Here is a 922,746-nt window from a genome sequence, read left to right on the forward strand (position 1 = left end):
ACGCTGGCGCTGGCTAACCTGTCGATAGCACGCACCAACGAAGCCTACAAGCGCAGTAACGTCAATATTGAATTAGTTAACGCCGGTATTCTTGACCTGAATTACAATGAAAATGGTACGCTCGCCGCCGGCCTGCTGTCGCTGATGACGAATACAAGCTCTGCAGTAGGAGCGCCTATTCAGAAGATGCGTGATGAGAATCTCGCTGACTTAGCAGTTCTGTTTAGCCAGGTTAAAAACGTTTGCGGCGTTGCACACCAGGATGCCAACAAAGCCAAGGGCTTAAGTGTGGTAAATGGGGATTGCTCTGTCACCAATTACACCTATGCTCACGAAACAGGCCATAATATCGGCGCCACGCATGAAGCTGGATTCCAGCATACTGTCACGCCAAGATTCCGTACAGTTATGGCTAACGATTGCTCACCAACCTGCTCCAGAATACAAAACTTCTCGAATCCGGATGTCACTTACATGAACATTCCCGCCGGCACAACCAATCAGCATAATAACGCCCGGAGGATGAATAACCGTGCCCAGAACGTCGCGAATTTTTATCCTGCTCCTGCGACCTGGGTACAGTCCGGCGAACTGACAGGCAATGGTGACTTGGCCGCCAGACAGTTTTTTGAGATCCAGCTGAAAAACAGAACCACCGGCCAGGTCATCTATTCTCTCGACAAGGTGGTCGACGGCCGGGGTATGTACCAGTGGCCAGCAGAAACGGCCGCGGCGATTAATGCCTATTTCCCGGCCAACACCGTGCGCGCCGGTGAAAGAGACAGCAATGGCGACATTCATTTCATCCCGGGCTCAAGCTATCGCAACAAAATCTGGGTCCACAACAGCTTGTCCGGCCAGAATCAGCTGCAGATGACCCGCCGCACCTACGCCGAAGCTGATAATCAGAAATGGTTTACTGTCGGCGTAATCAGCTCCGATGAACAGGCTGCCGAACCCGGCACGCAAAAACAAGTCGTCCTGAAACAAAGCCAGACCGATCAGGAAGTGGCCCGCGAGTCGCTTCTGATAACCGAAAGCAACGCCGGTGCCTGGAGCTGGCCGGAGCAGCTGGCCCGCGCGGTTAACGCCAGCAATACCCAGGAGATGCGCGCCGGTGAAATCCAGGCCAATGGCTCCATTGCCGTTGCCGCGGGCAGTTCTTACCGTAACCAAATCTGGGTTCCGCTGGCCAAACGCCAGGCGCTGACCGCCAGCGTTGAGACGGTCAGCGCCGCCCCTGTCAGCTGGAATCAGATCGGCGCCCTGCTCGGATCGGCCGACCTGCCCGCACGTCAGTTTTTCCAGGTGCAGCTGACGAATCTGGCCTCTGGCAAGATGCAGTCCGCCTTCAGCCTGCCGTTCAGCAATACCAGCATGTATCACTGGCCGACAGAAATTGGCGAGGCGATTAACAGCCGACTGTCTGCCAATGAAGTCCGCGCCGGTGAGAGGGACGCTGCCAGCGGCGTTATCACCCTGATCAAGGGTAGCCACTATCGCAATAATCTCTGGATCTCGTCCATCCTCGACGGAAAATTGCAGTTGCAGATCAACCAGGGAACCTACGGCGAAGCGCTGGGCGACAAGTGGGTCAGCAAATACAGCCATAACGAGCTCGATGCCACGCCGGGCACCACCAAGGTGGTCACCGTGCGCAATTCCACCACCCACTCGATTGTGAAGGAAGTGAAGCTGCCGATTACCAGCGCCAACTTTGGCCGTTACCAGTGGATATCCGATCTGACCCGTGCGCTTAACGCCGAAACGCCAGCGACGCTGCGTGCGGGTGAGATGCAGGCTGACGGCACCCTTCAGTGGATAGCCGGCAGCTCCTATCGCAACCATATCTGGCTGCCGCTGGCGCAAAACGACCAGTTAACCGTGACCATTGAAACCCGCGATGCCAACGGCAATCTGGTTAATTAACCTGTCGCCGCTGATTAGCCGTCACGCTGCCGTAAAGAGTTAAGCTATTTAAATCTGACCTGATGTTCAGGCTGGCCGGGGCACTCCCGGCCATTTAACTCTGGTTGTTTTTAAAGTGATGTCATCATCAGAAATTTCTCCTCGAATTAGAATCTGCCTTTTACATCCTGTTCAAATAAGCGTCATCCTGGATCCAATCGAGATTTGATTCAAAAAACGGTAACTGATTCTTAATAACAGCTGGCGTGAGTTTTCCAGGCATAAAATGCTTTGCTCCACGATAAGGCACTCTTTCCTTTCTCTTTTTTTATCTCTGTTATTTGTACATTTAACTATTCTGTCCGACAATCATTGAGGCTGCCGTTATCTGTGACGGTGCTATCCATTGATACAGACAGGGAGATAAACAATGAAGTTATTTAAAGTCGTAAGTGGTGCAGTTATCGCGGCAGTGGTTGCACTGGCAGTCAGTGCCTGCGCCCCGACACCAACGAAAGAAGGCACCGGCGGTTATTTTGATGACTCCGTCATTACCACCAAAGTGAAAACCCAGCTTCTGCGCGAGGATTCATTGAAATCCACTGAGATCAATGTCGAAACCTTTAAAGGCCGCGTGCAGCTAAGTGGCTTTGTCGCCTCACCACAGATGGCAAACCGCGCAGTGGAAGTGACCCGCACGGTCCCAGGCGTCAAATCAGTAGTTAACGATATGCAAATCAAGTAGCAGATACGCTGAGATTAATCTGGCCGGGATTTACCCGGCCTTTTTTTTCGTCGCCCCACCCTGCGCACAACAATAACCGGCTAATTATCCTCTGTCGCGCAATCGCAGACTCGGCATGGCGCTGGCATGGTTCACAATGTTAAATAAAACTTATTGAAATAGTGCCATTTCTGGTCAATATTGAAGCTGCTGCGCTGTGCGGCGGAATAAGGAGACTGTCATGGGTTATTACGTGATCAAAAGAAGCAAATCGACGGTTAAAACAGAATTCTACTTTGTACTGAAAGCGTCTAATGGCGAGGTGATCGCCACCAGCGAGATGTACACCTCAAAACAAGCGGCTCACAATGGAATAAAGTCAGTGCAGCAAAATGGACCAACCAGCGATATTCGTGATGAGAGTTAATCGCTCAGTCTGACAGCGAAAAAAGGGCAAATATTGCCCTTAAAAAGTGATTAGCTGGCATGAAATTTTTATCGAATAAATCAGAAACGGTAGCCAACGCCAAAGAAGAACACCCAGGGATCGATACGGGTTTTGATATTCTGCTGTTCGTCACCAGCTTTAAATTTCACTTCGGTATCGATATCCATATACCAGAGCGACATATTCAGCATCCAGTCAGGATCGATTTGATAATCGAGACCGACCTGCCCGGCCAGACCCCAGGAATTTTTAACACTCAGATCGCTGAGACCGGCATCACGCCCGGTCTGATTGAAGTCGGCATCGTAAAAGGTGGTGTAGTTAATCCCCGCGCCAATATAGGGACGCGCTTTACTGCTGCTGTCGAAAAAGTACCATTGGGCCATCAACGTTGGCGGTAGCTGTTTCACTTCAGCCAGGTTACCGGTAGCCGCCAGGCCAACCCGATGACGGAACGGCGTTGCCGCCAGCAGTTCGACACCGATATTATCGGTAGCCATCCAGGTAAAGGTCAGGCCAAGTTGGGTGTTGTTATCAACACTGAACGAGCCCATACCCAGCACATTATCCGACCCTTCTGTCGGACGTACCGTCGCCGAACCGGCACGCATAAAAAAATCACCCGCCTGATGCGCACTTGCTATCACTGGCATTGCTGCTGTTAATGCCAGGACTACCGCTGCCAACTTCATAACCACTCCTGTTGTTATCACGTTGTATTTGCTAGCTCTTTTGAGGTCTTCTTAATTATTGCGCGGCACATACTGACAGCAGAATTGCAAAAGATCATGTCAATCAATTGTTTCATATCCCTTAACAGTCGATGCATTGATCTGAATCAATCTGCGACAAATTCGTTATACAAATAAAGCCGTTGAATAAAGGTCATGAAGCGGATACTTTGCTTATCCCCATTAATGTGATTTTGGTTCGAAGCCTCAGGAGGGGCGGGCGATCAAATGAGCGATAATCTTAATCCTTGCGTAACCTGTGGCGCGTGCTGCGCCTATTTTCGTGTCTCTTTCTACTGGGCTGAAGCCAATGATGGCGGCGGCCGCGTGCCAGCAGAACTGACCGAACCCATCACCCCTTTTCTGCGCGCAATGGCCGGCACGAATAATAAAACACCGCGATGTAGCTCATTACAGGGAGAGATTGGCGGTTGTGTCTCATGCGCTATTTATGAGCAGCGCCCGACACCCTGTCGGGAATTTCAGATGGCAGGTGAAAATGGTGAGCCTAATGATGCTTGCGACCGCGCGCGGGCAAAATACGGATTACCGCCGCTTTTTCATCCAGTAATCGCTGCATTTACCGAAAGTTATGTAAGTCAGGGTGCCAGCTTACTGCCAGACCATGTACAATCGCCGGGTAGTTAAACCCGGTAATTCACTAAAGGAGTGTACATGTCTATCACGGCGGGATCGCTATACCGTGACACGGGAAATTTCCTGCGCCATCAAATGATTACTATCTTACTGATGGCGCTGCTGACCTCATTTATTACGCTTATCATTGGTCACGCACTGACGCCTGATGCCGATCAAATGTCGATATTAAGCGAAGGTGACAGCGGCAGCGCTTCGACGCTGTTTGAAATGGTGCAAAACATGACGCCCGAACAGCAACAGGTGTTACTGCGCGCTTCTGCCGCCGGCACCTTTGCGTCACTGGTCGGTAATGTATTGCTGTTAGGTGGAATGCTATGTCTGATCCCGATGGTCTCCGCCGGGCAACGGGTTAGCGCCCTGCGCGCTATCGGCGCTTCCGCACCAATGCTGCCACGCTTGCTGCTGCTCACCTTTCTGGTCACGCTGGTGGTTCAGTTGGGCTTCATGGTGCTGGTGGTGCCGGGTGTGCTGCTGGCGATTGTGCTGGCGCTGTCGCCGGTAATACTGGCGACGGAAAAGAGCGGCGTTTTTGCTTCAATGCGCACCAGCGTACGCATGGTCTGGGGCCAGATGAAACTGGTGGCACCCGCGATCATCTTCTGGCTACTGGCTAAAATTCTGCTGATGTTGCTGGCTACGTCGTTTACCGTATTGCCCGCCAATGTTGCTTCGGTGGTATTTAACGCAATCAGCAATCTGGTTTCAGCGATATTAATAATTTATTTGTATCGACTGTATATGCTGTTACGTTAAACAGTAAGGCATGCCCGTAACGGGCATGCCGGACTCTGAACAATGCCCCGTCAGTGATTTGGAAACCTTTATGAAGCAGTTACTCGATTTTCTCCCGCTGGTTGTATTCTTTGTCTTTTACAAGCTTTACGACATTTTTGTCGCCTCAGGCGCGCTGATTGTCGCCACCGGTCTGGCGCTGGTCATTAGCTGGGTGCTCTATCGCAAGCTGGAAAAAATGACCATTTTCACCTTTGTGCTGGTTGCCGTTTTTGGCACCCTGACGCTGGTTTTCCACAACGATGAGTTTATTAAGTGGAAAGTCACCGTGATTTATGGACTGTTTGCCATCGCCCTGCTGTTCAGCCAGTTCTGGATGAAAAAACCGCTAATCCAGACCATGTTAGGTAAAGAGATTCAGTTACCTGAGCATGCATGGCGCAAACTGAATATCGCCTGGGCACTGTTCTTCCTCGCCTGTGGCCTGGCGAATATTTACGTCGCCTTTTGGCTGTCGCAGGCGTTTTGGGTTAATTTCAAAGTGTTCGGCCTGACCGGGTTGACGCTGATATTTACCCTGGTCAGCGGTGTCTATATCTACCGCCTGATGCCACAGGAACAAAAGTAATCATTATTGCCCGGCAGCTCTGCCGGGCATTTTGCCTGTCTGGCACATTTAATAAGAAGTGAAGCAATGGACGATAAACAGAAGTCACCGCAGGGTGAAGTAGTGCTGCGTACGCTGGCCATGCCTGCCGATACCAATGCCAACGGCGATATTTTTGGTGGCTGGCTGATGTCGCAAATGGATATGGGCGGTGCGATTCTGGCAAAAGAGATTGCCGAGGGTCGTGTGGTGACGGTGCGGGTTGACGGAATGACCTTCTTAAAACCGGTAGCAGTCGGTGATGTGGTGTGTTGCTATGCACGCTGTATGCGTACCGGCAGCAGCTCAATTACCATTAACGTGGAAGTCTGGGTAAAGAAAGTCTCTTCTGAGCCGATTGGCCAGCGCTATCGCGCAACCGAAGCGGTGTTTATCTATGTTGCCGTCGATCCTGAAGGCAAATCTCGCCCGCTGCCCGACGGTAAAAGCAATCTTAATCACGACAGCCAACCATAATAATCAGGGCGGCGCGTTCCGCCCTGTTATCAGAGACTGCCCGGACTATTCGATACTGGCCCCGCCATTGATGCGGAAGACAATACTCATGGTGATATTGTTGCCTGGCTTACCGGCTTCATAACGCCACTTCTTCATCGCCTGCTTCACTTCACGTTCAAACATATTGCGCGGCTCCGCAGAGAGAATACGCACGTTACCGACCTGGCCGCTGCTGTCGACATCAAACTGTACCCGTACCTTACCCTCTACGCGTAACGCAAAAGCACGCGCCGGATAAGCCGGCTTACCAACATTCAGCGCGCGCGGACCGTCAGACACCGTTTTCGCCGCCGGCGCATTTGACAGTTTCGGCGCGGTAGACGGTTTCGCGGCGACATTCTCAGGGATATCTTTCTGGAACGGGTTGGCTTCACGCGGCTGCGTTTTTGGCTTCACCTCTTTCTTCGGCTGCACCACATCTTTCTTCACCGGCTTTGGCTTGGGCTTCGGTTCCGGTTTAGGAATTGGCACCGGTTCCGGTTTTGGCGGTTCAGGAGCCGGTTCGGGTTCCGGCGCAGGTTCTGGTTCTGGCTCCGGTTCGGGCTGTGCCACCGGTGCAGGCGCAGGTTCTGGCTCTGGCTGCACTTCAGGGGCCACCATCGTCACGCTAATCGGTTGCGACGCTTTCGGTACTTCAACAACCTGGTGAAAAGAAGCATAAAGTAAACCGGCGATCACCGAGCCGTGCAGTGCGAGAGACAGTAGCAGTGGCAAAGGAGAACGTCGGGGCAATGTTGTAGTGAGCGTCGTCATAGTCATTCAGCTATTTTAATCAGGGGACAATAGTAAATGCAAATAGCAATCAGTTTCAACAAGCAGTCGGGTTAAACAGCGCAAAAGCGCCTAATCGCGTTAAACAACGACTGTCTGGATTCAGAAATAGCTGAGGTTAAGGGATTATTAAGCTGGATGACGTGATCACCAACAGCAAAAAGTCGGATACTGTAAATCGGATAACCTCAGCAGGGATATTATTGCAGTTTGCCTGATGGACTTAACTGTTATTACCGCAACGTTAAGTGACAAGGAGCGCAATGATATGGCCAATGATTTTCCCGCCGTCACATCCATAACCCCCTATTCGACAGCATCAGCTGCGACACTGACGGCCAGAAGCAACGCCGCCACGGCGTTGAGCAGGGTTACCGCTGTCTCGCAGAGCACCAACCAGTTAGCCTTAATACCGCCAACAACAACGCCGGAGGTGCAACCACACTATGATTCTCCGATCTATCACTTCGCACCATCGACACAACTGGTCGCGACCGATCTCCCCCGCGTCGCTGTACGTGAAGAAGTCATCATATGGTGTCAGAAAAACTGGCCGCTGAGCGTTTCAGAAACCAAGCTAAAACGTATTCATCAATTACTGAATGCACCGAATAAACCGGCAATGTTGGGTGCCCCGGAGCTGTTCAAGGCATTAAATATGCTCGATAACCGGGGACCAAGCCTCAGTCAGATTGAGTACACCTTTCATGAAGAGTACCAGGCAGCAGACCCGGCTATTATCCGCTGGATTACTCGTCATCAATGTCATATCGGCTCCGCAGAATTCAGATTATTGACGCTGCTTAAACGCCAGGACAAACCGGCTGATATTACTCCGGCCAAAATGCGGGCAGCACTGCTGGCGGTGAACGTCAGTTCCGCCTATGGCAGAAGTACCATCAACCTGGCCTTTCATGCTAATAAGATTGTGTTAAGCAGCGAAATGGAGGCATGGATTAATCAATACTGGCCCACCCGCTCCGATTTCTCATTACAGGATAAAGTTCATCTGTTGCGCGCGCAGCCAAATCCACCTGAAGATTTTGAAGCGGATACCGTTTATATCGCATTGTTCTACCGGCTGGGTGCCAAAGGACCGGGGCTGACCACCATCCGCCAACTGTTTAATGAGTCCGAAATCAGTAACGACTCACAACAACTTTTGTTGTTGAAAGATTGCTGGCAAAGCACTTCAGGTCTGGTCTCAGACCGGCTTCTGACGCTGTTACGCCAGCCTCATATGAAACAGTGGCGTAATACCAACAGTTTGTATCGGGCGATGAAGATACTGTATAGCTACAGTGCACCGCTAAAATATCAAATCAGAACTGCGGTTATCAGGGCCACCGGTAATGTCAGTGATGCACTGTTGGACTGGGTCGCCAGGCACTGGGTTTCCACACCGGAAATAAGTTTTGATATCACCATGAGAAGATTTGACGCCTTACTCAGGCAGCCGGGCATGCCGCAGCCGATCAGCGCCTTAATGCTGTATCACGCGCTACAGTTAGTGGGCGGCAATCCACCAGTCAAAAGCTACGCGATCGCAGCCTTTAATCACTACATAAAAAATAAGCCGGCGATCCTCAGCAATACCGACCCTCATTCCCTGATGCAACCTGTACCCCCGCTCGATCAGCAAATTACCCAGGCTTATCAGTTGCTGGTCGAGGTATGCGGCGAGGATATTCTTGAGCGGGCAGCAGAATATATTCGAGGCGAACCGGCCTTTCCCGAGTCATATAAACGCAACGCTGCTGCGGTCGGATGGCCAGATGCCGTTGTTAATAAACTGCGCAAGGTGATACCCGCAGCAGAGGGGCGCGCTCCAGGCACTGATTAGGAATGTGATTCTCAACAGTAAAAAAGCCGGATACTGTAAATTTCACCCTGACCACAGGGATATGATTAGGCTCTGCCTGAAGTGCTGCCCTGCCATTGCAGGGAAGCTAAGTTGCAAGGAGAGCAATGATATGGCGAATGATTTCACCGCTGTTCCGCCGCTATCGACACCCCGGACATCGCCTGCTTCAATGGCGCGCACCCAGCCTGCCTCCACGGTACTGAGTCAGGTGACCGGTGCATCACAAAGCCCCCGTCAGTTATCATCCTCGCCGTTGAACACACAATCACAGCATGACAGACCGATACAGCACAATGCCGCGCAACTGCAACATTTCAGGAAGAGTGATCGCTCCGCCGGAGAGGTACGCAAAGAAGTCATTACCTGGTGCGAAAAGTATTGGCCGCTGGCTCAGGGCGACACCAAAATAAAACGTATCCACCAGCTGTTGCGCACGCCAGGGAAACCGGAAAATCTTGACGCCACAGAACTGCGCAACGCGCTGGGTCAGATTGACAGTTGGATCCCAGGCTTGACCAGTATCAAGCATACTTTCGATGAATATCTCCAACAAGCCGATCCGCACATGGTTAACTGGATTAAGCATAATCCATGCCGTGTCGGCAATGCCGAGTTCAGATTATTAACGCTGCTTAAACGTGACGACAGGCCAGCCGGAATCACACCGAAAATGATGCGCGCAGCGCTACTGGAGCTGGACCTCAGCACTGCATTTGGCAGAAGTACCATCAGCCTGGCATTTAAAGCCAGTAAAATCGCGTTAAGTGACGAGATGAGGACATGGGTCTGTCGCCACTGGTCGCGTAACCCGGATATCTCTTTATCGCAAAAAATTCAACACTTGCAGGGACAACCCAATCCCCCTGCTGACTTTGATGCAGACACCGTTTATATCGCGCTGTTTCACCAACTGGGTGAGAATGGGCCGAAACTGAACACCGTCCGTCAGCTTTTTAATTCCACCGCAATCAGTGACGATGTCCAGCAACTTAGCCTGCTGGACCATCATTGGAGGCGTACCTTCGGTTTGACATCAGACCGGCTTATTACACTGTTAAGCCTGCCGCAAATGAAGCAGTGGCGCGATATCAACAACCTGCTCAGGGCGATGAAGCAACTCTATAGCCATGATGCACCGGTTAAACACCAAATCAGAACAGCGGTTATTCGCGTCACCGGTGGTGTCACCGACGCGCTGTTAAGTTGGGTCGCCAAACACTGGATGGCCTCATCAGAAGACAGTGTGGATGTAACAATGAGCAGAGTTGAAAAATTACTCACCCAGCCAGAGATGCCGCAACCGGTCAACGCCCTGATGCTGTACAGCGCGCTGCTGCTGGTAGGCAGCAATCCACCGGCCAAAAGTCACGTTTTTGAGGTTTTTAAACAGCACATGTTAGCTAAGGCTGCGGAAGCCCAGTTGCAGCTGGAAACTGCGCAGAATGCGCAGGTCGCGCAAACCTATCAGTTGCTGGTACATATGTACGGCGAAAATATTCTTGACCGGGCATCAGAACAGCTTTCCGACCCGACACGCGAGCAGCAATATAAGCGCAGCGATACGGCGGCGGGCCTGGCGCCTGCGGTGGTAAATAAGTTACGCAGAGTGATACCTGCGGCGGCCTCACGCCCCCCGGCAAAGAATGATCTGGATTAACCCGGGGTTATCTTTCAATTGCACATTGGCGAATGATGACTTACCGTGATCGCCGAATCTTAACGACCCGACGGGGGTTCTGAACGTGCTTTATGTAATTTACGCTGAAGATAATGCTGATTCTCTGGAAAAACGCACCGCCGTGCGCCCTGCTCATCTTGCCCGCCTGCAGTTATTGCAGGACGAGGGGCGTCTGATTATCGCCGGTCCAATGCCAGCAGTCGACAGCAACGATCCCGGCGTCGCAGGATTCACCGGGTCAACGGTGATTGCAGAGTTTCCCTCACTGGAAGCGGCACAGTCATGGGCAGAAGATGACCCGTATATTGCGGCGGGCGTTTACCGTCAGGTCGCAGTGAAACCGTTTAAACGCATCTTCTGATGACGTAAAATTGGGGCCAGCCACTGGCCCCAATCGATCACATATATTGCGAAATAAACAGTATTGAACGTCGCTGCTGCTGGTTAATCTGATGACGAAATGAGTGCATACGACCATAGCGACGGGACTGCCCTTCCAGCCAACGCGCCCTGCGACGCTGAACCTGGCGTATCATCCGCCAACGTGCTACTTCGTTTCTGCTTCGTCTCATTTTAGCTCATCCCGCTTATGGTCAACTGGCGATGCATTATAGACCTCGTTTCTGGCAGACCAAATCCGATGTGTTTACACAAAACAAAATAATTAGCATGAAATCGCTCCGCAACAGCTAAAAAGCCGGATACTGTAAATCTGACCGCGCCTGCAGGGATATGATGGCACTCAGCCTGAGGTGAGTTGTAAGGAGAGCCATGATATGGCAAACGATCTTTTCGCCATCCCCCCCTCATCGACATCTTCGACAGCCTCTGCTCAAGAGGTGGCAATATTCACTGCCCCTGAGATACTGAGTCGCGTCACCCGCGTATCGCAAAGCACCCGTCGGTTATCTGTATCGCAGCCAGCGGATGCACTGATGCAGAATTATCGACTACGAAATGGTCTGTTGACTCCGCCGGGCAGAACCAGCAGCACGGTGCGCGAAGAAGTCATCACGTGGTGCGAAAAATATTGGCCGCAAACGCAGGGAGATACCAAACTAAAACGTATTCATCAGCTACTGCAAATGCCGGAAAAGCCGCTAACGCTCAACGCCGCAGAGTTGCACCAGGCGTTAGGCCAGATCGATGCGTGGGGAGTCGGTTTATGCCAGATAGAATACGCCTTCACTGAAGTACAACAGCCCGCAGAACCCCATATCATCAGCTGGATTTATCAAAACCTGTGCCATGAAGGCCCTGCAGAGTTCAGATTATTAACGCTGCTCAAGCGTGAAGATACGCCAGAAGATCTTACTCCGGCAAAAGTGCGGGCAGCCCTGTTGGCCATGAGTATCAACGAGGCATACTCAAGGAATACCATCACGCTGGCATTTTACGCCAGCAGAATAGTATCAAGTAGCGAGGTGAACCGGTGGGTAGATATCCACTGGCCACGCAATGCAGAGCTCCAGTTACAGGAAAAAATCCGCCTGTTGCGGTCTCAGCCCAACGCACCAGCAGAGCTGAATGCAGATACGCTGTTTATTGCCTTGTATCATCTCCTCGGTATCAATGGACCCGGTTTGAGCTCCGTGCGGCGACTGCTCGAATTAACTGAAACCTTTAATGATTCAGAAACACTTAACCTGTTGAACAATTGCTGGCAGCGCACATCCGGTTTGGTACCAGATAGACTTATCGCATTGTTACGTGATCCTCTAATGCAAAGTTGGCGCGACAGCAGCAAACTGTATATGGCGATGAGAAAACTGTATGGCGGAAATGCTCCGCAAAAAAAACAGATCAGAATTGCCTTCATCAGGGTAAACAGTAACGTCAGCGACGCACTGTTGAAATGGGTCAGTTTGCACTGGTCGGTCTCAACGAAAAACAACTCGCAAGCAATAACGCGTAAAATTAATGCTTTAATCAGGCAGCCCGCGATGCCGCAACCGATAAGTGCCTCGATGCTGCACAGCGCGCTAGTGCTGCTGGACAACAATCCGCCAGCAAAAAGCTACATCGTTGAAGCATTCAGAGATTACAACAAGGATAAGTTAAAAGACGATCTCACCGCCCAAACAGAGGTGGCAGCTTCAGTGACATTGCAATATCTGCCCATCTATCCGCCTAATCAGCGGATCCTTGAATGGTTAAATCAGCCTGGTGCGCAAGATGACATTGCGTTACCAGAATCTGTCAATGCTCCTGTCGCCGCTCAGATGACTCCGGAAATCGTGCAGGATGAGCAAATCGCACAGCTTTATCAGCAAATGATAGCAAAGTGCGGTGAAGATATTCTTGATCGTGCATTGCAGCTCCCCACCCACGCTCCGCGCTGGCAGACAGACACCCGGCAGCGTAAACGCAGCGCGACGGTGGCCGACTTATCGCCAGCGGTAGCCGATAAGCTGCGCAGAGTGATAGCGACGCCGGTAAAATCGATTAAACGGTGATCAAACGGCGCTTTCGACCGACGATTGTTTATCAATCGTCGTTAAACTGTCAGCGTTTTTCCTGCTTAAACGCGGAAAAATGGGTAACAGGGTTTCGCCAACTGTCTTCTGCACGTAAACTGACTTAACCATGAGCGTGAACAGGATTTCCACTTAATGACAACTTTTTACACCCTAATCAGTTGGCTACTATTTTTTGGTTATTGGTTACTGATTGCCGGTGTGACATTACGCATTCTGATGAAGCGTCGGGCAGTGCCATCGGCAATGGCCTGGCTATTAATCATCTATATTATTCCGCTGGTCGGTATCATTGCTTATCTCTCCTTTGGCGAGTTACATCTGGGCAAACGGCGTGCCGAACGTGCGCGCACTATGTGGCCCTCAACGGCGCGCTGGCTTAACGATCTGAAGGCCTGCCACCATATTTTTGCCACTGAAAACAGTGATGTGGCGCGTTCGCTTTTCCAGCTGTGCGAAAAACGTCAGGGCATTGCCGGGGTGAAAGGCAATCAGCTTCAGCTGCTCACCAGCTCCGAAGACACCATGAAGGCGTTGATCCGCGATATCCAGCTGGCACGCCATAATATCGAGATGGTTTTCTATATCTGGCAGCCCGGCGGAATGGCAGATGAAGTCGCCGAATCGCTAATGGCGGCCTCAAGGCGTGGCGTACACTGCCGACTGCTGCTGGACTCTGCCGGGAGCGTGGCGTTTTTCCGCAGCCCATGGGCGGCGATGATGCGCAATGCTGGCATTGATGTAGTGGAAGCATTAAAAGTCAGCCTGTTACGTGTTTTCCTGCGCCGTATGGATTTACGTCAGCATCGTAAAGTGGTGCTGATCGATAACTATATTGCCTACACCGGCAGTATGAATCTGGTGGATCCGCGCTACTTTAAACAGGATGCCGGTGTTGGCCAGTGGGTCGATTTAATGGCACGTATGGAGGGCCCGGTGGCCACCACCCTGGGAATTATCTACTCCTGCGACTGGGAAATTGAGACCGGCAAACGTATTTTGCCGCCGCCGCCGGATAATAATGTGATGCCGTTTGAACAGGAGAGCGGCCACACCATTCAGGCAATTGCTTCCGGCCCTGGCTTCCCGGAGGATATGATCCATCAGGCGCTGCTAACCGCGGTTTATTCAGCGCGTTCACAGCTGATAATGACCACGCCCTATTTCGTGCCGAGCGATGATTTACTGCACGCAATATGCACCGCCGCGCAGCGTGGTGTTGATGTCAGTCTGATTGTTCCGCATCATAATGATTCGATGCTGGTCGGCTGGGCAAGCCGCGCATTCTTTGCCGAACTGCTTGATGCCGGTGTAAAAATTTATCAGTTCGAGGGCGGATTACTGCACACCAAAAGTATTCTGGTCGACGGACAACTTAGCCTGGTGGGCACGGTCAATCTGGATATGCGTAGCCTGTGGCTCAATTTCGAAATTACGCTGGTGATTGATGATGAAGGTTTTGGCGCTGATTTAGCCTGCGTGCAGGACGATTATATTGCGCGTTCACAACTGCTTGATGCCAAACGCTGGTCACGACGTGCTTACTGGCAACGAATCGTTGAACGACTGTTTTACTTCTTCAGTCCGTTGCTGTAAAACGAGCGAAATTGCAAAATGTCCGCAAAGCCAAGGGATTAATCATGGATTTAAATAACCGCCTTACCGAAGACGAAACGCTGGAACAGGCTTACGATATCTTTCTGGAACTGGCAGGCGATAACCTCGATCCAGCAGATATTATTATATTTAATCTGCAGTTTGAAGAACGTGGCGGCGCCGAACTGATGGACCCGGCAGAAGACTGGCAGGAGCATGTCGATTTCGACCTTAATCCTGACTTTTTCGCTGAAGTCGTCATTGGCCTCGGGGATGCCGACGGTGAGCCGATTAACGATATTTTTGCCCGCGTACTGCTGTGCCGGGAGAAAGATCATAAGCTGTGCCATATTTTATGGCGTGAATAAAAACGGGAGCCGAAAGCGGCTCCCCTGCAACTGCATCATCCGTTACATTGGATCCACTTTCAGGCAAGAGACCGCATGGCGGAAACTGCCTTCCAGCAGTGGGCGGGTTTTAGCGCATTCCGGCCCGGCAATCGGGCAGCGAGTGCGAAACACGCAGCCTGATGGTGGGTTAATTGGCGACGGCAACTCCCCTTCCAGCAACTGAATAGTTTTCTGCTTTTCCAGATCGGGATCGGGTATCGGCACCGCCGACATCAGCGCTTTGGTGTACGGATGTTGCGGATTACTGTAGACGTTGTCATAGGTACCCAGCTCCACCGCATGGCCGAGATACATCACCAGCACCCGATCGGAGATATGCTTCACTACCGCCAGATCGTGGGCGATAAAGATCAGCGACAGCCCCATCTCACGCTGCAACTGTTGCAACAGATTGACCACCTGCGCCTGAATCGACACGTCGAGGGCCGACACCGGCTCGTCACAGATAATCAGCTTCGGCTCAAGGATCAACGCGCGGGCAATACCAATACGCTGACACTGACCGCCTGAGAACTCGTGTGGATAGCGGTTGATCAGGTTAGGCAGCAGGCCGACCTTGATCATCATCGCCTTCACTTTATCCTTAATTTGCTGACGCGGCATTTTCGGATGGTAAGTACGCAGCGGCTCGGCAATGATCTCACCGATGGTCATCCTCGGGTTTAGCGAGGCCAGCGGATCCTGGAAGATCATCTGAATATCACTGCGCGCCTTACGCCACTCTTCCGCATTTTGCCCAAGCAGATCGCGCCCTAACCAGGCCACGCGACCGTCGGTAGCGGGCACCAGCCCGATTATCGCCCGCGCCAGCGTCGACTTACCGCAGCCCGATTCACCCACCACCCCAAGGGTTTCGCCTTCATACAGACGCAGGCTGACGCCATCGACCGCTTTCAGGGTTTTCGGCGGCTGCCAGAACCACTGTTTGCCATCTTTAATATCGAAATGCACCTTAAGATCGGCGATTTCCAGCAATACTTTCTTTTCGGCTACCACGCTCATACCAACTCCTCCACCGGCTTAAAGCAGGCACGTAAGCGCCCTTCACCAAAGGCTTCCAGCGGCGGTGCACTGGCACAAATATCCATTGCGTACGGGCAACGCGGCTGGAACGGGCAGCCTTTCGGCAGACGTAACAGGTTTGGCGGATTACCCGGAATGGTCATCAGCGTATCATTTTCCACTGCATCCAGCCGTGGCACCGCATTCAGCAGGCCAATGGAGTAAGGATGCGCCGGACGATAAAACACATCGCGCGCCTGACCATATTCCATGGTTCTTCCGGCATACATCACCAGCACTTTATTACAGATGCCTGCCACGACGCCGAGATCGTGGGTAATCATAATAATCGCGGTATTGAATTCACGTTTCAGCTCATTCAGCAGCGTCATGATCTGCGCCTGTACCGTCACGTCCAGTGCGGTAGTCGGCTCATCGGCAATCAGCAGTTTCGGCCGGCAGAGAAGCGCCATTGCAATCATCACGCGTTGGCGCATGCCGCCGGAAAACTCATGCGGATACATCTTCATACGCTTGCGCGCTTCCGGCATTTTCACCGCATCCAGCATTCGCACCGACTCTTCAAATGCCTGGCTGCTGCTCATGCCTTTATGCAGCTGCAACACTTCCATTAACTGCTCGCCTACTTTCATATAGGGATTCAGCGAAGTCATCGGGTCCTGGAAGATCATCGCAATCTGTTCGGCGCGCAGTTTGTTCAGCTGCTTTTCCGGCAAATTAAGAATCTGTTTACCGTTAAACAGTGCCGATCCGCCAATACGACCATTGCTGGCCAGCAACCCCATCAGCGCAAAAGCGGTTTGCGATTTACCGGAGCCGGACTCACCGACAATCCCCAGTGTTTCACCGGCACTCAGGCTAAAGTTAAGATCGTTAACTGCCGTGACGTCTCCGTCCGGGGTTTTAAAGGTTACGCGCAGATCTTTTACATCCAGCAGCGCCGCGCTTCCCGTGGTTTTTGCCATTGCTGGCTGTGTTTCAATTATGCTCATCGGGAAACTCCTTAACGATCTTTCGGGTCGAGGGCATCACGCAGGCCATCGCCAATAAAGTTAAAACAGAATAGCGTCACCACCAGGAAGCCCGCCGGATACAGCAACAGCCACGGCGACACTTCCATCGAGTTAGCACCATCGCTGAGCAGCGCGCCCCAGCTGCTCAGCGGCTCTTGCGTGCCGAGACCCAGGAAACTGAGGAAAGATTCAAACAGGATCATGCTGGGAACCAGCAGTGAAGCGTAAACCACCACCACGCCTAACACGTTTGGCACAATATGTCGCACCACGATATTGAAGGTCGAGACACCGCCGACGTGGGCCGCTTCGATAAACTCTTTACGCTTCAGGCTCAGGGTCTGACCGCGCACAATACGCGCCATATCCAGCCAGGAAACCATGCCGATAGCGACAAAAATGAGCAGAATATTCTGGCCAAAAAAGGTTACCAGCAAGATGACAAAGAACATAAACGGGAAGGAGTTAAGGATCTCCAGCAGTCGCATCATCACCGAGTCAATTTTACCGCCAAGGTAACCGGACAGCGAGCCATACAGCGTGCCAAGCAGTACCGCCACCAGCGCCGCCGATACGCCGACCATCAGTGAAATACGTCCACCAATCGCCACGCGCACCAGCAAATCACGCCCGGAAGAGTCGGTACCAAAATAGTGACCGGAGGCCATATCCGGAGCCGCAGACATCATTGCCCAGTCGGTATCGTCATAGGCATACTGTGACAGCATCGGGGCAAGAATAACAAACAGCGCAATCAGCAACAGCACAACCAGGCTGGTTAGTGCTGCGCGGTTATGGATAAAGCGACGACGCGCATCCTGCCAGAGGCTGCGCCCTTCGACTTCCAGCTTTTCACTGAAAGCATCGAGAGCTTCGCTATTTTTCTTACTTAAAATCATGGCGAGCTCCAGCGTTAATAACGAATTTTAGGATCGATAACGGCGTACAGCACATCAACGATCGCGTTAAACAGAATAGTCAGCGCACCCACCAGAATCGTCAGGCTAAGTACCAGTGAGTAGTCACGGTTCAGCGCCCCGTTCACAAACAGCTGACCAATACCTGGCAGACCATAAATGGTTTCAATTACCATTGAGCCGGTGATAATACCGACAAAGGCTGGCCCGAGATAAGACAGTACCGGCAGCAGCGCAGGTTTCAGCGCATGACGCAACACGATGCGGTGCATCGGTAAACCTTTCGCTCGCGCTGTGCGAATAAAGTTGGAGTGCAGCACTTCAATCATCGAGCCACGGGTGATACGCGCAATACTGGCAATATAGGCCAGCGATAACGCCACCATCGGCAGAATCATAAATTTCAGCGCCCCGCCGTTCCAGCCACCGCCCGGCAACCATTTCAGCATAATCGCAAACACCATCACCAGCAGCGGCGCAACCACAAAGCTGGGTATCACCACCCCGGTCATGGCGATCCCCATTACCGTGTAGTCCCATTTGGTATTTTGATTCAGTGCCGCGATCACCCCGGCAGTCACCCCCAATACCAGCGCCAGCAGAAACGCCGCAGCGCCCAGTTTGGCCGATACCGGGAATGAACCGGCGACCAGATCGTTCACCGTATAGTCTTTATATTTAAACGATGGACCAAAATCGCCGTGGGCCAGCTGCTTCAGGTAGCTGAAGTACTGCGTCATAATCGGATCGTTTAAGTGATATTTGGCTTCAATATTGGCCATAACCTCTGGCGCGAGCGTGCGCTCACCGGTAAAAGGGCTGCCCGGTGCTAAACGCATCATAAAGAATGAGATGGTGATAAGAATAAATAACGTCGGAATCGCTTCCAGACAACGACGTAAAATGAACTTTAACATTGCCCGTACCTACATGGCTCAAACTACAGAATAAAAACAAACGATGCCGCAATCAGGGGCAGCAATTCGCCGCCCCTGCGACCCGCAACCTGTTGGCTGCTAATTAATGCTTAATGATATACAGATTTTTATCGTAAACGTTATCCAGCGGATCTTTACCGGTATAGCCGCCAACATACGGTTTCACCAGACGCGCATTGACATAGTAATAAACCGGAACGATCACCGAATCTTTATCGAGAATTTTTTCCGCTTCGGCATACAGCTCACTGCGTTTCTCATCGGAAGGTGCAGCCAGCGTCTGGCTCATCGCCTTGTCAAAATCTGGGTTCTTATAGTGTGAGGTATTATTGCTGCTGTCAGACAGCATGGTATTCAGGAAGCTGGTCGGTTCGTTGTAATCCGCACACCAGCCAGCACGCGCCACATCGAAGTTACCCTGATGGCGGGTATCAAGGAAGGTTTTCCACTCCTGGTTCTGTAGCTTAACGTTAACGCCCAGATTTTTCTTCCAGATAGAGGCGGCGGCAATTGCCAGTTTTTTATGCAGATCTGAGGTGTTGTATAGCAGGTCAAAGGTCAGCGGTTTATCGGCGGTAAAGCCGGCTTCTGCCAGCAGTTTTTTCGCTTCTTCATTACGTTTTTCTTGTGACCAGCTAAACCACTCCGGCTCGGTCAGTTTGATACCGTCGGTGTATGGCGGGGTATAACTGTAAGCCGGCAGATCGCCCTGATTTTTCACCTTATGTACGATGATATCGCGGTCAATACCCAGCTTCAGTGCAGCACGCACCCGCGGATCGTTAAATGGCGGCTTCTGGTTATTAATTTCGTAGTAATAAGTGCAGAGATACGGATCAACACGCACCTCTTTTGGAATCTCTTTTTTCAGCTTCTGGAACAGTTCGATCGGCATATTGTTATAGGTCATATCGCTGCCGCCGCTGCGATAGCGGTTAACATCGGTCACTTCAGAAGAGATTGGCAGGAACGTCACTTTTTCCAGTTTGGTGTTGGCGTTATCCCAGTATTCAGGGTTACGCTCCATCACGATACGCTCGTTGACCACCCACTCTTTCAGTTTAAAGGCACCATTGCCGACCCAGTTTGCTGGCTGAGTCCACTTCTCACCAAATTTATCTACCGCTGGCTTATACACTGGCGACATTGATGGATGAATCAGCAGTTTGTAGAAATAAGGGACCGGCTCGCTGAGGGTGACTTCCAGCGTATTAGCGTCAATCGCTTTTACACCCAGTTCAGTTGGCTTTTTCTTACCGGCAATAATGTCATCGATATTGGCCAGATGACCGTATTGCAGATAGCTGGCGTAAGGCGATGCGGTATTGGGATCGGCCAGACGCTGCCAGCTGTAAACGAAATCTTGCGCAGTTACCGGCTCGCCGTTTGACCATTTGGCATTTTTACGCAGGTGGAAGGTCCACACCTTGCCATCTTTATTTTCCCAGCTTTCTGCCACACCCGGAATTGGATGACCGTCCAAATCACTGATAATCAGACCTTCCAGCAAATTGCGGCTGGCGTTTGATTCCGGCACGCCTTCGATTTTATGCGGATCGAGCGATTGCAGTTCAGCGCCGTTGCCCTTTACCAGCTCTTGTTTAGCGGCCAGTTCGACGCCTGCCGGCACATTTGCCGCCAGTGCGCTTTGCGCACCCAGCGCGGCCATCACCGCAACGGCGATCAGGCTTTTTCTCGTGATGTTGGTCATTGTGTCAATACTCCAGTGATTATTATTGCTGATGCAGTGAGAGCTCAGCTATTTCCCGTAACCGGGTAACCTGCTGGCGACATTGGAACGAATAAATGTCGCCAGCAGCGTTCTTGTGGCCCCGCAGAGCCTTCATCGTTCGCCGCACCCGAGCTGTTTCGCCCGGTACGCAGCAAATTAATGTTTAGTAACGTAGTAATATTTCAGATCGGTATTATCCTGCGGATCTTTACCGGTATAGCCACCGACCCAGGGTTTAACCAGTCGTACGCTGACGCGGTAGTAAACCGGGATAATCGCCGAGTCGTTATCAAGCTGATTTTCTGCCTGCTGATAAATCGCCGCCCGCGCCCGATCGTCGCCTGCCGTCAGTGATTTCGCCATCAGTTGGTCAAAAGCCGGGCTTTTATAAAAAGCGGTATTGGTCGACGAGTCACTCAGTAACATATTGAGGAAGGTCGACGGTTCGTTATAGTCAGAACACCAGGTGGCGCGCACCACGTCAAACTCACCGTTGTGACGGGCGGTCAGTAGCGTTTTCCACTCCTGATTCTGCAAAGCGACATCGGCACCGAGGTTCTTTTTCCACATGGATGCGGCGGCAATCGCCTGCTTTTTATTCTGATCGGAGGTGTTATACAGCAGGGTGAATTTCAGCGGTTTATCGGCGCTGTAACCCGCTTCCGCCAGCAGCGCTTTGGCTTTCGCGTTGCGTTCGGCCTGCGTCAATGTGAACCACGACGGTGGCGTTAAACTGGCTCCTTCGGTAAACGGTGGCGTCAAACCATAGGCCGGGATTTGTCCCTGCCCCATAATTTTTTCGGCAATGATATCCCGGTCCAGCGTCAGCTTCAGCGCGGTGCGCACCCGCGCATCGGTAAAAGGTGCACGCTGATTATTGATTTCGTAATAGAAGGTACAAAGATAAGGACTGACGCGCACCTGCTGCCCAAGCTGCTTTTTCAGCATCGGGTAGAGATCGGGCGGAATGGCGCTGTTGGTGATATCAATTTCACCGCTGCGATAGCGGTTTACATCACTGACCTCAGATGCAATCGGTAAAAATGTGCCCTGCTCAATGACCGTTTTACTGTTATTCCAGTATTGCGGATTACGCTTTAGCACAATCTTTTCGTTAACCACCCAGTTGCCAAGCGTGTAAGCGCCGTTACCAACATAGTGTTCTGGCCGCGTCCATTGTTCACCATAGCTTTCCACCGCGTGTCGATTCACCGGTTTCATCGCGGTATGGGCCAGCATCGACAGCAGATAAGGCACCGGCTCACTGAGCGTCACTTGCAAACGACGATCGTCCAGCGCCTTAACGCCAAGAGCACTGACCGGCTTTTTACCGTTGATAATGTCATCGACGTTTTCAATATGGGCATACTGTACATAGCTGGCGTAAGGCGACGCGGTCTTGGGATCAACCAGTCGCTGCCAACTCCAGACGAAATCCTGTGCGGTGACCGGCTCGCCATTGCTCCAGCGCGCATCGTCACGCAGCCAGAACGTCCAGACTTTGCCTCCCTGATTTTCCCAGCGCTCTGCCACGCCCGGTACCAGATGCCCGTAGTTATCATTCGACACTAAGCCTTCCAGCAGGTTAAGAATAATACTGCTTTCCGGCACGCCTTCGGTTTTATGCGGATCGAGGGAAGCCACTTCGGTGCCGTTATTGATCACCACCGACTGTTGTGCAGCAAGGTCAGTGCCCGCCGGTACGCTGGCGGCAACAACCGGACCGGCCAGTCCGAATGTAAGGATAAAACCGGGCGAAATGCGTTTTCGCATAGCGTTGCTCAATTTCATGAAACGTTAATTCATCCTTATAATGGGCTTACCAACTGGATAGCCAGTACCTCTGACATGGCAGCCAGACTTCAGGATCGCAGCAGACGATTAACTGATTAAACTCAGTAATTCGGCTGTAAGAATTCCGCTGGCTCCGCTACAACTTCAAATAACTTAAGGGTTAAGCAAAATCCGTTCTCATTTTGCCAACAGCCCGAATTTTTTTTCACGATGTGTCGGAAATTAACAGAACACGTCATTCTGCGCCAAAGCAAAATCCTAAAAATGTTAACTAATTCTCTTTTATCATGTTAACGATTGACGTCAAAGCGTTATTTGTTAACTAAAAATATCTTTCAAATGATTGATTTATATCGATATTATTTAATTTAATGTTGATTTAAAGTTACCAGAAAGATCTGAGTGCGCACAAAATGCACAAATTTTGTTAAATTATCACTCTCTCAGCACAATCCGCTGCATTAAATGCATAATTAATGATAAGAACGCCAGAAAAAAGCATTTAGCTATCAGAGAATCATGTGAAAAAAATAACATCATCCAGACACTGCCATCATTGTCAGCAGATCGAAAGAAATGATTCTTATAATGTGTCGCGCAGATTAAGCAGAACGAATAATTGCACCATAAAGAGGCAATAGTTTCACAGGATGCACTGTTTTTGCGCGTGGGAAGTTTAATACTAAAAAATAAGCGCATAATATGCGCTTATTTTTGAAGGTGGGAGCAGAGAAAAGGGTTAGCCCAGCAGGCCGGGGAAAATTGATTTGATGCCGGTGACGATAAATTCAATGCCCAGCGCCATCAGCAGTAACCCCATGATTCGGGTAATCACGTTAATTCCGGTTTGACCCAACAAGCGAACCATTAGCGGCGCCGCGCGGAATAGCAGCCAGCAACAGCCGGCAAACAACGCAATCGCCAGGCTGAAACCAATCAGGTTCTGCCAGCTGTGATAGCGGGTACTCCAGACAATCGTCGAACTGATAGCACCCGGCCCGGCCATCAACGGCAACGCCAGTGGCACTACACCAATACTTTCGCGGATTGCGCTTTCTGACTTCTCCTGCTTGTTCTGTTTATCTTCTCCCAGCTTACCGCTGATCATCGACATCGCTATCGTCACCACCAGAATACCGCCAGCAATGCGGAAGGAATCGATAGAAATGCCAAATACATGCAGTATGGCATCGCCGAGAAACAGTGAGGTCCAGAGAATGATCGCCACTGCCAGATTGGCCGTCAGGTTGGTTTTATTGCGCTCTACCGCGCCCTGATAGCTGGTCATGCTGATAAATACCGGAATAATGCCGACCGGATTAACCAGCGCAAAGAGCCCGACAAAGAATTTAATGTAGCCGGATAAATCAAGAATTTCAGGGTTCACTCAGCGCTCCAGACCTGAGCCAGTTTAAGGCGGCTAATTTAATCGAAAATTGTCGCGGATTCCAGCGGGCAAAGCAGCATATCACACAAAGATTAGGTCATTTAACCAGCATAAAATTCCACAAATAGCACCAAACCCAGCTTGTTATGCGAAGCAGTAACAAATCTGTTAATTAATCAGAAAAATTTATACTTTTTGTCAACAAATCACTTCGGCTGAAAGGTGTCAGCTTACATAAAGGTTGATGCAGATCAAAAAACAGCTACCTCGGAGGGGGTAAGCTCAGTGACAAATAAAGGAGAGATAAAACCGCAGCAGAGCGTAGCATCAGTCTGTAAATGCAGTAAAACTCTTTCAGTAAATGAAGCAGAGGTTAGCGCGATTCAAATGCCGACTTCAGCGCAGTGAAACGACAGTATCAGATGCGCTGACTATACTCGCTAATCAGGTTTATTTACTAAAAGAGTTTAAACTTCCATCAGGAGAGCATTATGGCCGTTACTAATGTCGCTGAACTTAACGCACTTGTTGAACGTGTTAAAAAAGCACAGCGTGAATACGCCAATTTCACTCAAGAGCAAGTAGACAAAATTTTCCGCGCTGCCGCATTCGCTGCCGCAGATGCCCGAATTCCCCTCGCTAAATTAGCCGTTGCCGAATCGGGTATGGGTATTGTCGAAGATAAAGTCATCAAAAACCACTTTGCTTCAGAATACATCTACAACGCCTACAAAGATGAAAAAACCTGCGGTATCCTCGAAACTGATGACACCTTTGGTACTATCACCATTGCAGAACCTACCGGTATTATTTGCGGTATCGTTCCGACCACTAACCCAACCTCCACCGCTATCTTCAAGGCATTAATCAGCCTGAAAACCCGTAACGGCATTATTTTCTCTCCGCATCCACGTGCTAAAGATGCCACCAACAAAGCGGCCGATATCGTGTTGCAGGCGGCAATCGCAGCCGGTGCGCCAAAAGATATTATCGGCTGGATCGATGTGCCTTCGGTGGAACTGTCTAACCAACTGATGCATCACCCGGATATTAACCTGATCCTCGCGACCGGTGGCCCGGGCATGGTGAAGGCGGCGTACAGCTCCGGTAAACCGGCAATTGGTGTCGGCGCGGGTAATACGCCGGTGGTGATTGATGAAACGGCAGATATCAAACGTGCGGTGGCATCGATTCTGATGTCGAAAACCTTCGATAACGGCGTGATCTGCGCATCAGAGCAGTCAGTAATCGTGGTTGATTCAGTTTATGACGCGGTTCGCGAGCGTTTTGCCAGCCACGGTGGCTACCTGCTACAGGGCCAGGATCTGAAAGCGGTGCAGGATATCATCCTGAAGAATGGCGCGTTAAACGCGGCAATTGTCGGCCAGCCAGCAGTGAAAATTGCTGAGATGGCGGGTATCACCGTGCCATCGAATACCCGAATTCTGATCGGTGAAGTGAAACTGGTTGATGAATCTGAGCCTTTTGCTCATGAAAAACTGTCGCCTACCCTTGCGATGTACCGTGCGAAAGACTTTGCCGACGCGGTCAGCAAAGCGGAACAGCTGGTAGCGATGGGCGGTATCGGTCACACCTCTTGCCTGTACACCGATCAGGATAATGAACGCGAACGCGTTAATTATTTCGGCGACAAGATGAAAACCGCCCGTATCCTGATCAATACTCCGGCCTCACAGGGTGGGATCGGCGATCTGTATAACTTTAAGCTGGCACCGTCGTTAACGCTGGGTTGTGGTTCATGGGGTGGCAACTCCATTTCTGAAAACGTCGGACCTAAACATCTGATCAACAAGAAAACCGTGGCCAAGCGAGCAGAGAATATGTTGTGGCATAAACTTCCGAAGTCCATTTACTTCCGTCGCGGTTCACTGCCTATTGCCCTTGAAGAAGTGGCGACCGACGGTGCAAAACGCGCGTTCATCGTCACTGACCGCTATCTGTTTAACAACGGTTATGCTGACCAGATCACTTCTGTGCTGAAATCTCACGGCATTGAAACAGAAGTGTTCTTCGAAGTTGAAGCGGATCCGACGCTGAGCATCGTGCGTAAAGGTGCCGAGCAGATGCACTCCTTTAAACCTGATGTGATTATCGCTCTGGGTGGTGGTTCACCAATGGATGCGGCTAAAATCATGTGGGTAATGTATGAGCATCCGGAAACCCACTTTGAAGAGCTGGCGCTGCGCTTTATGGATATCCGTAAACGTATCTATAAATTCCCGAAAATGGGTGTGAAAGCGAAAATGATCGCCGTCACCACCACTTCCGGCACCGGTTCAGAAGTGACACCGTTTGCGGTAGTTACCGATGATGCTACCGGCCAGAAATACCCACTGGCGGATTACGCGCTCACTCCGGATATGGCGATTGTTGATGCCAACCTGGTGATGAACATGCCAAAATCTCTCTGCGCCTTTGGTGGTCTCGATGCGGTAACTCACGCACTGGAAGCCTACGTGTCCGTGCTGGCAAATGAGTACTCCGATGGCCAGGCATTACAGGCTCTGAAACTGCTGCAACACAACCTGCCTGCCAGTTATAAAGAAGGGGCAAAAAACCCGGTCGCCCGCGAACGCGTACATAATGCCGCTACCATCGCCGGTATTGCCTTTGCCAACGCCTTCCTTGGGGTTTGTCACTCAATGGCGCACAAACTGGGCTCTGAGTTCCATATCCCGCATGGTCTGGCTAACGCCCTGCTGATTGCCAACGTCATCCGCTACAACGCGAATGACAACCCAACCAAGCAGACAGCTTTCAGCCAGTATGACCGCCCTCAGGCACGTCGTCGCTACGCGGAAATCGCTGATCACTTAGGTTTAAGCGCTGCCGGTGACCGTACCGCAGAGAAAATTGAGAAGCTGCTCGCCTGGCTGGAAGAGATCAAGGCAGAGTTGGGCATTCCGAAATCTATCCGTGAAGCAGGCGTTCAGGAAGCGGACTTCCTCGCCAAAGTGGATAAGCTGGCTGAAGATGCATTCGACGACCAGTGTACCGGTGCTAACCCGCGTTATCCGCTGATTGCTGAGCTGAAACAGATTATGCTGGATACCTTCTATGGTCGTGACTTTGTTGAGCCTTTCACCTCTGTCGCCGAAGCGGTTAAAGCGCAGCCGGTCAAAAGTGTTAAAGCTGAAAAGAAAGTAAAAAAGTAACGCTGTAGTCAGATGTTAAAAAAACCCGCTTCGGCGGGTTTTTTTATTGTTGGCTGGAGACAGGTCTGCGGTTCAACGTCACCCCATGGCTTATCACTCTATGCCGATACGCTTCGGGTGCCATAAATAGCACTGTGGGCACCGGTTTCCAGCGCCTCTTTATAGTGTTTACGACAAACTGAGACGTAGCGCTCATTCCCACCAATTACCACTTGCTCACCCTCTTTATAAGGCGCGCCATTACTGTCCAGCCGTAATACCATGCTGGCCTTACGTCCGCAGTGGCAGATTGTTTTTAACTCGACCAGCTTATCTGACCAGGCCAATAAATACTCGCTGCCGCTAAACAATTCACCGCGAAAATCTGTACGTAACCCATAACAAAGTACAGGTATATCGAGATTATCAACAACATCGGAAAGTTCTTTAACTTGTTCTCTTGTAAGAAATTGGCTTTCATCCAACAGTACGCAATGTACCGTTTGTTGTTGATGTTCTGCGCTAATTTCATTGAACAATGATGTCTGGTTATTATACAGCTTCGCTGGAGATGAGAGACCAATTCGCGAGCTGACTTTGCCCAGCCCAAAGCGGTTGTCAATCTCGGCGGTATAGATCAGCGTGCGCATGCCTCTCTCGTGATAATTATAAGATGACTGCAACAGCGCGGTAGATTTGCCCGCGTTCATCGCCGAATAATAAAAATAAAGCTGAGCCATCAGGCCAAACTCCACAAAAAGGTTAACAAGTGTCCGGCGGAAGTGTATCACAGTATCGGGCTATATACGCCTTTACGGCGACTAAACCGGATGTCGCTGCCAGCTGTTTTCCACCCTGCTTACGACTCATTACTGTGATTGCTGTTTTAAACAGCGTCATAAGCATCGGCGTTTGCATCGCATAAAACGTCAAACACGCTATAAAGAAGTCTTTAATATTCTCAGACTTTTCTCTATTTCACTTTACATGGAGCTGCTATGTAAGCCCATTCTTACCTGTGCGTTATCAATAATTGGCTTTTCGTGGCAGTACATATCCTTGATCGCGCAGGGGTGTTAAGGCCTATTTTTTTATCAAATGGCATATTTCTAAGGCAGCAGGCTTTAAAATTTGGCAAATAGGGTTAAACTTATCGCAGGTTAAATAGTTATTTTGAGTTTCTTACAAAATTATCTATTGCAGTTCCTATTTCCGACCTCTATTATTATCAGGCAGAACATTTTCTCCCACCCAATATAATTTTGAGATTAGACAATGAGCGAAGCACTTAAAATTCTGAACAACATCCGCACCCTGCGTGCACAAGCCAGAGAATGCACCCTGGAAACTCTGGAAGAGATGCTGGAAAAACTGGAAGTCGTCGTTAACGAACGTCGTGAAGAAGATACTCAGGCTCAGGCTGAGATTGAAGAGCGTACTCGTAAGCTGCAGCAATATCGTGAAATGCTGATTGCTGATGGCATCGATCCTAATGAACTGCTGCAGACTATGGCTGCAACCAAAGCTGCGGGCAAAGCGAAACGTGCTGCACGTCCGGCTAAGTATTCATACATCGATGAAAACGGCGAATCCAAAACCTGGACTGGCCAGGGCCGTACTCCAGCAGTAATCAAAAAAGCAATTGAAGAGCAAGGTAAACAGCTGGATGATTTCCTGCTGTAATAGCTGTTCAGGGTGCTTCCCAATTAACCCCATTTGATAAAATGGGGTTTTTTATTGTTGATAATTGTTGAACATTTGTTCCATCAGGGTAAGCAAAAACAAAGGAAGCCATTGGCTTCCTTTTTTATTTTATGACATGTCATGGCATACCCGCCACTACACCTTGTAGAACGCCCTGTACCACTCTACAAAGCGTTTAATCCCTTCATCCACACCTGTCTGCGGCTTAAAGTCTATAACGTCATACAGTGCGCTGGTATCCGCGCTGGTTTCCAGCACATCACCCGGTTGCATCGGCAGCATATTTTTATCGGCTATCATTCCAAGCGCGTTCTCCAGTGCCTCAATGTATGCCATTAGGGTAACGGGCTGGCTGTTGCCGATATTATAGACACGGTAAGGCGCAGAGCTGGTGGCTGGCGATCCGGTTTCAACCGTCCACTGTGGATCTTTCTGCGGCACAATATCCTGTAACCGAAATATTGATTCAACGATATCGTCAATATAAGTAAAATCGCGACGCATTTGTCCATGGTTATACACATCAATACTTTCACCGGCGAGAATAGCGCGGGTAAACTTAAACAGTGCCATATCCGGACGGCCCCACGGGCCATAAACAGTAAAGAATCGCAAACCAGTTGTCGGAATTCCGTACAAATGAGAATAAGTATGCGACATCAGTTCATTAGCTTTTTTGGTCGCGGCGTAAAGTGAAACCGGATGATCGACAGAATCATCTGTCGAGAATGGCATCTTTTTGTTAAGACCGTATACCGAACTTGAAGAAGCATATAACAGATGGCCAATGTTATGGTGACGACAACCTTCCAGCACATTTAAATGGCCGATCAGATTAGCATCAGCATAGGCATGCGGATTATCGATGGAATAACGCACGCCAGCCTGTGCCGCTAAATGTATTACCCGCTCAAAACCTTGCTCGGCGAATAATTGCGCCATCCCCTGCCTGTCGGCGAGGTCACATTCAACGAATACAAATTCAGGATGAGTTTTAATCAGTTCGAGGCGGGATAACTTGAGGTTTACATCGTAGTAATCATTCAGGTTGTCGATTCCGACAACCTGGTGACCGGCTGACAACAAACGTTGGCTAACGTGAAAACCAATGAAGCCTGCTGCGCCGGTAACCAGATATTTCATACTGTCCTCATTAATTATGCAATTTGAATAGACGCTCCGCGGCCGATTGCATAATAAACAAAACCGCGCTTGCTGACTCTTTCTGGATCATACAGGTTACGACCATCAAAAATCACGGGTTCTTTTAAGGCATTTTTAATCACATCGAAGTCAGGTGCGCGGAAGTTTTTCCACTCGGTACAAATTACCAGACCATCGGCACCTTGCAGTGCCGCTTCTTTAGTGCCCATCAGCTTCAGGTCGGTACGATGACCGTAGATGCGCTGTGCTTCATCCATCGCTTCAGGATCGAACGCCTGAACCGAAGCACCCGCTTCCCATAAAGTCTCCATCAGCACGCGGGCGGATGCTTCACGCATATCATCCGTATTCGGTTTAAACGACAGGCCCCAAAGTGCGAAGGTTTTCCCCTGTAGATCATCACCAAAGTGGCGCTTAATAAACGCTGGCAGTTTGGTTTTCTGCGAATCGTTGACGTCTTCCACCGCTTTCAACAGGCGTGGGTTGTAACCAATCGACTCAGCGGTACGAATCAGTGCCTGCACGTCTTTCGGGAAGCAGGAGCCGCCGTAGCCACAGCCAGGGTAAATGAAGTGGTAGCCGATACGCGGATCGGAACCAATACCCATACGGACTTTTTCGATATCGGCACCCAGACGCTCCGCCAGGTTCGAAATCTCATTCATAAAGCTGATTTTGGTTGCCAGCATGCAGTTGGCCGCATACTTGGTCAGCTCTGCACTGCGGATATCCATCAGGATCATACGATCGTGATTGCGGTTAAACGGCTCGTACAGCTCACGCAGCAGTTCAACCACTTCTTCATTGTCAGTACCGACCACGATACGCTCAGGACGCATACAATCGCTGACCGCAGCGCCCTCTTTCAGGAACTCCGGATTCGACACCACATCAAAGCTGATATCCAGCTGGCGCGTCTTCAGCGTTTCCGACATCACAGCACGTACGCGGTCTGCAGTACCTACCGGCACGGTAGATTTGTCGATAACCACTTTATGACCGTTCATAAACTGCGCAATGGTACGTGCCACAGCAGTAACATATTTCAGGTCCGCTGAACCATCTTCGTCTGGCGGTGTACCCACAGCGATAAACTGCATCACACCGTGATTCACACCCTCTTCAGCATTGGTGCTGAATTTCAGTCGGCCAGCTTCATAGTTTTGCATGACCAGAGGCGTCAGGCCGGGTTCAAAGATAGGGATAATACCCTTCTTGAGATTTTCGACTTTGTTAGCGTCAACATCGATGCAAAGAACGTCGTGTCCAACTTCGGCCAGAACCGCAGCCTGAACCAGACCCACATAGCCGATACCAAATACGGTAACTTTCATTAACTTATCTCGCGTTAAAAAACATTACTTTTTGTTGCCAACGGTGCTTTCAAGCCACTCTTTGAAATCACTACCCAGTGACGCGTGACGCACACCATATTCAACGAAAGCCTGCATATAGCCAAGTTTGTTACCGCAGTCATGGCTGACGCCCTTCAGGTGGTAAGCTTCAACCGTCTCTTTTTCCATCAGCATGGCAATAGAGTCAGTCAGCTGCACTTCACCGCCTGCGCCCGGAGGGGTTTTCGCCAGCAGAGGCCAGATATCAGCAGACAACACATAACGGCCCACTACTGCCAGATTAGATGGCGCTTCAGCGGCTTTAGGCTTCTCAACCACACCCACCATCGGAGCGCTTTCGCCCGGATTCAGTTCGCGACCTTCGCAATCCACCACGCCGTAGGCGGTCACATCCGCTACCGGCTCAACCATAATCTGGCTGTGGCCGCTTTCATCAAAGCGCTTCAGCATATCTGCAAGGTTATCTTTGGATGGATTAGACTCATACTCGTCGATAATCACATCAGGCAGAATAACCGCAACGGGCTCGTCGCCCACTAACGGATGCGCGCACATCACCGCGTGTCCAAGACCTTTAGCAATACCCTGACGCACCTGCATAATGGTCACATGTGGTGGGCAAATAGACTGGATTTCGTCCAGCAGCTGACGCTTAACGCGTTTTTCCAGCATCGCTTCCAGTTCAAAGCTGGTATCGAAATGGTTTTCAATGGAGTTCTTGGAAGAGTGCGTAACCAGCACAATTTCGTTAATTCCTGCGGCAATACATTCATTAACGACATACTGAATCAACGGCTTATCAACCAGCGGCAGCATCTCTTTTGGAATAGCTTTGGTTGCTGGCAACATACGTGTTCCCAAACCCGCTACAGGGATTACCGCTTTTTTTACTTTAGACTTATAGGCAGACATCAAGATACCTCTCTTTAGGCCGTTCAAGTTTTTTACTTGAGTATGTCGAATTAAAAACGAAATGAGTATATCAGTTCAGAGGCCCGGGATTTATCCCGGATAGACAAATTCCAGTAAAATTAAGACTATTACCCAAGTTCATCGTAAGTTTAAAGCTAATGGCTGAGCCTGTCGTCAGCCGATCTGAGTTTATTATTACTTCGTTTATTATTCAGTCGATAACATAAGTCTTAATCTGCCACCCGCGCCCCAAACCTGACACTGCCAGGCATCACATCGCTGAGTAATTTGATTAAGATGCGTGCTGCCGAGCGTTCCCAGCGGTACGCCGTTATTGAGCTGAATTTGATGAGTGTTGATGTTGAGCGTGGCATTCAGCCCGGCAGAAACCAGAATCAGATTTTTTAAACCCTGATGGTAATATCCGACTAATAACGGAAACTGACCGGTAAGATTGGCTTGGCGTAATAACAGGTTAACCTGTTTCAACAACCCGCTTAATTCTGGCAGTCGCTGACCCTGACCGGATAACTGCTCCTGCAGTAACCCATTGAACAGCGCCCGTAATAACAGCGCCGCCAGCACGCCGTTATCACCGGCGCGGGTGACGTCCAGACAGTAGAATGCGAGGTCTTTTTCGGAAAGCGCTGCGATATCCAGCACCAGTCCCGGCTGCTCAGCCATCGTTAACTGGCGATAATTAATACGGCAGTTGGCAATCACCTGTTGTACCGGGGGCTGCAACTGCTTAAGCAATTTTGCCGCCGCTGAAGGATCGCGCACCAGAGCATCCCAGTCCTGAAACAGCTGCTCATCCTCTTCAACTTTTGAGGTGAACATCGACGGATAGAGGCACTCATAAACCGCCTCGCGCAATCGCTCAAGATCTTTGATCGGCTTTAACAATACATCCTGCACCCCAAGACGCAGCACGTGGGCAATGTCCGACATATTTTCGGTTGCCGAGATTATCAGAATCGGTAACTGATTACCGCGCGCGCGCAGATGTTCCACCAGCTTAATGCCATTCATTCGCGGCATATCCAGATCGCAAATCATCAAATCTGGTGACACGCGCTGTAGCGCATCAACGGCTTCCAGACCATCGGTGGCCGAGAAGATAGTTGCACCCAATGCCTGAAGGAAATTTTCCAGCAGGGTACGGAAAACCACCTCATCTTCTACGATGAGTATTTGTTTCCCGTTTAATGGTTTTTCCATTGTTCCCCCTTGTGCGCCAGATAATTAAATAGTGGTTCATAAAACGCACTTATGCCTGTCAGAATTGCCTGAAGTAACATGTGTGCCTGACCAGCCTCAATTATCTGTTCCGAACAAGCGGTAAAAGCTCATCCATTTTTTTTTCGACGGCCTCTTTGCCAGCAGCAATCGCTTCATCTGCACGATGGAAGTCCAGCGTTGATATCTGCGGGCAAAAAGGTTGAATAAGTACATCCGGCGGATCGCCAGCCATACGAGTAAGTTTAATCCGGTTTTCCAGCACCTGAATAGAGGTGCTCATAATCTCCATCGCCCCAGGGCTATGGTTGATCCGTCGCTGGGCCATTTTAGACAGTTGCTGACGGAGCTTTCCACCCCAGCTGGTCGCCTGTTCATATTGCTGCTCCTCAGATTGGGGTGTGACTGACAGTAAGTCCTGTTGCATCAGGTGGGCATCATGCTGTAAGTCGACGGCGATAACTATATCAGCCCCCAACGCGCGGGTCAGTGAAATCGGCACCGGATTCACCACCGCCCCATCGACCAGCCAGTAACCGTTATAACCAACAGGAGCCAGCAGGCCTGGCATACTGCAGGATGCGCGTACTGCCCGATGTAGATCGCCCTCCGTCAGCCATAGCTCACGGCCGGTACTGAGGTTGGTCGTCACCGCGCCAAAACGCAGCTTACACTGCTCGATATTTTCATGTTCCACTACCCGGCGAACATGATTAAACACCCGATCCCCACGTAATAAACCACCGCGACGCCATGAAAAATCCATCAGCCGGAGCACATCCCAGTAGCTGAATGAGCGCACCCATTTTTCCATCATCGGCAGCCGTTCACTGGCATAGGCAGCACCAACCAGTGCGCCAACCGAACAGCCTGCCACGATGTCGACCTGAATGCCTGCGCGTTGCAGGGCATTAATCACGCCGATATGGGCCCATCCTTTGGCAGCGCCAGAACCCAGCGCCAGTCCAATTTTAACCTGTCTCATTCAACCTCTGGTGATAACTTAACGTGCAAATGGCTAACCGACTGCCGCTCGGTTAACATAACGCCTGTTTTAATTTATACCTGTTATCTGACAACCCGGAGTTCATGTGTCTGAAAAGTGCCCGTGCTGTAGCGGAATGCAGTATAGCCTATGTTGCGAGCCATGGCTGAGTGGGTCGGCAATTCCGTCCACCCCTGAAAAATTAATGCGCTCGCGTTATACCGCCTATGTTAAACAGGATGCCGCTTATCTTGCTGCCACCTGGCACAGTAGTTGTCGACAAGCACAATTGCAAAGTGTACTTGAGGAAAGTTTTGCCAGCACCGAGTGGCTTAGTCTGAATGTAATCGCTCAGGAGACAGGAAGCCATGATAATGAAGCTTTCGTGACTTTTTTTGCGCGTTTCCTCGACAATCAGCGTGTTGCGGCCATTCATGAACGCTCGCGCTTTATTCGGGAGGATCATCGCTGGTACTATATCGACGGTACCACTCCGCAGGTGGGAAGAAACGATCGTTGCCCGTGCGGCGGTGAAAAAAAATACAAAAAATGTTGCGGCCAATAGAATTATTGCCGTTTAGATTTGATGTTTGATAAACGAACAAACGCTTCGACAGGATCCATAAACAAATGCAAGCGCAAACACTGCAACGAAAAGTTTTACGGACTATTTGCCCGGATGCCAAAGGGCTGATCGCTAAAATCACCAACATTTGTTACAAGCACGAACTGAACATCGTGCAGAACAACGAATTTGTTGATCACCGCACCGGGCGCTTCTTTATGCGCACCGAGCTGGAAGGAATTTTCAACGACAACACGCTGCTGGCCGATCTCGACAGCGCGCTGCCGCAAGGCTCGGTGCGCGAACTGGGTGCGGCAGGCCGTCGTCGGGTGGTCATTCTGGTGACCAAAGAGGCCCACTGCCTTGGCGATCTGCTGATGAAAAGCACTTACGGTGGTCTGGACGTTGAAATTGCGGCGGTGATTGGCAACCATGAAACCCTGCGCACGCTGGTGGAGCGTTTTGATATTCCGTTTGTTCTGGTCAGCCATGAAGGCATGACGCGTGAACAGCACGATAACAACATGGCGACAGAAATTGATCGCTATCAGCCTGATTACGTGGTGCTGGCTAAATATATGCGCGTGCTGACACCCGCATTTGTGCAACGCTACCCGAATCAAATCATCAATATTCACCATTCGTTCCTGCCGGCATTTATTGGTGCTCGTCCTTACCATCAGGCTTATGAACGCGGCGTTAAGATTATTGGCGCCACGGCGCATTACGTGAACGATAATCTTGATGAAGGCCCGATCATCATGCAGGACGTGATTCACGTCGACCACAATTACACCGCAGAAGATATGATGCGCGCCGGGCGTGATGTGGAAAAAAACGTGCTGAGCCGCGCGCTGGATAAAGTGCTGGCGCAGCGCGTATTTGTTTACGGCAACCGCACTATCATCCTGTAATCGATCACCGGTAGCGCTGTTTTGCTGGCTAATTCAGCGCTACGGGTAAAAAAACGGCAAACGATAAACTTTCCTTTATCCAGTACTTTACAGCCACGCTTCATTTGATATGATGCGCCCCGCTTACCAGCATAGTAGCCAGGCCAGTGGTGGGGTTCCCGAGCGGCCAAAGGGAGCAGACTGTAAATCTGCCGTCATCGACTTCGAAGGTTCGAATCCTTCCCCCACCACCATCTGCTGACGCCACGTCAGTTTGATTATCCTGCTATAACGGTAAGACGCTTCCCCTGGTGGGGTTCCCGAGCGGCCAAAGGGAGCAGACTGTAAATCTGCCGTCATCGACTTCGAAGGTTCGAATCCTTCCCCCACCACCATTTCAGCGTTACTCCCTGTTTTCTCGCATGACTCTATTGCAACGATACCCGGTAACACCGCGACAAACGGTGACAGCCACGGTTAAATTCTGCTACCATCCGGCCATCTTTTTCCTCGCGAAATGGCAACTGAAATGAAATTCGTTTCCTTTAATATCAATGGGCTGCGCGCCCGCCCACATCAGCTTGCAGCGATTATCGAGCAGCATCAACCCGACGTTATTGGTTTGCAGGAAACCAAAGTTCACGATGATATGTTCCCGCTGGAAGAGGTCAGTAAACTTGGCTATCACGTCTTCTATCACGGCCAGAAAGGCCATTATGGCGTGGCACTGCTGACCAAAGCGCAACCGATTTCCGTGCGCCGTGGCTTTCCGGGCGACGATGAAGAGTCACAGCGCCGGTTGATCATGGCGGAGCTGGCAACGCCGATCGGCAACCTGACGGTGATTAACGGTTACTTCCCGCAGGGAGAAAGCCGCGACCATCCGACCAAATTCCCGGCCAAAGATAAGTTCTATCGCGATCTGCAGGATTATCTTGAGCAGAGCCTGCAGCCGGAAAATCCGGTGGTAATCATGGGCGATATGAATATCAGCTCTAGCGATCTGGATATCGGCATCGGCGAAGAGAATCGTAAGCGCTGGCTGCGCACCGGCAAGTGCTCGTTCCTGCCGGAAGAGCGCGAATGGATGGATCGCCTGATGAACTGGGGCCTGGTGGATACCTGGCGGGCACAAAACCCCCAGCTGAATGATCGTTTCTCGTGGTTTGACTACCGCTCGAAAGGATTTGACGATAATCGCGGTCTGCGTATCGATTTGGTGCTGGCGAGCAAACCACTGGCAGAGCGCTGCGTCGCCACCGGCATCGATTACGATATCCGCAGCATGGAAAAACCTTCTGACCATGCGCCAATCTGGGCAGAATTCCGCCTCTGACAGCCCTCCCGCTGAGCGCCAGAGGCGGTCAGCGGGAATGTCCTGATGCTGTGATTAGCCGGCGGCCTTAGCTTTCGTCTTTTTACGCGGCGGCTTTTTGCTGCTGCTCGCGGCGGGCAATCCGCGAAATGCATGGGCGGCTGGCTGCTGACGCGCCTGATGAATCAGGCTGTACAACGTCTCCACCAGCGGATGCATAAAGTCCTGATAACGACACTGCTTTTCACTGATTTTAGTCAGCGTGGATTCCCACTGTGCTGTCATATCCGGCCGCGCCGCCATCTCCGGCAGTGAGTGAATCAGCGCACGCCCCGCCTCACTCGAGTGAATATAGCGCCCTTTTTTGTACAGGAAAGTGCGGCGGAACAGTAATTCGATGATACCGGCACGCGTCGCTTCAGTCCCCAGGCCGTCGGTAGCACGCAATATCTTCTTCAGATCTTTATCCTGCACAAAGCGTGCAATTCCGGTCATTGCCGACAACAAGGTGGCATCGGTAAACGGGCGCGGCGGCTGCGTCTGCTTCTCCACCACTTCACCGCGTTCACACAGCAGCTCATCATCCTTTTTTACCACCGGCAGCGGCGTACCGTCGTTCTCTTCGTCACGCTCTTTACTGCCAAGCAGCGCACGCCAGCCCGCTTCGGCAAGGAAACGTGCTTTAGCCACAAATTTACCGCCAGCAATATCGAGATCAATTACGCATTTGCGATAAACCGCATCCGGGCAAAACTGCATCAGATACTGGCGGGCAACCAGCCCATAAATATTGGCTTCGTTTTCACTCAGGCGCGTCTGGCTGCTGCGCGCGGTGGGAATGATTGCGTGGTGAGCGTCGACCTTTTTATCGTCCCAGCAGCGATTTTTTCTGTCAGTATCGAAATCCGCTGGCGGGGTTAAATCCGGCTGATGCACGCTGATGGCGTTGAGTACCGCATGGCGACCCGCGAAATGCTCATCCGGCAAATAGCGGCTGTCAGAACGCGGATAGGTGATCAGCTTATGGGTTTCATACAGTCGCTGACAGGTATCGAGCACCGTTTGTGCGCTCAGGCCGAAGCGGCGCGCAGCCTCAATCTGTAAACTGGAAAGTGAGAACGGTAGCGGCGCCGTATCATTTTCACGCTTGTCATTATACTGGGTGACAATCGCAGGCTGTCCGCCGATACGCGCTACCACATGCTCCGCTAATTGCCGATGCAGCAAACGCCCCTCTTCGTCCTGGTAAGGCTCACAGGAGTCGCTCGGTTGCCACAGGGCGACAAAGCGCTCATCTTTTGGCGTCACGATATGCGCTTTAACTTCAAAGAAATCTTTGGCAACGAAGTTTTCAATCTCTTCATCACGGCGGACCACCAGCCCAAGCACCGGTGTCTGCACCCTGCCCACCGACAGCACGCCATCGTAACCGGCGTTACGCCCCAGCAGGGTGTATGCTCGCGTCATATTGATGCCGTACAACCAGTCTGCACGCGCCCGTGCCAGTGCAGAAACGCACAGCGGAATAAATTCACGGTTTTCGCGCAGGCGGCTGACCGCCCGCTCTACCGCTTGCGGGTTAAGATCGTTTATCAGGCAACGCTGCACTTTCTCGCGCTTTTCGGCAGGCAGTGCCAGATAATCCAGCACTTCATCCACCAGCAACTGCCCTTCACGATCCGGGTCACCGGCATGGATGACTTCGCTGGCTTTCGCCAGCAGGCCTTTAATCACATTAAGCTGTTTGGCAACGGAAGGACGTGGCTGCAACTGCCACTTGTCCGGCACAATCGGCAGATCGGCCAGCGACCAGCGCGCATAGCGGCTGTTGTAGCTGTCGGGCTGTGCCTGCTCCAGCAGGTGACCAACACACCAGGTGACCACCTGATCGTTACCACAGGCGATAAAGCCATCGCCACGACGATGGGGTTTCGGCAGCACATCGGCTATCGCCCTCGCCAGACTCGGTTTTTCGGCAATAAACAGGCGCATTATTTCGCTTTAACCTTTTGCTTCACGGTTTCATCTCAGTCAATGCATGTTTGCTGCACATCCGTAGCCGCTCGTCAGCCAGGTATTCCATTAGGTTTACTCCATCGTCGCATTACCGCCGCTATGTTAGCGTGTTCAGCCAACGGTGATAAGCCCGTCTTCACCGTTGGTGGTTTATTCGCTCATTAAGCCGACGAAAACAGGGTTGCTGACAACCCTGCATGCTGCGGTGGAAAAAGTCACTCAGAAATAACTGACAAAGGGTGCGGTGTCAGGAGGAAGAACCGTGGTGGAAGATTTCAGCTGCGGGGTGCCAAGATAGAGGAAGCCGACAATCGCATCCTGCTCACGGCAGTGGAAAGCGTCGCGCACCGCAGCATGTTCGGTCCAGGCACCACTACGCCAGATACCATTGAATCCCTGCGCCGCCGCGGCCATCTGCATCGCCATTACTGCACAGCCAGCAGAAACCAGTTGTTCCCAGCGCGGTACTTTTGGATGGTCTTCGCAATGGGCCACCACCGTGATGATCATCGGCGCACGGAACGGCGCCTGCTGCGCTTTATCAATCGCTTTTTGCTCCATATGATCATGGCGCGCCGCTTGCTCCAGCAGTGCACTGAAACGATCGCGCCCTTCATTTTCAATCACGATAAAACGCCACGGCTGCAGCGTACCGTGGTCAGGCGCGCGCATACCGGCGCGCAGAATATTTTCCAGCGCTTCACCGGCCGGAGCGGGCTCGGCCAGGCGTGATGCAGAACGACGATTGACCAATAAATCCAGTGCATCCATGAATGCCTCCTGATAATGAGTTGCATTTACTTTTGCCAGCAAACTAACACAGGCTGACCTTTTGTTACAGCATAGTGCTTTTTCCTGCTGACAATTGGGCTGGCGCTCTTTAGGATGAGCTCATCCTCCGGGAGCTAAGGCTTCCGGGCTATTACTCTGCGAATATGGAGATGACATGCGCACTTTGTGGCGAATTATCGCTGGTATTTTTAAATGGACATGGCGAGTAATGAACTTTATGCGTGAGTTCATTCTTAACCTGTTCCTGATTTTTTTGATCCTTATTTGCGTTGGCATTTATTTCCAGATCAACAGCGCCAACGCGCCAGCTGAAGTGCCGCGCGGCGCATTAAAAGTCGATCTAACCGGCGTAGTGGTCGATCAGCCTTCGGTCAGTAACCGACTGAGCAAAATTGGCCGCCAGCTACTGGGTGCCAGCAGCGACCGGCTGAAAGAGAATTCGCTGTTCGATGTAGTAAACGCCATTCGTCAGGCAAAAGATGATAACAACATTACCGGTATGGTTCTGGAACTGCGCGATTTCGCCGGTGCCGACCAGCCTTCTCTGCACTATATCGGCAAAGCACTGCGTGAATTCCGCGACAGTGGCAAACCGATTTATGCCACTGGCGACAGCTACAGCCAGGCGCAATATTATCTCGCCAGCTTTGCCAATAAAGTCTGGCTCTCCTCGCAGGGTAATGTAGATCTGCACGGTTTCGCCACTAACAGCCTCTACTATAAGACGCTGCTGGAGAAGCTGAAGGTTACCTCGCATGTCTTCCGCGTCGGCACCTATAAGTCGGCGGTAGAACCGTTCCTGCGCGACGATATGTCCCCTGCCGCGCGCGATGCCGACAGCCGCTGGATCGGTGAACTGTGGAATAACTACCTTGAGACCATTGCCGCCAACCGTCAGCTTACGACACAACAGCTGTTCCCCGGTGCGCAAGGCGTGCTGGATGGCCTGCAGAAAGTTGGCGGCGATACTGCACAGTATGCCAAAGACAACAAACTGGTCGATGAACTGGCATCACGCGCGCTGGTTGATCAGCAGTTGGTGAAAATCTTCGGCCTGAATAAACAGGATAATCAATACAATAACATCAGTATCTATGATTATCCGTTAAACGATAACAGCAATCAGAATGGCAATATCGCGGTAATAGTGGCAAATGGCGCGATTATGGATGGAGAAGAAACGCCGGGTCAGGTTGGTGGCGATACCACCGCGAAGCAGATTCGCGACGCGCGTCTGGATGCAAAAATCAAAGCGATTATTCTGCGCGTTAACAGCCCTGGCGGCAGCGTGTCAGCGTCGGAAGTGATCCGCGAAGAGCTGGCCGCCGCACGTGAAGCCGGTAAGCCGGTAGTGGTGTCGATGGGTGGCATGGCCGCTTCCGGTGGCTACTGGATCTCAACGCCTGCCAACTATATTATCGCCAGCCCAAGTACGCTGACCGGCTCTATCGGCATCTTTGGCGTTATCAATACCGTGGAAAACTCGCTGGGCGCGATTGGCGTGCATACCGACGGCGTGGCCACCTCCCCACTGGCCGATGTTGCCTTAACGAAGGCGCTGCCGCCGGAAGTTCAGCAGTTGATGCAGCTGACTATCGAAAACGGCTATAAGAATTTCATCGACCTGGTAGCGAAGTCCCGCCATAAAACCCCTGAGCAGATCGATCAGATCGCGCAAGGCCACGTCTGGACCGGTAGCGATGCTAAAGCGAATGGTCTGGTCGATGAACTGGGTGACTTCGATGATGCGGTCGCAAAAGCCGCCGAACTGGCGAAGCTGAAAGATTATCAGCTGATCTGGTCACAAGATCAGCCGACGCTGTTTGATGCGCTGCTGAGCCAGTTCGACGTCTCTGTTCGCGCCTCGTTGCCTGGCATGCTGAAAGCCTGGCTGCCAGCGCCAATGGCTGATGTGGTGGCAGACTTGAAAAAACAGCCTGGGCTGTTCGATGAGATGAACGATCCGCAAAACCGTTACGCACTTTGCCTGACCTGCGGCGACGTACGTTAATCTCTCTGTTACGGGGGCATTAATCGCTCCCGTATTCCGTTTCTGAGACCCCCGCCAGTGCAGCGGCATTTTCGCCGTTGCACTGAAGTAATATACTGTTGTCCTTTATGGCAAGTTGTTGAGTCCGTTTATAATGCAAAAAAAATCAATTTATGTAGCCTACACCGGTGGCACCATCGGTATGCAACGCTCTGAGCACGGCTACATTCCGGTTTCCGGCCATCTGCAAACTCAGCTGGCGAACATGCCTGAGTTTCACCGCCCGGAAATGCCTGACTTTACCATCCATGAATATCAGCCGCTGATGGACTCTTCCGATATGACGCCGGAAGACTGGCAATCGATTGCGGACGACATTCAGAAAAATTACCATTCCTATGACGGCTTCGTTATTTTGCATGGCACAGATACGATGGCATTCACCGCCTCAGCACTGTCATTTATGCTGGAAAATCTGGCGAAGCCGGTCATTGTGACAGGGTCACAGATTCCGCTGGCAGAACTGCGATCTGATGGCCAGCAAAACTTGCTGAACGCGTTGTTTGTTGCCGCTAATTATCCGATTAATGAAGTGACGCTATTTTTTAATAACACCCTGTTTCGCGGCAACCGCACTACCAAAGCACATGCCGATGGCTTTAATGCCTTCGATTCGCCTAACCTGGCACCGCTGCTGGAAGCCGGCATTCATATTCGTCGCCTGAATACCCCATCCACCCCGCAAGGTGAAGGTGAATTAATTGTTCACCCGACTTCACCGCAGCCGATTGGCGTCGTTACCATCTATCCGGGAATTTCCGCCGAAGTGGTGCGTAACTTCCTGCGTCAGCCGGTAAAAGCGCTGATTCTGCGCTCCTACGGCGTCGGTAATGCGCCACAAAATGCTGAATTCATCAACGAACTGAAAGATGCGGCGGCACGCGGTATTGTGGTGGTCAACCTGACGCAATGCATGTCCGGAAAGGTGAATATGGGCGGCTACGCCACCGGCAATGCGCTGGCTCACGCCGGCGTGATTAGCGGCTTCGATCTGACGGTGGAAGCGGCACTGACCAAACTGCACTTTCTGCTGAGCCAGAACTTCTCCACTGACGAAGTGCGCCAGCTGATGCAGAGCAATCTGCGCGGTGAACTTACCCCAAACTGAAACCATTAAGGATGCCTGATGAAACGCGCTTTACTGCTGATCGATTTGCAAAATGATTTCTGCCCTGGCGGCGCGCTGGCGGTCAATGACGGTGATGCCACTATCGCCGTGGCGAACCAGCTGGCGGCAGCGTTTTATCAGCGTGGCGAAGCGGTTGTCGCCTCACAGGACTGGCATCCTGCCAACCACGGTAGCTTTGCTTCAGTAGCGGGTCAGCCACAGCATACCGTTGGTGAGCTTAACGGCCTGCAGCAAATCTGGTGGCCGGATCACTGTATCCAGCACAGCCACGGCGCACAGTTTCATGCGGCGCTCGACACGTCGGTGATTGAGGCGGTGTTTTATAAAGGCCAGGACGCCTTAACGGACAGCTACAGCGCCTTTTTCGATAACGGTCACCGGTGCAAAACCGAACTGGATAACTGGCTGAAAAGCCGCGGCATCACCTCACTGGTGATCCTCGGGCTGGCCACTGACTACTGTGTTAAATTCAGCGTGCTGGATGCGCTGACGCTCGGTTATCAGGTCGAGGTGGTACGCGCAGGCTGTCGCGGCGTTAATCTGGCGGCAGAAGACAGTGACCATGCGCTGGCAGAAATGGCCGCCGCGGGTGCCATTATCAGTTAAATCAACGGGCTGAATAAATCAGCCCGCTGTCAGCTTTACTGCAGAGTGATTCGCGTGGTGTCAGGGCTGATACCAAACTCTTCTTTCAACTGCTGCTTGGTTTTGGTGACGATCTGTCCATCCGGTCCGATGCTCATATGCTGCGGCTGGTGGTTATTCTTCGCCTGCCACAGCAGCACCAGTTGCAGGCAGTTCTCTTTCTGCTCCGCAGTCAGCGCCACGCCATCTGCCCACTTACCCAGTTCAACGGCAGTTACCAGCCGCTGGTAAACGTCTGGCGTCATCGCCGCAATCATCTCATTCAGATCTTTTTGCATCAGCTCACCCTTTGGTTTGCTTGCCGTCATCATCGGTAAAACTCAGTGAGGCAGAATTAACACAGTAGCGCTCGCCGCTGGGTTGCGGGCCATCCGGAAACACATGACCGAGGTGCGCATCGCAGCTGCCGCAACGAATTTCGATGCGCTGCATACCGTGTGAGTTATCTTCGATATAACGGATCGCCTCATCGCTGTAGGGCTGATAAAAGCTTGGCCAGCCACAGCCGGAGTCATATTTGGTTTCGGAGAGAAACAGCGGTGCGCTGCATACCAGACAGTGATAAATGCCATCACTTTTGTTATGCAACAGCGCGCCGGAGAACGGCGGTTCAGTACCCCGCTGTTGCGTCACATAGCGCTGCATTTCGTTCAGCTCGGTTTCAGGTGTAAGTCTGTTAAAATCTTTAGCCATAATGATAGTCTCTGGCAGTGTTATTCTGGAAAAATCAGCTAGTATTCTAACAAACACTTAACAAGTACAGGTGAATTTTTCGTGCCTCTGCCCGTTACAATTCAAGTCGCACTAAAAATTGTGATACGGATCACCCTTTGGCACCTTCACCCCTTTATATTCGGGCTGTCAGCCCCAATGTGTAACGTTATCTGTCGTCACGGAGTGTGTTTTAGGATGAATAATTCCTGCTCGAAGGATTGATTTGTCGCAACAATTGACACGATTCCGCTTGACGCCTGGTAAGGTTTTTGTAATTTTACAGCCAACCTTTTATTCACTAACAACGAGCTGGTGGAATATATGACTATCAAAGTAGGTATCAACGGTTTTGGCCGCATCGGTCGCATTGTTTTCCGTGCTGCTCAGGAACGTTCTGACGTTGAAATCGTTGCAATCAACGATCTGTTAGACGCAGAGTACATGGCTTACATGCTGAAATATGACTCAACTCACGGCCGTTTCAAAGGCACCGTGGAAGTCAAAGACGGCCATCTGGTTGTTAACGGCAAAACCATCCGTGTTACCGCTGAGCGCGATCCGGCTAATCTGAAGTGGAACGAAGCAGGTGTTGATGTTGTTGCTGAAGCAACCGGTATCTTCCTGACCGACGAAACTGCTCGTAAACACATCGAAGCTGGCGCGAAAAAAGTTGTGCTGACTGGTCCTTCTAAAGATGACACCCCAATGTTCGTAATGGGCGTGAACCATGCTTCTTATGCTGGCCAGGATATCGTTTCTAACGCATCTTGTACCACTAACTGCCTGGCACCGCTGGCTAAAGTAATCAACGACAAATTTGGTATCGTTGAAGCACTGATGACCACCGTTCACGCGACTACCGCAACGCAGAAAACCGTTGACGGCCCGTCTCACAAAGACTGGCGCGGCGGCCGCGGCGCATCTCAGAACATCATCCCTTCTTCTACTGGCGCAGCTAAAGCAGTAGGTAAAGTGATTCCTGAGCTGAACGGCAAACTGACCGGCATGGCGTTCCGTGTTCCAACGCCTAACGTTTCTGTAGTTGACCTGACTGCACGTCTGGCTAAGCCTGCTTCTTACAAAGAAATTTGTGAAGCAATCAAAGCCGCTGCTGAAGGCGAAATGAAAGGCGTTCTGGGCTACACCGAAGATGAAGTGGTTTCTACCGATTTCAACGGCGAAACCCTGACTTCCATCTTTGATGCGAAGGCTGGTATTGCTCTGAGCGACACTTTTGTGAAACTGGTTTCTTGGTACGATAACGAAACTGGTTACTCAAACAAAGTACTGGATCTGGTTGCTCACATCGCTAAAAAATAAGCGATGCTGAAAAGCTGATTACAGAGGGCGACTACGGTCGCCCTTTTTTATCGTCAGTATCTGCATAAAATAGGGTTCATCATGAACGAGAAACTCTTTTCGCTTCCGGTTATTAACCAAATCACGCCTTATCTTTCCCAACGCCAGATTGGCGACCTGCCGGTGATTGTGATCAGTCATCCGAAGGTGCGTGCCGCCGTAACCTTGCAGGGCGCACAACTGATTGCCTGGCAACCGAGCGGTGAGAAGCCAGTGATCTGGCTGAGCGATAAAACCCCGTTTACTGCCGGCAAAGCGATTCGCGGCGGAGTGCCAATCTGCTGGCCGTGGTTTGGCCCGGCCGGTGAACCCGCGCACGGTTTTGCACGTAATCTCCCGTGGACGCTGTCTGCCCATGACGAGAATGAAAACAGCGCGATGCTGACGCTGGTGCTGGAAAGCAACGAGCAGACGAAAAAGCTCTGGCCGCATGATTTCACCCTGTTTGCCCGCTTCCGCTTCGGCGAACGCTGTGAGATTGAGCTGGAGGCTCACGGTGATTATCAGGCCACTGCCGCGCTGCACAGCTACTTTGCCGTCGCGGATATCGCCGACGTTGAAGTCAGCGGGCTGGGTAACAGCTTTATCGATAAGGTGGCTGACGGCGTGAGCGGACATGCTGACAACGGTAAACAGCGCTATGCCGGCCGCGTTGACCGCATTTATAACCAGCCTGAAGATTGCAGCGTGATAGCCGACAAAGCAGGCGATCGCTTTATTGAAGTGTACCATCACTATCATAGTGACGTTGTCACGTGGAATCCGGGTGCAGAACTTTCCTGCAGCATGGCCGATATGGCTAATGACGGTTATAAAAAGTTTGTTTGCGTCGAGACTGCCCATATCAGCAAGCCGATGAAGAGTGCCTGTGAGCAACCTGCGCGCCTTGCCACCACCCTGCGGGTGCGAAAAAAGAGTTGATGATTCAGGGGCGACTCACCGTCGCCTTATTACCTTACACCACGTCGAGCGGCATTTTTACTGCTGGCGGCGGGAATTGCAGATTAATCGCGGCCAGATCCTCGCGGGTCAGCGTCACCTCTAACGCCGCAGCATTTTCCCGAACGTGAGCCACCGAACTGGCTTTTGGAATCGCCATCACCCCGTCATTGCGGATAACCCATGCCAGCAGCAACTGAGCGACACTGATGCGCTTTTGTTGTGCAATGTCATTCAGGATTGGATTATCCATTAGCGCGTGACGTAAGCGGCCGGCTTGTGCCAGCGGACAATATGCCATCACCGGCATCTGACGCTGCTGACACTCGGGTAACAAGTCATATTCAATACCACGCGATGCCAGATGATACAGTACCTGGTTCGTTACACAGGCTTCTCCGCCCGGCTCTTGCCACAGCTCATGCATATCTTCGCTGTCAAAATTGGATACGCCCCAGTGGCGAATTTTGCCCTGCCGCTGCAAATTTTCCATCGCGCGTAGCGTCTCTTCCAGCGGAATATTACCGCGCCAGTGCAGCAAATAGAGATCGAGATAATCCGTTTTCAGACGGCGCAGGCTGCGCTCACAGGCTTCTGCTGCATCAATTTCGCCCGCATTCCACGGATAGACCTTGGAGACCAGCCAGGCGGTATCACGCCGTCCAGCTAATGCCTCCCCCACTACCTGCTCGGCACCGCCATCAGCATACATCTCGGCGGTATCAATCAGCGTCAGGCCACATTCCAGCCCGGCCTGTAACGCTGCGACCTCTTGCTGACGCTGATGCGGGTCTTCACCCATATACCAGCTGCCCTGGCCGATGGCCGGTAAAGTAATGGCATCGGAAAAAGTCACTGTACGCCGCATAACATCCTCCCTGCACCAATAACGAGCACTCAAAAAGTGCAAAGGGGCGCAAAGCGCCCCAGTGTAGTGCATGATTTTTAGTTAAAAGGTATAGCTAAGACCGGTCCAGACCAGCGCCTGAGAATTGGTATCAACCATTGGGCTGTCTTTAATGTCATCGCCCAGGCGGGTATAGCGACCGACCAGGTTAGCACGCCAGTTCTGATTGATTTTGTAATCAAAGCTCAGCTCAACGTATGGGCTCCAGCTGTCATCGGCATCATAACGATCGATTCCGCTACGTGCAGATTCGCCGCTGGACACACCGTAATAGTACTGGTTCTGATTCGAGCTGTTCCACAGTGCACCAATACCCGGAGTGACGCGCAGGTCGCCAAACTGGAACGGATAGAGATAGGTGAGATCCCAGATAATACCGTTGCTGTTGTTCAGCACATCGCCCACCAGCGTGGTACGAACCGTACCCCAGTCGGCGGTGTGACGATAAGCAACACCGGCCATCAGCGTCATGCGGCGTTTGTTCAGCTCTTTCATATCGCCGTCATCGACGTCATCCGGATCAAAGTTTTGAGGTGAGCCAAGCACGGTCAATGACAGCTGATCCTGCTGGTCTTTCCACAGATAGTAACCGGCCTGCAGACTACGGAAATAGAAGCTTTCTCCTTCGTAGTTAATGATCGGCACCGGATAGTAACGGTCCTGACCACTGCGGTAAGGGCTTTCAGAGTAGAGTACCGACGCTCCCAGGGTCAGTGGCGCAGCTGACGCGGAGAAAGCCGTAAAACAACAAGGTAAAAGAACAGCAAGCGCGCTAACTTTGAAATGGTTCACAATTTATTCGTTCCATAAATATAACAATCAGGTCTCTAAGTGTAACCATTGTGTGAGCCGCTGTTGAGAAATTTACATATTTAGCAGCACTCAGAATCAATTTAATCCGCCAGAAGTGCTTAAAGATTGATATCGCTTATTTACAAATTGCCCTGAGGCCGCATCAGACGAGGGGTTTCGCTTAGAAGATTTGTGACTTTGTTATTGAAATCTCATCAAAAATGGCATGCGGCTGAGGAAATTTTTTTCAATGCCATCTACAGTGAACATAAGGCTTAAGTTTGTGCGGGAAAAGTAACCACAATAATTATGTACGCCGATAAAAAAAGTCAGGTTGGCATAAGGGTTGCTGTACTCAGTAAAGAATATTTTCCGGGAGCAACCAGTTCTTCTATTACGCTCCTTTTACCTGTGCTAAAAACGAAAGGACGGGCATCGCTATGAATATATTCGATCACTATCGTCAGCGCTATGAAGCTGCCAAGGACGAAGAGTTCACACTGCAGGAATTTCTTGTCACCTGTAAGCAAGATCGCAGTGCATACGCCAACGCGGCAGAAAGACTATTAATGGCTATCGGTGAGCCGGTAATGGTAGATACTGCTCTTGAGCCACGCCTTTCCCGCCTGTTTTCCAATCGTGTCGTCGCACGTTATCCGGCGTTCGAAGAGTTCTATGGGATGGAGGAAGCGATTGAACAGATCGTCTCTTATCTGAAACATGCTGCGCAAGGGCTGGAAGAGAAGAAACAGATTCTCTACCTGCTGGGCCCGGTAGGTGGCGGTAAATCATCTCTGGCCGAGCGGTTAAAATCGCTGATGCAGCGCGTGCCTATCTATGTGCTGAGCGCAGACGGCGAACGCAGCCCGGTCAACGATCACCCGCTGTGTCTGTTTAATCCGCAGGAAGACGCCAATATTCTGGAGAAAGAGTATGGCGTGCCGCGTCGTTATCTTGGCACCATTATGTCGCCATGGGCGGCAAAACGGCTGCACGATTTCGGCGGTGATATCACCCGCTTTAAAGTGGTAAAAGTCTGGCCATCAATTCTTGAGCAGCTGGCAATTGCTAAAACCGAGCCGGGTGATGAGAACAACCAGGATATTTCAGCGCTGGTTGGTAAAGTGGATATCCGTAAACTGGAAAACCATGCGCAAAACGATCCTGATGCTTATGGCTACTCCGGCGCGCTGTGCCGTGCTAACCAGGGCATCATGGAATTCGTCGAGATGTTCAAGGCGCCGATCAAAGTGCTGCATCCGTTACTGACCGCCACGCAGGAAGGTAACTACAACGGTACCGAAGGCATCTCTGCCCTGCCGTTTAACGGTATTATCCTGGCGCACTCCAACGAATCCGAGTGGGTACAGTTCCGCAACAATAAAAATAATGAGGCGTTCCTTGACCGTGTTTATATTGTCAAAGTGCCTTACTGCCTGCGGGTCTCTGAAGAGATCAAAATTTATCAGAAGTTACTGAACCACAGTGAGCTGACCCATGCTCCTTGCGCACCAGGCACGCTGGAAACCCTCTCGCGTTTCTCGATCCTGTCGCGTTTGAAAGAGCCAGAAAACTCCAGTACTTACTCAAAAATGCGCGTCTATGATGGCGAAAGTCTGAAAGATACCGATCCAAAAGCCAAGTCGTATCAGGAATATCGTGATTACGCCGGGGTTGATGAGGGGATGAATGGCCTGTCGACACGTTTCGCCTTTAAGATCCTGTCGCGGGTGTTTAACTTTGACCACGCCGAAGTGGCGGCTAACCCGGTGCATCTGTTTTACGTACTGGAGCAGCAGATTGAGCGCGAGCAGTTCCCACAGGATCAGGCGGAGAAATACCTTGAGCATCTGAAAGGCTATTTGATTCCTAAGTACGCTGAATTTATCGGTAAAGAGATACAGACCGCCTATCTCGAGTCTTACTCAGAGTACGGGCAGAATATTTTTGATCGTTACGTTACCTATGCTGACTTCTGGATTCAGGATCAGGAGTATCGCGACCCGGATACCGGTCAGCTGTTCGATCGCGAATCACTGAACGCGGAGCTGGAAAAAATTGAGAAGCCTGCCGGTATCAGTAACCCGAAAGACTTCCGTAACGAAATCGTCAACTTTGTGCTGCGCGCCCGGGCGCATAATAACGGCCGGAATCCAAACTGGACCAGCTACGAGAAACTGCGCACGGTTATTGAGAAGAAAATGTTCTCTAATACCGAGGAGCTGTTACCGGTTATTTCCTTTAACGCCAAGACATCCACGGATGAACAGAAGAAGCACGATGACTTCGTCGACCGTATGATGGAAAAAGGTTATACCCGTAAGCAGGTGCGCCTGCTGTGCGAATGGTATCTACGGGTGCGTAAATCGTCTTAACCTGACTGTCATGTGAGCTCAGAACACGCAAGGATGTGAAATCGGAAAGGTCGGGTTCGCCCGACCTGCTTGCAAAGTTGTTTGGGGGACCTATGGCCTATTTTATCGATCGGCGACTTAACGGCAAAAATAAGAGCGCGGTGAATCGTCAGCGCTTCTTACGTCGTTACAAGTCGCAAATCAAGCAGTCGATCTCCGAGGCCATCAATAAGCGTTCGGTTACCGACGTTGAAAGTGGTGAATCGGTTTCTATTCCGGTGGATGACATCAACGAACCGATTTTCCATCAGGGACGCGGCGGTCATCGCCATCGCGTTCATCCCGGTAACGACCATTTTGTGCAGAATGACCGCGTTGAGCGTCCACAAGGTGGCGGCGGAGGTTCCGGCAGCGGCCAGGGTAATGCCAGCCAGGACGGTGAAGGTCAGGATGAGTTTGTTTTTCAGATTTCGAAAGATGAATATCTTGACCTGTTATTTGAAGATCTTGCCCTGCCAAACCTGCGAAAAAATCAGCATCGTCAGCTGAATGAATACAAAACTCATCGTGCCGGTTACACCGCCAACGGCGTGCCGGCAAATATCAGCGTCGTACGCTCGTTGCAAAATTCGCTGGCGCGACGCACGGCTATGACCGCCGGAAAACGCCGGATGCTCGGTGAACTGGAAACAGCGCTGGCAGACGTTGAAAAAGCGGAACCTGTCCAGTTACTGGAAGAGGAACGGCTGCGTAAAGAGATTGCCGAGCTACGCGCGCGTATCGCCAGAGTGCCGTTTATTGACACCTTTGACCTGCGCTACAAAAACTTTGAGAAGCGTCCTGAGCCGTCCAGCCAGGCCGTAATGTTTTGTCTGATGGATGTTTCCGGTTCGATGGATCAGGCGACCAAAGATATGGCCAAGCGTTTTTATATTCTGCTCTATCTGTTCCTGAGCCGGACGTATAAGAATGTCGAAGTGGTCTATATCCGCCATCATACCCAGGCGAAAGAAGTCGACGAGCAGGAGTTCTTCTATTCGCAGGAGACCGGTGGCACCATCGTTTCCAGCGCGCTGAAACTGATGGATGAGGTGGTGAAAGAACGTTATGACCCAACGCAGTGGAATATCTACGCTGCGCAGGCGTCCGATGGCGATAACTGGGCAGATGATTCGCCGCTGTGCCATGAAATTCTGGCGAAGAATATTCTGCCGGTGGTGCGCTACTATACCTACATTGAAATCACCCGCCGGGCGCATCAGACGCTATGGCGGGAATACGAGCATTTGCAAGCCCAGTTCGGCAATTTTGCCATCCAGCATATCCGTGAGCCGGAAGATATTTATCCGGTATTTCGTGAGCTGTTTCACAAACAGGCTGAAGAGAGTTACTGACTGGCAGATTCAGATACCGGCATTCTCGCCGCCGGCGCCTGAGTCTGCATCCCCGCCGAAGGGAAGCCGAAAGCGGCTTCCCTGTTTTCCATCTATCCGGCAAACTCAGAAAGCGTATTTCAGGCCAACTGTCGTCATAAAATTATAGTTTTCTATACCGCTGGCATTCGTAATGCTTTCGCTGATCCCCTCTGCGGAATTGTTAATGCTTGTATTGCCTTTCTTATTTGTAATACGGTTCCAGACCCCTTCTACATAAATCTTTGCGTTGGGGGTCAGATAATATCCGGCGTTCGCAGCAACAGAATAATAATTCTGGTTATTAACCTGCGACTTAAAGGTAGTGCCGGTATTATAGTGCTCATCATTGTCAGATGAGCGCACCCATCCACTGTATTTAACAGCACCGCCGAATTCGTAACGCTCATAGCGATAGACACCGACAAGGCCAATATACGGCATTTTAAAGCGCTGCTTATAGCCGATTACCGTTGCACCGGCCGGGAAATCCCCAATATCCGGTAATCCCGTGTCTTCGTCTGTATAATTATAGGAACCGCCGGTAGAGTTAAAGCTGTAACGGCTCTCCTGATAACCCGCCATTACGCCAAGACGGTAAGTCGGTTCGTTTAACAACCATCCTTTAACGTTGAGATCGAACTGATTGGCATAGTTTAAGCGCGTATTCGGATGCTTACTTTGATCCGTCCAGCCGTCCTGATTTTCATCTACCCAGTCAGTGTCATCCATGTAACCGCCGCGGCTGGCAATAGTGGTCCAGCCTGAAGCGCCGACCGACACCCACGGCATTACATCCCAGTCCAGCGAGCCTTTAACAATTGCCGCATTATTGTATTTCCAGTTAAGCTGGCTTACCTTGCGACCCCCTTCATCGGGTTCATAAACACGTTCTTTAGTTTTACCACTCAGCGTGCCTAAAGCTATTTCCCCACTCACGTTGCCTGGCGTAAAAATATCCTTAGCACTGTCAGCTACCGCAGCAAAGGCCACCGGCGCGGAAAGCGTCACAACCAAAAGCTTGTATCGCATCATCCCACTCTCTTTATTAATAGATTGTTAATTATTCGCTACTTTATCTTCGAAACAAGATAACGCGTCAATAACTAATAAAAAGGCGTTTAGCTTTGGTTAATATAAATTCTGCACGATATAACCCGAAAGATATTGGGATTAAACAATAATTAATCGTGCTTTTTTGAGTTAGTATTCACACGGTAATATATTGCATATAATTATTAACGTCCTTTCTTTATATACTCATTAACCCTACTTCCCACAATTGTGAATGCCGGTTTGATTGCACATTGCTGCTACTCAGCACGCCATCGCGGCAAGTTTGCCAGAGATCCAGCGATCAATCCGTCAATTAAACCGTAAAATGAACGCACTGACGGTCATTTGCCCGATGCCAACATCGTCTATTTTATTCTTCAGAATTGCTTTTGACATTTACCACGGCCTTTTACACACTGTAAAAATACCCACTACTGCAGGAGACCCGCCCATTGGAAGCCAGCGCGATCTATAGTCTGTTTATCATCGGTTCCGTGCTGGTCGCATCAAGCATCCTGCTAAGTTCCTTTTCCTCGCGGCTCGGCATCCCGATTCTGGTGATCTTCCTCGCCCTCGGTATGCTGGCCGGCATTGACGGTATCGGCGGCATTGCTTTTGATAACTATCCTGCGGCTTACCTGATCTCTAACCTTGCGCTGGCGATAATCTTGCTGGACGGCGGCGTACGTACCCAGGCCAGCTCATTTAAAGTCGCTTTAGGACCGGCCCTGTCGCTGGCTACCGTTGGCGTGCTGATTACCGCGGGCTTAACCGGCATGGTAGCCGCCTGGCTGTTTAAGCTCGATCTGATGCAGGGCTTTCTGGTCGGAGCGATTATTGGCTCAACCGATGCGGCAGCGGTGTTTTCGCTGTTGGGCGGCAAGGGACTGAATGAGCGCGTCAGCGCGACGCTGGAGATTGAATCCGGCAGTAATGACCCGATGGCGGTATTTCTTACTATCACGCTGATCGAAATGATTCAGCAGGGGCAAAGCGGCCTGAGCTGGATGTTTGTGGTGCATCTGGTGCAGCAATTTGGCCTCGGTATTGTATTAGGACTGGGCGGTGGCTGGGCGGTTCAGCAATTGATCAATCGCATTTCCCTCGCTCACGGTCTCTACCCGCTGCTGGCGCTCAGTGGCGGCATCCTGGTCTTTGCCCTGACCACCGTACTGGAAGGCAGCGGTATCCTGGCGGTTTATCTGTGCGGTTTTGTCCTCGGCAACCGCCCTATCCGTAACCGCCACGGTATTCTGCAAACTTTCGACGGGATGGCCTGGCTCAGTCAGATCGGCATGTTCCTGGTGCTTGGACTGCTGGTGACGCCATCGGATCTGTGGCATATCGCCCTGCCGGCGATGATCCTGTCATTGTGGCTGATTCTGGTGGCGCGTCCGCTGTCGATTCTGATCGGCCTGATGCCGTTTCGCGGCTTTAATATTCGCGAACGCTTTTTTATCAGTTGGGTCGGCCTGCGCGGAGCGGTACCGATTATTCTGGCGGTATTTCCGATGATGGCCGGGCTGGAAAACGCCCGGTTGTTCTTTAATATTGCCTTCTTTGTCGTGCTGGTGTCACTGATGCTACAGGGCACCTCTCTCGGTTACGCCGCACGTAAAGCGCGGGTAGTGGTGCCGCCGACCGGCGCACCAATTAGCCGGGTCGGCCTCGATATTCATCCGGAAAATCCCTGGGAACAGTTTGTTTATCAGCTAAGCGCCGATAAGTGGTGTGTCGGCGCGGCGCTCCGCGATCTGCATATGCCGCGTGAAACACGAATTGCCGCCCTATTTCGTGACAATCTGCTGCTGCATCCAACGGGCAACACCCGGCTAAAAGTGGGCGATGTGCTCTGTGTGATTGGTCGTGAACGGGACCTGCCAGCACTTGGCAAACTGTTCAGCCAGTCGCCTCCGGTCTCTCTTGATCAGCGCTTCTTTGGTGATTTCATACTCGAAGCTGATGCCCGCTTACGCGATATCTCGCAGATATATGGTCTTGAGCTGGATGAAGATATTGACGATCAACAAACGCTGGGGCATTTAATTCTCGGCATGATTGGGGGTGCGCCAGTGGTCGGCGATCAGGTGGAATGGAAATCGCTGGTGTGGACGGTGGCAGAGAAGCTGGATAATCAGGTCGTTAAAATTGGCGTACGCGTCGCTGAAGATAAGGAATAATCTGAGCGCAGACACCTCGATTTCCTAAGCGGAGCGACTACGCTTACTGTTCACGTCTTTCCGGAGGGAGAATAATATGGGTCATGTACTCAAAATTGGTCGCTACGAGATTATTGATGCAGAAATGGATACTGAAAACCTCGATACCATCAGTATTCCCTGCAGCACTAATCCCGGTCTCAGTTACCAACTGGACGGTTGGGATACCGAAACCAGCGTTCCCGCGTGGATTGACGGCAATCCGGTCGATCTTGATCTCGCGCATTATGATAAGCAACTCAACCACTGGATTCTGAAAAAACCTGCCTGATCTTCTCGCTGCCGCCTGTTGTTTAATGCGGCAGCGATTTTTCTGAAACATTAAATTTTCTGTGATTATTTCAATAACCTGAATTATCGGAACATTCTTTAATCGGTATTTTCTAAGATAAGTTTTATTTATTTTCAGACTATTGCCCTATTAACTAATTCCAATTTGTACTGCATAATCGTTCGCGTTACCAGAAAGCTTAAAGCGTTAAATCACTCCTGGTTAAATTATGCTGGTGTAGCATTGCTCACCCTGAATACTAAAAGCAGATAGGTTATTAACAAATATCGTTCGTTGCCCGGACCTGGCGCGCGTTCAGGATAACCCACTACTTGTTATAAGAGAGCAACTATCTATGGAAGACATGAAAGCCATCTCCCGCACGCGGCGTCTATACGACCAGCAGGAGATGTTGATGAGTGGTCGCCACCTTTTTTCACGTCGCCCCTCACAGTTTATGAAACGCGCTTTCGATGTTGTTTTCGCCTCACTCCTGCTGCTGTTTCTTACGCCAGCGCTATTAATACTCTGGTGGATGGCATCGCGCGATGGCGGTAAAGCCATTTATGGCCACCAGCGCGTGGGACAGAATGGCAAAACCTTTACCTGCTACAAGTTCCGCACCATGGTGGTCAATGCCGATGAGCGCCTGACCCAATTACTTGCCACCAGTGAGCAAGCGCAGCTGGACTGGGAAGATGATTTTAAGCTGGAGCAGGATCCACGCGTCACCGCTGACGGCAAGTTCCTGCGCAGCACCAGCCTCGATAAACTGCCGCAGCTGTGGAATGTACTGCGCGGTGAGATGAGTCTGGTGGGTCCGCGTCCTCTGATGGCGGTAGAGCTGGAACGCTATAACACCCACGCCGGTTATTACCTGGCGGCGAAGCCGGGGATCACCGGATTGTGGCAGGCTGAAGGGCGTCAGGGTAAAGATTACAGCACCCGTGCCTATTACGATGCATTGTACGTCAACAGCTGGACGTTGTGGTCGGACAGCCGCATCCTGTTCAAAGCCGCGGGGCAGCTATTGAGTGGTAAATCACACTGATCAACCGCTGGCCCGGTGATAGTAATGCGCGTTATTGCAATACGCATTACTATCACTGCTTATTCCCCACCTTTCTGTAATTTTCCCTTTTCTTTTCGCTGCGTTAGCTCTACCCTGTGCGGCTTGTTTTTTATCGGATTGCGCGCCCTCTTATATGCAAAAATACACTCTGCTGCTGCTGAGTCTGGTTCTGCTGGCTCCTCTTGGCATCGATCTTTATCTGCCAACTCTGCCACAAATTGCCGAAGGTTTAGACACCCCGGTCAGTAATATTCAGACCACCATTCCACTGTTTTTGCTGGTGATGGGGCTGGGTCAGATTGTTGCCGGTCCCCTGGTTGATAACTTCGGGCGTAAGCCGATCGCGATTATTGGCCTGCTGCTGTATATCGCTGGCAGTATCCTCGGTGCAATGGCAATCAACTGGCCAATGTTCCTTAGCGCTCGTCTGATTCAGGGTATCGCGGTCTGCTGTACCGCAGTGGTAGCATTCAGCGGCGTGCGTGACCGTCTGGACGGCGAAGAGGCGGCGCGGGCTTATGGTTTTCTTAACGGCGCGCTGAATATTGTTCCGGCTCTGGCACCCATGCTCGGTGGCTTTCTGGCCGATGCCTTTGGCTGGCGTGCGCCCTTCTGGTTCCTTACCAGCTATGCGCTGTTTATTGGTGTGATTGTGGTGTTCTTCCTGCCAGAAACCCGCCCTGCTGATACCCAGCCGGTAAAAGGCCTGCCGCTGCGTCAATACTGGCAAATTCTGAAACAACCGCGTTTTTTGGCGTTTGCCTTCGCTAACGCTGGTGCACTGGGCATGGTACTGACCTATGTTTCACTGGCACCGCAGGTGCTGATGACCGAAGGTCATCTCAGCGCGCTGCAATTCTCCATCGCCTTTGGAACTAATGGCTTCTGGATTATGCTGGTCAGCGTTGTGGTGAATAAAATGATCCGTAAGGTTGGCCGTCCGGTATGTCTGGCGATCGGTAGCCTGGCAATGCTGCTCGGTGCGCTGATGATGTACGGCGGTGTGGTGTTATTACCCGACGCCTGGCAGACCAACTGGGCGATGTATATGCTACCGGTTGCGGTATCTGTCGCGGGCCTTGCCTTTACCGTTGGCCCGGCGACCAGCTATGCACTGGAACCCTATCAGCAACAGGCGGGGGTCGCTTCAGCACTGGCTGGCTTTATTCAGATGGCCGGCGGCTCATCAGCCGGCTTACTGATGATGTCGATACCACTGGGTGAGAAAAGCGCGCTGGCGCTGATGATGCTGACAGGTGCGATATTAAGTTTCATTGCATGGCGTTGCAGTAAAACAGTGCGCGGCCGAATCACCGCGCTCTGATCATTATCCCATCACTACCGGTACCCGTGGGGCGAGCGCGCACATCAGCTCATAGCCCACGGTGCCGGCAGCACTGGCGACCTCATCGATTTTCACCGCGTTGCCCCACAGTTCCACCTTGCTGCCAATTCCGGCCTGTTGACATGGCGTCAGATCGACCATAATCATATCCATCGACACTGCGCCCAGCGTCTGCGTCCGCACACCATCCACCACCACCGGTGTGCCGGTCGGAGCATGACGCGGATAGCCATCGGCATAACCGCAGGCAACCACCCCAATACGCTGCACATCGGATGCCCGATAGCGGCTGCCGTAACCGACGCCATCACCCGCCTGCAAATTCTGAATGCCGATAATTTCGCTGCTGAGGCTCATTGCCGGTTGCAAACCGCTGCCGGCAATATCCTGCCACTGGCCGCTCGGCGATGCGCCATACAGAATAATACCGGGGCGCACCCAGTCAAAATGACTTTCAGGATGCCACATCGTCGCCGCCGAGTTGGCCAGCGAGCGTCGGCAGTTCAGCCCTTCAGCCGCCCGCTCAACGCGCTGCATCGGCGCAATAATGCCGTCCGGCTTCTCTGCCTCAGCAAAATGCGCCATTAAGGTCATCTCCGCGACGTTGTCCAACGCGCGCAGCTTTTGCCAGACGTTATGCACCACTTCGGGCTGAAAGCCTAACCGGTTCATGCCACTGTTGATTTTGACATAAATATCCAGTGGCGCTGACAGCTGCGCTTCAGCAATGGCCTTAATCTGCCAGTTACTGTGGACACTGGTCGTCAGCCGGTAGCGATCGATAAGTTCCAGCTCATCGCGATGGAAAAATCCTTCCAGCAGCAGAATCGGTTTCTTCCAGCCGCGCTCACGCAGCAGGATCGCCTCTTCCAGATTAAGCAGCGCGAAACCATCAGTATCTGACAAACTTTGCCAGACGCGATCGATACCATGACCATAGGCATTGGCTTTAACCACTGACCACACGCGCGAGCCAGCTGCAGCCTGGCGAGCGATAGCCAGATTTTGTCGCAACGCGGCAGTATGAATGGTTGCGACAATCGGACGTGACATAACCTCTCCTTGTAACCCTTAACGCGAAACGTTAGCGCTTTGTAATGGTGTGCTGGCTGATGGGGTAAATCCCGGCAGATAGCGCATTACTGACAAATCGTCGGCAGCGATATCCGGGGTGTTACCGGAAATGATATCAGAAAGCAGCTGACCGGATCCGCACGCCATGGTCCATCCGAGCGTTCCGTGACCGGTATTCAGGAAAAGATTTTTTAGCGGCGTCCGCCCGACGATTGGCGTTCCGTCTGGGGTCATCGGGCGCAGCCCGCTCCAGAAGGTGGCCTGTTCAATATGGCCGCCCTGCGGATAAAGATCGCGGACGACCATTTCCAGCGTCTCACGGCGAGCCGGCAGCAACTGATTGTTGTAGCCGACAATTTCTGCCATGCCACCGACGCGTATCCGCTGATCAAAACGGGTGATTGCCACTTTGTAGCTCTCGTCCAGCACGGTTGAAACCGGTGCGCACGCTTCATCTTTGACGGGAATGGTCAGCGAATAGCCTTTTAACGGATACACCGGAATATCGAGAATATTATGCAGCAGCGCGGTGGAATAGGAGCCGAATGCCACCACATAAGCATCGGCCTTGATCACTTCATCACCGCATTTAACGCCATAAATTGCATGGCCATCACGCAGCAGGTGATCAACCGGCGTATCAAAACGGAAAGTGACGCCTGCGGCGGCAGCCATTTCTGCCAGCCGCCGGGTAAAGAGCTGGCAGTCGCCGGTTTCATCATTTGGCAAACGTAAACCACCGGTCAGTTTATGACTGGTCGCCGCCAGTGCCGGTTCTACCGTTGCCAGCTGGCTGGCTTCCAGCAGTTGATAAGGCACGCCAGCCTGCTGCAATACGGCAATATCTTTCTCTGCGCTCTGGTATTGCTGCTCGGTACGGAACAGCTGTAGCGTACCGCCCTGACGCCCTTCATAGGCGATTCCGGTCTGCTCGCGCAGCAGCTTCAGGCAGTCACGGCTGTACTCCGCAATCCGCACCATGCGGCTTTTGTTCTGCTGATAGTGACGCATATCGCAGTTACGCAACATTTGCCACATCCACTGCAGCTGGAAGCTGCTGCCGTCAAGACGGATTGCCAGCGGCGCATGGCGCTGAAACATCCACTTCACCGCTTTTAGCGGCACGCCCGGCGCTGCCCAGGGGGCAGCATAACCCGGAGAAATCTGGCCGGCGTTAGCGGCGCTGGTTTCCAGTGCCGGTCCGGGCTGGCGATCGATAACCGTCACCTGATGGCCCGCCTGCGCCAGATACCAGGCACTGGCTACTCCAACCACCCCACTTCCAAGAATGACAACTCGCATAACCACTCCACGGCAGTTAGTAAAAGAATAATATACTGTTTATACAGCCTGGCTTCAGATGATGATACTAACGAAAATCAGCAGCCAACGCGGTGAACTATTTCACATCTTTTTTACCTGAGTGGTAAGCAAAAAACACTAACGCAGCAAAATTCGGAATAAAATCTCAGTTTCTGCCCCTTTGCAGTAGCAAGTTATGCTGATATTGAGTTTTTCGACATCTGTCAGCAGAAAAAAAATCGATGATACAAAAATCTTATAAACAGAATATTATTCTAAAAATATTAACCATATTCGCATCTTTCAATATTTGAATGTTCTTTTCACTGACCGACTCTATTTTCTGCCAAATATTTCATTTGTTTTCCTGTTTCGGATGGGAGACAGTGAACTATCATTGAAGTATTCGCTCAGATTTTCGGGGTTTCTTTGTCGGAAGAAAAACAGAGAAAACTCAGGTCACTATGAATGGTTATTTTAGCCTCAGCAGCAGGTTGAGACTGGAAGCCAATTCTCATAAGAGGGGTGCGCTATGACGACTATTTTTGACGATGCTATCAGGCACAACAAAAGAATCAGTGACGGACCCGACTGGACCTTTGAACTGCTTGATGTCTACCTGGCAGAGATCGATCGGGTAGCAAAACTCTACCGGCTGGACACCTATCCGCACCAGATTGAAGTTATCACGTCCGAACAGATGATGGACGCTTACTCCAGTGTTGGCATGCCGATTAACTATGCACACTGGTCGTTCGGTAAAAAGTTTATTGAAACCGAGCAGCGCTACAAACATGGTCAGCAGGGTCTGGCGTATGAAATTGTGATCAACTCCAACCCCTGTATCGCCTATCTGATGGAAGAGAACACCATTACCATGCAGGCGCTGGTGATGGCGCATGCCTGTTATGGTCATAACTCTTTTTTCAAGAATAACTATCTGTTTCGCAGCTGGACCGATGCCAGCTCGATTGTCGATTATCTGCTGTTTGCCCGTACCTATATTGCCAAATGTGAAGAACGCTACGGCGTTGAAGAGGTCGAGCGGCTGCTCGACTCCTGTCACGCACTGATGAATTACGGTGTGGATCGCTATAAACGCCCACAAAAAATTTCGCTACAGGAAGAGAAAGCGCGTCAGAAAAGTCGTGAAGAGTATCTGCAGAGTCAGGTGAATACGCTGTGGCGTACGCTGCCGCGTCGTGAGAAAGAGGAAGTCCATACCGAGGCCGCGCGCTACCCTTCTGAGCCGCAGGAAAACCTGCTGTACTTTATGGAAAAGAATGCGCCCTTGCTGGAGTCATGGCAGCGTGAAGTGCTGCGTATCGTGCGCAAGGTCAGCCAGTACTTTTATCCGCAGAAGCAGACCCAGGTGATGAACGAGGGATGGGCCACGTTCTGGCACTACACCATACTGAATCATCTGTACGACGAAGGTAAAGTTTCCGAACGCTTTATGCTGGAATTTCTGCACAGCCATACTAACGTGGTTTATCAGCCGCCGTATAACAGCCAGTGGTACAGCGGAATCAATCCGTATGCGCTCGGCTTTGCTATGTTCCAGGATATTAAACGTATCTGTCAGTCACCCACGGAAGAAGATCGCTACTGGTTCCCGGATATCGCCGGAAAAGACTGGCTGGAAACGTTGCATTTTGCCATGCGTGAATTTAAGGACGAGAGCTTTATCAGCCAGTTTCTTTCACCGAAGGTGATGCGCGATTTTCGGCTGTTTACGGTGCTGGATGACGATCGCAATAACTATCTGGAGATTGCGGCAATTCATGACGAAGCCGGTTATCGCGCCATTCGCCAGCAGCTTTCCGCTCAATATAATCTGAGCAATCTGGAACCCAATATTCAGGTCTATAATGTCGACCTGCGCGGTGACCGCTCATTGACGTTACGCTATGTGCCGCAGGATCGCGCGCCGCTGGATAAAAGCCGCCGCGATGTGCTGAAGCATGTGCACCGGCTGTGGGGCTTCGACGTGCATCTTGAACAGCAGAATGAGGATGGCAGCACCGAGATCCTCGACCGCTGCCCGCCGCGACCTTCGTCGTTATAAAGGGTCGTTAATACCGGCTGCGACAACGCCGCCGGTATTAGCGCGGGAATATTATCGACGCTGATGCGCCAGATCGGCAGGCATGGCTTTCTGCATGCTGTGCCAGATATCACCACTTTGACGGCCATAGTCACGTACCGCATCAACAATCGCATCAAACTGCTGATTCTGACTAATAGTCATCAGTTGCTGGTAAAAGTTCTGCGCCAGCTTGCGTGCTTCAGGATTTGAGAAGTAATAACGCCCAACGCGGGTATACAGCCCTTTCAGCCCGTTAAGAATCAGACCATAAATCGGATTGCCGGAAGCGAATGCCAGCCCGCGGAATATATTGTAATCCAGCTCGGTATAAGCCTCGGCATGGTCTTCGACGTGATTAGCCGTTTCCAGCACTTCCTGCGCTTTTTCCGCATGATGACGAATCGCACGGCGAATAAAGATTGAGGAAATATTGGTGCGCACTGACAGAAGATTATCAATCAGCTGCGGGACGCTATCATGATCGAGACGTGCCAGCGTTTCGAGGATATTCAGCCCGGATGTTTCCCAGAAATTATTCACCCGCGTCGGTTTACCATGCTGAATGGTTAACCAGCCGTCTCGCGCAAGGCGCTGCAACACTTCGCGCAACGTGGTGCGAGTGACGCCAATTAATTCAGAAAGCTCGCGTTCTGCGGGTAAAATGGAACCAGGTGGAAAACGGCTATTCCAGATGCTCTCAATAATATACTCTTCAGCGAAACCCGCTGGGCTTTGCGCCTTAATGACCATAGCGTTTGTTCTCGTGGCTCTCATATACTGCAAAAAATTCAGCTCATCATACCAGAGCCCCCAGGCATGACATAGCCTGACAAGACGGTAAAAAGCGATCGCGGTGAGAAATTCGGAAAATTATCTGTAGCATAATCATATTGCCTGCGTGCAGGATGCGCTTTACCCTTCCTTACATTGCGACTGCATAATAAAAACGAGGATACGGTTAACGATGGATATCTCTGTCACGCGCGCGATGACTCGCAACTTTCTTGGGCAATCGCCAGAGTGGTACAAACTGACACTGCTGGCTTTTTTGATTATTAATCCACTGCTGTTCTTTTTTATTAGCCCCTTCCTGGCAGGCTGGCTGCTGGTGGCAGAGTTTATTTTCACCCTGGCGATGGCGCTTAAATGCTATCCGCTGTTGCCCGGCGGCCTGCTGGCGCTGGAAGCAATTGCTATTGGCATGGCCAGCCCCGAACAGGTAAAAGCCGAGCTGGCGGCGAATCTTGAAGTGCTGCTGCTGCTGATCTTTATGGTGGCGGGTATCTGGTTTATGAAGCAGCTGCTGCTGACGCTGTTTACCAAAATGTTGCTGAACATCCAGTCGAAAGTGCGCATCGGGCTGGCATTTTGCCTCGCCGCCGCTTTTCTCTCTGCGTTTCTTGATGCCCTGACGGTAGTGGCGGTGGTTATCAGCGTGGCGATGGGTTTTTACGGCATTTATCATCGTGTAGTGTCGAATGGCAGCGATCAGCTGAACCATGATGACAGCGATATTGAAGACGCCGATCAACGGCTGATGCTGGAAAAGTTTCGTGCTTTCCTGCGCAGCCTGATGATGCAGACTGGCGTCGGCACCGCACTGGGTGGAGTAATGACCATGGTCGGCGAGCCGCAAAATCTGATCATAGCCAAAGCTGCCGGCTGGAACTTCAGCGAATTCTTTTTGCGCATGGCGCCGGTCACCGTGCCAGTGCTGATATGCGGTATTATCACCAGCGTAGTGGTTGAACGTTTTAAAATCTTTGGCTATGGCGAACCGTTGCCGGGGAAAGTGCGTGAAATCCTGCAAGATTACGATCGCCAGTCGGCGGCAAAACGCACCCGTCAGGAAAGCGTACGCCTGTGGGTGCAGGCTGCTATTGGTATCTGGTTAATCATCGCACTGGCTTTCCATCTGGCAGAAGTCGGATTAATTGGCCTGTCGGTGATTATCCTCGCCAGCTCGCTGTGCGGCGTCACGGATGAACACGTGATTGGTAAAGCCTTTACTGAAGCACTGCCGTTTACCGCGCTGCTGGCGGTATTCTTCGCCATCGTCGCGGTGATTGTTGAACAGCAGCTCTTCAGCCCTCTCATCCATTTTGTACTGCAAGCTGAACCCGGTTCACAACTGACGTGGTTCTACGTTTTCAACGGCCTGCTCTCTTCCATCTCCGATAACGTCTTTGTTGGCTCGGTGTATATCAATGAAGCGAAAAATGCCTTAACCAGCGGAGCGATCGGGGTGCAGCAATTCGAGCTGTTAGCCGTCGCCACCAATACCGGTACTAACCTGCCGTCGGTCGCCACCCCTAATGGTCAGGCGGCGTTTCTTTTTCTGCTCACCTCAGCGCTGGCGCCTCTGATTCGCTTGTCTTATGGCCGTATGGTGTGGATGGCACTGCCGTTCACCGTGGTGCTGTCGGTGGTGGGACTGCTGTGTATTGAATTTACCCTGCAACCGATGACCGGCTGGTTATTGCAACACGGCTGGATCAATTCTGCCGGGTTGTGAAAGCATTAGTTAATAATTGTTTATTTTAAGTCAGTTATCCGATTAATTTTTCGCTGTCGAGGCTGGCAGCGCATCGCTTTTGGTTTACACTGCGCTATCAAGGTTTATTGCATGGAAAGACTATGTTGCGATTTTTAAATCAATGCTCCAGAGGACGTGGTGCCTGGTTACTATTGGCTTTTACCGCTTTCGCACTGGAAATGGTAGCGCTCTACTTCCAGTATGGCATGGGGCTGAAACCCTGTGTGATGTGTATTTATCAGCGTTTTGCTTTATTAGGGGTGATAGCCGCAGGGATCCTTGGCGCAATTGCCCCCAAGAGCCCGTTGCGCTTTGCCGGGATTGCCCTGTGGATCTACAGCGCATGGGAAGGTGTACGCCTCTCTTACGAGCACACTATGATTCAGCTACACCCGAGTCCCTTTGTCACCTGTGACTTTGCTGCACGTTTCCCAACCTGGCTGCCACTGGATAAATGGCTGCCCTCGGTGTTTGTTGCCAGCGGCGACTGCATGGAAAAGTCATGGTCTTTTCTGACTTTCAGCATGCCGCAATGGATGTTGGTATTGTTTGCCGCATATCTGGCGGTTGGCGTTCTGGTGCTGATTGCCCAGCCGTTTAAACCTAAGCGCCGCGACCTGTTCTCACGCTAAACAGACAGCAAAACGGGCCTGACGGCCCGTTAACTATTTTGCCCAGCTCGGGCGATTCATGATGTGATCTTCCCAGTCCACCACTTCACTTTCGCGCACCGCAATATGCCGCACTGAAATACGTTCAGCATGCATTGCCGCTTTAGATCCGCTGCGCAGTGGATGCCACACGGGTAATCCCTTTCCCTCGGCCAGCAAACGGTAAGCACAGCTTGGCGGTAACCAGGAGAAGGTCGGCAGATTGTCACGGGTCAGCTTGATGCAGTCCTCTTCAAATTCGAAGCGGCGCTCATAATTGCGACAGCGGCAGGTCTTAATATTGAGTTGATCGCAGGCGACATTGGTGAAATAAATTTCATCGGTATCTTCATCCTGCAACTTATTCAGACAACACTGGCCACAACCATCACATAAGGATTCCCATTCCTCATCGGTCATTTGCTCCAGCGACTTCTGTTGCCAGAAAGGGATTTGAGTCTCTGTCATCGTTGTGTCCTGATTAGTGAAAACCCGCACCTTATAAAGGGTTCAGGCGGCAGATGCAACTGTTACAGCACCCGCGTCGCAATACCGTGCCCACCAAGCGACAGCTCAAGCTTATCACCCGAAGCCATCGGGCCAACGCCTTCCGGGGTGCCGGTGATCACCACATCGCCGGCGCGCAGGGTAAAGTAGCGGCTCATATAGGCAATCAGCGGCAGAATTTTAGTGATCATATCAGAGGTGCTGCCGTGCTGCCGGACTTCTCCGTTCACCAGCAGTTTCAGCTCGGTATTCTGTGGATCAGCAGCAAACTCGCTGGCGGCGATAAAACCGGACAGCGGGCAGGAGTTATCAAAGCCTTTGGCTTTTTCCCACGGCTGACCGGCTTTTTTCAGCTCAGACTGTACATCTCGCAATGTCAGGTCGAGGGCGATACCGTAACCGGCAATCGCTTTTGCCACATGCTCTTCCGAGGCGTGTTTCAGCGTGGAGCCAATCAAAACCGCCAGCTCAATTTCGTGATGGACTGAACCAAACTCTTGCGGGATGGCAATAGGCTGGCGCAGATCGCATATTGCCGTTTCAGGTTTAATAAAAATTACCGGCTCGGTCGGCGTCGCGCTGCCCATCTCTTTAATGTGTTTGGCATAATTACTGCCGACACAAACCACTTTGCTGACCGGAAAATCTAACAGTGCGCCTTGCCAGTTACGATGCTGATACATGCTTTTCCCCTGCTTGTGAGTGATTGGCAACGCCAGCCTGACTGCCGGCGTTAGTCCTGTCATAGCTTACTCTGCGATCGCGTCAGCCATTTTACCGATGCTGATAGCGAAATAATAAGAGCGATTCCAGTGCATGATGGTGCGGAAATTGTCATAAACCATAAATGCCCGCCCTTCCATATCATCGGGAAGAATGATCCAGGCGCGCTGCGAGGTGTCCGGCAGCGATACGCTGTTCGTCATGCGTATCCCCAGCTTTTGCCACTCGCCGACGCTTTTCGCCTGCTGCTGTTTCAGGCCCGCCTGCTCTTGCACAAAATCAACCGGCAGCACCACTTCGCGCCCCCAACCTTCGCCAGCGCGCCAGCCCTCTTGCGCCAGATAATTAGCGGTTGAAGCAAACACATCGTCGGTATTGTTCCAGATGTCGATTTTGCCATCGCCGTCGCCGTCAGCGCCGTAACGCAGGAAAGAACTTGGCATAAACTGATTCTGCCCCATGGCTCCGGCCCAGGAACCTTTCATCTCACTGGCGGCGATATGCTGCTGCTGAATGATATTCAGCGCCGCAATCAGTTCTTTAGTGAAGAAAGCTTCACGCCGGCCTTCAAAAGCCAGCGTCGCCAGCGCGGAAATCACATCTTCCTTACCCTGGATTTTGCCAAAACTACTCTCCATCGCCCATAGCGCGACAATATATTGCGCCGGTACGCCATATTTCTTGCTGATTGGCGCTAAATCTTGCTGGTAGCGCTGAAAGTTTTCCTTCGCCTGCTTAATTTTCCAAGCCGGTAATGTCCGCGCAAGATAATCATCCAGCGTCACTTTCTTTTCTAATTGATTACGGTCTGACTGAATAACCCGATCAACAAAGTGCACGTCGGTAAAGGCGCTTTGCAGTGTACTGTCGCTGATGCCCTGCGCACGCGCCTTCGCCTTCAGCTGTTCCACATAAGCAGGAAACTCAGCGGGATTGCGCCCTTCGGTGGCCAGTGTGGTTTTGCCGTTTCCCGGATTCAGAAATCCACCGTTTTGCGCGGAGGCGGCAGCAGGAGCAGGCTGCGATGCAGCAGGAGTCGTTGCGGCGCTGTTATTACTGGCACATCCGCTGAGTAAAATCGACAGGGTTAGCGCACTCATGGCTGTCAGCTTCATGCGGGCATCCTTTATTTATCGGGTTTATCCGCCGCAATTTAAACCTCAATTTAAGGAATGCGACGGAGATATTTACAGATGATTCTTAATTCCGCTTAATTACTATTTTCCAGATGCATCTTAAGCAGACTTTCCAGTGGCGGGGGCAGCTGCAAATAATAGCCCTGCTCTTCCAGTGCCGCCTTCACTTTGGTCAGATCGGCATTAACCAGTTTTTTACTGCCGTCAAGCGGCAGCAGCATGGAAAGCTGTGGTTTACCAAAACCTTTCAACAGCTCTTCAGGAACGCGGGAGAAATCGTCTTTTTTTTCAACGTACAGATAAGTCTGGTCGCGCTGCGGGCTTCTGTAGATCACACAAAACATATTTTTTACTCGAATTAACCGGGATGGTCACTTGCCTGAATATAGCAGTAACTATAACATGCTTGCAGTACTTCGGAATAATGTGTCGACATGATTAGCCAATTGCAAAATTAAGCATAATTGAGTCGGGTACAGACATAACAGGACTGAGTCAGCACAGATGTCGCAAACGCCAATCGAGTTAAAAGGCAGTAGTTTTACGCTGTCTGTAGTTCACTTACACCACTCTCAACCCGAGGTGGTTCGCCAGGCGCTTCAGGACAAAATTGACCAGGCTCCCGCCTTCCTGAAAAACGCGCCAGTGGTTCTCAATGTCGCGACCCTGTCTGGTGATGTTAACTGGAAACAGATGCAGCAAGCGGTGATCTCAACCGGTTTACGAATCGTTGGTGTCAGTGGTTGCAAAGATGAAAACCTGAAACGAATGATTGCCCGTGCGGGTCTGCCGGTGCTGGCCGAAGGTAAAGAGCAGAAACGTCCGGCGGAGCCTGCTGCGGTAATTGAAGCCGCTACGCCCGCTGAAAGTACGGTGCTGAAAACGCGCGTGGTCAATACGCCGGTGCGCTCCGGCCAGCAGATTTATGCACGTAACGCTGACCTGATCGTCACCAACAGCGTCAGCGCCGGTGCCGAACTGGTTGCTGATGGCAATATTCATATCTACGGTATGATGCGTGGTCGTGCGCTTGCCGGAGCCAGTGGCGATCGTGATTGCCAGATTTTTTGTACTAACCTGTCAGCTGAATTGGTGTCGATTGCTGGTGAATACTGGATTATGGACCAGATTCCTGCTGAGTTTTTTGGAAAAGCTTCGCGCCTGAGCCTGAAAGATGGCGCGTTGACCATTCAGACATTGAATTAGTCGGGCCTGATTTACAGCGTCATTCGCACATAATGTTGGCGGGCTAATGCCTGCCGCTGCATGACCAGTAAAATAGCCTGTTGGAATAGCCACAGCCCCTTTTTTAAGGAATTAATCAATATGGCACGCATTATTGTAGTTACATCGGGTAAAGGGGGCGTTGGTAAGACCACGTCAAGCGCAGCCATCGCTACAGGCCTGGCGCAGAAAGGCAAAAAAACGGTGGTGATCGATTTCGATATCGGTCTGCGTAACCTTGACCTGATTATGGGTTGCGAGCGCCGTGTAGTATATGATTTCGTCAACGTCATTCAGGGTGATGCCACGCTGAACCAGGCGTTGATTAAAGATAAGCGCACCGAGAACCTGTTTATTCTTCCGGCTTCTCAGACCCGTGATAAAGACGCTCTGACGCGCGAAGGCGTGGAAAAAGTGCTGAACGATTTGGGCACGATGGAGTTTGATTTTGTGGTCTGTGACTCACCGGCAGGTATTGAAACCGGTGCGCTGATGGCACTGTACTTCGCTGATGAAGCGATCATTACCACAAACCCGGAAGTCTCTTCAGTACGTGACTCCGACCGTATTTTAGGCATTATCGCCTCAAAATCACGCCGCGCAGAAAATGGTCAGGATCCGATCAAAGAACATCTGCTGCTAACCCGCTACAACCCGGGCCGCGTAAACCGTGGCGACATGTTGAGCATGGAAGATGTGCTGGAGATTCTGCGCATTCCACTGGCTGGCGTAATTCCGGAAGATCAATCAGTACTGCGCGCGTCCAACCAGGGCGAGCCGGTAATTCTTGATAGCGAGTCCGATGCTGGCAAAGCCTATGCCGATACCGTTGATCGTTTACTCGGCGAAGAACGCCCCTTCCGCTTCATTGAAGAAGAGAAGAAGGGTTTCCTGAAACGCCTGTTCGGGGGATAAACCATGGCCTTACTCGATTTCTTTTTATCCCGTAAAAAGAGCACAGCTAATATAGCCAAGGAACGGCTGCAAATCATCGTGGCAGAACGTAGAAGGGGCGATAGTGAGCCCCACTATCTTCCGCAGTTGAAGCGCGACATACTGGAAGTGATCTGCAAGTATGTAAAAATAGATCCAGAGATGGTAACCGTACAGCTGGATCAAAAAGGAGATGACATTTCGATTCTGGAGCTGAACGTTACGCTGCCAGAAGTGGAAGAAACCACGAAATGATTCTTCATTACCGTTAAGTTTCCCCTGCGCTGTTGCAGGGGAAATGTTTTCAGCGTGGCGGTTTAGTACTGCGCCAACAGTTGGTTTATCTCTTTTTCCATCAGTTCACCACGCCAGCCGGCTAACAGCTCCGGTAAACGCTCACGTGGTTTGATACGCCAGTGCCAGCTTAACAGCTGATTGATCTGACGACGTGACGCCAGCAGCTCCTGACTCAATCCTGAGCGCTCACTCGCTTCCTGTACCAGTGCTTTCAACGCCTTAAACGCCCTTTTATAGTCCGGGTGCTCAATAATATTGCTCAGCGGCTCTGGCAGCTGATCTTCCGGTAGCGCGTTGGCCTGCTCAACAAAACCCACCAGCGTTTTACCGTGGAAACGGATTTCATGACCATTGAGGCCGAGATGATCCAGCTCGCCCAGCGAACCCGGCATATAGCGCGCCACTTTCCACAAGTTCTCTTCACGCACCACAAAGTTGACCGCCATATCCTTCTCACGCGCCAAATCGAGACGCCAGGCCGCCATCAGCCGCAGCGCCGCCAGCTGACGTGGGCGCAACTGCCAGGCATTGCTGATTTCGCGCCACGCGTCTTCCGGCAGCAGAATATCGCTACGACGCTGACACAGCAGCTGACATTCACTCAGCGCAGCAGCCATCTGACCTGCTGCTTCGGTCTCAGCCACCAACTTATGGGCAATCGGCAGCAGATAGAACACATCGGCAGCGGCATATTCACACTGGCGCTCAGTCAGCGGACGAGCAATCCAGTCGGTTCGCGACTCGCTTTTGTCCAGCGCAATGCCGGTAAAAGACTCCACAATGGTGGCAAAACCGCAGGATAGCGGGCGGCCGCTAAACGCCGCGAGGATTTGCGTATCAATCATCGGCTGCGGCATCACGCCGAATTCGTTGAGAAACACTTCCAGATCTTCGCTACCAGCGTGCAGAAACTTGATCACCTTAACGTCACTCAGCAACGCTTCAAACGGCGACCAGTCACTGATGGCCAGCGGATCGATAAGCGACAGCCGCTCACCATCGTACAGCTGGATCAAGCCTAAACGGGGATAGTAAGTGCGGGTACGGACAAATTCGGTATCCAGCGCCAGCGCCGGGAACTGGCGCGCAGCCTGACAAACCTCGGCCAGCGCATCATCAGTCGTAATTAGTGAATAATTCAAAGTGGTTATCTCTCGCCGCCTGCAAACTGAAAACAGGCAGTACTCAGGTGTTGATATCAATAAAAACGCCGGGATTTCCGGCGTTTTTTAAACTGTTAGCAGCAATACTCCAGGCTACTGACTCTCTTTCGCTACTTTTATCGCTTCGTCACGCAGCTCACGACGCAAAATTTTACCGACATTGCTTTTCGGTAGCTCGTCACGAAATTCGACAATTTTCGGCACTTTATATCCGGTTAAGTAGCGACGACAATGCTCAATCAGCTCATCTTTGCTCAGTGAATCATCCTTTTTCACTACGCAGATTTTTACCGCTTCGCCGGACAGATCGCTTGGCACACCGATGGCGGCGGCTTCGCGCACTTTCGGATGTTGCATCAGCACATCTTCGATCTCATTCGGATAGACGTTAAAGCCAGAAACCAGAATCATATCCTTTTTGCGATCGACAATCCGCAGGAAGCCTTCATGGTCAACGGTAACAATATCGCCGCTGCGAAGCCATCCATTTTTTAACACTTCATCAGTGGCTTTGGGATGCTGCCAGTAACCGAGCATTACCTGTGGCCCTTTGATGCAAAGCTCACCGGGCTCGCCCTCTGGCACTTCGTTACCCTCATCATCCACCAGTCTGATATCGGTAGAGGGCACCGGTAAACCGATGCTGCCATTATGGCAGGTAATGTCGTAGGGGTTAACCGACACCAGCGGTGAGCACTCTGTCAGTCCGTAACCTTCCAGCAGATAGTGCCCGGTGAGTTTTTCCCAGCGCTCAGCCACCGCCTTCTGCACCGACATACCGCCACCGGCCGATAAACGCAGTGAGGAGAAGTCCAGTTTCTGGAAGTCTTTGTCATTCAGCAGCGCATTAAACAGAGTGTTGACGCCGGTAATGGCGGTGAAGGGATACTTACCCAGCTCTTTAACCAGACCGGGAATATCGCGCGGGTTGGTAATTAACAGGTTACACCCGCCCAGTTCGATAAACAGCAGACAGTTAACCGTCAGCGCGAATATATGATACAGCGGCAGCGCGGTGACCACGCTTTCATTACCGTCCTGCAATAACGAACCATACGTGGCCTTGGTCTGCTCAAGGTTGGCCTGCATATTGCGGTGGGTCAGCATCGCGCCTTTCGCCACGCCGGTGGTGCCACCGGTATATTGCAGGAAGGCCAGATCGTCATTAATGATGTCCGGTTTAACATATTGTAACCGGTAGCCCTGATGCATGGCGCTGCGAAAAGAGACGGCGTTCGGCAGGTTATATTTTGGCACCAGCCGCTTAATGTACTTAACGACAAAGTTAACCAGAGTGGCTTTGGCCGGAGAAAGCTGATCGCCCAGTCGGGTGAGGATAACGTGTTTAACCTGAGTTTTCTCCACCACCTTTTCCAGCGTATGGGCAAAGTTGGAAACCAGCACAATGGCGCTGGCACCACTGTCATTCAACTGATGCTCAAGCTCGCGCGGGGTATACAGCGGATTGACGTTGACCACAATCATTCCGGCGCGCAGCACGCCAAACAGCGCTATCGGGTACTGCAACAGGTTTGGCATCATCAGTGCCACCCGGTCGCCCTTTTTCAACCCCAGCCCTTGCTGCAAATAAGCCGCAAACGCCCGACTGCGCTCTTCCAGCTTACGGAAGGTCATCGCCTGCCCCATATTGATAAATGCGGGCTGATCGGCATAGCGTTTTGCCGCCTGCTCAAACAGGTCAATTAACGACGAATAGCGCTCAGAATTTATTTCAGCCGGAACGTCGGCCGGATAACGGTTAAGCCAAACCTTTTTCAAGGATTCACCTCGGAAATTATAATTTGTTGTCATCGCAGCCTCTGCCAGCACGCCTTGTTAACAATATTTTAACTCAGCGTACCAGTTTGCAGATCTCTCTGTGACGAGGTTGCGAAGCACATCACTAAATTTCTCAATCCCTGAGAAATTAAATAAAAAAGCCCGGGCGCTGGATACCGCGACCGGGCCGCAAAATGTTTTAACACGATGTTACTGCGAGGATTACTCTGTCAAAATTGTTTGTACCTGCGCCGGTGCGGGATTGTAAAAACCGCCCCACGGGCCTGGGCCCCAGTAGCCGCCATGTCGGCCGCGCGGTGGACCGTACCAGATCCACGGGTCTATCGGCTGTGGCGGAACAATAACCTGTTGTGTCATATGCCAGCGCTGATAACCACTCACATTCACTACCACAAAGTTATAGGAAGCCTTACCGATTTCCCCTTTTTCAGTGCCGGTAATCTGCCCGACGACCGTCACCATTTGATTATTCACATCGACCGGATCGATAAAACCATTCACATCGGCAAATATTCGCCCGACAGAAGCCGAGCCGAGAATAGGCCGCGCGCCGTCATCCAGTCGCTGAGTGGCAATCTCTAAACGCGTGCGACCGGTGAGATTAGTGACGTTCACCACTTTACCGCCGAAGCGCGCTTCCTGACCGACAAAGAGCTGTGGCGCGTTCATCACGCGCAGTAAATCTTGCTGTGGAACGGCCGAGTTTCCTTTTACCGAATCGGGTATGGAAACGCAGCCAGAAAGTAAAACAGTTGCCAGCAATAAAGCACTGACCGGGCCAAAAAAGCGTTTACGCATCATGATCTCTCCCTGTACTGTTTTTTAGACTCTCAGCCGGCAAAAAAGTTGCCGGTTACTGACGTCCAGGCAATTTTTTCCAGGTCACTTCGTTGCGCAGATAAGTTGGCTCGGCATGCTCTGCGGCAACGGTGTTGCCTGCGGCCAGCGCCAGCACCGCCAGTGGCAGCATATCTTGCGCGGCGGGCAGTTCAACGGCGGTAGCGGTTAAGCGTAAAGGACTTTGCGCCGCTAACTCCGGCCAGGCTTGCCAACCGGTGCCAACCGTGGCCCATTCGCCATCCAGCTGTGCCATACGCGCCATGGCTGCGTCCGGCTTCAGCACCGCTTCAGTGCTTTCACCCAGCCAGTTACCCTGCTCATCGCGCTGGTACTCTGCCCAGTAGACTTCGCCCATCCGCGCGTCTATCGCTGCCAGCACCCGGGTAGCACCGGTCTGACGCCATGCGCCCTGCGCCATGGTCGCCAGCGTCGACACGCCAATCAGCGGAAGATCGGCGCCCAGCCCCAGCCCCTGCGCGATACCAATGCCAATGCGCACGCCGGTAAAACTGCCCGGTCCACGGCCAAAAGCCAGCGCATCCAGCTGGCTTAAGCTTAACTGATTATTTTCCAGCACCTGCTGCACCATCGGCAGAATGCGTTGCGTATGCTCACGCGGACAGAGTTCAAACAGGGCATCAATGTTTTCATCATTTAACAGCGCCACTGAACAGGCTTCAGTGGCGGTATCAATGGCTAAAATTCGCGTGGACATAGCAACCTCAGGCGGGATAAAAATTTTCGGCGGCATCTTAGCACAAGGTACCGCGAATTACTGCGCTGACGCAGAGGTAAGGAAATCAACTGCCTGCTGGATATCGCGGGTACGTGGCGTCGGCGGCAAGCTGTTAAGAAATACAGCGCCATAGGGGCGCATAACCAGCCGGTTATCGCAAATCACCAGCACGCCACGATCGTCAACATCACGAATCAGACGCCCCACCCCTTGTTTCAGGGTGATAACCGCGTCCGGCAGCTGCACATCATCAAACGGCTCACCGCCGCGCACCTTGCAATCTTCCATCCGCGCTTTTAACAGCGGATCGTCAGGCGAGGTAAACGGCAGTTTATCAATAATCACCAGTGACAGCGCATCGCCGCGCACATCGACGCCTTCCCAGAAACTGCTGGTGGCAACCAATAAGGCGTTGCCGGCAGCAACAAACTGTTTCAGCAACTGTCCTTTGCTGGTCTCGCCCTGCAACAGCACCGGCAGGGTCAGCAGCGCGCGAAACTGTTCTGCCAGCTCACGCATCATTTTGTGCGAGGTACAGAGAAAGAAGCAGCGGCCATTATTCGCCTCGATCAGCGGTAACAGCATGCGAGCCAGCTGACGCGCACCGTCTGGCTGATTCGGTGAAGGCAGATTACGCGGCACGCACAGCAGCGCCTGGCTGGCGTAATCAAACGGACTGGAGAGAATCATCGACTCTGCACCCGTTACGCCCAGCCGCTCAACAAAGTGGCTCATCTGTTCATTAACTGAAAGCGTCGCTGAGGTGAAAATCCACGCTGCCGGGCGCTCATCCATCACTTCGCGGAAGCGTTCGGAGACCGACAGCGGCGTCAGCGCCAGAACAAAGTGGCGTGAATTACACTCATACCAGTAGCTGTAGCCCGGCTGCGACACGTCTTTCAACCGCTTCAACCGGTTGCGATACAGCGCAGCACGTTCAAAAGCAGCATCCAGTAGCGCCGAGCGACCCAGCGACATTTTTGCCACGTCGTAACAGAGTTCCAGTGCGTCATCCAGCAATGTCAGCGCCCGCTGAATATGGCTGTCACTGAGTAGTTCACGTAAGTTGCCGCGAAAACCCGGATCGCCCAGCGCCAGGCGAAAATCCTGCGCACACTGCGCCAGCCGATCGGCAGATTTTTGCAACTGCTGGGCATCGCGGATTTCGGTGCGGTAGGCAATGGTAATATCTTTCGCCAGATCGATTAACTGACGGCTGGAGAGCTGCTGTCCAAAATACTGGCTGGCAATATCCGGCACCTGATGGGCTTCATCGAAGATCATCACGTCGGCTTCGGGGATTAACTCGGCAAAACCGCTCTCTTTCACCACCATATCGGCGAGAAAAAGATGATGGTTAACCACCACCACATCGGCATCCATCGCGCGACGGCGCGCTTTCACCACAAAGCAATCTTTATACAGCGGGCAGTCACTGCCGAGGCAGTTATCATTAGTGCTGGTCACCAGCGGCCAGATGGTACTGTCTTCGGCCACGCCGCCGCAGGTACTGATATCGCCGTCCACGGTTTCATTTGACCAGCCGCGCAGATGAACCAGATCGCTCATTGCCTGCACCGCCAGCTCACCACCGGCCATAGACTGCTGTTCGAGACGTTCAAGACAGAGATAGTTGGAGCGCCCTTTCAGCAACGCGAGGCTGCCTTTAAATTTCAGCGCACGCGCTACGGTCGGCAAGTCGCGGCTGTACAGCTGATCCTGCAACGCCTTCGAGCCGGTAGAGACGATCACTTTTTTACCGGAGCGCAGTGCCGGAGCCAAATAGGCAAAAGTTTTACCCGTGCCGGTACCCGCCTCGACTACCAGCTCGCTGCGGTTTTCAATGGCTTTGGTGACCGCCTCAGCCATTTGTCGCTGCGCTTCACGCGGTTTAAAGCCGGGAATTTCCCGCGCCAGTGCGCCATCTGCTGCAAAATCGTCTGCCACATACCCTCTCTGTCGGAGAAAAACACTGTAATTATGTCAGTATTTTGTATCCTCCTCCACCTTAATCGCCCTGCACCACAGATGACAGCAGGATGCTTTCTGTGGCAGGCTGGCAGCCGAAACCCTTCAGAAGGAAATCTAAATGAGCATTACCCGAATTGATCCTGAGCACCGCATGTCCGAAGCAGTGATTCATAATCAGACTGTTTATTACACCAGCGTGCCGGAAAATCTGGATGAGGATGCTGAAGCGCAAACGGCCAATGCGCTGGCGGTGATCGATGCGCTTCTGACGCGTGTCGGTTCTGATAAAAGTCGTATTCTGGATGCCACCATTTTTCTGGTGAACCTGGAAGATTTCCCGGCGATGAACCGTGCGTGGGACGCATGGGTGTCACCGGGTAACGCACCGGTACGCTGCACGGTGCAGGCGAATCTGATGAATCCGAAATATAAAGTTGAGATCAAGGTTATCGCGGCGATGTAAGCCAGCGCGGCGCGTTACTCTTCGTCGTCCTCGTCTTCGAAACGCGCCGTAATATGCCCACCGGTGTGGGTTTCACGGATCTCCTGCGCCACCAGCGTAATTGCCTGGCCACTGCTCATTCCCTGCGACATCAATTCCTGAATACGCTCCACAGCTTGCTGCTGCTGTTCATGTGATAATGCTGGAAGACCTGTAATCATGGTGACTCCTTACAATGAAGATGCAAATTATTTCACGGCTAACAAACAGATGCCAGCAAGGCAAAAATATGCCAGGCTTGCACTTTTCTGATGTGACGACCTGCTTAATTCGATGCTGCCTGTTTACCACGCCTTAGACTATACGCCCGACGCTCTGCATAATCTGTTTGCACGCGCGGCACATCTGCCCTGGGCAATGCTGCTCAGTTCCGGCTTCGCCGAGCATGCCGATAACCGTTTCGATATTATGGTGGCAGAGCCCTGCGCCACGCTGCAAACTCGCGGTAACATCACGCGCTGGCAGCGGGATGGCATCCTTATCGAGTCGGCGGCTGACCCGCTGACGCTGTTGCAGCAAGCGCTGGATGAGCTGAATCTACCGACCGTGCAGCATCCCGACCTTCCTTTTCAGGGAGGCGCACTGGGGCTGTTTGGTTACGATCTTGGGCGACGTTTCGAGCAACTGCCGCAGACTGCCAGCGCCGATTTGACCACGCCGGATATGGCGGTCGGGCTTTATGACTGGGCGCTTGTCGCCGATCATCATCGCCAGACGCTGACGCTGATTACCCACCAGCAGCATGAGGCCCGACGCGACTGGCTGCTGACGTTGCCGACGGCACAGCCGACTGAAGACTTTACCCTCACCAGCGAATGGCAATCGAATATGACGCCCGCGCAGTACGGTGAGAAGTTCGACAGCATACAGCAGTATCTGCAAGCGGGCGATTGTTATCAGGTAAATCTCGCTCAGCGCTTCACCGCCAGTTATCGTGGTGATGAATGGCAGGCGTTCACTCTGTTGAATCAGCAGAACCGCGCGCCATTCAGCGCTTTTCTCAGGCTGGAACAGAGCGCGATTCTTAGCCTGTCGCCGGAGCGTTTTCTCGAACTGCAACAGGGAGAGATTGAAACCCGTCCGATTAAAGGCACCCTGCCACGCTTAGCGGAGGCTGAGGCCGATCGCCGTCAGGCGGAAACACTGGCGGCGTCGCCGAAAGATCGCGCGGAAAATCTGATGATTGTCGATCTGTTGCGTAATGATATTGGTCGGGTAGCACAACCCGGTACGGTAAAAGTGCCGCAGCTATTTGTCGTTGAACCGTTCCCGGCGGTACATCATCTGGTCAGCACTATTCGTGCGCAACTGAAACCCGAACTGAATGCCAGCGATTTGCTGCGCGCCTGCTTCCCCGGCGGCTCGATTACTGGCGCACCGAAAGTGCGCGCAATGGAAATTATTGAAGAGCTGGAACCACAGCGGCGTAATGCCTGGTGCGGCAGTATTGGCTACCTCAGCCTGTGCGGCCGTATGGATACCAGTATTACCATCCGCACGCTGATTGCCGAACAGGGACAGCTGTTCTGCTCTGCAGGCGGTGGCATCGTTGCCGACAGTAATCAGCAGGCGGAATATCAGGAAACCTACGACAAAGTGAACCGCATTCTTCCTTATTTACGGGATCAACGGCATGACGGCTGAATCACTCACGCTGCCACAGTTTATCACCCGCTTTATGCTGCAACAGCCGGAAACGCAACCGGCCGGGCTACCAACCCGTCGCGCGGCGGTGCTGGTGCCGATTATCGCCCGCCCGCAGCCGACACTGTTGTTGACCCGTCGTGCCGATTCGCTGCGTAAACATGCCGGCCAGGTGGCGTTTCCCGGCGGCATGATGGACCACAGCGATCCCTCACTGGTGTTTACTGCCCTGCGCGAAGCCGAAGAGGAAGTGGCGATTACGCCAGCCAGCGTGCAGGTGATTGGCACCCTGCCCGCCGTAACCAGCAGTACTGGCTTTCAGGTTACGCCGGTGGTCGGCATCCTGCCGGACACCATCACTTACCAGCCGAGTGAAGATGAGGTGGCGGCGGTGTTTGAAATGCCACTGCAGGAAGCGCTGCGTCTTGGCCGCTATACGCCACTGGATATCCACCGTCATGGCATTGAGCATCGCGTGTGGTTATCGTGGTTTGAGGATTACTTTGTCTGGGGCATGACCGCCGGAATTATCCGCCAGCTCAGCCTGCAGATCGGTCAACCCTGATGCGGCTGATGCATTTCACAGCAATTATCGTCTGATATCCGAACAAAACATTATTTTTCACTGGCAATTCCTCAGTAAGCGATCCAAATCACTTACATCAGGCGGCTTTTCATTTATATTCCTCGCACAAACAAAGTCAGTTATGCTATGCCAGCGGCAAACAGGCCGGGCATTAGCCTGAATGTTCTTTTAGATAAGTTTTTTTCATGCGATAGCCATCTTTTTTCCCGCATGATTGCCACCAGTCGCTCTGCTCACCCGATAACCAGGGCAGAGATAACCATTTTAAGGAGCGTGTAGCGTGATTAGCGTTTTCGACATGTTTAAGATCGGCATTGGCCCTTCCAGTTCTCATACGGTAGGACCGATGAAAGCCGGCAAACAGTTCGTCGATGATCTGGTAAAGAATGGCCAGATCTCTTCTGTTACGCGTATTGCCGTCGATGTGTATGGTTCCCTTTCTTTGACCGGCAAAGGTCACCACACTGATATTGCTATCATTATGGGCCTGTCAGGCGCGTCTCCCGATAGCGTCGATATCGACAGCATTCCTGGCTTTATTCGTGATGTTGAGCAACGTCAGCGGCTGCTGCTGGCAAATGGTGAGCATGAAGTCGATTTCCCACGTGAAGGCGGAATGGTGTTCCGCAGTGATAACCTGTCACTGCATGAGAACGGCATGCGCATCCACGCTTTTGCCGGTGATCAACCGATCTACAGCAAAACCTATTACTCTATCGGCGGTGGTTTTATTGTCGATGAAGAGCATTTCGGTGAGTCCACGCTGGACGAGGTCAGCGTGCCGTATCCTTTCCACTCGGCCAAAGAGATGCTGGCTCACTGTCATGAAACCGGCCTGTCACTCTCCGGCATGGTAATGAAAAACGAACTGGCGCTGCACAGCCGTCAGGATATCGAGAAGTATTTTGGCGATGTCTGGCAGGCGATGCGCGACTGTATCGATCGTGGCCTGAATACCGAAGGCGTGCTGCCTGGGCCGTTGCGGGTACCGCGTCGTGCTGCGGCGCTGCGTCGTTTGCTGGTGTCATCCGATAAGCTCTCCAGCGATCCGATGAACGTGATTGACTGGGTTAATATGTTTGCGCTGGCGGTAAATGAAGAGAATGCCGCCGGTGGCCGGGTGGTTACCGCCCCAACTAACGGAGCCTGCGGCATTGTTCCTGCGGTGCTGGCTTACTACGATCACTTTATTGAATCGGTCAGCCCGGATATTTTTATCCGTTATTTCCTTGCCGCCGGTGCGGTTGGCGTGCTGTATAAAATGAATGCCTCTATTTCGGGAGCTGAAGTAGGTTGCCAGGGCGAAGTCGGCGTCGCCTGTTCGATGGCTGCCGCTGGCCTCGCGGAATTGCTGGGTGCCAGCCCAGAGCAGGTTTGCGTTGCGGCCGAAATTGGTATGGAGCACAACCTCGGTCTTACTTGCGATCCGGTTGCGGGTCAGGTGCAGGTGCCGTGCATCGAGCGCAACGCTATCGCCTCGGTAAAAGCGATCAACTCTGCGCGTATGGCAATGCGCCGCACCAGTCAGCCGCGCGTCTCGCTGGATAAAGTCATCGAAACCATGTACGAAACCGGCAAAGACATGAACGCCAAGTATCGTGAAACCTCACGTGGTGGGTTGGCGATCAAAGTACAATGTGACTGATTTTTCTTAAAGTTAACATTCTGCGACATCACGGTAGTTACCTTACTAACTATCGGTTATGCTGTTTACACGCTACAGTAGAACAACGCGGCCTTTTACGGCCGCGTTGTTCTTGTGCTCACCGCGATTTATATTCATTGCTACTAAACTTTCACCAGGCAAGGTCGATAACTAAAACTCGCAATTTTATTGGCGCTTACTTAAGGATGGTTACTGATGCAAGTGTCCCAGCAAATTGTTAGTCAGTTTCGCCGAAAACGACTCTTTATTGCTGCAACTGTCGCCGCATTAGTGATTTTTCTTACCCTGGCTTTTCGTTTTTTTGAAGAGAAATCGCGCATTGAGCAACAGTCACACACCTTTGCCAATGAAGCCATTTTGCGCTTTGACCGCATGTTTTCACCACTGGATGTATCAGCGAATGATAATCTCGGGCTGGTCGGTCAGCGCTGTAGCGACGTGCGCTTTACGCTGGTGGAGAAACTGGCGGCCCTGCAAACACTACGCTCGCTGTTATTGGTAGAGAGTGACAGCATCTATTGCTCCAGCATATTTGGTGAACGTACCCTGTCATTCAGTAAAATATATCCTGAACTGGCGATCCATAATCAGCGCATGCTGTTGACTACCGATAACTATCTGCTTAAAGGCTCACCGGTGTTAATACTGTGGACCCCCATATCGCAGGATAATAATAAATCCGGCATTCTGCAGGTTATTAACGTCGAGATGATGAGCAATTATCTGCTCGAACCGACATTGCCGTGGGTTGAGCGGGCAATATTTAATGTTGGCGGTAAAAGCCTTGAATACGGCACCCCACTGATTCAGCCGGCCATTCCCTCTGAAGATGAGGTGAGTTACGAAGAGGCTTCGCTGCGCTACCCCTACACAATTACTCTGTTTGGCCCATCGCCAGCACGCCTGGCGCTCGCAGCCGTTCCTTCTCAATTGCCGCTGGCGCTTCTGCTCAGTCTGCTGACGGGTTATATCGTCTGGCTGGCAACCGCTAACCGTATGAGTATCGCCTGGGAGATCAGCTATGGCCTGTCGTCCCACGAGTTTCTTGTTTACTGCCAGCCGCTAATTAATGCGCGTACCGGAGAATGTGACGGCATAGAATTGCTGTTGCGCTGGAATAATCCGCGTCAGGGCTGGGTTCCACCGGATGTATTTATTCCAATGGCCGAGCGCCAAAATCTGATTGCACCGCTGACGCGTTACGTGATTAATGAGGTCGTCAGCCAACTGCCTTCGCTGCCCGATACTCCCGATTTTCATATCGCCCTTAACGTAGCGGCCAGCCACTTTCACAATCGCGCCATTCTCAACGATTTACAGCATCTGTGGTGGCCAGCTAATCCGCGTCAACAGCTGGTAATTGAACTCACCGAACGTGATGCCCTGCCGGTGGTCGATCAACGCGTCGTTTCACACCTGCAAAAAGCTGGCGTTAAGTTGGCGATTGACGATTTCGGTACTGGCCACAGCTCGCTTTCCTACCTGAAGACGCTCAGCCCCGACGTGTTGAAAATCGATAAAATCTTCACTGCTTCAATTGGCACCGATGCGATTAACGCCACGGTAACCGATATGGTGATTTCGCTGGCGCAGCGTCTGAATATCAGCCTGGTGGCCGAGGGTGTGGAAACCGCTGAGCAGGCAGCCTATTTGCGTGAACGCGGTGTGGATATTTTACAGGGCTATTATTTTGCCCGACCGATGCCGTTAGCCGATTTCCCGACATGGCTGAGTGAACGTTAGCCTGCTCTGATAGAAAAAAACGGCGCTGTTAAGCGCCGTTTTTTTCTTCGGATGGCGAGGTTATCCTCGCCCGGGCCAACCATCAGGCCTCTTCATCGTCCATTTCGTTGCGTTCTTTGGTCACACGCACCAGATCCACGCGATAATCTGTCGCTTCGATAATCTGGAAGCGCAGTGGCGGCAGCTCAATGACATCACCGGGTAACGGCAACTGTCCTTTCTGCGCAATCAGTAAGCCCGCCAGCGAAGCATGATCGTCTTCGGCTTTAACCAAATCCTGAGTATCCAGCAGCTGCTGCAACGAGTGAAGATCGGTGCCGCCTTTAACCAGCCAGCCGTCGCCGTCGGCAATGATATCCGGCGTTTCATCCTCATCAGGAAATTCACCGGCAATCGCTTCCAGCACGTCCAGCGGTGTGATCAGCCCCTGCACCACGCCAAACTCGTTGGTGACCACCACAAAGCTGCCCTTGGCACGGCGTAATACACCCAGCAGGTTAATCGGATCGAGCGTTTCTGGCACGATAATCGGCGGCGTCGCCGACGCGAAAGTGGCCACATCAATACCATGATCCAGCGCCACTAACAGCTCTTTGGCACGCACCACACCGATAATTTCATCCAGTTCACCGCGACACACCGGGAACAGGCTGTGCGGCGTATCCAGCAGCTGAATGCGAATCTCATCCAGCGGGCGCTCAGCATCAACCCAGGAGATTTCGCCGCGCGGCGTCATAATGCTGCGCACCGAACGCGAGGCCAGCGTTAATACGCCGTTAATCATGTAGCGCTCTTCGTCCTTAAAGGCTTCCTTCGGCATTACCGATGTCACTTCGCTGGTCTCACTGTTTACCTGCTGCGAACCCTGGCGCCCGCCCATCAGGCGCAGAATCGCTTCTGCGGTACGCTCACGCATCGGGCGGTGCGACTGATGACGGACAAAGTTACGTCGCGCAATCTGGTTAAACAGCTCGATAAGAATCGAGAAGCCGATCGCCGCGTACAGGTAACCTTTCGGAATGTGGAATCCAAAGCCTTCAGCGACCAGGCTCAGACCAATCATCAGCAGGAAGCTGAGACACAGCACCACAACTGTCGGATGCGCGTTAACAAAGTTAGTTAACGGCTTGGACGCCAGCAGCATAACCCCCATCGCAATGATCACCGCGGTCATCATTACTGCCAGGTCATTGACCATACCGACTGCGGTTATTACCGCATCAAGTGAGAACACCGCATCCAGTATGACAATCTGAATCACCACTGCCCAAAAACTGGCGTAGCTGCGGTTGCCATCACTCTCATGTTGACGGTTCTCCAGCCGTTCATGCAACTCCATGGTTGCCTTAAACAACAGAAATACACCGCCGAACAGTAAAATCAAATCACGCCCGGAGAAACTAAAGTCCGCCACGCTGAATAACGGCTTGGTCAGCGTCACCATCCACGAAATCAGCGACAACAGCCCCAGACGCATCAACAGCGCCAGTGACAGGCCGATAATACGCGCTTTATCGCGCTGCTTCGGTGGCAATTTATCCGCAAGAATGGCGATAAATACCAGGTTATCAATACCCAGCACGATCTCAAGAACGATAAGCGTCAGCAGACCGGCCCAAATTGAGGGGTCTAAGAGAAATTCCATTACAGACTCCGAAACAAGGAACAGGACAACGCCGCCACCATATTAATGGGCGTGCGTGGGGAATAACGACAGGCAATAGTGCGTGATACGCCGGAAGGCGTCAGAAAACAAGCCGGATGACCCGGTGGCATGGATAAACAACTTCGGTGACAGTCCATAGGGAGGGCAAAGGCCCGTTACTCCTGTAGCAAAAAAGAGTCATTACTCTACCAGCAGAAACATTGTCGTCAAAATATTTTCTTACAGTTAACAAAACTGCTTTATTTGGCTGCCTGATAAATGAGCAGAATGACAAATCATCAAGTTATACATCGGATTAACTGAGCGAGGTCACATAATTTATTTTTTCACAGACTAAAATAATTGTCGAAACATTCGCTGTATATCCTGACTCTGCAAAAAATCTTTACTGATGATTGCAGCGTTGTCTTGGGGTGGGCTTATCGCTGTTGCGATAAACTCGTTGGCGGCTCAGTGCTCACTGGCTGAAACGCTCACTATTCTAAAAGGAGGTAGCAAGTGACTATTGCTATTGTCATCGGCACGCATGGTTGGGCAGCAGAGCAGCTTCTGAAAACCGCCGAAATGCTGTTGGGTGATCAGGAAAACGTCGGCTGGATTGATTTTGTCCCCGGTGAAAATGCTGAAACCCTGATTGAGAAGTACACTGCGCGCCTTGCTGAACTCGACACCAGCCAGGGCGTGCTGTTCCTCGTTGATACCTGGGGTGGCAGCCCGTTTAATGCCGCCAGCCGTATTGTGGTCGATAAACAAAACTATGAAGTCATCGCCGGCGTTAATATTCCAATGCTGGTGGAAACGCTGATGGCACGTGACGATGATCCGGCATTCGATGAGCTGGTGGCAGTGGCAGTGGAAACCGGCCGTGAGGGCGTCAAAGCACTGAAGGCTAAAGAGCCTGAACCCGCAGCGGTGGCCGCAACTAAACCCGCCGCACCTGCCGCACCAACCAAACCAATGAGCGCGGAAGACCATATGAAAATTGGTCTGGCCCGTATTGATGACCGCCTGATCCACGGCCAGGTCGCCACCCGCTGGACTAAAGAAACCAACGTAAACCGCATTATCGTCGTCAGTGATGAAGTCGCTGCCGATAACGTGCGCAAAACCCTGCTGACCCAGGTCGCCCCTCCAGGGGTCACTGCACATGTGGTGGACGTCGCGAAAATGGTGCGCGTCTACAACAACCCGAAATACGGTCAGGATAAAGTGATGCTGCTGTTCACCAACCCGACGGATGTCGAGCGTATTGTGGCAGAGGGCGTCAATATCACCTCGGTCAATGTCGGTGGCATGGCATTCCGCCAGGGTAAAACCCAGGTGAACAATGCGGTGTCAGTTGATGAAAAAGATATTGCCGCGTTTAAGAAGCTTAACGATCGCGGAATTGAGCTGGAAGTCAGAAAGGTCTCGTCCGACCAGAAACTGAAAATGATGGACCTGATTGCCAAAGTGAATCAATAAGTTGAAAGCCTTATTCATCGCCTGACGCGTCAGGTTTAACTCAGAATGCTTATGTCAGAAGGAGAAGTGCAATGGAGATTACCACTCTTCAAATTGTACTGATATTTATTGTCGCCTGCGTCGCAGGTATGGGATCGATTCTTGATGAGTTTCAGTTTCACCGTCCGTTGGTGGCCTGTACGTTAATTGGCTTTGTGCTGGGAGATGTTAAAACCGGGATTATTATCGGCGGTACGCTGGAAATGATCGCCCTTGGCTGGATGAACATTGGTGCGGCAGTGGCACCCGATGCCGCCCTCGCCTCGATTATTTCGACCATTCTGGTTATCGCCGGTGGGCAAAGCATCGGAGCCGGTATCGCACTGGCTATTCCGCTGGCCGCAGCTGGCCAGGTTCTGACCATTATTGTGCGTACGATTACCGTTGCCTTCCAGCACGCCGCCGATAAAGCGGCCGATAAAGGTAATCTGACCGCAATCAGCTGGATTCACGTTTCGGCATTAGTGTTGCAGGCGATGCGTATTGCCATTCCGGCACTGATCGTTGCTGTATCCGTCGGCACCAGCGTAGTACACAACCTGCTGAACTCGATTCCGGAAGTTGTGACCAATGGCCTGAATATCGCCGGTGGCATGATTGTCGTGGTCGGTTATGCAATGGTCATCAATATGATGCGTGCCGGTTACCTGATGCCGTTCTTCTATCTTGGCTTCGTGACCGCGGCATTTACCGAATTCAACCTGGTCGCACTGGGTGTCATTGGGGTGGTAATGGCACTGCTCTATATTCAGCTCAGCCCGAAATATAACCGCGTCGCGGGTGCAGCAGCGTCTGGCCCGGCAAAAAACGACCTCGATAACGAATTAGACTAAGGATAAGGTGAGAGAAATGGTTGATACCACTACCACACAAAAAAAACTCACACCCGGTGATATTCGCGGTGTATTTCTGCGCTCAAACCTGTTCCAGGGATCATGGAACTTTGAACGCATGCAGGCGCTCGGTTTCTGCTTCTCAATGGTGCCGGTGATTCGTCGCCTTTACCCGGAGAATAACGACCAGCGTAAACAGGCAATTAAACGTCACCTTGAGTTCTTTAACACCCACCCGTACGTGGCAGCCCCAATACTGGGCGTGACCATGGCGATGGAAGAGCAGCGTGCCAACGGTGCACCGATTGATGATGCGGCGATTAACGGCATCAAAGTCGGTCTGATGGGGCCACTGGCAGGCGTCGGCGACCCCATCTTCTGGGGTACGGTGCGCCCGGTATTTGCCGCACTCGGAGCCGGTATCGCCATGAGTGGCAGCCTGCTCGGTCCGATACTGTTCTTCGTGCTGTTTAACCTGGTGCGTCTGGCAACTCGCTATTATGGCGTCGCGTATGGCTATAAAAAAGGTGTCGATATTGTTAGCGACATGGGCGGCGGCTTCCTGCAAAAACTGACCGAGGGGGCGTCAATTCTCGGCCTGTTTGTCATGGGGGCACTGGTTAATAAGTGGACGCATGTTAACATTCCACTGGTGGTGTCGAGGATCACCGATCAGACCGGTCAGACCAATGTCACCACCGTTCAGACCATCCTTGATCAGCTGATGCCAGGACTGGTGCCACTGCTGTTGACCTTTGGCTGTATGTGGCTGCTGCGACGTAAAGTGAATGCGCTGTGGATTATCATGGGCTTCTTTGCCATTGGTATCTTCGGCTACTGGATTGGTTTACTCGGACTGTAAACTGCTGAACCGGGAGCCTGGCTCCCGGTTTTTTATTGCAGAGTCTTTTTATCAGCGTTTACGCCAAACGCTGACAAAACGACTTTCACGGAGCTGTAGTATGTCTTTAACCGATTATCTCATCATTGCCGTTATCGCCCTGTTTCTGCTGTACGCGATTTATGATGAATTACTGATGGATCGTCTGCGCGGTAAAACCCGTCTGAAAGTGCTGCTGCAACGCCGTAACAAGCTGGATAGCCTGATCTTTATCGGCTTGATCGCCATTTTGCTTTATCACAACGTTTCAGCCAACGGGCCACAAGTTACCACGACGTTACTGCTGATTCTGGCTTTTATCGCCATTTATATTTTCTGGATTCGCCGACCGAAATTGTTGTTAAAACCGCAGGGCTTTTTCTACGCGAACGTCTGGGTAGCTTATTCCCGTATCAAAAGTATGAATTTATCGGAAGATGGCGTACTGGTGATGCAATTAGAGCAGCGCCGCCTGCTGATTTACGTCAGAGAATTAGACGACCTTGAAAGAATTTATAAAACAATGGTAGAAAATCAATAAGTTAAAATATAGCCAAGGGTATGAATTATACCCCAGGCATGTTAATTCTAATCACTAATAAAACTGCGGATATTATTTTTCTGTTAAAACCGCAATAACATTGCGCTTAATTTAAACAGCAACGGATAAGTCAGATAATTAATGAAAATCGTTATCAGTTGGCGCTAAAAAATAATGAATTTTAATTTGCCTTCATTTGTCGCTGTGATATTGTAGCCAGCGTCATTGGGGAGTAGCCGATTTCTGACGGAGTGTCAGAAATGCATCTGTCAACATACTCGTTTAGAGATAAACGTGGCAGCTGCGGCCCGCAGCGGGAAGGCGAGACCATAGACACGTGCCCATGTAAGGTTGGGGATGGCGCACGTGTATATGGATGTCCCGGCCGAGGTTACGACTTCGATGAATCTTTCCGCAATGCTTATTCTTGCTTTTGGCATGTCTATGGATGCTTTTGCCGCCTCGATCGGTAAAGGTGCAGCCCTGCATAAACCCCGTTTTTCCGAAGCACTCCGTACTGGCTTAATCTTTGGCGTAATCGAAGCCATTACACCGTTAATTGGTTGGTGTATTGGTCAGTTTGCGACGCAATTTGTCATGGGATGGAGCGACTGGATCGCGTTTATACTGCTGGCGTTTCTCGGTGGGCGAATGATCGCCGAGGGGTTTCGTGGCCAGAGCAGCGACTGCGCGCCGGTGCACCGTCACGGTTTCTGGCTGCTGGTGATGACCGCAATCGCCACCAGCCTTGATGCGATGGCGATTGGCGTCAGCCTTGCCTTCCTGCAAGTCAACATACTGCAAACCGCGATGATGATCGGCCTGGCAACGCTGATTATGTCAACAGCAGGCATTATGGTCGGGCGCTTTATCGGGCCGATGCTTGGCAAGCGTGCCGAGATCCTCGGCGGCGTAGTGCTGATCGGCATTGGTTGCAGTATTCTTTACTCCAGCCTGGCTTAATCGCGCTGCCACAGCGTCAGCACAAAATCCGTCTCGCAGATAAACGCCGTCTCACCGACCAGCTGCCCCCATACTTCCGGGCGCGCACGCCAGGCGAATGGCGTCATTTGTAACAACGCAGCGGCTTCTTCGCCGTTAAGCGTCATCGGGTAACTCAACGCCTGCTGATCAACGCGCGTAAAGCCTTCCGGCTGCTCTTCACTCTCATCATGCAGCTTTACCTGCTGATAAATAAGTTCTTTGAACTGCAACAGGTGACGCGGCCCTGGCGCAACCGTCAGCAAATATCCGCCCTGACGAATGACTCGCGCCAGCTCGCTGGCTTTGCACGGCGCATAAATGCGCAGCACCGCATCCAATGACTGCGCGGCGAAAGGCAGGCGATGGCTGGAGGCCACGCAGAAGCTAATTTCCGGATAGCGTTTCGCGGCATAGCGAATGGCGACCTTAGACACGTCCAGACCATATATTTGACGGCTTTCACGCTGCGATAAACGCTGGCTGACTGCTTCAGTGTAATACCCTTCACCACAGCCAATATCCAGCAGGCTGACCGCCTGCTGTGGCAATACGCTGTCCAGCAGTGCAGCTACCTGCTGCTGTAACGGCTGATAGTGACCGGCATCAAGAAACTCACGGCGCGCCTGCATCATCTCCGCACTGTCGCCCGGCTGTTTAGAACGCTTATGCTGTACCGGCAGCAGATTGACGTAGCCCTCTTTCGCGCAATCAAACTGATGTTGATTCGTGCAGCGCCAGCTGCGCTCATTAAGCGCCAGCGGTTGCTGACAAAGTGGACAAAGGTACGGCATTCAGGCTCTCCGGCAAAAAATCAGGGCGGCAGTTTACACCTTTCATCGCCTGCGTGCGTCAGTAATCCACTCAGATTCGCGTCAGGCGCAACAAAAAAGCCCCGTCACGAATGACGGGGCTTTCACAATTCAGTTTCAGCGGCGTTATGAATTACAACACCTTGCTGAGGCTGAGATCGAAATCAGATTGCATTAACGTTAACTGCAGCTGGACCTTTCTGGCCGTCCTGAATTTCGAACTCAACATTCTGGCCTTCAGCCAGAGTTTTGAAGCCGTTACCCTGGATTGCAGAGAAGTGTACGAACACATCTTTGCTGCCGTCAGCAGGAGTAATGAAACCAAAACCTTTAGACTCGTTGAACCACTTAACCTGACCTTTAATCTTTGCCATTATGCAAATTCCTTAGATTGTTTTATTCGCCCGGAGGCTTACTTACTGAGAAACCAGAGACATTACTGAATGAGGCACTAATTTAAGGTTCGGCAAGGAAGCGGTATTCAACGTCAACGTTTTTACTCAGAACTTCATTACTGAAAATGCCACACATAAGCAGAACTGTACCTCGTTTTACCCAGAAAGCGTTATCACATATCCTTTAATTAATGGCAAGCCATTTTTAAACAGTGATCGACCTGCCGCACATTATTGAAACGACTAACGGCACGGAATGCACAAATATGCACGCTTTCGGGCTAAACAGACATACAACCCAGGCAGGAAAGGCCCACCCAGCATGTCTATAACGTCCCGATTACTTTAGCCTAAACTAAAGGTTTCGTCTAATACGACCTTGCGCTAACTCATTACTATTCAGCATAAATATTGCATAAATATTGCAAAGAACTTCTGTATAGATTGATTAAAGCAGCCGGTAACAAGCTAAAAGTTTGCAGATGTAACTTGTACAACAAGTATCCTTTCGTACAAATTAAACATTAAATTGCACCAAAATCAGGAGCATTATTTCGCCCTGCCCCAATTAAATGCAACGCTGATAAATTACTCACTAATTTGATCTGTTCCCAAGCAGAATTATAAATAATGTGATTAGTGGAATGTTCTGCGGTTGATATCTGTCACCCTAAGATTATTCCTGGATAATATTATTTATCAGCGCTCTTGCTCCTATTCTCCACGGCTGGAAGCGTTGTGGATCAAGCCCTGCCGACTGCATCGAATGCGCCAGTTCGGCTGGCGGCGTATCCAGTGATTCATCAGCCAGCTCAAATACTCCCCAGTGAATCGGAATAGATAGAGGGCAACCCAGATCTCGGTGCAAAGAAACCGCCTGCTGCGGATCCATATGCTGGGCGTGCATGAACCATTTTGGTGCATAGGCACCGACCGGTAACGCGGCCAGATTAAAAGGCCCAAGACGGCGCGGGATTTCGAGTAAATTTTCGGAGTAGCCGCTGTCGCCGGTGAACCAGAAATTCAGTTTTTTGACGTTTATTGTCCAGCCACACCACAGTGAACGATTACGATCTCGCAGCGTGCGCATACTCCAGTGACGTGCCGGTACGGCATGAATGGTCATGCCCGCCAGCTCAGTAGCTTGCCACCAGTCTGCCTGACTGACATGGCGCGCGCCCTGGCGAATAAACCACGGCTTCAGGCCGAGCGGCACAACAAACTGCACTTCAGGAAAGCGCCGCAAAATTTTCTTGATGGTTGGACGATCGAGATGATCGTAATGATTATGCGAAATAAGCACCACATCCAGCCGGGGTAAATCGTCGATATTCAGCGCCGCAGGCGTTTTACGTGCCGGGCCATACCAGCGCAACGGCGAAGCGCGCTGAGATAACGCCGGATCGATCAGGGTATAGCGCTGATCGATACGCAGCATCAGGCAAGCGTGTCCCAGCCACCAGACAGCATCCTGATCGCCGGAGAGGTCTGCTGGCTGCCACCATTGGGAGATAAACCCGGCATACCCTGCTGCGGGCGGAAATGGCAGCCCCTGCGCTTTACGCTCCTTGCGCCAACGCGCTAAATCGCCCTGCTGACGTAAATCAGTTTCCGGATTACAAAAACCCTCTGGCGTATGGTGCGCCTTAGACGGGTCATACCACGGATTTTTCCACGCCATATTCAACGCTCCTCAGCGCGTAACATTGCTTATCGCTCAGGAATCAGGCGAGTGAAATCTTTCTCGTCCTGCTGCTCCACTGCGTTTTTGCTCTCACTACCGCTGACGCTATCCGTCAGGCGGCGCAACAGCGCGTTTTGCTTTTTCTGCTCATCCAGCAGCGATTCCAGCAGGCGAATCTGCTCACTGGCACGCACGCTGGCGCGGTTAACAAAAAACCATGCGATCAGGCCAACAATGACCAGCGCTGCACTAAATCCCATTGACGCAAAACCCATCACGCCATTCGCCATCTCATTCATACAAACCTCAGTGTTACCGTACTTTCAAAGGTTGCTGCAATGCGCACAACACAACCTGTCGATTTTACTCGCTCGGCAGCGAATTGATAGATAACTCACATAATTTGCTGGTGAAATCTGAGTAATACTCATCGCTTTCAGCATCCTCTTATCGACGGGATGTGCAGCAAACGGCATGGTGCTATGCTGAGCGCGACGGCTGATGATGAGGAACAGCCTGATTAAACATGGAGACAAAAATGAAAATGATTATTCGTATCGTCATACTGCTGGCGATTATTTGGCTGGCGATGTTATTAACGGGCTACGGGGTGTTGACCGGCAGTAACAAAAATGCCGCAGGCATGGGTTTACAGTGTCAGTATCTGACCGCACGCGGTATGGTTTCGGCACAATATCTGCATACCGACAGCGGGATTATCGGCGTGACTGACTGCCCAATCCTGAAGAAAACCGGTGAAGTGGTCGATAATTAATTGACGCCGATCGGCTGGCGGCGTACTGGCCGCCAGCCGCATCAGATTCAGAATGGATAGTCGTGATAGCCCATCTGGGATGACAGCGCACTCGCAGCGCGATGCAGCATGCTGACATAATCTTTTTTATTCTCTTCCGCGAAGCGAATTGTCGGGAATGACATACTCAGACCTGCAATCACCACGCCAAAACGGTCAAACACCGGCACTGCGATACAGCGTAAGCCCTCTTCCTGCTCTTCGTTATCCTCGCCGAATCCCTGCGATTTTACTTTCTCCAGCACCGGTAACAGCTCTTCAGCACTGGCCAAAGTACGCGCGGTGCTGCGGGTAAATTCTACATGCTGCAAAATTTCCTGCACTTCGGCCGGATCGCGCCATGCCAGTAATACTTTACCAATCGCGGTGCTGTGCAGCGGGTTACGACGGCCAATGCGCGAATACATCCGCAGGTTGTACATTGAGTCGATTTTATGAATATAGACAATGCTGTCTTCTTCCAGCGCGCCGAGATGAATGGTTTCTTTGGTCAGGCGCGACAGCTCCCGCATTTGGATATCGGCGCTGCGGATCAAATCGACGTTTTGCAGCGCTTTCGCACCCAGCTCAAACAATTTCAGCGTCAGAGCATACTTTTCCGATTCGCCCTCCTGCGACACATAGCCAAGTGACTTCATGGTCTGCAGAAAACGGTAGACGGTGCTTTTAGACATCATCACGCGCTGCGACAGTTCGGTAATGCCGTTTTCACGCTCTTCACCTAACGCCTGCAAAATGCCAAACACTTTTAGCACGGAAGAGACGGAGTCGGGCTGCTTATCAAGATCTGCATTGGCCATAAATCACAACCTTTCTGAAATTGTTTTACAAAAAATGGAACACTATTTCTAGTATACGTGTGAGGTTGCCGATATCGCAATTAAATCACGCAGTTTGCGCCAGCAGGAGCACAGCGAGTTTTGCTATTAAATGCGATGCATTAGTCGCAGAAAGCCATTAGCATGATGATATTCACACTCATGATTAATTTCTCCTTATGTCACAAACCTCTCAAATGGATGGCTTACCCATCCCGCAGCGTTACGGCGCGATCATTGCTATTGCGCTGGGCATCACCGTCGCGGTACTGGACGGTGCGATTGCTAACGTCGCGCTGCCAACCATCGCCCGCGATTTGCAGGCCAGCCCGGCCCAGTCAATCTGGATCGTCAATGCCTATCAGCTGGCGATCATTGTTTCTCTGCTGTCGCTGTCATTTCTCGGCGATATTCTTGGTTATCGCCGGATTTATCAGTGGGGATTGGTGGTTTTTAGCTGCACATCACTGTTCTGTGCGCTCTCCAGCTCGCTGGAGATGCTGACTTTTGCCAGGGTGTTACAGGGATTTGGTGGTGCTGCACTGATGAGTGTTAATACCGCGCTGATCCGCATTATCTATCCCCAGCGCCATCTCGGGCGCGGTATGGGGATAAATTCGCTGATCGTGGCAGTTTCCACTGCAGCAGGCCCTACAGTGGCGGCTGCGGTGTTATCAGTGGCTTCCTGGCAATGGTTGTTCTTTATCAACGTTCCGGTAGGTATTGCCGCGCTGTGGCTCGCGCTGCGCTTTCTGCCGGATAATCCGCTGAAGGCGCAAGGACAGCGTTTTGACATAACCAGTGCCGTGATGAATGCGCTAACCTTCGGTCTGCTGATCTCCGCGCTGAGCGGTGCAGCGCAGGGCCAGCGCTGGGAAATTATCGCGGCAGAGTTGGTGGCGTTACTGGTGATCGGGATTCTGTTTATCCGCCGTCAGCTTACCTTGCCGTTTCCGCTGTTGCCGGTCGATCTGCTGCGCATTCCGATTTTCTCACTGTCGATTTGCACCTCCGTTTGCTCATTCTGCGCGCAAATGCTGGCAATGGTATCGCTGCCGTTCTATCTGCAAAGCGTGCTGGGACGCAGTGAAGTCGCAACCGGATTGCTGTTGACGCCGTGGCCGCTGGCCACCATGGTGATGGCGCCGATTGCCGGCCGCTTAATTGAGCGCTACCACGCCGGTCTGCTCGGCGGTATTGGACTGGCGATGTTTGCCGCCGGTCTGTTTGCGCTGGCGTTATTGCCACCCGCACCGGCCGATGTCGATATCATCTGGAGAATGATGCTGTGCGGTGCCGGTTTTGGCCTGTTCCAGTCACCAAACAATCATACGATTATCTCTTCCGCACCGCGTAACCGCAGTGGCGGTGCCAGTGGCATGCTGGGTACTGCACGTCTGTTGGGGCAAACCAGTGGTGCGGCGCTGGTGGCACTGATGTTTAATCTGTTTGGTACTCACGGCACCCATGCTTCGCTAATTATGGCCGGATGCTTCTCCAGTGCGGCAGCCATTGTCAGTGCAATGCGCATGACCCAGCCACGCGCCGGAAAATAAAAAAGGGGAACATAAGGCCCCCTTCAATCGCAGGGGCGGCTTTTCGCCGCCCAAGCCGCGAGTGATCAACTACTTCAGGTACTCGCCACTACGCAGCGCTTCGATACGCTTATCCAGCGGTGGGTGCGACATAAACATCTCGCTGAACGATTTGTTTTTACCGTTAATGCAGAACGCCATCATGCTGCTGGCTTCCTGCGGCTCGTAGCTGGTTTTCAGTCGTTGTAATGCGGCGATCATCTTCTCTCGACCGACCAGGCGCGCCGCGCCGGCATCAGCGTGGAATTCGCGATGGCGTGAGAACCACATCGTGATAATGCTGGCCAGGATACCGAACACCAGTTCGAGCACCATGGAAATAGCAAAATACACCATCGGGTTACCGTTACTTTCACCCTCGTCACGGTTACCGGACAGAAAGCCCGAAGCCACCTGCGCAATAATACGCGAGATAAAGATCACAAAGGTGTTTACCACACCCTGGATCAGCGTCATGGTCACCATATCACCGCTGGCAATATGACTGACTTCATGCGCCAGTACCGCTTCTGCTTCATCACGACTCATGTTCTGCAACAGGCCGGTAGAAACCGCCACCAGTGACGCATCACGCCGTGCGCCGGTGGCGAAAGCATTGATATCCGGTGCGTGGTACACAGCAACCTGCGGCATCGCGATGCCCGCCTGTTGCGCCTGGCGTCCAACCGTTTCCATTAGCCAGCGTTCGGTTTCGTTGCGAGGCTGTTCAATCACTTCCCCACCAACGGAACGCAGTGCCATCCATTTTGACATCAGCAGTGAAACAAACGCACCGCCGAAGCCAAACAGGCCTGCCATAATCATCAGGCCCTGAACGCTGCTTGACTGGATCCCTGTCAGGCTGAGAATCAGCCCGAAAACCAACATTACGCCAAGGTTGGTTAGCAGGAAAAGAGCAATACGCATCATAAAATATAATCTTCCTCAGTTAGCTTAGTGCCGGTATGCGGATATACATCGTATGGGTAACCATCAGCATTTCAAGCGACCTTAACGTTTAAGTGTCTAAAAAGACATAACTTTACATTTTTGGCATATGCAATGCACAGCGATTAATCGCTGACAGGTTTGCAGTAATTAGCGATGCTAAAGTAAGGAACGAGGAAAGAAACAGGCACTGCCTGAGCAGTGCCTGTTTTACTGACTAGTTAGCGGCTTTTTTGCTTGCCGGCTGACCAGACTCGAGCTGCGCCAGGTCATTGGCTATCTTCACCGTTTCATCAAGATACGGATCCGGCTCTTTATAGTCTTTCGGTAAATCATCTATATTAGCCAGCGGCTTTTTGCCTTCCAGCTTGTAGCGCGCATTGATACGTTCCAGACGCAGTGCATCTTCCTCGTGATTCTCTTTCTCGCGTTGCGCCAGATTGAGTGACACCGCATTACGCTTATCCTTCAGTGCATTAAAGCGGGCAATGTCTTTGATGATGTACTGGAACTCAGGATCCTGCGCGATACGCTGTTGATGATTTTTCAGCAACTGCGGCTCAAACGGCTTCAGATCGCCCGTTTTCACATAGGTCGCGGCAGAGATGCTATCCCATGGCAGCGCGTTATCTTCAAATTTCTCACCGGTTTCAACCGCTTCCACGCCGGTTGGCATCAGCAGGTCAGGCGTGACGCCTTTACGCTGCGTACTGCCGCCGTTGATACGGTAAAACTTCTGAATGGTATACTGAACTGAACCCAGCGCAGGCCATTCCGGGCGCAGCATCTGATCGTAGATACGATTCAGCGAACGATATTGCTGCACGGTGCCTTTACCAAAGGTCGGCTCACCGACGACTAACGCACGGCCATAGTCCTGCATCGCGGCGGCGAAGATTTCAGATGCCGAGGCACTGAAGCGATCCACCAGCACTACTAACGGACCCTTATAGTAAACAATACCGTCAGTGTCGTTGTCTTCGCGCACTTTACCGTTATTGTCACGTACCTGAACTACCGGACCGCTTGGGATAAACAAACCAGAAAGCGCGACGGCTTCAGTCAGTGCGCCACCGCCATTGGTGCGCAGGTCAATCACTACGCTGTTAACATTCTGTTTCTGCAATTTCTGCAGCTGAACTTTAACGTCGTCTGTCAGACCAACATAGAAACCAGGGATGTCCAGCACGCCGACTTTCTGATTACCGACATTTTTCACCGACATCTTCACCGCACGATCTTCCAGGCGGATCTTCTCACGCGTCAGCGTCACCGTGCGAGTTTTGCTGCCCTTACCTGCCGGCAACACTTCCAGACGAACTTTACTGCCTTTTGGCCCTTTGATCAGCGCAACCACGTCATCCAGCCGCCAGCCGATCACGTCCACCATTGGCTTATTCGGCTGCCCGACCGCCACAATGCGGTCACCAACGGTAATCGCCTTGCTTTTCGCTGCCGGGCCACCCGCTACCATGGAATTAATGACGGTGTAGTCATCATCCATCTGCAATACCGCGCCAATCCCTTCAAGCGACAGGCTCATTTCGGTATTGAACTGCTCGGTATTGCGCGGTGAAAGATAGCCAGTATGGGGATCGATTTCGCGGGCGAAAGCATTCATTGCCAGCTGGAACACATCCTCGCTGTTGCTCTGCGCCAGCCGACGAATGGCAAACTCATAACGTTTGGTGAGAATCTCACGAATCTCTTTCTCATCTTTGCCGGTCAGCTTCAGGCTCAGTTGGTCATATTTGACTTTGGCATCCCATAACGCATTAAGCTCAGCAACGCTCTTTGGCCATGGCGCTTTGCCACGATCGAGATCGATGGTGTCATTGCCGGTAAAGTTCATCGGCTTATTCAGCACCGACAGCGCATACTGATAACGCTCAAACCGACGCTTCTGCGCCAGGTTGTATAAATCGAAAAACACCGGCATTTTGCCGGATTTAAACTCCTCACCGAGGGTGCCTTTCTTATCGGCAAATTGCGCCACGTCTGACGCCAGCAGCACGTTGTGGCTGTAGTCCAGCATATTCAGGTAGCGGTCAAAAATCTTTGCAGAGAACGCTTTATCCAGATCGAACTGACGATAATGAGAACGGGTAAAACGGGAGGTAACACGTTCACTGACGGTGGCGTGTTGCGGCTCCTGCTGCAGCTGAGGGATTTGATCGGCGCGGGTAATATTTTCCGCAGCGAATGCGTGGCCTGCAATAAGCAGGCCCGCGATAATGGTCGTTCTAAAAAAATTGTTCATGCCGTGGCTGGCCTCCGTTTCAGAACTGCAAGTGTTCTGCGCGCACGATCATTGCCAGGCCGGAAACCAGCTGCACCCGGACGCCATCTTTGGAGATTTCCAGAATGGTGGCGTCCATCGCGCTTTTACCTGCTTTGACTCTAATGCTCTGGCCGACTTGCAATGCTGAAGTATCGGTAACCGGTTGAGTACGCGGTTCGCGTTCAACGGGTGCTGCACGTTCCTGGGCAGGGCGCGGCGCTTTAGGACGAGCCTTACGCGGCTGTTCGCCTTCTGCAGCAGGTTTACGCGGCGCAGGTTTACGCGGACGACGTGGTGCGGTCTCTTCACCGGCCTCACGTTTTTTCGCCTGCTGCTGCTCACGCTGTGCCTGAACTCGCGCTTTAGCTTCTTCAAGCTGCTTACGTGCGTGCTCTACGTGTTGTTCGTCGAGCTCACCACATGCATTGCCGTCAAGATCGACGCGCGTCGCACCCGCTTTAATCCCATAAAGGTAACGCCAGCTGGAGGTATACAGGCGCAGTGCGGAACGAAGCTGAGTTTTACTCAGATTCATTTCACCTTGCACACGTTCGACCAGATCCTGAAAGATACCAATTTTGAGCGGTCGTGCTTCGCCTTCGGCGCTAAAGCAGTTTGGGAAACGCTCTGCCAAAAAGGCGATGACTTCTTTACTGCTATTCAACTTAGGTTGATTTTCCATGAAATTTCCTGATTACAACGGGTTTGCCAACCGGCGCAGGCATGAACAGGCGTCATTATAATGAGCCAGGCGGCAATTGCTACGTGATCCAGCTCTTTAGGTGCGTTTCATGTGAATAAATTTTTTCACATCACTACCCGCAAGTACTTCGCAAAGCCCGTCAGTAAGGGTTTTCAGGCCAATTTCATCGTTGCTGTCGAAGCGATTATAAACTGTGCTGTCGATATCCAGAACGCCGATAACTTCACCATCGACCACTAACGGCAGCACGATTTCGGCATTACTGGCGGCATCACAGGCGATATGACCCGGGAACGCATGCACGTCATCAACACGCTGTACCTGATTATCTGCAACTGCCGTGCCACATACGCCTTTACCGACAGGAATACGCACGCAGGCAATTTTACCCTGAAAAGGGCCGAGTACTAACGTGTTCTCTTCCGTGAGCAAATAAAACCCTGCCCAGTTAACACCATCAAGACGTTCATATAAAAGCGCGCTACAATTGCCCATAGCAGCCAGGAAACTGGTTTCACCAGCAATTAACGCGCGCAAATCACGGTTTAAATCCGTATAAAATTCTTGTTTGTTCATTTATTAACCATTGTAAATACTATTGAGGCGCGCCTTTTAGTGCGTCACTCGTTAAAATAAGCATTAATTGCCCAGGCCGACAAGATGAATCATTCCGTCAGTTCATATAACCTTAGGATCTTCCGCACTGGTTTGCAGAACACTTTATCAGTGTCCCGGTGTTTATCGCATCGCTTCAGAGCACGATTTTGATAACAATTTCTGCTTATTATTGGCATTACATGGGCAACGCATCCTCAATAATATGAAAATTTACGCAATCAGCCATGCCCTGCCCCGAGAACGTTATCAGCGTTGCCCGCAATGCGATACCCTTTTTTCCATGCCGGATGTTAAATCCCGTCAGACAGCACACTGTCCGCGTTGTAACGCCAAAATTCTCAACGGCCGTGACTGGTCAATGACGCGCCTGACGGCCATGGCCGTCACCATGATTCTGCTGATGCCGTTTGCTTTCGGCATGTCGCTGGTCGACATCCGCCTGCTGGGCACCAATATCAGCGCCAGCCTGCTGGGCGGCATTCTGCAAATGGCCGAACAGGGCAATGTGATCAGCGCATCGATGGTCGCGTTCTGCACCGTCGGCGCACCGGTAACGCTGGTTGCGTCGATTATTTATCTGTTTTTTGGTCAGCGACTCGGTATGAATCTGCGTCCGGTGCTGCTGATGCTTGACCGGTTAAAAGAGTGGGTGATGCTGGATATCTACCTGGTAGGCATCGCCGTGGCGTCAATCAAAGTGCAGGATTATGCCGACCTGCAATTGGGCACCGGGCTGCTGGCCTATATTGTGCTGACCATTCTCAGCCTCGTCACCCTGATCCATCTTAATGTTGAGCAGCTGTGGCAGCGTTTTTATCCGCAGCCGGAGCCGCAGGTAGCGCCGGAAAAATTGCAGGTCTGTCTGAATTGCCATCACACCGGGCTGGCGGACGATCGCGGCCGCTGCCCACGCTGCCACACCCCATTGCGCTTTCGCCGCCGCCACAGCCTGCAAAAATCCTGGGCGGCGCTGATTGCATCGATTATATTTCTGCTGCCGGCTAACCTGATGCCGATTTCAGTTATCTATCTCAACGGTGCGCGGCAGGAAGATACTATTTTTTCCGGCATTCTTTCGCTGGCTTCCGGCAATATACCGGTAGCAGCAGTGGTATTTATCGCCAGTATTCTGGTGCCGTTCACTAAAGTGATTGTGTTACTGACGTTATTGCTCAGCATTCAGTTTAAATGTCAGCAAGGTCTGAAGACCCGTATACGCTTATTGCGTGTAGTGAAATGGGTAGGACGTTGGTCAATGTTAGATCTGTTCGTAATTGCGCTGACCATGTCACTGGTCAATCGCGATCAACTTTTAGCTTTTACTATGGGACCGGCAGCCTTCTACTTTGGCTCGGCGGTTATTCTCACTATCCTTGCCGTTGAGTGGCTGGATAGTCGTTTACTTTGGGATGCACATGCAACAGGAAACGCCGACTACACCGACTAAAGCTCGAGTCACCAATAAGCGCAGAATATCGCCCTTCTGGCTCCTGCCGTTAATCGCGCTGCTGATTGCGGGCTGGCTGCTCTGGACTAACTATCAGGAGCGCGGCACCACCATTACCATCGACTTTGTGTCGGCGGATGGCATCGTGCCGGGCAGAACACCGATCCGTTATCAGGGGGTGGAAGTCGGCCAGGTGCAAGGCATCAGCATGACTGACGACCTGCGCACCATCAAAATTAAAGCCAGCATTAAGAGCGATATGAAAGATGCGCTGCGCGAAGACACTCAATTCTGGCTGGTGACGCCCAAAGCCTCGCTGGCTGGCGTTTCCGGTCTTGATGCGCTGGTCGGCGGTAACTATATCGGTATGATGCCGGGTAAAGGTGAGCCACGCGAAACCTTCAGCGCGCTGGATACCCAGCCTAAATACCGGCTGAATACCGGCGAAATGCTGATTCATCTGCATACGCCGGATCTTGGCTCGCTGAACACCGGCTCACTGGTCTACTACCGCAAAATTCCGGTGGGACGTGTCTACGATTACAGCATCAATCCCGGTAATAAGGGCGTCACGGTAGATGTGCTGATTGAGCGCCGCTTTACCAATCTGGTGAAAAAAGAGAGCCGCTTCTGGAATGTGTCTGGGGTAAAAGCCGATGTCGGGCTGGCTGGTGCGAAAGTCCAGCTGGAAAGCCTGGCGGCGCTGGTGAATGGTGCCATCGCCTTTGACTCACCGGATGCCTCACAGCAGGCGGCCTCTGAAGACAACTATACTCTTTACCCCGATCTCGCGCACAGTCAGCGCGGCGTGGTGATATCTCTCGATCTGCCAGACGGTAAAGACCTCAAAGAAGACAGCACGCCGTTGATGTATCAGGGGCTGGAAGTCGGCACCCTGACCAAGATGACGTTACAGCCCGGCGGTAACGTCAAGGGTGAAATGACTATTGATCCATCGGTCGTCAGTCTGATGCGAGAAGGCACGCGCATTGAGATGCGTAGCCCGAAGGTTAGCCTGACGGATACCAGCCTGAGTAGCCTGTTAACCGGTAATACCCTTGAACTGATTCCGGGTGACGGCGAGCCTCAGGATCACTTCAAGGTGCGCGCCAGTAACGAATCCTTACTGCAACAGCCCGATGTGCTGACGCTGAAACTGAGCGCACCGGAAAGCTACGGTATTGATGCCGGCCAGCCAATCATGCTGCACGGCATGAAAATCGGTCAGGTGATCAGCCGCAAGCTCGACGAGAAAGGCGTCAGTTTTGTTGTGGCGATTGCGGCGGATCATCGCCACCTGGTGCACGGCGACAGCAAATTTATTATCAACAGCCGGCTAAATGTGAAATTAGGCATTGACGGTATGCAGGTGCTCGGCGCCAGCGCCCGTGAATGGGTCGATGGCGGCATTCGGCTGGAACCCGGCGCGAAAGGCGCAGCGAAAAGCAGCTATCCACTGTATGCCGACAGTGAAAAAGCGGAAGAAGGCATAACCAGCGATCGCCCGCCGACCACCATCATGCTGACGGCTAACAGCCTGCCGGATATCCAGGCTGGATCGATAGTGCTGTACCGCAAATTCCAGGTGGGTGAGATTGTTGACGTCACGCCTAAAGCCAATGAATTTGATGTCGCCGTGCATATCAAGCCGGAATACCGCAAGCTGCTGACGCAAAACAGCGTGTTCTGGGCTGAAGGCGGCGCACGCGTGCAGCTTAACGGCAGCGGACTAACGGTGCAGGCATCGCCACTGAACCGCGCACTGAAAGGCGCTATCAGCTTCGATAACCTGAGTGGTGCCGGCAGCGGGATTAGCCGCGATCAAAAACGCGTACTGTACGATTCTGAAACTGCGGCACGCGCGGTAGGCAGCCAGATTTCACTGCATACCTTTGACGCCAGTAAACTGGCCGCAGGTATGCCAATCCGCTATCTCGGTATTAATGTCGGACAGGTTGAATCACTGGCGCTTAGCCCGGATAAAAACCAGGTGATCGCCAAAGCGGTACTGTACCCGGAATACGTTGATGATTTCGCGCGCTGGGGCAGCCGCTTCTCGGTGGTGTCACCGGAAATTTCCGCCACCGGCGTCAATCATCTGGAAACCCTGCTGCAACCGTATATCAACGTCGATCCCGGTAAAGGTCGTGCTGCACGCAGCTTTGAGTTGCAGGAAGCCACCATCACCGACTCGCGCTATCTCGATGGCCTGAGCGTAGTGGTCGATGCGCCGGAAGGCGGCTCGCTGTCAATCGGCACTCCGGTACTGTTCCGCGGTATTGAAGTGGGCACCGTTACCGGCACCTCGCTGGGCAGCATGGCAGACCGCGTACAGATTACTCTGCGCATCAGTAAAAAATACCAGCATCTGGTCCGTAATAACTCGGTGTTCTGGCTGGCGTCCGGCTATAACCTTGAGTTCGGCCTGATCGGTGGCGTGGTGAAAACCGGCACCTTCCAGCAGTTTATTCGCGGCGGAATCCAGTTTGCGACCCCGCCGACGGTGCCGCTGGCGCCACAGGCCACCTCCAACAAGCACTTCCTGTTGCTGGATGAAGAGCCGAAAGAGTGGCGTAAATGGGGAACCGCCATCCCGCGCTAACCTTGGTAAAACGGGCGACTCTGGTCGCCCGTTGCTTTTCTGCTTTGCCCGTTGCTGTGTTAAACTTGCCGCTTCATTTTCTGTAACGGACCCCTTCAGTGGCTCACTCTTCCCGCGTCTTTTTTCCTGAATCCTTTTTAACTGTCATGCGCGAAGCCTTGCCTGACAGCAGCGCCTTTGAGGCTTTTATTGCCATCAGCCAGCAGCCGTTACGCCGCAGTCTGCGCGTCAATACGCTGAAAATCAGCGTGGCCGATTTTCTGCAGCTGGTCGCTCCCTATAACTGGCAGCTGACGCCGATTCCCTGGTGCGAAGAAGGTTTCTGGATTACCCGTGAGCAGGATGACGATTTGCCACTGGGCAGTACCGCCGAGCATCTCAGCGGCCTGTTTTACATTCAGGAAGCCAGCTCAATGTTGCCGGTCAGCGCGCTGTTTGATGCCGAACCGCATCCACAACGCGTGATGGACGTCGCCGCCGCGCCAGGCTCAAAAACCACCCAGATGGCGGCCCGCATGGCCAATCAGGGCGCGATTCTGGCAAATGAGTACTCCGCCAGCCGCGTAAAAGTGCTGCATGCCAACCTCAGCCGTTGCGGCGTCAGCAACACCGCGATGACTCACTTCGATGGCCGGGTATTTGGTCCGGCGTTGCCGGAATGCTTCGACGCGATATTGCTGGATGCGCCCTGCTCCGGCGAAGGAGTGATCCGTAAAGATGCTGATGCGCTGCGTAACTGGACGCCGGAAAGCACCCGCGATATCGCGGCTACCCAGTGCGACCTGATAGACAGCGCTTTCCACGCGCTGAAAGCTGGCGGCACGCTGATCTACTCCACCTGTACTTTAAATCAGACCGAAAACCAGCAGGTCGTGGCCTGGCTTCTGGCGCGCTATCCCGATGCGGTTGAGGTCGTCGCGCTGGACGGCCTGTTTGACGGCGCGGAGCGTGCGCTGACGGCAGAAGGCTATCTGCACGTGTTTCCGCATATTTTTGACAGCGAAGGCTTCTTTGTTGCGCGCCTGCGCAAAACCGCCTCGGTCGAGCCGATGGAAAAACCGGGTTACAAAGTGGGTAAGCTGCCCTTCTCCCCGCTCAGCCGCAAAATGAGTGAGGAAGTCGCGGCGGCGGCCAGCCAGTCCGGGCTGTTCTGGGATGACTCGCTGACGCTTTGGCAGCGCGATAAAGAGCTGTGGTTATTCCCTGCGGCGATCGAGCCTCTGCTCGGCAGAGTGCGTTTCTCACGTATCGGCCTGAAACTGGCGGAAACGTTCCCGAAAGGCTACCGCTGGCAACATGAAGCGACCGTTGCGCTGGCTCGCCCGACGCCGGAGAACAGTTTCGAGCTGAATGAGGATGAAGCTGAAGAGTGGTATCGCGGACGTGACATCTATCCGCAGACCGAGCTGCCACGTAATGAAGTGATTGTGACCTGGCAGCAACAGCCGATCGGCCTGGCGAAAAAAGTTGGCACCCGACTGAAAAATAACTATCCGCGCGACCTGGTGCGCGATGGCAAGCTGTTTAAAGCCAGATAGCGCATCCCCTGCCCTGCGGCAAACGGGTGAAGTCTGCCGCAGGGTTAAACGTTAAGTCACAGCGTGCAAATCGCCAATAATATAAATATGCCGCCACGGTTCACCGTTATGGCGCTGATAAATCATCGTCACTCACTTATTTATAATGGCAATATTGATGCCTCGTTTAAGCAGTACAGGCTAAAATAAAACCACCATAAATAATTTTCACTGAGAAAAAGCAGCCATGGACGATCGTAAGCAGTTTATTCTGACGCTAATAATACTCCTTTCAGGCAGCCTTTTACTGCTGGAAGTATTTACCCGACTGGTGCGTTTAACCTGGCTGGGTTAATTTATTTTTTAGCATCAGACTCATATTATATCCGGTTACTTTGAACTGGCAGGATTCATATAACCCTTTGGCACGAAGATTATCTGCCGCTACGCGTAATCTGATCTCCTCAACGCCCTGCTTTTGTAGTAACTCTTCGAGTTCACCTATGGCCTGCTTGCCGTAACCTAAACCACGAAATTCCGGCAACAAGATAAAATCATTGATATAGATGCTGTTTCCATCGCGCTGATACCATAAATAACCGACCAACTGCTGTGCTATTTCGATCGATAACAATACCTGCCGGGATGAATCCAGCCCCTGCGGCAGATAATCATCCAGAGATTTCTGCGCCCGCTGACGCGCTAACTCATCGCTGTAACCGGAGTTAGCCCGCATATCTTCGGCATAGTCATCGATAAACAACCGCTGCCAGTCGTCAAATTCCGCTTGCTGCATTGCTCTGAACATCACGCCACCTGCTGATTACTGATTGAATAATCTAATAATAAGCAACAGCGGCGCGGTGGTACAGCGTTAGTGACGCAGCTGGCTGTCCAGCTGCGTTTCCAGACTGTCCAGCAAGCTATAACGTCGGCGATATTCAGCACGCTTTTTACTGGCGATATCATCCAGCGACTTGCGCTCAACCCGCAGCGGCAGCTGGAAATAGTTGTCGTCAGTGAGCTCACCGCTCAGCGATTGCCAGAAAGCATCATAATCAGCAAACAGCTGTGCTTTCTTTTTGTAGTGATAACGCCAGTTCTGGTAAATATGGGTTTTATTGCCGGCAGCCAGAATCTGCTGCACGCCCAGATGCGATGCCAGCGCACAGAGCGCTTCAATCAGCAGGCGCTTAGGAAACAGGCCGTGACAGGCTTTCGTCGCCAGCTGAATAGCTTCATGCGGCGTTTCCGGCCTTGCGCCCTGAATACCGCCAATAAACAGCGTCTGCTGATGCTGGAAATTAAATACGCTGAAGGTGGTGGTCGCCAGCTGCACGCCCTGTTCATTTTCAAACAACAGCGTCGCCTCACCCTCTTTGTTCAGTTGGTCCATCGCCAGCAGCCGGATGCGATAGGTTTCATCATTTTTGCCTTGCAGCCGCACCAGCACTACGCCGTCAGCAGACAAGTAACCCTCAAACAGACTGGCTGGCAGATGTTTTTCCAGCTGCAAATAGTGCTGACTTAAAGCCTCAACAACCTGCTGATGACCCAGATTCGCTGCCAGATAGGGACGATAAATTTTAAGCGGTAGCGCGGGTTGCGCCAGCAGGATTTCCTGCAAACGATCATTACGCGCCAGGTTAGCTAATAAATGATGACTTGAAAGCGGCAACGTCAACGCCCGCAGTAAGAATTTAAGCCGGTAACCCGCCCGGTTCCAGGAACTACCGGGTTTAATTTTTCCGCTGACCAGCGAGGCAAACAGCTGCAACGCGCTATCAGATTCAGGCAATTCCTGCGACAGGATAAATTGTGACATGTTCTCTGGTGACCATCATTTTTGGATTTGCGCTATTTCACCAGAATGAAACTAAACAATTATTTAATGAGCCAGGATGCTATGAGAACATTTCATCAATGTTGACATTTGGTTTAACAAGAGAGCCTTATCAGTATCATTACACTTATCAGAGACAATATTTACAAATTTTTATTAAAAAAATGCTTTAATTCACACCAATTGGCGAATAATGGGGTGCCTGAATAAGATTAATCGCATACCATAACGCAGTGGAGTAGCCACTAAGCCAGAGCAAGACCATTTTTCCAACCAGGGAGTTCTGACTTTTAGCCGTTATCCGTTACACCTGTTTACCCTTACCTGCCGGTAGCGGTGTATAACAGGTTAGAATAACGACAAAACATAAGGAGAGGAGAATGATGAGTAAACGAACTGCATGGGTGCTGGTGTTTACCTTTAGTGCAATGTTTTGGTTGCTGGTAGGAGCCGTGTGGATTATCTACAGCTAGTACCAACAACGGCATCGTTGTTCCCGGTGTGATAAACTAAAAATAGCTTAATGTATTTATTATATCTTGAGTAATACTTATGGCTTTATCCTAAAAAAATAGAATTTCAACTAAAACTGCCCTTATTTCACTTGGTTATGTTAAGCTGCACCGCACAGTATATTGACATATCGAAGTGAAATGAAAATCCTGTTAATTCGGCGTGATAACATCGGTGACCTTATCCTCACTACCCCGCTTATTGCAACGCTGGCAACCTCACTAAACTGTAAAGTTGATGTACTGGTCAATACCTATAATCAGCCGATTCTTGAGCACAACCCGCACGTGGGTAAAGTGCATATTTACAGTAAACTTCATCACCGCCAGCCTGGTCAGTCCGCCACCGGTGTTATTTTCCGACGCGCTAAAACAATGATTGATATCCGTCGCGCAGGTTACGACGTGGCAATTATTGCCCGGGAACAGTGGGATAAACGCCCATTACAATGGGCGAAACTCTCTGGCGCAAAACGCATTCTCGCAATTGGCGAAAATGCCCCGGCATCAATTACCGACTGCATTCCACCTTCTCAGCAGCAGCAGCATATCGTTGAGCTGCTCAATCAGTTTGCGCAGAAGCTGGGTATTGCGCAACAGCCCGGGCCACTGGAGCTGTATGTGACGCCGCAGGAACTGGCACATGCAGCACAGCTGCTCTCATTGCCGACCGGCGTACCGCTGTATGGATTACAAATCAGCGCGCGCAAGCCGATGCAGCGCTGGCAGGCTGATAAATTTATTGAACTGGCACACCGCCTCGCACGTCAGGAAAACTGCCACTTTCTGCTGTTCTGGTCACCAGGCAGCGCCGATAATCAGCAGCATCCTGGCGATGACGATAAGGCGCAATATATTATCGACAACTGTAAGGACATTGCTCTGACGCCGGTCATCACCGGCAATCTGCGCGCCCTGATGGCTGCGGTTTCACTTTGCGACCAGATGCTGACCAGCGACGGCGGTGCACTGCATATTGCTGCTGCACTGGGCAAACCGGTGGTGGCACTGTTTGGTAACAGCGATGCCTGGTTCTGGGGACCGTGGCAGGTGCCAAACAAAGTGGTCTCTGAAGAATCGCGAAATGTCGGTGATATAACGGTAGAGAGGGTTGAACAACAGTTTTTGCAGTTGCGTCAATCAGTGCTGAATGCCGCCAAATAATTGAAAAGCTCTCCCGCTGGCCGTTGGGTGGTGGGAGAGTGTCAGCGCAACTATCATGAAAGCAATAGAGGTTTAGATTTAGCGACTGCCCGCTTTTCTGTCACGATGGTTCGAATACCACACCAGCGCAGCACCGAGGGCTAACAGCACAATCGTCAGCGCCGTCTTATTCTCTTCGGTACCCGCTAAACCACCGACACCCAGAAAATATCCGGCAGCAATCACCGACTTAAGCAGCTTACTGGCATTGCTTTGCTGCTTAAGGCAGATACCACGCACCGCCCAGGCTCCCAGAACTAACCCCAGCAGCGCTAACATGGTTCCCATTGTTCACACCTTTTCAATGTTGTTTATCGCGAACACCCTTTTCCCGACGGAACAGGCCTGATCGTTTAACGGGTGGCTAAATCATTCTGCCATTAGATGCTTTTTGCAAAGCTCCGTTTTATCCAGCTCAACCAGTGCTTTTCGGCTACAAGCCGGAATCATTATTTCGTGCAGGGTATCGCGAGTATCAGTATCGTAACGGTGCGGACTCGTTGGCCGGCGATCTTTGCGAACGCATCTGATATCCATACCCTAGTGATTTCGCTTATCTTATGGCTGACAGGCTTAAAAAGCCATTGAGAAATCACGATTTTTAAGAGGTTCAACATGTATAAATATCCGGCAGCGGTCAGCTTTGACGAGGAAACGGGCAGCTGGGAAATCGTATTTCGTGACTTCGAAACGCTTCCTGCCATCGCCCTGAACGAAGATGACATTGAGTTAGAGGCAACGGAAGGATTAATCACCGCTATTGCTGAAAGCATCAGTTCTCGCAGCTTGATTCCACTTCCTTCTGAGGCCGTCGGGGAGGAGATACTGGTTTATCTGCCACTACTCACCTGCCTGAAAGCCGCCTTAAGCAATGCTCTGATTAACACCGGCACGCGCAAGGCAGAACTGGCCAGAAAGATGAACATGAATGGCCCGCAAACCGATCGGCTGCTGGATGTCAGTCATGCTTCAAAAGTCGAGACGCTGGAACAAGCGCTGTATCTGCTGGGGTATGAGGTCAGACTATCGGTGGCGGCGATTTAAATGCGCTACCGCCGGTTAGATTAATCAGAGTAAATCCAGCTGACCGCCTGCATCAGGTTTTGCTTTAGTATCGGCCGTTTTCTTCTGCGGCGGCGCGGGATTCTGCATCTGCTGAGTGATCCAGCGTATTATCACCTCTACCGCATGGCTTTGCTGCGCAGAGGTCAACGGCTGATTCTGCCCAATACCGTGCCATTTGCTCAGGCAACCACGACAACAGGTGGCCGTGGCATGCTGAGCAATAAACACCGGATGCCCGCGCATTGGCGTCTGCTTGCCATCATTGGCTGGTATCGCCGGTGATAAACGCAGCCTGATAAACTCAGCCGCATGTATTCTGATTGCCTGTTCACCCTTATTCTGACAATAGTCATACTCAGCGCGGCCCAAACGGAAGCGCTGACGAAAAGGTGAGCGGAGAAGTTGCGTGAAAATGTCATCAATTGGAAGCATTAGGGTTGCAGCGTTAAGATCGGTATAGGTGACATCATACCAGCCAGCCCCACTTTTGACTTGCGGTTAAACAGAAGTTGATGCGAATCCCAGGGGTGACAGTCAGCTTCAGTTAATTTATGTTTCAGGCATCTGAAATGATGAGCATTTAAGAAGACTTATATTAATGAAATGGATTATTTTTGCCACCGTGTTAGCTTCAACCGGAGCGTTTGCTGAAAACCGCAGTTTTGAATCGCCAGAAGTACGCTGCCTGAACGACCACACCTTGCCATTTATTGATGGCGAGCTCAGCGCGCAAGATATTGTTGATGATGCCTTTTTCCGCTGCAAAGATCCCATCGATGACTGGAGAAAGTCACGCGAAAGCCTACCGCAACAGATGCAAAAACAGCAATTCTCAGAGCTTTATGACTTTTATATCAGGATGATTGTTATAAGACGTAAAGCGGGTCATTAATATACGAAACGCGATTGCAATGCAGCTACTGAATCAGTGAAGCGTTATTCCAGCATTGATATAGCCAGTCATAGAGCGCGGTAATACGGTGTGGTACATACCGACTCTTTAATCTGACCAGATGGACGGGCAGTGCCGCCAGTCGCCAGTCGGGTAACAACTGAACCAACTCCCCGGTTTCAAGACAGCTTTTGAACAGCCAGGCTGGGCCTGCGTGAATACCTGCACCGCCAATCACCGCCTGTCGAATTGCCCCTACATTATTAAGAAAAAATATCCCTGTCAGTTCAACATGCTCTGTTTCACCTGCCCGCTCCATTTTCAAACGTGAAAGATGTTTTTCCCTGCTGAGAGAATAGACAACAGCTCTGTGGAGCCTCAGATCAGCAGGTCGTCGCGGCACGCTTGTTTCTGCCAGGTAAGCCGGGCTGGCGCAGATAATGTTTGGCATATCGCCCAGACGTCTGACGACCAAATCGGAAGCAGACATTTCACCAATGCGAATAGCCAGGTCGAAACCCTCCTCCATCAAATCCAGTCGATTATCTGAAAGAACCAGATCAAACAGCACAGCAGGATGCTGGCGCTGAAATGCCATCAGCCAGCGGGTCACATAACACTCACCAAAGCTTACCGGTGCCGTAATCCGTATCGTGCCGCTCACTATCGGTGATCGGGCATCAAGATCGGTAAGAACCCCTTCCATATCCTCGATAATTGGACGCATTTTTTCGTAAGCGCGCTCACCGGCAGCGGTAAGGCTGAGGTTTCGTGTGGATCGGTAGAGAAGCTGCACCTTAAGGCGTTTCTCCAGTGCGGTGATTCGCCGGCTGACCGACGACGGTTCAAGTTGCAGATCTTCCGCAGCTTTTGAGAGGCTGCCCCGCTCTACAATCCGAAAGAACAATCTCCAGAGAGACACTTCATCATTCATGCGCATAGCGCAATACCATTATGGATTCGCGGCAATGTCAATGCATATTGCAGATGGTATTCTCAATCACTAATAAAAAATAAGGTATGGATACCGTGGATAGGCGTTCTGATCTTCAGTCTTCTTCTAATCGTTACTGGGTGCTGTTTGCTGTCTGTGCTGCGGGATTGATCCTGCCCCTTGAATACACTGGCCCTGCGATGGCATTGCCCGCTATTCAGCGTGACATTGGCGGTAGTCCTGTCGCCCTGGCGTGGGTGGTAAATGCATTTGCACTCAGTTTCGGCAGCGCCGTGATGGCCGCTGGCGCGCTGGCCGATCAATATGGACGCAAGCGCATATTTTGTTTGGGTATCGCCAGTTTTTCCACCTTGTCTGTACTGGTTGGCCTTGCGCAAAGCTTGATTATCCTTGACCTGATACGTGGTGCACAGGGGCTTGCCGCCGCCCTGACCATTGCGGGCGGATCGGCAATACTGGCGCAGGAGTTCAGTGGTCGCGCCAGAACCAAGGCTTTTGCCCTGCTCGGCACCGCATTTGGCCTGGGGCTGGCTTTTGGCCCGATAATCGCTGGTGTGTTAGTCGAAACCTTGGGGTGGCGCTCAATATTCTTCCTCGGAGCCCTGGTCGGTGGAGCCGCAATGGTGATCGGGAGTATACAAATGCGTGAGTCGCGCGATCCTGATGCCCGGCGTCTCGATTTGTGGGGGCTGATTAGCTTCACTCTGTTTTTGCTGCTGCTGACGTTTGGCATTATGCAAATCCCACAAAGCGGCTGGTTTAGCGCCCCGGTAATGGGCATGCTGCTGACATCCATCGTTGTTTTTATATGCTTTATTCGCATTGAATTAACCCACGAGCGGGCAATGCTGGACTTAACGCTATTCCGTTATCCGCGATTTGTCGGCGTGCAGCTTCTGCCCATCGGGACCGCTATCTGCTTTATCGTTTTGCTTATCCTGCTGCCACTCCGATTGGTTGGCATCAATGGCATGAGTGAGATAAGCGCAGGGGCAACCATGATCGCGCTGTCAGCGCCAATGATGGTGGTCCCTTTGCTCGCCGCACTCCTCACCCGTTGGTTTTCTGCCACAACCTTATCGTGCGGGGGATTGTTGATCGCTGCCGCTGGCTTGGGCTGGCTGGGCATGCTTCCCATCAGTACACCATGGTTTAGCATGCTTCCTGCGTTGTTACTGATTGGCTTGGGTACTGGTCTGCCATGGGGACTAATGGATGATCTTTCCATCAGCGTTGTGCCCGTCGAACGTGCAGGAATGGCGACGGGCATATTCACCACTACCCGAGCATGCGGCGAGGCCATTTGTGTCGCTGCATCGCTCGCCCTGCTGAATGGGCTATTGCAGTATCAACTGCAGAATATTGCTGTCGATACGCTGTCTGCGGCACCGGATATCAAGACTATCGCTAACAGTATGGCGTTGGGTAACCTGGATCAGGCGATGCAGGCTTCCCAACCGGCAGGATTAGCCATTCACCAGTTAAACACTGCTTACAGTAAAGCATTTCGCGGCGTTGTTTTTACATTGATGACAATCACGTTAATCGCAGCATTCGTTTGCCGCCTGACGCTGAGCTACAGCAAGGAGAAATGACTCTGTAATTTTGAAAACTGCACCACGTTATAAGATTCGTAAATTCTGCTGCGATAATTAGGAGGTGATGCATGGTGAAAGTGATTAATGAAGTATGCGGATCTGCACATCTGAAATTGATAACGATAAAAGAGGTTATTAATTCAATTGAGACAGGTTCAACAGTCCTGTCCCCTCTGCAGCAAGTCGCACAGTGGGGCGTTGATTATTTGTGCAATACTAATCCTGATATAGGACGTCCGGGTGTCGTATGCCCCTGGTCTGCTGTAGCCAAGGAAAAGGAGACTTTCTGGCTAACTGAACTCACCACCAGGGGGCGTAAAGAGCAGGATGTTTATCATGACATTTTATCTGCTATTAAATGCTTCAATCAGCAATTGCCACTTAATTGTGTTGATACTCAGTATAAAACCATCGTCATAACGTTACCCGATGTTAATCCGGAAAACAAGATTAACGATTTGCATACTTTGTTAAAACCTGCATTTCTTGAAGCAGGATTAATGCTGGGAGAGTTCTTTTCAACTTGCACTAAACCTGGCTTAAGAAATTCAGCATTTCATCCCTTAAGATCGCCAATTCCATTATTAGTAGTGCGGGAAATGGTTGAGTTTGATATTGCATTTCTTGCGGATTCCAAAGTAAACGTCATTAATTACTTAAAATGCCATGGAGAAAAAGGGAAGACCGCGATAAGAACTCTGTTGAAAAATAATCAGCGACTGGATTTAAGCCCACAAAAAATTACAGTCCTTGAAGAGGTTATCGCGGACTACGCCAGCAATACTTAACCAGATGAGGCAGCGAGGAAATTCATGTGATTATTCCAGAGCCATACCGTATCAAGGTGGTCCAACCAATAAAAATGACAACCCGTGCATATCGTGAGACTGCACTACTTAACGCAGGGCTAAACCCATTTTTACTGAAAGCAGATGATGTATTTATCGATTTACTCACCGACAGCGGCACCGGAGCAATGAGTGACCAACAGTGGGCGGGAATAATGCGCGGTGATGAATCCTATGCTGGCAGTAGCAGTTTCTACAGGCTGGCTGAAGTGGTCGAACGACTCTTTCATTATCAACACACCATTCCGGTACATCAGGGCCGTGGTGCTGAGCAAATTCTTTTTCCCAGCCTTGTGGAACGCGCGAAACAAAGAGGCGCATCAAAACCATTATTTATCTCCAATCACCACTTTGACACCACAAAAGCTCACGTTGAAATAGCTGGCGGCATCGCAAAAAATTTTATTTGCAAAGCAGCACTTGATACCTCGACTTACAGTGACTGGAAGGGAAATCTGGATGTTGCGAAGTTAGCCTCAGAGATCGAACAGTCAGGTGCAGAGCAAATAGCTGCAGTCGTCATTACCATTACCTGCAATAGTGTGGGCGGGCAACCCGTATCAATGAGTAATATCCAACAGGTTTCGACGCTGGCCCGTCATCATGAAATTCCAGTAGTCATTGACGCCGCGCGCTTTGCCGAAAATGCCTATTTTATAAAGCAACGAGATCCGCTTTACGCAGACAAAAGTATTCACGATATTGTGGCCGGGATGTTCGTTAACGGCGACATCTTTACTATGTCTGCCAAGAAGGACGGTTTGGTTAATATTGGTGGACTGTGCTGCTTTAAGACTGATAAAACGCTATTCGAGCGCGTCCAGCGCCAATGCGTAATTATGGAAGGTTTCGTGACTTATGGCGGGCTCGCCGGTCGCGACATGGAAGCAATGGCAATCGGCTTGCAAGAGGCGTGTGATGAGGAGTATCTGCGCAGCCGTATAGCCCAGGTCGAATATCTTGGCGAAAAACTTCAACGCGCAGGCATTCCTGTACAGACACCAGTAGGGGGCCACGCCGTCTTCGTTGATGCCAGTAAGGTACTGAGCAGCGTACCTTCGACTTTTTTTCCTGCTCAGATGCTCTGCAATGCGCTTTACATAGAGAGTGGCGTCCGCGCGACTGAAATTGGTTCGCTTATGATGGGGCGAAATCCTGTAACTCGAGAACAGGAACCCGCCTTATTTGAGCTAATGCGCCTCACTATTCCCCGTCGTACCTACACCAACAATCATATGGACTACGTCGCGGAATCGCTGGTCAGATTAATTGAAAAGGCACCGCAACTACGCAAACTTGTTTTTGAATATGAGCCTGAGGTCTTAAGACAGTTCACGGCTCGTTTCAAAGAGATTTAATGCCAGATCCTTCAATATTACGGGGACCGACATGGAAGCAGAAACAGGCATAAAACAGCAAACCACTGGACCCAATCCGGCGGAAATTACCAGACTAATTAACCTGGCTGAACGGCTGCAAGAGGGTTTACGGACCAGCCAAAGAGAGCACGATGACCTTGGTACCTACTCACCTTCACTGCATCAGCAGTTTCATGAGCATGGCTTTTATCGGCTACTACTGCCACGCCGTTACGGCGGCTTTGAAGTTAGCCTGAAAGACTATTATCGCGTCATGATCGCCATTGCCCGTGGCCATCCTGCGATAGGCTGGAATCTCACTTTAGGGGCGGCTCATGGACTGTTAGTCGCCTCACACTGGCCTGAAGCGGTACAGGACGAATTATTTGATAAGCAAAACTATTTCGTAGCTCCGCATCGTGCATTTCCTGATGGACGTTGCCACAGGGTTAACAATGGTTTTATGGTAGAGGGTGTTTTTCGTTATTGCACCGGAATAACGTATTCTACTCACCTGATTGTTAATACCCTTTATAGCGAAAGTGATGGAGCGCCTGCTAAGTCGATCAACTGCATCATTCCACGGAAGAACTATGAAATTTTAGACGACTGGGGTGGCGATCGAACTCTGGGTATGCGAGCGAGCGGTTCCAATAGCGCACGCGTAGCTGCTACGTTCATACCAGAAAGGATGACCGTTCCTTTCTCTGGCTTTTATGCTAATCAGGACGTATCACAGGGTTCCATTGGAACCCAACTGCACAAAAATCCATTGTATCTCGGTTATCTGATGGTGCCCTATCACGCCAATCTGGTAGCACCGGTTATCGGCGCAGCCAAAGCCGCTCTCGATGAATATCAAACCATTTTGCAGACACGCCCGACGACTCTCTGCTCATCGTTGCGCCGTGAAGACGACAATTTTTATCAGCAGTTATTTGGTCAGGCCCTCGTTCTGACAGAAGCTGCAGAAGCCATTCTGCTGCAGGTTTGTGATCAGCAGCGAGAATTAGGCGAACGATGGCAACGAACAGCAAAACCGATAAGTCTTTCAGAAAACGTTAAGGGATGGGGAGCTTTGCAGCAGGCAGGTCGTCTGGCCTGTGATGCCATCGAACTACTGTTCCATACGGCGGGGTCGTCTGAAACACGAAAAGACGCTCGGCTGTTGAGATATTTTACCGACGCTCAAATGTATCGCAGCCATACAGGTTCACAATGGGAGAGTTTCTCAGCATATGTTGGACGGGCACAGCTTGGAAAACCGCTCGATTTTCTTAACCTATAAAAGTGTGGGAAGTAATATGCCAAGAAGCGGAGAACACTATATAAATAGCCTGCGGGATGGCAGAACCGTCTATCTGAACGGTGAAAAGATTATTAATCATGTTGACCACCCCGCTTTCAGCAATGCGATCAGATCAGTCGCTAAACTCTATGATTATCAAGCCAGTAACACAGAATTAATGACCTTCGAAACTCCCTGCGGTAATCGTGTGGGCCGGGCGTGGCAATTGCCAACCTCACGCCAAATCCTTGCCGAAAGAGGTGATGCAGCTTATGCATGGGCCAGGCAAAGTTGTGGGTGGCTGGGAAGAAGTCCGGATCATGTTGCCTCTGCCATCACTGGCATGATTACCCATATCAAACTTTTCGATATCTATTCAGTGGAGCGCGCAGACGCACTCAGACGCTATTATGAGTTTGCACGTGACAAAGATCTCTACCTGACTTATGCCATCGTCAATCCTCAGGGCGATCGATCTAAGTCACCCGGCGAGCACACGAGGAACCAATTCCACACTCTTGGGGTTGTACGAGAAATGCGAGACGGTATTATTGTTAGGGGTGCGAAGATGCTCGGTACCGCTGCTGTTCTGGCAGAAGAGATTCTTGTTGCTGTACAAAACCCTCTCAAACCCGGAGTGGACGATAAATACGCGCTGTCATTTGCCTTGCCTCTTAATACGCAGGGCATCCGGATACTTGCCCGCAAATCTTATGAGGCAACATCTACCCAACTGGATGCACCACTCGCCCATCATTTCGATGAAAACGACGCTATAATCTTTTTCGAAGATGTATTTGTGCCGTGGGAGCGGATTTTCGTTTATTCAAATACTGCTATGTGTCGGCAGCAGTTTCACGGCACGGCAGCGGAAATCCTGATGGATACCCAGAGCCAGGCGCGCTACGCGGTAAAATTGCATTTTCTCGCTGGACTGGCACAGCGCATGACTCAGATCACCGGAATTAATGAGTTTCCATCTGTGCGTGAATCGCTGGCGAATATTGCATGCCACGCAACAACTGTAGAAGGTCTGTTCCGCAGCTTGCTGCATAACCCTATCCAATACGGCAATTATTTCATACCGAATCAAGTCCTGCTCTACGCCTGCCAGGCCTTCGCCCAGACAATCTATCCACAGGTTATCGAAATCATCCGTAAGTTAGCTGGTGGCGGTGTTATTATGTTGCCGTCCAGTGTTCTGGATTTTAATAATCCTGAATTAAATTATATGATCGAAGCCACGCAATATTCTTCAGTAACTTCTGCGATCGAACGTGTAAAACTGATGAAGTTGGTGTGGGATGCCATAGGTTCAGAATTCGGTTCGAGACACACCCAGTACGAAATGTTTTACTCTGGTCCACATTTTGCCACTCTTGCACGCCTGTATGGACGCTATGACTGGCAAAATGCGACCGATATGACCAGTACGCTACTGGCGTCTGATGATATGATGGATTTCAGAACCCCGTAGAATAGCCAGATAGTACAACCGTTACTCTTAATATGCTCACCTGGAGCCAATCCAACGCTGGTCAACGTCGACACTCCACTGCCAACTATCGGCCTGGCTTTGATGTTTGCAGCAAGGCCGTGTAAATCCGCCAGGCCGCCACATTTACAACGCAACCACCCATCACATCCTGTGTTTCAATGACTGAGAATTCTTTTTTTTATTAATATAGTCCTCAATGCTAAACACATCAGGCCGACACCCGTTAGCATCAGAAATTTATAGCTCAGTAAATGATAAAACCAGATACCTGCTACACCTCCCGCGCAAAAACAGCTAATAGTTAAAAAGTGAAGCTTAAGACGTTCTAAATAAATCGGAGCATCTTTGGGTGACTCCTTTCGGCGCAACACATCAAAGAGCATCGCCAGCTCGATACCAATATCAGTAGAAGCACCCGAAACATGCGTAGTTCTTACGCGAGCATTTGAGATACGTGTCACGACAGCATTTTGCAATCCCATTAAAAAACTGAGGCTAAGGATTAAGAAAGAGCCTGATGCTTCTGGCCTGAACCAGCTTTCAATAACACCCAGTGTGAGAAGCGCGGCTCCCTCAATCAGAATATTGACAGCGTATATGCTTCGGATTTTATTTCTACGCCCGGCATTGATAATCATGGTTGAAAAAGCGGCCCCGGCAATAAACATGAATAAAATCGACAGAAAAAACATTCCTGCCGATATATTCGCCTTGGCAAGATGATCTGAAAACGAGGATACATTTCCCGTCATGTTAGCGGAGAAAAACCCCACTATCTCGAACGCCATTGTATTTAAAGCGCCTGCTACTGCGGCCAGCGTGCAGGCAAGCTGGCTATCGACAATATTATTACGCTCACTTTCTGTACTCAGCAGCATAACGCCTACTTAATAAGTATGAAAAACTCAATGATTCTCCGATTCATCGGGTTTAACAAGTAGGCAGCAAAGATAAATTTGGCAGTAAGTTGAGCTGAAACAGTTGCGGGTGTAATTTTACCCAGTCGTTCAATCAGCGAAGCTGGCCGGGACATTCTCAATGTTGTCCTGTAGCCGCGGTTAAGACGTCTTATCAAGGTTAATCCGTGTTGCATAAATCCTGACGCTAAAAGTGTGCAAGGCAGACCCTGCGCACTGATCATCTGTCAGGATAGTCGAGCAGCTGTCACCAGGTTACTCTTGCGACAAACACATCGGAAGAGGCCCACATGGATAAGTTTGACCGGCAATTACAGAACGATATTTTAACCGCTTGCATGAGAGCTTACCCACACTCAGCAGACTTTCTTTATTATCTCAATACCTCTGTCGAAGCTTGCTGGGACCTAAGCAACACAGAAGCCCATAGCAAGCTTCACGCCAATCTGGTTTATCTTGCTGAGCATAATTTGATAAAACTCAATGCAAATCCCCAAGACAGTCCTCTTCATATACTTGAAAATATAACGGCTACCGCTAAAGGCATCGATTTTCTCTTAGATGATGGCGGACTGGGTGCGATACTGGATGTGCAAACAATCCGTCTGCACAACGACACTCTCATTGCGCTTGAAGATATTATTCGCGTTGCTAATATTCCGGAAGAACAGCAGAAAGGATTGATTGCTAAACTCAGGGATCTTCCAGCCGATGCCCTGAAGCATTTGACCTTACAATTACTCACTCAGGGCATTCTGAACTTGCCCCACGCACTTCAGATCATTCAAACTGCCCTACGTAAGGGCTGAATATTGACAGGTCAGGATAGGGAAAAATATTGATGGCTAAGCCTTTCAGTTAGCCTTATCCTGAAAAGATGGCACAAACCGGCATAAGAATGATGCAAAGTCAGAAAGCCTCTTCGCCAGACTTATGCCTAAATTTCTTCAAGAAATTAAAAGGCCTGAATTCGATAAAGTACCGAAGCCAGGCCCAGATAGCTGCCAGATAAACCGTCCAGTTTACAGTGTCAGCTTGTACACCGGGAGCGACAAACAGCTCTGATTATTTATTTTGTTTTAGCTGGCACATATAAATAACAGCCATCACCCCGATTAACCAATACATAGCCGGGTTTAGAAGTGCTTCCTGGACAATATGATGCACCGTTATTAATGGCTGATGCAGGTACAGATACAAATGATGCCAGAAGAGGCAGTGCTAATGTGATTAAGACTTTTTTCATAAAAACCCCATAATAATTACTTAAAATAATATTATTCTGATACTCTACACCAGATATAAGTATAGAATACCGCAGTACCATACTCTGCTAAAAGCAATAGTCAACAATAAGTAACTGGTGCCATTTAAAATGGAATAAGACAGTAAGATAATTGCTAAGCCATCCTGAAAGAGCTGCGAATGAATAATATTATCAGCCTTCACCCTCGAAATAAGATTAATATCACTTTCGATAAGATTATTCTTTTATAGATACTCTATATTATTTTTACAAATCATCCTAAGATGACTTATATATCCAGAACACCAAAAATTCAGTGAAGGAAGCAGTATGTCAACATTCTTAATCATCGCATTCCCGTTACTGGCCGTAGGATTAGCATTAGTTGCGCTTTTTTACCGAAAAAGGGATAAAAATTTTCTTATACCCGGTTTCGTGCTGATTGCGGCCGGGCTGGTGAATGCTGTAATCGGTATGGGTGTTAGTTAGTCTTCTGAACAGTCCGCTTTCGCCGCTGACAAAAAAGTTTTATAAAAAACACAATCGACTATCCGGCCAGCGCGCCGGAAAATTTTTTGCCTGCTCCTTAATAGCTTCGCAAAATCAAATCGTCGGCCTTTCCGCTTCATGCACGCGCAGAATCTCCGACGTCACGACGCCTAACAGCTCTACTTCTTCAAGTACACTTCCTTCGTATGCCTCCCCTTCCTGTGTGATGATGCTGTTACCCATCAGCTTCCCTACCTGAGATTCACCAAACACTTCAAAAACAATTCTATTGCCGCTCCTGGCTGAAATGCTCCTGTCGACAATGAATAACCTGTCGCCGACATCAAGAATCATCATCGATGCCGGATTGATTGCGATGAAGTCATAAATGTTAAGCCGCCTTTCGATATGATCGCCAGCCGGTGACGGGAATCCCATAGCTACCTCCAGTGATTAGCGTTGAAAAGCCTAAACGTTCTGCTTTCCCCTTCCTGAGTAGAGATATCCTTGAACTGATCCTGATGATGTTCAATCCACTGGTTAGCTTCCTTTTCTGTCCAGTGCCAGTTCACTTTCGCCAGCTCCGCAACAAAATCCACAGTGGTAATGGTACGCCCGGTTTTCGGCAGAATTTTTACCGCTGCGCGAAATGCCGCTTCGATTTCGTATTGTCTTGCCATGAGTCTTTAACCCGATAATTACTGTATATGCAAACAGTATTATCAAAGTGTATAACTGATCAAGCGACTTAAGTACAGGTTTGCTCTATGCTGTTGCGCAGTGGGAAAATTTAGAACAGGTCAGGGCTGGCGCTAATCAGGCAAGGGTTAGCGATGACATCCTAAGATGACTGCGCTATAGCCGATTCTTCTGATAGCCTGGAATCAGATTAATCGTCAGTCGCGATACTCCCCACTAACACCGAGCGTTTATTCTGCTAAAACTCCACCTTTAAATCGCCAACATTCAGCCTATTTAAAAAAGTCGACAGAAAGCTCTTCCCGGGATTTTTAGTTCGGTCAGTATTAAATTAGCGCAGTGTTTTGAGCAGCCTGTCGGCTTATGTTCGCGATTGATTTAGCCATACCAAAGTATATCGGGATGCCCGTAGTGTCGGGTATGATTTGGTTTGAACTGAATATTGGTAATTTGAGGAATTTTCGTAATACAAATGAAAATTTCTCTTAAAATAAACAAACAAAAAAAGACCCTGCACCTTTAATGGCACCTAAAATCAATAACTTAGGTGCCATTATGTCTACATTATGCCTACAGCCTATGGTCGGCTCAGTTTGGCGTCTAAATCTTCGAAAAAGGTTTTGCTATGTGATTGAAGTTAGATTAATTCCATTATTTTAGCTTTTTTATCCTGAAATTCCTCTTCAGAGAGAATTCCGGCGGCCTTTAACTCAGCAAGCTTTTTCAGTTGTTCGTAAGGATCGGCTGTTGTAGATATGGGTTGCGAAGCCGTAGGATTAGCGCTCAGATGTCTACCAGCTTCAATTGCAGCAATCAGTAAAGCCTCGCCTTCTTTATTGTAGGTTTTGAATTCGAGGTCATCATGGCTGGTATGCATCTTTATTGACCTGTGGCCGAGTATAGATTTTCTCTCTATAGAAGTTATTGCCTTCAACGGAATATTTTCAATAACCTCGCCCAAAAGCCCTTTTCGATAAAATGCTACCCTTATATCAGTAACAATAAGAGCACCATTGTACTGCTTATCCTTGCCCTGCCCCATCAATCTGCCGATATAACCCTCAGCCCAAGCTACAGCAGCTTCTCCATTCTGGAGGTGCTTACTCTTAAAGTTCTCAACGTGTTTATTGGTTTTCATTCTCAGCCTTCATTGATTGCATGCAGCGTTCAACGCATTGAATATGCGATATAAAATGGCGATTGCTTCTTAGTTCTTTCAATAATTCAGTTTTAGATATTCAGTGGCAACAAAATGTCTACAGTAAACTATGCCTTAATCGCAAAGTTCCAGTCCTTTATCGAGTAATGTGTCAATGCTTTTCTTAGCACCCGGAAACTCGGGGTTATCCAGCCATACCGATTTGATATCACCTGCCTCAACTTTTCCGGCTCTTACCAAGCCCTGAGCCGTTCCATTAAGAGGGTAGTATGTGTCACTCATTGGATTGATGACGAAAACACCGCCACCAGGCAGACACGTCAGAACAGCACGATCAAATTCTAGTGGCCATTCATCGCCTGAATCTTTTTTGAAAACAGCTTCACTATTATCTTTAGAGAATGCAGCACCAGAGAAAGCTAACAATGATGCTAACAAAACAACCTTTTTCATAATTTCCTTTCAAATATGTTTTCCAAGTGTAAACAAAACAGCCCCATAAGGTTTAATATCAGCAAGGGAACACTCATAACTTATTGAGCTATTGGCTAGCCTCAACTTTCCGCCCGGTAGGCGAGCTATATCGAAAACGTCATAAGCGCCATCAACGATAACAAACCATCGGCCGCTGACGATTTCATTTTGGGACCTGTCGATGAGCCATGAATATTTAACACCCTCAATATATTCAGCACTACTTGATGATGCATTTAACAGCGTTGGGTCTGCTGTCCACAGACCTGCATCTTTCAGTCGCCCGGACTCAAAACGATACTTAGGGATCTGGTTAGCTGACGGGATGGCAGATTGATTGCTGGTTGGTTGGCCCTTTCCTGTAGCTAACCATTGAAGTGATACGCCGGTATCGAGTGCGCACGCCACCACCACATCACCGGGGAAATAATCTCGGCGAACCCAAGTGCTTACCGTGCCGGATGAAATGTCGAGTAATTCACATAGCTGTTTTTGCAGGGTAAAGCCGTATGCATCCAGTATGCGCCGCAAAACAAGCTTACCGCCGTTAGTCATAATCTCGTCGTAAAGAGCCTTACCTCTAGCCTCCAGCGGCTCCTTATCAAAACTTGCTTTTGCAAACTCTCCTGTGACCAACCAGTTGACATCACTCTGTGTATCTAAAGCACATTGAACAATCACATTCCCCGGAATCTGGTCACGCTGCAACCAACCGGCAACATTACTCTTTGCAATCTCAAGAAGCTCTGCCAGCTCTTTTTGCATAGTAAACCCATATGAAGACAGGATTCGGTCTAGAACATCAGCAGCTTTTGCAGACTCAATGCGCATTTTGTTACCTTAGATTTGATTTTCATATTTATAGATATGAAAAAACGGATCTACAGTATGTACACACCACATGTAACACCATAGAACACGATGACTTATCGGAGATACTGCTTTATGCATACTGAAAATGCAAACAGTCAGAGCGCATTTGACTTACTTCAATCGCCTGAGCTGCTGTCAAATATTGCATCAGCACTTATGCCGGCTCTTAGCGCAGCGGTTAAAAACGCTATTGTAAAGGCACTTGCGGTCAACACATCCGCAACCATGTCTAAAAAAGACTTCGCAGCAGCCAACGGTATCAGCAAGTCCATGTTAGAGAAGTGGATTGCTAACGGCGTTGTGCTTCTCGCCCCTACCCCAACCAGCACAGTTACGCGAACTATCGAATGCAAAAAGACAGGTCAGACGCGCACTAACGTGATGGAAAAACACGGTAACGCACTGGTAAATGTTGCTGCATGGCGCGAGACAAATCTGCAACACGCAATTAACTGCCGCTATATCAAACGCTAATTTGATTTTGCAAGTTTCAAGGGTTCGAATCATGTTTGATTTTCAGGTTTCCAAACGCTCTCATCTCGATAATGCCTGCCGTCAGTTTGCACAAACGCACAACCTGACCGAGCTGGCGCGCAAAGTCGAAATGAAAGCGCAGGTACTACGCAATAAGCTGAACCCGGAACAACTGCACCAGTTAAGCCTGACTGAACTGATGCTGTTAACTGATGCCAGAGAGGATGCCGCACTGATTGATGATGACGCCAGCGCCAGACTTACTGACGCCGCTCAACGGGATTATTTCACTCTTAAAAAGCCAATCGTCATCATCACCACACAACTAACTGGGCTGCAGCAGTACATTAAAGAACAGTGTCTGGATTAGTGTTCGAAAGACTAAACTCAAGGTGTGTATGAAGCTGGTAAAAGCCCAAGCATTTACCAATAGTTTTCCGAATTAAAGAAGAAACTAATATTATAAGCTTGACTCTGTTGGGGGTTTCATGAGCCTTGAATTCATAGCTTCCCTTGCTTATACCGTCTGAATCAAAAAGCTCTAAGCTTTCTTCATTAAGAGATAAATCAACATCATTATCTATATTCCTGACAAGGTCAGCTAACGAGGTAATAAAACTTTTTTCGATAAAATCAGTGTGTATGTTGTGCGCGAGACCGTTTCTCAGAGAGTTAAATTTATCAAGCACTCTGAAAGATGGTGTAGGCAGGCCAAGTTTTGACGCTAGTTCGAGCTTTTTGAAATAACTTAGTTTGAATGGTCTTCCTTCTTTCGAAGTGGAGTCAAAGAGGTTTTCCTTCCCAATTGCTGAACAAATGAACGCTTCTAGAAAGTTTTCTGTAATCAGGTGAAGCCTCAGTACTACACCAATGTCATCTTTGCTTTCGGTTGATGCTATCAGTGCATTGCGTACTGATTTGTTGTCGAAGAGTCTAATAAAAATAAAGTTATTCATAATGTCCCGGTAAGCAGGTAATTGAATGGCACTCACCGACAGACAAAATATTTTTTGTAGCGAGTACCTTACTTGACTTAAATGCCACGCAAGCGTCCATCAGAGCAGGGTACAGTGATAAAAGCACAAACCGTACAACATCTGAAAACCTGACATCCTAAAAAGGATCGCCGACCTCACTGCAGATCGCAACGAGCAGTTAAACATTTTTGCTGCCTATGTGCTGCGTCATCTGGCAGAAATCTATTAAGTCGATGCGCCTGAAACTGCTTGTGATGGACTATTGTTAAAATCGATAACCAAATGCCTGCCTCATATTGCTGCTATATCGCGGGCTTTGACATAGCTGGAATGTTTGAAAGCATAGTGGATGGAACTCGGAAGATGTCACGCGGATGCTTTTCAGCGATGTCAGGGATAATCGAGTATTTATCACTCAGAGCAAAACCAGCCATAAGCTGGCCATACCTTTAAACCTTGAGCTGAAAGCGTTGGGGTTGTCACTTGAAGCAGTTATCGATTTATGCCGACGGGATAATCCGTCAGATTATATGATCTATTCAGCCGTAAGGCGCGGGGGCAGAAAGCCAGGCCCTGTTACGCCGGTTGCTTTAACCCAGGCTTTTGCTGAAGCACGAGAATTGAGCGGTATTAAGTTCGGTGAAAATCCACCGACATTTCATGAAATACGCAGCCTGGCAAGTCGATTGTTCGAAGCCGAGAATGGCGAGGATTTCGCGCAGAAATTACTGGGACACAAAAACCTGTCAATGACCAAAAAGTATCTGGATTCTCGCGGGCAAGAATACATGATGGTTTAGACTGGATATTGGAAATTCGAACATATTTCGGATAATTTCGGGCTAAACCCTAATAGAAGCAGATGAATCAATAACTTAAAAAAAGACCGAATACGATTCCTATATTCGGTCCAGGGAAATGGCTCTGGTAGAGCCGTGCGCTAAAAGTTGGCATTATTGCAGGCGGTGTCGCCTTGCCCTTTAAAGAGTAGCCAAACTAAAGGGGATTTCCAGCCACAGGTTATCGGCTTGAAAGGAAGAAGTTAACTTTGTGATCGGGATGGCAGAAATCCGAATGCAGCCTTTCACTAATAAAGGCTGTCGACTAGCAGCAGGTGCTAAAAGAGCTCAGCGCGCTTATAAAGAAGCGCGCCAATTTACCGATTTAAATCAATCAGTTGCAGAGTTTGCTTGCGCGTTCAATAAAGGGTGTCAGGCTCATCTTATGCCCCGGGTTTTTCGGGTCATCAATCTGAATCACATTGATTGGCTGAGCTTTTACCTGTCCGGCTAACATCATCTCGCTGGCTTTATTATTCAGCGGATATTGCATCAGCGTGCTGGGATTAATAGCAAATAGCGCGTGGTCGGCGGCGCAGGTCAGCATCACTTCTTCACGGTTAAACGCCCACTTCTCTTTACCGATTTCAAAGCGGCTAACGGTAATGATTTGCGATGCAGCCAGTGCGCTGCTGCTGATGCCCATTGCGAGCAGTAAACAGACCAGTTTTTTCATCGAGTTTTATAACCTCACTGAACGCGCCCGAACTCTCAGGCGCAAAAATAATTTATGCCGGTGCCAGGGTAGCAAAGATGCTGACCAGCATTAGCACCAGCGTACTCAGCAGCAGTTCCGCCTGCGTCATGCGGATAAAACCTTGCTGCGCCCGCTGCCCTGCCCGGCGAAAACGCGGTACCAGCCAGTAGCGATTCAGCAGCGCGATGGCCACCATTAACCCCACCAGCAGAATTTTGATCAGCAACAGCTGACTGTATAACCCGAAGCTGACCAGCGGCCAGCCAAGAATCATCAGAGCGTTGATAATACCGGTGAGTATCACCAGTGCAACCGCCAGATGACCATAGCGCGAGAAACGCATCATGGCGCGTATCGCATCACTGCGCAGCGCAATGTTACGTGCATCGGCCATTAACAACAGCAATGGCAGTAAACCACCCACCCAGAATGCCGATGAGATCAGATGCAGTGCATGATTAGCGCGTTGCAGTGCGCCCGGCCAGCCATCCAACATCGCAGCATGACCAACAAAGGCCAGCCCGATAAGCTGGGCCAGCCCCAGTGTCAGCAGCAACGGCTGACGCCATACGCCGCGCCGCAGAAAAGCCGCACAGGCAATGAGCGGCAGGATAATTTGCCACTGCCAGGCTTCGCCGAAGCCGGTGCCGAGCACTGCCCGCCAGGTATCAGGATCGGAGATATTACGCCAGTCACCGCTCATCAGGCCGGTCTGCGCGGCCAGTAAAGCCAGCGCGCTAAGTAATGCAACCACGCTGCTTGTCAGCATCAGTGGATGCAGCCGCTGGGCCAGGTGCGCTTTAAAGCGTTTCGGCGACAGCAGTGCGCTGTAAAACGCACTGCCGGCCAACAGCATTACTGCGGCGAAATGCAGCCAGCGGCAGGCGATATATAACGTGCTGAGCGACATCAATTACTTCACGCTGAAGCTGTAGTTCCCTTTGGTTTTGTGACCATCAACTGATAATACATGCCACTTAACCTGATACTTACCGCTGGTCAGCGGCTGTTCCAGCGGAACAATCAGCTGATTCTTTTTCGCGCCATTGCGTTGCGCTTTGGCGACGGGCAAGGCCTTGTTATCCGCGCCGCTGATTTCCAGCCCGCTGAAAGCTGGCTCAATATCTTCCGAAAAAGTCAGCGTCAGCGCCTGAGGTGCCGCGTCAACATTGGCATCTGCCGCCGGAAACTGACTTTTCAGATGCGCATGCGCCAAAGCAGATTGCGAGAAAGCCACCGTCGCCAGCAGCGCTGTGGCGGTGAATAATGAGGAAAATTTACGGTTAAACATCGGATCATCCTTCTGTGCTGCAGCCGGCAGGCTGCCGATGAGAGCAAAAGAATACTCCGCTAATAAAGGGCTGTCGAGGCGATAACAGCTATCGATGCGCGCCTCTGCTTGCCAATTATGCTTATCTGCATTACTTTTTGCCGCACAGCAACAGGAGAAGAAAATGAGTCATAATTTGGCGACACTGCCGCAAGAAGAAAAAGATAAAATTAATGTCGATTTAGCCGCCGCCGGCGTGGCGTTTAAAGAGCGCTATAATATGCCCGTTATTGCGGAAATGGTGGAACGCGAGCAGCCGGAAGCGCTGCGCGACTGGTTTCGCCAGCGCCTGATGCAGTATCGTCAGGCATCACTCAGCCTGTCTCGTTTACCTTATGAGCCGAAGCAAAAATAACTGATGCATCGCTTGAGATTAGCGGTAAATTGCGATGATATAATCGCACCTCAATCTGAATTCAGGAATCGGTATGTTGCCCTGGAGTGTCGCCGCTGCACAGTATGCTTCCCGCTCTCGTGATATCGACGGGAATATCTCTCACCATCTCTCATTTATTCAGCAGGCGAGCCGCCAGCAGATCGATCTGCTGTTATTTCCTGAGCTTTCCCTGAGCGGTTATGAACTGGAAGTTGGCCCACAATTGGCTCTGTCGCTGAATGATGCGCGTCTCGTTCAGTTCGCAGAAGCCGCTCATCAACACCAGATGAATATTATTGTCGGTATGCCGTTACGGGTTGACCACCATTACCATATTGGCGCGGTGACCTTTCTGCCCGACGGCACCCGTTTTGCTTATGCCAAACGCCATCTGCTTGGCAGTGAAAGTCAGTTCTTCCAGCCAGGACGTGGCGGGCCAGTTTTCGGTACGCCAACCCGTAATGTGGCGATTGCGGTCTGTGCCGATATTGTGATTGAACAATTTGCCCGTGACGCGGCCGAATGCGGTGCAGATCTCTATGCCGCCAGCGTGTTAGTTTCTGAAAAAACTTATGACAGCGATTGCCATTCTCTGTCGCGCTGGTCTGCTGATTACCGTATGGCAGTACTGATGGCTAACCATGCGAAACCGACCGGTGGCTATGAGAGTAATGGCGGCAGCGCCTTTTGGGATGCCGAGGGTAATAAAGTCATCTGCAGCGGAAGCGGTGAACTGCTTATGGTCGTACGGCGCACACCTCAGGGTTGGCAAGGCGAAATCCATCCGTTAGGCTAAGCGCAATTTTGTCGGGAAGGTAAATCATGTTACGCGTAATCGATACAGAAACCTGTGGCCTGCAAGGCGGCATTGTTGAAGTCGCTTCGGTGGATGTTATTGACGGCCAGATCGTCAATCCGATGAGCGACCTGGTCTCACCTGACCGGCCAATCAGCCGCCAGGCGATGGCAATTCATCGTATCAGTGAAGCGATGGTGATCGGCAAGCCGCCGATTGAACAGGCGATTAGCCGTTATCATGGCAGCCCTTACTATGTGGCGCACAACGCCAGCTTTGATCGCCGGGTGCTACCGGAAATGCACGGCGAGTGGATCTGTACCATGACGCTGTCACGTAAACTGTGGCCGGGAATTAAATATGGCAATCAGGCGCTGCGCGAAAGTTTACAGCTGGATGTCACTCCACCGGCGGAACTGCATGCGCACCGTGCGCTATATGACTGCTACGTCACCGCCGCCTTGTTGATTCGCATTATGCAAACTACCGGTTGGGATGCGGCAGAAATGCTGGCGCGGATGCAGCCCAAAAGTGGCAACGATACTTTCCCGTTTGGCAAATATCGCGGACGTAAGATTGAGGAAGTAGCGAAGCGCGATCCGGGATATCTTAAGTGGGTACTTAAAAATATCCCGAACCTGAAAGCCGACCTGCGCAGCGCGATGCAGCACCATCTGGCTGACTGATTAGCTGGCGTTGCCGGTGGTTAACGTCCCCTGCGCCAGCCCAATCAGAAATGCATACTCCAGCGCCACCCCTTCATAGGCCTTAAAGCGCCCGGACTTACCGCCGTGGCCAGCATCCATATCGGTCCACAGCAGCAGCAGATTATCGTCAGTTTTCAGCTCGCGTAGCTTCGCTACCCATTTGGCAGGCTCCCAATACTGCACCTGAGAATCGTGCAGCCCGGTGGTGACCAGCAGATGCGGGTAATGCTGCGCGCTGACGTTGTCATACGGGCTGTACTGCCGAATATAATGATAGTACTGCTGTTCAGACGGATTGCCCCACTCATCATATTCGCCGGTGGTCAGCGGGATCGACTCATCAAGCATGGTAGTGACCACATCAACAAACGGTACCTGCGCTACCACACCATGATAAAGCTGCGGCTCGCGGTTGATTACCGCCCCCATCAGCAATCCTCCGGCGCTGCCGCCCATCGCATACAGCCGCCGTTTATCACCATAACCCTGCTGCAATAAACTGTGGGTGACGTCAATAAAGTCATTGAAGGTGTTGAGTTTATTCAGCAGACGACCGTCGTCATACCACTGCTGCCCCATTTCACCGCCACCGCGTATATGTGCCAGCGCAAAGACAAAACCGCGGTCAAGCAAGCTCAGACGGCTGGCGCTGAAATCGGCGTCCATACTGCTGCCATAGGAACCGTAGCCATACACCAGCAGTGGATTTTTACCCGGCTGATAGTGTTGGCGGTGATAAACCAGCGATACTGGCACTTCAACGCCATCACGTGCTTTCACCCACAAACGCTCGCTGCGGTACTGACTGGCGTCAAAGCCTTTCACTTCCGACTGTTTCAGCACCTGACGCTCGCCAGTATCCAGATCCAGCTCAAACAGCGTGGAAGGCGTGGTCATCGATGAATAGCCGTAGCGCAGCTTGCTGCTCTCCGGTGTCGGATTATAAGAGAGCCAGGTGACGTAAGCCGGATCGTCAAACGCAATGCCAATTGCCTCTCCATTTTGCCAGTTTATTTGCCGCAGACTGGTCAGGCCCCGCTGGCGCTCCTCCACGACCAGCCAGTCACGGAACAGCTGAAAGTCTTCCAGCACGATATTATCGCGCGCGGCCACCAGCGTTTCCCAGCGGGTGACGTCGCTAAAGTCGGTGCGATAGAGGCCAAAGTTCTTGCCCTCACGGTTTGAACGTACATAGAGATGGCCGTCGTAGTGATCAAGGGAATATTCATGATCTTTAACGCGCGGGCAGAATATCTGCGGTTTGGCTTCGGCATCGTCGGCATCGAGCAGCAGGATTTCACTGGTGGTACTGCTGTTCAGCGCAATAACAATAAACTGCTCTGACGTCGTTTTATGCACGCTAACGTAGAAGGTGTCATCCAGCTCTTCATACACCAACTGGTCAGCACTCTGCGGCTCGCCGAGGGTATGACGCCACACCTGCCACGGCAGTAGCGTGGTTTCATCTTTCAGCACGTAATAGAAAGTTCGGGAGTCATTCGCCCAGGCAAAGCTGGATGAGACATTTTGCAATACTTCCGGATACCAGCTATCGCGGGTGAGATTACAAAAGCGAATGCCATACTGACGACGAGACAGAAAATCTTCCGCCAGCGCCATAATCTGATTATTGGGGCTGATATCCAGTGCCCCCGTGGTATAGAACTCGCTGTGTGTTGCGCGCTGGTTGGCATCCAGCAGCGTATCCCACTGTTCTGGCGTGGTGGTTTCGGCAAGCTGGCGCGTATAAATCGGATATTCATTGCCGGATTCATAGCGACGCTGATAACGATAGCCATTTTTCACGTAGGGCACGGAATGGTCCTGCTGCGGAATGCGATCGATCATTTCCTTCAGCACCTGTTCCTGCAACGCTTGTTGCGAGGACATTACACGCTGACTATAGTCGTTTTCCTCCCGCAAATATTCGAGCACCGCCGGATCTGCGCGCCGATCGTCGCGCAGCCAGTAATAGTCATCCTGGCGCGTTTCGCCATGCAGAGTCATTACGTGAGGAATTTTCTTTGCGGTTGGAGCAGTCATAATCCGTTTACACCCTTGAGTCAGTTGAGCTAAGGGTGGCATCTGGCGTTGTGATTGCCAAGCGGTAAAGGTAAATTAAACAAGCAAGTAATAAGGAAATCCCCATGATTCGCCCGGCTTACCCCTCTGAATACACAGTACTGACCGAACTCTGGCAGCGCTCAGTGAGCGCAACCCATGACTTTCTCTCTGTACAGGAGATCGCACGCCTGAAGATTTGCGTTGAAAATGAGTATCTTCCCAACGTTAACACCTATGTGTGGCTGGATAACAACCGGCGGCCGGGTGGATTTATTGGCGTAGTGGAACAGCGGATTGAAATGCTGTTTATTGATCCCGATCTACGTGGTCAGGGCATCGGCAGGCAGCTGGTCAATTTTGCTGTTGGCCAGCTAGCCGCCCGCGAGCTGGACGTTAACCAACAGAACCCGCAGGCGACCGGATTTTATCTGAGTATGGGATTTGAGATAACCGGACGCTCAGCACTGGATGCTCAGGGAAAACCCTATCCTTTACTGCATATGCGCCTGCCAGAGAGTGAGAACAGGCCAGATTAGCGGCCGGACTTGTCCGGCCTGACAATCAGGCAGTGAGTTTATTCTTCTCTTCGCGGATATCGTTTTCAATGCCATCCCGGACATCTTGCGGGATTTTCAGCGCGTCGCCCAGCGCCTGCAAATAGCTGCGCTCCATAAAATGGTCAACATCAATTACCGCATTACTCAGGAAGTAAAGTTCCAGCGCTTCTTCTTCATTGCGGATGTCATGAGCCAGCAGTTGCGGGTCGAGTGGTTGCTCGATAGCTTGTTGGATAAGCTTTTCGCCCTGCGAACCAATGCCTAACTGATGCACATTTTGTTCAATTGACTGACGTTCCTGCGCATCGATATGCCCGTCACTTTTCGCGGCAAACACCAGCGCTGTGATTAAGCGTGCCGCACGGGAATCAACCGGCGTTTCACTCTGGCCGAATTGTGGTTCATCGCGGTGGGTTTCACTGACGCGCTGTTTGTATTTGTTCCATAACACGGCACCTACCGCCGCGCCACCGCCGATAATCAACGCGTTTTTACCGTATTTGGTCAGCAGGCTACGCGACGACTTGTTGGCGATCAGCAACCCCGCAAGACCGCCGAGCGCACCTGGCGCCAGCATTTTACTCAGCCCTTCGCCGCCGCTTTTACTGCCGCTTTTGCTGTTACCCAGTACCGACTGAATTTGTTGTAGCCAGTTATTCATCTTATTTCCTTTAAAAGAACCGATGAACTTCAGAGTAGAACAACATGCGTCAAGAAGCGTAAGCAGAAGAAAAGTCGGGAAAACATCGGATCGCCTGAATGCGACCCGACGATTACGCCACTTTTACCGCACGCACCGGCTTACTTTTACCCTGCTCTGCCTCGTCATCAGACGCGACGGCGGCGCTGCTTTTTGGCAATTTACTGGTGCGCAGGATGTGGTTTACCGCATCTTTATTTTCTGCCAGATGCATGCCCAGCGCTTCTTGCTGCGCTTCATCCAGCTCAATACCGCTTGTCATCAGCCAGTCAGTGAAAACTTCTGCCATATCAAGCATTTTGTCATAAGCATCCGCTTCTTTTTTACTGGCAAACGTCATCTTTTCCTCACCTTTTCTGACAACGACATATTTTACTTCGATAGCCATGATTTTCGCCCATTTAACTGTATTTATATCCAGTATAGCAGCAGCTTTTTTTGCGATCAAGCCGGCGAAGCAGATGTGCACGCAATCGTTTTCGTTTATACTGCGCGCGATTTTTTCATCTCTTCAGGTAGGTATTATGTCGACTCTTGGAACCGCGCTGCGCCCTGCCGCAACTCGCGTGATGCTTTTAGGTTCAGGTGAACTGGGTAAAGAAGTGGCGATCGAATGTCAGCGTTTAGGCGTTGAAGTAATTGCTGTAGATCGCTATGCCGATGCACCCGCGATGCATGTGGCTCATCGCAGCCATGTGATCAACATGCTGGATGGCGAAGCGCTGAAGGCACTGGTTGCGAAAGAGCGTCCTGATTATATCGTGCCGGAAATCGAGGCCATTGCCACCGATATGCTGATCGAGCTGGAAAAACAGGGTCAGCGCGTAGTACCGACTGCCCGTGCCGCCCGCCTGACGATGAATCGCGAAGGTATCCGTCGTCTGGCCGCTGAGGAGCTGGCGCTGCCAACCTCCAGCTACCGCTTTGCCGACAGCAAAACCGCTTTCCTGCAAGCCACCGAGGAAATTGGCTTCCCGTGCATCATTAAGCCGGTGATGAGCTCATCCGGCAAAGGCCAGAGCTTTATCCGTACAGCTTCACAGCTCGATCAGGCATGGGACTACGCGCAGCAAGGTGGCCGCGCCGGAGCAGGCCGGGTGATCGTTGAAGGCGTGGTGAATTTCGATTTCGAAATTACTCTGTTGACCATCAGTGCCGTCGACGGCATCCACTTCTGCGCACCAATTGGTCATCGCCAGCAGGATGGCGATTATCGTGAATCCTGGCAGCCGCAGCAGATGAGCGAGCTGGCGCTTAAGCGCGCCGAAGAGATTGCGGAGAAAGTGGTCAGCGCCTTAGGAGGTCATGGACTGTTTGGCGTCGAACTGTTTGTCTGTGGCGACGAGGTGGTGTTCAGCGAAGTGTCACCGCGTCCGCATGATACCGGTATGGTAACGCTGATTTCACAGGATCTGTCTGAGTTCGCGCTGCACGTGCGCGCTTTCCTCGGCTTACCGGTTGGCGGAATCCGCCAGTATGGCGCGGCGGCCTCAGCGGTAATTTTGCCGCAGTTGGACAGCGATAACCTGCAGTTTAGCGGCGTGCCGGCAGTGCTGGGTGCTGGTCTGCAGCTGCGTCTGTTTGGTAAGCCGGAGATTCGCGGTCAGCGCCGCTTAGGCGTTGCGCTGGCAACCGGAGACAATATTGATCAAGCCGTCGAGCGCGCGATTGCCTGCGCAGCGGGCGTGAAAGTCAGCGGCTAACATTGCAGGGGCGTAGTTAAAACGCCCCTGCACTTTCAGCGCTTAACGTGCGCCCGCCACCGCTTCACGCGCCAGATCGGTAATTCGCTGATAATCTCCGGCTTCCAGCGCATCCGCGGGCACCAGCCAGGAACCGCCAATACAGAGCACGCTTTTCAGCGCCAGATAGTCACGGTAGTTGTTCGGCGTAATGCCGCCGGTCGGGCAGAAACGCACCTGAGGGAATGGACCGCCAATTGCCTGCAGCGCTTTCACGCCGCCGTTGGCTTCCGCCGGAAAGAATTTGAACTCGCGCAACCCGTATTCCAGACCGGTCATCAGCTCTGACACCGTGCTGATACCCGGAATCAATGGAATCGGGCCTTCAACCGCCGCTTTAACCAGTGACTCAGTCAGTCCGGGACTGATGACAAATTGCGCCCCCGCTTCCGTCACTTCCGCCAGCTGCTGAGTATTCAGCACGGTACCTGCGCCGACAATCGCCTCCGGCACCTGCTGGATTATCGCACGCAGCGCGTCCATCGCCACCGGCGTGCGCAGCGTCACTTCCAGCACGCGAACCCCGCCCGCAACCAGCGCTTTCGCCATCGGAACAGCATGTTCCAGTTTATTGACGACGATAACCGGAACTACCGGTCCGGTTGTCAAAATCTGTTCAGCGCTCGTCTTCCAGTTCTTCATCAGTGTCGTTCTCCGGTCGAGCCTGCTGCCTTTTCCGGTGGCGACAGCGGGCGAAAGTGACGCGCATCCGGCGTCAGGAAAGTGATAGCGCATCTACCATACATGATTTAGCTGAACGGCGTCCATGCCATCAGGTGATTTTTAAAACTGCGGTTCATTTTTTCAAATCCCCGACAACACCGACAAAAAAACCCGCCGAAGCGGGTTTGATTATTAACGATTAATTACTCGAACTCATTCCAGGAGCGGCCATCACGGGTAATCATCGCTACGGAGGCGACGGGGCCCCAGGTACCTGCCTGATAAGGCTTAGGCGCTTCGTTATCCGCAGCCCAGGCATCCATGATGGAGTCAACCCACTTCCACGCCTCTTCCACTTCATCGCGGCGCACAAACAGCGCCTGGATGCCGCGCATGGTTTCCAGCAGCAAACGCTCATAAGCATCGGCCAGATGCGACTGGTTAAAGGTTTCGGAGTAGCTTAGATCCAGCTTGGTGGTTTGCAGGTTATGTTTATGATCGAGACCCGGCACTTTATTCAGAATCTGAATATCCACGCCTTCATCTGGCTGCAAGCGGATAGTCAGTTTATTCTGCGGCAGCTCTTGCCAGGACTCTTTAAACAGGTTCAGCGCCGGGTTCTTGAAGTAGACCACCACTTCAGAACATTTGGTTGGCAGACGTTTACCGGTACGCAGGTAGAACGGCACACCCGCCCAGCGCCAGTCATCAATATCCACCCGGATCGAGACAAAAGATTCGGTATGGCTGGATTTGTTTGCGCCCTCTTCTTCGAGGTAGCCCGGCACTTTTTTGCCCTGCACAAAACCAGCGGTGTACTGACCACGCACGGTTTTTTCACGCACGTTAGTGTGGTCGATACGGCGCAGCGAGCGCAGCACTTTAACTTTTTCGTCGCGGATTCGGTCAGCAGAGAGGTCTGCCGGTGGCGACATGGCAATCATGGTCAGAATCTGCAGCAGGTGGTTCTGAATCATATCGCGCATCTGACCCGCCTGGTCGAAGTAACCCCAGCGGCCTTCGATACCTACTTCTTCTGCAACGGTAATCTGCACGTGGTCAATCGTGCGGTTGTCCCAGTTGGAGGCAAACAGCGAGTTAGCAAAACGCAGCGCCAGCAGGTTCAGTACCGTCTCTTTACCCAGATAGTGGTCGATACGGAACACCTGGCTCTCTTCGAAATACTCGCCAACCTGGTCGTTAATTTCGCGTGAGGTCTCCAGTGAGGTGCCCAGCGGCTTCTCCATCACCACGCGTGCCGGCATCGCATTCAGCTTCGCCTGGCCCAGACCTTTACAGATGGCGCCAAAGGTGCTTGGCGGCATCGCGAAATAGTTAATCGTCACGCGTTTTTTCTGATCCAGCATCTTGCCCAATTTCGGGAAGTGTGAAGTCTCATTTACGTCGAGGTTACAAAAATCGAGGCGGTTGCTGAGCTTATCCCAAAGTGCCTCATCGATTTTCTCTTTCATGAAGGTTTCCAGCGCTTCACGCGTGACTTTGGTATAAGCAGCTTTATCCCAGTCTGCACGGCCAACACCGATAATGCGCGAGTCTTCATGGATCTGACCGGCTTTTTCCAGTTGATACAGTGAAGGCAACAGTTTCCGGCGTGCAAGATCGCCCTTGGCACCGAAAATAACCAGATCGCATGCCTGGGCTGTTTGTGTTACCGCCATTTTAATCTCCTCGTTTCCGGATGAATCTGACTTGCGGATTCCGTAATCAGTCAGACTCTTAATTGTAATTTTCTTTCAATACAATGTACTTCTTTGGCTATGGCGCGTAAACCTGCGCGGCGTCTGCCAGGCCAATGTATTTGCCAATGTCCAATTTACTGGCTGTTTAAATCAGCAATAGGTCAGTTTGTGCGTAATTTTTCGACTTTTTTGTTACCGTTTTACCATTATGAAAATCAGACCCAGCTCATACTCTGATAAAAAATGTAAAGATTGGCCGTCTGGCTCTGCCTGTCATCCGTTATGGCATTGTATATTCTCTACAAAATGACATCGATTTCTCCTTTGAATGAAATCGTCAGAATTGATGAGTGGTTATCCCCCGATGAATATGCTGGAAAAAATTCAGACTTCTGTTGAATACCTTAGCAAATCTGAACGCAAAGTTGCTGAGGTGATCCTCGCCGCGCCACAAACCGCCATGCACTCCAGCATCGCCTTGCTGGCGCGTGCAGCGGAAGTCAGTGAGCCTACGGTTAATCGCTTTTGTCACCGGCTGGAAACCAAAGGGTTCCCCGATTTTAAACTGCAACTGGCCCAAAGTCTGGTCACCGGCACGCCGTATGTCAGCCGTAACATTGATGAAAATGACAATGTCGACTGTTATACCGGCAAGATTTTTGAATCGGCGATGGCCGGTCTGGACCAGGTACGCCAGCATCTTGATATCAGCGTGGTCAACCGTGCGGTCGACCTGCTGACCCAGGCAAAGAAAATCGCCTTTTTTGGCCTCGGCGCCTCGGCGGCGGTGGCTCATGATGCGATGAATAAATTTTTCCGCTTCAATGTTCCTGTCATCTATTCCGATGATATTGTGATGCAGCGCATGAGTTGCATGAACAGCGCAGAAGGTGACGTGATCGTGCTGATTTCGCACACTGGCCGCACCAAAAATTTAATCGAACTGGCACGTCTGGCACGCGAAAATGACGGCACCGTGCTGGCAATTACCTCACCCGGCTCTCCGCTGGCGCTTGAGGCTTCACTGGCGCTGACCCTCGATGTGCCTGAAGATACCGACATTTACATGCCAATGGTCTCGCGCCTGGCGCAATTAACCGTGATCGATGTGCTGGCAACCGGTTTTACTTTACGTCGGGGACCAAAATTCAGAGATAACCTGAAGCGCGTCAAAGAAGGTTTGAAAGAATCGCGGTTAGATAAGGACGCGGCAACCTCGCTCTTTCCGCGCTAGCATTCAACTACTATTAAAATCAGGGGGTCGACCAGGTATGCCCCTTGTTATATAAATGTTATAACCAGAACAGATGAACCCGTGATTGCTATGGCAACACCACGTTTACAAGTCAACGGAGTCCTACATGTCAAGACGTCTCAGAAGAACCAAGATTGTAACTACCTTAGGCCCGGCAACCGATCGCGATAACAACCTTGAAAAGATCATCGCTGCTGGCGCTAACGTTGTTCGTCTTAACTTCTCGCACGGTACGCCTGAAGATCATCAGCTTCGTGCCGATAAAACCCGCGAAATTGCAAAAAAACTTGGCCGTCACGTGGCGATCCTCGGCGATCTGCAAGGTCCGAAAATTCGAGTTTCTACCTTTAAAGAAGGCAAAGTTTTCCTTAATCTCGGCGATCGCTTCCTGCTGGATGCCAACCTGAGCAAAGGCGAAGGCGACAGAGAAAAAGTCGGCATTGATTATAAAGGCCTGCCGGAAGATGTGGTGCCTGGCGATGTGCTGCTGCTCGACGACGGGCGCGTACAGCTAAAAGTACTGGAAGTTCAGGGCATGAAAGTGTTCACCGAAGTCACCGTCGGGGGGCCACTTTCCAATAACAAAGGCATTAATAAACTTGGCGGTGGCCTGTCGGCAGAAGCGCTGACCGAAAAAGACAAGGCTGATATTCTGACCGCAGCTAAAATCGGCGTCGACTATCTGGCCGTCTCTTTCCCGCGCTGCGGCGAAGACCTGCACTACGCACGTCGACTGGCACGTGAAGCTGGCTGCGACGCGATGATCGTTTCAAAAGTCGAGCGTGCAGAAGCGGTGGCCACCCAGGCCGCAATGGATGATATTATTCTTGCCTCAGACGTTGTGATGGTGGCGCGTGGCGATCTGGGCGTCGAAATTGGCGATCCTGAACTGGTCGGTATTCAGAAAGCACTGATCCGTCGTGCGCGTCAGCTTAATCGTTCCGTTATCACTGCCACCCAGATGATGGAATCGATGATCACGAATCCAATGCCAACCCGCGCAGAAGTGATGGACGTGGCGAACGCAGTGCTGGATGGTACGGATGCGGTAATGCTTTCTGCCGAAACCGCCGCCGGTCAGTATCCGGCGGAAACCGTTTCAGCGATGGCGAAAGTTTGTCTGGGTGCGGAAAAGATCCCGAGCATCAACGTATCCAAACACCGCCTTGAAGTACAGTTCGATAATATCGAAGAGGCGATTGCCATGTCGGCCATGTACGCTGCTAACCATCTGCAAGGGGTGACGGCGATTATCACCATGACCGAATCTGGCCGCACCGCGCTGATGACATCACGTATTACGTCTGGCCTGCCAATTTTCGCCATGTCACGTCATGAGCGTACGCTGAACCTGACGGCGCTGTATCGTGGCGTTACGCCGGTTTACTTCGACAGTAATAATGACGGCGTGGCAGCGGCTAACGATGCCATTAACCTGCTGCGTGATAAAGGCTTCCTCGTTTCCGGCGATCTGGTTATCGTCACTCAGGGTGACGTGATGAGTACCGTCGGTACTACCAATACCAGCCGCGTGTTACGCGTCGAATAATTTCTGCCGTAACCGATTGGGCTGCCCTTGCAGCCCAATTTTTTGCCCTTCCCTGCTGAAATATCCTCCACCCGCCACCAATAGCCCGATAGTCACTCTGGTTTCCCCGGCACAAAAATGTGATCTGCATCACAAATTTAACATCAATAAAGCTTAACACTTTCATGTAAGAATAAACTCATTGAATGCTAATGATTACTATTTATAATCTCATTCACACCAATAAAAGGTAACATCCGGGTAACATATAGTGATTTAACCTTATGAAATGAGTGATTATCGCGCACTATCGACTTCTGACGCTGTTTTAGCGCATTAATCGAACAAGTGTGTTTCTGATAATTCTTAAATAGCATTTAACTGATGTCTTCTGACATCGCAGGGTAAACGGCTGTCATGTTGCTATGGCGGCAGGGTTTCTTACGTCCAAAAAAAGGTACAGGGTATGGTCTTTGGTTCTCAAGCAGCGCTCACTGCCTCACAGTTTCAACAACACCCCGATGAGGCGGCTGGTGATATGCTGTTTAATGCCGCCCAGCTTGATGCATATTCGCAACAAACGCTGACGGCGCTGCAATTAATCAACAACACCATTCAGCAGGTCGAAAAACCTTTTAGCGGTATTCTTCCCCATGAGCTGGCACCGGCGTTTAACGCTGTCGACCTTAATGCCCCGCTGCTGAACAGCGACGCGGCTCTGGAAGAGCTGTCGCAGCTCTATCTGCGCGATGCGGTCTACTTCCATCATCCGAAATATATTGCCCATCTGAACTGCCCGGTGGTACTGCCTTCACTGCTGGCAGAGCAGATTATGAGCGCGGTAAACAGCTCGGTCGATACCTGGGATCAGAGCGCGGGCGGCACCTTAATTGAACAGAAAGTCATCGACTGGACGTTAAGCCGTATCGGCCTGCCCGCCAGTTCAGACGGTATCTTTACCAGCGGTGGTACCCAGTCAAATCTGATGGCAATGCTGCTGGCCCGCGACAGCTGGTGTGCTAAACATCGCCCGGGCCATTTGATTAAGCAGAAAGGCCTGCCGCCGGAAGCCAGTAAGTGGCGTATTTTCACCTCAAAACTGAGCCACTTCAGCATTCAAAAATCGACGGCGATTCTCGGCCTCGGTTACGACGCGGTGATTGCCATCGATCACGATGAGCACTACCGCATGGACGCCACGCTGCTGGAGCAGGAAATCCAGCGCTGCCACCAGCAAGGGCTGATTCCGATTGCGGTCGTTGCCACCAGCGGCACGACCGATTTTGGCAGCATTGATCCGCTTAGCTCGGTGGCGACGCTCTGCCAGCATTACGGTTTATGGATGCATGTTGATGCCGCTTACGGCTGCGGCCTGCTGGTTTCACCGCAGCACCGTCAGCGCCTGAACGGCATTGAACAGGCTGATTCAGTCACGGTTGATTACCATAAATCGTTCTTCCAGACCGTCAGCTGTGGCGCGTTCTTTGTCCGCGACCGTCAGCACCTTAGCCACGTTACGGTGCATGCCGATTATCTGAATCCGCTCAGTGCGCAGCAGGAAGGCACGCCAAATCTGGTCAATAAAAGCATTCAGACCACCCGACGTTTCGATGCGCTGAAAATGTGGATGACGCTGCGCATTATGGGGCCGGATGCACTGGGCGAAGCCTTCGATACGCTGCTTGACCTGACCCGCACCGCACATCAGCTACTGACAGCCCACCCGTCTATTGACGTGCTGCATCAGCCAGAGCTGACGACCCAGATCTTCCGCTATTTACCACGCCCTGGCGTCAGCGATGCGGTGGTCGATGAGATCAATGCGCAGATCCGAAAATCGCTGTTCCGCTCCGGTAACGCGGTAGTGGCTGGCACCAAAGTGAATGGCCGCCAGTATCTGAAGTTTACCCTGCTGAATCCGGCCACCACCTCAGCAGACCTGGAAGACATTATTGCGCTGGTCGCACATTACGGACGTGAACTGGCGCGAAGTCAGAGCCTGAGCGCGGTTAATCAGTGAGAGCAAAACCATGAATGACAAGATTTATGATTTTATCGGTATTGGCATCGGCCCGTTTAACCTCGGCCTGGCCTGCCTGACAGATCCAATTGAAGGCGTGGACGGCGTATTCCTCGATCAGAATAGCGGATTTGACTGGCACACCGGCATGATGCTGGAAAGCGCGCATCTGCAAACGCCATTTATGGCCGACCTGGTGACGCTGGCCGACCCGACCAGCCGCTTCAGCCTGCTTAACTATATGAAGCAAACCGGCAAGCTGTATCGTTTTTATATCCGTGAAGACTTCTTCCTGATGCGCAAGGAGTATAACCAGTACTGCCAGTGGGCCAGCGCCCAACTGGATAATCTGCACTGGAATACCCGGGTTGACTACGTCAGCTATGACGAGCAGCTGCAATGTTATCGCCTGCGCAGCGTCTCAACGCAGACCGGCGAAACGCAAAGCTGGCTGGCACGCAAACTGGTGTTGGGCACCGGCCCGAGCGCGTGGATGCCGCCATGCAGCCGCCCGCATCGTCAGCGCCTGACGCACTCCAGTGAGTATCTGGCAGACAAAGCGGCGTTACAGCAGAAAAACTCGATCACCGTGCTGGGCAGCGGCCAGAGCGCCGCCGAGATCTTCTACGACCTGCTATGTGATATCGACACGCATCATTATCAGCTGAACTGGATAACCCGTGCACCGCGCTTCTATCCGCTGGAGTACACCAAGCTGACGCTGGAGATGACCTCGCCGGAGTGGATTGACTATTTCCATGCCCTGCCCGCCAGCAAGCGGGATGAGCTGAATGCTAAACATAAGAATCTGTATAAAGGGATTAACAGCTGTCTGATCAACGACATTTATGACCTGCTGTATGTGAAACAGCTGGATGGCGATCTTAACGTCAATCTGTTTACCCACGCTGAACTGAACGATATGCGCTGGCTGCCGAGCGGTGAATTTGAGCTGGCGCTGCATCAGCAGGAGCAGGATGTCGACTTTGTCCGCCGCAGTGAAGGGCTGGTGATGGCGACCGGTTATCAGTACCAGCCACCGATGTTCGTCGAAGGCATTGCCGATCGCCTGCGCTGGGATGAGAAAGGCCGCTATGACGTGCAGCGTAACTACAGCATCGATCAGCATAACCAGGTGTTTGTACAGAACGCCGAACTGCACACCCACGGCTTTGTCACGCCGGACTTAGGCATGGCCTGCTATCGCAACTCGGTGCTGATTCGCGAAATTACCGGACGTGAGATCTATCCGGTCGAGCGCCAGATTGCTTTCCAGACTTTTCCGGCTCAATCGGAGGTGCGCAGTGAGCGATAACACTCTCTGGCGCGCTACCCGTCCGGCGGGCCAGTTCACCCTGCGTCCAATGCAGGCAGAGGATGCCGAACGGGTTTACCGCTGGGTGACGCAGGATTATGCGCGTTTCTGGGGCATGCAGGATGATTCTTTCGAGACGGTCGCGGGTTTCTATCGTGAACTGACGCGCGATAACCCCAACGCGGCATTGATTGGCTGTTGCAATCAGCAGCCGGTCTTTCTGATGGAGTTCTACCAGGCGCAGCAGGACCAGGTCGGTCAGTTCTATCCGGCACGCGATGATGATTACGGCATGCACATCCTGATCGCCCCGGCAGAGAAACCGCTGAAACAGTTTAGCTGGCAGGTGTTCAGCACGGTAATGGATTACATGTTCAGCCTGCCGCAGGTCGGCCGGGTGGTGGTAGAACCGGATGTGCGCAACCACAAAATCCATCCGCTGAATAAACGTGCGGGCTTTCGCTATCAGCACACCATCGATATGGGCCATAAAACCGCCTGGCTGGCGTTCTGTCAGCGCGATGACTATCAAAAAGCTTTATTGCAGGAATCTTTAACTATGAATAACAGCTCAACGCTGCTGACCGGCAGCCATCTGGCCAGCGACAACTGGACGCTGGCAAACCGCCTGTTAATCCGCAAGGCGATTGCCGAGTTCGCCCATGAAAAACTGATTGAACCAAAAAAAGTGGCGTCAGCCGGTAAACTTGACCGTTACAGCCTGGCGGTGCCGGGTGCCGAAGCGGAATATCAGTTCTGCGCGACGCGCATGGCGCTGGATCACTGGTCGATCGACCTCGACTCGCTGATCAAGCATCAGAATGGCGAACCGCTGAGGCTGGATGCGCTTAGCTTTATCGTCGAATTCAGTCAGCAGATTGGCATTCCTTCAGCGATGCTGGCGACCTACATGGAAGAGATCACCAGCACGCTGTGCAGCAGCGTGTTTAAACTGCAAAACAATAACCCGGACAGCAAAGCGCTGACCAAAGCCGACTTCCAGACGGTGGAAGCCGCAATGACCGAAGGCCATCCGTGCTTCGTCGCCAATAATGGCCGCATCGGTTTTGATGCCCGCGACTATCTCGCCTACGCGCCGGAAGCCGCCACGCCGGTTAACCTGATATGGGTCGCGGTAAATCTGCGTAATGCGCACTTTTCCAGCCTTGATGAGCTTAACTACCAACAGCTGATGCGTGATGAGCTGGGTGAAGCGACCATCAACGCTTTCAACGCCCGTCTGGATGAAATCGGCGTCGATCGCCAACAGTATCTGTTTATGCCGGTGCACCCGTGGCAGTGGCAGAATAAGCTGCTGACGGTATTTGCACCGGATATCGCCGCGCGCGACATTATTTATCTCGGCACCGGCGACGATCAGTATCAGGCACAGCAATCGATCCGTACTTTCTTTAACCGCAGTCAGCCGAATAAGCGCTATGTGAAAACGGCCTTGTCGGTACTGAATATGGGCTTTATGCGCGGTCTGTCACCTTATTACATGGCCACCACTCCGGCGGTAAACCAGTGGCTGGAAGGCCTGGTGAAAAACGACAGCTGGCTTCAGCAGTGCGATTTTCGCATCCTGCGTGAAGTGGCGGCCATCGGCTACCATAATCGCTACTATGAACAGGCGATCAGCGGCGACTCCGCTTACAAGAAGATGTTTGCTGCGCTGTGGCGTGATAACCCGGTAGCTGCACTACAACCTAATCAGCGCCTGATGACCATGGCGTCGCTGCTGCATATCGATCATCATCAGCAAGCGCTGCTGCCCGCGTTAATTGCCGACTCCGGCGTCAGCGCCGAAAGCTGGGTGAACGCTTATCTGCGCTGCTACTTAAGCCCGCTGCTGCACTGCTTTTATCAGCATGATCTGGTGTTTATGCCGCACGGCGAAAACCTGATTCTGTTGCTGGAAAATAATCTGCCCGTCAGCGCCTATATGAAAGATATTGGTGAAGAGATTGCCGTACTGAATCCGGATGCTGTGCTGCCAGAAAAAGCCCAGCGCCTGGCGGTAGACGTGCCGGAAAATCTGAAGCTGCTGTCTATCTTCACTGATGTGTTTGACTGTATCTTCCGCTTTATTGGCGCTATTCTGGCGCAGGATAACACGCTGCCGGAAGAGACCTTCTGGCGCTGCGTCGCGGATTGCGTAAAACAGTATCAACAGGCGCACCCGCAGTTGGCCAGCAAGTTTGCCCGCTACGATCTGTTTGTACCGGAGTTCGAGCTCTCCTGTCTCAACCGTCTGCAACTGGCCAATAACCAGCAGATGATTAACCTGTCCGATCCGGCAGAAAATCTGAAATTTGCCGGAACGTTGATTAACCCAATCGCCCGATTTGCTGATAAGTAAAACCTCAGTAAACCGCTGTTTACAGAGTTTATCTTTAGCGCGACCGCACTGGCGGTCGCGTTTTTACGTTTACTGGAAACAAGGAGCCTGGATGGCGTCGTACACCCCGGTATCAAAATTGACTTTTCGTCACCTGATCTTCCCCTTCTCGTTGGTGCTGTTCGAGTTCGCGACCTATATCGCCCACGATATGATTCAGCCGGGTATGCTGCTGGTTACCGGCGAATTTAATGTCGGACCGGAATGGGTCTCCGCTTCACTGACCGGCTATCTGGTGGGCGGTGTATTGCTGCAATGGCTGCTGGGCCCGCTGTCAGATAAATTTGGCCGCCGTCCGGTCATGCTGTTTGGCGTGGCGTTCTTTATGCTTTCCTGCCTGGTGATGCACTGGGTGCAGAGCATTGAACAATTTGTCGCCGTGCGCTTTATTCAGGGCATCAGCCTGTGCTTTATTGGCGCAGTAGGCTATGCCGCCGTGCTTGAGGCATTTGATGAAGCGCTGAGTGTGAAAATCACCGCGCTGATGGCCAACGTGGCGCTGCTGGCTCCGCTGGCCGGACCGGTGGCGGGCGCGGCGTTCCTCAGCGTGGGTGGCTGGCGCGATATGTTTTATCTGTTCGCTGCGGTGACCGCCATCGCGCTGATCGGGCTATGGCGCAGCATGCCGGAGACCGCCGGAGATCGAAACGCCTCGGTATCACTGAAATCGATGGGCAAAGGTTATCTGGCGCTGGCGAAAGATCGCCAGGTGATCGGCGGCGCACTGTCTATCGGTATTCTTGGCATCCCGATGCTGGCGTGGGTTGCGTTGTCACCGGTGATTTTGATCCATGACCAGGGCCTCAGCCGCATGCAATATGCGCTGCTGCAACTGCCGGTGTTCCTGGCGATGATCGTCGGTAATTTGACGCTGGGCCGACTGGCAGGACGCGTACCGCTCGAGCAACCGCTCAGGCTGGGTGCATGGCCAATTCTGCTCGGGCTGATTATCGCCGCGTTAAGTGCGTTTATCGACAGTCATGACTATCTGTGGATGATTGCCGGTCTGAGCCTGTATGCATTTGGTTCTGGCCTGGTCAATGCGGGTCTTTATCGCCTGACGCTGTTTTCCAGTGAGGCAGGTAAAGGCAGCGTAGCGGCGATGATTGGCATGTTAAGTATTGCCGCTTTCGCCATTGGCATTGAACTGGCGAAATATGGTTACTTTGCCGGCGGCAATCTGTGGTTCAGCGGCATTAATCTGCTGGCGGGATTGATTTGGTTCGCACTGGTGCGGGGATTTCTGCGCGAACGCCAGCGGCGCAGCCAGATTGTGGCGTTGTAAGCTGTTGAAGCGGCTAAAACTGATTACCGAAGATGCATAAACAGTAGTTTTCCTGGAAAACCGAAAGAAAAGGACTTCTTTTGCGTCAATTATTGTGCCATTTCACATGCCACATCGATTTCACCAGGGAGATATATGACATTAAGCGTGTCAAATTCGCAACGTCCCGTGTCTGCGGAATCCATACACCCGGCATCTTCAGCTGAGTCACAGCCCAAAAACGAGGAAGAACGACTGGCTGAAGTTAAGGAACTCTGCCAAAAGGAAGGGATCGGCGTTGTGGCAGATCATCTCATTAAATTGCAAACGCTGGCGCAAGAGAAAAATTGTATTATCGGTATTCGCCCGGTTGATGTGATGGCAACAGATTTGATTGAGAATGGGCACCCAACGAAAGGATTCCATATAAAAGGAAAAAGCGCAAACTGGGGCCCGCAAGCGGCTTTCATCTGTGCAAAGCAAGAGTTAAGTAAGCTGGCCGATCAGTCAGAGGAAAAGCTGAGGAAATTTAATCAGCAAGTAGCGTGTTGTGTGGCCGAAGGTTACGCCCGGCGGATCCCATTAGAATTGACCCTGGCGCGTCTCAATGTGCTTATCGAAAATAATGTTGTCGATAACGTAAAATATGATGCACGCCGTCATCCTGTTGAATTAGAAGCCAGCACGCCAAAAGGTGTTGTACATAAATTTGAGTTAGCCCTCTCTGATAAAGAGCCAGGAATGTACCTGGTCAGTCATGAAGGTATGCCGGTTGAAGTGCTCGCCCCACCAGGAGAAAATAAAAAACCACTGACAGCCGATTACGACATTTTTTTAATTGCCCCTTTAACCGAGGATTTCGGTGCACAGGATATGTTATCGCTACACGACGTCTCACATGTCGTTTTCAAGACCAGAGTTGATAACTATCGAACTTCCCCTGCAGACCTTGCCGAACCCTTAAAGGCAGCTTATACCCATCCCGGTAAGTTTTATGAGCCAGAAGATAAACAGTTTGGTAATGCTTCTTCACGCATCCTCACTATGATCCCCGAAATTAATCAGCGGCTGGTCGGTAAAGGTGAAGCCGTAGTGCACCATAGCACCGACACTGGCAATCCTGCGACGGATATGGAGGCAAACTTTCCTGCGGCCTTTACCCTGCCTGAACCACTGGATCAGTTCGATGAGATCTGTGTGATAAGAAACGTAGATGAGTTAAAAACGCTGGTGCAGGTTGCAAAAAATGCGGGCTACTATGTGCCGTTAAATCCGCTTTGGAAAAAAGAGATTACCGGTATTCGCTCTTCAGGCTTTAAAGATGCGCAAAACGTCGCCATCCATCACTGGAAACAGGTGTAAGGTTTCCGGACGATCTATTGAGCGTCTTTGGTGCCAACAGCTTGCTTATCAATCTGCACAGGATTGATAAGCAAACCGACCTTCCGACACCCGGCATCAGCCGCAAACAACTCCCCGCTGGCTTATTTCTTCGGGAAAAGCTCGTCGCGTTGATACGGCTCCTGCTCACCCTCTTTACGGGTTTTTAGCAGTTTAAGAATCCAGGTGTACTGCTCCGGATTTGGTCGGACAAAGATTTCGACCTCTTCATTCATCCGACGCGCCAGCGTTTTATCATCCGCCTCAAGCAAATCATCCATTGGCGGACGGATATGCACATGCAGCTTATGCGTTTTGCTGTCATAAACCGGGAACAGCGGCACGACTTTCGCCCGGCACACTTTCATCAGACGGCCTATCGCCGGCAGCGTTGCCTTATAGGTGGCAAAGAAATCGACAAATTCACTGTGTTCCGCGCCGTGATCCTGATCGGGCAAGTAGTAGCCCCAGTAGCCCTGACGCACTGAACTGATAAACGGCTTGATGCCGTCATTACGGGCATGCATCCGGCCACCAAAGCGGCGGCGTACTGCATTCCACATATAATCAACCAGCTCATTGCGCTGGTTGTGGAACATCGCGGCCATTTTCTGGCCTTCTGACGCCATCAACATCGCCGGAATATCGACCGCCCAGCCATGTGGCACGAGGAAAATTACGTTCTGCTGTTCAGCACGCAAGCCCTCAATAATCTCTTTGCCGTGCCACTCAACGCGGTCACGCACATGTTCTGGCTTGCGCAGCGCCAGCTCGGCCATCATTACCATCGACTGCGGCGCCACCGCAAACATCTGGTCAATAATCGCTTCACGCTGCTGTTCTGGCAGCTCTGGCAGGCAGTAAAACAGATTGATTTGCGCACGACGGCGCGCACTGCGGGCAAACTTACCGGCGGTGCGCCCCAGCCCACCTAAAATAGGGTCACGGACGCGCGCAGGCAGCATCGCCATACCGGCACAAGCACCTATTGCCAGCCAGACACCCCAGTATTTCGGTTTAAGGAAAGCCTTTTGAAAGACGGGAATAAATTCAACACTACTTTTTTTTCTGTTTTCCATGCACTCGCCTCAAACAATAACCGGCTAATGATAGTGCTGACAGGCAAATTTGCAATCATTCCCGAACACAGACGAAAAAAAACCGACAGCCCGCGCCGTCGGTTTTTTACTGCATGCCGGACTTAGTTCAGTCTCAGCTGCGGAACCACCTCTTTGACCTGCGCCAGATAATCTCTGCGATCCTTACCTGTCAGTCCTTCAGAGCGCGGCAGTTTTGCCGTCAGTGGGTTAACGGCCTGGTTATTAATCCAGATTTCATAATGCAGGTGCGGACCGGTTGAACGCCCCGTGTTGCCGGACAGCGCAATACGATCGCCACGCTTCACCTTGTCGCCTGGCTTGACCAGCAGTTTTTTCAGGTGCATATAGCGCGTCATATACTGACGACCGTGGCGGATTGCCACATAGTTACCGGCTCCACCGCTGCGCTTCGCCACCACCACTTCACCATCACCCACCGCCAGCACTGGCGTGCCGACCGGAAGGGCAAAATCGACGCCCTTATGCGGCGCAATACGGCCGGTCACCGGGTTAAGGCGACGTGGATTAAAGTTTGAGGAGACGCGATACTGCTTAACGGTTGGGAAACGCATAAAGCCACGCGCCAGGCCAGAACCGCTGCGATCGTAGAATTTGCCGTCTTCGGCACGAATCGCGTAGTAGTCTTTGCCGCCGGTATTCAATCGAACGCCTAACAGATGGCTCTGTTCACTTTTGCCATCCATCATTTCGCGTGACATTAATACCGAGAATTTGTCACCGCTGCGCAGTTTGCGGAAATCCATTTGCCACTGCATTGCCTTGATCACCGCACTGGCTTCGCCGCTGCTCAGCCCGGCTTTACGCGCGCTGCTGACAAAGCTGCCGTTCACCGTGCCGCTGAGCACGCTGTTTTTCCATTCGCCCTGCTGCATTTCGCTGGTGGCTTTAAAACCATTGCCGGAGCGATCATAGGTACGGGTTTCACGGCGCGACATTTCCCAGGTCATACGCTGTAGCTGACCATCGTCAGTCAGAGTCCAGGAAATTTGCTGGCCGATTTTCAGATTACGCAGGTCTTTATCCGCTTTAGCCAGCTGGTTGATATCAGACATATCAATACCGTACTGATTAAGGATACTGCTCAGGGTGTCGCCTGTAGAGACGGTATAATCGTGAGTGCCCGACTCATTCTGAACATCTTCATCGATTTCGTCTTTGGGAATATCTTCTTCCGGGGCCGGAGTCGGCTGATCGATCGGTTCACTGGCTTCCGGCAGCAAGGTACGCAGCTCGCTTTTTTCCAGTTCAATATGCTTAACGATCGGGTTTTCGCCGGGATGATAAACGTAAGGCCGCCAGACAGCGACGGCCAGTGTAACGACAGTAAGCGACCCCAGCATGATGCGGTGGGGACGTGGTAAGTTGTTGAACGCCATGGCGACAGAGCGGGCTATCTGCTGCACTATTTACTATTCCTCTATGCTCCTTTCAGGCAGCTCACATACTGGCTCGACAGCTGTGAGAGGAATTTCACATAGCTGTCTTTAGTTAAGCTGATACCCATCCCCAACGGATCCAAGGTGCCTTTTCGCACAGAAGTTCCGCGGGCGACGGCATCGATGACGGCCGGCCTGAATTGTGGTTCAGCGAAAACGCAAACGGCTTTCTGCTCAACCAACTGTGTTCGTATTTGATGTAATCGCTGGGCACCAGGCTGGATCTCAGGATTCACGGTAAAATGCCCTAAAGGCGACAGCCCGTAGTGTTTTTCAAAGTAGCTGTAAGCATCATGAAAAACGAAATATCCCTTCCCCTTCACTGGCGCAAGCTCGGAACTAATCTGCTGGTCAAATTTCGCCAGGCTAACCTCAAAGTTCTGTAGGTTGGCGTCTAGTTTGTCCTTGCTTTGCGGCATAAGTTCCAATAATTTTTGGTGGATTGCAACCGCAGATTGCCTTGCTATTTCTGGGGATAACCAGAGGTGCATATTATATTCACCGTGATGATGGTGATCGTGCCCCTCTTCATCATGGTCTGCATGGCCATCTTCATGATGTTCATCGTCTTCAGCACCGCGAATCAGCAGCGGTTTAACCCCGGTTAAAGCAGCCAGCTCGAGGTTCTTTTTCGCCGGTAAACCGCTGGCGGATTTGGTTAAAAAAGCTTCCATTTCAGGGCCGACCCACACCACAAGATCCGCGCTCTGCAAGCGTTTGACGTCGGATGGACGCAGTGCGTAGTCATGCTCTGATGCACCATCAGGCAGCAGCACTTCGACCGGCGTAACACCGTCGGCAATCGCCGCTGCGATAAAACCGAGTGGCTTAATCGAGGCCACTACCGCAGCCGAGGCAGGCATAGCAAGCGAAGCGGTAAAACCCAGGGTCAACAGGGCAGTCATAAAGCGGTTTTTATTGTGTAACATAATGCGTCAATCCATCGTGGTTAGCGGAAGTAGTGTGATATTATAACATTCGATATCTTCTGCAACCTGTAATCGATAATGTCCTCACTTGTAACGCTGGAAAACATCTCGGTGACCTTTGGTCAACGTCGCGTGCTGTCTGATGTTTCACTTAAGCTGGAACCCGGACGCATTCTGACGCTGCTTGGCCCAAACGGTGCCGGAAAATCTACGCTGGTACGCGTAGTGCTGGGGCTTATTGCCCCTGGTTCAGGCAAACTGGACAGACCCAACGGTTTGCGCATTGGCTATGTGCCGCAAAAACTGCACCTCGACTCCACGCTGCCTCTGACGGTTGATCGCTTTATGCGGCTGCGTCCGACGGTCAAAAAAGCCGATATTCTGCCAGCCCTGAAGCGGGTACAGGCCGGGCATTTACTTGAATACCCACTGCAAAAACTCTCCGGCGGTGAAACTCAGCGCGTACTGCTGGCGCGGGCGCTACTGAATAATCCGCAATTATTGGTGCTGGACGAACCTACCCAGGGTGTTGACGTTAACGGCCAGGTCGCGCTGTATGATCTGATCGATCAGCTGCGCCGCGAGCTTAACTGCGGCGTGCTGATGGTTTCACACGATCTGCATCTGGTGATGGCGAAAACCGATGAGGTACTGTGCCTGAATCACCATATCTGCTGTTCCGGCACGCCGGAAGTGGTGTCGCAGCATCCGGAGTTTATTTCGATGTTTGGCCCGCGCGGAGCCGAGCAGCTGGCTATTTATCGCCATCACCATAATCATCGTCACGATCTTCAGGGACGCATTATTCTGCGTAAAGGACAGGGCCCGTCATGATTGAACTGTTACTGCCTGGCTGGCTGGGCGGCATCATGCTGGCACTGGCTGCTGGCCCGCTTGGCTCATTCGTTGTCTGGCGTCGGATGTCTTATTTTGGCGATACGCTGGCACACGCTTCCCTGCTGGGGGTGGCCTTTGGCCTGCTGCTGAATATCAATCCTTTTTATGCCGTTATTGCCGTCACCCTGCTGCTGTCGCTCGGGCTGGTATGGCTGGAGCGTCGTCCGCATCTGGCGATCGACACCCTGCTGGGGATCATGGCGCACAGCGCGCTGTCGCTGGGTCTGGTGGTCGTCAGCCTGATGTCTAATGTGCGGGTTGATCTAATGGCTTACCTGTTTGGCGATCTGCTGTCAGTTACGCCGGTCGATCTGATCGCCATTGCTGCCGGGGTGGCGTTGGTGCTGGCGATTCTTGCCTGGCAGTGGCGCGCGCTGCTGTCGATCACCATCAGTCCGGAAATGGCGCAGGTAGACGGTGTGAATATTCAGCGCACCAAACTGCTGCTGATGTTGGTAACCGCACTGACCATTGGCGTCTCAATGAAGTTCGTTGGTGCGCTGATCATCACCTCGCTGCTGATTATTCCGGCGGCAACCGCGCGTCGTTTTGCCCGCTCGCCCGAACAGATGGCGGCCGTAGCCGTGGCAATTGGCGTTATGGCGGTAACCGGTGGCCTGACCTTCTCGGCGTTTTATGACACGCCAGCCGGTCCGTCAGTAGTGCTGTGTGCAGCAGCAATGTTTGTGCTGAGTATGGTGAAGAAGCCGGCCGTGTAGTCGGCGTTTATCTGCGGGCGGCTGAACATTCTCGCCGCCCGTAAAATTATTCGCGGGTAATACCAAAGTGTTTATAAGCATGCTGGGTGGCAATACGACCACGCGGAGTGCGTTGAATAAAGCCCTGTTGAATTAGATAGGGTTCCAGCACGTCCTCAATGGTTTCACGCTCTTCACCAATTGCCGCCGCCAGGTTATCCAGCCCTACCGGGCCGCCGGTGAATTTATCAATGATCGCCAGCAGTAATTTCCGGTCCATATAGTCGAACCCTTCGGTATCGACATTCAGCATATCCAGCGCTTTAGCGGCTACGTCACCACTTAACTCGCCATTGGCACGCACTTCTGAGAAGTCGCGTACGCGACGCAACAGGCGGTTGGCGATACGCGGCGTTCCACGCGCACGCCGGGCAATTTCCAGTGCTCCCTCAGCGCTGAGATCCAGCCCAAGACAGGCGGCGCTGCGTCCGACGATATGCTGTAAATCCTCAACCCGGTAAAACTCCAGGCGCTGCACTATGCCGAAGCGGTCGCGCAGTGGTGACGTCAGTGAACCGGCGCGGGTAGTCGCACCAATCAGGGTAAAGGGAGGGAGATCGAGTTTAATTGAGCGGGCCGCCGGGCCTTCGCCGATCATAATATCCAGCTGATAATCTTCCATCGCCGGATAAAGCACCTCTTCAACCACCGGCGATAACCGGTGAATTTCATCGATAAACAGCACGTCGTGGGGTTCGAGGTTGGTCAGCATTGCCGCCAGATCCCCGGCTTTTTCCAATACCGGACCGGAGGTGGTACGCAGATTCACCCCCATCTCATTAGCGACAATATTCGCCAGCGTGGTTTTTCCCAGCCCTGGCGGGCCAAAAATCAGCAGGTGATCCAGCGCATCACCACGCATTTTCGCCGCTTTAATAAAGATCTCCATCTGCTCGCGCACCTGCGGCTGACCAACATACTCTGCCAGCAGCTTAGGACGGATGGCGCGGTCAATCACCTCTTCTTCGGTGATAGCGCCCGGCGATACCAGACGATCGGCTTCAATCATGCTTTACCTCAAATAGCTGCGCGCAGGGCTTCACGGATCAGCGTTTCACAGTCGGCACCAGCACGGCCTACTTTACTGATCATTTTGCTGGCTTCCTGCGGTTTGTAGCCAAGGGCGACCAGTGCGGAGACCGCCTCACCCTCTGCATCATTAGCGGCAGGTGCCGGGCTTTCACTGGTCAGCGCGAAGGTCGAATCCGCAGAGAACAGATCGCCATGCATACCTTTAAAGCGATCCTTCATTTCCACCACCAGGCGTTCGGCGGTTTTCTTGCCGACACCCGGCAGCTTCACCAGCGCGGCAATCTCTTCGCGTTCGACAGCGGTCACAAACTGCTGCGCCGACATACCAGACAGGATTGCCAGCGCCAGTTTTGGCCCGACGCCGTTAACTTTGATCAGCTCGCGAAACAGCGCTCGCTCTTGCTTGCTGTTAAAACCAAACAGCAGCTGCGCATCTTCACGCACCACAAAGTGGGTGAAGATAATCGCTTCGTGGTTCAGTTCAGGAAGCTCATAAAAACAGGTCATCGGCATATGCACTTCATAACCCACGCCGCTGGCTTCAATTAATACCTGCGGCGGCTGTTTCTCAAGAATAATGCCTCTCAGACGACCTATCACGTTTGCTTCCTTTGGATAATGAGGGAATATGGCTGTTTATAACATAAAAAAGGCTGGATGAATATCCAGCCTGTCAGGGACGCAGACGCCCGCGTGTCAGCTGCAATCGAGTTTCACTCAGCCTGCTGGCGTTCTGACTGACGTGACAGTGGGTGATAGCAATTGCCAGTGCATCGGCGGCATCGGACTGTGGATTAGCCGCCAGTTTAAGTAAGGTGCGCACCATATGCTGCACCTGACTTTTCTCGGCGCTGCCGATACCGACCACCGTTTGTTTCACCTGACGCGCGGCATATTCAAACACCGGTAAATCCTGGTTTACCGCCGCGACTATCGCGGCTCCGCGTGCCTGTCCCAGCTTCAGGGCTGAATCCGCATTTTTCGCCATAAATACCTGCTCAATGGCGAAATACTCCGGCTGAAACTGCGTAATAATTTCGCTGACGCCCGCGTAAATCAGCTTCAGGCGCGACGGCAGATCGGTAACGTTAGTACGAATACAGCCGCTACCGAGATAAGTCAGCTGCCGCCCCACCTGTCGAATCACACCGTATCCGGTCACGCGTGAGCCAGGGTCAATACCCAGAATAATTGCCATCACGCGCCTCCGGTGGTGTGCAGTAACATGCCAGTCAACGCCATTACAGCGTAGCCGCCACCTCATCAGAAATTTCACCGTTATGGTAAACTTCCTGCACGTCGTCGCAGTCTTCCAGCATATCAATCAGGCGCAGCAGTTTCGGCGCGGTCTCTTCATCCATATCGGCCTTGGTCGAAGGGATCATGGAGACTTCAGCAGAATCTGCCGTCAGACCGGCGGCTTCCAGCGCATCTTTCACCGCGCCCAGCGATTCCCAGGCGGTGAAGACGTCAATTGCGCCGTCATCGTAAGTCACTACGTCGTCAGCACCGGCTTCCAGCGCAGCGTCCATCACGGTATCTTCATCCAGGCCAGGTGCGAAGGTGATCACCCCTTTTTTAGTGAACAGATACGCCACGGAACCGTCGGTTCCGAGGTTGCCGCCAGTTTTGGTGAAGGCGTGACGCACTTCAGATACGGTACGATTACGATTATCACTCAGACATTCAACCATCACGGCAGTGCCGCCAGGGCCGTAGCCTTCGTAGATGATAGTTTCCATGTTGCTGTCATCATCACCACCGACACCACGCGCTACCGCACGGTTCATGGTATCGCGCGTCATGTTGTTAGACAGCGCTTTATCCATTGCCGCACGCAAACGTGGGTTGGAGTCCGGATCGCCACCGCCAAGCTTAGCGGCAGTCACCAGCTCACGGATGATCTTGGTGAAGATTTTACCGCGTTTGGCATCCTGTGCCGCTTTGCGATGTTTAGTGTTCGCCCATTTACTATGGCCTGCCATTTTTCGCTTTCTCCTCGAAACAAAACTTAAATCACAAATTCTTCTATCGCCTGGCGATTACTCCAGGACTTGGTCAGCAGCGCGGCGTCGCAGGCTTCGAGCCACTGAAAAGCCAGATGCTCGCTAATCGCCACTTCCCGTTCCGTCGGCAGCGCCAGCGTGAACCAGTGCTCGCGGCAGTGGGTCACATCCGGCGCATAGCGATGGCGAAAGTGCGGAAAGATTTCGAATTCTATCTGACGCTGGCAGTCAACCAATGTGAGCTGTTCAGCGTTGATATCAATTGCCACTTCTTCCTGCACTTCGCGCAGCGCGGTTTGCACCGGCATTTCATCCTGTTCAAGGCTGCCGGTAACCGATTGCCAGAACGCCGCATCGTCACGCCGCTGTAGCATCAGCACCCGCCGGGTGTCGCGGGCGAAGATCACCACCAACACCGAGACGGGCTGCTTATATGCCATATCAGTTGCTCTCAGGCTTTTCCTTCTTCACCACCTGAATGCCCAACTCTTCCAGCCCAGCCGGGTTGGCGAAACTTGGTGCTTCGGTCATCAGACAAGCCGCTGCCGTGGTTTTCGGGAAGGCAATAACATCACGGATATTGTCGGTGCCGGTCAACAACATCACCAGGCGATCCAGACCAAATGCCAGACCGGCGTGCGGCGGCGTACCGTACTTCAGTGCATCCAGCAGGAAGCCGAACTTCTCGCGCTGCTCCTGCTCGTTAATACCGAGAATGCTGAACACCGTTTGCTGCATCTGGCTGTTGTGGATACGTACGGAACCGCCACCCACTTCATAACCGTTAATCACCATATCGTAGGCGTTCGCAATCGCCGTTTCCGGCAGATTTTTCAGCTGTTCCGGCGTCATATCTTTTGGCGCGGTAAACGGATGATGCATCGCCGTCAGGCCGTCTTCACCATCATCTTCAAACATTGGGAAGTCAATTACCCACAGCGGTGCCCAGCTGCCATCCTGAGTGATTTTCAGATCGCGACCGAGTTTCAGACGCAGTGCGCCCAGCGCATCAGTCACCACTTTAGCGCTATCCGCACCAAAGAAAATCATATCGCCATCGGCAGCGCCGGTGCGCGCCAGAATCGCTTCAACGATCTCAGCGTTAAGGAATTTAGCGATCGGGCTCTGAATACCTTCCAGGCCATTAGCACGCTCATTAACCTTAATATACGCCAGACCTTTAGCACCGTAGATCTCAATAAATTTGCCATATTCGTCGATCTGCTTGCGGCTCAGGGTCGCGCCACCCGGCACGCGCAGCGCTGCTACGCGACCTTTGGCATCATTCGCCGGGCCGGAGAACACCTTAAACTCAACCGCTTTCAGCAGGTCAGCAACGTCCACCAGCTCCATCGGGTTACGCAGATCGGGCTTATCTGAACCGTAGCGGCGCATTGCTTCTGCAAAAGTCATCTGCGGGAAATCACCCAGCTCAACGCCTTTAACATCCAGCCACAGTTCGCGTACCAGACGCTCCATCGCTTCACGCACCTGAGGCGCGGTCATAAAGGAGGTTTCGACGTCGATTTGGGTAAATTCTGGCTGACGATCGGCACGCAGATCTTCGTCACGGAAACATTTCACAATCTGATAGTAGCGGTCAAAGCCGGACATCATCAGCAGCTGTTTAAACAGCTGAGGTGACTGCGGCAGCGCATAGAACTTGCCTTTATGTACCCGGCTTGGCACCAGATAATCACGTGCGCCTTCTGGCGTTGCTTTGGTCAGCATGGGCGTTTCGATATCGAGGAAGCCGTTATCGTCCATAAAGCGACGCACAAAGCTGGTGATTTTCGCGCGCGCTTTCAGTCGGTTAGCCATATCCGGGCGACGCAGATCGAGATAGCGATATTTCAGACGCGCTTCTTCACTGTTTTCGTGGTTAGAATCCAGCGGCAGCGGCTCAGAGCGGTTGATAATGACTAAATCGGTGGCGAAAACTTCAATCTCACCGGTAGCCATATCGCTGTTTTTATTCTTCTCATCACGCGCACGCACGGTGCCGGTAATCTGAATGCAGAATTCGTTACGCAGTTCAGAAGCCAGGTTGAATGCATCCTGACGGTCTGGGTCGAAGAACACCTGAACGATGCCTTCACGGTCGCGCATATCAATAAAGATCAGACTGCCCAAATCGCGGCGACGATTGACCCAACCGCACAGTGTCACTTGCTGGCCTACATGAGACAGATTGATCTGTCCGCAATACTCAGTACGCATAACGATATCCTTTTAACTTCATCGCTGCTGCACGCGCAGCATTTAAGTCGTCTTTTGATAGTACCCATCTGGCAATAATCAGCTAATTACCAGACACGTCGGGCAGACGCTGCCCAGAAAAAGGCAGGCATTATAATGTAAAATCGCCAGTGCGATAAGAGCTGAGCGCCACAACCGCGCCAGATCTCAACGATTGATGCTCGCACACCGGGGTTTATCAGAAAAAACTAACAAAATTCGCCGCATCACGACACCTTTATGGTCGCCTGATGCGCGCTTTATCGCTAATCTCTCTCTTTTGCCTGACATTTCGGAGACGGAGATGAAACCGTTATACCTCGGTCTGCCGCAGTGGCAGCATCCGCAGTGGAAAAAGCTGGGAATCGTCACGCTGGCGGATTACGCCCGTTATTTTAATTGTGTTGAAGGGAATACTACCCTGTATGCGCTGCCTAAGCCGGAAATTGTCCTGCGCTGGCGCGATATGACCGATGACGATTTTCGCTTCTGTTTTAAATTTCCCTCCACCATCAGCCATAAGGCGGCGTTGCGCGGCTGTGATGACCTGACCGAGGAGTTTTTCCGCACGCTCGATCCACTCGCCCGGCGTATTGGTCAGTACTGGCTGCAACTTCCTTCGGCTTTTGGTCCGGATGAGCTGCCAGCGCTGTGGGCATTTCTTGATAAACTGCCGCAGGCGTTTCAGTATGGCGTTGAAGTGCGCCATCCGGCTTTCTTTGCCAAAGGCGAGGCCGAACAGGCGTTTAACCGTGGATTACATCAGCGCGGCGTCAATCGGGTGATTCTGGACAGTCGACCGGTGCACGCGTCAACTTCATCGTTGGCGGCAGTCATTGATGCCCAGCGAAAAAAGCCCAAAGTGCCGCCACATGCGGTAATGACCGCCAGCAATCCGATGATACGCTTTATCGGCGGCGAAGATCCCGCGGCTAACCTGCCGTTTTTCGCCGCATGGCTGGCAAAATTGCCCGCATGGCGCCAACAAGGGCAGCCGTGGCTGTTTATTCACACTCCCGATATTGGCGAAGCGCTGACGCTGATTCAGTTCCTGTGGCCACACCTGCAGCAGGCGATGCCTGAGATTGGCTCTGCCCCGGACTGGCCACAACAGGCTCAGTTATTTTAGCGGCTGACTAAAGAAACCCTAAACTGTTACCGCGTTGTCCGGCGACACCTTTACAATTCCCGGCTATGATGTGCGCAGCAACAACTTTTCCTTACTGGAGTTCAGCATGGTCAGCGCGCTTTATGTCGTGCTTGGGGCACTGTTTTTAATCAAATTGTCCATTGATGTGATCCGTTTGCGCCGTCAGTATCGCGTCGCACATGGCGATGGTGGATTCTATGAATTACAAATCGCAATGCGTATTCACGGTAACGCAATGGAAAATATCCCCATTGCGCTGTTACTGCTGGTAATGATGGAGATGAACGGCGCAGATATCTGGATGTTGCATCTGTGTGGGCTGTTTTTCTTCGCGGGCCGCGCCATGCATGGCTGGGGAATGCATCACAGTATTATGTACTGGCGTCGTAATGGCATGCTGATAACCGGTCTGGCGTTAATCGGCATGGTTATCTGTAATCTCCTGTTTATGCCATGGGATCTGATTCTTACTCTGCGATAATTGACCTGAAATGGCAGAAAAGGTGCAGCCCGCGCCGCTTTCTGCCAAAATAGCGCCCTTTCCGTTGTTCACCGGATTTACCGTTATGTCTAACCGCGATACGCTTTTCTCCGCGCCAATAGCAAAGCTTGGTGACTGGACCTTTGATGAGCGCGTAGCTGAAGTTTTCCCTGATATGATTCAGCGCTCGGTGCCAGGCTATTCCAATATCATTTCGATGATTGGCATGCTGGCCGAACGCTTTGTGCAGCCACACAGCCGGGTTTACGATCTTGGCTGTTCACTGGGTGCCGCGACTCTGTCAGTACGCCGTAATATTCAGGCCGAAGGTTGTCAGATTATTGCCGTCGATAACTCACCTGCGATGGTAGAACGCTGCCGTCGCCATATTGACGCCTTCCGTGCCGACACGCCGGTAGAGGTAATTGAAGCGGATATTCGCGCAATTAATATCGAAAATGCCTCTATGGTGGTACTGAATTTCACCCTGCAATTTCTTGAGCCTGACGAGCGTCAGCAACTGCTGAATACTATCTATCAGGGGCTGAAACCTGGCGGCGCGCTGGTGCTGTCTGAAAAGTTCAGCTTTGAAGATCACCAGGTTGGCGAGCTGCTGTTTAATATGCATCATGATTTTAAACGCGCCAACGGTTACAGCGAGCTGGAAATCAGCCAGAAACGCAGCATGCTGGAAAACGTTATGCTGACCGACAGCGTCGAAACCCATAAACAGCGTCTGCATAACGCCGGTTTCGAACATGCGGAACTGTGGTTCCAGTGTTTTAACTTCGGCTCACTGATTGCCGTCAAAGCGAGTGATGCATGATCGATTTCGGTAACTTTTATCAGTTAATTGCTAAAGGCCCACTGGCGCCATGGCTGGAAACGCTGCCGGCGCAAATTGCCAGCTGGCAGCGGGAAAATCTGCACGGCCATTTTAAAAACTGGCATAAAGCAGTGGAATATTTACCGCTGCTGGAGCCGGAACGCCTTGATTTGCTGCACAGCGTCAGCGCGGACACCAGCAACCTTACCGACCGTCAACGTGCCGGTATCGACAAATTGCTGCGCAACCTGATGCCGTGGCGCAAAGGCCCTTACTCGCTCTATGGCACCGAAATCGATACCGAGTGGCGCTCTGACTGGAAATGGCAACGGGTCTTACCGCATATTTCACCGCTGGCTGGCCGCACGGTGCTGGATGTTGGCTGCGGCAGCGGCTATCACATGTGGCGTATGCTGGGTGCCGGCGCGAATTTTGTTGTCGGTATCGATCCGATGCAATTGTTTCTCTGCCAGTTCGAAGCGGTACGAAAATTACTCGGTAACGATCAACGTGCGCATCTGTTGCCGCTGGGTATCGAGCAGCTGCCAGAATTAAAAGCCTTTGATACCGTGTTCTCGATGGGCGTGCTCTATCATCGCCGGTCGCCACTGGATCATCTGTTCCAGCTCAAAAACCAGCTGGTCAGCGGTGGTGAGTTAGTGCTGGAAACGCTGGTGATTGAGGGTGATGACCAGGCGGTACTGGTACCGGGCGAGCGTTATGCGCAGATGCGAAACGTTTACTTTATTCCGTCGACCGGCGCGTTAAAAAACTGGCTGGAGAAGTGTGGTTTTGAAGATGTCCGCGTCGTCGATTACTCCGTCACCAGCACCGATGAACAGCGCAGAACCGACTGGATGACCAGTGAATCGCTGGCAGAATTTCTTGATCCTGAGGATGCAACGAAAACTGTTGAAGGTTATCCTGCCCCGCTGCGGGCGGTACTGGTAGCCAGAAAGCCATAAATCAGTTGGGCCGGATAATACCGGCCTCATTTTTATCGTTTCGACAACGCAAGTTTTGCGGCAAAATCGATAAACACACAGCCCCAGCCCGACCGCCCCCCTACTGTCCAAATCTTAACCAGCTATACCATGCACGCAGTAAACACCACTACTTGTTTTCCTCATCCCAGTACTCAAAGCGATACGCCGCGCTCAGGTTACGTTTGACGGTTAATTTGTCCATAACTTCGGTTTCACGCGAATAACTCAGCGTACAGTTACCGATATCATCCCATGACTGGCACTCATCAATTGCGGTAATCACGCCAACTGGCGTAGTGGTGACACTGTGCAGCCGCAGCTCACGATTCTGTTTATCGTAGGTGTATGTCTCTTTGCTTTTCGCCGAGGTAGTGGTTGATACCTGCCCTTTATCGTTCCACTGATAATGATATTCGCCATTGGTCAGATTATCGGTGCCGCGCGCCACGCTTTTCAGCAGACGAAGATTGTCATCGTGGCTGTAGGTCGTCTCGGTAAAACCTTTTTCACCCATACTGGTAAAGATATCGGTAGCGCTGGTGATATTGCCCCTTTTTCCCACCTTGTAGTTAATGATGCCCTGCTTATTACTGACTTCAACAGCTTTACCCTGTTGCTGAACCATTATCGAGTAAGAGTATTCTGCCTGCCAGCCATCGGTCACGCGCGCAATATGCTGCTCCATCTTTAGCTGCACATTGCCTTCATTTTTGTCATAGCTGATATCGGCAACGGTCAGATTACCGCAGCGATCAAATTGCCCGAGCAGGCGCTTTTGCAGATCGACATCTTTACCAAACTCGCCAACCACGAACTGCCGTACTTCACCTTTCGAGGTGCCGCCCAACATAATCACGCTGTTACTGTCATTTGCTGCCTTGCTATCAGCCGGGCACGGCTCCGCGCCACTGACATTAAAACTCAGTGGCGCACTCAAGGCGATGATGCTCAGACAAGCTGGAATAGTTCTGTTCATTATGCTCTCCGGACGTCTGAACTCCCTGATGATTAAGCTATAAGTATAGCGATAACCGCTTTCAGCAGAGCGGTTTTTTTCGCTGAAGAAGCCAGACTCGCGACATAAAAAAAGCCCCAGCAAAATGCTGGGGCCTGGTACTTGCAAACATCACGCCTGTGTAACGGCGTGCTGCGCGGCAAAAATCGGTTTGATTGTCAGGCGACCCGGACGGCGTTCATATTGATAATGCCCTTCATCGCTTCGACCACATCGCCGTCGACACAATAACGGCTGAATTCATCGGTTTCGGCGTCTGAACACATTGAAACACCCGCTTTCCGGTAACGCATTGGCGATGGCACCAGACGACTGGCCGAGCTGTGCAGCTCTTTAATGCCCACGTCGAGGAACTTTTGCAGGTTACTAAGCCTGACTCCAGCACCCGCCATAATCATTGGACCTTCACTGATATGCGTTAGTTCCTTAAGTAATGCAATTCCGCTTTCAGCACTCTGTTGCTGGCCCGAAGTCAGAATGCGCGCAACCCCCAGGTCGGTCAACTCATCCAGCGCGCGTTTCGGGCTGTGGCACAGGTCGAAAGCGCGATGGAAGGTCACCGCCATCTCGCCGCACAGCGCCATAATCTGGCGCATTTTCACCATATCTATATGGGCGTCTTCATCCAGCATGCCAATCACTACGCCGGGAAAACCCAGCTCACGAATGGCCACCACGTCAGATTTCATCGCGTTAAATTCCGCCAGGGAATAACAGAAATCGCCGCCGCGAGGACGCACAATTGGATGAACCGGGATGGTCAACTGTTCACGCGCCACTTTAAGACTGCCGTAAGATGGCGTCAGCCCTCCCTCTTTCGGTGCGGCACAGAGTTCAATGCGATCCGCTCCGGCCTGCTGAGCGGTTATCGCGCAATCCACTCCGTAGCAGCATACTTCCAATTTCGTCATCGCATCCTCCTGTTTAATGACTGCTGGCTGGTTTTCAGATTCTCGGTTAGGCTGGCTTTTGCTGGTTATATTAACGGGAATCTTCATCATGGCATTCAATTTTGATCAATGGATAGACCGACGTCACAGCGATAGCGTTAAGTGGCATAAATATGGCGATCGTGACGTATTGCCATTATGGATCGCCGACAGCGACTTTCGCTCCCCGGACTGTATCATTGACGCATTACAGCAGCGCGTCGCACACGGTATATTTGGCTATGGCGACACACCGCATGAACTGATTAATATCGTGATACAACGAATGGCTGAGCGCTATGGCTGGCAGGTGGAAGCGGACTGGCTGGTGTTTTTGCCGGGTATCGTCAGCGGACTGAACCTCTGCGTACGTTCTTTTACCGACGCCAGCCAGGGCACTATTGCGCCAACCCCAATCTATCCGCCGTTCCGTCTGGCGGCAAAACTGGCCGAGCGCTCCCAGCTGAATCTGCAACTGCGGCTGGAACAGGGCCGATGGCTGATGGATCTGGAAGCGGGTGCCGCACAGCTCTCAGGCAATGAGAAATTGCTGATGTTGTGTAATCCGCAGAATCCTGGCGGCACGGTGTATCGCCGGGATGAGCTGGAGGCACAGCTGGCATTTGCACAGCGTCATGATTTAATTGTCTGTTCCGATGAGATTCACTGCGATTTGATCCTCGAACCTGGCGTGCAGCATATTCCGTTTGCTTCGCTTAGCGAAGACGCGGCGCAACGTTCAGTGACGCTGCTCTCGCCGTCAAAAAGCTTTAACATCGCCGGATTGGGCGCGTCACTGGCCATTATCCCCAATAAAGCGCTGCGTGAACGTTTTAATCGCCAGCGCAAAGGCATGGTACCGGAAACCGATATTCTGGCGCGGGTGGCGGCAACAGCTGCCTGGCGCGACGGGCAGCCCTGGCTTGATGCCCAACTGGATTATCTGCGCGGCAATCGCGATCTGTTGGTTGAGCGCGTCAATGCCATCGAAGGATTATCGCTGGCTTCGCCGGAAGGCACCTATCTTGGCTGGATCAATGCGCAGCAACTGCCGGTCGCCAGTCCGGCGCTGTTTTTTGAAAACCACGGCCTCGGTTTTTCTCCGGGACGTGATTTTGGCGATGACGGCTTTGTGCGCTTTAACTTTGGCTGTACCCGCGCCACGCTGAATGAAGCCATCAGCCGCATGGAGCGCGCAGTCAGTACGCTTTAATCACGCTGTTCGCTGGCAACTATTTCCTTCAGGCTCCAGGGATGGAACTTGATGGTAATTTTGCCATCGGTTACCGCCAGCGTGGGATTAGGCAGGCGTTCACCCTCCCCGTGCGGAGAGCTGGATTTAATTGAAATATTAGGTTGCGCTAACCCTTCGTCAGACAGCAACGCCAGCGCACGTGCGCCCAGCGTCTTCACATCGCCACGCAGCACAATTTCAACATGCTCCCAGCCCTCATGGCGATACAGCTTATTACCGGGCCACGGCAGTTCAATAACGTTTAATTGCCAGCTGCCAATCTTTAACGGTTCTCTTAACTCAAACAGACAGATCGCCCGGCCATTAATTTGATTCTCCGAGAACAGCTCTCCAATCTGCAAAAAGCCGCTTTTCCAGCGCTCTGCCGTGGTGTTCTGATGGCAGCGCACTGAAATATGATCGGCTTCAAGCTGGGATAACTCCAGCCCTAACAGCTGAGCTAACTGCTCCAGTGCCTGCGCGAAGCGTGGTAAGTCTTCCGCCAGGTCCTTAAGTTCCTCTACACAATTCAGTGGCAACACATTTTCTCCAGATAATGAGTAATTGTCTTATTTATTAACTGCCCGCCACACAACGCTCGCAAGCAGTAAAGATATAAAAAAACCGTTTATCGTCAATTATATTTATCAGTTAATCTAAAAGAGTGTCAATCTTGCAACTTACTGACTTTTTTAACCTTATAAACGTAATTTTTTAACTTTTAATATCATGTTATTTAAGAATATTCCTGAGAATGTCAGCCAAATCCTAAATTGTAACTTATTGTTTGCCTTGAATCTTATTTTCTTATAGATTGCGACCACCATCTCACAAGGAATAACACATATGTTTATGTTAATCGTGGTCGCAATCTTAATCGCGCTGATGGGCTTTGCTATTATTCGTCACTGGAAGATGCGTAATAACAAGCTGGTCGTCAACCCACACCGCCAGTCCCGTCGTCGTTAAGAATTCGTGTATTTGATGGAAACATGAACATCGTTGTTTCCATCACACCACCAGCTGCTGACGCCTCGATCCAAATACAGTATACTTTTCCCCTTATTTTTCCGCGGCGCCATTGTACAGCATCACGATTAGCTGTCAGGTGACGCGATGACAATGGCTCGATCTGCCAGCAGACGAGCCTTTTCAGCATATTAAGGTATCCCGGTGAATATTCAGGCTCTTCTTTCAGACAAAGTCAGTCAGGCGATGGTCGCTGTTGGCGCGCCAGCAGATTGCGAACCACAGGTCCGCCAGTCGGCAAAAGTCCAGTTTGGTGACTATCAGGCTAACGGCATCATGGCCGTGGCAAAGAAACTGGGGCAGCAGCCACGACAACTGGCAGAACAGGTGTTACAGCATCTCGATCTGAATGGAATTGCCAGCAAAGTTGAAATCGCCGGTCCTGGCTTTATTAACATTTTTCTTGACCGTCAGTGGCTGTCACAGCAAGTTGATGCCGCCGTCAGCGATCCGCGTCTCGGCGTTGCCCGCCAGCCAGCACAGACCATCGTTATCGACTACTCAGCGCCAAACGTGGCAAAAGAGATGCACGTCGGTCACGTCCGCTCAACCATTATCGGTGATGCCTCGGCGCGTACGCTGGAGTTTCTCGGCCATAAGGTTATTCGCGCTAACCACGTCGGCGACTGGGGTACCCAGTTCGGCATGCTGATTGCTTTCCTCGAAAAACAGCAGAACGAACAGCATGGCGATATCGCGCTGGCCGACCTGGAAAACTTCTATCGTGAAGCGAAAAAGACCTACGACGAAGACGAAGAGTTCGCGGTGCGCGCCCGTAATTACGTGGTGAAGCTGCAGAGCGGCGATGAATATTGCCTGGCAATGTGGAAAAAGCTGGTCGATATCACCATGACGCAAAACCAGCTGGTCTACAACCGCCTGAATGTGACGCTGACCCGTGATGATGTGATGGGTGAAAGCCTGTATAACTCAATGCTGCCGGGCATTGTTGCCGATCTGAAAGCAAAAGGCCTGGCGGTTGAGAGTGAAGGCGCCACCGTGGTGTTCCTTGATGAGTATAAAAACAAGGAAGGCGAACCGATGGGCGTGATCATCCAGAAAAAGGATGGCGGCTACCTGTACACCACTACCGATATCGCCTGCGCCAAATATCGTTACGAAACGCTGCACGCCGACCGTGTGCTGTATTACATCGATTCACGTCAGCATCAACACCTGATGCAGGCGTGGACCATTGTGCGCAAAGCCGGTTATGTACCGCAGAGCATTCCGCTGGAACACCATATGTTCGGTATGATGCTGGGCAAAGATGGTCGTCCATTTAAAACCCGCTCCGGCGGCACCATCAAGCTGTCCGATCTGCTGGATGAAGCGGTTGAACGCGCCACCAAACTGGTCGGCGAGAAAAATCCGGATATGCCTGCTGAAGAACTGAAAGCACTGGCGAATACCGTCGGTATCGGCGCGGTGAAATATGCCGACCTGTCAAAAAGCCGCACCACCGACTATATCTTCGACTGGGACAATATGCTGGCCTTCGAAGGTAACACCGCGCCTTATATGCAATATGCCTATACCCGCGTACTGTCGGTGTTCCGTAAGGCTGGCATCGGGTTAGCCGACGTTAGCGGATCCGTAAACATTACCGAAGATCGTGAAGCAGCACTGGCGGCGCGCCTGCTGCAATTTGAAGAGACCATTTTGCAGGTGGCACGCGACGGTATGCCGCATGTGATGTGTGCTTATCTGTACGATCTGGCAGGATTGTTCTCAGGCTTTTATGAGCATTGCCCGATTCTGGCGGCAGAAGATGAACAAACGCGTCAGAGCCGTCTGAAACTGGCGCTGCTCACCGCGAAGACGCTGAAGCAAGGCCTGGATACACTCGGTATTGAAACAGTAGAACGGATGTAAACAGCCGCTATTTCTTAGGGGCGGCGAAAACGTCGCCTCTAAAAAACGCCCCGGGATTACTGCTGGTAATTCACCATTACCTGATTGCTTAATACCCTCAGCACCGGAAATAACCGCCCCTTCCCTTCGACATAAAACACAAAACGCAGACTCTCGTTAGCCGGTACATTGCTCAGGCCGCGCGTCGATCCGCTGCTGCCTTCTATTGCCACACAGCGGCTAGCCGAGCATAGCCGGACCTGCATCCCGGCTGGTGTCGGCCCGGTCAGCTGATATTGCCAGTACACTGCCGTCATCATACCCGCTACCGGCGCAGGTGGCGACAATGCCGGTGAAGAGGCCTGCACGCCGCGCTGACTCAGCGCCGCACCGGTTCCGCTGGCGCTCCAGCCGCCGGAAGCCGCCAGCGCAAGGGTCGGCAGCCACAGCATACTTAACACTGTCAGCCGCAGCATCAATGACCGCCGATGGTTGACGTCATACGAATCTGACGGTTATCGGTCAGTTCCAGATTCGACAGCACCATCAGCTGGGGCAGATTGCGGCGCAGGAAGCGGGCCAGCAATGCGCGTAGCGGATGATTGACCAACAGTACCGGCGGCGCGCCCAGCGTTTCCTGACGTTGTAACGCCTGCTGCGCTTGATCCAGCAGCCGATCGGCAAGCCCTGGTTCCAGCCCTCCGCCACCCTGCAATGCCTGCAACAGCAAGCGCTCCAGCGAGGTATCCAGCCCAATCACCTGCACTTCATCGCTGCCCGGGAACCATTGCTGAGTGATGGCACGACCCAACGCTACCCGCACCACCGAGGTTAACTCATTGGGATCGGGCTGGACCGGCGCATGCTCCGCCAGCGTTTCAATAATGGTGCGCATATCGCGTATCGATACCCGTTCCGCCAGCAGATTTTGCAGCACTTTATGCAGCGTGGTCAGCGTAACCACGCCGGGCACCAGGTCTTCCGTCAGTTTTGGCATCTCTTGCGCCACGCGATCCAGCAATTGCTGCGCTTCCTGACGGCCAAACAGCTCGCTGGAGTACTGGCCAATCAGATGGTTGAGATGGGTAGCCACTACGGTACTGGCTTCCACTACGGTATAGCCCTGAATTTGCGCCTGCTCTTTCAGCGCACTTTCAATCCACACCGCGGCCAGCCCAAAGGCCGGATCGACCGTCGCTTCACCCGGCAGACTGCCCGCCGCAGTTCCCGGATTAATCGCCATCCAGCGCCCCGGCCAGGCATCGCCGCTGCCAATTTCTACCCCTTTCATCAGGATCCGGTAGCGCGCTGGCGGCAGATCCATATTGTCGCGAATATGCACCACCGGCGGCAGAAAACCGACTTCCTGCGCAAACTTTTTACGGATGCTGCGGATACGACCAAGCAGTTCGCCATCCTGCTGAAAATCGACCATCGGAATCAGGCGATAGCCCACTTCCATACCCAGCGCATCTTCCAACTGGACATCAGTCCATGAGGCTTCGACCGCCGCCGAGCTCTCTTGCGGTTTGGCTACCGCCTGCGGTGTCGCTTTTGGTGCCATCTCTTTTCCGCGCATATACCAGGCAAGCCCCAGCAAAGCGGCGGTAAACAGCAGGAATACCAGATTTGGCATTCCCGGCACCAGTCCAAGCATCCCCAGCACCCCGGCGCTTAACAACATTACCCGTGGATTGTTAAACAGCTGGGTGACCATCTGCTCACCCACATCCTGCTCGGTACTGACACGAGTGACGATCACACCGGCGGCGGTGGAAATCACCAGAGCCGGAATCTGCGCAACCAGACCATCACCAATGGTTAACAACGTATAGGTTTCTGCCGCATGGCCCAACGGCATATTATGCTGCACGACGCCGACCAGCAGGCCACCGATAATATTGATAATCATGATCATAATGCCGGCAATGGCATCACCGCGCACAAACTTACTCGCCCCGTCCATCGAGCCGTAAAAATCGGCTTCCTGGGTGACGTCAGATCGGCGTTGTTTCGCTTCATCTTCGCCAATCAGGCCGGCATTCAGATCGGCGTCAATCGCCATCTGCTTACCGGGCATGCCGTCCAGCACAAAACGCGCGCCAACTTCAGCGATACGTCCGGCACCTTTGGTGATCACCATAAAGTTGATAATTACGAGGATAATAAATACCACGATACCAATGGCAAAGTTGCCGCCCACCAGAAAGTGGCCGAAGGCTTCGACCACCTGCCCGGCGGCGGCGGCTCCGGTATGACCGTCCATCAGAATAATTCGGGTGGATGCCACATTCAGCGCCAGACGCAGTAAGGTCGAGAACAGCAGAATGGTGGGAAAGGCGGCAAACTCCAGCGTGCGCTGGGTGAACATTGCCACCAGCAGCACCATAATCGACAAGGCAATATTGAAGGTAAACAGTAAGTCGAGAATAAATGCCGGTAACGGTAACACCATCATCGACAGAATCATCAGGATCAGGATTGGCCCGGCCAGCACCTGCCACTGGGTATCTTTAAAGTTGCCCGGCAACCGTAATAATGCGGCCAGATTAGCCATCAGTTTTTTTCTCTCCAGCAAAGTCCAGTGCTTCCGGCACCGGCAAACGTTCAGGTTTCTTGGGAATCAGGCCGCCTTCCACTTTCCAGCGCTTCAGTTGCCAGACCCATGCCAGCACTTCCGCCACCGCGGCATACAGCGTGCCGGGAATATGCTGGCCAATTTCACTGTGTCGCCAGAGCGCGCGTGCCAACGGCGGCGCTTCCAGCAGTGGTATTCGATTTTGCTGACCGATCTCACGAATACGCAGCGCAATCTCTCCGGCTCCTTTTGCCAACACTTTCGGCGCGCTCATTTTCTTTTCGTCATACTGCAAGGCTACCGAGTAGTGGGTCGGGTTGGTGACAATCACGTCCGCTTTCGGCACATCAGCCATCATGCGGCGGCGCGCGGCGGCGTGCATCGCCTGGCGTATGCGCCCTTTGATATGCGGATCGCCCTCTTGCTGCTTAAATTCGTCACGAATTTCCTGACGCGTCATGCGCAGCTGCTTAAAGTAGCTCCAGAGCTGCCAGAACACATCAAAACCGACCATCGGGATCAGGCCAAGCAGAATGAACAGCCCGCAGATCGCAATCATATTCAGCGCATGGCTTAACGCGGCAAAGGGCGACTCGGTGATCAGACGCAGCATCTCCGGCCAGCTGCTCCACAGATACCAGCCGGTGACGCTGCCCACCAGTACCGCTTTCAGAATCGCTTTTAACAGTTCGGCCCAGGCTTGAGCCGCAATCATCCGCTTCAGCCCTTTCAGCGGATTAAGCTTGCCGAAATCGACTTTGATCGCTTTGCCACTCAACACAATGCCGCCGAGCATCATGGGTGCAGCAATCGCCACCAGCACCAGTCCGCTCATCACCGGCAACAGCGCCCAGACGGCCTGCCCGAGCAGCGAACTGATATGGCGAATACTCTGCTTATCATCGCTGATAATGCTGTGATCAAAATTCAGACCGGAAGAGACCATCGCCGCCAGCTGGCGCGCCATCGGTTCACCGCCCAGCCAGAGGATCATGACGCCGACTAACAGCATCAATAATGAGGTCATTTCGCGCGAACGCGGAATTTGCCCCTCCGCACGCGCTTTTTCTAATCGGTGGGGTGTGGGGGCTTCGGTTTTTTCCTCATCACTGTCTTGAGACACGGCAGCAAACCTGTTTCGACGGAATTTCAGGGCATTAGCATGCCAAAACCTCATCAGTCTGATTGCGCGATCAGAGAAGAAAAATAGCGGTTATTTTAAGGATGGCGGGAAAGGGAAAAACGGGTCGCGTGCTGGCGACCCGTGAGGGGAAGATCAAAAACCGAGGCTATCCAGCAGATCGTCAACCTGATCCTGATTCGCCACCACGCCCGGCGCAGCAGCGTTCATCTGTGGGCCATTCAGCAGACTGTCGCTCTCTTTTTTCTGACGAGCACTGCCTTCAGGGATATTTTCCAGCAGCACCATCAGTAGCTGACGCTCAATCTCCTGGATCACATCCATCATGCGTTTAATTACCTGGCCGGTAAGATCCTGGAAATCCTGCGCCATCATGATTTCCATTAGCTGGGCATTGGTAAACGCCGTATGGTCCGGTACCGATTCCAGATATCCCCGGGTATCCGTTACCAGCGAACGTGCATCTGACAGCGCTATCGGATTTTCGAACCACTCGTCCCAGCGCCCTTTCAGCTGTTTTGCCCCGTTCTCCAGCAACGTCTGACGTGGCTGAGAAGCCTCGACGCTGTTCAGCGCCCGCTCTGCCGCCTGCGCCGTCATCTGTACCACATAATCAAGGCGGTCACGGGCGTCAGGAATGGCTTCAGCCGCTTCCGCAATCGCCTGGTCCAGCCCCAGTTCGCGCAGGCTGTCACGCAGCATACGCGTCAGTGAGCCAATGCGCGAAATGATGTCATGCGCCGAGGCAGCATCGACATTTGGTTTCAGAAGTTCGCTCATCACGTCTCCTTACATGCCCAGTTTTTCGAAGATTTTATTTAACTTCTCTTCCAGGGTTGCGGCAGTGAAAGGTTTAACCACATAGCCGCTGGCTCCCGCCTGAGCAGCCGCAATAATGTTCTCTTTCTTGGCTTCTGCCGTCACCATCAGCACCGGCAGCGCGGCCATCGCCGCGTCCGCACGTATGGTTTTCAGCAGCTCCAGCCCGTCAATATTCGGCATATTCCAGTCGGAAATAACAAAATCAAAACTACCGGCACGCAGTTTATTCAAGGCATCTGCGCCATCTTCCGCTTCTTCAACATTATTGAATCCCAACTCTTTCAGAAGGTTACGCACAATACGACGCATCGTACTGAAGTCATCTACCACCAAAAAGCGCATATTTTTATCGACCATATCTACTCCTGTTTTGATCTGAATCGCGGGACGGGATTGCACTAAATTCGCAATGCCTGTCCGGCGCTAATTTTTGCCAGCATGTGCTGACTGATTTGGTGAAGATCCACCACTTCACTGACACCCCCGTGTGCGATAGCCTCACGCGGCATGCCGAAAACTACACAGCTCGCTTCGCTCTGGGCGATGGTCCAGGCCCCCGCCTGATGCATTGTCTTCAGTCCGGCCGCGCCATCACTGCCCATACCGGTCAGGATCACGCCAACCGCATTGCGCCCGGCATAGTGCGCCACTGAGTTAAACAGCACGTCCACCGACGGTTTATGGCGGTTAACCGCCGGGCCATCATTCAGCCGTACCTGATAGTTGGCCCCGCTGCGCGCCAGCTCAAGGTGCATCGCACCCGGCGCAATATAGGCGTGACCGGGCAAAATACGCTCGCCATCCTCGGCCTCTTTCACCGTGATCTGGCACAGTTTATTCAGTCGCTCAGCAAACGATCGGGTGAAGCCCGGCGGCATATGCTGGGTAATCAGCAGTGCCGGACTGGTCACCGGTAGCGGTTGCAGCACATGACGAATCGCCTCAGTGCCACCGGTCGACGCGCCAATCGCAATCAGCTTTTCACTGCTCAGAAGCGGCCCGGCTTTCAGCATCGCAGGCACCGTCTGGGTCGGGCGCACATGCAACCTGGCGCGTGCAGCGGCGCGCACTTTGTCGGCAATCATCTGGCTATAAGCCAGCATTCCTTCACGAATGCCAAGCTGCGGCTTAGTAACAAAATCGACGGCTCCCAGCTCCAGCGCACGCAGGGTGACTTCAGAGCCTTTCGCGGTCAGTGAAGACACCATCACCACCGGCATCGGCCGCAGGCGCATCAGCTTTTCAAGAAAGTCGAGGCCATCCATGCGCGGCATTTCAACGTCCAGCGTCAACACTTGCGGATTGAACTGTTTGATTAAATCGCGTGCGGCCAGCGGATCGGGCGCGGTGGCCACCATCTCCATATCCGGATGACTGTTAATAATTTCGGTCATCAACTGCCGCATCAGCGCGGAGTCATCAACGCACATCACGGTGATTTTGCTCATTATCTTTCCTTAGTCAGCCCGTAGACCGTTTGTCCTCGCAGATAAAACTCTTTGCTTATCTGGCTAAAGTTTTCTGAATGACCGGCGAACAGCAAACCACCCGGCTTCAATAGCGGAACGAAACGGCGCAGGATCTTTTCCTGGGTCTCTTTATCGAAGTAGATCATTACGTTACGACAGAATATTGCGTCAAACGGGCCCGGTAGCGCCCACTCCGGCGCCAGCAGGTTAAGCTGGGCATAATTCACCATGCCAGCCAGTTCCGAACGCACCCGCACCATGCCCTGATGCGGGCCGGTGCCGCGAAGGAAGAAGCGCTGCAACTGTTGGGGCGAAAGCGTGCGCAACTCCTCCTGCCGATAAACCCCGGCCAGCGCTTTCTCCAGCACCTGAGTATCAATATCGCTGGCGTGCACCTGAAATTTACCCGGCCCGGCCCCGAGGGTTTCGGCCAGCGTCATCGCGATCGACCATGGCTCTTCGCCGGTCGAGGCGGCGGTGCTCCAGACGTTAAAGCTGCCGTTACGCCGTTTGGCATGCTCTGCCAGAATGGGAAAATGGTGCGCCTCACGGAAAAAAGCCGTCAGGTTGGTGGTCAGCGCATTAATAAACGCCTGCCACTCCGCACTGTTAACATCGTTCTCCAGTAGCGCGAGGTAGCGACCAAAGTCATCAATATTCAACATACGCAGCCGACGCACCAGGCGGTTGTAAACCATTTCGCGTTTATGGTCGGCGAGGACGATGCCAGCTCGCTGATAAATCAGCTGACTGATACGACGAAAATGCGTATCCGATAACGGCAGGCGCTGCACCATTTGCGACAGCAAAGTGGTGTTTTCAGACGGTGCCAGCAACGTCGTTTTTTTCATTTAAGGGCCATCCAGCTTATCGCTGATTAAGAGGTTAAGACCGCGCTGTTATGCCCGGAAGCCAGCGCCTGAAAATCGCCAGTATCGGTAACGTCATCGACAGAGAATCTTGTCACCACTTCACTGAGGTTTTCGGCCTGTGCTTCAAGCGCCTCGGTGGCCGCCGCCGCTTGCTCGACCAACGCCGCGTTCTGTTGCGTGACCTGATCCATCTGACTGACGGCCTGCGCCACCTGTTCGATGCCGCGACGCTGTTCATCCGACGCCGAGGCGATTTCGCCCATGATGTCGTTAACCCGGGTAACCGACTGAACGATCTCTTCCATGGTTTCACCCGCAGAAGCCACCAGCGTCGATCCCTGATTTACCCGGCTGGCCGACTCCTCAATCAGCACCTTGATCTCTTTTGCCGCCTGCGCGCTGCGCTGCGCAAGGTTGCGCACTTCACCCGCCACCACCGCAAAACCACGCCCCTGCTCGCCGGCACGCGCCGCTTCTACCGCCGCGTTGAGCGCCAGGATATTGGTCTGAAAGGCAATACCATCGATTACGCTGGTAATATCAGCAATTTTCTTCGAACTGGTGGCTATCTGATGCATAGTCGCGACCACATTTCCGGTCAGCGAACCGCCTTTATGCGCGGTGGCGGAAGCATCACGGGCCAGCTGCGATGCCTGACGCGCATTATCTGCATTGGCAGTAACCGTGGCGGTTAGCTGCTCCATACTGGCGGCAGTTTCTGCCAGCGACGCAGCCTGCTGCTCGGTGCGCGCTGATAAATCATTGTTGCCGCTGGCGATTTCACGAATCCCCACCTGCATGGTTTCGCTACCCTCACGCACCTGCACGACGGTTTCAGCCAAACGACTTTGCATATCGCGCAGCCCGGTAAACAGTTGGCCGATTTCATTACTTCCGCGCTGTTCAATGTTGCCGCCAAGGTTGCCGGAGGCAATACGGGAAAAATGATCGCGCATACGCGTCAGTGGGGTGATTAGCGCCTGTTTCAGCCAGCCCAGCGCCAGCAGCGTCATCAGCAGCGACAGCGTAACCGCACCGGCAAATATCCACTTCGACTGGGTATAAAAATCATGGCTTTGATGTTTAGCGTGCTCAACGATACCGCTGATATGCAGCATCCAGCGGTTGTACTGCACAAGAAAGTTATCCTGCGACTTCTGGGTGGGCGCATCGAGAAAATCCTGAAGCTGATAGTTCTCTAAATAGACAATCAGCTGAGCCAGCTCGTGGTGATAGTTGTCATAGCTGGCTTTGATCTCTTTGGTCATCGCCTCACCTTCCGGTGTCATCCGCGGAATGGCGAGAAAACGTTGAAAGGTTTTATCAGCGCTATCCAGATCGCGCTGCGCACCCGCCATCAGGCTGGTGACCTGATCACGCGGCAAACTTAACGCCGCACGCGTACCGGCACGACTCAGCGTCACGCGTGCGCTGAGTAACGAGGCCCAGCTCTGACTCAGCGCATCACGCTGCTGACCGCTGGTATCGACCTGGTAAAGGTTATTCGCATCCTGACGAAAAGAGTTGAATGACAAACCACTGCTGACAATTTGCATCAGGCAAAACACGGCAAGGATAAAAATCAACGTAGCAGAGACACGAATACGGCTAAACATCACGACCTCCGGGGCCATGCCGCCCGTTACGGGCGGCAGCAATTAACCAATCAGAATGTTTCCCAGTTCTCTTCAGAGACTTTAGTGACCGGCTTACGCGCGGCGATCACCGAAGCAGAACTCGGAGCAGATTTACTGGCGGTACTGACATTAACGGCGCGTGCGGCGAATTCTTTACGAATTCTGAACACCGATACCGCTTGTGACAGTCGGCTGGCCTGTTCTTCCAGCGCTGCCGCAGCGGCAGCGGACTCTTCAACCAGTGACGCATTCTGCTGGGTAACCCGATCCATCTCGGTAACCGCCTGCCCCACCTGGTCGATACCGCGACTCTGCTCGTCGGATGCCGACGCTATTTCCGCCATAATATCGGTCACGCGCGTCACCGCGCTGACGATGTCATGCATGGTCTCTCCGGCACTTTCCACCAGCACCGAGCCGGTATCGACGCGACTGACGGAATCTTCAATCAGCGCTTTAATCTCTTTTGCTGCCTGGGCGCTACGCTGCGCCAGACTGCGCACCTCTCCCGCCACTACCGCAAAACCACGTCCCTGCTCACCGGCACGCGCCGCTTCCACCGCCGCATTTAGCGCCAGAATATTGGTCTGGAAGGCAATCCCATCGATTACGCTGATAATATCGGCAATCTTCTTCGAACTACCGGCAATATCACTCATGGTTTTCACCACCCCATCGACCACTTTACCGCCCTTTTGCGCGGTTTCTGAGGCACTGAGCGCCAGCTGCGACGCCTGGCGGGCATTCTCAGCGTTCTGTTTCACCGTCGCCGTCAGTTGCTCCATGCTGGCGGCAGTCTGTTCCAGCGAGGCAGCCTGCTCCTCGGTTCGCGCCGACAGATCGTTGTTTCCGGCAGAGATTTCGCTGGCACCGGTGAAGATTGCATCGGAACCGTCGCGCACATCACCGACGGTGTTTACCAGCTCCTGCTGCATATGTTGCAGGCTGGAAGCCAGCTGGCTCATCTCGTTGCGTCCCTCAACTTCAATGGTTTGTGTCAGGTCGCCGCTGGCAATATGGCGAATATGGCTGATGGTGGCATTCAGCGGACGCAGCAGAATGTGATGCATACCGCTCCACACCACCGCCATTACGGCCAGCAAAACCACGAAGACAATCGCCAGCACCCAGATCGCCTGGTTGTAAGCCTGATCGTTTTCCGCCGACCCTTCAGCAAACAGCGCAGCGGTATTATTCAGCCAGCTGTTGTAAGCGGCCTCAAAACCGTTTTGGTAGCCCTGAGTGGGTTGATCGAAAAACTCTTTGATATTGCCTTCGGCCATCAGCTTAATCAGATCGTTAAGTGCACCGTGCAGAATGGTGTAATTCTCTGTGACTGCTTTAACGTGACTGAGTGCTTTCACATCGTCCGGCAATTCAGCGCTGTACTCGGCATATTGCTGCTCTGCCAGTGCCAGCTGAGTTTTCGCCAGCTTCAGGAGATCCGCTACGGTGTCACCACTGCCCATCTGATTTGAATCGAGCATGTAGCGCAGACCGGCGCGGTTGAGGGTATTACGGGTTTGAACCAAAGCAATCCATGACGCGGTCAGATTTGTCTGCTCGCGGCGCAATTGCTCAGTGATAGTGAAATTTGCTTTATCACTCTTTAAAGCCTGAAAAAACAGACCGCCGGAGATTAATTGCAGTGAGCCGAACACGACCAGAACCACAATCAGACTGGTCACAACTTTCATACGCTTAAACATACCGTCCCTTATTACATTTGCCATCTGTTGATGTTATCGGCAGCAAATAAGGAACCTTTACGGTTGGGGCGACCGAATGCCGCCCCGGAGATGATTAAATTATTATGCGCTGCGCAGATTATCCATCAGCGCCATCTCTTCGCTGCTCAGTAGCTTTTCGATATCAACGAGGATCAGCATCCGCTCGCCCAGCGCGCCCAGTCCGGTAAGGTATTCCGTCGACATAGTGACGGCAAATTCAGGAGCCGGACGAATCTGCTCATGCGTCAGAGACAGCACATCAGAAACGCCATCAACCACAATTCCCACGACGCGATGTTGCAGATTCAGCACGATCACCACGGTGTTATCGTTATATTCGACACCCGGCTGAGCAAATTTAATCCGCAGATCGATAATCGGTACGATGACACCGCGCAAATTCGTGACGCCTTTAATAAATGCCGGAGTATTGGCGATGCGCGTAACCTGATCGTAACCGCGAATCTCCTGCACCTTCAAAATATCGATACCGTATTCTTCATCACCCAGCGTAAATACCAGGAACTCCTGGCCTACCGTTTCGCCAGCCAGTTTGGTAACGTTTGCCATTCCAGTCATAGGTCTACCTTAATCATTTAGTTAAGCTGCGACGCCGGCCACACGCTTTTCTCGGTTTAAAGATTGCAGGGCTGAGACATCAACAATCAGCGCCACGCTGCCATCGCCGAGGATGGTGGCGGCAGAAATACCCGGCACTTTGCGGTAGTTGCTCTCAAGGTTTTTCACCACCACCTGGTGCTGACCAATCAGCTGATCGACCAGCAGCGCATAGCGTTTTCCGGCACTTTGCAGAATAACCACGATGCCCTGCGTTGCTTCCGTCTTCGCGCCCTGCACATCAAATACATTCCACAACTCCACCAGCGGCAGATACTCGCCGCGTACTTCCAGCACGCGTTCGCCACCGGCCAGCGGATGCAGATCTGCTGCCAGCGGTTGCAGTGACTCCATCACCGCATTCAGAGGCAGGATAAACACCTCTTCCGCGACCCGCACCGACATGCCGTCGAGGATCGCCAGCGTCAGCGGCAGCAAAATACGAATGGTGGTGCCTTTGCCCGGCTTCGAACCGATCTCGACGTGGCCTCCCATCTCCTGAATATTACGTTTCACAACGTCCATACCGACGCCGCGCCCGGACACGTCGGTGACCTGCTCAGCGGTAGAGAAGCCAGGTGCAAAAATCAGCATGCCGACCTCTTCATCGCTCATTGATTCACTGACCGGTAGCCCGCAGGAGAGTGCTTTAGCCAGAATGCGTTCACGGTTAAGGCCCGCGCCGTCATCGCTGACTTCGATACAGATATTGCCACCCTGATGTTCAGCAGAAAGCGTCAGGTTGCCGCAGGCATGTTTACCCGCCAGCAGGCGCTTTTCCGGCGATTCAATGCCGTGGTCGAGGCTGTTACGCACCAGGTGAGTCAGCGGATCGATAATCCGTTCGATTAAACTCTTATCCAGCTCGGTCGAGCTGCCTGACAGCGTCAGTTCCACCTCTTTACCCAGCTTGCTGGCCAGGTCGCGCACCAAGCGAGGGAAGCGACTGAATACGTACTCCATCGGCATCATACGAATCGACATCACCGACTCTTGCAGGTCACGCGCATTGCGCTCCAGCTGCCCCATACTGTTTAGCAGGTCACCGTGATTAACCGGATCCAGCTCGCCGGATCGCTGCGCCAGCATTGACTGAGTGATCACCAGCTCGCCGACCAGATTGATCAGCTGATCGACCTTTTCTACCGCCACGCGGATGCTGCCCGACTCGCTGCTGCGGGCGGGCGCGGATTTTTTCACTTCTGGCTTGAGCGCCGGCGTGACAGGGCTGACGGTAGCCAGATTTTCTGACGGTTTATCGGCGCTTTCTGGCTGTGCCGCTGGGGTTGCTGCATCCGGAAAACGGATTTGTGACTCTTCAATCACAAAACAGAGCACCGCCACAATGTCATCTTTATCGACCGAGGAAATCAGCGTCGCCTCCAGTGAGGTTTCACCTTTCTTCACCTCACTGACGGTGCCAAGATTAGCCAGCTCATCCAGCATCAGTGACACTTCGCTCGGTTTAAGGTCGACCAGCGCCAGCCGCAAACCGGCGGGAACAACCGTGGCCGGTTGCGCTTCAGTCACCAGCGTCAGCGGTTTTGCCGGTTCAATAACTTCGCCTTTGGCCTCCAGCGCCAGTTGGCGCAACGCCTGACAGATATATTCAAAACTTTCTGCGTCAGGTTCCTGGGCGGTTTTACAGGCATCTAACTGTTCCTGCATAATATCTTTGGTTTCCAAAAACAGGTTGATGATGTCGGTACTGAGCTGCATTTCACCGCGGCGCGCACCGTCGAGAATGTTCTCCAGAATATGCGTGGTTTCCTGTAAGACAGTGAAACCAAAAGTACCCGCTCCGCCTTTTATCGAATGGGCTGCACGGAAAATGGCATTCAGCTGCTCCGAATCGGGCTGCTGTGGGTCTAATCCCAGCAGGTGTTGTTCCATGTCGGCCAGTAATTCGTCAGCCTCATCGAAAAACGTCTGGTAAAAATCGCTAATATCCATGCTCACGGTATCACCTCGGCTGTGAGTCGCGATTAGGCTGCGACGGAATCTCCGCCACCGTCGGTAACGAGCTCACCGGCTGTGGCGCAGTCTTCGGCGCGGCCTGTACAGGTTGATGGTCTGGGGTTAATGCCGCATCCGACGGTTCAGCCGGAACGGTAATTTGTTTAATACTTGCGGCATCGTTAATCTGCACCGCATCACTTTCGGCGTTCTCTTTTTCGATTTGCGCTTCGGTATCGTGATTTAATACCAGCAAACTAATTCGGCGGTTTACCGCATCATTACCGCCGCGATTTTTCAGCTTCATGGTGTCGGCCATCCCCACTACGCGCAGCATTTTGCTGCTCGCCAGCCCGCCGGTTACCAGCTCACGCCGCGAGGCATTGGCGCGATCGGCTGAGAGTTCCCAGTTGCTGTAACCACGATCGCCTCCGGCATACTGAAAATCATCGGTATGTCCGGCGAGACTGATGCGGTTAGGAATATCGTTAAGAATGGGTGCAATCGCCCGCAGGATATCGCGCATATAAGGCTCCACCTGCGCACTGCCGGTTTTAAACATCGGGCGGTTCTGGCTGTCGACAATCTGAATACGCAGCCCCTCCTCCACCATATTGATGATCAGATGCGGGCGCAGCGCTTTCAGCCGGGGATCGGATTCAATCAGCTGATCGAGTTTTTCACGCAGACGATTCAGGCGAATTTCATCCAGCTTGCGTTTCTGCGCGTCCATATCGACCACTTTTTTAACTTCACCCTGCTGCTGCGTTGGATCATCACCGCCGCCGGGGATCGGGCTTTCACTGTCACTGCTGCGCGGTCCGTTACTCAGCGCGACCTTTAGCGGAGTACGAAAATATTCGGCAATCTGCACCAGCTCTTTGGGATTGGCGATGGAAATCAACCACATCACCAGAAAGAACGCCATCATCGCTGTCATAAAATCGGCGTAAGCGATTTTCCATGAGCCATGCGAACTCTCATGTTTTTTCACTTTGCGCCGCTTTACCAGCACGATGGGGTGACTGCTGTTCTTCATGCGTCCTGATCCGAAGTCTGTTTTGCCGGTGATTTGGCATTACGCACGTGCTCTTCCAGCTCGCTGAAAGAGGGACGTTCGGTGGAATACAGCGTCTTACGGCCAAATTCCACCGCAATCTGCGGCGCATACCCGTTCAGACTGGAGAGCAGCGTCACCTTAATGCACTGCATCATTTTGGTCGTTTCCGCACACTTCTGACGCAGCACCGATGCCAGTGGCGAAATAAAACCGTAGGCCAGTAAAATACCGAGGAAAGTACCGACCATCGCATGGGCAATCAGCGCCCCCAGCTCGGCGGCCGGACGATCCGCTGAGGCCAGCGCGTGTACCACGCCCATTACCGCGGCGACAATACCGAATGCAGGTAAAGAGTCACCCACTGCCGCCAGACTCTGCGCCGGCACGTCGCATTCGTGCTCGTAGGTTTCGATCTCTTCATCCATCAGCGCTTCGATTTCGAACGCATTCATATTTCCGCTCACCATTAACCGCAGATAGTCAGTGATAAAGTCCACCAGACGGTTATCGGCAAGGATGCGTGGGTAATTAGCAAAGATTTCACTTTCGCGCGGATTTTCGATATCTCTTTCCAGCGATAACATGCCCTGCTGTCGAGATTCCGCCATCAGGCGATACAGCAACGCCATCAGATCCATATACAGCGCTTTGTTATATTTAGAGCCGCGCATTAACAGCGGCAAGGCTTTCAGGGTCGCTTTGATCGACTTTCCGTTATTACCGACAATAAATGCGCCAATGCCTGCGCCCCCAATAATCAGCAATTCCGAAGGTTGATAGAGTGCGCCAAGATGACCACCCACCATCATGTAGCCCCCCAGCACCGAACCAATCACCAGCAAATAACCTAAAATAACCAGCACAATAAATCCTTACGTCCGCAACGTGTTGGTGGATGTTAAGCCAGAGAGCCGAGGGTGTTATTCGGTAAACGCAGAGCAAAAAAAAGCAGCGGTTAAAAACCGCTGCTGGATGTCATTCCACGTTTCGAACAATCTTAAACGGCGCGTTTAACCTGTTCATCCAGCAGTTGTGGAGTGTTATCGGCAGGCTGCGCAGAAAGTTTACGTCTTTTTACCGCGCGAGATGGCGGCTGACACAGGCTACAGACGAAGCTGCCAGCCGGCTGGTGTGCATGAGTGATAAAACTGCCATGACAGGATTTGCAGCTGGAGAGTTCCAGCATGCCACTTTCGACAAAACGTACCAGCGTCCATGCGCGCGTCAGCGCCAACAGCGGCGTCTCATCCGACTGCGGACACTGCTCAAGGTACAAACGATAAGCTTTGATCACCGCATCGACGCCATGACACAGGCCGCTTTTCAGCAGAAACTGCCAGGCGTTGCAGAACATTGAGGCATGAATGTTCTGTTCCCAGGTCATAAACCAGTCGGTTGAGAACGGCAACATGCCTTTTGGCGGTGGGCTGCCGCGTAGCTCTTTATACAACTTTATTAAACGGCCACGACTGAGCTGCGTCTCGCTCTCTAACATCTGTAAACGCGCACCGAGAGTAATTAATTCCATTGCCAGTTGAATATCGCGAGCTTCCTGGACAATACTTTTTTCACTCATTATCCCGCTCTCTTTTTCGACAAATCTTCAACTCGTGCTGAAGTTTCGCGTAATAAACGGCTGGATAGCAGAATGCCGGTATGGATTTGCTGTAAATCATCCACGCGAGATTCCTGAGTGAGGCGGCTGATGGTTTGATGATCGTTAAAGCGAAACTGACAAACCAACTGGTTAGTCTCAGCGAGTTTTACCATTTCCGGTAAGGTTAATTGCGCCAGCGAGTCTGCCATCGCTTCATCGATACCTAAGCGAAACATGGCAGAAGCTTTATCCTGGTTAATTAAACGCTGTGCAAGCAATAAATAGGACAAATTAATGTCGTATATATGTTTGAGTAATTCTGATGTACCCATTATTTCCCATCCTGACTGACACTACTTTTAACGTTCACGGGATAAATTCCGCTTCCCTGGTTGCTGGTTGGTAAATCTAAAGATGGCAAAAACACGTGGCAGCAGCCAAACGTATGCTGAATGATTACGCATCGTGCCGAGTACTGGTTTAGTAAGTCGTCGTCGCTCACGCTCCTCAGAGGGGGTGAGCTAAGAATAATGCTTCGAGACGTTCGCTTACATATTTAAGAATATTCTGAAAGCAGCGCAACTCTATCCCGTTGGATTTCCACATACAACGAGCGAGCGACTTAATTTTAGATAAAGTGTGATCTGCATCACACTTTTAAGCCAAATTATTGCCGAAAACCCATCAGCGAAGCTGTTGATTAGATTAATAAAAGAACAATTACGCCATTTTTTGTTAAAGAATGGTTCAGTGACCTTTTCGACTGCTGAAAAAGCTCACTTTTCACTCTTAACCTGTCACAGCTGCGCTGTTAAGACAATTTAACAGCATATACCGTTGGGAATTAATGCCATTGAAGCATTAAACGCTAGTTTAATTCAGTTATAGTTCCTGAAAAATTAGTCACTTAGATAAATATCCTCAAAAACTCCGTCTAAAACCGCGGTACCGGTGATTAGGTTTAAAGCAGCTTTCCGCAACGTTTTGTTAACAGGGAGAGATTTCTGATCATGGAGAGAAAAGAGATGTAACCGAGGATTACATTAGTAGTGTGAATGTTTGACCGCTAATGTCAGTTCGTCGAGGGAGTTATCGGCGGGCATAGAGTTTTCTTAAATAAAAAAGGACGGCAAAACGCCGTCCTCACTACCGTCCTGTCTCGCCGCGGCTATCAGGCTAAGCGTGGAAAGGTTGCCACTTTATGGTTCATCTCATGATCTTCCGTGCGCGGTGCCAGCGCCTGCAAATCTTTCAGGTAGCTTTCGCGCCAGTGAGAAATATCGTTTTCCCGCAATACCGCCATCATATCGTTATAGCGCGAGATGCGTTCGGTACGCGACATCGTCAGGGCTTTATCCAGCGCCGCCGCCACTTCGTCACGATCGTAAGGATTGACAATCAGCGCCGAGGTAAGCTCATTGGCGGCACCCGCAAAGCGCGATAACACCAGCACGCCGGGGTCATCCGGATCCTGCGCCGCAATATACTCTTTCGCCACCAGATTCATGCCGTCACGTAGCGGCGTGACCAGACCAACATCGGTCAGGCGGAAAATCTTCATCAACAGGCGACGATCAAAATGCTGGTTCAGGTAGTAGAGCGGCGTCCAGCCCAGCGTGCCATACTTACCGTTAATTCGCCCGGCTTCAGTTTCCAGCTGATGACGAATATCCTGATACGCCTGCACGTCGCCACGTGAGGTTGGCGCAATCTGCGAATAGCGAATATTGCCGCGATGTTCTGGAAAGTTCTCCAGCAGCGCTTCATAAGCCAGAAAACGCTCCGGTAGCCCCTTGGAATAATCCAGCCGTTCGCAGGCAATGATATTTTTCGCATCGCCCAGCTCACGCTTCATGGCGGCCATTTTCGGCGGCAACGGCCCTTCAGCCATCTCTTTGATACTTTCCGGCTCAATACCAATCGGATAAACCTCAGTAGCAAAGTCATTGCCAAAAGCACGGTGCTGCTTATCGCCTTTATTCTGAACCTGAGTCAGCAGTGACAGGCTGTCGAGAAATGCGGTGCGGTCGCTATCAGTCTGGAACCCAAGCAGATCGTAATCACACATCATCTGCAACAGCTCTTCGTGAGGCGGCAAAGCGTTGAAAATTTCCGGCGTAGGAAAAGGAATATGCAGGAAGAAGCCAATGCGATTATTCATTCCCAGTTTGCGACAGGCAGCTGCAAACGGCAGCAGATGGTAATCGTGGATCCACAGAATATCATCATCTTCCACCAGCGGTTGCAGACGTTCCGCCAGTAATTCATTGACGCGGCAATATCCTTCCCAGGCTTCACGCTGGTATTGCACCAGATCTAACCGATAGTGAAACGCGGGCCAGATAACCGTATTGGAAAACTGGCAATAATAGAGGTCGTAGTCGTTCTGACTCAGACCGAAAGAGGCATAGGTGATACCATCTTGCTTGACGATATCCAGCGGCTCTTGTTCTTCTTCAGCGATAGTGCTTATCTCACCATTCCAGCCAAACCACAGTCCACCTGTAGATTTCAGCGCATCCAGAATACCGACCGCCAGGCCACCAGCACTATTAGAACCATCGGGAACAGCGATACGGTTAGATACGACCACTAAGCGACTCATAACCTTGACTCCTTACCGAGGTTGTCTTGATCTAATTGTAATTTCATCTGTTCAAGCCAGCTGTAAACTTCATCAACATTTTTCAGCCGAAAGCGCGCCTGACTTGAACCCTCTCCGACCTTTACGGATAAGCCATTCATGGCATTAACCACACGAAATCCGGCTTCATCTGTCAGATCGTCACCAATAAACACCGGAATACGCCCGGCGAAAGGCGCTTCCTGCATAAAGGCGGCTATCGCTGCGCCTTTATCGATTCCCTTCGGTTTTAATTCCACCACGCATTTTCCCGGCTGCAGCGCCAGCATCGGAAAGCGTTGCACCATTGACTCTGCCAGTTGCAAAACCTGCGCCTGAAACTGTTCTGCCTGACGATAATGCAGGGCAAAAGCCATACCTTTAGTCTCAAGCTGCGTACCTGGCCAGTTGCTGATACTGCTGCTGAGGGTTTCATGCAATTGCGTCACTACCTCATCCGGCAAACTGATACGGTGCAGTTCACCTGTGGCATCGCGACGTTCAGCACCATGAACTCCAGCCAGCGGCGCGTAAAAAGGGGCAGCCAACTGATCCAGTTGCTCAACTGGCCTGCCGGAAATCAGCGCTACCGCCCCGTGGCTCAAAGTGGATAACGCTTGCAGTGTGGCGCGAACCGTTGCCGGAATCGACACTTCATCGGGGCGCGGTTTGATAGCCGCTAAGGTGCCATCGACATCGAAGAAAAACGCGTAGAGGCCGCCACTTAAAGAAGGGAAACCTTCGGATTCTCTGCTCACACTCTTCTCCCGATCTGCATCAGATTGCAGACGTTAATTTGATGATTAATCATTCGGATAAATAACGACTGAAATAATCCGGTCAGGAAAATGTTCTGCATTGTCATGCCAGAATAAAATAGTTGCTGTCGGGGCAGAAATAAATTATTTATCGGCGAAAGAAAGCGGAAACAACAGGGCAACTGACGACAGGTGGTTGACTGCCAACTTTCTTTCCTGGTAATGCGCTCTTTCCTGGTACTGCGCTGCTTTTCTCCTGTCGCAGATCGATAATTTTTGCCTGCCTGATTCATTTTCTCTGACCAAATTGCGGATGACATCACAGTTCAGTATAGACCCTGTTCTGGCTTCTGCCAGAATGATGATAATTTAAGAGCATTCTGAAACAGCTGCGTTATGAAGAAATGATTTATCGACAAGTTTATCTTTGATTCTTGCCAGTTAATTATTACTGTATTTTTACCCCTTATTTACCGCTGCAGTTTAATAACCCACTTAATAATCTCGCATTATGGAATCATTCTTTCCAATAATCATTACACCCTTTCCCTTGCCGGATTTTCAAAAAAATAAAGCAATAAAAAGCATATCGTTTTTTACGCACATATTATTCCTGAAAAGCCGTTTCCAAACGGCGAATAACTCTGCACGATATTAATCTCATGCCGTTTTTCAACCGGCAAGCGTTTCAGGCTTTGCCCTTACCTCTGCGGGAAAAAATATGACGTTCAGAAAGAAGATACTGCGGAATTTTATTGTTGGCAGCGGTTGTGGTAAATCCAGTCTGTTGAAAGCCATCGGTGGTTTTTATGCCCGCCACTACCGGCAGCATCCGGCTGCATCCGGCTGCATCCACAGCCGGTTACCCAACCAGGCCCTGAAGGAAACCTCTCTTTAACGTCGATGCGCCAGCGAGCGCACCAGCCGATCGCCCAGCGTCTGCACCAGCTGCACCAGAACAATCAGCGTAACCACCGTGCCGATCATAATCTGATTATTAAAACGCTGATAACCATAACGAATCGCCAAATCTCCCAGACCACCGCCGCCTATCACCCCCGCCATCGATGAAAAACCGATCAGCAGCACGGTGGTCAGGGTAATTCCCGCCAGCAAGGCCGGTAACGCTTCCGGCAGTAGCACTTTACTGACGATATGCCAGCCGGTGCCGCCCATCGACAAAATGGCTTCAATCCGCCCCTTATCAACTTCATCCAGCGCGTTTTCCACAATACGCGCGAAAAAAGGAAAGGCGCCAATGGTAATGGGTACAATCGCGGCGGTGGTGCCGAGCGTGGTACCGATAATCAGCCGGGTAAAAGGGATCAGCGCAATCAACAGCACGATAAACGGCAAAGAACGCCCGATATTGACCAGCCCACTTAACAGGCGATTAAGCGTAGCGGCCGGATGAATTCCCTCCTTGCGGGTGATAAATAGCACGATGCCCAGCGGCAGACCTATCGCCACCGTAAACAACGCTGCCACAACCACCATATAGAGAGTCTCCAGCGTGGCGTTCAGCATCAGATCCCAGAACGTTTCCCAGTCTACGCGACCGCGCATAATGCCCCCTCTCTGACGCCATGTTTACGTAAAAATGCCCTTTCCGCTTCGCGATCGTGCAACAACTGGCTACGCAGCTTCGACGACGGGTCGAGCAGCAGCTGCCCAAGGGCGCCGCTTTCCACTACCCTGCCGTGTTCCAGCAGCGCGGCGTGATGACAAATACTTTTCACCACTTCCAGTTCATGGGTGATCAACACAATGGTCAACCCAAGCTGGCGATTAATGTCGTCCAGCAACGCCAGAATTGAGCCGGTGGTTTCCGGGTCCAGCGCACTGGTTGCTTCATCGCACAGCAGATAGTCCGGTTTCGCCGCCAGAGCGCGTGCAATACCAACCCGCTGCTTCTGGCCGCCGGACAGCTGCGATGGCCAGGCATCGCGCCGGTCACTGAGGCCGACCAGCGCCAGTAGTTCTGCCACCCGGGCCAGGCGCTCAGTTTTTTTTACTCCGGCGATTTCCAGCGGAACGGCGATATTCTCTGCCACCGTTTTGGCATGCAGTAAATTAAAATGCTGAAATATCATGCCGGTGCGCTGACGCTGAAGGCGCAACTCTGCCGCCGTCAGCGTCATCAGGTCGCGGCCATCCAGCATAATACGCCCGGAGGTCGGGCGTTCCAGCAGGTTGAGACAGCGAATCAGCGTGCTTTTACCCGCTCCGCTGCGCCCGAGGATGCCATAAATGGCACCATCGGGAATGGTCAGCGTGATATTATCCAGCGCCGGTCTTGGGTTACCGGCATAGATTTTCCCCAGCTGCTCAACGCTAATCATCTTATTTACCTGCTACCGGAATCACCGATCCCTGATAATTCTGTCGAATAAATTCCGCCACTTTTGGCGATTGCAGATCTTCAGCCAGCTTTTTAATCCGCGGATCGGCTGCCAGCTTAGGCGTCGTGACCAGAATATTGGCATACGGATTATTGTCTGCATTCTCCAGGCCTAATGCGTCTTTCGCCGGCACCAGCCCGGCTTCCAGCGCATAGTTACCGTTGATCACTGCCAGTTCAACATCATCCAGTGAGCGCGGGATCTGCGGTGATTCAATTTCCAGAATTTTCAGCTGCTTCGGATTTTCCGCAATATCCTTCGGCGTAGCCTGGTGTTTAGCCGGATCGTTAAAACCGGCTTTAAGTTTGATTAACCCGTTTGCCTGCAACAGATAAAGTGCCCGACTCAGGTTAGTGACATTATTTGGCACCGCCACCGTGGCGTTATCCGGCACTTGCTGTAGCGAGGTGATTTTACGTGAGTAAATACCCAACGGTTCAATATGTACCGTGGCCGCCACAGCGAATGTCTGACCTAATGCCTTCTCCTGATCGCGCAAATAAGGTACGTGCTGGAAATAGTTGGCATCAACGTCACCATGCGCCAGTAATTCGTTGGCATTTACGCCACTGGTTAACTCAATAATTTTCAGATCCAGCGACGGGTCGATCTTCTTAACATATTGCAGGATCTCCGCATGTGGCACCGGATCGGCCGCCACCCGCAACGCTTCTGCCGCCATTGCAGTGGAGATCATATTTAACGACATGGCCAGACCAGCTATCACTACCCACGTTTTTTTCATTATTTATCCCTTATCAGCATCAGTTATTGTCGGTTTATTTCAGATAATCAGCGTAATAACGCTGCGCCACATCGGTATGTGAACGCAGACGTCCTTTCAGATAGTTCCAGCCGACATCACGCAGCAGCGGATTCAGCGGATCGCTGGCCGGCCCTTGTGCCAGCCGGGCAATATGCTCCGGCAGTTGAAATACCGGCACCACCGCGTCGAGTTGTGCGCCAAGGAAAAAAGCGATCGACAGCCGCTGCTGGCCGGCCGGTGGCGATATCACACGATGTACGGTGGCACGCAAATAGCCATTGCTCGCCAGTTCCAGTAACTCACCGATATTCACCACAAAGGCTCCAGCAATCGGCACCGCATCGATCCAGCGATCGGGTTCAACTTCCACCTGTAAGCCGGGCTGGTGGTCCTGCAACAGAAAACTGAGGAAACCCGAATCTTTGTGCGCGCCTACGCCTTGCTGACTGGCGGACGCCGGTTGCCCCGGATAACGGATCAGTTTGATATGTTCGTTAGGTTTATCACCGAACAACGGATCAAAGGCGTCGTCCGGCAGTTCCAGCGCCGCGGCAAACGCCCGCAACAGGCGCAGCGACATCTGCGTCATCTCTTGCTGCCAGCGTATTAGCGAAGACTTTAATTCCGGCAGCGCGGCCGGCCACTGGTTCGGCCCCTGTAAACGAAGCCATACCGGCGAGCTGGCATCCAGCGTCAAAGCTTCACGTTCCGCACCGATATCAAACTGTTCACGTAAGTCAGGCTGGCTGCGGGTGATTTCCGATCCGGGTCGGTTATAACCACGAAAATGCGGCGAATTAGCCATTGCCACCTGCGCTTTCTCTGCTTCATCCAGCGCGAAAAATTGTTGTGCTACCTGCTGCACCTGCTGCTGAAGCGCGGCATCAACGCCGTGATTGATTAAATAAAAGAAACCGATATCACGTGCCGCCTGGCTTAACTGACTGAGAAAAGCCTGACGTTGTCGGGCGCTGCCGTTTAATAAGGCAAAGTCCAGCACTGGCAAATTAGCTGAGGCGTTTAAACTCATACTGCGACTCCTGGCTTATAAGTTAGCGAAAAACTGCAATAGCTTAGAACCAAATTGCAATTTAAATCATCCATAAAGAACAATATGGAATAACCTGACAGGAAGTTGCGCACGCCACCAATAATCTTGTGTTCTAACTTATGACGATGTCTTTAATTGTGAGGAGGGAAAAATGAAATACTGCATCGAGGCGAGAATACGTCTTTAATTGATAACACTATTCATCGGACTGTGCTGATAACAGCACAGTCCGATATGATGACTAAAAAGCGTTTATTACGGCGGTAATCACCCCAGAAAAGGGTTTAGCGGCGCGGCACTAACGATAATATACCGCTATATACTGGCCGCCGACCTGTTCGATGGTCACCGGGGTATCAAAGATCGCTTCAAGGGTTGGAGAATTCATAATCTGCTGCGGCGTGCCGCGATAGATTACCTCTCCTTGCTTCATCGCAATAATATGGTCGGAGTAAACCGAAGCGAAATTGATATCATGAATCACCAGCACAATGGTTTTTTGCAACTCATCCGCCGCCCGGCGCAGCTGCTTCATCATTGCCACACTGTGTTTCATATCAAGATTGTTTAGCGGTTCATCCAACAGCACATATTTGGCGTCCTGGCATAACACCATCGCCACATAAGCGCGCTGCCGCTGTCCACCCGATAACTCATCCAGATAACGATCTTTTAACGGCAGCAAATCAAGAAACGCCAGCGCGGTTTCAATATGCTGAAGATCGTCTTTAGTCAGCCGGCCACGGCTGTAGGGATAACGGCCAAAACCGACCAGATCGTAAACCGTCAGGCGGCTGGTAAAGTGATTCTCCTGACGCAGCACCGACAGCATCTTTGCCAGCTGGTCACCGGATGTAGTGGCAACATCCAGCCCGCTGATGCTCACGTTGCCGGCATCCGGCGTCAGCAGGCGGCTGATAATCGATAACAGCGTCGACTTACCGGCGCCATTGGCGCCAATAATCGAGGTAATCCCGCCTTCAGCAATGCGCTCATTAATCTGATTCAGTACCGGCGTTTGCTGGTATTTTTTAACCACACCGTTTATTTCAATCACAACTTAGCCTTTTTGATCAAAAGGTAAAGGAACAGCGCCCCGCCGGTAAATTCAATCACTACCGACAGCGTGCCTGCCATACTAAATACCCGCTCAAGAATTAGCTGTCCACCCACTAACGTAATAATGCCGGTCAGCACCACGCCGGGCAGCAAATATTCATGACGGTGCGAGCCAATCAGTTGATAAGTCAGGTTAGCCACTAACAAGCCGAGGAAGGTCAGCGGCCCCACCAGCGCGGTGGAGACAGCCACCAGCAGCGAGACCAGCAGCAGAATCACCACCACCTGCTTCTGATAAGCCACGCCAAGATTAATCGCGGTATTGCGCCCAAGCGCTATCACATCCAGCACGTGGCGCATCCGCCAGATTGCCAGCGCAATCAGCACCGTCAGCACCGCTGCCACGGCAATAATTTCTGGCGCAGCACGGGTAAAGGTGGCAAAAATACGGCTTTGCAGAATCGCGAACTCGCCCGGCGACAACAGGCGTTGCAACAGATTAGAGACACTGCGAAACAGCGTGCCGCACACCAGCCCCACCAACAATACCTGATGCAAATTGATGCCAACACCGGTCAATAACCAGCGATAGAGCAGGACAGAAAACACCACCAGCAGCAGCGCTTCGCAAAGAAATTTGCCCGTCACGCCGAAGATGCCGAACCCGTCCGCATCAACAAAAAATATCATGGTGGTCTGGATCAGAATAAACAGCGCTTCAAGCCCCATCACCGAAGGGGTGAGAATGCGGTTATTGGTGACGGTCTGGAACAGTAAGGTGGCGACACCGGAGGCAAACGCCACCAGCAGCATGGTGGCTAAAATCAGCCCGCGATGCACCAGAATATACTGAATATTGCCACGCAGATTAATGGTCATAAACAGCACGATTGCCGCCAGCGCCACTGCAGCAAGCAGAATCAAGCGTCGGGCCGGTAAACTTAAGCTGTGCCGCTTTGCCACCACGCGCGGGTTTGAGGATGAGGAATTAACCTGCATGGCGTTTTGTCCTCAGTATTAAGATCAGAAAAACCAGCGCGCCAATTACCCCGAGGATAACGCTGGCCGGGATCTCAAACGGATAACTGATTAAGCGCCCGATGATATCGCACAGCAACACCAGCGCACCGCCGCACAACGCCACCCAGGGAATAGTCCGCCGCAGATTGTCGCCCATCGCCATACTGACAATATTCGGCACAATCAGCCCAAGGAATGGCAACACGCCGACCACTACCACCACCACGCCGCAGATAACGGCGATGATTGCCATACCGGTCAGCATCACCTGCTGATAATTAATCCCGACGTTAATGGAAAAATCGCGGCCCATTCCGGCCACGGTAAAACGATCGGCGATCAACATTGCCAGCAGCGTCAGCACGCCAACAATCCACAGCAGCTCATAGCGCCCCTGTATAACACCGGAAAAATCGCCAGAATCCCAACTGCCGAGCGATTGCAGCAGATCAAATTCCATCGCCAGGAAGGTGGTTACCGCACTGAACACCGCCCCGAGCATAATGCCGGTCAACGGCACCATCAGCGGCGATTTAATCCGCATCCGTTGCAACAGCAGCATAAACAGCGCGGTGCCGCCGAGGGCAAACAGCGTGGCAACCACCATTTTTACCAGCACCGAGGCGGACGGGCTGAAAATCATTACCAGCAGCAGGCCAAGACTGGCTGACTGGGTGGTACCGGCAATTGAGGGTTCAACGAAACGGTTCTGCGTCAGCATCTGCATAATCAAACCGGCTACGCTCATCGCGCTGCCGGCCAGCAGCAGCGCCACGGTACGCGGCACGCGGCTGATTAAAAAGATGTCACGCATATCAGGATCTGACCAGAAGCCGCTGAGCGTCATATGGCTGGCGCCGACGCACAGACTCCATATCATCAGGCCCAGCACCACCGCCAGGCCTGTTACATACTGAAAGGTTTTCATCAGCGGAAATTACTGTCCCTGCGTTGCCTGATCCAGCGTGCTGCTGATTTTATCCATCAGCTGGCTGTAACTTTGCACCCCACCGGCGATATACAGTGAAGCGGAGTCGAGATAAACGATATGCTTATTCTTCCAGGCATCGGTTTTCGCAATCAGCGGGTTATCCAGCACCTGTTGTGCGGACTGTCCTTCATTACGGCCAATGGCATTATCGCGGTCCAGCACGAACAGCCACTGTGGATTGGTTTGCAGAATAAACTCAGAAGAGACCACGTTGCCGTGGCGACCGGTCTGGGTGAAATTCGCGGCGGGTTTAAAGCCCAGCACATCAAACACAAAACCGAAACGTGAGCCTGGGGTGTAAGCAGACATTTTGCCGCCGCTGATCATCACCACCATCGCGCTACCGGCATTGGCGGATTTTGCTTTAACCTCGGTAATTTTCTGATTGAAGTTATCGAGTAACGTTTTCGCTTCCTGCTGCTTATCAAAAATTAACCCCAGTTGTTCAGTGCGTTCTGTCAGGCTGTCGACAAAATGCTGGCTGTCGATATCAAGGGCAATGGTCGGTGCAATGGCGCTGAGCTTATTATAAGCATCGCGCGCGCGGCCACCGGCAATAATCAAATCAGGTTTCGCGTTGCTCAGGGCTTCATAATCCGGCTCAAACAGCGTACCGGCGTTGAGATACTCCTTGCCGCTGTATTTCGCCAGGAACGGGGGAAGATGAGTACTGTTTTGCGGTACGCCAGCCACCGGAATATTCAGCGCATCGACGATATCCAGCGTCGAAGGATTCAGTACAATCACCTTTTTCGGATTGACCGGCACCTGAGTGGTTCCCTGCTCATGCTTAATACTGACGGTGGCTGATTCCTTTGCTTCAGCGGATGCATTGTCACAACCTGTGAGAATCAAACTCGCAGCAACCAGCGACGAAGCTAACGCAAAATGTAATTTCATTTTCTCTCCTGAAAAGTGAAGGCATGTAACAGCGAATTAAAATGCAAACGATTCGTATTACGAAGTGTGACAATCATACGCGATTGACGCAGATAATAAACATTTCCCTTAGACGTCAGTGTTTTTTTAGCCGCGAAATTGATGTAACACGCCAATTCTGCACAATTTTCTCCTTACGACCTTCAATCAGCTAATTCCCTGAATCCAGTCAGAAAATTTGTACAACCCTACTTTTTATGATGATTTATCCATCAATCATGGAGATTTTGTGAAGTTTCACTTTCATGACTACAAATGGAAATAATTATCGTTATCATAATCGTTCAATAATATATCTTTACAATATCAGGGATAATTTCCATGGTTCACACAACCTCTTGCAAAATGAGGCCTGGAGCAATACTTCTGGCGGGTTTACTGAGCGGAAACAGTTATGCCGCAGCAGATGTAACCAGTGATGAAGCGGAGATGGTGGTTCAGGCGCCGGCAGAAGTTCAACTCAAACAACAACCGGGCGTCTCGATCATTACGGCGAAGGATATTGCTAAAGATCCTCCGGTAAACGATCTCTCTGATATTATTCGCAAAATGCCGGGTGTTAATCTGACCGGCAACAGCGCCAGCGGCAGCCGTGGCAATAACCGCCAGATTGACATTCGCGGTATGGGGCCCGAAAACACCCTGATTCTGATCGATGGCGTGCCAACTACCTCGCGTAACTCGGTGCGCTACAGCTGGCGCGGCGAGCGCGATACCCGCGGTGATACCAACTGGGTACCGGCGGAAATGGTTGAACGCATTGAAGTTCTGCGCGGCCCCGCTGCGGCCCGCTATGGTTCCGGAGCCGCTGGCGGGGTGATTAATATCATCACCAAACGCCCGACCAATGACTGGCACGGCACACTTTCTCTGTTTACCAACCAGCCGGAAGATGACAAAGAAGGCGCGACCAAACGTGCGAACTTCAGCCTGAACGGCCCACTGGCCGGTGACGCACTGACGATGCGCCTGTATGGCAATATCAACAAAACTGACGCCGACGCCTGGGATATCAATAATGCGCATAACGGCTCTTATGCCGCGGGTAAAGAGGGCGTGCGCAATAAAGATATTAATGCCCTGCTGTCGTGGAAAATCACCCCAACGCAAATTGTCGATTTCGATATGAGCTACAGTCGCCAGGGCAATATCTATGCTGGCGATACTCAGTACAGCAACAGCAACGCCAGCCCAAATAATCTGGTTGAATCGCTATACGGTCAGGAGACCAATCGTCTCTACCGCCAGACTTACGGCATCACGCATAACGGCATCTGGGACTGGGGCCAGTCGCGCGTTGGCGTTTACTACGAAAAAACGAATAATACCCGCCTGCAGGAAGGTTCTACCGGGCGCGTTGAAGGGATGATTAACGGTGATGAATTCCAGACCAGCCGACTGGAAAATGTCCGTACCAGCGGTGAAATCACCCTGCCGCTCGATCTGTGGTTAGAGCAAACCGTAACGCTCGGCGCCGAATGGAACCGTGAACAATTAAACGACCCAGCGTCGATGCAGGTTACTGATGCCACCGGTATTACCATTGGGGGCATCTCTGGCGATCCTGCGGGCCGCAGCGCGAAAAACAGTGCTGAACTGAGCGCACTCTATTTTGAGGACAACATAGAAGCCACGCCGGGCACCAACCTGATTCCCGGCCTGCGTTTTGACTATCACAGCAAATTTGGCAGCAACTGGAGTCCGAGCCTGAATATTTCGCAGGCGCTAACCGACCACGTTAAAATTAAAGCCGGTATCGCGCGGGTATTTAAAGCGCCGAATCTTTACCAGTCCAGCGACGGTTATCTGCTGGCAACCCGTGGTAATGGCTGCCCGAATGATATCGCCGCTAATGGCTGCTACTTAATGGGCAACAGCGATCTGGATCCGGAAGTCAGCATCAACAAAGAGATTGGACTGGAGTATAGCGAAAACGATTTTAGCGCCGGGATAACCTATTTCCGTAATGATTACAAAAATAAAATCGTTTCAGGCACTGATATTATTGGCTATGCCTCCAACGATTATAACATCCTGCGCTGGGAAAACGGCGGTAAGGCGTTAGTTGAAGGGCTGGAAGCAAATCTGACGGTTCCACTGGTTAAAGAGAAGCTTAACTGGCGCACCAATGCGACTTATATGATTACGTCGGAAAATAAAGATACCGGTAATCCGCTGTCGGTGATTCCTGAGTACACCATTAATACAATGCTCGACTATCAGGTGACCGATAAGTTATCTGCCAATCTGAACTGGACCTTCTATGGACGGCAGAAACCGCGTGAATACGTGGAAATTCGTAACGAAGTCGACGCGCTGTCAACCAACCAGCTTGGCGCCTATGCGGTAGCCGGTATCGGTTTCAATTATGATTTAGTAAAAAATCTGCGTCTGAATGCCGGTATCAGCAACCTGTTTGATAAACGCGTCTGGCGTGACAATGAAGGGGCATCAACCTATAACGAAGCGGGCCGTGCTTATTATGCTGGCGTAACAATGTCGTTTTAAACGCTAAAATCACTCTGTTAATATCACCTGCCTGCAATCGCGCCTCATTTCTTTCGATGTGAGGCGCGAGTCAGTTAAAGCCCGTCAGCTACGATGCTTGTCCCGCTCCACATGCATAATCAGCGTAAAGCGATCTTCCGGGTGTATCGTTTCGGACACCACAATATTTTCACCACTCTCGTCACGATAAAAACGGGTAATTTTTAACGCCGGTGTGCCCGCACGTGCATTAAGTTGCTGCGCCAGCGTTTCTGACAGTAACACCGCCTGTACTCGCTGCTCAATTGCGGCAATATGCCGCGCGAACTGCTGCTCGATTAGCGAAGCGATCAGCTCCTGGCTTTTCGCCTGCGCTGCCGGTATCACTTCAGCATAGCGTTCATCGGCATAGACATCGGTCCAGCAAATCGGCGTGCGTCCATGCTGCTGATCGACCCGGATGCTCGACACGCAAAAGTAGTGGCCGCCAGGCTGAATTTCCAGCCGACAGGCTTCGCTGGTATCGGCGACAAAGTGCCGAATCTGCTGAATGCTGCGGGTTTGCGTTTCAGCCAGATGCGCCAGATCAGACAGCGATCCCAGTGCCTGTGAATAACCGGTATACGGCTTGCTGGCTTCCACCCGCGTCCCTACTCGTTTCCTGCGCGACACCAGCCCCTGCTCCTGCAACTTGAGAATAGCGGCGCGTACCGTATGTCGGCTGACATTATATAGCTCACACAGCTCAAACTCGGTCGGCAGCAGGCTACCAACCGGATAGGTGCCGCTGGCGATGGCTTCGGTCAGATCTTCAGCAACGGTGGAATAACGTGTCTGGCTCATACTTTTGACAATCCCTGCTCATTGAAGATTGACAGTATATCAGCAATGGCATATCTGTAATGTACGTACATATTAAAATGTACGGACATTAATTACGGAGTATCGCCTATGTCCAGCACAGTTTATGACTCGTCACTGTTCAAAAATATGTTTGCTACCGCAGAGATGAGAGCGGTTTTTTCCGATCAAAGCCTGATAGAACGCTATATCGAGAGCGAGATAGCGTTAGCCAAAGCAGAAGCGAGCTGCGGCGTCATCCCGGACGAAGCGGCAGAAATTATTGCGCAACGCGCCCGTTATTCCGCGCTCGACTTGCCGAAAATGCAGCATGAAACTGAAATTGTTGGTTATCCAATTCTGCCGCTGGTTGAGCAACTGTCGGAAATTTGCGGCGAGGCAGGTCGCTACGTGCACTGGGGAGCCACCACTCAGGACATTATGGATACCGCCGTGGTGTTACAAATCCGCAGTGCGCTGGAGATTGTTGGCCGCGATATCGACAGCGTACGCGAGCTGTTACGAAATTTAGCCCAGCGCTATCGTGATACGCCGATGGCCGGGCGTACCCATCTGCAGCAAGCCCTGCCGGTGACCTTTGGTTATAAATGCGCGGTATGGCTCAGTATGTTCGATCGCCACGCGCAGCGTCTGCAACAGCTACGCCCGCGAGTAGAAGTAGGACAGTTTGCCGGTGCCGCTGGCACCCTCGCCTCACTCGGCGACAAGGGGCTGGAAGTACAGCAGGCAATGATGGCTGAATTGCAGCTGGGCGTACCACAGGCCACCTGGCATGTGGCGCGCGACGGATTTGCAGAAACGGTAAATTTTTTAGCAATGGTTACCGGTTCATTAGGAAAAATTGCGCTCGATATCATGATGATGATGACCAGCGAACTGGGTGAAGCCTACGAACCCTTTGTGATGGGTCGTGGTGCCAGCAGCACGATGCCGCAAAAGCGCAATCCGATCTCCTGTGAGCTGATTTACGCCGCTGCCAAAGGTGTCCGCCAGCAATCTGGCCTGATGCTGGATGCGATGATCCAGGACTTTGAGCGCTCAACCGGCCCGTGGCAGGCAGAGTGGATAGCGATTCCCGAATCATTCCTGTTGAGCGCCGCCGCACTTGAGCAGGCGAAATTTATGCTGTCGGGCCTCGATGTCCGCACAGAGCGGATGCTGGAAAACCTTAATCTGACCCAGGGGCTGATCGTTGCCGAAGCGGTAATGATGGGGCTGGCACCCTTATTTGGTCGCCAGGCGGCACATGATGTGGTGTACAAAGCCTGCCGCATCGCCAATGAGCGCAATATCAGTCTGCATGCTGCGCTGATTGAGCAGGGAATCGTCACTGAAAAACTCAGTTATCAGGCGCTGGAAAGGTTAACAACACCGGCCAACTACCTCGGTCTGGCACCACAAATGGTCGACCGTGCGGTGGCCATTAGCGAAAAGATTTAAGCGCTGACTCTCAGCCAGAGGCTGCCTGTCATCAGGCCTCTGGCGACCCTACACTGCTGATAAAAAAAAGAGATCAATACCATGTCCTCTACAGCAAAAAAACCTTTCTGGCATGACCTGACATTTCAGGTGATTGCCGCGATGATTATCGGTATCGGTTTTGGCTTTATTTTCCCTGAAACCGCGGAAAAATTTAAAATACTCGGTGATATCTTTCTTAAGTTGATCAAAACCGCCGTCGCGCCGCTGATCTTCTTTACCGTGGTGCACGGTATTGCTTCAGCGGGCAATATCAAACAGGTCGGCAAGGTGGGTTTACGCGCGCTGATCTATTTTGAAGTTATCTCCACGCTGGCACTGTTGCTGGGGCTGGTCAGCGGTAACCTGTTGAATATCGGTGCCGACATGTATGGTGCACATGCCACCTCGGGCACTACGGCGGCCGCTACCGCCGCCATCGCCAAAGGCCATGTTCCTGGCGGCACGCTGGAGTTTATCCAGAGTATTTTTCCGGATAACTTTATTGGTGCCTTCGCCGGAGGACAGCTGTTGCAGGTGCTGATTATTGCGGTGCTGTTCGGTTTTGGTCTGCTGGCGCTGAAGCAAGAGCGCCGGGTGGTGATCGAAGACGGTATCAACCGTATCTCCGAGTGCTTCTTCGAATTTATTAACCTGATTATGCGTCTTGCGCCGTTGGGCGCCTTCGGTTCAGTCGCCTATGCCGTTGGCAGTAACGGCTCGGCAGTATTACTGTCGCTGGCCAACCTGGTAATGATGTTCTACAGCGTGGTAATCCTCTTTATTTTTGTGGTGCTTGGCACGGTGTGTCGGCTGTGCGGTTTCAGCCTGTGGCGCTTTTTGCAGTACATTAAAGATGAAATCTTTATTGTTATTGGTACTGCGTCTTCCGAAAGCGCTCTGCCCCGCCTGCTGCAAAAACTCGAGCGCTTTGGCTGCTCGCGTCAGAGCGTTGGTCTGGTGCTGCCGACCGGTTATGCCTTCAATCTTGATGGCACCTCAATTTATATGTCGATGTGCGTGCTGTTTATCGCCAATGCTTATGGCGTGCCGATGAGCTGGGAACAGCAGCTCGGCGTGCTGGTAATTATGTTATTGACCTCAAAAGGTGCAGCGGCAGTTTCCGGCGGCAGTTTTGTGGTGTTTGCCGCCACCGTTACCACCGTGGGGCACCTGCCGGTTGAGGGGCTGGCACTGCTGTTTGGTGTTTACCGTTTTATGTCGATGGCAATTGCCACCTGCAACACCATTGGCAATAGCGTCGCTACCGTGGTGATCGCCAAATGGTCGGGAGAATTTTCCGAAAACACCGCACGGCAAGAGTATCAACGGGTACTGGGACGTAAACCTGAGGCCTCGCTGTAACGCCGCTGGCTGTTGAGTGGCATTTGCTATGATGACCCCGGACAGCATCCAGTGCCTGGTGGTCAGCTTCCCTCTGCGACTACAATGTGATAACAGATTTATCCAGAGTGCTTATCCTGTCACTAACAGGATAAGCGATCACCATTCGGGAGTTTGAGCATGGCTATTGAATACGCAACGATTGCAGGCGGCTGTTTCTGGTGTACTGAGGCAGTATTTAAAGATGTGATCGGCGTGGAGACCGTTGAAAGCGGATATATCGGTGGTCACACCGCTAACCCAACTTATGAAGACGTGTGCACCGGCACCACCGGTCATGCGGAAGGTATCCGCATTGGTTTTGACCCGGAAAAACTTAACTACGGCGATCTGCTTGATATCAGCTTTGCCACCCATGATCCGACACAGCTGAACCGCCAGGGCAATGATATCGGCACGCAATATCGTTCGGCGATTTTCCCTGCTGATGAGGCACAACGTCAGGAAGCCGAGGCGGCCATTCAGCGCGCCCAGCAGGATCATCAGCAGCCAGTGGTGACGACAATAGAAAGCGGCGAATGGTATCCGGCGGAGAACTATCATCAGGATTACTGGAGCGGTCGTGGTCAGCAAAATGGTTATTGTATGGCGGTGATTCCACCAAAATTACAAAAGCTGCGTAAAAGCTATGCCAACCGGGTTAAATCACTGAATCAATAATAATTATGCCCCACATTTGTGGGGCTATTTTCTGCTGCGCAATCTCAGCTGGTTACAGCTTAACCGAATATAACGAAAGGGAAAAAATCTTCTTGACCGTTTCCCTGCGACTCCCTATAGTAGCGCCCCGTTAGCCCTTACGGGATAACAAAAAATTGGTGAGGTGTCCGAGTGGCTGAAGGAGCACGCCTGGAAAGTGTGTATACGGCAACGTATCGAGGGTTCGAACCCCTCTCTCACCGCCATATTCGATAAAAAAGCTCGAACTTCGGTTCGGGCTTTTTTGTTTTTGAAGATAGCAGTTATCAACCTGAAACGCTGTGGTTAACGTTCGTTATCTACCGGCATCCATTGTTGTGTCAGCCTGACCAATTTATCATCCAGTGCATCATATAAAATTTTCTTTTGATACCCTTCTGCCATTAATCTGGCATATAAATCATGCTGCTCACGGGTGCGGTGATGACCATCAGGCATTTCTGCCATCAGACGTTTTAATTCTTTTAATTCTTCATCCAGTTTCATCCAGGGAGCAAGTAACCCATCCAATTCTTCCCTCTGCTCACCGGTTAAAATAAACTCCTGGCCGTTTACTGTCGTAGTAATATTATCCGCGTTACTCCCGGATAATTTCGGCGCAGGATGCTCAATGCTGGTAAATTGTTTGAGATTGCCGTTCTCTGCGGATGTTTGCAAGCAACTGAAAAAATCTTCGAATGCTGCACAACTATTCAGCGTCTGTGGCAGAGCATCGCTGATTTCAATATGGGACTGCTCCATACTAAAGCCATCATTACGCCCCAGATAGCTAAGGGTAAAAACAGCACTGACTTTGTTATCCGTCGTCACGGCTAAAGATAACACCTGCAGATTTTTTTCCTCCATATAGTTTTTTAATGCCTCAGCATTATTTGTCTGGAATGCGACCGCCAAATTTGCCGGCAGAGGCCGCAGCATTTTATTATCCGGCGGCTGGCCCAATAATTTTTTGACGTTTTGATGTTCCGGAGAAGCTGGCTTAACGCTTTCATAAATCGAACGAGAATGGCTATTAATCGGCACACTGGAATTTGTTACGCTTAGCGGTGGCATGAACTTTCCTCTCTCATAAAGTTGCAAAAGACAAGTTACATGCTCTTGTTGATCGTTTCTTACAGAATCAGACTTTTTAACAATGTGATTAATCAGATTTTGTTTCACTGACAGCGGCTGAAATATCGTGTAAAAAAAAGCCCGGACGTGAGGCCGGGCTTTTGCGGCTACAGATTAACTCACTCAACTATAAGCGTGCAGCGTGCGCTGACAGAGCAGCGAACGCACACAATCATTTTTCCCAAAACGCACGATGCCAATCATCTCATCTTCCTCAAAGCGCGCTAATGCATCGCTGAGGCCTGACTGCACGTTAGACGGTAAGTCACACTGGGTGATATCACCGTTGACGATAACCGTCACGTTTTCCCCAAGGCGGGTCAGGAACATTTTCATCTGGGCGGCGGTGACGTTTTGCGCCTCATCAAGGATCACCACGGCGTTTTCAAAGGTGCGCCCGCGCATGTAGGCAAAGGGCGCAATTTCGACCTTACCGATTTCAGGTCGCAGGCAATATTGCATAAAGGAAGAACCCAGACGTTTAACCAGAACGTCATACACTGGCCGGAAATACGGTGCGAATTTCTCTGAAATATCACCGGGCAAAAAGCCCAGGTCTTCATCCGCTTGCAGTACCGGACGCGTAACAATAATCCTTTCGACATCCTTGTGAATCAGGGCCTCTGCCGCTTTCGCAGCACTGATCCAGGTTTTACCGCAACCTGCTTCACCGGTCGCGAAGATCAGTTGTTTCTTTTCTATGGCATGGAGATAGTGTGCCTGAGCTTCATTCCTGGCTTCAATCGGTGAGTGATCGCGCGAGTCGCGCGCCATACCAATAGAGTCCAGCCCACCCATTTGCACCAGCGAGGTGACCGATTCTTCTTCACGCTGACGATGACTGCGTGAATCGCTACGAAGCACACGTTTTGCTTCACGACGAGCTTTGATCACTGCTTTCTGTCTTCCCATAGTGGCACCTTACAGTTGGTTTCATTTCCCGCTTCTCTTTCAGCAGAGAGGCGATTACGTGAACGCTTTAGAGGTTTTGGCTTCCTTTTAAGCCTTGAATAGCCATTGAAAAAAGTGCGTACAGAGGCCAGAGCGTATTACGCACCGGAAAACGAGTAACGTTTTGATAAAGCGTCTGGAAAGAGAAAAAAGAAGAGAATATTGTTGAGAGAGAAACACCCTCGCGAGGAAAAGCGCTTAAAAAGGTATTGAGATTTGAGTATCCATGAACAACTTTTCCCATTCGCGATCTCCATGGTGAAACTTAAACACATCTGACTACCGCTGTGATTAAAGTGCAACAGATCTTCAGTTGAATGCAACAATTATTTTACTTCGCCCGCAGTAAAAAAAAGCTTATTACCATTGCGGCAATAGGCATTAAATGTTTTGCTGATAAAAATCATGCAGTTAAAATTAAATACCCCAAGCGAAGCGGCTGGATAATTTGCTAAAAAATAGTTGGCGGCTTGCGAACGCAGCCGCCAGATTTGATTAAAAAATAGCCTGTCAAAGCAGCCAGAATAATAAATATCAGGCCTCAAGTAGCGCCTGCGCCAGATAATGTTTCTCATCGACCACACCCGGCAAAGCGAAAAAATAACCGCCGCCAACCGGCTTGATATACTCTTCCAGCGCCTCACCGTTCAGGCGTTGCTGCACTGCCAGAAAACCTTTTTCTAAATCATGCTGATAGCAAACAAACAGTAATCCCATTTCCAGCTGGCCTGACTGAGAAACACCCAGCGAATAGCTGTAGCCGCGACGCAACATCAGGCTACTTTGCGTTGCCGCACTGCGTGGATTGGCCAGCCGGATATGCGCATCAAGCGAAATCACTTCACCATCCGGATCGTTGCCGTAGTCCGGCACATCGTGCTCATTCTGCATCCCCAGAGGTGCACCGCTGTGTTTTTCGCGGCCAAATATGGTCTGCTGCTCACTCAGCGGCGTGCGGTCCCAGAATTCGACGCGGAACTGAATAATCCGCACTGCCTGATAACTGCCGCCGTGCGTCCAGTCCGGTTCACCCTGCCCGGCCCCCACCCACAAAATATTGTCCATTAGTGGCCGATCGGCAGTATCAGGGTTAGCAGTGCCGTCTTTAAAGCCCAGCAGATTAATCGGCGTCTCTTTACCCTGACTGCGCGCCGCATGATTGGAGATAAACCCTTCGCGACGCCAGCGCACACTGAGCAAATCCGGCGAATGCTTGATGATATCGCGCAGTGCGTGAATCACCGTATCGTTAGTGTTGGCGCAAATCTGCAGCAGCAGATCGCCATGACACAGGCGGGCATCCAGCGCATCGTTAGGAAAACGCGTCATGGTTTGCAGCTTCAGCGGCTTAAGATGTGCCAGACCGAAGCGCTCATCAAACAGCGAGCTGCCCAGCGACACGGTAATGGTGAGATTATCAGGAAAGATCGTGTCACCGAGGATCCCAGAGTCCATCGGCGGCAACTGCGGATTGGTCACCAGCGGCGCTTTACCCCCTTTGGTTAAAAAGGCTATGCGCTGTGTCAGCAGCGTAAACAGCCGCCGCAGATCGTTTTTATCACTGGCCAGCACGTCAAAAGCCACCAGCATCATTGCCGCCTGTTGCGGCGTAACGATGCCGGCCTGGTGAGTGCCGTAGAAAGGCTGCTCTTCGCTGCGCGCGTTGGGCGGCAACGCGCCGGGTGAAAAAGTCTGCTGCTGTTTCGCCGTCGCGGCGGCCACCGGACAGCCGCCACCGACAGCCAGAGCACCACTCAGGATGCCCATCCCTTTCAGTAACCGCCGACGCGACGGCAGCGCCGCATCATCCTGTTTTGCCATTTCTGATTAATCCAGACCTAAAGTACCGCGCAGCAGCGAAAGATCCTCGGCCAGTGCCGTAATCGGACCTTTTAACGCATTACGATCGGCAGTCGTTAATTTATCGTATGGCTGATAGCCCTGCTCAGTGCGATATTTATCAAGAATAGCGTCGACTTTTTTGAAGTTAGCATCGATTTTCGCCAACAGTTGCGGATTCGCTTTTTCCAGCAGCGGCCGCAGCAGGCTGACGATTTTTTGTGCGCCATCGACGTTAGCGCGGAAGTCCCACAGGTCGGTGCGGCTGTAACGATCTTCCTCACCGGAAATCTTACTGGCAGCCACCTCTTCAATCAGGCCGGCTGCGCCACCAACCACTTTACCCGGCGGAAATGCCAGTTCGCTGATGCGGGTTTGCAGATCGAGCGTGTCTTTATATAAGCGGTCAGCGTACTCATCCATGCCTTTGGTGGTGTTGTCGGCAAACAGCGCTTTCTCCAGGCGGTGGAAACCGGTGAACTCAGGATCCTGCGCTTTTTTCTCGTAGTCATCTTCACGCGCATCAATGCTGCCGTCGAGGTCGGAGAACAGTTCAGCAATCGGCTCAATACGCTCATAATGCTGACGCGTCGGTGCAAACAGCGCCTTCGCTTTTTCGACATCTCCGGCTTTTACCGCATCGGTAAAGGCTTTAGTGCTGGCTACCAACTGATCCACTTCTTTAGTGACATACACTTTATATTCGGCAATCGGGCCAACCAGTTGCAGTACATCTGGCTTGCCGTTGTTTGGCTGCACGCCGTTAGCCTTAACAATCAGTTTGCCTTTCGGGTTGCTGAGCAGGCCGCAGGTCATCTCATATTCGCCCGCTTCCAGATTAGCGGTCATTTTCTGGCTAAAACCCGGCGCAATATTTTCCCGCTCTTCCACCACCATCACCCCTTTCAGGATTTCCCACTCCAGCCCTTTCTGACTGTCATTTTTGATGATGAATTGGGTTTTACCGGCATTTACCGTTAACGTCATTGGATCGCACTGCTTATCGTTAACGCTAATTTTTACCTGCGGAACGTCAGCAGCTTGTAGTGCTGTGGATGCAGCAGACACCGCCAGCAGCGCGACATACAGCGCCTTGCGGCGAAAACGAGTAGTCATATTATTTCCCTTTAAAGGTCATTTAACTGCGCGCCAGCAGACGCGCATTCAGCTGGCTTAACGCGATGAACTCGCCGCTGAAGCCGCAGGACGTGCTGGCAGAAAGAACAGCAGCAGCGCCGGAATCAGATAGATAAAGTACACGGCCACCTCACTGACGGTTGGCGTCTCCTGATACCCGAGAATGCCTTCGAGTAAGGTGCCAAACAGCGTATGAGTGGAAAGCGTGTTACTGAGATCAAAGGCGACAGCCTGAAAATGATTCCACAGGCCCGCTTCGTGAAAAGCGCGAATCGCTCCGGCGGCCAGCCCGGCGGCGACAAACAGAATAAGCAGGCTGCTCCATTTAAAAAACTTCGCCAGATTAAGGCGCACGCCACCCCAATAGAGCAGCATACCCAACACTACCGCGGTAGCGAGGCCCAATACCGCACCAATTGGCGGCGCAATACCGACATCCTGCTGGAAAGCCGCCAGCAGAAAAAAAACCGATTCCAGCCCTTCCCGGGCGACGGCAAGGAACACCATCAGCACCAGTGCCCAGCCATTACTGCTGCCGCGTTGTAATGCGTGATCAACGGCGTCTTCCAGCTGCGCTTTGACGTTGCGCGACACTTTGCGCATCCAGAATACCATCCAGGTCAGAATGCAGACCGCCACCAGCGCCACTAACCCTTCAAACAGCTCCTGCTGTTTCTGTGGAAACTCACCGGTGGTTTCATTGATAAATACTCCCACCGCCAGACAGAGCGCCACGGCGATAACTACCCCGGCCCACATGGCAGGAAACCATTTCGCGCGCTGAGTGCGCTTCAGGTAGCTGGCAATCAGGCTGACAATCAGCGCCGCCTCCAATCCTTCACGCAGCATAATAAGAAAAGGAACGAACATGCCTGCCACCTTAAATGTGAAACGCGGTCAATGAGAGTAAAGAAGCGTAAAGCAGAAACGATATCGATTATCATTATCGCCAAATAAAATACAAGAGGTGGTCGCGTAATTTTGTTGATTTGCTGGGGTACAAAGCAAAAAAAGCCCCACAACGTGGGGCTTTTAACTGGTGCGCGGATTTGCCCCTGACAGAACAGAACAACGGGAGCCGAAAACGGCTCACCGGCAGCAGATCAATCCGCTTTATATTCCGCTTCAGCCGCAGCAAACCGCTGCAGCGCAGCTTTGGACGGCGCACGCCCCATCAGGCTCACCAGCACAATGGCGATACAGGCAAAGGCGAAGCCAGGGATGATTTCGTACAGCCCCAGCCAGGCGTAATGTTTCCAGATCAGTACCGTTGCGGCACCGACAACCATCCCAGCCAGCGCGCCGTTACGCGTGGTACGCGACCAGCATACCGCAAACAGAACTACCGGCCCAAAGGCCGCGCCAAAGCCTGCCCAGGCATAGCTGACCAGACCCAATACCCGGTTGTTCGGATCGGAGGCCAGCGCGATGGCGACGACCGCTACCAGCAATACCATCAGGCGACCGACCCACACCAGCTCGCGCTGACTGGCTTTTTTACGCAGGAAGCTTTTGTACAGATCTTCCGTCAGTGCACTGGAGCACACCAGCAGCTGACAGCTCAGCGTCGACATCACCGCTGCCAGAATCGCTGACAGCAGAATCCCGGCAATCCATGGATTGAACAGAATGCGCGCCAGCTCGATAAAGATACGCTCGGCGTTATCCGACACGCCAGCCGCCTGGGCCGGGTTGTTCTGGAAGTAAGCAATACCAAAGAAGCCAACCGCTACCGCACCTGCCAGGCACAGAATCATCCACGCCATACCAATACGACGCGCGGTGCGAATTGAACGATGGGAATCGGCCGCCATAAATCGAGCCAGGATATGCGGCTGGCCAAAGTAGCCCAGTCCCCAGCCCAGCAGCGAAACCACGGCGACAAAGTTTAGCCCTTTCAGCATATCAATGTTCTCAATGCTTTTGGCCTCAATCACTTTAAGCGAATCGCTGAATCCCCCCACCGCGAAAATCACCATTACCGGCGTCAGGATCAGTGCAAACAGCATCAGGCTGGCCTGCACGGTGTCGGTCCAGCTGACCGCAAGAAAACCGCCAATAAAGGTGTAGACGATAGTCGCCGCCGCACCGGCCCACAGCGCGGTTTCGTAACTCATGCCAAAAGTACTTTCAAACAGTCGTGCTCCGGCAACCACACCGGAAGCACAGTAGATGGTGAAAAATACCAGAATGATAATTGCCGAGATCACCCGCAGCAGCTTGCTGTTATCTTCAAACCGGCTGGAGAAGAAGTCCGGCAGCGTCAGCGCGTTATTATGATGCTCGGTCTGAACGCGCAGTCTGCCGGCGACAATCTTCCAGTTCAGCCAGGCACCGATAGTCAGGCCGATGGCAATCCAGCTCTCGGAAATACCGGAGATAAAAATGGCGCCGGGCAGGCCCATCAGCAACCAGCCGCTCATATCCGAGGCACCGGCCGATAGCGCAGTCACTACACTCCCCAGACTGCGGCCGCCCAGAATATAATCATCAAAGTTTTTTGTTGAGCGGTAAGCAATAAAGCCGATCAACACCATGCCAAGTATATAAACGATAAAGGTCACCATCATCGGTGTACTTACAGTCATCCTGTTTCTCCATTTATTATCGATTTTTGCAGAGCCATTATTTTTACCCTTTACACCACCGGAACGTGGCGGCGTCACATCTGTTTACCCCGAGGCGCGGTATCCTGCCGGAAACGTTTTCTGCGCACAATGGATTTAACACATCCGTTACCCCCAGTTCACCTGTAAACGTTCGCTAAAAGTCCAGAGGTTGCACCCGATCACAAAACCAATGGTTGCACCCCGTAACAACCCTGATAAAACCAGGTGTTTACGAGACTTAATCAACTGGCGAGCTTTTTGCAGCAATAAGCATGCCGCTTTGGCAGTGTTAACATTTAAGTGATTTTTCACAATGCCAGCTGGGTCACAATTAACACGGTTGCACTTAGTTGCAACATAAGTGATATTGCAGCTCATTAGCCTGGTAATCTATTTGAGGAGTGTTCAGGGCATGGCAACAACCACCATGGGTGTAAAGCTCGATGAAGCCACACGCGATCGTATCAAACTGGCCGCACAGAAAATTGATCGCACGCCGCATTGGCTAATAAAACAGGCCATATTCAACTATTTAGCTCATCTTGAACGAGATGATGCCCTGCCTGAGATCGCCACCGACAGCCAGATTAATGAGGGCGATGCGCTGCCGACAGAAGAGACGCATCAGCCATTCCTCGACTTCGCTGAACACATTTTACCGCAGTCGGTCACGCGTGCGGCGATTACCTCCGCATGGCGTCGCCCGGAGACCGAAGCAGTACCGATGATGCTGGAACAGGCGCGCCTGCCTGCCGCACTGGCGGAGAAAACTCATCAGCTGGCTTACTCGCTGGCCGATAAGCTTCGGCACCAGAAAGGGGCAAGCGGACGCGCTGGCATGGTGCAAAGCCTGCTACAAGAGTTCTCACTCTCCTCGCAGGAAGGCGTGGCGTTGATGTGCCTCGCCGAAGCATTACTGCGCATTCCCGACAAGCCGACGCGCGATGCGTTGATTCGCGACAAAATCAGTAACGGTAACTGGCAGTCACATCTCGGACGCAGCCCGTCGCTGTTTGTTAATGCCACCACCTGGGGACTGTTGTTCACCGGAAGGCTGGTGGCAACGCACAATGAAGCCAGCCTGTCACACTCGCTTAACCGCATTATTGGTAAAAGCGGCGAGCCGTTAATCCGCAAAGGTGTGGATATGGCGATGCGCCTGATGGGTGAACAGTTCGTTACCGGCGAAACCATCGCTGAGGCGCTGGCCAATGCGCGCAAGCTGGAAGAGAAAGGTTTCCGCTACTCTTACGATATGCTGGGTGAAGCCGCACTGACCGCCGAAGATGCCAAAGCCTATCTGCTCTCGTATCAGCAGGCGATTCACGCTATTGGCAAAGCCTCCAATGGCCGTGGCATTTATGAAGGCCCGGGAATTTCAATCAAACTCTCGGCGCTGCACCCGCGCTACAGCCGCGCGCAGTATGAGCGGGTGATGGAAGAGCTTTATCCGATCCTTAAATCGCTGACTTTACTGGCGCGCAGTTACGATATCGGCATTAATATTGATGCTGAAGAGGCAGACCGCCTGGAGCTGTCATTAGATTTGCTGGAAAAACTGTGCTTCGAACCGGAACTGGAGGGCTGGAACGGTATTGGCTTCGTGATCCAGGCCTATCTGAAACGCTGTCCGTTCGTGATTGACTCACTGATCGATCTGGCCCAGCGCAGCCGCCGCCGTCTGATGATTCGTCTGGTAAAAGGCGCATACTGGGATAGCGAAATCAAACGCGCCCAGATGGAAGGCCTGGAGGGATATCCGGTGTATACCCGCAAGGTGTATACCGACGTCTCCTACCTCGCCTGCGCACGCAAATTGCTGGCGGTGCCTAATCTGATCTATCCACAGTTTGCTACTCATAATGCACAAACCCTCGCAGCGATTTATCAGCTGGCGGGCAATAACTATTATCCAGGTCAGTATGAGTTCCAGTGCCTGCATGGCATGGGCGAACCGCTGTATGAGCAAGTGGTGGGCAAAGTCGCCGACGGCAAACTGAACCGCCCTTGTCGTATCTATGCACCGGTCGGCACCCACGAAACGCTACTGGCCTATCTGGTGCGTCGCCTGCTGGAAAACGGGGCCAACACTTCATTTGTTAATCGTATCGCCGATAAAACCTTGCAGATTGAGGATCTGGTGGCCGATCCGGTTTCAGCCGTCGAGAAACTGGCGACGACGGAAGGCGCAATAGGGTTGCCACATCCGAAAATTCCATTGCCGCGCGATCTGTACGGCAGCAAACGTCAAAACTCTGCCGGGCTGGATCTGGCCAATGAACATCGTCTGGCGTCGCTCTCCAGCGCACTGCTGAATAGCGCCTCACAACCGTGGCTGGCACAGCCGATGATTGACGGTGAGTTGGCCAGCGGTGAAACCCAGCCGATTATCAACCCGGCAGAGCTGACGGATGTGGTGGGTGAAGTGCGTGAGGCCAGCGAACAGGAAGTGTCCATCGCGCTGGATGCGGCCGTTAACGCCGGCCCGATTTGGTTTGCCACACCGCCGCAGGAGCGCGCGGCGATCCTTGAGCGTGCCGCCATCCTGATGGAAGGCCAGATGCAACATCTGATTGGTATTCTGGTGCGCGAAGCCGGTAAAACCTTCAGCAACGCGATTGCAGAAGTACGTGAAGCCGTTGACTTCCTGCACTACTACGCCGGTCAGGTACGCGATGATTTCGACAATGAAACCCATCGCCCGCTGGGGCCGGTCGTCTGCATCAGCCCATGGAACTTCCCGCTGGCGATCTTTACCGGGCAAATCGCCGCCGCGCTGGCCGCCGGTAATAGCGTGCTGGCTAAACCGGCAGAACAGACGCCGCTGATTGCCGCCCAGGCGATTCAAATCCTGCTGGATGCGGGCGTTCCACTGGGTGCCATTCAGCTGTTACCAGGGCGCGGTGAAACCGTCGGTGCACAGCTGACCGGCGATGAGCGCGTGCGCGGCGTGATGTTTACCGGCTCAACCGCCGTTGCCACTCTGCTGCAACGTAATATTGCCGGACGCCTTGATCCACAGGGCCGCCCTACACCGCTGGTGGCGGAAACCGGCGGCATGAACGCGATGATCGTCGACTCTTCCGCACTGTCCGAACAGGTGGTGGTGGATATCGTCGCCTCCGCGTTTGACAGCGCCGGCCAGCGCTGCTCGGCACTGCGACTGCTGTGTATCCAGGAAGATGTTGCTGAACACACGCTAAAAATGCTGCGCGGTGCGATGGCGGAATGCCGTATGGGCAATCCGGAACGCCTCTCAACGGATATCGGCCCGGTCATCGATCGTGAAGCGAAAGAGAATATCGACCGCCATATTCAGGCGATGCGCAGCAAAGGTCTGAAAGTGTACCAGGCGGCGCAGGAAAATCGTCAGGACAGCAAAGAGTGGGCGCAAGGCACTTTTGTGATGCCAACGCTGATTGAGTTGAATGCGGTCGAAGACCTGGATAAAGAGATCTTTGGCCCGGTGCTGCACGTGGTGCGCTTTAGCCGCAATACTCTGCCAGCGCTGATTGAGCAGATTAACGCTTCGGGTTATGGCCTGACGCTTGGCGTTCACACCCGCATCGATGAAACCATTAATCAGGTGACGCAAAATGCCAAAGTCGGCAACCTTTACGTCAACCGCAATATGGTCGGCGCAGTGGTTGGCGTGCAGCCGTTTGGTGGTGAAGGTCTGTCCGGCACCGGACCAAAAGCCGGTGGTCCGCTCTATCTGTATCGTCTGCTGTCGCATCGTCCCGATGACGCGCTGCAGATTACGCTGGACCGACAGGATAGCGAGCGTCCGCTGGATGCCGCGCTGCGCCCAACGTTGCAGCAGGCCCATCAGGCACTGACGGAATGGATAAGCCAGCAGCAACCAGAACTGACAGCGGTAAGTCAGCGCTTTGGCCAGCTGGCGCAGGCCGGTACGCTGCGCCTGTTGCCGGGTCCAACCGGCGAGCGCAACAGCTTTGCCCTGCTGCCACGTGAACGCGTGCTGTGCCTGGCGGATAATGACCGCGACCGCCTGGTGCAGCTGGCCGCCGTCACCAGTGTCGGCAGCCGCGCGTTATGGCCGCAGCAACCAGAGTATCGTCAGTTGTTCGGGCGTTTGCCTGAAGCAGTACAACGCCATATCGACTTTGCAGCAGATGTCCTTGCGAAGGGCGAACACATTGAGGCGGTGATTTATCACGGCGATGCCGATCAGCTGCGTGAGCTGTGCGCCAGTGTCGCCGCTCGCGAAGGTGCCATTGTCTCGGTGCAAGGCTTTGCCCGCGGTGAAACCAATCTGCTGCTGGAACGCCTGTTAATCGAGCGCTCGCTCAGCGTCAATACCGCAGCAGCAGGCGGTAATGCCAGCCTGATGACTATCGGCTAACACCACTGCGGTCTGGCCGTCGGCACGCATTGCTGGCGGCCAGACTTCCCACTAAACACGGCGTCTTTTTGTTGACGGCTCCGACCGTTCAGCCGGCTGAGGCTTTAATCCTGCCGTGGTTTTTGCCTCAACAACAGAGGTTTCCTTTTTAATATCCAGCGGATCGTAGCCTGGTCCATAATCCACCAGTAATTGCTGCCCTTTCTTCACCGGTTTGATGGTGACATACAGCGGGATTAGGTCGTCGATAAACAACAGAGCAATATTATTTCCTGCGGCCCCCGCGATGCCCGCTTCATTTAGCGGCGGCAGTTGATGCATTTGATTGGTATTGATCAACGCCAGACGATTCGAGTGCCGAAAAGCCGAAACAATCACCGCGTGCCCTTCAGCATCAGCCGGCAGCGTCCAGCTATAACCAAGGTTGCGCTCGCAGCCAATTGCGCGATTTTCGCGTGCAATTTGCTCTTCAGAATCAAGCAGCACGCCACTGTATCCGCCCAAAATCGTCAGGGCGGGAATTGAAGTCTCAGCAAAAATACCCAGCCCCCACGGCGCGGGCCGGTCGTCTGCTGGCTCAGTTTCGGAGGGGATAAACTGTTGCAACGGGCGACTGAGATATTTATCGAAGGTTTTTATTTGCTGGCTACCGTCACTTGCAATTAACCGGCTGGCGAAACGGTTAGCCTTCGCCATAAACTGATTTCTGACCTGCTTTCCTTTGGTTTTCAGACAGGCTTCCAGCTCAACGGATGGATAGATTTTCCAGCCTGCTGGTTTAATTCGTTCAGCGGTCAGGCTGCGTTCGGGATTATTCGGGTCAAGCAGCAGTGGCGCGGCGTCATTTAATTTCAGTATCAGCCGATAGCGCTGCGGTTCCCAGCAGCTCTCTGCCAGCAAACCGTCATCCGGTTCCTGCTTAATGGCAACAATCGGCGAATCTGGTAATGAGGTGCCTGAACCCATGCTATTAAGCCATGTTCTGACGCTTTGCTGCATGCAGTCTGTTTCAGCCAGTCGGCAAAAGGCTAAGCCCAGTTCAGTCAGGCCATTCCTGTCGGCACATCTCATCATGGTGGTGAGTTTTATCTCGTGATCGCCTGCAAACTGTGCCAGCGTCACTGTCTGCGGCTGCGTGGCAACCGCTTTCTGCCAGTTCAGCAGCGCGTGCATTATCCCGTAATATTTACGATAAAATTTTTCACCATACAGCGTCAGGCCGGTTGCCGACTTACTGAACAGGCTGGCGCAGCGCCTGAACATCGACCAGCTGACGTCAACACATTGTGCGAAATTTTTGATACCAATCAGCTTACGTTGTTCTGGCTCCAGCTTCAGCCAGCAGCGTAGCGCCAGGGCATTGCGCATTGGGCTGAGATCTCTGAGCGGAATATTTTTACTCGACTGCTGCTCCGTCAGCTTTTTCCCCCGCCCGGACACGCCAGCTTCGATATTAGCCAGCGTACCGAAGTATTTACTGTCAATGCCGCGTGACCTGGCGAAGTATCTGACGGAGCAAATCTTCCTTTCCTCAATGGTCATTTTTTGCCAGTCATTCAGCGCCTGCTGTAATGAACAGATCACTACCGGCTGGTTTCTTTGTCGAAAACTTTCGATAAAGTTTTTTCCCTTCTCATTAACTCCTGCTCCGTAGACATAATGATGAGCACTGGTTACACCTCTGGCGAGGAAAAAATCCTGCACGTTTTCTTCAGCGGGATAAATAACCGCAAGCTGTTGCCACTCCTCGAGCGCCTCGACCAAGGCTAATTTGGCTGAAAATGTCGCAGTTGGCGCCACCGTTTGTGGTGCAGGCAGAGAATATTGCGTGGCGGATCGGTCTGTTTTGGGCAATGACAGCGGGGTATTACTGGTTTGAATGACCGTGCTCAGCGTATCACCGGTCTGGAGCGGAGAAGCACCAGGCAGATTTATCCCTGTGACGGGCAACAGTTTGCCGCCGTTATTTGTCCCGTTAACCGGCATATGTTCATCCTTGTAGACGCGATACTTTATTTTCGCGTCAGGCAGCGTGCCAGAGGCGCGGTCTTTTTAATATTATAATTCGCTTAGCGGGCCAGTTCCGGGCTTCCCTGCCCGGCTAGCGTCAGCAAGCCGAATGTAACCGCATAAGTAAGGCGGTTAATTATTGAGGAATTTATCGAGAAACTGACGGGTGCGTTCCTGCTGCGGATGAGAGAAAAGTGCTTTGGCCGGGCCTTGTTCGACAATCTTTCCCTGATCCATAAAGATCGCGCGGTCGGCGACATCACGGGCGAAGCTCATCTCATGCGTCACAATCACCAATGTGCGCTTCTCTTCTGCCAGCGCCCGAATGGTATTCAGCACTTCCCCTACCAGCTCCGGGTCCAGCGCCGAGGTCGGCTCATCAAACAGAATCACCTCAGGCCGCATCGCCAGCGCGCGCGCAATCGCCACACGCTGCTGCTGGCCGCCAGACAGACGGCGCGGGTAGCTGTCTTCTTTACCGTGCAGGCCGACTTTCTCCAGCAACTGGCGTGCGCGAGCAATCGCTTCTGCCTTCGGCTCACCTTTAACGATAACCGGCCCTTCAATAATGTTTTGCAGCACCGAGCGGTGTGGGAACAGATTAAAGCTCTGGAAGACAAAACCGACCTGCTGACGTAAACGGCGCACCTGCTGTTGCTGTTTACTCAGCGGCTGATTAGCATCAATTAAGATATCGCCAACTTTAATGGTGCCGCTATCCGGTTCTTCCAGCAGATTAATACTGCGCAGTAAGGTGGTTTTACCCGATCCGCTTGGGCCAATAATCGCCACCACTTCACCGGAACTGACGGACAGATCGATGCCATGCAACACCGTCTGACCATTAAACTGCTTCACCAGTTTGCTGACTTCGATGGCGCTCATTTTGACTCCCGATCCTGACGATTAACGTGATTTTCCAGCTTGTTCTGCAACACCGATAACAGCGTTGCCATCACCCAGTAAATCAATGATGCCGCAAGGTACATGGTAAACACTTCCAGCGTGCGCGAGGTAATCAGCTGCGCCTGTCGGAACAGTTCGGGCACCTGAATGGTGGCCGCCAGCGAGGTATCTTTCACCAGACTGATAAAGCTGTTGCCGAGCGGTGGTAATGCGGTGCGCGCTGCCTGCGGCAGAATCACCCGGCGCATTGTTTGCCAGCGCGTCATACCAATACTGGCGGCCGCTTCCCACTGTCCGCGTTCGATGGAAGAGATCGCGCCACGTAGCGATTCAGAAGCGTAAGCCGCAGTGTTGAGCGACAGGCCAATCATTGCCGAAGGGATCGGATCCAGCTCAATACCAAACTGCGGCAGGCCGTAGTAGATCATAAACAGCTGTGCGATCAGCGGTGTGCCGCGAAATATTGAGACGTAGAACCGTGACAGCCAGCGGGCTGGCCAGAAGGTGGACAGGCGCATCAGTGCCAGGATAAAACCGAGCAGCAGGCCAAAGAACATGCCGCCAATACTCAGTTGCAGAGTAAAAACGGCACCTTTCAATAAAAAAGGTGCTGAATCCAGCACCAGTTGAATACTATCTTGCATTATTTAGTAACGTCCGCGCCAAACCATTTATCAGACAGTTTAGTGAGCGTACCATCTTTCTGCATCTCTGCGATGGCGGCATCAATCGCCTTCACCAGATCTTCATTGCCTTTACGCACAGCCACGCCGGACTCCTGACGCGAGAATGCCGGGCCAGCAACCGCCAGCGTACCACCGGTTTTCTTCACCAGATCCAGTGCCGCCAGGCGGTCAACCAGAATCGCATCGATACGGCCAACGCGCAGATCCTGATATTTGGTTGGATCGTCATCATAGGTGCGCACATCAGCATCTTTGACGTTTTCACGCAGCCACTGCTCGTAGTTAGAACCGAGGCCAACACCGACTTTTTTACCATTCAGATCTTCAGGTTTGGTGATGCTACCGGCGTTATCTTTTTTGGTCAGCGCCTGAATACCGGAAACGGTGTAAGGAGTGGAGAAGTCATATTTCTTTTTGCGCTCGTCAGACAGGGTAACCTGATTGATCACCACGTCGATGCGCTTGGAATCTAACGAAGCCAGCATTCCGTCCCATTTGGTCGGTTTCAGATCGGCTTTCAGACCGAGGTGCTGCGCCAGGGCATTGGCGAAGTCGACTTCAAAACCGGCCAGCTTGCCGTTTTCATCCTGGAAGCTGAACGGCGGGTAAGTTCCTTCCAGACCGACCAGCAGCGTACCGCGCTGTTTCACTTTATTCAGCAGATTTTCCGCCGCGAAGGTGTTGGCATTAAAACCCGCCACCAGCGCCACTGCCATCACACCCATCACCAGTTGGCGACGTACCAGAGAGAAGTTCATATCGACCCCATTATTGTGAGTTTATGCTTTGCTATAAGTCGATAACGGTGCGGTTATCAGCACCGTTATCACAGGTAAGGGCGGCTTTTGCCACCGATTCCAAAAGTTTCCAGCAATAATATCGTCCGGATTATAAACGCTTTTTCGGCGACGACTTAGACCGAAGGATGATAAGCAAATAACGCCGGCGCACCACCGGTGTGAACAAACACAATTGGCCCTTCGCGACGGAAGCGCTGCTGCGCAATCCCATCAATCAAACCTGCCATCGCTTTGCCGGTATACACCGGGTCAAGCATGATGCCTTCCAGCCGCGCCAGCAGTTTTATCGCTTCGATGCCCTCTTCATTCGGCACGCCGTACTGCGGGGCAAAGTAGTCATCCCACAGGGTAATTTCTGCCGAGGCGCTGAGGGTCAGCGACTGCGCCACCGACTGTTGCAGGCTTTGCACTTTTGGCAGCTGATCGGCAACCTTACGTGAGACCGTGACACCTACCAACTCGGTATCCGGTAACAACTGCTCCAGCCCGACCGCCAGCCCGGCATGGGTTCCGGCACTGCCCGAAGCCACTACCACCGCCGCAATATCCGTTACCCCTTCAATCTGATGGGCAATTTCCTGCGCGCACTCAACGTAACCCAGCGCACCGAGCGCATTCGATCCCCCGACCGGCACCACATATGGACGAAAACCTTGCGCTTCCAGCAGCGTGGCCTGCTGTTCCAGCTGGCTGTCCGGTGCATGCAGAGCATCAACCATGACGATTTCGGTGTCCATCAATGACAGTAACAGGCGATTCCCATTGGTCAGGTAGTTTTCCGCTTCGGTGGCGATCGGATTTTCCAGTAGCGCCACGCATTTCAGCCCAAGCTTTGCGGCTACCGCGGCAGTCTGACGCACGTGATTAGACTGAATGGCACCGGCTGTCACCAGCACATCGGCTCCCTGACGCAGCGCATCAGCGGCAAGGAATTCGAGTTTTCTCAGTTTATTACCGCCAAGCGCGACAGGCGTGACATCGTCACGTTTAATAAAAATATCGCGGCCAAGGTAGTCGGAAAGACGTGGCAAATGTTCCAGCGGCGTCGGTGCGCCGATAAATTCAAGACGGGGGAACTGCATAAGGTGATGTAAGGACAACGTAGCCTCCAGCGAAAGCTTTTTCAGTTATCCCTGTAGTTTTACAGAAGATGACCGAATGGTCATCTCCGATTTAATATGTTGGCTAATTACGTTGCCAGCCAAGGAACTGATCGTACTTGCGCAGCGCAATACGATAGTTGTTTTGCCCGGCATCCGGCAGATCTTGTTCCAGGCATGCATGCCAGCTATTACCGCGCAGCTTATCCGCCGGGAAATTACGTGCCGACAGCATATCGTCGAGGCGACGCAGGCGCACCACATACTCACGAATAGTGCTGTGGCTCATCTCAGTTTGCTCAAACAGATATTGTTTAAACGCCATGATATCGAAATAGTTAGGCTGGCTGTTGCAGTAAATATCACTGCAAAAGCGGCACAGCGCCGTCAACTCACTTTGCAGTTTTTGCCACACCTGCTCGTCGATCAACTGGTCCATCCGCACGATGGCTTCTTTATTAATGATCTGGCCGCGAAAGACCAGCGCCATGCGATCCAGCACTTTGTCGCAGTGCGAGCAGTTGCTCTGGCTGTGTTTATAGTCTTTCAGATATCGGCTTAATGGCCTTGTTTTAGTTTTGGATACCATATGAGATTCCCCGGTTAAAATTTTGAAAGCGAGAACTGACTCTGTCAGCGCGCTGCCGTTAACCGGGTGCGCAAGCGTTTTATCGCCTGACTGTGCAGTTGGCTGACGCGGGATTCCCCGACTTCCAGCACCGCGCCAATCTCTTTCAGATTCAGCTCTTCCTGGTAATACAGTGTCAGCACCATCTTTTCGCGATCGGGTAACCCCTCGATCGCTTCGATGACCCGATCGCGCAGATTCCCTTCCATCAGCTGATGCAGCGGGTTGGCTTCTTCATGCCCTTCTGTCACCAGCTCCGCGCTATCGCCGTGCTCTTCGCGATACTCGTCGTAGGAAAAAAGCTGGCTATTGTTAGTATCCAGCAGGATCTGCCGATACTCTTCCATCGAGACATTCAGCTGTCCGGCAACCTCCTGCTCGGTGGCCGCTCTCCCCAGTGACTGCTCTACCTGTTGCATCGCCCCGGCCACTTCGCGCGCGTTGCGGCGTACGCTGCGGGGGGCCCAGTCGCGACTGCGCAGTTCATCCAGCATCGCGCCGCGAATGCGCTGCACCGCATAGGTGGTGAAGGCGGTACCGTGCAACGCATCAAAACGATCGACGGCATTTAACAGCCCGATACCTCCGGCTTGCAGCAGATCGTCCAGCTCGACACTGGCGGGCAGCCGCACCTGCAGGCGCAACGCTTCATGGCGCACCAGCGGCACGTATCGCTGCCACAGCGAATGTTTATCCATCACGCCTTCGGCGGTATATAGATCGCTCACTCTGACTACCCTGCGTTATTGAGTTATCGGCATAATTATCCGTTTCTGTAGCAATATCGATTGAGTGAATAGGGATAAAAAAGCGGGTTAATTCGGCTTAGTGTTATAGAACAGGCCGAGGGTCTTATCAGGGTTATCGCAGCGGGATCGGTGGAATTTTTCTGGTGGATTATCAGCAAAAAACCCTGCCGAAGCAGGGTTTAAACAGCGTTACGCGTACTGCGTGGCCAATTAGCCCTGCAGCAGAGACAGAACCTGCTGTGGAACCTGGTTAGCTTTAGACAGCACTGAGTTACCTGCCTGTTGCAGAATCTGCGCTTTGGACATATTGGAAACTTCAGTTGCGTAATCAGCATCCTGAATACGGGACTGTGCAGATGACAGGTTGGTGGTGGTGTTGTTCAGGTTGGTGATCGCAGAATCCAGACGGTTCTGCACTGCACCCAGGCTTGAACGGAATTTGTCAACTTTAGCGATTGCTGCATCCAGTGCTGCCAATGGATCGGTGGTAGCCGCAGTAGCAATTTCAGCCAGCGCATCGCCGCTTTTAAAGTTGTGACCACTGACTTTATCCGCAGAATAAGCTTTGCCATCAACGGTTACAACCGCAGTCTGCTTATCAACTCCACCCAGCTCAACAGCACCAGTTTGCGTAGCACCATCTTTGTCAGTGTACTTAACGGTATCAGCATCAATAGTCGTGTTACTTGTGCCATTATAATCTGTTTTATAGAGCTTATTGTCGTAAGAAATCGCGTAGCCAGCGTCGCTAACGTTACCGTTAGAGTCAGTTGAGCTCAACTTGACCAAAGAGGTATTACTGTTATCAGCGCCAGTAATGCCAGCAGAAACCAGACTCGCAGCTGCTTTAGTGGTATCAATGGTGGCTGGAGTTTGATATTTAGTAACTGCCGCTGCTGTAGAAGGAATGCTGCCGGTTGGTGTACCTGCCAGAGTAGCTGTACCATCATTCTGAACGGTAACCTCATAAGCACCGTCCTTACCAGCATCTGCACCTGAGATAGTGGTGTAATATTTACCTGAGGTCTTATCAAATGAGTAATCTGAAGCTGTAGCACTTGTACCCAGCGCTGCGAGATCGGATGTATCAATATCCTTGATATCAGTTGCACTAGTTGAATAAGTCGTTTCCAGCTTAGTACTTTCTAAAGTTGCTGCTTTTTGCACGTTGAAAGATGACAGGCCCAGTGTAGATGAGTCAATTTTCTGCAAGTCGATAGATATTTTCTGACCATCATTCGCACCAACCTGAATATTCATAGTGCCGTCTTTAGCCAGCACTTTCACGCCGTTAAACTGAGTCTGGCCGGATACGCGGTCAATTTCGCTCAGACGGGAGGTGATTTCATCCTGAATAGAAGTCAAATCAGAATCAGAGTTGGTGCCGTTAGTTGCCTGAACGGTCAGTTCACGGATACGCTGTAAGTTATTGTTAATTTCAGACAGTGAACCTTCGGTGGTCTGAGCCACTGAGATACCATCATTAGCGTTACGCGCAGCCTGAGTCAGACCTTTAATGTTAGAGGTAAAACGGTTAGAGATTGCCTGACCCGCAGCGTCGTCTTTTGCGCTGTTGATACGCAGACCGGAAGAGAGACGCTCAATAGAGGTGCTCAGTGCGGACTGTGATTTGTTCATGTTGTTCTGGGTCAACAGCGACAGGCTGTTAGTGTTAATAACTTGTGCCATGATAATATCCTTTCATTCTACTCGGTTAGGTTTGGGCTGTTGCCCTCGGCTTTATCGCCGTCTAACCCTCTATCGGCGTCCGCCTGCTAACCTTTAGAAAAATTTCACTCTCAGACGCAATTTTTTTCTGCCGCTGACCTCCTCACTGCTTCAAACTCTAATGCCTGGAAATGCCCTTCTCCACGGTCGCTGTTCCGTTTATTGACGGGAAAAAAAATTTGTAAACTTCCCGGATGTTGTGCCGATAAACCGAGTACTTTCACACCCGAATAAAATAAGGACTGTTATGGCTTCCATCTCTTCATTGGGTATTGGATCCGGGCTGCCGCTGGATACGCTGTTAACCAATCTGACTACCGCGGAAAAAGGACGCCTGACGCCGATTTCCACCCAACAATCAGCCTATTCCGCCAAGCTGAGCGCTTACGGTTCACTGAAAAGCGCGCTGACCAGCTTCCAGACTGCCAACTCGGCAATCAATACCAACGCGATTTTCCAGAGCACCACCGCCACCAGCAGTGCGACCACTTCTTTTACCGCCGCCACTGCCGCTGGTGCGGCAACCGGTAAATATTCCGTTGCGGTTACCCAACTGGCGCAGGCGCAGTCATTGCTTTCCGGCAAAGTTGACAGCAGCTCCAGCAATCTGGGCACCAGCGGCGCCGGCACCCGTACGCTGACCATCAGCCAGCCAGGACAAGAGAAGCCGCTGGAAATTAAGCTGACCGATGCACAGAGCACCCTGACCGGTATCCGCGATGCGATTAATAATGCTGATGGCAGCGTAAACGCCAGCATTATCAAAGTAGATGATAAAAACTATCAGTTGGTGGTAACCTCCGCCGAAACCGGCGAGAAAAATGCCATGACGCTTAGCGTCAGCGGTGACGCTAAACTGCAAAGTTTTATAGGTTATGATGCCAGCACCAGCAGCAACGGCATGTCGCAGACCGTCAGCGCGCAAAACGCCCTGCTGTCGGTTAATGGTGTCGATATTGAGCGCGAAAGCAATACCATTACTGATGCGCCGCAAGGCGTAACCTTAACGCTACTGAATAAAACCACTGATACCCAGTCGCTGACGATTGCCAAAGACACCTCAAAGGCCAGCACGGCAATTAAAGCCTGGGTGGATGCCTATAACGCATTGCAGGACAGCTTCAGTAATCTGACCGCTTATACCGCGGTAGATGCCGGTGCCGAAGAACAGAGCAGCAGCAACGGTGCACTGCTCGGCGACAGCACCCTGCGCACCATTCAGACCCAGCTTAAGAATCAGCTGACTAACGCCGCCAGCTCATCGACTTATAAAACCCTGTCGCAGATTGGTATTACCTCGAATCCGACCACCGGCAAACTGGTGCTGGACAGCGATAAGCTCTCGACGGCGCTGTCAAACGACGCCAAAGGCGTGATGGCGATGATTAATGGTGACGGCAAAAGCACCGGTATTAGCACCACCATCAATAACTCCATTACCCGCTACCTGGCTACCGACGGGATCCTGACCAACGCCACCAATGGCGTCAGTCAAACCCTGAAGTCGCTGACCGCGCAGTACAATAAAACTAACGACAGCATTAATGATGCCATCGCCCGTTACAAAGAGCAGTTCACCCAACTGGACGTGCTGATGAACAAGCTGAACAGTACCAGCAACTATTTAGCCTCACAGTTCACCACGTCAAACAGCTCTTCCAGCAGCTCGTCATAAGAGAGGACATAATGTATAGCGCAAGCGGTACCAAAGCTTATGCCAAAGTCGGCCTGGAAAGCGCCGTCATGAGCGCCAGTTCCGACCAGTTAATGACACTGTTATTCGACGGCGCGTTAAGCGCACTGGTGCGCGCCCGCCTGTTTTTGCAGGACGGCAACCAGCCTGGTAAGGGTGAATCCTTGTCAAAAGCGATCAATATTATTGATAACGGACTGAAAATGGGGCTGGATGACAGCAGCGGCGATGAGCTGGCCGATAATTTATCCGCGCTGTATAGCTATATGACGCGTCGCCTGTTACAGGCCAATCTGCATAATGATGTTGCGGCAATTGAAGAAGTCGAAGCCTTACTGCGCAATATTGCCGATGCCTGGAAAGAGGTGTCCACTTCTAAAGCCCTGGTTCAGGACACGATTTAATGAATATTGCACCGCACTTGTTCACGATTTACCAACAGCTGTTATCTCTCAGCCAGTCGATGTTACGCCTGGCCAGCGAGGGAAAATGGGAAGAATTAATTGATATGGAAGTTAATTATGTCAGTGCGGTCGAAAAATTAAGCCAGCTAACCCGGCAGCAGCCTGTGCCTTCTCATACTCAGGATCAGCTGCGTCCGGTGCTGCGTCATCTGCTGGATAACGAAGCAGAAATCAAGCGGCTGTTGCAGGCGCGCATGGAAGAACTGAGTTCACTGATTGGCCATTCTAATCGGCAAAAATCGATGAATTCCGCCTACGGCAAACTGGCTGGCACGGTATTATATCCGGCAGAATAACCGGTATCAGTCACGCCAGATATTCCTTCAATGCATCAAGCGGGCCAACGTTCAAAAATAAATCTGTAACGGCCCGCGCTTTTCCTCACGCTTACTCCATACTTCATTTTTAGCTGGTTAAAAATGGAGCTTACAATGCATAACCCCACGCTGTTGCAGTTCTTTCACTGGTATTACCCCGACGGGGGAAAATTGTGGCCTGAAGCAGCTGAGCGTGCGGCATGGCTGGCAGAAATCGGTATTACTTCTGTCTGGCTACCGCCAGCTTATAAAGGGGATTCCGGCGGCTACTCTGTCGGCTACGATACTTACGACCTGTTCGACTTAGGTGAATTTGATACTAAAGGCAGCCGCGCCACTAAATACGGCGATAAAGAACAGTTGCTGGCAGCGGTAGAGGCACTGAAATCACATAATGTTGGCGTACTGCTCGATGTGGTGCTCAACCATAAAATGGGTGCTGATGAAAAAGAGGCGGTGCAGGTTAATCGCGTCAATCCCGATAATCGTGAAGAGATTGACGAAGAGGTGATCGATGCCGAAGCCTGGACGCGCTTTACCTTTCCGGTGCGTGACGGCAAATATTCACAATTCGTCTGGGATTACAAATGCTTTAGCGGCGTTGATCATATTGAAAACCCGGATGAAAATGGCGTGTTCAAAATCGTCAATGACTACACCGGCGAAGGCTGGAATGATCAGGTTGATGACGAGCTGGGCAACTTCGATTATCTGATGGGCGCTAATATCGACTTTCGCAATCATGCGGTAACCGAGGAGCTTAAATACTGGGCGCGCTGGGTGATGAATGAAGTGCATTGCACCGGTTTCCGACTCGATGCGGTTAAACATATTCCCGCATGGTTTTACAAAGAGTGGATCGATCATATTCAGGAAGTCGCTGAGCAGCCAATGTTTATCGTCGCAGAATATTGGTCGCATGAAGTGGATAAGCTGCAGCAATATATTGACCAGGTCGACGGCAAAACCATGCTTTTCGACGCCCCGCTGCATATGAATTTTCATCATGCCTCGCAACAGGGTGCCGATTACGATCTCAGTCAGATATTCAATGACACGCTGGTCGCCACCGATGCTTTCCATGCGGTGACGATTGTCGCCAACCACGATACACAGCCGCTACAGTCGCTGGAAGCGCCGGTTGAGCCGTGGTTCAAACCGCTGGCCTATGCGCTGATTCTGCTGCGTGAACAAGGCGTACCGACTGTCTTCTACCCGGATCTGTTTGGTGCCAGCTATGAGGATGAAGGCGGCGATGGTCAGCAGTATAAAATTGAGATGCCTGCAATCCCTGAACTGGAAGCATTAATCCGCGCCCGTCAGCTGTATGCGCACGGGGTGCAGACCGATTATTTTGATCATGCCAACTGCGTTGCTTTCAGCCGCAGCGGTACGGAAGAACAGCCGGGCTGCGTGGTGATTATGTCCAACGGTGAACAGGGTGAGAAAACCGTAGCGCTGGGAGAGAACTTTGCCCATTCACAGTGGCGTGATTATCTCGGCCATCGTGAAGAGATCGTCAGCTGTGATGACCAGGGTAACGGGCAATTTTTCTGCAACGGCGGTAGCCTGAGCGTCTGGGTCGTGCAGTAACCTTGTACAGCCCGACGCATGGACGCGTCGGGCTGTTAACCGGCTGCGGTATTAGTTTGCCGTTTTCTTCACTTGCATCAGTGCCGGCTCAATATTTTGCAACGACGCAGCAGTCGGATTGCTGGACAGCGCATCAAGTGCCTGCTGACACTCTGCCGTCGGATGATCCATTTTCCGCAGCTTCAGCCCGTCATAGTGCAGGGTTGTACCTTCCAGCTCCAGCGGCATTACCCGTAGCTGTTTATTCACATTCACGTAGTCATCGCCCAACACCGTCAGCTTGCCTGGCTTGGCAATCACGCGCTGCCACTGACGGCAGTCGAGCGTATCGCCTTCAGCGGTAATCAGCAGGCTGGCCACCGCCTGATCGCTAATCAGCCCGCTTTGCGGCCCTACGCTCTGCCAGCTACCTTGCAGCGTGACCGGCGCAGGGGTTTTGACCGCCTGATCGTAATTGGTAATCTGCGTACAGCCGCTTAACGCCACCGCACAAAATACAATCCACTTCTTCATTTATTATCCCTGTCCTCGATGCGTACGCGGGTAAGTTATGATTTTCAGTTAAATACCGCAAGAAACATTCAACAAATTTGCCCGACAGCGGCTTCGGGGAGGCATCGGCGGTTTATCAAGTGTAAACTAGGCGGATTGAATCAAAAGGAAAACTGCCATGAAAACCCCTGAAGAGTACTACACCCTTGCCCGCGCCATGTTTTTACAGGCGCATCCTGATTTCCAGGCCGGGCTGGATAAAATCAGCGAACAGGATGCACGAGCGCTGGGTATGACGCAGGAAAAATTGAAAGAGATTCAGGCCGATCGTATCTATGCCGCTTTTCTTCGTGCCAAAAAACAGGATGCGATGCTGTTTTCAATTCAGCTGGCCGAACCAGATAAAGCCGTAGCGGCCAAGGCGATAGAAAAATACCTGCGTACCCACGCTGAAGCGCTGGGCATGACCTGGGAAGAATTCTGCATAAAGAATGAACTATAAGCATTCAGCCAGTTATAAGAACAGGACTGCCAGAAACATGCATCGCATATACTCCTCCGACCAGGGGGTTTTGTACAATTATAGTTGTACAAGTTAGAGGTTATTGTATAAGTTTAACAGGCGAGTAACATCGCTGATTACCCTTGTAACGAATCGTGCTTTTGCACGGCCTTTGGAAGTGTTACTGGATTTCCACTTCCAGAGGTTCTTTTTTTGCCCTCCCTCCCCCCAATGCAACATTTATAAACATCTGACTCTGCAAGCTTTCCAAATCATGGTCTACGATTAATAGTGTCTCGTATTGAGGACTCAACACACCTAAGGAGAAGCTATGTTTGAACAGGCAAAAGACAAAGTTGATGAAGCAATTGGTGCCGGTCAGGAGCAGTTTGGTAAAGCAGCAGGCTCTTCTGAACATGAATTAAAAGGCAAAGTACGCCAGAAGCTGGCACGTGGTAGCTATGCGGTGGATGACTTTGTTGATACTGTTAAACAACAAACCAAAAGTTCTCCACTGGCTTCACTGGCGGTAGCAGCGGGTATTGGTTTTGTACTTGCTAAAGTGATTGGCCGTAAATAAGCCGATATTGAGCCCGCCGTCGCGGGCTCAATTGCACTGGCTTACTCAGTTACCGTTGATTGTTCATCAACATAGCGCGTTACCGCCAGCAGACGATTAACGTGGATCAGCAACAGATCAACATCGGTCTGTAAAAACTCAACGGAAGTTCCTGCCGCAGTCATAATTGCATTCTGGATGTTCTCGGAGATATTGTTGGAACCCTCCTTTCCTGCAGTCAGCAACAGCGCGGCAATCAGCAGTGACTGTGCCTCAACCTGAGCCGCCAGCTCTTTGGCATCAACGTCCATCTTAGCCATTTTCATTAAAATATCGATGACCAGTTGCTTCATTATTGTTCCTCTGTGTATTCCTGTCATGAAACTATCACCAGACGGATCATCTGGTAAACAACCCGGCTGAAAATATCAGTCAGCGCTCATCGCTTTCACACGCGAGTAGCCGTAGCTGAAAGTCTGGTCGCCCGGACAAACCAGCACCAGCACATCACCCGATTGCGCTTCGCTCAGCATTTCATCCAGTTCAGTATCAAACTCTTTGCTCAGATTTGGCAGTGCCATCAGCATATCGCCCGGATAATCTTCGTTGTCATCCACCGGCATATCTTCAATGCGTGAACCTTTTACTACGTAAATCAGCAGTTGCTTATCATCATGCAGCACTTCTGCTTTTAAGTGTTTACCCGTGGGGTGCTTTGCCATACCTACTCCTGCAAAATTGTTGACTGCTGGCAACGACACAGCGTCTGATAACCCTGGTAAATTACCACCACTGCCGGGGCTTCGAAAAGCCAGCCAGCGCGATAACCGGTAATAATCCACAAAATCGGCTAACAAATCGTCATTCAGCCTGCGACAACCATTGATACTGTATTATTATCCAGTATTATTAGCGAAGCACATTACAATGACAAGGTTTCTCACAGAGAGGTTGACAGCAATGTTCGTCGAGTTGATTTACGATAAGCGCAATGTGGCAGGGCTGAACAATGCCAATGAAATGATTCATGAGGAACTGGAAAAACGCATCCATCGCGCCTTCCCTCATGCACTGGTTAAAGTTAAACCGATGCAGCGTAACGCCATCGAAACCGACGCCAGTAAAAGTGATAAAGCGATTATGGCGCGAATTATTGAAGAGATGTTTGAAGAGGCCGATATGTGGCTGGTGGCAGATTTTTAAATTTTAAGCAGACATATTGATCTTTAACCCTATTATCGCCTGCCGATTAAACAGACAATATAAGGCGGGCTATTGAAAATAATAGAGCGTAAACTGAGCTACCGGTCACAATGAGATCAACAAAATGATGAATCTCGACAGCTTACGCTTTTTTCGTAACCGCACGAAACAAATAACATGCCCATCATGTTCAAATAGCAGCAAACAGCAATCATCCAAAATCGCTAAAAACCAGACGCTGATTTGCGCACACTGCGGCCACTATTTCACTTTAACGCAGCGCGATAAAGAAAAAATATCCTGACTGCGCCGATAAATAACGGCTTAATTCTTTCTCTGATAATTATTTCCAGAACGCCTAATCGTATTTCACTTGCCGTTTAGCTGATACAAAAAAACCCGCACAAGGCGGGTTTTCTTTTACAGGCTCTTAACTGCTCCGGTCGCTGCCATCATCGCTGTCGTAAGAGGCCTGCGGCGTCATCACTTAGCGTGCGATAACGTTGGTCGCTGAAGGACCTTTAGCGCCGTTCTCAACAGAGAACTCTACGCTCTGACCTTCGTCGAGGGTCTTGAAGCTATCGCCCTGGATTGCAGAGAAGTGTACGAATACATCTTTGCTGCCATCGGTAGGAGAAATAAAGCCAAAACCTTTCTCAGCGTTAAACCATTTTACTAAACCAGTCATTTTGTTAGACATAATACTTTCCTCTGAATTTCATAAGCCTTTTTTAATCAGGCGGACAGGATTGCTTTGCAGATAATACTTATGAGCAAGGTAATAAGAAGAATCAGGGAAAGAGATATCTGAGATAACGCTCGAACTGAGAACTGCTTTAATAAAATCGCTTGGCATAAATAGGTCTGTATCACAAACCGATGCGCTATTTACACATGTAACGATTTTTTTAGCAAGCATTATCATCGTTTTATTTTGTCAGCGTAATGTAAATGCGACGGCTTAATTTCATTTGCCGCAAAAAAAAAGACCCGCATAAGCGGGCCCGTTGTAGCAAGTATCAACCTGTCAGGCTTCGTTATCGATGCGATTGGCTTCAATCTCTAAATCCTGAACGGTTTTTTCCAGTGCTTCAAGCACCGCACCCTGTTTAGTCAGCAGGTCATTGATCGCTTCAGCGAACTCTTTGTTCTGATACTCACCTGCGTCAAACGCCAGCCAGTGTGTTGACAAGGTTTCCGTATTGGTCTGCGCATAGTGACGCATCTCTTTCAGCTGTGAAGTCACATCACGTAAATGATCGGTCGGCGTTTTCAGAGTTTCATTATCACTCATGCTGGTTCCCTTTCTGGTTAATTAGCGTAAAAAAATCAAACTACACAGCTAAATGTAGTAGCAAATCACCGTTTCGCCTTAGGAATAATCGGAAGATGTTAGCAGCATGTTTTTCAGGCACAAAAAAAGCTGCCAGCTAAGCTGGCAGCTTTCAGATATTCCTTGGCCTTTCTCCGGCGCTTATCTCCGGCACTCGCGTTATAAGCGGCGTTAGCTCTGTCAAAGGTCAGATACTATTATGCATAACTATTTTTAAACAAACATTACATAGCGCACAGTTTTAGCAGTAATCAGAATGGCTTTAAACTTGCATATTCATCATGCAGCATTCCAAAAAAAAGAATGAGTTAGATATAGCTAAGAGCGAGTAAACGCAGAGCCTTGCCGCAAGTTGATGTGATCAGCTAGTCTAGTTCACGTAACCTTGCGGCAATTTTTTGCCCCATACATGCCCCATGATCAGATAATCGGCCTTTCCGGTTCGTGAATCTTCAGAATCTCCGCTGTCACAACGCCTACCACTTCCAGTTCTTCCAGCACAGAACCTTCGAACGCTTCCCCCTCAGGCGTTATCAGACTCCTTCCCATTATCTTTCCGACCCCACACTCTCCCATCAGCTCGTAATAAATCATGCTGCCGCTTTTGGGTGGCACGCTGCGGTCAATGACAAGTAGCCGATCCCCGATATCACAAATCATCGTCGATGCCGGGTTCGCAACAACGAAGTCGTCAATCGTCAGGCGCTTCTCAATGTAATCGTTAGCCGGTGATGGAAATCCCATAGTTACCTCACGTTCGGGTTAAACAGCATGAATGTCCTGTCATCACCTTCCTGGGTGGATATGTCCCTGAACTGGTCGACGTGATGCTCTATCCAGCGGTTAGCCTCCGCGAGCGTCCAGTGCCAGTTGACCTTAGCCAGCTCTGTCGTGAAGTCTCTGGTTGTAACCGTTCGGCCGGTGCGCGGGTTGATTTTGACGGCTGAGCGGAAAGCCGCGTCGATTTCGTATCGTCTTGCCATGAATGATTAGCCTGATAATTACTGTATGTGCATACAGTATTATTGATCGAGAGGATTGATCAAGTGACTAAAGGACAGGTTTATGTAGGGTGTTGAGATGCGGGGATATTTAGGTGGGATAAGCCCGGACATTACCGGGCTATGATGTCAATTAGCTGAATCTGGTTCGGCTGCTGCTGTAGTCCGCCGTAAGCACAGATGAAGCCGAAAGTCCCGAAGCAACAAGGTCATCGAATCGGGTGCGATAAAATGATCCGGCGAAACTTCGAGTCAGTGATGTTGATGTGCCAATGTATCGTTGCGAGGAATCAGACGGCATGGTGTTGGCCGTAGCCTGAAATCCGCTGTCATAGACCGACACCTTATCCAGCCACATAATAACTTTCTGTTGAGTCCCATCCTCTGAAACCTGACACTCCACTGCAAACTGGTGTACATCCCCGTTATACAAAGGCATCAGCGCCGACGTGACAACATAGTTTTTTGACAAACAACGAACTTCTATAGTTGTTGCTGCGCCAGAAGCATCGCAGGTTGGCAAAAGACGCAAATAGGTAAATAAACTATTATAGGCGGGGCCAATATTCAGGGTCTGGTTATTCGATCCGCTTACGCCACCATTGGTTATTTTTAACCAGACAGTGAAAAGCCAGTGTTTGTCGCTCAGCGCCGGCACAAACTGAGATGGCAATTGAAACTGGTCAGATTTAACACCAGCCCACGTCATGCCACCATTAGCGTATTCATGTGCGAGGGAAAGCACTCCTGTGCTATCTTCATAACTCAATGACTTAATGACCGCTCCGGTCGCATTCGATGCTTTACCACCCGACCACTGACTGGACATGTCAAAAATAGCCCTGGTGCCTTTGTTTATTGATTTATCACGGTATAGCTTAACGCCAGTATCCACAGTGACGCCAGTCAGTTGTTCAATTCTTCCGGCCATTAAATTACCCACCCTTTTAATTTCATAAAGTTATAAACAAATTCCGCGTTAATTTCTGCTCCTACGCCTAAAGCATACTCCGGCGATAGAGAAACGCCGGAAGCACCCGGAGTTAATGTTTGCGCAGGGTGAAGAACGTCGTATCGCAATGTGTTTGGCGTTGCATCCTGCGCCATTAATTCAGCATCACGTTCATAATCAGGATTGCCGTGAGCAATAAAATTCGCTCTTAAATCCACCCCGTCTATTTCACAGTAAAACTCTGGAAATTCAGACTTCAATGCGGCGTTCAATGCGGCCATCTGAATATAACCGCTTGAGCCAGATGGCTCACTGCCATTATTGAAGTCAGGAAGTATCACAACCCTCTTCCCCACGTTCTTCAAATAATTAACCATCGCGATTGCATTTTTAATAATGGTCTCGGTCTGATTAATATTGTTACGCCCTAACCAAAATATATTTATAAACTCGTCGTTTAGTGGAACTTCCACATCTCCGGATGTGCTGTTAGCGACACCGCGCGTAGTGAATGGTCTTACATAAAGCGCCACCGGCTCAGGTACGTTCACCGCAGAACCTGCCGTCGTTCTTGTGAAGCTGGCCTGTGACCCGTTCCATGTGAAAGTCCCTTCAATGCCAGCAAGGACGGATGGGGGAACTGACAATGCTGTATTTCCAAAGTTAGCAGCCGGGCCAGCCACATTAGGCGTAAGGTTAACGCTACCAGACGCCGGGATTACACCCCCTACAGGCATATAGAATGTCGGGTCTCCACCTTGCCTTGCAGCGATGCCGGTACTTCTCAGGGATGACTTGCCGAAGTTATAAGTCGGTAGCCCAGTCAGTGATGCAAGCTTATTGAGGAAGGCGGCGTTATCCATAAAGCTGTGACCCCAGCCTGCAATCTTTGACCTGGCGATATACGAATGCTCTTTGAAATCGGGGTATGCAGCGTAGAAAAGCCCGCCGGGAGCGCTATCCTCCCTGTCTGACTTCCATACGATTCTGTCTAAAACATCCGGCCTGACATCCGTCTCATTGCTGGCACCGTTGGTGATAGCGGTCTCTTTGTTGGTTTCAGTGTTAATAACGCGAACCTGAGAATTTCCTGATGCATCAATTTGAGTAAAAGGGGCCAGGGGGTTAATTTTCTGTGGCTCAGGATTTTTTACTTTCTCTACAGCATCATCCCATTGAGGTTTTTTTACCAGGTATTCGTCATTGTCGAAGATGACGTTATATTCTTCATCAACTCTTACGAATGTGTTTTGATTAAACTCGTATTCTAACACACCTTCCATGAAGTTAGCCGAGTTGCTCAGATTGGTAATATTCTCACCAGTATCCTTTGAAAGAATACCCTCAGGGTCAATTGATTTACCTCTAACCTCCAGCTCTTCAAGTCTCAGCTTTGGATAATTACCTGTAACCAGGCTATTGAACTCATCATCAGCCAGGAAGTTAATCAGATTGTTTTCCTTATCCATCTGAATGATATCGTAATTTTCAGAAAACTCGAATTCTCCGTCTTTAGAAAATAATGAATACTTTGTGGTTTCATTCAGAGGGATTAGGTTGGTAATCGAAGCTGAGCCAGGCTGGCTTGCTACAGCCTTTGCTACTCCGTCATCGTTCAGATATGTGATGAAGGACTTATTCGCATCTTCACCCTGAGCAACTCTGAATATGTCTCCGATAGGGGTATTGGCTAATCCGGCAATAGTTCCATCCGGATCTGCTGGCGTAATATAGTAAGTGTTTGCATCCGCAATGTTTTGAGCGTTCTGCGCAGACAGAGCTGCTGCATCCGCTGAAGCCTGCGCATTGCTGGCGTTCTGAGACGACTCGTTAACGCTGGATGCTGCTTGTTGTGATGCCTCCTCCGCAGCTGCAGAAGCTTCCTCCGCTCTCTCTGCTGACTTCCTTGCCTCGTCTACATATTCGGGCGCTTTCCTTGCCTCCTCCGTGTACGCTTTACACTGGGCGGCCGCAACCTCCGCCACAGTTGCATACATGTGCGCTTGTTTGGTGTCTGATAGTGACATTATTAACCTCAGAATTTAATGCAGTAGAGTAAGGCTATGTTGCGAGGCCGTGTTTCATTGCCACCGGATGCTCCGGTAGTGAAGGTGTGTGTATGGTCGCCAACAGCATTAACGGTGATTGTGTGGGTGTGGGCGCCGGCACTTGCTGCTGTACCGGATACGGTGTGAGTGTGTGCTCCAGCGTTATCAACCGGCCGCTTCCCTACTACCGCGCCACCGCCGCCAGCAAAGCCCGTTTCATCCTGGTTCTCATCCCAATACGTATTGACTACGTGATTGTGATCCCCTGCTGTTGCTGCCGTGCCTGACACAGTATGTGTATGCGTGCCGGCACTTGCAGATGAAGCGGTATGCGTATGTGCTCCACCGCCATTTGTCGTTCCTGTGTGGGTATGGCTTTCATTTTGACCGCCTTGGTATGTGGCCATGCCCCTGCCCGGGTCTGCTCCACGCCCATTATCCCAGCCCCTTACAAACTCACCGCGAAGGTCTGGCAACGTGAAAGTAGTCGTTCCATTTCCTGCGCCGTAATAATTGCCTATGTGAGAGTAGAGTCGGGCATAGGTTGTTCTGCTTACTGTTTGCCCCCTACATTCCAGCCAGCCAGTCGGTGCAGTAGGGCTCGCAAACGCGACCACCGCTCCCACCATATCGTTATTAACATTAAGAGTTTCATCAACGATATTGGAGCCATCACAATAGAGTCGTGATGTCATACCGGCATAGACAGAAACTCCGGTTCCGGCGGCAGTTTTGCAGGTAACGTTGAAGTTGCCGGTGCAGTTATTCTGAACTACCCACGTTTTTATCCAGGCTGGGAAAATGATATTGATGTTGGCCGTTAATGTGCCTGACAGGGTAATCCTGTCTTTCGCGGCCTGAAGTGCTGACAGTGTCAGGCTGGTATTTGTGATGCCGGTAACAACGGTGGTTCCATAGTTATTAATAGGAACCCAACCCGTTATCGCGCCATTTGCCGATTCAGGTGATGTTTTATTCCCTTCATTAAGGTTCAGCCACTGCCCCGTATATGGGGTGCTGGGAATAATTGCACCTTTGGGATACCCGTTAATCAGTGTTGCGAATGCATTGTTAAATGCATAGGTCATACCGGCGTTCTGCCACTGCTGCTGAAGCGTGACGGAATACAATACCCCGTTCATATCCTTACCAGATGGCGGCTTTCCTCCGGCGCTTATAGGCTGCATAGTGACCGGAGGGAATCCTGTGTCAAATGTCGCCACCCCGTCTGACAGGGTGTCTGGAGTTGAATCAGTAGGTATGGTATTTTTATTGCCGTTGACGCCAAATGCTTTTGTAATTCTGGTTGGGCTATCCGATGAATTCATTTTTATACCTGCTGGACAATATTAACAGTAACCCCCACTGGAGCCGGTAGTGCGCCAGAGCTTTGCACTATTGCAAGGTCGGGCTGAGTTAATACAAATTCGAATACGTAACTCATTTTCATGTCACCATCATTTCTGACATAGCAACGCCCTCTGTCGCTGAACATATAACTCAGCAACTTATTAAGGTTTGGAATAGTGCAATCAGATATATTCGCCGCCGCTTTCATCATGATTAGCTTGCGGTAAACATCATTAGTCAGAGTTACTGTGGATGTGAGAACGTCGCTTGTGTAGAAAGGTGCCTGGTCAAAAGGCTGCGGGTCATCAAGTGCTGATGGGGTAGACAGTGCCTCACCAAATCCGAACACTATCTTATTCTCAGTCAAAGTTAATTGCCTGCTTACAACAACTATCTTTCCCCATACATCCAGACCGTATGTATCAGCAGTGTTTATATCCCATACCATTTCATAGAAATCATCGATAAACCTATCGATACCGACAGCTTCGTTGAAGGAATAAATTATGGATTTCAATTTCGGGCTGTCGGCATACTGAGTGAGAATAGTATCGGCGACATTTATCATGTGAGTGTAACCTGTATGTTTTGCCGGTCGAGAGTGGGGATCTGGTCAATACCAAAGGTGGCAGATGTTGAATATGTCGTGCCATTCGTGCTGATGCTGATTCCGAATATATCAACGTTATCCGGGTCTATTTCGGTGATGCCTGCGTAATATCGTCCGGCATAAATGCTTGAGGCAATGCGTGCGCGCGTTCCTCCATCCTCGCCCGTAAAGGCTCGGGTAACCGCATCTTTCACGCGCTCATCGATATCACTCGGCATGAAGTTATTATCAGCAAGCTCTACCCTGATATACACATTGACTGGTGCTGGGGTCTGCCACTTAATTTGATAGTCCGGGTATGGCTGCACATAATGCTCATCGTCATAAACGGTATAGGTGTTATTCCCCATCATCGGTGGTCCGGGCGGTAGTTTCTTGAAGATGGCAGTGGCGATATCTTCCGGCGCGCCGCCGTACACAGCTACATACAGAGAGTGAGGCGCAAGGGGGTAATTTGTCGCCCCTTTGTTAACTGTGTTCTCTGTATTGTTCTGTGTGACATAAGCATCAGTTACGCCCGGCACAGCAAGCACGCTCGCGTAAATTGAACCGAGCTGATTGTTTGCATTGCCCGCCACCGACTGCCTGCGGCGATATTCGAAGTTAGCGCGTCCTTCAACATCCGCACCAAGAACGCCTGCGGCAGCATTGCTAACTGAAGACCAACCGGATATGGATTTATATATAGTCTTCAGAGCGCCTATTGAGCACGGAATCGGCCCAGTGGTTTGGTTTTGAAACTCCACCATAACTGAACCATCTGCCCCAATAGTAGCGTCGGACAGTGAACCATATAAATATCCGGCCTCATCTTCAGCCATACTACCTGCAGGGATGATCGAACCTACCGATCCCGTACACGTGCAAGTTACAATCGTTCCAGAGGCAGGAATTCTTTCGAGAAAATACAGTCGCCCAATCCCATCCTGAAACTTGCCAGAGGAGAAATCCGGGTTAATGTTGTTAATTATCGCCAGTAGCTGGTCGTTTTTATCAGCAATTATTGCAGTATCTGATACTGCAATCTGACCTTGTGGAGTGGTCAATTCTTTGCTCATAGCCGTGCCGAGAGAAGAAGACATATCGGATAGCCTTCCAGCCAGAATCTCTCCCTCATCTGGCACATCAAGTCCGGTAGTTGAAAAAGTAACTGATGGCACTGATGATGATATTGTCGTGGTTGGCATTAAATTTCTCACATGTTAACTGTGTATTCGGTTCCGTTTGTGTCGACAACAACAATCACTCCTGTTGATGCCCGAGTGCCGCTGTTACTTATTACGGTGGCGGAAGCCTGAGCTATATACGGAAGCCGCATAGCTTCGTTCTCCAGATACGTTTGCACCGCCCCCGCTCCCGGTTGCACCCCCATAATATTTTCGAAGTAAGGGATGCCGGCCGTAGCGTTGTAGATGCACTCCCCACGGAGAGTCGAGCACGCTGTGGCAACATCCTGAGCACACGCGTAGGGATTATCGGTTGTTCTAAGATTGCCTTTGCCATCCAGTTCGATGTCCCAATTGTCCGGGTTTAAGTAGAGAGACAGGGTTATCAAGCGACCTCCAGGCGTAAAAAAACCCACAAGAGTGGGCTTGGTTGTGTAGGTTAGGGTTTCCAGGAGACCATCTGTTTAGATTCAAATTTCCTCCTGTAAAGGTAAAGCCAAAATCAAAGCCCCCTCATTAATTCCATGAAGGGTCAATGCGATGACAGTGCGAAGGTTCTTTGAACTTAAGGTGCATTTCGAATGCTTCCCGCATCTGACGCGCCATCTCTGCAGGATTCATCCCGCCAGTTAGAGAACACATGCCCGGACAAATGAGCGTCGAGAGCTCTAATTTCCGCGCTTCAGCCAATGCCGCAGAAAACGCTTTAAATGCATTCTGCGTATCTGCAACGTTCTGTGGAGTTTCCATCGTTGGTGCAACGATAAGATATTTCGGCCAACGAGGACCAAATCCCATAGCGTGAACTGAAATAGCATCACCTACCGGTAGATAGCCATCATAATTTTCCGCTATTTTTGACTGCACTCTGACCTGAAGCTGATAGCCATAAATTTGCAAATAAACCGCATCTATTCCGCCATTCATCCAGCCATAGCTGTTGGCAGGCGATACCAGAGCGTCACCACTTTCAAGTCGAATATCACCGCAAGTTGCGCTTATTCTAGACTCCTGATTTGATGGGCTAATGAAGTCAGAGAATGACTTTGAGAGCGCGTCGATTACGTTTGGATCAATATCAACGAATTTTATTTTCATGAGTAAATAGCTCTTGAGTTGTGGTCTCCGGGCATAAAAAAACCCGCCGGAGCGGGTTTGTGGGTCACTACAAATATTTTTTTCAGAATATCTTTTTCAAGTCGACGCCATAGACAGCAAGCCACGCATCACGAGGCCATGACTTAACAGTACCAAAGCGCTTATCTTCAACATCACGCGGCTCGGAGCCATTTTCACGGCACCACTTACGCAACGGCTGCCATTTAAATTCACGCCCGGTCTTCTTCTCCACCGGGATGATGGCGGCGAACTTTCTTCCTTCGCCCATACGCTCTGCAAGTTTATTTTTCTCTCGCACTGCGACTGATGCAGTTGCCATTGCCGTCGCTTCTCGTTTTTCACCGATCCAAGCTTTGGTTTCAATGGCGCGATCACGCTCAATTGAGAGCTTCTCTTTCTCTTCTTCGGCGACAACAAGAGCAATTAACGCCTCTTTATATGAAGAAGGTAAAGCTGGAGAATAAACGCCAGATTCCAGCTCCTGCCAACGGTCAACAAGCGCCCCAGTGAACTCTGGAGATAACTGTGCAACAACTACATAGCTATCTCGCTTGCAGAGATGATAAGTCTTCACCTTAACAGACTTGCCTAAGTTATTGATATTCTCGACAAACGCCATTGGCGCACCTGAAATTATGCCTTTTTGCATCAGTCGCTCGATAGAGCGCCGGACATCAGAGTGACGAGATTTAACCAGCTCCGCTATATCAAGGCTGGACATGGTGACAGCAGGGATATGATTTGATACATTAACTACAGTTGATGAAGATTGTTGCATATAAGACTCCAGTCAGAAGTTGATGTAAGCCGCCAGCAGCCACTGGCGGTTTTCCTTTATGCGCCGTCCCATGCGCCTGTCAGTGAATCCTCTTCCCATTCGTCGAAGCTTGTTCAAGAGCACTGCTCAATGCATCTGTTATTGCCAAAGATGATTTAATTCTCTCTGCCAGTTCAGCAGCTATAGGCGAACCCAGCGCCCTGAGAGAAGGTGAAAGTTTCTCGCACCATTCTTTGTAGATAATGTCCATGTGCCGCTTTACCACACCTGCGTTGTGGGCGTACAACTCGAAATTGAATGCTACCGGCACAGCACCCGTGGCAACTTCGCGATCCAGAATATCCAGCACCCATCGGCGGAACTCCTTGGCGACCGGTGTTTCAGCAAACATACCTACCAAATGAGCTCCGCGAATTGAGAACACGCGAACCTTTTTTGTACGTAAGCTATTGTTTATCCCGTTGGTAGTCACATTGACCACCATTGACATGGCCGGGGTGAACTCGTCTTGGTTTCGCGCGTAAATCTTGGTTATTGACTTGGCATCAGCATATTCAAGCGCCTTTGCAAGCTCTGTTGATGTCAGCCAGATCTTGCTGCCATCGTCAATCGGATGGAAGGTGGTGTTATGGAACTTCAGTTCGTAGTTCGTTATACTGGTCATGTCGATATTTCCTACGCGGTTATTTTCGATAGAGGCCCCGTTAGTGTTAGCGCACTGCGGGGTTTCGCATTTCTTACTGCCCACTCGCACGCTCTTCACGAAGACACCGCGCCAGACGCTGAACAATAGCCGAATTAATCGAAATGCCATCCAGCTCTGCCATGCGGCGGATTTCTTCCTTCATGCGCTCCGGTAAACGCAGATTGAAAACTTCATTTTTACGCCCGGTATAAAGTACATCTTGCATAACAACCTCCATCTTGGGATTAACTTGCCACCATTGATGCTAATTTAACACCATTGTGCATGGTGTCAAGTTAATCCTATGATGATAAAAATTTGTATCACGAGCGATCTATATGACTAAGTACCCCAGCCAGATGCAGGATAAATTCAATCTTCGCTTCCCGGACGGAATGAGGGATGAGATAGCTGATAGAGCAAAGGCTAACGGCAGATCAATGAACTCTGAAATTATTGAAATGATCAAATTCGCTATGGAGAAGCGCCCTTCGTGGGTGGCAGAGGATGAAATATTCATCGATGCACCCGGAGGCATTGGTAGCGAATCGTCCAGAAAAAAATATCCAGACAAAAAACCAGGGCTGCTGCTTCGAGAGATTCAAACGAAAATTGATGAGCTTACGGAAATAATGAAAAACTCAACATCAAAAGAAGAGGTTGATGAACGTATTAGCAAAAAGCCCACCTGAGTGGGCCAGAAAGCAAAAACCCGCCGGGTGGCGGGTTTAAGGTTACTAATTCAAATTAAGGCTTGAAGATGACTGCTGTGGTCTCGACTAAGGTAGAGATGGCAATTGTCTTTTGGTTGCAGAGATTTTTAGCATCATAAATTCTTGACCATTGGTACAGCCAAGATTCAACCTCTTCCGAAGAGTACTCTTTACAGGCTATTCCTACCGCCATCTCAACAATTTCTTCACCGGGGGCTGTTAGCTCATAGCCATTAAGAAGCAGGAATATGGCTCCAGCCATCATTGCTGTACGCTTATTGGCGTTTGCGAATGGATGGTTCTGTATCAAACTTTCAATTAGTGATGCAGCCAGAACAAACATGTCATCGGTTTGCTGGTAATACTTTACCATGCTAGGCCGAGCCTGAGATGAAGCAAGATTTGATGGGTTCAATACTGAAATCGGCTCATCCGGTGTTTGCTCCTCGATGAGCCGTCTGTTTATGGTAATCAGGTCGTCGATTGACAGGTAGTTAACAGCGTCAACTATCTCCACCATGCAGAATTACACCTTAGACAGATCTTTCATGGCGGATTCATAGCGAGTGAACGCAAAATCAAAAGCGTTTTCTACCTGACCAGAATGCGAACATTTGTCGCTGACCGCTGCCCGTGGACGCGCCACTGTAGACTTGTCACGAGGCTGTATGTTCAAGCGAACCGCCTTTCTTTGTGCGTGACCCATGAAAAAATCCTCGTTGTGTGCTGATTCAAACAAAACTTACCGCCAAGATAGGCGTGCAGTACATTTAATACTGCTGGTCATCTATGAGCAACCCTAAAAGCCGGTCGTGATATGATCACGTTCATAACAAAATATAAGACTGATTTTGCACGTTTCAAGATTTTAACCGCAAATTTCCACTAAAGAAGTGGTGATGTCGTCAAGGTTCGTCAAACAACACTAACAACTCAATCAACAAGTCAATCATTGCAATATGGGAAAATAGCACTTTTTGCTAAATTTTAAATCATAAAGGTAATGAGTTTGCTGGTTGATGAGCGTAATATACGCCGCCTCTCGTAAGGTGAGGGTTGAGTCTAGTTAATGTTCAATCTGGCTTTTCTTCTCTTTCTTCTTGCAAAGTATTCATCCGCCTCAGCATCGTACTCTTCCCGCGTGAACCCCTTCTGATCGGGATACTTCGCTGCCAGCATCAGGATAAACTCGGTCATAGATAGTTGCTGCGCTTCATCGCGGCTCATGCCGAACTGATTGCGGGCAGCGCTGATGTACTCGAAGGCGCGAAACTCCGTGGTCGCCTGACCGGTTTCATGCCGCTGCAACTGGCGAATCTTGGCCTTACCAATGGTGCCGTGGGTAATCAGCCCCTGCGCAACCGCCACCATGTCAAACGGAGTCATTGCACCCGGGCGGTATTTGAACGTGCGCTATCCTGCCTTTGCCGATCGCAGCTCACCCGCCAGCTTTGATACGTCACGGTTACAACATGCTGCTAGTACGGTCATTGCCGCCGATATCGACGCTTTGGCGATATGCTGCCCATCGATGTAGCTCACAAGCCATTCAGGCACTTTGCCGTATGCCTCAACCGCGCGTTGCAGTAGCGGCGTCACTTCATCATTATGCAGGTCATGCAACGCCTACAAGCCCCAACAAAAAGCCCACCTGATGGTGGGCTATTACTTGCTGATTACCTGCGGATTTTACCACTCCAAAGCATCTTCCCAACATCCTTTATGTATTTATCTGGCTGCTGATAGCATAGTTGCGCTTCATAAGTGCTACTGCCTCTATTCATAGAAAGCGCATAAGCATCATCTTTGTTGGATAAGAAGTGTGTTCTCATAAGATCTACGTATTTTTCCGCATTAGATCCGTATATTGGGAATAACGCATCGGTAGCTATCTTTAGGTAATATCCGTTTTTTTCCCCTGTCGCGGCTTCAGATGTAACCGCGTGAGCAACAGCCCTTGCTGATTCTATGGTGTTAATACATGCCTGCATCAGTGGGATGGTGTTTTTTTCAATGTACTCGCTTCTAGCTTTTATCTTCTCTGCAAACCTCTTCGACAAGAAGTCACTTCTTCCCATTTGCCTGAGGGGTGGTTGTGCATCCACCTTCATCTCTAGCTGCTTCTTACCATTGCTACGAAGCTCGAGATCAGCGTGCTTCTCACCCTCTTGCTGGGTTAGGTATATTTCAATACCATTCGGACATTCATATGTGGCTGAAGACCTCATCCCTCCTTTAGGTCCAGAAGAACCCATTCCGACGCTTTCACAGTGCATAGGTAGTGATCCAAGGTATTTAAAATCCAAATCCCCCATCCATACTTCTTCGTCGTCGTTATTTTTAATAGTCGCAGTAAAATGCCCATCTACCATTTTTAACTTTGTGGTAACTTGAGCAGCATCAGCACCTGAGTGAAAGCCAAGCACTGATACCAAAAGTAGTATGATTTTTTTCATTTAATTCATCTTAAGCCGGGATTGTGATGCTTATATGAGCAATGAATCTCATTAAAGTAAGGTCATTGAAGCACTGGCCCTTCAGATGCTTCACTCCCAGATCCCACTCCAGATGTCCTTAACTTTTCAGGGGTTAACGGCTTCATTTAACTCTCTGACGCTCTTGTCGAAGCAGTCTTGGTATCGCTGCCCTGAAACTCCAGGTATAACTATATACTTCGCCATAGGAATGTTGTTCTTAAAGAAATCAATCCTTTTATCAGTGATAGCCGCTGCGCCTGATTTATCAGCCCCAATCATAGATACTATTTTTTCTGCCACCAAAACAGCTTGCTCCCTAATCCCCCCACCCATTTTCCCCGCCAGCGCTGCATTTGCAGTTAAGTAGTCAAATTTAGTTTGGTTGTCGCAGCTTTTCTCTGCGATAGCTATGCTGTCCCTAAGAAACTCACTCCTGCTGTCTTGATCTGCCATGGCTGCAATTGGCAGTGACATTGCTATCAATATTGCTACATACAATTTCATCATTCCTCCGATTTTCATCATTCGATTATCATTCCGCATCAAGCTAATTGCACGCAATTTAAGCTACCGGGGTATCAGAGGTGTCATCTCCTCGCTGAATATTTGGTGTGCGATGGTTTTTCAGTGAGATATTTCCAGCCATGAAGTCTTCCGGGGTGATTGCTCCGTTTGCAAACAATGCAGAACCTCCAAACTCACCCCCTCCCTGCACAAGGTTTCCGTTGAGCTCGATTTGTGGGCCGTTAAGGGATATCTTTTCCTGGGCATTTACTGTTACGACTTTCCCGTTAACGTTTACATCTAACGGGCTGAGGATATCTATCCCGGCATCATGGAAATGTATGTATTGCGTTGGGTCTGAATTTAATGACGCAATGCCCGTAAGATATACCGCATCCGAACATGAGTGTGTGCGAAAGTTATCTGGCACTGATTCTGATTTTGTTCTTTTAATGTTGGTGATGTCCTTATCGCATACTGCAACCAGTCCCAAATCACCTACAACCGGGTCCATGATAACAGCGCTGTCGCCCCTTCTTAGTTGTAGGTATGGAACGTCATATATCACGCCCCTCTCCATCGCCTCATCATCCATTGTTAGAGCACTGAGAAGTGGCTTTACTGTTAAGGTGTTACCAGTTACCTCTTCTACTCTGACGATGTCGATGAACGAGTATCCGCCTATAAGATTACGGAGAGCAAACCCCAGGGCATTACCTTCGCAGGATACATCGGCGGACGTCTGATTTGATTTTGGCATTTCTAACCCTACATGTAGTTAAGGGGTTGAGCGACCACCGATGTTTCCCACGGGCCGCCTTCAACCATGCTAGAAAGGTAATGTGTTGTTCCAGCCAGGATGATGTATTCGCCTGATCCATTAGGCAAAGAGGTGTCAAGTATCAGCTTTCTTCCAACTTTTATTGAGCTTGAATATAAACATCTGAACAAAATTCCCTGATCGTAAAAAATCGGATATCCAATTAATCCGCGAGATGGAGAGACAAATGGCACCACGCCATCTATCGGGTCCTTGCCGGTATAGATGGTTGCAACACCGATATCCACCTCGAAGTTGAATTTATGATTAGCTGCAATGTCTGTGATCTGCTTTATGGCATTCCCTGGGTAATGAGGATTAAGCTCTCTTTTGTTTACATCTACATTAACAAAGGACAACCCGACCTTATTGCATATAGCCATGACGAGGCTACCCACATCTGCCACGCCTCTTACCACGGTATCTGAACATGGAAGAATCCTTTCATATCCCAGAACATTAGCTGTTATTTCAATTGGAGCATCAGGCATCTGGTTAAGGTTTATCCTTGAGGCAACAATCGTTCCTAGAAAAATCGTCTCCCCATTAGCCTTTAGCTTAACTAGGTTCTGTTTTTGTCCTATATACCTTTGAGCCTTAACTGTAAGCTTGGCCATGTGATCAAGAGATAATCCCCACAGTGACATCTCCATCGTAGTGCCGGTAACACCACCAAAAGCAGAGATTGAGACTTCACACTTCATGTTTCTCAAGGTCAATATGTTACCTTGCGCCTGGTCGAAAGTTCCTTCACTGAGCGTGAATTCCACCTCAAGTTCGCGTTTTCGATATGTCATCTGGTCCTCTGTGCAGATCATACTTCAGGACAGATACCTATCCTGCAAAGGAATATGTTGATTGCTCCGAGATTAGCGTCAACCAAAAAAAAGTATGGAGTTTAATGGCAATGTTAATCAATGCCCTTTTGATCTCTCCAGCTGCTTTTGCCTGATTTTCACCACTTAGACTTGCTATTTTTTCCAACTCATCTTGGTAATTTCAGTTCTTCCGCAGTCAGATAATAGAGTTTAAATCGTGTGCCGATTTCGTCATACGAGGGATCCAGGCTGCCTTTGCTGTCGATAAACACGAGGTCACCGACAAATCCAAGATAAGCGTATCGAACCATTCTGGTGCTGTTCAAACAAATTACACCTTGCATGATGGCCTTGTCGCCAACATACAAATCCATATAAAAACCTGTCGATCGCTGATGCAGCTTCATAGAACATGATTGCCCAGCAAGCGTAACGTTAACTTTCTGCGATTTGCTTGGTTGCAGTGATATTTCTTGCATTACATCACCACCTCTCTCACAAATTTATTTACACCGTTCTGAATTTGAGTTGCTACGGCGGTGCTGGTCTGCGTCCAGACTTTAGAAGCGGAGTCCGCAGCTGAATTGATGCCGGAAACTATTCCAGAACCGCTGGTTGCTAAAGCTTTAGAGAGCGAACCATTACCGCTGTCCCATGCATTTTTAACTTCATCAAGTGTCACCGGCTTTGCAAAAGCCTGGGTTGTATCTGTAGAGACCGCGCTTTGCTGGCTGGAGTTGCCGTTGCTCGTTGGCTGACTCTGTGAGACTGAGCTGGATATAACTACTTCGCCTATATCCATTACCTGCTGGAAGGTAGCGTTGACCGTAAGGAGCGTCTGCCCTTTCTGTGCGCCAACGTAATAGTCGTAATGAACCAGATCATAACCTTCATAAACCTGGTCAGGCGTCTCGATGTTATAAGTACTGGCGGTGTTCTTCATCCGCTCGAGAATCCGAAGAAGTTCTGTACGACTTAACGTTGAGAACTCCGTGACGTTGGGCACCGAACCACTGAAGGCCGTCCATCCTTGCAAGACAAAAACAACCCTCAGTTCGTTTGGCCGGCGAACCTTGTTATATGACGAGTAACTCCCCTTTTCTATCGGGGAATTGACAACTACTCCTTCTCCGTAAGGCTCTACCGATACCCAGCCAGAAGGTATGAAAACCTTATCACCGACATTTAATGATTGAACGTAACCCGGGGCAGGCCCCTGCCCTGAAAATGCAGCCAGAGATATTGCTGGATCTATAGTTCTGTATGTTATCCCCCATGATGGGGATAGCGTGCTATTAATGATTGAGAAGATACTGCCGGAGTTTATTGCCGACAGTAGCGTGGCCTCATTCAGGGAAAAAGCCATAGGAGAAGCCCTCCGCGTTAATTTGATTGCCCCGAGTTGAATGCAATGACTCTGACCCTGTTTTCTGCTTTGGATGCTATGTCTGTTGCGAGCCTGTCCACCGATTGCGGGGATGAATTCAACTTCACATCAGATATGTAGTATTGATTTCCCGCTGCGCCTCCATGGGGCTGCTCTCTCACGTTATCTACAGCCATTCCTGCGCCGGGGCGGAATCCTGACATTACAGCAGGCACATAATTTCGGGTTTCGAGAGGGGCATTGGACAGGCCTTTATTTTTAACGTTTCCAATTCCCCAATTGTATGCTGCCAGCGCGGATTCAATGTCGCCACCAGTCTGATCCATAAGCCAGCGAAGATACTTAGCTCCGGCCTCAGCTGACTTGCTCGGATTAAATACGTCATCTCCACTTAGACCGAGGTCTTTCGCTGTACCCGGCATTAACTGAAACAAGCCCTTTGCGCCCGCTTTTGATTCAGCCTGGGGATTACCTCCAGACTCAACCGACGCTATGGCGTTGAGAACCCCAACTGGCAATCCATACTTGGCTTCCAGTTGCCCGAACTCACCTGACATCGCCCCGAGTAGGGCTTTACCCTTTTCACCGAGCTTCGCTGAAAGAGGGTTTAGCGGAACATTCGGTTGATAACCGACATCCGCATTAGCTGATGGCACCAGAGCGCTTGCGATGGTCGACAACAGCGTTTTTGATGTTTCCCAGTAGGACCTTTCATCCTGTTGTTGTTTTCTCTGCTCTGGAGAGGGTGTAAATCTAGCGGAGTCCAGCATTGCGCGCGTAGCTTGCTGCTGAGGGCTTAAGTATCCTGCTGATGAGTCTGGAATTAATCCTTCAGAACCTGCATTTTTCTGTAGTGATGATTGAATCTGCCCCTTTGCTTCATCAGACATGCCTCCCAGAAAACTTGGCAGATAGTAGTTGAGCGTGTCATTGAGTTTTTCGTAGACGCTATCTTTCCGTGCATCAGCCGCGCTCTTGGTTATACCCGGTAACGCATCCTTTCCAGACGGCTTACCATCTTCAGTTCCGTGCCAGGCCTTCTTGAATTCCGAGCCAGCAGTGACAAAGTCACCATTGTTCAGAGCGTTCAGTGCATTCACAAGATGGTCAATCGTACTGCCAAGCTGCTTGAAATTAGACATCAGATTTTTGATGTCATCTGCCAGAGTCCATTGCCCCAATTCAGTTCCTGTTATGTCCTTTATGTCTTGCTTGAAGGACTTCCAGAATGGTGATGAATCAGATGCATTTTTACTCCACTCTTTGATTAATCCATTTAGCGTGCGAATAGTTGGTATGAGGCTGGTGTATAATTTGTTTTTGAGGTTGTCAAAATTCTGACCAAGATCTGTCCACGCCTTCGTAAACTCAGCAGCTGCAGTGAGTGACTCATTGGTTATTTGAGATGAGTTTTTATACTGCGTAGCAAGCTTCGGAAGCTCCCCACTTCGCATCGCCTGATACAGTGCGGCGTCGTTCCCGGTAATTTTATTACCAATGTACTGCGCGCGATCTGGGTTGTATTCCTTCTGCAACGCCTCGGAAAACTTCCTCATCATTTCATCAGCAGAGTCTCTCGTAGGGTCAAAGGTTACACCTGTATCTCCGCTAAGCATTGCCATAACCCCGTATAACGGATTTGAGGCATCCCCACTATTAAGAGCTAATGCTGCATCTCTGATGTTGAAGAGCGTCTGTGATATCTTCCCAGCGCTTGAACCTACAGCCTCAGCAGACCTCGACCATCCGTCAAGCTCTCTGGCTGACATTCCCAGCGCTTTTGATTGCACCGAAAGCTGCTGCAGATCGCTTGTTGTATTTTTAACAAGTGACGTGACACCACCAAAAGTAAGGCTAACTCCGACAAGAGCGAGTAACTCGTTCTTTATTCCAGAGAAAAAGCTTGCTGCCTTTTTTCCCTGAGCTTCCATTTCCTTGGCGGTTTTGGATGCATCTTCGCGGGATTCCTTAAATCCTTCGATGACCTCCTTTCTTTTCTTCTCGTAGTCACTGGCATCCAGCCCAAGAGTGATCATCAAGGCGTCAATTACAGTCCCGGACATCAGGATTCCCCCACTACTGATTTATTGTGATTATCCACAGTCTGTATCTCAATTAGCCACCACATATCCTGCACGCTGTAAACCGTGTCCAGCTCATGCAGTGTGGCCAGCTTCCCTGAGACAACGGAGGCAATAGTGCGCGGCATATTTTCATACTGAGCCAGGCCTCTTACTTCTTCAGGGAGCTGAACAGACAGGTCTAATCTGCGGTGGCCTGCAAGAAAGCCACGTGAAGTTTGAAAGTTTCGACCTTCAGGCGAAAATACGTACTGGACTCCTCGATATGGGAATCATCGAGGGGAATCACAACGCCAGGGCTGGCGACATACTCCACGCAGGAAAGCAACTCATCCATTAACGGCTTTGAGTAATCAAACGGAACTTTAGCGAGCGCGGTAATACCGAACTTGGCTAAGGCAACCATACCAGATCCCATGATTGAGTCGTGCAGAGCCAAAGTAGCTTCATCAGCCCCCTCCGGCTTTTCGGCAGACATAGCAACCAGAGATTTTGTTATGTTGGAGGGGATCTGAATACCAGTTCCAATCAGTGCGCTTGCAACACGGAATGCCCACTCTTCACCTGCCCGCGCGGCCATTTCTGTAATCTTAAACTGCTTACCTTTATCGCGACCGTTTGCCGTGACAGTGAAGATTTTCTCTTTGCGTGCCATTTATGCCTCTTATGCAGGGTTATAGTCCGAACCAACGATATCTTCCCACTCAATAAGACCAGCCATTGGCTGAAGAATACGAGCAGCAGAGGGAATTGCTTTCCATGATTTGAAAATGCCGTTGGTCAGCACAAATTTACGCCCGAGCGATGGGAGATAAATGGTTCCGTTGCAGCGGAACAATGATTTAGTCGTTCGCTGGGTTTGATACCAGGTGTCAATCCTGCTACGACTTGGGGAATCAGGCAGAATATGGAACGTCCAAGGTAAGTCACCAGCCACCCAACCACCAGTCAGCTTGTTGTCGGCGGTACGGACGGTTTCGGCAATAACAGTGTCGCCCATATCAAATATGTTCTGCGCTTCGAACTGCTCCAGTCGGAAACCTGATGGGTAAAGGTTCACAACTGAAATGTTAATAATGCAGTCTGCGCTGGTTAGTGAATTAGCCATCAGGCGACCTCAATACTGTTCAGGGTGAGTTGCTGGATAAATCCGCCATCGGTGTACCAGAGGTAAACTTCCGGTGACGTGCGGGCGGCGCGCATAGCTGCTGTGAAGGGCCCGATATACAAATAGTAGCCAGCTGAGCGCAGAGTTTCTGTAGGGTCGATGCCAGTGGCATTTTTGATGGAGATAATTTGATTATCGTCCAACTCAGTGCCGGCGCTGATGCCACCCCATGCTTTAAACTGCTCAATTGTTGATGTCATACATCCCTCAATTGCAGCCCGGCCTGCAGAGGCATATGGAATGTAAGTTTCAGACTGGAACAGAGTAATGACATCTTTCTGCAGGTTTGCGTTTAGCCATATCTGACCGGCGTAAGCATCCAGCCATTTGTAGTCACCTGTGATAGAGCCAGGACGCCATTGGTTGGTAGAGAAAGCATTCTCAGCATAATTGCCATAGAAGTTATATCCATTGGCTATAAGTGCAGTTGAATCTGCAGCATTTCTTGCGGTTGGCAAAAGCCCATCAAGCACCCGGAAAGCCAGTGAGCGACGACCGTTCAGCTGATTGAAATTGAGGCTGGAAATGAATCCAAGAACGCTTGCTGCGTGCGCGGCTCCCCCATAAACCGGAGACACGCCAGCGTATCCATAGGTTTTGATAATGTCGAAGGTCATAGTTTCTGTTGAGCCTGCCACAACTGCTGCGCCTTCCTGAGTGAAAGGGACATAAATAAATCGGTTCGATTGATTGTTTGTCCACTCGGAAAAGGCTAGCGCCTGACTATTATCTGGCTCAAAAGCCGTAGAGAAACCAGCCCAGTTCTGAACATTATTTACTATGCTCGCCATGGCATCAGCAACTACTGCTGGTGCTGCACCTTGTGAGATAACCGCGCCAGAGGAGGCCGTTAGTTTTAGCTCGGATGACAATGTGCCGGTTGCATACGAGACAGAGCTTGACTCCCCCGCTGTAGCAGAAGTGATGACAAAGGCCTTTTGCGTCGTATCGTATTCGACGGTGACACTTGATCCGATGCTGGCTTCAATCAAATCAGCAGCCTGTGCAAAACTGGTCGCCGAGCTCAAATCAATATCTGCAGAAGTATGTGAAGTGCCGTCAACCGTCAGAGTTAACATTCCGGATAACAGCTTTAACTGATCAAGAGTCATGCCGACCATTGACCCAGAGCGCAGCCATGCTGCAGCAGAATCAGCATTGAAGCGCGAAAACAAAATTGCGCCTGGAGTGCGGGATGAATTTTTATATCCCTTAAAATAGATTGTTGCCATTGCGGACTCTGTTGATGCACTGCCGAAATATGCAGAGACATCTTCTGGCGCATTAAACGTCAGTACAGTGCCTAATGGTGCATGCTCATTTTCAGTTAGAATGAGCCCGCTCAGGTCGAGCGCAGATCCGCTTGGCGACAATACGCCAGGAAGGATTTTAACGATTTGGGAAAGAGGAATCGCCATTTAGACATTCTCCGGTGGAAAGTTGGCATCAACTGAATTCGCGCTGACGCTTGCATTTGTCATGAATTGTTGAGGAACAACGACAGCGGCAGGAATTTGTGAGTGCACGTCGCACGTCCAGCGGTTTTCCCACTGTGCTTCTCCGTTGATCATCGTCATTTGTTTAGTGTCCGTGGCAAAAACTGGAGTTATCAGCGGCAGGTTTCTTTCAGCGGAGCTCCGCCTGAACCATTCACAGGTATAATCCGTGCGGTATATCGTTGAGATGATGTTTGCGAACTCCTGAGCTGAATCTCCATAGAAATCCAGCTGGCATCGCCATACGGCTGTTCGCCTGTGTGTTTCTGTACTGATGTCGCTATCGGGCTCAAACTGATACGACACGGCGTTTGTGGACAGGCCATCCACGCCGAGCGGGGTCATGACAATAAAATTTCCTGTCGCCATGGCGGTTCTGTTCTGCTGTGCCTGTCGGCAGGAGGTTACTGCTACATGAGAGGTGAGAAAGTCCCGAAGCGAATAAAAAAGCCCATCCATAAGCGGAGTGACTGTTGCTGTCATTATCCCTCCTGTAAGCGGAGAGCAAGTGAACACCAGTCAGGCCACAGCTCGATAACAGTCGGGATCATCCACACCTGCTCACCAATGATTAACAAGTCTCCACCTGAGCGCCCGGGGCGGTTGATAGCACTGAAATTACCGTTGACGTAGAATTTCTTTTCAACGCCGGTAATATTCAGGCCATCCAGATGTTGCAGGTCGCGCCAACTTAAAGGCTGCAACTGTCCGCTCACCGAAACATCCGTGTATGTAGGTTCAACACGACCCGATGGGGTTTCTGTCTCACCGGCGTACACCCGGACAACAGCATTTATGAACGGATTGACGCTACCAATGGCCCCGGACGCTATCTGATGCAGGTTCATTCTTGCTCTCCGGTGATAATTTCGAAGTTCACGGCCTTTTGCATGCTTCCGGAATCAACCAGCGTTTGCGTGGGGTTAGCGCGTCCTTTTTTGGTTTTCAGTTCAACCGTGTGTTCAGCGTTCGGTGGGGGAACAATTTTTTCAATGGTGTCCCGGATATCCTGCACCATTACCTCACCGAGTACGCTAAAGGCGCTGTTAATGCCTTCGGGCGTCGCAGGTTTCCTGCTGATAAGTTTTCCAAGGGTATCGGCCCACTCGCCTGACTTATCCGCGACCGTGTTTCTCATAAATGGCCGCGCCGGGATATCGCGCGTGCCAAATTCATTGGCGGCGGCATAAGGTGCAATCAGCTCATTATTTTCTGAGTTGGTCGCCCCCGCCAGGATGCCGACATTCATCTGAAGCTTCATACGCTCACCAATGCTTGCCAGTGCAGCTTCGAGCTTGTCTCCACCTGATATCTTTGACATTACTTACCCCCAAGGGTGATGATATTTCTGAGCGATATACCGACCACCCACAACATATTTTCTCGTCGACTGCCAGTAAGAAGCGCCACAGGGGGTAGATTTAAACCAGGATGCGGTTGCCACATCCGGCACGGCGAAAGAAACGCTTACGGAACCTTCAGATGCGCCTGACACTGGGCCTGCCTGTCCACCACCCCACAAAGCCACCGTTGCAAGGTGGCAAGTCAGCATATAAAGCAATGTTTTCCGATCCTTGATTCCTTTATCCGGCTCGTAGGGCACTATCGAGTCGACTGTGTTATCGAGCATCAGGCAGGCTGTATCGAAAGCATTTTCGAGCTGGGCAGGAGTAAGATCACCGGAGAATCGAGGGTAGACAGACAGGAACTCGTCGCTATTAAAAACAACTATCGCCATCATCAGCCCTCGCTGGTTGAAGCCTCTGTGGTTTTGATCGTCTTGTCATTTTTTACATCAACCGGCTCAAGTCCGTGTTTTACTCCCCTGGAATCAGTCGCCATATCATCAGCGCTGGCGTTATCGCCTGCATAGACCAGCGTACCATTTGAGAACTGTGGCATTTTTCCATAGAGAGACAGCACTTCCTCCCATTCATCAGCCGGTACGACAGTGCATCCAAAACCACTGGTCAGAACGCCCTTTTCGAGGCCGATAAGATGGAAGTCGCTGCCTACCAAGGCAACTTTGCGACCCTTAGAAATATCAAAAACGATACCGTGCGGATGCTTCAGACGAACGTAAACAGAGTCAGACATAGTTGTTTCCTGAGGTGAATAAGCAGCCTCCTCGGAGGCTGTATTTTTACGCGGCCGGGCCATGAATTACACCATGCCGGTCATTTGTGCTACGGCAGCAGGAACCCGGATAACTCCACCGTAAGTAGTACCTGTAACCTTTTGCGCAAAGGAGGAAAGTGACGGAATAATGCGACCCATACGGATTTTCTCACCAAAACCGAGCAGGCCAGTTTCGTTACCGAGAACCTCAGGCGCAATCATCATCATCGTCTCTGATGCTGCTGGAGCATGAGCTGCTCCCAATTGCGGCAATGAAACAAACTCGAGGTTGGGGAAGTACTCCTTCAGCATGGACATTACTGTCACGCCAAGTTGCGTTGGCTCAGCCAGTAAAGTGCGCAGAGCTGGAGAGGTCGCCAGCTTCAGGCGTGACTTCTCATCAACCAGGCCGCTCAACTGAGTTACCAGCTGAGTAAACAGCTTGATAACGTCATTGTATCGGGCAATAGCATCTTTGGATGACCAGGCTGTAACGCCGTCCACTGAAATTGGAGTGGTTGACGCTGGCAGATTTGGATCGTTCAGCACGCCATAAATCTCTTTGCCAGCAACGCCGAGCAGATAGAACTTGTTTGCATCGATGTCGATTGTTGTCGCTGCTGAGCGCTGCTTGCTCGCGGCGAGGTTAATTTTCACCTGCGAGGCCATATCCTGCTCCAAATCTCCGTACTCAATAATGGTCTGGAACCGGTATTGCTCGCGCGTGTGCCACTCTGAGTTGAAGCCTGATACACCGAACTGACCGAAGTCAGAATAAGCAGCAGTGTTCCCGGTGATTTCATCTGCACGCCATTTAAAATAAGGTGTGGTCCAGTCACCGCGCTTTTCCTCATTGAACAGTTCGCGGGCATTTCGTGGCGCGGTCAGAATTTCGATTACAGTCGGGTCGATATAAGCCAATAGCTCAGCCGGAATGGTAGAGTTTGGCGTGGTGATTAGCGCGGCGTCATTGACGATATGCGGCATGTTCTCAGGCGTGATCCACTCGCGGGCATTTCGACCAAAGTCAAAACCGTAGGCGCGCGCCTGTGCAAAAGTTGGGTTTGGCATTTAATTTTCTCTCCATCCGCACGTGAAGAATTCCACCGGCTTATTCCAGTGTTTTTCACATGCGGATTTTATTCAGTGATTAAGCGGCGGGATTCCAGTTGGAAATAAAAACCAGTCCATCAGCAGAGCGTACTTCTTTTACGACAAATCCGGTTTCAATAGAGCCGGCAACAGTCTCACCAGCATCGGCATAGCTGATAGTGCCATCAGTTGTTGATGCGAAGGCTTTCTGACCAATGGTTGGTGCGGCACCGGTATAAGCGGAATAGAACTCGCCGATAGTGGCTACCGTTACAGGTGTTTTATCAGTGATGCCCAAAGTGCCGCTTGAGGTGACAACGTAGTTGTAATAATTGATGACACGCTGTACGAAGCCAGCTACGACCGTGCCAGATGTTTTCACCTGATTAGCCGGATCAGTTCCCTGAAACACAAAGCGCCCGACATAAACCACTCCTTCAGCGAGTGGATTACGAGGCAGGTAAACAACTGGGTTATGTGATGCCCGGTCACCGACTACTGCGCCGGAGTAGTACAAATTAACTTGTTTTTGCAGAGTCATGAGGCCCCCTTAGAGTTTAATTTTGTTGAGACCAGCAAATGGGCCTTGCAGAGTGCCCGGTGCTGCGTCGAAAGTTGGGGCTGGAGCCGGGCTAGGCTTGTTTGCTGCCAGCATATCGACCATGCCCTTGTATGAGGATTTTTCGTACTGTCCAATTTTCACACCTTTCTGTTTCAGGGCGTGTCCATAGATATCCTCTGCACTGTCGAAGGCCATTACATCAACCTCTCCAATAAGTTCACGTACCTTACGGCCTGCTTCATTGAGGCTGCGAAAATGGCTCTGCGCTTCAGTGCGAGCCTGCAGTTTAATGGCATTGGCATCCATCGCCGGTGCGCCACTTTTTTCAGAAGCAGCCTTCTCTTTCTCAGCCTTCTCTTTCTCGGCCTTCTCTTTGGCCTCTTTCTCTTCCGGCGTCAGCTCGTCATCACCAATTGGCTCTTCAAGGCATTCAAGCAGCTTAATCAGCAACTCATCCGGAACTTTACCTTCGAGCATTGCTCGCAGGCTCTCGGATACGTTGTCATCATCAAATGTGGTCTCTTCTTCCACCTTGATCTCTTCTTCCGGTTTAACTTCTTCTTCAACCGCTTCCATCAGCTCGGCCAGCTCTTCAGGCTCAATTTCCATGTCCTGTGCCAGCTGATTACCGTACTTGCGCACAACGGCTTTCGCCAATGTTGCCGGTTTTTTGTATGAGCCTACCAGCTTGGTCAGGTCAGCATGTGCTGCATCCATAGCAAGGCGAGGCTTGAGGTAAGTAGACAGGGCTGCACGCACCGCCACCTGTGCTCGGGTAAGTTTCATATTGTTGGTTACCTTTTTTCTGAGTGTTGACGGCATTGCGTCGTGAACTGCGACATCGGGACCGGCCCGACCTTCTTTTACCAGCGCTACATGATTCCCTCTGATATTTCGCATCACGAAATCGTAGTGAACGCCGTTAAACTCACCGGCGGTGAAATCCGGTTCGAAATAGTACCCGCAGCTGATTTCTTTCAACTTTCCGCTGGCGATCGCATCAATGGCAGACTGGTCAGTTACAGTTAATGAGTTGTCAAGATATGGCGCACTCCATACTGGAGTCGTGCCAATTGAGCCAACGCGCTCGTCTTTGAGTGGCGTTCCAGCTGAGTCCTGTTTGTGGACAATCAGAAGCGGCATACCGTTAAAAGTGTCTTTAGCCTTTTCCAGTTCCGCTGCTGAGCGATAGCCGTAATACACCCGTTCGGGATCAAGCCCCAGGTCTTTATATCCTGGTATTTCTCGTCCGTAATACGGCGCAACCTGCTCTTTAGTGAGGTGTGTCTGCGATACATGGAGGTAACCGTTTTCATCTATTCGTCGACGGCTGGCTTCGTCAAAGGCCAGCGCGTAAGATGACCTAAGCTCCGCCTCCTCCCGTGTGGGATAAATTTTCCCATACACGTTTCGGCGAAACCCCCTCCTGCCGCTTTTAAATGTTACTTCTCGGATTGGCATGGTTATTTCTCTTTTATTTTCGCCTTCAGTGCAGCACTGACGGCCATCGCCAGGCTGTCATCGTCATAAACTCGTCGGAATTGGCGGTGGCGGTGCGGGCCGCACAACCTTATCCTCCGGTTTGTATGGCGGTGGGATTGGGGCTTTTCTTCCCACGTTTAACTCGCATTTCAGGCAATGAAAAAGGCCGCACATAGCGACCTTGTTGTTAGATAAATGCTTACTCAATTACTGGCCTGAACTCACATTTACATCCGGGAAGTTCTCCAGGCTGAACAAATCTTTTGAGATGAGAGTCCCAAAATCCCACCTCGAGATCGTATTCCTGTCCATCAGCCTTAACGTGAGAGTGCCGGTATGATTTGCTTCCACCCGACCGATGCTTGACGATTCCTTTTTTAACGCCTGCGCTAATCATCCTGCGACGGGATATCTCGTTTGAAGCTTTGTTATTTTGGTCAGCTGCAATAAATCGCGCACGGCGCTCGGTGATGCCATATCGCTTCTGAAGCTCTTCCTTTAGAAAGCTGATATCTCGGCCTCGACTAACACTCTCCTGCACCAGCGTACTGACCTGTGTCAGATACTGTTGAGGTATCGACTTAATCAGATTGACCTGAGTTTCATAGAGACTGTCCAGTACGTTCCGCACTTCCGGGGTCATGCGCATGTTCACGGTCATGCCAGCGGCTCGTAGCTTGTTGCTGACAGAGCGTGAGGCATAAGCATCTGCCCTGCGAACAAACCAGATCGCTATGTCATCAGCTTTTTTGTCGAACTTTTTGCGCCAGCTCGCCATTACGGAAAGCAACTTCTTATTCAATAATTTTGCCGGGGAAGCATCGCCAACTATTCGCGCCTCCTGCCGTTTATACTCGGCGGATAGCCAGTAATCTACGGAAGTGCTCATCTCTTCAACCAACGACTTGAGCTTCTTCTCGTACTCCTTCTGGAGACCAGCGTTCGCCCGAGTTGCCGCTGCCGTTCTGAGTTTGACTCTCTTCGGCATCATCTGTCTCCGGTAGTGCATCAGCATCTATGCCAAAATAACCGCTGTCAGGGTCTTCCGATAAGCGCTTGCGCACCTCAAGCTCAGACAGTACCCCCTCTTGAAGCAACACAGCATCGGTGTCTGCTTTCGTCTTTTGTGTAGTCGCTGTTACGCTCTCATCATCTTCATTTAGTCCTGAGAACTTGAATGTGACTGATTTGTCGTAGCGACCGAGTTTGACGATTTGCAGAATGTCGAGCATCTTCTGAAGTGGCCCACGAAGCACCTTTTCCTGCTGGGATAGCGTATGGTCATTGTTCGTCTTGATATCAGAGTCACCGGTGTTAAACCCTGCAGGTGACAAGCCAAGCGTTTTAACGACGTTAGTCCGGTTTATCATAACGACGAATTCGAGTTGTTGGCGTACGATATCTGTAACGCCAGATATTGGCGTGGTGATGTTGACGATATCTTCCATCTTGTGATCAATCGCCAGAACCCCATCATTAGATCGGTAAGCCGCCATGTATTGCAGACGAGGGTCTAGCGAACTGGTGGCTTTCGGATTCGTCAGAATGTCCTCCATGTCTGTTTTCAGCACGGTCAGGCTGAACTTTTCCAGCAGCCGTGATTCAGCTTGCCGAGCATCCTGAAAGTGGATGACGTAGTCATAGAGTATCTGTGCCTGTGGCAGGCCAAGAAAGTTATAATTTGGCTTCAGAATCATCGGTACTTCGTTGCCACATACCCGAATCAGGCGACTGCAGTGCACTTCCGTACCGAGAACCCACCACGTCTGAGGCTTAAAATAAGTAGGGCTCAGAGGGTCTGTCGATTCATAATTACCGGGGAAGATATTGATCGGCTCAATAACAGTGAACCGTTTGAACTCTTTCAGTTCTGCAGACTTCTCGGAGATATCCAAAGGCATTTTTAAGCCCTCTCCACGCACTCCGGTATCGATGAAAATCAAGCAGCCACCGAAGTAGCCATCAAATTCAGCGGAAGTGTGGCAAATGTCGCGCACTTCGTAGTCAATCATCGCTTCGTCGAGGGCTTTTTTCTCGTCGCTGTCGTCACCATTGCCGTTCACATCTACTGCACTGATTTCAATCCACTCCCGCGTCATGTCGTCCGCAAGAGTTTCAATGCACGCCCGAATGAGTCCGTTCTGCATTAACGAAGAAAGCGCAGCATATCCCATGAAAGATGGGCCAAGCGTTGGATATTGCCCATGTTCGAATGCGTGCTGAATCAGTGTGTAGGAACCACCCACATCCATCGAGTGATCCATTGCAATTATTGCAGCCTCTGGCGCGGCCAGTGTCTTTGCTGGTCCGTACAGAGCTTTAACTTCCGATAGGGTTGGTATATATCCCTGCTGCTCAATCTTATCTCTCAAGCCCTGCGAAAGATTGAAGCGCGTACGCCCAGGGCGCGACGCATCCCGCCGGGCTTTTCGACGTTGTGTTTTAGTTGTCATAAGTTACCGGCGTTGGTTTCTGGCCTGAGCTGCAGCCACAAGGTTTTTATTCATGTTAATTCCTCCAGAGCCACCGCTTAATTCAGTCAGCGCGTAAACCATTGCGTCCAGGCGGTCGGGGGATTTCTTAGCAGTCGCGGGGATGTATTCCATGAGCTGATTTTCAAGGATGTAAAGATTCCCACTGTGGGAGACCTTACCCTGCTCGTAAAGCGCAGAGATTGGCTCGGCGCGGGCATACTTTCCCTTACTTGCATGCACACGAATTATTCGACCGTTAAATCCGGCGTTGCGTAGCGTTTCCTCTGCCATGTCGCCGCCCTGATTTGTCTCGATCACAATCGCATCAGCATCATGGTTTTTGTAGGCATCCATCGCCTTTTTTGCCCAGCCATTGGGGCTGAACTTACCGCTGTAATCCCCATCTACCGTATAGATCCGGTCTTTGCCACCACGGTAAGAGGATGCAGCAACTATTCCGGTCTCATCACTCTCGTCACTGTTTGTTGCCTGAGGGTCAATCGCAACAACACAGCGTGAAGGCTCCTCATCGTGGCGAGTCACGTGCGCAGCGTTAATCATCAACTCAGTCCAAAGAGCACCTTCAGCATTAAAACGCCGAGGCTTCTGCATGTACTGCGCTTCAGCGGTTCGGCGATGCGAGAACAGCGATACTCGGTGGGATTCGTTATGCTTGAACGGCCACAGCCATCCATCAGGAAGGCCATGGTCAACGGGTATGGCGTGTGTGTTATCTGGGTACTGTTCGGAATAGCTCTGGCTGTTATCAATCAGCACAGGAAGATTCAGGTGGTGCCACTTCTCGCCGCTGCCACCCCGCAATAGATATCCGCTCAGATCGTGATAGTGGATGCGCTGCATAATCACTATCATCGGCGTAGTTTCAATCGCCAGGCGTGATTTAATGGTTTCGTTGAAACGGTTGTTAACGCCGTCTCGAACAGTTTCACTGTATGCGTCATCAGGCTTTACGGGATCATCGATAATCAATGCGCCCTGCCAGCCCGGCTCCATGTGCCCAGCACGAAACCCCGTAACCTGGCCGGCGGCAGATGATGCGTACACCCCGCCGCCGAACTCGTTCCACCACATAGCCTTGCTGTCAGCGTCATCTCGCAAATCCATCGGCCACATCGACTGATAGGCTTTCGACCTAATCATGCCACGTGCGGTTGATGAGTTAAGCAGTGCCAGATTGTGTGAGTACGAAAGGTGCATAAAGCGGGCACGTTTATTCAGCGTCAGCCCTCTGCCCATCATATTGATGGTCGCCAACTCAGTTTTGGTATAGCCCGGGGGAACGTTGATTATCAAGCGGGTTATTTCTCCGCTGATTACGCGGTCGAGCGTTTGCTGAATGACCTTATGGTGCGGTGCGACAATCATCTTGCCGCCGGTGCGTTGCTTAAAGAAGTAGCGAGCGTAATACAGCCCATCCTCTTCGCACTCTAACCGGCGGGCATAATTCTTCTGCTCAGCAGTCGTCATCCTCCAACATCTCCCGCCGTGCAGCTTTGTATTCGTCTTTGGTCAGTGTTGCCACTTCAATCGGACCGCCGTTCTTGCCTGTGTGTTCGTGTGTTGCCTGTTCTTTGAATGCCATAACGTTTACGTGCTTGCCAAGCAGCTCAAGGTTTTTCACCTTGTCCGGCCATTTGATTTTCTTGAGCAGGCCAGCAGCATCACCTGCCATCTCTGTAACGTCCATGCCCGAAAGGGTGGTGCGCCAAGTTTTAGGCCAATCCTTAATCGGCTTGAGCTCGCCATTAGCAAGCAGGATGTCGAGCACGTCCATCTGGTCAATCTCAACCAGGCGGCGAAGCACATAAGCAGCGTCAATTCCTACCTGGTTATTCCTGTCCTGCTTAAGCTCCGCAATTCGAGCCAGGATGTCATCATTTGTCATCAGGCGGTGCGCTTGGTTGCGGGCGGACTTCTCGCTGAACCCTGCCCGTATTACTGCCTGTGTGGCATTGAGGTCTTTTACGAACTCACGGGCAAACAGCTCTTGTTTGTCGGTGAGCTTTGCCATTTCATTTCTCGTAGATTGGTGTTACGTGATAACCGATGAGATTGGAGACGAAGTAAACAGCATCTGTGCCATCATCTTCGCCGATGACCAGCAAGCCATTCCCCATTTCTGGTTGTTTATGGGTAAGGTGATTCCAGCTGGACTCTTCAGAGAATACTGTGATTTCGTAGCTGCTGATTTTTGGATTAGCCATAGTCAATCCTTAAGGGTGTGGTGATTCTGTATTAGTCAGACTTCGCGGCGTTTCTCAGCGTGGCTGGCCTTATCCTTGTCGGAGGATTCAGTAAGAGCCGTTGTGAAAGTGGCTCTCAATTTGATGGAAGGCTGCCGTCTGCAACTTTGGATGCGAAGTAGTCCAGAATTTCCGTTAATTCTTCCACTGCTGGCTTATTCAGCCCCTCATACCTGCCGATGGTGGCGAAGTATTCAGGCTTATTCAGGTTGTATATGTCGAGCATCTGGAAAAATTTCCGCTCTACCTGACCCGCATCCATATCATCAGCCATAAAGTAGGATGTGAGCATTGATGCAAGGCAGTCAGCATCTATCAATATGTCCCCATAGGCTGATCTATAAACTGGGCGTCGGTGGATACTGACCTGCCGTATCACGAACTCTTCACATACCTGACGCGTAATAGGGAATTTTTCTGGTGAATATGGGCTCATGGTCACCTCACGCAGCTGCGTACAGCAGTTTCATCTGGCCTTTAACAGGGAAGGCTGCCATGCACCGTGCTTCGAAGTCACGGTAGTCGCTACAACCATTAGCGATGCCGGTCACCACTATGATCTGGTTCTCTACCAACCGTAACGCGTCTGGTTTAAGGTACTGGTGTATCTTGTCACCAGCAGCAAGCCTGCTTTTAACTTCAGCATAAACTTCAGGTGGCAGCACAGGGCCATAGATCCACTTAGCGCTTATCATCCCGAACAGTGCCGGACGCCTGCCAGGGCGATGGCGGGGTAACCCAGACATTTTAAATAGCGCAGCATAAAACGGCTCCCTAAAACGCTTTTCCCATGGCTGAGACTTGTCGAGAAGGAAGATAGCCTTGATTCGCTCATCATCTGACTGGCAGCCCGCATTATGGATAATCGCGTCTATCTGCTCGTCACACCAGATTTCAAAGTCAACCGACAGCCAGCGAGCGAATCGGACGGCCAACTTCGGATGTAGCCAGGTACCGCCTCCGCGATCCTTACGCGCCCTGCTGGTTTTTACATATGTGATTTTCCCATATCTACCTTCCAGCGCCCGAAGATAGCGGACAGTTTCTGGAAGCCTCAGCCATTGGGCTGGCTCTTTTCCGAATTTATCTGCTGCTGATGTGGCATCAAACCACCCATCGCTATAAAAACGCATGGAGTGACCTTCGAACTGAATCGGAATGATATTACTCATCGGACTTTCCTTTTAGTGGTGAACCTTGTCTCACAGGAGTACGGCCCTCAGAAGGCATCCGACAGCCAGCCGAATTCCTCAAGGGTCACCCTGAAAGGTTCTGAGTTAAATGCGCGTGAGATGCGCGGTGATTTACTGCGGATATAAAAAAGCCCGACCAAAGTCAGGCTGTTATTTAAGGCATTGCTCTCTGATATACTGCTGGAGATAGTTCACCTGTCCGGTGATGGTGTTGATTCGCCCTCTGAGGGTGAAATAATCCCGTTCAGCGGTGTCATTAAGTCTGGCGGAGGTAGCATCGCCCACGCTGCCGGTGGAGGCGGTGCCACTCTTTGCACAGGTGGCGTTGAGCTGCAGCCGCTTACGACCAGCAATAACATCAGACTGGAGTTCGTCAATACTGGCTTTGGCATCTGCTAACTCCTTTGTGTATTTGGCATCGAGGGCAGCAACATCACGCTGACGTGCCAGCATATTTGTTATCGTTTTCTGGCGGGCTTCAGCCAGCTCTTCTGCATGCTCAGCACGCTCGGTTTGCTCTTTAGCTTTGGTTCGGTAATGGTCGAACAAGGCAGAGTAGGTTACGCTCAGCGCTATAAGGCCGACAATAATCAGGTTGCGCCAGTTATTTGCCAGCCAGATCATGACAGAAACAACTCACGTTCAGCTGCGCGGCGCTTCACAAGTCCTGCCAGCTGCTTTCCTCCAGCATTGACCCATTTGCCGAACTCGTCAGCCGCTCCTTGCTGATTACCGGAGTTCAGCTTAATAAGCAGGGTTGATGTGCTCAGCGCACGCAGGCCAAGGTTGTAAGCGAAACTCACCAGCGCATCAAACTGTCCCTGAGTGATTTTCACCTTAACCAGTTGGTTTACCCCCTTCTCATACTGAACTACGCCACATTTGAGCAGGCGTTCTGCAGTTGAAAGGTCGATAACCATGCCAGCGGCCACTTTCTTACCGTTAACAGGTTGAGTCCAGCCGTAACCAATCGTCCACACGCCAACGCTGTCCTGGTAGGCTTTCAGTTCGCAGCCCTCGAAACGCTTGATTAGCGCAATGCCTGTGTTACTGATTTGCATCTTCTACCCCGGCTTTTCTGGCGGCCACGCGTTTGATCAGCGCACCGATTGAATCAGTGCCGACATAACCAATAAACACACTGGCGATGTAAGCGAGGTTTGTACTCAGGCCGAGGAAGTCCAGCAGGTCACGGACGAACCAGGCGATCATCGCGCACATAGCAGCATCGATAATCGTTTTCCAGAACTGGCCGCCGTTGTAGCGCCCGCGCAGATAGGCCATCAGGAACGCCAGCGCGGCACCTATGCCCTGCTCTTTTGCAGCCAGCAATGCGGCGATCAAATCTTGTTTATAGGGCATACGCATGTCTCCCACCTCCATTACTCCGGGTGGCTGTTGTGTAGGGTTTAAGAAAATAAAGTGCGCCGTCCCGAGCTAACAGGAGTGAGTGAGGGTGATTCGGGAGGCGCAAAAGAAAAAGGTCGCTCTATGGCGACCTGTTGGAATTAATGTGTGGTGGCCGGTGATGCGATCCGGCATTCTCGACCAGAGATACTTTCAACTCAGAGTCAGCTTGGAAGTTCTTTTACCTCATACCAATGACCATCGGTGGGATAGTCACTTAGTCATTCATCCCAATAAGGGCCAATCATGGCACAGTGAGGGCGATGGGGATAGTTGTAACTTACCCTTACGTTACCAACCATCGTACTCCTTTCTTTAAATGCCGCATCTCCGCATTTAAGCTTTGATAAGGCATTTTCAAGCGCAGTTATCGCTAAACAAGTGTCATCGCTCTCAACATACAGTGTGAAACCTTTAACTTTTGAGTCTAAAGTTACAGGCTTCAAATTTAGGTGATGATGATGTGGGTTCATCTGCTCCTCCTATATAAACATTGTTCCGGCTTTAACTTCTGAAACAGCACTACTACGTCAGCCATCAAGCAGATAAATCGCATCGGTTAAGAGCACTGATTACCACAGTGGAGCATTTACGCCGTTGCTTCCGCCAGTGCTCTTACCGATGCAATAAAAAAGGCCCCGCAATCGCGGAGCCTCGGAATATGGTGCGCCTGTTTATCATCATTGATTATCTGACAATCCATCGAACGGGCGGCGCATTGAGTTGCTACATTTTTAATTGTAGTAGCCCCCCGGCAAACAGCAATAAAAAAAGCCCCAACCTAATAAGGTCAGGGCTTTCTTGGTAATCTGCCGCTCTTCTGTCTTTGTCATCCGAGCATGACATAAAACTACCAGGTCCATTTCCCAAATTCAAGCTATTTGGAAAATATTTCCCTCTTAAGCCGCAATCAGGGAATTTTCTTGTTCTATTTCATGCTTAATTGCGTAAAACATTTCCTCTTCAAGCACCTCCTCGCACCAGATTATTCTCTTTCGGGCATATTGGATATCGCAGCCGGTGGCGTAGTGAACCTGCCTGGCAATATCTTGCGGGCTTTTGCATTCACAGTATCGTTTAATGGCTACATCGCGGATTGGACTGTCGCGCTTAATGACCTTGCTCATTACTTTTTCGACAAAAGCCGCATCATCTGATTCTTTGGCGAGAGCGATGATGCTGGCCGTTGATGTTCCTGGAATAATGATTTCACGCGACCTTTTGAATAACTCCTCTCCCGTATAGCCCTGCTTGTGCAAGCTATTAACCACTTCGACAATTCGCTCTGATTGCTGCTCACTCCATTCCGAGCGAACCATCAACCTGCCAATCACATTGACGCATCCGCCAGGTGAATCGTCGCCGCCCAGGTGCCTGCCCCATAGAGTCAGCAGATATCGAGTCCAGACTCTCTGAGGTGGAGTAATGGTTTTCTTCCCTCGGCACCAGACACGCCGCAAGTCTGCCTGCCTCAGATAACATGGCAGCATGTAAACCGGGTCTGACTTTCTCATGCCCTTCTCCCTGCGATGTGGCTGAAGTGTTGGAGTAATCGGTAATCACACATGAAAGAGCTTTTAGAGCGGTAGAGTCTGATGTGTAGCCATTTGCGCTGAAGGTATTCGGTCATGCTGCCTCTCTTTGCTTATTTATAACCCGCAGTAAAGCCCTGTAATGCGCTCGTATGGCGTACAGCTCTTCGCGGGTATATCGATGAGGTGTGTTGTTGTTTTCAAGCGCCTCGACACGCTGAGCGCCGATTTTGTCTATCAGGTTGATTCGATATGGAATGGCATTACTTGAAAGCTCGCTGTTGCAGCGATGACATTGCTTATGAATGTTATCTTCGTTGTAACGAATGTGTGATGCTGCGCCTCTTGACCTGAAGTGCCCTGCTCCCCACTGAACCGTTTCCCACGTTCCACAGCTAATGCACGGTAAATCCTTATCCCTTCCCTTAGTGATGTAATCATTAACAGCTCGCTGGGTTAGATCTTCCCAGTGCTTTAATGGTTTAAGGTCGGATTTTCGCTTATTCCAAGCGGCACGCTCAGCCTTATCTTGACGCTCTTTCTTGCGCTCAGATTGCTGGACTGCGTATTTAATTGCACAGCGTGGGCTACAGACGATTTGAAGGGTATTGATGGGAGTGAATAGTTTTTTGCAGGTTCGGCATTTCTTTGGCTTCGGTGGTTTTGGCTTAATCGCCTTCGCCATTGCTACCCCCCTGAACCTGGACGATTGTCAGAGTTCCACCGAAAACCGCGCCAGTATCGATGTAGTTTTGATTCCAAGCTTTCGCTTTTTTCTTGATTGGTGTGTGCCCGAAGTAGAACTGGTCAGCGCCATCGATTTGGCTACCCTCACCATCAACAATGCGACTGAACCGCTCTCGACTCCACATGATTTCTTTCGGGTCCAATACCTTCCCGAACTCATAGCTTTGAGAAGGATAATCAGCATGCGCAACCACTATTTTTTCATTACCAGTCTGCACCTCAATAACCAGAGGAAGTGTTGATGCGTATTGAATGAGGCCTTTCGCTCGAATTTTCTCGTCTGGGTCCAAGTGCCAGTACCATTCACCGCCGTTCTGAAACCACAGAGAACCATTGGTATGTCCAGATACCGCCTCTATGGCCATTTGCTCATGGTTGCCTTTTACGGCCTTAAACCAAGGCTCTCGAATTAGCTCAAGGCACTCTATATTTTTATTTCCTCTATCTATCAGGTCACCAACTGAAACCAGAAGATCATGATGCGGATCGAAATTGATCTCTGATAACCTAGTTAATAGTTTTTCAAAGCTCCCATGCAAATCACCGACAACAAAAATTTTCCGATATTCATTACCTTCCACTCTTTCGTAGTAACCATTTCGCTTACTCATCTTCCCTCCTCACTATTTCAATAACTTCATAGCCGTTAAGCTCGTAGAATGCGCAGCAGTCGCTACAGCACCAGGTTTCATCGTCGCTTAGTGGTAGTCCGCAATCAGCACAGATGCTTTCAGCTTCCATTGCCAACCTCCTTTTGCTCGTCAAACCACATCAGGAACAATAAGCAGCACACCGCGTGCGCCAGGTGGGGTAAGTTGCTTTCAGTGTCGTTTGACTCTCCTGACCACCAGGCAGTGATGTGACGAATCGACGCATCGAAATAACGCTGCCTGCCATCCGGCACTGTTTTCCAGTTGTCTACTGCGTACTTAGCTGCCCCAAATTCAAGAACGGACACGACAGTTTTAATGGCATTTAACGGCAGCAGACTAAACCTCCATTTCCCCGAGTCATGCTTAGTTGTCATATTCGGCTCCACATAGGGTTCTGCCAGCGCCGGCTCGGGCGAGGCTCAGTTTTCTCTTCGGGTAATAAAGCGCTTACCGTCCATGACTTGTAGTCAGCGGCAAGATGCTTTTCGACTTTGATATTGAGGGATTGATACTTGAGGATTAGTTCGTTGGCTTCTTCGGTTGTACAGTCAGGCTGATGGTGCCAGCTCATTTTCATGGCCTTTCCTTCCTGCGCTTTCACCCCACGCGCCACGGTGAACCATGAGAACGCCATTGACGATTGCGTGAAATCTGGCTTTTTTGTCACGATGGTACTTTCTGATTGTGGTGCGGTTAGACTTGAGAATTCTTGCCAGTTCTGTCTGATTGCCCCGCGTCTTTATCAATAATTCGGGGATTGTCTGGATGTTTACATTCATCAAGCCACCTGCTTTTGTCTGAGTTGCATAAACTCTGAATCGTTAGGGATAGCAATGGGTACGCCTTTATCAAGGCACCACTGTTCGTGTAGCTCCATCAAGCGGAGCATTCGGCCTTTGTCCATCTTGCTTGTCCGCTCCCTCTCTCCGTTCTCGTCGCGCCCCAGCCAGTGTCCCACGTAATAATCGTGAACCTCTTCGTTGCTGATTGGCCGGCTGAGTACCACAACGCCCCCGCGACTTCTAATGTCCACAACAACGCCACGCGCACGTAGCCAGTCGCCTGTGGTTTCTACCCACATTCGCCATGTGCGATTCATTGGAATTGTTCGGAGGTCACGCCATTCGGTTATTTTGATGCGCCAGCGTTTGCCGGAAGAGACGAGGTCGAATATGTGCTTAGTGAACTGGCCGAGGGTTGTCGTGTGTAGGCAAAAATCCTGCACCTTTTCCTCCGATTATAATGAAATTGCCAACCCGAGAATGAAACCAGAAATCGCCATCATTAGCGTAAGGGCTATAACTTCCCATGCGCTAAATATCTTAGCTCCCATTACTCATCTCCTTTAATGGTAACCAGGGGGATGACAGGCTGCATCTTCGCCACTGCCTTACGTTTACAGTCAGCGTAAGCCGCGCTACCTACTAAATCTCTCAGTTCATCCAGCAGCAGATTTTTCATGCGCAGTTTTTCACCTGCTCGGCGGTTCAGTTTTCCGTATCTTGTTCCAATGGCATACCTGAGCGTTTTTAGCTTGGATAGGTATCTCTCAGCCCCAGCCCTTTCCTCTCCTGCAGTTGAATAGATTCGCCCATCCAACACGACGATGTTCAGTGCAATCTCTTCCAGCCAGTCCTCGCACTGAGAAAGAGTTGCTGATTGAATTTGCGCTGCTGTTAATTTCATCGCTTACCTCCGGCCCAGCGCCATAAAAAAAGGACCGCGATACTCAGCAGTCCTATTTCGATTTCTGTTATGTAGATTGGTAACATCAAAGATACCTCGCAAAAATCCATATCGAAAATGCACCGAATGCCATAAGGACCAGTGAGATTATTACCAGAGCTGTGTTGTCATCCATCACTCACCTTCCTTTGGTGGCTCGGGGAGTGGCTGCCAGTGGGTAACTTTATTGCCAACCGATTCACCAAAAGGCTCATGCAGAAACTTACAATCATGCCTGTTGTAATAGGCAATGAAAGAATTGCGACCCTCACTTACGATTACTGCTGCATGGTCCCAGTCATCACACTCCGGCAATCTTTCGCTACAGCGAATCCAGTTGCTCATCATTCCCCCTCATTCATCATCAGGAAGACTATGCAGATAGCGCGGCATGGGTCTTTGTCCACAAAAAACATACCTTCATGCTCAACCTCATCACTGGTTGCACACCATCCGCTTTGAGCTGGCACGACGCCAATCAAATTCTTCTCCGCTATCGGCCCCGCGTCAGCCCATGAGTTGCAGTATTTTTTCTGCTCATTCCGCGCCAGAAGATAATCAGCAAAGCTAATCGCCCTGCCAACTTCACAGCTAATTTCATAGTCGCTCAGCTTGCTGTAATCAGTCACGCTGCTCTCCTTCCTGCTTAACGGGTACGGGTGGTATTTCATAGAGTGGGAAATAACCAGCTCCCTCATGGGTGTGGCAACGGGTGTCATTCACTCCCCAGGCTACCGGCTTCTCGGTAAGCGCTGCGAGTGCGATGTTCATCAGCTCAACCATGTATTGCTTTTCATCTGCAATCTCCCATCGCTTAACTTCAATTGTCGCCAGCCCAATCAGATCTTGCCTCTCCTGCTCACTCAGTACAGGCATGGTGTAATCAGTCATTGGTAGTTCCTTCTGATTCCTGCTGGTCAATCGCTGCAACCAGCAACAAAACGTTCTCCGGGTTCGCTGTTGCGATAAATATCGCATCGCGTTTCTCTGCCACGTTTGCCAGCACATCTTCTTTTCCACCGAGTGAGAAAGGGCTATTGGTGATGCCGTTAAATAGCATTGATGTCCTGCGCCACTCACCCGGCGTTGCGTTCTGCGCTGCGGATTTAATTTGCTGCAACAACTCTGCTGTTAGTTTCTTCATTGCCCTTCCCCTTGTTTAGCTGGCTAGACCTATATGCCAGTGAACGCATAACGAGCTGCTCCAGTTTTCTTGATAATTCCGCTATCAACTCCATCCCTAATAACGCGCCCTGCACGGATATAGCTTGCTGAATCAACGCTGTCATCACCGAAGTAATCTGTTATTGCCTCCGCTACGTCTGCTCTGCGGAACTTGGTGCCCTTCAATGAGATAAGTTTTTCAATTCTTGGCTCTGTCATGATTTCATCTGCCCGGACTTAAACTGAGACTTCAAGGGTAGATAAACACACCGATGAACGAACGGGATAAATTCTGCGAAGAAGTTATTATCCGTGGCCTGCCGGTAGCCTGTTACCTTGTCGATCATCGCCTCAAGACCATTCCGCGGCTGACGTGGAAGACTGACATCGTAGAGTCGGCAGAAATTGGATATTAAATCCGGCTCACCCAGGCACTCGTCCAGGCAGAGGCTGAATGCCGGGTCCATCAGAAGCGATTGGATAACTTCGCGTGGCAATCGTTTGTCAGTCATGATTTCACCTGCTTGCGGTAGCCCATCTGGTTAACATTCAAGTTCATAGTCTTCTCTCCCGGTTCTGACACTTCTGATGTCCAGCGGGTCCAGGCCAGACAGAGCGCTGCTGAAGTAATACGTTTTTTCAGAGCCGGGTACGTGGCGGGATTTTGTGCATATAATCTCCGTGACACCCTTCATCTCTGTTTGCGGGTTGTACTTATCGTCGCGGTAGACCATGAAAATCACATCAGCCTCCTGCTCGATAACACCAGACTCACGAAGATCCGCATTTACAGGCCGCTTGTTTGCTCGTTGCTCAAGGTTTCGGTTGAGCTGTGATAAAGCGATGACCGGACAGCGAAGCTCTTTGGCAAGGTTTTTCAGGCCAGAAGCTATCTCCCCTACAGACTGGTTCATGTTTTCCGGGTTGGTCATTTTCATCTTTTGCAGATAGTCAATGATGATGACGCCAAGCCCGCCGGTCTGCTTGTGCATCCTGCGTGCCTCTGCCCGTATCTGATGAACGCTCAGTGATGTTTTATCGTTTATGTGGATAGGTGACTGCTGGAACTCAAGCAAGGCGTTACTCAGCTTTGCCCACGCCACATCGCCACTGTTCGGCCCGTTGTCACCCAGTAGTTGCTCTTTGCTGATGCGGGCGCGGTGGTAGGCAATGCGCTGTGAGATCTGCTCAATAGGCATTTCTAGGCTGAAGAACAACACTGGCTTTTTGCTGTGCAGCGCCACGCACTCGGTAACCGTGGTGCTGAACATGGTTTTCCCCATACCCGGACGACCGCCGACCACGATGAAGTCAGTGTTGTTAAATCCGCCGAAAGCGTTGTCGATGGTTTCCATTCCCAGTTTCGTGCGGTGCTTCCAGATGTCGCCACTGATTATCGCCTCGATTTCGTTTATCGAAATGTCGATACCGTCCATGATGTGTCGCGTTCCTACCTCCTGCTGGGTTTCAATAGCCCCAATGTCAGACTGGATCCCGCCGATAATGTCAGTCAGAGGGATGACGCCGGGCTGATTCATTTTTTCAATCCCGGCGTTAAGGGCGCCCATGACCTTGCGGCCAAGTGTCAGCTCCTTCAGCTTGCTGGCATACGCTGGCAGGTTTCTGGCTAACGGCGTGTTCTTCGACATCTCCGCCAGGTATGCGAATCCACCTACCATCTTCAGCTCACCAGACTGCTCCAGCTCTGCCGTAAGGGTCATCAGATCAACTTGGGTGCCTGTGTGATGAATGCGCTTGTAGGCGTTGATAACGATGCGGTGCGCAGCGCTGGTGAAGTCGTCAGCCGTAAGGTTTTCGATAGCGTCCATCGCACTCTCGCGTATATCTTCCATTGAGCCGGCCAGCATGATCGCCCCAATGACGCTCTGCTCTACGTACATGTCTGAGTATTTATTCATGCCGGTGAACCCTGTGTTGATGCTTTGTATTCGCGGCGAACCTGTTCGTAAACCTTCGCCCAGTTTTTGGTGTCGAGGATCCAGTCGAGGGTGAGCCAGTATTTTTCATGCAGTCCATCGACCAGAGTTGATTTCCTGATAAGCGTAAAGATGGTTTCGATATGCTTTTCCTCTCGCCAGCCACCTTGGTTAGTTTTAGCGTTCCATATTCGTTCTAGGCCGTGGTATGCAGGGCGAGTTTTATTCCACTCGTGCATCTCAACAGCGCGCTCGGGGAAATTTCCATTCCAGAGCTGAATGAGCTTTTCGTGTGGGCATGGCTCAGGATTGCGATCAGCGCCTTCCTGCCAGATAAGAGCGTCCGACAGGTAGGTATCAAATCGCGTCATGCGGCAAATGTTCTGGATTGATGGTTTGTGCTTCCACACCTTCACCGCCCACTGAGTTACCAGCTTCACCTCTTCCACGCTGTAGCAAATCCCTTTGGCTTTTACAGTGTTCAGGGCTTTCTCGTAGGGTGCCGGTGAAAAGCATTTGCTACCGGTAATTTCGTTGTAGTAATCCAGACATTCCTGAGCAGACTCAGAATCACCCCCTTGGGGGGTAAGGGGGGTATTTTCTTTTATATTTTGAATAGTATCTTTTGTGTGTTCCGTTTTGGTAATACCCTGAGTTACCAATTTGGTAACATTATTTGTTACCACCTTGGTAACAAAGTTACCTGCTTGGGTACACTCTGGAATTGACCACTCTGAGATGTTTTTATTTGGACCAATCTTGCTGCCATCTTTCAACAATACTTTCATGGCGATAAGCTCATTTCTGGCGATGTTTGCTTTCGATCTGCTGATGCGGCACAACTTTGCTAACTGACTGTCTACAATACGGTCCATTTTCTTCTTGAAGCCATAGGTCTTACGGCAAACAGCGTGGGCCACCTTGGCCTGATTGCGAGTCAGATTTGCTCCTATCAGCTCTTCGTAAAGCTCCATAGCCAGCATGATGAAACCATCATCTGTGTCGGCCACTCTGCGCTCCACGGCCTCCTGTGCAGGCCTGTAATCGGATAGTTTCCTAACATTGCTCATTTGCCCTTCTCCCTATCCCTGTACTCCTGAACCAGTGCTTTCAGCTTCTCAAATACAGCCGGGTTGCAGGTTCTAAGGTATCGGGAGCGGACAATGCTCTTATGCAATTCGTCCTGGCTTATTACGTGTCGTTTTGCCATAATTACTCCTGTGAATTGTTCCAGTCTTTTCGCATCAGGCCTCGAAGCTGTTGACGCAGCTCGGGGCTTTTTCTTTTGGTGATATCGCGTTTATCGTGTCCTGCACCAGTCGCCCGACAGGGCTTACTTCCCATGCCAATTTTGCTGTGCAGATAACAGCCGCAATAAACCGCCAGTCAGCACGGCTTATCTTCGATTCGTGACAGCCAACATTCTTGGCGAATTCTCTTCCTGTTAAAGCCGATACCGCCAGAAGCAGATCGGTTTCTGTACGGTCGATTTCACGCTGTGATGGTTTGCTGTAATTTGCTGAATCCATAGTTAATACTGTCCTTGTTGGTTAAGTAGTTACGTGTGTGCACCGTGGAGTGCCACATTTTTAATGATTCCCCGCGTTGGCGGCGGGACAGATTGATAAAGAGCGGTGTTGCTTAACTTGCCTGAAGCAGTTCGGCTAGGTCTGGGTTAATTTCCTGAGCTTTAACCTTACCGTTTGTTGCCTTTACGATTTTCATTACAAAACGGAGCTCAATACCCCCACCATGCAACCATCTCCAAACTGTTGGCTGAGATACTCCGCATAGATCTGCGAGCTTCTGCTGACTTCCAGCAATGCCAACAGCTTTCTGAATTGCCTTGTTGGTCATAGATAATTCCTTTAAGTATTAATCATGATGGATAATAGCAATGAGTATTGATTTAAGCAATAGCAATACGGTTTTGACGTGCAATACGTTGGCGTATAAATTTGATAGCATGAAAAATGAAACTCTTGCAGACCGCCTGAATCAGGCAATGGAACTTTCTGGCATGACCCAAGGCGCGCTTGCGAAGGCGTCTGGCGTCGCGCAGCCAACGATCTGGAGGCTGTCCAGTGGAAACGCTCGCGGCTCTACCCGTATAGTTGAAATTGCCAATGCACTTGGCGTTCGCTCGGAGTGGCTTTCCACTGGTGAAGGGGCGATGCGTTCCTCTTCTGTTCAGGAACCAGCAAAGCAATATTCAGCCAAAGTTACTAGGGATGACGTATACCGCTTAGATGTTCTCGACATATCAGTCAGCGCTGGTCCCGGAGTCATTAATAGCGAGTTCGTTGAGGTGCTACGCTCTGTGGAGTACTCAATCGAAGATGCGCGACACATGTTTAATGGGCGTAAGCAAGAGCAGATCAGAATCATCAACGTTCGCGGCGACAGCATGAGTGGCACTATCGACCCAGGTGATCTTCTGTTCGTAGATATCACCGTGCAGAGCTTCGATGGCGACGGCATCTATGCCTTTATCTACGATGAGACGGCCCACGTTAAACGCCTGCAGAAGATGAAGGACAAGATACTCGTTATCTCAGATAACAAGACGTACACACCGTGGGAGCCGATTGAGAAGGAAGAAGCGAATCGCATGCTTATCTTCGGAAAAGTGATCGGCAGTATGCCGCAAACTTACCGGAAGCATGGATAAATTATAATAACAGAGATTATTGCTGCCGATTTTTTGTAGCTAACATTTAAAACTAAAACACACAGCATAAAACTATAGAAGGATTTTGATATGCCAAATCGAAACTTTGAGTTCAAGAATTACCCTATAGTGTTCATTGGCTCAGGTATATCAAAAAGATATTTGCAAAGCTATCCCACGTGGGAGGAATTACTTTGTGAATACTGGCAAAAAACAAACCCAGAGATAGATTTTTACAATTATTTATTGTCCATAAAAGAAAGGTATAAATCGTCAGTTAATGATTCATCTGATTTAGATCATAAGATATACACTGAAGCCGCAAGTAAAATAGAATCTGACTTTAATAGATTATTCACTGAGAATGTCATTAAGCTTAAAGGCTTAGATGCAAAACGAGTATTTAACGAAAATATATCTCCATTTAAATTTTCAATTTGCCAAAGATTTTCAAATCCAGCCTTAAAACATGATGTTGACATTGATGAATTAAACTCATTTAAGCTTCTACTAAAAAAAGCAAAAATGATTATCACCACTAATTACGATGCTTTTATAGAAAAACTATTATTAGAACAAGGTATAACACCAAAATTATACATTGGTAATCATGGATTCTTTGAAGATACAATTGGCTGGAGCGAGCTTTATAAAATTCATGGTGACATTAAAGATCCATTATCAATAGTAATTAGCACAGAAGACTATGAAAAGTATGATAGCAAGGCTATTTTAATTAGTGCAAAAATACTATCCAACATGATAAAAAACCCGATACTATTTATTGGCTATTCATTAACAGACAGGAATGTTAAAAAGCTATTATCGGACTTCTCATCGCAACTACCAAAAGAAGACGGAAGAAAGTCTGCTGAACGTATAATACTACTTCAACATAAGCAAAATGAATCAAGCGTCATAACAAAACAAATCACTGACCAGCAACTTCAGGTTACATATACATCTGTAGAAACTGATAATTATAAAGAAATATATGATGAAATAAGCTCTGTTGATGAAGGCCTGTCTCCTTATGACGTTTTACGCTATCAGAGAGCCATCAAAACCCTGATAGTTAATGAAGGTGAAAAAGGAAACCTCGATGCGTTGCTCGTATCCCCATCTGACTTAGATAAGTTAGAGGAGAGCGTTAAGCAAGGTAAGAACCTTGTTGTTGCGCTTGGTGATAAAAAATATGTGTTCACTCAGATAAAAGAGCTTAATTATCTAGAGGATTATTTGTTCGAAAAAAATGAAATATCTAACAGACTTGCTGTAGAATTCATTATTGACTCAACAAACACATTACGAATACCTTTTTCCAAAATAATAGCTTCATGCAACTTTAAAGATCTAAACCTAAAGCAAAAACTTTTGGCGAGATTAAATCAAAGAATTGAAAGACATGGCAAGTTAAATAACATCATAGATTCAGTTAAACTAGATAAAGTAAATGCCGAAAAAACATTCGCCAGCATAAAGGAAGTTAAAGCCTCGGCTTTTAGCAAAAATAAAGAATTGCTTGTGATTGTTAAAAACATTAAAAACTTTAACCGAGAAGAAATAGATAAATATGTTAAAAGCGAGGCTTTTATACAATTTAAAAGCTGCGAAAATGACAATCTTAAAACTGACTATAGAAAATTATTCTTGGCATATGACTTGCTAATTAACGGTGATATAAAAAAGATAGCATAAACAAAAAGCCCTGAAAGATTAGTATTCTTTCAGGGCTATGTAATCAATCCCGTATGGTGGCGGAATGTTTCCCTTATGGGGGAGGGAAACGTGTTCTTACTATATGATGATAGGTTGAATGGGTCAACAACTATAAGAAAAATTAACAATGTAATTTATAAATTTAGTGAATTCAATTAAATAGATAATGAACCATTGCCTCAATCTCAACAGAAGAATTTTTTTCAGTCTTGCAAAAATAAAAATCCCAATAAAATTAATATAATGACTCACTTAATGGCCAGTATTATTTATCTTTCACTTCGTATCAATACGTAAAAGCACTGACTTATCCAGCCACCTAGCCGGTTTTTTGTTGCCCTTCCCTAGCCCTTCAGCGCATCCAGCGCCAACTCATCAGTTATGTCAGGCTCTTCTCCCGACAATTCCACCACCATCTCAGCGATGGTCAGCTTGGTCACTGGTCGCCCCTCTTCTATCAAATCCAGCACAGCCGTGCCAATCGTGTAAGCAATCACCGGCTTTAGCTCCGTCATCAGGACATCTTTGTCTTCCATCATCACTCCATAGATTAAACTTCAACCAAAACACCCTATCACACAGCCACTGAGATGGCATTTACAAAAATAAATTACTTTTGCTATCAAAGGCTAAATAATAATTGCTATTAAAAATACCAATACGTATTGCTATTGAAAATACTCATAGCTATTATTCTTCCATCAGCACAACGCAGCCCACCGCAGAAAGCTGAATGCTCTTTAACAACTGGCAGCGCTGACAAGGCGCGAAATAACCAAACGAGATGGGTTTGGGATTGGATGAATGCGCAGGCTGATGCGCGGTGATGTTGAGGCGGCCACCGCCTTCGTAAAGCCGGAGCGTACAACAAGCGCGGTGGGTTACAAAGCCCGCGACCACCGCACGCCGGAGATCAGCACCGGCCATCCAATCACCAAAACCATTTCAGGAGGCAACATGACAACTATCACTTTCGGTAAATCAGTAAAAGAGACGGCAAAGAGTCGTCGTCATGCTCGTCGTCGTGCAGCAGCGATTGAGCGTGACAATCTGGAGGGGGTTATCGATGCAGCATTCGGCGTTAAAACCCTCTCTCTGGCCGACAAACGCATGAAGGCCCAGCAAAGGGTTAAGTCAGCCCGTAAAGCCTCTGTAATCGCTTCTGGTTGCAGCAATCGAGTACTTAAAGCAGTAGCGAGTCCGAGTGTTCGCGAAGTGAAAGAGATTGAGTTTGTTACTCGGGAGAATCCTGAGTACCGGAAGGTGAACAACCCTTACGGTCAGCTTACTAACGCCAGGCAGAAAATGCGCGGGTGCTGCATTCCACTTATATGAGGTGAGATTGTCATGGAGAGTATAGGTAAATTAGTAGTATCGGTTAGCTTCGATACTACTGAATTAAGAAATCAGATTAATGATTTACGGCAGTTACTTAATTCATCGCTTGAATGCTTTCCTGACTATATCGTTGAGATGATTCTGCGCAGTCTTCCTGCTGTGCTCGAGGATATCGTCCTGTGTAATAACTCTCCCGCAACCGGCACAGGCCTTGATATTGTTCATAGTGTGAGGTTTGGCACGAAATACGAAAGACTCGCTGCCGCAATCAGGGCAAGAAAACTGAGCACGGATACTCTCTGACATAAACCATCCTTTTCGAATGACTGTGGACTCAGAAACATATCAGTTTCCTTTGACTGTGGAAAGCAGGGAAATCACGCGCCGGGCGTGGCTAAATATCCCGGCACACACATCATAAAGGTCGCTTAGGCGGCCTTTTTTTAACAGCGGCGCTGCCGCACATGCTGGAGTGATCATGTATTCGATAGAGATTGAAGATTCAGAAGGCGAGATTTCATATTTCTCTGAAACATTCGATTGCCTGACAGAGGCAACAAGAGCCGCTCGTCGCCTTGAGTGTGAAGATGCCGAGATTGAGTCTGCCGTGGTCGTGGTAACGGAGACTGGTGAACAGGTTAGCTAATTAACAGCGGCGCTGCCGCAGGTTGCAGGACAGCAGCATATCAGCCGCATCGAGAAGGCTTGCTCCTCCCCTTCTCTTCTTGACAGGCATGAGAGCACATCAGTCTGCTTGCCTGAAATTGCATTATTCAACGCGGGTTACCGCACCGTCCGGAAGGGCGTAACACACATCATTAAGTGAGTGGAAGCATGAAAACCATAACTGTTTACGCAAACATCGGCGAAAAGCACACCATCGTTCTTCGTGATGGTGGAGTTCTGATTTTCAATCACTACACCGGTAAGACGGTCGTTCCTGAAGCATTTGATTTTGAAACGGTATCCAGAGATTTCACTGGCAAAGTAAATAGTGAGCAGGTTTTCAAAGCAGCTGCAAGGAAGCGCAGTGCTCACAGTGCGAGTTTCTTTCTGGTGAATCAGATGCACTGGCCGCAAAGCAGCTTTGAAATACAGGGTTGGAAGCATTAACAGAGGTCGCTTAGGCGGCCTTTAACAGCGGCGCTGCCGCAGGAGTGAGAGATGAGTAAACGACTGGAGATTTTGAAAGCCTCTCTCGCAAAGAAAGAGGCGCGATTCGATGAGCGGCTACAGAACCACTTCGACACTGTAGCTCAGGCAAATGGACAGCCGCTGAACGACAAGCGCAATGGGTGCAAGACACTGAATAAGTGGGATAAGCAAAGTGACGCACTGCGAGCTCTACAGGACAGCATTCAGCGCACAAGGGATGCCATTGAGCGAGAGGAAAATAAAATTGCTAATGCTAGCTTGGTAAATTTGCCGTCATACATCCAGCAGGCGATCGATGATGGGCTCATAACTCAGTGGCGCAAATTCCCGCGCTTCTTCTTTGTAGTTGGCGTAAGTGGTGCGCGAATCGTTCTCGATGAGAATACCGGAGTTATAGGTTATCGCTACCTGAGCAAAGTTTCAAAGGACGAGTACCCCACATTTCGGGATGTATTCAACCGGCTGAACAAGCAATGCCGTGAATCACAACAGACTGCCACATGGCGGCCTTTTTATTGAGTGCTGAAAAGTTGAGGAGATGAGAATGGAGAAGCAGTTTGAATATTTCGTCATGGATGCACGAGCGAGATTTGATACCGAGCGTGCAGCTGTTTTCGAGGCATTGGGTAGAAAACTCCCGCAGGCGTGGAAGCTGAGGCGGGACTGGGGTGGCATGGATGCCGTTCTGGTGCGCGCTCCTGTGCTCTCTGATTTGAGGAGTGGCGGTAGTTCCTGTGGTGACTTTGAGTATTTCAGTGATATTGAGTGACACCGCAATGCCCTGTCGCAGTAGGGCATGACGATGTTACTCACATCATCATGAGACCTTTTGCCGCTCACGCCGAGCGGCTTTTTTATGCGCCATACCAAAGCGCCATTGCTCAATGACGCTCCGTTATGCAAACCAATCAAATCATTCACCTGGAGCTACCTATGCAACACGCATTTGCCGGGGCTATCCCAATGGGTAGCTTCTGGCCTCACACGTCTCAGCTTTCCCGTTTAACTGAACGCCTGCGCCGCATCGGACGTTGGTTTATCAAGACTCTTAATGAGAAGGGAAAGCCATGAAACAAATAATCATCACCGCTCGTCGCATGGCTCGAATGGCTCTTGCGACAAATGACCAGGTTATGTGGGCTGCTGCTCACAGTCTTATAAAGGGGTGCTATCGATGAACATCAAACTAACCATCTCGGACAAAATGGAAATAGAGAAGATTATCGATAATCTGTCATCGGATGACGAAGAGCTAATTTATGAGCGCGTTAAAGCAAAAATTGAACCAATGAAAGTTAACCCTGTTGTTAACTCCATAGATGAATTTCTTCAGCGGCATTTCGATTACGACATCATCGACCTCAACACTGATGATGCATGGACACAAGAACTGCGTCATCAGTTCGTATGGGATTACACCAATCGCGCTGAGAAATGGGAGTACGCGGTGGAGATATTCAAAGGCAAGCATTCATATCAGGAGGTGGCGTGATGGGACAGTTAATTGAGCAGGAGAGCAATAACAATCAAGTAATATCCAATGCCCCGATGCGCCTCATAGAGATGGCGGTATCAAATAATGCTGACATCGAAAAGTTAGAGCGGCTACTGGACTTGCAAACTAAATGGGATGCTGAGCAGGCAAGAAAAAGCTATTTGCAGGCGATGTCATCATTTCAGGCGGCGCTACCAACCATCAAGAAGCTGAAGGCCGCGGATTTTGGTCAGGGAAAAGCCAAGTACAAATATGCATCCCTTGATGACATAGCAGAACAAATAAGGCCTTACCTTGAGCAGTTTGGATTGTCTTATCGGTTTGAGCAGTCGATGGTATCTGGAGTTATATCAGTCAAGTGCATTGCCAGTCACAGAGATGGGCACTCAGAGTCGTGTGAAATGACAGCAAGCCCTGACGCATCCGGCGGCAAGAACAACATTCAGCAATCAGCGTCAGCTGTCACGTACCTGCGCCGATACACACTTACAGGAGCATTAGGGATCGTCACTGCCGATGAAGATATTGATGGGCGGCTGCCACAAAAATCCGTTAATGGCTTGTCCGTGTCGACACTCAAACACATAACCGACTTTCTCGTAACTATGGATAAAACGTGGGATGAAGATTTGTTACCGCTATGCTCCAAAATCTTTGGGCGGAATATTCATCAGGCTGATGACTTATCTGAGGATGAAGCGCAAAAAGCTTTCGATTTCTTGAAGAAGAAAGCTAAGGCGGCCGCATGACACCTGAAATCATTCTGGAGCGCACAGGGATTGACGTTCTCCACGTCGAGCAAGGAAGCGATGACTGGATGTCATTACGGCTCGGGGTTATCACAGCGTCGGAAGCGTCAAGGGTGATATCGAAGCCAAAAAGCGGCAAAACATGGTCGGACATGAAGCTGACCTACTTCTATACCCTACTGGGAGAAATATGTACCGGCTCATCACCAGAGGTTAATGCAAAGTCTCTGGCGTGGGGTAAGCAGAATGAAGAGGCAGCAAGGACGCTGTTTGAGTTCACTACCGGCGTTGATGTTACAGAAGCGCCAATCCTCTACAAGGACGAATCACTTCGCACGGCATGCTCACCAGACGGGATTTGCAGTAATGGGCTCGGGCTTGAGCTTAAGTGCCCTTTCACAACCGGCGTGTTCATGAAGTTCCGTCTCGGCGGATTTGATGCCATCAAATCGGATTACATGGCACAGGTTCAGTACTCAATGTGGGTAGCAAACAAGGATGCCTGGTATTTTGCCAACTACGACCCGCGCATGCGGCGAGAAGGTATTCACCACGTCATTGTCGAGCGCGACCCTGAGTTCATGAGCAAGTTCGACGATATGGTGCCGGAGTTTATTGAGAAGATGGACGAGGCGCTTGCAGAAGTCGGGTTTGCGTTTGGTGACCAATGGAGGTGATACGTGGCAGAGCGCTGGCAGGAATATGAAGAAAGCTACATAAGGCAGGTATCCAACTATACCTATCCGCGTGAAATAGCGAAAAAATTAGACAGAAGTGAGCGGTCAGTTCTTACGAAAGCCCGTCAGCTGGGCGTGAAGAAAATTAAAGGCATCAACCGCCGAAAGCCGAAAGGCAAATTCACATTAAGCAGGCACCGACACCTAATCCCCTACCCCGACAGCTGGAGTCAGCAAATGCTGGCTCTTTTTTTTACCCACTCCAACGAGCAGATAGCTGAATTGACCGGTCTTTCCATTGATGAAGTCGGTGACAGAAGGCTGCTTGAGAATCTCAGGCGCAACGGCTGGCTACACAAAGAGCCATGAGTGCTCGTTCAAACTAAATAACGGAGCTATGAGATGAGTATTACACGCTACGAAGATGAGGTATACGGACCAAGCTCTTACGACTTCGAAGAAAACGAGTCAGGTTCGTGGGTTAAATACGAAGACCACGCAGCAGAGGTCGCCAGGCTGAATGAGCAGGTGCAGGCGCTGGCGGCTGAGAATGCAGAGCTTCGCAAATGGGCTAAGGTTGTCGGGTTCGATAAAGACACGGAAGTTAGCGCCAATATGGAGTATGGCGGTTTCATTAACGCTCTGAATTGCATCAAGTCTGACAACACCGACGTCATCCTGAACGAAGTGCGGGCGCAGGCAGTTGAAGGGTTTGCGAAGGATTGTAATGACAATTTCGGCTTAGTTGAGCCAGAAGACGAAGAGCTGTATGTGCTAATGGCAGAGGCGGCTAAAGCCTACGCCGCAAAACTCCTTGCGGGAGAGAAAACATGAGCGACCTAGAAAATCTGAAAGCTACAGCAGGCCTGGCGTTATTCCCCATTGTATGTACCGAAAGAGAAGCACGAGCGCTTCTTGCCAAATTAGCTACACCAGATTCCATCATCGAATTATTCGACAAACTGGAAGCAGCAGAAGCCCAAGTCAAAGAGCTTACCGCCGACCTCGACAAAGAGTCAGAGATACGTCACCGCATTCATGAAGAGCTGAACGCTATTAAGGGTGAGCAGCAGCCGATTTATCAAGTCGAAGTTTTAGAGGGGCGGGTCGATTACTCCAAACCCGAATTCGATAAAATGATCGTGGGTGATTTTCCTTGCACCGGAAAGCGAGTTCTATTCAACCACCCAGCACCGGAAGTGCTGCCGGTGGTTGAGTTGACTGATTCTACCTTGGCCGAAGTAGTTCGTGCATGGAACCGTGCAGATTATCCAGCCAGTGCGTATCCGGCTATGCGTGAAGTACTTCGCGCCGCAGGTCTGGAGGTTAAATCATGAATGATATCGACCTGGCTTGGCTGAAAGATGAACTGGAAGAGTGGCAGGGTTTCTATGAACACCCTGCCGACAGAAAACAACATGCGTTCTTCACGGCATTGATCGGCGCGATTGAAGAACTGGAGGTGGCGCAGCGTGAGCGGGACAACGCACAATCCAGCCGCGACCTTCACTACAAAGTTAGCCAGGGGCTAAACGAACGGCTAATGGCGGCAGAGGCAGAGCTAAAGCGCCGGGATGCGCAGGAACCTGTGGCGTGGATTTCAGAGCGTAACTTAAATAATCTTGGGAAACAGTTCTCTGTTTACGTCAAGCATGAACCTGTCATGGTTCGCCCTGTTGCGCTGTACACGCACCCGGCAGTGCTGCCGCCTGAGCTATCGGAGGAGTAATGACTAAACGAACCGCATGGCTGGCAGTGTTCATACTCTGCGCCCTGTTCTGGTCTCTCATCGCTTACATAATTATCTATTAGCACACTAACCACCCTCCCCGACTGACGGTATACTCCGATAAGGAGGACACCCATGTCTCATAACTTAGCAGCAAGAAGCAAAGAACAACGCGAGCGAATTAACGTGGACTTAGCCGCGTCTGGTGTGGCATACAAAGAGCGGATGAATCTGCCGGTGCTGGCATTTGAGGTTCAGAATCAGCAGCCTGCACATCTGCAGGATTACTTTGTCGAGCGGCTGCAATTTTACCGTCAGGAGTCGTCTAAATATCCACGGGGAACTGACCCGGTTTATGCGAAGGAGGAAGGAAAGTGAGTGAGGAATTCAGACCAAGTAAATGCCCGCATTGTGGTTCAGATAATATCATCAAGGAAAAAATAGGCGGACAGCATACCGGCGACTGGAAATGCGCTGACTGCAGGAAGGTGTTTGATAAGTTTGAAACTGAAGAGTGGCAGAGCAGAAAGAAAAGCTAGGCCAGTAACAAACAAATAGACCTCGCCTCGGCGGGGTTTTTTATTGCCCAAATCAGGAGTTACCGATGTGTGATATCGCAGACGAAGCATTTGAACGTGAAGAATGGGAACGTGAACTGGCGCTGAAGAACAGGAAGCTACCTGAGCCGCCATCACCAGTATGCAGAAACGCGGACTGCGGTGAGCCATCACAGCCAGGCACCAGCTACTGTTGCCCGGAGTGCTGCGCTGACCATCAGCGCGAGATGTGGGCTATTAGCCAGCGGAGAGTTCTGTAATGGAGTGATGGATCATGACGCCAGAACAGAGTAATGCCCTCCGCGCAGTAGCAAAGCAGTGCAATCAGGAAATCACCTCGGCCATCAAGGCCAATCCCAAAGTTAACCGCGACAACATCAGTAGACCAATCATTCAGGCCCACTATAAGCGGATCGAACCGGCATATCGGTTCGTCGATTTGCTATGGTGCATTGGTGTGATTAATGGCGTTCTGAAGGAGAGATTATGAGCGATAAATTAGTCGAATGGCTAAAGTCGGGTGAGTATTTGCCACCTGAATTTCGCGACTTCCACAACCAGAAAGACCTGTTCAAAGCGATGCATAACACCATCCATAACGCCAATGATAATGGTAATCCCCGCGATGGTCACATCTACGTGGTGGATACTTTTCTTTGGTATATGGCGAGGTGTGGTTACACACTGCAACGCAGCAGGAAGGCTTTGCCGTTCAGAGATATGGACGACGACATAAATCGATATAAATCCGAAATGAGCCAGGCGTTTAATTCGATGCTAACCAAATGATCACCCTTCCCCACATTCTCATAGCTGCAGTATTCGTAATCATCATCACCGGCTTATTCGCCAGACGATAAACAGAGGTCAATATGGAAAATGTAATCCAGCTCGTTCCGAGTGATTGGGTAACTGAAGATTTGCTGATCGCAACCACCGGCCTACGCCCGGGCACCATTAAGAGAGCTCGTGAAAATGCCTGGCTCCAGGGGCGTGAATACCTGCTGTTCTCACCGGTTGGCGAGCCTAAGCCCAACAGCGAGTGCATGTATAACAGGAAGGCTATCGATTTATGGATTGGTCAGCAGGCAAAGAAACAGCCTGGTGCTTTACAAAGGAAAACAGCATAACCTGACCAGCCTTATTGGACTATGGAGGTTTAAATGAAGGTGAATTATCCGACAGGAGTGGAAAACCATGGAGGGTTTCTGCGTATCTGGTTCATGTACCAGGGGCAAAGGGTTCGTGAAGGGTTGGGCGTATCTGATACGCCCAAAAACAGAAAGGCGGCTGGTGAGTTGCGGGCTAATGTGGCTTATTCGATTAAGGTAGGCACCTTCGACTACGCCAGGCAGTTTCCGAACTCATCGAATCTAAGCCGTTTTGGTGTTTCTCGCCTGGATTTAACGGTGGGAGAGCTCGCTAAAAAATGGCTTGCGATTAAGGAAACTGAGATATCAAAAAACTCCCACGGTTCATACACGACGCGTGTAAACACATCCATCTCTCTGCTCGGCGCTAATAAGATGGTTTCAGGCCTTAGAGCTGAGACTATGCAGGCACTCAGGACGAACCTGCTGAAAGGAAGTTTCACCCAAGGGCGTAATAATGCCGTCACTAAAACCGGGCGGTCGGTGGCCTATGTGAACACATGTATGACAGATCTCTATTCAATGATGAAGTTCGCTCACGATAACGGATATATTGAGCGCAACCCAATGTCAGCATTGGGAAGGCTTAAGAAAGACAAAAAGAAACCAGATCCGGTTGACCGAGATGAATTCCACAGGCTTATTTCCGCAATGAAAACGCGACAGCTCAGAAACCTGTGGTCACTGGCTGTTTACACAGGGCTTCGGCACGGTGAGTTATGCGCGCTTGCATGGGAAGACATAGACCTGAAGAAGTGGACGATTAGCGTTAATCGCAATCTGACAAAGAATGGCGATTTTACTCCACCCAAAACTGACTCGGGATTCAGGACCGTTTATCTGATTGAGGCTGCTCGTGATGTCCTTCGTGACCAAATGGAACTGACGAGGATGAGGAAGAGCATTTCAGTCTCAATTGCTGGCAGGGAGTACGGCAAGTCGGAAAAGGAAGAGTTAACATTTATCTTCAATCCTAAGGTGAATGCCGTAAACCATTCCAGCAACGATTATTACGCAGTGACATCGATATCCCAAACATGGAGAGCGGCCATGATTAAGGCCGGCTTGCGACTTCGCAAAGCATATCAATCCCGACACACATATGCATGCTGGTCTCTGTCAGCCGGAGCTAACCCTAATTTCATAGCAAGCCAAATGGGTCACGCTAACGCACAGATGGTTTATCAGGTTTATGGGGCGTGGATGACTGAAAATGATGACGCGCAATTAAGCCTGATGAACTCAAAACTGAACGAGTTTGCCCCACTGATGCCCCAAAGTCATACAGGATAAATATTAATTATCGAAATTACAGTAAGTTATAACATCTAAACCTGCATATTCATCACATCCTGATACGCCGATACCAGCTTATTACGCACCTGAATCCCCATCTGCATTGAAACAGAAGATTTCTGTAGATCGACCATAACATCATTCAGAGACACGCCAGCTTTACCCAATTCGAAGTCCTGCGCCTGGCTGCGTGCTGCGCTCTGCGTCTCGCTGATTTTACTCAATGCCAGTTTCAGCTGCCCGGCAAAATCTGCCTGCGCGACCGCGTCAGTGCTTTTATTGCTGGCCTGAAGCGTCGCCACCTGCAATTGCTGCACCACACTTTCAATGCCCTGAATAGCCATTTTTACCTCGAACTGGATAACGGATGATTTTTACGACAGCAAACTTATCACAGTGTCAATCGGACAAAGCCCGCAAATAAGCGCAAAAGCTATGGCTTATCAGCCCATCGAATTTTACGAATCAGAAAATAATGGCCGTCCATCGAGGTGGAACTTTTATTGTAAGCCGCATCAGGGAGTCAGTTTTGCTACCACGCCACGTGAAACAGTCCGGTCATCAGTCAGGCAGGAATCGGTCATGAATGCTACCACTCAGGATTCAGCTGAAAAGAAAGGCTTCAATGACCTTTTGGTTCGCCTGCGCGCAAACCCACGCATTCCCCTTATTATCGCCGCAGCCGCCGCCATTGCCGTGGTTATTGCCATGATTCTGTGGGCGAAAGCCCCCGACTATCGCGTTCTGTATAATAACCTTACTGATGAAGATGGCGGCGCAATTGTTACCCAGCTGACCCAGATGAATATCCCCTACCGTTTTGAGGACAAAGGGGGTGCGCTCATGGTGCCGGCGGAAAAAGTCCATGAACTGCGGCTGCGGCTTGCCCAACAGGGACTGCCAAAAGGCGGCGCGGTCGGCTTTGAACTGCTGGATAAAGAAAAATTCGGCATCAGCCAGTTCAGCGAACAGGTTAACTATCAGCGTGCGCTGGAAGGTGAGCTGGCACGCACCATCGAAACCTTCGGGCCGGTAAAAAGCGCACGCGTGCATCTGGCGATGCCTAAACCGACGCTGTTTGTGCGCGAACAGAAGTCGCCTTCTGCGTCAGTCACGCTGAATTTGCAGCCGGGACGAGCGCTGGATGAAGGTCAAATCAGTGCCGTGGTGCATATGGTCTCCAGTAGCGTTGCCGGCTTACCGCCAGGTAATGTGACGGTGGTCGATCAGGCTGGCCGACTGCTGACGCATGCGGACGGCGCTGGACGCGATCTCAATGATGCACAACTTAAGTACACCACTGAAGTAGAAAGCCGCTATCAGCAGCGTATTGAGGCGATTCTTGGCCCAATTGTCGGCCAGACTAACGTACATGCTCAGGTTACCGCCCAGATTGATTTTGACAGCCGCGAACAAACCAATGAGCAGTATAAACCGAACAACGATCCCAACAATGCGGCGATCCGTTCACGTCAAAGCAGCGTCAGTGAACAACTGGGTGGACAGTATCCAGGTGGCGTGCCGGGCGCGCTGTCGAATCAACCCGCCCCTGCCAATGCAGCTCCGGTTACCCAACCAAATAACAACAATAATACTGCGGCTAACGCCAACAATAACACGGGTGCTAATGCTAATAATGGCACCACCAATACCAGTAACAGTAACAGTAACAGTAACAGTGAGCGTACTCTTCCTTCCAACAGCCGTAAGGATGACACCACCAACTACGAAGTTGATCGTACGATCCTGCATACCAAAATGAATGTCGGCAACGTCAAACGCCTCTCGGTGGCGGTAGTGGTGAACTATCGTGCCGATGATCAGGGCAAAGCGATCGCGCTGAATCAACAACAAATTAAACAAATTGAAGATCTGACCCGCGAAGCAATGGGTTACTCCACCGAGCGTGGCGATAGCGTCAACGTGGTCAACTCACCGTTTACCCAGAGCGATATCAATGGTAGCGAGCTGCCCTTCTGGCAACAGCAGTCGTTCTTCGATCAGCTGATGAGTGCCGGACGCTGGCTGTTGGTGCTGTTGGTGGCCTTTATTCTCTACCGCAAACTGGTACGCCCGCAGCTGCTGCGTAAACAGCAGCAAGAAAAAGCCCGTGCGGAGGCCAGCGCCCAGCAGCTTCAGCGCCAGGAGGAGCAAGAGGCCTTCTCGGTGACGCTGAGCAAAGATGAGCAGGATCTGGATCGTAAATCACAGCAGCGGATGAGTGCTGAGCTGCTGAGCCAACGCATTCGCGATATGTCTGAGAACGATCCACGCGTCGTAGCGCTGGTGATTCGCCAATGGATGAGTAACGAACTATGAGTCTGACCGGTACTGAAAAAAGCGCCATTATGATGATGACGATTGGCGAAGAGCGTGCGGCTGAGGTGTTTAAACATCTTAACACTCGCGAAGTGCAACATCTCAGCGCGGCAATGGCGAATATGCGACAGGTTTCGCATAAGCAGCTGACCGAGGTACTGCGCGAGTTCGAAGCCGATGCCGAGCAGTACGCCGCGCTCAGCATCAACTCTAACGACTATCTGCGCTCTGTGCTGATTAAGGCACTGGGCGAAGAGCGCGCGGCCAGCCTGCTGGAAGATATTCTCGAAACGCGTGAAACCACCAGCGGTATGGAAACACTTAACTTTATGGAGCCACAGGCCGCAGCCGACCTGATTCGCGACGAACATCCGCAGATTATCGCCACTATCCTCGTGCACCTGAAACGGGGTCAGGCGGCCGATATTCTGGCGCTGTTCGATGATCGTTTACGCCACGATGTGATGCTGCGTATCGCCACTTTTGGCGGCGTGCAGCCTGCCGCGCTGGCTGAACTGACCGAAGTGCTGAACACCCTGCTGGATGGTCAAAACCTCAAGCGCGCGAAGATGGGCGGCGTAAGAACCGCAGCCGAAATTATCAACCTGATGAAAACCCAGCAGGAAGAAGCGGTTATCGAAGCGGTACGCGAATTCGATGGCGAACTGGCGCAGAAAATTATCGACGAGATGTTCCTGTTCGAAAATCTGGTTGAGGTGGACGATCGCAGTATCCAGCGCCTGTTGCAGGAAGTGGAGTCCGAACAGTTGCTGATTGCGCTGAAAGGTTCCGAACAACCGCTTCGTGAGAGATTCCTGCAGAATATGTCGCAGCGCGCTGCCGATATACTGCGCGACGATCTCGCCAACCGTGGCCCGGTGCGTATGTCCGCAGTGGAAAACGAGCAGAAGGCGATTTTGCTGATTGTTCGTCGTCTGGCAGAAAGTGGCGAGATGGTGATTGGCAGCAGCGAGGAAACGTATGTCTGATGCCTTTTCTTCCCGCCCGTGGCAAACCTGGCAGCCTGACGACTTCGCGCAGCCGGAAAAGCCAGCGGTTGAGGAATATACCGCCCCTGAGGTCGAAGCTGAAGAGAGTGATCTGCAACAGAACCAGCTGGAACTGTTGCAAACCCAGGTGCGCAATGAAGCTCAGGGCTTAGGCTACGCTGAAGGTCAGCAGAAAGGCTTCAACGACGGTAAAAAAGCGGGTTATGACGTCGGTTATCAGCAAGGTCTGGCGGAAGCAAAACAGCAGCAGGCACCGTTACAGGCGCGAATGCAGCAGTTGGTTGCCGAGTTTCAGCATACGCTGGAAGCGCTGGACAGCGTGATTGCCGCACGCCTGATGCAGCTGGCGCTGGAGGCGGCGCGTCAGGTGCTGGGTCAGGCGACCGCGGTCGACGGTTCGGCACTTTTACGTCAGATTCAACAGATGATCCAGCAGGAGCCGATGTTCAGCGGTAAGCCACAGTTGCGGGTTCATCCGGACGATCTGCCGCAAATTGAGCAGACGCTTGGCGCCACGCTGACTCTGCACGGCTGGCGCTTACTGGCCGACAACTCGCTGCATCCCGGCGGTTGCAAGGTCAGCGCTGAAGATGGCGACCTTGATGCCAGCATCGCCACCCGCTGGCATGAACTGTGCCGTCTGGCTGCACCGGGAGAGCTGTAATGACCTCGCGTCTCTCACGCTGGCTCGGCGCACTCGACGCGTTTGAACAACGCCTTAGCCAGCTGCCAACGGTACGCCGCTACGGCCGCCTGACCCGCGCCACCGGGCTGGTGCTGGAAGCCACCGGCCTGCAACTGCCGCTTGGCGCTACCTGCGTCATTGAACGCTACGACGGCCAGCAGGTGGCCGAAGTTGAGAGCGAAGTGGTTGGCTTCAACGGCCAGAGGCTGTTTCTGATGCCGCTGGAAGAAGTGGAAGGCATTCTGCCGGGGGCGCGGGTTTTTGCCCGCGTGAGCGGAGACAGCCAGCACAGTGGCAAACAGCTGTTACTCGGCCCGCAGCTGCTCGGCAGAGTGCTGGATGGCAGCGGGCGTCCGCTGGATGGCCTGCCTTCGCCAGAAACCGGCTACCGGGCAGCGCTGATTACCCCGCCCTTCAACCCGCTACAGCGCACGCCAATTACCGATGTGCTGGATACCGGCGTTCGCGCGATTAATGCCCTGCTCACCGTCGGACGCGGCCAGCGCATGGGGCTGTTCGCCGGTTCCGGCGTCGGTAAAAGCGTGCTGCTCGGTATGATGGCGCGCTACACCAAAGCCGATGTGATCGTCGTCGGGCTGATCGGTGAGCGTGGTCGCGAAGTGAAAGATTTTATCGAGAATATTCTTGGGGTTGAAGGACGCGCGCGCGCGGTGGTGATCGCTGCTCCCGCCGATGTCTCTCCGCTACTGCGTATGCAGGGTGCCGCCTACGCCACCCGCATCGCCGAGGATTTTCGCGATCGTGGTCAGCACGTACTGCTGATCATGGACTCCCTGACGCGCTATGCCATGGCGCAGCGTGAAATCGCGCTGGCGATTGGTGAACCGCCCGCCACTAAAGGTTATCCACCGTCGGTATTTGCCAAACTACCCGCGCTGGTTGAGCGCGCCGGTAATGGTATCGATGGCGGCGGTTCAATTACCGCTTTCTATACCGTACTGACTGAAGGCGACGATCAGCAGGATCCGATTGCCGACTCGGCGCGCGCCATCCTTGACGGTCATATCGTGCTATCACGCCGTCTGGCTGAAGCGGGCCACTATCCGGCAATTGATATTGAAGCGTCGATCAGCCGTGCAATGACGTCACTGATTGATGAAAACCATTACGCCAAAGTGCGCCAGTTCAAACAGTTACTTTCCAGCTATCAGCGCAACCGCGATCTGGTCAGCGTCGGCGCTTACGCCGCTGGCAGCGATCCGATGCTGGATAAAGCCATCAGGCTTTACCCGGAACTGGAAGCGTTTCTGCAGCAGGGCATTTTCGAGCGCAGCAGTTACGACGATGCCTTACTGCATCTGCAGGCCATTTTTGGTTAACCATCACCAGCGGCCAGCATTGCTCGTTTCAGCGTAAACAGTTCAGGTGAGGCCAGTATGGCAAAGCAAAGCACGGCGATTGAGACACTACGCGATTTAGCGCAAAAAGAGGTGGAGAAAGCCACGCAGCAGCTGGGCGATGTGCGGCGCGCGCATAAGCAGGCCGACGATCAGCTCTCTATGTTGCTCGACTACCAGCACGAATATCGCAACCAGCTTAACAGCAATATGTCGTCCGGCATTGCCAGTACCCGCTGGCACAACTATCACCAGTTTATTCTGACGCTGGAAAACGCAATTGAGCAGCATCGTCATCAGCTGGCGCAGTGGAACAGCAAACTGGAGCAGGCGTTGCGCTGCTGGCGCGATAAACAGCAGCGGCTGCATGCTTACGAAACTCTGCAAGCCCGTGCTCTGTCGACGGCATTACTACAAGAAAACCGTCTCGACCAGAAACGGATGGATGAATTTGCCCAACGGGCATCATTGAGGAAAGGCGAATGATTACGCTGCCAACACTTCCGACGGCGGTCAGCGCTGATACCAGCGTCGAACTCAGCGCCGTCAGCAACAATTTAACCGCCAGTGACGCTATGCCGCCGGCGTTTTTGACTCTGCTGGGCAACCGCCTGTTAACGCTGGCACAGCAATCCGGCACTGACGCAGGCGCAACTGCCAAACTGCCGGGGCAGCAAAGTCGCGAGGAAAAATCGCTGCCTGCCAGCGAACTCAGCACCCTGCTTGCCGCGCTGGATAAACCAGAAGCGTTAAATGCACTGCTACAAAGCGAAAAGAGTAAAGTCCAGCCAGAATCCGCCGATGATCACCAGCAGCTTAAGCCAGCGGAGCTAACCGACGGTGATAAACAGGCGTTACAGGCGCTGTTTGCCATGCTGCCACCAACGCCGGCTCAGCCTGATTTCACCGCGGCAAACCCTGACGACGCCAGCAGTACCGGCATTGACAATGAAACTGACGGCAGTAAACAGCACGGTCTGAACGCGCTGTTGAGCAGCCTGACCCGTAACAGCACGCCCGCGCAGACGAGCATGGATACCCGCTCCAGCCTGTCGGCCAGCTCTTTCTTTCAGCAGGCGTTAAGCAGTATTAAGCAAGAGCAATCGACAGAGAGTCAGCCGACCAGCTTGCCGACTGTCGCCCCCCTCAGCGCCGCCAGTACGCCGCTGACACCGACAGCATCGGCCAGCGTTATGGCGCCTGCCACGCCGCAGCTGAATTCGCAGCTGGGCAGCCCGGAGTGGCAGCAGGCACTGAGCCAGCAGGTGGTAATGTTCAACCGTAACGGCCAGCAAAATGCTGAGCTGCGCCTGCATCCGCAGGATCTCGGATCGATTCAAATCAGCCTGAAACTGGATAACGACCAGGCGCAGCTGAATATGGTTTCGGGTCACAGCCAGGTGCGTGCCGCACTTGAGGCCGCCATCCCGCAACTGCGTACTGCGCTGGCAGAGAGCGGCATTTATCTCGCGCAGAGCAACGTCAGCAGTGATGCCTCTGCGCAGAGCCACTCTTTCAGCGGCCAGCAACAGTCAGGTGGCAACGCCAGCGGTAACTCTGGCAGGACGCGGGATAACGATGGCGAGATAACGCCGATTGCCGTTCCGGCCACCCTTCAGGCACGCGCGATCGGCAACAACGCTGTTGATATTTTCGCCTGATAGCGGCAAACGCCGAAGCTAGCAGTAAAACTCGCGTCTTTTCTGGCTATTGAACGACAAAAGACGCGGGATAATCTGACCTGGCTCTGCGGCTGGCGTCGCCCATCTAATTCACAGGAAGTTACTGCAAAAATGTCTGATATCGCGAAAGCCAAAGGCCGCAAACGTTCAATAATGATCCCGCTGTTACTGATTGTCACAGTGGCCGCTTGCAGCGTGGCAGGCTATGCAGTCTGGCGAATGATAAAAAAACCCGCTGATGCCACAGAAACCACGGCAAAAAAACAGCCCCCAGCCGCCCCTCTGTTTTTTGCACTTGATACTTTTACCGTGAACCTGGTCAATGCCACCAGCGATGCCGATCGCGTGCTGTATATCGGCTTTACGCTGCGCCTGCCCGATGAAGAGACACGTCGCCGCATGAACGAATATCTGCCTGAAGTGCGTAGCCGACTACTGCTGCTACTCTCGCGTCAGAATGCATCAACACTGATGAGTGAACAGGGCAAACAGGATCTGATGACGCAGATCAAACAGGTGCTGGCAGCGCCACTGGTTGAGGGTCAACCTCCACAGGTCGTAAACGATGTGCTGTTTACCGCCTTTATTTTGAGGTGATTCGATGGGCGATAACATTCTTTCGCAAGCTGAGATCGACGCGCTGCTTAACGGCGACAGCGACAGTACCGCAGACGAAAAAGTTAAAGGTTTGGGCGAAAGCGATATTCGTCCCTACGATCCCAATACCCAGCGCCGCGTGGTTCGTGAACGCTTACAGGCGCTGGAAATCATTAATGAACGCTTCGCGCGACAATTCCGCATGGGATTGTTTAATTTGCTGCGACGCAGCCCGGACATCAGCGTCGGCGCCATTAAAATTCAGCCTTATCATGAGTTTGCCCGCAACCTTCCGGTGCCAACCAACCTGAATCTGGTGCACCTGAAACCGCTGCGCGGCACCGCGCTGTTTGTCTTCTCGCCTGCGCTGGTTTTTATCGCGGTAGATAACCTGTTTGGTGGTGATGGACGCTTCCCGACCAAAGTTGAAGGTCGTGAATTTACCCATACCGAGCAGCGGGTGATTCGCCGCATGCTGAAGCTGGCGCTGGACGGCTACAGTGACGCCTGGAAAGCGATTTATCCACTTGAAGTGGAGTATGTGCGCTCGGAAATGCAGGTGAAGTTTACCAATATTACTACATCGCCGAATGACATTGTTGTGACGACGCCCTTCCAGGTGGAGATTGGCAATCTGGTGGGTGAATTTAATATTTGCATTCCGTTCAGCATGATCGAGCCGCTGCGCGAACTGCTGGTCAACCCGCCGCTGGAAAACTCGCGCCAGGAAGATCAGAGCTGGCGCGAAACGCTGGTCAAACAGGTTCAACACTCGGAGCTGGAATTAGTGGCTAACTTTGCCGATGTTTCATTACGCCTGTCGCGCATTCTGCAATTGAAACCCGGTGACGTGCTGCCGATTGAAAAGCCCGATCGCATTCTCGCCCACGTCGATGGCGTGCCGGTATTAACCAGTCAATATGGCACGTTGAACGGTCAATATGCGCTGCGTGTGGAACATTTGATTAACCCAATTTTGAACTCGCTGAATGAGGAACAGGCCCATGACTGACAGTAATAAACCAGCCGACGGTAACGCGTCTGCGGACGATCTGTGGGCTGAAGCCATGAATGAGCAAGCAGCATCCGCCAGCTCGCCGTCAACGGATAACGTCTTTAAGTCCTTTGAAAATAATGATATTGCCGGTTCGTTGCAGGATATCGATCTGATTATGGATATCCCGGTCAAACTGACCGTCGAGCTGGGTCGTACCAAAATGACCATTAAAGAGTTGCTGCGCCTGTCGCAAGGGTCTGTCGTGGCGCTGGATGGGCTGGCCGGTGAACCGCTGGATATCCTGATTAACGGCTACCTGATTGCCCAGGGTGAAGTGGTGGTAGTCGCGGATAAATACGGCGTTCGCATCACCGATATTATTACGCCTTCTGAACGCATGCGTCGTCTGAGCCGATAAATGAAAAGCAGCACCCAGCCGCTTCAATCTATGCCGTCCTCGCCTGCCGTGCCTTCCGCGGGTTCGATGCTGACGCAGGTCAGCTCGGTGCTGGCCTTTATTGTGTTACTGATCCTCGCTTGCGCCTGGCTGGCGCGGCGCTGTGGCTTTGCGCCCAGGCGAGTCAGCTCCCAGTCGCTAAACGTCAGCGCCAGCGTCAGCATCGGCCAGCGTGAGCGTGTGGTGATTGTTGATGTGGACGATGCGCGTCTGGTGCTGGGTGTTACCGCCCAACACATTACCCATCTGCATACCTTGCCGCCAAAAGCGCCGGACCTACAGTCTGAGCCGGTGGCAACGGCAGATTTTCGTCACCTGCTACAGACGTTCCTGAAACGCTCCGGAAAATCGCAATGATTCGTCGACTGTTATCACTGCTGCCACTGTTAATGCTGACGCCAGAGGTATATGCCCAGCTTCCGGGCCTGGTCAGCCAGCCGCTGGCCAATGGTGGACAAAGCTGGTCACTGCCGGTGCAGACGCTGGTTTTTCTCACTTCGCTGACTTTTTTGCCCGCAATACTGCTGATGATGACCAGTTTCACCCGCATCATCATCGTCTTTGGTTTGCTGCGCAATGCGCTTGGCACTCCGTCAGCGCCGCCAAACCAGGTAATGCTCGGTCTGGCACTGTTTTTGACCTTTTTTATTATGGCGCCGGTGTTCGACAAAATTTATCAGGATGCTTATCTGCCGTTTAGCGAGGACAAGATCAGCATGGAAGTGGCGATTGATAAAGGGGTGCAGCCGCTGCGTGAATTTATGCTGCGTCAGACGCGCGAAGCGGACCTGGCGTTATTCGCCCGGCTGGCGAATACCCCACCGATCGCTGGCCCGGAAGCGGTGCCAATGCGCATTCTGCTGCCAGCCTATGTGACCAGTGAGCTGAAAACCGCGTTCCAGATTGGTTTTACGGTGTTTATTCCGTTTCTGATTATCGATTTAGTGGTCGCCAGCGTGCTGATGGCGCTGGGAATGATGATGGTGCCACCGGCGACCATCTCGCTGCCGTTTAAGCTGATGCTCTTTGTGCTGGTCGATGGCTGGCAACTGCTGGTCAGCTCACTGGCACAGAGTTTTTATTCTTAACCTTAACCGGCGGCGAAATCGCCTGCTCTGCCATCAGGAAATAAAACAATGACACCGGAATCGGTAATGGTGCTTGGTCACGAAGCGATGAAAGTGGCGCTGGCAATGGCCGCCCCGCTGCTGCTGGCCGCACTGATCAGTGGTCTGTTAATCAGCCTGCTGCAGGCCGCAACGCAGATTAACGAACAGACGCTGTCGTTTATTCCCAAAATTCTTGCTGTTGCGGCCACCGCCGTGATCGCCGGGCCGTGGATGCTCAGTCTGATCCTCGACTATATGCGCACCCTGTTTAACAACCTGCCCTATATAATCGGCTGATGCTCACTTTCGACAGCAGCCAGCTGATGCTCTGGCTTAGTCAATTCTTCTGGCCAATGGTGCGGGTGCTGGCACTTATTGCCACCGCACCGATTCTCAGTGAACGATCGGTCAGCCGCAAAGTGAAAGTTGGCCTGGCATTTATGATCACCTGGTTACTGGTGCCCATGTTACCCCCCAGCCAGGTGACGCTGTTTTCCGTCGGCGGTCTTTGGCTGCTGATCCAGCAAATGCTGATTGGCATCGCCCTGGGCTTTACCATGCAGTTCGCTTTTGCGGCGGTGCGAACCGCAGGTGAAGTGATTGGTTTACAGATGGGATTATCATTCGCGACCTTCTTTGACCCCGGTAGCCGCCTGAATATGCCGGTATTGGCGCGCTTTCTCGATATGCTGGCAATGCTGCTTTTTCTGAGTTTTAACGGCCATCTGTGGCTGATCTCATTGCTGGCTGACAGCTTTCATACCCTGCCGATTGGCGGTGAACCGCTTAATGCCAATGCGTTTCTGGCGCTGACCAAAGCCGGAGGATTAATTTTTCTTAACGGCATGATGCTGGCGCTGCCGTTAATCACACTGTTATTGACGCTTAACATGGCACTCGGTTTGTTAAATCGCGTTTCACCTCAGCTGTCAGTTTTCGCGATTGGTTTTCCGATTACCTTATCAATCGGCATACTAACGATGGGCATTTTGATGCCGCTGTTGGCACCCTTCTGCGAGCATTTATTCAGTGAAGTGTTTGATTTACTTTCTGACATAATTTCCGAAATGCCCAAAAACTAAACATTAACCAACCTAAACAATCCCATATAAAAACTTAAGCAATGAAAAACTATCAACCTGTAATCAGAACACTCTTTGTAAGAATTTCCCTAAGGAAAATCTTATAAATTCCTTATTCAAATGAAAACTATTCTTATCAAAGGATATTTCGCGTATTTTAAAAAAGCTATCTCACGGCGCCCTGGCGCGAGCATCTTGATGAAAAATAGCGCAAATGGATGTTTTTCAAGCCTTTTCGGATTCAGTTTTTTTTACTTGTCTTAAAATGGTTTTTACGGCATTGTCAACACACCCAGATAGACGAAACATTCGTACAACAAATCATTTTAGGAATTATCTTATCAGAAAATGACCAATTCTGGGTGATAGTGGCAATGTAATGAAATATTGCAACTGGAGCAGCATGTTGGCATATCGCCGCCGGTCTTTCTGGCCCGTGTCACTCCGCTGCGTGTAGTAAGACAACGCTTTCATCTTCCAAACACAAACTACGTGGTGCTCAGCAAGGATGAGTTGTTGGCCTTAGCAAGACATCGGTCTGCACACGGGTAGTTCGTGAACAATAAAAATAAATTTTTGCAAAGCTATCTTTTTCGTACCGCGATACGCGTAATTCATCGTTGATTTAACGGATAACAATTTGGTGAGGGTCGCTAACATGCCAACAATTATTATGGATTCATGCAGCTACACAAGGCTGGGTCTGATGGACTATATGACTGTAAAAGGAGTTAAGAAGAAGAATATCTCTTCAGTCAACGATATCGACCAGCTTCATAATAAATGCCAGCAAATTAAGCCTGGTATTGTATTTATAAATGAAGAGTGTTTTATTCACGAGCCAGATGCCAGCCTGCGTATTCGAAATATCCTGATTCAGCACCCTGATACACTATTCTTTATCTTTATGGCTATCTCGAACATCCACTTCGAGGAGTATCTTTATGTTCGTAAGAACTTGATTATTACCTCAAAATCGATTAAGCCTGCAGTACTTGATGACCTGCTATGCACCTATCTGCAAAAGAGACTTAACACCCCAAATCGTAACTCCTCTGGCCCAGAGGTTCATCCGTTAACACTCAGCCAGACCGAATCAAATATGCTGAAGATGTGGATGTCAGGTCATGATACGATACAGATATCCGATAAGATGCAAATAAAAGCGAAAACGGTTTCATCGCACAAAGGTAATATCAAGCGAAAAATCAAAACGCACAACAAGCAGGTTATTTATCATGTTGTCCGTTTAACTGATAATGTCACCTCAGGTATTTATGTCAACGTGAGATAATCACCCAATGAAAAGGCCGGGACTGACCGGCCTTTTTTATTTATCTTAACTTTTCGTTTTGCGACGGCGATCCCACTCTTTCCGCTAATTGTTTTCATTATTTTGCCGATGCTCAGATCGATACCGAAGCAGTGCTTCGCCCTACATCTGACTGAGAGCAACAGAATATGACAGTTAATCAATCAACAGCCGAATATAGCGGATTAAGTTTCTGGCAGCATCTGCGGCTGGTTCCGCTGTTTGCCGTAATCTTTGGCGGAATTCTGCTGCTTTTTGCACTGTGTATCGGCCTTTCCAGCTATTTTCTGATTAAAAGTAACCAGTCGTTAAATGACGCTACTCAGGAAATTCAAATTCGCATGGCGGTTTCCAACAGCTCCAATCACTTGCGAACTGCACGTCTGAATGTCATTCATGCCGCTGCCGCAGCGCGTATCGGCGAAATGGATGAGTTCAAAGCGAATCTGGCCGCCAGCGAAAACCGCATTAAACAAGCGCAGGAAAATTTCCTGCGCTATGGCAATCGTCCCGATAAAACCGCGGCGGGCATCGCACTCGATGCACCGATGAAGCAGCGTTTTGACGCTTACGTTAAACAGGGCCTGACACCGATGATTACCGCGGCCCGACAGGGCAGTTTCGAGGGCGTCATCGCGCAGGAAACCGACGTCACGCGCAAACTTGATGATCAATATAATCAGCTGCTGCTGAAGGCGATTAAGATTCGCACCGACCGCGCCGAAGCGATTAATACTCAGGCCCAACAGCACTCGCGTCTTGGCTTTATCACCATGGCCGCCGCCTTTGCGCTGGCGTTGTTGCTGACGCTGGCAACGTTTATCTTTCTGCGTCGCGTCGTGATTACACCGTTGCGCCAGGCGGTAGGCCGTATTGAACTGATCGCTCAGGGAGATTTAACCGCCCCGATGCAAAACTGGGGGCGTAATGAAATTGGTATCCTTGGCAATAATTTACAGGCGATGCAGCGGGCGCTGATCAACACCGTTGGTACGGTGCGTGAAGGTGCGGTCGCTATCTGGCAGGGCTCCGGCGAGATCTCCGCTGGAAATACCGATCTCTCTGCCCGTACCGAACAGCAGGCGGCAGCTCTTGAGCAGACAGCCGCCAGCATGGAACAGCTTACCGCCACCGTAAAACAGAACGCCGAAAATGCCCATCATGCCAGCCTGCTGGCGGCGGATGCCTCAGGTAAGGCCCGTGAAGGTGGCGATATTGTCAGCGGCGTGGTTAGCACCATGAACAATATTTCCGCCAGCTCAGGTAAAATTGCCGAAATTACTAATGTGATTAACAGTATCGCTTTTCAGACGAATATCCTGGCGTTAAACGCCGCGGTGGAAGCGGCCCGCGCCGGTGAGCAGGGGCGAGGTTTTGCGGTCGTCGCCAGTGAAGTCCGCAATCTGGCACAGCGCAGTGCCCAGGCGGCAAAAGAGATTGACGGCTTGATCGCTGAATCGGTCGACCTGATTGGCAAAGGTTCATCACAAGCGGGCCACGCTGGCGATACCATGACAGAAATTGTCGATGCCGTGCGCCGCGTCACCGATATCATGGCGGAAATTGCCGCCGCCTCAGATGAACAGAGCAGAGGTATTCAGCAGGTCAGTCAGGCCGTAACCGAAATGGATAATGTCACACAGCAAAACGCCGCGTTAGTTGAAGAAGCCTCTGCCGCGGCCTCGTCACTTGAGCAGCAGGCTGCGCGTCTGACCCAGGCGGTGGCGGCATTTCGTCTCAATGAGAATGCCGAAAGCGATGCAGTGACGCTGAACTCCGGTGCATCAGCTCTGCGCACGCGTTCTGCTGCCGGTCGTTTACTGACGTCACAGAATGCAAATTGGGAAACGTTTTAACCGACAGATAAACTAAAACGGGCCTGACTCAAGGTCAGGCCCGTGATTTACGATGACGGGTTACTGCGAAGCATCGTGCGGTTCGACAAAAATACCGTCGTCGTGGCCCAGCTCGTTAAAAAACCAGATTCCCAGCGGATAATCATCCAGCGAAACCAGGTACATAGTGCCTTCACTAAAATCTTCTACCGCCAGAACCTTGCCGGCACGACGCGGACCACCGTCAGTTTTAACTGTTACCCGATCATTAACCTTCATTGGTTTTCTCCCCGAAATAATAGAGGAAGTTTAACCGATACTGGCCGGTTTTTCCTGACCTCGATCACGCACTTATCGACGAGCGATAACCCATACAGCATGAACGATACCGGGGATATAACCGCAAAGGGTCAGCAAAATGTTCAGCCAGAACGCGCCGCCAAAACCAACCTGCATAAACACGCCCAGTGGTGGCAACAGAATAGCGATTACAATGCGCAGAAAATCCATACTGACTCCTGGTAAATACAATTAAATTATTAAAAATATTTTTAACTCGTTATTAAGATAGCATTTATCTCTGTTTTTGCTGCCAGCACGGGTGTAAATCATCGTAAGCCCGGGCAATACCCGCTGACCTTTTCACTTTCTTAACATTACGATGTGAGACTTCTGACACCAGCAGCGGGTAAAATTCTTACAGCTGTCTCCCCCCAAAGAGGCAGACAACCCAAAAAGTAACAAGGATTTTTGCCCGCGCAGCGCGGGCTTTTTTTGCCCCTGCCCCCTCCCCCTTCTCACCAGTGGCTATACTTACAGCACATTGGCTCAGTGAGGATTAGAATCATGGGCACGGCAAAACAGAACGGCGATGACATTCAGCGCGAACAGCGCGAAGTGAAAGTTGATGTTGACGCCTTGCTGGATGCGATTCAAAGTCGTTCGTCCGGCGAAGTGCAAGAGTTCATGGCTAATGAAGATGCGCACAGGTTACAGGTACAGGGTAAAGAGTACGGTTCTTACAGCGAACTGGTGGAGGCCTTCGAGCTGGATATCCGTGATTTCTCAATCAGTGAAGTGAACCGTTAACTGCATGCCAAAAAAAATCCCGGCCAGTGGCCGGGAAAGAAAAACATTAAAAAGAAATTCGTTACACCAGGGTAATCCGTAACGCTGACAGCTTACTCTTTCGAGTAATTAAGACAAGTCTGATGCTAGCAAAACTCTGAATATTTATTCCCGCTCTAAACACGTTGGCTGGCATGGTGCCATAGCTGTAGCGGCCTATAACTCGATCATAAATCGTACAATAGCAATGTTTTCTCACCACTTTTAAGAATAATCTTACAAAAAAACTTCCTAATATCTTACCGACTGTTAAATCATCTTAGCTTCCCTTCACAAGCCGCAGAGTTAGTTATACTTAGCCATTAATCAGGATGTTATCTCTCTTATCCGTTAAGTTTCGAGGTGAACACCATGCCAGGTTTGCATGACGCATTAATGATTGTGACTGATTTAGATGGCTCACTACTCGATCACCATACTTATAGCTGGCAACCCGCTCAGCCCTGGTTAGATCGCCTTAAACAGCATCAGATTCCTCTGGTGTTCTGTTCCAGCAAAACCGCCTCAGAAATTATACCGCTACAACAGCAACTGGGCTTCAGTGGCGCGCCTTTTATTGCTGAAAACGGCGCACTGGTTCAGCTCGACAGCGCCGGAGGTGATACCGTTCGCCATCACGCCGGCAAAGACTACAGTGAAATCTGCCACTGCTTACGCCGTTTACGTCAGCAGTATCAGTTTCGTTTTAGCGGTTTTGCCGACTTCACCGACAGAGAAGTCGCCGATATCACCGGCCTGACCGTCAGCAATGCGGCACTGGCGCGCCGCCGCGAGGCGTCAGAATCGCTGGTATGGCGTGACAGTGAACAGCAGTTTTCTGCCTTCCGTGAAGCGCTTGATGCCGAAGGTTTTAGCCTGACTCAGGGCGGCCGCTTCTGGCATGTGATGGCAAAAGGGAGTGGGAAAGGCGCAGCCCTGGCCTGGCTCTTGCAAGCATATCCGTCGCACCATCAACAACCTTTTATCACTGTTGGTCTGGGTGACGGGCCTAACGATGCGCCAATGCTCGACAGCGTTGACTATGCTGTGGTGATTAAAGGCTACAGTAAAACGCCGATCGTTTTATCCCGCGCCGATCGACACAATATTTACGAAACCAGCCACACAGGACCCGATGGCTGGAGTGAAGGGCTCGACTACTTTATCGCGCAGGAGTAGTTCTGCCGCGCGACTGCATGTCACAAAGTCAATTTTCTTGCCCATGCCGGGCGTCAGTAGGCTGTCTGAAGGGGAACACAATGAGTGATTTTTTCCAGAATGGTGTTATTACTAATTTCCATAACCTGACAGGCCGCAGCGTTGAATCGCTGGAGAAAGATCTGGTTCAATTTTCCAAAAAGCGCAAAATGGGGCTAATGCTCCCTTCGCTATTTTCTGAACTGGAAGGACCGGCATTAAGCCATATCGTCGACGAACTGGCAAAAGTCCCGTATCTTGAAGAGATTGTGATTGGTCTCGATCGCGCCGACCGTGAGCAGTTTTTGCATGCGCGTGAATTCTTTTCTCGTCTGCCGCAGCGCCACCGCATTTTATGGAATGACGGCCCGCGCCTAAAGGCACTGGACGCCGAACTGGATAAAGAGGGCTTGTCGCCCAGCCAACCCGGTAAAGGGCGTAACGTCTGGTTTTGTACCGGTTATACCCTCGCGTCCGATCGTACCAGCTGCGTAGCACTCCACGACTGCGACATTGTTACTTATGAACGTGGCATGCTGGCTCGTCTGCTGTATCCCCTGGCCAATCCGTCATTCCACTATGAGTTCTGTAAGGGCTTCTATGCCCGGGTAGCTGACAATAAGCTTAATGGTCGCGTGGGTCGCTTACTGGTTGGCCCGCTGCTGCGTTCACTACAAAAAGTCTATGGTCACTCCGAATATCTCGATTACCTCAGCAGTTTTCGCTATCCGCTCTCCGGTGAGTTTGCCATGCGCACCCACGTGCTGAACGGCATTAAAATTCCCGGAGACTGGGGGTTGGAAATTGGCGTGCTGTCAGAAATCTATCGCAATTACACCACCCGGCAGAGCTGTCAGGTAGAAATTGCCGATAACTACGACCATAAACATCAGCCGCTGTCAGAAGAGGATGGTACCGGCGGCCTGCGCCGGATGAGCAATGATATTGTGCAGTCGCTGCTGCGAAAAATGGCAACCATGGGCGTCAGTGTGACCAGTGACTCATTCCGCGTACTGAAAGCCACTTACTACCGTAACGCGCTGGATATGATGGAAGTGTATAACCACGAAGCCACAATGAATGGCCTGACGTTTGATCAGCATGCGGAAGAAGCAGCAGTGGAAATGTTTACTCAGACCATCCTGGAAGCCGGCCAGTCGTTTATTGAACGTCCCAACGATAAACCTTTTATTCCGAGCTGGAGCCGCGTGCAGTCAGCCTTTCCGGATATTTTGCAACGCATCTGGCAGGCAGTGGAAGAGGATAATCGCGGCGAGGTTTAACTCTGCCAGCATACGCGGTTACGGCCGCTCTGCTTTGCCTGATACAGTCTGCTGTCGGCCAACGATTGCAGGCTGTCAGTCTGGTAATCGCCCTGCTCCTCGCTACTGGCAACACCAAATGACGCGGTCAGGATCACCGTTTGATCGATGCTGATCATCAGCTCTTTTTGTGCCAGCTGATGACGGATACGCTCGGCAACTGCCACCGCCTCCTCCAGCTGAGTTTCCGGCAACAACAGGCAAAACTCTTCTCCGCCGACCCGTCCGGCAATATCCATCCGGCGTAACGACTGCGTGATAATTCCGGCTACGTGTGACAACGCTGAATCACCGGCCTGATGCCCATAATTATCGTTAACTGACTTAAAGAAATCGATATCCAGCTGAATCAGTGACAGCGGTCGGTGACTGCGCTGGCACTGTGCCGCACAGCGCTCACTCAGATCAAAAAACGCCGCGCGATTGTATAATCGAGTCAGACCATCGTAATTCGCACGCCACTCCAGTTTATTTTGCAATCTCATCATTTTAGAAATAAGGCGGATAATAGCGTAATACGATCCCAGTAAAATTAAGCTGAACAGCAACCACATCAATATCAACACCAGCACTATTCGCCCCTGGTCGCCTTTCAGCCCCTCAGCCAATGTCTGAATATTAACAATAACACCGTCAAAACCGCGCAGTTTATCCCATGTCAGGTAGCGCGTACCAAACCGTAACTCTCCTCTGACGCCCTGTTGCAGTGCATTCTTCAACTGCTGCTTCTCACTGGTGCTCAGCGCGTGCCCTTCAATGGCAGGAGGCGAATCGGAACTTGCCAGCACGTTTTGCTGACGATCCAGTAGCAGCACCACACCCTGATGTTTTTGCTGTATCGCCCGTTGCAAATGCCGGTGAATACTTTCGCGCGAAAAGTCCATCGCCAACACGCCGAACCATTAATCACCGCTATCCACCGGTACACTGACGGTGATGATTGCGCTTTCTTCTGACAATCCGTTATACACCGGCGTCCAGTACCGATGACGCAAAGGGTTCTTATCCGGCTGCATGGCAGTAAAGTAGTCGCGTTGAATCATCACGCGATAACTGTTCAGCGTGTCATTATCGTTAAGCGGAGGTGTGGAGCTAAGGTAAAATCCTCCGCGCGAGATATACCAGAGGCGGGAGTGAAAATCGCGATCGGGATCGCTGAACTGCAGGATAAAGCTTAACTCAAGCACCGCGCTCAGTTCGTCACTTAAGCGCTGTGGGTCATCACGGTTAAGCAGCGGATAATCTTTCATCCAGCTGTCGGATACGCCGTTGAGCGGCATACTGCGCTGAGTGTTCAGATTCACTTACCAGACAGGATCATCACGCAGTTGATTAAACAGTTGCGCCGCCTGGCGATTATTATCTGAGTCTATAGGGCTGGTCAGGGCATGACTCAGCATTGAGCGATAAACGCCCAGCGTATCAAGGCTGAACTGAAACTGGCGATCCAGCGTCACGGCTACCGTCGTTAAACGGATTTGCTGATTCACTTCATAGCTGTTCTTTAACTCCAGCGCTTCACGCCAGGTAAGAAAAGTCGAACACAGAAATACCGCGACAAAACAGAGGTGCACGATATGTCGCGGATTTGTTCCGGAGCCGATACGGCGAAAAAACGCATTAGTTTTCAACCAACACAGCCTCCGAGTTGCAACTATCATTCAGTGTAGACGTGGTTAAAACAAGCTGCCCGGCTGTAATTATTCGGGTGTCACATGCAGAAAGCTCGCCAGCACCTGAATTTTCCGTGCCGGGGAATGGTCTCACCGTTCAGCTATTTGCCTGATGCACGTGGCGTAACGCCCAGCGCCCTCGCGAGGATGACGCCCACAATAAGTTTACCCGGTTCAAGAAAATGCCAAAAGTACTTTACGTACAGATTTGAAAGAGTGGCAGGCAAAGAAAAGCCGCCGGCGATAATAATATCGTCAGGCGGCCTCAGGGATAATTAACTGGCAAGTTGACGCTCTGATGCAAGGGAATACAGTTCATCTTCTTTAAAAGCCTCACGCCTGACGCTGTAACCATCGTGCCAACGACACTCAACCATGCCGCTGGCGTAACCGGTAACAATCATCCTTGGCCCGCCATTTTTATGCTGTACTTCATCACTGACAATAAACAACATCGTGCGCCTCCGTTTCAGGGTGAAAAACACCTTAACAGGTATAGCAGGTGCGAATCATTCTCGCCTGCTACTTGCGACTAAAAAAATCGGCTGATCGATAAAGTCAGGCAGGAAATAGCGTAAATGCAGGGATTTAGCCTCATAAACATTTTTATGATAACGATTGCTGAAAAATTAAAAAAAACGGACAACCTGAGTTGTCCGTTTTTACATCAATCTTCATCGCCTGGAATCAGATTTTGCAGCCTTCGCAATCGGCTTCATCGCCCAGATCGGCTGGCACTTCGTTGGCTTTCTTTTCGGCATTGGCTTCAGCTTGTTCCAGCTGGGCATCAATATCAAATTCGAAAATATCGTCGTTCATGTTAACTCCAGGGATTGTCTTACAGGTTATCTGCTGCCTTTATACTTATTTACCGCGTATCTTCGCAATCATATTTACGACAAACAGCACAATCGAACCAACGATAAAGCCGATCACCAGATTGGCACCGTTACTGATTAACGCAGTCACCAGACCATTGAATCCACTGCTCCAGTGGTCGATGGTATGATGCAGCCACGGCAAACCGTGAACGATAATCCCGCCGCCGACCAGAAACATTGCCAGCGTGCCGACCACCGTCAGGATCTTCATCAGCCAGGGTGCAGCGGCCAGCAACCCAGCGCCAATCCCCTGGGCAATGGCGGAACTTTTCTGCTTCAGCCATAAACCTAAATCGTCCAGCTTGACGATACCGGCGACAATTCCGTACACCCCAACGGTCACCAGAATGGCGATGCCGGAAAGAATCAGCACCTGATTCAGCAGCGGCGCGTCAGAAACGATGCCGAGCGTGATCGCCACAATTTCTGCCGACAGAATAAAATCGGTACGAACAGCCCCTTTGATCTTCTTCTTTTCGAACTCAGCCGGATTCTGCTCGGCGGCTTTCAGCAGGCGCTGTTCACGAGCTTCAGGCGTCGAGTGCGATTTATCACTCTGCAGGCTGTGCATGACTTTTTCCACGCCTTCAAAGCAGAGATAAGCACCGCCAATCATCAACAGCGGCGTAATGGCCCAGGGCGCAAAATAACTGATTAACAGCGCCAGCGGCACCAGTATCAGCTTATTGAGGAATGAACCTTTGGCAACGCCCCACACCACCGGAATTTCCCGATTGGCTTTAACTCCGCTTACCTGCTGAGCATTTAGCGATAAATCGTCACCCAGTACACCTGCGGTTTTCTTCGCCGCCAGCTTGCCCATCACCGAAATATCATCAAGTAAGGTGGCAATATCATCCAATAACGTCAGTAAGCTACTTCCAGCCAAAGTGGTTTTCCTTTATCAATGTTCATGATGCTGGCAGCAGGGACAGACTTCAATTTCCGCCACTGCCATATCTGCTATTCCGTCACAGTCCCATTCAACCCGCACCGGCTGGCCTTGCGCCTGGTCATGATGCAGATATTTACTGACCGGACTCTCCGTCATACCGGAGATCTCCTCGGTAGCTATAAGCCTGTCGCCAACATAAATGCGTGCCGTCGCCTGGGTATTAACCATACGTTGCTCGCGCAGTTTATACAGGCGTCTTACCGTCAGCTTGATGCTGGCCATACGTTCACCCTGTGCGTGTTATCTATGGAAGCGGTCGATCTAAACAATTATGGGTCACAATGGCAATATTTGTGACGATTAATAGATGATTTAGCGGTAGTGTAAGCGCCTGAAAAATTTGCCTGAGCCAGTACTATGCCACGCCATGCCGCCCCTGCCGTACTGTTAGTCGCTTCATTATTCACTCTGTATATCATCTGGGGATCAACCTACCTGGTGATTCGCCTCGGCGTCGAAAGCTGGCCGCCAATGATGATGGCAGGCTTACGATTTCTGATTGCCGGTATCATCCTGTTCAGCTTCTTAAAACTGCGTGGACATCCGATGCCGGGCCGCCGGGCGATGATTAATGCGGCAATTGTCGGCGTGCTGTTATTATCGATCGGCAACGGACTGGTCACGATTGCCGAGCATCAGCATGTTCCGTCGGGGCTGGCAGCGGTAATGGTCGCCACCGTTCCGCTGTTTGCGCTGTGCTTCAGCCAGCTATTTGGCATCGCCACGCGCTGGATTGAGTGGCTGGGCATCGCCGTCGGCCTGAGCGGTATCGTGTTACTCAATAGCGGTGGCCATTTAAGCGGCAATCCCTGGGGTGCGATGATGATCCTGCTGGCCGCCGTCAGCTGGGCGTTTGGCTCGGTATGGGGTTCGCGGATTGAGCTACCGAAAGGCGCGATGGCGGCAGCCATTGAGATGCTGGCAGCGGGTAGCGTACTGCTGGTGGTGAGCGTTATCAGCGGTGAAAAACTGCAGGCGATGCCCGATATACAGGGTATGTTAGCCCTCGGCTTCCTGATCGTTTTCGGCTCAATTATTGCGATTAATGCTTATATGTATTTGATCCGCAACGTCAGCCCGGCGGTGGCTACCAGTTATGCCTATGTTAATCCGGTGGTGGCAGTACTGCTCGGCACCAGCTTTGCGGATGAAACGCTGTCGACGCGGGAATGGCTGGCGCTGGCGATTATCATCTTTGCGGTGGTACTGGTGACGCTGGGTAAATATCTGTTTCCGGCAAAGCCGCGAATTAAGCCGCTGGCATAAGTCGCTCAGAAACGGTGAATGCCCTGATGATCTATCCCGGCATTACCGTTTCCGGCAATTATCCACTCCTCAAGACGTGAATGGATGGCCTCATCTTTCAGCCGGAGCTTGCCACGCAGCGCGCATTCCCAGACGACCAGCACCTTCCAACCTTCGGCGGTCAGCGTAGCGATATCTCGCCGGTCGCGCTCGACATTCCGGCCGATTTTTTCCAGCCAGAATTCACTGCGCGTTGCCGGCACCCTGAACAGATAACAGTGATGGTGATGCCAGAAACAGCCGTGAACAAAAATAATCGTTCGCTGCTCCGCCAGCACAAAATCTGGCTTACCAGCCAGCGTTTTGTCCTGAACCTGATAGCTGAATCCCAGTTCTTCCAGCAGGTGCGCCAGCCGCTTCTCAATCGCGGTATTTTCCGTGCGAATAGCGCGCATATTTTTGCTGCGGACTGCCGCAGAATGGACGTCGGCCATCTTCTCTCCCTGGATGCTGCTGCACGCTGGCAAACGCAACCCGTCAGACTTTATTTGTCGCTTCGATAATCCACGGCCGCAACAACTGCGCGACGGCGGCAAATGCCGGCACAATCACCGAGTTGCCGAACTGGCGATAAGCCTGAGTATCCGAAACCGGCAGCCTGAATACCCTACCGCCGACGCTTTCAAAGCCCATTAAACGGGCGCATTCACGCGGTGTCAGGCGTCGCGGACGACGCTGCTGATTTTCCGCATCGTCAAAATCTGCCTCACCCAGCTGGCGATCCCAACCGCGATCGATCAGAATTTCCGAGCCATCCTTGTAGTAACGTGCAGATAACGTTCGCACTACGCCATTATTACGCGCCGGGTCGACCAGCCCATAGCCGAAGCCGTTACCTTTGGCCTGATGCTTTTTGGCATACTGGTAAAGGTATTTCCACAGAGTTGGCGTCAGAATATATTTAGCATCGACCGTCGGCTCAAGCAATTCACCGATGGTTTTGCGCTGCTGTGGATAAAACTGGCTGAGATTGCTCAGGCTGAAACCTGCGGACAACTGTAAGTCACGGCGGAACCCCACCAGCACGATGCGCTCCCGATGCTGTGGCAGAAAGTGTTTGCCATCGACAATTTTTGGATCGTCCTTACCGCTGACGGCCGCATCCGCCACTTCATAGCCCAGCTCATCGAGGGTCTCCATGATAATGCGGAAGGTTTTGCCCTTGTCATGACTCTTCAGGTTCTTCACGTTTTCCAGCACAAAGATAGCCGGTTTTTTGGCGGTGATAATCCGCGCCACATCAAAAAATAGCGTTCCCTGCGCTTCACACTCAAAACCATGAGCGCGGCCCAGCGCATTTTTCTTCGATACTCCCGCCAGCGAAAACGGCTGACAGGGAAAGCCGGCCAGCAGCACATGATGATCGGGAATCTCCTGGTCGATATGCTGATACGCTTGCTGCTCACTGACATCGGCTCTGCCACTGAGCGTAATATCACGAATGTCCTGATTAAAACGGTGCATCTGCTCGTCGCAGTACCAGTTGGCTTTGTAAGTGCGCACCGCGTGTTTATTCCACTCGCTGGTAAATACGCACTGGCCGCCAATGGCTTCGAAGCCGCTGCGAATACCCCCAATTCCGGCAAAAAGATCGATAAACTTAAACGCGTAATCAGGATGATGCGCAGGCGGTTCCGGCAGCATTTTTTCCAGCAGGCTGACTTCCGCTTCGGTCAGCGGTTTAGCGACACTTTTGCCATTCAGCCAGCGGTTAAGCGATTCGCGCGTCCACTCATGCTGACTGACCTTTCGCAGCAGGCTGGCGAGGGTTTTCTGGTCATAAATCTCCAGCAATCGCTGTAACAGCTGGCGATCCTGCTCACTCTTTTGCTGCTGCTGCTGGCGTGCCTGTTCTGCCAGCTGCGCCGCAACGGTATCAAATTCACTCATAGGGCTGCTTAATTTGGGATAGTCTGGTGTCAGTCTATCACTTCGTTGACCCAGCGTAAGACAGAAATGGCGCTTATCTCACTTTTTCAGCAGCTTAACTGGCCCGATTAATCCCCGCCGCAGGGGTGACATCCGCTTGCCAGGCTCCTAAACTTGCTCTGTTTTTTATAATGGAGCCGATCAAGATGAGCGAACTGCAACGCACCCCGCTAACCTTACCCAATGGTGCGGATAAACTGCTGCTGCACTCCTGCTGCGCCCCCTGCTCGGGTGAAGTGATGGAGGCGATCCAGGCTTCCGGGATTGATTACACGATATTTTTCTACAACCCGAATATTCATCCGCAGAAAGAATATCTGCTGCGCAAAGAGGAAAACATCCGTTTTGCTGAGCAGCACGGCGTACCCTTTGTTGATGCGGATTACGACACCGATAACTGGTTTGAACGCGCCAAAGGTATGGAGTGGGAGCCGGAACGCGGGGTACGCTGCACTATGTGCTTTGATATGCGCTTTGAGCGTACGGCGCTGTATGCCTGGGAAAATGGCTTTTCAGTGATCTCCAGTTCGCTGGGCATTTCGCGCTGGAAAAACATGCAACAGATTAATGACTGCGGAGATCGCGCAGCGGCTGCGTATCCCGATATGGTTTACTGGGATTACAACTGGCGCAAGCAGGGTGGATCCTCACGTATGATTGAGATCAGCAAGCGCGAACGCTTTTATCAGCAGGAGTATTGCGGCTGCGTCTATTCTTTACGTGACAGCAACCTGCATCGTAAATCGCAGGGTCGACCGCTAATCAAGCTCGGCGTGCTCTACTATGGTGACGATGAGTAACTGACAATGCTGGTTAAGGGGATTGTATCCTGCATGACACCAGTACGGGAGCCGGGAACGGCTCCCGTGTAAGACGGGAACTTATTTTTTCTTTTTCTGTTTTTTCAACAACGCACGAATTTGCTTTAATTCGCTGCTGGTTAACTGCACTGACGTTTCATCATCTTCGCCATGCTCTTCGATGTGCTGGCTGTCAATGGCGGGTGGTTGAGAGCCAGACAGGCTGGACTGCAAACGCTGACTAACCTCCTCGCTTAATGTGGTTTGATTTTCCAGAGCAAGGCTTTTCAAGGTCTCTTTTAACGCGGGATCGATCTTAATCGTCAAATTCACGGTGCCGGTCATACCTGATTCTCCTGGTTATAGTCTCACCCACGTTAGCCCATGTTAAATATTTTGGATAGATGTTCACAAAAATTTAATATTCGCTTTCGCGGGGGGTGAAATCACGCAGTACTGACTCATCCATCCCTGAGAGATCGCCCTGGATTTCAGCGCATAATTTGGCCACAAAGGTCACCAAAAATGCGACATTATGCTTAGCCAGTCTTTTGCCTTCCACGGTTTGCATCGTCTCCGGCAGCGTAAACAGCTTTTTCTGAAAGTGGTCCAGCGTCCAGTGGCTGTCATCCAGCTCACGGTCTTTGCCTAACGGATCCTGACTGTCAAATAGCGGACGCCCCAGCGCGCCTGAGGTGTAAAACACCCGCGCCAGACCGATTGCGCCAAGCGACTCAAGACGGTCAGCATCCTGAACAATTTTGGCTTCCAGGCTGTTCGGCGCGATACCGGCACTAAAGCTGTGTGCCTGCACCGCATGGGCGATTTCGTCATGTAGCGCCGTGGGGAAATCAGCAAATGCCTCCAACAGAATTCGACGTGTTTCCACTGCCGCTTTACTGGATGCCAGATGCCGTTCAGGGTGATTTTTCGGCAGGTTAACCACGTCATGGAAATAGCTGGCGGTTAACACCACCAGCGGATTGGCTCCGGTGCCCTGCATAATCTGTTGTGCGGTTGTCCATACCCGACGCAGATGTGCCACGTCGTGGGCTTTATCATCCTGCGCCCAGTTCTGATTGAACCAGTTTTCAAATCGTGACTGCCAAGTTTCAAGCGACATAGACTTCTCCCTATAGATGGCTTGTTTGCGGCACTCTCAACATTTAACACTAAGCTGCATCCCACAGGCTGCTGGCAATACGCGCTTTTTGAATGCTGTCAGCAGGTTTATAAACCACGACTGATAACACTTTTATGACATGTAACTCACTCTTGTTGCAACTTATGTAAACCCTTTAGATAAAACGAGATTATTATCAAGTTATAGCAGTTGATTATGCTGATGACACCCCGGCATAATCATCCAGAGCGATAAGATATCCCTGTGACTGACATTGCGGCGTGAATCACAGACATTTCTTGCAGTAAGTGATTGAATGTCAGAGGGTATTGTAAGAGCCGGCGATGCAGGCGGGCAACCACAGTGAGATGCGCAATGATTAAATGGCCGTGGAAAGGAAACGCAGAGCAACAACAACTTTCATCGCTACCCTGGCAGGAAGCGCTGTCTGTCCCGCTTTTTTCGTCGCTAAACCCGGCCGAGCAGCAGGCGCTGACGACGATGGCTCAACGCTTTCTGCAGCAAAAACGCCTGGTGCCACTGCAAGATTTTGCGCTTAACGATCTACGCAGCGCGCGCATCGCTTTACTGTTCTGCCTGCCGGTATTGAATCTCGGTCTGGAATGGCTGGATGGCTTTCACGAAGTGATGATCTATCCTTCGCCCTTTGTGGTCGACGACGAGTGGCAGGATGATTTCGGCCTGGTTCACAGCGAACGCACGGTGCAATCGGGTCAGAGCTGGCAACAGGGCCCGGTTGTGCTTAACTGGCTGGATATTCAGGACTCTTTCGATGTTTCCGGCTTTAACCTGATTGTGCATGAAGTGGCGCATAAACTGGACTCCCGCGGCAGCGGCCATGCCAACGGCGTACCGGCAATTTCCTTACGCAGCGTTGCGGCCTGGGAGAAAGATCTGCATGCGGCGATGAACGCAATACAGGATGAAATCGATCTGGTCGGTGAAAATGCAACGACTATTGATGCCTACGCGGCCAGTGACCCGGCGGAATGCTTTGCGGTGCTTTCGGAGTACTTCTTCAGTGCACCTGAATTATTACACCATCGTTTTCCTGCACTTTATCAGCGTTTCAGTCAGTTTTATCTGCAGGACCCGCTTAGCCGCATCGATAACTGGCAGCAGCAAGATGACAACAGCGAAACTGCTCACTAAGCGGCCGCTTTGCTGTAAACGTAGCCAGTTGAAAGCTAGACTGTTTTTTGCTGTTGACACACTGTCGGCCAGTCGCTAATATTCGCCCCGTTCCAACAATTCCTCTGTAGTTCAGTCGGTAGAACGGCGGACTGTTAATCCGTATGTCACTGGTTCAAGTCCAGTCAGGGGAGCCATATTTGAGAAGCCCGCTCAGGGAAACCTGAGCGGGCTTTTTGCTTGCTGGCTTTCACAATAGTAATGGGTTGCAAGCGTGTCACAGGTAATCGATGACGTAACTCAGAATGAACTGACGTTGATGATTTCGCTATCCAATCACCAACGCAGGAATACCCACTGCCTTACAACTTCGCATTAATAGCTTAAGCCGGGATAAAATCACTTCCCTCTTAAGCGACGGGATAATTTTTTTAATTTTTCTTTTGTCGAGATCAAATGAAAAACAACGCCTTTACCAGAAAAGTTTATACCATACTTATTTCTGAGAGTGTAAATGTCGTTTGCCTGGCAAATCTTCAGACTTCCTTTGAAGGATAAATCGATAACTTTTATTTCATCATTTCTGGTTTGAATAAAATTCTCCGGATGAATGTCATTGGATGCCAGACCAACCTGATGCAGGTCAGTAATGCATTGCTTCACACGGTAAGAATTTTCTCGGTCAATAGCTTTCAGCGGAGTGCCCTCAATGTATTCATACAGAGCATAGACGTCTACGCATTGTCTGAACTTCACTTTCTCGGCCACGTAATAGAGTTGTGGAGTGCAGGCACGCTGGTCTTTCCTCAGGCTGTACAGCTTCTTCATTAATCTTGAATAGAATGAACCAAATATAATACTCTGAATCCTTTTCTCCAGGCGCAAATCTATTTCTTTGTCATTTTTTAAGATGAATTTTTTCGAGTTAAACTCAATCAGTTCCACAGTACGAAGCTCATGACCGCTATTGAGTCTTGCCCCCTGAATTTCATTATTAAAGTACTTGTGCATCAACGCACTGATATCCATGTTCGATTCATTTATATAAATCGAGTATCCGTTTACTTTTCGTTTAGATATGGGCATTGCTTTACCTGTATATCATGCTAAACCCTCTTCTCCCGCCGAATATTCATACAAATATCTGCGCAGATGTGGTTTTTCACATCACGTTGCTGTGTTTTGAGTTGGGCTGAATTTAAATAAAGAGTAGCTGATGAGGTCATTATTGTTGAACATTTGATGCTTAATTATTCGGTATTAATGAATCAGGTATTTCCGCTTTCTTAATCGCAGAGTCATTGACGGTTTCTTAAGCTCTGCCTGACACAATACGTTATGCGGTAAGCAAAAGCAGATCTGGCGAACAGAACACCCGAACACCCGAACACCCGGCGATTGTAATCAAAAAATAAATATCGTATAACAAGCGACTCCGAGGGGTGTCCTGTAATGGGCTGAGATGGCGTAAGCCGAACCCTTTGAACCTGATCTGGGTCATGCCAGCGAAGGGACGGGTTGGTAGTCTGCACTTGCCATTCAGCTCATCGCGCCCGGATCTCCACACACTTTTGGAGGTCCCATGTTAACCACCATGTTCGATACCGGTCTCTACGGACGACTGCGCCAGCAGGCAGGCAGCCACTGGCAGAACTATGTTGCACATCCCTTTATCCAGCAACTGGCCGTCGGTACGCTGGACCAGAGCGCTTTTCGTCGCTATCTGACGCAGGATTATCTGTTTCTGATCCACTTCGCCCGCGCTTACGCCCTGCTGGTATACAAAATGCGCACCCTGCCCGATATTCGCGCCGCCAGCGCATCTCTGAATGCCATCGTGTCGGAGTTGCCGCTACACGTCGGCTATTGCGCTGAATGGGGCCTTCGCGAAGCAGAAATGGCCGCACAACCCGAAGCGATGGAAACCATCAATTACACCCGCTATGTGCTGGATATCGGCCAGTCTGGCGATGCGCTTGAGCTGCTGGTGGCGCTGATGCCCTGCGTTGCGGGTTATGCCGAAATTGGTCTGCGTCTGTTGGACGATCCGAAGACGGTAATGGAGGGAAATCCTTATGCCCGCTGGATGCAAAACTATGGTGATAGCGACTATCTGGCGGGAGTACAGCGCGCGCTTGATCTGCTGGAGCGCACTGGTCAACAGCGTGGTGCGGCAAGCCGCTTCAGTAGTTTATCGACTATCTTTACCACCGCGACCCAGCTTGAAGCAGCATTCTGGCAAATGGGGCTAAATGCAACGGCAGATCGGGTTAATACGCGATGAAAACATCCGTTCCCGCGCCACCCGGTATTCAGGTGCGCAACCTGTCGCTACATTTTGGCCAGCAGCTGATTTTCAATTCGCTCAGTTTTGATATCGACAGCGGCAGTTTTGTTGCCTTGCTCGGCCCCAGCGGCGTGGGTAAAACCAGCCTGTTGAGGATTATTGCCGGGCTGGCACAACAAAGCTCCGGTACGGTATGCGGCAGCGACGGGCAACCGCTGACCGGCCGTATTGCATGGATGGGTCAGCAGGATCTGCTCTATCCATGGCTGACGGTAAGTGAAAATATTGCGCTGGCCGCGCGCCTGCGCGGTGAAAAAGTCGACTCGGCCTGGGTCGACTTTCTGCTGGAACGTGTCGGACTGGCCGGAAAGCAGGCTCTGTTGCCAGCCGCACTGTCGGGCGGCATGCGTCAGCGGGTTGCCATCGCCCGTACGCTGTATCAACGTCAGCCGATTGTGCTGATGGATGAACCCTTTTCTGCTCTCGATACCCTTACCCGCGCCAAAATCCAGGCACTGGCGGCTGAACTGCTGGCCGATCATACCGTGCTGCTGATTACTCACGATCCGATGGAGGCCTGTCGTCTCAGCCACCGTCTGATGACGCTTTCCGGCCAGCCGGCGCAGATTGACACTACGCTGATGGTTGCCGGAACGCCGCCGCGCGCGCCCGACGATCCTCACCTTTTGCACAGCCAGGGAAAATTATTACAGCAACTGGTCAGAGAAGCATGAAGGGGCTGACGGTTTTCGCCGGTTTTATTCTGCTGTGGTGGCTGATCACTTTTACTGATATCCCCGCCTTTCTGCTGCCATCACCGCTGGCGGTTGCGCTGGCGCTGTGGAACGGCCACGCTTTTTTACTGCACCACACGCTGATTACCGCGGCAGAAATGCTAAGCGGCCTGCTGCTGGGCGTTCTGCTTGGCGCAATGCTGGCACTGGCGATGACTTTTTCTTCGTGGCTGCAACGCTGGCTGATGCCGGTGGTGGTGACCAGCCAGGCAATACCGGTGTTTGCGCTGGCCCCGCTACTGGTGCTGTGGTTCGGCTTTGGCATCAGCGCCAAAGTGGCGATGGCGGTACTGGTGATCTTCTTTCCGGTGGTTTCAACCTTTTTCGACGGCCTGCGTCAGGTGAATAACGATTATCTCGACCTCGCTCGCACCATGGGCGCGTCACGCTGGGCGCAGCTGCGCCATGTGCGGCTGATGGCTGCACTACCGGCTTTTGGCTCCGGGCTACGCATGGCGGCGGCCGTCGCGCCGATCGGCGCAATTATTGGTGAATGGGTCGGATCGGCGGAAGGTCTGGGCTATCTGATGCTGAATGCCAATGCGCGCATGCAAACCGATCTCTGTTTTGCTGCACTGTTTATCCTGGTGGTAATGACCGTCTCGCTGTGGAAAACGGTGGATATCCTGATTCGTCGCCTGATTCGCTGGGCGCCAGAAAATCTTTCACAATCAAAATAAAAGGCCCCGTGATGAAAAAAAGCTTATTTGCGCTGATGCTCAGCGCCGTGATGGCAACTCAAGCCACTGCTGCTGAGAAAATTACGCTGGTACTCGACTGGTATATCAATCCCGATCACGCGCCGATTATCGTCGCTGAGCAAATGGGTGCCTTCAAACAACACGGGCTGGAAGTCAGAATTGTGCCGCCTTCCGACCCGGCGCTGCCGCCGCGGCTGGTCGCGGCCGGACAAGCCGATCTCGCCATTACTTACCAGCCACAGCTGCATTTTTTCGCCGATCAGGGTTTACCGTTAGTGCGCGTCGGCACCTTAATCAACACGCCGCTGAATACCTTGATTACGCTGGATAAAAGCATCAGTACGCCGGGAGATTTGAAAGGGAAGAAAGTGGGTTTCTCCGTCAGCGGTATCGAAGAAGCCACCGTTGCCACCATGCTGCGCCATGAAAAACTCAAGGCGGATGAGATTAAATTGATCAATGTTAATTTCCAGCTGACCAGCGCGTTAATGGCAGGCCAGGTTGATGCGATTATTGGCGGTTATCGCAATATTGAAGCGCTGGAACTGGCGCTACATGGAAAAGAACCGGTGGTGTTTAATGTCGAGGATTATGGCGTTCCGGCTTACGACGAGCTGATTATTGTTGCCAATAAAAACGCTGTTAATCAGCCAAAAATCAAAAAATTCCTCGCGGCACTGAAGCAAGGTAATGAATACCTGCAAGCGCATCCCGAGGAGAGCTGGAACCATTTCGCCGCCAGCCACGCAGAACTGAATACCGAACTGAACCGGCTGGCATGGCAAAAAACTTTGCCGCTGTTTGCCAGCGATCCGGCAACGCTCGACAGCGCGCGCTACCAGGCCTATGAGCAGTTTTTGTTTGATAATAAACTGATCAAAAAAATCACCCCGGTTAGCGAATATGCGATTGAACTGAAGTGAGATTAAGCCGGGGAAAAATCCCCGGCTCCGCCAACTTACCAGTCGGTTTTATTGATATCGATGACAAAACGGTACTTTACGTCGCCTTTCAGCATGCGGGCGAAGGCATCTTCAATCTGATTGCCGTTAATCAGTTCAATATCCGCAGTGATATTGTGCTGACCGCAGAAATCCAGCACTTCCTGCGTTTCGCGGATACTGCCGATTGAGGTTCCGCTGATACTCAGACGACGGAACACCATTGGCGTAACGTCCGGTGCCGGATGGCGGCCGTCCGGAATTCCCACCAGCACCAGGTGACCGTTAGTTTTAAGCGTACTCAGGTAAGCATCCAGATCGTGTGGTGCCGCCACGCAATCGAGAATCAGATCCAGCTTGTTTGCCGCATCGGCCATCTGCTGCGCATCGGTCGATACCACCACGGATTTCGCGCCCAGACGCAACGCGTCCTCACCTTTCCGTGGAGAAGTGGTAAATAGCGTAACCTCAGCCCCTAACGCGCTGGCCAGTTTTACCGCCATATGCCCCAGACCACCGAGCCCAACCACGCCAACTTTATCACCCGCTTTGACCTGCCAGTGACGCAGCGGTGACCAGACGGTGACACCAGCACACAGCAGCGGAGCCACGCCGCTCAGCTCAAGATTTTCCGGTACTGAAACCACGAACTTGCTGTCGACCACGATACCTTCCGCGTAACCCCCCCAGGTGGTGGTGCCGGTATAGCGATCTTTGCCATTATAGGTTGGAGTAAAACCTGCTTCGCAATACTGCTCTTCCGCGCCAGCGCAGGCCGCGCAGTGGCCACAGGAGTCTACCATCACGCCAACGCCGACCAGATCGCCCGCCTTAAAGCGGCTGACGCGATCACCGGTTTCCCGCACCCGACCAACAATCTCATGGCCCGGCAGCATCGGATACTGGCTCACGCCCCACTCATTGCGCGCCAGATGCAGATCTGAATGGCAGACGCCACAGTAAAGAATGTCGATGCGAACGTCATCAGGTTGAACTTCACGCGCGTCAACGACAGCCGGCGCCAGCGGTAAATGCGCCGCGCTGGCAACAATGCCTTTAATTTTCATAGGACCATCCAGATTGTGTAGGTTGCAGCTGTTTCACAGGCCATGCCTGAGGGCGGCCACTATAGACAAGCGGGGTTAATATTGGTAGTAGTTACTCTTTTGGGACATAGATACCAAAAGGTGACCATATGCCAGTAATTGTTGATGGCAAAATGAAGTTTTACGCTGATTCCGAACCGCGTCGTTTGATGGAGTTATTCTCGGTGAAGTGGACCACCATGGTGATCCATGCGCTTTATCACTGGCCGGGTGGAAAGTGTCGCACTGGCGAACTGCAACGCAGTCTTGATGGTATCTCGAAGAAAATGCTGGTGCAGTCGTTACGGGAAGTCGAGCGGCGTGGGCTGGTACAGCGCCATGTGTTCAGTGTCGTGCCGCCCAAAGTAGAGTATCAGTTAACTGAACTGGGCAGAGTGTTCGCCGAACCGATCGAACTGATGTACCAATGGGGACTGGAAAATAAGGCGGCACTGGATGCGATGGAAGCGGCTTGTCAGCAAAATCAGGGATTGTAGCGGCGACGGGCATCGTTTTGACGCTGCCCGGCGCCTGAAGCGTTATCTGAATTTCAGCTCGCCCTGCATATAGAAGGTGCGCGGCTGACCGGCATAAATGCCCTTATTGTTATCGTCATACGCGCGGGTAAAGTACTGATGATCGAAGAGGTTTTTCACGCCAACTGCCAGATTAAGATTGGCCATTTGCGGGCCAAAGTTGTAGCCAGCACGGGCGCCCCACAGCATAAAGCCCGGAATGCGACCGGTACTGCCGTCGGCACTCTCTTCGACGGTATTTAGGTTGTCGGCAAACTGGCCTGACTGGTATTCACTGTTGAGGTTAAAGGTCCAGCTACCCGGCGTGTAATCCAGCCCGAGAATGCCTTTATGCCTCGGTGAGAACGGCACCTGTTTACCTCTCGTTTCACCGCTTTCGCGAATGACTGCGTTGACGTAAGCGTAACTGGCATAGGCTGAGAAATTATCCAGCGCCGGAGAGAGCTGTGACAGATCATAACGCAGTTGACTCTCCAGTCCGGAGTGCCGGGTTTTGCCGCGAGCGGTTACGCTGTCGGTCACCTGATTCGAATCATACTGATTATCAAAGTTAATCAGAAACAGGCCAACTTCCGCCTGCACACCACCATTATCAAATCGGGTACCCAGTTCCCAGGTGCGCGCTTTTTCCGGCTCGATATTACCGCTGTTTACCGCTTTACCAATCTGGCTGTATTGCACCGTACCAAATGAACCTTCGGTATTGGCATAGAGATTCCAGGCATCATTCAGATGATAAACCACATTCAACGCTGGCAGCGGTGCGTTGTAGCTGATCTCCTGTTTGGTATTTTTGATGTAATTGTTCTGATACGACTGGATATGCTCGTAGCGTATGCCCGGCGTCACCGTCCAGTTGCCGATATCAATACGGTCATCAACGTACCAGGCGTGCGCCTGCGTGCCGGACTGGGTATCACGATCGTACGGACTGCTGCTGGACGGCAGCTGTCCGCTGCTGGCTAAGCTGGTGTAGCGCAACTCATGGGTGGATTCACTGACGTAACGATAGCCGACGCCAACTTCATGTGCAGACGCTCCCCAGTTAAAACTCTGGCTGTAGCGAGGTTCAATGCCGCGCACCCAATACTCACGCGGAGACAGCGTGAGATTTTTACCCTGATCGAGATAGCCACTGCGCAGCGTGTAAGTATAAAAACTCTGAATATTGAATTTATGCTGCTGGTCTGGCTGGAACTGATAGCCGAGGCTGGCCAACTGACGGCGTCCCCAGAACTCATCGTAAGGACGCGTCGACTGAAAACGGTCAGCATTATAACTGGCGCGCGACAAACCGCCCGGCATTTGCGCCCGGCCTTCGTAGTATTGCAACAGGCTATTGAAGCTGTGAACCTCATTTGGCGCATAGCGGGTTTTCAGCATCACATCGTCAATTTTGGTCGAGCTGTGTTCACGCCAGTCGCTACCGCGCTTGCCGGAATAGAGTAAGGCCGCGCCGAAGCCATTATCCGCCGTGCCGCCGACCATCAGATTGCCGCTGCCTTTGGGGTGGTTCTGGCTGGAGGACGGGGACATTAATCCTGTCATTCCGGCTTCAATACCAAATTCTTCCGGAATGGCGCGGGTAACGAAGTTCACTACCCCACCGACGCTCTGTGGGCCATAACGCACCGCACCGCCGCCGCGTACCACATCCACCGCCTCCATATTGCCAAGTGAAACCGGTGCCAGCGAAAGTTGCGGCTGGCCGTACGGAGCAAACGGCACCGGAATACCATCCATCAGCACGGTAGAGCGGCTGGCGAGGCGCGGGTTAAGGCCACGAATACCGAAGTTCATCGCCATATCATGGCTGCCGGTACCGTTATTTTCCGGTGCATTGACGCCGGGGATACGATTCAGCGCTTCACGCGCAGTGGTCGCGCCAGTTTTAGCAAAATCTGCGCGACGTACCACATCACGTGCGCCAGCATGCTCGAACACATCGTCTTCACGTGCATCTGCCAGCCAGTCGCCGACCACCGTTAAAGTCTCAGCCGCGGATGATTCCGTTGCTAACGGGGCCAGGGTAAAACTATTATTACCCAGTGATTTCGCCTGCAAGCCACTGCCTGCCAGCAGGGTATCCAGACCCTCATTAAGGCTGTAATTACCCTGCAGACCGCCGCTCTGCTTGCCGCGCGTCAGCGAAGCGTCTACCGAGAAGTTAATACCGCTCTGGGTGGCAAACTGATTTAACGCCTGGTCAAGGTTTCCGGCGCTAATATGATAAGCAGCCTGCTGCGGTGCCGCGACGACCAGCGCAGGCGTCAGCAACACTGCCGGAACCAGCGCACAGTGAATAGCGATTGTCAGAGGTGTTGTATTACAAAAAGCGCGGATCATCCGTGCGCGTGAACTGGACATACCATCTCCAAATTGAGTTATTTTTTTGCTGTATTACTCAGGAGTCGGATGAGAATTAAAAAGGGACAACCGGTCAGAGGTTTTTTTTAATGTTTCAGGAAAAAACGTTTCAGGCCGCGACCACTTTGATCCAGTAACGCGTCATCGACTGAATTTTAATCGGCAGCGTCTGAGCCAGAATGGTTAACAACCGGTCGGTGTCATTCAGCAGAAAAGTGCCGCTGACACGCAGGTCGGCGACCGAATCGTCACAGCTCAGATGACCATGACGGTAACGGGCAACCTCAGTCAGCACCTCGGCCAGCCGCCAGTCGCTGACGCTTAACAGTCCGCGGGTCCAGTTGCTGCTGACTGCCGGTTCAATCCGGCTAAAATCGTGCTGGCTAAAGCTTAGCGTTTGTCCGGCCCTGACGATCATCGTCGATTCAGGACGAGCCTGCAGCCGCACTTCTACCGCATGCCGAATCACCGACAGCTGAGTGCTGTCGCCATTTTCGCGCACCACAAATTCGGTGCCCAGCGCGCGCAGCATGCCCTGCGCGGTTTCTACCAGGAATGGACGCGGATGCGTCTGCGTATCAGCGGCGGTAGTAATGCTGACCTCCCCCTGAAGCAGGTGAATAAGTCGTTGCTGCGCGTCGAAACGAATATTCGCTGCACTGGCGGTATTCAGCATCAGCTGCGAACCCTCACTCAGGCGCAGCGTTTTAATCTCACCGGTGGCGGTACGAGTATCGGCGCGTAGCCCCTGTCCGGCTGGCGACTGCCACAATTGCCAGCTGCCGCCGACGCCGAGCAGCAGCAACAGACTTTTCAATACCCGGCGACGGCTAATCTCTGACTGCTGGCGCGCATGATTCAGCGTCTGGTAGCTTAAGCTGGCTGGCATAGCGTGCAGTTTTCCCTGCAATGCCTCTACCCGCTGCCATGCCCAGCGATGATCTTCATGCTGCTGATACCAGTGCTGCCATTTCTGGCTTTGCTGCGCTGAAACCTCTCCGGCGCACAGCGTGGCAAACCATTGCGCCGCCATTTTCAGCGCCAGCCGTTGATGCTCGCTAATTGAAGACGTCATGGCTTTCAGGGATGCTCCAGGCTGAACAGCAGGCAGTGTTCGGTCGCCTTCGCCATGTATTTCTTCACCGAGCTGACGGAAACCTGCAACCGCACGGCAATCACCGGATAGGTCAGCCCTTCCAGTTGCGACAGCAAAAATGCCTGACGCACCTTGGTTCCCAGCCCGTCGAGCATCGCATCGATTTGTTGCAGAGTTTCCAGCAGGCACTGGCGCTGTTCCGGTGACGGTACATGCTCTTCCGGCAGCTGCGCCAGCATATCAATCCAGGCTCGCTCCAGCGCATTGCGGCGAAAGAAATCCACCATCACCCTGCGGGCAACGGTACAGAGAAAGGGTTTCGGCTCGCGGATTTGCTGTACGCTGTCACCAGCAAGAATGCGCATAAAGGTATCCTGCGCCAAATCATCGGCATCAAAACCTGAACCCAATTTGAACTCAAGCCAGTTTTTCAGCCAGCGATGATGCGAGCTGTATAAGCTCTCAAAAGCACGGGACGACGAGGCGGCAGCAAGTGTGGACATAGCAAGTTGGATCACCTGACCAGAGAAGGACAGGCGGATGATAGTTGATAATGGTTATCATTACAATATAGCGTTCAGTTTGCTGACGCGCCAAATGCTGAGCCTAAAACACAGTGATATACTCACGGAAAAAGCGCACAAGGAGAGGTTATGAACGGTCTGACGGTTACAGAAGCACTGGATAAACTGGAAGCGATGTACGATGCCGCGGTCACTGCGCTGCGTGATGCCATTACCACTTACATTGCCGACGGTACGCTGCCAGATGCCGCGCAACGCGCCGCTGGCCTGTTTGTTTACCCACAAATTCGCGTCAGCTGGGAAGGCAGCTCCGCCGATCATCGCTTATCACGCGCCTTTGGTCGCTTTACTCGCCCAGGCTGTTACACCACCAGCATCACCCGCCCGGCGCTGTTTCGTGCTTACCTGCAGGAACAGCTGGAGATGCTGAGCGGCGAATATCCGGTGACTCTTGAAGTGCAGCCATCGCAGCAGGAAATTCCGTTTCCCTATGTGATTGATGGTTCAGGGCTGGTGCTCGATCGCAGCATGAGCGCCGGCATCGCCCGACACTTCCCGACCACTGAACTGTCACAGATTGGCGATGAAAATGCCGATGGCACCTTCCACCCTTCCGATACTTTACCCCTGTCCCATTTTGATGCACTGCGAAGTGATTTCTCCCTTGCGCGCCTCAAACACTATACCGGCACGCCGGTCGAGCACTTTCAGTCCTGGGTGCTGTTTACTAATTATACCCGTTATGTCGATGAGTTTGTGCGCTGGGCCTGTGAACAGATTACCGATCCTGACTCACCGTATCAGGCGCTCTCCTGCGCCGGAAATATTGTCATCACCGCAGAGACCCGCGATCCGCAGCAGAGCATTTCCGATCTGGCATGGAAAAATCATCAGATGCCCGCCTGGCATCTGATTGCCGAACAGGGTCAGGGAATTACGCTGGTCAATATCGGCGTTGGCCCGTCGAATGCCAAGACCATTTGCGACCATCTGGCGGTATTACGACCGCATGCCTGGCTGATGATCGGCCACTGTGGCGGCCTGCGTGAAAGCCAGACCATTGGCGACTATGTGCTGGCGCACGCCTATCTGCGCGACGATCACGTGCTGGATGCGGTACTGCCGCCAGATATTCCGATTCCCAGTATTGCTGAAGTCCAGCGTGCGTTGTTTGACGCGACCAAAATGGTCAGCGCCATGCCGGGCGAAGAGGTAAAACAGTGGTTGCGTACCGGTACGGTGGTCACCACCGACGATCGCAACTGGGAATTGCGCTATTCGGCGTCGGCGCTGCGCTTTAACCTCAGCCGTGCGGTAGCGGTAGATATGGAAAGCGCCACTATTGCAGCGCAGGGTTATCGCTTTCGCGTGCCTTATGGCACGCTGCTGTGCGTTTCAGATAAACCGTTGCACGGTGAAATCAAACTGCCCGGCCAGGCCAACCGATTTTACGAGGGCGCGATCTCGGAACATCTGCAAATCGGTATTTGTGCGATCGATCTGCTGCGTGCCGAAGGCGATCGTCTGCATTCGCGTAAACTGCGAACCTTTAACGAACCACCGTTCCGTTAAGATGTCGGGAGTCGCAGGCGGCTCCCGACAATTTACCCGGCGCAAACTGCCGTCATTACCAGCTGTAGCTTGCCGATGCGACAATACTGCGACCGCTGCCGTAGAAGCAGGCCGAGGTATTACTACAGGATGCGACGTAATGTTTATCGCTGAGGTTATTCACATTCAGCTGTAATGTGGTGCCCTTCAACGCTGGCGAGAGCGCGCCTAACTGATACTTTGCCATCGCGTCATACAGCGTGTAATGCGCCACCTTAAATCCACCTTCGGAGTCACCCGGAGTCGTGCCGGTGTAGCGCACGCCGGTTCCCAGCGTCAGCCCGTTCAACACACCATCCAGGAAACTATAGCTGCCCCAGGCCGACGCCGCATGACGTGGAATTGAAGCAATCGCCTGCCCTTCCTGCTGGCGATTACTGCTCGATTTCGTCACCGCATCGGTATACGTATAAGCTGCCATCAGCGCGATTTCAGGCGTCAGCTGACTGTGCAGCTCGGTTTCAACACCCTGCGATTTCACCTTGCCAATTTGCTCGAAATAACCGATTTCACTGTTGTACTGGCTGATATTTTTCTGCGTGAGATCAAATGCGGTGACGGTCAGCATCGTGTCGTAGCCCTGAGGCTGGAACTTCACACCGACTTCCGTCTGCTCGCCGGTGGTTGGCGCAAACGGATCGCTGCCGGGCGCACCAACCGTCAGGTTAGGTTCAAACGAGGTGCTGTAGCTGATATACGGCGACAGACCATTATCAAACGCATACAACAGTCCGGCACGTCCAGTCAGCTTGCTGTCATTTTGCTGTTGGCTGGAATTATCGGTACGATCCTGGGTACGCACTTCTGACCAGTCATTACGGCCCGACAGCAGCAGATTCCACTGATTCCACTCCAGCTGGTCCTGTAAATAAACACCGAGCTGATCGAGTTTTTTACGGCTGCTGCTGGCAAGGCTAAACTGACTTTCATCAATGCTGATACGTGTGGGCCTGGCCCAGTCAAGATTATATTTATCGCTGCTGTCGCGCCACAACTTACTGTCGATATCACTCCACTTATAGTCCAGACCGGCCAGTAGCGTATGCTTCACCGCGCCGCTATCAAACAGCGCTTTTAACTGGTTATCGATACCCAGTTCTTTTGACTCAATTTTATCATGCTGTGGACGACGACCTATGGTCGTCGGTGCGCCGCTGATTCCGCTGGTGAACACCAGATATCTGTAAGATTCGCTCATGCTGCTAAAACGGAAATTCTGCTGGAATGACAGCGCCTCATTGATGTTATGCTCGAAAATATAACCTATTGAGGTTTGTTCACGCTTTGCCTGATTGAAGCCCGGATCGCTGACATTAAAGTCATAAGGAATATAGCTGCCATTGCCCGGCACCACCGTACCGACATACGGCAGGAAATTGCGATAACCGGCCTTTGGCTCATTGATATAACTGGTCAGCAGCGTGAAGCTGGTATCCTCATTCGGTAACCAGGTCATCGCCGGAGCAATCGCCATCCGCTGCTGTTTGTTATCTTTAACGAACTCATGACGAGTACTGGCGATACCATTCAACCGATAAAACAGCGTGTAGTCATCATTCAGCGCACCACCGAAATCAAACGCCGCTTCAGCCAAATGCTGATTACCACTGCTGAACTGTACTTTGTGAATACTTTCTGCTGTCGGGCGCTTGCTGGTCATGCTGATCAGCCCACCGGGATTAACCTGGCCATACAGCACCGAAGCCGGGCCGTGCACCATCTCTACCCGCTCCAGTAACCAGGGGTCGATCTGCCCGGCAGCGCCCTGCTGACCGGATAATCCGTAGCTCAGTCCATCAAGAAACTTCGGCGCATAGCGAAAGCCACGGCTGATCACTTCATCATTACGATTAGAGTTGCCACGGTAGTTAGTCAGCACGCCGCTGGTATAGCTCAGTGCATCCGCTACCGACGGTGCTGCCTGATCGTCCATCTGCTGTCGCGTAATCACTGAAATTGACTGCGGCGTTTTTCTCAGTGCCGTCGGCACTTTGGTGCCGGAAGCACTCTCTTTCGCCACGATACCGGTTAGCGGTGCAGTCACACTCTCCCCGCTCTCCGCCGTAACGGTCAGGGTGTTTTCGCTGGCTGCCATCGCTTGCGTCAGAGGCATAACCAGCAAGGTTGACGTCAGCAATACTCTGATTGCCGGTTCTTTGACTGGCTGTTTTTTATTGATGTCGGACATGAAGGTGATCCCTGTCAGCACTGCCTGATGAAAATACCCAGTTTTATTGATAACCCCTTGCCATAGAGGGAAAATATCCGCTCAGTTGAGGTCGGCGCCGATGCTATTGCAAATGAAAATAATTCTCAATGACATTTGCATTAGTAGTTCTTAAGATAGAGGTTATCAACGACTTGTCAGGTTTTTTGACGCACGATAACGGAGGAAAAGGTGAGTATTAATCCGAAAAAATCACTGGCCGGGCAGCAGCCCGAGGGCACAGCCGCGGGCTTTTTAACTGCGGCGGATGCCGGCCAGCCGCAGTGGTGGCAAAAATTATCGCAACTGGGCACACCGCTAATTGAACCGGCAGGTAACAATCAAGTAAAAATGAACTATTTCTGGCGCGATCCAGCCGGAACAGAACAGCACTCCGCCATCGTACGGGTCTATATTGATATCAATGGCATAACCGACCATCACAGTCGCGAGCCGCAAAGCTTACAACGGCTGGCCGGAACCGACATCTGGCACGGATCAGCCACGGTTGATGCGCGCTGGCGCGGCAGTTACAGCCTGATACCGATCGTTACCAGCCAACTGCCGCCTGTTTTCAGCCGCGACGATAGTATCGCCAGCCAACAGCAGCGCGAATGGTGGATATCCTTGTTTCCACTGGCGATTGCCGACCCGCTTAATCCGCTGCGCAATCATTTTAACAGCCGTCGCCAGCCGCTCTCTGCCGCACATATGCCCGACGCTCCGCGACAAAGCGGCTGGCTGGCGTGGGATCACAATCGTGAAGCACCGATCGATTCCGATCGCCTGCAGCAATTTAACTGGCTAAGCACGCTGCTCGATAATCAGCGCCGCATCTGGTTGTATACCAGCGGTGATACCTCACAGCCTGCTACGCGACCGCTGGTAATTTTGCTCGACGGGCAAAACTGGGCACAAAATATCCCGCTGTTTTCGGTGCTGGAACAGCAGACTGCCGCAGGCCTGCTGCCCGCGGCCTGCTGGGTATTTATCGATGTGATTGATATGGACCACCGTGAGCAGGAATTGCCCTGTAACCAACAGTTCTGGCAGGCAATCCAGCAGGAGTTGCTGCCGGAGGTCAGGCGGCGGGAGGATTTCAGCGATGACCCACAACGCACGGTCGTAGCCGGTCAAAGCTACGGCGGGCTGGCAGCGATGTATGCGGGTCTGCACTGGCCGCAACGCTTTGGTCGGGTGCTCAGCCAGTCAGGATCGTTCTGGTGGCCGGAAGTGAAATTTATCACCCAACCGGCGCAACGCGGCAGTTACCAGCCTGGCTGGCTGATTGGACAGGTCGCAGAGAATTATGTGGCAGAAGCCCCACTGACCATTTTCCTCGAGTATGGCGACCGCGAAGAGACAATCGGCTTTGTAAATCAGCAGATGCTGCAAGCATTAAGCGCCACCGGACATCGTATTATACAGCGCGAATTTATCGGCGGTCATGACTCACTCTGCTGGCGCGGCGGCCTGCTGGATGGACTCCAGCTGTTGCTGAGCGAAGATCGGGCGAAGTAGCCATCTTTCCCCACCTCCCGGTCAGACGGGCGAAGGGCAGTGAAAACGTCCGCAGGGAATAATCAGCGGCGTATGTGAGACCGGATCGTCGATGATGATGCAGGCCATGCCGAACACTCGCTCCACCAGTTCAGCGCTGACGATCTCTGCCGGTTTGCCCTGCGCGACGATCTCGCCGCTGTGCATCACAATTAAGTGGTCAGCATAACGGCAGGCCTGATTCAGATCGTGCAGTACCGCAATCAGCGTCTGGCCTGATTGCTGATTCAGCTCACGAAACAGATCCAGCAGCTCGATTTGATGAGCAATATCCAGCCAGGTGGTGGGTTCATCCAGTAACAGCAGCGGTGTCTGCTGCGCCAGCACCATCGCCACCCAGGCCCGCTGCCGCTGGCCGCCTGACAGCTCATCCACGCTGCGTTCCGCCAACCTTTCCACACTGGTGGCGCGCATTGCCATATTTACCGCCTGCCGATCCGCTTCACTCCACTGCTTTAGCAGGCTCTGATGCGGATAACGACCGCGCGCCACCAGCTCCGCCACGCTAATCCCTTCCGGCACGATGGCATGTTGCGGCAGCAGACCAAGCTGACGCGCCAGCGCTTTGGTCCCCAACTGATGAATATCTTTGCCATCAAGCAGCACCCGGCCTGCCCGTGGCTTCAGCAGACGACAGAGCGCACGCAACAGCGTCGACTTGCCGCAGGCGTTAGGGCCGATAATTACCGTAAACTGATTATCGGGAATAGTGACACTCAGCTCGCTGGCTATCACTTTTTGTTCATACGCCAGCGTCAGTTGCGCGGCCTGCAAACGGCTGTTAGCCAAAGGTTTCATATTTAGCGACGGGCCTCACGAATCAGCAACCAAATCAGATACAGTCCACCAATACTGACGGTCACCGCTCCTGTCGGCAGCTGCACGCCGTCGAAGCTGTGTTGTGCCGTCAGGTCGGCAGCCAAAAGTAACAGTGCGCCAGTAGTAGCAGCGGTAAACAGCGGTATCGAACTGGCGCGCGTCAGGCGACGGGCAATTTGCGGCGCGGCCAGTGCAATAAAGGAGATCGGCCCGGTGCTGGCGGTTGCTACCGCGGTCAGAATAATGCCAGACAGCATTAGCCACAGGCGGCTGGCTTCGACATTCACTCCCAGTGCACGCGCACTGTCATCGCCCATTTCCATCAGCTGCATCTGCTTACCGATCATCAGCACCGCCAGCAGCGTAACGGGAATGCAAATCAGCGCCGGTTGCGCTTTTGCCCAGGTCATGCCGTTTAACGAACCCGCTCCCCACAGCGCGGCATTCATGGCGCTCTCCAGCGAGCCGGTAACGATCAGCCAGGTGTTAAACGCCGACAGCAGCGCAGCGACCCCGAGACCAACAATAATCAGACGGAATCCAGCGATGCCGTCGCGCCACGCCAGCAGATAAACCAGCGCGGCAGCCGCGATACCGCCTACCAGTGCACCGCTGGCAATTTGATAGTCACTGCCGTTCAGCAGGATAATTGTTACCAGCGCACCGGTATAAGCGCCGGTATTGAAGCCCACCACATCCGGGCTACCGAGCGGATTACGAATTACCGACTGAAAAATCGCTCCACTCACGCCCAGACCTGCGCCCAGCAACAGCGCCATCACAATGCGCGGCGCGCGCCATTGAGTCACCACGGTCACCAAACCGCGTGCGCCCTCCCCGTGCAGCGCCTGCCACACCTGTAGCGGCGACAGATGTAAGCTACCGTAGCACAGCGCAAATCCCGCCAACAGTAACGCCATCGTTAACAGTACGCCGTTGATCAGCAGCACGCGTAACGACATTTTGGTATTGATCAAGCCGCAGGCATTGCCCAACTGCAGTGTTCTGGCTGGCACCCGGTTCTCCTTAATGTTTACGCTGTCGCACCAGCCAAATCAGCACCGGTGCGCCAATAAAGGCAGTGACTATCGATACCCGTAGCTCGCCCGGCACCAGCAGACGACCGACGATATCCGCCAGCAGCAGCAGTATTGGCGCCATCAGCAGTGAAGCAGCCAGCACCCAGCGTTGATCTGAACCAACCCACCAACGGGCCACGTGCGGCACCATCAGGCCGACAAAGCCAATCGGCCCGACCAGCGCGGTGGCAGAACCACACATCAGCATCACTGCCAGTACCGCCAGCAGGCGCACCAGCAGCACCTGCGTACCCAGTGCCGCCGCCATCTCTTCGCCCATACTCAGGCTGTTGTGCGCCCGCGCCGACAGCAGCGCCAGCAGACAGCCGCCGATTATTGCCGGAGCAACAAAAGCCATATTGCTTAATGAACGGATATCCAGCGTTCCGGCTTGCCAGATACGCATCTGATCGAAGGTTTGCGGATTCAGCAGCGCCAGCGAGGAGGTCATACCGGCCAGTACCGCGCTGAGCGCGACGCCGGCTAAGGTCAGCCGCACCGGATTAACGCGCCCGCTAGCGAAAGAACCAATCAGCCAGACGGCAACACTGGCTATCAGCGCCCCGCTCCACGCCAGGCTCAGCCATCCCAGTATGCCGCTGACACCAAACAGACTGATGCCGACCGCAATAGCAAAACCGGCCCCGGCATTGACTCCCAAAATTCCCGGGTCGGCCAGCGGATTGCGGGTTAGCGCCTGTATTATCGCCCCGGCCCCGCCCAGCGCCACACCGGCCAAAATCCCGGCGAGAGTCCGTGGCAGTCGCGACTGCATTACGATCACGCTATTTGCATTGTCCAGCTGGCCACTCAGACTGTGCCAGACATCCAGCGGCGCGATAGTTTTCGCGCCCACCAGTAAGCTCAGCAAGCTAATGACAATAAATAACAGCAGCAGGCCGCCTAAAATCGTCAGCTGACGGCGCGTGTTACGGGTGGACAAAATGTCGCTCGATGCTGTTTAACATATTGCTGGCACTGTAATAATCGAGACGAAACGTATCCGGCCCCATGGCGTATACCCGTTGCTGCTGTATCGCGTCCAGATGCTGCAGGAATGGATTAGCGCTGACTTCTTGTACCGTGTGGTCGTCAGCGGAGAACAACAACAGCGTGTTGCCATTTAGTCCACTGGCCATATTTTCCCCGGACAGCTGGATAATATCGTTACGTTTTCCCATGCTGGTTTGCGGAGTGACGGTGTCGGGCAGCGTGGCAAGGGTAAAGCCTAACTGCGCTAATAATTTTCCCTGCGCAGAAGCAGCGGTCCACAGATTGAGGCCCCGGCCATCCTGGTAGTAAACCAGTGCCGACACCGGCTGCGGCGGCAGAATAATAGCCTGTTTTATTGCCGCAACCCGCTGAGTGAAGCCGTCAATCCGGCGCTGGGCCTCAGCTTCATGACCGGTGCCCTTCCCCAGTAGCTGCGCCAGCTGTTGCCAGCTTTTATCGCCGTAATCAATCACCAGCGTCGGGGCAATAGTTGAGAGCTGATCGTAGAGTTTCAGCGCCGAGTCACCGCCGGTAGCGGCAATCACGATGAGATCCGGCTCTTCAGCAGCCACCGCTTCCGCGTTGGGTTCGGTGATATAGAGAGATTTCAGATGACGCGCTCTGGCTTCCTCACTCCACTGGGTGAAAAAACCCTGCTCATCAGACACCGTGCTGTTACGGCTGGTAGCACCGGAAGCGATAACTGGCGCATCAATTGCCAGCAGCGTACCGGTCAGCGTCACGCTGGTTGAGACAATGCGCTGCGGCGGATGCTCCAGCGTCACCGGCCCTCTGGCAGTATCCAGCATGCGCGGCCAGTCGCTTTGCGCGGCGTCTGACGTCACAGATGGCGAGGAATCCGTCTGGCTGAAATCACAGCCAGACAAAGTAAACAGCAACGGCAAGGCTAACCACCGCGAGATTCTGGATAACGACGTTTTCATTTATTAGCAAAATTTATGTAAATGCGTATCATTATCATACCGATAATCAGCCTCAATGGAAACGTGTTTACCGCCCTCAGCGGTCTGACCGGAAGTTATGCAAGCGAACTAAGCGGACTTTTCGTGCTCTGACTGATAAATAGATTGATAATTACTCTCTCCTTAACCATCCTTAAATCACTCACCCTGAATTCTCTTATCTCGCTGGTACTCACTTGCTCAAGCTGCCCAAAATATTGCTGCACGCGGTTCAACGCACGGCATGGTATCCGAAACGGCACTCTTATCGAGTTCTGTTAAAGCGTGAGATTATCCCGCTGGCGGTACCGATCTTTTTTGAAAATCTCTGCGTATTGCTAATGGGTGTACTCAGTACCTTTCTGGTCAGCCGGCTAGGTAAGGAAGCGATGGCCGCTGTCGGACTGGCCGAAAGTTTCAGCATGGTGATTATCGCGTTTATTGCTGCGGTTGATCTGGGCACTACAGTGGTGGTCGCGTTCAGTCTCGGCAAACGCAATCGCAAACGCGCTCGCGCCGCCACCCGACAATCTTTAGTGCTGATGACGCTGGCTTCGGTGCTGCTGGCGCTGGTTATCGAATTCTCCGGTCAGTCGATTATCAATATTATTGCTGGCCCCGCCGCGCCTGAAGTTAAACAGCTGGCGCTGACCTACCTGCGCATTACCGTCTGGAGTTATCCGGCTGCCGCTATCGCGCTGATTGGCTGTGGCGCACTGCGCGGAGCAGGCAATACTAAAATGCCGATGCTGATCAATGGTGGCATGAATATCCTGAATATTATGATCAGTAGCGTGCTGATCTACGGCTGTTTTTCCTGGTCGGGGCTGGGATTTATCGGCGCCGGGATTGGCCTGACGCTGTCGCGCTATATCGGCGCGGTGGCGGTAATTTATGTGTTGATGACCGGTTTTAATCCGGCGCTAAAAATCACGCTGCGCAGCTACTTTCGCCGTATGGATATACCGATCCTGCGGGAAGTATTGAGCATTGGCCTGCCGGCCAGCATTGAATCAGTGCTGTTTAACGGCGGTAAACTGCTAACCCAGATATTTGTTGCCGGAATGGGCACCAATGTCATCGCCGGTAACTTTATCGCCTTCTCGATAGCCTCGCTGATTAACTTGCCGGGTAACTCGCTGGGTTCCGCCGCGACGATTATTGTCGGTACCCGACTGGGTAAAGACCAAATCGGACAGTCGGAGCGTCAGCTGAAATTTATTTTCTGGTTATCCACCGTTGGCCTGTGCATGCTGGCGCTGCTTTCGGTGCCGCTGGCCGGCGTGCTGGCCTCGTTTTATACCAATGAAGACGATGTTATCGACGTCGTGAAAATGCTGGTATGGCTTAACGCCGCCTTTATGCCGTTCTGGGCGGCCTCCTGGGTGCTTCCTGCCGGGCTTAAGGGCGCACGCGACGCGCGTTTTACCATGTGGGTGTCGATTCTCAGTATGTGGGGATGCAGAATCGTCTGTGGTTATACGCTGGGGATTGTGCTTGGCTTCGGCGTAGTGGGCATCTGGCTCGGAATGTTCCTCGACTGGATTGTACGCGGGCTGTTTTTCTGGTGGCGTATGGTCAGTGGCCGCTGGCTAGGGAAGTACCGCAAAATTCCGGCGCAAAAGTAATGTCTTGCGGCGAAATTAGCGTGCCAGCCAGCGTGACGTCAGTCGTCTGGAGGTATGTAAAACGCGCAGAATACGCACCTCATCACTGACGAGAAGATAAACCAGGATAAACGGAAAGTGAGGGACGACCAGTTTACGCTGATTCTGCGCTTTGCCGGCCACTCCCCCTGCCTGCGGATTATCAATGAGTATTGCCGCCATGCGGGACAGCTTGTCATCAGCCGCGATGGCAACCTGACAACCAGCATGCCTCGAAAGCCAGATGAAAATATCTTCCCTGTCGATTGATGCTCTGCTTTCCCAACGAAGCTGCGTCATAGGTCTCCTTTTAGCGCCTTCGCTTTCAGCGCTTCCATGCGCGTCTTCATTTCGTCATCACTGATAAAGTGAGTGGCATGCTTATCATGATAATCAAACGCTTCTGCAATCGCGTTTTCCAGCCAGCGATCCTGCTCCATGCTTTGCATCTCCTGTTCTTCAGCTGCCAGTTGCTCAACCCGCTGGCGAACCAGTTTAGTCAGGTCGGTGTTTTTACGTTCTGCCGCCTGCATCGCCAGACGCTTGGTGGCCTCATCAATACGAAAATGGATATTTGGCATGCTGGTGTCTCCAACGTGTTGTCATTTGTGTAGTCAGTATGCCAGTCCCGCCCAATACTGTCATCATTCTCTGTGCTGTAAAATCAATCGATGTCAAAATTGCGGCAAATGCCGAAAAAAACCTGCGTCGTCGCGCAGATCAGTATCGATTTATTAATTATTGCAGTTAATATTAACCAACCGACAATCAAAAACAGTCAGATCGATATAGCGATATTGGCTGATTGACAGCCTCAGCGAGTTTTATTAACGTCTGAATCTGTATTTAATTAGAAACAATCCGCATTGTTCGGACGTTTCCCGCATGTCTGTCAGTTTCAGTTAACCGTTCATTATTCACCTATTTATGCATTTATAATAAACATGATTAATCACTTGCCATAAGGAAATGCAAATGACTCATCGTTATCCGATTATTTATATTCGTGGTTTTACCATGAGCGAAGCAGAGAGAAATAAAAGCGTTGCCGATCCGTTCTGTGGCTTTAATTATGGTTCCACCCTGTTTCGCGCAACGGAAAGTAAACAGCAGCGCGCGGATAAATTCTTTTTTGAATCACCGCTGGTCAGGCTGACCACTGAATATCAGTATCAACCGGTTTATCACAATGGTGATGATATTGTTGATGCTGACTGGAAAGGTAAAAGTGATGGAGAGGGTAATATCATTCCGGGAATACCGCCCGCTTCAATTATTATTTATCGCTATTATGATGATGGTTCAACATTTTTTGGCAACGGTGAATCGCGTTCGATTAGTGAATATGCCGCCGGCCTGAATGCCTTAATTCTCAGAGTTAAACAGCTGGTGCTGCAATATCCGTGCGCAGACAGTTCATTAATGCAGGACAGTGATTTCCGCTGCTATCTGGTGGCTCACTCAATGGGCGGGCTGGTAGCACGGGCTTTTCTGCAAAGTACCGAGCAGGATTTTCAACTGGCGCAGCAAGCCGTCGCCAAACTGTTTACCTACGCCACGCCGCATAACGGCATTGATATTCTTGGGATGAATGTTCCCGGCTGGTTAACCGCGGGCCAGGCGGACACCTTTAATCGCGCCAAAATGAGGCAGTACCTCAATCTGCAAACACTCTCACCGCGTTTTGATCAGCGCGTCGATCTGATTCCCGAGTCCGCACTGCCTGCCGAGCGGATTTTTTGTATGGTCGGCACGAATCGCAGCGATTACGAGCCGTTGCAAGGTATGCTGCGCAACTTTGTCGGCCACGGCAGCGACGGGCTGGTATTAATTGATAATGCCTCACTGTGGGGCGTTAACAATGATGGCAGTACAGTTCAGGTGGCAACGGCCTATGCCTTTCGTTCGCACTCCGGCTATTTCGGCATTGTGAATTCTGAAGAGGCCTACCAGAACCTGGTGCGTTTTCTGTTCGGTGATGTGCGGGTTGATGTCTGGGCTGATATTGCCTCGGTGACGTTACCGACTGAAATCGAGCCACAGGCGGCAAAAGTCTCCGGACTGTATCAGTTTGAGTTTCGCGCCGCCCCCAGAGGGAAGCGCTGGTTTCTCACTCGTCGTGCTTCGGTAGAAGACTCTCCGGCCTGCCGCACACATGCACAGTTAACCTCACCGGACCCAACCGACCGGCAGATTTATCTCTCCAGCCTGTTCTTATCAAAACGCGGCAAGGCTGACCCGCTTGCCAGCGAACTTTGCTATTCAATGACCTTCTCGGCCAAAGTGCCCGATTACAAAATTGAGCGCAATTTCTGGTCAGACGGTCATCACGAAGGCGCCGATCTGTTTCGTAATATGGCAATCATTACCCTTACGCCACCCGCGCAACCGGATGGCAACGGCGACTGGACGGTAAATTTTGGCTGGTCAGAGAATCCAACGCAGTATCAGCAGACTTTGCGTTTTCACTCAGCTGAGGATCGTCACGAGCTGTGCCTGCCGTTTGAAAATAGTGCTAAACCGGGTATTCGCGGCGCAATACGTATGACAGTCCGCCCCTGGTCGTAAGCGGCTAAGCGGCTGGCGAGTCGCCAGCCGCGGTCAGTTAAGGCTGATACAGCGGCACCGCTTTACCGGTAATATAGCGACGGCGCAGGCGGGCTGAAACCGCATCCATAATCATTACAATAACCACCAAAATCAGGGTGATAAACATCACCACATCCCAGTTCCATAAGCGCATATTTTCCGCATAGACCAGGCCGATCCCTCCGGCACCGACAAAGCCTAATACTGCCGCCGAACGGGTATTGGACTCAATCTGATACAGGCTGAGTGCCAGTAAAGTGGGAAAAGACTGAGTAAAGATGCCATAGCGATGTTTTTGTAAACTGTTGGCCCCTACCGCATTCAGCCCACGCCCCGGCGAACGCTCTACCGTTTCATGACCTTCCGCGTAGAGTTTGCCCAGCAGGCCAATATCCTGCATCACTATTGCCAGCACGCCAGCCAGCGGCCCCATCCCCACCGCACGCACAAAGATTAGCCCCCAAATCGCCATATCAATGCCGCGCAAAATATCCAGTAAACGCCGCATCGCCAGCGCTATCGGGCGCAATCCACGGCTGCTCATCACGTTGCGCGCGGCTAAAAAGGAGAGCGGCAGCGCCAGTAAAGTGGCGGTTAGGGTACCGGCAAATACGATTGCCAGCGTAATGCCTATTTGAGAGAAGTAGTAAGCGAAAGGCCAACTGGCAAAATTATGCCAGACAAACATGCGCAGAAAGTAGCGGCCTATTTGCTGGCAGCCGTTAACCCACTGCGTCCAGGGGATACCGAACATCTGAAAGAAAAACAGATAAAACAACAGTACCGCGACAGCCAGCAGCAGCAGGCGCTGCAGATAGCGGCGCTGAATACTGAATAACGCCGGATGCTGCTGCTTAATTTGTTGCGCAGTTAACGCATTTTGCAGGATGATCATGCTGCTTTGCCCTCGACAACCCAGCGGCGTAACCGGCCGGAAAAAGTATCCAGCAACGACACCACGATGATAATCAGCAGCAGCGTGATGCTGACCTGGTCGTAACGATCGAGCTTAATATTAGTCATCAATTCCTGGCCGATACCGCCTGCGCCAACCAGACCTAAAATGGTCGACTGACGGAAATTCACCTCCATGCGCATAAAGCTGTAAGAGAGGAAAATCGGCTTCACCTGCGGCCAGTAGGCAAAGCGCATTCGTTGCAGTTTACTCGCGCCACTGGCCGCCAGCCCGCGTACTGGCTTATCCGAGGCGGTTTCTATCGCTTCGTAAAACAGCTTGGTCAGGCTACCGATGGAGTGCAGCGCCAGCGCCAGAAACCCCGGAATAGCGCCAATGCCAAAGGCCATAACAAACATCACTGCCCACGCCAGCTCCGGCATGGTGCGCAGAAAGGCAACCACGGTACGAATCGCCAGCCGCAGCGCCGGTGGGCTTTGGGTATTACCGGCGGCGAAAAAGGCCAGCAGCGTCGCCACCATCACCGACAGCAGCGTCGCCGCCAGCGCCAGTTGCAGCGTTTCCCAAATCAGCGGTAGCTGAATAGGCAAACGATACCCCCAGTAAGCCAGTGAACCCTCGGTGCGCCCATCAGCAAACAGCAGCGACCAGTGCAGCACCGGCACCGTTTCCAGCAGATAATCAAAGAAATGCGGCAGTGAAATCCAGACGGTATGCAGATTGAATTCAGCAACTTGACCCGCCGCCAGATACAGCGCCACCAGTAGCAGCGACCACAGCAGCGTATCGCGTTTTTGTCGCCCTTTTATCTGCTGATAATAGCGTTCGAAATCGTTATTCATCACTTTGTACCAGCACCCTTTCTACTTAGTGGCCTGCTGCCGCAGGCCACTGGATTTAGCGGTCGCCCTTGGTCAGTTCACGCTTCATATCGATGATCTGCTGGTAATCCTTCACGCTGGCCGGGCCGATATGCTGCTGGCCGCCCATCGCTTTGATAAAGCAGCTGTGGTTATCGCTATCCAGCTTTTTAATTGCCGCTACCACTTTCTGCTTAAACTCTGGCGGGAGTTTATTGCTGACCAGAATCGGGCCATTGGGGATTAACGGCGATTGCCAGATGATACGAATCTGCTTCATCAGATCCGGATGGTCCATGCGGATCATGCGGGTGAAAGCACCCGACGTGTAACCGCTGTTGTGGTCACCGATCATTGATGCCCAGGTGACTGCGCCAGCAAACTGGCCATTCAGCACGCCAAGCACATCCTGCTCGTGGCCACCGGAGAAAGTAATGCTGGCAAAGGTGTTGTTGTATTTGTTATCAACGTTGCCGCCAAACTGCTGCTTAAAAGCCTGATTGGGAATCAGGAAGCCGGAGGTGGAATCCGGGTCAGCAAATCCAATCGCTTTCCCTTTCAGGTCTTCCAGTTTCTGGTAGGGACTGTCCGCTTTTACCACCATCAGCGAGTGGTAGCCGCGTGATTTATCGGTATCATCTACCGCGATACCCACCACATCTACCGCCTGCGGATCTTTGATATACACCGAAGCGTAGGAGGACGGCGACATGCTTAACACCAGGTCAATTTTACCGCCCAGCAGCCCCTGGATTACCCCAGAGTAATCTGACGAGTTACGCAGCTTAGTATCAACACCCAGCTCTTGATCAAAAAACTGTTTCACACACTGATTGTCACCGATTTGTTGGGTGGCGTTCTGACCGCCCAAAATACCGAGATTTAATTCCTTTGGTGTCCCGGCTGCGACCGCGCCAAAAGTTATTGCTGCGCCGGTCAGAATCATCGCCACGTTAAGCGTTTTTTTCATTGCTGCTGTCGCCCTTAGTTAAGTTGACTTATTTCATCGCCATACAGCGTATGGAGAAGGGATTCGTTAAGCTGCGAAGGATGACCGTCAAATACGATGCGGCCCTGTGCAATGCCGATTGCCCGCGTGCAATACTCGGTTACCAGCTCGACAGAGTGCAGATTGACCATCACGCTGATGCCGTTATCACTCACCTGGCGCAGCACATCCATAATGCGCCGGGTATTTTTCGGATCGAGCGAGGCTACAGGCTCATCGGCGAGTAAGATTTTTGGGTTTTGCATCAGTGCGCGGCAGATGGCCACGCGCTGCATCTGACCGCCTGAGAGATTTTCAGCACGCTGTAGCGCCTGCGGCAGCATATTCAGCCACTGCAACAGGGCGATAGCGCGCGCACGGTCTTCGTCGGGAAAAATTTTGAAGAAGGATTTTAGCGTTGAGATCTGGCTGAGACGTCCCAGCAGCACGTTAGTCAGCACATCAAGGCGCGGCACCAGACAGAAATCCTGAAAAATCATGCCACATTCCGCGCGCCACTGGCGCATCTGGCGGCTGCTCAACCTGGCAATATCCTGCTGCTGGTCATCACGGTAATTTATAATCTGCCCTTCGCTGGCAGGCAGCGTGCCATTCAGCACATGCAGCAGCGTAGATTTTCCAGCACCTGAACGACCAATCACCGCCACCAGTTCTCCGGCGTGCAGGTCGAAATTAATGTTATCCAGTACCCGCTGCTGTGCCGAGTAAGACTTGCTTAATCCGCGTACCGCCAGAACCTTTTGCTGCCGCACTGCCTGCAGTTTAACTTCAGGTTCGGGTGCGGATCTTAATCGTGCCTGTGCCATATGTTTATCCGTTGCCGTTCGGTGAGTTGCACGCTTATTAACGTTATCGGCCATGAATCTCTGATGACAGTGGGATGATAAAACCATGACGCGATGGCGGTTTCAGCCGCCCAGAACCAGTCCGTCATACGCCGCGGCTACTCCGGCAGGTAACGGATGATGTTGCAGCCAGCTATCAACCTGATGACTGAGATGTGTCAGCCAGCTTTGCCGGGGCTTTAGCTGATGATGCAGCTTTAACGCCAGTTGCAGATCGTTGTGATTTTGCGGTGCATCGCACGGGGGATAACTGCAATCCAGTATCAAATGATCGAGGGTTTGTCGTCGGAGAAAAGCATCAGTTTCCGGCGGAATATCAATGGTATCGCACAGCCAGGCCATGGTCGTTTGCTGGTCTTGCAGCAAATAACCCAAGGTGATTTTTGAGTGAATTAACGGCAATGGCGTGACACTCAGCGCACCAAAACTGACGGTTTTGAACGCCGTCAGCGGTGACTGAAACTGTAAAATACCGGGATGTTTAAACAGGTCGTCGCAGCCCAACTCATCCGGCGGGCCATACACCGGAATTGGCGCACCGACGCCCCAGCGCAGTGGAAACAATCCCTGCACATGGTCCATATGGTAATGAGTCAGCAAAATACGGCGGATATCGCCCGCGCCAAATCGCTGGTAAAGATCGCTACCGGCATCAAGCAGAGTGGTTTCTTCGCCGCTGCGAATCATCGCGCTACAAGGGGCGCGGCGATACTGCGGTTGCTGCCTGGCGCGCTGGCAGATCTCACACTGACAACCAAATACCGGCACCTGCTGCGCGCCGCCGGTGCCTAAAAAGGTCAGCTGCATGCTTCCCCCTCCAGCAAGGCGCGGAACCGGCGCAAGGTATCGGACAGCGCACCGTTATTGCTCAGGCTGCAACACTCAGATGGTGGCAGCTGCGCGCGCAATAGTCGTTGTGCGATCTGCTGCTCGCTCTCGCGCCCGCGCTGGCGTAAACGCCCGGCCAGCACCGGCGCAGAAACCTGCAAACAGACTGGAAACAGCTGCTCAGCGTAGCGCTGCCGGGCAGCCAGCAGATGCTGACGCGAGCCGTTAACCACCACCTCAATTCCCTGAGCCAGCCAGAGATCGATCTCAATCCCCAGCGCATAGCGCTGTTGATGCGCTTGCCAGTCGATGGCGAACAATCCTTTTGCCCGCCGCCGCAAAAACTCTGCCTCGCTCAGGGCAATATGATTTTCACCACCGGCATCAGCGGGCCGGGTAATGTACCGGTGAGCCACCAATACCTTTTCCGGTGGCTGCTCGCGCAGTGCATTTAACAGACTGTCTTTGCCGGAACCGGATGCGCCCATTAACCAGATCAGCCGCGCCATCAGTACACTCTCCTGCCCTGTGCCCAGACGTGACGAATATGAGCATGGCCGTGAATGCTGTGTGCCAGCACCAGGTCGGCCCGCTTTCCCTCGGCAATGATCCCGCGATCCTGTAAGCCGAGAGCGTTTGCCGGATTCGCCGTCACCAGCGCTACCGCACGCGACAGATCGTAAGGATTGCCGTCATCCTGCGCCAGACGGAAAGTGGCATCCAGCAAACTGGCGGGATAGTAGTCAGAAGACAGAATATCCAGCAGCCCGGCCTGCGCCAGCTGATGGGCGGCAACATTGCCGGAGTGCGAACCGCCACGCACAATATTCGGTGCACCCATCAGAATCTTTAAGCCCTGCTCACGCGAACGGCGGGCGGCGGCTTCAGTGGTAGGAAATTCGGCAATCACGCTGCCGATAGCCTGTGATTCATCGACGTGTGCTGCAGTCGCGTCGTCATGGCTGGCCAGCGCAATCCCCTGCTGGCGGCAGTGAGCGGCAATCGCCGCGCGATTAGGCTGCGACCAGCGCTGCGCCAATGCGATCTGCTGCTGCTCCCAGGCTGCCATCTCTGCCTGTCCGAGCTGATATTTACCCTGATAATATTCGCGATATTTCTCCAGCGAAACGAACTGGCGCTGCCCAGGTGAGTGATCCATCAGCGAGACCAGTGATAAGCCCGGCGTATGCATTAACTGCTCAAACAGTTGCAGCGTGCTGTCATGGGGGAGTTCGCAGCGCAAATGCAGACGATGCTCGGCGCGATTCAGCCCCTGTTGCTGGCTGTGAGTAATCGCATTGATCATCTTGCTAAGATTATCGAGCCGATGCCCGCCATCGCGTACATCGCCCACGCCAATCGCATCCAGTACCGTGGTAATACCGCTGGCGACCATTAACGCATCGTGACTGCTCATTGCTGAATGCGCTGGCCAGTCGACTTTTGGCCGGGGAGTAAAGAATTTATCAAGATTATCCGTATGCAGCTCCACCAGCCCCGGCAGTAACCAGCCCTGTTCACCGTCGAGCGCCGACGGTAACTGACTGACCGTATCGCTGTAGCTGCGGATCACACCGTCACGCATCTCCAGCGAGCCTTGAACCACCTGCTTTTCCAGCACCAGCCGGACATTATTGATGATCATGCGCGTGCTCTCTCGCTGGCGGTAACATCATATACAGACGATCGGCAACCCGATCGCGGACGGCTTTATCATGAAAAATACCGACAATCGCCGCACCGCGATCGCGCGCTTCCTCAATCAGCTTTACCACCGCCGCACTGTTATTACTGTCGAGTGAAGCGGTCGGTTCATCGAGCAGTAAAATCGGATAATCAGCGATAAACCCGCGTGCGATATTCACCCGCTGCTGCTCGCCGCCGGAGAAGGTCGACGGAGCCAGCGTCCATAAACGCTCCGGCACATTAAGCCGCGTCAGCAGGTGGCGCGCACGCGCCTCACAAATCGCCCGCTCAACGCCGCGCTCCAGTAAAGGCTGCATCACTACTTCAAGAGTCGAGATACGTGGGATCACGCGTAAAAACTGGCTGACCCAGCCAATAGTTTCGCGGCGTACCGCCAGAATTTGACGCGCGGGTGCCGTGACCAGATCGATCCACTGCTGTTGATGGCGCAACCAAATATGGCCACTTTCCGGCTGATAGTTAGCGTATAGCGAGCGCAATAACGTCGATTTTCCACTGCCGGAGTGACCATCCAGTACCACGCATTCACCGGCGTTAACACTGAAACTGGCATCACGTAATACCGGCAGCACCGTACCGTGCTGATTATGTAACACAAAGGTTTTGCAAAGATTTTCGACGCGAAGTTGGGTGTGCATAGTTTATTCCTGTGATCAGTTTAAAACCGACGACACCAGCAGTTGGGTATACGGATGGTGCGGATCATCCAGCACCCGATCCGTGAGCCCGCTCTCCACTACCCGCCCCTGCTTCATCACCAGCAGGCGATGCGCCAGCAGGCGGGCGACGCCGAGATCGTGGGTAACAATCACCACCGCCAGATTAAGATCGCGCACCAGCGTGCGCAGCAGATCGAGCAGGCGCGCCTGTACCGATACATCCAGTCCACCGGTCGGCTCATCCATAAACACCAGCCGTGGATGGGTCACCAGGTTGCGTGCAATCTGTAAACGCTGCTGCATGCCGCCGGAAAAGGTGGTCGGCAAATCATCCAGCCGCGCCACCGGGATCTCCACATCCTGTAACCACTGACTGGCGCGCTGGCGAATCTCGCCGTAATTACGCTCACCAATAGCCATCAGCCGTTCGCCAATATTGCCACCCGCAGTAACCTGCGGGCGTAAGCCATCCAGCGGATGCTGATGCACTACGCCCCACTCGGTGCGCAGTAAGCGGCGGCGATCGCTTTCGCTCAGGCTGTACAGTTCGCTGCCGCGATAGAGAATACTGCCGTGCTGCGGCGTCAGGCGGGCAGAAATCGCCTGCAGCAAAGTGGTTTTTCCCGAGCCGGATTCGCCGACAATTCCCAGCACTTCGCCGGGAAACAGCTCAAAAGAGACCTGCTCAAAACCCTTGCCCGGCGCGTAAAGATGCGTCAGATTGTTGACCGCAAGCAGCGGTTGTTCACTTTTCATCGCGGATTTCCTGCTGCTGGCGGCAATAGTCAGTATCGGAACAGACGAACATGCGCGTGCCGCTGTCATCCATAACCACTTCATCAAGATAGCTGTGATGTGAACCACACAGAGCGCAAGGCTCATCCCACTGCTGCACGCTGAACGGATGGTCGTCAAAATCGAGGCTTTCCACTTTACAAAACGGCGGCAGTGCATAAATACGCTTCTCACGCCCGGCACCAAATAGCTGAAGCGCTGGCATCATATGCATTTTCGGGTTGTCGAATTTTGGAATCGGCGAGGGGTCCATCACATAGCGATCGTTGACTTTTACCGGATAGGCATAGGTAGTAGCGATATGGCCATAGCGCGCGATATCTTCATACAGCTTTACCTGCATGATGCCGTACTCTTCCAGCGCGTGCATTTTGCGGGTTTCGGTTTCACGCGGCTCGATAAAGCGCAGCGGCTCGGGGATCGGCACCTGATAAATCAGTATCTGATCTTCCGCCAGCGGCGTTTCCGGGATGCGGTGGCGGGTCTGAATCAGCGTGGCGTCGACGGTGCGCTCGGTAGTCGCCGCGCCGCTAACGCGTCGGAAGAAGCGACGAATCGATACCGCGTTAGTGGTATCGTCGGCTCCCTGATCGATCACTTTCAGCACATCATGCTGGCCGATTATGCTGGCGGTAATCTGAATGCCGCCGGTGCCCCAGCCGTAAGGCATCGGCATTTCGCGGCCAGCAAACGGCACCTGAAAACCGGGTATCGCTACCGCTTTCAGAATGGCCCGACGAATAATTCGTTTGGTCTGCTCATCAAGATAACCGGGATTGTAACCGATCAACTCACTCATTGGTGTCGCCCTCCTGATACGCTTTGCGCAGCCGCTTTAACAGTTCCAGCTCGGCCTGGAAATCAACGTAGTGCGGTAATTTAAGGTGGGAGACAAAACCTGCCGCTTCGACGTTATCCGCGTGCGACAGCACAAACTCTTCATCCTGCGCCGGGCTGCTGATGCGCTCCTGATAGCGATCGCTTTGCAGCGCGCGATCGACCAGCGCCATCGCCATCGCCTTGCGCTCCGCACGTCCAAACACCAGACCATAGCCGCGAGTAAAATGTGGCGGCTCTGCTTCCGGCGCGGTAAAACCGTTTACCATTTCGCACTCGGTCAGCAGGATTTCACCAATCTCCAGCGGAAAACCCAGTTCTTCCGGCTCAATTTCTACCGTAACGTAGCCAGTACGAATCTCACCGGCGAACGGATGAGTGCGCCCATAGCCCCGTTGCGTCGAGTAACCCAGCGCCAGTAAAAATCCCTCATCGCCTCGCACCAGCTGCTGCAATCGTGCCGAACGGGGTGACGGATAGCCCGGCGGTTCACGGGTAATATCCAGCGGCTCGCTGCCATCATCCGTTTCCAGTGCCGCCAGGCCTTCGCGCGTCATCATGTCGAACATATGCGGACACTGTTGATCCAGCGGATGATCGGCGCGTGGCGCAGCCGCTGTGTTGCCCTCAGCCAGCAGCGCAAAATCAAGCAGACGGTGGGTATAATCATCAGTCGGGCCAAGCAGCTGACCACCCGGCAGATCTTTGTAAACCGCCGAGATACGCCGTTCAAGCCGCATATTGCCACTCTCCAGCGGCAGGCTGTTGGCCAGACGCGGTACGGTGGTGCGCCAGGCACGCAGCAGAAAAATCGCTTCGACCAGATCGCCACTGGCCTGCTTAATCGCCAACGCTGCCAGCTGCCGGTCATAGACGCCGCCTTCGGTCATCACCCGATCGACCGCCAGCCCGAGCTGCTGATCGATCTGCTGACAAGCCAGTTCAGGCTGCTGTGGGTCGCCACGCCGTAAATTTTCCTGTAGCTGATGGGCATTGGCGATCGCCTTTTCTCCGCCTTTTACTGCGACATACATCAGCACACCTCCACGTGTGTGGTGCGCGGCAAGGCCATCATCGCCTCGCCACAGGTGAAGATCAGGTCGATACCTTGCGGAAACACCTGCGCCCGCTGACGTAAAAACTTCAGCATTTTTTCCGGCAGTTGCGGCGCGATGGCGCGCGTCTCCATCAGGCCGGGCCCGCGCAGGCGCAGCGTCAGCCCGCCATTCAGCGACGGCACCTCAATAATTACCGTAGTGCTCTTTTCCGGCGACAGATTGTCGCCAGCAGCAAACTGCTGCGGATCGATATCTGAGCGGGCATGTAACAAGGCAAAGGGTGCCTGATGGCTGTCGGTCACCGCTGCTCCGGTGTGAAAACGCAGGTTAGACAGCAGCGTTTCATCGCACAGCGCACCATCCAGCCACAGCGGCGTCTCGCCATCGACCAGCGTCAGTAGCACCGCCGTCGCCGCCGGTGAAATCACGCCCCAGCCATGCTTCAGCGGCAGAGCCACCATCACGCCCGGTTCGCTCATGGCCTTCAGAATGCGGCGAAACGCGTACTGCGCGTCAGCAACCGGATGGTTAAAACTTGCCAGTAAAGTCATTCATTATCTCCGCGAACCAGGGTAAAGAAATCGACGCGGCTGCTGGCAATCTCACGCGAGCGCAGCTGTTGACGCTCAGCCCGTGCTGCCGCCAGCGGCGTAATCAGCTGTTGTTGCAGCAACTGATGCATTTCCTGCTGCTGCAATAGCGCATCAAGAAGCGCACAGCGTTCAGCGTGAGCTTTGTCGCGCCCGGCGATATAGCTGTAGCCGCAGGTGCCATCGGCGGTGCGCACCACTGCGCGCGTAATGGTCATATCCCCCAGTACAAAACGCTGGCCGGTCGCGCCCATTCGCGCCTGCAATCGGGTTAAGCCAGTTTCGGCCGGACGGATAACCTGATAGTCCGGTTGTAATTTCAGCGCCAGCCAGTGCTGTTCAAGCTGTTCTGGCTGGCTGTGTGCCAGCACGGATAACCAGTGCTGGCGGACTTTTAACGCTTCCATTTAGTGCTCCAGCGTCAGTTCAATCATATCGGCGCGCGTCAGGCTGACGGAGTATTCCGCCATCTCGCCGCTCGCCGTCTCGTTCAGCGTGCGTACGCACAACAGTGCAGCCTGCAAACTGGTTTCCAGCAGCTTGCTCTCTTTCGCCTGCGCGCGACGGGCGCTGATACGCGTCTGACGCCGCGTCAGTGAGTAATTGAGATGTTGTTGAATAAATTCATGCAGCGAGCCGCTGTGGAACTGCTGTAACTGCGGCCACCAGTTAAGATGAGGAATAAAATGGTTAATCAGGCAGATTGGCACGCCGTTAACCCGACGCAGCGTGCGCAAATGAATCACGTTTTCACCCTCCTGACAGGCCAGTGCCGCAGCCACATCACGGCTGGCCGGACGCAGCACCGCCAGCAGACGTTCACTGGTGGGATGGCTGCCCTGCTCCATCAGGTTCTGGCTGAAGCGCATCTGCGAGTGCAGTGGATAATCCCAGGGACGCATCAGCACCAGGATACCGACACCGTGACGGCGCTGTAGCAATCCCTTATTAACCAGCTCATCTACTGCCCGCCGCAGGGTATGGCGGTTAACTGCAAATCGTGTCGCCAGTTGCTGTTCCGATGGCAGATAGTCACCGCAGCGATAGCCGATGCGTAGCTCCTCTTCAAGCTGAGCGGCGACCGCCTGATAAACAGTGGTCGGATGTCTGGACAAGTTCATCATTTGCATAACCTCCGTAACACGAAGCTGATGAAATCCGGGGATCGGAAATCAATGCTGGCCATCGGTTCTGGCGTGCCATTACCTTGACGCGATGATGTTACAGAGAGGTTAACGAGAGATGGCGTGCAGATGAATTTATCAATACCGGCCAGAGCAGGCGCTGGCTGCCGTGACTGTCAACATTGACTCCTTGCGCCATTTGGCTATTATTTACTATGTCAACTGGCAGCAACGAGATACGTAATGAAAACCTATACCCCACCAGCCAAAAGAGATAAACCGACCAGTTTATGGGTCGCGGCGAATTTACCGGATGCTTCTGGTCCGGAGCTACGCGGCCTGATGTCTCGCGGCCTGAACATTGGTGTGATTGATAATATCCGCGATATCGTCGGCTTTAAAAAAGAGGATTTCCTCACCACGCTGGGGCTGAGTGCGCGCAGCATTGCACGACGCAAAGAGCGCCTGTCGCCGGGCGAAAGTGAATCGATTACTCGCTACGTTACGGCTTTTGATCTGGCGCTGGCGATGTTCGGCAACGACTATCATAAAACCATCAGCTGGATGGATACTCCAGCCAGAGTGCTCGGCGGTGAAACGCCAAACCAGGCGATGAAAACTGAAACCGGTGCCCGCGACGTGATGAGCCTGATTGAAGGCATCAAACATGGCGTAGTGATGTGATTTTATATCGGTTTTGCCAGAAACAATGGATAGCTACCGCCTGGAGCGGCGTCGGTGCGGTAAACAACAGCGTCGCGCGCTGGAATAACCCCGGAACGCCGATGGTTTATCTCGCCAGTTCGGTATCGCTGGCGATGCTGGAGATTCTGGTTCATGTACAGGATGAGTCGATTCTTTCGCTGTATCAGTTGATGAGTATTGAAGTGCCGGATGCACTGATTGTTAAGCTTAACCCCGACGATATGCCGAAAAACTGGCGCGCCGAAGTGCCAGGCCGTGAAACCAAAGAGATTGGCAGTGACTGGTTTGATGGCGGCTCCAGTATCGCAATGATGGTGCCGTCAGCAATTGTGCCGATGGAATACAATGTGTTACTCAATAATGAACATCCCGATTTCGCTGCCTGCCTGCAATCGGTAAAAATGCTGAACTTTTCCTTTGATGCGCGTTTAATGTAAAAACAAAGCCATGAACGCTTGCACGAATATGCTCTGTTGATCAGTAAGAAACCAATAAGCCAGGAGTGGTTAACTCCCCTGCCTTATTCGAGTTTCTCCATCCTTTCGGGCGTCCGGTCAGTTGCTTGATGGCAACGATAATCTGCAATGCAACGTGAATTATCTTCAACGCCACAAGGACTGCCGTCAGGCTTATCGCCCGGCTGTCTCCCTCTGCAGGTGAGCGCCACAGGCATAAATAGCTTTGCTTTGCCTGTAGCCAACAACATGTTGTTATAATCAGACTCCACTGCCGGTTTAAGAGAAAAAATGGACGATCAATCTGCTAAAACGGTTAAAGCCCTGTATGAAAGGCACAGTGCTGCCTTTGCTAAGCTGCGGCCAACAAACCTGTTTGAACAAGCCTGGCTGGACAGGTTTATCAGCAATATCAAGCCAAAAGGTCATATTCTGGATATCGGCTGTGGTAATGCAACACCGATTGCAGAGTATCTGATTAGCCAGGGATTTAATCTTACCGGCGTTGACTCATCCCCATCGATGATAGCCCGATGCAAAGAGAAATTTCCTGAGCAAAGTTGGTTTGTTGCGGATATGCGCGAACTGAATCTGGGCAGAAAATTTGATGGGATGATTGCCTGGGACAGTTTTTTCCATCTTCCCCGCGTTGATCAGCGCCAGATGTTCAGCGTTTTTGCTGCTCACGCTCAGGAAAGGGCGGCCCTGCTGTTCAACAGCGGCCCCGATGATGGCGAAGCCATCGGACAATTTGCAGGTGAGCCGCTTTATCACGCCAGTCTGGCAGTGGATGAATATCAGTTAATAATGCGAAATTCCGGCTTCGGGGTAATCCAGCATAGTGTTGAGGATCCTCACTGTGGTGGCCGCACGGTTTGGCTTGCCGTAAAACACCGATAAATATGAGGTAAATGATGATAACGCCAGGCGATTCTCAGACAGATAAACCCACTCTGCATCTTTTATGTGGGAAAATTGCGTCAGGCAAATCCACCTTGTCTACAGAGCTGGCAACCCTTCCCGATACCATAGTGGTTGCTGAAGATCGGTGGCTAAAGGCACTCTATGCTGACGAAATGCAGTCAGTCGCTGATTATGTTCGCTGCTCGGCAAAACTGAGAAGTGCGATGAAGCCGCACCTGATCTCAATACTCACCGCAGGCGTATCCGTGGTGCTGGATTTTCCGGCAAATACTCTGGCAAACCGTGAATGGATGATGAGTGTTATCTCCGAATCAGGTGCCAATAATTGCCTGCATTACCTCAACGTATCAGATGAAATATGTAAATCCCGCCTGCGGGCCCGCAATCAGGCAGGCGCACATGACTTTTCTGCAACGGATGAGCAGTTTGAGCTGATAACCCGTTATTTTCATGCGCCAGCGGCAGATGAGGGATTTAATATTATTGAGTACAGCTAAATGATAATCGGGTATTTTATTACCCGGCCTCATCAGCCCATTGCCTGACTCATCAGGCCAAATACCTGCGCGCCGTCCGCAACTTGCTGCCACGCAGTTCCTTTAACCATTATCGTCGGTGCATCCACGACAACTAATCCCTGCGCGCTCAGCCAGTCGCCCAGACCGGATGCTGCATCGCTATCCATACGCACAAACTGGCCGGTTAAGTTACTGAGTAACTGGCTGACTAACAGGATTGCCTGCGGTAAATTAGCGGCGATCACCGGTCCGATGGCGTAACCGTGGCCGAAGCGACGAACGCTGGCGAATCCGCTGATATCGCCATCCTGTTCCAGCACCAGCACCCGTTCGGCGCTGCTGATTAATTCGGCGATAAGCTGTGGCCGGTACTGACCGTGCGCCTGATGATCGAGGGTGGTCAGTGATTCGACGTCACCAACTTGCGCAGCGCGTAGCTGCTGTCCGGCGGCGGGCAGTACAGCGGTAACCGCAGCCAGTTCGCGGCATTGATGCTGCTGAACCTGGCCCATAGTCACAAAACCCAGTTTCTTATACAGCCCCTTGCCCGCCTCGGTGGCGTGCAAACGCACATTGCTGCCAGCCAGTTTATCCAGCATCGCCAGCAAAAGCCGTTTACCCACCCCCTGCCCCTGGGCAGCATCGGCGACAATCACCAGCCCGAGCGTGGCGTAGTCGCTGCCCCAGCGCCAGCACAGCGCAGTGCCGATTAGCTCACCATCCCGCTCTACGGCCATCCCTTCTCCCAGCTGCAACGCCTGCTGCCAGTCGTCCCGGCGATGTGGCCATTTTAACTGCTGAGTCAGGATAAATGCCTGGTCAAGATCGCCTTCATGTAATGGCCGAAGTTTAATGTTCATCGTCTCTCCTTACATCATGCCTGGTGCATCAAGACCCGCGCCATCCACCAGTCGCGAGTAACGATAGGGTGAAGGGTCGACAATCGGTGGCTGATTCATGATTAAATCCGCAGCCAGACGCCCTGCCCCTGGCCCGATACCAAAACCGTGTCCGCTGTAGCCCGCCGAGATCACTAACCCCGGCATTTGTGGCACGGTTGAGATCACCGGAATCGCATCCGGTGCGCTGTCGATCGTCCCGCCCCACGCCTGCACCATGCGAATATTGCTCAGCGCCGGATACTCTTTACGCATGGCATCGATACCCTCCTGCACCAGCGCTAAATCAGCTTGCGGATCGAGAATGCGCACTTTTTCAAACGGTGAAATACGATCAAACTGCCAGCGTGCCAGCGCCTCCGGCCCGCGTAAAAACGGCTCCAGCCCCAGATGCACGGTAAGATTTTTGCGCCGTGCTTTAAACGTAGGCCAGAACTGTCGCGCATAACGCAAGCCCTGCACGCCCGGCTCCAGTCGGCCACGTCCGGATACTGATACCGTATAGCTACCATCAAGCTGCGGACGGCAGGCAAAAGCCGGGGTATACAGCGGCATTGAAATCGCCTGTTCAATGGGTGCGGTGCGAAACGCCGTACCAATTACATTACCCAGTGGCAGCTCGATGCCGTGCCGACGACAAAACATTGATGTCCAGGCGCCACCGGCGCAAATCACGCTGGCGGTTTTAATCAATCCTCGCTCGGTCCACACCCCGCTGACCCGGCCAGCGGAAATATCCAGCCCACGCACCGCACACTGTTGAATTACGCTGGCACCGAGGCGCTGCGCGGCAATCGCTAAACCCGGCGCCGCCAGTGCCGGTTCAGCATGACCATCCGTCGGTGACGAAACGCCGCCAAGCCAGTCTGTAGTGCTACCCGGCGTCATCGCTTTAGCCTGCTCAGCGGTCAGGATATCGCTGCGCACCCCATAGCTCTTAGCCATTTTTCCCCAGTTATCCCAGGCATCGATCTCACCTCGATCGCGTGTGGCATACACCAGCCCGCTACGACGAAAGCCCAGCTCTTCGCCGGTCTCCTCGCCAAGCTGCTCCCAGCGGCGCAAAGCATAAATAATCAGCGGCAGTTCACGCTCATCGCGATTCTGCTGACGGCACCAGCCCCAGTTACGGCTGGACTGCTCACCACCAATCAGCCCTTTTTCCAGCAGCACAACCTGGACACCTTGTTTAGCCAGCTCATAAGCTGCAGAGACACCCGCAATCCCGCCGCCGATCACTACCACCTCAGCGGATTGCGGAAAATGGGTACTGTCCTGTACATATCGAATCGGTGCCGGCATGGCGTGTGTTACCTCGTAATCTAATGTTTAGCGTGCTTAGCAAAATTGACCGGCAACATGATATGACTTTTTGACTGTTTATCGCCAGCGCAACGCTTCGCAGCGTCACCATGAGCAAGAATTTAGCGGGGAAAGGGAATATGCAGCGTAATCACCGGGTGACGGAACGCCACCCGCAGGACAGGGAGATTAAATCTGAAAATCAATCACTGGGGCTTCTTCATCTTCTAATGACAATGCCTGGCGTTTAATCTCTTCCAGCGACAGGTTAGCATTACATAACTCAAGGAATTGCCAGACATAATTGCGTTGCAGCTGACCGCGTTTCAACCCGAGCCAGACGGTATTGGATTCAAACAGGTGTTTCGCTTCCAGCCGCGTCAGTTTTGAATGCTGATCCAGCTGGCAGGCCTGATCGGCCAGCACACCAACGCCAAGACCCAGCTCAACATACGTTTTCACCACGTCAGAATCCTGCGCACTCAGCACGATATCCGATTTCAGACCTGCGGCGTGAAATGCACAGTCAACGCGCGAACGGCCGGTAATTCCCTGACGATAAGTAATTAACGGATAGCGACTCAGCGCCGCCAGCGTAACCGGCTGCTGTTGCTCCAGCTCATGGCCTTGCGGCACCAGTAAGGCATGATGCCAGCTGAACCAGGGAAATGCCGCCAGCGCCGGGTTATTGACCACCTGCTCGCTGGCAATGCCAACGTCCGCCTCACCGGCCACCAGCATCGCCACAATTTCCTGTGGCGAGCCCTGATTCAGCTCCAGACGGACATTAGGATAGAGCGCGCGAAAAGCTTTGATGACTCGCGGCAGGCTGTAGCGGGCCTGAGTGTGGGTGGTGGCAATGGTCAGCACGCCGCTGGACTCATTGGTAAACACATCCGCCAGACGACGCACTTTACCCGCTTCATCGAGAATACGCTCTGCAATGGTCAGTAACGCTTTACCGGGTTCGGTCATGCCTAACAGGCGCTTACCGCGACGAATAAAGATTTCGACGCCCAGCTCATCTTCCAGATCGCGTATATGTCGGCTGACGCCAGACTGTGAGGTGAACAGCGCATTAGCGACTTCGGTGAGGTTGAATTCGCAACGGGCGGCTTCTTTGATAATTTTAAGTTGCTGGAAATTCACGCGCTTTTCCCCTCTGTTATTTGTAAAGTTGCCTTTATGTTAAGGAGGCAAATTGATAGCAACAAATAATAAAAAAGGGTTTCTTATGCGATTTAGTGATAAGACTGAAGGCGCATCCCTGCGCATCCTGATGATTACAAGGAATTTTATTAGCTGACTAACATTAGGCTGCGGTCGGTAATCGCGGGTTTATTCAGCAATGACAGCAGAATATTTTTCACCGCCTGCGCCGAAGGCGACAACGGCAAACGAGCGGAGATGTTCAGCGACAGCGGCAGATTCAGCGACGGACTATTAATCCGCGCCATCCACGCATTGGTGGCGCTGACCAGCGCACGCGCCGCCGATTCAGGAAGCACCGTCACGCCCATGCCGCTGGATATCGCCGCACTCAGCGTAGCGATAGATTCAATTTCGCCGATAATACGCGCGCTGAGCCGACGTAATGAAAATGCTTCATCAACCCGTTTGCGTACCGCGCTGTAGTCGCGTGGCAGAAACAGATTCATTTGCGCGACGTCAGTCAGATCGATGGAGGCTCCCGGGCAAGGCGTTGCGCCCACCAGATAAAGCTCCTCTTTCATTAGCGGCATACTGGTGATACCCGCAGTTGGCGCACGATCGTAAAGTACTGCCATATCCAGTTGACCATTCAAGACTTTTTCGTTCAGTGATGTGCCACTGTTCTCGTGCAAATACACCAGCACGTCAGGGAACTGCTCACGCACGGTTTGTAACAGCGGCATCGTCAGCGAGGACGCTGCCGTGCCGGGTGCCAGTCCGATGGAAACTTGCCCGTTCAGAGCCTGGCCGGCGTTGATCACCGCAGTTTGCGCCTGCTCACACTGGCGCAAAATAGTGCATGCATGAGCATAAAGAATTTTGCCCGCCTCGGTCGGCGTCACGCCGCGCTTGGTACGGATCAGTAACTGCTGGTCAAGTTCATTTTCAAGCGTCGCCACCTGCTGACTCAGCGCAGGCTGTGCAATATGTAACACTTCTGCCGCCTGTGTCAGGCTGCCGATATCGACGATTTTCACAAAGTATTTTAGTCGTCTTAAGTTCATTATGCCCCCGTTGCGAATCTCTGAATGCCAGACTTCGGCCGTTGAAAACAGATTGCAATTTGCAGGCCAGTTTTTTTCACGACAATGCTAAGAGAAAAGCGGATGCCGCTAACCAGCGGTTAAATAAGAGAAACTGATTACCCCGAAAGAGGTAATCAGTTTCAATAATAAGGCTCAGGTCAGAGCAGCGTAACGGGAAGCACCTTTATGGTGCAGAAAATGCGTTGGTGATGTGCAATTTGATAATAAGCCAGCCAAATTATCGTTTCTTACGGTTACGGTGCATATCAATGGACACTGCGGCCACAATAATGATGCCTTTAATTATATCCTGCACATAGGCATCAACACCGACAAAGGTAAAACCACTCTTAATCAGGCCGAGGATCACCGCACCGATAAGCGTGCCGGTAATGCGTCCGACGCCGCCCATCAGGCTGCTACCGCCAATAACGGCTGCGGCGATAGCGTCGAGTTCATAGGACATGCCCATGCTCGACTGACCACTGCTGACGCGTGCTGCCAGCACTACACCGGCCAGGCCTGCCAGTCCACCGGCAATGGTATAAACGATCACCAGATACTTATTAACGTTAATGCCGGACACTTTGGCGGAAGTCATATTGCCGCCGATGGCATACACATATTTACCGTAGCGGGTATGTTTCAGCGCAATGTGGAATATCACTGCAACCACCAGAAAAATGATCACCGGCATCGCGCCCTGTCCGATGGCGGTAAAACCATCAGAAAGGAAACTGATTGGGTTCCCCTGCGTATAATATTGCGCCAGGCCACGAGCCGAGACCATCATCCCCAGGGTGGCAATAAAAGGGGGAATACCGGTTTTAGTAATTAAAACGCCGTTGCACAGGCCACATATCAGTCCGACGCCTATCCCGGCGACAATCGGTATCACCGCTGGCAGGTTTACCAGAGAAGGAAACATCGGCGACAGGCTGTCTGAAGTCTGAGCCAGACTGGCCGCGACCACCGCACTCAGCGCGATCAGCGAGCCGGAAGAGAGGTCAATGCCGGTGGTAATAATCACCTGCGTTACCCCGACGGCGATAATACCGATAATCGCCACCTGCAGCACAATCAATACCAGCCGGTTAGGATTCATCAAAAAAGACTGGTCACGCACATACCAACCGGCGATTTCAAAAATCAGTGCAATACCGACCATAACCAAAAAGATGCCGGTGTCTTTCGGCATTTTGTTTTTTAAATTGCCGAACAGCGAATCGCGTTCCGTCGGCTGCTGCTGAGAGCTGACTTTTACGTTACTCATAATTTTTCCTCGCGCCTCACTCGGATGCCAGCGACATAATGGTTTCCTGATCGGCATCCTCTTTATCGAGAATGCCGGTTATACGACCTTCATGCATCACCATTACCCGGTCGCTCATGCCAAGAATTTCCGGCAGCTCAGACGACACCATAATGATGGCGACACCGCGGTTCGCCAGTTCACTGATCAGACGGTAAATCTCTGCTTTGGCACCAACATCAATGCCGCGTGTTGGCTCATCGAGAATCAAAATTTTCGGTTGCGCCAGCAGCCAGCGCGCAATCAGCACTTTCTGCTGATTGCCGCCGCTAAGGTTATTAATAATTTGATCCATGGTGGGGGTTTTAATATTGAGCCGACGAATCTGCTCCATACAATCTTTCGCCATCTGCACGTGGCTGACAAAACCGCCTTTGGCGCTGTATTCCGGCATATTGACGATGCTCATGTTCTCCATCACCGACAACACCAGAAACAGCCCTGATTTTTTGCGATCTTCGGTCAGAAATGCCAGCCCTTTTTCAATCGCTACCGAGGGGGAGCTGATTTTAGTCGGCACGCCGTCAATCAGCACTTCACCGCTGTCGAATGAGGTCATACCAAACAGGCTTTCCATCACTTCGCTGCGTCCAGCACCGACCAGCCCGGCGACGCCAAGGATCTCGCCGCGCCGTACACCAAAGCTGATATCGTGAAACTTATCTTTCTGCGTCAGGTTGCGCACCGTCAGCACTTCTTCCCCAATATCGTTATTGAATTTCGGGAATAGCTGGGTAAGTTCACGCCCGACCATTTGGGTAATCAGCGACTGACGCGTATAGCTGGCGGTCTGTTCGCTCGCCACCCAGCTTCCGTCACGAAATACGCTGACTTCATCGGTAATGGCAAAAATCTCATCCATTTTATGGCTGATATAGATAATGGCTTTGCCCTGCGTACGCAGGTCGCGAATAATGGTAAACAGATGAGCGACTTCACCTTCAGTCAGCGCAGAGGTCGGCTCATCCATAATCACAATATCGGCATTCCACGACACCGCTTTGGCGATTTCCACCATCTGCTGCGCAGCGATACTCAAATCACCCACCATCTGATCGGCTTTCAGACGTATATTCAGTTTAGTCAGCAGATCCTGGGTAATTTTGTTGAGCTTGGCATGGTCGACAAAACCGTATTTCATCGGCTCACGGCCTAACCAGATATTCTCCGCTACCGTCATGTGCGGCACCAGATTCAGCTCCTGGTGGATCATTGAGATGCCTGAACGCAGCGCGTCCAGGGTATCTGCAAACTGCACCGGTTCCCCTTTAATGCGAATCACGCCGTCATCGGGACGGTAAATCCCGATGAGGCATTTCATTAAAGTGGACTTACCCGCGCCGTTCTCACCCATCAGAGCATGAACCGTTCCTGGCTTAACGCGTAAAGACACCTTATTCAGTGCTTTTACACCCGGGAAAAACTTGCTGATGCCTTCGGCTTCAAGCGCATAAGCGGCCATACATCACCTCCGTACCACTGGGTCAGGAACGATTATTTAACATTGCGACTGGAAAATTCGGCGTAGTTATCTTTGGTGATCAGCTGATAAGGGATCATTACGTTGGTTTCGACTTTTTCACCCTTAACCAGTTTGATTGCCGTTTGCACCGCGCCTTCGCCCTGCCCTTTTGCATCCTGGAACACGGTCGCGATCATTTTGCCGTTTTTGATCATCTGTAACGCATCAGGCGTGCCGTCAACACCGGCAATCAATACGTTGCTGCTGTTTTTTCCCAGTGCCTGTAAGGCACCAATCGCCATTTCATCGTTATTGGAAGCAATCGCATTAATTTCATCGCCCGCCGTCATCCAGTTACTGACCACATCCACGGCGTCATTACGCATAAATTTGGCAGTCTGTTTCTGCACGATTTTGATATCAGGATATTTTGCCGCCACCGCTTCAACCCCTTTGGTGCGATCGCGGGTCGCTTCATTCGCCAGATCGCCGAGCAGAATAGCGACATTACCTTTACCATTCATCGCCTTCGCCAGCGCTTCCATCTGCAGGCGACCCGCCAGTTCGGAATCAGAACCGACATAAGCCATTTTGCTGGTCAGCTCGGCCTGCGGACGTCGGTTAACAAAAACCAGTGGAATACCGGCTTTGGTCGCCTGGTCCATAATCGGTTTTACCGCATTGGTATCCACCGGGTTGACGATAATCGCGTCAACGCCCTGACCAATAAAGTTCTGCACCTGTTGCAGCTGCTGGGCAACATCGCCTTTAGCATCTTCAACCTGGCCCTTAACCCCGTCTTTTTGCATCTCTTTCTGCATCGCCGTTCTGACGATGGTCAGGAAATTATCGTCAAACAGCGCCATTGATACGCCAACCTGAATATCTTTGGCATAGGCGGCAGCTGGCAACATACAGGCTAACATCGACGTCACGATCGCTTTTTTAAAGTTCATCAGGTAACCCTTTTTAATCGTTAACATGCGAAGGTTGGCTGGACCACGAATGAAAAATATCTTTTACATTCACTCAACGTCACCGTCGGATTTATTTGTAGTCAGAGGTCAGATACTTCGTTACTGCTGTTTGTGATACTGGTCACTCCCATCAATCAATCTACTGATTAGTAATGAGTTAATTTCAAACCATTGTTTCATTTTCGTTAGGCGAAAATCCCTGCCAGACGAAATAGTTCATTTGTTTCATAATTAACTGGTTTGAAATTTTCATCATGAAAGCATTGAAACGCATGTTTTAAAATGGCTAAACAACAAAAATTTGACACACCTCTAACATCTGTCGCGAATTCACCTGAAAGTGAGATCCAGCTCTGCAGATTACATTTCCTGCACATCAGTCGGAAAATCAGCAATTCGCTGTTTTTGCCAGCAAACGCACCGAAAAGAGCCATCAGACCTTTGACATCCAGGCAACGCATCGTTAATATTCGCTCCGTTCCAACAATTCCTCTGTAGTTCAGTCGGTAGAACGGCGGACTGTTAATCCGTATGTCACTGGTTCGAGTCCAGTCAGAGGAGCCATATTCGAGAAGCCCGCTCAGGGAAACCTGAGCGGGCTTTTTGCTGTTGCGTTTACCACGCACAAATAACTGATTTACGGGCTTGTAGCCCTTGACGCTGGCGTCGCCACGCCATTTCGGTAATCACCAGGCTTACGGCCGCCAGTGTAGCGGGGCCGGGGCTGGAGCGATGGCGACAAAGATTCTCTGGCTAGTCGGGGAAAGGATGCGTGCAAACATCAGCGCCAACACCACGTCTTTACGCGGTACACGCGCAAAATTTCTTGGCCATGCGCTGCGCATACTTGAAGAAACCGACAGTGATCACAACGCAATGCATTCTTCGACGGAAGTCCTGCGGGAAGATTAAAATAAGCCTGGCGCCGAATCCTGATTTATTAAGTGACAGAGTTAACGTTTTTTCAGAAACACAGCGAGGTTGAACTTGAGTTCGACTTTTCGGACAGATGTTTTTATCCGCCGTTTCGATTGGACATCATCTTGATAAAGGGAATCTCTGCCCCTACTCACCGACCAACTGATTGATGCCAGTACATCTATTTATGCGGTGTGCCCTTATGCCCATCGTTATTTATTATCTTAACGCCTGTTGCCCGCCCATCTTAAGAAGCTGGAATTTTGCGTAAAGACGAGGGAGTGCAACATCCCGCAGGTGACCACACGCAGCCACCGAAGGTGATTAAAGCAGCGGTTTGGCTCTGACCAGTCAGATTTTGCCGCTTCTGTAAGCAAACGCACTAAAAAGGTGAAATCCGGCTTTGACATCCGTGCCGGGCATCGCTAATATTCGCCTCGTTCACACGATTCCTCTGTAGTTCAGTCGGTAGAACGGCGGACTGTTAATCCGTATGTCACTGGTTCGAGTCCAGTCAGAGGAGCCATATTTAAAGAAGGAGACGTCCACGGGCGTCTCCTTTTTGCATTTCTGTCAGTTGGTTATCCCTCTTCAGTCGTTCACCCTCGTTCACTAAAAACCACTCGAAGCCATATCATTGATGGCAAAAATTCTGGTAATACTGGTTCGATGTCCCTTATATCAACAAGCGAGGGGGTGTTTTCATGTCACTGACTGATATTAAAGCAAAAATGCAGAACCCCTTGAGAAGGAATACAAGCTAACTGATGGCTTTGGTATGTTCCTTCGCGTTACCCCGAAGGGTTCCAAATACTGGAAAAAGGCTTAACGCTTCGAAGGGAAGCAAAAAATCTTCTCTAGTTCGCTTTCCAGCCATTGCTGGTTTTAACAAGATTCATGGCACCATCAGCAGGTTCATTGTTAACGAACTAACTGTTCATGGCAGGATTGAAAGCAAAAGAGATCCTACTCAGAAACGGATCACAAATGATCCACAAACAGCCTATTTAACCAATTGATAGAATTGAATTATTTTTGAAGTTCGTCATATCGTTTAAATCGATCTATAAAAAAACAAATGATATCCATATGCTATAAAACATAATTTATCAATCGATTAAAGTAATTAAAACACCGATCAACCTTTCGCGTTCAATCGCCTATAACTATCAATAACATTATATTAATCTTTTATATCAATTAATTGTGAGCGACGATTCGCCACAGTTGGCGTGCTTTGATTGGATGTTCGAAGGGATAAGGAATGAAGCAGCACATGAGGTATGTTGTGCTGCCTAATTAAATCAGCATTAAATGCTATTTGACTTTACGTCCTTCAGCATAGGCTTTACGGGCTTCGTTCAAACTCATGACATTAGCCCCACCACCATAACTTGGATCTTCTTCTTGAACAGGATCATCTTCCCAATTGCAAACCGGACAAATTTCATAGCTCCCAACTTTCGAAAACTCATATTTATGGCAACAAGGGCATAAATATACTGAACAATTAATTATTTCATCCAATTGCTTTTTTAATTTTCGATATTAGTTCATCTTTATCCCATCCCACACTATATTTAGCCTCGGGAGCCTCCCAACAACTATTAGCTATTCGATTAATAATAAATTCGCCATTCGTTTCAAACGCGGGATACCAACCAACATCAACAATAACCCCAGACTTAAATGATAATTGTAATAAATCCTCATCTAAGACCATTATCTGTGATTCTATACCTTGCGAAAAATCAATAGCCGACAGCTCGTCAAATATATTTATGAGCTCAAGATCGAAATCGGTCCCTAGAATATTGTATTTCTTCATCATTTCAAAAGTTTCCTTGCTACGTTAGCATCTATTGGGTGAGAGTGTATCGTATCTTGCGACTCCTTTGCCACAACCCACGAGGTTTCCTTACCTTTATAAGCTCCTTGAACAGTATCAAACTCTTTTACCTTCCAATTTTGACCATTTGTAGTCGGTGTTCCTGCTTCCCATACATCATGGTCAATACTTGCATACCAACCTTAAAATCCATCGCATTTACAGATAGTAGGTATATAGTGGGTCTTATTTTATTTCATATAATAAATTTACTAAGTAAACAGGTAAGTTGTCGTGGTAGAACAGTTAAACATTGTTCTACCATCTGCTTATCGCTTAACTGCATCAATAAAAATTTACATGATTTTCATGCTGCTTTACCTTCCAAATATTCAAGAAACAACTTTACTTCATCAACCGTTGTATACCACTCAGATACTTTCTCCCCATCTGAATAAGCATCATATTCCCCAGCATAGTCATTTAACTTATAAATGGAAAAACCTTGTATCTCACCAGCAAAAATCATTTTATTTTGAATAATAACTTGTGCATCCTTATAATAAATAACCCAAGAAAATATAAAATTAACTGTTTCTGGGTTATACATAGATACAGCCAAAACTGAATGATCGCCTCTTTTTATACCTTGTTCTATAGTCTCAATCCAGCTCTCTTGATATTGCTTAATATTCCAATATGTTAATGGTATTTGCATTCCTTCTTCAAAATCACCAATGATTATTTTAGCTGGCAAAACTACTTCATCAAATGCAGATTGAATAGCTTTACTTTCTGTAAAAATACCAAACATATCATCACCCCTTTATTCTATTTAAATCTTTGTCATATGTTCCTAAACGAACGCCTTTTTTACTGATTTTTTTCCAACCATAAGATACGTTATGTCCATCAACATCAGGAGTTATATAATCTTTTCCATTAAAGAACGCTGGCTGTCCGTGGGAGTTAAATGGCACTTTATCCGCTGAAATCCGGCGGTCATAACCAAGCTTTCTAGCCGCTTCCGCTGCTTCTTTACCTTTAAGAACAGAACTAAGATATACATAAATCGGTGGAATATTCGGCAACGGCAGAATAAGAATATAATCCGCAAATCCCTTCTCTTCCGGTACCGGGCTGGTTGTGGCCTCAATCCCGGTGTCTTCCGGCAGCGGATCAACAACTACCGGGTTCGGTATCCTTACAGGATTCTGGTTACCTGTATTTGAAGGAACATTGACACCTGAACTGTCTGGCGTCCAGATAATGGTAATACGCGGATCTTCCTCTGTGGTGAACGTATAAGCTTTTCGGCTGCTGTCCCACTCCATTTTGCGCACACGCACCCTATCTTTACCGGGTGGAGTATGCCAGCCATGAGGAACCGGATTACCTTTATCATCTTGTTCCCATGTATAACGCACACGGCTTGGCGCTTCACGCATCTGTTCCAGACGTATCCGGTCAATAAAGTCCTGTTCACCGTCGTTCAGTCTTCCGGGCATCATTCCCACCACAACTGCTGCAATGGGAGCACCGGGGCCGCTGGCTGCGACCCTTCCAAGTCCTGTAGCCATCTCACCAAGTTTTACTGCCCATGTTCCTGTTGTAATGGCTTTTCCACCCACCAGCCCAAGCACACTGGCTCCTTCAACCGCCATCTGAGCGTTAGCAGCACTTGTGGCTGCTGCTGTTGCACGCTGGTATTCGACCTCCTCATGATTACCGAACCACCATTTATACAGGGCGCTTCGCTTTTTCGGCTTTGGAATATCTTCTGCAGCTTTCTTTTTCCTGGCTGTCTGAGCGTGCTGGACAACATCATTATCTGATACAGGATCAGCAGGGGGAACGGCCTGATAAAATGCCATCACAGCGAAATTGGTATGAGGTTCCTGATCTTCTCCGGCATCATTACAGCCCTCACCCCGCAGGCAGGATTTGGCGAACACACGATTGCGGTCACGTGCTTCAGCAAGTTGTTTGGCTTTTTCTTCTTCTGCGGCCTTACGTTCAGCACCCCATGCTGCAAGGGCTGCAATGGAAGGATCCGGGCCTCTACCAACCCATTGTCCGGCAGGCGCAATAATCCAGTTCGACCCGGAAGGGCAACCGCAGTGCACAATTGATCCGTCTACCGCCGCTATTTTTCCATTATTGGTATCACGGGGTTCACCGGATACGATAACCCCAACCTCACCACATTTGGGGCATCGGGTAGTTTTATCACCAACACGGACAACCCTTCGTCCGTGCTCGATATCATTGGACATTGAGGCGATACATTCAGCACCCGAGGCTGTTTTATCCCCCTCCAGTGCCGTGCCTCGCCCATAACAGGTAGAACGATTTCCCATTACGCCACCTCGCTGGATGGCAGGAAATCTTCTGGCATCGTTTCTCCTTCACGCCCGACAATCATTGGCCCATGGCACAAAGTGCTGATAATCTCATCACCGTTATCCAGACGGCTACCAACGAGCGCCACACTGCGGGCATTGACTTCACTTCTCTTACCCGCTCCCGTTATAATTTTCGCAGTTCTGCCATCCGCATAAACAACCTCATCACCTTGCAGTGCAACATTCAATTTTGTTCCATCTGAAAGTTCGATCTGATTTCCATTCCAGGAGGCATGAACCGTTCCGCCCTCCCTGGTGTGGCTACCCTCCACAGCAATACGGTACAGGGCCGTAACAGGATGCTGGCGGCAATATTCCTGCTGTCCGGCGATAAGCGCACGCGCCTGATCATTCATCCCGGCCAGTTGTTCCGCCGTAAACGGTGATTGCTCCATTGTTGACAGCAGTTCCGATGTCAGTTCGTTGGTATATTGACGTCTCATTCCCTTTTCCTTGTCATTTCCATGGTCTAACTGATGCAATTCTAACCGATTTGTGATTTAACTTAAAAGAGATGGTTGTCATAGAGTTATAAAATCAATATCAAAACGGCAGTGATGGTATATTCAGATTAAAGCATAAAATATTCTACTGTAGCTTCACTAATCCGGCTGAATTCAAATACCCAGCGTTTGTAACTGTTTTACTGTCTGCTGCTTGTCCAAATCGCCATTGGTCCTTTTTTTATATTATATAAACATTCTAAGATAATAAATATTAACTAATGGACATAAATTATATTCCAATAATGAAATCCAGTAATGATAAAGTTGTGGATTAAATTAAATGAAATAGCTTCATTTATAAAATCGCAGAAGAAATACAGTTTTTAAAACAGAAAAGATAAAATAACGATTAAGCTAACAAAGCTCAGATTTAAATTTCGACATCGTATAGACTCACGCTTTTATCGATAAACTGGAAAGCCCGGATGAAGGATGTCTGGCGCGGAATACGTGATAATGATCTGTATTTATAAATCGATCCCAGCCAGATGGGCCAAATTCGAGAGCCTCACTCAGCGAAACCTGAGCGGGATTTTTGCTTTTCCATGCATCTGCCATCGCCGGCCCGCGCGACTGTTGCCCCGCTAAATGTAATTTTCTTTCTCGATCTTCAGCCGACAACTCCAATTGGTAAGTACAGTTTATGCAACTGGTTTACCATTGCCAGATTGTGTCATACCGCCATCAACGATACCCTAGCCCTAAATACTATCAGGATGTCCCTTCATGCCAGCCAAGAGAAAGAACGATCCGGAAGGACTTAAAAAACGCATTGTTGCCGGAGCACTGAAAACCTTTGCTGAATTTGGTATGCAGGGCGCACGGCTGGAACAGATTGCAGAACAGGCCGAAACCACCAAGCGGATGGTGGTTTATCACTTTGGCAGCAAGGAAAACCTCTATATCGAGGTGCTTGAGCATGTCTATCAGCAAATTCGTCAGCATGAAACCAGCCTGAACCTGTCAGCACTGGCGCCAGAAGAAGCGATGACCAAGCTGGTGGAAGAGAGCTTTGACTATCATGCTACTCATCCCGATTTTATTCGTCTGGTATGCAGCGAGAACCTGTTACGTGGCCGCTATATCAGCCAGTCTGAACGCATACAGTCCCTGAATAAGAGTGCGGTAGATGTGCTTGAGGATATTCTTAACCGTGGGCGCGCGGCAGGTTTATTCCGCGACGATCTGGAAACCATTGATGTGCACCGCCTGCTGAGTAGCATTTGCGTTCACCATGTCTCTAATCACTATACCTTCAGCACTCTGTTTACTCGTGACAGAAGCGATGCCGATATCGCCGCTCGTAACCGCCAGTTGGCCGTAACCGCCACCCTGCGTTATATTCGTCACGACTGATTACTGCGACAAATACTGCTTTCCGCACCACACTTTGCCAGTTGCGTCACAGTTATCACTGCCGGGCAATTAATCTCTTTGACTTTCAGTTGCCGCAAAATATACAACTAAATCCAGGCGTGTAACTGGTTATCCAGGCAAGACCTGAAGCTCTCTCTTGAAAAAGGGGGCTTCAGGTCTTTTTTTTTGGGGCGGCAGGAGAGTCGTGACATGAATCATCTTCAGACAGCAAAGGAAATTATTGATCTGGTCGGCGGTACTGACAATATCGATCATATCGAGCATTGCTCCACCCGACTGCGGCTGACCCTTCGTGATCATTCGCGGATAAATCAATCCGCGCTGGAAAAGGTGCCGGGCGTACTGGGCGTCAGAATTAATGCCCAGTGCCAGGTCATTATTGGCAGTGAGGTGATTGGCGTTTATCAGGCGGTGAGAAGCATCACTGACGGCCAACCCAAAAGTGCCAGCAGTGCTCCGGCTCGCATCAGCCGAATGTCACTTATCATTGATTTTATCATTAGCGTATTTCAGCCACTGGTGCCGGCAATTGCGGGTGGCGGCGTACTGAAATCAATGCTGTTACTGCTTGATCTGATGGGCTGGTTAAGCCGCGACAGCTCGACCTATAAAGTGCTGGATAATATCGGCTCTGCCCCACTCTATTTTTTACCGATTCTGGTAGCGATTACCACCGCGATGAAATTAAAGGTCAACATTCTGGTCGCGGTGTCAGCGGTTTCGGTAATGGTATTACCGGCGATGTCGAAGCAACTTGCTGAAGGCGCTGAATTCCTTGCGCTGGACCTGAAAAATATCGCCTACGCCTCTCAGGTATTTCCGGCAATTTTATGCGTTCTTTTCTACGCGCAAACCGAGAAGTTTTTTAATCGCTACTCTCCCGGCGCACTGCGTATTTTCCTGTCACCGATGCTCTCATTATTGGTAACCGTACCGGTTACCCTACTGTTCCTTGGTCCGCTGGGCTATGAAGTCGGTGCCGGTCTGGCAACGGTAATTCTCTGGCTGTATGGCAAGCTTGGTTTTGTTGCCACCGCACTGCTGGCAGGCGTGCTGCCTTTTATGGTGGCCGCCGGGATGCATAAACCGATGATTCCATACGCCGTTGCGTCGATGGGGCAATTTGGTCGCGAGATGTTATATCTGCCGGCTTCGCTGGCGCACAACATTGCCGAAGCGGGCACCTGTCTGGCCATTGCGCTGAGAACCAAAGATAAAGTATTAAAATCCACCGCCCTCTCCTCCGGCATCTCAGCGCTGTGCGGCATTACTGAACCCGCGCTGTATGGCGTTACGCTGTTGCATAAAAAAGCGCTGTACGCGGTGATTACCGGCAGCGTTATTGGCGGTGCTTTTATCGGCTGGATGACAGTCGAGGCGTTTGCGCTGGTCGGTCCCGGCCTGGCCAGTATTTCACTGTTTGTTTCACCGGATAATAAATGGAATATCGTCTGGGCCTTCGCCGCGGCCGGCGTCGCCTTTAGCGTCTCGTTCTTTATTACCTTATTTATCTGGCGTGAAGATCAGCAGGCCACCCCCGCCGACACTCTGCAAGCCACGCCAGAACTGCGCTTTAACAGCCCCGCTGAAGGTCAGGTAATTCCACTTGAACAGGTCAATGATGAGGTTTTCTCCACCCGCATTATGGGCGATGGCATGGCGATTCGGCCGGTAAAAGGTGCGCTGTATGCACCGGCAAACGGAGTGATCAGCAACGTTTTCGATACCGGTCATGCACTTAGCATGTTAACTGACGGCGGCGTCGAGCTGATTTTCCATATCGGCATCGACACGATAAAAATGAATGGCAGCGGTTTTGCGCCGCAGGTCAGCGCACTGCAACAGGTAAAAACCGGCGATCTGCTGGTGAAATTTGACCTTGAAGCGATTATCGCCGCCGGTTATGACCCGGTCATTATGATGGTGGTCACTAACAGCGAACGTTTCAGCGTCTCAACTGAAATTCCCCGACTCAGTATCAATCATCATCACAACATCATGACGTTAAAGGAGTCTGTATGACGGACACGCAATCTGGCTTTCCTGAAAACTTTTTATGGGGTGGCGCTATCGCCGCCAACCAGGCTGAAGGCGCATGGAACCTGGATGGAAAAGGACCTTCGGTCGCGGATGCAATCACCTATAAAGCTAATTTAGACCTGACTAACTATGAGGGTCATATGGCGCTCAGCGATCAGAATGTTGCTGATGCGCTGAATGGCCACAATGATGCGTTCTATCCAAAACGGCGCGGCATCGATTTCTATCATCGTTATAAAGAAGATCTGGCGCTGTTTGCCGAGATGGGCTGTAAAGTGTTGCGCGTATCGATTGCCTGGGCGCGCATCTTCCCAACCGGTGAAGATGCTGAGCCGAATGAGGCCGGGCTGCAGTTTTATGAAGATCTGTTTAGCGAGATGCGCAAACATCAGATTGAACCGCTGGTGACGCTTTCCCATTACGAAATGCCGCTGGTACTGAGTGAAAAATACAACGGTTGGGTCCATCGCAATGTTGTCGATGCGTTTGTCCGTTACAGCAATGTTTGCTTTGATCGTTATAAACATCTGGTGCGTTACTGGCTGACGTTTAATGAAATCGACAGTATTCATCGCCATCCATTTACCACTGCCGGTATTCGTGAGGAAAAAAGCGCGCCGGGACGGGAAATCAGCGATGTTTATCAGGGGCTGCATCATCAGTTCGTCGCTTCAGCGCTGGTGACGCGCGACTGTCATGCAAAAATTCCCGGTAGCCAGGTCGGCTGTATGCTGACCAAACTGACCACCTACCCGCGCACCTGCCATCCGGCCGATGTTGAGGCCACGCTGAAGAAGAATCTTGAGAACTATTTTTATACCGATGTGCAGGTTCTTGGTGCTTATCCGCCACTGATTAAACGCGATCTGGAATTACGCGGCATTCAGATTGAGATGCAGCCGGGTGACCTGGATATCCTGCGCCAGCACACCGTAGATTTCCTGTCGTTCAGTTACTACATGTCGCTGACGGAATCCACCCAGCCCGACGCCGAGCGCATCGCCGGTAATACCGTCCTGGGCGTAAAAAACCCGTATCTGCCGGCATCAGAATGGGGTTGGCAAATCGATCCGGTCGGTCTGAAAATTTCACTGCTGGAACTGTACGATCGCTATCAGAAACCGTTGTTTATTGTCGAAAACGGTCTGGGTTCGAAAGATATTGTTGAGGACGGCAAAATTCATGACGGCTATCGCATTGACTATTTCCGCTCACACTTTGAACAGATGGCGCAAGCAGTCAATGAAGGCGTTGAGTTGATGGGATATACCAGTTGGGGAACCATCGATATTATCAGTGCCGGCACCTCACAAATGACTAAAAGATATGGATTTATTTATGTCGATCAGGATGATGACGGTAATGGCTCACTGGCGCGCCTGAGAAAAGATTCGTTCTTTTGGTATCAGAAAGTCATCGCCAGCAATGGCCGCGACCTCGACTGACTGTGAAATATCGCCGCAGGGAAATATCGTGATTAAAGTGAAGAAATCGCTGAACAACAGCATGTTACTGGTAGACCATGACCAAAGGGAAATGATCCTGTTTGGCAAAGGTATTGGTTTTGGTACCAAGCCCGGTACGATTATCGATCTGGCTGAGGTCGAGCAGGTTTTTATTCCGCTGGATAACCTTAAATCCAGACACTTTCTTTCACTTACCGATACGGTACCTGCGGCGTTTTTTGATGCCACTCATGACATTATCGCCATGGCTCAGCAGCATTACGTTGAGAAGCTGAATTCGCTGCTGTTTTTCACCCTGGCAGAGCATCTTTATTTTGCGGTTGAGCGTTGTAAAAACGGCAGTAATTTTGCCAATAAACTCAGTTGGGAAGTGAAACGTTATTATCAGCGGGAATATGAGTTAGGCGTACTGGCAAAGAACAGCGTCAGTCAGCGTTTTAATGTTGAGCTGCCTGAAGATGAAGCAGTGAATATCGCCTTTCATCTGATCAACGCTTCCGGCGACAGTGAAAACAGCGATGCGCATCTACAGGTGCAGCTGGTGAACCGCATTGCTGAAATTGTTCGTTACAAACTCAATAAAAATATCGATATCAATTCGATAAACTATATTCGCTTTATCACCCACCTACGCTACTTCGCTGAGCGAATTATCAGCAAAAAAATCGCCGCTAAAAACAGCGACGACTTTTATCACGAGCTGCTGAAATTCTATCCGGCGGCAATGAACGTCTCATGGGCGATTCGCGACTATATCGCCGAGAAGTATCAGACAATCCTGCCAAAAGATGAGCTGACCTGGCTGACAATACATATCAGCAGGCTGGCGGACAGTAACGAAGCTGAAGAAAACGCGGGCTGACTGCCACCTCGCTTTTGCTGTCAAAAAACTGGCATTAAACCAAATGGTCTACGCTTCAGAGAGCGACAGATAATGTTATCCGTTGTTTGCGAAGCTCATCACTCTGCCAGATGCGCTGGCAATTCACAGACCAGATGGAAGGAATGTTGTAGTGGAAAAAGACGATGGGCGCTTTCCGCTCAGAAATACCGACGCGATTGACAGTGATACTCAGGTGTGGAACTGGGCGCAAAATGCTCAGTTAGGCGACCGCCGTACCGTTTGTCGGCCAGATAGTGAAGCAGAGTTACAACAACTGCTCGCCAGCCACAGCGGGAAAGTTAAGGTCATTGGTAGCCGGCTGGCACCGGGACGGATGCTAAAAATCGACAATCCGCAGGATATGTTGCTGGATCTCAGCAAGCTTTCTGGACTACTGGACTCAACCGATAACAGCGCGACCTTTGCCGCTGCCACGCCGCTCAGCGAGGTGTATCAGACGCTGAGCAAAATGGGACGCATGCTGGCCTCGTCACCGGGAGTGATCTCCATACAAACCCTGGCTGGCGCAATGGCGACCGGCACTCACGGCCAGGGGTTGCAGCAAAGTTCACTGGCCGATGAGGCGCTAAGTATTCGTATGGCGCTGGCCGACGGCAGCATCCGCGAATTTGATCGTCATCATCCGTGGTTTGGTGCAGTGCAGGTGGCACTTGGCTCACTAGGCGTAGTTACTGCCGTTACGCTTAAGACCATACCGTCGCACATCTATACCTGCTTTAAAAATGCCGTCAGCGCCAGCAATCTGGAACAGGACCTTTATCAGTGGAACGAAAATTATGCACTGAGTAAAGCCTGGTGGTTTGTCGATGAGGATCAGATGCATGTCTGGTGCGCACGCGAAGCCACAGCGGAAGAGGAGCAGGTTTACCGGCTTAATTACGGTGATCTGGTTAAACAACCTGACAGCAATAGCTCGCTGAACAGCACCATCGAGCAGACGCTGGAGCATATGCATAACGATACGCAGATTCGCGGCGAAGGCGGTAAACAGTTTAAAACCGTTACCCGGTTTAAAGACTTTTCGGATGTAACGGGCGATATCTATCAGGTTTTCTGCCGCGGTATTGCGGTGCCGCAGATCAATGTAGAAATCGGCATTCCGCTGGCGCGCGCCGCTGAAGTGATTGGCAAAATCAAACGCTGGTATGCTGAAAAACATCCGCATATGCACTATCCGATCATTCTGCGCTGTACCGGCCCCTCTTCCGCCTGGCTTAGCCCGGCTTATCAGCAGGCCACCTGTTTCTTTGGCTTTGTGGTCTATTACGCTGACGACGGCAGCCTGTCGGCTGAAGGCACCCATTTTCTCAGCGAAGTGGAGAAACTGCTGGCGGCAGAGGGCGGACGCCCACACTGGGGTAAATATTACGATCCGCGCCTTTATCACTGGCGAGAAAACTATCCGCAGTGGGACGCTTTCCGTGAAGTACGTCAACAGCTTGATCCACAGCGAAAATTTAGCAACGACTACCTGTCACAACTTTTTGACTGATATAAAAACCGGGGGGTAATTCTATGCAGGCATGGATCACATTGCTGACTCAGCCCGACTATCTGACTGGAGTGCAGACGCTGCATAAATCCTTACGTCTGAGTGGCAGCCGCTATCCACTGGTAGTGATGGTGACCGAGAATATTGAGCCGGCCATCGCAGCTCAACTGAAAGCCGAGGGCTGCGTCATCGTCGCCGTCTCTGCACTAAATCCACAAAGCGACCTGGCGCATCATTACGCTTCAGCTCGCTTCTCGGAAGTGTGGACTAAACTGCGCGCCTGGCAACTTACCGACTATCAGCGGCTGGTGTTTCTTGATGCCGATATGCTGGTTTTGCAAAATATGGACGAGCTGTTTGATATCGAGCTGCCGGTAAACGGTATCGCCGCCTGTCACGCCTGCCGCTGCAATCCAAATAACATCGCGACTTATCCGCAAAGCTGGGTGCCAGAAAACTGTTTTTACAGCTGGCAGGATCGTCAACAACCTGCACCAGAACATCTTGATGCCTATTTAAACGCCGGCTTCCTGGTGCTGACGCCAGACGCTGAGGTGTTTAAGCAGCTTGAGCGGAAGATTGCCGCCATTGACGATCTGTCTCGCTATCAGTTTTCAGAACAAGACCTGCTGAATGAATTTTTTGACGGACGCTGGAAAGCGTTACCTTATATCTATAACGCGCTGAAAACGCTGTCGGTTCAACATGCCAGAAGCTGGAATCTTGCTGAAGTTAAGAACCTGCATTATATCCTCGCCAAGCCGTGGGAACGTGACTGGCAGCAACCGGCTGCTGAGGACGACCGCTATTACGCACTTGATAAGTTATGGTTGCAGATGGCCCGCGAGCTTTGAGCCGTTTCACGCTACATTAGCGCGATAATGAAATGCTGTACGGGAGCCGTTATGGCTCCCGTTATTAACAGCGTTAAACCTTAATCCAGCGACGTTCAATCGCCGATACCGCAATCGCTTCCAGCACTTTCGACACCTGTAAACCTTCGGCAAAATCTGGCCACATCCGGTCGTCAGCTGCAATACCGTTGATCAAATCACGAATCTCAACGGTTTTCTGATCGTTAAATCCAATACCGTGACCGGCTGAGATACAGAATGCGGCATAATCCGGATGTGCAGGCCCGGTAAGAATGGTTTTAAAACCCTGCCGCCCGGCCGGATCGGTGTGCAGATACAGCTCCAGCTCTGCCATGCGCTCCTGCGTGTAACGCAGAGTGCCTTTGGTGCCGGTCACCACATAAGTCAGCCCCATTTTGCTGCCGCAGGCAATACGTGAGGTTTCAATCACCCCATGCGCACCCTGTGAGAAGCGCAGTAAGGCGCTGGCCTGATCCTCATTTTCTACCGGCAACAAACGCGTGGGATCTTTCGGATCGGGACGTTGTTTAATCACCGTCAGCATATCGCCACTGACCTCATCAATCTCACCCACCAGATAGTGGGCCATATTGACGATATGCGCCGCCAGATCGCCCAGCGCACCCAGCCCGGCCAGTGCCTTCTGGCAGTGCCAGTCGAGTGGCGTCTTCGGATCCGCCAGATAATCTTCATTGTGAGTGCCGTAGAAATGCACCACTTCACCGATTTCACCCGCCGCAATTATTTCGCGTGCCAGCTGGCTGGTTGGGTTTTTCATGTAGTTAAAACCTACCAGCGTTTTTACTCCTGCCTGCTGTGCAGCTCGGGTCATCTCTTCAGCATCCGCTACCGTCAGCGCCAGCGGTTTCTCTGAATAGACGTGTTTGCCGTGACGAATGGCTTCCAGTGCCATCTCTTTGTGCAGGAAGTTTGGCGCGCAGATATCGACCACATCAATATTGGGATCGCTGACCAGTTCGCGCCAGTTACCGGTTGAGCGGCTAAAACTAAACTCATCAGCCTTGCTGCGCGCCAGCTCCGGCGTTACTTCCGCCAGCATTTCACGCACTATCTCACCTTTCAGCTTAAACACCGTCGATGCCTGAGCGTAAGCAATCGCATGACAACGCCCAATGTAGCCAGTACCAATAAGCCCAATTCTCACCTTTTGCATGCCGATTTCCTGCTGCTGATAAACGATATGAGTGGAATGTATATTTCAAAAAACAGTTACACAATATGAAAATGAAATAAACGTGATCATTCTTCCGAAGATAACTGCAAAAGCGCTGCAACAGAATGATGCGCTGTGAAACGCGCTTACCTGCCGCAACGGAATAACTTTGCCGCTAAATCCCTGATAAACACAGTAACTGCTGCTTTATTCAGCAGTCAGCAGGATTTAGTGAAAACAGGCTTTGACAACGTGCGGCAGCCTCGATAATATGCGCCCCGTTCAAACGATTCCTCTGTAGTTCAGTCGGTAGAACGGCGGACTGTTAATCCGTATGTCACTGGTTCAAGTCCAGTCAGGGGAGCCATATTTAGAGAAGCCCGCTCAGGGAAACCTGAGCGGGCTTTTTGCATCTGTCTCATCATGCTGATGCTCAGCCGGTGGCATTCAGCAGCAGCAGGTCAATCAGCATTACCAGGTTGGATTCAAATGAGGTGATCTCGCCAACATCCACCGCATCATTACTGGCATCGTCATACAACTGAAAATGTATATCCGCCAGCCTGCTCAGTGAATTAAAAGAAGCGCGGGTGAATACCACTACCGTCATACCGGAACTGTGCGCAATACGCGCTTTATCCAGCACCTGCTCAGTTTCACCGCTGCGGGAAATAGCGATAAAAACCCGATATTTTGCCGCATTATTCAGAAAGATACTGCGGCTGTCGCCCAGACCTGAGGCGAAGGCTGTTTTGCCGAGAATCTGTAATTTTTTCGCCAGATACTCGGCAAACAGATGTGAAAATCCGGTGCCATAGAGGAAAAAGCTCTCTTCCTGATGCAGTAGCTGGCTAAAGGCGCTGACGGTTTCTGCGCTGATAAAATCAAAGGTTCGCTGATAGTTGGCGACAAATTGCGGAAATGCCAGCGGCGTCGGCTGTTGAATTGCCATCTGCGGCAGCGGGGTCAACGCCGGATCATTCAGCAACAGCTTGATATGAAAAATAAACTCGCTGAATCCACTAAATCCCAGCTTCTGGCACAGGCGCATAATGGTGGCCGTGGAAACAAATGTCTCTTCTGCCAGCATTCTCACCGTCAGCTTATTGATACGCCAGGTATTATCGCTGACAAAGGCCAGCGCCCGGTATTCTGCGCGGGTAAGATCGCCACTGCGTTGCAACAGTGGCGTGAGACGGTTATGCATAACGCCCCTCGGTAAGCAGTGATGCGCTATCCTAAAGGCGGACTGGGAAGGATTCAACAATCCGGTGATAAGTTTGGGACGCAGCACGCTGCATCTGCTTTAACTTCACTCAGCCGTGTAGCTGGCCATCTTTATACGCCTGTTTGAGCGCTGGCCAGTAGTCCTGGTTGGCAGCGATCATCTCATCGAGTATCGCTTTCGCATGCTGCATCGTCGGCACCGTGCGGTTAAGGGTAAAAGCCTGTAGGGCCTTTTCGTAGCTACCTTCCATCGTTGCTTCTACCAGCAATTGTTCCGAAGCCAGCTGCTGTTCGAGCAGGGCACGGTGAAACTGCGGCACATTGCCCATACGCACCGGTTCTGGGCCTTGCGCGGTAATATACGCCGGCACTTCGACCATCGCATCATAAGGCAGATTGGCGATTGCGCCCCTGTTCTCGACTATCACCAGATGGCGCTGGCGTAAATCAAACGCCAGCGAACAGGCGACATCAACAATAAAAGCCCCATGCACACCAACGTGGAACGCATCCGGTAAAATTCCGGTCTGCTGATATTCCGCAGCGGCGGCAAATAGCGTCTTCTCACGACCATTTATCACTTCGTTGGCGCGGGTGTAGTCAGGATCCTGTTGCTCAACAATCTGATTTGGCATCAAATAATATTGCAGATAAGGATTCGGCAGGAAATCGGGAAAATGGTCCATAATCGGTTTGATATTACGCCAGGTTTTCACCCATGACGGATCGGCGTGCTGGGGATCGGTCGCTGCCGCATCTTCCGTCAGCAGGCCAAAACGCGCCACATGCTCACGCACTTCCGCCAGACGGTCTACGCCGTCAACATACAAATGGGTAAACCAGCCGAAGTGATTAAGACCGAAATAATCGACGGTAACCTGATGACGCTCGACGCCGAGGATGGCGGCAATATTACGCATCGCCGCTACCGGCATATCACAGATATTCAGTACTCTGGCGTCGGGGCGCAGACGCCGGACACCTTCGGCGACAATTGCTGCCGGATTGGAATAATTAACGATCCACGCATTCTTATCGGCATAACGCTCTACCAGATCAATGAGCTCGACCATTGGCAGAATGGTGCGCAGGCCATAGGCAAGGCCACCCGGACCACAGGTCTCCTGCCCGACTACGCCATGACGCAGCGGGATTTTTTCATCCTTCTCGCGCATTTTATATTGCCCGACACGCATCTGAGCAAAAACGAAATTGGCGTGGCTGAATGCCACTTCGGCATCGCTGGTCACGGTGAATTTAATACTGTCACTGTGATCGCGTATCACTTTCTCCACCACTGGCGCAATAATGGCCTGCCGCTGGCTGTCGATGTCATACAAGCGAATTTCTGCCAGTGGGAAATCAGCCAGGCGCATCATCAGGCTCTTCACAATACCCGGGGTGTAAGTGCTGCCACCACCGGCAATGGCGAGAATAAACGGGGACTTCTTCATGGTATTTCTCCTCTCAGAGCGCGGTTTCAACAGCTTCACGCATTTTCTTGACGTGCAGCCCATACACCACCTGTACATTGTTACCCTGGCGGATAACCCCTTTCGCACCGGTGTCTTTGAGCTGCTGTTCATTGATAGTGTTGATATCTTTTAACGTCACCCGCAGGCGGGTATAACAATTGTCGATGACGTCAATATTTTGCTTGCCGCCTAATCCGGCGATGATATTCAGACCAAGGATACTGCTGTCTTTTTCCGCTTCTGCGCGGGCTGGCCGATCATTTTTGCCCTGATAATCCTCTTTCGAGTAAAGGCGAGTGTCGACTTCGTCGTCTTCACGACCCGGCGTTTTCATATCAAAACGCAGGATTAGAAAGCGGAAAATAGTGAAGTAAAGCGCCGCCATTATCAGACCAACCACGATATACATCGGCCAGTCGGACTTGGCGATGCCCAGTGGCAGGTTGTAGAGGATAAAATCGATCGCCCCATTGGCACCGATGGCATGCACACCCAGCAAGTAAAACAGCATCATGCCAATACCGGTCAGCACCGCATGTACGCCAAACAGCATTGGGGCAACAAACAGAAACGAAAACTCCAGCGGTTCAGTGACACCGAGTAAAAACGAGGTGAAGGCCGCCGGGATCAGAATCGCTTTGGCGGCATTTTTGCGCTCAGGTTTGGCGGTCAGATACATCGCCGCTGCGGCGGCGGTCAGACCAAACATCTTGCTGATCCCGCGTGCGTCCCAAACTGCCGTAGGGCTAAGCTGAGCCACGCTGTGACAAGCCATTTCGGCGAAATAGATATTGCGTGCGCCCTGATAAAGCGTGCCGCAAACCTCACGCGTTCCGCCCAGTTCGGTATACAGAAATGGGGTATACACCAGATGGTGCAGGCCAGTTGGAATCAGAATACGTTCAAGAAAACCGTAGATTGCCACGCCAGCCGCACCAGCACCGTGAATGCCAAAAGCCATCGCGGTGATCGCATGCTGGGCAAAGGGCCACAGGTAGCACATGGTAAAACCGAGTGCTATTGATAGCGGGATACCGATAATGGCGACAAAACAGTGACCGGAGTAAATCGCCATCACGCCGTTAAACTGAATGCCCGAAAACCGGTTATACAGATATCCGGAAATCGCCCCGGTCAGAATCCCGGCAAACACGCCCATTTCCAGCACCTGCACACCCAGCACCCTACTCTGGCCCGAAGCCCGCAGCACATCGCTGTTCACCAGCTTGCCCTGTAGTTCCAGCGTGATATTCATCGCATTGATAAAAATGATAAATACCACCAGCCCAATTAGTGCGGCATAGCCTTTATCGCGTTTCGCCAGCCCAATTGGAATGCCAACGGCAAAGATTAGCGCCAGATTAGCCAGAATTGCCACCGCAGACTTCGAAATCAGCTGACCGAAATCCTGTACCAGCGGATGGGCCAGAAATGGCAAATAACCGGCAAGGTTGCCGTTACCAAACAAATTGCCGAGAGCAATAAACAGCCCGACAATCGGTAATATCAGCACCGGCGCGTACAAAGACTTGCCAAAGTTTTGCAGCGCATTCACGGCTTGGTTCATGGCATGCCCTCTTTATTGATAGTGTTTATCAGGACGTTAGTTATTGTGGGTACCGCTAAAATGTAACAGCATCAGAAGGGAGAAACACGCTATCTTGCTGATTTAAAAACATATAACCCAAAAGGTTACATGTAACCTTCCGGATTGTGATCGGCATAGCATTTATGCAAGATCTTCTGGCTGTGAATAGATATTCAAAAGGAAGGACGAAGTGATAGTTTTCTGACACGAAAATTTTTTAAGCGCAGCGAACGGATAATAGCTGTTGAGTACATCGCCGTGTCCTATAAGTCTGAAAGCAGACAGTTCAAATTAAGTTAAAAGCTAATTAAATAATAAAATATTAAACATATAATCTGGACTAACAAGAGATAAGAGAAATCACCTTCTTTAAATATTTTATTTTACACTCTAATCTGAAGATGATTTATATATCTTATCAATTCCCTTCGGTTACACAGTAAATCAATTCGCTACCTAATGACAAAGGATTGTCAGTTATGCTGAACGATGAAACTAATAAATTACTCACCAGAGTAGGCTCAACGACTCCATGTGGTGAATGACTCCGCCGATACTGATATCCGGTAGGTTATTCTTCAGAGTTAGTCGAAGCCGGGCAAACCAAAAAAATTCGTCTTCCCGGAGAAGATTTGATCGTTGCCCGAACGACCAGCGGTAAAGTATTGCTGATCCGACAACGCTGCCCGCATCGCGGTGCATCTTTACTCTATGGCTTTCTTAGAGGAGAGGCACTGGTTGGGCATAATCTGAACTAAATATTCTCGCAAAAGAGAATGATAACTATTATCATAAATGAAACTGTTCATCGCCGGAGTGAAGAATATGCAGCCAGCTCCACCTAAAGTATTAACCACCGACTGCTGTATTGTCGGTGGCGGCCCGGCCGGACTCATGCTCGGTTATCTGTTTGCCCGCGCTGGGGTACGGGTAGTGGTGATTGAGAAACACAATGATTTTCTGCGTGATTTCCGGGGAGATACCATTCATCCCTCTACCCTGCAAATCATGCATCAGCTCGGATTACTGGAGGAACTGCTCAGCCTGCCGCATCAGCGTGCCGAAAAGTTGCAGGCCGAAATCGCAGGAGAAGAAGTCACTCTTGCTGATTTTTCCCGCCTGCCGGTGAAATGCCGTTTTATCGCCTTTATGCCGCAGTGGGATTTCCTCAACTTTTTGGCGTCAAAGGCCGCGCAACTGCCTGAGTTTACCCTGCTGAAATCGACCCGCTTTGACGATTTTATTTATCAGCATGACAACGTGTGCGGCATCAGAGCGCTGGCGGATGGGGTGGAAACTGAGATCCGTGCGCAGCTGGTGATTGGCGCTGACGGGCGTCACTCGCAGGTGCGGCAAAAAGCCGGGCTGGTCAGCCGCTCGTTTGGCTCACCGCGTGACGTGCTGTGGTTTAAGCTGACAAAGCAGCCCGACGATCCGGAGTGGAGCATGGGCCATAAAGGGCCAAAGCAAAACTTTATTATCATCGACCGCGGTAATTTCTGGCAGTGTGGTTATTCGATCACCAAAGGACAGTTTGAGCCGATAAAAGCTGCCGGTATCTCGCAGCTAAAACACCAGATTGCGCAGGTCGCGCCGTTTCCGCCAGAACGACTGGAAGAGCTTAGCGACTGGCAACAGCTGAGTTTACTGGTCATCCGCATTGATCGGTTGGATAAGTGGATGATCCCCGGCGTACTGTGCATAGGCGATGCCGCACATGCCATGTCCCCCATCGGCGGTGTTGGTGTCAATCTGGCGATTCAGGATGCAGTAGCTACCGCTAATTACCTGACGTCGCCGCTGCGCAAACGGGCAGTGAGTTTACGTCAGCTGAAAAAAGTGCAACAGCGACGTCAGTTTCCGACCTGCGCAACACAATTTATTCAGATAAAAATGAGCGGTAAGAGCAGAGACAGTAATAAGCCCAGCCCGCTGCCGAGGCTGATCAGACGCTTTCCGTTTCTGCCGACTGTATTTGGCTGGATTATTGGACTGGGATTTCGCCGGGAAAAACCACGTTTTTCTGGTTAGCGACGGCGTGGTCGGGGGAGCCATTTTCAGCTGCCGCCCTGAAGAATGCAGGTTAAAAATCCTCGATACGGGCGGCTAAAAGCCGCCCATGTGGGAAAACCGGCGGATTATTCGTGCGGTTTAGGCTCGCCCATTGCTTTCAGCTTCTTGGACAGGTCGCGGCGCTCTTTCGACAGATCAGCATTTTTGATGATGTAATCATCAACGCGATCTTCATAGTCACTGCGCATACTGGCAATAATTTCCTGAATAGCTTCGATGCTCATACCCGGTTTGATGTATTCGCTCAGGTTATCGAGCAGCAGTACACGCTTCTGGTTATCACGAACTTTCTTTTCGTTATCGTGAATTTCACGTTGCAATTTGTTCTTACGACGGAACATACGGACGAATTCCAGAACGTCCTGAAAAGATTGCTTTGCATTTTCCATGATGACACCCTTCATTGGGCCTGCCGGGGCAGGCGTAATTGTCGTAGCCTTCAGCTTAGCGGCTCACTATTACCGTTGGCAATTTTCACATTCAAATTCGGACTGGCGACTATCTTAGCGCGAAAAGCATTATCGGCGCAGTAAGTTGTTGCTTAGTCGATTATTTACGCATCGCCAGGCGGATTAAATCCGATAATTTTCCCAGCTGACGCGTCAGTTCAAGGCTCAGCCAGACATAACCGTGAATCGGCGTTTCAATCGCGTCCTGGCTGTTTGATTCACGAATCAGCTGTCGCAGTTCATGCGAAATTTCCGCCAGTTCAGCGTTGTTCGCTGCAACTTTGCTGGTATCGCCATCCAGTAACGCACTGGAAAGCGCCCGCAGTGTATTTTCCGTCATCTGCTGAGTACGCCGCAGCGTCGGTGCATTCAGCATGATGCGATGGCTCTCACGCGACGACCACCACGCATTGATTTGCAGCTCAAAAGTACAAAGCATATTACGATTGATCGTCTGAATTGCGTCCAGCACCGACCTGGGTATTTGCGTCTCCTTGCTGGCTGGTTCCAGCAGCGCGCGCATTTTCACCACATCGCCGAGCAATCGCTGCAGCGGTTTAGCCAGACGTGGCTGCTCAACCAGATTGGGAGAGAATCCCGCCTGATGCAGCATGGCCATTGATGACAGCGAGTCAGACAGTTTAATGCGCCAGTGAGTATAGGCTTTTTGCGGGTAAATACTGCTGAATAGCAGCGCCAGCAACGAACCGAGAATCACATCACCGCCGCGCCATAATGCCGTTTCCATATCGCCGGCCGGCGCACCACAAACCACCGCCAATGTAATGCCAATCAGCAGCGCCATATAAGGATGTTTGCCCAGCGTCAGATAGCCACAAAGAAACATTACCGCGGCGCACCACACCAGCATCCACGGCAGCGAAATCAGTTCGAGTTTTAGCGCTATCAGGCCGGAGATTGAGCCAAATATGGTGCCACCAATACGTTGCACCGCGCGCGGTAACACCGTACCCCACGACGAAATCGGCCCCATCACCACCACCAGCGTTATCAGCGGCCAACTGCCCTCGGGAATATCAAAACCGCGCACCAGCATAAATGTCAGAACAAATGCCAGCGCGATACGCACCCCATGCACAATGCGGTAGTTGCGATAAACGCTGAACTCAATCCTGGAAAGGGGCTTATCGGGACGCAAGGTCTACTCCACTGCCTGATGAATATCTCACACGGCATGATACCTCATCCGCAGTCCAGGCCTTAGACTCCTGTCCTGTTTTCCTGATAGTTTTGCCTGCCGTTTACATCACGCCGCCATTTTATTAACCGCCGGGCAATATAAAAGACAACGCCGCTGCGAAAGCTTAACTTTTTAACATGGATAGCCGTGAAAAATGAAGATGGGCTGATAACGTGGGCGAGCCTGACGCTCGCCCGAGATGATTAGAATTTCAGCTTGAGATAATCCTGCAGGCGGGTAAACAGACCGGCGGTTTCTACCGGCTGCAGTGCCATCAGCGGATAGCTGGCGATCTGCCGATCGTGATCCATTAACTGAATGGTACCGACCTGTTCATTAGCCTTCAGCGGTGCTTCCAGATCCTTACGCTCAATCACGTATTTGGCTTTGATATTTTTCAGCTGATCGCGGGGCAGTGACAGATAGATATCTTTGTCGCTGCCGACATCGACCTGATGCGGATTACCGTACCATACCGTTTCATGACCAATGGCTTTACCGGCATGGAACAACTGCACGGTATCGAAGTTATTCTGCCCCCAGGTCAGCAGCTTACGCGCCTGCTCCTCACGCCCTTTTGGACTTTTACCGCCCATAATCACAGCAATCAGACGGCGCTGACCTTCCACACTGGAAGCAATAATATTGAAACCGGCACTTTCGGTATGACCGGTTTTCAGACCATCAACATGCAGGGTTTTATCCCACAGCAGGCCGTTACGGTTCTGCTGGGTGATTCCATTCCAGGTAAGCGACTTCTCGCCATACATCTGATAAAAATCAGGTTCGCCTTTGATAATTGCCCGTGAAAGTGTCGCCAGATCGCGGGCCGTAGTGTATTGCCCCGGCGCATCCAGACCATGTACGGTTTCAAAGTGAGTATTGGTCAGCCCCAGCTTGTCGACATATTCATTCATCATTTTAACAAAGTTGGCTTCACTGCCCGCCACATAATCCGCCAGCGCCACGCAGGCATCGTTACCTGAGTCGATAATTACTCCGCGGCTGAGATCCCGTACTGACACCTTTTCACCGGGCTTCAGAAACATCAGCGAAGAACCTTTAAACACCGGATTACCAGCACCCCAGGCATCCTTACCGATGGTGACCATATCATCGCGGGTGATATGGTGATTATCAATCGCGCGGTCAACCACATAGCCGGTCATCAGCTTGGTCAGACTGGCAGGGTTACGGCGATCGTCAGCGTGGCCTTCCGTCAGGATTTGCCCGGTGGTCGAATCCATCAGCACCCAGGAAGCCGCATCAACGCCCGGCGGATTTAACGGAAAAGGCATCACATTGTTATCGGCATGCGCCTGAGAAACCAACACCAAAAACAGACTAATACTTGCAAGCTGACGCCTTTTCACCGATTTATCCTCAAATTAACAACATCAATAAACTGGCGGTTGTTTTACGGTAATAAAGGTTTGATTGTGTTAATTAATTGCAAGAAAGTATTAATCGATTTATTAATATCCTGGCTCACTTTTAACTGATTTTCGTCCAGCAAAAAAAAACGCCCGGTGAATGCACCGGGCGTTGATAACTGGCTATTGTCGCTTAGCGATTATTTCTCATCAGGCAGTGCATAGGCAACGATATAGTCACCCAGCTTGGTACCAAATGAACCATGGCCACCGGCCGCAATCAGCACATACTGCTTGCCGTTAACTTCATAGGTCATTGGGGTTGCCTGTCCACCTGCCGGTAAACGAGCTTCCCACAGTTTTTCACCGTTGGAGACGTTAAACGCACGCAGATAGTTATCCGCCGTTGCCGCAATAAAGAAGATGTTACCTGCTGTGGTAATTGGCGCACCCAGCATTGGCATCCCCATTTTAAATGGCAATGGAATAGGTGAACTGTCGCGTACGGTACCGATGCGTTTTTTCCACACGATATCGTTGGTTTTCAGATCAACCGCAGAAATATAACCCCATGAAGGTTGCTTACAAGGGAAGCCCAGCGGCGACAGGAACGGGTTCAACGTCACGCCGTAAGGCACGCCGTACTGTGGCTGAATGCCGGATTCAGAACCGGTACCGCCTTTGTCGTTTTCATCTGGCTCGATAGGATTACCCGGACCACGTGGGATCAGGCGGGATACAAACGGCAACGCCATTGGATTAGTCACGGCAACCTGACGATCGGTGTCTACCGAAATACCGCCCCACTCGAACATACCAAGGTTGCCCGGGAATACCAGCGTACCCTGCTCGGACGGCGGCGTGAACGGACCTTCATAACGCAGGCTGTGGAACATCACACGACAGATCAGCTGATCGTAGATGGTCGCACCCCACATATCCTTGCCCTTCAGATGCTCTTTCGGACGGAATGACAGCTCAGAGTAAGGCTGGGTTGGAGACACACGGTCGCCTTTAGCGGCCCCCTGCGGCACTTCCATTTCCGGTGCCGGCGTCACAGGTTTACCCGTGCGGCGATCCAGTACAAAGATGTCACCGGTTTTGGTCGGGATGTAAATTGACGGCACTTTATTACCGTTTTTATCGGTAATATCAGCCAGCGTCGGCTGTGCCGGAACATCCATATCCCACAGATCGTGATGCACGGTCTGATAGAACCACGCCAGTTTGCCGGTTGTGGCATTCAGCGCCAGCATGCCGGTAGCGTAACGCTCCATTTCCGGGGTGCGGTTGCCGCCCCAGATATCAGGCGTCGCAACACCAATTGGCAGGTAGACCAGATCCAGATTGGCATCGTAGGCCGCAGGTGCCCATGAGTTTGGCGAGTTAGGCGTGTAATTCTCATCAACGCCAGGCACTTTATTCGGATCTTTCGCGCCGGTATCAAATGCCCACAGCAGTTTACCGTTATTAACATCAAAACCACGGATGACGCCGGAAGGCTCACGGGTTGAGTAGTTATCCGTCACCGCACCCGCAATCACAATCACCTTATCGGTGATCACCGGAGGTGAAGTTGGCTCATAAGCGCCCGCTTTGGCGAACGGCATATTGGCTTGCAGATTAACATCACCGTTATCACCAAACTCAGCACAACGCTCACCGGTTTCAGCATCCAGCGCATACAGATGGCCGTCGTTGACCGGCAGAATGATGCGGCGTGAACAGAGGGCAGGTTTTGCGCCCTGCTCTTCAGCCTGCGCCACTGCTGGCGTTTCATGATAAGAAACCCCACGGCAGGTGACGTGCTGGAAAGTCGGGTTCGTTTTCAGCTGCGGATCAAAACGCCATTTCTCTTTACCGGTCGCCGCATCCAGCGCAATCAGCTTCTGGTGTGGCGTACACAGATAAAGTGAGTCACGAATTTTGATTGGCGTCACTTCATCAGTGATTTCACCCGGATCGTTCGGGCCTTTCAGATCGCCGGTACGGAAGGTCCAGGCTTCTTTCAGCTCGCCAACGTTTTTATCGTTAATCTGTTTCAGCGGTGAGTAGCGGGTGCCTTCCTGCGTACGGCCATAGGCTGGCCAGTCCGCATCAGGAATGCCCTGCGCGTTTTTCTCAATCTCCGCCGTCTGCTGCTGGCTCAGGGTGCCGTTGATCTCTTGCGGATCGTTAAACACCGAATAAACCAGCACAATAACGGTAAACACCAGCGAAGCCGCCAGTGCGCCGCGCGGCAGTTTGCTGCCGGCCACAACGCCACGCCAGATAAACGGCAGCGCAATCCACAGACCGAAGAAGAAGGTTACATCCAGACGCGGAGTCAGCGCCCAGAAATCAGAACCCACTTCCCACAGTGACCAGATGGTGGTGGCCAACAGGAAGATTGCGTACAGCAGCAACGCCGTGGCGCGACGACGGTACAGCAACCAGGCAGTGATTAGCATGACCAGGCCGGCGACGATGTAATACAGCGAGCCTCCCAGTTTTGCCAGCCAGATGCCGCCCACTAACAAATATACTCCGCTCAGGGCGGCAAACAGCGCCGTGAGTATCACCAGAATCCGTGATAACGAAGATCCACTTTTCATAGTTTAACCTTACCAAAATTTAAGAGCGTCGATTTAGAGATGAAGCTAAATCTTCAATAACATCCGATTACCGCTAAATATCCATTCGGGTGTTGCTAACCCGCCGCCGCACATCACCTGGTGTTGGTATCCGGCACGGGTTTTTTCTGGATTCTTTTACTGGCTGGACGCCAGAGTTACTCAAAGGTATAGCTCAGCGTCGCGCCCACGCCATAATTGCGGCCTGGAGCCGGTTCGAAGTAACGACCGTTACCTTCATTCACAATCACTGAACCCACATATTCACGGTTAAACAGGTTATCCACCCGGGTGAACATATCCAGCGACCAGTTACTCGCCCAGTTCAGACGGTAACCGCCGCTAAGACCGACCACGGTATAAGTGGGTGCCTGGGCACTGTTCTGGTCATCAACCTGTATATTGCTCATATAACGAATATCGGCTCCGGCGTGGAAGCCCTCTTCTGGCGCCCACTCCATTGAGGCGTAACCCATATTGCGTGCGATGCCGGGCAGACGGTTACCGGCCGGTGTGCAGGATGCGGCGCAGGTTTCATTGCGATAAGTGGCATCGAGCAGGGTCCAGGCCATTTTTAGCCGCCAGTCCATTGCAAACTGCTGATCGAGAGAGAGTTCAACGCCGCGACGTCGGGTTTTACCAGCATTGGTATAGCTGGTGCGCCCACCGGAACTTTCCGCCACCACCAGTTCATTATCGGTGTTGGTCTGAAACAACGCGGCCGTAACCAGCCCGTTACCGACGCGAGTTTTGCTTCCCAGCTCGTAGGTATCGCTGGTTGAAGGTTTCAGCCCGATATTCAGCCCTGACTCACCGTCAGAGCGGTAGGACAGTTCGTTAATTGTTGGCGTTTCAAAACCACGGCCAGCGGAGAAGTAGAGATTCCATGCTGGCGTAACGGCATAGTTAACAGAACCCATCGGCAGCAATTTATGGTAGCGCTTGCTGCCGCTGTCATCGCCATTGGTGCTGGTGACGTAATAATCTTGCGAATCAAAGTTCACCGTGCTGTAGCGCAGTCCGGCATCCAGCGTCCACTGTGAGGTCAGGCTCCAACTGGTTTGCAGATAGGGATCGAGGTTCCACATCTTATTTTTTTCATTACGACGCTGTGCCCCCTTCTCGCCATATTCCGGTACGCCATTGTTCAGATTGAAGTTTTCAAAGCCCTGGCGACGTTCGGTCATGGTTTCATAATCAAGGCCGGCAATCAGGGTAAACGGCACTGAACCGAGGTTGTCCTGGTGTTTCCAGCGGGTATCGATCCCCTGATACTTTCTCTCCAGCACAATCACCCCACCTGCATGGGTTGGCCGCAGCTGCGGTGTCATCGGGATCGACTGGTACTGAGTGGTATGCCGCTCGCCGTGCCATGCGGTCATCGTCAGCTGATCGTTATCACTCAGCTCACGCTGATAGCGCAGGCCAAGCTGGGTCTGATCAAGGTATTTACGCGTATTATATTGGTCACCGCGTGGTGACTGACGCGGATTGTCTTTCCATTCAGCTTCCGACAGCCCGCCGGGATCGTTGGCATCCACTGAGACGCTGTTAAACAGTAGCGTCAGAGTACTGACGTCATCAAGACGCACGCCAAACTTACCGTTACCCAGACTTTTCTGCGTACCGCTGTGGTCACGAAATCCACGGGTAGTAAAACGTGAACCGGAGATAGCATAGTTAACATCGCCCGCCTGAGTGCCGTCACCGGTGGCGCCGGTGGCTTTCACACTATTACGCCATGTGCCATAACTGCCGTAATAGCTGCCGGCTTCCAGCGTTGGCGGCTGAGTGCCGGTCTGAGTTTCGATATTAACTACACCGCCCGAGGCGTTGCCATACAGGGCGGAATAAGGGCCGCGCAGCACCTCGACTTTCTCAATCGAGTTAATATCGATATTTGAGGTCTGCCCCTGTCCGTCTGGCATTGTGGCCGGAATGCCATCAACATAAATCCGCACGCCACGCACGCCATACATTGAGCGACTGCCAAAACCGCGCACCGACATTTGCAAATCCTGTGCGTAGTTCTGACGGTTCTGGACCTGCAAACCAGGCACACTGCCGAGACTTTCCGACAAATTCACCTGCGGTTTACTGTTACGCAGCTGCTCCCCTTCGACCACGCTGACGGCGGCCGGGGTATCCAGTTCGGATAAACCACTACGTTGTTTAATCACCATCAGCGTAGAATCCTGCGAGGCAGCAGGATCGCTGCTGACACTGGAAGCTGAAGTCTGTGCGTAACTGACTGCAAGCGGTTGCATAATAAACAACGGCGTCAGAATAAAAGCAGAGGTTTTTTTGTTCACTGGAATGGTTCGATATTTTTTTAGTTAATACTTCAACAATTTTCCCGACCACTCAGGCCGGAGAAAAGTCACCCGCTGCATCTGCATCATGCTGAGCAGCAACGGCAAATCAACGCTGCCGATAGTATAAAGGCTGTTGGCTGATTTGCCTGGTTTTAACCCGTCAGACGTCAAATCCTGTTTTTGCTGACCGGTCACTTTATGCAAACGAAAAGGATATGTTGCACAAAAACGTGATCATTGTAACACTTTATAGTTCGCATGCGAACTATTTATCCTCATCAGCTGAATCAATTCAGCTTCAATAATATCCCTATATCTCCTTGTTAAACCGCGCCAGCTCTGGTTTATAATTTGTTACTGGCTTGTACTGAATGCTTATATCACATTGTGATATAAATGCCTTTTTCAGGCTAACCAGGTGGTCCTATGCGTTTATTGCCGCTTACTCCCGCACCTGATAAGGCACAGTATGTCGCTTTATCCGAGTTCCGTTATCAGCTACGCCGCTTTCTCAATTTTTCCGAAACCGCCGCCAGGCAGGCTGGCTTAACGCCACTGCAATATTTGTTGATGCTGCATATCCAGGGCACGCCTGGGCGCGAATGGTCAAGCATCAGCGAGCTGGCTGAGCGACTGCAAATGAAACATAACGCAGTAGTCGGGCTGGTTAACCGTAGCGTGAAATCAGGATTAGTGACGCGCCAGAAAAATAGTGAGGATGGCCGCCTGATCGAGGTTCATTTACAGCCTGAAGGCTCAGCGTTGCTGGCAACGCTCGCGGCTTCGCACCAGTCTGAACTGGCTTCACTGAGTGACACTTTTCAGGTGGCACGAATTACCGCATTCAATAATGATGAGCAGGCGGGCAAGGCAACATGATGGTGGGTAAACGTGATTATGCGGTAGATCGCCGCCTGCTGATGATCTCCGCACTGGCGCTGCTGATTGGCGCAATCAGCACCCTCGCCGCCAAACTGCTGATATCCCTTATTGATCTGGCGACAAACCTGTTTTTTTATCAGCGCCTGTCGCTTGAAAATCTCTCACCGGCGCAGAATTCGCTGGGGCTGTGGGTCATTCTGATCCCTGTAGTCGGCGGATTGATCGTCGGTCTGATGGCGCGCTATGGCAGTGAAAAAATTCGAGGTCACGGCATTCCGGAAGCGATTGAAGCGATTCTGTTTGTGAAAAGCCGCATGTCGCCAAAAGTTGCGGTACTTAAACCGCTGTCATCTGCTGTGGTGATTGGTAGCGGTGGCCCTTTTGGTGCTGAGGGGCCGATTATTATGACCGGCGGATCGCTGGCCTCATTGCTTGGCCAGTATCTGCACCTGAATGCCATAGAGCGTAAAACCTTACTGGTTGCGGGTGCCAGTGCCGGGATGACAGCAATCTTTGGCACGCCGGTGGCGGCAGTTCTGCTGGCTGTCGAACTGCTGTTATTTGAACTGCGCCCGCGCAGTCTGGTACCGGTGGCGTTAGCCTGTGCGGTCGCCGGATTTTTAAGAAGCTATGCCTTTGGCGACGGGCCGCTGATGCCGCTGGAAACCGCACCGGCTGGCCCTCTGGCGCTAATAAGCTGCCTGATAGCCGGGGTCGTTATCGGCTTACTGGCGGTAGTGGTGACCCATCTGCTGCATGCAATTGAAAAAGGCTTCGCCCGGCTCCCGCTGCACTGGATGTGGTGGCCCGCACTGGGCGGCTTGATTATTGGCATCGGCGGCTATTTCCAGCCGCGTGCGCTGGGTGTCGGTTATGACGTGATTGAAGATTTACTGCATGCCAACCTGACGCTGACGGTGATATTTGCGCTGATCGCCGTCAAACTGACGATCTGGCTGTTTGCGCTGGCTTCCGGCACCTCCGGCGGCGTGCTGGCTCCGCTGTTAATGGTCGGTGCCGGTGTCGGCGCGCTACTGGCACACTGGTTGCCGGGCGGTTCGCCGCAGATGTGGGCGATGGCCGGTATGGCAGCGATGCTGGGTAGCGCGTTAGGCTCACCGTTGACTGCGATTGTATTTGCTGTGGGGATTACCCACGATGCTAACGGATTACTGCCTGATTTACTCACCACCAGCGTCGCCTGGGGTATCACTACACTGTTGCTGTCTCGCTCGATTATGACAGACAAAATTACCCGCCGCGGACAGCATATTTTTCGCGAATATGGCGTCGATCCTTTAGAGCATGCCTGGGTAGAGGATGTGATGGAACCGCAGGCGGTCACTTTCGCCCCAACCCTTGATGTCGCGGCCGCGAAAATGCGCCTGACGACACTTCCGCAGCTTCATCATACCTTTCCGGTAACGGAACAGGGACGCTGCATCGGTATGGTGGATTATCGTGCTATCCATCAGGCCGATGATCGCTTGCTGCTCAGCGAAATTCTCCGGCCGGTTGGTCAGCACTATCTGTTAGCCAGCCACACAGCGCGCCAGGCCGCAATGATGATGGCAGAAAATCAGCTGACTATTTTACCGGTGCTGAACTCTGACGATGAACAGCAACTCGCCGGGGTCATCAGCAGTAACGATCTGCTGAAACCAACTCTGCGTAACATGGAAGAAGAGTTAGTCAGGGAACGGCTGCGTTAAGCCCGAACTCCAACTGTCCCTGCGCCCGGTGGCCTGAGAGCCGCCGGGTTTATTCAACCTGCCTCATTTCGCACCGCCTGTTCCAGTACCTGATGAATCACCTGTGATAACTCATTCACCTCAAATTTTGCCACATAACCATTAGCACCCACTTTGCGCACGTGATCTTCATTGGCGCTGCCGGACAACGAAGAGTGAATCACCACCGGGATATTTTTCAGCTGGCGATCGGCTTTAATATTGCGCGTCAGGGTAAAACCATCCATTTCCGGCATTTCCATATCGGTCAGCACCAACGAAATTTTATCGTGGATCGACTCCCCCGCCGCTTTTGCCTCTTCTGCCATCTGTTTGATTTTCTCCCACGCTGCCAGGCCGTTATTAAACATCAGCGCCGGAATACCCATCGCTTTCAGCCCCTGATCCAGCATTGCACGGGCCACTCTCGAATCTTCCGCCACAATCGCCAGCGAGCCGGGCTTAAGATCGAAGCTGCGCGCAGCAATCGGTTCGTTCTTCACATTGCGCGCCGAAGGAATGATGTCATACAGAATTTGCTCAACATCCAGCACCAGCGCCATTTCATCACGGTTTTCATCATTATTCAGTAGCGCAATGCTGGTGACATTACGATTGCTGACGCGGGTATCCGCAGCGTGTACCTGGCTCCAGTCGAGCCGCACAATGTTATCCACTGACTCGATGGCAAATGCCTGAGTGTTGCGGGCATATTCGGTGACCAGCAGCAGATTCAGACCGGCGGTCGGCGTACAACCGGCGACGGCGGCAAGATCAATAACCGGGATAATCTGCCCACGGATGTTCGCCATCCCCAGCAACGGCGATTTCATCCCAGCCGCTTTGGTAAGCGTGGTCATCGGCATAATTTCGCGCAGCTTAAACACATTGATGCCAAACAACTCGGATTTTTCGTCTTGCGCCGCCGCTCCCAGCCGAAACAACAACAGCTCAAACTTATTGGACAATGTGAGATTGGCGCGATCATCGATATCTTTCTGCAAGCTATCCATTTTTACCTCTGGGTGATGGTTTTTTCGGTGTGCATACCGCGATATCAATGCGCTGCCAGAGCACAAATCGTTTGATTTCGGCTATCGCTGCAGGCTGGCGTGACTGAAATCACTGACAGGGTTATCGGCAGGGTGTGAGAAAAGTAGAGAGATCAATTCTGCTGAACAGGCTAATGCCTCAGCCCTTTAGCCCCCCGGCAAAATGGTTTACCCTGTAGCATGCGCGCGCTGCCTCTGCGTGCCAGCCAATTTTGTGACAGGGACATTTACAGTGAAACAGCAAGCCAGTCAGCCAACATTCCTTTTCCATGACTACGAAACCTTCGGCAAAAGTCCGTCACTGGACCGCCCGGCGCAGTTTGCTGGCGTACGCACCGATCTGGATTTCAATATTATTGGTGAGCCGGAAGTGTTTTACTGCCAGCCCGCTGACGACTATCTGCCGCAGCCGGAAGCGGTGATGATTACCGGAATCACGCCGCAGCAGGCGAAAGCACGCGGCGTCAGCGAGGCCGAGTTTGCCCGCCGTATCCATGCCCTGTTCAGCGAACCCAACACCTGTGTGGTTGGCTATAACAATGTCCGCTTCGATGATGAAGTGACACGCAATATCTTTTATCGTAACTTCTACGATCCCTATGGCTGGAGCTGGCAAAACGGCAATACCCGCTGGGATCTGCTGGATGTGATGCGCGCCTGCTATGCGCTTCGTCCCGAGGGTATCAACTGGCCGGAAAACGAGGATGGCATGACAAGTTTTCGCCTTGAGCATCTGACGAAAGCTAATGGCGTCGAACATGCCAATGCGCACGATGCGATGTCAGACGTTTATGCCACTATCGCCATGGCAAAGCTGGTGAAACAGCAACAGCCTAAATTGTACGACTACCTGTTCAGCCATCGCAGCAAACAGAAAATCACGACGCTGGTCGATATTCCGCAAATGAAACCGCTGGTGCATATCTCCGGGATGTTTGGCGCGTTTCGTGGCAATACCAGCTGGATAGCGCCACTGGCCTGGCATCCGGATAATCGCAATGCGCTGATTACCTGCGATCTGGCCGGTGATATGTCGCCGCTGCTGGAGCTGGATGCCGATGCGCTGCGCGCACGTCTGTATACCCCGCGTGACCAGTTGGGCGACGCGGCGGCGGTACCCATTAAACTGGTTCATATCAATAAATGTCCGGTACTGGCGCCAGCTAACACCCTACGCCCGGAAGATGCGGAACGCATTGGCATAGACCGTGAGCGCTGTCTGGCTAATCTGACGCTGCTGCGTCAGCATCCGGAGATCCGCGAAAAAGTCGTCACGCTGTTTGCCGAGGCCGAACCCTTTACCGCAGCCGACGATGTTGATGCCCGCTTGTATGATGGTTTCTTTAGTGATGCCGACCGTTCGGCGATGAACATTATTTTGCAGACGGCATCGTCAAATTTACCGGCGCTGGATTTAACCTTTAACGACTCACGTATTGAGCAGTTGCTGTTCCGCTATCGGGCACGCAACTTTCCCGGCACGCTCGACGACAGTGAACAGCAACGCTGGCTGCAACATCGCCGTGAAGCCCTGAATCCGGAGCGGGTGCAAAGCTATCTGCTGGAGCTGGAGTCACTGTTTAATCTGCATGAAGGGGATAACGACAAAATAGCGCAGTTGAAGGCGCTGTTTGATTACGCCCGCGAGCTGGTTTCTTAAGCCGCAGCTGGCAGAGTGGTCGCACGGCGGCCGCTCTGGCGGTAAGGTTTATACCTGGCTACTGTTATTTATCTGCTCAATATTAATCATCCTGTGCTGCGACACGGTTTTCTTTGGCAGCTCATCAATAATACGCTGCACTGAATCGACATAGTCATTCATTAATTCGATCACCGTTTCCAGCGGTTGGCGCGAGCCAGTCGCATCCAGATTGCTTACCTCGTCTTTCAGTATGCTAGTCACCCGCAGCAGGTTAATATGCGCCAGCTCCTGATTTTTCGCACTTTTAAAACTGGCAATATTCGCCGAAGCTTCAGCCAGTGCCAGCACAAAATCAATGCCAACTTTTATATCATTACAAATTTCATTCCATATCCTTAAATTATGTGGCGTGTCAAACGGCACCAGTCTGCCGCTTAATACGGTCGCCGTGGCGCGAATAAAACGGAAGATGCTGCTGCCAACCACGGCAATACTTTGCGAAGAGGTATCGGAATAGCCACGCTTGTGGGCGAAATAATGCAGCAGATTAGCCAGTGAATCCGACGCCATTGGCAGCTCCGCCTCACCTTTTACTTTCGCAGACCAGTCTTTCCACGCGTACCACACATCCATCCCTACCGAGCACAGCCAAATGGAGTTTACCGTCAGTGATAAGGTGTCATAAAAGTCGTTTGTCATGACGGCCATCAGCACAGAAGGAATGGATAACGCCGACATCGTAACCAATAACAGCGCCTGTTTATAAAACATCCGCTGTGCCGCATTAATCCCGTGCATCTTCGCTTTATCCAGGCAGTCATGGCTTTTTTTAACCAGACAATCAATTGAGCTGTTGAATTCATCAATCCGCTGCGGGCAGCCTGGAGGGATCATGCCAAAACTGGCAGCCAGCGAGATATCGGAAGCGGTACTGGTGCTGTTAAGTCGACTGACTAATTGATGCAAATTCTCACAGCTAATCTTTCGTGGGCACATTAAACCTCCGAAACGTTACCAGCTTAATTCAGCCAGCAATTTTTTTGCCTGCTGATAAAGATGTGCATAATTCATTTCATCACTGTCGGTGGCCTGGCAGAGAATAATCGTGGCGTCGAGCGCATCGCGAGCTTCCAGCGTACTACCCAGCGCGTTCAGACAGCAGGCAATATGAAAATAAGCCCATGGCTCATCTGCCTGCAGCCGCAGGCAGTGCATAAACAGTTTCAGCGCATGCAGGGACTCGCCCTGCTGCAGCTGGGCACAGGCAAAAGCAAAAATAAACCGACGGTCCTGTGGATTACTGATGGCGATTTCGGCAAAGCAGGTGACGGCCTGTTCAAAAGCGCCTTCATTCCACAGCTGATATCCACGCTGATAAATCTCTTCCTGCTCGCTGGCAGAGAGAAAATAACACTGCTGCATTCCGTCGCGGTTTTCCATCTTTTATACCCGTTGGTAATAATATCAATGGCTCTTATTATCCAGAGTAATAGTTTTATTCGAGAGGTTATTGACGGAATTACCATGAAATGAAATTATTTTAATTCAAATACTTCTGAATTGCTGATGCCATTTTCCAGCCCGCTACAGGCAAAAAAAAACGCTTATGAATTTATCATAAGCGTTTTTTGTCTTAGTCGATGCCGCCAGTGGCATCAGCCAGGTAAGGATTACATCAAATCTTCACTGCACTGCGGTACCGGGTTACGGAAGCTGCGCGTGACTACTGCCAGATAGGTCAGGCCAATTGCCCCCCATACCAGGCCAAGAATCATCGAGCTTTCTTCAAGATTAACCCACAGCGCACCAACGGTTAACGCGCCGCACAGCGGCAGAATCAGGAAGTTGATATTATCTTTCAGTGACTTGTTGCGTCCTTCACGAATCCAGAACTGCGAAATAACCGACAGGTTCACAAAAGTAAACGCCACCAGCGCACCGAAGTTAATTAGCGCGGTTGCCGTCACCAGATCAAAGGTCACGGAAGAGAGCGCAATTACGCCTACCAGCACCACGTTCAGCGCCGGAGTACGCCATTTCGGATGAATGTAACCGAAGAAACGCTCCGGGAACACGCCATCACGCCCCATCACATACATCAGACGAGAAACGCCAGCATGTGCCGCCATACCAGAAGCCAGTACCGTAACGCAGGAGAAAATCAGAATGCCGACCTGGAAGGCTTTACCTGCCACATACAGCATGATTTCAGGCTGCGAAGCGTCCGGATCTTTGAAACGGCTGATATCCGGGAAGTACAGCTGCAGGAAGTAGGAGACGACAATAAAGATCACCCCACCAATCAGCGCGGTCAGGAAGATGGCTTTTGGAATCACCCGGCCTGCATCTTTGGTCTCTTCTGACAGCGAACTGATACCGTCAAAACCGAGGAACGAGAAGCACAGGATGGTCGCACCGGTGATCATCGGCACGACATTGGCATTCTCAGACCAGAATGGGCGACTGCTGGTCAGCGTACCGGCACCTTCACCGTGAGCAACGCCGTAAACCACCATCCCCATAATTACCACCATTACCGCAACCTGTAACACCACAATCACGCTGTTAAAGTTAGCAACCGTTTTGATGCCACGCAGGTTGGAAATGGTCATAAAGCCCACCAGCAGCAGGACAAATATCCACGAAGGAATGCCCGGCACCAGTGCTTCAAAATAAATTTTCGCCAGCAGAATGTTGATCATCGGCATAAACAGATAATCAAGCAGTGACGACCAGCCCACCATAAAGCCCACGTGCGGGCTGATGGCTTTCTGTGCGTAAGTGTAAGCGGATCCCGCAGATGGGAAGCGGCGTACCAGCTTACCGTAACTTAACGCGGTAAACAGAATAGCAATCAGGGCAAAGGCGTATGCGGTGGCAACATGGCCATCAGTCAGACCTGAAACGATGCCAAAGGTATCGAACAGCGTCATTGGCTGCATATAAGCCAGACCCATCATTACAACAGGTAATAGCGTCAGCGTTTTTTTCAGTTGTGGGCGCGACTGCGGCGCAGCAGATGCAGAATTATGCGACATGATTCAGCCTCCCCATAGTGCCAACCTTTCTGGGTTGAACCACAGGGAAACTTCGCGAGGTGCGATAGAAACTACTTTTTATCAGAGGGGAAATAGTGGAACAGGCAGGCGAAATGCGTCCCGCAGCGGCGCCGTAGTCATCACGTTGGCGAATACCGGTAGTAACCGGTGCAGTGTTAAAATGTTGCCCCATCTTTCTTTTCCTCAACAAGTCACGTTCATGCGTGCTTAAAGCGACTATCTATCCGGAACCAGGTCCGGCCTCTGTATGTGCGATTTAGTAAAATGCAAAAAATAACCGGCGCTGTACGCGTCGGTTATTGTTTCTGTACCCAAAATCATTATGGATGCCGGAGGCATCGCTGCAACATCATTAATTCTGGGTACGTTTTGCAGGGCGCATATTCTGCACCACCTCGAGGGCAGAAGACAAGATGTTGAGACCTTCAGTAACAATTTCTTTGCTGGCGGTCAATGGAATCAGAAATCTGATCACATTCCCCCGTACGCCGCAGGGCAATAACACCAGCCCCTGCCGCCCTGCTTCCTGTACCAGTGCCTGAGTCAACGCTTTATCCGGTTTGTGACGGTCCCGCTGCTCAACCAGCTCAATAGCGATCATCGCGCCGATACCGCGCACTTCACCGATGCAGTCAACGCGTTCAGCCAGCTGTTGCAGATGCTGCGTTACCCACTCGCCCTGCGCCTGCGCTTTGAGATTGAGCTGTTCCTCTTCGATTAAGTCGATTACCGCCAGCGCGGCGGCGATTCCCACCGGCGACCCCGCATAGGTGCCACCTAAGCCACCAGCCTGTGCTTTCTGCATTAACGCCCGTTTGCCGACCAGCGCCGACAGCGGAAAACCACCAGCAAGACTTTTCGCCATGGTCATTAAATCCGGCTCAACGCCGCTGTGTTCAATGGCAAAGGTTTTTCCGGTCCGACAGAAACCACTCTGGATTTCATCGACAATCAGCACAATGCCGTGCTCATCACAGAGAGTACGCAGCTGTTGCAGAAAGTGGGTGGAGGCAGCATAGAATCCCCCTTCCCCCTGCACCGGCTCAATAATAATCGCCGCCACATCGTCCGGCGCCACGTCAGCGGCAAAAATGCCCTGTAATGCGCCAATTGCCTGCAATTCGCTGATGCCAAGATAACTTGCCGGATAAGGCGCATGAAAAATTCCGCCGGGAAACGGGCCGTAACCTTTTTTATACGGTTGCACTTTGCCGGTCAGCGCCATCCCCAGTAAAGTGCGGCCATGAAACGCCCCACGAAAAGCGATCACCGCAGTACGACCAGTGGCAATCCGCGCCACTTTAATTGCGTTTTCCACGGCTTCCGCACCGGTCGACATTAACAGCGTCTGTGTTGGCTGGTTAATCGGCACCAGCTGATTCAGCTTTTCTGCCAGTTCAATGTAGCTGCCGTAAGGCGTGACCTGAAAACAGGGATGGGTAAACTTCTCCAGCTGTGCGCTGACAGCCTGGATAACCTTCGGATGATTATGACCGGTATTCAGCACCGCAATGCCGGAGGCAAAGTCGATATAGCGCTTGCCCTCTGCATCCCACAACTCAGCATTACGCGCTTTTTCGATATAAACCTGTAAAGAATTGCCGACGCCCGGCGTTACCGCCGCCTCACGACGCGTCTGCCACTGCTGATTACTCTGCTTCATATAGTGATCCCTTTGGCATAAGTGCAAATCATCAGCATCGGCGGCCGCTATCAGCACCGCCGTTCAGGATTACGTTTAGTCATTCACGTAACGTATCAGGCATTTTTTAACATCCAGTCGATCTCTGTCGCTGTGATCAGCCGCTCAAAATGCATCAGTTCATGATGCTTACAACTGTGCCAGACAAAGCCGAAGCGTTTGCCGAGTAGCTTTTGCAATGGATAGCTCTGTTCAAACTCAACCAGCGCATCGCTCTGGCGAATCGGCAATGGATTTCCTGCGGCCTGATGACCGTTACCTTTTACCGGAGGGGGTAAAGGCAGTTGGTTATCAATGCCGTGCAGAATACCGGCCAGAATTGCCGCCACCACCAGATACGGATTAGCATCCGCGCCAGCGACGCGATACTCCACGCGATGATTATCGAGGTCACCGCAGGGAATGCGCAGCGCCACCGTGCGATTGTTGTGGCCCCACGAGGCCTGCAACGGCACAAAGGCATCGGGCAAAAAGCGGCGAAAGGCATTAACGTTGGGAGCCAGCAGCGCCATTGACGCCGGCATCAGATCGATCATCCCGGCCAGCGCACGTTTCAGCAGCGGTGAGTCGCTGCCGTCATCGCGGGCAAAAGCGTTATGATCGGCAGCATCCAGCATACTGATATGCACATGCATCCCGCTGCCAGCATACTCTTCATACGGCTTCGCCATAAAAGTGGCGTTCATCTGATGTTGCTCCGCCACCTGGCGCACCAGCCTCTTTAGCAGGATCGCATGGTCGCAGGCGCTGAGTACATTACGCGTATGGTGCAGGTTAATCTCAAACTGACCGGGCGAGGCTTCCGCCAGTGCCCCATCTGCCGGGATACCCTGCAATCCAGCCAGCGCATCAATATCCCCCAGTACTGCGGCAAAGCGATCAAGATTATCCAGCGAGTAGACCTGACTCTGCATATTACGATCGTCGCTACCCGGAGCGCAGGGTGGCTGAATATAGCCTTCAGCATCGCGTTTTTTGTCCACCAGATAGAACTCCAGCTCTACCGCTACCACCGGAAACAAACCTCGGTTACGCAGTTGCTGCCAGAGGTTATTAAGGACATTTCGCGGTTCAACGTCAAAGGGAGTGCCATCTTGATGTCGCATGGTCAACAGCACCTGCGCAAGATGTCGCGGGTCGGAAGCGGAAGGGATCAGCGTGCCGCTGACCGGAAGACAAATATTATCGGGTTCACCCAGCGCCTGGCCTAAACCGGCGGCTTCAACGGTATTGCCGAGAATATCCATGGCATAGACTGATGCCGGGAAGTAACAACCTTTTTCTGCTTTTGCAAGGCTGGCGAAGGGAATGCGTTTACCGCGAAAGACACCGTTGAGATCGTTAAGAAGAAGATCAACATACTGCGTTTCAGGATGGCGTTCCAGATAGGTTTTAACCTCAATCTGGAACGCGCTGGTTCGTTTCTCTTCACTTTGTCTCGTGAAGTCTTCTACTTCCACCAGATTTGTCATGATTCCACCCGCCATTGACCTAAGGTTTCGGTTGTGCGTGATGCTCAAAATAACAACCACATCTCTAACATAGCGCCAACAGAAAAAGTGTGCAAATGTTACAAATTGGTTTGAATAATGAACAGCTGATTGCTAGATTGGAAATCGGGTGCTCAGTTTTTGCCCAGCCGCCAGATAGCCTGACAGCACTGTGAGGGAGTGATGGGCATTATTTATAACAAGCCATTGATCGGCGTAGTGATGTGCCAGATTGTTGATGCTGGCCACCGCAGCCAGAGTGTACATAACAAATATCTCGACGCCGTTTTTTCCGCCGGTGGCGTGCCGCTTTGCCTGCCGCACTGCCTGACCAATCAACCCGAGGCATTAGCCAATGCGATGTCCGTGCTGGACGGGATTTTACTTACCGGTAGCCCGAGCAATATCGAACCCTTTCACTATGGTGCAGCCGGCACCGAGCCGCTGGCTGATCCTGGCCGCGATAAACTTGCCTTTGCGCTGATCGACCAGTCAATTAAGCGAAAAATGCCACTGCTGGCGATTTGCCGCGGCTTACAGGAACTGGTAGTGGCAACCGGCGGTAGCTTACATCGCCAGTTACACCTGCAACCCGGCTTGCAGGATCACCGTGAAAATGAAGCGCTGCCGCTGGAAGATCAATATGCCCCTGCTCATGAGGTGCAGCCAGAACCCGGCGGATTGCTGGCGAGCTTGCTTAACAGCAGCGAAAAACTGCGGGTTAACTCATTACATCAACAAGGTATCCGCACCACAGGCGCGCAACTTTGCATCGAAGCGCGCGCGGCCGATGGGCTAATCGAAGCGGTCAGTCTGCGCCAGCATCCGTTTGCGCTTGCCGTGCAATGGCATCCGGAATGGCAGAGCGAAAACTCGGCGCAGTCACGAGATTTATTTGCTGGCTTTATTCACGCCTGCCACCGCTATCAAAAAGAGATCCGCCGATAAACCAGGCCATACGGGCGAGACTAAACCAACATGATGACTCTGGAGCTGGTATGAAACACCCGGAGAGTTACTACGCGGCCACGGCAAACCATCATCAGTGCTGGCCGCAGCTGACAGAGAGCATTCAGTGCGACGTTTGCATTATTGGCGGCGGCTTTACTGGCCTGTCCTCAGCGCTGTTTCTGACCGAAGCCGGTTACGATGTGGTGCTGCTGGAAGCCGCGCAGATTGGCTTTGGTGCCAGTGGCCGTAACGGCGGACAGGTGGTCAACTCATACAGTCGTGATATTGAGGTGATTCAGCAGCGATATGGGCCAAACGTCGCCAAAATGCTGGGCAGTATGATGTTTGAGGGTGCAGATATCATCCGTGACCGTATCGATCGCTATGCAATTGACTGCGATTATCGTCAGGGCGGGATTTTTGCCGCGCTGAACGCGCGACAAATGGGCCACTTACGCGCACAGAAAACGTTGTGGGAAAGTTATGGTAACCGTGAATTAACCCTGCTGGATAGCGCAGGCATGCAGCGCGAAGTTGCATCTGAACGCTACGTCGGCGGGCTGCTCGACCGGCGCGGAGGGCATTTGCATCCGCTTAATCTGGCGCTTGGCGAGGCCGAAGCGATTCGCCGCCACGGTGGTCGTATTTATGAACAATCCGCCGCTACTGCGGTGGCGTATGGCAGCCCGAACCGGATAAAAACCGCCGGCGGCGAGGTTAGCGCAAAGTTTGTGATATTTGCCGGTAATGCTTATCTGGCACCGCAGCTGGAGCCACGACTCAGCAGTAAAAGCATGCCCTGCGGCTCGCAGATTATTACCAGCGAGCCGCTGAGCGCAGAACTGGCGCGTGCGTTACTGCCGTCTAATTATTGTGTGGAAGACTGCAACTATCTGCTGGATTATTTTCGGCTTACGGCAGATAACCGCCTGCTGTATGGCGGCGGCGTGATTTATGGCGCGCGCGACCCGCAGGATATTGATGCGCTGATTCGTCCCAAACTGCTGAAAACCTTTCCGCAGCTTGGCAACATCAAATTCAGCCACCGCTGGAGCGGTAACTTCCTGCTGACATTGTCACGGATGCCACAGTTTGGTCGACTGGAGAACAACGTCTATTATATGCAGGGCGACAGTGGGCATGGCGTCACCTGCACCCACCTTGCGGGCAAGCTGATTGCTGAAACACTGCGCGGTGATGCCGAGCGTTTTGACGCCTTCGCCAGTATTCCACATTTGCCTTTTCCCGGCGGTCGCCGCTTTAAAGTCCCGCTGACCGCCATCGGTGCCGCCTGGTATGCGCTGCGCGATCGACTGGGTGTTTAGTTTGAGAAGCCCGTTTCCGTCACGGGCGGCAGGAACACCGCCCGTGAGTTATCCGCACTATGCCAGCGGCATTTTCTGCGGATCGGGCCAGCTATATTCAAATCCGAGATCGCTGCAAATCTTATTGCCGTCGATAATTTTGCCGCTCGACGCCCCGCTGTCTGCTAAAAAAGTCGGGGGTGTCAGACCAAGCTGACGGGCAACGGCCGGATAGAACTGGCTGCGCGCCGGATGCTGCGGCGCACTCAGATTGTAGACACGTCCGCCTACCGGCGTTTGCAGCAGCAGAGTTATCGCCTCCACCACATCGTCCAGATGCACTAAATTAACGCCATGTGCGCCATCGGCCACATCCGTTCTGCCAGCCAGAAAACGCCCCGGATGACGATTTGGCCCGACCAACCCGGATAAGCGCACAATATCCACGGAGGTTCCTGGCAAATCATGCAGCCAGTTTTCCAGCTCCACCAGCGTTCTGCCGGCCACCGTTTCCGGCTCCAGCGGGCTGTCCTCGCGCATAGTTCCCGCGCCTTTACCGTAAACCGAGGTTGAACTGGTAAACACAATGCGCGGCACTTCAAATGCCAGTGCGCTGTCGACTATTTGCTGCACCGCCTGAACATATTGCTCACCGCCCTCAACCGTGCGGCTGGCCGGAAGCGTCACCACCAGCGCATCGACGCTGAGCAGCGCCTCAAGATCGTCAGAATCGCAGATCAATTCTGGCGTTAACTCCAGCTGATAACCATCAATGCCGCACATGCGCGCCGCCTCCACACCGTCCGGCGTGGTCTTGCTGCCGCTAACCTGCCAGCCACGAGCAGCCAGCGCCATCGCCAGTGGCATTCCTAACCACCCCAGTCCCACTATCGCGACTTTTTTCATGCCTCAACTCCATGCAGTTTCGCTCTGAAGGTTAAGGCTACGCCACAGACGCTATACTGACAATCAACGCTTACATCGCTTAATGAGAGAATCTTTCATGGTTGGTAAAAAAGTGTTGCCATCAGCGCTATTCCCGGTTAGGTTATTTACACATTAAATGAATACACATTCATACGGAATTTTTATGACACGCGTTCAGTTCAGCCACCATCATCACCATCACCCTGACTAGTCTTTCAGGCGATGAGTGCTGGAAGACATTTAGATCTTCCAGTGGCGCAGAACGCACAGAGAGCCCCCGGAAGATCGTCTTCCGGGGGCTTTTTTTTGGACTTAACGCGGCATCAGAACCGTAGCAAATATCAGATTGCAAACCAGCAGACAGAGGACAGAACAAATGTTAGATAAAAGCCGTTTACGCATAGCTATGCAGAAATCAGGCCGTTTAAGTGATGAATCACGCGAGCTGCTGGCACGCTGCGGCATCAAAATTAATCTCCAGCAGCAGCGCCTGATCGCCTTCGCTGAAAATATGCCTATCGATATCATGCGCGTGCGTGATGACGATATTCCGGGCCTGGTGATGGACGGCGTGGTTGACCTCGGTATCATCGGTGAGAACGTACTGGAAGAAGAGCTGCTGACCCGTCGCGCTCAGGGTGAAGATCCGCGTTATCTGACGCTGCGCCGCCTCGATTTCGGCGGTTGTCGCCTGTCGCTGGCGATGCCGGTCGATGATGAGTACACCGGTCCGCAATGCCTGCAAAATACCCGTATCGCCACCTCTTATCCTCACCTGCTGAAGCAATATCTCGATAAACAAGCGGTTAACTTTAAATCCTGCCTGCTGAATGGTTCGGTCGAAGTGGCACCTCGCGCCGGTCTGGCGGATGCCATCTGCGACCTGGTTTCCACTGGCGCCACGCTGGAAGCCAACGGCCTGCGTGAAGTCGAAGTTATCTACCGTTCAAAAGCCTGCCTGATTCAGCGCGACGGCGAGATGCCAGCCGAGAAGCAACAGCTGATCGACAAGCTGATGACCCGCATTCAGGGCGTCATTAAAGCACGCGAATCCAAATACATTATGCTGCACGCGCCAAGCGATCGGCTGGAAGAGGTGATTGCCCTGCTGCCTGGCGCCGAGCGCCCTACCGTGCTGCCGCTGGCTGGCGATCAAAGCCGTCTTGCCATGCACATGGTCAGCAGTGAGACGCTGTTCTGGGAAACCATGGAAAAATTGAAAGCGCTCGGTGCCAGCTCAATTCTGGTGCTGCCAATTGAGAAGATGATGGAGTAAGGCCATGAGCGCGTTCAATACCGTTATCGACTGGCAGGCATGTAACGCCGAACAGCAGCAGAGTTTACTGACGCGTCCGGCTATTTCGGCTTCTGAGAACATCGCGCAGACCGTGCGTGGCATTCTCGATAAAGTAAAAAATGAAGGTGATGAAGCGCTACGTTATTACAGCGCCACCTTTGATAAAACCCAGGTTGATGCGCTGCGGGTCAGCGAACAGCAAATCAGCGCCGCCGCGGCACGTCTTGGGGACGACCTTAAACAGGCGATGGCGGTAGCGATCGGTAATATCGAGAAATTCCACCTTGCGCAGCAGCTGCCAGTGGTGGATATCGAAACTCAGCCCGGCGTACGCTGCCAGCAGATTACCCGTCCGGTGGCGTCGGTAGGCTTGTATATTCCCGGCGGTTCCGCTCCGCTGTTCTCAACGGTATTGATGCTGGCCACCCCGGCGCGCATCGCCGGTTGTCAGCGCGTGGTGCTGTGCTCGCCACCGCCGATTGCCGATGAAATTCTCTACGCCGCGCAGCTGTGTGGGGTGCAGGAAGTGTTTCAGGTTGGCGGCGCGCAGGCGATTGCCGCGCTGGCGCTGGGTACTGAATCAGTACCGAAAGTAGACAAAATTTTTGGTCCGGGCAACGCCTGGGTTACCGAGGCGAAACGCCAGGTGAGCCAGCGTCTCGATGGTGCAGCCATTGATATGCCTGCCGGTCCTTCTGAAGTGCTGGTAATTGCCGATGCTGAAGCCACGCCGGCTTTCGTTGCCTCGGACCTGCTGTCGCAGGCGGAACACGGCCCGGACTCACAGGTGATTTTACTGACGCCATCCACCGAGCTGGCTGAAGCGGTCGCCGTTGCCGTTGAACAGCAGCTGGCCGAACTGCCGCGCGCCGAAACCGCGCGTCAGGCCTTAGCCAGCAGCCGCCTGATCGTGACGCGCGACCTGCAACAGTGTATCGACATTTCGAACCGTTACGGACCGGAACACCTGATCATTCAGACCCGTCAGGCTCGCGATCTGGTCGACAGCATCACCAGCGCCGGTTCGGTGTTTCTCGGCGACTGGTCGCCGGAATCGGCCGGTGATTACGCCTCCGGTACTAATCACGTGCTGCCAACCTATGGCTATACCGCCACCTGCTCCAGTCTTGGGCTGGCGGACTTCCAGAAGCGCATGACGGTGCAGGAACTGACGCCAGAGGGCTTTATGAACCTGGCGGCCACTATTGAAACACTGGCCGCCGCCGAGCAGCTGACTGCCCATAAAAATGCCGTCACACTGCGCGTTGCTGCGCTGCGGGAGAAAGCATGACTACGCTGAATATTGAAGATCTGGCGCGCGCCAATGTGCGCGCTCTGACCCCGTATCAGTCGGCACGCCGTCTCGGCGGCAACGGAGACGTCTGGCTGAACGCCAACGAATATCCGCTGGCGATACCGTTTGAATTAAGTCAGCAAACGCTGAATCGCTATCCTGAATGCCAGCCAAAACGGGTTATCGAGCGCTATGCCGCCTATGCGGGCCTGACGCCGGAGCAGGTGCTGGTCAGTCGCGGTGCTGATGAAGGCATTGAGCTATTGATGCGCGCTTTCTGCGAGCCGGGTAAAGATGCAGTACTGTTCTGCCCGCCAACTTACGGCATGTACAGCGTCAGTGCCGAAACCATCGGCATTGAGTACCGCACCGTTGAAGCTCGTGCCGACTGGCAGCTGAATCTGCCAGCGATTGCTGAACAGCTTGACGGCGTCAAACTGGTCTATGTTTGCAGCCCGAATAATCCGACCGGTAACCTGATCAACCCGGACGATTTCCGTCAGCTGCTGGAAATGACGGCCGGTAAAGCATTAGTGGTGGCGGATGAAGCCTATATTGAATTCTGCCCGCAAGCGACGCTGGCAGGCTGGTTAAAGGACTACCCACAGCTGGTGGTGCTGCGTACCCTGTCAAAAGCCTTTGCGCTGGCAGGATTACGCTGCGGCTTCACGCTGGCTAACAAGCCGGTTATCGACCTGCTGATGAAAGTGATTGCCCCCTATCCGCTCTCAACTCCGGTGGCCGATATCGCCGCACAGGCGCTAAGCGAACAGGGTATTATCCTGATGCGTCAACATACCGATGAGCTGATTGCCAACCGCAAATGGCTGATTGACGCTTTGAAAGGCTGCGATTGTGTTGAACAGGTGTTCGACAGCAATACCAATTATATTCTCGCGCGCTTTACCGCCTCGAGTCAGGTATTTAAAACTCTCTGGGATCAAGGCATTATCTTACGTGACCAGAATAAACAACCGGGTCTTGCCGGATGCCTGCGCATCTCAATTGGCACCCGTGAAGAGTGCGAGCGTGCCATCGCCGCATTGAAACCTTTACCCGGCACAGCTGTAACCAGGGAGCAAGCATGAGCCAGAAGACGCTTTTTATCGACCGTGACGGCACGATTATTTCCGAGCCACCTGAAGATTTTCAGGTTGACCGCATGGACAAACTGGCCTTCGAACCAGACGCAATTCCCGCGCTGCTGGCTTTGCAACAGGCCGGTTATCAACTGGTGATGATCACCAATCAGGATGGTCTCGGCACCAGCAGCTTCCCACAGGCAGATTTTGACGGCCCGCATAATTTAATGATGCAGATCCTCAACTCGCAGGGCGTAAAGTTCGACGATATTCTGATTTGCCCGCACAAACCGGAAGATAACTGTGATTGCCGCAAGCCGAAAGTACAGATGGTTGAGGCCTGGCTGGCAGAAGGCGTGCTGGATAAGGCCAACAGTTATGTGATTGGCGATCGTGCGACCGATATTGAGCTGGCCGAAAATATGGGCATCGGCGGCCTGCGCTACAGCAAAGATGGACTCGACTGGCAGCAAATCAGTCAGCAGCTGACTAAACGTGACCGCTACGCAAAGGTAAACCGTAATACCAAAGAGACACAGATTGAAGTTGAAGTCTGGCTGGACCGTGAAGGCGGCAGCAAGATCAATACCGGCGTCGGCTTCTTTGACCATATGCTCGATCAGATCTCTACCCACGGCGGTTTCCGCATGTTTATCGATGTTAAAGGCGATCTGTACATCGACGATCACCATACGGTGGAAGATACCGGTCTGGCGCTCGGTGAGGCCTTGCTGAAAGCGCTGGGCGATAAACGTGGCATTGGTCGTTTTGGCTTTGTGCTGCCGATGGATGAGTGTCTGGCACGCTGTGCGCTGGATATCTCCGGCCGCCCGCACCTCGAATATAAAGCCGAATTCAGCTATCAGCGTGTTGGTGACCTGAGCACTGAAATGGTCGAGCACTTCTTCCGTTCGCTCTCTTATTCGATGGCCAGCACCCTGCACCTGCGCACCAAAGGCAAAAACGATCACCACCGCGTTGAAAGCCTGTTTAAAGCCTTTGGCCGCACGCTGCGTCAGGCAATCCGCGTTGAGGGCAACACCCTGCCGAGCTCGAAAGGAGTGCTGTGATGAACGTCGTCATTCTTGATACCGGCTGCGCTAACCTGTCGTCGGTAAAATGGGCGATTCAGCGCCTCGGTTATGACCCGCTGGTCAGCCGTGAAGCCGAAGTCGTGCTCCAGGCCGATAAACTGTTTCTGCCGGGCGTTGGCACCGCGCAGGCGGCGATGGACCAGTTACGCCAGCGCGAGCTGATTGAGCTGATCAAAGCCTGTACCCAGCCAACGCTGGGTATCTGCCTTGGCATGCAGTTACTGGGTGCTTCCAGCGACGAGAGTGGCGGCATTAAGACGCTGGGCATTATCGATCAGCCGGTCAATAAGATGCAGGACGTCGGCCTGCCGCTGCCGCATATGGGCTGGAACCAGATTACGCCGCAGGCGGGCAATCATCTGTTCCGTGGCATCGATGACGGCGCTTACTTCTACTTTGTCCACAGCTACGCCATGCCGATCAATGAATTCACTATCGCGCAGTGCAACTACGGCGAACCCTTCACTGCCGCTGTGCAGAAAGATAATTTCTTTGGCGTGCAGTTCCACCCTGAACGTTCCGGTGCCGCTGGTGCGCAGCTGATGAAAAACTTCCTGGAGATGTAACCGCGATGATTATCCCGGCTTTAGATTTAATTGATGGCAAAGTGGTACGTCTGCATCAGGGCGATTATGGCCAGCAACGTGACTATGGCAGCGATCCGCTGCCACGCCTGCAGGATTATCAGCGCCAGGGCGCAGAAGTATTGCACCTGGTCGACTTAACCGGAGCAAAAGATCCGGCGGCGCGGCAGATTCCTCTGCTGCAAAAACTGCTGGCTGGCGTCACTATTCCGGTACAGGTCGGCGGCGGCATTCGAACGAAGCAGGACGTGGCGGCACTCCTTGACGCGGGTGCAGCGCGCGTGGTGGTCGGCTCAACGGCGGTGAAGCAGCCGGATGAAGTACAGCAATGGTTCAAAGAGTACGGCGCGGATGCGATTGTACTGGCGCTGGACGTGCGCATTGATGCGGATAACCGCAAAGAAGTGGCGATCAGTGGCTGGCAGGAAGCGGCGGGCGTCACGCTGGAACAGGTGATTGAGCAGTTTCTGCCGTTTGGCCTGAAACATGTACTCTGCACCGATATCTCACGTGATGGCACCCTGAGCGGTTCTAACGTCGAGTTGTATAAAGAAGTGACCGCGCGTTATCCGCAAATTGCTTTCCAGTCCTCCGGCGGCATTGGTTCGCTGGAGGATATTGCTGCGCTGCGCGGCTGTGGCGTTCAGGGCGTGATTGTTGGTCGCGCGCTGCTTGAAGATAAATTTACCGTGACGGAGGCGATTTCATGCTGGCAAAACGGATAATTCCTTGCCTTGATGTGCGTGACGGCCAGGTGGTTAAAGGCGTACAGTTCCGCAATCATGAAATTATTGGTGATATTGTGCCACTGGCACAACGTTATGCGCAGGAAGGCGCTGATGAACTGGTATTTTATGATATCACCGCCTCTTCCGATGGTCGGGTGGTTGATAAAAGCTGGGTATCACGCGTGGCAGAAGTGATTGATATTCCGTTCTGCGTCGCCGGTGGCATTAAATCCGCAGAAGACGCGGCACAGATTCTGTCTTTTGGCGCGGATAAAATTTCGATTAACTCACCGGCGCTGGCCGATCCTGAGTTGATCACCCGCCTTGCCGATCGGTTTGGCGTACAGTGCATTGTGGTCGGCATTGATACCTGGTTTGACGAACAGAGCGGTAAATATCACGTCAACCAGTATACCGGCGACGAAAGCCGCACCCGCGTCACCCAGTGGGAAACGCTGGAGTGGGTACAGGAAGTACAGAAGCGCGGTGCCGGGGAAATCGTACTGAATATGATGAATCAGGACGGCGTACGAAACGGCTACGATCTCGTTCAGCTGAAAAAAGTGCGTGAGGTGTGTAAAGTGCCGCTGATTGCCTCTGGCGGTGCCGGCACCATGGAACATTTTCATCAGGCATTCCGTGACGCTGACGTTGATGGCGCGCTGGCTGCATCGGTATTTCACAAACAGATTATCAATATTGGCGAGCTGAAAAGGTTCCTGGTGGAACATGGTGTGGAGATTCGCGTGTGTTAACAGAACAACAATTGTCCCAACTGGATTGGGTAAAAACTGACGGTATGATGCCGGTTGTGGTACAGCATCGCGTCTCTGGCGAAGTGCTGATGCACGGTTATATGAATCAGCAAGCGCTGGATAAAACCCTGAGTGAAGGCCATGTTACCTTCTTCTCGCGCACTAAACAGCGTTTGTGGACCAAAGGTGAGACTTCAGGGAACTTCCTGAAGGTGGTCAGCATCACGCCGGACTGCGATAACGATACCCTGCTGGTGCTGGCGGACCCGATTGGCCCAACCTGCCACCTTGGCACTTCCAGCTGCTTCTCGCCGGCTGCTGCGGACTGGACTTTCCTTTACCAGCTGGAACAGCTGCTGGCAGAGCGCAAGCATGCCGACCCGAAAAGCTCCTACACCGCCAGCCTGTACGCCAGTGGCACCAAGCGTATTGCACAAAAAGTTGGTGAAGAAGGTGTGGAAACGGCGCTGGCCGCGACGGTCAATGACCGCCATGAGCTGACTAACGAAGCTTCAGACCTGATTTATCACCTGTTAGTGCTGCTACAGGATCAGGAACTCGATCTGAGCGCCATTATCGCCAACCTGCGTGAACGCCATAAATAAGCCCCACTAAACCTGTAAGAGCGCCGTTTTCGCCGCTGGTGCCGGCGATTGGTACTCTGCCTTAATGATTCTAAGCACCATAAAAAAACCCGGCCTCAGCCGGGTTTTTTCGCTATCAATGATGCTTAACGCAATTAGTGGCTTTCACGATAGTTACGCGCCATATTACGTCCCAGCACAATCGCTGAACCAATAACTCCACCAAATACAATCGCAAGCAACATGGTCAGTGTTCTTTTCGGGCTGGTGCGACGAATTGGCAGGTCGGGTTTCATAATAAAGCGATATGATTGCAGGTTATCTACCTGAATTTTGAGATTCTGGATGGATAATAATGCACGTTGGGTAGCGTAATAATGATCGTCAAACGGTAATGGCTTAGTACTCTCGTTGACGATCATTGCGTTTAATGACGTAGTGCCCAGCAGATAGAGCGTATCATCGGATAAAAATTCGGCCTGACGTAACTCTAACTTATCAATACCTGAGGCTTCAGCGATTTTTAGCGCCTGCTTCAGCACCTCAATACGCTGCTGCTTTTTGTCCTTAGCAACTTCCACCTGCGATATCAATGACTCACCCAGCTCACGCTCTTTTACCGCCAGGTTGCGCTTAATATCAGCACCGAAATCATCGACCACATCATCATTAACGGTCTGAATATACTTCGTCAGCTCCTGCTGGGCCTGCTTAGCGCTTTCAGCGCTAAAAGTGATGCTCAATGGATCATTTTGTCCTTTCACTACTTGATCAACTTTCAGATCCAGTGGTTCTTCAAGATTTTGTAGCGATCCGGAAAGCGCAGAAATTGAGGCGCTGAAACGCCCAAACAGCTGACGCTGAAGATCGTTAATCGCCAGCTTATCCTGCGGATACTGGGCATAAAGCACATTTAACGCCGCATTATAGTTGGCAACCTGTCCCGCACTTGGCGTGGTAATAATCGCCTCAGAAGTCCACTTCTCTTTAGCAACCACCAGATAGAGACCGGCAATAATCATCATAACGACAGTAGCAACAATAATTGTCACTTTCCCGCGCCACAGCTGAGCAATCACATCGAGCAAATCCAGCTCATCATTATTATTGTAAAAGGTTTGACGCAGCGGGGACTGTTCAACGACTTCAGGCTTGTTGTTGTTACTCATAATTTCCTTGCAAAATCACTCAACGAAGAAAACAGTACGAATAGTGGCAGTACCAGAGTGTTCTGCCAATGGACTGAGAAAAATAGCTGAAATATGGGAAAAATCGAAGAGAAAACATCTGAAATTTACATTCGGAGGAAAAACTCCCGCCGAAGCGGGAGTTTATGACTGTCTTAGTCCAGCCACTCGGTGTGGAACACACCGTCTTTATCGATACGCTTATAAGTATGCGCACCAAAGTAGTCACGCTGCGCCTGAATCAGGTTAGCCGGCAGTACCGCTGAACGGTAGCTGTCGTAGTAGGCAATCGCGGCAGAGAAAGTCGGAGTTGGAATACCGTTCTGAACGGCATAAGCCACCACGTCACGCAGCGCTTGCTGATACTCATCAGCGATGTTTTTGAAGTAAGGAGCCAACAGCAGGTTAGCGATGTTAGCGTCATCGGCGTATGCATCAGTAATTTTCTGCAGGAACTGGGCGCGGATAATGCAACCCGCGCGGAAGATTTTAGCAATCTCACCGTAGTGCAGATCCCAGTTATTCTCATCAGAAGCTGCTTTCAGCTGTGAGAAGCCCTGAGCATAAGAGACGATTTTACCGAGGTACAGAGCGCGACGCACCTTCTCTACAAACTCGGCTTTATCACCGCTTACCGCCTGAACAGTTGGGCCGCTCAGAACTTTAGAAGCCGCAACACGTTGTGTTTTCAGTGAAGACAGGTAGCGCGCAAATACCGATTCAGTAATCAGTGACAGCGGCTCGCCGAGATCCAGTGAGCTTTGGCTGGTCCACTTACCGGTGCCTTTGTTCGCTGCTTCATCCAGAATCACATCGACCAGGTATTTACCTTCTTCATCTTTCTTAGTGAAGATATCTTTGGTGATGTCGATCAGATAGCTGCTCAGCTCGCCTTCATTCCACTCGCTAAAGGTTTTAGCCAGATCTTCATTGCTCAGGTTCAGTGCATTTTTAAGCAGAGAATAAGCTTCAGCAATCAGCTGCATATCGCCATATTCGATACCGTTATGCACCATCTTCACATAGTGACCCGCGCCGTCCGGACCGATATAAGCGACGCAAGCTTCACCTTCTGCACGTGCAGCAATCTCTTCAAGGATTGGTGCAACCAGCTGATAAGCTTCTTTCTGGCCACCAGGCATGATAGAAGGGCCTTTCAGTGCGCCCTCTTCGCCACCGGAAACACCGGTACCAATAAAGTTAAAGCCCTGCTCGGACAGCTCACGGTTACGGCGGATGGTATCTTTATAGAAGGTATTACCACCATCGATCAGGATATCGCCTTTATCGAGGTGTGGGGTCAGGGAAGCGATAGTCTTATCGGTTGCTTCACCTGCCTGCACCATCAGCAGGATACGACGTGGTTTTTCCAGTGAATCAACAAACTCTTCAATGGTGTAGTGTGGAACCAGCTTCTTGCCTGGGTTCTCAGCAACGACTTCATCTGTTTTTTCACGTGAACGGTTGAAGATAGAAACTGAATAGCCGCGGCTCTCGATATTCAGAGCCAGGTTGCGGCCCATTACAGCCATACCTACAACGCCGATCTGTTGCTTGGACATTACATACTCCTGTCTGATTAAAACCCTATGCAGGCCAAACCTGCAATTAGATAATACTTCTGATGTTAACTCAGAACATATCAAAGTAGGTAGCAATTGGTGTGATAGATGAGGAAGAATAATAACCTTATAAACCTTAGTTCAAGAGGCTAATATTTCACCGCTTGATGTGTGACTTCGGGTGAGCTGATGGGCTTTTTCAGTCAGTCCGTTGCCACGTTCATGCACACGATTATTTTATAAACTTATTCTTAGAAATTATCCGTTTAACTTTTGCCACGATGCGCTCCGGCACCGAAGGTCTCCAGGAATAATTCCAGTGATGTATTGCATGAGTGTTCTCAGTGAGATCGCTAAACATAAGATTTTTTATAGGATATGCAAAAGGATTATAGGGATAGAAATAGTCGCGCGAATAAACCTTTAGCATCGGGAAGCTATTATTTTCATAAACATATTGAAAAATTTTAGGCATTGGGATGAAATCTTTTAGTAAAGACGCCCTGACTTCATCTAAACATTTAGTCATAAATGCATCACCCACCTGCGCACCTATTATAGCGCATCCCATGTACTGCTCAGACTCCATACCGACAAAGCATTGATGTTCGAGAAAGGAGTCAAAACTTTTAACCAGTTCCACATCAGTATCGAGATAAACACCACCATGCTTAACCAATATATCTAACCTTGCGAAATCCGCACAAAAGGCCCACTGTTTTTTTTCAAAAGCTTTGGCAAAACCGGGATCGTCAGAGAAATAGTTGCTTTCATCCCAGCGTTTGATTTCGTAATCTGGCAAATACCTTTTCCAGGATTCAATACACTTCGTCTCCAGCGCCGGGAAATCACGGCCGCCAAACCAGATGAAGTGAAGGACTTTTGGTATCATAATTTCTTTTCCAATTTTAATTTTACAAACATTAACAGCGTCATCAAGGAAAAAGATAAAAAGCGTCCTGGCGAACTGGCACTATAAATCTCACGCAGATTTCTAAAAGAAAAAATCGGGCAAAAATGGTAAGCGCTTTGCTTGTAGATATTTGCATCAATATTTTTAAGTTGCATATTCGATTTGATAAATGCCAGCACACCCTGTGGGTTAGCCTGTAACAATTTAAAATAATTATTTGTTAATCCACCGGATAAATATTCACCAAGATAGATAACCTTATTAAAGCCCAGCAACCCACCACTTTCGAAAATACGGTTCCATACATAAGACTCAGTAACAAATTTTTCGCCGGCGAAAAGTGGAAAAGGATGTTCAATCATCTGCGCTTTGCGCACAATAATTGCCTTATCCCCTTTTACTGCAACAAATTTGCAGCTGTTAAGCTCACAGCAATCTTGTGGGAAATGCCCATCAGGTACTGGTGTATCTGCATAACCTCGCGTCATTCCCCTGAGGTAAACCAGCCCCTTGACTGAATCCTGACTTTCCTGAATCTGCAGATTGAGGATGGCTATCGCATCTGGCACCAAAGTGTCATCGCTATCAACAATAAATATCCAGTCAGAGTGTGCCCCAGCCACTCCCTGGTTCACAGCGGCATGCTTACCCTGGTTATGCTGACGGATGAAATTTATGCCGAAGCTGGCTCGCTGACGAAAACCGACAATCTCATCTTCCAAACCGTCAACCGACCCGTCGTCAACAACGATCCATTCAAATCGCTGGTCAGTTTGCAATAATAAGGATTCAAACAGGGATTTTATAATATCCTTCCGGTTATAGACCGGCGTCAGGATTGAAATAAGCATTTTATTTTCCGATAGTCACGAAACACACCCAGAGGGTTAAACACCGCCAGCAATGCCTGACATTGCAGTACAAATATCGATCTAACTCTTTTAATGAAGAGGAAAAACAAGAAGTTCGCGATAAAGTAGGAAGCCAGTGAAACAACTGAAGCTCCAACTGCGCCGTATGCAGGGATAACCAGAAGATTCAGTGCGACATTGAATACTGCGGCAACTACCGTTTTATAGATATCAAGATTGATTTCATCGTTGGCATAAAGCCACTTCGAAGAAAAAGCGCCCATAAAGACAAACAAACTGGACCAAATATGAATCGACAGCACTTTTGCCGACGCCACCATAGGCTCGCCGTATAATACCTGCAGAATATAACCACCGAAAATGGTGATAAATATTGAGGCGAACAGTGTCAGATAAATGACCAACGTAATCATCCACTGTAACAGGAATAAACAGTCACTTTTACGGTTTTTCAAATGTATTATTTTGGGGAAAAACGCACTGGCTATAACGCCTGCCATGAAAAACCAGATCGTCGATATTTTCAATGCTGCGTTAAACACCCCAACTTCCTCGACTCCTGAAAACTTCTCCAGCATCAGGCTATCAACCTGAACAAATATCGCCACACTCAGGGTAGAGATAATCAGCTTCGAGCCGACAACCAGATAGCTTTTGGTAATAGTTTTGTCATAACGCCACAGAACGCGCCTGTCGAAATAAAAAAAATAGATAGCGACCGCAACGAGGAACTGCACAAAATAATAAAACGCAAATGAAAAGAAAATTAGCTCTGGCCACTGCAAATTGGCTAAGAAGGTGAAACCAAAACCAAATACCATCGATAACATAATGGTGATAGCACGAAACTTCGATTCGACCAGCGCGCTGTAATGCCAAAAAATTGTCTTACTGAATATACTAAAGAAATTGGCAACAACAAAGACGATAAAGTAGGTGTTGACGTGAGCAATATCCTGATAAAAAGCCCTGATTATCAACCAGAAAAATATACTATAAGCAATTGCACCGAAAAACTGAATGGTAATGGCCGAGCCGATCTCTACTCCAGCACGCTCTTTAGTTTCGACAATCCTTTTGACCACCACCACATCAATCCCCAGCATAAACAGGGACATTAACAGCTGAGAAAGGTTGTTAATGGTCGACCAGCCCCCCAGTATTTCCAGATCGTAAAGTCGTTTGATAGAGACGAATATATACAGCTGGAAGACCAACATAAGAAATCGGTCAGCCAGCATCCAGATTAGGTTGAGTAGATATTTTTTCATCTGGATTAGTTATTACCATTGTCGAGGTAAATAACCCCATGTTGAGCCCTGTCGGCTAACTCATCAATAACCTGGAACAAGTTATAGGTTAACGGCTGATTATTATAAAATGTATAATCATTACCATTGGCGCTAATTATACTCATTGAGTACATAAATGGCAGCAGATTAACCGCCAGCAGCACCGCAACACGCTTATAGGCGATAGCGTTATTGGCCGGATTTTTGAAGAAATAGAACATAAACACTGCACAGTACGAAAACAGAATCATACCCAGTCGATTAGATACCGCCGGCAAGGGCAGTAATAAGAAGAAGAACAGGATTTCCTTCAAAAAAAGATAATAAGTTACAGTGTCGATACCTTTAGATTTGCTAATCAGGTAAACAATAACCAATGTGTTGATGGCCGCAAGGGCAACATAAGTCAGTGGCATCAAGCTGAAGTTAGTGTTATTAACCACCGCATTTGATTTAAGCAGCAGTGATTCCCCAAGTGGCGTGAATTTTACAAAAGCCAACAATGCCAGACCAATAAATAATACGGCAATCAGTAATTTAAATACCCCCTGAATACCGGAAATTTTTTTCTTATAGATAACAGCAAAGTAGTAAACCGCAATATTAATGATACCAGAAATATGCGCGGTAAAACTCAATATAAACAACAGGAATCTAAATTTGCTGTTGCGCACCGCATAAACAGCATAGATAAAGATAACCAACGATAAATTTTGCCTTACAAAGTAAGACATTGACTCTATAAAACCCAGAGTAAAGAACAGCAATCCGAAAAGTGCAAGGTGATAACGACGATTAACTCTAATACAAGTCGCATAGATCACTGCGAAGATGCAAAAATAAATCGAAATTAAAAACATTTGATCATTATTTGAGAAAAGCCATCCTGAAACTTTCATAATCATCAGGATAAGAATTTCTGCGCCATGCCCGAAACGCTCATAATTGAAAATGTCGATTGTCCCATCGTTGACCTGATGGTAAACATTCATATATTCAGCCAAGTCTGAAAAAGGCTTTAATGAAGCATAAAATGTCACAGCACACAGAGGTATTAATGGCGAAAATAGAACTCTCAAGCGAGAATCGACAAATGGAGAGGTAAAACAAAAGAAAAGAATAAATAGCAATGGTGAGAAAAATAACAACAACAGACTCATGGTAAGCACGAAAAAATTAGAATATAATTTTATCTGATGCTTCGAAGGCTCATGCACCACGTTTGAATTTACTTTTTCCACACTCAATATAACCTTTAATTAGTAATTTCAATGAAGTTAACTGGCCAAACTTATTCTTACCAGAAGGTTTTATAACAAACTTCCGCATCCAGAATAATAAAGTGACAACTAAACCCTTCGTCGCACCGTAGCAACGGCGGAACAACACACCACGAGATTCAAGCATCAACGCATCGTAGAATAATTTTTCTCCGGTGCTTTCATCTGGATGGTTGGTCACGGAAATCGGCAGAAAAACGATCTCCTGACCTGAATTTTGGATATCAGCCAGCACTACTGCCTCTTCCCCTACCGGCCAAGCCGCCCCCAAGCCAAAAGACTCATCGAACTGAATATTTTTCTTTTTTAACAGATTAAGGTTCAAACACATTTCAATAGATGAAACTTTGAGAATGTCCAATGAACTGAGAGTGAACTTATGATTTTTGTATTTTTTTCTTGGTATATCATGCTCATTTGTACTTTTAAATTGCAGGTGTCGATTGCGGTATGTAGCTAAATTCTCCTTCAACTCACGCAAACCCTCCTGGCTATACTTAACATCATCATCGCTGATAATAAGAAAGTCATATCCGTTATCAATCGCAGCGCGCAGTAGAGTATTTCTGCTGCGGCTTAACCCCTTCTCAAACTTGGTGATGAGGTTAACTGAGCTAAGATCATAATTATCCAGTATGAAAATCGCAGAGGAATCCGTTACTTGTTGGCAGATTATTATATCGCAAACCCGACTCACATCAGTTGAATTATCAAGTGCGCGAAATACACCCTCATTCATCGTCGAGATGCCAATGGCTATTTTCATCCTATCCTCGAAAGACCGCACGGTATGCATAGTTAATAAAAGAATATACCGTTTCTACGAAATTTAACTTTTCTACATCGCGATAAATCTGCCATTGCCTCGCGGCTTTTTTGAATTTATTACGTGAAATAGAGTTTTGTACAATACGATAATCTGTCAGGCACTCCTGCAGCAAATGAGCGGTCTTTTGTTGTTTTAAAATTTTCAGCCAGAAAGCGTAATCCTGCCCCGTTCGTAGCAGCGGCATTGTCATATCGCTAATAATATCTTTTTGTACCACAACTGTTGAACAGCCCAATGTTGCTCTTTTACAAAGCATGTCACTATAGCTAAATGAGGTTCGCTTATTGCGTAAATCAATTTCTTTATTGAGTACAATGCCTTGCTCATTAATCAGCCGGTAAGCTGTAAAAGTGAAGTTGTATTGATTCTCCAGCATGAATGAAATTTGCTTACTGAGTTTTTCCGGATGCCATAAGTCATCGCTATCAACAAATGCTAAATATTCACCAGTTGCCCTGCTCAGACTTTCGTTTCTTGAAACCGCTGCACCCTGATTAATTATATTTTTTTTGATACAGACGCGTGCATCTTGCGCAGCAATTTTTTCCAATAGAGCCCAGGTATTATCTTTTGAACAATCATCGGTTATCAACCACTCCCAATTTTTGTAAGTCTGATTCAGCAGACAAACGAAAAGTGCTTCGATAAACTCAGCCGAATTATAGGTTGCAGTTATAATACTGACTTTAGGATTCACAAAAATACCTCTAAAGATTAATCACGATTGCGTGTAGTATTCAAACTTGAAATATTAAGTTTTTTCGTTCATCTATTTACGGAACCAATAAGTCGGTTTGTCAATATAATCAATACTCTACTAAACACAACTTTTTTGAAACCACGCTACCGCCCCTGGCTTCCAGCAACCAGTTGCTGCAGTAACGTCAGCGATGTGAACTCAGGCGACAGGATACGCGTTTTGCCAGAGGATTTCACTCAGGATTTATCCTGGAGCAGGCCTGTCGTATCACACTGTAAGATGCCCTCAGCATGCACTGGCAAGCGGCAAATCTTGTACTTACAGAATGCATACACAAGTGTAGGTCAGGAAAGGGGAAGACCTGGGGTGGGCTGTGACTAAATTAGTGGCTGAGTGGTATTTGATCTGAGATGTAAGTTTATTTGAATCTTGTGTACAATTTATCTACACATAGTAATACCAACAATACATAAAAAAGCCCTCCGTTGATAATTAAAACGGAGGGCTTCAACATCAAATTTTTGGATTATTTGTAACCCTGCGGATTTTTCGACTGCCAGTTCCAAGTGTCGCGCATCATTGCATCGATTCCACGCGTAACTCGCCAGTTAAGCTCCTGATCGGCCAGCGTAGCATCTGCCCAGAAGGCGGCAAGATCACCATCACGTCGGGAAGATATCTGATACGGCACCTTACGACCCGAGGCATTTTCAAATGCGTGTACCATTTCAAGCACTGAATATCCCTTACCTGCCCCAAGATTATAGGCTTTGTAGCCGTTGATCGCGGACAAGTGATCAAGCGCTTTCAGATGCCCTTCTGCCAGGTCAACAACGTGGATGTAGTCACGTACGCCTGTGCCATCTTCAGTGTCATAATCATCACCAAAAATGCCCAATTTTTCCAGCCGACCAATAGCTACTTGCGCAATATAAGGCAACAGATTATTTGGAATCCCGTTAGGATCTTCACCGATTTCCCCGGACTCATGCGCGCCTACAGGATTAAAATAGCGCAGCGCGATGGCTTTAACGTTGCTGTTTGCTTTTGCATAATCCTGTAAAATCTGTTCAACCATCAGCTTTGAGGTGCCGTAAGGGCTGGTGGTGCCACCAATAGGAGTGGTTTCAACGTAAGGAACTGGCGCATCAGCACCGTACACCGTTGCACTTGAACTGAAAATTATTTGATAAATGCCAGCGCTATGCATCTCTTCCAGTAATATCACGGTACCTGAAACGTTATTCTCATAGTATTCAAGCGGCTTGCGTGTAGATTCACCTACCGCCTTTAATCCGGCAAAATGAATCACAGCACTGATGTTATAACTGGCAAAGATATCTCGTAGACAGGAACGATCAAGAACATCACCTTCGCAGAACACCGCACTTTTACCGGCAAGCTTTTCAACGCGATTAAGTGATTCACGCGAAGCATTGCTGAGATTGTCCAGCACTACTACATCATCACCGCGCTCCAGAAGCGCCAGAACCGTATGGGAACCAATATAGCCAGCCCCACCGGTTACTAAAATAGCCATTTCAACTCCTTCCAGCCGCGAAAGATACGCGGGATAAATATTGAATTACTTCGCCAGCAGTTTCTTGATTTGTTCGCGGAACTCACGCCCCTGGTCGTTGTTGCGCAGTCCATATGAGACAAAAGCCTGCATATAGCCAAGTTTACGGCCGCAGTCAAAACTGGTACCGGTCATCAGACTGGCATCAACCGGTTTCTTCTTGCTCAGATTAGCAATTGCGTCAGTTAACTGAATGCGCCCCCATGCTCCCGGCTCAAGATTTTCCAGTTCTTGCCAAATATCGCCAGAAAGGACATAGCGACCTACCGCGGCAAGGTCAGAATTCAGTGTTTGAGGATTTTCTGGCTTTTCGACATACTCAGTAATCGCCGCAGTTTGACCTTCATTTTCCAGGTTTTCATCTGTCACAATCACAGAATATTCAGAGAGGTCGGCATCCGGCATATGCTTCGCCAGGACCTGACTGCGCCCAGTCTCTTCAAAACGGGCAACCATCGCGGCCAAATTGTAGCGCAGTTGATCAGCGGTAGAATCGTCCAGCAACACATCTGGAAGCACCACGACGAACGGATTATTGCCAATCATTGGGCGAGCACAAAGAACGGAGTGTCCCAGCCCAAGTGGCTGAGCCTGACGCACGTTCATAATGGTTACGCCCGGCGGGCAGATGGACTGAACTTCACTCAGTAATTGTCGCTTAACGCGCGCTTCCAGCAGTGCTTCAAGCTCATAAGAGGTATCGAAATGGTTTTCAACCGCGTTCTTGGACGCGTGGGTAACCAGCACAATCTCCTTGATACCTGCAGCAACACATTCATCAATGATGTACTGAATCATTGGCTTATCAACAACAGGCAGCATCTCTTTAGGGATGGCTTTAGTGGCCGGGAGCATATGCATACCGAGTCCCGCTACCGGGATAACTGCTTTAAGCTTCGTCATGATTTTTCCACATTATGTTATAAAGACATTCTGCCATTATGCATGGAAGATATGATTAATAAATATAATCTTAATCTGAAAAAAAATGAAGTTTATGCAAAAAAAATTAAGTAATTTGAAGCTAGCGAGTTTTATTAATAAGATTCACAGCATTGATTACATAAAAAATAATTCTCCATTTTACAAAATCGAATCAGGCTTCTGTTCTTAACTTACTGGGTAATAAAAAAGCTTACTAAATAATACGATATGAACTGCCAGCCATTTACTATAAGCAGGGTAAAATCAATAAATTTAACTAAGCCCATCTGTATTCAAAGAAAATACGAATGAATTTTTTGTCACGCAACTTCACCGCAATGTAAGGAACCAACAAGACGGCAATCCAAATTGTTATTGCTGTAGCGGCTTCACTAAAATTTAGCAGAGGCACGGTGCGTTTAATGATCATAAATACTGGAATATGCATCAGGTAGAAAAAAATTGAATTTACCCCTATGAAGGCGAATACTTTTCCTACTTTTAACTTCTCGAGCATCTGTGCAATTATCGCGATTGTAACTAACGACAGCACAGCTAATGGAAAAAGGGCTATATTAGTATGATTTAAAGAAGTACTATTCATTATGAAAGAAAGTGTAATCAGTGAGAATAGAGAAAGTGCTATAAGATATTTATTTCTCACAACCTCAGCCAAATCTACACCGCTCTTAATAATGTAATCACCCAAAAAGAAAAAAGCATAACAATAACAGGCCGTACTGAAAGAAACTCCTGCTGAGAGCCCATCACTAATAAGTAACGGTTCTACTTCAGCCAAAATAAAACTCAATGCTAATACAACAGGTAATACTAATAATGGATTAAAGTTTCTCGTCCAGGGCTGAATCATAAAGAAAACAAAAACCCAGTACAAAAACCAAGTAACACTTGGCACACCAATTATTATTTTAAAGAAGTATACAACAACATCATGAATATCCTTTTCACCACTAACCAACCCTCTCGCTGACATCAATACCAGCATCACGAGAGACCAAATGAGGTAAGGGTAGAGAATCGATTTAATTTTGCCTTTATGATATTTCTCAATTCCTTTTTGAAGTCCTCTCGAAACTAACATCCCTGATAACAGCATTAGTAACTCCATTCTGATTGGAGCAACCGTGCTGTTCAAAAAACCTATAGCCCTTGAGAAATAGATATAGCCCGGAACATTTTCAACCAGATTCAAATATTCAGTTCCAGAGAGAAGATGAAATGATATTACAAAAAGAATACTCAACCCACGCGTTATGTCTATCCACTGTTGCCTTTTATTGAAATCTATCATTCCAACCACCTTTAATTTAACTACAAGCAGATTTATTACGCTTAAATTTTGATAAACTTGAACTCAGCAGAAATACAATTCATAATTAATGCATCTACCACCAACTATTTGCCCTAAGTAACGAGGCAGGCAACTTCAATGTTTACAGGTATAATTCTTAAAATTGATAATTTACTTATGCTTGAGTGTAGCCAGCATGAACTCATGCTATGCTACTGCGATGTTTAACTGGTTGAGAAACAATAATGATTTACTCAGTGCAGTACCTGAGGGGAATCGCCGCATTGATGGTCGTCCTCCATCACATCGAAATTAAAGCAAAACAACATGATATATCCGCACTGAACGGGTTCCATATTGGCTATTTTGGTGTAGACCTGTTCTTTATAATCTCGGGTTTTATCATGTGTCATACAACATGGAAAAAAAACGTAACATTCAGCAAATTTATGAGTGCACGCGTAAAACGTATTTTGCCACTCTACTGGGTAGTAACAACACTTGCCTTACTCGTCTTTATTATCATGCCAGGAGTCGTCAACAGCGGTGGTGGAACAACTAGCATTTGGGCCTCATACCTACTGGCACCAACGGGTGACAGGTTTCTGGTCGATAATGGCTGGACATTAAGCTATGAATTTTTATTTTATATAATATTTGGTGCTTCATTGCTGATTAAAACCCATAATCGCGGATTGATTATTGGCAGTATCATCTCATTACTAGTGTTGGCGGGGCTAATAAACAATCCTAAAAGTGCATGGCTCGAGTTCAGTACCAATGTGTTATTGCTAGAATTTTTAATGGGAATGTTCGCATTCCATGTCATTAATAAATTCAATATAAATCGCTGGTTGGCATGTTTTCTAGTTTTCACAGGTTTGGCAACCCTGATACTGCAAAATACTTACGGCATGATACAAACGCCATTGTATCGTTCTGTCTATGCGGGACTACCTATGTTAGCACTTTTTATAGGTATTGTAAGATTCGAGAAAACTTTCCGTAACAGCAAGAACTCAGTTTTCAAAATCATCGAGATTTTAGGCAACACATCTTATTCATTGTATCTTATTCATCCATTCGTGCTAAGCCCTGGCGCTATGATTTTACGTAAAGTTGGTTTAGTTCAGTGGCCATGGATGTTTACAGCTATATTATTGGGTGGAGCATTGTTGGCGGGGTGGATGTGCTATAAGTATATCGAAATGCCTTTAACTGCACTGACAAAAAAAAATAAATCCAATGAAGAAAAAGAAAAGAAAATTGCCTAAAAATTATTACTTAGCATAAAAAACAATCGACCCAATTATTTGGGTCGATTGTTTATTTTTAATAACACACCTGATAATCACACCGAAAAGATTAACTTTAGTCTTCTTGATAAAAATCGCAGTGCGCGATAAGTGAAAAAATTGACTGCCGCCACACGTGTAAAAAAGTTATTGTATTTACTCAATATGGCGGAATAATCTTTCATTGTCTGTACGTTGAAAAAAACCTTACCTTTCTTCTGAATTAAAATAATATTCAAAATATTATTGATTATTCGCTGACGCACATACCTCCTGCTTTCATCATTTTTACATACAGGAAGTAACGATTCCAAAGCCTCAATGCTACGAATATAACCTATGGCATTTTTTTCTGATCGTCCAGTCTGCATGATCGACCCAGCACGAACCCGCCGACGAAAGTAAACGCGATCGCTAACAACTGTTTTACCCCCTACGAAAAAAAGTCTCGGAGTAAATTCTTCATCCTCGTGGATAATAGGCTTGAAAAATAGTTCGTGTTCAACATGCAGACGACGCTTATATATATAGAGCCATGCATTTGGAAAAAACAATTCTTTTGCTGAGAGTGCATTAAAAGCATCTTCACCATCCGCAAAAACTGAATCTGTATCTCTGCGGTATTGAGGGAGTTTAGGTTGACTACCAGAAACTGATGACACTACAAGCGTATCAAGAAATGATTCAGCCGAAAATGCGTAGATTTCCATATCCGGATTTTCAGCCAAGGTAGTGTAAAAACCTTCGACCAATCCATGTTCAAGAATATCGTCAGAGTCGAAGTAGTAAATATAATCACCAGTGGCCTCACGGGTTCCGACATTTCTCGCCTCACCCAGTCCCTGATTTTCAGTATGAATAATTTTTACATAAGGTAGAAAGCCATAATGCTCTTCAACTAACCTACCTGAATTATCAGTTGAACCATCATCTACGATTATAACTTCATAAGGCTTTATAGACTGATTGATTACTGAGTCCACGGCAGCAATGACGTACATACTGACATTGTAGACCGGAATAATGATTGATAGTGTATACACTGAATTATTTACACTCATAACTCAATAAGCTCGCAATCAGGAATATCTTTAGTCCATGCTTGGTAATAAGTTGAATTCTTACCGTAAGAATTATCCAGAAGTTTAGTTTTCATACCAAGCAAACAACAAAGAATATGGCTGTGCATACGTGAAGTCACAACCGTATCATAAGACATGAAATATTCATTAATACGATCAATCAGAGAATCGGTATATTTTCCCCACAAAGCAGGAGCAGGAAAAAGCCCACTAGTTAACAGTTTATTAAAACGCTCCATTTGATCCAGCATTTTCATTAAATTTTTGTCTTTACTGGTACAGATGTCATCCCAGTCTTCATAGCCAGAAGCATCTGGAACACCTTCTAATCCAGACAAATTTGTCTCTTCGATATCTTTACGAATCATCCACAAGGTTTTTCTTTTTATATCATTCGGCTGTTGCTTGGGGAATACATTCCATAACGAATGTGCCATATCAGGACACATTATAGCGTTATGACAAAAATGATTTTTTAAAATTTGATGGCTACGAGTATCACGACAAAGAATCGTCAGGTCTTTGTGCTTACTAATTATATCTGCAGACTTTTGTAATTCTAGTGGATCTTTAAAATGAACGGTAATTGGTAAAATGACAACTTTATGTTCTGGAAAATTAAGAACCACTTGTTCTCTTAAGCGTTGATGATGTACATAGAGATCGCCAAAACTACCACCGCCTTGCAGCACAATAACGACATCTTTAGGTAAATTTTTAGTCTCTTTTACATACTTCAAACTACTCTTGTCAGTACGCCGCGCCAGAACTTTGTAATCTCTCTCTCTAAAAAATTGCTCTGTTCCTTTATAAATCAACAAATCGCCAACATTCAAATAAAGTGGGATATCCAGAAATACTACTTTACTCCCACGAGGTATAACGTCATCGATAATTGATAATTTATCTTTAAGAAGATTCATTGGGTGCATTTAATTTTTACTCTCTAATAAGTCTACGAAGCTTTGGATGTCTAAAAAATTGCTTTTTTATCTCAATAATAAAAGTATTACGAGACATTAATATCGTAATTGCGAAGGTTATGAAACCGGATATAATTTGTAACACCAGCATTGTGGTTACTGAGAAATAAGGTGCAAGAATATAACCAGTAATCCAGGCAACTACCACTGTAGGAAGAGCTAATCGAAATGGTAACCATATGCTCATAATATAGGCGCGATAGCTTTTGCCTAAAACCGGTTTAATTAAAATAAAGTAGCTCAGATATGTATTCAGTATTTGTACAGCCAAGAATCCGAGCGCCGCCCCGACTCCCCCACCCGTTGTTGCACCGAACCAGATGCTAGGTATAAATAGAAAAATTTTAAAAACATTGAATTTAAAACTAATATCTACTCGCGCTTTAGCCATCAACAATGAACCAATCGGATTACCGATTGAACGCAATAGACCAACAATGCATAGCACTTGCAAAATAGGTGTGATAAACCGCCATTTTTCCCCAAACATGAACAGTACAAAGTTTTCCGAAACCACAAGTAATCCTAGCAAAGCGGGAAAGTTTATAAGCCCTACAAGTGATAATAACTTATAGAAATTATCTCGTAACTTGTCCTTATCATCCTGTATTTTTGCAAATGCTGGAAATAACACGCGAGTGATTATGGGATTGAGGCGTGTAGGTGGAATGACTGCAACGTTAAATGCCAAATTATACCCGCCAGCCATAACAGCACCAAGGGTACGCGATAAAATAACTGTAGCAATGTTAGCATTGAGTTGATTCACTAAACCGTCAGCAGTCAAATATGCACCAAACTTTAAATTAGATGCAATAGATTTTAAATTGAAAATGAATTTAGGATTATATTGCTTACGTCCAACCCAAGAAAAAAGAAATGTTCGTACAGTAGCCATGCAGAGATATCCCCACATTGCGGTAATCGCAAGAGGATAAAACGATGCAGATGTCATTGTGACGGCAAAACCAATCACAATAGCAATTGTTTCTATAAGTCCGATCTTAGAGAATTCAAGTTCTTTTTGTAATAATGCTCTAAATTGCTGCCCATGTGGAATAATCAAAAAAGCAAATGATAAGGTTTTAATTAACAATTCAATATCTGGTTGATGCAACAATTGAGCAATTTTATGGCTTAGTAAGTATGTCAGCAAGAAAACCACAAAACCAATTAATATATTAATCCAATAGAGGGTAGACAGCTCTGTTTCTGTCAGTTCCTTTCTCTGTATTATCGAGTTTGAAATACCAAAGTCTGCCAAAGTATCTGCAATTAATATAACAACCATGGCAATAGTTAATAAACCAAATTGATGTGGCTCGATAATACGTGCCAGAAGTGTCATCTGTAAAAAACTGATACCAATACTGGCTACAGTTGAAATTGCCGACCACTTGGCGCCTTTTACAGTTTTATCTCTAAGGCTCATAGCATTCTTCTTTAAAGGGAGTAAGTGATATATTTTGTCAATAACTGTATGTATCAATTAATTATTGGCTACGATTCACCTAAAAAATATTAATAAGCAGTTTTGCTAATAAATCCTTTGAAAATTGTCATAAAAATAATCTTAAAGTCGAGCCATATACTCCAGTTACGGATGTAAGCCAGATCGAATTCGATACGTTTCTCCATTTTTTCAATCGTATCTGTTTCACCTCGCCAGCCATTAATCTGAGCCCAGCCCGTTATTCCAGGCTTCACCTTATGCCGTAACATATAGCCTTTTATGAGGCTTCGGTATTGCTCATTGTGCGCGACTGCATGCGGCCGAGGTCCCACGATTGACATATCACCAAAGAGTACATTAAAAAACTGTGGCAACTCATCCAGAGAGGTTCGCCGTAAAAAACCTCCAATTGGTGTTAATCGACTATCATCCTTTTTAGCCTGAACCACTTTATCGCCATTTTCCATCACTGACATTGAACGGAATTTCCAGACTTTAATCGGTTTCCCATCTATACCGTAACGAACTTGACGAAAAATTACTGGGCCAGACGAGGTTATTTTAACCATGAAAGCAATGGTTATCAGCACAGGAGAGATAAACATCAAAATACAGGCCGCAACAATTATATCTTCGATGCGTTTCATAACCATATTGATACCATTCAACGGCGTATCAGTAATTGATAGCACTGGCACACCATTAATATCTTCTGGTCGAGATTGCAAGATATTGAACGTAAATATGTCTGGAATAAGCATTACAGAGCAGGTGGTGTCACAAAGCTCATCAACCAGTTTTTTTATTTGGCTTTCTTCTCTCATTGACATGGCGATATAGATACGATCAATTTGCCCTTCTTTCGCATCTTTAACCACTTGCCAAATATTATTTACAAATGGGATGTTATCGCTTTTGCTCTTAGGATCGTCACTATATATACCTACAATGCGAAATCCCAACCACGGAGCTTTATGTAAACTCTCCGCCAATTCGCGACCTACTGGCATGTTTCCTACAATTGCTGCATTACGTGTATTATATCCATGCGCGCGTACAATACCAATAAGGTAACGAATGAATACGCGGCTACAAGTAATGCCAATACTAACCAGCAGATACCATCCCATCCATATGTTAAAGCTGATATCAACAACATTGATAAATGAAATTAGTCCAGCTGATAATATAACGCTCAATGTCCAGTTTTGTAGTACTAGTAAAATTTCAGAATGCAGCTGAACACCACGCCAAGAGCGATAAAAATCTGTGATTCCTCCAATCATCTGAAAAACAACTAAAGCTCCTAGTGCCATAAAAATATAGTTAAGGCTAAATTTATCACCTGTGGCTAAACTTACAATATAGAGACCGAAGAAAATAATAAAAACATCAGAAAACCTTTGCATCATTGAGATAAGTGATGCATTTGCTGAATTATGACTTTTTCTTATATTACTCATAACAGATACCCGCCAAAAAATTAATGAGGAACGGCTCTAAACCCTCCCCCTCTACAACTCAGTTAATATCAGCGAAGACCTATTTGTTGATATAATAGGGCCGTTTTTTCGATCATTGATTTAGAAGTAAACGCTTTACTGAATAACTTATTTCCCTTTTCCCCCATAAGCGTTAAATCAACATTCTTCAAGTCTAATATTTTATTTTTTAAATCATTAGCATCGCCACTTTTAAACAAGAAACCTGAGTCATTGTTATGCACAACTTCAGGTAAGGAAGTTGAGTCACTGGCAATAACAGGCAATGAATAACTCATCGCTTCAAGTGGAACCATCGCAAAGCCCTCCCAACGACTTGGAATGACCAAAGCATCTGATTTCAGGAAATACTTTTCAAGCTCATTTGACTTAATCCAACCAGTATACGTAATATTATCCAACGCGATTTTTTCTGTTTCTCCATTCACACTGTCTCCAACAATTGTCAGATGTATAGTAGGATCGTTTATTTTTTTCATTGCCGATATTAAGAGGTCATAACCTTTTTGGAAGTCGAGTCGCCCTACAAACAATAAATCTATTTTACTGTCATTATTTAAACGTCGCGCATTATCACGTTGTGGCACACCATTGTGTATAACAACCAACTTCTTTTCATTAAGACCATATCGCACCGCTTGGTTACGCTCATAATCACTCACACAAATAATTTTATCAGTGATTAATGAGAAAAAACGCTCGATCCAGACATAACACTTCTTTTTTAAAAGAGAACTTTCCATAATGAAAGAGAACGCATGCGGACAATAGACTACTTTTGGTCGATGAAAAGGATATATCACTATCAAGACTAAACGTGCCAGCACACCGGAAAAAGTACTATGTAGGTGTACGACATCAGGTTTATCCTTTAACAACTGCCGTGTAAATGTTTTTATCAAACTTATAAAAGATCCCAAATCGCGGCCTTTCCGTTTGAACGTTATAATATTTTCATCTGCTATTTCAAGTAATTCATCTCGCTGACTATCTGGTACGAGGCATATTAGTCGTTTACAATCTGGTGAGCTAATTTGTGCCGCTGCAATTTGCTTCAATACCGTTGCTACGCCACCTTTAATGGTTTCCGCGCAATGTAATATTTTCATTTTCATCATCCTGGATATTTACCGCTTCTCTTAACCAACTTGTAGAGAATACGGCGTAAAAGAATAGCGGGTAAAATGGTGCAAGGTGGCGAACATAGCTACCATAATCAGGTTCGAAAATACTCTGAATTGCTGTAAAAGCTACGATTAAACAGATGACGGATTTTAATACAGGATCCCTGTTATAAATAAGCTCCTGCTTCGTTGCTTGCCAAAACTTGAAATAAAGAAATATAAGGAAAAATGAGATCACCATATAATATGGTGACAGGGCCAGGATCAATGGCATTGGTACCATCAAAAACAACCATGTCAAGCACACGTTGAGCCAGCCAACGATAAAACCACCGCCTGGAATGATGCTGGTGATCATTGAGTCAGCACCTTGTTGCCCGGCGTCAAGTCGGACATCGTTAACGATAGTTCGAAAATTATCTACATCGACGCCCATAGCTGCACTAAATACAATTGCTAATGCAAATAACACCAAAAATACAATAAGAAGCATATTTCTGGGGTTCTTTATAAATCTGAAAATTAAATATAATCCCCAGAACATGGCTAAAACTAAAAACCAGTAACTACGAAAGTAAACCCCATAAAAAATCACAAGTAACGACCATGTCATTAAACCAGGGATCCCCCTTTTGGCAAAAAACATAAAGGGTATTAGCATTAGCATTACGATAAAATCTTTACTTAATAATGACATATATACTATTGCTAGCAATATATAGTAAAGATAAGTTCCAAACTCAATCAGTGTTAATCTACCAGGCTTAGCGCGCTTCATGACTGTGAAGAAGAAACTGATAATAATAACTGATGAAATCAATGGAAAAAAGAAAGAATCTCTTGCCACATTAAAAAAGTTATAAAATGCTGCGGTGCTGGCATATGAGTCACCAACGGTCATTGGGGTGTTACGCAGCATAAAGTTTTGAATCGTGTTGGCATCCAGAAAGAAGTAACGTGGTATCAAACTTTCTTTTATCAATGCAATTAAAGGAAAAAACAATGTTACACAGGTCCATAGCAGGAATGACAACCTGGCATCAAAAATAAAGACTTTATCTTTTGTTAACGTAACTTTTATTTTTGTTGGCTTCATACGTTGATAATCTCAAGATCTTTGCGGGCTTCAACAAACTGCTGATTGAAAATCTCTTCAGAGTGATTGGCAGATACATACTGTATCGCCTGGCGTCCTATGTGCTCCGACAATTCAGGTTCATTTATTAACCTTTTGACAACTTTCAATACCTGCTGGGGTGAATTGACAAGCAAGCCGGTTTCGTTATTGATAATATAGTTCTCAAGTTCTCCCACCGGCTTGACGATACATGTTAATCCCACACTCATCGCTTCAAGTGTTGCGATACTCAGCCCTTCAAAATCACTCATAAGTAAATAAGCATCATAGTGCGTGGCTTCTTCTATCCAATTATCCACAAAACCCTTCATATGAATTGCATTATTGAGATTCAGTGCTTTAATTTTTTCTGACAACGCACCTAGTAGCTCACCTTCACCGTAAATACTCAGCTGGACATCAAGACCTTCGCCACGCATCAGATGGATCGCTTCAATAGCTTCGTTATAATTCTTTTGAGAAGCAAGTCGGCCAACAGCCATCAGATTCACTTTTTTCCCGATTGTATAATCTTTTTTAGTGATTTTTTTTTCAGACATAAAAAAGAGAGGCAACACTTTTTTTTCCGCATTATTACTGCGAGCCATTAATGCTTTCTCAGTTGATTGAGAGTCGCACCAAAATTTATCAGTGATAAAATCAGTATTTTTCATTAAATGCCAGGCCATGCGGTTTTGAAACTCTGTATTATGCTCAAAAGTAATGAGTTTATAATTACAAAATATTTTGGCAATGCGGGCAACCAGCACAGATTGTGATAGTGAAGAGATTACGATTTCGGGTTTTATGTCGCGCACATATTTAATGAATTTGGCTAAGTACACAGGAATATTCTTGTTACTAACCGGAGAATCATTTAAGTAAACCACCCGCCCAGCTACTGCCTTTTCGACACGCTTCTCCAGGTTACTGTTACTTCGGCTAAGACACACAATGTTAAGTTGAGTATTATCAAAGAACCCGCTATCAATCAGCATCTTGAGTCCCATTTCTGCGCCACCGGGATTCAAGCTATTAATTATATATATTATTTTTTTTTCAGCGTTGTTCATTCTATTAATTCACCTCTTCGAACTTTCTTCTGCCTTGCCCGGCATAAATGCTTTAACTAAGATTCTGCTTAAGTAAAACATCTTAATCGCTCTGTTATAATCTTGGGGCACAGAAATTCCATGCCCCAAGCAGAATTATGATTTCTCAGACTTGTATTCGTACTCGTAATATCCGTAGCTACCGTAGTAGCTTGCGGCTTTCTTAAATACAGAGTTGAGAATCAACCCTTTTACTTCAATCCCGTTTTGTTCAAAGCGATTAATACTCACCTCGATTTCTTTAAGTGTATTCACACCAAAGCGGGCTACCATTAGCGCTGTTCCAATATGACGACCAATTATTGCAGCATCTGTTACTGCCAGTATTGGTGGCGTATCGACAATGACCAAATCGTAGTTTTTAGATGCCCATTCTAACATTGCTGCAAAACGGGAGTTCATCAGTAGTTCTGACGGGTTTGGTGGAACCTGACCACGAGTCATTATATCGAGATTTTCAACGCCTGAAGGCTGGACAGCATCTTCGATTTTGGATTGGTCTGATAGCAGTTCAGAAAGACCCACTTTATTATCCAGGCCCAGCAACGCATGGGTATAACCTTTACGTAAGTCGCCATCGATGAACAGTACCTTTTTATTGGTTTGTGCCACCAATACTGACAAGTTTGTGCTGACAAATGTTTTACCAATCGACGGGCTAGCACCCGAAATCATCAAAATATTATTTTTAGCTTCTAACATCGCAAAGTGCAGGCTGGTACGTAGACTACGCATAGCTTCCACTGCAAGGTCTGTAGGGTTACTTAATGCTAGCAGGTCACTTGCTCGATTCTTTGCTTTCTTAGAATTAAGTTGGCCAGCACGATCTTTCTTCTGCTGCCATTCAGAAAGCGGCACACTAGAGTAAACATTGATACCAGCCTCTTCTAGCTCAGCCGGATTTTCTATACCGCGATGTAGAACTGTTTTAATAATTACTACCAGAATCGATACAATCAAGCCTAACAGTAATGAAGCTATGATTATGATGGCTTTCTTGGGCTGTACCAGACCTGGCAACGTAACTGCTCGGTCTACAATACGTACATTGCCAACGGTGCTAGCTTTAGAAATGTTCAACTCTTGCTGTTTATTCAGCAATTGCATATACACCTCCTGACCAGATTGCACATCACGTGTCAGGCGAACAATCTCTTGCTGCGTTTTAGGCAGATTTGAGATCTTTTTGTTCAGGTTAGTTTTCTCATCTTCTAAAGTTTGACGTTTTTCTAATAAGGTGCGATAGGCTGGATGCTCTTTAGTGTACAATTTGGATATTTCCGCTTCCCGGAAAGTTAACTGATTCAACTGAGCATCAATATTAACTACTGAGTCAAGCACAGACTTTGCTTCTAAAGAGAGATCTACAGAATCATTTTCCTGACGGAATTGATTGAGTTTGTTTTCAGCAGCGTCAAGCTCGCCCCGTACTTTAGGTACCTGGACTTGCAGAAATTGAAGGCTTTTCTCTGCTTCAGCTGACTTACGCTCAACATTCTGCAGCAGATAATTTTGTGTGATTCCATCCAACGTTTTACGAATTTCAACCGGATCAGGCCCGGTATAAGTCAAATTCAGTACTCCGGTATCTTTACCTGAATCTTCAATCAGCAAGTTGCTCTTAATTCGATTCATCACCAGCAAAGATGGGGATTTTATCACGGTAAAACTGGTGCCCGGCGCCGCCTGAATGTCGCTAAGTAAGAGCGCAATACCATCTTTTTGAGTCAATTTACCCAATTCACCAGACATGACAACATCGCCATCACTCTTTAGTGTGAAGTGGTTACTCTCCCCTACTTCCAGAGTAAAAGGGGTATTTTGTAAAGCGTCAGGCACAGTAAAGCGTGAAATGGCCAGTTCTCCCGACTTTTCACCGGTCAAACGTGCCCAGCCTTTGCCAAACAGAGGGAAATAATCCTGACTTACACTGATATCCAAGTGCAGATCTTCTACAGTTTTTCCCAGCACCATGCGTGACTGGAGTAATTCTATTTCTGCTGCCGACTGAGGTTTATCAGGTAGAAGACTATCTAGATTTTTCACTAGTTGGCTGCCAACACTGGATTCAACCTGTACCAATGCATTAGCTTGATAGATCGGTGTAGCAAAAATTGAATAGATAACGCCAATCACAGTAAAGAAAGAAGTGATTGCCAATATCAGCCATTTATAGTCGAGGATTGAACCTAACAAATGACCGAGATCTACTTCGTTATGAACATCGGAGGTTGAGTTAACTCTTTTCTTATTCAAAATTCTGGCCCTTGAATCACTACCTGAGTTTATTTGCCCACTGCTCAGCCGCAGTATCCAGCAAGCTATAGACAGCCTGAAACGCGTCCAGGCTCTTTTTGTAAGGATCAGGAATCTCCCGGTCATTCCAGTGACCGAAGAGCATAACTTTACCTCTTACTTCCGGAGCAATGTTGCATACTGAGGCAACGTGCCCTCTTTCCATGACCAGAATTAAGTCATATTCACGGCATAGAGACTTAGTTAACTGTTGTGCACAATGCCCTTCAAGCGAAAGTTGATGTTCTGCAGCCACTTCTAATGCACTCACATCAGCAGGCTTACCTACGAGCGCACCAACTCCCGCCGAGTCAATCTTTAATTTTGGCAGATATTTTCGAAGTAGTCGCTCTCCGGTGGGAGAACGACAAATATTCCCAACACAAACGACCAGAATTGAATTAAACATGTTTGTATCACCAGTTATGAATGGTACGAACATTGTCAGTGGCGTAACGCACACTGTTGATCGTCGGTAACAGCTGATTAATGACGCGATTCCAACGTGCTATTGGTACAGCAGTAGAATAGACAATATCATATGGTTGCAGCTGGAATTCAGTTGCCAGCACCATTGCCGTAGCATCTTGTGCATTCAATTGATAGATATTAGCGATTTTACCACCATTGTTCGCCCCTCTGATCGGCCGGATAACAAAGATTCCGGTCGCATCAGCAACTGATTGATTCATCCCTTCAGCACTACTCAGTGCTTCTGTCAGCGACATGCCACTGCGGTCCATCTTCAACGTTTGTTGTTTATTAACTTCGCCCATGACAAATACTTTAAGATCGTCATTGCGCGGCACATAGAGAATGTCTCCGGGATAAAGTAAACGGTTTTGAGTAAGATCGCCGTTTTGCATTAATGCCTGAAGCGAAATGCGTTGCTCGCGTCCATTGTGGGTCAATATTACATTACGCCAGTCAGCATTTTCCGCAAGCCCTCCTGCCGTATTAACTGCATCCAGAATAGTAAGAGGAATATTGGTAATCGCCTGTTTGCCTGAAGTCCCTACTTCGCCAGTTACATATACTTTTTGTGAGCGGAATGCTGCAATATTAACATCCACCTGTGGACTTTCAATGTAAGTCGCTAAACGGTTTTGAATCTCTTCGCGCACTTGTTGAATAGTTTTACCTGTAACGCGAACTTTACCAATGTAGGGATAAAAAATTGTACCGTCTGAGTGTACCCAGTTACCCGTGTCGCTGGCACTGCGATACTGGCCAGCTGGAGTGGTCAATTCCGGATGATCCCAGACCGTAATACTGAGGACATCACCTACACCAATGCGATATTCATAATTAGCCAACTCTTGATCCAATTGCGGATTAGGACGGGCTACAGTAGCTGTCACACGCAATTGCTCGATCAGTGTAGGACTTAGTGGGTAAACGTTAACCATCTTATCAAGATCATAATTAGCATCTTGCTGCTGAATTATATCCTTGCCACTGGTTGAAACGGTTTGCCCCGGGATGATGGTACAACCACTAATCAGTGTGATTGACGCCAGTAGGGGGGCCAACTTTAGTTTTGTTTTCATCATTAAATTATCATCGCTATGTAAATTTGCTTCCAAGGCCACTCCGGCGCCTTCTGACAAGTATGTTCTGACACACGTCACGTAGTTGGGCGATTATCTCACATAGGTCGATATATCATCCCTAAACCTTTCGCAGTAAGCCTGGCAAGATAACAGATCCTCAGCAAGCCTTGAAAATAAGATAATCACTTAAATGCTCAGTAAAATGTTCATTTTGAGTAAAAAGTCTTTGCAGACTCAAACTGCTGAGCATACCTTTAAAAGTTTAAACGTTAATTTTTTTAATTAGCAACAGAGCCAAACTCTCGCCACCCATCCTTTGTCATAAGAATACCTTCTCTACCACCCGGTTCAGGGGTTAGATAAGGGAGACGTTGACCCGGTACTGGCGTGAATTCCTCCCATAGATTATCTGGTAAGTTCGCCTCTGGCAGGTCTTTTTTTCCACCAATAAACCCTCCTTTAAAAAGGTTTATTTGAGGCATCACCGGACCTTTTAGAGACTTGGTAACCCATAACAAAGGACCTTTGCCGTCACTGGTATTATTTTCCAGAGAAGGCATGACTAATGTTTCCGAAACAACCAGTGAAAAATCCGCTTGGTTATTTTTTATACTATTACCTTGTAATTTTGGCGCTACAGCATATTGGTCAACCCAGAACACCCCATGAGTTTCGGGACTACCATTATCGTTAATTTGCACCACATTATCTGCGATAGTTACATGGGCGGCACGGATAAACAACGACTTGGGTGACTGCTTGCTATTAAGCAGGAAATGATTATCTACCAGCTTACTACGCTCACCATGTAACGAAATCACTCCATCATTATAGCTTACGGGCATTAAGAAACGATTTCGCTGGACTAAAGCTTTCAAATTAAACTGCAACTTCACTGGACCGCTGAAGTAATTCTCCTCAAACGAGACATCTGACCAGCTGCTTTCAGCCGGTGAAAAGATCAGCTTTGGCGCCTTATCTGTTTTCACGTCAAAGGTATTACTACGGAATATCGCTGTCTCATTTGAAGATAGGACTGAATCTTGTGGTTCTGCTCCCTGTTCAATCACAAAGGTATTACCAACAATTTCAAGCCCATAAAAATCACCTTTGCTCACAGTTTTAAATATCGGAGCAAAACCATAAATGTTTACGTAATTATAAAGGAACTTTAAATTTATCCGACTAGTCGTAAATGCCGGATAATTACGTGTTCGAACATAGTTATGACTAATTTCAAGGCTCTGATTAAAGGTCGATTTTGGAGAAAAGGTCATACCTCCCAGATGAGAGCGTTTTTGTTCCAATCCGCCTTGAGGGCACTTCACAGCCTCGCAACCTAGCATGTCGGTAAAATTGCGCTGAATTACGCCACGCACACCACTGCATGTGATGGGCAAATAGCAATTGAGCACTTTATTATTGATTATTGACATATCCACAGCAGCTTCACCTTTGATGCCAATAACATAGCCGTAAACTGTGCTGTTACTGATTTCGACACCTCGTGAAACTCTGTCAAGGTCTTTCTCTTTAACATTCAGCCAGTTGATCATCGGGGGAGCAGTATCAGGTCGGTCGGTGCGGCTAACGCTAAATTCGCTCCAGAAGCCAATGTAACCGCATAAAGTGTCGTTTAACTGCTGACCATTATCAGGTGATTTATGATCGACAGTATATTTCCGAGTATTCCATGCAATGCAGTCAGCTATTTTACCGCCATAGCAAGACCAATAAAATATAGCTCCACCACTATTATCGCGGTCCATCCTTCCGGATCGGTCGATGATTTGGTTGGCAGAAACATTATAGAAATAGATATTATGCGACAGAGGATTGAAGGACTTCTTACAATAAATACCGCTGCCATATATATGGCTAAATCTCAAATTCCTGAAGACAGGATTCAAACAATAAATTGCATAAATACCGATACTACCTGTTGAATGGGGAGTTGGATGGCATTCTTCCAGACTATTTAAATCTGTGCCACCAGCATTTCGCTGAAGTGAATAGTCAATAGTCAGATTTTCAATAACAGGAGAATCGATATATTGCTCGGTGCCTTTACCTTTAAGCAGTAATAAAGGGGTTTCTGAAACCCAACTTTTATTGCCAGGACGTTCGGGTGGATCGATATTTTCGAAAGTGAAAATGGTCGCATACCCTTGTCCCCGAATCGTAAACTGCTTAATACCCTCAAAATATTCTATCCGCTTGCGCAGTAAGCCAAAATTTACTTTACCTTTAGGAAAGGACAGTGTGCCGCCATTGATAGTGATATAGTCAATAGCAGAAGAAATATTATCTGCACGAGCAATACCGTCTCCGGTTACACCAAACCATTGGGCATCAATTTGTTCTGAAATATCACGTACCCAGCACCATTCTTCGTTGACGCGAAAGATGGTGCCACCATCCTCTTTAAGCTGGTTATTGCGAACAGAATACAGCGTTCCGCCACCGACTGGATGAGCAACACCTCCCCACCCTTGGCGGTGCCAGGAAGCCAGAGAAATGCGTTGTCCTGGCAATTCAGGTATAATCTGCTTAAGGTCCTCAACAGACAATGCTTGCCCAATATATTTAAGCCCATCTTTTTGACGCAAGCTCGTCCTTAGCAAGTCAGAATGGGCATTTTTGCCTAAGTCAGCCTCTGTTTTAGCTGACGGTAGTTTCGACATATCGAGTTCGCTACCTTCTGCCCGAGCTTCATTAAAAACAAATGACAATGCGGGGATTGCCAACAACGATTTTTTTAGCGCACTTCGACGCGCCTTCCCATCAACCTGTGGAATTTTCATCCATGTTTTGCGTAAGAATTTCAAATTTCGCTCCCCCGCTTTTGGCCGAATAATTCATACCTGTTTCTCTTGGCGAAAGTAGTCTGAAAAGTAGCTTTTCAGATTTTCGTTATGCCGCTTAGAAACGAAACTCTCAGTGTGCTGTTTCGTCAGCTGCCAGGCTTCGGCTACCTCTTGCGGATTATCTCGCAGCCAAATCAACTTTTCCTTCCAATCGTTTAGTGTATCCCCTTTCACCACAAAACTATCTGTTACTGTTTCGGGAATGCCACCATGATTCGAAACCAACACGGGTATACCGCTACGGATACCTTCAACCGCTACTCGTCCAAATGGCTCATTCCAGAGTGAAGGGGCTATCAGAAGGTCGAAAGATTTGAATAACTTAGCAGGATCGCTTCCCCAGCCTTTGTAGATGATATTATCGACACCGTACTGCCTGTCTTCTCGTGAGAAATAGACAAACTCAATATCTTCAAATACTTTTGCCAGAGCAATAAAGATGTCCTCACCCTTTATTTTCTTAGGGTTTATCATTCCAACACGCAACTTTCTGGTTGTAGGTAGCGGGCGATAATCTGTTTCAGGAAAATCAACTGGTGGATATAAAACAGCTATTTTTTCTTTTTTTATTTTGAAATGGCGGGATATTTCACTGCGCATAAATTGGCTATTGGTGATAACCATTGCAGCATCCTGATAACACTGCTTCACTCGCTTATCTATAAGTACTTCCAACACTTTCTTGCGCAACCGTTCTTTGAAGTTTTCGCCATTGACCTGATAATCGAAAAAATCTTCAAATGCGCGTGTAAGAATAATATTTCGTTTTGGCGAAACGCTATTAACAAAACTTGAAGTGCCATTGGTGCTGATAAAGGCTGTTACATCGCCACGTAGTGAACGCTGACGAATTTGATTTCTTAACCAAACTTTTTTTCTGGCTTTAGTACTCAAAGACTCCCCTTCAAGACCAGACTGTGTGATTACTTGCACGTTGTTGGGTTGTTTCAGAATCAGCTCCGGCGAAACGATGGGTGATATCACGTCGATCTCACCCAGTTTTGCCAACTCTTTGACCAGTGCAAAGTTTGAAATCGTACCGCCAGTAGAACGCTTATCCCGTGGCGAAAAAAACGTCGGTAAACAGACGACAAGTTTTTCATTAGACATTTTAATTGTCACCTTAAACTTAATAATTATTCATTCCTGCGGCAGGAGCCATTAACGATTACATCGATCAGGGCCAATTAAGAACCTGAGTTTATTCTTAAATTTTGTTTGTGTGCACAGCACTTATTGACTTCCATTGAAATGCATTGACCACACAACTTCAGACACGCTACCGCCCCTGGCTTGCAGCTACCAATGCTGTAAATAAGAATAATGCTATTGCGAGGATGATAATTAGGATAATTCCACTGATAAATCCGAAATCATCATTTGAACCGTTTCATGGCCCTCTGCTTACAAAAGGCGCATTTATCACGGTGTGATCACATAAGTTATGACCAGATTTTCATACTATTGAATGTTTGTTACAAGGGCGGGACGGCAGATCCCGGTCACTTTCAGATTAAGACTAACTTTGCCCATTTTATCACATTGATAATCAACAGGTTAGAGTTAATAAAGAAAATAGTCTTTTCCGGATAGTTCTATGTTGATAATAATATTTTTATCGTAGTTAAGCCAAATTCGCTGCAATTTCCATCAGTATAAGAATTTCTGAGTACCTCAATACCGATCAAAGTCACACGGCACGACTGTCTCGAAACTTAAATAGATTCATCCTGAGATTATTCCTAGATAGCATTGCGTTTTTTTGTTTAGCGTACCAATATCAACATTAATCTAATTAATACATCTTATAGGGTTAAATACGTCGTATGGAATGGATCGCCGATCCGTCAATTTGGGCCGGTCTGGTTACGCTAATCGTGCTGGAGCTGGTACTGGGTATTGATAATCTTGTTTTCATCGCCATTCTCGCAGAAAAACTGCCCCCAGCGCAACGCGACCGTGCTCGGGTAACCGGCTTGTTACTTGCGCTGGTTATGCGTTTACTGCTGCTGACCTCCATCTCCTGGCTTGCCACACTGACTAAACCGCTGGTTACCCTTGCAGGTCATCCGTTTAGCGCGCGGGATATTATTATGTTGGTGGGAGGAGTGTTCCTGTTGTTTAAAGCCACCATGGAACTTAATGAGCGGCTTGAAGGTAAGGACGAAGAGCAGAATACGCAGAAACGTGGCGCGCGATTCTGGCCGGTGGTGGCACAAATTGTGGTTCTGGATGCGGTGTTTTCACTGGATTCGGTGATTACTGCAGTGGGGATGGTTGATCATCTTCCGGTCATGATGGCCGCCGTTGTGGTAGCAATTTTTCTGATGTTGCTGGCCAGTAAGCCCCTCACCCGCTTCGTTAACAGTCACCCGACGATTGTTATTCTCTGTCTGAGTTTCCTGTTAATGATAGGCTTTAGCCTGATCGCAGACGGTTTTGGCTTCCATATACCCAAAGGTTATCTCTACGCGGCTATCGGGTTTTCGGTAATTATCGAATCGCTGAATCAGCTGGCACATTTTAATCGTCGTCGCTTCCTGTCTGCCAAGCTGCCGCTGCGCAAACGCACTGCCGAAGCGGTGCTGCGTTTACTGCGCGGGCATCATGAGCATGCCGAACTGGATGCCGAGACATCCTCGCTGGTTGCCGACCATAATGAGAACCAGGGGATCTTTAATAAGCAGGAACGATTAATGATCGCCCGGGTGTTGGGGATGGGGCAGCGCAGCGTTCGCAGTATCATGACCTCACGCCACGATATTGAGAATATCGATCTGGCTGACGATCCAGAAAAAATCATGGAGCAGCTCGATCGCAATCAGCACACGCGCATCATCATCACCGAAAAGAGTGACGACCCGCTGGGGGTGGTGCATGTTATCGACCTTCTGCACCAGTCGCTGCATGAAAACGCTCTCGATTTACGCGCGCTGATTCGCCAGCCATTGGTGTTTCCCGAGCAATTGCCGCTGTTACAGGCGCTGGAGCAGTTCCGTAATGCACGCACGCACTTTGCTTTTGTCGTCGATGAGTTTGGTTCGGTGGAAGGCGTGGTGACGCTAAGTGATGTGATGGAAACCATCGCCGGTAATTTACCCAACGAGAGCGAAGAGCTGGATGCGCGTCATGATATTGTGCAAAACGCCGACGGTAGCTGGACAGCCAATGGCTATATGCCGCTGGACGATCTGGTCATGTACTTGCGACTGCCGCTGGATGAAAAGCGCGAGTATCACACCATTGCCGGACTCTTAATGGAGCATTTGCAACGGATTCCGCAGGAAGGCGAAGAACTGCAGGTTGGCGATTTTCTGTTTCGGATTCTGCAGGTTGACAGCCATCGGGTGCAGAAGGTGCAGATTATTCCGTTACGGCTGCCGGAGTCGGACAGCTAACATCAGTGACATAGATTCAGGGGAGTCGAAAACGACTCCCCTGCCCCGACAATTACTTATTCTCTTTCAATAATTGCTTCGCATCTTCGCTGTTTTTATTGCCCTGATTACGCTCAATCCAGCTGTTAATCCGCGATTTGGCCTCGTCCTGAATGCGTTTACGCAGCACCTGGTCAACCTGCAACGAGTATTGCAGGCTGTCCCACGAGCCATACAACCGCAGTGGAATCGCGGTTTCTTTTAGCGTCTGCACCAGCTGGTTATTCCCTTTCCAGCCATCGGTTACCTTAATATTAAAGGTGATATCACACTGCTGGCTGTCGAGATTAACAATTCCTTTACCGGCGAGGTCCAGCATTGCGGAGCGCCCTTGCAGATTAACCAGCGCCATTGAGCCATTATCGAGCTGCAGTGAGCCTTTCAGCTGCTGAACTTCGGTATAGCTGACATCAGAGTCAGTGCCACGCACCTGGTCGCTGCTGCGTTCAACCGCACGCTGGATCATTTGCTGGAAGTTAAGCCCGGCAAGCCGTGCGTTTTGCATACTCATTTCAGCGTTGCCACGCCAGTGGTGTTTAAAATCTTCCACACTGAGCCCATGGCCGTGCAGTTTGCCACTCATCGACAGCTTGCCACTGACGGTTTCCGGCAGTTCGAAAGCTTTCAGCAGCGGCGCCAGCTCAATCTGATTGAGTACCGGCTGGAAGGTGACCTGAGTCAGTGGATTATGAATATTTACTGTGCCGGGCAGTGAGAAGTCACCGGAACCCGTTTTACCGGTCAGGGTGGCAATATTCATTGCACCGTGATCGTTGCTGCCGACAAACTGGACCTGACTGAAATCCATGCCGCGCCAGCGCAGTGTATCAATCTGCATATTCAGCTTACCGCTGATGTCATTCAGCGCTGAGTTTTCATTACTGCGTTCGATCGGCTCGGCAATCACCGGCGCGCGGCCAGTCGACTGTTGCGTAGCGGGCTGGCCGTCAGTGGCGTTTTGCAGGAAGTTATTGCCGGTCAACGCATCAATATCCAGCATCGGCGCATGCAGATCGATATTGAAATCCGGGCTACCGCTTAATTTACCGGAAACAGCGCCATTAAGCTGACTGTTGTTTACCGTTAAAGCGATATTTTTGAGCGAGAATTGCTGGGTTTCATTTTGCCAGTCGGCCAGCAGTGAGGCTTCACCCTGTAGACCCTGCGGCGGTAGGTCCGCGCCTCTTAATTGCCAGCTTAGCTGCTCGATATTGCCGGAGATGCGCTGTGGGTATTCAGTAACATCCATCGCTCCTTTCAACGCCAGCTGCAGTTCGCGCTGATCGCGACTGACGCGGGTAGTCAGATCCACACTGGCTTGCTTACGGGCATTTTGTGACAGCTCGAGATTGATATCGCGGAAATTGATCTGCTCACCGCCAGCCTGTTGCCAGACCAGCAGGCTGTCCACCACCTGCAATTTGGCGATATCGAATTTCCAGCCGCTGGCCGTCTCCGGCACCGAGGAACCCGACGGACCAACCGGAGCATCCTGAGGACGCTGCGCTTCACTTTCCGGGGTAACGCGTATCACCGCGTTTTTCAGCATCACCTGTTTTACACTGAGCTGGTGGGATAACAGCGGCAGAAGATGCACGTCGAGACGCATGTTTTCTGCATTAATAAGCGGCTGTTGCGCGCCAGGCGCGGTAATCGACATGCGCCCGGCAAGAATGCTGAGCTGCGGCCAAACGTGCCAGCGCAGATTGCCTTGCAGCTCCAGTTTATAGCCACTGCGCTGTTCAACCTGCTGCACCATGTATGCACGAAAATCGTTGGGATTAACCAGCAGTACCAGCGCTGACATGCCTGCCACAATCACTACCAACAGTATGGCCAGCGTGGTAATTAATCTTCTCATCCGATCCTCTTATTCGCTTGAAGCGCCAGGCTGTTAGTCTTTATCAATTCGGCTGGCAACCGCGCCTTGCTGATCCTTATATTTCGCATCCTGACGACGGTTATAAGGGCGCGCAGCAGGACCAGACAGCGGTTCAAAGCTTAGCGCACCAATCAGCATACCGGGACGTAATGCTAACGGCAGCTTACCTGAATTATAGAACTCCAGCACAATTCGTCCCTGCCAGCCGGGATCGATGCGGTGCGCGGTGACGTGAACCATTAAGCCCAGACGCGCCAGCGACGAGCGACCATCCAGCCAGCCGACCAGGTCGTCGGGAAGCGTCACCGACTCAAAGGTCACCGCCAGTGCCAGTTCGCCGGGATGCAAAAAGAATGCTTCACCTTCCGGCAGCACAATTTCATCGCTCATTACCCGGTCTAATGCTGCGCTGACTTCATCCTTTGGCCCACTTAAATCAATAAAGGCAGCGGTATGACCGCGAAAGGTGCGAAATTTATTGCCGAGGCGAACATCCACCGTCGCGCCACTGATGCGCTCTACCGGTGGGCGCGGCGTAATGTCAAGCTTGCCGCTATCAAGCCAGGCTTCGATATCGCGATCGCATAATCTCATCGCCGTCTACTCCATCAATGTATTGGTTGCTAACACTGCCACAGGGTTAGCATAAACGCTATGCCAACCCTGTCATTTTTAAGGAATTTTATCTTATCGTAGCAGCAATGCCGTCGCTACTCGAAAAACTGATTAATCTTCGCTTTCAGAATATCAATCGCGATGCGGTTTTTACCGCCGCGCGGCACAATAATGTCAGCATACTGTTTGGATGGCTCAATAAACTGCAGGAACATCGGACGCACCGTTTTCTGATATTGCGCCATCACCGAATCCATTGAACGGCCACGCTCATTGACATCACGCTTCATACGACGCATCAGACAAATATCCAGCGGCGTATCAACGAAAATAGAGAAGTTCATCTCCTGACGCAGACGCGCATCGGTCAGCAGCAAAATGCCTTCCAGAATAATCACTTTTTTCGGCTTCAGATGGACAGTTTCTTTGGTGCGGGTGTGGTCAACATAGCTGTAAACCGGTAGTTCTATATCCTGTCCCGATTTCAGCATCTGCAGATGTTGCAACAGCAGATTGTGATCCATTGCGCTGGGATGGTCGTAATTGGTTTTTACCCGCTCTTCCATGGTGAGGTGGCTTTGGTCTTTGTAGTAGCAATCTTCCGGGATCACGCCGATATGTTCATCGCCGACCTGATCGCGCACTTCACGATACAAGGTACTGGAGATTAAGCTTTTCCCCGACGCTGATGCGCCTGCGATTCCTACAATGACGCATTGGTGAGACTTGTCAGTCATAAAATTAAAGACCTGATAACTATGTGACTTATCGATAAGGCGAAGTCGATTTGCTCTGCCTTATTGACGGGTCAGGAATGAGAGGGTTGTTTCGCTGGCAATTATAGGGATTTAGCTGAACTGATGCCAGAAAAAACCCCGCCTGCTGATTTTCGGAAATTCCCCCTTTGGCGCAAAGTACTTTCCCCGATAAACTAGTGTTCATCTGGCGTACTGGCCTGAAGTCCGTTTTGACCCGAAGGAAAACTATGTCCTGGAACACACTAAGCTATCTTGGCGACAGCATGTTGCTGCTTCCCACCGCAGTGATTATTGCGCTGGTGATGCCGTGGAAAAATAACGATCGCCGCGCCGTGTGGTTCTGGATTGTGGTTTTCTGCCTGGCAGGGGCGCTGGTCAGCCTGTCGAAAATCGCCTTTATGGGCTTTGGTATCGGCAGTGCGCGCTTTAATTTCACCGGCTTCAGCGGCCACAGTGCGATGTCCGCGACCCTGTGGCCGGTGATGTTCTGGCTGCTGTCCGGGCGTTTATCCGCGCTGCTGCGCGGCGCGGCGCTGGCGGTCGGCTATCTGATTCCGCTAATGGTCGGTTTCTCCCGCCTTGAGCTGGACGTTCACTCCACCAGCGAAGTGGTCAGCGGCCTGCTGCTTGGCTATACCCTGAGCAGTGCATTTTTACTCTCACAACGCAGCTCTCAGCTTAAAGGCTTTAGTGTGGTGCAGCTTTGTGTCGCGCTGCTGGTTCCGGTGCTGCTGTTCAGTCATGGCCGTGTGGCGACCACCCAGGGCTTTCTGACCCACCTCTCCACGAAGATTACCGGATTAGAGAAACCTTTTACCCGTAGTGAACTGTTGCAGCAGCCTTAATTAGCTGTTTTTTATCACTCTGATTTCGGCCGCAAAGTTTATTGGTTACAGCGCGCATAATTTCGATTTACCCACAGCATTGCATAACGGATGTGCTAGCATGCAACGAGCATTGAGTCTTGTTGAAAGCATGTAAATCAGCCTGTCAGGCTCGCAGGCATGCAGCTGGAATCGATGATGACAACCGATATTCTCTCATCCCGACTCACCGGCTCATGGTGGGCAAAATCATTAATACTTGGCGCGTTAAGTTTCGCGCTAACGCTATTTTGTATTGAGCTGATCATGGTCAGCGGCACTCTCTCGCCGCTATGGTTCCCCACTACCCTGATGACCGTGGTGGTTTTCCGCTATTCCAATGCTGAGTTACTGCCATTGCTGTTCAGCTGTATGACTGGCCTGGTGCTGGCCAATGCATTAATGTTTGGCGTTTCGCTGGCCATCATTAGTTTTCCGCTGGTTAACTTGTTACAAGCTCTGGCTGGCGGACTGCTGCTGCGGCTGGTTCTCGGGCGCAAAGCGCCGCTCAGCTCACTCAGCAGCTGGTATAAGATGCTGGCTACAATCGGCATTGCCGCCCCGCTGTTCGGTGGGTTGCTGGCAAATGGCCTGCTGAACCATGCCGGTGCCCCGGCGTTACACTTTATCGCCTCGTGGGCGGTATCAGAAATGATCGGTATGCTGGCGCTGGCGCCGGTGTGTCTGCTGTGGCGTGCAGGCTATTTCGGTAAACCCTTAGTGAGTAAAACGCTGGCGGAAGCGATTATTACGCTGATCGCCACCCTGGCACTCAGTTATATCGCGCTGCGCTATCTCCCGTGGCCGTTCACCTTTATGATTGTGGTGCTGTTCTGGAGTGCGGTGCGCCTGCCACGACTTGAAGCCTTTATTATTTTTTTCGCTAACATCGCCATGATGTCGCTGATGCTGGCCTGGCGCTTTTTCGATGTGTACGCCGAAAGCACCCATGAAATTGCCGGCGCCCCGTGGCTACCGTTTCTGCTGGTGCTGATTCCCAGCCATATGATGACGCTGGCGATGCATTCGTTCAGGGAAGAGAAAAAGCATATCAGCGAAAGCGAGCGCCGTTTCCGCCATGCGATGGAGTATTCGGCGATCGGTATGGCGCTGGTTTCTCCTGACGGCCGCTGGCTGCAAACCAACAATGCGCTGTGCCATTTTCTCGGCTATCGGGCCGATGAACTGAAACGTCTGAACTTCCAGAAAATTACCCATCCCGACGATCTTGATGCCGATCTCGCCCAGCTTAACGCCCTGCTGGCCGGCACCATTGACAGCTACACCACTGAAAAGCGCTACCTGCGTAAAGATCATAAAATCGTCTGGGCGCGACTGGCGGTGTCAGTGGTGCATGATACCGATCATCAGCCACTCTATTTTATTTCGCAAATAGAGGATATCACCGCGCTGAAACACTCCAATGAACAGAACCGTCTGTTAATGGAACGTATTACCATCGCCAATGAAGCCGGCGGTATCGGCGTCTGGGAGTGGAATATTGACGATAACGACCTCAGCTGGGACCGGCGGATGTACGAAATGTTTGAGCTTTCCAGCGATGAAACGCCCACCGATCGCTACTGGTTAGGTTGCGTGATTGCAGAAGATCGCGACAAAGCGGAGCAAGCGTTAAAACGGTCGATAAAACTGCGTGAGCCGTTAGATCTTGAGTACCGTATCCAGAGCAGCACCGGGATCCGCTATATCCACACTCAGGCCAACCGAATTTTACGCGATGACGGGCGTATTGAGCGCATTCTGGGTATCAGTCAGGATGTGACCGAAGTTCGGGCGCTAAATGAAGCGCTGTTCCAGGAAAAAGAGCGCATGCTGATTACTCTCGACTCGATCGGCGAGGCGGTGATCAGTACCAACCAGGAGATGCTGGTAACCTTTATGAATCCGGTCGCTGAGCAGATGAGCGGCTGGTCTCAGGAGCGCGCGGCGGGTGTCCATATCAGCAAAATTTTGCATATTACCCACGGCAGTAAAGGGCCAGAAATTGAAAACCTGCTGCTGAGTAAGCTGCCTGAAGTGAAAGTCACGCCAGATTTTGAGCAGGACCTGGTGTTGCACAGCCCTGGCGGCGACCAGTTTGATATTCACTACAGCATTACCCCACTCAACACTATCGAAGGCCGCATTATTGGCTGCGTGATGGTGATTCATGACGTCAGCGAATCTCGGGAAATGTTGAAACGCCTCAGCTACAGCGCTTCACACGATATGCTGACGCGCCTGCCCAACCGCTCCAGTTTCGAACACCAGCTGAAGCGGCTGCTGGTTTCGTCCAGCGAACATCAGCATCAGCACGTACTGACCTTTATTGATCTTGACCGGTTTAAAGCTATCAACGATACCGCGGGCCATGCCGCTGGCGATGCGCTGCTGCATGAGCTGGCGAAATTAATGCAGTCGCAACTGCGCAGCCACGATCTGCTGGCGCGCCTGGGCGGTGATGAGTTTGGCTTGCTGTTAAGCGACAGTTCAACTGACGCTGCCATCGAAGTGGTACAGCGTCTGGTCAGCAGCATTAATGAGTACCGCTTCCTGTGGGAAGGACGGCTGTTTCGCATCGGTGCCAGCGCCGGACTAACGCAAATTACCAGCAGCAACTGTATCGCCAGCGAAGTGATGGCCCAGGCTGACTTTGCCTGTTATAACGCCAAACATAATGGTCGCGGTCAGATCTCAGTGTACGAGGCGCGCCTGCAACGCCAGCTGCGACCGGTAATGACGCGAGAAGAGAATATCCGCACTCTGCAGGAGCATCCGCTGCGAATGATGGCCTCACCCGTCACGCCGCCGCGCAAAACTCAGGCGGTTAGTTTCTGGCTGATCGGTCTGCAACTGTTTTCGCGCACCGGTCAGGAGATCAGTGAAGCAGAATTTCGCGCCAACCTGCATGAGCCAGACCTGTTTATCGCGCTCGACCGCAAAGTTATCGATACTTTTTATGCCAGCTTTGGCGCCGGCGTGGCGCGCAAAGCCATCAGCATGGCGCTACCGCTGTCGGCTTATGGCCTGAAAGACGACGTTTTTATTCGCTATCTGCTGGATAAAATCAGCAGTGGCGGCGTGGCGGGTAATCTGCTGCACTTTATGCTCGACATTGATACCCTGCTCGAACAGCATGAAACCCTGCATGCTAATATTGCCCGCTTACGCCAGCTGGGCTGTGGCATTGTATTACGCGATTTTGGCCGTAATCTTGATGCATTTAATCTGCTGCATGCCGACGAAATCGACTATCTGATGCTCAGCGCGGACCTGGTGACTAACGTCCACTGTAATCTGATGGACGAAATGATGGTGTCAATTATCCATGGTCACGCCCAGCGGCTGAACATCGCCACCCTTGCCGGCCCGGTAGAGTTACCGCTGGCGTTAACCACGCTGGCCACTATTGGTATCGACGTGGTATGGGGTGAGGCGGTCGGCAGCCCGCAGACGCTCACAACCCTGCTGAGCAACAGTTACTTCGCGATTAAATAGCCCTTCTCCGCCTATATTGTCCCGCCTGTCGCCAACCGCGTGGTATTGATTGCCCTGCACGACGTACTGCGCTAAAGTCGCCCCCTTTTTTCGCCATTGGGAGGGTAAACATGTTTATCGGTTTCGATTACGGGACGGCAAACTGCTCGGTAGCTGTGATGGAGAAGGGCTCGCCGCGCCTGCTGCCGCTGGAAAATAATTCGCCGTGGTTGCCCTCAATGTTATGTGCACCTACGCGTGAAGCGATCAGCGAGTGGTTGTTCCGCCATCATCAAGTCGCCACGCCGGACGCTGAAAATCAGGCGCTGTTGCGTCGCGCCATCGCCTTTAACCGCGAAGAAGATATCGAGGTCAACAGTAACAGCGTGCAGTTTGGTCTGGCATCGCTGGCGCAGTATATGGATGACCCGGAAGAGGTGTGGTTTGTTAAATCGCCGAAATCCTTCCTCGGTGCCAGCGGGCTGAAGCCGCAGCAGATCGCGCTGTTTGAAGACCTGGTGTGCGCCATGATGCTGCATATCCGCAAAACCGCTGAAAACCAGCTGGGCAGTGACATTCAGCAGGCGGTGATTGGTCGTCCGATTAACTTTCAGGGCTTAGGCGGTGAAGACGCCAACCATCAGGCGCAGGGCATACTTGAACGCGCTGCACATCGCGCCGGTTTCCGTGACGTGGTGTTTCAGTTTGAGCCGGTTGCGGCCGGGCTGGACTTTGAAGCCACGCTGCAAAAAGAGACGCGAGTGCTGGTGGTGGATATCGGTGGTGGTACCACTGACTGCAGTATGCTGTTGATGGGCCCGGAGTGGAGCACGAAAGCCGAGCGCGGCGCCAGCCTGCTCGGTCACAGCGGCTGCCGCGTCGGCGGTAACGATCTGGATATTATGCTGGCATTTAAAGAGCTGATGCCGCTGCTTGGCCTCGGCGGCCAGACGGCAAAAGGTATTGCGCTGCCGGCTCTGCCGTGGTGGAACGCGGTAGCCATTAACGATGTTCCGGCGCAAAGCGATTTCTATGCTGCCGCCAGCCGTAAAATGCTGCAGGATCTGATTCGCGATGCGCAGCAGCCTGAGGTGGTGAAGCGCCTGCTGAAAGTCTGGCAACAGCGGCTCAGCTATCGTCTGGTACGTAGCGCGGAAGAGAGTAAAATTGCCCTGTCGGACAGCCGTGAAGTGGCAGCCGCGCTCGATTTTATCGAGCCAGCGTTGGCTACCTCAGTCAGCGTTGAAGGATTTCAGGCGGCGATTACTCAACCGTTAGAGCGTATTCAGGAGCAGGTGAAACTGGCACTGGCCACCAGCGGCACCCGTCCTGATGTTATCTATCTTACCGGCGGCAGTGCCCGTTCCCCGCTGCTGCGTCAGGCGTTGCAACAGCAACTGCCGGATATCCCGCTGGCCACTGGCGATGACTTTGGTTCGGTCACCGCCGGTCTGGCGCGCTGGGCACAGGTCACTTTTGCCGGTTAATTAGCTGCTGGCTTCGGCCAGCTGCTTAATCTCTTCCGGTGAAAGTTTCAGCGTCGCCGCCTTGACCAGCTCATCAAGCTGTTGCAGGGAAGTGGCACTGACGATCGGTGCGGTGATACCCGGACGCGCAATCTGCCACGCCAGCGCCACCTGGGTTGGTGTGGCATCACGCGCGGCGGCAATCTGATCCAGCGCCGCCAGAATCCGCAAACCGCGTGGGTTAAGATATTGCTTCACTACCCCTTCACCACGTTTGCTTTTGCTGGCATCCTGGGGAGTACGGTATTTTCCGCTGAGAAAACCACTGGCCAGTGAATAGTAGTTAATCACGCCGAGTCCGTGCTCAATCGCCACCTGCTCCAGACCACTTTCATACTCGCTGCGATCGTAGAGGTTATATTCCGGTTGCAGCGTTTCATAGCGGGTCAGATTTTGCTGCTCGCTGATTTTCAGGGCTTCCGATAACCGCTGCGCACTGTAATTGGAGGCACCAATCGCCCGCACCTTGCCCTCTTTAACCAGCGCATCAAAGGTCGCCAGCGTTTCAGCCAGCGGCGTATCCTCGTCATCCCGGTGCGCCTGGTACAGGTCGATATAGTCGGTTTGCAGGCGACGCAGTGAATCTTCTACCGCCTGACGAATATATGCCGGAGCCAGCCCGGTCTTCTGCGGGCTTAATTCCATCCCCACTTTGGTCGCCAGTACTATCTGGTCACGCTTGCCGCTTTTCTTCAGCCAGTTGCCAATAATGGTTTCGGATTCGCCCCCCTCGTTGCCGGGCGCCCAGCGCGAATAGACATCGGCGGTATCGATAAACCACAACCCCTTCTCTACCAGCGCATCAAGCAGGGAAAAAGAGGTGGCCTGGTCGACAGTCCAGCCAAATACATTGCCGCCGAAGGTCAGTGGTGGAACCTGAATCTGACTACGGCCTAACTGACGTAAGGGTAATTGACTCATGCTGTTTCTCCTGAAATTAAATGATTTCTGGCGCGACCATCAGCTTAGCAAACATTTTTTACCTCGCTTTGCGGATTTCTGGCGAAAGATTTTCAGGATATGAATAGTGCCGACGGCTGAGGCCAGCATAATAGCCGCCAGAAGCCTCGAATCAGGCGACACAACTAAACTATACAGTTATCCTTATTTCCTTCATTTTTTTATCGCCTTAGCTGTCTACACTAAGGTCTTTGTGGGTTATTGCGTTATGACCCACCAGAATTATCGTTCGCACCGCTGGAGAGCTACTGACAATATGAACGCCGCACGCCGCACGCCAAAAAAAATTATTATTGTTGCCATCGTGGCAGTTGTTGCCGCCGGTGCGCTCTGGTGGTGGCACCATAACAGCACCCCGTCATCGCCGGGCGCTGTAGAATCTCAGCAGCAGCGCGGCAAAGGCGGTGCACGCCGTGGAATGCCTGCGGCTCCAGTACAGGCCGCTACTGCCGTCACGCAGAGCGTACCGCAATATCTTACCGGTTTAGGTACGGTGAACGCTGCCAGCACCGTAACGCTGCGCAGCCGCGTCGACGGTGAGCTGATGGCGCTGCACTTTACCGAAGGTCAACAGGTGGCAGCGGGTCAGCTGCTGGCAGAAATCGATCCGCGCCCGTATCAGGTGGCGCTGACCCAGGCGCAAGGGCAACTGGCAAAAGACCAGGCGACGCTGGCAAATGCACGGCGCGACCTGGCGCGTTATGAAAAGCTGGCAAAAACCGGACTGGTATCGCAGCAGGAGCTGGATACTCAGCGCTCGCTGGTCAGTGAAACACTGGGCAGTATCAAAGCCGATGAAGGCAGTGTCGCCAGCGCCCAGCTCAATCTGACCTACAGCCGGATTACCTCACCGATTGCCGGACGCGTCGGCCTGAAACAGGTCGATATCGGCAACTATATTACCAGTGGCGATACCAACGGCATCGTGGTGATCACCCAAACCCACCCGGTAGATGTGGTGTTCAGCCTGCCAGAAAATAATATTGCGATGATTTTACCGGCGCAAAAAAGCGGCGATTCACTGCTGACCGAAGCCTGGGATCGCAGTAACAAAACTCACCTCACCGACGGCAAGCTGCTGAGTCTGGATAATCAGATCGACAGTACTACCGGTACAATTAAGCTGAAGGCGCGCTTTGCTAATGAAGACGACAAACTGTTTCCTAATCAGTTTGTTAACGTGCGCCTGAAGGTCAACACGCTGGATGATGCCATCGTCATCCCGGCCGCCGCGCTACAAATGGGCAGTGAAGGCCACTTTGTCTGGGTGGTGAACAGCGAGAATAAAGTCAGTAAAAAGGGCGTCAGCGTCGGGATTCAGGACAGTGAAAAAGTGGTGATTAAAGCTGGCCTGGACAGCGGCGAGCGGGTGGTTACCGACGGGCTGGACCGCCTGACGGAAGGAGCCACGGTTGAAGTGGTGGCGGCACAAAACACCCCACTGTCATCCGATAAAACCACTCAACGCGCGAAGGGAGAGCGTTCCTGATGCAGGTCATGCCTCCTGAGTCTGGCGGCGGGCCATCACGTCAGTTTATTCTGCGCCCGGTTGCTACCACCCTGCTGATGGTCGCTATTCTGCTGGCAGGGATTATCGGTTATCGCGCCCTGTCGGTCTCGGCACTGCCGGAAGTTGACTATCCGACCATTCAGGTCGTGACGCTGTATCCCGGCGCCAGTCCGGACGTGGTCACCTCGGCAATTACCGCCCCGCTGGAGCGTCAGTTTGGTCAGATGTCCGGGCTGAAGCAGATGTCATCGCAAAGTTCCGGCGGCGCTTCCGTGGTCACTTTACAGTTCCAGCTAAGCCTGCCGCTCGACGTCGCCGAGCAGGAAGTGCAGGCGGCGATTAACTCAGCCACTAATCTGCTGCCCTCCGATCTGCCCAATCCACCGGTATACAGCAAAGTAAATCCGGCCGATCCGCCGATTATGACGCTGGCGGTGACCAGCACCAGCATGCCAATGACTCAGGTGCAGGACATGGTGGAAACCCGGGTGGCGCAGAAAATCTCGCAGGTTTCCGGCGTCGGTCTGGTTACGCTCTCCGGCGGCCAGCGCCCGGCAGTGCGGGTGAAAATGAACGCTCAGGCGATTGGCGCGTTGGGGCTGGACAGTGAAACTATCCGTACTGCTATTACCTCTGCCAACGTCAATTCAGCAAAAGGCAGCCTGGATGGCCCGGAACGTTCAGTCACGCTGTCGGCTAACGATCAGATGAAATCGGCGGAAGATTATCGTCAACTGATTGTCGCTTATAAAAATGGCGCGGCGGTGCGGCTTGGCGATGTGGCTACCGTTGAGCAGGGTGCGGAAAACAGCTGGCTCGGCGCCTGGGCCAATCGCCAGCCGGCAATTGTACTGAATGTGCAGCGCCAGCCCGGTGCCAATATTATTACTACCGCCGACAGCATTCGTCAGATGCTGCCCGCGCTAACCGCATCACTGCCTAAATCAGTTGATGTACAGTTGATGTCGGATCGCACGACCAATATTCGCGCCTCGGTACATGACGTGCAGCTGGAACTGCTGCTGGCGATTTCGCTGGTGGTGATGATCATCTATCTGTTCCTGCGCAACGTCCCGGCGACGATTATCCCGGCGGTTGCAGTGCCGCTGTCGCTGGTCGGCACCTTTGCAGTGATGTATTTCCTCGATTTCTCGATCAATAACCTGACGCTGATGGCGCTGGTTATCGCCACCGGCTTTGTCGTCGATGATGCGATTGTGGTGATTGAAAACATTTCGCGCTATATCGAAAAAGGCGAGAAACCGGTAGCAGCAGCGTTGAAAGGGGCCGGAGAGATCGGTTTTACCATTATCTCACTGACGCTTTCGTTGATTGCGGTACTGATCCCACTGCTGTTTATGGGCGATATTGTTGGACGGCTGTTCCGCGAATTCGCCGTCACGCTGGCGGTTGCCATATTAATCTCGGCGGTGGTGTCACTGACGCTGACGCCAATGATGTGCGCGCGTATGCTCAGCGCAGAATCACTGCGCAAACAGAACCGTTTTTCCCGTGCCAGCGAGGCGATGTTTGATCGGGTGATTGCTGCCTATGGCCGGATGCTCAAGCGCGTGCTGAATCATCCGTGGCTGACGCTCGGGGTAGCGATTGGCACCCTGCTGCTGACGATACTGCTGTGGATGATGATTCCGAAAGGCTTCTTCCCATTACAGGATAACGGCATTATTCAGGGTACGGTACAGGCGCCGCAGTCGGTCTCTTACGCCAGTATGGCCCAGCGCCAGCAGACCGTCGCCTCGATCATTATGAAAGATCCGGCGGTGCAGAGCCTGACCTCGTTTGTCGGCGTCGATGGCACTAATCCGGCGCTGAACAGTGGCCGACTGCAAATCAACCTGAAACCACTGGACGAACGCGACGATCGCATTCCGGCGGTGATTGAGCGGCTGCAAAGAGAAGTCGCACGCGTGCCGGGCATTACGCTGTATCTGCAGCCGGTGCAGGATCTGACCATTGATACCCAGTTGAGCCGCACCCAGTATCAGTTTACCTTACAGACCGGTTCGCTGGATGCCCTCAGTGAATGGGTCCCTGCCCTGCTGACCGAACTGCAGAAGCTGCCGCAGTTGCAGGATGTCAGCAGCGACTGGCAGGATCAGGGGCTGGAAGCCTATATCAAAGTCGATCGCGACAGCGCCAGTCGGCTGGGCATTTCGATGGCCGACGTGGATAACGCGCTGTATAACGCCTTTGGTCAGCGGCTGGTCTCCACTATCTACACCCAGGCGAATCAGTACCGCGTGGTACTGGAACAGGATACCAGCAGCACGCCGGGGCTGGCGGCGCTGGATGGCATTCGCCTGACCAGCAGCGACGGCAGCAGCGTGCCGCTGAATACCCTCGCCAGCGTTGAGCAGCGTCATACTGCACTGGCGATCAATCATCTCGATCAGTTCCCGTCGACCACCTTCTCGTTTAACGTTGGCGACGGTTATTCACTGGAAGAAGCCACCAAAGCGATTACTCAGGCCGAACAGCAGCTGGAAATGCCATCAGACATTATTACCAAGTTTCAGGGCAGTACGCTGGCGTTCCAGGCGGCGCTCGGCAGCACGGTGTGGCTGATTGTTGCGGCGGTGGTGGCGATGTATATCGTGCTCGGCGTGCTGTATGAGAGCTTTATTCATCCGATCACCATTTTGTCGACGCTGCCGACCGCCGGTGTTGGCGCGTTACTGGCGCTGATGCTGAGCGGCAACGAACTGGATGTGATTGCGATAATCGGCATCATCCTGCTGATTGGTATCGTTAAGAAAAATGCCATCATGATGATCGACTTCGCCCTCGCCGCCGAACGCGAACAGGGTATGACGCCGTATGACGCGATTTATCAGGCTTGTCTGCTGCGCTTCCGTCCGATTTTAATGACCACGCTGGCGGCGCTGTTTGGTGCGCTGCCGCTGATGCTCAGCACCGGCGTTGGTGCAGAACTGCGCCAGCCACTCGGCGTGACGATGGTTGGCGGGCTGATCCTCAGCCAGATCCTGACGCTGTTTACCACGCCGGTGATCTATCTGCTGTTTGATCGCCTGTCGCTGGCCACGCGCCGCCGCTTTAAGCGCACGGAGAATGCATCGTGAAGTTTTTCGCGCTGTTTATCCACCGGCCGGTCGCGACCATTCTGCTGACGATTGCCATCACTCTTGCCGGTATTCTCGGTTTTCGTCTGTTGCCGGTGGCGCCGCTGCCACAGGTCGATTTCCCGGTGATTATGGTCAGTGCCTCACTGCCGGGTGCGTCACCGGAAACCATGGCATCGTCGATCGCGACACCGCTGGAGCGTTCGCTGGGCCGCATTGCTGGCGTCAGTGAAATGAGCTCCAGCAGCTCGCTCGGCAGTACGCGTATTATTCTGGTATTTGATTACGATCGTGATATCAACGGTGCCGCGCGTGATGTGCAAGCCGCCATCAATGCCGCCCAGGCGCTGTTGCCAAGCGGCATGCCGAGTCGCCCGACCTATCGCAAAGCTAACCCGTCCGATGCGCCGATTATGATTATGACGCTGACCTCCGATACTTATTCTCAGGGTCAGCTTTATGATTACGCCTCTACTCAACTGGCACAAAAACTGGCGCAAATCGACGGCGTTGGTGACGTCTCGGTAGGCGGCAGCTCGTTACCGGCAGTGCGCGTGGCGCTTAATCCGCAGGCGCTGTTTAATCAGGGCGTGTCGCTGGATGCGGTGCGCACGGCGATTGCCGCTGCCAACGTGCGCAAGCCGCAGGGGGCGATAGAGAACCCGCAGCAGCGCTGGCAGATAAGAACCAACGATGAACTGAAAACCGCCGAGGAATATCAGCCGCTGATCGTGCATTACAATAACGGTGCGGCGGTACGATTACAGGATGTCGCCACCGTCGAAGACTCCGTACAGGATCTGCGTAATGCCGGGATGTCCAACGCGCGCCCGGCGATTCTGCTGATGATTCGCAAGTCTCCTGAAGCCAATATTATTCAGACCGTTGATCGTATCCGCGCGGAGATGCCGGAGCTGGCGAATATCGTGCCGGCGTCAATTCAGCTGGAAATCGCCCAGGATCGCTCACCCACTATCCGCGCTTCGCTGGCGGAAGTTGAGCAGTCGTTAGTGATTGCCGTGGCGCTGGTGATTCTGGTGGTATTTGTCTTTTTGCGTTCTGCTCGCGCCACGCTTATCCCGGCGGTAGCGGTTCCGGTTTCGCTAATCGGCACTTTCGCCGCCATGTACCTGTGCGGCTTCAGCCTTAATAACCTGTCGCTAATGGCGCTGACTATCGCCACCGGTTTTGTCGTCGATGATGCAATTGTGGTGCTGGAAAATATCTCGCGCCATATTGAAGCCGGCATGAAACCGCTGCAGGCTTCACTGCAGGGGGTACGTGAAGTCGGCTTTACCGTGCTGTCGATGAGCATTTCGCTGGTGGCGGTATTTATTCCACTGCTGCTGATGAGTGGGCTGGTCGGGCGATTGTTCCGCGAATTTGCCGTCACGCTGTCGGTGGCAATAGGGATATCGCTACTGATCTCGGTCACTTTGACGCCAATGATGTGCGCCTGGTTGTTAAAAGCGCATAAACCGCGCAGCCAGCCGCGCATCCGTGGATTTAACAAGCTGATGTTCCGGCTGCAACAGGGCTACGGCAGCTCACTGCGCTGGGTGCTTGACCATGCTCGCTGGACGTTACTGGTGCTTCTGGCTACCATCGGCCTGACGGTCTATCTCTATATTTCGATTCCAAAAACCTTCTTCCCGGAACAGGACACCGGCCGCCTGATGGGCAATATTTCTGCCGACCAGAGCATTTCATTCCAGGCAATGCGCGGCAAGCTGGAAGATTTTATGAAGATCGTGCGCGAAGATCCGGCCGTAACCAATGTGACCGGTTTTACCGGCGGTTCCCGCACCAACAGCGGCATGATGTTTATCACGCTGAAATCGCTCTCCGAACGTAAAGAGAGCTCGCAACAGGTGATTGCGCGGCTGCGGGGAAAACTGGCGAAAGAGCCGGGAGCCAGCCTGTTTCTGATGGCGGTGCAGGATATTCGCGTCGGTGGTCGTCAGTCGAATGCCGAATATCAGTATTCGCTGCTGTCCGATGATCTCGACTCCCTGCGTGAGTGGGAGCCGAAAATTCGCCAGGCGTTTAGCAAGCTGCCTGAACTGACGGATGTCAATTCGGATCAGCAGGATAACGGCTCGGAAATGGCGCTGATTTACGATCGGGAAACGATGTCGCGGCTCGGCATTTCGGTTTCCGACACTAACGCACTGCTGAATAACGCCTTTGGACAGCGCCAGATCTCCACCATTTATCAGCCGCTGAATCAGTACAAAGTGGTGATGGAAGTCGATCCGCGTTATACCCAGGATATCAGCGCGTTAGACCATATGTTTGTGATTAACAGCGAAGGTAAATCCATTCCGCTCTCCGGGTTTGCCAAATGGCAACCGGCCAACGCTCCGCTGTCGGTTAACCATGAAGGACTGTCGGCCTCTTCGACCATCTCCTTCAACCTGCCCGCTGGCGTTTCGCTGTCGGAAGCGTCAGCGGCGATTGACCGCACCGTTACCGCACTTGGCGTTCCCTCCAGCGTGCGCGGCAGTTTTGCCGGTACCGCGCAGGTATTCCAGGATACGCAGAACAGTCAGCTGCTGCTGATTCTGGCGGCGATTGCCACCGTATATATCGTGCTGGGGATTCTGTATGAGAGCTACGTCCATCCGCTGACGATTCTTTCTACCCTGCCCTCTGCGGGTGTCGGTGCACTGCTGGCGCTGGAACTGTTTGGCGCGCCGTTTAGCCTAATCGCACTGATTGGTATTATGCTGTTGATTGGTATCGTGAAAAAGAATGCGATCATGATGGTAGACTTCGCGCTGCACGCGCAGCGTAACGGTAATCAGAGTGCGCGTGACGCAATTTATCAGGCCTGCCTGCTGCGTTTTCGGCCGATTTTGATGACCACGCTGGCGGCGCTGTTTGGTGCCCTGCCACTGGTACTGACCAGCGGCGACGGCGCGGAACTGCGCCAGCCGCTGGGAATAACCATTGTCGGCGGGCTGGTAATGAGTCAGTTGCTGACGCTGTACACGACTCCGGTCGTCTATCTGTATATGGATAAACTGCGGCGAAAAAAACGTTATCAGCCTCAGTATGATGCTTAACTACGCGGTATCGCGCCTGGAGATTAACGCCAGCCGCAGGAGTAAGAGAGATCGATGAAAAGAATGCGTGTCGGCATCAGCGCCAAACTGTTTTGTGCCATCTTTTCCACCTGTATGCTGGTGTTGATTATCATGCACTGGGGCGTGCGCCTCAGCTTTGAACATGGCTTTATTGACTATATTAAGCGCGGCAATGAACAGCGGCTGGCGCTGCTCAGCGATGCACTGGCCGATCAGTATGAGCAGCACGGTAACTGGGACTTTTTGCGCAACAATGACAAGCGGATTTTTTCCATTCTGCGCTCGCTGGAGCAAAGCTCCGAGGCCAGTAATGCGATTCCGCCACACGGCTGGCGCACTCAGTTCTGGATAATCGATCAGCAATATCACGTATTGGCTGGCCCGCGCGAACCGGTGCCGCATGAAGGAATACGGCACAATATCACCACCAGCAATAACAAAATTGTCGGCTGGGTCATTGGTTCGCCGCCAGAACGGCTGACCCGCAGTGCCGATATTAACTTTGACCAGCAGCAACGGCGCACCAGTTGGCTGATTGTCGGGCTGTCGATGCTGTTAGCTGCCGGGGTCACCTGGCTAATGTCGCGCGGGTTGTTAGCGCCGGTAAAACGGCTGGTAGAAGGCACCTATTACCTGGCCGCCGGTGATTTTTCCAAGCGGGTTGAAGTCAGCAGCCGCGATGAACTTGGCCGGCTGGCGCAGGACTTTAACAAACTTGCCAGCTCACTGGAAAAAAATGAGAGTATGCGCCGGGCCTTTATGGCGGATATTTCCCATGAGCTGCGCACGCCGCTGGCCATCCTGCGCGGCGAGCTGGAAGCGATGCAGGATGGCGTGCGCAAACTGACGCCGGAAGCCATTGTCTCACTGCAGGCGGAAGTGGCCACGCTGACCAAACTGGTCGACGATCTGCATCAGCTCTCGCTGTCGGATGAAGGCGCGCTGGCCTACCGCAAAAGCCCCACCGATGTGGTTTCCTTACTGGAAATGGTCAGCGGGATTTTCCGCGCGCGCTTTGCCAGCCGCCAGCTATCTTTAACCCTGTCGCTGCCGGATCAGGCACCGCTTTTTGCTGATGCTGACCGCCTGATGCAGCTGTTTACCAATCTGATGGAGAACAGTCTGCGCTATACCGACGCCGGTGGCGGGCTGAGGATTTCACTGACGTCAGAAGCTGATAAGATGTTGCTGCATTTTGATGATTCTGCGCCTGGCGTAAGCGATGAGCAGCGCCAGCAAATTTTTGAACGCTTTTATCGTACCGAAAGCTCGCGTAATCGTGCCAGCGGCGGCTCCGGACTGGGGCTGTCGATTTGCAAAAATATTGTCGAGGCGCACGGCGGCACCCTCAGTGCGGAGCACTCTGATTTAGGTGGCTTGCGCATTACGGTAGCATTACCGCTGGACTCTAACTGAATAAGAGAAAATGACTGAATATCACCAGCCCCTGATTCTGGTCGTTGAAGATGAGCCGAAACTGGCTCAGTTGATGATCGATTATTTACAGGCATCGAACTACCGCACCCACCATATTGCCGATGGCAATCAGGTTCTTAGCTATGTGCGGCAAAGTGAGCCGGACTTAGTGCTGCTCGACCTGATGCTGCCGGGAGTTGACGGCCTGACGCTGTGCCGTGAGATGCGGCGCTTCTCCGATTTGCCGATAATGATGGTGACGGCAAAAACCGAAGAGATCGATCGCCTGCTGGGGCTGGAAATCGGTGCTGATGATTACATCTGCAAGCCGTTCAGCCCGCGCGAGGTGGTGGCGCGAGTGAAAACTATTTTGCGCCGCGTCAGGCAGACGCCGGAAGAAGCACAGCAAGCCTCACTGCTGCTGGTAGATGAAGGACGTTTTCAGGCCAGCTGGAATCAACGCCCGCTTGATTTGACCCCGGCAGAGTTCCGTCTGCTGAAAACGCTCGCGCAGGAACCCGGCAAAGTTTTCTCCCGCGAACAGCTGCTTAATCACCTGTATGACGACTACCGGGTGGTGACGGATCGCACCATTGACAGCCATATAAAAAATCTGCGCCGCAAGCTGGAAGCGCTCGACAGCGATCAGCCTTTTATCCGCGCTGTCTATGGTATGGGCTACCGCTGGGAGGCAGATGTCTGTCGTTTGATCTAGCGCAATTTACATTCTACTGCCGACCTCCTACAATCCCCGCACAATTTGTAAGGCCAGCCCGACACTCTTGTCTGGCGCTGGCTGGCGGCTGAATGCCGTTCTGACCTGACATCAGACTGAGAAAAATATGTTTAAACCGGAACTCCTCTCTCCGGCCGGAACGCTGAAAAATATGCGTTACGCCTTTGCCTATGGTGCAGATGCGGTGTATGCCGGTCAGCCACGCTACAGCCTGCGGGTGCGCAACAACGAATTCAATCATGAGAATCTCGCCATCGGGATCAATGAAGCGCACGCGTTGGGTAAAAAGTTTTACGTGGTGGTGAATATCGCGCCGCATAACGCCAAGCTGAAAACCTTTATTCGCGATCTAAAACCGGTGATTGAGATGAGGCCGGACGCGCTGATTATGTCCGATCCCGGGCTGATTATGCTGGTGCGCGAAGCTTACCCACAGATGGCGGTGCATCTGTCAGTTCAGGCTAACGCGGTAAACTGGGCCACGGTAAAATTCTGGCAGCAGATGGGGCTGACGCGCGTGATTCTGTCGCGCGAACTGTCGCTGGAAGAGATTGCGGAAATTCGTCAGCAGGTGCCAGAAATGGAACTGGAGATCTTTGTCCATGGCGCACTGTGCATGGCCTACTCCGGACGCTGCCTGCTTTCCGGCTATCTGAATAAACGCGACCCCAACCAGGGAACCTGCACCAATGCCTGCCGCTGGGAGTATAAGGTCGAAGAAGGTAAACAGGACGAGGTCGGCAATATTGTTCATCAGTATGAGCCGATTGCGGTCAGGAATATCGAGCCAACGCTCGGTCAGGGCCAGCCAACCGATAAAGTCTTTATGATCGAAGAGGCCCAGCGTCCGGGCGAATATATGACCGCGTTTGAAGATGAACACGGCACCTACATTATGAACTCGAAAGATCTGCGCGCGGTCGCCCACGTCGAACAACTGACGCAAATGGGGATGCATTCGCTGAAAATCGAAGGCCGCACCAAATCTTTCTATTATTGCGCCCGTACCGCGCAGGTTTATCGCCGGGCGATTGACGATGCCGCAGCGGGTAAACCTTTCGACGCCTCACTGCTGGAGACGCTGGAAGGTCTGGCACACCGTGGCTATACCGAAGGTTTTTTGCGTCGTCACACCCACGACAGCTATCAGAGCTATGAAAGCGGCCATTCGCAGTCGGATCGTCAGCAGTTTGTCGGCGAGTTCACCGGCGAGCGTCGCGGTCATCTGGCGCAGGTCGACGTTAAAAATAAATTCGCCATTGGTAACAGCCTGGAACTGATGACGCCAGCGGGTAATGTCAACTTCACTCTCGAAGAGATGGAGAATAACCGGTCGCAGGCGGTTGACGTCGCACCGGGCAACGGCCATTTTGTCTGGGTGCCGATTCCTCCAGAGATCGATCTGAGTTACGCGCTGCTGATGCGTAATCTCAGCTAAGAAAATGGCGGGAGAACTGGCCTTCAGCTAATTTACCCGCCGTTACAGATCTTAGAATTTGATCACATTCATCTGCGGGTTTTCTGGCTACTATCTCGCTTGCTAAAAACGACCAACACCAAATAGCAAGGTTTTACAGAACCACCTCAATTCGCCCGCCCGGCTCCCCCGTGCGGGTTTTTCTTTTTTTTATCTCCGGTTAGCCGTCTGTCTGATAAAAATTCCCGTCGTGATATGCTATAAAATCTGCATCAGACCCTGATTTACCGGCCACTTCGGCCAGCGCATTACAAGGATCAATAATGGACAAGCATGCACTTACGCTGGTGATCTTAAATGGCAAAGGCGCAGGCAACGAGGAGTTGCGTGCCGCAATCACCACTCTGCGCGATGAAGGATACCCGATAGAAGTTCGTGTGACCTGGGAACACGGCGACGGCGAACGTTATCTGCGTGAAGCACTGGATATGAATGCCGAAACGGTGGTAGCGGGCGGCGGTGACGGCACCATTAATGAAATTGCCACTGCGCTGGCAAAACTGGAAAGCCATATCCGCCCGGTGCTGGGTATTCTGCCGCTCGGCACCGCCAATGATTTCGCCACCAGCGCCAGTATTCCCGACCATATGGAGCAGGCGCTAAGACTGGCGATTGTCGGCAAAGCGGTCAGCATCGATCTGGCCTGCGTGAACCAGCAACGCTATTTTATTAATATGGCCACCGGCGGGTTCGGCACGCGCATTACCACCGAAACGCCAGAGAAGCTGAAATCGGCGCTGGGCGGCGTCTCCTATCTTATTCACGGCCTGATGCGTATGGATCAGCTGAAAGCCGACAGCTGTGAAATCAACGGCCCGGATTTTAACTGGCAAGGCGATGCGCTGGTGATTGGCATTGGCAATGGCCGCCAGGCGGGTGGCGGGCAGCGTTTATGCCCGAGCGCACTGATTAATGATGGCGCGCTGGAACTGAGTATCGTCACCTCACAGGAGATTCTCCCGACCCTGCTGCATTCGTTAACCCGTGATGATGATAATCCGAATATGGTCACCGCCTCCCTGCCGTGGCTGACGATTCGTGCGCCAAACGAAATGACATTTAACCTCGACGGTGAACCATTGAGCGGCAGCGAATTCCGCATTGAAGTTATGCCTGATGCGCTGCAATGCCGCTTGCCGCCGTCATGTGAACTGCTGGCGTAACGAGTATTCTGCCTTCCTCAGTTAAAGGGGGAAGGCAGAAATTTTATCATGCTGTTTATAAATTACTTTATATTGATAATGAGTATGATTTTGATGGCATACTAATGAACTGGAAAAAGTTTACTCTCAGTATTATTAGCCTATTACTTTGTCTGTTCTTTATTTTTACTGCTCTTATTTGAAGAAAAACTTTATATCGACGGAGATGAAATCAAAAACGTCTGCGATGCACGGCGCGTGTTTGTCGTCGATATTATTCGTGACTTCACTGCCGCGCTTACCTTATTAGTCATTTCACCGTTTATTTCTTTAGCCTGAAAAAAAGCACGCGTTGCGGATAGTTAACTTTAATAACGCTATTTTTATGCTGCCTGTGGTTCTGGCAATTTTTTGGCAGATTGCGGTGGTGTAGTTAGCTAATTAATTATTTGACTGGCAGTATCCCATTTTTCGGTTCCCGTCCTGACGGTTGCAGGATGCAAAAGGCGTCACAAACGGTTAACGAACTGACAACGTGATCACCGCCGCAAATCTGAGCATCTAACTTGTATGGTAGTATAAATGCGCGTATTTTTTCATCATCGAACGCAGTCACAGGGTCATCGAGATGAAAATTGTTAACGCGGAAGTATTTGTCACCTGCCCGGGAAGAAACTTTGTCACCGTCAAAATTACTACCGATGAAGGCCTGACCGGCATCGGCGATGCCACGCTAAATGGCCGCGAACTGCCGGTCGCTTCATACCTGAAAGATCATGTCTGCCCGCAGCTGATTGGCCGCGATGCCCATCAAATCGAAGATATCTGGCAGTTCTTCTACAAGGGCGCTTACTGGCGTCGTGGTCCGGTTACCATGTCAGCCATTTCAGCTGTTGATATGGCGCTATGGGATATCAAAGGTAAAGCCGCCAATATGCCGCTTTATCAGCTACTGGGCGGCGCATCGCGCACTGGTGTAATGGTCTATTGCCACACCACTGGCCACAGCATTGATGAAGTAATGGATGACTACGCGCGCCATAAAGAGCTGGGTTTTAAAGCGATTCGCGCCCAGTGCGGCGTGCCCGGCATGAAAACCACTTACGGAATGGCGAAAGGCAAAGGTCTGGCCTACGAACCAGCGACCAAAGGCAACTGGCCGGAAGAGCAGCTGTGGTCAACAGAAAAGTACCTCGATTTTACGCCAAAGCTGTTTGAATCTATCCGTGACAAATTCGGTTTTAACGAACATCTGTTGCACGATATGCATCACCGCCTGACGCCGATTGAAGCCGCGCGTTTTGGTAAAAGCGTTGAAGATTATCGCCTGTTCTGGATGGAAGATCCGACGCCAGCAGAAAACCAGCAGAGTTTCCGCCTGATTCGCCAGCACACCGTGACGCCGATTGCCGTCGGGGAGGTTTTTAACAGTATCTGGGACTGTAAACAGCTGATAGAAGAGCAGTTAATCGACTATATCCGCACCACCATCACCCATGCCGGTGGCATCAGCGGCATGCGGCGCATTGCCGACTTCGCCTCGCTGTATCAGGTGCGCACCGGCTCCCACGGCCCTTCCGATCTGTCACCAATTTGTATGGCGGCTGCGCTGCATTTCGACCTCTGGGTGCCGAACTTTGGCGTGCAGGAGTATATGGGTTACTCCGAGCAGATGTTGGAGGTGTTTAACCACAGCTGGAGCTTTGACAACGGCTATATGCATCCGGGTGAAAAACCAGGACTCGGTATCGAGTTCGATGAAAAGCTGGCAGCCAAATATCCCTATGAACCGGCTTATTTGCCCGTTGCGCGTCTTGAAGACGGCACGTTGTGGAACTGGTAAGGAGACGACGATGAAAAGTGTAGTCATTGAACGTCCCGGCAGCTTATGCATTGAAACGCGCCCGCTGCCGCTGCCCGCAGCAGGTGAAGTGCGCGTCAAAGTACAGTATGCCAGTATCTGCGGTTCCGATGTGCATATCTGGCACGGCCATAATCCTTTTGCGCGCTATCCACGCGTTATCGGCCATGAGTTTTTTGGCCGGATTGATGCGGTTGGTGAAGGTGTCGACAGCAGCCGCATCGGCGAACGGGTGGCGGTCGATCCGGTCGTCAGCTGCGGTGATTGCTACCCCTGTTCGGTAGGCCGCCCCAACGTGTGCAGCGAACTGCAGGTGATTGGCGTCCATCGCGACGGCGGTTTTAGCGAGTACGCTCTGGCACCGGCTAAAAACGCCTGTCAGCTACCGGCCAGCATTCCCGATACGCTGGCCAGCCTGGTGGAGCCTTTTACCATCGCCGCCAATATCACCGCCTTTCTGCAACCGACGACTGACGATATCGCGCTGATTTACGGTGCCGGTCCGATGGGCCTGACCGCGATCCAGGTACTGAAAGGCGTCTATAACGTCCGGCAAGTTATCGTCGTTGACCGCCTGCCTGAACGACTGGCTTTGGCGCAAGAAAACGGCGCAGATTGGGTGATCGATAATAGCCAGCAGTCGCTGGATACTCAGCTAAATGGCATAAAGCCCACGCTGATTATTGATGCCGCCTGCCATCCGTCGATTTTAGCCGAAGCCGTCGCGCTCGCCTCACCGGCGGCGCGCATCGGCCTGCTGGGTTTCTCCGGCGAGCCGTGCACGCTGACGCAGCAGAGCCTGACCAGCAAAGAGCTGTCGCTGTTTACCTCACGGCTGAACAGCAATCGTTTTCCGCAGGTCATCGAGTGGATGGAGCAGGGATTCATTCAGCCGGAGAAGCTGGTCACCCACACCTTCGCACTCAGTGATGTTGAGCAGGCGATGACCCTGTTTGAAAAGCAGCCGCGTCGCTGCTGCAAAGTGATTTTAAAAGTGAGTTAACTGTTTCACGGAACCGGCATTTGCCGGTTTCTACCAGGCATGCTGTACCTGAAAAATAAAAAACCCTACGGAGTCAACATGTTCAAGAACCTGCGCTGGACAATCGTACTGCTGTTATTTCTGGTCTACATGATCAACTACCTCGATCGTGTCGCCCTGTCGCTGACCGTACCGATGATTGAAAAAGATCTGCTGCTGAATGCCGAACAGTTCGGCATGATCTTTGGCAGCTTCTTCTTCGGTTATGCGCTGTTTAACTTTATTGGCGGCCTCGCTACCGATAAATATGGCCCGACGCTGGTACTCGGCGTCGCGGTCGGCATGTGGTCACTGTTTTGCGGCCTGACGGCGGTTGCCACCGGTTTCTGGTCGATGCTGATTCTGCGCGTGCTGTTCGGGATGGCGGAAGGCCCGATATGCGCCTCAGCGAATAAAGCGATTAATGGCTGGTTCCCGAAAAAACAGGCGGCAACGGCGATGGGCTTTCTCAGCGCCGGTTCACCGCTCGGCGGCGCGGTCGCCGGGCCGATTGTTGGCTATCTGGCGCTCTCCTTTGGCTGGCGTCCGGCGTTTATGATTATCTGCTCAATTGGTATCGTCTGGATGGTGTTCTGGTTCTTTATCGCATCGGATAATCCGGCTAAAAGTCGGCTGGTTTCGGCAAAAGAGCGCGAACTGATCGACCAGCTGAAACAAGAGCCAATCAGTGCCGAGCAGGATTTAGCGCAGGCGGCTCATGGCCTTGGTTACTATCTGCGCCAGCCGGTGATTCTGGTCACCGCCTTCGCCTTCTTCTGCTACAACTACATCCTGTTTTTCTTCCTCAGCTGGTTTCCGGCTTATCTGGTGCAGGCGCACAATCTCGATATCAAGTCGATGAGCATTACCACCATGATCCCATGGATCGTTGGCTTTGTTGGGCTGGCACTGGGCGGACTGATTTCCGACAAGATCTTCAAAATTACCGGCAGGCTACTGCTGTCGAGAAAAATTGTGCTGGTCGTCTCGTTGCTGGCGGCGGCAATTTGTGTGGCGCTGGCTGGTACGGTACAAGGGGTGACTTCCGCAGTGGTGCTGATGTCGGTATCAATCTTTTTCCTGTATATCACCGGCGCCATCTACTGGGCGATTATTCAGGACGTGGTACATAAAAGTCGCGTCGGCGGTATTAGTGGTTTTATCCATCTTATCGGCAGTATTTCCGGCATTATCGGCCCGATCGCGACCGGCTATATCGTGCAGAATACCGGTAAATTCGACAGCGCATTTGTGCTGGCAGGGGTGATTGCCGCGCTGGGTGCCGTGCTGGTTCTGGTGCTGATTAAAAGCCCGAAAGCCTCCACTGATACGGTTTCGGTCTGATTGCTCAGGGCGCTTTCCGCGCCCTTCTCTTCACAAGGATTGATTATGTTCTCCGCTGAACTGCTCCCGAACTATGACCGCTCCGCGCTGCGCACCCGCATCGTCCATATCGGTTTTGGTGCCTTTCATCGCGCCCACCAGGCGCTGTGCAGCGACCTGCTGGCCAGCGATCATCACAGCGACTGGGGTATTTGCGAAGTAAACCTCAACAGCGGCGAGCTGATTACCGCCCTGCGCGCGCAGTCGCTGTTGTACAGCGTGACCGAAATGACTGATGACAGCCTGTCGACCCGGCTGATTGGCGTGGTAACCCATGCGCTGCACGCGCAGGGCGACGGCATTGACGCCGTTATTGAAGCGATGAGCCAGCCGGATGTGGCGATTATCTCCATGACGGTAACGGAAAAAGGCTACTGTCATCAGCCGGCCAGCGGCCAGCTGAATCTGCAACATCCTTCAATTCAGCATGATATCAGCCAGCCCGATACGCCGGTGTCGCTGCCCGGCCTGATTGTTGCGGCGATTAAACGCCGTCGCCAGCGCGGTTTGGCACCGTTCAGCGTGATGTCCTGTGACAATATGCCGGAAAACGGTCAGGTGACTCGCCAGGTCGTGATGCAACTGGCGCAGCAGCAGGATGCTGCGCTGGCAAAATACATCGCTGAACATATAGCCTTTCCGTCCACGATGGTCGACCGCATTGTACCGGCGATGACGCCAGAAACCTTAAGCACGCTGAGCGACAAACTGGGCTGTCGCGATGAGGTTGCCGTGGTCTGTGAACCGTTTTTTCAGTGGGTAATTGAAGACAAATTTGTCAGTGGCCGCCCGGCGTGGGAAAAGGCCGGCGCAGAGCTGGTCGCCGACGTGCTGCCGTTTGAACAGATGAAACTGCGGATGTTGAATGGCAGCCACTCTTTTCTCGCCTACCTCGGCTATCTGGCGGGTTATCAGCATATCAGCGACTGCATGGCAGATGAAAACTACCTGATCGCTGCCCGCCGGTTGATGCTGGCCGAACAGGCACCGACGCTCACTATTACTCAAGTTGATCTGCCCGCTTATGCGGATTCACTGATAACCCGTTACCAGAACCGGGCGATTAAACACCGCACTTATCAGATTGCCAGCGATGGCAGCCAGAAGTTGCCGCAGCGCTGGCTCGACAGTATCCGCTGGCATCTGAACAACGGCAGTGATTTTGACCTGCTGGCGCTGGGCGTGGCGGGCTGGATGCGCTATGTCAGCGGCGTCGATGAACAAGGTGCCGCCATCATCATCAACGACCCGTTAAAAGAACAATTAGCTCAATGTGTTGCCAGCACGCCGGATGGCCCGGCGCGCGTTCAGGCACTGCTGGCACTGGAGGCGATTTTCGGCCGCGATCTGGCGGCCAGTCCACTGGTGGCAGCCCGCATCGGCGAGTTCTATCATCAGCTGCAAACCCAGGGTGCCAGAGAGACGGTAAGGCAGATGATTAGCCACGATTAAAAGCGCTGGCGCTGGCGCAACGGGCTGTTTAGACTGAACGTTTTACAGCCCGGTTGACCACTGCGTTAGCCGCAAAAAGGATGTTGCTGAATGTCGCTACCCTACATTATTACTGCCAGCGAACCGGTTAATCAGCAGATTTACCGCTTTTTGCGCCAGGACATTGTCACCTGCGCCATTCATCCCGGCGCGTTGCTGTCTGAGAAAGAGGTCTCCACCCGCTTTAATGTCTCACGCCAGCCGGTGCGGGAAGCATTTATTAAACTGGCAGAGGCCGGGCTGGTGCAGGTACTGCCGCAACGCGGCACCTTTGTGCGCAAAATTTCGGCGCAGCGCGTTGCCGATGGCCGTTTTATTCGTGAGGCGGTTGAAGTGGCGGTAGTCCGTCGCGCGGCAGCACAAGCCGATCCCGCAGCCTTAGCCGAGCTGGAACACAATTTACAGCTACAGCGGCTGGCGGCTCAGCGCCATGACAGCCAGGCATTTTTACTGCTGGATGATGAATTTCACCGGCTGATTGCACAAAGCATTCGCTGTGAACTGGCGTGGGAGACGGTAGAAAATATCAAAGCAACCATGGATCGCGTGCGCTTTCTGACGCTGAGTGAAGTGTCGCCACCGGAAAGTTTAATCGAACAGCATCAGCAGATTTATCAGGCTATTGTCGATGGCGATGCCGATGCCGCCGAAAATGCTCTGCGCCGCCACTTACAACAGATGATTTTCTCGATTACGCCGATTGCCGAACAGAACAGCGACTGGTTCGAACAGCCTTAACGATTACTTTTCCACGGGCGGCGCTTTCGCCGCCCGAAGAGCCGTTAAGCGATAGTCACATCTTTCGACAGATAGACATCCTGTACCGCATTAATTAGCGCTACGCCCTCTTTCATCGACTTCTTAAATGCTTTACGTCCCAGAATCAGCCCCATTCCACCGGCACGTTTATTGATCACCGCCGTCCGCACCGACTCGGCGATATCGGTATCACCGGAAGCCGCGCCACCGGAGTTAATCAGTCCGGCACGGCCCATGTAGCAGTTGGCTAACTGGTAACGTACCAGATCAATCGGATTTTCACTGGTCAGTTTGCTGTAAACGCGCTCATCGGTATAGCCGAAATTGACCGCCTGATAACCGCCGTTATTTTCCGCCATTTTCTGCTTGACGATATCTGCGCCAATCGTTGCCGCCAGATGGTTGGCCTGCCCGGTGAGATCCGCACTGGCGTGATAATCAGTGCCGTCTTTTTTAAACGCGTTATTACGCAGATAGGCCCACAGTACGGTAACCATTCCCAGCTCATGCGCACGTTCAAAAGCGGCAGAGATCTCTTCAATCTGGCGGCGCGACTGTTCAGAACCGAAATAGATAGTGGCACCGACGGCAACCGCGCCGAGGTTAAACGCCTGCTCGACGCTGGCGTACAGCGTCTGGTCGTACTGGGTCGGATAACTTAGCGTCTCATTGTGATTCAGCTTGACCAAAAACGGGATGCGGTGCGCATAGCGGCGCGATACCGAGGCCAGCACGCCATAGGTGGAAGCCACACAGTTACAACCGGCTTCAATCGCCAGTTCAACAATATTTTTGGGGTCAAAATAGAGCGGATTAGCCGCAAACGAGGCCGCCGCCGAATGCTCTACTCCCTGATCAACGGGCAAAATCGACAGATAGCCGCTGCCTGCCAGGCGCCCGGTGTTGTACAACGTTTGCATATTGCGTAACACGACTGGAGAACGGTTGTTATCGATCATTACGCGATCGACATAATCCGCGCCGGGTAAATACAGGCTTTCGGCTGGAATGGTCATGCAGCGATGTTGCAGAAGTTGATCAGCTTCTTTACCCAATAACTGTACGATGTCCGTCATGCTAACTCCTGAAAGATAAGTGATGGGCCGAATTTCTTCGGCCCGACCGGTCGACTGTCGCCGCCCCAACAAAGCCTGGCCCAAAACATACGCTTAAGGCAAACTGCTGACTCCATTTTTCAGAACGATTCGCAGGTAATAATCGCCGTTTTGGTATACCGCTCTACCACCAGCGGTAAAAATGGTGTACTGGCCCAATGCCGCCGCCCACTTCCAGCGAATCCGCATGTTCCAGCGCGCCCTGCAGCCAGTGTTTGGCTACTTCAACCGTGGCTGGCCAGCTTTCATGGCGCGGGCGCAGCGCTGCCAGCGCCGCTGACAGGCTACAACCGGTGCCGTGGGTATGACGCGTTGCCACACGCGGTGCGGTAAAGCGCTGCTCAAGATCGGCGGTGAACAGCCAGTCCGGACTTTCGTGCTCGCCGAGATGGCCGCCTTTCATCAGTACCGCCTGGCAGCCCAGCTCCAGCATCGCACGCCCTTGCGCCTGCATCTCATGCTCGTTGCGCGCCATGCGGCAATCCAGCAGTGCCGCTGCCTCGGGGATATTCGGCGTAATCAGGGAAACCTGCGGCAATAAACGCTGACGCATAGTATCAATCGCTTTTACCGACAGCAGCGGATCGCCACTTTTTGCCAGCATCACGGTATCCAGTATCACCCACGGCAGCGCCGCCTGTTGTAAACGATCGGCCACCACATCAACAATATCGCACTCCGCCAGCATGCCGATTTTAGCGCTGTCGATACGCACATCCGACAGCACCGAATCCAGCTGCGCGCCGACGAACTCCGGCTCGATACGATAAACTGACTGCACACCACGGGTATTTTGCGCCACCAGCGCGGTAATCACGCTGGCACCATAAGCACCCAGTGCCGAAAACGCCTTCAGGTCGGCCTGAATCCCTGCGCCGCCGCTGGGATCGGTACCGGCAATTGTCAGAGCGTTAATCCTTTTCATAGCCATTCATCCTTATCAAGTTGATAGAGTGCATCAAGAAAAGCGGGAATAAAGCTTCCCGGCCCATTTGCCACTGCCGCAGCACGCTCTCCGGCAGCAGAAATCACCCGGCAGGCACTGGCAACGTGGTGAATCCGCTCGCCGGGCAGCGCGGCAAACCCCGCCACTACCGCAGAAAGCGCACAGCCGGTGCCGACCACCCGAGTCATGAGCGGCGAGCCACCGGCAACACTCAGCGTGCGTGTGCCGTCAGTGACGTAATCCACCGCACCGGTTACCGCCACCACTGCGCCACTGACCTGCGCCAGCTGCTTTGCCGCCGCAATCGCTGACGCGGAATCGTGTAAGCTATCGACGCCGCGACCGCTGACGGCATGCTGCGCCAGCGCCAGAATTTCAGAGGCATTACCGCGAATCGCCGCCGGTCGCCGTTGCAACAAACGCTGGCAAAATTCACTGCGGAAAGTCAGGCCACCCACGGCGACCGGGTCCAGCGTCCAGGGTTTCTGTGACTGATTAGCAGCATCAATGGCCGCCAGCATTGCCTGCGCGCGGTCGCGGGTTAAGGTGCCAACGTTGACTAACAGGCCATCAGCGATAGCGCTGAACTGCGCGGCTTCTTCAGCATCGACGACCATCGCCGGTGACGCTCCCAGAGCCAGCAGCACATTAGCGGTAAAGGTTTGCACCACGTCGTTAGTCATACAGTGCACCAGTGGCGCATGCTGACGAAACAGAGAGAGGGATTGGGCGACGGACGCGCCAGAAACAGGCTCAGGTTGAAGATTCATAACACTCCCAACCGGCGATCAAGAAGGCGATGCACTCAGGCATCTGACTTCCCTCCGCTGGCATTATCCAGTTCAGGTTCAGCGGGTAATTCTCAGCCTTTTCTTCACAGAGCAGGCACCCCGAGTCATTGATAATTCACGCTATAATTGCTGGCGCTTACGCCAGCAGCTGATAAGAATAAAGCGCAGCTGTTCAGTTGTAAACTTATCGTCATTTTTCGCCAGCAAGGATAACGCGTTAAGCTGCTGTAATCCTTCAACACACATTTGCTCTTGCCTGTTAAGCGTAACTGACGGAATGATAGGAAATCGGACAGATGGAATCGGCTTACTCACTGGAGACTGTATGGCTAAAACAAAAATAATGCTGCTGGCAACGCTGCTGGCGACCACCAGCGTCTGTTTCGCGGCACCGGCGGTGGTGACGCCTGGCGCGGAAAAACCGTCGTATGAAATCACCGAATTTACCGCTGACTTTATCCATTACACCCTTGGTGACACCGCTCCGGCGCTCTATCGCAGTGATAAATATCAGATAAAACAGTGGCAGGTGCGTAATCTGCCAGCGCCGGATGCCGGCAGTCACTGGACCTATATGGGATCGAATTACGTACTGATTAGCGACAGCGACGGAAAAATGCTGAAAGCTTACGATGGCAATATTTTCTATCAACGCTGACCGTGCGACGCGGTTGACGCTTCCCCACTGTCTGGCTCACAGTGGGGAATAGTTTCAGTGATGAGAACGCCCTAGCGCGCCAGCGCCACGGCCTCACCCAACTGCCAGACCGCCATCGCATAATGGTTACTGTGGTTATAACGGGTAATCACATAAAAGTTTGGCAAGCCATACCAGTACTGCCAGCTTTTACCCATATCAAAACGCAGTAAACTCACCTGTTGATTGTTTTGCAACGGCACCTGCGGTTGCAGGCCAGCAGCGGCCAGTGTTGCCGGGCTGTAGCGCGTTTTAAAGCCGGTTTCCAGCCCTGGCGCCTGGCCACTGGCCGGAATCGCGATTGACTGGTTGCTCTGCCAGCCGTGCTGTTTAAAGTAGTTAGCCACGCTGCCAATGGCATCTACCGGATCCCACAGATTGATATGACCATCACCATTAAAATCTACCGCATAGTCTTTAAACGATGACGGCATAAACTGGCCGTAGCCCATCGCTCCGGCGTAAGAGCCGCGCAGATCCAGCGGATCTTTCTGCTCTTTACGCGCCATCAGCAAAAAGGTTTCCAGCTCACCGCTGAAGTATTCTGCGCGCCGTGGATAGGCAAATGACAGCGTCGCCAGCGCATCAATGATGCGGGTTTTGCCCATCACACGTCCCCAGCGCGTTTCAACACCAATAATACCGACGATAATCTCCGGCGGCACCCCATACACCTGGTAGGCTCGCGTCAGGGCATCCTGATGCTGATGCCAGAATGCTACGCCGTTTTGCACGTTATCCGGGGTGATGAATTTATTGCGATAGCGGATCCACGCCCCGTTCGGGCCGGTTGGTGGCCCATAGCTGGGTGCCTGACGATCCATCAGCCGCAGCACATAATCGAGGCGTTTGGTTTGCGCCAGTACATCATGCAGCTGCTGGCGATCGAAGCCGTGCTTACTGACCATATTATTGATAAAGCGCTCGGTTGCCGGATTGCCGGCAAAATCACCGCCTAAGGGATGAACCGCATGCGAGGGTTCGAGGACAAAACCGCCCTTTACATCGCCACGGAAAGGGTTACCTGATGCCGGCGTTTCTGGCGGGGTCGGTTTGCTGCTACAGGCAGCCAGTAAAGTGATTACTGGTAACAACGTGACAAAAGAACGCATTAAAAATCCCAATATCAGGGCCAAAAAGAGTTAAATGGTAAGCATTGCGGCGTACCGAGTACAATAAAATCCGGCAGGTGGAGAGCTAAATTTTACCAGATTTACAAATGTGCCAGCGGCAATCAAAACCACGAACAAATTCCCATGCACTATTATAGATGTCAGTTTTGCCCGCAGCTGCATTTTCAGGAGATAACAGTGCATATTCGCCCCTTTACCGAAACCGACCGCCCGTTTTTACGCACCTTGTTTTTAGCCGCACGTAAGGCCAGCTGGCACTGGCTGAACAGCAGTGACTGGCGGCTGGAAGATTTTGATGCGATTACGCTGGGGGAAACGGTTCTGGTGGCTGAACAAAATGGCCATCGACTCGGTTTTGCTGCGCTGTTGGACAACGATAATTTCCTGCACAGCCTATTTGTTGCGCCGGATGCCCAGCGCCAGGGCGTTGGCAGCGCATTACTGCATGCGGTGCAACAGCGCTTTAGCTCGACCGGCGCCCTGAAATGTCTGGCGGCAAATCAGGCGGCGTGCAAATTTTACCAGCAGCACGGCTGGAAAGTGATTTCCCGCGGCGACAGTCCGCAGGGAGAGTATCTGTTGATGCACTTTGTTTTGCCCTAAAGGCAAGGGGGAGCATGCTCCCCCCTCATATGACTGATGTTTATAAAGCCCGGAAAGCAATATCCCCTGGAATCACCTCACCCTGCCAGTAAAGCTGCGCCGCTACTGCGCCCGCCAGCTGGCGATACAGCGCGGTAAAGTCACTGTCCGGACGGCGTACTACCGTCGGCACACCGCTATCCAGATCTTCACGTAACGTGATATGCAACGGGAGCTGACTTAACAGGCGGGTATCATAGCGTTCCACCAGCTGCTGCGCGCCGCCGCTGCCGAAAATCGCTTCGTGATGACCGCAGTTGCTGCAAATATGCATACTCATATTTTCCACCACGCCCAGCACCGGAACCTGCACTTTTTCGAACATCACGATGCCCTTGCGCGCATCAATCAGTGCAATATCCTGCGGAGTGGTCACGACCAACGCACCGGTCACCGGCACATTTTGCGCCAGCGTCAGCTGGATATCACCGGTACCCGGCGGCATATCCAGAATCAGATAATCCAGTTCCGGCCACAGCGTCTCATTCAGCAGCTGCATCAATGCTTTGCTGGCCATCGGGCCGCGCCAGACCATGGCATTGTCATCAGTGACTAAATAGCCAATCGAGTTAGTCGCCAGTCCATGCGCCATAATCGGTGCCATGTGGGTGCCATCGGGCGAAGTAGGCCGCTGATCTTCAGTGCCGAGCATATTTGGCACCGAAGGTCCGTAGATATCGGCATCAAGGATTCCAACGCTGGCCCCTTCAGCAATCAGCGCCAGCGCCAGATTCACCGCGGTGCTGGATTTACCCACCCCGCCTTTGCCGGAGCTGACGGCGATAATGTTTTTCACACCGTTAACGCCGGCATGATTTTTAACCCGCTTCAGCGTGGCGATATCGTGACGCAGACGCCAGTTAATCGCGCTGGCACCGGTAATGCGCAATAGATCAGCACTGCATTGCTCTTTCAGCAGCTCGAAACCACTTTGCCAGGCAAACGGCATCACCAGCTCGATATGCAGCGTGTTATCCATCAGTGCCACATGATGTAGCGCTTTCAGGCTGGTCAGATTGCGCTGTAGCGTCGGATGTTCAAATGCGGTCAGCACCCCCATCACCATGGCGCGCAGGGTGTCAGGGGAGTGTGGACCTTGGGATCGTGAATTCATCCCGGCTCCTTGATAGCTTAATGGTTATTGTCAGTCAGACCTGTGATTAATCATATCAGATGCAAGAAAATTCGGCTTTACCCCCGGTGCGTCAAACCCCTTGTTTACGCAGGGACGGCCTTTCGGTTAACATCAGAAGTCCTTTTCAAACCAGAAGAAAGCAAGTTCTACTATGACTCAAGTCGCGAAAAAAATTTTGGTAACGTGCGCACTGCCGTACGCCAACGGTTCTATCCATCTCGGCCACATGCTCGAGCATATCCAGGCAGATATATGGGTCCGTTACCAGCGAATGCGCGGCAATCAGGCATATTTCATCTGTGCAGATGACGCGCACGGCACGCCAATCATGCTGAAAGCTCAGCAGCTGGGCATTGCACCGGAGCAGATGATTGCCGAAATGAGTCAGGAACATCAGACTGATTTTGCTGGCTTTAACATCAGCTATGACAACTATCACTCGACGCACAGCGACGAAAACCGTGAGCTGTCATCGTTGATCTATGGCCGTTTGAAAGAAAATGGTTTTATTAAAAATCGCACCATTTCGCAGCTTTACGATCCGGAAAAAGGCATGTTCCTGCCCGATCGTTTCGTTAAAGGCACCTGCCCGAAATGTAAAGCAGCCGATCAATATGGCGATAACTGTGAAGTGTGCGGCGCAACCTACAGCCCAACCGAGCTGATTGAGCCGAAGTCAGTGGTCTCCGGTGCTACGCCAGAATTGCGCGATTCAGAGCACTTCTTCTTTGATCTGCCAGAGTTCAGCGCGATGCTGCAAGCCTGGACCCGCTCCGGTGCGCTGCAAGAGCAGGTAGCGAACAAAATGCAGGAGTGGTTTGAATCCGGACTGCAACAGTGGGATATCTCTCGCGATGCGCCGTATTTCGGCTTTGAAATTCCTGATGCACCGGGCAAATACTTCTACGTCTGGCTGGATGCGCCAATTGGCTACATAGGTTCATTTAAGAATCTGTGTGACAAACGCGGCGATATCGATTTTGACGCGTTCTGGAATAAAGATTCTGATGCCGACCTGTATCATTTTATCGGCAAAGATATCGTCTATTTCCATAGCCTGTTCTGGCCAGCGATGCTGGAAGGCAGCAACTTCCGCAAGCCGACCAACCTGTTTGTCCACGGTTATGTCACGGTCAATGGCGCCAAGATGTCGAAATCACGCGGCACCTTTATTAAGGCCAGCACCTGGCTGCAACATCTTGATGCCGACAGCCTGCGTTACTACTATGCGGCGAAACTCTCTTCCCGCATTGACGATATCGACCTGAATCTGGAAGATTTTGTCCAGCGAGTTAACGCCGATATCGTTAATAAAGTGGTTAACCTCGCCTCGCGTAACGCTGGCTTTATCAATAAGCGTTTTGGCGGCAAACTGTCCGACCAACTGGCCGATCCGGCGCTGTACCAAACCTTCACCGATGCGGCATCCAGCATCGGTGAAGCGTGGAACAGCCGTGAGTTCAGCCGTGCCATCCGGGAAATTATGGCGCTGGCCGACATGGCGAACCGCTATGTCGACGAGCAGGCACCGTGGGTTGTGGCGAAACAGGAAGGCCGCGATGCTGAACTGCAAGCGATCTGCTCAATGGGCATCAACATGTTCCGCGTGCTGATGACCTGGCTGAAGCCGGTAGTGCCGTCGCTGGCAGAACGTGTTGAAGCGTTCCTCAATGTTGAGCTGAGCTGGGAAGGTATTCATCAGCCGCTGCTCGGCCACGAGATTGCCGGCTTTAAAGCGCTGTACAGCCGTATTGAGATGGACAAAGTGAATGGGCTGATTGAAGCGTCAAAAGAAGACGCGGCGGCGGCTGCAAAACCGGCACTGACCGGCCCGCTGGCAGACGATCCCATTCAGGACACCATTACTTTTGACGATTTTGCCAAAGTGGATATGCGTATTGCGCTGATTCAGAAGGCAGAATTAGTTGAAGGTTCCGATAAGCTACTGCGCCTGTCACTGGATTTGGGCGGCGAAACCCGTCAGGTGTTCTCCGGTATTCGCGCGGCCTACCCCGATCCGGCCGCACTTGAAGGCCGTCTGACGGTGATGGTGGCTAACCTGGCACCACGCAAAATGCGCTTTGGCATCTCTGAGGGGATGGTGATGGCTGCCGGTCCTGGCGGTAAAGATATCTTCCTGCTTAGCCCGGACAGCGGCGCACAGCCAGGTCAGCAGGTTAAGTAATCCAGGTCATCAGCAGGGGAGCCGAAAACGGCTTCCCTGCCCTGATCCCATCATTCGGTAATCAAGACTCGCCGCTTGCCCAGGAGCCTGCCATGCTCAGCGTGCTATCTGTCTGCTGGCGTTATCTTCGCGCCTTTACCATCATTTACCTCTGCCTGTATGCCGGTAACGGCATCTCATTTCTGCTGCCGCTGACCATTCCCGGCAGTATCATTGGTATGCTACTGCTGTTCGCGCTACTGGCGTCACAAATTCTGCCGGTCAGCTGGGTTAAGCCGGGCTGCCATCTGCTGATTCGCTATATGGCGCTGCTGTTTGTACCGATCAGCGTCGGCATTATGAGCTACACCGAGATTCTCAGCGCCCAGTTTGGCCCGATTGTTGTCTCCTGCGTCGTCAGTACCCTGATTGTGTTGGTGGTGGTCGGCCTGACGTCTCAGCGGCTGCACGATCACAGCCTGCGTCAGGAGAGCGCCGATGAGTGATATCTGGTGGTCACTGCCGCTAACGCTGGCGGTGTTCTTTGCCGCACGCCTGCTGGCAAAAAAAGTTAAAATTTCACTGCTCAATCCGCTGCTGATCTCGATGGCGGTCATTATTCCGCTGCTGTTGCTGATTAATATGCCCTACGCGCGCTATTTTCAGGGCAGCGCGCTGCTGAATCACCTGCTGCAACCGGCGGTGGTGGCGTTAGCGGTGCCGCTGTATGAACAGATGCATCAGATTCGGGCGCGCTGGAAGTCGATTATCAGCGTCTGCTTTATTGGCAGCCTGACGGCGATGATTTCCGGCACTGCTATCGCTCTGTGGCTAGGGGCAACGCCGGAAATCGCCGCCACTATTTTGCCAAAATCAGTGACCACACCGATTGCCATGGCGGTTTCTGACTCACTGCACGGCATTCCCGCTATTAGCGCCATCTGCGTTTTAGTGGCAGGCGTTTTGGGCGCAGTATTCGGCCATATGCTGCTTAACCTGCTGCGGGTGCGCAGTAAAGCGGCGCGGGGCCTCGCCATTGGTAACGCCTCTCATGCACTGGGTACCGCACGCTGTGCCGAGATTGATTTTCAGGAAGGTGCCTTCAGCTCACTGGCTCTGGTCATTTGCGGCATTATTACTTCTTTGCTGGCACCGTTTATTTTCCCGCTATTACTACACTGGTTGAGTTAAATCTTGCGAGAGATCTCGCAATTCAGCATCAACTTTCATTGATTGCATTGATAGCGCGATGCAGATCACATATAACCTGCTGATTGCACCGTAAAATGCGTAGCCAACAACGCCAATGAGAGGCACTTAATGCATCCACGTTTTCAACCCTCTTTTGCAGCTCTGTCGTCTGAATTACAGACTGCGCTAAAGCCAATTCTTGATGCTGATGATTTCAGCGCCCGTTTTAGCGCGCCACAGATTGCGGCGATTAAACAGCACACCGCACTTGATGATGATGCGCTGGCGCTGGCGCTGCTGCCGTTAGCGGCCGCCTGTGCCGTCGCTCCGCTTTCAAACTTCGATGTCGGCGCGGTGGCGCGTGGCAAAAGCGGGAACTGGTACTTTGGTGCCAATATGGAATTTGCTGGCGCCACCATGCAGCAAACGGTTCATGCCGAGCAAAGCGCGGTGACGCATGCCTGGCTGAGCGGAGAAACCGCGCTGGAAGCGGTTACCGTTAACTATTCTCCCTGCGGCCACTGTCGTCAGTTTATGAACGAACTGAATAGCGGTACTGACCTGCGCATTTGTCTGCCAGGCCGCCAGCCTGCCACACTGGGCGACTACCTGCCTTACGCCTTTGGTCCACGCGATCTGGCGATTGAAACCCTGCTGCTTGATCCGATCGATCACGGCTATAGCATCAGTGGCGATGCGCTGGAACAGCAGGCGATAAAAGCCGCCAACGCCAGTCATGCGCCTTACAGCCATTCACACAGCGGTGTGGCCGTAGAAACCCTCAGCGGCAGGATTTATGCCGGCCGTTATGCCGAAAATGCCGCCTTTAACCCGAGCTTACCGCCGCTTCAGGCCGCATTAATTCTGTTAAACATGCACGGCGAAAGCTGCTCGCAGATTGGCCGTGCGGTGCTGGCAGAGCGTGCCAGTGGCAAGCTGATTCAGCGCCAGGCAACGGAAGCCACCCTTCAGGCGCTGGGCTGCCAGAACATCCGCTACGTCGAACTGCAAAAAGCGTAAGCTTTCACCCAATACCTCGATGAAGTTCGCAGCTTTTGTTATCAATTATTAACAAAAGCTGTACTTCTGCGCTTTTTTTCATAGGATCATGGGCACACAATATCATTGAGCCAGAGGCTATTTTTAAAATGGAACTCGAGTACGAGAGTAAAAGACCGTTATATATTCCCTACGCCGGACCTATTCTGTTGGAATTTCCACTGCTGAATAAAGGCAGCGCCTTCTCAATCGAAGAACGTAATGATTTCAACCTTCGCGGCCTGTTACCAGAAACCGTGGAAACGATTGAAGAACAGGCCGAACGTGCCTGGCGCCAGTTTCATGACTTCAAAAACAATAACGATAAACACGTCTATCTGCGCAATATTCAGGACACCAACGAAACTCTGTTCTACCGCCTGCTGGATAATCATCTCGAAGAGATGATGCCGATTATCTATACCCCGACGGTCGGCGCCGCTTGTGAACACTTCTCCGAAATCTATCGTCGCGCCCGCGGTCTGTTTATCTCCTACCCGAACCGCGCCAATATCGAAGATATGCTGCAGAACGCCACTAAACAAAACGTAAAAGTCATCGTGGTGACTGACGGCGAACGTATTCTCGGTCTTGGCGACCAGGGTATCGGCGGCATGGGCATTCCCATTGGTAAACTGTCACTGTACACCGCCTGTGGCGGCATCAGCCCGGCCTACACCCTGCCGGTAGTCCTGGATGTCGGTACTAATAACCAGCAGCTGTTAAATGATCCACTGTATATGGGCTGGCGTCATCCGCGCATCACCGGTGAAGAGTATGATGCTTTCGTTAACGAATTTATTAATGCAGTGAAAAGCCGCTGGCCAAATGTGCTGTTGCAGTTTGAGGATTTTGCTCAGAAAAATGCCATGCCGTTGCTGGAACGCTATCGTGATGAAGTCTGCTGCTTCAACGACGATATTCAGGGTACCGCTGCGGTCACGCTGGGTACGCTGATTGCCGCCAGCCGCGCAGCCGGCAGCAAATTGCGCGATCAGAATGTGGTATTCCTCGGTGCCGGTTCCGCCGGTTGCGGTATTGCCGAGCAAATTATCGCCCAGATGAAATCTGAAGGCCTGAGCGACGAAGAAGCCCGCGCCCGCGTCTTTATGGTCGACCGCTTTGGCCTGCTGACCGATAAACTGCCAAACCTGCTGAACTTCCAGAGCAAACTGGTGCAGAAAAGTGAAAATCTCAGCGGCTGGGATGTCAGCACTGACTCGCTGTCGCTGCTGGATGTGGTGCGCAACACGCGGCCGGATATCCTGATTGGCGTTTCCGGACAGCCTGGCCTGTTCAGTGAAGAAATTATTCGTGAAATGCACAAACACTGCCCGCGTCCGATTGTTATGCCGCTGTCCAATCCAACCTCACGTGTTGAAGCCACGCCGCAGGATATTCTCGCCTGGACCGATGGTGCAGCGCTGGTGGCGACCGGCAGCCCATTCTCACCGGTCAGTTGGAAAGGGGTGACCTATCCGATTGCGCAGTGTAATAACTCCTATATCTTCCCTGGCATCGGCCTTGGCGTGATCGCTTCCGGCGCAAGCCGCGTCACTGACAGCATGCTGATGGCGGCAAGCCGCACGCTGGCTGACTGTTCGCCCCTGGCGAATGAAGGCGTTGGCGCAGTACTGCCGGAAATCAAAGATATCCAGGGCGTGTCGAAACTGATCGCCATGGCGGTAGGTAAAGCAGCGCAGCTGGCTGGCGTTGCGGTAGTCACTTCGGAAGATGTGCTGTCGAAGTCGATCGCTAACAACTTCTGGCTTCCGCAGTACCGTAATTACCGCCGCACCTCAATATAATCTCATGCATCGGGCGTTTGCGCCCGAATATGGGTAAAAATGCGGCGACTGAACGCTGCTGTGCTTGCTTCACAGCAGCGGCTCAAGTAGCCTTAAATTATCCTGTTACCTGCCCGACTGAGCGCCCCTGAGCATGTTGAAACGCTTGATATATGGTCTGATTATCATCGTGGTTATGATGGTAGTGACCGCGCTCGGCCTCGATCGCTGGATTAGCTGGAAGACCGCGCCCTATGTTTATGACGATTTGACTTCACTGCCCCATCGTCAGGTTGGTGTGGTATTAGGAACCGCCAAGTACTACCGCACCGGCGGGGTCAATCAGTACTACCGTTATCGAATGCAGGGTGCGATCAACGCTTACAACAGCGGCAAGGTGAATTATCTGCTGTTAAGCGGCGACAATGCACTGCAAAGCTATAACGAACCGATGACGATGCGGCGCGATCTGATTGCCGCTGGCGTCCCCCCTTCTGATATCGTGCTCGACTTTGCCGGCTTCCGCACGCTGGATTCGATTGTGCGCACGCGCAAAGTGTTTGATACCAACGATTTCATCATTATTACCCAGCGCTTCCACTGTGAACGCGCGCTGTTTATTGCCCTGCATATGGGCATTCAGGCGCAGTGTTATGCGGTGCCGTCACCAAAAAATATGCTGACAATTCGTTTTCGTGAAGTGGGTGCACGGCTCGGCGCACTGGCGGATCTCTATCTGATGAAGCGCGAGCCGCGTTTTCTCGGGCCGCTGGTGCCGATTCCGGCGGTACATGAAGTGCCGGAAAACGCGCAAAGTTACCCGGCCGTTTCGCCGGAACAGCTACTGGAGTTGCAGCAAAAGCGGGAAAAGAAATAACGGCGGGAAGTTAGCCGGGTGGTTCAGGGGATTTGCATCTTGTATACCCTTAAAACGGGAGCCGAAAATGGCTCCCGTTTTAAACTCCAGCAATCACTATTTCTTACGTGAGTACTTCAGTGAATCCAGTGCCACCGCGAAAATAATGATGCCGCCCTTAATTATGTACTGCCAGTAAGGGTTAACGCCGATATAAGTCAAACCGTAGTTAATCACCGTAAAGATAATCACCCCGGTCACCACTCCCGCTACCGTACCCACACCCCCGGCAAAGGAAACGCCCCCCACCACGCAGGCGGCAATCGCATCCAGCTCGTACATAAAGCCGAGGTTGTTGGTGGCACTGCCGATACGTCCAGCTTCCAGCAACCCACCGAAGGCATAAAACACCCCGGACAGCGCATAGATCATAATCAGGTTAAGCGACACGTTAACACCGGAGACTTTCGCCGCTTCCGGGTTACCGCCGATAGCAAAAATGTTCTTACCGAAGCGCGTTTTATTCCACAGAATCCAGACGAATATAATCGCGATAATCGCATAGAAGGTAATGTAAGAGAGCTTAAAATCACCGAAGCGCAGGAAGCCCTGAGCAAAGGTAGAAAAGCCCGAATCGAAACCGGCAATCGGTGAGGCGCCAACATAATCGTAATACAGCGAGTTAACGCCATAGACAATAATCATGGTACCCAAAGTGGTAATAAATGGCGTGACCTTCAGGTAAGCAATAATAATACCGTTGATCAGACCAATAAAGGCACCGATAAGACACACCGTCAGGATAACCAGCGGAATCGGAATGGTTCCGATGCCCGGGAATACCTTATTGACGTTGTCCATTGACTGCAGCATGGTAGCCGCAACCACCGCGGCAAGGCCAACCTGACGCCCTGCCGAGAGGTCAGTACCCTGGGTGACAATCAGCCCCGCCACGCCCAGTGCAATAATCACGCGTACTGAGGATTGGGTCAGAATATTACTCAGGTTCATTAAACTGAGGAACGTTGGATCCTGGAAAATTATGATTGCCAACAGAACCAGCAAGACGACGTAAATACCGCCTTCTTTTAACCAGGTGAGCGCATTTTTCTTATTAACAGCTTTCATGGTAACAGCCCTTACATCATTAAAGGTGTAACGACGCTAAACGCAATATTTCGTTCTGCGTGGTAGTTTTGGTTTCGACAATGCCTGCAACCAGGCCATTACTCATTACCAGTATCCGGTCGGTAATCCCCAACAGCTCCGGCATTTCGGAGGAGATGATAATAATTCCCTTCTCTTTCTTCGCCAGTTCAGCAATCAGCTGATAAATCTCAAACTTAGCCCCAACGTCAATACCGCGTGTCGGCTCATCCAGCATCAATATCTCAGGCTGGGTGAGCAACCAACGACCGATAATCACTTTTTGCTGATTACCCCCAGACAACGAACCGATAGACGTATGGTGCCCCGGTGTTTTTACCCGCATTGAATCGATTACCCACTGGGTATCACTTTTCATCCGGCGGTTATCCAGCAGGCCAATGCTGTTTTTATATTTACGAATATTGGAAATCAGCGAGTTGAAACCGATATCCAGATAAGCATAGATCCCGGTTGAGCGGCGCTCTTCGGTGACCAGTGCAAAGCCGTGGTTAATCGCTTCGTTGGCGCTGTGATTATTAATCGCTTTGCCATGCAGCTTAATGGTGCCGCCGGATTTATCACGAATACCAAATAATGTCTCGACGATATCGGTACGTTTTGCCCCCACCAGCCCGGCGATACCCAGGATTTCACCTTTATGCAAATCAAAGGAGATATCGCGAATTGAAGGCTGGCTGCGCGAGGTTAAATTACGCACTTCGAGTATCACTTCACCCGGCACGTTGGCTTTATCCGGGAAACGCTGGTTCAGCGAACGTCCGACCATCATCGCAATGATCTTGTTCATATCCAGCCCTTCCAGCGACTGGGTGGCAATCCACTGACCATCGCGCAGAATGGTTATCTCATCACATAGCTGGAAAATCTCTTCCATTTTGTGCGAAATATAGACAATACCGCAGCCGCGATCTTTTAATTTACGGATAATGGTAAACAGATGGTTTACCTCTTTTTCCGTTAACGAAGAGGTTGGCTCGTCCATAATGACGATTTTGGCGTTATAGGAGAACGCTTTGGCGATTTCGATCATTTGCATCTGTGAAACAGAAAGCGTCGCCACTTTGTCACGCGGATCGATATCAATATCTAATTCATCAAATATCGCTTTAGTATCGCGATACATTTTATCCTGATCGACAAACAGCCCTTTACGTGGATAACGGCCAAGCCACATGTTATCCATTACCGTACGCTGTAATACCAGATTCAGTTCCTGATGCACCATCGACACGCCGTTTTCCAGCGCCTCTTTGGAGCTTTTAAAATCGATTTCCTCACCCTGAAACAGGATGCTCCCCGAGTCTTTTTTATAAATGCCAAACAGGCATTTTAATAACGTCGATTTACCCGCACCGTTTTCGCCCATCAAAGCATGAATAGAGTGCGGCCGAACTTTTAAATTAACGTTGTCTAGTGCCTTCACGCCAGGAAATGATTTATTAATATTGCTCATTTCCAGCAGGAATTCACGCTGCGGTATGGTTTTATCACTGGCCATAATTTACCTGGCTGAAAGAGTCATGCATGGGCGCAGAATGACTCTGCGCCCGGGTATTTTATTTCACGAACTGAGACAGGTTATCTTTATCCACCGCCACATAAGGTACGCGGACGATTTTGTTTTCCAGTTTATAGTTAGTCCCTTCGGCAGCAGGCTTGCCGGCCGCAAGGTTTTTCGCCATCTCAAAGGTCGCTTTCGCCTGGTTATCCGCATCGTTCAGTACGGTACCGGCCATCGCCCCAGATTTCACCATCGCCAGCGCTTCTGGCAGCGCATCAACACCAAATACCGGGATTGAGGATTTATTATGTGCCTTCAGCGCTTCGACTGCGCCCATCGCCATTGCGTCGTTGTTGGCAATGACCACTTCAATTTTGTTGCCGTTCGGGCCGGATAACCAGGCATCCATTTTATCTTTTGCCTGAGCGGTATCCCACATCGCGGTATCCAAGTGCAGCTGCTGAGTTTTCAGGCCGTCTTTATTCAGCGTATCAATAACATACTTAGTACGTGCTTCTGCATCCGGGTGGCCCGGCTCGCCTTTCAGCAGCACGAACTGAATCTGACCATCTTTATTCAGATCCCAGTTTGGATTAGCTTTCCAGTGTTTTTCGATCAGTTCACCCTGCTTCACGCCAGACTCTTTCGAATCGGTTCCGACATAATAAGCTTTGTCGTAACTGGCCAGCGCTTTGGCGGTCGGTTCTTTGTTAAAGAACACAATAGGGACATCGTTTGAACGGGCTTTATCGATAATGACTGCCGCCGCCGCCGGGTCAACCAGGTTAATCGCCAGCGCTTTTACGCCCTTCGCCATCAGCACGTCTACCTGGTCGTTTTGCGTTGACTGGCTATTCTGCGAGTCATTCATTAACAGCTGAACGTCCGGGCTATTTTTTGCTTCTTTTTCGATAGCTTTGCGCACCACAGACATAAAGTTATCGTCATATTTGTAGATAGTGACGCCAATGCGCGTATCCGCTGCATGTGCCGTTGCACCAAACATCATACTGGCTACCAGGGCTGTAAGCGTAAAAACCTTCTTATTCATATTATCTCCGGGTTTTGGCAGGGTATTTCTTCGTTTTGGCCTGTCACCTTAAGGCGATCAGATTAAAACAATCGGTAATTAACCATCGGCGACGCGTAGGTGTGATTAACAGGTACGCAAAGCCATCGGCGTGTTAACACAAGCCTGACTTCCTTATTCGGTAATGCTTCCTGTAATAGATATTCAGAACTGTTTTGCTAAAGATTTGGACGCAGTGGCTGGAATGATTAACGCGTTACATTATGTTTCAGCCCCTGCATTGCGCTGTCATCATAGAGAGCGCGATGTTAATTAACTGTGAATTTACTCACAAATTGAAAACGGTTACATGAGGAAATCGCTTCAATTAGTGACCGGCTCCACAGTTTGCCGCTGCGCTACCGAATGGCGGCGTACCAGCGTCGGCATAAAACAGTGCTGAGCAGTGTGATCGAGCTGACCCGCTGCACCTTTAAGTGCCAGCTCGGTAGCAAGTTTCGCCATAGAAACAATAGGATAGCGCACCGTCGTCAGTTGCGGATCGGTATAACGCGAGACAGGAATATCATCAAATCCGATAATTGAAACCTGCTGCGGGACGAGGATTCCGTTATCTTTCAATGCGGTTAGCGCACCGGCCGCCATACTGTCGTTATAGGCGAATACCGCGCTAAGGTGCTGATTACGCCCCAGCAACTCGACCATTGCCGCCTCGCCACCTTGTAAATCGGCTTCGCCGCTGGCGATCCATCCTTCCGCTGGCACAATGCCCTGCTCGGCCAGCGCCTGCTGCCAGCCGTCGCGCCGCTGTACGACGTCCTCAATCGGATGACAAGAGCTGAGATAGCCAATGCGCGTGTGCCCCTGTTGCTGCAACATCCGCGTCGCCATCAGCGCGCCGCTGACGTTATCCAGACAGACGCAGCGATGGGCATAGCCCGCCACAATACGATTTACCAGCACCATGCCGGGTACCTGATCCATAAAATCGGCCAGCTCCCGATCTGACAACATTTTTGCGTGAACGATTAACGCGTTACAGCGTTGGCGAATCAGCACTTCAATCGCGTGACGCTCTTTCGCTTCCTGATGCCATGAGTTACTGATCAGCACATGTTTGTTCATCTGCTGCGCCACGGTATCGACCGCTTTGACCAGCGCACCAAAAAAAGGATCGGAAACGTCCATCACCACTACGCCAATGGTGTCACTGACCTGGGTCGCCAGCGCCTGAGCATTAGCATTTGGCCGGTAACCCAATGATTCGACAGCGTGTAACACGTTTTCACGCGTTTCTGCGGTCACCACACAGTTGTTATTCAGCACGCGGGAAACCGTTGCCACGGAAACGCCAGCAATACGTGCCACATCACGGATTGTTATCATGAACGCCTGACCCTGAAAATAGTTGATCGCATCGCTCTTTCCGACATCTGAAGTGTTTCTGTCGGCTATTTTGTCAGGCGTTAACGGTTAACAGCGTGAATCAGGTCACACTGATGAAAACGGTTACATACAATTGTGCAACCTTTGTGATGGCGGTCATTATCCGGCGCGGGAACTGTCTGCGGGTTTACCGGCGGCCAGCCTGGTCAGCTGACGCCATAGCCACTCCATCGGCCCCTGACGGAACAGACGCAGCCAGCATAGTGAGAAGAGAATATTGATCGCCCATACCGCCGGCACTATTGCCAGTAATTGCAGGCGATCCAGCTGCATAAACCAGCCAAAGCGATAGAACAGCGTGGTGCAGATCAGAGTTTGAAGCAGATAGTTAGTCAGCGCCATACGGCCGACGCAACAGATAGCCCGGGTGATTTTCAGTTTTGCCAGTAACGGCCAGTAACCAAAACAGAGCGCAGCATAACCGATGGCCTGCAACGGCGCGGCTAAATCGCGTGGAACCTGCAGCAAGAAGCCGGTCCAGCGAAAATCCCAGCGTAAATACCACTGCAGAAAAATACCCGGAATCTGAATCAGAAAGGCGATGCCAATCAGTACCCATGCCGTGCGGCGGTAATGCCGGGCGCTGAACTCGCCTTTCAGCCAGCCGTTACGCATTAATGCGCTGCCAATCATCATCAGTCCGGCCAGCTGCCAGCCATATTGCGCGCCGAGCGCCAGCAGGCTCGATGAGAGATGATCGAGACGATTCTGCACCGCTTCCCAGCCGCCTGCCAGCTTCCAGAATGATTCATATTGCAGATCGGCAATACCGGGCAGCCAGGAACTGTTGGCCTCACCGCTGGAGATCATACTGAATACCACCAGCACCGCCACGCCGACCAGATACAGCATCACACCGGTATTAAACAGCGAACGGGTAGAAGGAACGTCGCGGATCATTCGCCAGGCAATCAGGCCAACGATGCCATAATCCAGCAGGATATCGCCTTCCCAGAAAAAAACCGCGTGAATAAAACCGAAAATAGCCAGCCACGTCAGGCGGGATTGCAACCAGCGCTTGCCGCGCGGCAACAGCATTTGCAGCCCGGCACCAAACAGCAAGGCGAACAGCGTCAGGAATTTGATTTGCGCCAGCAGATCGAGCGTGGCCCAGGTCCAGATCTCACGTCCGGGGGGCACCCCTTGCCAGGCGGGATTAAGATAAGCAGCCGAGGGAAGACCAAAGCCATAAATGTTCAGCAACAGGATACCGAGAACGGCGAGACCACGAATAAAGTCCAGCGTGATATTGCGTTGCATTCAGGCTTCCCGTAAAGAAATTAACGCTCTTCCCCGCAGTCAGGGAAGAGCAATCGCTGATCAGCTGTGACGCACCGCGCGCAGAAATTCCTGGCGGGTATTCTGGCTGGACTTAAACAGACCACCCAGAGAGGTGGTGGTGGTCGCACTGGTTGCGTCACGAATGCCGCGCGCTTTAACGCAGTAGTGCACCGCGTCAATGGATACCGCGACGTTACTGGTGCCGAGCAGGGTTTGCAGCGCGACTAAAATCTGCTGCGTCAGGCGCTCCTGCACCTGCGGGCGCGAGGCGAAGAACTGCACAATGCGGTTGATCTTCGACAGGCCAATCACTTTCTCTTTCGGGATATACGCCACGGTCGCTTTACCGTCGATAATCACAAAATGGTGTTCACAGGTGCTGGTCAGGGTGATGTCACGCACCGTCACCATCTCATCCACCTTCATTTTGTTTTCAATCACGGTAATTTTTGGGAAGTTGGCGTAATCGAGGCCGGAAAACACTTCATCGACATACATCTTAGCGATGCGATGCGGCGTTTCCGCCAGGCTGTCATCTTCCAGATCCAGATTCAGCAACTTCATGATTTCAGTCATATGACCGGTAATCAGGTGCTTACGCGCTTCGTCGTCCAATTCACGCGCTGGCGAGCGTAATGGGGTTTCCAGTCCACGCGCGAGTAGCGCTTCATGAACCAGGGCAGCTTCCTGACTTAACGTAGCCATTTTATTGTTTTCTCCAGCAGGTGATTCACCCGACCAATGCAGCAATTCATCAGACGGACAGGTTTCTGAGCGCGTATTCTGGAACACTCCGCGAGGTTTATCCAGTGAATCAATTTAAATGGCGGTGAAAGTGTTTCATTTACCTTTGCGAAATACCAGCATTCCGGCGATTGCAAGCCCAGTTCCTGCCACGTACAGCGCCGGTTCCAGCCGGTGCGTCAGCTGGGTGGAGAGCGCTGACAGCACCGGCCCAACCAGTTGTCCAATGGCATAGCCGGTCGTCAGTAAACCCGCCAGATAACGCGCATGTTCTGGCGCCAGTTCGCGGCCGTACTGTAATGACAGCTGAACCACACAGAGGAAGCCGCCGCCGACCAGCACTGCGCCAATCACCAGCCCGCTCATGCCTGGAATAATATCAGCGGCAAATACCCCCAGCGCCTGCGCCCATAGCGTCAACGCCAGACGCCGGTGAGTCGATGAGTAGCGACGGGTTATGATGCCAAGCCCGATCCCTACTACCGCTGCACCGCCAAAAATGGGCCAGACAAACTGCGCAAAAGCGCTGTCAGGAAAACGTGCGGCTGCCATCTGCGATAAAAATGTCGCCGGCAGGATATAGCCAAAGCCTGCCAGACTGTAACTCAGCACCAGCCGTTTCAGCGCTGGCGTCAGTAACAGCGGCTGCGGCGCGGTCTCCGGGCGATGCAGCTGGCCGCTGCGCGGCAGGTTCGCCGCAATTAACGTAATCAGCACCAGCGCCAGCAGACCATAAGCGGCCCAGGCAAAAGCGGCGCTGACATTGAAGGCATGCAGCAATACTGCCAGCATTCCACTGATAAAGATTCCGGTGCCCGGCCCGGCAAATACCGCCGCCGACAGGCCGGGACGGCCGTGGTGCAGCAGCTGTTCATTGCTCCACGCCGCCACCAGCACCATCGCCCAGCCGCTGGCCCAGCCAATTAAAAACCGCAGGATGCCGTGCCACCACGGGCCGTCAACGCAGGCGGAAAGCAAGGTCAGAATCACTGCTCCCCAGACTCCCGCCTTAAGCCGCCACTCTACCCTGCGGCTGGCGCGCATCGCATCGAAAGAGCCGCACAGATAACCGAGGTAATTAAGTGCGGCCACCAGTCCGGCGCTGGTTAATGTCAGCTGATGTTCGTTAATCATCAGCGGAACTTGTGGGGTGAAAGCAAAGCGGCCAATGCCCATTGCCACCACCAGCGATAAAAATGCGCTTAACGCGACGCGCAGTGCCATATCAATCTCCTGAATTTTTTCTACTGTAGCGCGGGCATTATTCGAATCATTTTGCTGCCAACGCATCATAACGGTTGCCAGTATCATGCGCGCTGGTTAAACTCACGGAAAGTGAATAATCATAAGCAAGTTGCTTACGGGAAGTGAACGGATGGATTTAACCCAGTTACGTATGTTTTGTTCTGTCGCCGAAACCGGTTCGGTTGCGCGTGCTGCTGAGCAGTTGCATCGCGTGCCGTCCAATCTGACAACTCGCCTGCGCCAGCTGGAGCAGGAACTGGGTACCGACCTGTTTATCCGCGAAAAGCAGCGGCTGCGCCTGTCGCCAATGGGCCATAACTTTCTCTGTTATGCCCAGCGCATTCTGGCCCTGAGTGAGGAAGCGCTGAGTATGACGCGTACCGGCGAGCCTGCCGGTAATTTTGCCCTCGGCTCGATGGAGAGCACCGCCGCCACTCGCCTGCCCGCACTGCTGGCAGCTTATCATCAACGCTTTCCGGCGGTGGCGCTATCGCTGATTACCGGTACTTCCGGCGAAATTATCGAACGCGTGCGCGCCGGAACGCTGGCCGCTGCGCTGGTTGATGGCCCGGTGCCGTATGACGAACTGAATGGCTGTATCTCATTTCGTGAACAGATGGTGCTGATCTCCAGTCCCGAGCATGCCGATATCCACAGCGCCGCAGATGCCAGTGACGATACGCTGTTTGCCTTCCGCCCCAGCTGCTCCTATCGCCTGCGCTTTGAGTCGTGGTTTCGTGAAAGCGGCGTGCAGCACGGCAATATTATGGAGATTCAGTCTTATCACGGCATGATGGCCTGCGTCGCCAGCGGTGCCGGCCTGGCGATGATCCCACTCTCCGTACTGCGTCAGATGCCAGGCCAGGAACGAGTGAAAGTGCATCCGTTACCGCCGCTGTATCGCGACAGCGCCACCTGGCTTATCTGGCGACGCGATGCGTTTACACCGAATGTGGAAGCACTGAAATACCTGATTATTGAACAATTTGATGACAAACCCGAGAACCCGTGAATCTGGTCCATACTTACCAGAGCACAAAATTTACGCAATAACACCAGGTACTAACAGAACGCTAGCCTGGAGCAATTTTAAACAGAGGAAGATACCGTGGAAATGATCAAAACTCGCGCCGCCGTTGCCTGGGCCGCTGGCGAACCACTGAAAATTGAAGAAGTGGATCTGATGCCACCACAAAAAGGTGAAGTACTGGTGCGCATCGTCGCCACCGGTGTTTGCCATACTGATGCCTATACCCTTTCCGGCAAAGATCCGGAAGGCGTGTTCCCGGCGATCCTTGGTCATGAAGGCGGCGGCATTGTTGAAGCGGTTGGCGAAGGCGTAACCAGCGTGGCGGTCGGCGATCATGTCATCCCGCTTTACACTCCGGAATGTGGCGAATGTAAATTCTGTCTTTCCGGCAAAACAAACCTGTGTCAGGCCATTCGTGCGACCCAGGGTAAAGGTTTGATGCCGGACGGCACCACCCGCTTCTTTAAAGACGGTCAGCCAATTTTCCACTACATGGGCACCTCGACCTTCTCTGAATACACCGTGCTGCCGGAAATCTCGCTGGCGAAAATCAGTAAAGAAGCACCGCTGGAAGAAGTTTGCCTGCTGGGCTGTGGCGTCACTACCGGTATGGGTGCAGTGATGAATACCGCGAAAGTGAAAGAAGGCGATACCGTGGCGATTTTCGGCCTCGGCGGCATCGGTCTTTCGGCAATTATTGGTGCACAGATGGCGAAAGCCGGTCGCATTATTGCTATCGATATCAATACCAGCAAGTTCGATCTGGCGACCAAACTGGGCGCGACCGAGGTGATTAACCCGAAAGATTACGATAAGCCGATTCAGGATGTGATTGTTGAACTGACCGATGGCGGCGTCGACTTCTCGTTCGAGTGTATCGGCAACGTCAATGTGATGCGCTCCGCACTGGAATGTTGTCATAAAGGCTGGGGTGAATCGGTAATTATTGGTGTGGCTGGCGCGGGCGAAGAGATCTCGACTCGTCCATTCCAGCTGGTTACCGGTCGCGTATGGCGCGGTTCCGCCTTCGGTGGCGTCAAAGGTCGTACAGAACTGCCGGGTATCGTTCAGCGTTATATGGACGGCGAGTTCCAGCTTAACGATTTTATTACCCATACCATGCCGCTGGAACAGATTAACGACGCATTTGATCTGATGCACGAAGGCAAATCGATTCGTACCGTGGTGCACTTTAATAAGTAATCAGGAGGATTAATGCCATCCACGCTGGAGTTACTGGAAGAGCATCGCATGTTTGGCGGCTGGCAGCAGCGCTATCGCCATCCGTCATCAACGCTGAATTGTTCGATGACCTTTAGCATTTTTTTGCCAGGCCCGAAGCAGGAATCGCCGCCGCCGGTGGTGTACTTTCTTGCCGGACTGACCTGCACCGATGAGAACTTCACCACCAAATCCGGCGCGCAGCGTATCGCCGCCGAGCTGGGGCTGATTCTGGTGATGCCAGATACCAGTCCGCGTGGTGAAGCGGTGCCAAATGATGACGGTTACGATCTGGGCCAGGGTGCCGGTTTCTATCTGAATGCTACTCAGGCACCGTGGAATCAGCATTTTCGTATGTATGATTACATCAATGAAGAGCTGCCGGCGCTGATCGCGGATAATTTCAACGTCAGCGATCGTCAGGCGATTGCCGGTCACTCGATGGGCGGTCACGGTGCGATTATGCTGGCGTTGCGCAATCCGGGGAAATTCACCTCAGCGTCGGCGTTCGCGCCGATTGTTAACCCGTGCTACGTTCCCTGGGGACAAAAGGCGTTCAGCAGCTATCTCGGCGACGATAAGCTGGCGTGGCGCGAGTATGACAGCTGCTGGCTGATGCGTCAGGCGCGCGAAACACTGCCGATTTTGATCGATCAGGGTGACAGCGATCAGTTTCTTGCCGATCAGTTACAACCTGAGCGTTTAGAGGAAGCCGCGAAAGAAGCTGGCTGGCCGTTAACCGTGCGTATTCAGCCGGGTTACGACCACAGCTATTTCTTTATCGCCAGTTTTATTGAGGATCATCTGCGTTTCCACGCCAGGCATTTATTTGCCTGACGGGATCGTGGGAATCGTTAAAAGAGGCGGCGAAATTCGGCGTCAGAAATTATTTACGGGAGCCGTTTTCGGCTCCCGTTTTTTTCATCAGAACGAATAGTCCATCGCCAGGAAGTAACGGCGGCCATCTTCGTTGTAACTGTAATCATCGCGATTCAGATCTTTATCGGTCAGGTTTAATACCCCCGCCCGCAATTTCACTGCTTTCGTCGCCTGCCAGGATGCACCGGTATTCCACAGCACATAACCACCCGGCGTCGCGTCATCATTGTTCAGCGTGCGACGCTCACCTGAATAGTTAGCCTGCAAATAGAATGACCAGTCCTGTAGCGGTGCCCAATCCAGCGTGCCGTTGGCGGTGTGCAGTGGCATCTCTTTCAACGGTTTATTACCGCCATTACTTAAATCGCGCCCGTCGGAATAGGTATAATTCAACGTCAGCTTCCACTGGTCGTCAAACGGCACCTTCAACTCAGTCTCAATGCCGTTAATCCGCGCTTTATTGACATTGTAATAACGGAACACCGGTTTCCCGTCTTTTTCACCGACATAGTTGGCATAGCTTTTCGCCAGATCGCGATCGGCAGTACGCGCAATATTAATCATATCGTCGACGTTATTCTGGAAAGCGGTGATGCTGCCGGTAATGCCATCCAGCCAGCCTTCATCACCGGCATAGTAGAGGCCCAGTTCGAAACTTTCGCTGGTTTCCGGCTTCAGATCCGGGCTACCGACAATCGAACAGCCACCGCGACAGGAGTTGGTCTGCCAGTCCGGGCTAAGCTGTAATAAAGACGGTGCTTTAAACGCGTTTGCCCAGCCGCCTTTCACCGTAACGGTATCGGTGGCGTTGTAGACCAGATAGACGCGCGGGCTCCAGTGATCGCCATAAGTTTCATGATCGTCCATGCGCACGCCAGCGGTCATCGCCAGCGAATCCAGCATCCGCCATTCATCTTCAACGAACAGCGCGTACTGGCTGGCTGAAACTTTGCTGCTGGATCCGCCGGTCAGATTAACCGGATCGCTGAGCTTATCGTGACGCCACTCACCGCCAAAGGTGACTAACTGATTGATATCGCCCAGCGGCAGAATCAGCTTGCCATCCAGCGAGTTATTTTGTGAGGTGATTTTGCTGGTGGTGAAGTTATCGACTTTGTCACCGTAAAAACGCAGTTCGGTATTACCGAAATCCCAGCGGCCATTATGATCAATCGAGTAGTTCTGGCGCTCAAGGCGGTTTTTATCCAGCGAATCTGAATTACGGTCCTGACGGTTAAAACCGTAGCCGAAATTCATATCCTGATTGTCAGTCGGCGTCAGGGCAAATTCTACACTGCCGTTGCGCAGGGTGTTGCCTTCGATACGCGGCGATAAACCGCTGCTGGCGCTGTCAGAGGGCTGCTGTTTATCTTTCTCACGCTTGCCGCCGCCGCCAAATACTTTGACGCCGAGCAGGTCGTCAACCAGTGGGCCGGTGGCAAAGAAGTTGCCGTTATAGCTGTCGCCACGGTCGCGATTCTCCTGCACAGTGGTGTCTGCACTTAGCGTGCCGTGCCAGGCCTTTCCCACTTTGCGGGTGATAATATTGACCACGCCACCCAGCGCATCGGAGCCATATAACGATGACATCGGCCCACGTACCACTTCGATGCGCTCGATGGCGTCGGCCGGAATCCAGTTAAGATCAAAATCGTTGTGGCGGAATACTGCATTACGCGAGTTAACGCGCTTGCCATCAATCAGAATCAGCGTATAGCTGCTGTCGAGGCCGCGCAGGCTAATCCCCTTACGATTATCACCTTCGTTGGTCAGCTGAACGCCCGGCACTTCACGCAGCACATCACGTAAATTCTGTACCGGCTTACGTTTGATATCTTCGGCAGTAATCACGCTGATACTGGCAGGCGCATCTTTCAGATTCACTTCAGTGGCAGAGGCGGTCACCACCATGGTTTCTTCAGACTGTTTTTCAATTTCGTCAGCAAGGATTGGAAAACTTAAGGTGAGAGCAGACGCGCAGAGGCCCCCACGAACCACTGGATTTAAACGGAACATACTTCTCTCCATGAGATATAAAATATAAATAAAAAATTGTCAGCGCGACTAAGGCAGCTGGTTGCTCACAATAAAAATGCGAATAAATTTTCGCTTAATTCTCCGGTTATATTCCGGAATAGGTTTTTTAATAGCGGGAGACGTTAAATGCCTCCCTGATAATACCAGACTTGTTACGTTGCGTTGTTACAGTGCGGGTTCCGGTTCTGCTACCAGCCCGTCAATCAGTACCTGCGGCGTGCCCTGCGAGCAGCGTTCAATCCGCCCTTTTACCCCGTAGACGCGCGCCAGACTTTCCGGTGTGATCACCTCTGCTGGCTGGCCATCGGCAATTAACTCACCATTCTGCAACATTAATACATGCTCGCCATGACGCAGCGCGATATTAATATCGTGCACGACTACCACGGTGACAATATTTCGTTTTTGCGTTTCACGCCGCACTAAATCCATTACGTGGAACTGATAATTTAAATCCAGTGCGCTGAGCGGCTCATCCAGTAATAACAGTTCCGGTCGACGAATCAGCGATTGCGCTAATCCCACCAGCTGTTTCTGACCGCCGGAAAGCTGATCGAGATAACTTAATGCCAGATGCGCAATACCCAGTTGTTCCAGCAGAGACATCACTTCGTTTTCACTGGTGGCGGTACTGCGGCCACCGGACGCACGCTGCGCAACAATAATTGACTCCAGAACGTGCAGATGCACCCCGGCGGGCAATGACTGCGGCAGATAGACCACTTTTTCCGCGCGCCGCGCAAACGGCTGTGCCATCAGCTCTTCGCCATTCAGCCACAGCTCACCTTTGGCGCGGTTCAGCCCGGCCAGAGAGCGCAGCAGCGTCGACTTACCGCAGCCGTTAGGCCCCAGCAATACGGTGATTTTGCCACGTGGCAGCAATGGCACACTCAGGTTTTCAATCACCGGGCGTTTCGGATAACCGGTACTGAATCCGCGAATTGATAATCCCTGCATCAGACATTCCCCCGATGACGCAAAATAATACTCAGGAAGAACGGCACGCCCACCAGCGAGGTGACGATGCCGACCGGGATAATGACGCCAGGAATCAGATTTTTTGACGCCACGGAAGCCATCGACAGCACCAGCGCACCGGTCAGCGCACTGGCCGGTAAATAGAAGCGATGATCTTCACCAAAAATCATCCGCGCAATATGCGGAGCCACCAGGCCAATAAAACCAATCGGCCCGACAAAGGCCACCGCCAGTGCCGAAAGAATGCTGATGCGCAGCAGCGTACCGAGGCGCAAGCGGCGCACGTCGATACCAAAACTAACCGCGCGATCTTCGCCAAGGCGCAGCGCAGTCAGCTTCCACGAACTGAGCATCGAAAACGGCACCAGAATCAGAAATGCCAGCGTCAGCACGCCAAGTTTTTCCCACGATGCGCGCGCCAGGCTGCCCATGGTCCAGAACACCAGCCCCTGTAAGGTATCTTCACTGGCGATAAACTGCATCATCGACACCAGCGCATTGAAGGTAAACACCAACGCGATACCAAACAGCACTACGCCCGAGGTGGCAACCCGCGTCCAGCGCGTGACGCCATCCAGCATCAGAGCGGCAAACAGTGCAAACACAAAGGCGTTGGCAGAAATAAACCATTGAGCGGGGATACCCGGAATACCGATTCCCAGCACAATCGCCAGCGCGGCACCAAATGCCGCCGCTGAAGAAACACCGAGCGTGAACGGACTGGCCAGCGGGTTATTCAGGATAGTCTGCATTTCTGCACCGGCCAGGCCGAGCGCCATACCCACCACCACCGCCATCAGGGCGTAAGGCAGACGGATATCCCAGACGATAACCCGGGTACCGGCATCTACCGTTTCAGGGCTGATCAACGCGTGCCACAGGGTTTCCAGCGATAAGCCGGAGGGGCCAAGAGTAAAATCCAGCACCAGTGAGGCAAGGATCGCCAGCAGCAATACGCCCATAATCATCAGGCGGTGGCGCAGCAATTGTTGATAGCGTCCCATTACGCTTTGAACGGGATTTTTCTTTGCGTACTGAATGGGCTCGTGGGTGACACTCATTTTTCTCTACCTGCTATTTCTGCATTTTAATTCTGTGATAAAGCAAACTGCCCGGCATGGTATGCGGAGAATTGTAAAACTTATACCCCGCTGCGTAACCGCATCCTTCTCTGGCTCTGTTCCCTGAATGACGGCCAGAATTCTGCTGTTCGATGCAGAAAATGTAACGGCTGTAACAATAAAGCAAATGATAATAGTTATCAATGCAATTTGTAACTGCGCGTGACGGATAAAAAAAAGGCGCGGAAACCGCGCCTTTCATTGATTAATTCGTCAGGATTAACCGTTAAATTTAGGAAACTCCATCTCGCTGTACTTCACGAAGCGGCTGCCGCGTGACAGCTTGTAACCCATCCAAATCAGCAGGAATAACGGGATGCCAATGTAAGTCGCGGTTACGCCATACCAGTCAATACGGTCTTCAAGGAACGCCTGATAGTTTTGGCCCAGCGTAATAATCAGACAGAGCACAAAGGCAAAGATCGGCCCCAGCGGGAAGAAACCAGAACGATACGGCAGATCGGCAATATCCAGCCCCTGTGCCACATAGCCGCGACGGAAACGGTAGTGACTGATGGCAATACCCAGCCAGGCGATAAAGCCGGTCATTCCCGAGGTATTCAGCAGCCAGAGATAAACTTCCTGATTACCAAACATTGAGGTAAAGAAGCACAGCATCGCCACCACTGTAGTGGCATACAGCGCATTACGCGGCACACCGCCTTTCGACAGCCGGGCGAAAATACGCGGCGCTTTACCTTCGCTGGCGAGGGTGTACAGCATGCGCGTGGAAGCATACATTCCTGAGTTACCGGCAGAAAGTACCGCCGTGAGGATGACAGCATTCATCACCGCCGCCGCCGACAGCAGACCCGCATGCTGGAATACCAGAGTAAACGGACTGACGGTGATATCCTTCACGTCATTGCGCAACAGGCTGGGATCGGTATAGGGAATAATCAGGCTGATAATCAGAATGGCAAACACGTAGAACAACAGAATACGCCAGAATACCTGACGCACCGCGCGTGGGATGTTTTTCGCCGGATCTTCTGATTCCCCTGCGGCAACACCAATCAGCTCGGTGCCCTGGAAAGAGAAACCAACAATCATTGCCACGCCGATCATGGCGGCAAATCCGCCGGCGAATGGCGCATCGCCTACCTGCCAGTTATGCCAGCCAGCCGTCTCACCACCGCGCATAATACCGGTGATCATCAGTACGCCGACGGCGATAAAGATAATGACCGTCACCACTTTGATCAGTGAGAACCAGTACTCCGCTTCACCAAAACCTTTGACCGAAATGTAGTTCAGCAGGAACATCAGCGACAGGAATAATGCACTCCAGATCCAGCCGGGGGTATCCGGGAACCAGTAGCTCATCACCAGCTGCGAGGCGACCAAATCGACCGCGATGGTTACTGCCCAGTTGTACCAGTAGTTCCAGCCCAACGCGAAGCCGAAGCCTTCTTCAACATATTTAGAGCCGTAAGTAGAGAACGAGCCGGATACCGGCATAAATGCCGCCAGCTCGCCAAGGCTGGTCATCAGGAAATAAACCATCAGGCCAATCAGCATATAAGACAGTAGCGCGCCGCCCGGGCCCGCCTGAGAAATGGTTGCCCCTGAGGCAACAAAAAGGCCGGTACCGATCGATCCGCCAATGGCGATCATCGTCAGGTGACGGGCCTTCAGTTCGCGTCTTAACGCAGGTGGTTGTGTTGTTTTTTTGTCCTGAACCATGAATTAACGCTATCCTGAGTTAAAATGAGGCGCGATTGTAGCAAATCTCCCCCGCAGGTATAGCGATACCGCGAGGTTATAAGTTAGCTTCATAATCGGCCGAAGATCATTAGTAATAGCAGGGTAAGCCTTAATAAGATGCGGCTTTATTCCACGCAATAGCTCAGAAATCGCGACAGCGCCTTGGAGACATGTTTCTGTCGGTGACGGATGCGATATAAGGTACGCGACAATTTTGGCAGCGGAATCTTCACCTCTACCAGCGATCCCACCTCCAGCTGGTCGGCAATCACCCGGCGCGATAAACAGCTGATCCCCATGCCGTGGCGCACCGCATGTTTTATCGCCTCCGAGTTACCCAGTTCCATTGCCAGCTCAAACTGCGGCAAATGCGATAACAGCAGATAATCGACGATTTCACGGGTGCCGGAACCACGCTCACGCAGGATCCACTGCATTTTTGCCAGGCTTTCCAGCGTCACCGGCTGATGCAGTAGAGCTGTATCCGGCGCGGCAAACACCACCAGCTCATCCTCCAGCCACGGCTCACTGATCAGTTCGCTCATATGGCACGGCCCTTCAATCAGGCCGACATCAACGCGAAAATCAGCCACCGCATTAATCACGTCCTGACTGTTACCCACGCTCAGCTCCAGCGGTAAATGGGGAAAGTCGCGGCGATAACCCGCAATCATGCCCGGCAGCAGATAATTGCCGATGGTACTGCTGGCATAAATGCGGATGGCACCATTATCTTCACGGAACAGCTGCTCTATTTCGCCCGCCTGCTCCAGTAGCCCAACGGCTCGCGGATAAAGCAGACGCCCATGTTCGTTTACCACCAGTCGTTTGCCGACGCGGTCAAACAATTGCACCCCCAGCTGCCCTTCCAGGTCGGCCAGCGCGGCGCTGACCGCCGATTGCGACAGCGCCAGCACCTGAGAAGCCTGCGTGGTTGAGCCACTCTTCAGCACTTCGGTAAACACTTCTACCTGACGCAATGTGATATGCATCGTGATTCCTTACGACATCCAGTGAAAAATGGCATACGCCAGCAATATCAGCCAGAGCAGCACAATAATCAGCAGCGTGGTGCTCAGGCCCTTTCTTTTATTATCGTCCGGCGATCGCGCGAGGCGCATCGCGGCATCGGCTCTGACCTCATCCGGCAGTAGCTTTAACAGCAAACTGATGCCCAGCGGCACGACTATCGCATCATCCAGCCAGCCAATCACCGGTATCACATCGGGAATGATATCCAGCGGGCTAATCAGATACAGCGTAACCACGCCGAGCAATCCTTTGATATACAGCGGAGTATGCGGATTGCGGCAGGCGTACCACATCATGGTCAAATTGCTTTTGAATTTCACTATGCGTTTGAACATTCTGCGCTCCACTCTTAACACTTATTCCGGTTAATAATAAATATATAATCAATTTCTCTTTTAAGCCAGTCAGCCCCACACTATCAGCATTGAAACAGGAGGTCTTCGATGGCTGAACTTACACTCTTTAAACCTCAGTCTGGCCCTGCTCCGTTAGCGGCCGGGCTACTGTTATCGGCGGCAATCGCTGGCGCGGCTATCTGGTTGGGCAACCAGCCGTCGGTTGCGTCGCTTGGCCTTGGCGCGCTGACGCTGGCGATTGTGGTGGGCATGCTGGTGGGTAACACCCTCTGGCCACGCCTGCAACGTGCCTGCGATCCCGGCGTGGTCATGGCTAAACAGCGTCTGTTAAGACTGGGTATCGTGCTGTATGGCTTTCGCCTGACTTTTCAGCAAATTGCTGATGTCGGGCTCAGCGGCATCGTGATTGATCTACTGACGCTGTGCTCCACTTTTGCCCTCGCCTGCTGGCTGGGACGCCGGGTGTTTGGTCTGGATCGCGAGACCCGCTGGTTAATTGGTGCAGGCAGCAGTATCTGCGGTGCCGCGGCGATTCTGGCGACCGAGCCGGTAATCAAAGCAGATTCGGCTAAAGTGGCGGTAGCGATTGCTACCGTGGTGATTTTCGGCACGCTGGCTATCTTTATCTATCCACTGCTTTGGCCGCTGGTCAGCACGCTGCTGCCTGGCATAACCGCCACGCAGTACGGTATTTTTACCGGTTCGACCATGCATGAAGTGGCACAGGTGGTGGCTGCCGGACATGCCATTGGTCCGGAAGCGGAAAACGCGGCGGTCATCGCCAAAATGCTGCGCGTCATGATGCTGGCACCGTTTCTGCTGTTCCTCACCCTGCTGATTCGGCGCGATGCTCCGGCCGGGATGGCTCAGGGCGGCATTCGTTTTCCGTGGTTTGCGCTGCTGTTTATTGTGGTGGCACTGTTTAACTCACTGCATTTATTACCGGTATCAATGGTGAGTACCATTAATCAACTGGATACCTTACTGCTGGCGATGGCCATGGCCGCTCTGGGCTTGACCACCCATCTCAGCGCGCTGAAACGTGCGGGCATACGGCCATTATTCATGGCGCTGCTGCTGTTTATCTGGCTGATGGTCGGCGGTGGAATGATCAATCTCGGGGTTCAGCATTTGATGGGCTAGTCGCTTCGGTTATCATAAGCCGTTGCAGTATTGCAGAACCTCAACAGGAGAACGGCATGAAATATATTGGCGCCCACGTCAGTGCAGCAGGCGGCGTGGATCAGGCGGTCATTCGCGCACACGAACTGGAAGCCACAGCCTTTGCGCTGTTCACCAAAAACCAACGACAGTGGCGTGCCGCACCGCTGAGTGCTGAAGTGATTGCAGCGTTTCGCGCCGCGTGTGAAAAATACCACTACAGCTCAGCACAGATCCTGCCGCATGACAGCTATCTGATTAACCTCGGTCATCCGGTTGAGGAAGCGCTGGAAAAATCCCGCGCAGCCTTTCTTGATGAGATGCAACGCTGTGAGCAACTGGGACTGTCATTACTGAATTTTCACCCTGGCAGCCACCTGCATCAGATCGATGAGCATGAGTGCCTGAAGCGTATTGCCGAGTCGATAAACATCGTGCTCGATAAAACGGCAGGCGTGACCGCCGTGATTGAAAATACCGCCGGTCAGGGCAGCAACCTCGGTTTCCGTTTTGAACATCTGGCAGAAATTATTGCCGGTGTGGAAGATAAATCGCGCGTCGGCGTCTGTATTGATACCTGTCACGCCTTTGCAGGTGGTTACGATCTGCGTACTGAAGCAGAGTGCGTCAAAACCTTTGCCGAGTTTGAACGCATAGTCGGCTTCCAGTATCTGCGCGGCATGCACCTGAATGATGCCAAAAGCGAATTTAACAGCCGTGTTGACCGCCATCACAGCCTCGGCGAAGGCAATATCGGTAAAACGGTGTTTAGCTGGCTGATGAAAGACAGCCGCTTCGACGGTATTCCGATGATTCTCGAAACCGTCAATCCGGATATCTGGAAGGATGAGATTGCCTGGCTAAAATCGGAGCAGAAATAGCTCAATAAAAAAGGCGCGGAAATCCGCGCCTTTTTGGGTTTATTCAGCATCTCATCAGGCTTTCGCCAGTTCAGCTTCCGGACGTTTCAGAATCGCGTAACTGATGCCAGCTAACAGCGTACCGGCGATAATCGCCACCAGGTAACCGGCTACCGGAGAGATCGCGCCCGGAATCAGCAGCACAAACAGGCCACCGTGTGGTGCCATCAGTTTGGCACCGACCGCCATGGAAATCGCACCGGTTAACGCGCCACCGGCGATACAGCATGGCAGTACGCGCATCGGATCACGTGCCGCAAACGGAATCGCACCCTCGGAGATAAAGCACATGCCGAGAACCAGCGCCGCTTTACCGCCCTCTTGCTGACCCTTGTTGAATTTACTACGCGCAATCAGCGTTGCCAGACCCATCGCCAGCGGTGGCACCATACCCGCTGCCATAATCGCTGCCATCGGCGCATAGGTTTGTGAACTCAGCAAGCCAACGCCAAAGGCATAAGCTACTTTGTTTACCGGCCCACCCATATCGGTACACATCATGCCGCCAAGAATAGCGCCCAGCAGTACCGCATTTGCCGTACCCATATTCGCCAGCCAGCTGGTCAGGCCGGTCATGATGCCTGCAACAGGTTTACCGACCACGTAGATCATCAGCAAGCCGGTAATCAGGCTGGCAAACAGCGGGATAATCAGAATCGGTTTCAGCGCTTCCATACTTTGTGGCAGCTTCACTTTGCCACTGATCAGTTTGGCGGCGTAACCGGCAATAAAACCGGCGATAATACCGCCGAGGAAACCGGCGTTGATGCTGGTCGCCAACATACCGCCAATCAGACCCGGCGTCAGACCTGGACGATCGGCAATCGAGAAGGCGATATAACCCGCCAGCACCGGTACCATTAACGCAAAGGCACTACCACCACCGATTTGCATCAGCGCGGCGGCCAGTGAGCCCTCTTCCTTGAATGCCTCGATACCAAACGCGAAGGAGAGCGCGATACACAGACCACCCGCGACCACCATCGGTAACATATAAGAAACGCCGGTCAGCAGGTGACGATATGCGCCCGCGCTCTCTTTCTTCTCATCGCCCGCCGCTGCCGCTTGCTGTCCGCCCTGCGGCTTGTAAGTCTTCGCTTCAGCTACTGCTTTATCCAGTTCCTGAGCGGTTTTCTTCAGCGCCAGGCTGGTAGAAGTACGGTACATCGGCTTACCGGCAAACTTTGCCAGATCCACTTCAATATCAGCTGCGACAATCACCAGATCGGCCGCCGCCACTTCTTCCGCAGTAATAGTATTACCGGCACCGACGGAACCACGGGTTTCAACTTTCACCCACCAGCCGCGTTTAGTCGCTTCGGTCTGGATAGCTTCCGCCGCCATAAAGGTGTGCGCCACACCGGTAGGACAAGCGGTAATCGCCACAATTCGCTTCTGGCCGCTGCTCTGGCTCAACTCAGCCGGTGCAGCCGCAGCCGCGACCGGAGCCTGCCAGGATTTGGCTTCAGCCTGCGCACTGGCCAGAAAACTTTCCGGCTGGCGCAGCGCCTGTTCAATGTTGCCCAGCCATACTGCTTTGCCATTTAGCGCATTGTCAGAAGGTACTGAGTTCCCTGCTACCGCCACCAGGTCTGCTTCTGCCGGGTTTTCCGTCAGGGTCAGGCCGGCTTTCGCCGCAGCGGCGGTGAGTAAATTTTTTGCCAGATAGCTGGTCGCCAGTCCCAGCGAAGTATCAATAATCAGCAGCGTTTTCATTATGCCTCTCCTGCTGTCAGTTAAAAGGTTTCAGGTCGACGCGCGCCATCATTGCGGCCAACTGGGTACGATCGGTAACGCCTACATTACTTTGGCTGACGGCCATTGCCGCCACTGCCGTTGCCAGACGCAGCGTGTGCTCACTGGACTCGCGCATCAGCAGGCCATAAATCAGGCCGCCGACCATTGAGTCACCGGCACCAACGGTGCTGACCACTTCACAGGCTGGTGGTTTCGCGATCCACTCGCCGGAAGCATTCACCCACAGTGCGCCTTCCGCACCGAGAGAGATCACTACGTGGGCAATGCCCTGCTCGCGCAGCGCATGAGCGGCTTCAATGACATCCTGCATCGTGGGCAGTTTACGACCGGCCCAGATCTCCAGCTCGCGACGGTTAGGTTTAACCAGCCACGGTGCCGCTTTCAGTCCGGCAACCAGCGCTTCACGGCTGCTGTCGAAAATGATGCAAGGGCAATGGGTGCGCAGTGCAGTCATCCAGTCAGTAAAGGCTTCCGGCGACACGCCCGCTGGCAAACTGCCGCTAACGCACACCATATCGAACTGGCCAAGCCAGCTCAGGGAATCGGCGCTAAAGCGCTCCCAGTCCTGCCCGCTGACGTCAAAACCAGAGAAATTCAGATCGGTCACTTCACCGTCTTTCTCCGTCAGTTTAACGTTAATACGGGTACGACCCGGCACCACCTGAAAGCGGTTGGCAATACCTAACTCGCTGAACAGCTGCTGAAATCCATCCTGATTCTCTTTACCAAGAAAACCACCAACAGTGACGTCGATACCCAAGTCTTTCAGTACTTTAGCAACGTTAATTCCTTTGCCCGCCGCATGCAGGCCGGTGGTTTTCACCAGGTTAACTTCGCCACGCTCGATCTCAGGGCAATAACCCACCAGGTCATAGGCCGGATTCAGGGTAATCGTTGCGACACGTCTGCTCATGCTGCCCCCTCGCCAAGTCCGGCTGTGATCGCCTGTTCAATGGCATCCAGCGCCTGCTGTGCATCTTCGCCGCTGGCGGTAAAGCGTAAGCGATGACCTTTTTTCACCCCTAAAGCCACCACTTTCATCAGGCTGCGCCCGTTAGCCGGTTTACCGCTGCCATCAAGGTTAGTCACGGTAACGTCACTGTTAAATTGTTTAATCACGCTGACCAGCGCCGTACCCGGGCGCGCATGTAAACCGTGCTCATTACGAATGGTAAATTCTGCGGTCAGCACTTCAGCCTGCTCGTCAACAACGCTGGTTAACAGCGCTAATACTCCCGGAGCATCGGCATTTAACAGACGATCAGCTTTCTGATTAATCAGCAGATCGCTTAAATAGTTCAGCACCTTCAGCGGCTGCTCATCGGCAACCGCCACGGTGATCAGCATTGCGGCTTTCTCACCTTCAATCTCAAAAGCCTTTGCACTCCGGCTGACGGCCACAGCGCTGCCGAGGTTACCCACGGTGCTGTCACTCAGCCAGATGCCCTGACCAAGGTTCAGAGGTTGAGCGGAGATAACGCTGCTGACAAAACTCGCATCCGCCGCGCCCGCGTGCTGTAAGCGGCCGGCATTCAGTGCCTGAAGCGTTATCAGATCGCTGGCAGCGACATCAAGTGCAATCAATGAAGTATCAAATTTAAATTCTGCACCCTGCTTCTCGCCCATCAGGATACTGCGCAGCTCTTCGGCGGAAGTGGTGGTTTTCAGCTGTTCAGCTACGCTGTCGTCGCTCAGAACATGAGTCAACTGACGCAACAGCGCCAGATGCTCATCAGAACGCGCGGCAATGCCGATCGCGACATAAGCAGTCTGATCCTCACCCCAGGCAATCCCCTCTGGGAACTGGAAAACCTGAACGCCGGTTTCCAGCACCAGATCGCGGGTATCGGTGGTACCGTGAGGAATCGCAATGCCATTCCCGAGATAGGTTGAGGTCTGTTTTTCGCGCGCAAGCATGCCATCAACATAAGCATCGCCAACATTGCCCGCAGCGGCGAGCGCGGCAGCAACCTGACGAATAGCGTCTTCTTTATCGCTGGCACTGGCGCCGGTGTGAATGGCTTTAACATCTAACTGGAACATAATTCTCCTCTCCCGCCGAAATTGAATCGTTTCAGCTATATTGAGAAAAAAAGCGTCATCTGCCGACGAACAAACTGAGGAGACAACGCTGAAACGTTTCAAGGAGTTTGGTACAGCATGCTCCTTACTGGCAAGTTTTAACCGAAGTGATATAGCAGATTTTTGACCTCACGCACATTTCGTCAGGATTTTTCAGAAAACTGCGGGGGTGCATGCCGATTTTGCTGAAGCAATAGGAATTTACGATAAGCTGGCTTCAGCAACATCAGCAAACTTCAGCTTTTCACGCTAACGCTGCGTTTTTGCAAAAAATGCCGGAGAGCATTTTCAACAAATGAAACGCCTTTTTAAAAATAGATCAGAAGCGTAGAATTGCACGCTCATTTCATAAGGCTATTCATCTTTCATGCAAACTCCAGGTGCAACCACCCGCCGCCTGCCCGATATCAGTTCGGCAGCCTTTCTGGTGGTGGCTTTTCTGACCGGTATTGCCGGCGCTCTACAGACCCCGACGCTCAGCCTGTTTCTGTCGACTGAAGTTCATGCGCGTCCCTTTATGGTCGGGCTATTTTTCACCGGCAGCGCGGTGATTGGTATTGCGGTCAGTCAGCTACTGGCGGCACGTTCCGACCGCAAAGGCGACCGCAGATCGTTGATCTTTTTCTGTTGCCTGCTCGGCGCTCTCGCCTCAATGCTGTTTGCCTGGAACCGAAACTACTTTGTCCTGTTGTTTATCGGCGTGCTGCTTTCCAGCTTTGGCTCAACTGCCAATCCGCAAATGTTCGCGCTGGCGCGGGAACATGCCGATCGCACCGGCCGCGAAGCGGTGATGTTTACCACCTTTATGCGCGCCCAGATCTCACTGGCATGGGTGATTGGGCCTCCGGTGGCCTTCGCGCTGGCACTCGGTTTCGGTTTTGAGGTGATGTACGCCTGCGCCGCCTGCGCTTTTATCTGCTGTGCGCTGATCGTCAGATTTCTGCTGCCCTCAATGCAAAAAACGGTGGTAAAAACTACCGCGACGCTGCAAGCACCAATCGGACATCGTCGCGATACACTGCTGCTGTTTATCGGCTGCACCCTGATGTGGGCCTCTACCGGCATCTATTTGATAAATATGCCACTGTATCTGGTACACGAACTGGATCTGCCGGAAAAGCTGGCGGGGCAACTGATGGGGCTGGCGGCAGGGCTGGAAATTCCGGTGATGCTGATCGCCGGTTATTGCGCCAGACGCTTCAGTAAACGCACTCTGATGCGCTGTGCGACGGTTTCAGGCCTGTTATTCTTTGCCGGATTACTGTTGGTGCACAGCACCGTGCCACTGCTGCTGTTACAGGGGCTGAACGCCATTTTTATAGGCATACTGGTCGGTATCGGCATGCTCTATTTTCAGGATTTAATGCCCGGACAGGCAGGCGCGGCGACGACACTGTTCAGTAACTCCACCCGGGTTGGTTGGATCCTCGCGGGTTCATTGACCGGCGTGGTGGCTGAATTGTGGGGTTATCACGCGGTATTCTACTGCACGTTACTGATGATGCTCGGCACACTCTACTGCATGTGGCAAATTAAAGATGCCTGATGCAGTTCAGGCGCAAGTATCCGCTTCCAGTTGCAACAACCAGACCATCGCCTGCTGGCGATTGCTGCCGCACATCTCAGCCGCCGGCTGTAACCCGGCGCACACTTTTGGCCGCAGCGGCGAGGCAAAGATTTTGCAACGTTGCTGCGCATCAAGCTGAATGCATGGCGTGTTGGCGGGTTTACCGTTTGGCATGCCGGGAATCGGCGAAGAGATAGAAGGGGCGGTGCAGCAGGCACCACAATCAGGACGACACTGCATCTGCACGCTCAGGATTAAAGCAAAGCGCGACAATAGCAGTCGCCAGGCATGAAAGCTATGACAACCGTTACAATTTACCTTCCATAATATCCCGCAAATTTCACTTTCTGCGCTGCGCAGATCTTGCCTGAATGCCCCGCCGCGAGTAACTTGTCGCGATAAATTCAGCACACCGCTTTTATGAGACTATCCAATGGCAAGAGCAAACGAAATTAAGCGCGGCATGGCCGTCAGCCACAACGGCAAATTACTGCTGGTAAAAGATATTGAAGTTCAGAGCCCAAGCGCACGCGGCGCCTCAACTCTGTATAAAATGCGCTTTACCGACATCCGTACTGGCATGAAGGTTGAGGAGCGTTTTAAGGGCGACGATATCATTGATACCATCTCCCTGAGCCGTCGTCAGGTCACCTTCTCTTACATTGATGGTGATGAATATGTGTTTATGGATGATGAAGACTACACGCCTTATAACTTTAAACAGGATCAGATCGCCGAAGAATTGCTGTTTATTCCTGAGGGTGGCATGCCGGGTATCCAGGTATTGACCATGGATGGCCAGATTCTGGCGCTGGAACTGCCGCAAACGGTAGATATGGAAATCGTGGAAACCACGCCGGGCATCAAAGGTGCTTCTGCCAGTGCGCGAACCAAACCTGCTGCGATGGCGACCGGTTTAGTCATTCAGGTACCTGAATATCTCAGCAACGGCGATAAAATTCGCATCCATATTGCTGAGCGTCGCTATATGGGCCGCAGTGAGTAACGATTTTGTTATCGGCGATGGCAACGTGCATCGCCGATATTGTTATGTTATAACAATTAAACTACGCCTTTAATGTTGCTCAGACAGTGCAGTTAATCAGTTATAGCTTACGGTGAGTATGCCCATTTTTTTGCTGTGATCTATCCAGCGCATCTCTGTGGTTCCCCGGTTGAGTGGCAACTTATGTTGCAGCGAGGCGTTAAGATAAGCGGTATTGGTAATGGTCTTGCCCGTATCGAAGCAAGACATTTCCAGTTTATCATTTGTTTGCGGATTGATATCACAGCCGCCATCAACGATGGTGCCGTGAAAATGGATAACACCTGAGTTTGAAACTGCGCCATTACCGGCAACTGCACTGCTCGTCCATGAGGCTAAAAGCACTATCAGGGTTGCTGACTGAATGCTGTTCATTTTGACCTCATACATTGATTAACCTCACCTTTAACTGTAGCTGGTTTATTTCCCTGATGAGTTAAACGGCAGTGGTAAACAACACTTTAATAAATAATGCAGAATTTCCTGGTGCGAGGAGCAAGATGTGACAAACGTGAATCTGATAACTGGCTTTCTCGGCAGCGGAAAAACCACCACGTTACTGCATCTTTTGGCGCAAAAGCCGCAGCATGAAAAATGGGCGGTGCTGGTTAACGAATTCGGTGAAATTGGCATTGATGGCGCGCTGCTGGCTAAGAGCGGTGCAGTGTTGAAAGAGATTCCCGGCGGCTGTATGTGCTGCGTCAATGGCTTACCGATGCAGGTCGGCCTGAATATGCTGCTAAAGCAGGCCAAACCCGATCGTTTACTGATTGAACCCACTGGTCTCGGCCATCCTAAACAGATTCTGGCGATGCTGAATGATGCGGTTTATCAGCCGTGGCTGACGCTTAACGCGACTCTGGCACTGCTCGACCCCCGGCAGCTGAGTGATACCAGAGTGACTGATAATGAAAACTTCCGCGATCAGTTGGCGGCAGCAGACATTATTATCGCCAACAAACAGGATCGCTGGCAGCCAGCCGATCGGGCGGCGCTGGCAGCATGGCAACAGCAATATCTCGACGACCGTCAGTTAGTCAGCGCTGAGTTTGGCAACATCGATCCCGCCTTACTCGATACCCCGCGCAGCAATTTGCGTCAACTGCCTGATGCCCGGCAGCATCCCCACAGCCATGCCAAAAGTGGTCTCGCGGCGCTTCGTCTCGATGCTAATGCGCGCTGGCGGCGGGCACTGAATCAGGGTCAGGGCTATTATGCCTGTGGCTGGATCTTCGATCAGGATACGGTGTTTGATACCATCGGCGTGCTGGAGTGGGCACGTCTTGCACCCGTGACGCGGGTGAAAGGCGTACTTCGCATCGCTGAAGGGCTACTGAGTATCAACCGTCAGGGACAGGATCTGCAAATCGAAACGCGCCCGGCCGCGCCGCCCGATAGCCGTATAGAACTGATCCATGAAAATGATATTGAATGGAATAATTTTCAAGCTAGCTTGTTGAAGCTTCGTTTAGAAACGTTGACATAGTCTACGCTGTTATTTTTAACTTACACTGAATCCTTATGAATACTAATCGCTTAGTAGCGATACTGGGTCTGAACGTCCTTGGCATCGCACTGTTTTTATCCTGGTACTTACTTCCCGGGCACGGTTTTTGGTTCCCCATCGATAAATCAATCTTCTACTGGTTCAACGATCATATGGCGACTAACAAGCCGCTGGTATGGTTGATCGCGATTACTAACTTCCGCGGATTTGATGCAATTTCATTGCTGGCAATGGGTTTGCTGTATCTGAAGTTTTGGCTGCGCGAAACACCGCCCGGGCGTCGGCGACTGATTGCGATTGGTATCACGATGCTGCTGACTGCTGTGGTGCTTAATCAACTGGGGCATCTGTTACCGGTTAAACACTCCAGCCCTACCCTGTACTTTGACAATGTGCATCGCGTCAGTGAAATCACCGGCATTCCGGCAAAAGATGCCTCCAGCGACAGCTTCCCTGGCGATCACGGTATGATGCTGATGATTTTCGCCGGGTTTATGCTGCGCTATTTCGGCAAAGGCGCATTCCTGACCGGTTTGCTGATCTTTGTGGTATTTGGCCTGCCGCGCGTGATGGCCGGTGCGCACTGGTTTACCGATATCGCTGTCGGTTCCCTGTCGGTGGTGCTGGTTGGCCTGAGCTGGTGGTTGATGACACCCGCCAGCGATCTGTTAGTTAACTGGCTTACCCGCATCTTACCCGGCAAATATAAGCCAACGCGGTAAAGTCGATTCCGCGACTGAGTCTGAAACCTGTATCTCAGTCGCGGATAAATTGCAGCAATATATATTGTTAGCTCGCTAATCAAATATCAGTAAAAATCCGTATCACTCTTCACGTCTAAGTCGTTAATTTCGCTGCTGTCCAGCGGGATTACTCTTATTTACCTTTCTTATCCTCGCTGGCCGCTTAATTCTGCCTTCGGTTGAGCCGTTCTTAACTTAAGGTTGTTGATAATTTAACCTGAATTTTACTCTATTGTTTCTAATAAAAAAAACTAACAAAAAAGTGGTTAAAACCCCTCGCCACCGGGCTTTTAATCGGGTAATCTCGTTTCGGATTGGGCAAAAGCAGTGTAATTTTTCCTTTTTTTACATATAAAGTGTGCTCGTTGACACATTTTAGTAATTCAGGATTTGTCTTACGCGGTTGGCCTAATTAATCTCATTTCGTTTCGCAAACTTGCTAACGGCCTGTGTCGTTAAGGACTTCAAGGGATAACAAACACAATGGTCAAGTCTCAACCTATACTGAGATATATTCTGCGGGCCATTCCCGCGGTCGCTCTCGCGACAATGCTTTCGGCATGTACTACCAGTAACGGTCACAACGCACAAACTGAGACCCATGCAGTTAAAAATCAGAACGGTTTTTTACTTCAAGCGTCTCAGGATGAATTCGAACAGATGGTTCAGAACGTGGACATCAAGTCACGTATCCTTGAACAATATGCTGACTGGAAAGGCGTTCGTTATCGTCTTGGCGGCACCAACAAACGCGGCATCGACTGCTCCGCTTTTGTTCAGGTGACCTTCCGTGAACAGTTTGGTCTGGATCTGCCTCGCTCAACCTCAGAGCAGCAGGGCAGCGGTAAAAGTATTCAACGCAGTAAGCTGCGTCCCGGTGATTTGGTGCTGTTCCGCGCTGGTTCAACAGGACGACATGTTGGCATCTACTTAGGTAATGACAACTTCGTGCATGCATCGACCAGTAGCGGTGTAATGATTTCCAATCTGAATGATTCATATTGGAAAAAACGTTACCGCGATGGCCGACGTGTTCTGAGCCGAACGCAAAGCTGATTTTACCCTGAAGTCTGCGAAATGAGATTGATAAAAGCGCTGCTACGGCAGCGTTTTTTTATGGGCGTAATTCGCCATCCGCAGCTCTTAATGATGAGGTACTATTAACATTATTCAACTATTTATATCCAAAAAATAGTTTTGCTAATCATAATAATATCGAGACAACCGCCCCAGCAACGTTATATCCTGCAGAGCAGATTTCCAGAGAATGGCAGTGTCAAAATTCCTATAAAAATCAGGCTAAAGCGGGAGATAAAACGCAATGCCACTATCAACACTGGTTACGCATCCTGTGACAAATACGCGTAAGATTGCGTGGGTCAGTGCTGCAGTTGGTTTCACTTTTTTCCTGCTATTTATCACTATCACCTTGATGATGACTGTCCAGAAACGCGCTCAAAACCACGACCAGCTGGCATCGCACACGCAGTCCATTATTCTCAACCTGCTAACTGAAGTAAAAACCACGCTGGAACCGCTGAACGCTTTAAGCCTTGCTCCCTGCAGACCGATCAACAGTGAGCTGACTTCGCGGGCAGCGTTTACCAATAATATTCGTGCCATTTTGCTGGTGAATAACGGTATCGCTTACTGCTCTTCCGCCACCGGCGCGTTTTCCCTCGCGGTCAGCACTTTTACCCCACAAACCGATCTTGATAAAGATCTCGACCTGACGCTGATCCCGGGTACGCCAAAGGTGCCGGACAGGCCAGCGCTGGTATTCTGGCTTAAGCAGCCAGGCTCAGACCGCACCGGCATAATGACCACGCTGAATATCAATCTTTCACCTTATATGATGCTGGCTTCACAGCGGCAGGAAATAAAAGGTATGGCGCTGGTGGTAGGTGATAAAGCGTTAACCAGCTGGAGCGATCGGATGATGGTTGCTGCTGAGCTACCGGGAAAATCGCTGCGCACCATCAACGTGCCGGGATACCCGCTAACCATTTATCTGTACGGCAATGCGCTGCCAAAAGGTGATATTCACACGCTGTTGCTGGCTGGTTTATTACTGGCGGTGCTGGTAAGCAGCAGCAGCTTTGTTTTACTGACGCTGCGCCCACGCCCGGGTAAAGAGATTCTGCTGGGGATTAAACGCGGTGAGTTTCACGTTGAGTACCAGCCGCTGATAGAAGCCGCGACCGGGGAGCCTTACGGCCTTGAGGCGCTGATGCGCTGGACCCACCCCACCGCAGGTAATATCCCACCGGATACTTTTATCAGCTATGCCGAAGGGCAAAACATGATCATCCCTCTGACCCGCCATCTGTTTCAGCTGGTGGCTCAGGATGCGCACAAGCTACGCCAGGTGGTGCCAGCGGGTACCAAAATGGGGATTAATATCTCGCCTGCTCACCTCTCTTCCTGCACTTTTCGTGATGACGTCAGCAACTGGATCAACGCCATGCCAGCGAATCATTTTAGTTATGTGTTTGAAATTACTGAACGCACGATGGTTTCCGAGCGCAACGCCTGCGAAATCTTTGACTGGATTCATCAGCAGGGGATTAAGATCGCGATTGACGATTTCGGTACCGGACACAGCGCATTGATCTATCTCGAGAAGTTTAAGTTTGACTATCTGAAAATCGATCGTGGATTTGTGCAAAGCATCGGCATGGAAACCGTCACCTCACCGGTGCTGGATGCGGTATTAAATCTGGCGAAGAAACTAAATCTCAGTACCGTTGCCGAAGGTGTAGAAACCGATGAGCAGGCCAACTGGCTGGTTAGGCGTGGCGTGACTCATATGCAGGGTTATCTGTTTGCGCGACCAATGGCGGTTTCTCAGCTGATTGGATATTTTCAAACGCGGCAAACCGCTTTATCCTGATAGCCAGCTAATAAACAATAAAAGCAGCATCACCACGCTAAGCCACCGGTAAAGGGGTCAATGCTGCTACGCTGAGTTAATTCTGTTTTCCTCTTCGCTTTGGAGCTGACCAACACGATGTTATTGCGCCTGGTTATTCTTTTTTCGTTCAGTGTTGTCGGGCTGTCAGCACAGGCAGTAGTCATTAACGAGAGCTACGCTTTCTCAGAGTTGGGCGAACCTAAATACGCGACTGACTTCACCCATTTCGATTACGTTAATCCCGCCGCACCGAAAGGCGGAAAAATGACGCTGTCGGCAATCGGTACCTACGATAATTTCAATCGTTTTGCCTCGCGAGGTAATCCCGGCATCGGTACCGAGAGCCTGTACGACACGCTGTTTACCAGTTCCGATGATGAAATCGGTAGCTATTATCCGCTGATTGCAGAATCGGCCCGCTATCCCAGTGATTTCAGTTGGGCAGAAGTGAATATTAATCCCCACGCCCGCTTTCAGGATGGGTCGCCAATTACCGCTGCTGATGTCGCCTTTACCTTCGACAAATTTATGACGGAAGGCGTGCCACAGTTCCGCGTGGTGTATAGAGGTGTGAAAGTAAGGGCAATTTCACGCCTGACGGTGCGCATCGAGCTGGAGAAGCCCGACAGAGATCTGGTGCTTGGCTTTTTAAGCCTGCCAGTTTTACCGGAAAAATTCTGGAAAAATCATAAATTCAACGAACCTATTGGCTATCCTCCTCTCTCCAGCGGGCCGTACCGTATTACGTCGTACAAGGTCGGACAGTACATTACTTATTCCCGGGTAAAAGATTACTGGGCGGCCGATCTGCCGGTTAACCGCGGGCGCTATAACCTTGATACCAAACGCTACGACTACTACCTCGATGATAATGTCGCTTTTGAAGCATTCAAAGCCGGCGCTTTCGATTTCCGCGCTGAAGGCTCTGCGAAAAAATGGGCAACGCAGTATCGCGGTAATAATTTTACTAACAACCTGATTATTAAAGATGTCCGGCCAAATACCGTCACCACCGATACCGCCTGGCTGGCATTTAACACCGAGAAACCGCTGTTCAGCGATCGTCGGGTGCGTGAAGCGCTTGGCCTGGTGTTTGACTTCCAGTGGATGAATAAGGCATTGTTTTACAACGCCTATAAGCGCACTGACAGTTACTTCCAGAATACCGAGTATGCCGCGAAGGGATATCCCGATGCCGCCCAGCTGGAAATATTGGCGCCGCTGAAAGGCAAAATTCCCGATGAAGTCTTTACATCCGTCTATCAGCCGCCGGTTTCCGACGGCAGCGGCTACGACCGAAAAAACCTGCTGAAAGCGCTCGATCTGCTGAAACAGGCGGGTTGGGAACTGAAAAACAGGCAGCTGGTTAATGTCGACAGCGGTAAACCCTTCAGCTTTGAGCTGCTGTTACGCAGTGGCAGCAATATCGAATGGGTGCTGCCTTATCAGCACAGCCTTGAGCGGCTCGGTATTAAAATTAATATCCGTCAGGTCGACAGCTCGCAATATCTGCGGCGCTGGCGCACCGGTGATTACGATATGATTCCAACCGTCTACCGTGCGATCCCCTCACCCGGCAGCGCGCTGCAGACCCGCTGGGTATCGGAATATATCGATTCCAGCTGGAATACACCGCGCGTGCAAAGCCCCATAATCGACGGGCTGGTTAAGCAGATTATGCAGCATCAGGGCGATAAAACCGCGCTGCTTCCGCTCGGTCAGGCGCTGGATCGGGTATTGTTGTGGAGCTACTACATGATCCCGATGTGGTACAACGCCGACGACCGCTATGCATACTGGAATAAGTTTTCCATGCCTGCCGTTATCCCCACCTATTCCGTTGGTTTAGACAACTGGTGGTACGATGTTAACAAAGCCGCACAGTTGCCGGCCCAACGCCGTTAAGGAGTAGAGTTTGGGCGCTTATCTTATACGTCGACTTTTGCTGGTGATCCCGACATTGTGGGCGATTATCACCATTAACTTTTTTATTGTGCAAATCGCGCCGGGTGGCCCGGTCGATCAGGCAATTGCCAATATCCAGTTCGGGCAGACGACCGGATTGCCTGGCGGCGATTCCGCCGGCAGCAGTAGCGGACGCGAGGCGCTGAATGCCAGTAATCCCGGCGATAATCAGTATCGCGGCTCACGCGGGCTGGATCCTGAAGTGATAGCCGAAATCACTAAACGATACGGCTTTGATAAGCCGCTGCACGAGCGTTATTTCACTATGCTGTGGAATTATGCGCGCTTTGATTTTGGTGACAGCCTGTTCCGCAGCTCCTCAGTGATTGAGCTGATTAAAGAGAGCCTGCCGGTTTCGATCACCCTTGGGCTATGGAGCACGCTGATTATCTATCTGGTGTCGATCCCGCTCGGGATCAGAAAAGCGGTACATAACGGCAGCGCCTTTGATATCTGGAGCAGCACGATGATCATCGTCGGCTACGCCATTCCCTCTTTCCTGTTCGCTATTATGCTGATAGTCCTGTTTGCCGGCGGCAGCTATTTTGACTGGTTCCCGCTGCGCGGCCTGACTTCACCGCAATTTGATACGCTGCCGTGGTACGGCAAAATCACCGATTATCTCTGGCATATCACCCTGCCGGTACTGGCGACGGTGATTGGCGGCTTTGCCACCCTGACCATGCTGACTAAAAACTCATTTATGGATGAGATTCGTAAACAGTATGTGGTCACCGCACGCGCCAAGGGACTCGACGAGAAGAAAATTCTCTATCGCCATGTGTTTCGCAATGCCATGCTGCTGGTGATTGCCGGTTTCCCGGCCACTTTTATCAGTATGTTTTTTACCGGCTCATTACTGATTGAAGTGATGTTTTCGTTAAATGGCCTCGGCCTGCTGGGGTATGACGCCACTATCCAGCGTGATTATCCGGTGATGTTTGGCACTCTGTATATTTTCACCCTGTTGGGTTTATTGCTGAATATTCTCAGTGATATCACCTATACGCTGGTCGACCCACGTATTGATTTTGAGGGACGCCGATGAGCCGCTTATCACCGATTAACCAGGCGCGCTGGGGGCGTTTTCGTCAGAACCGGCGGGGCTACTGGTCACTGTGGATCTTCGCCGTACTGTTTGTACTGTGCCTGTGTGCAGAACTGCTGGCGAATAATAAACCGTTAATGGTGCATTATGAGAATCGCTGGTATGCGCCTGTACTGTTTAATTATAGCGAGACAGATTTTGGTGGACCGCTGGCGACCACGGCAGACTATCAGGATCCGTGGTTGAAGCAGCGACTGGAACAGCACGGTTGGGTACTTTGGGCACCGATCCGCTTTGGCGACAGCACGATTAACTTCGCCACCGATGTCCCCTTCCCTTCGCCGCCCTCCAGTCAGAACTGGCTCGGCACTGATGCCAACGGCGGTGATGTACTGGCGCGTATTCTCTACGGCACGCGGATCTCGTTACTGTTTGGCCTGATGCTGACGCTGGTTTCCAGCGTGATTGGCATTGCGGTCGGAGCTACCCAGGGCTACTTCGGTGGCAAAGTTGATCTGATTGGTCAGCGCTTTATTGAAGTGTGGTCCGGCATGCCGACGCTGTTCCTGATTATCCTGCTCTCCAGCGTGGTGCAACCGGGCTTCTGGTGGCTGCTGGCCATCACCGTGATCTTTGGCTGGATGAGCCTGGTTGGGGTGGTGCGCGCCGAGTTTTTGCGCGCGCGTAACTTTGATTACATCCGCGCGGCGCAGGCACTGGGCGTCAGCGACAGCCGTATTATGCTGCGCCATATATTGCCTAACGCCATGGTCGCTACGCTGACCTTTTTACCCTTTATCCTGTGTGGCTCGATCACCACTCTGACCTCACTGGATTTCCTCGGTTTCGGTTTACCTCTCGGTTCGCCATCGTTAGGTGAGCTGTTATTACAGGGTAAAAATAATCTGCAGGCACCGTGGCTGGGGCTGGCGGGTTTCTTTTCACTGGCGATTTTATTGTCGCTGCTGATTTTTATTGGCGAAGCCGTACGGGACGCCTTCGATCCGAGCAAGGTGCATTGATATGAGTACGCCACTTCTTACTATTCAGGATCTCAGCATCGCCTTTCGTCAGGGCAGCAGCCAACAGCAGGTGGTCAGTCATTTATCGCTGTCGGTTGAAGCCGGTGAAACCCGGGCGCTGGTCGGCGAGTCCGGCTCGGGCAAAAGCGTCACGGCCTTATCGGTTATGCGCCTGTTGCCTACGCCGCCCACCCTTTATCCGAGCGGTGAAATTTATTTCGCCGGTCACGATGTTTTGCAGGCCGACGACCGCACCTTGCGCAGCCTGCGCGGCAATCGGATGGCGATGATTTTTCAGGAACCGATGGTCTCGCTGAATCCACTGCATAATATTGAAAAGCAGCTGTATGAAGTGCTGTCACTGCATCGCGGTATGCGGCGTGAAGCCGCCCGCGCGGAGATGCTGAACTGCCTCGATCGGGTTGGTATTCGCCAGGCAAAAAGCCGGCTTAATGACTTTCCGCATCAGCTGTCCGGCGGTGAACGCCAGCGCGTGATGATCGCGATGGCGCTGCTGACCCAGCCTGAACTGTTGATTGCCGATGAACCGACTACCGCACTGGATGTCACGGTACAGGCGCAAATTCTCAGGCTGCTGCAAGAGCTGAAACAAGAGCTGAACATGGGGTTGCTGTTTATAACCCATAACCTGAATATCGTGCGACAACTGGCAGATAACGTCACGGTGATGCAAAACGGCCAGGCGGTGGAACATAACTCTACCCGCCAGCTATTTGCCGCCCCTCAACATGCCTATACGCGCAAACTGCTCGATGCCGAACCGGAAGGTCGGCCGGCACCAGCCGACAGTGACAAAGCGCCGCTGCTGCGCGTTGAAAATTTGCAGGTTTCCTTTCCGATCAAGCGTGGGCTGTTACGTCGGGTGGTCGATCACCATCACGCGTTGAAAGCGCTGAGCTTTGAGCTGCGTCCGGGCGAAAGCCTTGGGCTGGTGGGTGAATCTGGCTCCGGCAAAAGCACCACCGGCCTGGCGCTACTGCGCCTGATCCCGTCACAAGGGGATATCTGGTTCGATGATAAACCGCTGCACAGCTGGGGCCGTAAGCAGATGCTGTCGGTGCGTCCACGCATCCAGGTGGTGTTTCAGGATCCTAACTCATCACTTAATCCGCGGCTTAATGTGACACAAATTATTGCGGAAGGTTTGCAGGTGCATCGCCCACAGCTGACGCAACAGCAGCGCGAGCAGCAGGTGATTCAGGCCATGCAGGAAGTCGGGCTGGATCCGGCAACGCGCCATCGCTACCCGGCTGAATTTTCTGGCGGCCAGCGCCAGCGCATCGCAATTGCACGCGCACTGATCCTGCAACCAGAGCTGATTATTCTGGATGAACCGACCTCGTCGCTCGACCGTTCAGTGCAGAAGCAGATCCTGACCCTGCTGAAAAAATTGCAGCAGCAGCACCGTCTGGCCTATGTGTTTATCAGCCATGACCTGCAGGTGGTGCGTTCATTATGTCATCAGGTGGTGGTACTGCGTCAGGGCGAAGTGGTTGAACAAGGTCAGTGCGAGCAGGTTTTTGCCGCGCCGCAACAGGAGTATACCCGGCAGTTGCTGGCGCTGGCATAGCGAAATCAAAAAGGATTGATCGCCGAAAAGGTTTCGGCAATCGCCACACCCTGATTTTTCAAACGACAGTTTGTCGCACTTTCATCATCACGATGAACAAACAGGCAGGGTTCGCCCTGCCATTCGACTACCGCGCACTCAACCTGAATGTCGGCCAGCGCCGCCTTCAGCTTATGCATGATTTCCCAGGCCAGTTCACCATCATGGCTTAATAATTTAAGGCCAATCAGATCGTTATCATGGGCTAATGCGCTGATTTCCAGCGGCTCAACAGAGCCACCAGCCAGCCCGGCAGACCAGCGATAACTTTGCGGCAGGCGATGAACAACCGAAAGCTGTAAAGTATTCAAATCAAATCCCCAGCGGTGAGCAAAAATCCACGACTGCTTTGGCTGCAGACAAGCAGCGACCTTAGATTCCCTTGGTCAAATACTGCGATTTACGTCAATGCAAGCCGTCGCGTTTTTGAAAAAATTTACTATTACGACATTATTTTTGAGAGTCAGCTCTCGTTTTATCGTTATATGTACCGCGTTAAAGCCGGGATCACAACCATTTTTGCTGCAATTTGGTTACTTTTTTATGCGCCTAATTTTACATTAAAGCAACATAATTCAGAATTAACTGAGTAGATCCAGTAAGGACGCGACCTGGCGACTCTACGCGATGATTGTTTGATGTGAAAATCATTGAAACCAGCGGCGGGAATATCGTCTGGATGGAAGCCGAAAACGGCTCCCATCCCGTATTCCATCAACTGATGCTGGCCTTACGTGGGCGGCTGGCGTAGAGATAACACAGAATCGAGGCGGTGGCGCAGAGCGCAATAGCCCATACCATTGGCCAGGCACTGTTAAAGGTGGAAGTGGACAGCAGGATGCCCACCAGCGCACCAATACCGAATCGCATGGTGCCTGCCAGCGATGAAGCCGTACCCGCCATATGCGGGAACTCATCGAGGATGACCGCCATCGCATTAGATGACACCATTGATACACAGCCGATAAACATCGCCACACCCAACACCAGCGGTATAAAGCCGAGATCCAGCGCACTGACAACCAGCAGCCAGATGCCCATGGCAAACTGGATGAGCAGCCCGAGGCGGAACATCGCCAGCGGGCCAAAACGGCGCACAAAGCGGCTGTTAATCAGCGTCATGACAAACAGGAAAACTACGTTAAGCGCAAAGTAGTAACCAAAGTCCTGCGGCGAAATATGGTTAATTTCAATATAAACGAACGGCCCGGCGTTCAGAAACGAGAATAGTCCGGCGAATGAAAAACCGCTGGCCAGCATATAGCTGAAGACTCGCTTATGGCGCAGCAGCGAAAGAAAATTACCCAGCATCGTGCGCAAGTTAAACCGCTGTCGCTTCTCTTTGGGCAACGTCTCTTTGATTTGCGTCACCACCAGCACGGTAGTCACTACCGCTGCCGCAGAGATCACCCAGAAAATAGCGTGCCAGCTCCAGAATATCAGCAGCCAGCCACCGATAATCGGTGCCAGTAGCGGCGCAATGGTAGTCACCAGCATGACAAACGACATCATGCGCGAAAACTCCTCTTTCGAGTAGCTGTCGCGCATCAGCGCGCTTATCACCACGCTACCGGCAGCAGCCGACAGACCGTGCAGCAGGCGCATATTGATCAACTGATCGATGGTTTGTGCCATGGCACAAGCGGCAGCTGCCAGCGCAAACACCAGCGTGCCAAAGGTGATCACCGGCTTGCGTCCGAAGCTGTCTGCCATTGGCCCGTAAAACAGCTGACCGAGCGCAAAACCGAGGATGTAGACATTCAGCGTCATCTGCACACTGCCCGCCGGAACCGCAAACTCTTTGGCGATTTGCGGCAGTGCCGGCAGGTACATATCAATTGATAATGGCATTAACATGGCCAGCAGGCCGAGAATAACCACTAATCCCACTGAAGAGTTTTTATCCTTCCGCACCCGGGCTCCTTAATACCTTATGCAATAGCTGACGTTTATTAGCGCGGTACCGCGACACTGGCGATCTCTTCTGCCGTCAGCGCGCGATATTCGCCTGGCTGCAGATCTTCATCCAGCGTGATTTCACCGATACGCTCACGATGCAGTGCCACCACATGATTACCGACTGCGGCAAACATGCGTTTCACCTGATGATAGCGCCCTTCGCTGATGGTCAGACGCACCTGATTGTCGCTGACCACTTCCAGCTGTGCCGGTTTAGTCAGTGATTTCTCATTATGTAGCTGGATGCCATCGGCAAACTGCTGCGCGGTATCGTCACTGAGCGGATTTTCCAGCGTCACCAGATAGGTTTTCTCACAGTGGTGACGCGGTGAGGTGATACGGTGCGACCACTGACCATCGTCAGTCATCAGCACCAGCCCGGTGGTATCAATATCCAGACGCCCCGCCGCATGCAGTTTGTATGCGGTCGGTTCCTCGAGGAAATAGAGCACTGTGGGATGATCGGGGTCGTCAGTCGAGCAGACATAACCTTCGGGTTTATTCAGCATAAAGTAGCGCGGGCCGAACTGCTGCTGCAGCGGGTTACCGTCATACTCAACCTGGTGCTCTGGCTCCAGTTTAAATGAGGTATCACGAACGATTTCGCCATCGACCGTGACACGTTTACCGCGAATTTCGCGTGCAGCGATTGCCCGGCTGATTTCCAGTTGCTGAGATAAAAATTTATCGAGTCGCATTAAATCTGCTTTGCCTGTTTTCTTGAAATGAAGTCCGACGTCTGCCTTGCGACAAACGTTTGAAAGGCGGCGTACGCCCGGAAAGGTATTTGCAACAGTATAACCAGAGTTCCGCGCGGCTAACAGAGGCGATCGCGCCGTTCACTGGCTTTCATGGCATAATGCGACTCTGTTTCCAGAATTGTTGTCTTGTCATGTCGTTTACTCTGCGTCCCTATCAGCAGGAAGCGGTTGATGCTACGCTCAGCTACTTCCGTCGTTCTCAGCAACCAGCGGTGATTGTACTGCCGACCGGTGCCGGCAAAAGCCTGGTGATCGCCGAACTGGCGCGACTGGCGCGTGGTCGCGTGCTGGTACTGGCGCACGTCAAAGAACTGGTGGCGCAAAACCACAGTAAATACCAGGCGTACGGACTGGAGGCCGATATCTTTGCCGCCGGGCTGCAACGCAAAGAGAGCCGCAGTAAAGTGGTATTCGGCAGTGTGCAATCGGTCGCGCGCAATTTGCCGCTGTTTGACAGCGCCTTTTCACTGTTAATTGTTGATGAATGCCACCGCATCAGCGATAACGAAGACAGTCAGTATCAGCAAATCCTCCAGCATCTGCGCCAACATAATCCCCAGTTGCGTCTGCTTGGCCTGACGGCCACCCCTTATCGCCTCGGTAAAGGCTGGATTTATCAGTTTCATTATCACGGCATGGTGCGCGGTGACGAAAAAGCGCTGTTTCGCGACTGCATTTATGAACTGCCACTGCGTTATATGATTAAACACGGCTTTCTGGTGCCGCCCGAGCGGCTGGATATGCCAGTGGTGCAATATGATTTTAGTCGGCTTAGCGCGCAGGCAAATGGTCTGTTCAGTGAGGCCGACCTGAACCGTGAGCTGAAACAGCAGCAAAGAGTCACCCCGCTTATTATTCAACAAATTGTTGAGTTTGCCGCCGACCGAAAAGGCGTGATGATTTTTGCCTCCACCGTCGAGCATGCCAAAGAGATCCTCGGCTTACTGCCGGAGGGTAAAGCGTTAATCAGTGCCGATACGCCGGGGCCGGAGCGCGATGCCACTATCAACGCGTTTAAAGATCAGCAGTTACGCTATCTGGTGAATGTGTCGGTGTTAACCACTGGCTTCGATGCGCCGCACGTTGATCTGATCGCCATTTTGCGCCCTACCGAATCCGTCAGCCTCTATCAGCAAATTGTCGGTCGCGGTTTACGCCTGTGTGAAGGCAAAAGCGATTGCCTGATCCTGGATTATGCCGGAAATCCTCATGATCTTTACACGCCGGAAGTCGGCGCACCCAAGGGGAAAAGCGATAATCAGCCGGTGCAGGTGTTTTGCCCCGGCTGCGGTTTTGCCAATACCTTTTGGGGAAAAACCACCGCCGATGGCACCATCATTGAGCATTTTGGCCGTCGCTGTCAGGGAGTACTGGAAGATGATGATGGCCATCGCGAACAGTGTGATTACCGTTTTCGCTTTAAAAGCTGCCCTCACTGCAATGCAGAAAATGATATTGCCGCCCGTCGCTGCCATCAATGTGATGCAATACTGGTCGACCCCGACGATATGCTGAAAGCGGCGCTAAAGCTGAAGGATGCGCTGGTACTGCGCTGCGGCGGTATGGAACTGACCCACGGCAGCGATGAGAAAGGTGAATGGCTGAAGGCCAGCTATTTTGATGAAGATGGCACCAGCGTCAGTGAGCGCTTCCGGCTGAAAACTCCCGCGCAGCGTAAGGCTTTTGAACAGCTGTTTATGCGCCCTCATCAGCGCGCCCCCGGCGTTCCGCTCGGCTGGGAAAGCGCAGCGGACGTGGTAGCAATGCAGCCGCTGCTGCGCCATCCCGACTTTGTCGTCGCTCGCCAGCAGCGCCAGTTCTGGCAGGTTCGCGAAAAAATTTTCGACTATCAGGGCCGCTTCCGGCGCGCTAATGAGTTGCGCTGACGCTGTATTGATTGCCCGAGCCGGCAAACATCGCTATAATGCCGCCCGCTTTTGCTATGCGGAAGCTGAACGATTTAAACCGTTTATCCAACCTGTTGCTGGGTCGCCTGTAGCAGGAACATTTATTGAAGAGAATCAACAATGATCACTATCAATGTAGAAACCCGTAAAGAGCAGGGTAAGGGTGCGAGCCGCCGCCTGCGTTTAGCTAACAAATTCCCGGCCATCATTTATGGCGGTGAAGATGCAGCTGTTGCTGTCGAACTGGACCACGACTCCGTAATGAACATGCAGGTTAAGCCTGAGTTCTATACCGACGTTTTGACTCTGGTTGTTGATGGTAAAGAAGTTAAGGTTAAAGTTCAGGCTGTTCAGCGTCACCCGTTCAAGCCAAAACTGCACCACATCGACTTCGTTCGCGCTTAATTGCCGAACGGGTTGAAGAAAAAACGCCGCATTTGCGGCGTTTTTTTTTGTCTGACGATCGGGCGGAACAGCTTCCGCCACATCCGTCACTTACCGCCGGTACGACGCTGCAGCTGATCGCGCAGATTTGGTGGCGTACCTTTAATCGTCAGCGTATCGGTCGCCGGATCCCAGAAAATGCGCTCGCCCAGCAGCATGGCATCAAAATTCAGGGTTAAACCGCCACCGCTGCCAGCAAATTTGGTCAGCTGACGCAGGGTGCCACGGTCCGCCGGGAAGCTCTCTTCCAGCTCATAGCCCTGATCCTGAGTAAACGCCTGGAAGCTTTTCTCGCCCAGTGGTGGTAACTCATTAGAGAGATCTTCCAACGCAATCTCTTCACCGGCCTGCAACTGCTCGTTACAGTAGCTGTAAACCTGCTGACGATAATTCTGCCGCTCGCCTTTATCCAGCTGCGATTCCGCACAATAGTCATCAACCGCCTGCAACAGGCCGCGGTTCTGCGCTTTGGTATCCAGGCCGACGCTGGCACCAAGGAAATCCATAAAGAAATCCGCAACTTTACGGCCAACTCGCCCGCGCAAGAAAGTCAGGTAGCGTGTTGACTCCGGATTGGTTTCCCACTCGGTCAGATCGATGCGCGCTACAATATCTGCGTGATTAATATCAAGATAATGCGTCGTGCTGATATCAAGCTCTTCATTGACACGCATACTGTTCTGGCTGCTTAGCACTGCGACCAGCAAATATTCCACCGCCAGGTAGCGATAGTGACAAAACAGCACCACGCCGCCTTCAGCAAAGGGATATTTTGCCAGCTCGTCACGCAACCGGCCGGTTGCTGCACGGCTAAATGCGAGAAAATCGTCCTCGCCTTTACGACAATTGCGCAGTGCATCGGCCAGCTCGCTCTCTTCGTTGAACAGACCGTAGGCTTTGCTTTTAGCGCTGTAAACGCGATGCAGCTCTTCCACCATCGCTTCAACGGTGGCATTGGTTGGCAGCAGCGACTCACGCAATACCAGCTCCAGCGTCTGCTCGTCTCGCTTAATCAGCTGGTGAAGGGCAATCTGGTCGATATCCAGACTCATGGTAGACTCTCCTTTATGGCACAGGCGCGTATTCAATCACTGCGCGACGCCTCAATCAACCACCAATTAACATGCTTCTTACGATAAAAGTGCGGTAAAAATCGCGCTGATACGGTAAGATACCGCCCTTTAATACTTGAATAATTCTACTTATGCCACAATCATCCCGTTATAGCGACGAACGCGTGGAGAAGCTCCTCGCCGAACTGGTCAACGTGCTGGAAAAAAACCAGACGCCAACCGATCTTTCCCTGATGGTTTTAGGAAATATGGTGACCAATTTAATCAATACCAGCGTTGCGCCGGCTCAACGCCGCGTGCTGGCTCGTTCCTTCGCCGATGCACTTCAGTCTTCAGTCCGCGAAGATAAAGCCCATTAATGTGATGATCCAGACCCGACTATGGTAACCAACCGGCAGCGCTACCGTGAAAAAGTCTCCCAGATGATTAGCTGGGGGCACTGGTTCGCTCTGTTTAATATCATTTTTGCCTTAATTTTAGGCAGCCGCTTCCTGTTGATAGCCGACTGGCCCTCTTCATTACCCGGTCGTATCTATGCGTTTACCAGCTGGATTGGTCACTTTAGCTTCCTGGTGTTTGCTGCCTATCTGCTGATCATCTTCCCGCTGACGTTTATTGTGATGTCACAACGGCTGATGAGATTCCTCTCAGCGATTGTTGCCACGGCCGGGATGACGCTGCTGTTAGTTGACAGCGCGGTGTTTAACCGTTTCCACCTGCACCTTAACCCGGTGGTGTGGGAACTGGTGGTCAACCCCGATCAAAGCGAAATGGCGCGCGACTGGCAGCTGATGTTTATCAGCCTGCCGCTGATTTTCCTCGTGCAGATGCTGTTTGCTACCTGGAGCTGGCAGAAGCTGCGCAGCCTGAACCGGCGCAGCTTCGGTAAGCCGCTGGCGGCGCTGTTTATTACCGCCTTCTTTACCAGCCACCTGATGTATATCTGGGCTGATGCCAACTTCTATCGTCCGATAACCATGCAGCGCGCTAATCTGCCGCTCTCTTATCCGATGACCGCTCGTCGCTTCCTTGAGAAACATGGCCTGCTGGATGCCCAGGAATACCAGCGCCGTCTGGTTCAGCAGGGTAATCCGGAAGCGCTATCGGTGGCTTATCCGCTGAGCGATATCAGCTTCCGCGATGCTGGCAGTAAAAACAATCTGCTGGTGATTACCGTTGATGGATTGAATGAAGCCTCAATGGCCAAAGCTCTGCCGAATCTGAGTCAATTTGCCGCGGAAAACGTGCGCTTTAACCAGCATTTCAGTGCGGGTAGTTCCAGCGATGCCGGATTGTTCGGCCTGTTCTATGGTATTTCACCCAGCTATATGGACGGCGTATTGTCCTCACGCATTCCGTCGGCGCTGATGAATGCGCTGAGTAAACAAGGTTACCAGTTCGGCCTGTTCGCTTCGGATGGTTTCAGCTCGCCACTGTATCGCCAGGCGCTGCTGACCGACTTCTCCCTGCCCTCTTCGGCAAACCAGTCCAATGCGCAAACCACCGCGCAGTGGGAAAACTGGCTGGACAGACAGCAACCTAACGGCACGCCGTGGTTCTCCTATATTTCCTACGATGGCCTGAACGATCTGGACAGTAACGCTGAGGATTTCAGCCGTCGTTATCTGCGCAGCGCTAGCAAGGTAGATCAGCAGATTCAACAGGTACTGGATCGATTAAAAGAGAAAGACCTGCTGAAAAACACCGTGGTGGTGATCACCGCACAGCGCGGTGTGGCACTTAATGATCATGATAACAGCAAGGGTAACCGCGCCATCTTGCAAGTTCCGCTGGTAGTGCACTGGCCAAATACACCGGCGCAGCAGGTGAATAAGCTGACCAATCATCAGGATGTGATGACCACGCTGATGCAACGCCTGTTACATGTGCGTACCGCACCGGGAGAGTACTCTCAGGGTGAGGATCTGTTTGCTGCCCAACGTCGTCATAATTGGGTCGCCAGCACCGAGGCACACCAGTTAGTGATCACCACGCCGCAAATTACGCTGGTCCTGGATAACAACGGCAGCTATCAGGCTTACGATCGGCAAGGCGAGCGCCTGAAGGACCATAAACCGCAGCTGGCGCTGCTGTTACAGGTGCTGACGGAAGAAAAACGATTCATTGCTAACTGATTATTAATTAAGCAGTTAAGCGATTTCTGGCTTGCAATCGATCGCGGAAAAGGTAGTATAAAATCACTGTTCGGCACGTAGCGCAGCCTGGTAGCGCACGGTCATGGGGTGTCCGGGGTCGGAGGTTCAAATCCTCTCGTGCCGACCAAATTATCCCAACGTTTTGTCCGGTGATGTCCAGACAAAACTACAATAAACAGTTTAAACAGTAGGTTACCTCAACCTGCTGTTTTTCTGTTGTCTAGCGAAATCCAGATTGATAAAGTGGAATCCACCTGATTTAGGCATACCTGTGGGCATACGTTTCTAAGATTGCCTTTTTAGATATGCCTAAGCCTTCCAAGGAACAGAATGGAGACTGCTTATGGCAAGACAGACCAAGCCCCTAAACAACACAGAAGTTAAGAACGCCAAAGCTACTGAACGGGCATTAGTTCTCTACGATGGAGATGGTCTGGAATTGCAGGTTACTCCTGGAGGCTCGAAGCTCTGGCGTTTCCGTTACTACAAACCTTACACTCGCAAACGAGCCATGATTAGCTTCGGTTCTTACCCTTCCGTCACACTATCCGAAGCCCGACAGAATCGTGAGGTAGCTCGTTCCCTTTTGAGCAAAGACATCGATCCACAGGAGCATAAAAAGTCAGAGCAGCTTCGTCAAAAGAGTGTGAGTGAAAGCACATTTGAAAAAGTTGCAGCGGAATGGTTTAAGACGAAAGAAGCTGCGGGTTTAGCAACTCACACTCTCAATGATATCTGGCGTTCATTGAGTAAGTATGTGTTCCTACATATTGGCTCTATGCCCATTTCCAGCATTACTGCTCAGCAATTCATTGCTGCTCTTGAACCTACACATGCAGCAGGCAGGCTGGAAACAGTAAAACGGCTTACACAACGTATCAACGAAGTCATGGATTTCGCTCTGAACTCTGGTTTAGTCAGTTCAAACCCAGCAGCGCGAATTGGTAGAACATTCCATAAACCTAAAGTTAAACATCGCCCTGCCCTTTTACCTGAACAACTTCCCCTTCTGATGAAGACTCTCGCATTTGCCAGTATTGGCAGACAAACACGTTGTCTCATCGAGTGGCAGCTACTGACTATGACAAGACCCGGAGAAGCAGCAATGACCCGCTGGGATGAGATTAACTTTGAGACTAAGGAATGGCGCATTCCGGCTGGCAGAATGAAAATGAAACGGGAACACGTCATTCCGTTGTCAGAGCAGGCATTTGGTGTATTAGATGTCATGAAGCCAATTAGTCAGCATAGAGATTTTGTTTTCCCCGGTTATCGAAACCCGCTTGAACCGATGAACAGTCAGACTGCTAACATGGCGCTGAAACGAATGGGATTCAAAGATCTGTTAGTAGCTCATGGTATGAGATCAATTGCCTCAACTATCCTTAATGAGAAAGGTTTCCCATCTGACGTGATTGAAGCAGCTTTGGCTCACATTGATACAAATGAGGTTAGAAGAGCTTATAACCGTGCCCAATACTTGGAACAACGTAGAGAGATGATGGCTTGGTGGGGGCAATATATTGTCAATGCTTCAAATGGCTTATTTCATATTTCTGCTTCATTAAGTTAATACAATTATTTTAAACTGAGAGATTAATATTCAATAGCCACCTGCCAAACCATTCATATCATCCAACAAAGAAATACAGATAAATTATCATTGAATATTAGAATATAACACACCACCTTAGCATGAAATAAAGCGGTGTGTTAAATATCTTTGATAATTTTAAGTAAAATTATTTTAAAAACTAAGATTTACTTAAAGCTGTAAACTTATCAAATGATGCTTGAAATTGACTCAATCCTTTTTCTTCAATCAAATACTTCAAATACCGTGACAAGTCATTTTGAACTTTTATTTTCGTAAGTTGAGCATCTAAACTGTCATTAGAAAAGATGTTCTCAATAAAATTTTCAAGCTCAGATATAAAAACCTCAGGAAAACAATAACCCTCAGAAATTAGAACTAACTTAAAAATATAATCTTTCGGTTCTTCGCAAGAGAAATTCAATATTTCATCCTTAACAAAGCTATCAATCTCATCGCGAACCTCATCATTTCCTATTCTTCTAATATTAAGAAGTAATTTCTCAGTATAAAACCTCTTTGACCTTATTTCTATATTTTCCACTTTTGAAATCAACATTTTTACTAAAGAAACATTTTCATATTTATAACCGTGCACAGTTGAAACATGATACAAGTTATTAAGAATACCTATATCCAAAGATATATTGTCATAACCGTTAATTTTTTCATAAATAATCTTTTCAACAATAATGTCAATAATATTGAGAATTATTTTATTTGATCTATTGTATAAATAATTATTAACAGAAATAAAATACATAATGCTATCATAGAGATCAGTGCCTTGCGTTCTAAAATAGGATACCGACAAGATATTCTCGATGATATTTTTTAACTCTACTTCGTTCCAACGAATAAAGCTTAGTATGATAATTATATTTTTATAACAACCATCAACGAATGTCGAATAAATATTCGATTGATCTTTATCCTTGAAAAGCAAACATATGTTTTTAAGAGACTCTAAAACATACTTTTTAACATAACGAATTTCTTTACATTCCATGTGTATTATTTCGAATATTATTTTATTTTCTAACAGCTTGTTTGCAAAGCTTTTAACTACATCATGCTTGCAATATTTTATTAAAATGAAAACATCAACAAGTTGAATTTTGAAATAATTCTCGCTAAAGTTATAGTTTAAACTATCCATAACTGTGTCTTCAAACAAAGACTTAGTTTCTATGTAATTTTCAATAAAAAGGTCGTTCCCTAAAATGAATTTAATATAAGGGTAAAGCTTTGCTCTTATATTGGCTTCATCAGCAGAATAAGCAATACCACCATTATTCCTAATATCCGAGTATTTCCTATACTTTCTTGTCTCTACGCTAAACCTATAATACGCCTTGTAAATCTCTTTAAACTCTAAAATGTCAACAAGCTCATTTAAGTCAGATTGTAGATCATTTGGAAAGTCCTTAATTCTATTCTTATAATTAAAACAATTAAACTCATTAAGTAAAATTATACAAGTGCTATAGTGTCTATCATTAACATTTTTAGCATGGCTTTCAACTCGCTGATAAACTGAATCAAAATTAGCCATGTTAATGGTAGCCATAATGAAGTTACTTTCATCCAGGTAAAAATTAACTTTTGACAAATAAAAACTCAAAACATCCTTGAAATTATTATTCATCATCATAATTTCTAAACTATTTTTACTGTACTTAAAAGTAAGTTTATTTAAAATATTTTCACTTACATTATCCGTTCTCTCCAGAATTTTGTATTCTTTTCCAGATATTAAAACTGAATCAATAAATGCTTTATTAAGAATAGCATCAAAACTAGCTTTGCATTTATCATTTCCACTCAAGAACAACGAATTATATATAAAATTTATTTTTCTTTTATATACATCATAATCATTTGTCAAAAGATTATCTGGAAATTCTAATCTGACCTTTGGTATAAAATTGATAGTACAATTAGTTATTTTTTTTGTTATCTGTTCTGGAAGAAGAACATTATACTGCTTTAAAGCTCTAAATTTATACTCAAAATAATCAATTATTTTATTATTAATAACCTTTAGAAGTTTTTTATCATTCAAATTATTCTCAGAAAACTTTAACATTTCTATAATTAGTGCGCCTCGATCTGCGATAGTGTTTAGGTCATCAAAGAAACAACCATACAGATTTTCATATGTCATTTTTTTTGTAGTAGGAGTAAGTAATGAAATCCCATGATTATTAAGATATTGAGCATGCGCATAACTGAAGTCTTTTTGGATTAAAAATTTGTTAGGTGTAGCTTTAGAGATATTTGTAATCCAAGTAATAATTTGCTTTAAATTATAATCGCTATATGAGTAACCAAGAAAAACGATAGTGCAAGTAGAGAATATTCCTTTTATATAATTCTCAATCAAAGGGAAATTTTTATTATACTGTAAGTAATCATCCTCTTTGAATACGAAGTTGTGCTGTTTAAAGTCCCCATGCATCTTTATTATTTTTTTATCTAACTTACTCTGAGCCAAGTCTATATCTGAACTTATAATGTCATATGGCAGCGCCATTGATTTCACCGTTTTTTCAATCAAATCATCCCAATTAGTTGTAATTATATAATGTGGATTTAATTCAAAAATTTTCTTATGATAATCACTTGGTTCAAGTTCTCTGATAGAAGATTTTATTTTATTAACATATGAATGCTGACCAAATTTCAAAAAATAAAGCTGTGCTATTTTTAAATAATCGCCTTCATCCACAACACCTAACTCTTCTTTTAACTCCTGTATTAGCTCACCCCAGCTTGGTATTTTTAACAATTCAGTTTCGCTGAATTTAGAATAGCCAGCACCTATAAAAAAAACTAATTTGTTATTTTCTTTAGCGTCAAGTATCTCTTTGAGATTACTTTCTAAAAATGACAAGTACTCCATTTCCCACCCTCTCACTCGAATTATGAAATCAATCTTCTGATAGAAAAAACTTAATCTTAAGTCTTGATATTTACACTGTCATACTTAAAAACCAGTTTATTCTTATATAAAATCATTTATATTTTGTTGATGCACTATTTCTTCCATTCCATTTACCTTGCGAGGATATTGAGTGAATTTAATAACTGAGTGTCCAAGGTTTCCCTTACCTGTGTGGGTAGCCCATTTGCAACTCTATAATTCTTGATGGCTGTTCGTGTTGCAGGCCCCATACTCCCGTCAATACTACCGTTGTAAAAACCTTTATCGAGCAAGGCGAACTGCACTCTCATGATCAACCGCTTACGTTTTTCTGTATCCGAAGTCAGCCCGCTACTTGCTCGATTAGCACCTGTGGTTCCTGCTGAGTTTGTTGTGGTTGTGCTATCTGTGTCATTAGAGCGAAGTGAACGGACAGAGGAGGAGGAGGAGCGAGTTCCTGAACTGGATGAGTCTGAGGTGCTTGGCGAGCTGTATGTTTTGGGATAGTAAGGAGCGCTTCCGCCATAGTAACCTCCGCCTGATGAGGAACGGTGTGAGCTATGGCTACGATGAGAACTGTGACTTCTGTGTCCTGCAATGTAGAACGGCACTTCGGTGTTGAGCGGGGCTATAACCAAATCATGTTCGTTCAAAGCCATACCAGGTAAGTCACTGGCACCGGTAGATGAATCACTTGCCCATACAGAGTTATTAAGAGCCAAAAATCCAGGAAGCAGAGCCGCGAAATTAAACTTTTTCATATTATTGGTCTCGGAGGTTGATGAAAACGGCCTTTTGATGAACTGAAATAACCAGCACAGGAAGACTTCTGAGTGCATTCATCACATTCTTTAGGATAGTAATTTTTCCAATCAGAGATCGACTGAGCAGCAAGCTCCCAGGCTCTTTCAGGAAGATGACACAAAGGATAATTAAAAATTGTTAGAGGTATGCCTGACCTGTGTGCAGCGTCTATGGCGGAGGTTATTTTCTCACCATAACTGCTGTGCTCAATGAAGATTGTTGACCAGTTCTTTCGTGCCCAACCGATAGATTCTAACCCCATAAGGGAAATCTGATTGATGTTGGAGAACACACGGCCAACGAACTCAACAATATCATCCAATTCTGTATAGTTAGCCAGTGTCGGAATAACTCTAAGTTCGATATTAATCCCTGAGTTTCCTGCATTGATTAACCCCTTAACCGTTTCATTAAATGCGCCATTACTCCCTACAAGATGGTCATGCACAAGTGGTCTTGATGAGTAGAGCGGGATACCAAAGGTGATTTTGATCTTTTTGCTTCGCTTTGCCATTTCCTGAGTAAAGTTGGTATCAGCAAATTTGCGTCCGTTTGTTAATACATGCAAAGCAGTATCTGGTGAGTTCTCGATGATAAAATCAATGAAATGTAGGAAATCATCTCCATACAGCAGAGGTTCACCACCGCTGACCCCAACAACTCCATTCAAACCAAATGAAGCTATAGCAAGGGCTGATTGGGTAAGCAGCCAGTCATCATTTGCTTTCTTTGGTGGCTGGGAACAAAACAGGCACAGGTTATTGCAGCGTTCCGTAACTAAGACAGTATTATGATTGGCTCTGCGGGACAGAATAACGCGTATCATATTGCCATTGTTGATTATGCCAATATCTCCATCTTCAATTGACTCAAATAATTCAGTGTTAATAACAGAGTAATCAAAGCATGGTTGAATGGCATAATTATTGCCTTCAGCAACTACCAGTAAATTGGGCAAAAAGAATAAAGGGTTCACTGGTTTTTGTTTGCATAACCTATAGAACCCCGTGGGCACATTCTTTTTTGAAGAAAAATGAAAGATATCATTCCTGATAACCTCAGACATATGCCCATCCTTTTAGCATCTCAGCCTTCGGACCACCTTCTGAGATGGAGTTCATCAGATACCTGAACATCCCCTTGTGATACTGACAAAACGTTGAACGACTCCTGTCACCGACAGGCTCACCTTGTACACTTATGTTCTGGCATGGGTCTGCACCGCAAAATGGTTGATACGCGCATGTATCACAACCTGGCAGAGCAAAATTGAACGATGAACTCAATACTGCGTTATAGTAAGGACTCTTGGAAAATGATAGCGTCTTAACCTCCCCCGCACTGAACTCCGTTTCAGGATTCACTTTCTGCAACATACGGCTCTCGTCGCTACCATATACTCGACCGTCATAATTGAAAAGAATACTGTTAAGCACGACCCCACCTGGCGACTTCAAATCCGCATAACCACTAAAATCGGGATTGAAGATCCTTTTCAGATGAATGGAGGCCGAATGTTCCACAACCCTTATCCCTTCATTGTTGATCTTAAGGATTTCATCTATCAACGAGGCATAGAAACTTAAGTATTCGTCCATAGAAAAGGTGAACGATGCTTTTTGTGCAAACCCATAAGGACTAACAGGTCGGATAAACATGTCCTTGAGGCCAAGAGACAAGTGAGCCTGGACAATCGATTCAGGATGCCTGATAAGATCTTTAGTAACTGTAGTAACCGTTGCAACGCGACCAGCGCCTAAAGACCGTTTGATAGCCTCTACCCCTGACACTGTTCTACTGTACGCAAGCCCATGACCAAGAATTCGATTACTGTTATGAACAACTTCCTCACCATCAAGCGAAACAGAGAACGTTATGTTCCTATCTCTCGACCATTCAAGCATTTCCTTATTCAAGACAGACAGGCTTGATGCTACCACCATCTCAAAATCGGTGATTCCCAGAGTTTCAGCACATTGCTCATAGATAGACTGAATTAAATCGAACCGCAATAGTGGCTCTCCACCCTGTATCTCTATCTTGTAAGGTGGTGTCGATAGTTTTTTGATAGTAGAAATGATATCAGGGATGAGATCGGGATTTAGATCATAACCAGAGGCGTTCACGGAAGCTCTACTGACCTGACAATACTTGCAGGTATGGTCGCAACGTAGCGTGGGCACAATCATGAAAATTGGCCTGACCGCCAGTTCATTCATCAATCGTTTTGCAAAAGCAGAACTTAAAGCATAGGGTGTTATAGTCGATGAGCTTTCGTGGGTTATGAAAAGCTTGCTCTCTAGTGCGTTTGAATGCTCCGTACTGATTTGCTCATCAGAAAGATCAAGCAGCTCTTGCTCATCAATGAAGTGGTGAAAGCCAGCGAGATTGCTTATAAACACCTGTCCATTAGGCAATCGGTCAAAATTGAATGGCATCAATTCCATTATGAAAGCCTTTCATCGACACTGCGAAGCACTTTATGGACAATTGAATCTCTCAACGCCCCTGTTTTATGATGTAATTTTTCTCGCAAAGTGTAATCATTCAGCAGCCTATCGAATTCATAGAGGCATTCGGTACTATCATTTTCAAAAGAGATTGTCCAATAAGATATATCCTCACAGAGTTTCCACTGAGTAAGCGGAGTCATCCAATAGAGGCTACTGCGTATTACCCATTCAGAATAAAGTTCTTTTCTAAACATCCTTTCGCACATTGCCTTTACCTCACAAAACTAATAATCACAATCAGCAACCGCTTTAAAGCGGATTTTTCCTTTAGAAATGAGGATACACAATTTAATTAATGTGTTACAGGATATTAGCATTTGAGTGAAGATTCTGAAAATGATGTTGCTAATGCTTCAACAATTTTTAAACAGAAAAAATTTCCTCCTGACGAGATCGAAGATGCATTGATACACATCGATACTAACGAAGCCAAAAGAGCCTACAATCGCTCACAATACCTTGAAAGACGTAGAAACATTATGAGCTGGTGTGACCAGCCCCCAGGATTAGATACAAGGCTCAGTTAGTAATTTCGGATCCTTCTCTCTCAGAATTACCCTTTCTCCAGCCCGCCGTAAATTCAGACGGCGTCTGATAATTCAGCGTGGAGTGCGGGCGACATTCGTTATAATCCTGACGCCATTCACTGATGGTTTTCCTGGCATAATTGACGTCACTGAACTTGTGTTCATTCAGGCATTCATCGCAAAAGCGTTCGTTAAAACTCTCAATAAATCCGTTCTGTGTCAGCTTACCGGGCTGGATAAGTTGCAGCCCCACGCCATGCTCAAAGGCCCATTGATCGAGCGCGCGGCAGGTAAATTCCGGGCCCTGATCAGTTCTTATCGTAGCCGGATAGCCGCGAAACAGCGCAACGCTGTCAAGAATTCGCGTGACCTGCACGCCTGAAATCCCAAAGGCAACAGTGACAGTCAGGCATTCCTTTGTGAAGTCATCGACGAAGGTGAGGCACTCGATCCTGCGACCAGTAGCCAGCGCATCGATGATGAAATCCATCGACCAGATCAGATTGGGCGCCGCCGGGCGGAGCAGCGGCAGACGTTCTGTTGCCAGCCCTTTACGACGTCGTCTGCGTTTTACGCCCAGCCCGTTCAGATGATAAAGGCGGTACACGCGCTTGTGATAAACATGAAGCCCTTCACGGCGCAGTAACTGCCATACGCGGCGGTAGCCAAAACGCCTGCGCTCCAGTGCCAGCTTAGTGATGCGCCCTGATAAATGGGCATCAGCTGCTGGACGCTGAGCGTCATAGCGGCAGGTAGACAGGGACAAACCTGTGAGTCTACAGCCACGACGTTGCTACAGACCGGTCGCATCACACATCAACACCACAGCTTCGCGCTTCTGGTCTGTTGTCAGTACTTTCGCCCAAGAGCCACCTGAAGCGCCTCCTTATCCAGCATGGCTTCGGCAAGCAGCTTCTTGAGTCTGGCCTTCTCTTCCTCAAGCGACTTCAGGCGCTTAACCTCAGGCACCTCCACACCGCCATACTTCTTACGCTAGGTGTAAACGTGGCGTCGGAAATGGGGATGTTCTCATGTGGCTTATGAAAACATTACTAACATCGGAGTATACGAATCAACGGGGAGCAGGTCAGATTAACAGTCCATCAACATTGCCACTTCAAGCCAGCTCCGAAAATTTTAATTCAGACTCAGAAATGACAGCATATTAAAAAAGCTTTTTTCTTCAAATTCGCAGTAAAAAATCGTCTTTTAAGTTATTTACCCCCCATCCCTCAATAGTTACACTACTTCTATGGATCTTATAACAACATAAGGATGATGAAAGAATGGCTATTCCGGGCAATATGTGGCTCTATGATGATGGAGGCGCGCTCATTAAAGGCGGCTGTGACGTAGCGGATAGAGAATTCAGCATCGAGTTTAAAGGGTTTCATCATAACCTTTCTATACCCACAGATAACGCTACTGGTAAACCCACGGGTACCCGCCAACATTCACCAATGCTTATCGTGAAGGAGTTCGACTATTCCAGCCCATACTTATATAAAGCGGTTGCCACTGGTCAGAATCTCAAATCTGCTGAGATCAAGTGGTATAAAATCAATGATGCTGGTCAGGAAGTAGAATACTTTAACATGCTGCTTGAAGGTGTTCGGATTGTCTCAGTATCTCCAACTATGGCTGCGCCAGAAGATAACAATAATAATCATATCGAAACAGTCGAGTTACGCTATGAGAAAATCACCTGGAAGCATTGCGAAGGCAATATAATCTACAGCGACGCATGGAACGACCGTCAAACCGCTTGATAGGTGATTGAATGGATACGACTGAGGAGCTTAATGGAACGTACTTCTACCACGGACAAAGTAATCTGTCGTCAGGTGAACTTTTCGACGTGATTTTTCTTGAGCAATTTTGCGATGAGCTTGGAATTGGCATTGAATCCGGTGCGGCTATTTTATCCGGTCAACCATGGTTAAAGACGCGTCAAAAACCTGGTGCCGCTATCAAAGGTACAAGCGTCATTTCTAAGTATGGAAGAATGCTTCTTAGAGACACGCGAATACCTTTCGGGATCAGAGTTCCTACACCTGTCGGCTTAAGGATACAGAAGACCAACAAACTTGCCGCAGTTATAGCACGTTACGTTCCGTGGTTGGGGTGGATTGGCCTTATAAACTCACTTTACCAGGTATCAAGAAAGACTCAGGCTAAATACAACCTGATTGCCCGACCGAAAGATCGCATAATGTGGACATCTTTCTGATGAGTACTATTCAAAACGAAGTGCTGGCACTATTCCGGGAAGAAATTCCCGGATATTTAGACAGCGACTGGAAAGAAATACCTCTTGAACTTGATTCAGACCTGTTTGAATCACCTGGCGATGACTTTAAAGATGCGATTAGGAAATTTGAAAAAATCTTTAAAGTGGACTTATCTGTTGTTGATTGGTCTTGTTACTTTCCCTGGGAAAACACTCCCCTGGTAACCCGATGGTTCAAAGCAAAACGGGAACAAATTGAGCAGACACGCCAACCATTAACCGTAAGAATGTTCGCTGAATCTGCAAAAGCTGGAAGATGGCTGTATGATTAAACAAGTTCATACCACACCTGCCCTATTATTAGGGCAAGCCAGCAATTTTACTGGCTCTTATATGATCTTAACTGATGCTCATCTGTCCTGTCGTTGATGCTTTTTTAGTTGGATTTAAGAATGACCTACTTGGGGTGTTTAATGTCATTGCATAAATCACTTATCTGGCAGTTTAAAGCCGTAACTGAGGAGCGGGCAAAGCATCAGCTCTATTGATGATCGCGGCGATACAACGCCCACTCGTCTATACGCTCGCCACCCGGCAGTAAACAGTCCGATCGGGTGCCCTGAGTCGTCTGAATATTCTCTGACTTGCCGCCCTTCTGCTGACAATATACAGAAGCCGGATTCGCCATTCCCATAACATTTGGCGGTACGGGTGCTTCACGCTGCGCCGAACATCCCGCCAATAACGTTAACATCATCAAACTCACTAATTTCTTCATCGATAACCTTAATTAAATAAGTTAACTGTCGGGGTTTACACCTGCATACTATCAGGGTTGGCACCGAATCACAGTATTCTGCCGATACCGCTAATTAGCCTTGAACGTACCGCTTCAGGCAGCAAATCCGTCTGGCCTTTTTCTCAATTCATCTGATTGCAACAAAAATGTCACATAACTCTCTTAAGCTGTTAGCACAAAATTACCCATTCGGACTCATTTATCATGGTAATCATCAAAGCAAAAAATGACCGGGACGCTGAAGAGTTGCTGCACTCAGGGATTAATAAAGTAGAACTGGCTTATGATATCGGCAGCGACGATTTCTTTCGTCTTGCCAGCCGTTGGTGTGATAAAGGCGCGAGAATTACCAAAGGCCACAACCATTTTATCGTGTCGCTGAAGGGCTTCTCCATTCCGCCGAATGATTAAACGCACGGTTGCTGACTAATCGTTAATTCAGAGCAGCGCAACGGCTGCTCTGACTCTCCATCGCCCTGCCTGTTGATTGAAATTATCCCTCATTGCTGCTGTAATCGAACCTCACACTACTCACTCTCTGCAGGCTATGTTTAACCCCTTCTCAGCTATTGCCTTCCCGGCCAGCCGGTTTATCAGCCAGCTGCAGCAGACCACGCTGCTCGCTAACCCGTGGCTGAGCCTGACGGAAATTCGTTTTGATGTTCAGCAGTTTGATCCGGCGCTGTTTGCTTTCTATCATATCCCGCAACCGGCTCATTTGAGCCAGGCGGTAATCAAGCGCCGCGCTGAATATCTCGCCAGTCGCTATGCCGCGCGAGTTGCACTGGCATCGTCAGGAATCGTTGATTTTACGCTGGAAAATGACGCCGACCGCGCACCCATGTGGCCCAGGGGTATCATCGGCTCACTGTCACACACCGCACAACGGGCGGTGATTATCAGCGCAGCTGACCGGCCGCAGCGCCTGGCTGGGGTTGATGTTGAACAACTGATGAAAGCGGACAATGCGCTGGAGTTGAGTGAAATGATTGTCTCGGCCAGCGAACTGCATCATTTAAGGCAGTGCGGTCTGCCGCTGACTACCGCACTCACGCTGGCTTTTTCGCTGAAAGAGAGTCTGTACAAAGCGCTGTATCCGCACCTGCGGCAGTTTATGGATTTTCACAGTGCGGAAGTGACGAAGCTGGATGGCGAGACTGGCGAGGCGTGTTTGCGACTGACGCGCAGTTTCAGCGCTGAATTTCCGGCCGGACGCCAGTTCAGCGGCTATTTTCAACAGCAACAGGATGAAATCATCACGCTGGTCGCGGATGAGATTCACCCTGCTGGCGGTTAATCCCGGATCTGATGCGACTCGCTGTCAGAGCGCTGCGCAGGCAGATCGCGGATATCAACACCGTACAGCTCCATCATCGGCATCATCGCCTCTATCACCCGACAACTGTCCAACGTTGCCATGCCAGAGGGTACATGGAAAAAGTGCGTAAAATGCAGCCATAAACCTTTCATCGTTGCTCTCCTCTGTCGAATGAAGTGCCATTAAAGCGCGACATGCGGCGAGAGCAAAATGCTAATTTCTGCCAACAAAACCCATCCAACAGCAATACGCCGCTTATCCCGTTTAATGGCTTCATTAAGCAATTTTTGTTGTTTTACATCATCTGACAGCAACTTCAATAATTGCCGGTACTGAATGCTTTTAAGGAATCAAGCTGATGACCTGGCGACTGAGCCTGTTAGACAAAAGCCCGCTTGCCGACGGTGAAACGCCAGCACAGGCCCTGGCACGCACCCTCGAACTGGCGAAACGTGCTGAAGAGTGGGGATTTCACCGCTTCTGGCTGGCGGAACATCACAATACGCCCTCGCTGGCCAGCCCGTCTCCAGAAGTGCTGATCGCCTGGATTCTGGCGCAGACCAGCCGGATACGCGTCGGGTCTGGCGGCGTAATGTTGCAACATTACAGTCCGTATAAGGTGGCAGAAAACTTCAATTTACTGGCCACGCTGGCACCGGGCCGCGTCGATCTGGGCGTGGGTAAAGCGCCGGGCGGATTGCCGCTCTCAACACGCGCCTTGCAGCAGGGTTTGCATCAGGACGAGAAAGGCGACTTTACCGCACAGCTGGAACAGCTGGATGGCTGGTTGCGCCCTTCCCCCGTAGATCAACAGCAGGACACCCTGCATGCGACTCCGCTGCCGGCACTGCCCGCGCAGCGTTTTTTGCTGGGAGCCAGTGAAGGCAGCGCGCGTCTGGCGGCCAGTCTTGGCTGGCAATTTGTGTTTGCCGCACATCTTAATGGCGACAGTGAAGAGCAGGCGCGGGCGCTGACTGCCTATCATCTCGACAGCGGCGGCCAGCGGGCGATACTGGCGGTTCAGGTTATTGTTGCCTCTTCACCGGCCGAAGCGAATATTCTGGCGCAGGATCTACAACAATACCGCGTACATACGCCTGCCGGTCAGAGCGTGACCGTCGGTAATCTAAAACAGGCCGAAGCCTTTATTCGCCAGTCAGGCGCTGAAGGCGCGCGAATTGAGCCGCGATCCGCTGCGGTATTAAAAGGCACCGCCGCACAGGTTCATGCGCAATTAGAGGCACTGCACCAGCGATTTGCCATTGAAGAATTTATAATTGATACGCCAATCAGTAATGGGCACGACAGAATTAAATCCCTCGAATTATTAGCCAGTCACCAACTGGTGGCGGCATAACAGTAAAAATGATGATAGCCAAAATAAAAGGTCAATAAGGCCTGATCAATATTAACAAATGGAGTATTGATGACCACTGCACTGAGTCAGCAGCTTATTTCCTGGCGACGTGAGCTGCATAAAAACCCGGAACTTTCCGGCGAGGAATTTGCCACCAGCGAGCGTATTCGGCGCTGGCTGGAACAGGCAAATATCCGTCAGCTTAATTATCCACTGAAAACCGGTGTAATCGCCGAAATAGGCACAGGTGAACCGTTAATTGCGCTGCGCGCTGATATTGATGCTCTGCCGATTGAAGAGAGCAGCGGAGTGGAGTTCACATCACATCACCCTGGCGTAATGCATGCCTGTGGGCACGACGTCCACAGCTCGGTTATGCTGGGAGCCGCACTGCTGTTGAAAGCGCGTGAAGCCGATCTGCCTGGACGCGTGCGCATACTGTTCCAGCCTGCTGAAGAGACCTTTACCGGCGCACAGCAGCTGATTGATGCTGGCGTGCTGGAAGGCGTACAGGCAATTTTTGGTATGCATAATGCACCTGAATTACCGGTCGGCACCTTCTCCGCGCGGGGTGGTCCGTTCTACGCAAACGTTGATCGCTTCGTGATTCGCGTCACCGGTAAAGGGGCCCACGCCGCACGTCCGCAGGAAGGAGTAGACTCGATTGTCACCGCCAGCCAGATCGTTACCGCGCTGCAAACTCTGCCCAGCCGCAGTTTCAGCTCACTGGAGTCGGTGGTGGTCAGCGTGACCCGCTTCCAAGGCGGTAATACCTGGAATGTGCTGCCGCAGACAGTGGAGCTGGAAGGTACGGTGCGTACCCATAACGACAGCGTGCGCGCAGCAATACCGGAGAAAATACGCCAGATAATACAGGGTGTTGCGGCAGCTTTCGGCGCACGAGTTGAGCTGGAATGGCAGGCCGGACCGCCGGCACTGGTGAACAGCGAGCACTGGGCAACCTTTAGCCAGCAGGTGGCTGCCGCCAGCGGCTATCAGCTAAAACCGGCAGAGATTCAGATGGGCGGTGAGGATTTTGCCTTCTATTTGCATCATGTGCCGGGGGTATTTGTCAGTATTGGCAGCGCCAGTGAATATGGCCTGCATCATCCACAATTTAATCCCGATGAAGCGCTGATTCATCCCGCCGCGAATTATTTCGCCCGGCTGGCGGAACAGGCACTGACTTCGCTGACGCAAACCCCTTCACAGGCAGTGAATGCCTGATTGTCCGGCGGGATATTCCCGCCGGGCTTATTGATATTTACTGCTGTTAATTGCCGGATTTGTTGTTTTACTAAATTAGCTCACTCAGGAATAGTGCTGTTTAACAGTTGAATACATTGAGTGAAATATGGCAACGCAACGACAATTACGCTTAGGAACAATATTACACGGCGCATCGGGAAATATGTCTGCCTGGCGTCATCCCAATGCCCAACCTGATGCCAGTATTAATTTAGACTTCGTCAAAAGCGTGGCGAAAAAAGCCGAGCAAGGAAAACTCGATTTTCTGTTCGTTGCCGACGGACTGTATATTAATGAAAAATCGATCCCGCATTTTTTAAATCGCTTCGAGCCGATTACTCTGCTCAGTACACTGGCCAGCGTCACCACCCACTTAGGTCTGGTCGGCACCCTGTCCACTTCTTACAGCGATCCATTTACCGTCGCACGTCAGTTCGCCAGCCTGGATCATTTAAGCGCCGGTCGCGCTGGCTGGAATGTGGTGACGTCCCCGCTGGAAGGGTCGGCCAAAAACTTCTCACGCCAGCAGCATCCGGAACATGCGCTGCGTTACCGTATTGCCGATGAGTTTCTCACCGTCACCAAAGGATTGTGGGATTCATGGGAAGAAGATGCGTTTATTCGCAATCAGCAGAGCGGTGAGTTTTTTGACCCAGATAAGCTGCATACCCTGAATCATCACGGTGATTTCTTCCAGGTGCAGGGGCCACTTAATATTGGACGTACCCCACAGGCGCGCCCGATTATTTTTCAGGCCGGCGCATCGGAAGATGGCAAAAAACTGGCAGCCCGCCACGCGGATGCCATTTTTACCCATCATCCAACGCCGCAGGAAGCGCAGCAGTTTTATCAGGACGTTAAGCATCAGTTAGTGGCAAACGGACGTCGGCCAGAAGATCTGCATATTTTCCAGGGCGTCAGCGTCATCGTCGGTGACGATGCTGAAGATGTCGAACGGCAGTATCAGACCACTGCCGCGCTGGTCTCAATTGAGGATGCGCTCAACTACCTCGGTCGCTTCTTTGAACATCATGATTTCAGTCAGTATCCGCTGGATGCGCCCTTCCCGGAACTGGGCCAGCTGGGTCAGAACAGCTTTCGCAGCACTACCGATGAAATTAAGCGTAAAGCGCGTGAGCATAACCACAGCCTGCGTCAGGCCGCGCTGGAAGCCGCGACCCCACGCCCGCGGTTCCACGGCACGCCGGAACAGGTCGCCGATGGTCTGCAGCACTGGTTTGAAATCGGCGCCGCTGACGGTTTCATTATCAACGGCGGTACCCCGGACACCTTCCCGCGCTTTGTCGATCGCGTGGTGCCTATTTTGCAGGCTCGCGGCCTGTCACGCAGTGAATATCCCGGCACCACCCTGCGCGCAAGCCTTGGTTTAGCCACACCAGCCAATCAATTTTCTGCACAATAAGAGTGTGAATCGATGAAAACTAAAAAACTATTTGCCGTCGCCCTGCTTTCCTCACTGATGTTCAGCGGGCTGGCAGCCGCAGAGGAAGTGACACTGAACGGCCAGGGCGTTAGCGTTGAAGCCAATCAGCAACCGGTTAATGCGCCGAAAAATCCCGCCGCTATCGCACAAATTCCTGCCGGGCATCGCTTTGCCGTACCGGGAAAATTCACCGTGGCAGTGGCGGCACTGAACTCGCCACCGCTGACATTATTTGCCGCCGACAATAAAACCCTGCTGGGCAGCGAGGCCGATATTGCCCGTCTGGTAGCCGACAGTCTTGGTCTGGAACTGAATGTGGTGCCGACCTCGTGGGAAGACTGGCCGCTGGGCGTCGCCTCCGGCAAATATGATGCCGCCATCAGCAACGTCACCGTGACTAAGGAGCGTAAAGAGAAGTTCGATTTTGCCACCTACCGCAAAGACTCGCTCGGTTTCTACGTCAAATCCACCAGCAAAATTGCCAGCATTGAGAAAGCCGAAGATATTGCCGGTCTGCGAATTATCGTCGGATCAGGCACGAATCAGGAGGCGATCCTGCTCGCCTGGGACAAAGAAAATCAGGCCAAAGGGCTTAAGCCTTTTACTCCGGTCTACAGCAAAGATGATGCCGCGCAAACGCTGGCATTACAGTCCGGACGTGCTGACGCCTACTTTGGCCCCAATGTGATTGGCGCATGGAAAGCCGCGCTGACCGGTAAAACCAGGCTGGTCGGCAGTGTCGATGGCGGCTGGCCGAAAGCGGCGCACATTGCGGTCACGCTGAAGAAAGGCGGTGGTCTGGTCGAACCGGTAAACACCGCGCTGAACGGCGTGATTAAAGGCGGTGAATACGACAAAGTGCTGAACCGCTGGGGTGAAGGTATTGAACGCATCGGACAGTCTGAAATTAACCCGCCAGGCCTCGGCGACTAGGGGAAAAATAATGAGCCAGACACATTTTCGTCAGCTCTCGCCGGAAGCCCCGGAGCTGGAGCCGATTATCACCGGGCTGTTTGCTGAATATCAGGCGCGTTACGGTGACTATTTTGACAGTAAAAACGAGGTGGAGCTTACCGAATGGTATCTGCCGCCGCAGGGCTTATTTATCGTGCTGGAGCGTGACGGCGAGATCATTGCGATGGGCGCTTACAAAGCCCTTGATGCGCAAACTGCCGAACTAAAACGTATCTGGACACGCAGTGATTTACGCCGCCAGGGGCTGGCACTGATAATTTTACAGGAGCTGGAGCGGCGCGCGCGTCTCGCTGGCTATCAGCAGGTCTATCTGACCACGGGTTTTCGCCAGCCTGAAGCGGTGCGTCTTTATCTCGCCCACGGCTATCAGCCGCAGTTCGATATCAACCGCGATCCGGAAAGTTACAGCCTGCCGCCACACGATGGTCGCCTGCGCTTTACCAAACCGTTAGCCATCGCGGCAACCGCTCAGGCCAGTTAAGGAGCCGATGATGAAACCGACACCGACATCAACATCGACATCGACATTGCGCGTGGTACCCGCACGCTATCCGCTGCGCCAACTGGGCGCGCTGGTCGCGCTGTTTATTCTGGCGGCTGTCGTTCAGTCCGTCGCTTTTAATCCACGCTGGGAATGGGCGGTATTCGCCCGCTGGTTCTTCGATCCGGTGATTTTACAGGGGTTGGCGCAGACGCTGCTGCTGACGCTACTTGGCACCCTGTTCAGCATCGTACTCGGCGCACTACTGGCGCTGGCGCGGTTGTCATCCTCGTGGCTGCTTTCCGGCCTGGCCTGGATCTATATCTGGCTGTTCCGTTCGCTGCCGCTGATTGTGGTGCTGATTATTCTGTATAACTTCTCCTATCTGTACGACACGCTGTCGCTGGGTATTCCTTTTACTCCGCTGGTGTTTGCCAGCTATCCGACCATTGATGTACTCGGCCAGTTTGCCACCGCGGTGATTGGCCTGACGCTGGTGCAGGCGGCTTATACCGCAGAGATTATCCGTGGCGGCATTCTCGGCGTCGATGAAGGACAATTTGAAGCGGCAATGGCGCTCGGTTTACCGGCACGCCGTCGCACTCTGCGAATTATCCTGCCGCAGGCGCTGCGCGCCATTATTCCCACCGGTTTTAACGAAGTTATCAGTCTGGCAAAAGGCACGGCGATGGTTTATGTGCTGGCAATGCCGGAACTGTTCTACACCATCCAGATGATTTACAACCGTACTCAGCAGGTCATTCCGCTGCTGATGGTCGGCGCGGTGTGGTATCTGCTGGTGACTACCGTACTGTCGGTGATTCAGCACTATGTCGAACGCTGGCTGGCGCGTAGCGCCACCCGCGAACATCGTCCGGGATTATGGCGTCAGCTACGCCAGCGTCTGCAACGTCAACCGGTTACCCAGGGAGTCAGCCATGTCAGAGGCTATTGATTACTCAAACAATCCATTACGCGGCCAGGTCAGTATCGCCCAGGTCAGCAAAAGCTTTGGTAAGCATAAGGCGCTGGATGATGTGTCGCTGGAACTGGAGCCCGGCTCGGTAACGGTGATTCTCGGGCCATCCGGCTCCGGCAAATCAACGCTGTTACGCACCATCAATCACCTTGAGCGCGTCGATGAAGGCTTCATCCGTATCGACGGCGACTATATCGGCTATCAGCGTAAAGGCGATCGTTTATATGAACTGAAAGAAAAAGCCATTCTGCGCCAGCGCACGGAAGTGGGCTATGTGTTCCAGAACTTCAATCTGTTCCCGCATATGACAGTGCTGGAAAATATTATTGAAGCGCCGATTGTGCATAAAAAGCAGACGCGGGCACAGGCCATAGAGCTGGCTTACCAGCTGCTGGATACCGTTGGCCTGCGCGAGAAGGCGCACGCCTGGCCGCGCCACCTCTCCGGTGGTCAGCAGCAGCGTATTGCTATTGCCCGGGCATTAGCGCTGAATCCACGGGTGATGTTATTTGATGAGCCAACTTCTGCTCTCGATCCTGAGCTGGTGGGAGAAGTGCTGGATGTGATTAAAAAGCTGGCGCGATCGGGCACCACCATGGTGGTGGTGACGCATGAGATTGGCTTTGCCCGTGAGGTGGCAGATCGGGTGGTGTTTATGGTCGATGGTAAGGTGGTTGAACAAGGACGTGCGCAGCAGGTGCTCAATCAGCCGCAGCATCCGCGTACCCGACGTTTTCTGGCGCGCGTATTATAGCGACAAAACGGGAGCCAAAAGCGGCTCCCGTGGATCAGGGCGGCGTTTACGCCGCCTTCTGCTTAATTACCGCAGGTTAGCCGGAAAATCGGCTGGCAGCTCGCTGGCCGCACAATTAATGACCGACTCATCATTCTCACCACAGTCACGTACAAAAGTAATAGTGGCAAATTCATCAATCACTTCGGTTGGGTATGTCGGGCCGGCATCACGATAGCTTTCCATCTGCGCAATATGATCGTTCTGGAAGCAGACGGTTTTTTCCGGATTATTCATCACCCAGCGTGGGAAAAAGATAGTGCCGTGGAACACATTATCGGCAAGGTTAGCGATCAGGCTAACATCAGTGCCGGTCGGCTCGGTCCATGAAATTTTATACACGTCGCTGGCAACCCGGACAATGTACGCATGCTGATTTTTTACCCAGCGATTTCCCACCAGACCGCTATGAATACGGTAATCGAGGGTGGTGGAATTTTTTACATAAATCTCATAATTCCAGCCATTATCATAGGTATACACCAGGTGTTTGCCGGTAAATCCACTCAGGTCATTTTTATCAAACTGGCTCATGGTTGTTCTCCTTTGTTTCGTTGAGAACACTTTATCGCTTTATTAATTCGATGAATAACGCTAATTTTGCGGGTAAATCATCTAAAAAATAGATTAATCATGTTACATAAAACATCACTTGAGCAGTGGTCATTACTGGAAAGTCTGGTTGATCTTGGCAGTTTTGCACTGGCAGCAAAGGCCGCTAATCGCAGCCAGTCAGCCGTCAGTTATAATATTTCGTTATTGCAGCAGAGGCTGGGGGTGGCGTTATTGCAACCCGAAGGCCGACGCGCAGTACTGACGCCCGCGGGTGAGCTGCTGCTGGCTCAGGTGCGTCCGCTGCTGCGCGACTTTCATCAGATAGAGCGGCGTGCCGCCGCGTTAAAGAGCGGACAGCGAGCGCGTATCGACCTGGTAGTGGACAGTATTTTTCCGCGCGCCCGATTATTTAATGTATTACGCCACTTCCAGCAACGGCATCCGCTGACGCAGATTCATCTTACCGAAGTGTTAAACAGCGAAAGCCCGGCAAAGCTGGCGCAACGCCCGGCTGATTTACTGGTGCTGACGCGTAATCATCATGCTCAGGATCCCGGCCAGTGGCTGATGAATGTGGATTTCATCGCAGTGGCGCACTCACAGCATCCGCTGCATAGCCTGCCTGCTCCAATCAGCAGTGCCCAGCTGCATCACTATCCACTGATTAAAATCACCGACCAGCTACAGCAGGCTCAACAGCAGCCAGCAGCCTTAGCTGAAAGCTGGACCTTTACCACGATTGAGGCGGCGATAGAGGCGGTAGTGCATCAGGTAGGTTACGGCTGGCTGCCCGCAGAACGCATCGCGCCATTACTCGACCAAAATCAATTGAAAATATTGCCATTAGAGCATGGCGTCAGGCGTACAACGGCGTTGCATTTGATTCTTCGCCAGCAGAATCTGGCGTGGGATGCGGAGATTGCTACCCTGACGGAACTGTTCACCCGGCAGGAAGAATAAGCGATAAAAAAACCGGTTTATCAGCGTGATAAACCGGTATTAACCATTTGGCAAGACGACAGAAAGGTCCAGGAAAGACGTCAGGCGGTGCAGCCTGGGTCTGTCATTACCTTAACCCACCGCTATCGTCATGACTAACAACAATAAATGCGCACGTTATGCGTGATTGTCATAGCCATTAATGCGCCGTATCGGTACGTTTGACCGCATCAAGCGTCGCCTGCTCACGCTCGGTGCCGGTCAGCTCACTTAGCTGACCTTCGCGCATTTCCAGTAAGCGATCGGCATGAATAAAGTAGTGATCGTCATGGCTGATGGCAAACACCGTTTTACCCATTCCCTGCAACCATGGCAGCAGCTCGCGGTAGAAGATCCGGCGGAAATGCGGATCCTGATCGGCCGCCCACTCATCCAGCAGCAGTATGTCACGCTGCTCGGCGGTGGCCAGCAACAGCGCCAGACGTTTGCTCTGCCCTTTCGATAATTGCAGGTTCAGCACTTTATTGCCTTCCAGCTGTAACTTATCCTGCATTTTCAGGCGCTCAAGCCACTGCTGTACCAGCGCAGGGTCGGCAGCTTCACCTTCGCGACCAATCAGGCGGTCAAACAGATGGACATCCGTAAACACCGCAGAGAACAGTTTGCGATACTCCTCCAGCCGCGCCAGTCCGATCTCTTCTCCATCCAGCAAAATCGAACCGGATACCGGCTGATACAGTCCGGTCAGCAGCATCGCCAGCGTTGATTTGCCGCTGCCGTTACCGCCAATCAGAAACACCAGTTCACCGCGTTTCAGCGTCATGTTGATCGGCCCGACGGCGAAACCTGCATCACCGTAATGGAATACCACATCACGCAGCTCAAGGGTCTGCCAGTTTTTTGATGGCGCCAGCGCGCTAAAATCTTCGCGATAATCGGTCAGTTTAAACGCGCGCAGTTTATTAAATGCCACCTGCGCACTGAGCAGCGTCGGCAGTGCCCCGACCGCCTGCAACAGCGGAGTACGCAAAAACAGCAGCGTCAGGGAATAGGTAGCCGCCACGCCCGTGTCGGCCCAGCCGAGACTGTTGGCCATAAAAAACGCCAGCCCAATCGCGCCGAGCATCATAATATTCGACCAGTTGACCGCACTCAGGTGGAATGTATCCGCACGCACAATATGATGGCGATAATTTTTGGCGTCTTCCTGATAAACCGTTTCATAGATCTGACGCGCGCGATCGCGATTCAGCGCCAGCTCTTTGCGCCCGTCAATCACCGTCTGGTAATCTTTATACAGTCGATCTTCGGTTTCACGCAGCGTAGCCAGATGGCGGTAGACGCGGGAAACCAGCAGCCAGCCACCAATGATGGTAATCGTCACCCATACCGCCGTGACAATCATCATCTTGGGTGACAACCATGCCAGATAGGCAGCACAGCCGATGGTCAGGATAATCCCCTGGATCAATTCCGGCAGGCGCACAAATGCCAGCGTAATATTGCGCACGTCGCTGGTCAGGCCTGCCAGCAGCTGAGCATTACCAATCTGCTCAATACGTTCAACGCGGGTATCAAGAATACGTTTGATAAATTCGCCGCGCAGGCGATAGATAAAGTGGTGCCCTAACTGAGTCAGCGCCAGTTGAGCGCCCAGCGTCACCGCCATCAGCAGCAGCAGTAAGCCTAAAAACTTCGGCAGTACCAGCAATGACGAATTGATGCTGACGATCAGCTCGCGGTTGATAAAGGCAATCAGCCCGATCCCCAGTACTGCGCTGAGCAGACTCAGCACCATCACCATAATAAATGGCCAGCGGTACTGTTTATAAACGACGTGCAGCAACTCCATGACAACTTCCTGGTTTTAAAAAAGCTGCCTGCAGTTTAATGAGAAGCTAATCGATAGCAATAATAATTCTCATTCTGAAGCAGGTTTTTCATCATTCAGAATGAGACGTTTGTAGCACAGCATCAAAGCGCGCGTCGGAAGGTAATGTTATAGCGGAATGGCCCGGCCAGCGGATGGATACCGGCTTTCAACGGCATAATGCCATGGAAGCGTAAGCGTGACGGCCCACCCCATACCACCACGTCGCCATGCTCCAGCAACACGCGTTGGCTGGCGTCAGCGCGATCGAAACCGCCAAACTGAAACACCGCCGGTAAGCCGAGCGAGACGGAGACAATCGGCTGCCGAAGATCTTTTTCGTCTTTATCCTGATGTAAGGTCAGTTTGGCACCCGGCTCATAACGGTTGATCAGGCAGGCGTCGGGATTAAAACCGCTGAATCCTGCCTGAGCCGCTGCTGATTTTGCCAGCGCGCGGAAACGGTCCGGCATCGGCGGCCATTTACGGCCGGTGGCCGCATCATGTTCGCTGTACTGATAACCGCGCGAGTCCGTTGACCAGCCGAGATCGCCACAGTTAGTCATCGCCACCGACATACGATGGCCGCCGGGAGTAATGCGATGATGAAAAGGATTTTGCGCCGCAATGCTTAATACCGTGTTGAGCAGCGCTTCACCTTCATCACGTACCAGCCGACGCAAAATCACTGCGCCTTCGGCCAGCGGTTCTGCCCAAGGCGCTTCATCGCTGAATAAATCCAGCATCTTTATCTCCTCGCCAGTAAGTTATGGCTGCTGCAAAAACGCTTCAAACTGCGGCGACATCCAGGTACTGAAGCCGTCATCCTGCTTGGTAATCAGGTAAACCGCCAGTTTTTCCTGCATCGCCAGCTGTTTGGCTTTTTCGGTGCCCAGCACCATTAACCCGGTATCCCAGCCATCCGCTTCCAGCGCGGTGGTCGCGATAACCGTTGCCGACACCAGTTTATGCTCAATCGGTCGCCCGGTCATCGGGTCAATCACGTGAGAGATCCGCTTGCCATCCAGTTCGTAATAGTTGCGATAGCTGCCAGAGGTGCTGATACCGTGACCTTGCAGATCGACAATCGCCTCAACCGCATTCTCTTTATCCGTCGGTTTCTGAATCGCCACCCGCCAGGGTTTCCCTTCGGCATTGCGACCACGCGTCAATACCGCACCGCCTACTGATACCAGATAGTTATTAATGCCCTGCTGCTCCATCAGGCGTGCAAGATGATCGGTGGCAAACCCCTCACCGACCGTAGACAGATCGACATAGAGCGCCGGCAGATCTTTTTGCAGCCACTGCCCTTCTCCGCTCTGGATCACTTTCAGATGTTGTAACCCGGTCAACGCACGAGCGGCATCGATCTGTGCCTGAGTGGGAGTTTCCACCGGCTGTTTATCCGGGCCAAAGCCCCATAAATTCACCAGCGGCCCAACGGTAATATCCATCGCACCATCGGTTTTTTTACCGATGCGCAGCGCCAGCGTAATGATATCCGCCATATTTTCGCTAACTGCCTGCGGCTGCTGGCTGCGGGATTGATTAAAGATGGAGAGGGCTGAATCTTTTTTCCACGTCGATAACTCCCGATCGTCAGCATCCAGCTGCTGCTGAATGGCCTGCTTCAGTTCAGCTTCACGTTCACCGTCCACTCCCGCCAGACTGACTCGCCAGTAAGTTCCCATGGTTTTGCCTTCCAGCACCAGCGACGTTGATGCCGGTTGCCGATCGCAACCAGAAACAGTCAAAGATAGCAGTAGACTCATGACGGGCAGCATAAACAACTTCATTGAATATCCTTGTTTATTTCACTTTGTTAGCATTGATTAACATAGTTAAAGTTTTTGTAAACCAGCAAATGTCTCATTGACCAGACTATGCTGGCTCACCAGAATGCTCAGTCTGAGAAAATTACCTCAGACCGATCGATATGTGTATTAGCTATAAAGGAGACCCTTATGCAAAATATCGTGCTCCTCGTGATTCTCGCCGGACTGGTGGTCTTTTCCGGTTATAAATATCATAAAGAGAATCGCGCCAAAGCGCTTACCCGCCAACGCCATCGGTAACACTCGTTAAGGCCCCAATTGTTGGGGCCGCTTTATTTGCCCTCAGCACCATCTCTGACCACGCTGCACCAAATAGATGCCGGCAATCTTACCTTAAGGCCATCAATCCCGGATAAACAAAGGCCTGCAAACCTGGCACAACTCCTGCTTAGTGTTTTTCATCTTGTATACAAGTGCGGACACAACCTTAAGCACCAGGAGCTGGCTATGAGCGAAAATAACAAAGCAGGAAATATCAACCAACAGCGTCGCCGTCTGATGAAATATTCTGCCCTTACGCTGGGTGGCCTGGCGCTGGAAGGCATGCTGGGAAACCGCATGGCATGGGCGGCGGAAGAGGAAATCCGTATTGGTTACTGGCCGATTGTCGGCGGCTTACCGCTGTATGTCGGTCTTGAACAAGGGCTGTTTAAGCAGGCCGGACTGAATGTGAAAGCGGTAAAATTCGCCAGCGCCCAGCAGATCGTCGAAGCGATGATCACCGGGCGTATTGATGGCTGTGCCAACGGTACGGCAACCGGTGCGCTGGGCCTCGGTGAAATCACCAGCCCGAATCTGTTCAAAATAATCTGCTCCAATCCGTCAAATGAGAAAATGGTACTTGATGAGTTTTTAGTCCCGGTCAACAGCACGGTAAAAACCATCGGTGAGCTGAAAGGTAAGAAGATTGCCTGTGGCCCCGGTATTCAGAACGTCACCATGGCCAAAATCATTCTGGAGAAAAACGGTTTTACGCAGCCTAAGGTGATTGAGTTGCCGGTCGGCCAGCACGCCCCTGCACTTGCCGCCGGACAAATCGATGGCGTCTACACGCTGGAGCCAACCGGAACCGTGGCGCGGATGAAAGGACTGGCGCGGGTGCTGGAAACCGGTGTGATCTCGAAATATGTGCTCGGCGACGCCAGTGCACCGTGGTTTGGTGGCGCAGCCGCCCTGACCAGCAACTTCATCAGCAGTGACAACGATCAGGCCAAACGCTTTATCGCCGCGTATGGTCAGGCGGTGCAGTTTATTCAGCAGAACCCGGATGCCGCCCGCGAAAATGTCGCGGGTTATACCAGTATCGAACCTGCTTTAGCCAAAGAAGTACCGTTACCGGGATTTGTGATGTACGACCAGCTGACCGGTGACAATCTGCAATGGTTCCAGAAATTTTACGACGTATTTACCGAACGCAAAATCTTCCGCCAGCCGGTGGACGTGGCAAAAATCATCTGGCAGGCCTGATCGGAGGTGGTATGAAATCTAACTGGAAACATCGTCTGTTGCCGTTTATCGGCCCGATTCTGCTGTACCTTTTCTGGCAAACCGCCGTCAGTGCTAAATGGCTGAATCCGGTTTTGTTGCCGTCACCGGGTGAGACGCTGGCTTATCTGTTTTCAATGCTCGGCGATGCCAGCATGATGCAAGATATTGGCGCGACGCTGTACCGCACGTTGATGTCATTCGCCTTTGCAGCGGTTATCGGTGTGCCGCTGGGCATTATTTTAGGCAGCAACGAAAAGGTCTATCGCAGCGTTGAGTTCCTGATCGACTTCTTTCGCTCGACGCCCTCTTCGGCGTTAATTCCGCTGTTTCTGCTGATATTTGGCATTACCGATGCCAATAAAATTGCCATTGCGGCTTTTGCGGCGGTACTGGTGATTCTGTTTAACAGCGCCTACGGCGTAATGAATGCCAAAAAGACCCGGCTGATGGCGGCGCAGGTGATGGGCATTTCGCGCTGGCATATTTTTAAAGACATCATGTTAATGGAGAGCCTGGCACAAACCTTTGTTGGACTGCGCACCGGCGTGTCAATGGCACTGGTAATTGTGATCGTCGCCGAGATGTTTATCGGCTCGGAAACCGGCCTGGGACACCGCATTATTGACGCGCAGCAGGTGTTTAACATTAAAGATATGTACGCCTCGATTCTGATAACCGGTGCCTTTGGCTATCTGCTTAATCTGGCTTTTTTACTGATTGAAAAAAGCTTCGTTCACTGGAGTGGCAAAGCATGACGACACCTGCAATTCACTACCCTGCGCCCGATACCCATGTGACTATTCGTGGTCTGTATAAATCTTTTGCTGGCCAGCCGCTGTATCAGGACCTTAATCTCGATCTGCCTAAAGGCAAAATCGTGTCGATTTTTGGCCCGAACGGCTGCGGTAAGTCAACGCTGATGAATATGGTTGCCGGGTTAATTCCGATCGATAAAGGCCAGGTGCTGTTTGATGGTAAAACGCTGGCTGAAACCACCATTGGCTATGTGTTTCAAAACTATCGCGATGCGCTGTTTCCATGGATGAGCGCATGGAAAAACATTGCCTATCCGTTGATCCGCCGGGGAATGGCAAAAGCCGAGGTCACCGCACGCGTCGAAGAACTCGCCAGGATGTTTGATATTCGCTTTGATTTGCAGCGCTATCCGTATGAATTGTCGGGCGGTCAGCAGCAAACGGTGTGCATTATGCGCGCGCTGGCTCCCAAGCCGGAAGTGATGTTCCTTGATGAACCGTTTTCCGCGCTGGATTTTGAGATGACGCTGTTTATCCGCGATAAACTGCAAGAGGTGCAGCAAGCCACCGGCGTCACTATGTTGATTGTCTCACATGACCTGGAGGATGCGGTGTTTCTGGCTGATGAGATACTGCTGCTGACCCGCCGCCCGACCAGCGTCGCGGAAATCGTCCCGTTTAACTTGCCGCGCCCACGCGGAGCCGAAGCGATGAGCGATCCAGAGTTTATCCGGGTCAAAGCGCATACGCTGGCGGTGTTTAAGCGGGAGATGGCAGCAGGGTGTTCGCAGACTTAAGGAAGCAGTTAAAGGATTGAGAAAACGCTAGCGAAGAGAAGCAAAATTAACAGGAGCGCAGCCTGGCTGCGCTCCTGTCAGCAACTTAGAACTGGTAAACCAGACCCAGAGCGACGATATCATCAGTATTGATACCGGTAGCGCGGGTGAACTGGTTTTCATCCATCAGGTTGATCTGGTAATCAACATAGGTGGACATGTTCTTGTTGAAGTAGTAGGTCGCGCCTACATCGATGTATTTTTTCAGGTTCTGTTTACCGAAACCTTGTACTTCAGTACCGCGAGAGGTCACGAAGGCCAGGGAAGGACGCAGGCCGAAGTCAAATTGGTACTGAGCTACCAGCTCCCAGTTTTCAGCTTTGTCAGCATAACCGTAAGCAGTTGAGTCAACGCTACCGAAGCGGGTGGCGTTATAAGACTTGGTGAACATCGCCGCCAGGTAGATGTTGTTCTGGTCATATTTCAGACCACCGGTGTATGCAGTCGCTTTATCGCCGTTACCCAGTACGCGTGCAGAGTTCTGCTCGGTGGTGCGGTCAGAAGAGAACATTGCAGCACCCAATGCCAGACCGGTATCGCCCAGCTCGTAGGTTGATGACAGACCCCAGCCGTCACCGTTCTGACCGAGCACATTACGGCCGTTAGGGGATTCGGTTGAGCTGCTGTTTTTGCCCTGGTACTGAACGGCGAAGTTCCAGCCATCTACCAGACCAAAGAAGTTGTTGTTACGGTAGGTCGCCATGCCGTTACCGCGTGAGAACATGAAGTTGTCAGCGCCGTAAGTGTCGCCACCGAACTCTGGCAGCACGTCAGTCCATGCGCCGATATCGTATGCCACGCCGTAGTTACGACCGTAGTCGAATGAACCGGCTTCGCCGAATTTCAGACCAGCAAAACCAACACGGGTATAGCTGTCTTTAGTTCCTTCAGACTCAGCGTTGTTCAGTGCTGCCTGATATTCCCACTGGCCATAACCGGTCAGCTGTTGAGAAATCTGGGTTTCACCCTTAAAGCCGAAACGGACGTAAGACTGGTCGCCATCGCTGCCATCATTATCGGAGAAATAATGCAGGCCATCGACTTTACCGTACAGGTCTAATTTGTTGCCGTCTTTGTTATAGATTTCTGCTGCGCCAGCTGAACCAGCGATCAGCAGCGCCGGAACCATCAGGGAAAGAACGCGAATTTTCATTTTTTTATTACCCTCTAATTGTGTCTTATATTTGCCACTGCGTGCTGAATGTCTAAAAATTCAGCCGAGAAGCCATTGTCAATTTGAGGGCAGTAATAATCTATCAAGAAAATGCTACTAAATTTCCGAAAGTGTTTCAAAGTACTAATAACATATTACAAAATATTAATGGAGAGGAACTTTTACCCAGCACGCATAATCTAAGGACATCGCACTAATTGTCAAAAAAATAAGCAAAGCTTTCTATTCAGACACTTACAGAAGATTACATTTTTGAGCACTGAATGATAATTTTTTTTATCTATCAGGTTATAGAATAGATCCCGCTATCATCATTTTATTTCATTATTACCTTCATTCACCCCGAATGAGATGTTTTACCCTTATATTTCCCGCCGGACGTTTTGTCCGGCATTTTTTTGCCCGTTTTTCAGCCGCGATCATCCAGCCTGAAGTTAATATCAGCACTCAATTATCCACCGCAACGGTAGATTTGCCGCATTTATTTCCGCACAATATGTTAAGAAATAATCGCCAATTTTTTTCCATTTAATTACTATCCAGAAATAACCGACGGCATATTGTAACGTGGTCGTAATGACTAACGCTCGCGTAATGCTTCTTTAAGTTTGTTCAGGGGCTTAATCAGATAATCCATCACTGATTTCTCACCGGTCTTGATGTCCACACTGGCCACCATGCCTGGCAATATAGGGAATTTGCGTCCGGCCCGGTTGGTTAATTCCGCTGTTTGCGTGCGAACATAGACGCGATAGTAATATTGGTCTCGCTTAACTTCATCCTGCAGCGTGTCCGGTGAAACCGTTTCAACTTCTCCGGCTAAGTCACCATAGATTGATGAGTCATAGGCAGTGATTTTTACCGTGGCCGCCAGGCCTGGACGGATGTAAGCAATATCACGCGGGTTGATGCGTGTTTCGATTAGCAACTGGTCTTCCAGTGGAACAATCTCCATCAGCTTATCACCCGGCTGTAATACGCCACCGACAGTGGTCACCTGAATATCTTTAACAATGCCGCGCACCGGCGAATAGAGCGTGGCATGGTTAAGCTGATCGCGTTTACCGGTCAATACCTGTAACTGTGCGTCAAGATCGGCATTGTTTTTTACCTGTTCTTCGCGCGCGCGCACCGCATAGGCATTGGTTGCTTCATCAATTTTTCCACGCAGATCGCTGATCTGACGTTGCAGGCGAATCACCTCCACTTTACCTGCCGCACCTCTGGCCACCAGCGGTTGAGTCATGCGCAGCTCATCCTGCACCAGTTTCATTGATTGTTGCAGGTTGCTGACGCTTTCCGTCAGATTACGCCGACGCGACTGATACAACTGGGTTTCACGCGCCACCAGCTCCGGCTCCTTCAGCGTTTCAGCACTGAATCGGAGCGGTGCGCCGGTCAGCTCGGCGCGTAAGCGTTCAGCCGAGGCGCGCAAGGTACGTACTTTTGACTGCGCCTCACCAAAGTTGGACTGAAAACGGGTCGGGTCCAGCCGCGCCAGTATCTCGCCCTTCTCAACAATATCGCCTTCATGCACGCTCAGCTGGTCGACGATACCGCCATCCAGCGTTTCAATAACCTGCGCGTGGGTGTAAGGCGTCACTTTACCGCTACCCACCGTAACCTCATCAAGAACGGCGAAGTATGCCCAGATAAAAAACAGCAGCAATGCGGCAGCGCAGACCCAGATAATTGCCGAGGTGCGTTTTTCATTGCGCTTTAAATCACGATCGATCAGCAACAGGCTCATGCGGCATCTCCTGGTTGATTGGCTGGGGTTGCGGCAGGATTAACGGCGCGCAGAATATCGTCACGAGCACCATCGGCAATAATCCGGCCGTTATCCATCACCACGATACGATCAACCAGTTTCAGCAGCGCCGGGCGGTGCGTCACCAGCACCAGCGTGCGTCCGGAAAGCCAGTTATGCATCTGGCGCAGCACGTGTTCTTCCAGCTGCTCATCCATTGCGGCGGTTGGCTCATCCATCAGTACCACCTGCGGCTGGCGCAGGATCATCCGGCTCAGCATCACCATTTGCCGCTGGCCGCCGGACAGGCCGCGCCCGCCTTCATTGATGATCCGGTCAAGACTGGCTGCATCCTGTTGCACCATGCTGAGCGCGCCACTGACGCGTAACGCCTGTAACATCTCCTGCTCACTGGCATGCGGGTTGCCCAGCATCAGATTCTGCCGCAGCGTGCCGAAAAACAGCCGCGAATCCTGTGACAGCCAGCCCAGCTGTCGTCGTAAATCTACCGGGTCGATATGGCTGATATCCACGCCGTCGACCACCACTTTGCCCTGTGTCGCACTTGCCTGCCCGGCCAGCAGTTTCAGCAGCGTCGATTTTCCTGCGCCGACCTTGCCAACAATCGCCAATCTCTCGCCGGGTTTGATTTGCAGTTTCGCTACGTTGAGCACGTTTTTCACATTCTCTTCATCATAGCTATATTGCACATTACGAAGATCGTAGTGCCCGGTCAGGCTCGGACAATGAGCCACATCGCCCTCTTCCGGCTGATCGAGCGGCCGTTTCAGCAGCTCATCCAGCCCGTTCATGGCGCTTTTTGCATGCTGCCAGCGGGAAAACACCATGGTGAGCTGCATCAGCGGCGCAATGGTGCGTGACGACAGCAGGCTACTTGCCACCAGCGTACCGGTAGTGATATCGCCGCTCAGTACCAGATAGGTGCCAAACACCAGCATTCCGGCATAGGTTAACTGCTGGACCGTTGAGGCCCAGCCGGTCAGCCGTGCGCCCCACAAACGCTGTTTCATGCCAACCGCAGCGCTGACCTCATGGGTTTGCTCCCACTGACGCTGAAAATAGGGTTCAGCCTGTAACGCTTTGATATCCTCAATGCCCTCGATAGTTTCCACCAGCACCGCATTGCGCAACGCGCCTTCACGCATCCCCTCTTTTGCCAGCTTCGCCATCGGAATCTGTAATAGCAAACCCGGAATCACGATCAGCGGAATAGCCAGCAGCGGAATGATCACCAGTGGACCGCCGATAAACGCCATAATAAACAGAAACAGGATCACAAACGGCATGTCGGCCGCCGCGCCGACGGTGGTGGAGGTCAGCAACTCACGTACCTGATCGATTTCCCGCAGCTGCGAAATAAACGAGCCGGTAGATTTTGGCCGTGCTTCATTGCGAATATTCATCGCGCGCGCAAACAGCATCGATGACACCTTTAAATCAATGCGTTTTCCCATCGAATCAGATACCTGAGTTCGCATAAGGCGAATCAGATATTCAATTCCGGCAGCCACCAGCACGCCAACAAACAGCACCCAGAGTGTTGATTCTGACTGTGCCGGGATCACCCGATCGTAAATCTGCATGGAAAACAGAATCCCCGCCAGCGCCAGCACATTGCCAACCACCGATGCCAGTGAGATCTCCATAATGCGGCGTCCCATGCCGCGAAAATTATGCCAGAACCAGTGCTTTTTAAACGGCTGGACAAACTCGTCAATGCGCGCATCGCGACCGCGCGCCGCGACGCCAATAATCGCCACCTGCTGCCGACTTTGCGCCAGCAGTAAAGCCAGCTCCGTTTCGCGCACCACGTCTCCTCCGTCGCTGATCCAGTAGCGCGCTCTGGCTTCACCATCAATCGATTCAACCACCGCCACGCTGCCGCTTTCCAGTATCAGCACAACCGGCGTGACTTCCTGACGCCAGCGAATGCTGTCGCGTGGCATCATGGTGAGATGCAGTCCCAACAGCCCGGCCAACCGTTCCAACTGCTGACTGGCGCTGAGATGCTCAAACCAGCGCATCTGCTGGCGTAGATTTTGTCCTTCCGCCGGTTTACCAAACCGCGCCGCCACACGCAGCATCGCATCAATCCAGTTTTCGGTAGTGGGGCTTTGTATCGTCATCTTTATTGCCTTTTATCCGGGGTTCGCAGGTGAGTGCTTACAGTGAAGGCAAGGTTTGTCCGCTATTGGCTTCGCGGTCGATACCCATAATGTCGAGCAGATTATCGACCGCCGCGGCGTAACGCACCGTGGCATCCCAGCCGTCATATAGCGCCATAGTGCGCATGCTGTCAGCCTGGAAAACATCCTGTTCTACGCTCAGCAGATCGTTCAGGCTGCGCTTATTCAGTTTGTATTCATCGGCATATACCGAGCGGGTATGGTCAGCACTGGCCAGCTGCTCCTCCCCCGCCTGCTGGCGCTGCTGCGCGCCAATCATATCGGCGTAAGCGGTAGAGGCCCGTTGATTAATTTCCAGTTTCGACTGCTGAATATCCGCCAGCGCCGCTTCACGCTGGCCTGCTGCCGCGCGGGTTTTTGCATTGACTAAACCGCCCTGATAAAGCGGCGCTTCAACGCGCAGTTGCAGCAGATCGTCCCAGTAAGAGCGGTTATCGTTTTCGTAGCGGGTTCGACCAGCCTCGACTTTAAGCGTTGGCCAGTGATTGGATTGTGCCTGACGCACGCGTTCGCGCGCCGCCTCCTGTCTGGCCTGCGCACTGCGCACTGCGGCACTTTTTTCGTAGGCGATGTTGTTCAATGTCACCTGCTGTTGCAGCAGGCTTTGCGGCAGTTCCGGTAAGTTATCTGACACGACGCCGGTCAGCACAGTCAGCTGCGCCTGAGCAGAGCGCTGCTGGGCGCGATACTGCTCCAGCGTGGCCCGCATCCCGGCAAGTCGCGTTTGCGCCTGCAATACATCAGATTGAGAACTTAGCCCGGCATCCGCACGCATGAGAGCTATCTCTCTGACATGATCCAGCGAGCGAATATTGATTCGCGAAGCCTGGGTTAAAGCCTGATAGCGCTTTACTTCCAGATAGGCCCGCAAGGTGTCCTGTGCCACGCTGGTCATGGTGCTGTATAAGCTGTAACGATAAGCATCGGACAGCGCATGTTGCTCGTCGATGGCACCACCGGTGCGCCCGAAGTCATATAACAACTGGCTGAGACTCAGGCCGCCGGAAGCACTGTTATTGATGCTGCCGGCAGAGTCGGTCTGGCTGGATCGGCCGCCACTTGCCTGCAATGAAATCTGCGGATACCAGCCGCTTTTCGCCGCATCCAGCTCAGCTTCACCGACATGAATTTGCGCTGCGGCTTCGGCTATTTTCGGGTTACGGGCAAATGCGCGCAAGATCGCTTCGCGCAGCGTCAGAGTGGCGACCTGCTCCTCGCTGGGAGCAGCACGCCAGTTAAATTCCGCAATGGATACAGCCGCAGCCTGGGCTGGATGCCCGGCGAGACTGCAACAGGCGCCTAAGCAACATGTCGCTAATACTTTCTTCATGATGAACACCGAATGGTTAATGCTCAGCGGGAGCGAAAAAAAGGGTCACGCCATGCGTGACCCTTACCCGTTGCGTGACCCGATTAAACGACATGCACCTGCAAATTGTGCTGTACCAGCACATCGCCGAGGTTGTTGTCACTGACCAGCGCCGAGTTGTGGTAGACGTCAAAAATCTGTCCGTCTACCGTACGCTGCCCGACAGAGGCCCAGACGCCGCCGTCGGTATTACTGAGCGTCACCTGACTGCCATCGGCACCTCTGATCAGCAGATCATCCTGCGGTGAGTCGGTAAGATTTAACGCCTGATTCAGATCAAGCCTGACGCTGTTGGTACCTGATTTGCCAAGATCCAGCACTTCAATATTGCCGACTTTCAGCCCCAGAGCGCTGAGATCAAGATTCAGATGTTCGCCGGTTAATACCAGCGTATCGATACCCTGTCCGCCGTCGATATGGTCAACGTTCAGATCGCTGACCGCTACCCTGTCATCGCCGTCGCTGCCGGTGACAGAAGCACCTTGCTGTGTACTGCCATCCGCCAGCGTAATCACTACTCCGCCGATGGTGTAACTGCCCTCCGTCACAGGCGTGCTGGCGGTGAAATCCGCCATAGTCGAATCGATCGTGCCGCTGGCCGCTGTCGCGCTACTGGCCTCGTCATGGGTTTTTTCGCTGGCTTGCTCACTGCTGCTCGCCGCCAGCGAGTGAGTCTCACCATGAGTGGTCTCCTCACCGTTGGCTGAGAACAGCGATGTCGACTCTGCCGCCGCCGCCGACACCGGCAGCAACGAGCCGAGCAACAGAGTGTTGCTGGTCGCTGCCGGGTTGCCGGCAATATCTACCGCCGTTACCGTCACAATCGAGCTGAGGCTCAGTGCGGTTAACAACCCACCCGGGAATTTCACGCTATAACGACCCAGCGCATCGGTGGATGCCTGCAGAGTTGAGCCATTCAGCGTGACATTCAGCCGGGTGCCCTGCGCCAGATTTAGCGTTCCACCACTGATGGTTAATCCGGTAATCAACACACTTACCAGGCTGAGTATCGGGTCAACGCCGATGACCGGCAGCGCATGCGTTTTCGCGGTAAAGCTGTTGCCAGCCACCGCAATATTCCCCACCGCATCGGTCAGGGTAGCCAAAATGGTATAGCTGCCGTCGGCGATACTGCGCAGTACGGAGGATGGGATGTTGACGCTCCAGTTGCCGTTGGCAGCGACAGTGGTGGTATACACCGTTCCCGCCACATCCAGTGAAATCTGCCCACCAGCCGCATTAGTCGAGGTGCCGCTGATAGTTTCCGCGATTGAAGCCTCCGCCAGATTCAGATAACCGTCACCGCCAAAAATCGAGCCAATCGCTACGCCTGGCATAGTATGAGTACCGACGATGGCGCTGCCGGTGCCTGTGCCGCTATTGCCTGCGGGATTGGTCACGCTGGCGGTGACAGTTTGCGTGCCATCGGCCAGCGCCAGCAGGCTGGCGGACGGTACCGAAACGCTCCAGCTGCCGCTGGCGCCAATCGTGCCGGTGAAAGTCTGAGTGCCAATTTTGACACTGATGATGGAGCCTTCGGCATTGGTGGAAGTACCGGTAATGGTCTGGGCGCTCTGGGCATCGACGGCATTCAATAAGCCATCGCCAAAGACCGCGCTGACGCTGACGGTCGGTGGCGTATTGGCGATAATGCTGACCGCGCCGGTTTTACTGGCGATATTTCCGTAAGCGTCAGATGCTGAGGCGCCGATCGTTAGCGTGCCGTTTGCCAGCGTCGCAAGGTCGGTTTTCGGCACGCTCAGCGTCCAGTTACCATTGCTGGTTACCAGTGCGCTGTAATTGTGTCCGGCAAAAGTGACGTTAACCGTCGATCCCGCAGTCAAATTGGTACTGCTGCCGCTAATGGTCTGCGCCGTGACCAGGTCGGCGGCACTCAGCACGCCATCACCGAATATCGGATTGAGCGTCAGGGTTGGTGGGTTACTGATACCCACCTGCACGCCAGCGCTAACGCTGGAAACATTCCCGACGTTATCCGTTACCGAGACGCCGACGGTCAGATTGCCATTAAGTAAGGTGCCAAGAATATCTGGCGTGACCTGTGCGCTGAATTGCCCGTTATTACCGACCGTCGCGGTGACCGTTGAATTGCCGATATTGACTTTAACAATGGAGCCAGCGGCGACATTGGCAATGGTTCCACTAATGGTCTGGGTGACCAGCGATTCCAGCAGGTTCAGCGCACCGTCACCGAACAGTGGATTAAGAGTAATGACCGGCAGATTATGAATACCCACCAGCGCTCCAGCACTGGCGCTGCCGGTATTGCCTGCGCTGTCAGTCACCGTCACCCCCACCGTCAGGTTACCATCCAGCAAGCCCTGCAGAATCGCCGGTGAAAGCGAGATACCAAAGCTGCCGTTGGCGGCAGTGCTGGTAACAAAATCTTGCCCGGCAATATTCACCACCACTTTTGCGCCAGGCTCCGCACCGCTAACCGTACCGCCAATCAGTTGAGTGAGCAGCGCATCCGCGGCATTCAGCAGACCATCACCAAACAGCGGCGACAGCGTAACCGTAGGTGCCGTCACCTTTACCACCAGGCCGGCGCTGGTCGAGGCGGTATTGCCTGCCACATCGGTCACGCTGGCCCCTACCGTCAGATTGCCATTGAGTAACGTGCCGAGAATATTTGGCGACACCACGGCACTGAACGCGCCGTTCTGCCCGACGGTTGCGGTAACATTACTGTTGCCAATATTCAGCGTGACAATGCTGCCTGCGGCAACATGATTAACCACGCCACTGATGGTCTGACCGGTCAGCAGATCAGCAACATTCAGAATGCCGTCGCCAAAGATCGGGCTGAGACTGATGGTCGGCTGCGTATTGAAGATGCCGACATTCACCGAGCTGGAAGCAATATTCCCCGCCGGATCGACCACTTTAACGCCCAGCGCCAGCGTGCCGTCGAGTAATGCGCCGAGATCCAGCGGCGGAATCGTGACGCTCCACTGGCCCAGCGCATTGACCGTGCTCTGGTAGGATTTACTGCCCAGCGTGACGGTAACCACCGAACCGCTGGCAGCATTAATCACCCCGCCGACGGTTTGCGCCAGCGTTGACTCCAGCACATTCAGCAGATTATCACCGCCAAACAGCCCGGTAAGATTGCCAATCACCGGCAGGTTATCGACAATCGCCGTTACGGTTTCGGTCACGGTACGACTGTTGCCCGCGGCATCCGTCAGGGTCAGATTCAGCCCAATATTGCCGTCATCCAACAGCTGTAGCAGATTAGGCGGTACCACAATCGCCCATTTACCATCCTGACCGACCGAGGCGCTAAGCGTCGTGCCGCCAAGGGTTAATTCTACTTTGGCGCCAATACCCGCCGAGGTCGCCACGCCGCTGATGGTCTGAGCAACCAGCGTATCGGCGGCATTAAGGAAGCCATCGCCGAACACCGAATCCACCACCAGGTTCAGCGCGCTGTTGACCACTTTATTCACGGTCAGCGTGGCTTCAGTGCGGTTACCGGCTTCATCACTGACCCGCACGCCAAATACCAGCGGGCCTTCGGTCAGGCTTCCCAGCACCTGCGGTGTCAGATCGATACTGAAAGTGCCGTCCGGATTAACCACGCCGGTGGCAATTGGATTGCCGTCACCGAGATAGAGACCAATGGTTTCGCCTTCTGCTCCCGGCGCACGACCGGTCAGGGTCTGAGTTAACAGAATATCCAGCGCGTTGAGGATGTTATCGCCCAGCAGGGCATCGATCTGCAGCAACGGCGCGACGGTATCGACGTCGATGGTATGGCTGGCCGAGCCGTTATTGCCTGCCGCATCGCTGAGGGTGGCCGATATTGTCTGCGCCCCCTGGCCCAGCGCCTGCAAATCAGCTACCGGAACGGAAGTTGACCAGCTGCCGTTGGCCTGCACCACTGCGCTGTAGTTTTTACCGTTCAGGGTGATATTCACCGTGCGACCGGCTTCGCTGGTCGAGGCGCTGCCGCTGATGCTCTGGCTGACTGTGGTTTCGCTGCTATTCAGCACATCATCCGTAGCAAAGGCATTGATCGTCAGCGTGGGTATGCCGCGATCCACCAGCAGCGTCGAAGTGGTGGATGCCGTGCCGCCGGGGCCGACAGCGGTAACGGTGACGCTGGCGTTGCCATCAATAAAGATGCCATTTGGCACATTAATGCTCCAGTTACCGTCATCACCAATCACCGGCGTACTGCCGACACTGATGCCGTTCACCGTGACGCTAATGGTACCCCCCAACAAACCGAGATTAGCGTAACTGCCGCTAAGCGTGACCGCAGCGCTGCCGTCAGCGGCGTTGATAATGTTGTCGCCGTTCACTGGCATCAGCGTCACCAGCGTCGCTGGCGGCGGCGTCAGATTGACCGCGACGGTGATGGAAGCATTACCGATATTGCCAGCGGCGTCGGTGACCGTGACGCCAATATTACCGCTGGTGGTACCCAACTGCTCCATGGCAGCCGGCGTGACATTGACCGTCCAGTTGCCATTCGCCTGCACCACGCCAGTCAGCGTGGCTGAACCGATAGTCACCGTAACAATCGAGCCTGTGGTGGCTCCGCTGGTGGTGCCGCTGAGCGTCTGCGTAGTCAGGCTTTCGAGATAGGTCAGGGTGTTATCGCCGGTAAATGGCGTAATGGCGATCGCCGGAGCCAGCGTATCCACCACAAAACTGCTGGTGATATTCGCCGTGTTACCCGCAAAGTCGGTTACTTCAACTGCCAGACTGGTGTTGCCCTGCGCCAGCCCGGCCAACACTGGGTTTGCCAGGTCGAGCGTCCAGTTACCCGCGTTATCAACGTCCGCGTCATAATTATTTCCGGCAATCGTCACCGTTACCTGCTGGCCGGCTCCGGTTAACCCGGTCGTTCCGTTCAGCGTAGCGCCGGTCATCAGCTCTTCGGCATTGAGAAAACCATCATCAAATGCCAGCGCCAGCGTCGGTAACGGCGGCGTCAGTGCGGCGGTAAAGTCCTGACTCTGCGTATTGGTGTTACCGGCGCCGTCGGTGACCGTGACGATAATGCTGTGGATGCCGTTAGTCAGTCCGCTAAGTGCGCCAGCTGGAATAGCCACCTGCCAGTTACCGTCGGCATCAACGATACCGGTGTAACTGATGCCGTTAACATCAATTTTTAGCTGAACGCCCTGGTTCAGTCCGTTAACGCCAGTGCTGCCAGTCAGAGTGAGAGTTGTGCCGGCTTCGGCGATATTCAGGATGCCATCGATAAACGGCAGGTTTATTACCGGGTCCGGCAGCGTCAGTGCTGAAGTCACCTGCTGACTAATATTGGCACTGTTACCCGCCATATCAGTGGCGGTAACGGTAATGGTATGAGGACCGTCAGCCAGGGTTGCCAGCTGGGTCGGCGTCAGATTAAGTAACCAGTTGCCGTTGGCATCCACCGTGGCGGTCAGCGGATTATCGCCGTTAAAACCGGAAATCAGCACCGAAACACTCTGATCACCGCCAATAATGCCGGTTTTACCGCTTAACAGCTGCCCCGCTGCTGCTTCAGCAATATTCAACGCACCATCGCCAAACGGCAGATTGAGTGTAGGCTGTGGCAGATCGTTGATCATTACCACCACCGCTCCCGACACGCTGCCGACGTTACCAACGCTGTCGGTCACCGACACGGTGATCGGCCAGTTGCCGTCCGGCAGCGTCTGCAACAGACTGGCGGGCAGATCCAGCGACCACTCTCCGGTTGCTTCATCGACGCTGGCCTGATAAGCACTGCCATTAATAATCACGGTGACGGTTTGCTCACCGGTGATACCGCTGGTGCCATCCAGCGTTCCGCCCGCTGCCGCTTCTGCCACATTGAGGATGCCATCAATGAATGGCGTCAGCAGCGTTGGCTGCGGCAGACCGGTGATAATCGCAGTAAAGTCGAGGGTCGCTTCGTTACTGTTACCAGCGCGATCGGTTACTACCACATCGATAGTATGATCACCGTTACCCAGTTGGGCCAGCTGTGCTGGCGTCAGCGTCGTGCTCCAGTTACCGTTGGAGTCCACCGTAGTGGTAAACGGATTACCGTCAATATTCAGCGTAACGGTCTGGCCTGCTCCGGTAATACCGGTAGTGCCGTTAATCGTCTGATTGATGCCAGCTTCAACCGCGTTCAGTGCGCCATCCACAAAAGGTGGCAGAATGGTAGCCACTGGCAGATTATTAATCAGCAAATCAACGGTAGTCGTGACTGCCGCCGGATTGCCTGCCGCATCTGTCGCATTGACTTCCAGCTGCAGCGGGCCATCGGGCAGCCCGGCCAGTGCACCGGCCGGCAGCGTGGCGCTCCATGTTCCATCGGCATTAACCAAGCCTGCAAAAGTCAGGCCGCCGACAGAAATCTCCAGCACGGTTCCGGCGGCAAGATGGGTGGCGGTTCCACTCAGTAACTGCGCGGCGGCCGCTTCACCGGCGCTTAACAGGCCGTCAATAAACGGTGTACTGATGGTCAGCAGCGGCAGCGCGTTGATTGCCACATCTAAATCGACCAGCTCAGTGGTGGTGTTGCCCGCGCTGTCAGTGACTGATACGCCCACTTCCAGCGTGCCGTCATTCAGCAGCAGTAAATCTCCGGCCGGAATAGTCAGGCTCCAGTCACCGCTGCTGTCGGCGGTAGCGGTGTACTGTTTATTGTTCAGTGTTACCGTTACCGTTAATCCAGCTTCGGTCGAGCCACTGACCAGCAGCCCGGCCAGTGCTTCTGCCAGATTGAGAATACCGTCCAGCCCAACATCCAGCGTGATATCCAGCAACGGCGCTTCGCTGTCGACGATAAAGTCGTGGCTGGCATCGGCGCGATTACCGGCGATATCCTCACCACTGGCGGTAACGGTATTGCTGCCCTGATCCAGCGCCTGCACATCTGCCGCCGGAACAGTGGTGCTCCAGTTGCCGTTGGCATCAACCGTGGCGTTATAGCTATTGCCATTCAGCGTCACCACTACCGTACCGCCATCGGGGATTCGCTGGCTGGAGCCACTGATTACCAGTGGACTATTGGCTTCCTGGGCATTGACGATATCATCCCCGCTGACCGGATTAATCGTTAACAGTGGCTGTGAGTCCGCATCGGCAATCACCGTCACCGTGTGCGTGTTACTCGCCGGGTTGCCCGCATTATCAGTGGCGCTGGCGGTAATGGTTTGTGCACCGTCCGCCAACGCGCCAACATCGGCGGCGGGCACGGTGGCGCTCCAGTTACCCTCGTCATCGACGGTTGCGCTGTAGGTTTTGCCGTTCAGTAACACGCTGACGGTGCGCCCGGCTTCCAGATTACTGCTGGTGCCGCTGATAACCAGCGCTTCGCCTGACTCAGCCTGATTAATGTAGTCATCCTCCGACACCGCATTGATACTTAGCGTCGGCAGAGTCGCGATATTGGCATCAAGGGTCAGGGTTTGTTCGACCGTGGTGCTGTTGCCTGCGGCATCAGTTAGCGAAACGCTGACCGGATAGTCACCGTCCGCTAACCCCTGTAATGTACTGGCGGGAAGATTAACGCTCCAGCTGCCATTACTCTGCACCAGCGTTTGGTAGCTTTGACCATTAAACAGTACGGTAACCTGCTGACCTGCCTCACTGAGCGACGCGGTACCGCTGACCACCACCACCTGTTGTGCCTCGGCGGCATTAATAATGTTATCGCCAGCAATATCATTGATATCCAGCGTCGGCGCGTCGAAATCGACGCTGACGTTGCTGTCGATGGTTCCCTGATTTCCGGCATTGTCGGTAGCCGTCACCACAATCGGCAGATTACCGCTCGCCAGTCCTTGCAGGGTGTCCGCATCCAGCTCCAGCGACCAGTTGCCATCGGCATCAACCGTGGCGTTATAATCGTTGCCCCCCACACTGACCACCACCGACTGGCCGTCACCGGTTGCGCCGGTCGTGCCGCTCAGCGTCTGGGTGGTTTGCGCCTCGTCGATATTGAGATAACCATCGGTAAAGGGTGTATCCAGCGTTGGTACCAGCGCGGCGGTTTCAACCTCAATTTCACTGGTGGAGGTTACCGGGTTGCCCGCTGAATCACTGACCGTGGCGGTCAGGGTGTAGCTGCCATTAACAATTCCCGCCAGTGCACCGGCTGGCAAATCAAAGCTCCAGTTGCCGCTGGCGTCGACGGTGGCGCTGTAGGTCTGACCATTAAGCACAACGGTGACGATCTGGCCTTGCTCAGCGCTGGTGCTACCAGAAATGCTAATCACAGCCCCCGATTCCAGCGCATTAACCCGGTCGTCGCCCGCAATAGTATCGATGGTTAATACCGGCGCTTCGCGATCGACGGTAAATGGCGCATCAATCGTACTGCTGTTGCCAGCGGCATCACTGACCGTAACTTGTGCACTGCTGTCGCCCTCTGCCAGCGCCTGCAATACTGCCGTCGGCAGGTTTATCGTCCAGTTACCGTTGCCATCAACCGTGCCACTGTAACTGGTGCCGTTAATAACAACACTGACGGTTTGTCCGTCACCGCTGACGCCGGTAGTGCCACGCAACGGCTGGTCGCTGCCCGCCTCGGCGGCATTCAGCACGCCGTCACCAAACGGCGGCTGAATAGTGGCATCAGGCAGTTGATTAACCAGCACATTCAACGTGGCGCTGCTGCTGACCGCATTGCCCGCCGCATCAATAGCGCTGACGCTAATCGTGGCCGGGCCATCCGGCAATCCTGCCAGCGAGGCCGGAGGAACGAGCACGCTCCAGACACCATTAGCGCCGATTTCAGCAGTAAAGGTCTGATTATTAAATGTGACAGTGACAACATTACCCTGCGGTACATTCACTGAGGAGCCGCTAATCAGCAGCTCTTCCAGCGCTTCAGCCGCATTCAGATAACCGTCGTCACTGAGGGTATTAACCGCCAGCCCGGATGCCGCACTGTTAACCTCAATATCAAGCGTGTTACTGGCGGTATTGCCTGCGGCATCGCTGACCGCAACGGTAATGGTGGCGCTGCCGTCAGCTAAACCCTGTAGCGCACCGGATGGAATTAACACACTCCAGCCACCGCTTGGCTGCACCTGAGCGGTATAAATTTGACCATTCAGCGTAACGGTTACCGTCTGACCGGCCTCAACCTGAGTAGCAATACCCGACAGCGTCTGAGCCGTTTGCTGCTCGGCACCATCGACAATATTGTTACCAGCAAAAGTATCAATGCTGATGGTCGGCAGATTATTGGCATCGGCTTTTACCGTCAGCGGGCTGTTTTGCTGACTGCTGTTGCCTGCGGCATCGGTGGCAATCACCGTCAGGTTATAGTCGCCGTCGGCCAGCTCGCCAAGCGCCGCGGCGGGAATGGTTAGCGTCCAGCTCCCGTCAGCGGCCACGGTGGTGGTGTAGTCGATACCATTCAGGCTGACGCTAATTTCCGCACCGGCTTCGCCACTGCCGCTCACCGGCAAAGGTTGCCCTTGTTCACTGGCGTTCAGCACGCCATCGCCGGACAACGTATCAACCAGCAATAGCGGTGGCAGCGTATCGACCAGCACGCTGTCGCTGCCGTTGGCGGTGTTACCGGCAATATCGCCCACCGTGACGGTGAAAGGCGTATTGCCCTGCTGTAAGTTTTCCAGCACCTGCGCCGGAATGGTCACGCTCCAGCTGCCATCGCTGGCAACAGTGCCGCTGTAATCGTTACCGCCAAAGCTGACGGTCACCGTCTGGCCATCGCCACTGACACCGGTGCTGCCGGTCAGCGTGCCGTTATTTTCAACATCCCCGGCGTTAAGCGAGCCGTCACCAAATGGAGGATCAATGCTGACTGCCAGCTGTGGATTCGCCAGCACATTCAGCGTTGAGGTAGCGGTAAGCGGATTTCCGGCAGCATCGTTGACCGTGGCACTGATGATTAGCGGACCATCTGCGACGCCTGCCAGCGCTCCGGCCGGGACGATGGCCGTCCAACTGCCGTCGGCGCTGACGGTAGCGTTATAACTGATACCATTGACCGTTACCTGCACCAGACTGCCTGGCAGCACATTGCTGGTCTGACCGGCGATTTCAATCGCCGCCTGCTGTTCGTTGGCGTTCAGATAGCCATCACCGGCGATCGGTTCTATCGCCAGGCTGCTGCCGCTGGTATTTACGGTGTAGCTGCCGGTAACGGTGACACTGTTGCCTGCGGCGTTACTGACGCTGACCGTCAGGCTCTGGCTGCCATCGCTCAGTCCGGCCATCGCTCCGGCCGGAATCGTTACGCTCCACGCACCGCTACTCTGTATTACGCCGCTGTAGCTGACGCCCGCCAGCGTTACCGTGACAATTTGCCCGGCTTCTACATTGGTGCTGGTGCCGGTCAGCCGCTGATCAACCCGCGATTCCGCATTGTCGACAATGCCGTTGCCGGCAAAAATATCCACGGCTACCGTCAATGTTGGCTGCCCGGTATCGAGTGTCAGATTGCTCTGCAGCGTGGTGCTATTTCCCGCCGCATCGCGTGCCGTCACGCTAAGTGGGTTTGCTCCCTCATCCAGCGCCGCCAGATCCGTAGCCGGTACTTCCAGCGACCAGATGCCATTGACGCCAACCGTAGCCTGGTACGTTTTGCCATTCAGAGTGACGGTCACGCTATCACCTGCGCTGCCGCTGCCGCTTAACAGCAGCGGTTGCCCCTGCTCGGCGCTGTTAAGAACACCATCACCGGATGGCGTGTTAAGCGACAAAGCCGGTGCGCTGATATCCACCGCCAGGCTGGTTTGCTGCGTGGTGGTGTTGCCCGCCGCATCACTGACCGTAACGCTGACCGGATAACTGCCGTCGGTCAGTGTGGCAAGATCGCTGGCCGGCACGCTAATCGACCATTGGCCATTTGGCCCGACGGTCGCGCTATAGCTGGTGCCGTTAAGAGTTACGCTGACGCTGTCACCGGCGGTGCCGGTGCCGCTTATCGCCAGCGGTTGCCCCTGTTCACTGGCATTAAGAATGCCGTCACCAGCCAGCGTACCGATGGTAAAGGATGGCGCAGCGCTATCGACGGTAAATGGACCGAGCGCGCTGGCGCTGTTGCCGTTGGCATCGGTAGCGGTGACGCTGATATCCCAGGCGCCGTCGGCCAACGCCTGTAATGCCGTCGCCGGAATAGTCGCGCTCCAGCTGCCATTGGCCGCTACCGTCGCCGGATAATCGACGCCATTCAGCGTGATAATCACCGTGCTGCCAGCTTCTGCGGTACCGCTAACGGTTAACGGTTGATCCTGCTCACTGGCATTGATCAGCCCGTCGCCAGAAATCGGGTTGATGACAATATTCGGTGGCGTGGTGTCTACCGCTACCGGCGTGGTTAAACTGCCGCCGTTGCCCGCAATATCGCTTACCGTCACCACCACGCTGCTGCTGCCGTCCGGCAGATTCTGCAATGCCGCCGACGGTATCGTTACCGTCCAGTTTCCGTCACCATCAACGGTAGCCGGATAATCCACGCCGCCAATGTTGACCGTGACGCTCTGACCGTTGCCCGTAACACCGGTGCTGCCGGTCAGGGTTTGCGGAGTATCAGCTTCATCACCACTCAGCACACCATCGCCGAATGGCGTATCCAGCGTTGGCTGTGGTAAATCGTTGATCAATACGTTAAGGGTGGTGTCGCTGCTAACCGTATTGCCATTAATATCCACCACGCTGGCGGTTACCGTCAGTGGACCATCCGGCAAACCTGCCAGTGCCGCAGCCGGAATATTCGTGCTCCACTTGCCATCTGCCCCGACGGTAGCGCTGTAATCAACATTATTAAAGCTGACCGTGACAATACTGCCCGCAGCAACATTATTCGAACTGCCGCTGATGGTGAGATCGGACTGTGCTTCAGTGGCATTCAGATAGTCATCACCACTGATAATGCCAATCGCCACGGCGCTAAAGCTATTATCGACGGTGAACTGTTCGCTGGTACTGGCGTTATTCCCCGCCGCATCACTGACGGTAACGGTAAATGTTTGCGTACTGTTCTGTAAACCAGCAAACGCCGATGACGGGATAACCACGCTCCAGCCGCCACCTGACTGTACCAGACCGGTAAACTCCACGCCGTTCAGCGTGACGGTGACGATTTGCCCGGCTTGTACATTGCTGGTGGTACCGGTAAGCAGCTGATCCTCACCCTGCTCGGCACCATTCAGCTCGCCGTCACCGGTAAACGGATCGACGCTAATGGTTGGCTGATTGGCCGGATCGGCCGCTACGGTTAACGGACGTGTGACGGTGGTGGTATTCCCCACCGCATCAATTACCGTAACGCTAACGGTATAAGCGCCATCGGCCAGCCCGGCCAGCGCCGATGCCGGAATATCCACGCTCCATTGTCCATTGCTGCTGACGATCGCCGGATATTCGACGCCGTCCAGCGTCACGGTAACACTGTCGCCAGCATCGCCGCTGCCGTTAACCGTCAGGGTTTCCCCCTGCTCGGCGCTGTTCAGATAACCGTCACCGGAAATCGGCTCTACGCTAAGCGCTGGCGCGGCGGTATCTACAATCAGCGTAGAACTGTCCGTTGTACTGTTGCCAACCGCATTGGTGGCCGTAATCGTGAGTGGGTAATCGCCATCATCAATCGCGGCCAGCGCCGAGGCCGGAATATTCACACTCCATTCACCATTACTGCCGACGGTGGCGGTGTACTGCTGACCATTCAGCGTGAGGGTAATAATGTCTCCGGCGTTGGCGGTACCGCTGATTATCAACGGCTGCCCTTGCTCGGTGGCATTAATTACCCCGTCTTCGGCAATCGGATCGACCGTCAGCAACGGCTCGGCGGTATCCACCGTCAGTGGCGTCGTTTGCGTATTGGTGTTACCTGCCGCATCGCTGACTGCCACGCTCAGTGTGTAGTCACCCTCATTCAGTGCCGCCAGATCGGCTGGCGGAATCTGCACTGACCATTGACCGTTCGCGCCAACGGTAGCGGCGTACTCTTTGCCATTTAGCGTTACGGTAACGCTATCGCCCGCGCTGCCATTGCCACTAATCAGCAGCGGCTCGCCCTGCTCGCTGGCGTTAAGCACGCCGTCACCGGCAACTGGATTGAGGGTAAAGTTCGGCGCGGTAGTATCTACCGCCAGCGAGCTTTGCTGCGTCGCGGTATTACCCGCCGCATCGGTTACGGTAACCGCTACCGTATAGCTGCTGCCGTCGGCCAGCGCGGCCAGATCGGCGGCGGGCACAATCAGTGACCAGTCGCCATTAGCCGCCACTGTTGCGTTGTAATTCTTGCCATTCAGCGTGACGCTGACATTGTCGCCCGGCGTACCCGTGCCATTCAGCGTCAGTGGCTGCCCCTGTTCGACACTGTTAAGAATGCCATCACCGGCCACCGGTGCCAGCGTAAAGGCCGGAGGTGCGGTGATCAGCGAGAAATCACTGGTTTGCGTGCTGCTGTTACCGGCAGCGTCGGTAGCAGTCACCGTCACTGAGTAATTGCCGTCATCCAGCCCTTGCAGGACTGCCGCCGGGATAGTGACTCTCCAGTCACCATTGTTATCGACGATGGCCGGATAATCGACGCCGTTTAGCGTCACGGTTACCGTCGCTCCCGCTTCAGCGCTGCCGTCAATCGTCAGCGGTTGATTTTGTTCATTCGCATTAATCAGGCCATCATCAGAGATCGGCTCAATACTGAGCTGTGGTGCCAAAGTATCGACGGTGACTGGCGTGGTTATCGTGCTGGTGTTGCCCGCAGCATCGCTGACCACTACCACAATAGTGCTGCTGCCGTTCGGTAACGCTTGCAGCACCTCGGTCGGAATCTGCACGCTCCAGCTGCCGTCACTGTTTACCTGTGCCGGATAGTCGTTGCCGCCGAGGGTGACGATAACGCTTTGACCCGCGCCCGTCACACCGGTATTACCGCTCAGGGTTTGATCGCTCTGCGACTCTTCACCGTTGAGTATTCCGTCGGTGAATGGGGTATCAAGGCTGGCATCCGGCAGGTTGTTGATTGCCACAATCAGCGTCCCGCTGGCAGAAATAGTGCTGCCGTTTGGCCCCGGCGTGGTGGCGGTAAGGGTTAACGGGCCGTCCGCCAGCCCGGCCAGTACGCTGGCCGGCACGGTGGCGCTCCAGCTGCCGTCCGCACCAACGGTGGCAGTATAGGTATTGTCGCCCAGCTCAAAACTGACAATACTGCCCGCCGCCACGTTGCTTGAGGTGCCGCTTACCGTCAGGTCGCTCTGCGCCTCCACCGCATTAAGATAGCCGTCGTCGCTGATTGGCTCGAACGCCAGCGCGGCAAGGGTGTTGTCCACCTCAAAGCTGCCGTCACGGCTGGCGCTGTTACCTGCCGCGTCATCGACGCTGACGCTGAAGTTCTGCGTGCCGTTGCCCAGCCCCGCCAGCGCGCTGGCCGGAACCGTCACCGACCAGCTGCCGTCGGCCGCCACCACGCCGCTGTAATTTACGCCGCCCAGCGTGACGGTAATCACCTGGCCCGCCTGCACATGGGTGGTCGAGCCGCTCAGCTGTTGATCGACCTGCTGCTCCGCGCCGTCCAGCACCCCGTCACCGGCAAACGGATCGAGAGTAATCGTCGGCTGATTGGCCGGATCGGCAATCACCGTCAGCGGGCTGCTGACGCTGCTGACGTTACCTGCCGCGTCGGTGGCGGTAACCACCACGCTGTAGCTGCCGTCGGCGATATTTTCTAAATCGGCGGCCGGAACGGTGACGCTCCACAGGCCGTTGCTGCCGACCGTGGCGCTGTACTGCTCGCCGTTCAGCGTGACAACAATTGCCGCGCCCGCCTCACCGCTGCCGCTGATAATTAACGGTTCGCCCTGCTCCTGCGCGTTCAGGTAGCCGTCACCGGAAATCGGGCCGTCCAGCGCCAGCGCTGGCGCGACGGTATCCACAATTACCGGCGTGGTTGAGGTACTGGTGTTGCCCGCCGGATCGGTAACCACCACTACGATCGGGTTGCCGCTGCCCTGCGGCAGGTTGCCGAGATCGCCGGCAGGAATCGTTACCGTCCAGCCGCCGTCACTGCCGACCGTCGCCGGATAGTCGTTGTCGCCGAGGGTCACCACCACCGTCTGTCCCGGACCGCTTACTCCGGTGTTGCCGCTGATGGTCTGGTCGCTGCCCGCTTCATCGCCGTTCAGCACGCCGTCGCCGCCAAATGGCGGATCGATGGTGGCATCCGGCAGGTTGTTGATTGCCACAATCAGCGTTCCGCTGGCAGAAATAGTGCTGCCGTTTGGCCCCGGCGTGGTGGCGGTAAGGGTTAACGGGCCGTCCGCCAGCCCGGCCAGTACGCTGGCCGGCACGGTGGTGCTCCAGCTGCCGTCCGCACCAACGGTGGCAGTATAGGTATTGCCGCCCAGCTCAAAGCTGACAATACTGCCCGCCGCCACGTTGCTTGAGGTGCCGCTTACCGTCAGATCGCTCTGCGCCTCCACCGCGTTGAGATAGCCGTCGTCGCTGATGGGATCGAACGCCAGCGAAGCAAGGGTGTTGTCCACTTCAAAGCTGCCGTCACGACTGGTGCTGTTGCCCGCCACGTCATCGACGCTGACGCTGAAGTTCTGCGTGCCATTGTCCAGCCCCGCCAGCGCGCTGGCCGGGACCGTCACCGACCAGCTGCCGTCGGCCGCCACCACGCCGCTGTAATTCACGCCGCCCAGCGTGACGGTAATCACCTGGCCCGCCTGCACATGGGTGGTCGAGCCGCTCAGCTGTTGGTCGACCTGCTGCTCCGCGCCGTCCAGCACCCCGTCACCGGCAAACGGATCGAGAGTAATCGTCGGCTGATTAGCCGGATCGGCAATCACCGTCAGCGGGCTGCTGACGCTGCTGACGTTACCCGCAGCGTCGGTGGCGGTGACCACCACGCTGTAGCTGCCGTCGGCGATATTTTCCAGGTCGGCGGCCGGAACGGTGACGCTCCACAGGCCGTTGCTGCCGACCGTAGCGCTGTACTGCTCGCCGTTCAGCGTAACGACAATTGCCGCGCCCGCCTCACCGCTGCCGCTGATAATTAACGGTTCGCCCTGCTCCTGCGCGTTCAGGTAGCCGTCACCGGAAATCGGGCCGTCCAGCGCCAGCGCTGGCGCGACGGTATCCACCAGCACCGGCGTGGTCGAGGTACTGGTGTTGCCCGCCGGATCGGTAACCACCACCACGATCGGGTTGCCGCTGCCCTGCGGCAGGTTGCCGAGATCGCCGGCAGGAATCGTTACCGTCCAGCCGCCGTCACTGCCGACCGTCGCCGGATAGTCGTTGCCGCCGAGGGTCACCACCACCGTCTGTCCCGGACCGCTTACTCCGGTGTTGCCGCTGATGGTCTGGTCGCTGCCCGCTTCATCGCCGTTCAGCACGCCGTCGCCGCCAAATGGCGGATCGATGGTAGCATCCGGCAGGTTGTTGATTACCACATCCAGCTGACCGCTATTGGTCACGGTATTGCCTGCGCTGTCAGAGACGCTGGCGGTAACAACCAGCGTGCCATCTTCCAGCACGCCAAGTGCCGAAGCCGGAATGGTGGCACTCCAGCGACCATCAGCCCCGACTGTTGCCGTGTAATTGACACCGTTAAAGCTAATGGTAACGGTACTGCCTTCAGCAACCCCGGTAGTGGTTCCGCTGATAATCAGCGGTGATTGCGCTTCGGTGGCATTGAGATAGCCATCTTCGCTGATCGGTTCAAGGGCAATACTGCCGCTGGTATCCGGCTCGACAATCAGTGAACTGCTGTCGCTGGCGCTAACGCCTGCGGCATTGCTGACGCTGGCATTAATCGTGATAGTTCCGGCCGCCAGCGCTGCCAGCGCCGAGGAAGGCACCACAACGCTCCAGCTGCCATCGCCCTGCACCAACGCACTATAGGTCACGCCGCCCAGCGTGATGGTGACGGTTCTGCCCGCTTCAACATTTGTGGTCGTGCCGCTAAGTGTCTGGTCGATTTGCTTCTCTGCGCCATCCAGCACATTGTCACCGGCGAAATCATTCAGTGACAGAGTGGGTGGCTCCCCCGCATCGCCGGTCACCGTAATATTCAGCGTGTCATTAGCGCTGCTTCCGGCGCTATTACTGACGCTGGCGCTGATGGTAGCGTTGCCGTTAGCCAGCGCCTGCAGTGCCGCAGGCGGTACCGATACGCTCCAGCTGCCGTTAGCCGCAACGGTCGCGGTATAACTGACGCCGCCCAGCGTAATGGTGACGGTGCTGCCCGCTTCAACATTGGTGGTGGTGCCGGAAATGGTCTGGCTGCTGCCTTTCTCATCGGCATCGAGAATATTGTCACCGGCAAAGGTGCCGATGGTGATGGTCGGGATCTCCGCCGTCGGCCCGGTTACGGTAATCGCCTGAGTATCGCTGGCGCTGGTGCCCGCCGCGTCGCTGACCGTGGCGCTGATGGTGGTATTGCCGTTAGCCAGCGCCTGCAGTGCCGCAGGCGGTACCGATACGCTCCAGCTGCCGTTAGCCGCAACGGTGGCGGTGTAACTGACGCCGCCCAAAGTAATGGTGACGATTCTGCCCGCTTCAACATTGGTGGTGGTGCCGGAAATGGTCTGGCTGCTGCCTTTCTCATCGGCATCGAGAATATTGTCACCGGCAAAGGTGCCGATGGTGATGGTCGGGATCTCCGCCGTCGGCCCGGTTACGGTAATCGCCTGAGTATCGCTGGCGCTGGTGCCCGCCGCGTCGCTGACCGTGGCGCTGATGGTGGCGTTGCCGTTAGCCAGCGCCTGCAGTGCCGCAGGCGGTACCGATACGCTCCAGCTGCCGTTAGCCGCAACGGTGGCGGTGTAACTGACGCCGCCCAGCGTAATGGTGACGATTCTGCCCGCTTCAACATTGGTGGTGATGCCGGAAATGGTCTGGCTGCTGCCTTTCTCATCGGCATCGAGAACATTGTCACCGGCAAAGGTGCCGATGGTGATGGTCGGGATCTCCACCGTTGGCCCGGTTACGGTAATCGCCTGAGTATCGCTGGCGCTGGTGCCCGCCGCGTCGCTGACCGTGGCGCTGATGGTGGTGTTGCCGTTAGCCAGCGCCTGAAGTGCCGCAGGCGGTACCGATACGCTCCAGCTGCCGTTAGCCGCAACGGTGGCGGTGTAACTGACGCCGCCCAAAGTAATGGTGACGATTCTGCCCGCTTCAACATTGGTGGTGGTGCCGGAAATGGTCTGGCTGCTGCCTTTCTCATCGGCATCGAGAATATTGTCACCGGCAAAGGTGTTAATGGTGATGGTCGGCTGTTGCGGCGCCGGCGGGTTATTATTCTCCCCATCCCGACGACCGCTGCCGCTGCTGCCTCCGCTAGCCGCCGCAATGGCTCCCCCGGCAATACCAAGCAAGCCGAAGCCAGCGGCGGTAAAGATGTCATCATTATTCTGATTATCCGCCAGCAACAGCGCATCAATATTACTGAGCGATTCATACTGCGGATTTAGCACTACCACCGCATTGGGATCTGCCGCAGCGCTGGTCAGCGGGAACAGCGCATGTTGTGGAGGGTTGATGCCATCATCAAACACCAGCTCACTGTGCAGGCCATCCACATCATCGAGGAAAAATTGTTTATAGCGCACCACGCTGCCGTCACGCATATGCAGGATCAGGTCATTACCCTGCCGTTCAAACTCGGTGACCATCTCACGAGTGCCATTTATCTTTATCACACTCGGTTCAGTCAGCATCACCGAGTGGGTAAAACCGCCGTTGACCTGAGAGATAAGTGTTCCATTATCGCGCGAGATAACATCGACGCGGCCTTGATTAAGCTGTGCCATTTATATGACCCCTTACACACCAGTTGAGGTGATATGTCGCGCGCATAAACTTAATTAAACCTTCACAATTGCGTGCGACATAATCGTTAATGTTTACGTTTATTGATATCTAAACCTGGCATCACTAGTGAGTAAAAAACCAATCTAAAGCGCAAATTTACGGCATAAACCCTGGAATATCGATTTCTATTTATCTATTCCGCCCTCCAGATATAATCAACAAACGGCAACTGAGTGGTGATAATTATTAATCGTTTCGATTTAATAAACAGATTGAACAGTTTAGATATTCTAATGTTATTTTTTACTGGCAATACTGAGGGTCAGACAAACGCTGCCTAATGTTTTGATTTGGCTGATACAAATTATTTTCAGCGAAGCCGCGGTTGCGCGCCGGCATAGCAAGGAAAGGACCAAAAAAACGCAGTGGTTACAGGCGAGGGAAGTTTTAAATTTACACAGATTTGTGATTAGCGGCAGGTCAAAGAGGTCAGATAAATGCCTGAGATCACGAGACAACCGTCGTAAAAACAATAAATTATCACTACTGTCTCAGAAACAGCGCTGGAATAAACCGGCGTTTGTAGTGGCAGCATCAAAGCAATTAACGCGCTCGGTGGTGTGGATTCTCCACCAGGAACCGTCTGGAAAACGTAGCCCGGCATCATTTTTAACTTAACATTGCTGTTTTTATCGGTTATTTACATCTGCATAATTGCAGACTGAACTTAATCAGCAGGTAACGCTGAGCACTGCGACGTCTCCCATTCTAAGGCGGAGCCGATTGTGGTAAAAAGACAGACTTACTGCGCGGAAATAACACGATAAAAATGACCACATCAGATGCTGTACAACTCCAGCGATCACCCTTTGCCACGCAGATAGCCACGCGTGTGATATTTTTTATTGCCGGCATGGGCATGTCCGCCTGGGCGCCCCTCGTGCCGTATGCTAAAGCACGCGTAGCGCTGAGTGATGCTTCACTGGGCGGTTTACTGCTGTTTCTCGGCGCTGGCTCGCTGGCGGCAATGCCACTGACCGGCATGCTGGCTGGCAAGTACGGTTGTAAGGCGGTAATTGTGGTTGCCGGCCTGCTGATTATGCTGACATTGCCGCTTCTGGCAGTGTTACCCACGCCGGTTACCCTGGCGCTCTGCCTGATGGCATTCGGCGCGTCAATCGGCTTAATGGATGTGGCGATGAAAATTCAGGCTGTCGAGGTGGAAAAAGCCTCCGGGCGCGCCATGATGTCTGGTTTTCATGGTTTCTTTAGTATTGGCGGCATCGCCGGTGCCGGGCTGGTGAGTGCAATGCTGTGGCTCGGCCTGTCGCCGCTGAATGCGGTGCTGATTATCGCCGCACTGATTATCCTGCTGCTGCTGAGTAGTCAGAAGCATCTGTTAAGCGATCGTCTGCACCACGCCGATTCCCCCCTGTTTGTCTTGCCGCGCGGCTGGGTACTGTTCCTGGGCGCACTCTGCTTTATTCTGTTTCTCGCTGAGGGGGCGATTCTTGACTGGGGCGCACTGTTCCTGACCAGCGTGCGCGACATGCCCGCCTCACAAGCCGGGCTGGGCTATGCGGTGTTTTCCATCGCCATGACCATTGGCCGCCTGACAGGCGATCGCATCGTTAACTATTTCGGCAGCGCGATGATTTTATTGCTCGGCAGTCTGTGCGCCGCCGCCGGAATTTTACTCGCCGTCAGCGTCAATGATGCGCGGGTGACACTACTGGCTTTTTTACTGGTGGGTTTTGGTGCGTCCAACACCGTGCCAATCCTGTTCAGTGCCGCAGGCAAGCAGGAAACCATGCCGGTAAACCTGGCAATTTCTGCCATGACAACGATTGGATATGCGGGTATTCTGGCTGGCCCGGCACTGGTCGGCTTTGTTTCCCAGTGGTCTAACCTGACGACGGCCTTTTCTGCCATTGCTGTGCTGCTTTTAGCTGTTGCTGCCAGCGCCCGGCTGGTCACACGATAATTTTGGGTGTCACATTACGTTATGGTGCCATATAAGTTTCCCCTCACTTCTGGCAATGTCACACGCTTTTTTGTGATGTTTATTTTGGTATTACTGCTGGCGTTGGGTTTTATGATCCATAACGCGGTGAACGCATGGCTGACAGAAAAACGTTATGCAATGTCCGATATTACTTACGCGATGCAAAAGCGTATCGACAGCTATCGCTTTGCGACCTGGCAAATTTATGAAAATCTGGCAGCCAGCGCGGCAGGAACGCCGCCCAATAGTTTGCAAGAGACGCGCCTGCGTCCCGACGTCTATTATCTGGAAAAAACCCGCCGCAAAACAGAAGCCTTGATCTTCGGATCTCACGACAGCAGCACGCTGGATATGACCCAGCGCATGTCGGGCTATCTTGATACGCTGTGGGGTGCGGAAAACAGCACCTGGTCGATGTATTTTCTTAATGGTCAGGACAATAGTCTGATTCTGATCTCTACCCTGCCGCTAAAAGATATGGCGACGCGCTATAAAGAGAGTGCCATCACCAACATTGTCGATGCCCGCCGTGCGGAAATGCTGCAGCAGGCTAATGCGCTGGATGAGCGCGAAAGCTTCTCACCGCTGCGCCGTTTTGCGTGGCAAAACGATCACTACTTTACCTTACGCACCACCTTTAATCAGCCCGGCCATCTGGCAACGGTGGTCGCATTTGATCTGCCGATCAACGATCTGATTCCACACAATATGCCGCTGGAAAACTTCCAGCTTAAACAAGACAGCGCGGTGATTAGCGAAGGTGCCCAGAGTGATGACGACGGCCAGAATACCCATATTTCGCTGGTTAACCCTAACGTTGAAATTGCCTCTTCACTGAGCAGCTCACCGCTGCAACTGGTTTACCGCGTGCCGATCACCAGCCTGCTATTCGATACGCTGCACAATCTGATGTGGCCGCTGCTGGCTAATCTGGCGCTACTGCTGATGTCGCTGGCCGGCCTGTTTTTGCTCCGTCAGCAATCACTGCGCCCCAGTGAAAATCAGAGCGCCGAACTTGATTCGCTGCGGGTGTTGAATGAAGAGATTGTTGCCAGTCTGCCGGTCGGGTTACTGGTCTATGACTTCGCCAGTAATCGCACCATTATCAGTAATAAGATTGCCGAACACCTGCTGCCGCATCTTAACCTGCAAAAAATCATCAATATGTCCGATCAGCATCAGGGTGTACTGCAGGCAACCGTCAATAATGAAGTGTATGAGATCCGCCATGCGCGTAGCGTAGTTTCGCCGCACACCCAGCTGTTTATGATGCGCGACCAGGATCGGGAGCTGCTGGTCAATAAAAAATTGCAAAAGGCGCAGCAGGTACTGGATAAAAATCATCAGATGCGCCAGCAGCTGTTGCAGAATCTCGGCCATACGCTCAATCGCCCACTGAGCAATATTGTCGGCCAGTTACAGCAGCTGAATGATGACAGTGATGAAGAAGCGCGGCTGAATGTGTTGCAACAAACGGAAGCACTGAGCCGGATGCTGGACGATATTGTGTTACTCAACCGGCTGGAAGCCCATGACTGGACGCCAGACGCGGCTTCATTCAATCTGCAATCGCTGCTGGATGAACTGGCGCTGGAGCTGCTGCCGCTTACCCGCCGCAAAGGGCTGACGCTGCTGATGCGCAACCGCCTGAACAGTGACGAGATGCGTTTTGGCGATCGACGCGCTATCCGCAAAGTGTTGTCAACGCTGCTGCACTATTCATTGACCACTACCGACTGGGGCAAAATTACGCTGGACGTCGACTCCCCTTCCGAACGGCCAGACCGCCTGACGATTCAAATCGTCGATACCGGGGCGGGTCTGACGGTCGATGAACTGGGCAATAATGATTTTCCGTTTCTTGGCGAAACCTCACAGGATCGCTTTGGTCAGGCTTCTGGCCTTGCCTTCTTCCTGTGCAAACAGTTGTGTAAACAACTCGGCGGGCATTTAGATATCCATGCCAGACCAGATATTGGCACCCGTTACAGCATTAACTTGCACCTGCCGCTGGAAAATCAGCAATTGCAGGAAGAGAAACTGCTGGAAGGATTAACGGCATTAATTGAGATTACGGTTGATGATGTACGTAAGATTGTTTGTCATCAGCTGGAAAATTGGGGGGCAAACTGCATAACACCAGATGAGCGCTTCTCAGGCCAGGATCATGATGTCCTGGTGACGGATGACCCGGCGCGTTTAACGCCCTGGTCGTTACTGCTCACGGACGACGAAATGGGCTATCGGGCGATTAACGATAATCAGTACCGGGTGAACTTTAATATCAGTAGTGCAATGCAAGATGCATTGTTACAGCTGATTGAACAACAGCTGGCGCAAGATGCGCTGGGTGATGAACCTGTTGAAGAACAGGACGCCACACCGCTGCTTAGTAGCGGTTATTACCAGCTGTTTGTCGACACAGTACCGGATGATGTAAAGAGATTGTATACTGAGGCGACGAACAAGGAATACAGTTCGCTTGCTCAGACCGCACATCGCCTCAAAGGCGTGTTTGCCATGCTTAATCTGGTACCCGGCAAGCAGCTTTGTGAAACGTTAGAACAGCACATTAAAGAGTGTGACGATTCAAACATTAAAAATACCACCAGTAACATTGACGGCTACGTTAATGAACTGCTGCAGCAAGGTAACCAATAAGATGAATAATTTGAATGTAATTATTGCTGATGACCATCCGATTGTCCTGTTTGGCATTCGTAAGTCACTTGAACAGATTGAATGGGTAAACGTGGTTGGTGAGTTCGAAGACTCTACTGCTTTGATTAACAGCCTGTCTAAATTAGATGCCAACGTATTGATTACCGATTTATCGATGCCGGGTGAAAAGTACGGCGACGGTATCACGCTAATCAAATATATCAAACGTCACTATCCGGACCTGTCGATTATCGTTCTGACGATGAACAATAACCCGGCAATTCTTAGCGCGGTACTGGATCTGGACATTGAAGGCATTGTGCTGAAACAGGGTGCGCCAACCGATCTGCCGAAAGCGCTGGCAGCACTGCAAAAAGGGAAGAAATATACCCCGGACAGCGTGGCAAAACTGCTGGAAAAAATCAGCGCCGGTGGTTATGGTGACAAACGCCTGTCACCGAAAGAGAGCGAAGTGTTGCGTTTGTTTGCTGAAGGCTTCCTGGTAACAGAAATCGCCAAAAAGCTGAACCGCAGCATTAAAACCATCAGTAGCCAGAAGAAATCAGCGATGATGAAACTGGGTGTTGATAACGATATCGCACTGCTGAACTACCTCTCTTCTGTCAGTTCCATGCCGGTCGAGAAAGACTGACATATCGCCTTACGGTCGATGCTGTTTGCTACGGGCGGCGAAAACGCCGCCCGTAACTATCCGGCGACTGAGTGGCTACCCTTCCCGTACTTTTCTGACCCGCTCAGCATAAAACGCTAAGGTCTTCTGCAAAGTATCCAGCGTTACCGGCTTCGACAAACAGTTATCCATTCCGGCTTCAATACAACGCTGCTTCTCTTCTGCCAGCGCATTGGCGGTAACGCCGATCACCGGAAAAGTATGCCCTAACTGTCGCAGGCGCTGCGTCAGGCGATAACCATCCATATTCGGCATATTGACGTCGCTCAGCACGATATCGATTTCACTGCGGCTGATCACATTCAGCGCATCCACACCGTCCTGGGCCGTTTTCACCCGGAAACCCAGCGATCCGAGCTGATCGGAAAGCAACATCCGGTTGATAGGATGATCGTCCACCACCAGGATAAGAATATCCTCGTTGTTGACGCTCTCTTCTGGTGCCGGCAGCAGCGCCAGCCCGTCAGGAACATCAACCGGCACACGGTAGATCCGCCCCAGTAATGCCGGAAGTTCATGCGGCGTGGCGGTGCTGTAAACCCAACGCCCGGTCGAAACTTCCTGTGGCATATCAATATGCTTGCCGTCGAATACAATTACCGCACGCACTTGCCTTGCTGCGTCAAAATCGTAGTCGGTGATAATCACATCATCAGCACCATAGCCATTTTCATCAAAGCGCTGAACCCGGATACCGTGATCGTTCAGCAAGTTTTCAAGGAAATCGGCAAGGTATTCATTTCTCAGCGCCAGCCACACCTGCTTATCCTGCAAGCCTTCGTGCAACGGCGGCACAATCACCCGGCTGTTATAGAGCGGAATACGCACAATAAACTGGCTACCCATTCCCGGTTCGGAATCGACTTCGATATCGCCATCCATCATATTGATCAGTTTCTCGCAGATCGCCAGCCCGAGGCCAGTGCCCTGGAAGTTGCGCTGCACGCCGGTACCGACCTGGAAGAAAGGATCAAACAAGCGGGTGATCTCTTTCGCCGGGATCCCGACGCCGGTATCGCGCACGCGAAACGCCAGATAACCATCCCTGACATAGGCATGCAGAATAATGCAGCCGGTATGGGTAAATTTAATGGCGTTATTCAGCAAGTTAGAAATCACCTGCTGTAATCGCAGCGGGTCGCCATCCAGCAATATCGGCACATCGCTGTCAATACAGCAGTAAAGCGTCAGGCGCTTTTTCACCACCAGCGGCAGATAGTTAGAGGCAATATGGGTAACCACTTCACGCGGCGCAAACTCGCGCGGCTCAATCCGCAGTTGCTCAGACTCAATTTTTGAGAAATCGAGAATATCGCTGATGATTTTTAACAGCAGGCTGGAAGAGTTGTTCATTGCCGTGACCAGCGATTCGACGCCTTTTGGCAGCACTTTGGTTTGCAGCAGATCGAGATTACCAATAATGCCATACAGCGGGGTGCGCAGTTCATGGCTGACGGTGGCCAAAAACATCGATTTGGACTGGCTGGCCTGCTCGGCGGCCTGCGCCATCTCCTGTAACGACTCTTCCATTTTCACGCGGGCGCTGACGTCCACCAGCACGCAGATCGCCACATTTTCATTCCGATAGCGCGAATGGACAAAGCTGATCTGCAAATTGGTGTTGCTGCCGGTTAATACATCGACAAAGTTAACCTGCTGGCCGCAGATAATTTCCGTCAGTCGCTGACGGTCTTCCTGGGTCAGCAGATTCAGATAATTATGCGCCAGTTCGTTACTCAGAATATTGGTGCCGTCACTGGTTCGCAGAATACAGATACCAACGGGGGCCGATGCAACGATCTTACGGTTAAACTGCTCATGTTCTTCAAGGCGATGCGCATTTTCCTCTGCCGGCGAAAACATGCGTCGCTCAAACAGCCACGACAGCGAGAAGATAATCAAGCCGCTCAGCAGATTAAGCAGTAGTGCATTAATCATCAGCATCTTCAGCTGGTCTACTAACACATCAGTCGAGATGGAATAGACCACGCTGAGTGTGGAAGGCTGTAGCGTTTTTTTCAGCACCAGCTGCTTATAACCGTTGAGATAGCCAAACCAGGCTTTATTATCCGGCAGATCGTCGAGCGAGAAACCACCGTTGTTGTGGGCAGTGGAGAGAATCGGCTGATTATTCTGGTCAACAAAGGTTGCTACCACCGGCAGATTACCCGGAGAGATAAAATCATCCAGTCGGATATTTTGCTCAATACCCAATAACGCCTTCATTTTGTTAGCGACATACACCGGCGTGACCATATAGAAATAGCCGACGCCCGGCTGCGTACCGGGAGCAATCCAGTACAGGCTGTTTTTACGCTCCTCCTCGTTGGCATCGCGATAGCGTAAAACATGCTCATTCAGCGACTTAATCGCCCTTTCGCGCTCAACCGAGGCGGTACCCGTCGCAAAATCCGCCAGACACAAACTTTCATCGCCAACAAAGAACACCCGGTTCAGTCCCCAGGCAGAAGAGAAATTGCTTTTCCAGTAATTGAGATAATAGCTGAGCGAATCCAGCGAACTACGCCAGGTATTACTCATAGTTGAGCAATCAGAATTTGCCCGCAGCGGATAAAACTGCGGCGGCATCGATTTAGCAGCAGCACTGCCATTGATGATATCGGAGCCATTTTCCGGGAAACTCAGCCGGTTTTCGGCGATAAACTTCAGCTCGCGGGTGATGTCGACCGAATGATGAATATACCATTGCGCCTGGTCGTAATTGGCACCAAACTCCTGCCGCACCTGCGACTCTTTATCGTGCAACACGTTAATAATATAGAAAACGGTAAGCAGTGCGCCAAGCGCCCAGAGCATTAGAGCCAGCGCCCGAAACAGATAGCGGGAAATTCTTAACGTAGTGCGAAAAGAGACAAAATATTTCAAGTGTAACCTATGGCGGCTAAGGGTCAGTGGTGCGTTTTGCGATCCCGATACAGTAGCGGTACTGGTTATAAAAAGCCAGAACTGGCGCGGTGCTTCACGATAATCCAGCCTGTTCTGAGTGCGCCGCGCGCCACTGTGAGGGCGTTTTGCCGGGGATGGCTTATGTGATTACGCCGCAAAGTGTCGCCAGCATTCAGCTGCCGGTGTTATTGATCACCGCTGACGACTATATTCGCACGCCCAAACCACTGGATTCAGGCGTAGAAACGCTCCACTTACCGCAACAGCGTCTGCCACATACCGGTCATTTCGATGTCCTGCCGCTGTGCCAGCCGCAGGCGGCAGCGGTGCTGGCCGAAGAGGGAGAGGAATTTCTCTGTGAAATCCCACCGGCGGAGCGCGCGGCGATTCATCAGTTGGTGGTGAACAAGGTTATCGCTTTTCTGCGGCAGAATCGGATTATCGCGGAGTAACAGAATTAAAAAAGGCCAGCAATGCTGGCCTTTTTATCTGGTGCTTTAAGCGTAACGATTACTCTTCGTCACTTTCAGTGGCTTCGTCATCGTTATCCACTTCTGGCACGATCTCGTCATCACCTTCCGCGACGCTGCCGTCGATAGCATCCAGCTCTTCTTCTGCTACCGGCTCAGCCACACGCTGCAGGCCAACCACGTTTTCATCTTCCGCAGTACGAATCAGGATAACACCCTGCGTATTACGTCCGACAATGCTGACCTCAGAAACGCGGGTACGCACCAGCGTACCGGCATCGGTGATCATCATAATCTGATCGCTGTCGACCACCTGTACCGCACCGATAACCGGTCCGTTACGTTCGGTGACTTTGATCGAGATAACGCCCTGAGTCGCACGCGACTTGGTCGGATACTGGCTGTTCTCGGTACGTTTACCGTAACCGTTCTGCGTTACCGTCAGGATCGCGCCATCTTCACGTGGGATGATCAGCGAGACCACGCTGTCGCCTGCCGCCAGCTTGATACCGCGAACACCGGATGCGGTACGGCCCATGGCACGCACTGCCTGCTCGGAGAAGCGCACCACTTTACCTGCGGCTGAGAACAGCATCGCTTCGTCATTACCGTCAGTTAGCGCAACGCCAATCAGCTCATCGTCATCACGCAAATTGACGGCAATAATACCGGCACTGCGCGGACGGCTGAACTCAGTCAGCGCGGTTTTCTTCACGGTGCCGCTGGCGGTCGCCATAAAGATATTCAGCCCTTCCGCGTACTCACGTACAGGCAGAATTGCGGTGATACGCTCGTTTGGCTCCAGCGGCAACAGGTTGACGATTGGGCGTCCACGAGCACCACGGCTGGCTTCCGGCAGCTGGTAAACCTTCATCCAATAGAGACGGCCACGGCTTGAGAAGCACAGAATGGTATCGTGGGTGTTGGCCACCAGCAGACGATCGATAAAGTCTTCTTCTTTAATACGTGCTGCCGACTTACCTTTACCACCACGACGCTGCGCTTCGTAATCAGTCAGAGGCTGATACTTGACGTAGCCCTGATGCGACAGCGTAACCACCACATCTTCCTGGTTGATCAGGTCTTCGATGTTGATATCTGCGCTGTTAGCGGTAATTTCGGTACGACGTTCGTCACCAAACTGATCGCGAATCAGCTCCAGCTCTTCGCGAATCACTTCCATCAGGCGCTCTGCGCTTTCCAGAATGTGCAGCAGTTCAGCAATCTGCTCCAGCAGACCTTTGTACTCGTCCAGCAGTTTTTCGTGCTCAAGGCCGGTCAGTTTCTGCAGACGCAGATCAAGAATCGCCTGAGCCTGCTGCTCGGTCAGGTAGTACTGACCGTCACGAATACCAAACTCTTCTTCCAGCCATTCAGGGCGCGCCGCATTATCACCAGCGCGTTCCAGCATAGCGGTAACGTTACCGAGAGCCCACGGGCGCGCAATCAGACCGGCTTTCGCTTCGGCTGGCGATGGCGCCTGGCGGATCAGTTCGATAATTGGATCGATATTCGCCAGCGCAATCGCCAGTGCTTCAAGGATATGAGCACGATCGCGCGCTTTACGCAGTTCGAAAATAGTACGACGCGTGACAACTTCACGACGATGGCGCACAAAGGCTTCGATAATATCCTTCAGCGGCATAATCTTCGGCTGGCCCTGATGCAGTGCCACCATGTTGATGCCGAAAGAGGTTTGCAGCTGCGTCAGCGAGTAGAGGTTATTCAGCACCACTTCGCCAACCGCATCGCGTTTGATTTCGATGACGATGCGCATACCGTCTTTATCGGATTCATCGCGCAATGCGCTGATGCCTTCCAGACGTTTCTCTTTCACCAGCTCAGCAATTTTCTCAATCAGGCGCGCTTTGTTCACCTGATAAGGAATTTCATTGATGATGATGGTCTCGCGACCGGTTTTCGCATCGGTTTCTACTTCACCACGAGCGCGGATATAAATTTTACCGCGACCGGTGCGATAGGCTTCTTCAATACCACGACGACCGTTGATAAACGCCGCCGTCGGGAAGTCTGGCCCGGTAATATGCTCCATCAGCCCTTCTACGCTGATGTTTTCATCATCGATATAAGCCAGACAGCCGTTAATCACTTCTGTCAGGTTATGAGGAGGAATATTGGTCGCCATACCAACGGCAATACCGGACGAGCCGTTAACCAGCAAGTTCGGGATTCTGGTCGGCATCACTTCCGGGATCTGCTCAGTGCCGTCATAGTTCGGCACAAAGTCGACGGTCTCTTTTTCCAGATCCGCCAGCAGTTCGTGGGCGATTTTCGACATGCGCACTTCGGTATAACGCATTGCTGCCGCGGAATCGCCGTCAATGGAACCGAAGTTACCCTGACCATCGACCAGCATGTAGCGCAGCGAGAATGGCTGCGCCATACGCACAATGGTGTCATAGACGGCGGTATCGCCGTGCGGGTGATATTTACCGATTACGTCGCCGACAACACGGGCAGACTTTTTATATGGTTTGTTCCAGTCGTTACCGAGAACGTTCATGGCATAGAGCACACGACGGTGGACTGGTTTGAGTCCATCCCGAACATCTGGTAATGCACGGCCAACGATGACCGACATGGCGTAATCAAGGTAGGAGTTCTTTAACTCTTCCTCGATATTGACCGGTGTGATTTCTCTGGCAAGGTCGCTCATGGAGCCGCTATCCCTCTACATTAGTCCCGGATTCAAAGGTGCGAAAGTATATCACACTGCACTGATACGGTGAATGGAAAGCGTCGTAATGCATGCTTTATTCGCCAGGAGCGCTCTCGTGCCCTTCACTGACGGAAAGATGTATACTTCAGAGAAATTTTGTTGCTGGAGCACTAATTCGATGAATGCAAACCCTAATACTGGCGTCCCTAACGTCGATCACCAGGAGATCGCTAAATTTGAGGCGGTCGCTTCGCGCTGGTGGGATATGGAAGGTGAGTTCAAACCTCTGCACCGGATTAACCCGCTGCGCCTCGGCTATATTGCCCAGCACGCTAACGGTCTGTACGGTAAGAAAGTGCTCGATGTCGGCTGTGGCGGCGGCATACTGGCTGAAAGTATGGCGCGTGAAGGCGCCGAAGTTACCGGCCTCGATATGGGTGCTGAACCGCTGGAAGTGGCGCGTCTGCATGCGCTGGAAAGCGGCGTAAAAATTGATTATGTGCAGCAGACGGTGGAAGATCATGCCGATCAATTTGCCGGACAATATGATGTTGTCACCTGCATGGAGATGCTGGAGCACGTGCCGGATCCGCGTTCTGTGGTTCACGCCTGCGCCCGTCTGGTAAAACCGGGCGGCGAAGTGTTCTTTTCTACCCTGAACCGCAACAGTAAATCCTGGTTAATGGCGATTTTCGGCGCAGAGTATGTGCTGCGCATGGTGCCACGCGGCACGCATGATATTAAAAAGTTTATCCGCCCTGCCGAGCTGCTGAACTGGGTTGATGAAACGCCACTGCGCGAGCGCCACATTATCGGCCTGCACTACAACCCGCTGACCAATAAATTCCGTTTAGGTCGCGGTGTAGACGTGAACTATATGGTGCATACCCACAGCGTGATTGAGTAACTTTCTGCCCTGGGCGGCGTTGCTGCCGCCCTTAGCAATAAATTCCCTGCTCCGCGAAACCCTTTCATCAAAATGCCATCGGATTTTCATAGTATTACCCGTCATCGACAGATCTTTTTCCTGTTGTACGTCTGGTGAGCTATTTGTCAGAATGATGCCGCCTGCAAATGAATCTATCGCTTAAAACCTGCTGGGCGATAAAATCGTCCGGCTCAGAACACTTTTTCCGCAAAGAAAATTGCCCGCAATAAGCAATGGATAGAAAATCAGCGTTCGATCAAAATTTTGATTTTTTTATCTAAAGGATTGACAGCGCTACGGCCCTAGAGAAACGCGGACTTAGTAAAAAGTCTGCATCTGGAACCGAAAAACGATCAGAAATCAACTCTTGTTATGCGCGGATAAGTTACTAGAATACTCACCATCTAGTTACACAATCCTCCCCTGACTACTACATATAGTGTTTATCCACAGAGTTACTCACAATGAGATTTCTGTGCATAAACAGGGGATATTTTTTACGGACAGGTAAAACCCGACATGAATCAGAGTCTGCTGGTCACAAAACGCGATGGTCGCAAAGAACGTATTAATCTTGATAAAATCCACCGGGTTCTCGACTGGGCAGCTGAAGGTCTGCAAAACGTTTCTGTTTCCCAGGTAGAGCTGCGTTCGCATATCCAGTTCTACGACGGCATCAGAACCTCTGATATCCACGAAACGGTAATCAAAGCAGCAGCCGATCTGATCTCACGTGAAGCGCCAGATTATCAGTACATGGCAGCACGCCTGGCGATTTTCCACCTGCGTAAAAAAGCTTACGGTCAGTTTGAGCCACCAAAACTGATCGACCAGGTCAAACGTATGATTGACATGGGAAAATACGACAAGCATCTGCTGGAAGACTACTCGGCGGAAGAGTTCGAGCAGATGGACGGTTTTATCGACCACTGGCGCGATATGAACTTTTCCTACGCAGCGGTTAAGCAGCTGGAAGGTAAATATCTGGTGCAGAACCGCGTCAGCGGTGAAATCTACGAGAGTGCGCAGTTCCTGTACATTCTGGTCGCTGCCTGCCTGTTCTCCGGCTATCCACGTGAAACCCGTCTTGATTACATCAAGCGTTTCTACGATGCGATCTCGACTTTCAAAATCTCACTGCCGACGCCAATCATGTCTGGCGTGCGCACCCCGACTCGTCAGTTCAGCTCCTGCGTACTGATTGAATGTGGTGACAGCCTTGATTCCATCAACGCCACCAGCAGTGCGATTGTAAAATATGTCTCACAACGTGCCGGTATCGGTATTAACGCCGGTCGCATCCGTGCACTGGGCAGCCCAATCCGTGGCGGTGAGGCTTTCCACACCGGTTGTATCCCGTTCTACAAACACTTCCAGACCGCAGTGAAATCCTGTTCTCAGGGTGGCGTACGCGGTGGTGCCGCCACGCTGTTTTACCCGATGTGGCATCTCGAAGTGGAAAGCCTGCTGGTACTGAAGAACAACCGTGGAGTTGAAGGCAACCGCGTCCGTCATATGGACTACGGCGTACAGCTGAATAAACTGATGTATCAGCGCCTGCTGAAAGGTGAAGATATTACGCTGTTCAGCCCGTCTGACGTCCCGGGCCTGTACGATGCCTTCTTCGCCGATCAGGATGAGTTCGAGCGTCTGTACACCAAATATGAGAAAGATGACAGCATCCGCAAACAGCGTGTGAAAGCGGTCGATCTGTTCTCACTGATGATGCAGGAACGCGCGTCAACCGGTCGTATTTACATCCAGAACGTTGACCACTGCAACACCCACAGCCCGTTTGATCCGGCAATCGCGCCAGTACGCCAGTCCAACCTGTGCCTGGAAATCGCGCTGCCAACCAAGCCGCTGCTGGATGTGAATGACGAAAACGGCGAAATCGCACTCTGTACGCTGTCAGCGTTCAACCTTGGTGCAATCAACAGCCTTGACGATCTGGAAGAGCTGGCAATACTGGCGGTTCGCGCGCTGGATGCGCTGCTGGATTATCAGGACTATCCGATTCCGGCGGCAAAACGCGGCGCAATGGGCCGTCGTACCCTCGGCATTGGCGTGATCAACTTTGCCTACTATCTGGCGAAGCACGGTGTGCGCTACTCCGATGGCAGCGCCAACAATCTGACGCACAAGACGTTCGAAGCAATTCAGTTTTACCTGCTGAAAGCATCCAACGAGCTGGCGAAAGAGCAAGGTGCCTGCCCGTGGTTCAACGAAACCACCTATGCACAGGGCATTCTGCCGATTGATACTTACAAGAAAGATCTGGATGTTATCAGCAACGAGCCGCTGCATCTGGACTGGGAAAACCTGCGCGAGCAGATTAAAACCCACGGCCTGCGTAACTCGACGCTCTCTGCGTTGATGCCGTCGGAGACCTCTTCGCAGATCTCTAACGCCACTAACGGTATTGAGCCGCCGCGCGGTCATATCAGTATCAAAGCTTCCAAAGACGGCATTCTGCGCCAGGTGGTGCCGGATTATGAGAACCTGAAAGACAGCTATGAGTTGCTGTGGGATATGCCAAATAACGACGGTTATCTGCAGCTGGTTGGCCTGATGCAGAAATTTATTGACCAGGCGATTTCGTCGAACACCAACTATGATCCAACGCGCTTTGCTAACGGTCGCGTACCAATGAAGCAGTTGCTTAAAGATCTGCTGACTGCGTATAAGTTCGGGGTTAAAACGCTTTACTACCAGAACACCCGTGATGGCGCGGAAGATGCGCAGGACGATCTGGCACCGTCCATTCAGGATGATGGCTGCGAAAGCGGCGCCTGTAAGATTTAATCCTCCCCGGATGACACTTCAGTAGTGGTCGGCACAGCCCGGCCACTACCCTTAATGACTGGATTACCATCATGGCTTACACCACGTTTTCACAGAACAAAAATAATCAGCTGGACGAACCAATGTTCTTTGGTCAGCCGGTTAATGTTGCGCGTTATGATCAACAGAAATATGACATCTTTGAAAAGCTGATTGAAAAGCAGCTCTCTTTCTTCTGGCGTCCGGAAGAAGTCGACGTGTCTCGTGACCGTATTGACTATCAGGGCCTGCCGGATCATGAAAAGCATATCTTTATCAGCAACCTGAAGTACCAGACGCTGCTGGATTCAATTCAGGGCCGCAGCCCTAACGTTGCGCTGTTGCCACTGATCTCGATTCCAGAGCTGGAAACCTGGGTGGAAACCTGGGCGTTCTCTGAGACAATTCACTCGCGCTCTTACACGCATATCATTCGTAATATCGTTAACGACCCGGCGATTGTGTTTGATGATATCGTCACCAATGAGCAGATCCTGTCGCGTGCTAAAGATATCTCTGGTTACTACGATGATTTGATTGAGATGACCAGCTACTGGCATCTGCTGGGTGAAGGTTCACATCAGGTCAACGGTAAAACCATCACCGTCAGCCTGCGTGAACTGAAAAAGCAGCTGTATATCTGCCTGATGAGCGTTAATGCGCTGGAAGCGATTCGCTTTTACGTCAGCTTTGCCTGCTCCTTCGCCTTCGCCGAGCGCGAACTGATGGAAGGCAATGCCAAGATTATTCGTCTGATCGCTCGTGACGAAGCGCTGCACCTGACCGGTACTCAGCATATGCTGAACCTGATGCGCAGCGGTGAAGACGATCCTGAGATGGCGGAGATTGCCCGTGAATGTCGCCAGCAGTGTTACGATCTGTTTGTTCTGGCGGCAGAGCAGGAGAAAGAGTGGGCAGAATATCTGTTCCGCGACGGCTCAATGATCGGTCTGAACAAAGATATTCTCTGGCAGTACATTGAATACATCACCAATATCCGTATGAATGCGGTTGGCCTTGATCTGCCGTTTAAGACCCGTTCGAACCCAATTCCATGGATCAACTCATGGCTGGTGTCTGACAACGTCCAGGTGGCACCGCAGGAAGTGGAAGTCAGCTCCTACCTCGTTGGCCAGATTGACTCCGAAGTCAACGGCGACGACTTTAGCGATTTCCAGCTGTAATTTATGGCCGGTTCGATTATTACGCTGCGCACATCAGGTGCGCAGCTTCAATGCGATGAAGAGCACCCTTCTCTACTGGCGGTGCTGGAATCACATAATCTGTCCGTCGAATACCAGTGTCGCGAAGGCTATTGCGGCTCCTGCCGCACGCGCCTGCTGAAAGGCGAAGTTTGCTATGCTGCCCGGCCATTAGCCTTTGTGCAGGATGGTGAAATTTTGCCCTGCTGCTGCCGGGCGAAAGGTGATATCGAGATAGAAATGTAGCGGCGGCGTTATCGCCGCCCGCGTCAGGAGTTTGCATCCTGCCTGTCTTCGCCAGGATATGATTCAAATCATCGTTAAACCTTAATCGTCTCCACCACATCAATCCAGCCGTGCCCGGTAGTAACATCACTGCCCTTCAGCCAGCGGCGCAGCATATTCATCGCCATCATCGCCACCACCTCCTGCCGTGTTTTCAGTCCGTCACGGCTTACATTAAATTTTACCTGCTGGGCAAAGGTTCCATCCGGCGTATGCAGCGCAAAGCCAAGCTGTTCGTCAGCAAAACCGCCGACGGATAACGCCAGTGCCGAACCGTTGCTCTGCGCCAGCGCGGCGGTGCGCGCGGCTAACGCCGGTAACGACTCTGGCTGCGAGGGCAGCACATTCCCCGCGGCTAAGGCAACACCGGCCGATGCCAGCTGCCACTGCAATAATCCGGCAGAAAACTGCTCGCTGACGCTCAGCGTCAGTCCACGCTGTTGCAGTAAACGCGCCAGCAAAGCCGGTAATCCTTCGGTGCCTTCAAAAATAGTGCACTCGGCCATCATTAGCCGCACTTGCTGCCAGCTCTGTTCCATCGCCACGCGCTGTGATGCCGGGCCAGTCAGCTTTAATTCGATAATTGGCATCGATGAGCGATAGCCCATCACTACCCCTTCCGGCAGCGGCAGCGACTCCAGCTCGCCAGCCAGATCGCTTTCGCCACGGCCAAAGGTGGTCAGGCGCAAACAGATTGGCGGTTCGGGTAGGGTGTAATGCTGCTTCAGGCGCGGCAAAATTTGCTGCCCGACCATCACTTTAAATTCTGATGGCACGCCGGGAGTGAAGAAAATCCAGCAGCGGTTCAGCTTAATCGCAAAGCCACAGGCAGTACCGACCGGATTATCGACCAGCTCAGCGCCGGCCGGGATTTCTGCCTGCTTACGATTACTGGCGGCCATTGGTTTACCGCGGCTGGCGAAGAACGCTTCCATCTTCTCCAGCCATGGCTGATGGAGTTCCAGCCCGACACCCAGCGCCGTCGCAGCCGCTTGTGCACTGAGGTCGTCACTGGTCGGCCCAAGGCCACCGTTAACAATCAGCACATCAGCAATCTGACTGCGCTCGGTTAACGCGGCAACCAGCGCCTGCAAACTGTCCCCGACCGTCGAGCGACTGGTCATCGGCAACCCATGCTGAAACAGTTCATCTGCCAGCCATGCAGCATTCGTATCAACAATTTGCCCGTGCAGCACTTCATCGCCGGTTGAGAGCATCTCCACTCTGATCACTGTTTTCTCCTGTCGGATTAGCACGCCGTTATGCCTTGTTATCTGGCTGTTAATTACCGTAGCGGGATCTGGCAGTCAGGTAAACCGTTTATCTGCACTAACGCACGCAATGAACACTGCGCGGTTGCAATACGGGTTTGAGCCTTCAGCGATTAAACCGGTTCTGGCTTCATCGCCCCCTCTTCATTAGGGTACTCTGCTTTCACTGACGCCTTCATGTTCAGAATGGCCTCTTCGATGGCTTTTTCGCCCAATCCATTCTGCATCGCTACCGCCATGGCGCGATAAAGGTTGTTTTCATCACCATTACGTAGCCGGGCAGTGATCACTTTACCGTCTTTCATGACATTATATTTAAGAACGCCTGACTTTTCCGTTGTCTCTTTGAGAAAATAAGACCGGGCTTGCTCAGGAATAGCATCAAGCTGACCTTCAGGGCCAATAATTCTTACGTTATTATTGACATCATAAACGCTGAAGTAACACTGATTGCTACGGGCAATGATACGAATAATATCATTATTGAGTGTCGTCTGAATGCCATAATCAGGATTGTAATGCTTCCCGTATGAAATCAGCAGCTGATTCCCTTTTTCAATATCATTTTTGGCAACGTAGAAAACAACCTTGTCGTTAAGGTAGCCTGCTACCAGATTATTATCCCCCAGTGATTGCAAGTCGTACATTTTTCCGGTATTGACCAAAGAGAGTATATTGGCATTTTGATAGCTGCTGGTTGATCCTTGTCCATTATTCATGTCTCCCCAGAGATATTTAAGAACCTGCTGGGTACCCACCTTGCGAAATTCGGTACGCAACGTCGCATCGTTGTTATGCCGGACGCCGGTATATATGCCAAGCAGCGTACCACGCGGGATTTTTTTTCTGGCGATAACACTTAATCCAACCGGATTATCCGCTTCCAGCGTATTGAGCACCTCGAGGTACTCGTTCAAAACGCCATCAACCTTGACACCGTCCTTGATATAAGAGTTCTGCTCTTTGCCATCAGTCTCAACAATATGCTTTAATTCGCTAAGCCAGCGCTGTTGCGCCGCTACACGCTGATCGACTTTTTTTATCTGTGCAGCATTCAGCAAATAATTAGCATTGGTGATGGTGAGTGGCTCGTCACCGAGAATCTGCTGGGTAATGCTAAGTGCTGGATTAATCGGATCGGTCAGCAGTGGAGGATTCTGCTGCAAATTCAGATGCAGCAAGCCATACTCCGGTGCCCAGCCAGTTTCCGGATCATAAGGACGTGCCAATAACGGGTTGATGCCAAGAAACTCAGGGTTCAGAGCATCATATAACGAACTTTTAGTGACTTTAGCAGCAGCGGCAATGTCGCGCAGGGTAATCAGCGCCCTATCAGGATGCTGGCTATTTTCCCAAATCTCAATCATTCGCAGACCATACAGCTGATTCTTTCGTTCAACAATGATGCTACTGTCCTGCTCGCTGATCATTTCTTCAGGGATTCGCGGCATACTGTTAAACCATTCGAATCTTTTTCTGTTTAACCATCCTTTCAGTTGCTCAGCACTAACGCCAATATGATTAGCAATATCGCCATCCAGTACTGCTACCTTCTCCTGCTGCAAATTGCGTGAGTTTACCAGGCGTAAGCCATATTGTTTATTTTTCTCTTCGCGGATATCTCTACTATCGCCGTCAGTTATTTCTTCCTGCGGTAAACGTAGATTGGCATTAAACCATTCGCGCATTTCGTTCTGTTTTTTTAAGGCGCGCGATAACGTCATTGAATCAATCCCAGCCTGCTCTGCAATAAGCATTTTAGTGATATTCAGATTAAATGTAACGGCGGCCATATTGGGTTCATCACGCTTCTGAAGCAGGCGCAAGGCGTACTCTTTCCCGGTTTCACCCTGAATACGCGGATAATTTGCGAACCATTGATGCTGCTCAGCAGTAACCGTCTTAACTGCCACTGCCACACCAACTCTTTGCCTGAGATCAAACAATGGCACCCCGGCGTAAATCGCGAGGTATTTATTCTCCACTTTATTCGCTTTATCCAGTTTATCGTTATTGTTGGCTTTTTCGTCTTTCTCTACTTCCGCTTGCCTCAGCTGGTGCAGACGCGCGGCATAATCCATATCAGTTTCATTTTCATGCCGCACATTTTTTCGCAGAAATTGCCTGGTTTTAGCATTAACTCTGTCAAATCTTTTTCTGAGCGGCACTTCGCGCACATTGGTATGGGCAGAGATATTCGCCAGACTAACGCCATTATCAGCAATCAGCAGCAGACGCAGTGCATAATCACCGTCGGTTTCCTGCGCTTTACGTGGATGCGTGCTCAGCCACTGCAGTATTTTTGGCGATCCTCTTTTCACCTGTGCTTCAAGCAGGCTTTTTTTCACCTCAGTACGATTGGCTATCATGCTCAGAGTAATTCCTTCTCCACGCAAATGATAAAGGCGTGTCGCGTAGTCGAGATCACCCTCGCCCTGCTGCTGAGGATATTGTTCAAACCAGGGTTCCGCCTCGGATGCGCGCGTCTTTAGCCAGGAAATAATCGCGAACTCTCTCATCTTGGTGTGATCGGCAATCGCGGTAATCGATATCCCTTCCGGTGCAATTCTGCACAGCCGTAAGGCATAATTAAGCGCTTGCTCTGATCTGTGTCGGGGATTGCTGGCAAGCCATATTGCAACTTGCGGCTGGTTTTCCCGTAGCTCTGCTCTCAGATTGATCAATGATACTTCAGCGTGGGTGGCAATAACATTTAACGGCAAGGTTTTAGGCGCGATTCCGCTCAGGCGCACGGCATAAACCATATTCCGGTATTTAATCATCACTTCTTCATCTTCTACGCGCACCGTTTCTTGTTCCACGCGCGGGTGATCGTAAAGCCAGCCGCTGTAATCAATTTCCAGCTCGTTTTTCTTCTCCGCTGGCAGATTTTCACCACTGCCCGACGGCTTATTGATTCCAGAAGGACCGGCGCAAAATTCATCGCCAGCACGTTTTACCCGTAGCTGGCATGGCCGTATCTCTTCCAGCACAAATTCCTCGTTTTCATCCAGGCGGTAAACATACAGATCATCCGCTCCATCCGGAGTTTGTGAATTCGGTACCCGTAAACTGAACAGATCGCTTTGTTCTGCATCCTGCTCTACCCGGATATACTCCTGCGTACCCTTGTGATCTGTACCGGTATGAATATAGAGGTCACCGCTTTCGCTGCTCCGGTAAATATCATGATAATCTTCCAGCGCCATGCTGAGTGAGAATGGCTCGGTGGGTCGCACTTTAACTTCCGCTGGCAATGCATAGAATACCGGGTTCTTTAACTGCTGAAATTGCCATTCGCCCACCTGAGGGCTATAACGAAATAGCATATCGTCGGCCACAGGCTGCTCGGGGAAATATTCTCCAGGTTTTTTACCTGGCCTGACGGGCAGATACTGCACGGTTCCATCTGCTGCCGTGTTCCAGCGTAAAAAATGGCTTTTACCATTCCAGTACAGCCCGGGAATATTATCTGCCACATTAAGCCATCCTGGCGCTGCCACATTCTGCTGCAACCAGCTCCGATCAATTTTTGCTTCCGCTTTTTGCAATAAACTAAACGGTGAATGCACGACATCCCAGTTACCGGTCATTGGCTGCCACTTCAACACCGTCTGCCGGCTTATTGACTGCTGCCCCACGCTGCCAAGCGTAAAAAAATCGCCTTCAAGATTGCCGCGTACATAGCCAATTTCGACGTTATTCGGGTTATGACGACCACGTGACTTAATCCCCAGATAGTGCTCTCCCGGCTGTGTTGCCCATACCTGACGCTCCCATCCCGCTACCGGAGACAGCACTCTTCTTTCGCCGGGTAAGCTATTAATTAATGCTTGCGGTATTGCAGATAACACTCTGCCATTAAGATGGGTATTGGCCGGATAAAACTCTCTCCATTCAGAGTTAAGCTGATTAAAGTAAATTTTCTTTCCGCTGGACATAACCCAGGTCGCGTCAGCAGCATTGTGGGTGAGCGGATGATAGCTGTCTTCAACTTTCAAATAAAATTCAGATTGTTTGCTGTAGGTAAAAACATGCTCACCTTCAATGTCTTTTATTTGCCAGGCGTTATTTTGTGAATTACGCGTTGCCGGATATTTAACCACCGGGTTCGATCCGACTCTCTCTGCCATACCCCGGTTGACATCATCAGGATAAAGTCGCCATTGTTGACCGGCGATGTTCTTTTCCAGAATAGTGTGAACCGTTAGCCCGGTTTGCGCGTGGTTAACGACCGTTCCTGGAAGTTCAGTGATAGGATTTTTCACCGCCGCCAGCGAATTAACTAACCGGCTGGAAGGTTTCACCCTTGGTGGGTTAAAGGCTTTATTCGCCTGGGCTTCCGGCATCATTGAAACAGCCATGCCCCATTCAAGCACAAATTCCGCTCTGCTCTGGCCAGGCTGCCGCTCAAAAATTTCTCCGGTAACCGTTTCCCCAACCTTTCGGGAAAAAAAACCCAGCACCGCCGCGCCGCCACTCAGTAAAAAATGCCCCGGGTTATAACTGCTGGTGCCCTTAATAAATAGCGTTCGCCCCTGCTCGGTAATTTCATCTGACCAGCGGGTTATTTTCGCGCCGATACTGGCATTATTCATTGATTTATTTTTTATCGTCATCTGATGCTGTTTAATACGCCAGCGCATGACATCCTCATGCGCCCGCTTATAACGCTGTGCGCCGTCAGACGGGCTGCTGAAAACCATCCATGAGTCGCCCAGCGAAGCAACCAGTTGCTGCTGCTGTTCACGGTCCAGCATCAGATCCATTTGATTGAAAAACGCCGCCGCTTGCTGGCAAAAGCTGGCCTCGCTATCGCCCGGCAGGTGAACAATATCTTCTGCCAAAGCGTTCGGCAATGCAGGCTCCCCGGTGGTATTCCGGGGAAGAAACGGCTCTGACAATTCTCGCTTCTGCCGTGCCCCATCAGCCTGATCGCTGTGAATAACCGGGACAATGTTATGCCAGGGCGCCAGCGTTTGCGCGGGAAAAACGTTGCCAAGCTCCCTGCTCTGCGGAGCCATACCCGCGTAAATTTTTTCCTGCCCCTGAAAAAAATATGCCAGCCGTTGAATGGTCTGCTTTTTGCCGGCAGAGACCAGTTTGCCATCAGAAGCTATTGGCCTGAATGTCGCTTCGGCTGGCAGAAGGCCCATTCGCGGTGCAACTCTCTCATTTTCAGACGCCACTTTGACCGCTTTCAGCGCCAAATGATGTCGCCTTATTTTTCTCCCTTTAATCGACTTTGTCTCAATTGGAGTAAAATTCTTTGCGGGTATAGCGGCCGAGGTGTTCATAATCGCGATAAAGGGTAATTTATCTGTCGGAGTATCCCGAATGCCTGCGTTAATAAAGCTCTGCCAGAGACCGCTTATTTCGTCCAACATCAGCGCATTCCTTATATTACCCATTTGGGATATTATTCAATAATTAACAATTACGGGAATTAATAGATTTTTGTCAGCCTGGCTAAACTGGCAGCCATAATAGTTAAAAATTAAATATTTATTTATAAAAAAAGCTTATCGTCTCATTTTTTAAATCGTGATATCTGGCAATATTAACTCTAAATGATGGCGCTATTCAGAAAAAATGATAAGCCAGAAAATAATAATCAAAGAATAATGCGAGGAGAGTAATCAGGAATTGGGGTCGGGTTTCCGACCCACAAATTTTATTGGCAGGACAGAGTTAGCGGCGAGCCAGCAATAAGCCGATCACCAGGCCAGCAGTGGCACCGACGCCAATACCATGCCAGGGTTTTTCGTGCACATAGTCATCAGCACGGTAAACCGCCTGTTTGGCGCGGATGTAGTAGGTATCGGACGCCTCACTGACGCGTGATTTTACATCATGCAGTGCCTGCTCAGCTTTCGCCTTGAGCTCAATGTATTTCTGATCGGCAGGGTCGCCCGAGGACTTCAGCACTTCTTCCAGCGTTTCTGTCAGCAGTGTCAGATCGTCATCCAGTCGGGTCTCATGCGTTTCATCAGGTATAGCCATTTTATTCCTCCGTGTACGAATAACATGCATGTCTGTTAACTATAGACAGTTTTCAGCGTCCTGCGCGCTATAGCCTCCAGGAATAACCTGAGAATTAACAGATTAATGATTCAAACGCTGGTTATTTGTTCATTTGCGCTGTTATCACGCCATCAGGCGCTGACAGCGGGTTGCGGCTAAAAAATCACCGAACGTAAAATGCGTTAAATCTGCCGCTGGCGTAGCGGAAAACCGTGGGTTTATTCGATTAATCTGATAAATTTCCTGAGGTTTGAATTTTTGTATCAGCAAGCTGTCGTATCCCCCTGTAACCCTGGCCACGCCAGGAGATGCAAATGGGTGCACAAGCACGACAGTCACTACAAACTCCGTTCAGCAAAGGAAAATACTTCTGGCATGAATCGAAGAATGTTTATGAAAGCGTCAATGGCATTCGCTACCGTAAGCGGTATGTCTGGCTTATCCACGCTATTTGCGCAGTCCGCCTGGGCAGATGCCGATATTGCTGACGGCACCGCGATGCGATTTGATTTTGACGTTCTGAAAAAAATGGCCGCAGGCATGGCTAAACAGCCGTGGGGCGGCGCTCCAGGCCCGCTGCCGGAAACGCTGGCAACCCTGACACCGCAGGCCTATAACGAAATCCAATACGATGCCAGTCATTCGCTCTGGAATGATATCGCTGACCGCGAACTGGATGTGCAGTTCTTCCACGTTGGCATGGGCTTTAAGCGACGCATCCGCATGTTTGCCGTTGATGAACAGAGTCGCGAAGCGCGTGAAGTTCACTTCCGTCCGGAACTGTTCAACTACAATAACGCCAAAGTTGATACTCAGCAGCTGGAAGGCAAGACCGATCTTGGATTTGCCGGTTTCCGCGCATTTAAAAAGCCGGAACTGGCGAAGCGCGATATTGTCTCCTTCCTTGGTGCCAGTTATTTCCGCGCGGTGGATGAAACTTATCAATACGGCCTATCGGCTCGGGGTATTGCGGTAAACACCTTCGGCAGTGGTCAGGAAGAATTTCCCGATTTTACAGCTTTCTGGTTCGAAACGCCGAAAGCTGAAGACACGACATTCACTGTCTACGCACTGCTGGACGGTCCAAGCGTCACCGGAGCCTATAAGTTTATTATCGACTGCGAAGCGAAACGCGTGGTGATGGAGATTGAAAATCATATCTTCGCGCGCAAGGACATCAAGCAGCTCGGTGTTGCACCGATGACCAGTATGTTCAGCTGTGGCACCAACGAACGCCGCATGTGCGACACCATTCATCCGCAGATTCACGACTCCGACCGCCTGGCAATGTGGACCGGCAGTGGTGAGTGGATCAGCCGTCCGCTGAATAATCCGCAGAAATTACAGTTTAATGCTTACCAGGACAATAATCCGCGCGGGTTTGGCCTGTTGCAGCTGAACCATGATTTCAAGGACTATCAGGATGTGATTGGCTGGTATGACAAGCGCCCGAGCCTGTGGGTTGAACCGATCGGCAAATGGGGTAAAGGTGCCATCAATCTGATGGAGATCCCTACGACCGGTGAAACGCTGGATAATATTGTTTGCTTCTGGCAGCCGGAAGAGCCGATCAAGGCGGGTAGTGAACACAGCTTCCACTATAAGCTTTACTGGAGCGGCTTACCGCCGGTGCGCAGTGATTTAGCGCGCGTCGATGCGACCCGAACCGGTATGGGTGGCTTCCCGGAAGGCTGGGCACCTGGTGAACATTATCCGGATGTCTGGGCACGCCGCATTGCGGTAGATTTTGTCGGTGGCGATCTGAAAGCCGCGGCAGCGAAAGGCATTGAGCCGGTGATCGACGTCTCTTCAGGCACCCTTAAGCAAGTGGAGATTCTGTTCGTTGAACCGCTAAACGGTTATCGCATCTTGTTTGACTGGTATCCGAACAGCGACGATACCAAACCGGTTGAGATGCGGATGTTCCTGCGTTCGCAGGGAGAAACGCTGAGCGAGACGTGGCTGTATCAGTACTTCCCGCCACCGCCGGATAAACGTAAGTATATTGACGATCGGCAGATGCATGCTGACTAATTAATCAGCATGTTTTAACGGGCGGCGTTTGCGCCGCCCGATTTAACTAGTTCTGCATCCCAATATGCGGAATATCATCCTCAAGATAAATCTCGCCAACCGGCTTAAATCCTAACCGACCATAAAACTCCTGCAAATGCGCCTGCGCAGAGAGAAAGATCGATTGTCCCGGCCAGTGTTGCTCGCAGCTGGCAATTGCCTGCTCCATTAACCGATATCCAAGGCTTAAGCCTCGTGCCTCAGGAGCGATGATCACCCGGCCAATGCTTACCGGTTGATCTGATTGTTGCGGCGTCAGAACACGCGCATATGCCACGATCTTATCATCCAGCCAGCCGATAATATGACGGTTATCCTGCGCCAGATCGGCACCGTCAATATCCTGATAAGCGCAATGTTGTTCAACCACGAACACCCTGCTGCGCAGCGCCAGAATAGCGTAGAGCTGTGCAACGCTCAGCTCGCTGTGGTGTAAGTCCTGCCAGATAAGATCCATACTCCCTCTCCTGCTTTTTTCTGTTAACACGCTTCCTGCCGGGTACGCAGCGCGAACAGAGTAAATATGCCGCACAGCAGCGCGGTCATCAACGGTAAACCATGCAGGGTCATTGACATTGAAATGCCACCCAACATCGGGCCGATTAACGCCCCCACGCCCCAGCCGACCGAAAGAATAGCATAAGCTCCTGCCAGTTCCGCACCGCGAAAACGCTGACCAATAAGCGTAATAATCACGGTATAGATGCCAACGAACACTCCGCCCCAGACAAACAGCAGTGCGCGCGCCAGCCAGATATGTTGTAACGCCAGCGGCCAGACCAGCGCGCCGAGGGTAGAAAGTGCGGCAAGTATCACGATTAAACGCTGACGATCAAAGCGATCTGCCAGCCAGCCGACCGGCAGCTGTAGCACGATGGCGCCAACCAGCAGAATAGCGATCAGTGAAGTGGCCTCGGACTCACTCCAGCCGAGGTTGATGGCATACAGCGGCAGTAAGTTCATCCCGGCACACTCCAGCGCCGCATTCAATACCGTCGCCGCCAGCGCCAGCGGAATCAACTTCAGCCAGGCCGCCAGGGAGCGCTTCACCTCATGATCAGAGGAAATAAAGCCGGTCTTCGACAGTATCATCGCCAGTGCGGCAGCCAGCGCGATGACGCCACCCAGCATAAAGGCATTGGAACCGCTCCCCATCAGGCTAAGAATCATTGGGCCGAGGGCAAAGCCAAGCGACAGCATGGCGGTATAAATGGCTAAATTCTTCGCCCGATGCTGCTCCACCGTCACCTGATTTAGCCAGGTTTCGGTGACCACCAGAATGACTTCGGTTGCCATTCCCAACAGCAACCGCAGCACAAACCAGCTGGCGATCGGCAACCATGGAAACATCATCAGTAAAGCCGCAGCAGCCAGTATTGCGGTAAACATTAGCTGACGGGTCGAGAAAGTGCGGCATAACCACGGCAGTTTGGGGGCAATCAGTAATACGCCAAGCGCATGCATTGCGGCATTGATACCGATAAAGGCTTCGCTATAGCCATGATTGGCCAGCGTGATGGCGATCAGTGGCGCACTCAGACCGTAGGTCAGACCAAAAATCGTGACCGCCGAAATGACAGAAAATTTAGCCCGCAGTTCAGACTTCATTTTTCCTCCGGCGCACCTTTACTTTGCGCGGCGATCGTTCCTTTTTTCAGGCGGATTTCCTGTTTAATTACCGCGCGCCGTATCAGAAAAGCTTCGTGCACGCGTTTGTGCCACGCGCGGCTGCGGGTCGGCTCAACCACCAGCTTCAGCAGGCGTACATAGTCAAGCGCCAGGCCCGGCGTCCAGGTCATCTGTTCGGCCCGGCCGCGCACCAGCCCCAGCAGCCAGAAATTAGGATCTAACAACAGATGTATCGCCGGAAAACGATAGTGGCCCATCGAACCCTCGATAGCCACGTCCAGCGCCTGCACCACCGTTGACGAGCAGTTGCGTGAGGTCAGGTTATAGGTGGTATCTGTGGAAAAAACCTGCCAGTAATTATGCAATGCCTCGGCGTTATAGTGGTTAAACGGCACCTGCTGGTCCGGTGGACACCAGTCAGCAATCTCCGCCGCCAGATCGTCGTTGAATCGCCCCGGCATATCATTGTCCTCACCCGCCCGCAGCATGGCGCGGAAATTACCGCTGTCGCGATCGATCTCCTCAAACGGATAGTGGCTGATATAGAGTTCGTTCTCGATGATCAGCGATATATGTCCGGTAGAGATCACACCGTCTTTATCCACTGCTGCGATATAGCGATCGATGACTCGCCGCCGCTCGGTAACTATCGCCGATCCCACCGGCGTCCATACCAGCACCTTCAGCGGAAGGGTCGGCGACTGCTGCGGAAATGGCGGATGCTCGTAAGCCAGCTCACTCCAGCGACGCAGCCCGCGTGAGGTAAATAACGGTAACGACATCACCGAGGCGCTTTCCGGTAACAGCAATACCTGACGCGCCATCTTAATTAATGACAGGCCGGAAGTAAGCAGAAGTAAGGAGAAACAGAGCGGTACGGCAATATGATGATGGAACGGCCAGTTGCTGAAAATCAGCAGACTGAGGCCAACTTCTATTACGCCAAAGGAAAACTCCCGCCGCCATTTCACCGTACGCAGCACCAACGACGAAGCGATGCGGAATAAGCCGTCGCCGAGAAATGCCGTACCAAACAGCACTGAGGCGAGAATATTGTTATCCCAGGGTAAATCAAACACCAATAACGCGATAACCAGAAAGCCCAACCCTTTCCAGATACCAGGCCAGTATATGCGGATACCAATAATCATCGCCGCGGCGATTTCAACCAAACCTTCAATAACCAGTAACAGCGCTAAGGTATCCAGCGGCACCGACAGGCGACCGTCACTGGCGATGTCGTAAAAGATCGCCACGCCGAGCGCGATCCAGCATGCCCCAATGAAGGCGAGGAATAACCAGCGGGATTTTAACTGACGAGCACCCACCAGTAAGAAAATTAATCTTATCAAGGGGCTTCTCCAGCGAGGAAGAGGATGATGCCAAATTAGCAAGAAGGCCGAAATAGCACAAAGAATAAACATTAATAATGTGCGGAAAATACAATATTAAAAAAAAATCAGGCCCGATAGGCCTGATTTCTTTATATCGCAACAATCAATACCGGTTACATTAGCGGCTGTGCCATCTGTACCAGGTTGATCAGCGGCTGCGGGTAAATACCTAACAGCAGTACCAGAATTGCTGAAATCAGCACTACCACGCCACCGGCGGTAAACGCCCAGTTAGCCGGCGTATCACGCTGTAGCGACTCTGGTGGGCTGAGGTATAAGCTGACGGTGACGCGCAGATAATAGTACAGACCAATTGCACTACCCAGCACCACCGCCGCCGTCAGCCACCACAGGTGTGCATTCACGCCGACCGCAATCACGTAAAACTTACCGATAAAGCCGAGCGTCATCGGGATACCCGCCAGTGACAGCATCATCACCGTCATAACCGCTGACAGAATCGGGCGATGCCAGAACAGACCACGATACGAGTAAAGTGAATCAGCATCCGGACCACGATACGGGCTGGACATCAGGCTGACTACGCCGAATGCACCGAGGCTGCTGAACAGGTAACCGGCCAGATAGACGCCAACGGTTTCCAGCGACAGCTGATGAGTCTGCACCGCAATCAGCGCCACCAGCAGATAGCCGAGGTGAGCGATTGAAGAGTAACCGAGCATACGCTTGATGTTGCTCTGCGAGATAGCCATCAGGTTGCCAAACAGAATCGAGGCAAAGGCAATCACGCCGAGTACCGTTCTGACCGCTTCGCTGTCGGTTACCGGCGCATACATAAACAGACGCATCACCACACCAAAAATGGCGATCTTGCTGGCGGTTGCCAGGAAGGTGGAGACCGGTGCCGGTGCCCCCTGATAGACGTCTGGCGTCCACAGGTGGAACGGAACCAGCGACAGTTTAAAGCCGAGGCCAACAATCATCAGGCCCAGACCCGCCAGCAACAGCGGCTGATGCAGCATCTCATCGCTTAGGGTTTTGCCCAGCGCCATAAAGCTCAGGCTGCCTGAATCAGCGTACACCAGTGCCATACCGAACAGCAGGAACGATGATGCCGCAGCAGAGAGAATCATGTACTTAATGGCGGCTTCCAGCGAACGTTTCTGACGGAAAGCGTAACCAATCAGGCCAAACAGCGGCAGCGACAGCAGTTCAATACCGATAAACAGCGCAGCCAGATGATTCGCACCCGCCAGAACCACTCCACCAAGTGCCGCAATCAGCACCAGCAGGTAGAACTCTTCACGGTTATCGGTGTAGCCCTCAAGCCACGGATACGCGAAGGTACAGGTTGCGAGACTCGCCAGTATTACCAGCCCGGTATAGAACATGGCGTAACCGTCGACGCGCAGTAACGGCGTGACATCCATTGGGCCAGCCTGGCCAACAAAGAACAGTGACAGCAGTGCGAGGTTAAGACCGATCACCGTCAGGGTCGCGTTGACGAAGTGGTTGCGTCGCCACGCAATGGACAGCATCACAACCACCACCGTCAATCCGACGATCAACAGCGGTAGCAGCGCGATCAAATGTTGAGGAGTTATTGTCATGGCGAATTACGGCCTTGTAGTTGAAATTGAAGCGGTAAACCACTGCTGAATATTGCTCATCGCAGCATGTGAGGTGTCCAGAATCGGCTGTGGATAAACCCCCAGCAGTACCAGCAGAACCACCAGCACCATAATCATCAGGAATTCGCGCGGCGACATGCCTTTCAGCGGCTTGTCAGATTTTGCCGGACCATAATAAGCCCGTTGCATCATGATTAATGAGTAGACCGATGCAAACACCAGACCGAAAGTGGCAATGACGATAATCACTGGCGCAACCTGGAAGCTGCCGACCAGAATCATAAATTCACCGACGAAGTTACCGGTGCCCGGCATACCGAGGTTAGCCACGGCGAAGAACAAAGACAGACCCGGCAACCATTTGATGCGCGACCACAGACCGCCCATCTGACGCATATCACGCGTATGCAGACGCTCATACAGCTGACCGCACAGGATAAACAGTGCCGCCGCTGAGAGACCGTGAGCAATCATCTGAATCACCGCGCCCTGGTAAGCCAGCTGGCTGCCGGTATAGATGGCAATCAGTACAAAGCCCATATGGGATACTGAGGTGTAAGCAATCAGACGTTTGATATCGGTCTGGGAGAATGCCATCCACGCGCCGTAGAAGATACCAATGATACCCAGCCACATGGCAATCGGCGCAAATTCAGCTGAGGCATTCGGGAACAGCGGCAGGCTGAAGCGCAACAAACCGTAAGCAGCGGTCTTCAGCAGGATGCCTGCGAGGTCAACGGAGCCAGCCGTTGGTGCCTGGCTGTGCGCATCCGGTAACCAGCCGTGTAACGGCACCACCGGCATTTTCACCGCGAAAGCGATAAAGAAGCCGAGCATCAGCAGATATTCAACACCGTGCGACATTGGCGTGTTCAGCAGCAGTTCATAGTTGAACGTCCAGACTCCGGTCGCATTGTAATGAACGAATACCAGACCCAGAATCGCAATCAGCATCACCAGACCACTGGACTGGGTGTAGATAAAGAACTTGGTGGCTGCGCTGATACGGGTTTTGCCGTCGGACGCTTTATGACCCCAGAGTGCGATGAGGAAGTACATCGGCACCAGCATCATTTCCCAGAAGAAGAAGAACAGGAACAGGTCGATGGCGAGAAACACGCCGATCACGCCGCCCAAAATCCACATCAGGTTGAGGTAGAAAAAGCCCTGATTTTTCTCAATTTCCTTCCAGGAGCAGAGTACCGCCATTAACCCCAGCAGCCCGGTCAGTACCACCATCAGCAGCGACAGTCCGTCGAGAGCCAGGTGGAAATTGATGCCGAAACGCGGAATCCATGATGCGGAGAATTCAGATTGCCACTGTGGCAAACCTGCTGCCTGAGTCAGCGCATAGTTACCCTGCATCCAGAGATGCAGCGACAGCACCAGCGTCAACCCCATAGTGATCAGTGCGATCCAGCGCGGCGCTCTGACGCCAAAGCGTTCGCACTGCCAGCACAGCAAGCCACCGACGAAGGGTATAAATATAAGCCAAGGCAATAACATGGCGAGTCTTTCCCTTTCTTGGCCCCGTTTGGGCTATCTTGCTTGCCATTTTGTTCGCCGGCAGTGCTCGCAATCCTCACGTACTTTAGTACGCTGCGGTTGCTCCGCGCTGGCGGCGAACAAACTGACTGCGCCGATAACGCCCATTTATACGGGGTATATTTTCAATATTCTTCTTGTTGGGATGGACAATTCCGCTCCATCCCGCTCACTAACCTTAAACCACCAGCATTAGTGCCAGTACCACGACGGCACCGATACTCATTGAGGCGATATACCAGCGCAGATAACCGTTCTCGCTGACCACCAGCCCTTTGTTCGCGAAACGCGACAGGATAGCCGGAATATTCATCAGACCATTTAACGGATCGCGTTGCAGCAGCCAGGCAATACCGAGATACGGTTTAACAAACACTTTGTCGTACAGCCAGTCAAAGCCCCACGCGGCGAACCACCAGGTGCTGAAGAAGCGGCCAATGGCACTATTAGCGATACTGGTCACCAGCGTGCGTTTGCCCAGCCACAGAGCGGCAGCCAGCAGAATACCGACAATTGCCACTACGCCGGAGGCGATTTCCAGCGTCAATACGGTGCCATGCGCCAGTTCGGTGGTATTCGGCAGTACGCCCTGCAACGGTGGAACAATCATCGCGCCGATAAAGGTTGAGAGAATCAGCAGAACAATCAGCGGCAGATGGTGAGTGATGCCTTTACCCGCATGCGCGTGAATCTTCTCTTCACCGTGGAAGGCGATAAAGATCATACGGAAGGTATACAGCGAGGTCATAAATGCCCCCACCAGGCCCGCCACCATCAGATTGATATGGCCATTCGCCAGCGCACCAGCAAGAATCTCGTCCTTACTGAAGAAGCCTGCGGTAATCAGCGGCAGTGCTGACAGCGCCGCACCGCCCACCAGGAAGCAGACATACACCAGCGGAATGCTTTTACGCAGGCCACCCATTTTGAAAATATTCTGCTCGTGATGACATGCCAGAATCACCGAACCGGAAGAGAGGAACAGCAACGCTTTAAAGAAGGCATGGGTCATCAGATGGAAAATGGCCGCGTCCCAGGCTTGTACACCCAGAGCAAGGAACATATAGCCAATCTGACTCATGGTTGAGTATGCCAGCACGCGTTTGATATCGGTCTGTACCAGTGCGGCAAAGCCCGCCAGCACCAGTGTAATCGCACCGATAATCCCCACCAGATGCAGCACTTCCGGCGTCAGCAGGAACAGGCCGTGAGTACGGGCGATCAGATAGACACCCGCCGTCACCATGGTTGCCGCGTGAATCAGTGCGGAAACCGGCGTCGGGCCTGCCATCGCATCGGCCAGCCAGGTCTGCAACGGCAGCTGGGCAGATTTACCTACTGCGCCACCTAACAGCATCAACGTCGCCCACTGCAACATGTGGTTGTCTGCGGCAAAGTGCGCCGGTGCCAGCTCAACCATTTCGCGGAAGTTCAGCGTACCCAGCTCGTTGTAGAGAATAAACAACGCAAACGCCAGGAACACGTCACCCACACGGGTAATGATGAAGGCTTTCATCGCCGCCGCGCCGTTGTCCGGATTGGTGTAGTAGAAACCGATCAGCAGATAAGAGCAGAGACCAACGCCTTCCCAACCGAGATACATCAGCATCAGGTTGTCGGCCAGAACCAGAACCACCATGCTGGCGATAAACAGGTTGGTATACGCGAAGAAGCGCGAATAGCCCTCTTCTCCCCGCATATACCAGGAGGCAAACATATGAATGAAGAAACCGACACCGGTGACCACAGACAGCATGGTCAGCGACAGGCCGTCCAGCGTCAGGTTGACACCAATATTAAAGTCGCCGACATCCATCCAGGTCCAGAGTGGCTGATTGAAAACCTGCTGGCCCTGATTGAAGAAGTCGATACCGGCATACAGAGTCACCAGCGCTGACAAGCCCACCGACCCCATACCAATGGTCGCGGAGACGTTTTCAGACCAGCGGCCTCGCGAGAACGCCAGCAGCAAAAAGCCGATCAGCGGAAACAGAATAGTTAAATAGAGAAGGTTCATCCGCGCATCTCGCTCACTGTGTCAATGTTGAGAGTCTGACGACGACGGTAGAGCTGCAGCAGCAGCGCAAGGCCAATACTGGCTTCGGCGGCCGCAAGGCTGATAGCCAGAATATACATCACCTGACCGTCGGCTTGTCCCCAATAGCTTCCCGCCACCACGAACGCCAGTGCCGCAGCGTTAATCATGATTTCGAGGCCAATTAACATAAACAACAGATTGCGACGCATCACCAGCCCGGTCAGTCCGAGAACGAACAGAATCGCCGCCAGGATAAGCCCATGTTGCAGAGGGATCATGCGTGTTCCTCCTTTTTACTTTTCGCTGCATCACCAGGGCGGTTGCTTAGCACCTCGCCCTGACGATCTTCACGTCCGATGTGGAATGCCACCACCAGACCCGCCAACAACAGCATTGAAGCCAGCTCAACCGCCAGAACGTAAGGACCAAACAGGCTAATCCCGACCGCTTTCGCGTCGATAATTGTGCCGTCAATGCCCTGATCGTTAACCGTGGTAATCGCGTAAATCAGTACCGCCAGCAGCACCAGCGCCACCAGACCAGGACCAATCCATAATGACGGCTGCAACCACTGGCGCTCTTGCTCCTGCACCGCTTTGCCGAGGTTCAGCATCATCACTACGAAGACGAACAGCACCATAATGGCACCGGCGTAAACGATGATTTCCAGCGCACCGGCAAAATAGGCGCCCATGGAGAAGAACACGCCAGCAATCGCCAACAGCGAGATGATCAGATACAGCAACGCATGCACCGGATTGGTATGGGTAATAACGCGCAGAGTCGTCAGTACCGCTATCAGTCCGCAAATATAAAATGCAAATTCCATGTCTGGCTCCTTAAGGTAACAAGCCTTTGACGTCGATAGGTTTGGCTTCGTTTTCGGCGTCGCCCTTGTCTTTACCCTCGATCGCCATACCCGCCATACGATAGAAGTTGTACTCAGGGTATTTACCCGGTCCTGAAATCAACAGGTCTTCTTTTTCGTACACCAGATCCTGACGCTTAAACTCACCCAGTTCGAAATCCGGCGTCAACTGGATCGCGGTGGTCGGGCAGGCTTCTTCACACAGACCACAGAAAATGCAGCGCGAGAAGTTGATGCGGAAGAACTCCGGATACCAGCGGCCATCCTGATGCTCGGCTTTTTGCAGTGAAATACAGCCGACAGGACAAGCTACCGCACACAGGTTACAGGCAACGCAGCGCTCTTCGCCGTCCGGATCGCGCGTCAGCACGATGCGGCCACGATAACGCGGTGGCAGGTAAACCGGCTCTTCCGGGTACATCATGGTTTCGCGCTTGGCGAAAGCATTCATCCCAATCAGCCAGATACTACGAACCGTAGTACCGAAACCAACGACAATATCTTTTAATGTCATGTTCTTAACCTCTTACTGCGCCGTGTACAAAATCACTGCGGCAGTCGCCAGCAGGTTCAACAACGTCAACGGCAGACAAACTTTCCAGCCGAAAGACATCACCTGGTCATAGCGCGGACGCGGCAACGCAGCACGAATCAGAATGAACATCATCATGAAAAATGCCGTCTTGATGGCAAACCAGAAAATCGGTGGCAACCATGGACCGTGCCAGCCGCCGAAAAACAGCGTGACGATCAGTGAAGAAACGGTAACGATACCGATATATTCACCGACAAAGAACAGACCAAATTTCATCCCGGCATATTCAATGTGGTAACCATCGGCCAGTTCCTGCTCGGCTTCCGGCTGGTCAAATGGATGACGGTGACACACCGCAACACCCGCAATACAGAAGGTGATAAAGCCGAGGAACTGCGGAATTACGTTCCACAAGTGCGTCTGGCTGTTAACAATCTCGACCATATTGAACGAGCCAGCCTGTGCAACCACGCCCATCAACGACAGGCCGAGAAACACTTCATAGCTCAGGGTCTGGGCAGAAGCACGCATCGCGCCCAGCAGCGAGTATTTGTTATTACTCGCCCAGCCAGCAAACAGCACCGCATATACCGCAAGGCCCGCCATCATCAGGAAGAACAGCAGACCGATATTCAGGTCAGCGCCCATCCAGGTTGACGTCACCGGTACGATCGCCATTGCCAGCAGCAGCGAGGTAAAGGCAATCATCGGTGCCAGGGTAAAAATCACGCGGTCGGTAAACGGTGGGATCCAGTCCTCTTTAAAGAACATTTTGATCATGTCCGCGACCAGCTGCAGCGAGCCGCCCCAGCCAACACGGTTCGGTCCGTAACGGTTCTGGAACAGGCCCAGCAAGCGACGTTCACCGAAGCTCATAAAGGCACCACAGCCCACCACGACTAATAAGATCACCAGCGCTTTGCCGACGGCGATCAGCACGTCAATTAATTCCGGAGTGAGCCAGCTCATTGCGCAGCCTCCCGCAGATCGTCAATATTGGCGCCGGAAAGGTATGGCGGAATACCCGGCATACCGATCGGTAAACCTACCTGCCCTGCTTGTAACGCGTCGGAGAAACGCACCGGCAGACGCAGCGTCTGACCTGCACAGCTGAACTCAACGGCTGTACCGTCGTTAACGCCCAGACGGGCGGCATCAGCTGGATTAACCATTACATACGGCTGCGGCATACGCGTCTGAATCACCGGGGCGCGCTGGGTCATCTCTTCACTACCGAACAGGTGGTAGTAAGGCGCGACGCGCCACTGATTTTCATTACCGGCAAAGGCAGCAGGCACGCTGTCAAACCACTGAAGCTGACCTTCGCTGGCCTCAAACAGTCGCACGCCAGGATCGCCATGACGCAGTTTGCCTCCCACTTCAGCCTGGAACTTATTCCACGCCTGCGGTGAGTTCCAGCCTGGCGCCCAGGCAAACGGGATCTGCTGACGATCGGCCAGTGGGCTGTTGTTACCTTCCATTGAGAAGGCGAACATGGTGTCTTTATCTTGCGGCTGTCGTGGCTCATGCACGCTGATATTGGCGCGCATGGCGGTACGACCGCTGTAACGGTGCGGAGAACGCGCCAGTTTCTGACCGCGAATACGGAAGCTGGCATCCGGTGCCGCATCCTTGATCGCTGCCAGCTGTGGCAATGCCTGAACCGCCGCATCGATCACATCATCAAGCTGCGTCCAGTCAACATGGCGGCTCTCAACGGTGCTGTGCAACGAGTGCAGCCAGCGCCAGCTTTCCAGCATCTCTACCGTGGTGTCATAGTAAGCCGGATCATAAACCTGGAAGAAGCGCTGAGCACGGCCTTCCTGGTTGACGACTGTGCCATCACTTTCAGCAAAGCTGGCAGCGGAAAGAATCAGCCCGGCTTTATCCATGGTGGCCGTGCGCTGATGATCGATAACGATCACGTTTGGCGTGTTGCTTAATGCAGCGTCAACCTGCGCGGCCGGTGCCTGGCGATACAGATCGTTTTCAAGGATCACTACCGCATCTGCGCTACCGCTGGTCAGTTGCTCCAGCGCACTATCCAGCGTGTTGCCGCCGATCATGCCGAGGCCAACGCTGTTGGTAGCGGAAGCCAGCAGGGTAATGCCCACATCAGCACCACGCCCTTTCAGCGCTTTAGCCACGTTCGCCGCCGCTTCAATCATCTGTTGGCTACCGGAATGGGTGCCGGAGATGATCAGCGGTTTTCTCGCGCCGGCTAACGCCTGCACGATCACGTCGATTTTACCTGCCAGGCTGCGCTCGATACCGTCCACCGCTGGCGCACTGTTATCCAGCGCATGAGCGATGGCAAAGCCCAGACGCGCCTGATCTTCAACTGGCGCACGGTAGCTCCACGCGGCGATATCATCCATACGGGTGGTATCGACGTTGGTGATAAACAACGGATGTTTAGCGTTCTGGCCAATATTCAGGATCGCCGCAATCTGCCAGTCAGCCACTTTTTGTGCCGCTGCCATTTCGCGTGATTTACCTTTAACCGCCTGGCGTACTGATAACGCCACGCGTGCACCGGTCTGGGTCAGATCTTCACCCAATACCAGCACCGCATCGTAGCTCTCAATCTCGCGCAGTGCCGGAGTATGAATGCCACCTTCACGCAGGACTTTCAGCATCAGTTCCAGACGCGACTGCTCCGCCGCCGGAATACCGGTGGAGAAGTTTTCCGCGCCCACCAGTTCGCGCAGCGCAAAGTTACTCTCGACGCTGGCGCGTGGTGAACCAATACCAATCACTTTTTTCGCCTGACGCAGCACGTCGGCAGCACCCTGCATCGCCTGGTCCGCATTCAGCGTAATCCAGTCATCACCGCGACGCTGCATCGGATGGCGTGGGCGATCTTTCAGATTAACGTAGCCATAACCAAAACGACCGCGGTCACAGAGGAAATAGTGGTTTACGCTACCGTTATAGCGGTTTTCAATACGGCGCAGTTCGCCATAGCGCTCGCCCGGACTGGTGTTACAGCCGATGCTGCACTGCTGACAAATGCTCGGTGCAAACTGCATATCCCACTTACGGTTGTAACGCTCGGAGTGGGTTTTATCGGTGAAGACGCCGGTAGGACAAATCTCTACCAGGTTGCCGGAGAACTCGCTTTCCAGCGTGCCATCTTCCGGACGACCAAAGTAGACGTTGTCGTGCGCGCCATACACACCAAGATCGGTGCCGTCGGCATAGTCTTTGTAGTAACGCACGCAGCGGTAGCAGGCGATACAGCGGTTCATTTCGTGAGAAATAAACGGCCCGAGATCCTGATTACGGTGGGTACGCTTGGTGAAGCGATAGCGGCGGAAGCTATGGCCGGTCATCACCGTCATATCCTGAAGATGGCAGTTACCGCCCTCTTCACACACCGGACAGTCGTGCGGGTGGTTAGTCATCAACCACTCGACCACGCTCTCACGGAACTCTTTCGCTTCGCCGTCATCAATTGAGATAAAGGTGCCGTCTGACGCTGGCGTCATGCAGGACATGACCAGGCGACCACGGGTATCTTCGGCATTTTGGTATTGCTTCACCGCACACTGGCGGCAAGCACCTACGCTGCCCAGCGCCGGGTGCCAGCAAAAATAAGGAATATCAAGGCCGAGGGACAGACATGCCTGAAGCAAGTTGTCTGCGCCGTCGACATCATATTCTTTACCGTCTACATGAATTGTAGCCATAGTGAACATGCTTCCGTAAGGCTTGATCTCTCAAGCGTTAAACATAAATCTCTGCGCGTCGGGCGGGGAGAAACGCCGCCCCAGCAGCGCCCGCACGTTTTTACCAGCGTGCTTTTAACAGGTTTGGCTGAATACCGCTGATTGCACGAGCGTTACCAAAGACCTGCGGCGCGATGCCGGCTTCAAATTCTTCGCGGAAATATTTAATCGCGCTTTGCAGTGGCTCTACTGCACCTGGCGCATGGGCGCAAAAGGTTTTGCCCGGACCAAGCTGGCGACAAAGCTGCTCAAGCGTTTCAATATCACCCGGCTGACCTTTGCCCTGCTCCAGCGCACGCAGGATTTTTACGCTCCACGGCAAACCATCGCGGCATGGGGTACACCAGCCACAGGATTCACGGGCGAAGAACTCTTCCAGGTTACGGACCAGCGACACCATATTGATTTCGTGATCGACCGCCATCGCCAGCGCGGTACCCAAACGGCTGCCGGCTTTACCAATGCTGGCAAACTCCATCGGCAGGTCGAGGTGCTGATCGGTCAGGAAGTCAGTTCCGGCACCGCCTGGCTGCCAGGCTTTAAATTTCAGGCCATCGCGCATGCCACCGGCGTAATCCTCGAGGATCTCGCGGGCAGTAGTGCCAAACGGCAGCTCCCAGACGCCTGGATTTTTCACCCGGCCAGAGAAGCCCATCATTTTGGTCCCGGCGTCATCGCTGTTTGAAATGCCCTTGTACCACTCCACGCCGTTAGCGAGGATGGCCGGCACGTTCGACAGCGTTTCAACGTTATTCACGCAGGTCGGCTTACCCCATACGCCGGCGGAGGCCGGGAATGGTGGCTTGGAGCGCGGGTTCGCGCGGCGGCCTTCCAGCGAGTTAATCAGCGCTGTCTCTTCACCACAGATATAACGACCCGCGCCGGTGTGCACGATCAGTTCGAAATCAAACCCGCTGCCGAGAATGTTCTTGCCCAGCAGACCTGCTTCGGTCGCTTCAGCAATCGCACGGCGCAAATTAACCGCCGCCTCGATATACTCTCCGCGCAGGAAGATGTAGCCACGGTAAGCTTTCAGCGCGAAAGCACTGATCAGCATGCCTTCCACCAGCTGATGCGGCATCTGCTCCATCAGCAGGCGGTCTTTATAGGTGCCCGGCTCCATCTCATCGGCGTTACACAGCAGGTAACGGATATTCATGCTTTCGTCTTTCGGCATCAGGCTCCACTTCAGACCCGTGGAGAAGCCCGCGCCGCCGCGCCCTTTCAGGCCTGAATCTTTTACCAGCGCCACAATCTCGTCTGGCGCCATGCCTTTCAGCGCTTTTTCAGCACCGGCATAGCCGTTTTTGCTGCGATATTCATCCAGCCATACCGGCTGTTTGTCTTCACGCATGCGCCAGGTCAGTGGATGCATTTCGGCAGTACGAATGATCTGTTTCATTGATACTGCTCCAGTAAGTCAGCGATGGTTTCCGGCGTCAGATGCACGTGGGTATCTTCGTCGACCATCATGGTTGGGCCTTTGTCGCAGTTACCGAGACAGCAGGTTGGCAGCAGGGTAAAGCGGCCATCGGTGGTGGTCTGGCCAGGCTTGATATTCAGATTCTGTTCCAGCGCCGCCTGAATCCCCTGATAACCGGTGATATGGCAGACCACGCTGTCGCAGTAGCGAATCACATGGCGGCCAACCGGCTGACGGAAAATCTGACTGTAAAACGTCGCCACGCCTTCTACGTCGCTGGCCGGGATACCCAGCACTTCAGAAATGGCATTAATCGCGCCATCCGGCACCCAGCCACGCTGTTTCTGCACGATCTTCAGCGCTTCAATTGAGGCTGCGCGTGCGTCTTCGTAGTGATGTTTTTCATGCTCAATAGCGTCACGTTCTGTGGCACTCAGCACAAAGACCTCACTCACATCGATCGTTTCGATCGCAATTTTTTGATCGTGCATAATTAGCGGTCCACGTCTGACATAACAAAATCGATACTACCGAGGTAAACGATCAGATCGGATACCAGGCTGCCGCGGATCACCGATGGGATCTGCTGCAGGTGCGGAAAGCTTGGCGTGCGCACGCGGGTGCGGTAGCTCATCGTGCTGCCATCGCTGGTCAGGTAGTAACTGTTAATTCCCTTGGTCGCCTCGATCATCTGGAAGGATTCGTTGGCTGGCATTACTGGCCCCCAGGAAACCTGCAGGAAGTGGGTGATCAGGGTTTCAATATGCTGCAGCGTGCGCTCTTTCGGTGGCGGCGTTGTCAACGGATGATCGGCCTTGAACGGGCCTTCCGGCATATTGTTCAGGCATTGCTCGAGAATACGCAGGCTCTGGCGCATCTCTTCCATCTTCAGCATCACGCGGGTATAAGCACAGCTGACACCGGCACCGATTGGCACTTCGAAATCGAAGTTTTCATAACCGGAGTACGGGCGCCATTTACGCACGTCAAAGTCGAGACCGGTGGCGCGCAGGCCAGCACCGGTGGTGCCCCATGCCAGCGCTTCATCCATATTGTAAGCAGACACGCCTTTCGAACGACCAATCAGCACCGAGTTTTTCAGTGCGGTTTGCTCATAGGCTTTCAGACGTTTTGGCAGCCAGTCGAGGAATTCGCGCAGCAGACGGTCCCAGCCTTTCGGCAGATCATGCGCCACACCGCCAATGCGGAACCATGCCGGATGCATACGGAAACCGGTGATGGCTTCCACCACATCATAAATTTTCTGGCGATCGGTAAAGGCAAAGAACACCGGAGACATGGCACCGACGTCCTGAATAAAAGTGGAGATATAAAGCAGGTGGCTGTTGATACGGAACAGCTCTGATAGCATCACGCGAATCACATCCACGCGTTCTGGCACTTTAATCCCGGCCAGTTTTTCTACTGCCAGCACATACGGCATCTCGTTAACGCAGCCACCGAGATATTCGATACGGTCGGTATAGGGAATGTAGCTGTGCCAGGACTGGCGCTCACCCATTTTTTCCGCACCGCGGTGGTGGTAGCCGATATCCGGTACGCAGTCGACGATCTCTTCACCATCCAGCTGCATAATGATGCGGAATGCACCGTGCGCTGAGGGGTGGTTAGGACCGAGGTTGAGGAACATAAAGTCCTCATTGGTGGTACTGCGCTTCATGCCCCAGTCTTCCGGCTTAAAGGTCAGCGCTTCCATTTCCAGGTCTTCTTTCTGCTTTGTCAGCTCGAAAGGATCGAATTCGGTGGCGCGTGCCGGATAGTCTTTACGCAGCGGATGCCCTTCCCAGGTCTGCGGCATCATAATGCGCGTCAGATGCGGGTGGCCCTGAATATTGATACCAAACATCTCCCAGGTTTCACGCTCATACCAGTTGGCATTCGGGAACATTTTGGTGATGGTAGGCACATTCAAATCGTTTTCAGACAACGCCACCTTGAGCATGATATCGCGATTGCGTTCAATGGAGATGAAGTGGTAGAAAACGGAGAAATCCGCCGCCGGTAAACCGTCACGGTGGGTGCGCAGGCGTTCATCCATACCATGCAGGTCATACAGCATGACGTACGGTTTCGGCAACTTGCGCAGAAACTCAATAATTTCCAGTAACTGCTCACGTTTTACCCACACCACCGGCACGCCGGTACGGGTAGGCTGCACGGTAAAGGCATCCGGCCCAAAACGATTACGCAGCTCGCCGATCACCGGGTCATCCTGGTGATCGCGGGTTTGCCATGCTGGCTGAGCGAGATCTTGCGCGGTTAAATCTGTCATAAGGTTGTTCACCATTCTGGCCTGTCTGACAGGCACTCAGTGTTGGCGTCAGGTGGGTCAGCGCACGTTACATTGTGATTTTCTTACGCGCTTATCTTGACCACATCCATCAACTGCTGGCTTAAATTTCGTCAGGGGTACGCAGGTTAGTCACTGCAATACGCTCGGCCTGTTTTCTCTCACGCTCGGACTGCATATTGGCGCGATAAACACCCTGATCGCCTACCACCCACGATAACGGGCGGCGCTCTTTACCGATTGACTCCTGCAGCAGCAACAGCGCTTGCATATAAGCTTCCGGACGCGGTGGGCAGCCAGGAATATACACGTCGACCGGCAGGAACTTGTCCACGCCCTGCACCACGGAGTAAATGTCGTACATGCCACCGGAGTTGGCACAGGCACCCATTGAAATCACCCACTTCGGCTCCAGCATCTGGTCATAAAGACGCTGTACTACCGGGGCCATTTTGGTGAAACAGGTACCCGCAACCACCATAAAGTCAGCCTGACGCGGCGAAGCACGGATAACTTCGGAGCCGAATCGTGCAACGTCGTGAACCGCAGTAAACGAAGTGGTCATTTCGACATAACAACAGGAAAGACCGAAGTTAAACGGCCAGAGGGAGTTCTTACGGCCCCAGTTCACCATATCGTGCAGGGCATTCTCTAACTTGCCCATGTAGATATTCTGATGAACGTGCTTCTCCAGGGGATCGGTAACGATTTCCTGTTTCTGCAGGGGATAACGGTCGTTCTCACCGTTCGGGTCTATGCGGGTGAGCGTATAGTCCATCTTAATGCCTCGCTGTTACTGCGTATGACGGTTGGTGTGACTGACCGTGGTGGTTTTGACTACGACACGACGACGTGCAGGAGCCCAGTCCAGTGCGCCAATGCGCGCCAGATAAACCAGTCCGGCCAACAGTACCAAAATGAAAATTGCGGCTTCGACAAAACCTACCCATCCGCTTTCACGAATCGCAGTAGACCATGCGTATAAATAGAGGGCTTCAACGTCGAATATGACGAAGAACATCGCCACCAGATAGAACTTGGCGGACAGACGCATCTGCGTCGTACCAACCGCCTCGATACCAGACTCAAAAGGTGTGTTTTTATGTCTTCCGTGGGCTTTTCCGCCCAAAAACCACGCGCCAGCTAACATCAGGCAACAGAGGCCCACGGCGACGATCAGGAAAACAGCGAATGCCCAGTTATGAGCGATGACTTCAGTGGTTGTTGACATACTCTCTGCTTACTCATCAAAAGTGGCGATTAGCGTCCTGCTCTCTTAACGGCAGTTAACACACCACATCGATTCAAGGGAAGGATGAAAAACCTTATAAACTTTGCTGTCTTTAATGATTAAGCAGCAATTTTATGGGGTTTTTTACTCCTTTCTATAACCTTTTGTCAACTTTGACAAAAGTATCCACACGTTATTTTACACCCGCAGCATTTTATTAACATATGATGCGCAGATAATAAGCTAAATCGTGTCAGTCTAACGCTGTAAATAGAGTGTAGCGGGTATTGAGTTGCATGGATCGTGCATTTAACAATCGTATTTTGACAGGAATTGGCCGGTTTTCCTGCCCCTTAATAGGGTTATTTTTTTGATCCAGGACACACTTTTGCCCTTTATGATAAAAAAAAGAGCAATATTTGAAACGATTGCCAACCGCAATTAATCAATCTCCGGCGAATTTTATGCCGTGATACTTGTCGGGTGGCATCATCAGACAGGAATAATGACAATATTAATTAAGTGGCAAAAAAATGCCTGAAAAAATGAAACAAGCACCCATTAAAAAGCCCCTCACTAAAATAAATTAGTGAAGGGCTTATTTTTAATGGTTAACAAGCTAAATACGCTGATTTAATGAGAACAGGTATCGTTTCGATTAACACATTTACTCTTCGTCATCCAACAGCACATCACTACCCTGACCGACAGCGGTCAGAGTGTAAGGATCGCTGCTGGACTCCATGGCATTGAAAATTGCCAGAGCCAGTTCATTTTCGCTTTCAGGATTGCGGCACAGCAGATATTGCGTATCTGGCAGTGCAGGCAGACCTTCTGCTGCACCCATGACGCGCAGTTCCGGGCTCATCATTTCTACCGGACGAGCCGTTACACCCAGGCCGGCTTTCACCGCAGCGCGCACTGCCGCCAGCGTAGAAGCGACGTAGGAGATGCGCCATGGGATACCCGCTTCGTTAAGGTGATCAATGGCCATATCACGATACGGGCTTGGTTCATCCAGCAGCACCAGTGGAATCGCTTCACCACGCTGGAAGATATAGTCAGCCGCGCAATACCATAACGTCGGTGAAGTACGCAGTACCTGATGAGTAAAGCTGCCTGGGCTGGAGGTGGTAACCACTAAATCCACTTCTCCCTGGTTCAGCATCTCCATCATGTACGGATTACGCTTCACACGCACATCAATAGCCAGTTTTGGATAGACCGAGGTGACCCGGTTGAGCAGGTAAGGCAGAATAGTATCAGAGGTATCATCGGACGCGCCGATAGTCAGAACCCCCTGAATGTTACTGTACATCAGAGATGTACAGGCCTCGTCATTGAAGCGCAGTATTTTTCTGGCATAACCCAGCAATTGAATACCGTGCTCCGTCAGCAATTTATTGCGTCCATGTCGGGCAAATAACTCTTTGCCCACCAATTGTTCCAGACGCTGCATCTGCTGGCTTACTGCTGATTGCGTTCTGCACACGGCCGCAGCAGCCGCTGCGAAAGTGTTAAGATCGGCAACCGCAACAAACGTTCTCAGCAGATCGAGGTCGAGGTTGAGAATCGGACGATTTGCATTAGTCATGTTTTTCTTCACTTATTAGATTTTTTACAAACAGCTACCCTGGTGTTACTACATGCTTTATCAGTCAGATAAAGCGGTGACAAGACGTCATGGCGAGAGTGCTAAACAGTGATGTCTCTCAACTCATTAGCTTGTCGGCGAACCTCTGAAACTCCTTTTCACGATACCGGCCCTGTCGATCTCTCACGATCGGACCCTGAGATAAATAGTATCTTTCGTCTGATACATTGTCAGTGCGCACGGCACTAACCCATAAGTTGTAGAAGGCTGCGTCGTCGTCGTTAAATGACACTGCAGCCACTTAAAAGCACATGACTGCTCATGTACTGGTCAAGAGCACTGACCTGGAATCGACGCTCCGTCAGAGTGACCGGATGACGCCAAATAGTAAATAATACTTAATATTTGTTGCGACAAAATGGTAGATTTTATCGCCGAAATTATCTGCTTTTTTACAGTAAATCCCCTTGATTGTTATCCTGGCATACTGTCGATTATATTTTAAGCCCCAATCTTCTAATTCTTTTCAGTAAAGCAGGATTTTATCAATGAACACCCATTTTCTCTGACCTCGTGCGACAAAAAAAGTTGTCCAGACAACGATCAAAACCCCCACTTAGTTGTTGATGCGAATAAACCTCATCGCCAGTCTCGACCATAATCTGGTCACACCAGCACTTAAAACCGCAACTTCAATTAGAAAGCTTTGATTATTTAGCCATTCATCTATTTATCATTTTCTATCAAATGTGCAGCATATCTGCCGCTGAACATCCTGCTTTTAATGCCGGCATTACACTGAGCAAATCTCAGCCAGAAGCATATGCTTTGTAAAAACCAATAATGAGATTATTGTACCAAAGATACCGTCAGCGCCCCTGTTGCGTACCGGCGTGATAGTAAAACCGTGGCTATCGCGCCAAAACCTGACTCAGCGCTTCAAAAGCGCTGAACAGAGGAGTAAATTGTGCAGGGTTATTTTCCACGGCAGGAACGCGGCTCTGCCAGTTAAGGCGATGTAGATGAATTTTCAAATTGATAAATCAGGTAAGCTGGACAACGTCTGCTACGACATTCGTGGCCCGGTGTTAAAAGAAGCAAAACGTCTCGAAGAAGAAGGCAATAAAGTCCTTAAACTCAACATCGGTAACCCGGCCCCCTTCGGCTTTGAAGCGCCCGATGAAATTCTGGTCGATGTGATTCGCAACCTGCCGAGCGCGCAGGGCTATTGCGATTCAAAAGGTCTCTACTCCGCCCGTAAAGCCATTATGCAGCACTACCAGGCGCGCGGCATGCGCGACGTCACCGTTGAAGATATCTATATCGGCAATGGTGTTTCTGAGCTGATTGTGCAATCGATGCAGGCGCTGCTGAACAGTGGCGACGAAATGCTGGTTCCCGCGCCCGACTATCCGTTATGGACCGCGGCGGTTTCCCTCTCCAGCGGCAAAGCGGTGCACTATTTATGCGATGAGTCATCTGACTGGTTCCCGGACCTTGATGATATTCGCAGCAAAATCACTCCGCGCACTCGCGGCATTGTGATTATCAATCCGAATAACCCAACCGGTGCGGTCTACAGCAAAGAGTTGCTGATGGAAGTGGTTGAACTGGCGCGCCAGCATAACCTGATCATCTTCGCCGACGAGATTTACGATAAGATTTTGTATGATGCCGCGCAGCACCACTCGATTGCCGCAATGGCGCCGGATCTGTTAACCATCACCTTTAATGGTTTGTCGAAAACCTACCGTGTTGCCGGCTTCCGTCAGGGCTGGATGGTACTGAACGGCCCGAAAAAACATGCAAAAGGCTATATTGAAGGTCTGGAGATGCTGGCATCGATGCGACTGTGTGCTAACGTGCCGGCGCAGCACGCCATTCAGACCGCACTGGGTGGTTATCAGAGTATCAGTGAATTTATCGCGCCGGGCGGCCGCCTGTACGAACAGCGCCAGCGTGCCTGGGAACTGATTAATGAGATCCCCGGCGTCAGCTGCGTGAAACCTCAGGGTGCGCTGTATATGTTCCCACGCATTGATCCTAAACGCTTTAATATTCATGACGACCAGAAAATGGTGCTCGATTTCCTGCTGCAGGAAAAAGTGCTGCTGGTACAGGGAACCGCATTTAACTGGCCATGGCCGGATCACGTGCGCATCGTCACGCTGCCGCGCGTCGATGAACTGGAAATGGCGGTGAACAAGTTTGGCCGTTTCCTTGAAGGCTATCGTCAATAAGCCGTAACGTTGCGGGCAGTGTTATTGCTGCCCGTACCTCAGCTGACGGCTCTCGCGCTGCACAACAGGATAGATCGCTATGAACCAAAGCCATTTCTTCGCTCATCTTTCCCGTCTGAAACTGATCAATCGCTGGCCGCTGATGCGCAATGTGCGCACCGAAAATGTCTCTGAGCATAGTCTGCAAGTGGCGATGGTGGCGCACGTACTGGCACTGATCAAAAACCAGAAGTTTTCCGGTCAGCTTAATGCGGAACGCATCGCCATGCTGGCGCTGTATCACGATGCCAGCGAAGTCCTGACCGGCGATTTGCCGACCCCGGTTAAATATTACAATGCTCAGATCGCCCATGAATATAAGCAGATCGAAAAGATCGCCCAGCAAAAGCTGATCGAAATGCTGCCAGAGGATCTGCAGGATGCTTTCCGGCCACTGCTGGATGAACATCTGCACTCGCCAGAAGAGAGCGCGGTCGTAAAACAGGCTGATGCGTTGTGCGCTTATCTGAAATGCCTGGAAGAGCTGTCGGCGGGCAACAATGAATTCCGTCAGGCAAAGGCCAGACTGGAAAAAACGCTTAATGACCGGCGCAGCCCGGAGATGGATTATTTTATCGAGGTATTCGTACCGAGTTTTAATCTGTCGCTGGATGAGATTAGCCAGGATACGCCGTTATAACTCGCCGCCTGGGTGCACGGGAGCGCATGCAGGCGGCGGTAAACAGTGCTGACAACGCCGGTAACCACGGCTCAGTGACGACGCTGATTCAGCTGTTCTTCTGTCAGGCCGGTTATCTGGCTAATTTCCGCCCTTCTGCAAGCATTTTAACGGCGACGTCCTTCATTGCTTCCTGTCGCCGTTGCTGCAATCCTCTCTCAAGCCCTTTCTTTAATCCTTCCTGCTCAAGATGACGCTGCATCGCCGCGATAGCGTAACGCATTGCCGGAAGGTCATATGCTTGTCAGGCAGCGCAGGATATGAGTATCAACTCATGCCGGGCTAAATCATGCTCAGTGCTTTCTGTGCACCTCAAAACTACCGTCAGCATTTTTGTTAATAATCAGCTCTTCCAGTGAGGAGAGCACCATATTAACGTCTTCGAGGCGTGGTGCATCAGACGGTGGGTTGACCGCAATCACATGGCTACCCGCCGCCAGTCCAGACAGGATACCTGCGCCCGCATCCTCCACGACCACACACTCTTCCGGTTCCAGTTGCAGTAGCTGTGCACCTAACAAATAGGCATCCGGCTCAGGTTTACCGCGTGCCACGCGCTCTGCGGTAACAAACACTTCCGGCTCGGGCAAGCCGGTAGCGGCACGACGCGCTGAAGCGACCGGTACTGAACCTGAGGTAACAATTGCCCACGGAATTGCCAGCTCGTCCAACGTTGCCAGCAGCTGCTGCGCACCGGGCAGAGCGATAATGCCATCAGTATCTTCCGCTTCAATTTTTTCCAGCGCGTAGAATTCACGCTGAATTTCCTCTTCAGAGGCACCAGCCATAAAATGACGCAGTGAGGTAATCGCCTGTTTACCATGGATAAAATTCAGAATCTCTGTAGCATCGATGCCGTGACGTTTGCCCCAGTTGGTCCATGCACGTTCGACAGCAGGGAGTGAATCAACCAGCGTGCCGTCTAAATCAAACAGAAAACCTTTACACTTCACTTGCGTTTCCTTCTCAGGCGTTGATGATTTGCGCGATCTCGTTCGCACTCAGATGGTACTGCCGTGGACAAGTTTGCCACACTGTCAGCATCCGTTGGTATTTTTCCCACATTGGCGTCTGCGCATTAAAGCCATGGGTACCGGAATCGAACTGGGTATAGCGTCCTTCAATATTCACCATAAAGCGCACATAGCCGAGATAGCGCGCCTCTGTCGCGGCATCAAAGCCGAGAAATGCCAGGCGCCGCTCTTCCAGCCCGCTGTTATTTTTCAGATTTGTCCAGGAAACATGCAGCGCATGATGCATCTCCATGATGTCGATAAGCGTGCGGCACACTTCTTCGCTAAGCTCACCGAATTCGCGATCCAGTTCGCGCAGCTGCAAACCGTAACCGCGTTCAACAATGGTCTGCTGACGACGATAGCGCTCGGCATTATCCGCATCAAGCATCGTCATTATTTTGTACTGGTTGGAGAGAATTAAACGCTGGGCGTGGGTCATTTCCATCTTGAACTCCTGTGTCACCTGGACAGTAGTAATTTAAATCAGATGACCAAGAATCGCACAACGCGGAAGACCAGGGTATCGCAAGCAGCGGCTTCTTTGATTTAGCGCGGGTTTCCACCAATTTTTTTTTCGGTGGGAACCCGCGAGTCACTCAAAGATCGTCGAGGAAGGTTTTATCGAGCTGTTTAAATGCGCGTTTCAGCACTTCAGCCAGCGACTGGTAGGTGGGTTTACCTTCTACCGGGGCAATCGCTTGTCCGGCTTCCTGCAACTTCGCCCTTACCTCATGGAACCACTGTAACAACGTCGGTGGCAGCGGCGTGACAGAGCGCTTACCCAACCACCACAGCCCCTGCATTGGCAAGGTACAGGCAAATAGCGCCGTGGCCACCGCCGGGCCGAGCTGACCGCCAAGAGCAATCTGCCATGTGAGGGTAAATATCGCCAACGGAGGCATAAAACGAATGGCGAAACGCGTGGCGCGAGTGACACGATTTTCCGGAAACATTGGAGCAAGGCGCTTATCGACAGGCCATGTCTTCATATAATGCTGTCCAAGCTGGAACAATTTGAACCAACTGACGGAGCCGGAGTGATTAGCCATGGCGGACCTCAACTTCAGAGATAAAAAATAAAAAAATTAAGTAACCAAACAACTTTACATTACATCCTTCAATATATTTTGTCTTTAACTGTCACTGTCGTTATCCTGAGCGCGATTTTTAGGACTGGAACGTGAGCAATCTTAATCAACTGTTGGCCGGGACATGATTAGTTAAGCTGGCCTTCAAAAAAAACTGTAAAATAACCAAGTTTTTTTGCTGTCGGAGACAATTTTTCCCGTCAGTATGATTTTAATCATTAATGTACCAGCTTTCATGCGCTACGCTGATAGTCTGATTGAGTTTATTTTAGCCACTTTTAACAAATAGGTACTTCCATGTCGAGTAAGTTAGTACTGGTTCTGAACTGCGGTAGTTCTTCACTTAAGTTTGCCATCATCAATCCGGCAGACGGTGAAGAGTATCTGTCTGGTTTAGCTGAGTGTTTCCATCTGCCTGAAGCGCGTATCAAATGGAAGATCGACGGCGCTAAACATGAAGCCGCGTTGGGTGCAGGTGCAGCACACAGTGAAGCACTTAACTTTATGGTTAAAACTATTCTGGCACAAAAACCTGAGCTGTCAGCACAAATCGCTGCAATCGGCCATCGCATTGTGCATGGTGGTGAAAAACTGACCCAGTCGGTAGTCATCACTGATGAAGTGGTTCAGGGAATCAAAGACGCCTCCTCATTCGCTCCGCTGCACAATCCGGCACACCTGATCGGCATCGACGAAGCAATGAAAAACTTCCCGCTGCTGTCTGATAAAAATGTCGCCGTGTTCGACACCGCTTTTCATCAGACCATGCCGGAAGAGTCTTATCTCTACGCCCTGCCGTATTCCTTATATAAAGAGCATGGCGTTCGTCGTTACGGCGCGCACGGCACCAGCCACTTCTACGTGACGCACGAAGCAGCTAAAATGCTGAACAAGCCGCTGGAAGAGCTGAATATTATTACCTGCCATCTCGGCAATGGTGGTTCAGTTTCAGCCATCCGTAACGGCGTTTGCGTTGACACCTCAATGGGTCTGACGCCGCTGGAAGGCCTGGTCATGGGCACCCGCAGTGGTGATATCGATCCGGCTATTATCTTCTTCCTGCACGATACTCTCGGTATGAGCGTTGATGCGATCAACAAACTGCTGACCAAAGAGTCCGGCCTGCTCGGCCTGACCGAAGTCACCAGCGACTGCCGTTACGTGGAAGATAATTACAACGATAAAGCAGATGCTAAACGCGCGATGGATGTATTCTGCCACCGCCTGGCGAAATATATCGGCTCTTACACTGCGCTGATGGATGGCCGTCTGGATGCAGTGGTATTCACCGGTGGTATCGGCGAAAACGCCGCCATGGTGCGTGAGCTGACGCTGGCTAAACTGGCTCTGCTGGGCTTTGATGTCGATCACGAGCGTAACCTTGCAGCGCGCTTTGGCAAATCAGGCTTTATCAATAAAGAAGGCACCCGCCCTGCGGTGGTGATCCCAACCAACGAAGAGTTGGTCATCGCGCAAGACGCTGCCCGCCTTACTGCTTAATGCTTCTCCTCCGTCAGCTCAGGCTGGCGGAGTTGTTTTGGACACCACGCAACACCTGAGAGGTTTACCGTGTCACGTACAATTATGTTGATTCCAACCGGTACCAGCGTCGGCCTGACCAGTGTCAGCCTTGGCGTTATCCGGGCCATGGAGCGTAAAGGCGTTCGTCTCAGCGTCTTCAAACCTATCGCACAACCGCGCCTCGGCGGTAACACGCCAGACCAGACCACCACCATCATTCGCAAAAACTCCTCAATCCCGGCGGCCGAGCCGCTGGAAATGAGCCGCGTTGAATCACTGCTGGGCTCGAATCAGCAGGATGTATTGATGGAAGAGATCATCGCCCGCTATCACGAAAACACCAAAGATGCGGAAGTGGTGCTGGTTGAAGGCCTGGTGCCAACACGTAAACATCAGTTTGCCAACGCACTGAACTATGAAATTGCTAAAACGCTGAATGCAGAAATCGTTTTCGTTACCGCACTGGGCAATGACTCACCGGCTCAGCTGAAAGAGCGTATCGAACTGACGCAAAGCAGCTTCGGCGGCAGTAAAAACAAAAGCATCACCGGCGTGATTATCAACAAACTGAATGCGCCGGTTGACGATCAGGGACGTACTCGCCCTGACCTGTCTGAAATTTTTGATGACTCGACCAAAGCCAGCGTCGCGAATATCGATCCGAAGCAGCTGTTTGCCAACAGCCCGCTGCCGGTTCTGGGCTGTGTGCCATGGAGCTTCGAGCTTATCGCCACCCGCGCCATCGATATGTGCCGCCACCTGAATGCGCGCATCATTAACGAAGGCGATATCAATACCCGCCGCGTTAAGTCGGTGACCTTCTGCGCACGTAGCATTCCACATATGCTGGAGCATTTCCGTCCAGGTTCCCTGCTGGTCACCTCCGCAGATCGCCCGGACGTGCTGGTTGCCGCCTGCCTGGCGGCGATGAACGGCGTGGAAATCGGTGCCATCCTGCTGACCGGCGGTTATGAAATTGATGACCGTATTAACAAACTGTGTGAGCGTGCGTTCCAGACCGGCCTGCCGGTATTTATGGTCGACACCAACACCTGGCAGACCTCACTGAGCCTGCAAAGCTTTAATCTGGAAGTGCCCAGCGATGATACCCAGCGTATCGAACGCGTGCAGGAGTACGTCGCCAGCCATATTGATGCCGACTGGATAGAGTCACTGACTGCCACCTCCGAGCGCAGCCGTCGCCTGTCGCCACCAGCCTTCCGCTACCAGCTGACCGAGCTGGCACGTAAAGCCGGTAAACGCATCGTACTGCCAGAAGGCGATGAGCCACGTACCGTTCAAGCGGCTGCGATTTGCGCCGAACGCGGTATTGCGCACTGCGTACTGTTAGGTAATCCTGAAGAGATTCAGCGCGTTGCAGCAGTACAGGGTGTTGAGCTGGGCGCAGGCATCGACATCGTTGATCCGGAAGTGGTACGTGAAAACTATGTTGCCCGCCTGGTAGAACTGCGTAAAAGCAAAGGCATGACCGAAGTGGTCGCACGCGAGCAGCTGGAAGACAACGTGGTACTTGGTACCATGATGCTGGAACAAAACGAAGTAGACGGACTGGTTTCCGGTGCAGTACACACCACTGCCAACACCATTCGTCCACCGTTGCAGCTGATCAAAACCGCGCCAAACAGTTCACTGGTTTCTTCAGTGTTCTTTATGCTGCTGCCTGAGCAGGTGCTGGTTTACGGTGACTGCGCTATCAACCCGGATCCTACCGCCGATCAGCTGGCAGAGATTGCCATTCAGTCGGCAGACTCCGCAGCGGCGTTTGGTATCGATCCGCGCGTGGCAATGATCTCCTACTCAACCGGTAACTCCGGAGCCGGTAGTGATGTGGAAAAAGTACGTGAAGCGACGCGTATCGCGCAGGAAAAACGTCCTGACCTGGTCATTGACGGTCCGTTACAGTATGACGCAGCGATTATGGCCGATGTGGCAAAATCTAAAGCGCCAAACTCACCGGTTGCAGGCCGTGCTACCGTGTTTATCTTCCCGGATCTGAACACCGGTAACACCACCTATAAAGCGGTACAGCGTTCAGCTGACCTGATCTCGATTGGCCCAATGCTGCAAGGTATGCGCAAGCCGGTCAACGATCTGTCACGCGGTGCGCTGGTAGACGATATCGTTTACACCATCGCATTGACTGCGATTCAGTCCTTACAGGCTGAAGGCTAAGCTGAAAAAAAACCGCTTGCGCCTGCAAGCGGTTTTTCTGCTATTTAATTCTGCTCTTTGTTACGACTTAACCACAACGAAAGCGCTTTCAGCGAGTCAGAGGTGAACTCATCACAGCGGCTGGTTACCTCTTCCGGCGTCATCCAGAATACCTCTGCAACCTCCTCTTCCTGCATGGCGAACGGGCCATGTGAGACACAGCTAAACAGCCCGCCCCAGACGCGACAGTGTGGATCCTCAAAATAGAACTGCCCGTGCTCGGCAAAAGGCACCGCTGCGATACCCAGCTCTTCTTCCGCTTCACGACGTGCTGACTCCAGTAACACTTCCCCACTCTGCACTACGCCACCCGCAGTGGCATCCAGCATACCCGGCATAAAATCTTTATTATCGGTACGGCGCTGCACCAGAATTTTTCCCATACCATCGTGAACCACGATATAGGTTGCGCGATGGCGCAGGCATTGTGCACGCATCTGAGTCCGACTCGACTGAGCAATTACCTCGTTATCTTCGTTAACGATATCCACCCACTCCGTACCGGCAGCCTGACTTTGTTCCACCATCAGTGACCCTTTTTTTCTGTTCTGGCGCATGGTTGCGCATATGGTTGTCGCAACCGCCTAAAGTAATGGCTTATGTTATCGGACGCAATAAGCGCAACGGGTAGTTAACGTGTTTTGCCCGATTCTCCTGACCACAGCTGCACGGACGCACGTTGCCACTGGAAAAAAGCGTAATCAGCCAATTTTTCAGGGAGATCGTCACCGTGCAAAGCCAGACGATTAAGCATAATCGCTAAATCGGTATCGGCAATTGACCATTCACCAAACAGATTTTGCTGGCCGCTGACAATCAAGCGTTCAGCGACCGCAATCAGCTTTTGTGCCGCATACTGTCCTGCCTCAGAGAGCGGTGGAAACTTCTCTGCGGCAAACAGCACTTCTGTTGGACGTTCCGCACGCAGCGCTAACAGATCGCTGCGCAGCCAGGCCTGTATTTCACGCGCGCGGGCGCGTTTTTGCAGGTCACGCGGATAAAGGCGTTCAAACTCGGGTGCCGGAAAGCGCTCTTCCAGATACTCCGCAATTGCCGACGACTCGCTTAACAGAAAGTCGTCAACCTGCAGGGTGGGAACCCTGGCCGTCAGTGAGATGTCACGATAGCGTTCACTCAGATGTTCAGCTGATGCCAGATCGACTCGCTTCAGGCTAAAGGGCACCCCTTTCTCAGTCAGCGCCACATAAACCGACATCGCATAAGGGCTGAAAAACGACGCATCGGACCATAGGGTAATTTTCGGATAATCCATTCTGATTCCTTTGACAGAGTGACGCAGACGGAATCTCATTGTTTACCGATTTTTCCCGACAAAGGCAATCGGCAACTGCGGGGATTAGGGCTGGCTTTCGCCGCATGCCGGGCGCAGCTTCCTTTTTCGATCATTTCGCGTCACAGCCGGTTCTCTTCTATGCTGAAAACAGGCTGTCACACAACGCATAAGGATATTCAGCATGCATATTTTACTCACCGGTGGCACCGGACTGATTGGCAGCCATCTTATCCCGCGTTTGCTGCAGTCGGGTCATCAGATCAGTGTGGTAACGCGTGACGTCGCTGCCGCCAGAGCCCGGCTCGATTCGGCCGTTAATCTGTGGTCAGGCCTGGCGCAGCAGCGCGATCTGAATGAAATTGACGCGATAATCAACCTGGCGGGCGAACCGATCGCCGATAAGCGCTGGAGTGAACATCAAAAACAGAAACTGTGTGAAAGCCGCTGGCAGATTACCGAGCGGCTGGCTTCACTGATAAATGCCAGTAGCAATCCACCCTCGGTGTTTATTTCCGGCTCGGCTACCGGTTTTTATGGCGATACTGGCGATCTGGTAATGACCGAGGACGACCCCGGTAACGATGAGTTTACGCATCAACTTTGCGCACGCTGGGAGGCACTGGCGCTCGGCGCCGCAAGTGAGCGTACCCGCGTCTGTCTGATGCGCACCGGCGTGGTGTTGGCGAAGCAAGGCGGTGCGCTGGCAAAAATGAAACTGCCGTTTAAACTGGGAATTGGCGGGCCATTGGGCAACGGTAAGCAGTATATGCCGTGGATCCATCTCGACGATATGTTGAATGCAATTCTTTGGCTGCTGAATAATCCGCAGTTAGAGGGGCCGTTTAATATGGTGTCACCCTATGCGGTGCGCAATGAGCAATTTGCCGCCGCTCTCGGGCATGCCATGCATCGGCCGGCGTTTATGCGCACCCCAGCCAGCGCGATTAAACTGATGATGGGAGAGTCGGCCGTCCTGGTCCTGGGCGGGCAACATGTGCTGCCAAAACGGCTGGAAGAGTCCGGTTTCGCTTTTCGCTGGTATCAGCTGGATGAGGCTCTGCGCGACGTAGTGTGATCACCGCCGGTGATGATTGCAGGGGCAGCGTTTTCGGCGCCCCTGCATTCAGTATCAAGTAAAACTACTTTAATGCACCCGATAAAAACTGCTGCAAACGGGCACTTTTGGGATGGTTGAACAGCTCTTGCGGTGGCCCCTCCTCTTCAATCTTACCCTGATGCAGGAAGATGACATGGCTGGAAACATGGCGAGCAAATTCCATTTCATGGGTTACGACCACCATGGTTTTCCCCTCCTCCGCCAGCTTTTGCATGATACGCAGCACTTCACCCACCAGCTCAGGATCGAGCGCAGAAGTCGGCTCATCGAACAGTAATACTTCGGGTTCCATCGCCAGCGCACGGGCAATAGAGACACGCTGCTGCTGACCGCCGGAAAGATTGACCGGGTATTTACCGCGCGCCAGTTCATCAATACCGACCTTATCCAGATAACGAACGGCACGTTCACGCGCTGCCTGCTTGCTCAGGCCCAGCACCTGGATCGGCGCTTCCATCACATTCTCCAGCACCGTCATATGGCTCCAGAGATTGAAGTGTTGGAATACCATCGTCAGCCGGGTGCGCAGCGTGCGTAGCTGCTCCTTATTGGATACTTTAAGCTGGCCGTCGGTATCGCGCACCAGATTAATCGCCTGATTATTTACCGCAATCGCTCCTTCGCTGGGTTTTTCGAGAAAGTTAATGCAGCGTAAAAATGTGCTTTTTCCGGACCCTGATGAACCAATAATACTGATGACGTCACCGGCATTGGCCTGCAATGAAACGCCCTTCAGCACCTCATGTTTTCCATAGCGCTTATGGAGTTCAGTTACGTTTAATTTATTTTCGGCCATAGTGTTACTTACTCAATGGGACGATGAGGGTTTAACATGCGCCAGCCAGCGCTTTTCCGCCATGCGGAACAGGCTGATCAGCACATAGGAAATAACCAGATACAGCACGGCAGCAATACCAAAGGCGGTAAACGGCTGATAGGTTGCCGAATTAATATCACGCGCAACCTTCAGTAAATCCGGCACCGTAGCGGTAAATGCCAGCGCGGTAGAGTGCAGCATCAGAATCACTTCGTTGCTATAGGCCGGCAGCGCGGAGCGCAGGGCTGAAGGCAGAATAATGCAGCGATAAAGTTTGAAAGTTGAAAAACCATATGCGCGTGCCGCTTCGATTTCACCGTGTGGTACACCACGAATTGCACCAGCAAAAATCTCGGTGGTATAGGCACAGGTATTCAGCGTCAGAGCCAGCAAGGTGCAGTTCAGGCCGCTGCGGAAAAAGGCATTCAGCATCTCGGTGCCTTTCACCACCTCCAGCGTATACATGCCGGAATAGAATACCAACAGCTGCACATACAACGGTGTACCGCGAAACACATAAGTAAACAGCCAGACAGGAAAACGCACCGCGCGATTCGGCGATACCCGGGCAATCGCCAGTAGCACCGCCATGCAACCGCCGAGCACCACCGAAATAATGAGCAGCCAAAGAGTGATCGCCACGCCGGTAAAGCGATAGCCGTCGGTCCAGAGCAGGGCTTTCCAGTACTCGTGAATAATCTCGATCATAGTTCTGCCCTTTTCACCCCTACCGAGTAGCGGCGTTCAAGCCACCACAACACACCGTTCGATAGCGTGGTAAATATCAGATAAATCACCCCGGCCACAATGGCAAAATAAAACGGTTCCCAGGTACTTTTTCCTGCCAGCTGGGTTGCCTTTACCAAATCCTCAAGACCCAGAAGAGACACCAGCGCAGTGGCTTTCAGAATAACTTGCCAGTTATTGCCGATACCCGGCAGAGCAAAGCGCATCATGCCAGGAAACAGAATGCGACGGAAAACCTGCGAGCCGGTAAAACCGAACGCGGTCGCCGCTTCAATTTGGCCTTTCGGCACCGCCAGATAAGCACCCCGGAATGTTTCAGTAAAGTAAGCGCCGTAAATAAAACCCAGCGTCAGGATACCGGCCACCATCGGGTCGATATTGAACTGTTGAATCCCGACAGCATCGGTTACCGCGTTGAGGGCGATCTGCAATCCGTAAAAGATCAGCAGCATCAGTACCAGATCGGGCACACCACGAATCAGGGTGGTGTAACCCTCGAAAATGAGAGCAATAAGACGATTGCTGGATAACTTTGCACCCGCGCCAATCAGACCCAGCACTACCGCGATTAACAGCGAACTTAACGCCAGCTCCAGCGTGACCGCTGCGCCTTTTAAGATGACTTCAGAATAGCCATACAGCATGGATGTAATCCTGTCGTATACAGTCGAACAAATGGCCGCCCGCCTGCTGCGGGCAACCATCACAGGCAACCTCAATCGCCTTTCACTGACTGAGGTTGACGACAGGTGTTACTCAGCCACCGTAGACATCAAAGTCAAAGTACTTCTTCGCCAATTTGTCGTAGGTGCCGTCTGCACGCATCTCAGCGAAAGCTTTATCAATTGCCGCTTTCAGCTCGGTATCATCTTTGCGCATGCCCATACCGGTACCGACGCCAAAAATCGCATCATCTTTCACTGCCGGGCCGGCAAACTGATAATCTTTACCTACCGGTTGCTTCAGGAAGCCTTCGCTGGCAGCGACTTCATCCTGAAACGCAGCATCAATACGACCGGCGGTCAGATCCTGATAGACCAGATCCTGGTTAGCGTAAGGCGTGACCGTCACTCCTTTTGGACGCCAGTACTGGTTAGCGTAAGTTTCTTGTGTGGTGCCTTGCAGCAGGCCAATAGTTTTGCCTTTCAGTGACTCAGTCGTCGGCTGAATTGGCGAACCTTTAGGGGCGATCAGACGGGAATTGGCAGCATACAACTTTTCAGAGAAGGCGATCTCCTGCTGACGTTTTTCGGTGATGGAAAGTGAAGAGATAATCACATCGATTTTCTTCGCCTTCAGCGAAGGGATCAGCGCATCGAAATCACTTTCGACATAGCTACATTTCGCTTCAATACGTTTGCAAATCTCGTTGGCCAAATCGATATCAAAACCGACCAGTTGCCCCTGCGCGTTTTTCGACTCGAACGGCGCATAGGTCGGATCGGTTCCGATACGCAGATTTTTTGGTACAGCAGCGAACGCACTGCTTGCGCTGGAGAAGGCCAGCACCAGAGAAAGAGCCAGGACCTGCTTTTTCATACATTACCCTCAAGTAAATTGCTTATTTTTATATGGTGCGAGATGTGTTTGCGCCGTTTCTTTTTGCAGATTTCATGCCAGTTCTTTGGCATGTTGCTGCCCGGAATGAGTGTGCAATGTACACGGCTAAAACCGGGCGCTGGCGCTTAGTTTGCGAGGGAAATATAACAGGGTTGTTGTGGCCTGGCGGCAATTATGTTGCTTTTTAGTGCGCGCGATGCACGAATAGTGATCCAGTCCTGATTATTGCACCACCGCGATGCAATTGGCTAAATGTTACGCACCCTGCCAACGTGTAAACAGATCCTGTGGCAGGGAAATCTCAAACTGATCGATCACCCGGTTCACCGTTTGGTCGATTATTTGCTGGATAGTTTCTGGCCGGTGATAAAACGCCGGCACCGGTGGCATAATAATCGCACCCAGCTCTGCCGCGCTGGTCATCATCCGCAGATGCCCCAGATGCAGCGGGGTTTCACGCACGCAGAGCACCAGCCGCCGCCGCTCTTTTAACACCACATCGGCTGCGCGCGTCAGCAGATCGTCGGTATAGCTGTGGACAATGCCCGACAGCGTCTTCATTGAGCAGGGTAAAATCACCATGCCATCGGTTTTAAACGAGCCGGATGAAATACTGGCGGCAATATCGCGCACGTCATGCACCACGTCGGCCATCGCCTGCACGTCACGCACCGACAGATCGCTTTCCAGCGCCAGCGTCTGGCGTGCCGCCTGACTCATCACCAGGTGAGTCTCCACTTCCGCTACCTGCTGCAAAACTTGCAGCATACGCACGCCATAAATTACGCCGCTGGCGCCGGAAATTCCGATAATGAGTCGCTTCATACTTTTGCCTTGTTCAGTCACGCTTAATCGCGCAAGTTTGGACGTTGACGCACTAAATTACAACTGCGCTGCCAGTGCGGCGATGATTCCTTTGCGGGACATCCAGCAGCAGCGCAAAAAGATATTTACCTGAAACATGACTTAAATCGTCTCCCCCATCGACAAGCGATAATGCAAATCTACTTGTTCAATGGTGGGCTGATGCTGAATCTTTTTAATCAGCATCCCGGCGGCAATTTTGCCCATATCAAAGCGCGGCGTAATCACACTGGCGAGTTTAGGCGTGATCACCTGACCAATTTCCAGACCGTGGAACCCGGCAATCGCCAGCTGCTGCGGAACAAGGATGCCCGCCGCATGGCACTCCTGTAACACCCCAACCGCCAGATCATCATTGGTACAGAGAATACCGTCCATATCCGGGTACATCTGCCGCGCCAGCGTCATCATGCCGCTGCCAATCGATACTGATGACACTTTACCCGGCACAATACGGCCAGCCGCTAATCCCGCCGCCGCCATGGCTTCGCTGTAGCCAGCATAGCGCTGTTGATCGCGGGCGTCTGACATTGACCCGAAATAAATAATCCGTTTTTTGCCGCTGGCAATCAGCATATTGGTCATATCAAAACCGGCACGAGTATTATTAAAACCGACATTGATCCGCCCCGGCGTCTGGCTTAGCCCCATCACTTCAGCCACCGGAATCGCAGCGGCGTTAAGATATTTTTCGGCGCGTACCGTATGAGTGGTTTCGGTCAGCAGCAGCGCTTTAACATTAAAGGCCAGCACCGTGGCGATTTGCTGTTCCTCGCGTTGCTGGTCGTAGTCGTAATTGACCACCAGCGTTTGATAGCCCTGCGCACGGGTAACAGATTCGATACCCGCTAACAGATCGGCGAAGATTTGATTGTGAAAAGAGGGGATCAGCACCCCGATACGCGGCAGCTGATGGTTGACCAGATTATCAGTATCAGGCTGATAACCGACTTCCGCGATAACGCTGGCGATCAGCGCGGCGGTCTCTGCTTTGACTTTTTCAGGCGTGCGCAGATAGCGGCTGACCGTCATTTTTGTTACACCAGCCAGGGTGGCAATATCATGTAACGTTATGCGTTGCATTTTCATTATTCATGTCCGTCACACGGCCACTACGTTGCGCCATTATGCCTGCTGTATTAGTAATGAGAAATTTGCCAATAAAAAAGCCAGCCGGTTTGAGCCGGCTGGCATGATTTTCAGCAAAAGTCAGAGCAACTGACGCGTCAGCCTTAACCTTCGTTGTGCATCTCAAGGTTTTCCACTTCATTCTGGCGCGCCAGTGCTTTGGCATCGTCATTACGCAGTGACTGGAGATACTCAAGATATTGCTGATCGACATCTTTAGTGACGTAAATACCGTTAAACACCGAGCATTCAAACTGCGCGATATCCGGATTCTCTTCTCGTACCGCTTCGATCAGATCGTCAAGATCCTGGAAAATCAGCGCGTCGGCGCCAATAATCTGGCGAATCTCTTCTACCTCACGCCCATGAGCAATCAGCTCGGTGGCGCTTGGCATATCGATGCCGTACACGTTCGGGAAACGAATTTCCGGTGCTGCAGACGCGAGATAAACTTTCTTCGCTCCGGCCTCACGCGCCATCTCAATAATCTGCTCAGAGGTGGTGCCTCGCACAATCGAGTCATCCACCAACAGCACGTTTTTATCGCGGAACTCTGCACGGTTGGCGTTCAGCTTACGGCGAACCGCGCTGCGGCGCAGGTGCTGGCCCGGCATAATGAAGGTGCGGCCAACATAGCGGTTTTTCACAAAGCCCTGACGATAAGGCTTATTCAGAATCCCGGCAATCTCCAGCGCGATATCGCAGGAAGTTTCCGGAATAGGAATGACCACGTCGATATCCAGGTCTTCCCATTCGCGCGCAATCTTGGCACCGAGCTTGGTTCCCATACGCACACGGGCACTGTAGACCGAAATCTTGTCGATAAACGAGTCAGGACGGGCAAAGTAGACGTATTCGAACAGGCACGGATTGCTTTTCGGATTTTCCGCGCACTGACGCGTAGAAAGCTGCCCTTTCTCGGTGATGTACACCGCTTCGCCCGGCGCGACATCACGCAGGAACTCGAAGCCGAGTGTATCCAGCGCCACGCTCTCCGAGGCTACCATATACTCAACGCGACCATCAGCCATTGCACGCTTGCCGATCACCAGCGGACGAATGCCGTTTGGATCGCGGAAAGCCACCATACCGTGACCGATGATCATCGCCACCACAGCGTAAGCACCGCGCACCCGCTGGTGCACCGCAGCCACCGCCGCAAAAATGTTTTCAGCTTCCAGCGGATAGTGCTGAAAGCGATCCAGTTCCTGCGCAAAGATATTCAGCAGAATTTCTGAATCAGACGTGGTGTTAACGTGGCGACGACCGCTTTCAAACAGCTGCTTACGCAATTCATGTGCGTTAGTCAGGTTGCCGTTATGTGCAAGGGTAATGCCGTAAGGGGAGTTAACGTAGAAGGGCTGCGCTTCAGAAGCACTGGAGCTTCCGGCGGTCGGATAACGGACGTGACCGATACCCATATTACCCTGCAGACGCTGCATATGACGCGCTTCAAATATATCGCTGACCAGGCCATTCGCCTTACGCAGACGGAAGCAATTTAATGCATCGATGGTGACGATGCCTGCAGCATCCTGACCACGGTGCTGAAGCACCGTTAACGCGTCATAAATCGACTGGTTTACCGGCATGAAACCGGTGATACCGACAATACCGCACATGTTGTCATATCCTCATAAGCCGCACCCCCGGCGCGATTACCGGGGTAAAAAACTCGACGTGCTTTGCAGGTAGTCAAAAAACCACCTGATGATGTAACTGAACTGGGGAACCAGTTGAGACTGTTGCCAGTCCGGACTTTTTGAGAAGCCGGTGAATGTATCGAGGAAAAACAGAATGGCAGAAACAATCAGTACGCCACGCAGTGCCCCGAAACAGACGCCCAACACCCTGTCGGTACCTGACAGGCCGGTCTTTTCGACCAGGGAGCCAATCACATAATTCACTATAGCCCCCACGATCAGGGTGGCAATAAAGAGTATGCCAATGGCAATTCCATTTCGAACCAGTTCGTCTTCAAAACCTGTGAACCAGACCGCAAGATAGGAGTAGTAATGACTGGCGACAAAGAATGCGCATCCCCAGGTAACGAGAGATAACGCTTCCCGAACAAACCCGCGGATCAGGCTAACCAGAGCCGAAAAACCGATAACCGCAATGATGACGTAATCTATCCAGACCATGAACTCTTCCAGCGACAGTGCCCCTGCATCCAGTTCGGGGCGAATTCTAACAGAAAAAGAAAACGTTTGCGTAACGTTTTCCTTTGCCAGACCAAATAAAAAGAGGCGATTAAAAAAACCTCAATCGCCACGGGTTATTACATTAATTAGCGCCCCCGGCGACGAGAATTCAGCATTCCGTATGCCATCAGAGCGGGAGCCGAAACGGCTCCCGTTGGTCAGTGAAAACGCGATTATTTACCGCACGCTATAAGGCTTAACCACGCCACCCAGGCCAGTAATCCCTTTGAGTTCACTGACAGAGGCCTGCATTTTGGCTTTTGATGCGTCCGGGCCAACATAGATACGGGTAATCTGATCCTGTACCGGCGTTGACGGCACGGTATAAGCTCGATAGCCCGACAACCTAAGCTGCGCGACAATCTCATTCACTTTCGCCGCATTTTTCAATGCGCCCAGCTGCACCACATACGCCTGACCGCTCGGTGCTTGCTCCTGCGGCTTATTTTCCTGCTTCGGCTGTTCGACCGGTTTGGCCTGCTCAACCGGCTTCGGTTTCTCTACCGGTTTCGGCTGAGGCTTCGGCTGTTCGACCGGCTTCGGCTGCTGCTGCGGTTTTGTCTGCGGCCTTGGCTGCTCCACCGGTTTCGACGGCTGCATCGGTGGCGGTGAAATCACCGTCGGCTTGCTTTCGGTCTGCGGCATCGTTGCGCCATTATCCGCTGGCTGCGAAGTGCGATCGCTGTCACCCTCCACTGCCTTGCCCGCGCCCTCTGGCGGCTGCGATGGCAATGACTGGGTAACAGGCGGCACCATATCGGTTTCCTGCTGATCGCCCGGTTTAGGCACCAGCGGAATAGCCGCAAATTCCTCTTTATAGTGCTTCTTCTTACCGTCAAGCAGACCTGGCAATACGATAACGCCAACGGCGACCAGAATGACGGTTCCGACTAAACGGTTCTGAAACTTACTTGCCACTGCCGTTCTCCGTTTCCATCGCTTCCATTACCTGTGCCACGGTGTGGAACGATCCGCACACCAGCACAATATCTTGTTGCTGCGCCTGCTGTAACGCTGCCTGCCATGCTTCAACTACGCTGGCAAAGCTCTGTCCATCCGGCAGACAGGCGATCAGCTGGTCGGCTGTCGCCCCGCGTGGCCCTTCCAGCGGAGCGCAATACCAGTTATCTACCTGCGGCGCTAAACAGGCAAGCGTTCCGGCGATATCTTTATCGTGCAGCATACCGACAACCGCATGCACTTTCCCCTGCTTTGGCAATTCAGCCAGTCGGCTGGCCAGATAACTGGCAGCATGCGGATTATGAGCAACGTCAAGAATAACGCGCGGCGCGCTGGCCACGGTCTGAAAACGCCCCGGCAGAATGGCTTTGTCCAGCCATTCACGGATAATCGCTTCGTCCACCTGCAACGTCGAGGCGCGCAGTGCTGCCAATGCGGTAGCCGCATTCGGCAGCGGCACCTGAGGCAGCGGCAGGCCAGTTAAACTGCCGTGGCTGTCGGTAAAGCTCCAGCGGTTACCCTCAAGCTGATAACGCCAGTGACGATCGCGCTGTAACAGCGTTGCACCCAGTGCATCCGCCACTGCGGCGATCGACTGCGGCATATCCGGTTCACCAACCACCGCTGGTTTGGCACCACGAAACACGCCCGCTTTTTCGCGACCAATACTTTCGCGATCCGGGCCGAGCCAGTCGGTATGATCAAGCGCAATACTGGTAATGACTGCCACATCAGCATCGACAATATTGGTGGCATCAAGACGTCCACCAAGGCCAACTTCCAGAATCACCACATCAACCGCCGCCTGCTTAAACAACATCAGCGCCGACAGCGTGCCGTACTCAAAATAGGTCAGCGATGTCTCACCGCGCCCGGCTTCAATCGCGGCAAAACTGGCGGTATGAGCAGACTCCTCCAGTTCGGCTCCCTGAATACGCACGCGCTCGGTGTAACGTATCAGATGCGGGGAACTGTAGACGCCAACCCGATAGCCCGCTGCCATCAGCAGCGTTTCCAGCGTACGGCAGGTGGTGCCCTTACCGTTAGTCCCGGCGACGGTAAACACCGTTGGCGCGGGTGTTAACAGATCAAGGTGGTCAGCAACGCGCCGGATACGATCCAGCCCGAGTTCGATAGCCTGAGAATGTAAATGCTCAAGATAGTGAAGCCACGTGGCCAAAGGCGACGTGGCTTGAGGAAGGTGAAGATTATCCATGTGTCCCGTTCACAACGTTACGGTTCATTGGTGAAAGGTACAGCATTGCCGTATCGACAGTGGCTGTACCTTTCCATCATCTGTCAGGCCTCAGGGGTCTGGGAAGGTGCTTCAGCAGCAATCTCTTCCGCTTCCGGCTGCGGCGCTGGCAGGTTCATCAGTTTGGCGAGGATACTGGCCAGTTTCAGACGCATTTCCGGACGGCGAACGATCATATCAATCGCGCCTTTCTCGATCAGGAATTCACTGCGCTGGAAACCCGGCGGCAGTTTTTCACGTACCGTCTGCTCAATAACACGCGGACCGGCAAAACCGATCAGAGCTTTTGGCTCGGCGATGTTCAGATCGCCCAGCATTGCAAAGCTGGCGGAAACACCACCCATAGTTGGGTCAGTCAGCACCGAAATATACGGCAGACCGCGTTCCTGCATTTTCGCCAGCGCTGCGCTGGTTTTCGCCATCTGCATCAGCGACTGCAATGCTTCCTGCATACGCGCACCGCCACTGGCCGAGAAACAGATCATCGGGCAGTTATCTTCCAGCGCCTGCTCGACCGCACGGACAAAACGCGCGCCGACCACGGAACCCATTGAGCCGCCCATAAAGGAGAACTCAAACGCCGCAGCAACAACCGGTGCGCCATGCAGCGTACCTTTCATCACGATCAGTGCGTCTTTCTCGCCGGTATCTTTCTGTGCAGCTACCAGACGATCTTTATATTTTTTTGAATCCCGGAACTTGAGCAGATCTTTTGGCTCCAGTTCGCTACCCAGTTCAACCAGCGAGCCTTCGTCTAACAGGCTGTGCAGGCGGTCACGTCCATGCATACGCATGTGGTGATCGCATTTCGGGCAGACTTCCAGATTGCGTTCCAGCTCGGCGCGGTAGAGAACCTGACCACAGCTATCACACTTTGTCCAAACCCCTTCAGGAATACTAGCCTTGCGCGAAGGGGTGATGGTGCTCTTGTTGAGAATTCGTTCAATCCAGCTCATTGATGACCTTTCTGTTTGAACCTGGTGAAACCAGTTTTCTTGTTGCTGCTGAAAGCGACTTCAGCAGGCCGTAAATGTCGCTCATTAAACCATAACCTTCCGGCGCTGTGGATAGAAATCTGGTCCGTCCGGCTGGGTTATGGCGTTTTTAGCCTTCGAAATGGCTATTGTTTCTGCTGTCGCGCGGCGCGGCGATGGCGCCACACCTCAATTACACCCGGCAGAATTGATACCACAATAATTGCTACGATCAGCAATTTGAGGTTCTCCTGCACTATCGGTAAGTCACCAAACAGATAGCCAGCATAGGAGAATAGCAGCACCCAAATCAGCGCGCCGCTGACGTTATAAAACGCAAAGTGACGGTAAGACATATGGCCCATACCGGCCACAAAAGGCGCGAATGTGCGGACAATAGGCACGAAACGCGCCAAAATAATGGTTTTACCGCCGTGACGCTCATAAAACGCATGGGTTTTATCGAGATAGCTGCGACGGAAAATTTTGGAGTTCGGATTACTGAATAATCGTTCTCCAAACAGCCTTCCGATAGTGTAATTCACTGCATCACCCAGAATCGCTGCAATCACCAGCAGAGTCACCATCAGGTGAACATTAAGATCGTTACCTGGCAGTGCGGCCAGCGCGCCAGCAACGAACAGCAGTGAATCGCCAGGCAGGAACGGCGTGACCACTAATCCGGTTTCGCAGAACAGGATCAAAAACAGAATGGCGTAAATCCAGATGCCATACTGCGCCACCAACTCCGCCAGGTGAACATCAATATGCAGAATAAAATCGATGACAAAACGAATAAGATCCATAGTTCTCTCTTAAAATCCTTCGGCCCGGTATTAATCCTCGAGGAACAACGGTCCCATCGGTGGACGTGGTAATGCAAAATGCTGCGGATAATCGACCGCCACCAGATACAGCCCTTCAGCTTTCGCTGTGGCTGCCGCCAGAGTACGATCTTTCGCCGCCAGCAATTCGGCCATCCAGCCTTCATGCTGATTGCCGCAGCCTATTTCCATCAGGCTACCGACAATATTACGCACCATATGATGAACAAAAGCGTTCGCTTTGATATCCACCACAATATAGCTGCCGTGACGACTGACATTCAGATGCATCACGTTACGCCATGGCGTACGTGACTGACACTGCACGGCGCGAAACGAGGTAAAGTCGTTTTCACCAATCAGACACTGCCCGGCACGCTGCATTTTTTCCGCATCCAGCGGATGGTAAAAATGGGTGACGCCGCCGCCTAAAATCGCCGGACGCAGCCGTTGATTATAAATAACATAACGATAACGCCGTGCGGTGGCGCTGAAGCGGGCATGAAACTCATCCGGCACTTGCTTGACCCAACGCACCGCGATATCAGCCGGCAGATTGGCGTTAGCGCCCAGCGTCCAGGCGGCGTCTTTGCGCTGCGAAGTGGTTTCGAAATGCACCACCTGGCCGGTGCCGTGCACGCCAGCATCGGTTCGTCCGGCGCAAAACACATTTACCGGCTGGTTGGCAACTTTTGACAGCGCCTGCTCCAGCCGCGCCTGAACGCTGCGCACTTCCTGCTGACGCTGCCAGCCGTAATAACGGCTGCCATCATATTCCACACCGAGCGCCAGCTTAATGGTGCTGGCTTCGGCTGGTAACGCCCCCTCAGACATCAGTACAGATACTCCTGCACCAGTTTCTCCGCGGTTTTAACTGCCATCAGAGCACCGCCGAAGCGGATGTTATCAGCTACCGACCAGAACTGCAGCAGCTCAGGCACGCCATAATCATTACGCAGGCAACCTACGCTGAGCTGGACATTGCCGGAGGCGTCACCCACCTGCGTCGGATAGTCATCTTCCTCAGACAGCAGAATATCATCGGCACGCGCCAGTTCATCACGCGCTTCTTCCGCTGACAGCGGACGCAAACCTTCAACATGCACGATTTGCGCATTGCCGTAAAACACCGGAGACTGCACGCAGCTGACGGCAATCGGTAAGCCTTCATCCTGCAGTACTTTACGCACCTGATCGACCAAGCGACGCTCCTGCGCCACGCTGCCTTCGCTGTCAGCCAGCAATGGCAACATATTAAATGCCAGCTGACGGCCAAAATAGTGCTCTTCCGCCGGAATGCCGTTCAGTAACCGCGCGCTTTCACCAGCCAGTGAGTCCACTGCGGCTTTGCCGTATGAAGAGGCAGACAGCAGATTAGTCACCTGCAGACGGCTAAGGCCAGCCTGCTCTACCAGCGGTTTAATCGCACACAGTAGCTGGCTGGTCAGACTGTCAGCCACGCTAATGATATTGCGATTGCGGTAATCGGCCAGTACCTGTGGATTGACATCTGCCACCACTAACGGCACATCGGGCTCCAGAGCAAACAGATCGCTGCTGTCGATCACCAGGCAACCAGCACTGGCAGCCTCTTCGGCATAACGTGCTGAAGCCTCACGACCCGCGACGAAAAACGCCAGCTGCGCCTGTGACCAGTCGAAATCGCTGGCATCTTTAACTATCTGTGTCTTGCCCTCGAAGCGCATGTTTTCACCGGCACTGCGTTCGCTGGCCAGCAAATATAACTCACCAACCGGGAACTGGCGTTCCGCCAGTAATTCCAGTAAAGCGTTCCCTACTGCGCCTGTCGCGCCCAAAAGCGCAATATTCCAGCCGTCAGACATGTTGGTTTACTCCAGAAAATGACTCAAAAATCGACGGCGGTAATGACACCGCCATAACGAACAGTACAAATTTTGACAGCGGCAACGCTTTCTATCCGCGAAGCTGCTGATAAACGGCATTAAAGCCCAGCTTATTCAGTAATTCGGCAGCTTCGGCGTTATCGCACTGCACGTGCAATGACGACCATTCGCGTCGCTCCTGATAATTCTTGCGCAGGCGATCAAATTCACCGGCGATGGCGGCAACATGACGCAGCGGGGCGTCATCGCGGCGCACATCATACACCAGATGCACTAAACGTTTCAGCGTTGGCTGATCTAACGGACCGTGCAGCGTAATTCGGCCAAATTCCGGTGCCGGCAGCAGAGTGTCCAGCGCCACCTGCTGGGCCTGACCAATAAACTGTGTCCAGGCTTCAAACACCTGAGTCGTGCCACGCGCTTTGCCTTCGAGGGTATAACCGGCGATATGGGCGGTGCCGATGTCCACTTTATCCAGCAGCGGCAGCGACAGTTCCGGTTCCGGCTCCCAGACATCCAGCACCACGCTGAGATCGTCGCGCTGGTTCAGCACCTCGAGCAGTGCAGCATTGTCCACCACCGCACCGCGACAGGCGTTAATCAGAATGCTGTTGGATTTCAGCGCCCGCAGCAGCGCCGCATCGGCAAGGTGCAGGGTTTTATATGCACCGTCTTTAAACAACGGCGTATGGAAAGTGAGGATATCAGCCTCGGCGACCAGTTTTTCCAGCGGATGAAACTCGCCTTCATCACCGCGATCGGCACGCGGCGGATCGCACAGCAGCGTGCGGATCCCCAGCGCTTCCAGCCGCGCCTGCAGGCGAGCGCCGACGTTACCGACACCGACAATACCCACGGTGCGATCGGTTAACTGAAAGCCATCACGCTCCGCCAGCAGCAGCAGCGCAGAAAACACATATTCCACTACCGCAATCGCGTTGCAGCCAGGCGCTGCTGAAAAGCCGATACCCTGCGCCGCAAGAAAATCTTCATCAATATGGTCGGTGCCTGCGGTGGCGGTGCCAACAAATTTCACCGGCTTGCCGTTTAGCAATTCGGCATTCACTTTGGTTACTGAACGCACCATCAAACCATCGGCATCACTCAGTTGCGCTTCGGGAATCGGACGTCCCGGCACCGCCACCACATCGCCGGTACGGCTGAACAGTTCGCGGGCATAGGGCATATTTTCATCAACGAGGATTTTCACAGATCGTTTCCTGCATCAGCACAGTGAGGGCCAACATTCTGCCATAATGTCGCCCTGCGGTGTAGCATTGTGGCGTACCGTTATCCCGCCCGCTGTCGATAGCGCTCCGGCGTCATACCGCTCTGCTGCTGAAACATCACAATCAGCGCTGAAGCGGAACTGTAGCCCACATCCAGCGCCACATTTTGCACCGACATCCCCTGCTCCAGCTTCGAGATGGCGTGCAGAAAGCGTAAGCGCTGCCGCCATTCGCTGAACGACATCCCGAGCAGCGCCTGGCAACGGCGCGACAGCGTGCGCTCGGTGGTGTAGACCCGCTGCGCCCACTGCGCCAGCGTGGTGTTATCGGCCGGATTGTGCTCCAGCGCCTGCAGAATCGGCGTCAGGTATTTATCCTGCGAGCTGGGCAAATAGCTCTCCTGCTCCTGCGCTGTTGACAGCTGATCGAGCAGCACTTCGCACAGGCGAATATCCGCCGGCCGTTCCGCCACCAGCAGCTGACGCTCCGCGCAGTCATCAATAATCGCTTTAACAATTGGCCCGACTTTCAGCAGGCAGGCTTTGTCCGGCAGGCCGTGACACAGGCTGGCGGCAATATTAAAGGTACGGAAATTGGCCTGTTTATTGTTGTAACTGGCGTGCAGTTTCCCCGGTGGAATCCAGATGGGAAATTCGGCTGGCGTCAGCAAGCGCTGGCCTTCGACATTCATCTCCAGCACGTTGCATTTAACGAAAATCACCTGCCCCCAGCTGTGCGCATGCGGCAGATATTCAGTGCGTGCGTTGGCCTGTTCGTAACGAAAGAAAAAGCGCGCATCTCTGGCATGTTCAGGCGCATGATAAGTCAGCTGCTGAGTCATTCTGTCCGGTCCGCGATTAATTTTGTCTGATTTTAACTATCTCAATGAAAACCGACAAGCGTACACTGCTGCGATAATTGAATGACTGAGACACGCTATGAATTTCCTGTTTCCCCTGTTCGCGGTATTGATCTGGTCGATCAATGCCATCGTCAGCAAGTTGTCAGCCGACGCCATCGATCCGGCGGCGATTTCGTTTTATCGCTGGCTACTGGCGCTGATCGCGTTGACGCCATTTGTGTTGCCGGGTGCCTGGCGCAACCGTCGACAGATAGCCGCACAGTGGTGGAAACTATTAATTCTTGGCTTGCTGGGCATGGTGCTGTATCAGAGCCTCGCCTACTATGCTGCGCACAGCGTGACAGCGCTGTTTATGGGGATTCTTAATGCGTTGATCCCGCTGCTGACGGTGCTGATTAGCCTGGTGGTGCTGCGACTGGCCCCGACCCTCGGCATTCTGCTGGGCAGTATTTTGTCGTTTGCTGGCCTGGTGTGGCTGGTCAGCCAGGGCAATCCACAGCAGTTGCTGATGCATGGGCTGGGCAAAGGCGAACTGATGATGTTTGCCGCTTCTACTTCCTATGCGCTTTACGGCGTGCTGACCAAACGCTGGGCGATTCCGCTGCCCAACTGGCAGAGCCTGTATGTACAGATAGTGTTTGGCGTGCTGCTGCTGACGCCAGGCTTCCTGGCCGCGCCTGAGGTGTCACTGAATCTGCACAATATTCCGCTGGTGCTGTTCGCCGGAATTCCGGCTTCGATCATCGCGCCATTCCTGTGGATCCAGGGAGTCCAGCGTATGGGCGCCAATACCGCCACCATCTTTATGAACCTCGCACCGATCTTTACCGCCATTATCGCCGTGCTGTTTCTCCATGAGTCGCTGCACAGTTATCACTTTATTGGCGGCGGCGTTACTCTGTTCGGCGTATTGCTGGCGCAGCGCCTGCGCACGCCATTAACCCGCAGAAAACCGCTGGCTACCCCGCCCGCCTGACCAGCGGCAGGCAGTTAAACCGGATACGCACCAGCAGCCCGCCCAGTGACGGGCTGCGGAGCAGTTCAGCATCGGTGTAATGCCAAGCGGTAATATCTTTAACCAGCGCCAGCCCGAGTCCGGCACCGGACTGGCCGCCGGTACTCTCCAGCCGCTGAAATGGCAACATCGCCTGTTGCCGCTCTGATTCCGCAATACCCGGCCCACTGTCCTCGATTTCCAGCAGGCCATTGCGCAGTCGTGCGGTTACCACGCCCCCCTGCGGACTGTATTTAATGGCGTTATCCAATAAATTGGCGCACAGCTCTGCCAGCAGTAGCGAATCACCCATTACGTCGCAGTGCTCATCGCCCTCATAGCCTAAGTCGATGCTTTTACTTCTTGCCTGCGAGTAGCGTGTCAGACAAGCCTCGCGCACCCGTTCGGCCAGATCAACGCGCTGAAAGGCGTTCTCATCGCCGTGCCGCCCTTTGATACGCGACAACTGTAATAAGCGATCGGTCAGCCGAATAGTGTCATCCAGCGTGCTGCGCATCCCCTGCAAACTCTCCTGCCAGATTTCCGGCCGTGGGCTGCTTAACGCCAGCGATACCTGGGTTTTCAGAATGGTCAGCGGCGTGCGCAGCTGGTGTGATACATCGCCGCTGAATCGTTCCTGACGCGCCAGAAGATCGCGCAGTCGCGCGAGATAGCGATTAAATGCGGCAATCAGCGGCTGCATTTCCGACCACGGCATCACCGACGGTAGCGGCGACAGTTCGCCCGGCTCACGACGCGACATAATCCGTGATAAGCGGCGCAGCGGACGCAGCACCTTTCGTAGCATCAGCCCCACCAGTAGCAAAGTAATCAGCACCAGCGCGCCCTGACTCCAGATGGCGGTACGCAGCAGCCCGGCGGCAAACTGCTGGCGTGAAGTCAACGTTTCCGCCACCAGAATCAGCGCCATACCGCCAACCCCCTCTTCGCTGACCGGCTGCCACAGCGCGGCAATACGAATCGGCGCCTGGTGATATTCGGCGTCATAGAAGTAAACCAGCGCCGGATAGTGAGTGGACATCCGAACATCCGGCGGAATAGCGGGCAGATCGTCATAGCCGGACAGCGTTTTACCGGCCGGTGAAATCACCTGATAGAACAGCTGATCCTGCATATTGCGCTCGAAGCTGTCGAGCACCACCCAGGGAACATCCACTTCCAGATGACCATCCCGCACTGCCAGCCGCTCTGCCACGGTGCGCGCCGAAGCCAGCAGTGAGCGGTCATAGGCCTGCGTTGCCGCCTGCGAGGCGCTTTTATAGTGAGTATACACTGATAAGCCCCACAGCAGTAACAGCGGGAGCCCCAGCCACAGCAGCAGTTCGCCGCGTAATGAATGAATCAGGCGCACGGCTGGCACTCCAGGCTGTAGCCAAGCCCACGCAGCGTGACGATGGATACATTGCTACCGGAGAGTTTTTTTCGCACCCGGTGCACATACAGCTCAATACTTTCCGGGCTGGCTTCATCAGCAAGGGTAAAAGTTTGTTCATACAGCTGCTGACGCGAAACCGGCCGGCCACGGCGCTGCATTAGCGTCGTCAGCACGCTCGATTCACGCGGCGTCAGCGCCAGCGGTTTTTCCTGCAACACAAAGAAACCTTCGTCATGCAAAACCAGCTCACCAAACACTTGCGCTGACTCATGATGGCCCTGGCTGCGACGCAGCAGCGCACGGATGCGCGCCTCAAGCTCTTCCAGCTCAAAAGGTTTGGTCAGATAGTCATCCGCTCCCTGATTCAGCCCCCGCACCCGATCCGCCAGTTCCACCCGGGCGGTCAGCAACAGTACCGGCAGGCTCTGCCCGCGCTTACGCATACGCGCTAACAACTCCAGCCCATTAAGGCGCGGCAATGAAACATCCAACACCACCAGCGCATATTGCTCGGTTTGCAGTAGCTGATCGGCTGCCAGACCATCAGCGACCCAGTCGACGGCAAACCCCGCATGGGTCAGCGCCTTTCGCAACCAGCATGCCAGCTCCGCCGTATCTTCAACCAGTAAGAGACGCATATCACATCCTGTTGTTTTTTTCCGTCCGATGAAAGGTAAATGAAAGGTTAATGTTTTAACAATTCAGCAACCCCGAAAACTCGGTAAGGTTCACACTCTGGAAGAATTAATTGGAGCAGCTGATGAAAACAATGATCCGCACCGCGTTAGCCAGTGCCGTGCTCTGTCTGACAACCCAGGCAAGTTTTGCGGCAGAACCCCCTTCCCGCACCGAATGTATTGCCCCGGCCAAACCCGGCGGAGGCTTTGACTTGACCTGCAAACTGCTGCAGATCTCTTTGCAGCAAACCGGGCTGGTCGACTCGCCGATGCGCGTCACCTACATGCCTGGCGGCGTCGGCGCGGTGGCATACAACGCGATTATCGCTCAACGTCCGGCAGAGTTTGGCACGCTGGTCGCCTTCTCCGGCGGTTCACTGCTGAATCTGTCGCAGGGCAAGTTTGGCCGCTATTCGGTAGATGACGTGAAGTGGCTGGCGGCGGTCGGTACTGATTACGGCATGATTGCGGTTCGCGCCGACTCGCCGTACCAAACGCTTAACGAACTGATGGCGGCGATGAAAAAAGATGCCAACTCGGTGGTAGTAGGGGCAGGCGCATCGATTGGCAGCCAGGACTGGATGAAAACCGCATTACTGGCGCGTGAAGCCGGAATCGATCCGCGCAAAATGCGCTATGTCGCGTTTGAAGGCGGCGGTGAAGCGGTTACCGCGCTGCTGGGCAACCATATTCAGGTGGTATCCGGCGATATGAGTGAAATGGTGCCACATCTGGAAGGCGGCAAAATGCGCGTACTGGCGGTGATGTCAGATAAACGCCTGCCGGAACCACTGCAAGCAGTTCCGACCGCTAAAGAACAAGGGTTTGATATTGAGTGGCCGATTATTCGCGGCTTTTATCTTGGCCCAAAAGTCAGCGACGCCGAATATCAGTGGTGGGAAACCGCGTTTAAAAAGATGACCGCCAGCGACGAGTTCAAACATCAGCGCGATCTGCGAGGCCTGTTTGAATTCAACTTGACCGGCAACGCGCTCGACAGCTACGTCAAACAGCAGGTGGCCGATTACCGTGAAAAGGCCAAATCCTTTGGCCTGGCAAAATAAACGGAGGCGATGATGAGCGATCGTATTTTTGCGGCGATCTGGCTGTTGCTGTGTATTGCCGGCCTGTTTGTCGGCTGGGGCATCCACAGCGAATACAGCTATGAACCGGTCGGTCCGCGCCCGTTTCCGGTCATGCTTCTTAGCCTGATGGCAATTTGTGCGGTGATGCTGTTGATACGTAAACCGGACCTGATTAGCTGGCCCACAAAATCGGTGCTCGGGCGGCTGCTGGCCCTGATGGTGATGATGCTGCTGTATGGCTGGCTGTTTGAAACGCTCGGTTTTCCACTCAGTACCGCGCTGCTGACCTTCGGTCTCGGCATGCTGTTCGGTGCCGTCTGGTGGGCAGCCGCGCTTTCCGGCGTGGTGATGGGTGGCGTGCTGTTTTACGCCTTTGATCGTCTGCTGGACGTCACGTTACCGCTCGGCAGCTGGCTGAGCTAAAGGAACAATCATGGAAACCTGGTCGTTTTTAATGCAGGGTTTTTCTGTCGCTATGACGCCGGAAAACCTGTTAATCGCGCTGATTGGCTGCTTTATCGGCACCATTGTTGGCTTACTGCCCGGTCTGGGGCCAATTAATGGCGTCGCTATTCTGATGCCGCTGGCCTTTGCACTGCATCTGCCGGCCGAATCGGCGCTGATCCTGCTGGCTACAGTGTATATTGGCTGCGAATATGGTGGGCGCATCTCCTCGATTCTGCTGAATGTGCCGGGGGATGCCGGTGCGATCATGACCGCGCTGGATGGCTATCCGATGGCGCAAAAAGGTCAGGCCGGCGTCGCGCTGTCGATTTCGGCGGTCAGCTCATTTGTCGGTTCGACCATTTCGATTGTCGGCATCATTCTGTTCGCTCCCCTGCTCGCCAACTGGTCGCTGGCATTTGGCCCGGCCGAGTTTTTTGCCCTGATGGTGTTTGCCATCGCCTGTCTGGGCAGTATGATGAGCCATAATCCGCTTAAATCGATACTCGCCGCGCTTATCGGCCTGGCGATGGCAACCGTCGGCGTAGATTCCAACTCCGGCGTTTATCGCTTTACCTTTGATAGCGTACATCTCTCTGACGGTATTCAGTTTGTGGTGGTGGTAATCGGCCTGTTCTCCGTCAGTGAGATCCTGCTGATGCTGGAATCCACCAGCAGCGGACAAAAAATGGTGCGCGCCAGCGGACGCATGCTGTTCAATATGAAGGAAGCATCACAGTGCGTGGGAGCCACGCTGCGCTCTTCGCTGCTCGGCTTTTTTGTCGGCGTGCTGCCCGGTGCCGGTGCCACTATCGCCAGCGCCATCGCCTATATGAGTGAGAAAAAAATCAGCGGTGGTGATACCTTCGGTAAGGGTGATATTCGTGGTGTTGCCGCGCCGGAAGCGGCCAATAACGCCTCGGCCTGCGGCTCGTTTATTCCGATGCTGACGCTGGGGATCCCCGGTTCCGGCACCACGGCGGTAATGGTCGGCGCGCTGACGCTGTACAACATCACGCCGGGCCCGGCGATGTTTACCGAACAGCCGGATATCGTCTGGGGGCTGATTGCCGCGCTGTTAATCGGTAACGTAATGCTGCTGATTATGAATATCCCAATGATTAATCTGTTCGCTCGTATGCTGACCATTCCGCTGTGGTTTCTGGTTCCGGCGATTGCCGCGATTTCTGCGGTCGGCGTATATGCGGTGCACAGCACCACCTTCGACCTGCTGCTAATGGTTGGACTGGGTATCTTCGGCTATATTCTGCGCAAAATGGATTTTCCGATGTCGCCGCTGATTCTTGGCTTTGTGCTCGGAGAAATGCTTGAGCAAAATTTACGTCGGGCACTGTCAATCAGTAACGGTAATCTGCCGATTCTCTGGGAAAGTGCCATCAGTAAGGTGCTGTTAATTCTGGCAATCACTGTTTTGCTGCTGCCACCACTCTGGAAGTACTGGCGTCGTAAGCGTGCCGCGCTGGCAACCGAGTAACTTCTCCACTCCTTCCTCCCCCACCGGGGGAAGGAGTTAATTGAGTTCACCACTACCGATTCCCCGGCGGGATTGTTATCATAGCGGATTACCCTGTTTCTTTTCCGGCGCGCCCCGGAACTTGACCTGTTTTGGAAAGGATTACGCCATGCAACCTCTCAGTGGCCCTGGTGCGCCGCTTTCCGGCGATCGCGCAGCGATAACCACCTCCCCAGGTCAGCAACCTCCGGCCAGTGGCGGCGATCAACCGCTTTCCCCTGCCCAGCGCACCACGCTGGAACGACTGATTGTGCGCATTATGTCGCTCAGTACGCTAAAAACGGTGGAGCTGTGGGCCGGACTGCGTCATGAAGTCGGGGTAAAAAGCGATGCCGAGTTGCGCTCACAGCACTTCCCGGCTGCGGAACAGTTTCTGAATGCTCGTCTGGCACAGGTGCAAAACAGCCACGCCACGCGTCAGCTGATGCAACAACTGACTGACCTGCTGCCGCAGGGCAATAATCGTCAGGCCGTCAGTGACTTTATTCGCCAACAGTTTGGCCATACGGTGTTAAGCTCACTGTCGCAGGATCAGCTGCGCCAGGTACTGACCATGTTGCAAAACGGTCAGTTGGCCATTCCACAGCCGCAGCGCAGTATGATCACCGATCGTACACTGTTACCGGCCGAGCATCATACGCTTAATCAGCAGATCGCCCGACTGGCTGCGGCAACCGACGAGCAGCCGGTAAAACTCTGGGCGTCACTGTTGCAGCTGGTAAATCTGAAAAGTGGCGATCCGATTCCGTCCCGCCACTTTCCGCTGCTGACGCAGTATTTGCAGGTACGTCAGACTCTTAGCCAGCTAAACGCCCCAACCTTACCGATGCTTATCGCCGCGCTGAAGCAGCCACCGGATCGTGACGAGCAGCAAATGCTGGAACATTACAGCCAGCAGCGCTTCCATGCGACGCCGATGTCGGTGCTGACCGCCGCGCAGGCTCAGGATCTGCTTAATCTGCTGTTTGCGCGCCGCGCTGAGAAAAATGCGGAGCTGCCGCTGGCCGACAGCGAAATCAATCCAAAACCGCTCTATCACTCCCAGACAGCATCAACGCCATCGCTGCTGCAACCACTGGCTAACCGCCCGGCAATGACAGCTTTTGCCGTGGTGATATTGTTGATCATACTGCTGTGGATTCTGCTCTGATCGAACGTTGTTATCGGGCAATCTGGCTGAGTGTTGGTTGCCCTTAACCTAAGCATCAATCCTTTTCTGCTTTAGTCAGCCTGAGTACCAGGCCTGTAACAACGATAAAAATAATTAGAGTAATAATGATATATATCAAACGTTCTGACCAAAACTCAAAATGAAAAAGCCAGTAAAAACAGAGTAATGACGTTATTAACCCTAATAAATAAATCATGAAATTTAGTGACCGGCAGAAAAAATGCCAGAGTAATTTCTTAACCTTCCAAATTGGTAATTCCATCATCAATCATTTCCATGAGTTGATTAAAGTTTGCCTCACTTTGCGTATTCCATATTTTAATCGCCTCGACAAAAGATTGAATTAAAGGTTCGATTAAAAAGTACAGCAGTTCAAGATCGCCATTAAATCTCATTGCACGATAAACCCGTGGAGCTGTTTTACGCAGATAAAATGATCGATAAATAGAGCGTTCAGCAATACCAGCAAAAAGAAATAGTGAGGGAGCTAACGTTTTGGCTACACTGATCCATACTCCATTTTTATAGAATATATAATTCATTGTTATCTGCGATATCGCAGCTGATGTGAGAAAACGTCCGCCGACCAAACCCAGCGTTCCACCGTAAAGTCGTTGCTGCATTGACGCCGGCATATATTCGGCAAACTCATCGATAATAATCTGTACCGCTTTTATCACCTTTTGCTGATGAAATAATCCTCGCTTTACAGCAAACGCTAAGCGAATTTTTTCATCCTGACGTATGTTTCTGGTCTCAGTATCAATAAATCCATAAGCCAGATAGCTTAGGTCCACAGGTACTGAGACCATTCCCTGCGTCAGGCCGACCATCGTTTCTGGCGAAACCAGCATGCTGGCAATCCGTCTTGCAATATCCGTATAACTGTCCATCTGGTATCCTTACCAAGAGAAATTAATCAATCCGTGATTTATATAACCTTTGATTTAATGAAATGGCAAACTAAAAATAATAATAAATAGGCTTAAACGTTAATGATTTAATTAACAGCCGCAGTCAGAAAGTATTGCCGTTAATGGCCAGCTTCCCGGTTCGTTACCTTTTACCAGCGGATGATTGTCGCGCTGCCAAAAATCCAGTCCGCCAATCAGCTCTTTAACCCGAAATCCAGCACAGGCCAGTTTCCACGCGCCCTTGGTTGAGCCATTACAACCGATGCCGTCGCAGTAGGTTACATAAACTTTACTGCGATCGAGTTGCGCGGTGCTTTCAGGCGTCATGGTGCGATGAGGAAAACTGATAGCGCCACAGATATGACCGAGACGATAAGCTTCTGCCGAACGAGTATCAATGACGACAATCGCTTCGACTCCCCGTGACAGATCCTCAGCCAGATCCCAGGCATCGGCATACCAGGCTAATTTTTTGCTCAGCCATTCGGCGCTCTCTGATGCCTTTGGTGGTGGGAAAGCCAATATTGATGATGCGTGCATACTTTTCTCCTGTGGTTATTTCATTCGATAATACGATAAATCGGCCTTACACTTGATACCCATATTGAGTCATCGATAAGACCGATTTTATGGCAATTATTACCGCGCCGCTGCTGGTCCTGTTAGCCTCGCAGCAGGCAGAAACGCGCCGCGAACGTTTAAGCGCTACGCTGCGACAGGCCATTGCTCTGGGTACGCTGCAAAAGGGCCAGCGTTTACCCTCTTCACGCCTGATGGCAAAAGATCTTGGCCTGTCGCGAGTGACGGTGGAAGCGGCTTACAGCCAGCTGGAAAGTGAAGGCTATCTGCTAAGAAAAGTCGGCCAGGGAACCTTTGTAGCGATTACGATGATCGCTGATGAAAAGCCAGCTCCTTTACGCTCCGCTACGCTGGCATTATCACAACGTGGGCAACAAATTGTCGCCACCGGGGGTTGTCAGGATCCACCCTACCCCTATGCCTTCGCGGCTGGTTCGCCAGAATTGCGCGCTTTTCCGCATGCAGTCTGGCGTCGCATCACCGCCAGCCAGCAGCGCCAGCGCGGAGAACAGCTGATGCGCTATGGTGATCCTCAGGGCTATCTGCCGTTACGTCAGGCAGTGGCGCGTTATCTTGGGCAGTCACGCGGCGTGCGCTGCGATGCCGGACAAGTGATGATCATCAGCAGTTCACAGCAGGCTTTGCAGATGATCTCGTTACTGTTACTGGACATTAACGATACGGTATGGCTGGAAGATCCTTGTTATGCCGGGGCTCGTAACGCATTTATCACCGCAGGCGCGCGGCTTTCACCGTTAGCTCTCGATTATCAGGGCGCACAGTTGGGGTCAGGGACGCCTAAACTGGTTTACCTCACGCCATCGCATCAGTATCCGACCGGTATTACCATGAATCTGGAGCGGCGTCTGCAGTGGCTGAACTTTGCTGCAGCCAGTCAGAGCTGGTTGATTGAGGATGATTACGATAGCGAATTTCATTATGACGGGATGCCAATGCCCGCTATGCAGGGACTGGATAAAGCTGGACGCGTAATCTATCTCGGCACCTTTTCAAAAGTGCTGTTTCCCTCACTGCGTCTGGCTTATATGGTGGTGCCGCCCGCGCTGATTGAACCGCTGTGCCGTTTGCGCAGCGTTATAGATGGCCACAGCGCACAGCTGCCACAGGCAATTACCGCCGACTTTATGGATAACGGCCATTTTGCCGCACACTTACGTCTAATGCGTCAGCTGTATCACAGCCGTCGCGATCTGTTACTTGAGCAGCTGGCGCTAAAACTCGGCGATCGTCTGTTACCTGCAGACAGCCACGGCGGCCTGCAACTTACGGTCAGGCTAACCAGCGGTGATGCACAGCAATTGAGTATGCAGGCGGCATCGCGTGGCTTACTGTTACCTACTTTGGCACCGCTCTGTAACGAACAGTGTGCGCCGCAGCAAGGATGGATTCTTGGATTCTCCGCGCTGGAACGCGCGGAGATTATTCAGGCGGTAGATAAACTGGCACAGCTAAATTACTGATCCCGCAAACAACAGCGTGACCAAAATACCGCTTGCGGCAGCCACCAAATCGGCGATAAATACTGCACCATAACCCCGGCAGCGTTCGCCAGCAAATCAGCTAACGGGCCTTATCGTAAGCAATATCCTGAAACGCCGAATAGCCACCCAGCGCGGTGCCGCGTATCGGTGGCGGCACCCGCTTGATCACTTCATCCCTAATGCCGGGAAGCCGCAGCTGGCCAGCGCTGGTGTCGGCTGTTCTGATTATCAACGGCGGCAGAACTGGCCATCTGTTACCACTCCCCTCGCAATATCACAGCCATCGTGATGAAATTATTATTTCAAAGAAAATTGTGTGGCAACTCAATCCCATCACTCAGCATATCGACATGAATTAGGGTAGCAATAATTTGGGGTAAGTTTCTGGCGGGAGTTGGCGCTTAATGGACGGATAATAATAAGGGGAGCCATTTTCGGCTCCCCATCTGACGGCAGGCAGAGTGTCAACCTCTGCTAAGGACGGCGAAAACACCGCCCCTGCTGGTTATTACTGGTATTTACGCATCACCAGCGTGGCGTTGGTACCACCAAAACCGAAGCTGTTGGACATTACCGTCGTCAGTTGCTGCTCGGTCGGTTTGGTCACGATATTCAGACCTTCAGCCGCCGGGTCCAGCTCATCAATGTTGATGCTTGGTGCGATAAAGCCATTTTCCAGCATCAGCAGTGAGTAGATAGCTTCCTGAACGCCTGCCGCACCCAAAGAGTGACCAGTCATTGCTTTGGTTGCCGACATTGCTGGCGCGTTATCACCGAATACCGCGCGGATTGCACCCAGTTCTTTCACATCACCTACCGGCGTGGAAGTCCCGTGAGTGTTCAGGTAGTCAACTGGGGTGTCGACACCTTCCATCGCCATACGCATGCAGCGTGCTGCGCCTTCACCGGATGGAGCCACCATATCAGCACCATCAGAAGTTGCGCCGTAGCCAACGATTTCAGCATAGATATGCGCACCACGTGCCAGCGCATGCTCCAGCTCCTCAACGACCACCATACCGCCGCCGCCGGCGATGACAAAGCCGTCGCGGCCTGCATCATAGGTACGTGAAGCTTTTTCTGGTGACTCGTTATTCTTGGTAGAGAGCGCGCCCATCGCGTCAAACTCACAGGACATTTCCCAGCACAGCTCTTCGCCGCCGCCAGCAAATACGATATCCTGTTTGCCCAGCTGGATCTGCTCAACCGCATTACCGATACAGTGTGCCGAAGTGGCACAGGCTGAACTGATAGAGTAGTTCACACCGTGGATTTTAAACGGTGTTGCCAGGCAAGCAGAGACGCCCGATGCCATCGCTTTGGTGACCATATAAGGGCCAACGCCGCGCAAACCTTTGGCACGCATACCATCAACGCTGGCTGCCTGGTAGTAAGGGGAACCGCCGCCGGAACCGGCAACCAGACCCACACGTGGGTTGTTCTGGTATTGCTCAACGGTCAGACCGGAATCTTTAACCGCTTCCAGCATGGAGATATAAGCGTAGATCGATGCATCACTCATAAAGCGCAGCACTTTGCGGTCAATGAGGCTGGAGATTTCGTCTTTAGACAGCTTAACGTTACCCCAGACGTGACTACGCATACCGGAATCTTTCAGCTCTTGCGAGAAGGTAATGCCCGAACGGCCCTCACGCAGAGAAGCCAGGACTTCCTCCTGGTTGTTACCAATGCTAGAAACGATCCCTAAGCCAGTAATCACTGCACGTTTCATTCAAATACCTCTTCCACTTCAAATTAGGATACGACGAGCACTTTAGCTTACACTTGTACGCCGAACAAGTCCGATCAGCTTTTAACTTTTGTAAATTTGCGTCATGTGAGCGACATCGCTAAAATCGCGCCACTGCCTGATTAACGAGCCATTGTCGTGAAATTATCCCCGATTGAACATGCTGAATTGTCCTGGAATGAACAGGGTACACCTGTGTCGCGAACCTTTGACGATGTCTATTTTTCCAATCAGAACGGGCTGGAAGAGACGCGCTACGTGTTTCTTGAGGGCAATAATTTACCCGCACGCTTTACCGAACATCCGCGCGAATTATTTATTACCGCCGAAACCGGCTTCGGAACCGGGCTTAATTTTCTGACGCTATGGCAGGCGTTTGACGGCTTTCGTCGCCAGCATCCCGAAGCGACGTTACAGCGCATGCATTTTATCAGCGTCGAAAAATTTCCATTAAAAGCCGCTGATTTAGCCGAGGCGCACGCCCACTGGCCGGAACTGGCGCCATGGTCAGAACAGCTGCGCGCCCAGTGGCCACTGGCGCTGCCCGGTTGCCATCGTCTGATGCTCGACGGCGGACGCATCACGCTCGATCTGTGGTTCGGTGATATTAACCAACTCATTTATAATTTTGATGACAGTCTTAATCGGCAGGTAGATGCATGGTTCCTCGATGGTTTCGCCCCGTCGAAGAACCCGGAGATGTGGACGCCGGAACTGTTCACCGCCATGGCCCGTCTGGCGCGTCCGGGTGGCAGTTTTGCCACCTTTACCGCAGCCGGCTTTGTGCGCCGTGGCCTGATGGAGGCGGGATTTGCCGCTACGCGTCGTAAAGGATTTGGTCAGAAACGCGAAATGCTGGTCGGCACGCTGAATGAGGCTGGCGCTATCCCTGCCAGCACGCCGTGGTACGCCCGTCCGGCCGCACAGGGTGAGGATATCGCCATTATCGGTGGTGGCGTCGCCAGTGCGCTGTTGGCGCTGGCGCTGTTGCGTCGTAATAAGCGCGTCACTCTCTACTGTGCCGACGAAGCACCGGCGTTGGGCGCATCCGGTAATCGTCAGGGGGCGCTCTATCCATTACTTAATCATCACGATGAGGCGCTGAAGCAGTTTTTCCCGACGGCCTTCACCTTTGCCCGCCGCCTGTATGACCAGCTGCCGCAGTCGTTTGAACATCACTGGTGCGGCGTCACGCAGCTCGGCTGGGATGAAAAAAGCCGCGAAAAAATTGCCCAAATGGGCGAGATGGGATTACCCCCTCAGCTGGCGCAGATTGTTGACAGTGAACAGGTTGCCGCACTGGCGGAGGTAGAAACTGGCTGCGGCGGCATCACCTACCCACTCGGCGGCTGGTTATCTCCGGCAGAACTGACGGCAATGCTCTTTGACCTCGCCGAAAAACAGGGGTTACGCATTCACTGGCTGCACCGACTGGAAACGCTCGACGCGCTGCAACCTGGCTGGCAGCTTAATTTTGCCAATGGCCACTCGGTTACGCATCAGAACGTAGTGCTGGCGACCGGTCATACGCTGGCAACGCTGGCGCAAAGCAGCAAACTGCCGGTCTATGCTGTGGCCGGACAGGTCAGCCATGTTCCTTCACGCGGCGGACTCAGCGCATTAAAACAAGTGCTGTGCTATGACGGCTATCTGACGCCGCGCAGTCCGCAATTTGGCACCCACTGTATCGGTGCCAGTTATCGTCGCGGGGAAGTTACGGCCGATTATCGCGACAGCGATCAACAGGAAAATCGCGCGCGCCTGCTGCGCTGTCTGCCTGACACTGACTGGCCAGAAGATGTCGACGTCAGCGCCGGGGAAGCGCGCTGCGGCGTACGCTGCGCCAGCCGCGACCATCTGCCAATGGTCGGCGCACTGCCGGATTATCAGCAAACGCTGGCACAGTATGGCGATCTGCGAGACAGGCTGGCAAACGGAGAAACGCTGCCATCCTCGCCGCTCTGGCCGCAGCTTTTTGCGTTGGGTGCGCTTGGTTCACGTGGTTTATGCAGTGCGCCGCTGGCGGCAGAGATTCTGGCGGCACAGCTGTGCGACGAGCCGATTCCGCTGGATGCCACCACGCTGGCAGCGCTCAATCCGAATCGTTACTGGATAAGAAAATTACTGAAGGGCAAAGCAGTGTTATAACCATTTATGTCAGGGGCGAATCGCTTCGCCCCTCAGGCTTATGCTGACTGACGTGCTTGCAGGAACAAATTGTCCCACATGCCAATCACCAGCGCCTGATCGCGTGGCGAAAGCTCGCCGGCATCAATGGCAGTATGCAGGCTTCTTTGCACCTGGATCTGCAACGCTTCCGGCGTGTGTTCGCCGGCCAACTCTACCTCGGCAACCGCCAGCGTAAGATGACCGCGCAGATACCCGCTGGCAAACAGCTCATCGTCACTGGCGTGCTCAACCATATCGTCAATCAGGGCCAGAATGCGCTCTTCAAATTCTGCGATCATGTCATTTCCTCTTCTTCAAAATTCACTCCCACAGGCATCACAGATCTTCCGGCCACGGAAACTGTGCTGCGGTAATCGGGGGCGTTGAGTAATACGAACGAAGTGCTTCAATAAAGCGTGCCGGGCGCGCAGGAATGCCATTGTTCAGATATTCAATAACCTGAGCCTGCACCTTTCGTTGAAAGGCGATACGGTCGGGTTCACAATCTCCGTTGAGATTGTCACAACTTACATTGAAGGGAAACCCTGCGGCAACAGAAAACAGCCATTCCAGCGCCTGCGGTTTAATCTCAACCGATTCGAACTGGTTTTGCGTGGTTTCATCACGGCCATCCGGGCAATACCAGTAGCCGAAATCCACCTGCTTGCGCCGTTCAGCACCGGCAATACACCAGTGCGAAATTTCGTGCAGTGCGCTGGCGTAGTAGCCGTGGGCAAATACCACCCGATTCCACGGTGACTGGTCATCGGCGGGCAGATAAATAGGTTCGTCGTCGCCTTTGATCAGGCGGGTCTGAAAATCCTGGTTAAAGCAGTCATCAAACAGGTTAATAAGCTGCTGATAATGGTGCGTTGTGGTCATTGGACTTGTCATCAGATAAAAAAAACCGTGCGATTGTCGCATTAAGCCTGAGCAGTTTCGAGCACTAATGCCCCTGAGCTATTCTCAGAACAGCGTGTGCAGCCACGCGCCAACTTGTGTGCCGTAATTGTCATACAGCAGCTTGCTGCTCATCACTGCCGAGACAGTGACCACCATTGGACGAATCAGCGTTTGCCCGCGGCTTAACACCATACGCGCACCCAGTCGCGCGCCGCAGATAGCGCCCAGCAGCATAATCAGCCCGGTGCCCCACACCACTTTGCCACCAAACATAAAGAACAGCAGTCCGCCAATATTGGAGGTGAAGTTCAGTACCTTGGCATGGGCGGTGGATTTTGCCAGGTTGTAACCGCACAGGGTGACAAACGCCAGCGCATAGAAGGAACCGGCACCTGGACCGAAAAAGCCGTCGTAAAAACCGACGCAACCCCCGGCAATCAACGCAAACGGCAGACCGTGCAGGCGGCGCACGCGATCTTCTTCACCGAGGCGCGGCATCAGCAGGAAATAGAGGCCGATGGCGATAATCAGTAGCGGCAGCACCTGGCGCAACAGGCCGGGCTGAATATGCTGAATCAGAATCGCACCGCTTACCGAGCCGATAAAGGTCATGGCAATATTGAGTTTCTGCTCGGCAAGATTGACCGCCTTGCGGCGGACAAAGTACAGGCTGGCAGAGAAAGAGCCCCCCACCGCCTGTAGCTTATTGGTAGCCAGCGCCTGCGCCGGCGACATGCCAACCGCCAGCAGAGCCGGAACGGTCAGTAATCCCCCGCCGCCGGCAATGGAGTCGATAAATGCCGCCAGTACTGCCACAAAAAACAGCAGCCCGACCAGCATCGGGCTGACAACGAACCAGTCCATCGCTGTTCCTAAAGTAAGTGCTTATCCAGTAATGCCTGACATGATGGTGGCAACGGTGGCGGTTCGCGTTTTACTGACGATCCACTGCCCGGTTTTTTTGGTTCAAACCAGCTGTTCAGCTCGGCACCACAGCCATCACCCGGCGGTGGCGGCGCCTGCTCTTCACACTCGCTGCTACCCACCGGGCAGCGCAAACGCACATGCATATGCGCGCGATGGCCAAACCACGGCCGCACTTTACGCAGCCAGTCACGATCGCTGCCGGCATCCGCACAAAGCTGCTTTTTAATCGCCGGATTGACGAAGATACGCGTTACTTCCTCATCTTTCGCCGCCAGTTTAATCAGGCTGTCGATCTGTGGCTGCCAGTGACGCGCCACCACATTACGTCCATCAGCGCTGACCAAATCGAGCGGCTGAGGTTTCAACAGCATTTGCGCCGTCCAGCGTTTCTTCGGCAACTGCAGCCAGATATCAACGTCAAGACCGGACTGATGGCTGGCGTGGCCGCTACTGAAGCGCCCACCTGCCGCCATGCCCATATCGCCAATCAGCACTTCACCGAGACCGAGACTTCCCACCTGAGTGGTCAGGCGCTGAATAAACAGAATCAGATCGGGATGGCCAAAATAGCGACGCTGATCCTGACGCATTACCTGATAGTTGGCAGCCTCAAGCGGCAGCGGTTGCGCGCCAATAATACAACCATTGGCAAAGGCCCCAATCGACTGCGGGCTACCGCTAATCGGCTGATGAATCGATTGCCAGGGCGTAGCGGCCAGCAGCGGAGTACTGACCAGCAGAGTGCAGAGTGCGAGCAGCAGCTTTTTCATCAGATTACCAACGCGGTACGTTGCTGTTAACGTCGCCACACTGCGCGCGTTGACGCATCAAGTGATCCATTAACACAATCGCCATCATCGCTTCGGCAATCGGCACCGCACGGATGCCCACGCACGGATCGTGACGCCCACGGGTGATCATCTCTTTTTCTTCACCATGGCGGTTAATGGTTTTACCCGGCACGGTAATGCTGGAGGTCGGTTTCATTGCCAGATTAGCAATCACCGTCTGACCACTGCTGATACCGCCGAGAATGCCGCCGGCATGGTTGCTCTGGAAACCATCGGCGCGAATCTCATCACGATGCTGGCTACCGCGCTGATTTACCACCGCAAAGCCGTCACCGATTTCTACCCCTTTCACCGCGTTGATGCTCATCAGCGCGTGCGCCAGATCGGCATCCAGGCGATCAAACACCGGTTCACCCCAGCCAGCCGGGACGTTTTCTGCCATCACTGTGACTTTAGCGCCGATGGAGTCGCCCTCTTTCTTCAGCGCGCGCATCAGCTCATCCAGCGCCTCCAGTTTGTCCGGATCCGGGCAAAAGAACGGGTTCTGTTCGACCTGATCCCAGTCTTTCAGTTCGCAAGCCACTTCACCGATCTGCGACAAATAACCGCGCACGATAATGCCGTGCTTCAGCGCGAGGTATTTTTTGGCAATCGCACCCGCAGCCACGCGCATCGAGGTTTCACGCGCGGACGAGCGGCCACCACCACGGTAATCACGCAGACCATATTTTTGTTCGTAGGTATAATCGGCGTGTCCCGGACGGAACAGATCTTTAATTTCGCTGTAATCCTGCGAACGCTGATCGGTATTTTCAATCAGCAGGCCGATCGGCGTTCCGGTGGTTACCCCTTCGAACACGCCGGAAAGGATTTTTACCTGATCCGGTTCGCGACGCTGGGTGGTATAGCGTGACGTGCCGGGACGGCGACGATCGAGATCGTGCTGCAAATCGGCTTCGGTGAGTGGAATACCTGGCGGCACACCATCTACGATACAGCCCAGCGCGATACCATGCGACTCACCGAAAGTGGTGACGCGGAAGAGTTGACCAACAGTGTTACCCGCCATTTCTAATCCCTCTATTCTGTCAGGAGGCTACTTTTTATTTAATCTTTATACATTTTGAAGTGATGGGCAGCATCGATAATCTGCTGCTTTGTCAGCATAAACACGCCGTCACCGCCGTTATCGAACTCCAGCCAGGTAAACGGCACGTCAGGATACTGATCCATCATGTGCACCATGCTGTTGCCGACTTCACACACCAGAACACCGTTATCAGTCAGGAAATCAGGCGCACAGGCCAGAATGCGGCGTGTCAGTTTCAGCCCATCGCTGCCGGCGGCCAGACCGAGTTCCGGTTCATGGCGATACTCATCCGGCAGATCGTCCATATCGTCGGCATCGACGTAAGGTGGATTGGTAACGATCAGGTCGTACTGAATTTTTGGCAGATCGCGGAACAGATCGGAACGGATTGGCGTCACGTTATGCAGCATGCCATGAGCGTCAATATTCTGCTCGGTGACGGCCAACGCATCCAACGAAATATCCACCGCGTCAACTTCCGCTTCCGGGAAAGCGTAGGCGCAGGCGATGGCGATACAACCACTGCCGGTACACATATCAAGGATATGCTGTGGCTGATGGTCGATAATCGAGGCAAAGTGATTATTGATCAGCTCGCCGATTGGCGAACGTGGCACCAGTACCCGCTCATCGACATAGAATTCGTGACCGCAGAACCAGGCTTTATTGGTCAAGTAGGCAACCGGAACACGCTCGTTGATGCGGCGAATCACGCGCTCAACAATCCGATGACGCTCACTGGAAGTCAGCCGCGCAAGGCGCATATCTTCAGGAATATCCAGCGGTAAATACAGCGTTGGCAACACCAGCTGAACGGCTTCGTCCCATGGGTTATCGGTGCCATGACCATACCAGATATTGGCTGCTGAAAAACGGCTCACCGTCCAGCGCAGCATGTCCTGAATGGTATGCAGTTCGTTCACTGCTTCATCGACGAAAATTTTGTCCAAGTTGCCCTCCGCAGGCCGTTCTGTAAACTCGGCCGCTAGTTTGCCACGAAGCCGGCAATAATTCAGCGCAGAGAGGCGAAAAAGCTGACTTTTGTTACAACGGCGAGTTAAGGTAGGAGTCTGACGGGCCTAAGCCGTTTGCCCGGCTTGCCGCAAATTAACATGACTGTGAAGACTAATGACCCGGAAAGAAAAACTTAGCGCAGATGATAAAGCCCTGTTTCGTCAGCTAATGAGCGGTACTCGCAAACTGGCGCAGGACACCATTGTTCACCCGCCAAAGCGCAAAAAACTCGGTGAGGTGCCGGTGAAACGGCTGCTGTCCGAACAGGCCGATAATAGCCACTATTTTTCCGATGAGTTTCAGCCGCTGCTGTCGTCGGAGGGCCCGGTGCGCTATGTGCGCAGCGACGTCAGCCATTACGAAATGAAAAAGCTGCGCCGCGGTGACTATACGCCAGAGATTTTTCTCGATCTCCATGGGCTGACGCAAAATCAGGCTAAGCAAGAGCTGGGAGCATTGATCGCCGCCTGTCGTCGCGAACATATTTTTTGCGCCAGCGTGATGCACGGGCACGGCAAACGGGTGCTTAAACAGCAGACGCCATTATGGTTAGCCCAGCATCCATGGGTGATGGCCTTTCATCAGGCACCGAAAGAGTTTGGCGGCGATGCCGCATTGCTGGTATTGATTGAAGTGGAAGAGTGGCAGCCACCAGAGCTGCTGTTGTAACCTTGACGCTGGGTGCCGGGATAACTCAAATTCTTCAGGGGAGCCGTTGTCGGCTCCCGTCATCATTCCGTGCAGAGCGCCCGCTCTATATCGCTTTGGCTAATTTTTTCGGGCTAACCTGCCATTCCAGCTTACCCTGGCTGTTTGCCGCATCGAAATCAATACAGGCGATGGCCGAGGTGGAGAACATCGGTGGTGCCTCTTGCGGGCAGAGTTCAGAAACCAGGTAACCCACCAGCGGCAGATGTGAAATCACCAGCACCGATTTTACCCCTTCATTTGCCAGCGTCTGCAAATAGCAGGCCACTAAACCAGGATCGCCTCCCGGCGTCAGCTCAGGTAATTCATCCTGCTCTTCAGGCAACGGCAGCACTTCACGAACCGTGGCCAGTGTCTGCTGCGCGCGCAGATAGGGACTCACCAGCACACGTTCTATATCCACAGCCTGGCCGTTAAGCCAGTTGGCCATCTGGCGAGATTCATCGCAGCCACAATGAGTAAGGGGCCTGACAGAATCACTTGCTGCATCTAATGCCGCATCGCCGTGACGCATGATAAAAACTTGCATATTGCACCACTGTTGTTAAAAAAATCGCCGCGAACAGAGGTTCGCTGACTCTTCATTCTGCGAATGAACGCTGTGTTGTACCCTAATGCCGGAAGTTAAGTCAACCGATTGTGCATTTAATAAGCGCCTGTACCGACAGCGCCACCGCCTGCGCTGTCGGGTGCCTTAGCTAAGCCACTGAATCAATATGGTTATCACTGTCTTTCTCAGCTTTGTAAAACTTTATATTCTGCTGAGCCATGCGTTGCAGCGCCTCGCAAGGTGCAAAACGCTCACCGTACTTCTGACTCAGACGAGTCAATGTGCTGACCACCATTGTGGCACCAGTGCTGTCGATATAATGGAACGGACCGCCCAAAAACGGAGGAAAACCAATACCGAATACCGCACCAATATCCCCATCCCGCGCGCTGTGAATCACCTGCTCGTCAAGACAGCGTGCCGCTTCATTCAACATCATCATCACGCAGCGTTCAGCAACAGATGACGCATCAAGCTGCGCTTGCGGTTTCACCTTGATCAGCGAATAAATACTGGCATCCACCTGTTTTTTGCGCTGCCAGCCTGAGGTCGGATAGCGATAAAACCCACGGCCATTTTTGCGACCTTTACGGTTATCCTGCAATACCGCGTCAAACTCGGCGGGAGCAGCAAATCGCTCGCCATACGCCTGCTGCAAAATCGGCATGATTTTAGTGCCGACATCAATTCCCACTTCATCCAGCAGCTGAATCGGCCCGACCGGAAAACCAAACTTTACCAGCGCATTATCGATATTCTCAATCGGCTCACCTTCCAGCACGCAGCGCATCGCTTCATTGATATACGGTGCCAGGATGCGGTTAACATAAAATCCGGCGCGATCGGCTACCACAATCGGCGTTTTGCCCTGCTTCTTCGCCAGCGCCACAGTAGTCGCGACAGTCTGCGCACTGGTTCCGGCATGAGGAATCACTTCCACCAGCGGCATTTTATCCACCGGACTAAAATAGTGCAGACCAATGATATTTTCTGGCCGCTGCGCCTGCGCGGCGATATCAGCGATGGGCAATGAAGAGGTATTGGAGGCGAAAATGGTGGCTGGTGCGCAGTGCTGCTCGACCTCCGCCACCATTTGCTGTTTCAGTGACAAATCTTCAAATACCGCTTCAATCATCACATCCCGCTGCTGAAAACCGCGATATTGGGTATCGCCAGAAATCAATGCCATCTGCCGCTGCCGCTCAGCAGGCTTGATATGCCGACGTTTAACTTTCTTGCTCAACGCATCCCAGCTGTATTTCATTGCATGGTTAATCCCTTCGGCGTTGATATCTTTGATCCGCACCGGTAAACCTGCACGGGTGGCGGTGACAGCGGCGATTCCCCCGCCCATCAAACCGCCGCCCAACACGCCAATGCGGTGAAGTGCGACGGGTTCAGCATTCGCGCCATGCTCTTTTTTCATCGCAGTAGTAGCAAAAAACAGGCTGCGCAGCGCCTGTGACTGCGGCGTCATCACCAGCTCGCCAAAGGCTTTTGCTTCTGCCGCATAACCACTCTGGCTACCGTGCTCCAGCCCATCTCGTACCACCGTCAAAATCTTTTCCGTTGCCGGATAATTACCGTGCGTCTTCGCTCGCGTCTGGCGTGCCGCCAGCATAAATATCAGCGCACGGCCCAAGGGGCCGTTAGCCAGACGTTCGCGCACCGGCAGGCGGCCACGCGTCTGATGGCCCTGCAATACCCGCGCGACCGCCGACTCCAGCAGAATACTGTGCGGCACCGCGTCATCCACCAGACCCAGTTTCAGCGCCTGACGGGCGCGCAGAGTTTTCCCGGTCAGCATCAGGTTAAGCGCCGGTGAAACGCCGACCAACCGTGGCAAACGCTGGGTGCCGCCGGAACCTGGCAGTAAACCCAGCTGCACTTCCGGCAGGCCGAGCCGGGTTTTATCGTCCAGCGTACAGATACGCTGACTACAGGCCAGCGCCAGCTCCAGCCCACCGCCGAGGCAGGCTCCATGTATCGCCGCTACCACCGGAAATGGCAGCCCGGCGATATCATTCATCACTTTTTGCCCCTGCTTCGCCAGGGTTTCGGCCTGCTGCGCAGAGTCACAGCCAGCGATCATGCCGATATCCGCCCCGGCAATAAAAGAGTCAGGCTTACCGGAAATCATCACCAGCCCGGCCAAATGAGGATTTTCCTGTGCACGCTGAATCACTTCCCGAACCTGATCGGCAAACGCGGCCTTCAGGGTATTCATTTTCTCGTCCGGCACATCGATGGTAATCACCCCGACGTTATCCAGACGCATCTGTAAGTGAAATGCAGATGACTGTTCCATTATTCGGCCTCCAGAACCATTGCCGCACCCAGTCCGCCTGCCGCACAGGCCGTCACCAGCCCCAAGCCGCCGCCGCGCCGTTTCAGTTCATTCAGGGTTTGGGTAATCATGCGCGCACCGGTAGCGGCGAACGGATGCCCGTAGGCAATCGAACCGCCCAGTACATTAAAACGCTCTTCATTAACCTCACCCAGCGCGTGCGGACGATTCAGCACTTCGCGGGCAAAGCGTTCATCATTGAACATTTTCAGATTCGCCAGCGTCTGCGCGGCAAACGCTTCGTGCATATCGACAAGCGTCAGATCGCTCAGGGTGATACCGGCACGATCGAGCGCCAGCGGCGAAGCATATGACGGGCCGAGCAGCATATCCTGCCAGACATCAATAGCGGTAAAGGCATAGCTGCGCAGATACCCCAAGGGTACGATGCCCAGTTCGCGCGCGCGCGATTCGGTCATCAGGATCACCGCCGCGGCACCGTCGGTCAGCGGAGTACTGTTGGCGGCAGTTACGGTGCCGTGCTGACGGTCAAAAGCCGGACGAAGCTTCGCGTAATCCTCCAGCGTTGAGTTAAGGCGCACGTTGTTATCCTGCTCAAAGGCAGCGCGCCACGGCGGCACAAATGCCGTCATTACTTCACCGGCCAGCTTGCCCTGTTGCCAGGCCTGAGCGGCGCGCTGATGTGAGCGATGGGCCAGAGCATCCTGCTGTTCCCGGCTGATGCCATGGCTTTTAGCCATCTGCTCGGCGGTATCGCCCATGCGCAGTCCGGTGGAGTATTCCGCCACCGCCGGTGGCACCGGCAACAAATCACGCGGACGCAGCTGGCTAATCAGCTTCATTTTTTGTGAGAACGAACGTGCTTTACTGAGATCGACCAGCGTGCGGCCCAGCTTTTTGCTGACGCCAATTGGCAATACCGATGAGGAATCCGCGCCACCGGCAATCCCAGCCTGAATGGTGCCCGCCAGCAGACTTTCCGCCACATTGGCCACCGCCTGAAAACTGGTGGCACAGGCTCGGCTGACGCTGTAGGCATCGGTATGCACACTGAGACCGCTACCCAGCACGATTTCGCGCGCAATATTCGGCGCTTCTGGCATTTGCACTACCTGGCCGAAAACCAGTTGTTCTATCGCTTCAGGGGGAATATCACTGCGAGCCAGTAATTCACTGACCACCATCCGGCCCAGCTCAACCGCCGGAATACCGTGCAGCGCGCTGGCCTGGCGGGCAAAAGGAGTACGTAATCCGTGAGTTATCGCGATGCGTTCGCCCTGACGCGTCAGCAAAGGTAGCGCTTTGCTCATTATTATCACCTGTTAACCGAGATCGGAGGCATCATTGCCAAAAGAGGTCTGACCTGATCCAGTGTTAACCAGAATGTGACAATGCGCCAAGCACCCCGGCATAAAAATGCGAGTGCTGACACGAATTTAGCGACAAGTGGCAGACCAGCTGCCACTCGGAAGGAGGGTTTAGCGCAGGCCGAGCTGGAAGATCATGGTCTCCGCCTGGCAGCTAAAGATAAAATCAATATCAAGACGAACGCCGTCACGCTCTTCGCTAAAGCGGGCATTAATCTCACAAGGCTCTGACTCAACCGCACGCGCTTTTTCGCTCAGGGTAGCCAGCATCGCCTCAGCCGCTGCACGATCGCTAAATAGCTGGCTGTAGGACGCAGTGCAGTCGGTATTATCCATAATGGTGCCAACATCAACACAGCAGCAGGCGGCTGTTTCATTAGCGCTACATTTATTAATTGCGTTAGTCATTATTCTCTCCTCAATCATGCCACCCCAGCGGCAAGAAAATTAATTCACTATGCAATAGTTTACTCCTGCCTTATTACCGCAACCAGATTTAGTCGACCTGAAGCGCGTACAGTGACGAATATCACAGATAAATTTGATCCATGACAAATCTGAATGTTTACGAAGATTTCAATCGTCCCTTTTTTGTTAAGCAGATCTTATTTCACACATCATTTTGACAATATCTTGAAAACAAGATTGCAACATATATACCTGTCAGCCCTATACTTGGCGCACTGGTCTGATTTGTTAACAGACTGTCAGTCCCTACAATCCGCGATCCTTGTTACGCTTCGTAACAGAGTTTAATAAAAATCAGATAATGAGGTTGTGGTCATGAACCATAAGAACCTGTTTGCAAAGTCAGCTGTGGCAGCTGCAGTAGCATTAGTCTCTTCTCAGGTGTATGCAGCGGGCTTTCAGCTCAATGAATTCTCCTCGATTGGTTTAGGTCGCGCATATTCTGGCGAAGGTGCGATGGGAGATACTGCAGCCTCAGCCAGCCGTAACCCGGCAACCATGGCACTAATGAATCGTCCAGAATTCTCGATCGGTGCGGTATTTATCGACCCTGATGTCAATATTGATGGCACCAGCAGTTCAGGCGCCAGTCTGAAAGCCGATAATATTGCGCCAACGCAGTGGGTACCGAATATTCACTATGTGCAGCCGATTAACGATCAGTGGTGGGTTGGCGCATCCATTACCAGTAATTACGGCCTGGCAACCGAATTTAATAAAGGCTATGCCGCGGGCGGTTTCGCCGGTACCACTGACCTGATGACCGGTAACTTTAATATCAGCACCGCTTATCGACTGAATGAACACTTCAGTTTTGGTGTCGGATTTGACGCGGTTTATGCCAAAGCGAAAATTGAGCGCTACGCCGGTGAAGCAGGCTCACAGCTGGGTCTTGCGCCTGATACCCAGATTGCTCACCTGAAAGGCGATAAATGGGGCTACGGCTGGAACGCCGGTATTCTGTATGAAGTGGATGACAAAAACCGCTTTGGCTTTACCTATCGCTCAGAAGTTAAAATCGACTTCGACGGTGACTATAAAAGCGATCTGCCATCAGCAATCAACCCGATTGGCGGTCTGCTTGGCCTGCCTTACGGCACCGACGGCAATACCATACCGGGTTCTCTGACGCTGAACCTGCCGGAAATGTGGGAAGTGTCGGGTTACCATAAAGTCGCACCACAGTGGGCGGTTCACTACAGCCTGGCTTACACCAGCTGGAGCCAGTTCCAGGAGCTGAAAGCCACCGGTAACAATGGCCAGACGCTTTTCCAGAAAGATGAAGGCTTTAAAGATGCTTACCGCATCGCGCTGGGTACCAGCTACTTCTATGACGACAACTGGACTTTCCGTACCGGTATCGCCTTTGATGACAGCCCGGTGCCAGCCGATAAACGCTCAATCTCTATTCCTGACCAGGATCGTCTGTGGTTAAGCGCCGGTGCTTCCTACGCTATTAACCAGGATGCTTCGGTCGACGTCGGTGTTTCCTATATGCACGGCCAGCACGTAACGGTGAAAGAAGGCCCGTACACCTTCGAATCTGAAGGCAAAGCCTGGCTGTATGGCGCTAACCTGAACTACCGCTTCTGATTTGAGGCAATACAAAAAGGGAGCCGTTATATCGGCTCCCTTTCTCAAAGTATGCTGTTTGCAGGACGTCGAATAATTGACCTATTGCGAATCGATATCGTCCAGATCGTCCTGAATCGCCGCAGCGTTCGGATTTTCCATCGGTCTCAGCTTACCGCCACTTGCCAGGAAGTCATGACGCTGGAAGTAAGCGTTACGCACAAAGGCATAAGGATCGCTGGTATTGCGCAGCATCGCGTCGGAATCCAGCAGTTGAGCACGTGTCTCTACCCCTTCCAGCACCCATTTGCCTGCCGACATCCAGAAGGTCAGCCAGCTCAATGCCGGATACACGGTATCAACATAATCACCGCCATCTTCACGTAGCGTAAAGCCGCCATAGGCCGGTAATTCAACATACGGACCGTAGCCGACACCCCAGGCACCCAGCGTGCCACCAAAACGTTGTGGCTCTTCACGCGCCAGTTTCGGGTTAGCCATGCCTGCGACGTCAATAAAGCCGCCCATACCGAGAATGGTATTCAGGAAGAAACGGTTAAAGTGCACCATACCGCGATACGGGTCACCACGCAGGAAGGAGTTGACCATCGCCGCTGGCTCATCAAGGTTACCGAGGAAGTTTCCCAACCCGGTACGCGCCGGCGCTGGCACGTAATCTCGCCATGCTACGGCTACAGGGCGCACCACATACGGATCCAACACGTTATAGTTGAAGTTAAACATGGTACGGTTGAAACCTTCCAGCGGATCGGAACGCCCTTGCGGCTCGTTCGCGTCATTGGAACTGGCACAGCCAACCAGCAGCACACTTGCCAGTGCCAATCCCGTCAGGCGGTAATTCATGTTGTTCTCCCTGTACTGATAGATTATCTGGTGCTTTGAACCAGCTGATTAATCTCTACCGCCAGCTGCTGATGACCGTCGAATGGCGTCACAGCGCTTTCCCCCCGCCAGTCACCCGGCTGAGGATTCGCGCTGCCATCACGCGAGATGCGCACGCGTACTTGCACCTGATGCTGCGCCGAAAGCAGACGCTCGGGCATCATGGCATTGCTGTCATCAAGCGTCAGCGATAGTGGAAAATGACTCAGCGGCAGTTTTTTCACCGCCACCGGAACCGGTGAAACACCGTCAGAAACAGAAATATACAATACTCCGTCTTCATGTAACATTTTTTCTGCCTCTGCCGACAGACTGACGGTAACAGCCAGCTTACTGGATTGCTTGCCGGAATCAGTTTTCGCCTGCTCGATACTACGCTGAACCCTCTCCACGCGGCGATCGCCCGCCGGAAGCAGTGTCAGTATTTGCTGCCAGAAACTGATGGCGCGATCGTATTGTTGCTGCTGGAAAGCATTAAATGCCAACAAGCCCAGCACCTGCAGATCGTTTTTATCCGCCTGCAACATCTGTTGCAGCAGCAGTTCGGCTTCACGATTATCCTGCGGATCGCTGGAGCGGGTCAGTACTTCAGCGTAGCTGAGTTTAATCCCGGCGTCGTTCGGTGAGAGTTGCAGCGCATGCTGAAATGCCTGGCTGGCGGTTGTGGCATTATTCAGCACCATGCCAATTCTTCCCAGCATCAGCCAGTCATTAATATTTTGCGGATCGTTTTGCAGCTCGCTCCGAATGCCGAGGCCGAGACGCGCCAGTTCTTCCATCGTCAGCGGTTTGCCGTTCGGGTCCATTACCCGGGCACGCAGCGCAGGAAGATCGTTATTAATCTGCTGCCAGACCATTAACTGTGGCAGGCCGCCGACTTTAAAATAGAGCCCAAGGCTGACAATAAAAATCACCAGCACGCCCGGCAGCAATACCCAACGACTGACGCTGCGCGACTGCGCCTGCTGGCCAGCCGGAATATCAGTCAGCAGCGTTTGCTGTAACTCGCGCACCATTTCAGGTCGTTCTGCCACCACGCCCTGCGCTTCATCCTGTTCCAGCTCCTGTAAACGCTGATGATAAAACGCTTTATTCAGGGTATCGCGATCGTCGGCGCTGGCATTACGGCTGCGCCAGCCAGCAATCAGCAGTAATGCACTGGCCGCCAACAACAACCCGCCAAGGGTTAGCCAAAACACGCTCATGGTTGCTTCCTGTTATTCTTCAATAGCTCATCAAGACGCTGCTGATCGGCGGCATCGAATCGCTGCTGTTGCTGCGACGGCTGACGCTTTCTGCTTCGCAGGATAATCACTAAGGCCCCCATCACCACAAACAGCGCCGGGCCCGCCCAGAGAATCAGCGTGGACAGCGTCAGCGGCGGCTGATAAGTCACAAAATGACCGTAGCGCGCCACCATATAATCGGTGATCTGCTGTTTACTCTGCCCCTGCTTCGTCAGCTGATAAACTTTCAGGCGCATATCGGCGGCAATCATCGCGTTGGAATCAGCAATACTGTTGTTCTGACATTTTGGGCAGCGCAGCGATTCCGTCAACTCGCGGTACTGCTGTTCTTGCTGCGGCGAATCAAATTGCCAGGTATCGATGGCGGCAAACGCGCTGAAACTCAACAGCATTCCCACCAGCAGTGTCATCAGCGATCTCACGAAGCGGACTCCTGACTGTATTTATCCCACAGCGGTTTCACTTCCTGCTGCCAGACGCGCTCATTCATATCACCGGCGTGGCGATAACGGATAATGCCGTTGCCGTCGATCAGGAAGGTTTCTGGCGCGCCATAGACGCCCAAATCCAGTCCCAGCATGCCGTCGCCGTCATACAGACTCAACGCATAGGGATTACCCAGCGTATTCAGCCAGTTCACTGCTTTATTGCGATCGTCTTTATAGTTCAGCCCGACGACCCGAATACCCTGCCGGGCCAGCGAGTTAAGATACTGATGTTCAGCACGACAGGTCGGACACCAGGTGGCCCAGACATTCAGCAAAATCGGCTTGCCATCGTTCAGTACGGCCTGATCGTAAGTCTTACCGGGCTGATCCAGCGACTCCAGCTTAAATACTGGTACCGGTTTGCCAATTAATGCCGACTCCAGCAGCGTAGGATCTTCACCATCGGCATTGCGCGACAGCTGAGACAACAGCGCCGCTGCCAGTAGCAGAAACAGAATTAGCGGAATAAAAAGAATCTTCTTGTTCATGCGGGCTCCTGCTGAACTTTATTACGCGAGCGATAGCGCGGATCGAGCAGACAAAGAATGCCGCCTAATGCCATAAACAGGCCACCGAACCAAATCCAGCGCACAAACGGCTTAAAGTAAATGCGCACTGCCCATGAGTTGTCGCCCAGCTCTTCACCGAGCGCCGCATAGAGATCGCGGGTTAATCCACCGTCAATGGCCGCTTCGGTCATCATTGAACGGGTCACACTGTAAAACCGTTTTTCCGCATGCAGCGTCGCTTCATGTTTACCATTGCGGGTGACGTCAATCAGCGCCACGCCGCCGCTGTAATTCGGGCCATTCAGCTGGCGCACATCGCGGAAAACAAAGTGATAGTTATCAATATCAACGCTGTCGCCAGCTTTCATCCGCACGTCGCGCTCGACGCTATAATTCTGACTAAAGGCGATGCCAATTACCGTTACCGCAACGCCAAGGTGGCCCAGAACCATGCCCCAGTGGCTGCGCGACAGCTTAGTTAAACCTTTAAAGAAGCTATGGCGATGGGTGGCACGCTCATGCAACTCCATCAGCGTCAGAATAATCACCCACAGCGCCATCATCAGCCCCACCACCGTCATCGCTTCAATACGGTCCTGCATCAGCCACGGCAGCAGCACCGATAACGCCAGCGTTGCCACCAGCGCCAGCGCCAGCCGTTTCCACAGTTTTTGCGGCTCGTCACGACGCCAGCGGACCAGCGGCCCGATGCCGAGCATCAGCGCCAGCGGAGCCATCAGCCAGCTGAACATGGTATTAAAGAAGGGTTCACCGATAGAAATCGTGCCGAGGCCCAGCTGCTTATGCACCAGCGGCAGTAGCGTTCCCAGCAACACCACCAGCATGGCGGCGACCAGTAACACATTGTTGCCCAACAGAAACGACTCGCGCGACCAAAGCTCGTTCAGCACCCGACCGCGCACCTTCCCGCCCTTCACCGCGTACAGCAGCAGCGAACCGCCGATTACAATCACCAGGAAGGCGAGAATAAACATGCCGCGCGCCGGATCGGAGGCAAAAGAGTGCACCGAAACCAGTACGCCGGAACGAACAAGGAACGTGCCCAGCAGGCTAAGCGAGAACGCGCTAATTGCCAGCAATACCGTCCAGGCTTTAAAAGTGCCGCGCTTTTCCGTCACCGCCAGTGAGTGAATCAGTGCAGTACCAGCCAGCCACGGCATAAATGAAGCGTTTTCAACCGGATCCCAGAACCACCAGCCGCCCCAGCCCAGTTCATAGTAAGCCCAGGCCGAGCCCAGCACGATACCAATGGTCAGAAACACCCACGCGGCGGTAGTCCACGGACGCGACCAGCGCGCCCACGCGGTATCCAGCCGACCCGCCATCAGCGAAGCAATCGCAAACGCAAACGCCACCGAAAATCCGACATAGCCCATATACAGCAGCGGCGGATGGAAAATCAGCCCGATATCCTGCAGCATCGGATTCAGATCATTACCATCAATCGGAATATCCGGCAGCGTGCGGGTAAACGGATTGGATGTCAGAGTGATAAACAGCAGAAAACCGAGGTTAATCATTCCCATCACTGCCAGCACGCGGGCAATGGAATCCAGCGGCATACCGCGACTCAACAGCGCCACCAGTAGCGTCCAGCAACTTAACAGCAGCACCCACAGCAGCAGCGAACCTTCATGCGCACCCCAGGTGGCGGCAATACGGTAGTAAACCGGCAACAGGGTGTTGGAGTTGGTCGCTACATAAGCCACGCTGAAATCATTGACGATAAAAGCATGAACCAGTATCGCGAAGGCGGCGGCAATACAGAAAAACAGCCCGTAAGTCAGCGGGCGCGCCAGCGCCATCAGCCGCGCATCCTGACGCGATGCGCCCCACAGCGGATAGATACTCAGCAGCAGCGAAAGTGCCAGCGCCAGACAAAGCAGAAAACTGCCAATTTCAGGGATCATGACTGACCACCTTGTGCTGGCTGATAGGCATCTGCAGGACGCTGGTGATTCTGCTTCATCGCGTCTTCAATTTCCGGCGGAGTGTATTTTTCATCATGCTTAGCCAGCACTTCTTTGGCATTGATCTGGTTGCCTGATTCCAGCACGCCCTGAGCCACTACCCCCTGCCCTTCACGGAACAGATCTGGCAAAATGCCTTCGTAACTGACGCTGACTACCCCGTTGGCGTCATACAGTTTGAAAGAGACACGCAGCGTCTGCGGGTCACGCTTTACACTGCCCGGCATCACCATGCCGCCAACGCGCAGGCGCTGACCGGGTTCAGGTTTTTCCTGCGCCGCACCTTTGCCATTAATAATTTCACTGGGTGTATAAAACAGGTCAATATTCGATCGCAGGGCGTACATTACCAGCGCGGTCGCCAGACCAAGGCCAATCAGTATCGCCAGTATCAGATACAGGCGATTCTTACGACGGGTATTCACTGTTACTCTCCTGCCGCTTCAGTGACGGCTTTTTTTGTTTTTGCCGCACGGATACGACGTTCGCGTGACTGGCGCTGGCGGATTTCAGCCAGCAACCGACGGCGTTGCAGCACGCTGTGAATAAGCAGCGCGATCAGCGGGATCACGGTGAAACAGACGGCCAGCCAGACATAAAAGGCATAGCCGCCCATGGCGAAGAATGCTTGCCAGGATGAGAAAGCCGGCGTCATGCTTTGCGCCCTCCCTTTGCCGCCACGTCTGCCACCCATGGACGGTGGCGTTCGGTCAGCAGTAACAGATTACGCAAGCGCATCAGCGTCAGGGCAATAAACACCAGCAGATAACCGAGAATCGACCAGCGCAGCGGGGTGCGCATACTTGGCGCAATGGCCTGTTGCAGCACGCCGGAAGACCCCTGATGCAGAGTATTCCACCACTGAACCGAGTAATGAATAATCGGGATATTTACCACCCCGACCAGGATAAGTATCCCGGCGGCGCGCCCGGCCACGCGGCGATCCTCAAAGGAGCTGTAAAGCGCTATCACGCCCATATAAAGGAACAGCAGCACCAGCTCGGAAGTCAGTCGCGCATCCCAGATCCACCAGGTTCCCCACATCGGTTTACCCCAGGCGGAACCGGTTACCAGTGCAATAAAGGTAAACACCGCACCAACCGGTGCCATCGCCGCCGCTGCCAAATCGGCGGTTTTGATCTGCCACACCAGCCCAACAAACGCCGCGATAGCCATTGAGGCATAAATACCCATCGACCACATGGCGGCCGGCACGTGAATATAGATAATGCGATAGCTGTCACCCTGCTGATAATCCGCCGGTGCGAAGCCGAAGCCCCATATCCAACCGAGCAGCAGGGATGCCAGACCAGCAAGGGTAAACCAGGGCACCAGTCGCCCACATAACTGATAAAGCCGCTCCGGCTTCGCCAGCTGATGTAACCACTTCCACATGTTTAATTGCTCACAATAAAATAAAAAAAGTTGTCGTTATTATCATGCTGCGACAGCCGTTAATGCAGGCTGATGCGCAGTGCTGCCGCCGTGGCAAATGGAGCCAGCGTGGCGCTGCCAACCATCATCGCGCCGAGGATCGCCAGATAACCGTCAATCGCTAATCCCTGACCGGCGGCATCAATTGCCGCACTGGCAAAAATCAGTACCGGAATCGCCAGAGGCAACACCAGCAAACTTAACAACACGCCACCGCGGCGCAGTCCAACCGTCAGCGCCACGCCAATCGCGCCGAGAAAACTCAAGGTTGGCGTGCCCAGTAACAGCGTCAGCGCCATCGCGCGCCAGCTGGCAAAATCCAGCGACAGCAGCAGGGCCGCCAGAGGCGACAGCAGCAGCAGCGGTAAACCGGTGATCAGCCAGTGCGCGATAACCTTGCCGAGCACGGTAATCGCCAGCGGCGTTGGCAACAGCAACAATTGCTCCAGCGAGCCATCCATAAAGTCGTCGCGAAACAGTCGCTCCAGCGCTAACAGTGAAGAAAGCAATGCGGCAACCCAGACGATGCCGGGGGCAATACGCGCCAGCAGCTGAGGCTCCGGCCCAACGCCGAGTGGAAACAGGGTGATGACAATCAGGAAAAACCACAGGGGATTGACGATCTCAGCACCACTGCGAAAGGCGATTTGCAGCTCGCGCTTTATTACCCGCCACAGCATCACACCGCCTCCGCAGCGGTCAGCTGAATTTTGCGCACCGTCTGAAACGCATCGGGCAGATCCTGGTGCGTGGTTAAAATCACCGCCCCACCCTGCTGCGCATGCTGTGAAAAGAGAGACATCAGTTTTTCTACGCCTGATTTATCGATAGCCGTCAGTGGCTCATCAAGAATCCATAATTTGGCGCGACTCAACCATAAACGTGCCAGCGCTACACGCCGCTGCTGTCCGGCGGAAAGCTGAGCCACCGCCAGCTCTTCAAATCCGAGCAAGTCTACTGCTTCCAGCGCGGCAAACAGTTGATCTTCATCGCAGCCGGCATGATAAAAGGCAAGATTTTCCAGCGGGGTTAATACCGCTTTAACTCCCGGCTGATGGCCGAGATAGAGTAATTCGCTATGCCACCGATCGCGCTGCTGGCGAATATCCTGCTGATGCCACAGCACCTCACCGCTTTCCGGCCGGCTAAGCCCAGCCAGCAAACGCAGCAACGACGTTTTACCGGCTCCGTTCGGTCCTTCGATCTGCACGATATCGCCTGCTGAAACCAGAAAACTCAGGTCGCTAAACAGAAATCGTTCATCGCGGATACATGTCAGATTTTTAGCTTCCAGCATCGGGGAGAGAGTCACACAGAATAATTAAGATCAGAATAATAACATAAGGGAGCATTACTTCGCAGCCCGATCGCCCTTATTGACCCTGGCGTTATGATGGATATGCCATCAATTGCACCTTTTATTGCTTAAAAATAACCCAAAGTTAAAGCTTTGTTACCCTTCTTATAACTTAAGGTTACATTTTATCACGGTGATAAAAACCCACTACGCTTAAAGAGCGTAACGTCAGCTATCACCGAGGAAAATCATGGCGCAGCAAGATAAAAATCAACTGGATGATGTAGAAGTAGAGAGTGAAGAAAGTGAACAGGGAAAAGAAATTGAAGTAGATGAGGAAGAGTTACCTTCGGCTGCGGCAGCTGTTCATGAGCAAATTCGTTCAGACGGCGAAAAGGAGCTGGAACGCGACGGCATGGCCCTGCTGTGGTCGGCGATTGCCGCGGGTTTATCAATGGGCGCTTCGCTGATGGCCAAAGGGATTTTCCAGGTACACCTTGGCGACCTTCCCGGTGGATTTTTGCTGGAAAACCTCGGCTACACCTTTGGTTTTGTCATTGTCATCATGGCACGCCAACAACTGTTTACGGAAAATACCGTAACCGCCGTGCTGCCGATTATGCACAAACCTACCGGCAGCAATTTTCTGTTGCTGCTCCGCCTGTGGGGCATTGTATTAATGGGCAATATTGTTGGCACCGGGCTGGCCGCGCTGGCATTTAATCATATGCCTATTTTCGACGACGCCACGCGTGAAGCCTTTACCCATATCAGTGAAAAAGTGATGGCCAACCCGCCTGCCGAAATGTTTGCTAACGCAGTGGTTTCAGGCTGGATTATCGCCACAATGGTGTGGATGTTCCCTTCAGCCGGCGCAGCCAAAATCGTGGTAATCATTATGATGACATGGCTGGTGGCGCTGGGCGATTTAGCCCATATCGTGGTGGGTTCGGTCGAGGTGCTCTATCTGGTATTTGACGGCACGATCCCGTGGTATGAGTTTTTCTGGCCTTTCGCGCTGCCGACGCTGGCTGGCAATATTATTGGCGGAACCTTTATTTTTGCGCTGATCAGCCATGCGCAAATTCGTAATGAAATTAGCCAGAAAGCCAAGGCAGAAGCGGCAGCGAAAAAACGCAAAGCAGAGCGCGAGGAGCAATCGGCAGAAAATAGTCAGTCCTGACTGGCGACAGAATAAGCAATTGGACGGGTAAGTAGTTAATCTGCGTGTAAAAATGCGCTATACTGCCCGTCCTCGTCCCCTTAGTTAAATGGATATAACGAGCCCCTCCTAAGGGCTAGTTGTAGGTTCGATTCCTGCAGGGGACGCCACAGAACGCTTTTTTGAACCCGCTATAATTCACTTACCCTCAATTCAGCTAAGTGTTACGCTAATTAATACTGGTTTCCGGAACAAATGGGTAAGTGGGTAAAACCAGGCTTACTTGCCATATAGAGCGGCGCACAGGTAGGTTTTCTTGGTTGTAGCTGTACCGACTCCTCATTTTCCACAACAGGTGGAGATACTACTTTTTTTTTGGGTGCTGTTACTGCTTTCTTCTGCTGAACTTTTTTGACCGTTGCTGAAGATGTTATCTGCTGACTGGAACCTGAACCATAACCTGAACAGACTCGTTTCGACTGACTTAAACTGCCGTCGTTACAAACAAACGCACCACCTGTCGTACAATGAGAAATTCCGCCTTTAGATCCTGAACAAGGCTGCCGACCACGTGCGGCATCTGTCTGTGTGGCTACCAGCAGGCTCAGCATCAACAGTGGTATTATTTTTTTCATTTATCCTCCGATAATATAATTCAACGCTATTCAGTGTTCGATCTTAATGCTCTCCCGCATAGCCAATCTGAGCCATTACTTAAAATCATGGTTTTTCCACTTGCTGCTTTATTAATGCGTAACGGTTAAGCAGCTGGTTCAGGCGCATATCGGTTTGCGACAGCAGCGCAGCGGGGAGCGGCGCCCCGCTCTCAATCTGAGCCAGTTGGTTTAACTGCTCTTCCACCGGAACCGAGCGCCCGAAGTTCTGCGTTATCGCAAACACCATCGACTTCAGCTCAGAACCGGTCAGGTATTTACCTTTACGCTCATCAAGTGCATTGAGGCGTCTGGTCAGCTCGCGAAGGCCTTCCATTCCCTGATGCCAGCCTGAAAGCGCCTCAGATGGCAGAGCATTGCCAATAATATGCTGCTGCCACTGCGCTTTCAGACTGTCTGAATCTTCCGGTTTCGCTCTGGCAGCCAGTTCAAAACCGTAGTTCTGTAGCCACAGTGGCGAAAACTGCCCCAGTTCTGTCAGGGCAGTTTTATCTGCCAATACAGGCACGGGACTACTTTCCACCGGACGAATAATCTGCCAGCTCCATAAACCTGCTGCAGCCAGTATCAGCATGGTCAGCATACCGGCAGCAAAACTTTTCCACGGCTTTTTGGCTGCAGGCTTTGAAGAGTCAGTGACGATGCGTGGCGCAACAGGTTCTTCACGGGCTACATAAACCAGCGGTTCAGAAGGCGCTGCGGGTGTCGGGCCAGGCGAGTCGCAGGATGACGCGGGTAATATCACCGCATTATTATCACTGCTCTCTGCATCCATATTCTCAAGCCTTGTTGCCGCGTTGTGCATAAACGTGCACAGTTCGCCCATCTGGCTGACATTTTTCAGCTCCAGGCGCTGCAATACCTGACGAATACCGTTGAGATGTTGTTCTGCCTGATAAACCAGAGGTAAATCGGCGTACCGCAAACTGAGAGTACGCAGCAGCGATTGCAGACGCTGACTGAATGCGGCGAGGATTTCCATCCGCGCATGGACCGGCTGCGGCCACATCACGCCCCACTGATGCATCAGCAGTGCTTCAATAATCGCCAGCCCTTCGTTAAGGCCGTTCATTCCGGCCTGACGGGTGCGCGCCAGCGTATACCAGCACACCGTCTGCAGCTCCACACCGTTTTGGCGAAACAGCGACAGACTCAGCTGCTCCACTCGCGCCCAGTTCACATCGGGTCGCGCCGGATGTGACAACTTAGCCAGCTCATCACGCAGGGCGACGTAATCCGGCAGCGCGCGCGGGTCGCTGCCGGTTTTAAGTTGATTATGATTATTCACGGACAATTTCCGTCAGTTGATAAAAATGAGAATGATAATGGCGAAAGGCAGCGCATCAGTCAGGGCAGCAGACCTTCGATAATGCCGAAAAATACTTCTTCGTTTAACAGACGATCGGGCCTGGACAATATGCCAGTCTGGGTGCAGGTCCAGTCGGTGGCCTTGCCCGAGCGCATAAATAAACGGCAGAGGGGGGTGATCTTTCCTTCAACGCAAAGCGTAGCTTCAACACAGCCCGTCACGCCCTGCCCGTATAAAAAAATTGGCGTAAATTTAATCGTCCTGCCTTCATAGCGAAGCTGATGCCCGGGAACGTCAAAAGCGCTGTTGCCCACCAGCAAATCGATCAGCCGCACGGTGAAAGTTTCAACCCGGATACCCGAATCCTTGAGCCAGTTTTCCATCTCTTCCTGAAGCAAATGCATCCGCTGACGAAACAACGCCAGATCTGCCTGGCTTTTATTTTCAAAGCTATCGTGACGCCCTTGCTGCTCCAGAAGCCTTTTCAAAAATCGCGCTTTTACTGACATCTTTTTCCCTGTAATTTCCCGTCCGGCGCCCGGAGCGACCTATAATCGTGTCTGATTATCGAAGTAGTTTTGCTGCTTAAGATGGCGAATCAACACCCGTCCTTCCGGCATAAATTCGGTACCATAGCGAACCAGCCCAATTCCTTTCAGCTCAGCATCGATGGCATACCGCAATTCACCGGGAATCTCCTGCTCCAGCATCACCACGCTAATTCTTTTTAGCCGGGGCTCATATTTCAGCAGGACAGTGGACAGCGTGGTCATCAGTTGATGAGCGGTACCGGGCATCCCCTGCAGGATTTTGGTCATATCCGGCAGGCCATAATCCGGCAAATGCGCCAGCGTGCCGGCACGACAGTTGAGGATGCGCTGCATATTGTCCAGCACCGATAAAATTACCTGATTCTGCTCGCTGACCTGATGCAGATCGAGACCGCCGCTGAAGTTGCCCGTCAGCATTTCGTACAGTGAAGGTGCATTGTGTCCCTGTGGCATCAGTTCTCCTTTATCGGCAACAGCCGCAGGCTGTTGTTACCGGCCTCGAGAACACGTGGTTTATCAGGATCCAGCTCCTCACGCTCCAGCACTCGCTTCCAGTTATTCTTTGCCATATCAGGATGACGGAACAGGCCCACCACTGCGACAAACTTTGCCTCAGCTTCCATCGGCATATCCAGTGAGGCATCACCGCCAGGCTTAACAACCACATCGCGGCTGGCAAGCAGATCCGCTTGTAGTAGATTATCTCCGTCCCTCAGCAATTGCTGATAAACCGTTTTGTCGAAAGTTTTTCGATCTTTTAATTGATAGATACGCAGCACCACTGGTTCGGAAAGAGAATTACTCTCCCTGGCATCGGTATTAAGCGCTTCACGAGCGGTAAAATCGAGATGCAGAACTTTAATTTTTTTATAAAACACTGAGTTAAAAGCCGATTTGCTGCCATCCGTGACGCTCTGCGTCAGGCCACAACCGGTGAGACTAAGCGCCAGCAGCGGCGTCAGCCAGAACGCGGTTCTAGTCAAATTTGTAAGTAACACGTCGATTTCCTTGTTGTAGCGTTGCAGGCTGCAAGCCGCTGTAATATCCCAGTTCAGTGGTGAAGGTCGGTGAGATGTCATCTGGCATGCTCTCTTCTTCAATACCCAGCACGCCGTTCATTCCCAGCCAGAAAGGCGCGTCGCCCAGTGGCGGAACAGCTAACAGCCGGGTACCTACCGTCAAAGTAATACGAGCTTTAAACCGCCAGCCAAGATACACCCGTAGCATCACCAAAAAATCCTGATACAACAGCCCATCCGGCCGCCAGCCATTGGTTTCCTGCTCACTCTCCGTCGAGAGCGCAATCAGTAGCTGACTGCTGGCATCCATCGCTTCATCGCCCAACGGTGTGTTGCCATCCAGCAGAAAATCTTGATCGTCGTAAAAACCCAATGGCTGACTGATCTCCACCGGTCGCAGGCTGTAGGGACTGACCTTCACCGAGGTCTCCGGTGCCAACAGACTGACCAGAGCCTGCATCCCTTCCTGGGTTTTCCCAGGCTGACGCAGCACGCTCAACAGTGCCAGAAAGCGTGAGACTGGTGTGGCAATCTGTTTTGCTGTACCAGGAATGCCAAGACCGACCAGCCCCAGCAGCGACTGTGATATCGCGTCACTACCGCCGGCTTCAAAGGTGGCCGGATAGGAATACTTACGCCAGATACGGTAAAACTGCGTCAGAATGCGGTGACTGAAGAGATCGAGAAAGCTCTGTAGCGCTTCATGCCCTTCCCTGCGCTGAGTGATATCATCGAGATATGCCGTCGGCAGCGGCGAGTCGACACCGTACATTCCCATAAAGGTCGTGCGCACCACCGGAGGTTTGCTTTCATCCTCTTCGTCATATTCAACCACTTTAAGTTCGCTGGCAGGGAAACCCATTCCAGGATGAGGGCTGAAACGAACCGGATCGTCCGATGGATGACTGGTTGAACCCAGCAGCGGTTTGGCTGGCTGGCTTTTTTCCAGTAACTGGCAGAAGCGGTAAAAATTAATCCGGTTCAGTTCGGCTTCCAGCCGCGGGGTCAGCCGGGAATGCGGCGATTGTGTTTCTCTTCCCATTCCAGGCGTTCTCCAGTTGGTTGCAGAATAATAATCAGTCGGTTAAACAGGTAGATATCCGTATACAGCGCAAAAAAGCGGCTGAGCATTTCACCAAACAGACAGATATCCCCTTTCCCGGCAAAACCATTACAGTCAAGGGTCACTTCAATCTGCACACCGCGCAGCAGATAGCCCTGTTCAAAGCGTTCAGTTTCACTATGGCGGACGTCGATAATCGCCTCCAGCCGGCGTCGGTTCACCTCGCTGTTTGTCCACTCGTACAGCGCCAGCGTGCCACGTAACACTTCGGCATTATCCATCATCGACAGGAAACCACTGCCAAGATGACTCAGCACGCGCCAGTGAAAACGATCCTGATCTGGCGGATAGCACGGCAGCGTTGGGGCGCACAGGTTGCGCACGACGATACTTGCTGAGGTGGTTTTCATCACCGTATCCAGTACGGTGCTTTGCAGCGCGCGGCGCGGTAACTGGCCGTTGGTACCGGTCAGCGTCAATGAGAGGCTCTCATCTTGCGGCACAGTGTGGTTATCAAAAGCTTCACCCCCGAGGATCAGCCAGGTATTGTGTAGCCCGGATGGCCCGCGACGCACACGGGTATGGTAGTAATATTCTGGTGCCTCGTGTCGCATCATGCCGCCCTTGTGACGGAAGCTGGAAAACGGTACGTAGACATGCTGGCTGGATGACATCACGGAATCAACTGCGTAAATCTCGGTATGTCCGTCCTGGATACGCATCGGGCGCAGCATATATTCCGTCTGCAGCGAGTTAAGCGTCAGCGGGTCAGATTCCAATGGGAAAAGGTTGATTACCGGCACACAATTGAGACGGAGATGCTTCTCGTTAAAGCTGAAATCATGCTCCCAGCGTTCCGCCAGCACCACGTCGATTTCAAACCACGGCAACTCTGCCGGAAAATCGACCGTCTCCAGTCCTTGCAGCCCGGTGAACATAAACTTCTCGCGGAAGGTAAAATACTCAAGCAACAGCTGATAACCACTGAAACTACTGCTGCCTTTCGGCCATAAGCCGTCGTCATCACCAAAACCCAGCGCGACGAGAGATCCGTCAAATGGGCGCCTGTCGGTATCGCCGGGAAGCCGCAGCCACATTCTGGCAACATTCATGGTAAAGGCTTCATGCATGGCACAGGCCAGCGGCGCGTCGGCGTTTAAATAGAGAGGAATACGGCTGAGATCGATACGGCTCCAGTCGGCGAGACTGCTGCAGTTAAATCGCAGGCTGACAACGGAGCGCCCATCCGAATCGGTAGTCAACGTCGCTTTTTCCAGCGACAGCGGCTGAAGGTTGATCTCCTTAGTGGTGGTGTAACGACAGCGCGTACTCTTCTCGCCGATCGGGCGCGAAAGTACCTCAAAGCCCCTGGCGATACGCATCATCTCTTTCATCTCACGCCAGTCTGGAGTGAACTCCACCACTGACATCGAAGGGATGGTACGCAGATAGTGCGGCCATAGCATACTGACCAGCCCTTCGGTCAGTTCCGGTAGGTCGTCGTCGAGCTTCTCACGCAGCCGCCCCATCATAAAGGCAAATCCCTCAAACAGGCGTTCCACGTAAGGATCGCGCGCCCCAGCCTTGTCGAGGTTTAACATCGCCGCCCGATCGGGATGGGCACGGGCAAACTCTTCACCAGCTTCAAGCAGGTAGCGCATTTCTGCGTCGTAATAACGTAGGGTTAAGTCGTCCATAATAATTTCTGCTTAATTAATTGCTGCATTTTTTACGATAAATACAAGCAGTCGGATTTAATGAGAGCAAAGTGAAGATTCTTTGACATATTTCTTGGCCAAGCCAGGCATCCATCCTGACGGAATACCTTTACAAGATACATATCCTCTTTTTCTAAGTCCCTTGGGATATAAATTAGAAAAAATCACTCCACCAATAACTTCGGCGTGTCAGAGATCCTGTCAGGTAATTCGTTGAATACCGGGCCTGCAGGGCTGGACATTCCACCTTCCACGGCAACCATACCATCGAGTAAATTACAGATAAGTTGTCCCTGAATCATCACAGCGGCCAGTATAAGAAACAGAATTTTTAGCCATTGGCCGTCAAACTTAAAGGCAATATAAAAATAAAGCCCTGAAATAAATACGCAGCCAATACTGGCAAGTAAAATCTGATTTGGCGTCACGCCTTTATTCTTTAATCAGCGGGTGCTATTTTTTTGCCCAGCTTTTATCCCGTGTTGCAATCGGTCGACGATCTTTTAAATTAAGTTCCATTTTTAACTTATTTCCTGACTTTCTTTTAACGTCATAAAGTATTACTAACCAAATTTCTGTTATTTGAATTATCCGCAAAGTACCGCAGCACGCGCCGGGTCAAGCATAATCAAACCCGAAAGCAGCGTATCCATTTGCGGTTGTAGCCGTATTTTATCCGCTTCAGCCCGGCTGGCTTTTGCCCGCAGCAGCTTGAGCCGGCGTGCTTTGACCTCAAATATCAGTTCCGGCGTCCATTTTTCCAGCGTCAGTGTCATTGCACCACTATCGAGTTCACCCAGCAGGTGTAGCGCCATTTCGTTTTTGCCGTATTGCTCAGTAACGCGGGCCATTAGTAAACGCATCAGCCACTGATTGCGGGCAGAGGTAAAACCAGGGCGCGCCTGCAGCCAGTTAAGCGCAACTTCAATACCGTCACTGTCAGCCAGCGCCAGTACTTCAGGTTCCAGGGCCAGCATATCGTCATCTGAAGATATCGCGGCACTGACCGGCTCACTCTTCCAGCCCGGCAGATCATCGAGCACTTTTTCGTTAATCCAGTTCAGCGTGACTTCATCCGCAAAAGGCGTGCCGTCATTGAAAGCCAGTGATTCCAGCCCCGGCAGGCGTACCAGTAATCCTTTCAGATCGCGGCAAACAATATCAGCGCGCACGCTGTCACTGTCGAACTTTACCAGCGCCTGCCAGGTATACCACTGCACGTCCAGCCACAAATGGTTGACGCCTTGCGCCAGCAAGCTGTCGCTCTGCTCGAGTAATTCACCCCAGCTCTGTTGCAGGTACAGACGTTTGAGATGAGCGCGATGATCCGGTTTTGGCGGGACCAGACGTGTGCGCCCACTGGCATCCAGCGGCGGCAACTCCGATAACGTGTCCCAGCGCACGCTTTTAATCAGATGGTGACTCGCAAGCCAGCCGCCGGGCTGATCGCGCAGATACTTAGCCAGCACTTTGGCCTGATCCAGCAGATCGCGCCCGGAAGTTACGGTAGCCATTACCGGGGCAGAAGAGATCGAAGCTGCTGTAGCCAGACTCTCTTCGCGACTGGTTTGCGGCACAAGACTGTTCGCCCCACCGCTTTGTATCAGCCGGTTTTCCAGCGCCTGATACAGCCCTGAGAATTGTGGGCGGCTGGCTTCATCTGTTGATTGCAAAGCCCGCTCTGTCAGCAGCATCGCACCGGTAATGCGCTGCATTATGGTCACATCAACTTCCGGATATAGCGACAGGCTGTCCAGCACCCGGCTACTGCCGAGCCACTCCAGTGCCGATTTACGGCTGCGATCGCGCTGCGGATGAAGCTTCGTGCCAAAGCGCTCCAGCATACCAGCCAGTAGTTCCAGTCCGTCGGCTAATCCCGGTTCACCGTCCTGATGCAGACGCGCCCAGATGTAAAAAGTGACCACGCGTAAGTCTTTGCCGACTCCGGTCAGCAACTTTTCTGCGAGGGTACAAATCAGCCCGGTATCGATCCCGGAGAGTTTGTTCACTTCTTCACGGATCTGCTGAAAGTCGTCGTCATAACCCGGATCCTCACCGGTCGGCTGACTGTTATTAACGGGTGCCAGCCAGCGGTTCCAGTCAGCGCTGTGCGAGCGCGCTGAGTTCAGCAGCGTGCTTTCATCGGCGGCGCAGGCGTGAAGTAAATTCTGCAGAGTGGTCATTATTCGGCTTCGTCCATGTCCATGCTGTCATTGTTACTGGCAAATGCCTGCGCAGTCGCGCTGGCATCAACACTGAAAATCTGCTCCGGCAGGCTAAATCCCCGCAGCGTCAGCAACGCCAGCGGACCGTTGCCCAGCTGTGAGCGCAGCACCCATTGCAATGTGCTGTCATCCGGCGCGGTATAACTCATCATCCACTGACTGCGGTCGAGCTGCTGGCGTTTACCCTGTTCCAGCCAACGGATAAAGCCCCAGGTTCCGCTGTAGTCGCCGAACAGACGTGCACCAGCATGGGTCGACGTCCAGGTCAGCATGGTTCCCGGCTTCCAGGTATCGCCAGGCCAGCGGAAACTTTGCCAGTCAGCCATCTGATTAAAGTAATGCAGCTTTTGCCCGTCAATGGTGAGCTGGGTTTCTACCACCTGCGCTGCCGGACGAGCCTGCAACTCAAAAGTGATTCCCTGAGTACCATCGGTAAAAAGAATGTCAGACAGCTGGCTCAGCTGGTTGACCGCTTTTAAAAATGCGGGATTAAACGTCAGCCCCTGGCTATGGGCGCTGTCCGGCACCCACTGACTGCCCTCTTTATGCAGTACGCCACTCAGTTCCGTCGTCAGAAAGCGGTCAATACGCCCGCTGTCCTTACGAATAAACTCTGCCAGCATAGGCAGGGAGGCATCGCTTTTACTGGCGGCAAAAGGAAAGCGTCCATCGAAAGCGGTACGCCAGTTGGCGACCACTGAACGGGCCCAGCGATCGTTCAGGCTGGCGGCTGACGGCTGTAGCACCGTTTCCCATGCCTGAGTAAGCGGTTGAACGAACATCGTCTGACCAAATCCGCTCCACTCCTCACCGAGACTTGCCGCCACCAGACTGCCGTACTGCTGGGTATCCGTCAGATCAACACTCTTACCCTGAAATACCGTCTGCGCCAGCGTCTGCATCATCTCCTGCGGATCGGAGGCGCCAGCAACCTGTTGCAGCCGCAGGCGTACGCGGGTAATACGCGTCAGGTAAGTCTGCAGGCTCAGCGTGTTGTCCGCGGACATCATATTGCTGCCGTTATTTTTGCCCATCAGCGTCAGCAATGGCCCGAAGGTATCATCCAGCGGCCCATGTGGACCGGAAGCGCTCTGATCTATCACCGGTTTATCTTTGTTACCGATCAGGTCTTTTGCTGACTTGATAATTGAGTCTGAGAGTCCTTCGCGTTGCTGACCCGTTTGCCCCTGCCATGCCAGGGTGTTCATCAGAGCAATCATCGGCGACTGACGCACGTCACTCATCAGCGTCAGCTGGTCGGTCACATCGGCGATATTCTGCGCCGGGTTAAGCCGCAGACTGTTCAGAAAGTTCAGCCAGCTGCCGGCGAAATCAGTGAAGTAACGCTCAGTCAGGCGTGCTTTAAGCGCTTCAGGTGAAAGATCGGCTGAAACGGCTTTGCGACTGTCGCTTAATACCCAGTCGATTTCATCGCGTCGGGAGTTCGCCGCCTTCTCGATCGCCTGCTGAATACCGCCCTGCCAGGCCTGACGGGTAAACATTCCCGGAATAATTTCATCGGTGGTGAACAAGCGGCGGGCGTCTGTGCCACTGGTAATATCTTCCAGCGAGACATCCGCAAAATTACGCCGTACCGATCGGAGCATATTTTCATACAGCGTACTTTCGGCGTTGCGACGACCAATTTGCTGCAACAGAACCTGGCGGCTCTGAGCGACCAGTGCGCTATCCGGCACAATTTTCCACTGCGGCTGCTGGGTTAATTCAGAAATATAGAACGCCCATAAATCCGCTGACAGGCTCTGCCACAATCCGGTCGAAATACCCGCACGCGTGGGCTGCACCGTCTTCATCGTCTGTGCGAAGAACGCCCCGTCTGCTTTGTCCGGTCGCGCCATCATCAGCCAGGCCTTCAGCTGGTCGTATCCGGGTTTGGCTAATGCCGCGCGCTTATCGCTATTCGGCGCTGAATTCGCCAGCGCGATCAGTTTCTCCGTCAGTGCAGCGTTTGCCGGGTCGCGGATCAGGCGGTTATTTGCCACGCCGTACCACGGGAGCATCGCGCTTAGCAGTGACGAGTTATGATCCAGCCCAAAACGTTGATACCAGGGAGTGCCATTCTGGATATGGTGTTGCAGGCGGCCAGCATCATTACGCAAGTCGTGCAGATCAGTCAGTTGAGAATCAGAGACCGATTGATGCTCCATCAGGGCACGGGCCTTGTTTGCCACCGAGGAAATTTGATGATAGTTCAGGGCAAAGGAGAGCAGCAGCCCCGCTCCCCAGACGCCAATAACCACCATCAGTGCCCAGGCCAGCGTCTGCTCCCAGGCCATCCCGACGCGGCGCCCACGCACCCGCGTGCAGTCGTCGATCACTCCCTGCCAGCTGGCGGAATACGTCAAAGCATGTTGATGGGATAACCCAGCAGCAATTTCGCTGAACGCGTCATCCCGTTGCGCTGTTCTATCCTGCAGGCTGAACATCAGCCCACGCAGCGGCACGCGTTGCTGTGCGCTGTACAGCCAGGGTGTCAGGCGCGTTTTCCAGCGCTCGCTCCCACCCTGCTCCAGTTGCTGCGCCAGGCGCAGCAGGAAATCATGCGCGCGATTCTCCGATACCTGTGAAAGCCCCTGTTCACGAAGCTGCGGTAGCAGTTTGTTAAGCTGTGCCGCCACATCCTCTGGCATGGCGCGGGCTGGTAACGAAATCCCAACCGCCTGGTCTGGTCTGTCAGACTGAGACCAGTCACTTTCGCACAACTGCCACAGCCAGACGGGTGGCAGATAGCGCAACACTTCTCCAATCTTTTCCAGACCGCGCAGATCATTATCGCTCATCTGTGGCGTCAGAGGCTGATCCTGAGCAATGACGCGCACCACACCATCCAGCGGACGGCCGCGGCGCAGTTTACGCAGTGCGCTATATTTTTCTGTATCGATATCCGCCGCCAGGCTACCGCCGTAAATCAGTACGGTACGGTTGCCTTCAAGCCACTGGCTTTCCTGCAAGCCCGGCAGGAGCAGACTAATAGCCGCTTCGTCTCCGGTTACCAATAGAATACGAACTTTTTGGCGCCAGAAGAGAGTGTAGCGCTTACGCAAATGCACTTTTAATTTCCAAACGGTACCGACTACAGGAGATTCATTTTTTGCCTGCGTCTGTCCGGAAAAGGAATTATTGTCACCCGCAAGCGCTTTAGCTTTCAGATAGGCTTTTTTACCAAAGAGATAGGTGGCGATAAAAAAAAGCAGAATAAAAATTAGCAATCCGCCGGTCATAATCAAACAAGCAAAGAATAAGATTGTTTGCGGGGTTGAATCTGGCGTAACGCCCAGTTGGGCCGGATCATTTTTAAGTATAAAACAAGCCGCGATCCCCAGAAATAAAAATACAAACAAGATCAACCACAACTGAAATGTGGTGTTTTTTAATCCCTGTGATATGCGTTTCACCTTTTTCTCCCAACACGAAACGACCGTATTTAATGTTTTCCATAACGAACTATTAATTCAAGATCATGTGATAAAGATCGTTGTAACTATTTTCCTATTAGAGGATGAACAACCATCCACCATGGAAGCCCGTCTTCCGGCATGCTCATAATCAATTGAGGAAATGGATATGGTCTCGAATTTCCTGCCGCCAGAGCAATAGCAAGCCAGGGAGATGTTGCCCCTGTACGCCCACTCTTCATATCAATATCAGTAAGCTGCCCATGAGTTTCAGCAAGCTGAAATTTAAGATTGTTACTTGCAAGCAGGCTTTGTGTCTCATTATTGGTTCCCATCCCTGCTACCCAGACAGAAGCAATTTCTTCTGTGCAGGTTTTTCCCCAAAGTAAAGACTGCATTGCTGAAATTTGTAATGCTGTGATGTTTAACGAGTGCTCAGGTCGATGAATGCGAGCAAGTCCACCGTGTTCATCATCATAATTTTCACACTCCTGATGCAGAAGTAATGCCACAGCGGCCTCTCCATCACCATCTGATAGCGTATTACGCAAGCTAACTGAAAGAAGGAGCAGCGTACTCATGACCTTAGGTTCATCCAGCCAGCTGTCGATTTCAGACAAACCAAAGTAAGGTAAGAACTGGATCCTGGCAGGGACAGATAACAGTGAGGTAATACATTTCCGAATATCTGCAATTTCATCCGAAGATAGCGTGACTTCACTGTCTATTTGTATGATTACAGTTGGCATTCCTGTGGGCTTTACTTTCAATAATGCCGCCCTTAGCATCGCATCTTCCAGAAGTTCGCGTAATTGCCTTTCTATCCGTACAGGTGCTGGTTGCCCGACATCGCTAAATTGAGCGATGTAACTCACTGTCTGTGCTGTTTCATCAATCACAGGCGGTAACACGACTCCCTGTGGCAACAGAAACTGTTCAGTGAGTGCACCAGAAGTCACCAGATGCGGTAAATGTACGCACATAGAATCCAGAATCAGAGCGCGCTGTCCGCGTTGAACTTCATCGGCAATATCACGCTCTCGCTCATCATCCCAGCCACCTGCGGGCCACTCAGAAGCCAGCCAGACAAGCCAGCGGCTACCCGCAAGAAATATCCAGATAACCAACGGCGCACTGATAAAACAGTGCCAGAATAATGCCCCTCGAACCGTACTTACTGGCCACAACCAGGAGGTAAAAAAACCGCCGAAAATCATAAAAATGAGTAAAACAACCAGCCAGCGTTTTAACGATGGTGGTCGTTTACGTTTTGCATTATCAGGAATGGCTGAGAGATTAACAGGCATCATTTACTCGTAGTGGCATTCGACAGGGAAGTAATAAGAGAGCAGCCACAGGAACATTTATAGCCATGGAAGGCGACTGGAACACCATTATCTTTCATCGTTGGATGTCCTTCCGCAATATATGACGAACTGTGACCTTCAACTGGACAGTTAATCGGATCATTCAATCGGGCAACACCGATCCCATCGAATTTCATTTTTGTTGAACCTGACTGGACCTGACCACCACCGGTCGTTTTATCTCCAATACGAACAACACCCTTCATTTAATTTTTCCCATAACGTTTTACCAATAGTGAATGGATCCTGTTGGTTGCGGCATCCATACAGTCGTATTTTTCTTTCCATATATGGTAGGGTTAATAAGCAAATATCAGTCGCATATGTTCAGGATGATTAGCTGCACTGATATTTATCGGATCATCGTCTTCTGGCTTACAGACATTCAGTACGTTGTGCGGCCAGTGGGAAATTTTACTGGCCTGGCTGCCGATATAGCGAAATATTGAAGATATAGAATAATAAAGTAGTGTAACCATCTTTATCCAGAATATGACCGCGAATACACCAGTCTCGCAATGAGACCGAATCTACATCCAGAGTAAAGTCAACACAGATCCATCCGTTCATAAAAAACATGATTTTTTTAATTTTTACGATTAAATCGAATCGGATAATAAGTCAATCTTAGCCATTCCTTTAATAAAGGATAGCCGCCACAGAGTATAAATGGAACAGGTATAAGGCTAACAACTATCACCTTTCCAACCCCATGAAAAAATAAATCTGTAAAACCTCTCAGAATTACAATAAGTGACATTCTGAAAAGCCAAAGAAAAGCATAACTACCAGCCAGGTATTGGTCCCAGCCTGCTTGTAGAATTTATCTATTATCTCCATATAGATAGAGTTGACTCTGATAACAGATTCACCACAGTTAACGTTTTTTTTCATCAAATTCTTCCCTGATGTAACTTAATTTTTTTTCAGCTCGCGTTAGAACTCGATTAATCTTATAGGATTGATAGAGTCCATACATAGCCATGGCCAGTAATCCTCTGCCTTAATTGCCTCGTTAGAGACAGACACTTCAATTTCACCAGGTTCAAAAAATCAAACAGAGCCAGAGTAGCAAGCGTGAGCATAATTACTGCTTGCGACGCCAGCAGACTCATTAACCCTTTTGCAGCAAAATATTTATCAACCAGCTCCAGAAAATGAGAGTTCATGGCGATTACTTTTAAATCCGGCACCAATGACTGACCGTCAAGATCAATTTTTTCATTCTGCTTTAGTTGTTTTTTTTCTCATCAGCTTTAAGTAGTCGATTAAATTTAAACTTGGGAAATAGTCCGTAGTAGTCCATATTGTTCTCTTGCTCCCTGCTCCAGATTCCACACTCACCCAGTCCGCTTATGCCCAACAGTACCTACTTTTCCTCGGGCGTTTTGCGGAACAGATCGCGAAGCGGATGTTTAGGATTGCTCGAGGCATCAATCGCGTAAGGATCATCCACCGCCGCGGCACACTGTGCCTCGATGTTTTCTGGCCAGACCGGAACCTTACTGGTAACCATCGCGATATAGCGTGGAATACTGTAGATGAAACTCAATGCAAACAGCAACGGGAAAAGAAACATCGGCGCACCGTTAAAGCCGGATAGTAAATACAGCAGCCCAAACTGGTAACCCTCTCTCTTGCCGGCTATCGGCAGGCAGAAATTCACCACCGGCGCCACCGACGCGGGCCCCTCTTCCATATAACGGCGGACAAACTCCCAGTGCCGCTCAAGCTGCTTGCGGTCTGAGTGTGTCGATGGCAGGCAGAAAGAATCGATTACCGTCTCGTTATCGTCCGCCATGATATGGCCGCTGATATAGTAGTCTTTATTAAACTCTTTTCGATGGCTCAGGCCGGAGGTAAAGAACACCTTTTCCCAGGGTACGCTGCGGATGGTACCGTCAGGCCGGAAAAAATGAACCTGACGATTTATTCTGTCAAAACGAATGGGATAATGCGTCCAGGCAAACCATTCTGCTTTTAACATTTTAAACATAAATATATCCATTGAGATAAATATAATAATGAGTAAACAAATCCCACTTAAAGCACGCCAGTTACTCCAGCTATAATCAAAAATGATTGAATAAAAAAGAGTCAGAGTAGCAAGCGTGAGCATAATTACTGCTTGCGACGCCAGCAGACTCATTAACCCTTTTGCAGAATAATATTTATCAACCAGTTCCAGACAGTGAGAGTTCATGGCGATTACTTTCAAATCCGGCACCAATGACTGACCGTCAAGATCAATTTTTTTATTCTGCTTTAGTTGGTTTTTTTTCTCATCAGGTTTAAGTGGTCGATTAAATTTGAACTTGGGAAATAGTCCGTAGTAGTCCATATTGGTCTCCTGCTCCCTGCTCCAGATTCCACACTCACCCAGTCCGCTTATGCCCAACAGTACCTACTTTTCCTCGGGCGTTTTGCGGAACAGATCGCGAAGCGGATGTTTAGGATTGCTCGAGGCATCAATCGCGTAAGGGTCATCCACCGCCGCGGCACACTGCGCCTCGATGTTTTCTGGCCAGACCGGAACCTTACTGGTAACCATCGCGATATAGCGTGGGATACTTAAGATAAAACTCAATGCAAACAGCAACGGGAAAAGAAACATCGGCGCGCCGTTGAACAAGTAAAGCGAGTACAACAGCCCAAACTGATAGCCCTCTCTCTTACCGGCTATCGGCAGGCAAAAATTCACCGCCGGCGCCACCGACGCCGGCCCCTCTTCCATATAACGGCGGACAAACTCCCAGTGCCTCTCAAGCTGCTTACGATCTGAGTCTGTCGATGGCAGGCAGAAAGTATCGATCACCGTCTCGTTATCGTCCGCCAGGATATGACCGCTGATATAGTAGTCTTTATTAAAGTCTTTTCGATGGCTCAGGCCGGAGGTAAAGAACACCTTTTCCCAGGGTACGCTGCGGATGGTACCGTCCAGCCGGAAAAAATGAACCTGACGATTTATTCTGTCAAAACGAATGGGATAATGCGTCCAGGCAAACCATTCTGCTTTTAAAACTTTAAACATAAAAATATCCATTGATATTATTACCAGAAGGCTTAAAAAATTTAAAACTACGCCACTAAGTCGCCCCCAGCCATACACAAAAAAAAAGGAGTACGATGTAGCCAAGAAAGTAGCTGTAAGCATAATTACTACTGGCGCCGCCAGAAGACTCATAAATCCTTTTGCAGAATAGTATTTATCAACCAGTTCCAGACAGTGAGAGTTCATGGCGATTACTTTCACATCCGGCATCACTGACTGACCGTCAAGATCAATTTTTTCATTCTGCTTTAGTTGGTTTTTTTTCTCATCAGGTTTAAGTGGTCGATTAAATTTAAACTTGGGAAATAGTCCGTAGTAGTCCATATTGGTCTCCTGCTCCCTGCTCCCTGCTCCAGATTCCACACTCACCCAGTCCGCTTATGCCCAACAGTACCTACTTTTCCTCGGGCGTTTTGCGGAACAGATCGCGAAGCGGATGTTTAGGGTTGCTCGAGGCATCAATCGCGTAAGGGTCATCCACCGCCGCGGCACATTGTGCCTCGATGTTTTCCGGCCAGACCGGAACCTTACTGGTAACCATCGCGATATAGCGTGGAATACTGAAGATAAAGCTCAATGCAAACAGCAACGGTAAAAGAAACATCGGCGCGCCGTTATATGCGGATAGTAAATACAGCAGCCCAAACCAATATCCTTCTCTCTTGCCGGCTATCGGCAGGCAGAAATTCACCACCGGTGCCACCGACGCCGGCCCCGCTTCCATATAACGACGGACAAATTCCCAGTGGCGCTCAAGCTGCTTGCGATCTGAGTGTGTTGCTGGCAGGCAGAAAGTATCGATTACCGTCTCGTTATCGTCCGCCAGGATATGACCGCTAATATAATAGTCTTGATTGAAACTTTTTCGATGGCTCAGGCCGGAGGTAAAGAACACCTTTTCCCAGGGTACGCTGCGGATGGTACCGTCCGGCCGGAAAAAATGAACCTGCCGATTTTTTCTGTCAAATCGAATCGGATAATGAGTCCAGGCAAACCATTCAGTTTTAAGAAGATAAATCATCCAAAGTGCCATAGGCAATGCAATTAAGGCAATAAAAAAAATAAAACGCAAATTATAAAATGAACCCCACCCACCATTAGGAAAAGTATAAATAACAATCAATGAAAATGAAATTAAATATGATGAGAAAAAAATAAATCCTATTAGACTTACAAATCCCTTTGCTGAATAGTACTTATCAACAAGCTCCATGCAATAAGAGTTCATGGAGATCAATTTTAAGTCCGGCACCATTGATTGACTGTTAAGATCGATCCGTTGATCATACTTTAGTTGATTATTTTTCTCATCCGCGTTAAGCGGGCGATTAAATTTAAATTTGGGAATTAGTCCGTAGTAGTCCATATTGGTCTCCTGCTCCCTGCTCCAGATTCAACTCACCCAGTCCGCTTATGCCCAACAGTACCTACTTTTCCTCGGGCGTTTTGCGGAACAGATCGCGAAGCGGATGTTTAGGGTTGCTCGAGGCATCAATCGCGTAAGGGTCATCCACCGCCGCGGCACACTGCGCCTCGATGTTTTCCGGCCAGACCGGAACCTTACTGGTAACCATCGCGATATAGCGTGGGATACTTAAGATAAAGCTCAATGCAAATAGCAACGGAAAAAGAAACATCGGCGCGCCGTTGAACAAATAAAGCGAGTACAACAGCCCAAACTGATAGCCCTCTCTCTTACCGGCTATCGGCAGGCAGACATTCACCTCCGACGCCACCGACGCCGGCCCCTCTTCCATATAACGGCGGACAAACTCCCAGTGCCGCTCAAGCTGCTTGCGATCTGAGTGTGTTGCTGGCAGGCAGAAAGTATCGATCACCGTCTCGTTATCGTCCGCCAGGATATGACCGCTGATGTAGTAGTCTTTATTAAAGTCTTTTCGATGGCTCAGGCCGGAGGTAAAGAACACCTTTTCCCAGGGTACGCTGCAAATGGTACCGTCCAGCCGGAAAAAATGAACCTGACGATTTATTCTGTCAAAACGAATGGGATAATGCGTCCAGGCAAACCATTCTGCTTTTAAAACTTTAAACATAAAAATATCCATTGATATTAGTACCAGAAGGCTTAAGAAACTTAAAACTACGCCACTAAATCGCCCCCAGCCATACACAAAAAAAAAGGAGTACGATGTAGCCAAGAAAGTAGCTGTGAGCATAATAACTACTGGCGCCGCCAGCAGACTCATTAACCCTTTTGCAGAATAGTATTTATCAACCAGTTCCAGACAGTGAGAGTTCATGGCGATTACTTTCAAATCCGGCACCACTGACTGATCGTCAAGATCAATTTTTTTATTCTGCTTTAGTTGGTTTTTTTTCTCATCAGATTTAAGTGGTCGATTAAATTTAAACTTAGGAAATAGTCCGTAGTAGTCCATATTGGTCTCTTGCTCCCTGCTCCAGATTCCACACTCACCCAGTCCGCTTATGCCCAACAGTACCTACTTTTCCTCGGGCGTTTTGCGGAACAGATCGCGAAGCGGATGTTTAGGGTTGCTCGAGGCATCAATCGCGTAAGGGTCATCCACCGCCGCGGCACAATGTGCCTCGATGTTTTCCGGCCAGACCGGAACCTTACTGGTAACCATCGCGATATAGCGTGGAATACTGTAGATGAAACTCAATGCAAACAGCAACGGTAAAAGAAACATCGGCGCGCCGTTAAAGCCGGATAGTAAATACAGCAGCCCAAACTGGTAACCCTCTCTCTTGCCGGCTATCGGCAGGCAGAAATTCACCGCCGGCGCCACCGACGCGGACCCCTCTTCCATATAACGGCGGACAAACTCCCAGTGGCGCTCAAGCTGCTTGCGATCTGAGTCTGTCGATGGCAGGCAGAAAGTATCGATTACAGTCTCGTTATCGTCCGCCAGGATATGACCGCTGATATAGTAGTCTTTATTAAAGTCTTTTCGATGGCTCAGGCCGGAGGTAAAGAACACCTTTTCCCAGGGTACGCTGCAAATGGTACCGTCCAGCCGGAAAAAATGAACCTGACGATTTATTCTGTCAAAACGAATGGGATAATGCGTCCAGGCAAACCATTCTTTTTTTAAAACTTTAAACATACAAATATCCATTGATATTAGTAAAAGAAGGCTTAAAAAATTTAAAACTATGCCACTAAGTCGCCCCCAGCCATACTCAAAAAAAAAGGAGTACGATATAGCCAAGAAAGTAGCTGTGAGCATAATTACTAATGACGCCGCCAGCAGACTTATTAACCCTTTTGCGGAATAGTATTTATCAACCAGTTCCAGACAGTGAGAGTTCATGGCGATTACTTTCAAATCCGGCACCAATGACTGACCGTCAAGATCAATTTTTTCATTCTGCTTTAGTTGGTTTTTTTTCTCATCAGGTTTAAGTGGTCGATTAAATTTAAACTTAGGTAATAGTCCGTAGTAGTCCATATTGGTCTCCTGCTCCCTGCTACAGATTCCACACTCACCCAGTCCGCTTATGCCCAACAGTACCTACTTTTCCCCGGGCGTTTTGCGGAACAGATCGCGAAGCGGATGTTTAGGGTTGCTCGAGGCATCAATCGCGTAAGGGTCATCCACCGCCGCAGCACACTGCGCCTCGATGTTTTCCGGCCAGACCGGAACCTTACTGGTAACCATCGCGATATAGCGTGGGATACTGAAGATGAAACTCAATGCAAACAGCAACGGGAAAAGAAACATCGGCGCGCCGTTATATGCGGATAGTAAATACAGCAGCCCAAACCAATATCCTTCTCTCTTGCCGGCTATCGGCAGGCAGAAATTCACCGCCGGCGCCACCGACGCCGGCCCCGCTTCCATATAACGACGGACAAACTCCCAGTGGCGCTCAAGCTGCTTACGATCTGAGTGTGTTGCTGGCAGGCAGAAAGTATCGATTACCGTCTCGTTATCGTCCGCCAGGATATGACCGCTAATATAATAGTCTTGATTGAAACTTTTTCGATGGCTCAGGCCGGAGGTAAAGAACACCTTTTCCCACGGCACGCTGCAGGTGGTGCCATCCAGCCGGAAAAAATGAATCTGCCGATTTTTTCTGTCAAATCGAATCGGATAATGAGTCCAGGCAAACCATTCAGTTTTAAGAAGATAAATCATCCAAAGTGCCATAGGAAATGCAATTAGGGCAATAAAAAAAATAAAACGCAAATTATAAAATGAACCCCACCCACCATTAGGAATGGTATAAATAACAATCAATGAAAATGAAATTAAATATGATGAGAAAAAAACAAATCCTATTAGACTTACAAATCCCTTTGCTGAATAGTACTTATCAACAAGCTCCATGCAATAAGAGTTCATGGAGATCAACTTTAAGTCCGGCACCATTGATTGACTGTTAAGATCGATCCGTTGATCATACTTTAGTTGATTATTTTTCTCATCCGCGTTAAGCGGGCGATTAAATTTAAATTTGGGAATTAGTCCGTAGTAGTCCATATTGGTCTCCTGCTCCCTGCTCCAGATTCCACACTCACCCAGTCCGCTTATGCCCAACAGTACCTACTTTTCCTCGGGCGTTTTGCGGAACAGATCGCGAAGCGGATGTTTAGGGTTGCTCGAGGCATCAATCGCGTAAGGGTCATCCACCGCCGCGGCACACTGCGCCTCGATGTTTTCCGGCCAGACCGGAACCTTACTGGTAACCATCGCGATATAGCGTGGGATACTGAAGATGAAACTCAATGCAAACAGCAACGGTAAAAGAAACATCGGCGCGCCGTTATATGCGGATAGTAAATACAGCAGCCCAAACCAATATCCTTCTCTCTTGCCGGCTATCGGCAGGCAGACATTCACCGCCGGCGCCACCGACGCCGGCCCCTCCTCCATATAACGGCGGACAAACTCCCAGTGGCGCTCAAGCTGCTTGCGATCTGAGTGTGTTGCTGGCAGGCAGAAAGAATCTATCACCGTCTCGGTATCGTCCGCCAGGATATGACCGCTGATGTAGTAGTATTTATTAAACTCTTTTCGATGGCTCAGGCCGGAGGTAAAGAACACCTTTTCCCAGGGTACGCTACGGATCGTACCGTCCGGCCGGAAAAAATGAACCTGACGATTTATTCTGTCAAAACGAATGGGATAATGCGTCCAGGCAAACCATTCTGCTTTTAAAATTTTAAACATAAATATATCCATTGATATAAATATAATAATAAGCAAACCATATAAACTTACAGCACGCCAATTACTCCAACCATAATCAAAAACTATAGAACAACACAAAACCAGAGCACCAAATGAGAACATAATTACTGCAGACGCCGCCGGCAGGCTTATCAAGCCTTTTGCAGAATAATATTTATCAACCAGTTCCAGACAGTGAGAGTTCATGGCGATTACTTTCAAATCCGGCACCAATGACTGACCGTCAAGATCAATTTTTTTATTCTGCTTTAGTTGGTATTTTTTCTCATCAGCTTTAAGTGGTCGATTAAATTTAAACTTAGGAAATAATCCATAGTAGTCCATATTAGTCCTCTACTCCCAGAGCCAGTTTTAGCTCATTCATTTCCATCGTGATATCTGGCCAGATGGGAAGATCTGCGGTTTCCCTCTCCCTAAAGAGCACCTGATTTTCTTTGGTATCATCCGTATTCACGGGTATCCTGCGCCATAAACATTGAACCAACCACTTTTGAATATTGTCGCGGCTATAAAACGCCAAATAAATAGCGGTAAATACAAGCAGTACTACCGCAATAATACTACCAATTACTGGTAGCGCATTCGCCATTAAGGCTATAACTAACCATGCTCCTGCGGTTCCTGATAAACCGTAAGCTATGGCAAGGCCTAAATGGCCTTTACTATTTTCGTCATACATATGATTAAAATCCCACCAGGTGGCAACCACACCTGCCACTATCCCCAACACTTTCCCTATGATCTCTATCCATTTCATAAATGGCTCTGATCGTAACAATCGCACTCTGGAAGAGGCGTCGGCAAACAGATTGAACTGCTTGATGCCGGTTTCAACTACGCTGAGACTTGCACTTGCAAGGCCAGCTACACCGGCCCAGAATTTGGCATGTGCTTCGCCCTGGTCAGCGGTAAGCGTTTTTTTATTTTTTATATCAGCCGTTGTAAGCAGCGCAGCGGTCTGCAGAACGGCTGAAATTACGCCGAGGGCAAACGGCATCGCTTCTCCAATCTGGCTGGCGCCGCGCCTCACTGCACCCTGCCACTGACTGAACTGCTGGGCCTCAACGTCCGCTGAAAGACGCAGCAGCTTCACCAGTGCGGCAGGGCGCTCTTTCGGCGGCAGCGCCTGCAGCTCATTAACCTTGTCGATATCGATCATTACAAGGAACCGTTTAACTTCCACGCCCTCCATCGGCACTCCGTTAATTCTCAGTCGCCTGATTTCCTGTCGGACATAATGCCGCAATCTGTCGCTATTCGCCCTGCTGCTCAGCCCGCTCTCTTTCGCCAGTTGAGTGACTACTTCAGAAAGAAACTGTTTGTAGGTGCCGGTTTTTTCGATGGTTACATAAGCTTTATTGGTTAGTGCTCCCATTGCCACCAGGCAGGCAAAGACCTGTTTTGATTCCATTGCCTGAGTAATTTTTCGGGCGACAATTCCTGTAAGCATGCCAATGAATATTGAAACCGCGCCGGCAGCGCCCTCATTTGTTTTCTCAATTACGGTCTTATAGATGTCCGCCAGACCACTCCAGGGAATCGTCAACCACTCGGAAAACCCTTCGACAGCTTTGGTTATTTTATCTGCCAGAACATCCTGATTCAGCACCAGCGCCCTTGCCAAAATATTATTGGGGTCGGTTGGCAAACCTGACAATAAATCTGAAAAATGGCGGATGACGCCGGTTTTGTCCTGCATACCGACGATGCAATAATTGAGGGTTTGAACATAGTCGATGCCGCTACTCAGCTCAGTGGTATCAAAGTTTTGCCGGAAGTAATTCAGCAGCCCCTCGCTTTTCATCCATTCGAGATACATGTCGGTGCGTGGACTGACGATACGGTCATTGTATTGTGCTAATGCCTGGCTGAAGGTACGCTGAAAGGCCGCCATTTTTTCAGGATCGTAATACTGTTCATACTGCGCCCATTTCTTGGCTACCGTGCTATTCATCTTCCTGTCGGCGAGCGGTGTGTACATATTATCAGGCACGTCACTGTTGGCACTGTAGCCGAACGGACCATAAAGCGCTTGGCGCTCTTCACTCTCGCTTTTTTCGATATAGTCTCGCTCAAACTGACGCGTTATCGCCTCTTTCAAACCACCGATCGCCGAAGCCAACGCCAGCTCGCGCTTATAAAGCGAATTATTGTAGATCTGATCCTGTAAGTCATAATCAATCAGCGCAGAAAGATCCTGAAGGATAGCGGGTGGATCCTGCAGCAGCAGAATTGCTCCTTTATCTGCGTACAGTGAATCCGCTGCCAGCCTGATATTTTCTGCCGCCATGGGATTCGCGTTCTTCCACGGTGCCGGAGACCATTTTTTTACCTTACCGTTAGCGGCCTTTGCACTGTACTCCGCTATGGTGTCACTTAATCCGGCGATCGAAACCGCCTGGTCTGCCTGACCACTGTTGATCCACGCATCCATATCAAAACACTGCATAGACAGGCTGCGCCGGGCGGGATCTTCATGCTGTTTGCGTACAGCATCTGTCCACTCCACCTCAGACCAGGCAAACCAGAACAGGCCGTTTTTCATGCCCGCTGGCTTTATCGGCAGGGTAATCAGTGAGGCAGTCGCCAGTTCAGAAGGCTCGGTAATGCAGGGCTTTACTTTGCCACTGATAATATCTGGTGGAACGTCGCCATATTCAGGCAAGGGATAATAGAAGCCGTCAGCGGTAGCGAAATAACTTATCCAGCGCTTACCGGACTCAGCCCAGATATAGAGGAAACCTTCGCGTAACAGGCGCGCTGTCCATGCAGTCTCACCTTTGGCCTCCAGCGGCGCAGTCAGAGATGAGGATAGCTTAGGTAAAACGTCGTCCTGTGACATCACTGCCGGACGTGCGGGCAGGATGGGTAACCCGTACCGGATACAAAATTTACAGCCTTGTTTGGTGCTCATGTCAGAAGTTGCTCCCTGCGTTGTAAGGCTAGCTACTGGTCATAGTCCGCCAGCGGTTTTCGTCCCACCCACTGGTTTCATCACGATATAAGTTCGGGCAGTGGCTCGCCTGCTGTAAAAATGCAGACATCTTAGGCGCAGCCCAGAATCTTTCACGCTGTACCAGGCCATGCACCGCAAACGCAATACGATCGTTCTCGGTGGGAAGCTCACACTGCATCGCCTGCATCAATAACATTTCCAACCGACGACTGGTCTGTTGGCGCTGGTTGATATCCGCACACGCTGGCAGCTGTTGTAACGCCTGGTTTATCAGCCCACAATGCGCCAACTGATGCAGGTTAATGCCAGCCTCTTCTGCCGGCCTGCCAGCAGCATGTTCAGAAAATTCAAGGGTATGCCAGCTGCCATCAAGCCAGAATGTCCAGCTCGGTATCTCTTTTATTGAAAGCAGGTTACATAACTGCCGCGAACTGAGCTTCCAGTGCAGATAAAACAGCACCCTGGGGTCGTAAAAGCGCAGAATATGGCCGTTCTGCTGGGTATCCTTAAAATAAAGAGTATTGAGCAGCGCGCTTCGAACCTGCTGAGGTGAACAGACGCTGGATAACAGCAGGCTGCATTTCTCCGGTGCACGAGATCCACTATGCCGCGACAGCGTTGTCATCAAACTATCCCACTCCTGCGAAGGCAGTTCACGCAGTGGTACCAACCAGGGATAAAGATGAGCCTGGGGAGCCAGCATCGGCAATACTAATTCAATAACCGGCCACGAGTCAGGTAGCTCAGGGACGAGCAGACGGTCAATCACCGCATATTGATGTGCCCCTATAGCCCGGTGTGGAGTGATGTATTCAATAGTCATTACCGCTCCTTATTTGAGTGGCACAGTGGCGTCACCCTGACTCGCTGCTTCCGCTGAGATAGATTCACATGCGGTAAATTTAGGGAAAGGCGCCTCCTTTTTTGCCGGTCCGGCATAATCAAAATCAGCACTTTTAACAGAAAAGCTTCCGCCGGTGTTGTGCTCAATTTTTGTCGGGTCGATCGTCAGACAGGAACCTCCACACTGCAGAGTAATTTTTTTCTTTGCCGAAATGATAATTTCGTCATCGGTGCTGGTGACAGAGAGTGCTTTGCTGGCGGTAATATCCATCGCATCAGTTTGTGCCTGAATTTCCACCTTGCCTGAGGCGGCTACCAGCTTCATGCCCAGTTCATGAACAAATGCAACAAAGCCTTTTTTCGATGCCAGTACCATACGTTTTAACGCGCTGATTTCCGTATTCCCACCGGCTGTTATCATCTGATTCTGGTTTGCACTTAACTGAAGATGCTGAGGGGTCGACAGGGCTATACCCCCGGGGGCTCCGGCAACAATGGCAGGTTGCTGTAACTGATCCAGGTTTTGATGTAAAAACTGTTGCTGGGTACTGTTATCCATTGGATCAATACGCGCTGTCTGCAATAAATCAGAGAAAGATTGCGCCAATGACAATGCATCTGACAACTGACGTTTAATTTCATCCATGCTCAGTTGCTGGGCCATCGCTTTCGGTTGCAGTTGGGTGGTAAGCAGCAGCCCCTTACCACCGCGAACTGAAACCCAGTCATCGCTGCGCAGTTCAACACCTTCCCCGCGCTTCTGCTTCTCCCCATCCACCAGATGCCCGAGGTTCAGCTGGCTTTTGCCACCGTATTCGGTCGAAACTTTGATGTGTTCCTGACCACGGCTGTCGTCCAGTCGAATCTTATTGTTGGCGGGTGTGCGCAGTACGTTGCGCTTAAAGTTGCGGATGCTGACGTGGTCGGTATGCGCCGAGTCGTGCAGTACGCCAACAATATACGGACGATCCGGATTACCACCTTCAAAACCAATCGCCACTTCGGTGCCTGCCAGCAGCGGCAGGTGCAAGCCGTAGGCGCCCCCGGCGTAAGGGCGCGACTGGCGTACCCACAGGCTCTCAAAGCCGGTCTCCCGGCTGTCGCGGTCAAACAAAACACTGACGCGGTAGCGACCATCTTTGTCGATATGACCGTAGGTATCGTTTTCGGTGGTGCTGGTCACGCGCGCCGGTAGCGTGCCTGCCATTACCGGGCGAGCGCCTGGCTCCGGGCGAAAGCCGTAGTCGCTGCTGTCCGGAATGGCGTTAAAATGAACCTCAAAGCTTCTGTCGCGCTGCGCGTGGCTGGTCATCGCGGTGATAACCACCCCTTTGGTAAAGGTCTCAGTGACCTCATAACCTCCGGTCACTTGCAGTAGCTGGCCCGGCGACAGCGTCGCGCAGTTGGTGATGCCAGCCAGCCGGGTCTGACCGTTCAGATAGCGCTCATGACGAATCCGGGCATAAAACGCACCGGACTCCGGTGACGGATTGCGGTCATGCATACTGCCCCGGGTCAGATAGTTATCCGCATAGTGATAGGCATCGCCGTAGGTGGTAGTGTCGCCACGGGACACATCCACCAGGGTGTTCATATCTTCCATCGCCTGGCGATAGTTATAGTCACGGGTGCTGACCTGTTTCTGCACCACATTGTGACGACTTTCCATACCCCAGACAGATTCCACCCCCTGGTCATGCTGACCGGAGGGCGGCACTGACGGCAAGGTCATGCCCTGCTCGTAGCCCTGTTGGCTGTCGTAAAACTCCACCACATCAATATTCAGACGTGTGTCGGTGGTGAAGCGGAACCAGATTCCCACCTCGCCGAGCAGGCGGCGAATAAAGTGCAGGTCGTCCTCGCCATACTGCATTACCTGCTCGCGTCGCGGATACTCGCGGGTGAGGGAGAACAGAAAATCCTGACCGCGCAGGTTGTGGCGCTCACGCAGAATTTTTTCCACAATCTGCGGCACCGACAAATCCTGGTAAATAGCGTTCTGGTGCGAGCGGTCGAGCAACGCCAGCCGCGGCTGCAGCGTCAGGGCGTAGTGGGTTTCATCCTTTGAGGTGCTGAGTCGCTCAAATCCGGTCACTACCCCCTGCATTACCCGCACCGGCTGCTGAATTTTAATGCCGTAACCCTGGTCGACCGGTGCCTGTAATGTCAGGGAGGCGGATTTCATCAGCATCGCTTCGCGGCTGATGGTATGGTCTGGACTGGTAAACTCAACCCGATATTTAAACGGCTGGCTGAGAGCATCTTCACCATCAAAAACCAGCACATCCAGCGGCGACTGGCAGTCACGTACCGCCAGCACATGGTGGCTGTGGCTGAAGATGAGTGATAACGGATTATTACTCATTCCTTGTATCCCTCTGTCAGGGCAACATCCATATTAAACTCAAGCGCAATACCTTCATTTTCATCCCAGCCGAAGGTCAGTGATTGAGGTTTCTGCTGCGCGGCGATGTGTGTGAGCAGTTGCTGACTCAGTACCGGCAATATTTGCTGATTAAGCAGGCTGTCGACATTACGTGCGCCGGTATCCGGCAGCAGGCAGGCGGCGGTCAGTGCGTCGTACAGGCTGTCTTCGATATGGGTAGTCAGGCCGTAATGTCGATGTAAGCGCTTGCTGACCTGGCCGAGCTTCATCTCAACGATAGTGCGCATCGCGGCTGGCGCCAGCGGGCGGTAGATAACCGTCTGGAAACGCGCCAGCAGTGCGGGCTGGAAATGGTCGCGCAATATTGGCCGCAGCAGTTCTTGCAGCGCGCCGTCAGTGGCCTCCGGCTGTTCGTCCAGCAGCTGCATAATAGAATCGCTGCCAAGATTGGAGGTCATCAGAATCACCGTGTTGCGAAAATCGATTTCACGCCCTTCACCGTCACGCATAAATCCACGGTCAAATACCTGGTAGAACAGGTTCATGACGTCGCGGTGCGCCTTTTCCACCTCATCCAGCAGCACCACGCTATACGGACGTTTGCGTACCGCTTCGGTGAGAATCCCACCCTGGCCGTAACCGACATAGCCCGGCGGAGAACCCTTCAGCTGCGAAACGGTATGCGGCTCCTGGTATTCTGAAAGGTTGATAGTAATCAGTGATTTTTCACCGCCATACAGCACGTCGGCCAGCGCCAGCGCGGTTTCGGTTTTACCCACTCCGCTTGGCCCTACCAACAGAAATACTCCCTGCGGCCCGTTTTCAGAAGTGAGCCCGGTTTTGGCGGCGCGCAGGCGCTGCGCAACGGCGACCAGCGCCACATCCTGCCCTACCACGCGTTTACCGATTTCATTTTCCAGCGTCAGCAGTTCGCTTTGCTCATCTTTCATCAGCGAAGACAGCGGCACGCCGGTCCAGTCGGCAATCACGTTCGCCACGGTGCGGGTATCGACATCAATCTGAATCAGAGCGCTGTGTTGTTGCAGAGTATCGAGTTGCTGCTGCAGAGAGTGGATTTCCACCTGACGACTGATATCCTGGCGACACGCCATCAGCTGCTGCGCAAGCCGCTGTTCCTCAGCAAAGTGGGCGTGCTGCTGTTGCAGGGTCTCTTCCAGCTGTGCACGCTGTGTTTCAATCGCGCACAGGCGGTCACCATGTTTATTTCCGCCGACGGCGATATCTTCCAGCAGCGCCTGCGCCTCCAGTTCCAGCGCCGTCAGCTGTGCTTTAAGCTGGGTAATCGCTTCCGGCACGGTATCCAGGCTCATGCGCACTCGCGCCGCCGCGGTATCCAGCAGATCAACCGCTTTGTCCGGCAGCTGGCGTCCGGTAAGGTAGCGACGGGAAAGCGTGACGGCGGCGCGCACCGCGTCGTCGGTGATATGTACGCCATGATGTTCGGCGTAGCGGGATTTCAGGCCGCGCAACATCAGGCAGGCGGTATCGTCGTCCGGCTCATCGACTTTCACCATCTGGAAGCGGCGCTCCAGCGCAGCATCGCGCTCAAAATATTGCTTGTATTCGCTCCAGGTGGTGGCCGCGATAGTGCGCAGTTCACCGCGCGCCAGTGCCGGTTTCAGCAGGTTGGCGGCATCTGCCCCACCGGCCTGGTTACCCGCGCCAATAATGGTGTGGGCTTCATCGATAAACAGTAAAATGGGCGTCGGTGATTGCTGGACTGCGTCGATCACGTTTTTTAGCCGTTGTTCAAATTCGCCTTTTACGCCAGCTCCTGCCTGCAACAGCCCGAGATCGAGAGTGCGCAGTGAGACAGTTTTCAGACTTTCCGGCACATTACCTTCGGCAATACGCAGCGCCAGCCCTTCCACCAGTGCGGTTTTACCCACTCCCGGCTCGCCGACCAGAATCGGATTATTTTTGCGACGGCGAGAGAGAATATCCACCATCTGACGGATTTCACTGTCACGGCCAAATACCGGGTCGATGTTGCCCTGCTGCGCTTTAGCGGTGACATCGAGGGTAAACTTGTCCAGCGCGTTCTGCAGCGCCGGTGACAGCTCACCTTCCTGTAGCCCGGCCTCAGCCGGAAGACCGACAAATTCGACTTCCCCGCCGTGATGCTGCGCCAGTTCCGCCTGCTGCTGAACTTCCGGGCGCTCATCAGACTGCGCATCAAGCAGCGGGCGTAACCGTACCAGCTGGCTCTGACCGAGGGTCAGCAGTGGCCACAGGCCATCACAACCGATCAGCGCCGGTTTATCGACCAGCGCCATCAGCAGATGCACGCCGCGAATGCTCTCTTCACCCGCCAGCGACGCCAGCAGCCAGGCCTCCTGCATCAGAGACTGAATGCTGGCGGAAAGCTGAGGGCGACCGCGCACCGAACGCGGCAGTTTATCCAGCCAGCCCAGCAGATCCTGCCAGATTGCATCCATGTCCCATTCGTAGCGACGCGCCAGCACCGTCAGGTCACCTTCACCCTGCTCCAGCAGTTTCAGCAGCCAGTGTTCCGGCAGGATTTCCGCATGCGCACGGGTCTGGCACAGTGAAGCAGCGCCTTCCATAGCACGGGCACAGTAAGGATTCAGACGACGCAATAGGATAGCCGGGTTTTCCATGTTCATTAACTCGCTGTCAGAGACCTTCAGGCACGCTACCGCCCATCGCTGTAACCAAAGCGCATCAGGTCAGATTTCCAAATTGAGGGATGCTTTGCTCAGTACCCGAGAGGCCGGGCACTCAGGAAAGAAATGGCGGACAGAAACCTGTCCGCCAGCGACTTACGCGGTGGCGCGTTCGTTCCAGGAATCGGAATGAATGATGTTGCCGTCTTTGTAGGTCCAGGTGATTTTTTCGTAACGCAGCTCGATCTGCTCGAGGTGGTTATGCTTCTCAAAGGACGGATCCTTGATGTCGTGCATCACCGGATTGACCTTCACTACCTTCACGTTTTCCAGTTTGGTGTTGAAATACTCAACTTCCTGACCGGCGTCGTTGATTTTGAACCACTTAAACTCAGCCGATTTCAGGGTCTGGCCGGTGGTCACCGCTTTGTACAGATACGGGCTGGCAGAGTCGATTTCCTTGGTGAACAGGAACGGCGTGTGGATGCGGGTACCGGTCAGTTTGCCGGTGTTGTTATCGGTCGGGATGTACAGGTTGTGTTCCTGAGCAACGATCTCGATGCTGCCTTCACGATCCTGAACGTCCACTGATCCTTTAATGTCCGCGCCGCCGTCGTCTTTCAGCCAAAGATAAACAGGAATTGCCATGAGATTTACTCCATTAGATTGTTATCAACGTCATCATCCTGAGATGACGTGGGGGTATTACCTGGTAGCTGACAGGCGTCCGCCTGCGGTACCAGACTGATTTCGACACGCCGGTTAAGCGCACGGCCTTCCGGCGTGTCGTTCGTTGCGATCGGACGGCTTTCGCCATAGCCCTGCACCGCAAAACAGCTTTCCGGCACGTCACCGGTGTCTCGCATCCAGTTACGTACCGCTTCAGCACGCTTTAGCGACAACGTCTGATTAAGCTGCGAGTTGCCGGTGATGTCGGTATGCCCGGCTATCACAATCAGCCAGCCCGGTTTGGCCTTGATGCCGACCAGCGAGTTCACCAGCATTTTGGTCGAGCCGGTTTTGAGTAAGGCTTTACCGGAGTCGAACAGCGACATGCTGTCGAGGCGGATGATTTTCGGCACCGGCTTTGGCTCTGGTTTTGGTGGCGGCGGCGGCGGTGGAGGTGGCGGCACGTAAGAGCGGACTGCATTCAGTACTGGCAGGCGCAGGCGCTCGCCCTGATACAAACCAAGGCTCATGCGTAATGGTTCACCGTTGCGTGCCCATTGATCCAGCTGAGCCGCATCCTGGCGAAGTACGTTCACCGCAGCCGCTTTCGGACCGTAATCATCCATTGAGATACGATCGTAATGCTGAATGTCGAAGCTCAGACGCTGCAGTAACTGGCGGTTATTCCAGCCGCTGCTGCACAGAGCAGCGGCTGCAGCGAGGGTGAAAATCACCAGCCCGCAGCGCCAGGCTTTTTGCAGGCCAGTCAGTCCCTGACCTTCCGGCAATATTGGCAGCACAAAATCTGGCATCAGCGACATCGCCGAAGTTTCAGCACAGGCAGGATGCCAGCCAGCCACGTTCTGCATCGCGGTATGGCGCGTTAACCAGGCCGTCCAGAGCGATAAAGTTTTTACACCTCTTAAAGCCGGGCCAATTCCCCACAGCACAGCGGTCGGCGCAATGGCCGGAATGTCCGGGTTCTCGTCCATAAACACCGTCTTGACGTGTTGCTTATACCAGCTCATCAGACTGTTCATCAGCACCTGCTGCTGCATTGCCATCGCACCGCCGGTGGTGACCCAGGCCGCAATCGAACAGGGTGCGGAGGATTCACGCCATACGCTGATGCCTTCCCCCGGAATCGCGGCCTGCCAGAGCATATCGCTCATTACGGCGCTGCCCACCTGACCGTTAAGTACCAGCGGCACCGTATGACCCGTTTCACGACGCAGCTGGCTGATTTGCCAGCGCAGGACCAGTAAACGGCTGGTAAGCGCTTCGGTGTCGGTGTGCTTCTGCGGACAGACGCTGACCATCACCGACAGCTGACGTCCCCAGTCCGGACGCAGTTCCAGCACCTGTCGCGCCACCTGATCCACATCCTGATGATCTTCGACCCGAATCCAACAGCCCTGAGTGACCGTCAGTACCTGTGATACTTCCGGCCAGTCCTGCGGCAGGTCGCCGCAAACCAGCACGATTGGCTGGCGATATGCCACCTCCGGCAAATTATCAAGACGAGCCACTGCGGTATGATCAGCCCGGCGGCGGGTGATAAACCAAACCACCGAAATCAGGCCCCAAATAGCGAGCATCAGTAAAACAGCCACCAGTCGTGACGCCGGCAGAAACCCCAGACAGACGACGCCGCTCAGCAGCACCGCCCACAACACCAGCAGGCGCTGTTGAGCAGGACTCATTTCACCGCCTCAGGCAACAGGGTTGTCAGCAACTGATCCAGCCAATGGCTGAGGCCCCACCACAATGCGGCAAGGATAAGTATGCTCAGGCCAATTCGCACAGGCCAACTGGAAAGCCAACCACTCATCCCACGTCCGGCGCGGCTCTCGGCCAGTATCGGATGGCTCTGTGGAAAACTGAATGGCGCAACCTGCTCACTCAGCGCGGCGACCAGTTTTTGCCGTTGCGGATCGTGTATTGAGCGAAAGCTGCCGAGGAAGCCCAGCATCATCACTCGCTGGAAGCAGGTCAGCACTGTCTCGTCCGGTGAGGATTCGCGCAGAACGTCACGCATACGGTCACACAGGGTATCGCCCGCTTCCATAGTGCCGAGAAAATGCCCCTGCAGAGGGATGTCATACCACTGCACGCAGGCATCATCCTGTACACCCCGACTTTTTACCGCCTCATCCAATAGCGCACATTGAGCGGTGAGGATATGCTGGCAGCTCGCTTCATCCACACCAGCGTCTTTGAGAGCCTGCTGCACGCGCTCCACGTCCGCCACGCAGCGATCCCACAGCATCCGGCCTTCACCATCTTTGAACTCCGGACCATGACGCAGGCTGATTACCTGCAACCAGGTATCCTGCAACAGCGCATCGATATTGCAGGACGCGGCTATCCCGCGTTTGTTGTCACTCATGTTCTCAGTACCGCATAGAGTTCAAGATCAGGCTCGCCGAGCGTACCTGGGGTATAGAACATACAGCTGCCGCTCTCCAGCATCTCCCGTGCTGCCGGATGGGACAGATCGAGGGAGAAATACTGATTTTCCAGACGCAGTGGAATCGCGGCCGGCACATGACGCAGAGGATTCAGTGGAATTCCCTGACGAGAGGCATTCACCAGACTGGTGACGTAATCCGGACTGCCCACCTTGCACTGGCGCGCGAACTGCTCCTGCAGCTGCGCCGCCGGAAGTGGAGAGCGAACAGACAGATAATAATCAGCGCCTTCGCGCAGTCGTGGATCCTGCAGACGTGCCAACCACTGGCGCAGTCGTTTGTCATGAGTAAGCTCAATAGCTACTACTCGCGAAGGCAGGCTGGCTTCCAGCAGGTCACTCAGCAAGTCAAACAGCGGCGGGAATACCGTATTCAGTTGCTCGTGTTGCCAGACAGGGATGGCGCTGACCTGATGCTCCAGCGAAAAAGTCAGCAGACTACCCGCCAAACGTGCCAGTTCCGGATACAGACGCTCCGGTGCGCTCTGAGGAAAACGCTGAAACTGCCCCAATACCGGCTCAGCACTATTCAGGGCATTCAGCAACCAGAACAACGAGACATCAGCTACGGCAAAATCCGCCATTCGTTCATTGCTTTCACGGCGCATCGCCATCAGACGCGTTAAACGGGCGCGGAGCTGACTCATCAGTTGTTCCAGCTGAATCATCAGCCAGCTGCTGCTCTGTATCGTCAGTAACGGCGGCAGAAAAGCCTCATCAAGCGTCCAGAGCCCCTGAGAATCCTGCTGCAGGCGCGCCACCGGACAGGTCAGATAGTCGCTGTTATTCTGATGGGCAAAACGCAGGGTCAGCTCTGGCTGCATTACGGCAATCTGGCGGGTATCGTCACCAAACTGGTTACGAACATCATGCCAGCGTTGGCGATAGCGCACAGGCCGCTCTGCCACCTCATCAGGCTTCAGACAGTTGCCACCATTGGCGCGCAGCAGCGGCAGTGCCAATACCACCACGGTTTCATGTGACTCACCGTCAAGAGACAGCACTGGCGGCAACGCATCAGCATTGCCGGTATCGACAAGCGTTCCGTCCTGAAAACGAACGTGCAGATGACGAGCCTGCAAGCGACCGAGCTTAAGTGCCGCCGGCTCAAATAGGGCCTCAATAATTCCCCAGGGATGGCTGAGGCCCATTCGTGCAATACACTCTGCTGACCAGGCCGCGTATGCGGCCTGTTGCTGGAAATGTTGGGGCGAGACCATGATCCCCCTGCCCCATAACGGTTGTTCCGTTTTCACAGATTACCCGCCTTACGATTTAGCTTTAGGCATCTGGGAAACCAGTGACAGATTCACGTCCATTCCTTCCACCTGGAAGTGCGGCACCGCGTACAGCTTCACGCGGAAGAAACCAGGATTATCCTCGATATCTTCCACCACCACTTTTGCATCACGCAGTGGGTGTGAGGCCTGCAGTTCATCGCCCGGATCGGTCATTTCAGTAACCAGCCCACGAATCCAGGTATTGAGTTCCAGTTCCAGCAGGCGACGATCCTTGGTGGTGCCGATATTTTCACGCTGAATCAGCTTCAGGTAGTGAGCAATACGCGACAGCAGGAAGATATACGGCAGGCGTGCATTGATGCGGCTGTTGGCGGTCGCATCAGCGGTGTCGTACAGCGCCGGTTTCTGCGTGGAGTTGGCCGAAAAGAAGCAGGCGTAATCACGGTTTTTGTAATACGACAGCGGAATAAAACCGAGGTTGGCGAATTCAAACTCGCGGGTTTCCGGGATCATCACCTCTGACGGGATTTTCACCTGATTACCGGTGCCCAGGTCGTAAAGATGGATTGGCAGATCCTGCACCGCACCACCGGCCTGCGGGCCGCGAATTTGTACGCACCAGCCGTTGTTAATAAAGCTGCGCACCATATTGGCGGCAAAGGCAAAAGAGGCGTTGGTCCACAGATATTTACCGTGATCCGGGCCTTTCACCTCTTCCACGTAGTTAAAACTGCGCACCGGAACGGTATCCGGGCCGTACGGCAGGCGGCCAAGCACGCGCGGCATCACCAGACCGATGTAGCGGGAGTCGTCGGTTTCGCGGAAAGATTTCCATTTGATATATTCGGCACGGTCAAAGTAGTTACCGATATCTTTAATCGCAGCCACCTCTTCCATCGAGTCTTTCAGGAAGAATTTCGGGCCAGCGGAACCGATAAATGGCATGTGTGCCGCTGCGGCAACTTTAGAGATATTACGCAGCAGCGCCACGTCCTGAGCAGACGCGTCAAACTCGTAACCGGAAATCAGTGCCCCAATTGGCTCACCGCCCGGGGTGTCGTATTCAGCAATGTAGGTGTGGTTATACAGGCCACTCTGAATAATTTCCGGCGCATCTTCAAAATCCTGGCGCAGGTCATCTTTAGACAGGTCCAGCAATTCAATTTTTACGTTCTGACGGAAATCGGTTTTATCCACCAGCGATTTCACACCGCGCCACAGTGACTCAACGCGTTGGAATTCTTCGTGGTGCATGACCGCATCCAGCTGGCGGCTAATCTGAAAATCCAGCTCGGCGATGTGGTGGTCAATCAGCGTTTTGTCCAGCTTGTCGACCTTTGAACCGGCTTTACTCAGGCACTCCAGGAACACCTGCATACCGGCCGTCAGGCGCTCATCCGCCGAAGCATCAGACATAGCCTGAGCATCCTGCCAGATATCCAGGTCGCTTAGCTGCGCAACCGGGCTGAGATTAATTTTTTCAAACAGTGAAGCGTAAACGCCGCCCACAACCGGGCGATCCAGCACGATGGTTTCACCGGCAGAGGTGGTTTCATTTTGAACAGACATCAGCATTCTCTCGTATTAATCCGTTAATAACGTCAGCGATCAGGCTTTTTCCGGCGCCAGTGCAGACAGTTCACGACGTAATTCGTCACTCAGGGCAGGATTTTTCAGGATGGACTCAAGCTCTTTGCGGAAAGTGACGTTATCCAGCAGGTTTGATTTGAGGTCACGCAGCAGGTTGCGCATGGCGAGCATCGCTTTCAGCTGAGGGATCTGGCGGGCGACCTGCTCCGGCGTGAAATCTTTCATATCGCGGAAGGTCAGGCGGACGTTCTCATCACTGCCGTCGCCGGCCAGCGTGTTTTCAACGGAGAGATTTACAGCAGGAGAAAATTCCGCCAGCACGCTGTCGAAATTATTTTTATTAACGTTGACCTTTTCGCGCTCGGACAGCACACGCTGCTCCTGGCCATTGCTGAAATCACCGGTCACCAGCAGTTTCAGCGGCAGTTCGGTCTTAAGCGCAGCGTTACCCGTATGCAGGTCTAATTTAATATTAACACGCGCTTTCGGGATTTCATTCTGATAAGAATTGCTCATATTAATTCCTGTAATATTGCCCCGGAAAGCGAGAGTAAGCACACTTTCCATATGTGATTCCAGGCGACTATATAGCAAAACTTTTACAGGTAGCAAGTGAGCAATTTCGATCCTTGTTACTGATTTAACTAAGAATTTTCCAACAATTTGAGATAAGTTATTGATAAAAATCACTTAAGAATACCAGGATTTATCCGAAAGACAGGGAAAATTTATTGTGAAAGCTGTGATGTAATCGATGGTTTTTTGAGCGAAATAATCACTCATATTTAACTATTAGTGGTTATGTAAGTTACAAATAATGACAACCGATGCTTGCGCTGCGATTGATTGCCGGGGAAATGGGGCTGGAGAGGGGCTAAGACGGTTATGGTAGCGTGACCGATTAACTTTACGTAATTATAATCTCTGCTCTGAGAAAATAATAAGTTTGATAACGAATAAGATAACTCGCTATAACATTGATATTACAACCTGTGCGGCTAATTTGCGACTTCAGTCTCGCCGAAATTCACTTAGCGGGATATTAATGAGGTTTATTAAATAACCGCATCGTACAAAATATCGTCATTGTTATTTATTTATTCTCTTGCTCAATCTGTAAAAACCGTATACGATGTTTTAAAACCTATACCAAAGGATAGGTTCACCTACAAAAACGATTTCCCTGGTGTTGGCCAAAGTGGCAACCCCTTACCCACGGTAAGGGGCTTTTTTTTGCCTGAGACTGGTTAATTTTCGAGCTAATTATTGCAACGAATAAAATTGCACTAACAATTATATAAATGCTTTGAGATATTGTAATCATTGAAAATTCTACCGCTAAAAACGCTACTTTTAAGTGTAATCACTACCCGGCAAATTGAGTAATTGATACTCTCTCTAACCCTCACCTGCTGGCATCAGAATCGACGACAACGCCGGTTAAAATGAGACTACTGCCTCATTTTAACAGCGTGACGTTTACTCTGATCGATCGGCTAAAATACCACCAATAGCTAAAGCAGAGCGTTTTTTGGTTGGCGACTAAACACTCTGCTTATCGCTATTAAATTTAATAATTAACTATTAAATAATAAAATTATTATCCTTCTTGAATACATTTCCTTTCTGCTGAATGAAGCTCTCAGGAAGATAGCGATGATAGTTACGCCGTTCACAAAATTCGATAAAATCATCCGTATGCGTGACGTCGCATTTTTCATAGATTTTTCCAATCTGTTCATCAACCGCCGCATAAGAGAGCTGCAAAACAGTGGCGATTTCCTTATTACTCATCCTTTGAAGCTTCAGAAACACAAACTCGCACTCTGGTTCGTTAAAAAACTCATCGGGTTTATTAAGCAATAGGGAACTGGGTGCATTTATTTTTATATATTTGTTTAGGTTGAAATTTTCTATGCTTTTGGAATGCAGTACCACCCCAACACAATGCCCACCATCGTCATAAAAAGGTAGTTTTCTGATGATGTACGGATGATTCAATTGTTGTAAATGTATTTCCAGCATAGTAATCGACTTATGATTCTGCACGACTATTCTATCCTGATGCTGCCATTCATCAACAATATACTGACTCTCTGTCAGCCTTGACTCCAACTCACTCTCCTGTTTTGTAAGCATATAGTCGGGCGAACTTAATCCCACTAATTTCGCAATCGCTCTATTAGCATAGATATAACGAGAGTTTATATCCTTTATTGCATATGGTTCATGCATCTGATCGAGTGTATTTGTAAGCATTTTAGGTAAGGACATATGATTTGAGATTGATTTTTTCTTCTCGGAAAATGCATCACTAGACATAATAGTTCCTTTATATTTATCTATAATAATTTTCAATCTTAAGGCATGCCAATATTTTTAATTTCTCATAAATTAATTGAAGTTATAGCTGATTTAACTTCTTTTCAAAGGTTATTTTTTGCTGCAGAATAAACTTTTTAGGCAGATATCGATTATAATCTCGCCTTTCGCAAAAATCACTAAAATCATCAAAGTGATTCACTCCTACCTTGTCGTACAAACACTTCAAACGATTATCAATAGTCCTTGATGAAAGATGTAATCTATTTCCTACCTCTTTGCTAGTCATTCCTTGAAGTTTTAGGAATATAATTTCGCATTCTTTTTCAGTAAAAAAATCATCAGGTTTACTTAATAGTAAGGATCCAGGGGTATTACCTTTAACAAAATCTTTAAGAGTGAAAACCTCAAGGTTTCTGCAATATGTAATCACTCCTACGCACTGATTATCATCATCATAAAAAGGTAATTTCCTAACAATATAAGGAAAATCAACAGCCTTAGGATGAATTTCAAGCAAAATTAATGCCTTTCTGCTTTGCGATATCTTTTTATCCTGCGCTTGCCATTCTGAAACAATAACCTCATTTTCCGTAAGGCGAGAATGAAAATCATTTTCTCGCTTGTAAAGCATCTCATCGGGTGAGCGAAGACCAGTAAGTTTCGCAGTTGCAAAATTGGCATAAATGAATCTTGAATCAAGATCCTTTATAAAATAAGGCTCTTGAAATTGATCAAGAGTACGTATTAACATTCCAGGTAATATTAATTGTGAAGCCTTTCTGTTTAACTGATTCTTTTCTACGAGCTCAGTCATATTAACTCCTTGTATAAAATACTCCATTAGAAGCCCACCATGGCTCCATACCAAACCTGTATCTAAGTACAGGCATTACGCTATCGTATACTTTTCGAACAGTCACCACAAGATAGCGCTTTATCCGTTGTTACACTGATTGGCTATCTGCAGGATGGCTGATTACTTAGGATGAAAATTATCAGGGGGGTTACGCTCGGGTAAATTGAGCGCTACGCTTTTCGGCAAGCATCCCTGCTTGCCATTCAGCTACTGGGTATTTGCCCAGCGCGTGACACCAATATTGAACTTATGGGGTTGAGTGATGGCCTTTCTGGCAATCCAGTAAAGAATCACTTTATCATCATCACTGTCCCTGTCAGCCATCGACAATAACTTAAGCGATAGCGTGGATTTATTGACAGGTTGGTTTGCATCACTCAGTTCAATTACAGCCTGACCGATTAAACAGCAGACCTCGTCCTCGTTTGATGCGGATTCATATGCTCGGTCTTTCATATAGCCTCCTGTTGTTGGGACTTTAAGCCTGGCAAAAAAATCGGTTACAGGTCGAAATAATCGGCACTGAGCAACATTTTGAAACGCTATTCAGAATTATCTGGCTGTTTCAGAAACATCAATAAACCCGGAAGATATTTAATTATTCCATCACTATTTGTTCCGCGTTTAACCGCTTATCTTCCTGATTAACATCACGGGAGGCCATTATGCACTCTACAACTGCTTTTTTAAAACAGCTCGAGCGCCTCTGGCGCAATGAACCCCAGCGCAGAAAAATGCCGGGTATTTTCTATCTGACGCCAGAACAACGCATCGCCATCGTTAAAGATCTGCTGTATCCGCTTAATGACAGACCGTCGCGATAATCGCTGACGGTTTTCTCAGGCTGAGTAACCGGATAGCAAGTTACTCAGCCGTTGTTTTTCCGCTGAAAAGGTAAGCAGAATGCTGCTTCAGCGCAAAAACCGTTTACATTAAATTTCCGTACCGATAACCTATTTAACGCCTTCCCCGCCCACTTCTAAGGGCAGAAAAGCGTAATCAATGCCGTTTATGCTGTTTTCAATGCATTTCATTCCGCGCCTGCGTCAGTTCATGCCGGATTCCCCCGTTCCCCGCTGCGGCAACTTACTATTACTGTAATTTCAGCATTCCCCACCGGGAGAATACCTATGAGTACGCAGACGGCAGTGAATCCCAATAATCGCACGCGCTGGCTTACCTTGTTTGGCACCATTATTACTCAGTTTGCGCTGGGTTCGGTATATACCTGGAGCCTGTTTAACAGTCAGCTTTCCCAAAAGCTGGACGCCCCCATCAGTCAGGTCGCCTTCTCTTTCGGTCTGCTTAGCCTCGGGCTGGCGCTTGCCTCTTCGGTTGCCGGCAAATTGCAGGAACGCTTTGGCGTGCGTAACGTCACTATCGGTGCCGGTTTGCTGATGGCGGTCGGCTTCTTCCTTACCGCTCATGCCAACAGCCTGTTTATGTTATACCTCAGTGCAGGCCTGCTGGTCGGCCTGGCGGACGGTGCTGGTTATCTGATTACCCTATCCAATTGTGTAAAATGGTTCCCGGAGCGCAAAGGGCTGATCTCTGCCTGCGCAATCGGTGCCTACGGCTTAGGCAGCCTGGGGTTCAAATTTATCTGTAGTTATCTGTTAAGCGTAAATAGCCTGGAAACCACCTTTATTATCTGGGGCGGCATGGCGATGGTGATGATTATTACCGGTGCATTACTGATGAAAGATGCGCCAAAACAGCAGCCGAATACCACCACCAGCAGCGGAGAGAGCGTGCGTGATTTCTCGCTGGCTGAATCCATGCGTCTGCCGCAATACTGGCTGCTGGCTTTAATGTTTCTGACTGCCTGTATGAGTGGCCTGTATGTTATCGGCGTGGCAAAAGACATTGGCGAAGGGCTGGTGAATCTCAGTACGCAAACTGCGGCCAATGCGGTCACGATTATCGCCATCGCCAACCTCAGCGGACGCCTGATTCTTGGGGTATTGTCGGATAAGATTGCGCGTATCCGGGTCATTACGCTGGCACAGGTGGTTTCTCTGGTCGGCATGAGCATTCTGCTGTTTACCAGTATGAATCAAACCACCTTCTTTATTTCTATTGCCTGTGTGGCCTTTAGTTTTGGCGGCACCATTACCGTTTATCCGTCGCTGGTGAGTGACTTCTTTGGCCTGAATAACCTGACGAAAAACTACGGTGTACTTTATCTCGGCTTTGGTATCGGCAGCGTGATGGGCTCACTGATTGCTTCATTGTTTGGCGGCTTCACCGTGACCTTTAGCCTGATTATGACGCTGTTGGTGATTTCGCTGATTATCTCCACCACCATTCGCCTGCCGCATCAGCCGGCGAAAGTAAAAACGGCTTATCAACAAAGTAAAGCCTGATTCAACGGGCCGGAGAATCTCCGGCCCGTGCTTTTAACGCTGATGATAACGAAACAGCGGTTCAACCATTCCAGCTACCTCTACCCGCACGGCGAACACATTGCCGGAAAGTGGATAACGCTCCAGCTCTTCTTCGGTACGATCCTCACGAGAACTGGTGATATACAGGGTTTTCAAATCTTCCCCGCCAAAAGCCACCATTGTCGGCCAACGTACCGGCAATATGATTTCATCAACAATTTCAGCGCTTTCAGGATGAATTCGCACCACGCGTCCCCCATCAAACATTGCCGACCAGTAGTAGCCTTCGCTGTCGATTGCCGCGCCATCCGGTAAACCACCCTGCTGAGAGTCAAAGCGTTTAAACGCCTTACGCGCGCCCACTTCACCGCTGGTTGGGTCAACGGGATAGCGCCAGAGCACCTCATTCGGCGTATCGCTGTGATACATCCAGCGGCGGTCTGGTGAGAAAGCCAGCCCGTTGGAAATTTTCACATCGTCATTCACGACCGTCAGGTTGAGCTGAGAATCCAGGCAGCATAACTTGCCGCCGTTGCGATCCTGCGGCTCCCACAGGCTGCCACACCAGAAGCGCCCAAAGGGATCAACCCGGCCGTCGTTAAAGCGGCTTTTGCTGGCCTCGCCTGGGTTATCGGCAATTTTCCGTTCGATTTTTCCCTGCTCATCGAGGAACCATACGCCGCTACGCAGCGCAGCGACGATACCGCCACCGGCACGCAGACCGATGCAGCCCACCTCTTCAGTCAGTGGAAAGCTTTGGCACTCACCACTTTGCGGATGAAAACGATGAATCGCCGGTGCCAGAATATCCACCAACCACAGCACCTGATGTTCCGGCGACCATAGCGGACACTCCCCCAGTTCAGCCTGCAACGGCAGCACACATTCAACCTGATAAGCCATCTTTCCCTCTTTATGTCCTGATTCCACAATGGTGCCACTTATTGTAGCTGGATTTCAGATGAGAATGATTATCTAATTCTTTTTGCTTTTCGGAATACGCCTTATATTATGATATCTTATTCAGTTAATTCTTATTCCAATCCGCTTACTGCCCTGTCAAAAACTCCAACTGAAATATTTTTAAATATCTTATTAAATAACTCTACAAAGCAGGCATTATTCCTCCACTTTTGTTTCGTAAAGTTGTAGTCATTGAAAAGAGGAAGGATTTACACCGTGAAAAAAATAATTAAAGCGGTCTCAGTCGTCGCACTGATGACAATGTTAAGTGGGTGTATCGTCGCACCAGGGCATCATCACAATAGTGGCTGGCATGGCGGCGGCGGCGGCTGGCACGGTGGTGGACATGGTCACGGACACCATCGCGGCAGATAAGTGAAGAATTCAGTAAAAATATGAGCCACACCAGGGTCTCATATCCGTGGGCAAAGCCTGCACACAGCAATATAAGAAAATAAAGCAGTAAACTTGGGCGGGAATTTTTCCCGCCCTTATTATTTGTAGCGACGAAAAAGAACAGAATCCAGATAAGCTGACTCAAGTCAGTGATTCGGGTGAGCGACCGCAGCCAACGCCGCTGCGGCTTTAATTACGCCGCGGAAATCCTCAAAGTAATTAGAGTTGCAGCAAGGCGGCAAGGAGAGAATCCCGATGAGCTGACTCAAGTCAGTGATTCGGGTGAGCGACCGCAGCCAACGCCGCTGCGGCTTTAATTACGCAGAGGATTAGCCTTTAATGCTGTAATTACACTGATACCACACCTTCTTCAATCCCGGAACATGACTCTTTTGCTCTGGTAACGGTTCTGCGATATCAAAACCCTTGTTGACACAATAGTTTGTCAGATCGCTGAGCATCGCATCACGGTTAACCGTTTCTGGATTAAAGCGATATTGCACGGTATTTGACAGCGGGTCTTCGTCTACTCTCTCGAAGGCACCGGGTTTGCTGGAGGTACATCCCGCTAATAAAAGCAGCGCCATTGCGCTAATAATTTTGATTTTCATCACTTTTCCTCTTTTTGATGCGGCATGATAGCAATCCGGCAGCAGGCAACAATCGGACAGAAGCTTAATTGTCAGAAAAATTGGAAATTTTTGCCGATTGAATCGATTCAATTAACCGAATGGCGCTATCCTGGCACTGGTGAGATTATGCTGTCAGACAGCGAAAGCCAGTCTGTGCCACACCAGGTTTTTTAACCATAATGACAATGAATTGACCTTTAAGCCCGCAGCGAGCGGGCTTTTTTTTATCTGTTATCCGGCGTTAGTGCTCAGCATCATACGCAGAACATTGGCGGATTGTTTGGTCGGAAGTGCCAACACCGCGCTGTAGAGATCGATGGTCATATCGCACATTTTTTCAGGTTCGACACGGCTGTCAGTGGGAGAATTCAGCAATTGCAGATCGCTGCCCCATTTGGCATATAGCTTCCGCACAATGCTTTGCAGACTCCGGCGCGCCTGCGCAATATCGATCGGCTTCTCTGCCCCCTGACTGGCGCGTAGCAGCGCATCCATCTGTTGCCGATCCTGTTGCAGTAACGTTTGCGGCAACAGCTCTTCGCTGTTCACACCGCCGCGGATTTGCGGGAACAAAAACTTAAAGCACAGCTCCCCATTCTGCTGCCGCAGGTTTTCCATCTGGCTGACCGAGAGGCGCATATAGTTGATGATGCTGTCGTCATCTGCGCGACCTACCCGCTGATTAAGCAGTTCAGCCACCATTGGGCGTAGCTGGCCTATTGCTTTGTCCGGGTCAGTTCCGGCGCGTACCGCAGCGACTAATTGCTCATTTATCTGCTTATACAGCGCTGGCTGCTGCTGCCTGATGGTGCTGTACGGCGGCGTCGCGGCCAGCTGCTGCTGTGCATCAGCAATTTTATCCGCCTGCCGTTGTTGCTGTTGTTGTAGCTGCTGTTGCTGTTGATGCTGTTTTTGCTGCGGATAAATCCAGCCGAGCCAGACCCCATTGCCCACCACCAGCGGAATAATTACCAATAATAGCGCGCTCAGGCGACCAATTTTACCTTTTTTAACCAGCAACAATGCCAGCAGTGACAGCACCAACAGCGCGATAACCGAAGGGATCAGGGTTGGGTTATTCAAAACAGGTTTCCCGAGTCAGACTGAGATTTCAGGCGGCGCGTGGCGCACCGCCCAGGCAGAGGGTTATTCTGCGCGCACATCCACCAGCACCGGGCAATGCGCACGTTCGATGACCGCAGCACTGACCGAGCCTTTCAGCAGACGGTTGAATGGCGACAGATGACGACGTCCCATGATAATCATCGCGGCTTGCAGCTCATTTGCCTGTGCCACAATGGTTTCTGCCGACTCACCCGCCACGACCCGGCCACGCGCATTGATGCCGGCACGCAATAGTTGCGCCAGCGCGTGTCGCACTGCTGCTTCGGCGGTGTTTTGCTCATCCTGGGCAGCACCAAAATCTGCCGGATCTTCCCCGGCGGTAATGTCCAGCGGGCCAGCCGGAGTTGAGTAGCTGGGATCAACACAACATATCACCACCACTTCAGCCTGCATCGCCAGCGCCTGTTCGGTTGCCAGCGAAACCACTTTCCGGGCTACATCTGAATTATCGACTGCCACTAACAGCGTTTTCATCTCTCTCTCCCTTAATCGCGAGCGGTAATTTTACCAATCTCACGCGTCATTGCCTCTTTGCACTTGAGAATTTCAGCACGGTACAGTGCTTCATTCAGCTGAAAACGTGCGCAGGGCACCAGTAATGAAATGCTGAAACGCCCAAGCACGGTATCAATCGCCACCGCCATGGTGGAGATGCCCTCCAGCGTTTCACCGCGATCGTAAGAGACGCCGGTCTGGCGCACCTCTTTCAAGTGTGCCAGCAGCTCTGGCAGCGTTTTAATCGTATTTTGCGTTATCGCCATATACGCCTCACCCACCAGCGTGCGCGCATCGTCATCACACTCCAGCGCCAGCAGCGCGCGGCCACCCGAGGTGCTGTACAGTGGCAGATTAAGGCCGATACGCGGCACCACCCGCAGCTCGCGATCGGCGACCACGTAATGCAAAATTGCCAGCTGCGTGCCGCTGGCGCGCGACAACGATACGGTTTCTCCGGTCGCATCACACAGCGTCTGTAAATAGGGTTTGGCGATTTCAACCACATCGGTATGCACTCCGGACAGCAGTCGCAGCAGCGCAGGCCCGAGGCGCACGCCGCCCGCCCCCTGAATTCGCACCATCTGGACAGAATCAAGCGCAGCGACAATACGCTGCACGGTCGAGCGCGGTAAATCCACCGCCTGGGCAATTTCCCCCAGGCTCATGCCATTTGATTGTTCACCTAAGGCATTGAGAATTTTCGCGGCGCGAGCGATGACCTGAATGCCACCCGCTTTTTCATCGTCGCGGCGTTGAGGGTTTTCAGATACAGACATGATGTTCTCTTTATTATCAGGGCAAAGATACTTTAGCGCTTCTTGCGCACTTTTTACAGCATGTACCACATTGCAATACAGCAAACCACGATGTAATATGCAGCCCGCTGTATCACATCGCAATACAGTGCACCGAATATAATAATTTCTTATGGAGCATCTGCTATGAACGGCCAGCCCGCTGCGGCACCGGTCCCCCATCCTTTTACCCTGCGTCTGGCGCTCGGTTTAGTGGGAGTACTGATCGCTGCGCTCACCTCGGGTTTAAACGATCGCGTCAGTGATATTGCACTGGCTGACGTGCGCGCGGCACTCGGCATCAGCTATGACCAGGGTAGCTGGATTACGACGGTTTATCAGGCGGCTGAAGTCGCCACCATGATGATCGCACCGTGGTTTGCCGTCACTCTTTCACTGCGCCGCTTTGCCATTGGCGTGTCGATCGGTTTTGCCGTGACCGGCGCACTGCTGCCCTTCGCGCCGGATATTACGCTGTTTATCGCCCTGCGCGTTTTACAGGGTATTTTTGGCGGGGCGCTGCCGCCACTGTTAATGACCGTCGCCCTGCGCTTTTTGCCGCCGCCAATAAAATTGTTTGGTTTGAGCGCCTATGCGTTAACCGCAACTTTCGGACCCAATATGGCCGCTTCACTGGCGGCATTCTGGACCGACTCGGTAGGCTGGCAGTTTGTTTTCTGGCAGGTGATCCCGCCAATGATAGTGGCCGGATTATTGATCGCCTGGGGCCTGCCGCAGGATCCCACCCGTTTCGAACGCTTTAAGCAAATCGATCTGTTCGGCATGCTGACCGGCTGTAGCGGAATGGCGCTGCTGGTGATGACGCTGACGCAAGGTGAACGGCTGGACTGGCTGAACTCGCCGCTAATTTGCGCGATGCTGCTCAGTTCGCTGGCCCTGCTGCTGGTGTTCTTTATTAACGAGTGGTTTCATCCGCTGCCGCTGTTCAAACTGCAGATTCTGGGGCGCACCAATCTCGCACATGGCTTGCTGGTGCTGGCCATCGTGCTGACCATTGCGCTATCCGGCTCGGCGCTGCCTTCTGCCTATTTTGCTCAGGTTGAGGGTTTTCGCACCGCGCAGTTTGCGCCGCTGGCGCTGGCGATTGGCTTGCCGCAGCTGATTATTGCGCCGCTGGTGGCGGCACTGCTTAATCTACGCTGGATAGACAGCCGCTGGATGCTGTCGCTGGGCGCGGCGCTGATGGCGGCCTCTTGCCTGATGGGGTCGCAGCTGACCAGCGACTGGGCGCGGGAAAATTTCTGGATGATTCAGGCTATGCAGGCGTTTGGTCAGCCGATGATGATCGTCTCGGTGCTGATGAGTGCCACCAGCGTCGTTCTGCCGCCGGAAGGACCGTTTGCTTCGGCGATGTTTAATACCGTACGCGGTTTTTCCAGCGTCGCCGCGGGCGCATTAGTTGAATGGTTTCTCAGCCATCGCCAGCAGTTTCATTCACATAACCTGCTCGATCAGGCGGCAAACCGCTCGTGGCTGATGACGGCTGATTCAGCCGCCAGCGCCAGCAGCTCCGCTCCGCTGCTGCCAGACGGCAGCATCAGTTCGGCGGAAAATATTGGCCACTTCGCCACGCTGGTAAAACATCAGAGTGTGGTTTTGAGCATCAGTGACAGCTACCTGATGCTGATTGGCTTCGCAATACTGCTGGTCCTGCTTACCGTCTGGCTGCCAAAACGCGTCTGGCCGCCGCAAACTCTTATTCAATCTGTCACGCACACCCCGGGAAAATGATTATGCGTTTCACTCCTGCAAAACGAACTCTTCTGCTGACGCTGCTGCTGGTTATGCTGCTGGCGATAGCGCTGTTTATCTGGTCGACGATGACGCAAAAAAATTATCGCACCGAAGATGCTTATATTACCGCCGACTACACGCTGGTCGCGCCGAAGATCTCTGGCTATATCGCCAACGTGAATGTCACCGATAACCAGCAGGTTAAGGCTGGCGATTTGCTGGCAACGCTGGACGACCGCGACTATCGCGTGGCGCTGGAAACCGCCAATGCCAATCTGCAGATCAGTCAGGCCAAGCTCATCAGCATTGAAGCTCAGCTGGATCAGCAACAAGCGGTGATTAACCAATCCCGTGCCGCCGTTAGCTCCAGCCAGGCAACGCTCAGCTACGCCGGGCAAAATGCCGACCGCTATCGTCAGCTGTTGAAATCCGGTACCGCTACCGCCGACGAACAGCAAAAGGCCAGCTCGACCATGCGCTCCGCCGCCGCGCAGGTGCAGCAGGATCAGGCCGCGCTGCTGGCATCAACCAAGCAGGTGGGGATTTTGCAGGCCAGCCTGAAGCAGGCGAAAGCGGATATTGCCGCCTCGCAGGCCAGCGTCGATCAGGCTCAGTTAAACCTCTCTTATACCCGCATTACCGCACCGGTTGACGGCGTGATTGGTCAGCGCTCACTGCGTCAGGGGGCTTTTGTCTCGGCGGGTACGCGTTTACTGGCAGTGGTGCCGCTACAGCAAAGCTATGTGGTGGCGAACTTCCTTGAAACGCAGCTGGCTAATGTGCAGCCGGGTCAGGCGGTTTCTATTGAAGTCGATGCCCTTCCCGGTAGCCATTTTAGCGGGCACGTTGACAGCGTTGCGCCAGCTACCGGCAGCACTTTCTCCGCTATCGCGGCGGATAATGCCACCGGTAATTTCACCAAAGTGGTACAGCGTTTGCCGGTTAAAATCGTGCTGGATGCCGACCAGCCGGACCTTTCCCGCCTGCGCGTCGGAATGTCAGTGGTGCCGCAGATTATGGTTAAATAATTGTGAAGAACGTCTCAGAACAAGACTATTTATTTTACAGATATTTCAGCGTAGATTAGTCCCGATCCTGCTCCGGGTTTCCCGGGGCAACCTGAGATGAAAGCGTGATGCACCTTAATAAGCACATCTTTCTCTCAATCTGTTGCGTTACGTGGGCCTGGGATCACCACTGTCGTAACTGCTCAGAGGAGTTATCTGGTGAAATACGCTTTGATGGGAATCTCTTTCTTCCTGTGCATCTGGGTCGGCACTTTTATGTTAATGGTTTAATACAGCGCAGGCATTCTGTCAGGGCGGCGAAAATCGCCGCCCCTTCATAACGTTTTCATTACTCAGACGTGATAACACCGTCAGCACGAAACATCGCTTTAATTCCCCTGACCGCCTGACGAATACGATCGCTGTTCTCAATCAGCGCAAAGCGCACGTGGGTATCGCCGTAATCGCCAAAACCGATACCTGGTGACACGCAGACTTTCGCTTCCTGCAACATATGCTTGGCGAACTCCAGCGAACCTAAATGTGCGTAGTGCTCGGGAATCTTCGCCCAGACGTACATTGACGCTTTTGGCACTTCAACCATCCAGCCCGCTTCATGCAAACCTTTTACCAGCACATCGCGACGGCGTTTATACTGCGCGGCGATATCAAGCACGCACTGCTGATCGCCTTCCAGCGCGGCAATTGCGGCCACCTGCAACGGCGTAAACGTGCCGTAATCGTGATAGCTTTTAATGCGCGCCAGCGCGCTGACCAGCTCTTTGTTGCCTACCATAAAACCGATGCGCCAGCCGGCCATATTGTAACTTTTTGACAGGGTAAAGAATTCAACCGCCACATCACGCGCACCCGGCACCTGCATAATTGAGGGCGCTTTCCAGCCGTCATACACGATATCGGCGTAGGCAAGATCGTGGATCACCAGTACGTTATACTGTTTTGCCAGCGCGATAACCCGCTCGAAGAAATCCAGCTCGACGCACTGCGCGGTCGGGTTAGACGGAAAGCCGAGGATCATCATCTTCGGTTTCGGATAGCTTTCGCGTATCGCCCGCTCCAGCTCATTAAAGAAGTCGACGCCGGCTACCAGCGGCACCGAGCGCACCTGAGCACCAGCAATGACTGCGCCATAAATATGAATCGGATAGCTGGGATTCGGCACCAGTACGGTATCGCCATGATCAAGCGTTGCCAGCATCAGATGCGCCAGCCCCTCTTTCGATCCAATGGTAACGATAGCTTCCGACTCTGGATCGATATCTACCTGATAGCGATCGGCATACCAGCGGGAGATCGCCCGGCGCAAGCGCGGGATTCCGCGCGAAGTCGAGTAACCGTGAGTATCTTCGCGCTGGGCAACGGTACAGAGTTTTTCGACAATGTGGGGTGGCGTGGGGCCATCCGGGTTACCCATGCTGAAATCAATAATATCTTCGCCGCGCCGACGCGCAGCCATTTTCAGCTCAGCAGTGATGTTGAACACATAAGGGGGGAGACGTTCAATACGAGAAAAACGACGAGTTGAGCCGTTGTCAGCCATAGCATCCTCTGATTTACGTAAGCGCCCGGACCGTCCGAGCGACGCTGACCACTGCGGTGGTCGAGGAATGAACATATCGCACTGTTTGCCAGGCTGTCGAGGGGGCAGGATAAAATTTTTTCAATTGGCATTATTCAGCCGACCAAACACCCAATCGTTTACCCACTGCCCACGCAGCAGATAATTATCCCGCAGTGTCCCCTCCAGCTCAAAACCACTGTGCTCCAGTACCCGCCGTGACGCCCAGTTCCCTTCCACAACCGAGGCTTTCAGTTTGTGGAATTCGCACTGAACGGTTAAAAACTGACACATCAATTGTAAGGCCTCACTGACGTAGCCTTTTCCCCAATGTTGCGGCAGCAATGAATAACCGACTTCAACCTGACGCCAGGGAATCCAGTCGGCATTAGCGCCCAGCATTCCCAGCGCTTCACCCGTTTCACGCAGCCGCAGCACCATACACAACATGTGATAACTGCTGGTTTGCCACGGGGCCAGACGCTCGTTAAATCGCTGAAGAATATCTGCGTGCGAAGGGATCTCACTGATCCAGCGCATGACCTGTTTATCGTTGTGCAGCGCGTTAAATAACTGCCAGTCTTCCGGTTGCAGCTTGCTTAATACCAACCGTTCCGTCGTCAAATGCATAGCACACTCCCTGATAAGGGGAAATTTAGTTATAAACTCAACCCTGTTTAATTCCGCTTTTTTGCGTTCTGATGGCTACGAACCTACCAATAGAAAAATATTCTGAGCTGTAAAACAGACCCGGAGAACATCTTATGCCATCACTACATATCGACGATATACCCACCGCCATTCGTGAGATCAAGATCAAGTTACGCGCTGAGCTGCCTGATTACCGTGACGTATTTCAACAAGTTGAAGCGGATATGCGCCGGCAGATCGATCAACTGCATAGCGCGCAGGCTGCGGGCGAACATCCGGTGCCGCAACTGGACGCGGAAGACATTATCCAGGGGCGGATTAGCGAACAACAGAAACAGCGGGTCAGGCAACGCGGCTGCTGCACCATTCGTGGCGTATTCCCGCAGGAGACCGCGCGCCAGTGGAATCAGGAAGTGGGTGACTACCTTGAGCGGAATAATTTTGTCGAACGACTCAAACATGCGGCGGAAGATAATTATTTTGGCGATCTGAAAGCCAGTAAGCCACAAATCTATGGCATTTACTGGTCTGCGCCACAGGTGGAAGCGCGCCAGCATGCGCGCATGACCGCAGTTCAGGTGTTTCTTAACAGCCTGTGGCAAAGCGAAAGCCACGGTCAGCAGCATTTTGATCCGCAGCGCGTGGTGACTTATGCCGATCGCACCCGTCGCCGCCCGCCAAACTCCACGTCACTGGGGCTGTCGCCACATGTGGATGGCGGTTCGATTGAGCGCTGGCTGGATGAGAACTTCCGTCATGTATACCGCGCGGTATTCAGCGGTAACTGGCAGCAATATAATCCGTTTGATGCGGAAAAACGTACCGAAGTGCGCGAATGCCCGTCACCGGCGGTCTGTTCGATGTTTCGTACTTTTCAGGGCTGGACGGCGCTGACGCCGCAACGCCAGCATGGCGGTACGCTGCGGTTACTGCCGGTAGCCAACGCCATGGCCTATATTTTGCTGCGTGCGCTACAGGATGACGTGCCGGAAGACGATCTGTGTGGTGCGGCCCCTGGCCGGGCATTATCGGTCAGTGAAAGCTGGCATCCTCTTTTACTGGAAGGGATTTCCTCAATTCCGGATATGGAGCCGGGTGACACGGTTTTCTGGCACTGCGATGTGATTCATGCGGTGGAAAACGAGCATCATGGCGAGTTTGACAGTAACGTGATGTATATCGCTGCCGCGCCCTGGTGTGAGAAAAACGCCGCTTATCTGCACCGCCAGTGGCCGGCGTTTGTTGAGGGAAGGTCGCCGCCGGACTTTGCCGCCGATGACTTCGAGGTCGATTTTACTGGCCGCGCTGGTGAACAGAGCCTGACAGCATTAGGAAAAGTGCAACTTAAAGGCTGACGTTGACGGGGCGAAGGCTTTCGCCCCGCTATTTATTGCAGCAAAATTGATCTTAAGCCGCGATGCGGCAATCTTCCGCGCAGTTGCCTGGCACATTACCATGAGTTTCCTTATTATTGTGGCTTCAACTTTAGCCTTGCGGGATGCCTGTGCAATCCATCTTTGACATGCTGCTGGCGGTGTTTGACCGCGCGGCGCTGATGTTAATCAGCTTATTCTTTATGACGCGCACGCGTCACTTTCGCCAGTTACTGCAAAAAGATCAGCATTCGCGTCAGGAGCTGGTTGCCGTTACCGCTATCTTTTCACTGTTTGCGCTGTTTGGCACCTGGACCGGCATTAACGTCGACGGATCGCTGGTTAACGTCAGAGTGATTGCGGTGATGTCCGGCGGGATTCTGTTTGGCCCGTGGGTTGGCATTGCTACCGGCGTCATTGCCGGGGTTCACCGTTTTCTGATCGATATTCACGGCGTGACGTCGGTTCCCTGTTTAGTCACCAGTATTGCCGCCGGATTTATCGCTGGCTGGATCAACCTGAAAGTGGCGAAGGACAAACAGTGGAGCGTCGGTATTATTGGCGGCATGCTGTGTGAGTCACTGACCATGCTGCTGATTGTGCTGTGGGCCGAACCTAAATCACTCGGTCTGGCTATCGTATCGGAAATTGCCCTGCCGATGATTCTTGGCGCGGTGTGCATTGGCTTAATTGTATTACTGGTGCAGAGCGTCGAGGGCGAAAAAGAGGCGATTGCCGCGCGGCAGGCCAAGCTGGCGCTGGATATCGCCAATAAAACCCTGCCGCTGTTTCGCCAGGTCAACAGCCAGTCGCTACGCAAGGTCTGCGATATTATCCGCTGCGATATTAATGCCGATGCCGTGGCAATTACCAATAAACATCAGATTCTTGCCTATGTTGGCTTTGGCGAGCACAACTATCATAACGGCGATGATGGCATCAGCCCGACTACTGCGCAGGCAATTGCCAGCGGGAAAATTATCATTAAGAACAATGATGAAGCGCACCGCACGCCAGATATTCACTCTATGATTGTGATTCCGCTGCGGGAAAAAGGCGAAGTGACCGGCACGCTGAAAATTTATTACCGCCACGCGCACCGAATTACCTGGTCGCTGAAGGAGATGGCTATCGGGCTGTCGCAGATTATCTCGACCCAGCTGGAAGTCTCGCGCGCCGAGCAGCTGCGTGAAATGGCGAATAAAGCTGAATTGCGCGCGCTGCAAAGCAAGATTAATCCACACTTTCTGTTTAATGCGCTGAATGCCATCTCCTCTTCGATTCGGCTGAATCCGGATACTGCACGTCAGTTAATTATCAATCTGTCACGCTATCTGCGCTATAACCTGGAGTTCAGCGATGATGACGCTATCGATATCAAGAAAGAGCTGTATCAAGTTAAAGATTATATCGCGATTGAGCAGGCACGCTTCGGTGACAAACTGACGGTAATTTATGAAGTCGATGAAGATGTCGCCTGTAAAGTGCCGAGTTTGTTAATCCAGCCGCTGGTGGAAAATGCCATCGTGCACGGCATTCAGCCCTGCCGGGGCAAAGGCGTGGTGGTGCTGGCAGTACAGGATCAGGGTAACCGGGTGCGTATTTCGGTACGCGACACCGGGAATGGCATCAGTGACGAAGTAATAGCACGCGTCGAAAATAACGAAATGCCGGGCAATAAAATTGGTTTACTCAACGTGCATCATCGCGTGAAGTTACTGTACGGTGAAGGGTTACAGATTTACCGGCTTAATCCCGGGACAGAAATCGCTTTCTACGTCAGTAAAAATGGCAGTTCGCTGACAGAAAATAATGGTTCACTTTCGGTGTGATGCACCGTTTTTTGGGGAATAACTTGTGAATGCGATTATTGTTGAAGATGAGTTTCTGGCTCAGCAAGAGCTAAGCTGGCTGATTCAGCAACATAGCCAGATTAAGATTGAAGGCCGTTTTGATGACGGTCTCGACGTGCTGAAATATCTGCAAAATCATCAGGTCGACGTGATCTTTCTCGATATCAACATTCCATCACTGGATGGGGTATTGCTGGCGCAAAACATCAGCAAATTCACCCATAAGCCGCTGATTGTATTTATCACCGCTTATAAAGAACATGCGGTAGAAGCCTTTGAGCTGGAAGCCTTCGACTATATTCTCAAGCCATACCATGAGTCGCGGATTGTCACCATGTTGCGCAAGCTGGAACTGACCCACCAGCAGAATCAGCAGGCGCAAACCGCTGGCACCCCGCAGGCGCGTCACACACCGATGACCATCAATTTAGAGAAAGATGATCGGATTATCGTCACCGATATTAACGATATTTATTATGCTGAAGCGCATGAAAAAATGACGTTTGTTTATACACGGCGTGAAGAGTACGTGATGTCGATGAATATCACCGAGTTTTGCAGCCGCCTGCCGGAAGAGTATTTCTTCCGCTGCCACCGCTCCTGGTGCGTTAATCTGAGTAAAATTCGCGAAATCGAGCCTTGGTTCAACAATACCTATATTCTGAAGCTGCGCGATCTGGATTTTCAGGTGCCGGTCAGCAGAAGTAAGGTTAAGGCATTCCGCCAGCTAATGCGGTTGTAATCACCGCGGGCTTAGGCGGCGAGAACGCCGCCCCGGCGGGAAAATCAGCGGTTACAGCACGCGCCCCAGCGTCTGACGCAGATGCGCTCCGGCACCCAGCAGGCCCGGTTGATCGTGGGTGATCATATACACCGGAATATCGGTAACGTAGTCGCGAAAACGCCCTTTATCTTCAAAAGCCGCGCGGAAACCCGAGGATTTAAAGAATTCGAGGAAGCGCGGCACAATACCCCCGGCGATATACACGCCGCCAAAAGTGCCAAGCGTCAGCGCCAGGTTGCCACCAAAACGCCCCATAATCACGCAGAACAGTGACAGCGCCCGACGGCAGTCGATACAGCTGTCTTCCAGCGCACGCGCAGAAACATCCTTCGGCGACAGGTTTTCTGGTACACGGTCATCTGATTTAACAATCGCCCGATACAGATTGACCAGCCCCATCCCGGACAGCACGCGTTCGGCGGATACATGGCCGATTTCCGCACGCAGCACTTCCAGAATCAGGTCTTCTTCTTCACTGTTAGGCGCAAAATCTACGTGACCGCCCTCGCCCGGCAGACTCACCCAGCGCTTATCGACGTGCACCAGGTGCGCCACGCCGAGGCCGGTTCCGGCACCGTAAACCGCAATCGGACGGTCTTTAACTGCATCTTTACCACCAAACTGGATGACATCCGCCGCCGACAGCATCGGGATTGCCATTGATACCGCAGTAAAGTCGTTGATAATTTCCAGATGCTCAAAACCAAGATTTGCTTTCAGCTGACGGGTGGAAAACGCCCAGTCGTGATTGGTCATCTCGACCCAGTCTTCGGTTATTGGGCAGGCGATAGCGATACAGCCGTCTTTAATATCCTGCTGTTGCTCTTCAAGATAGACGCGAATCACGGCTTCAAGACTGTCATATTCTGATGTCGGGAAAGTTTTGACCTGCGACAGGTTGCCCGTTTCCACCTCGCACAGGGCGAGGCGTGCGTTGGTGCCGCCAACATCGCCTGTCAAAGCATATTTTGTCATTATTCTGCTGCTCCGTTAACGTCAATGAGTACCACTATAAATTTCCCCCGATAAAACAACAACGCTCACCGGGAAGAAAGGCGAGCGTCTGACTGAAAAAAGCGCGTTCTACATTATATGCCAGCGGGCGGGCTGCCCACTGGCATCTTTCTGAAAATCAGCATGAATTGCGCTGATTTAAGGCCGCGCTGACCGCCTGCAACAACGGCGGAACATCCATCTGTGGCAATACCACTTCTACCAGCGATAAACGCGGGCTGGCGTCAATGACCTTCATCACTTCAGTCAGCTGAACGTTCTCGACCACCCGCCAGCTTTGTGCCGGACAATGCAGGCTCAGCGCCTGCGGGAGTTGGGTCCAGTTCCAGGCTGCAATATCATTATAGCGCTGCTCAGCACCATGGATGGCCCGTTCTACCGTGTAGCCATCATTATTCAGCAGGAAAATAATCGGTTTCAGGCCATCACGCATCATCGAACTCAGCTCCTGAATGGTCAGCTGCGCCGAACCGTCGCCGATAATCAGGATCACCCGCCGTTCGGTATCGGCGGTTTGCGCGCCAAATGTTGCCGGTAAACTGTAACCAATCGATCCCCATAATGGCTGTACCAGCAGCTGGCAATTTTGCGGCAGGCGCAGCGCGGCGGCACCAAACGCGGCAGTACCCTGATCGGCCACCAGCAGGTCACCCGGCTGGATAAAATTCTGCATAGCCTGCCAGAACGCATTCTGACTCAGTTTCGCCCCTGACGCCGGCGGCAGCGCCGGTGGGGCGGGCGCGGTGTGGGTCCACTGTTGCTGATAATGTAAACTTAGCTGGTGCAGTGCCGCAACGGCCGCCTGCATTGGCAGGTTATCAAACTGACGGTCGCCAATCCGGCTGAAAAACGGCTGAATATCGATAAACCGTTGCGGATCGATTTGCTGGGTAAAGCCGGCGGTAATGGTATCGCTGAAGCGCACGCCGACGGCAATTATCACCTCCGCCTCTTCAATGGCGCGGCGCGTGGACTCAATACTGGCGGCACCGGCATAGGTCCCGACAAAACCCGGCAGCTGTTCCGGCAGCACGCCTTTGCCCATTAATAAGGTGGCATACGGCAAATTAACCTGTTGCAGCCAGCTCGCCAGCTCGGGTGTCACTTTAAAACGATCGGCGAGAAAATCGGCCAGCAGCGAAACGCTTTTCGCCTGTGCCAACATCTGTTCTGCCGCGTCGCTGAACGCCGCCAGCGCGGCGCGGTAATCCGCAGCCGCTGGCAAGCTTAGCGCTGACTGCGGCAAGTCCGCCGGAGATGCCGCCACGTCAGTCGACAGCAACAGATAGCCGGGGCGGCGCTGCACCAGCACTTCAGCCAGCACGCGATCAATCTCTTCGCAGGCATTAGCCGGGGTTAACGCCGCCTGCGCAACGCTGACCGGCTGCGACATGCGCAGAAACGGCGTAAAATCTCCTTCCCCCAGCGAATGGTGAATCAAATCACCCTGCTGCTGGGCGCTCAGTGAAGGCGCCCCCACAATATGTATTACCGGTACATACTCGGCATAGCTGCCGGCAATGCCGTTAATCGCACTTAATTCGCCAACGCCAAAGGTGGTAAGCAGCGCAGCGGCAGGTTTGCAGCGGGCGTAACCGTCGGCGGCATAGGCAGCATTCAGCTCATTGGTACAACCGACCCAGGCGAGCCGCGGATGGTCAATCACATGATCGAGAAATTGCAGATTATAGTCGCCGGGAACGCCAAAAAGATGATCGATACCGATTTCATTAAGTCGATGCAGCAGATAATCGCCAACCGTGGTAATGCTCATTATCGGACTCCTTACGAGCGGACTGAGCTTTAAGTATTGGATAAATAGCCATAACAGCGACCTGCCGATCGATGCTGAAACAACAGATGCTGGAAACTGAACGTTACGCGTGCGGAATTTTCTGTAAGTTGCGATGCAGGGCGCGGAACCGATTAGTGTAAACGCATACACTGCTATGCTGTAAGGCTTACCGACCCTCAATATTGCAGGATAAAAACATGCACTATCTTCCCGATGCCGGGCGCTACCAACAGATGGAATATCGCCGCTGCGGACGTAGCGGCCTGAAACTTCCAGCGATTTCGCTGGGTTTATGGCATAACTTCGGCGATAACACACTGCTGGAGAACAGCCGTAATCTGCTGCGTCATGCTTTTGATCGTGGCATTACCCATTTTGATCTGGCTAATAACTATGGCCCACCGCCAGGTTCGGCTGAGGAGAATTTCGGGCGTATCCTGCGCGAGGATTTTCGCCCCTTCCGCGACGAACTGATTATCTCGTCCAAAGCGGGTTATACCATGTGGGACGGGCCTTACGGCGACTGGGGATCGCGTAAGTATCTGGTTTCCAGCCTTGATCAAAGCCTGAAGCGCATGGGGCTGGAGTATGTTGATATCTTCTATCACCATCGTCCGGACCCGGAAACCCCACTGGAAGAAACCATGGGCGCGCTGGATCATCTGGTACGCCAGGGCAAGGCGCTGTATGCCGCGATCTCAAATTATCCGGCGGATCTGGCGCAACAGGCGATCGCAATCCTGCGCGATCTCGGTACGCCATGCCTGATCCATCAGCCAAAATACTCCATGTTTGAACGCGCCCCAGAAGACGGATTGCTGGATGTGCTGGAACAAGGCGGCGTCGGCAGTATCGCTTTCTCACCGCTGGCTGGCGGCATGCTGACCGATCGTTATTTGCAGGGAGTGCCGCAAGATTCACGCGCCGCCAGCGGCAGTCGTTTCCTGAGCAGCGAGCAACTGACAGAAGAGAAGATGGCAAAAGTGCGTCAGCTTAATCAGCTGGCGACAGATCGCGGTCAGAAGCTGTCGCAAATGGCGCTGGCATGGGTGCTGCGCGGCGATCGCGTCACCTCGGTATTGATCGGTGCCAGTAAAACCAGCCAGATTGATGATGCAGTTGGCATGCTGGCCAATCGTCACTTCAGCGCACAACAGCTGGAACAGATTGAAGCCATTTTAGTGTAAGCGTTTACCCCGCCGTTTCGACGGCGGTTTTCCCCGATGCAGATTTGTCTCAAATTCAATTTTGTCGCTATTTTTCAGAAACTCCCCGAAAGATTACGTTGCGCACTCAGGATAATCTTGCCTGACCCAGCGGTGCAGCCTGCCGTTGATAAGGAGATAATATGAAACGTGCCATTATTTTTGCCGCCTTGCTGGCAAGCTTATCGCCTTTGGCTATCCACACAGCACAAGCCAATAGCGCAGAAATTACTTTATTACCCGGTGTGACGCTGCATCTGGGAGACCGTGACGACCGTGGCCAGTACTGGGACGGTGGCCGCTGGCGCGATGATCGCTGGTGGCGTGATAATTATCAGTGGGAAAAAGGACGCTGGTGGCGACATGAAGAGTGGCGTCGTCATAAAGAGCGGGAGCGCGAGCACGCCTGGCATGAGCAGCAGCGCAAGCGCGAGTGGAAACATCATGAGCGCGAACGCCGCCATCAGCAGCACGAATGGAAAAAACATCATCGCCATCATCACGATGACTGATAGCTGAATCGGGGGGCCGTTTTCGGCTCCCCGACAGGACTAAGCTAAAGCCCCAGCGCCATTCCCACCAGCAGATAGAGATTTAACGCCACCACCAGCAGCACTATCACTTTGCCGGTATTTTGCATCAGGCGGGAATTAACCATATCGCCCATCAGTTCGCGATTGCCGGTGAATGCCAGCAGCGGCACCAGCGCCAGTGCAATACCGAAGCTCAGCAGCACCTGACTCATCACCAGAATTCGCGTCGGATCCCACCCCGCCATAATGACAATAAAGGAAGGCAGCATTGTCACTACCCGACGAATCCACAGCGGAATATGGAAACGGATGAAGCCCTGCATTACCACTTGCCCCGCCAACGTACCCACCACCGTTGACGACAGCCCCGCCGCGACCAGACTCAGACCAAATACCGTGGCAGCCGCATGGCTGAGCAACGGCTCTAAAGTCAGGTAAGCCTGTTCAAGATCGGCAATACCGCTGTGGCCGCTAAAGTGGAATGCCGCCGCTGCCGTCGCCATCATCGCCAGGTTAACGAAACCGGCAATCGTCATGGCTATCGCCACATCCAGTTTCGTGGCTGAATAGCGCTCAGCGCGCGAGTTACCATCACCGCGCTGCGTCAGCGATGAGTGCAAATAAATCACATGCGGCATAATGGTCGCCCCCAGCACACCGGCTGCCAGGAACACCGCATCGGCGGTCGGCAGTGAAGGGATCGCCATGCCCTGCAGCAGATCGACCACTTTAGGCTGTGAGAAAACCAGCTCGATGATATAGGCGGCCGCAACGAACAGCAGCAGACCGGCAATCACCAGTTCAAGTGGTTTCTGCCCTCGGCTTTGCAGCATCAGAATCAGGAAGGTCGCTACGCCGGTCAGTACCGCTCCCTGCAACAGAGTGACGCCAAGCAGCAGCTTAAAACCAATCGCCGCGCCGATAAACTCCGCCAGATCGGTTGCCATGGCGATAATTTCCGCCTGCACCCAATAGAACCATACCGCCGGACGTGGAAAACGATCGCGAATATGTTCCGCGAGATTTTTGCCGGTAGCGATACCCAGCTTGGCCGACATCAGCTGGATCAGCATCGCCATCACGTTGGCCCACACCACCACCCACAGCAGCTTATAGCCGTAGGATGCACCCGCCTGGATATTGGTGGCAAAGTTGCCGGGATCGATATAACCAATCGCCGCAATAAAGGCTGGCCCCATCAGGGCTAATTTAACTTTGCGAACTCCGCGTGCAGCACGTTGCGCGGTGCGGCTCTCTGACATTTTGCTGCCTCTTGCCTGAAATGCTTAACTATCCTTCAGGATAAGGATTCTCAAGCGGGTGTGAATGAGTTTATAGCGATTAGTGTAATAGCCAGCGCTATAAAGTATAGCCTTTGCTATAAATTGAAACACAATAATTGAGCGATAATTATCAGCTGTCGCCCCACTGTAAGACAGAAACAGAAGGTTAACAACTCACCAGCCGCTTTTTCAAACCGCTTGCAGATGTGATCTGTCAGGCTTTTCTGACGCCTCAAGGTATAGCTAATTGTTATAATGCGGTTTTGATCTCGTTTTTGCGCCTCGCGTTACATAGAATACACAGCGAAATATAACCTGCCTCATATTTGGAGCAATCATGTCCCGCATTCTGCACTTTGCTTTGGCGCTAGGGGTTGTGGCGTTACTGGCCTTACTGGTCAGCAGCGATCGCAAAAACATCCGCGTTCGTTTTGTCATACAGCTGCTGGTAATTGAGGTTCTGCTTGCCTGGTTCTTCCTGAACTCGGAAATCGGCCTCGGATTTGTACAAGGCTTTTCGGATTTCTTTGAGAAATTACTCAAATTTGCCGCAGAAGGGACAAATTTTGTCTTTGGCGGAATGTCGGATAAAGGGTTGGCGTTCTTCTTCCTGAATGTACTCTGCCCTATTGTCTTTATCTCTGCACTGATCGGTATTTTGCAACACTTCCGTATCCTGCCGATAGTTATTCGCGCAATCGGGACCGTGCTGTCAAAAGTCAACGGCATGGGCAAGCTGGAATCCTTTAATGCGGTAAGCTCACTGATTTTGGGACAATCAGAAAACTTTATCGCCTATAAGGATATTCTTGGCAAAATGTCACAGCGTCGCATGTACACCATGGCCGCTACGGCGATGTCCACGGTGTCGATGTCGATTGTCGGTGCCTATATGACCATGCTTCAGCCGAAATATGTGGTAGCAGCACTGATCCTGAATATGTTCAGTACCTTTATTGTGCTGTCGTTGATCAACCCGTATCGGGTAGACGGTGAGGAAGATCTGCAACTGGCCAATACGCATAAAGGCCAGAGCTTCTTTGAAATGCTGGGCGAGTATATTCTGGCCGGTTTCAAAGTGGCAATTATCGTTGCGGCGATGCTGATCGGCTTTATCGCGCTGATCTCGGCGGTCAATGCGCTGTTTGATGCCGTTTTTGGTATCAGCTTCCAGGCGATTCTCGGTTATGTCTTCTTCCCGTTTGCCTGGATGATGGGCGTGCCGACGCATGAAGCGTTACAGGTTGGCAGTATTATGGCGACGAAACTGGTGTCGAATGAGTTTGTTGCGATGATGGATCTGCAGAAAATCGCGGGTCAGCTGTCACCACGCGGTGAAGGCATCCTGTCAGTGTTCCTGGTCTCATTCGCTAACTTCTCATCCATCGGGATTGTTGCCGGTGCGATTAAAGGTTTGCATGAAGAACAGGGTAACGTGGTTTCGCGCTTTGGCCTGAAACTGCTGTACGGTTCAACGCTGGTCAGCGTGCTTTCGGCATCGATTGCCGGTCTGGTACTGTAATCAGCCGCAGGGGTCAGCTATGGCTGGCTCCTGCGTTTCTTATCTGCCGTCACACTCCCGCCAGTAAGCGCTTCCTACGTCTTCACTCCGCGAATAAAACGTAAAAAACAGCAACGAAAAAACATCCGCCTGAGCAGATTATTATCACAATCGAGGAGTTTCAGATAATTTGGTGGAGATAAGCGGGATCGAACCGCTGACCTCTTGCATGCCATGCAAGCGCTCTCCCAGCTGAGCTATACCCCCACTACAGAGATGCGTTTTTCAGTTCCAAATCTGCTGGAGTAGATTTGGTGGAGCTAAGCGGGATCGAACCGCTGACCTCTTGCATGCCATGCAAGCGCTCTCCCAGCTGAGCTATAGCCCCAAACCGAAAAACAGTGTCGTATCGACGGACGGCATAATATGAAACCGTCAGAAGGGTGTCAACGGCAAAATAGCTTTCTGAGTGCGATCGCTGAAAAAGGCGTCAACAGTGGCTGAAATAACTGATATTTGCTGATGCTTTGCCGGTTATTGCCCCTTCGGCTGGCCAAATGACAAACAGTTAAGATTTATCACTGCTTTAGCGCCGCTGGCCCGGCAGCTGTTAATGACAGGTTAACAATGACACAAAAAGTCACTTGTTTTTGTTAATTTCCCGTGCAAGACTTCGCGCGCTAATTATTAATCAAAATCCCCCGCTGCTGCGCCAGACCTGCTCAGCCAGCATTCCGCGGCAGATTTTGGTCTTATTTTTATTTAACAAATACACCAGAGCTATTATGTCCTTGCATTCACCTAAAGAAATCGCAGCAATCGCTATCCAGGCGGGTGTGACGAAGAGTCACGCTTCTGTTTCCACTTTATTGATTCTTGGTTTTATGGCTGGCGCCTTTATCGCTACCGGCTTCCTGCTCGACATCCACGTTATCAATAGCCTGCCAGCAGAATGGGGCTCGTTTGGCGGCCTGTTAGGCGCGGCGGTGTTCCCGGTGGGGATTATTATGACGGTACTGGCCGGCGGCGAGCTGCTGACCGGTAATATGATGACGCTGCCGGTTGCCTGGTTTGCTCGTCAGATCAGCGGCGTTAGCGTGATGCGTAACTGGTTTTGGGTCACCGTGTCTAACTTTGCCGGCAGCATTGCGGTCGCCTGGTTCTTCGGCCATATGCTCGGCCTGACTGAAGGCGATTACCTGAAAAAAACCGTGGCGATTGCCACAGCTAAAGTTAACGCCGACTTTATGCATGCGTTTATTTCCGGCATCGGCTGTAACTGGCTGGTTTGTCTGGCAGTGTGGCTGGCATTTGCCAGTAAAGATGTGGTCGGCAAAATCTTCGGTATGTGGTTCCCGGTGATGGCGTTTGTTGCCATCGGGTTCCAGCACGTTGTTGCCAACATGTTTATCATTCCGGCGGCGATTTTCGCGGGTTATCTGAGCTGGGCTGAATACTTGCCTAACTTTATTGCCGTGTTCCTCGGTAATGCCGTCGGTGGTGCCGTATTTGTTGGCCTCGCTTACTATCTCGCTTATCGTCCTGCCACTCAAAACATTAACGCTACGCGCTAATTCCCCCTGCCCTTTGCCGTCCGGCAGAGGGCAATTTATGCTCTGGCTCGCAATTTCCGATCCGTTAGTTATTCCTTTAGCGAATTATTGTAATATGTTCCGCTAATACATTCGTTACAGGGACTGAAACGTGAAAAAGGACTGGTTAACACCTGAAGAGCTGGCGAAGGTGACGGGATATAGTCGTCAAACCATCAACAAATGGATTAAACGTGAATGCTGGACCACTGCGCCTAAACCCGGAGTTCAGGGTGGTAAAGCGCGGATGATTCATATCGATGAGCGGGTAAAAGAGTTTCTGAAATCAACGCGTCATGCAGCTGAACCTTCTGCTGCCTATGTGGTGAATCAGAATCCTCTGCCAGGCCTGCTGATCACCTCTCTACAGCAGATGACGTCGGAAGAACAGGCGAAACTGTCGGCATTACTGGTGCGTGAAGGCATTCAGGGTATTTTGCAACGGTTGGGTATCAGCGAAGAGTAAAAAAAACCGGAAGCAGCCTGGCTGTTTCCGGTTTTTTGTTGATGGCTTAAGGATTAAGCCTGGGCTTCGCGCTCTGCAATAAAGCCCAGCGCTTTTTCAATCCGCGCCACTGAACGAGACTTACCGATCGCCTGAACGGTCACGTCCAGCGCTGGCGACTGACCAGCACCGGTCACCGCCACACGCAGCGGCATACCCACCTTGCCCATGCCCACTTCCAGCTCATCTGCCGTAGCCTGAATGGCATGGTGAACATTTTCGGCCGTCCAGTCAGTGATTGCTGACAGTTTGTCACGCACCACTTCTAATGGCTGACGTGCAACCGGACGCAGGTGTTTTTTCGCCGCATCCGCATCAAACTCGTCAAACTCCTCATAGAAGTAGCGGCAGGAAGCTGCCATCTCTTTCAGGGTTTTGCAACGCTCGCCCAGCAGTTTAACCAGCTGTGCCAGCTCCGGGCCGGTGCGCGTATCGATATTTTCCTGCTCAATGTGCCATTGCAGATGGGTAGCAACATATTCCGGCGCCAGCGAGTTGATGTAGTGATGGTTCAGCCACTGCAGCTTTTCGGTGTTAAACGCACTGGCAGATTTACTTACCGCATCGATATCGAACAGTTCTTTCATCTCATCAACACTGAAGATCTCCTGATCGCCGTGGGACCAGCCCAGACGTACCAGATAGTTCAGCAATGCTTCCGGTAAATAGCCGTCGTCACGATACTGCATTACGCCGACCGCGCCATGACGCTTGGAGAGCTTTTTACCGTCGTCGCCCAGAATCATCGACACGTGAGCATACACCGGCACCTGTGCGCCAATGGCTTTCAGGATATTGATCTGGCGAGGCGTGTTATTGATATGGTCCTCACCACGAATAACGTGGGTGATTTCCATATCCCAGTCGTCAATTACCACACAGAAGTTATAGGTCGGAGAACCGTCGGTACGACGGATAATCAGATCGTCCAGCTCCTGATTACTGAATTCAATCGGACCACGGATCTGGTCGTCAAAAATGACTGAGCCTTCCTGCGGGTTACGGAAACGTACCACGCAAGGTTCATCAGCAGCATGGTGCTCGTGGCTGTCACGGCAGTGGCCGTCATAGCGTGGCTTCTCATTATTCGCCATCTGGTTTTCGCGCAGCGCGTCCAGACGCTCTCTTGAGCAGTAGCACTTATAAGCGGTTCCCGCTTCCAGCATCTCGTCAATCACCGCGTTGTAGCGATCAAAACGTTTAGTCTGATAGTACGGGCCTTCATCCCAGTCGAGGCTCAGCCAGTTCATACCGTCCATAATGGCGTCGATAGCCTGCTGCGTGGAGCGTTCCAGATCGGTATCTTCGATACGCAGTACAAACTCGCCACCCTGATGACGGGCAAACAGCCAGGAGTAAAGCGCGGTACGAGCGCCACCGACATGCAAATAGCCGGTTGGGCTTGGGGCGAAGCGGGTTTTGATTTTCATTAAACGGTGCCTTATTACGCGGATGCGCTGACAAATTACCTGATGGACTAATTTGGCGCTGAGTTAATTGCCTTCATTCTACCACCTGACGGCGATTCCTCAACGACCTTCCCCCGGCCGCCCGCGGTGGATGGTGGAATAACGCACAGGAAAACAGCGGTTTTGCTTAAAACGACAACAGCCTGACTAAAATTAAGCCGAACGAACATTTTAATTTTAAAAAGCGTTGACTCATTTCGTCGGATCCCTATAATGCGACTCCACACAGCGGGGGTGATTAGCTCAGTTGGTAGAGCATCTCCTTTACACGGAGGGGGTCGGCGGTTCGAGCCCGTCATCACCCACCATCTCTAAGATGGCCGCAGTGGTAGCAAGAGAGTTGAGACATGGGCGATTAGCTCAGTTGGTAGAGCATCTCCTTTACACGGAGGGGGTCGGCGGTTCGAGCCCGTCATCGCCCACCATGACTCAACACACATAAGTGTCTTGCTAAGCAGTAACGAAATGGGTGATTAGCTCAGTTGGTAGAGCATCTCCTTTACACGGAGGGGGTCGGCGGTTCGAGCCCGTCATCACCCACCATTTCGGGTCGTTAGCTCAGTTGGTAGAGCAGTTGACTTTTAATCAATTGGTCGCAGGTTCGAATCCTGCACGACCCACCAAATTTAGAAAAAAGCACCCTCTGGGTGCTTTTTTTGTTTCTGACGCTGAAAACCGCTCACCTGTAATCACCTGACCCGCATCAGGCACACTCGCCGCTAAAGAAATCGACACAGATCACAAAATTACATCAAGTTTTCGACACTGATGCCGATTTACCCCTCTTCGACCAGCGCAACGATAAGCGCTAAGCGTATTTAATTCAGAGGGATATAAGTGAAAGCTTCAGTTAAAAATTTAAAAGTCGGCATTCGGCTGGGCGCGGCCTTTGGCCTGGTGATTCTACTATTGATCATCGTCAGCGCCACGGCGATTGTAAAAACCAGCAATATTAATCAGGCGATTGAAAATATCGTTAACGACCGCTACGCCAAAGTACGGCTGGCATTTGAAGCGCGTGACGGTGTAAACGATCAGATTAAATTTTTGCGCGGGATGGTGATTGATACGGCAAAGACCGATTATAACCAAAAACGCCTGGTGCAGCTCGAACGCTCGGTTCAGCAAACGGATACTGCCATTGCGCAAATAGCCAAACTGCAATCTACCGCCGTCGGCCAGAAAAAAATTCAGGCGGTTATCGAGGCCGGACAACAGTATGCCCGTGCCAGACAACAGCTGATTGCTCTGATTCAGGCGGGTAACGCCGAGGAAGCCGCAGAGTTTGCCCTGCGCAATATCACCGCCACGCAAAATGCATTTCTCGATATCGTGGTCAAATTTGCTGATTCACAATCCGGGCAGTTACAGGACGAAGGCAAGAAAGCCGTAGCGGATGCCACTACCGCGATCAATGTCACCTTAATTTTCTCCGCGCTGGCGATCATTGCCGCGATTATTCTTGGCCTGCTGCTGACGCGCTCGATTGTTCGTCCGTTACGCGAAGCGGTCAGTATTGCTGAAAACGTCGCCGCAGGCGATTTGCGCACCGACATTCAGATCAATTCTGGCGATGAGACCGGCCAGCTGATGCAGGCGCTAAAGAATATGAATGATAACCTGCTGAAAATTGTGACTGAAGTACGCGCCGGCACCGATCTGATTGCCAACGCTTCCGGTGAAATTTCCGCCGGCAATATGGATCTCTCTGCACGTACCGAACAGCAGGCAAGCTCACTGGAAGAGACGGCTTCGGCGATGGAACAGATGACCTCCACCGTTAAGCAGAATGCCGATAACGCGCGCCAGGCTAACCAATTGGCCGCTCAGGCTTCAAAAGTGGCGCTACAGAGCGGCGATGCGGTGAAACAGGTGGTGAGCACCATGGAGATGATCAACAGTTCGTCGAAAAAGATTGTCGATATTATCAGCGTTATCGACGGCATTGCTTTCCAGACCAATATTCTGGCACTGAACGCCGCGGTGGAAGCCGCACGCGCCGGTGAACAAGGTCGTGGTTTTGCCGTCGTCGCCGCTGAAGTGCGTAGCCTGGCACAGCGCTCCGCTTCCGCTGCCAAAGAGATTGCACAGCTAATCGGCGATTCAGTAGCGAAAGTCGATGAAGGCGGCAAGCAGGTTGCCAGAGCCGGTACCACCATGGAAGAAGTGTTGAGCAGCGTGAAAAGCGTTAGCGAAATTATCGGGGAAATTTCTATCGCCAGCTCCGAGCAAAGCACCGGCATTGACGAAATTAATATGGCGATCACACAAATGGATCAGGTTACCCAGCAAAACGCCGCGCTGGTGAATGAATCAGCGGCGGCAGCACAGTCGATGCAGGAACAGGCCGACCAGCTCTCTCAGGCGATGCAGGTATTTAAAACCGCCTAAATCACCGCCCGGCATAACAACGGATTAAAACGCCGGATTCGCTTCTCGCTGTTGCGTCAGCAGTATCGCCTGCTGACGCACTTCCTGCCAGATAGCTTCTGCTGCTGGCGATAACGAGCGATTTTTGCGCCGAATCAGCATCAGCGTACGGTTTATCTCCGGGAAAATACGCCGCACCATGAGGGGCCGCCCTTCTGGCAACGGCAATGCCAGCGCCGGTAAAATACTGATGCCAATCCCCGCTTCGACCATTGGATACAGCGTCGCCGGATGACCAATCTCCTGCACTATCTCTGCCTGCACCTGCTGTTCGCGTAACGCTTCATCGATCAGCCAGCGGCTGCCCGAGGCATAATCCTGTAAAACCATCGTACGACCATTCAGTAGCGACCAGCTGATTTGTGGCGGGCTCGCCAGCGTGTCGTCACGCCGACACAACAGCAGGAACGGCTCATCCAGAATCGGCTCACAGGCAAAGTCCGGCGATTGTAACGGGCCAACCACGATGCCAAAATCCACTTCGGCATTACGCACGCTTTGCAATACCCACTGCTGCGGCCGGTCGCGCAACATGATTTTGATATCCGGGAAAGTCTGCTGACTGGCCGCCAGCGTTTGTGGCATCAGCTGCGCTGAAATGGTCTGGCTGGCGGCAACACGCACCGTCCCGCTCCGCTGCTGCCCATAGCTACGCACATCCAGCAAGGTGGTATTCAGCTCCTCCAGCAGGCGCTCCAGTCGCGTGGCCAGCTGCTGCCCGGCTTCGGTCAGCATCACTTCACGCGTGGTTCTGTCCAGTAAACGAATTCCCATTTCAGCTTCCAGCTCTTTAATGCTGTGGCTAACCGCCGACTGGCTCAGGCCAATATGCAGGCCCGCCTGACTGAAACTGCCGTGCTGCGCGACGGCGACAAAAACTCTGAGCTGGCGAATACTGTAATTCATCGATTTAATTCATATATAAATTCAATAAATCAATTTTATTTCTAAAACCAGTCATCGCACAATAGCCGAATGTTCTAAATTAACCAGGCATTAACAAATGGGTATTTTCCGACTTGATCCAATGATGGTGAAACTGATTATCACCGTATTGCTGGCCAGCTTCCTGCCAGCGCGCGGTGATTTCGTGGTGTTTTTCCACTGGCTCACTACCGCCGCAATTGCGCTGCTGTTTTTTATGCACGGTGCCAAGCTATCGCGCGATAAAATTATCGCCGGTAGCAGCCACTGGCGGTTGCATCTGTGGGTGATGTTCAGCACCTTTGTGCTGTTTCCGGCCATCGGCCTGCTGTTTGCCTGGTGGCATCCGCTAAAAGTCGGTGACGACATTTATACCGGCTTTATGTATATGTGTATTCTGCCCGCTACCGTGCAGTCCGCCATCGCCCTCACCTCGCTGGCCGGCGGTAACGTCGCCGCTGCCATCTGTAGCGCCTCAGCCTCCAGTCTGCTCGGGGTATTTATTTCGCCACTGCTGGTTAGCCTGGTGATGGATATTCACAGTGACGGCGCGGGCGGCAATTTCGAACAGATCGGCAGTATTATGCTGCAACTGCTGCTGCCGTTTGTTATCGGGCACCTCTCCCGCCGCTGGATTGCGGCCTGGGTAGAAAAACATCGCAGCCTGATTGGCAAAATCGATCAGACATCGATTCTGCTGGTGGTTTACACCGCCTTCAGTGAAGCGGTAGTTAATGGCATCTGGAACAGCGTTGGCATTACCACACTGCTGTTTATCCTCGTCGGCTGTATCGGCATTCTGTTTGTGGTGCTGGTTATCAACCTGCTGGCGGCTCGCCTGTTTGGCTTCAGCCGGGCGGATGAGATCACCATTCTGTTCTGTGGTTCGAAAAAGAGCCTGGCAAACGGCGTACCGATGGCCAATATTCTGTTCCCGGCCTCAGCGGTGGGGATTATCGTGCTGCCGCTGATGATTTTTCACCAGGTGCAGCTGATGGTCTGTTCGATGATTGCCCAGCACTATAAGAAAAAAGGCGAAGCAGAAGCGGCCAAAGAGCTGGCAAGTCATCAAAACAAAGCGGTGGTTGAATCGCAGAAATAAACTGAAGCGGCTCGTGAACACGAGCCGCTTTTTTAATCGTTACGCCGTAAAGGCTGAACCAGGCCTTCGAGCCCCTCAACTTTAATCGCCAGCGTTAACGCCATCAGCTCGCCTAAATGCCCTTCAGGAAACTCCCCCTTGCGGGCAAACCACAGCAGATAAGGTTCCGGCAGGTCGATCAACACTCTTCCACGGTACTTACCAAACGGCATGACGGTATTGGCGATCTCAATCAGGTGCTCTTTTTCCATTTTACTCACCCAGCAGACGAATCATTTCAGCTTCATCAATGACTTCAATGCCCAGCTCCTGCGCCTTCGCCAGTTTCGAGCCTGCCGCTTCACCGGCAATCACCAGATCGGTTTTCTTCGACACGCTGCCGCTCACTTTAGCGCCCAGTGCGACTAACCTGGCTTTGGCGTCATCACGCGACAGAATAGTCAGGCTACCGGTCAACACCACGGTTTTGCCAGAGAACGGACTGTCGATCTCTTCTGGCTTAATCACTTCCACTGCCGGCCAGTGAATGCCGATATCCTCAACCAGTTGCCGAATAACCTCGCGGTTACTCTCTTCTTCCATAAAATTACGCAGATGGCTGGCCACCACGGTGCCAACATCCGGTACCGCGATCAGCGCGTCCAGGTCAGCATCCATGATTTTTTCCAGCTCGCCAAAATGCGCCGCCAGATTGGCTGCGGTGGCTTCTCCCACCTCCCGAATGCCTAGCGCATAGAGAAAACGCGCCAGCGTGGTCTGTTTGGCTTTATTCAGCGCGTCGACCACATTCTGTGCCGATTTCGGCCCCATGCGATCTAATCCGGTCAGCACACCTGCGCTCAGGCGGAACAGATCGGCTGGCGTTTTGACATACTCTTTGTCCACCAGCTGATCGATAATCTTCTCGCCCATACCGTCAACATCCATCGCGCGGCGCGAGACGAAATGCTTGAGCGCTTCTTTACGCTGCGCACCGCAAATCAGGCCGCCGGTACAGCGGGTCACGGCTTCCCCCTCAACCCGCTCAACATCAGAGCCGCACACCGGACAATGTTCGGGGAACACAATCGCGCGCGTATCCTGCGGGCGTTCTGACTCCACCACGCCGACCACCTGCGGAATGACGTCACCAGCACGACGAATCACAACCCGGTCACCAATCTGTAAGCCAAGGCGCTCAATTTCATCGGCGTTATGCAGCGTGGCATTACTGACCATCACGCCGGCAACCTGCACCGGTTCCAGCCGCGCTACCGGCGTGATGGCGCCGGTACGTCCGACCTGAAACTCGACGTCACGCACCGTGGTCATCTGCTCCTGCGCCGGAAACTTAAACGCCACCGCCCAGCGCGGCGCACGCGCCACAAAGCCAAGCTGCTCCTGCAACTGCTGAGAGTCGACCTTGATCACTACGCCATCGATATCAAAACCGAGCGTCGGGCGATCGGCCTCAACCTGATGATAAAATTCCAGCACCTCTTCCGCACTGTGACACAGGCGAATACGATCGCTGACCGGTAAGCCCCAGGCTTTAAACTGCTGCAGACGCTGCCAGTGGCTGGCAGGCATTTCTCCGCCCTCCAGCAGGCCAAAGCCGTAGCAAAAAAACGTCAGTGGACGTTTAGCGGTAATGCGCGGGTCAAGCTGGCGCAATGAGCCTGCTGCGGCATTACGCGGGTTGGCAAACACCTTATTGCCGCTGCGCCGTGCTTCCTCATTAAGCTTTTCGAAGCCCGCCTGCGGCATAAACACTTCACCGCGCACTTCAACGCGTGCCGGAATGTTTTCCCCCTTCAGACGCAAAGGAATGGCGCGAATGGTGCGCACGTTAGCAGTGATATTCTCACCGGTGGTGCCATCGCCACGGGTTGCCGCCTGTACCAGCAAACCCTCTTCGTACAGTAGGCTGACCGCCAGGCCATCAAGTTTCAGTTCGCAGCAGAAGGTAATATCGTCAGTGGTTTTCAGCCGATCTTTTACCCGCTTATCGAAAGCGAGGTAAGTGGCTTCATCAAAGGCGTTATCCAGCGACAGCATTGGCACTTCATGACGCACCTGCTCAAATGCGCTCAGTGGCGCGGCACCGACGCGTTGCGTCGGTGAATCGGGAGTGATTAATTCAGGGTGTTGCGCTTCAAGTTCACGCAGTTCATTCATCAGGCGATCATATTCTGCATCCGGCACTTCCGGCGCATCCATAACGTGATACTGGTATTCGTGATGAACAAGCGTGGTTCGCAAATGGGTGATTTTGTTCTGTATGGATTCCATAAGCACCATCGGAGATAAAAAACCCCCGACAAGCGGGGGTTCAGGGGATAATGATTAAAACGTCGTCGTTCAGGCGTTTGCGTCGATCACATCGCGTATACGCGCTTTATACGTTTCCAGCTTCTGCGGCGTCATCATACGACGCTCATCATCCAGCACCACACCACCAACATCGTCAGCAATGCGCTGAGCCGATTGCAGCATCAGCTTAAAGTTCTGGTTGGCATCGCCATAGGACGGCACCATCATAAAGATCGAGACGCCAGGCGTGGAGAAATCAGACATCTCATCCGGGTTAAACGAACCGGGTTTCACCATATTCGCCAGGCTGAACAGCACCGGGCCGCTGCCCGCCGGGTTCAGATGACGATGGAAAATATTCATCTCGCCAAACTGGAAACCAGCCTGTAGCACACCCTGCAACAGCGCTTCACCGTTAATCACGCCACCGGCATGTGCGGCAACGTGCAGCACCAGTACGGTCTCTTTACTGCGCTCTTTTACTGGCTCAGCAACCGGCTGCGGCTGAAGCTCTTCAACGTCATCCTCGTCTTCATCCGGCTCATCGTCCAGTAGCGGATCAAACTGCGGTGCGGCTTTCACCGGCTGCGGTGCAGCAGCAGGTTCTGATCGACGCGCGGGTTCTGCCGCACGTGGCGGCTGCGCTTTAGGCTCAGCGGCATACGGCGGTTCAGCATCGAACAGCGGGTCAAGTTCAGGCGATTCTTCAACCGCAGGCAGATGGCGCGCCGGCTCGGGCTGCTTGCGAGGCGCAGGCTGACGCGGCGGTTCATCATCATCAGCCGCATCGAAGCCGCCAAATGACGGTTCATCATGCTTAGACGGTGAACGACGCACACGCACCTCACCAACGCCTTCATCGTCGTCGGTCTGGCTCTGTTGTTTATCGTGCTTTAAACGCTTGTGAGGGCGATCGCGAAAAACGGATGAACGCTCTTTACGGCTAGTCCAGAGGCCGTGAAGCAAAAGCGCTATTATGGCGATCGCGCCAACAACGATTAATATCAGACGCAAATCCTGCATCATTGTATTCTCTGTTGTTCCAATACCTTGCCACCGCGGCAAACTTTATCCTCTAACTGTATTTGCCCAAGTACACAAGTGCAAGTCTGTGCAGTATTTTCTGACAAATTAGATTGCGTCCGGACACTTATTTGCTGTTTTTTCGTCCAATTACCCGCTGGTCAGCGTAAAAAGCTGCGTTATGATAGCCTGCACCACCGCCAAATGGAGAAAAGCTGTCGATGGTTAGTGAGAATAGTCTTAATAGACATAATGGAATTCATTACTTCAGCCAGGGGTGGAAACTGATTCGCCTGCCGGGCATTCGTCGTTTCGTCATCCTGCCGCTACTGGTCAATATCTTACTGATGGGCGGCGCATTTATCTGGCTGTTCTGGCGACTGGGTCAATGGATCCCGGCGTTGATGGCGCATATTCCTGACTGGCTACAGTGGCTGAGCTACCTGCTGTGGCCGCTGACCGTCATTTCGATTGTGCTGGTATTCAGTTATCTGTTTTCTACTATAGCCAACCTGATTGCCGCACCGTTTTGCGGCCTGCTGGCCGAACAGCTGGAGGCGCGTCTCACCGGCCAGCCGTTGCCGGATAGCGGCTGGATTGGCCTGATGAAAGATACTCCGCGCATTATGAAGCGCGAATGGCAGAAGCTGGCCTATTACCTGCCGCGCGCATTGGGGCTGCTGTTGCTCTACTTTATTCCCGGCTTCGGTCAGACGGTGGCGCCGGTGCTGTGGTTTCTGTTCAGCGCCTGGATGCTGTCGATCCAGTACTGTGACTATCCGTTTGATAACCATAAAGTCAGTTTTCAGCAGATGCGTGCGGCGCTGCGCCAGAACAAAACCGACAATATGCAGTTCGGCGCGCTGGTCAGCCTGTTTACCATGATCCCAATTCTCAACCTGGCGATTATGCCGGTTGCCGTCTGCGGTGCCACCGCCATGTGGGTAGACCGTTATCGTGGTCAGTTGGGGCAACACCTGCGGACACCGTAATCCTGCCGATCCTGAGGGCGACGCTCTGGTCGCCCTCATCCTGCTGACTGTCGCGCCTTATGCCATTTCGCTAAGCCTTATTTCAGTCAATCATATACATATACGATTTCTTTCCTTCCTTGCAGAATTTGAAAGGGTATGCTCTTAGGGTTGCCAATATTTCATACAGTTAAGGACGGGCTATGAGTAAGATCTATGAAGACAACTCTTTGACAATCGGTCATACGCCGCTGGTTCGACTGAACCGCATCGGTAATGGGCGCATTCTGGCGAAGGTAGAATCCCGTAACCCAAGTTTCAGCGTCAAATGCCGTATCGGTGCCAATATGATTTGGGACGCAGAAAAACGTGGCATTCTGAAACCCGGCATTGAGTTGGTAGAGCCTACCAGTGGTAACACCGGTATTGCGCTGGCTTATGTTGCGGCTGCACGGGGTTACAAATTAACGCTTACCATGCCAGAAACCATGAGCGTAGAGCGTCGTAAGCTGCTGAAAGCGCTGGGCGCTAACCTGGTGCTGACCGAAGGTGCCAAGGGGATGAAAGGGGCGATTGCCAAAGCCGAAGAGATTGTGGCAAGCGATCCAGACAAGTTTGTGCTGCTGCAGCAGTTCAGCAACCCGGCCAACCCGGAAGTACATGAAAAAACCACCGGCCCGGAAATCTGGGAAGATACCGATGGTGAAGTGGATGTATTTATTGCCGGTGTCGGTACTGGCGGTACGCTGACCGGCGTCAGCCGCTATATCAAGAATACCAAAGGCAAGAAAGAGCTGATTACCGTCGCCGTTGAGCCGACGGATTCCCCGGTTATCGCGCAGGCGCTGGCGGGTGACGAAATTAAACCAGGACCGCATAAAATCCAGGGTATCGGCGCAGGCTTTATTCCTGGTAACCTCGATCTTAAACTGGTCGACCGCGTCGTGGCGATCACCAATGAAGAATCCATTTCAACTGCCCGTCGTCTGATGGAAGAAGAAGGCATTCTGGCCGGTATTTCCTCAGGCGCAGCGGTAGCTGCCGCGCTGAAACTGCAGGAAGACGAAGCTTTCGCCAATAAAAATATCGTGGTGATCCTGCCCTCTTCCGGTGAACGCTACCTCAGTACCGCACTGTTTGCCGATCTGTTCACTGAAAAAGAGTTGCAGCAGTAACACAGACTCTGCTTGTCAGCGATTATTTGTGACGCGAAAAAGCCACATCCATCGAAAACGCTCCCAGGAGCGTTTTTTTATAGCACTGCAATTAGTCTTATTTGCGCAGCTTTACATATCGATTTTCGGGTAAAATTTCAGCGCAAAATCGCCGAAAATTCGCCTTGCGCAACCTGCGCAACGAGGTTTTTTTGTGACCGCCATCAAATTTTAATGGGGGTACAGATTGATTTTACCCTCCCTGGTCTGGTATTTAAGCTGCCAATTATTTCGATCCACAAAATTAATCGCCGCGCAAAATGGATCGAGCTGAATCGATTTACTGGTTTGGCGCAGCAGCGTAAAGCGCGGCATAATGGGAAGTGAGACAGCGAAACATTTTTATGATGTTGTGACGCTGTATCTTAATACCCTTAATTGCGCATTTTTTGGCGAGTCCTGTACTCATGCCAGCGCGACCAACACAGGCTAAAGTCCCGTCTCCAGGCTAGACTTTAGATCCACAACACCAAACCAATTAAGTTGGGGAAACATAATGTTCCAGCAAGAAGTGACAATTACCGCACCAAACGGTCTTCATACTCGCCCGGCTGCACAGTTCGTTAAAGAAGCTAAAGGCTTCGCTTCTGAAATCACCGTAACCTCCAATGGCAAATCTGCCAGCGCGAAGAGCCTGTTCAAGCTGCAGACTTTGGGTCTGACTCAGGGAACAGTTGTCACACTGTCTGCTGAAGGTGAAGATGAGCAACAAGCTGTTGAGCATCTGGTAAAACTGATGGCTGAGCTCGAGTAATTCGCCCAGTCTTTCAAGAAAGCTGTTTCATCAGGCTAGCTGAGTGCAAACACTTTGATCGCGGACATATTGTCCGCGTTATTGCTTCCGTAAAGTATGCTTTTGCAACATTGGCACTGCACTTCGCCTAATGAGCCATCGTTATAAAAAGGTAGGGTTATGATTTCAGGCATTTTAGCATCACCGGGTATCGCTTTCGGCAAGGCACTTCTGCTGAAGGAAGATGAAATCGTCATCAACCGGAAAAAGATTTCTGCTGAACAAGTGGACCAGGAAGTAAAACGCTTCCTTGATGGCCGTTCTAAGGCCGCAGAGCAGCTCGAAGCAATCAAAATCAAAGCCGGTGAAACATTCGGTGAAGAAAAAGAAGCGATCTTCGAAGGCCACATTATGTTGCTGGAAGATGAAGAGCTTGAGCAAGAGATCATAGCCCTGATCAAAGACGAGCTGGCTTCAGCCGACGCTGCGGCTCACTCAGTGATTGAAGGTCAGGCTAAAGCGCTGGAAGAACTCGACGACGAATACCTCAAAGAGCGTGCGGCTGACGTACGTGATATCGGTAAGCGCCTGCTGCAGAACATTCTTGGTCTGCATATTGTTGATCTGAGCGCGATCAAAGATGAAGTGCTGCTGGTTGCTAAAGACCTGACGCCTTCAGAAACCGCACAGCTGAACCTGAAGAAGGTACTGGGCTTTATCACCGATTTAGGCGGTCGTACTTCTCACACCTCGATTATGGCGCGTTCCCTTGAGCTGCCAGCCATTGTCGGCACCGGTGATGTCACCAGTCGCGTTAAAAACGATGATTATCTGATTCTCGATGGCGTTAACAACAAAATTTATGTTAACCCGACTGCTGAAGTTATCGAGGAACTGAAAGCTGTAAATAATCAGTATGTTACTGAGAAAAACGATCTGGCTAAACTGAAAGATCTGCCTGCTATCACGCTGGACGGACATCAGGTTGAAGTCTGTGCCAACATCGGTACCGTGCGTGATATCGCCGGTGCAGAGCGCAATGGCGCGGAAGGTGTTGGTCTGTATCGTACCGAATTCCTGTTTATGGATCGCGACTCGCTGCCAAGCGAAGAAGAGCAGTTCCAGGCCTATAAAGCCGTCGCTGAAGGCATGGGCTCTCAGGCAGTTATCGTCCGTACCATGGACATCGGCGGTGATAAAGACCTGCCGTATATGAACCTGCCGAAAGAAGACAACCCGTTCCTCGGCTGGCGTGCCATTCGTATTGCTATGGACCGCAAAGAAATTCTGCATGCTCAGCTGCGTGCAATTCTGCGTGCATCCGCGTTCGGCAAACTGCGCATCATGTTCCCGATGATTATTTCGGTTGAAGAAGTGCGGACGCTGAAAGCCGAGCTGGAGCTGCTGAAAGCGCAACTGCGCGATGAAGCTAAAGCCTTTGACGAAAGCATTGAAGTCGGCATTATGGTTGAAACCCCGGCCTCAGCAGTGATTGCGCGTCATCTGGCTAAGGAAGTTGATTTCTTTAGTATTGGAACCAACGACCTGACGCAGTACACTCTGGCGGTTGATCGTGGTAACGATCTGATCTCCCATCTCTACAACCCAATGACCCCTTCAGTCCTTGGCCTGATCAAGCAAGTTATTGATGCTTCTCATGCTGAGGGCAAATGGACCGGTATGTGTGGTGAGCTGGCTGGTGATGAACGTGCTACACTACTGTTATTGGGAATGGGGCTGGATGAATTCAGCATGAGTGCCATTTCTATCCCAAGCATCAAAAAAATCATTCGTAATACGAATTTTGAAGATGCGAAGGCATTAGCAGAGCAGGCTCTGGCTCAACCGACCGCGGAAGAGTTAATGAACCTGGTCAACAAGTTCATTGAAGAAAAAACACTCTGCTGATTCCGCGAGACGCTGGCCCAATATTACTGCTTAGGAGAAGATCATGGGTTTGTTTTCAAAACTTTTTGGCGAAAAATCAGACACCACCTCTGGTGCCATTGAGATCGTTGCACCACTGTCTGGCGAAATCGTAAATATCGAAGACGTGCCGGATGTCGTGTTCGCAGAGAAAATTGTTGGCGACGGTATTGCCATCAAACCTGCTGGCAACAAAATGGTCGCACCGGTTGACGGAACCATTGGTAAAATTTTCGAAACTAACCATGCTTTTTCTATCGAATCTGACAATGGTATCGAGCTGTTTGTCCACTTCGGTATTGATACGGTTGAGCTGAAAGGTGAAGGCTTCAAACGTATTGCTGAAGAAGGTCAGAAGGTTAAGAAAGGCGACGTGGTAATCGAGTTTGATCTGGCCCTGCTGGAAGAGAAAGCGAAATCAACGCTGACGCCAGTAGTGATTTCCAATATGGATGAAATCAAAGAGCTGATTAAGCTGACGGGTAGCGTGACGGTGGGTGAAACCCCTATTATCCGCATCAAGAAGTAATTCGCCCGATAATAAAAAACGGCACCCAAGGGTGCCGTTTTTTTTGGCCGTTTACATCTGCCAGTGCGGCAGGCGGATGGTCAGCTCCAGCCCAGCCTGCTTACCATTCACTGCCTGCACTTCGCCATGGTGTGCCAGTACCACTTTGCGCACGATCGACAGGCCCAGACCATAACCTTTGCCCATCAGCGGCGAGTTGACGCGGACAAACGGATCAAAAATGCTGGAAAGTTTGTCCGCATCGACGCCCGGCCCTTGATCGCTGACGCAAATGGTCAGCCAGCTACTCTCCTGCGTCAGACTGACGTTAACCTGCTGCCCTTGCAGAGAGAAGCGCAGTGCGTTACGCACCACATTTTCAACCGCACGTCGGATCAGTTCAGCATTTCCCTTTACGGTAAAGTCTGCGTGCTGGCTGACTTCCAGCTGAATCTCTACCCCTGTCACCTGCGCCTCAAAGCGCGCATCGGTCACCACCGCTTCCAGCAAGCCTGACAGATCGAAATATTGTTCGTCCGGCATGGTTTCATTTTCGGCACGCGACAAGGTCAGCAACTCGCCAATCATCTTATCCAGCCGACGCGCTTCTTCATCAATGCGGTCGAGCGAGCTGTTGACTGATTCTGGCGTCTGACGCGCCAGGCCGGTTGCCAGCTGCAAACGCGCCAGCGGTGAGCGCAATTCATGGGAAACATCATGCAGCAGCTCTTCGCGTGCGCGCACCAGCACTGACAGTCGCTCTACCATCGCATCGAAATCACTCGCCACCATGGACAGTTCATCATGGCGGCGGCGCATGACCGGATACAACCGCACCGATAAATCGCCGTTAGAAACCTTGGCAAATCCTTCACGCAGCTGGCGCATTGGCCGCGTCAGATTCCAGGCGAGTAACAGGCTGAACAGTAAACCGGCGGCACCGGCAATAATAAACATCGGCTCGGGAATATTAAGAAAGCTGCGTGGCCGCCCGATTTTACTGTCGTCGCGTAATCCTTTTACGTCATAACGCAACTGATATTGCTGGCCATCAGCGCCGGTAACCCACTCAATCACTTCGCTGGGAATCTCTCCGGGTGATAAAGCACGCTCAAGATCGCGGCGCGCCCCTTCCTCCGGCGGCATCGGCATCGCCACTACCGAGAAAAAGCGCCGGTCGCCGGGCGACCAGCCGGCCATCATATCGTTCAGTGCCGACAGGCCACCACGTTGCAGCACCGACATTGCCGAGGTCATTTGCAGGTTAACAATACGCCGCACGGTAACATTTTCCGGTGGCTCACGATGTTTACCGTTGAGCGAGAATCCCAACCATAACAGCTGGCTGATTAGCAGAAACACCAGCCAGAAGCCGAACAGAATCTTCCAGAACAAGCGACCGCGAAAACGGCTGTTCATCGAATGCGATAGCCGATGCTGCGAACCGTCTCAATGTTGACGTTATCGCCGGTCAGCTGCGACAGCTTCTGACGAATATTGCTGATATGCACATCAACGCTGCGGTCATAAGCTTCGCGCGGACGACCCAGCCCTTTTTCTGACAGTTCATCCTTTGATACCACCCGATCCGGCGAGCGTAGCAACAGATCAAGCAAGTTAAACTCTGAAGCCGTCAGATCAAATGGCTGATTCTTCCATTCGCTGATGCGCGTCGCCGGATTCAGCACCAGATCACCCCAGCTAATCAGATCCTTTTTTTCGGCTACCGGCGCCTGCTCTTCAAAACGGCGCAGTACCGCCCGCAAGCGCGCCACCAGCTCACGCGGATAGCATGGCTTGGGCATATAATCATCGGCCCCCATCTCCAGGCCAATCACGCGATCAATATTATCGCCCTTCGCCGTCAACATTATTACCGGTATACGGCTGTTTTGCCGCACCTGACGCAGCACATCAATACCACTCATATCCGGCAGCATGATATCGAGGATCATCGCGGTGTAGTCACCGGACAGCGCCCCTTCCACCCCGGCTTTACCGGTCAGTACCAGCGAAGCATCAAAACCCTCACCAATCAGGTACTGACTGAGCATGGTGCCTAATTCAACATCATCGTCGACTAATAAAATTTTCATTCTGGCTATCCTGGTGATCATTGCCGCTATTTTCACCTTTGCCAGGCGGTTTAGCAGCTGATTTTACTCAATCCTTACAGTAAAACAGCGTACACTTGAACTGATGTTTAGCTTTAATGGCGTAAAATTTACGTTATGTCTGTCCCGGTATGGATAAAGGATTTTTTTGCTATGGAATTTCGCCGTTCACCAGGCCGTCGTTGGATTATCATTATCGTAGTTGTTGTGGCGTTTGCCGCAATCACAGGCTGGTATTTTCTTCATCAGGGCCAGCAAAAGACCAATTATATCACCGCCCTTGTTGAGCAACGCGATTTGCAGCAAACGGTGCTGGCCGATGGGAAAATCACCGCCAGTAAACAGGTCAGCGTCGGTGCACAGGCTTCTGGTCAGATAAAGTCGCTGCAGGTCTCGCTGGGTGACAACATCAAACAGGGCCAGCTGATTGCTGAAATCGACAGCATGACGCAGCAAAATGAGCTGAAAAATGCGCAGGCGGCGCTGGAAATTATCCAGGCGCAGCGCGCTTCCAAACAGGCAGTACTTGCCAATTATCAGGCAGCCTTCTTACGTCAGAAAGCCATGCTGGCGAAAAACCTGACGGCAAAATCTGACTACGATGCCGCACTGGCGAACCTTAACAGCACCCAGGCCGATATCCAGGCGCTGGATGCCCAAATCGTTCAGTCGCAGATTCAGGCCAACAATGCGCAGGTAAACCTGGGTTACACCAAAATTTCCTCGCCTATTGATGGCACCGTGGTATCGATTCCGGTAGAAGAAGGACAGACGGTTAACGCCGTGCAGAGCGCCCCTACCATTATCAAGGTGGCGAATCTCAATACCATGACGGTGAAAGCACAGATATCGGAAGCTGACGTGATTAACGTTAAGCCAGGGATGAAAGTGTGGTTTACCATTCTCGGCCAGCCGAACAAGCGCTACAGCGCCACGCTAAGAGCGATTGAACCTGCGCCAGATTCGATCAATACCGACACCAGTACCTCCAGCTCCAGTTCGGATAGCTCGTCTACAACCGAAGCGATTTACTACTACGGTCTGTTTGATGTCGATAATCCCGGGCAAGTGTTGCGAATCTCAATGACGGCAGAAGTGCATATTGTGGTCAGCGATCAACCCAATGCGATTGTTATTCCTTCCACCGCGCTGGATACTCTTAACGGAAAAACCTCTGTGCAGGTGGTAGACGACAAACAGAAAGTCAGCCGTCGTGAGGTAGAAGTCGGGATTAATAACAATGTTGAAGCGCAGATTATCAGCGGCCTGAAGGCAGGCGAACGGGTCATCATCAGCCAGGGAGCCGCTCCGGACAGTTCGCACGGCTCACCAATGGGGATGTAACCAATGGCGCTTCTACAGCTTAGTCATATTAATCGCGAGTTTATCAGCGGTGAGCAGCGCGTCCGGGTTCTGAAAGATATCAACCTGTCGGTTGAAGCTGGCGAGTTTGTGGCGATTGTTGGTGCTTCCGGCTCCGGCAAATCAACGCTGATGAATCTGCTGGGCTGTCTTGATAAACCGAGCAGCGGTGATTATCAGGTTGCCGGGAAATCGACAACCCGGCTGGAAAGTGATGCGCTGGCCGAACTGCGTCGCGAGCATTTTGGCTTTATCTTTCAGCGCTACCATCTGCTGGGCGATCTCAGCGCGCTGGGCAATGCCGAAATTCCGGCGATTTATGCCGGTAAGAGCCACACAGAACGCCGTCAGCGCGCCACTGCGCTGCTGACGCGCCTTGGGCTGGGTGAACGCCTGCACTATCGTCCGGGCCAGCTCTCTGGTGGTCAGCAGCAGCGCGTCAGTATTGCACGCGCACTGATGAACGGCGGTGAGGTGATCCTTGCCGATGAGCCGACCGGTGCGCTCGACAGCCACAGCGGTGAGGAAGTACTGACTATTTTGCGCGATCTGCATCAGCAGGGGCATACCGTGGTGATAGTGACCCACGATATGCGCATCGCGCAAAACGCCGACCGCATTATTGAGATTTATGACGGCGAAATAATTTCGGATACCCGTAGCCAGATTAGCCAGACTCCACCACGTCTTCCCGAGCCGACGCGTTATGCTGCCCATCCGTGGCGTGCGCTGCGCGACCGGCTGAGCGAAGCCTTTAAAATGGCGCTGGTGTCGATGATGTCACAGCGGCTGCGCACCTTCCTGACCATGCTGGGCATTATTATTGGTATCGCGTCGGTAGTCTCGGTGGTGGCGCTGGGCAAAGGCTCTCAGCAGAAAATCCTGGCCGATATCAGCGCCATGGGCACCAGCACGCTGGAAGTCTTTCCCGGCGCCGATTTCGGCGATATGAATTCGGCACGCATCGAGACGCTGCGCCCCAGTGACGCCGACGCGCTGGCGCAACAGCCGTATGTGCATAGCGTCACGCCAACCATTACTAACAGCACCACGCTGAAGTACCGTAATCAGGCGTTAACCGTAACGGTAAATGGCGTTGGCGAACAGTTTTTTACCGTTCGCGGCTACACCATTTCTCAGGGGATGGCTTTTGATCGCGCCAGTGTTGATGCGGTTGCGCAGGAAGCAGTCATTGATGAAAACACCCTGAAAAAGCTGTTTCCCGGCAATCAGAATCCCATTGGTCAGGTGATTTTGCTCGGCAATATGCCGGTGCGTATTGTCGGCGTTGCCACCCATCAGAGCCCGTTTGGCAGCGACAGTAGTCTGAATATCTGGGTGCCCCACACCACCGCGATGAAACGAATGATCGGTAAAAACTTTCTCAGCGGTATTACGGTACGAATTAAAGATAATGTCGATCTTAGCGTCGCGGAACAGGGCGTTACTAAACTGCTGACTCAGCGGCACGGCAGCAAAGATTTCTTTATCTTTAATACCGACAGTATTCGGAAAACCATCGAAAGTACCACCAATACCATGACCTTGCTGGTGGCAGCTATCGCCCTGATTTCACTGCTGGTTGGTGGTATCGGCGTAATGAATATCATGCTGGTGTCGGTCACCGAAAGGACGCGTGAAATCGGCGTGCGTATGGCGGTAGGCGCACGTGCCAGCGATATTATGCAGCAGTTCCTGATTGAAGCGGTGTTGGTTTGCCTGACGGGCGGCATTCTCGGCGTGTTACTGGCGTTGGTGCCGGGTATTTTACTGGCGCAAACCAGCAGTAACTTCGCGATGATCTATTCGCCCTTCTCGATCATCGCGGCATTTATCTGTTCAAGTATGATTGGCGTGCTGTTTGGCTTCTTTCCGGCGCGACGCGCAGCACGAATGGACCCGATTCATGCGCTGGAGCGCGAGTAAGAATATCCGAGGGACAGCGGGCGGCCATTCGCCGCCCGGCCCATAAAATTCGCATCCTGCCATTAACTAAGCATTGTGAACGCCAGTTGATAAATAACGATCGCCGCGATCGCAAATAATCGCCACGACCACACTGCCTGGCTGCGCTTGCGCAATGCGCAGCGCGCCGGCGACGGCACCACCAGAACTGACGCCACAAAAGACCCCTTCACGCTGAGCCAGCAGGCGCATCGTCTGCTCAGCATCCTGCTGATTGATATCCAGCACCTGATCCACCAGCTCCGGCCGGTAAATTCCCGGCAGATAAGCTTGCGGCCAGCGACGAATTCCCGGAATTGCGCTGCCCTCTTCCGGCTGCAAACCGACAATTTGAACGCCGCGACTCTGCTCTTTCAGAAAACGTCCAACGCCGGTAATGGTGCCGGTGGTGCCCATGCTGGAAACAAAGTGGGTCAGACGTCCGCCGGTCTGCTGCCAGATCTCCGGCCCGGTGGTGCAGTAATGCGCCAGTGGATTATCCGGATTATTAAACTGATCCAATACCTTGCCTTCACCGCGGGTTGCCATCGCCTGCGCCAGATCGCGTGCGCCTTCCATACCCAGTTCGCGGCTGACCAGAATCAATTCTGCACCATAGGCTTTCATCGCCGCCTGACGTTCGATGCTCATATTATCCGGCATCAGCAACTTCAGCCGGTAGCCTTTCATCGCCGCAATCATTGCCAGCGCAATACCGGTATTACCACTGGTCGCCTCGATCAACACATCGCCGGGCTGAATCTCAGCGCGCTGCTCCGCTTGTTGAATCATCCACAACGCCGCGCGATCCTTTACCGAACCGGCAGGATTATTGCCTTCCAGCTTTAGCCAGATTTCACTGCCGTTGTCCGGCGTCAGGCGTTGTAATTTAATCAGCGGCGTATTACCGATGGTCTGTTCGAGAGTGGTCACTGTGTGTTCCTGACGGCAAATAGACAAAGAAAAAGGCGGGAGAAATCCCGCCTCTGACAAGTTATGAGATATGCAGAGAAAATATCAGGCGCTTTCGGCTAAGGCAACCGCGCGCAGTGGAACATCGCCGTTATACAGGCGTGCCTGCTGCAATCCGACAAACAAGCGTTCGCCGCGAACCGGTGCAACATGGTCGCCTTCCAGCACCAGCGTAATCGGCTGGTCGTGCCAGCCGGCAGGTTGTGCAACCAGCTGCCAGTAGTGGCCACGCGGGCTGACTTCCAGAATCTGTACCGGCAATGGCGTTTCAAGGCTGCTCTGACGGCTGACGTCAATTTCCCACGGACGCAGAAACAGCTCAATCTTGCCCTGATGGGCTGGCGCATAACCCAGCGGCCAGTGATGCGCACCAACGTGGAATTGTGAACCGTGAACTTCACCGTCAAAGCGGTTAACTTCACCGAGGAATTCCAGCACAAAGCGGGTCGCGGGTTCGCGCCAGACTTCATCCGGCGTGCCGACCTGTTCAATATTGCCCTGGCTCATCACCACCACCCGATCGGCGACTTCCATCGCTTCTTCCTGATCGTGAGTCACAAACACACTGGTAAATTTCAGTTCTTCATGCAGCTGACGCAGCCAGCGGCGCAGCTCTTTACGTACCTGAGCATCCAGCGCACCGAAAGGCTCATCCAGCAGCAGAATCTGCGGTTCAACCGCCAGCGCTCTCGCCAGCGCCACACGCTGTTTCTGACCGCCGGATAACTGTGCCGGATAGCGACTCGCCAGGTGGCCCAGTTGCACCATCTCCAGCAGTTTGGTCACTTTCTGTTTGATTGCTTCGGCCGAAGGTCGCTCGCGACGCGGCAATACCGTCAGGCCAAAAGCAATATTGTCGAATACCGTCATATGGCGGAACAGCGCATAGTGCTGGAAAACAAAGCCAACCTGACGATCGCGCGCATGCAAACGGCTGACGTCTTTACCGTGAAAACTCAGCTGACCGCTGTTCTGATGTTCCAGACCGGCAATAATGCGCAGCAGCGTGGTTTTACCAGAGCCGGACGGCCCAAGCAGCGCCACCATTTGGCCAGAAGGAATATCCAGCGAGATATCATTCAGCACCTTAGTGCGACCAAACGATTTATTGATGTAATTAATCTCAATGCTCATGATTTCCCTCCTGTTGCAAACGCTTCTGCTGGTTCTCTAATCGCCATTGCAGTGCGCTTTTCAGAAACAGTGTCACTATCGCCATCAGGGTCAGCAGCGCAGCGGCGGTAAAGGCACCGACGCTGTTGTAATCCTGGTGCAGCAATTCAACTTGTAATGGCAGCGTATAGGTTTCGCCGCGTATCGATCCCGAGACCACCGAGACCGCACCAAACTCACCAATCGCGCGGGCGTTAGTCAGCACGATGCCGTACAGCAAAGCCCAGCGGATATTGGGCAGCGTGACGCGGCGGAACATCTGCCAGCCGGATGCCCCTAACAGCACCGCAGCTTCATCTTCGTGGCTGCCCTGGCTCAGCATTACCGGCACCAGTTCACGCACCACAAACGGACAGGTAACAAATACCGTTACCAACACCATGCCAGGCCAGGAGAACATCAGCTGAATATGGTGCGCATCGAGCCAGCCGCCAACCGGGCCATTGGTGCCGTAAAACAGCAGATAAATCAGACCGGCAACCACCGGAGAAACCGCAAACGGCACGTCAAACAGCGTTAACAGCAGCTGACGCCCCGGAAATGTAAAGCGCGTCACCAGCCAGGCCAGTAGCGTACCGAACACCAGGTTAACCGGGACAGTAATTAACGCCACCAGCACCGTCAGCCAGATGGCATGCAGCATATCCGGGTCTTGCAGGTTGCTGAACACCGCGCCAATTCCCTGGGCAAAGGCTTCAGCGAAAATGGCAATCAGCGGAACCACCAGCAAAAACAGCGAAATCAGCATGCCGAGGCTAATCAGTACCCATTTACCCCAGTTAAAGCGTGGACTCACCGCCCGCTTAAATTCAGATACATCAGCCATTATTGACCTCCCAGACGACGGCCAAAGCGGCTCTGCAAGGTATTAATGCTAAACAGCAGTAGCAGCGAGGCTGCCAGAATCACTGACGCAATCGCACTGGCCGCCGGATAATCAAATTCCTGCAGGCGAACAAAAATCATCAGCGAGGTCACTTCCGTTTTCCACGCAATATTTCCGGCGATAAAGATCACCGCGCCAAATTCACCGAGGCTGCGGGTAAACGACAGCGCAGTACCGGCCAGCAGCGCCGGAGCCACTTCCGGCAACACTACCCGGCGAAAGCTCTGCCACGGAGTCGCGCCCAGCGTCTGCGCGGCTTCTTCATATTCCGGACCTAACTCTTCCAGCACCGGCTGCACGGTACGCACCACAAATGGAATGCTGGTAAATGCCATTGCTACCGCAATGCCGAGCCAGGTGTAGGAGACCTTGATGTCGTACTGCGCCAGCCATTCGCCGTACCAGCCGTTAACTGAAAACAGTCCGGCGAGGGTCAAACCCGCCACGGCGGTCGGCAGAGCAAAAGGCAAATCCATCAAGCCATCCAGAATGCTGCGCCCCGGAAAGCGATAACGGGTTAAAATCCACGCCATCAGCATGCCAAACAGCGCATTAAAAATAGAGGCCACGCCCGCAGAAATCAGGGTAACTTTATACGCCGCCACCACCTGCTCGTTGGTGATCACTTCCCAGTACTGCGCCAGCGTCATTTGTGACAGCTGCATTAACAACGCGCTCAGCGGTAGCAACAACACCAGACAGGTGAAAAACAGGCTACTGCCGAGACTGATACCAAAACCGGGCAGCACCCGTTTACTGCTTGCTGCAAACATTAACCGCGCCCCGCCGCTAACAACTTATCTAATTCGCCACCGCTGGCGAAATGGGTTTTCATCACTTGCTCCCAGCTGCCAAAAGCGTCTTCCACCCGGAACAGAGCCGTGGCCGGGAAGCGCGCTTGCTGTTGCGCCATCAGCTCAGGATTATTCACGCGATAGTAGAACTGCGTGATGATCTGCTGTGCCTGTGGCGTATAGAGATAGTTCAGGTAACTTTTGGCTGCTTCAGTGGTGTTTTTGGCAGCGATATTTTTATCGACCCATGCCACCGGAAATTCGGCCAGAATATTGGTTTTTGGAATAATTACTTCGTAATCATCTTTTCCGTACTGATTACGAATGTTGTTTACTTCTGATTCAAAACTGATCAGCACGTCGCCCAGTCCACGCTCGACAAAAGTGGTGGTCGCGCCGCGGCCACCGGTATCGAAGACTTCGACGTTCTTAAGGAATTTGGTCATAAACTGCTGGGTTTTGGCTTTATCATTGCCATCGGCCTGATCCGCCGCGCCCCATGCTGCCAGGTATGTGTAACGCGCATTGCCAGAGGTTTTTGGATTGGGGAAAATCAGCTTCACATCGTCGCGAACCAGATCGCTCCAGTCATGAATGTTTTTTGGATTGCCCTTACGCACCAAAAAGCCCATGGTTGAGTAAAACGGCGAGCTGTTATTCGGCAGGCGCTGCTGCCAGTCAGCAGCAATCAGCTTGCCGCGATCGTGCAAAATCTGCACGTCAGTCACCTGATTGTAGGTCACTACATCAGCTTTCAGCCCCTGCAAAATTGCCAGCGCCTGCTTGGATGAGCCGGCGTGAGACTGTTTGATGGTGAGCTTGTCACCGGGATGCTGCTCAGCCCACTGCTTTTCGAAAGGTGCGTTCAGTGCGACAAACAGCTCGCGTGAGACGTCATAAGAGCTGTTCAGCAGCTCAGTCGCCTGCGCACCGCTCGCCAGCAGCAAAGAGAATGCTGCACCGCTTACGAATTTTTTCACCATCGGAGAAGTCATTTCGCACCCTGAGTTTCGGAGTTGGCCCATACCACCATGTCATGCCAGTGTATTTATAACCCGACTAAAAGCTGTAACGGTTTTATATACCGTTTGGTGATTTGGAAGTCGAAAAAGCTATAAGCCCGCAGGAAAGGTTATGCGCGAGATGCAAATCGCCGGCAACCACGGCGCTGTCTTCGCTCCGTCCCGAAGATTAATTTGAACCATTTGTTTCATATACGTGAAAATGAAATATTTTATACAAATCATTTGCCGCGATGCGGCACTGCTGTATATAATTTAACCACTCCATTCGGGGTAATAAAAATTATCAGGCGAACTAATTCCAGCGAGAGATCTCGCTGCGACACTCATTGCACAAGGAGAATAGCTATGCTACGTGCAAAACATATACCTGTTGTTGCGCTGTTAATTATCAGCGGCAATAGCTGGGCCGGAAGTTCTGACAATCCCTGTCTGAATGAAGATAAGGATTATTCACATATATTATCCTGCTATAAACAAAAATTGCTGTCACTACCTTTGAAGTATAACTTAATAAATAAACAGAAATTACCCAAAGTTGAACTGCGCCATTACGAACTCATATCGCAAAACTGGCCTGAAAAAAAGTCAGCGCTATCAAACTGGCAACATAAAGTTGATATCTATATTCCGGAGAATCCGCTCACGCAACGCGCAGTGGTTGTTATCAATAATGGTATAAATCGTAATATTGAGGGTAAACCGCCGGGAATGCCTTCCGATATGGGCCAGCAGTCACTGGCATCAATAGCCCGGATGACGCGAACCATTGTGGTTTCGGTCAGTAATATCCCCAATCAGTATCTTAGTCTGGCGGGGGACAACACTCTCCGTAAGGAGGATGACGCTGTGGCATACAGCTGGTCACTGTTTCTGCAGGATCCAGTTAAAAATGCAAAAGTCCCGTTACACATTCCAATGGCCGCTGCTGTTTCTCAGGCAATGTCGCTCGCTGAGCGAGAGTTAGCCGACTGGAAGATTGACCGGTTTGTGGTAAGCGGCTTGTCCAAGCGCGGCTGGACATCCTGGCTGACGCTGATTTCCGACCCGCGCGTAGATGCCATCGCCCCTTTCGTTTTTGACTTGCCGGGTATTCGCCCGGCATTAACCCATATGTATCGCTCGTACGGTAATAACTGGCCAGCCGCTTTTTATCCTTATTACATGCAGAATATTGATACGCAAATTGCCAGCAGCCGCTTCACTCAGCTGCTGACAATCATTGATCCGCTGCACTATAAAAATACGATTTATCAGAATCGGCTTAACGTACCGAAATATATTATTAACGCCAGCGGTGATGATTTTTATGTCCCGGACAATACGCGTTTTTATTATGAGCAATTGGCCGGTGAAAAATCACTGCGCGTGGTTGCCAACAGTAGTCACTATGATATTAAAAATTATACCGAATCTTCGTTGATACCCTTTATCAATCGCCTGCAACAGGGTAAACATTTGCCAGAGATTAACATCGTACGGCACCAGCAAAAACTTTCGCTCACTTTTTCCGAAAAACCAACAAAAATTCAGCGCTGGACCGCAGTTAATAAACAGGCGCGCGATTTTCGCTACGCCTGCGGCATTCGATATCACGCGGCGGCTATTCCGGTAAGTAAACAGATAGCCATTACACTGGATACGCCATCGCTGGGATGGCAGGCCAGTTTTATAGAAGCGACGTTCAATGATGGCTTTGTGGCTACTTCGCAGGTCTGGATCACACCCGACGGCAAATATCCTGATACCACGCCTGCGGAGACAGGAGACAACTGCAAAACGTTGCCCGGACGCGGGCTGGGCACATGACTGAACACTGAATAACCCCGGGGAGCCGTTTTTGACTCCCCGGGTGAGGGCATAACAGTGCTTATTTCAGGCACGGGCAGCGAAAATCCGCCCTTTTTTTATAACGCCATCAACCTCTCAACCGAGGGTGCAAAGAAGTAGCTGCCGGTAACCGGTTTGGTAAAACGCAGCATCGCATCGTACTTACCATCGGTTTCACCAAACATATTCAACAGCTGCTGCTCAATATTATGTAAGGTGGCGCAGTAGGCGATAAAGAACAGTCCGTTAGTGCCGCTGGCGGTGCCGTAAGGCAAGCTCTGACGTAAGATTTTCAGCCCCTGACCATGCTCTTTTAAATCGACCCGGCTCACATGCGATGTTTCCGGGCGCGTCTCGCTGTCCAGCTCCTCGTTACTTACCTTAGTACGCCCCATAACCTGCTCTTGCTTGCTGACATCCAACCGTTGCCACTGCTTCAGATTATGCTGCCAGCGCTGAGTGAAGACATAGCTGCCGCCAGCGTCTTCACCGTCAGCAATAATCGCCACCTGCTGGCGCTTCTCACCCTGGGGGTTTTCAGTACCATCAACAAATCCGGAAAGATCGCGATCTTCAACCCAGCGGAAACCGTGAGTTTCTTCCTCGACAGTAATGGCAGCACCAAACGATGACAGTGCTGCCTGCGCCAGGCTGAAATTCACATCATGGCGCAGCGACTGGATATGAATCAGCAGATCGCGCTGGGTAGCAGGGGCGATGCCTTTGCCAAGTGGCAGGAACTCTTTTAACTGCGCTGCGCCCTGCCCGCCGCTCAGATCGCGCCAAAGAGTATTACCAAAGGCGATAACCGCACCGAGACCCGCATCAGGAAAGGTTTGTTGCAGCTCGGTCAGCTGTTGCAGAAACTGTTTGCTACCACTGACAATAGCCGCGATATCACCTTGCACTCGGGCTTCAAGATAAATCGCGAAACGGCGATGTTCCAATAAAATGCCGCTCTGAAACTGAGACATGCTAAAGCTCTCCTGGAATATGATTTTACCGACAGGGTGTGGCGCGTATCATACCCGATGTTTCAGGCGGCATCTTGCGCCATGGCAAGTTAGCCACGGAAATGCACCTGTTTAACGACGCCAGATAATTTTGCTCAGCGTCCAGTTTTTCAGGGTGTCATCGGACGGCATTAAATCTTCCGGACCATGCCACTCGCCACTATAGACGTAGCTGATATGCTGGCTGGATGGCGCTTTACACTCTACAGCGCTGCTCTCTGCTGCTGGCACTTTCTCACAGGCACCAAAAGCTTTACTGTAAAGATCGCTGAATTTATTGCCGATTTTGCTGCCATCTGCGCTGGCAATCGCCTTATCCATCACTTCAACGCTGCTGACCGTACTTTGACCGTTAATCACCAGCTTAACCTTGCCGTCGTCCAGCGCCTGCCAGAATGAGACCACCTCGCCGTTGCTGCTGCGCATTCCCTTACGCAAGGTGTAATCCCCTTTAAGACCTTTATCAATCGCCTGCTCGGTCATCGGCGTACTGCCGTTAATTCCGCCGACGCCACTTTCACTGACCTCCAGCGAAGAGCCAAACCAGTTGAGCGGTGACAGACTTGACCAGGATATGCCGGAGAACGGATTCCACCAGCTGGAATCAGATGACGAACCGGAACCAGAACTGGCGCAGCCGGATAACATTAATGCGGCGATTATCAGCGCCGGGCGAACAGATTTCATTGCAACTCCTGTAGTCAACACGTTATGCGTGTGAGTCAGCTTTGAGTGCTGAATAGCGAAAAAGTTTTATTCCGTCGCGTTTAGCTGCGGGTCAAAGCAGTTGCGCAGCCGCTGGCTCAGCAATAAATAGCCCAGCGCCAGTAAATCGAACAAGATAAACAGCACCACCGGCAACGACACTCGCTCATCGCCCTGCCAGATGGTAATACTCTGCATCAGCATCATCGCCAGCAGCGTGCCGCATAACACCCAGCGCCACGCCTGCCATAATCGTGGCAGCCGCTGACGGTAGCCGGTCAGCAGCAGCCCCAGCGCCGCCGGGATGCCTGATGCCATGCCAATCCAGAACGCGCGCGTATCGGGATAAAACAGTTCCAGTAAGCCGCTGCCCTGCTGACGCGAAGCGCCGGCTATGACAAATAACAGCCAGGTGCGCGCCTGTAACAGCAAAATAAGCCAGAAGGTCAATGGCAGCCGCAGCTGACCTTTATGGTCGTAATCGTCGGGAGAAAACATCGCTAAGCGGGAACCGTTGATGAGGTGAAAATGGGCGAGTACACTCGCCCGCAGACAACTTAATATTCGCGATCTTCAATCAGGCGCTTGCCGAGGCAGACAGAATCCTGCATTTCGTAATCGAGCTTTTCATAAAAGCCGATGACCGCATCATTCTCTTCACGCACCATCAAATTGATCTTCGGGCAGCCGCGCGCGATCAGCTTTTTTTCTAAGCGATTAATCAGCGCATTAGCAAAACCACGACCGCGATAATCAGGATGAACCCCGAGATAGTAAGCCGACCCGCGATGGCCATCGTAACCGCCCATCAGCGTACCGACCACTTCGCCACCCACCTCTGCCACCAGAAACAGATCGGCATCATGATTCAGTTTACGTTCAATATCCATCTCAGGATCGTTCCACGGACGTAACAGGTCACAACGTTCCCAGAGGGTGATCACTTCTTCAAAATCTTCCTGGCGGAATACGCGGATTTCCATGAAATTTACTCAGATGTTAAGCAGAATTTGCTGATTATCACGCTTTCTTTTACAGGTGCAAGTCTCGAATCCGCTTATCAGGAAAAAAAAACGTTTTTGGCAGGTTAGCTTGCTGAAATAAAAAGTAAAACACTGAAATAGTTACTCGGTCGCCAGCGGGTAATCGTTACGATATAACATACGATTCTTACGCCAACCGGAACCGATATGAAAAAGATTTCTCAACTCACCCCGCTGGCTTCGCGCCGCCAGCTGTTACTTTCCGGCGTAGCGCTGGCGTTACTGCCGGCGAAATATCTCCAGGCTAAAACAGAGAACGTGACGCTGAAAATCGCTTCGCCCCACAGTAAATCTTCTTCAACCGCCACCCGCGATAAAAAGATCGTGATGATCGACCCGGGTCACGGCGGAATTGACTCCGGTGCCATCGGCCATCAGGGATCGGAAGAGAAACATGTTGTACTGGAAATCGCTAATTACATTCGCCATAAACTCAGCAGTCACCAGGGTATTGAAGTACGCCTGACCCGCGAGAGCGATCACTTTATCCCTTTGTATCAGCGCGTTGAAATTGCCCATCAGCATGGTGCCAGCCTGTTTATGTCGATTCACGCTGACGGCTTTACCAGCCCGGATGCCAATGGCGCCTCGGTGTTTGCCCTATCGAATCGCGGTGCCAGCAGCGCGATGGCGCGCTATCTTTCAGACAAAGAGAACGCTGCTGACGAGATTGGCGGCGTCAAAGCCACTGAGAAAGATCGCTATCTGCAACAGGTCTTGTTCGATCTGGTGCAGACCGACACAATCAAAAACAGTCTGATCCTCGGCAAACACGTGCTGAATCAGATCCGTCCGGTGCACCATTTGCACAGTCAGCATACCGAACAGGCGGCGTTTGCGGTGCTGAAATCACCGTCAATTCCTTCGGTGCTGGTCGAAACCTCCTTTATTACTAACCCGGCTGAAGAGCGGCTACTGGGCACTACGGCCTTTCGTCAAAAGATTGCTGGCGCTATCGCAGAGGGCATTGTCAGCTTCTTCGATGAGTTTGATCGTCACAATCGTCGTCCAGGTTAGGTATAATCAGCTTAAATTTTTGCAGATGGCAGGCTTATGAACACTCCTGATATTGCTCGCGTAAAACAGTTTCTGCTCTCGCTGCAGGATAATATTTGTCAGCAACTGGCGCTGGCCGACGGCGTTGCACAGTTCGAAGAGGACAGCTGGCAGCGTGCCGGTGGCGGTGGCGGGCGCAGCCGCGTTTTGCGTAATGGCGGGCTATTTGAACAGGCTGGCGTCAATTTTTCTCACGTGCATGGCGATGCAATGCCTGCTTCCGCCACCGCGCATCGTCCTGAGCTGGCCGGACGCAGTTTTGAAGCGATGGGCGTATCGCTGGTTATCCATCCGGAAAACCCCTATATCCCGACCAGCCATGCCAATGTGCGCTTCTTTATTGCCGAAAAGCCCGGCTCGGAGCCGGTATGGTGGTTTGGCGGCGGCTTTGATTTAACCCCCTACTACGGCTTTACTGAAGATGCACAGCACTGGCATCAAACCGCATTCGATCTCTGTCAGCCGTTTGGCGACGAGGTATACGACCGCTACAAACAGTGGTGTGATGATTATTTTTATATCAAACATCGTGATGAACAGCGCGGCATTGGCGGTTTATTCTTTGATGACCTGAATACGCCGGATTTTGACCGCTGCTTCAACTTTATGCAGGCGGTGGGTAACGGTTTTCTGGATGGCTACCTGCCGATTGTTGAGCGCCGCAAAGCGCTGCCGTGGGGCGAACGCGAGCGTCAGTTCCAGCTGTATCGTCGTGGGCGTTACGTTGAATTTAATCTGGTGTGGGATCGCGGCACGCTGTTTGGCCTGCAAACCGGCGGTCGCACCGAATCGATTCTGATGTCGATGCCACCACTGGTACGCTGGGAGTATGATTACCAGCCGCAAGCCGGTTCGCCGGAAGCGGCGCTGTACAGCGACTTCCTGCCGGTCAGAGACTGGCTGGCAAAATAACAACGCGTCCTCCCTCATTTAAAGGGGGAGGACGACAGGTTTTACAGCGGCTGCGTTTGCGCTTCCACCACCGCCAGTGCCACCATATTGACTATCCGGCGTACGGAAGCAATCGGCGTCAGTACATGCACCGGCTTGGCGATCCCCATTAATACCGGCCCCACCGTTACTCCTTCCGAGCAGGAAACGCGCAACAGGTTATAGCTGATTCGCGCGGCTTCCATATTGGGCATAATCAGAATATTCGCTGCGCCTTTTAACGGGCTGTCCGGCATCAGATCGTGACGAATACTCTCGACCAGCGCGGCATCACCATGCATCTCACCGTCGATCTCCAGTTCCGGCGCACGGGCATTCACCAGCGCCAGAGTTTCACGCATTTTACGCGCCGCCGGTGCATCTGAAGTGCCAAAACTGGAGTGTGACAGCAGCGCCACTTTAGGTTCAATACCAAAACGGCGCACGGTTTCCGCCGCCATAATCGTCAGTTCCGCCAGTTCCTGCGGCGTCGGATCTTCGTTAACATAGGTATCGGCAATAAAGGTATTGCCACTCGGCAGCAACAGCGCATTCATCGCGCCGGCCATTTTCATATCCGGACGAAAACCAAACAGTTTTTCTACAATGTCATAATGCGATTTGTAATCACCAATGGTGCCGCAAATCAGCGCGTCAGCTTCACCCCGATGTACCATAATCGCGCCAATTAACGTTGGATTACCAATTACCGCGCGCTGTGCCTCTTCGGGTGAAACGCCGCGACGCTTCATGATCTGGTAGTACTCGTTCCAGTAGGCCTTAAAGCGCGGATCGGATTCGTTATTCACCACTTCGAAATCTTTACCGGCCTCAATTTTCAGACCGAGCTTTTTCAGCCGCATCTCAATCACGCTGGGGCGACCAATCAGAATCGGTTTCGCCAGCCCGAGAGTCACCAACTCCTGGGTCGCATGCAGCACCCGCGCTTCTTCCCCTTCAGCCAGCACCACCCGCTGCGGATCTTTGCGTGCCTGAGCGAAGATCGGCTTCATAAACAGGTTGGTGGTATAAACAAACTCCGCCAGTTTTTCGCGGTAGGCATCAAAATTCTCGATGGGTCGGGTGGCAACACCCGAATCCATCGCCGCTTTTGCCACGGCAGGGGCGATCTGCACGATCAAACGCGGATCAAAAGGTTTCGGAATCAGATACTCCGGCCCAAACGACAGCTCCTGATCGCCATAGGCAGAAGCCACCACCTCGCTCTGTTCCGCCAGCGCCAGCTCAGCAATTGCATGTACTGCCGCCAGCTTCATCTCTTCATTAATCGCCGTGGCACCGACATCCAGCGCGCCGCGAAAGATAAAGGGAAAACACAGTACGTTATTAACCTGATTCGGAAAGTCCGATCGGCCGGTGCATATAATCGCATCCGGGCGCACCTCTTTCGCCAGCGTCGGCAAAATTTCCGGCTCCGGGTTGGCCAGCGCCAGAATCAGCGGATCTTTCGCCATTCGTCGTACCATATCCGGCGTCATCACTTTCGGGCCGGAACAGCCGAGGAAAATATCGGCATCGGTAATCACTTCATCCAGCGTACGCCTGCCGTCATCCACTACCGCATACGCCGCTTTGGTTTCGGCCATATTCTCTTCACGATCCTGATAAATTACCCCTTTCGAGTCGCACACCACAATATTGTGCTTCTGCATTCCCAGCGCCACCAGCAGGTTCATACAGGCAATCGCTGATGCGCCAGCGCCGGACACCACCAGCCGCACGTCGGAGATATTTTTCTTCACCACCCGCAGTCCATTCAGCACCGCAGCGGTACAGATAATCGCGGTGCCGTGCTGGTCGTCATGAAATACCGGGATTTTCATCCGTTCGCGCAGCGCTTTTTCAATATAAAAACACTCCGGCGCTTTGATATCTTCCAGATTGATGCCGCCGAAGGTCGGTTCCAGTGCGGCAATCACGTTTATCAGTTTGTCCGGGTCCAGTTCGTCGATCTCAATATCAAACACGTCGATACCGGCGAATTTCTTAAACAGTACCCCTTTGCCTTCCATTACCGGTTTACCTGCCAGCGCACCGATATTGCCCAATCCCAGCACCGCGGTGCCATTCGATATCACCGCCACCAGATTGCCGCGTGCGGTGTATTTATGCGCGGCTAACGGATCGCGGGCGATCTCCAGACAAGGCGCGGCGACGCCCGGCGAATAGGCCAGCGCCAGATCGCGCTGGGTTGCCAGCGGCTTGGTCGGAGAAACCTGAATTTTACCCGGGGTGGGGAATTGGTGAAAATCGAGCGCGCTCTGTTTCAGTTGTTCATCCATCGTCTGATTCCTTGGCTTTTATTATGAAAGGCTGGAACCGAACAGTATAAAAGCGGCGAAAGTGGAAAAAACTTGAGCCGCTTCAAACTTTGCCGCAACGAGACGGGGATCTGGAAATAATTTCCAAAGTAAGGATTATCTACAGCCTGAAAAACGGTGCGGGAGCCGTTTTCGACTCCCGTGATGATGGCATGCAGAGTGCCAATCGACAGGTAATTATTTGGTCATATTCAGCAAGGTACGAACGTTCTGCGCCGAGGTAGCAATAATATCAATCGCGCCAGTGCGCAACGCGCCAAGAATCGCCATCGCCTTGGTATTTTCTGCCGCAATCGCGATCACACAAGGGATCTTGCGCAACTCTTCGATGCTCAGTCCAATCACCCGATCGTTCATTACGGTATCGACGTGTTGCCCCTGGGCATTAAAAAAATCATAGCCCGCCACATCACCTGTCACTCCCTGATTGAGGCTGGCGTCGATAATTTCATGCGGGCTGAACCAGCCCAGCTTAACCATATAGCTGTTCTCGTTCATATCGCCAATTCCCACCAGGGCAATATCGGCTTTGCGTGCGCGATCCAGCGTTTCTTTAATCGTACCGTTCTGCATAAAAGCGTCTTTAAGCGCACGATTTTCCACATAGGCCGGCGCGTACAGGGTTTCACTGATACCGCCAAATTTTTTGGCCAGGCGGCGACTGATATGGTCGGCATTGATCGCATCACCGGGTCGATGAGTGCCGCCGATACCGCTGATAAAATGGCAATTACGCGTCGGCACGCTGCCGGGATGATCGGCGACCGCCGCGATATTACGGCCCTGACCGACCGCCACCACTGAGTCATCTTTTAAACTTTGCGACAGATACATCGCCACCAGCGCAGCCACCTGCCGTCGCTGTTCTTCGTCATCATGATGGTCGAGAGCAATCAACGCGCGTTGCAGTGGGAAACGCTGCAACAACTGCTGTTCAAGGCGGGTACTGAAAACCGGATGATAGCGCACGTTAATTTCAACAATGCCTTCCTCTTTGGCACGCTTTAATAAGCGCCCCACTTTAATCCGCGAAATACCGAATTTACGCGCAATCTCCTCCTGAGTAATTTCATCCTGATAGTAAGCCACCGCAATTTCTGTCAGTAGCTCGGTATCCTGAGATAGCGTATTTTTTTCCATCCGGACAGTCGCCTCTTCTTATCGCTTTCGTCGGCTGGCGCGGGCTGATTTGCCACGCCGGGGCGTTAATTTATATCATTTTATGCGATCCGGCAGGCGAATTTCTTTTTGCAGTCATCACGCGGGGGCACCCGAAATGATAGCGTGCCAGCCACCATCAGCGCTGGCACGTCGTAGGAGGATTAACGACGGATGGCGTCAATCTTCAGCATGCGGGCAATCACAATATCCAGCTCTTTCTCATCAAAGATCTGTTTCCAGTCTGGCTTAACAATTTTCTCCCGCCCATATTCCATGGCGATCATGCAGGCATCGGAGAAAGGATTAGTGGCGCGGAACGCCACCGCCAGCGCGATCTGAATATGGCCGTACAACATGGCTTTGGCCGCCTCTTCCGGTACGCCTGAATGCTTGACGGTTTCATCCAGCGCTTCCTTCATAAAAGCACCGACCATACAGGCGACGGTTTCCACCAGCGTCGGTTCCAGATAAGCCAGCTGTTTAACCGTTACCCAGTGCACATGTTCTACCGGGCCGTACATCACGCTGATCACTTTGCTCAACTGCTCTTTCTGCTGGTCGCTGCCGCTCTCAAATGAAGCCGCCACATGCTGAATTGCCGCCACGCCGCCAAAGGCGTCGGCATGCTCTTCTTTGGTATAACGCTGAAGGAATACCGACGGATGACACGGATGCGCCACCGCATAGTGTATGCCTTCCCGCTGCGCAATCAGATTGGCATAGGCGGCGGCGGGATCGAGAGTTAACAGCGTGGCGCCGGCTTTCATCTGCGGCACCACGGATTCAGACACGTTGCCCAGCACAATATCCGGCACCGCGAGGATCACCACATCACTGTGCGGTATCACCGATTCCGCGCTGGACAGCTCGCGTCCTTGTGCCGTTACCTGAGCCTGAGCCTGCGGAGCGCTCTCACAGTAAAACACCTGATAGTCGCTATTTTGCAGGTTGGCCGAAATACGCATGCCCATTTTACCGCCTGCGCCAATCACGGTAATGGTGGTTAATTGTGTGCTCATCAGTTACTCCTGGGTTGTCTGTGACGTAAAAAATCAACGCTTTGTTGGGTCCACTCGGCTTCGCGCAGGCAGGTGCTTGCCGCATCCTGCTGCCAGGGTAGCCAGTGTTCGACGATCTGATTAATGCCGCGCTCTGCGGGACGCACCTGCTCAATCAGCAGGTCATAGTCGAGCAGCCCTTCACCCAGCGGACAGCCGGCCAGCGTAAAGCCGACCCAGCCATCCTGGCGGCTAAAAGCAAAATCTTTGATATGCAGGTTAAGTACCCGCCCGGCAGTGTTGGCGATCACCTGTTGCGGCAGCTCCAGTGCCGCCACACAGTTGGCCGGGTCGAGGCAGACGCCGACGGCCGCCGCAGGGAAACGATTGATCACCGACATCATCATGGCGCTGTTCACCTGCTCGTAAGTTTCCAGACACAGCTGCACGCCCTGCTGTTCCAGCTGCGGCAAAATGGTTTCGATCAGCGCCGCCGCTTCCGCCATCGTCGGGCGATGCTGCGCGCTGTTAAACATCGAACGAATCACCCTGACCTGCAATATTTCGGCCAGTTGCAGATAACGCTGTAAGTGAGCGGTTTCCAGCCCGCGCGTTCCCAGCTCCAGCTGTATTCCCAGCGTATCCGCCTGCTGGCGCAGCGCCTGTAACTGGATATCACTCCAGCTTTCAATCTGCGAATAGTCACAGATCTGGAACAGTCTTACTCCCATGCTGGCAGTCTGTTCCAGCATCTGCGGCAGTGTCAGGGGTGCGGGCACCCGTGCAGAACTGCGCCAGAAAAACGCATAGGTACTTAATCCAATCGCCATTTATCCCTCCGTAACCGCTTGTGCCGCTGCCGCCAGCGCGGCAGCCTCGTCGATAATCTGTGCCAGCGCCGATGGCTGATGGGCAAAACGCCCAAGGAACAGTCCGCTGACATGATGACCGAGGCGGCCGAGTAAACCTGGCCCGGCACTGCCACCATAAATAACGCGACAGTGAACATCACCGAGGTCATTTATCTGGCGTAATCCCTGACAAACTTCAGCAATAAAATCGTCCGGAGCCGGAGCCGGCGCACCAATCGCCCACTGCGGCTCCCAGGCAACAACAATCTCACCGCTCAGCTGCTGCTGACGCGCCTCGCTTAATGCTGTCATCAGTTGCTGGCGGCAGATGGCAATCGCCTGCTGGCTGGTGACGTGCTGTTCCTCACCCAGACACAAGACCGGGGTTAAACCATTGCGCAGCGCGGCGGCCAGCTTGGCAGCAATCTGCTTATCAGTTTCCGCAAAGTGGCGACGGCGCTCGGCATGGCCAATTTCGACATAGCGACAACCGATTTCCGCCAGCATGGTGCCGCTCACTTCGCCGGTCCATGCACCGCTATCCTCCCAGCAGAGATCCTGTGCGCCGACGCGCACTTCACTCCCCTGAAACGCGGCCCTTACCGCAGGAATCGCCGGAAAAGCCGGTAATACAAACAGGCCGACCTCGCCGGTGACAATCGCCGGATGGCGGCGGGCAATTTCCGCTACCTGCTGGCTCCAGTCCAGCGTCTGCTGATAGCTGAAATACATCTTCAGGCTAACGCCCAGCGTGATACGCGGCTGTGTCATTCGCTGATCTCCTGTAATTGCTGCACCGGCGTGCCAGCCTGCAGCTGAGCCAGCACTTTGTTCACAATCAGCGCCAGCGAAACGGCCCCGGCATCCGGCGTGCCGAGACTTTTCTCCGCCAGCGGCCGCGCACGCCCCATTTTTGGCAGCAGCCCGGCAGTCTCTTCAGCGCTTCGGCTGGCCTGTTTAGCCGCCGCCGCCCAGGCATCCGCTAAGGAATCTCCGGCATTCACCCGGCTGGTTAGGCAGTCACTGAACGGCACCAGCACATCCACCAGCGTTTTATCACCCGGTTTCGCCTTACCGAAATGCATAATGCCCTCTTTCGCATGCTGCACGCCGAGGGCCACACGCTGTGCATTCGGTCGCTGCTGGTCGCCAATGGCGGTGCCGATCGCGGTCAGCGCTACGCCCCATAATGCTCCGGAGGTGCCGCCAGCTTTGTCTGCCCAGGCATCTGCAGCGCGGCATAACAAGGTGCCGGCACCGGCCTGGCGCTGCAGCATCTCGCGGGCTTTTTCCAGTGCGCCAAGAGAGCCGCGCTCCATACCAATGCCGTGGTCGCCGTCACCGGCCACCGCATCGATACGTCCCAGCTCATTGGCATTAATCTCAATCACTTCGGCAATCGCTTCAATCATCGACAGCGCGCAGCTGGCCGCCTGCTGTGAGACCTTACTGGCAGCAGGCACGGTGTCGATCTCTGGCAAAAGTTGTTCAATATCGCTTAGCGGTTCGGCAATTATCACGCTGCCCTTGCGAAAAGCCGGAGCATTGGCAGGCGCACGCCAGAAGGTTTCCAGTTCATCGTCCAGCCACATCAGCGTCAGCGAGGCGCCGGCCATATTAAAGCTGGTGACGAACTCCCCAACTTCCGGTTCCACCACCTGCAGACCTTCAGCGGCCAACAGCTGCGCCACCCGGCGATACACCACAAACAGCTCTTCATATTTGACCGAACCAAGACCATTGAGGATCACCGCCACCCGCTGATCGCTGCGCGCACTCATCTCTTCCGGACGCTCTTTCATCAGATGGCTGACAAACAGTTCCGCCAGCGTATCGGCGGCTGGGATAGCGCACTCGTCGATGCCAGGCTCGCCGTGAATGCCCATCCCTAGCGCCATGGTGCCGTGCGCCACTTCAAACAGCGGTTGTTGCGCGCCCGGCAGCGTACAGCCGGAGAACGCCACGCCGAGCGAGCGGGTACGATGATTGGCATGGCGTGCCAGACGCGCCACCTCGGCCAGCGAATAGCCCGCTTCCGCAGCGGCTGCAGCTGCTTTAAACACCGCCAGATCGCCCGCCACGCCGCGGCGTTTCTCGCGTTCGTCCAGCGTCGCGCTGGAAATATCATCGGTTACCGCCAACAGTTCACAGGCTATGCCCTCCGCTTTCAGGCGCTCACAGGCCTGGCCAAAATGCAGCACGTCTCCGGCATAATTACCGAATGCCAGCAGCACCCCACCACCATTTTCGGCAGCACGTGCGACGTTATAGATCTGCTGCGCCGAAGGTGAAGCAAACAGATTTCCCATTGCCGCGCCGTGTGCCATGCCCTGTCCTACCAGCCCGGAAAATGCCGGATAGTGGCCGGAACCCCCGCCAATCACCAACGCCACACTGCCCGGTTTACTGCGGGTGCTGCGGACTACGCCGCCCGACACCTGACGGACTTTATCGGCATTGGCGGCGACAAAACCTTCAATCAGTTCGCTGGCAAACGCCGAGGGTTGATTAAACAGATAGGTCATTGAGATTGCTCCTGTGCAATATGGGCAGACTGAAATCCTGAACGTTTCGCGTTAAGTAACAGCATCAGTAGCGAGGAGAGCAGCATGAACCCGCCGACCACCATCATCGCAACGGTGTAACCGCCGGTCGCGTCATGCAGCATGCCGGTGAGATAGCCCGCCGAAAAACCGGCAACATTGCCCAGGGTATTGATTAGCGCTATCGCTGCCGCTGCCGAAGCACCGGTGAGGAACTGCGTCGGTAGCGTCCAGAAGTTGGGTAACGCGGCGAAGATCGAGCTGGCGGTAATTGAAATCATCAGAATGGTCGCCATCGGCGATTCCATATATAAAGCAAGCGGCACACTGATGGCACCGGTTAACGCTGGCAGCGCAATATGCCAGGTTTTACAACCGCGACGGGTGGCATCTTTCGACCAGAAGTACATCACCACCGCGGCAAACAGATACGGCACGCCGGTGATCAGTCCTTTCTCAATCACGTTAAATGAGGTGCCAAACTGCTGCTGGAACCCAGAGATAATGGTCGGCAGGAAAAATGCCAGCGCATACAGACCATAGATAAAGCCAAAGTAGATCAGGCACAGCATCCAGACGCGGCCGTTAAACATCACGCTGCGTACGCTGGCGTGACCATTCGGGCTTTTCTGCCGATGCTCTTTTTCCAGCGCGTGGGTCAGCCACTCTTTTTCCTGCTTATTCAGCCATTTTGCCTCACGCGGCGAATCCACCAGATAGAACCATGCGATAACGCCGATGATAATTGCCGGCAGAGACACGCCGAGGAACATTACCCGCCATCCGGATAAACCAAACAGGCCATGCTGCTCAATCAGCGCGGCGGCCAGCGGTGCACCCAGCACCACCGTCAGCGGCTGGGCCAGGTAAAACAGCGACAGCACTTTACTGCGGTGTTGCGCCGGTACCCACATGCTAAGAAACAGAATCGCGCCCGGGAAAAAACCGGCTTCGGCGATGCCCAGCAGCAGGCGCAGGGTATATAACCCTTCGATGCTGCTGACCCAGGTAAATAGCAGCGAGACGATCCCCCAGCTGACCATAATGCGCGCCAGCCATTTCCGCGCGCCATAGCGGTGCAGCGCCAGATTGCTTGGTACTTCAAGCAGGATGTAACCAATAAAGAAGATGCCAGAGGCAAGACCAAACTGTGCTGCACTTAGCCCGAGATCCTGCGTCATGCCATTAGGACCGGCAAAGGAGATTGCCGTACGGTCAAGGAAGTTAATAAAAAACATCAGTGCCACAAAGGGCACCAGCCGCCACGAAACCTTACGAATGGCAGATTTCTCAATTGCCTGTTGTTCAGTCACGTTCATTGAACACCTCCGCCAGCTTGCAGTGCGCTGGCAAAGCGTAAGTACCCTGGTGTAGGTGCATTCCGACGAGGGTGTGCCGGATGGTAGGTCAGCAGAAGGCAGATTTGACGCATGGTTGAGTCCTCAGTGGGTCTTCTTGTGCATTGCATCAATGCGTGAACATATGAACGCTACATGAATTAATGTTCAAACCCTACCCTGTAAAATGAAATCTGTGACCAAGCTCAAAACCTTTAATTGTGACAATTATCGCGAATATAGCGCCAGACTCAACGGCGGCGAGGGTCGCGAAACGGGAGCAGTGTGTTACCTCACCACAAACAAAAGAACAACACTTGAACATATGAACAATTGTGTGGCAGGGTAATAGAGAACCGCCGCCTGGGCTGCCCGGCCATGCAATCCAACCCAGCGGCTCTGATAACCCAGCGGGAGTAACCCTATGTCTTCAATCGCAATTGGTGCCGACGACGCGGCTCTGGAACTGAAAAACCTGATTAAGCAGTTTTTGCAGGATAAAAATATTGATGTCAGCGACTACAGTAACGATGCGCAGACCACCAAACCGATTTATCCGGATATCGCCTGGACGCTGGCTAACGCCATTCGAGACGGTAAACATCAGCGCGGTATTCTGATTTGCGGCACTGGTATCGGCATGGCGATTGTCGCCAACAAAGTGCCGGGCATTCGCGCAGCGCAGTGTCATGACACCTATTCCGCCGAGCGGGCGCGTAAAAGTAACAATGCACAGGTGATCACACTGGGAGCACGCGTGATTGGTCCAGAGCTGGCGCGCAGCATTATTAACAGCTGGCTGAATTCAGAGTTTGAGGGCGGCGGCTCAACGGAAAAAGTTGAGAAGATCGGTTATTACGAGCAGGCAGCGGTCAGCGAAAAGTAATCCGACATGCGGCGCACCTTCTGCGTGCGCCATCACGCTTTTTCATCCAGCTGCTATACTTTTTGTTCAGCTTTTTAACTGTCCGCTACGCGGTCATTGAGCGAACCCATCGCAACAATCAGAGAAAACGCATTTTCATTCCTGGACGTCTGATGCAATGTTTCGCCTAAGAACACTCAGCCGTGTCGGTTAGCGTCGTTGTGTCGTTGGTGCTGAAACCCGATCGGGTCAAGACCGCGACATGCCACTCCAGGTCGCCCGCTGGTTAAAGCGCACGCCCCCTCTGGCAAGACAACTGCGGCGATAACTGCGCCACGGCTCAATTCGCATTATTGATTGCACATCAAGGAGCCATAAGATGAACCAGCTAGAGGCATTAAAACAGTTCACTACCGTCGTCGCTGACAGTGGAGATATTGAATCGATCCGCAATTATCATCCTGAAGATGCAACCACCAATCCTTCTCTGATCCTGAAAGCTTCCGGCCTCGACTCCTATAAACACCTGATTGACGATGCCATCGATTACGCCAAAAAACAGGGCGGCAGCAAAGAGACGCAGATTATTAACGCCAGTGACAAAGTGGCAATTAACCTTGGCCTCGAAATTCTGAAAAGCGTGCCGGGTCGCGTATCGACTGAAGTCGACGCCCGCCTCTCTTTCGATCGCGGTATGTGTGTCACTAAAGCTGAAAAGCTGGTGAGGATGTATGAAGAACACGGCATTGACCGTTCACGCATCCTGATCAAGCTGGCGTCTACCTGGGAAGGCATCCGCGCGGCAGAAGAACTGGAAAAAAATGGCATCAACTGTAACCTGACGCTGCTGTTCTCCTTTGCTCAGGCACGCGCCTGTGCCGAAGCGGGCGTATTCCTGATTTCGCCATTTGTTGGCCGTATTTACGACTGGTACAACACGCGTAAACCTCTCGATCCGTATGTGGTTGATGAAGATCCAGGCGTGAAATCCGTGCGCAACATTTATGAGTATTACAAACAGCATCGCTACAACACCGTGATTATGGGTGCCAGCTTCCGCAAAGTTGAGCAGATCCTTGCGCTGGCCGGTTGCGATCGTCTGACCATTTCACCAAACCTGCTGGAAGAGCTGCAGGCCAGCGATGCGCCGGTTGAGCGTAAGCTGTCGCCATCCACCGAAGCCTTTAACCCGCCAACGCCACTGTCTGAATCCGAGTTCCGCTGGGAACATAATCAGGATCCGATGGCGGTGGAAAAACTGGCGGAAGGTATTCGTCAGTTCGCGGTCGATCAGCAGAAACTGGAAGATGTGCTGGCAGCCAGACTGTAGTTCGTCCGCGGTATTTATTGTGCAATCCGCACGACCGGGCGGCACCAGCGCCGCCCGACAAATTTCCTGAATCAATTCAACAGGGGGGAACATATGTCCTCACGCAGAGAGCTTGCTAACGCCATTCGCGCACTCAGTATGGATGCGGTGCAAAAAGCCAAATCGGGCCATCCCGGTGCGCCGATGGGCATGGCGGATATCGCTGAAGTATTGTGGCGCGATTTCCTCAAGCATAATCCGACCAATCCGGCCTGGGCCGATCGCGACCGCTTTGTGCTGTCAAACGGCCACGGCTCAATGCTGCTGTACAGCCTGCTGCATCTCACCGGCTACGATCTGCCGATGGAAGAGCTGAAAAACTTCCGTCAGCTGCACTCGAAAACGCCGGGTCACCCGGAAATTGGTTACACCCCAGGCGTGGAAACCACCACCGGCCCGCTGGGTCAGGGGCTGGCTAATGCCGTCGGTTTAGCCATTGCCGAACGTACGCTGGGCGCGCAATTTAACCGCCCGGATCATGAGATTGTTGACCATTTCACCTATGTGTTTATGGGCGATGGCTGCCTGATGGAAGGCATCTCCCATGAAGTCTCATCACTGGCGGGTACGCTGGGGCTGGGTAAACTGATCGGCTTCTACGACCACAACGGTATCTCCATTGATGGTGAAACCAAGGGCTGGTTTACCGATGACACCGCGAAGCGCTTCGAAGCCTATAACTGGCATGTGGTGCACGAAATTGATGGCCACGATCCACAGGCGGTCGCCAACGCGATTAAAGAAGCGCAAAGCGTCACTGACAAACCGTCACTGATTATCTGCCGCACCATTATCGGCTTTGGCTCACCCAATAAAGCGGGCAAAGAAGAAGCGCACGGTGCAGCACTCGGTGATGAAGAAGTGGCACTGACGCGTAAAGCGTTGGGCTGGAATTATCCGCCGTTTGAAGTACCGAAAGAGATCTACAGCCAGTGGGATGCGAAAACCGCTGGTCAGCAACGCGAGAAAAGCTGGAACGATAAGTTCGCCGCCTATAAGGCTGCGCATCCGGAGCTGGCTAACGAGTTTAGCCGTCGTATGGATGGCGGAATGCCGGAAAACTGGCAGGCTGAAACGCAGAAATTTATCGAACAGCTACAGGCTAATCCGCAGAAAATCGCCAGCCGTAAAGCTTCGCAAAATACACTGGAAGCTTACGGCAAGCTGCTGCCGGAGTTCCTCGGTGGTTCTGCCGATCTTGCCCCAAGTAACCTGACGATCTGGTCCGGCTCTAAATCGATTAAGGATGATATTGCCGGTAACTATATCCATTACGGTGTCCGTGAGTTCGGGATGACCGCGATTGCCAACGGTATCGCCCATCACGGTGGCTTTGTGCCTTATACCGCCACGTTCCTGATGTTTGTCGAATATGCGCGTAATGCGGTGCGTATGGCCGCACTGATGAAAGCGCGTCAGATTATGGTGTATACCCATGATTCGATTGGCCTCGGCGAAGATGGCCCGACGCATCAGCCCGTTGAACAGCTGGCCAGCCTGCGCGTCACGCCAAATATGAGCGTCTGGCGTCCGTGCGACCAGGTGGAAACCGCAGTGGCATGGAAACATGCCGCGGAGCGCCATAACGGCCCTACCGCGCTGATCCTGTCACGGCAGAATCTGGCGCAGCCGCAGCGCAATAATCAGCAGCTGGAAGATATTTCGCGCGGTGCTTACATTTTGCGGGATGCCGATGGCACACCGGATGTGATTCTGATTGCAACCGGCTCCGAAGTGGAAATCACCCTGGGCGCCGCAGAAAAACTGACAGCGGCGGGCCATAAAGTACGCGTGGTTTCGATGCCATCAACCGACCTGTTTGATAAGCAGGATGCCGCTTACCGCGAGTCAGTATTGCCGTCAACCGTTACTGCCCGCGTAGCGGTCGAAGCGGGTATCGCCGACTACTGGTACAAATATGTTGGCCTGAACGGTGCCATCGTCGGCATGACCAGCTTTGGTGAGTCCGCCCCGGCGGAGAAACTGTTTGCCGAGTTTGGCTTCACGGTTGAAAACATTGTCAGCAAAGCGGAAGCCTTGTTAAAGCCGCACTGATTTTGGCTCAGGCATCAAGTCGTTAATGATCCGATCCGTAATCCTGCCAGGGGTTACGGATTTTTTTGATTCTCTACCCCAAATTGCTTCTGAATCACCTTCGCGATCGCCGTGACGAAAAAACAAACCGGACAGCCCGCCAGCACGTCGACTGGTGCACACCAGCGTTTACAGCAGACATCATTCTGCTCGCTGACTCACCCATAGCGTCGGCCAGTCGTCGCTGCTGTGCCAGGCATCGCAGGTCGACTCTTCAGCATATTCCGCCAGCACAAAACTGCTGCCATTAAACTGCCAGCGCGAAGCGTTGCCGCAGTCCCCTAGCCCACGCCCTTTGGCAAAGGTCAGTAGCTGGCTGGTCGCCGCGTCATATTCTGCATTAATCAGTTCCATCTGCTTTTCACTGCGGTTTGGCGGAGTAAAAGGCAGACTGAGCGACAGGCCACGCGCCACATAAGGCAGCGCCCGGCTCACTTCAAACGCCAGTTGAATGACGTTGTATGCCCCCATTTCACAGCTGACCAGCAGTAACGCTTTTTTATCACTTAGCGGCGCAACGCTGACTTCACGGCGCATCGGGTCGAGCGAACACTCATCGGTGTTTACCCGCCAGGTACCGAAATCGATTAATCCCGTGCTCTCTTCGCGCGTCAGCGGCTGTGGCGGATGTTCCGGCCCATGCAGCAGCGGCAACGGCGGCTCAGGGGGGACATCAAATGCCACACGATCTCCGCGCCGCACCCATGCGCTCATGCCATTCACCCTGCCCTGAAGATCATCCATCAGCAAAAGGGCGGCCTTCATACCATGCAGTGAAATCGCCGCCTGCGGGCGAAATGTCAGCTGAATCGTATCGGCGTCCAGCACCTGCGAGAGGAATTCGTCAATTGAAATAGAATGTGAGGTCGAGAGATGATGCGGCTCAACCGTCCAGTGTTTCAGATCGGGGCGCAGGCGCTGCTGATCGAGCAGCAAATTATCTTTTAAGCTGCCACCACTTAGCTCGCCACTCAGGCGATTACCATAATCAATGCGTAATAATGGACGATCGTTGACACCGGCGTGACGGGAAATGCTCATCGCCAGACCGTTGTCGCCAGGAAGGCTTCTGGCCTGACAAAAATTAAGGTTATTACAGGTGACTTGCCAGTCGGAAAAAGTCTTTTGCAGCGGCTCTGCCCGCGCACAGGCGACGTAAAGAAAAGGCAATAACAGCAGCGATTTCATCCAATAAGGCATTAAGTAATCAGATCCAAAATAATTGAAGCGGTGATGATAACGCAACGCCAACCCATCAACATGCCTTTATCTGTGACCTGGCCCATAAAGCTGAACCAGGCGGTGAAAGATCGTGCGTCACTAAGCGAAGGGGTAAGCCGTTATCATCCTGACGCAGAGTCAGTGGCTCAATCGGATTTATCGGACAATTAATCGCCGGTAGTGGGGGTGCTGCGTAACACGTTCAGCGATAACATCAGGCTTTCAGCCAACCGGCAATCTGCGCATGTTGCAGCAGCATAATCGTTTTCCCGTCACGGATACGGCCATCTTTCACCATGGTCAGTGCCTCGGGAAAAGGCAGTTCCATCACATCAATATCTTCATCTTCAACCCCACCGCCGCGATTATCACGCAGCGACTCATCGTATTCAGCGGCAAAGAAATGAATCAGTTCAGTGACGCCTCCCGGCGACATATAGGCTTCAAAAATCTTTTCTACTTGTCCGATAGCATAGCCAGTCTCTTCAATCGCCTCTTTACGGATACAATCTTCCGGCGAGTCATCGTCAAGCAGGCCAGCACAGGCTTCAATCAACATGCCATTGTGATTACCATTAACATAGGTCGCGATGCGAAACTGTCTGGTCAGTACCACGCTATTTTTATCGCGGTTATATAACAGGATAGTGGCACCGTTACCGCGGTCGTAGACCTCGCGCTTATGGCGCAGCGTCGAGCCATCTTTGCCGATAAGGTCATAGGTGAAATTGCGTAAAACGAACCAGTTTTCTGACAGGAGTTTATTTTTAATAATTTCAACTTTCGCCGACATACCGTCTCCATACCACAATAAGGGAGCCTGTCATCTTAAGATGCGTAGCGAGAGAAAACTATCTGAAAGCGAAGAATTAGCCGTTGCAGTGGGCCAGCACAGGCCAGCCCACCGTGATGCTATGGGTGTGGCTGCTCTGATGCCGGGCGATCTTGTTGGTCAGCGTCTTGATGATCCTGCTCACTGTGTCCGAGCGTATGAACGCGTTTACGCACGCCAAACCAGCCGAGAATCAGCACCACCGCAATCAGTGGAATCGAGGCAATGGTGTAAGTGCCGTTCGGATAATCGAATGCCATCAGTACCAGCACGCTGACGAGGAACAGCAGCGTCAGCCAGGAGGTAAACGGTGCCCACGGCAGCTTAAAGCTGACGTCATCAGCTTTACCTTCTTTGATCGCCTTCCGCAGTCGCATCTGACATACCACGATAAATGCCCAGGAAGAGATAATTCCCAACGATGCCACGTTAAGGACAATCTCAAACACCTGTGACGGCACATAGTAGTTCAGCACTACCCCAATGATATACACGCCAATCGTGACCAAAATACCGGCGAACGGCACCTGCTGTTTGCTCATCTTCGACATAAACTGCGGTGCGGAACCGCCCATCGACATCGATCGCAGAATACGACCAGTAGAATAAAGTCCGGAGTTAAGGCTGGAAAGCGCCGCACTCAGCACCACAATATTCATGATGCTGCCAATATACGGCACGCCGAGTTTACTGAAGAAGGTGACAAACGGACTTTGGTTTGCCTGATAAGCATTCCACGGCAACAGCAGCACCAGCAGTACCACTGAGCCAACGTAAAACAGACCAATACGCCAGATTACGCTGTTAATTGCTTTCGGCAGCATGGTTTGCGGGTCTTTACACTCCCCCGCTGCCGTACCCACCAGCTCAATCGAAGCGAAAGCAAATACCACGCCCTGCACCAGCACTAAAGCCGGTAACAAACCATGTGGGAAAAATCCACCGTTATCACTGATCAGATGGAAACCGGTAGCGTTGCCATCCAGCGGCTTACCGCTGCCCAGAAACACGACGCCGACCACCAGGAAGACGACAATCGCCAGAACTTTCACCAGTGCAAACCAGAACTCCATCTCAGCGAACCATTTCACACCAATCATATTCATGGTGCCCACAATCGCCAGCGCACCCAGTGCAAACACCCACTGCGGTACATCGCCGAACGCGCCCCAGTAGTGCATATACAGCGCCACAGCGGTGATATCGACAATACCGGTCATCGCCCAGTTAACGAAATACATCCAGCCCGCAACATAAGAGGCTTTTTCACCCAGGAACTCACGGGCATAAGAAACAAAACTGCCGCTGCTGGGGCGATGAAGCACCAGTTCGCCTAATGCGCGCAGAATAAAGAAAGAGAAGATCCCGCAGACTAAATAGACCAGAGCCAGTGCCGGACCAGCAGCCTGCAGACGTCCGCCGGCACCGAGGAACAGACCGGTGCCGATGGCACCGCCAATAGCAATCATCTGAACGTGACGATTACCCATCGCTTTTTGATAACCGGTATCATGGGAATTCAACCAGCGTCGTTTTGCAGCGCGAAGTTCAGCTGCGTTTTTTTTCGTAGCTTTCATACCTGTCCTATTTTCCTGTCCATTGATAGAGCGCCTGTACGCTCTTCCCATCGCCGGATGGCGCAACCAAACGTTTGCGCTGCGCCGTCTTAAATGGGTTAAATCGCTATCACTCTGTTATTTATAATGTTACGAGTGCAGCCAAAATAACGGCGATGAATCCTACCCGTTCTCTCAGGGCGAAGCAAAATATCACCCCGGAGAATTCGTTATGATTTGTAATTATGTGGCGTGACAGACAAAAAAAACCGACCGTAAAGGTCGGTCGGTTTAGTCGATGCCAGAAGGCAAACTAAGGCTACAGGGATGGAACAGGCATAATAAGGATTAGCGATAAATCTCTGCGGTACCGCTCCACAGGCTGGAGTCACCCGGGTTATCGACGCCAACAACACGGTAATGGGTAGCGCCCATAGCTTCCGCTTTTTGCGAAAGCATACGCGTTGCGTCATCCAGTGAGCCGCTGACGGCCGAGACAGAAACACTGCCCATACTTTGTAAATCATGCGCCTGCTGACGATTGATCTCAGTCGCTGCCATGGCAGTAAATGAGGTAGTGGCGAACAAGGCGACAGCGATAACTGCTGGTAATTTAATTTTCATCTGATGCTCCTCGGAATTCGTTTTACGCTATTCGTAAGTCGTAAGCTTTTCGTTAATCACGAGATTGATTATTACCGTTACAATGAAAATCAACGTTACGAGCAAGTAAAAGCGTTAAAGCATTGTGAAGAGAATGAGGAGCAGTCCAGGGAAATGTCAGTATTGGTTATTTTTTGTTCGCCAGGTAACGCGATGTGAACAATATAGGTAAAGCAGAAATAGTCAGGGCTGAAATTGGCTGAAGAGTCCCCACTGTAATGCCCTTCCCCGCACACTTCAAGCGCCAGTAAGATCAAACCCTGCGGTTTCCAATCGCCAGATGGCCACTCCGGCAACCTGAATCAAGAGTAATTATCATTTACCAACTTATAGCTATTGCTAACTAATATAGCCAATGCTATACCTGTATACAAAACCGTCTCTGGTTGTTGGGTTTTGATGCCATCTGGTCTGAGGAAAGACTTTTATGACAATAGTCTCTGCAATGAAGTTACCTGTTTTTAATAAGCTACTGGCGAGTTGCTCGCTCGGTTTACTGATGCTTTTTTCCGCAGCCAGCGCCAACGCAGCGGAAAAATTTAAAGTTGTTACCACTTTTACGATTATTCAGGACATGGCGCAAAACATTGCCGGAGATGCTGCGGTGGTGGAATCCATTACTCGTCCAGGCGCTGAGATCCATGATTATCAGCCGACTCCGCGCGATGTGATGAAGGCGCAGTCCGCCGATCTGATTTTATGGAACGGCCTTAATCTTGAACGCTGGTTCAGCCGATTTTTCGCCAACCTGCATGATGTCCCTTCCGTGGTCGTGACCGACGGCATCGAGCCAATGCCGATCAGTGAGGGTCCTTATGCCAACAATCCTAATCCGCACGCCTGGATGTCACCTGCCAACGCTCTGATCTATATTGAGAATATCCGTCAGGCGCTGGTGAAGTACGATCCACAGCATGCAGAAACCTATAACCGGAATGCGAAAGCCTATGCTGAGAAAATCTCTGCACTGGATGCTCCGCTGCGTGCTCGTCTGGACAAAATTCCAGCCAGTCAGCGCTGGCTGGTAACCAGTGAGGGCGCATTCAGCTATCTGGCGCGTGATTATCAGTTAAAAGAACTATGGCTATGGCCCATTAACGCTGATGAGCAAGGCTCACCACAGCAGGTAAAACGGGTGATTGATAGCGTACGTCAGCATCAGATTCCGGTGGTATTCAGTGAAAGTACCATTTCTGATAAACCGGCTAAACAGGTAAGTAAAGAGACCGGCGCACATTACGGTGGCGTGCTGTACGTTGATTCGCTGTCACAGGCTGATGGTCCGGTGCCAACCTATATTGACCTGCTGCAAGTGACGGTTAATACCATCGCTGAAGGATTTGGCCAGTGACCGCGCCCGCCCACCTTTCCGTACAGGATATCACCGTGACATGGCGTAATGGCCATACCGCACTGGCTGATACCAGCTTTGAACTTGATGCCGGTTGCCTGTGCGCCTTGATTGGCGTTAACGGCAGCGGCAAGTCGACGCTGTTCAAAAGCATTATGGGACTGGTAAAGCCGGTGAGCGGTAAGGTGGAAATTAACCATCAGCCGGTGGGCAAAGCGCTACGCAATAATCTGGTGGCCTATGTGCCACAAACCGAAGAGGTGGACTGGAATTTTCCGGTGCTGGTCAGCGAGGTGGTGATGATGGGCCGTTACGGCAAAATGTCATTCCTGCGCATCCCCTCCGCCGAAGATAAACGTCAGGTTGAACAGGCACTGGATCGCGTCGGCATGTTGCACTTGCGCGATCGGCAGATTGGCGAACTCTCTGGTGGCCAGCGCAAGCGGGTATTTCTGGCACGGGCGCTGGCGCAACAGGCCAGTATTCTGCTGCTCGACGAACCTTTTACCGGTGTCGATGTGCAAACGGAAAATGCCATCGTTGATATGCTAAAAGCGCTGCGGGATGAAGGGCATTTATTGCTGGTCTCCACCCATAATCTCAGCGCCGTTCCGGGCTTTTGCGATCGGGTATTGATGATAAACCGCACGGTGATTGCCGCCGGCCCGACGGAAAGCACCTTTACCCATGACAATCTGCAACAGACTTTTGGTGGCGTACTGCGCTATATCAACCTGCCAACGTCGCAAACCGATCTGCCGCCCGCCGGAGACGCACAGCCATGATTGAACTGCTGCTGGAGCCGTTTAACTACAACTATATGGTTAAGGCGATTGCCGTCAGCGCGCTGGTCGGTGCCAGCTGTGCCTTTTTATCCGCTTATCTGATGCTGAAAGGCTGGTCGTTAATGGGCGACGCGCTGTCGCATTCGGTGGTGCCTGGCGTTGCTGCCGCCTATGCACTCGGCTTGCCCTACGCGCTGGGAGCCTTTATTACCGGCATGTTGGCCGCACTCGGCATGACGCTGGTGCGTCATCTGACGCGTTTGCGCGAAGATGCCATCATCGGTTTTGTATTTTCGACCTTTTTTGCCGCCGGGCTGTTAATCATTTCGCTCAATCCTACAGCAATTAATATTCAGTCGATTATTTACGGTAATATCCTGGGTATTGCCGACAGCGATGTCATCCAGGTTGCACTGATCAGCGCGATATCGCTGTTGGTATTGTTAGTGATCTGGAAAGATCTGCTGGCGGTGTTTTTCGATGAAGGCCATGCGGTTTCCGTCGGCATCTCCCCGTTAAAGCTGAAAATTATTTTCTTTACCCTGCTCAGTGCCTCAACCGTAGCAGCGCTACAAACTGTCGGTGCTATTCTGGTGATTGCCATGGTCATTACGCCGGGCGCCACCGCCTGGCTGCTGACCGACCGTTTTCCGCGACTGTTAATCATTGCAGTGCTGCTGGGTGCGTCAACCAGTGCGGTTGGTGCATGGCTGAGCTATTTCCTTGATGGTGCCACTGGCGGCGTCATTGTCACGCTGCAAACCGCAATTTTCCTGCTGGCGTTCTTCTTTGCTCCGAAATACGGCATGTTTTCACGCCGTGGTAAATCGCGAGGTGCCGTTACATGAGCAGTCTGATGGAGCTGATTACCCAGCCACTTAGCTTCCCATTTATGCAACGGGCACTGCTGGCGGCGATGGTCAGCGGCATGGTATGTGCCATTCTCTCCTGCTATCTGGTACTTAAAGGCTGGTCGCTGATGGGCGATGCCATTTCTCATGCGGTATTGCCTGGCGTCGTGCTGGCCTGGGTCGCTGGCGCCCCTATCGTGATCGGCGCTTTTGCTTCCGGCCTGCTGTGTTCAGTATTCACCGGCTATATCAAAGATAACTGCCGTATCAAAGAAGATACCGTCATGGGCATCGTTTTTTCCGGCATGTTTGCCATCGGGCTGGTGCTGTTTGCGCGTATTGAAACCGATCAGCATCTGAGTCATATTTTGTTTGGTAATGTTCTTGGTATCAGTAACTCAGAACTGTGGCAGTGTCTGGTTATCAGTCTGATTGTTACGCTGGTGATGCTCATCAAGCGCAAAGATATGCTGCTGTATTGCTTTGATCCGGCACAGGCGCGGGTGATTGGGCTGAAGGTAAAATGGCTGCATTATGGCTTGCTCTGCATGCTGGCGTTAACCATTGTCGCAGCATTACAGGCGATTGGCATCGTGCTGGTGATTGCAATGCTGATTACGCCAGGCATCACCGCTTTTATGCTGTGCCGCCGTTTTAATACCATGTTGATGTGTGCCGTACTGACCTCACTGTTTTCTTCACTGTTCGGTACGCTGGCCAGTTTCTGGCTGGATGCTGCAACGGGCCCCTGCATCGTGCTGACTCAGGCCAGCCTGTTTTTGCTTGCCTGGTTGTTAACGGCGATTAAAAGGCCCAATAAAAACCATCCTGAACAGCTTATCAAAGCGCCTTGATAGCAAAAACAGCGCTATAATAACCGCTTGTTGTTTGTGGAAAATCGGCAAGTGATGGTAAAACGTTCGGTAACTGGCAGTATTGCTCGTGCACTGGCTGGCATTGTTATGCTGTCAGTATTGTCCACCGGTCTGGCACTTTTAACGCTATCCGGCAGCTTGCGTGATGCCGAAGCGCTGAACGTTGCCGGTTCTCTGCGTATGCAAAGTTACCGGCTGGCATGGGACGCCAGCACACAATCTGCTGATTTTCCTGCTCATCTGCAACATTACCAACAATCTCTTGATGCGGCGGCGCTGCATAATCTTGACCGTTTCTATGTCCCCTCGGCACTTAACTCTCGTTATCAAAAGTTAAAAACCGACTGGCCTGAACTTCGACAACTTTTGCAGACCGGCGATCCGCTACGTTATCAGCAACAAGTGGCAAATTGGGTCGGAGAAATCGATCGCTTTGTACTGGATTTGCAGCGTTACGCTGAGCTTAAAATACGCGTGGTGGCGGTTACCAGCCTGCTGGGTTTTATCGCCATCGCTGCGCTGACCTTCTGGACTATCCGCCTGAGTCGCCGACAAATTGTTACCCCTCTGAATCAGTTGGTCACCGCCAGCCGCTATATCGAACAGGGAAAATTTAGTTATCCGCCGCTGAATACCGCATTGCCCAATGAATTGGGGGTGCTGGCAACCGCTTTTACCCGCATGTCAGGCGAACTGGAAAAACATTATCAGCTGCTGGAAAAAACTGTCGATGAAAAGACCCGCAATCTGACGCAGGCCAATCATATGCTGAGCACGTTATATGAGTGCTCGCTGGCGCTGGCGGTAAATAAACTCGATCGCAGTGCGCTGCAACAGGTGCTTGAGCGGGTTTATCAGTATGAACAGTTACGCTGCATTGAAATTGTGATTAATAACGAATGGTGCGTGATGCAAGGCTCCGCCGACAGCGCTCTGGAGTGGCATCAGCTGCCGCTACTGAAGGAAGGAAGCAGCGTCGGCGAACTGCGCTGGCAAACCGCCCACCGGATACCTTCGCCGCGCTTAATGCAAAGTGTTGCCAATATGCTGGCGCGCAATGCGCAGATTTATCAGGCACAGAAACAGTCGCAGCAGCTTATGCTGATGGAAGAACGTGCCACCATTGCGCGGGAACTGCATGACTCACTGGCGCAGGCACTCTCCTATTTGCGGATTCAGCTAACGTTACTGAAACGTAGTGTCGATAATCAGCCGGAACGTGCGCAAAAAATCATCCAGGACTTTGATCAGGCGCTAAGCGACGCCTGGCATCAATTGCGAGAATTACTTGCCACCTTCCGGCTGACCATCGATCAGGCCGATCTGACGGCGGCATTGCAGGAGATGATTGCTTCTCTGCGGCAGCAAAGCCAGGCAGAAATTGTACTGAACTGCCAGGCTGATGCCCTCGTCCTCGACGCGCCGCAGCAGGTTCATGTATTGCAAATCATTCGCGAAGCCCTGCTTAACGCCATTAAGCACGCGCAGGCCAGCAAGATTGACGTACAGATACAGTCGCTGCCAAATGGTGATAGTCACATCGCCATCGTCGATAACGGCATCGGCATCGCCAGCCTTGAAGAGCCGCACGGACATTATGGCCTGACGATTATGAACGAGCGGGCAGAGCGGCTGGGGGGAGTACTGAGTATTCGCCGTCATTTACCCACCGGTACACAGGTAACTTTGGCATTTTCGCCACAGCATAAACCGCCGGTAAGCTAACACAGCGTTACTGGCAGTTAACCGCTCATTTTCTTTGCCAGATAGTTATCTGTCTGGAGTTTGCACAGGGAACCAATTTTATGGAACGCAAAAATATTACTGTGATGATCGTCGATGACCATCCGCTCATGCGTCGTGGTATTCGTCAATTACTTGAACTTGAGCCGCAACTCAGCGTCGTGGCAGAAGCCAGTAACGGTAGTGAAGCCGTTGCACAAGCTCGTCGCCTGTCACCCGATTTAATCCTGCTCGATTTAAATATGAAAGGCCTGTCCGGCCTCGACACGCTGAAAGCACTGCGCCAGGAAACAATCAGTTCACGTATTTTGATTCTGACCGTTTCCGATGCCCGTAGTGATATTTACGCGCTGATCGATGCCGGTGCCGACGGCTATTTGTTGAAAGACAGCGAACCTGAAAAGTTGCTGACACAAATTTTGCAGGGCGCACAGGGGCAGAACGTTTTTAGCGAGCTGGTTAGTGACTATCTTTCCAGTCGTGACTTTAGCTCTAATCCTTTCAGCGCACTGACCGAGCGCGAACTGGATGTCCTGCAGCAGGTCGCACGCGGCATGTCAAATAAAGAGGTAGCAGCCACATTGCATATCTCTGAAGAGACGGTGAAAGTGCATATTCGTAATTTGCTGCGCAAGCTGGATGTTCGTTCACGCGTGGCGGCGACAGTACTTTATCTTGAGAGTAAAAATAGCTGAATAAGACGGGGAGAAACTGGTCGTCGGGCTTTACGACGATTATTTACATTTTCTCCTTAATTTATCCACGATTCTTCAATCCGCCAGGGGTAAAGTAAATTCTTGCCGGAGCGGCTTGAAACAACTGACAAATTTTAGCCCGGCAGACCCCCCATACTTTCGCCAATCAGAGCATCGCTGGCGTTTTTTTTTGCTATTTTGATTAAACGCTGCTGAGGAGCTCTGATTCGATGGCGAATTTCTTCATTGATCGCCCGATTTTCGCCTGGGTTTTGGCGATCATTATGTGTCTGACCGGCGTATTGTCGATTATGTCACTTCCCGTTGAGCAATATCCTGACCTCGCACCGCCCAATGTGAGAATTACCGCCAACTATCCTGGTGCCTCTGCGCAAACGCTGGAAAACACCGTTACCCAGGTTATCGAACAAAGTATGACCGGCATCGATAATCTGATGTATATGTCTTCGCAAAGCAGCAACACCGGCCAGGCAACGATCACCCTGACTTTTGATGCCGGAACCAATCCGGATGAAGCACGTCAGCAGGTGCAGAACCAACTTCAGTCAGCCTTGCGTAAACTTCCGCAGGATGTGCAGCAACAGGGGGTAACGGTTAATAAAACCGGCGACACCAATATTCTGATGCTGGCTTTCGTTTCGACCGACGGCAGTATGGATAAGCAGGATATTGCTGATTATGTTGCCAGTAACATCCAGGACCCATTAAGCCGTATCAGTGGCGTCGGCCAGGTTGATGCCTACGGTTCACAATATGCCATGCGTATCTGGCTGGACCCGAACAAACTGATTAACTATTCCCTGACCACCGAAGATGTGGTCAACGCCATCAGCTCGCAGAACAGCCAAATTGCCGTTGGTCAGGTAGGTGGAACGCCATCGGTCGACGATCAGACACTGAATGCCACAATTAATTCTCAGTCATTACTGCAAACGCCGGAGCAGTTTAAAGCGATTACCCTACGCACTAATCAGAACGGCTCGGTGGTGACGCTCGGCGATATCGCCGAAGTGCAGTTGGGCGCGGAGAAGTATGACTATCTCAGCCGCTATAACGGCCAGGCCGCCTCCGGGCTGGGGGTGAAGCTGGCCTCAGGTGCCAATGAACTGGAAACTGACAAGCTGGTACGAGCACGTATCGCAGAGCTGTCACACTTTTTTCCACGCGGACTGGAAGCCAAAGTCGCTTTTGAAACTACCCCGTTTGTTACCGCCTCAATCAATGACGTGGTGAAAACGTTATTTGAAGCGGTGCTGCTGGTATTTTTGGTGATGTATCTGTTTTTACAGAATTTCCGCGCCACGATTATTCCAACCATCGCCGTGCCGGTGGTGTTACTCGGTACCTTCTCAGTACTGTATATCTGCGGCTTTAGTATCAATACCCTGACCATGTTCGCGATGGTACTGGCAATAGGCCTGCTGGTCGACGACGCCATTGTGGTAGTGGAAAATGTCGAGCGAATAATGAGTGAAGAAGGCCTGTCGCCGCGCGAGGCGACACGAAAATCAATGGGCCAGATTCAGAGCGCACTGGTCGGTATCGCACTGGTGCTGTCGGCAGTCTTTGTTCCGATGGCATTCTTTGGCGGCACCACCGGCGCTATTTATCGCCAGTTCTCAATAACCATCGTCGCCGCAATGGTGCTGTCGGTGCTGGTGGCAATGGTACTGACCCCGGCGCTGTGTGCCACGATGCTGAAACCCCTGGCGAAAGGCCATCACCATGGGCGACGTGGTTTTTTTGGCTGGTTTAACCGCAAATTTAACAGCAGCAGCGAACGTTATGAACGCGGCGTCGCCAAAATTCTGCTGAAAAGTGGCCGCTGGATGCTGCTGTATATCGCCATCATCGGCATGATGGCGTTGCTGTTTTGGCGCCTGCCTGGTTCATTTCTGCCGCTGGAAGATCGCGGCGTATTCACCACTCAGGTTCAGCTGCCACCGGGTTCGACTCAGCAGCAAACGCTGAAGGTGGTGCAGAAGGTCGAGCAGTATTACATGACCGAGGAGCAGAATAATATTCAGTCGGTATTTGCCACGGTTGGCTCTGGTCCTGGCGGCAACGGGCAGAACGTTGCGCGTCTGTTTGTCCGTCTGAAAGACTGGGACCAACGCCCAGGCGCTGACCGCACCTCCTTTGCCATCATTGAACGTGCGACTAAGGCCTTCAGTAAAATTAACGAAGCCCGCGTGATCGCCAGCAGCCCACCAGCCATCACCGGCATGGGTAACTCCGCCGGTTTTGATATGGAGCTGCAGGATCACGCGGGAATGGGCCATGACAAACTGATGCAGATGCGCGATCGGTTGCTGGAAATGGCGGGCAATAATCCGGATCTGGCGCGCGTACGTCACAATGGTCTGGATGACAGTCCGCAATTACGTATCGATATCGATCAGCGTAAGGCTCAGGCGCTGGGTGTCTCGCTCGATGATATTAACAACACGCTAAAAACCGGCTGGGGGTCGACCTACGTCAATGACTTCCTTGACCGCGGCCGGGTAAAAAAAGTTTATGTACAGGCGGCTGCAAAATTCCGCATGCTGCCTGACGATATCAGCAAGTGGTATGTGCGTAACAGCTCAGGCGGCATGGTGCCTTTTACCGCTTTTGCTAAAACCTCATGGGAGACAGGCTCTCCTCGACTTGAACGTTATAACGGCTATTCAGCTCTGCAGATTGTCGGTGAAGCAGCAAACGGTGTCAGTACCGGCACGGCAATGGACGTAATGGAAAAACTGGTCGGCCAGCTGCCACTGGGCGTTGGCTTTGAGTGGACCGGAGCATCGTACCAGGAGCGCCTGTCCGGTTCACAGGCACCGGCTCTGTATGCCATTTCACTGCTGGTGGTGTTCCTCTGCCTGGCTGCGCTGTATGAAAGCTGGTCCATCCCGTTCTCGGTGATGCTGGTGGTGCCGCTTGGAGTATTCGGCGCGCTGGTTGCAACCTGGATGCGCGGGCTGGAAAACGATGTCTATTTCCAGGTCGGGCTGCTAACGGTAATTGGTTTATCGGCAAAAAATGCGATTTTGATTGTGGAATTTGCCAATGAAATGAATACCAAAGGGCGCGATTTAATCGAGGCAACGCTGGAGGCCTCACGTCAGCGGCTGCGACCGATTCTGATGACTTCACTGGCATTTATTTTTGGCGTATTACCGATGGCGATCAGCAGTGGTGCCGGTTCGGGTAGCCAGCATGCGGTTGGCACCGGGGTAATGGGCGGGATGATTTCTGCCACTATTCTGGCGATCTTCTTCGTGCCGCTGTTTTTTGTCGTGGTACGTCAACGCTTTCCACTGAAAGAGAAAGTCAGGCCCTGAAAGTTAAAAGGCAGCCAGTAATCTGGCTGCCTTCAATCTGTTAGCTGATGGTCAGAGCTTACAGCAATTGATACCGTCGCAGCTTTTATAAAGAAGAGCTTACTTACGTAACATTGCTTCGATAAAGTCTTTCCAGTTCCCCAGTTCTAAATCAATCATGATATCCTCTCTTATTATTATCGCCAGTATACACCTGCTGATTGCACGGGAAAACATTTTAATAAAGCAATTGTGATGTCATCCCACCCATCATAATTATGTTTAATCGCTGTCGTTTTGGAGTTGAATAAATCAGCAAAACAGGTGATTAATTATTCTTCAATTTAAATCATCAGCATGATAATAATAAGCTTGATTACCTTAGCCTCTAACGTCTTCTGTAATTGACTGAAAAAATGAAGGAGCTGACAGAAAAAGCAGATTTCAGCACCAGTGATGCGAGCCGCTAACATACTAACCCACCGGCAAGACGGCAATTTCATTAATTTGCACGGAAATTATTATTAAATAATAAATGGTGCCCGAAGCCCCGACAACCACAATAAATCAGGCGGGGTTTCCCCCGCCCGCGGTTAGCGCTTAACTTCGTAGTTCAAGAACGCCGCATATTCATTACTGCCATAAGTAATACGTACTTCACATAAACTGCCACGTATTAACCACAGGCCGGCCAATATTGTCAGGCAAAGCACAATCAGCCGTTGTAATAAATATTTTTTAAGCATCTGAACCTCCGTTGCAATTCTGCAGTTAAGAGGCTATCCTGACATTGTTGGATGTGCAGGAGTGGCCTCAGGTTGATGATAATTGACCTGGGGCCTTCTTCTGTCTGCTCCTGTAAAGCCTGAAGCAAGCAGCTTCAGGCACCCGACAGAATGCTACCTCACTCCTTATATCGCCGTCATTAGTCACTTCATTAATAAATCAGCAAAATCGAGCGATGTCGCAATTAATATTTTATTAGCTGACGACGTTATTACATGACCATTTTAGTCAGGATTGATATAATATAATTCGAACTATTATTTTAGGTATTATTCACTATGGCAAATTCAACTCAGAAAAACACCCTGAAAATGTACGGCATTAAAAACTGCGATACCATTAAGAAAGCGCGCCGCTACCTGGAAAGCCATGAAGTTGACTATCAGTTTCATGACTATCGCGTCGATTGTCTTGACGCCGCCCTGCTGCAAACTTTTATTGATAAACTCGGCTATGACGCATTACTGAATACCCGTGGCACCACCTGGCGTAAGCTGCCGGAAGCGCAACGTGATAGCATTGATAATGCGGATGCGGCACGGCAACTGATGCTGGAGCAACCCGCCATCATTAAACGCCCATTGCTCTGCGACGCCAGCGGCTCTATGCTGCTGGGTTTTAGTGAAGCAACTTATCAGCAGTTTATTCAGGAGAAGTCATAATATGTTTTGTCCGGTCATTGAGCTGACGCAGCAGCTCATTCGTCGCCCTTCCCTTAGCCCGGATGATGCCGGATGCCAGGCCATCATGATTGAGCGCCTGCAGGCGATTGGTTTCACTATCGAGCCGATGAACATCGACGATACGCTGAATTTTTGGGCATGGCGCGGTCAGGGTGAAACGCTGGCATTTGCTGGCCACACTGATGTTGTGCCGACCGGCGATGCCAGCCGCTGGATTAATCCTCCTTTCGAACCCACTATTCGTGACGGCATGCTGTTTGGTCGCGGCACTGCGGATATGAAAGGGTCACTGGCGGCAATGGTGGTGGCAGCCGAGCGTTTTGTCGCTGCGAATCCGAATCATAAAGGACGTCTGGCGTTTTTAATCACCTCTGATGAAGAAGCCAGCGGCACTAATGGCACCGTCAAAGTGGTCGAAAGACTGATGGCGCGTAAAGAGCGTCTCGACTACTGCCTGGTTGGCGAACCTTCCAGCACCGAAGTCGTGGGTGACGTAGTTAAAAATGGCCGTCGCGGGTCGATCACCGCCAACCTGACGGTGCATGGCGTGCAGGGGCACGTTGCTTATCCGCATCTGGCGGATAATCCGGTGCATCGCGCACTTCCGGCGTTAAACGAGCTGGTCGCCACCGAATGGGATCAGGGTAATGAATTCTTCCCGGCAACCAGCATGCAAATTGCTAATGTGCAGGCAGGAACCGGCAGCAACAATGTGATTCCCGGTGAACTGTTTGTGCAGTTTAACTTCCGCTTCAGCACCGAACTGACCGATGCATTGATTAAACAGCGCGTGGAAGAGCTGCTGCAACGTCATCAGCTGCGCTACACGCTGGAGTGGAGACTTTCAGGTCAACCTTTCCTGACCTCACGCGGTAAGCTGGTTGATGCAGTAGTGAATGCGGTTACGCACTATAATGAAATTAAGCCGCAGTTGCTGACCACCGGTGGCACTTCCGACGGTCGCTTTATCGCCCGGATGGGAGCACAAGTTGTTGAGCTGGGTCCGGTGAATGCCACTATCCACAAAATCAACGAATGTGTGAAGGCTTCCGATCTGCAACTGCTAAGCCGCATGTATCAACGCATTATGGAACAGCTGGTCGCTTAAGCGCGACGCTGGGGAGAAAGCATCATGGAATGGTTCAAAGAGTATTGGTGGATTCTGCTGATCGTACTGATGGTTGGCGTACTGATGAACGTCTACAAAGACCTGAAACGTATCGACCATAAAAAGTTTATGGAAAACAGACCCAAACTGCCACCGCATCGTGATTTTAATGATAAATGGGATGACGAAGACGACTGGCCGAAAAAGAAATAGCCAATAAGCGCCTGATTGTCCTCTCCCCGACGGGAGAGGACAGCACTTAAAGTAAAGTCACCACATCATCATCGCCCGGCTTCGCGCCGCTGAGTGCCTGATCGAAATAACGACGAGGCACGGTATAGCGTAAGTGATCCACCGCCAGCTGCATACTACGCTGATCGATGGCATGAGCCAGATCTTCAACAATATCCAGCGTGACATCTCCTCCCAGCTCGCTAAGCCGCTGCTCAGCAGACTCTGCGTGCTGCAGAGCGATCGTCTCATCGTATTCACCGTGAATCAAATGAACAGTGGTCAGTGTTGAAGCCTGTTCGGGCAGCGATGCAAATCGTCCACTGAACGCAACCACTCTTCCGGCTAAACCCGGTTGTGCTTTGATCGCCTCCAGTGCCATGATACTTCCCTGTGAAAAGCCGATCAGCGCTTTCGCTTCTGGCTTAATCCCGCTCTGTTGCTGCCAGTGCTGCACGCCGGCGATAAACGTGGGCATACTTTCATCGACCCGCGTCTGGCGGTTCTGTTCAGTGATGCTTTGTACATCAAACCACTGCCTGCCAGCCTGCGACTCACTGACTTGCGGGCTACCGATGCTGACAACCAGCGCCTGCGGAAAGGCCTCGGCAAACCAGCTACCAATTTGTCCCATTGCGACCGGATTATCGCCAACGCCATGAAATAATAACATTAGCTGTTCAGGGGTGTTGGTGGGATTCTGGACGACAAAGTAATCGTGTTTCATCATTTCCTCCTGAGATTAACCAAGACTATACGCCTCTGTTAGCGGAAGAAAATTGGGAAAAATTGAACAAGACAGTGGATTTATTGCAACAACATCAGCCGCTGGTGCCAGCGCTGGGCAGAGTGCGGATCGGCGGCAAATAATGCCTCGCCCGCTTCCTGTCGCCAGCGCTTAATCAATGATTTACGTCCGGATAACGCCAGCCGCTGGCATAACTCAGCATCAGGCAAGCGCTGAGTGATAGCGCCACGCAGCGCCGGAAGTGCCAGCGTCGACAGGCTGAGTAGGCGCTCAAGTGCTGCGCCGGCAGCTTCAAATGGGCGGCTGGCGAAAGCGAATCCGGCCACTTCCTGCCAGTCATCCGTGTTAAAGCTTTGCTGCGGGTCGATATCAATAGCGATTGTTTGATCGATATGCTGCTGCAGCCAGCGATAGTCTCGCGCCAGCCGTTTAACCGCGCGCGCTGTCAGCGCTGTACCTGCCGGAGTCAGCGGCAGTATTGCCATCGCAGTATAACAACCACTGCTGGCTTCACGCTGGCTGCCAATACGTGCCAGCTGAAATCCGCAGGCCTGCCAGAATTGCCATAATTCCCAGGTATAACCAAAACTGACCGAGAAAAAATCCAGCCCGCGATTGCTGGTCAGGCAATGCTTGATCATTTGACGACCCAGCCCCTGCCGTCGTTGCTGCGGCGTGATGGCTATCCGGCTGATGCGGCGCGATTTTAGCTGTGCGGCTTCGGGCAGCCCGGCATGCGCCGCCAGCGACTGAGCAACCAGGTTGCCACGTGGCCGACGCTTGCCGGCCCAGACGGCATCCGCCAGTTCGGCCGGCAGTCCGCCCTCATCCACCAGCCAAAGCGCGCCGCACACCTGCTGCTGACATTGAGCCGCGAGAAAATGCATCCCCTGCGCATCCATCATCCGGCGCAGGTCGAGGGGTGATGTTCGATAGTGAGCACTGGCTAACAGTTGATAGAGGGCGGTGAGCAGTTGGGGCCGCGTTTGCCAGTCAGCAGGCTCAAGCGGCTGAAAAACCACTTCACCTGCCACATCGCCACTTGCCGCATCGTCAAACAGCAGACCGGCATCAACAATTCGTTCCAGCGGATCGTGCTGCGCCCAACGCAGCGGAGCATCGAGCGTCCAGAATCGCGCATCCGGTAACGAGGCGCAAAATTTCAATAAAAAACCGCGCCCGGTGCCTTCATAGCCCTGCACGGTGGTGGTCAGTAATACGCGCGGAAAATAGCTGATTAAACGCTGTAATACCGGTGCCGGAATCGCCGCCGCTTCATCAATCAGTAACCAGTCAACATCAGCCGGAAATTGCTGTTCACAACCGGCAAGTAGTGCATCAGGGGCGAAAAAATGAAACGCTTCTCCGGCAAACTGTGCCATTACGGCGGTGGATATTTTTGCCGGTGCGGTAACCCAGCATTTTCCCGGCCAGCGCTGCGCCAGCATCCCCGCCAGCGCTGATTTACCCCGGCCGCGAGGCGCAGTCAGTACTGATACCCCGGGTGGCGCGTCAAGCAGTGACTGTAAGATGTGCTGCTGCTGCCGTTCGCCATCCGGCTGCCAGTCTGGTAGTGCTGGCAACGGTGACAGCGTAAAGGGATGGTGCTGACGCAACAGCACCACGTCTGCATCGCTTAAAAACTCCCGTTGAAGATGGGTGACGAACTGTGGCGCAGCAATCGCCCCGGAGGCATCATTCCAGCGCAGCGAGTCATTATCAGGCTTGGCGGGCCAGGACTCCCATTCGGGAACCAATAAAATTAACCAGCTTCCGGCAACCAAAGTGCCCGCCAGTGCAGCGAACGCTTCCGCATAAAAACCGGCGCGCGCGTCGAACACCGCATGGCGAAACTCCTGCCCCAACAGCGTACGTAATGCGGCGGGTGCGCAGCAAAGCCCTGACTGTGGTATCTCACTGACCCACAGCCAGTCACCCGCTAACGACTGCATCCACTGTTCAGTCTGCTGCTGACACCAGTCGTCATCGCCGCTGATTACCAGCAAGCGGCGCACGCCTTTCTGCTGCATGTCAGCCGTTATTTCAACACGCTGCCTCAAAATCAGCTGCCGAAGGTATTACACTGACCCGGGTCGCCACTGTCGAAACCACGTTTAAACCAGCTGTAGCGCTGCTCTGAAGTACCGTGGGTGAAGCTGTCCGGCACCACTCGCCCCTGACTCCGCTGTTGCAAGCGGTCATCGCCAATGGCTTCAGCGGCGTTCAGCGCTTCCTGCAGATCGCCCGGCTCCAGCACCTGTTCCTGCTGCATATAGTGCCCCCAGACGCCAGCAAAGCAGTCAGCCTGCAACTCCATTTTTACCGACAATTGGTTCGCCTGTTTTTGTGAAGCATTCTGCTGCATCTGACGCACTTTTGGTTCGATACCTAACAGCTTCTGCACATGGTGGCCGACTTCGTGGGCAACCACGTAGCCCTGAGCAAAATCACCGTCTGCACCCAGTTTATTTTTCATTTCGTCGTAGAAAGAGAGATCGATATACACCTTCTGGTCAGCCGGACAGTAGAAGGGACCCATCGCCGACTGCCCGGTACCGCAGGCAGTTGAGGTCTGATTACGGTACATCACCAGCGTTGGAGACTTCCACTCTTTGCCCATCTGCTGAAATAACTTTTGCCAGGTATCTTCAGTCGTGGCAAATATCACTGAAGTAAATTTTGCCGCCTCGTCGTCTTTAGGGCTAACGTGCTGCTGGGAGGATTGCTGGGTTGCAGGTTCGCCACCGGTTAATAATGGCGTCAGATCATAGCCGTAATAGCCGGCGACCATCACAATAATCAGCAGCGCAATACCCCCTTTGCCACGAGGGATGCGCATGCGGCCACCACCCATTGATGGCGACTGATTACGGCGATCTTCCACATTGTCGCTTTCGCGACGCCCTTGCCAACGCATAACTTACCCCTGTATTTTTTTTTGGCTTATTACAGGGATTTTAGTCGCGCCGCGATTGAATAACCACAGCTGATGCAAAAACAGAGGCCGGGATTAACCGGCCTCGATGAAAATTGCAGAAAGGGAAACGATTGCGCGGCTAGTCTAATTTTACGCCCAGACGCTGTGCAACTTCTTCATAGGCTTCAACCACACCGCCCAGGCTCTGGCGGAAACGGTCTTTGTCCATTTTAGCCATGGTTTCTTTGTCCCACAGGCGTGCGCCATCGGGAGAAAATTCATCGCCCAGCACCACTTCACCATTGAACAGACCAAATTCCAGTTTGAAATCAACCAGAATCAGGCCGGCATCAGAGAATAACTTGCTCAACACGTCGTTAGCCTGATAAGTCAGCTCGCGCATACGTGCCAGATTCTCTTTGTTAACCCAACCAAAGGTTTCGCAGTAAGACTCGTTGACCATTGGATCGTGTTTGGCGTCATCTTTCAGGAACAGATCGAACAGCGGTGGATTCAGCGCAATGCCCTCTTCCACGCCGAGGCGTTTTACCAGCGATCCTGCGGCACGGTTACGAATAACGCATTCAACCGGCACCATTTCCAGCTTTTTCACCAGTGCTTCGTTATCGGACAGCAGCGCTTCCATTTGCGTCGGGATACCTGCTTCCTCAAGTTTGGTCATAATAAAGTGGTTAAACTTATTATTGACCATACCCTTGCGATCGAACTGCTCAATACGCGCACCGTCTCCTGCTGACGTATCGTTGCGGAATTCGAGTATCAGCAGATCCGGATTTTCGGTGCTGTAAACGGTTTTCGCTTTGCCGCGATACAACTCAGCTTGCTTTTGCATCTTGATTAACTCCAAACGTGATAGAAGTGTTGCTTTACATCTGCACGGGCGGAAAAAGTTTGCCCCTGCGTCGACTAAATTATTTTCACAATGAAAAAAGGCCGGAGTGATCCGGCCCTCTGATTTACTTGCTGAATGCCGCCTGGAATACGGCGACCAGCGCGTCATTCTGAGACTGCGTGAGCGGTTGCCCTTTCGGGTTGATAAACTGCAGGCTACTGCGGTTATCTAAATCACCCACTTGCAGTTTGTAATCACCATTCGGCAACTCAGGATCCTTCGCGCCCAGCTGATCCCAATGGCTGCTGCCTGGTGCCTTATAGGCCACTGACAGGCTACCCTGAGAACGGTTGCTGTCTTTCACTTCCATTCCTGCACGCTTCAGTGCATCTGGCAGATGCTGCCAGACCGCATTGAACGGTGCGCGCAGAATCAGATTTGGCAAGCCGGTTTCATCAGCGCCGCTCTGCACATCGATCTGCGAGACGCTGCGATTTGCCGACGCATCTTGCTGCGCGGATTCCATCTTATCTAAACCGGTACTGATATCGTTAAGCATCTGCGCGGTATAACGCTGAATTTGCACCGGTGAGGTAACGTCTTTGTCCTGCTGCTGCAGTTGAAGCAGTCGCACCGTCAGCGCTTGCTGATAACCCTGCTGTTGCACGCTGATCTGATAGCGGCCACGGTACTGATTATCTTCATCGGCACGATTCCACTGTACCCAGTCGGTAGTCAGCTGTTGGCTGGCATCCTGACGATCGGCAATCGGGAACTTATACGACTGAACCACATTCACTACCTGCGGCCAGATAGAACCATTACGGCTGCTCTCCAGCATCAGCATACCGGTATTGCCGGTAAACTGGGTGCGGGTACCGTTCATCAGCGCCAGAGGCTGGGCCGGTGGACGGATATCAAGCTGTTTGCCAACCGCGCCTTTACTGGTAGTGGTCGCGATATCATATTCGCCGTTTTGCAGCGGCAGAAGCATTCCTGCTGGTGCGGTTAAATCTTTCAGTTCGGTCGCCTGCAAATATGACTCATCACCACTGACCTGACGCTTATAGCGTTGATCATTGGAACAAGCTGCAAGCAGCATCACCGTTGACAGTCCAACAACTTTAATTACCGTGGACTTCTTTACTGAGTAAGCCATCAAATCTCCCTAATTTACAGCAGACCCGCATGCTTGAGCGCCTGCTCCACAACCGGACGCCCGGCGTCGGTTATTGGCGTCATTGGAAGACGCAGCGTATCGGTTGCTATTAATCCTAACTTCTTCGCGGCCCATTTCACCGGGATAGGATTCGGTTCAACAAATAACTTCTGATGCAGATGCATCAGGCGCTGGTTTAGGCGGCGCGCTTCAGCAAAATTACCCTGCTGCGCAAGCGCACAGAGTTCAACCATTTCACGTGCAGCGATGTTTGCCGTTACCGAGATCACGCCCTGACCGCCCAGTTGCATAAAGTCCAGTGCCGAAGCGTCATCGCCGCTTACCAGCACAAAGTCTTTATCAACCAGCTCTTGGATCTGACTGACCCGCGATAAGTTCCCGGTCGCTTCTTTAATCCCGATAATATTTTTTATCCTGGCCAGACGGCCAACCGTTTCTGGCAGCATATCGCAGCCGGTACGAGAAGGAACGTTATACAGCATCTGCGGCAGAGAAGTACTTTCCGCAATCGCTTTAAAGTGCTGATACAACCCTTCCTGAGTCGGACGATTGTAGTACGGTGTGACGGTCAGGCAGCCGACAACACCTGAATTTTCGAAGCGTTTGGTAAGAGAGATGCCTTCTGCGGTGGCATTTGCACCGGTTCCGGCAATCACTGGAATACGGCCATCAGCCAGATCCAGCGTTTGCATTACCACATCACCATGTTCTTCATGGCTGAGGGTAGCAGATTCACCAGTGGTCCCCACAGATACAATCGCCGCAGTGCCGCTAGCGACATGATAATCAATCAGTTTCTTCAGACTCGCCCGGCAGACATTACCTTTGTCATCCATCGGCGTAACGAGCGCAACAATACTTCCCGTGAACATTGGCCATCCCCTCCACAAACAAGTCCTTCATGGTACGTTTGACGGGCATTGAAAAGCAAGCAGACAACAGGACAGAGGCGCTTGGCAGAGGGTATTTTTTATGTTTACCTTAAGGTTATTACTATTGCTAATCACCATGACGGACAGGACGTATCATTTTGCCGCAGTCACAGCAACATCATTTGGTCATTACCGCTCTGGGCGTTGATCGCCCAGGAATTGTCAATACCATTACCCGACATGTCAGCAGCTGTGGCTGCAATATTGAAGACAGTCGGCTTGCGATGCTCGGCGATGAGTTTACCTTTATCATGTTTCTTTCCGGCAGCTGGAATGCGATTACGCTGATTGAATCAACGCTGCCGCTGAAGGGCGCCGAACTGGAGTTGCTGATCGTGATGAAGCGTACCAACGCCAGCAGCCGTCCGGCGATGCCCTCAACGGTACGGGTGCAGGTGGAAGTCACCGACTCACCCCATATCATCGAGCGCTTCACCGATCTGTTTTATTCTCATCAAATGAATATCGCTGAGCTGGTGTCACGCACTCAGCCAGCAGAAGAAAATCAGCCGCCGTTGCTCTATATTCAGATTACTGCGCACAGTCCTGCCAGCCAGGATGCATCATTTATTGAACAAGCGTTTAACAAGCTATGTACAGAACTGCTGGCTCAGGGCACTATTAGTGCCGTGAATTACCCACAGCATGAAGAAAAAACGGAGAGTAGTGATGAATCCACTGAAAGCCGGTGATTTTGCACCGAAATTTAGCTTGCCCGATCAAGACGGCGAACAAGTAAATTTGGCCGACTTCCAGGGACAGCGCGTATTGGTCTATTTCTACCCCAAAGCGATGACGCCGGGCTGTACGGTTCAGGCTTGTGGCTTGCGCGATAACATGGATGAGTTGAAAAAATCAGGTGTCGAAGTGCTGGGTATCAGCACCGATAAAGCTGAAAAATTGTCTCGTTTTGCCGAAAAAGAGTTACTGAACTTCACGCTACTTTCTGATGAAGATCACCAGGTTAGCGAGCAGTTTGGCGTCTGGGGCGAAAAAACCTTTATGGGTAAAACCTACGACGGCATACACCGCATCAGTTTCCTGCTGGACGGTGAAGGTAAGGTTGAGAAAGTGTTCGATAATTTCAAAACCACCAACCACCACGATATTGTGATGGAATATCTGAAATCAGCCTGATACGGGCGATTTTACTGTAGAGGAGCCGTTTTCGGCTCCGGTTCTGATGCCAGGCACAGGCGGCGAGAACGCCGCCTCTACATCAGTCTGAATGAGATCGGTTTTCTTCTTCAACCAGCATGCCATCAGGCCAGGCATGTACCACCGCTTTCACCAGCGTTGCCAGCGGAATGGCAAAGAATACGCCCCAGAATCCCCATAGCCCGCCGAAGATGACTACCGAAAGAATAATCACCAACGGATGCAGGTTCACCGCTTCGGAGAACAGCACCGGCACCAGTAAATTACCGTCCAGCGCCTGAATAATCAGATAGACGATAATCATCGTCCAGAAGTCGCTGCCAAGCCCCCACTGGAACAGACCAACACAAATCACCGGAATCGTCACCACCAGCGCGCCGACATAAGGGATTAACACCGAGATGCCAACCAGCACCGCCAGCAGCAGTGAATAGTTAAGGCCAATCGCCAGGAAACCGATCCAGGTAGCAATACCGACTACCACCATCTCCAGCACTTTACCGCGGATGTAATTGGTGATCTGCTGATTCATCTCGCTCCACACCTGCCCTGCCAGCCCACGATTACGCGGCAGCACGCGGCGCACGGCGTTAAGCATCTGCTCTTTATCTTTCAGCAGGAAGAACACCATTAGCGGAACCAATACCAGGTAGATCGCCAGCGTCATTAATCCGACCAGTGATGCCAACGAGTATTTCACTACCGACTCGCCGAGGTCGGTCAGGCGACTGCGCAAATTCTCGACAATAATATCGATAATGCCCGCATCAACCAGCGCCGGAAAACGCTTCGGCAAACCGGCAGCAAAGTGATAAAGCTTATTCAGCATATTCGGCATATCGCGCGTCAGGCTGATACCCTGCTGCCACGCCACCGGCGCCACCACCAACACCATCAGCAGTAGAACACCGGCAAAAATCGTCAGCACGATGCTGGTCGCCCAGCTACGCGAGCATCCTAACCGTTCCAGCCGGACGGTTGGCCATTCCAGCAGATACGCCAGCACCAAAGCCACCAGCAGTGGCGCCAGCAATCCGTTAAAAAAGAACAGAATACAGAATGCGGCCACCAAAATGATCAACAACGCTATGGCTTGTGGATCGCTAAAACGACGGCGATACCACTGTATTAACAATGCCAGCATGACATTTACTTCCTTGAGTTCATTTTGGACCAGGCGGGATTGTACCTGAAAGGCACGGCGAACAGAAAGGCAGCAAGCAGGGATGCCTGCTTTTCTGAGACCTTTCTGGCCTTACCTCTCGTCAGTTCTGTTACCTGAGGTTACGGTCCAGCAGCCCGAATCACACAGTTGCGACCGGCTTTTTTTGCCTGATACAGCGCATCATCTGCCGCCTTAAACACCTCTTCGATACTCTGGTGATCGGGCTGCCATAATGAGACGCCAATGGATACCGAGATATTTTCCAGTTGATCAATCTGCAACTGGTTAATCCGCTGACGCACGCGTTCGGCAATCATCAGCGCCATCTCGTTATCGGCACCCGGCAGAATCATCAGAAACTCTTCGCCACCGTTGCGGCATACCACATCGGTCTGACGCGAACTCTGCTCCAGCTCGCGCGCTATGCGGATAATTACTGCATCACCGGCGTCATGACCAAAGGTGTCGTTAACGCGTTTAAAATGGTCAATATCCAGCGCCAGAACGGCAAAAGCCTGCCGGGTAGTGAGGAAATATTCCAGCACGGCACTCAGGCCGCGACGATTAAGTAATTGCGTCATCGGGTCGGTTTGCACTTCAAACTTTAACCGGCCAATTTTATCCTGTAACAGACCGATCCCGGCCAGCAATGCTCGTTTAATCTGCGCCGCTTCAAAGTACCAGGATCGGATGCTGCCGATCTCATTCGACACCCCCTGATTATCCATCTGGCTGGCTTTACGCGCCAGTTGCCACAGTGGCAGCGCGATCAGTCTTGCCAGAAGCCATGCGGCAATCAGGGTCAACAGTGCAAACGGCACCGAATGCTTTAATACCTTAAATAACAAGCTGGTTAACGGATTCAGCGTCGACTGCGTCGGTTTCAGCGCGACGATCGTCCAATCGGAAGCTGGCACAACAGCATAGCCCGCCAGCATCGGCTCACTCCCCTGATGGGTGATTTGCTGATAACCACTGCTGCGCGACTGCTTATCCTCTTCGCTGATTAGCGGCTCAATCGTCTGACCAATCAATTGTGCATTCTGGTGATAAAGCACCTGATTCTGCTTATCAACCACATACAGCGAGGAGCCATCGCGATAAAATTGTTCGCCCAGCAACGCATTCATAATACTTTTTTTCTTCAGATAGAGCGCGCCGCCAATATATCCCAGATAGGTGCCATCCTTTGACCAGATCGGCGTGGAGACAAACACCATCAAATTATTCGCCGCCGAGATTGCTGGCTGGCTGATAAGTGGCTTACGCTCCTTCAGCGCCTGACGCGCAGTCTCAGTGGTCAACTGCATCCCTTCCAGCTTCAGCGACTCCGGTGAAATGGCACGAACCTGGCTATGCGCATCGACAATCACTACCGAGTTAAAACTGGCAGTCTGTTCGCGCAAACGGTCGACCTCTCCCTGCAACGCGCTTTTGTCATCAAGACCATCACTCAGCATTTTGGCGCTGTAAGCGAGTTGTGATTGCGCCAGCTGGAAGAAAATTTCGGTGGTGGCCGCCAGCTTGGTGGCGTACACCCGATTCGACTCAAGAGTATTATTAATCAACAAATCGCGCTGCACGCGCCATGTGGCATAAAGAGAATTAGCCAGGGTGATCACGATGCTGGCAATGGCAAGCAGAGTAATCAGGGTACGTAAGTCGGTTTTTGGCCGTAACAGCCTCAACATAGACTTACCTTAATTTTGCTGAACATAATGGTAGCGCCTTAGTATAAATTTATTTTGCGCGTTGATTTGGATGCGGTGTATGCCCTGGTAAAGCACCGTATAATTGTAAGCCTGCCTTAGCTTTTACTGCAAATAGCTTTAGCGGTCCGGTGCGGCTAATCGCAGGATTCCTTTCCTGCACCGCTGTCGCTAAACTGTTGGTCTGAGTGCGAAACGTCAGTGCAGCAATCGAAGAACGTTTCATCCTGCGGCCTGTCAAAACACTACTTTCTAGTTATGGGACTGATGCATGTTTAACCGGTTGAAGAAAAGTCTGGTCGCTTCATTAATCGCGACACTGCTGGCAAGCAGTGTCATCCCTTCCCGGGCTGATAATATGGTCGATTCACTGCCGGATATTGGCACCACCGCGGGTGGAACACTGTCGATAAATCAGGAGCTGCAAATGGGGGATTTTTATGTCCGCCAGCTGCGCGCCAGCGCGCCCCTGATTAACGATCCGCTGCTTAATGACTACATCAATCAGTTGGGTCAACGGCTGGTATCACACGCCAATTCAGTGCGTACCCCGTTTAACTTCTACTTAATCCGTAACGACGAAATTAACGCCTTTGCCTTTTTTGGCGGTAACGTAGTACTGCATTCGGCGCTGTTTCGCTATGCCGATAATGAAAGTCAGCTGGCGTCGGTGATGGCGCATGAGATCTCTCACGTTACCCAGCGCCATCTCGCGCGCGCAATGGAAGAACAGCAGCGCAATGCACCGCTCACCTGGGTTGGCGCACTCGGTTCCATTTTACTGGCCATGGCCAATCCGCAGGCAGGAATGGCGGCGCTGACCGGTACATTGGCCGGCTCTCGTCAGGGCGTGATCAGTTTTACGCAAAATAACGAGCAGGAAGCCGACCGTATCGGCCTCCAGGTATTACAGCGTTCGGGCTTCGATCCACAAGCGATGCCAGAATTTCTGCAAAAGCTGGCCGATCAGTCACGTTACGCTTCTAAACCACCGGAAATTCTGCTGACGCACCCCTTACCCGATAGCCGTCTGGCCGATGCGCGTAACCGTGCTAATCAGATGCGTCAGGTAGTGGTGGAGTCTTCACAGGATTTTTATATGGCTAAAGTGCGCGCACTCGGCATGTACTCAACCGGCCGCAATCAGCTGAATGACGATCTGCTGGAAAGCTGGGAAAAGGGCAATATCCGTGCACAGCAGGCGGCGCAATACGGCAAAGCGATTCAGTTTCTTCAGGCACAAAGTTACGCCAATGCTAAACGTATTATCGAACCGCTGCTGGCGAAACAGCCCGGCAATGTCTGGTATCTCGATATTATGACCGATATTGATATCGGGCTGAATCAGGCTCCGCAGGCGATTAAACGCCTGACTGCCGTCAGCGCCTCCGCCAGCAATCCGGTGCTGCAACTTAACCTGGCGAATGCCTATGTCGAAGCTAAACAGCCTGCCGCCGCCAGCCGCATTCTTAATCGCTACACCTGGGCGCATCCTAACGATCCTAACGGCTGGGATTTACTGGCGCAGGCCTCGGCTGCGCAGGGGCTGCGTGATGAAGAGTTGTCGGCACGTGCCGAAGGTCTGGCACTGGCCGGTCGCCTCGATCAAGCGATTACCACTCTGAGCGGTGCCAGTTCACAAGTTCCACTGGGAAGCCTGAAGCAGGCACGTTATGACGCGCGAATCGATCAGCTACGTCAGTTACAGCAGCGCTTCCGCCAGTATTCAAAATCGTAAGGGAAAATCGATGGTCACTATTTATCATAATCCGCGCTGTTCAAAGAGCCGGGAAACCCTGAATCTGTTGCAACAGCACGGAGTTACACCCGAAGTGGTGCTCTATCTCGATACGCCGCCGGATGAAGCCACGCTCAAGTCTTTGCTGCAACAGTTAGGGTTTAATAGCGCACGTCAACTGCTGCGTAATAAAGAGGAGCAGTATAAGCAGCTGAATCTGGCAGATGCATCTCTAAGTGAAGCACAGCTGTTACAGGCAATGATCGATCATCCAAAGCTGATCGAACGCCCAATTGTGGTGGCTAACGGCCAGGCGCGTATCGGTCGCCCACCTGAGCAAGTGCTGGAAATTCTGTAGGATTGTACTCTCAGTCGGAGGCTTGCGCCTCCGGCACTATAGATCGAGCGTCTCTTTAACAAAGGGAATGGTCAGCTTACGCTGAGCACTGATGGAGGCGCGATCGAGCTTATCCAGCGTATCAAATAACGTGCGCATTTCACGATCCAGCCGTTTCAGCAGAAAGCGACCGACATCTTCCGGCAGTTCAAAACCGCGCAGGTCTGCGCGCAGCTTAAGCGCCTGCAGCTTGTCTTCATCGGAGAGCGGTTGCAGCTTGTAAATCTGCCCCCAGTCGAGGCGTGACGCGAGATCGGCCAGTTTCAGATTAAGCTGACGCGGCGGACGATCGCCGGTAATCAACAACCGTGTTTTGCCGGTTTCGAGAATCCGGTTATACAGATCGAAGATCGCCATCTCCCACAGCTCATCACCCGCGATGCATTCAATATTATCGATGCATATCAGCGCCAGTTGCTCCATACCATCCAGCACTTCGGGCACAAACCAGGTGCGTTTATCAAGCGGAACATAACCGACCGCTTCGCCCTGTGCCGAAAGCTCCGCGCAAGCGGCATGCAGCAAATGACTGCGCCCACCGCCTTCGCGTGACCAGAAGTAGAAATAACTGCCATGTTCCTGATGCAGCGCGCCTTTTAGCGCAGCCAGTAGCGACGGATTCTCCCCTGGCCAGAAGCTGGCAAAGGTTTCGTCGTCGGGCAAATAGAGTGGCAATGAAAGCTGTGCCGGCGTGTTCAGAAGCACCTCAAGTGTGAACGGGCAGAAAACAGCAAAAGTTTATCACAACTTCTGTCTTTAAATGAAATGGGCAGCCTGAGCTGCCCACTGGTCGATCAATGCGGCGAATCATCTTCCGCATCCAGCACCTCTTCTTCCGGGCGCAGCACACTGATCGCTTTGAAGATCAGGCTTAATCCGACGCCAACAATGGTCGCCAGCGCCATCCCTTTCAGTTCTGCCGCACCAATGTGCACTTTCGCACCGCTGACGCCGATAATCAGGATCACCGAGGTCAGGATCAGGTTTTGCGCTTTGCTGTAGTCCACTTTCGATTCGATCAGTACCCGAATACCGGAGGCACCGATAACTCCGTACAACAACAGTGATACACCGCCCATCACCGGAACCGGAATCACCTGAATCGCGGCGGCCAGTTTACCCACGCAGGAAAGCAGAATCGCCAGAATTGCCGCACCGCCAATGACCCAGGTACTGTAAACGCGGGTAATCGCCATCACGCCAATGTTCTCGCCGTAAGTGGTATTCGGCGTTGAGCCAAAGAAACCGGAGAATACGGTCGAGATACCGTTAGCAAACATCGAACGATGCAGGCCCGGATCTTTCATCAGGTCTTTTTTAACGATATTCGCCGTCACCACCAGGTGACCAACGTGCTCGGCAATCACTACCAGCGCCGCAGGCAAAATGGTAAAGATGGCAAACCACTCAAAGCGTGGCGTATAGAACGTTGGCAGCGCGAACCATGGCGCATCGCGCACCGGCGTCCAGTCAACAATGCCCAGTACAAATGACAACGCATAACCAACCAGCACACCAATCAGAATCGGGATTATCGCCATAAAACCGCGAAACAGGACCGAGCCAAAAATCGTCACCGCCAGCGTTACCAGCGAGATAATCACGGTTTTGCTGTCGGCAGAACTGCCATCCGCGGGCAGCAGGCCGGCCATATTGGCAGCCACTCCCGCCAGTTCCAGCCCGATGACCGCGACGATTGCGCCCATTGCCGCTGGCGGAAACATCACATCCAGCCAGCCGGTACCGGCTTTTTTCACAATCAGCGCCACCAGGCAAAACAGCACGCCGCACATAATAAAACCACCCAGCGCCACTTCGTAACCCAGCGGTAACAGTAACAGTACCGGAGAAATAAAGGCGAAGCTGGAACCAAGATAAGCGGGAATTTTGCCTTTACAGATAAACAGGTACAGCAGCGTGCCAATACCGTTAAACAGCAGCACCGTTGCCGGATTGATATGAAACAGAATCGGCACCAGCACCGTAGCGCCAAACATGGCAAACAGATGCTGGAAACTGAGTGGAATGGTCTGGAGCAGCGGTGGCCGCTCACTAACGCCGATGGCGCGACGAGTCATGGTATCCCCTTGAGATGTTATTTTTGCCATAAAAAAGCCGACTCTGCGGTCGGCTTCATTTTTTTAAGAAGTTATTTGGTTCCGAAAATCTTATCGCCGGCATCACCGAGCCCAGGAATAATGTAGCCTTTCTCGTTCAGCCCCTGATCGACCGACGCGGTATAGACTTCAATATCCGGATGCGCTTTCTCCAGCGCCGCCAGCCCTTCCGGCGCGGCAACCAGCACCAGAACTTTAATACTGTTACAACCGGCTTTTTTCAGCAGATCGATGGTGGCAATCATTGAACCGCCCGTCGCCAGCATTGGGTCAACGACCAACGCCAGACGCTCTTCAATATTTGACACCAGCTTCTGGAAATACGGCACCGGCTCCAGCGTTTCTTCGTCACGATAGACGCCAACAACACTGATACGCGCACTCGGTACATGCTCCAGCACCCCTTCCATCATGCCAAGACCGGCACGCAGAATCGGGACGACGGTAATTTTCTTACCTTTGATCTGTTCGATCTCAACCGGACCATTCCAGCCTTCAATTGTGACTTTTTCGGTTTCCAGATCCGAGGTAGCTTCATAGGTCAGCAAACTTCCCACTTCTGAGGCGAGCTCACGAAAACGCTTGGTGCTGATATCATGCTCACGCATCAGGCCCAGTTTATGTTTGACGAGCGGGTGTTTGACTTCCACGATCTTCATTGTTGTTCTCCCGGAGTGGTTAGCGGCAAAAAAAAATCGCGGGATTATACCGCCTTTTTTTCAGCACGCCATATGACTTGAAGCAATTAAGATCAATTAGCTAAGGATTGTCTAAAATTTAGCGATACGCAATGTCAGCTAAGATGAGACTCGCAAACGTTTGCCTGCGCTGATAGAATTGCCGCGCTTTAATTTCAAACCACCAACCGCAACCGCGTGGGGATTTCGCAGTGACCGACAAGACCTCTCTCAGCTATAAAGACGCCGGCGTAGATATCGATGCTGGTAATGCTTTAGTCGATCGTATTAAAGGCGTAGTGAAAAAGACTCGTCGCCCGGAAGTGATGGGTGGACTGGGCGGTTTCGGTGCCCTTTGTGCGCTGCCGCAAAAATACCGCGAACCAATTCTGGTTTCCGGCACTGACGGCGTCGGCACCAAGCTGCGTCTGGCAATGGATCTGAAACGCCACGACAGTATCGGTATCGATCTGGTCGCCATGTGTGTTAACGACCTGGTGGTTCAGGGTGCTGAGCCGCTGTTCTTCCTCGACTATTATGCTACCGGCAAACTGGATGTGGACACCGCAGCCAGCGTAATCACCGGTATTGCTGAAGGCTGCCAGCAGTCTGGCTGTGCTCTGGTCGGCGGCGAAACCGCTGAAATGCCGGGCATGTACCATGGCGAAGATTATGACGTGGCGGGTTTTTGCGTCGGCGTGGTGGAAAAATCAGAAATCATCGACGGCAGCAAAGTGCAGGACGGCGATGTACTGATCGCGCTGGGTTCAAGTGGCCCGCACTCTAACGGTTATTCACTGGTGCGCAAAATCCTCGAGGTCAGCCAGACCGAACCGGAAACCACCCAGTTGGAAGGCAAATCGATCGCCGATCATCTGCTGGCTCCAACCCGCATTTACGTGAAAAACATTCTCAGCCTGATCGAACAGGTTGATGTGCACGCCATTGCTCATTTGACCGGCGGCGGCTTCTGGGAAAACATCCCACGCGTGCTGCCAGATAACACCCAAGCCGTGCTGGAAGAGTCAAGCTGGCAGTGGCCCGCCATTTTCAGCTGGATGCAGCAGGCAGGTAATGTCAGCCGTCATGAAATGTATCGCACCTTTAACTGTGGCGTCGGTATGGTTATCGCGCTCAGCCCGGCAGATGCCGACAAAGCGGTGCAGTTAATGACTGATGCTGGCGAACTCGCGTGGAAGATCGGCGTGATTAAAGCTTCCGATGCTGAAGAGCGTGTGGTTATTAATCCATGAAAAAGATAGTCGTGCTGGTTTCCGGAAACGGAAGTAATCTTCAGGCCATTTTAGATGCCTGCCAGCAAGGACAAATCAACGGCAGCATTGCTGCCGTTTTCAGTAATAAAGCCGACGCTTTTGGTCTGGAACGCGCACGCGCCGCCGGCATTCCCGGCCATGCGCTGGAAGCCGCCCAGTTTTCTGACCGTGAAGCTTTCGATCGTCAGCTAATGCTGGAAATCGACGCTTACGGCCCGGATTTAGTGGTGCTGGCGGGCTATATGCGCATTCTCAGCCCGGCATTTGTCGCGCATTATCAGCAGCGCCTGCTGAATATCCACCCTTCGCTGCTGCCGAAATATCCCGGCCTGCACACCCATCGCAAAGCCATTGAAAACGGTGATGATCAGCACGGCACCTCGGTGCATTTTGTTACCGATGAGCTGGACGGTGGCCCGGTGATTTTACAGGCTAAAGTGCCGATTTTTGCCGGTGATAGCGAAGAAGCAGTCAATGCCCGCGTGCAGCAACAGGAATATGCTATCTATCCACGGGTTGTCAGCTGGTTTATCGATGGTCGCCTGACCATGCAGAATAATGCCGCCTGGATGGACGGTGTAAAACTGCCTGCCGAAGGTTACGCGATTGACTAAATGAGAACAGGCCAGCAATGGCTGGCCTGTTACTCTTGCTGCTCTGCTTTAATCTTTAACCATACCTGCCCGTAATATAATCCTCAGTACGACGCGCCTGCGGTGTGGTAAACAGATCGTCGGTCTGCGCAAACTCCACCACGCTGCCATTATGCATAAACGCGGTATAGTCCGAGACGCGTGCCGCCTGCTGCATGTTATGCGTCACCAGAATAAGCGTGAAATGCTGCTTTAGCGTGGTCATCAGCTCTTCAATCACCAGCGTCGAGATTGGATCGAGTGCCGAGGTTGGCTCATCAAGCAGCAACACCTCCGGTTCAATCGCCACGGCACGTGCAATCACTAAGCGCTGCTGCTGACCACTGGAGAGCGTCAGCGCATTCTGCCGCAGACTGTCTTTAACCTCGCTCCACAGTGCCGCAGCGCGCAGCGCGCGCTCAACCGCTTCATCCAGCACCCGCCGGTCGCGCACGCCCTGTAATCTCAGTCCGTATACCACATTTTCATAAATCGACTTGGGAAAAGGATTTGGCCGTTGAAATACCATACCCACGCGGCGGCGCAGAGCGGAAAGGTCGCCAGTATTTTGCAGAATCGACTGCTGCTCCAGCAGAATATCGCCTTCCACCCGACAGCCATCAATCAGATCGTTCATACGATTAAAGCAGCGCAGCAGCGTCGATTTGCCACAGCCGGAAGGGCCAATCAGCGCGGTAATACGGTTTTTCGGTAACCGCAGTGAGATATCTTTCAGCGCCTGTTTATCGCCATACCACAACGACAGCTGATTCAGTTCCAGCGCCGTTTCTGTTGCGGCAAAATCCACGGTTGAATGCATTACAGTGTCCACAGTTATTGCACCAGCGCACGATAGCGCTCGCGCAGGCGATGGCGCAAGCCCATCGCCGCCAGATTCAGTCCTAATACAATGCTTACCAGTAATAAAGCCGTCGCATAAACCAGCGGGCGCTCCGCTTCGGCGTTCGGACTCTGGAACGCCAGGTCGTAAATCTGGAAGCCAAGGTGCATAAATTTACGATCAAGATGCAGATAAGGGAAAATGCCGTCAATCGGCAATTCCGGTACCAGCTTCACTACCCCGACCAGCATCAGTGGCGCAGTTTCGCCAGCGGCGCGTGCCACCGCCAGAATCAGGCCGGTCAGCATCGCCGGTAATGCCAGCGGCAAGGTGATGTGCCACAAGGTTTCCGCCCGGGTGGCGCCCAGCGCCAGCGAGCCCTGACGCAAAGCGGAAGGGATCCGCGACAGCCCCTCTTCGGTCGCAACAATCACTACCGGTAACGTCAGCAGTGCCAGCGTTAGCGAGGCCCATAATAAGCCAGGGGTGCCAAAAGTCGGATTAGGTAGCGAAGCCGGAAAAAACAGCTGATCGAGCGTGCCGCCAATTAGCCAGACAAAAAAACCGAGGCCAAAAACGCCGTAAACAATCGACGGTACGCCAGCAAGATTCACTACCGCAATCCGCACCAGGCGCGTTAATGCATTGCGGTCAGCATACTCATGCAGCCAGACGGCAGCGATCACGCCTAACGGCATCACCATCACCGACATCAACAGCACCATCAGCACCGTACCAAAAATCGCCGGAAACGCGCCGCCATCCGACTGATTTTCGCCCGGTGAATCGCTGATAAAATGCCAGATTTGCGTGGCGAAATGCTGCCATTTTTGCCCAGGCGTCATCGCATTCGGATACCAGGCGGCGACGATCTGCGTCAGCGGAATACGCTGCACGTTGCCACTGGCATCACGCAACAATAGCGCGCTGCGTTCAATTTCACTGTTAAGCGACGCCAGCCGCGCCGCCAGCCGGTTAAACTGGCGCTGTAGTTCGGCCCGCCCCGCCTGATGAATCGACTGCTCCTGCGCGTCGTACTGTTTCTCTTCACGCAACTCCTGCGCCTGTAGCTGCAGAGCTTCCAGCTGAGCATTCACCTGCGCCATCTCCACGCGACGAATATGCGCCGCCTGCTCCAGTTGCAGGCGAGTTTGCTGCAGCCGCTGTTGAAGCGCAGCTTTCATATTTTGCGCCACTAAAGGCTGAGTACCGTCGCGCAAACCGGCAAACCAGCCATAAGCGTTGCCACCCGTGCGGCGCTGCAACACGATAATCTCTTCCGGTTGCTGCCGCTGAGCGATATCGCTGGACAACAGCGTGCGAAAATCCGGCGCGGCAAAATCACGGTTGCCGGTTTTGATCAGATAACGCGTGACCGTTTCCGGTAACGACTCAGCGATGCGGCTACCGCTATCCTGCAACTGCTGGCGGGAAACCTGGCTGCGATTCACCACCTCGCCCAGTAACTGCACGTTGCCCGCAGCAGATTGATTAAGCGTAAACAGCGTTACCGGCTGGGGCCAGAAACCGCGTAATCCTTGCCAGGCCAGTAAGCTAATCAGCAGCAAAAACGCCAGCAGGCTGAACGCCACTGCACCGGCGGTTAACCAGCGCCAGCGGTCGTTCTTCGCCATCCACTTATTCATCCCTGCCCCTCATGCTGACCATAGCGCTGACGCAACCGCTGGCGCACCACTTCTGCCAGCGTATTCACCACCAGAGTAAACAACAGCAGCACCAGCGCGCTGAGGAACAGAATACGGTAATGTGCACTACCCGCCGCCGCTTCCGGCATTTCGACGGCAATATTGGCCGACAGCGTTCGCAAACCGTGGAACAAACCGCCATCGGTAACTGGCGTATTGCCGGTCGCCATTAGCACAATCATGGTTTCCCCCACCGCGCGACCAAAACCGATCATCAGCGCGGCGAAAATACCTGCCGATGCGCCGGGTAACACCACGCGTGACAAGGTTTGCCATGGCGTGGCACCCAGCGCCAGTGAACCTTGCCCCAACGAGGCGGGAACGCTAAAAATTGCATCTTCTGCCAGGGTAAAAATCAGCGGCACCAGCGCAAATCCCATCGCCACGCCAGCAACCAGCAAATTGCGCTGCTCATAGCCGTGCGCCAGACGTTCTGCCAGCCCGCGGCTAAACAGCCAGCCGTCCAGTAAGGGCACCAGCCACAGCGTCAGCAGGCTGACCAATAGCAACAGCGGCACCAGTATCCACACCTCACGGCCATCGGCACACAGCCGATGTCGCCAGCGCGGCGGCAAGCGGCTTGAGCCCCAGCCACAGAGCAACAGCGTCGCGGCCAGCACAAACGGCAGCAGCAGCACGCCGGACAGATGATCGGCAATGCGTGGAGCCAGCCACAGCCCGGCAATCAGGCCCACCACCACGCTGGGTAGCGCGCCCATCATTTCGATAGCCGGTTTCACCCAGCGCCGCAGCGCGGGTGACATAAACCAGGCGGTATAAATTGCAGCAGCCAGCGCCAGCGGCGTGGCGAACAGCAGCGCCAACGCGGCGGCTTTTAGCGTGCCGGATACCATCGGCACCAGACTGAATTTTCCCTGGTAGTAATCTTCAGCCGCCGTCGATTGCCATACCCACGCCGGCTGCGGATAGTTTTCATACCAGACTTTCTGCCACAGACTGCGCCAGCTAAAATCCGGCAAAGGATTGTGCAAGCTGAAGTAGCGCCACTCACCCTGACTTTCCACCAGCAGTCCATTCCCCTGTGGTGCAAACTCGGCGGCAGTAATCCCGGCAGGCAGCGAATGCGAGAAAATCGCGCCGTCCTGTTTACTGGCAAATAGCGTAAGCTGGCCTTGCGGGCTGAGGGTGGCGAACACCCGGCGATGAGTTTCACTGAAGAACAGCGGTTGCGCCTTAGCGCCGGTAAAATTGCGGATAAAGTTAAGATGCGGACCTGTAGGGCTGGCGATATCAAACCATTGCGCAATGCCGGATGGCCCGGCAAGCAACAACGAGTCACCGCCGCTTAATAGCAGCATTTCCTGCGGTTTTTCCTGCAGCGTGATGGTATCGCGCAGGGTAATATTGTCCGCCGTAATGCGCCAGACGCGCAGCAGATTATCTGCCAGCGCAAACAGCAGCTTTCCATCTGGCGTCAGCAGCAGCTGATCTGTCCCTGCCTGATTGATGGTCTGAATTTGCGGCGTCTGGTTGGGCTGTAGCCGTGCCAGCTCAATGGTATTATCGCTGGCGGCGGCAAACAGCCAGCGATCGTCTGCGGGATGCGCGACGGCGGGATGACGCAAAGACCGTGCTGAAATCGCCAGCGCGCGGTCGCCGAGCGGAAATTTCCAGCGTGGCTCACCCTCGCTGGCGGTAAAATCGGCGGTTATTAATTTAATACTGCCATCAGGCTGTAACAATGCCACCGCAGATTTATCGGCGGTAACCGCCGCCTGAACCGGGCCAGTGGCCAGCTGCAGTGCCGGTTCAGCCGGCTCGCCGCTGAGCGGAATAAAACGGGCGCTGCCATGCTGATCGATACGCCAGCCCCACTTGCCATTCAGGCCAATCGCCACCGCAGGTTGCGGTTGCCATAAAGCAAAGTGGCTGACTTGCTGGAGTGAAGGCGCAGTAAACAGCGGCGTCACTACCCAGATTAACCAGAAAAACAGCAGCATCATGACCAGCAGGATACCGACGCCACAGGCCGTGACCACGCGATGCGTCAGCCGGTCGATAAATCGCCGCCTTGAGTCGCTGTATTGCACCGGAATATGGTTGTCGATCATGCCAGAAAAAGGTTCCGTTTCGCTTTGAGGCCGCTATGTTGCCCGTAGCCGCTTGATAAGACAACTATTGAGGTTGGACAATGCAGCCATACTCTCGCCATAATGGATTTGGACACCGGATACCTTGGTCCTGAATCAGCACATCGGAGTAAAAATGGGTCAGGAAAAGTTATACATTGAAAAAGAACTGAGCTGGTTATCTTTTAATGAACGTGTATTGCAGGAAGCAGCAGACAAGAGCAATCCGCTAATTGAGCGGATGCGTTTTCTCGGCATTTACTCCAATAATCTTGATGAATTTTATAAGGTCCGCTTTGCCGATTTGAAGCGCCGCATTCTGATAGGCGAAGAACAGGGTTCGCCCAGTACGCCGCGCCACTTGCTGAAAAAGATTCAGCAGCGGGTAATGAAAGCCGATCAGGAGTTCGACGGCCTATATAACGATCTGCTGCTGGAAATGGCGCGCAACCAGATCTTTCTGATCAATGAGCGTCAGCTGTCGCCAAATCAACAGAACTGGCTGCGGCACTACTTTAAACACCATCTGCGCCAGCACATCACGCCGATTTTGATCAACCGTGATACCGATCTGACCGAGTTTCTGAAAGACGACTATACCTATCTGGCGATCGAGATTATTCGCGGCGAAGATATCCGCTATGCACTGCTGGAGATCCCTTCCGATAAAGTGCCGCGCTTCGTTAATCTGCCGCCGGAAACGCCACGCCGCCGCAAGCCGATGATCTTGCTCGATAACATTCTGCGCTATTGCCTGGATGATATCTTTAAAGGCTTTTTCGATTATGACGCGCTCAACGCTTACTCAATGAAAATGACGCGTGACGCCGAGTACGATCTGGTTACTGAGATGGAATCCAGCCTGCTGGAACTGATGTCATCCAGCCTGAAACAGCGTCTGACCGCTGAGCCGGTACGCTTTGTTTATCAGCGTGATATGCCGGATGCGATGGTCGAACTGCTGCGCGGCAAACTCAGCATCTCGAATTACGACTCAATTATACCTGGCGGCCGTTACCATAACTTTAAAGACTTTATTAGTTTCCCTAACGTCGGCAAAGCCAATCTGGTCAACAAGCCACTGCCGCAGCTGCGCCATATCTGGTTTGATGGCTTCCGTAACGGCTTTGATGCTATTCGTCATCGCGACGTGCTGCTCTATTATCCTTATCACACCTTCGAGCACGTGCTGGAGCTGCTGCGCCAGGCGTCGTTTGACCCGAGCGTACTGGCGATTAAAATCAATATTTATCGCGTGGCGAAAAACTCGCGCATTATTGATGCAATGATCCACGCCGCTTATAACGGCAAAAAAGTCACGGTCGTGGTCGAGTTACAGGCACGTTTCGACGAAGCCGCCAATATTCATTGGGCAAAACGCTTAACCGAAGCGGGTGTTCATGTGATCTTCTCCGCGCCGGGCTTAAAGATCCACGCCAAACTGTTTTTAATCTCACGCCGTGAGAACGATGAAATTGTGCGCTACGCTCATATTGGCACCGGTAACTTTAATGAGAAGACCGCACGCATCTATACCGACTATTCATTACTGACCGCCGATGCGCGCATTACAAATGAAGTGCGCCGGGTGTTTAACTTTATCGAAAATCCTTACCGCCCGGTCAGTTTTGAACATCTGATGGTCTCGCCGCAAAACTCGCGCCGGATGCTTTATCAGCTGATCGATAATGAAATTGCCAATGCGCAGAACGGTATTGCGGCTGGCATTACGCTGAAAGTGAACAACCTGGTGGATAAAGGTTTAGTCGACAGGCTGTACACCGCATCAAGCGTTGGGGTGCAGGTTAATCTGCTGATCCGCGGTATGTGTTCGTTGATCCCGAATCTTGAAGGCATCAGCGATAATATCAAGGTAATCAGTATCGTAGATCGCTATCTTGAGCATGACCGGGTGTATATTTTTGATAACGGCGGCGATAAAAAAGTCTATCTCTCTTCTGCCGACTGGATGACCCGTAATATTGATTACCGTATCGAAGTGGCGGTGGCGATCCTCGATCCCACGCTGAAACAGCGCATACTGGATATTATTGGCATCCTGTTCAGTGATACCCTGAAAGCTCGCTTCGTTGATAAAGAGCTGAGTAATCGTTATGTGCCGCGTGGCAACCGCCGTAAGGTTCGCGCGCAGTTAGCCATTTACGATTACATCAAATCCCTGGAACAACCTGAATAATTCACTATGCCAATATCCCATAAAAGTACGCCCAAACCGCAGGAATTTGCTGCTATTGACCTCGGTTCAAACAGTTTCCACATGGTGATTGCACGCGTGGTGGATGGTGCCATGCAGGTGCTGGGAAGGTTGAAACAGCGGGTACATCTGGCCGACGGGCTGGATGCCAACAATGTGCTGAGTGAAGATGCGATTCAGCGAGGTCTGAATTGCCTGGCGCTGTTTGCCGAGCGCTTGCAAGGCTTCAGCCCGGCCAATGTGACTATTGTCGGCACCCATACTTTACGTCAGGCGGTTAATGCGGAGGATTTTCTCCAGCGCGCCGCCGATGTCATTCCGTATCCGATCGAAGTGATCTCTGGTCATGAAGAAGCACGCCTGATCTTTATGGGGGTGGAACACACCCAGCCAGAGAAAGGCCGTAAGCTGGTGATTGATATCGGCGGTGGTTCGACCGAACTGGTGATCGGCGAAGATTTTGAACCCAAGCTGGTTGAAAGCCGACGCATGGGCTGCGTCAGTTTTGCCAATCTCTATTTCCCGCAGCGCGAGATCAGTAAAGAGAATTTCCGCCGCGCACGGCTGGCCGCCGCGCAAAAGCTGGAAACCCTTGCCTGGCAATATCGCCTGCTCGGCTGGCAGTTTGCCCTTGGCGCATCAGGCACCATCAAAGCAGCCTGTGAAGTGCTACAGGCAATGGGTGAGAAAGATAAGCTGATTACCCCGGAGCGCCTCGAAATGCTGTATGACGAGGTGATTAAGCATAAGTCCTTTGATGCCTTAAGCCTGCCGGGCTTGTCGGATGAGCGTAAAGCGGTATTTGTTCCGGGACTGTCGATTTTGTGCGGCGTGTTTGATGCGCTGGCGATCCGCGAGCTGCGCCTTTCGGACGGTGCGCTGCGTGAAGGTGTGCTGTATGAGATGGAAGGCCGTTTCCGCCATCAGGATATTCGTAGCCGCACGGCACAAAGCCTGGCGAATCACTACAACATCGACACCGACCAGGCCCGTCGGGTACTCGACACCACTGAGCTACTCTATCTGCAATGGAAAAATCAAAATCCAAAACAGGCCAATCCCCAGCTGGCAGCGCTGCTCAAATGGGCATCCATGCTGCATGAAGTGGGGTTGAGCATTAATCACAGCGGATTACAGCGCCACTCCTCTTATATCCTGCAAAATACCAATATGCCGGGCTTTAATCAGGATCAACAATCACTGCTGGCGATGCTGGTACGCTATCATCGTAAAGCGGTGAAAGTGGATGAGATGCCGCGTTTTACCCTGTTTAAGAAGAAGCAATTTTTGCCGCTGGTGTTTCTGCTGCGGTTAGGTGCGCTGCTGAACAATCAGCGCCAGGCAACCACTAAACCCGACACCTTGCTGCTGGAAACGGATGATGGCCACTGGACGCTGACCTTCCCTGCCGGCTACTTTGCTCAGAATAACCTGGTACAACTCGATCTTGAGCGCGAGCAGGCGTACTGGGAAGATGTGGTCGGCTGGAAGCTGATGATCCAGGAAGCGCCGTAAAAATCCGGCACAGTTTAAAGCCGCCAGCAACGGCGATTCGAACCTCGCCGTTGCTGATAATGTCCGGCTATCATTTAATAACGGTTTTATTATGACAACTCCAGATACCCGCAACGATCTGTTCCAAAAGTATGCACTCAGTGCGCCCCATTCTGAAATCGTCGAGGCTGCCAGTCGCATTGCGCCCGGTAAAGCGCTGGATCTTGGCTGCGGCAACGGACGCAATACGCTGTACCTGAATCAGCAAGGCTTTGAACTTACCGCCTGGGATAAAAATCCGCAGAGCATCGCCAAACTGAATCACATCATCGGGCAAGAGTCGTTAGACGGTATCAGCACCGATATTAAAGATCTGGATACCCTGCGTTTTAATGGCGAGTACCAGCTGGTGTTCTCTACCGTGGTAATGATGTTTCTGCAACCGGAAACCATCCCGCAGATGATTGCCGATATGCAGGCCAGCACGGTAAAAAATGGTTATAACCTGATCGTTGCCGCGATGAACACCGACGATTATCCCTGCAATCTGCCCTTCCCGTTCACCTTTAAATCCGGTGAGCTCAGCCACTATTACCGCAAATGGCATATTCTGAAGTACAACGAGGAAGTCGGTGAGCTGTTTAAAACCGACGAAAACGGCAACCGCATTAAGTTGCGTTTCGCCACCCTGCTGGCGCAAAAGGCTCCGACTAAGGATTGATATCAGGGTTAACTGCAGGGGCTAAGCTCGACAGGAGCTGCGGCATACTGATGGCATAGCCCTGCAAATAATCGACCCCGAGCTTTTTTAGCGCGGCGGCTATTTCATCTGATTCGACAAACTCAGCCACCACCTTCATTCGCTTCAGGCGGGCGACGCAGCAAATAGACTCGATAATATTATAATCGAGGCTGCTGGTCAGAATGTTGCGCACAAAGCTGCCATCTATTTTTAGCATATCGGCCTGCACTTCCTTCAGACGGGTATAGCTGGCATAGCCGGTGCCAAAGTCATCGATTGCCACCCGACACCCCAGATAGCGCAACTGATTGATCGAGCGATTTCCCCAGCTGAAATCACTGAGCATATGCGACTCTTCTACTTCAACGATCAGCTGCCACGGCTCCACATTGTAGGTTTTCAGCATGGTATCAATTTCACGCGCCAGGTACGGACGACACAAAGTGGAGGCAAAAAGATTAACCGAAAAGCGTGCCGCAGGCAGCGCCTCACGATGCTGATCGATAAAGCACAGCGTATGATCAAGTACCCAGCGGTCGATCTCCCAGCTCATGCCAAACTCGTGCACCACCGGCAGGAAAACCTCCGGCTTCAGCTGATTGCCGTGTGAATCTACCATTCGCAGCAGAATTTCATGATAGTCATCGCCGCGAAGCCCCTGTATACGCTGAGCCAGTAACACAAACTTATTGTCATCCAGCGCATGTTGCACTTCATGCAACATCGACAGTTTGTCTTTTACCTTGCGCTGCACCGGCACGCCACCCTGCTGCAAATTCTCCGGCAGTCCGCTATTCAGCGACACTTCAGCCATGGCACTCAGCTCTCCCAGCAGTTCATGCAGATGGCTCACCGGCGGTCTGACGGTGCAAAAACTCAGCCCGACGCTCGGCTGCAGCGGTAAACCATCCCACGTCAGGCGATAGTTTTTTAGCCGGGTAGCAATCTCTTCGATACGGACCAGGTGGGTAGCGCTTTCCAGTTGCAACGCCAGATCAAATCCCGGTAACTGGTAGACGTCTTCTCCCGGGCGCAGCAAAGGACGGAGATGACCTGCCAGACAACGCTTATATTGAATGCGCAGTTGCAGACCATAGGTCCGACTTAACAGATCCAGTTCAGGTATACGCAAAAAGCACAGCGTAGACTGGGCGCGGCTCGCGAGATCGACATTAAGTGCCCGCAGATTGGGCAAGCCAATCACCGGATCGGTCAGCGCGGCGCGCCGGGATTTAAAAATAATCCGCCGTTGGCGGTTACCAATCGCCGCCATCATAAAAATAGTCAGGGTAAATACCAGCAAATTCGAGGAGATAATCGCCAGGTGCAGTAGCTGAGTCTGCATATCGACAAACTGCTCACGAAACTGATACAGCGCCACCAGAATCAGTGACCAGCTGAGTGAGGTCATCAGATAGCCAAAGCGCATCGCGGCCCATAGCATCAGCGGCAGCAACAGCGTCAGGGTGTAATCACTGGTCAGCAGATTTTCCCGGTCAAGGCGGAAATGGGTAAGAATAGCCAGTATCACGGCCATCAGCATCGCCCAGCAGATTAATTCGCGCCAGGTCACCTCATCGGCGATTTGTCGCTTCAGGCGTCCCCATAGCAATGGGGCGAAACGGGGTCTTTTGATAATGCGAATCAACCAGTAGTAGACCTGCATCAGAGAAATACAGGAGAGTAGCAGCGACTGGTAGTTGATTAACGTTCGGATGGTAAAAGGATCCGGGGAAAAGATCCCGCTCGCTTCCGGCAGCACGCCCAGCGTCACCACGGTTTGTAGCAGGATCAGCATCAACGTTGGCAGGAAAAATCCCAGCCAGAACAGACGAACCGGCATCATGCTGAATTCACCAAACCCGGCACTCCAGCGGCTACGCGCATGCATGCGGTAGCCGGTCCAGCTGATGCTCATCGCGGCCAAAAAGATGATGCTGGCAATCAGCGCCTGAGCCGGTGAGATATGCAGAATAAACCGGCACAGCAATGCGATACCCACCCCTGGCAGCGCCGCCCAGTCAAATACCATCAGCATCGCGACCATCATCGCCAGCGGCAGATAAATAAGATAGACATCACCGTCGGGAAGTTGCAGACGAGCAGAGAAATGACTGGAAAACGGCATCAGGATTAACGGCAGTATCAGCGGTAATCCCCACCAGCGAGTGCTGAACTGTTTAAAACAGAATTTTTTGCGCATATGCATCATCGTATATTGCAGAACCCGGCAAGCATTCCGTGCCGTTTTGCTGCTCTTCATCCTGAAGAAGCCCATTGGGGCTGGCCCGCCCCCGTGACGGGAGCTACCTGACATGCAACCAGGTCATTGCCAGTTTGACATAAATCAACTCATCATCAGATAAATTTTTGTACAGCCAACCTGTTTAATTAACGGCAGGTAATCAGGTGATATTTTTGCACGGTAAGCATCCGCAGCAGATTGACCTGGCCGCTATGCTGTGCCTAAATAACTAAGTCGCTTACTTTCGTAAGCCAACCACAGGAGCCCATTGCGTGCACAACGCTATGACTATGAAACGACACAAAAAAACGGGGCGGATGACGCGCATCGTATTGCTGATCAGTTTTATCATTCTGCTTGGACGTTTGATTTATTCCATTCCAGGCGCGATTGACCATCATCAGCAAAAAAAAGCGATGCCTGAAACATCGACAATCGCCACACCCGTCAATACTGAATAATGCTCTGCGTCACGTTATGATACGAGCGTTAAGTTGCCTTGCATGAGACAACTTACCCTCATTTCATACATTTTTTGTCGGCTTTAAGCCACTTTTGACGTGTTGCTCTACAGACACAAGGGATATTTATGTCTGCACCTGCTTCTCACGCCCAGCAGCTGGCTGAAATTCGTAGTCGAATTCTTAACCTGCTACTTAATAATAATGATTTAGTTGATACCCTGCTTGAACGGCCGCATAACGAAACCGATCTGGAAAAGCAGACGGTCGAACAACAAACCGAGGAACTGAAGCAGTCCATCACGCTGCTGCACGCCGCTGACCTCGCCGACATTCTCGAAGCGCTTCCCGAAGACGAACGCCAGGCATTCTGGCGTCTGATCGATAACGAGCGCCGCGGCCAGGTGCTGGTTGAAGCATCTGAAAGCGTCTGGGAAAGTCTGATTGAGGAGATGAGTGATAAAGCCATCCTGCAGGCGATTGAGCCGCTGGATATAGACGATCAGGCTTATCTCGCCAAATATCTCTCACGTGATTTAACCGGCCGCTTACTGACCTCGCTGGAACAGAGCCAGCGTGCGCACGTGCTGAACATGATGCATTTCGACCGCGATCGCGTCGGTCGCATCATGGACTTCAATTTGCTGACGGTGCGTGCCGACATCTCGCTGGCAACCGTGCAGCGTTTTCTGCGCCGCAAGAAGTCGATGCCGGACGGTACCGATAAACTGTTTGTCACCGATAAAAACAACGTGCTGCTCGGCGAAGTGCCGCTGACCGATATTTTGTTGAATACACCGGATAAAAAAGTGTTCGAGGTGATGAATAAGCAACCGACCACTTTCCGGCTGGATGATAAAGCAGAAGATGCAGCCGGTGCCTTCGAACGTTATAACCTGATATCAGCGGCGGTTATCGATCAGAAAGGTAAGCTGATTGGTCGTGTCACCATCGAAGATGTGGTGGATTTAGTTAACGAAGAGAGCGACAGCAATATTCGTAAGATGGGTGGCCTTAGCCCGGACGAAGATGTGTTTGCGCCAGTTAAAAAGGCGGTGCGCACCCGTTGGGCCTGGCTGGCGATCAATCTCTGCACGGCATTTGTCGCCTCACGCGTTATTGGTCTGTTTGAAGCCACTATCTCGGAGCTGGTAGCACTGGCGGCACTGATGCCGATTGTCGCCGGTATTGGCGGCAACACCGGTAACCAGACTATCACCATGATTGTGCGCGCACTGGCGCTGCATCAGGTCGAGCCGGGTAACTTCTCATTCCTGGTCATCCGTGAATTAGGTGTCGCGCTGATTAATGGCCTGTTCTGGGGCGGCATTATGGGCGTGATTACCTGGCTGATGTATGACAATCCGGCGTTGGGTGGCGTAATGATGCTGGCGATGGTGTTGAACCTTCTGCTGGCGGCGTTCATGGGCGTAATGATCCCATTAATTATGACCAAACTGAAACGCGATCCGGCAGTTGGCTCCAGCGTATTAATCACCGCGATAACCGATACCGGCGGCTTCTTTATCTTCCTCGGTCTGGCGACGGTGTTTTTACTGCACTAACCTTTAGCAACCCGTGGGGCAATCCCCCCACGGGCTTCAGCTGTCCGGCTTTGCCAGATTATTATCACCAAGCTGGCCGATAAATGGTAAACGCAGGGTCAGCGGCTTAAAGCCGACACCAAGATTGATGCCAAGCACATTCACTTCCATCCCCTCCTCACCACTGATAATCACTCCCAGCACGCCCAACAGCGAGACTTGCAGCCCATTGCCTGACGGCGGCAATCCAACCGGATGCAGCAACGGGCGGTAATCTTTACCAATGGCGTTAGCCGGTAGATCCAGTTTCAGCCCGGGAACTTCCCGGCCGATATGGGCGAGGAAAGTGTTGCTGTTCGGTCCAGGCCAGGCATGGTAGGTATGCGGCCACGGATAACTTTTAATCGCGGCTTCAATTGCGGGTATCATCGCTTCGGCTGCCGCGCCGCGATGCTCCACCAGCAATCCTGGCTTTGCGCCATACCAGAAGCCATCCGGCGTGGCATAGTTGCGCCGCACCCGGTTATCACTGCCCCAACTGACCACTTCGTAGCGCTGATATTCGGTTTCACCGGCTTTTTTAAAAATAATCCATGGATGAACCGCGAACAGCCCTTTCCAGCCAAAAGTATGCGCGGCATAGACCTGAACAATCGCCGTACTGGCATATTGCTGCGGACTGGGGGCTATGCCGGCCGAATCACGCCGTGCCGACCACCAGTTTTCAACTTTTGCTCCTTCGTTACTGCGCATCGATTTAACCAGACTTTGGCAAAAAGAGAGCAACAGTACGCAAATAAAAACAGCACTCAGCACTTTAACTACATTCATAATTCAGCTGACCTGGATAAAACCATTAAAGTAAAAATTGTCTTCGCCTGCAGTAACAACCCACCGTTTTTCACTGCCAGATTTGTTACGGAAAATGAAGATGAAGGAGGACACGCTAAAAATACAACCATTTGATTTTAATGAATAAAATAAAACACCGATAAATCCAGGAAATAATCGATAGTTAATAATAAATTTTTTAAATCCTATTTCCGATAAACGTTAGCCTAACGGTAAACATCATTGTCATCACAGAGTTAAAACAGAGATTTTTAATAGTATAAGCCAGATTACGGCAGGATGTCGTTAATTAACCCTGTCAAATGATTATTTACAAACTGATAACAACAAAATCACCACAGTGCCTACACTCTATTTTCTGGCTTTGATGACTCTCAAAAAATTATTACTCTCAAGCTAACAATTGTGACTTTGCCTTAATTGAATGTCTGCCATTTAGGGAGCAGTATGAACCCAGCATAAATGACGGAAAATGATCATCTGAATCATGAGGTTAATAATGAATGTAGTCCAAACTCCGGCACGGGAATGGAACACACGTCGCAGTGAAAAAGCGCGGCGCATGGCGTCTCTTGCCATACAGGATAAGATAATCCCGACAGATAGTCTGGTGGGAGCACTTGAAAAACTGATTGTCTCCGGCGATCGCGTGGTGCTGGAAGGCAATAACCAGAAACAGGCCGATTTTCTCTCCCGCATGCTTGCTGAGGTTAATCCAAAAAAAATCCACGATTTACATATGATTATGCCAAGCGTGGGGCGCAGTGAACACCTCGACCTGTTTGAAAAAGGCATTGCCCGTAAACTTGATTTCTCCTTCTCTGGGCCTCAGAGCCTGCGTATCTCGCAGCTGCTTCAGGACGGTCAACTGGAAATCGGATCGATCCATACCTATATCGAACTCTACTCTCGTCTGTATGTCGATCTTTGCCCGAATGTGGCGATGATAGCCGGGTTTAAAGCTGACCGAAAAGGTAATCTTTACACCGGGCCGAGTACCGAAGACACACCGGCGCTGGTCGAGGCAGCCGCCTTTCGGGATGGTATCGTTATTGCTCAGGTTAACGAACTGGTCGATGACGAGTCCGATCTGCCGCGCGTGGATATTCCGGGCTCATGGATTGATTACGTTGTGGTGGCTGATAAACCGTTCTTTATTGAGCCCCTGTTCACCCGAGACCCTCGCCTGATCAAACAAGAACATATTCTGATGGCGATGATGGCCATCAAGGGTATCTATGCTGAACATCAGGTTCAGTCACTGAATCATGGCATTGGTTTCAACACCGCCGCTATTGAGCTGCTGCTGCCAACCTATGGTGAACAGCTCGGTCTGAAAGGTAAAATCTGCAAGCACTGGACCCTTAATCCCCATCCAACCCTAATCCCGGCCATTGAGAGCGGCTGGGTCGAAAGTGTTCATTGCTTCGGCGGTGAGCTGGGGATGGAAGAGTATATCCGCGCCCGTCCGGACATTTTCTTTACCGGCTCCGATGGATCCATGCGTTCCAATCGAGCCTTCTGTCAGATGGCTGGCCAGTATGCTGTTGATATGTTCATCGGATCCACCCTACAAATCGACGGGCTGGCAAACTCCTCCACCGTTACCCGTGGTCGTCTGTCCGGCTTCGGCGGCGCACCAAATATGGGTCATGATCCGCACGGTCGCCGTCATGCTACTCCTGCCTGGCTGGATATGATCACCGAGCCAGACCCAATGCAGCGGGGTAAGAAACTTGTCGTGCAGATGGTGGAAACCTTCCAGGCCGGTGTAAAACCAACTTTCGTTGAAAAGCTTGATGCCATTGAGGTTGCCAAATCTTCCGGTATGCCGCTGGCACCGGTGATGATTTATGGCGATGACGTGACCCACGTGCTGACAGAGGAAGGTATTGCCTACCTTTACCGCGCTGACAGTATCGAGGAGCGCCGCGCAATGGTTGCCGCCGTTGCCGGGATTACCGATATAGGCCTTGGCGTTGACGCCAAACGTGTGGCTGAACTTCGTCAGAGCGGTAAAGTCGCTTATCCGGAGGATATGGGTATTCGCCGCTCAGATGCTACCCGTTCGTTGCTCGCCGCAGGAAGCGTAGCGGATCTCGTTGAATGGTCCGACGGCCTTTATAACCCGCCTGCTAAATTCCGGAGCTGGTAATGAAGCTACTGTCACAGACTCGAGTTGAGGCGCAGGCTGAGCGGCTGGCGATCCTCGCCCGCGACTGCCTGATCGACGAAGCGCGACTCAGCCCGAAGCCGGGTCTGGTGGACAGCCGGGGTAACGGTGCCCATCACGACCTGACGCTTGCTCTGATGGAGCGCTCGGCCCACAGCCTGACCGCGACATTTCAGCAATTAGCCCTGCAAAGCTGGCAGCGCCCCGCTGATATCGCCCTGCGAGAAACCATCGGCCATTTGGGCCGTCAGGGTGAACAGCAGATGATGGCTGCCACCCACGGCGTCAATACCCACCGTGGGGCGATCTGGGCACTGGGCCTGCTGGTCAGCGCAGTGGCAATGACTGGCGCAGATGCCGACGCGCATCAGGTCGCCAAAACTGCCGCCGTACTGGCTGCATTGCCGGATCGCAACGCGCCAAAGCTTTTCAGCAAAGGGTTGAAGGCCACGCATCGCTATCGGGTACCGGGTGCCCGTGAAGAAGCCCAGCAGGGGTTTCCGCACGTGATGAAGCTTGCACTCCCTCAGCTGCTACGCAGCCGTGCTAACGGCGCCAGCGAAACGGAAGCTCATCTGGACGCGTTAATGGCGATCATGACCTCGCTCAGCGATACCTGCGTGCTCTCACGCGCCGGAATGACCGGGCTGGAAGCAATGCAGAACGGGGCTCGCGCGGTACTGATAGCCGGGGGCTGTATGACAGATGAAGGCCGAAAACGGCTGGCCCATCTTGATTCGCAAATGCTGATACTCAATGCATCACCCGGTGGTGCAGCGGATTTACTGGCTGCCACGCTGTTTCTTGACAGGGTATGCCAGCCCGCAATCCACTCTTTTATTTAGAGGACGTTATGGAATACATCACATTATCTTTCCCTGCTAACCGCATGCTCAGCGGCAGAGCCCAGGCAGGGGTTGTTGGCTCCGGTGATATGGAAGTGCTTTTCACCGCAACCGAAGACCAAACGCTCAGCATCGATATTACTACCTCAGTGGACAACAGCGACACGCGCTGGAACGCGCTATTTGACCGTCTGAGCCTGATCAGTGGTCTGCCTGCTGGAAAACTGGTTATCCACGATTTTGGTGCAACACCAGGCGTTGCCAGAATCCGCATCGAACAGGTTTTTGAGGAGGTGAGTGATGCGAAATGATCCGAGCTTTATTGAATTACGAGCCCGTGAACGCGCGCATGCTCTGCTTGATCAGGGCAGCTATCGTGAACTGTTAGATCCGTTTGAAAATATTATGTCTCCGTGGCTTGGGCTTCAGGGAGTGGTACCACAGTCCGACGACGGTATGGTCGTTGCACGTGGCACCATCAACGGCCAGCCTTCGGTGGTCATTGCCATTGAAGGCACCTTCCAGGGCGGCAGCATGGGAGAAGTTTCCGGCGCGAAAATGGCGGCGGCGCTGGAACTGGCAGCGGAAGACAATCGTAACGGCATTCCAACTCAAGCCGTACTGTGCCTCGAAACCGGCGGTGTGCGCCTGCAGGAAGCCAACCTGGGCCTGGCGGCTATTGCTGATATTCATGCGGCGATTGTCGATCTGCGCCGCTATACCCCGGTAGTGGGCATTATTGCCGGCACTGTTGGTTGTTTTGGTGGTATGTCTATCGCCGCAGCGCTTTGTAGTTATCTGATTGTAACCCGTGAAGCGCGCCTGGGCCTCAACGGCCCGCAGGTTATTGAGCAGGAAGCCGGTATTGAAGAATACGATTCCCGCGATCGCCCCTTTATCTGGAGCATGACCGGCGGCGAAATTCGTTATGAGAGCGGTTTTGTAGACACGCTGGTTAATGATGGCGTCGATGCTGTGAAAAACGCGATGAATGAATCCATTGCCAAAGGCGTTCCGGCTCAACATCGTAGCGATAATTACAGTGATTATTTGCCACGACTGACTCACTTCGATACACGTCAGCAAGCCGATACCGCACAGATTAAACAGCTTTTTGCACGGAGATGAAATGATGACTCAGACTAATAGCCGCGGTGCAACCTGGCTAAATAAACTGGCACCTGATGCGCAGCGTATGAGTGGCTTGTGTCCTTCCGTTCAGGTTGCAGATAGCCAATTGAACGGTGAAAGCGTTCGCTTTATCTCCGTGATCCCTGACGCTGACAACCACTATCCGCGAGCGAGCAAAGGCGAAGTGGGGCTACTGGAGGGCTGGACGCTGGCAAAAGTGGTCAACGAAACCATTGATGCAGACAAAGACTGCGAAGTGAAACGCCCGATTGTGGCGGTGATCGACGTACCGAGCCAGGCTTACGGCCGCCGCGAAGAGGCATTTGGCATTCATCAGGCGCTGGCCGGTGCCGCGGGTGCTTATGCGAAGGCTCGTCTGGCTGGTCATCCGGTAATCGGCCTTATTGTCGGTAAAGCAATGTCAGGGGCATTTCTGGCACACGGCTATCAGGCAAATCGTTTGATAGCAATTAACGATACCGGTGTGCTGGTACATGCGATGGGGAAAGAATCGGCCGCGCGTATTACTCTGCGTAGCGTCGAGGCACTGGAAAAACTGGCGGCCGACATTCCACCGATGGCCTACGACGTCAGTAATTTTGCGACTCTTGGACTGCTTTCCGATCTTCTGGACGTCAGTAATCCGGATGATCCTTCCGATGCCGACCTGGCGTTAATTGAAATCACTGTTCAAGCAGCTATCACCGATGCACGCAAGGATCCAACACTTAAAACACGTCTGGGTGCCGAAAATCGCCGCAGCTCTGCATTGGTTCGCGAGCGGATGCGCGCGGTCTGGTAGCCATTAAAGTCTTAAAAAAACCTGCCTGAAGCGGCCGGAGCGGAGCGCACCACTGTGTGCCTTACGGTCCGGCGGCCTAAAGAATAATAACATCGCGTTAGTGTAATCTCCCTTCAGAATACAGGTGATCTATGACTTATGTGATTGTTCATGCCCTTGCTCCAATTTTTATCATCATGCTTCTGGGCTTCTGGGCTGGAAAAGCCCAAATGGTCGATAACAAAAATGTTTCATTACTCAATATCTTTGTTATGGACTTTGCGCTACCCGCAGCGCTATTCAGCGCCACTGTCCAGACCTCCTGGTCCGGTATTGTCGCGCAATCACCGCTGATTGTGGTGCTGACGGGCGCCATGTGGATAACCTATGCGGCTGTCTATTTTCTGGCAACCAGCGTCTTCAAGAAATCGCCGCAGGATGCAGCGGTGCTGACGCTGACCGTTGCCCTGCCAAACTATGCGGCGCTGGGCCTGCCAATCCTCGGCAGCGTGCTGGGTGAAAACTCTGCGACTTCACTGTCCGTTGCCGTGTCGATAGCCTGCGGCTCCGTGCTGTTGACGCCGTTCTGCCTGCTGATCCTTGAGCGTGAAAAAGCGCGAGCGGCCGGTGAAAATACGGGTTCTACGCTCACTATGCTGCCATTACTGATGTGGCGTTCGTTTAAAAAGCCTATCGTCTGGGGCCCGCTACTTGGGGTGATACTGTCGGCAATGGGTATCAAAATGCCCGATTTACTGCTGACATCGATTAAACCATTAGGACTGTCCGCAACTGCCGCAGCGCTGTTTCTGACAGGGGTAATTCTCTCTGCTCGCAAGTTGCAGCTCAATGCTATGGTCGGTATTTCAACCATCACTAAACTGTTGATTCAGCCATTCATTGCCTGGGGAATCATTCTCGGCTTTGGTCTTGAGGGTTCAGTGGCTGTTACGGCAATCCTGATGATCGCGCTCTCAGCCGGTTTCTTTGGCGTAGTGTTCGGAAATCGCTTTGGCGTGCAGTCACCAGATGCAGAGGCTGTGCTGTTGTTGAGCTCGGTTCTGTGTATTCTGACGTTACCGCTTTTTATTACTTTAACTTCAGGCATTTGATATGAAATTCACAGCACGCCCACACGATCTTGTCTGGCTTCGTTCAGCCAGTGCCTTAATGGGTATCAAGGAGAGCTGGGTGGACAGTCAGTGGCACGCTGGCCTGCCAGTGGTGGTAAGGCGTGATGTGAATGAAAGTGGTGATATTCCAGTTGGCGTGCGCGGTACGCAACGTGGCCAGCGCGCCGCTGGATGGATCAAGGCAGAGGATATCTGCCGGATAGTGACGCCAGAAGCACTGGTCGATCGCGAGAGACTACAGCATTCACTATTTGTATCTCAGCGGCCGGTTCAGGCAGCGATTGCGCTCACTGCCTGCCCCTGGCCTTGGCACTGGGGCATCACTGGCAGCACGGGCTATCAGCTCGCCACAGGGATCCCGGTACTGCATGACGACAGCGATCTCGATCTGATGATCCGTGCGCCGCAGCCGGTCAATAACCTAAAATTACAGCAGTGGCAGAGCGTGGTAAACACGCTGCCCTGCCGCACAGATACTCAGGTTGAAACGCCGTCTGGCGCTTTTGCACTGAACGAATGGCTGCGCGATGGACGAGTGTTACTTAAAACAGCTACCGGTCCGCGGCTGACTCCATCCCCCTGGAACAATGAATCATTATGAAAATACTCTTCACTTTTCCCGGCCAGGGCACACAGAATCCCGGAATGCTGCGACATATTCCTGACAGAGATGCCATTCTTGGCGAAGTTCGCGCTGTTCTGGGTGACGAAACTGACAAGCTGGATACGCCCGATGCGCTGCGCCATACCCGTGCGGTACAGCTGTGTTTGTTGATTGCGGGCGTCGCATGGGCTCGCGAGTTAATTAAACAAGGGTTGAAGCCTGATATTGTGAGCGGTCTTTCAATCGGCGCATTTCCGGCAGCGGTGATTGCAGGCGCGCTTACTCTACGCGATGCCCTCAGGCTGGTTGCCCTGCGTGGAGATTTAATGGAGCAGGCCTATCCGCATGGCTACGGACTGACAGCCATTGTTGGTTTGCCCCTGAGCCAACTCGAGGATCTCATGACTGGCAGCAATACCTATATCGCTAACCTGAATGCAGAAACGCAGATTGTCATTGCGGGACGTGATGAGGATATGTTGAAAGTCGCGCAAAAGGCTCTGGAGGCTGGGGCGAGCAAGGCAACACGGTTGGCGGTCAGCGTTCCGTCACACTGTGCATTACTGGATAAACCCGCCGCTGAGCTGTCAAAAGCCTTTAAATCCGTGTCTTTAGCATCTCCTGTCTGCACCTATCTTAGCGGCTCAAGCGGGCGCGTTTTGAGGGAACCGCAGAAAATCGCCGACGACCTGGCGTTTAATATGGCGCGTACCGTGCAATGGCAGGATGCGATGGTCTCCGCCAACCAACGTGATGCCAGACTGGCAATCGAGATGCCGCCGGGCAGCGTGCTTACCGCGCTGACGCACCAGGCTGGCTGGAAGGGCGAAGCCATTTGTCTTGAGCGCAATAGTATCAATGTCGCATTACATCTGGCAAAGCGCCTTATTGATTGAGGCTGCTGGCATACATGCGCCCCTCTGCCGCCAGCGCCAGCAAATCCTTATCCCGTTCGCGATGGTGAGAATAGACCATGGCGATTAGCTGGCGCATCTGATAAGGCTCTGCAAGCTTCAACAATTGGACATCGTGCTCGTAAACTTTTTTCATCCTGCCAGGTACCAGCGAAAAACCTATTCCTGCCTGCACCAGATTCAACATGGAGAAAACATCATTTACGTGAGTGACAATTTTAGGTTCAAAACCGGCAATGTTAAATGCTTCCTGAAATCCTGCGTAAGTCGCAAACCCTTCTGTCAGAGTGACAAAGCTACGATCTGCATAATCGCGCAAATCTGCCTCGAGGGTATTGCCCAGCCTCTCACTGGCTGGCGCAGCTAAATAAATTTCATCGTGAAAAAGCGGTACAACGTCAAACCCAGAGCCGATAACTTTGTCATCTTCTATTGAGATAAGCAGAGCATCAAGTGCATCATCCTCAAGCATATTCATCAGCATCTGATTGGATCCCATTGTCAGATCCAGATCCAGAGAGGGCCGCCGCAACTTCATCCCCATAATCAGCTTAGGGACAGTTTCCAGGGTCAGTGAATAGAGCGTGCCTACTCTGAGGCGACCGCGGCCAACACCGGCAGTCTTGCGTGCTTGCTCAAGACCTTTATCCATCAAGTTCACGACATCCTGACAATACTCCAGCAGCGTCCATGCAGCAGGCAGCGGTTCAAGGTTGCGCCCCTTGTGAATAAACAACATGCAGTCAATATCTTCTTCAAGTGTATGAAGTGCGCGATGAACACTGACTGTGCTTAGATCCAGCGCTTCAGCCGTACGGGCGATATTGCCTTTCGACATAAACATGATGAACACGTTGAGCTTTCGGAAGGTGATATTCGGGTTTATTTCGTTTTTCATTTTGTAGCCTGGTATCGCGAGTCAGGGATTCGAACTACGCGCATCGTCATCTCCGCTGTCGGTGTTTAAACCGGGAAAGATTGAGGCTGTTTGCGCACGATGCAGAAGCCAATATCGCTATCAGGCATCCAGGTTTAGTTCACCGATTAAAACACAGTGGTGTGGGGTATCAACGGCCTGTCTGAGATCGTTTAATTAACGGCACAACGTCAAGTGACATTGATTTACTCCTCTCTTACTTTCAGAAACGCACTGTCTTTCAGTGGAGCTGATTAAGCTCTTCTGCTGTCAGGCCAGTCATTTTCTGCACCGTTTTAAAATCCAGCCCGCTTGCCAGCATATTGCGCGCCACTTTCATTATCCCCTTCTGTTCACCCAGCAGAATACCTTCCTGACGACCTTGCTTGCGGCCTTTCTCCATACCTTTTGCCAGCCCCTTCTTCAGACCTTTCTGCTCCAGTTGTTCTGCCATTGTCATCAGTAATTCCTCCTGTTGCGGTGAACGCCGTGCCAGCGTGCGGATAAAGGTTCCGGCATCAGCCGTCTCTCCGGCCTGAAACATGTAAGTTATCAGTACAGAAAGCTGCTCGTTGGTAGTGTAACCGCTGCTCAGTAACGTGACCAGTTGCTCAAGCAACTCTGACATATCACGCAGACGAATATGCTTCTGTAACAATTCCAGCGCAGCCATCCGCCGGTGAGTCATAATTTCTTCATCGGGAATGACCGTCACATCCACCAGCGGAAAATCGCTGCCGTAAACCTGTTCAGCCAGTTTCGGATCGCTGAATCCCTGCAGCCAGTTCAGCGAATGCGGATAAGGACTCACTCGCCCGTGATAAAACAGCAATGGAATAACCAGCGGCAGCTGTTTATGTCCGGCATCAAGATGCTGCTGCATTGCCGCAATGGCATAGCGCATCAGACGAAAGCACATCAGTTTATCGGGTGAACTTTGGTGCTCTATCAGGCAGTAAATATACCCTTCCCCACTGCCGGCTTTTAGCGAATAAAGCATGTCAGAGCAATACGATCGCAGATCATCCTCGATAAAGCTGCCGGTAGTAAGTTGCAGAGAGGCAAGATTACAGCACTGCAACAGCGCCGGAGGCAAGTGTATCTGCAGAAAGTCCCGTGCCGTTTCAGAATGGCTAAGAAATTGTTTAAAAACAGCATCATGTGGTGTTGGAGTAAAGCCCATTTCCCGATACCTGTCATCCAGTTTGACAGGTTATGACTCTATCACAGCCAAATCCTGGATAAAATATATACAAATCACTTTAGCTAACTTCAAAAAATCCATGCTGGACTAAAATCTTATAACGCTACATAGATGAAATAACCTCTGTAAAAACAGAGGGTTTTTCACTGTTTAACGCATCATGATGCGGCAACTTATAATTTCCCCTCATCCAAGCTCATGGAATGAGGAGTAAAGAATGATGCGATCGAGGGAGCGATTTCCCAGGCTTGTGTCAGACAGCGCCATAAATAAAAAACCCCCTGTATAAACAGAGGGCCTTTCAGATATTATCGCATCATGATACAGCAGAAATCAGCGAGAAATCATTCCCACTCAATCGTCGCTGGCGGCTTGCCGGAGATGTCATAGACAACGCGGGAGATACCGTCAATTTCATTAATAATGCGGTTAGAAACGCGGCCGAGGAATTCATACGGCAGATGCGCCCAGTGTGCGGTCATAAAGTCGATCGTCTCAACCGCACGCAGCGAAACTACCCAGTCGTACTTACGGCCATCGCCCATAACGCCAACTGAACGAACTGGCAGGAACACGGTAAATGCCTGGCTGACTTTGTTGTAAAGGTCGGCTTTATGCAGCTCTTCAATAAAGATCGCATCAGCACGGCGCAGCAGGTCACAGTACTCTTTCTTCACTTCACCCAATACACGCACGCCCAGACCCGGCCCCGGGAACGGGTGACGGAACAGCATGCTGTGCGGCAGGCCGAGTTCCAGACCGATTTTACGCACTTCGTCTTTAAACAGCTCTTTCAGCGGCTCAACCAGTCCAAGCTTCATCTCTTTCGGCAGGCCGCCCACATTGTGGTGTGATTTGATCACATGCGCTTTACCGGTGGCAGAAGCCGCAGACTCGATAACATCAGGATAGATGGTGCCCTGCGCCAGCCACTTCACATCGGTCAGTTTGGTGGCTTCTTCATCGAACAGTTCAACAAACACCCGGCCAATGGTTTTACGTTTGGCTTCTGGCTCATCAATACCGGCCAGTGCATCAAGGAAACGGGCTTCGGCTGGCACATGAATGATGTTAAGACCAAAATGGTCACCAAACATATCCATCACCTGCTCAGCTTCATTCAGGCGCAGCAGACCGTTGTCGACAAACACGCAGGTCAGACGGTCGCCTATAGCACGGTGCAGCAGCATCGCCGTTACAGAAGAGTCAACGCCACCGGACAGGCCGAGGATCACTTTATCGTTGCCTACCTGCTCGCGCAGGCGTTCAACCGCATCTTCAATAATTTTAGCCGGTGTCCACAGCGCTTCACACTGGCAGATATCGAGCACAAAGCGCTCCAGCATGCGCAGACCCTGACGAGTGTGGGTCACTTCCGGGTGGAACTGCACACCATAGAAACGCTTCTCTTCGTTAGCCATAATGGCAAACGGGCAGGTTTCGGTGCTGGCAACGGTAACGAAGTCAGACGGGATGGCGGTAACCTTGTCACCATGGCTCATCCAGACGTCCAGCAGCGGCTTACCCGCATCGCTGATGGCATCTTCGATATCACGAATCAGCGCGCTGGCCACTTTCACTTCTACCTGCGCGTAACCAAATTCACGCTCGGTGGAGCCTTCAACTTTACCGCCCAGTTGCATCGCCATGGTCTGCATGCCATAGCAAACACCCAGAACCGGCACGCCCGCATTGAAAACGTAATCAGGCGCGCGTGGGCTGTCGTGTTCGGTGGTACTTTCCGGGCCGCCGGACAGAATGATACCGCTAGGATTGAACTGACGAATTTGCTCTTCGGTGACGTCCCACGCCCACAGTTCACAATAGACACCCAGTTCACGCACGCGACGTGCCACCAGTTGAGTGTACTGAGAACCGAAATCGAGGATCAGAATGCGATGTTTATGAATATTTTCCGTCGTCATTGAGGCTATTCCAGAGCGATGTATAACTGATAATGAAATCGCCCGACTAGTAAGTCGGGCGGTGAATCTGATGCGCGATTAAGAACCCATACGGTAGTTAGGCGACTCTTTGGTGATGGTCACATCATGCACGTGGCTTTCGGAGATACCGGCTCCGCTGATGCGAACAAACTCCGCTTTGGTGCGCAGGTCGTCGATAGTACCACAGCCGGTCAGGCCCATACAGGAACGCAAACCACCCATCTGCTGGTGAACGATCTCTTTCAGACGACCTTTGTATGCCACGCGGCCTTCGATCCCTTCCGGCACCAGTTTGTCAGCAGCATTGTCAGTCTGGAAGTAACGGTCTGAAGAACCTTTGGACATCGCGCCCAGTGAGCCCATTCCACGATAGGATTTAAATGAACGACCCTGATACAACTCGATCTCACCTGGAGATTCTTCGGTACCTGCCAGCATCGAGCCGACCATCACGCAGGATGCACCTGCCGCGATAGCTTTCGCGATATCACCAGAGAAACGAATGCCGCCGTCAGCGATAACCGGAATGCCGGTCCCTTCCAGTGCAGCAACCGCGTCGGAAACCGCAGTAATCTGCGGTACACCGACACCGGTAACGATGCGAGTAGTACAGATTGAGCCAGGGCCGATACCGACTTTAACCGCGCTTACACCGGCTTCAACCAGCGCCAGTGCACCGGCACCGGTCGCAACGTTGCCACCCAGAATCTGCAGATCGGGGTACTTGGCACGCGTTTCACGAATACGTTGCAGCACGCCTTCAGAATGACCGTGAGAAGAGTCAATCAGCAGCACGTCCACACCCGCAGCGACCAGCGCATCAACGCGCTCTTCGTTACCGGCACCGGCACCGACCGCAGCACCGACGCGCAGGCGACCGTGCTCATCTTTACAGGCGTGAGGTTTACGTTCAGCTTTCTGGAAGTCTTTAACGGTGATCATGCCCAGCAGATGGAAGCTGTCATCAACGACCAGCGCTTTTTCAACGCGTTTTTCGTGCATTTTCTGCAGCACAACTTCGCGTGCTTCACCTTCTTTCACCGTAACCAGACGCTCTTTCGGCGTCATCACAGCAGAAACCGGCAGGCTTAAATCGGTAACAAAGCGCACGTCACGGCCGGTAATAATACCCACCAGTTCGTTTTCGCCATTAACTACCGGATAGCCAGCGAAGCCATTGCGTTCGGTCAGAGCCTGAACGTCGCTCAGAGGCGTGGTCGGCAGAACGGTTTGTGGGTCAGTAACCACGCCGCTCTCATGCTTCTTCACCTTGCGAACTTCTTCCGCCTGGCGTTCGATAGACATGTTTTTGTGGATAAAGCCTAAGCCGCCTTCCTGAGCCAGGGCGATTGCCAGACCCGCTTCGGTGACAGTGTCCATTGCAGCGGACAGCATTGGGATATTCAGACGGATGGATTTTGTCAGCTGGGTACTGAGATCTGCCGTGTTTGGCAGGACAGTAGAGTGTGCTGGAACGAGTAAAACGTCGTCAAATGTGAGTGCTTCTTTAGCGATTCTTAGCATGGCAATATCTCAACCTGGGGTGAATGAGAACAGATAAAATATTGCCGCGGCATTATACAGGGCGTAATCGATTGCCTCCAGCATTATTTAAGAAAAACTCTTGATCCTCTGTATCAGCCATGTAGTATCGACTGATTAACCCTCTGATTTGAAATTTGATCTTCGTCACATGTCGCTACCGCCATCTGCAAATATTTTTACCGTCAGCCGTCTTAATACGACAGTGCGCAAGCTGCTGGAAATGGAGATGGGTCAAATCTGGCTGAGCGCGGAAATCTCAAATTTTTCCCAGCCCTCTTCCGGTCACTGGTACTTCACGCTGAAAGACGATGGTGCTCAGGTTCGCTGCGCGATGTTTCGCAACAGTAACCGACGCGTCACCTTTCGACCACAAAACGGTCAGCAGGTACTGGTTCGCGCCAGTATTACGCTGTATGAACCGCGTGGTGATTATCAGCTGATTGCCGAGAGTATGCAGCCTGCCGGTGACGGCTTGTTGCAACAGCAATTTGAGCAGCTTAAGCAGCGCCTGGCGGCTGAAGGACTTTTCGATCAGCAGTTCAAGCAGCCGCTACCTGACCCGGCACGCCAGGTCGGAGTGATCACTTCCGCGACCGGAGCGGCATTACACGATGTGTTGCGCGTGTTACATCGTCGCGATCCTTCACTGCCGGTAGTGATTTATCCTACGCCGGTACAGGGTGCTGAAGCGCCTGCCAGCCTGGTGCGGGCAATTGAGCTTGCCAACCAGCGTAACGAATGTGATGTGCTGATTGTTGGGCGTGGCGGTGGCTCGCTGGAAGATCTGTGGAGCTTTAACGACGAACGCGTGGCGCGCGCGATTTTCGCCAGCCGTATTCCGGTTGTCAGCGCCGTCGGCCATGAGACCGATGTCACTATCGCTGATTTTGTTGCCGACCTGCGGGCACCGACACCGTCTGCCGCCGCTGAACTGGTCAGCCGCAATCAGATTGAACTGTTACGTCAGCTGCAATCGCAACAGCAGCGGATGGAAATGGCGATGGATTATTATCTGGCGCAAAAACAGCGCGCTTTTACCCGTTTACATCATCGTTTACAGCAGCAGCACCCGCAACTGCGGCTGGCACGCCAGCAGACGGCCCTGTTCAGGCTACAGCGCCGTCTGGACGATGCGGTACAGTTACGCCTACGTCAGTCACAGCGCCAGCAGGAACGCGTTGAGCAGCGTCTGGCGGCCCAGCAACCCCAAGGGCGCATCCATCGCGCGCAACAGCAGCTTCAGCAGTGGCAATATCGTCTGCAACAGGCCATGCAACGTGAGTTAAACCGCGATAAACAGCGCTTTTCAACCCTTGCTGCACAGCTGGAAGGCGTCAGCCCACTGGCGACGCTGGCGCGCGGTTTCAGCGTTACCACTGCCGTCGACGGTAAAGTGGTACGGAAAACCAAACAGATTCAGGCTGGCGATACGCTTAAAACCCGTCTGGACGATGGCTGGGTAGAGAGCCAGGTGACCAGCGTCAGCGCGATCAAGAAAAAACCACGTTAAATCCAACGATGCCGTATAAAAAAACGGGAGCCTTTTCAGGCTCCCGTTTTTTATTAACGTTTGTTCTTTTTCAGATGCGACATCAGGCGCTTACGTTTACGCTGCTGGTTAGGTGTCAGCAGGTTACGTTTACCGGCGAATGGATTATCACCTTCTTTAAACTGGATACGAATCGGCGTGCCCATCACGTTCAGTGAACGACGGAAATAGTTCATCAGATAACGCTTGTAGGAATCCGGCAGGTCTTTCACCTGGTTACCGTGAATCACAACAATTGGCGGGTTATAACCACCGGCATGCGCATATTTCAGCTTCACGCGACGTCCGCGCACCAGTGGCGGCTGATGATCTTCTTCTGCCATGGTCATGATACGCGTCAGCATTGAGGTATTAACGCGGCGGGTTGAGCAGTCATACGCTTCAGTCACCGACTCAAACAGGTTGCCAACACCACTGCCGTGCAGCGCGGAGATAAAATGAATGCGGGCAAAATCGATAAAGCCCAGACGGAAGTCCAGCGTCTCTTTCACTTCATCCCTGACTTCCTGCGACAGGCCGTCCCACTTGTTGACCACGATAACCAGTGAGCGCCCACTATTGAGGATAAAACCAAGCAGCGAGAGATCCTGATCGGAAATACCTTCATGCGCATCAATAACCAGCATGACCACGTTGGCGTCTTCAATCGCCTGCAGAGTTTTGATTACCGAGAACTTTTCAACGGTATCCGTCACTTTACCGCGCTTACGCACGCCCGCAGTGTCGATCAAAATATATTCCCGATCGTCACGTTCCATCGGAATATAGATACTGTCGCGGGTGGTGCCTGGCATATCGAAGACCACCACGCGATCCTCACCGAGAATGCGGTTAGTCAGTGTGGACTTACCTACATTAGGACGCCCCACAATCGCCAGCTTGATCGGCAGCGTACGTGGGTCGAAATCATCTTCTTCTTCGACTTCTGCATCCGGATCTTCGCCGCGCTCTCTGGCAGCCAGGTCGGCCCAGTAAGCTTCGTTCTCTTCTTCTTCAGTCAGCTCTTTAGGATCAACCACTTCCATCCACGGCAGTAATGCAGTTTCCAGCAGGCTGGTAACACCGCGACCATGTGAAGCGGCAATGGCATGAATTTCGCCAAGACCTAAAGAGTAGAAATCACCGACGGCAGAATCGGCGTCCAGCCCATCGGTTTTGTTGGCGACGAGAAACGTGGGTTTCTGACGTGAACGCAGATGTTTGGCGATTGCCTGATCGGCAGGCATCAGGCCAGCACGCGCATCGACGAGGAACAGCACCACGTCAGCTTCTTCAATCGCCAGCAGCGACTGTTCAGCCATACGGGTTTCAACGCCCTCTTCGTTGCCATCGATACCGCCGGTATCAATAGCAATAAATTCGCGCCCTTCTACTTCGGCACGACCGTACTTGCGATCGCGTGTCAGCCCGGGGAAATCCGCCACCAGCGCATCTCGCGTACGCGTTAAACGGTTAAACAAGGTGGATTTGCCCACATTGGGACGCCCAACCAGCGCGACCACAGGTACCATATTGAAGCCTCATTACTAATATTAAATGCCTGACTCGATAGATTGTTGTAAACGGCATACACCGCTCTGGTCAGGCTGAAGACGCTAAGGATAACACGCCTGCTAAAAAACGAAACGGCCCCTGATAATCAGGAGCCGCTAAACTAATAGTTTTCAGGTCAGAAATTAACGCGTAAAGGCGTAAACTTCACCATTATTGGCCTGAATCAACAGCTTATCACTGGCTACCACCGGCTCGCTTTGCAAGCCGGAACTGTCGACTTTTTGCTGCGCAACAAAGCGACCGTCATCGGTATTAATCCAGTGCAGATAACCTTCACTGTCACCGACAACGATATAACCGTTGTACAGTACCGGTGAAGTCAGGTTGCGATGCAGCAGATCGCTTTGACGCCAGATGGAAACACCACCCTCAACACTCAACGCCATCACGCGATCATCCTGATCAACCAGATAAATTCGGCCAGCATCAACGATCAGATCGCTGACGGAACCAATTTCACGCTTCCACAGGATCTGGCCAGAGCGCAGGTCCAGCGCCGTCAGGTTGCCGTTATACGCCAGCGCATACACCACACCGTTAACCACAACCGGAGTGGTATCAACATCACTCAGGCGATCAATCTCGGTAGCACCACTTGGCTGAGAGATGCGCTGCTGCCAAATCAGTTGTCCCTGATTCATCATCACCGCACTGACACGACCGTTATCACCGCCGACAATTGCCGCACCAAACGCGGTGGCTGGAGCAGATTCACCACGCAGCGACAGTGCCGGCATATCCAGGTTAACCGACCATTTTACCGCGCCGCTCGCCTGATCAAGCCCCTGCAACATACCGTTGCTGGTATGGATCAGCACTAAACCATCGCTGACTACCGGGCGTGACATCGCTTCGCCTGCCACATTAGTCTGCCAGGCAATCGAGCCATCAGCGCTGTTAAGAGCGTAAACCTGTGCACGCTCACTGCCGATATAAATATGCTCACCACCCGCCGTCACGCCACCTGACAGTAACGCAGAACGATTGCGTGAGAAGAAACCGGTTTTCTCTGACAGATCCACTTTCCACTTCTGCTTACCGTTAGCAGCATCAAGCGCTTTAACGATACCGTGGCGGTCAGCAGCAAATACCGTGCTGTCCTGCCATGCAGGGTGCAGATTGGAATAGAAATCACCGATACCATCACCCACCGAAGTGCTCCACACTTTTTCCGGTGTGAACTGGTTTTCGACTTTCGGCAACGGGGCCATTTTCACTACATCTTCTTCGCCGCTGAACAGCGAACAACCGCTGAGTAACGTGACTGAAATCAGCCCGGGCAGCAGGTATTTACGTAATTCCATGCGCTCTCTCTTGAATGGCTTAACCTAGATTATTCATCTTCATCTGCATCATTTCTTTCAGCGCTGGAGAAGCATCAGATTCGATACCTTTGCTCCATGCATCACGCGCACCCTGGGTATCGCCTTTGCTTAACAGCGCTTCGCCACGGATATCAGCGATAATCGCCGCCCAGCCATCACCTTTAACGGTGTCGAGGGTTTTGAGCGCGTCATCGGCTTTCTTCTGCTGTAGCTGAATGCGCGCCAGACGCAGATTCAGTACCGCCTGCAGATTAGCATCATCCGTACTTTTCAGGCCGTTCTGCAATTGCGTAGCCGCTTCATCCAGTTGATTTTTATCAACAAACTGTTTGGCGAGGTCCAGCGAAGCCAGCGCACCGTAAGTATTGTTGTTTTCACTGGCGAACTTGCTCGCCGCTTCCAGCGTTTGTGGCTTGCTGGCATCCAGCGCAGAGGTTACCTGCTGATAAGCTGCAGATGTTACTCTGGCATTACCGTCCTGGCTGTTACTCCAGAAACGCCAGCCCACCAGTGCGCCCACGCCTAATACCACGCCAACCACCAGCGCTTTGCCATTGTTGGCAAAGAAGCGACGGAGTGCATCAACTTGTTCGTTCTCGCTGCTATAAACTTCCACGCAATCCTTCTCCTTACTTGTTTCCTGCTGCGCTTATTTTAAAAGCGCCGACAACGCGGCTGCCGCTTCACTTTGTGCCAGCACTTGCTGTTCACCTGTGCGCAAATCTTTGATTACGACCTGGCCGGCTTTAACTTCATCTTCACCCACCACCAGCGCAACGCGAGCACCCCACTTATCTGCACGGGCAAATTGCTTCTTAAAGTTACCGCCGCCGTAGTTGGTCATCAGTTTCAGTTCTGGCAATGCATCGCGCAGTTTCTCTGCCAGCAGCATGGCTGCGGACTGCACACCCTGACCGGAAGCGATAACATAGACATCAACAACGCGCGTCGGTTCAAATTCTGGATTAACTGCCTGAACCAACAATACTAAACGCTCAAGGCCCATGGCAAAACCCACCGCCGGGGTGGCACGACCGCCGAGCTGTTCAACCAGACCATCATAACGGCCACCGGCACAGACTGTGCCCTGCGCGCCAAGACTGGTGGTTACCCATTCAAACACCGTACGGTTGTAGTAATCGAGGCCACGCACCAGACGCTGATTCACAGTGTAAGCGATACCGGCATCGTCCAGAATGGCGCAAAGACCGGCAAAATGCTCACGCGACTCTTCATCCAGATAGTCACCCAGCGTCGGCGCATCATTCAGCAGTTTTTGCACGTCAGGATTTTTGCTGTCCAGCACGCGTAATGGATTGCTGTACATACGGCGCTGACAATCTTCGTCCAGCACCTCTTTATGCTGCTCAAGGAAAGCCACCAGCGCATCGCGATAGTTCGCACGCGCTTCCAGCGAGCCGATAGAGTTCAGTTCCAGCGCAACATGATCGGCGATCCCCAGAGCTTTCCACCAGCGAGCGGTCAGCAGAATCAATTCTGCATCAATATCCGGCCCTTGCAGGCCAAAGACTTCAGCTCCCAACTGATGAAACTGGCGATAGCGCCCTTTCTGTGGACGCTCGTAGCGGAACATCGGCCCGATGTACCACATACGCTGTTCCTGATTGTACAGCAGACCATGTTCGATACCAGCACGCACGCAGCCCGCCGTACCTTCCGGACGCAGCGTCAGGCTTTCACCATTGCGGTCTTCAAAGGTATACATCTCTTTTTCAACCACGTCGGTAACTTCACCAATGGCGCGTTTGAATAATGGGGTCTGCTCTACAATCGGCAAACGAATTTCGCTGTAACCATAACCGGCCAGCACCTGCTTCAGGATGCCTTCAATACGCTGCCAGACTACTGTGTCAGCAGGCAGGTAATCGTTCATGCCACGAATAGCTTGAATATTCTTCGCCACAAATAATCTCTCTAAATGGGATACTGAATCGACCGCGGCCGCCTGCGCGCTGAGCGTATTTTCCACGCATCATATTCAGTATCTTAAATACAAAAAAGAACCTGACCCGGCATCTTACCCCATGAGGATGGCACCGAACAGGTTCAATTGGGTATCCCCTTCATCTTTAAATGACAGGGCGACAAATGATGGCTATTTCTCAACCTGCTGAATGTCGATACGACGGCTTTCATCGAGCATCGCGGCTTTGGCACGGATACGCGCTTCCAGCTGATCGATCATGTCGTCGTTATCAAGACGCTCGCGCAGGCGCACGCCATCTTCGTAGAAACCGCTTTTTTTATTGCTGCCGGTCACACCCAGCGTTGAAACCAGCGCTTCGCCCGGGCCATTGACCACACAGCCGATTATCGAAATATCCATCGGCGTGATGATATCTTCCAGCCGCTGCTCAAGGGCATTGACCGTGCCAATCACATCAAACTCCTGACGTGAACAGGTCGGACAGGCAATAAAGTTAATTCCGCGTGAGCGAATGCGCAGCGATTTCAGGATATCAAAGCCAACTTTCACCTCTTCCACCGGATCGGCGGCCAGTGAAATTCGCAGCGTATCGCCAATACCTTCCGCCAGCAGCAGGCCAAGGCCAATGGCTGATTTCACCGAGCCTGCACGTGCGCCACCGGCCTCAGTGATACCGAGATGCAGTGGTTGATCGATCTGTTTCGCCAGTAAGCGGTAAGATTCAACGGCAAGGAAAACGTCGGAGGCTTTGACGCTGACTTTAAATTGATCAAAGTTCAGGCGATCAAGATGATCAACATGGCGCATTGCTGACTCCAGCAGTGCCTGTGGCGTTGGCTCGCCATATTTTTCCTGCAGATCTTTTTCCAGCGAACCGGCATTAACACCGATGCGAATTGGAATATTGTAATCACGAGCGCAGTCAACTACCTGACGGATACGCTCGTTATTACCGATATTACCCGGATTAATGCGCAGACAGTCGACGCCATACTCCGCAACTTTCAGCGCGATGCGATAGTCGAAGTGAATATCCGCCACCAGCGGAACGTTGACCTGCTGTTTGATCAGCTTAAAGGCTTCTGCCGCGTCCATGGTCGGAACGGAAACACGGACAATATCGACGCCTACACGTTCAAGCGCTTTAATCTGGTTGACCGTCGCGGCGACATCCGTCGTACGCGTGTTGGTCATGGACTGAACGGCTATTGGTGCGCCATCGCCCACCGGCACCTTGCCGACGTAAATACGTGTTGATTTGCGACGGATAATGGGTGCTTCGTTATGCATATTCTTTCTCCACAATTACTCGCGACCAGAGAAGATGCGTTATTGCGCACCTAAGGTCAGACGAGCAACCTGGTTGCTACGGATAAAACGACTCAGATCAACAGGTTGCCCCTGGTACTGAATCTGTACTGCGCTCGGAGCACCAATTTTCAAACGATAAGGTGCAGTACCGGCAAGGCTCAGTTTACCACCGCTGCGCTGCATGCCGCTGAACAGTTTTTTGCCAGCAGCATCAGTCACTTCCAGCCAGCAGTCGGCGTTAAAATTCATCACAATAGCATTTGGATCAACCGCAGGTGCGCTAACGTCTGCATTGCCGGTTGGCAACAGGCCGTTAGCCGGTTGGCTGTTCGCCACCGGCGCTGCAGCGTTGTCAATCGGTGCCTGACTCGGTGACACCACCGCATTGGCGGTGTCAGCTGAGGTATTGGCAGGTACGCTGGCATTGTCAGATGCGGCTGCGCTGCTGTTATCAGCAGCAACAGGCTGGGCTGCCGTATCAGTCACACTGTCATTAGCATTGCTGCTGTCAGTCAGCGGAATAGACTGGCTGTTATCGCCTTCTGCACCAGAGTTCTGATCGGCCATTGATACCAGGTCATCCTGCGCCGCTTTGTGATTTTGCCACCACCATGCGCCAGTCAGACCGACCACCACAAACAACACCAGCCAGGTAAAGATCATCAGCCAGCCATCACGTTTTTTACGACGCTTGCCGAGTGAGAAACTTTGCATCGGCTCAACTTTTGCCGCACGAACCGGCGCCTGCTTAGCCATCATCGGCAGCAGTTCCTCTTCTGGTACATGAACCAGACGAGCATAAGAGCGGATATAACCACGCAAGAAGGTCGATGCGAGATCGGCTGGGGACTTATCTTCCTCAATATCACGAACGGTAGAAAGTTTCAGGCAGAGACGCTCAGCAACATTCTGCTGGGTAAGGCCCATTTGCTCACGGGCAGTACGCAGGCGTTCGCCCGTGGAATTTACTGCAGATTTTTCTTGAGTGGCTTCAGTATTCATTAGCTAAAAAATGCTGGTACTGTATCGATTGTGGAAAATTTCGCGCCAGTTGTATGCCGTAACGCTTAACATCAGCGTTACGCTCAACCAACGCGGCGAAACGAATCTCTAACCACAGGCTCTCTGCCGAAGCAGGCAAGCTGTGCTGATATACATCTAATAAGAGTCGCGCCTGGACACGTTCTCCCTTTCCAAATCGCCTTTCAGCCTCAGCCAGCAAGGGTGTCCCTTTCTGTGCATCAGCCTGGATCGCCAGCAGCAACGATGCTTTTGCCTGCTCAGGCTCTCCTGCGTTCAGATAGCAGTAACCGGCATTCTCAAAGCTGTCCGCTCTGGCTCCGGGCTGCGGCAGACGTTGTGCCTGACTAAACTGCTGTTGCGCCGCATCATACTGCCCTAATCCGCAAAGAAACGCACCGTAATTGTTAACAACAAAACTATTTAACGGTGCCAGCCGTAATGCCTGATCATAGCGCAATTGAGCGGAAGGGTTATCTCCACTCATCTGAGAAAGACGAGCCATTGCCAGCTGAATGCGATAATCCTGCGGCGCGGCGGCTTCAGCTCGCTGCAGATTGCGTTGCGCAGCGGCAATGTCGCCGCGCGCAAGATATTCTAAACCGAGCTGAAGGCGTGTCTGCGCTGAACCTGTTGCTGCGTGGTCAGTGACACAACCACTTACAAGAAAAGCACTCAGCAGCGCGCATAGTAGTCCGTTACGCATAACCTCTCCCTGAGGTGATAAAGCTTGTTATGTTACGCCAAACATATCAAGCCCCAAATCCGATAATTGTTGTAAAAACAATTAAATCACCGGTTTCAGAGCGCTTTCACAGAAATTGTTTCACCTGCCATTTTTTTGCGCAGGGTACGCTTGGTACGGTCAATAACATCACCCGCTAACTGACCACAAGCAGCATCAATATCATCACCACGGGTTTTACGCACAATAGTGGTGAAGCCGTACTCCATCAATACTTTGGAGAAGCGGTCAACGCGGCTGTTGGAACTGCGGCCATAAGGTGCGCCCGGGAAGGGGTTCCATGGGATCAGGTTGATTTTGCACGGCGTATCTTTTAACAATTCCGCCAGTTCATGCGCATCATCGGTGCTGTCGTTGACGTGATCCAACATCACATACTCGATGGTGACACGGCCCTGATTGGCGTTTGATTTGCCAATATAGCGGTGCACAGCATCAAGGAAGGTAGCGATATTGTACTTTTTGTTAATTGGCACGATTTCATCGCGCACTTTGTCGTTCGGGGCGTGCAGTGAAATCGCCAGCGCGACATCAATCATATCGCCCAGCTTGTCGAGCGCTGGCACAACGCCAGAGGTCGACAGGGTCACACGGCGCTTGGAAAGACCAAAACCAAAGTCATCCAGCATGATTTCCATCGCCGGAACAACGTTGTTCAGGTTCAGCAGCGGCTCGCCCATGCCCATCATCACCACGTTAGTGATTGGACGCTGACCGGTAACGCGTGCAGCACCGATAATTTTCGCGGCGCGCCATACCTGACCAATAATTTCCGAAACGCGCAGATTGCGGTTAAAGCCCTGCTGCGCGGTGGAACAGAATTTACACTCAAGTGCACAACCTACCTGCGATGAGACGCAGAGTGTGGCGCGGTCTTTCTCCGGAATGTAGACAGTCTCTACCAGCTGGTCGCCAACGCGGATCGCCCATTTAATGGTGCCGTCGGTTGAACGCATCTCTTCAGCCACTTCAGGTGCACGGATTTCGGTCAGCTCTTTCAGCTTGCCGCGCAGCACTTTGTTGATATCGGTCATCTGATCGAAATCATCGCTGCAGTAATGATAAATCCACTTCATGACCTGATCAGCGCGGAAAGGCTTCTCACCAATGGAAAGGAAGAATTCGCGCATTTGCTGACGGTTAAGATCCAGCAGATTGATTTTTTGTTTCTGGCTGACAACTACAGGAGTTTCGGACGACGGCGTCACAATAAGTTCTGACATAATATTCTCTCGCCTCGTTATTACACGTTATGGCGTTGGGGGATGAATGATTAAAAAAAGAAGCGCCCCCGCTGAGCATGCTCATCAGGGGCGCATTATTGTACAAACATCTTCAACGGGATGCCAACTTACGGCAGCATGCGAACACATTAATTTTGTAAACGCAGCTTACCTGTTAACTTTCCCGACACGAATTAACGTGTACGCGGGCACACTTCGCCTTCGCCAAAGAAGAACGCGATTTCACGTGCAGCAGATTCAGCAGAATCAGAGCCGTGGGTTGCGTTTTCGGTGAAGCTGTCAGCGTAGTCTGCACGCAGGGTACCAGCCAGTGCGTTTGCCGGGTTGGTTGCACCCATCAGATCACGGTGACGCTGAACGGCGTTTTCACCTTCCAGAACGGAAACCACGATTGGACCTGAAGTCATAAACTCAACCAGGCCATCAAAGAAAGGCTTACCAGCGTGTTCTGCGTAGAAGCCCTGCGCCTGCTCAGTGGTCAGGTGCAGCATTTTTGCAGCAACAATTTTAAAGCCAGCGCTTTCGAAACGGTTGTAAATAGCACCAATTACGTTTTTTGCCACCGCATTAGGTTTAACGATGGAAAAAGTACGTTCTGTTGTCATGTTGACCTCTGTATTAACTGCCAAATTAAGCCGGATTTTCCCCTTCATCCTTCAGACACCGTTTAAACGGTTATATTCTGAATGCTTTCGGGTAGTAAATTTGGGTTCCGGCCCGAGAAAATGGCGCAAATTATAGGGGCGCGTTCGGCGGTTGCCTATCGAAGATTCAACAATTTATTAAAAAAACATGATCTCCGTCGCGACATCCCCTTCATATCTGCTTATCAGGGTCGAAAATTAATCACTCTACGCTAAAAGCAGCGCTCGCCACTTGTCCATCCTCATCCAGCACGGTTACCTGATAGTCACCGGGCTTTTCAAAAGGTAATGCCAGTGATGACATATCACGCTGACTTTCCAGCGGATTGCCATTAATAAACCACCAGCGCTGACTTCCTTGCCCGCCCTGCACACTGGCCGTTACCGTCAGTAAAGGCTGGCCCGGTAAACGATGCAGAATCTGCCCATCACGCACGCCGGTTAACAGCAGAGGGGCCGCATTACCCTGGCTCAATGGCGGGCACTGCGCATCAACTGGCGGTAACCGGCTGGCGCGTCGCTCGCCCTGCGGCAACCACGGCTCAAGCGGCAATGGCCACAGAGTGACGATCTGCGCCCGCGCGCCGCTACAATCTGCCGCGACGCGTTTGCCTTGCGCATTTAGCCACACCGGCTGCTGAATGCCGGTTAAACTCTCCTGCCCTGGTGCCAGCAGTGTTGGCGGCACGGTTTGGTCGACGATCCAGCTTTGACGCCGCTGACGGCAATTCGTATCGCCAGCGGGCAACGTTTGCCCCCCCGGCCAGCAGATCGATGTCACGCCAACTGATTGTGGGCGGGGGTCGCTCGGCAATACCGTGCCACGAAAGCCCGGTGACGACATCAACAGGTTACTGACCTGATTCATTACCGGTATCGCGCTGGCGTTACCGTATTGTCCGGCAACTGGCGTGCCGTCCGGACGCCCTACCCATACGCCAATCAGGTAGCGTGCATTCAGGCCAATTGCCCAGGCGTCGCGGTAACCATAGCTGGTACCGGTTTTCCACGCCAGCGGCACCACCGCAGGCAGCTGACCGTCGGGCTGTGGCTGCGCCTCACCCGCCAGAATGCGCCGGATGACCCACGCAGCACCGGGTGACATCAAAGCACGCTGCTCCAGTTGCTGTTCTGGCAGAAAGCGCAGTTGCGCCGCGTTCCCGTGACGCGCAAAAGCACTGTATGCGGCGACAATCTCATCCATACGCGCCCCCGTTCCGCCCAGAACCAGCGAAAGATTAGGCTCCACCGCCGCCGGAAAACGTAACCGCAGACCAACATTGCGCAGCGCCGCCGTAAGGCGCTTTGGCCCGTATGCATCAAGCAACTGCACCGCAGGAAGATTAAGCGATCGGGAAAGTGCTTCGCTGGCGCTGACCGGGCCGTGAAATCCAGTGTCAAAATTACCTGGCCGATAATCACCAAAACGTCGCGGTACATCCTGCAACAGTGATTCTGCATGGATTAAGCCATCGTCAATTGCCAGCCCATAGACGAATGGTTTCAGTACCGATCCCGGTGAACGTATGCTGCTAATCATATCGACATGACCAAAACGGCTGTCATCATTAAGATCGATCGAACCAAGATAGGCGCGCACTTTCATATTGTGGTGATCGACTACCATCACCGCCATCGACGTGCGCGGTGGAAGCTGATTTTTCCAGCCTTGTGCCATCGCTTCCAGCTGCCGCTGCATCGAGGCATCAATCGTAGAGGTAACTTTTTGCCGGGGTGACAGGGCAATCAGCCGCCTTGCCAATAAGGGTGCCAGCTCCGGCATCTGTCGAGGTGCCAGCCACACCGGTTCGGCAAAGATCTCTTCGACCTGAGGTAATGACCAGACCTGGTAATCGATCATGCGCTGTAGCACTTTATTACGCGCTGCCTGCGCACGCAGCGGCCAGCGGTCGGGGCGTAAACGGCTTGGCGCTTGTGGCAACACCGCCATCAGCGCCGCCTCACTGCGCGTCATCGCGGAAGGTGGCTTACCGAGCCACGTCCAGCTGGCGGCACCTATGCCTTCAATGGTACCGCCGAAAGGCGCACGGTTAAGATAGATCGTCAAAATCTCGCGCTTCGACAGATGCCACTCCAGCTGGAAGGCGCGCCACACCTGATGCATTTTACCGGCAAAGGTGCGCGGTTGCGGATCGATCAGCCGCGCTACCTGCATCGTCAGGGTGCTACCGCCGGAGATAATTTCACCACCGATTATGTCCTGCCAGGCCGCGCGAATTATAGCCAGCGGATTGACGCCGGGATGGTGCCAGAACCAACGATCTTCGTAAGTCAGCAGCGCCTGGAGATAGTACGGCGACACATCATCGACGGTAACCGGATAGCGCCAGATGCCGTTACGATCGGCAAAGCGCCACAGCGGCGTGCCATCTTCAGCCACCACCACGCGCGCAGGCTCTGGCTGCTGCAATGGCAGCGGAAATAGCCTGTCGCCAATTAACAACAGCATAAAGAGCGCCAGCAATATCAGCAACGCATGCAGCAGAGCGAAACCACGTCTCATTATCAATGCGCCCGACACGGTGCCGGACGCCAGACCCTATTGCACATTCAGCCGCTCAGGAGTGGCACCCAGCGCGCGCCATTGCGGTACATACATCGATTCAACCTGCGGCGCAGGCACCTGATAGCTACCGGGGGTTACGGCGCGAGCCAGATACAGCAAGGTCAGTGGCCGATAGCCATCTACATCTACTGCTGCAATAAAGCGATCGTCACGGAACTCAAGGTGCTTAATGTTGGCCTGCTGCATATCATTCACCCGCTCCTGAACCTCCGTAGCGCTCTCGCCGAGACTGGCGCTGCTGTCTCCCAGGTTCTGGTTTTCCAGCTCCAGTCCGGCAGGCAGCAAATCAACTACCAGCGCGTCCGGCACCCGCTGCTGCGCTGAAACCTTCAGCACCACCAGCACCAGCTCACCGCTTTTCAGGTTGGCGAGTGATTTCTCTTTACCATCCAGCCCTAAATAGCTCCGGCTGATTTGCAAATTATTACTGTACGGAGCAGGCATACTCTGCGGATAGCCCACGGCATCCAGCCGGGTGTAGAGATTACTGCTGCCCTGGTTGCTGACTTCAATACCCGCGGTGAGCTGGGCTGCTGTCAGCGTTTTGTTCAGCGTTTCACTGCCACTTAATGCAGGAGATTGCCCGTTGAGACTGGCCTGCCAGTTTACGCCCGCCTGCTCCTGCAGCGTTCTGCCCGCAAGGAACAACGCGTTATTTTCCTGGGTTGATAGCCAGCGCTTACCATTAAGCTGCTGCGAGAGTTTTAACAGTAACTTACCCTGCTCATCTGGCAGTAGCTGGTTTTCTGCCAGCAGACTGAGGATCAGCGCATTGTCGCGCAGTTCACTGCCATAATCCTCCAGCCAGATATTATTAGCCGGACGCGGATGATTAATGCCCTCAGCGATCAGCTCGGTGCCACGTGGCGCATCGCCCATCAGCTTAAGCGCCAGTCCCAGTTGCACCAGCGGCAGCCCGGCCCTGGCACTCTCTTTTTTATCATACAGCGCGCGCAACGCGCCTAACGGTGCTTTTTGCTGACGCGCCAGCACCAGTGCCGCATAGGCCTGTACGCTGAAACGCGTTGCCGCCGGATCGTTGCTGTAATAGACCTCGATTTGATTGGCATCCTGCAAGTAGCGCAGCAGTCGTTGACTGGCGCGGTCCAGTAACGGTTTCGGAACGCTGTAGCCCTGTTCGCTGGCTCGAATCAGAAAATCAGTGACATAAGCCGTTAACCAAAACTCTTCCGGGTTGTCTTTGCTCCACAAGCCAAAACTGCCGTTGTAGCGCTGCATCCCAGCCAGCCGGTCAATGCCGGTGTCGATCGACTCACGTCGCACTTTGTCACTGCTACCCTTAATTCCCAACGCCACCAGCTGTGCGTGATTAGTAAACAGTGATGGATAAAGACCGCTGGCGGTTTGTTCAAGACAACCGTACGGATAGGCATAAAGTTCTCGAATATAACGGGCAATATTCAGTGGTGGCCGGCTGCCGATGGCCAGCTGCCCTTGCAGAGTGGCAGGAGCCAGTTCGCTAAGCGCCTCGGCTGGCACGCTCCACGCTTCGCCAGCCCGCACCACAGACTCGAAATTACGCGTCTCTGCCGGCCAGGCCGGGCGTACGCCAATTTTCCAGCTGTAATGGCTCGGGTTAACTTTTTCTCCCGGCAAGTTGATACCGGTAATATCAACTGCCAGTTCACCATCACCAAAACCAGTCAGGGCACTTACCGGTACAAACAGCGTGGTGCGTTCCCCAGCTTTAAGCGAAACACTCTGATTTTCTGCGCCATCAAGCTTCACCAGGCCCTGCGCCATCAGGCGCAAGTTTAGCGTTTGCGCCGTACCAGACAGGTTAGAGATATCCAGCGCCAGACGTGCACTGTCGCCTCCGGCCATAAAGCGCGGTGTCGCCAGTTCAGTCACCAGCGGCGCGGCAACCACAACCTTCTGCTCTCCCTGACCAAACTCCGCATCGCTCCAGGCCTGCGCCATCAAACGCAGCTCGCCGTTAAACTCAGGAATTTGCAGTTCAATACTGCCTTCACCATTGGCGTCGAGCGTTATCGGTTGCGCCTGTTGTGCCACAATATTGACGTGCGTAACCGGTTTTTTACCGCCGCGCGCCAGCGGATCGCCCTCATCACCATCACCACCGAAACGCAGCGTAGCTTGTCGCCCCTGCCCTTCAATCAGCTGGCCATAGACATCATATTGATCGGCGTTATAGCGCTTACGTCCAAAGAAACCGTTGAACGGATCAGGAGTTTTGTAATCGGTAATACTCAGTACACCGCTGTCTACCGCTGACAGCAGCAGATGGATATCTCTGGGTAGTTCACCTCCCTGACGCGCGGCTTTAACTTTCACCGTCAGGGTCTGATTTGGACGAATCTTTTGCGGCGCATCAAGGGTTAAAGCCAGTTTACGGTTATCATCAGCCAGCGGCAGATGCAATAGTCCCACTGCACGTTTTGGCGTAGTGCCTTTCTCTTTCTCGCCAGGACGAATAACTAATGCGCTGAGGTAAAGATCGTGTCGACGCCACTGCGGGTTAATCGGCACATCAACATTAATGCCTCCCGCTGGCACATCAATCTCCTGCCACCAGAGCGGACCATTACTGGACTCAAGCATCAGATAGCCTTTCCCTGCTGCCGGTGCTTCGATATGCACACTGGCTTTTTCACCCGGAAGATAGGCGGGTTTATCCAGTTTGAGTTTGACCTGATCGGGACGCAGTGCGCCGCTGCCATCAGTGTTGTCCTGCCAGCTGTACCCTGCCCAGAAGCGCAGGCTGGTTAGTGTTTTTTCATCGGCAGTCCGCACTTCAATACGGTATGAGCCCCAGTCAACCGGGAACTCAACGCGCGCGGTGCCATCCGCTGCCAGTGAAACCTGCTGCTGCTCCTCTTGCAAATCCTTCTGTTCATAGCGTGATTGCCAGCCCTCGCCATCAGAGAAGCTCCAGAAATAGTCGCGGCGCTCACGAATCAGGCGCACATCAAGGTTCTGCGCGGCCAGTTTCTGACCGCGAGCATTGGCCAGCACAATATCAAAGGCCGCCGTGCTGCCCTCTTCAACCATTGGCTGGCTGCGATAACTGTCGCTGCGGTAGTCGTAGACATCCTGATTACCAAACAGCGGACGAATACCCGGCAATGCCTCGGCCGGCCAGATTGACTGCGTGCTACGCCGCGTAACCGGACGACCTCCGGTTTCCAGCAGGCTGGCCTGCAAAATTAAATTTATCGGCGAATGCACATCTTTCCAGCCTGACTCCACGGCCACCACGGTGTCGCCCCCGGCATCCAGCGTCAGGTCGATTTCATCCAGGCTACGCTTCAGCCCCTCTTCAGTAATATCACCAAACTGATAACCCGGCAGTGCAGCAACGGCCTCGCGATTGGGCCGTAAAAACAGCTGGCCCTGCAGACGGTTGCCCGCCGCCGGTGCACCATACAGGTAGCGGCCATTAACCTGGAAAGTGACGTCATCAGCGTGCAGCAGTGGGCGCTCATCAGCTTTCAGCGACAGCGCCATACGCTCCGGCAAGAAATCTTCAACATTAAAGCGCCAGCTGCGTGGACGATCGTCGCCGGTATTTACCCGCAGCGTCCAGCTGCCGGTCGCAGCGGACTCAGGCAAACTGAAGCGGTACTGATACAGGCCATTTTCCGGTTGCCACACCAGCGTGCGCGCCACCTCACCATCGGGTTTGACCACTTCGAGCCTGACCGGCTGTGCAGGCAGAGGCTGACCATCGGCATCTCGCAGCAGTGCATTCACAATCACCGTTTCACCAGGCCGGTATAGATCGCGCGGGCCAAACATAAACAGTTGCTTGTCATAGCCTTCCGGACCGGCCACGGCAAATTCGGCCAAATCAAGTGCTGGTCGGTTAAGATCCAGTAGCGTGGTTTGATTATCGTTGGTCGCCAAAAGCAAAGCCGCTTTGGCCGAACGTTTTAACTGCGCATGCCCCTGCTTATCGCTTTGCACCTGCTGGAGTGTTTGCCCTTTTTCATCGAGCATGGTCAGCGTAATGCCCGACAGTGCTGCGCCATTCTCCAGGCTCTGACTGAAGACATCCATTTGCGTTGGGAACAGATGCAGTGACACACCGATATCACTGAGGGTAAACAACGTCGCGGCATTGCTGTAATTATAAGAGCCGGCTTTTTTCATTACCGCCAGATAGACACCCGGCTGCCGGAATGCTTCGATATCGCTTAGCGGCAGTAGCAGTTTTTCACGGGTATTGCGCGCCGGATTGAGGTCAAATCGTCCGCTGTACACCAGATCGGCCTTATTCAGCAGCTCTTCAGACTGCCAGCTTTGTAAGCTGTTACCGTACTCCCAGGCAGAGAGAAATGAAGGTAAAGAGGCAGATTTAATGCGGAAGAAATCGACATCGACGCTGTTAACATTCAGTGCCAGTACCGGGAGTCCCTGAGTAACGCGCGTCGGTAGCAGTGAACCTCGGCTGGCAAAACCGACCATTGGTTGCACGTCGCGAGTGGTAATTTCCTGCTCAAAGGCACTATCCAGCGCGGCACCGTTGGCGGCTTTTAATCCGCTATCTACGGTGGCGATCAGTTTACGGTTTGGTTCGAGATGACGAAAACGCAGCTCTTTACGGTTGGCGGAAAGCTCCCAGCCGCCGTCAATTGCACCATTTTTACTGTCAATCAGATGCAAGCGATCGGCGAAGTTCTGTTTATCATCCAGCGCCACGGAAAAAGTTGCCACCAGCGCGCTGGCACCTTCCAGCTGCACTTCTGACAGGTCCACCACCGTCAGCGGCTTTCCTTTGTCGCGTTCCGCTTGCGCTGCACGTTGCGCATCCGTCAGCTCCACTTTTTGCTGTGCTGTCGTGCTTTGCGATGAGGCGTTTTTTTCTGCCGCCGTAGCAACAGGCGTTTTTGTCTCCGCATCATCACATCCTGTCAGCAGCGCCAGCGCCAATAACGCAGCTAAACCCGCACCGTTCCTCAACCCGTTCATACTGTCTCCATGGCCTGATAAGCCTGCGAAATGAGAACGATAGTATGGCGGGAAATCAGCCAAAACGACCAGGTAAATTTATCAATTTGCGAGGGATTACGCAGAGGAGTGTTGATTCGCTATGCGCGGTGCAGCTTTTTACGAGCTGGCTCGTAAATTTCATTTAAGATCATTCGCATAATCTAAATTGTCTTGTGGAGTCAGGATAGATCGTCGACACTCAGACTAAGCTTTTCTTCAACACAGAACCCTAACGAGGCCGCTATGACAACCTCCTTCTTTGTTACCGCCGACTGGCTTGCCGAACACCAGAGTGAAAATGAGGTGCAGGTCATCGATGCGCGAATGCTTCCTCCTGGTCAGGAGCTGGTACGTGATATCACCGCCGAATATCTGGCCGGCCATTTGCCCGATGCCGTATTTTTTAATATCGAGGCACTTTCCGACCATACCAGCCCTTATCCGCATATGATGCCGCGTGCCGAAAGCTTTGCCGTAGCAATGCGTGAGCTGGGGATCAACGGCGATAAGCATCTGGTGGTCTACGACGAAGGCAATTTGTTTTCCGCACCGCGTGCGTGGTGGATGCTGCGTGCTTTTGGCGTCACGCAGGTGTCGATTCTGGCTGGCGGTTTACAGGGCTGGAAAGCGGCTGGATTACCGATTGAAAGCGGAGAAGTCTCACTGCCGGAAGGTGAGTTCGACGCGCAATATGATAACGATTTAGTCCGTCGGGTTACCGATGTGCTGTTGATCAGTCATGAAGGTACCGCGCAGATTATTGATGCACGCGCAGCAAATCGCTTTAACGGTGAAGTCGATGAACCGCGTCCAGGGCTGCATCGCGGCCATATTCCGGGCAGTCTGAACGTGCCATGGAATGAGCTGGTGAGAGATGGTCAATTGAAGCCGGCAGCGGAACTGGACGCTATTTTCCAGCGGCACGGTGTTGATCTGAAAAAGCCAATTGTTGCCAGCTGTGGTTCCGGCGTGACTGCGGTGGTGGTGATTCTGGCACTGACCACGCTGGGTGTGGCAAACGTCAAACTGTATGACGGCTCCTGGGGAGAATGGGGCAGCCGTGATGATTTACCGATTAAGAAAAATGTCTGAATAAACCGGCCGGGGCTAACCCGGCCAGTTCGCCAGTAGCACTAGTTGGCGTTTTTAAATTCGCGCAAGAAGCTGCCCCAACGGCGTTCGTAAAACGGCGTGATATGCGCGGTAAAGAAATGGCTGATGCCTTTCTCACCGTCAACCACCTCGCAGATATCGACCGGTTCGTCTTCGAGCATGGTATCCGTTGCCACACTGCCGGCGGCGCGAATAATCGCGTCTATATTGCTGTCTGCCTCGATGCCAATCAACAGATTAGGTGCTTCTTCTGCCGACTCTTTAATCTGCGCAACATAAGCACGGCGAACCTGCTTATGTTTAGCAAACAGTTGAGTCAGTGAGTCGATAACCTGCGCTGGCGGCTCTGCGATTTCTGACAACAGCAGCGGCGTGCCGCCTTCCAGCACCGTTTGCTGGCTCAGGGCGTCGCCACCTTCACCGATCAGTCTGGCAATTTCACTCGGGGAAAACTCTTTTCCTGTCGGTAATTTGGGATTCAGGAACAGAGTTTCACCCAGCGTCATTTCAAACAGGTTGCGCACCGGCATGATCAGGTAAGCCTGCTCATCTTTAACCGCCTGCTGCAATGCTTCGACAGAAGTAAAAAAAGGTATGATGCTGGCACCATCCTCTTTTTCCCAGTGCTGGAGATCAACGGCTGAGCTGGCATCCGGCTGCTCTGATTCACTTTCACCGGGTACCCATACGCTGGCACTCATTAACAGCTCAAAAAATTCAGGACGATGCGCCGCCTCAGTGGCTGCCAGTTTCAGCACCTCTTCCAGACGGTTATTCGATTGATTCATGGTGATATTCCGCGGCAAACATTTGTCCGGGCTGCATCAACGCCGCCCGGTGACAAACCAGCCGGATCGCTCCGGCTGGTTGACCATTATTTTAATAACAGGTTAGCGATGGTGCGCACGCCTAAGCCGGTTGCGCCAGCAGACCATTGATCCACCGCTCCTTTGCGATAGGTCGCGGAGCAGTCAATATGCAGCCAGCCTTTCTGATAGTTTTTCACAAAGTATGACAGGAAAGCAGCAGCAGAGCTGGCACCCGCGGCATGAGCCGGACTGGCAATATTGTTCAGATCGGCAAAATTTGACGGCAGATGGCTGCGATGGAACTCAGCCAGCGGCAGACGCCAGAATGGTTCATTCTCACTGGCCGCGCTTTCCATCAACTGTTGCGCCAGCTGGTCGTCAAAGCTGAATAAAGCGTGATAGTCGTTGCCCAGCGCCGTTTTCGCTGCGCCGGTCAGCGTCGCTGCATCGATTAACAGTTCAGGATTCTGTTCGCTGGCATCAATCAGGCCATCCGCCAGTACCAGACGCCCTTCGGCATCGGTATTCATCACTTCAACCGTCTTACCATTGCGGTAACGAATAATATCGCCCAGTTTGAACGCATTACCGCTGACCATATTTTCTGCACAGCAGAGATACAGTTTCACGCGCTTTTTCAGTCCACGGGAAATCGCCAGTGCCAGTGCGCCAGTTACCGTTGCGGCACCGCCCATATCAGATTTCATCGAATCCATAAAAGCGCTCTGCTTCAGGCTGTAACCACCGGTATCAAAGGTGATGCCTTTACCTACCAGGCAGGCGAATACCGGTGCGTTTTCATCACCAGTTGGGTTGTAATCCAACGCCAGCAGCGCCGGGCTACGCTGTGAGCCGCGCCCAACGGTATGAATACCCATATACTTCTGCTCGCGCAGATCGTCGCCTTTGGTAATGCGGTAGCTTACTGCGTCACCGCCAACGTCGCTCAGCAGGTCAACCGCGCTGCGTGCCAGCGTTGACGGGCTAAGCTCTTCGGCTGGCAGGTTGATCGTATGGCGTACCCAGTCAACGATCTTCAGACGACGATCGAACTCAGCGCGATCTTTCTCGCTCAGCTGCGCCCATTCCACGCTACGCTCGCCTTTTGGCCCACGATAGCCTTGCCAGAACGCCCAGCTTTTTTCTAAATCCCAGTCAGCGCCGCTCAGAGTGACCTGACGAATGCCCTGACCATCAATTTTGCGTGCTGCGCGCTGAATGGTCGCCAGTGGATCGTTGCCATTCAGATGAATAGTCATACCGCTGTCATTAGTGCTGAGGATCGCTTTTTCGCCCCAGCGTGCATCTGCCGCTGCCGTTGACAGTGTGATGTTCATTGCTTGTGTTGTCATCGCATGGCTCCTTGTTCTTTTATCGCTTAATAGGATATCGGTAAATTTTACAGCAGGCAGCACCCGTGCCGCCCTGAAGATATTTATCCAACCAGACTAACAGGCTCGCTTACAGAATCTTTTCATTGGATGCTGCCGGACAAGCATCATACATCGCTTAGGAAATTTCGCGACTGTCAGTCCATTTCTTGTTATTTCCTCAGATATAAAAAGGGCCGTATCGTAAGATCGGCCCTCGATAATCTGTGATTATTTACTGATCATCAGCCTGTTATCAGGCACATTCTCAGAGAGCGGCGCGGGAGAGTTGCCTTTCCTGCCACAGCGGCGAAAGCTCGCGCAGACGAGCGATAGATTTGCTCACCAGCACGATGGTGTAATCAATCTCTTCTTCCGTAGTAAAGCGGCCAAGCGAAAAACGAATCGAACTGTGTGCCAGCTCATCATTCAGGCCGAGGGCGCGCAACACGTAGGAAGATTCCATACTGGCAGAGGTGCAGGCTGAGCCAGAAGATACCGCAAGATCTTTTAGCGCCATAATCAGCGACTCACCTTCAACGAAGTTAAAGCTGACGTTAAGGATATTAGGCGCGCCATTTTCCAGCTCACCGTTAAGGTAAACTTCCTCGATCTGGCTGATACCATTCCACAGACGATGGCGTAAACTGCGCAGACGAGCCATTTCACTGGTCATCTCTTCTTTCGCGATGCGATAGGCTTCGCCCATGCCGACGATCTGGTGCACTGGCAGCGTGCCGGAACGCATACCGCGCTCATGTCCACCACCGTGAATTTGGGCTGCCAGCCGGATGCGCGGCTTGCGACGCACGTACAGCGCGCCGATACCTTTTGGTCCGTAAATTTTATGCGCAGAGAAAGACATTAAATCGACTTTCAGCTGGTTGAGGTCGATCGGCAGTTTGCCGACGCTCTGCGTCGCATCAACGTGATACAGCACGCCACGCGCATGGCACAGTTCACCAATGGCAGCGATATCCTGAATCACACCAATTTCATTATTAACATGCATAATTGACACCAGCACGGTATCTTCACGCATTGCGGCTTCAAGCGCTTTCAGGTCAATAAGGCCGTTACGCTGTGGCGCCAGATAAGTGACCTCGAAGCCTTCGCTTTCCAGCTGCTGGCAGGTATCCAGCACCGCTTTATGTTCTGTGGTGCAAGTGATGATGTGCTTGCCTTTCTGCTGGTAGAAAGACGCTGCGCCTTTAATCGCCAGGTTGTCAGACTCAGTGGCACCGGAAGTAAACACGATTTCACGGGGATCTGCGCCAACCAGCTCAGCAATCTGATTACGGGCGATATCAACCGCTTCTTCAGACTGCCAGCCATAGCGGTGAGAGCGGGAAGCCGGATTACCGAAAGTACCATCCAGAGTCAGATACTGCATCATTTTCTCGGCAACGCGCGGGTCAGCCGGGGTGGTGGCAGAGTAATCCAGATAAATCGGTAATTTCATTGCTCGTTAAGCTCCGTACTTCGCTTCAATATTAATAAATGCTGGTGTTATTTTTACCCTTGCCACGTCGAGGTGGCAAGGTGGGAATGCACACGGCGACCGGACAATCGCCGTTAAATCGGAAAGAACGAAATTAACTGGCGAGCAAACGGGTATTAACGTTAATCGTTTCCTGCAGGCGACCGTTAGGTAAACGACGGGTATCGACGCTGTCCTGACGATCGGCGACATCAAGGATTTCCTGATTGTTCACCAGCTCAGCCAGGGTGATATTATTCAGAAAATCACTGATACGCTCGCTCAGGTCACGCCACAGCACGTGAGTCAGACAGCGCTCACCACCCTGACACCCCTCTTTACCCTGACATTTGGTGGCATCAACCGACTCATCGACAGCGGTAATCACCGCGCCAACTGCGATAGCACCGGCATCTTTACCCAACAGATAACCGCCGCCCGGGCCACGAACGCTGGCAACCAGGCCATTTTTACGCAGGCGCGAGAACAGTTGCTCAAGATAGGAAAGCGAGATCCCCTGGCGTTCTGAAATATCCGCTAACGGCACCGGACCCTGATGAGAGTGCAGTGCAACGTCAAGCATGGCGGTAACGGCATAGCGGCCTTTAGATGTCAGTCTCATAGCTTTGGCAACCTCGGTTATACCCCTGTTGTTGGGGTGTTAACAAAATTTATTGAACCAAGTCTGACATTCCCGAGTGTTTTGGTCAACTATTTAACCAAGTAAATTACTCAAGTATTATTGTCAGACTAAAACCAAGGCTGCCGCCGCTAAATTCCTTTTAAAATAATGGGGTTATTTAATACCCTTCGTTTTTTCCAGCGATGAAAGCATACCGCGCAGAATATTTAACTCGTCACGTTCAGGACGCGCACGAGTATAAAGACGGCGCATTTTGCTCATTACCTGGCCTGGATTGCCTTCACGAATAAAGCCACTGCCGACCATCAGCTGCTCCATATGCTGATAAAAACGCTCGAGGTCATCGACCAGCGGATACGGTGATTCGGCAAACTCAGCCTGCGCCACTTCCTGCGACTGGAGAAACGCCATTCGCACTTCATAAGCGATAATCTGCACCGCCATCGCCAGGTTCAGCGAGCTGTATTCCGGGTTAGCAGCGATGGCCACGTGGTAGTGACACTTCTGTAACTCTTCGTTGGTCAGACCTACGCGCTCCCGACCAAACACCAGCGCCACCGGTGCCTGCTGGCCTTCTTCGATACTTTTCAAACCGCACTCACGCGGATCGAGCATCGGCCACGGCAGCGAGCGTGAACGCGCGCTGGTACCGACCACCAGACGACAACCGGCGATTGCCTCATCAAAGGTGTCGACAATTTTGGCATCGCCAATCACATCACTGGCTCCGGCGGCGAGAGCAATCGCCTGAGAGTCAGGTTTTACAAGTGGATTAACCAGATAAAGGTTGGTCAGGCCCATGGTTTTCATCGCGCGCGCGACGGAGCCCATGTTACCGGTATGAGAGGTTTCAACCAGGACAATACGGATGTTCTGCAGCATAGATTTTAGGAGCGTCTGTGAGATAGTTGTCGAATACTAGCATAAATGCAGGACATTTTCCGAACCCCCTGCTATACTCCGCGCCGTTTTCCCCGTTCTTTAACATCCAGTGAGAGATACTGATGCATCCGATGCTCAACATCGCCGTGCGCGCTGCGCGCAAGGCCGGAAATTTGATCGCCAAGAATTATGAAACCCCGGACGCAGTTGAAGCGAGCCAGAAAGGCAGCAACGACTTCGTCACCAATGTTGACCGCGACGCTGAACGCCTGATTATCGAGGTGATTCGCAAGTCTTATCCGCAACATACCATTATCACTGAAGAGAGTGGTGAATTGCCGGGCGAAGACCAGGATGTGCAATGGGTTATCGATCCACTGGATGGCACCACCAACTTCATTAAACGTTTACCACACTTCTCTGTTTCTATCGCCGTACGCATTAAAGGCCGTACCGAAGTGGCTGTGGTTTACGATCCAATGCGTAATGAACTGTTCAGCGCAGTGCGCGGCCAGGGTACCCAGTTAAATGGCTACCGTCTGCGTGGCGGCACCGCTCGCGACCTCGATGGCACTATTCTGGCCACCGGTTTCCCGTTCAAACTGAAGCAGCACGCCACACCATTTATCAACATCGTTGGCAAACTGTTCACACAGTGTGCAGACTTCCGTCGTACCGGTTCGGCTGCGCTGGATCTGGCTTACGTTGCGGCAGGTCGTGTTGATGGTTACTTTGAAATCGGCCTGAAGCCATGGGATTTCGCCGCGGGCGAACTGCTGGTGCGTGAAGCCGGTGGTCTGGTAACCGACTTTGTTGGCGGCCACAACTATCTCTCTTCCGGTAATATCGTTGCCGGTAATCCACGCGTAGTTAAAGCCCTGCTGGCGAATATGCGTGATGAACTGAGCGAAGCGCTGAAGCGTTAATTCGTTACGTGCGGGCCAGTAACTGCTGGCCCGCAGACTTAAAAAATTCGACGTATCCCACCAGACATCGCCGGTTGAGCGGTTTGCCATAAGATAATACCCGCGACAATTAACACCACACCGCCTGCCAGACCGAGACTTTGCAGCGCCACTTTTTGCCAGCCAGCGGTAGCCGAATGACGGCTCAATCTGATCGCCAGTGCGCGTGAGCTTTGCACCAGCAATGCCATCGTCGAGACGGTCACCGCGGTTCCCAGCGCCATTGCCACTGCCGATAACACTCCCCACAGATAGACACCGATGACCTTAGAAAACAGTAGCATCATTATTGCACCGGAACAGGGGCGCAACCCCATCGACAGCACAACTACCGCTTTAGTTTTCCAGCCCACTGCCTGCGCCAGCATCGCACTGTCAGGAACATGCTGATGGCCACAGCCGCAATTGGCATGATGAGCATGATCGGCGGCGCGGATGGCGGAGATTTTCAGCGTTGTAACCGGCGGGCGCAACAGCGACCACAGCTTGCGCAATGCCCGTAGCGACAGCCATGCACCCAGCACGATCACCATCAGGTAGCTACCTTTTTCCAGCCAGTAACTGCTGAGATGAAGCTGGCGCGATGAGAGTTTCAGCACCACTAGCATCACTGTAACCAGCGCAATCGCCATGAATCCCTGCACAATGGCCGCTGCCAGCGTCAGCTGCAGACTGGTTTTCACTTTAGTCGGATGGGTGGCTAAAAAAGTGGCGATGACCACTTTGCCATGGCCGGGGCCCGCCGCGTGCAAAATGCCATACAGCAGGCTGAATCCAATAAGCGCCAGACCAGCCTGATGAGGATTTAATGCCACCTGCTGTAGCAGTGCGGTCAATTGCTGGTGCAGAATTTTCTGCCACTGCACGCTCTGTAATAACAGCTGCGGCCACTGCTGCCATAGCCAGCCTGCGGCGATAATCAGCACCAGCACCAGCAGCAGCAATGGCCAGACGCTCAGCCAGCGCCGTCCCGTTTTACCCGGCAGCTTATTCACTGACATATCAGCGTCACCGTCTGGGCAAACTGACGGCCGAGATCCATATCTTCTGGTGGCGCATCGGCTTTATCCAGCGCCAATGCATAAGCTTTCATCGAAGCGCTGGGTTTCGGCGTTTTTAAGCTCAGCTTGCAGTGCTCCTGCCAGCCTTCAGGTAATTTCAGCGATTTTTCGTCGTCGTAAAACATATCTACAAAGTAAGTAGGATCAAAGGTCAGAAAAGTGTAGGTCTGCCCCTTCACCTTTTGCGGCTCGGCCAGCGGCAGTACAAAAGTTAACACTGCCTGATGCCCTTCACGCGTCAGATGATACTCAGTGGGCAGATTTTCAAACTTCACCGGCTTGCCGTCGTGCCAAATCTCGGTGAAATAGTGTTGGCCTAAAACATTAGCCATCACTTCCGCCGCCAGCTTCTTCCACACTTCCGAACCAGGCTTTGCATCTCCGGCATCGTACAGCAGGTCAGCGGAGGTGATTTCATCCATCTTCCACACCATCAGTAATCCATTCAGGGTATCCGGCTGTTTGCTTACCAGCGTAGTGTTGACCGAGATAAAGCTATGTGGATGTGCCCAGACAACCGGCGCAAACAACGCCATGATAATGCCCAGAGTGCGCGACAGCTTAGTGTTATAATGTAACAAAATCCAGTTCATCCGCTTTCCTGATTAAAAATTCTGTGACCCGCCTAAAACGTCTGAAGAAAAAACGGCCGTATCCCACGCGATGTAACGCTTTTTGTCTACTCTTAGCTCTGTTATGACCAACTGGAATAGCGAATGATGCGTGATGCGCCACCTTCTGCACCTCTCTTCTCCGGTTCACAGCGTCGTTGCCATCTGCTATTAGCACTTTATCTGCCTGATTCTGCGGTTACACTCGATTCACTCTGCCAGCTGAATGGCGTGGATCGGCAGCTTGCCCGGCAAGATATAGCCGAGGTTGGAGAAGAAATCCAGCGCTATCATCAGCTTGATATTCATCCTCTTCACGATGGCAGCTATCAGCTTAAGGGCGCTGAACTGGATCTCCGCCTGTGCCTGCTGCACTGGCTACGCCGTGCATTGCGACAGTCACCGGCGTTTGTCGAACAGCAGTTTGCCCCGGCTATTCGCCAATGGCTGAAAACGCGGCAGATTGAAAAAGCCGTCTGTGACGAGAAAAATTTGCAGGCGCTGATACAGCACTGCGCAGGCCGACTTAACCGTTGCTTTACCGAGCGCGATCGCCAACTGTTGCAGCTTTTTATGCAGTTTTCCCTCTGCCAACAAAGCTATGCTGATTTTACCCCAAGCCAACAGCAGTGGCTGGCCAGCAAAGCTGAACGGCTGGCGGCCGAAGATGTGGTCATACACTGGCAGAAGCGCTGCCGCACCGCGCCACATCCTAATGAAATCGATTTTTATGCCCTGTTATTCAGCATCCTGCACGCGCCGACTATCGATAACATCCGGCATGAAAATGAGCGCCAGCTGATGCAGTCAGTACGGCAGTTAATTGAGCGTTTTCAGACGCTGTCCGGCAAGCAATTTGGCGATGAGCATGGGCTGAGCAGTCAGTTGTATACCCATCTGGCCCAGGCGCTCGACCGCAGCCATTTTTCTATTGGTATCGACAATACGTTGACCGAAGAGATTATCCGGCTTTATCCGCGCCTGCTGCGCACCACCTGCCGCGCCATGGCACCCTTCGAAGCTGATTATGACGTCCATTTTTCGCCACAGGAATCCGGGCTGATTGCGATTATTTTTGGTGCCTGGCTAATGCAGGAAAGCGTCATGCAGGAAAAACAGGTGTTACTGCTGACCGGTAATAATCACCAGCTTGAGCAGGAAATTGAGCAGCAACTGCGCGAACTGACGCTGTTGCCGTTGAATATCAAATATCAGGATATGCATGAATTTCAGCGCGATGGCGCGCCGAAGGAGATAACACTGGTGATCTCACCTTACGCCACCCCACTGCCGCTCTTCTCACCACCGCTAATTCATGCGGAATTGCCGCTGAGTGAAACTCAGCAGCATCGTATCCAGTCTTTACTTGAGGCCTGACGTTTTCGCGGCCACCTTCGGACGCAGGAACAGTGCCGGTAGCACCACCAGCGCCATAACCCAGAACACGCCGCCCTGCAGGTGCTGGAACAATACACCGCACACCATGGTCATCACCGCAATTCCGCCGCCCATCGCCAGCGCCGAATAGACCGCCTGCAAACGAATAACTTCACTGCCCTGACGCGCGGCGATAAAGCGCATCGCGGCTAAATGACAAACGGTGAAGCTGCCACAGTGCAGCAGCTGCGCCACGATTAGCCACGGCAGCGCGGTGGTTGCCCCCATCACACTCCAGCGCACCAGCGCGCATACCGCCGACAGTAGCAGCAGGTCGCGCGCGCTCCAGCGGCGGAACAGCCGCCCACTGGAGGCAAAGATAATGATTTCCGCCACTACACCCAGCGACCATAAATAGCCGACGGTACTGGCAGAGTAACCGGCCTCTTGCCAGTAAATAGCGCTGAAGCCGTAATAGGCCGCATGTGCGCCCTGTAGCAGCGTGACACAGAGTAAAAAACGCCACACCGCATTCTCTTTCAGCATGGTCAGCCAGACTTGCCAGCCGGCATGTTCACCCTGCCGGGTTTCCCCCACCGGCATTACCGCGGGTTTAATCATCATTCCGCTGAACAGGCTGACGACGCCAATCATCAACAGCATCAGTATCGCCTGCGATGACCAGGCGCTGACCAGCACGCCGGTCAGCGCTGAACTGACGACAAACGCCAGCGATCCCCACAGCCGCACCGGCCCGTACACCAGCGAGATTTGTTGTTGCCAGGTGGCAGCCAGTGCGTCACTGAGCGGCACTAATGGCGAGAAAAACAGGTTAAAGCCTATCATCACCAGCAACAGCCAGACCCAACCAGCGCTGATCCAGAACCCCAGCACAAACAGCGCAGTTAACAGTGCCAGCAGGCGCAGCGCGGTAACTAACTGAGAGGGATTTTTAACCTGGGAGGCGATAAGCAAGCTACCGACAAAACGCGCAATCATTCCGGCGCCAAGCAGTAAGCCGATTTTTTCCGCTTCAAGCCCGGTGCCTTTCAGCCAGACGGCCCAGAAAGGTAAGTAGACACCATAAGCGAAGAAATATGTGAAGTAGGCCAGACCCAGCCAGTATGCAGAACGGATTGCCATTTTCCCTCCGACAATGAGGGCATCACTTTGGCAGACAGGCATTTAATAAGCAATCAGCAAAAAAAAACGGGGCACAAAATGCCCCGTTAACTCTGTTTATTGCCAGACCGGCAGCGATTTACTCAGGCGTAAACCGGGAAGCGCGCGCAGATTTCCAGTACTTTCTGCTTAACGCGTTCGATATTGGCTTCATCGTTGATATTGTCGAGAATATCAACAATCCAGCCAGCCAGCTCACGCACTTCAGCTTCTTTGAAGCCGCGACGGGTCACGGAAGGTGAACCAATGCGGATACCGGAAGTGACAAACGGGCTTTTCGGATCGTTAGGCACGCTGTTTTTGTTAACCGTGATATTCGCGCGACCCAGCGCAGCATCCGCTTCTTTACCGGTCAGGTTTTTATCAACCAGGTCCAGCAGGAACAGATGGTTATGCGTACCGCCGGAAACCACGTTGTAGCCACGCTCCAGGAACACGTCAACCATCGCTTTGGCGTTTTTAGCAACCTGCTGCTGATAAACCTTAAACTCAGGCTCCATCGCTTCTTTCAGCGCTACCGCTTTACCGGCAATCACGTGCATCAGCGGGCCGCCCTGTCCACCAGGGAACACAGCAGAGTTCAGTTTCTTGTACAGTTCTTCGTCGCCGCCTTTCGCCAGAATCAGGCCGCCACGCGGGCCTGCCAGCGTTTTGTGGGTGGTGGTGGTAACGATATGAGCGTGAGGAATCGGGTTAGGATAGACGCCTGCCGCAATCAGACCCGCAACGTGTGCCATATCCACAAACAGATAGGCACCGATGCTGTCGGCGATTTCACGCATTTTTGCCCAGTCGCAGACGCCAGAGTAAGCAGAGAAACCACCGATGATCATTTTCGGTTTATGTTTCTGCGCCTGTGCCGCCAGCTCTTCGTAATCGATTTGGCCAGTTTCGTCGATGCCGTAAGGCACCACGTTGTACAGTTTACCGGACAGGTTAACCGGGGAACCGTGGGTCAGGTGACCACCGTGCGCCAGATTCATACCAAGAATGGTGTCGCCTGGCTGCAACAGCGCAGTGTAGACCGCGAAGTTAGCCTGCGAACCTGAGTGCGGCTGCACGTTGGCGTAATCAGCACCAAACAGCTCTTTTGCACGATCAATCGCCAGTTGCTCGACGATATCAACATACTCGCAGCCGCCGTAGTAACGTTTGCCCGGATACCCTTCGGCGTATTTGTTAGTCAGCTGTGAACCTTGCGCCTGCATAACACGCGGGCTGGTGTAGTTTTCAGAAGCAATCAGCTCAATGTGCTCTTCCTGACGCACTTTCTCTTGCTCCATCGCCTGCCACAACTCGGCATCATAATCGGCAATGTTCATATCACGCTTTAACATCCGCATCTCCTGACTCAGCTAACTTAAAAAACGGCAGTGAATGGCCCCTCAGGGCTAAGGCCCACAGTTTAAACTGTTTTACCGGGTGATGGATAGCGTCAAACACAGCTTTTTACGCAAACGATTGGCTTCAATGCTGGCAAGGGTTTAATACAGTTTTTGCAAGCTTTTACTTCACGATTGTTCTTCATCACCAGTTGCGCTTTCTTCATGTCCAGTTAAATTCGTTAAGCTGATAAAAAACCATTTTTAACCCGTGGTTATTTACAACCTGCCGCCCTTCGCTATAAGATGCATTTAAAATACATCTTTAAGATTATCTCTTTGTGAGGAGTGACACCATGCTAGATGCACATACCATCGCCATCATCAAATCGACGATTCCGGCCATCGCTGCCACTGGTCCAAAACTTACCGCCCATTTTTATGACCGCATGTTTGCCCATAACCCTGAACTGAAAGATGTGTTCAATATGAGCAATCAGCGAAATGGCGATCAGCGCGAGGCATTATTTAATGCTATCTGCGCTTATGCGACCAACATTGAAAATTTGTCAGCAATCTTGCCGGCGGTGGAACGCATCGCGCAGAAACACGCCAGCATTAATATCCAGCCCCAGCAATACCAGATCGTCGGCCAGCATCTGCTGGCAACCATCGATGAACTGATGAGCCCGGGAAATGAGGTACTGGAAGCCTGGGGTAAAGCTTATGGCGTACTGGCGAACGTGTTTATTCAGCGCGAAGAGGCCATTTATCAGCAGTCGGAGCAGAAACCCGGCGGCTGGCGTAATACCCGTGCATTTCGTATCAGCGCGATCAATGCTGAAAGTAGCCTGATTAACAGCTTTGTGCTGACGCCGGTCGACGGACAGCCGGTAGCCGACTATCTTCCAGGGCAATATCTTGGTATCACTATCAACGACGAGAGCTTTGAAAATCAGGAAATCCGTCAGTATTCACTGACCCGCTCTCCGGATGGCCAGAGCTATCGTATTGCGGTAAAGCGTGAGCCGATGGGCACCGTCTCTGGCTGGCTGCATCATAAAGCTCAGGTTGGCGACGTCGTTCAGCTGGCAGCGCCAGCCGGTGATTTCTTTATGGATATCAGCCCAGAGACCCCGGTAACGCTGATTTCAGCAGGCGTCGGCCAGACACCGATGCTGGCAATGCTGCATAACCTGGCTGACAATCAGCATCGCGCAGCAGTAAACTGGCTGCACGCGGCAGAAAATGGTCAGGTGCATGCGTTCAGGGATGAAGTTAACGCGCTGGGTGCCAAACTGCCCGCCTTCAACAGCCACATCTGGTATAACCAGCCTGAAGCAGCCGACAAAGGTCATTTTGACAGCGCCGGACTAATGGATATGGCTTCAACCGACGCGAATCTGGCCAGCGCTGAGATGCAGTTTTATATCTGCGGTCCGATTGGTTTTATGCAGTTTGCGGTGAAACAGTTACTGGATGCAGGCGTGCGGTCGGCAAATATTCATTATGAAGTATTTGGCCCGCACAAAGTCGTGTAATCCGGGCACGGGCGGCGAGAACGCCGCCCACAAGGATTAGATCGCTTCTTCGTCTTCTTCGCCGGTGCGGATGCGCACAACGCGGGCCACATCAAACACAAAGATTTTACCGTCGCCAATTTTACCGGTTTGCGCGGTCTGCATGATGGTTTCGACGCAGGTATCAACGATATCGTCGGCAACCACAATTTCAATTTTCACCTTTGGCAGAAAATCGACCATATACTCCGCGCCGCGATACAGTTCGGTGTGGCCTTTCTGACGACCAAAGCCTTTCACTTCAGTCACGGTCATCCCGGTGATGCCGACTTCGGCCAGTGCCTCACGCACGTCATCGAGTTTGAACGGTTTAATAATCGCATCAATCTTTTTCATGGCAGACCCTTTTTCGCTCCCTCCGTGGCCGGACGGGTAACATTAACTAGACGAGTTACGGACAGATAGCCGAATGCGGCCTGTCTCTCTGAGTGGCAGCTAAGCTAACATAACTCGATGCCGAAGCGGCATAAAAACTACTCTTTAAAATCGGCGGCATCCAGCTCATGGCGCGACAGCAGCTTATAAAACTCGGTGCGATTACGCCCGGCAAGGCGAGCCGCATTTGTGACATTGCCTTTGGTCATTTGCAGTAGTTTACGCAGGTAGTTGAGTTCAAACTGGTTACGCGCCTCGACAAAGGTCGGCAAAGCGGTATTTTCCCCTTCCAGCGCCTGCTCTACCAGCGCATCACCGATTACTGGCGAAGAAGTCAGCGCCACGCACTGCTCAATCACGTTGACCAACTGACGCACGTTACCTGGCCAGCTGGCAGCCATCAGCCGTTTCATCGCGTCGGTGGAGAAACTTCGCACCTGGGGTTTATGGCGGCTCGCCGACTGGCGCAGCAGATGATTAGCCAGCAGCGGAATATCCTCCGCGCGCTCATGCAGTGCCGGAATACGCAGATTCACCACGTTCAGACGATAAAACAGATCTTCACGAAACTCTTTCTTCTCCATCGCTTTCGGCAGGTCGCGATGGGTAGCGGAAATAATGCGGACGTTAATCTCCAGATCGCGATTGCTGCCGAGCGGGCGCACTTTACGCTCCTGCAACACGCGCAGTAATTTAACCTGCAACGTCTGCGGCATATCACCAATTTCATCTAAAAATAGCGTGCCGCCTTCTGCCGCCTGGAACAATCCTTCACGGGCACTGACCGCGCCGGTAAATGCACCTTTGGCGTGACCAAACAGCTCGGACTCCAGCAGCTGCTCGGGCAGTGCGCCGCAGTTAATCGCAATAAACGCCTTTTTGGCACGCGGACTGGCAGCATGAATGGCCTGTGCCAGCACCTCTTTCCCGGTACCGCTCTGGCCGTTAATCAATACGCTGACATCCGACTGCGCCACCATCCGCGCCTGCTCCAGCAGCCTTAGCATTAGCGGGCTGCGCGTAACAATCGAATCCCGCCAGCTATCATCAGTGGCCGGTGCGCTGTGTGCCAGCGCTTCATCGATCGCTTTATACAGTGCGTCGCGATCGACCGGTTTAGTCAGAAAGCTGAATACCCCTTGCTGAGTGGCTGAGACCGCTTCTGGAATCGAACCGTGCGCGGTAAGAATAATCACTGGCATTCCCGGATGCAGCTTCTGGATTTCACTGAACAGCGCCAACCCGTCCATTTCGTCCATGCGCAGATCGCTGATCACCAGCTCTACTTTCTCTTTGGCTAACTGGCGCAATGCCTCCGGCCCGCTGGCGGCGGTGGTTACCTGGAAGCCCTCGCTGGTCAGGCGCATCCCGAGCAGCTTGAGTAAACTCGGATCGTCATCGACCAGCAGTAAACGGGCTGATTTACCTTGAATCATGGGTTATCGCTCTCCGTTGCGCCTGCTGTTTGATCTGATGTTGACGGCACATAAGTCTCATCTGCCTGCACTGCGCCTGGCGCATCCCCCTTCCCTGCCACATGGGCATTATCAGAAACATCAGCCGATTTGCGTGACGACAGTTGCCGTTCAATATCGGTCAGCGTTTCCAGTTTGCGTCGGGTATCTGCCAGCTCACGCGCCAGCAGATGCTGATGCTGTCGCAGAGCATCAAGCTCGCTGTCGCTGGTTTGTTGCAGATGATAGTAGCGGGTTCGCTCCTGAGACAGCTGTAACTGCGCCGCCTGATTATCACGCCACAGTTGTAATAAAGGGCGAATTGATGGCGGATAAGCGAAGCTGAAGCTGTCCAGGTGCTCCATATACTGACGTCGCTCGACCGGCGTCACATTGCCGTTGCTCAGCAACACCCCCTGTTTAAAGGTATTTTGCCAGCTTTCTGCCGGCCACTCACGTGCATGCGCTCGCGCTTCCACCGGAGAAAGCCGCGTGCCGCAATCCATTACCCGCATCCAGTAAAGTGGATTTTTCATGCTCTCTTCGTCTTCTATCTGCAAGACACGATCGCAGCCTACCGACAGATAATCGACGATTTTGATTTCCGGCTCCACCACCATATTTTTTTTACTGTTGGATTGTGGTTGATGAGCTGGCTGGCTGCACGCTGCCAGGAGTACTGGCACAATCATCGCCGTGATCCTGCCAAACGGGCGGGAGACCACGGCAGAAAAAAATTGAAATTTCATTCGATTATTCTTTCCCGGCGGTTAAATTCAATTCGATACGGAAGCAGACATCTGCATCGTCTGCCGCCACCAGGTGAAGATCACCCTGCATTCGCCGTATACAATCTTTGGCAATACTCAACCCCAAACCACTGCCCTTTACCGCGCCTTTGCGTTGCAGGCTGCCCTGGAAAAAGGGTTCAAAAATCATTGCCTGTTCTCCTGCTGGGATTGGCGTGCCGGTATTAGACACATCAATAAAAATGCGCTGTCCTTGCTGATAACTGCGCAGCCAGATGTTACCGGATTCGCTGCCGTAGTGCACCGCGTTAGAGTAGAGATTATCGATGACACGCATTAATAAAGTCGATTCAGCACGGCAGTGTGTTACCTGCAGATCGATAGCGGTGTGGATTAGCTTAGCGCGTGCGGTAAGACTGTGCGACGAGACAACAATATCGATGATTTCATCCAGCGCCACATCTTCCAGTTCGGTCGGGCCATCCGCCAGTTTGCGGTTGTAATCCAGCAGTTGCTCAATCAGCTTCTGCAGATGCCGACTACTCTGGTTAAGAATACTCACTACCTCTTTCTGATCGGCGGTCAGTGGGCCGGCCACCTGATCGGCCAGCAGCTCGGTTCCCTCACGCATACTGGCCAATGGCGTTTTCAACTCGTGCGAAATATGGCGTAAAAACTCATGGCGCTGTGACTCCAGCCACGCCAGACGTTCACTGAGCCAGATAATTCGCTGCCCCAGCGATCGAATCTCTCTTGGACCTTTAAACAGCACGCTGTCACCGAGCGGCCGCCCTTCTCCCAGCCGGTTTATCATCCGCTCGACCCCTTTTACCGGGCCGATGATCATGCGGGTAAACAGCAGCACCAACGCCAGGCTAACTAAAAACAGAATCAGTGCCTGCCAGCCAAAATACTGACCACGATCGGCAATCTCACGCTGCAACTGTAACCCGCGCGAGAATACCACTTCGCGTGTTGCCTGGACCATCTGCGCGTTAGCATTAGAAAAATCGTCCAGATTCTCCGCTGCCTCCTGCAGAGGGTTACTGTTTTGACAGTGTAATTGGGAGAGCTGAGTAAGAAGTTGCCGCAGGCTGCGGTAATAACGAATATCAGGCAGTGCCGGCGCATGCGCATCAAGCATTCGTGAATAGCGGCCGTGCTGAGTCTGATACAGGCGCGCCAGCATCGGATCGTCCAGTACGCAATACTGACGATAACTACGCTCCAGCTCCAGCGCGGTACGCGCCATCGCCTCGCTACGACGTACATCGGTTAACGTCGTCCGGTTGGTATCTGCCGCGCGGTCACTCAACGCCGCCAGACTTTCCCATGCCTGCCATGCCAGTACCAGCAGTGGTAACAGTACCAGCAGAAAAGCCATCAAAACCAGTTGCCGCAATGAACGCGGAAAGAGCAGCCATTTCTTCACGAAGTTGATCCCTGTGCAAATTCTGCTGTTGATGCTAGCTGAGTGCGCAACGGGAGGAAAGCGCCAGAGCGCAAAAGAAAAACGGCAGATTCAAAGAATCTGCCGTTTATATCACGATGACACAGTGGTCATCGCAACTGAAGAGGTGGTGCCTAACTCAACGTTGCGTCCGATGCTTGATAAAGTCACAAAGTGATCTGTTATCGGTTTGGTGGACGGCAGGCACCGTATTGTGCGTCATTCGAAGTTTTATGAAGCGCTTGTCCGCTTACGCAGGGCTGTCATAACAGGGTGAATGAGCCACTGAATATAATATAGCAATCGTCGTGCCAACTTTTAAAATTAATTATAAACATATGATTTTAATCATGAAAATTTTAAATTGATTTTTAACCCTTCGGCACGTTTGCCCGGACGATCTGCAAAAGTGTCGCCAAAAAGAAACAGTAGCGTTAAATTTAATAAGATACTTTAAATATCATGAGCTTAAATGTCTCCTTATGGAGACACTAAAAACCACGACTTGTCGCAAATTTGCAACGCAACGAATTTACCCTAAAAAAAAGGCCGGAGAACCCGGCCTTTATCTTGTGGTGGTGACTTAACCCAGCTGTTTACGCGCGTTACGGAAAATGCGCATCCACGGACTGTCTTCGCCCCACTCGGCCGGATGCCAGGAATTGCTGACGGTACGGAATACACGCTCCGGATGTGGCATCATAATGGTCACGCGACCACTTTCATTGGATACCGCAGTGATGCCGTTTGGTGAACCATTAGGGTTCGCCGGATAGTTTTGCGTTACTTTACCGAAGTTATCGACGTAGCGCAGTGCCACCAGCCCCTGATTCTCCAGCGCGGCAAGATGCGCGTTATCCCGCACCTCAACAAAGCCCTCGCCGTGAGAGACGGCGATTGGCATACGAGAACCGGCCATGCCTTGCAGCAGCAGCGACGGGCTGGCTGCAACTTCTACCAGGCTGAAGCGCGCTTCGAAACGCTCTGACTGGTTACGCACGAAACGCGGCCAGTTTTCGCTACCCGGAATCAGTTCACGCAGGTTAGACATCATCTGGCAACCGTTACATACGCCCAGCGCCAGCGTCTGCGGACGATGGAAGAAGGTTTCGAACTCGTCGCGCACGCGGCTATTGAACAGAATAGACTTCGCCCAGCCTTCGCCAGCTCCCAGCACATCACCGTAAGAGAATCCACCACAGGCCACCAGCGCCTGGAATTCTTCCAGACCACGACGCCCCGCCAGCAGATCGCTCATGTGCACGTCGACAGCATCAAAGCCAGCACGATGCCAGGCCGCTGCCATTTCGACATGGGAATTAACGCCCTGCTCGCGCAGCACCGCCACTTGAGGACGCGCACCCTTGGCGATAAACGGAGCGGCAATATCCTCTTCCGGTTTAAAGCTCAGCTTAACGTTCAGCCCCGGATCGTTGTCATCTTTCTTCGCGTCATGTTCCTGATCGGTACATTGCGGATTATCGCGCAGACGCTGCATCTGCCAGGTGGTTTCTGCCCACCAGGTACGCAGCGTAGTACGACTTTCGCTGTACACGGCACTGTCACCGGAACGGATAACAAAGCGGTCGCCGATTTGCGCTTTACCGAGGTAATGCACACAAGCTGCGAGGCCGTTATCAGCCAGTACCTGTTCGACTTGCGCACGGTCCTGCGCGGCAACCTGAATCACTGCGCCCAGCTCTTCGTTAAACAACGCAGCCAGCGTATCGCTGCCCAGCGCGGCAATGTCGGCTTCCACACCGCAATGGCCGGTAAAGGCCATTTCTGCCAGCGTAACCAGCAGACCGCCATCGGAGCGATCATGGTAAGCCAGCAGTTTTTCATCGGCGACCAGCGTCTGAATAGCATTGAAGAAACCAGCCAGCTGTTGAGCATCACGGACATCGGCAGGTTTATCACCCAGTTGACGATAGACTTGCGACAGTGCGGTAGCGCCCAAAGCATTCTGGCCCTGGCCTAAATCGATCAGCAGCAGCGCGTTATCCTGCTGCGGCTGCAGCTGTGGCGTTACGGTACGGCGCACGTCTTCAACGCGGGCAAACGCGGTAATCACCAGCGACAGTGGCGAGGTCATTTCACGCTGTTCGCTACCCTGCTGCCAGCGGGTTTTCATCGACATTGAGTCTTTGCCCACCGGAATGGTAATACCCAGCGCCGGACACAGCTCTTCGCCCACCGCTTTTACCGCTTCATACAAGCCAGCATCTTCACCCGGATGCCCGGCTGCCGCCATCCAGTTTGCTGACAGCTTAATCCGCTTCAGCGAACCAATTTGGGTCGCGGCAATATTGGTCAGCGCCTCGCCCACTGCCAGACGGCCCGATGCGGCGAAGTCCAGCAGCGCAACCGGTGCGCGCTCGCCCAGCGCCATCGCTTCGCCATAGTAGCTGTCGAGGCTGGCGGTGGTAACCGCACAGTTAGCGACCGGAATCTGCCACGGTCCAACCATCTGATCGCGTGCTACCATGCCGGTTACGCTACGGTCACCGATAGTAATCAGGAAGGTTTTCTCAGCCACGGTGGGCAAATGCAGCACGCGATTAACCGCGTCGGCAATGGAGATGCCGTCACGGATCAGCGCTTCGCCTTTCGCCTGTAAAGTGGTGACATCGCGGGTCATTTTCGGCGTTTTGCCTAACAGCACGTCCAGCGGCATATCGATAGGTTTGTTATCGAAATGGCTGTCGGAAAGCGTCAGATGCAGCTCTTCGGTCGCTTCACCGATGACCGCATAAGGTGCGCGTTCGCGTTGACACAGGCTGTCAAACTGCGCCAGCTTCTCCGGTGCTACTGCCAGAACATAGCGCTCTTGCGATTCGTTACACCACACTTCCAGTGGGCTCATACCCGGCTCGTCGCTGAGAATATCGCGCAGGTTGAACTGACCACCGCGCTCACCATCACTGACCAGCTCCGGCATGGCGTTGGAAAGACCGCCAGCGCCCACGTCATGAATAAACAGAATCGGGTTATCTTCGCCCAGCTGCCAGCAACGGTCGATCACTTCCTGACAACGACGCTCCATTTCCGGGTTATCGCGCTGTACCGAAGCGAAGTCCAGATCGGCATCTGACTGGCCAGAGGCCATTGATGACGCTGCGCCGCCGCCGAGGCCGATATTCATTGCCGGGCCACCCAGCACAATCAGCTTGGCACCCACAGTGATTTCACCTTTCTGCACATGGTCAGCACGGATGTTACCGATACCGCCCGCCAGCATAATCGGCTTGTGGTAACCGCGCAGCTCAACGCCGTTATGGCTGTTTACCCGCTCTTCATAAGTACGGAGATAACCCACCAGCGCCGGACGACCAAATTCGTTATTGAATGCCGCGCCGCCCAGTGGGCCTTCAGTCATAATATCCAGCGCGGTCACAATGCGATCGGGCTTGCCGAAATCTTCTTCCCACGGCTGTTCAAAGCCCGGAATACGCAGGTTGGATACTGAAAATCCTGTCAGGCCAGCTTTCGGCTTTGCACCACGTCCGGTCGCGCCTTCATCACGAATTTCACCACCGGAGCCGGTCGCCGCACCTGGCCATGGCGAAATCGCCGTTGGGTGGTTATGGGTTTCCACCTTCATCAGGATATGCGCGTCTTCCTGATGGAAATCGTAAACACCTTTATCAGCATCAGCGTAGAAGCGGCCAACCTGCGAGCCTTCCATTACCGCCGCGTTGTCTTTATAGGCAGACAGCACGTGATCCGGCGTTTGCTCAAAGGTATTTTTAATCATTTTGAACAGCGATTTAGGCTGTTGCTGACCATCAATAATCCAGTCGGCATTGAAAATTTTATGACGGCAGTGCTCGGAGTTTGCCTGGGCAAACATATACAGTTCGATGTCGTTCGGGTTGCGCCCCAGTTTTTCAAATGCCGCCAGCAGGTAATCAATTTCATCGTCGGCCAGCGCCAGACCCAGCTTCTGGTTAGCCTGCACCAGCGCATTGCGGCCTTCACCCAGCACGTCCACGCTTTGCAGCGGCTGTGGCTGATGATGGGCAAACAGTTGCTGCGCCTGCTCCAGTTCAGTAAACACCGTTTCCATCATGCGGTCATGCAGCAATCCGGCCAGCTGTGACCACTGTGCTTCAGTCAGCTGCGGTGCCTGAATATAGAAGGCCAGACCACGCTCAAGGCGCAATACCTGCGGCAGATCGCAGTTGTGGGCAATATCTGTCGCTTTTGAAGACCAGGGAGAAATCGTGCCTGGGCGCGGGGTCACCAGCAATAAACGCCCTTCCGGCGTATGCTCAGCGAGAGACGGACCGTACTTCAACAGACGCTGAAGGCGGCTCTTTTCATCAGCGTTTAATGGCGTGCTGACATCAGCAAAATGGACGTACTCGGCGTAAATATCACTCACCGGCAGGTGAGCGTCCTGAAAGCGGGTCAGCAATTTGTTAATACGAAATGCCGACAGAGCGGGCGAACCACGCAGAATTTCCATCATCAAAGATCTCTCGTCTTCGAAGCGCCGGGCGACGCTTCTTTGGGCGCAACAGGGAAAACGGGCGCTATTATAGAGAATCCGCGCAGCCAACGAAACCGTTTGCGCATAATTTCTCGGATACCAGAATCGGCTTAAATTTGCGCAAATCCTGCTGAATAAGTTGCGGCGCGGCACTTTGTTGCGCAAAATGCCTCACGCTCTGGGAAATCTACCATAACTAATACTGCCGTAAGAGACAGAAGCCCACGGGCTACCGAGAGATAACTATTTGAAACGCCTAAAAATTAATTATCTGCTGATCGGGCTGATCACCGTGCTGCTCGCGCTTGCGCTGTGGCCGTCGATCCCCTGGTACGGGAGTTCGGAAGACCGAATTGCACAGATAAAATCGCGGGGCGTACTACGCATCAGCACGATAAATTCCCCGCTAACATATTTCACCATCAATAAATCACCAGCGGGTATGGATTACGAGCTGGCAAAACGCTTCGCCGATTATCTCGGTGTCAGACTGGAAGTGACGGTTCGACAGAACCTCAGCGACCTGTTTGACGATCTGGATGATGATAAAGCGGATTTGCTGGCTGCCGGACTGATTTATAACAGTGAAAGACTGGAGCGGTTCCGCGCCGGTCCTGCTTACTATTCGGTTTCACAGCAGCTGGTGTACCGTATCGGGAAGCCGCGACCAAAAAGCCTCGGCGATCTGAAAGGACGTCTGACGGTAGCTTCCGGCTCCGCCTACTTATCCACACTGCGCAATATCAAAGAGAACGAGTATCCCGATCTCGACTGGGCCATCTCGACCGATCAAGGCCCGAAGGCGCTGCTGGAAGCGGTAGCTGACGGCAAACTCGAATACACCATCGGCGATTCCGTGACTGTCGGATTGCTGCAACGCATTCATCCGCAGCTGGCCGTGGCTTTTGATATTACCGATGAAGAGCCGGTAACCTGGTATTTGCAGCGCGATGAGGATCATAGCCTCGATGCAGCGATGCTGGACTTCTTCAGTCAGATGAGTGAAGAAGGCAGCATGGCGCGACTGGAAGAGAAGTATCTTGGTCACGTCGGCACCTTTGACTACGTTGATACCCGCACCTTCCTGCGTGCCATCGACGATATCCTGCCGGATATCAAACCGTTGTTTAAACAATATTCCAGCAATATTGACTGGCGCTTGCTGGCGGCTATCTCCTATCAGGAGTCGCACTGGAATCCGCAGGCGACCTCCCCTACCGGCGTGCGTGGTCTGATGATGCTGACGCGCAACACAGCGGACAGCCTCAATGTCGATGATCGGCTAGATCCCGAGCAGAGCATTCGCGGTGGCAGCGAATATTTACAGCGGATGATGGAAAAAGTGCCATCGACAATCCCGGAGGACGAACGCATCTGGTTTGCGCTGGCGGCCTATAACATGGGATACGCGCATATGCTGGATGCGCGCCGGCTGACTGAAAAGCAGCAGGGGAATCCGGACAGCTGGGCCGACGTAAAGACGCGTCTGCCAATGCTCAGTCAGAAACGCTATTACAGCCAGACCACCTACGGCTATGCACGCGGCCATGAAGCCTATGCTTACGTAGAAAATATCCGTAAATATCAGATTAGCCTGGTAGGATACCTGCAGGAGCAGGAGCGGAAAATTGCGCAGCGTGCGGCGCTGGAAGCGGAGCTGGGCAAGGGTTATCCGGCGGTGCAGCCGGATATTGCAATGCATTAATAGGTAAGGCGGCGCGAGCGTGTCGCCTTACTGATTTACCGGCTTGCGCAGCGCTTTTTTCTGTTCACGACGCATGCGGAAAAAATCACTTAACATTCCGGCACACTGCTGCGCCAGAATCCCCTCGGTCATTTCAACCTGATGATTCATACCGGGATGACCGAGCACATCAAGCAATGAACCCGCAGCGCCGGTTTTCTCATCGCGCGCGCCAAATACTAAACGTCCGATGCGGCTGTGTACGATAGCACCGGCGCACATCACGCAAGGTTCAAGTGTAACGTACAGCGTGGTATCAATAAGACGATAGTTCTCCAGCACTTTTCCGCCCTGACGCAGCGCCATAATTTCCGCATGGGCTGTCGGATCGTGATGCCCGATAGGACGATTCCAGCCTTCGCCAATCACCCGATTGTTTTGCACCAGCACCGCGCCGACCGGCACTTCGCCTTCATCCCAGGCACGCTGTGCCAGCGTTAAGGCATGACGCATCCAAAATTCATCGTTGTAATCGGTCACCTGAGTCTCCAGTGGCAAAAAGCGCGGGGCATTATACATAAAACTGCGGGGAGACTAACTGAAAGCTGTTACAGGCGACGAGAACGCCGCCCGTAGAATTGACCGGTTTATTCCAGCTGTTGCAGCTTACCTTCCGGGGTCACGCGCCAGCGATGCTGGCAGAAGAACAGCAGCGGGTTATCCTGCTTACTGTCGCTGTAACCACTGTGCAGCTGTAGCGGCGTGCCAATCTGCTCTTCCAGCTGCGCAACTTTTTCATGGCCTAAACAGCGCATCGACAGTACCCGCCCGCCATAACCGCGCGTCATCTGGCTGGCGATTAACTTCACCCGCGGCAGAAACGCCGAGTCATAGTAAACTTGCTCAACCAGCGGCTGCGGCGACCCGGTGATCAACCAGACATCGGCATCCTCGCTGCTGAGGTACTCCTTCAGGCGTTGTTGCACCACCGGAAAGGCCGTCACGCGCTGGCGAAACCACTGGGCAAAAGCTTTTTCGCGCTGCTGTAATCGCGCTTCGCTGTGACCAAAGGTAATCGACCACAGCAGCAGACTCATCGGCCAGCGGGCTGCACGACCTTTTATTAACAGCCCCAGCCCTATCACTGGCAGCAAAGGCACCACTAATAACAGGTTGATCGGCTGACGCCACAGCAGATAGCGCATATAAGTGCCAAACATATCCTGTTGATGCAGCGTACCGTCTAAATCAAAAAATACTACGCGCCTTGGTGTTCCCTTAGTCAAACCTCTCTCCTCAGGACAATAAATCCATAAATCAGGCAATCTGCGTCGCCATCGTCAGGGTTACAGTAACAAGTGTAGTCAGAAGCGGTAAAGCCGATCGGGGTTTATGCCGATGATGTTTCCATACCACTTAACCTTTTTACCTGCTTTAATCATGGATCGCACAGTGTGGCACACTAGACTAAGTTATTCATATTCAGGGCTTCATGATTATCATCAGGTCGCACCAATCAGAGGAAAACAGAATGAGTTCACTGCTGCGCATTCGTCAGCTGTATCCCACACTGGCGCTGAACGAACGGCGACTGGCGGATTTTTTGCTGTCACAGCCGGATCGCGCGCGTCATCTCAGCTCGCAAAAGCTGGCGGAAGAGTCCGGCGTCAGTCAGTCCAGCGTGGTTAAATTTGCGCAAAAGCTGGGCTATAAAGGCTTTCCGGCGCTGAAACTGGCCTTGAGCGAGTCGCTGGCCGAAAAAGATGCGATCACTGTACACAACCAAATTTTAAGCGATGACCCGCTCAAAGTGGTGGGGGAAAAGTTATTTGCCGAAAAGCAGTCGGCAATCCGCGCAACGCTGGATATTAACAGTGAAGAAAAACTGCTGGAGACTCTGCGGCTGCTGAAATCGGCACGCCGTATAGTGCTGGTTGGTATCGGCGCTTCCGGGCTGGTCGCAAAAGATTTTTCATGGAAGCTGATGAAAATAGGTATCAGCGCGGTGGCAGAGCAGGATATGCACGCGTTGCTGGCCAGCGTGCAGGCGCTGAGCACCGGCGACTTACTGCTGGCAATCTCCTATACCGGTGAACGACGTGAAATTAATCTTGCCGCACAAGAGGCACAGCGCGCCGGCGCCAGCGTGCTGGCATTTACCGGCTTTACGCCAAATACCCTGCAACAGTGTGCATCCCACTGCCTGTATACGGTAGCGGAGGAGCAAAGCACGCGCAGCGCAGCCATCTCTTCGACCACCGCTCAGCTGGCGCTGACCGATCTGCTGTTTATGGCGCTGGTTCAGAACGATCCGCAGCGCGCCTCCAGCCATATTCGTCACAGTGAAGAGCTGGTGAAAAAGTTGGTCTGATTAGCCGTGCGGCGTATAACACCCGCGCATTTAATCCTGTTATTGATTGAGAGGGTTATGCCGCGGCCGATCACCAAAAAATGTTTTAACTGTGAGATGCGAGGCCGCCTGGTTTGCATTTCAGCAACGCAAAACGCTTGCCAAATCTCAAGCCATCCACAAGGGCATGCTGGAATTGGGCTTACACTCCTCCGCTCGCGAGAAGGCTGCTTTATGACGGGGATCATTGGGGGCAATTTCTTTTTGTGTTATCGTCTGCGACACAGAAAATCCCTGTTTTTTGCCGACTGATATACTGTGCTCATATATGAGGGTAATCCGATCAGCTTTTGCCGTGTGTGCTGCTGCAAAGGATTTTAACAGTATATAACCAACTGATTTTAAATCGATTTAAGTGTAAATATTGAAATGGCTTTATTAATAACCAAGCGCTGTATTAACTGCGACATGTGTGAGCCGGAGTGCCCGAATCAGGCGATCTCGATGGGAGATGAGATCTATCAGATCGATGTCGATCGCTGCACCGAATGCGTTGGCCACTATGACACGCCAACCTGCCAGCAGGTTTGCCCGATCGACAACACCATCATTACTGACCCGCTGCATATCGAAGCAAAAGAAACGCTGTGGGAGAAGTTTGTGGTGCTACATCATCCGCTTTGATGATGCAACAACGGCGGCAGTTACGCCGCCGGTATAGCCGTACTCAACTTTCGATTATCACCGTTGCGCAGGCATAGTTGCGCTCATCCGCCAGCGTCACGTGCACATGTTTGACCCCAAGCTTCTCCGCCACTTCGGCTGCATGCTGGAAAAAACGCAGCCCAGGTTTGCCCAGCTCATCGTTGTACACTTCGAACTGATTAAATGCTAACCCCCCACGAATCCCCGTACCAAAAGCTTTGGCAGCGGCTTCTTTGACGGCAAAACGCTTGGCGAGAAAACGCAGCGGCTGCTTATGTGCCTGATATTGTGCCCACTCATTGGCACTCAGCACCCGCTGGGCAAGGCGATCGCCAGAACGAGAGATCACCCCTTCAATGCGCGCAATCTCAACGATATCTGTGCCGAGGCCGAGAATAGCCATTAGCGTCGCGCTTCCCGCATCAGCTGCTTCATCTCTTTCACCGCATCTGCCAGCCCGCTCATTACCGCACGGCCAATAATCGCATGACCAATATTCAGTTCATGCATTTCCGGCAGCGCAGCAATTGGCAGCACATTATGATAGGTCAGCCCGTGTCCGGCATTCACCTTCAGGCCTTTACCCGCTGCATAAGTAGCAGCATGGCTGATTCGGGCCAGCTCAGCATCACGCGCCGCGCCCTCTTCGGCTTCCGCATAGGCACCGGTATGGATTTCAATATAGGGTGCGCCGGAGGCCACGGCTGCATCAATTTGCGCTTCATCCGCATCGATAAACAGTGAAACCAGGATGCCGACCGCGTTCAGACGCGTTACCGCAGCGCTGATTTTTTCCAGCTGACCGGCAACATCCAGCCCCCCTTCCGTAGTGACTTCCTGACGTTTTTCCGGCACCAGGCAGCAAAAATGGGGTTTGATTTCACAGGCAATATCGACCATCTCGTCGGTTACCGCCATCTCCAGATTCATCCGCGTCTGAATGGTCTGACGCAAAATGCGCACGTCGCGGTCGGTAATATGACGACGATCTTCACGCAGGTGAACGGTAATACCGTCTGCGCCAGCCTGTTCGGAAACAAAAGCCGCCTGAACCGGATCGGGATAGTTGGTGCCACGCGCATTACGCACGGTAGCCACGTGATCGATATTGACGCCTAACAACAACTCAGCCATGACAATCCTCAAATTTTTTGCCAACGTTAGATGCAGTTTACAACGTTCAGCGCCAGAGGCGGTATGACCTGCTGCTATTCCCCGGCGGGTGGCGATGCGTCTGCGCGTTTTTTCGGCACAAACTGACGAAAAAGCTCCTGGCTTTTAAGCGGCTTGCCGCCAAGATAGGGTTTTAGCGCGATGCGGGTAAAGCGTTTCGCCGCGCGTAAACTGTCGGCATCCGGAAACTCACGCTCATACAGCGCGCGCAAATGGCGGCCGGTAAAGCTGCGGTTATTAACCACCATGCTGGCGATAAAACCTCGCTCTTCACGATAGCTGTAGGTCATCTCATCGGCTACCTCTTCCCCGCTGCCTGCGCAGTGAAGAAAATCAACGCCATAGCCAAGGTGGCCCAGCATCGCCAGCTCAAAGCGGCGCAGCGCGGGTTCAGGTGAACCGCTGGCAGCGGCCAACGACTGGATGCAATGGAGGTAATCGAAGAACAGTTCAGAAAAGGCGGTTTCGTGCTGAAGCACGCGGGAGACCAGCTCATTGACGTACAGGCCGCAGTAGAGCGTAATGCCGCTTAGCGGCAACGCCAGCGACACCGCTTCGGCACCGCGTAAGGTTTTCACTTCGCCGCGCCCACCCCAGCGAATCAGCAGCGGGGTGAAAGGCTGCAAAGCACCTTTCAGGCTGGAGCGTTTTGAGCGGGCACCTTTCGCCAGTACCCGCACGCGACCGTGACTTTCGGTAAACAGATCTAACAGCAGACTGGTTTCGCTGTAGGGGCGTCCATGCAGGACAAACGCGCGTTGCCAGCCTTCCATTTAGCGCTTAAAGATCGTCAACGTAGCCCAGGCTGCGCAGCGCACGTTCGTCATCCGCCCAACCAGACTTCACTTTTACCCACAGTTCAAGGTGCACTTTCGCCTCGAACATATCTTCCATATCTTTACGCGCTTCAATACCGATAGTTTTGATCTTGGCACCCTTGTTACCAATCACCATCTTCTTCTGGCCTTCACGCTCAACCAGAATCAGGCCATTGATATCATAGCCGCCACGTTCGTTGGTAATAAAACGCTCAATCTCAACCGTTACCGAGTACGGCAGTTCAGCACCGAGGAAACGCATCAGCTTTTCACGGATGATCTCCGAGGCCATAAAGCGCTGCGAACGGTCGGTGATATAGTCTTCCGGGAAGTGATGGATCGCTTCCGGCAGACGTTTACGCACCAGGCTGGCAATAGTATCGACATTCTTACCGCTTTCGGCAGAAATCGGCACCATATCCATAAAGTCCATCTGCTGTGAGAGGAACTGCATATGGGGCAGCAAAATGCTTTTATCCGTGACGTTATCAACCTTGTTGATCGCCAACAGCACCGGCACTTTGCCATCTTTAAGCTTGTTCAACACCATTTCATCGTCAGCGGTCCAGCGCGTGCCTTCAACCACAAAGATCACCAGCTCAACATCACCGATAGAGCTGCTGGCGGCGCGGTTCATTAAACGGTTAATGGCGCGCTTCTCTTCCATGTGCAAGCCCGGCGTATCCACATAGATCGCCTGATAAGCGCCTTCAGTGTGAATACCCATAATACGGTGACGGGTGGTTTGCGGTTTACGCGAGGTGATGGAAATCTTCTGCCCCAGTAACTGGTTCAGCAGTGTCGATTTTCCAACGTTTGGGCGGCCTACAATAGCTATAAAGCCGCAATGGGTCTGTTGTTCGCTCATTCGAGTCCTGGCTTGATCAGCGCCTGACTGGCAGCTGATTTTAGTTTGTTATTCACCTATTCAAGTCCCAGCTTGATCAGCGCCTGTTCGGCCGCTGCCTGTTCAGCTTTGCGACGGCTTGATCCGGTGCCCACCACCGGTTCTGCCATACCGCTAACCTGACAGTGAATAGTAAATTCCTGGTCATGCGCTTCGCCACGTACCTGCACCACCAAATAGGATGGCAGCGGCAGATGACGACCCTGCAGATACTCCTGCAGACGCGTTTTTGGATCTTTCTGTTTGTCGCCCGGGCTAATCTGGTCGAGACGCGACTGATACCAGTTCAGAATCAGCTGCTCGACAGTCTGGATATTGCTATCCAGGAAGACGCCGCCAATCAATGCTTCGACGGTATCCGCCAGAATCGACTCACGACGATAGCCGCCGCTTTTAAGTTCACCCGGCCCAAGGCGTAAGCACTCACCGAGATCAAACTCGCGTGCCATCTCCGCCAGGGTATTTCCCCGCACCAGAGTGGCGCGCATACGACTCATATCACCTTCATCAACCCGCGGAAAACGGTGATAAAGGGCATTGGCAATCACATAACTAAGAATGGAATCACCCAGGAATTCGAGTCTTTCATTGTGTTTGCTGCTGGCGCTACGGTGGGTTAATGCCTGCTGCAATAATTCCTGATGAGTAAAAGTGTAGCCCAGCTTTTGCTGCAGCCTGTTAATTACGATGGGGTTCATGCGTTACCAATTTCAAGAATGCGTCAATTATTCTGCACACGGAACAGGGCTGACTGAAAGACCAACACTAAACAGTTTCGTTTGCAGTGGCTTCCCGCAGGAAGCCAACCTTTAAATCTTTGTTGCCCGCATCATTGCGGGCGCAATTAATGAATACCGCCAATACGACTTAAACGCACGCCGGTCGGCCACTCACCTTCTTGCTTCTCAAAGCTCATCCAGATCGCCGTCGCTTTACCGACCAGATTCTTCTCCGGAACGAAGCCCCAATAACGGCTGTCTGCGCTGTTATCGCGGTTATCGCCCATCATAAAGTACTGGCCCTGCGGCACCACCCACGTTGACTGTGGCTGACCCGGCTGACGATAGTACGCGTCTGGCTGGCTTGGCACTTGAAGCGTCATCAGAATGTTGTGCTTCACGTCACCCAGCGTTTCTTCACGCGTGGCAAGGCGCAGGCCACCCTTCATCGATTCGCCCTGCGGTACCTGGAAGAATCCGCTGCCGGATTCATTGCCATCAAAACCGCTGAAGGTCTGAATAAAGCCGCTTGGCTGCACGTCGGTGTAAGTCACCGCCAGCGCTTTGTCGCAAGGCTGGCCATTATCACAGGCCGGATTAATCGTCAGCGTTTTGCTGTCCGGATCGTAGCTGACACGGTCACCAGGCACGCCGATTACCCGTTTAATATAATCCACACTCGGCTGTTTAGGGTATTTAAACACCGCAACATCACCACGTTTCGGATGCCCGGTCGGGATCAGCGTAGTCTGGGTGATCGGATCTTTAATTCCGTAGGCAAATTTCTCCACCAGAATAAAATCACCGATCAGCAAAGTTGGCATCATTGAACCGGAAGGGATCTGAAAGGGTTCGTAAACAAACGAACGCACAATAAATACCACTGCCAGCACCGGAAATACCGAGGCTGCCGTTTCGACCCAACCCGGCTGTTTAGCCACTTTGGCCAGCGTTTTTTCATCGACAGCGGTGCCGGTTTGCGCCCGCACCTCAGCCTGCTTCGCACGGCGCGCAGGCGCCCATTTGAACTTATCGATACACCAGATGATGCCGGTCACCAACGTTGCCAGTGCCAGGATCAGGGCGAAAGTATTAGCCATTAACCGATTTCCTTATTTGCTATCTTTTCCGACGTGCAGAATAGCGAGGAACGCTTCCTGAGGCAGTTCAACGTTACCGACCTGCTTCATACGTTTCTTACCGTCTTTCTGTTTCTGCAACAGTTTCTTCTTACGACTGACGTCGCCGCCGTAGCACTTGGCCAGCACGTTTTTACGCAACTGCTTAACGGTTGAACGGGCAATAATGTGCGTGCCAATCGCCGCCTGAATAGCGATATCAAACTGCTGACGTGGAATCAGATCTTTCATTTTTTCCACCAGCTCACGGCCACGATACTGCGAGTTTTCGCGGTGGGTAATCAACGCCAGCGCATCAACACGTTCGGCGTTGATCAGTACGTCGACACGTACCATGTCAGAAGTCTGGAAACGCTTAAAGTTGTAATCGAGCGACGCATAACCGCGTGAGGTCGATTTCAGACGGTCAAAGAAGTCGAGAACCACTTCCGCCATCGGAATTTCATAAGTCAGTGCCACCTGGTTGCCGTGATAAACCATATTGGTCTGCACGCCGCGCTTCTCGATACACAGAGTAATCACGTTACCGAGGAACTCCTGCGGCAGCAGCATATGACACTCTGCAATCGGTTCACGCAGTTCAGCGATGTTATTCAGCGCTGGCAGCTTCGACGGGCTGTCAACGTACACCGTTTCACCGCTGGTGGTTTCCACTTCATACACCACCGTCGGTGCGGTGGTGATCAGGTCCAGATCGTATTCACGTTCCAGACGCTCCTGAATGATCTCCATATGCAACAAGCCGAGGAAGCCACAGCGGAAGCCGAACCCCAGCGCGGTAGAGCTTTCTGGCTCATAGAACAGTGAAGCGTCATTCAGGCTCAGTTTGCCGAGCGCATCGCGGAAGGCTTCATAATCGTCAGAGCTGATTGGGAACAGACCGGCATACACCTGCGGCTTCACTTTTTTAAAGCCAGGCAGTGCTTTATCCGCTGGATTACGCGACTGAGTCAGGGTATCGCCCACTGGCGCACCGAGAATGTCTTTGATCGCACAGACCAGCCAGCCTACTTCGCCACAGTTCAGCACATCGCGATCAACACGTTTCGGGGTAAAAATACCCAGACGATCGGCGTTATACACCTGACCGGTGCTCATCACTTTAATTTTGTCGCCTTTGCGCATGGTGCCGTTTTTAATACGCACCAGTGAAACCACGCCAAGGTAGTTATCGAACCATGAGTCGATGATCAGCGCCTGCAGTGGCGCATCCGCATCACCTTCCGGCGCCGGAATATCACGCACTAAACGTTCCAGCACTTCCGGTACGCCAACGCCGGTTTTCGCAGAACAGCGCACCGCATCGGTGGCATCGATACCGACGATATCTTCGATTTCCTGAGCAGCGCGATCGGGATCGGCCGCTGGCAGATCGATCTTATTCAGCACCGGCACCACTTCCAGATCCATTTCCATAGCGGTGTAGCAGTTCGCCAGGGTCTGAGCTTCAACGCCCTGTCCTGCATCAACCACCAATAACGCGCCTTCACAAGCGGCCAGCGAACGCGAAACCTCATAAGAGAAGTCAACGTGGCCCGGCGTATCGATAAAATTGAGCTGGTAAGTTTCACCGTTCAGTGCTTTGTAATCGAGCGTTACGCTCTGCGCTTTAATCGTAATGCCACGCTCACGTTCTAAATCCATTGAATCCAGAACCTGCGCAGCCATTTCGCGCTCGGTCAAACCGCCACAGATTTGAATCAGACGGTCAGAAAGCGTCGATTTACCGTGGTCAATGTGAGCGATGATGGAGAAATTTCGTATGTGCTTCATTATGGAGACTTTTCTGCCTTACAAATTCTGGAACTCTCGCGACGGGAAATCCTGGAGAGTATCATTTCACAGGCGGACTTTTGTCCGAAAGGCTGCATTCTACACTACATATCAGAGTCGTGGAATCATCGTCAGCAAGCGATAAACGTAAGAAAAAGCAAGTTGAGGAATTTTTAGCAGGATTGGGGGGGAAATTGCGGGCTGTAATCGATAACTGGCCGCCGCTACAGCGGCTTCGGCCAGCTAAACCTCACTCTCAACGCGCAGAATATCAGGCGGTAAAGAAACGCTTAAAATAACCGGCTGGAAGGCTTCACGGTCACCAAAACGGCTGGAAATTCCTTTCGCTACGATAAAACCACCGATACCCCCCAGCAATGCGCCAACCGCCGCCGCCAGATCGCTGTGGAACAGACTCTGAAACACACCGGCCAGCACAAATAACCCCAGTAATGGCGTCATATACACCAGCAGTGCCGATCCCAGCAGGCTGCTCTCTTTGATACCCAGCTCGATACGCTGCCCGGCTTGCAGCGGCTTTTCGCTGGCAATATGCATCACATGGGCATTTTTCGGCCCAAGTTTATTCAGCATATGGCTGCCACAGCCCTTACGCGCTGAGCAACTGTTACATGAGGTTTTAATCTCGGAATGTAGCGTAGCGATTCCGTCTTGCCACGAAACCACCGTGGCCCATTCTCTCATCATCGTTTGGTTCCAAAATCAATACTGTCAGCAATGCGTTTAGTGGTTGATGGCGGAAGCTCACCGACCACGGTAATTTCAGCATTATCGCGCACTACAGTCTGCACCGTACGACGTCCTGTGCGCAATAGCTGCGCAGAACTGCTTTTATCGGCCGGGCTGATATTAATCGAGAAACTAAACAGACCATCAGAGTAAAGCCGTGATTCAACGGGTTTATTCAGCGATGGAATCGTACGGCGACTCTGGGAAATCTGCTTCATACCGCCCGGCAACCAGTCTGGTTTCCAGTTCAGCGTTACCTTTTCCATCGCAGGAACCGAAAGCGATGGCGGCAGGCTGGCTTTTTCCAGCCCCTGCATCAGGTTACGCACACCTTCATCAACCGCAAAGCTCACCACGCGATACTGTTCCAGTGTCTCACCGTCACGATCCAGTAAGTCAACGCGCAATGGCAGCTTAGTTTCGCTGTCCATCCAGACAATATAGCTGTAGCGCGTGCCATCGCGTGCCACGATACGAATCACTTCACACATCTGATCGGCAATACGCGTACGGCCGACGGCGATAAAGTCATAGCTGTCAGTTAATTTCTGGAAATCGGCATTAACCACTGACGGCAACGAATCAATAATATGCGACCCTGCCAGGGTGAAAGGCTCAAGGCCGGGTTCGAAATAGCTAATATCGTTACCACGCTGAATGATTTCACGACGCGGTCCGTCCATCTGCAACAGCTGTGCAAAGACTTTTTCGTCGATAACCGCATGGCGATAACGTAGCGATTCGATCCCCAGTCTGGAGACGTTGATATAGGCAAGTTCGTAATTGAGAGACTGACTAGCCTGCTCCATCTGCTGTAATAGCGCCCCGGACGTGGTTTGTGCCGGGGCGACAGATGAATACAACAGGCTACCAGCCATAAGGCTGACGGCACACCAGAATTGCTTCATTACTGCTGTTGAATTCCTAAAGACTGATTTCCTGGAACCTGAACAGCCGCTTGCTGTGGCGTGTTCTGTTCAAACTGCAGCTGCTCTGAGTGCAAACGGCGTTGCAATTCATAATCCTGCAACAACGCATTGACCCGACGACGCTGTTCCTGCACCTGCTGAGGCGCATTAGAGGCATTCGCATTGTCGGCCGGCACGCCAAGGCTCACCGGAGAGGCTTTCCCCATCATCGGTAAAGTATTGAATACCGGAGATTCAGATTGCTGGCTACCATCCTGCTGTGGTTGGTTATAGTGCTGCACACCGACGATAACCGCCAGTGAGACACATGCCGCAACCCCCACCTGAGTGATTTGCGCGGCCCACGGACGCACTTTGGCCCAGAATGGCATTTTTTCCCAGCGTTCAGGCTTGGGCTGCACTTCCGGAATCAGTGTAGTGACTTTACGAACAGGCTCATTTTCGATGGCCGCAGCAACGCGTGCTGCAATATCAAAATGCACAACCTCTCCGACATCGCCACGCAAAGTGTCGCGGATAAGATGATAGCTTTCCCAGCTTTGTTGCAGTGTGGCGTCTTTAGACAATGCGGATAAAACTTCGTTATCCAAAGCCTCACCGTCCATTAAAGCGGAAAGTTTTTCTTTCTGCATGCCTTAGTACCTTCCTGTGTCCGTTATCGCTAACGTTGGATAAGCGGTTGAACTTTATTATCGATAGCTTCACGCGCACGAAAGATGCGTGAACGTACCGTACCCACCGGACAATCCATTATAGCCGCTATC

Annotated in this window: 855 protein-coding genes, 15 tRNA genes, 8 pseudogenes, 3 riboswitches and 1 other annotated feature (2 of these 882 running past the window's edge); of the genes and pseudogenes, 347 read left to right on the forward strand and 531 right to left on the reverse strand. The window is 51.9% G+C overall.

The window, feature by feature from the left end; all coding sequences use genetic code 11:
- The 3 genes from RIN69_RS12560 to RIN69_RS12570 form a co-directional block, all read left to right on the forward strand.
- On the forward strand, window positions 1–1,929 hold the 3' portion of the coding sequence (locus RIN69_RS12560; RefSeq protein WP_313852182.1) for a reprolysin-like metallopeptidase. The gene continues 681 nt to the left of window position 1, outside the view; the window shows 1,929 of its 2,610 coding nt (coding positions 682–2,610); its start codon lies beyond the left edge, outside the window; its stop codon occupies window positions 1,927–1,929.
- A gap of 409 nt (window positions 1,930–2,338) precedes the next feature.
- Entirely contained in the window at window positions 2,339–2,653 is a 315-nt protein-coding gene (locus RIN69_RS12565; RefSeq protein ID WP_313852183.1) for a BON domain-containing protein, read from the forward strand.
- Between the two features lie 220 nt (window positions 2,654–2,873).
- Window positions 2,874–3,059 (forward strand): YegP family protein, encoded by a 186-nt coding sequence (locus tag RIN69_RS12570; protein ID WP_313852184.1) that lies wholly within the window; start codon window positions 2,874–2,876, stop codon window positions 3,057–3,059.
- Between the two features lie 80 nt (window positions 3,060–3,139).
- Here the strand turns inward: RIN69_RS12570 and ompW are convergent, their stop codons facing one another.
- On the reverse strand, window positions 3,140–3,772 hold the full coding sequence (gene ompW / locus RIN69_RS12575; protein ID WP_313852185.1) for an outer membrane protein OmpW: 633 nt from the start codon (window positions 3,770–3,772) through the stop codon (window positions 3,140–3,142).
- Between the two features lie 267 nt (window positions 3,773–4,039).
- Here ompW and RIN69_RS12580 point away from each other — a divergent pair, with 267 nt between their 5' ends.
- The 4 genes from RIN69_RS12580 to yciA all read left to right on the forward strand — a co-directional run bounded on the left by RIN69_RS12580 (window position 4,040) and on the right by yciA (window position 6,326).
- Complete coding sequence (locus RIN69_RS12580; protein ID WP_313852186.1) at window positions 4,040–4,459, forward strand: YkgJ family cysteine cluster protein; 420 nt, start codon at window positions 4,040–4,042, stop codon at window positions 4,457–4,459.
- Window positions 4,460–4,486: 27 nt separating this feature from the next.
- Window positions 4,487–5,224 (forward strand): YciC family protein, encoded by a 738-nt coding sequence (locus tag RIN69_RS12585; RefSeq protein ID WP_313852187.1) that lies wholly within the window; start codon window positions 4,487–4,489, stop codon window positions 5,222–5,224.
- Between the two features lie 70 nt (window positions 5,225–5,294).
- Window positions 5,295–5,831: a septation protein A gene (locus RIN69_RS12590; protein WP_313852188.1), complete on the forward strand. Its 537-nt coding sequence runs from the start codon at window positions 5,295–5,297 to the stop codon at window positions 5,829–5,831.
- A gap of 66 nt (window positions 5,832–5,897) precedes the next feature.
- Window positions 5,898–6,326, forward strand: coding sequence for an acyl-CoA thioester hydrolase YciA (yciA, locus tag RIN69_RS12595; RefSeq protein WP_313852189.1), 429 nt, complete (start codon window positions 5,898–5,900; stop codon window positions 6,324–6,326).
- Between the two features lie 45 nt (window positions 6,327–6,371).
- Here the strand turns inward: yciA and tonB are convergent, their stop codons facing one another.
- Window positions 6,372–7,121, reverse strand: coding sequence for a TonB system transport protein TonB (tonB, locus tag RIN69_RS12600; RefSeq protein ID WP_313852190.1), 750 nt, complete (start codon window positions 7,119–7,121; stop codon window positions 6,372–6,374).
- A gap of 286 nt (window positions 7,122–7,407) precedes the next feature.
- Here tonB and RIN69_RS12605 point away from each other — a divergent pair, with 286 nt between their 5' ends.
- The 3 genes from RIN69_RS12605 (at window position 7,408) to RIN69_RS12615 (ending at window position 11,042) form a co-directional block, all read left to right on the forward strand.
- Window positions 7,408–8,982: a hypothetical protein gene (locus tag RIN69_RS12605; protein WP_313852191.1), complete on the forward strand. Its 1,575-nt coding sequence runs from the start codon at window positions 7,408–7,410 to the stop codon at window positions 8,980–8,982.
- Between the two features lie 130 nt (window positions 8,983–9,112).
- Window positions 9,113–10,660, forward strand: a complete 1,548-nt coding sequence (locus RIN69_RS12610; protein WP_313852192.1) for a hypothetical protein — start codon at window positions 9,113–9,115, stop codon at window positions 10,658–10,660.
- A gap of 85 nt (window positions 10,661–10,745) precedes the next feature.
- Window positions 10,746–11,042, forward strand: coding sequence for a YciI family protein (locus RIN69_RS12615; RefSeq protein ID WP_313852193.1), 297 nt, complete (start codon window positions 10,746–10,748; stop codon window positions 11,040–11,042).
- 37 nt (window positions 11,043–11,079) lie between these two features.
- Here RIN69_RS12615 and RIN69_RS12620 read toward each other — a convergent pair whose 3' ends face one another.
- A complete protein-coding gene (locus RIN69_RS12620; RefSeq protein WP_313852195.1) occupies window positions 11,080–11,253 on the reverse strand; it encodes a YciY family protein in 174 nt (57 codons plus the stop codon).
- A gap of 513 nt (window positions 11,254–11,766) precedes the next feature.
- Between RIN69_RS12620 and RIN69_RS12625 the strand changes: the two genes are divergently transcribed.
- The 3 genes from RIN69_RS12625 to RIN69_RS12635 all read left to right on the forward strand — a co-directional run bounded on the left by RIN69_RS12625 (window position 11,767) and on the right by RIN69_RS12635 (window position 15,122).
- Window positions 11,767–13,137, forward strand: a complete 1,371-nt coding sequence (locus RIN69_RS12625; protein WP_313852196.1) for a hypothetical protein — start codon at window positions 11,767–11,769, stop codon at window positions 13,135–13,137.
- A gap of 156 nt (window positions 13,138–13,293) precedes the next feature.
- Window positions 13,294–14,754: a cardiolipin synthase gene (gene cls, locus RIN69_RS12630; protein WP_313852197.1), complete on the forward strand. Its 1,461-nt coding sequence runs from the start codon at window positions 13,294–13,296 to the stop codon at window positions 14,752–14,754.
- A 44-nt stretch (window positions 14,755–14,798) separates the two neighbouring features.
- Window positions 14,799–15,122 (forward strand): HI1450 family dsDNA-mimic protein, encoded by a 324-nt coding sequence (locus RIN69_RS12635; RefSeq protein WP_313852198.1) that lies wholly within the window; start codon window positions 14,799–14,801, stop codon window positions 15,120–15,122.
- Between the two features lie 42 nt (window positions 15,123–15,164).
- Here RIN69_RS12635 and oppF read toward each other — a convergent pair whose 3' ends face one another.
- From oppF to RIN69_RS12670, 7 genes are all read right to left on the reverse strand, one after another.
- Window positions 15,165–16,166 (reverse strand): murein tripeptide/oligopeptide ABC transporter ATP binding protein OppF, encoded by a 1,002-nt coding sequence (gene oppF, locus RIN69_RS12640; RefSeq protein WP_313852199.1) that lies wholly within the window; start codon window positions 16,164–16,166, stop codon window positions 15,165–15,167.
- Window positions 16,163–17,179, reverse strand: coding sequence for an ABC transporter ATP-binding protein (oppD, locus tag RIN69_RS12645; RefSeq protein WP_313852200.1), 1,017 nt, complete (start codon window positions 17,177–17,179; stop codon window positions 16,163–16,165). The genes oppF and oppD overlap by 4 nt, the downstream gene beginning before the upstream one ends.
- Window positions 17,180–17,190: 11 nt before the next feature.
- Window positions 17,191–18,099 carry an oligopeptide ABC transporter permease OppC gene (gene oppC / locus RIN69_RS12650; protein ID WP_313852201.1) on the reverse strand — a complete coding sequence of 303 codons (909 nt, stop codon included), beginning with the start codon at window positions 18,097–18,099 and terminating at the stop codon, window positions 17,191–17,193.
- Between the two features lie 14 nt (window positions 18,100–18,113).
- A complete protein-coding gene (gene oppB / locus RIN69_RS12655) occupies window positions 18,114–19,034 on the reverse strand; it encodes an oligopeptide ABC transporter permease OppB (protein WP_313852202.1) in 921 nt (306 codons plus the stop codon).
- Window positions 19,035–19,137: 103 nt separating this feature from the next.
- Window positions 19,138–20,766: an oligopeptide ABC transporter substrate-binding protein OppA gene (gene oppA / locus RIN69_RS12660; RefSeq protein ID WP_313852204.1), complete on the reverse strand. Its 1,629-nt coding sequence runs from the start codon at window positions 20,764–20,766 to the stop codon at window positions 19,138–19,140.
- Between the two features lie 177 nt (window positions 20,767–20,943).
- Window positions 20,944–22,572 carry an ABC transporter substrate-binding protein gene (locus tag RIN69_RS12665; RefSeq protein ID WP_390902541.1) on the reverse strand — a complete coding sequence of 543 codons (1,629 nt, stop codon included), beginning with the start codon at window positions 22,570–22,572 and terminating at the stop codon, window positions 20,944–20,946.
- Between the two features lie 748 nt (window positions 22,573–23,320).
- Complete coding sequence (locus RIN69_RS12670) at window positions 23,321–23,968, reverse strand: YchE family NAAT transporter (RefSeq protein ID WP_313852206.1); 648 nt, start codon at window positions 23,966–23,968, stop codon at window positions 23,321–23,323.
- Between the two features lie 491 nt (window positions 23,969–24,459).
- Between RIN69_RS12670 and adhE the strand changes: the two genes are divergently transcribed.
- Window positions 24,460–27,144, forward strand: a complete 2,685-nt coding sequence (adhE, locus tag RIN69_RS12675; protein ID WP_313852207.1) for a bifunctional acetaldehyde-CoA/alcohol dehydrogenase — start codon at window positions 24,460–24,462, stop codon at window positions 27,142–27,144.
- Between the two features lie 98 nt (window positions 27,145–27,242).
- On the opposite strand, the gene tdk is transcribed toward adhE, so the two are convergent.
- On the reverse strand, window positions 27,243–27,863 hold the full coding sequence (gene tdk, locus RIN69_RS12680; protein ID WP_313852208.1) for a thymidine kinase: 621 nt from the start codon (window positions 27,861–27,863) through the stop codon (window positions 27,243–27,245).
- Between the two features lie 535 nt (window positions 27,864–28,398).
- Here tdk and hns point away from each other — a divergent pair.
- Entirely contained in the window at window positions 28,399–28,806 is a 408-nt protein-coding gene (gene hns, locus RIN69_RS12685) for a histone-like nucleoid-structuring protein H-NS (RefSeq protein ID WP_313852209.1), read from the forward strand.
- Between the two features lie 156 nt (window positions 28,807–28,962).
- On the opposite strand, the gene RIN69_RS12690 is transcribed toward hns, so the two are convergent.
- The 5 genes from RIN69_RS12690 to rssA form a co-directional block, all read right to left on the reverse strand.
- Window positions 28,963–29,970, reverse strand: a complete 1,008-nt coding sequence (locus RIN69_RS12690) for an NAD-dependent epimerase (RefSeq protein WP_313852210.1) — start codon at window positions 29,968–29,970, stop codon at window positions 28,963–28,965.
- Between the two features lie 14 nt (window positions 29,971–29,984).
- Complete coding sequence (locus RIN69_RS12695; RefSeq protein ID WP_313852211.1) at window positions 29,985–31,325, reverse strand: UDP-glucose dehydrogenase family protein; 1,341 nt, start codon at window positions 31,323–31,325, stop codon at window positions 29,985–29,987.
- A 24-nt stretch (window positions 31,326–31,349) separates the two neighbouring features.
- Window positions 31,350–32,258 (reverse strand): UTP--glucose-1-phosphate uridylyltransferase GalU, encoded by a 909-nt coding sequence (gene galU, locus RIN69_RS12700; protein ID WP_313852212.1) that lies wholly within the window; start codon window positions 32,256–32,258, stop codon window positions 31,350–31,352.
- 207 nt (window positions 32,259–32,465) lie between these two features.
- On the reverse strand, window positions 32,466–33,479 hold the full coding sequence (gene rssB / locus RIN69_RS12705) for a two-component system response regulator RssB (protein WP_313852213.1): 1,014 nt from the start codon (window positions 33,477–33,479) through the stop codon (window positions 32,466–32,468).
- Window positions 33,480–33,579: 100 nt separating this feature from the next.
- A complete protein-coding gene (rssA, locus tag RIN69_RS12710) occupies window positions 33,580–34,482 on the reverse strand; it encodes a patatin-like phospholipase RssA (RefSeq protein ID WP_313852214.1) in 903 nt (300 codons plus the stop codon).
- Window positions 34,483–34,588: 106 nt separating this feature from the next.
- Between rssA and RIN69_RS12715 the strand changes: the two genes are divergently transcribed.
- From RIN69_RS12715 to xthA, 5 genes are all read left to right on the forward strand, one after another.
- Entirely contained in the window at window positions 34,589–35,047 is a 459-nt protein-coding gene (locus RIN69_RS12715) for a YchJ family protein (protein ID WP_313852215.1), read from the forward strand.
- A 65-nt stretch (window positions 35,048–35,112) separates the two neighbouring features.
- Window positions 35,113–35,961, forward strand: coding sequence for a formyltetrahydrofolate deformylase (gene purU / locus RIN69_RS12720; protein WP_052900153.1), 849 nt, complete (start codon window positions 35,113–35,115; stop codon window positions 35,959–35,961).
- 148 nt (window positions 35,962–36,109) lie between these two features.
- A tRNA-Tyr gene (locus tag RIN69_RS12725) sits at window positions 36,110–36,194 on the forward strand.
- A 56-nt stretch (window positions 36,195–36,250) separates the two neighbouring features.
- A tRNA-Tyr gene (locus RIN69_RS12730) sits at window positions 36,251–36,335 on the forward strand.
- Between the two features lie 134 nt (window positions 36,336–36,469).
- The gene (gene xthA, locus RIN69_RS12735; protein WP_313852216.1) at window positions 36,470–37,276 is read left to right on the forward strand and encodes an exodeoxyribonuclease III; all 807 of its coding nucleotides are present in this window, start codon (window positions 36,470–36,472) and stop codon (window positions 37,274–37,276) included.
- 54 nt (window positions 37,277–37,330) lie between these two features.
- On the opposite strand, the gene RIN69_RS12740 is transcribed toward xthA, so the two are convergent.
- Together RIN69_RS12740 and RIN69_RS12745 are read right to left on the reverse strand one after the other, a co-directional pair.
- Window positions 37,331–39,247 (reverse strand): DNA topoisomerase III, encoded by a 1,917-nt coding sequence (locus RIN69_RS12740; protein ID WP_313852218.1) that lies wholly within the window; start codon window positions 39,245–39,247, stop codon window positions 37,331–37,333.
- Between the two features lie 243 nt (window positions 39,248–39,490).
- Window positions 39,491–40,042, reverse strand: coding sequence for an NAD(P)H nitroreductase (locus RIN69_RS12745; RefSeq protein ID WP_313852219.1), 552 nt, complete (start codon window positions 40,040–40,042; stop codon window positions 39,491–39,493).
- A gap of 175 nt (window positions 40,043–40,217) precedes the next feature.
- On the opposite strand from RIN69_RS12745, the gene sppA reads away from it, so the two are divergent.
- From sppA to pncA, 3 genes are all read left to right on the forward strand, one after another.
- A complete protein-coding gene (sppA, locus tag RIN69_RS12750) occupies window positions 40,218–42,074 on the forward strand; it encodes a signal peptide peptidase SppA (protein ID WP_313852220.1) in 1,857 nt (618 codons plus the stop codon).
- Between the two features lie 133 nt (window positions 42,075–42,207).
- Window positions 42,208–43,221, forward strand: coding sequence for an asparaginase (ansA, locus tag RIN69_RS12755; protein ID WP_313852221.1), 1,014 nt, complete (start codon window positions 42,208–42,210; stop codon window positions 43,219–43,221).
- Window positions 43,222–43,239: 18 nt separating this feature from the next.
- Window positions 43,240–43,848 carry a bifunctional nicotinamidase/pyrazinamidase gene (gene pncA / locus RIN69_RS12760; RefSeq protein ID WP_313852222.1) on the forward strand — a complete coding sequence of 203 codons (609 nt, stop codon included), beginning with the start codon at window positions 43,240–43,242 and terminating at the stop codon, window positions 43,846–43,848.
- A gap of 35 nt (window positions 43,849–43,883) precedes the next feature.
- On the opposite strand, the gene RIN69_RS12765 is transcribed toward pncA, so the two are convergent.
- Window positions 43,884–44,165 carry a YeaC family protein gene (locus RIN69_RS12765; protein WP_313852223.1) on the reverse strand — a complete coding sequence of 94 codons (282 nt, stop codon included), beginning with the start codon at window positions 44,163–44,165 and terminating at the stop codon, window positions 43,884–43,886.
- Between the two features lie 4 nt (window positions 44,166–44,169).
- Window positions 44,170–44,580 carry a peptide-methionine (R)-S-oxide reductase MsrB gene (gene msrB / locus RIN69_RS12770; protein ID WP_313852224.1) on the reverse strand — a complete coding sequence of 137 codons (411 nt, stop codon included), beginning with the start codon at window positions 44,578–44,580 and terminating at the stop codon, window positions 44,170–44,172.
- A 342-nt stretch (window positions 44,581–44,922) separates the two neighbouring features.
- Here msrB and gapA point away from each other — a divergent pair, with 342 nt between their 5' ends.
- A complete protein-coding gene (gene gapA / locus RIN69_RS12775; protein ID WP_313852225.1) occupies window positions 44,923–45,921 on the forward strand; it encodes a glyceraldehyde-3-phosphate dehydrogenase in 999 nt (332 codons plus the stop codon).
- An 81-nt stretch (window positions 45,922–46,002) separates the two neighbouring features.
- Complete coding sequence (locus RIN69_RS12780; RefSeq protein WP_313852226.1) at window positions 46,003–46,881, forward strand: D-hexose-6-phosphate mutarotase; 879 nt, start codon at window positions 46,003–46,005, stop codon at window positions 46,879–46,881.
- Window positions 46,882–46,915: 34 nt separating this feature from the next.
- Here the strand turns inward: RIN69_RS12780 and RIN69_RS12785 are convergent, their stop codons facing one another.
- Window positions 46,916–47,767 (reverse strand): aldo/keto reductase, encoded by an 852-nt coding sequence (locus tag RIN69_RS12785; protein WP_313852227.1) that lies wholly within the window; start codon window positions 47,765–47,767, stop codon window positions 46,916–46,918.
- Window positions 47,768–47,848: 81 nt separating this feature from the next.
- Window positions 47,849–48,598, reverse strand: a complete 750-nt coding sequence (locus tag RIN69_RS12790) for a MipA/OmpV family protein (RefSeq protein WP_313852229.1) — start codon at window positions 48,596–48,598, stop codon at window positions 47,849–47,851.
- Between the two features lie 440 nt (window positions 48,599–49,038).
- Between RIN69_RS12790 and yeaG the strand changes: the two genes are divergently transcribed.
- Window positions 49,039–50,973, forward strand: coding sequence for a protein kinase YeaG (yeaG, locus tag RIN69_RS12795; protein ID WP_313852230.1), 1,935 nt, complete (start codon window positions 49,039–49,041; stop codon window positions 50,971–50,973).
- Between the two features lie 92 nt (window positions 50,974–51,065).
- Complete coding sequence (locus tag RIN69_RS12800; protein WP_313852231.1) at window positions 51,066–52,346, forward strand: YeaH/YhbH family protein; 1,281 nt, start codon at window positions 51,066–51,068, stop codon at window positions 52,344–52,346.
- Between the two features lie 105 nt (window positions 52,347–52,451).
- Here RIN69_RS12800 and RIN69_RS12805 read toward each other — a convergent pair whose 3' ends face one another.
- Entirely contained in the window at window positions 52,452–53,396 is a 945-nt protein-coding gene (locus tag RIN69_RS12805) for an omptin family outer membrane protease (RefSeq protein WP_313857736.1), read from the reverse strand.
- A 476-nt stretch (window positions 53,397–53,872) separates the two neighbouring features.
- Between RIN69_RS12805 and RIN69_RS12810 the strand changes: the two genes are divergently transcribed.
- The 4 genes from RIN69_RS12810 (at window position 53,873) to RIN69_RS12825 (ending at window position 58,306) form a co-directional block, all read left to right on the forward strand.
- Entirely contained in the window at window positions 53,873–55,600 is a 1,728-nt protein-coding gene (locus tag RIN69_RS12810; protein ID WP_313852232.1) for a potassium/proton antiporter, read from the forward strand.
- A gap of 76 nt (window positions 55,601–55,676) precedes the next feature.
- Window positions 55,677–55,910 carry a DUF1480 family protein gene (locus RIN69_RS12815; RefSeq protein WP_313852233.1) on the forward strand — a complete coding sequence of 78 codons (234 nt, stop codon included), beginning with the start codon at window positions 55,677–55,679 and terminating at the stop codon, window positions 55,908–55,910.
- A gap of 355 nt (window positions 55,911–56,265) precedes the next feature.
- The gene (locus RIN69_RS12820; protein ID WP_390902369.1) at window positions 56,266–56,961 is read left to right on the forward strand and encodes a sugar transferase; all 696 of its coding nucleotides are present in this window, start codon (window positions 56,266–56,268) and stop codon (window positions 56,959–56,961) included.
- A 154-nt stretch (window positions 56,962–57,115) separates the two neighbouring features.
- Window positions 57,116–58,306, forward strand: coding sequence for a multidrug effflux MFS transporter (locus tag RIN69_RS12825; RefSeq protein WP_313852234.1), 1,191 nt, complete (start codon window positions 57,116–57,118; stop codon window positions 58,304–58,306).
- Window positions 58,307–58,309: 3 nt separating this feature from the next.
- Here the strand turns inward: RIN69_RS12825 and dadX are convergent, their stop codons facing one another.
- Both dadX and RIN69_RS12835 read right to left on the reverse strand, forming a co-directional pair.
- Window positions 58,310–59,380, reverse strand: a complete 1,071-nt coding sequence (gene dadX / locus RIN69_RS12830; RefSeq protein ID WP_313852235.1) for a catabolic alanine racemase DadX — start codon at window positions 59,378–59,380, stop codon at window positions 58,310–58,312.
- Window positions 59,381–59,398: 18 nt separating this feature from the next.
- Window positions 59,399–60,703: a D-amino acid dehydrogenase gene (locus tag RIN69_RS12835; RefSeq protein ID WP_313852236.1), complete on the reverse strand. Its 1,305-nt coding sequence runs from the start codon at window positions 60,701–60,703 to the stop codon at window positions 59,399–59,401.
- Between the two features lie 532 nt (window positions 60,704–61,235).
- On the opposite strand from RIN69_RS12835, the gene RIN69_RS12840 reads away from it, so the two are divergent.
- Window positions 61,236–62,771: a SpoVR family protein gene (locus RIN69_RS12840; protein ID WP_313852238.1), complete on the forward strand. Its 1,536-nt coding sequence runs from the start codon at window positions 61,236–61,238 to the stop codon at window positions 62,769–62,771.
- Window positions 62,772–62,822: 51 nt separating this feature from the next.
- Here RIN69_RS12840 and fadR read toward each other — a convergent pair whose 3' ends face one another.
- Window positions 62,823–63,542, reverse strand: coding sequence for a fatty acid metabolism transcriptional regulator FadR (gene fadR, locus RIN69_RS12845; RefSeq protein WP_313852239.1), 720 nt, complete (start codon window positions 63,540–63,542; stop codon window positions 62,823–62,825).
- A gap of 214 nt (window positions 63,543–63,756) precedes the next feature.
- Here fadR and nhaB point away from each other — a divergent pair, with 214 nt between their 5' ends.
- Together nhaB and dsbB are read left to right on the forward strand one after the other, a co-directional pair.
- Window positions 63,757–65,307, forward strand: a complete 1,551-nt coding sequence (gene nhaB, locus RIN69_RS12850; protein ID WP_313852240.1) for a Na(+)/H(+) antiporter NhaB — start codon at window positions 63,757–63,759, stop codon at window positions 65,305–65,307.
- Window positions 65,308–65,429: 122 nt separating this feature from the next.
- Complete coding sequence (dsbB, locus tag RIN69_RS12855) at window positions 65,430–65,960, forward strand: disulfide bond formation protein DsbB (RefSeq protein WP_313852241.1); 531 nt, start codon at window positions 65,430–65,432, stop codon at window positions 65,958–65,960.
- A 33-nt stretch (window positions 65,961–65,993) separates the two neighbouring features.
- Here the strand turns inward: dsbB and RIN69_RS12860 are convergent, their stop codons facing one another.
- From RIN69_RS12860 to RIN69_RS12875, 4 genes are all read right to left on the reverse strand, one after another.
- On the reverse strand, window positions 65,994–66,446 hold the full coding sequence (locus RIN69_RS12860) for a YcgN family cysteine cluster protein (RefSeq protein ID WP_313852243.1): 453 nt from the start codon (window positions 66,444–66,446) through the stop codon (window positions 65,994–65,996).
- A gap of 62 nt (window positions 66,447–66,508) precedes the next feature.
- Entirely contained in the window at window positions 66,509–67,168 is a 660-nt protein-coding gene (locus RIN69_RS12865) for a fumarylacetoacetate hydrolase family protein (RefSeq protein WP_313857737.1), read from the reverse strand.
- Between the two features lie 66 nt (window positions 67,169–67,234).
- Window positions 67,235–68,323, reverse strand: a complete 1,089-nt coding sequence (locus tag RIN69_RS12870) for a lytic murein transglycosylase (RefSeq protein ID WP_313852244.1) — start codon at window positions 68,321–68,323, stop codon at window positions 67,235–67,237.
- 95 nt (window positions 68,324–68,418) lie between these two features.
- Window positions 68,419–68,688: a YcgL domain-containing protein gene (locus RIN69_RS12875; RefSeq protein WP_313852245.1), complete on the reverse strand. Its 270-nt coding sequence runs from the start codon at window positions 68,686–68,688 to the stop codon at window positions 68,419–68,421.
- 160 nt (window positions 68,689–68,848) lie between these two features.
- Between RIN69_RS12875 and minC the strand changes: the two genes are divergently transcribed.
- The 3 genes from minC to minE all read left to right on the forward strand — a co-directional run bounded on the left by minC (window position 68,849) and on the right by minE (window position 70,756).
- Complete coding sequence (gene minC / locus RIN69_RS12880; protein ID WP_313852246.1) at window positions 68,849–69,550, forward strand: septum site-determining protein MinC; 702 nt, start codon at window positions 68,849–68,851, stop codon at window positions 69,548–69,550.
- A gap of 120 nt (window positions 69,551–69,670) precedes the next feature.
- A complete protein-coding gene (gene minD / locus RIN69_RS12885) occupies window positions 69,671–70,483 on the forward strand; it encodes a septum site-determining protein MinD (protein ID WP_052900116.1) in 813 nt (270 codons plus the stop codon).
- Between the two features lie 3 nt (window positions 70,484–70,486).
- Window positions 70,487–70,756, forward strand: a complete 270-nt coding sequence (gene minE / locus RIN69_RS12890) for a cell division topological specificity factor MinE (RefSeq protein WP_052900115.1) — start codon at window positions 70,487–70,489, stop codon at window positions 70,754–70,756.
- Window positions 70,757–70,818: 62 nt separating this feature from the next.
- Here minE and rnd read toward each other — a convergent pair whose 3' ends face one another.
- The 5 genes from rnd to RIN69_RS12915 form a co-directional block, all read right to left on the reverse strand.
- Window positions 70,819–71,940: a ribonuclease D gene (gene rnd, locus RIN69_RS12895; RefSeq protein WP_313852248.1), complete on the reverse strand. Its 1,122-nt coding sequence runs from the start codon at window positions 71,938–71,940 to the stop codon at window positions 70,819–70,821.
- A gap of 114 nt (window positions 71,941–72,054) precedes the next feature.
- Window positions 72,055–73,740, reverse strand: a complete 1,686-nt coding sequence (fadD, locus tag RIN69_RS12900) for a long-chain-fatty-acid--CoA ligase FadD (protein ID WP_313852249.1) — start codon at window positions 73,738–73,740, stop codon at window positions 72,055–72,057.
- A 222-nt stretch (window positions 73,741–73,962) separates the two neighbouring features.
- Entirely contained in the window at window positions 73,963–74,559 is a 597-nt protein-coding gene (locus tag RIN69_RS12905) for a Slp family lipoprotein (RefSeq protein WP_313857738.1), read from the reverse strand.
- A 55-nt stretch (window positions 74,560–74,614) separates the two neighbouring features.
- Complete coding sequence (gene tsaB / locus RIN69_RS12910; protein ID WP_313852250.1) at window positions 74,615–75,316, reverse strand: tRNA (adenosine(37)-N6)-threonylcarbamoyltransferase complex dimerization subunit type 1 TsaB; 702 nt, start codon at window positions 75,314–75,316, stop codon at window positions 74,615–74,617.
- A gap of 57 nt (window positions 75,317–75,373) precedes the next feature.
- The gene (locus RIN69_RS12915) at window positions 75,374–77,284 is read right to left on the reverse strand and encodes an ATP-dependent DNA helicase (protein ID WP_313852251.1); all 1,911 of its coding nucleotides are present in this window, start codon (window positions 77,282–77,284) and stop codon (window positions 75,374–75,376) included.
- A 142-nt stretch (window positions 77,285–77,426) separates the two neighbouring features.
- Here RIN69_RS12915 and RIN69_RS12920 point away from each other — a divergent pair, with 142 nt between their 5' ends.
- Window positions 77,427–77,771, forward strand: coding sequence for a RidA family protein (locus RIN69_RS12920; RefSeq protein ID WP_313852253.1), 345 nt, complete (start codon window positions 77,427–77,429; stop codon window positions 77,769–77,771).
- A gap of 14 nt (window positions 77,772–77,785) precedes the next feature.
- On the opposite strand, the gene RIN69_RS12925 is transcribed toward RIN69_RS12920, so the two are convergent.
- Window positions 77,786–77,971 (reverse strand): YoaH family protein, encoded by a 186-nt coding sequence (locus RIN69_RS12925; RefSeq protein ID WP_313852255.1) that lies wholly within the window; start codon window positions 77,969–77,971, stop codon window positions 77,786–77,788.
- A 112-nt stretch (window positions 77,972–78,083) separates the two neighbouring features.
- Between RIN69_RS12925 and pabB the strand changes: the two genes are divergently transcribed.
- The 4 genes from pabB to RIN69_RS12945 all read left to right on the forward strand — a co-directional run bounded on the left by pabB (window position 78,084) and on the right by RIN69_RS12945 (window position 83,449).
- On the forward strand, window positions 78,084–79,454 hold the full coding sequence (pabB, locus tag RIN69_RS12930) for an aminodeoxychorismate synthase component 1 (protein WP_313852257.1): 1,371 nt from the start codon (window positions 78,084–78,086) through the stop codon (window positions 79,452–79,454).
- Window positions 79,444–80,019 (forward strand): CoA pyrophosphatase, encoded by a 576-nt coding sequence (locus RIN69_RS12935; protein ID WP_313852259.1) that lies wholly within the window; start codon window positions 79,444–79,446, stop codon window positions 80,017–80,019. Before pabB ends, RIN69_RS12935 begins: the two co-directional genes overlap by 11 nt.
- Window positions 80,020–80,320: 301 nt before the next feature.
- Entirely contained in the window at window positions 80,321–81,685 is a 1,365-nt protein-coding gene (gene sdaA, locus RIN69_RS12940) for an L-serine ammonia-lyase (protein ID WP_313852261.1), read from the forward strand.
- Window positions 81,686–81,901: 216 nt separating this feature from the next.
- Entirely contained in the window at window positions 81,902–83,449 is a 1,548-nt protein-coding gene (locus RIN69_RS12945) for an EAL domain-containing protein (protein ID WP_313852263.1), read from the forward strand.
- An 82-nt stretch (window positions 83,450–83,531) separates the two neighbouring features.
- Here RIN69_RS12945 and RIN69_RS12950 read toward each other — a convergent pair whose 3' ends face one another.
- Window positions 83,532–85,094: a TerC family protein gene (locus RIN69_RS12950; RefSeq protein WP_313852265.1), complete on the reverse strand. Its 1,563-nt coding sequence runs from the start codon at window positions 85,092–85,094 to the stop codon at window positions 83,532–83,534.
- A 519-nt stretch (window positions 85,095–85,613) separates the two neighbouring features.
- On the opposite strand from RIN69_RS12950, the gene manX reads away from it, so the two are divergent.
- The 5 genes from manX to mntP all read left to right on the forward strand — a co-directional run bounded on the left by manX (window position 85,614) and on the right by mntP (window position 89,835).
- Window positions 85,614–86,579: a PTS mannose transporter subunit IIAB gene (gene manX, locus RIN69_RS12955; protein WP_313852267.1), complete on the forward strand. Its 966-nt coding sequence runs from the start codon at window positions 85,614–85,616 to the stop codon at window positions 86,577–86,579.
- A 71-nt stretch (window positions 86,580–86,650) separates the two neighbouring features.
- Window positions 86,651–87,451 carry a PTS mannose/fructose/sorbose transporter subunit IIC gene (locus RIN69_RS12960; RefSeq protein WP_313852270.1) on the forward strand — a complete coding sequence of 267 codons (801 nt, stop codon included), beginning with the start codon at window positions 86,651–86,653 and terminating at the stop codon, window positions 87,449–87,451.
- Between the two features lie 16 nt (window positions 87,452–87,467).
- Complete coding sequence (locus RIN69_RS12965; protein WP_313852272.1) at window positions 87,468–88,313, forward strand: PTS mannose transporter subunit IID; 846 nt, start codon at window positions 87,468–87,470, stop codon at window positions 88,311–88,313.
- A gap of 100 nt (window positions 88,314–88,413) precedes the next feature.
- Window positions 88,414–88,872 (forward strand): DUF986 family protein, encoded by a 459-nt coding sequence (locus RIN69_RS12970; protein WP_313852274.1) that lies wholly within the window; start codon window positions 88,414–88,416, stop codon window positions 88,870–88,872.
- Between the two features lie 215 nt (window positions 88,873–89,087).
- Window positions 89,088–89,262: riboswitch (yybP-ykoY riboswitch) on the forward strand.
- 12 nt (window positions 89,263–89,274) lie between these two features.
- Window positions 89,275–89,835: a manganese efflux pump MntP gene (mntP, locus tag RIN69_RS12975; protein ID WP_313852276.1), complete on the forward strand. Its 561-nt coding sequence runs from the start codon at window positions 89,275–89,277 to the stop codon at window positions 89,833–89,835.
- Here mntP and rlmA read toward each other — a convergent pair.
- From rlmA to RIN69_RS13000, 5 genes and pseudogenes are all read right to left on the reverse strand, one after another.
- A complete protein-coding gene (gene rlmA / locus RIN69_RS12980) occupies window positions 89,832–90,647 on the reverse strand; it encodes a 23S rRNA (guanine(745)-N(1))-methyltransferase (protein ID WP_313852278.1) in 816 nt (271 codons plus the stop codon). The genes mntP and rlmA overlap by 4 nt on opposite strands.
- 182 nt (window positions 90,648–90,829) lie before the next feature.
- Window positions 90,830–91,039: a transcription antiterminator/RNA stability regulator CspE gene (gene cspE / locus RIN69_RS12985; RefSeq protein ID WP_313852280.1), complete on the reverse strand. Its 210-nt coding sequence runs from the start codon at window positions 91,037–91,039 to the stop codon at window positions 90,830–90,832.
- 85 nt (window positions 91,040–91,124) lie between these two features.
- Window positions 91,125–91,196 (reverse strand): annotated as a pseudogene (locus RIN69_RS12990) (DUF2627 domain-containing protein); the annotation flags it as partial.
- Window positions 91,197–91,736: 540 nt separating this feature from the next.
- Window positions 91,737–92,741 (reverse strand): MBL fold metallo-hydrolase, encoded by a 1,005-nt coding sequence (locus RIN69_RS12995; RefSeq protein WP_313852282.1) that lies wholly within the window; start codon window positions 92,739–92,741, stop codon window positions 91,737–91,739.
- A gap of 29 nt (window positions 92,742–92,770) precedes the next feature.
- Entirely contained in the window at window positions 92,771–93,043 is a 273-nt protein-coding gene (locus tag RIN69_RS13000) for a YebO family protein (protein WP_313852284.1), read from the reverse strand.
- Window positions 93,044–93,282: 239 nt separating this feature from the next.
- On the opposite strand from RIN69_RS13000, the gene RIN69_RS13005 reads away from it, so the two are divergent.
- Window positions 93,283–93,519, forward strand: coding sequence for a YobH family protein (locus RIN69_RS13005; protein ID WP_313852286.1), 237 nt, complete (start codon window positions 93,283–93,285; stop codon window positions 93,517–93,519).
- Window positions 93,520–93,566: 47 nt separating this feature from the next.
- Here the strand turns inward: RIN69_RS13005 and kdgR are convergent, their stop codons facing one another.
- Window positions 93,567–94,358, reverse strand: coding sequence for a DNA-binding transcriptional regulator KdgR (gene kdgR, locus RIN69_RS13010; protein WP_313852288.1), 792 nt, complete (start codon window positions 94,356–94,358; stop codon window positions 93,567–93,569).
- A 197-nt stretch (window positions 94,359–94,555) separates the two neighbouring features.
- On the opposite strand from kdgR, the gene RIN69_RS13015 reads away from it, so the two are divergent.
- Entirely contained in the window at window positions 94,556–95,932 is a 1,377-nt protein-coding gene (locus tag RIN69_RS13015) for an MFS transporter (RefSeq protein ID WP_313852290.1), read from the forward strand.
- A 69-nt stretch (window positions 95,933–96,001) separates the two neighbouring features.
- Here RIN69_RS13015 and htpX read toward each other — a convergent pair whose 3' ends face one another.
- From htpX to RIN69_RS13035, 4 genes are all read right to left on the reverse strand, one after another.
- Window positions 96,002–96,880 carry a protease HtpX gene (gene htpX, locus RIN69_RS13020; protein WP_313852292.1) on the reverse strand — a complete coding sequence of 293 codons (879 nt, stop codon included), beginning with the start codon at window positions 96,878–96,880 and terminating at the stop codon, window positions 96,002–96,004.
- Window positions 96,881–97,115: 235 nt separating this feature from the next.
- On the reverse strand, window positions 97,116–99,158 hold the full coding sequence (prc, locus tag RIN69_RS13025) for a carboxy terminal-processing peptidase (protein ID WP_313852294.1): 2,043 nt from the start codon (window positions 99,156–99,158) through the stop codon (window positions 97,116–97,118).
- Window positions 99,159–99,177: 19 nt separating this feature from the next.
- Entirely contained in the window at window positions 99,178–99,861 is a 684-nt protein-coding gene (gene proQ, locus RIN69_RS13030; RefSeq protein ID WP_313852296.1) for an RNA chaperone ProQ, read from the reverse strand.
- 96 nt (window positions 99,862–99,957) lie between these two features.
- The gene (locus tag RIN69_RS13035) at window positions 99,958–100,458 is read right to left on the reverse strand and encodes a GAF domain-containing protein (RefSeq protein ID WP_052900090.1); all 501 of its coding nucleotides are present in this window, start codon (window positions 100,456–100,458) and stop codon (window positions 99,958–99,960) included.
- A 244-nt stretch (window positions 100,459–100,702) separates the two neighbouring features.
- Between RIN69_RS13035 and yebS the strand changes: the two genes are divergently transcribed.
- From yebS to rsmF, 3 genes are all read left to right on the forward strand, one after another.
- Window positions 100,703–101,947, forward strand: a complete 1,245-nt coding sequence (gene yebS / locus RIN69_RS13040; RefSeq protein WP_313852301.1) for a membrane integrity lipid transport subunit YebS — start codon at window positions 100,703–100,705, stop codon at window positions 101,945–101,947.
- Complete coding sequence (locus RIN69_RS13045; protein ID WP_313852303.1) at window positions 101,916–104,549, forward strand: PqiB family protein; 2,634 nt, start codon at window positions 101,916–101,918, stop codon at window positions 104,547–104,549. The genes yebS and RIN69_RS13045 overlap by 32 nt, the downstream gene beginning before the upstream one ends.
- 98 nt (window positions 104,550–104,647) lie before the next feature.
- Window positions 104,648–106,087, forward strand: coding sequence for a 16S rRNA (cytosine(1407)-C(5))-methyltransferase RsmF (gene rsmF, locus RIN69_RS13050; protein WP_313852305.1), 1,440 nt, complete (start codon window positions 104,648–104,650; stop codon window positions 106,085–106,087).
- A 316-nt stretch (window positions 106,088–106,403) separates the two neighbouring features.
- On the opposite strand, the gene RIN69_RS13055 is transcribed toward rsmF, so the two are convergent.
- Window positions 106,404–106,874 carry a GNAT family N-acetyltransferase gene (locus RIN69_RS13055; protein ID WP_313852306.1) on the reverse strand — a complete coding sequence of 157 codons (471 nt, stop codon included), beginning with the start codon at window positions 106,872–106,874 and terminating at the stop codon, window positions 106,404–106,406.
- 66 nt (window positions 106,875–106,940) lie between these two features.
- Window positions 106,941–107,891: a VirK/YbjX family protein gene (locus RIN69_RS13060; protein ID WP_313852307.1), complete on the reverse strand. Its 951-nt coding sequence runs from the start codon at window positions 107,889–107,891 to the stop codon at window positions 106,941–106,943.
- Window positions 107,892–108,562: 671 nt separating this feature from the next.
- On the opposite strand from RIN69_RS13060, the gene RIN69_RS13065 reads away from it, so the two are divergent.
- Window positions 108,563–109,585 (forward strand): glycosyltransferase family 9 protein, encoded by a 1,023-nt coding sequence (locus RIN69_RS13065; RefSeq protein ID WP_313852309.1) that lies wholly within the window; start codon window positions 108,563–108,565, stop codon window positions 109,583–109,585.
- A 78-nt stretch (window positions 109,586–109,663) separates the two neighbouring features.
- On the opposite strand, the gene RIN69_RS13070 is transcribed toward RIN69_RS13065, so the two are convergent.
- Window positions 109,664–109,912, reverse strand: a complete 249-nt coding sequence (locus RIN69_RS13070) for a hypothetical protein (RefSeq protein ID WP_313852310.1) — start codon at window positions 109,910–109,912, stop codon at window positions 109,664–109,666.
- A 327-nt stretch (window positions 109,913–110,239) separates the two neighbouring features.
- Between RIN69_RS13070 and RIN69_RS13075 the strand changes: the two genes are divergently transcribed.
- Entirely contained in the window at window positions 110,240–110,668 is a 429-nt protein-coding gene (locus RIN69_RS13075) for a type II toxin-antitoxin system HicB family antitoxin (protein ID WP_313852312.1), read from the forward strand.
- A 24-nt stretch (window positions 110,669–110,692) separates the two neighbouring features.
- Here RIN69_RS13075 and RIN69_RS13080 read toward each other — a convergent pair whose 3' ends face one another.
- Window positions 110,693–111,121, reverse strand: a complete 429-nt coding sequence (locus RIN69_RS13080; RefSeq protein WP_313852314.1) for a DUF4186 domain-containing protein — start codon at window positions 111,119–111,121, stop codon at window positions 110,693–110,695.
- 166 nt (window positions 111,122–111,287) lie between these two features.
- Between RIN69_RS13080 and RIN69_RS13085 the strand changes: the two genes are divergently transcribed.
- Window positions 111,288–111,581: a hypothetical protein gene (locus RIN69_RS13085; RefSeq protein ID WP_313852315.1), complete on the forward strand. Its 294-nt coding sequence runs from the start codon at window positions 111,288–111,290 to the stop codon at window positions 111,579–111,581.
- A gap of 25 nt (window positions 111,582–111,606) precedes the next feature.
- Here the strand turns inward: RIN69_RS13085 and RIN69_RS13090 are convergent, their stop codons facing one another.
- Window positions 111,607–112,521, reverse strand: a complete 915-nt coding sequence (locus RIN69_RS13090) for a LysR family transcriptional regulator (protein ID WP_313852316.1) — start codon at window positions 112,519–112,521, stop codon at window positions 111,607–111,609.
- A gap of 89 nt (window positions 112,522–112,610) precedes the next feature.
- Between RIN69_RS13090 and RIN69_RS13095 the strand changes: the two genes are divergently transcribed.
- The 5 genes from RIN69_RS13095 to RIN69_RS13115 all read left to right on the forward strand — a co-directional run bounded on the left by RIN69_RS13095 (window position 112,611) and on the right by RIN69_RS13115 (window position 119,105).
- On the forward strand, window positions 112,611–114,131 hold the full coding sequence (locus RIN69_RS13095) for an MFS transporter (RefSeq protein WP_313852317.1): 1,521 nt from the start codon (window positions 112,611–112,613) through the stop codon (window positions 114,129–114,131).
- Between the two features lie 71 nt (window positions 114,132–114,202).
- The gene (locus tag RIN69_RS13100; protein ID WP_313852318.1) at window positions 114,203–114,922 is read left to right on the forward strand and encodes a DUF6875 domain-containing protein; all 720 of its coding nucleotides are present in this window, start codon (window positions 114,203–114,205) and stop codon (window positions 114,920–114,922) included.
- A 74-nt stretch (window positions 114,923–114,996) separates the two neighbouring features.
- Window positions 114,997–116,340 (forward strand): tryptophanase, encoded by a 1,344-nt coding sequence (locus RIN69_RS13105; protein WP_313857739.1) that lies wholly within the window; start codon window positions 114,997–114,999, stop codon window positions 116,338–116,340.
- Window positions 116,341–116,371: 31 nt separating this feature from the next.
- Entirely contained in the window at window positions 116,372–117,628 is a 1,257-nt protein-coding gene (locus RIN69_RS13110; RefSeq protein ID WP_313852320.1) for an acyl-CoA dehydrogenase family protein, read from the forward strand.
- 16 nt (window positions 117,629–117,644) lie between these two features.
- A complete protein-coding gene (locus tag RIN69_RS13115; RefSeq protein WP_313852321.1) occupies window positions 117,645–119,105 on the forward strand; it encodes a 4-hydroxyphenylacetate 3-hydroxylase family protein in 1,461 nt (486 codons plus the stop codon).
- 176 nt (window positions 119,106–119,281) lie between these two features.
- On the opposite strand, the gene RIN69_RS13120 is transcribed toward RIN69_RS13115, so the two are convergent.
- On the reverse strand, window positions 119,282–120,004 hold the full coding sequence (locus RIN69_RS13120) for a YoaK family protein (protein WP_313852322.1): 723 nt from the start codon (window positions 120,002–120,004) through the stop codon (window positions 119,282–119,284).
- Between the two features lie 329 nt (window positions 120,005–120,333).
- On the opposite strand from RIN69_RS13120, the gene RIN69_RS13125 reads away from it, so the two are divergent.
- On the forward strand, window positions 120,334–120,852 hold the full coding sequence (locus RIN69_RS13125) for a hypothetical protein (protein ID WP_313852323.1): 519 nt from the start codon (window positions 120,334–120,336) through the stop codon (window positions 120,850–120,852).
- A 260-nt stretch (window positions 120,853–121,112) separates the two neighbouring features.
- Here the strand turns inward: RIN69_RS13125 and RIN69_RS13130 are convergent, their stop codons facing one another.
- A complete protein-coding gene (locus RIN69_RS13130) occupies window positions 121,113–121,289 on the reverse strand; it encodes a hypothetical protein (RefSeq protein WP_313852325.1) in 177 nt (58 codons plus the stop codon).
- Window positions 121,290–121,619: 330 nt separating this feature from the next.
- Here RIN69_RS13130 and RIN69_RS13135 point away from each other — a divergent pair, with 330 nt between their 5' ends.
- The gene (locus tag RIN69_RS13135) at window positions 121,620–121,778 is read left to right on the forward strand and encodes a hypothetical protein (RefSeq protein WP_313852326.1); all 159 of its coding nucleotides are present in this window, start codon (window positions 121,620–121,622) and stop codon (window positions 121,776–121,778) included.
- Between the two features lie 114 nt (window positions 121,779–121,892).
- Here RIN69_RS13135 and RIN69_RS13140 read toward each other — a convergent pair whose 3' ends face one another.
- The 5 genes from RIN69_RS13140 to RIN69_RS13160 all read right to left on the reverse strand — a co-directional run bounded on the left by RIN69_RS13140 (window position 121,893) and on the right by RIN69_RS13160 (window position 124,941).
- Entirely contained in the window at window positions 121,893–122,216 is a 324-nt protein-coding gene (locus RIN69_RS13140; RefSeq protein WP_313852328.1) for a S24/S26 family peptidase, read from the reverse strand.
- Between the two features lie 2 nt (window positions 122,217–122,218).
- On the reverse strand, window positions 122,219–122,458 hold the full coding sequence (locus tag RIN69_RS13145) for a DNA polymerase V (RefSeq protein ID WP_313852329.1): 240 nt from the start codon (window positions 122,456–122,458) through the stop codon (window positions 122,219–122,221).
- Window positions 122,459–123,114: 656 nt separating this feature from the next.
- Complete coding sequence (locus tag RIN69_RS13150) at window positions 123,115–123,615, reverse strand: SHOCT domain-containing protein (RefSeq protein WP_313852330.1); 501 nt, start codon at window positions 123,613–123,615, stop codon at window positions 123,115–123,117.
- A gap of 135 nt (window positions 123,616–123,750) precedes the next feature.
- Entirely contained in the window at window positions 123,751–124,089 is a 339-nt protein-coding gene (locus RIN69_RS13155; RefSeq protein WP_313852331.1) for a DUF2511 domain-containing protein, read from the reverse strand.
- Between the two features lie 9 nt (window positions 124,090–124,098).
- The gene (locus RIN69_RS13160; protein ID WP_313852332.1) at window positions 124,099–124,941 is read right to left on the reverse strand and encodes a phage repressor protein CI; all 843 of its coding nucleotides are present in this window, start codon (window positions 124,939–124,941) and stop codon (window positions 124,099–124,101) included.
- 114 nt (window positions 124,942–125,055) lie between these two features.
- Here RIN69_RS13160 and RIN69_RS13165 point away from each other — a divergent pair, with 114 nt between their 5' ends.
- The 3 genes and pseudogenes from RIN69_RS13165 (at window position 125,056) to RIN69_RS13175 (ending at window position 125,827) form a co-directional block, all read left to right on the forward strand.
- Window positions 125,056–125,457, forward strand: a complete 402-nt coding sequence (locus RIN69_RS13165; RefSeq protein ID WP_313852334.1) for a hypothetical protein — start codon at window positions 125,056–125,058, stop codon at window positions 125,455–125,457.
- Window positions 125,458–125,488: 31 nt separating this feature from the next.
- Window positions 125,489–125,698: pseudogene (locus RIN69_RS13170) on the forward strand (phage regulatory CII family protein); the annotation flags it as partial.
- A complete protein-coding gene (locus RIN69_RS13175) occupies window positions 125,693–125,827 on the forward strand; it encodes a lysis system i-spanin subunit Rz (RefSeq protein ID WP_313857740.1) in 135 nt (44 codons plus the stop codon). The pseudogene RIN69_RS13170 and the gene RIN69_RS13175, both read left to right, overlap by 6 nt.
- Here RIN69_RS13175 and RIN69_RS13180 read toward each other — a convergent pair.
- Window positions 125,805–126,413: a hypothetical protein gene (locus tag RIN69_RS13180; RefSeq protein WP_313852336.1), complete on the reverse strand. Its 609-nt coding sequence runs from the start codon at window positions 126,411–126,413 to the stop codon at window positions 125,805–125,807. The two genes, RIN69_RS13175 and RIN69_RS13180, sit on opposite strands and share 23 nt — an antisense overlap.
- A gap of 25 nt (window positions 126,414–126,438) precedes the next feature.
- Between RIN69_RS13180 and RIN69_RS13185 the strand changes: the two are divergent.
- Window positions 126,439–126,657, forward strand: a pseudogene (locus RIN69_RS13185) (terminase small subunit); the annotation flags it as partial.
- Window positions 126,658–126,808: 151 nt separating this feature from the next.
- Window positions 126,809–127,234: a tyrosine-type recombinase/integrase gene (locus tag RIN69_RS13190; protein WP_313852337.1), complete on the forward strand. Its 426-nt coding sequence runs from the start codon at window positions 126,809–126,811 to the stop codon at window positions 127,232–127,234.
- Between the two features lie 373 nt (window positions 127,235–127,607).
- Here the strand turns inward: RIN69_RS13190 and RIN69_RS13195 are convergent, their stop codons facing one another.
- The 3 genes from RIN69_RS13195 to yobA are packed head-to-tail and all read right to left on the reverse strand — an operon-like array spanning window position 127,608 to window position 129,261.
- Window positions 127,608–127,949, reverse strand: coding sequence for a YebY family protein (locus RIN69_RS13195; RefSeq protein ID WP_313852338.1), 342 nt, complete (start codon window positions 127,947–127,949; stop codon window positions 127,608–127,610).
- Window positions 127,950–128,001: 52 nt separating this feature from the next.
- Window positions 128,002–128,880: a copper homeostasis membrane protein CopD gene (gene copD / locus RIN69_RS13200; RefSeq protein WP_313852339.1), complete on the reverse strand. Its 879-nt coding sequence runs from the start codon at window positions 128,878–128,880 to the stop codon at window positions 128,002–128,004.
- 3 nt (window positions 128,881–128,883) lie between these two features.
- Window positions 128,884–129,261, reverse strand: coding sequence for a CopC domain-containing protein YobA (gene yobA, locus RIN69_RS13205; protein ID WP_313852340.1), 378 nt, complete (start codon window positions 129,259–129,261; stop codon window positions 128,884–128,886).
- 163 nt (window positions 129,262–129,424) lie between these two features.
- Here yobA and RIN69_RS13210 point away from each other — a divergent pair, with 163 nt between their 5' ends.
- The 3 genes from RIN69_RS13210 to exoX all read left to right on the forward strand — a co-directional run bounded on the left by RIN69_RS13210 (window position 129,425) and on the right by exoX (window position 131,158).
- Window positions 129,425–129,655 (forward strand): DNA polymerase III subunit theta, encoded by a 231-nt coding sequence (locus tag RIN69_RS13210; protein ID WP_313852342.1) that lies wholly within the window; start codon window positions 129,425–129,427, stop codon window positions 129,653–129,655.
- 73 nt (window positions 129,656–129,728) lie between these two features.
- Window positions 129,729–130,472 carry a carbon-nitrogen hydrolase family protein gene (locus tag RIN69_RS13215; RefSeq protein ID WP_313852343.1) on the forward strand — a complete coding sequence of 248 codons (744 nt, stop codon included), beginning with the start codon at window positions 129,729–129,731 and terminating at the stop codon, window positions 130,470–130,472.
- 26 nt (window positions 130,473–130,498) lie between these two features.
- Window positions 130,499–131,158 carry an exodeoxyribonuclease X gene (gene exoX / locus RIN69_RS13220; protein WP_313852344.1) on the forward strand — a complete coding sequence of 220 codons (660 nt, stop codon included), beginning with the start codon at window positions 130,499–130,501 and terminating at the stop codon, window positions 131,156–131,158.
- Here the strand turns inward: exoX and RIN69_RS13225 are convergent, their stop codons facing one another.
- On the reverse strand, window positions 131,159–133,222 hold the full coding sequence (locus RIN69_RS13225; RefSeq protein ID WP_313852345.1) for a prolyl oligopeptidase family serine peptidase: 2,064 nt from the start codon (window positions 133,220–133,222) through the stop codon (window positions 131,159–131,161). It lies immediately after the preceding gene.
- 104 nt (window positions 133,223–133,326) lie between these two features.
- Between RIN69_RS13225 and RIN69_RS13230 the strand changes: the two genes are divergently transcribed.
- On the forward strand, window positions 133,327–133,779 hold the full coding sequence (locus RIN69_RS13230; RefSeq protein ID WP_313852347.1) for an acetyltransferase: 453 nt from the start codon (window positions 133,327–133,329) through the stop codon (window positions 133,777–133,779).
- Window positions 133,780–133,804: 25 nt separating this feature from the next.
- Here the strand turns inward: RIN69_RS13230 and RIN69_RS13235 are convergent, their stop codons facing one another.
- A complete protein-coding gene (locus tag RIN69_RS13235) occupies window positions 133,805–134,461 on the reverse strand; it encodes a tellurite resistance TerB family protein (RefSeq protein WP_313852348.1) in 657 nt (218 codons plus the stop codon).
- A 112-nt stretch (window positions 134,462–134,573) separates the two neighbouring features.
- On the reverse strand, window positions 134,574–134,888 hold the full coding sequence (locus tag RIN69_RS13240) for a YebG family protein (protein WP_313852349.1): 315 nt from the start codon (window positions 134,886–134,888) through the stop codon (window positions 134,574–134,576).
- 136 nt (window positions 134,889–135,024) lie between these two features.
- Between RIN69_RS13240 and purT the strand changes: the two genes are divergently transcribed.
- Window positions 135,025–136,203, forward strand: a complete 1,179-nt coding sequence (purT, locus tag RIN69_RS13245) for a formate-dependent phosphoribosylglycinamide formyltransferase (RefSeq protein WP_313852350.1) — start codon at window positions 135,025–135,027, stop codon at window positions 136,201–136,203.
- A 42-nt stretch (window positions 136,204–136,245) separates the two neighbouring features.
- Here purT and RIN69_RS13250 read toward each other — a convergent pair whose 3' ends face one another.
- Window positions 136,246–136,884, reverse strand: a complete 639-nt coding sequence (locus tag RIN69_RS13250; protein WP_313852352.1) for a bifunctional 4-hydroxy-2-oxoglutarate aldolase/2-dehydro-3-deoxy-phosphogluconate aldolase — start codon at window positions 136,882–136,884, stop codon at window positions 136,246–136,248.
- A gap of 224 nt (window positions 136,885–137,108) precedes the next feature.
- A complete protein-coding gene (gene zwf / locus RIN69_RS13255) occupies window positions 137,109–138,584 on the reverse strand; it encodes a glucose-6-phosphate dehydrogenase (RefSeq protein WP_313852354.1) in 1,476 nt (491 codons plus the stop codon).
- A gap of 385 nt (window positions 138,585–138,969) precedes the next feature.
- Here zwf and RIN69_RS13260 point away from each other — a divergent pair, with 385 nt between their 5' ends.
- From RIN69_RS13260 to RIN69_RS13290, 7 genes are all read left to right on the forward strand, one after another.
- Entirely contained in the window at window positions 138,970–139,839 is an 870-nt protein-coding gene (locus RIN69_RS13260; RefSeq protein ID WP_313857741.1) for a MurR/RpiR family transcriptional regulator, read from the forward strand.
- A 127-nt stretch (window positions 139,840–139,966) separates the two neighbouring features.
- Window positions 139,967–141,409, forward strand: a complete 1,443-nt coding sequence (pyk, locus tag RIN69_RS13265; protein ID WP_313852355.1) for a pyruvate kinase — start codon at window positions 139,967–139,969, stop codon at window positions 141,407–141,409.
- Between the two features lie 445 nt (window positions 141,410–141,854).
- The gene (locus RIN69_RS13270; protein ID WP_313852356.1) at window positions 141,855–143,408 is read left to right on the forward strand and encodes a pyridoxal phosphate-dependent decarboxylase family protein; all 1,554 of its coding nucleotides are present in this window, start codon (window positions 141,855–141,857) and stop codon (window positions 143,406–143,408) included.
- 10 nt (window positions 143,409–143,418) lie between these two features.
- Entirely contained in the window at window positions 143,419–144,723 is a 1,305-nt protein-coding gene (locus RIN69_RS13275; RefSeq protein WP_313852357.1) for a lysine N(6)-hydroxylase/L-ornithine N(5)-oxygenase family protein, read from the forward strand.
- A 49-nt stretch (window positions 144,724–144,772) separates the two neighbouring features.
- On the forward strand, window positions 144,773–147,085 hold the full coding sequence (locus RIN69_RS13280) for a GNAT family N-acetyltransferase (RefSeq protein ID WP_390902542.1): 2,313 nt from the start codon (window positions 144,773–144,775) through the stop codon (window positions 147,083–147,085).
- 91 nt (window positions 147,086–147,176) lie between these two features.
- Window positions 147,177–148,409, forward strand: coding sequence for an MFS transporter (locus tag RIN69_RS13285; RefSeq protein ID WP_313852359.1), 1,233 nt, complete (start codon window positions 147,177–147,179; stop codon window positions 148,407–148,409).
- Window positions 148,410–148,544: 135 nt separating this feature from the next.
- Window positions 148,545–149,750 (forward strand): anthrax toxin-like adenylyl cyclase domain-containing protein, encoded by a 1,206-nt coding sequence (locus RIN69_RS13290; RefSeq protein ID WP_313852360.1) that lies wholly within the window; start codon window positions 148,545–148,547, stop codon window positions 149,748–149,750.
- Window positions 149,751–149,872: 122 nt separating this feature from the next.
- On the opposite strand, the gene lpxM is transcribed toward RIN69_RS13290, so the two are convergent.
- The 3 genes from lpxM to znuA form a co-directional block, all read right to left on the reverse strand.
- Window positions 149,873–150,847, reverse strand: coding sequence for a lauroyl-Kdo(2)-lipid IV(A) myristoyltransferase (lpxM, locus tag RIN69_RS13295; protein ID WP_313852361.1), 975 nt, complete (start codon window positions 150,845–150,847; stop codon window positions 149,873–149,875).
- A 122-nt stretch (window positions 150,848–150,969) separates the two neighbouring features.
- Window positions 150,970–152,292, reverse strand: coding sequence for a murein DD-endopeptidase MepM (gene mepM, locus RIN69_RS13300; RefSeq protein WP_313852363.1), 1,323 nt, complete (start codon window positions 152,290–152,292; stop codon window positions 150,970–150,972).
- Window positions 152,293–152,306: 14 nt separating this feature from the next.
- On the reverse strand, window positions 152,307–153,254 hold the full coding sequence (gene znuA / locus RIN69_RS13305) for a zinc ABC transporter substrate-binding protein ZnuA (protein WP_313852365.1): 948 nt from the start codon (window positions 153,252–153,254) through the stop codon (window positions 152,307–152,309).
- A 78-nt stretch (window positions 153,255–153,332) separates the two neighbouring features.
- Here znuA and znuC point away from each other — a divergent pair, with 78 nt between their 5' ends.
- Together znuC and znuB are read left to right on the forward strand one after the other, a co-directional pair.
- A complete protein-coding gene (znuC, locus tag RIN69_RS13310) occupies window positions 153,333–154,088 on the forward strand; it encodes a zinc ABC transporter ATP-binding protein ZnuC (RefSeq protein ID WP_313852366.1) in 756 nt (251 codons plus the stop codon).
- A complete protein-coding gene (gene znuB, locus RIN69_RS13315; protein ID WP_313852369.1) occupies window positions 154,085–154,870 on the forward strand; it encodes a zinc ABC transporter permease subunit ZnuB in 786 nt (261 codons plus the stop codon). The genes znuC and znuB overlap by 4 nt, the downstream gene beginning before the upstream one ends.
- Window positions 154,871–154,916: 46 nt before the next feature.
- Here znuB and ruvB read toward each other — a convergent pair whose 3' ends face one another.
- The 6 genes from ruvB to aspS form a co-directional block, all read right to left on the reverse strand.
- Entirely contained in the window at window positions 154,917–155,918 is a 1,002-nt protein-coding gene (gene ruvB, locus RIN69_RS13320) for a Holliday junction branch migration DNA helicase RuvB (protein ID WP_313852371.1), read from the reverse strand.
- Between the two features lie 8 nt (window positions 155,919–155,926).
- Window positions 155,927–156,541, reverse strand: coding sequence for a Holliday junction branch migration protein RuvA (gene ruvA / locus RIN69_RS13325; RefSeq protein ID WP_313852373.1), 615 nt, complete (start codon window positions 156,539–156,541; stop codon window positions 155,927–155,929).
- Between the two features lie 73 nt (window positions 156,542–156,614).
- Window positions 156,615–157,139, reverse strand: coding sequence for a crossover junction endodeoxyribonuclease RuvC (gene ruvC / locus RIN69_RS13330; protein WP_313852375.1), 525 nt, complete (start codon window positions 157,137–157,139; stop codon window positions 156,615–156,617).
- Window positions 157,140–157,182: 43 nt separating this feature from the next.
- Window positions 157,183–157,926, reverse strand: a complete 744-nt coding sequence (locus tag RIN69_RS13335) for a YebC/PmpR family DNA-binding transcriptional regulator (protein ID WP_313852376.1) — start codon at window positions 157,924–157,926, stop codon at window positions 157,183–157,185.
- Between the two features lie 26 nt (window positions 157,927–157,952).
- Window positions 157,953–158,387: a dihydroneopterin triphosphate diphosphatase gene (gene nudB, locus RIN69_RS13340; protein WP_313852378.1), complete on the reverse strand. Its 435-nt coding sequence runs from the start codon at window positions 158,385–158,387 to the stop codon at window positions 157,953–157,955.
- Between the two features lies 1 nt (window position 158,388).
- Complete coding sequence (aspS, locus tag RIN69_RS13345; RefSeq protein ID WP_313852379.1) at window positions 158,389–160,167, reverse strand: aspartate--tRNA ligase; 1,779 nt, start codon at window positions 160,165–160,167, stop codon at window positions 158,389–158,391.
- A gap of 322 nt (window positions 160,168–160,489) precedes the next feature.
- Here aspS and RIN69_RS13350 point away from each other — a divergent pair, with 322 nt between their 5' ends.
- The 4 genes from RIN69_RS13350 (at window position 160,490) to cmoB (ending at window position 163,607) form a co-directional block, all read left to right on the forward strand.
- A complete protein-coding gene (locus tag RIN69_RS13350; RefSeq protein WP_313852380.1) occupies window positions 160,490–161,314 on the forward strand; it encodes a DUF72 domain-containing protein in 825 nt (274 codons plus the stop codon).
- Between the two features lie 106 nt (window positions 161,315–161,420).
- Window positions 161,421–161,816 carry an MAPEG family protein gene (locus RIN69_RS13355; RefSeq protein ID WP_313852381.1) on the forward strand — a complete coding sequence of 132 codons (396 nt, stop codon included), beginning with the start codon at window positions 161,421–161,423 and terminating at the stop codon, window positions 161,814–161,816.
- Between the two features lie 85 nt (window positions 161,817–161,901).
- Entirely contained in the window at window positions 161,902–162,642 is a 741-nt protein-coding gene (gene cmoA, locus RIN69_RS13360; RefSeq protein ID WP_313852383.1) for a carboxy-S-adenosyl-L-methionine synthase CmoA, read from the forward strand.
- Window positions 162,639–163,607 (forward strand): tRNA 5-methoxyuridine(34)/uridine 5-oxyacetic acid(34) synthase CmoB, encoded by a 969-nt coding sequence (gene cmoB, locus RIN69_RS13365; RefSeq protein ID WP_313852385.1) that lies wholly within the window; start codon window positions 162,639–162,641, stop codon window positions 163,605–163,607. Before cmoA ends, cmoB begins: the two co-directional genes overlap by 4 nt.
- Before the next feature lie 148 nt (window positions 163,608–163,755).
- Here cmoB and RIN69_RS13370 read toward each other — a convergent pair whose 3' ends face one another.
- Together RIN69_RS13370 and cutC are read right to left on the reverse strand one after the other, a co-directional pair.
- Entirely contained in the window at window positions 163,756–164,604 is an 849-nt protein-coding gene (locus RIN69_RS13370; RefSeq protein ID WP_313852386.1) for a hypothetical protein, read from the reverse strand.
- A 197-nt stretch (window positions 164,605–164,801) separates the two neighbouring features.
- Window positions 164,802–165,554 (reverse strand): copper homeostasis protein CutC, encoded by a 753-nt coding sequence (gene cutC, locus RIN69_RS13375; protein WP_313852388.1) that lies wholly within the window; start codon window positions 165,552–165,554, stop codon window positions 164,802–164,804.
- An 88-nt stretch (window positions 165,555–165,642) separates the two neighbouring features.
- On the opposite strand from cutC, the gene RIN69_RS13380 reads away from it, so the two are divergent.
- A complete protein-coding gene (locus RIN69_RS13380) occupies window positions 165,643–166,785 on the forward strand; it encodes a MalY/PatB family protein (RefSeq protein ID WP_313852389.1) in 1,143 nt (380 codons plus the stop codon).
- Here RIN69_RS13380 and RIN69_RS13385 read toward each other — a convergent pair.
- Window positions 166,782–167,348 (reverse strand): VOC family protein, encoded by a 567-nt coding sequence (locus RIN69_RS13385; protein ID WP_313852391.1) that lies wholly within the window; start codon window positions 167,346–167,348, stop codon window positions 166,782–166,784. The genes RIN69_RS13380 and RIN69_RS13385 overlap by 4 nt on opposite strands.
- 304 nt (window positions 167,349–167,652) lie before the next feature.
- Here RIN69_RS13385 and RIN69_RS13390 point away from each other — a divergent pair, with 304 nt between their 5' ends.
- Window positions 167,653–167,775: a hypothetical protein gene (locus tag RIN69_RS13390; RefSeq protein ID WP_313852394.1), complete on the forward strand. Its 123-nt coding sequence runs from the start codon at window positions 167,653–167,655 to the stop codon at window positions 167,773–167,775.
- Window positions 167,776–167,979: 204 nt separating this feature from the next.
- Window positions 167,980–169,710, forward strand: coding sequence for an arginine--tRNA ligase (gene argS, locus RIN69_RS13395; RefSeq protein WP_313852396.1), 1,731 nt, complete (start codon window positions 167,980–167,982; stop codon window positions 169,708–169,710).
- 56 nt (window positions 169,711–169,766) lie between these two features.
- Here argS and flhE read toward each other — a convergent pair whose 3' ends face one another.
- From flhE to otsB, 17 genes are all read right to left on the reverse strand, one after another.
- Window positions 169,767–170,150, reverse strand: coding sequence for a flagellar protein FlhE (gene flhE, locus RIN69_RS13400; protein WP_313857742.1), 384 nt, complete (start codon window positions 170,148–170,150; stop codon window positions 169,767–169,769).
- A 14-nt stretch (window positions 170,151–170,164) separates the two neighbouring features.
- Window positions 170,165–172,246 carry a flagellar biosynthesis protein FlhA gene (gene flhA / locus RIN69_RS13405; protein WP_313852397.1) on the reverse strand — a complete coding sequence of 694 codons (2,082 nt, stop codon included), beginning with the start codon at window positions 172,244–172,246 and terminating at the stop codon, window positions 170,165–170,167.
- On the reverse strand, window positions 172,239–173,390 hold the full coding sequence (flhB, locus tag RIN69_RS13410; protein WP_313852398.1) for a flagellar biosynthesis protein FlhB: 1,152 nt from the start codon (window positions 173,388–173,390) through the stop codon (window positions 172,239–172,241). Before flhB ends, flhA begins: the two co-directional genes overlap by 8 nt.
- A 153-nt stretch (window positions 173,391–173,543) precedes the next feature.
- The gene (gene cheZ / locus RIN69_RS13415) at window positions 173,544–174,188 is read right to left on the reverse strand and encodes a protein phosphatase CheZ (protein WP_313852399.1); all 645 of its coding nucleotides are present in this window, start codon (window positions 174,186–174,188) and stop codon (window positions 173,544–173,546) included.
- A 9-nt stretch (window positions 174,189–174,197) separates the two neighbouring features.
- Window positions 174,198–174,587 carry a chemotaxis response regulator CheY gene (cheY, locus tag RIN69_RS13420; protein ID WP_313852400.1) on the reverse strand — a complete coding sequence of 130 codons (390 nt, stop codon included), beginning with the start codon at window positions 174,585–174,587 and terminating at the stop codon, window positions 174,198–174,200.
- A 41-nt stretch (window positions 174,588–174,628) separates the two neighbouring features.
- Window positions 174,629–175,678 (reverse strand): protein-glutamate methylesterase/protein-glutamine glutaminase, encoded by a 1,050-nt coding sequence (locus RIN69_RS13425; RefSeq protein ID WP_313852401.1) that lies wholly within the window; start codon window positions 175,676–175,678, stop codon window positions 174,629–174,631.
- Entirely contained in the window at window positions 175,678–176,550 is an 873-nt protein-coding gene (gene cheR / locus RIN69_RS13430) for a protein-glutamate O-methyltransferase CheR (protein ID WP_313852402.1), read from the reverse strand. Before cheR ends, RIN69_RS13425 begins: the two co-directional genes overlap by 1 nt.
- 26 nt (window positions 176,551–176,576) lie before the next feature.
- The gene (locus tag RIN69_RS13435; protein ID WP_313852403.1) at window positions 176,577–178,187 is read right to left on the reverse strand and encodes a methyl-accepting chemotaxis protein; all 1,611 of its coding nucleotides are present in this window, start codon (window positions 178,185–178,187) and stop codon (window positions 176,577–176,579) included.
- Window positions 178,188–178,237: 50 nt separating this feature from the next.
- Window positions 178,238–179,917, reverse strand: a complete 1,680-nt coding sequence (locus RIN69_RS13440) for a methyl-accepting chemotaxis protein (RefSeq protein ID WP_313852405.1) — start codon at window positions 179,915–179,917, stop codon at window positions 178,238–178,240.
- Between the two features lie 102 nt (window positions 179,918–180,019).
- Complete coding sequence (cheW, locus tag RIN69_RS13445; protein ID WP_313852407.1) at window positions 180,020–180,517, reverse strand: chemotaxis protein CheW; 498 nt, start codon at window positions 180,515–180,517, stop codon at window positions 180,020–180,022.
- A gap of 21 nt (window positions 180,518–180,538) precedes the next feature.
- A complete protein-coding gene (gene cheA / locus RIN69_RS13450) occupies window positions 180,539–182,509 on the reverse strand; it encodes a chemotaxis protein CheA (protein ID WP_313857743.1) in 1,971 nt (656 codons plus the stop codon).
- A gap of 10 nt (window positions 182,510–182,519) precedes the next feature.
- A complete protein-coding gene (gene motB, locus RIN69_RS13455) occupies window positions 182,520–183,551 on the reverse strand; it encodes a flagellar motor protein MotB (protein WP_313852409.1) in 1,032 nt (343 codons plus the stop codon).
- Window positions 183,548–184,435, reverse strand: coding sequence for a flagellar motor stator protein MotA (gene motA, locus RIN69_RS13460; RefSeq protein WP_313852411.1), 888 nt, complete (start codon window positions 184,433–184,435; stop codon window positions 183,548–183,550). Before motA ends, motB begins: the two co-directional genes overlap by 4 nt.
- Before the next feature lie 134 nt (window positions 184,436–184,569).
- Window positions 184,570–185,148: a flagellar transcriptional regulator FlhC gene (gene flhC, locus RIN69_RS13465; protein WP_313852412.1), complete on the reverse strand. Its 579-nt coding sequence runs from the start codon at window positions 185,146–185,148 to the stop codon at window positions 184,570–184,572.
- Window positions 185,148–185,501, reverse strand: coding sequence for a flagellar transcriptional regulator FlhD (gene flhD, locus RIN69_RS13470; protein ID WP_313852413.1), 354 nt, complete (start codon window positions 185,499–185,501; stop codon window positions 185,148–185,150). Before flhD ends, flhC begins: the two co-directional genes overlap by 1 nt.
- Window positions 185,502–186,340: 839 nt before the next feature.
- The gene (otsA, locus tag RIN69_RS13475; RefSeq protein ID WP_313852414.1) at window positions 186,341–187,774 is read right to left on the reverse strand and encodes an alpha,alpha-trehalose-phosphate synthase; all 1,434 of its coding nucleotides are present in this window, start codon (window positions 187,772–187,774) and stop codon (window positions 186,341–186,343) included.
- Entirely contained in the window at window positions 187,771–188,550 is a 780-nt protein-coding gene (gene otsB, locus RIN69_RS13480; RefSeq protein ID WP_313852415.1) for a trehalose-phosphatase, read from the reverse strand. Before otsB ends, otsA begins: the two co-directional genes overlap by 4 nt.
- Before the next feature lie 721 nt (window positions 188,551–189,271).
- Here otsB and RIN69_RS13485 point away from each other — a divergent pair.
- Window positions 189,272–189,448 (forward strand): hypothetical protein, encoded by a 177-nt coding sequence (locus tag RIN69_RS13485; protein ID WP_313852416.1) that lies wholly within the window; start codon window positions 189,272–189,274, stop codon window positions 189,446–189,448.
- Here the strand turns inward: RIN69_RS13485 and RIN69_RS13490 are convergent.
- The 8 genes from RIN69_RS13490 to RIN69_RS13525 form a co-directional block, all read right to left on the reverse strand.
- On the reverse strand, window positions 189,445–190,116 hold the full coding sequence (locus RIN69_RS13490; RefSeq protein ID WP_313852417.1) for a methionine ABC transporter permease: 672 nt from the start codon (window positions 190,114–190,116) through the stop codon (window positions 189,445–189,447). The genes RIN69_RS13485 and RIN69_RS13490 overlap by 4 nt on opposite strands.
- Window positions 190,101–190,892, reverse strand: a complete 792-nt coding sequence (locus tag RIN69_RS13495; RefSeq protein WP_313852418.1) for a methionine ABC transporter ATP-binding protein — start codon at window positions 190,890–190,892, stop codon at window positions 190,101–190,103. The genes RIN69_RS13490 and RIN69_RS13495 overlap by 16 nt, the downstream gene beginning before the upstream one ends.
- A 1-nt stretch (window position 190,893) precedes the next feature.
- Complete coding sequence (locus RIN69_RS13500; RefSeq protein WP_390902543.1) at window positions 190,894–191,661, reverse strand: MetQ/NlpA family ABC transporter substrate-binding protein; 768 nt, start codon at window positions 191,659–191,661, stop codon at window positions 190,894–190,896.
- Window positions 191,662–191,731: 70 nt separating this feature from the next.
- Window positions 191,732–192,748 carry an isopenicillin N synthase family dioxygenase gene (locus RIN69_RS13505; protein ID WP_313852421.1) on the reverse strand — a complete coding sequence of 339 codons (1,017 nt, stop codon included), beginning with the start codon at window positions 192,746–192,748 and terminating at the stop codon, window positions 191,732–191,734.
- 319 nt (window positions 192,749–193,067) lie between these two features.
- Window positions 193,068–193,826, reverse strand: coding sequence for an iron ABC transporter ATP-binding protein (locus RIN69_RS13510; protein WP_313852422.1), 759 nt, complete (start codon window positions 193,824–193,826; stop codon window positions 193,068–193,070).
- On the reverse strand, window positions 193,823–194,827 hold the full coding sequence (locus RIN69_RS13515) for an iron chelate uptake ABC transporter family permease subunit (protein WP_313852423.1): 1,005 nt from the start codon (window positions 194,825–194,827) through the stop codon (window positions 193,823–193,825). Before RIN69_RS13515 ends, RIN69_RS13510 begins: the two co-directional genes overlap by 4 nt.
- A complete protein-coding gene (locus RIN69_RS13520) occupies window positions 194,817–195,776 on the reverse strand; it encodes an ABC transporter permease (RefSeq protein ID WP_313852424.1) in 960 nt (319 codons plus the stop codon). Before RIN69_RS13520 ends, RIN69_RS13515 begins: the two co-directional genes overlap by 11 nt.
- 9 nt (window positions 195,777–195,785) lie before the next feature.
- Complete coding sequence (locus RIN69_RS13525) at window positions 195,786–196,739, reverse strand: siderophore ABC transporter substrate-binding protein (protein WP_313852425.1); 954 nt, start codon at window positions 196,737–196,739, stop codon at window positions 195,786–195,788.
- Between the two features lie 360 nt (window positions 196,740–197,099).
- On the opposite strand from RIN69_RS13525, the gene RIN69_RS13530 reads away from it, so the two are divergent.
- The gene (locus RIN69_RS13530; RefSeq protein ID WP_390902374.1) at window positions 197,100–199,286 is read left to right on the forward strand and encodes a TonB-dependent siderophore receptor; all 2,187 of its coding nucleotides are present in this window, start codon (window positions 197,100–197,102) and stop codon (window positions 199,284–199,286) included.
- Window positions 199,287–199,370: 84 nt separating this feature from the next.
- On the opposite strand, the gene RIN69_RS13535 is transcribed toward RIN69_RS13530, so the two are convergent.
- Window positions 199,371–200,108, reverse strand: a complete 738-nt coding sequence (locus tag RIN69_RS13535) for a GntR family transcriptional regulator (RefSeq protein ID WP_313852426.1) — start codon at window positions 200,106–200,108, stop codon at window positions 199,371–199,373.
- Between the two features lie 108 nt (window positions 200,109–200,216).
- Between RIN69_RS13535 and RIN69_RS13540 the strand changes: the two genes are divergently transcribed.
- From RIN69_RS13540 to RIN69_RS13555, 4 genes are all read left to right on the forward strand, one after another.
- The gene (locus RIN69_RS13540) at window positions 200,217–201,566 is read left to right on the forward strand and encodes a class-II fumarase/aspartase family protein (protein WP_313852427.1); all 1,350 of its coding nucleotides are present in this window, start codon (window positions 200,217–200,219) and stop codon (window positions 201,564–201,566) included.
- A gap of 81 nt (window positions 201,567–201,647) precedes the next feature.
- Window positions 201,648–202,949, forward strand: a complete 1,302-nt coding sequence (locus RIN69_RS13545) for a cation:dicarboxylate symporter family transporter (RefSeq protein ID WP_313852428.1) — start codon at window positions 201,648–201,650, stop codon at window positions 202,947–202,949.
- A gap of 159 nt (window positions 202,950–203,108) precedes the next feature.
- Window positions 203,109–203,648, forward strand: coding sequence for a peptide-methionine (S)-S-oxide reductase MsrA (gene msrA, locus RIN69_RS13550; RefSeq protein WP_313852429.1), 540 nt, complete (start codon window positions 203,109–203,111; stop codon window positions 203,646–203,648).
- Window positions 203,649–203,805: 157 nt separating this feature from the next.
- Window positions 203,806–203,893: transfer RNA gene (locus tag RIN69_RS13555), tRNA-Ser, on the forward strand.
- 79 nt (window positions 203,894–203,972) lie between these two features.
- Here the strand turns inward: RIN69_RS13555 and RIN69_RS13560 are convergent.
- The 8 genes from RIN69_RS13560 to putP form a co-directional block, all read right to left on the reverse strand.
- Window positions 203,973–204,848 carry a hypothetical protein gene (locus tag RIN69_RS13560; RefSeq protein ID WP_313852430.1) on the reverse strand — a complete coding sequence of 292 codons (876 nt, stop codon included), beginning with the start codon at window positions 204,846–204,848 and terminating at the stop codon, window positions 203,973–203,975.
- A gap of 75 nt (window positions 204,849–204,923) precedes the next feature.
- Complete coding sequence (gene phoH / locus RIN69_RS13565) at window positions 204,924–205,712, reverse strand: phosphate starvation-inducible protein PhoH (protein WP_313852431.1); 789 nt, start codon at window positions 205,710–205,712, stop codon at window positions 204,924–204,926.
- Between the two features lie 67 nt (window positions 205,713–205,779).
- Entirely contained in the window at window positions 205,780–205,995 is a 216-nt protein-coding gene (locus RIN69_RS13570; protein WP_313852432.1) for a hypothetical protein, read from the reverse strand.
- An 82-nt stretch (window positions 205,996–206,077) separates the two neighbouring features.
- Entirely contained in the window at window positions 206,078–206,326 is a 249-nt protein-coding gene (locus tag RIN69_RS13575; protein WP_313852433.1) for a hypothetical protein, read from the reverse strand.
- Window positions 206,286–207,572, reverse strand: a complete 1,287-nt coding sequence (efeB, locus tag RIN69_RS13580; RefSeq protein ID WP_313852435.1) for an iron uptake transporter deferrochelatase/peroxidase subunit — start codon at window positions 207,570–207,572, stop codon at window positions 206,286–206,288. The genes RIN69_RS13575 and efeB overlap by 41 nt, the downstream gene beginning before the upstream one ends.
- A 6-nt stretch (window positions 207,573–207,578) precedes the next feature.
- Entirely contained in the window at window positions 207,579–208,706 is a 1,128-nt protein-coding gene (gene efeO / locus RIN69_RS13585; protein WP_313852436.1) for an iron uptake system protein EfeO, read from the reverse strand.
- Window positions 208,707–208,763: 57 nt separating this feature from the next.
- Window positions 208,764–209,597, reverse strand: a complete 834-nt coding sequence (gene efeU, locus RIN69_RS13590; RefSeq protein ID WP_313852437.1) for an iron uptake transporter permease EfeU — start codon at window positions 209,595–209,597, stop codon at window positions 208,764–208,766.
- Between the two features lie 233 nt (window positions 209,598–209,830).
- The gene (putP, locus tag RIN69_RS13595; RefSeq protein WP_313852438.1) at window positions 209,831–211,315 is read right to left on the reverse strand and encodes a sodium/proline symporter PutP; all 1,485 of its coding nucleotides are present in this window, start codon (window positions 211,313–211,315) and stop codon (window positions 209,831–209,833) included.
- A gap of 433 nt (window positions 211,316–211,748) precedes the next feature.
- Here putP and putA point away from each other — a divergent pair, with 433 nt between their 5' ends.
- Window positions 211,749–215,702 (forward strand): trifunctional transcriptional regulator/proline dehydrogenase/L-glutamate gamma-semialdehyde dehydrogenase, encoded by a 3,954-nt coding sequence (gene putA / locus RIN69_RS13600; protein ID WP_313852440.1) that lies wholly within the window; start codon window positions 211,749–211,751, stop codon window positions 215,700–215,702.
- Between the two features lie 51 nt (window positions 215,703–215,753).
- Here the strand turns inward: putA and RIN69_RS13605 are convergent, their stop codons facing one another.
- The 8 genes from RIN69_RS13605 to RIN69_RS13640 form a co-directional block, all read right to left on the reverse strand.
- Window positions 215,754–217,688 (reverse strand): hypothetical protein, encoded by a 1,935-nt coding sequence (locus RIN69_RS13605; protein ID WP_313852441.1) that lies wholly within the window; start codon window positions 217,686–217,688, stop codon window positions 215,754–215,756.
- A 156-nt stretch (window positions 217,689–217,844) separates the two neighbouring features.
- On the reverse strand, window positions 217,845–218,597 hold the full coding sequence (gene tcyN, locus RIN69_RS13610) for an L-cystine ABC transporter ATP-binding protein TcyN (RefSeq protein WP_313852442.1): 753 nt from the start codon (window positions 218,595–218,597) through the stop codon (window positions 217,845–217,847).
- A complete protein-coding gene (gene tcyL, locus RIN69_RS13615; protein WP_313852443.1) occupies window positions 218,594–219,262 on the reverse strand; it encodes a cystine ABC transporter permease in 669 nt (222 codons plus the stop codon). Before tcyL ends, tcyN begins: the two co-directional genes overlap by 4 nt.
- Entirely contained in the window at window positions 219,262–220,062 is an 801-nt protein-coding gene (gene tcyJ, locus RIN69_RS13620; RefSeq protein WP_313852444.1) for a cystine ABC transporter substrate-binding protein, read from the reverse strand. Before tcyJ ends, tcyL begins: the two co-directional genes overlap by 1 nt.
- 155 nt (window positions 220,063–220,217) lie before the next feature.
- A complete protein-coding gene (locus tag RIN69_RS13625) occupies window positions 220,218–221,204 on the reverse strand; it encodes a D-cysteine desulfhydrase (RefSeq protein WP_313852445.1) in 987 nt (328 codons plus the stop codon).
- A gap of 85 nt (window positions 221,205–221,289) precedes the next feature.
- The gene (fliZ, locus tag RIN69_RS13630) at window positions 221,290–221,793 is read right to left on the reverse strand and encodes a flagella biosynthesis regulatory protein FliZ (protein ID WP_313852446.1); all 504 of its coding nucleotides are present in this window, start codon (window positions 221,791–221,793) and stop codon (window positions 221,290–221,292) included.
- Window positions 221,794–221,837: 44 nt separating this feature from the next.
- Window positions 221,838–222,560, reverse strand: coding sequence for an RNA polymerase sigma factor FliA (locus tag RIN69_RS13635; RefSeq protein WP_313852447.1), 723 nt, complete (start codon window positions 222,558–222,560; stop codon window positions 221,838–221,840).
- Window positions 222,561–222,791: 231 nt separating this feature from the next.
- Window positions 222,792–224,270: a FliC/FljB family flagellin gene (locus RIN69_RS13640; protein ID WP_313852448.1), complete on the reverse strand. Its 1,479-nt coding sequence runs from the start codon at window positions 224,268–224,270 to the stop codon at window positions 222,792–222,794.
- Between the two features lie 286 nt (window positions 224,271–224,556).
- Here RIN69_RS13640 and fliD point away from each other — a divergent pair, with 286 nt between their 5' ends.
- The 4 genes from fliD (at window position 224,557) to amyA (ending at window position 228,376) form a co-directional block, all read left to right on the forward strand.
- The gene (gene fliD / locus RIN69_RS13645) at window positions 224,557–225,984 is read left to right on the forward strand and encodes a flagellar filament capping protein FliD (protein WP_313852449.1); all 1,428 of its coding nucleotides are present in this window, start codon (window positions 224,557–224,559) and stop codon (window positions 225,982–225,984) included.
- Between the two features lie 11 nt (window positions 225,985–225,995).
- A complete protein-coding gene (gene fliS, locus RIN69_RS13650) occupies window positions 225,996–226,406 on the forward strand; it encodes a flagellar export chaperone FliS (RefSeq protein WP_313852450.1) in 411 nt (136 codons plus the stop codon).
- Window positions 226,406–226,762: a flagella biosynthesis regulatory protein FliT gene (fliT, locus tag RIN69_RS13655; protein WP_313852451.1), complete on the forward strand. Its 357-nt coding sequence runs from the start codon at window positions 226,406–226,408 to the stop codon at window positions 226,760–226,762. Before fliS ends, fliT begins: the two co-directional genes overlap by 1 nt.
- A 135-nt stretch (window positions 226,763–226,897) precedes the next feature.
- Entirely contained in the window at window positions 226,898–228,376 is a 1,479-nt protein-coding gene (gene amyA, locus RIN69_RS13660; RefSeq protein ID WP_313852452.1) for an alpha-amylase, read from the forward strand.
- 51 nt (window positions 228,377–228,427) lie between these two features.
- Here amyA and yedD read toward each other — a convergent pair whose 3' ends face one another.
- Window positions 228,428–228,889: a lipoprotein YedD gene (gene yedD / locus RIN69_RS13665; protein WP_313852453.1), complete on the reverse strand. Its 462-nt coding sequence runs from the start codon at window positions 228,887–228,889 to the stop codon at window positions 228,428–228,430.
- 157 nt (window positions 228,890–229,046) lie between these two features.
- On the opposite strand from yedD, the gene RIN69_RS13670 reads away from it, so the two are divergent.
- Window positions 229,047–229,370, forward strand: a complete 324-nt coding sequence (locus tag RIN69_RS13670) for a DUF6388 family protein (protein ID WP_313852454.1) — start codon at window positions 229,047–229,049, stop codon at window positions 229,368–229,370.
- Between the two features lie 331 nt (window positions 229,371–229,701).
- Window positions 229,702–229,950, forward strand: a complete 249-nt coding sequence (locus RIN69_RS13675; protein ID WP_313852455.1) for a CsbD family protein — start codon at window positions 229,702–229,704, stop codon at window positions 229,948–229,950.
- Between the two features lie 41 nt (window positions 229,951–229,991).
- Here the strand turns inward: RIN69_RS13675 and iraP are convergent, their stop codons facing one another.
- Together iraP and RIN69_RS13685 are read right to left on the reverse strand one after the other, a co-directional pair.
- Window positions 229,992–230,282 (reverse strand): anti-adapter protein IraP, encoded by a 291-nt coding sequence (iraP, locus tag RIN69_RS13680; protein ID WP_313852456.1) that lies wholly within the window; start codon window positions 230,280–230,282, stop codon window positions 229,992–229,994.
- Between the two features lie 75 nt (window positions 230,283–230,357).
- Window positions 230,358–230,651 (reverse strand): hypothetical protein, encoded by a 294-nt coding sequence (locus tag RIN69_RS13685; RefSeq protein ID WP_313852457.1) that lies wholly within the window; start codon window positions 230,649–230,651, stop codon window positions 230,358–230,360.
- A 238-nt stretch (window positions 230,652–230,889) separates the two neighbouring features.
- On the opposite strand from RIN69_RS13685, the gene RIN69_RS13690 reads away from it, so the two are divergent.
- Entirely contained in the window at window positions 230,890–231,132 is a 243-nt protein-coding gene (locus RIN69_RS13690) for a DinI-like family protein (RefSeq protein WP_313852458.1), read from the forward strand.
- Window positions 231,133–231,259: 127 nt separating this feature from the next.
- A complete protein-coding gene (locus RIN69_RS22920; protein WP_390902544.1) occupies window positions 231,260–231,436 on the forward strand; it encodes a YnfU family zinc-binding protein in 177 nt (58 codons plus the stop codon).
- A 183-nt stretch (window positions 231,437–231,619) separates the two neighbouring features.
- Here RIN69_RS22920 and cspE (RIN69_RS13695) read toward each other — a convergent pair whose 3' ends face one another.
- The 13 genes from cspE (RIN69_RS13695) to RIN69_RS13755 all read right to left on the reverse strand — a co-directional run bounded on the left by cspE (RIN69_RS13695) (window position 231,620) and on the right by RIN69_RS13755 (window position 242,400).
- Window positions 231,620–231,832, reverse strand: a complete 213-nt coding sequence (gene cspE / locus RIN69_RS13695) for a transcription antiterminator/RNA stability regulator CspE (protein ID WP_052900423.1) — start codon at window positions 231,830–231,832, stop codon at window positions 231,620–231,622.
- Window positions 231,833–232,159: 327 nt separating this feature from the next.
- Complete coding sequence (locus tag RIN69_RS13700) at window positions 232,160–232,426, reverse strand: hypothetical protein (RefSeq protein ID WP_313852460.1); 267 nt, start codon at window positions 232,424–232,426, stop codon at window positions 232,160–232,162.
- Window positions 232,427–232,885: 459 nt separating this feature from the next.
- Complete coding sequence (locus RIN69_RS13705) at window positions 232,886–233,209, reverse strand: S24/S26 family peptidase (protein ID WP_313852462.1); 324 nt, start codon at window positions 233,207–233,209, stop codon at window positions 232,886–232,888.
- A 2-nt stretch (window positions 233,210–233,211) separates the two neighbouring features.
- Window positions 233,212–233,448, reverse strand: coding sequence for a DNA polymerase V (locus RIN69_RS13710; protein WP_313852463.1), 237 nt, complete (start codon window positions 233,446–233,448; stop codon window positions 233,212–233,214).
- Window positions 233,449–233,599: 151 nt separating this feature from the next.
- Entirely contained in the window at window positions 233,600–234,397 is a 798-nt protein-coding gene (locus tag RIN69_RS13715) for a hypothetical protein (RefSeq protein WP_313852464.1), read from the reverse strand.
- Window positions 234,397–236,445 carry a hypothetical protein gene (locus RIN69_RS13720; protein WP_313852465.1) on the reverse strand — a complete coding sequence of 683 codons (2,049 nt, stop codon included), beginning with the start codon at window positions 236,443–236,445 and terminating at the stop codon, window positions 234,397–234,399. Before RIN69_RS13720 ends, RIN69_RS13715 begins: the two co-directional genes overlap by 1 nt.
- Window positions 236,446–236,453: 8 nt before the next feature.
- Window positions 236,454–237,794 (reverse strand): phage tail protein, encoded by a 1,341-nt coding sequence (locus RIN69_RS13725; RefSeq protein WP_313852466.1) that lies wholly within the window; start codon window positions 237,792–237,794, stop codon window positions 236,454–236,456.
- A gap of 2 nt (window positions 237,795–237,796) precedes the next feature.
- Window positions 237,797–238,384 (reverse strand): DUF2612 domain-containing protein, encoded by a 588-nt coding sequence (locus RIN69_RS13730; protein ID WP_313852467.1) that lies wholly within the window; start codon window positions 238,382–238,384, stop codon window positions 237,797–237,799.
- A complete protein-coding gene (locus RIN69_RS13735; RefSeq protein ID WP_313852468.1) occupies window positions 238,381–239,613 on the reverse strand; it encodes a baseplate J/gp47 family protein in 1,233 nt (410 codons plus the stop codon). The genes RIN69_RS13730 and RIN69_RS13735 overlap by 4 nt, the downstream gene beginning before the upstream one ends.
- A gap of 495 nt (window positions 239,614–240,108) precedes the next feature.
- A complete protein-coding gene (locus RIN69_RS13740) occupies window positions 240,109–240,690 on the reverse strand; it encodes a macro domain-containing protein (RefSeq protein ID WP_313852469.1) in 582 nt (193 codons plus the stop codon).
- 82 nt (window positions 240,691–240,772) lie between these two features.
- Window positions 240,773–241,489 (reverse strand): Rha family transcriptional regulator, encoded by a 717-nt coding sequence (locus RIN69_RS13745; RefSeq protein ID WP_313852470.1) that lies wholly within the window; start codon window positions 241,487–241,489, stop codon window positions 240,773–240,775.
- A 79-nt stretch (window positions 241,490–241,568) separates the two neighbouring features.
- The gene (locus tag RIN69_RS13750; RefSeq protein WP_313852473.1) at window positions 241,569–242,153 is read right to left on the reverse strand and encodes a BRO-N domain-containing protein; all 585 of its coding nucleotides are present in this window, start codon (window positions 242,151–242,153) and stop codon (window positions 241,569–241,571) included.
- Window positions 242,154–242,226: 73 nt separating this feature from the next.
- Window positions 242,227–242,400, reverse strand: coding sequence for an Arc family DNA-binding protein (locus RIN69_RS13755; protein WP_313852476.1), 174 nt, complete (start codon window positions 242,398–242,400; stop codon window positions 242,227–242,229).
- 112 nt (window positions 242,401–242,512) lie between these two features.
- Here RIN69_RS13755 and RIN69_RS13760 point away from each other — a divergent pair, with 112 nt between their 5' ends.
- Entirely contained in the window at window positions 242,513–242,866 is a 354-nt protein-coding gene (locus RIN69_RS13760; protein ID WP_313852477.1) for an Arc family DNA-binding protein, read from the forward strand.
- A 55-nt stretch (window positions 242,867–242,921) separates the two neighbouring features.
- On the opposite strand, the gene RIN69_RS13765 is transcribed toward RIN69_RS13760, so the two are convergent.
- From RIN69_RS13765 to RIN69_RS13990, 49 genes and pseudogenes are all read right to left on the reverse strand, one after another.
- Entirely contained in the window at window positions 242,922–243,407 is a 486-nt protein-coding gene (locus RIN69_RS13765) for a type II toxin-antitoxin system death-on-curing family toxin (protein ID WP_313852479.1), read from the reverse strand.
- A gap of 6 nt (window positions 243,408–243,413) precedes the next feature.
- A complete protein-coding gene (locus RIN69_RS13770) occupies window positions 243,414–243,593 on the reverse strand; it encodes a hypothetical protein (protein ID WP_313852480.1) in 180 nt (59 codons plus the stop codon).
- 356 nt (window positions 243,594–243,949) lie between these two features.
- Window positions 243,950–244,510 (reverse strand): annotated as a pseudogene (locus tag RIN69_RS13775) (DUF6246 family protein).
- A 53-nt stretch (window positions 244,511–244,563) separates the two neighbouring features.
- Window positions 244,564–245,343 (reverse strand): hypothetical protein, encoded by a 780-nt coding sequence (locus RIN69_RS13780; RefSeq protein WP_313852482.1) that lies wholly within the window; start codon window positions 245,341–245,343, stop codon window positions 244,564–244,566.
- Between the two features lie 126 nt (window positions 245,344–245,469).
- Complete coding sequence (locus RIN69_RS13785) at window positions 245,470–245,889, reverse strand: hypothetical protein (RefSeq protein ID WP_313852483.1); 420 nt, start codon at window positions 245,887–245,889, stop codon at window positions 245,470–245,472.
- 37 nt (window positions 245,890–245,926) lie between these two features.
- A complete protein-coding gene (locus tag RIN69_RS13790; protein ID WP_313852484.1) occupies window positions 245,927–246,628 on the reverse strand; it encodes a Gp138 family membrane-puncturing spike protein in 702 nt (233 codons plus the stop codon).
- Window positions 246,629–246,636: 8 nt separating this feature from the next.
- Entirely contained in the window at window positions 246,637–247,485 is an 849-nt protein-coding gene (locus RIN69_RS13795) for a baseplate hub protein (RefSeq protein ID WP_313852485.1), read from the reverse strand.
- A gap of 188 nt (window positions 247,486–247,673) precedes the next feature.
- The gene (locus RIN69_RS13800; protein ID WP_313852486.1) at window positions 247,674–247,985 is read right to left on the reverse strand and encodes a phage baseplate plug family protein; all 312 of its coding nucleotides are present in this window, start codon (window positions 247,983–247,985) and stop codon (window positions 247,674–247,676) included.
- On the reverse strand, window positions 247,985–248,872 hold the full coding sequence (locus RIN69_RS13805) for a phage baseplate protein (RefSeq protein ID WP_313852487.1): 888 nt from the start codon (window positions 248,870–248,872) through the stop codon (window positions 247,985–247,987). Before RIN69_RS13805 ends, RIN69_RS13800 begins: the two co-directional genes overlap by 1 nt.
- A gap of 17 nt (window positions 248,873–248,889) precedes the next feature.
- A complete protein-coding gene (locus RIN69_RS13810) occupies window positions 248,890–250,956 on the reverse strand; it encodes a lytic transglycosylase domain-containing protein (RefSeq protein WP_313852488.1) in 2,067 nt (688 codons plus the stop codon).
- Window positions 250,957–251,155: 199 nt separating this feature from the next.
- Complete coding sequence (locus RIN69_RS13815; RefSeq protein WP_313852491.1) at window positions 251,156–251,629, reverse strand: hypothetical protein; 474 nt, start codon at window positions 251,627–251,629, stop codon at window positions 251,156–251,158.
- 9 nt (window positions 251,630–251,638) lie between these two features.
- On the reverse strand, window positions 251,639–252,082 hold the full coding sequence (locus RIN69_RS13820; RefSeq protein WP_313852492.1) for a phage tail fiber protein: 444 nt from the start codon (window positions 252,080–252,082) through the stop codon (window positions 251,639–251,641).
- On the reverse strand, window positions 252,082–253,560 hold the full coding sequence (locus RIN69_RS13825) for a DUF3383 domain-containing protein (RefSeq protein WP_313852493.1): 1,479 nt from the start codon (window positions 253,558–253,560) through the stop codon (window positions 252,082–252,084). Before RIN69_RS13825 ends, RIN69_RS13820 begins: the two co-directional genes overlap by 1 nt.
- A complete protein-coding gene (locus tag RIN69_RS13830; RefSeq protein WP_313852495.1) occupies window positions 253,561–254,121 on the reverse strand; it encodes a phage neck terminator protein in 561 nt (186 codons plus the stop codon).
- The gene (locus RIN69_RS13835; RefSeq protein ID WP_313852496.1) at window positions 254,121–254,486 is read right to left on the reverse strand and encodes a hypothetical protein; all 366 of its coding nucleotides are present in this window, start codon (window positions 254,484–254,486) and stop codon (window positions 254,121–254,123) included. The genes RIN69_RS13830 and RIN69_RS13835 overlap by 1 nt, the downstream gene beginning before the upstream one ends.
- Window positions 254,483–254,959, reverse strand: coding sequence for an HK97-gp10 family putative phage morphogenesis protein (locus tag RIN69_RS13840; protein ID WP_313852498.1), 477 nt, complete (start codon window positions 254,957–254,959; stop codon window positions 254,483–254,485). Before RIN69_RS13840 ends, RIN69_RS13835 begins: the two co-directional genes overlap by 4 nt.
- 3 nt (window positions 254,960–254,962) lie before the next feature.
- Complete coding sequence (locus RIN69_RS13845; protein ID WP_313852499.1) at window positions 254,963–255,379, reverse strand: DUF4054 domain-containing protein; 417 nt, start codon at window positions 255,377–255,379, stop codon at window positions 254,963–254,965.
- Complete coding sequence (locus RIN69_RS13850) at window positions 255,379–255,735, reverse strand: hypothetical protein (protein ID WP_313852500.1); 357 nt, start codon at window positions 255,733–255,735, stop codon at window positions 255,379–255,381. Before RIN69_RS13850 ends, RIN69_RS13845 begins: the two co-directional genes overlap by 1 nt.
- A 66-nt stretch (window positions 255,736–255,801) precedes the next feature.
- Entirely contained in the window at window positions 255,802–256,827 is a 1,026-nt protein-coding gene (locus RIN69_RS13855; protein WP_313852501.1) for a major capsid family protein, read from the reverse strand.
- 79 nt (window positions 256,828–256,906) lie between these two features.
- Complete coding sequence (locus RIN69_RS13860; protein ID WP_313852502.1) at window positions 256,907–257,389, reverse strand: structural cement protein Gp24; 483 nt, start codon at window positions 257,387–257,389, stop codon at window positions 256,907–256,909.
- Window positions 257,390–257,398: 9 nt separating this feature from the next.
- On the reverse strand, window positions 257,399–258,871 hold the full coding sequence (locus tag RIN69_RS13865; protein WP_313852503.1) for a DUF2213 domain-containing protein: 1,473 nt from the start codon (window positions 258,869–258,871) through the stop codon (window positions 257,399–257,401).
- Window positions 258,872–259,091: 220 nt separating this feature from the next.
- Window positions 259,092–259,793: a phage head morphogenesis protein gene (locus RIN69_RS13870; RefSeq protein WP_313852506.1), complete on the reverse strand. Its 702-nt coding sequence runs from the start codon at window positions 259,791–259,793 to the stop codon at window positions 259,092–259,094.
- Window positions 259,786–261,345, reverse strand: a complete 1,560-nt coding sequence (locus RIN69_RS13875) for a DUF1073 domain-containing protein (protein WP_313852507.1) — start codon at window positions 261,343–261,345, stop codon at window positions 259,786–259,788. Before RIN69_RS13875 ends, RIN69_RS13870 begins: the two co-directional genes overlap by 8 nt.
- Before the next feature lie 3 nt (window positions 261,346–261,348).
- The gene (locus RIN69_RS13880) at window positions 261,349–262,854 is read right to left on the reverse strand and encodes a phage terminase large subunit family protein (protein WP_313852509.1); all 1,506 of its coding nucleotides are present in this window, start codon (window positions 262,852–262,854) and stop codon (window positions 261,349–261,351) included.
- On the reverse strand, window positions 262,841–263,398 hold the full coding sequence (locus RIN69_RS13885) for a terminase small subunit (protein ID WP_313852510.1): 558 nt from the start codon (window positions 263,396–263,398) through the stop codon (window positions 262,841–262,843). Before RIN69_RS13885 ends, RIN69_RS13880 begins: the two co-directional genes overlap by 14 nt.
- 1 nt (window position 263,399) lies before the next feature.
- Window positions 263,400–263,591, reverse strand: coding sequence for a hypothetical protein (locus tag RIN69_RS13890; protein WP_313852511.1), 192 nt, complete (start codon window positions 263,589–263,591; stop codon window positions 263,400–263,402).
- 115 nt (window positions 263,592–263,706) lie between these two features.
- Window positions 263,707–264,066, reverse strand: a complete 360-nt coding sequence (locus RIN69_RS13895; protein WP_313852512.1) for a hypothetical protein — start codon at window positions 264,064–264,066, stop codon at window positions 263,707–263,709.
- Between the two features lie 7 nt (window positions 264,067–264,073).
- Complete coding sequence (locus RIN69_RS13900; RefSeq protein WP_313852513.1) at window positions 264,074–264,802, reverse strand: KilA-N domain-containing protein; 729 nt, start codon at window positions 264,800–264,802, stop codon at window positions 264,074–264,076.
- A gap of 171 nt (window positions 264,803–264,973) precedes the next feature.
- A complete protein-coding gene (locus tag RIN69_RS13905) occupies window positions 264,974–265,447 on the reverse strand; it encodes a lysis protein (protein ID WP_313852514.1) in 474 nt (157 codons plus the stop codon).
- Window positions 265,444–265,884 (reverse strand): lysozyme, encoded by a 441-nt coding sequence (locus RIN69_RS13910; protein ID WP_313852515.1) that lies wholly within the window; start codon window positions 265,882–265,884, stop codon window positions 265,444–265,446. The genes RIN69_RS13905 and RIN69_RS13910 overlap by 4 nt, the downstream gene beginning before the upstream one ends.
- Complete coding sequence (locus RIN69_RS13915; protein WP_313852516.1) at window positions 265,871–266,191, reverse strand: phage holin, lambda family; 321 nt, start codon at window positions 266,189–266,191, stop codon at window positions 265,871–265,873. Before RIN69_RS13915 ends, RIN69_RS13910 begins: the two co-directional genes overlap by 14 nt.
- 260 nt (window positions 266,192–266,451) lie before the next feature.
- Complete coding sequence (locus RIN69_RS13920; RefSeq protein WP_313852517.1) at window positions 266,452–266,703, reverse strand: hypothetical protein; 252 nt, start codon at window positions 266,701–266,703, stop codon at window positions 266,452–266,454.
- Between the two features lie 426 nt (window positions 266,704–267,129).
- Complete coding sequence (locus tag RIN69_RS13925) at window positions 267,130–267,744, reverse strand: hypothetical protein (RefSeq protein ID WP_313852518.1); 615 nt, start codon at window positions 267,742–267,744, stop codon at window positions 267,130–267,132.
- Window positions 267,741–267,860 (reverse strand): YlcG family protein, encoded by a 120-nt coding sequence (locus RIN69_RS22925; RefSeq protein ID WP_390902375.1) that lies wholly within the window; start codon window positions 267,858–267,860, stop codon window positions 267,741–267,743. Before RIN69_RS22925 ends, RIN69_RS13925 begins: the two co-directional genes overlap by 4 nt.
- Window positions 267,857–268,447, reverse strand: coding sequence for a recombination protein NinG (locus tag RIN69_RS13930; protein ID WP_313852519.1), 591 nt, complete (start codon window positions 268,445–268,447; stop codon window positions 267,857–267,859). The genes RIN69_RS22925 and RIN69_RS13930 overlap by 4 nt, the downstream gene beginning before the upstream one ends.
- Window positions 268,431–269,120 carry a metallophosphoesterase gene (locus RIN69_RS13935; RefSeq protein ID WP_313852520.1) on the reverse strand — a complete coding sequence of 230 codons (690 nt, stop codon included), beginning with the start codon at window positions 269,118–269,120 and terminating at the stop codon, window positions 268,431–268,433. The genes RIN69_RS13930 and RIN69_RS13935 overlap by 17 nt, the downstream gene beginning before the upstream one ends.
- The gene (locus RIN69_RS23040; RefSeq protein ID WP_449361555.1) at window positions 269,113–269,250 is read right to left on the reverse strand and encodes a protein NinF; all 138 of its coding nucleotides are present in this window, start codon (window positions 269,248–269,250) and stop codon (window positions 269,113–269,115) included. Before RIN69_RS23040 ends, RIN69_RS13935 begins: the two co-directional genes overlap by 8 nt.
- Complete coding sequence (locus RIN69_RS13940; protein ID WP_313852521.1) at window positions 269,240–269,536, reverse strand: dATP/dGTP diphosphohydrolase domain-containing protein; 297 nt, start codon at window positions 269,534–269,536, stop codon at window positions 269,240–269,242. The genes RIN69_RS23040 and RIN69_RS13940 overlap by 11 nt, the downstream gene beginning before the upstream one ends.
- Window positions 269,537–269,710: 174 nt before the next feature.
- Window positions 269,711–269,941, reverse strand: coding sequence for a protein ninH (locus tag RIN69_RS13945; RefSeq protein ID WP_313852522.1), 231 nt, complete (start codon window positions 269,939–269,941; stop codon window positions 269,711–269,713).
- Window positions 269,942–270,494: 553 nt separating this feature from the next.
- A complete protein-coding gene (locus tag RIN69_RS13950; protein WP_313852523.1) occupies window positions 270,495–270,848 on the reverse strand; it encodes a hypothetical protein in 354 nt (117 codons plus the stop codon).
- A 174-nt stretch (window positions 270,849–271,022) separates the two neighbouring features.
- On the reverse strand, window positions 271,023–271,235 hold the full coding sequence (locus RIN69_RS22930) for a DUF551 domain-containing protein (protein WP_390902376.1): 213 nt from the start codon (window positions 271,233–271,235) through the stop codon (window positions 271,023–271,025).
- Window positions 271,232–271,516 (reverse strand): phage protein NinX family protein, encoded by a 285-nt coding sequence (locus RIN69_RS13955; protein WP_313852524.1) that lies wholly within the window; start codon window positions 271,514–271,516, stop codon window positions 271,232–271,234. The genes RIN69_RS22930 and RIN69_RS13955 overlap by 4 nt, the downstream gene beginning before the upstream one ends.
- The gene (locus tag RIN69_RS13960) at window positions 271,509–271,778 is read right to left on the reverse strand and encodes a hypothetical protein (RefSeq protein ID WP_313852525.1); all 270 of its coding nucleotides are present in this window, start codon (window positions 271,776–271,778) and stop codon (window positions 271,509–271,511) included. The genes RIN69_RS13955 and RIN69_RS13960 overlap by 8 nt, the downstream gene beginning before the upstream one ends.
- On the reverse strand, window positions 271,771–272,031 hold the full coding sequence (locus RIN69_RS13965) for an ead/Ea22-like family protein (protein WP_313852527.1): 261 nt from the start codon (window positions 272,029–272,031) through the stop codon (window positions 271,771–271,773). Before RIN69_RS13965 ends, RIN69_RS13960 begins: the two co-directional genes overlap by 8 nt.
- A 235-nt stretch (window positions 272,032–272,266) precedes the next feature.
- Window positions 272,267–272,563, reverse strand: coding sequence for a hypothetical protein (locus RIN69_RS13970; protein WP_313852529.1), 297 nt, complete (start codon window positions 272,561–272,563; stop codon window positions 272,267–272,269).
- A gap of 30 nt (window positions 272,564–272,593) precedes the next feature.
- Window positions 272,594–273,970 (reverse strand): replicative DNA helicase, encoded by a 1,377-nt coding sequence (locus RIN69_RS13975; protein WP_313852530.1) that lies wholly within the window; start codon window positions 273,968–273,970, stop codon window positions 272,594–272,596.
- Window positions 273,967–274,998, reverse strand: a complete 1,032-nt coding sequence (locus tag RIN69_RS13980) for a replication protein (protein ID WP_313852531.1) — start codon at window positions 274,996–274,998, stop codon at window positions 273,967–273,969. Before RIN69_RS13980 ends, RIN69_RS13975 begins: the two co-directional genes overlap by 4 nt.
- 234 nt (window positions 274,999–275,232) lie before the next feature.
- The gene (locus RIN69_RS13985; protein WP_313852532.1) at window positions 275,233–275,517 is read right to left on the reverse strand and encodes a CII family transcriptional regulator; all 285 of its coding nucleotides are present in this window, start codon (window positions 275,515–275,517) and stop codon (window positions 275,233–275,235) included.
- Window positions 275,518–275,629: 112 nt separating this feature from the next.
- Window positions 275,630–275,845, reverse strand: coding sequence for a transcriptional regulator (locus tag RIN69_RS13990; protein WP_313852533.1), 216 nt, complete (start codon window positions 275,843–275,845; stop codon window positions 275,630–275,632).
- A 109-nt stretch (window positions 275,846–275,954) separates the two neighbouring features.
- Here RIN69_RS13990 and RIN69_RS13995 point away from each other — a divergent pair, with 109 nt between their 5' ends.
- Window positions 275,955–276,659, forward strand: coding sequence for an XRE family transcriptional regulator (locus RIN69_RS13995; protein ID WP_313857746.1), 705 nt, complete (start codon window positions 275,955–275,957; stop codon window positions 276,657–276,659).
- A 90-nt stretch (window positions 276,660–276,749) separates the two neighbouring features.
- Entirely contained in the window at window positions 276,750–278,357 is a 1,608-nt protein-coding gene (locus tag RIN69_RS14000) for an SIR2 family protein (RefSeq protein ID WP_313852534.1), read from the forward strand.
- Between the two features lie 365 nt (window positions 278,358–278,722).
- Here RIN69_RS14000 and RIN69_RS14005 read toward each other — a convergent pair whose 3' ends face one another.
- The gene (locus RIN69_RS14005) at window positions 278,723–278,893 is read right to left on the reverse strand and encodes a hypothetical protein (RefSeq protein ID WP_313852535.1); all 171 of its coding nucleotides are present in this window, start codon (window positions 278,891–278,893) and stop codon (window positions 278,723–278,725) included.
- A 175-nt stretch (window positions 278,894–279,068) separates the two neighbouring features.
- Entirely contained in the window at window positions 279,069–279,305 is a 237-nt protein-coding gene (locus RIN69_RS14010) for a hypothetical protein (RefSeq protein WP_313852536.1), read from the reverse strand.
- Between the two features lie 30 nt (window positions 279,306–279,335).
- Between RIN69_RS14010 and RIN69_RS14015 the strand changes: the two genes are divergently transcribed.
- Window positions 279,336–279,713 (forward strand): transcriptional antitermination N peptide, encoded by a 378-nt coding sequence (locus RIN69_RS14015; protein WP_313852538.1) that lies wholly within the window; start codon window positions 279,336–279,338, stop codon window positions 279,711–279,713.
- Window positions 279,714–279,815: 102 nt separating this feature from the next.
- Here the strand turns inward: RIN69_RS14015 and RIN69_RS23045 are convergent, their stop codons facing one another.
- Window positions 279,816–280,022 carry an ECs_2282 family putative zinc-binding protein gene (locus RIN69_RS23045; protein ID WP_449361556.1) on the reverse strand — a complete coding sequence of 69 codons (207 nt, stop codon included), beginning with the start codon at window positions 280,020–280,022 and terminating at the stop codon, window positions 279,816–279,818.
- Between the two features lie 172 nt (window positions 280,023–280,194).
- On the opposite strand from RIN69_RS23045, the gene RIN69_RS14025 reads away from it, so the two are divergent.
- The 19 genes from RIN69_RS14025 to RIN69_RS14110 all read left to right on the forward strand — a co-directional run bounded on the left by RIN69_RS14025 (window position 280,195) and on the right by RIN69_RS14110 (window position 288,522).
- Window positions 280,195–280,362, forward strand: coding sequence for a hypothetical protein (locus tag RIN69_RS14025; protein ID WP_313852540.1), 168 nt, complete (start codon window positions 280,195–280,197; stop codon window positions 280,360–280,362).
- Window positions 280,363–280,410: 48 nt separating this feature from the next.
- Window positions 280,411–280,542, forward strand: a complete 132-nt coding sequence (locus RIN69_RS23050) for a hypothetical protein (protein ID WP_449361566.1) — start codon at window positions 280,411–280,413, stop codon at window positions 280,540–280,542.
- 8 nt (window positions 280,543–280,550) lie between these two features.
- Entirely contained in the window at window positions 280,551–280,829 is a 279-nt protein-coding gene (locus RIN69_RS14030) for a hypothetical protein (protein ID WP_313852541.1), read from the forward strand.
- 51 nt (window positions 280,830–280,880) lie between these two features.
- Entirely contained in the window at window positions 280,881–281,390 is a 510-nt protein-coding gene (locus RIN69_RS14035; protein WP_313852542.1) for a hypothetical protein, read from the forward strand.
- 25 nt (window positions 281,391–281,415) lie between these two features.
- Entirely contained in the window at window positions 281,416–281,640 is a 225-nt protein-coding gene (locus tag RIN69_RS14040) for a hypothetical protein (protein ID WP_313852543.1), read from the forward strand.
- A 405-nt stretch (window positions 281,641–282,045) separates the two neighbouring features.
- The gene (locus RIN69_RS14045) at window positions 282,046–282,363 is read left to right on the forward strand and encodes a hypothetical protein (RefSeq protein ID WP_313852544.1); all 318 of its coding nucleotides are present in this window, start codon (window positions 282,046–282,048) and stop codon (window positions 282,361–282,363) included.
- Window positions 282,363–283,115 (forward strand): ERF family protein, encoded by a 753-nt coding sequence (locus tag RIN69_RS14050; protein ID WP_313852545.1) that lies wholly within the window; start codon window positions 282,363–282,365, stop codon window positions 283,113–283,115. Before RIN69_RS14045 ends, RIN69_RS14050 begins: the two co-directional genes overlap by 1 nt.
- On the forward strand, window positions 283,112–283,792 hold the full coding sequence (locus tag RIN69_RS14055; RefSeq protein WP_313852546.1) for a lambda exonuclease family protein: 681 nt from the start codon (window positions 283,112–283,114) through the stop codon (window positions 283,790–283,792). Before RIN69_RS14050 ends, RIN69_RS14055 begins: the two co-directional genes overlap by 4 nt.
- A gap of 3 nt (window positions 283,793–283,795) precedes the next feature.
- Window positions 283,796–284,161: a hypothetical protein gene (locus RIN69_RS14060; RefSeq protein ID WP_313852548.1), complete on the forward strand. Its 366-nt coding sequence runs from the start codon at window positions 283,796–283,798 to the stop codon at window positions 284,159–284,161.
- 33 nt (window positions 284,162–284,194) lie between these two features.
- Window positions 284,195–284,626: a hypothetical protein gene (locus RIN69_RS14065; protein ID WP_313852550.1), complete on the forward strand. Its 432-nt coding sequence runs from the start codon at window positions 284,195–284,197 to the stop codon at window positions 284,624–284,626.
- The gene (locus tag RIN69_RS14070) at window positions 284,623–285,129 is read left to right on the forward strand and encodes a hypothetical protein (protein ID WP_313852551.1); all 507 of its coding nucleotides are present in this window, start codon (window positions 284,623–284,625) and stop codon (window positions 285,127–285,129) included. Before RIN69_RS14065 ends, RIN69_RS14070 begins: the two co-directional genes overlap by 4 nt.
- The gene (locus tag RIN69_RS14075; RefSeq protein WP_313852552.1) at window positions 285,126–285,521 is read left to right on the forward strand and encodes a hypothetical protein; all 396 of its coding nucleotides are present in this window, start codon (window positions 285,126–285,128) and stop codon (window positions 285,519–285,521) included. Before RIN69_RS14070 ends, RIN69_RS14075 begins: the two co-directional genes overlap by 4 nt.
- Entirely contained in the window at window positions 285,521–285,604 is an 84-nt protein-coding gene (locus RIN69_RS14080) for a YmiA family putative membrane protein (RefSeq protein WP_313857747.1), read from the forward strand. Before RIN69_RS14075 ends, RIN69_RS14080 begins: the two co-directional genes overlap by 1 nt.
- A 52-nt stretch (window positions 285,605–285,656) precedes the next feature.
- Window positions 285,657–285,899 carry a DNA polymerase III subunit theta gene (locus RIN69_RS14085; protein ID WP_313852553.1) on the forward strand — a complete coding sequence of 81 codons (243 nt, stop codon included), beginning with the start codon at window positions 285,657–285,659 and terminating at the stop codon, window positions 285,897–285,899.
- Entirely contained in the window at window positions 285,896–286,060 is a 165-nt protein-coding gene (locus RIN69_RS14090) for a hypothetical protein (RefSeq protein ID WP_313852554.1), read from the forward strand. Before RIN69_RS14085 ends, RIN69_RS14090 begins: the two co-directional genes overlap by 4 nt.
- Before the next feature lie 292 nt (window positions 286,061–286,352).
- Window positions 286,353–286,568 carry a hypothetical protein gene (locus tag RIN69_RS14095; protein ID WP_313852555.1) on the forward strand — a complete coding sequence of 72 codons (216 nt, stop codon included), beginning with the start codon at window positions 286,353–286,355 and terminating at the stop codon, window positions 286,566–286,568.
- A complete protein-coding gene (locus RIN69_RS14100; RefSeq protein ID WP_313852556.1) occupies window positions 286,565–286,867 on the forward strand; it encodes a hypothetical protein in 303 nt (100 codons plus the stop codon). The genes RIN69_RS14095 and RIN69_RS14100 overlap by 4 nt, the downstream gene beginning before the upstream one ends.
- Window positions 286,868–286,950: 83 nt before the next feature.
- A complete protein-coding gene (xisR, locus tag RIN69_RS14105; protein WP_313852557.1) occupies window positions 286,951–287,208 on the forward strand; it encodes an excisionase family protein in 258 nt (85 codons plus the stop codon).
- Window positions 287,209–287,241: 33 nt separating this feature from the next.
- Window positions 287,242–288,522: a tyrosine-type recombinase/integrase gene (locus RIN69_RS14110; protein ID WP_313852559.1), complete on the forward strand. Its 1,281-nt coding sequence runs from the start codon at window positions 287,242–287,244 to the stop codon at window positions 288,520–288,522.
- A 35-nt stretch (window positions 288,523–288,557) separates the two neighbouring features.
- Here the strand turns inward: RIN69_RS14110 and fliE are convergent, their stop codons facing one another.
- Window positions 288,558–288,869, reverse strand: a complete 312-nt coding sequence (gene fliE, locus RIN69_RS14115) for a flagellar hook-basal body complex protein FliE (RefSeq protein ID WP_313852560.1) — start codon at window positions 288,867–288,869, stop codon at window positions 288,558–288,560.
- Between the two features lie 238 nt (window positions 288,870–289,107).
- Between fliE and fliF the strand changes: the two genes are divergently transcribed.
- The 15 genes from fliF to RIN69_RS14190 all read left to right on the forward strand — a co-directional run bounded on the left by fliF (window position 289,108) and on the right by RIN69_RS14190 (window position 302,989).
- Window positions 289,108–290,844 (forward strand): flagellar basal-body MS-ring/collar protein FliF, encoded by a 1,737-nt coding sequence (gene fliF, locus RIN69_RS14120; protein ID WP_313852562.1) that lies wholly within the window; start codon window positions 289,108–289,110, stop codon window positions 290,842–290,844.
- Window positions 290,841–291,833, forward strand: coding sequence for a flagellar motor switch protein FliG (fliG, locus tag RIN69_RS14125; RefSeq protein ID WP_313852563.1), 993 nt, complete (start codon window positions 290,841–290,843; stop codon window positions 291,831–291,833). Before fliF ends, fliG begins: the two co-directional genes overlap by 4 nt.
- Window positions 291,826–292,518, forward strand: coding sequence for a flagellar assembly protein FliH (fliH, locus tag RIN69_RS14130; protein ID WP_313852564.1), 693 nt, complete (start codon window positions 291,826–291,828; stop codon window positions 292,516–292,518). Before fliG ends, fliH begins: the two co-directional genes overlap by 8 nt.
- Complete coding sequence (gene fliI, locus RIN69_RS14135) at window positions 292,518–293,879, forward strand: flagellar protein export ATPase FliI (RefSeq protein ID WP_313852565.1); 1,362 nt, start codon at window positions 292,518–292,520, stop codon at window positions 293,877–293,879. The genes fliH and fliI overlap by 1 nt, the downstream gene beginning before the upstream one ends.
- 57 nt (window positions 293,880–293,936) lie before the next feature.
- Window positions 293,937–294,383 (forward strand): flagellar export protein FliJ, encoded by a 447-nt coding sequence (gene fliJ, locus RIN69_RS14140; RefSeq protein ID WP_313852566.1) that lies wholly within the window; start codon window positions 293,937–293,939, stop codon window positions 294,381–294,383.
- A complete protein-coding gene (locus RIN69_RS14145) occupies window positions 294,380–295,558 on the forward strand; it encodes a flagellar hook-length control protein FliK (protein WP_313852568.1) in 1,179 nt (392 codons plus the stop codon). The genes fliJ and RIN69_RS14145 overlap by 4 nt, the downstream gene beginning before the upstream one ends.
- A gap of 132 nt (window positions 295,559–295,690) precedes the next feature.
- The gene (fliL, locus tag RIN69_RS14150) at window positions 295,691–296,176 is read left to right on the forward strand and encodes a flagellar basal body-associated protein FliL (RefSeq protein ID WP_313852570.1); all 486 of its coding nucleotides are present in this window, start codon (window positions 295,691–295,693) and stop codon (window positions 296,174–296,176) included.
- A gap of 4 nt (window positions 296,177–296,180) precedes the next feature.
- Window positions 296,181–297,188: a flagellar motor switch protein FliM gene (gene fliM, locus RIN69_RS14155; protein ID WP_313852572.1), complete on the forward strand. Its 1,008-nt coding sequence runs from the start codon at window positions 296,181–296,183 to the stop codon at window positions 297,186–297,188.
- Window positions 297,181–297,591, forward strand: coding sequence for a flagellar motor switch protein FliN (fliN, locus tag RIN69_RS14160; protein WP_313852574.1), 411 nt, complete (start codon window positions 297,181–297,183; stop codon window positions 297,589–297,591). Before fliM ends, fliN begins: the two co-directional genes overlap by 8 nt.
- Window positions 297,592–297,987 (forward strand): flagellar biosynthetic protein FliO, encoded by a 396-nt coding sequence (fliO, locus tag RIN69_RS14165; protein WP_313852575.1) that lies wholly within the window; start codon window positions 297,592–297,594, stop codon window positions 297,985–297,987. It abuts the gene before it with no gap.
- Entirely contained in the window at window positions 297,987–298,718 is a 732-nt protein-coding gene (gene fliP, locus RIN69_RS14170) for a flagellar type III secretion system pore protein FliP (protein ID WP_313857748.1), read from the forward strand. Before fliO ends, fliP begins: the two co-directional genes overlap by 1 nt.
- 48 nt (window positions 298,719–298,766) lie before the next feature.
- Window positions 298,767–299,036 carry a flagellar biosynthesis protein FliQ gene (gene fliQ / locus RIN69_RS14175; RefSeq protein WP_313852576.1) on the forward strand — a complete coding sequence of 90 codons (270 nt, stop codon included), beginning with the start codon at window positions 298,767–298,769 and terminating at the stop codon, window positions 299,034–299,036.
- The gene (gene fliR / locus RIN69_RS14180; RefSeq protein WP_313852578.1) at window positions 299,036–299,821 is read left to right on the forward strand and encodes a flagellar biosynthetic protein FliR; all 786 of its coding nucleotides are present in this window, start codon (window positions 299,036–299,038) and stop codon (window positions 299,819–299,821) included. Before fliQ ends, fliR begins: the two co-directional genes overlap by 1 nt.
- A 658-nt stretch (window positions 299,822–300,479) precedes the next feature.
- Window positions 300,480–301,115, forward strand: coding sequence for a transcriptional regulator RcsA (rcsA, locus tag RIN69_RS14185; protein ID WP_313852579.1), 636 nt, complete (start codon window positions 300,480–300,482; stop codon window positions 301,113–301,115).
- Between the two features lie 167 nt (window positions 301,116–301,282).
- Window positions 301,283–302,989, forward strand: a complete 1,707-nt coding sequence (locus RIN69_RS14190; protein ID WP_313852580.1) for a methyl-accepting chemotaxis protein — start codon at window positions 301,283–301,285, stop codon at window positions 302,987–302,989.
- A gap of 60 nt (window positions 302,990–303,049) precedes the next feature.
- On the opposite strand, the gene dsrB is transcribed toward RIN69_RS14190, so the two are convergent.
- The gene (gene dsrB, locus RIN69_RS14195; protein ID WP_313852581.1) at window positions 303,050–303,247 is read right to left on the reverse strand and encodes a protein DsrB; all 198 of its coding nucleotides are present in this window, start codon (window positions 303,245–303,247) and stop codon (window positions 303,050–303,052) included.
- 72 nt (window positions 303,248–303,319) lie between these two features.
- Window positions 303,320–303,478 carry a YqaE/Pmp3 family membrane protein gene (locus tag RIN69_RS14200; RefSeq protein ID WP_017800079.1) on the reverse strand — a complete coding sequence of 53 codons (159 nt, stop codon included), beginning with the start codon at window positions 303,476–303,478 and terminating at the stop codon, window positions 303,320–303,322.
- Window positions 303,479–303,814: 336 nt separating this feature from the next.
- Between RIN69_RS14200 and RIN69_RS14205 the strand changes: the two genes are divergently transcribed.
- From RIN69_RS14205 to RIN69_RS14215, 3 genes are all read left to right on the forward strand, one after another.
- Window positions 303,815–304,057, forward strand: a complete 243-nt coding sequence (locus tag RIN69_RS14205; RefSeq protein ID WP_313852582.1) for a DUF2525 domain-containing protein — start codon at window positions 303,815–303,817, stop codon at window positions 304,055–304,057.
- A gap of 390 nt (window positions 304,058–304,447) precedes the next feature.
- Window positions 304,448–305,254 (forward strand): mannosyl-3-phosphoglycerate phosphatase-related protein, encoded by an 807-nt coding sequence (locus RIN69_RS14210; protein ID WP_313852583.1) that lies wholly within the window; start codon window positions 304,448–304,450, stop codon window positions 305,252–305,254.
- 80 nt (window positions 305,255–305,334) lie between these two features.
- Window positions 305,335–306,555 (forward strand): glycosyltransferase family protein, encoded by a 1,221-nt coding sequence (locus RIN69_RS14215; protein ID WP_313852584.1) that lies wholly within the window; start codon window positions 305,335–305,337, stop codon window positions 306,553–306,555.
- Here the strand turns inward: RIN69_RS14215 and RIN69_RS14220 are convergent.
- The 6 genes and pseudogenes from RIN69_RS14220 to RIN69_RS14245 all read right to left on the reverse strand — a co-directional run bounded on the left by RIN69_RS14220 (window position 306,552) and on the right by RIN69_RS14245 (window position 310,325).
- On the reverse strand, window positions 306,552–307,478 hold the full coding sequence (locus RIN69_RS14220) for a diguanylate cyclase (RefSeq protein WP_313852585.1): 927 nt from the start codon (window positions 307,476–307,478) through the stop codon (window positions 306,552–306,554). The genes RIN69_RS14215 and RIN69_RS14220 overlap by 4 nt on opposite strands.
- A gap of 18 nt (window positions 307,479–307,496) precedes the next feature.
- A pseudogene (locus RIN69_RS14225) lies at window positions 307,497–308,255 on the reverse strand (hypothetical protein).
- 287 nt (window positions 308,256–308,542) lie between these two features.
- Window positions 308,543–308,722, reverse strand: coding sequence for a YodC family protein (locus RIN69_RS14230; RefSeq protein ID WP_313852586.1), 180 nt, complete (start codon window positions 308,720–308,722; stop codon window positions 308,543–308,545).
- Between the two features lie 232 nt (window positions 308,723–308,954).
- Entirely contained in the window at window positions 308,955–309,086 is a 132-nt protein-coding gene (locus RIN69_RS14235) for a hypothetical protein (RefSeq protein ID WP_277619529.1), read from the reverse strand.
- 45 nt (window positions 309,087–309,131) lie between these two features.
- The gene (locus RIN69_RS14240) at window positions 309,132–310,037 is read right to left on the reverse strand and encodes a DUF808 domain-containing protein (RefSeq protein WP_313852587.1); all 906 of its coding nucleotides are present in this window, start codon (window positions 310,035–310,037) and stop codon (window positions 309,132–309,134) included.
- Between the two features lie 15 nt (window positions 310,038–310,052).
- A complete protein-coding gene (locus tag RIN69_RS14245; protein WP_313852588.1) occupies window positions 310,053–310,325 on the reverse strand; it encodes a hypothetical protein in 273 nt (90 codons plus the stop codon).
- Between the two features lie 135 nt (window positions 310,326–310,460).
- Here RIN69_RS14245 and yedA point away from each other — a divergent pair, with 135 nt between their 5' ends.
- Window positions 310,461–311,369, forward strand: coding sequence for a drug/metabolite exporter YedA (gene yedA / locus RIN69_RS14250; protein ID WP_313852589.1), 909 nt, complete (start codon window positions 310,461–310,463; stop codon window positions 311,367–311,369).
- A gap of 5 nt (window positions 311,370–311,374) precedes the next feature.
- Here yedA and RIN69_RS14255 read toward each other — a convergent pair whose 3' ends face one another.
- Together RIN69_RS14255 and RIN69_RS14260 are read right to left on the reverse strand one after the other, a co-directional pair.
- A complete protein-coding gene (locus RIN69_RS14255; RefSeq protein WP_313852590.1) occupies window positions 311,375–311,842 on the reverse strand; it encodes a very short patch repair endonuclease in 468 nt (155 codons plus the stop codon).
- A 43-nt stretch (window positions 311,843–311,885) separates the two neighbouring features.
- Window positions 311,886–313,298, reverse strand: a complete 1,413-nt coding sequence (locus tag RIN69_RS14260; RefSeq protein ID WP_313852591.1) for a DNA cytosine methyltransferase — start codon at window positions 313,296–313,298, stop codon at window positions 311,886–311,888.
- Between the two features lie 185 nt (window positions 313,299–313,483).
- On the opposite strand from RIN69_RS14260, the gene RIN69_RS14265 reads away from it, so the two are divergent.
- Window positions 313,484–314,137, forward strand: coding sequence for an epoxyqueuosine reductase QueH (locus RIN69_RS14265; protein ID WP_313852592.1), 654 nt, complete (start codon window positions 313,484–313,486; stop codon window positions 314,135–314,137).
- An 81-nt stretch (window positions 314,138–314,218) separates the two neighbouring features.
- Here RIN69_RS14265 and RIN69_RS14270 read toward each other — a convergent pair whose 3' ends face one another.
- Both RIN69_RS14270 and RIN69_RS14275 read right to left on the reverse strand, forming a co-directional pair.
- Window positions 314,219–314,482 (reverse strand): hypothetical protein, encoded by a 264-nt coding sequence (locus tag RIN69_RS14270; protein WP_313852593.1) that lies wholly within the window; start codon window positions 314,480–314,482, stop codon window positions 314,219–314,221.
- Window positions 314,483–314,555: 73 nt separating this feature from the next.
- Window positions 314,556–315,260, reverse strand: a complete 705-nt coding sequence (locus RIN69_RS14275) for a phosphohydrolase (RefSeq protein WP_313852594.1) — start codon at window positions 315,258–315,260, stop codon at window positions 314,556–314,558.
- Window positions 315,261–315,635: 375 nt separating this feature from the next.
- Between RIN69_RS14275 and mtfA the strand changes: the two genes are divergently transcribed.
- Together mtfA and RIN69_RS14285 are read left to right on the forward strand one after the other, a co-directional pair.
- The gene (gene mtfA, locus RIN69_RS14280; protein WP_313852595.1) at window positions 315,636–316,433 is read left to right on the forward strand and encodes a DgsA anti-repressor MtfA; all 798 of its coding nucleotides are present in this window, start codon (window positions 315,636–315,638) and stop codon (window positions 316,431–316,433) included.
- A 100-nt stretch (window positions 316,434–316,533) separates the two neighbouring features.
- A tRNA-Asn gene (locus tag RIN69_RS14285) sits at window positions 316,534–316,609 on the forward strand.
- A 202-nt stretch (window positions 316,610–316,811) separates the two neighbouring features.
- Here the strand turns inward: RIN69_RS14285 and RIN69_RS14290 are convergent.
- Window positions 316,812–317,441, reverse strand: coding sequence for a lipopolysaccharide core heptose(II) kinase RfaY (locus RIN69_RS14290; RefSeq protein WP_313852596.1), 630 nt, complete (start codon window positions 317,439–317,441; stop codon window positions 316,812–316,814).
- Between the two features lie 399 nt (window positions 317,442–317,840).
- Window positions 317,841–317,943: riboswitch (TPP riboswitch) on the forward strand.
- 51 nt (window positions 317,944–317,994) lie between these two features.
- On the opposite strand from RIN69_RS14290, the gene RIN69_RS14295 reads away from it, so the two are divergent.
- Genes RIN69_RS14295 through RIN69_RS14310 form a run of 4 tightly spaced genes read left to right on the forward strand, consistent with a single transcriptional unit; the run spans window position 317,995 to window position 321,117 of the window.
- Window positions 317,995–318,696: a TenA family protein gene (locus RIN69_RS14295; protein ID WP_313852597.1), complete on the forward strand. Its 702-nt coding sequence runs from the start codon at window positions 317,995–317,997 to the stop codon at window positions 318,694–318,696.
- Complete coding sequence (locus tag RIN69_RS14300; protein ID WP_313852598.1) at window positions 318,693–319,433, forward strand: ABC transporter ATP-binding protein; 741 nt, start codon at window positions 318,693–318,695, stop codon at window positions 319,431–319,433. Before RIN69_RS14295 ends, RIN69_RS14300 begins: the two co-directional genes overlap by 4 nt.
- Window positions 319,430–320,173, forward strand: a complete 744-nt coding sequence (locus tag RIN69_RS14305) for an ABC transporter permease (RefSeq protein ID WP_313852599.1) — start codon at window positions 319,430–319,432, stop codon at window positions 320,171–320,173. The genes RIN69_RS14300 and RIN69_RS14305 overlap by 4 nt, the downstream gene beginning before the upstream one ends.
- Before the next feature lie 11 nt (window positions 320,174–320,184).
- Window positions 320,185–321,117 carry an ABC transporter substrate-binding protein gene (locus RIN69_RS14310; protein WP_390902378.1) on the forward strand — a complete coding sequence of 311 codons (933 nt, stop codon included), beginning with the start codon at window positions 320,185–320,187 and terminating at the stop codon, window positions 321,115–321,117.
- Between the two features lie 35 nt (window positions 321,118–321,152).
- Here the strand turns inward: RIN69_RS14310 and RIN69_RS14315 are convergent, their stop codons facing one another.
- The gene (locus RIN69_RS14315) at window positions 321,153–322,202 is read right to left on the reverse strand and encodes an NAD(P)-dependent alcohol dehydrogenase (RefSeq protein WP_313852601.1); all 1,050 of its coding nucleotides are present in this window, start codon (window positions 322,200–322,202) and stop codon (window positions 321,153–321,155) included.
- 128 nt (window positions 322,203–322,330) lie between these two features.
- Between RIN69_RS14315 and RIN69_RS14320 the strand changes: the two genes are divergently transcribed.
- A complete protein-coding gene (locus RIN69_RS14320; RefSeq protein ID WP_313852602.1) occupies window positions 322,331–322,717 on the forward strand; it encodes a winged helix-turn-helix transcriptional regulator in 387 nt (128 codons plus the stop codon).
- A gap of 42 nt (window positions 322,718–322,759) precedes the next feature.
- Here the strand turns inward: RIN69_RS14320 and fecA are convergent, their stop codons facing one another.
- The 3 genes from fecA to fecI all read right to left on the reverse strand — a co-directional run bounded on the left by fecA (window position 322,760) and on the right by fecI (window position 326,722).
- Window positions 322,760–325,123, reverse strand: a complete 2,364-nt coding sequence (fecA, locus tag RIN69_RS14325) for a TonB-dependent Fe(3+) dicitrate receptor FecA (protein WP_390902379.1) — start codon at window positions 325,121–325,123, stop codon at window positions 322,760–322,762.
- A gap of 109 nt (window positions 325,124–325,232) precedes the next feature.
- On the reverse strand, window positions 325,233–326,198 hold the full coding sequence (gene fecR, locus RIN69_RS14330) for a ferric citrate uptake sigma factor regulator FecR (RefSeq protein WP_313852603.1): 966 nt from the start codon (window positions 326,196–326,198) through the stop codon (window positions 325,233–325,235).
- A gap of 5 nt (window positions 326,199–326,203) precedes the next feature.
- A complete protein-coding gene (gene fecI, locus RIN69_RS14335; protein ID WP_313852604.1) occupies window positions 326,204–326,722 on the reverse strand; it encodes a ferric citrate uptake sigma factor FecI in 519 nt (172 codons plus the stop codon).
- 150 nt (window positions 326,723–326,872) lie between these two features.
- Here fecI and RIN69_RS14340 point away from each other — a divergent pair, with 150 nt between their 5' ends.
- Window positions 326,873–328,315: an AMP nucleosidase gene (locus tag RIN69_RS14340; RefSeq protein ID WP_313852605.1), complete on the forward strand. Its 1,443-nt coding sequence runs from the start codon at window positions 326,873–326,875 to the stop codon at window positions 328,313–328,315.
- Between the two features lie 55 nt (window positions 328,316–328,370).
- Here RIN69_RS14340 and RIN69_RS14345 read toward each other — a convergent pair whose 3' ends face one another.
- Entirely contained in the window at window positions 328,371–330,542 is a 2,172-nt protein-coding gene (locus RIN69_RS14345; RefSeq protein ID WP_313852606.1) for a TonB-dependent siderophore receptor, read from the reverse strand.
- A gap of 210 nt (window positions 330,543–330,752) precedes the next feature.
- Here RIN69_RS14345 and fes point away from each other — a divergent pair, with 210 nt between their 5' ends.
- Window positions 330,753–332,081 carry an enterochelin esterase gene (gene fes, locus RIN69_RS14350; protein WP_313852607.1) on the forward strand — a complete coding sequence of 443 codons (1,329 nt, stop codon included), beginning with the start codon at window positions 330,753–330,755 and terminating at the stop codon, window positions 332,079–332,081.
- 21 nt (window positions 332,082–332,102) lie between these two features.
- On the opposite strand, the gene RIN69_RS14355 is transcribed toward fes, so the two are convergent.
- Genes RIN69_RS14355 through fepB form a run of 4 tightly spaced genes read right to left on the reverse strand, consistent with a single transcriptional unit; the run spans window position 332,103 to window position 335,955 of the window.
- Window positions 332,103–332,918, reverse strand: coding sequence for an ABC transporter ATP-binding protein (locus RIN69_RS14355; protein WP_313852608.1), 816 nt, complete (start codon window positions 332,916–332,918; stop codon window positions 332,103–332,105).
- Between the two features lie 2 nt (window positions 332,919–332,920).
- Entirely contained in the window at window positions 332,921–333,955 is a 1,035-nt protein-coding gene (gene fepG, locus RIN69_RS14360; protein ID WP_390902382.1) for an iron-enterobactin ABC transporter permease, read from the reverse strand.
- Between the two features lie 10 nt (window positions 333,956–333,965).
- Window positions 333,966–334,961, reverse strand: a complete 996-nt coding sequence (fepD, locus tag RIN69_RS14365) for a Fe(3+)-siderophore ABC transporter permease (RefSeq protein ID WP_313852609.1) — start codon at window positions 334,959–334,961, stop codon at window positions 333,966–333,968.
- Window positions 334,948–335,955, reverse strand: a complete 1,008-nt coding sequence (fepB, locus tag RIN69_RS14370; protein ID WP_313852610.1) for a Fe2+-enterobactin ABC transporter substrate-binding protein — start codon at window positions 335,953–335,955, stop codon at window positions 334,948–334,950. Before fepB ends, fepD begins: the two co-directional genes overlap by 14 nt.
- A gap of 215 nt (window positions 335,956–336,170) precedes the next feature.
- Here fepB and RIN69_RS14375 point away from each other — a divergent pair, with 215 nt between their 5' ends.
- Complete coding sequence (locus RIN69_RS14375; protein ID WP_313852611.1) at window positions 336,171–337,601, forward strand: EmmdR/YeeO family multidrug/toxin efflux MATE transporter; 1,431 nt, start codon at window positions 336,171–336,173, stop codon at window positions 337,599–337,601.
- Window positions 337,602–337,616: 15 nt separating this feature from the next.
- Here the strand turns inward: RIN69_RS14375 and RIN69_RS14380 are convergent, their stop codons facing one another.
- Together RIN69_RS14380 and RIN69_RS14385 are read right to left on the reverse strand one after the other, a co-directional pair.
- On the reverse strand, window positions 337,617–337,919 hold the full coding sequence (locus tag RIN69_RS14380) for a type II toxin-antitoxin system RelE/ParE family toxin (protein ID WP_313852612.1): 303 nt from the start codon (window positions 337,917–337,919) through the stop codon (window positions 337,617–337,619).
- Entirely contained in the window at window positions 337,916–338,200 is a 285-nt protein-coding gene (locus RIN69_RS14385; RefSeq protein ID WP_313852613.1) for a damage-inducible protein J, read from the reverse strand. Before RIN69_RS14385 ends, RIN69_RS14380 begins: the two co-directional genes overlap by 4 nt.
- A gap of 394 nt (window positions 338,201–338,594) precedes the next feature.
- Between RIN69_RS14385 and RIN69_RS14390 the strand changes: the two genes are divergently transcribed.
- The gene (locus RIN69_RS14390) at window positions 338,595–340,187 is read left to right on the forward strand and encodes a PGAP1-like alpha/beta domain-containing protein (RefSeq protein WP_313852614.1); all 1,593 of its coding nucleotides are present in this window, start codon (window positions 338,595–338,597) and stop codon (window positions 340,185–340,187) included.
- A 37-nt stretch (window positions 340,188–340,224) separates the two neighbouring features.
- Here the strand turns inward: RIN69_RS14390 and phnE (RIN69_RS14395) are convergent, their stop codons facing one another.
- The 14 genes from phnE (RIN69_RS14395) to phnF form a co-directional block, all read right to left on the reverse strand.
- Window positions 340,225–341,103, reverse strand: a complete 879-nt coding sequence (gene phnE, locus RIN69_RS14395) for a phosphonate ABC transporter, permease protein PhnE (RefSeq protein ID WP_313852615.1) — start codon at window positions 341,101–341,103, stop codon at window positions 340,225–340,227.
- Window positions 341,100–341,966 (reverse strand): phosphonate ABC transporter, permease protein PhnE, encoded by an 867-nt coding sequence (gene phnE / locus RIN69_RS14400; RefSeq protein ID WP_313852616.1) that lies wholly within the window; start codon window positions 341,964–341,966, stop codon window positions 341,100–341,102. The genes phnE (RIN69_RS14395) and phnE (RIN69_RS14400) overlap by 4 nt, the downstream gene beginning before the upstream one ends.
- A gap of 55 nt (window positions 341,967–342,021) precedes the next feature.
- On the reverse strand, window positions 342,022–342,930 hold the full coding sequence (gene phnD / locus RIN69_RS14405; protein WP_390902545.1) for a phosphonate ABC transporter substrate-binding protein: 909 nt from the start codon (window positions 342,928–342,930) through the stop codon (window positions 342,022–342,024).
- Between the two features lie 38 nt (window positions 342,931–342,968).
- Window positions 342,969–343,799, reverse strand: a complete 831-nt coding sequence (gene phnC / locus RIN69_RS14410; RefSeq protein ID WP_313852618.1) for a phosphonate ABC transporter ATP-binding protein — start codon at window positions 343,797–343,799, stop codon at window positions 342,969–342,971.
- Between the two features lie 102 nt (window positions 343,800–343,901).
- Window positions 343,902–344,645, reverse strand: a complete 744-nt coding sequence (gene phnP / locus RIN69_RS14415) for a phosphonate metabolism protein PhnP (protein WP_313852619.1) — start codon at window positions 344,643–344,645, stop codon at window positions 343,902–343,904.
- A complete protein-coding gene (gene phnN, locus RIN69_RS14420; protein ID WP_313852620.1) occupies window positions 344,636–345,175 on the reverse strand; it encodes a ribose 1,5-bisphosphokinase in 540 nt (179 codons plus the stop codon). The genes phnP and phnN overlap by 10 nt, the downstream gene beginning before the upstream one ends.
- Window positions 345,175–346,311 (reverse strand): alpha-D-ribose 1-methylphosphonate 5-triphosphate diphosphatase, encoded by a 1,137-nt coding sequence (phnM, locus tag RIN69_RS14425; RefSeq protein ID WP_313852622.1) that lies wholly within the window; start codon window positions 346,309–346,311, stop codon window positions 345,175–345,177. The genes phnN and phnM overlap by 1 nt, the downstream gene beginning before the upstream one ends.
- A complete protein-coding gene (gene phnL / locus RIN69_RS14430) occupies window positions 346,298–347,011 on the reverse strand; it encodes a phosphonate C-P lyase system protein PhnL (RefSeq protein ID WP_313852624.1) in 714 nt (237 codons plus the stop codon). The genes phnM and phnL overlap by 14 nt, the downstream gene beginning before the upstream one ends.
- Before the next feature lie 15 nt (window positions 347,012–347,026).
- Complete coding sequence (gene phnK, locus RIN69_RS14435) at window positions 347,027–347,788, reverse strand: phosphonate C-P lyase system protein PhnK (RefSeq protein ID WP_313852625.1); 762 nt, start codon at window positions 347,786–347,788, stop codon at window positions 347,027–347,029.
- Entirely contained in the window at window positions 347,778–348,626 is an 849-nt protein-coding gene (locus RIN69_RS14440; RefSeq protein ID WP_313852626.1) for an alpha-D-ribose 1-methylphosphonate 5-phosphate C-P-lyase PhnJ, read from the reverse strand. Before RIN69_RS14440 ends, phnK begins: the two co-directional genes overlap by 11 nt.
- Window positions 348,619–349,698 (reverse strand): carbon-phosphorus lyase complex subunit PhnI, encoded by a 1,080-nt coding sequence (locus RIN69_RS14445; protein WP_313852627.1) that lies wholly within the window; start codon window positions 349,696–349,698, stop codon window positions 348,619–348,621. Before RIN69_RS14445 ends, RIN69_RS14440 begins: the two co-directional genes overlap by 8 nt.
- Window positions 349,698–350,273: a phosphonate C-P lyase system protein PhnH gene (phnH, locus tag RIN69_RS14450; protein ID WP_313852628.1), complete on the reverse strand. Its 576-nt coding sequence runs from the start codon at window positions 350,271–350,273 to the stop codon at window positions 349,698–349,700. Before phnH ends, RIN69_RS14445 begins: the two co-directional genes overlap by 1 nt.
- Complete coding sequence (phnG, locus tag RIN69_RS14455; protein ID WP_313852630.1) at window positions 350,270–350,719, reverse strand: phosphonate C-P lyase system protein PhnG; 450 nt, start codon at window positions 350,717–350,719, stop codon at window positions 350,270–350,272. Before phnG ends, phnH begins: the two co-directional genes overlap by 4 nt.
- Window positions 350,720–351,433, reverse strand: a complete 714-nt coding sequence (phnF, locus tag RIN69_RS14460) for a phosphonate metabolism transcriptional regulator PhnF (RefSeq protein WP_313857751.1) — start codon at window positions 351,431–351,433, stop codon at window positions 350,720–350,722.
- 246 nt (window positions 351,434–351,679) lie between these two features.
- Between phnF and RIN69_RS14465 the strand changes: the two genes are divergently transcribed.
- From RIN69_RS14465 to RIN69_RS14480, 4 genes are all read left to right on the forward strand, one after another.
- A complete protein-coding gene (locus tag RIN69_RS14465; protein ID WP_313852632.1) occupies window positions 351,680–352,120 on the forward strand; it encodes an antitoxin Xre/MbcA/ParS toxin-binding domain-containing protein in 441 nt (146 codons plus the stop codon).
- Window positions 352,117–352,578 (forward strand): RES family NAD+ phosphorylase, encoded by a 462-nt coding sequence (locus tag RIN69_RS14470; RefSeq protein WP_313852633.1) that lies wholly within the window; start codon window positions 352,117–352,119, stop codon window positions 352,576–352,578. Before RIN69_RS14465 ends, RIN69_RS14470 begins: the two co-directional genes overlap by 4 nt.
- Window positions 352,579–352,887: 309 nt before the next feature.
- On the forward strand, window positions 352,888–353,496 hold the full coding sequence (locus RIN69_RS14475; protein WP_313852635.1) for a class I SAM-dependent methyltransferase: 609 nt from the start codon (window positions 352,888–352,890) through the stop codon (window positions 353,494–353,496).
- A gap of 14 nt (window positions 353,497–353,510) precedes the next feature.
- Window positions 353,511–354,017, forward strand: coding sequence for an AAA family ATPase (locus RIN69_RS14480; RefSeq protein WP_313857752.1), 507 nt, complete (start codon window positions 353,511–353,513; stop codon window positions 354,015–354,017).
- A 32-nt stretch (window positions 354,018–354,049) separates the two neighbouring features.
- On the opposite strand, the gene RIN69_RS14485 is transcribed toward RIN69_RS14480, so the two are convergent.
- The 8 genes from RIN69_RS14485 to RIN69_RS14520 all read right to left on the reverse strand — a co-directional run bounded on the left by RIN69_RS14485 (window position 354,050) and on the right by RIN69_RS14520 (window position 362,661).
- Window positions 354,050–354,898 carry a GNAT family N-acetyltransferase gene (locus RIN69_RS14485; RefSeq protein ID WP_313852637.1) on the reverse strand — a complete coding sequence of 283 codons (849 nt, stop codon included), beginning with the start codon at window positions 354,896–354,898 and terminating at the stop codon, window positions 354,050–354,052.
- 9 nt (window positions 354,899–354,907) lie between these two features.
- The gene (locus RIN69_RS14490) at window positions 354,908–356,239 is read right to left on the reverse strand and encodes an NAD(P)/FAD-dependent oxidoreductase (protein WP_313852639.1); all 1,332 of its coding nucleotides are present in this window, start codon (window positions 356,237–356,239) and stop codon (window positions 354,908–354,910) included.
- A 189-nt stretch (window positions 356,240–356,428) separates the two neighbouring features.
- Window positions 356,429–357,388: an HTH-type transcriptional regulator Cbl gene (gene cbl, locus RIN69_RS14495; RefSeq protein WP_313852641.1), complete on the reverse strand. Its 960-nt coding sequence runs from the start codon at window positions 357,386–357,388 to the stop codon at window positions 356,429–356,431.
- A 149-nt stretch (window positions 357,389–357,537) separates the two neighbouring features.
- Window positions 357,538–358,455, reverse strand: a complete 918-nt coding sequence (nac, locus tag RIN69_RS14500) for a nitrogen assimilation transcriptional regulator NAC (protein WP_313852643.1) — start codon at window positions 358,453–358,455, stop codon at window positions 357,538–357,540.
- A gap of 259 nt (window positions 358,456–358,714) precedes the next feature.
- Window positions 358,715–359,749, reverse strand: coding sequence for an ABC transporter permease (locus RIN69_RS14505; RefSeq protein WP_313852645.1), 1,035 nt, complete (start codon window positions 359,747–359,749; stop codon window positions 358,715–358,717).
- 16 nt (window positions 359,750–359,765) lie between these two features.
- Window positions 359,766–361,250 (reverse strand): sugar ABC transporter ATP-binding protein, encoded by a 1,485-nt coding sequence (locus tag RIN69_RS14510; protein WP_313852647.1) that lies wholly within the window; start codon window positions 361,248–361,250, stop codon window positions 359,766–359,768.
- A gap of 32 nt (window positions 361,251–361,282) precedes the next feature.
- Window positions 361,283–362,206 carry a sugar ABC transporter substrate-binding protein gene (locus RIN69_RS14515; protein ID WP_313852648.1) on the reverse strand — a complete coding sequence of 308 codons (924 nt, stop codon included), beginning with the start codon at window positions 362,204–362,206 and terminating at the stop codon, window positions 361,283–361,285.
- 206 nt (window positions 362,207–362,412) lie between these two features.
- Window positions 362,413–362,661 carry a hypothetical protein gene (locus tag RIN69_RS14520; RefSeq protein WP_313852650.1) on the reverse strand — a complete coding sequence of 83 codons (249 nt, stop codon included), beginning with the start codon at window positions 362,659–362,661 and terminating at the stop codon, window positions 362,413–362,415.
- Between the two features lie 54 nt (window positions 362,662–362,715).
- Between RIN69_RS14520 and RIN69_RS14525 the strand changes: the two genes are divergently transcribed.
- From RIN69_RS14525 to RIN69_RS14540, 4 genes and pseudogenes are all read left to right on the forward strand, one after another.
- A tRNA-Asn gene (locus tag RIN69_RS14525) sits at window positions 362,716–362,791 on the forward strand.
- A 168-nt stretch (window positions 362,792–362,959) separates the two neighbouring features.
- The gene (locus RIN69_RS14530; protein ID WP_313852651.1) at window positions 362,960–363,139 is read left to right on the forward strand and encodes a hypothetical protein; all 180 of its coding nucleotides are present in this window, start codon (window positions 362,960–362,962) and stop codon (window positions 363,137–363,139) included.
- Between the two features lie 456 nt (window positions 363,140–363,595).
- Window positions 363,596–363,671: transfer RNA gene (locus RIN69_RS14535), tRNA-Asn, on the forward strand.
- Between the two features lie 178 nt (window positions 363,672–363,849).
- Window positions 363,850–363,971, forward strand: a pseudogene (locus RIN69_RS14540) (Arm DNA-binding domain-containing protein); the annotation flags it as partial.
- Window positions 363,972–364,462: 491 nt separating this feature from the next.
- On the opposite strand, the gene RIN69_RS14545 reads toward RIN69_RS14540, so the two are convergent.
- The 5 genes from RIN69_RS14545 to RIN69_RS14565 all read right to left on the reverse strand — a co-directional run bounded on the left by RIN69_RS14545 (window position 364,463) and on the right by RIN69_RS14565 (window position 367,821).
- On the reverse strand, window positions 364,463–364,672 hold the full coding sequence (locus RIN69_RS14545; RefSeq protein ID WP_390902385.1) for a CPCC family cysteine-rich protein: 210 nt from the start codon (window positions 364,670–364,672) through the stop codon (window positions 364,463–364,465).
- Window positions 364,665–364,976, reverse strand: a complete 312-nt coding sequence (locus RIN69_RS14550; RefSeq protein ID WP_313852652.1) for a hypothetical protein — start codon at window positions 364,974–364,976, stop codon at window positions 364,665–364,667. The genes RIN69_RS14545 and RIN69_RS14550 overlap by 8 nt, the downstream gene beginning before the upstream one ends.
- Before the next feature lie 364 nt (window positions 364,977–365,340).
- Complete coding sequence (locus RIN69_RS14555; protein ID WP_313852653.1) at window positions 365,341–365,787, reverse strand: hypothetical protein; 447 nt, start codon at window positions 365,785–365,787, stop codon at window positions 365,341–365,343.
- A gap of 4 nt (window positions 365,788–365,791) precedes the next feature.
- The gene (locus RIN69_RS14560) at window positions 365,792–367,333 is read right to left on the reverse strand and encodes an S-type pyocin domain-containing protein (protein ID WP_313852654.1); all 1,542 of its coding nucleotides are present in this window, start codon (window positions 367,331–367,333) and stop codon (window positions 365,792–365,794) included.
- Window positions 367,333–367,821, reverse strand: coding sequence for a hypothetical protein (locus tag RIN69_RS14565; RefSeq protein ID WP_313852655.1), 489 nt, complete (start codon window positions 367,819–367,821; stop codon window positions 367,333–367,335). Before RIN69_RS14565 ends, RIN69_RS14560 begins: the two co-directional genes overlap by 1 nt.
- Window positions 367,822–368,610: 789 nt before the next feature.
- On the opposite strand from RIN69_RS14565, the gene RIN69_RS14570 reads away from it, so the two are divergent.
- The 6 genes from RIN69_RS14570 to RIN69_RS14595 all read left to right on the forward strand — a co-directional run bounded on the left by RIN69_RS14570 (window position 368,611) and on the right by RIN69_RS14595 (window position 376,017).
- Window positions 368,611–369,240: a TetR/AcrR family transcriptional regulator gene (locus tag RIN69_RS14570; protein ID WP_313852657.1), complete on the forward strand. Its 630-nt coding sequence runs from the start codon at window positions 368,611–368,613 to the stop codon at window positions 369,238–369,240.
- A 210-nt stretch (window positions 369,241–369,450) separates the two neighbouring features.
- Window positions 369,451–371,283, forward strand: coding sequence for a beta-glucoside-specific PTS transporter subunit IIABC (locus tag RIN69_RS14575; RefSeq protein WP_313852658.1), 1,833 nt, complete (start codon window positions 369,451–369,453; stop codon window positions 371,281–371,283).
- Window positions 371,280–372,746, forward strand: coding sequence for a glycoside hydrolase family 1 protein (locus RIN69_RS14580; protein ID WP_313852659.1), 1,467 nt, complete (start codon window positions 371,280–371,282; stop codon window positions 372,744–372,746). Before RIN69_RS14575 ends, RIN69_RS14580 begins: the two co-directional genes overlap by 4 nt.
- A 28-nt stretch (window positions 372,747–372,774) precedes the next feature.
- Window positions 372,775–373,629, forward strand: coding sequence for a PRD domain-containing protein (locus RIN69_RS14585; RefSeq protein ID WP_313852660.1), 855 nt, complete (start codon window positions 372,775–372,777; stop codon window positions 373,627–373,629).
- Between the two features lie 151 nt (window positions 373,630–373,780).
- A complete protein-coding gene (locus RIN69_RS14590; RefSeq protein WP_390902386.1) occupies window positions 373,781–375,163 on the forward strand; it encodes a D-arabinono-1,4-lactone oxidase in 1,383 nt (460 codons plus the stop codon).
- A gap of 23 nt (window positions 375,164–375,186) precedes the next feature.
- Window positions 375,187–376,017, forward strand: a complete 831-nt coding sequence (locus RIN69_RS14595; protein ID WP_313852661.1) for a glycosyltransferase family 8 protein — start codon at window positions 375,187–375,189, stop codon at window positions 376,015–376,017.
- Between the two features lie 73 nt (window positions 376,018–376,090).
- Here RIN69_RS14595 and RIN69_RS14600 read toward each other — a convergent pair whose 3' ends face one another.
- Window positions 376,091–377,212, reverse strand: coding sequence for a Gfo/Idh/MocA family protein (locus RIN69_RS14600; RefSeq protein WP_313852662.1), 1,122 nt, complete (start codon window positions 377,210–377,212; stop codon window positions 376,091–376,093).
- Window positions 377,213–377,503: 291 nt separating this feature from the next.
- Here RIN69_RS14600 and RIN69_RS14605 point away from each other — a divergent pair.
- A tRNA-Asn gene (locus tag RIN69_RS14605) sits at window positions 377,504–377,579 on the forward strand.
- 66 nt (window positions 377,580–377,645) lie between these two features.
- Here RIN69_RS14605 and RIN69_RS14610 read toward each other — a convergent pair.
- From RIN69_RS14610 to RIN69_RS14620, 3 genes are all read right to left on the reverse strand, one after another.
- Window positions 377,646–378,419 (reverse strand): MurR/RpiR family transcriptional regulator, encoded by a 774-nt coding sequence (locus RIN69_RS14610; RefSeq protein ID WP_313852664.1) that lies wholly within the window; start codon window positions 378,417–378,419, stop codon window positions 377,646–377,648.
- Between the two features lie 109 nt (window positions 378,420–378,528).
- Complete coding sequence (locus tag RIN69_RS14615; protein ID WP_313852665.1) at window positions 378,529–379,893, reverse strand: 6-phospho-alpha-glucosidase; 1,365 nt, start codon at window positions 379,891–379,893, stop codon at window positions 378,529–378,531.
- A 13-nt stretch (window positions 379,894–379,906) separates the two neighbouring features.
- The gene (locus RIN69_RS14620) at window positions 379,907–381,481 is read right to left on the reverse strand and encodes a PTS transporter subunit EIIC (RefSeq protein ID WP_313852666.1); all 1,575 of its coding nucleotides are present in this window, start codon (window positions 381,479–381,481) and stop codon (window positions 379,907–379,909) included.
- 632 nt (window positions 381,482–382,113) lie between these two features.
- Here RIN69_RS14620 and RIN69_RS22935 point away from each other — a divergent pair.
- Both RIN69_RS22935 and RIN69_RS14625 read left to right on the forward strand, forming a co-directional pair.
- A complete protein-coding gene (locus tag RIN69_RS22935) occupies window positions 382,114–382,260 on the forward strand; it encodes a Rieske 2Fe-2S domain-containing protein (protein ID WP_390902546.1) in 147 nt (48 codons plus the stop codon).
- Between the two features lie 67 nt (window positions 382,261–382,327).
- Window positions 382,328–383,533 (forward strand): FAD-dependent oxidoreductase, encoded by a 1,206-nt coding sequence (locus RIN69_RS14625; protein ID WP_313852668.1) that lies wholly within the window; start codon window positions 382,328–382,330, stop codon window positions 383,531–383,533.
- A gap of 107 nt (window positions 383,534–383,640) precedes the next feature.
- Here the strand turns inward: RIN69_RS14625 and RIN69_RS14630 are convergent, their stop codons facing one another.
- The 5 genes from RIN69_RS14630 to pqqU all read right to left on the reverse strand — a co-directional run bounded on the left by RIN69_RS14630 (window position 383,641) and on the right by pqqU (window position 391,477).
- Window positions 383,641–383,964, reverse strand: a complete 324-nt coding sequence (locus RIN69_RS14630; RefSeq protein WP_313852670.1) for a DUF496 family protein — start codon at window positions 383,962–383,964, stop codon at window positions 383,641–383,643.
- 160 nt (window positions 383,965–384,124) lie between these two features.
- The gene (locus RIN69_RS14635) at window positions 384,125–385,183 is read right to left on the reverse strand and encodes an FUSC family protein (protein WP_313852671.1); all 1,059 of its coding nucleotides are present in this window, start codon (window positions 385,181–385,183) and stop codon (window positions 384,125–384,127) included.
- Between the two features lie 245 nt (window positions 385,184–385,428).
- Window positions 385,429–386,598: a serine-type D-Ala-D-Ala carboxypeptidase DacD gene (dacD, locus tag RIN69_RS14640; RefSeq protein WP_313852672.1), complete on the reverse strand. Its 1,170-nt coding sequence runs from the start codon at window positions 386,596–386,598 to the stop codon at window positions 385,429–385,431.
- Between the two features lie 200 nt (window positions 386,599–386,798).
- Window positions 386,799–389,192 (reverse strand): glucose/quinate/shikimate family membrane-bound PQQ-dependent dehydrogenase, encoded by a 2,394-nt coding sequence (locus RIN69_RS14645; RefSeq protein ID WP_313852673.1) that lies wholly within the window; start codon window positions 389,190–389,192, stop codon window positions 386,799–386,801.
- Window positions 389,193–389,368: 176 nt separating this feature from the next.
- Entirely contained in the window at window positions 389,369–391,477 is a 2,109-nt protein-coding gene (gene pqqU, locus RIN69_RS14650) for a TonB-dependent receptor PqqU (RefSeq protein WP_313857757.1), read from the reverse strand.
- A 474-nt stretch (window positions 391,478–391,951) separates the two neighbouring features.
- Between pqqU and RIN69_RS14655 the strand changes: the two genes are divergently transcribed.
- Both RIN69_RS14655 and RIN69_RS14660 read left to right on the forward strand, forming a co-directional pair.
- Window positions 391,952–392,404: a MarR family winged helix-turn-helix transcriptional regulator gene (locus tag RIN69_RS14655; RefSeq protein ID WP_313852674.1), complete on the forward strand. Its 453-nt coding sequence runs from the start codon at window positions 391,952–391,954 to the stop codon at window positions 392,402–392,404.
- The gene (locus RIN69_RS14660; RefSeq protein ID WP_313852676.1) at window positions 392,401–394,119 is read left to right on the forward strand and encodes a chloride channel protein; all 1,719 of its coding nucleotides are present in this window, start codon (window positions 392,401–392,403) and stop codon (window positions 394,117–394,119) included. The genes RIN69_RS14655 and RIN69_RS14660 overlap by 4 nt, the downstream gene beginning before the upstream one ends.
- Window positions 394,120–394,172: 53 nt before the next feature.
- On the opposite strand, the gene RIN69_RS14665 is transcribed toward RIN69_RS14660, so the two are convergent.
- A complete protein-coding gene (locus tag RIN69_RS14665; RefSeq protein WP_313852678.1) occupies window positions 394,173–395,150 on the reverse strand; it encodes a chemotaxis protein in 978 nt (325 codons plus the stop codon).
- A 271-nt stretch (window positions 395,151–395,421) separates the two neighbouring features.
- Between RIN69_RS14665 and sbcB the strand changes: the two genes are divergently transcribed.
- Window positions 395,422–396,849, forward strand: a complete 1,428-nt coding sequence (gene sbcB, locus RIN69_RS14670; RefSeq protein WP_313852679.1) for an exodeoxyribonuclease I — start codon at window positions 395,422–395,424, stop codon at window positions 396,847–396,849.
- Window positions 396,850–396,897: 48 nt separating this feature from the next.
- Here the strand turns inward: sbcB and RIN69_RS14675 are convergent, their stop codons facing one another.
- From RIN69_RS14675 to RIN69_RS14695, 5 genes are all read right to left on the reverse strand, one after another.
- A complete protein-coding gene (locus RIN69_RS14675) occupies window positions 396,898–397,827 on the reverse strand; it encodes a hypothetical protein (protein WP_313852680.1) in 930 nt (309 codons plus the stop codon).
- A 15-nt stretch (window positions 397,828–397,842) separates the two neighbouring features.
- On the reverse strand, window positions 397,843–398,271 hold the full coding sequence (locus RIN69_RS14680) for a CesD/SycD/LcrH family type III secretion system chaperone (RefSeq protein WP_313852681.1): 429 nt from the start codon (window positions 398,269–398,271) through the stop codon (window positions 397,843–397,845).
- A 230-nt stretch (window positions 398,272–398,501) separates the two neighbouring features.
- Entirely contained in the window at window positions 398,502–399,869 is a 1,368-nt protein-coding gene (locus RIN69_RS14685; protein WP_313852683.1) for an APC family permease, read from the reverse strand.
- A 373-nt stretch (window positions 399,870–400,242) separates the two neighbouring features.
- A complete protein-coding gene (gabT, locus tag RIN69_RS14690) occupies window positions 400,243–401,553 on the reverse strand; it encodes a 4-aminobutyrate--2-oxoglutarate transaminase (protein ID WP_313852684.1) in 1,311 nt (436 codons plus the stop codon).
- Window positions 401,554–401,648: 95 nt separating this feature from the next.
- Window positions 401,649–403,064 (reverse strand): glutamine synthetase family protein, encoded by a 1,416-nt coding sequence (locus RIN69_RS14695; protein WP_390902387.1) that lies wholly within the window; start codon window positions 403,062–403,064, stop codon window positions 401,649–401,651.
- A 201-nt stretch (window positions 403,065–403,265) separates the two neighbouring features.
- On the opposite strand from RIN69_RS14695, the gene puuD reads away from it, so the two are divergent.
- Both puuD and RIN69_RS14705 read left to right on the forward strand, forming a co-directional pair.
- The gene (gene puuD, locus RIN69_RS14700; protein WP_313852685.1) at window positions 403,266–404,030 is read left to right on the forward strand and encodes a gamma-glutamyl-gamma-aminobutyrate hydrolase; all 765 of its coding nucleotides are present in this window, start codon (window positions 403,266–403,268) and stop codon (window positions 404,028–404,030) included.
- Between the two features lie 50 nt (window positions 404,031–404,080).
- Entirely contained in the window at window positions 404,081–405,358 is a 1,278-nt protein-coding gene (locus tag RIN69_RS14705) for an NAD(P)/FAD-dependent oxidoreductase (protein ID WP_313852686.1), read from the forward strand.
- 57 nt (window positions 405,359–405,415) lie between these two features.
- Here the strand turns inward: RIN69_RS14705 and RIN69_RS14710 are convergent, their stop codons facing one another.
- On the reverse strand, window positions 405,416–406,243 hold the full coding sequence (locus RIN69_RS14710; protein ID WP_313852687.1) for an SDR family oxidoreductase: 828 nt from the start codon (window positions 406,241–406,243) through the stop codon (window positions 405,416–405,418).
- A gap of 184 nt (window positions 406,244–406,427) precedes the next feature.
- Here RIN69_RS14710 and hisL point away from each other — a divergent pair, with 184 nt between their 5' ends.
- The 9 genes from hisL to hisIE all read left to right on the forward strand — a co-directional run bounded on the left by hisL (window position 406,428) and on the right by hisIE (window position 413,703).
- A complete protein-coding gene (hisL, locus tag RIN69_RS14715; RefSeq protein WP_124231649.1) occupies window positions 406,428–406,475 on the forward strand; it encodes a his operon leader peptide in 48 nt (15 codons plus the stop codon).
- Window positions 406,451–406,572 (forward strand) — a sequence feature (His leader region). It overlaps the preceding gene by 25 nt.
- A gap of 68 nt (window positions 406,573–406,640) precedes the next feature.
- Window positions 406,641–407,540 (forward strand): ATP phosphoribosyltransferase, encoded by a 900-nt coding sequence (gene hisG / locus RIN69_RS14720; RefSeq protein ID WP_313852688.1) that lies wholly within the window; start codon window positions 406,641–406,643, stop codon window positions 407,538–407,540.
- 4 nt (window positions 407,541–407,544) lie between these two features.
- Entirely contained in the window at window positions 407,545–408,852 is a 1,308-nt protein-coding gene (hisD, locus tag RIN69_RS14725; RefSeq protein ID WP_313852690.1) for a histidinol dehydrogenase, read from the forward strand.
- A complete protein-coding gene (gene hisC / locus RIN69_RS14730) occupies window positions 408,849–409,943 on the forward strand; it encodes a histidinol-phosphate transaminase (RefSeq protein ID WP_313852691.1) in 1,095 nt (364 codons plus the stop codon). The genes hisD and hisC overlap by 4 nt, the downstream gene beginning before the upstream one ends.
- Window positions 409,940–411,007, forward strand: a complete 1,068-nt coding sequence (hisB, locus tag RIN69_RS14735) for a bifunctional histidinol-phosphatase/imidazoleglycerol-phosphate dehydratase HisB (protein ID WP_313852692.1) — start codon at window positions 409,940–409,942, stop codon at window positions 411,005–411,007. The genes hisC and hisB overlap by 4 nt, the downstream gene beginning before the upstream one ends.
- Complete coding sequence (hisH, locus tag RIN69_RS14740; RefSeq protein WP_313852693.1) at window positions 411,007–411,597, forward strand: imidazole glycerol phosphate synthase subunit HisH; 591 nt, start codon at window positions 411,007–411,009, stop codon at window positions 411,595–411,597. Before hisB ends, hisH begins: the two co-directional genes overlap by 1 nt.
- 5 nt (window positions 411,598–411,602) lie before the next feature.
- Window positions 411,603–412,340: a 1-(5-phosphoribosyl)-5-[(5-phosphoribosylamino)methylideneamino]imidazole-4-carboxamide isomerase gene (gene hisA / locus RIN69_RS14745; RefSeq protein ID WP_313852694.1), complete on the forward strand. Its 738-nt coding sequence runs from the start codon at window positions 411,603–411,605 to the stop codon at window positions 412,338–412,340.
- On the forward strand, window positions 412,322–413,098 hold the full coding sequence (gene hisF, locus RIN69_RS14750; RefSeq protein ID WP_313852695.1) for an imidazole glycerol phosphate synthase subunit HisF: 777 nt from the start codon (window positions 412,322–412,324) through the stop codon (window positions 413,096–413,098). Before hisA ends, hisF begins: the two co-directional genes overlap by 19 nt.
- Complete coding sequence (gene hisIE, locus RIN69_RS14755; protein WP_313852696.1) at window positions 413,092–413,703, forward strand: bifunctional phosphoribosyl-AMP cyclohydrolase/phosphoribosyl-ATP diphosphatase HisIE; 612 nt, start codon at window positions 413,092–413,094, stop codon at window positions 413,701–413,703. The genes hisF and hisIE overlap by 7 nt, the downstream gene beginning before the upstream one ends.
- Window positions 413,704–413,837: 134 nt before the next feature.
- Here the strand turns inward: hisIE and wzzB are convergent, their stop codons facing one another.
- The 11 genes from wzzB to RIN69_RS14810 form a co-directional block, all read right to left on the reverse strand.
- Window positions 413,838–414,851 carry an LPS O-antigen chain length determinant protein WzzB gene (gene wzzB, locus RIN69_RS14760; RefSeq protein ID WP_313852697.1) on the reverse strand — a complete coding sequence of 338 codons (1,014 nt, stop codon included), beginning with the start codon at window positions 414,849–414,851 and terminating at the stop codon, window positions 413,838–413,840.
- A 173-nt stretch (window positions 414,852–415,024) separates the two neighbouring features.
- Entirely contained in the window at window positions 415,025–416,431 is a 1,407-nt protein-coding gene (gene gndA / locus RIN69_RS14765; RefSeq protein WP_052897548.1) for an NADP-dependent phosphogluconate dehydrogenase, read from the reverse strand.
- A gap of 232 nt (window positions 416,432–416,663) precedes the next feature.
- Window positions 416,664–417,323 (reverse strand): glycosyltransferase family 32 protein, encoded by a 660-nt coding sequence (locus tag RIN69_RS14770; protein ID WP_313852699.1) that lies wholly within the window; start codon window positions 417,321–417,323, stop codon window positions 416,664–416,666.
- On the reverse strand, window positions 417,320–418,195 hold the full coding sequence (locus RIN69_RS14775) for a glycosyltransferase family A protein (protein WP_313852701.1): 876 nt from the start codon (window positions 418,193–418,195) through the stop codon (window positions 417,320–417,322). The genes RIN69_RS14770 and RIN69_RS14775 overlap by 4 nt, the downstream gene beginning before the upstream one ends.
- Window positions 418,177–419,487: a flippase gene (locus RIN69_RS14780; RefSeq protein ID WP_313852704.1), complete on the reverse strand. Its 1,311-nt coding sequence runs from the start codon at window positions 419,485–419,487 to the stop codon at window positions 418,177–418,179. The genes RIN69_RS14775 and RIN69_RS14780 overlap by 19 nt, the downstream gene beginning before the upstream one ends.
- 5 nt (window positions 419,488–419,492) lie before the next feature.
- Window positions 419,493–420,749 (reverse strand): EpsG family protein, encoded by a 1,257-nt coding sequence (locus RIN69_RS14785; protein WP_313852705.1) that lies wholly within the window; start codon window positions 420,747–420,749, stop codon window positions 419,493–419,495.
- Window positions 420,718–421,554 (reverse strand): hypothetical protein, encoded by an 837-nt coding sequence (locus tag RIN69_RS14790; protein WP_313852707.1) that lies wholly within the window; start codon window positions 421,552–421,554, stop codon window positions 420,718–420,720. The genes RIN69_RS14785 and RIN69_RS14790 overlap by 32 nt, the downstream gene beginning before the upstream one ends.
- A gap of 1 nt (window position 421,555) precedes the next feature.
- Window positions 421,556–422,314, reverse strand: coding sequence for a glycosyltransferase family 2 protein (locus RIN69_RS14795; protein WP_313852708.1), 759 nt, complete (start codon window positions 422,312–422,314; stop codon window positions 421,556–421,558).
- 529 nt (window positions 422,315–422,843) lie between these two features.
- Window positions 422,844–423,857, reverse strand: coding sequence for a UDP-glucose 4-epimerase GalE (galE, locus tag RIN69_RS14800; protein ID WP_313852710.1), 1,014 nt, complete (start codon window positions 423,855–423,857; stop codon window positions 422,844–422,846).
- 45 nt (window positions 423,858–423,902) lie between these two features.
- Window positions 423,903–424,799 carry a UTP--glucose-1-phosphate uridylyltransferase GalF gene (galF, locus tag RIN69_RS14805; RefSeq protein ID WP_313852711.1) on the reverse strand — a complete coding sequence of 299 codons (897 nt, stop codon included), beginning with the start codon at window positions 424,797–424,799 and terminating at the stop codon, window positions 423,903–423,905.
- A 298-nt stretch (window positions 424,800–425,097) separates the two neighbouring features.
- Window positions 425,098–426,132, reverse strand: coding sequence for an acyltransferase (locus RIN69_RS14810; protein ID WP_313852713.1), 1,035 nt, complete (start codon window positions 426,130–426,132; stop codon window positions 425,098–425,100).
- 245 nt (window positions 426,133–426,377) lie between these two features.
- Between RIN69_RS14810 and RIN69_RS14815 the strand changes: the two genes are divergently transcribed.
- Entirely contained in the window at window positions 426,378–427,406 is a 1,029-nt protein-coding gene (locus RIN69_RS14815; protein ID WP_313852715.1) for an acyltransferase family protein, read from the forward strand.
- 77 nt (window positions 427,407–427,483) lie between these two features.
- Here RIN69_RS14815 and RIN69_RS14820 read toward each other — a convergent pair whose 3' ends face one another.
- From RIN69_RS14820 to RIN69_RS14875, 12 genes are all read right to left on the reverse strand, one after another.
- Window positions 427,484–428,428: a glycosyltransferase gene (locus RIN69_RS14820; RefSeq protein ID WP_313852717.1), complete on the reverse strand. Its 945-nt coding sequence runs from the start codon at window positions 428,426–428,428 to the stop codon at window positions 427,484–427,486.
- 56 nt (window positions 428,429–428,484) lie between these two features.
- Window positions 428,485–429,441 carry a polysaccharide pyruvyl transferase family protein gene (locus RIN69_RS14825; RefSeq protein ID WP_313852718.1) on the reverse strand — a complete coding sequence of 319 codons (957 nt, stop codon included), beginning with the start codon at window positions 429,439–429,441 and terminating at the stop codon, window positions 428,485–428,487.
- Window positions 429,442–429,448: 7 nt separating this feature from the next.
- A complete protein-coding gene (locus RIN69_RS14830) occupies window positions 429,449–430,924 on the reverse strand; it encodes an MOP flippase family protein (protein ID WP_313852719.1) in 1,476 nt (491 codons plus the stop codon).
- Between the two features lie 89 nt (window positions 430,925–431,013).
- Window positions 431,014–432,408: an undecaprenyl-phosphate glucose phosphotransferase gene (gene wcaJ, locus RIN69_RS14835; RefSeq protein ID WP_313852722.1), complete on the reverse strand. Its 1,395-nt coding sequence runs from the start codon at window positions 432,406–432,408 to the stop codon at window positions 431,014–431,016.
- 68 nt (window positions 432,409–432,476) lie between these two features.
- On the reverse strand, window positions 432,477–433,556 hold the full coding sequence (locus RIN69_RS14840; RefSeq protein ID WP_313852723.1) for a glycosyltransferase: 1,080 nt from the start codon (window positions 433,554–433,556) through the stop codon (window positions 432,477–432,479).
- The gene (locus RIN69_RS14845; protein ID WP_313852724.1) at window positions 433,525–434,667 is read right to left on the reverse strand and encodes a hypothetical protein; all 1,143 of its coding nucleotides are present in this window, start codon (window positions 434,665–434,667) and stop codon (window positions 433,525–433,527) included. The genes RIN69_RS14840 and RIN69_RS14845 overlap by 32 nt, the downstream gene beginning before the upstream one ends.
- Window positions 434,664–435,761: a glycosyltransferase gene (locus RIN69_RS14850; protein ID WP_313852725.1), complete on the reverse strand. Its 1,098-nt coding sequence runs from the start codon at window positions 435,759–435,761 to the stop codon at window positions 434,664–434,666. The genes RIN69_RS14845 and RIN69_RS14850 overlap by 4 nt, the downstream gene beginning before the upstream one ends.
- A gap of 135 nt (window positions 435,762–435,896) precedes the next feature.
- Window positions 435,897–438,056, reverse strand: coding sequence for a tyrosine-protein kinase Wzc (gene wzc, locus RIN69_RS14855; protein WP_390902388.1), 2,160 nt, complete (start codon window positions 438,054–438,056; stop codon window positions 435,897–435,899).
- Between the two features lie 19 nt (window positions 438,057–438,075).
- Window positions 438,076–438,504 carry a low molecular weight protein-tyrosine-phosphatase Wzb gene (gene wzb / locus RIN69_RS14860; protein ID WP_313852727.1) on the reverse strand — a complete coding sequence of 143 codons (429 nt, stop codon included), beginning with the start codon at window positions 438,502–438,504 and terminating at the stop codon, window positions 438,076–438,078.
- Window positions 438,505–438,511: 7 nt separating this feature from the next.
- Entirely contained in the window at window positions 438,512–439,648 is a 1,137-nt protein-coding gene (locus tag RIN69_RS14865; RefSeq protein ID WP_313857761.1) for a polysaccharide export protein, read from the reverse strand.
- 278 nt (window positions 439,649–439,926) lie between these two features.
- Window positions 439,927–442,476 carry a right-handed parallel beta-helix repeat-containing protein gene (locus RIN69_RS14870; protein ID WP_313852728.1) on the reverse strand — a complete coding sequence of 850 codons (2,550 nt, stop codon included), beginning with the start codon at window positions 442,474–442,476 and terminating at the stop codon, window positions 439,927–439,929.
- 30 nt (window positions 442,477–442,506) lie between these two features.
- Window positions 442,507–443,625, reverse strand: coding sequence for a glycosyltransferase family 4 protein (locus RIN69_RS14875; protein ID WP_313852730.1), 1,119 nt, complete (start codon window positions 443,623–443,625; stop codon window positions 442,507–442,509).
- 716 nt (window positions 443,626–444,341) lie between these two features.
- Here RIN69_RS14875 and RIN69_RS14880 point away from each other — a divergent pair.
- Window positions 444,342–445,913, forward strand: coding sequence for a TerC family protein (locus RIN69_RS14880; protein ID WP_313852731.1), 1,572 nt, complete (start codon window positions 444,342–444,344; stop codon window positions 445,911–445,913).
- 52 nt (window positions 445,914–445,965) lie between these two features.
- On the opposite strand, the gene asmA is transcribed toward RIN69_RS14880, so the two are convergent.
- From asmA to udk, 3 genes are all read right to left on the reverse strand, one after another.
- Complete coding sequence (gene asmA / locus RIN69_RS14885; RefSeq protein WP_313852732.1) at window positions 445,966–447,813, reverse strand: outer membrane assembly protein AsmA; 1,848 nt, start codon at window positions 447,811–447,813, stop codon at window positions 445,966–445,968.
- 33 nt (window positions 447,814–447,846) lie between these two features.
- A complete protein-coding gene (dcd, locus tag RIN69_RS14890; protein ID WP_313852734.1) occupies window positions 447,847–448,428 on the reverse strand; it encodes a dCTP deaminase in 582 nt (193 codons plus the stop codon).
- 116 nt (window positions 448,429–448,544) lie between these two features.
- The gene (udk, locus tag RIN69_RS14895) at window positions 448,545–449,186 is read right to left on the reverse strand and encodes a uridine kinase (RefSeq protein ID WP_313852736.1); all 642 of its coding nucleotides are present in this window, start codon (window positions 449,184–449,186) and stop codon (window positions 448,545–448,547) included.
- 248 nt (window positions 449,187–449,434) lie between these two features.
- Here udk and RIN69_RS14900 point away from each other — a divergent pair, with 248 nt between their 5' ends.
- The 3 genes from RIN69_RS14900 (at window position 449,435) to yegD (ending at window position 455,034) form a co-directional block, all read left to right on the forward strand.
- Window positions 449,435–450,052, forward strand: a complete 618-nt coding sequence (locus tag RIN69_RS14900; protein WP_313852737.1) for a phosphatase PAP2 family protein — start codon at window positions 449,435–449,437, stop codon at window positions 450,050–450,052.
- Between the two features lie 177 nt (window positions 450,053–450,229).
- A complete protein-coding gene (locus RIN69_RS14905) occupies window positions 450,230–453,568 on the forward strand; it encodes a diguanylate cyclase (RefSeq protein ID WP_390902547.1) in 3,339 nt (1,112 codons plus the stop codon).
- A gap of 110 nt (window positions 453,569–453,678) precedes the next feature.
- Complete coding sequence (gene yegD / locus RIN69_RS14910; protein ID WP_313852740.1) at window positions 453,679–455,034, forward strand: molecular chaperone; 1,356 nt, start codon at window positions 453,679–453,681, stop codon at window positions 455,032–455,034.
- Here yegD and RIN69_RS14915 read toward each other — a convergent pair whose 3' ends face one another.
- Window positions 455,035–455,994: an aldo/keto reductase gene (locus RIN69_RS14915; protein ID WP_313852741.1), complete on the reverse strand. Its 960-nt coding sequence runs from the start codon at window positions 455,992–455,994 to the stop codon at window positions 455,035–455,037.
- A 295-nt stretch (window positions 455,995–456,289) separates the two neighbouring features.
- On the opposite strand from RIN69_RS14915, the gene RIN69_RS14920 reads away from it, so the two are divergent.
- The 13 genes from RIN69_RS14920 (at window position 456,290) to RIN69_RS14975 (ending at window position 474,998) form a co-directional block, all read left to right on the forward strand.
- A complete protein-coding gene (locus RIN69_RS14920; RefSeq protein WP_313857762.1) occupies window positions 456,290–457,522 on the forward strand; it encodes an MdtA/MuxA family multidrug efflux RND transporter periplasmic adaptor subunit in 1,233 nt (410 codons plus the stop codon).
- A complete protein-coding gene (locus RIN69_RS14925) occupies window positions 457,522–460,644 on the forward strand; it encodes an MdtB/MuxB family multidrug efflux RND transporter permease subunit (protein ID WP_313852742.1) in 3,123 nt (1,040 codons plus the stop codon). The genes RIN69_RS14920 and RIN69_RS14925 overlap by 1 nt, the downstream gene beginning before the upstream one ends.
- Entirely contained in the window at window positions 460,641–463,712 is a 3,072-nt protein-coding gene (gene mdtC, locus RIN69_RS14930) for a multidrug efflux RND transporter permease subunit MdtC (RefSeq protein ID WP_313852743.1), read from the forward strand. The genes RIN69_RS14925 and mdtC overlap by 4 nt, the downstream gene beginning before the upstream one ends.
- Before the next feature lie 54 nt (window positions 463,713–463,766).
- A complete protein-coding gene (gene baeS, locus RIN69_RS14935) occupies window positions 463,767–465,149 on the forward strand; it encodes an envelope stress sensor histidine kinase BaeS (protein ID WP_313852744.1) in 1,383 nt (460 codons plus the stop codon).
- Window positions 465,150–465,159: 10 nt separating this feature from the next.
- The gene (baeR, locus tag RIN69_RS14940) at window positions 465,160–465,864 is read left to right on the forward strand and encodes an envelope stress response regulator BaeR (RefSeq protein WP_313852745.1); all 705 of its coding nucleotides are present in this window, start codon (window positions 465,160–465,162) and stop codon (window positions 465,862–465,864) included.
- Window positions 465,865–465,991: 127 nt separating this feature from the next.
- On the forward strand, window positions 465,992–467,323 hold the full coding sequence (trhP, locus tag RIN69_RS14945; RefSeq protein WP_313852746.1) for a prephenate-dependent tRNA uridine(34) hydroxylase TrhP: 1,332 nt from the start codon (window positions 465,992–465,994) through the stop codon (window positions 467,321–467,323).
- Between the two features lie 302 nt (window positions 467,324–467,625).
- Entirely contained in the window at window positions 467,626–468,525 is a 900-nt protein-coding gene (yegS, locus tag RIN69_RS14950) for a lipid kinase YegS (protein ID WP_313852747.1), read from the forward strand.
- A 168-nt stretch (window positions 468,526–468,693) separates the two neighbouring features.
- Window positions 468,694–468,843, forward strand: coding sequence for a DUF2645 family protein (locus RIN69_RS22940; protein ID WP_390902548.1), 150 nt, complete (start codon window positions 468,694–468,696; stop codon window positions 468,841–468,843).
- A 289-nt stretch (window positions 468,844–469,132) separates the two neighbouring features.
- The gene (gene manD, locus RIN69_RS14955; protein WP_313852748.1) at window positions 469,133–470,347 is read left to right on the forward strand and encodes a D-mannonate dehydratase ManD; all 1,215 of its coding nucleotides are present in this window, start codon (window positions 469,133–469,135) and stop codon (window positions 470,345–470,347) included.
- 10 nt (window positions 470,348–470,357) lie between these two features.
- The gene (locus tag RIN69_RS14960; protein WP_313852749.1) at window positions 470,358–471,368 is read left to right on the forward strand and encodes a Zn-dependent oxidoreductase; all 1,011 of its coding nucleotides are present in this window, start codon (window positions 470,358–470,360) and stop codon (window positions 471,366–471,368) included.
- A gap of 78 nt (window positions 471,369–471,446) precedes the next feature.
- Window positions 471,447–472,730: an MFS transporter gene (locus RIN69_RS14965; RefSeq protein WP_313852751.1), complete on the forward strand. Its 1,284-nt coding sequence runs from the start codon at window positions 471,447–471,449 to the stop codon at window positions 472,728–472,730.
- A 45-nt stretch (window positions 472,731–472,775) separates the two neighbouring features.
- Window positions 472,776–474,221 carry a mannitol dehydrogenase family protein gene (locus RIN69_RS14970; protein ID WP_313852752.1) on the forward strand — a complete coding sequence of 482 codons (1,446 nt, stop codon included), beginning with the start codon at window positions 472,776–472,778 and terminating at the stop codon, window positions 474,219–474,221.
- A gap of 90 nt (window positions 474,222–474,311) precedes the next feature.
- On the forward strand, window positions 474,312–474,998 hold the full coding sequence (locus RIN69_RS14975) for a GntR family transcriptional regulator (protein WP_313852753.1): 687 nt from the start codon (window positions 474,312–474,314) through the stop codon (window positions 474,996–474,998).
- Window positions 474,999–475,042: 44 nt separating this feature from the next.
- Here the strand turns inward: RIN69_RS14975 and fbaB are convergent, their stop codons facing one another.
- The 3 genes from fbaB to thiM form a co-directional block, all read right to left on the reverse strand.
- Complete coding sequence (fbaB, locus tag RIN69_RS14980; protein ID WP_313852754.1) at window positions 475,043–476,095, reverse strand: class I fructose-bisphosphate aldolase; 1,053 nt, start codon at window positions 476,093–476,095, stop codon at window positions 475,043–475,045.
- Window positions 476,096–476,258: 163 nt separating this feature from the next.
- Window positions 476,259–477,059, reverse strand: a complete 801-nt coding sequence (thiD, locus tag RIN69_RS14985; RefSeq protein ID WP_313852755.1) for a bifunctional hydroxymethylpyrimidine kinase/phosphomethylpyrimidine kinase — start codon at window positions 477,057–477,059, stop codon at window positions 476,259–476,261.
- Window positions 477,056–477,850 (reverse strand): hydroxyethylthiazole kinase, encoded by a 795-nt coding sequence (gene thiM / locus RIN69_RS14990; RefSeq protein WP_313852757.1) that lies wholly within the window; start codon window positions 477,848–477,850, stop codon window positions 477,056–477,058. Before thiM ends, thiD begins: the two co-directional genes overlap by 4 nt.
- A 32-nt stretch (window positions 477,851–477,882) precedes the next feature.
- A riboswitch (TPP riboswitch) is annotated at window positions 477,883–477,983 on the reverse strand.
- Window positions 477,984–478,196: 213 nt separating this feature from the next.
- Between thiM and RIN69_RS14995 the strand changes: the two genes are divergently transcribed.
- The gene (locus tag RIN69_RS14995) at window positions 478,197–478,529 is read left to right on the forward strand and encodes an RcnB family protein (RefSeq protein ID WP_313852759.1); all 333 of its coding nucleotides are present in this window, start codon (window positions 478,197–478,199) and stop codon (window positions 478,527–478,529) included.
- Window positions 478,530–478,600: 71 nt separating this feature from the next.
- Here RIN69_RS14995 and mltB read toward each other — a convergent pair whose 3' ends face one another.
- Window positions 478,601–479,680 (reverse strand): lytic murein transglycosylase B, encoded by a 1,080-nt coding sequence (mltB, locus tag RIN69_RS15000; RefSeq protein WP_313852760.1) that lies wholly within the window; start codon window positions 479,678–479,680, stop codon window positions 478,601–478,603.
- A gap of 198 nt (window positions 479,681–479,878) precedes the next feature.
- Here mltB and RIN69_RS15005 point away from each other — a divergent pair, with 198 nt between their 5' ends.
- A complete protein-coding gene (locus RIN69_RS15005; RefSeq protein ID WP_313852762.1) occupies window positions 479,879–480,304 on the forward strand; it encodes a GNAT family N-acetyltransferase in 426 nt (141 codons plus the stop codon).
- Window positions 480,305–480,344: 40 nt separating this feature from the next.
- Here RIN69_RS15005 and apbC read toward each other — a convergent pair whose 3' ends face one another.
- Window positions 480,345–481,457 carry an iron-sulfur cluster carrier protein ApbC gene (gene apbC, locus RIN69_RS15010; RefSeq protein WP_313852763.1) on the reverse strand — a complete coding sequence of 371 codons (1,113 nt, stop codon included), beginning with the start codon at window positions 481,455–481,457 and terminating at the stop codon, window positions 480,345–480,347.
- 172 nt (window positions 481,458–481,629) lie between these two features.
- On the opposite strand from apbC, the gene metG reads away from it, so the two are divergent.
- The 6 genes from metG (at window position 481,630) to sanA (ending at window position 488,535) form a co-directional block, all read left to right on the forward strand.
- Window positions 481,630–483,663, forward strand: a complete 2,034-nt coding sequence (metG, locus tag RIN69_RS15015; RefSeq protein ID WP_313852765.1) for a methionine--tRNA ligase — start codon at window positions 481,630–481,632, stop codon at window positions 483,661–483,663.
- Window positions 483,664–483,755: 92 nt separating this feature from the next.
- A complete protein-coding gene (locus RIN69_RS15020) occupies window positions 483,756–484,148 on the forward strand; it encodes a CidA/LrgA family protein (protein ID WP_313852766.1) in 393 nt (130 codons plus the stop codon).
- On the forward strand, window positions 484,141–484,833 hold the full coding sequence (locus RIN69_RS15025; protein ID WP_313852768.1) for a CidB/LrgB family autolysis modulator: 693 nt from the start codon (window positions 484,141–484,143) through the stop codon (window positions 484,831–484,833). The genes RIN69_RS15020 and RIN69_RS15025 overlap by 8 nt, the downstream gene beginning before the upstream one ends.
- Before the next feature lie 129 nt (window positions 484,834–484,962).
- Window positions 484,963–485,853: a cytidine deaminase gene (cdd, locus tag RIN69_RS15030; protein ID WP_313852769.1), complete on the forward strand. Its 891-nt coding sequence runs from the start codon at window positions 484,963–484,965 to the stop codon at window positions 485,851–485,853.
- A 128-nt stretch (window positions 485,854–485,981) separates the two neighbouring features.
- Window positions 485,982–487,679, forward strand: coding sequence for an NAD-dependent malic enzyme (locus tag RIN69_RS15035; protein WP_313852770.1), 1,698 nt, complete (start codon window positions 485,982–485,984; stop codon window positions 487,677–487,679).
- Between the two features lie 133 nt (window positions 487,680–487,812).
- Complete coding sequence (sanA, locus tag RIN69_RS15040) at window positions 487,813–488,535, forward strand: outer membrane permeability protein SanA (RefSeq protein WP_313852771.1); 723 nt, start codon at window positions 487,813–487,815, stop codon at window positions 488,533–488,535.
- A gap of 96 nt (window positions 488,536–488,631) precedes the next feature.
- Here sanA and mglC read toward each other — a convergent pair whose 3' ends face one another.
- The 7 genes from mglC to RIN69_RS15075 form a co-directional block, all read right to left on the reverse strand.
- Window positions 488,632–489,642, reverse strand: a complete 1,011-nt coding sequence (gene mglC, locus RIN69_RS15045; protein ID WP_313852772.1) for a galactose/methyl galactoside ABC transporter permease MglC — start codon at window positions 489,640–489,642, stop codon at window positions 488,632–488,634.
- 19 nt (window positions 489,643–489,661) lie between these two features.
- Window positions 489,662–491,182, reverse strand: coding sequence for a galactose/methyl galactoside ABC transporter ATP-binding protein MglA (mglA, locus tag RIN69_RS15050; protein WP_313852773.1), 1,521 nt, complete (start codon window positions 491,180–491,182; stop codon window positions 489,662–489,664).
- A gap of 58 nt (window positions 491,183–491,240) precedes the next feature.
- Window positions 491,241–492,236, reverse strand: a complete 996-nt coding sequence (gene mglB, locus RIN69_RS15055) for a galactose/glucose ABC transporter substrate-binding protein MglB (protein ID WP_313852774.1) — start codon at window positions 492,234–492,236, stop codon at window positions 491,241–491,243.
- A 342-nt stretch (window positions 492,237–492,578) separates the two neighbouring features.
- Window positions 492,579–493,601 carry an HTH-type transcriptional regulator GalS gene (gene galS, locus RIN69_RS15060; protein ID WP_313852775.1) on the reverse strand — a complete coding sequence of 341 codons (1,023 nt, stop codon included), beginning with the start codon at window positions 493,599–493,601 and terminating at the stop codon, window positions 492,579–492,581.
- 159 nt (window positions 493,602–493,760) lie between these two features.
- Complete coding sequence (yeiB, locus tag RIN69_RS15065; protein ID WP_313852777.1) at window positions 493,761–494,921, reverse strand: DUF418 domain-containing protein YeiB; 1,161 nt, start codon at window positions 494,919–494,921, stop codon at window positions 493,761–493,763.
- A 60-nt stretch (window positions 494,922–494,981) separates the two neighbouring features.
- Entirely contained in the window at window positions 494,982–495,647 is a 666-nt protein-coding gene (gene folE, locus RIN69_RS15070; protein WP_313852779.1) for a GTP cyclohydrolase I FolE, read from the reverse strand.
- Between the two features lie 135 nt (window positions 495,648–495,782).
- On the reverse strand, window positions 495,783–496,910 hold the full coding sequence (locus tag RIN69_RS15075) for a YbfB/YjiJ family MFS transporter (RefSeq protein WP_313857763.1): 1,128 nt from the start codon (window positions 496,908–496,910) through the stop codon (window positions 495,783–495,785).
- A 151-nt stretch (window positions 496,911–497,061) separates the two neighbouring features.
- Between RIN69_RS15075 and ptrR the strand changes: the two genes are divergently transcribed.
- The 3 genes from ptrR to fghA all read left to right on the forward strand — a co-directional run bounded on the left by ptrR (window position 497,062) and on the right by fghA (window position 500,019).
- Window positions 497,062–497,943, forward strand: coding sequence for a putrescine utilization regulator PtrR (ptrR, locus tag RIN69_RS15080; protein WP_313852780.1), 882 nt, complete (start codon window positions 497,062–497,064; stop codon window positions 497,941–497,943).
- A gap of 96 nt (window positions 497,944–498,039) precedes the next feature.
- On the forward strand, window positions 498,040–499,164 hold the full coding sequence (locus tag RIN69_RS15085; protein WP_313852781.1) for an S-(hydroxymethyl)glutathione dehydrogenase/class III alcohol dehydrogenase: 1,125 nt from the start codon (window positions 498,040–498,042) through the stop codon (window positions 499,162–499,164).
- 12 nt (window positions 499,165–499,176) lie between these two features.
- Window positions 499,177–500,019, forward strand: coding sequence for an S-formylglutathione hydrolase (gene fghA / locus RIN69_RS15090; RefSeq protein ID WP_313852782.1), 843 nt, complete (start codon window positions 499,177–499,179; stop codon window positions 500,017–500,019).
- A gap of 87 nt (window positions 500,020–500,106) precedes the next feature.
- Here the strand turns inward: fghA and cirA are convergent, their stop codons facing one another.
- From cirA to RIN69_RS15120, 6 genes are all read right to left on the reverse strand, one after another.
- Window positions 500,107–502,077 carry a catecholate siderophore receptor CirA gene (cirA, locus tag RIN69_RS15095; protein WP_313852783.1) on the reverse strand — a complete coding sequence of 657 codons (1,971 nt, stop codon included), beginning with the start codon at window positions 502,075–502,077 and terminating at the stop codon, window positions 500,107–500,109.
- A gap of 186 nt (window positions 502,078–502,263) precedes the next feature.
- The gene (locus RIN69_RS15100; RefSeq protein WP_313852785.1) at window positions 502,264–503,055 is read right to left on the reverse strand and encodes an ABC transporter ATP-binding protein; all 792 of its coding nucleotides are present in this window, start codon (window positions 503,053–503,055) and stop codon (window positions 502,264–502,266) included.
- Window positions 503,055–504,137, reverse strand: coding sequence for a FecCD family ABC transporter permease (locus RIN69_RS15105; protein ID WP_313852786.1), 1,083 nt, complete (start codon window positions 504,135–504,137; stop codon window positions 503,055–503,057). Before RIN69_RS15105 ends, RIN69_RS15100 begins: the two co-directional genes overlap by 1 nt.
- Window positions 504,138–504,416: 279 nt before the next feature.
- Entirely contained in the window at window positions 504,417–505,883 is a 1,467-nt protein-coding gene (locus RIN69_RS15110) for an amino acid permease (RefSeq protein ID WP_313852788.1), read from the reverse strand.
- 146 nt (window positions 505,884–506,029) lie between these two features.
- On the reverse strand, window positions 506,030–506,896 hold the full coding sequence (yieE, locus tag RIN69_RS15115) for a DNA-binding transcriptional regulator YeiE (RefSeq protein WP_313852789.1): 867 nt from the start codon (window positions 506,894–506,896) through the stop codon (window positions 506,030–506,032).
- A gap of 9 nt (window positions 506,897–506,905) precedes the next feature.
- Window positions 506,906–507,271: a YkvA family protein gene (locus tag RIN69_RS15120; RefSeq protein WP_313852790.1), complete on the reverse strand. Its 366-nt coding sequence runs from the start codon at window positions 507,269–507,271 to the stop codon at window positions 506,906–506,908.
- Window positions 507,272–507,379: 108 nt separating this feature from the next.
- Here RIN69_RS15120 and RIN69_RS15125 point away from each other — a divergent pair, with 108 nt between their 5' ends.
- Window positions 507,380–508,435, forward strand: a complete 1,056-nt coding sequence (locus RIN69_RS15125) for a YeiH family putative sulfate export transporter (protein WP_313852791.1) — start codon at window positions 507,380–507,382, stop codon at window positions 508,433–508,435.
- 56 nt (window positions 508,436–508,491) lie between these two features.
- The gene (nfo, locus tag RIN69_RS15130) at window positions 508,492–509,334 is read left to right on the forward strand and encodes a deoxyribonuclease IV (RefSeq protein ID WP_313852793.1); all 843 of its coding nucleotides are present in this window, start codon (window positions 508,492–508,494) and stop codon (window positions 509,332–509,334) included.
- A 54-nt stretch (window positions 509,335–509,388) separates the two neighbouring features.
- On the opposite strand, the gene fruA is transcribed toward nfo, so the two are convergent.
- From fruA to fruB, 3 genes are read right to left on the reverse strand one after another with little or no spacing between them, the layout of a single operon-like run.
- Window positions 509,389–511,089: a PTS fructose transporter subunit IIBC gene (gene fruA, locus RIN69_RS15135; RefSeq protein ID WP_313852795.1), complete on the reverse strand. Its 1,701-nt coding sequence runs from the start codon at window positions 511,087–511,089 to the stop codon at window positions 509,389–509,391.
- Window positions 511,090–511,105: 16 nt separating this feature from the next.
- Window positions 511,106–512,044: a 1-phosphofructokinase gene (fruK, locus tag RIN69_RS15140; RefSeq protein ID WP_313852797.1), complete on the reverse strand. Its 939-nt coding sequence runs from the start codon at window positions 512,042–512,044 to the stop codon at window positions 511,106–511,108.
- The gene (fruB, locus tag RIN69_RS15145; RefSeq protein WP_313852799.1) at window positions 512,041–513,174 is read right to left on the reverse strand and encodes a fused PTS fructose transporter subunit IIA/HPr protein; all 1,134 of its coding nucleotides are present in this window, start codon (window positions 513,172–513,174) and stop codon (window positions 512,041–512,043) included. Before fruB ends, fruK begins: the two co-directional genes overlap by 4 nt.
- Window positions 513,175–513,580: 406 nt before the next feature.
- Here fruB and RIN69_RS15150 point away from each other — a divergent pair, with 406 nt between their 5' ends.
- Window positions 513,581–514,759: a sugar efflux transporter gene (locus RIN69_RS15150; RefSeq protein WP_313852800.1), complete on the forward strand. Its 1,179-nt coding sequence runs from the start codon at window positions 513,581–513,583 to the stop codon at window positions 514,757–514,759.
- A 6-nt stretch (window positions 514,760–514,765) separates the two neighbouring features.
- Here the strand turns inward: RIN69_RS15150 and RIN69_RS15155 are convergent, their stop codons facing one another.
- Complete coding sequence (locus tag RIN69_RS15155; protein ID WP_313857764.1) at window positions 514,766–515,020, reverse strand: YkgJ family cysteine cluster protein; 255 nt, start codon at window positions 515,018–515,020, stop codon at window positions 514,766–514,768.
- Window positions 515,021–515,213: 193 nt separating this feature from the next.
- Between RIN69_RS15155 and yeiP the strand changes: the two genes are divergently transcribed.
- Window positions 515,214–515,786 carry an elongation factor P-like protein YeiP gene (gene yeiP, locus RIN69_RS15160; protein ID WP_313852801.1) on the forward strand — a complete coding sequence of 191 codons (573 nt, stop codon included), beginning with the start codon at window positions 515,214–515,216 and terminating at the stop codon, window positions 515,784–515,786.
- Between the two features lie 96 nt (window positions 515,787–515,882).
- Here the strand turns inward: yeiP and RIN69_RS15165 are convergent, their stop codons facing one another.
- Window positions 515,883–516,215 (reverse strand): hypothetical protein, encoded by a 333-nt coding sequence (locus tag RIN69_RS15165; protein ID WP_313852802.1) that lies wholly within the window; start codon window positions 516,213–516,215, stop codon window positions 515,883–515,885.
- 112 nt (window positions 516,216–516,327) lie between these two features.
- Between RIN69_RS15165 and RIN69_RS15170 the strand changes: the two genes are divergently transcribed.
- The 8 genes from RIN69_RS15170 (at window position 516,328) to yejF (ending at window position 526,615) form a co-directional block, all read left to right on the forward strand.
- Window positions 516,328–517,311 (forward strand): CobW family GTP-binding protein, encoded by a 984-nt coding sequence (locus tag RIN69_RS15170; protein WP_313852804.1) that lies wholly within the window; start codon window positions 516,328–516,330, stop codon window positions 517,309–517,311.
- A gap of 35 nt (window positions 517,312–517,346) precedes the next feature.
- Entirely contained in the window at window positions 517,347–518,054 is a 708-nt protein-coding gene (locus RIN69_RS15175; RefSeq protein ID WP_313852805.1) for a phosphatase PAP2 family protein, read from the forward strand.
- A 504-nt stretch (window positions 518,055–518,558) separates the two neighbouring features.
- Window positions 518,559–519,131: a bifunctional murein DD-endopeptidase/murein LD-carboxypeptidase gene (gene mepS / locus RIN69_RS15180; RefSeq protein WP_313852806.1), complete on the forward strand. Its 573-nt coding sequence runs from the start codon at window positions 518,559–518,561 to the stop codon at window positions 519,129–519,131.
- 265 nt (window positions 519,132–519,396) lie between these two features.
- On the forward strand, window positions 519,397–520,968 hold the full coding sequence (locus tag RIN69_RS15185; protein WP_313852807.1) for a cyclic di-GMP phosphodiesterase: 1,572 nt from the start codon (window positions 519,397–519,399) through the stop codon (window positions 520,966–520,968).
- A gap of 117 nt (window positions 520,969–521,085) precedes the next feature.
- Window positions 521,086–522,894, forward strand: coding sequence for an extracellular solute-binding protein (locus RIN69_RS15190; RefSeq protein WP_313852808.1), 1,809 nt, complete (start codon window positions 521,086–521,088; stop codon window positions 522,892–522,894).
- A gap of 10 nt (window positions 522,895–522,904) precedes the next feature.
- Complete coding sequence (locus RIN69_RS15195) at window positions 522,905–524,002, forward strand: microcin C ABC transporter permease YejB (protein ID WP_313852810.1); 1,098 nt, start codon at window positions 522,905–522,907, stop codon at window positions 524,000–524,002.
- On the forward strand, window positions 523,999–525,024 hold the full coding sequence (locus RIN69_RS15200; RefSeq protein WP_313852811.1) for a microcin C ABC transporter permease: 1,026 nt from the start codon (window positions 523,999–524,001) through the stop codon (window positions 525,022–525,024). The genes RIN69_RS15195 and RIN69_RS15200 overlap by 4 nt, the downstream gene beginning before the upstream one ends.
- Window position 525,025: 1 nt before the next feature.
- Window positions 525,026–526,615 (forward strand): microcin C ABC transporter ATP-binding protein YejF, encoded by a 1,590-nt coding sequence (gene yejF / locus RIN69_RS15205; RefSeq protein ID WP_313852812.1) that lies wholly within the window; start codon window positions 525,026–525,028, stop codon window positions 526,613–526,615.
- Window positions 526,616–526,620: 5 nt separating this feature from the next.
- Here yejF and RIN69_RS15210 read toward each other — a convergent pair whose 3' ends face one another.
- The 3 genes from RIN69_RS15210 to rsuA all read right to left on the reverse strand — a co-directional run bounded on the left by RIN69_RS15210 (window position 526,621) and on the right by rsuA (window position 529,311).
- Complete coding sequence (locus tag RIN69_RS15210; protein WP_313852813.1) at window positions 526,621–526,965, reverse strand: YejG family protein; 345 nt, start codon at window positions 526,963–526,965, stop codon at window positions 526,621–526,623.
- A 403-nt stretch (window positions 526,966–527,368) separates the two neighbouring features.
- Window positions 527,369–528,568, reverse strand: coding sequence for a Bcr/CflA family multidrug efflux MFS transporter (locus tag RIN69_RS15215; protein WP_313852814.1), 1,200 nt, complete (start codon window positions 528,566–528,568; stop codon window positions 527,369–527,371).
- Between the two features lie 38 nt (window positions 528,569–528,606).
- Window positions 528,607–529,311, reverse strand: a complete 705-nt coding sequence (rsuA, locus tag RIN69_RS15220; RefSeq protein ID WP_313852815.1) for a 16S rRNA pseudouridine(516) synthase RsuA — start codon at window positions 529,309–529,311, stop codon at window positions 528,607–528,609.
- Window positions 529,312–529,505: 194 nt separating this feature from the next.
- On the opposite strand from rsuA, the gene RIN69_RS15225 reads away from it, so the two are divergent.
- On the forward strand, window positions 529,506–531,260 hold the full coding sequence (locus tag RIN69_RS15225) for a DEAD/DEAH box helicase (protein ID WP_313852816.1): 1,755 nt from the start codon (window positions 529,506–529,508) through the stop codon (window positions 531,258–531,260).
- Between the two features lie 141 nt (window positions 531,261–531,401).
- Entirely contained in the window at window positions 531,402–531,686 is a 285-nt protein-coding gene (rplY, locus tag RIN69_RS15230) for a 50S ribosomal protein L25 (protein ID WP_313852817.1), read from the forward strand.
- Window positions 531,687–531,772: 86 nt separating this feature from the next.
- Here the strand turns inward: rplY and yejK are convergent, their stop codons facing one another.
- On the reverse strand, window positions 531,773–532,777 hold the full coding sequence (gene yejK, locus RIN69_RS15235) for a nucleoid-associated protein YejK (RefSeq protein WP_313852819.1): 1,005 nt from the start codon (window positions 532,775–532,777) through the stop codon (window positions 531,773–531,775).
- A gap of 152 nt (window positions 532,778–532,929) precedes the next feature.
- On the opposite strand from yejK, the gene RIN69_RS15240 reads away from it, so the two are divergent.
- The 4 genes from RIN69_RS15240 to RIN69_RS15255 all read left to right on the forward strand — a co-directional run bounded on the left by RIN69_RS15240 (window position 532,930) and on the right by RIN69_RS15255 (window position 536,527).
- Window positions 532,930–533,157, forward strand: coding sequence for a YejL family protein (locus RIN69_RS15240; RefSeq protein ID WP_313852820.1), 228 nt, complete (start codon window positions 532,930–532,932; stop codon window positions 533,155–533,157).
- 21 nt (window positions 533,158–533,178) lie between these two features.
- Window positions 533,179–534,933, forward strand: a complete 1,755-nt coding sequence (yejM, locus tag RIN69_RS15245) for an LPS biosynthesis-modulating metalloenzyme YejM (protein WP_313852821.1) — start codon at window positions 533,179–533,181, stop codon at window positions 534,931–534,933.
- A 71-nt stretch (window positions 534,934–535,004) separates the two neighbouring features.
- Window positions 535,005–535,081: transfer RNA gene (locus RIN69_RS15250), tRNA-Pro, on the forward strand.
- A gap of 216 nt (window positions 535,082–535,297) precedes the next feature.
- On the forward strand, window positions 535,298–536,527 hold the full coding sequence (locus tag RIN69_RS15255; RefSeq protein WP_157352637.1) for an integrase domain-containing protein: 1,230 nt from the start codon (window positions 535,298–535,300) through the stop codon (window positions 536,525–536,527).
- Between the two features lie 181 nt (window positions 536,528–536,708).
- On the opposite strand, the gene RIN69_RS15260 is transcribed toward RIN69_RS15255, so the two are convergent.
- The 5 genes from RIN69_RS15260 to hxsD all read right to left on the reverse strand — a co-directional run bounded on the left by RIN69_RS15260 (window position 536,709) and on the right by hxsD (window position 542,997).
- The gene (locus tag RIN69_RS15260; RefSeq protein ID WP_313852823.1) at window positions 536,709–539,453 is read right to left on the reverse strand and encodes an SIR2 family protein; all 2,745 of its coding nucleotides are present in this window, start codon (window positions 539,451–539,453) and stop codon (window positions 536,709–536,711) included.
- A 152-nt stretch (window positions 539,454–539,605) separates the two neighbouring features.
- Complete coding sequence (gene hxsA, locus RIN69_RS15265; RefSeq protein WP_313852826.1) at window positions 539,606–540,235, reverse strand: His-Xaa-Ser repeat protein HxsA; 630 nt, start codon at window positions 540,233–540,235, stop codon at window positions 539,606–539,608.
- Window positions 540,232–541,344, reverse strand: a complete 1,113-nt coding sequence (gene hxsC / locus RIN69_RS15270) for a His-Xaa-Ser system radical SAM maturase HxsC (RefSeq protein WP_313852827.1) — start codon at window positions 541,342–541,344, stop codon at window positions 540,232–540,234. The genes hxsA and hxsC overlap by 4 nt, the downstream gene beginning before the upstream one ends.
- Window positions 541,337–542,725 (reverse strand): His-Xaa-Ser system radical SAM maturase HxsB, encoded by a 1,389-nt coding sequence (gene hxsB / locus RIN69_RS15275; RefSeq protein WP_313852828.1) that lies wholly within the window; start codon window positions 542,723–542,725, stop codon window positions 541,337–541,339. The genes hxsC and hxsB overlap by 8 nt, the downstream gene beginning before the upstream one ends.
- On the reverse strand, window positions 542,725–542,997 hold the full coding sequence (gene hxsD / locus RIN69_RS15280; protein ID WP_313852830.1) for a His-Xaa-Ser system protein HxsD: 273 nt from the start codon (window positions 542,995–542,997) through the stop codon (window positions 542,725–542,727). Before hxsD ends, hxsB begins: the two co-directional genes overlap by 1 nt.
- A 111-nt stretch (window positions 542,998–543,108) precedes the next feature.
- Here hxsD and RIN69_RS15285 point away from each other — a divergent pair, with 111 nt between their 5' ends.
- Entirely contained in the window at window positions 543,109–543,318 is a 210-nt protein-coding gene (locus tag RIN69_RS15285; protein ID WP_313852831.1) for a hypothetical protein, read from the forward strand.
- On the opposite strand, the pseudogene RIN69_RS15290 reads toward RIN69_RS15285, so the two are convergent.
- A pseudogene (locus RIN69_RS15290) lies at window positions 543,311–544,337 on the reverse strand (IS3 family transposase); the annotation flags it as partial. The gene RIN69_RS15285 and the pseudogene RIN69_RS15290 sit on opposite strands and share 8 nt — an antisense overlap.
- 267 nt (window positions 544,338–544,604) lie before the next feature.
- Here RIN69_RS15290 and RIN69_RS15295 point away from each other — a divergent pair.
- Genes RIN69_RS15295 through RIN69_RS15305 form a run of 3 tightly spaced genes read left to right on the forward strand, consistent with a single transcriptional unit; the run spans window position 544,605 to window position 545,880 of the window.
- On the forward strand, window positions 544,605–545,087 hold the full coding sequence (locus tag RIN69_RS15295) for an Hcp family type VI secretion system effector (protein ID WP_313852832.1): 483 nt from the start codon (window positions 544,605–544,607) through the stop codon (window positions 545,085–545,087).
- An 11-nt stretch (window positions 545,088–545,098) separates the two neighbouring features.
- Window positions 545,099–545,548 (forward strand): STM2901 family protein, encoded by a 450-nt coding sequence (locus tag RIN69_RS15300; protein ID WP_313852834.1) that lies wholly within the window; start codon window positions 545,099–545,101, stop codon window positions 545,546–545,548.
- Complete coding sequence (locus RIN69_RS15305; protein ID WP_313852835.1) at window positions 545,533–545,880, forward strand: DUF1493 family protein; 348 nt, start codon at window positions 545,533–545,535, stop codon at window positions 545,878–545,880. Before RIN69_RS15300 ends, RIN69_RS15305 begins: the two co-directional genes overlap by 16 nt.
- A 209-nt stretch (window positions 545,881–546,089) precedes the next feature.
- Here RIN69_RS15305 and RIN69_RS15310 read toward each other — a convergent pair whose 3' ends face one another.
- The gene (locus tag RIN69_RS15310) at window positions 546,090–546,326 is read right to left on the reverse strand and encodes a putative hemolysin (RefSeq protein ID WP_313852837.1); all 237 of its coding nucleotides are present in this window, start codon (window positions 546,324–546,326) and stop codon (window positions 546,090–546,092) included.
- 225 nt (window positions 546,327–546,551) lie between these two features.
- Between RIN69_RS15310 and RIN69_RS15315 the strand changes: the two genes are divergently transcribed.
- Both RIN69_RS15315 and RIN69_RS15320 read left to right on the forward strand, forming a co-directional pair.
- Window positions 546,552–546,758 (forward strand): hypothetical protein, encoded by a 207-nt coding sequence (locus tag RIN69_RS15315; protein ID WP_313852839.1) that lies wholly within the window; start codon window positions 546,552–546,554, stop codon window positions 546,756–546,758.
- A gap of 136 nt (window positions 546,759–546,894) precedes the next feature.
- Window positions 546,895–547,644 (forward strand): 4'-phosphopantetheinyl transferase family protein, encoded by a 750-nt coding sequence (locus RIN69_RS15320; RefSeq protein ID WP_313852841.1) that lies wholly within the window; start codon window positions 546,895–546,897, stop codon window positions 547,642–547,644.
- Here the strand turns inward: RIN69_RS15320 and RIN69_RS15325 are convergent.
- A complete protein-coding gene (locus RIN69_RS15325) occupies window positions 547,641–547,817 on the reverse strand; it encodes a hypothetical protein (RefSeq protein ID WP_313852842.1) in 177 nt (58 codons plus the stop codon). The two genes, RIN69_RS15320 and RIN69_RS15325, sit on opposite strands and share 4 nt — an antisense overlap.
- 206 nt (window positions 547,818–548,023) lie before the next feature.
- On the opposite strand from RIN69_RS15325, the gene RIN69_RS15330 reads away from it, so the two are divergent.
- From RIN69_RS15330 to RIN69_RS15360, 7 genes are all read left to right on the forward strand, one after another.
- Window positions 548,024–549,022 (forward strand): LLM class flavin-dependent oxidoreductase, encoded by a 999-nt coding sequence (locus RIN69_RS15330; RefSeq protein WP_313852843.1) that lies wholly within the window; start codon window positions 548,024–548,026, stop codon window positions 549,020–549,022.
- A gap of 69 nt (window positions 549,023–549,091) precedes the next feature.
- Window positions 549,092–550,249 (forward strand): amidohydrolase, encoded by a 1,158-nt coding sequence (locus RIN69_RS15335; protein ID WP_313852844.1) that lies wholly within the window; start codon window positions 549,092–549,094, stop codon window positions 550,247–550,249.
- Window positions 550,250–550,376: 127 nt separating this feature from the next.
- Window positions 550,377–551,693 carry an LLM class flavin-dependent oxidoreductase gene (locus tag RIN69_RS15340; RefSeq protein WP_313852846.1) on the forward strand — a complete coding sequence of 439 codons (1,317 nt, stop codon included), beginning with the start codon at window positions 550,377–550,379 and terminating at the stop codon, window positions 551,691–551,693.
- 12 nt (window positions 551,694–551,705) lie between these two features.
- Window positions 551,706–552,647, forward strand: coding sequence for an ABC transporter substrate-binding protein (locus tag RIN69_RS15345; protein WP_313852847.1), 942 nt, complete (start codon window positions 551,706–551,708; stop codon window positions 552,645–552,647).
- Between the two features lie 10 nt (window positions 552,648–552,657).
- Window positions 552,658–553,170: a GNAT family N-acetyltransferase gene (locus tag RIN69_RS15350; protein WP_313852848.1), complete on the forward strand. Its 513-nt coding sequence runs from the start codon at window positions 552,658–552,660 to the stop codon at window positions 553,168–553,170.
- Window positions 553,171–553,180: 10 nt separating this feature from the next.
- Window positions 553,181–554,125 carry an amino acid ABC transporter permease gene (locus tag RIN69_RS15355; protein ID WP_313857766.1) on the forward strand — a complete coding sequence of 315 codons (945 nt, stop codon included), beginning with the start codon at window positions 553,181–553,183 and terminating at the stop codon, window positions 554,123–554,125.
- Complete coding sequence (locus RIN69_RS15360; protein WP_313852849.1) at window positions 554,109–554,903, forward strand: amino acid ABC transporter ATP-binding protein; 795 nt, start codon at window positions 554,109–554,111, stop codon at window positions 554,901–554,903. Before RIN69_RS15355 ends, RIN69_RS15360 begins: the two co-directional genes overlap by 17 nt.
- A 66-nt stretch (window positions 554,904–554,969) precedes the next feature.
- Here the strand turns inward: RIN69_RS15360 and RIN69_RS15365 are convergent, their stop codons facing one another.
- Window positions 554,970–555,476, reverse strand: a complete 507-nt coding sequence (locus RIN69_RS15365) for a phenolic acid decarboxylase (protein ID WP_313852850.1) — start codon at window positions 555,474–555,476, stop codon at window positions 554,970–554,972.
- Between the two features lie 99 nt (window positions 555,477–555,575).
- Between RIN69_RS15365 and RIN69_RS15370 the strand changes: the two genes are divergently transcribed.
- Window positions 555,576–556,457, forward strand: a complete 882-nt coding sequence (locus RIN69_RS15370) for a LysR family transcriptional regulator (RefSeq protein WP_313852851.1) — start codon at window positions 555,576–555,578, stop codon at window positions 556,455–556,457.
- Between the two features lie 178 nt (window positions 556,458–556,635).
- Here RIN69_RS15370 and RIN69_RS15375 read toward each other — a convergent pair whose 3' ends face one another.
- The 3 genes from RIN69_RS15375 to apbE form a co-directional block, all read right to left on the reverse strand.
- Window positions 556,636–558,288 (reverse strand): multidrug ABC transporter permease/ATP-binding protein, encoded by a 1,653-nt coding sequence (locus RIN69_RS15375; protein WP_313852852.1) that lies wholly within the window; start codon window positions 558,286–558,288, stop codon window positions 556,636–556,638.
- 122 nt (window positions 558,289–558,410) lie between these two features.
- Entirely contained in the window at window positions 558,411–559,052 is a 642-nt protein-coding gene (alkB, locus tag RIN69_RS15380; protein WP_313852853.1) for a DNA oxidative demethylase AlkB, read from the reverse strand.
- A gap of 21 nt (window positions 559,053–559,073) precedes the next feature.
- Window positions 559,074–560,081, reverse strand: a complete 1,008-nt coding sequence (apbE, locus tag RIN69_RS15385) for an FAD:protein FMN transferase ApbE (RefSeq protein WP_313852854.1) — start codon at window positions 560,079–560,081, stop codon at window positions 559,074–559,076.
- Between the two features lie 510 nt (window positions 560,082–560,591).
- On the opposite strand from apbE, the gene RIN69_RS15390 reads away from it, so the two are divergent.
- The 3 genes from RIN69_RS15390 to RIN69_RS15400 are packed head-to-tail and all read left to right on the forward strand — an operon-like array spanning window position 560,592 to window position 563,184.
- Entirely contained in the window at window positions 560,592–561,611 is a 1,020-nt protein-coding gene (locus RIN69_RS15390; RefSeq protein WP_313852855.1) for an ABC transporter substrate-binding protein, read from the forward strand.
- 11 nt (window positions 561,612–561,622) lie between these two features.
- Window positions 561,623–562,387, forward strand: coding sequence for an ABC transporter permease (locus RIN69_RS15395; RefSeq protein ID WP_313852856.1), 765 nt, complete (start codon window positions 561,623–561,625; stop codon window positions 562,385–562,387).
- Window positions 562,384–563,184, forward strand: a complete 801-nt coding sequence (locus tag RIN69_RS15400; RefSeq protein ID WP_313852857.1) for an ABC transporter ATP-binding protein — start codon at window positions 562,384–562,386, stop codon at window positions 563,182–563,184. Before RIN69_RS15395 ends, RIN69_RS15400 begins: the two co-directional genes overlap by 4 nt.
- Window positions 563,185–563,269: 85 nt before the next feature.
- On the opposite strand, the gene ompC is transcribed toward RIN69_RS15400, so the two are convergent.
- From ompC to RIN69_RS15425, 5 genes are all read right to left on the reverse strand, one after another.
- A complete protein-coding gene (gene ompC / locus RIN69_RS15405) occupies window positions 563,270–564,376 on the reverse strand; it encodes a porin OmpC (protein ID WP_313852859.1) in 1,107 nt (368 codons plus the stop codon).
- A 601-nt stretch (window positions 564,377–564,977) separates the two neighbouring features.
- Window positions 564,978–566,147 carry an HlyD family efflux transporter periplasmic adaptor subunit gene (locus RIN69_RS15410; RefSeq protein WP_313852861.1) on the reverse strand — a complete coding sequence of 390 codons (1,170 nt, stop codon included), beginning with the start codon at window positions 566,145–566,147 and terminating at the stop codon, window positions 564,978–564,980.
- Complete coding sequence (locus RIN69_RS15415; RefSeq protein ID WP_313852862.1) at window positions 566,144–568,294, reverse strand: type I secretion system permease/ATPase; 2,151 nt, start codon at window positions 568,292–568,294, stop codon at window positions 566,144–566,146. Before RIN69_RS15415 ends, RIN69_RS15410 begins: the two co-directional genes overlap by 4 nt.
- Window positions 568,295–568,331: 37 nt before the next feature.
- Window positions 568,332–569,684 carry a TolC family outer membrane protein gene (locus RIN69_RS15420; RefSeq protein WP_313852864.1) on the reverse strand — a complete coding sequence of 451 codons (1,353 nt, stop codon included), beginning with the start codon at window positions 569,682–569,684 and terminating at the stop codon, window positions 568,332–568,334.
- Window positions 569,685–569,767: 83 nt separating this feature from the next.
- The gene (locus RIN69_RS15425) at window positions 569,768–588,481 is read right to left on the reverse strand and encodes an Ig-like domain-containing protein (protein ID WP_313852865.1); all 18,714 of its coding nucleotides are present in this window, start codon (window positions 588,479–588,481) and stop codon (window positions 569,768–569,770) included.
- An 830-nt stretch (window positions 588,482–589,311) separates the two neighbouring features.
- Here RIN69_RS15425 and RIN69_RS15430 point away from each other — a divergent pair.
- The 3 genes from RIN69_RS15430 to rcsB are packed head-to-tail and all read left to right on the forward strand — an operon-like array spanning window position 589,312 to window position 593,800.
- Complete coding sequence (locus tag RIN69_RS15430; RefSeq protein ID WP_313852866.1) at window positions 589,312–590,466, forward strand: MFS transporter; 1,155 nt, start codon at window positions 589,312–589,314, stop codon at window positions 590,464–590,466.
- Window positions 590,467–590,487: 21 nt separating this feature from the next.
- Entirely contained in the window at window positions 590,488–593,148 is a 2,661-nt protein-coding gene (rcsD, locus tag RIN69_RS15435; protein ID WP_313857767.1) for a phosphotransferase RcsD, read from the forward strand.
- Window position 593,149: 1 nt separating this feature from the next.
- Complete coding sequence (gene rcsB, locus RIN69_RS15440) at window positions 593,150–593,800, forward strand: response regulator transcription factor RcsB (protein WP_052897352.1); 651 nt, start codon at window positions 593,150–593,152, stop codon at window positions 593,798–593,800.
- Window positions 593,801–593,875: 75 nt separating this feature from the next.
- On the opposite strand, the gene rcsC is transcribed toward rcsB, so the two are convergent.
- A complete protein-coding gene (rcsC, locus tag RIN69_RS15445) occupies window positions 593,876–596,725 on the reverse strand; it encodes a two-component system sensor histidine kinase RcsC (protein WP_313852867.1) in 2,850 nt (949 codons plus the stop codon).
- A gap of 155 nt (window positions 596,726–596,880) precedes the next feature.
- Here rcsC and RIN69_RS15450 point away from each other — a divergent pair, with 155 nt between their 5' ends.
- Window positions 596,881–597,198 carry a hypothetical protein gene (locus RIN69_RS15450; protein WP_313852868.1) on the forward strand — a complete coding sequence of 106 codons (318 nt, stop codon included), beginning with the start codon at window positions 596,881–596,883 and terminating at the stop codon, window positions 597,196–597,198.
- 58 nt (window positions 597,199–597,256) lie between these two features.
- Here the strand turns inward: RIN69_RS15450 and gyrA are convergent, their stop codons facing one another.
- Complete coding sequence (gene gyrA, locus RIN69_RS15455; protein WP_313852869.1) at window positions 597,257–599,893, reverse strand: DNA topoisomerase (ATP-hydrolyzing) subunit A; 2,637 nt, start codon at window positions 599,891–599,893, stop codon at window positions 597,257–597,259.
- Window positions 599,894–600,074: 181 nt separating this feature from the next.
- Between gyrA and ubiG the strand changes: the two genes are divergently transcribed.
- From ubiG to yfaE, 4 genes are all read left to right on the forward strand, one after another.
- On the forward strand, window positions 600,075–600,803 hold the full coding sequence (gene ubiG / locus RIN69_RS15460) for a bifunctional 2-polyprenyl-6-hydroxyphenol methylase/3-demethylubiquinol 3-O-methyltransferase UbiG (protein ID WP_313852870.1): 729 nt from the start codon (window positions 600,075–600,077) through the stop codon (window positions 600,801–600,803).
- Between the two features lie 540 nt (window positions 600,804–601,343).
- Window positions 601,344–603,629 (forward strand): class 1a ribonucleoside-diphosphate reductase subunit alpha, encoded by a 2,286-nt coding sequence (nrdA, locus tag RIN69_RS15465; protein WP_313852871.1) that lies wholly within the window; start codon window positions 601,344–601,346, stop codon window positions 603,627–603,629.
- A gap of 71 nt (window positions 603,630–603,700) precedes the next feature.
- The gene (gene nrdB, locus RIN69_RS15470) at window positions 603,701–604,831 is read left to right on the forward strand and encodes a class Ia ribonucleoside-diphosphate reductase subunit beta (protein WP_313852872.1); all 1,131 of its coding nucleotides are present in this window, start codon (window positions 603,701–603,703) and stop codon (window positions 604,829–604,831) included.
- 3 nt (window positions 604,832–604,834) lie between these two features.
- Window positions 604,835–605,095 carry a class I ribonucleotide reductase maintenance protein YfaE gene (gene yfaE / locus RIN69_RS15475; RefSeq protein WP_313852873.1) on the forward strand — a complete coding sequence of 87 codons (261 nt, stop codon included), beginning with the start codon at window positions 604,835–604,837 and terminating at the stop codon, window positions 605,093–605,095.
- A gap of 74 nt (window positions 605,096–605,169) precedes the next feature.
- On the opposite strand, the gene RIN69_RS15480 is transcribed toward yfaE, so the two are convergent.
- From RIN69_RS15480 to elaB, 3 genes are all read right to left on the reverse strand, one after another.
- Window positions 605,170–606,366: a nicotinamide mononucleotide deamidase-related protein YfaY gene (locus RIN69_RS15480; RefSeq protein ID WP_313852874.1), complete on the reverse strand. Its 1,197-nt coding sequence runs from the start codon at window positions 606,364–606,366 to the stop codon at window positions 605,170–605,172.
- Between the two features lie 152 nt (window positions 606,367–606,518).
- Complete coding sequence (locus RIN69_RS15485) at window positions 606,519–611,792, reverse strand: SET domain-containing protein (protein WP_313852875.1); 5,274 nt, start codon at window positions 611,790–611,792, stop codon at window positions 606,519–606,521.
- A 304-nt stretch (window positions 611,793–612,096) separates the two neighbouring features.
- Complete coding sequence (gene elaB / locus RIN69_RS15490) at window positions 612,097–612,408, reverse strand: stress response protein ElaB (protein ID WP_313852877.1); 312 nt, start codon at window positions 612,406–612,408, stop codon at window positions 612,097–612,099.
- Between the two features lie 396 nt (window positions 612,409–612,804).
- Here elaB and RIN69_RS15495 point away from each other — a divergent pair, with 396 nt between their 5' ends.
- A complete protein-coding gene (locus RIN69_RS15495; RefSeq protein ID WP_313852878.1) occupies window positions 612,805–614,463 on the forward strand; it encodes a glucan biosynthesis protein D in 1,659 nt (552 codons plus the stop codon).
- Between the two features lie 46 nt (window positions 614,464–614,509).
- Here RIN69_RS15495 and RIN69_RS15500 read toward each other — a convergent pair whose 3' ends face one another.
- The 17 genes from RIN69_RS15500 to lrhA form a co-directional block, all read right to left on the reverse strand.
- The gene (locus RIN69_RS15500) at window positions 614,510–614,959 is read right to left on the reverse strand and encodes a GNAT family N-acetyltransferase (protein ID WP_313852879.1); all 450 of its coding nucleotides are present in this window, start codon (window positions 614,957–614,959) and stop codon (window positions 614,510–614,512) included.
- A gap of 23 nt (window positions 614,960–614,982) precedes the next feature.
- A complete protein-coding gene (locus RIN69_RS15505; protein WP_313852880.1) occupies window positions 614,983–616,110 on the reverse strand; it encodes an MFS transporter in 1,128 nt (375 codons plus the stop codon).
- Complete coding sequence (locus tag RIN69_RS15510) at window positions 616,107–617,483, reverse strand: HdeD family acid-resistance protein (protein ID WP_313852881.1); 1,377 nt, start codon at window positions 617,481–617,483, stop codon at window positions 616,107–616,109. Before RIN69_RS15510 ends, RIN69_RS15505 begins: the two co-directional genes overlap by 4 nt.
- 155 nt (window positions 617,484–617,638) lie before the next feature.
- Window positions 617,639–619,096, reverse strand: coding sequence for an NADH-quinone oxidoreductase subunit NuoN (nuoN, locus tag RIN69_RS15515; protein ID WP_313852882.1), 1,458 nt, complete (start codon window positions 619,094–619,096; stop codon window positions 617,639–617,641).
- A gap of 6 nt (window positions 619,097–619,102) precedes the next feature.
- Window positions 619,103–620,623, reverse strand: a complete 1,521-nt coding sequence (gene nuoM / locus RIN69_RS15520; protein ID WP_313852883.1) for an NADH-quinone oxidoreductase subunit M — start codon at window positions 620,621–620,623, stop codon at window positions 619,103–619,105.
- Between the two features lie 217 nt (window positions 620,624–620,840).
- Window positions 620,841–622,679, reverse strand: a complete 1,839-nt coding sequence (gene nuoL, locus RIN69_RS15525) for an NADH-quinone oxidoreductase subunit L (protein ID WP_313852885.1) — start codon at window positions 622,677–622,679, stop codon at window positions 620,841–620,843.
- Window positions 622,676–622,978: an NADH-quinone oxidoreductase subunit NuoK gene (nuoK, locus tag RIN69_RS15530; RefSeq protein ID WP_052897308.1), complete on the reverse strand. Its 303-nt coding sequence runs from the start codon at window positions 622,976–622,978 to the stop codon at window positions 622,676–622,678. The genes nuoL and nuoK overlap by 4 nt, the downstream gene beginning before the upstream one ends.
- On the reverse strand, window positions 622,975–623,529 hold the full coding sequence (gene nuoJ / locus RIN69_RS15535) for an NADH-quinone oxidoreductase subunit J (protein ID WP_313852886.1): 555 nt from the start codon (window positions 623,527–623,529) through the stop codon (window positions 622,975–622,977). Before nuoJ ends, nuoK begins: the two co-directional genes overlap by 4 nt.
- A 10-nt stretch (window positions 623,530–623,539) precedes the next feature.
- Complete coding sequence (gene nuoI, locus RIN69_RS15540) at window positions 623,540–624,082, reverse strand: NADH-quinone oxidoreductase subunit NuoI (protein WP_313852887.1); 543 nt, start codon at window positions 624,080–624,082, stop codon at window positions 623,540–623,542.
- Window positions 624,083–624,094: 12 nt separating this feature from the next.
- Window positions 624,095–625,072, reverse strand: a complete 978-nt coding sequence (gene nuoH, locus RIN69_RS15545) for an NADH-quinone oxidoreductase subunit NuoH (protein WP_313852889.1) — start codon at window positions 625,070–625,072, stop codon at window positions 624,095–624,097.
- Window positions 625,069–627,795, reverse strand: coding sequence for an NADH-quinone oxidoreductase subunit NuoG (gene nuoG, locus RIN69_RS15550; protein WP_313852890.1), 2,727 nt, complete (start codon window positions 627,793–627,795; stop codon window positions 625,069–625,071). Before nuoG ends, nuoH begins: the two co-directional genes overlap by 4 nt.
- Window positions 627,796–627,895: 100 nt before the next feature.
- Window positions 627,896–629,236 carry an NADH-quinone oxidoreductase subunit NuoF gene (gene nuoF / locus RIN69_RS15555; protein ID WP_313852892.1) on the reverse strand — a complete coding sequence of 447 codons (1,341 nt, stop codon included), beginning with the start codon at window positions 629,234–629,236 and terminating at the stop codon, window positions 627,896–627,898.
- Window positions 629,233–629,748, reverse strand: a complete 516-nt coding sequence (gene nuoE, locus RIN69_RS15560; RefSeq protein WP_052897296.1) for an NADH-quinone oxidoreductase subunit NuoE — start codon at window positions 629,746–629,748, stop codon at window positions 629,233–629,235. Before nuoE ends, nuoF begins: the two co-directional genes overlap by 4 nt.
- Window positions 629,749–629,750: 2 nt before the next feature.
- Window positions 629,751–631,565, reverse strand: a complete 1,815-nt coding sequence (nuoC, locus tag RIN69_RS15565; RefSeq protein ID WP_313852894.1) for an NADH-quinone oxidoreductase subunit C/D — start codon at window positions 631,563–631,565, stop codon at window positions 629,751–629,753.
- Between the two features lie 106 nt (window positions 631,566–631,671).
- Window positions 631,672–632,346, reverse strand: coding sequence for a NuoB/complex I 20 kDa subunit family protein (locus tag RIN69_RS15570; protein ID WP_052897294.1), 675 nt, complete (start codon window positions 632,344–632,346; stop codon window positions 631,672–631,674).
- 15 nt (window positions 632,347–632,361) lie between these two features.
- Window positions 632,362–632,799, reverse strand: a complete 438-nt coding sequence (locus tag RIN69_RS15575) for an NADH-quinone oxidoreductase subunit A (RefSeq protein WP_052897292.1) — start codon at window positions 632,797–632,799, stop codon at window positions 632,362–632,364.
- A gap of 667 nt (window positions 632,800–633,466) precedes the next feature.
- Entirely contained in the window at window positions 633,467–634,393 is a 927-nt protein-coding gene (gene lrhA, locus RIN69_RS15580) for a transcriptional regulator LrhA (protein ID WP_313852895.1), read from the reverse strand.
- A 1,022-nt stretch (window positions 634,394–635,415) separates the two neighbouring features.
- On the opposite strand from lrhA, the gene RIN69_RS15585 reads away from it, so the two are divergent.
- Together RIN69_RS15585 and yfbR are read left to right on the forward strand one after the other, a co-directional pair.
- A complete protein-coding gene (locus RIN69_RS15585; protein ID WP_313852896.1) occupies window positions 635,416–636,633 on the forward strand; it encodes a pyridoxal phosphate-dependent aminotransferase in 1,218 nt (405 codons plus the stop codon).
- Between the two features lie 79 nt (window positions 636,634–636,712).
- Window positions 636,713–637,312, forward strand: coding sequence for a 5'-deoxynucleotidase (gene yfbR / locus RIN69_RS15590; RefSeq protein ID WP_313852898.1), 600 nt, complete (start codon window positions 636,713–636,715; stop codon window positions 637,310–637,312).
- Window positions 637,313–637,424: 112 nt separating this feature from the next.
- Here yfbR and RIN69_RS15595 read toward each other — a convergent pair whose 3' ends face one another.
- The 4 genes from RIN69_RS15595 to yfbV all read right to left on the reverse strand — a co-directional run bounded on the left by RIN69_RS15595 (window position 637,425) and on the right by yfbV (window position 639,416).
- Window positions 637,425–637,574 (reverse strand): hypothetical protein, encoded by a 150-nt coding sequence (locus RIN69_RS15595; RefSeq protein ID WP_313852899.1) that lies wholly within the window; start codon window positions 637,572–637,574, stop codon window positions 637,425–637,427.
- A 70-nt stretch (window positions 637,575–637,644) separates the two neighbouring features.
- Entirely contained in the window at window positions 637,645–638,304 is a 660-nt protein-coding gene (locus tag RIN69_RS15600; protein WP_313852901.1) for a sugar phosphatase, read from the reverse strand.
- Window positions 638,305–638,317: 13 nt separating this feature from the next.
- Window positions 638,318–638,812, reverse strand: coding sequence for a YfbU family protein (locus RIN69_RS15605; protein ID WP_313852902.1), 495 nt, complete (start codon window positions 638,810–638,812; stop codon window positions 638,318–638,320).
- Between the two features lie 151 nt (window positions 638,813–638,963).
- Window positions 638,964–639,416, reverse strand: a complete 453-nt coding sequence (gene yfbV / locus RIN69_RS15610; protein ID WP_313852903.1) for a terminus macrodomain insulation protein YfbV — start codon at window positions 639,414–639,416, stop codon at window positions 638,964–638,966.
- Between the two features lie 336 nt (window positions 639,417–639,752).
- Here yfbV and ackA point away from each other — a divergent pair, with 336 nt between their 5' ends.
- Window positions 639,753–640,955, forward strand: a complete 1,203-nt coding sequence (gene ackA / locus RIN69_RS15615) for an acetate kinase (protein ID WP_313852904.1) — start codon at window positions 639,753–639,755, stop codon at window positions 640,953–640,955.
- 69 nt (window positions 640,956–641,024) lie between these two features.
- On the forward strand, window positions 641,025–643,169 hold the full coding sequence (gene pta / locus RIN69_RS15620) for a phosphate acetyltransferase (RefSeq protein WP_313852905.1): 2,145 nt from the start codon (window positions 641,025–641,027) through the stop codon (window positions 643,167–643,169).
- A gap of 44 nt (window positions 643,170–643,213) precedes the next feature.
- Here the strand turns inward: pta and yfcD are convergent, their stop codons facing one another.
- Both yfcD and yfcF read right to left on the reverse strand, forming a co-directional pair.
- Window positions 643,214–643,735, reverse strand: a complete 522-nt coding sequence (gene yfcD, locus RIN69_RS15625) for an NUDIX hydrolase YfcD (RefSeq protein ID WP_313852907.1) — start codon at window positions 643,733–643,735, stop codon at window positions 643,214–643,216.
- Between the two features lie 104 nt (window positions 643,736–643,839).
- Window positions 643,840–644,481, reverse strand: coding sequence for a glutathione transferase (gene yfcF / locus RIN69_RS15630; RefSeq protein WP_313852909.1), 642 nt, complete (start codon window positions 644,479–644,481; stop codon window positions 643,840–643,842).
- 202 nt (window positions 644,482–644,683) lie between these two features.
- Here yfcF and RIN69_RS15635 point away from each other — a divergent pair, with 202 nt between their 5' ends.
- Complete coding sequence (locus tag RIN69_RS15635; RefSeq protein WP_313852911.1) at window positions 644,684–645,577, forward strand: TIGR01777 family oxidoreductase; 894 nt, start codon at window positions 644,684–644,686, stop codon at window positions 645,575–645,577.
- 64 nt (window positions 645,578–645,641) lie between these two features.
- Here RIN69_RS15635 and hisP read toward each other — a convergent pair whose 3' ends face one another.
- The 16 genes from hisP to RIN69_RS15715 form a co-directional block, all read right to left on the reverse strand.
- Window positions 645,642–646,415 (reverse strand): histidine ABC transporter ATP-binding protein HisP, encoded by a 774-nt coding sequence (gene hisP / locus RIN69_RS15640; protein ID WP_313852913.1) that lies wholly within the window; start codon window positions 646,413–646,415, stop codon window positions 645,642–645,644.
- 12 nt (window positions 646,416–646,427) lie between these two features.
- Window positions 646,428–647,144 carry an ABC transporter permease gene (locus RIN69_RS15645; RefSeq protein WP_313852914.1) on the reverse strand — a complete coding sequence of 239 codons (717 nt, stop codon included), beginning with the start codon at window positions 647,142–647,144 and terminating at the stop codon, window positions 646,428–646,430.
- Window positions 647,141–647,827: a histidine ABC transporter permease HisQ gene (locus RIN69_RS15650; RefSeq protein WP_313852915.1), complete on the reverse strand. Its 687-nt coding sequence runs from the start codon at window positions 647,825–647,827 to the stop codon at window positions 647,141–647,143. The genes RIN69_RS15645 and RIN69_RS15650 overlap by 4 nt, the downstream gene beginning before the upstream one ends.
- Window positions 647,828–647,939: 112 nt before the next feature.
- The gene (gene hisJ / locus RIN69_RS15655) at window positions 647,940–648,722 is read right to left on the reverse strand and encodes a histidine ABC transporter substrate-binding protein HisJ (protein WP_313852916.1); all 783 of its coding nucleotides are present in this window, start codon (window positions 648,720–648,722) and stop codon (window positions 647,940–647,942) included.
- A gap of 276 nt (window positions 648,723–648,998) precedes the next feature.
- The gene (locus tag RIN69_RS15660; protein ID WP_313852917.1) at window positions 648,999–649,568 is read right to left on the reverse strand and encodes a UbiX family flavin prenyltransferase; all 570 of its coding nucleotides are present in this window, start codon (window positions 649,566–649,568) and stop codon (window positions 648,999–649,001) included.
- Between the two features lie 141 nt (window positions 649,569–649,709).
- Window positions 649,710–650,696 (reverse strand): LacI family DNA-binding transcriptional regulator, encoded by a 987-nt coding sequence (locus RIN69_RS15665; RefSeq protein ID WP_313852919.1) that lies wholly within the window; start codon window positions 650,694–650,696, stop codon window positions 649,710–649,712.
- A gap of 143 nt (window positions 650,697–650,839) precedes the next feature.
- Entirely contained in the window at window positions 650,840–652,357 is a 1,518-nt protein-coding gene (gene purF / locus RIN69_RS15670) for an amidophosphoribosyltransferase (protein WP_313852921.1), read from the reverse strand.
- A 36-nt stretch (window positions 652,358–652,393) separates the two neighbouring features.
- A complete protein-coding gene (cvpA, locus tag RIN69_RS15675; RefSeq protein WP_052897382.1) occupies window positions 652,394–652,879 on the reverse strand; it encodes a colicin V production protein in 486 nt (161 codons plus the stop codon).
- 237 nt (window positions 652,880–653,116) lie between these two features.
- Complete coding sequence (gene dedD / locus RIN69_RS15680; RefSeq protein ID WP_313852923.1) at window positions 653,117–653,857, reverse strand: cell division protein DedD; 741 nt, start codon at window positions 653,855–653,857, stop codon at window positions 653,117–653,119.
- Window positions 653,847–655,115 carry a bifunctional tetrahydrofolate synthase/dihydrofolate synthase gene (gene folC, locus RIN69_RS15685; RefSeq protein WP_313852925.1) on the reverse strand — a complete coding sequence of 423 codons (1,269 nt, stop codon included), beginning with the start codon at window positions 655,113–655,115 and terminating at the stop codon, window positions 653,847–653,849. The genes dedD and folC overlap by 11 nt, the downstream gene beginning before the upstream one ends.
- A gap of 83 nt (window positions 655,116–655,198) precedes the next feature.
- The gene (gene accD, locus RIN69_RS15690; protein WP_313852926.1) at window positions 655,199–656,110 is read right to left on the reverse strand and encodes an acetyl-CoA carboxylase, carboxyltransferase subunit beta; all 912 of its coding nucleotides are present in this window, start codon (window positions 656,108–656,110) and stop codon (window positions 655,199–655,201) included.
- A 164-nt stretch (window positions 656,111–656,274) separates the two neighbouring features.
- The gene (locus RIN69_RS15695; protein ID WP_313852928.1) at window positions 656,275–656,934 is read right to left on the reverse strand and encodes a DedA family protein; all 660 of its coding nucleotides are present in this window, start codon (window positions 656,932–656,934) and stop codon (window positions 656,275–656,277) included.
- Window positions 656,935–656,964: 30 nt separating this feature from the next.
- Window positions 656,965–657,786, reverse strand: a complete 822-nt coding sequence (gene truA / locus RIN69_RS15700; RefSeq protein WP_313852930.1) for a tRNA pseudouridine(38-40) synthase TruA — start codon at window positions 657,784–657,786, stop codon at window positions 656,965–656,967.
- Entirely contained in the window at window positions 657,786–658,796 is a 1,011-nt protein-coding gene (locus RIN69_RS15705; protein WP_313852931.1) for an aspartate-semialdehyde dehydrogenase, read from the reverse strand. The genes truA and RIN69_RS15705 overlap by 1 nt, the downstream gene beginning before the upstream one ends.
- A gap of 91 nt (window positions 658,797–658,887) precedes the next feature.
- Window positions 658,888–660,003, reverse strand: a complete 1,116-nt coding sequence (gene pdxB, locus RIN69_RS15710) for a 4-phosphoerythronate dehydrogenase PdxB (protein WP_313857768.1) — start codon at window positions 660,001–660,003, stop codon at window positions 658,888–658,890.
- A gap of 104 nt (window positions 660,004–660,107) precedes the next feature.
- Window positions 660,108–660,887, reverse strand: coding sequence for an AraC family transcriptional regulator (locus RIN69_RS15715; RefSeq protein ID WP_313852932.1), 780 nt, complete (start codon window positions 660,885–660,887; stop codon window positions 660,108–660,110).
- A 97-nt stretch (window positions 660,888–660,984) separates the two neighbouring features.
- On the opposite strand from RIN69_RS15715, the gene RIN69_RS15720 reads away from it, so the two are divergent.
- Window positions 660,985–661,884 carry a DMT family transporter gene (locus tag RIN69_RS15720; RefSeq protein ID WP_313852933.1) on the forward strand — a complete coding sequence of 300 codons (900 nt, stop codon included), beginning with the start codon at window positions 660,985–660,987 and terminating at the stop codon, window positions 661,882–661,884.
- On the opposite strand, the gene RIN69_RS15725 is transcribed toward RIN69_RS15720, so the two are convergent.
- The gene (locus RIN69_RS15725; protein ID WP_313852934.1) at window positions 661,868–663,274 is read right to left on the reverse strand and encodes a sensor histidine kinase; all 1,407 of its coding nucleotides are present in this window, start codon (window positions 663,272–663,274) and stop codon (window positions 661,868–661,870) included. The two genes, RIN69_RS15720 and RIN69_RS15725, sit on opposite strands and share 17 nt — an antisense overlap.
- The gene (gene tctD, locus RIN69_RS15730) at window positions 663,265–663,936 is read right to left on the reverse strand and encodes a transcriptional regulator TctD (protein WP_313852935.1); all 672 of its coding nucleotides are present in this window, start codon (window positions 663,934–663,936) and stop codon (window positions 663,265–663,267) included. The genes RIN69_RS15725 and tctD overlap by 10 nt, the downstream gene beginning before the upstream one ends.
- Window positions 663,937–664,067: 131 nt before the next feature.
- Here tctD and RIN69_RS15735 point away from each other — a divergent pair, with 131 nt between their 5' ends.
- The 4 genes from RIN69_RS15735 (at window position 664,068) to flk (ending at window position 668,188) form a co-directional block, all read left to right on the forward strand.
- Entirely contained in the window at window positions 664,068–665,039 is a 972-nt protein-coding gene (locus RIN69_RS15735) for a Bug family tripartite tricarboxylate transporter substrate binding protein (protein ID WP_390902549.1), read from the forward strand.
- Window positions 665,040–665,051: 12 nt separating this feature from the next.
- Complete coding sequence (locus RIN69_RS15740) at window positions 665,052–665,483, forward strand: tripartite tricarboxylate transporter TctB family protein (RefSeq protein WP_313857769.1); 432 nt, start codon at window positions 665,052–665,054, stop codon at window positions 665,481–665,483.
- A gap of 10 nt (window positions 665,484–665,493) precedes the next feature.
- Window positions 665,494–666,999 carry a tripartite tricarboxylate transporter permease gene (locus RIN69_RS15745; RefSeq protein WP_313852938.1) on the forward strand — a complete coding sequence of 502 codons (1,506 nt, stop codon included), beginning with the start codon at window positions 665,494–665,496 and terminating at the stop codon, window positions 666,997–666,999.
- Window positions 667,000–667,147: 148 nt separating this feature from the next.
- A complete protein-coding gene (gene flk / locus RIN69_RS15750) occupies window positions 667,148–668,188 on the forward strand; it encodes a flagella biosynthesis regulator Flk (protein WP_313852939.1) in 1,041 nt (346 codons plus the stop codon).
- 257 nt (window positions 668,189–668,445) lie between these two features.
- Here flk and RIN69_RS15755 read toward each other — a convergent pair whose 3' ends face one another.
- Both RIN69_RS15755 and RIN69_RS15760 read right to left on the reverse strand, forming a co-directional pair.
- Window positions 668,446–669,102 carry a hypothetical protein gene (locus tag RIN69_RS15755; RefSeq protein WP_313852940.1) on the reverse strand — a complete coding sequence of 219 codons (657 nt, stop codon included), beginning with the start codon at window positions 669,100–669,102 and terminating at the stop codon, window positions 668,446–668,448.
- 111 nt (window positions 669,103–669,213) lie between these two features.
- Window positions 669,214–669,663 (reverse strand): rhodanese-like domain-containing protein, encoded by a 450-nt coding sequence (locus RIN69_RS15760; RefSeq protein ID WP_313852942.1) that lies wholly within the window; start codon window positions 669,661–669,663, stop codon window positions 669,214–669,216.
- An 89-nt stretch (window positions 669,664–669,752) separates the two neighbouring features.
- Here RIN69_RS15760 and pdxR point away from each other — a divergent pair, with 89 nt between their 5' ends.
- Window positions 669,753–671,183 (forward strand): MocR-like pyridoxine biosynthesis transcription factor PdxR, encoded by a 1,431-nt coding sequence (gene pdxR / locus RIN69_RS15765; protein ID WP_313852943.1) that lies wholly within the window; start codon window positions 669,753–669,755, stop codon window positions 671,181–671,183.
- On the opposite strand, the pseudogene RIN69_RS15770 reads toward pdxR, so the two are convergent.
- Window positions 671,172–671,411, reverse strand: a pseudogene (locus RIN69_RS15770) (arabinose transporter); the annotation flags it as partial. The gene pdxR and the pseudogene RIN69_RS15770 sit on opposite strands and share 12 nt — an antisense overlap.
- A 301-nt stretch (window positions 671,412–671,712) precedes the next feature.
- Window positions 671,713–672,936: a beta-ketoacyl-ACP synthase I gene (gene fabB / locus RIN69_RS15775; RefSeq protein WP_313852944.1), complete on the reverse strand. Its 1,224-nt coding sequence runs from the start codon at window positions 672,934–672,936 to the stop codon at window positions 671,713–671,715.
- 156 nt (window positions 672,937–673,092) lie between these two features.
- On the opposite strand from fabB, the gene mnmC reads away from it, so the two are divergent.
- Window positions 673,093–675,102: a bifunctional tRNA (5-methylaminomethyl-2-thiouridine)(34)-methyltransferase MnmD/FAD-dependent 5-carboxymethylaminomethyl-2-thiouridine(34) oxidoreductase MnmC gene (mnmC, locus tag RIN69_RS15780; RefSeq protein ID WP_313852945.1), complete on the forward strand. Its 2,010-nt coding sequence runs from the start codon at window positions 673,093–673,095 to the stop codon at window positions 675,100–675,102.
- A 38-nt stretch (window positions 675,103–675,140) separates the two neighbouring features.
- Here the strand turns inward: mnmC and RIN69_RS15785 are convergent, their stop codons facing one another.
- The 6 genes from RIN69_RS15785 to prmB all read right to left on the reverse strand — a co-directional run bounded on the left by RIN69_RS15785 (window position 675,141) and on the right by prmB (window position 679,784).
- The gene (locus RIN69_RS15785) at window positions 675,141–675,422 is read right to left on the reverse strand and encodes a YfcL family protein (RefSeq protein WP_313852946.1); all 282 of its coding nucleotides are present in this window, start codon (window positions 675,420–675,422) and stop codon (window positions 675,141–675,143) included.
- A gap of 37 nt (window positions 675,423–675,459) precedes the next feature.
- Window positions 675,460–676,005: an elongation factor P hydroxylase gene (locus RIN69_RS15790; RefSeq protein ID WP_313852948.1), complete on the reverse strand. Its 546-nt coding sequence runs from the start codon at window positions 676,003–676,005 to the stop codon at window positions 675,460–675,462.
- Window positions 676,006–676,089: 84 nt separating this feature from the next.
- The gene (locus RIN69_RS15795) at window positions 676,090–676,890 is read right to left on the reverse strand and encodes a sulfite exporter TauE/SafE family protein (protein ID WP_313852949.1); all 801 of its coding nucleotides are present in this window, start codon (window positions 676,888–676,890) and stop codon (window positions 676,090–676,092) included.
- A gap of 8 nt (window positions 676,891–676,898) precedes the next feature.
- Window positions 676,899–677,723, reverse strand: a complete 825-nt coding sequence (gene mepA / locus RIN69_RS15800) for a penicillin-insensitive murein endopeptidase (RefSeq protein ID WP_313852951.1) — start codon at window positions 677,721–677,723, stop codon at window positions 676,899–676,901.
- 4 nt (window positions 677,724–677,727) lie between these two features.
- Window positions 677,728–678,813, reverse strand: a complete 1,086-nt coding sequence (gene aroC, locus RIN69_RS15805; RefSeq protein WP_313852952.1) for a chorismate synthase — start codon at window positions 678,811–678,813, stop codon at window positions 677,728–677,730.
- 38 nt (window positions 678,814–678,851) lie between these two features.
- Window positions 678,852–679,784, reverse strand: a complete 933-nt coding sequence (gene prmB, locus RIN69_RS15810; RefSeq protein ID WP_313852954.1) for a 50S ribosomal protein L3 N(5)-glutamine methyltransferase — start codon at window positions 679,782–679,784, stop codon at window positions 678,852–678,854.
- A gap of 178 nt (window positions 679,785–679,962) precedes the next feature.
- Here prmB and smrB point away from each other — a divergent pair, with 178 nt between their 5' ends.
- On the forward strand, window positions 679,963–680,517 hold the full coding sequence (gene smrB / locus RIN69_RS15815) for an endonuclease SmrB (protein ID WP_313852955.1): 555 nt from the start codon (window positions 679,963–679,965) through the stop codon (window positions 680,515–680,517).
- Window positions 680,518–680,602: 85 nt separating this feature from the next.
- Here the strand turns inward: smrB and sixA are convergent, their stop codons facing one another.
- From sixA to RIN69_RS15835, 4 genes are all read right to left on the reverse strand, one after another.
- Complete coding sequence (sixA, locus tag RIN69_RS15820) at window positions 680,603–681,085, reverse strand: phosphohistidine phosphatase SixA (RefSeq protein WP_313852956.1); 483 nt, start codon at window positions 681,083–681,085, stop codon at window positions 680,603–680,605.
- 169 nt (window positions 681,086–681,254) lie between these two features.
- The gene (gene fadJ / locus RIN69_RS15825; protein ID WP_313852957.1) at window positions 681,255–683,414 is read right to left on the reverse strand and encodes a fatty acid oxidation complex subunit alpha FadJ; all 2,160 of its coding nucleotides are present in this window, start codon (window positions 683,412–683,414) and stop codon (window positions 681,255–681,257) included.
- On the reverse strand, window positions 683,414–684,724 hold the full coding sequence (gene fadI / locus RIN69_RS15830; protein ID WP_313852959.1) for an acetyl-CoA C-acyltransferase FadI: 1,311 nt from the start codon (window positions 684,722–684,724) through the stop codon (window positions 683,414–683,416). Before fadI ends, fadJ begins: the two co-directional genes overlap by 1 nt.
- Window positions 684,725–684,892: 168 nt before the next feature.
- Window positions 684,893–685,189 (reverse strand): YfcZ/YiiS family protein, encoded by a 297-nt coding sequence (locus tag RIN69_RS15835; RefSeq protein WP_313852960.1) that lies wholly within the window; start codon window positions 685,187–685,189, stop codon window positions 684,893–684,895.
- 375 nt (window positions 685,190–685,564) lie between these two features.
- Here RIN69_RS15835 and fadL point away from each other — a divergent pair, with 375 nt between their 5' ends.
- A complete protein-coding gene (gene fadL / locus RIN69_RS15840; protein WP_313852961.1) occupies window positions 685,565–686,842 on the forward strand; it encodes a long-chain fatty acid transporter FadL in 1,278 nt (425 codons plus the stop codon).
- An 81-nt stretch (window positions 686,843–686,923) separates the two neighbouring features.
- On the opposite strand, the gene mlaA is transcribed toward fadL, so the two are convergent.
- Genes mlaA through ccmA form a run of 10 tightly spaced genes read right to left on the reverse strand, consistent with a single transcriptional unit; the run spans window position 686,924 to window position 694,690 of the window.
- The gene (gene mlaA, locus RIN69_RS15845) at window positions 686,924–687,685 is read right to left on the reverse strand and encodes a phospholipid-binding lipoprotein MlaA (protein WP_313852962.1); all 762 of its coding nucleotides are present in this window, start codon (window positions 687,683–687,685) and stop codon (window positions 686,924–686,926) included.
- 23 nt (window positions 687,686–687,708) lie between these two features.
- The gene (gene ccmI, locus RIN69_RS15850) at window positions 687,709–688,929 is read right to left on the reverse strand and encodes a c-type cytochrome biogenesis protein CcmI (RefSeq protein WP_313852964.1); all 1,221 of its coding nucleotides are present in this window, start codon (window positions 688,927–688,929) and stop codon (window positions 687,709–687,711) included.
- Entirely contained in the window at window positions 688,926–689,393 is a 468-nt protein-coding gene (locus RIN69_RS15855) for a cytochrome c-type biogenesis protein (RefSeq protein ID WP_313852966.1), read from the reverse strand. The genes ccmI and RIN69_RS15855 overlap by 4 nt, the downstream gene beginning before the upstream one ends.
- Window positions 689,390–689,947 carry a DsbE family thiol:disulfide interchange protein gene (locus RIN69_RS15860; RefSeq protein WP_313852968.1) on the reverse strand — a complete coding sequence of 186 codons (558 nt, stop codon included), beginning with the start codon at window positions 689,945–689,947 and terminating at the stop codon, window positions 689,390–689,392. Before RIN69_RS15860 ends, RIN69_RS15855 begins: the two co-directional genes overlap by 4 nt.
- Window positions 689,944–691,899 (reverse strand): heme lyase CcmF/NrfE family subunit, encoded by a 1,956-nt coding sequence (locus tag RIN69_RS15865; RefSeq protein ID WP_313852969.1) that lies wholly within the window; start codon window positions 691,897–691,899, stop codon window positions 689,944–689,946. The genes RIN69_RS15860 and RIN69_RS15865 overlap by 4 nt, the downstream gene beginning before the upstream one ends.
- Entirely contained in the window at window positions 691,896–692,384 is a 489-nt protein-coding gene (ccmE, locus tag RIN69_RS15870) for a cytochrome c maturation protein CcmE (RefSeq protein WP_313852970.1), read from the reverse strand. The genes RIN69_RS15865 and ccmE overlap by 4 nt, the downstream gene beginning before the upstream one ends.
- A gap of 2 nt (window positions 692,385–692,386) precedes the next feature.
- On the reverse strand, window positions 692,387–692,614 hold the full coding sequence (gene ccmD, locus RIN69_RS15875; protein WP_313852972.1) for a heme exporter protein CcmD: 228 nt from the start codon (window positions 692,612–692,614) through the stop codon (window positions 692,387–692,389).
- On the reverse strand, window positions 692,611–693,354 hold the full coding sequence (locus RIN69_RS15880) for a heme ABC transporter permease (RefSeq protein WP_313852973.1): 744 nt from the start codon (window positions 693,352–693,354) through the stop codon (window positions 692,611–692,613). Before RIN69_RS15880 ends, ccmD begins: the two co-directional genes overlap by 4 nt.
- A 59-nt stretch (window positions 693,355–693,413) precedes the next feature.
- Window positions 693,414–694,073 carry a heme exporter protein CcmB gene (gene ccmB / locus RIN69_RS15885; protein ID WP_313857770.1) on the reverse strand — a complete coding sequence of 220 codons (660 nt, stop codon included), beginning with the start codon at window positions 694,071–694,073 and terminating at the stop codon, window positions 693,414–693,416.
- Entirely contained in the window at window positions 694,073–694,690 is a 618-nt protein-coding gene (gene ccmA, locus RIN69_RS15890; protein ID WP_313852975.1) for a cytochrome c biogenesis heme-transporting ATPase CcmA, read from the reverse strand. Before ccmA ends, ccmB begins: the two co-directional genes overlap by 1 nt.
- A gap of 250 nt (window positions 694,691–694,940) precedes the next feature.
- Here ccmA and RIN69_RS15895 point away from each other — a divergent pair, with 250 nt between their 5' ends.
- Window positions 694,941–695,873: a formate/nitrite transporter family protein gene (locus tag RIN69_RS15895; protein WP_313852976.1), complete on the forward strand. Its 933-nt coding sequence runs from the start codon at window positions 694,941–694,943 to the stop codon at window positions 695,871–695,873.
- A 74-nt stretch (window positions 695,874–695,947) separates the two neighbouring features.
- Window positions 695,948–696,022, forward strand: a tRNA-Arg gene (locus tag RIN69_RS15900).
- A 63-nt stretch (window positions 696,023–696,085) separates the two neighbouring features.
- Here RIN69_RS15900 and RIN69_RS15905 read toward each other — a convergent pair.
- From RIN69_RS15905 to RIN69_RS16060, 32 genes are all read right to left on the reverse strand, one after another.
- Entirely contained in the window at window positions 696,086–696,487 is a 402-nt protein-coding gene (locus tag RIN69_RS15905; RefSeq protein ID WP_313852977.1) for a YdcA family protein, read from the reverse strand.
- A gap of 85 nt (window positions 696,488–696,572) precedes the next feature.
- Entirely contained in the window at window positions 696,573–697,820 is a 1,248-nt protein-coding gene (locus RIN69_RS15910) for a VasL domain-containing protein (protein ID WP_449361557.1), read from the reverse strand.
- Window positions 697,821–697,873: 53 nt separating this feature from the next.
- Window positions 697,874–698,344, reverse strand: coding sequence for a hypothetical protein (locus RIN69_RS15915; RefSeq protein WP_313852980.1), 471 nt, complete (start codon window positions 698,342–698,344; stop codon window positions 697,874–697,876).
- A 39-nt stretch (window positions 698,345–698,383) separates the two neighbouring features.
- Entirely contained in the window at window positions 698,384–698,839 is a 456-nt protein-coding gene (gene tssE / locus RIN69_RS15920) for a type VI secretion system baseplate subunit TssE (RefSeq protein ID WP_313852982.1), read from the reverse strand.
- Window positions 698,839–699,384: a type VI secretion system lipoprotein TssJ gene (gene tssJ / locus RIN69_RS15925; RefSeq protein ID WP_313852984.1), complete on the reverse strand. Its 546-nt coding sequence runs from the start codon at window positions 699,382–699,384 to the stop codon at window positions 698,839–698,841. The genes tssE and tssJ overlap by 1 nt, the downstream gene beginning before the upstream one ends.
- Window positions 699,362–700,447, reverse strand: coding sequence for a type VI secretion system baseplate subunit TssG (gene tssG / locus RIN69_RS15930; RefSeq protein WP_313852985.1), 1,086 nt, complete (start codon window positions 700,445–700,447; stop codon window positions 699,362–699,364). The genes tssJ and tssG overlap by 23 nt, the downstream gene beginning before the upstream one ends.
- Window positions 700,411–702,165, reverse strand: a complete 1,755-nt coding sequence (gene tssF, locus RIN69_RS15935) for a type VI secretion system baseplate subunit TssF (RefSeq protein ID WP_313852988.1) — start codon at window positions 702,163–702,165, stop codon at window positions 700,411–700,413. The genes tssG and tssF overlap by 37 nt, the downstream gene beginning before the upstream one ends.
- A 185-nt stretch (window positions 702,166–702,350) precedes the next feature.
- Window positions 702,351–702,614, reverse strand: a complete 264-nt coding sequence (locus RIN69_RS15940) for a CDP-alcohol phosphatidyltransferase family protein (protein WP_313852990.1) — start codon at window positions 702,612–702,614, stop codon at window positions 702,351–702,353.
- Window positions 702,615–702,773: 159 nt separating this feature from the next.
- Window positions 702,774–704,369: a type VI secretion system protein TssA gene (gene tssA, locus RIN69_RS15945; RefSeq protein ID WP_313852991.1), complete on the reverse strand. Its 1,596-nt coding sequence runs from the start codon at window positions 704,367–704,369 to the stop codon at window positions 702,774–702,776.
- Window positions 704,369–707,827, reverse strand: coding sequence for an ImcF-related family protein (locus tag RIN69_RS15950; protein ID WP_313852992.1), 3,459 nt, complete (start codon window positions 707,825–707,827; stop codon window positions 704,369–704,371). The genes tssA and RIN69_RS15950 overlap by 1 nt, the downstream gene beginning before the upstream one ends.
- Window positions 707,828–707,913: 86 nt before the next feature.
- Window positions 707,914–709,137: a hypothetical protein gene (locus RIN69_RS15955; RefSeq protein WP_313852993.1), complete on the reverse strand. Its 1,224-nt coding sequence runs from the start codon at window positions 709,135–709,137 to the stop codon at window positions 707,914–707,916.
- On the reverse strand, window positions 709,134–709,400 hold the full coding sequence (locus tag RIN69_RS15960; protein WP_313852994.1) for a PAAR domain-containing protein: 267 nt from the start codon (window positions 709,398–709,400) through the stop codon (window positions 709,134–709,136). The genes RIN69_RS15955 and RIN69_RS15960 overlap by 4 nt, the downstream gene beginning before the upstream one ends.
- Window positions 709,401–710,563: 1,163 nt before the next feature.
- On the reverse strand, window positions 710,564–711,190 hold the full coding sequence (locus RIN69_RS15965; protein ID WP_313852995.1) for a DUF6708 domain-containing protein: 627 nt from the start codon (window positions 711,188–711,190) through the stop codon (window positions 710,564–710,566).
- A gap of 408 nt (window positions 711,191–711,598) precedes the next feature.
- Window positions 711,599–712,615, reverse strand: coding sequence for a DUF6708 domain-containing protein (locus RIN69_RS15970; RefSeq protein WP_313852997.1), 1,017 nt, complete (start codon window positions 712,613–712,615; stop codon window positions 711,599–711,601).
- A gap of 25 nt (window positions 712,616–712,640) precedes the next feature.
- On the reverse strand, window positions 712,641–713,612 hold the full coding sequence (locus tag RIN69_RS15975) for a DUF6708 domain-containing protein (RefSeq protein WP_313852998.1): 972 nt from the start codon (window positions 713,610–713,612) through the stop codon (window positions 712,641–712,643).
- Between the two features lie 61 nt (window positions 713,613–713,673).
- Window positions 713,674–714,645 carry a DUF6708 domain-containing protein gene (locus tag RIN69_RS15980; protein ID WP_313852999.1) on the reverse strand — a complete coding sequence of 324 codons (972 nt, stop codon included), beginning with the start codon at window positions 714,643–714,645 and terminating at the stop codon, window positions 713,674–713,676.
- Between the two features lie 63 nt (window positions 714,646–714,708).
- A complete protein-coding gene (locus RIN69_RS15985; RefSeq protein ID WP_313853002.1) occupies window positions 714,709–715,680 on the reverse strand; it encodes a DUF6708 domain-containing protein in 972 nt (323 codons plus the stop codon).
- A gap of 63 nt (window positions 715,681–715,743) precedes the next feature.
- Complete coding sequence (locus RIN69_RS15990; protein WP_313853006.1) at window positions 715,744–716,715, reverse strand: DUF6708 domain-containing protein; 972 nt, start codon at window positions 716,713–716,715, stop codon at window positions 715,744–715,746.
- 63 nt (window positions 716,716–716,778) lie between these two features.
- Complete coding sequence (locus tag RIN69_RS15995; protein ID WP_313853008.1) at window positions 716,779–717,750, reverse strand: DUF6708 domain-containing protein; 972 nt, start codon at window positions 717,748–717,750, stop codon at window positions 716,779–716,781.
- 1 nt (window position 717,751) lies between these two features.
- Window positions 717,752–720,340 carry a T6SS effector BTH_I2691 family protein gene (locus RIN69_RS16000; protein ID WP_313853009.1) on the reverse strand — a complete coding sequence of 863 codons (2,589 nt, stop codon included), beginning with the start codon at window positions 720,338–720,340 and terminating at the stop codon, window positions 717,752–717,754.
- A 28-nt stretch (window positions 720,341–720,368) separates the two neighbouring features.
- Complete coding sequence (locus RIN69_RS16005) at window positions 720,369–721,205, reverse strand: DUF4123 domain-containing protein (protein ID WP_313853010.1); 837 nt, start codon at window positions 721,203–721,205, stop codon at window positions 720,369–720,371.
- A 9-nt stretch (window positions 721,206–721,214) separates the two neighbouring features.
- The gene (locus RIN69_RS16010; RefSeq protein WP_313853011.1) at window positions 721,215–723,590 is read right to left on the reverse strand and encodes a type VI secretion system Vgr family protein; all 2,376 of its coding nucleotides are present in this window, start codon (window positions 723,588–723,590) and stop codon (window positions 721,215–721,217) included.
- Window positions 723,587–726,253: a type VI secretion system ATPase TssH gene (gene tssH, locus RIN69_RS16015; protein ID WP_313857771.1), complete on the reverse strand. Its 2,667-nt coding sequence runs from the start codon at window positions 726,251–726,253 to the stop codon at window positions 723,587–723,589. Before tssH ends, RIN69_RS16010 begins: the two co-directional genes overlap by 4 nt.
- A 162-nt stretch (window positions 726,254–726,415) precedes the next feature.
- Window positions 726,416–726,907, reverse strand: coding sequence for a type VI secretion system effector Hcp (gene hcp / locus RIN69_RS16020; protein ID WP_313853013.1), 492 nt, complete (start codon window positions 726,905–726,907; stop codon window positions 726,416–726,418).
- A 5-nt stretch (window positions 726,908–726,912) separates the two neighbouring features.
- On the reverse strand, window positions 726,913–728,631 hold the full coding sequence (locus tag RIN69_RS16025) for an OmpA family protein (RefSeq protein ID WP_313853015.1): 1,719 nt from the start codon (window positions 728,629–728,631) through the stop codon (window positions 726,913–726,915).
- Window positions 728,628–729,317: a type VI secretion system protein TssL, short form gene (gene tssL / locus RIN69_RS16030; RefSeq protein ID WP_313853016.1), complete on the reverse strand. Its 690-nt coding sequence runs from the start codon at window positions 729,315–729,317 to the stop codon at window positions 728,628–728,630. The genes RIN69_RS16025 and tssL overlap by 4 nt, the downstream gene beginning before the upstream one ends.
- Complete coding sequence (gene tssK / locus RIN69_RS16035) at window positions 729,314–730,618, reverse strand: type VI secretion system baseplate subunit TssK (protein WP_313853019.1); 1,305 nt, start codon at window positions 730,616–730,618, stop codon at window positions 729,314–729,316. The genes tssL and tssK overlap by 4 nt, the downstream gene beginning before the upstream one ends.
- Before the next feature lie 48 nt (window positions 730,619–730,666).
- Window positions 730,667–732,214, reverse strand: coding sequence for a type VI secretion system contractile sheath large subunit (gene tssC / locus RIN69_RS16040; protein WP_313853020.1), 1,548 nt, complete (start codon window positions 732,212–732,214; stop codon window positions 730,667–730,669).
- A 33-nt stretch (window positions 732,215–732,247) separates the two neighbouring features.
- Window positions 732,248–732,745: a type VI secretion system contractile sheath small subunit gene (tssB, locus tag RIN69_RS16045; protein ID WP_313853021.1), complete on the reverse strand. Its 498-nt coding sequence runs from the start codon at window positions 732,743–732,745 to the stop codon at window positions 732,248–732,250.
- Between the two features lie 1,068 nt (window positions 732,746–733,813).
- The gene (locus RIN69_RS16050) at window positions 733,814–734,551 is read right to left on the reverse strand and encodes a PAS domain-containing protein (RefSeq protein ID WP_313853023.1); all 738 of its coding nucleotides are present in this window, start codon (window positions 734,549–734,551) and stop codon (window positions 733,814–733,816) included.
- Window positions 734,552–734,633: 82 nt separating this feature from the next.
- Complete coding sequence (locus tag RIN69_RS16055) at window positions 734,634–735,368, reverse strand: PAS domain-containing protein (protein WP_313853025.1); 735 nt, start codon at window positions 735,366–735,368, stop codon at window positions 734,634–734,636.
- 249 nt (window positions 735,369–735,617) lie between these two features.
- Window positions 735,618–735,866, reverse strand: a complete 249-nt coding sequence (locus tag RIN69_RS16060; RefSeq protein WP_052897134.1) for a hypothetical protein — start codon at window positions 735,864–735,866, stop codon at window positions 735,618–735,620.
- Between the two features lie 209 nt (window positions 735,867–736,075).
- Between RIN69_RS16060 and RIN69_RS16065 the strand changes: the two genes are divergently transcribed.
- Both RIN69_RS16065 and RIN69_RS16070 read left to right on the forward strand, forming a co-directional pair.
- Window positions 736,076–736,234, forward strand: coding sequence for a hypothetical protein (locus tag RIN69_RS16065; RefSeq protein WP_313853030.1), 159 nt, complete (start codon window positions 736,076–736,078; stop codon window positions 736,232–736,234).
- A 306-nt stretch (window positions 736,235–736,540) separates the two neighbouring features.
- Window positions 736,541–737,776 carry an L-lactate MFS transporter gene (locus RIN69_RS16070; protein WP_313853031.1) on the forward strand — a complete coding sequence of 412 codons (1,236 nt, stop codon included), beginning with the start codon at window positions 736,541–736,543 and terminating at the stop codon, window positions 737,774–737,776.
- 33 nt (window positions 737,777–737,809) lie between these two features.
- Here the strand turns inward: RIN69_RS16070 and RIN69_RS16075 are convergent, their stop codons facing one another.
- Window positions 737,810–738,700 carry an SMP-30/gluconolactonase/LRE family protein gene (locus RIN69_RS16075; protein ID WP_313857772.1) on the reverse strand — a complete coding sequence of 297 codons (891 nt, stop codon included), beginning with the start codon at window positions 738,698–738,700 and terminating at the stop codon, window positions 737,810–737,812.
- A 276-nt stretch (window positions 738,701–738,976) separates the two neighbouring features.
- Here RIN69_RS16075 and RIN69_RS16080 point away from each other — a divergent pair, with 276 nt between their 5' ends.
- Entirely contained in the window at window positions 738,977–739,135 is a 159-nt protein-coding gene (locus tag RIN69_RS16080; protein ID WP_313853032.1) for a hypothetical protein, read from the forward strand.
- 350 nt (window positions 739,136–739,485) lie between these two features.
- Here the strand turns inward: RIN69_RS16080 and RIN69_RS16085 are convergent, their stop codons facing one another.
- From RIN69_RS16085 to RIN69_RS16100, 4 genes are all read right to left on the reverse strand, one after another.
- Window positions 739,486–739,767 (reverse strand): putative periplasmic lipoprotein, encoded by a 282-nt coding sequence (locus tag RIN69_RS16085; protein ID WP_313853033.1) that lies wholly within the window; start codon window positions 739,765–739,767, stop codon window positions 739,486–739,488.
- A 252-nt stretch (window positions 739,768–740,019) separates the two neighbouring features.
- Window positions 740,020–740,871 (reverse strand): hypothetical protein, encoded by an 852-nt coding sequence (locus RIN69_RS16090; protein WP_313853034.1) that lies wholly within the window; start codon window positions 740,869–740,871, stop codon window positions 740,020–740,022.
- A gap of 63 nt (window positions 740,872–740,934) precedes the next feature.
- A complete protein-coding gene (locus tag RIN69_RS16095) occupies window positions 740,935–741,387 on the reverse strand; it encodes a universal stress protein (RefSeq protein ID WP_313853035.1) in 453 nt (150 codons plus the stop codon).
- Between the two features lie 11 nt (window positions 741,388–741,398).
- Window positions 741,399–742,187 carry an IclR family transcriptional regulator gene (locus tag RIN69_RS16100; RefSeq protein WP_313853036.1) on the reverse strand — a complete coding sequence of 263 codons (789 nt, stop codon included), beginning with the start codon at window positions 742,185–742,187 and terminating at the stop codon, window positions 741,399–741,401.
- A 165-nt stretch (window positions 742,188–742,352) separates the two neighbouring features.
- Here RIN69_RS16100 and RIN69_RS16105 point away from each other — a divergent pair, with 165 nt between their 5' ends.
- The 3 genes from RIN69_RS16105 to ypdK all read left to right on the forward strand — a co-directional run bounded on the left by RIN69_RS16105 (window position 742,353) and on the right by ypdK (window position 745,258).
- A complete protein-coding gene (locus tag RIN69_RS16105) occupies window positions 742,353–743,957 on the forward strand; it encodes an MFS transporter (protein ID WP_313853038.1) in 1,605 nt (534 codons plus the stop codon).
- Between the two features lie 2 nt (window positions 743,958–743,959).
- Entirely contained in the window at window positions 743,960–744,988 is a 1,029-nt protein-coding gene (locus tag RIN69_RS16110) for an HlyD family secretion protein (protein WP_313853040.1), read from the forward strand.
- Window positions 744,989–745,186: 198 nt separating this feature from the next.
- Window positions 745,187–745,258: a membrane protein YpdK gene (ypdK, locus tag RIN69_RS22945; protein ID WP_156322224.1), complete on the forward strand. Its 72-nt coding sequence runs from the start codon at window positions 745,187–745,189 to the stop codon at window positions 745,256–745,258.
- Between the two features lie 58 nt (window positions 745,259–745,316).
- On the opposite strand, the gene alaC is transcribed toward ypdK, so the two are convergent.
- Together alaC and RIN69_RS16120 are read right to left on the reverse strand one after the other, a co-directional pair.
- Window positions 745,317–746,528, reverse strand: a complete 1,212-nt coding sequence (alaC, locus tag RIN69_RS16115; protein WP_313853041.1) for an alanine transaminase — start codon at window positions 746,526–746,528, stop codon at window positions 745,317–745,319.
- A 120-nt stretch (window positions 746,529–746,648) separates the two neighbouring features.
- Window positions 746,649–747,176 carry a GNAT family N-acetyltransferase gene (locus RIN69_RS16120; RefSeq protein WP_313853042.1) on the reverse strand — a complete coding sequence of 176 codons (528 nt, stop codon included), beginning with the start codon at window positions 747,174–747,176 and terminating at the stop codon, window positions 746,649–746,651.
- A gap of 134 nt (window positions 747,177–747,310) precedes the next feature.
- On the opposite strand from RIN69_RS16120, the gene RIN69_RS16125 reads away from it, so the two are divergent.
- The 3 genes from RIN69_RS16125 (at window position 747,311) to RIN69_RS16135 (ending at window position 751,165) form a co-directional block, all read left to right on the forward strand.
- Window positions 747,311–748,552, forward strand: a complete 1,242-nt coding sequence (locus RIN69_RS16125; RefSeq protein ID WP_313853043.1) for a DUF1479 domain-containing protein — start codon at window positions 747,311–747,313, stop codon at window positions 748,550–748,552.
- A 167-nt stretch (window positions 748,553–748,719) separates the two neighbouring features.
- Entirely contained in the window at window positions 748,720–750,402 is a 1,683-nt protein-coding gene (locus RIN69_RS16130; RefSeq protein ID WP_313857773.1) for a sensor histidine kinase, read from the forward strand.
- 25 nt (window positions 750,403–750,427) lie between these two features.
- The gene (locus RIN69_RS16135) at window positions 750,428–751,165 is read left to right on the forward strand and encodes a LytR/AlgR family response regulator transcription factor (RefSeq protein ID WP_313853044.1); all 738 of its coding nucleotides are present in this window, start codon (window positions 750,428–750,430) and stop codon (window positions 751,163–751,165) included.
- Window positions 751,166–751,216: 51 nt separating this feature from the next.
- On the opposite strand, the gene glk is transcribed toward RIN69_RS16135, so the two are convergent.
- Together glk and RIN69_RS16145 are read right to left on the reverse strand one after the other, a co-directional pair.
- Entirely contained in the window at window positions 751,217–752,182 is a 966-nt protein-coding gene (gene glk, locus RIN69_RS16140; RefSeq protein WP_313853045.1) for a glucokinase, read from the reverse strand.
- Window positions 752,183–752,339: 157 nt separating this feature from the next.
- Entirely contained in the window at window positions 752,340–753,995 is a 1,656-nt protein-coding gene (locus RIN69_RS16145; protein ID WP_313853046.1) for an alpha-keto acid decarboxylase family protein, read from the reverse strand.
- A 218-nt stretch (window positions 753,996–754,213) separates the two neighbouring features.
- On the opposite strand from RIN69_RS16145, the gene mgrA reads away from it, so the two are divergent.
- A complete protein-coding gene (gene mgrA / locus RIN69_RS16150; RefSeq protein ID WP_313853047.1) occupies window positions 754,214–755,203 on the forward strand; it encodes an L-glyceraldehyde 3-phosphate reductase in 990 nt (329 codons plus the stop codon).
- A gap of 161 nt (window positions 755,204–755,364) precedes the next feature.
- The gene (locus tag RIN69_RS16155; RefSeq protein ID WP_313853048.1) at window positions 755,365–755,733 is read left to right on the forward strand and encodes a DUF2502 domain-containing protein; all 369 of its coding nucleotides are present in this window, start codon (window positions 755,365–755,367) and stop codon (window positions 755,731–755,733) included.
- Between the two features lie 44 nt (window positions 755,734–755,777).
- Here RIN69_RS16155 and RIN69_RS16160 read toward each other — a convergent pair whose 3' ends face one another.
- On the reverse strand, window positions 755,778–757,016 hold the full coding sequence (locus RIN69_RS16160) for an Nramp family divalent metal transporter (RefSeq protein WP_313853049.1): 1,239 nt from the start codon (window positions 757,014–757,016) through the stop codon (window positions 755,778–755,780).
- Window positions 757,017–757,374: 358 nt separating this feature from the next.
- Between RIN69_RS16160 and RIN69_RS16165 the strand changes: the two genes are divergently transcribed.
- Window positions 757,375–758,559, forward strand: a complete 1,185-nt coding sequence (locus RIN69_RS16165) for a NupC/NupG family nucleoside CNT transporter (protein ID WP_313853050.1) — start codon at window positions 757,375–757,377, stop codon at window positions 758,557–758,559.
- Window positions 758,560–758,729: 170 nt separating this feature from the next.
- Here the strand turns inward: RIN69_RS16165 and RIN69_RS16170 are convergent.
- Together RIN69_RS16170 and RIN69_RS16175 are read right to left on the reverse strand one after the other, a co-directional pair.
- A tRNA-Ala gene (locus RIN69_RS16170) sits at window positions 758,730–758,805 on the reverse strand.
- A 45-nt stretch (window positions 758,806–758,850) separates the two neighbouring features.
- Window positions 758,851–758,926: transfer RNA gene (locus tag RIN69_RS16175), tRNA-Ala, on the reverse strand.
- A 397-nt stretch (window positions 758,927–759,323) separates the two neighbouring features.
- Between RIN69_RS16175 and RIN69_RS16180 the strand changes: the two genes are divergently transcribed.
- A complete protein-coding gene (locus RIN69_RS16180) occupies window positions 759,324–760,112 on the forward strand; it encodes a formate/nitrite transporter family protein (protein ID WP_313853052.1) in 789 nt (262 codons plus the stop codon).
- 130 nt (window positions 760,113–760,242) lie between these two features.
- Window positions 760,243–760,596, forward strand: coding sequence for a YfeC-like transcriptional regulator (locus RIN69_RS16185; protein WP_313853053.1), 354 nt, complete (start codon window positions 760,243–760,245; stop codon window positions 760,594–760,596).
- 53 nt (window positions 760,597–760,649) lie between these two features.
- Here the strand turns inward: RIN69_RS16185 and gltX are convergent, their stop codons facing one another.
- Window positions 760,650–762,065, reverse strand: coding sequence for a glutamate--tRNA ligase (gene gltX / locus RIN69_RS16190; protein WP_313853055.1), 1,416 nt, complete (start codon window positions 762,063–762,065; stop codon window positions 760,650–760,652).
- 271 nt (window positions 762,066–762,336) lie between these two features.
- Here gltX and RIN69_RS16195 point away from each other — a divergent pair.
- The 5 genes from RIN69_RS16195 (at window position 762,337) to RIN69_RS16215 (ending at window position 764,495) form a co-directional block, all read left to right on the forward strand.
- Window positions 762,337–762,412 (forward strand) — tRNA-Val (locus RIN69_RS16195).
- Between the two features lie 41 nt (window positions 762,413–762,453).
- Window positions 762,454–762,529 (forward strand) — tRNA-Val (locus RIN69_RS16200).
- Between the two features lie 42 nt (window positions 762,530–762,571).
- Window positions 762,572–762,647: transfer RNA gene (locus RIN69_RS16205), tRNA-Val, on the forward strand.
- Between the two features lie 4 nt (window positions 762,648–762,651).
- Window positions 762,652–762,727, forward strand: a tRNA-Lys gene (locus RIN69_RS16210).
- A gap of 214 nt (window positions 762,728–762,941) precedes the next feature.
- Window positions 762,942–764,495 (forward strand): methyl-accepting chemotaxis protein, encoded by a 1,554-nt coding sequence (locus RIN69_RS16215; protein ID WP_313853057.1) that lies wholly within the window; start codon window positions 762,942–762,944, stop codon window positions 764,493–764,495.
- Window positions 764,496–764,519: 24 nt separating this feature from the next.
- Here the strand turns inward: RIN69_RS16215 and RIN69_RS16220 are convergent, their stop codons facing one another.
- Window positions 764,520–765,440 carry a LysR family transcriptional regulator gene (locus tag RIN69_RS16220; protein ID WP_313853059.1) on the reverse strand — a complete coding sequence of 307 codons (921 nt, stop codon included), beginning with the start codon at window positions 765,438–765,440 and terminating at the stop codon, window positions 764,520–764,522.
- A 97-nt stretch (window positions 765,441–765,537) separates the two neighbouring features.
- Here RIN69_RS16220 and RIN69_RS16225 point away from each other — a divergent pair, with 97 nt between their 5' ends.
- Window positions 765,538–766,560 carry a bile acid:sodium symporter family protein gene (locus RIN69_RS16225; protein WP_313853060.1) on the forward strand — a complete coding sequence of 341 codons (1,023 nt, stop codon included), beginning with the start codon at window positions 765,538–765,540 and terminating at the stop codon, window positions 766,558–766,560.
- Between the two features lie 32 nt (window positions 766,561–766,592).
- Here the strand turns inward: RIN69_RS16225 and RIN69_RS16230 are convergent, their stop codons facing one another.
- From RIN69_RS16230 to zipA, 3 genes are all read right to left on the reverse strand, one after another.
- On the reverse strand, window positions 766,593–766,811 hold the full coding sequence (locus tag RIN69_RS16230; RefSeq protein ID WP_313853061.1) for a DUF3820 family protein: 219 nt from the start codon (window positions 766,809–766,811) through the stop codon (window positions 766,593–766,595).
- Window position 766,812: 1 nt separating this feature from the next.
- Window positions 766,813–768,831 carry an NAD-dependent DNA ligase LigA gene (gene ligA / locus RIN69_RS16235; protein WP_313853062.1) on the reverse strand — a complete coding sequence of 673 codons (2,019 nt, stop codon included), beginning with the start codon at window positions 768,829–768,831 and terminating at the stop codon, window positions 766,813–766,815.
- 69 nt (window positions 768,832–768,900) lie between these two features.
- Window positions 768,901–769,878, reverse strand: a complete 978-nt coding sequence (zipA, locus tag RIN69_RS16240) for a cell division protein ZipA (RefSeq protein ID WP_313853064.1) — start codon at window positions 769,876–769,878, stop codon at window positions 768,901–768,903.
- A gap of 218 nt (window positions 769,879–770,096) precedes the next feature.
- Here zipA and cysZ point away from each other — a divergent pair, with 218 nt between their 5' ends.
- From cysZ to crr, 5 genes are all read left to right on the forward strand, one after another.
- Entirely contained in the window at window positions 770,097–770,867 is a 771-nt protein-coding gene (gene cysZ, locus RIN69_RS16245) for a sulfate transporter CysZ (RefSeq protein ID WP_313853066.1), read from the forward strand.
- A gap of 182 nt (window positions 770,868–771,049) precedes the next feature.
- The gene (gene cysK / locus RIN69_RS16250) at window positions 771,050–772,021 is read left to right on the forward strand and encodes a cysteine synthase A (protein ID WP_313853068.1); all 972 of its coding nucleotides are present in this window, start codon (window positions 771,050–771,052) and stop codon (window positions 772,019–772,021) included.
- A gap of 535 nt (window positions 772,022–772,556) precedes the next feature.
- Window positions 772,557–772,814 (forward strand): phosphocarrier protein Hpr, encoded by a 258-nt coding sequence (ptsH, locus tag RIN69_RS16255; protein ID WP_128179220.1) that lies wholly within the window; start codon window positions 772,557–772,559, stop codon window positions 772,812–772,814.
- 159 nt (window positions 772,815–772,973) lie between these two features.
- A complete protein-coding gene (ptsI, locus tag RIN69_RS16260; RefSeq protein WP_313853069.1) occupies window positions 772,974–774,701 on the forward strand; it encodes a phosphoenolpyruvate-protein phosphotransferase PtsI in 1,728 nt (575 codons plus the stop codon).
- 43 nt (window positions 774,702–774,744) lie between these two features.
- Window positions 774,745–775,248 (forward strand): PTS glucose transporter subunit IIA, encoded by a 504-nt coding sequence (gene crr, locus RIN69_RS16265; protein ID WP_313853070.1) that lies wholly within the window; start codon window positions 774,745–774,747, stop codon window positions 775,246–775,248.
- Between the two features lie 51 nt (window positions 775,249–775,299).
- On the opposite strand, the gene RIN69_RS16270 is transcribed toward crr, so the two are convergent.
- Complete coding sequence (locus RIN69_RS16270; protein ID WP_313853071.1) at window positions 775,300–776,646, reverse strand: ATP-binding protein; 1,347 nt, start codon at window positions 776,644–776,646, stop codon at window positions 775,300–775,302.
- Window positions 776,643–777,323, reverse strand: a complete 681-nt coding sequence (locus RIN69_RS16275; protein WP_313853073.1) for a response regulator transcription factor — start codon at window positions 777,321–777,323, stop codon at window positions 776,643–776,645. The genes RIN69_RS16270 and RIN69_RS16275 overlap by 4 nt, the downstream gene beginning before the upstream one ends.
- A gap of 171 nt (window positions 777,324–777,494) precedes the next feature.
- Here RIN69_RS16275 and RIN69_RS16280 point away from each other — a divergent pair, with 171 nt between their 5' ends.
- Entirely contained in the window at window positions 777,495–778,685 is a 1,191-nt protein-coding gene (locus tag RIN69_RS16280; protein WP_313853075.1) for an efflux RND transporter periplasmic adaptor subunit, read from the forward strand.
- 3 nt (window positions 778,686–778,688) lie between these two features.
- Window positions 778,689–780,629, forward strand: a complete 1,941-nt coding sequence (locus RIN69_RS16285) for a MacB family efflux pump subunit (RefSeq protein WP_313853076.1) — start codon at window positions 778,689–778,691, stop codon at window positions 780,627–780,629.
- Window positions 780,630–780,695: 66 nt separating this feature from the next.
- On the opposite strand, the gene cysM is transcribed toward RIN69_RS16285, so the two are convergent.
- The 5 genes from cysM to RIN69_RS16310 all read right to left on the reverse strand — a co-directional run bounded on the left by cysM (window position 780,696) and on the right by RIN69_RS16310 (window position 785,467).
- Entirely contained in the window at window positions 780,696–781,580 is an 885-nt protein-coding gene (cysM, locus tag RIN69_RS16290) for a cysteine synthase CysM (protein WP_313853077.1), read from the reverse strand.
- 84 nt (window positions 781,581–781,664) lie between these two features.
- Complete coding sequence (gene cysA, locus RIN69_RS16295) at window positions 781,665–782,753, reverse strand: sulfate/thiosulfate ABC transporter ATP-binding protein CysA (RefSeq protein ID WP_313853080.1); 1,089 nt, start codon at window positions 782,751–782,753, stop codon at window positions 781,665–781,667.
- Window positions 782,743–783,618, reverse strand: coding sequence for a sulfate/thiosulfate ABC transporter permease CysW (gene cysW / locus RIN69_RS16300; RefSeq protein ID WP_313853082.1), 876 nt, complete (start codon window positions 783,616–783,618; stop codon window positions 782,743–782,745). Before cysW ends, cysA begins: the two co-directional genes overlap by 11 nt.
- Complete coding sequence (cysT, locus tag RIN69_RS16305) at window positions 783,618–784,451, reverse strand: sulfate/thiosulfate ABC transporter permease CysT (protein ID WP_313853083.1); 834 nt, start codon at window positions 784,449–784,451, stop codon at window positions 783,618–783,620. Before cysT ends, cysW begins: the two co-directional genes overlap by 1 nt.
- Window positions 784,451–785,467: a sulfate ABC transporter substrate-binding protein gene (locus RIN69_RS16310; protein ID WP_313853084.1), complete on the reverse strand. Its 1,017-nt coding sequence runs from the start codon at window positions 785,465–785,467 to the stop codon at window positions 784,451–784,453. Before RIN69_RS16310 ends, cysT begins: the two co-directional genes overlap by 1 nt.
- Before the next feature lie 375 nt (window positions 785,468–785,842).
- On the opposite strand from RIN69_RS16310, the gene RIN69_RS16315 reads away from it, so the two are divergent.
- The gene (locus RIN69_RS16315) at window positions 785,843–787,303 is read left to right on the forward strand and encodes a PhoPQ-activated pathogenicity-related family protein (protein ID WP_313853086.1); all 1,461 of its coding nucleotides are present in this window, start codon (window positions 785,843–785,845) and stop codon (window positions 787,301–787,303) included.
- 98 nt (window positions 787,304–787,401) lie between these two features.
- Here the strand turns inward: RIN69_RS16315 and RIN69_RS16320 are convergent, their stop codons facing one another.
- The 4 genes from RIN69_RS16320 to RIN69_RS16335 form a co-directional block, all read right to left on the reverse strand.
- On the reverse strand, window positions 787,402–788,298 hold the full coding sequence (locus RIN69_RS16320; protein ID WP_313853087.1) for a Dyp-type peroxidase: 897 nt from the start codon (window positions 788,296–788,298) through the stop codon (window positions 787,402–787,404).
- 111 nt (window positions 788,299–788,409) lie between these two features.
- On the reverse strand, window positions 788,410–789,024 hold the full coding sequence (locus tag RIN69_RS16325) for an RpoE-regulated lipoprotein (protein WP_313853088.1): 615 nt from the start codon (window positions 789,022–789,024) through the stop codon (window positions 788,410–788,412).
- A 66-nt stretch (window positions 789,025–789,090) separates the two neighbouring features.
- Window positions 789,091–789,540, reverse strand: coding sequence for a DUF2919 domain-containing protein (locus tag RIN69_RS16330; protein ID WP_313853089.1), 450 nt, complete (start codon window positions 789,538–789,540; stop codon window positions 789,091–789,093).
- A gap of 59 nt (window positions 789,541–789,599) precedes the next feature.
- Window positions 789,600–790,025, reverse strand: coding sequence for a GNAT family acetyltransferase (locus RIN69_RS16335; RefSeq protein ID WP_313853090.1), 426 nt, complete (start codon window positions 790,023–790,025; stop codon window positions 789,600–789,602).
- Between the two features lie 207 nt (window positions 790,026–790,232).
- On the opposite strand from RIN69_RS16335, the gene amiA reads away from it, so the two are divergent.
- Complete coding sequence (gene amiA / locus RIN69_RS16340) at window positions 790,233–791,102, forward strand: N-acetylmuramoyl-L-alanine amidase AmiA (protein WP_313853091.1); 870 nt, start codon at window positions 790,233–790,235, stop codon at window positions 791,100–791,102.
- Between the two features lie 36 nt (window positions 791,103–791,138).
- Entirely contained in the window at window positions 791,139–792,053 is a 915-nt protein-coding gene (hemF, locus tag RIN69_RS16345; RefSeq protein WP_313853093.1) for an oxygen-dependent coproporphyrinogen oxidase, read from the forward strand.
- Window positions 792,054–792,094: 41 nt separating this feature from the next.
- Here the strand turns inward: hemF and maeB are convergent, their stop codons facing one another.
- The 7 genes from maeB to RIN69_RS16380 form a co-directional block, all read right to left on the reverse strand.
- Window positions 792,095–794,374, reverse strand: a complete 2,280-nt coding sequence (maeB, locus tag RIN69_RS16350) for an NADP-dependent oxaloacetate-decarboxylating malate dehydrogenase (protein WP_313853094.1) — start codon at window positions 794,372–794,374, stop codon at window positions 792,095–792,097.
- Between the two features lie 216 nt (window positions 794,375–794,590).
- Window positions 794,591–795,553 carry a sugar-binding transcriptional regulator gene (locus RIN69_RS16355; protein ID WP_313853095.1) on the reverse strand — a complete coding sequence of 321 codons (963 nt, stop codon included), beginning with the start codon at window positions 795,551–795,553 and terminating at the stop codon, window positions 794,591–794,593.
- Window positions 795,554–795,735: 182 nt separating this feature from the next.
- Window positions 795,736–796,593, reverse strand: coding sequence for a phosphogluconate dehydrogenase C-terminal domain-containing protein (locus tag RIN69_RS16360; RefSeq protein ID WP_313853097.1), 858 nt, complete (start codon window positions 796,591–796,593; stop codon window positions 795,736–795,738).
- Window positions 796,593–797,402 carry a sugar phosphate isomerase/epimerase family protein gene (locus RIN69_RS16365; protein WP_313853098.1) on the reverse strand — a complete coding sequence of 270 codons (810 nt, stop codon included), beginning with the start codon at window positions 797,400–797,402 and terminating at the stop codon, window positions 796,593–796,595. Before RIN69_RS16365 ends, RIN69_RS16360 begins: the two co-directional genes overlap by 1 nt.
- A complete protein-coding gene (locus RIN69_RS16370) occupies window positions 797,403–798,194 on the reverse strand; it encodes a triose-phosphate isomerase family protein (RefSeq protein WP_313853099.1) in 792 nt (263 codons plus the stop codon). It lies immediately after the preceding gene.
- Entirely contained in the window at window positions 798,191–799,948 is a 1,758-nt protein-coding gene (locus RIN69_RS16375) for a dihydroxyacetone kinase family protein (RefSeq protein WP_313853100.1), read from the reverse strand. The genes RIN69_RS16370 and RIN69_RS16375 overlap by 4 nt, the downstream gene beginning before the upstream one ends.
- A complete protein-coding gene (locus tag RIN69_RS16380) occupies window positions 799,945–801,285 on the reverse strand; it encodes an MFS transporter (RefSeq protein ID WP_313853101.1) in 1,341 nt (446 codons plus the stop codon). Before RIN69_RS16380 ends, RIN69_RS16375 begins: the two co-directional genes overlap by 4 nt.
- A gap of 442 nt (window positions 801,286–801,727) precedes the next feature.
- Between RIN69_RS16380 and rpiB the strand changes: the two genes are divergently transcribed.
- The 3 genes from rpiB to tkt all read left to right on the forward strand — a co-directional run bounded on the left by rpiB (window position 801,728) and on the right by tkt (window position 805,592).
- Entirely contained in the window at window positions 801,728–802,189 is a 462-nt protein-coding gene (gene rpiB, locus RIN69_RS16385) for a ribose 5-phosphate isomerase B (RefSeq protein ID WP_313853102.1), read from the forward strand.
- 358 nt (window positions 802,190–802,547) lie between these two features.
- Window positions 802,548–803,498, forward strand: coding sequence for a transaldolase (tal, locus tag RIN69_RS16390; RefSeq protein ID WP_313853103.1), 951 nt, complete (start codon window positions 802,548–802,550; stop codon window positions 803,496–803,498).
- A gap of 93 nt (window positions 803,499–803,591) precedes the next feature.
- On the forward strand, window positions 803,592–805,592 hold the full coding sequence (gene tkt, locus RIN69_RS16395; protein ID WP_313853104.1) for a transketolase: 2,001 nt from the start codon (window positions 803,592–803,594) through the stop codon (window positions 805,590–805,592).
- 180 nt (window positions 805,593–805,772) lie between these two features.
- Here the strand turns inward: tkt and RIN69_RS16400 are convergent, their stop codons facing one another.
- The 4 genes from RIN69_RS16400 to RIN69_RS16415 all read right to left on the reverse strand — a co-directional run bounded on the left by RIN69_RS16400 (window position 805,773) and on the right by RIN69_RS16415 (window position 809,864).
- A complete protein-coding gene (locus RIN69_RS16400; RefSeq protein WP_313853105.1) occupies window positions 805,773–806,831 on the reverse strand; it encodes a DUF1176 domain-containing protein in 1,059 nt (352 codons plus the stop codon).
- 235 nt (window positions 806,832–807,066) lie between these two features.
- Window positions 807,067–807,645 (reverse strand): GDP-mannose pyrophosphatase NudK, encoded by a 579-nt coding sequence (gene nudK, locus RIN69_RS16405; RefSeq protein WP_313853106.1) that lies wholly within the window; start codon window positions 807,643–807,645, stop codon window positions 807,067–807,069.
- A gap of 119 nt (window positions 807,646–807,764) precedes the next feature.
- Complete coding sequence (ansP, locus tag RIN69_RS16410) at window positions 807,765–809,261, reverse strand: L-asparagine permease (protein WP_313853107.1); 1,497 nt, start codon at window positions 809,259–809,261, stop codon at window positions 807,765–807,767.
- Between the two features lie 327 nt (window positions 809,262–809,588).
- Window positions 809,589–809,864: a YdgH/BhsA/McbA-like domain containing protein gene (locus RIN69_RS16415; protein ID WP_313853109.1), complete on the reverse strand. Its 276-nt coding sequence runs from the start codon at window positions 809,862–809,864 to the stop codon at window positions 809,589–809,591.
- Between the two features lie 538 nt (window positions 809,865–810,402).
- On the opposite strand from RIN69_RS16415, the gene RIN69_RS16420 reads away from it, so the two are divergent.
- The 7 genes from RIN69_RS16420 to acrD all read left to right on the forward strand — a co-directional run bounded on the left by RIN69_RS16420 (window position 810,403) and on the right by acrD (window position 819,550).
- Entirely contained in the window at window positions 810,403–811,254 is an 852-nt protein-coding gene (locus RIN69_RS16420; RefSeq protein ID WP_313857774.1) for a metal ABC transporter substrate-binding protein, read from the forward strand.
- Window positions 811,251–812,039 (forward strand): metal ABC transporter ATP-binding protein, encoded by a 789-nt coding sequence (locus RIN69_RS16425; RefSeq protein ID WP_313853110.1) that lies wholly within the window; start codon window positions 811,251–811,253, stop codon window positions 812,037–812,039. The genes RIN69_RS16420 and RIN69_RS16425 overlap by 4 nt, the downstream gene beginning before the upstream one ends.
- Complete coding sequence (locus tag RIN69_RS16430) at window positions 812,036–812,887, forward strand: metal ABC transporter permease (RefSeq protein WP_313853111.1); 852 nt, start codon at window positions 812,036–812,038, stop codon at window positions 812,885–812,887. The genes RIN69_RS16425 and RIN69_RS16430 overlap by 4 nt, the downstream gene beginning before the upstream one ends.
- Window positions 812,884–813,744, forward strand: a complete 861-nt coding sequence (locus RIN69_RS16435; RefSeq protein ID WP_313853112.1) for a metal ABC transporter permease — start codon at window positions 812,884–812,886, stop codon at window positions 813,742–813,744. Before RIN69_RS16430 ends, RIN69_RS16435 begins: the two co-directional genes overlap by 4 nt.
- Before the next feature lie 51 nt (window positions 813,745–813,795).
- On the forward strand, window positions 813,796–815,490 hold the full coding sequence (gene narQ, locus RIN69_RS16440; RefSeq protein ID WP_313853113.1) for a nitrate/nitrite two-component system sensor histidine kinase NarQ: 1,695 nt from the start codon (window positions 813,796–813,798) through the stop codon (window positions 815,488–815,490).
- Between the two features lie 80 nt (window positions 815,491–815,570).
- Complete coding sequence (locus RIN69_RS16445) at window positions 815,571–816,203, forward strand: response regulator (RefSeq protein ID WP_313853114.1); 633 nt, start codon at window positions 815,571–815,573, stop codon at window positions 816,201–816,203.
- A 230-nt stretch (window positions 816,204–816,433) separates the two neighbouring features.
- Window positions 816,434–819,550, forward strand: coding sequence for a multidrug efflux RND transporter permease AcrD (gene acrD / locus RIN69_RS16450; RefSeq protein WP_313853115.1), 3,117 nt, complete (start codon window positions 816,434–816,436; stop codon window positions 819,548–819,550).
- A gap of 99 nt (window positions 819,551–819,649) precedes the next feature.
- Here acrD and ypfM read toward each other — a convergent pair whose 3' ends face one another.
- Together ypfM and RIN69_RS16460 are read right to left on the reverse strand one after the other, a co-directional pair.
- Window positions 819,650–819,709 (reverse strand): protein YpfM, encoded by a 60-nt coding sequence (ypfM, locus tag RIN69_RS16455; RefSeq protein ID WP_101505280.1) that lies wholly within the window; start codon window positions 819,707–819,709, stop codon window positions 819,650–819,652.
- Between the two features lie 413 nt (window positions 819,710–820,122).
- The gene (locus RIN69_RS16460) at window positions 820,123–820,275 is read right to left on the reverse strand and encodes a Hok/Gef family protein (protein WP_313853117.1); all 153 of its coding nucleotides are present in this window, start codon (window positions 820,273–820,275) and stop codon (window positions 820,123–820,125) included.
- A gap of 318 nt (window positions 820,276–820,593) precedes the next feature.
- Here RIN69_RS16460 and RIN69_RS16465 point away from each other — a divergent pair, with 318 nt between their 5' ends.
- The 3 genes from RIN69_RS16465 to RIN69_RS16475 are packed head-to-tail and all read left to right on the forward strand — an operon-like array spanning window position 820,594 to window position 822,319.
- Complete coding sequence (locus tag RIN69_RS16465) at window positions 820,594–820,977, forward strand: ArsC family reductase (RefSeq protein WP_313853118.1); 384 nt, start codon at window positions 820,594–820,596, stop codon at window positions 820,975–820,977.
- Window position 820,978: 1 nt separating this feature from the next.
- On the forward strand, window positions 820,979–822,106 hold the full coding sequence (gene dapE, locus RIN69_RS16470) for a succinyl-diaminopimelate desuccinylase (protein WP_313853119.1): 1,128 nt from the start codon (window positions 820,979–820,981) through the stop codon (window positions 822,104–822,106).
- 24 nt (window positions 822,107–822,130) lie between these two features.
- Window positions 822,131–822,319 (forward strand): YpfN family protein, encoded by a 189-nt coding sequence (locus RIN69_RS16475; RefSeq protein WP_313853120.1) that lies wholly within the window; start codon window positions 822,131–822,133, stop codon window positions 822,317–822,319.
- A gap of 46 nt (window positions 822,320–822,365) precedes the next feature.
- Here the strand turns inward: RIN69_RS16475 and ypfH are convergent, their stop codons facing one another.
- The 6 genes from ypfH to dapA all read right to left on the reverse strand — a co-directional run bounded on the left by ypfH (window position 822,366) and on the right by dapA (window position 828,907).
- Window positions 822,366–823,064, reverse strand: coding sequence for an esterase (gene ypfH / locus RIN69_RS16480; protein ID WP_313857775.1), 699 nt, complete (start codon window positions 823,062–823,064; stop codon window positions 822,366–822,368).
- Between the two features lie 80 nt (window positions 823,065–823,144).
- Entirely contained in the window at window positions 823,145–825,115 is a 1,971-nt protein-coding gene (locus tag RIN69_RS16485) for a tRNA(Met) cytidine acetyltransferase TmcA (protein ID WP_313853121.1), read from the reverse strand.
- Window positions 825,116–825,147: 32 nt separating this feature from the next.
- Window positions 825,148–826,002 (reverse strand): KPN_02809 family neutral zinc metallopeptidase, encoded by an 855-nt coding sequence (gene ypfJ, locus RIN69_RS16490; RefSeq protein WP_313853122.1) that lies wholly within the window; start codon window positions 826,000–826,002, stop codon window positions 825,148–825,150.
- Between the two features lie 139 nt (window positions 826,003–826,141).
- Window positions 826,142–826,855, reverse strand: a complete 714-nt coding sequence (purC, locus tag RIN69_RS16495) for a phosphoribosylaminoimidazolesuccinocarboxamide synthase (protein ID WP_313853123.1) — start codon at window positions 826,853–826,855, stop codon at window positions 826,142–826,144.
- Between the two features lie 124 nt (window positions 826,856–826,979).
- Window positions 826,980–828,014, reverse strand: coding sequence for an outer membrane protein assembly factor BamC (gene bamC / locus RIN69_RS16500; protein WP_313853124.1), 1,035 nt, complete (start codon window positions 828,012–828,014; stop codon window positions 826,980–826,982).
- Between the two features lie 14 nt (window positions 828,015–828,028).
- Window positions 828,029–828,907, reverse strand: a complete 879-nt coding sequence (gene dapA, locus RIN69_RS16505; RefSeq protein ID WP_313853125.1) for a 4-hydroxy-tetrahydrodipicolinate synthase — start codon at window positions 828,905–828,907, stop codon at window positions 828,029–828,031.
- 158 nt (window positions 828,908–829,065) lie between these two features.
- Between dapA and RIN69_RS16510 the strand changes: the two genes are divergently transcribed.
- Together RIN69_RS16510 and bcp are read left to right on the forward strand one after the other, a co-directional pair.
- Window positions 829,066–829,659, forward strand: a complete 594-nt coding sequence (locus RIN69_RS16510; RefSeq protein ID WP_313853126.1) for a glycine cleavage system transcriptional repressor — start codon at window positions 829,066–829,068, stop codon at window positions 829,657–829,659.
- Window positions 829,637–830,104, forward strand: a complete 468-nt coding sequence (gene bcp / locus RIN69_RS16515; protein ID WP_313853127.1) for a thioredoxin-dependent thiol peroxidase — start codon at window positions 829,637–829,639, stop codon at window positions 830,102–830,104. The genes RIN69_RS16510 and bcp overlap by 23 nt, the downstream gene beginning before the upstream one ends.
- A gap of 82 nt (window positions 830,105–830,186) precedes the next feature.
- On the opposite strand, the gene RIN69_RS16520 is transcribed toward bcp, so the two are convergent.
- From RIN69_RS16520 to RIN69_RS16530, 3 genes are all read right to left on the reverse strand, one after another.
- On the reverse strand, window positions 830,187–831,269 hold the full coding sequence (locus RIN69_RS16520; RefSeq protein ID WP_313853129.1) for an AI-2E family transporter: 1,083 nt from the start codon (window positions 831,267–831,269) through the stop codon (window positions 830,187–830,189).
- A 140-nt stretch (window positions 831,270–831,409) separates the two neighbouring features.
- Window positions 831,410–832,981, reverse strand: a complete 1,572-nt coding sequence (locus RIN69_RS16525; protein WP_313853131.1) for a sensor domain-containing diguanylate cyclase — start codon at window positions 832,979–832,981, stop codon at window positions 831,410–831,412.
- A 49-nt stretch (window positions 832,982–833,030) separates the two neighbouring features.
- Entirely contained in the window at window positions 833,031–833,225 is a 195-nt protein-coding gene (locus tag RIN69_RS16530; RefSeq protein WP_313853132.1) for a hypothetical protein, read from the reverse strand.
- Between the two features lie 45 nt (window positions 833,226–833,270).
- Here RIN69_RS16530 and bepA point away from each other — a divergent pair, with 45 nt between their 5' ends.
- Both bepA and arsC read left to right on the forward strand, forming a co-directional pair.
- The gene (gene bepA / locus RIN69_RS16535; RefSeq protein ID WP_313853134.1) at window positions 833,271–834,737 is read left to right on the forward strand and encodes a beta-barrel assembly-enhancing protease; all 1,467 of its coding nucleotides are present in this window, start codon (window positions 833,271–833,273) and stop codon (window positions 834,735–834,737) included.
- 10 nt (window positions 834,738–834,747) lie between these two features.
- Window positions 834,748–835,095 (forward strand): arsenate reductase (glutaredoxin), encoded by a 348-nt coding sequence (gene arsC, locus RIN69_RS16540; protein ID WP_313853135.1) that lies wholly within the window; start codon window positions 834,748–834,750, stop codon window positions 835,093–835,095.
- Between the two features lie 36 nt (window positions 835,096–835,131).
- On the opposite strand, the gene hda is transcribed toward arsC, so the two are convergent.
- From hda to upp, 3 genes are all read right to left on the reverse strand, one after another.
- Entirely contained in the window at window positions 835,132–835,839 is a 708-nt protein-coding gene (gene hda / locus RIN69_RS16545; protein WP_313853137.1) for a DnaA inactivator Hda, read from the reverse strand.
- An 89-nt stretch (window positions 835,840–835,928) separates the two neighbouring features.
- Complete coding sequence (uraA, locus tag RIN69_RS16550) at window positions 835,929–837,212, reverse strand: uracil permease (protein ID WP_313853138.1); 1,284 nt, start codon at window positions 837,210–837,212, stop codon at window positions 835,929–835,931.
- 71 nt (window positions 837,213–837,283) lie between these two features.
- Entirely contained in the window at window positions 837,284–837,910 is a 627-nt protein-coding gene (upp, locus tag RIN69_RS16555; protein WP_313853139.1) for a uracil phosphoribosyltransferase, read from the reverse strand.
- A 230-nt stretch (window positions 837,911–838,140) separates the two neighbouring features.
- Between upp and purM the strand changes: the two genes are divergently transcribed.
- Window positions 838,141–839,181, forward strand: coding sequence for a phosphoribosylformylglycinamidine cyclo-ligase (gene purM / locus RIN69_RS16560; protein ID WP_313853141.1), 1,041 nt, complete (start codon window positions 838,141–838,143; stop codon window positions 839,179–839,181).
- Window positions 839,178–839,816, forward strand: a complete 639-nt coding sequence (gene purN, locus RIN69_RS16565) for a phosphoribosylglycinamide formyltransferase (RefSeq protein ID WP_313853142.1) — start codon at window positions 839,178–839,180, stop codon at window positions 839,814–839,816. The genes purM and purN overlap by 4 nt, the downstream gene beginning before the upstream one ends.
- A 55-nt stretch (window positions 839,817–839,871) precedes the next feature.
- On the opposite strand, the gene pstB is transcribed toward purN, so the two are convergent.
- From pstB to RIN69_RS16580, 3 genes are read right to left on the reverse strand one after another with little or no spacing between them, the layout of a single operon-like run.
- A complete protein-coding gene (gene pstB / locus RIN69_RS16570) occupies window positions 839,872–840,654 on the reverse strand; it encodes a phosphate ABC transporter ATP-binding protein PstB (RefSeq protein ID WP_313853143.1) in 783 nt (260 codons plus the stop codon).
- A 14-nt stretch (window positions 840,655–840,668) separates the two neighbouring features.
- Entirely contained in the window at window positions 840,669–842,321 is a 1,653-nt protein-coding gene (gene pstA, locus RIN69_RS16575; RefSeq protein ID WP_313853144.1) for a phosphate ABC transporter permease PstA, read from the reverse strand.
- Window positions 842,318–844,453 carry an ABC transporter permease subunit gene (locus tag RIN69_RS16580; RefSeq protein WP_313853145.1) on the reverse strand — a complete coding sequence of 712 codons (2,136 nt, stop codon included), beginning with the start codon at window positions 844,451–844,453 and terminating at the stop codon, window positions 842,318–842,320. Before RIN69_RS16580 ends, pstA begins: the two co-directional genes overlap by 4 nt.
- A 154-nt stretch (window positions 844,454–844,607) precedes the next feature.
- On the opposite strand from RIN69_RS16580, the gene ppk1 reads away from it, so the two are divergent.
- The 3 genes from ppk1 to tehB all read left to right on the forward strand — a co-directional run bounded on the left by ppk1 (window position 844,608) and on the right by tehB (window position 848,901).
- Window positions 844,608–846,668 carry a polyphosphate kinase 1 gene (ppk1, locus tag RIN69_RS16585; protein ID WP_313853146.1) on the forward strand — a complete coding sequence of 687 codons (2,061 nt, stop codon included), beginning with the start codon at window positions 844,608–844,610 and terminating at the stop codon, window positions 846,666–846,668.
- Window positions 846,669–846,674: 6 nt separating this feature from the next.
- Complete coding sequence (gene ppx, locus RIN69_RS16590; protein WP_313853147.1) at window positions 846,675–848,201, forward strand: exopolyphosphatase; 1,527 nt, start codon at window positions 846,675–846,677, stop codon at window positions 848,199–848,201.
- A gap of 91 nt (window positions 848,202–848,292) precedes the next feature.
- A complete protein-coding gene (tehB, locus tag RIN69_RS16595; protein ID WP_313853148.1) occupies window positions 848,293–848,901 on the forward strand; it encodes a tellurite resistance methyltransferase TehB in 609 nt (202 codons plus the stop codon).
- Here tehB and RIN69_RS16600 read toward each other — a convergent pair.
- Complete coding sequence (locus RIN69_RS16600; protein ID WP_313853150.1) at window positions 848,891–851,125, reverse strand: sensor domain-containing phosphodiesterase; 2,235 nt, start codon at window positions 851,123–851,125, stop codon at window positions 848,891–848,893. The two genes, tehB and RIN69_RS16600, sit on opposite strands and share 11 nt — an antisense overlap.
- A gap of 314 nt (window positions 851,126–851,439) precedes the next feature.
- On the opposite strand from RIN69_RS16600, the gene RIN69_RS16605 reads away from it, so the two are divergent.
- A complete protein-coding gene (locus tag RIN69_RS16605) occupies window positions 851,440–851,628 on the forward strand; it encodes a YfgG family protein (RefSeq protein WP_313853151.1) in 189 nt (62 codons plus the stop codon).
- A gap of 128 nt (window positions 851,629–851,756) precedes the next feature.
- Complete coding sequence (gene mgtE, locus RIN69_RS16610; protein WP_313853153.1) at window positions 851,757–853,193, forward strand: magnesium transporter; 1,437 nt, start codon at window positions 851,757–851,759, stop codon at window positions 853,191–853,193.
- A 36-nt stretch (window positions 853,194–853,229) separates the two neighbouring features.
- On the opposite strand, the gene RIN69_RS16615 is transcribed toward mgtE, so the two are convergent.
- On the reverse strand, window positions 853,230–854,003 hold the full coding sequence (locus RIN69_RS16615; protein ID WP_313853154.1) for a DUF3750 domain-containing protein: 774 nt from the start codon (window positions 854,001–854,003) through the stop codon (window positions 853,230–853,232).
- Window positions 854,004–854,523: 520 nt separating this feature from the next.
- Between RIN69_RS16615 and mdcA the strand changes: the two genes are divergently transcribed.
- The 8 genes from mdcA (at window position 854,524) to mdcH (ending at window position 861,587) form a co-directional block, all read left to right on the forward strand.
- On the forward strand, window positions 854,524–856,179 hold the full coding sequence (mdcA, locus tag RIN69_RS16620) for a malonate decarboxylase subunit alpha (protein ID WP_313853155.1): 1,656 nt from the start codon (window positions 854,524–854,526) through the stop codon (window positions 856,177–856,179).
- Window positions 856,179–857,042: a triphosphoribosyl-dephospho-CoA synthase gene (locus tag RIN69_RS16625; protein ID WP_313853156.1), complete on the forward strand. Its 864-nt coding sequence runs from the start codon at window positions 856,179–856,181 to the stop codon at window positions 857,040–857,042. Before mdcA ends, RIN69_RS16625 begins: the two co-directional genes overlap by 1 nt.
- 8 nt (window positions 857,043–857,050) lie before the next feature.
- Window positions 857,051–857,353 (forward strand): malonate decarboxylase acyl carrier protein, encoded by a 303-nt coding sequence (gene mdcC, locus RIN69_RS16630; protein ID WP_313853157.1) that lies wholly within the window; start codon window positions 857,051–857,053, stop codon window positions 857,351–857,353.
- Entirely contained in the window at window positions 857,343–858,170 is an 828-nt protein-coding gene (locus tag RIN69_RS16635; RefSeq protein ID WP_313853158.1) for a biotin-independent malonate decarboxylase subunit beta, read from the forward strand. The genes mdcC and RIN69_RS16635 overlap by 11 nt, the downstream gene beginning before the upstream one ends.
- Window positions 858,171–858,174: 4 nt before the next feature.
- On the forward strand, window positions 858,175–858,975 hold the full coding sequence (gene mdcE, locus RIN69_RS16640) for a biotin-independent malonate decarboxylase subunit gamma (RefSeq protein WP_313857777.1): 801 nt from the start codon (window positions 858,175–858,177) through the stop codon (window positions 858,973–858,975).
- Window positions 858,976–859,106: 131 nt separating this feature from the next.
- Window positions 859,107–860,066 carry an AEC family transporter gene (locus RIN69_RS16645; RefSeq protein ID WP_313853159.1) on the forward strand — a complete coding sequence of 320 codons (960 nt, stop codon included), beginning with the start codon at window positions 859,107–859,109 and terminating at the stop codon, window positions 860,064–860,066.
- A 1-nt stretch (window position 860,067) separates the two neighbouring features.
- Window positions 860,068–860,688 carry a malonate decarboxylase holo-ACP synthase gene (locus RIN69_RS16650; RefSeq protein WP_313853160.1) on the forward strand — a complete coding sequence of 207 codons (621 nt, stop codon included), beginning with the start codon at window positions 860,068–860,070 and terminating at the stop codon, window positions 860,686–860,688.
- Window positions 860,685–861,587, forward strand: coding sequence for a malonate decarboxylase subunit epsilon (mdcH, locus tag RIN69_RS16655; RefSeq protein ID WP_313853161.1), 903 nt, complete (start codon window positions 860,685–860,687; stop codon window positions 861,585–861,587). Before RIN69_RS16650 ends, mdcH begins: the two co-directional genes overlap by 4 nt.
- Here mdcH and RIN69_RS16660 read toward each other — a convergent pair.
- From RIN69_RS16660 to guaB, 4 genes are all read right to left on the reverse strand, one after another.
- Complete coding sequence (locus RIN69_RS16660; protein ID WP_313853163.1) at window positions 861,577–862,503, reverse strand: LysR family transcriptional regulator; 927 nt, start codon at window positions 862,501–862,503, stop codon at window positions 861,577–861,579. The genes mdcH and RIN69_RS16660 overlap by 11 nt on opposite strands.
- A 259-nt stretch (window positions 862,504–862,762) precedes the next feature.
- A complete protein-coding gene (locus tag RIN69_RS16665) occupies window positions 862,763–863,704 on the reverse strand; it encodes an Rpn family recombination-promoting nuclease/putative transposase (RefSeq protein ID WP_313853164.1) in 942 nt (313 codons plus the stop codon).
- A 365-nt stretch (window positions 863,705–864,069) separates the two neighbouring features.
- Window positions 864,070–865,650: a glutamine-hydrolyzing GMP synthase gene (gene guaA / locus RIN69_RS16670; protein WP_313853166.1), complete on the reverse strand. Its 1,581-nt coding sequence runs from the start codon at window positions 865,648–865,650 to the stop codon at window positions 864,070–864,072.
- A 78-nt stretch (window positions 865,651–865,728) separates the two neighbouring features.
- Window positions 865,729–867,195: an IMP dehydrogenase gene (gene guaB, locus RIN69_RS16675; protein ID WP_313853167.1), complete on the reverse strand. Its 1,467-nt coding sequence runs from the start codon at window positions 867,193–867,195 to the stop codon at window positions 865,729–865,731.
- A 169-nt stretch (window positions 867,196–867,364) separates the two neighbouring features.
- On the opposite strand from guaB, the gene xseA reads away from it, so the two are divergent.
- A complete protein-coding gene (gene xseA, locus RIN69_RS16680) occupies window positions 867,365–868,726 on the forward strand; it encodes an exodeoxyribonuclease VII large subunit (RefSeq protein ID WP_313857779.1) in 1,362 nt (453 codons plus the stop codon).
- 53 nt (window positions 868,727–868,779) lie between these two features.
- Here the strand turns inward: xseA and der are convergent, their stop codons facing one another.
- The 11 genes from der to RIN69_RS16735 form a co-directional block, all read right to left on the reverse strand.
- Entirely contained in the window at window positions 868,780–870,276 is a 1,497-nt protein-coding gene (gene der / locus RIN69_RS16685; RefSeq protein ID WP_313853169.1) for a ribosome biogenesis GTPase Der, read from the reverse strand.
- A 165-nt stretch (window positions 870,277–870,441) separates the two neighbouring features.
- Window positions 870,442–871,623, reverse strand: coding sequence for an outer membrane protein assembly factor BamB (bamB, locus tag RIN69_RS16690; protein ID WP_313853170.1), 1,182 nt, complete (start codon window positions 871,621–871,623; stop codon window positions 870,442–870,444).
- 19 nt (window positions 871,624–871,642) lie between these two features.
- Complete coding sequence (locus RIN69_RS16695) at window positions 871,643–872,260, reverse strand: YfgM family protein (protein WP_313853171.1); 618 nt, start codon at window positions 872,258–872,260, stop codon at window positions 871,643–871,645.
- Between the two features lie 33 nt (window positions 872,261–872,293).
- Window positions 872,294–873,568 (reverse strand): histidine--tRNA ligase, encoded by a 1,275-nt coding sequence (gene hisS / locus RIN69_RS16700; protein ID WP_313853173.1) that lies wholly within the window; start codon window positions 873,566–873,568, stop codon window positions 872,294–872,296.
- 192 nt (window positions 873,569–873,760) lie between these two features.
- Window positions 873,761–874,882: a flavodoxin-dependent (E)-4-hydroxy-3-methylbut-2-enyl-diphosphate synthase gene (gene ispG / locus RIN69_RS16705; RefSeq protein WP_313853174.1), complete on the reverse strand. Its 1,122-nt coding sequence runs from the start codon at window positions 874,880–874,882 to the stop codon at window positions 873,761–873,763.
- 39 nt (window positions 874,883–874,921) lie between these two features.
- The gene (gene rodZ, locus RIN69_RS16710) at window positions 874,922–875,905 is read right to left on the reverse strand and encodes a cytoskeleton protein RodZ (protein ID WP_313853176.1); all 984 of its coding nucleotides are present in this window, start codon (window positions 875,903–875,905) and stop codon (window positions 874,922–874,924) included.
- A complete protein-coding gene (gene pilW / locus RIN69_RS16715) occupies window positions 875,895–876,629 on the reverse strand; it encodes a type IV pilus biogenesis/stability protein PilW (protein WP_313853177.1) in 735 nt (244 codons plus the stop codon). The genes rodZ and pilW overlap by 11 nt, the downstream gene beginning before the upstream one ends.
- 95 nt (window positions 876,630–876,724) lie before the next feature.
- Window positions 876,725–877,891 (reverse strand): bifunctional tRNA (adenosine(37)-C2)-methyltransferase TrmG/ribosomal RNA large subunit methyltransferase RlmN, encoded by a 1,167-nt coding sequence (locus tag RIN69_RS16720; RefSeq protein WP_313853178.1) that lies wholly within the window; start codon window positions 877,889–877,891, stop codon window positions 876,725–876,727.
- A gap of 194 nt (window positions 877,892–878,085) precedes the next feature.
- The gene (ndk, locus tag RIN69_RS16725; RefSeq protein WP_052901254.1) at window positions 878,086–878,517 is read right to left on the reverse strand and encodes a nucleoside-diphosphate kinase; all 432 of its coding nucleotides are present in this window, start codon (window positions 878,515–878,517) and stop codon (window positions 878,086–878,088) included.
- A gap of 241 nt (window positions 878,518–878,758) precedes the next feature.
- Window positions 878,759–881,080 carry a peptidoglycan glycosyltransferase PbpC gene (gene pbpC / locus RIN69_RS16730; protein WP_313853180.1) on the reverse strand — a complete coding sequence of 774 codons (2,322 nt, stop codon included), beginning with the start codon at window positions 881,078–881,080 and terminating at the stop codon, window positions 878,759–878,761.
- A 36-nt stretch (window positions 881,081–881,116) separates the two neighbouring features.
- Window positions 881,117–886,096, reverse strand: coding sequence for an alpha-2-macroglobulin family protein (locus RIN69_RS16735; RefSeq protein WP_313853181.1), 4,980 nt, complete (start codon window positions 886,094–886,096; stop codon window positions 881,117–881,119).
- A gap of 264 nt (window positions 886,097–886,360) precedes the next feature.
- Here RIN69_RS16735 and sseA point away from each other — a divergent pair, with 264 nt between their 5' ends.
- Window positions 886,361–887,209 carry a 3-mercaptopyruvate sulfurtransferase gene (sseA, locus tag RIN69_RS16740; protein WP_313853182.1) on the forward strand — a complete coding sequence of 283 codons (849 nt, stop codon included), beginning with the start codon at window positions 886,361–886,363 and terminating at the stop codon, window positions 887,207–887,209.
- A gap of 41 nt (window positions 887,210–887,250) precedes the next feature.
- Here the strand turns inward: sseA and sseB are convergent, their stop codons facing one another.
- The 5 genes from sseB to trmJ all read right to left on the reverse strand — a co-directional run bounded on the left by sseB (window position 887,251) and on the right by trmJ (window position 892,414).
- A complete protein-coding gene (gene sseB, locus RIN69_RS16745; RefSeq protein WP_313853184.1) occupies window positions 887,251–888,018 on the reverse strand; it encodes an enhanced serine sensitivity protein SseB in 768 nt (255 codons plus the stop codon).
- Window positions 888,019–888,104: 86 nt separating this feature from the next.
- Window positions 888,105–889,391: an aminopeptidase PepB gene (gene pepB, locus RIN69_RS16750; RefSeq protein ID WP_313853185.1), complete on the reverse strand. Its 1,287-nt coding sequence runs from the start codon at window positions 889,389–889,391 to the stop codon at window positions 888,105–888,107.
- Window positions 889,392–889,677: 286 nt separating this feature from the next.
- Entirely contained in the window at window positions 889,678–890,871 is a 1,194-nt protein-coding gene (locus RIN69_RS16755; RefSeq protein WP_313853186.1) for an IscS subfamily cysteine desulfurase, read from the reverse strand.
- 133 nt (window positions 890,872–891,004) lie between these two features.
- Complete coding sequence (iscR, locus tag RIN69_RS16760; RefSeq protein WP_313853187.1) at window positions 891,005–891,511, reverse strand: Fe-S cluster assembly transcriptional regulator IscR; 507 nt, start codon at window positions 891,509–891,511, stop codon at window positions 891,005–891,007.
- Window positions 891,512–891,685: 174 nt separating this feature from the next.
- Complete coding sequence (gene trmJ, locus RIN69_RS16765; protein WP_313853188.1) at window positions 891,686–892,414, reverse strand: tRNA (cytosine(32)/uridine(32)-2'-O)-methyltransferase TrmJ; 729 nt, start codon at window positions 892,412–892,414, stop codon at window positions 891,686–891,688.
- Window positions 892,415–892,536: 122 nt separating this feature from the next.
- Here trmJ and suhB point away from each other — a divergent pair, with 122 nt between their 5' ends.
- Window positions 892,537–893,340, forward strand: coding sequence for an inositol-1-monophosphatase (gene suhB / locus RIN69_RS16770; protein ID WP_313853190.1), 804 nt, complete (start codon window positions 892,537–892,539; stop codon window positions 893,338–893,340).
- Between the two features lie 38 nt (window positions 893,341–893,378).
- On the opposite strand, the gene RIN69_RS16775 is transcribed toward suhB, so the two are convergent.
- Together RIN69_RS16775 and RIN69_RS16780 are read right to left on the reverse strand one after the other, a co-directional pair.
- Window positions 893,379–894,380: a nickel/cobalt transporter gene (locus RIN69_RS16775; RefSeq protein WP_313853191.1), complete on the reverse strand. Its 1,002-nt coding sequence runs from the start codon at window positions 894,378–894,380 to the stop codon at window positions 893,379–893,381.
- The gene (locus tag RIN69_RS16780) at window positions 894,371–895,033 is read right to left on the reverse strand and encodes a DUF1007 family protein (RefSeq protein ID WP_390902394.1); all 663 of its coding nucleotides are present in this window, start codon (window positions 895,031–895,033) and stop codon (window positions 894,371–894,373) included. The genes RIN69_RS16775 and RIN69_RS16780 overlap by 10 nt, the downstream gene beginning before the upstream one ends.
- 126 nt (window positions 895,034–895,159) lie before the next feature.
- Here RIN69_RS16780 and csiE point away from each other — a divergent pair, with 126 nt between their 5' ends.
- Window positions 895,160–896,428, forward strand: a complete 1,269-nt coding sequence (csiE, locus tag RIN69_RS16785) for a stationary phase inducible protein CsiE (protein WP_313857782.1) — start codon at window positions 895,160–895,162, stop codon at window positions 896,426–896,428.
- Here csiE and RIN69_RS16790 read toward each other — a convergent pair.
- A complete protein-coding gene (locus tag RIN69_RS16790) occupies window positions 896,414–897,571 on the reverse strand; it encodes a 3-phenylpropionate MFS transporter (protein WP_313853193.1) in 1,158 nt (385 codons plus the stop codon). The genes csiE and RIN69_RS16790 overlap by 15 nt on opposite strands.
- Before the next feature lie 122 nt (window positions 897,572–897,693).
- A complete protein-coding gene (glyA, locus tag RIN69_RS16795) occupies window positions 897,694–898,947 on the reverse strand; it encodes a serine hydroxymethyltransferase (protein ID WP_313853195.1) in 1,254 nt (417 codons plus the stop codon).
- Between the two features lie 341 nt (window positions 898,948–899,288).
- Here glyA and hmpA point away from each other — a divergent pair, with 341 nt between their 5' ends.
- Window positions 899,289–900,473, forward strand: coding sequence for an NO-inducible flavohemoprotein (hmpA, locus tag RIN69_RS16800; protein WP_313853197.1), 1,185 nt, complete (start codon window positions 899,289–899,291; stop codon window positions 900,471–900,473).
- 36 nt (window positions 900,474–900,509) lie between these two features.
- Here the strand turns inward: hmpA and glnB are convergent, their stop codons facing one another.
- The 5 genes from glnB to purL all read right to left on the reverse strand — a co-directional run bounded on the left by glnB (window position 900,510) and on the right by purL (window position 909,014).
- Window positions 900,510–900,848, reverse strand: a complete 339-nt coding sequence (gene glnB / locus RIN69_RS16805) for a nitrogen regulatory protein P-II (protein WP_052901288.1) — start codon at window positions 900,846–900,848, stop codon at window positions 900,510–900,512.
- 137 nt (window positions 900,849–900,985) lie between these two features.
- Complete coding sequence (gene glrR / locus RIN69_RS16810) at window positions 900,986–902,323, reverse strand: two-component system response regulator GlrR (RefSeq protein WP_390902395.1); 1,338 nt, start codon at window positions 902,321–902,323, stop codon at window positions 900,986–900,988.
- Window positions 902,320–903,090: a two-component system QseEF-associated lipoprotein QseG gene (gene qseG, locus RIN69_RS16815; protein WP_313853200.1), complete on the reverse strand. Its 771-nt coding sequence runs from the start codon at window positions 903,088–903,090 to the stop codon at window positions 902,320–902,322. Before qseG ends, glrR begins: the two co-directional genes overlap by 4 nt.
- Before the next feature lie 4 nt (window positions 903,091–903,094).
- Complete coding sequence (locus RIN69_RS16820) at window positions 903,095–904,522, reverse strand: sensor histidine kinase (RefSeq protein ID WP_313853202.1); 1,428 nt, start codon at window positions 904,520–904,522, stop codon at window positions 903,095–903,097.
- Between the two features lie 601 nt (window positions 904,523–905,123).
- Window positions 905,124–909,014 (reverse strand): phosphoribosylformylglycinamidine synthase, encoded by a 3,891-nt coding sequence (gene purL / locus RIN69_RS16825; RefSeq protein ID WP_313853203.1) that lies wholly within the window; start codon window positions 909,012–909,014, stop codon window positions 905,124–905,126.
- Window positions 909,015–909,282: 268 nt separating this feature from the next.
- Between purL and mltF the strand changes: the two genes are divergently transcribed.
- Window positions 909,283–910,740 (forward strand): membrane-bound lytic murein transglycosylase MltF, encoded by a 1,458-nt coding sequence (gene mltF, locus RIN69_RS16830; RefSeq protein WP_313853204.1) that lies wholly within the window; start codon window positions 909,283–909,285, stop codon window positions 910,738–910,740.
- Between the two features lie 27 nt (window positions 910,741–910,767).
- Here the strand turns inward: mltF and tadA are convergent, their stop codons facing one another.
- A complete protein-coding gene (gene tadA / locus RIN69_RS16835; RefSeq protein ID WP_313853206.1) occupies window positions 910,768–911,298 on the reverse strand; it encodes a tRNA adenosine(34) deaminase TadA in 531 nt (176 codons plus the stop codon).
- 68 nt (window positions 911,299–911,366) lie between these two features.
- The gene (yfhb, locus tag RIN69_RS16840; protein WP_313853208.1) at window positions 911,367–912,005 is read right to left on the reverse strand and encodes a phosphatidylglycerophosphatase C; all 639 of its coding nucleotides are present in this window, start codon (window positions 912,003–912,005) and stop codon (window positions 911,367–911,369) included.
- 245 nt (window positions 912,006–912,250) lie between these two features.
- Between yfhb and RIN69_RS16845 the strand changes: the two genes are divergently transcribed.
- Entirely contained in the window at window positions 912,251–913,090 is an 840-nt protein-coding gene (locus RIN69_RS16845) for a MurR/RpiR family transcriptional regulator (RefSeq protein WP_313853210.1), read from the forward strand.
- A 408-nt stretch (window positions 913,091–913,498) separates the two neighbouring features.
- The gene (locus RIN69_RS16850; RefSeq protein ID WP_313853212.1) at window positions 913,499–913,753 is read left to right on the forward strand and encodes a YfhL family 4Fe-4S dicluster ferredoxin; all 255 of its coding nucleotides are present in this window, start codon (window positions 913,499–913,501) and stop codon (window positions 913,751–913,753) included.
- Window positions 913,754–913,796: 43 nt separating this feature from the next.
- Here RIN69_RS16850 and acpS read toward each other — a convergent pair whose 3' ends face one another.
- From acpS to rpoE, 11 genes are all read right to left on the reverse strand, one after another.
- Window positions 913,797–914,177, reverse strand: a complete 381-nt coding sequence (acpS, locus tag RIN69_RS16855) for a holo-ACP synthase (RefSeq protein ID WP_313853214.1) — start codon at window positions 914,175–914,177, stop codon at window positions 913,797–913,799.
- Complete coding sequence (gene pdxJ / locus RIN69_RS16860) at window positions 914,177–914,908, reverse strand: pyridoxine 5'-phosphate synthase (protein ID WP_313853216.1); 732 nt, start codon at window positions 914,906–914,908, stop codon at window positions 914,177–914,179. Before pdxJ ends, acpS begins: the two co-directional genes overlap by 1 nt.
- Before the next feature lie 74 nt (window positions 914,909–914,982).
- The gene (gene recO / locus RIN69_RS16865; RefSeq protein ID WP_313853217.1) at window positions 914,983–915,720 is read right to left on the reverse strand and encodes a DNA repair protein RecO; all 738 of its coding nucleotides are present in this window, start codon (window positions 915,718–915,720) and stop codon (window positions 914,983–914,985) included.
- 7 nt (window positions 915,721–915,727) lie between these two features.
- Window positions 915,728–916,633: a GTPase Era gene (gene era, locus RIN69_RS16870; protein WP_313853219.1), complete on the reverse strand. Its 906-nt coding sequence runs from the start codon at window positions 916,631–916,633 to the stop codon at window positions 915,728–915,730.
- 56 nt (window positions 916,634–916,689) lie between these two features.
- Window positions 916,690–917,370, reverse strand: coding sequence for a ribonuclease III (gene rnc, locus RIN69_RS16875; protein WP_313853221.1), 681 nt, complete (start codon window positions 917,368–917,370; stop codon window positions 916,690–916,692).
- A gap of 146 nt (window positions 917,371–917,516) precedes the next feature.
- Window positions 917,517–918,491, reverse strand: a complete 975-nt coding sequence (gene lepB, locus RIN69_RS16880; RefSeq protein ID WP_313853222.1) for a signal peptidase I — start codon at window positions 918,489–918,491, stop codon at window positions 917,517–917,519.
- A 12-nt stretch (window positions 918,492–918,503) separates the two neighbouring features.
- Window positions 918,504–920,303: a translation elongation factor 4 gene (lepA, locus tag RIN69_RS16885; protein ID WP_313853223.1), complete on the reverse strand. Its 1,800-nt coding sequence runs from the start codon at window positions 920,301–920,303 to the stop codon at window positions 918,504–918,506.
- A gap of 243 nt (window positions 920,304–920,546) precedes the next feature.
- Window positions 920,547–921,011, reverse strand: coding sequence for a SoxR-reducing system protein RseC (rseC, locus tag RIN69_RS16890; protein WP_313853224.1), 465 nt, complete (start codon window positions 921,009–921,011; stop codon window positions 920,547–920,549).
- A complete protein-coding gene (rseB, locus tag RIN69_RS16895; RefSeq protein WP_313853226.1) occupies window positions 921,008–921,961 on the reverse strand; it encodes a sigma-E factor regulatory protein RseB in 954 nt (317 codons plus the stop codon). The genes rseC and rseB overlap by 4 nt, the downstream gene beginning before the upstream one ends.
- Complete coding sequence (rseA, locus tag RIN69_RS16900; RefSeq protein WP_313853227.1) at window positions 921,961–922,614, reverse strand: anti-sigma-E factor RseA; 654 nt, start codon at window positions 922,612–922,614, stop codon at window positions 921,961–921,963. Before rseA ends, rseB begins: the two co-directional genes overlap by 1 nt.
- A 29-nt stretch (window positions 922,615–922,643) precedes the next feature.
- Window positions 922,644–922,746, reverse strand: partial view of an RNA polymerase sigma factor RpoE gene (gene rpoE / locus RIN69_RS16905; protein ID WP_052901323.1) — the end only. Its footprint extends 473 nt past the window's final position; 103 of the gene's 576 nt are visible here — the last part of the coding sequence; the start codon falls outside the window, past its right edge — the gene reads right to left on this strand; the stop codon is at window positions 922,644–922,646.

It is taken from the genome of Winslowiella toletana, assembly GCF_032164335.1.
Classification (GTDB): domain Bacteria; phylum Pseudomonadota; class Gammaproteobacteria; order Enterobacterales; family Enterobacteriaceae; genus Erwinia; species Erwinia toletana_A.

Coding starts and splice junctions, on each gene's coding strand:
- lepA (WP_313853223.1), bottom strand. CDS start 920,303: ATGAAGCACATACGAAATTTCTCCATCATCGCTCACATTGACCACGGT.
- RIN69_RS13670 (WP_313852454.1), top strand. CDS start 229,047: ATGAAAACCCCTGAAGAGTACTACACCCTTGCCCGCGCCATGTTTTTA.
- RIN69_RS12875 (WP_313852245.1), bottom strand. CDS start 68,688: ATGTTTTGTGTGATCTACAGAAGCCCGCAGCGCGACCAGACTTATCTG.
- RIN69_RS13910 (WP_313852515.1), bottom strand. CDS start 265,884: ATGCAAATCAGTAACACAGGCATTGCGCTAATCAAGCGTTTCGAGGGC.
- fliI (WP_313852565.1), top strand. CDS start 292,518: ATGACCTCGCGTCTCTCACGCTGGCTCGGCGCACTCGACGCGTTTGAA.
- RIN69_RS15905 (WP_313852977.1), bottom strand. CDS start 696,487: ATGAAAAAAATAATACCACTGTTGATGCTGAGCCTGCTGGTAGCCACA.
- RIN69_RS16460 (WP_313853117.1), bottom strand. CDS start 820,275: ATGCTTAAAAAATATTTATTACAACGGCTGATTGTGCTTTGCCTGACA.
- RIN69_RS13195 (WP_313852338.1), bottom strand. CDS start 127,949: ATGAAAAAACTGGTCTGTTTACTGCTCGCAATGGGCATCAGCAGCAGC.
- RIN69_RS16625 (WP_313853156.1), top strand. CDS start 856,179: ATGAAGCTACTGTCACAGACTCGAGTTGAGGCGCAGGCTGAGCGGCTG.
- cheZ (WP_313852399.1), bottom strand. CDS start 174,188: ATGAGCGAACTTCTGAAACCAAATGTCGATGCTGCCTCGGCGCATGAC.
- exoX (WP_313852344.1), top strand. CDS start 130,499: ATGTTACGCGTAATCGATACAGAAACCTGTGGCCTGCAAGGCGGCATT.
- tssH (WP_313857771.1), bottom strand. CDS start 726,253: ATGGAAAACCCGGCTATCCTATTGCGTCGTCTGAATCCTTACTGTGCC.
- glnB (WP_052901288.1), bottom strand. CDS start 900,848: ATGAAAAAGATTGATGCGATTATTAAACCGTTCAAACTCGATGACGTG.
- RIN69_RS14040 (WP_313852543.1), top strand. CDS start 281,416: ATGGAGAAGCAGTTTGAATATTTCGTCATGGATGCACGAGCGAGATTT.
- RIN69_RS14810 (WP_313852713.1), bottom strand. CDS start 426,132: ATGATAGATTTCAATAAAAGGCAACAGTGGATAGACATAACGCGTGGG.
- elaB (WP_313852877.1), bottom strand. CDS start 612,408: ATGGCTATACCTGATGAAACGCATGAGACCCGACTGGATGACGATCTG.
- cysT (WP_313853083.1), bottom strand. CDS start 784,451: ATGTTTGCAGCAAGCAGTAAACGGGTGCTGCCCGGTTTTGGTATCAGT.
- accD (WP_313852926.1), bottom strand. CDS start 656,110: ATGAGCTGGATTGAACGAATTCTCAACAAGAGCACCATCACCCCTTCG.
- RIN69_RS15980 (WP_313852999.1), bottom strand. CDS start 714,645: ATGGACTACTACGGACTATTTCCTAAGTTTAAATTTAATCGACCACTT.
- yfcD (WP_313852907.1), bottom strand. CDS start 643,735: ATGGTGGAACAAAGTCAGGCTGCCGGTACGGAGTGGGTGGATATCGTT.
- mgtE (WP_313853153.1), top strand. CDS start 851,757: ATGTCTGCACCTGCTTCTCACGCCCAGCAGCTGGCTGAAATTCGTAGT.
- RIN69_RS15390 (WP_313852855.1), top strand. CDS start 560,592: ATGAGCGAAAATAACAAAGCAGGAAATATCAACCAACAGCGTCGCCGT.
- amyA (WP_313852452.1), top strand. CDS start 226,898: ATGCATAACCCCACGCTGTTGCAGTTCTTTCACTGGTATTACCCCGAC.
- RIN69_RS14200 (WP_017800079.1), bottom strand. CDS start 303,478: ATGGATTTTCTGCGCATTGTAATCGCTATTCTGTTGCCACCACTGGGC.
- gltX (WP_313853055.1), bottom strand. CDS start 762,065: ATGAAAATCAAAACCCGCTTCGCCCCAAGCCCAACCGGCTATTTGCAT.
- lepB (WP_313853222.1), bottom strand. CDS start 918,491: ATGGCTAATACTTTCGCCCTGATCCTGGCACTGGCAACGTTGGTGACC.
- RIN69_RS15990 (WP_313853006.1), bottom strand. CDS start 716,715: ATGGACTACTACGGACTAATTCCCAAATTTAAATTTAATCGCCCGCTT.
- yeaG (WP_313852230.1), top strand. CDS start 49,039: ATGAATATATTCGATCACTATCGTCAGCGCTATGAAGCTGCCAAGGAC.
- ppk1 (WP_313853146.1), top strand. CDS start 844,608: ATGGGTCAGGAAAAGTTATACATTGAAAAAGAACTGAGCTGGTTATCT.
- RIN69_RS14840 (WP_313852723.1), bottom strand. CDS start 433,556: ATGAAAATATTACATTGCGCGGAAACCATTAAAGGTGGCGTAGCAACG.
- rcsA (WP_313852579.1), top strand. CDS start 300,480: ATGCCAACAATTATTATGGATTCATGCAGCTACACAAGGCTGGGTCTG.
- RIN69_RS13835 (WP_313852496.1), bottom strand. CDS start 254,486: ATGAACCTGCATCAGATAGCGTCCGGGGCCATTGGTAGCGTCAATCCG.
- fruA (WP_313852795.1), bottom strand. CDS start 511,089: ATGAAAACGCTGCTGATTATTGATACTTCGCTGGGACTGGCGACCAGC.
- RIN69_RS16180 (WP_313853052.1), top strand. CDS start 759,324: ATGTCCTTGCATTCACCTAAAGAAATCGCAGCAATCGCTATCCAGGCG.
- RIN69_RS15570 (WP_052897294.1), bottom strand. CDS start 632,346: ATGGACTATACGCTCACCCGCATAGACCCGAACGGTGAGAACGACCGT.
- RIN69_RS16790 (WP_313853193.1), bottom strand. CDS start 897,571: ATGGCAATCCGTTCTGCATACTGGCTGGGTCTGGCCTACTTCACATAT.
- RIN69_RS13800 (WP_313852486.1), bottom strand. CDS start 247,985: ATGCAAGAAATATCACTGCAACCAAGCAAATCGCAGAAAGTTAACGTT.
- RIN69_RS12825 (WP_313852234.1), top strand. CDS start 57,116: ATGCAAAAATACACTCTGCTGCTGCTGAGTCTGGTTCTGCTGGCTCCT.
- RIN69_RS16600 (WP_313853150.1), bottom strand. CDS start 851,125: ATGCGCAAAAAATTCTGTTTTAAACAGTTCAGCACTCGCTGGTGGGGA.
- RIN69_RS13285 (WP_313852359.1), top strand. CDS start 147,177: ATGGCGTCGTACACCCCGGTATCAAAATTGACTTTTCGTCACCTGATC.
- ppx (WP_313853147.1), top strand. CDS start 846,675: ATGCCAATATCCCATAAAAGTACGCCCAAACCGCAGGAATTTGCTGCT.
- RIN69_RS14550 (WP_313852652.1), bottom strand. CDS start 364,976: ATGATGAAGAAATACAATATTCTAGGGACCGATTTCGATCTTGAGCTC.
- RIN69_RS13085 (WP_313852315.1), top strand. CDS start 111,288: ATGAAATGGATTATTTTTGCCACCGTGTTAGCTTCAACCGGAGCGTTT.
- RIN69_RS15415 (WP_313852862.1), bottom strand. CDS start 568,294: ATGACGATACAAAGCCCCACTACCGAAAACTGGATTGATGCGATGCTG.
- RIN69_RS16310 (WP_313853084.1), bottom strand. CDS start 785,467: ATGACTTCTCCGATGGTGAAAAAATTCGTAAGCGGTGCAGCATTCTCT.
- RIN69_RS16070 (WP_313853031.1), top strand. CDS start 736,541: ATGAGTACGCAGACGGCAGTGAATCCCAATAATCGCACGCGCTGGCTT.
- nuoM (WP_313852883.1), bottom strand. CDS start 620,623: ATGTTATTGCCTTGGCTTATATTTATACCCTTCGTCGGTGGCTTGCTG.
- RIN69_RS14015 (WP_313852538.1), top strand. CDS start 279,336: ATGACAACTATCACTTTCGGTAAATCAGTAAAAGAGACGGCAAAGAGT.
- RIN69_RS14230 (WP_313852586.1), bottom strand. CDS start 308,722: ATGTTGTTTATTGTCAGTGATGAAGTACAGCATAAAAATGGCGGGCCA.
- yfcF (WP_313852909.1), bottom strand. CDS start 644,481: ATGGATTATCCGAAAATTACCCTATGGTCCGATGCGTCGTTTTTCAGC.
- RIN69_RS13710 (WP_313852463.1), bottom strand. CDS start 233,448: ATGGCAAGACGATACGAAATCGACGCGGCTTTCCGCTCAGCCGTCAAA.
- RIN69_RS13685 (WP_313852457.1), bottom strand. CDS start 230,651: ATGGCAAAGCACCCCACGGGTAAACACTTAAAAGCAGAAGTGCTGCAT.
- tadA (WP_313853206.1), bottom strand. CDS start 911,298: ATGTATAATGCCCCGCGCTTTTTGCCACTGGAGACTCAGGTGACCGAT.
- ccmB (WP_313857770.1), bottom strand. CDS start 694,073: ATGCTGTGGCGGGTAATAAAGCGCGAGCTGCAAATCGCCTTTCGCAGT.
- RIN69_RS13105 (WP_313857739.1), top strand. CDS start 114,997: ATGACAACCCGTGCATATCGTGAGACTGCACTACTTAACGCAGGGCTA.
- RIN69_RS12870 (WP_313852244.1), bottom strand. CDS start 68,323: ATGAAGCTGACAGCCATGAGTGCGCTAACCCTGTCGATTTTACTCAGC.
- RIN69_RS13055 (WP_313852306.1), bottom strand. CDS start 106,874: ATGTTCAGAGCAATGCAGCAAGCGGAATTTGACGACTGGCAGCGGTTG.
- RIN69_RS15715 (WP_313852932.1), bottom strand. CDS start 660,887: ATGACTCAGCAGCTGACTTATCATGCGCCTGAACATGCCAGAGATGCG.
- RIN69_RS14975 (WP_313852753.1), top strand. CDS start 474,312: ATGTCGCTACCCTACATTATTACTGCCAGCGAACCGGTTAATCAGCAG.
- rssA (WP_313852214.1), bottom strand. CDS start 34,482: ATGAGACAGGTTAAAATTGGACTGGCGCTGGGTTCTGGCGCTGCCAAA.
- efeU (WP_313852437.1), bottom strand. CDS start 209,597: ATGTTCGTTCCTTTTCTTATTATGCTGCGTGAAGGATTGGAGGCGGCG.
- RIN69_RS14595 (WP_313852661.1), top strand. CDS start 375,187: ATGCAGGCATGGATCACATTGCTGACTCAGCCCGACTATCTGACTGGA.
- RIN69_RS15400 (WP_313852857.1), top strand. CDS start 562,384: ATGACGACACCTGCAATTCACTACCCTGCGCCCGATACCCATGTGACT.
- mglB (WP_313852774.1), bottom strand. CDS start 492,236: ATGAATAAGAAGGTTTTTACGCTTACAGCCCTGGTAGCCAGTATGATG.
- RIN69_RS13945 (WP_313852522.1), bottom strand. CDS start 269,941: ATGAATGTAAACATCCAGACAATCCCCGAATTATTGATAAAGACGCGG.
- RIN69_RS15340 (WP_313852846.1), top strand. CDS start 550,377: ATGGCAACGCAACGACAATTACGCTTAGGAACAATATTACACGGCGCA.
- RIN69_RS14850 (WP_313852725.1), bottom strand. CDS start 435,761: ATGAACAACGCTGAAAAAAAAATAATATATATAATTAATAGCTTGAAT.
- RIN69_RS14820 (WP_313852717.1), bottom strand. CDS start 428,428: ATGTACGTCATTGCTGCCGTGGACTCAGTAATCAATCAGTCTATAAAG.
- amiA (WP_313853091.1), top strand. CDS start 790,233: ATGAAAAAGATTTCTCAACTCACCCCGCTGGCTTCGCGCCGCCAGCTG.
- RIN69_RS14480 (WP_313857752.1), top strand. CDS start 353,511: ATGATAACGCCAGGCGATTCTCAGACAGATAAACCCACTCTGCATCTT.
- fliZ (WP_313852446.1), bottom strand. CDS start 221,793: ATGGTATCCAAAACTAAAACAAGGCCATTAAGCCGATATCTGAAAGAC.
- RIN69_RS16370 (WP_313853099.1), bottom strand. CDS start 798,194: ATGACACAGCCGCGTATCACGCTGGGCGTTAGCCTGAAGATGTATTTC.
- cysK (WP_313853068.1), top strand. CDS start 771,050: ATGAGTAAGATCTATGAAGACAACTCTTTGACAATCGGTCATACGCCG.
- kdgR (WP_313852288.1), bottom strand. CDS start 94,358: ATGGCCAATGCAGATCTTGATAAGCAGCCCGACTCCGTCTCTTCCGTG.
- fliJ (WP_313852566.1), top strand. CDS start 293,937: ATGGCAAAGCAAAGCACGGCGATTGAGACACTACGCGATTTAGCGCAA.
- RIN69_RS15100 (WP_313852785.1), bottom strand. CDS start 503,055: ATGCAGGGATTATCAATTCGCGGATTCAGTACCGGTTATCCGAAACGC.
- RIN69_RS15190 (WP_313852808.1), top strand. CDS start 521,086: ATGTTATTGCGCCTGGTTATTCTTTTTTCGTTCAGTGTTGTCGGGCTG.
- rcsB (WP_052897352.1), top strand. CDS start 593,150: ATGAATAATTTGAATGTAATTATTGCTGATGACCATCCGATTGTCCTG.
- RIN69_RS13900 (WP_313852513.1), bottom strand. CDS start 264,802: ATGAGTAATATCATTCCGATTCAGTTCGAAGGTCACTCCATGCGTTTT.
- RIN69_RS15420 (WP_313852864.1), bottom strand. CDS start 569,684: ATGAAGAAAGTATTAGCGACATGTTGCTTAGGCGCCTGTTGCAGTCTC.
- galU (WP_313852212.1), bottom strand. CDS start 32,258: ATGTCTGCCTATAAGTCTAAAGTAAAAAAAGCGGTAATCCCTGTAGCG.
- phnE (WP_313852616.1), bottom strand. CDS start 341,966: ATGAATAACGATTTCGAACGCTATTATCAGCAGATAAAAGGGCGACAA.
- phnE (WP_313852615.1), bottom strand. CDS start 341,103: ATGATCATCCTGCAAAATGCGTTAACTGCGCAACAAATTAAGCAGCAG.
- RIN69_RS14385 (WP_313852613.1), bottom strand. CDS start 338,200: ATGCCAAATATCCATTTTCGTATTGATGAGGCCACCAAGCGTCTGGCG.
- RIN69_RS15495 (WP_313852878.1), top strand. CDS start 612,805: ATGAATCGAAGAATGTTTATGAAAGCGTCAATGGCATTCGCTACCGTA.
- mdcC (WP_313853157.1), top strand. CDS start 857,051: ATGGAATACATCACATTATCTTTCCCTGCTAACCGCATGCTCAGCGGC.
- RIN69_RS12695 (WP_313852211.1), bottom strand. CDS start 31,325: ATGAAAGTTACCGTATTTGGTATCGGCTATGTGGGTCTGGTTCAGGCT.
- RIN69_RS12635 (WP_313852198.1), top strand. CDS start 14,799: ATGGATTTAAATAACCGCCTTACCGAAGACGAAACGCTGGAACAGGCT.
- RIN69_RS15720 (WP_313852933.1), top strand. CDS start 660,985: ATGAATTTCCTGTTTCCCCTGTTCGCGGTATTGATCTGGTCGATCAAT.
- RIN69_RS14695 (WP_390902387.1), bottom strand. CDS start 403,064: ATGACAAATCTGGTGGAAGTAGAAGACTTCACGAGACAAAGTGAAGAG.
- fliM (WP_313852572.1), top strand. CDS start 296,181: ATGGGCGATAACATTCTTTCGCAAGCTGAGATCGACGCGCTGCTTAAC.
- hxsA (WP_313852826.1), bottom strand. CDS start 540,235: ATGAAAAAGTTTAATTTCGCGGCTCTGCTTCCTGGATTTTTGGCTCTT.
- RIN69_RS15185 (WP_313852807.1), top strand. CDS start 519,397: ATGCCACTATCAACACTGGTTACGCATCCTGTGACAAATACGCGTAAG.
- guaB (WP_313853167.1), bottom strand. CDS start 867,195: ATGCTAAGAATCGCTAAAGAAGCACTCACATTTGACGACGTTTTACTC.
- RIN69_RS13240 (WP_313852349.1), bottom strand. CDS start 134,888: ATGGCTATCGAAGTAAAATATGTCGTTGTCAGAAAAGGTGAGGAAAAG.
- RIN69_RS13970 (WP_313852529.1), bottom strand. CDS start 272,563: ATGACTGACAAACGATTGCCACGCGAAGTTATCCAATCGCTTCTGATG.
- RIN69_RS16085 (WP_313853033.1), bottom strand. CDS start 739,767: ATGAAAATCAAAATTATTAGCGCAATGGCGCTGCTTTTATTAGCGGGA.
- RIN69_RS15110 (WP_313852788.1), bottom strand. CDS start 505,883: ATGGTTCAGGACAAAAAAACAACACAACCACCTGCGTTAAGACGCGAA.
- znuB (WP_313852369.1), top strand. CDS start 154,085: ATGATTGAACTGTTACTGCCTGGCTGGCTGGGCGGCATCATGCTGGCA.
- RIN69_RS12860 (WP_313852243.1), bottom strand. CDS start 66,446: ATGACAGAGACTCAAATCCCTTTCTGGCAACAGAAGTCGCTGGAGCAA.
- RIN69_RS13350 (WP_313852380.1), top strand. CDS start 160,490: ATGAAACCGTTATACCTCGGTCTGCCGCAGTGGCAGCATCCGCAGTGG.
- thiM (WP_313852757.1), bottom strand. CDS start 477,850: ATGAATCTTCAACCTGAGCCTGTTTCTGGCGCGTCCGTCGCCCAATCC.
- RIN69_RS14875 (WP_313852730.1), bottom strand. CDS start 443,625: ATGTCTAATGAAAAACTTGTCGTCTGTTTACCGACGTTTTTTTCGCCA.
- RIN69_RS13840 (WP_313852498.1), bottom strand. CDS start 254,959: ATGTCAAAGATATCAGGTGGAGACAAGCTCGAAGCTGCACTGGCAAGC.
- rpiB (WP_313853102.1), top strand. CDS start 801,728: ATGTCTTCAATCGCAATTGGTGCCGACGACGCGGCTCTGGAACTGAAA.
- RIN69_RS15880 (WP_313852973.1), bottom strand. CDS start 693,354: ATGTGGAAGTGGTTACATCAGCTGGCGAAGCCGGAGCGGCTTTATCAG.
- iraP (WP_313852456.1), bottom strand. CDS start 230,282: ATGAAGCAACTGGTCATCGATATTTTAATGAAAATGGCTAAGATGGAC.
- hmpA (WP_313853197.1), top strand. CDS start 899,289: ATGCTAGATGCACATACCATCGCCATCATCAAATCGACGATTCCGGCC.
- putA (WP_313852440.1), top strand. CDS start 211,749: ATGGCAACAACCACCATGGGTGTAAAGCTCGATGAAGCCACACGCGAT.
- RIN69_RS15865 (WP_313852969.1), bottom strand. CDS start 691,899: ATGATCCCTGAAATTGGCAGTTTTCTGCTTTGTCTGGCGCTGGCACTT.
- RIN69_RS13100 (WP_313852318.1), top strand. CDS start 114,203: ATGGTGAAAGTGATTAATGAAGTATGCGGATCTGCACATCTGAAATTG.
- RIN69_RS14215 (WP_313852584.1), top strand. CDS start 305,335: ATGAGTGATTTTTTCCAGAATGGTGTTATTACTAATTTCCATAACCTG.
- RIN69_RS15225 (WP_313852816.1), top strand. CDS start 529,506: ATGTCGTTTACTCTGCGTCCCTATCAGCAGGAAGCGGTTGATGCTACG.
- zipA (WP_313853064.1), bottom strand. CDS start 769,878: ATGATGCAGGATTTGCGTCTGATATTAATCGTTGTTGGCGCGATCGCC.
- RIN69_RS15985 (WP_313853002.1), bottom strand. CDS start 715,680: ATGGACTACTACGGACTATTACCTAAGTTTAAATTTAATCGACCACTT.
- RIN69_RS14830 (WP_313852719.1), bottom strand. CDS start 430,924: ATGAGCCTTAGAGATAAAACTGTAAAAGGCGCCAAGTGGTCGGCAATT.
- nuoF (WP_313852892.1), bottom strand. CDS start 629,236: ATGAAACAGATCATTCGTACTGCCGAAATGCATCCACTGACCTGGCGC.
- RIN69_RS13825 (WP_313852493.1), bottom strand. CDS start 253,560: ATGGCGATTCCTCTTTCCCAAATCGTTAAAATCCTTCCTGGCGTATTG.
- RIN69_RS13215 (WP_313852343.1), top strand. CDS start 129,729: ATGTTGCCCTGGAGTGTCGCCGCTGCACAGTATGCTTCCCGCTCTCGT.
- RIN69_RS15075 (WP_313857763.1), bottom strand. CDS start 496,910: ATGGCACTGCGCGTCGCGTTAAGCGCATTTTTATCGCTGGTGGTGGCA.
- RIN69_RS14570 (WP_313852657.1), top strand. CDS start 368,611: ATGCCAGCCAAGAGAAAGAACGATCCGGAAGGACTTAAAAAACGCATT.
- RIN69_RS14660 (WP_313852676.1), top strand. CDS start 392,401: ATGATGGTGGGTAAACGTGATTATGCGGTAGATCGCCGCCTGCTGATG.
- hxsD (WP_313852830.1), bottom strand. CDS start 542,997: ATGTGCGAAAGGATGTTTAGAAAAGAACTTTATTCTGAATGGGTAATA.
- guaA (WP_313853166.1), bottom strand. CDS start 865,650: ATGACGACGGAAAATATTCATAAACATCGCATTCTGATCCTCGATTTC.
- apbE (WP_313852854.1), bottom strand. CDS start 560,081: ATGAGTCTACTGCTATCTTTGACTGTTTCTGGTTGCGATCGGCAACCG.
- hemF (WP_313853093.1), top strand. CDS start 791,139: ATGAACACTCCTGATATTGCTCGCGTAAAACAGTTTCTGCTCTCGCTG.
- flk (WP_313852939.1), top strand. CDS start 667,148: ATGCAACCTCTCAGTGGCCCTGGTGCGCCGCTTTCCGGCGATCGCGCA.
- RIN69_RS15645 (WP_313852914.1), bottom strand. CDS start 647,144: ATGATCGAGATTATTCACGAGTACTGGAAAGCCCTGCTCTGGACCGAC.
- flhD (WP_313852413.1), bottom strand. CDS start 185,501: ATGGGTACATCAGAATTACTCAAACATATATACGACATTAATTTGTCC.
- RIN69_RS13935 (WP_313852520.1), bottom strand. CDS start 269,120: ATGAGTAAGCGAAATGGTTACTACGAAAGAGTGGAAGGTAATGAATAT.
- tssC (WP_313853020.1), bottom strand. CDS start 732,214: ATGCTGATGTCTGTTCAAAATGAAACCACCTCTGCCGGTGAAACCATC.
- ruvB (WP_313852371.1), bottom strand. CDS start 155,918: ATGATTGAAGCCGATCGTCTGGTATCGCCGGGCGCTATCACCGAAGAA.
- RIN69_RS14000 (WP_313852534.1), top strand. CDS start 276,750: ATGCCAAATCGAAACTTTGAGTTCAAGAATTACCCTATAGTGTTCATT.
- iscR (WP_313853187.1), bottom strand. CDS start 891,511: ATGAGACTGACATCTAAAGGCCGCTATGCCGTTACCGCCATGCTTGAC.
- mlaA (WP_313852962.1), bottom strand. CDS start 687,685: ATGAATTACCGCCTGACGGGATTGGCACTGGCAAGTGTGCTGCTGGTT.
- RIN69_RS14085 (WP_313852553.1), top strand. CDS start 285,657: ATGTCTCATAACTTAGCAGCAAGAAGCAAAGAACAACGCGAGCGAATT.
- RIN69_RS14440 (WP_313852626.1), bottom strand. CDS start 348,626: ATGAGTGAGTTGATCGGTTACAATCCCGGTTATCTTGATGAGCAGACC.
- RIN69_RS14880 (WP_313852731.1), top strand. CDS start 444,342: ATGGAATGGATCGCCGATCCGTCAATTTGGGCCGGTCTGGTTACGCTA.
- RIN69_RS12950 (WP_313852265.1), bottom strand. CDS start 85,094: ATGGAATTTCTCTTAGACCCCTCAATTTGGGCCGGTCTGCTGACGCTT.
- ptrR (WP_313852780.1), top strand. CDS start 497,062: ATGGATTTAACCCAGTTACGTATGTTTTGTTCTGTCGCCGAAACCGGT.
- RIN69_RS16095 (WP_313853035.1), bottom strand. CDS start 741,387: ATGAAAACGCTGTTAGTGGCAGTCGATAATTCAGATGTAGCCCGGAAA.
- cysZ (WP_313853066.1), top strand. CDS start 770,097: ATGGTTAGTGAGAATAGTCTTAATAGACATAATGGAATTCATTACTTC.
- fecI (WP_313852604.1), bottom strand. CDS start 326,722: ATGTCCACACTTGCTGCCGCCTCGTCGTCCCGTGCTTTTGAGAGCTTA.
- nuoN (WP_313852882.1), bottom strand. CDS start 619,096: ATGACAATAACTCCTCAACATTTGATCGCGCTGCTACCGCTGTTGATC.
- RIN69_RS13435 (WP_313852403.1), bottom strand. CDS start 178,187: ATGTTTAGCCGTATTCGTGTCTCTGCTACGTTGATTTTTATCCTTGCC.
- fbaB (WP_313852754.1), bottom strand. CDS start 476,095: ATGACGGACATCGTACAGTTATTGGGTAAAGAAGCTGATCAACTTCTG.
- RIN69_RS12590 (WP_313852188.1), top strand. CDS start 5,295: ATGAAGCAGTTACTCGATTTTCTCCCGCTGGTTGTATTCTTTGTCTTT.
- gabT (WP_313852684.1), bottom strand. CDS start 401,553: ATGAAGCAGAGTAATCAGCAGTGGCAGACGCGTCGTGAGGCGGCGGTA.
- RIN69_RS15240 (WP_313852820.1), top strand. CDS start 532,930: ATGCCACAATCATCCCGTTATAGCGACGAACGCGTGGAGAAGCTCCTC.
- yieE (WP_313852789.1), bottom strand. CDS start 506,896: ATGCATATCACATTGCGTCAGGTAGAAGTGTTTACCGAAGTGCTGAAG.
- mltB (WP_313852760.1), bottom strand. CDS start 479,680: ATGCGTTCTTTTGTCACGTTGTTACCAGTAATCACTTTACTGGCTGCC.
- RIN69_RS14865 (WP_313857761.1), bottom strand. CDS start 439,648: ATGATGAAAACAAAACTAAAGTTGGCCCCCCTACTGGCGTCAATCACA.
- RIN69_RS14915 (WP_313852741.1), bottom strand. CDS start 455,994: ATGAGTCAATTACCCTTACGTCAGTTAGGCCGTAGTCAGATTCAGGTT.
- RIN69_RS14580 (WP_313852659.1), top strand. CDS start 371,280: ATGACGGACACGCAATCTGGCTTTCCTGAAAACTTTTTATGGGGTGGC.
- pstA (WP_313853144.1), bottom strand. CDS start 842,321: ATGAATAAGTGGATGGCGAAGAACGACCGCTGGCGCTGGTTAACCGCC.
- sanA (WP_313852771.1), top strand. CDS start 487,813: ATGTTGAAACGCTTGATATATGGTCTGATTATCATCGTGGTTATGATG.
- RIN69_RS15735 (WP_390902549.1), top strand. CDS start 664,068: ATGATCCGCACCGCGTTAGCCAGTGCCGTGCTCTGTCTGACAACCCAG.
- RIN69_RS14555 (WP_313852653.1), bottom strand. CDS start 365,787: ATGTTTGGTATTTTTACAGAAAGTAAAGCTATTCAATCTGCATTTGAT.
- RIN69_RS14970 (WP_313852752.1), top strand. CDS start 472,776: ATGTTCTCCGCTGAACTGCTCCCGAACTATGACCGCTCCGCGCTGCGC.
- RIN69_RS13530 (WP_390902374.1), top strand. CDS start 197,100: ATGGTTCACACAACCTCTTGCAAAATGAGGCCTGGAGCAATACTTCTG.
- pdxR (WP_313852943.1), top strand. CDS start 669,753: ATGGCAATTATTACCGCGCCGCTGCTGGTCCTGTTAGCCTCGCAGCAG.
- RIN69_RS14070 (WP_313852551.1), top strand. CDS start 284,623: ATGAGCGACCTAGAAAATCTGAAAGCTACAGCAGGCCTGGCGTTATTC.
- RIN69_RS14300 (WP_313852598.1), top strand. CDS start 318,693: ATGAAAACATCCGTTCCCGCGCCACCCGGTATTCAGGTGCGCAACCTG.
- fliG (WP_313852563.1), top strand. CDS start 290,841: ATGAGTCTGACCGGTACTGAAAAAAGCGCCATTATGATGATGACGATT.
- RIN69_RS15785 (WP_313852946.1), bottom strand. CDS start 675,422: ATGATCGCAGAATTTGAAGAGCGCATTCTGGCCCTGATTGACGATATG.
- RIN69_RS16420 (WP_313857774.1), top strand. CDS start 810,403: ATGCTTTTTTCCGCAGCCAGCGCCAACGCAGCGGAAAAATTTAAAGTT.
- gapA (WP_313852225.1), top strand. CDS start 44,923: ATGACTATCAAAGTAGGTATCAACGGTTTTGGCCGCATCGGTCGCATT.
- wzzB (WP_313852697.1), bottom strand. CDS start 414,851: ATGAGTAACAACAACAAGCCTGAAGTCGTTGAACAGTCCCCGCTGCGT.
- adhE (WP_313852207.1), top strand. CDS start 24,460: ATGGCCGTTACTAATGTCGCTGAACTTAACGCACTTGTTGAACGTGTT.
- RIN69_RS14925 (WP_313852742.1), top strand. CDS start 457,522: ATGCAGGTCATGCCTCCTGAGTCTGGCGGCGGGCCATCACGTCAGTTT.
- flhC (WP_313852412.1), bottom strand. CDS start 185,148: ATGAGTGAAAAAAGTATTGTCCAGGAAGCTCGCGATATTCAACTGGCA.
- csiE (WP_313857782.1), top strand. CDS start 895,160: ATGCGTGATGCGCCACCTTCTGCACCTCTCTTCTCCGGTTCACAGCGT.
- purL (WP_313853203.1), bottom strand. CDS start 909,014: ATGATGGAAATTCTGCGTGGTTCGCCCGCTCTGTCGGCATTTCGTATT.
- RIN69_RS13915 (WP_313852516.1), bottom strand. CDS start 266,191: ATGCGTATGCCCTATAAACAAGATTTGATCGCCGCATTGCTGGCTGCA.
- RIN69_RS13820 (WP_313852492.1), bottom strand. CDS start 252,082: ATGGCTAATTCACTAACCAGCGCAGACTGCATTATTAACATTTCAGTT.
- RIN69_RS13805 (WP_313852487.1), bottom strand. CDS start 248,872: ATGGCTTTTTCCCTGAATGAGGCCACGCTACTGTCGGCAATAAACTCC.
- bamB (WP_313853170.1), bottom strand. CDS start 871,623: ATGGAATTACGTAAATACCTGCTGCCCGGGCTGATTTCAGTCACGTTA.
- xseA (WP_313857779.1), top strand. CDS start 867,365: ATGTCGCTACCGCCATCTGCAAATATTTTTACCGTCAGCCGTCTTAAT.
- RIN69_RS13860 (WP_313852502.1), bottom strand. CDS start 257,389: ATGACTCTGCAAAAACAAGTTAATTTGTACTACTCCGGCGCAGTAGTC.
- RIN69_RS13690 (WP_313852458.1), top strand. CDS start 230,890: ATGTTCGTCGAGTTGATTTACGATAAGCGCAATGTGGCAGGGCTGAAC.
- RIN69_RS14295 (WP_313852597.1), top strand. CDS start 317,995: ATGTTAACCACCATGTTCGATACCGGTCTCTACGGACGACTGCGCCAG.
- RIN69_RS13785 (WP_313852483.1), bottom strand. CDS start 245,889: ATGATGAAAATCGGAGGAATGATGAAATTGTATGTAGCAATATTGATA.
- RIN69_RS15635 (WP_313852911.1), top strand. CDS start 644,684: ATGCATATTTTACTCACCGGTGGCACCGGACTGATTGGCAGCCATCTT.
- RIN69_RS15295 (WP_313852832.1), top strand. CDS start 544,605: ATGGCTATTCCGGGCAATATGTGGCTCTATGATGATGGAGGCGCGCTC.
- phnH (WP_313852628.1), bottom strand. CDS start 350,273: ATGACTTTACTGGCAAGTTTTAACCATCCGGTTGCTGACGCGCAGTAC.
- ndk (WP_052901254.1), bottom strand. CDS start 878,517: ATGACAACAGAACGTACTTTTTCCATCGTTAAACCTAATGCGGTGGCA.
- RIN69_RS12585 (WP_313852187.1), top strand. CDS start 4,487: ATGTCTATCACGGCGGGATCGCTATACCGTGACACGGGAAATTTCCTG.
- RIN69_RS16375 (WP_313853100.1), bottom strand. CDS start 799,948: ATGACCTATCTGTTTAATCAACCCTCGGCGTTTGCCAGCGAACTGATT.
- folC (WP_313852925.1), bottom strand. CDS start 655,115: ATGGATAATCTTCACCTTCCTCAAGCCACGTCGCCTTTGGCCACGTGG.
- RIN69_RS15955 (WP_313852993.1), bottom strand. CDS start 709,137: ATGATGCCTGTTAATCTCTCAGCCATTCCTGATAATGCAAAACGTAAA.
- ypfJ (WP_313853122.1), bottom strand. CDS start 826,002: ATGCGTTGGCAAGGGCGTCGCGAAAGCGACAATGTGGAAGATCGCCGT.
- motB (WP_313852409.1), bottom strand. CDS start 183,551: ATGAAGAACAGCAGTCACCCCATCGTGCTGGTAAAGCGGCGCAAAGTG.
- RIN69_RS13225 (WP_313852345.1), bottom strand. CDS start 133,222: ATGACTGCTCCAACCGCAAAGAAAATTCCTCACGTAATGACTCTGCAT.
- RIN69_RS14565 (WP_313852655.1), bottom strand. CDS start 367,821: ATGAGACGTCAATATACCAACGAACTGACATCGGAACTGCTGTCAACA.
- fadL (WP_313852961.1), top strand. CDS start 685,565: ATGAACCATAAGAACCTGTTTGCAAAGTCAGCTGTGGCAGCTGCAGTA.
- bepA (WP_313853134.1), top strand. CDS start 833,271: ATGTTTAACCGGTTGAAGAAAAGTCTGGTCGCTTCATTAATCGCGACA.
- RIN69_RS16120 (WP_313853042.1), bottom strand. CDS start 747,176: ATGCATTTGACGACGGAACGGTTGGTATTAAGCAAGCTGCAACCGGAA.
- RIN69_RS13155 (WP_313852331.1), bottom strand. CDS start 124,089: ATGAAAAAGGTTGTTTTGTTAGCATCATTGTTAGCTTTCTCTGGTGCT.
- RIN69_RS15860 (WP_313852968.1), bottom strand. CDS start 689,947: ATGAACAAGAAGATTCTTTTTATTCCGCTAATTCTGTTTCTGCTACTG.
- RIN69_RS13790 (WP_313852484.1), bottom strand. CDS start 246,628: ATGCCAAAATCAAATCAGACGTCCGCCGATGTATCCTGCGAAGGTAAT.
- dadX (WP_313852235.1), bottom strand. CDS start 59,380: ATGTCACGTCCGATTGTCGCAACCATTCATACTGCCGCGTTGCGACAA.
- pyk (WP_313852355.1), top strand. CDS start 139,967: ATGTCAAGACGTCTCAGAAGAACCAAGATTGTAACTACCTTAGGCCCG.
- era (WP_313853219.1), bottom strand. CDS start 916,633: ATGAGCGAACAACAGACCCATTGCGGCTTTATAGCTATTGTAGGCCGC.
- fliQ (WP_313852576.1), top strand. CDS start 298,767: ATGACACCGGAATCGGTAATGGTGCTTGGTCACGAAGCGATGAAAGTG.
- RIN69_RS13045 (WP_313852303.1), top strand. CDS start 101,916: ATGCAACAGGAAACGCCGACTACACCGACTAAAGCTCGAGTCACCAAT.
- RIN69_RS12970 (WP_313852274.1), top strand. CDS start 88,414: ATGTCTTTAACCGATTATCTCATCATTGCCGTTATCGCCCTGTTTCTG.
- ypfH (WP_313857775.1), bottom strand. CDS start 823,064: ATGAAACACGATTACTTTGTCGTCCAGAATCCCACCAACACCCCTGAA.
- RIN69_RS13260 (WP_313857741.1), top strand. CDS start 138,970: ATGAATATGCTGGAAAAAATTCAGACTTCTGTTGAATACCTTAGCAAA.
- RIN69_RS16845 (WP_313853210.1), top strand. CDS start 912,251: ATGAGTTCACTGCTGCGCATTCGTCAGCTGTATCCCACACTGGCGCTG.
- cheW (WP_313852407.1), bottom strand. CDS start 180,517: ATGACTGGAATGGCAAACGTTACCAAACTGGCTGGCGAAACGGTAGGC.
- cutC (WP_313852388.1), bottom strand. CDS start 165,554: ATGACGAAATTGGAAGTATGCTGCTACGGAGTGGATTGCGCGATAACC.
- RIN69_RS14510 (WP_313852647.1), bottom strand. CDS start 361,250: ATGGCCGCTTATGCGCTTGAAGCCGAAGGCATCAGCAAGTTTTTCCCG.
- RIN69_RS13985 (WP_313852532.1), bottom strand. CDS start 275,517: ATGGATTCAGCAAATTACAGCAAACCATCACAGCGTGAAATCGACCGT.
- sixA (WP_313852956.1), bottom strand. CDS start 681,085: ATGCAAGTTTTTATCATGCGTCACGGCGATGCGGCATTAGATGCAGCA.
- phnM (WP_313852622.1), bottom strand. CDS start 346,311: ATGATCATCAATAATGTCCGGCTGGTGCTGGAAAAGCAGGTGGTTCAA.
- hisP (WP_313852913.1), bottom strand. CDS start 646,415: ATGGCCGAAAATAAATTAAACGTAACTGAACTCCATAAGCGCTATGGA.
- RIN69_RS14220 (WP_313852585.1), bottom strand. CDS start 307,478: ATGGACTTTTCGCGCGAAAGTATTCACCGGCATTTGCAACGGGCGATA.
- RIN69_RS14675 (WP_313852680.1), bottom strand. CDS start 397,827: ATGTGCCCACGAAAGATTAGCTGTGAGAATTTGCATCAATTAGTCAGT.
- purC (WP_313853123.1), bottom strand. CDS start 826,855: ATGCAAAAGCAAGCTGAGTTGTATCGCGGCAAAGCGAAAACCGTTTAC.
- RIN69_RS13140 (WP_313852328.1), bottom strand. CDS start 122,216: ATGGGATTCCCGTCACCGGCTGGCGATCATATCGAAAGGCGGCTTAAC.
- hisJ (WP_313852916.1), bottom strand. CDS start 648,722: ATGAAAAAGCAGGTCCTGGCTCTTTCTCTGGTGCTGGCCTTCTCCAGC.
- yeiP (WP_313852801.1), top strand. CDS start 515,214: ATGGCAAGAGCAAACGAAATTAAGCGCGGCATGGCCGTCAGCCACAAC.
- cysW (WP_313853082.1), bottom strand. CDS start 783,618: ATGGCTGATGTATCTGAATTTAAGCGGGCGGTGAGTCCACGCTTTAAC.
- RIN69_RS14790 (WP_313852707.1), bottom strand. CDS start 421,554: ATGAAAATAGCCATTGGCATCTCGACGATGAATGAGGGTGTATTTCGC.
- RIN69_RS16075 (WP_313857772.1), bottom strand. CDS start 738,700: ATGGCTTATCAGGTTGAATGTGTGCTGCCGTTGCAGGCTGAACTGGGG.
- nuoI (WP_313852887.1), bottom strand. CDS start 624,082: ATGACATTAAAAGATATTGTCGTTGGTTTCGGTACTACGGTTCGTAGT.
- pncA (WP_313852222.1), top strand. CDS start 43,240: ATGAAACGCGCTTTACTGCTGATCGATTTGCAAAATGATTTCTGCCCT.
- RIN69_RS13995 (WP_313857746.1), top strand. CDS start 275,955: ATGAAAAATGAAACTCTTGCAGACCGCCTGAATCAGGCAATGGAACTT.
- RIN69_RS13830 (WP_313852495.1), bottom strand. CDS start 254,121: ATGACAGCAACAGTCACTCCGCTTATGGATGGGCTTTTTTATTCGCTT.
- RIN69_RS13675 (WP_313852455.1), top strand. CDS start 229,702: ATGTTTGAACAGGCAAAAGACAAAGTTGATGAAGCAATTGGTGCCGGT.
- efeB (WP_313852435.1), bottom strand. CDS start 207,572: ATGGCAAAACAGGATGATGCGGCGCTGCCGTCGCGTCGGCGGTTACTG.
- RIN69_RS13150 (WP_313852330.1), bottom strand. CDS start 123,615: ATGAAAACCAATAAACACGTTGAGAACTTTAAGAGTAAGCACCTCCAG.
- RIN69_RS13005 (WP_313852286.1), top strand. CDS start 93,283: ATGAAAATGATTATTCGTATCGTCATACTGCTGGCGATTATTTGGCTG.
- RIN69_RS14145 (WP_313852568.1), top strand. CDS start 294,380: ATGATTACGCTGCCAACACTTCCGACGGCGGTCAGCGCTGATACCAGC.
- dcd (WP_313852734.1), bottom strand. CDS start 448,428: ATGAGATTATGCGATCGCGATATCGAAGCCTGGCTTGATAGCGGCAAG.
- RIN69_RS15665 (WP_313852919.1), bottom strand. CDS start 650,696: ATGAAAATGCAACGCATAACGTTACATGATATTGCCACCCTGGCTGGT.
- rseC (WP_313853224.1), bottom strand. CDS start 921,011: ATGATGAGAGAATGGGCCACGGTGGTTTCGTGGCAAGACGGAATCGCT.
- RIN69_RS15915 (WP_313852980.1), bottom strand. CDS start 698,344: ATGTCAGTAAAAGCGCGATTTTTGAAAAGGCTTCTGGAGCAGCAAGGG.
- RIN69_RS16060 (WP_052897134.1), bottom strand. CDS start 735,866: ATGAAAGACCGAGCATATGAATCCGCATCAAACGAGGACGAGGTCTGC.
- purN (WP_313853142.1), top strand. CDS start 839,178: ATGAAAAAGATAGTCGTGCTGGTTTCCGGAAACGGAAGTAATCTTCAG.
- RIN69_RS14845 (WP_313852724.1), bottom strand. CDS start 434,667: ATGAAGCCAACAAAAATAAAAGTTACGTTAACAAAAGATAAAGTCTTT.
- RIN69_RS16435 (WP_313853112.1), top strand. CDS start 812,884: ATGAGCAGTCTGATGGAGCTGATTACCCAGCCACTTAGCTTCCCATTT.
- cls (WP_313852197.1), top strand. CDS start 13,294: ATGACAACTTTTTACACCCTAATCAGTTGGCTACTATTTTTTGGTTAT.
- RIN69_RS16720 (WP_313853178.1), bottom strand. CDS start 877,891: ATGTCAGAACTTATTGTGACGCCGTCGTCCGAAACTCCTGTAGTTGTC.
- cmoB (WP_313852385.1), top strand. CDS start 162,639: ATGATCGATTTCGGTAACTTTTATCAGTTAATTGCTAAAGGCCCACTG.
- otsA (WP_313852414.1), bottom strand. CDS start 187,774: ATGAGTCGCTTAGTGGTCGTATCTAACCGTATCGCTGTTCCCGATGGT.
- fecA (WP_390902379.1), bottom strand. CDS start 325,123: ATGTCCAGTTCACGCGCACGGATGATCCGCGCTTTTTGTAATACAACA.
- RIN69_RS23045 (WP_449361556.1), bottom strand. CDS start 280,022: ATGTCAGAGAGTATCCGTGCTCAGTTTTCTTGCCCTGATTGCGGCAGC.
- yfaE (WP_313852873.1), top strand. CDS start 604,835: ATGGCCGGTTCGATTATTACGCTGCGCACATCAGGTGCGCAGCTTCAA.
- RIN69_RS16755 (WP_313853186.1), bottom strand. CDS start 890,871: ATGAAATTACCGATTTATCTGGATTACTCTGCCACCACCCCGGCTGAC.
- wzb (WP_313852727.1), bottom strand. CDS start 438,504: ATGTTTAATTCAATTCTGGTCGTTTGTGTTGGGAATATTTGTCGTTCT.
- RIN69_RS13920 (WP_313852517.1), bottom strand. CDS start 266,703: ATGAACCCACATCATCATCACCTAAATTTGAAGCCTGTAACTTTAGAC.
- phnC (WP_313852618.1), bottom strand. CDS start 343,799: ATGGCACAGGCACGATTAAGATCCGCACCCGAACCTGAAGTTAAACTG.
- RIN69_RS13750 (WP_313852473.1), bottom strand. CDS start 242,153: ATGACCAGTATAACGAACTACGAACTGAAGTTCCATAACACCACCTTC.
- ubiG (WP_313852870.1), top strand. CDS start 600,075: ATGAATGCAAACCCTAATACTGGCGTCCCTAACGTCGATCACCAGGAG.
- RIN69_RS23040 (WP_449361555.1), bottom strand. CDS start 269,250: ATGGAAGCTGAAAGCATCTGTGCTGATTGCGGACTACCACTAAGCGAC.
- yegD (WP_313852740.1), top strand. CDS start 453,679: ATGTTTATCGGTTTCGATTACGGGACGGCAAACTGCTCGGTAGCTGTG.
- RIN69_RS12865 (WP_313857737.1), bottom strand. CDS start 67,168: ATGTATCAGCATCGTAACTGGCAAGGCGCACTGTTAGATTTTCCGGTC.
- RIN69_RS15300 (WP_313852834.1), top strand. CDS start 545,099: ATGGATACGACTGAGGAGCTTAATGGAACGTACTTCTACCACGGACAA.
- tehB (WP_313853148.1), top strand. CDS start 848,293: ATGACAACTCCAGATACCCGCAACGATCTGTTCCAAAAGTATGCACTC.
- thiD (WP_313852755.1), bottom strand. CDS start 477,059: ATGAAAAGGATTAACGCTCTGACAATTGCCGGTACCGATCCCAGCGGC.
- prc (WP_313852294.1), bottom strand. CDS start 99,158: ATGAACAATTTTTTTAGAACGACCATTATCGCGGGCCTGCTTATTGCA.
- RIN69_RS16530 (WP_313853132.1), bottom strand. CDS start 833,225: ATGAAACGTTCTTCGATTGCTGCACTGACGTTTCGCACTCAGACCAAC.
- ackA (WP_313852904.1), top strand. CDS start 639,753: ATGTCGAGTAAGTTAGTACTGGTTCTGAACTGCGGTAGTTCTTCACTT.
- fadI (WP_313852959.1), bottom strand. CDS start 684,724: ATGAGCAAAGCGCTACCTTTGCTGACGCGTCAGGGCGAACGCATCGCG.
- cheA (WP_313857743.1), bottom strand. CDS start 182,509: ATGGATATTAGCGATTTTTACCAGACGTTTTTCGATGAGGCTGACGAA.
- tdk (WP_313852208.1), bottom strand. CDS start 27,863: ATGGCTCAGCTTTATTTTTATTATTCGGCGATGAACGCGGGCAAATCT.
- RIN69_RS14255 (WP_313852590.1), bottom strand. CDS start 311,842: ATGGCCGACGTCCATTCTGCGGCAGTCCGCAGCAAAAATATGCGCGCT.
- RIN69_RS14530 (WP_313852651.1), top strand. CDS start 362,960: ATGGCGACAAAGATTCTCTGGCTAGTCGGGGAAAGGATGCGTGCAAAC.
- RIN69_RS13850 (WP_313852500.1), bottom strand. CDS start 255,735: ATGTCTGACTCTGTTTACGTTCGTCTGAAGCATCCGCACGGTATCGTT.
- RIN69_RS14050 (WP_313852545.1), top strand. CDS start 282,363: ATGGGACAGTTAATTGAGCAGGAGAGCAATAACAATCAAGTAATATCC.
- hisH (WP_313852693.1), top strand. CDS start 411,007: ATGAACGTCGTCATTCTTGATACCGGCTGCGCTAACCTGTCGTCGGTA.
- gyrA (WP_313852869.1), bottom strand. CDS start 599,893: ATGAGCGACCTTGCCAGAGAAATCACACCGGTCAATATCGAGGAAGAG.
- RIN69_RS14610 (WP_313852664.1), bottom strand. CDS start 378,419: ATGCATAACCGTCTCACGCCACTGTTGCAACGCAGTGGCGATCTTACC.
- RIN69_RS12610 (WP_313852192.1), top strand. CDS start 9,113: ATGGCGAATGATTTCACCGCTGTTCCGCCGCTATCGACACCCCGGACA.
- RIN69_RS15255 (WP_157352637.1), top strand. CDS start 535,298: ATGGCAAGACAGACCAAGCCCCTAAACAACACAGAAGTTAAGAACGCC.
- RIN69_RS12745 (WP_313852219.1), bottom strand. CDS start 40,042: ATGGATGCACTGGATTTATTGGTCAATCGTCGTTCTGCATCACGCCTG.
- RIN69_RS15320 (WP_313852841.1), top strand. CDS start 546,895: ATGTTTAACCCCTTCTCAGCTATTGCCTTCCCGGCCAGCCGGTTTATC.
- RIN69_RS13845 (WP_313852499.1), bottom strand. CDS start 255,379: ATGATGGCGATAGTTGTTTTTAATAGCGACGAGTTCCTGTCTGTCTAC.
- yejF (WP_313852812.1), top strand. CDS start 525,026: ATGAGTACGCCACTTCTTACTATTCAGGATCTCAGCATCGCCTTTCGT.
- yedD (WP_313852453.1), bottom strand. CDS start 228,889: ATGAAGAAGTGGATTGTATTTTGTGCGGTGGCGTTAAGCGGCTGTACG.
- yedA (WP_313852589.1), top strand. CDS start 310,461: ATGCCACGCCATGCCGCCCCTGCCGTACTGTTAGTCGCTTCATTATTC.
- yobA (WP_313852340.1), bottom strand. CDS start 129,261: ATGTTTAACCGTAAATTTTCCTCATTATTCACCGCCACAGCGCTGCTG.
- RIN69_RS12785 (WP_313852227.1), bottom strand. CDS start 47,767: ATGCGGCGTACAGTGACTTTTTCCGATGCCATTACTTTACCGGCCATC.
- RIN69_RS15605 (WP_313852902.1), bottom strand. CDS start 638,812: ATGGAAATGACCCACGCCCAGCGTTTAATTCTCTCCAACCAGTACAAA.
- hisG (WP_313852688.1), top strand. CDS start 406,641: ATGTTAGATAAAAGCCGTTTACGCATAGCTATGCAGAAATCAGGCCGT.
- RIN69_RS13355 (WP_313852381.1), top strand. CDS start 161,421: ATGGTCAGCGCGCTTTATGTCGTGCTTGGGGCACTGTTTTTAATCAAA.
- RIN69_RS13440 (WP_313852405.1), bottom strand. CDS start 179,917: ATGTTTAAGCGTATGAAAGTTGTGACCAGTCTGATTGTGGTTCTGGTC.
- RIN69_RS15350 (WP_313852848.1), top strand. CDS start 552,658: ATGAGCCAGACACATTTTCGTCAGCTCTCGCCGGAAGCCCCGGAGCTG.
- RIN69_RS15165 (WP_313852802.1), bottom strand. CDS start 516,215: ATGTATGAGGTCAAAATGAACAGCATTCAGTCAGCAACCCTGATAGTG.
- hisA (WP_313852694.1), top strand. CDS start 411,603: ATGATTATCCCGGCTTTAGATTTAATTGATGGCAAAGTGGTACGTCTG.
- RIN69_RS14035 (WP_313852542.1), top strand. CDS start 280,881: ATGAGTAAACGACTGGAGATTTTGAAAGCCTCTCTCGCAAAGAAAGAG.
- htpX (WP_313852292.1), bottom strand. CDS start 96,880: ATGATGCGTATTGCTCTTTTCCTGCTAACCAACCTTGGCGTAATGTTG.
- RIN69_RS15125 (WP_313852791.1), top strand. CDS start 507,380: ATGGCTGAACTTACACTCTTTAAACCTCAGTCTGGCCCTGCTCCGTTA.
- fruK (WP_313852797.1), bottom strand. CDS start 512,044: ATGAGCAGACGTGTCGCAACGATTACCCTGAATCCGGCCTATGACCTG.
- mepS (WP_313852806.1), top strand. CDS start 518,559: ATGGTCAAGTCTCAACCTATACTGAGATATATTCTGCGGGCCATTCCC.
- RIN69_RS12690 (WP_313852210.1), bottom strand. CDS start 29,970: ATGAAATATCTGGTTACCGGCGCAGCAGGCTTCATTGGTTTTCACGTT.
- ccmI (WP_313852964.1), bottom strand. CDS start 688,929: ATGAGCGTGTTTTGGCTAACCCTTGGCGGGTTGTTGTTGGCGGCCAGT.
- RIN69_RS14965 (WP_313852751.1), top strand. CDS start 471,447: ATGTTCAAGAACCTGCGCTGGACAATCGTACTGCTGTTATTTCTGGTC.
- RIN69_RS14100 (WP_313852556.1), top strand. CDS start 286,565: ATGAGCGATAAATTAGTCGAATGGCTAAAGTCGGGTGAGTATTTGCCA.
- RIN69_RS14265 (WP_313852592.1), top strand. CDS start 313,484: ATGAGCGAACTGCAACGCACCCCGCTAACCTTACCCAATGGTGCGGAT.
- RIN69_RS13905 (WP_313852514.1), bottom strand. CDS start 265,447: ATGATCTGGCTGGCAAATAACTGGCGCAACCTGATTATTGTCGGCCTT.
- smrB (WP_313852955.1), top strand. CDS start 679,963: ATGACCCGGAAAGAAAAACTTAGCGCAGATGATAAAGCCCTGTTTCGT.
- RIN69_RS14770 (WP_313852699.1), bottom strand. CDS start 417,323: ATGATACCAAAAGTCCTTCACTTCATCTGGTTTGGCGGCCGTGATTTC.
- fliO (WP_313852575.1), top strand. CDS start 297,592: ATGAAAAGCAGCACCCAGCCGCTTCAATCTATGCCGTCCTCGCCTGCC.
- RIN69_RS13370 (WP_313852386.1), bottom strand. CDS start 164,604: ATGAACAGAACTATTCCAGCTTGTCTGAGCATCATCGCCTTGAGTGCG.
- yejM (WP_313852821.1), top strand. CDS start 533,179: ATGGTAACCAACCGGCAGCGCTACCGTGAAAAAGTCTCCCAGATGATT.
- RIN69_RS14445 (WP_313852627.1), bottom strand. CDS start 349,698: ATGTATGTCGCAGTAAAAGGCGGAGAAAAGGCGATCGCCAATGCCCAT.
- trmJ (WP_313853188.1), bottom strand. CDS start 892,414: ATGCTGCAGAACATCCGTATTGTCCTGGTTGAAACCTCTCATACCGGT.
- mtfA (WP_313852595.1), top strand. CDS start 315,636: ATGATTAAATGGCCGTGGAAAGGAAACGCAGAGCAACAACAACTTTCA.
- RIN69_RS14095 (WP_313852555.1), top strand. CDS start 286,353: ATGACGCCAGAACAGAGTAATGCCCTCCGCGCAGTAGCAAAGCAGTGC.
- pstB (WP_313853143.1), bottom strand. CDS start 840,654: ATGCATTCAACCGTGGATTTTGCCGCAACAGAAACGGCGCTGGAACTG.
- RIN69_RS14685 (WP_313852683.1), bottom strand. CDS start 399,869: ATGTCGCATAATTCTGCATCTGCTGCGCCGCAGTCGCGCCCACAACTG.
- RIN69_RS15310 (WP_313852837.1), bottom strand. CDS start 546,326: ATGAAGAAATTAGTGAGTTTGATGATGTTAACGTTATTGGCGGGATGT.
- RIN69_RS16010 (WP_313853011.1), bottom strand. CDS start 723,590: ATGAGTAATAATCCGTTATCACTCATCTTCAGCCACAGCCACCATGTG.
- tcyN (WP_313852442.1), bottom strand. CDS start 218,597: ATGAGCGCCATCGAAGTCAGCAAACTGGTGAAGCAGTTTAATGGTCAG.
- RIN69_RS15795 (WP_313852949.1), bottom strand. CDS start 676,890: ATGGACTGGTTCGTTGTCAGCCCGATGCTGGTCGGGCTGCTGTTTTTT.
- udk (WP_313852736.1), bottom strand. CDS start 449,186: ATGACTGACAAGTCTCACCAATGCGTCATTGTAGGAATCGCAGGCGCA.
- RIN69_RS14235 (WP_277619529.1), bottom strand. CDS start 309,086: ATGAACGACGATATTTTCGAATTTGATATTGATGCCCAGCTGGAACAA.
- oppA (WP_313852204.1), bottom strand. CDS start 20,766: ATGACCAACATCACGAGAAAAAGCCTGATCGCCGTTGCGGTGATGGCC.
- RIN69_RS16355 (WP_313853095.1), bottom strand. CDS start 795,553: ATGGAAAAAAATACGCTATCTCAGGATACCGAGCTACTGACAGAAATT.
- lrhA (WP_313852895.1), bottom strand. CDS start 634,393: ATGACTAATGCAAATCGTCCGATTCTCAACCTCGACCTCGATCTGCTG.
- RIN69_RS13875 (WP_313852507.1), bottom strand. CDS start 261,345: ATGACAACTAAAACACAACGTCGAAAAGCCCGGCGGGATGCGTCGCGC.
- RIN69_RS13380 (WP_313852389.1), top strand. CDS start 165,643: ATGGCATTCAATTTTGATCAATGGATAGACCGACGTCACAGCGATAGC.
- RIN69_RS13760 (WP_313852477.1), top strand. CDS start 242,513: ATGACTAAGTACCCCAGCCAGATGCAGGATAAATTCAATCTTCGCTTC.
- trhP (WP_313852746.1), top strand. CDS start 465,992: ATGTTTAAACCGGAACTCCTCTCTCCGGCCGGAACGCTGAAAAATATG.
- RIN69_RS14995 (WP_313852759.1), top strand. CDS start 478,197: ATGGCTAAAACAAAAATAATGCTGCTGGCAACGCTGCTGGCGACCACC.
- pbpC (WP_313853180.1), bottom strand. CDS start 881,080: ATGAGACGTGGTTTCGCTCTGCTGCATGCGTTGCTGATATTGCTGGCG.
- RIN69_RS15595 (WP_313852899.1), bottom strand. CDS start 637,574: ATGCGTTACGCTATCGCGGCGATGCAGCGTCATCTTGAGCAGGAAGGA.
- RIN69_RS16735 (WP_313853181.1), bottom strand. CDS start 886,096: ATGAACGGGTTGAGGAACGGTGCGGGTTTAGCTGCGTTATTGGCGCTG.
- fliF (WP_313852562.1), top strand. CDS start 289,108: ATGAATGCTACCACTCAGGATTCAGCTGAAAAGAAAGGCTTCAATGAC.
- RIN69_RS13115 (WP_313852321.1), top strand. CDS start 117,645: ATGCCAAGAAGCGGAGAACACTATATAAATAGCCTGCGGGATGGCAGA.
- RIN69_RS16225 (WP_313853060.1), top strand. CDS start 765,538: ATGGGTATTTTCCGACTTGATCCAATGATGGTGAAACTGATTATCACC.
- RIN69_RS14205 (WP_313852582.1), top strand. CDS start 303,815: ATGGGCACGGCAAAACAGAACGGCGATGACATTCAGCGCGAACAGCGC.
- RIN69_RS15335 (WP_313852844.1), top strand. CDS start 549,092: ATGACCACTGCACTGAGTCAGCAGCTTATTTCCTGGCGACGTGAGCTG.
- arsC (WP_313853135.1), top strand. CDS start 834,748: ATGGTCACTATTTATCATAATCCGCGCTGTTCAAAGAGCCGGGAAACC.
- RIN69_RS15835 (WP_313852960.1), bottom strand. CDS start 685,189: ATGACTAACGCAATTAATAAATGTAGCGCTAATGAAACAGCCGCCTGC.
- nuoH (WP_313852889.1), bottom strand. CDS start 625,072: ATGAGCTGGCTCACTCCGGAATTAATTGACGTGCTGATCGCCGTCGGC.
- RIN69_RS15325 (WP_313852842.1), bottom strand. CDS start 547,817: ATGAAAGGTTTATGGCTGCATTTTACGCACTTTTTCCATGTACCCTCT.
- uraA (WP_313853138.1), bottom strand. CDS start 837,212: ATGACTCGTCGCGCCATCGGCGTTAGTGAGCGGCCACCGCTGCTCCAG.
- dapE (WP_313853119.1), top strand. CDS start 820,979: ATGTTTTGTCCGGTCATTGAGCTGACGCAGCAGCTCATTCGTCGCCCT.
- fliD (WP_313852449.1), top strand. CDS start 224,557: ATGGCTTCCATCTCTTCATTGGGTATTGGATCCGGGCTGCCGCTGGAT.
- RIN69_RS15375 (WP_313852852.1), bottom strand. CDS start 558,288: ATGGAGTTGCTGCACGTCGTTTATAAACAGTACCGCTGGCCATTTATT.
- pdxJ (WP_313853216.1), bottom strand. CDS start 914,908: ATGGCTGAGTTGTTGTTAGGCGTCAATATCGATCACGTGGCTACCGTG.
- RIN69_RS13720 (WP_313852465.1), bottom strand. CDS start 236,445: ATGTCACTATCAGACACCAAACAAGCGCACATGTATGCAACTGTGGCG.
- RIN69_RS14600 (WP_313852662.1), bottom strand. CDS start 377,212: ATGCAAAAGGTGAGAATTGGGCTTATTGGTACTGGCTACATTGGGCGT.
- galF (WP_313852711.1), bottom strand. CDS start 424,799: ATGACGAAGCTTAAAGCAGTTATCCCGGTAGCGGGACTCGGTATGCAT.
- RIN69_RS15660 (WP_313852917.1), bottom strand. CDS start 649,568: ATGAAGCGACTCATTATCGGAATTTCCGGCGCCAGCGGCGTAATTTAT.
- purU (WP_052900153.1), top strand. CDS start 35,113: ATGCAAGCGCAAACACTGCAACGAAAAGTTTTACGGACTATTTGCCCG.
- RIN69_RS16130 (WP_313857773.1), top strand. CDS start 748,720: ATGCTGCTGGCGGTGTTTGACCGCGCGGCGCTGATGTTAATCAGCTTA.
- RIN69_RS15960 (WP_313852994.1), bottom strand. CDS start 709,400: ATGAAGGGTGTTGTTCGTATTGGAGATAAAACGACCGGTGGTGGTCAG.
- RIN69_RS13545 (WP_313852428.1), top strand. CDS start 201,648: ATGTCCTCTACAGCAAAAAAACCTTTCTGGCATGACCTGACATTTCAG.
- RIN69_RS13780 (WP_313852482.1), bottom strand. CDS start 245,343: ATGAAAAAAATCATACTACTTTTGGTATCAGTGCTTGGCTTTCACTCA.
- glyA (WP_313853195.1), bottom strand. CDS start 898,947: ATGTTAAAGCGTGATATGAACATTGCCGATTATGATGCCGAGTTGTGG.
- RIN69_RS12805 (WP_313857736.1), bottom strand. CDS start 53,396: ATGCGATACAAGCTTTTGGTTGTGACGCTTTCCGCGCCGGTGGCCTTT.
- rlmA (WP_313852278.1), bottom strand. CDS start 90,647: ATGCCGTACCTTTGTCCACTTTGTCAGCAACCGCTGGCGCTTAATGAG.
- RIN69_RS13965 (WP_313852527.1), bottom strand. CDS start 272,031: ATGAAGAAACTAACAGCAGAGTTGTTGCAGCAAATTAAATCCGCAGCG.
- hisD (WP_313852690.1), top strand. CDS start 407,545: ATGAGCGCGTTCAATACCGTTATCGACTGGCAGGCATGTAACGCCGAA.
- acpS (WP_313853214.1), bottom strand. CDS start 914,177: ATGGCTATTCTCGGCCTCGGCACAGATATCGTTGAGATTGCGCGCATT.
- RIN69_RS16615 (WP_313853154.1), bottom strand. CDS start 854,003: ATGAATGTAGTTAAAGTGCTGAGTGCTGTTTTTATTTGCGTACTGTTG.
- cmoA (WP_313852383.1), top strand. CDS start 161,902: ATGTCTAACCGCGATACGCTTTTCTCCGCGCCAATAGCAAAGCTTGGT.
- RIN69_RS12925 (WP_313852255.1), bottom strand. CDS start 77,971: ATGATTACAGGTCTTCCAGCATTATCACATGAACAGCAGCAGCAAGCT.
- RIN69_RS14465 (WP_313852632.1), top strand. CDS start 351,680: ATGAAAACCTATACCCCACCAGCCAAAAGAGATAAACCGACCAGTTTA.
- RIN69_RS14025 (WP_313852540.1), top strand. CDS start 280,195: ATGTATTCGATAGAGATTGAAGATTCAGAAGGCGAGATTTCATATTTC.
- RIN69_RS14475 (WP_313852635.1), top strand. CDS start 352,888: ATGGACGATCAATCTGCTAAAACGGTTAAAGCCCTGTATGAAAGGCAC.
- aspS (WP_313852379.1), bottom strand. CDS start 160,167: ATGCGTACTGAGTATTGCGGACAGATCAATCTGTCTCATGTAGGCCAG.
- yejK (WP_313852819.1), bottom strand. CDS start 532,777: ATGAGTCTGGATATCGACCAGATTGCCCTTCACCAGCTGATTAAGCGA.
- RIN69_RS14305 (WP_313852599.1), top strand. CDS start 319,430: ATGAAGGGGCTGACGGTTTTCGCCGGTTTTATTCTGCTGTGGTGGCTG.
- RIN69_RS14490 (WP_313852639.1), bottom strand. CDS start 356,239: ATGCCGGCACCGATTCGATATGTACAGGACAGTACCCATTTTCCGCAA.
- RIN69_RS13290 (WP_313852360.1), top strand. CDS start 148,545: ATGACATTAAGCGTGTCAAATTCGCAACGTCCCGTGTCTGCGGAATCC.
- rnc (WP_313853221.1), bottom strand. CDS start 917,370: ATGAACCCCATCGTAATTAACAGGCTGCAGCAAAAGCTGGGCTACACT.
- flhA (WP_313852397.1), bottom strand. CDS start 172,246: ATGGCTAATCTGGCCGCATTATTACGGTTGCCGGGCAACTTTAAAGAT.
- dsbB (WP_313852241.1), top strand. CDS start 65,430: ATGTTGCGATTTTTAAATCAATGCTCCAGAGGACGTGGTGCCTGGTTA.
- RIN69_RS15975 (WP_313852998.1), bottom strand. CDS start 713,612: ATGGACTACTACGGACTAATTCCCAAATTTAAATTTAATCGCCCGCTT.
- RIN69_RS16485 (WP_313853121.1), bottom strand. CDS start 825,115: ATGCAGCAGAAAGGCGTGCGCCGCTTGCTGGTAATCAGCGGCGATGAC.
- RIN69_RS16025 (WP_313853015.1), bottom strand. CDS start 728,631: ATGAGTCCTGCTCAACAGCGCCTGCTGGTGTTGTGGGCGGTGCTGCTG.
- RIN69_RS13165 (WP_313852334.1), top strand. CDS start 125,056: ATGCATACTGAAAATGCAAACAGTCAGAGCGCATTTGACTTACTTCAA.
- RIN69_RS12780 (WP_313852226.1), top strand. CDS start 46,003: ATGAACGAGAAACTCTTTTCGCTTCCGGTTATTAACCAAATCACGCCT.
- RIN69_RS15505 (WP_313852880.1), bottom strand. CDS start 616,110: ATGAAGTCTGAACTGCGGGCTAAATTTTCTGTCATTTCGGCGGTCACG.
- RIN69_RS13390 (WP_313852394.1), top strand. CDS start 167,653: ATGTTTATGTTAATCGTGGTCGCAATCTTAATCGCGCTGATGGGCTTT.
- mglA (WP_313852773.1), bottom strand. CDS start 491,182: ATGGCCAGTGATAAAACCATACCGCAGCGTGAATTCCTGCTGGAAATG.
- RIN69_RS13190 (WP_313852337.1), top strand. CDS start 126,809: ATGCTTTTCAGCGATGTCAGGGATAATCGAGTATTTATCACTCAGAGC.
- RIN69_RS16160 (WP_313853049.1), bottom strand. CDS start 757,016: ATGTCAGAGAGCCGCACCGCGCAACGTGCTGCACGCGGAGTTCGCAAA.
- tssL (WP_313853016.1), bottom strand. CDS start 729,317: ATGAGTGACAACAAACGCGGGATAGCCGCGTCCTGCAATATCGATGCG.
- RIN69_RS12740 (WP_313852218.1), bottom strand. CDS start 39,247: ATGCGCCTGTTTATTGCCGAAAAACCGAGTCTGGCGAGGGCGATAGCC.
- RIN69_RS16780 (WP_390902394.1), bottom strand. CDS start 895,033: ATGAACTGGATTTTGTTACATTATAACACTAAGCTGTCGCGCACTCTG.
- RIN69_RS12800 (WP_313852231.1), top strand. CDS start 51,066: ATGGCCTATTTTATCGATCGGCGACTTAACGGCAAAAATAAGAGCGCG.
- RIN69_RS13540 (WP_313852427.1), top strand. CDS start 200,217: ATGTCCAGCACAGTTTATGACTCGTCACTGTTCAAAAATATGTTTGCT.
- RIN69_RS12905 (WP_313857738.1), bottom strand. CDS start 74,559: ATGCGTAAACGCTTTTTTGGCCCGGTCAGTGCTTTATTGCTGGCAACT.
- RIN69_RS14920 (WP_313857762.1), top strand. CDS start 456,290: ATGAACGCCGCACGCCGCACGCCAAAAAAAATTATTATTGTTGCCATC.
- galS (WP_313852775.1), bottom strand. CDS start 493,601: ATGATAACAATCCGTGATGTGGCACGTATTGCTGGCGTTTCCGTGGCA.
- RIN69_RS16055 (WP_313853025.1), bottom strand. CDS start 735,368: ATGACTGAGCTCGTAGAAAAGAATCAGTTAAACAGAAAGGCTTCACAA.
- RIN69_RS13035 (WP_052900090.1), bottom strand. CDS start 100,458: ATGAACAAACAAGAATTTTATACGGATTTAAACCGTGATTTGCGCGCG.
- RIN69_RS13715 (WP_313852464.1), bottom strand. CDS start 234,397: ATGGCCGGAAGAATTGAACAACTGACTGGCGTCACTGTGGATACTGGC.
- rseB (WP_313853226.1), bottom strand. CDS start 921,961: ATGAAGCAATTCTGGTGTGCCGTCAGCCTTATGGCTGGTAGCCTGTTG.
- RIN69_RS13250 (WP_313852352.1), bottom strand. CDS start 136,884: ATGAAGAACTGGAAGACGAGCGCTGAACAGATTTTGACAACCGGACCG.
- RIN69_RS12815 (WP_313852233.1), top strand. CDS start 55,677: ATGGGTCATGTACTCAAAATTGGTCGCTACGAGATTATTGATGCAGAA.
- minC (WP_313852246.1), top strand. CDS start 68,849: ATGTCGCAAACGCCAATCGAGTTAAAAGGCAGTAGTTTTACGCTGTCT.
- purF (WP_313852921.1), bottom strand. CDS start 652,357: ATGTGCGGTATTGTCGGTATCACCGGTTTCATGCCGGTAAACCAGTCG.
- RIN69_RS13855 (WP_313852501.1), bottom strand. CDS start 256,827: ATGCCAAACCCAACTTTTGCACAGGCGCGCGCCTACGGTTTTGACTTT.
- RIN69_RS13145 (WP_313852329.1), bottom strand. CDS start 122,458: ATGGCAAGACAATACGAAATCGAAGCGGCATTTCGCGCAGCGGTAAAA.
- RIN69_RS14485 (WP_313852637.1), bottom strand. CDS start 354,898: ATGAACATTAAACTTCGGCCATTACATGAAGGCGATCTTGACCAGGCA.
- apbC (WP_313852763.1), bottom strand. CDS start 481,457: ATGAATTCACGATCCCAAGGTCCACACTCCCCTGACACCCTGCGCGCC.
- RIN69_RS22925 (WP_390902375.1), bottom strand. CDS start 267,860: ATGACCGAATACCTTCAGCGCAAATGGCTACACATCAGACTCTACCGC.
- RIN69_RS22930 (WP_390902376.1), bottom strand. CDS start 271,235: ATGATGAGCAACTGGATTCGCTGTAGCGAAAGATTGCCGGAGTGTGAT.
- fadJ (WP_313852957.1), bottom strand. CDS start 683,414: ATGGAACAGTCATCTGCATTTCACTTACAGATGCGTCTGGATAACGTC.
- RIN69_RS14825 (WP_313852718.1), bottom strand. CDS start 429,441: ATGCACCCAATGAATCTTCTTAAAGATAAATTATCAATTATCGATGAC.
- ansP (WP_313853107.1), bottom strand. CDS start 809,261: ATGAAAGCTACGAAAAAAAACGCAGCTGAACTTCGCGCTGCAAAACGA.
- RIN69_RS22920 (WP_390902544.1), top strand. CDS start 231,260: ATGAATCTCGACAGCTTACGCTTTTTTCGTAACCGCACGAAACAAATA.
- RIN69_RS16220 (WP_313853059.1), bottom strand. CDS start 765,440: ATGAATTACAGTATTCGCCAGCTCAGAGTTTTTGTCGCCGTCGCGCAG.
- RIN69_RS13120 (WP_313852322.1), bottom strand. CDS start 120,004: ATGCTGCTGAGTACAGAAAGTGAGCGTAATAATATTGTCGATAGCCAG.
- RIN69_RS13735 (WP_313852468.1), bottom strand. CDS start 239,613: ATGCCAACCACGACAATATCATCATCAGTGCCATCAGTTACTTTTTCA.
- baeR (WP_313852745.1), top strand. CDS start 465,160: ATGACTGAATATCACCAGCCCCTGATTCTGGTCGTTGAAGATGAGCCG.
- lpxM (WP_313852361.1), bottom strand. CDS start 150,847: ATGGAAAACAGAAAAAAAAGTAGTGTTGAATTTATTCCCGTCTTTCAA.
- ompC (WP_313852859.1), bottom strand. CDS start 564,376: ATGAAAATTCGCGTTCTTTCCCTGATGGTTCCGGCGCTGCTGATCGCT.
- tssF (WP_313852988.1), bottom strand. CDS start 702,165: ATGGACGACTTAACCCTACGTTATTACGACGCAGAAATGCGCTACCTG.
- RIN69_RS12620 (WP_313852195.1), bottom strand. CDS start 11,253: ATGAGACGAAGCAGAAACGAAGTAGCACGTTGGCGGATGATACGCCAG.
- RIN69_RS13930 (WP_313852519.1), bottom strand. CDS start 268,447: ATGGCGAAGGCGATTAAGCCAAAACCACCGAAGCCAAAGAAATGCCGA.
- RIN69_RS15500 (WP_313852879.1), bottom strand. CDS start 614,959: ATGGATCTTATCTGGCAGGACTTACACCACAGCGAGCTGAGCGTTGCA.
- nrdB (WP_313852872.1), top strand. CDS start 603,701: ATGGCTTACACCACGTTTTCACAGAACAAAAATAATCAGCTGGACGAA.
- yebS (WP_313852301.1), top strand. CDS start 100,703: ATGAAAATTTACGCAATCAGCCATGCCCTGCCCCGAGAACGTTATCAG.
- hxsB (WP_313852828.1), bottom strand. CDS start 542,725: ATGGAATTGATGCCATTCAATTTTGACCGATTGCCTAATGGACAGGTG.
- RIN69_RS16665 (WP_313853164.1), bottom strand. CDS start 863,704: ATGGGCTTTACTCCAACACCACATGATGCTGTTTTTAAACAATTTCTT.
- nudK (WP_313853106.1), bottom strand. CDS start 807,645: ATGTCGGCGAAAGTTGAAATTATTAAAAATAAACTCCTGTCAGAAAAC.
- RIN69_RS15740 (WP_313857769.1), top strand. CDS start 665,052: ATGAGCGATCGTATTTTTGCGGCGATCTGGCTGTTGCTGTGTATTGCC.
- hisC (WP_313852691.1), top strand. CDS start 408,849: ATGACTACGCTGAATATTGAAGATCTGGCGCGCGCCAATGTGCGCGCT.
- RIN69_RS12580 (WP_313852186.1), top strand. CDS start 4,040: ATGAGCGATAATCTTAATCCTTGCGTAACCTGTGGCGCGTGCTGCGCC.
- galE (WP_313852710.1), bottom strand. CDS start 423,857: ATGGCTATTTTAGTAACCGGTGGGGCTGGCTATATTGGTTCCCATACG.
- RIN69_RS14270 (WP_313852593.1), bottom strand. CDS start 314,482: ATGACCGGCACCGTGAATTTGACGATTAAGATCGATCCCGCGTTAAAA.
- RIN69_RS13990 (WP_313852533.1), bottom strand. CDS start 275,845: ATGACCAACAAGGCAATTCAGAAAGCTGTTGGCATTGCTGGAAGTCAG.
- RIN69_RS12995 (WP_313852282.1), bottom strand. CDS start 92,741: ATGGCGTGGAAAAATCCGTGGTATGACCCGTCTAAGGCGCACCATACG.
- RIN69_RS15410 (WP_313852861.1), bottom strand. CDS start 566,147: ATGAGCCTGTTGCTGATCGATCGTGATTTAAAGCGCAATGAAAAACGC.
- RIN69_RS13110 (WP_313852320.1), top strand. CDS start 116,372: ATGGAAGCAGAAACAGGCATAAAACAGCAAACCACTGGACCCAATCCG.
- mgrA (WP_313853047.1), top strand. CDS start 754,214: ATGCACTATCTTCCCGATGCCGGGCGCTACCAACAGATGGAATATCGC.
- tssB (WP_313853021.1), bottom strand. CDS start 732,745: ATGAGCAATTCTTATCAGAATGAAATCCCGAAAGCGCGTGTTAATATT.
- RIN69_RS16400 (WP_313853105.1), bottom strand. CDS start 806,831: ATGCCTTATTGGATGAAATCGCTGCTGTTATTGCCTTTTCTTTACGTC.
- tcyL (WP_313852443.1), bottom strand. CDS start 219,262: ATGCAAGATAGTATTCAACTGGTGCTGGATTCAGCACCTTTTTTATTG.
- RIN69_RS16365 (WP_313853098.1), bottom strand. CDS start 797,402: ATGGCGATTGGATTAAGTACCTATGCGTTTTTCTGGCGCAGTTCTGCA.
- dsrB (WP_313852581.1), bottom strand. CDS start 303,247: ATGAAGGTTAATGATCGGGTAACAGTTAAAACTGACGGTGGTCCGCGT.
- fliT (WP_313852451.1), top strand. CDS start 226,406: ATGAATATTGCACCGCACTTGTTCACGATTTACCAACAGCTGTTATCT.
- manD (WP_313852748.1), top strand. CDS start 469,133: ATGAAAATTGTTAACGCGGAAGTATTTGTCACCTGCCCGGGAAGAAAC.
- RIN69_RS13640 (WP_313852448.1), bottom strand. CDS start 224,270: ATGGCACAAGTTATTAACACTAACAGCCTGTCGCTGTTGACCCAGAAC.
- RIN69_RS16850 (WP_313853212.1), top strand. CDS start 913,499: ATGGCTTTATTAATAACCAAGCGCTGTATTAACTGCGACATGTGTGAG.
- RIN69_RS13770 (WP_313852480.1), bottom strand. CDS start 243,593: ATGGGTCACGCACAAAGAAAGGCGGTTCGCTTGAACATACAGCCTCGT.
- RIN69_RS13070 (WP_313852310.1), bottom strand. CDS start 109,912: ATGGGAACCATGTTAGCGCTGCTGGGGTTAGTTCTGGGAGCCTGGGCG.
- RIN69_RS15315 (WP_313852839.1), top strand. CDS start 546,552: ATGGTAATCATCAAAGCAAAAAATGACCGGGACGCTGAAGAGTTGCTG.
- RIN69_RS16005 (WP_313853010.1), bottom strand. CDS start 721,205: ATGACTATTGAATACATCACTCCACACCGGGCTATAGGGGCACATCAA.
- RIN69_RS16580 (WP_313853145.1), bottom strand. CDS start 844,453: ATGATCGACAACCATATTCCGGTGCAATACAGCGACTCAAGGCGGCGA.
- RIN69_RS16105 (WP_313853038.1), top strand. CDS start 742,353: ATGAACGGCCAGCCCGCTGCGGCACCGGTCCCCCATCCTTTTACCCTG.
- RIN69_RS13335 (WP_313852376.1), bottom strand. CDS start 157,926: ATGGCAGGCCATAGTAAATGGGCGAACACTAAACATCGCAAAGCGGCA.
- RIN69_RS14960 (WP_313852749.1), top strand. CDS start 470,358: ATGAAAAGTGTAGTCATTGAACGTCCCGGCAGCTTATGCATTGAAACG.
- aroC (WP_313852952.1), bottom strand. CDS start 678,813: ATGGCGGGTAACACTGTTGGTCAACTCTTCCGCGTCACCACTTTCGGT.
- sseA (WP_313853182.1), top strand. CDS start 886,361: ATGACAACCTCCTTCTTTGTTACCGCCGACTGGCTTGCCGAACACCAG.
- tssE (WP_313852982.1), bottom strand. CDS start 698,839: ATGCCACAGGGACACAATGCACCTTCACTGTACGAAATGCTGACGGGC.
- RIN69_RS16155 (WP_313853048.1), top strand. CDS start 755,365: ATGAAACGTGCCATTATTTTTGCCGCCTTGCTGGCAAGCTTATCGCCT.
- phnN (WP_313852620.1), bottom strand. CDS start 345,175: ATGGCGCGGCTGATCTGGTTAATGGGCGCATCCGGTTCCGGCAAAGAC.
- zwf (WP_313852354.1), bottom strand. CDS start 138,584: ATGGCGGTAACACAAACAGCCCAGGCATGCGATCTGGTTATTTTCGGT.
- pilW (WP_313853177.1), bottom strand. CDS start 876,629: ATGCGTAACGGACTACTATGCGCGCTGCTGAGTGCTTTTCTTGTAAGT.
- RIN69_RS14520 (WP_313852650.1), bottom strand. CDS start 362,661: ATGGCTCTTTTCGGTGCGTTTGCTGGCAAAAACAGCGAATTGCTGATT.
- cvpA (WP_052897382.1), bottom strand. CDS start 652,879: ATGGTCTGGATAGATTACGTCATCATTGCGGTTATCGGTTTTTCGGCT.
- mepA (WP_313852951.1), bottom strand. CDS start 677,723: ATGAAAAAGCTGCTGCTCGCACTCTGCACTCTGCTGGTCAGTACTCCG.
- msrA (WP_313852429.1), top strand. CDS start 203,109: ATGGCTATTGAATACGCAACGATTGCAGGCGGCTGTTTCTGGTGTACT.
- suhB (WP_313853190.1), top strand. CDS start 892,537: ATGCATCCGATGCTCAACATCGCCGTGCGCGCTGCGCGCAAGGCCGGA.
- RIN69_RS15200 (WP_313852811.1), top strand. CDS start 523,999: ATGAGCCGCTTATCACCGATTAACCAGGCGCGCTGGGGGCGTTTTCGT.
- RIN69_RS12840 (WP_313852238.1), top strand. CDS start 61,236: ATGACGACTATTTTTGACGATGCTATCAGGCACAACAAAAGAATCAGT.
- RIN69_RS12820 (WP_390902369.1), top strand. CDS start 56,266: ATGGAAGACATGAAAGCCATCTCCCGCACGCGGCGTCTATACGACCAG.
- RIN69_RS15790 (WP_313852948.1), bottom strand. CDS start 676,005: ATGACCACAACGCACCATTATCAGCAGCTTATTAACCTGTTTGATGAC.
- RIN69_RS15995 (WP_313853008.1), bottom strand. CDS start 717,750: ATGGACTACTATGGATTATTTCCTAAGTTTAAATTTAATCGACCACTT.
- nuoC (WP_313852894.1), bottom strand. CDS start 631,565: ATGGTGAACAACCTTATGACAGATTTAACCGCGCAAGATCTCGCTCAG.
- RIN69_RS12945 (WP_313852263.1), top strand. CDS start 81,902: ATGCAAGTGTCCCAGCAAATTGTTAGTCAGTTTCGCCGAAAACGACTC.
- fliR (WP_313852578.1), top strand. CDS start 299,036: ATGCTCACTTTCGACAGCAGCCAGCTGATGCTCTGGCTTAGTCAATTC.
- fliS (WP_313852450.1), top strand. CDS start 225,996: ATGTATAGCGCAAGCGGTACCAAAGCTTATGCCAAAGTCGGCCTGGAA.
- rsuA (WP_313852815.1), bottom strand. CDS start 529,311: ATGCGACTCGATAAATTTTTATCTCAGCAACTGGAAATCAGCCGGGCA.
- cheY (WP_313852400.1), bottom strand. CDS start 174,587: ATGGTCGATAAAAATATGCGCTTTTTGGTGGTAGATGACTTCAGTACG.
- RIN69_RS15575 (WP_052897292.1), bottom strand. CDS start 632,799: ATGTCAACAACCACTGAAGTCATCGCTCATAACTGGGCATTCGCTGTT.
- RIN69_RS16660 (WP_313853163.1), bottom strand. CDS start 862,503: ATGAAAAACGAAATAAACCCGAATATCACCTTCCGAAAGCTCAACGTG.
- nac (WP_313852643.1), bottom strand. CDS start 358,455: ATGAACTTAAGACGACTAAAATACTTTGTGAAAATCGTCGATATCGGC.
- RIN69_RS14355 (WP_313852608.1), bottom strand. CDS start 332,918: ATGAAACCTTTGGCTAACAGCCGTTTGCAGGCCGCGCAACTGACGCTG.
- RIN69_RS14310 (WP_390902378.1), top strand. CDS start 320,185: ATGAAAAAAAGCTTATTTGCGCTGATGCTCAGCGCCGTGATGGCAACT.
- metG (WP_313852765.1), top strand. CDS start 481,630: ATGACTCAAGTCGCGAAAAAAATTTTGGTAACGTGCGCACTGCCGTAC.
- RIN69_RS13575 (WP_313852433.1), bottom strand. CDS start 206,326: ATGAGAAACATTATCTGGCGCAGGCGCTACTTGAGGCCTGATATTTAT.
- RIN69_RS13495 (WP_313852418.1), bottom strand. CDS start 190,892: ATGATTAGCGTTGAGCAGCTGGGGAAAATCTATGCCGGTAACCCAAGA.
- RIN69_RS15330 (WP_313852843.1), top strand. CDS start 548,024: ATGACCTGGCGACTGAGCCTGTTAGACAAAAGCCCGCTTGCCGACGGT.
- efeO (WP_313852436.1), bottom strand. CDS start 208,706: ATGACTACTCGTTTTCGCCGCAAGGCGCTGTATGTCGCGCTGCTGGCG.
- pabB (WP_313852257.1), top strand. CDS start 78,084: ATGCTGCCTGTTTACCACGCCTTAGACTATACGCCCGACGCTCTGCAT.
- cdd (WP_313852769.1), top strand. CDS start 484,963: ATGCATCCACGTTTTCAACCCTCTTTTGCAGCTCTGTCGTCTGAATTA.
- RIN69_RS12920 (WP_313852253.1), top strand. CDS start 77,427: ATGAGCATTACCCGAATTGATCCTGAGCACCGCATGTCCGAAGCAGTG.
- cirA (WP_313852783.1), bottom strand. CDS start 502,077: ATGTTCCGTTTAAATCCAGTGGTTCGTGGGGGCCTCTGCGCGTCTGCT.
- RIN69_RS15345 (WP_313852847.1), top strand. CDS start 551,706: ATGAAAACTAAAAAACTATTTGCCGTCGCCCTGCTTTCCTCACTGATG.
- nuoG (WP_313852890.1), bottom strand. CDS start 627,795: ATGGCTACAATTCATGTAGACGGTAAAGAATATGATGTCGACGGCGCA.
- RIN69_RS13925 (WP_313852518.1), bottom strand. CDS start 267,744: ATGAGAAAGTCAGACCCGGTTTACATGCTGCCATGTTATCTGAGGCAG.
- alaC (WP_313853041.1), bottom strand. CDS start 746,528: ATGGCTGACAACGGCTCAACTCGTCGTTTTTCTCGTATTGAACGTCTC.
- RIN69_RS16000 (WP_313853009.1), bottom strand. CDS start 720,340: ATGAGCACCAAACAAGGCTGTAAATTTTGTATCCGGTACGGGTTACCC.
- RIN69_RS14055 (WP_313852546.1), top strand. CDS start 283,112: ATGACACCTGAAATCATTCTGGAGCGCACAGGGATTGACGTTCTCCAC.
- RIN69_RS13730 (WP_313852467.1), bottom strand. CDS start 238,384: ATGATAAATGTCGCCGATACTATTCTCACTCAGTATGCCGACAGCCCG.
- glk (WP_313853045.1), bottom strand. CDS start 752,182: ATGACAAAATATGCTTTGACAGGCGATGTTGGCGGCACCAACGCACGC.
- phnK (WP_313852625.1), bottom strand. CDS start 347,788: ATGAAAAGTGAACAACCGCTGCTTGCGGTCAACAATCTGACGCATCTT.
- RIN69_RS15175 (WP_313852805.1), top strand. CDS start 517,347: ATGAATACTAATCGCTTAGTAGCGATACTGGGTCTGAACGTCCTTGGC.
- RIN69_RS15035 (WP_313852770.1), top strand. CDS start 485,982: ATGGAACTCGAGTACGAGAGTAAAAGACCGTTATATATTCCCTACGCC.
- hcp (WP_313853013.1), bottom strand. CDS start 726,907: ATGGCAATTCCTGTTTATCTTTGGCTGAAAGACGACGGCGGCGCGGAC.
- RIN69_RS15150 (WP_313852800.1), top strand. CDS start 513,581: ATGCAAACTCCAGGTGCAACCACCCGCCGCCTGCCCGATATCAGTTCG.
- RIN69_RS13605 (WP_313852441.1), bottom strand. CDS start 217,688: ATGCCGGTTAACGGGACAAATAACGGCGGCAAACTGTTGCCCGTCACA.
- RIN69_RS15370 (WP_313852851.1), top strand. CDS start 555,576: ATGTTACATAAAACATCACTTGAGCAGTGGTCATTACTGGAAAGTCTG.
- ligA (WP_313853062.1), bottom strand. CDS start 768,831: ATGGAATCCATACAGAACAAAATCACCCATTTGCGAACCACGCTTGTT.
- RIN69_RS14680 (WP_313852681.1), bottom strand. CDS start 398,271: ATGGAAAACCGCGACGGAATGCAGCAGTGTTATTTTCTCTCTGCCAGC.
- recO (WP_313853217.1), bottom strand. CDS start 915,720: ATGGAAGGCTGGCAACGCGCGTTTGTCCTGCATGGACGCCCCTACAGC.
- RIN69_RS13940 (WP_313852521.1), bottom strand. CDS start 269,536: ATGACAACTAAGCATGACTCGGGGAAATGGAGGTTTAGTCTGCTGCCG.
- RIN69_RS13885 (WP_313852510.1), bottom strand. CDS start 263,398: ATGGCAAAGCTCACCGACAAACAAGAGCTGTTTGCCCGTGAGTTCGTA.
- RIN69_RS15895 (WP_313852976.1), top strand. CDS start 694,941: ATGGCGCAGCAAGATAAAAATCAACTGGATGATGTAGAAGTAGAGAGT.
- RIN69_RS16775 (WP_313853191.1), bottom strand. CDS start 894,380: ATGTCAGTGAATAAGCTGCCGGGTAAAACGGGACGGCGCTGGCTGAGC.
- RIN69_RS15485 (WP_313852875.1), bottom strand. CDS start 611,792: ATGTTGGACGAAATAAGCGGTCTCTGGCAGAGCTTTATTAACGCAGGC.
- ptsI (WP_313853069.1), top strand. CDS start 772,974: ATGATTTCAGGCATTTTAGCATCACCGGGTATCGCTTTCGGCAAGGCA.
- tsaB (WP_313852250.1), bottom strand. CDS start 75,316: ATGTCCACGCGAATTTTAGCCATTGATACCGCCACTGAAGCCTGTTCA.
- nfo (WP_313852793.1), top strand. CDS start 508,492: ATGAAATATATTGGCGCCCACGTCAGTGCAGCAGGCGGCGTGGATCAG.
- RIN69_RS16165 (WP_313853050.1), top strand. CDS start 757,375: ATGTCCCGCATTCTGCACTTTGCTTTGGCGCTAGGGGTTGTGGCGTTA.
- tcyJ (WP_313852444.1), bottom strand. CDS start 220,062: ATGAACTTCTCTCTGGTACGTCGCCAACTGGTGATGGGTGTGATGGCA.
- tkt (WP_313853104.1), top strand. CDS start 803,592: ATGTCCTCACGCAGAGAGCTTGCTAACGCCATTCGCGCACTCAGTATG.
- mntP (WP_313852276.1), top strand. CDS start 89,275: ATGAATCTTTCCGCAATGCTTATTCTTGCTTTTGGCATGTCTATGGAT.
- RIN69_RS13520 (WP_313852424.1), bottom strand. CDS start 195,776: ATGAAAACCTTTCAGTATGTAACAGGCCTGGCGGTGGTGCTGGGCCTG.
- RIN69_RS16525 (WP_313853131.1), bottom strand. CDS start 832,981: ATGTTGAGGCTGTTACGGCCAAAAACCGACTTACGTACCCTGATTACT.
- dapA (WP_313853125.1), bottom strand. CDS start 828,907: ATGTTCACGGGAAGTATTGTTGCGCTCGTTACGCCGATGGATGACAAA.
- RIN69_RS16335 (WP_313853090.1), bottom strand. CDS start 790,025: ATGGAAATCCGCGTATTCCGCCAGGAAGATTTTGAAGAAGTGATCACC.
- phnG (WP_313852630.1), bottom strand. CDS start 350,719: ATGGAAGCGTTAAAAGTCCGCCAGCACTGGTTATCCGTGCTGGCACAC.
- RIN69_RS13795 (WP_313852485.1), bottom strand. CDS start 247,485: ATGACATATCGAAAACGCGAACTTGAGGTGGAATTCACGCTCAGTGAA.
- RIN69_RS13890 (WP_313852511.1), bottom strand. CDS start 263,591: ATGGCTAATCCAAAAATCAGCAGCTACGAAATCACAGTATTCTCTGAA.
- RIN69_RS16100 (WP_313853036.1), bottom strand. CDS start 742,187: ATGTCTGTATCTGAAAACCCTCAACGCCGCGACGATGAAAAAGCGGGT.
- putP (WP_313852438.1), bottom strand. CDS start 211,315: ATGACTGTAAGTACACCGATGATGGTGACCTTTATCGTTTATATACTT.
- fecR (WP_313852603.1), bottom strand. CDS start 326,198: ATGACGTCTTCAATTAGCGAGCATCAACGGCTGGCGCTGAAAATGGCG.
- RIN69_RS13705 (WP_313852462.1), bottom strand. CDS start 233,209: ATGGGATTTCCATCACCGGCTAACGATTACATTGAGAAGCGCCTGACG.
- RIN69_RS12960 (WP_313852270.1), top strand. CDS start 86,651: ATGGAGATTACCACTCTTCAAATTGTACTGATATTTATTGTCGCCTGC.
- qseG (WP_313853200.1), bottom strand. CDS start 903,090: ATGAAATTTCAATTTTTTTCTGCCGTGGTCTCCCGCCCGTTTGGCAGG.
- fliH (WP_313852564.1), top strand. CDS start 291,826: ATGTCTGATGCCTTTTCTTCCCGCCCGTGGCAAACCTGGCAGCCTGAC.
- RIN69_RS13515 (WP_313852423.1), bottom strand. CDS start 194,827: ATGCAGGTTAATTCCTCATCCTCAAACCCGCGCGTGGTGGCAAAGCGG.
- RIN69_RS14780 (WP_313852704.1), bottom strand. CDS start 419,487: ATGAAAAAATATCTACTCAACCTAATCTGGATGCTGGCTGACCGATTT.
- RIN69_RS14705 (WP_313852686.1), top strand. CDS start 404,081: ATGAAACACCCGGAGAGTTACTACGCGGCCACGGCAAACCATCATCAG.
- RIN69_RS13060 (WP_313852307.1), bottom strand. CDS start 107,891: ATGTCACAATTTATCCTGTCGCAGGAATTGCCTGAATCTGATAGCGCG.
- RIN69_RS15365 (WP_313852850.1), bottom strand. CDS start 555,476: ATGAGCCAGTTTGATAAAAATGACCTGAGTGGATTTACCGGCAAACAC.
- cysA (WP_313853080.1), bottom strand. CDS start 782,753: ATGAGCATTGAGATTAATTACATCAATAAATCGTTTGGTCGCACTAAG.
- ompW (WP_313852185.1), bottom strand. CDS start 3,772: ATGAAGTTGGCAGCGGTAGTCCTGGCATTAACAGCAGCAATGCCAGTG.
- RIN69_RS15395 (WP_313852856.1), top strand. CDS start 561,623: ATGAAATCTAACTGGAAACATCGTCTGTTGCCGTTTATCGGCCCGATT.
- RIN69_RS13090 (WP_313852316.1), bottom strand. CDS start 112,521: ATGCGCATGAATGATGAAGTGTCTCTCTGGAGATTGTTCTTTCGGATT.
- tssA (WP_313852991.1), bottom strand. CDS start 704,369: ATGACCACTCTGCAGAATTTACTTCACGCCTGCGCCGCCGATGAAAGC.
- RIN69_RS13950 (WP_313852523.1), bottom strand. CDS start 270,848: ATGAAATTAACAGCAGCGCAAATTCAATCAGCAACTCTTTCTCAGTGC.
- oppB (WP_313852202.1), bottom strand. CDS start 19,034: ATGTTAAAGTTCATTTTACGTCGTTGTCTGGAAGCGATTCCGACGTTA.
- RIN69_RS16280 (WP_313853075.1), top strand. CDS start 777,495: ATGGAATTTCGCCGTTCACCAGGCCGTCGTTGGATTATCATTATCGTA.
- RIN69_RS12605 (WP_313852191.1), top strand. CDS start 7,408: ATGGCCAATGATTTTCCCGCCGTCACATCCATAACCCCCTATTCGACA.
- RIN69_RS14190 (WP_313852580.1), top strand. CDS start 301,283: ATGACAGTTAATCAATCAACAGCCGAATATAGCGGATTAAGTTTCTGG.
- rplY (WP_313852817.1), top strand. CDS start 531,402: ATGATCACTATCAATGTAGAAACCCGTAAAGAGCAGGGTAAGGGTGCG.
- RIN69_RS13880 (WP_313852509.1), bottom strand. CDS start 262,854: ATGACGACTGCTGAGCAGAAGAATTATGCCCGCCGGTTAGAGTGCGAA.
- RIN69_RS16520 (WP_313853129.1), bottom strand. CDS start 831,269: ATGCTGGCATTGTTAATACAGTGGTATCGCCGTCGTTTTAGCGATCCA.
- acrD (WP_313853115.1), top strand. CDS start 816,434: ATGGCGAATTTCTTCATTGATCGCCCGATTTTCGCCTGGGTTTTGGCG.
- RIN69_RS14080 (WP_313857747.1), top strand. CDS start 285,521: ATGACTAAACGAACCGCATGGCTGGCAGTGTTCATACTCTGCGCCCTG.
- RIN69_RS13080 (WP_313852314.1), bottom strand. CDS start 111,121: ATGCTTCCAATTGATGACATTTTCACGCAACTTCTCCGCTCACCTTTT.
- hns (WP_313852209.1), top strand. CDS start 28,399: ATGAGCGAAGCACTTAAAATTCTGAACAACATCCGCACCCTGCGTGCA.
- RIN69_RS15155 (WP_313857764.1), bottom strand. CDS start 515,020: ATGCAGTGTCGTCCTGATTGTGGTGCCTGCTGCACCGCCCCTTCTATC.
- hxsC (WP_313852827.1), bottom strand. CDS start 541,344: ATGTCTGAGGTTATCAGGAATGATATCTTTCATTTTTCTTCAAAAAAG.
- nuoL (WP_313852885.1), bottom strand. CDS start 622,679: ATGAACCTTCTCTATTTAACTATTCTGTTTCCGCTGATCGGCTTTTTG.
- RIN69_RS14815 (WP_313852715.1), top strand. CDS start 426,378: ATGATTTACTCAGTGCAGTACCTGAGGGGAATCGCCGCATTGATGGTC.
- alkB (WP_313852853.1), bottom strand. CDS start 559,052: ATGCTGGATTTATTCAGCGATGAAGCGCCTTGGGCAGAACCGCTGGCC.
- purT (WP_313852350.1), top strand. CDS start 135,025: ATGTCGACTCTTGGAACCGCGCTGCGCCCTGCCGCAACTCGCGTGATG.
- RIN69_RS13425 (WP_313852401.1), bottom strand. CDS start 175,678: ATGAGCAAAATCACCGTGATGTGCGTTGATGACTCCGCGCTGATGCGG.
- RIN69_RS16445 (WP_313853114.1), top strand. CDS start 815,571: ATGGAACGCAAAAATATTACTGTGATGATCGTCGATGACCATCCGCTC.
- RIN69_RS15695 (WP_313852928.1), bottom strand. CDS start 656,934: ATGGATCTTATTCGTTTTGTCATCGATTTTATTCTGCATATTGATGTT.
- RIN69_RS16320 (WP_313853087.1), bottom strand. CDS start 788,298: ATGTCTCAGTTTCAGAGCGGCATTTTATTGGAACATCGCCGTTTCGCG.
- der (WP_313853169.1), bottom strand. CDS start 870,276: ATGGTACCTGTGGTCGCGCTGGTTGGGCGTCCCAATGTGGGCAAATCC.
- RIN69_RS13725 (WP_313852466.1), bottom strand. CDS start 237,794: ATGAATTCATCGGATAGCCCAACCAGAATTACAAAAGCATTTGGCGTC.
- rssB (WP_313852213.1), bottom strand. CDS start 33,479: ATGGAAAAACCATTAAACGGGAAACAAATACTCATCGTAGAAGATGAG.
- RIN69_RS16360 (WP_313853097.1), bottom strand. CDS start 796,593: ATGAGCACACAATTAACCACCATTACCGTGATTGGCGCAGGCGGTAAA.
- RIN69_RS14290 (WP_313852596.1), bottom strand. CDS start 317,441: ATGGATATCAGTGCGTTGATGCACAAGTACTTTAATAATGAAATTCAG.
- puuD (WP_313852685.1), top strand. CDS start 403,266: ATGGGCATTATTTATAACAAGCCATTGATCGGCGTAGTGATGTGCCAG.
- bamC (WP_313853124.1), bottom strand. CDS start 828,014: ATGGCTTACTCAGTAAAGAAGTCCACGGTAATTAAAGTTGTTGGACTG.
- fepB (WP_313852610.1), bottom strand. CDS start 335,955: ATGAAAACGTCGTTATCCAGAATCTCGCGGTGGTTAGCCTTGCCGTTG.
- RIN69_RS13160 (WP_313852332.1), bottom strand. CDS start 124,941: ATGCGCATTGAGTCTGCAAAAGCTGCTGATGTTCTAGACCGAATCCTG.
- RIN69_RS16230 (WP_313853061.1), bottom strand. CDS start 766,811: ATGGAAAAAGAGCACCTGATTGAGATCGCCAATACCGTCATGCCGTTT.
- cspE (WP_052900423.1), bottom strand. CDS start 231,832: ATGTCTAACAAAATGACTGGTTTAGTAAAATGGTTTAACGCTGAGAAA.
- glrR (WP_390902395.1), bottom strand. CDS start 902,323: ATGATTCAAGGTAAATCAGCCCGTTTACTGCTGGTCGATGACGATCCG.
- baeS (WP_313852744.1), top strand. CDS start 463,767: ATGAAAAGAATGCGTGTCGGCATCAGCGCCAAACTGTTTTGTGCCATC.
- nuoE (WP_052897296.1), bottom strand. CDS start 629,748: ATGCACGATCAAAAAATTGCGATCGAAACGATCGATGTGAGTGAGGTC.
- RIN69_RS14390 (WP_313852614.1), top strand. CDS start 338,595: ATGACTCATCGTTATCCGATTATTTATATTCGTGGTTTTACCATGAGC.
- RIN69_RS16270 (WP_313853071.1), bottom strand. CDS start 776,646: ATGAACAGCCGTTTTCGCGGTCGCTTGTTCTGGAAGATTCTGTTCGGC.
- ispG (WP_313853174.1), bottom strand. CDS start 874,882: ATGCATAACGAAGCACCCATTATCCGTCGCAAATCAACACGTATTTAC.
- ansA (WP_313852221.1), top strand. CDS start 42,208: ATGCAAAAAAAATCAATTTATGTAGCCTACACCGGTGGCACCATCGGT.
- RIN69_RS14505 (WP_313852645.1), bottom strand. CDS start 359,749: ATGAGTAACGTAAAAGTCAGCTCTCAGCAGCAGCCGACGGAACGCGAT.
- hisB (WP_313852692.1), top strand. CDS start 409,940: ATGAGCCAGAAGACGCTTTTTATCGACCGTGACGGCACGATTATTTCC.
- nuoJ (WP_313852886.1), bottom strand. CDS start 623,529: ATGGAATTTGCATTTTATATTTGCGGACTGATAGCGGTACTGACGACT.
- RIN69_RS14110 (WP_313852559.1), top strand. CDS start 287,242: ATGAAGGTGAATTATCCGACAGGAGTGGAAAACCATGGAGGGTTTCTG.
- RIN69_RS15120 (WP_313852790.1), bottom strand. CDS start 507,271: ATGTTCAAACGCATAGTGAAATTCAAAAGCAATTTGACCATGATGTGG.
- RIN69_RS14900 (WP_313852737.1), top strand. CDS start 449,435: ATGTCCTGGAACACACTAAGCTATCTTGGCGACAGCATGTTGCTGCTT.
- RIN69_RS13485 (WP_313852416.1), top strand. CDS start 189,272: ATGACGTTCAGAAAGAAGATACTGCGGAATTTTATTGTTGGCAGCGGT.
- RIN69_RS12570 (WP_313852184.1), top strand. CDS start 2,874: ATGGGTTATTACGTGATCAAAAGAAGCAAATCGACGGTTAAAACAGAA.
- oppD (WP_313852200.1), bottom strand. CDS start 17,179: ATGAGCATAATTGAAACACAGCCAGCAATGGCAAAAACCACGGGAAGC.
- RIN69_RS13745 (WP_313852470.1), bottom strand. CDS start 241,489: ATGCAACAATCTTCATCAACTGTAGTTAATGTATCAAATCATATCCCT.
- hisF (WP_313852695.1), top strand. CDS start 412,322: ATGCTGGCAAAACGGATAATTCCTTGCCTTGATGTGCGTGACGGCCAG.
- RIN69_RS14315 (WP_313852601.1), bottom strand. CDS start 322,202: ATGAAAATTAAAGGCATTGTTGCCAGCGCGGCGCATTTACCGCTGGCG.
- RIN69_RS14575 (WP_313852658.1), top strand. CDS start 369,451: ATGAATCATCTTCAGACAGCAAAGGAAATTATTGATCTGGTCGGCGGT.
- RIN69_RS13230 (WP_313852347.1), top strand. CDS start 133,327: ATGATTCGCCCGGCTTACCCCTCTGAATACACAGTACTGACCGAACTC.
- RIN69_RS16415 (WP_313853109.1), bottom strand. CDS start 809,864: ATGAAAATTAAATTACCAGCAGTTATCGCTGTCGCCTTGTTCGCCACT.
- RIN69_RS15260 (WP_313852823.1), bottom strand. CDS start 539,453: ATGGAGTACTTGTCATTTTTAGAAAGTAATCTCAAAGAGATACTTGAC.
- RIN69_RS13535 (WP_313852426.1), bottom strand. CDS start 200,108: ATGAGCCAGACACGTTATTCCACCGTTGCTGAAGATCTGACCGAAGCC.
- pqqU (WP_313857757.1), bottom strand. CDS start 391,477: ATGCAACCGCTTGCAGTCAGTTACGCACAGACTTCAGCTTCCAGTGTC.
- tonB (WP_313852190.1), bottom strand. CDS start 7,121: ATGACGACGCTCACTACAACATTGCCCCGACGTTCTCCTTTGCCACTG.
- fliL (WP_313852570.1), top strand. CDS start 295,691: ATGTCTGATATCGCGAAAGCCAAAGGCCGCAAACGTTCAATAATGATC.
- RIN69_RS12835 (WP_313852236.1), bottom strand. CDS start 60,703: ATGCGAGTTGTCATTCTTGGAAGTGGGGTGGTTGGAGTAGCCAGTGCC.
- RIN69_RS15965 (WP_313852995.1), bottom strand. CDS start 711,190: ATGTTTAAAATGTTAAAAGCAGAATGGTTTGCCTGGACGCATTATCCC.
- folE (WP_313852779.1), bottom strand. CDS start 495,647: ATGGCTACGTTAAGTCAGGAAGCTGCCCTGGTTCATGAAGCGCTACTC.
- RIN69_RS16285 (WP_313853076.1), top strand. CDS start 778,689: ATGGCGCTTCTACAGCTTAGTCATATTAATCGCGAGTTTATCAGCGGT.
- fabB (WP_313852944.1), bottom strand. CDS start 672,936: ATGAAACGTGCAGTGATTACTGGCTTAGGGATCGTTTCTAGCATTGGT.
- RIN69_RS14645 (WP_313852673.1), bottom strand. CDS start 389,192: ATGAAAAGTGGATCTTCGTTATCACGGATTCTGGTGATACTCACGGCG.
- RIN69_RS16645 (WP_313853159.1), top strand. CDS start 859,107: ATGACTTATGTGATTGTTCATGCCCTTGCTCCAATTTTTATCATCATG.
- RIN69_RS14665 (WP_313852678.1), bottom strand. CDS start 395,150: ATGGATAGCTTGCAGAAAGATATCGATGATCGCGCCAATCTCACATTG.
- RIN69_RS13490 (WP_313852417.1), bottom strand. CDS start 190,116: ATGCGCGGTCGCGTAGACTGGGAAACGTTCTGGGATCTGATGCTGAAC.
- RIN69_RS14045 (WP_313852544.1), top strand. CDS start 282,046: ATGAACATCAAACTAACCATCTCGGACAAAATGGAAATAGAGAAGATT.
- nuoK (WP_052897308.1), bottom strand. CDS start 622,978: ATGATCCCTCTGCAACATGGGCTTATCCTGGCGGCGATTCTGTTCGTT.
- RIN69_RS13125 (WP_313852323.1), top strand. CDS start 120,334: ATGGATAAGTTTGACCGGCAATTACAGAACGATATTTTAACCGCTTGC.
- RIN69_RS14075 (WP_313852552.1), top strand. CDS start 285,126: ATGAATGATATCGACCTGGCTTGGCTGAAAGATGAACTGGAAGAGTGG.
- tctD (WP_313852935.1), bottom strand. CDS start 663,936: ATGCGTCTCTTACTGGTTGAAGATACGGCGGAGCTGGCATGCTGGTTG.
- RIN69_RS12965 (WP_313852272.1), top strand. CDS start 87,468: ATGGTTGATACCACTACCACACAAAAAAAACTCACACCCGGTGATATT.
- mdcE (WP_313857777.1), top strand. CDS start 858,175: ATGACTCAGACTAATAGCCGCGGTGCAACCTGGCTAAATAAACTGGCA.
- RIN69_RS14345 (WP_313852606.1), bottom strand. CDS start 330,542: ATGTCCGACATCAATAAAAAACAGCCAGTCAAAGAACCGGCAATCAGA.
- RIN69_RS14905 (WP_390902547.1), top strand. CDS start 450,230: ATGACAACCGATATTCTCTCATCCCGACTCACCGGCTCATGGTGGGCA.
- RIN69_RS16475 (WP_313853120.1), top strand. CDS start 822,131: ATGGAATGGTTCAAAGAGTATTGGTGGATTCTGCTGATCGTACTGATG.
- RIN69_RS14275 (WP_313852594.1), bottom strand. CDS start 315,260: ATGTCGCTTGAAACTTGGCAGTCACGATTTGAAAACTGGTTCAATCAG.
- phnF (WP_313857751.1), bottom strand. CDS start 351,433: ATGAACTTGTCCAGACATCCGACCACTGTTTATCAGGCGGTCGCCGCT.
- RIN69_RS13135 (WP_313852326.1), top strand. CDS start 121,620: ATGTCAACATTCTTAATCATCGCATTCCCGTTACTGGCCGTAGGATTA.
- RIN69_RS16465 (WP_313853118.1), top strand. CDS start 820,594: ATGGCAAATTCAACTCAGAAAAACACCCTGAAAATGTACGGCATTAAA.
- tal (WP_313853103.1), top strand. CDS start 802,548: ATGAACCAGCTAGAGGCATTAAAACAGTTCACTACCGTCGTCGCTGAC.
- RIN69_RS13275 (WP_313852357.1), top strand. CDS start 143,419: ATGAATGACAAGATTTATGATTTTATCGGTATTGGCATCGGCCCGTTT.
- RIN69_RS13815 (WP_313852491.1), bottom strand. CDS start 251,629: ATGGCACGCAAAGAGAAAATCTTCACTGTCACGGCAAACGGTCGCGAT.
- RIN69_RS12765 (WP_313852223.1), bottom strand. CDS start 44,165: ATGCAAAAAGATCTGAATGAGATGATTGCGGCGATGACGCCAGACGTT.
- yciA (WP_313852189.1), top strand. CDS start 5,898: ATGGACGATAAACAGAAGTCACCGCAGGGTGAAGTAGTGCTGCGTACG.
- RIN69_RS14005 (WP_313852535.1), bottom strand. CDS start 278,893: ATGACGGAGCTAAAGCCGGTGATTGCTTACACGATTGGCACGGCTGTG.
- RIN69_RS13210 (WP_313852342.1), top strand. CDS start 129,425: ATGAGTCATAATTTGGCGACACTGCCGCAAGAAGAAAAAGATAAAATT.
- RIN69_RS15585 (WP_313852896.1), top strand. CDS start 635,416: ATGAATTTTCAAATTGATAAATCAGGTAAGCTGGACAACGTCTGCTAC.
- rseA (WP_313853227.1), bottom strand. CDS start 922,614: ATGCAGAAAGAAAAACTTTCCGCTTTAATGGACGGTGAGGCTTTGGAT.
- upp (WP_313853139.1), bottom strand. CDS start 837,910: ATGAAGATCGTGGAAGTCAAACACCCGCTCGTCAAACATAAACTGGGC.
- znuA (WP_313852365.1), bottom strand. CDS start 153,254: ATGTTACACAATAAAAACCGCTTTATGACTGCCCTGTTGACCCTGGGT.
- RIN69_RS14775 (WP_313852701.1), bottom strand. CDS start 418,195: ATGCTTATTTCAATCCTGACGCCGGTCTATAACCGGAAGGATATTATA.
- RIN69_RS13810 (WP_313852488.1), bottom strand. CDS start 250,956: ATGTCCGGGACTGTAATTGACGCCTTGATGATCACTCTTGGGCTGGAT.
- maeB (WP_313853094.1), bottom strand. CDS start 794,374: ATGGATGAACAACTGAAACAGAGCGCGCTCGATTTTCACCAATTCCCC.
- RIN69_RS14010 (WP_313852536.1), bottom strand. CDS start 279,305: ATGGCCGGTGCTGATCTCCGGCGTGCGGTGGTCGCGGGCTTTGTAACC.
- RIN69_RS15360 (WP_313852849.1), top strand. CDS start 554,109: ATGTCAGAGGCTATTGATTACTCAAACAATCCATTACGCGGCCAGGTC.
- nudB (WP_313852378.1), bottom strand. CDS start 158,387: ATGGCATATAAGCAGCCCGTCTCGGTGTTGGTGGTGATCTTCGCCCGC.
- truA (WP_313852930.1), bottom strand. CDS start 657,786: ATGTCTGAGGGGGCGTTACCAGCCGAAGCCAGCACCATTAAGCTGGCG.
- RIN69_RS15755 (WP_313852940.1), bottom strand. CDS start 669,102: ATGGACAGTTATACGGATATTGCAAGACGGATTGCCAGCATGCTGGTT.
- RIN69_RS13130 (WP_313852325.1), bottom strand. CDS start 121,289: ATGAAAAAAGTCTTAATCACATTAGCACTGCCTCTTCTGGCATCATTT.
- RIN69_RS13570 (WP_313852432.1), bottom strand. CDS start 205,995: ATGGGAAAAGTTGTTCATGGATACTCAAATCTCAATACCTTTTTAAGC.
- RIN69_RS15430 (WP_313852866.1), top strand. CDS start 589,312: ATGACCACATCAGATGCTGTACAACTCCAGCGATCACCCTTTGCCACG.
- RIN69_RS14245 (WP_313852588.1), bottom strand. CDS start 310,325: ATGGCCAGCATCAAGCTGACGGTAAGACGCCTGTATAAACTGCGCGAG.
- ptsH (WP_128179220.1), top strand. CDS start 772,557: ATGTTCCAGCAAGAAGTGACAATTACCGCACCAAACGGTCTTCATACT.
- RIN69_RS14320 (WP_313852602.1), top strand. CDS start 322,331: ATGCCAGTAATTGTTGATGGCAAAATGAAGTTTTACGCTGATTCCGAA.
- RIN69_RS16065 (WP_313853030.1), top strand. CDS start 736,076: ATGCACTCTACAACTGCTTTTTTAAAACAGCTCGAGCGCCTCTGGCGC.
- pdxB (WP_313857768.1), bottom strand. CDS start 660,003: ATGCCCTATGCCCGCGAACTGTTCAGCCGTACCGGCGATGTGGTGGCG.
- RIN69_RS13975 (WP_313852530.1), bottom strand. CDS start 273,970: ATGAATAAATACTCAGACATGTACGTAGAGCAGAGCGTCATTGGGGCG.
- RIN69_RS13765 (WP_313852479.1), bottom strand. CDS start 243,407: ATGGTGGAGATAGTTGACGCTGTTAACTACCTGTCAATCGACGACCTG.
- RIN69_RS15705 (WP_313852931.1), bottom strand. CDS start 658,796: ATGTCTGACGGCTGGAATATTGCGCTTTTGGGCGCGACAGGCGCAGTA.
- RIN69_RS16125 (WP_313853043.1), top strand. CDS start 747,311: ATGCCATCACTACATATCGACGATATACCCACCGCCATTCGTGAGATC.
- msrB (WP_313852224.1), bottom strand. CDS start 44,580: ATGGCTAAAGATTTTAACAGACTTACACCTGAAACCGAGCTGAACGAA.
- mglC (WP_313852772.1), bottom strand. CDS start 489,642: ATGAAAGCTGTTAATAAGAAAAATGCGCTCACCTGGTTAAAAGAAGGC.
- RIN69_RS14340 (WP_313852605.1), top strand. CDS start 326,873: ATGAACGGTCTGACGGTTACAGAAGCACTGGATAAACTGGAAGCGATG.
- RIN69_RS12625 (WP_313852196.1), top strand. CDS start 11,767: ATGCCGGAAAAGCCGCTAACGCTCAACGCCGCAGAGTTGCACCAGGCG.
- minD (WP_052900116.1), top strand. CDS start 69,671: ATGGCACGCATTATTGTAGTTACATCGGGTAAAGGGGGCGTTGGTAAG.
- yegS (WP_313852747.1), top strand. CDS start 467,626: ATGGACAAGCATGCACTTACGCTGGTGATCTTAAATGGCAAAGGCGCA.
- RIN69_RS14710 (WP_313852687.1), bottom strand. CDS start 406,243: ATGAAAAAAGTCGCGATAGTGGGACTGGGGTGGTTAGGAATGCCACTG.
- RIN69_RS16315 (WP_313853086.1), top strand. CDS start 785,843: ATGCTACGTGCAAAACATATACCTGTTGTTGCGCTGTTAATTATCAGC.
- RIN69_RS14030 (WP_313852541.1), top strand. CDS start 280,551: ATGAAAACCATAACTGTTTACGCAAACATCGGCGAAAAGCACACCATC.
- xisR (WP_313852557.1), top strand. CDS start 286,951: ATGGAAAATGTAATCCAGCTCGTTCCGAGTGATTGGGTAACTGAAGAT.
- RIN69_RS16380 (WP_313853101.1), bottom strand. CDS start 801,285: ATGAACGTGACTGAACAACAGGCAATTGAGAAATCTGCCATTCGTAAG.
- fruB (WP_313852799.1), bottom strand. CDS start 513,174: ATGTTCCAGTTAGATGTTAAAGCCATTCACACCGGCGCCAGTGCCAGC.
- RIN69_RS14065 (WP_313852550.1), top strand. CDS start 284,195: ATGAGTATTACACGCTACGAAGATGAGGTATACGGACCAAGCTCTTAC.
- RIN69_RS14620 (WP_313852666.1), bottom strand. CDS start 381,481: ATGAACCAAGCCGTGAATGCGCTGCAAAACTTTGGCAAGTCTTTGTAC.
- RIN69_RS15760 (WP_313852942.1), bottom strand. CDS start 669,663: ATGCACGCATCATCAATATTGGCTTTCCCACCACCAAAGGCATCAGAG.
- RIN69_RS16145 (WP_313853046.1), bottom strand. CDS start 753,995: ATGAGCATTACCACGGTTGGCGATTATCTGCTGCATCGACTTAATGAA.
- rodZ (WP_313853176.1), bottom strand. CDS start 875,905: ATGAATACTGAAGCCACTCAAGAAAAATCTGCAGTAAATTCCACGGGC.
- RIN69_RS13755 (WP_313852476.1), bottom strand. CDS start 242,400: ATGCAAGATGTACTTTATACCGGGCGTAAAAATGAAGTTTTCAATCTG.
- RIN69_RS13525 (WP_313852425.1), bottom strand. CDS start 196,739: ATGAAATTACATTTTGCGTTAGCTTCGTCGCTGGTTGCTGCGAGTTTG.
- proQ (WP_313852296.1), bottom strand. CDS start 99,861: ATGGAAAATCAACCTAAGTTGAATAGCAGTAAAGAAGTCATCGCCTTT.
- yfbR (WP_313852898.1), top strand. CDS start 636,713: ATGAACCAAAGCCATTTCTTCGCTCATCTTTCCCGTCTGAAACTGATC.
- rcsD (WP_313857767.1), top strand. CDS start 590,488: ATGGTGCCATATAAGTTTCCCCTCACTTCTGGCAATGTCACACGCTTT.
- RIN69_RS13960 (WP_313852525.1), bottom strand. CDS start 271,778: ATGACTGATTACACCATGCCTGTACTGAGTGAGCAGGAGAGGCAAGAT.
- RIN69_RS15745 (WP_313852938.1), top strand. CDS start 665,494: ATGGAAACCTGGTCGTTTTTAATGCAGGGTTTTTCTGTCGCTATGACG.
- RIN69_RS14625 (WP_313852668.1), top strand. CDS start 382,328: ATGCAGCCAGCTCCACCTAAAGTATTAACCACCGACTGCTGTATTGTC.
- fliE (WP_313852560.1), bottom strand. CDS start 288,869: ATGGCTATTCAGGGCATTGAAAGTGTGGTGCAGCAATTGCAGGTGGCG.
- fghA (WP_313852782.1), top strand. CDS start 499,177: ATGCCATCCACGCTGGAGTTACTGGAAGAGCATCGCATGTTTGGCGGC.
- mdcH (WP_313853161.1), top strand. CDS start 860,685: ATGAAAATACTCTTCACTTTTCCCGGCCAGGGCACACAGAATCCCGGA.
- xthA (WP_313852216.1), top strand. CDS start 36,470: ATGAAATTCGTTTCCTTTAATATCAATGGGCTGCGCGCCCGCCCACAT.
- minE (WP_052900115.1), top strand. CDS start 70,487: ATGGCCTTACTCGATTTCTTTTTATCCCGTAAAAAGAGCACAGCTAAT.
- RIN69_RS16650 (WP_313853160.1), top strand. CDS start 860,068: ATGAAATTCACAGCACGCCCACACGATCTTGTCTGGCTTCGTTCAGCC.
- yeiB (WP_313852777.1), bottom strand. CDS start 494,921: ATGCAACGCAATATCACGCTGGACTTTATTCGTGGTCTCGCCGTTCTC.
- ccmD (WP_313852972.1), bottom strand. CDS start 692,614: ATGACGCCGGCTTTCTCATCCTGGCAAGCATTCTTCGCCATGGGCGGC.
- sppA (WP_313852220.1), top strand. CDS start 40,218: ATGCGCACTTTGTGGCGAATTATCGCTGGTATTTTTAAATGGACATGG.
- RIN69_RS13740 (WP_313852469.1), bottom strand. CDS start 240,690: ATGAAAATAAAATTCGTTGATATTGATCCAAACGTAATCGACGCGCTC.
- RIN69_RS13065 (WP_313852309.1), top strand. CDS start 108,563: ATGAAAATCCTGTTAATTCGGCGTGATAACATCGGTGACCTTATCCTC.
- RIN69_RS15355 (WP_313857766.1), top strand. CDS start 553,181: ATGAAACCGACACCGACATCAACATCGACATCGACATTGCGCGTGGTA.
- ruvC (WP_313852375.1), bottom strand. CDS start 157,139: ATGGCAATTATTCTGGGTATTGACCCTGGCTCACGCGTGACCGGATAC.
- RIN69_RS12565 (WP_313852183.1), top strand. CDS start 2,339: ATGAAGTTATTTAAAGTCGTAAGTGGTGCAGTTATCGCGGCAGTGGTT.
- RIN69_RS14560 (WP_313852654.1), bottom strand. CDS start 367,333: ATGGGAAATCGTTCTACCTGTTATGGGCGAGGCACGGCACTGGAGGGG.
- RIN69_RS13865 (WP_313852503.1), bottom strand. CDS start 258,871: ATGCCAATCCGAGAAGTAACATTTAAAAGCGGCAGGAGGGGGTTTCGC.
- RIN69_RS16275 (WP_313853073.1), bottom strand. CDS start 777,323: ATGAAAATTTTATTAGTCGACGATGATGTTGAATTAGGCACCATGCTC.
- ccmA (WP_313852975.1), bottom strand. CDS start 694,690: ATGCTGGAAGCTAAAAATCTGACATGTATCCGCGATGAACGATTTCTG.
- RIN69_RS16430 (WP_313853111.1), top strand. CDS start 812,036: ATGATTGAACTGCTGCTGGAGCCGTTTAACTACAACTATATGGTTAAG.
- RIN69_RS15450 (WP_313852868.1), top strand. CDS start 596,881: ATGGCTTATGTGATTACGCCGCAAAGTGTCGCCAGCATTCAGCTGCCG.
- cheR (WP_313852402.1), bottom strand. CDS start 176,550: ATGAAAAAAACGACGTTGCTGGCACCGTCTGAAAACACCACTTTGCTG.
- gndA (WP_052897548.1), bottom strand. CDS start 416,431: ATGTCCAAGCAACAGATCGGCGTTGTAGGTATGGCTGTAATGGGCCGC.
- crr (WP_313853070.1), top strand. CDS start 774,745: ATGGGTTTGTTTTCAAAACTTTTTGGCGAAAAATCAGACACCACCTCT.
- RIN69_RS16110 (WP_313853040.1), top strand. CDS start 743,960: ATGCGTTTCACTCCTGCAAAACGAACTCTTCTGCTGACGCTGCTGCTG.
- RIN69_RS14380 (WP_313852612.1), bottom strand. CDS start 337,919: ATGACGCAGCTTCGTTGGGAAAGCAGAGCATCAATCGACAGGGAAGAT.
- RIN69_RS15025 (WP_313852768.1), top strand. CDS start 484,141: ATGAGTGATATCTGGTGGTCACTGCCGCTAACGCTGGCGGTGTTCTTT.
- phnP (WP_313852619.1), bottom strand. CDS start 344,645: ATGCAGCTGACCTTTTTAGGCACCGGCGGCGCGCAGCAGGTGCCGGTA.
- oppF (WP_313852199.1), bottom strand. CDS start 16,166: ATGAGCGTGGTAGCCGAAAAGAAAGTATTGCTGGAAATCGCCGATCTT.
- nrdA (WP_313852871.1), top strand. CDS start 601,344: ATGAATCAGAGTCTGCTGGTCACAAAACGCGATGGTCGCAAAGAACGT.
- mdcA (WP_313853155.1), top strand. CDS start 854,524: ATGAATGTAGTCCAAACTCCGGCACGGGAATGGAACACACGTCGCAGT.
- RIN69_RS12935 (WP_313852259.1), top strand. CDS start 79,444: ATGACGGCTGAATCACTCACGCTGCCACAGTTTATCACCCGCTTTATG.
- phnD (WP_390902545.1), bottom strand. CDS start 342,930: ATGATTCTGACCGGCGCAGCAATAACTTTTGGCGCGGTCGCAGCCGGG.
- bcp (WP_313853127.1), top strand. CDS start 829,637: ATGAATCCACTGAAAGCCGGTGATTTTGCACCGAAATTTAGCTTGCCC.
- RIN69_RS16330 (WP_313853089.1), bottom strand. CDS start 789,540: ATGTTTTCTCCCGACGATTACGACCATAAAGGTCAGCTGCGGCTGCCA.
- RIN69_RS13280 (WP_390902542.1), top strand. CDS start 144,773: ATGCAGGCAGAGGATGCCGAACGGGTTTACCGCTGGGTGACGCAGGAT.
- RIN69_RS13500 (WP_390902543.1), bottom strand. CDS start 191,661: ATGTCGTTAAATATGATCTCCACTGCAATGGCGGCAGAAGCGTTGCGG.
- phnL (WP_313852624.1), bottom strand. CDS start 347,011: ATGCACACCCAACTTCGCGTCGAAAATCTTTGCAAAACCTTTGTGTTA.
- phoH (WP_313852431.1), bottom strand. CDS start 205,712: ATGGGAAGACAGAAAGCAGTGATCAAAGCTCGTCGTGAAGCAAAACGT.
- RIN69_RS14210 (WP_313852583.1), top strand. CDS start 304,448: ATGCCAGGTTTGCATGACGCATTAATGATTGTGACTGATTTAGATGGC.
- RIN69_RS15650 (WP_313852915.1), bottom strand. CDS start 647,827: ATGCTGTATGGCTATTCTGAAGTCATCTTAAAAGGCGCAGCGGTCACG.
- tssK (WP_313853019.1), bottom strand. CDS start 730,618: ATGGTCTCGCCCCAACATTTCCAGCAACAGGCCGCATACGCGGCCTGG.
- asmA (WP_313852732.1), bottom strand. CDS start 447,813: ATGAGAAGATTAATTACCACGCTGGCCATACTGTTGGTAGTGATTGTG.
- RIN69_RS15020 (WP_313852766.1), top strand. CDS start 483,756: ATGCTCAGCGTGCTATCTGTCTGCTGGCGTTATCTTCGCGCCTTTACC.
- RIN69_RS14630 (WP_313852670.1), bottom strand. CDS start 383,964: ATGGAAAATGCAAAGCAATCTTTTCAGGACGTTCTGGAATTCGTCCGT.
- RIN69_RS13000 (WP_313852284.1), bottom strand. CDS start 93,043: ATGAATGAGATGGCGAATGGCGTGATGGGTTTTGCGTCAATGGGATTT.
- RIN69_RS13180 (WP_313852336.1), bottom strand. CDS start 126,413: ATGAATAACTTTATTTTTATTAGACTCTTCGACAACAAATCAGTACGC.
- RIN69_RS13700 (WP_313852460.1), bottom strand. CDS start 232,426: ATGAGTGATAATGAAACTCTGAAAACGCCGACCGATCATTTACGTGAT.
- nhaB (WP_313852240.1), top strand. CDS start 63,757: ATGGATATCTCTGTCACGCGCGCGATGACTCGCAACTTTCTTGGGCAA.
- RIN69_RS16050 (WP_313853023.1), bottom strand. CDS start 734,551: ATGTCTAGTGATGCATTTTCCGAGAAGAAAAAATCAATCTCAAATCAT.
- RIN69_RS13505 (WP_313852421.1), bottom strand. CDS start 192,748: ATGAGTTTAAACGCCTCAGCTAATTTGCCAGTGCTGGACTTTGCCTTA.
- RIN69_RS16635 (WP_313853158.1), top strand. CDS start 857,343: ATGCGAAATGATCCGAGCTTTATTGAATTACGAGCCCGTGAACGCGCG.
- oppC (WP_313852201.1), bottom strand. CDS start 18,099: ATGATTTTAAGTAAGAAAAATAGCGAAGCTCTCGATGCTTTCAGTGAA.
- copD (WP_313852339.1), bottom strand. CDS start 128,880: ATGTCGCTCAGCACGTTATATATCGCCTGCCGCTGGCTGCATTTCGCC.
- tssG (WP_313852985.1), bottom strand. CDS start 700,447: ATGGGAAGAGAAACACAATCGCCGCATTCCCGGCTGACCCCGCGGCTG.
- RIN69_RS15105 (WP_313852786.1), bottom strand. CDS start 504,137: ATGAGTGTCACCCACGAGCCCATTCAGTACGCAAAGAAAAATCCCGTT.
- RIN69_RS14655 (WP_313852674.1), top strand. CDS start 391,952: ATGCGTTTATTGCCGCTTACTCCCGCACCTGATAAGGCACAGTATGTC.
- RIN69_RS13270 (WP_313852356.1), top strand. CDS start 141,855: ATGGTCTTTGGTTCTCAAGCAGCGCTCACTGCCTCACAGTTTCAACAA.
- pepB (WP_313853185.1), bottom strand. CDS start 889,391: ATGACAACACAAGCAATGAACATCACACTGTCAACGGCAGCGGCAGAT.
- znuC (WP_313852366.1), top strand. CDS start 153,333: ATGTCCTCACTTGTAACGCTGGAAAACATCTCGGTGACCTTTGGTCAA.
- RIN69_RS13015 (WP_313852290.1), top strand. CDS start 94,556: ATGTCACAAACCTCTCAAATGGATGGCTTACCCATCCCGCAGCGTTAC.
- wcaJ (WP_313852722.1), bottom strand. CDS start 432,408: ATGAGTAATATAAGAAAAAGTCATAATTCAGCAAATGCATCACTTATC.
- RIN69_RS15425 (WP_313852865.1), bottom strand. CDS start 588,481: ATGGCACAGCTTAATCAAGGCCGCGTCGATGTTATCTCGCGCGATAAT.
- RIN69_RS13235 (WP_313852348.1), bottom strand. CDS start 134,461: ATGAATAACTGGCTACAACAAATTCAGTCGGTACTGGGTAACAGCAAA.
- RIN69_RS14615 (WP_313852665.1), bottom strand. CDS start 379,893: ATGAAGAAGTCCCCGTTTATTCTCGCCATTGCCGGTGGTGGCAGCACT.
- RIN69_RS13075 (WP_313852312.1), top strand. CDS start 110,240: ATGTATAAATATCCGGCAGCGGTCAGCTTTGACGAGGAAACGGGCAGC.
- RIN69_RS14515 (WP_313852648.1), bottom strand. CDS start 362,206: ATGAACTTTAAAAAAGCGATCGTGACGTCGATGTTAGCCTGTATGTTG.
- cspE (WP_313852280.1), bottom strand. CDS start 91,039: ATGGCAAAGATTAAAGGTCAGGTTAAGTGGTTCAACGAGTCTAAAGGT.
- sseB (WP_313853184.1), bottom strand. CDS start 888,018: ATGAATCAATCGAATAACCGTCTGGAAGAGGTGCTGAAACTGGCAGCC.
- fadR (WP_313852239.1), bottom strand. CDS start 63,542: ATGGTCATTAAGGCGCAAAGCCCAGCGGGTTTCGCTGAAGAGTATATT.
- fliN (WP_313852574.1), top strand. CDS start 297,181: ATGACTGACAGTAATAAACCAGCCGACGGTAACGCGTCTGCGGACGAT.
- RIN69_RS14260 (WP_313852591.1), bottom strand. CDS start 313,298: ATGAGTGAATTTGATACCGTTGCGGCGCAGCTGGCAGAACAGGCACGC.
- yfbV (WP_313852903.1), bottom strand. CDS start 639,416: ATGGCTAATCACTCCGGCTCCGTCAGTTGGTTCAAATTGTTCCAGCTT.
- RIN69_RS13895 (WP_313852512.1), bottom strand. CDS start 264,066: ATGAGCCCATATTCACCAGAAAAATTCCCTATTACGCGTCAGGTATGT.
- RIN69_RS16325 (WP_313853088.1), bottom strand. CDS start 789,024: ATGAAATCTGTTCGCCCGGCGCTGATAATCGCCGCATTAATGTTATCC.